Raw genomic sequence first — 922,746 nt, 5'->3', positions numbered from 1 at the left:
ATGACCTCCATGATTTCCATGTAGTTCTCAGTTGTGACCTGAATGGTATCTTGCTTGACATATTTCTTGGCGGCTGCCCGCATTTCTTTTTCGTAAGCTCCTTTGGTAAAGTAGGTGCTAGTGTCAGGCTTCAGGTATTGACTGGTAGTGCCTTCGTCCTGCTGAATAGCAGTTGAAGTTCCCTCAGCTAGTGGAAAATGAAATCCTTTGGCCGAAACTGTTGTCGAATCCAAGGTAACAGTTGGAAAGAAAATTCCCACAAAAAGCGGAATGACAAGGAGCATCACGCTGCCTAACTTGGCCCAGCGAGTATTTAAATGACTGTGGACCTCCATCTTCTTCATCCAGATGATGAGCTGCACGACTGCCAAGACAAAAGACAGAAGCATAGACAAGTAGGCCAAATAGGAATAGTGGAGATTGATATATTGGTTGAGCTTGCCCGTCAGCTGCAGATACATGGTGATCTCAAAGTAGCCGACTAAGATTAGAAATCGAATCATAGCACCACCCCCACAAGCCAAGAGTAAAGAAAGACGACGACGGTAACCAGGCTGATAAATTGCCAGATAAAGCGTGTCTTAAAGTAGTTTTTCATCATTAGCAGATTCTTGACATCTAGCATAGGCCCAATGACCAAGAAAGCTAAGACTGGCGATAGGCCGAAGCTAGCAATCAAGGAGCTCCCGATGAAAGCATCAGCTTCGCTGCAAAGTGAGAGCAGGAAGGACAGCAGCATGAGCAGGAGAATAGCAACAGCTGGTGTTGAGCTGATAGAGGTCAGGATTCTGGTTGGCACATAGACTTGTACCAGGCTGGCGAAGAGACAGCCAAAGACCAGGTAGCGGCCTGTATCGAAAAATTCATCAATGGCCTGAACGAAGACTTGAAAAAGCTTTTGTCCCTTGCTGAAATGTGAAAAGTCATGCTCATGAACAGCCTTGCGATTTTCTTTTTGGATATTGCTATCTGCAAAGAAGCCCAGAAAAATCCCTAAAAGAATAGCCACGACCATAGAACCTAAAGCACGAAGCAGAGCCATTCGGAAGGAATTACCAAAGGCTGAGTAGGTCGCAAAGAGCACGATGGGGTTGATGACTGGAGCCGTTACCAGAAAAGGCACAGCCGTGTAACTGGGAACTTTCTTTTCAAGAAACCGATTGATAATAGGGACGATTCCGCACTCGCAAGAGGGGAAGACAAAACCAATAAAGCTCCCAAAGAAAATCCGAGCCCATTTGTTCTTGGGCAGGAAACGATAAACCTTGTCTGGCGTGACATACACCTCGATAAAGCCAGAAATGATACTTCCAATCAAGACAAAAGGCAGGGCCTCAATGATAATGGAGAGAAAAATGGCACCGGCTTGCAGGACACTGGCCGGTAGCTGAGAGAAGAAGCTCATTCTTTCTTATCCTTCTCGTTTTTAGATTTTTTCTTGTCTTCCTCAGGGAACTCTACCTTTTCTATCTTGGGCAGGGTCGCAAACTCCTCGAACATCTTGTCCAAATCGTCTGATCTAGTAAATTTAACAGCCATAAAGGCACCTCATTTCTAAAATAATAATTCTATTATACTACCAATTATCAAAAAATGAAATTTTGAAACATAAGCGACTTCTTGTCACTGATTTACCCTAAATTTTTTTGTACAAATAGTACTAAATAGTTCTAAAACTGCCTATCTTTCAAAGCACTTGTGATATAATAGTATTGTTATGAAAAATATAAATATTGAAAAAATTGCCCAGAAATTGGGCCTTAAAGAAAGCCAAGTATCACAGGTCCTAGATCTGACCGCTGAGGGAAATACGATTCCTTTTATTGCTCGTTACCGTAAGGAAATGACAGGAAATCTGGATGAGGTAGAGATTAAGGCAATCATTGACCTAGATAAGAGCATGACTACCTTGGCAGAGCGTAAAGCGACGGTCTTAGCTAAGATTGAGGAGCAGGGAAAACTAACGGATGCGTTGCGCTCTGAGATTGAGGCTGCTGAAAAGCTGGCTGATGTGGAAGAACTTTATCTGCCTTATAAGGAGAAACGCCGTACCAAGGCTACAATTGCTCGTGAAGCAGGTCTCTTTCCTTTGGCTCGCTTCATCCTACAGGATGCGGCTAACTTGCAGGAAGAAGCAGAGAAACTGACTAGTGAAGCCTTTCCAACAGCAGAAGCTGCTCTAGCTGGAGCAGTGGATATTCTGACTGAAGCAATTTCCGAAGATACTAAGCTGCGGGCTTGGACCTACCACGAGATACAGACCAATTCTTCTATCATATCCAGTCTCAAAGACGGTGATTTGGATGAAAAGCAGATCTTCCAAATTTATTATGATTTTTCTGAAAAAGTAGCGACCATGCAAGGCTACCGGACCCTTGCTCTTAATCGTGGTGAGAAGCTAGGTATTCTCAAGGTTGGTTTTGAGCACAATCTTGAGAAAATTCTGCGCTTCTTTGAAGTACGTTTCAAGGTGAAAAATACCTATATTATTGAAGCAGTTCAGCAAGCGGTCAAAAAGAAAATCATTCCAGCTATGGAGCGCCGTATTCGGACCGAGCTGACTGAGGCTGCTGAGGATGGTGCGATTCAGCTCTTCTCAGATAACCTCCGCCATCTCCTCCTAATTGCTCCTCTCAAAGGTCGCGTAGTACTGGGCTTTGATCCAGCCTTTCGGACAGGAGCCAAGCTGGCTGTTGTGGATGCAACAGGTAAGATGCTGACGACTCATGTCATCTATCCCGTGCCACCAGCAAAGCCAGCTCAGATTGAAGCATCTAAGAAAGAGTTGTCAGAGCTGATTGAGCAGTTTGGCGTGGAAATCATTGCCATCGGAAATGGAACGGCCAGCCGAGAAAGCGAAGCCTTTGTAGCAGAAGTTTTGAAATCCCATCCAAATGTCAGCTATGTCATCGTCAATGAGAGCGGAGCATCTGTCTACTCTGCTAGTGAACTGGCTCGTCATGAGTTTCCAGATTTGACTGTTGAAAAGCGCTCAGCTATTTCCATTGCCCGCCGCCTGCAAGATCCTTTAGCAGAGTCGGTTAAGATTGATCCTAAGTCTATTGGGGTTGGTCAGTACCAGCATGATGTCAGCCAGAAAAAACTGTCTGAAAGTCTGGACTTTGTCGTTGATACAGTGGTCAACCAAGTCGGAGTCAATATCAACACCGCAAGTCCTGCCCTGCTGGCCCACGTAGCTGGTCTCAATAAGACTATCTCAGAAAATATTGTCAAATACCGCGAAACAGAAGGCTTGATTCGGTCTCGCGAGGCCATCAAGAAAGTGCCGCGTCTGGGTGCAAAGGCTTTTGAACAAGCAGCCGGCTTCCTGCGTATTCCCGAAAGTGATAACTTGCTGGATAATACAGGCGTCCACCCAGAGTCTTATAAGGCAGTGGAGGAGCTCTTTAAGCGTCTGGAAATCAGCAGTTTGGATGAAGCAGCACAAGCCAAATTAAAAGCAGTGCAGACTGCTAGTTTGGCTGCAGAGCTAGGCTTGGGAGAAGAAACCCTCAAAGATATTATTGCTGATCTGCTCAAACCTGGCCGAGATTTACGTGATTCCTTTGACGCGCCAGTTCTGAGGCAGGATGTCTTGGATATCAAGGATCTGCGCATCGGTCAAAAGCTAGAAGGAGTCGTCCGGAATGTCGTCGATTTCGGAGCCTTTGTGGATATCGGTATCCACGAAGACGGTCTTATTCATATCTCTAAGCTGAGCACAGACTATATCAAGCATCCTAGTCAGGTCCTATCTGTTGGCGACTTAGTCACAGTCTGGGTGGATAAATTGGATGTGGAGCGGGAGAAGGTTAACCTCTCTCTGATAGCACCAAATGAATCTAACTAACTATGTCAAGCAGGTTTCGGTTGAGGATTTTGGCTGGGAATTCCGCCACCAAGCTTATTGGAACAAGCGCCTCCGCACTACAGGAGGACGCTTCTTTCCAAAAGATGGTCATCTAGATTTCAACCCAAAAATCTATGAAACTTTTGGGCTGGAGATCTTTCGAAAAATTGTCCGCCATGAGCTGGCTCACTATCACCTCTATTATCAGGGTAAAGGATACCGCCATGGGGATAGAGATTTTAAAGAACTGCTCAAGAAAGTTGATGGTCTGCGCTACGCTCCCGCGTTGTCCAACTCGCAATCTTTTCTCGTCTATGAATGCCTGAGCTGCGGAGCACTTATCCGTCGTAGACGTATAGTCAATCTTCAAAAATACCGTTGCGGACGCTGTATGGGCAAGCTCCGTTTGTCAGAGAAAGCTTGATAGATTAGCAAGAGAGTTCCTTGAAGAACTCTCTTTTTTATTAAAAGAATGAACTTTCTAAGGCATAATCAGCCTTTGGCCCGATTGTTTTCTCATGAAATATGGTAGAATAAAGTAAATATGATCATTGAGGTCTCTATCATGAACGTGAAATTCTATAAGTTAAAAAAGAATCGACTGATTTCCGGTGTCTTGTCCGGTCTATGTGATAAATTTGATTTTGATCTGAGCCTAGTGCGCTTCCTCTTTATTATCTTTACTGTGGTCAATTTCGGCTTGGGAATTCTCATCTATATCCTGCTAGCTATGGTTATGCCCTATAAAGAAGACATAGAAGAAGAAATGTATGGAACTGGTCCACGCAAACGAAAAGAAGCAGAAGCTATCGAAGACGATAAAGACGGCTGGTTTTGGTAATTCTTAATAAAATAGAAAATTTCGGGATGCACTCCCGATTTTTTACTAGATGAAGAGGAGAGAATGATTTTATGAAAAAATTTTCAATCAAATGGTATGCACTCAAGTTCTTGTTTTATATTATTCTGTCATATATTGTTAGTTTTGGAGGACTTGGTCTTCTGGCTTTTCTCTTTAAGTTTAACTATGGTACTAGTCTGACAGTTTCTTTTCTAGGGATGATGATTTTTGGCTATGGCTTTTTGAATTTTTTCTTCTTTCTGTTTACACCGCCAATTAGTCAATCTTTGAAAAAAAGTGTTTTGCTACTATCTATTTTCATGCATCCGCTTTTTATTGCAGTTTCTGTTTTCTTTTTGAATATTTCTCATGAAGATGGTCTAAGTAATTGGCTCAATAGCTTTAAAAGTATGATTCCAATATTATTCATTTGTCTTCTAGTTAATACTTCCCTTTATTTCTTAGCCTATTCTATCAAAAAGGCACGTGAGCAGCTACGTATAGCTAAACAAATAGAAAAGGCTGAGTCCCTTGATTTATCAGATCGTTTTGAAGATTAGAAAGGCAGTATTATGAAACAATTCTCTTTACCGGTGTATTTGTGGAAATTTTTCCTGTACTTGATTATTAGTTTAATTCTACATATAGTTCTTATTTTTGCTGCTGGCATGGTAGTAGGAGGATATGCTGGCTTGTTTGTTTTCTTTATAGGTATTCTAGCTTTTCCGTTTGGCCTGTGGAATTTATTCTTTTTCTTGAAAGTATTATCCCCGGAGCAAAGCTCAAAGCTTTTAGTAAGACTTGTATCTATCTTATTTCTGCCAGTTCTAACTCTCATAATTTATGGTTTTGTTGGAGGTTTCCAAATAATTATAAACTCCCTTCCTAACAGCCTATTTTATATTTTTGGTATGCTAGTTTCAAATACAATCGTATACTCTATAGCTCATTCAGTCAATCTTTCTAACTATAAAAAGCGATCTATTTCTCAAACTGAAATAGACTGAATCTGGAAAATTTAACGAAATCCCAAGCATTTATCCAAGGAGGAAATATGACAGAAGTTTGGAATGCCTATGACTTAAATCGAAATCAACTCCCTCATCTCCTGGTTCGAGGAGAAAAAATTCCTGAAGGACAGTTTCATCTATGTGTTAATGTCTTGGTTCGCCATCAGGATGGTGATATTCTCTTTATGCGGCGGTCAGCCAATAAAAGTCTCTATCCTGGCTACTATGAGTTCGGAGCGGGAGGCAGTGTGCTGGCTGGAGAGGATAGCCAGACAGCCGCCTTACGTGAATTAAAAGAGGAAACTGGTCTGGTTCCTGACAGCATCAGACTTTTGGATCAGGTGTGCTCTGTCAAAGATCAGTGCCATTTCGACTATTTTGAAGTGGTCGTGTCTGGCCATAAGAGTCAAGTCCGCTATCAGGAAGGCGAAACAGATGCCCATGTCTGGTTGCCTCTGAAAGAGGTCCCAGATTTTGTAGAAAACCATCCTTGTTTTAATAGCCAAAAGAAGATTCTTAACAGCCTGCTTGACTAAGACCATGGCTGTTTTTCTATTTTTACTAAAAAGTTGATTTAAATCAAAATATTTTTTCGACCTAAAATCAATCTTAAAGATTCTTTTGAGGTAAAAATTTGCTATAATAGAAGCAGACAAATTTGAAGGGAGAAGACAATGTCAGTAAAGGTCAAAGACCTCTTAAAAATGTCTCGTCTGTCTCAGGAGTACGGAGATAAAGTTTTACTGGAGAAAGAAATTAAAACTTCAGATATTTCTCGGCCTGGACTTGAAATGACTGGATATTTTGATTTTTATACACCCGAGCGGATACAGCTGATTGGGATGAAAGAGTGGTCTTATCTGATGAAGATGAGCTCTCATAATCGCCATCAAGTACTGCTGAAAATGTTCCAGCCTGAGACGCCGGTGGTTATCATTGCTCGAAATTTAGAGATTCCTAAAGAAATGATTGATGCGGCTGATGAGAAGCAGGTTGCTATTCTTAGAAGCAAAGCCTCTACTAGCCGCTTGTCTGGAGAAATTTCCAGTTATCTTGATTCTCGGCTGGCTGAGAGGACCAGTGTTCATGGGGTTCTGATGGATATCTATGGCATGGGGGTTCTCATCCAAGGGGACAGTGGAATTGGTAAAAGTGAGACAGGACTTGAATTGGTTAAGCGTGGCCATCGTTTGGTTGCGGACGATCGAGTGGATATCTATGCTAAGGATGAAGTGACCCTTTGGGGAGAGCCGGCTGAAATCTTGCGACATCTATTAGAAATTCGTGGTGTTGGTATCATTGATGTCATGAGCTTATACGGAGCCAGTGCAGTCAAAGATTCTTCTCAAGTTCAGATAGCTGTCTATTTGGAGAATTACGATACTCAAAAAACTTTTGACCGTCTAGGCAATGATACAGAGGAGCTGGAGGTTGCCGGTGTTAGAATTCCACGTATTCGGATTCCTGTAAAGACTGGTCGCAATATCTCAGTCGTGATTGAGGCTGCAGCGATGAACTATCGAGCTAAGCAAATGGGCTATGATGCTACTAAGATCTTTGAAGAGCGCCTCACCGATTTAATTAGCCGGAATGAGGTGAAACATGATTGATCCAGTAGCTATCCAACTTGGTCCTATCAGTATTCGCTGGTATGCCATCTGTATTGTCACAGGCTTAGTATTAGCCGTTTATCTTGCCATGAAAGAGGCTCCGCGTCGGAAGATTATTCCTGATGATATTTTGGATTTTATCCTAGTAGCTTTTCCTGTAGCCATCGTTGGTGCCCGACTTTATTACGTGGCTTTTGAATGGGATTATTACGGTAAGAATCTGATAAAAATCATTGATTTTTGGAATGGCGGAATAGCAGGTATTGCCATTTACGGTGGGCTGATAGCTGGTGCTATCGTTCTCTACTTTTTCTGTCGGAGAAGGTTGATTCATCCAGTTGATTTTCTAGATATTGCAGCACCAAGTGTGATGATTGCCCAGAGTATTGGTCGCTGGGGAAATTTTGCCAACCATGAGGCCTATGGTGCGGCAGTTAAGAGTTTGGACTATCTGCCTAGCTTTATTCGGGAAAATATGTATATCGAGGGTAGCTATAGACAGCCAACCTTCCTCTATGAATCTGTATGGAATCTGATTGGTTTTATCTTGATTATTGTTCTCCGCCGTCGGCCTAAGTTGCTGAGACAGGGAGAAATCGCCGCCTTCTATCTAATTTGGTATGGATTTGGTCGGATGATCATTGAGGGTATGCGGACAGACAGTCTCATGTTTGCTGGTCTGCGTGTTTCCCAATGGCTATCTCTGATTCTTATTTTTGTCGGAATCGGCATCATTATTTACCAAAGAAAAAAGAAAGCCCCTTATTATCAAGAATAAGAAACGCTTAGTGCCGTTGACTCTTGTAAGAGATGTCTGCGATGAAAGGAGAGAAATATGATAATTGAAATTGCTTATTCTTTACTGGCGGTTGCCCTTATTATCTTCGTGATTTACTTGACGATTACTGTCAAAAATCTGGGCGAGAAAGCTGGTAAGATGCTAGATGAAACAGAAAATACCATCAAGGTCTTGACTTCTGATGTCAACGTGACCCTTCACCAAACCAATGATTTGCTGGCCAAGGTCAATGTCTTAACTGATGACATCAATCAAAAAGTCGCAACCATTGATCCTTTGTTTACAGCTGTAGCAGACCTGTCTGAGTCTGTTTCAGATTTAAACGTTCAGGCGCGCACGCTGAGTAAAAAAGCTGTGTCTGTTGGCAAGGGATCTGTCAAGACAACAGCTGGTTTATCTGCTTTGCGTTTTGCTTCAAAATTGTTTAAAAAATAAGAAAGAAGGTCTATTATGGGAAAATTTTCATCACTGTTGTTGGGCGCCGTTACAGGTGCAGCTGCTGCCTATTTTCTGACCAGTAAGAAAGGAAAGGAAACGACAGATAAGGTTCGGGACTTTGTTAAGGAATACCAAGAAAATCCTGATGATATTCACGAAGCTGTCGTTCAGTCTGCTAAAGACTTTTCAAATCAAGCTGTCAGCGCAATTCAACAAACCAAAGAAAAGGTTGAGAAAGGCGAGATTACAACTGAAACAGTCATCGAATCGGTCAAAGAAACGACCAAGTCAGTAGTGGACTACTCGCAAGATAAGTTTAACGAAATCAAGGAAAAATTTGATAAAGAAGAAAGCAGCTATGCAGAGGAAGAGCCTGTGATCTTCGAAGAGGAAGAAGAGGAACCTTCAGAAGAAATCATCATTGACTTCGGAGCAGAAGCGACAGAAGGACAAAAAGAAAAGGCAGCCGAAACAGACAGTCAAGAAGAAAAATAAAACAAAGAAGACTAGAAATTTTGCTAGTCTTCTTTGTTTGCAAGAACGAAAAAAGAACCGAGGATATAAGGCATCTTCGGTTTCTTCTTATATTTTTATTTTAAAATCGTAGAATCACAGGGTTGGTTTATTTGCTAGTTTGGCGTTTCTTTGCGAACAGGCGATAAGATTGAATGCTAATCAGGCTGGAAGCAATGGCCAAAGTGAAGGACATAAATGTATTCATTTTCAAGCTCAAAAATACAAAACTAAACAAAACTGTCAAGACACAGAAAACAGCAATATTTAAGAAGAAAAAGAGTTCGCTTAATCTTGGTGATGTTTCTGCTTCAGGTAGGTATTCTTGATAGAGCGGTGTTTGTTCAGATTCAATTTCTTGATAGTAGTAGTCAGTTGGGTCATCATATTGTTGGTATTTTCTTACGTGCATAATTCTCTCTCCTTACAGTACCCTCTAATTCTACCATTTTTTTGCAGTTTTAAATATTACAAAAGGATTACAAAACGAATAAATTCGAATGAAAAACCACTCCTTTATATTTTTTTGCTATAATGGTTTTATGAAAAAGATAATTATTACAGCAACAGCTGAAAGTATAGAACAAGTTGAGGAACTATTAGAGGCAAATGTCGATCGAATTTATGTCGGTGAGAAAAATTATGGCCTTCGTTTGCCTCATAATTTTAGCTTAGACGAATTAACTCGAATTTCTGACTTAGTTCACCAAGCAGGAAAAGAGTTGACCGTTGCAGTGAATGCGCTCATGCATCAGGAAATGATGGATAATATCAAGCCCTACCTTGATTTCTTGCAGGAGATTGGGGCAGATTATATTACGGTTGGAGATGCTGGTGTTTTCTATATGCTACAGCGAGATGGCTATAAATTAAAGACTATTTACGATGCCTCGACCATGGTTACCAGCAGCCGTCAGATTAACTTTTGGGCAAAGAACGCTGGAGTTTCAGAAGCTGTCTTGGCGCGTGAGATTCCTTCTGCAGAGCTTTTTAAGATGCCAGAGATTCTGGAAATTCCTGCTGAAGTCTTGGTTTACGGAGCTAGTGTCATCCATCACTCCAAGCGTCCTCTTTTGCAGAATTACTATAATTTTACTCATATCGATGATGAGAAGACGAGAGAACGGGACCTCTTTCTGGCGGAACCAAGCGATCCACAGAGCCATTACTCGATTTTTGAGGACAATCATGGTACTCATATTTTTGCCAATAATGACTTGGATTTGATGACCAAGCTGATAGAGTTGGTTGACCATGGCTTCTGCAACTGGAAGTTGGAAGGTCTCTACACACCTGGTCACAACTTTGTCGAGATTGCTAAGATTTTTGTAGAGGCGAGAGATTTGATTGAAGCAGGCAAGTTTAGCTCAGATCAAGCCTTTGTTCTGGATGAGGCGATTCATAAACTACATCCGAAAAATCGTTTTCTTGATACAGGATTTTATGACTATGACCCCGATATGGTAAAATGAACATTGAAACTAGAGCTCCTTTTAGGAGTTCTTTTTTGTGAACAAAAATGAGAATTATAAAACATGAGTAAAAAATAAATGCTTCAAACTATTTTTTTGAATTAATTCGAATAATCTAAAAATTAGAATTGTGAAAATAATTCAAAGAACCTTGCTTTTAGGGGTAAATTACTATAAAATAATAAGGATTAGACATCAACACTTTTATATTGCAAATAGGAGAAAATGATGGCAAGAAAGTTAAAACGACCAGAGGTATTGTCACCTGCTGGTACTTTGGAAAAGCTAAAAGTAGCTGTTCGATATGGAGCAGATGCTGTTTTTATTGGCGGACAAGCCTATGGTCTGCGCAGCCGGGCTGGGAACTTTACCTTTGAACAGATGGAAGAAGGGGTTCAGTTTGCGGCTAGTTATGGTGCTAAGGTCTATGTCGCGGCCAATATGGTCATGCACGAGGGCAATGAAGAGGGAGCTGGTGAGTGGTTCCGCCGTTTGCGGGACATTGGGATTGCGGCTGTCATTGTTTCAGATCCAGCTTTGATTGCTATCGCAGCATCAGAAGCACCTGGTCTAGAAATCCACCTATCGACTCAGGCTAGTGCGACCAACTATGAAACGCTGGAGTTTTGGAAAAATTTAGGACTGACTCGCGTTGTTCTAGCTCGCGAAGTTTCTATGGCTGAACTGGCAGAAATTCGCCGACGGACTGATGTTGAAATAGAAGCCTTTGTTCATGGAGCAATGTGTATTTCCTACTCTGGACGCTGTACATTATCCAACCACATGAGTATGCGCGATGCCAATCGTGGTGGCTGCTCACAATCCTGCCGTTGGAAATACGACCTTTACGACATGCCTTTCGGACAAGAACGTAAGAGCTTGAAGGGTGAAGTTCCAGAAGAATTTTCCATGTCCGCAGTTGATATGTCCATGATTGACCGCATACCTGACATGATTGAAAATGGAGTGGATAGCTTGAAGATTGAGGGACGGATGAAGTCTATTCATTACGTTTCTACGGTGACTAACTGCTATAAAGCAGCTGTAAATGCTTATCTAGAAAGTCCTGAAAAGTTTGAAGCTATCAAGCAGGACTTGGTTGATGAGATGTGGAAGGTTGCTCAACGCGAATTGGCCACAGGATTTTACTATCATACTCCAACAGAGAATGAGCAGCTGTTCGGAGCGCGACGCAAGATTCCGGAATACAAATTTGTAGCAGAAGTAGTAGCCTATGACGCAGAAAGTCAGACAGCGACTATCCGTCAGCGAAATGTTATCCATGAAGGAGATCAGGTTGAGTTTTATGGACCGGGCTTCCGTCATTTTGAAACCTTTGTCACAGATCTTCGTGATGCTGATGGTAACAAAATAGATCGGGCTCCTAATCCGATGGAGCTTCTGACCATTCACTTGGAGCAGCCTGTAGAGGCTGGCGATATGGTGCGGGCTCGTAAGGAAGGCTTGATTAATCTATACAAGGAAGATGGCACTAGCGTGACCGTCCGAGCTTAATCTTATATTCATAGGTGGCTTTTTAATCTAAAAGCCATCTTTATGAATAGAGGTTATCAGAGAGGAAGTAGCATGATTCAGGTTTACGGAGATATTCTTGATGAGGAGACTCGCTGCCAGCATTATCATAGTGAGAGAGATATCATCGCTCTTAAGTGCTTTGCTTGTCAGAAATACTATCCTTGCTTTCTCTGTCATGACCGCTACGAAGACCATGCTTTTCTGGCCTATCCTGTGAGTCGCTCAGAAGATCGAGTAGTTCTTTGTGGCCATTGCAGGACAGAGTTGACTATTTCTCAGTATCTTGGCTGTGAGGATGCTTGTCCTATCTGTTCTCATCCTTTTAATCCAGGATGCAAGAAGCATCGATCAATTTATTTTCAGACAAACAAATAACTCTTCCATCCAGCTGGATAGAAGAGTTATCTTTTGAAACGACGATTGGTGATGCGAATGTCCTTCTTTTGGGCTTCACGGATATTATTGGGTACGAGGCTGATTCGCTTGATGTCCTGCACGCGAATAATAGTGGTCATACTTTTCTTGAAATTTTTGATAATCAGTTGCAGGCGCTCGCGATCGTATTTAACAATATCGCCAGTGAAGCTTTTATCCAGAAAGATAACGTGGACACCAGATTGTTTACGCAGAGCTAGCTCGATGGTACGCAGAATGCGGCCGCTGTCCTCTGGTCCTTGTTCATTCTTTTTGCCACTGATAAATTCGTTGGCTCTTTGTAAAATCATTTCGAGATATTTTTTCATAGCTAAAATCTCCATAACTTGTTACAATATATTATATAACAAAATTCCCTAAATTGTAAATTCTTTTACGAATTATTAGTTGGAAAATAAAACAAGAGGTGAAATATGGCAGAATTTACATTCAAAATCGAAGAAAAACTTCTGGTCCTGTCTGAAAATGACAAGGGCTGGACCAAGGAGCTTAATCGCGTTAGCTTTAATGGGGCACCAGCTAAGTATGATATTCGGACTTGGAGTCCAGACCACAGCAAAATGGGCAAGGGAATTACACTTTCTAATGAAGAATTCCAAGTTCTCGTGGATGCATTTAAAAACTGATAGAGAAAGCTCTATCAGTTTTTTCTATTTCTCTGAAAAGTAGGGATGAAATTTCAGACTCTTAAAAATAGGAATGCTGATGATGGTGATGACAACCATTTTTAGCAAGTCTGGCAGGATAAAAGGAGTAAGGCCAACCGCGACTGACTTAGAGAAATCAAATCCTCCTAAGAAATGGAGGCCTAGGATACCACCGACAAAGACGAGAGCATCACCCAATACATTGGCTATAAAAACCATATAGAAAGGACTGTCCTTATGGGTCAGACTGGATGTCACAAAGGCAAAGAGTAAGTAGAACCAGAGATAGCCGGCGCTAGGGCCAAAGAGAGCCTGGAAACCACCGCTTCCTCCAGCAAAGACTGGTAGGCCAATAGCTCCCAGCAGCAGATAAATAAAGACCGACAGAACCGCTTCGCGTGGTTTAAAAATCGTTGCAATCAAACCGACAGCAAAAGTCTGCAGCGTGATGGGAACGGGACCAATGGAAATAGTTAATTGGGATAGGACAGCTAGGAAGGCAGCTCCGATAGCTGGGAGGGCAAGAAGAAAAGCTTTGTTCTTGTTCATAAATAGTAAACCTCTTTTTGATTTTATGGTAACTATTTTAAAAGCTAAATAAAAAAAAGTCAAGTCCTTCTTAATCGGACGAGACAATTATACAGACAGATTCTTATTTTCGTTTCTTGCTTCTGATGAGCAAGATGATGAAGGCGATAAGACCAAAAATATTAAAGAAAAGGATGCCCAAGGCTGCAAGAAGCTTTTTCGTTTTACTCATCTGTTTCCCTCGTTTCTGGATTGCTTTGTACTATCATATCAAAATTTTCAATGTTTGAATAGGCTTCATTAGAAAAATTAGCTATAGCTTCAAACTATATTCTTATCAATAAAAAAGGATTATCTAAAAGTGCTATAAAGAATTGCAGCAGCACACTTTGATTGATATAATAATGCAAAAGTAAATAAGAGTTTTTGCTAGAGGTGTGGGTGCGTAATCAACATCTTCCCAAAGCAAGACTGACTAGATTGGAGAAGGCTATGACAGATTTATTAAAAATTTATCAGGAACTACAGGAGAAAAAATGGGTCAACTTATCCCATCGGATCAAGGAAGATAGTCCGCATTTTCCAGCTCTGCCTGCCTTGGAGAAGAAGGATATTTTCACTTTGAAAGACGGTTTTCATGTTCAGCAGTTTTCTGTAGTTGGCCAGTACGGGACTCATATTGATGCTCCGATTCACTTTGTGGAGGGTGGTCGCTGGTTGGAAGAGATTGAACTAAAAGATCTTTTCCTGCCTTTGGTAGTTATTGATAAGTCTAAGGAAGTAGCAGAGAATCCAGACTTTATTCTGGGCAAGCAGGATATTTTAGATTTTGAAGCGGAGCACGGTCAGATTGAGCCAGGAACGTTTGTTGCTTTTCGCTCAGACTGGTCCAAGCGTTGGCCAAGTCAATCTGCTATGCGCAATCTGGATGACCAGGAGATTCAGCATACTCCTGGGTGGGGACGGGATGCTCTAGAGTTCCTTATCCATGAGCGTGGTGTCAAGGCGGTAGGTCACGAAACTTTTGATACAGATGCGGGTATTCCTACAGCGGAGCATGGGCTGCTCAATGAATACTATCTTTTGGGGCAGGACATTTATCAGCTAGAAGTTATGACCAATCTGGATCAGCTGCCGGCTAAGGGTGCTCTCATCTCAATTAGCTTTCCCAACTGGCATCAAGCCAGCGGTTCACCAGTTAGGGCTGTAGCTATTTTACCATAAAGAAAAAGGAGTCTGAGATTTCATTTCAGGCTCCTTGTCGCATATAATAACTAATAAAAAGATTGCTTTTTATAATCTTTGGAATTTCTTGATGGATATTTGTTAATTACCTTTTTAAATAGTGATGTAGTAGTCTATGGTCTGAAAAAAATCTGAATTTCTTCCATTAGACTGATATTTGAAAGGAATGTCAAATGAAGCTGAAATAGCTTTAATTACAATCTTACAAAAATGTAAGATTCGTCTGTAAAATGAAAGATTAGGTTATGGAACGGTCATCATCTTTATTATAAAATGGTAGCAGAAATCAAAAAGAGGCTGGAATACCAAACCTCTTCTGATTTTGAATTTTTTATCGCATGGTCACGAATTCTTCGGAGCCAGTCGGGTGAATAGCAACTGTAGCATCAAAGTCAGCCTTGGTAGCGCCCATCTTGATAGCAACAGCGAAACCTTGAATCATCTCGTCTACTCCGTAGCCAATACCGTGCAGGCCAACGACCTTTTCATCCTCACCGGCAGTGATAAGCTTGAACTTGGCCTGTTGGCGGTGCTGGGTGACAGCTGAATACATGGATGTGAAGCTAGATGTGTAAACATGGATATTTTCAGCTCCGTAAGTCTTGATAGCCTCTACCTCAGTCAGGCCAACTGTCCCAATAGCGGGATGGGAGAAGACGACAGTTGGAATAGTCGAGTAGTCCATCTTAGCATTTGTTTTGCCATTGAAAAGACGCTCAGACAGGGTCCGTCCAGCCTTGATAGCAACAGGAGTTAATTCTTTTTCACCTGTTACATCGCCTAGAGCATAGATGCCAGGAACCACAGTGTTTTGATACTCATCTACAGCGATGAAGCCACGTTCATTGAGAGTGACGCCAGCTGCTTCCAGATTGAGGCCTTGAACATTTGGCTTACGTCCGATGGCCCAGATAACATGCTGGGCTGTGTGACTGCTGCCATCTTCAAAGTAGAGCTTGAGCTGACCATCAGGAAGTTTTTCCAGCTTTTGTGGAATCTTATGGGTATGAAGCTGGAGTCCAGAGTTTTCCATTTCTTGGAGAAGTCCGTCAATCAGATAGCTGTCAAAGTTGCGTAGTGGCCGATCCTTACGGACAAAAAGGTCAGTTTTAACTCCCAGAGCATGGAGCACGCCAGCTAGTTCAACAGCTATATAGCCTGCTCCGACAATGGCCACAGATTCAGGTAATTCTTCCCAAGCAAAGACATCGTCGGAATTCTCTCCGTAGCCTGCGCCAGGGATCTTGGGGATAGCTGCATGAGCACCCGTCGCGATGACAATATGCTTGGCGCGAATAAGCTCACCGTTGACTTGGACAGTGTTTGCATCCACAAAACGGGCACGGCCTTCGATCAGCTCAACCCCATTCCGCTTGAAGCTACCGTCATAGGACGAACGTGCTCGGTCAATATAAGCTTCGCGATTTTTCCGAAGGGTAGCAAAATCAAAAGCTTGATTATCAGAGGTAAATCCGTAGTCCGGTCCATAATGCTGGATAGCTTCAGCGATTTGAGCACCGTACCACATAATCTTCTTTGGGACACAGCCGACATTGACACAGGTGCCGCCCAGTTTCTTTTCTTCAATAACGGCAACCTTGGCACCATATTCGCCGGCCCGATTCATGGTAGCAATTCCCCCGCTGCCACCGCCAATAGCAATCATATCAAATTCTTTCATCTTGTTAGAATCTCCTTCTATTATATGAGGTAATTGTACCTTTTTTAGCAGGTGAATGCAAAAATCTGCTACGGATTTTAGTGGAGTGACTATCTGAGATAAAATAGCAACCATTTGTGAAAAACTGTAAATTTTTTTAGAAGAATTATGATAGCCTTGTGATATAATATAACAAAAGAAAATCGTTTTCATCAAGAGGAGGAAAAGAGATGAAAAAGTTAAAGAAATGGCAATTATTTAGTATTATTGGAGCTACGATTGCAGTTGTTGCAGGAGCAATTCTCTTCATGTTTCTAAATGGAGGGAATCCTTCTGAGACACCTGTCGATACGACTCCCTTAGTTCAAAAGGCCAAGGAAGGCTCAGTAGCTTCTTCAGTCTTGCTGACAGGAAATGTCACAGCCAGCAACGAGCAGTACATCTACTATGACAGCACCAAGGGTGACTTGGAAAATGTACTGGTCAATGTCGGTGACCAGGTGACTGCCGGTCAAGCTTTGGTAACTTATAAAAGCGCAGAGGCTCAGGCTGCTTATGATGCGGCTGCTCGGGCGGTTAGCAAAGCCGATCGTCAATTGCATGACTTGCAAACCAATGGTGTGACTGTAAATACGACTGGCGATGAAGAAGCAGATGGGGCGTCTGAAGCTCAGGCACAGCGTTCTGTGGAGTCTCAGGCAGCTGACCTGCGCGATGCTCGGGCTGATGCAGTAGATAATATGAACAAAGCGCAAGCTACTCTCAATGCCTTAACAGTAACCAGCACAGCAGATGGTACGGTCGTAGAAGTCAACCGCGATGTTTCAAAATCAACAACTGGTGCCACTCAAACCTTGGTTCATATCGTCAGCAATGGAAATCTGCAGATAAAGGGTGAATTATCCGAATACAATCTGGCTAACTTGTCTGTCGGCCAAGAAGTGACCATTACATCAAAAGTTTACCCAGACAAGAAATGGACTGGTAAAATTAGCTACATTTCCAACTATCCAAAAGACGGTCAGCAGGCAGCAGCTCAACCATCTGGAACAGGTGGCAGCGGAACAGCTTCAGGTTCTAAATATCCATTTACGATTGACATTACCAGTGAGATTGGTGAGCTCAAACAAGGCTTCTCTGTCAATATTGAAGTTAAAAACAATACTCAGGGACTCATTGTGCCAGTTAGCAGTGTGGTAATGGACGGAGACAAGAACTATGTTTGGGTCCTGGAAAAAGGAGTTGCCAAGAAGACAGAAGTGACGCTCGGAAATGCTGATGCTGAAAATCAAGAAATCTCATCTGGTTTGACAAAGGATAGTAAAGTTATCATCAATCCGACGGATAGCTTGAAAGACGGTCAAGAGGTGAAATCTTATGAAGAAGCTAATTGAGTTAAAAAATATTAATAAAAGCTATCGCAATGGAGACCAGGAACTGCAGGTATTAAAAGACATCAGTCTGGAGGTTGAAGAGGGCGAGTTTGTTGCTATCATGGGACCGTCTGGATCTGGTAAGTCTACTCTGATGAATATCATTGGGATGCTGGATCGTCCGACCACTGGTGAATATCATCTGGGAAGCGAAGAAGTAGCTAAGCTAGGTGATAAGAAGCTGGCCAAGGTTCGAAATAAGCAAATCGGCTTTGTCTTTCAGCAGTTCTTTCTCCTATCTAAGCTCAATGCCTTGCAAAATGTGGAACTGCCCTTAATCTATGCAGGTGTCGGTCTATCTAAACGTAAGTCCTTGGCCGAGCAGTTTCTGACCAAGGTGGAGCTGGACACGCGGATGCATCACCTGCCTTCAGAGCTTTCCGGAGGACAGAAGCAGCGGGTAGCCATTGCGCGTGCTTTGGTCAATAATCCCTCTTTGATTCTGGCTGACGAACCAACAGGAGCCTTGGATACTAAGACTGGTGAGCAGATTATGGAGCTCTTAACTGAGCTCAATCGAGAAGGGAAAACCATTATCATGGTGACCCACGAGCCTGAGATTGCTGCCTATGCCAAACGGCAGATTGTCATTCGTGACGGTATTATCTCATCTGATAGCGCTAAGGAAGGAGGGCTAGCCTAATGCAAAACTGGAAATTTGCCATTAGCTCCATTCTTGGACACAAAATGCGGTCTTTCCTGACCATGATTGGGATTATTATCGGAGTGGCTTCGGTTGTAGTTATCATGGCCTTAGGAGATTCCATTACCCGGCGGGTCAATGAGAGTTTTACCAAAAGTCAGAAAAACATGCGCCTTGTCTTTTCTCCTAAAAAGAGCAAGGACGGCTCCTACACACAAACGGCTGATCTCTATTCTGTAAATGTAGAAGATGAAAGCGAAGAAGTGGTGGAGCCACCCAAAGCCCAGGAAGCTTGGGTTAAGGAATTGACCCATATCAAGGGAGTGGATGGCTACTATGTGACCAACTCTGCTATGGAAACTTTTAGCTACGAAAATAAGCAGGCTGAGCGCGTCAACTTTGTCGGTGCAAACATGACCTATATTCAGGTGAAAAAATACAAAATCATTGCTGGTCGTGCTTTGAGGCAGCAAGACTATCAAGGTTTTGCCAGTGTTGTGTTGCTGGACGAAGATCTGGCTGCGACTCTCTTTTCTTCCGCTGAAGAAGCCATCAATAAGATTGTAACAGTAGGTGCTAGTAACTATCGGGTGATTGGGGTTTATAGAGATCCTGAAACTGCCGCTGCATCGGGCTCCATGCAGGTCTATGGTGGTAATGCCATTACGACCAATACTCTCATAGCCGCAAACTTTGGAGTAGATGAAATATCAGAGATTGTTCTTCGAGTGAATGATACAAGCTTAGTTCCAGAACTTGGCCCTAAGGTTGCCAAGAAATTAACAGAAATTGCTGGTCTCCAACAGGGCGAATATCAAGTGACAGATGATAGTGCCCTCTATCAGGAAGTGCAAAATATTTATGGTGCTATGACAGGAGTTATCGGTGCCATCGCCGGAATCTCTCTCTTTGTAGGTGGTATCGGTGTCATGAATATCATGCTGGTATCTGTCACTGAGCGGACCCGTGAAATCGGTCTGCGGAAAGCTCTGGGAGCAACACGTGGCAACATACTGATGCAATTTTTGATTGAGTCTATGATTTTGACACTGATTGGTGGGTTGATTGGACTGCTTCTAGCTGCGGGACTTGCGTCTGTACTAGGCTCGGCCATGAGTCAAATGCTGGAAGGAACTCCAGTGACGGTATCACTCACAGTCAGCATCGTTAGCCTTCTCTTCTCAGCGACTATCGGTGTTCTCTTCGGTATCCTGCCGGCCAACAAGGCCTCTAAACTAGATCCAATTGAAGCACTGAGGTATGAATAATACAACCAAAAGTCTGGGAAACCAGACTTTTTTGTGATGTAAAAATCCTGCTGGGATTCCAGCAGGATCTGTTTTCTTAAGATCGTATAAAATACAGATTATTTCATCGTTGGGAAGAGCAGAACATCGCGAATGGTAGTCACGTCTGTTAGTAACATAACCAGACGGTCGATACCGATTCCTAGGCCTCCAGTTGGTGGCATACCGTATTCCAGAGCTTCGACAAAGTCATAGTCAATGCCAGTTGCTTCGTCATCGCCCAGTTCTTTGGCTTTGGCCTGTGCTTCAAAACGAGATAATTGATCGATTGGATCGTTCAACTCGGTGAAGGCATTAGCATATTCTTTGGTCATGATGAAGAGCTCGAAACGGTCCGTGAAGCGTGGATCTTCTGGATTTTTCTTGGCCAGAGGTGACACTGCTACAGGGTGACCGTAGACAAAGGTTGGCTGAATCAAGGTTTCTTCCACAAATTCTTCAAAGAAAGCATTGATAACATGACCAACTTCGGTGAAGTGCTTTTCAAGCGGAACTTTCTTTTCCTGAGCCAAGGCAGCAGCTTCTTCAAAGCTCATATCTTGCCAGAAATCAACTCCAGTAATTTCCTTGATGGCATCAACCATGTGAACGCGTTTAAATGGTTCGTTGATCTTGATTTCAGTCCCTTGGTAGTTGACTGGTCCATCTCCATTAACAGAAACGGCTGCATGTTGGATAATACCTTCCGTCAAGTCCATGATATCTTGGAAATCTGCATAGGCTTGGTAAACCTCGATGGAAGTGAACTCTGGATTGTGAGTTGCGTCCATTCCTTCGTTACGGAAGATACGGCCAATCTCATAAACTCGCTCCATACCACCGACGATAAGACGTTTAAGATGAAGCTCAGTTGCAATCCGCAGTACCATATCAATGTTTTGGGCATTGTGGTGGGTGATAAATGGACGAGCAGCAGCACCGCCTGCTTCGTTATGTAGAACAGGAGTTTCAACTTCAAGGAAGCCTTGGCCATCCAAGTAACGGCGGATTTCTGAGATGATTTTTGAGCGAGTAACAAAGCGTTCAAAGCTTTCGCGGTTGGAAATCAAGTCCAAATAACGCTTGCGGTAGATGGTTTCAACATCTGTCAAGCCGTGGAATTTTTCAGGCAAGGGGCGCAGAGCCTTAGACAAATGAGTAAGGTGGGTTGCCTTAATAGAAAGCTCCCCCATATCCGTCCGCATAATCTCACCTTCGATACCGAGGAAATCCCCTAAGTCCGCCTTTTTGAAGATTTCATAATTTTCTTCACCAACAGCATCTTTACGCACATAAATCTGGATTTGGCCTTCACGGTCTTGGATGTGAGCAAAGCCAACCTTTCCTTTACCGCGCTTGGTCATCAGACGGCCAGCGATAATAGCTGTTTCATTGAGTTCGTTTAATTCTTCTTTATCTTTATCGTTGTATTTTTCTTTCAGTTGAGCAGAGTTAGCAGTTCGCTCAAAGCGTTTGCCAAAAGGGTCAATTCCCTGCTCAGCCAGCGCAGCCATTTTTTCACGGCGGATAATCTGCTGGTCGTTTAATTCCTCGATATGTTCAGTAGTCATGTTTTTCCTCCAAAAGTTTTCCTACCTATTTTATCACAAAAGATAGGGAAATTCATCTATATTTGGCTATAAAGTAAGAAAAAAAGCTAGAAATCCAGCTTTAATTTTCTACCTTTTCAAGTAAGTAATCTTTATTATTCCAAGTGATCAGCTCAAAATTCTCAAAGTCTTCTGTTTCAAGGATGGTGATGCTGGCGTTGGTCAGGCCGCCATTCTTGCGCAGGAGAGGGGTATCATAGCCCAGCATGGTTCGAATACTGGCGGTTAAGTTAGCACCGTGCCCGACAATGAGGACTTGTTCATAGTCCTTGTCCTTTAAGGTCTTGATAAAGGAAATGGTCCGATGGGTCGTATGGTAGACCGACTCAGCGTCAAAAAACGTATGATTAAATTGCGAGAGATTATGGCGGAAGGCAGTCATCTGGTGCGGATAGATGGCTTCTATGGTAGAAATTTTTGCGCCTTCCAGTTTTCCCAACTGCCATTCTCGCAGTTCAGGTACTGATACGATTTCAGTCGGAAACTGTCTTTCTTCTTGGATAATCTCAGCAGAGCGAATGGCGCGTGGGAGATCGCTGCTGTAAATCTTGTCAAATTGTGTCTGAGCCAGATGTTTTCCTAGGGTATGCAGTTCTTCAACGGCGGTTGGCAGCAGTGGCGAATCACCGCTGGCTCCCTGAAAGCGGCCTTCCTGATTCCATTCCGTTCTTCCGTGTCGGACAAAGTATAATTTCATAGTGGTTGATTGTTTCTTTCTTGTTAGAGTTTATTGAGAATATTAGGTGCAGTGTTGAAGAATTATGAGCTAGAATTTTCCTTGAGGTCTGCAAAGTCAGCTTGAACAAAATCTGCTAAATCTTGAGCCTTGATTTCGATACTGCGGCCGACTTCGCCGGCAGAAACGATAATGCTATCTCGCTCTAGAGCTGACTGGTCGATATAGATTGGAAAGTTGTGCTTTTGACGGATACCGACAGGATTATTGGCTCCGTGGATATAGCCCGTTGTCTTTTCCAAGTCTTTCTGAGGAATCATACTGACCTTTTTATTACCAGAAATCTTGGCCATTTTCTTTTCGGATAGATGTTCTGTGATTGGCAGGATACCAATCAGTGTGCCAGTCTTGTCTCCTGTCAAGGCCAAGGTTTTATAAATCTGCGAACGGTCCAAGCCATCGGATGGCTGTTCTACTAGGGCATTTAACTGCAGGCCTTTATGTTCAATCTTAGCCTTGCTTAAAATTTGTTCGACCAGTGTTTTTTTGATTTTTTTTTTTTAGCCATTAGTATATCTCTCTTCTAATTGTGACATCCAGAGACCCAACCAGGTTCCCAGACCGAAGAAAAAAGCTGCAAGAACAAGTGTCAATATAGAAACTCCATGATAGCTGATGCTTTCACTGTTTCCTGCTTGAGGCACTACAATGAGAAGTGTACTGGATAGGACAATGCCAATGATAAAGTGATAGACACGAGAGTAGTAGTTTTTCAAAATATGATCCATGAGCTTAGAGAAGAGAATCAGTGCCAAAGCTCCTCCGATTCCGATTGGAAGAAAGGTGCTCAAGAGATCCAGTTTGCGAAAGCCATTTAGCATAGGGGCATAGAGTCCTAAAATTAAGAGAAGGTTGGACGGACTGAGTCCGGGAATTAAAATGCCCAGTGCAATCAAGGCTCCTGCTAAGATGAAAGAGAGAAAGTTGGCTGGCAAGGTGCCGACCATACCATTTAAGGAATAAAGAAAGATTCCTGAAAGAATGAGGCTGACCCAGAAAACGAGAATATCAGTCCGATCGCGCTCACTTTTAGCGACAGACTCTTTAATAAGACTGGGAACAGTCCCGATGATAGCTCCAGCAAATCCCCAAAGGACAATCACTTTGTAGTTATCCAGCAGCAGATTGACAGGATAGGAGAAAGCGGCAATTCCTAAAATCATTCCGATTCCAACTGGTATGAAATAGAGAACATTTTCGACGAAGTTTTCTTTTAAATGTGCTAAAAAATGAATCAGGCGCTCGTAAATACCTAAGATAGCTGCTAAAACACCGCCTGAAACTCCTGGCAAAATAAAGCCAAGTGCAATGACCATTCCTTTGAAAATTCTATTCAACCAAGAAATCATTGTATTTTCCTTTTCTAATTTCATTTATCAAATCATTATATCATAAAATATAGGCTTTATTAAGAGGAAACGGCTGGAAATTTCCTATTTTGTTACAATAAAAAACGACAGCAGTCTTTGAGACTTGAGCTGTCGTTCGGAGCTATTGGCTTTCTTTAGGAACTGTAAATAGCTTTTGATAGGTAGCTGTCTGATCTTTCAAGGTTGACAGCTGGTTCAAATCAAGATAATGGGAGAAACCAGTCAGCTGACCTTGTGATGTGTACTGATGCAAGTCGTAATCTTGCTCAGTATTTGGTGCGGCATTGTAGTAGCCGTCGTCATTACCATAAGTCGGAATCCAAATTGCTGTGAACTTGTCGGTAGAGATGCTATGCTCCTCCATAAAATAAGTTCCAATATAGATACCAATATTTTTAACACCAAGTGACTCTAGCTTGGCTCTGAAAGCTTCAACTCCCGCATTCATGTCAGACATGGTCTTTTCTTCGACATCTAGCCAATAATAGGTTGGATGGTACTTGGCAGAAGCCTTGTAGAAACTTTCAGCTTCTTTTTCCATTTCCTTTTTGCTATTGGCAGCTACATATGCATAGACAGCAACAGGGATGTTACGCTTTTGAAATTCTTTGATATGTTTTTCATAAGACTTGTCCAGACCATTCAGGTGGGTTGCTGCGTTTTCTTTTTTTGCTTGCGCTCCACTATGAACACGGACAATTACTCCTGAAACATTCTGTGCGAGTAAGTCGTAATTAATCTCACTTGGCAGCTGCCAGCCAGAAATGTCAATGATTGGTCTGGAAATAAACTCTTCATCCAAGGACGAATCGTCAGATGTTTCCTCTTTTTTTGAGGAACTTGGAGTTTGTTTAGTTTGTGAAATTTTTGCCTGTGCTTGCTTTTCCTGAGAGTCAGTAATTTGCTTGCTTATCAAAATAAAAGCGATAAAAGAAGCAAAGAAAATTAGGATTGCAAGCGGTTTAATCCTCTTCCTCATACTGGTTTATTTTAACTTAAAACAAATAAAAAAGCAAAAAATATCCCCAGAATTGCTAGAAAATGAATAAAATGTAATATAATTGAAATATTATAAAGCAAAAACAAGACATTTTGAAAGCTCAAAATGTCTTGTTTTTTTAAAAGAGCTTAGCTAAGCTGTGGACGGTGAGTTGCCGTTGGATAAATCATTTTGCTTTTTCTTACCTTTTATAATAGCTTTTGAATGAGCTCTTCAATCTTTTTGGGAGAAGTTTGCGGAGAGAAACGTTTGACAACTTTGCCATCTCGACTGACCAGAAGCTTTGTGAAGTTCCATTTGATTTTCTCGCCCAACAGACCTCCCTTTTCTTTTTTGAGCCAGTCAAAGAGAGGAGCAGTTTGAGGACCGTTGACATCAATCTTAGCAAATCGAGGAAAGCTCGTTCCGTAGTTAAGGTTGCAAAAGTTGTTGATTTCTGCAGCGTCTCCAGGTGCCTGCTGGCCAAACTGATTGCAGGGGAAATCTAGAATTTCAAATCCGTCTTTCTGATAGCGCTCGTAGAGTTCCTGCAGTTCTTGATACTGAGGAGTGAAGCCGCAGCCGGTCGCTGTATTGACAATCAGCAGAATCTTTTCTTTATAATCACTCATTTTTTGCAGACTTCCGTCTTGTTTTTGGATTTCGATATCATAAATGTTTGTCATGTTATCCTCCTCTATCTGACCTCTATCTTAACACTTTTTCATGCAAAAGATAGAAAGCAAGGCTATATTGTTCCAGTCTCTGCACTAATGCTTTTTTTTCAATCCAAAAGGTGGTATAATGAGAATTGAATTTTTAGAAGTTTGATGGTGAAATATGAAAATTGACAAGAAGCACTTGTTGAATTACTCCATCTTGATTCCCTATTTGATTTTATCTGTTTTGGGATTGATTGTGGTCTATTCAACGACGAGTCCTACCTCGATTCAGGCCGGAGGAAATGGTTTTGGCATGGTCTTGAATCAGGGGATTTTTTGGGTAATAAGTCTCTTTATAATTGCGCTCCTATATAGAATCCGCTTGGGTTTCCTGAAAAAAGGAGGCATCCTGACTATAGTTATCTTTGCTGAAATTATCCTCTTGCTCTTATCTCGTTTTATAACAGGGACTATTAATGGTGCCCATGGTTGGCTCAAGCTTGGAGCTTTCAGTATTCAGCCTGCGGAGTATTTGAAGATTATTTTGGTCTGGTATCTAGCTTTTCGCTTCACTAAGAGGCAGGAGGAGATAAAGGTCTATGATTATCAAGCTCTGACTCATAACCATTGGTTTCCTAAAGCCTTTAACGACTGGCGGACCATGGTGGCTATTCTGATTGGGATTGTAGCGATTATGCCAGACCTTGGAAATGCGACTATTCTATTTTTGACCGTCGTAATAATGATAGCTGTCAGCGGGATTGGCTATCGATGGTTTTCTACGATGCTTGGAGCCATTGTTAGTGTTTCCGGCTTGGTTCTGGCGAGCATTTGGTTGATTGGGGTTGAGCGCGTGGCCAAGATTCCAATCTTTGGGTATGTGGCCAAGCGTTTCAGCGCTTTCTTTAATCCCTTCAAGGATCTGTCTGGATCAGGCCACCAATTGGCTAATTCCTACTATGCTATGAGTAATGGCGGCTGGTTTGGTCTAGGCTTGGGTAACTCTATTGAGAAGCGCGGTTATCTGCCGGAAGCTCATACAGACTTTGTATTTTCTATCGTGATAGAGGAGTTTGGTTTCTTTGGTGCTAGTCTGATTCTGGCCCTACTCTTTTTCCTGATTCTGAGAATTATCTTGGTAGGGATTCGGGCCAAGAATCCATTTAACTCCATGATGGCTTTGGGAATTGGCGGTATGATACTCATGCAGACCTTCATCAATATCGGTGGAATCTCAGGTCTCATTCCTTCTACAGGAGTAACCTTCCCCTTCCTATCGCAAGGAGGGAACAGTCTTCTGGTCTTGTCAGTAGCCATCGCCTTGGTACTCAATATTGATGCCAACGAGCGCCGTGATGCCCTGTATGAGCAGATGGAAGCGGAGGCGCAAGACCAATCTGAGGAAGCTTAATCTCAGTTAGTGTGAACAGTTGTTGCAAAAATGAAAGGTGCTGATTATGTCATTTAACAAATTAGAAAGCTACAGCAATAAAGAAGTGATTCGAGAAGAAGTCGCTATTTTGACAGACTTGCTTGCCGATATTACTCGGAATCTTCTCAACCCTGAGACCTTTGAAAAAATCTCCCTCATGGAAGAGTTGGCTGTCAACTCCAAGTATCATGAGCTAAAAGCGATTGTAGAAGAACTGACGACGGATGAAATGGTTTATATTTCTCGTTATTTCTCTATTTTGCCGCTTTTGATTAATATCTCAGAAGATGTTGACTTAGCTTATGAAATCAACCATCAGAACAATATCAATCAAGATTATCTTGGGAAACTGTCAACAACTATTGACTTGATTTCAACGCGGGAAAATGCTCAGGAGATTCTGGAAAATCTGAATGTTGTGCCAGTACTGACAGCTCACCCGACCCAGGTCCAGCGCAAGACTATTCTGGACTTAACCAATCATATTCATAGTTTACTGCGTCAGCATCGTGATGTTAAGGCTGGCCTGGTAAATGAGAAGAAGTGGCTCGGAAATCTCCGCCGTTATATTGAGCTCATGATGCAGACAGATATGATCCGTGAGAAGAAGCTGAAAGTGACCAATGAGATTACCAATGTCATGGAGTACTACAACAGCTCTTTCCTACAAGCGATCACTAACTTTATGGTCGAATACAGACGCTTGGCGGAAGAGCGGGGCATCAAGCTGGATAATCCTAAGCCTATTACCATGGGAATGTGGATTGGTGGAGACCGAGATGGCAATCCTTTTGTAACCGCAGAAACCCTCAAACTATCAGCTACCCTCCAGAGTGAAGTCATCCTCAACTACTACATTGACAAGGTTTATACACTCTATCGCACCTTCTCGCTATCGACCAACCTCTCAGAAACTAGTCAGGCAGTAGCAGAAATGGCAGCTCTGTCTACAGACAAGTCTGTTTATCGGGAAAATGAGCCTTACCGCCGAGCTTTCCACTATATCCAGTCCAAGCTGATTCAAACCTTGCTTTACCTTAAAGAAGGCAAGTTTTCAAGTGACGATCAGCGATTGACTGACCGAGCTGAGGAAAAATTGTCTGCGAAGGCCAATCTTTCTGTCAGCAATAAAGGAAGAGGAATCATTCCTAACTATATCCAGTCTCGTATCAGCGAGACCCTGACAGAGCTGAAGAAAGAAGAGACACCTTCTTACAAAACAGCTCAGGAATTCAAGGAAGACTTGCAGGTCATTTATGATTCTCTTATCGAACATCATGGCGAAGCCTTGGTAAATGGGGACTTGACTGAACTTCTCCAAGCGGTTGATGTTTTTGGCTTTTTCTTGGCCAGCATTGATATGCGGCAGGATTCCAGCGTTCATGAGGCCTGTGTGGCTGAGCTCTTGGCTTCAGCTAATATTGTTCAAGATTATAGTAGTCTGTCTGAGGAAGAGAAGTGCCAAGTACTGCTCAAGCAGCTGCTTGAAGATCCTCGTATCCTGTCAGCTACTCACGAGCCTAAATCCGAACTCCTGCAAAAAGAACTGGAAATTTTCAAAACGGCCCGTCAGCTAAAAGATGCCATTGGTGAGGAAGTCATTAAGCAGAATATTATCTCTCACTCGACCAGTGTATCAGATCTACTTGAGTTGGCTATTATGCTTAAAGAAGTAGGACTGATTGATGAAAATGGGGCACGTGTCCAAATTGTTCCGCTCTTTGAAACCATTGAGGATTTGGACAATTCCTGCGATACCATGGAGAAATACCTGTCTCTGCCGATTGCGCAGAAGTGGATTGCTTCTAAGGATAATTATCAGGAAATCATGCTGGGCTATTCAGACAGTAATAAGGACGGTGGCTACCTGTCTTCTTGCTGGACTCTCTACAAAGCTCAGCAGCAGTTGACAGCTATCGGTGATCAATTTGGCGTAAAAATTACCTTCTTCCATGGCCGGGGAGGGACAGTGGGACGCGGTGGCGGCCCAACCTATGAAGCCATTACTTCTCAGCCACTCCGCAGTATCAATGACCGGATCCGTCTGACCGAGCAAGGGGAAGTCATTGGTAATAAATATGGAAACAAAGACGCAGCCTACTATAACTTGGAAATGCTGGTGTCTGCAGCCATTAACCGCATGGTAACTCATAAGAAGAGCGATAGTCATACGTCTGATAAATATGAGCGAATCATGGACCAAGTAGTTAATCGCAGTTATCAGATTTACCGTGATTTGGTCTTTGGCGACGAGCGTTTTTACGATTATTTCTTCGAATCCAGTCCGATCAAGGCTATCTCTAGCTTTAATATCGGTTCTCGTCCAGCAGCCCGTAAAACCATCACTGAAATCGGTGGTCTCAGAGCTATTCCATGGGTCTTCTCATGGTCTCAAAGTCGGGTTATGTTCCCAGGCTGGTATGGTGTCGGGTCTAGTTTTAAAGAATTCATTGATGAAGATCCAGAAAATAACTTAACCTTTCTGCAATTTATGTATAAGAGATGGCCATTCTTCAAGTCTCTCTTGTCAAATGTAGACATGGTTCTGTCTAAGTCAAATATGAATATCGCTTTTGAGTATGCGCAGCTTTGTGAAGATCAGAATGTGCGTGATATTTTCAATATTATCTTGGATGAGTGGCAGCTGACTAAGGATGTCATTCTAGAGATTGAAAGGCACGATGAGCTTCTGGCAGAAAACACCTATCTGAGAGATAGCTTGCACTATCGTATGCCTTACTTCAATGTTTTGAACTATATCCAGCTAGAACTGATCAAGCGTCAGCGAAATGGCCAGCTCACACCTGATCAAGAAAAGCTGATTCACATCACCATCAACGGTATTGCAACTGGTCTGCGAAACTCTGGCTAATATAAAGAAAAAATCGGAATTGTTCCGGTTTTTTCTATTTTTGCAACCAAAGGGCTTCTTAATTCGTTATACTTGTGACAATTCAACCGCTTTTCTTGGTATAAACCTTACTACAAATTAGACAAGGAATAATTCACAAAAAAATGCTAAAAGACTTGCATTTTCATTTAAATTTGATAAAATAGTAAGGAAAGTTAGACTGTATTGCCTACTGTCTATCTATAAAATATATTTTATTGGAGGCTTTTACTCAAATGGCAAAAGAAAAATACGATCGTAGTAAACCACACGTTAACATTGGTACCATTGGACACGTTGACCACGGTAAAACTACTTTGACTGCAGCTATCACAACTGTATTGGCACGTCGCTTGCCTTCAGCAGTTAACCAACCTAAAGACTATGCATCTATCGATGCTGCTCCAGAAGAACGCGAACGCGGAATCACTATCAACACTGCGCACGTTGAGTATGAAACTGCTAAGCGTCACTACGCTCACATCGACGCTCCAGGACACGCGGACTACGTTAAAAACATGATCACTGGTGCCGCTCAAATGGACGGAGCTATCCTTGTAGTAGCTTCAACTGACGGACCAATGCCACAAACTCGTGAGCACATCTTGCTTTCACGTCAGGTTGGTGTTAAGCACTTGATCGTCTTCATGAACAAAGTTGACTTGGTTGACGATGAAGAATTGCTTGAATTGGTTGAAATGGAAATCCGTGACCTCTTGTCAGAATATGACTTCCCAGGTGACGATCTTCCAGTTATCCAAGGTTCAGCTCTTAAAGCTCTTGAAGGTGACTCTAAATTTGAAGACATCATCATGGAATTGATGGACACTGTTGATGAGTACATCCCAGAACCAGAACGCGATACTGACAAGCCATTGCTTCTTCCTGTCGAAGATGTATTCTCAATCACTGGTCGTGGTACAGTTGCTTCAGGACGTATCGACCGTGGTATCGTTAAAGTCAATGATGAAATCGAAATCGTTGGTATCAAAGAAGAAATCCAAAAAGCAGTTGTTACTGGTGTTGAAATGTTCCGTAAACAGCTTGACGAAGGTCTTGCAGGGGACAACGTAGGTGTGCTTCTCCGTGGTATCCAACGTGATGAAATCGAACGTGGACAAGTTATTGCTAAACCAGGTTCAATCAACCCACACACTAAATTCAAGGGTGAAGTTTATATCCTTACTAAAGAAGAAGGCGGACGTCACACTCCATTCTTCAACAACTACCGTCCACAGTTCTACTTCCGTACAACTGACGTTACAGGTTCAATCGAACTTCCAGCAGGTACTGAAATGGTAATGCCTGGTGATAACGTAACAATCGACGTTGAGTTGATCCACCCAATCGCCGTTGAACAAGGTACTACTTTCTCTATCCGTGAAGGTGGACGTACCGTTGGTTCAGGTATGGTTACAGAAATCGAAGCTTAATTCGATTCCGTTCCCAGATAACAATTAAAGTCAGACACTAAACCCCGTGAAAACGGGGTTTTTTAGTATGTAGAATAATAAAAGGTAGTTGGTAATCTCCAGAATAGATAGCTTGATTTTGCAGAAGCATATTGAAGATGATTTAAGAGGCGGGAAGGCAAGAAGTGTATATAAGCTTGATAGAAGTTTTCCCCTTTTTAATTAGGTTGGGGAAGAAATAAGTATCTAGTACCCTAAGGTTACTTTTTTTAAAGGAATTTATGGTATAATTGGATAAAGTTTTATTTATAGTGAAAGAGAGTTTAATTATATTGAAAGTGGTATCGCCACAAAAGATTTTCTTTTGGAATATTCTTGGTAGCCTGTCTTCAGCAGCTGTATCTGTTATTTTATTATTTATAGTTACTCGTACTTTATCTAGTGAGTCAGCTGACTTATATAGTTTTTCTTATGCAATTGCGAATTTGCTAGTTATTGTTGCGGGGTTTCAAGTTCGAGATTTTCAAGCAACAGATATTAAAGAAAAATATTCTTTTGATGCATATTTGACTACTAGATTTCTAACTAATATTTTAATGATATTAATTTTGTTAGGTTATTTAATTTTAAATTCTTCTACTCATGAAAATTTTTGGATTATATTTTGGGTATCTTTTTTCAGAGTTAGTGAAGCGCTGTCTGATGTATTTCAAGGTTTGTTTCAGCAAAAAGAACGATTAGATATAGCTGGTCAATCATTATTTTTTAGAAATATAATTTCAACAATAACATTCGCTGTTCTGTTATTATTTTCTAAAAATCTTCTTTTATCTATTGTTTTTCAAACACTCACCTCTTTCATTGTAGTTCTTTTTTTTGATTTTCCAAAATCTAAGTTGTTTCATCGTATTAATATCTCTACAGTAAAGCTCAAAGATATTTATAGTATTTTAAAGGACTGCTTACCTTTATTTATAAATGCTTTTTTATTAGTTTCGATCTATAACCAACCTAAGTATGCATTAAACGATATTTTTAATAGGGGATTGATTGAAGCGGGAGTACAGAGAGACTTTAGTATTTTATTCACTCCAATTTTTGCAATGAATCTAATGATTGTTTTTTTACGCCCTATGATTACACAACTAGCAATTTTCAAGGAAGAGAATAAAATTTCTCATTTTATTACGTATAAAAATAACTTGTTTAAGATTTTATGGGGAACAAGTGTTTTGATTTGTCTTGGTGGGGCGATTGCTGCCATACCTATTTTAAATATCATTTATGGGACAAGGTTGGATCAATATCAAATTAGTTTCGACATTCTTTTGTTAGGTGGTATTGCTAGTACGTTTTCTACAGTATGTGATAATATTTTAACTGTTTTTAGAAAACATCATTATTTAGTTATTTCATTCTTAGCGGGCTATCTTGTATCCATTCTTACAGCTGAACCACTAGTATCCCAATACGGAATTTTTGGAGCCTCTTTGTCTTTCCTTATCTCTATGATTGCTTGGTTGAGTGTCTCGCTAATTATTTATTTTATGACGAATCCATATACTTTTTTGAGAAGGAAAAAATAAGGAACTTATGAAATTTTCAATTATTATACCTGCCTATAATGTAGCGGATTATTTAGAAAAATGTGTTAAGAGTGTCTTAATTCAAGAATTTAAAGATTATGAAATTTTAATCATAAATGATGGGTCAACTGATGCTACTGCAATAGTCGCTGATAAATTGTCTGTGGAGAATACCAATAAAGTAAGGGTGTTAAATCAAACAAATGGTGGAGCTTCAAAAGCAAGAAATACAGGTATTGAGTCTGCTCGGGGAGAGTACTTATTGTTTTTAGATGGTGATGACTTTTGGAGTGACCAACACTTTTTGAATCAACTTGATGAAATAACTACAGAATGCATTGATGATGTTATCGTTTTTGGCTACAGTTATTTTTATGATGATAGAATTTTAGATTCCCCTATATCTATGTTTGAGGAAAATATTTTAAAAGCTACTTGCTTTGGAATATTTAATGGTCCAAATTGGAATAAGTGTGTATCGAAAAAATTATTTCAAAATGGCCTGAAATTTCCAGAGGGAATGGTATCTGAGGATAGTTTATATTGTTCTCGGATTTTAAAAATGACAAAGAAATTTTCAATTCTTAATAGTACTCAATACATGTATCGACAGAACCGCAAAGGAAGTTTGACTAATGTCGTGAAAGAAAAAAATGTTCAAGATACTCTTGAAGGAATCAGGACGGGACTTTCTGACTTGAAAAACTATTCAGTTGAAATTCAAAAAGCCTTAAATATCTATTTTGCAATCTCATATATCTCTATATTACCTTATGTAAATCCATACATTGATAATTTTAAAATTAAAGAGTTGCTTTATCAGTATAAGTATTTGCTAAAGTATGCAAAAGATATAGAGAACCGAGCATTTAAGTTAACAGGTCTATTAGCCAATTTATTGGGGATAAAATTTTCAATAAAGCTATTTCCTGTTTTATTGAAGTTTTATAAATAGAGTGGATTAGTTATGAAAGGAAAAATATGTCTAAACCAGCTATTTCAGTTATTATTCCAGTTTATAATGCACAAGACGGGATTAAACGCTGTGTAGATTCTCTTTTGAATCAATCGTTTAAGAATTTTGAAATTATTCTTCTGAACGATGGTTCGAAAGATAACTCTTTAAATATTTTAAAAGAATATGAACTGAAGTATAGTTTTGTAAGAGTAATTGACAAACAAAATGAAGGAGTTGCAGTAACTAGAAATAAGGGGATTCTTCTAGCTGAGGGAGAATATACTATGTTCATGGATAATGATGATTTTGTTGATAGTGATTACATTGAAACTTTTTATCAAGCTATCCATGAGAAAAATCTAGACTTGGTTATTGGTGGATACAAACGTGTCAATCAGGATAACCAGATTATCTTTAGTCAAGATATACAGCAGTCAGAGTGGTCCAAGTATATTATAATGGCTCCTTGGGCCAAAATTTACCGCACCGAGTTCTTGAAAACGAACAATCTAGAATTTTTTGATTATGGTATAGGAGAAGATATCATTTTTAACCTAGCTGCCTATAAGACAACAGATAAAATAGGATTGTTAGACTATAAAGGATATAATTGGTATTACAATAATCAGAGTATTTCTAACACTTCTCAGAGAGGCTTTTCTCCTAAAATTGATATTCTAGTTCTTTTTTCAAAAATATTAGAGCTGGGTGGTAAGCCATCTGAGCTAGTAGTATACTACTTGAAAAGATATTATGTTTGGTATTTGCTTTTTTCTGGGAGAGCCTCATCAGATCAGGAGTTTATTCATCAGTATATTAGGATTAAGGAATGGTTAAAAGAGAATAAACTCATCAGTACTATCTCTCCGTTGTCTAAGAAGGTTCAGGGCGAAAGGTTTCAGACTAAAATTTCACTTATTGTTTTTTTAAGCATAGAGAAGTTAAGGTTAGTTCCATTATTTGCTAAAATTTATTGTAAAGGGAAGAAAGATAATTGAAAGTTTTAATGATAATTCCTGCTTATAATGAGGAAGAAAGTATTTTAAATACGGTTATGAGCATTGTAGAATATCGGAAGAAAGTTGATTTTGACTTAGACTACGTAGTTATCAATGATGGGTCAGTTGATAGAACCAAGGATATTTTGGACAGCCATCATCTGAATGCTATTCATTTGGTTATGAATTTAGGGATTGGCGGAGCTGTTCAGACGGGTTATAAGTATGCTCTTGAGAAGGATTATGATGTGGCCGTACAGTTTGATGGAGATGGTCAGCATGATATTGAGTCGCTGGATGCTTTGCTGGAGCCTATTCGCCGTCAGCAGGCGGATTTGGTTGTTGGTTCTCGTTTTATCGGTGACAAGTCTTCGGAGTTTCAGACGACTTTTATGCGGCGTTTTGGCATTACCATTATTTCAGCTTTTATTAAATTAACAACAGGCAAAAGGATTCTGGATACCACATCGGGCTATCGATTGGCTAATCGAGACATTATTAGACAATTCGCTGCGCGCTATCCTATCAAGTATCCTGAGCCAGAATCAATCGTCCATATCTTGAAGCGGAAATATAAAGTGCTGGAAGCACCAGCCAATATGTTTGAACGTGCAGGAGGAGTCTCTTCGATCACTCCGATTAAGTCCATTCGTTATATGATTGAAGTTTGCTCTTCGATCTTGATTGCTGCTTTTATGAAAGAGAGTGAATAATGTCCATTTTGTCTATTGTTATGCTAGTGGCTTCAGTCCTATTCCTGTATTTTGTCTTTCGGAATATCAATCAAAACAATATTTTGTTTGAGCAAGCCTTTATGTGGATTATTATTGGCTTTGTACTGATTGTTATTTCTGTTTTTGATTGGATTCCCGTTTCGATTGCCAAATTGTTAGGCTTTGAGTTGACCTCAAACTTTGTCATGTCCGTGGCTATCTTTTTCCTGCTGGTTATTGTTTTTTTACATACTATTTCCATTTCCAAACAAAAGGAGCAAATCAAGCAGTTGGTGCAAGAACTGTCCATCATGAAGCAAAGAATGTCCAAGTTAGAGAGTGAAAAAGATGAAAAATAACCATACCTGGGTGATTTGCGCCTATGGCGAAAGCGAATTTTTAGAAGCTTGTATCTTGTCTTTGCAGGCTCAAACCTTGTCATCAAAGATTATCTGCTATAGCTCAACACCGTTGGGTTCAATTAAGCAGCTGTGCCAGAAGTACGGTATTCCTTTTTACACGAAAGAAGGCGGTGGTATCGGTAAGGACTGGAATAATGCCCTTACCTTTGTTGAGACTTCTTATGCTACCATTGCTCATCAGGATGACTACTATGAGCCAACTTATTTAGAAGCAGTGATGCAGAAGATAGAGCAGTCTAAGGATATTCTCATTGCCTATACAGACTACTTTGAAGAGAAAAATGGAGTCAAAATTCCGGCTAATACCAATCTGAAAATCAAGACTCTCATGCTTAAAACCTTAAATCTGATGCCATCCAGTCGTTTTTGGAGAAATCGGGTTCTAGCTTTTGGCAATCCCATTTCCTGTCCGGCGGTGACATACAATTTAGAGGCATTAAGGGATTTTCGATTTGATGAGGAAATGCGCGTGAGTCTAGATTGGTATGCTTGGTATAAGATTAGCTCCTATAAGGGGCGCTTTGCTTATATTTCTGAGAAGCTTATGTGCCACCGGATTCATGGAGAGTCGGAAACAACCAAGACTATTTCAGATAATACTCGAACCAAAGAGGACTTGTTCATGTATCAGCTTTTCTGGCCCAAGTGGGTGGCTAATCTGGTAAATAAAGCATACATGAAGAGTCAAGATGCTAACTCAAACTAATAGAGTTATTTACAAGGAAAGTATATGAAAGATTTAATATCTGTTGTTGTAACTTGTTACAACCATCAAGATTACATTGAACAGTGTTTGCGCAGTATTTTTGCTCAGACCTATCGAAATATTGAGTTACTGGTATTGGATGATGGCTCCTCTGATCATTCTGCTGAAATCATAGAGGCTGTCTCGGCGGATTCCCCTTTTCCGACGCGGTTTGAAAGTCATGAAAATATGGGGGTCGTCAAGACAAGAAACAAGGCTTTGCAGCAAATTCAAGGCACTTATTTTATTTTTGTGGATAGTGACGATTTTCTGGATTCAGACTATATTGAGAGCTTCTATAGAAGCATGGTGCAAGAGGAGGCAGATATTGTCTATGGTGATTTGTATGATCCTGATAAAAAGGAAGTTTACCTTAAATCACGGCCATTTGACAAGCTAGCTTTCTTAACGGAAAATTTTATTTCCAACTGTTCTCTCATTCGTCGTTCGGTTGCTGATGGTATTTATTATGATGAAGCTCTGAATCGTGAAAAACTGGAAGACTATGATTTCCTTTTGAACTTAATTATCAATCAAGGAGCGAAACCTGTTTATGATGCAAAAACAAAGCTGAATTATCGGGTCTTTGATAAGGAATCAATCTCTAAACGGAATTCTACGAGATATCATTACGAAATGTATCTGAAAATTCTGCGTAAGTATGTGAGACAGATACCAGATGATATTTACCAAGCTCTGGGCCAGAACATATTTACACTGGAAGGTCGTTTGGATGAACTGATTCAGCATATGGATAAAGTGAACGACTATGTTCTTGAACTGCAGGAGGATCAGCGACAGTTACATAAAAATCTAGATTCCCTGAAATCCAGACTGAGAACGATAAAGGAACAGCGAGATGAGGCTATTCAGGAGCAGTTTCGTATTCGCCGATCTATTTCCTATCGGCTGGGGAATGGCGTGATTACGCCATTGAAACGTCTGGCTCGATTAGTCAAAAATCCTCGCAGTATCAAAGCTGCTTTAAGTCGGATTAAGCAACAGCTGGTTCGTTTGAAACGCCAAGTTAAGTCTCCTAAGGTTTATTATTATCAATGGTTGCGGAACTCTCAACGAGAAAAAGCTTTAGCTTCAGTTTCAAGTGGCGAAAAAGTCTTAATTTATGTCATTTTTGAATCCGAGCCACGCTTGCAGCAGTATAAGACTATCTTTTTAGATAAGTTAGCAGCTTTGGCGGATAAGACTCTCATCGTCGTTAATGGTGGACTGGCTGCAGAGGATTTAGAAATTTTAGGACAGTATGGTCAAGTCTTGGTGCGGGATAATAGTGGCTATGATACAGCAGCTTTTCGTGAAGGCATTCTTTCCTTAGGAAAGGAAAAGCTGCAGCATTGCTTTCAGCTGATGCTCGTCAATGACACCAATATCGGACCTATGAGTGATTTGGCGGCAGTCTTTCAAACCATGGCTGGCCGAAATCTTGACTTTTGGGGAATTTCCTATGGTGAGCCCCAGGAAGATATCACTGGATTTAACCGCTATGGTTATATTCCCAATCACCTACAGTCTTATTTTTTAGTGATAGAGCCTTTGCTGCTTCAGTCCGAAGAATTCTACGACTATTGGCAAGTGCTGACTGACACGGATTCACGAGAAGAAGCAATCGGAAAGCATGAAACGACTTTTACCAAGTACTTTGCTGACTTGGGCTATCGTTACGATGCCTTGGTTCACGAAAATCAGGATTCGGCTATGTATATTCATCCATTAAGGATGTTAAAAGCGGGTAGTCCTCTGATTAAGTATACTTCTTTGAAGAATTATGATGATCAGCAGTTTTTATGGCAAGGTCTGGAAAGAGAGTCGGAAGTTCCTGATTTATTGGACTACGTTCGGGAGAAGACAGATTATCCAGTAGAAATTCTTGAGAACATCGTTCAAAAATTCAAAGATGTGCCTCGTGATCAATATATTCTCATCATTGACGGTGTAGAGAATATCATTCCGCAGTGTACGCGCTACCGTGTGCTCAATAAGGCAGAGCAGCTTAGAAAGAATGGCTTTGCTGTGAAAGTGGTCAATGCGTCTGAGTTTAGTCTGGCTCAGGCCCAGTATGCTAGCCACATCATTATCTACCGCGCTCCTTGGTCCGCCCAGCTCCAGCTTTTATGCGATTTGGCTCGGGAGGAGCATAAGCCAGTCTATTTTGATATTGATGATTTGGTCTTTGATACCCTTTATACGGATCAGCTTAGCTATACCCAAGGTTTGTCTGAGAAGGAAAAGGGCAATTACGATGCTGGTGTCAAGAATTACGGGAAAATGCTGGCGGCTTGTGATGGGGCGATTACCTCCACTAATCAGCTAAAAGAGGAATTGCTCAAATACAAGGACTCCGTCCTGCTGAATCGTAATCTGGCGTCCAGCGAATTGATTGCGGTTAGCTCGCAGTTCTTGAAGGAAGACTTTGGTGCAGACGACAGAATCAAAATCGGCTATTTCTCTGGCTCTATCAGCCACAATGAAAATTTTGAGCTCATCAAGCCGTCTATCAAAGAAGTTCTTGACAACTACCCAACCGTTGAGCTTCATATTGTAGGGCACTTGGATATCCCGCAGGATATGAAACAATATTCGCGGCGTATTATCGTCCATGACTATGTGGACTGGAATGCCTTGCCTCAGCTGATTAGTCAGGTTGATATTAATCTAGCTCCACTGGTTGACTCAGTCTTTAATCGGGCTAAGTCAGAAATCAAGTGGATAGAAGCAGCTCTAGTCAAGGTGCCAACGATTGCCAGTCATATCGGTGCCTTTGCAGACATGATGATAGACGGTCAGACGGGACTTTTGGCTAAAGATAGTGAATGGAAAGAAAAGCTAGAAAGCCTGATTCTTTCTGCGGATTTACGTAGAGAACTGGCAGAGAACGCCTACGCTTTTGTATTAGAAAATTGCAGTTTAGATAAAAAAGATGAAATGGTGACTTATTTTGAAAAGAAATAAAGAAGTAAAAGTTGAGAATATTTTCTTATTATTGGCAAGTATCTTTGTCTTGACTTTTATGATTGCACAGCCGATTAATCGGGTGCCTGATGAGACCAATCACGCTCGTATGACATGGGAAATCTTCCATAAACCGACCAGTCGAACATATAAATGGATGGACAAAATCCCATCCACTCCGAATGTTTCGCCGGCTGAGTACAAGCAGCTGTTTTCAGAGAAGATAGATCTGGCGCAAGAAGAGTTTGCCTTTGGCTTTAATCTCAAGGCTATCTCTTTCCTGCCTCAGCTACTAGGTATGACCTTGGGAAGCATGCTTTATCCGTCAGTAGGCTTCATCGTGATGATGGGGCGGTTCTTTAATGCCTTGGCATATATCATCGGAGTTTATTTGCTGATTAAATACTTCAAATATGGCAAAAAAGCTCTGCTTTTCCTATCTCTTTTGCCTATTATGGTCCAGCAAGCAGCTTCTCTCTCTTACGATGTGATGAACTACCTGGAAATTATGTTGGCGGTTGGCTTTTTGACCAATATTGCCTACCATAAGAAATTCACTAATAGAAATATACTGGAGCTTTTGGTGATTTCTATAGGACTCTTTGTCACCAAACCGAATAATGTCCTTTTATTAGGCTTGCTGCCTTTTGTTGACTTTGAGTTTGAAGGATTCCTTGCGGTTCTGAACAAGCCTTTTCTTGCAACCAAAGCTTTTGTAGCTCGTTATCGCCCTATCTTCTATGTACTTGGCTTTTCAGCTTTCTTTCTTGCCTTGCATCTGGCATTTCGCAATCAGGGAGGGCTCTTGCACTATGGCCAAGTCTTGCTGAATACGCTCTTTAAGCAAAGTGTTAATGGCGACTTGAATACAATTTTGACAATCGGTATGTTTGGTTTTTTGGGAAATTTTACTATCCAGCTGCCGCTTTGGCTGATTTTTATCGATGTGGCAGTTTTGGCGCTTATCTTTTTGCAGTCGCAGAAGGATTTTATGACCAAGGGCTACGCAGTCATGTCGCGTTATCTGTTTCTGGTTCAAGTGATTGCTGTTGTGTCAATTATGTATCTGCAGTGGACACCCATTGTCCTCGGTAAAGGTGCCATGATATCAGTTGGTGCTCAGGGACGTTATTTTACACCCTTCTTAATCTTACTGCTACCAACTGTTGCTAATCTAGGGACCTTGGACATTAAAGACAGGGTGGTGAATCGAATGATGGTTGGGACTCTGGTAGCTAACTTCTTGGTTTCCCTCTACTTGATGGTGCCCTTTTATTGGAATGTACTAGGATAAGCTATGAAAAAAAAGATATTATTCATTTCGCCGACTGGAACGCTGGATAATGGAGCTGAAATCTCTATTGTCAATTTGATGGAATACTTGGTCCAGACGGGCCATCAGGTTATCAATGCGATTCCGGATTATCATGTAGCCGTTCAGCAGGACTATATATCCAGCTTGGCTGCCTTGGCTATTGAGACTATAGCCTTGCCGTCAGTTAAATGGTGGTGGGAGGATGCGCCTGGTGGCCTGCCAGATAGTCCTGAGACTATAGCTCGGTCATATCAGGATAATACCTCAGCGCTCAGAAAGATACTAACGGAGCGAAAGATTGATTTGGTTATTACCAATACGGTCAATATGTTTCAAGGTGCAGTGGCAGCGGCCTGCGAGGATGTTCCGCATTTCTGGCTGATTCATGAATTTCCTGACGGAGAGTTTGGCTACTATAAGGAAAAGCTAGATTTTATCAGTGATTATTCACAGGAAATATTTGCAGTTAGAGGTGCCTTGCAGAGACAGTTACAGGAGCTGCTGCCAGACAGAAAAGTCTTGTCTTTTGCCCCTTTTACGAAAATTCATCCTACTAATACAGGAGAAAGGGATGGAGCCGAAAGGCGTATTGTGTCAGTCGGACGTTTGACAGAGCGGAAAAATCAATTAGAATTGATAAAGGCCTATAACCAGCTATCTCAGCCAAAACCGGCCTTAGTTTTTATCGGTGCCTGGGATGAGGAGTACAAAAAAAGATGCGATACTTATATCTCTGAACACCAGATAAAAAATATTAGTTTCCTGGGACACAAGGACAATCCTTGGGCAGAGGTGACGGCAGCAGATCTTGCGGTATTTCCTTCTGCAATGGAAACTTTTGGCTTAGTCTATATTGAAGCGATTATGAATGGCCTTCCGACCATTTTGTCGGACAATCCTGGTCATCTATCTGCCTATGAAATCTTTGAAGAAGGCCAGCTGTATTCATCTGGTAATATCGAGGGGTTGGCTGATAAGATAAACATTGCCTTGGCAAACTTTGAGGGATTAAAAGACCAGTCGGTGGCCAATCTTGGCAAAATCCAAGAGCGCTACTCGGTTCAGAGTGTTTACCAAAACTTATTGGATAAGATTGAAAATACTGAAATGTATCAGGCTAACTCTTTGCGCCATGTCAAGTGCTTATTGGATACAAATTTACCTTCTCAACAAGCCAGCTCTTTCTTACGCAAAGTGAAAAATAAGCTGTTTTCTGGTAGAAGAGGTTAAAGAAAGAAAAGGACAAGTTCAGCCGTGGCTCTACCTGTCCTTTTTGTATTATACAAACACACTAGAAAGTGGTATAATAGAATGGATTGTAAAATCTTGAATTGAGGGAAATCATGAAACATGTCTTCATCATCGGGAGTCGGGGACTTCCTGCCAAATATGGAGGATTTGAAACCTTTGTCGAGAAATTGACAGAGCATCAAATCTCTTCTCAAATCCAGTATCATGTGGCTTGCTTATCAGATGATGAAGCTTTTCATCATTTTGACTACAAGGGAGTAGACTGCTTTACAGTCAAGCCACCCAAGCTTGGCCCGGCCCGCGTAATTGCCTATGATATGATGGCTGTCTCCTATGCCCTCAAGTTTGCTAAGAAAGAGCAGATTGAGCAGCCAATTTTTTACATTCTTGGAAATACGATTGGTGCTTTTATCTTTCCCTTTGCTCGTCGTATCCATCAGGCAGGCGGTAAATTCTTTATCAATCCTGACGGGTTGGAGTGGAAGCGGGCCAAGTGGTCTAAGCCAGTTCAAGCCTATCTCAAGTATTCTGAAAAGGTCACGACCAAGCATGCAGACTTGGTTATTGCCGACAATCAAGGCATTGAAAGCTATATTCAAAAAGCTTATCCTTGGTCTAAAACGACCTGCATCGCTTATGGAACCGACCTTTATCTGTCTAATCTGACGGAAAACGAAGGCAAGGTCAGGGTCTTCTTTGAAAAGTGGGCCAGTAAGGAAAAAGACTATTACCTCGTTGTCGGACGCTTCGTTCCAGAAAACAACTATGAAACCATCATTCAAGAATTTATGAAATCCAAAACCCAACGTGATTTGCTGATTATCTGCAATCATGAGGGCAATCCCTATTTTGAAGAGCTCAAGCAGAAAACAGGCTTTGACCGTGATTCTCGCATTAAATTTGTTGGGACGGTCTATGATCAGAATCTGCTCAAATATATCCGTAATCATGCTTTTGCATACATACATGGCCACGAGGTTGGTGGGACCAATCCGGGACTCTTGGAAGCTCTGGCTCAGACAGATGCCAATCTGGTATTGGATGTGGATTTCAATCGGAAGGTAGCCAAGGAAACGGCTCTGTACTGGAAAAAAGAACCCGGCCAGCTGGCCCAGCTAATTGACCGAGTAGATGCGCAAACAGAGTTTACGGAGCTAGGTCAAGCAGCCAAAGAAAATATGAAAGAAAACTACACCTGGGAAAAAATTGTGGGTGAATACGAGGATTTATTTTTATCATGAAAGTGACCATTCTTCTGTCCACCTATAATGGGGAGCAGTTTCTGGCCGAGCAGATTAAGAGTATCCAAGAGCAGACATATAGGGATTGGCAGCTGCTGATTCGTGATGATGGCTCTACAGATGGGACGCGGGCTGTCATTGAGGACTTTTGTCACAAGGATGACCGCATTGCCTTTATCAATCGGAAAAATCCGCAAAATCTGGGTGTCATTCAGAGTTTTCATAGCCTGCTTAAATACCAAGATTCGGATTTCTATCTCTTTAGCGACCAAGATGACGTTTGGCTGCCAGACAAGATTGCCATGCAATTAGCTGAGGCAGACAAGTATGATAGCAGTCTGCCCTTGTTGGTTTATACTGACTTGAAGGTCGTAGATCAAGAGCTACAGGTTGTTCACGAAAGTATGATTCGCACTCAGTCAGATTATGCTAATACAGAACTAGTCCAAGAGTTGACGGAGAATACGGTGACGGGCGGTGTTTCTATGATAAATCGCTCCTTGGCCCAACTTTGGACTGGGAAGGAAGAGCATGAACTGCTCATGCACGACTGGTATCTGGGCTTGCTGGCTGCGGCCTTTGGCAATCTAGTCTATATTGACAAGCCGGGTGAGCTCTATCGCCAGCATTCGAATAATGTGCTAGGAGCTCGAACGCTCAGAAAACGCGTAAAAAACTGGGTTCGTCCCCATGTTCTTTTTACCAAATATTGGAAATTGATAAAAGACAGTCAGACCCAGGCTAGAAATTTGCTGGTCCTGCCGCTGACTGCTGAAAATAGAGAGTTAATTGAGAACTTTGTGACCATTATGGAGGTGCCTTTTAAGGAGCGCTGGCGCAGGATTCGCCAGTATGCCTATCGTAAAAACCGCACTTTCCATACCCTTGTTTTTACAAGCCTCATTCTCACAAAGTTTGCTTATAAGGAGTAATATTCATGGATTTTTTTAGTAAAAAAAATCGAATTCTTTTGAAAGAATTAATCAAGACGGATTTTAAGTTGCGTTATCAAGGGTCTTTGGTCGGCTATCTCTGGTCGATTTTGAAGCCATTGATGATGTTTACCATCATGTATCTGGTCTTTGTCCGCTTTTTGCGCTTTGATGACGGCACACCCCACTATACAGTAGGACTCTTGCTGGGGATGGTCTTCTGGTCTTTCTTTACCGAAGCTACCAATATGGGCATGCTTTCCATCGTTTCTCGGGGAGATTTGCTGCGTAAATTGAACTTTCCAAAGCATACCATCGTCTTTTCATCAGTTCTTGGAGCAGCTATCAATTTCCTGATTAATCTGGTCGTTGTTTTCCTCTTCGCCTTGATTAATCAGGTGAAATTCGGCTTGCATACGCTGGTTATTATTCCTCTTTTTCTGGAGGTATTGGTCTTGGCAATGGGCTGCGCCCTTATGCTGTCTTCCTTGTTTGTAAAGTATCGGGATATTGGACCGATTTGGGAAGTGGCTCTTCAGGCTGGAATGTACGCCAGCCCCATTATCTACTCTCTGAACTTCCTTTTGGATGGTAAAAAACTTTTTGTAGCTAAAATTATGATGCTCAATCCGATTGCCCAGATGTTGCAGGACATGCGCCATTTCATTGTTGCTCCTGTTAATGTCAGAGGCTGGGATATTGTGAATAACAAACTAATCGCCCTCATCCCTTACTTGATTCCTTTTGTGATATTGGCTCTAGGTTTGTTCTTCTTTAATAAAAATGCTAAGAGATTTGCGGAGATTTTATAATGTCAAATAATATTGCAGTAAAAGTCGACCATGTAAGTAAATTCTTTCGATTGCCTACTGAGGCTACTCAGAGTTTGAGAACCAGTCTGGTCAATCGTTTTAAGGGGATTAAAGGCTACAAAGAACAGCATGTTTTGAAAGATATTTCCTTTGAGGTCGAAAAAGGTGACTTCTACGGGATTGTCGGCCGCAATGGCTCTGGTAAGTCTACCCTCCTGAAAATTATCTCTGAGATTTATATTCCGGAGAAGGGCAAGGTAACTATTGATGGTAAGTTGGTTTCCTTTATTGAGCTGGGTGTCGGATTCAATCCAGAACTAACTGGCCGCGAAAATGTCTATATGAACGGTGCCATGCTGGGATTCTCAACAGAAGAAGTAGACGCCATGTACGATGATATCGTGGAGTTTGCTGAGCTGGGAGAGTTTATGAACCAAAAGCTCAAGAACTACTCCAGCGGTATGCAGGTGCGTCTGGCCTTTTCTGTGGCCATCAAGGCTCAGGGGGATATTCTGATTTTGGACGAGGTTTTGGCTGTCGGGGACGAAGCCTTTCAGCGTAAGTGTAATGACTATTTCAAAGACCGCAAGGAGTCAGGTAAGACGACCATTCTGGTGACCCATGATATGGGAGCTGTTAAAAAGTATTGTAATAAGGCTGTCTTGATTGAAAATGGCTTGGTCAAGGCTATCGGCAATCCAGATGATGTGGCCAACCAGTACAGTCTGGACAATGCAACTGAAACAAAAGCCATGAACGAAGGATTCCAGGTTGAGAATGCGGCAGTTTCTGATCTGAAGGTTAAGCTCTTGCATTCGCCTCAGATTTCCCCTGAACAAGAGATTGAATTTGAAATTTCTTATCAGGTAAATCAAGACCTACCGACCTATGTTTCCTTTTCTCTGACAGATATCGATCGAACCATCTGGCTTTACAATGATAATTCCATGGATCAGCCGACAGAAGGACCTGGACAGAAGCGCTTGACTTATAAGTGCCATGTGTCACAGATAAATAACGCTAAGTTAAAGCTGCAGGTTTCAGTGAGGGATCAGGAAGAACAGATTCTAGCCTTTGCAGACTCTCAGAACAACCCTGTTATCTTAGTCAATCGCCAGGATATTAAGGATGACGATGTCTCTGCTAAGGATTCTGCCACTGGCTTAATCCAGCGTAATGGCAGTTGGAAGATTTCTCAATCGTAAAGAATAAGGTATTTTCATGGAACGAATATTACTCTATGTTCATTTCAATAAATGCAATCATATAAGCGGTCATGTCTTCTATCAATTGGAGCAGCTAAAGCCGCTTTTTTCTAAGATTCTTTTTATTTCAAATAGTTCTTTGAGCAATGAGGACAAATGCCGGCTGAGAGAAGACTTGGGAATTTCTGACTTGCTTGAGCGTGATAATCGAGGCTTTGATTTTGCAGCCTGGCGTGACGGTATTAACTGGCTGGGTTTTGACACTTTGGAGAACTCAGACTCCCTGACTCTCATAAACGACACTTGCTTTGGTCCACTATGGGATTTGGCGCCCATTTATCAGCGCTTTGAAGAGGATTCGCAAGTCGATTTTTGGGGAATGACTAATTTTCGCAAGACCAGATACTTTGAAGAACACCTGCAGAGCTACTTTGTCACCTTTAAGCAGTCAGTTCTTAAAGACAAGGCTTTCCGAGAATTTTGGTCGCAGGTAGAAGATTTTACTGACGTTCAAGATGTGATAGACCATTACGAGACTAAGTTTACCAAGCGTTTTGTAGAGGCAGGATTCAGATATCAAGCTCTCCTTGATACCCGTCAGGAAGAAGCAGGAGAATTGCTTCATCCAGATTTTTCATACTATAAGCCTCTTAGGATTCTGGAAGCAAAGCTTCCTTTTCTAAAGGTAAAGGCTCTCACGGGCAATCCTTTTTTGGCTAGGTATTTGCTGGAAGATCTTGAAACCAACTCATCCTATCCGACTTCCCTGATTAGGGAACACCTGTTCTATCATTTTGGTCCAGACCTTCCTTGTTTGCTGCAGGATAAGTATTTGTCTCAGGCAACTTCGAACTATCGGACAAATCAGCCTGTCCTCCTGCATATCCATGTAACGGATCTTCCTATTTTTCAGCAGTATCAGAACAAGCTATTCTCTCTATCGTCTCAGTATCAGTATTTAGTGACAACAAATCGGCCAGAAGTTTTGAAACAGCTGCAGACAGCTCTTGGTCATCTGGGCAATAAAGTTCAGATTGTCCTAAGTCAGAAATCTCGCGCCTGGCTTGCCATGCTAGAGCAGAAGGAAATTCTGCAAGACTATGCTTATATCGGTCATCTATCTACTCATAGATTGGTGGGGAATCAGGCAGTTTTTGATCAAGCTATGCGTTCTGATTTGATAAATATGATGGTGGATTATGCGGATGCAAGCATAGAAGCGTTGGAGAAGGAGTCTGCTGTAGGGCTGGTTATTCCAGATTTACCTCGTCTAGTCAGGGACGGCTTGTTTGAGTCAGAACCGCCGCGTTCAAGACTATCTGCTATTTGGCAGGATGTTGGTTTGCATAAGTCTTTTGACTTTATGACAGCCCCTTCTCTAACGAGAGTCTACGGTTGCTTTGTATGGTTCAAATATTCTGCTTTGGCTAGTGTGTTCCAGATGAAGGGCTTAGAAAGTTCGCCATCCTCTGAGCAGGAGCTGTCTGATGTTTTAGAACATTTATTGGTTTATCTAGCTTGGGACAGTCATTATGATTTCAAGATTATGCCCTTATCTTCCCTCCCCTCTTTACTGGACTTGCAGAGGAGAAGGGAAGAACTGGCCGAGCAAAAAGAAAAATTAAGTCAGAAAAATTTATCTCAAAAGATACGAAATCGTTTGTCCAATCTTTTAAAGAAAAAGTGAGATTCTTAATTCACAAAAAATCTCGCTAGAGAATATAACTATTTACCAGAAAGAAAAATGAAATTTTTACTCAACCACTATAAGCAGTTCTCATACCTGCTAATTAGTTTTTTATTTTTAGATACAGTCGCTGTTACGACCGTTTTGTTGTTGGAGGAAGGCGAAGATCTACGGAACTATCCAGCCTTGTGGCTGGCCTTTCTGATGCTTCTCCCTCTTTTGTTTGGCTTGGGCAAGCTTTTGTCTCAGCTCTTCAGCAAAAGATTCTTTATATGGTCAGCTATTATTTACGCTCTCTATACAGGATTTTCTTACTTACTGACAGTAACGCAGCATGTCAATGATTTTGAGTTCAAAGCAGAACGGGTTTTCAGCAATCATTTTTGGCAGTTTAACTCCCTGCCTGGCTTGCTTTTGATTTTCTTATTTGCGTATATTTTTATCCATTTTCCAAAGCTTAAAAAACGCTTCCCAGGTAAGTTCTTGCAGGTTAATAAGAAAAATAGAGAGGTACTGGAAAATCTTTTTCTATCTCAATTCTTTCTATTTCTTGCTTTGATGGACGATAAGATGCCGAAATTGCTGCATCACCAAAGCTATTTAGTGAATTTCCTTGAGGAAGGCAAGTTGGAAATAACGCAGAACTTTATGCTAACTCTCCTCTGCCTTATCGCACTTATCTTTATCTTGCTTTCTCTCCCTAGCTTTCTAGCTGTGAAGGGATTGCGAGATCTTGCTCAGAATAAAGCCAGTGCTTCTGTCGCTTTTGTGTTGAGTGCAGTGTTTGCTCTTATATTTAACTATACAATCCAAAATAGTATCCGAGGAGACGTGATTGTTTTGGATCAGTATCTTTTCACTGGAGCCAGTCTCTTTCAAATCATCGTTTTTTTCATGATTTTTATGGCTCTTTACCTGATTTTCAATCATTTTCTCCTGCCAACCATGCTGATAACAGCGCTAGTAGTGGTTGCTACCATAGCCAGCAGTCTGAAATTTCAGTATCGCCAAGAGCCAATATTGCCTAGTGATATGGTCTGGCTGAGAAATCCCAAGACACTCTTTGACTTTCTCGGAGGCAATTACGGATTTTATGCTATCTTGGGACTAGTTGCTTTAGGCGCTCTCTACTGGTATTTGCGTAAGAAAATCTTGCCAGGCAAGCTCATTACCGTTCTTAAATACCAGCTCCTCTTGCTCGTCCTGCCCCTGGTCTTTTTCTTGGGAGTCATGGATATATTTGCTACTAAAAAGAATGGCAAAATAGTAGAGAATATCCCAGTTATTTCGATCTTAAATAATTTCCATGACCTGACTTGGATGGGAAATACTGTCAATTCACAGCTGCGCTCCCTTTCTTTTGTCTGGTTTTCACAGATGTCGGATACAACCATGATTGAGCCACGTGGCTATTCTAAGGAAAAGATTCAAGAGATAGAAAAAAAGTATAAGAATGTTGCGGAAGATATTAACAAAGAACGCCAGAATAAAATCGAAGATCAAACGGTAATTTATCTCCTGAGTGAAAGTTTTTCTGACCCTGCTCGGGTTGACGGCGTTACTATGTCTGAGAATCCAATTCCTTATATTCAGGAAGTTAAAACTCGCACCACCAGTGGACTTATGAAGTCAGACGGCTATGGTGGAGGAACGGCCAACATGGAATTTCAGACCCTGACAGGTTTGCCTTTTTATAATCTGTCTCCATCTATTTCGGTTCTCTATACTGAAATTGTCCCGAGGATGAATAGATTCCCTTCCATTAGTGATGCTTATTCATCTAAGAATCGGACAGTAATCCATCTGGCCTCCCCTAGCAATTATGCCAGAAATGTCATTTACCAGGATTTGGGATTTGATACCTTTATTCACTATGGTACCAAAGGCCTGAAAGGTAATAATATTGGTGGGAATTACAGCGATCAAACGACCTATAATCAAGTCTTGGAGCATTTGAATGGAAAGCAGGGACAGTTTTTCTCTGTCATGACCATGCAGAACCACATGCCTTGGAGTGAGCCTAATCCTGTCTACATGTCTGCCAACTATCCTGACTTTAGCAAGGAAGGAAACGAATCTCTTTCTAGCTATGTCAGAATGCTTTACCATACAGATCAGGCCACCAAAGAGTTTTTGGAGAAGCTTTCAAAGGTAGATAAAAAGGTAACAATCGTCTTTTATGGCGATCATCTGCCAGGTCTCTATCCTCAGTCAGCCTTTAAAGAAGATCCAGAAAGCCAATATCTGACAGATTATTTCGTTTGGAGTAATTATGAAACTCCTAAACTTGATTATCCAAGAGTCAATTCTAGCGATTTCTCCGCTCTCTTACTGGAGCAGACAAATTCCAAAGTATCACCTTACTATGCTTTATTAACAGAAGTATTGCATAAGGCCAGCGTGGATAAAAAGGAATTGGACGAAGAAGCTCAAGAAATAGCAGATGATTTGAAACTGATTGAGTATGATATGGTCAGAGGCAAAGGCTACTTGTCTGATAGCTTCTTTAAGACAGCAAAATCATAAATAAAAAAATAGAATAGGCAAGTCTACCTGTTCTATTTTTTCTTAATTTATGCTAAACTAGTAGTATGGGGGTGTGAGCATGATAAAGATTTTCGGTAAGGTTCGCTATCACTGGCAGCCAGATGTAGCTATCCTGATAATATATTGGTCTTTATCGGTCATTCCGATTTTTGTTGGTCTAGCTTTGATGTATGAAAGCTCACGAGTGCCGACTCTTGTTCTGTTTTCTTTCTTCTTGTTCATGGTTTTGCTGGGAATGGGAGTTCATCGTTATTTTACCATTTATGATGATGGAACCTTGCGAATTATCACAGCCAATCCCTTTACTCCGATAAAGGTCAAGATTTCAGATATTGAAAAAGTCGAAGTGACTAAGACGTCAATTACCTTATATTTTAAAGGGCAGAACCGCAGCCGGAGTTTTTGTATGCGCAAGTGGCCTAAGAAATATTTTGTCAATGCCCTGGCCCTTAATGAGCATTTTAAGGGTGAGGTAGAATTAGTAGATAATTTTACCCATATTGACTATTTTGAAGCATACTATGGCAGTCAGTCCAAAAAATCCTAGTCTTTCAAAAGAGCTCGGGTTGGGCAGCTTTTGATGGCTTCCACGACATCGGGATCCTCAGCAATTTCCTTTTCTAGGAGCTGGTCGTCCTGGTAAAATTTGACGATGCCATTGTCATGATAGTCAAAAAGATCTGAGTAGGTTTGACAAAGCCCACAGGCAATGCACCGTTCGGGAATGAGTGTTACTTTCATACCCATATTGTAATAAGATTTTAAGAAAAACTCAAGGAGGAAGTCATGGAAAAAGAACCATGGGAAGAAGATGTATACGATAACGGAGAAGATAAGTTGAAACGAACTAAGAAGTTTAGCGCCTTGAATGCAGACCGCTTATTGACCATATTAACCATTATTTTCTGTATTTTAGTGGTTGCGGTGGTATGCTTCCTGACCTATCTGTCTACTGGAGGAAGTAATAGACAGACCCAAATGGAAGGTTTCTACGGCACTTCAGCAGCAAGTTCTAGCAGTGAAGCGTCTTCTACAGCAGAGCAGCCAGCGGCAAATACTACAGAATCCTCTGAAGGAACTCTGACTGTCCAGCCTGGCGAAGGAGAGGCAGCTATTGCAGCGCGTGCAGGTATTTCTATTGCCAAGCTGGAACAGCTTAACCCTTCTCATATGTCTACTGGTTCTTGGTATGCCAATCCAGGTGACGTTGTGAAGATTGAGTAGGAGCCAGCTATGAAACAGATTCAAATTGCGATTGACGGTCCTGCTTCCAGTGGAAAATCGACCGTTGCCAAGATTATTGCTAAGGATTTTGGCTATACTTATTTAGATACAGGAGCCATGTACCGGGCTGCAACCTATCTGGCTCTGCGGCATCATTTGACAGAAGCAGATGCCACTGAAATTGTAGACTTGCTCAATAATCATTCGGTCAGTTTTGGTCGAGCAGAAGATGGTGAGCAGCTAGTCTTTGTCGGCGATGTGGATGTGACTCACCCGATTCGGGAAAATGAAGTTACTAATAATGTTTCCTGGGTATCAGCCATTCCTCAAGTTCGTGAGAAACTGGTGGCCTTGCAGCAGCAAATTGCAGCTCAGGGAGGGATTGTCATGGATGGCCGTGATATTGGAACGGTTGTCTTACCTCAGGCTGAGCTCAAGATTTATCTGGTAGCCTCAGTCGAGGAAAGAGCTGAGCGCCGTTATAAGGAAAATCTATCAAAAGGTATTCCTGCTGATTTGGAGAAACTGAAAGAAGAAATTGCAGAGCGAGATTATAAGGACAGTCATCGCGAGGTTTCGCCATTGAGACCGGCAGACGATGCCATACATTTTGATACCACTGGTATTGGCATTTCTGAAGTTGTTGCATTTATCGAAGAAAAAGCGAAAAAAATCATTGACAAATAAAATGAAACTTGGTATGATAGTAGAGTTGAGAAAAGCAGAAGTGAGAGCTTCTCGCCTTGCGACTAACGTTGTCTGGCTCTACAGGATTCAGTTTCAGTAATGAAATATTATCATGTAGTGCGGGTTTGCGTTAGCAGGTCCGCACTTGTTTTTCTCTAAAAATAAAAAAAGAGGTGAAAACCATAGCAAAACAAGACTTATTCATCAATGATGAAATTCGTGTGCGTGAAGTTCGCTTGATCGGTCTTGACGGCGAACAATTAGGTATTAAACCGCTGAGCGAAGCGCAGTCTCTTGCGGATGAAGCAAATGTCGATTTGGTCCTGATTCAGCCACAAGCTAAACCACCTGTTGCAAAAATTATGGACTATGGCAAGTTCAAATTTGAGTACCAGAAAAAACAAAAAGAACAACGCAAGAAACAAAGTGTTGTTACTGTGAAGGAAGTCCGTCTCAGTCCAACCATCGACAAGGGAGACTTTGACACTAAACTTCGCAACGCACGCAAGTTCCTTGAAAAAGGAAATAAAATAAAGGTATCTATCCGCTTCAAAGGCCGGATGATTACCCACAAAGAAATCGGGGCTAAAGTTTTAGCAGATTTTGCTGAAGCGACTCAAGATGTTGCTATTATTGAGCAAAAGCCTAAGATGGATGGACGTCAGATGTTCATGCAGATGGCGCCAATTCCTGACAAAAAATAGATTGTCAGAAAGATAGAAAAAGGAGAAAACATTATGCCAAAACAAAAAACACACCGCGCATCAGCTAAACGTTTCAAACGTACAGGTTCTGGTGGCTTGAAACGTTTCCGTGCTTACACTTCTCACCGTTTCCACGGAAAGACTAAGAAACAACGCCGTCATCTTCGCAAAGCAGGAATGGTGCATGCAGGAGACTTCAAGCGTATCAAAGCAATGCTTACAGGTCTGAAATAAGAGCTGCTGTAACAATTATCTAGGAAATATTGGAGGAAATATAAATGGCACGTGTTAAAGGTGGCGTTGTATCTCGCAAACGCCGTAAACGTATTTTAAAATTAGCTAAAGGTTACTATGGAGCAAAACATATCTTGTTCCGTACTGCAAAAGAGCAAGTAATGAACTCTTACTACTATGCATACCGTGACCGTCGTCAGAAAAAACGTGACTTCCGCAAACTTTGGATCACTCGTATCAATGCGGCAGCTCGTTTGAACGGACTTTCATACTCACAATTGATGCATGGTTTGAAATTGGCTGAGATTGAAGTTAACCGTAAAATGTTGGCTGACTTGGCTGTTAACGATGCAGCAGCTTTCACAGCTCTTGCAGATGCAGCTAAAGCTAAGCTTGGTAAATAATTAAAATAAGAACTGAGGATTTCCTTGGTTCTTTTTCCATAACTATTAATGAAAAGTATAAAGAAAGAAATAGCCCGCCATGCCACTTATAGTATAGATAAAGGCTTGTTACTGATAAGACAGATTTCATGGTAAAGCTAGTTAAAAATAGGGAATTGCGATATAATAGAAAAAACAGATACTTATGTGAATAAAAAATCAGTAGAATGGAGAAATTATGTCGGAGAATCGTTTAGCTTGGGATCAGTATTTTGCGGCTCAGGCTCTCTTAATTGCTAATCGCTCAACCTGCAAGCGGGCCAAAGTTGGCGCTGTTCTGGTTAAGGATAATAAGGTTATTTCAACTGGTTACAATGGTTCGGTTTCAGGAACTGAGCACTGTATTGACCATGAGTGTTTGGTTATTGACGGTCACTGCGTACGGACCTTGCATGCTGAGGTCAATGCCATCTTGCAAGGAGCCGAGCGGGGCGTTCCCAAGGGCTTTACGGCTTATGTGACTCATTTTCCCTGTCTCAACTGTACCAAGCAACTGCTTCAGGTCGGCTGCAAGCGGGTAGTCTACATCAACCAATATCGGATAGATGACTATGCTCAGTATCTATACAAAGATAAAGAAGTAGAGCTGGTTCATTTGCCGCTGGATGATGTCAAGAAGGCCATTGCTCAAACGGATTTGGTTTAGTGTACTTTGAATATGTGAGTTTAGTGGCCTATTCAATCCAAGTAAATCTAAATAATAAAGCTATAGTTTTCGTCTATAGCTTTTTCTATTTAAAAAATTCTGAATTTTTTAGCGAAAAGTGGTATAATGAAGAAGTTATATAGTCCCGATAAGGTGGTAGTTCTTTCTATCAGTACTTTGTAACTCTATAACAATTTATTTAAGGGGGGACATTTCTATGTCAGAACGTAAACTTTTCACGTCTGAGTCTGTATCGGAGGGGCATCCTGATAAGATTGCAGACCAAATTTCCGATGCTATTTTGGATGCTGTCTTGAGTCAGGATCCAGATGCCCATGTGGCTGCTGAAACAGCCGTTTATACGGGCTCAGTTCATGTTTTTGGTGAGATTTCGACCACAGCTTATGTAGATATTAACCGTGTGGTTCGAGATACCATTGCAGAGATTGGCTACACCAATACAGAGTATGGATTTTCAGCTGAGACAGTCGGTGTGCATCCGTCTTTGGTGGAGCAATCACCAGATATTGCTCAGGGTGTCAATGAAGCTCTGGAAGTTCGTGGGAATGCGGATCAAGATCCATTGGATTTGATTGGTGCTGGAGACCAGGGGCTTATGTTTGGCTTTGCAGTGGATGAAACGCCAGAGCTCATGCCGCTTCCTATCTCGCTCAGTCACAAGCTAGTCCGTCGATTGGCGGAATTGCGCAAATCAGGAGAGATTGCCTATCTGCGTCCAGATGCTAAGTCACAGGTGACCGTTGAGTATGATGAAAATGACCAGCCTGTGCGCGTGGATACGGTAGTTATTTCGACTCAGCATGATCCAGATGCGACCAATGAAGAGATTCATCGTGATGTGATTGAAAAGGTAATTAAAGCAGTTATCCCAGCCCAATATTTGGATGATAAGACGAAATTCTTCATCAATCCAACCGGTCGCTTTGTAATTGGCGGCCCGCAAGGTGACTCTGGCTTGACTGGACGTAAGATTATTGTGGATACTTACGGCGGTTATGCTCGTCATGGTGGCGGTGCCTTCTCTGGTAAGGATGCAACCAAGGTCGACCGCTCAGCTTCATACGCAGCTCGTTACATTGCTAAAAACATAGTGGCGGCGGGACTGGCCAAGAAAGCAGAAGTACAGTTAGCCTATGCCATTGGTGTGGCTCAGCCGGTTTCTGTACGCATCGATACTTTTGGCACTGGTACTGTTGCAGAAAGCAAATTGCAGGAAGCAGTTCGTCAGATTTTTGATCTGCGTCCGGCCGGTATCATTCAAATGCTGGATCTAAAACGACCAATCTACCGTCAGACAGCAGCTTATGGCCACATGGGTAGGACAGACGTTGACCTGCCTTGGGAAAAGTTGGATAAGGTAGAGGCTTTGAAAGCAGCAGTGCAGTAAGATGACAGTTCTCAATCGTAATGGTTGAGAGCTTTTTCATATAGGTGGCTTTTACAAGGCAAGCAGTCTAGCCTTGCGCTTCTCTCAGTCTTGGTAACACTGTATTTTTCTGAAAGAACTGTTGAAAAAGCAATTTTCCCTGTTTCATTTTAATTTCAATTGTCTTATTTATCTAAAAGTATAGGAAATTTCCCGAATCTGTGGTATAATAAATGGTAATACCTTGAAAGAGCTTTATTTTAAACATGAAAAAAATTGTAATACATGGTGGTCGCCCCTTAAAAGGAGAGGTGACTATTAATGGTGCTAAAAACAGTGTCGTTGCCTTGATTCCGGCTGTGATTCTGGCAGATGATATTGTAACGTTGGATGGCGTTCCGGATATTTCGGACGTGGATAGTCTGATTGAAATTATGATTGCCATGGGGGCTAGTGTTACTAGCTCTGAGGACAGTCTGACGATTGATCCGCGTGGTATCCAAAACGTCCCTATGCCTTATGGAAAAATCAACAGTCTAAGGGCTTCTTATTATTTCTATGGCAGTTTGCTTGGTCGCTATGGTGAAGCAACGGTAGGTCTGCCTGGTGGTTGTGACTTGGGTCCGCGTCCTATTGACTTGCACCTCAAGGCTTTTGAAGCCATGGGGGCTAAGATGACCATGGACGGCAACTACATGAACCTATCCACAGGAGGTCAGCAGCTGAAAGGCGCTAGCATTTATATGGATACGGTCAGCGTGGGTGCCACCATCAATACTATGTTGGCTGCTGTCAAGGCCAAAGGTCGGACTATTATTGAAAATGCAGCGAGAGAGCCTGAAATCATTGATGTGGCAACTCTCTTGAACAATATGGGAGCACATATCCGCGGAGCAGGAACTGATATTATTACGATTGAGGGGGTTCCACATCTCCATGGAACGCGTCATCAAGTGATTCCAGACCGTATCGAGGCAGGAACTTATATCGCTCTTGCTGCAGCTATTGGTCAGGGAATTCAGATTAATAATGTCCTTTATGAGCATTTGGAAAGTTTTATTGCCAAGCTTGAGGAGATGGGTGTTCGGATGACGGTTTCTGAAGACAGCATTTTTGTTGAAGAGCAGCAAAATCTGCGAGCTATAAACATTAAGACTTCTCCTTATCCAGGCTTTGCAACTGACCTACAACAGCCCATCACTCCGCTCTTGCTGACGGCTAATGGCCACGGTAAGATTACGGACACCATCTATGAGAAGCGGGTTAACCATGTGGCGGAGCTAGCTAAGATGGCAGGCAAAATTTCAACTAGCAGCGACCAGATTGTCTATGAGGGACCAAATCAACTGCAGGGAGCTCAGGTCAAGGCGACCGATTTACGAGCAGGAGCTGCCTTGGTTATTGCAGGTTTGATGGCTCAAGGAAAGACAGAGATTACTAATATCGAGTTTATCCTGCGTGGCTATTCTAATATTATTGAAAAATTAACAAGTCTGGGTGCAGATATCCAGTTGATAGAAGAATAAGCGTTTTTCGCTTATTTTTTGTAGAGGTAGCAGATGAATTTGTGGACACATTTAGCAGCTTGTTCATTTATTGAGACAGAGCATGCTTTTTTGCGGCCTATTGTCTTTGAAGATGCAGGGGCCCTATATAAGATTGCGTCCAATCCGGAAAATACTCAGTTCATCTTTCCGACAGAAGCAAGCCTAGAGGAAAGTGAATACGTCATTGCCAATTTCTTTATGAAAAATCCTCTGGGGATTTGGGCCATTTGTCACAAGGAAACGCAGGAAATGATTGGCTCTGTCAAGTTTGAAAAGATGGACGAGATCAAGAAAGAGGCTGAGTTAGGCTATTTTCTGCGGAAAGACTACTGGGGACAAGGGATGATGACAGAAATTGTTCGAGAGATTGCTTTTCTATCTTTTACCCGCTTTGGCTTCAAACGCCTCAGTATTATCACTCATGCAGAGAACCTAGCTAGTCAAAAGGTGGCTCAAAAATCTGGCTTCAGCCTCTACCGGCTGTTTAAAGGGAGCGATCGGTACACGAGGAAGATGAGAGATTATCTGGAGTACCGTTATGAGAGAGGAGATTTTAATGAGTAAGCATCAGGAAATTTTAACCTATCTTGAAAATCTTCCAATCGGCAAGAGGGTCAGTGTCCGCAGTATTTCAAACTATCTGGGAGTCAGCGATGGGACGGCCTATCGAGCTATCAAGGAAGCGGAGAACCGCGGTATTGTTGAGACCAGACCTCGGAGTGGTACGGTTCGGGTTAAGTCCAAGAAAGTGGTCTTGGAGCATCTGACCTACAAGGAAATCGTTGATATTACTGGCTCAGAAGTATTGGCCGGAGAAGATGGTCTGGAAAAAGAATTTAATAAATTCTCCATCGGAGCTATGACGGAGCAGAATATCCTGCGCTATCTGACAGAGGGTGGTCTTCTGATTGTCGGAGACCGGACGAAAATTCAGCTCTTGGCTCTGGAAAATGAGAATGCGGTGCTGGTAACCGGAGGCTTTGAAGTCAGCTCGGAAGTTCTGAAGATGGCTAATCTGCTTAATATACCGGTTCTCAGGACCAAGCACGATACCTATACCGTTGCAACCATGATTAATCGGGCCCTGTCCAATATGCAGATCAAGACCGATATTTTAACAGTGGAGCAGGTCTATCGCTCCAGCCACGAGTATGGCTTCTTGCATGATACTGATACTGTTCGTGACTATTTGGACTTGGTTCGTCGCAATCGTGCCAGCCGGTTTCCGGTTATCAACCAGCAGCAGATGCTGGTAGGAGTAGTAACCATGCGAGACGCGGGGGATAAGTCTCCTCTGACAACCTTGGACAAGGTCATGTCGAAAAACATCTTTATGACAGGCCTATCTGCCAATATTGCTAATATCAGCCAGCGCATGATTGCAGAAGATTTTGAAATGATACCAGTAGTGCGCAGCAATCAGACCTTGCTAGGTGTGATTACGCGGCGGGACATTATGGAAAAAATGAGCCGTTCTCAAATTTCTAGCCTGCCGACTTTCAGTGAGCAAGTAGGACAGAAGATTAGCCGTCAGGATGATTTGTTTTCATTTACCGTTGAGCCTTTTATGCTGGAGCAAAATGGTGTGCTGGCCAACGGTGTGCTGACAGAAATTTTGACTCGGATTACCCAGCAGCTCATGGTCAACAGCGGCCGCAGCTTGATTATCGATCAACTGATGATTTATTTCTTTCAGGCGGTCCAGATTGATGACCTGCTGCATATTCAGCCGCGCATTATCCGTCAAACTAGGCGGACAGCCATTATTGACTTTGAGATGTATCTGGAAGCGATGCTAGTTGCCAAAGCGACGATTACAGTGAAAATTAATTAAGAAGAGGAATTTAGAGAAAGAATGATTACTTTAAAATCACAGCGTGAAATTGACTTGATGGACAAGAGTGGAGATTTTCTGGCTTCGGTCCATATTGGTTTGAGAGACTTGATTAAGCCAGGAATTGACATGTGGGACATCGAAGAGTATGTCCGCAAGCGTTGTAAAGAAGACAATGTGCTGCCTCTGCAAATTGGTGTTGAAGGCTCTATCATGGACTATCCTTATGCGACTTGCTGCTCTCTTAATGACGAAGTGGCCCATGCCTTTCCTCGTCATCAGAAGCTGGTAGAAGGTGATGTCATCAGCGTTGATATGGTGGTTGGCTTGGTCGATAAGGCAGAGCTGGATGTGTCCAAGCTAGATTTTGACAATATAGCACAGATGAAGCAGCATACAGAGAGCTTCCGAGGCGGTGTGGCAGACTCTTGCTGGACCTATGCAGTAGGGAAGATTAGCCCAGAGGCTCAGCAGCTGATGGATGTGACCAAAAAATGTCTCTACCGTGGAATTGCGGCAGCTAAGGTTGGCAATCGTATCGGTGACATTGGCGCAGCAATTCAGGAATATGCTGAAAGTCATGGCTATGGCGTTGTGCGGGATTTGGTGGGGCACGGTGTTGGCCCAACCATGCATGAGGAGCCTATGGTGCCGCATTACGGTCGAGCAGGACGCGGCTTGCGATTGCGTGAGGGAATGGTTCTGACTATCGAGCCCATGATCAATACAGGTACCTGGGAAATTGATACGGACTTTGAGACCGGCTGGGCACATAAAACGCTGGATGGCAGCCTATCCTGTCAGTATGAGCATCAGTTTGTCATTACAAAAGATGGTCCTGTCATTCTGACCAGCCAGGGAGAAGAAGGGACTTATTAGAAATCAAAGGCTGGGCAGTTGTCTCAGCTTTTTTTGAAGGAGAAGAGAGTGAAGAAATTATTTAGTAAGGTTCGGGAAAATCAGTTTTTAAGAGAATTTTTCCGTTTTTATAAAGAGGCAGATAGTGAGCTGAGCAGCGTTGCAGTTGCTTATTATTGGCTGATTTCCGTTTTTCCCTTGCTCTTAATTGTGGTGAATATTTTGCCTTATTTTCACATTCCGGTGACGGATTTTCTGACAGCTATCAAGGACATGCTGCCAGAGACTTTATATGATGTTGTAGCAAAAGTCATGCGTGAAGTGCTGACCCAGCCTTCGACTGGCCTGCTGAGTTTCTCAGTCTTGTCGGCTCTTTGGACTTTTTCCAAGTCCATGAATTTCCTGCAAATTGCCTTTAACAAAGCCTATGGGGTAGCCAAGAGCCGGGGGCTGATTTCTCATCGCGTCATGAGTCTCTTTGTGAGTCTAGGTCTGCAGATTCTCTTTGCCTTGGCCCTCTTTCTGTCCATGTTTGGCCATATGTCGCTTGATTTCCTCCGTACTTATTGGAAGCTAGATAACCAGCTTTATCAACACTTGCAGCATTTTACGGAGCCATTGATTTACGCCTTACTCTTTGCGGTTTTGGTCATGTTCTATTATTTCCTGCCTAACGTGAAAATCAACAAAAAACGCTATGTTCTGCCTGGCAGCGCCTTTGTGCTCCTGACCATTCTGGCTTTACTGAATATCTTTTCTGTTTACATGGATAATTATTTAAATCACCTAGTTGATGTTCGCTTTTTCAGCTCTATCATTATGGTTGTGATGATGTTTTGGTTTATCATGATTGCTAAAATTTTGATTGTCGGCGCAGTGCTTAATGCCAGTATCCAGAGCTATTGTGAGTCAGGGTTTCAAGTTGAAAGCACTGGACGCTTTACTTTCAAGAAGAAAGAGCAGGATGGGGAAGAGGACTGATGTTGTTTTGGAGTGGAAAAGGATAAATAAGTATGAAAAGTAAAAAACTAACTAAATGGAAGAGTATTGTGGTCGCTTTGCTCTTGCTTCTAGGAGCAGCGGTTTATTTCCTTTGGAGCAAGGAAGAGGCAAAGAAGTTCCAAGAAAAGTACGGGCAGTTTACATATTATGTTCCAGAGTATGAACCAAGGTTTAAAATTTTTGAAAATGGCAATGCACTTGCTTACCATTGGTCAGTAATTCATTCTGAAGAACAGGAGCAAATGTCAAAAGTAAAGTCCTATGCTTCTGTGAAATTTGATGTGATAATGTATTTTGAGAACGGATATTTTGCAAATAGTTTTATGAAACTGAAGGATAATCCATCCCGAGAAAATGTCGAAAAATTTAATCGTAACATACCAGAGAAAGGGGAATATTGGAGATTAGCCATTTATAAGCTTAATGGCCAGAAATTAGATAAAAAAGAGCTAGATATCTTTAAATTGGTCCGTTCCTATAATAAAGACTTAATTCCCTCCGAGCTGAATTCGAAGGTGGTCTTACTAGACTATTCAACTCAGAAAAAATACATTCCGATTCTCCTCCACCATCGTATAGAAAAAACTAATCGGGTTTATTATATTGATTTGAAAGAAGATAAAGTTGTTCATGCTGATGAAGTTCATATTCAAAAGATGACAGACAATAATAATTTCGTTTATCAGACGAATCTATCAGATAATCTTGAGAGAAAAGGCATAACTTTGTTTTCGAAAGGGTTGTATTTAGGTGAAACTTACTTAAAGAAAAATTTAGGTAAAACACTACTAGCACAAAAGTATCCTGAAATATACAAAATCATGCAAGGTGAGTATCCTCGTGTTACTTTCTTAAATAGAGAAACCAATGTTGAATTAGTAAAAAACGTAACCGAACTCTTCTTTCCGCCAGGAACGAATGTATTTGAGAACGTGACTATCCCAGCTAAATATTCAGTAGATGGGCAGGAACATGTCATTAATTCAGCGGAAGAATTACAAAAATACTATAAGGAAGAAAACTAGAAAAAGACATTTTTGCCAAATTTAAAGAGGAATTTCCTCTTTTTTATTTTTAGTTAATTTTATTGCATTTGCAATAAAATGTGTTATAATAGAGTCAAATAAAAATTTAAGGAGGGGATATGTCAGTATTGCGGGAAATTGGGATTATCGCCCGGGCTTTGGATTCCATTGCTAATATTGAGTTCCGTGACATAGAGCTGGCACGGGGGCAATATCTTTATCTGGTGCGAATCGCGGAGAATCCAGGGATCATTCAAGAGGAGCTGTCGGAGCTTCTCAAGGTGGATCGCTCAACGGTTGCCCGTTCTGTTAAGAAGCTAGAGGCCAAGGGCTTGGTGCAGCAGAAGGCAGCCAAAGGCAACAAGAAGAACAAGGAATGGTTTGTGACGGAAAAAGGAGAAAAACTTTATCCTTTTATCCTGGCTGAAAATGACTATTCTGAAGAGACTTCCCTGCAGGGCTTTTCTCAGGCGGAAGTTCAAGCCTTGGAGGAAATGCTGGTCCGAGTGCGTGAAAACATCACAGGTGACTGGGAAGCCGTCAAAAAAGGACAAAAAAGAAACTATTAAGATTGAAGAGGTAGAACATGAAAGTTACAGTTGAAAATGAATTTTGGCAAGTATTTCCGGAAGGTCAGATTAGTATTTTAGTGATCAAGGGGATTGATAATAGTGTGGATGAGAGTAAGGACTCATATTTCAAATCCCTGCTGGATAAGGGAGCGAAACGAGCTGAGGACTTTATCTTAGATGAGAACTTCACTCAAAATGAAGTCATTCAGGAGTGGCGGCAGGCCTTCAGTCAATTCAAGACCAAGAAAGGAGCGCGCTCCTCTATCGAGGCTCTGCTCAAGCGGGTCAGTCAGGGGCGGGAATTTCATCCAATCAATCCTTTGGTCGATATCTACAACAGTGTCTCGCTGTCTTATGCGGTTCCATGTGGCGGTGAAGATTTGGATAAGATTGTCAGAGGTCTTCATCTAGGAAAAGCCAAGGGTGGGGAAGCCTTTTTCCCGCTGGGCGCTGAGAGTGACGCACTGGCACTGCCAGAAGAAATCATCTACTATGATGAAGAGGGGGCTGTCTGCCGTTGCCTGAACTGGCGAGAAGCCCAGCGGACTATGCTGACGGAAGAGACCAAGGATGCAATCTTGGTCATTGAGTCCATCAATGAAGAGCAAGTAGCGCGTGCCCAAGCAGCTATGATAGAACTCCAGACTCTGATTGAGGACTATTTTGGTGTCAAAGGTGAAATCACCCATCTGACGCTTGATAACCCAAGCTTGGAAATCTGAGAATAAAAAAATCTGGATTAGAATTATCTGGTCCAGATTTGATATTTTAAGGTTGAAGTATCATAGTCAATTAGTTTTTCTTGTTTTCAAAGATAAAGACTTTACTGAAAACATAGTTGAGAACAATAATAAGTACTTGAGAAAAAAGTGACTCGATAGAGTTGATAAGATTGCGGTTATTGTTGACAAATTGCCCGATAATATTAGGATAAGTATCCACTAATAATTTTGCAAGAACGATGTCTAGCAAAAGAGTGCCAGAACGCGCCAGAGCAAATTTAAAAAGTCGCTTTTGCCAACCTTTGCGCTGCTGTTTAAAGACAATGGTATCATTTGTGATAAAGGCAAAAAGTACTGCTGTGACATTAGCAGTAATGGTCGCAAATAATGTCTGTCCTGTAAGAGCGAAGATAAGGAGACGAGTAGTCATATAAACAAGGGTAGCTGCCACACCAAAGAAGAGGTAGGACAGAACCTCATTGTCAAAGAATTTTTTGATTAAAGTTTTCATAAAGATAGTCTATCATATTTCTAGGATTTATGCTATACTAGTTGGGTTGCCAAATCTGTGGGGGAATCAACTAATGATGCTCCACTCATGGGGCGCAACCCTTGGCGCTTAGCTTCTTTCGCCAAGCATATTACACGCGGTAAAGCCGCTAAAGGAGAAAACATGAAACAAGAAAAACTGACAGTTCGTGATTTGGCTCAGATTGCCATTGTTGCTGCCATTTATGTAGCTCTTACGATTACGCCTCCTTTAAATGCGATTAGCTATGGTGCTTACCAGTTCAGAATTTCTGAAATGATGAACTTTATGGCCTTTTATAATCGGAAATATATCATGGGAGTGACCATTGGCTGTATGATTGCCAATCTCTATAGTTTTGGAATCGTTGATGTCTTTGTTGGCGGTGGGTCCACTTTAGTCTTCCTGTCACTAGGTGTCTATCTTTTCAGTCGCTATAAGAATCAATATCTGATTAAAGGCTTGATTCGTTTGGACCATTTCTATTTTGCAGTTTTATTCTCTATTTCGATGGTGACCATTGCTGCAGAATTACATTTCTTGCAAGGCTATCCATTCCTCCTGACTTGGTTTACAACAGCCATTGGAGAATTTGCTTCCTTGATTGCTGGAGCTATCCTTATTAACCAGATTGCAAAAAATATTGATTTGACAAAATAGGCTTTTTGTGGCTCTGATGTGTGTAAATAGACAGATTGGGAGCATTTGCATATTTTTTTACTTCATGGTATGCTAGAAGTGTACATTTAGACTAAGATTAGTCTCATTAAACTTCTTGGTAGGGGAGACCAAAAAAACAACGCAAGGAGGTTCTGTATGGAACAAAATGAGCAGCTTAGGGAGTATTTGATAATCAAAAAAGAGGCCTATCATTGGCTTCTTTGGTGGGGACTTGCATACCTTATTGGAGTGGCGGGTGTCATTATATTACTATATAATGATTTACCGTCCTACAATAGGTATTTTTCTATTCTCACGATTATTATGCTCCCTATTTGGTTTGTCGGGGCTTTTCCTCTATTTACGGCAAAAAATCAAATAGAAAAAGAGCACCCAGAATTTAAAGCTGTTAAGACCAAAGAGGTCGCGGTGCCTATGTCTATGCGGAAAAAACGTTATCTGATGCTTCTTCCAGCGCTCGCAGTTGTGGCTTTTGTCTTTGTGCAAAGCTATCAGTCGGGCATGGCAGAGAAAGAAAAAAAGGAAATCTACGAGATTATCCAACAGTATCGTAATTAAGGAAGGAGAAGAGTATGGCAAGTGATGAAGAATTGAAAAGCAGGGTAGAAAACCTGAGCGGTGAAAAGAGAAAATATGAGCGGGTGCGAAATAGTATTCGGTCGCATAGTTTGAGTCATATGCGTAGTCTGGATGATATGAACAATTTTATCGATTATTGTGAAAAAATCATCGGCATTGTAGACGGTGAAGAGGGCTATCATTACATCAGCAATCTTTCTGAACATCTCAAAGAAGATGTCAAAACGATGAAAAAATACCGCGACTATGTTCGTGACGCCAATCAGTCATTCGTCAATCTGCACAATCTTTTAGAATCGAAAATCAGTAGCCTTGACAGTCAGATTGATAGTGCTAAATCTGAATACAATGAAGGAAAATGGAATCCTTTCGAAAGAATGTGGTAATTAAGGAGGAGTGTGTATAAATGAATACAAATATCAATGATATTCAAGACCGTTATACGGCTGAGACGGTACAATACGAAAGTAGCAATATTGCTGCGGTGTTGGAAAATCTAAAAGCAGCCGTGACTTTGATAGAGACAACCATTCCTTCTAATATCTCCGCTATGGAAAGCAGTGAGAGCCTCTGGAGCGGAAAGGCTAAGGAGCAATATCTGGGGCTGAAGGATTTTCTCAAACAGTACCAAGGTGATTTTTCTTCTAGCGTGAAGGAGCTGAAAACGGCTGTTGAGGGGCTGGAAACCCTGCTCAATTCAACTTCCCAAGCCAATGTAAAAAAGGAGATTGACAACGGATGAAGACTTTTACTTTGGAGGCGATTTACGCCTTACACATGTTTAACGATTATTCGGATGACCTCTTCTTTCTGCCCCTGCCTAGCGAAGAGGGAAAAACTCGCTTGGAAAATCTGCGCCAGGTTTTAGAAAAAGGCTACGAGGACTTGGGGAAAATGGGCTTGGTGATTGATAACGAGCCGACGGAAGAGTGCGCTTATTACGGCGCTTTTCTGGAGCGTTATCACAAGGCGATTTACCATTGTCAGGTGGACAGCAATTATTTCTGCGCGCAGGAAACCGACAGCAACAAGTGGACGACGACGGTCATCAAGCAGATTGGCGATAATCAATATGTGATTGAAACTTTGCATAGCCTGGTTTTTCTGGCGCATTTGAAAGACATTCATCCGATTTTGAAGGACTTGGAAGAGAAGCGCAAGAACTACGCTTACTACAGCTGGGAACCTTTTTCGGCTTTTCGCTTACAGGCTTACTATGCCGACAATGAAGCCATTCGTTTGCAGACATTTCGGCGCAAGGAGCTGCTGAAAGACAGTCTCTTTTTGGAGGCGCCATCGGGCTTGTATGAGTTTGATGTGGCGCATGAACGCATTCGCTCGGTGGACGGTGAGGAATTACGAGATGAGATTATCCACGATTTGAAAGTGAGGGTGTAATATGGCAGACAAAATTAGTATTGACCTAACGCAGCAGGAACAGCTTTTGCTCCATATCCGAACTATGGTCACTTCAGCAACCCAGCTGAGTACGAAATTAAAAGAAGGAGTTGACGGCTTGCCTGCGCTCACTTCAAAGGGAGAAGTGCATAATCGTATGGTTGGAAATGAGAATCAGCTGATTCGATTTGTCACGAAAGCGCAGACTTTTCAGACTTTGACCGAGGTCATATTTAAGCACACACAGACCACCTATAGCGAATTTATTGATACTGATAAGATACTGGCTATGGACATCGCCAACAGTATTTTATATAGCTCCGAGACTTCTGCTGAGGACAAGCAGGGGATAAAAGACGATCCTAAGGGCTCTGTTGACAAGCTGAAAAAATCTATTCAAGACGAGAATGGTGAAATTCACAAGAATATGAAGGGGACCAAGTCTTCTGATATTATCATCGGTACTGGTGGAGCCTGATAGAGAGGAGTTACAATGGCTAAATATTATACGAATGAACCTGACTTTAAAGAAGGCTCTAAGACGGGTTGGTTTCACAGCAACATCAACTGCGTAAAGGACTTGCTACGCGATATTGATGAAGTGTCAAATAAGGTCAATTCTGAGGGCTTAGCTCATCTCTATGTGGCAACGGGAGAAGCGACTTTGGGGCGTGACATGCCCGTCGGTCCTTTTGAAGATGCGGAGCACCATGCTCTTCATCGCTTGGATGCCTCTAAGAAAGTCCACAAGGAAATCGTCCAAAATATTGACGGGAAATTCTTTGAGGGTTTGGATAATGCTTTGGAGAGTCTCAATAAGGTCAACGAAGGGAAAAACCAGTATAAGAGTAAGTATTTGACTTATACGAAAACCAACACGGCTTACGATGAGTACGGGACTGCGATAGAGTACACCACCACAGAGCACTACAGTATTTCGGATATTGTCAATAGCGACAAAACACCGATACCCGCTGCCAAGGAACTCTACGATGTTAAGCTCAAGCTGGCAAAAGAAGGCTTGGCGAAAATTGAGAAAGAAGATCATGAGAATTACGAAAAGCTCAAGGGCTTGAGCGACCAACAGCTCATGGAAGCTATGTTTCCGACGCAAGTCGGCGAGTACGAGCGGGCGCGCTCGACTTGGAAGGAGAACAACAAAGGCTGGTTGCAGTGGGTTGAAATTGGTGGTAAAATTATAGCAGTGGGTGCCATTATCGCAGGGAGCGTCCTGAGTGGCGGTACCCTAGCTCCTATCCTTATCGGAGCAGGGACTGCTTATCTGGTGGCAGATAGCGGTTATCAGGCGATTAGCGGGGAGACCATTTCGGGGAAACGGTTGACTGACGGGGAGCGTATCTGGGCAGGTGTGGACGCAGTCTTGACGGCAGCGACCGGTGGCTTTGCGACCTATGCCAGCGTGCTTGCCAAGACAGGGAAAGCCGCCTCTACGACGGTACAGACGGTAGGCAAAGCTGTCAATTATGCCGACGATGCCAATGACATCGCTCATACGGTGACCGCGATGCAGGATGACCCCTTGGGCGCAGCACTCCAGTTTGGAATAGGGCGTGCGATTGGTCATGGAGCTACTGCTCTTGGAAATAAAGCCCGAGCAAGATTTGGCAAGGGTGGCAGTGGAGCTGATGTGGACTTGCCAAGTAGTGGGAAAGGTGTGGATCTGCCAGCGGGCAATGCAGGCTTGAAGACCCATGCGGACACAGATGTGGATCCGTCTACGCTTGGTACAGGCAAGAAGCCAAAACCAGAGATTCAAACGCCCCAACATCAAGAAATACCAAGTCCAAGCAAGAAACCAGAGCTTGATGTGATGAAGACAAGCAAGCCTGAGATTGACCGTGCAAGCAGTCCAGAGATAACTGGTCCAAATAAGAAGCCAGAAATTGATACCACTAAAACGGCGAAACCCGAGATTGACAATCCAAGCCGTCCAGCGGTGGATAAGACCAACAGCGAGTTGGATACAGGTAAGCCCGTGAAGCCGGAGGTCAGCCAAGCTCGTCCGAGCGAGGTGGTGTCACCAAACAGCCGTCCGAAAGAAGTGGACGTGACCAAGAAGCCCGATATCGAAGTGACTCGCCCAGCCGAAGTCAATCCGACCAAGGTTAAGCCAGAAATGGAAACCAAGGTCAAACCAGACATTGACGCAGCTGCGGCTAGTGCCAGCGCCGTTCCGAAAGTCAAGGCGCAAGAACCCGACCTCCCCAAAGCCGGACAACCCGAAGTCACTCCTGATGCCGGCAAGAAGGTGCAGAAGCCAGAAGAGGTGGATACCGAAGCAACTAAGGCTGGTATAGGAATGTCGGAAGATGCAAATTATGCACAAAAGACATATGGTCACTCGTTCAGTCAAGAAGGACAGAAAATATATTCTGAATTAGCAGGGGAACCTATAAAAACAATTGATGATTTAGTTGATGCAATAAAATCGGGTAAAATAGATATTAAAGACTTACCGGTTGAATATATCAATCGCGATGGAAATACTTTGATATTGAATACTCGTACATCACAGGCTTTAACTCAATCAGGTATTCCTAGGAGTGATTGGCATACGATTGATAGGACGGGAGAAAAGTTACACGAGACTTTGCTTGACGGACAACTACAAAGAAACAAACTCACTTCAGAAGGTATTAAAGAAGTTAGACCAAGTAACAGAAAAGGATAATAAATATGACATACAAAACAGAATATGTTTTACCTATGTTTTCTTCAAATTTAGAAAAAGAGCCTGAAATTCAGATAACAGGTTTGGAGGTTGCAATTCGGATTTCAGGTTATGATGATGAGGAACAATTTAGTGATGTTCTACTAAAATTTCAATCAGTCTTGGAATTTACTCGGACATCCTCAAAATTTGGAATAACAGAGGGTTCTTATGATACAGTCATTAAAATTGAAAATTCTAAAAGATTAGCGGAGTTAAAAGAAGCAAATGAAAGGGACTATGCGTTTTGGTCTCCTAATCATTATGCTTTTTACCTAGACGGCTCAGGTTTCTTTCAAATAATTGCTGATAGTTTTGAGGTGGAAAGGCTTGTTTGATTATACAAAACTTAGTAGAGAAGTATCCTATATATTAAGACATAATCCAGATAAATATGGTATAAAGCTGGACTCGGAGGGGTGGTGTTCAGTTGATGATTTAATACATAAATTATCAGAAACTCCTTTATGGAAAGGACTTACAAGAGATGACCTTGAAACAATGATAGAACTATCTGACAAAAAGCGTCATGAAATAAAAGGTGAAAAGATTAGGGCTTTTTATGGACATTCAATAAAAGACAAATTATCTAAAACAGCCAATAAACCACCGAAAGTTTTATACCATGGAACAGTTCAAAGATTTTTAAATCAGATTTTACAAACTGGGCTAATTCCAAAAGAAAGGCAGTATGTTCATTTGTCTTCTGATGTGAGTACAGCAAAGCAGGTAGCTTTGAGAAGAGATGACAGAGCTATCATTTTAGAAGTTGCTGCCCAGTCTGCTTGGGAAAATGGTGTAAAATTTTATATTGGGAATGAAGATATATGGCTTTCTGAGCCAATTCCTAGTGAATATATTTCTATTATTGAGGATAAATAATCTTTTTATGAGTAGAAATAGAAAGAAAGGGGAAAAGAATGTCCGATAAATCAATGAAAATGACAATGATGACAGAACAATTTGAAAAGGGCGATAGCGGAGAAACAGTAGAGGGCATTACTCTCATTGTTGACGGTGTTGTCAAAGACGTGACAGATATTCTTAAGGAAACAAAAGGATATAATTCAACCTTAGACTTAATTCAAGATGCTATTGTTCGTGGATTGGCTGAAATCAGGGAGTCATAGTTTTATTTAAGAGGACGTTAGTCCTCTTTTTTGTTATACTGGAAAGTGTAGGGGAACAAAATGGAAATTTTAAACAAGTACATTGACAATCCAATCCGAGATTAACAACTCAAGCCGAGCGAGGTGGCGTCACCAAACAGTCGTCCAAAAGAAGTGGATGTGAGCAAGAAGCCAGACATCGAAACCAGTCGTCCGGCCGAAGTCAATCCGACCAAGGTCAAGCCAGAAATGGAAACCAAGGTCAAACCAGACATTGACGCTGCGGCAGCTAGTGCCAGTGCCGTTCCCAAGGTCAAGGCGCAAGAGCCCGACCTACCCAAAGCCGGACAACCCGAAGTCACCCCTGACGCTGGCAAGAAGGTGCAGAAGCCAGAAGAGGTGGATAATCCAAATAGCGATAAAGGAATATCACAACAGACACCTAGAGTTATCCCTGGGCAAGATGGAGTTGTAACAGGCGGTAGTTCAACTAAACTAGGTAAAAATATGATGGAAGATATGGGGCTTAGTAGGGGGCAAAAATGGACTGGTTATCAAGCCCAACACATCATTCCGGCAGATATGGCTGATCACCCTGTTATACAAAAAATGGGTATGGATTTGGATGATGCAAGTAATGGGAAATTTTTGCCTGTGCCAGATTCGGTAGATACTACAAGTGTTAGTCCATTATCAAGACATAGAGGTTATCACTCCACGTATAATGAATTTGTTCGTGCACAGTTAGATAATATTGATGTAAATCAATCTCCTGCAATGTTGCAAAAAGAGGTTAAAGAGTTACAAAGAAAATTAGGCATACTGCAAGATAAGGGTCTGCCTTTATATCCTAAATTTGGCGCAACCGCCGAACTTTGGGAAAGATTTATGAAAAATTTAGACTAATTATTGAAGGATGATTTTATGACTAATAACATGAAATTTTTAACAAATATTCTATTCTCTGAAGACATAACAAGAGCACTAGAACAAGTTCAAAGTATAAATAGCTCCGAACAACTGTTCATCTTGTTAGACAATTATAACTGGGACAGTGGCTTTGACCTTCCGCAAGCGGTACTTGACAATCCTGCTTGTACTAACGCTGTAGCGCTACTGGCATTTGATAGAGCGGACGGCTACCGTTTCCTTTTCGAGGGGTTCGGAGAATATTCCTCGCCAGTTTGGCAAGACTTTGTGACGTCTTTATATAAAGATTTATGTGAGAACAAATTTCCTGACGGAGAGCTTGGTTATTTGCCTGAACTTAGTAAAGTGCAGAAATTTAAGTTGAAAAAACAACATCCAGATTTACCGACGATATTTCTAGACGGAGTTGACGGAGAGCATGTCCGTGTAACTTTATAAAAGTAGGCTATATATCGTATTATATTTGCGAAATGGAAGAAAATAGACGATTGATTATTTTAAATGACACTTTCGGGAAAGAGGGGTCAGATGAGGAAATTGCTGGGCTTACGATTTTGGTGGACGGCACGATTAAAATCGCTTTTGACAAAATTCAAGCCATGCGTCAGTATGACAGTTATAACGAAGTCTTGCGGGATGTCATTTTTGAAGGTTTAGAAAAGATATTCACAGAAAACCGATGATTTTGGGTAAAGTTTTTAATGGTTAAAAATATATTACTAACAGGTTCATGGTACGGTGAGATAAGCTCTCTCAGTAGAAGAATTGAGAGAAAAATTAGTGCAAGTACAAGATGAAAAAGATTGTATCTTGTTAATTGCTGAATTGCTCAAAAAAGGAGATTTTTCTGTAAAAAATCTTTTGATTGACTTGATGAATACCACTAAAGACGATGCCGTGCTTAATCTGTGTATTCGCTTGTTTTGTTCAGTCTGTACTCACGAAGATTTAGAAAATCCTCAAAATTTGAATTTTTTAGCTAATGTGTCAGAGCTTGGTGCTTTAACTTTTGCTTCAAGCGCGATTAACAGTCTGTCTTATGAAGTCATCCCTTATTTGCTAGCTTTATGGGAGGATTGGGAAGATACAGATGTAGCGGTTGCTATTCGTGATAGTTTAGACTCTTATCTAGATTACTATGATGTTCTTGGTGAAGAAGCCGACCTTGATGAAGTGGGACAGTATTATTTGGATAAAGTCCAATCAGTTGATAAAAGACTTTATTACTATGAAAAGGGACCGATTTTTCTTGGTGATTTAACAAAAATCATCTTCCAGCGTTTGTATATGGCGGCTAACCAAAAGGAACGTTTCGCTCTTTTTATCCAGCCAAGTCTTCTTTCAGTCTTATCTGGTTATCATTTTCCACTTGAATATGGACAGGAAGTTAGCGAGCAAGATTTACGGAAAGCTCAAGAATTCGTAGACTTTCTGGCTCAAAAAGAGTGGAAAAAAAGTACAAAATATTTTTATGGCTACAACTTGTAGTAAGTTTTTAAGAGGACGGACGTCCTCTTTTTTGCAGTGGGGTAGAGTAAATGACAGATAAAATAGAATTTTTAAACAAGTATACTTTAACTTCTTCAGAAGTAGAAATTGTAACAGATAAAGCAAATATTCTAAATGCCCCAATTCCAGATTTTTGGAAAGAAGCACTTTTGTCAGATAGTTTGGAAGAAAGAAAAGAAAAAATTCATCAATATCTTGCTTTTGGGCAAGGAAGTTAAGCAATTCTGTAGTAAACTGTGTCATAGGAATAAATCTCTTTCTAGTAATGTTTCGCAACTCTACTATAACGGATTTATTCCTTTTTGTGTTTACACAACTTATTTTACACTACCCAAAGTGGATGTGTAAATATCACAGTGTGTTTACACCTAAGTATAGACGAAAAGTCATCTATAATCAACATCGAAATAGTTTGGGTGAAATATTTCACCGATTATGTAGTTATAAAGGTGTTGAAATTATCGAGGGTCACTTGATGCCGGATCATGTACATATGTTAGTAAGTATTCCACCAAGGATAAGTGTTTCTAGTTTCATGGGGTATTTAAAAGGGAAAAGTGCACTCATGATGTTTGACAAACACGCTAATCTCAAGTATAAGTTTGGGAACCAACATTTCTGGGCGGAAGGTTATTACGTAAGTACAGTAGGACTTAATGAAGCCACAATTAAGAAATATATCCAAGAGCAGGAAAAGCATGATGTAGCGTTGGATAAATTGAGTGTAAAAGAATATGAGAATCCCTTTAGGGATAGTGGTAAGTAATGCAAACACCTCTTTGAGAGGTTTGTGACGAGTCAAGAACAATGAGGCTTGAACAAAGTGAAAGCCAGCGTCTTTAGGCGCTGGCTGGTGATGTGGGCTTATAGCCCTGGGACAAACCACCCGTTAGACGGGTGGTTATGATGTCCTTTTGTTTTTTAGGAAAAATTGGGAACAAATAGAGGAAGATTTTGTGTATTTGTGATAAAATAGAAGTATGAAAGAAAGAATGTCAGAATTAGTAGAATTGCTCAATCGATACGCCCATGAATATTATACGGCAGATAGGCCAAGCGTATCGGACAGCGAGTATGACAGACTCTATCGTGAGTTAGCGGAGTTAGAAGAAAAGTACCCAACCGATATCCTGCCTGACAGTCCGACGCATCGGGTGGGCGGGAAGATTTTAGAAGGATTTGAAAAATATCCACACCAGTATCCTCTCTTTAGTTTGCAGGATGCTTTTTCACGTGAAGAATTACTAGCCTTTGACCAGCGGGTTCGCAAGGAATTTCCACAAGTTTCTTATCTTTGTGAACTCAAGATTGATGGGCTCTCTATTTCCCTGACCTATGAAAATGGAATCTTGGTAGCAGGAGCGACTCGGGGGGATGGTTCTGTTGGTGAAAACATTACTGAAAATCTCAAGCGAGTCAAGGATATTCCTCTGACCTTGAAAGAACCGCTGGGCATTACCGTTCGAGGAGAGTGCTACATGCCTAAGGCTTCCTTTGATGCGGTCAATCAGCTGCGGCAGGAGAACGGTGAGACTGAGTTTGCCAATCCCCGCAATGCGGCAGCGGGAACCTTGCGCCAGCTGGACACAGCAGTTGTGGCTAAGCGCAATCTAGCGACTTTCCTATACCAAGAAGCCAGTCCTACTCAGGTTGGCAGCCAAGAAGAGGTCTTAAACAAGCTGGCAGATTTGGACTTCTCAGTCAATCCTACTCATATTCTGGCGGACTCTATTGAATCAGTTTGGGAGTTTATCGAAAAGATCGCTGAGGAGCGGGATAGCCTGCCTTATGAAATTGACGGTATTGTCATCAAGGTTAATGACTTGGCGGTGCAAGAGGAGCTTGGCTTTACTGTCAAGGCACCTAAGTGGGCTATCGCCTATAAGTTTCCAGCTGAGGAAAAGGAAGCCCAGCTTCTATCTGTTGACTGGACAGTGGGTCGGACGGGAGTTGTGACTCCGACAGCTAATCTGACGCCTGTCCAGCTAGCGGGAACGACAGTTAGCCGAGCGACCTTGCACAATGTGGACTACATTGCCGAGAAGGATATTCGTCAGAAAGACACAGTTATCGTCTATAAAGCAGGAGATATTATTCCTGCTGTCTTGCGAGTGGTGGAGTCCAAACGAGTCTCAGAGGAGCCTCTGGAAATACCAAGTCACTGTCCGAGCTGTGAGAGTGAGCTGGTACACTTTGAAGACGAAGTCGCTCTGCGCTGCATTAACCCTCTATGTCCGGCCCAGATTAAGGAAGGGCTGATTCATTTTGCCAGCCGGGATGCCATGAACATTACTGGCCTGGGTCCAGCAGTGGTAGAGAAGCTCTTTGCTCAAAATCTAGTCAAAGATGTGGCTGGAATCTATCGGCTGAAGGTAGAAAATTTACTAGAATTAGAGAACTTTAAGGAAAAATCAGCAAATAAATTGTATACTGCTATTCAAGCTTCCAAGGAGAACTCGGCTGAACGCCTCTTGTTCGGCTTGGGGATTCGTCATGTGGGAAGCAAGGCCAGTCGGATTTTGCTGGAGAAATTTCATGATATTCCTAAGCTGTCTCAGGCCAGCCAAGAAGAGATTGCGGCTATTGACAGCCTTGGAACTGTGATTGCCCAAAGCCTGCATACCTATTTTGAGCAGGAAGGCTCCCAGATTCTTTTGGCGGAATTACAGGAAGCAGGTGTGAATCTAGACTATCTAGGGCAAAAGGCAGCGGCTGATGCAGCCCTATCAGGTATGACGGTTGTTTTGACTGGTAAATTACAAAAATTGACCCGCAATCAAGCCAAGGAAAAATTGCAGAGTCTGGGTGCTAATGTTTCCGGATCTGTTTCTAAAAAAACGGATCTGGTAGTAGCTGGCGCAGATGCTGGCAGCAAGCTGGCCAAGGCTCAGGAGTTAGGAATTGAAATTCGGGATGAAGATTGGCTTGATAGCTTATGAGGCTGAAGTATGAAGGATAAGATTAAACGAGCACGATTGATTTATAACCCGACTTCGGGACAGGAAATTATTAAGAAAAATATTGCGGAAGTTTTGGATGTTTTGGAGGATGTGGGCTATGAAACCAGCGCCTACCAGACCACTCCAGCGCCTCTTTCTGCTCAAAAAGAAGCTGAAAGAGCAGCAAAAGCAGGATTTGATTTGATTATTGCGGCAGGCGGCGACGGAACCATCAATGAGGTAGTTAATGGCGTGGCGAATCTGGATGAACGGCCTAAATTGGCCTTTATCCCAACTGGTACAACCAACGATTATGCGCGTGCTCTGAAGATTCCCATGGGAGATCCAGTAGCGGCAGCCCGCATTATCGAAAAAAATCAGATCATTAAGATGGATATTGGCCGGGCCTATGGTAACAAGTATTTTATAAATATTGCGGCAGCTGGAACCCTGACAGAGCTAACTTACAGCGTACCTAGCGAGGTCAAATCCCGCCTAGGCTACTTTGCCTATGTCGCAGAAGGAGCAAAAAAACTCCCTCGCTCTAAGTTCCGCAAGGTCCGTATCAAGCACGACCACGGTGTCTTTGAAGGAAAGATTTCGCTCATGTTTGCGGCTCTGACCAATTCTATCGGTGGTTTTGAAAAGCTAGCGCCAGATACTAAATTAGATGACGGGAATTTTACCTTGATTTTGGTCAAGACAGCCAATCTCTTTGATATGCTGAGTCTGATGATGCAGGCTATCAATGGCGGTCAGCACGTTGGCGATATCAATGTAGAATACCTCAAAACAAGCAAGCTGCAGCTGGAAGTTTTAGATAAAAAAGGTCCATTTATGCTGAATTTGGATGGAGAATACGGTGGCGATACGCCAGTTGAACTGGAAGTGCTGCACGGACATTTGGAATTTTTTGCCAATATTGATGAAATCAGTCAGACAGCCCTTTCAATAGAATAATTTTAGATAAGAGATGAAAGAACATGCTAGACTATAAAGTCTTAGTCCATTATCACAATCCTACTGGAGATTATTTCTCCTATGATATGTGGCAGTGGCAAATAAACCAATGGGGAAAGGAAGCAGCCTTTTCCAAACTTGATTATTTTGGTATTCAAGGGGAATTAACCTTTCAGACCTGGGAGCACTTGAATCAAGCCCACGTCATAATCAAACGTTCAGACTGGTCTAGCCAGTCCTGTGACTATCATATTGATCTGTTACCGCCTCATCTGCTAACGGAAATTTGGCTGATTGAGGGAGATACGCAGGTTTACTATTCCCTGCAGGCTGCAACGACGAGTCACCAGTATTCACGCCGGCGTCCGCATAACTTTGATGTGGCCCTGAGAACAGACTACTTTGATGAATGTTGGGGCTATCAAGGCTGGTTGGGACACCGTCAGATGGACGGCGCACATATTTTCAGAGTTTGGGCACCGACAGCTAGGAAGGTAGAGTTGGTAGTCTATGAATCGGCTGCCAATCGAGCTCCTGTTTATAAAATCTTCCCAATGCAAAAGGGTGACCGATATTCTCACGACCATAAGGAAAATACCATCGGTGTCTGGTCAGCTGAAATAGCAGAAGACTTGACCGGCAAGACCTATCACTATCATGTTAGCTTTGAATACCGCAATTTCTATACTCGCGATCCCTATACTGTTGCGACCAGTCCAGATGGCAAGCGCTCAGCGATTCTTGGAGCAGATGAGACAGAAGTAGCCGGTTTTCAGGTCCGGCAAGGCAAAGAAGCCGTCTGGCGTTTGGACAATCCAAATCAAGCAGTGATTTATGAGATGCACATTCGGGATTTGACCAAGTCGGAAACTTCTGGCGTGGACAGTCAGCTGCGCGGGACCTTCTTGGGGGCCTGTCAACAAGGCACTACCAATCATCAAGGGCAAAAGACAGGCTTTGACTATATCAGTGATTTAGGCATTAATGTTGTCCAGCTTCAGCCTGTCTCTGATCGTCACAAGGACTATGATGAAAATGGAGAGCTGATCTACAACTGGGGCTATGACCCGCAGAATTATCATGCTCCAGAGACTAGCTTTTCCAGCAATCCTGCTGACCCAGCGCAGGCCATCCGTGATTTGAAAACGATGATTCAGGCCTACCATGATGCGGGGATTTCTGTGACACTGGATGTTGTTTACAATCACATCTACTCGACCTATGATTCGGCTTTTCAGGCTATAGTACCGGATTATTACTATCGGATGAATCCTAACGGCTCTTTCCAAAATGGAACCGGAGTGGGGAGTGAGACGGCCAGCGAGCACGAGATGTTTCGCAAGTTTATGATTGACTCTCTCCTGTACTGGGTAGAGGAGTTCAATGTAGACGGCTTCCGCTTCGACCTGATGGGAATTCATGATGTAAAAACGATGAATGCCATTCGTCAAGCTATGGATAAGGTGGATCCGAGAATCCTGCTCTATGGCGAAGGCTGGGATATGGGAACGGGCTTGAGGCCAGAAGACAAGGCCAAAAAGGACAATGCTTATCAATTGCCGCGGATTGGATTTTTCAATGATACGGAGCGGGATGCAGTTAAGGGAGCCGAGGTTTACGGCGGCATTAAAGCTGGTTTTGTCAGTGGTCAGGCGACGGAGGATATCGTCGCTAAGTCTATTCTTGGCAGCAGTGAGCTAGGCAGCTATCTCAGTCCTGATCAAGTTCTTAACTACGTGGAGGCACACGACAATTTCAATCTGCATGATTTGCTTGCGGAGCTGCATCCCGATGATGATATTCTGACTCGTACCAAGCGGATTGAGCTGGCAACTGCCATGAACCTGCTCATGCAGGGTATGGTTTTCATGGAGGTGGGACAGGAATTTTCCCGTACTAAGCTCGTAGCTACGGGGGAGGACGGCCAAGTCCTGCATAGCGATCGCGAAAGGGCTATGAACAGTTACAATGCACCAGATGCAGTCAATCAGGTGAATTGGGATATTTTGCAGGATCATCAAGAGAGTATTGATTTTATCAAGAACATCATTCGCCTCAAGACAAGCTGCAAAACCTTTTCTTATCAGACCTATGAAGATATTTATAAGCATGTCTTTGTCCAATCAGCCGAGCAGGGCAGTGGTTTGATTATCTTTGAGATTAAGGACGACAAGCATTATCAAGTCATATTTAATGCCAGCGGCCTGCCCTATTATCTGCCTAATGCAGATAAGCTGCGTCTCATAGTGGGCAATAGCCGTCATAAGAAGCCTTTCTATGTTGAAAATCTGACGGTTTCTGTTTTTGAAGTTATTCAATAAGTTATTAGCTACTGAAAAGCGGCTCTTTGTCAACTGTAGTGGGTTGCTAAAAAGTCATATCCTGGAGAGGACTAAATCAGTCCTCTCCTTTTTGATATTCAAAGCGATGAGGATTCTAGTTTTAAAATTGTCAAAGTTCCGAAAGCCGAAAGCGTTTCGCTCATTCCTACAGTGGTTTTACCCACTACAGAAATTATAGAGCTACTTTTTCTACCACTTACTTAGGAAATCTTACCACTTACCGAAAAGGGGTAGATTTGCTATTGTCCATTTGTTAGGATAAGGGTGCAAAGGGGAAAATACATCTTAAGGAGGATATCATGAAACCATCATTTTTGAAAAACGCTGTGGCGTTAGTAAGCTGTGGCTTGGTGGCTTTTGGAGCAGCGCAAGTTCGAGCTGACCAGCAAAAATTGCCGTCGGGCACGCCTTATGACCAAATCGGTCAGAAAATTGAAAATTTCCACAAGGAACACGAAAAAACCAGCGCGGGACTGGCGGCAGCAGTCTTTGATAAGGACGGCCAAACTATTTACCAAAAGAACTTTGGCTATATGGACAAGGAAAAGAAGCTGGCTGTGGACGACAACTCGGTTTTTGAGTGGGGCTCTGCCACCAAATTGACCGTCTGGCTCAGCGTCATGCAGCTCTGGGAAGAAGGAAAAATTGACCTAAAAACAGATATAAAAGAGTATTTGCCCAAGGATTTCCTGAAACACCTCAAATACGACAAGCCCATTACCATGCTGGATCTGATGAACCACCAAGCGGGTTTTGATGAAACGCCGCTGAACACAGGAACAGGCAAGAGCTTGGAAGAATTACTAAGAAGCCAGCCCGCTCAAACTTATGAGCCAGGGACGGTGACATCCTATTCCAATTACAGTACAGCTCTAGCAGGCTATATCGTGGAGCGCATCAGCGGACAGGACTTTGCGGATTATGTCCACGAGCATATTTTCCAGCCTTTGGGCATGAACCATACCGCTCTCTTACCTGATTTGTCGGACAATACCTATGTCCGAGACAAGCGGCAGGGTGAGAAAACCTATGATACAAACGGAAGTTTATATCTAGATAAATTACTTCCCGCGGATATTTATCCAGCGGGGCAGGCGACAGGGACTTTTGCCGATTTCAAGCGGTTCGCGCAAGCTCTTTTGAGAAAGGAAAAGCTCTTTAAGCGCCCAGAAACCTGGAATGAACTGTATCAGACAACTTCTACATTCTCAGATAAAGCAGTCGCTAAGAATGCCCACGGCTTTTGGGTGACAGAGTATGAGATAGGCTCTATTTTAGGGCACAGCGGTCATTCTTTTGCCGGTTTTTCAACCATGATTTCGCTGGATTTCAAGTCGGGTATCGGCATGGTTACCATGGTAAATCAGAGAGAAGAAGCCACCTTTTCTTTCGGTCTGCCCGATTTAGTCTTTGGCAAGAAAAAGCAAGCCCCTAACCAGTCTCAAAAAGACTTTCAGGAGGGCATGTATCGGACTTCCCGCTCCATTCAGCAAGGCCCGACCTCTATTTCGCGCCTTACTCCTGTTTATACTTTTTATGTGAAAGATGTGATCAAAGACGGTCATCTGCTACTCAGCAACTACTGGCTTTGGCAACATCGCCAAGGACGAACAGAAGTTGAAACAACCTATAATCATTTAGAAAAGCTCTCGCTTTGGGAGGTGGTAAAGGATTATAGTTCTGTCGCTCTGCTGGGTCTCGCAGTTGTTTATGCTGTGCTTGTTCTTTTGTTAGCTGCTTTGGGTAAGGTGTATCGCTTGCTTTTTGGGAAAGAAAGTAAAAGAGCGACTCCAAGAAGTTGGAAAATTTGGCATTATGGCACTTGCGGACTGATTTTGGTTAGCCTAGTCAATCTAGCAGGTCTCGTCATCGTTGCCGTTTCGGGCAAGTACATGCCCGATTATCGCTGGCAAGCCATTCTCTTTGCCTTCTTAGCACTGATTTTTCTGGTCAATGCTGCGCTGCCCATCTTCCTGTGCTCAACCTTCCAAGTGAGCAAGGGTCGAAAAATCTTGACCTACTTGACCAGCAGCGCTTCACTTATCGTCGTTCTCAATATCCTCTACTGGAGCCTCTACCAATGGTGGGCACTTTAATAGAAAGGAAAGCTATGACCCATTCTCAAAAAATCGAAACAATGATTCAAAACGGATCCGACCAACTCTACACCGTTTGCTATCCCAATCCTGACAAGGAAACGATTATCCTGCTGCACGGTGGACCGGGAACGCCTGATGACTTCAAGCTCTTTATCCCTAAGCTCGAAAAAGATTATCAACTGATTGTCTTTCACCAGCGGGGAACGAGAAAATCGCCCTGCCTGAGTGGCGACTACAGCATGGAAGCCTACATTGCGGACATCAACACGATTGCCGACCACTTCAATGTAGATAAATTTCACCTTTTGGGACATTCCTGGGGCGGATTGTACGCGCAAATCTACGCCAGCAAAATCCCTGAGCGGGTTCTTAGTCTCTTTCTTTCCTCTCCGGGAACAGGCACGAGCAAGCAGTGGCAGCAAATGGAAAAAGAGATGATGAATTACAATAAAAATCACTGCACGACTATCGAATGGCTAAAAATGGGAATCTATTCTCTGCTCGGCAATCTTGGTAGTTCCAAGGCTTCGCAAGCTCTCTTTCGCCAAGTTGTCCGTAATTACAATGCCGACTATCCAGCCTTTCATGATGTGAAACTAGACATGAGCAATGTTTCAGTCCAAGCAGGCAATCAGACAAGAAAGGAAATTATGGCCTATCCTCTCTTGCCCCGACTAGAAGATCCTGCTTTTCCTATTACCGTGACTTTCGGTGACAATGATATTTTTGGTGCCAGTGAACATTTTGTCATCAGCCGCTACCCTAGCGCCCAAGTCTTTACGATTAAAAACAGCGGCCACTTTCCATTTCTTCATAATCCGCAGGATTACTTTACTATCTTGCACCAGCATTTTCAACCTTAGCATGAACCTCTAAAGTTTTCCAACTTTAGAGGTTTTCACTTATCTACAACTTATCCCTCTTTTTCGGGCTCTTTGTCAACTGTAGTGGGTTGATGAAAAGTTATAATCTGGAGAGGACTAAATCAGTCCTCTCCTTTTTGATGTTCAAAGCGATGAGGATTCTAGTTTTAAAGTTTTCAAAGTTCCGAAATCCGAAAGCATTGCGCTTGATGACCTTGATGAGGTTGTTAGCAGCTTCTAGTTTTGCATTGAGTAGGGCAGTTCCAGCGCGTTCAAGATCTTGTCCTTATCTTTCAAAAAGGTCTTAAAAACAGTTTGAAAGATAGGATTTACACAAGAAATAGTATCTTCAATGAGTCCAAAGAAATGCCCAGCCTGTTTCTCTTGAAAATGAAAAAGCAGGAGTTGGTAGAGTTTATAGTGTTCTTGGAGTTCTTGGGAGCAATAGAGAAGCTTTTCTAGAATCTCTCTATTGGTCAAGTGCATGCGAAAAGTCGGGCGATAAAATCGTTTATGGCTTAGTTTACGGCTATCCTGTTGAATGAGTTTCCAGTAGCGTTTGAGTGCCCTATATTTGTGCGATTTTTTATCCAACTGATTCATGATTTGGATGCGGAGGCGGTTCATAGCCCGGCTGAGATGTTGTACAATGTGAAAACAATCCAGAACGATTTTAGCGTTTGGAAATAGTTTTCTGGCAATATCGTAGTAGGGGCTAAACATGTCCATTGTAATGATTTTCACGCTATTTCAGACCTGTCTGGAATAGCGCAGGAAGTGATTGCGAATCGTTGCTTGAGTCCGCCCATCTTAAGATAGCTATAATCTTTCTGGAATCGAAATACTGTGCAATGAAGCTCATCTCTATCTGCCGATTGAAACAGTCACTTCCCTGACTGTTTCCACATCCCAGCTCATGTATTCTGGAAGGCAGTTAAGGTCAGTCTTGAACTTGAATTCTTTCAATTTACGAATGACAGTGGAAGTAGAGACATCTAAGCTTTCAGCGATGGCCGTCATAGGGACTTTCTCGATTAGTTTTTGAGCGATTTTCTGCTTAACGATGGTTGCGATTTGGTGCTTCTTCTTGACTAAGGAAGTCTCTGCGACCGCCATTTTCCCACAGACTTTACAGCGAAAACGTCGTTTCTTTAAGCGAATCAGCGTTTTATATCCCGCACACTCTAGATAGGGAATCTTTGATTTTTTTGGAAGTCATATTTAGTCATTTGTCCTTGATAGTGAGGGCATTTAGGAGCAGGATAATCTAGCTTAGCGATGGTTTCTTTATGAGTTCCAGCATCTAAAACATCCAAGATAGTGATATTAGGGTCTTTCATTCCCAGTAAGTTTGTGATAAAATTGAACTGTTCCATAAGAGTCTTTCTAATGATAGTTTGGTCGCTTTTCATTATAGGTCTTATGGGACTTTTTTTCTACAACAAAAGAGAGCCCATCATTCCTACAGTGGTGTTACCCACTACAGAAATTATAGAGCCTGAAAAGCCTTAAGTCCAATGGACTTAAGGCTCTTGCTATCTATGGATTGGCTGTGGAGCTAGAGCTGGAAGAGCTTGAGTCTTCTTGACTGCTGTCTTCGTCGCTGCTGCTAGTTTGGAACTGCTCTGGATGCAGTGCCCGATAGCTTGGCGAATTAAAGAGGTCCACAGTGGAGACATTGCCTCGTTTAGAGTAAAGACTGGTTGACTGGTCGCCTTTTTCCTTTTCAATAGCCAACAAGGCTTTCATTGAATTAAGATAAGAGTAATCTTTAGGGTTGACCTTGCCCAAGTCATTACCCTTGTAGAAGCGAATCAAGTCACCCGTTTGAATAGCGTCACTCATCTTAAGCTGAGTATTAGCGGCATTACGAATCTCATCCAGCTCCTTCTTGATGGTTTCATCAGGATTGGTAATTTCTTCACCGGTCTGGGTGTAGTAGGTCCGTCCGTTGAAGCTAGTGTATTTTGGAGTGACAAAGTTATTGCTGGAGCGGAAAGCTGTGATTTGCTGGTGCTGACTTGATAGCATATCTTGGCCGACCTGAAGGTAGTTTTTAGAGTCAATGCCCAGTAAATGCTCCAATGTTGGCAGCATATCCACTTGACCGGCGTAGGTATCAATTATCTTTCCTTTGTCCATGCCAGGGACTACAACCATGTAAGGCACGCGCTGCATCATGGCATTGTCGTAGTTGGACCAAGTCTCAGAGGTCTTTCCTACAAGAGGGGCCAAGTTAGGATTACGGGTTTGGGAAATTCCAAAATGGTCTCCGTAGAGAACGATAATAGAGTTGTCATAGAGGCCGGATTCTTTGAGATAGTCAAACAAGGCTTTGACAGAAGAATCTAGATAGTTAGCAGTAGCAAAGTAACCGTTGATAGTTTCATCCTTGGTCTTAGCCAGAGGGAAGCCAATCTCGTCACCAATCAAGCTAGTCGTGTAAGGATAGTGATTGGAAACCGTGATATATTTAGCATAGAAAGGCTGCTGCAGGTGTTCCAGGTATTTGATGGAATCTTTCAGCATAATCTTGTCGTTCAAGCCGTACTGGAAAGAGTTGGTGTCGTCCTGCTTGGTAAAGTAAGACGCATCGAAGAAATAGTTATAACCCCATTGCTTGTAAGCTGTATTGCGGTTCCAGAAGCTTCCAGTATTTCCATGGAAAACAGCAGAAGTGTAGCCGCCGTTTTTGGAAAGAATAAAAGGTGCAGCTTGCTGGGTATTGGTACCACCGTAGTTGACCATGAAGGATCCTTGATTGAGACCGAAGAGACCAGTTTCAATCATGGTTTCAGCATCAGAAGTCTTACCAGCCTTGACCTGGTTGAAGACATTAGAGAAAGCTAAAGTCGAGTTGGAGTGGTAGAGGGAATTGAGGAAAGGTGTCACCTCGTACTCTTTCCCATCTGCCTGCAGCTTATAGTCAATCAGGAACTGCTGGAAGCTTTCCAGATGGACATAGATAACATTGCGGCCTTTGGCAATCCCGTAATATTCTGGATTTGGTTCCGCATAGTGGGATTGGATATATTCTGTTACTGGTTCCAAGTCTTTTTCAGAAGCTTTGGAGCGCTCACGATTGGCGGTATATGTCTGGTTGGCACTGTAACCTAGAAAGGCTGGCAAGCCCAGAGCACGAACAACATAATAGTTGGAAAATCCACGTGACAAGAGCTCAGGCCGGTCAATTTCAGCCAAGAAAAGGTTGGCTGAGAAAAGCATGGCGGACAGGGAGGTCACAGCAAAGCTGGCGCGTTTATTGAAAGGGCGGTCATCCATTCGGATGTATTTCTTAAAAAATAAGAAGGCCAAAATTGGGAAATCAATCAGATAAAGAATATCCCAAGGGCGGAAGAGCTCAAGTGCTGCTTCCCCAAGTCCAGCTGAAACGCTGCTAGAAGCCAGCATAGTATTGACTGTGACAAAGTCACTGAACTCGCGGTAGTAAATGGAGTTAGATACCAGCCAAGCAAAGAGGAGCAGATAGATTCCGAAGGCTAGGCTGTAGAATAATTTGGTTCGTTTTACATAAAGTGCTAGTCCTAGCAGCAAAAGGCTGATAGGGAAAGGGTTGATAATAGCTAAAAATACTTGATAAGCACCTTGAATATCAAGGTTAAAATCAATCGTATAGGCCCACATGGTTTTTATCCAATAGAGGACCAGTAAAATCAAGACAAAACCTAGTCTCGTACTCATGAAATTGAGTAAATTCTTGGTTATTTTTTTCACAAAAAGTTACTTCCTTGTCTTATTTCCTAAAAATTTTCTCCTCTAAGTATAACATAATTTCTCCAGTTAAGGAAAATTTGAGCCGCATTTGAGATATTTTAAATCGGCGAAATTGTAATATTTCTATAAAAGCCTTATCCCCTCTATGGAGAGGTTTATAGTCGTTTTGCACTCGTTTGTGAAATCTTTTATTAACTCAAATGTAAAATATGTTTTGAGAATTTTCACAATCTTTGGTATAATATAATTTATGAATAAACTTACTGTTAGTCAAGAGGCAGAAGAAAAACTGAGAAAGGGCATTCTTTTATTAGATAAAAAGGATTTTGGCGCTCTTTCGCTTCAGAATCAATGCGTGGAGCTGCAAAACCGTCAGGGAAAGTTCTTAGGCACAGCCTATCTCTCTCCGCAGAATAAGGGAGTTGGCTGGCTGATTTCCCAGAAGAAGGTAGAGCTAAACTCGGATTTTTTTCAAGGTCTCTTTGAGCAGGCTAAGAGCAGACGTTCTGCTTATTTTCATTCGTCTGACACGACAGCCTTTCGACTCTTTAATCAAGAGGGGGATGGCTTCGGTGGCTTCACGGTGGATTTCTACAATGACTTTGCGCTTTTTTCTTGGTACAATGACTTTGTCGTTGCTATCAAGGAGCAGATTCTGACAGCCTTCGCTAAGGTTTTCCCAGAGATTCAGGGAGCTTATGAAAAGATTCGTTTCAAGGGTTTGAACTACGAATCCGCTCATCTCTACGGAGCAGAAGCTCCAGAAACCTTCACAGTCTTGGAGAACGGTGTTCGCTATCAGGTTTTTCTGAATGATGGTCTCATGACCGGTATCTTTCTGGATCAGCACGAGGTGCGTGCTAGTCTGGTAGATGGTCTGGCTGCTGGTAAAAGTTTACTCAATATGTTTTCCTATACAGCTGCTTTTTCAGTAGCAGCAGCCATGGGCGGTGCCAGTCAGACAGTATCAGTTGATTTGGCCAAGCGTAGCCGTGAGCTGTCAGAAGCTCATTTTCTGGCCAATGGTCTGACACTGGATCAGCATCGCTTTCAGGTGATGGATGTCTTTGATTATTTCAAGTACGCTAAGCGTCACGATCTAAGCTTTGATGTCATTGTGATAGATCCGCCTAGCTTTGCTAGAAATAAGAAGCGAACATTCTCAGTTGCTAAAGATTATCATCGTTTGGTTGCACAAGCTTTGGAAATCCTGAATCCTCAGGGAATCATGATTTTAAGCACCAATGCAGCCAATCTTTCCAAAAGTAAGTTTAAACAAGAAATTGAAAAAGGTCTTGCCGGCAGAAAGCACCGCTATCTTGCGGAGTATGGCCTGCCAGCAGACTTTGTCTATAATAAAAAAGACGGGAGCAGTAATTACCTCAAGGTATTTACAATAAAGGTGGACCAATGAAATTAGTCGTTTCTGTAATGCCCAAGAGTTTAGAAGAAGCTCAAGAAATTGATGTATCACGCTACGAAGAAGCGGATATTATTGAATGGCGGGCAGATTTTCTGGCCAAGGATGACATTTTAAATGTTGCGCCAGCTATTTTTGAAAAATTTGCCGGACGTGAGTTGATTTTCACGCTACGGACCCGTCAGGAAGGCGGAGAAATTGAACTGTCCGATGATGAATACGTAGCTCTTATCAAGGAAGTGGCCGGTTTTTACCAGCCGGATTATATCGACTTTGAATATTTCTCTCACAAGGGAAAATTTGAAGAAATGCTAGAGTTTCCTAATCTGGTGTTGAGCTACCACAACTTCGAGGAAACACCGGAAAATATGATGGAAATCCTGTCTGAGCTGACTTCTCTGACCCCTAAGGTGGTCAAGGTTTCTGTCATGGCTCACAATGAGCAGGATGTGCTGGACTTGATGAACTATACTCGCGGTTTTAAGACTTTAAACCCTGAGCAGGATTTTGTTACTATTTCCATGGGAAAAGTCGGCAAGATTTCTCGCATTGCGGCTGATTTGACAGGTTCCAGCTGGTCATTTGCCAGTCAGGATATGGCGTCAGCACCCGGTCAGATTTCTCTGAGCAATATGAAGAAAATTCAGGAGATTTTGAATGAGAATTAATGGCCACACCCGCATGGCTGCTGTGGTTGCCAAGCCAATTAAGCACAGTATTTCTCCTCTTATTCACAATATGGCTTTTGAAAAGACTGGTGTCAATGGTGTCTATCTAGCTTGGGAAGTAGAAGTGAAGGATCTGCAGGCCAGTATAGAAAATATCCGCAGATACGATATGTTTGGTGTCAATCTTTCCATGCCCTACAAGCAGGAAGTGATCCCTTATCTGGACGAGCTGGATGTCAGCGCTCGCCTTATCGGAGCAGTCAATACGGTTGTGAATAAAAATGGAATTTTAGTTGGTTATAATACAGATGGCAAGGGATTTTTTAAGAGCTTGCCTTCTTTTGCTATTCGGGGCAAAAAAATGACGATTTTGGGGGCAGGTGGAGCAGCGACAGCGATTATTGCCCAAGCAGCTTTGGACAATGCAGAGGAAATTTTTGTTTTCACTCGACAGTCTTCCTATGAGAAGACTGTCAGAAAGATGGCAGCTATCAGTCGCCAAACCAAGAGTTCTATCCAGGTACTAACCTTGGAAGATGCGGATAGTTTGCAGGATACAATCAATCAATCAGACCTTCTGGTCAATGGGACTAGTCTAGGTATGGATGGCATCAGCATGCCCCTACCTGAACAGCTTGAACTACCTGACCAGATTTTAGTTGCGGATGTTATCTACCAACCTTTTGAAACGCCCTTTCTCAAATGGGCCAGAAATCAAAATGTCACAGCGGTCAATGGACTTGGTATGCTGCTCTATCAAGGAGCAGAAGCCTTTGAGCTTTGGACCGGTAAGACCATGCCTAGTCAGGAAATTTGGCAGTGTTTAGAAGAATTGTATAGCAAATGAATAAAAGGAGAGCAAGATATTGAGAAAAAAGTTGGTGATATCTATCATTATTTTGCTTATCAGTATTTTAGGAGTATTCATTTTTGTAAAACAAGTAGAACATGCTGGATTTGAAGAGAGGAGAAATAAGCTGATTAAGCACGCTTTCTCTCTTTTTGAAGAACAAATTGCTCTTTATATTAAGGAAAACTATACTGATATTAGTAAAATTGAATTTTCTCCTATCTTTTTTGAAGAAGGGGGACCTAATGATTACTTATCTATTCAAGTTGTGCCAGTCATTTATGATCAAGAAGGAAATAAGGCCTATTTGGGACGTAAAGTAGGAAAAACATCTTTCCTCAGTTATGGTTTGCATTTTGGTGTTGAATTTGATTTCGGGATTGATAATGAAGAGATTATTGTTTTAGAGAATTCGAAAGCTGGTGGAGATATTGATGTATCCGACGCTAAGACTATCCCTGAGAATGCAAAAATGTCTAAAGGATATGGAATTGATGATAATATAAGTGCATTAGTAAAAGATGGTCAGTTGAAAAATGTCGATAAAAAGGAGGGTGGTAGTCCTCAAGTCGAAATTGTTTATAATCTAGGAATTCAGAAAGGAAATTATCGGAAATGGCATTAACAGATAAAGAAATTCACAGATCTATGGGTAAACAGAAATAAATCATTTAGCAAAATGAAAACGCATTTTCTATTATAGACATAAATTAAAATTGACGATATTGTACTATCATCAAGATAAAAAGAAAACTTTTAAGGAATTGCTTTTGTTCTTAAAGCAGAAAAATGCTTTTTATATTATAGCAAAACCAATGTCGTTCATTAAAGAACTTCTATTGAACTGTAGAGTGTTTGGGCAACTCTGATGAATCCAAATTAGAATAAGACAACAGACTTCACTTGGGGAGGAACTTACAGATGGCTTGTTTCAACTTTAAAAATGAATGGTAAGTAGCGACTGAAATATTTGACGTAATTTGATATACTAGGAAGCAAGTATAATTTTTTTGATTGACTCGGAATGGAGGCGCTTATGAAACTGAATGTGAATCTCCCGCATCATCCCTATGATATTCTCATCGAAAAGGGGTCTTTATCTCAGGCTGGAAGTTGGCTGCGTCAGCTTTGGCAGCCTCAGAAGGTAGTCATCGTCACGGACAATCGAGTGGCTCGACTCTATGCGGAAAAGGTCAAGCTGAGCTTGGAAGCGGCTGGCTTTGAGACTTTTGTCTTTGACTTTTTGGAGGGTGAGGCCAGCAAGAACTTAAAGACGGTCAACAAAGTCTATGAGTTTTTGGTCAAGGTTGGTTTGACCCGCAGCGATGGTATCGTGGCCTTGGGTGGCGGAGTTGTCGGAGATTTGGCAGGCTTTGCTGCTTCGACCTATATGCGGGGCGTGCATTTCGTGCAGGTTCCGACTAGTCTGACTGCTCAAGTGGACTCCTCTATCGGTGGTAAGACAGGTGTCAATACGCCTTGGGCTAAGAATATGGTCGGCACTTTTACCCAGCCTGACGGAGTTCTGATTGACCCAGAAGTCTTGCATACTTTGGGTCAGCGGGAACTGATTGAAGGCATGGGCGAGGTGGTCAAGTACGGCTTGATTGAGGATAAGGAACTCTGGGAAGAGCTGTCAGAAATGGATGGCAGTCCAGAGTCTATTTTGGAGCATGCAGAGAGCATCATTTACCATTCCTGTGATGTCAAGCGTAAGATTGTGGTTGAGGACGAGCTGGATAATGGCGTCCGCCTCTATCTGAATTTCGGCCATACTATTGGGCACGCTATTGAAGCGACAGCAGGCTACGGAAAAGTCATGCACGGTGAAGCTGTGGCGATTGGCATGGCACAGGTTTCCCGCGTCGCTGAAAAGAAAGGCCTCATGCCAGCTGGGATTACAGAAGACATTATCCGCATGTGTCAGAAGATTGGCTTGCCGGTGGATTACCAGCCATGGAATGAGAATGCTCTCTATCAGGCACTGACCCATGATAAGAAGGCTAGAGGCAACTCTATCAAGCTAGTACTGGTGCCTGAGTTGGGTTCGGCTAGTATTCACCAGATTCCGCTGGAAGAGATGAAAGAATTTCTGAAGAAATGAGTGCCAGATGGAGTTTAAGACGATTGGACAGTTTGGATAAAAATAGACAGATTGTCCAGTTCTTTCCATCCCAGAAATAGGAGAAAATGTATGAGATACTTAACAGCAGGAGAATCCCACGGACCACGTCTGACAGCTATTATTGAGGGGGTGCCGGCTGGTCTTCCTCTGACCGCTGACTATATCAATGCTGAGCTCAAGCGTCGTCAGGGTGGGTACGGCCGTGGTGCCCGCATGAAGATTGAAAGCGATCAAGTCGAGATTACGTCTGGGGTTCGGCATGGCTTGACCATGGGCGGTCCGATTACCCTCAATGTCACAAATCTGGATCACCAGAAGTGGCTGGAGATTATGAGTGCGGCAGATGTGGATGAAAAGAAAAAAGGGCTGCGCAAGATTACCAAACCACGCCCTGGCCATGCGGACTTAGTCGGAGGTATGAAATACCGCTTTGATGATTTGCGAAATTCTCTGGAGCGTTCTTCTGCCCGCGAAACGACCATGCGTGTGGCAGTCGGAGCAGTAGCCAAGCGTTTGCTGGAAGAAATCGGTGTGGAGGTAGCCAGCCATATCGTAACCTTTGGCGGCATTGATATTGATGTGCCGGCCGATCTAACTGTAGCAGAAATCAAGGAAAGAGCTGCCCAGTCAGAGGTTTCCATTGTCAATCCTGAGCGCGAAGAAGAAATCAAGGCCTACATTGATCAAATTAAGAAAGACGGGGATACCATCGGTGGTGTCATTGAGACTGTCGTTGGTGGTGTGCCGGTCGGTCTGGGCTCCTATGTTCAATGGGACAAGAAGCTGGATGCCAAGATTGCTCAGGGAGTCGTGTCCATCAATGCTTTCAAGGGAGTCGAGTTTGGCGTGGGCTTTGAAGCCGGTCGTCTCAAGGGCAGTCAGGTAATGGATGAAATCCTCTGGTCTGAGGAAGATGGCTTCACTCGCAGGACCAATAATCTAGGCGGCTTTGAGGGCGGTATGACCAATGGTCAGCCAATTGTTGTACGCGGCGTTATGAAGCCCATTCCAACCCTTTATAAGCCACTGATGAGCGTAGATATCGAGACCCACGAGCCTTATAAGGCGACAGTAGAGCGGAGCGATCCTACAGCTCTGCCAGCGGCGGGTGTTGTCATGGAAAGCGTGGTGGCAACAGTTTTAGCCACCGAAGTTCTGGAGAAGTTCTCTTCGGACAATCTGGAAGAACTGAAGGATGCGGTAGCCCGCCATCGGGAATTTGTCAAGAACTTTTAGAAGAAAGGAGTGGGCATGGAGAGAAAAACAGTCTATATCGCAGGTCTGGGACTGATTGGAGCTTCTTTGGCTCTGGGCATCAGGCGAGCTCATCCTGAGATTGAAATTCTCGGCTATAACAGAAGTGAAGAATCAAGACAGGTTGCCCTGGAGCGAGGAATGGTAGACCGGGTAACGGATGATTTTGCCGCCTTTGCTCCATTGGCTGATGTGATTATTCTGGCTGTGCCCATCAAGCAGACCATAGCATTTATCAAGGATCTAGCGGAGCTGGACCTGAAGGAAAATGTTATCATCTCAGATGCTGGATCGACCAAGGCTGAGATTGTGGCAGCTGCAGAAAAGTATCTGCAGAATAAGCCCGTCCGCTTTGTCGGAGCTCACCCGATGGCCGGAAGTCACAAGACCGGAGCCAAGGCTGCCCATGTCACTCTCTTTGAAAATGCCTATTATATCTTTACGCCCTCTAGCCTGACCAAGTCTGGTACGCTTGAGGAAATGAAAGACTTGCTAAGTGGTCTTCATGCCCGCTTTATCCAGGTGGACGCAGCCGAGCACGACCGAGTGACCAGTCAAATCAGTCATTTTCCGCATATCCTAGCCTCCAGCCTTATGGAGCAAGCGGCAGCTTATAGCCAGGAGCATGAGCTGACCCAGTCTTTTGCGGCCGGTGGTTTTCGAGATATGACGCGGATTGCGGAGAGTGAGCCGGGTATGTGGACCTCTATTCTCTTGACTAATCCTGAAGCTATCTTGGAGCGGTTGGAAGATTTTAAAGATCAGTTAGACAAGGTGGCCGCAGTGATTGAGGCTAAGGACGAGACAGCTATCTGGGAATTTTTCGACCGAGGGCGACAAAGCCGCAAGCAGATGGAAATTCATAAGCGGGCCGGTGTAGATAGCTTTTACGACCTCTTTATTGAGGTGCCCGACGAAGAAGATGCGATTTTGGGTATTTTGGAGCTCCTGCGGGGAATTTCAGTCGTCAATATTCGTATCAACGAGGAAAACCGTGAAGATATCAACGGTATTCTGCAAATCACCTTTAAAAATCACCAAGATTTGGAAAAATCTGCTAAAATAGTAAGAGAAAATACGGATTACCTAGTGTCCGAAGACTAATATAGATTGGAGAACTCTATGTCAAATATTTATGATTTAGCCAATGAACTGAGCAGAAATCTGCGTGAGTTGCCTGAGTACAAGGCCGTCGCAGAAAGCAAGAAAGCAGTGGATGCTGATAGCGAAGCGAAGGCTATTTTTACAGATTATCTGGCTTTCCAGCAAGAACTGCAACAGCTGGCTCAGACTGGTCAGGTACCGACTCAGGAGGTGCAGGACAAGATGACTTCCTTTGGTGAGAAGATTCAGGGCAATGCTGTTCTTTCTGAATTCTTCAATAAGCAGCAGCAACTGTCCATCTATCTAGCGGACATTGAGCGTATCATCTTTGATCCGGTGCAGGATTTGCTTAAGTAAGTTAATAAAAAAGAAGAATCTGGGATGAATACCCGGATTCTTTTAGCTTTAGCTAGGATTCCAGAAATTTTAAGAATTTCTGGTCTTTTTATGATAAAATAAGAAGCAACAAAGGAAAGTACGAGGTCACCTATGAAATTATCAACCAATGTAAGAGGCCTGAAGGGCCGTATCCGCGTAACTGGAGATAAATCCATCAGCCACCGTTCCATTATTTTTGGAAGTTTGGCCAAGGGGGTCACTACTGTTCGTGACATTCTGCGAGGAGAAGATGTGCTGTCTACCATGCAGGTTTTTCGTGACTTAGGCGTGCAGATTGAGGACGATGGAAATCTAGTCAAGATACATGGCGTAGGATTTAAAGGTCTGCAAGCACCGAAAAATAAGCTGGATATGGGGAATTCTGGAACGTCTATCCGTTTGATTTCTGGTGTTTTGGCTGGCCAGGATTTCGAAGCAGAGATGTTTGGTGACGACAGTCTATCCAAGCGGCCTATGGATCGGGTGACCATTCCCCTTCGGCAGATGGGAGTCGAGATTGCTGGTCGGACTGAGCGTGATTTACCACCGCTCAAGATGAAGGGAAGCAGGGAACTGCAGCCTATTCATTATCAGCTGCCAGTGGCTTCTGCTCAGGTTAAGTCGGCCTTGATTTTTGCTGCCCTGCAGGCTCAGGGAGAGTCGATTATTATAGAAAAGGAAATCACCCGTAATCATACAGAAGATATGATTGCCCAGTTTTGCGGGCAAATTGAGGTCAAGGGCAAGGAAATTCGCATTCAGGGCGGTCAGGAATTCACTGCTCAGGAAGTGACGGTTCCAGGTGACATTTCCAGTGCGGCCTTCTGGCTGGTAGCTGGATTGATTGTGCCGGACTCTAAGATTATTTTAGAAAATGTCGGCATCAATGAAACTCGTACAGGTATTCTAGAAGTGATAGAGGCTATGGGAGGACGGATGACGCTGTCAGATGTCGATCCAGTAGCCAAGTCTGCAACCATCACCGTTGAGACTTCTGAGCTTAAGGGTACGGAGATTGGCGGTGAGATTATCCCACGCTTGATTGATGAGTTGCCGATTATTGCGCTTCTGGCGACTCAGGCTCAGGGACGGACTGTCATTCGTGATGCAGAGGAGCTCAAAGTTAAGGAAACTGACCGTATCCAGGTAGTAGCAGACGCTCTCAATAGCATGGGTGCAGCTATTACCCCGACGGAAGACGGCATGATTATCGAAGGGAAAACACCTCTTCACGGCGCCCAGGTCAATACCTTTGGCGACCATCGCATCGGGATGATGACGGCGATTGCTGCTTTGTTGGCTCAAAGCGGTCAGGTGGAACTTGAACGATCTGAAGCTATTAAGACTAGCTATCCAAGCTTCTTCAGAGACCTGGAGGGTTTGATGCATGGCTAAGATATTGCTGGGCTTTATGGGAGCTGGAAAATCCACAGTGGCTAGAGGCTTAGCCCAAGACTTTGTCGATATGGATGAACTGCTCTGCCAGCGGCTGGGCATGTCTATTAAGGACTACTTTGATCAGCAAGGTGAAGCGGCCTTTCGGTCTGCTGAAGCCCAGCTCTTGGCTGAGTTGATCGATACGAACTTGGTCGTCTCAACTGGCGGTGGTGTAGTCGTCAGCTCGGAAAACCGCAGATTACTTGCTCAGAACGCTGACAATATCTATCTGAAAGCAGATTTTGAAACGCTCTATCAGCGAATTCAGCAGGATGCTAAGCAGGAGCGACCTTTGTTCTTAAACCAGATCAAGTCAGACTTGCAGCAGATTTTTGAGCAGCGTCAGGCCTGGTATGAGGAAGTAGCGACCCAGATTGTCGATACGAGGCTCAAAAGCCCGCAGGAAATTATTGAGGAAATTCAATGAAAATAGCATTTTTAGGTCCCAGAGGCTCCTTTTCTCACCATGTAGCCCAAGCTGCCTTTCCCAGCCAGGACTTGGTGCCCTATCAGAATATCACCGATGTCATGAAGGCTTATGAGGCTAGGGAAGTGGATTACTCGGTCGTTCCGGTGGAAAATTCCATTGAGGGCAGTGTCCACGAGACGCTGGACTATCTCTTTCATCAGTCAGATATTCAGGCTGTTGCTGAAATCGTTCAGCCCATTAAGCAGCAGCTTTTAGTGACTGATTTAGAAAAGCCAATTGAGAAAATATTTTCTCATCCGCAGGCTATTGCCCAAGGAAAGAAATATATCCGTCAGCATTATCCGCAGGCTGCCATTGAGGTGACAGCTAGTACAGCCTATGCAGCTCGTTTTGTAGCAGAGCATTCTGAAAAGAATTTTGCGGCTATTGCCCCGCGCACGGCTGCAGCAGAATACGGGCTCAAAGTAGCGGCCAGCGACATTCAGGAAATGGAAGAAAATTATACCCGCTTCTGGATTCTAGGTCATGAGATACCTGAGCTTGAACTGACTAAGACAGGAGACAAGCAGACACTGGCTTTGACCTTGCCGGACAATCTGCCTGGTGCCCTCTATAAGGCTTTGTCGACCTTTGCTTGGCGAGGGATTGACCTGACCAAGATTGAGAGCCGGCCTCTAAAAACGGCTTTGGGAGAGTATTTCTTCATTATTGACATTGACAACGAGCAGAAAAAATTGGCGGATTTTGCCTATCAAGAGTTGACAAGTCTTGGAATTACTTATAAAATTTTTGGTAGCTACAGTGTGTTTCTGATTCAGGACAAGTAGCAGTAGATTGGAGAAGAGATGAAGAAACCAGAAAATCTTAGCCATCATGAACAGCTCCGCTTAGATTATCTCTATAAAAATTATTATTATCTAAACGATAAAGAAAAGAAAGAATTTGACTATCTGCGTCAGAAGTCCAAGGGGATTGGCAGTTCAGCCAGTGTGCCTAGCCATGAAGAGCAGCCGCATACAGTTAGTGACGCCTATGAGCAAGAACCAGTGGAAATGGATTCTTCTGGCCTCTTGCCCAAGTACCCTGAGCGTTCTTCTCGCAGCAGAAAGCAAAAGAAGGAGCCGGAAGCTCTGGCAGGAGCTGGTCTGGGACAAGACAAGCCCAAGAAGCCTCGCAAAAAAATCCGCTTGAAACGAATTCTGCTTTGGGTAGGGATTTTCCTGCTTATGGTCTTGGGGGGCATGATTTTTATGTTTGTCAAAGGCTTGACGACAGCTCACACTGGCAATTCTAAACCAGCAGAAACGGAATTTTTTGACGGCAAGGATACTAAGGACGGAGTGAATATCCTCATTCTCGGAACAGACGGCCGGGTTGGTGACGACTCGACTGAGACGCGGACCGACTCTATTATGCTCTTGAATGTTGGTAATAAGGACCACAAGGTTAAATTGGTCAGCTTTATGCGTGATACCCTCATTCACATTGACGGCGTCAGCAATGAGTACACCGATCCGTCGCAGGCAGATTACTATGACCAAAAGCTCAATTCTGCCTACACGATTGGGGAGCAAAACCACAACCGAGGTGCAGATTATGTCCGCCAGATGCTCAAAGATAATTTCGATTTGGACATCAAATATTATGCACTGGTGGATTTCCAGACCTTTGCGACAGCTATTGACACCCTTTTCCCAAATGGCGTCAGCATGAATGCCCAGTTCTCAACGATCGATGGGGAGAAAGTGACAGAAGTTGAAGTGCCAGATGACCTGAATATGAAAGACGGTGTGGTACCCAATCAAACAATCAAGGTTGGTCAGCAGCAGATGGACGGTCGAACCTTGCTCAACTACGCTCGCTTCCGTAAGGATGACGAGGGCGACTTTGGCCGGACCCGCCGCCAGCAGGAAGTCTTGACAGCTGTCTTCCAGCAGGTCAAGGATCCGACCAAGCTCTTTACTGGATCAGAGGCCCTTGGTAAGGTCTTTGCCTTGACTTCGACCAATGTGCCATACAGCTTCCTTTTGACCAATGGTCTCTCTATGGCTGGAGATTCCCGCAACGGGGTTGAGCGCCTGACGATTCCGGAAAATGGCGACTGGGTGGATACCTATGACATGTACGGTGGCCAAGGGCTCTTGATTGACTTTGAAGCCTATAAAGAAAGACTGCAGCAAATGGGTCTTAGATAAGATATATGATATAATGAAAGGTAGGACGATGTCCTGCCTTTTCTTTTGGGAAATAGCAGAGCGATAAAGCAGAAAGAGAAAAATATGTTAAAAAAGAATGATATGATTGAAGTTGAAATAGTGGATTTGAGCCACGAGGGAGCAGGGGTGGCCAAGGCAGAAGGCCTGGTTTTCTTTGTGGAAAATGCCCTGCCGGGTGAGCTCATCCGTATGCGTGTGCTCAAAGTCAACAAAAAAATTGGCTTTGGCAAGGTGGAGGAATTTCTCCGTACTTCAGACCAGCGCAATGAAAATCTTGATATGGCCTATCTGCGTACAGGGATTGCCGACTTGGGGCATCTGAACTATTCAGCCCAGCTGGACTTCAAACGCAAGCAGGTCAAGGACAGTCTCTATAAGATTGCTGGTTTGTCTGATGTAGAGGTGCCGCCGACACTTGGTATGGAGCAGCCGCTGGGTTACCGCAATAAGGCTCAAGTGCCTGTCCGACGTGTCAATGGCCAGCTGGAAACGGGATTTTTCCGGAAAAATTCCCATGACCTCCTGCCGATTGAAGATTTCTATATTCAGGACCCAATTATTGATCAAGTTATCCTTTTTACACGTGATTTGTTGCGTCGTTTTGACCTCAAGCCTTACGATGAGCAAGAAAAGACTGGACTCATTCGCAATCTAGTTGTTCGCCGTGGGCATTATTCAGGGGAAATTATGGTAATTCTGGTCACAACCCGACCTAAAATTTTCCGAGTAGAGCAGTTGATGGAGCGCTTGACAGAGGCTTTCCCAGCTATCAAGTCCATCATGCAGAATATTAACGACCAGCCGGGCAATGCGATTTTCGGAAAAGACTGGCGAACGCTTTATGGTCAAGACTATATTACCGACCAGATGCTGGGAAATAGCTTCCAGATTGCTGCGCCCGCCTTTTACCAGGTCAATACCGAGATGGCAGAAAAACTCTATCAGACAGCCATTGACTTTTCCGAACTGACTGCAGATGATGTGGTACTTGACGCCTACTCTGGTATCGGGACTATCGGTCTATCAGTTGCCAAGCAGGTCAAGCAAGTCTATGGTGTGGAAGTGATTCCTGAAGCTGTCGAAAATAGCCGAAAGAATGCGGCAATCAATGGAATTACCAACGCCAGCTATGTCTGCGCCCCTGCTGAAGAAGCCATCCAAAACTGGCTTAAAGAGGGTATCCAAGCGGATGTTATCCTTGTCGATCCACCACGAAAAGGCCTGACCGAGAGCTTCATCAAAGCCAGCGTCAGCATGGAGCCCAAGAAAATCACTTATATCTCCTGCAATGTCGCCACCATGGCGCGTGATATCAAACGCTATCAAGAATTAGGATATGAGTTGAAGAAAGTCCAGCCTGTAGATTTGTTTCCTCAAACGCACCATGTCGAGTGTGTAAGCTTGTTAGTGAAGCGTAGCTAATCCTCAAAAGGTTCCCCAAACCTTTTGAGTTCCGCAAACGCATCATGTTGAGACGGTATCACTGCTTGTACGAGCTGAGGTATCAGCGAAGTAGAAGCAGATGTTCCGCCCATGCGATAGCTGTCGTAGAGCGAGGAAATTATGACGAAACGATACGGTAACAGCTGTGTAGCTTTGATGGTAAAATAATAAAAAAATTTTAATATCTTAGTCAAGATAAATTATTACATTACCTTTTGATATATAAGTGGAAAACTGTAACTTTTATGTTGCAGTTTTTTTATTACATCATGATATAATTAAGAAAACAAAATATAGAGGAGCTTTTATGAAAAAAGAACAAGTATTTCAAAATGTAGAATCATTACAGCAAGTCGTAAATGTCATTAATGAAGCGTCTGCTGCGCTGAATGACAAGACACGTACAATGCGAGAGAGTGCAATACCAGAAGTTTTAGCAGGTGCCCTGGGAGCAGGCGTCGGTGGAATTGGATCATTTGCTGCTCTCTACGGTTTAGGTACTGTTGGTTTATCCGCTGCCGGAATTACATCTGGACTTGCAGCTGCAGGAAGTATTGTTGGTGGCGGAATGGTAGTTGGCGTCTTTGTTTTAGCAGCACCTGCTGTTGTCTTAGCTGGAGGAGCTATTTTATTAGCATCTAATTTAAAAAATAATCAACTTAAACAGGAAAAAGAACGATTATATAAAGAGGCGCTACAAAAACATGAAGCAATTATACAAGCACTGAAGGCTGAGACGGATGCTGATAAAGAGCGTCTGGATTATTTACAAAGTTTAAATATTCTTCTTACACAAGCGATAAAAGATTTAAAAAATGATTTAGAAAAATCGTAATGAGTAAATTTAAATATTCAGATGAAGAAAGACAATTTAATAATATTTTAGTCTATCAAACTAGAGAGTTAAGTCTAATCAAAAGACATGATAAGACAGGTGTGGAAGCAAGGATATCAGAAAGTGAAGAGTTATTAAAAGAGCTAGGGTATAATCTAAATTATTTACCAAAAATAGATACTGAAGCAGAAAAACGAACTATAGTAGTTCCTAAATGGGAAGATTTAATTGCAAAGTCTGAGCATGAAGTCGGTTCTACGAATGACTTAGAAGTACTTTTTACAAATGAAGAGCTAGAGATAAATGAAGCTATTGTTCGAGAATTGAATGATGATTTTAATAATATACATAAACTTGATGCTATTGACATTTCGATTTGTGCTGGCGCTGGTGTATTAGCGGCAATAGTTGATATACTTTTAATTGGAATACCTAAAAAAACTCCACAAGGTTTGAAAGGTGGTCCTTTATCGAATCATGTAAGAGATTGGTTCAATCAGAGATTCCCCGAAGAAGAAATGGAAAAGCTAGCAAATTCAAAAGTTAGTAAGGTTCCTTTTGATGCACAAGATAATCGTCATACAAAAGTTAATGTTAATGGCCTATCTGCTTACTATCATAGATTACTATCTCTTGGACATGACCCACTTCTTGGTCTAGTAATTGGTGTGTGTGATATTCTTAATGGAAAGATGACTACTATTGATAAAACTGGAAAAATAGTATCTCAATTTATGGACAACTACACAGATAGAAAAGAAAGTGATATTTTCGCTGCAATTGCTAAGCAGATAATTCATTTTAAATCTGATATTACAACTTCAATGGGATTACCTGCTCCATTGATGGGACTATTCAATTTATTTCAGTTCGGAAAAATTGGGAATGAGGAACAAACAATAGCAGAAATAGTACAAGGGATGTATTACGAAGGTTATGATTTTATTCATTTTAGCAGCATGGCAATTTCAACTATGATTGTTGAAGTTGTCATCAGACTAGGATATGCTTTAAAAAGAATTAACGAGGGAAATTCTTTAAAAAACTCTATCCCATTTTCGGTGGATAGAGAAAAACATCCAAAATTACATACTATGCTATTTATAGGACATTCCACAGCTACAGCAGCTAATGCTGGGAAAATATACTTTACAAAAAATCCTATGATAATAAATTATGCACAATGGGTCACTTTTGCAAAGTACTCATATTCACATTTAAAGTGGGTACTAATTGAAAAAAACGAAATGAAAGACCTATATGTTTCGGAAAAAATTTCTAAAGAAAACCAGGAAGTTTACAATCAGATAAAGAGTACGTTTGATAACTTCAGCAACGATTATGTATTTACATTCGATTAATTTATTGAAGGAGAATCTATGAAAAAGAGCACCTATAATATATTAACTAAAATTCCTATATATGGAATTTTATTAAAACAATCGAGTAAAGGTGAGATGAGGCTATGTAGTCCATTCTTTCAAGATATGGCGGAAGAATGGATTAGACCAATTGAAATTTATACATTTCTAGAGGAAAAATATCCAGGTGAAGTGGTAACAAGAGAACGTTTTTATGAAGGTTATAATAAAATACTTGAATTAAAGTTTAAGCAATAGATAAACTAAACGTCTCAGTTTTACATTAAAGGAGATGAGCTTCATAGTTTTCACTGGGGTCTTACTAATCAAATCTAATAAGGTTCACATACGAACCATATGCTGTTGTGGTAAGTTTAGTAGAGAAGAGCAGCTAATCCTCAAAAGCTTCTCCAAATATTTTAAGTCCCACAAATGCATCATGTTGAGGCGGTAGTGTTGTAAAAAAAGTCAAATCAAAAAGACTTCATCTTAAGCGACTTTATAAACATTTGGAATTTGAAGAGGAAAAAAATGATTTTAGAAACGGAAAGATTGATTCTTCGCCCATGGGAAGAAAGAGACGCCAATGATTTATTTCAATATGCCAGTCATCCAGAGGTTGGTCTGTACATACCAGTATTGAAAACAGTAGGGAGATTATAAAAAGTTATTTTTCAGCACCTGAGATATACGCCATAGTTTTAAAAGAAACAATGCAGCCAGTGGGTAGCATAGGATTGATGATCGGCACTGTAAGTGATAAAGGTATTCCTGATACTGAGGCGGAGATTGGTTACTGGATAGTAGTTCCGTATTGGGGTCAGGGTCTGATACCGGAAGCAGTTCGTGAGTTGATGAGACCTGGATTTGATGACCTGAATCTAGAGAAAATGTGGTGCGGTTATTTTGACGGCAATACAAAGTCAAAGAGAGTTCAGGAAAAATGTGGGTTCCGTTATCATCATACAAAAGAGAACATTCCATGTGTATTGGAAGGTGTTCTTCGCACAGAACACATAACCTGTCTATCAAAGTCAGAGTGGATTTCATTTAAGTAAATCCCAGTTTGTCGAGGCAAACTCTTTTAACGATAACCTTATGCTATCGTTAAATAGATAAGTGGATATGTTCCTACATACAAATAATGCTGCTTGAAGTACTAAGTGAGCATTCAATCCATGTCAAGTGTGTAGCTTTGCTGGTGAAAACGTAGGAACGTTTTAGTGAAAGTAATTTAAAAATCCTTGTTTTTAAATTTTTGGCAGTGTAAGTATTAGTAATCGAAATAGGTTAATGCGAGTATGAATGAAATTATTGTAAGCAATCTAAAGAAAAATTTTCGTGGTAAAGTTGTATTGGACATTCCTAGCTTTGGATCGCATTCAGGAGAGATTGTTTCTATAGTGGGCACCAATGGTGCGGGTAAATCAACTTTCATAAAAATTATCTCTGGCTTAATGTTACAAGATGCAGGTGATGTATTTGTTTTTGGCAGTAAGAATACTTCGAAAGATATTCATAACAATGTTAAGCTCGTACTAGAAAGCGGTAGAGGCTACTATGAATATCTGACGGCAAATCAAAATATTGATTACTTTTTACATTTGAATAAAAGTTCGCGTGGTCAGGTTAAGGATGAATTGGAGGATTTATTTAATAAACTAGCTTTCCATCCCTATGTTGATGTCTTGGTGTCCGAATTGTCACAAGGAACGAGACAAAAATTGTCTTTGATTATTGCATTACTTTGTAAGCCAAAAGTATTGTGTTTAGATGAGCCAACTAATGGTCTGGATGTCATTGCCAAAAAGCAGTTTGCGAAATTGTTACTAACTCTCAGCCAAGAAAAAGGAACCATTGTTCTCATGACGACTCATGATATCTATTTTGCAAAAGAAATATCAACAAGAATTTGTATCATGAGTAGCGGGAGAATAATACAGCAAGGTAGTTTCTCAGAAATCTTTGGGAAAAATACTAGGTGGGTTAAATATAGAATTGGTATTTCAAACTCTGATAAAGATGCTTTTGAGAGACTGTTTCCTGATTTATCTTATCAAGTAGAAAATGAAAGATTGATTGTTGAAGTGAAAGATAGTCAGGTGAAAAATAATATCTTTAATAATTTTGAGATGATATTTTTTGAAGAAGTTGAAGAAAGCATCGAAGAAATATTGTATGAGGTTATCAATGATGATTAAAGAAATAAGAAGGGAGTTAAAGAGACAGCTGCAGGAGATGATGCAGTTTAAATTTAATTTATTTTTTTCAAATTTTGGAATTTTGATAATGGTTTCAGCTTATCTTCAATATTTTAAAAATACACAAAGTAAATTTTTATTGTTATGTTTATTATTTACTTGGTATTTTACGAGTCATAGTATAACGCACCCAACTTTTTTTATTGAGGATGACCTTTATGATAGAACTTTGATTAGTGTAATCCAGAGTAGTAAGAGTGTTTTTCATGTCTTAATGTTTAAAATTATTGTTCAGATATTGGTGGATCTAGTTAAAGCCATACCTATATTTATCGTTTTATCCACATTAAATGATATTGATTTTCCGGATAGTATCTTAAAGTTAGTTGCGAGTCTCGCTGCATGTATGCTAACTATTATTAGCATTTATGGTTTGGGCTTTTGCCTATCAAGCCTCTGCTTCATTTTTAATCGTACTTCTAGCATTACATCGTTAATTTCTTATTTCATGCTGTATTTTACTGGCATACTAACACCGATAGGTGGTTTATTTGGCTTTATAGGAAAGCTTTTCCCTTACTATGCCTTGAGAAATTTTATTATTTCTCCGTCCTACCAGAGTATCTTTTTTATTATAGTCTATTGTGCAGTATATTGGTCAGCTGGAACTTTCCTATTTTTCACTTTATTGAACATTGCTAAAAAAAGAGGGAGCCTTTTCCATGTTTAGTGAATTAAGAAGATATTTCAATTATAGAGTTCGATACACGTTTGATAGTATTTGCGAAGTGATTTATTCCATGATTTTTATTACAGGAATCATTATTATTTTCAATAGTGATAAACCGATAAATCTACTCTATTTTTTTATTTATTATTCTATAACTAATGTGATATTGCTTGCTAATGAGGAGTTGGAATTTGAAATTCGTACCAATCAATATACAAATATCAAAACAACTCGACGGACACCAATGATGATTTATATTGCTAGATCAACAACTTATTTTATTTGGTCAACACTCATTTTTTTGATTTCAATCATTCTATCGCATCTGTTTTTTAATGGAAAATTTTTTATGCCCTCATTACATTTAGTGGATTTGATTTTGATGTCAATACTTAATTATGCTGTATTTTTTGTCTTATATACCATGGCAATTAAGTTAACAGAACGTTTTAAACGAGTATCCGTCTTATTGAATTTATTTAATACCATAATGCTATTTTATTCTGGACTAGTATTTCCTGCTCCCTTTTTTAGCTATGCAGATATGTTGGATATATTTTTGAGTAAAAAGTAAAAGTGAATTGATATGCTTCGAACTAGTTTTTAAGTCTTTCTCTGAAAGATTATAAAGTAGGCTTACGTTTAATGGTTTCATTCAAATATTCAGGCTCCTATTTTATCCCCATCTAGATAAAAAAAAGACCATCTAAGTTGGTAAATAACTTCAGGAGGTTTATACGCTATGCTTAGATCCTATGTAACTAAAAAGTATTTATTCTTCTATTTTGTGGCGATTATGATTACTTGGTTGGAGGCTGTTATTACACCAGCTTTGATTCAGTATATTGTCTCTAGTTTTACCAATCACCAGTTGCATTTGCTGTGGCAGGTCTTGATTTGGGGGATTGTGGGGAATTTGATTCTCTTGCTGGGTTTGGCGGGGAAACGCTATTACTATGCACGGGTGCTGACGGACTTCAAGTTGGGGATTAAGCAGGCTATCTTTCAAACTTTCTTATATAGCCGTCGGATAGCGGATGAAGAGGTTTTGTCCGACCTGGAAAATGATGTGAAACAGCTAGAAGATAACTATATTGAGCCGACTGTCATTATCATTTCTTCTTCGGGATTTACAACCGTTTCCATCTGTTATGCACTCTGGACAAATTTTTATCTAGGCTTGCTCTTTATCATTTTTTATTCGATACCTGTTCTTTGTAGTAGTATAGGTTCTAAACGCTTGGATGCGATTACTAAGCAGAAGTCCATGGCTAACCAAGGCTATGTCTCTCAGGTGACCAATATGATTGCAGGTGCTCGTCCCATACGGCATTATCGGGGACAAAGCTTGTTTTACAATCTTTTTTCCAAAGATTTGCACAAGACTTTAGAGCAAGAAATCGCATATGAAAAGCAACGGACTTTAAACAGTCTTTTTATCAATGGGATTGATGCCTTTTGCTCGGTTGCGCCGATTGTCATTGGTGGTTTCATGACCTATTATAACTACCTATCTGCAGCCAGCTTTGTTGGGATTTACCTAGTATCGCATAATATTGGCTACCAATTTCAGGAGTTATCTTACTTTATCAATACCAGGAAGTCAGCCAAGTCTCTCTGTGATAAATATCAAAAATTGTTGGGAGAGGAGTGGAAAATGCCTTCTGTTCTTGAAGGTTCCGTCTTTCCTATCCAACTAGAGCGAGTCAGTGTAGAGCGTGATGGTCGAGAAATCCTAGCCCCTTGCGACCTTATCATTGGGGAAGGGGAAAAGATTGCTATTATCGGAGAAAGCGGATCAGGAAAAACAACCTTACTGAACCTTATCTATGGTGAAATCAAGCCTAGTCAAGGTCGGATTCGCTACCATGGACAAGAGCTAAACTCGGATGAACTCTATCAGGCAGGAGCCTACATTCTCCAGTCCAGTCATGTCTTTGATGGTTTGAGCCTAGAGGAAAATATCGCTTTGGGACAAGAACTTGATTCTGTAAGGATAGAAGAGATTCTGCAGCAAACTGGTTTGAAAGCTCTCCAAGGCAAAACACCAAGCAATCAAACCCTTTCAGGCGGTGAGAAGCAGCGGTTAGAAATTGCCCGTGCTCTCTATCACAATCGCCAATTTATCCTGGCTGATGAGGTCAAGGCCAATCTGGATCTAAAAAACCAAGAGAAAATCAATCAACTTCTCTTCTCTCTCCCACAAGCACTTGTAGAAGTGATTCATCACTATAGCGAAGAGGACTTGAAGCTTTATGATAAGGTGATAAAACTGGAGAGATAGGTGGGGTATAGATTTCAGAAAGGAGTGGCAGAGGCCACTCTTTTTGTGGATTTGAAAATAAGATGATTAGCTTTTTTTCTATTTATAATATACAATAAAGTTAACAAAGGAGTATAGAAGAGCGGCGTAATGGATAATAAAAAAACAACTCCGTCTTAAAATATCGGTACAAAAATGTCAAACGAAGATTATGTTGAAGAACTTAATGAACGACTGAATAATTTTAAAAGCTAAAAATATAAAGCGATTTTCTTGAATTAGAGTTTGAACTATATAGTAGTGTTGTAAAGTTAATCGAGGAGTTATTGATGGAGTTTATTAGTAAGATAGCCATAAATAAAGGCTGGTCAGATGATAAAAAATATTGTGTTACAAACCAGAACCATCAAAAATATTTATTGCGTGTTTCTGATAAAGAAAAGTTAGATTCTAAGAAAATTGAATTTGATATAATGGAGAAAGTTGCTTCTATTGGAGTTCGTATGTGTAAACCGATTAAATTTGAACTCTGTGGCGACGAAGTGCATTCTATACACGAGTGGATAGACGGAAGAGATGCAATAGATACCATTTTAACTTATTCAGAAAACCAACAATACACTTACGGGATAGAAGCAGGAAGAATGCTTAGAAAGATTCATACAATTCCTGCTACAGAAGTTTGTGAAGACTGGGAAATCTTTTTTAATCGAAAAATTGATGATAAAATCTCCAAATATAAAGAATGTCCCGTCCAATATGAAAGTGGGCAGGTCTTCATTGATTTTTTGAATGAAAACCGTGTACTGCTAAAGAAAAGACCCCAAGTTTTCCAACATGGTGATTATCATATTGGGAATTTCATGATTGGAGAAGATCGTGAGATTTATGTGATTGACTTTGATCGTTTTGATGTTGGAGATCCTTGGGAGGAGTTCAATCGTATTGTGTGGTCAGCTCAAGTATCTCCCTCTTTTGCATCAGGTATGATAGATGGATATTTTGATGACAAGGTTCCAGATTTATTTTGGAAACTTCTTGCCGTTTACATTCTAAGTAGCTTAATTGGATCTCTTCCATGGGCTATTCCTTATGGAGAAGAAGTATCAGTAATGCAAAATCAAGCTAAGGAAATTTTAGAATGGTATGATTATATGAATCGATTAATCCCAAGTTGGTATATGAACAAGAATAATGCTGAATAAGCGTTGGAATATCAATTTGGAAAAAGAATAGAATACAATGAAATCTCAAAATTGAAACTACTATTAAGCCTTGTCCTCAAGGCTTTTTAATATTCTCTGCTATACTTCCTATTCCCAAACTTAAACAATGGCTTGCAATCATTTTTTTAAAATAGTATACTAGGGCTAGGCTATGGAATCGTTTGCATAAAGTTGCGATGAATTTAAAAAGAGAAATCTAGGAGATGAAAAGTATGGAATTAACAGCCATTTACCATAGACCAGAGTCGGAGTATGCCTATCTTTATAAAGATAAGATAATGCACATTCGTATCCGGACTAAGAAAGATGATATTGAAAGCATCAACTTGCATTATGGAGACCCTTTTATCTTTTTAGAGGACCATTATGAAGCAAGTGAGGCAATGCACAAAGTAACTTCTGATGCCTTGTTTGATTACTGGCAAGCGGAAGTTTCAGTTGGCTATGCGCGACTCCAATATCTCTTTGAACTCAAGAATAAGCAATGTCAGAGTATTTTGTATGGCGATAAAGGATGTGTTGAAAACACGCTAGAAAACCTTAATTTTGAAGGAAATGGCTTTAAAATTCCGTATATCCATGAGATTGATGCTTGCCAGGTTCCTGACTGGGTTTCAAAAACGGTCTGGTATCAGATTTTCCCAGAACGTTTTGCCAATGGAAATGCTGAACTTATACCAGAAGGAGCTCTAGATTGGGATTCGTCTATCAGACCTAAAAGTAGTGATTTCTTTGGTGGGGATTTACAAGGGATTATTAATCATCTGGATTATTTGCAAGACCTAGGGATTACAGGGCTCTATCTCTGTCCCATTTTTGAATCTCCAAGTAATCACAAGTACAATACGACAGATTACTTTGAAATCGATCGACACTTTGGGGACAAGGAGACTTTCCGTCAACTTGTGGAGCAAGCTCATCTGCGTGGGATGAAGGTCATGCTGGATGCGGTTTTCAATCATATTGGCGATCAATCCGCTCAATGGCAGGATGTTCTCAAGCACGGTGAAAAGTCAGCTTACAAAGACTGGTTCCACATTCAAAAGTTCCCAGTGATGAATGACAAGCTTATGAATCCCAAAGAACTGCCTTATCATACCTTTGCCTTTGCCAGCTATATGCCTAAGTTAAATACGGCAAATCCTGAGGTGAAAGACTATCTCTTAAGTGTTGCGACCTATTGGATTGAACATTTTGATATTGATGCTTGGCGACTGGATGTGGCTAATGAGGTCGATCACCAATTTTGGCGTGATTTTCGGAAGGCAGTTTTGGCCAAAAAGCCTGACCTTTATATTCTTGGAGAAGTTTGGCATACCTCTCAGCCTTGGTTAAATGGAGATGAGTTTCACGCGGTCATGAACTATCCTCTATCCGATAGTATCAAGGACTACTTTTTGAGCAGGAGCAAGAAGACCAGTCAATTCATATCTGAGATTAACTGCCAGTCCATGTATTACAAGCAGCAGATTTCTGAGGTTATGTTTAATCTCTTGGACTCGCACGATACGGAGCGCATTTTGGCGACAGCTCAAGGTGATATCCAGCTGGTCAAATCTGCACTCGCCTTTCTCTTTTTACAAAGGGGGACGCCTTGTATCTATTATGGGACCGAGCTAGAATTGGGTGGAGGTATGGACCCGGATTGTAGACGGGTCATGCCTTGGGACCGGGTTTCTAGTAGCAATGACATGCTCAATTTTATGAAGAATTTGATTCAGCTTCGCAAGGAAATTGCGGACATTATTCAGCATGGGAAATTTACCCTAGAAGAAACCGAGCCTAATGTGCTGGCTTTAGAATGGGAAGATGATCATCAAGTAATCCGGGCTATTTTTAATCAGTCCAAGGAGAATTATCTCTTAGACAGAGATTCAGCTGATTTGGTGAGTCATTGCCAAACTGATGACGAGAAACTTGTCATCTTACCAAAGGGATTTGTAGTTTATTGTGATTAGTCTAAAAAGTAATGGAGTAGAAACAAAGGAATTCGGACAAACAAGGTCTTAAAAATTCCTTCTTTAAAAGTGTTAGAATTTTTTCATGGTGGTGTAAGATGAAATCAAAAGAACTTCTAAAGAAAAAGTTGATTAATCTAGCTAGTGGGGAATTGGCAGCTGTTTTAGTATTTTGGATGAATTTTTTCTTGCTTAAAAAGTGGATTCTTACTACTAAAGCCTTCATTTCTATTTCTTTCTCTTTGTTTCTGCTAACTTTTATCTTGATACAAGGTTCCATTTTTTGGTTGATTTTAATCAAGAGGATTTCCAAGCTAGGATTTGCTGAAAAGCATACGGGAAAGATTTACAAGATATTGAAGAAATTGGATTTTATTTTACTAGCTACGGGAATTTTTGTGATATTATTGAATCATGGAGAATTTTCCTCGTTTATCATTTCTTTTTCGATTTGGATGTTTGCTCTTATAGAGTGGGTAAATTACTATCTATTGCAATTGTCATACAGCTTGAATCTTGCTGTTTTATGGAGATACATCAGAAATAGGAAATTGAAAAAGAGTAAAATTGCAAAGGAAATTGAGAAAATCCTATAAACGCTGATGATTTGCAAAACGATTTCCAAGAGCTGAAAGTTGCAAAGGAGTGCAATCTTATGCCTAGACCGAAAACTAAAGAAGATTTGCTGTTAGCTGCTAAGGAAAACTTTGAGAAGTTACAAACTCTCATTTCCAAATTGTCTGATCAAGAGTTAAATACGCCTTTTGATTTTTCTCGGGATGAAAAGAAGAAGGAGGCCCATTGGAGGCGAGATAAAAATGTAAGAGATGTTTTGATTCACCTCTATGAATGGCATCAGCTCTTGTTGAATTGGGTGCATTCCAATCAAAAGGGTCAAGAGCAGCCCTTTCTTCCTGCGCCCTACAACTGGAAGACTTATGGAGAGTTGAATCTGGAATTTTGGAAGAAGCATCAGAATACTTCTCTTGAAGAGGCAACAGAGATCTTTCATCAGTCCCATCAAGATGTTTTGGACTTAGCTGACACATTTACAAATGAAGAATTATTTTCAAAAGACGTATATAAATGGGTCGGAGGGACCGTACTAGGTTCCTATTTTGTAAGTGCTACTTCCAGCCATTATGACTGGGCCATGAAAAAATTGAAGGCTCATCAGAAAAATTGTAAAGCAAAATAGTCTGTAGAAGACAAGAATTAGAGAGAAATAAGAATGAAGAAATACAGCAAAATAATCATGTCCTGCGCATGCCTAGCTTTAGTTTTTGGGTTGGCTGCCTGTGCTAGTTCGCAGAAAAATAATCAAACAAGTCAAACTACATCAACTTATTCAAATCTAAACAGTAAAAAGAGTGTCGAAGAAGTTAAGAGTTTGTTGGCTGCCAACTTGGATAAAGACAGTGTCGATAACTTTGTCAATCTAGTCAATGACTACAATGGACTTGTTGGCTCTACTGGATTAAGGGGCGATTTCACTAAGTTTACTAAAACAGAATATGACGTAGAAAAAATCAATCCTCTGTGGCAGGCAAAAAAGGGCGATTTTATCGGGACAAATTGTCGCATTAATACTTATACTTTGCTGAAAAATAGCATCGAAATTCCTCAAATAGAAAAAGATGACGAACTCTTGTTCATAGATAATGATTCGATTGACAAGGGCAAGCTCTTTGATGCCAAGGATAAGGAAGATTTTAATATCCTATTCTCAAGAGTCAAAACTGAAGCGACTCAAGATGTAAAAGTCCATGCTAAGAAAATGGAGGAATACTTCAAACAGTTCAAGTTTAGCGAAAAGGCGAGGATGCTTTCTGTCATAGTCCACGACAATCTTGATGGCGACTCTCTCTTTGTAGGGCATGTCGGCGTCTTGGTTCCAGATAAAGATGGCTACTTATTTATCGAAAAGCTGACATTTGAAGAGCCTTATCAGGCAATCAAGTTTGCGACCAAGGAAGATGTCTACAAATACTTGCAGACCAAATATAAAGACTACACAGGGGAAGGTTTGGCCAAGCCCTTTATCATGGACAATGATAAGTGGGTAGAGGGTAAGTAGTGTGCTTCAGTTAGTATTAAGAAAATAGAACTGGGAGATTTAGGGTATGGAATTAAATGATTTTACTGAAAAAGAGCAAGAGCAGATCAATCAAGGGCTTAGCACCGCAGAAATTTCTGATAAGGAAGCTGCCAAAAAGATTCTTGCACTCGTGCCCAAGGAATGGATTAAAAGGATTCCTTTCTTCGTGAGAGGGCATGCGACGACCAAGACGGTTGAGCGAGTTGCCAAGCAATATCCTCAGCTATACGCTGTCGCTAAGCGGCAAGGCGAACTTCCGGACAAGGAAAGAGAAGAATTGCGCGTGATTATGACAAGCATTTTTGAAGAAAAGATGAATAAGCATAAGATTAAATGAGCCCTTACTTTGAAAGAAGTGAGAGCCTTAGGAAGTCACTGAAAGCAGTGGCTTTTTCGTTTTTTGTGGAAATGACGAAGCTATTCACTAACGCTATCTTTGGATGCAGGCTTCTAATTGGGCTTTGGGACTATTCTCCATGAGAATTATTGGAAAAAATGGTATAATGTTCCTATATTTTCTAGAGGAAAAGGCAGGCTATGAAATTACTTTATACAGATATTCGCCATTCTTTGACCAAGGTTTTAGTGGCTGAGGCTGAGAGCTTGGTGGCGGCTGGTAAGCGAGTCTTTTATATTGCGCCAAATTCGCTATCTTTTGAGAAGGAGCGAGCGGTTTTGGAGTGCCTGAAAACTCAGGCTTCCTTTTCCATTACGGTGACGCGCTTTGCCCAGATGGCTCGGTATTTTGTCCTCAATGATGTTCGGCAAGGGCAGAGTTTGGACGATATTGGTCTGGGAATGCTGATTTATCGGACCTTGACAGAGATAGATGATGGAGATCTTAAGGTTTATGGCCGTATTAAGAAGGATTCCCAGTTTATCCAGCAGCTGATGGATCTTTACCATGAACTGCAGACTGCCCAGATGTCCTTTGCGGATTTGGAATTTCTCGAGGAGCCTGAGAAGCGGGAGGATCTGGTCAAGATTTTTACAGCGGTGACTGCTGCTCTGAATAAGGGCGATTTTGATTCGTCTTCTCAGATTGCTGCTTTTGTCCAGCATATTCTGGCTGGCGACACAGATGAGGAATTGGCAGATTTGGCCCTTGTTATCGATGGATTTACTCGTTTTTCTGCCGAAGAGGAATACCTGGTCGGTCTCCTGCATCGAAAAGGTGTGGAGATTGTTATCGGGACCTATGCCAGCCTAAAAGCCTATCGAGCAGCCTTTCGTGAGGGCAATCTCTATCAGGCCAGCGTGGATTTTTTGAGAAAACTGGCCGAGGACTATCAGGTCAAGCCCGACTATATCCCTCATGCGGAAGCGGAAGATGCCTTTGGACGGATTTCCAAGGTCTTGGAGAGTCGCTATGACTTTTCAGAGCCAGCTGTTGAAGTTAGTGAGACAGACCGCTCGCAGCTTCAGATTTGGGCTACTATGAACCAGAAAGAAGAGTTGGAGTATGTGGCTAAGTCCATCCGGCAGCGGGTTCATGATGGCGTGCGCTATAAGGACATTCGTCTGCTTTTGGGAGATGTGGAAGCCTATCAGCTTCAGCTCAAGACTATTTTTGATCACTATCAGATTCCCTACTATCTGGGGCGGAGCGAGTCGATGGCTCAGCATCCGCTGGTCCAGTTTGTTGAGTCCTTGGAGCGGCTCAAGCGCTATAACTTCCAACTGGAAGACCTGCTCAATCTCTTAAAGACGGGGCTCTACGGCGATTTGACTCAAGAGGAGCTGGATCATTTTGAGCAATATCTGCGCTTTGCGGATATCAAGGGATCAGCCAAGCTAGCCAAAGATTTCACGGCCAATAGCCAAGGGAAATTTGACCTAGACCATCTCAATCATATTCGTCTTCGGGTCATGACTCCGCTGCAAGACTTTTTCAAATCCCGTAGTCAGACGTCGTCAGGGCTCTTGGCTAAGTTCACAGAGTTCGTCCAAGCAGCCCGCTTGTCTGATAATTTGACAGCTCTGCTACAGGGAGCAAGTCAGCAGGAGCAGGAGCGTCATGAGGAAGTCTGGAAGGCTTTCAGTCATGTCTTAGAGCAGTTTGCTCAGGTCTTTTCAGATAGTAAGGTCAAGTTGGACGACTTTCTGGCTTTAGTCCTGTCGGGTATGCTTTTGTCCAACTATCGGACGGTGCCGGCAACAGTAGATGTGGTCAAGGTCCAGTCTTATGACCTGATAGAGCCTTTAGTAGCTCCTTACGTCTACGCGATTGGACTGACCCAAGATCGTTTCCCGAAAATCGCGCAAAACAAGAGTTTGCTCAGTGATGAAGATCGGGCTCGACTCAATGATGTGACGGATTCCCAGGCGGAACTGCAGATTGCCAGCTCAGAAAATCTCAAGAAGAATCGCTATACGGCTCTGTCGCTGATGAATTCTGCGACCAAAGAGCTGATCTTGTCTGCGCCAGCCTTGGTCAATGAAGTAGAGGACAGCATGTCGACCTATCTACTGGAATTGACTGCAGCTCCGCTTTCCTTGCCCATCATTGTCAAAAAGCCTCAGGCTTCCAGTGATGATATTGGCAGCTACCGAGCTCTCTTGTCTCAAATCATCGAGCTCCACCAAGAGGAGATTGACCGAGAGTGGACAGAGGAGGAGCAGACCTTTTGGGCGGTAGCTGTCCGAGTTCTGCGCAAGAAATTAGCAGCAGAAGGCATCAGCATTCCGCAAATTAGTAAGGAACTGAAAACGGAGTCTCTGCAGCCGGAAACTCTGCAAGCCCTCTACCCTCGGGAACAGCCTCTCCGACTTTCAGCGTCAGCTCTAAACGAATATTTCCGGCATCAGTATGCTTATTTTCTCAAGTATGTTCTGCGCCTGCAGGAAGAGTGGACCATTCATCCAGATGCTCGCAGTCATGGGATTTTCCTCCATCGGATCTTTGAAAAGGTCCTGCAAGATGATTCGTCTGCAGATTTTGACCGGCGTTTAGCGCAGGCTATGGAAGAAACCAGTCGGGAGGCCGAGTTTGAGAGTATCTACAGTGAGTCAGGTCAGACCCGTTTTGCGCGCCAACTCTTGCTAGATACGGCTCGGGCGACCGGCCGGGTGCTGGCTCATCCAAGCGGGATTGAGACCATTGGCGAGGAGACTGGCTTTGGAACTGCTTCTAAGCCTTTCCTGATCTTGGAAAATGGCAGAGCAGTGACCGTGAGCGGTAAGGTGGACCGGATTGACCGTCTGACCAAGACAGAGAGTTTGGGAGTGGTGGACTATAAGTCTGGCGATATTAAGTTCAGCTTTGAAAAGTTCTTTAATGGACTGAATTCTCAGCTGCCGACCTATCTGGCAGCGATTGAGGAGTTAGCAGACTATAAAGAGGATAAGGGAACTTTTGGCGCCATGTATTTGCAGATGACCGATCCGATTGTGGCGCTTAAAGATACCAAGACCTTGGCGGATGCAGTCAGTCAGTCTATGAAGCCACTGCAGTACAAGGGACTTTTTGTGGCTGATGCTGTCAAGGAGCTTGGTCCGCTCTATGAAAAAAATAAGACCAACTTGCTGAGTCAGGTAGACTTGGACTTGCTCCTGACCTACAATGCTTATCTCTACAAAAAAGCTGCAGAAGGCATTCTATCAGGCCACTTTGCAGTCAATCCTTATACAGAGAATGGGCGCAGCATTGCTCCTTATGTAGAGCAGTTTAAGGCTATTACTGGCTTTGAAGCCAATCTCCACCTAGGACAGGCACGCCAGCTAGAAAAGTTGGATACAAGCAAGTTTGATAGGCGGCCGACTGGTGACAAGCTACGCCAGGCCTGGCTAGAAAAGATGAGGGAGGAGATGGAAAAATGAAGAGAATTCCTTTTTTAACTGCAGAAGAAATTGCTCTTAAGCAAGCCCAAGAAGCTGCTTCGGACAAGCCACAGAAAAAGACGGCAGAGCAGATTGAGGCCATCTACTCCTCTGGCCAGAATATTCTGGTTTCCGCTTCGGCCGGCTCGGGTAAGACTTTTGTCATGGTCCAGCGGATTATAGACCAGATTCTTAGAGGTGTTGCTGTCAGCCAGCTCTTTATCTCGACCTTTACCGTCAAGGCGGCAGGCGAGCTAAAAGAGAGGCTGGAGAAGGAACTGGGCCAGGCTTTGAAAGAGGCCGAGAGTCCTGAACTCAAGCAACATTTGGCCCAGCAATTAGCTGATCTGCCCAATGCTGACATCGGCACTATGGACGCCTTTACCCAGAAAGTACTGAGTCGCTATGGTTACCTGCTTGGTTTGGCACCGAATTTTCGGATTCTCCAGTCTGCCAGTGAGCAGCTGATTCTGCAAAATGAAGTTTTCAGTCAAGTGTTTGACCGTTACTATGACAGTGAGCGTCAGGCTTTGTTTAGCCGTTTGGTAAAGAACTTTACTGGTAAGCGCAAGGATTTATCAGGCTTCCGGGAGCAAGTTTATCGGATTTACAGCTTTCTGCAGTCAACTAGCAGCCCTCAGCGCTGGCTGGAAGAAACCTTCCTCTATGGTTATGAGCACAGTGATTTTGCAGCAGAGAGAGAGCAGATATTTGGTCAAATTAAATCATCCCTTTGGGAGCTGGAAGCTTTCTTTTCTGCCCATCTGGAGCATGAAGGGAGAGAGTTTGCGGGCGCCAAGTATCAGGAAAATGTCCAAGACGCTCTGACTGCCTTATCAGGCCTGAATGAACGGTCCTCAATAGAAGAAACAGCTCAGATTCTCAAACAGATTGTGGCACTTTCCCAACTGTCCAATGGCCAAGCCTTTACAGCTCGGGTTGGCAAGAATGCAGACGAGCTCAAAAAAGAAATGGCCAAGGACTACAATGAGGCCAGGAAGCCTATGATTGAGCGGCTGCGAAGCTTTGACCAGCAGCTTTATCAGCTGGACTTTATCGAGCAGCATCAGGATGAATGCCTGCCTCTGGTTGAGCTTCTGCGAGATTTTGTGGCGGACTTTGCGCAGGCTTACTTGGAGCGAAAGAAAGCAGAAAATGCCTTTGAATTTGGTGACATCAGTCATTTTGCTATTGAGATTTTAGAGACATTCCCAGAGGTGCGTCGCTTTTATCAGGAACGCTACCACGAGGTCATGGTGGATGAGTATCAGGATACCAACCACACGCAGGAGCGCATGCTGGACTTGCTTTCTAGGGGCCAAAATCGCTTTATGGTAGGCGATATCAAGCAGTCTATCTACCGCTTCCGTCAAGCAGACCCGCAGATTTTCAGTGATAAGTTTAAGGCTTATCAAGAGGATAGCAGCCAGGGCAAGCTGATTGTCCTTAAGGAAAATTTCCGCAGTCATCTTGAGGTGCTGGAAGCGACCAACGATGTTTTCAAACGCCTGATGGATGAAGAAGTCGGGGAAATTGACTACAATGAAACCCACTATTTGGTGGCGGGAAATCCAACCAAACGTGAGCCTAATCCAGCTAACCGTGCATCTTTCTTAATCTATGAAGGCTCCAAGGAGAGTCCGGAAGAGGATGGGGATGAAGGCTTGCCACAGGCAGTATCAGCTGGGGAAGTGGACCTAGTCATCAAGGAAATCATCCGCCTGCACAATGAAGAAGGAGTGGCTTTTAAAGATATCACGCTGCTGACGGCTTCCAGAACTCGCAATGATTTGATTTTAGCTGCCTTTGAGCAGCACCAGATTCCGCTGGTACCAGATGATGGCGCCGCAAACTATCTGCAGTCAGTAGAGGTATTGGTCATGCTGGATACCCTGCGAACCATCAATAATCCGCTGAATGACTATGCCCTGACCGCCCTTCTCAAGTCTCCCATGTTTGACTTTGGCGAGGACGAGCTGGCTCGGCTGTCCCTGCAGGCCAGTCAAGAGCGTTCTCAGGAAAATCTCTACGAAAAATTGCTCAATGCCCTTAAAGGAAGAGGTTTGCATCTTGCTTTAGTCACTCAGGAACTGCAGAAAAAATTGCAGCATTTCCATGAGACCCTGCAAGGCTGGCGGACTTATTCCAAGACGCACTCCCTGTATGATTTGATTTGGAAGATTTACCAGGATCGTTTCTACTATGACATGGTGGGAACTCTGGCCAATGGTGCCCAGAGACAGGCCAATCTCTATGCCCTCTCTTTGCGGGCTAATGAGTATGAAAAGTCTAGCTTTAAAGGTCTCTCTCGCTTTATCGGGATGATAGACCGTATCTTGGAAAACCAGCATGATCTAGCCAGTGTGCCAGTGGCGGCGCCTAAGGACGCTGTTCGCCTCATGACCATTCATAAGAGTAAGGGGCTGGAGTTCAAGTATGTCTTCCTGCTCAATATGGACAAGGCCTTCAACCGTCAGGATAGCAGCTCTGCTATTATCCTTAGCCGGACCAAGGGAATCGGCATCAAGTATGTAGCGGATGTATCGGTGTCTGTGGAAGATCCTTATGCGCCGAATCAGCTGCGCATTTCCATGGATACGCTACCTTATCAGCAGAATCTAGCGGAGCTGCAGTTGGCTAGTTTGTCTGAGCAAATGCGTTTGCTTTATGTGGCCATGACGCGGGCTGAAACCAAGCTCTATCTGGTCGGCAAGGGCAGTCAAGAGGCCTTGGATAAGCGTCAGTGGGGCAAGAGCCAGCAAGGGCGTTTGTCTGCCAGTCTGCGCAGCCAAATCAGCAATTTCCAAGACTGGCTCTATGCCATTCAGGATGTTTTTTCTGATGAGAATCTTGCCTACGAGACCCGTTTTGTTACTGATGAGGAGCTAACTGCTGAAGAGATAGGGCGAATTAATGAGCCTGTGCTCTTTCCCGCGGATGATTTGGCAGATAATCGTCAGTCGGACGACATCCGTCGGGCTCTGGATATTTTAGAAAGCGTAGATCGGCTGAATAGTCAGTATCGCTCTGCTATTGAGCTGCCTAGTGTGCGAACTCCAAGCCAGATTAAGAAGTTTTATGAGCCAATCATGGATACGGATGGCCTGGATATCATGGATGAGCGAGCAGCTTTTCGGCCTCAGCCCAGCTTTGAGTTGCCTGATTTTGGCAAGAAAGCCAAAGTGACTGGGGCTCAAGTCGGCAGTGCTGTTCATGAACTCATGCAGCGTATTCCTTTGGATAGCAGTCCTAGCATGGCTGTACTTCGTTCTGCCTTGGCTCAGGTTCAGGCTGATGACGCAGTCAAAAAGCAGATTCAGCTGTCTAAGATTGCATCTTTCTTTGAGACGGATTTGGGACGCCTCTTGATTGAGAACAGTGACAGAGTTCGTCGAGAAGCACCATTTGCCATGCTCAAGAGAGATGAAGCTAGTGGTCAGGAATTTGTTTTGCGGGGGATTTTGGATGGTTACCTGCTCTTTGAGGACCAAATCATTCTCTTTGATTACAAGACGGATAAATATAAAGATTCATCTGAGTTGATTGCTCGCTATCGTGGCCAGCTAGACTTATATGCTCAAGCTCTCAGCCGTTCTTATGGCATTTCGCAGATTGAAAAATATTTGATTCTGCTTGGCGGTGAGCAGCTGCAGGTAGTTAAGGTGGATTGATTAGCTTGTCATGTCTGGAAAGGAAGGAAGCCTGTGGAACAGTTAGAACGCATTCAAAAAATGGAAAAGCACCTGAATAAATATTCTCAGGTATTGGCAAGTGCTCAGGAAGCTTTAGCTGAGCTGGAGCGCTGCCAGTCAGATTATATCCAGCTGAGGGACTACTATACCAGTCAGGAATTTTTTGATGATTTAGAATTCTCGAATGGACCGGATTTCCCTGAAAATATAGCTTGCGGCGTCTTAAGCGAAGATGCTGTCTATGACCTGATGGGGGAGCATTTTGAAACAGCGATTAATCTGTTGGATTTGTCTAGTGCTATGCTGAAAGAACGTTAATTCATTTAGAAAGAAAAAAATATTTAATTTTTTTCAATTTTCCTCTTGCTTTTTAATAAAAATTCATGTAGAATATTCAACAATAAATTGAAAGCGATGAGAGAAAAAGTCTAAGACAAGAAACAGAGAGTGCCTAATGGTGAGACGGCATGCAATCCTTAGACGACACATTCTTGAGCGCGGATGCGAAATCAGTCAGCAGTCTGAAACTAGTGTCCGACGGCTGATTGCCGTTATCAATCTGGAGTCTCGTACTCCCAGAGGGTCCTCAGGCGACTGGGGTCCGAATAAAGGTGGAACCGCGTGTCAACGTCCTTGCAAAGTTTTTTTGCGAGGGCTTTTTATTATATTTAAATTAGAAGATTCCCCTATTTTCCTTTACCAAAGCGGTAAATTTCGTCTTTCATTTATTAGAAGTTTTAAAAGATAATCAGAGTCAGATAATGGCTAGTGTGTGAAAGAGAGGTGGCAAGATGGTGAAGCTAAAAGGTCTCAGGCAGATCAATCCTTATGTAGCGGGGCAACAGCCCAATGAGCCAGACATGATTAAGCTCAATACCAATGAAAATGCTTATGGACCAAGTCCTAAGGTGGCAGAGGCCCTGCAGAACTTTGATGGCCAGGAGTTGCGCAAGTATTCCAGTTTGGACCAGGCGGAGCTCTGTCAAGCTTTGGCGGCAAACTTGGGTGTATCGCCCGACCAGCTCATTATTGGTAACGGCAGTGATGACATCTTGTCCATGGCTTTCCTGGCTTTCTTTAACAGCGGCGAGTCGGTCTTGTTTCCGGATTTGACCTATGGTTTTTACAAGGTCTGGGCGGACCTCTACCATGTGCCTTTTCGAGAAATCCCTCTGACAGCTGATTTTGAGGTCCATCCGTCAGATTATTTTGGAGACAACGGCGGCATTATCCTAGCTAATCCTAATGCTCCGACAGGGATTTATCTGCCGCTAGATCAGTTGGAGGAAATTCTGGCGTCCAATCAGGATGTGGTAGTGGTGGTTGATGAGGCTTATATTCACTTTGGCGGTCAATCTGCCCTGCCTCTGCTAGACACCTATCCCAACCTCTTTATCACGCGGACCTTTTCCAAGGATGCGGCTTTGGCTGGTCTGCGGGTGGGCTACGGCATCGGTCATCCAGACTTAATAGCTGTCATGAAAGCTGTTAAGGACTCCATCAATCCTTATTCAGTGGATATGTTAGCAGAGCGCTTGGCTCTTGCAGCGGTGAAAGATTGGGATTATTATTTGGAGACCGGTAGAGCCATTCAAGAGACCCGAGATTGGTTCGCTGGAGAATTGGCTGCGCTGGATTTCCAAGTCCTGCCTAGTCAGACCAACTTTGTCCTAGCCCAGCCTAGTGGAATCTCTGCAGCAGAGCTTTTCCAGAAGCTAGAGGAGCGTCGGATTTATGTGCGGTATTTTCCAAAAGCAGAGCGAATCAAAGACTTTCTGCGTATCTCTATCGGACGGCGAGAGGAGATGAAAGCAGTCCTGGCAGCTATCAAGGAAATTTGTAGCAGCTGAGAGTTTGACTCGGAGCCGACCAATGTAAGAATAGAGTAAGAAAGGAAAGCAGCCTATGAATAAAATCACCCTTCCGATTGGCATGCACGACAAGCTTTTCAAGAGGGCACGTGTGACCTACGAGATTGAGCGGGACATCAGTGATTTCCTGATGGCTCAGGGCTTCAATCGGATTGACACGCCGACTTTGGAGCATTTTGAGGTCTTCAGTGACCATGTGGAGCCTCATCATTATCATCTTTTCGATAAAAAAGGCGAGCTATTGGTGCTGAGGCCGGATGTGACCAGCCAGATTGGTCGGGTTATTGCTTCGACCAGGGTACATACGCCGACCAAGTTTTCCTATTCGGGCAAGGTCTTTCACTATCAAGAGGAGCTGCGCGGTCTTGCCAACGAGCTCAGTCAAGCTGGTATTGAGATTATCGGCTATCCAGCTCGCGAGGCGGTGCTTGAGGCTATCAAGACAGCCAAGCAGTCGCTGGATTTGGCGCAGGTTAAGTCTTATCAGTTCGAGTTTTCCCATGCAGCAATCCTGCAGACAATCCTAGAGAGTCTGGCCTTGGATTCGCAGGAGGAGGCCCAGCTGCTAGATTATATTCGCAAGAAAAATAGGACGGGACTCTTTGAATTCACCCAGACCAGATCGAGTGAATTTGATGATTTTTTGCAGGAGCTGCCCTATTTGTTTGGTCCTAGCCAACAGGTTTTAGCTAGAGCTAGAGAGATAGTTGACAACGAGCAGATATTAACGGCTCTAGATGATGTGGAGCAGGTTCTGCAGAGCTTATCAGGCTTGCTGGATCAGACAACCATGGACTTGGGTCAGGTAGCGACCATGCCTTACTATACTGGCCTGACCTTCAAGGTCTTTGGCGACCGAGTGCCAGATGCTTTTCTATCTGGTGGTCGCTATGATCAGCTTTTTAAGCGCTTCGGGGCAGCAGAACTGACAGCTATCGGCTGGTCCCTAGACATTGATAGTGTCTATCAGGCCATTCATGATGACCTGCCGGACGAGGTCGGAAAGGAAGGTGATGGCAGATGAGTCAGATTACCATTGCCCTGACCAAGGGGCGGATTGAGGAAGATACGGTCAAGCTCTTGACCCAGGCTGACTTTGATATGTCCTTCATGGCAGACAAGGGGCGCAGCTTGATTTTTGAAAGTCCAGACAGTCGTTTTCGCTTTCTCTTGGTCAAAGGGCCTGACGTGACGACCTATGTGCGCCATGGAGTCGCTGATCTAGGAATTGTCGGCAAGGATATTCTCTTTGAGCATCCGACCGGCTATCTGGAGCTGCTGGATCTGAACTTTGGCCTTTGTAAATTCTCACTGGCCTCGGTGCCCAGCTATGACCCTCATGATCACAAGCGCAAGCGGATTGCGACCAAGTATCCGACAGTGGCGACTGATTATTTTAATCAAAAGGGGGAAGATGTAGAAATCATCTCCATCCAAGGCAGCGTGGAGATTTCACCGGTGCTGGGTCTGGCGGATGCCATTGTCGACATTGTTGAGACAGGGCATACCCTGTCAGCTAACGGCCTGCTGGTTTTTGAAGACATTTGTCGGGTGTCAGCCCGGCTCATTGCCAATCAGGCTTCCCTGAAAAATAACCCGGATATCATGCCTTTTGTGGCAAAGATTGAATCCCTAGTAGGAAGAAGAGAGGTGGCTTTTAAATGACAATTATCAAGCGTTTAAGCGGAAGTAACGAAGAAATTTCACGGATTTTATACGAAGAGCAGCTGCAGCTTAGTCAGCAGAACTTAGATGTGGAAGAAGCAGTGGCTGAGATTATTGAAAGGGTCAAACAAGACGGTGACCAAGCTTTAAGAGACTATACCATGCTCTTTGACAAGGTTGAGGTGACAGATTTTGAGATTGGGCAGGAGCTGATTGATCAGGCTTTTGAGGAGATTGATCCAGAGGTCTTGGCCGCCCTGAAAAATGCCCAAGCTAATATCGAATCCTACCACCGCCAGCAGTTGGAGACTGGTTTTGAGGATAGTCCCAGCGAGGGTGTTATCCGTGGTCAGTTGATTAGGCCGATTGAACGGGTCGGCACCTATGTACCTGGCGGCACCGCAGCTTATCCATCCTCCGTCCTCATGAATGTTATCCCGGCTAAGATTGCCGGTGTCAAAGAAATCATCATGATTACACCACCCCAGGAGCACTTTACCCCAGCGATTTTGGTAGCCGCCAAGCTAGCTGGTGTGGATCGGATTTTCCAAATTGGCGGAGCCCAAGGTGTAGCAGCTCTGGCTTATGGTACTGAGACCATTCCCAAGGTGGATAAGATAACTGGGCCGGGCAATATCTTTGTGGCTACAGCCAAGAAGATGGTTTATGGTGTCGTGGGAATTGACATGATTGCCGGACCCTCGGAGATTGGAGTCATTGCGGATCGTTCAGCCAGTCCAGTCTATGTGGCAGCTGACCTCCTGTCGCAAGCCGAGCACGACAAGCTGGCTCGGGCTATTCTGGTGACCGACTCGGAGGAGCTGGCAGACCAAGTCGAAGCAGAGCTGGATAGACAGCTGAAAGAGCTGCCGCGAGAGGAAATCGCGCGTGCTTCGATTGAGAACAACGGCCGTATCATCCTTGCGCCTTCGAAGGAAGCCATGTTTGAGCTCATGAATCAGGTGGCACCGGAGCATTTGGAAATTGCCATGGATGATGCTTACAGCTATCTAGATCAGGTTGAAAATGCTGGCTCTGTCTTTTTGGGGCATTATACTAGCGAGCCAATTGGTGACTACTATGCGGGAGCCAATCACGTTTTGCCGACTACCAGCACCAGCCGCTTTTCATCAGCTCTGGGAGTATATGACTTTATCAAGCGCATCCAGTACACCCAGTACAGCCGTGCTGCAGTAGGGGCGGCTGACAAGGATATTACCAGTCTGGCCTATGCAGAAGGCCTGCAGGGACATGCCAAGGCCATTGAAGCCCGCAGACAGAAAAAATAGAAGGAGTTGCCATGAGACAAGCTGAAATCAAGCGTAAAACACAGGAGACCGTTATTGAGCTGGCTGTGAATCTGGACCAACAGGAGCCGGTCGCTATCGAGACTGGTGTCGGATTCTTTGACCACATGCTGACCCTTTTTGCCCGCCACAGTCGGATTTCTCTGACGGTTAAGGCTGAAGGCGACCTTTGGGTGGACAGCCACCATACGGTTGAGGATGTGGGCATCGTATTAGGACAGACTCTGCGTCAGGCTTTGGGAGACAAGGCCGGCATCAACCGCTACGGTACTAGCTTTGTGCCTATGGATGAAACACTAGGCATGGCCAGTCTGGACCTATCCGGTCGCTCCTATCTGGTCTTTGAGGCTGATTTTGATAATCCCAAGCTAGGGAATTTTGACACCGAGCTGGTAGAGGAATTTTTCCAAGCCCTAGCCTTTAATCTGCAGATGAATCTGCACATGAAAATCCTTCATGGCAAGAACAGTCACCATAAGGCGGAAAGCCTCTTTAAAGCGACTGGCCGAGCTCTACGGGAGGCTATTACGATAAATCCAGAGATTCATGGAGTCAACTCCACCAAGGGCTTACTCTAGCTTGCACTTCTGAGTGAAAGGAGTTGATGTAGAGATGATGATTGTTATTGATTATGACGCAGGAAATACTGCCAATGTTCTCCGTGCTCTGGCTCAGGTCGGAGTAGAAGCGTGCCTGTCAGCAGATCCGCAGGAAATTTTGGACGCAGATGGTTTGATTTTACCAGGTGTTGGTGCTTTTCCTACTGCCATGCAGGAGTTAGAAAAGCGAGGGCTGGTCTCGGTCATCCAGCAGGCTGTGGCCGATGGCAAGCCTCTCTTGGGCATTTGTTTAGGCATGCAGCTCCTGCTGGAGTCTGGATTGGAGAATGGTCAAAGCTCTGGACTGGATTTGATTCCCGGTGTTTGCCGCCGGATTCCGGACCAGGCTGGTCGGCCTGTGCCTCACATGGGCTGGAATGACTTACAGGTCCAGCAGTCGTCTGCTTTGACAGCTGGTCTTGATGGCCAGTCAGTCTATTTCGTCCATAGCTACTATACGGATGTTCCGGAGGAGTATTTGGACGTGACGGCTGATTACGGGCTACCTATTCCAGCCATGATTCATAGAGGCTCGGTCTTTGGCTGTCAGTTTCACCCAGAAAAGTCAGGGACTGTCGGTCTCGGTATCCTAGAGAAGTTTAAGGAGTATGTCTATGAAAATACTGCCCGCTATTGATATCAAAGACGGCCAGGCCGTCCGCCTTTTTAAAGGGGATTTTAGCCAGAAGACGGTAGTCAATCCCGATGTCTTGGAGCAAGCTCGAGTTTTCAAAGAAGCCGGCGTTACCATGATTCATGTGGTTGACTTGGACGGGGCCTTAGAAGGTCGGGCGGCCAATCGGGATTTGATTGCCCAGATTAAAGCGGAGACTGGTCTAGCCATCCAAGTCGGGGGCGGCATTCGCAGTCTGGAGCAGATTGAAGATTACCTGGCGGTTGGCATTGACCGTGTCATTATTGGCTCCATGGCTGTTAAGAATCCTGAATTTGTTGAGGCTGCGCTGGAGCGCTTTGGAAGCATCAAAATCGTGATTGGCATTGATGCGAAAGAGGGGCTGGTTGCGACTGAGGGTTGGCTGGAAACCAGCAATCAGAACTATATCAGCCTTGCGCTGGCCATGGAAAAAATCGGCGTCCGTCTCTTTGTCTATACAGATGTGGACCGAGACGGGACTCTGACTGGCCCCAATATCCAGCATTATCAAAAATTGCTGGCGTCCCTTAAGCATGCTCATGTCATTGCCTCTGGTGGCATCCAGTCAGCGGATGATTTAGAAGAGCTGAAAAAACTGGGTTTGGCTGGAGCCATTGTGGGCAAGGCCTATTACAGTGGACGAATTAGCCTAGATCAGATCAAGGAAGCAGAAAGGGGCTAGCCATGCTGAAAAAACGAATCATTCCCTGTCTGGATGTCAAGGACGGCCGGGTGGTTAAGGGTATCAACTTTGTCAATCTGACTGATGTGGGCGATCCAGTTGATGCTGCCAAGGCTTACTATGAAGCCGGCTGCGATGAGTTGGTCTTTCTGGACATTACAGCCACTCATGAGGAGCGAGACACGACGGTCGAGATGGTCCGGCGCGTGGCAGAGCAGGTTTTCATTCCCTTTACCGTCGGGGGCGGCATTCGCACGGTTGAGGACATGAAGCGGATGCTGCAGGCTGGGGCGGATAAGGTTGCGGTTAATTCCTCGGCACTGGCAAATCCTCAGCTGTTGGCTGATTGCGCTGAGAAATTCGGTAGTCAATGTGTGGTACTGGCTGTGGATGCTAAGAAAGAAGCGGATGGCAGCTGGCATGTCTATCTAGCTGGTGGCCGCAAGGACAGCGGTCGCGACCTGTTAGACTGGGTTCAAGAAGCTGTCAGTCTTGGAGCGGGGGAAATTCTTTTGACCAGTATGGACAAGGACGGGACCAAGTCTGGTTTTGACTTGCCAATGCTGGAAGCCGTCTCCCAAGTGGTTTCCGTTCCTATCATCGCCTCTGGTGGTGCTGGCAGTAGCCAGCATATCCTAGAAGTTTTTGAAAAGACTGCAGCGACAGCTGCTTTGGCAGCTTCGATTTTCCATTATGGTCAGGTCTCCATCGCAGAGACCAAAAAAGCCATGCAGGCAGCTGGATTGGAGGTTCGCATCTGATGACAGAAGTAAAGTTAGATTTTCAAAAACAAGGCGGTCTTATACCTGCCATTATCCTAGACCACACCAGCAAAGAAGTTCTCATGTTGGCCTATCTCAATGAAGAAGCCTACCATCTGACCCGCACTAGCGGTCAGATGTGGTACTGGAGTAGGTCACGTCAGGAGCTTTGGCATAAGGGAGCCACCAGCGGCCACTATCAAACCGTCAAAAAAATCACAGCTGACTGCGACCTAGATACCCTGCTGATTGAGGTAGACCAGCTGGGAGCTGCTTGTCATACCGGTGCCAAATCCTGCTTTTTCCATACAATCTGGGATGAACAAGCCAGCAAAACTGACTAAAAGTTCCCTCGGTTTACTTTAGTACTTGGTTAATGCAAATATAAAACTAAGAAGTCAGTATCAAGAAACCGGCCTGCCATTGGAAAGAATTGCTTTTTATAGTAAAATAAGGACAGTAACAAGGAGATACTATGCTAGAAACCCTCTATCAAGAAGCCCTCAAACGCAAAAAAGAGCCCAAGGAAGGCTCCTATACCAGCTATCTCTATGACAAGGGGCTGGACAAGATTCTCAAAAAAGTCGGTGAAGAAGCGACTGAAGTAGTCATTGCGGCCAAAAACGCTGATAAGAACGAGATGGCCAATGAGACAGCTGATCTGCTCTACCATCTGGCGGTCGCTCTCGTTGAGACTGGCGTCAGTCTGGAAGAGGTAGAGGCCGTCCTCCAGGCCCGTCAGGGCAAGCAGAGCCGGATTCATGATCGACCTGAAATCGACCAATACTAAACGGATATAAGATTTGCAGAAAGGCGGCCCAGCATGCGCGACAACCATCTTCATACCTATTTTTCCTATGATTCTGAGGCGGATTTCTGTGACTATCTGGACCATTATGAGGGCGAGATTGTCACTACTGAGCACTATGATTTGTCCAATCCCTACCCTTACGAAGCTGCCTCGCCCCACGATGATGTGCCTGACTATGAGGCCTATTCAGCAAAAATAGCAGAGCTGAACCAGCAGTATGGCAACCGCATCAAAAAGGGCATTGAAATTGGCTATTACGCTCCGCGTAAAGACGATATTCTAGCTTTCCTAGCGGACAAGGATTATGACCTCAAGCTCCTGTCTGTCCACCACAATGGCAGCTTTGACTATCTGGAAGAGCCAGTCCTACAGCTGGATAAGATGGAGCTGATTCCCTCCTACCTTAGAGAGTTAGAAGAGGCTATCGAGGCTGTGCCAGCAGATGTACTAGCTCACTTTGACTATGGTTTCCGGAAATTCGAGCTTACCGTAGAGGAGTTAAAAACTTTTGAACCAGAGCTGCGACAGCTTTTTCAAAAGATGATTGACCATGGTCTGGCCTTTGAGCTTAACTGCAAGTCCATGTATCTATATGGTCACGAGGAACTTTATATCTACGCTCTCTCTCTAGTCAAGGAGCTGGGCGGCCAGCGCTTTTCAGTGGGATCAGACGGCCACAAGCTGGAGCATTTCCGATTGCAGTTTGACCGAGTGGCCAAAATCTTAGCAGAGGCTGGCATAGGCGAGGAGCAGTTGATCTAGAAGGAGAAATCATGACCGAGATTAGGCCTTTAAAACCAGAGGGAATCCCGCTCTTAGAAGAATTTCTTTACCAAGCTATTTTTATTCCCCAAGGTCTAGAGCCGCTGCCCAGAAGTATCTTGAAGGAACCAGATTTAGAGATGTATATCAAGGACTTTGGTCAGCAGTTGATGACGGCCATGCTGGACTTGCTCAAGGTCAAAGGCTACCCAAGTGTCTCCCTCTCCGTTTCCAAAGATAATCCCGCCGCTCACTTTTATAAAAGATTGGGCTTTGTTACGGTTGAAGAGAGGGAAGATGACTATTTGATGCTGTGTCGATTGTAATAAGAAAAGAAAACTCATGAAATTAGAACGATTAATTTATATTTTATTAGCTCTTTTGAATAAAAGGCAGATAACAGCTAAAGAAATTGCTGAACGTTTTGAAATATCTACTCGTACAGTATATCGAGATATGGATACGCTCAGCTTAGCTGGAATCCCTATTTACTCTGAACGTGGGGATAAGGGAGGCTTTTATATACCAGATGACTACAAGATGGACAGCAGCTTTTTCACAGAAGAAGAAAAGCAGTTTATCATCAATATGAGCCAAAATGTTGGCAAAATTGTTGGACATCCTAGTTTTGACAGCATTGAGCATAAGCTTACTTCTCAAGAGGCGACCGATAAGGTCAATCCATTTTACTTTGATCTTACTTCCTGGTCTCTCAATACAAATTATTTACTTGAAATTGAGCAGGCTATACAAACTGGGAAGAAAGTTTCCTTTTCTTATTTTTCTAAAAAACAAGAACGAAGCCAGCGAACGATTCTTCCTTACCGTCTGATTTTTAAACTAAATGCTTGGTATGTTATCGGCTACTGTTTAGAAAAGTTAGATTTTCGTTTTTTCAAACTCAGTAGGATTCGTGATTTGCATCCAGTAGAAGAGGGTATCGAAGCTGGAGATTACCCTCTTTTATCTCAAGAAAAGCTAGATCTTTTTCTAAATCCATCCAAAGATAAAGTTGAGGGCAATAAAGAAGAAGTAGAGCTGATTTTCACAGAGTCTGCGCTCCCAAAGATTTATGACCACTTCACAGAAGAAGAAATCACTGTTGAGCAAACCAGAATAAAGGTCCATGCTTTCAGAGCATTGACACCGGCCTTTTTCGAATTGATTTTAAGTTTTGCTCATCAAGTAAAAGTCATATCACCAAAAAAACTGCAGGATAAATTAATTGATTCTCTTCAAAAAAATCTTCAGCAATATGACAGACTGTAGTCATATTGCTTTTTGTATAATCTTAAATGGCTTGAAAATCTCATTGTTTGAGTGCTTGCCTATATTATTTTTGGAGGTTCAAAATATGGATACAAAAACATTAGCAGAAAGCTATTTTAATGCAGTCAATAAAGGTGGATGGGAAGATTTCGTGGCTGAACATTTTGATTATGGGATGTGTGATAGTCAGGAGATCAGACAAGGACGTGATGTTTATCTGCAAGGTGCAGGTCAATTCTATGCTTTAAGTCAGCATCTTGAAGTGAAGAAGTTATTGGTAGATGGACGAGAAGTAGTGGCTTTAAATCGCTATCGCCTGCAGTCACCACAAGGAAATGAACTAGAGTTGGATGTGGCAGAATTTTTAAAATTTGACGAATCAGATAAATTGATTGCGTCTACTATTTACTTTGATACTCATCGTTTCCAAGAGTTTATGCAAGGGAGATAGGCATGTAGAAAAGTCACCGAATGGTGGCTTTTTTAGTAACCAATGACTTCTACAAATGCTTTATCGTATTATTTGTAAGTTTTCTTGCCAAGTGGTAAAATAAAGCCGAAATAAAATATGTTCTCCTAGAACAATCTAATCGATTAGCAATAATTAATTTGACTTTTCTTCGTAGTCATATAAAGGAGTTGATTTTATGACTAATACTAGGCGAGCAGTGCTAGCACTGAGCTTGGGTGTTTTGTTATTGCTAGCAGTGGGAATTCTACTGCAGGTTCATTTTTGGAGAATGATCATTTTGCTAGGTCTATTCTTTTTTGCGGAAGTATTTATCATCTGGTATTCGGGAAGCAAGTCTAATTCGCAGATTAGTGGCAGGCAAAGCCTTGAACTCTTCTGGTTTTATATCAAACGCTTGAAAATTTTTTATGTCACAATTTTGTGCCTTGCAATTCTTTTCGTTTCTCTATCCTCCAATCCTGCTTTCGATTTGTTTTTTGTGCTTGAGCTGTTAGTATTCTTGCTCTTAAGCAATTATATCTTTAGCTCTCATGGTATTCAACCACCCAAGAAAGAGAGGGCTCTTAGAGTCTAATTGCTTTGTTTGCAGCAGTCGATTTGATTGCTGTTCTTTCAAAAAAATAAAAAGCCTGGATTTTTCCAGGCTTTTTAGTGAAATGTGCAGGCTTAGTGTGCTACACGTTTGCGAGCTGCTTTTTTACGGTTTTCTTCGATGAAAGCCGCTTTTTGTTCTTCAGGTTCGATGACTTTTTTCTTGACTGCATATACTGCGCCTGCCACAGCAGCAACAGTAGCTGCAACTCCTGTAAGAACGCCTTTTCCAAATCCTTTAGCCATGTGTTTTCTCCTTTTCTGAACTTTTATTATTTATGTTATAATTAATAGTAACGAAAAATCAAAATTTTTTCAAGGAAAAAAGATGAAAACCAAGATAATTGTGATAGTGGGGCCTACGGCGGTTGGAAAAACGGCTCTGAGTATCGAGGTAGCCAAGCGCTTCAATGGCCAAATCATCAGCGGTGACAGCCAGCAGGTCTATCGTGGCTTGGATATTGGTACGGCCAAGATTCGTCCTGAAGAGCAGGAAGGCATTCCCCATCATCTGCTGGATGTGCGGGAGGTTGGCGAGAGCTACTCGGCCTATGATTTTGTGACTGAGGCGGCTCAGGCTATTCGTGAGATTGCGGCTCAAGATCAGCTTCCCATCATTTGCGGTGGCACAGGGCTCTATATCCAGAGTTTGCTCGAGGGCTATCATCTGGGCGGCTCCGTTCCTCACGAGGAGATTCTGGCCTATCGGGCGCAGCTGGACAGTTGGTCAGATGAGGATTTGTTTGAAAAAATAGCAGAGCTGGGTATCGAGATTCCACAGATAAATAGACGCAGGGCTATGAGGGCGCTAGAGATTGATCAGTTAGGTGGTCAACTAGAAAACAATCAACCAGACTATGAAGCCCTGCTGATTTGTCTAGATGATGAGCGGGAGCGACTTTATGAGCGAATCAATCAGCGAGTAGACCTGATGATAGAAGCTGGACTTTTGGAAGAAGCCCGCTGGCTGTTTGAGAAAGCTCCTACCAGTCAAGCCAGCAAGGGTATTGGCTACAAGGAACTTTTCCCCTACTTTGAAGGTCAGATGAGCCTGGAAGAGGCGGTGGACAAGCTCAAGCAGAATACCCGTCGTTTCGCCAAGCGCCAGCTGACTTGGTTTCGCAACCGGATGTCCGTGACTTTTTATCAGGTGGGAAATCCAGACTATAAGAATCAGGTCATGGAGGATATCAGGAAGTTTTTGGATAAGTAGCTGGCTGACCAAGTCTTAGTAAGGATATGAGATGATAGAAACAGAGAAAAAAACAGAGCGAGTCTTTCTGGTCGGTGTGGAACTGGCAGACACGGAGAATTTTGACCTATCCATGGAGGAGCTGCAAAGCCTAGCTAAGACTGCAGGGGCTGAGGTAGTTGGCTCCTATAGCCAGAAGCGGGAGAAGTATGACAGCAAGACCTTTGTCGGTTCTGGCAAGTTAGAAGAAATCCGACAGATGGTTGATGCCGAAGAGATTTCGACCGTTATTGTCAATAACCGTCTGACACCTCGGCAGAATGTCAATCTAGAGGAAAGCTTGGGGGTCAAGGTCATTGACCGTATGCAGCTGATTTTGGATATTTTTGCCATGAGGGCTAGGAGTCATGAGGGCAAGCTTCAGGTGCATCTGGCCCAACTCAAGTACCTCCTGCCTCGCTTGGTTGGCCAGGGCATTATGCTCAGCCGTCAGGCAGGTGGCATTGGCTCCCGTGGGCCTGGTGAAAGCCAGCTAGAGCTCAATCGACGCAGTGTCCGCAATCAGATTCATGATATTGAGCGCCAGCTCAAAGCAGTGGAGAAAAATCGGGCTACCGTTCGTGAAAAACGGCTAGAGTCCAGCATTTTCAAAATCGGCCTCATCGGCTATACCAATGCTGGCAAGTCTACGATCATGAACTGCTTGACCAGTAAGGACCAGTATGAGGCAGACGAACTCTTTGCGACGCTAGACGCCACGACCAAGAGCATCAACCTCAGTGGCCAGCTCAATGTCACTCTGACGGATACAGTTGGCTTCATTCAGGATTTGCCGACAGAGCTAGTATCCAGCTTTAAATCCACACTGGAAGAGAGCAAAAATGTCGATTTGCTGGTTCATGTCATTGACGCCAGCGACCCTCATCATGAGGAGCATGAAAAGACCGTCCTTGACATCATGAAAGAGCTGGACATGCTGGATATTCCCCGGCTGACTCTCTATAACAAAGCAGACAAGGCGGAGGATTTCACTCCGACCTTGACTCCTTATTCTTTGATTTCGGCTAAGGCGGACAATAGCAGAGCTCTTTTGCAGCAAGTCCTGCTGGAGCGGATGAAAGAGTTATTTTTGCCTTTTACAATCAAGGTAGCGCCTGCTAAAGCCTACAAGATTCATGATTTAGAGAAAGTCGCGATTATGGGGAATCGAGAATACATAGACGATGTCGAAGTCGTTTCAGGCTGGATTGCCGAGAAAAACAAATGGAAACTGGAAGAATTTTATGACTGATTATATTGACTTGGCCCTCAAATACGGCGGTTTTACAAGCCTAGACAGGGTCTACTTAGAGCAAGTATTGGCTGATCTGACAGAAGAGCAGAAGCGTAGCTTTATCACGCCGCCTCCTAGCGTTATCAACGCTTACTTTGCTGAGCTTTATCAAAAGAAAAGTCCGGAAGCCGCGACAGCCTATTTTTTAGAGATTAGCAAGGCGCTGGACTTGTGGAATACGGAGCCTAGCTTTGTAGAAAATAAACCTTTTGTACGGCTTAATCTTTCTGGCAAGTCCTATGGATTTTGCTATGAGAGCGAGGAAGTCGGCTTGGTATTCCCTGAAAAGCCTGAGCCTGCAACAGCTGACTTGCTCTTTGAAATCGCCCAAGTCTTTCCACAGTACTTGGTCTACGAAGAAGCTGGGAGAATAAAAATGACACCTCTCAAAGCTGAGTCTCAAGTCGTGGACAGTCAGGCGCTGACTGCTTTGACTGATTGGCAGCAGCTAGCTGATGGCAGCCAGAGAGTTCTGGGCTACAATCAAGATGAAGTCAGTCAGCTGGCTCAGTCCTATGCTGGTAGAAAATACTATCACTCGCAGAATCGTTCTGCCATGATTTATATCATTTAGAAAGAAAAACATGCAATTACAATTTTTAGGAACCGGAGCCGGTCAGCCATCAAAGGCTCGCAATGTGTCCAGTCTCGTCCTCAAGCTGTTAGAGGAAATCAATGAAGTCTGGATGTTTGACTGCGGTGAAGGTACCCAGCACCAGATTTTGGAGACGACGATTAAACCCCGCAAAATCAGCAAGATTTTCATCACTCATCTGCATGGCGACCATATTTTCGGTCTGCCGGGTTTTTTATCTAGTCGTTCTTTTCAGGCTAACGAAGAACAGACGGACCTAGAGATTTATGGTCCCAAAGGCATTAAAAACTTTGTCCTGTCTAGCCTGCGCGTGTCTGGTTCTCGTCTGCCTTATCGGATTGATTTTCATGAGTTTGATGAAAATAGTCTGGGCAAGATTCTTGAAACGGACAAGTTCACTGTTTATGCGGATAAGCTGGATCACACGATTTTCTGTGTGGGTTATCGGGTGATGCAGAAAGATTTGGAAGGAACGCTGGATGCAGACAAACTACGGGCAGCGGGCGTACCTTTTGGTCCCCTCTTTGGCAAGGTCAAAAACGGTCAGGATATCGTCCTAGAAGATGGGACCAAAATTATTGCAGCAGACTATATCTCAGCTCCTCGTCCGGGCAAAACCATTGCTATTTTGGGTGATACTAGGAAGACATCTGCCAGCGTCCGCCTGGCTGTGGCAGCAGATGTGCTGGTCCATGAAGCAACCTATGGCAAGGGAGATGAAAAATTGGCCCGTAATCACGGTCATTCTACCAATATGCAAGCCGCAGAAGTAGCCAAGGAAGCTGGTGCTAAGTGCCTCCTTCTCAATCATATCAGTGCTCGCTTTCTAGCCAAGGACATCAGCCAAATGCGCCGCGATGCCAGCTCTGTCTTTGAAAAGGTCCATGTGGTCAAGGATCTGGAAGAGGTGGAGATATGAGAATCATCATCATCACTGGGGCTAGCGGTGGGCTGGCTCAGGAAATGGTTAAGCTCTTGCCACATGACCGACTGATTTTGGTCGGACGGAGCAAGGCTAAGCTGGAAAAACTATATAGAGAAAGGGAAAATCTTGACCTAGTGGAGCTGGATATCACAGACAGTTCAGCTTTGGAAAGATTTGCTGAGCGGATTGACAGCCAGTATGGCCACGTAGATGTCCTGGTTAATAACGCTGGCTATGGGATTTTTGAAGAATTTGACAAAATCACTTCCAGTGATATCGAGACCATGTTTGAAGTCAATACCTTTGCCCTGATGAACCTGTCCCGGATCTTTGGAACTCGCATGAAGCAGGCAGGTCAAGGACATATCGTCAATATCGTTAGTATGGCCGGCCTCATTGCAAGTAGCAAGTCTAGTCTTTATTCAGCGACCAAGTTTGCAGCTATTGGCTTTTCCAATGCCCTGCGTTTGGAACTCCTGCCTTTTGGGGTTTATGTCACGACGGTGAACCCAGGTCCTATTAAAACTTCCTTTTTCGATCAAGCGGATCCTGACGGTTCCTATGTAAAAGCAGTGGATAAGTATATCCTTGAGCCTGACTTTGTAGCGAGCAAAATTGTCAGCTCCTTTGGCAAAAAGAAGCGGGAAATGAATCTACCAGGGATTCTCAATCTAGCTCACAAGCTTTATACCCTTTTTCCAAGAATTGCCGACAAGATGGCAGCCAATATGTTTAACTATAAATGAGGTTTTATGACAGCTAATCTACAAGCCTACAAGGCTCATCTGCAGGCGCCTTGGGGAAAACTTCAGTATGATATTATTTTTGCCTTTCTTGAGTCACTTAAGGGCCAGAAAATTCTTGATTTCGGCAGTGGTTTTGGGATTGTGGCTGATTTTCTAGCGGAAAAAAACCAAGTGACCGCCATCGAGCCAAGCCCAGAGATGATCGCCGAGCGCAAGCAGGACTTTTCCTATGAGCAATTGCAAGGCAGCTTGGATCTTCTGCAAAAATTACCTGACTAGTCTTTTGATGTCATCGTATGTCATAATGTCTTAGAGTATGTATCTAACCCTGCTCTTTATTTAGCAGAATTTTCCCGCCTCTTAAAAAAGGACGGCAAAATTTCTCTGGTTAAGCATCACGAGGTTGGACGAGTTATGCATACGGTAGTTTTTGAAAATGACCCAGAAAAGGCCAAGCAGCTTTTGGCGGGTGAGGCATATCAAACCCACAGCATGGGGGCTGCTAAGGTCTATCAGATTAAAGAAGTGATTTCAGGTCTTCCATTAGAAGTTGAGGATTATCAAGGAGTACGAATTTTTTATGGGCTGCAATCCAATGACTACAAAACTGCCCCTGACTGGGCTGAAAAGATGCTTGAGATGGAGCTGGCTGTCTGCAACCAATCACCTTATCGGGACATCGCTGCCTTTCAGCATGTTTGGCTAGTCAAGTCCTAAATTGAATGAAAAAGTGTTCATTTACATCTTAAACAAACCTCGTAAGGAGAAAGCTTGATGCAAAGGAGAGGAGTCATAGAGCCAGAGCAACCTGTCAATTATGCCCTGCTCAGCCTTTTTCAATATATTGCTTCAGTTTTAGTGATTATGGTCCATTGCCAGAGGCTTTTTGAACATGAAGCCCTGCATTTTATTCAAAAGAGTATGTTTGGTCGCATGGCGGTCCCTTTCTTTTTAATTTCTTCAGCCTATTTTTTCCGATTACGCTGGAAGCGAGAGCACGGTTCTACGAAACTGACTCTGTATATTAAAGGTATTTTAAAGGTCTATGGTTTTTGGAGTCTGGTCTACCTTCCCTACGCTTTGACTTATTTCCAATCTCTGCATTTGCCCCTCTATCTAGCTCCTCTGGCTATTCTAGCAGCGCTCCTCTACATCGGAATGAGCTACCAGCTCTGGTATATTCCTGCCTTTCTCTTAGGTTTGCTGCTGGTCCATTTTTTGTATAGGAAGTTGGGTCCCAAGAAAACATTTGCCCTTTTGTTAATTCTCTACGCCTTAGGTGCTATTGAGACTTATCACGCCTATCTGTCGCCTAGTCTGCTGACGGACTGGTACGATGTCTATGCCAAGCTCTTTTTCACTAGCAGGAATGGCCTCTTCTATACGCCCATTTTTATCTATTTAGGCTACTTTCTAGCTGATTACGGGCAGATAGCCTTATTTCAGAAAAAACGCTGGCTGTCTCTTCTGTTGGCAAGTCTTTTCCTGGCAGGCGAAGGAATACTGGTTTACATGAGGCAGGGACTGGATAAAAACTTTTTCTTTGCTCTCATTCCCTTTACGCTCTTCTTATTCAATTGGCTGTTAAAAACTCAGTGGAAGCGTGAAAAAAACTGGCGACATTTAAAAGATTTAAGTATCCATTATTTCTTTCTCCATCCTATCTTTATTGAGTTATCTTTCTTTCTGCTCAAATCCCAGCAGCTGACCAAGTGGGAAAATGGCCGTTGGGCCTTCCTTCTGACGATTATCCTGACCCATCTGACGTCAGAATTAGTGATTCGATGGCGAGGGAAAGGTTAAATTTATCGCTAAAAAATTTGGCATGTTTAAGATGAATAGTTGCTATTTCTTTATCTAAAATAAAACACACGCATTAAGTTCAGTTTTAATGCGTGTGTTTTTAGTCAAGGAAAAAGTTAGGCAGAACACCCATTATATGTCGTTCTACGATTTCAGTGAATTATCTTTTGTATTATCTCCTTCAGCTATGCCATAGACTGTTGCTAACTGGATAATTTTCTTTGCCCATTTGCTATGCGGCTTCATTTCATTCATCCGGTTTTCTTTATATCCTTTTATTACACCAATTTGCTGCTGATTTGTGTTAAGAATTGTCAGAGCATCTTGGTAGTCTTCTATACTAACAATGTTATTCTCAGCAATAAGGCTTAGCTGAGAAGGATGGATGCAAGTTTTTCCAATGAATCCATTAAGTCTGTCTAATTCTAGCTCTTTTTTCAATCCATGAGCCCAATTCCCATCTTGAAAACGGCTATTAAAGTATTCCCATACTGGTCCAGAACAGATATAATCTGCGGAAAAAATATTTAAGATATCTGTTAGACAGTCAGCAATAAGTTTAACATCGTAGATAGTCTGGTGGACATTACGACGAATACCGAAAATATTACTAAAATCAGTTGCTCCCACACGGATATTTAAAACTTGCTCCTTATAGGGTTTTAATAACTCTGATATAAAAAGAAGTTCTTCCATTCTGGTATTCTTTTTCATGATGCTCTCGCTTTCAAGAATTGGCATTATGTAAAATGTTTGATTTGTTCTTTTGCTAAAATTGTCGAAAACTTGAAGGTAGGCAGGAGCAGTAGTAGAATCAAATTTAGGAAAATTAAATCCAGAAACTAGTTTAAAGATATCAGGAGAAGAATGCTCGAGCATTTGATTAAATTGTTGGGAAGAACGGACTCGGATAAAAATTAAAGGGAGAGAATCAAAATCTAGCTGGCCAGTTTCCAAGGCTTGATTCAGTTTGTCTAAAGTCTCAAAGAGTTGTAATTCAGCTTGATGAACAGTTCCATCTCCAATAGAATCTTCTAGATCTAGACAGATTGAGCTACAGCAAGGATGGAGGCCAGCAATGATTTCATCAACTATCTGAGTTCGATGAGCGGGCATATAAAGAAGTCCAGCTATTGCATATTGCAATAAATCTTTTGGGGAATTTTGATTAAATTGGCATCCTTCTTTAAATAGGGGTATAGAATCATAAGTAAATTTCATTCAAATCTTCCATTCAACACTTTTAAGTTTTTTGTTCGAGGACTACTGAAAAAATATCCTCAGCGCCTTCTATTCCTTGATTAACAATCATATAGCCATCTTTATTATTGATAAGCTGGTAAACTTCACTGTTCTTTGGTATCATTTTTATATCGCCTAAAGATAAGAAGCCAGCATCTAATTTTCCGTCACCCGAAGTAATTAGAAATTCTTCTTTGAGATAGTCTTTTAAAAAAGAAAGAGCGTTTTCTTTAGAAATTTCTTTAGGGATGATGTAAAGTTTAAGCCCCTGAAGAGTGAAAGTCCATTCTAAATCTTTTAAATCTTTTTCAAGACTTGGCAAGATAAACTCTTGAACGATATCCTGATCTTCGGTAACTTTAGTAAAAAAGAATAAATTGTCAACCAAAGATGGAGTTCTAGTTAAGTATTTTTGATATTTAGTTAAAATATCTAAGATTTTAGGATAATCCAATGCTTGTATTTGTCGAGTTCTTTCGATGTGTTCCTGCCAGACTTTTAAAGGTTGACCTTTATGCAGAATGATTCCGCCATTAGCAACAACAGCATAAGGGCAGTCTTGTAGGGGGATAATGCGTGAGAACTGCGCTAGCGAGCGAGTTGTAATTGGAACCAAATGGATATCGCATCGAGTTTTGGCTTGAGCAAGTAATTCCAATGCTCTATGGCTCATATAGGAGATTTCACGTCCGTCTAGATGTTCTACACAAGAAACAGTCTGATAATTTTCAACAAACTTATTAGAATAAATGATGGTTCGATCTAAATCAGTAGCAAAAAGCATAATATTCCTCTCTTTTTTGGGACTGATAGTTGTAAAATTTTAATAGAAAACAAAAATTTCTTTTTTAATTTCAAGCAGTTATATTTAAAGGTTATTAAAGTTAGATTGATTGTCTTAAAATTTTTGTCAAACTTAAATGAAACAATATTATAATCTTAAATGACTTAAGAGAATAAATTTTAGTTATCAAAGTGTGCAATTCATCAAACTATACCAATCTTACTATAAAAGAGCCGATAAGTCTAGTCTTGGAAGCATTTATAAAGAATCAAGTAGATTATTGTCATGGATAAATTTTCCCTGTTCATGAAGTATTCATAGTCACTTCACTAAAAGAGTTGATAAGTAAAGGCTGAAACACTAGTGTTTCAGCCTTTCTATAACTAAGATTTATTTTTTGTAAGAGCTTTTCGGATGAAGTCTATAGGGATAATCAGAACAGCAATAGCAAGTGCTACAATATAGTGTTCAATATCCATAGGAACAGTATTGAAGACCTGTCCACCAAACTGAATGATTAAAGATTGAACGATAGCAATGGAAATCATGACAATCGAGAATTTTTTGTTTTCTGAAATATGCTCAAAAACATTAAGACCAGTACTGCGAGTATTGAGGGAATTGAAGATAATCGCATAGATAAACACAGTAAAGGTGAAGGTAGTTACCATTTCAAAGTTTCCAGTTCCATTAGTGATGAAATCTTGAATACCAGCTACATTTTTAAGAATAGCAAGACAAACAATAGTAATGAAAATGCTAGCAACTCCAATAGCAGACTTCATATACTTTGTTAGAATATTAGCTTTTTTAGCCACTGGTTTTTCATTCATGTAACGATCTAAGGTAGGTTCTTCACCAAATGCCAAAGCAGCTAGTGTATCCATGATAAGGTTAATCCAAAGGATTTGAATGATTGTAAATGGCTCTTTCAGACCGAAAAGAGGAGAGAGAAGAGACATAGCAATAGTAGTTACATTAACTGTCAGCTGGAAAATAATGAATTTGCTAACTGATTTGCTCATTGTCCGGCCGTAAAGCACAGCTTTTTCGATAGACGTCAAACTATTGTTTAAAATAACAATATCAGAGGCTTCACGGGCAACCTCAGTTCCGTCTCCCATAGAGAAACCAACGTCAGCAGCTTTAAGAGCAGGTGAGTCGTTTACTCCATCACCAGTCATACCACAAACCATATCAAGGTCTTGAGCTGCTTCAATTAAGCGCTTCTTATCCATAGGTAAGGCGCGGCTTACTACTTTCATATTAGGGAGTTGCGCTTTTAATTCTTCGTCAGAGAGGTTTTCTAGCTCATCATGAGTTAGGATTAAATCTGTATCACTGGTAACAATTCCAGCTTCTTTAGCAATGGCAATAGCTGTTTCTTTACGGTCTCCTGTAACCATAACTACTTGAACTCCAGCTTTGTTCATTGTTTCAACAGTTTGTTTAATAGAATCCCGTACATTGTCTCGAATACATACAATAGCAATCAAGATTTTATCTGAACCTTCTTTTTTAAGAATAGCGAGAAGACGCATAGAACGATTAGCCTGTTCCAAAGAGAGTGCAGAGAATTTATCTTTATCAGAAGTAGTAAAAGCAGTCTTATTTCCGTCTTTATCAAGATAGAAATGACAATCATCTAAAATAAATTCTGGTGCTCCTTTGATGTAAATTTCGCCTGACTTAGTCGTAACACTAGCATATTTTTTAGCAGAGTTAAACTGTTCTTTTTCAGCAATAGTGTTTGTATCAAAATCTAAGAGATTGCGGTTGATTAGAAAATCTAAAAGAGCACGGTCAGTTGCGTTACTTCCGACAGCTATACCATCTGCTATATTAGCGTCATTATTTAAACCAATGCCATGAATAACTTGCTTGAGTAACTTTTCAGACATATTCGAGAAATCAGCAGCAGAACTCTCATCAGTTGTCTCATAAAGAGTTCCATTGCCAAGGAAGAAATCAACAACAGATAGTTTCCCTTCTGTAATTGTTCCAGTTTTATCGCTGAAAAGGATATTCATATAACCAGCTGTTTCAATAGTATCAGGATGACGAACTAGAATATTCTGAGCTAGCAAGCGGCCTGAGTTCATTGAAGACACAAGAGCCAGCATCATAGGCAATCCTTCTGGAACTGCCATGATAATGATAGTCACTGCAAAGAGAATTGTTTCAATGACTAATAAGAAAATAGATGAAAGATTCAAATTGTTTGCAGTATTTAAAGCAAGAAAACCAAGAACAAGGTTGATGACAGAGTAAGCCGCACCAGCACTGTATCCAAGAACGCCAATATTTTCTGCCAGTTTGTTCAATTTCTCTTTTGATGGAGAATCTTTCCCATCCTCTTGGAGAGAGGTATTGATGCTTCCAAGAACAGTATGGTCACCAATATCAGTTGCTTCCATAACAGCTTCACCAGATGTTACCACAGTCCCACGGAAGATTTTTAATTCTGTAAAGAGGTCCTGACTATCTGGTTCTGCATTATCACCTAAAGCGATTTTTGTAGCATCTTCACTTTCCCCATTCAAGATAGCTTGATTTACCTTTAATTCTCCAGCAAGAATAATCCCGTCAACTGGGATTTTATCACCAGTTTGAAGAAGAATTTGGTCTCCTTTGACAATATCATCTACTAAAATTTCTTTAAGTTTACCGTCGCGATAGACTTTAGCATTAGTTTTGCTGGCTTCTTCTTGTAATGTATTAAACTTTTGCTCATTTTGATATTGTGAGATAGCAGAAAATCCTGTTGACAGGAGAATGGCAAAAATCAAGGAAATTGCTTCGTACCAATTTGCTTCACCAATACCTGGGAAAATCATGCCGATAAAGTTGAAAATAATTTTGAGACCTAAGGCCGCAAGCAGAATCAAAATCCACTGATCCTTGAAAGCTTCAATAAATATTGAAAGAAGTGAGTTAGCTTCTTTACTGGAAAGTTTATTATCTCCATGGGCTGACTTGCTTGCTGCAACCTCAGCTGAGCTTAGCCCTTTAAAGTTATTCATTTGGTTTGTTTGTCCTTTCTAAAAATAAAGAGGCTGAGACAATAGTGTTCAGTCTCTTTTTTGTATGTCAATAAAACTTGATTTGGCAACTGTCTGTCTTTAGCTAAAGAGTGCAGCTATACCATTTAAATCAGCCTGCTTACCTTCACCGATGGTGTGGAAGGCCCAAGTTGAACCATCTTTTACAAGTTCTGCAAAAACAACAGCTGTGTCGGTAGAATAATCATCTTTAAGTTGGAACTTGCAAAGTTCAGAATTGTTCTCAGCATTAACTAAGCGAACATAGGAATTATTAACCATGCCAAATGTTTGACGACGAGTGATAGCCTGATCGATGGTAACGGCGCAAATGACCTTATGGATACTTGGTGAGAGAGCAGCTAAATCCAAATTGATAACTTCATCATCACCATCACCTGCACCAGTACGATTATCACCATTTAAGTGAATACCGGGAGCAGTTTTGTTATTATAAAAAATAACATCACTAGCAGAAGTAATTTTGCCTGCCTCATTCAATAGGAAAGCAGAAATATCAAGGTCAAAATCTGCACCACCGGCAGAGATATCCCAACCAGCGCATAAGTCAACTTTTGTAAGGCCTGGAGCAGCTTTAGCTAAGTCCAGGATAGTATTTTTTTCTAAATCAAGAGATACACCTCCCGTTGCAGGAGCAACTTCAGTGGGTGTTGGAGTAGGATTGGCAGGTCCGCCAAGTGAGGTGAAATTAATAGCCATGAGAGATTCCTTTCTGATTAACGGTAAGATTTTTCAATGTCTTGGATTGAAGCGTTTAGGTATTCTCCAACTGCTTTGAAAGTCCAACCATTGACAGTACGTGTAAGTTCAGCAAATTTAACGGCCGTCGCTTTGCCGCCATCTTCTGATAGATTGAAGCGAGCGATTTCTTTTTCAGGACGTTGTGCTTGATCAACTAAGCGAACGTAGGCATTCTTTACTTGGCCAAAATATTGTTTGCGATTTTGACCAGAATAGATAACAACTGCTACAACGATTTGAGCCACGTCTGGATGAATATTATTGAAATTAACAAACATGTTTTCATCATCACCGTCACCAGCACCGGTAAGGTTATCATGATCTAATTGAATACCCTGAGATTTCTTTTTACTGAAATAGACAAGATTATTAACTGAACGAGTCAGATGGCCAGAAGAATCAAGAAGGAAGGCACAAAGATCAAGGTCAAAGTCAGAGCCAAAGAGACTTGTCTTAACATCCCATCCTGCTGATACGCGAATATTTTCTAAAGAGAAATCTGTTTTAGAAAGATTAAGGAAGTCATTTTTTGCAAGGTTAAGCATGCCTCCTTTATTTAAATCGAGTGTGACTTCACGTCCTTCCGTACTAGAAGTTTGAACAGGTGTGTTAGCAACAGGAGCTTGAGTTTGTTGCTCATCTCCACCAAACAATTTACCAAAAAGTCCCATAATATTTTCCTTTCTATTTTCTTAATTACATATAGCGAGACAAGAGTTGGTTGAGGTCAGCGATAGCTCCCTCACCGATTGCTTCAAAAGCCCAGCCATTAGCTGTCCGACTAAGGGAACAAGCTGTTACAGAAGTATCAGCAGAATAACTGTCACTCAATTCATAGCGGCAGATTTCCTGTTCGTTATTGTCGGCATCTAGAAGGCGAACAAAAGCATTTTTAATCATGCCAAAAGTCTGACGTTTAGTGACTGCATCAAAAATAGTAATGAAGAAGACAATTTTCTTAATTCGAGGTTCGATTGCATCAAGATTAATTTGGATTCGTTCATCGTCGCCTTCGCCTTCTCCAGTACGATTATCACCTTCAAGTCGAATTCCAGCTGCAGACATATTATTGAAGAAAATAACATCATTCGGTACTTGCGCAACACGACCGCTTTCTTCAACTAGGAAGGCAGCTAAGTCTAGGTCAGCAGTTGGTCCTGCAACAGCCATATCCCAGCCGCCGCCTAGAATACAATTTTTTAATGCAGGAGCCTGCTTTGTTAAATCTAAAACGCTCCCTTTAGAGAGGTTAAGAGGAGCAGCAGAGCTGCCAGAGTTTAAATTAGTGAAATCCATATAGATATTCCTTTCTGAATCATAATATTTTTAAAACTCTTTAGCTTAAGGAAAGCCAAGTAAGATTTATTGTTACCATATTTTAAGTGTTATCAATGACCGCTTATAAAACCTTTTTCAGCCATGTCAGATTTCATATGTTCTAACTCAATAGAATCACTTTTTCGTTTTTCAGCAATTTGATTATTGATCTGCTTGGTTTCTTCAATTCCTTTTTTGATTGTCTCATAAGTTGTACGAAGAGTCTCCATTTGAATAGAGCTTCCACCAGCCATACGAGCAATATTTACAGATTGATTAGCAGTGTTTTGTGCATTACGAATTAGAAGTTCATTGGTTTTTTCATCCAATTGTTTGATAGACTTAGCTTGAATTTCCTGTCTTTTTAATTGAATAGCTTGAACCAAACATTGCTTGAAGATTGGCAATGTGATAATAAAGGAAGAATTGATTTTCCGCATCAGATTAAAGTTAGACATTTGCATGGTCTGAATCATAGGACAGGTTTGCATGGCCACGTTTTCAGCAATTTGCAAGTCATATGTTCGCTGTGCGAGCATATCTTTAATCATGCTTAGCTTTTGCTGTTGAGTTTGTTTTTCTTGCTCTGTTATATCCGTACGAGCCGCAATCTGATTGCTGTATTCTTCGATTTCTTCTTGAGCAATCTCACCAGCAACAATATATTTTTCTAATTCTTCATAGTAAGCTACATTAGTTTTATATTGTTTTTCCAAATTTTCTTGGGTTTGGTGAATCTGAACTTCATATTGCTTCAATATGGTATAAATCTGATCAACCTCTTTACCCATATCTTCATATTTGGCAAAAAGTTTATCAATACTATTCTTTATTTTGCCAAATAATTTTTGCAGAGCAGATGCTTTTTCTGGATTTTCAATTTCTTTAATATCGAATTTATCCATGATTTTAGTAAGTTGAACGAGCATTCGAGAAGCTTCCTCTGCATCTACCCTTCGCATGGAAGATAATAGAGCATCAGACATTTGAGAAATCCCTTCACTCGGTTTTTGACCGAAAGCCATAATTGAGTTGACATTAGTAATATCAATCTCATTGGTGAGGTTCTGAACCTCAGGCAGTGATCTTAGCTTTTGCTTATAGGCTAAGTTGTCAGCTAGGACTTCTGGTTTAGCAAGTTCAAGTTCAGTTGATTCAATCTCTTGTGGAGTTGAATCAAAACTTCCTGTGTTGATAGGCATATTGTTTTCCTTTCTTTAATTAAAAAGTTTACTGAAGAAATTTTGTTTTTTCAGCTTTCGTTGAATAGCTTGAAAACTTTGCTCATAGTTTATAACATCTAATCTGACAGTGTTAAAGTACTCTGCATTAATGTAAGAGTTCAGGTCAGATAAGCCGGCAGGTGAAAAAATGATGATGTCAAAACCAATTTTTCCAAGATAGGCAAGGACATAGCACGTATTTTTTGATAACTGAGTTTCGCCTTCCAAGAAAAAGACAATCTTGGGTATAAAGCCGGTAAAATCAAAGCTATCTATGAGTCGTATTACTCTTTTATCCAACTGTAGAATCAACAGTGCAAAGTTTAATATTTCTTCTTTGGATACTGTCAATGGTTGTTTGAACAGTCGAGTATCTGCAATGGTTTCGTTAATCTTATTGAGAAGGAATTTTTCTGTTTCATCGTTATAAGGAGCATAGCGATAGAATGGGAGCTTCATAATCTCCTCAATATCAAAACTTCCATTACTGAGTTGACAAAACATAAGCTGATATTTATCGGAATCATTTATTTCATGAGTAATCAGTTCATCACCATTGGATGTTAAAACGAGCGTATTGTCAGACGAAGAACAGATATTGACCAAGTGGGCGTACTTGTCAATTGGATTATATTCTCCCTCTATTTCAAAAAAGAAATGTGGGACGTAGACTGTTTTCTCAACGGTCTTAAATCCGTTCCGAACTTTTGCGGGTGCGTTCCAATTTTGTTCTACATCTATTAAAGTTGAATTGAAAAAAATGGGGCTTGTCGTTCCATTTCGGAACTGCCAAGGCCTATAAATGCCAGAATTTGTAAATAACTGTTCTTCAATTTGTGTTTCTATATCCAGTGTAATTGAACGATTTTCCTCTATAATTTGTCCATTTTTAGCTCTTTCTGCCCAACTTTGGATAGGCAGGATTTGAGTGTTTTTATGGACAGTACTGATTTGATCAGAGTCAACTAGAGCAAAATTTTCATCATCTTTTAGTGGATTGATATAAATGACATCAAATCCGAAGCGATTAAGTAACAGCAAGAAATATATATCGTGTTTGGAAATACTACCATAGTAGATGCACTTGTTTGTAAGGTAATCTCTATCTTGATAGGATAAGCTGAAAATATGTAAGTATGCATAGAGTAGCATTTTGCATATAAAATTATTTCTCACGCTGTTATTCAGGAAATTTTCCTGACGGATAGCAAGGTTTGTTATATATTCAAGAGCAATCAGAAATTGATGATTGAGCTCTGCATCTTCAAAGAGTGTAATATCCTGACTGGCTATTTGACTAACTTCCATTGAAGCAAGCTCGTTTTTTATGCTGTTAATGAAATCAAAATCTGCATCCATTGGGATTTGGCCGTCAAAGTAAATAGTGTGAGTTGAATCCTCTTGAGCTTTTACCAAAATAGTTTTTAATACACTATCATATTTACTTTGATTTTCAACCCCGATATATCGTGTAAAAACAGGAGAGAAAGTGGCTTGTATTCCTTTTCGTTCTGTGATTGAACGCCAAAGTTCAAAGGGCAAATTTTGCAGACTGGTCGACATGAAATATACCTGCTTTCTACGATTATAATGTCACATCTTTTGTCTTCTTTGTATAAAAGTTAAACGAAGAGTGCAGATGGTTTGCTTTGTACCTCCTAAATCACTGGAGATAGCTTATTAAAGTCTGCTCTCCCCTGCTTTATAGATACCATTGTATATTTATAAAATGGTCTTTGTCAAGAGATAAACTATAAATCAGCGACTTCCTTTATAATGCCACAAACATTATATTTCTGTAGGTTGACATATTCGATTGGGATTTGTTTTTCTTCACATAATTGAAGGATATGTTTAAGGTATTTTTGATTAGCCTTTTCTCTAATTAACACCCTGTCTGGAAGGCGCCTAAGCAGAACTCTAGTTGTCTCACCAACTCCTGGTTTTATTTTATTGATATCACTAATGTTGTAGGATTGGGCGATTTTCTTAACTTCGTCCAATCCTTTGAAATCCTCATTGAGCTCTTCTTGTGAAGGATTGAAATAATCTAATTGAACTTGGTCAAAATAGGATTGCACTTTATCTAAGAATTCCAATGAATGGTCGTAAGCTTCGTTTTCTGCATAATAAACAGCTCCGTGAAGCTCGTCATCTTTCATTTCTTTTAATTTGACCGTCCTGCTGACGAGGCCGCTGACAGTAGCATTTAAGCAAGCGCTAGGGATTAAAAAGTCCTGACGAGTACCATAAAGCGGTGTTACCGAAGCTGGATCACTGAGTACAGCTAGAGTAGGATCTAGTTCGGAAAAGAATTTGTTTTCCTCTGCTAACCTCTGGCAGGCTTCTTCAAGGACGGTATTTATTGCTCCTTTTCCAACCCAACCATCCACAAATTGAATATCTTTAGGATGGTGCTTGTTGGCTATAATATTCATGGCAGCTATGTCAATCCCTTTACCTCTAATGATAGAAATACTATAATGCGGCACATCAAGCTGATATTTATAGTGAAGGTACCTTTTTATTAGAATACCTATAGGAGTCCCTGCCCTTGCTAAGGAAACTAAAACAAGATTTTCTCCTTTTTTCTTAAAAATCTTTTCAGAAAGACTTGCTATAGCGTTAGCAGTCTCAAAAGAAAGAGTTGCGAGGCTTTCTTGATAGATTTTCATATAGCGCTCTGTTGGGGCATATTCTAGAGGTAGCATTTCGGAATAATGAACGCCCTGTTGATTTAACTTTTCTCTTTCAGCAGTGTCTAATACAGGAACCTTTCCACGCACATCTTGTAAGAGGATGGTTACATCGGATTCAGGGTAACTAGTTTTTACTAAATTCATAAAAGCCTTTCTTATTGTTTAACAAAAATTAGTGTTTGCTTACTAAAGGGCTGCAGTTTATTTTGAAGAGTTGCTCGAAATGCATCAGTCATAACCTCATAGACAATGATAATTTGGTCATAATGACGTTCAAAATCGTAAAGGAAAGTCATTCTATTCGTTTCGTAAGCACTGGCCAAAGCTAAGCCGTTATGGAAAAGATAGTTGTCTTCACTGGAGAGGGAAATGGGACTTCTTGTGGTGGAGCGAACCTCTGCATCAAGTTCTTGGGCTAGCCTAATTGGTAACCACATGTTTTCCTCAGTTCCAATGACAGCTATTGTTTCTTCTTTAGATTTCCGAGAGACTTGCGAAGTCAATCGATTTAGAGCAGTTTCTTGGAAGACTAAAAACTCTTCTTTAGTGAGACCTGTTCGAGGATTGAGCTTGTCAGATAAATGATAGTGAACGTCTGAAGTTAGTCTTGGTTTTTCCAGTATTGTTTCTTTCAGCTCTATGAGTGGAGTATTATCTCTCATTTGACCACTGACTAGGTATATTCTTTTGATTCCTTTTTCTTGAAAAATCTTACGATTCTTTGTATTTTGCCAGTTTAATATAGAAGCGGCTGAAAAAGAAATACCGTCTTTAATTTTTTGAAATTTTTCAATAAAGTTAACAATTGTATTTCCTGTTGTTATTTCATCTTCGATAAACAAAACAGTATCGTAGTCAGGAATATCTGAGCGATAATATAATTTTTGTGTACTTGCATGTGAATGTTCTTCTTCGAAAGAGATATTTTGGATATCCGTATTAATGCTTTCTCGAGTAGTCTGTAAATAAAAGACAGTATTCAAATCTTTGTTTTCCAAGGCCATATGCATGATTGCCTGGGCGATTCCAGTAGCCGTCTCAGAAAAACCAACAACTAAAATACGCTTGTCAGAAGGAATTTGCCTTTTTATTTCTTGATAGAGTTCGGAAAATAGCTGAAGCGTGTTATGGGCTTTAACAGGATAATGTTTAGCTTGATATTTATTAACAAATAAATAGTCTCGATTGGGATTATTACTTCGCTTGCAAATAGCAACCATATCATTGATAACGAAGGAACTCTTATTTTCTTCTATATTAACAAAATCTTCTACTTTTAAAAGATAGGTCATTATTATTCCTTTCAAAGTTTGCAATTAATTAACCTTTATTGTCTTAGTATATCACTAATTAGCTCAACTGTCACTTTAATACTTCAAACAAATCTGGACAATCTTATTAGTGCTATTGTGGTATAATAATAAAAACATTTCAAAGGAGTTCCACATGCTTGAACGTCTACAGCAGCAGTTAGCTTTTACCAATGAGCTGGAAAAACTGAAAGCCACTCATCGCAACAATCGGACCTTGGACGCTTATCGTTTTGAAAATTCTGCTGAGCATAGTTGGCAGGGGGCGCTCATGGCGCTAGTTTTTCGAGAATATATCCCCGAAGAGGTCAATCTGGAAAAGGTCATGTCTATGTTACTAATTCATGATTTGGGCGAAATATATGCTGGCGATACTTTTATCTTTGACGACGTGGGCAAGAGCGATTCTTACGATAGAGAGTTGGAGTCCTTGAAAATCAGTTTAGACAAGCTTCCGTCAGATCAGCAGAATTCCTTTTTAGAACTTTGGAAGGAGTTTGAAACCAGCATTAGCATAGAGGCTAAATATGCCCGAGTGCTGGATGCTCTGGTTCCCCTGCTCAATCACTTGGAAGTCGCTCAGCCTCATGACAATCCTCATGGCCTGACCAAGTCGCAGGTTATTGCGAAAAAATCCTTTATCCAAGAAACCTCTGAAAGTCTTTGGGAATTGGCTCAGGAAGTTATTGACCAAAGCGTTGCTAAGGGGCTATACCTAGATGAGTGAGCCTAAGGGCCTTGCTCGTAGATAGAAAGTTTGAGACTGGTTGAACCAGTCTTTTCATGTTATAATATTCAGACAAGATTGAACGGAGAAAGTGTTTCACTTATCATGATTAGCTCAAAATATGACTGGCAGTTTGCCACTAATTTTACAGACGAAAATTTTTTAAAAAAGGCTAAAAAAGCTGGATTAGAACCTGCCGCTGCTAGTCTCCTTTACCAAAGGGGTGTGCAGACTGAAGAAGCTTTGCAGGAATTTTTGGAGCCTAGTTTAGACCAGCTTCACGATCCTTATGACCTGCATGATATGGAGCGGGCAGTGGAGCGCATTCGCTCAGCGATTGAGAATTACGAGCAGATTTTGATCTATGGCGATTATGATGCTGATGGGATGACCTCAGCATCTATTGTCAAGGAAGCCTTGGAGCAGTTGGGGGCTGAGTGTCAGGTCTACTTGCCTAATCGCTTTACGGATGGTTATGGTCCTAATAGCAGTGTTTATAAGTATTTTATTGAAAATCAAGGTATTTCGCTCATTATTACAGTAGATAATGGAGTGGCCGGCATTGAAGCTATCGAGCTGGCCCAGTCTCTGGGTGTGGATGTCATCGTGACGGATCACCACTCCATGCCTGAGGAGTTGCCAAATGCCTATGCGATTGTTCATCCGGAACATAGCGGAGCGGATTACCCTTTCAAGCATCTGGCTGGCTGTGGGGTGGCTTTTAAGCTAGCAACAGCCTTGTTGGAAGAAGTCCAAGTCGAACTTTTGGACTTAGTGGCCATTGGGACCATCGCTGATATGGTCAGTCTGACGGAGGAAAATCGGATTCTGGTTAAATATGGCCTTTCTGTTCTCAAAAATACCCAGCGAGTAGGTCTTCAGGAACTCTTCAAAATAGCTGGTATTCAGCCTGATGAACTGGATGAAGAAACGGTTGGCTTTCAGCTTGCCCCTCGACTCAATGCCTTGGGACGATTGGATGACCCCAATCCAGCGGTTGAGCTTTTGACTGGCTTTGATGATGAAGAAGATCGTGACATTGCGCTTATGATTAACCAGAAAAATGACGAGCGCAAGGAAATCGTCCAGCAGATTTATGAAGAAGCGCAAACCATGCTGGACCCTAAGAGACCTGTGCAGGTGTTGGCCAAGGAAGGTTGGAACCCTGGTGTGCTAGGGATTGTCGCTGGGCGCTTGCTGGAAGAGCTGCACCAGCCAGTCATAGTGCTTAATATTGAGGGTGGTATCGCTAAGGGCAGCGCCCGCAGTATTGAAGCAGTCGATATTTTTGAGGCCTTGGACAGTCATCGTGATCTCTTTGTAGCTTTTGGTGGACATGCTGGAGCAGCTGGAATGACTCTTGAAGCAGACAAATTAACAGAGCTATCTGATATCCTGACAGCCTACATCTTAGACAATGATTTGGATTTGACTGGCAAAACAACCCTGTACTTGGATGAGGAGTTGTACTTGCCAGAACTGACTTTGGATACACTCAAAAGCTTCGAAAAACTAGCTCCTTTTGGTATGGACAATAAGAAGCCGCTTTTTTACCTCAAGGACTTTAAGGTGGACAATACTCGGACTATGGGGGCTGGCAACAGTCATCTTAAGCTGAAAATTTCTCAGGAAGATGCATCTTTTGAAGTAGTAGCTTTTGGGCAAGGAAGCCTGGCGACAGAGTTTGCCCAAACCAAGAATCTGGAGCTGGCTGTCAGCCTCTCTGTCAATAAATGGAATGGACAGACCAGTCTCCAGCTCATGCTGGTAGATGCTCGTGTGGACGGCGTTCAGCTTTTCAATATCCGCAGCAAAAATGCGACGCTGCCTGACAAGGTTCCAGTCTTGCGTTTCACAGAGGAATTGCCGGATTTGACAAATAGCAGAGCAGTTGTGGTTTATGACCTGCCTGATGATTTGCAGGACTTGAAGAAGATTCTTCAATCACAGGATTTCGAAGCGATTTACTTTAAGAATGAGATTGCCAAGCCTTATTATCTGACTGGTTATGGCAACCGTGAGCAGTTTGCAAAACTCTACAAGACAATCTATCAGTTCCCCGAGTTTGATGTTCGCTATAAGCTCAAGGACCTAGCAGCTTACCTGAAAATTGATCCTATTCTCTTGGTCAAAATGATTCAGATTTTTGAAGAGCTGGGCTTTGTCAGCATCAAAGAAGGCGTCATGAAGGTCAATAAGGAAGCTGAAAAGAAAGAAATTGAAAACAGTCACATTTACCAAGATCTCAAGCGCCAAGTCAAGGAACAAGAACTCATGGCACTGGGCACTGTGCAGGAGATTTATGATTATTTGATGGAGAGATGAGATGGTATAAGACTGAGCCAAAGTCTTGCAAAGGAGAACTTTTTAGATGAATGAAATTATCCTGAGTTTTAAACCAGAATTTTTTAAAGCTTTGCTAACAGGAAAAAAGCATTTTGAATATCGTTCAAGGATTCCTGAAAAAGAAACGGTAGCTTATTTATATCTTTCCTCGCCCGCTAAGATGATTGTTGGAAAAATGATTTTAGGTCAGCGTAATAATATCCAAAACTTTTTAGAAAATTCAGATTTAGAAAATAGTAGTCGTCCATATTTGGAAAACCATTTGCAAGAAGGTGCTAAGTATTTTTCTCCAATTTACTCCCTATCTCTTCTTGACTCGCCTATATCATTAAAACAAGCTAAAGAATTATCGCCGAGATTTAACGCTCCTCAGGGGTATAGCTATGTGACAAATTATAAAGAATTGCATAATTTTCTTGAAAACTCTGTATTTTCAACATTTGAGATTAATCCATCTAATGTTTTGGACTTATTAGGCTTATTTACGAAGGATGTTGTAAAAAATTATGAACAAGAAATAGCAACACCTCTTTATTTAGAGCAATACATCTGATTTTGACTTGCCTAGAAAAAACGATAATAAAGAATAACCAACTTAATCCAGGCCCCAATATGATGGTCTATAAATGTCTCAGACATGATTTTTCAGATTAAATAATAGATACCAATAAAAAGTAAGTTTTCTGTTACCATTTGGATGAAAAAGTGATATAATAGAGAGTAAAAAATTTTTTTTGAAAGAAAGTATATCATGAATTTAAAAGACTACATTGCAACAATCGAAAATTATCCAAAGGAAGGCGTGACATTCCGTGATATCAGCCCATTGATGGCAGATGGAAATGCTTATAGCTACGCTGTTCGTGAGATTGTGCAATATGCGACAGACAAGAAGATTGACATGATCGTTGGACCGGAAGCTCGTGGCTTTATCGTGGGCTGTCCTGTTGCCTTTGAGTTAGGAATCGGCTTTGCTCCAGTCCGCAAGCCTGGCAAGCTTCCTCGTGAGGTTATCTCAGCTGACTATGAAAAAGAGTATGGTATGGATACCCTGACCATGCATGCGGATGCTATCAAGCCAGGTCAGCGCGTTCTGATTGTAGATGATCTCCTTGCGACTGGTGGAACAGTGAAGGCGACGATCGAGATGATTGAGCGCCTTGGTGGCGTAGTGGCTGGCTGTGCCTTCCTTATTGAGCTGGATGAGCTCAAAGGTCGCGAAGTTATCGGTGATTACGACTACAAGGTTCTGATGCACTATTAATACATAGTTTCTAGCTATATCTAGTTAGAGAAAAAGTATAATTGAAAACTATATCTCCTTTCAGTATAATGAAAGTACATTGGATAAACGAAGAATAGGCTGGAAAAGTATTTCCAAGCCTTTCTAACGATTGAAGGAGATATTTTTATGCCAATTAAGATTGATAAGAAACTGCCAGCTGTTGACATTTTAAGTTCTGAGAATATCTTTGTCATGGATGACGATAGGGCGGACCATCAGGATATCCGCCCTCTGAATATTCTGGTACTCAATCTCATGCCCCAAAAAATGGTGACGGAAACTCAGATACTGCGCCATTTGGCTAATACTCCGCTGCAGTTGACTATTGACTTCCTCTACATGAGATCTCATCAGTCTAAAACGACACGTGCAGAGCATATGGAGACTTTTTATAAGACTTTTGATGAGGTTAAAAATCGCTATTTTGATGGCTTGATTATCACTGGTGCACCGGTAGAGCATCTGCCTTTTGAAGCAGTGGACTACTGGGAAGAGTTCCAACGGGTGATTGAATGGTCCAAGACCCATGTCTTTTCGACTCTGCATATCTGTTGGGGAGCTCAGGCTGGACTTTACGCTCGCTACGGCGTGGACAAACACCAGATGACACGCAAATTATCGGGTGTTTATAGCCAGTCAGCTGACAGCAGCAATCTGCTTTTCCGTGGCTTTGACGATGAGTTTTATGCGCCGCATTCCCGTCATACTGAAGTTCTGAAGGAAGATATTGTCAATCTGACTAATCTGGAAATTCTTTCGTATGGAGAGGATACTGGCCTCTCTGTGCTGGCTAGCCGAGACTTGCGAGAGGTGTATAGTTTCGGTCACATGGAATACGACCGCGATACTCTATCCAAGGAGTATTTCCGCGATTTGAAGGCGGGCAAGAATCCACACATTCCAGAGAATTATTTCAAAAACGATGATGTCCATGCGACACCGGCCTTGCGTTGGAGTTCGGCCGCGGCACTCTTTTTCAGCAATTGGGTCAATTACGCTGTCTATCAGGAGACGCCTTTTGACTGGGAGAGCCCTGAAAATGATGTATCGTTTTTTGCTTATCTATAAGAGGTGACATGACTTATTTATCAGCTTTTAAATCGGGCAATCTAGTAATCCCGAGTGCCCTTCTTTTACATTTTAAGGACATCTTTGATTCCAGCGATGATTTTTTGGTCTGGCAGTTTTTCTATCTGCAAAATACGACTTCTCTGGAAGAGCTGGCGCCTAGTCAGATTGCGGAGCATATTGGCAAGACCCTGTCAGAAGTCAATCGCTCTATGTCTCATCTGACTGAGAAAGGTCTCTTGCAGTATAAGACCATTGAGCTGAATGGAGAGACAGAGGTTATCTTTGATGCTTCACCGGCTTTAGAAAAGCTGGATGAACTGCTGGCAGCTAAAAGCGGTCATCAGACTGTGGTAAAGGCACCTCAGAATGTTTTGAAAGACTTGGTGGAGACCTTCCAGCAGGAACTGGGTCGTCTCTTGACACCCTTTGAAATTGAGGACTTGACCAAGACTGTTCAAGACGACAAAACCAATCCTGACTTGGTCAAGGCTGCCCTTCGTGAGGCTGTGTTTAATGGCAAGGCCAACTGGAAGTATATTCAGGCTATCTTGCGCAATTGGCGTAAGGAAGGCATCATCACGCTTGCTCAGGTAGAAGCCAAACGGGAAGAACGTGAAGCAGCTAACCCTCAAAATGTGACAGTTTCAGATGATTTCCTCAATGCCATGAATTTGTGGAAGGACTGACTTTATTAGATTTATAGTGGCCTGTTAGATATGACAGGCCCTTGGTTTTATAAAAAAGGAGAAAAGTATGACCTATCAATTGCCAAAAGTCTGGTCTGCTGCGGATAGCGACCAAGGAAAATTTTCAGGTATCAATCAGCCTACTGCAGGCGCGCGTTTTGAGCAGAGGCTTCCTGTCGGTAAAGAGCCTTTTCAGCTATATTCACTTGGGACTCCAAATGGGGTTAAGGTGACGATTATGCTGGAGGAACTACTGGCAGCGGGTATCACTGAGGCAGCCTATGACCTCTATAAGATCAGCATCATGGATGGCGACCAGTTTGGCTCAGATTTTGTGAAAATCAATCCCAACTCTAAGATTCCGGCCTTGTTGGATCAGTCAGGTCATAAGCCGATTCCTGTCTTTGAGTCTGCGAATATCCTGCTCTATCTAGCAGAGAAGTTTGGAAAGCTAATTCCGTCAGATTTGGCCGGTCGGACTGAGGTGCTCAACTGGCTCTTCTGGCAGACAGGAGCGGCGCCCTTCTTGGGAGGCGGATTTGGTCATTTCTTTAACTATGCACCAGAAAAGCTAGAATATCCCATCAACCGCTTTACGATGGAAGCCAAGCGACAACTGGATTTATTGGACAAAGAATTGGCCAAGAAAGCTTATATCGCTGGAGATGACTATAGCATAGCAGATATTGCTATCTGGTCTTGGTATGGGCAGTTGGTGCAGGATAGGCTCTATCCAGGCGCAGCTGAGTTCTTGGATGCTGCATCCTACAAACATCTATCTGCTTGGGCGGAGAAGATTGCAGCTCGTCCGGCAGTCCAGCGCGGTTTAGCTGCTGAGTATCAGGAAATCAAATAAATAAGTGTCGGGTAGGAACAAACACCCCATCATCAAGTGGCGAGACAAAATCAGTTTATCAACAAGCTGATTTTTCCTCCGCTGCTTTTTTTATGCCCTTAAAAATGATATACTGAATAGAAGAATGTTTAGAAAAGAGTAAGCGATGCAAAAAAAGACTATTTCCCAACGCTTGGAGCGAGTAGCTGCTTTTGTGCCGGATGGGGCTAAGTTGCTGGATGTTGGGAGCGATCACGCCTATCTGCCTATTTACCTGGTTCAGCAAGGACGGATTGAGAAGGCTCTGGCCGGAGAAGTGGTAGAGGGGCCTTTTCAGTCTGCCCAGAAAAATGTGTCAGAGCATAGGCTGACGGAGCTGATTGAGGTTCGCTTGGCTAATGGTCTGGCGGCTTTTGAAGTAGAAGATCAGATTGACACCATCGTTATCGCTGGCATGGGCGGTCGCTTGATTTCAGAGATTTTGGAAAATGGCAGAGCTAAGCTTAGAGCTATTTCCCGCTTGATTTTGCAGCCTAATAACCGAGAGGATGAGCTCCGCAGCTGGCTGGTATCTAACGGCTTTCGCTTGCTGGCTGAGGATGTCTTAGAAGAGGCGGGGAAGTTTTACGAAATCCTAGTGGCTGAAGCAGGCCAGCAAACTTTGACAGAGCAAGAAAAACGCTTTGGTCCTTTTCTGATGAAGCAACAGTCACCTGATTTTCAGCTAAGATGGCAGAAAGAATTGAAGAAACTTGAAGGAGCTCTGGCCCATATCCCAGAAAAAAATGAGCTAGAACGCTCTGCTATGTCCCAAAAAATCGAAAGTATCAAGGAGGTGCTCCATGCTAGCAAGTGAAATCATTGCCCGTTATGAAGCCTATTGCCCGCAAGAACTGTCCATGGAGGGCGACATTTCAGGACTGCAAATCGGGACCTTGGATAAGGAAGTGGACAAGGTTCTAGTGGCATTGGATATTCGTGAGCAAACGGTGGCGGAGGCTATTGAGGCAGGTGCTGGACTGATTATCGTTAAGCATGCGCCTATCTTTCGCCCGCTCAAGGACCTAGTGGCAGATAAGGCACAAAATCAAATCATTTTAGATCTTATCAAGCATGATATTGCTGTCTATGTTAGCCATACCAATATTGATGTCGTGGAGGACGGGCTTAATGACTGGTTCTGTCAGCTTTTAGAGATTGAGGAGACAAGTTTTCTCAGACAAACGACGCCAGAAAACGGCATTGGACGTGTGGGGAGGATTGCTCCTCAGACCTTTGGGGACTTTGCGGCTAAGGTCAAGGCAAGTTTTGGACTAGATAGTTTGCGTCTGGTCACTTATGAAGAAGCGGATCTCAATCGTGTGATTGAGCGTGTAGCTATCTGTGGTGGCAGCGGTCAGTCCTTTTATCCAGAGGCTATTTCCAAGGGAGCGCAGGTCTACATTACAGGTGATATTTACTATCACACAGCCCAGGAAATGCTGACAGAAGGTCTTTTGACGCTGGATCCTGGACATTATATCGAGGTTCTTTTTACGGAAAAATTGAAAGAAAAATTTGATCTTTGGAAGGCAGAAGAGGGATGGGAGATTGAGATTCTGGCTAGTCAGGCTTGGACCAATCCTTTCCGACATATTTGAGAGGGAGTGACATGAAAAGAGTAGCAGTAATTGGTGCTGGAATTGTCGGATCAACAGCCGCTTACTATCTGTCCAAATCCCCAGATGTGGAAGTGACTGTCTTTGATGACGGCAAGGGGCAGGCGACCAAGGCAGCAGCTGGCATTATAAGTCCTTGGTTTTCCAAACGTCGCAATAAGGTTTGGTACAGGATGGCGCGTTTGGGCGCTGATTTTTATCAGAACTTGATTGCGGATCTGAAAGCTGCTGGTATTCAGACAGACTTTTACCAACAGACAGGTGTTTATCTGCTGAAAAAGGATGAGAGCAAGCTGCAGGAGCTTTATGATTTGGCTGCTAATCGTCGGGAAGAGTCGCCCTTAATAGGGGACTTGAGTCTTCTCAGCAGTCAAGAAGCCCAGAAGAAATTTCCAGACTTGCAAGGCTTTGAGCGACTTCTCTATGCTTCTGGCGGTGCCCGTGTGGAGGGAGCACTCTTGACGGAGACGCTTCTGAAAGCCAGTAAGGCAGAACTGGTTGAGAAAAAGGTAAACTTGACAGTAGAAAGAGAGCAACTTCTTGTGGACGGACGCAGCTTTGACTGTGTTATCTTAGCTGTGGGGGCTTGGCTGGGAGAAATCTTGCAGCCACTGGGCTATAAGACAGATGTTCAGCCGCAAAAGGGACAGCTGTGTGATTTTAAGCTGGCTGAGCAGACGGATGATTACCCTGTTGTTATGCCTGAGGGCGAGCTGGATATCATTCCCTTTCTGGCAGGCAAGGTCAGCGTCGGTGCCAGTCATGAAAATGATCAGGGCTTTGATTTGACGGTAGATAAGAAAGTGCTGGATCAATTGCAGCAAGAAGCAGAAGCTTATTTGCCAAGGCTGTCTAAAGCAGAGATTTTAGGTGAGCGCGTGGGAACACGAGCCTATACCAGCGATTTTGCACCTTTCTTTGGAGCTGTGCCAGACTTGCCACGAGTCTACACTGCTAGTGGACTAGGATCTTCTGGTCTGACAACTGGCCCGCTTATCGGACGCCAATTGGCCCAGATGGCTTTGGGAGAAGCGGGGCTGCTGAATCCAGCTGACTATCCTATTGAACAGTATGTGAAGAAGGTTTGATATGACAGAAACCATTTTGAATTGGGTCAATATTTGTGTAAAAAAAGATGAAGAAATCCTACTGCTTAATCGCCAGCATGATAACTTTAAAGGGTGGATACAACCAGGCGGGAAGGTGGAGTTTCCAGAATCTTTTTTCGAAGCTGCAAGGCGCGAGTTAAAAGAAGAAACGGGGCTGACTGCTCTAAATATGGAATTGAAGGGAATTTCAGGATTCACTAATCCGAGTAAAAAAGAATGGTATGTGTATTACGATTTTCTTTGTACTGCCTTTGAGGGGCAAGTCAGGGGAAACGATCATGAAGGGGAGCCCAAATGGTGGAAGATTTCCGAACTTGGCCAAATAGATATGCAGGACGACATACGTGAACGTTTGCCTCTCTACTGGCGGAAAGGCTCTTTCGAGCGGATTCATTACTGGAATGAGGAAAAACACTGTATAGGGGAAACCAAGACGATTTTGTATGATTGATTTTAGAGAATAAGGAGAAGTTATGGATTGGTTACGATCGCAGCCTGTGGTTATGCAGGCATTATTGGCGGGACTTTTTACATGGGGATGTACCATTGTAGGCTCGGCTGTTGTATTTTTCTTTAAAAAGGTCAGCCGTAAGCTGCTGGATATTATGATGGGATTTGCGGCAGGGGTCATGATTGCGGCTTCCTTTTGGTCGCTTCTGGCGCCGTCGATTGAGTATGCCCAAAGTTCTTATGGCAAGCTGTCCTGGCTGCCTGCAGCGATTGGTTTTTTAGTGGGAGGTTTTTTCCTGCGGCTGATTGATGCGGTAGTGCCTCACTTGCACTTGAGCAAGGATATTTCGGAGGCTGAGAGTGTTTCTGAGCATAGCCGAAAGAAGCTGTCCAAGACAGCCCTGCTCTTTTTAGCCATTACCATTCACAATTTTCCAGAAGGTTTGGCAGTCGGAGTAGCCTTTGGTGCCTTGGCCGCCAATCCTAGTCCGGAAGCCTTTGTCGGCGCGATTGGCCTAGCTTTAGGAATTGGCCTGCAAAACGTCCCAGAAGGAGCGGCTCTGTCCATTCCGATTCGGACGGACGGCAAGTCTCGGCTTAAAGCCTTTTACTGGGGTTCCATGTCTGCGATTGTAGAGCCAATCGGGGCTGTTCTTGGGGCAGTTGCTGTTATGGCCATGACGGCGATTCTGCCCTATGCCCTATCCTTTGCAGCAGGCGCAATGGTTTTCGTGGTGGTAGAGGAGCTGATACCGGATTCGCAAACCAATGGCAATACTGATGTGGCGACTTTGGGTCTCATGGTGGGCTTTGTTCTCATGATGGTCTTGGATGTGGCTTTGGGTTGATGCCAACTTGGAATCAAAGAGCGGAAGAAAGCGGAATTTCCGCTCTTATTCTTTTATTTAAAGGTAGTGTAAGTGGTAAGAGTTTTTAGAAAAGTATAAATTGAATATCTTGTATAGGAAGGAGAACGGAGAAATCTGTTCTCCTTTTTTGTTCGTTTTAAATTTAAAGAGAAAGGAGATCGTCATGCGAGGATTGGAGATTGTCATGAACATTGACACATTGGAAGTCTATGAAGTGATTGATCACGATAAAGAAAAACAGTCAGAGAAAATACCGCTAGAAGATGTTAAAGCTTCTTCAGGTGCCTTTCAACTTGATTTGTTTGAAAGCATGAGCTGCCAGAACTCATCCTAGGGGGAGATTGTAAAGAACTGTATCAGAGGAGACAAACGATGATGACAAACAGTTTAAATTTATATGAAAAGTTGCTCAATAGCGAGCCTTTGGGATTTATTGATCCACTGACAGATTTAGGAGAGTTTGACAAGGTTCAGATGAAATTCAGAAAACCTGTCCGCAGCTTAACGAATAAGTATTCAGGTCAGCCTTATAATCCTTACTGGCAAGAGAAAATTGAGGAAATGCGATTACTCTATATTCAATATCAGCTAAGCCTTCGAGAAGAAGATAAGAAAGAGAATATCCAAACCAGGGTTAAAGTTCTAGAAACGCAAGAACATATTGAAGAAATCGTTACCACGTATTTGAAACTAGGTTTTCGCTTTAGAGAAATTGAAAAAAGAGTATCGCTGTCCTACAAAAAGCTACGTAGTGACTGGAGTCGGTGCGATCATGTAATGACCGCAGAAGCTGAGTTTTACAGTAAAGAGGATTTAAAGGACGGCTACTTCTTTTCGGTTGCTGCTCCTCCTAAGAGTATGAAAGAGAACTAAGAGAGGTTGACATGAGTTCAAAAGAACAGGGAAAATGTTGTATCTGTGGCTGCACTTGGAACAATGCTTGCTACACTCCAGACAAGGGGGCTTGTTGGTGGATAGATGAAGAAGAAACAATTTGCAGCCATTGCTATTATGGATTAGGAATAGCTCAGGAGGTCACAAATGAACGATAAGATTATTTTAAAAGTTCAAAACTTACTTGAATTAGCCTATGACGCTCCAAATGATGAAGAAGGGCAGTCAGCGCTTCTCATGGCCCAGAAGTTGATGGTAAAACACAATTTAGCCATGAGTGATATACAAAAGATCCACAAGAATAATATTGGAGAGACTGTTGCAGCCTCAGAATATAGAATGGTTTGGTGGAAAGAGAAATTGGCTGGTATTCTTGGTGCAAACTTCAGGTGTAAAGTCATTAGACAAAGGAAAGTTGATGAAGGAATTACGAAAATGATTTTCTTTGGCTATGATAGTGATGCTGAATTTTGCACCAAAGTTTATGAAGGTGCTGTTTTATATCTGGAATATCGATTAAAACGTCTCTTCCCTACAATTACAAAAGCTCGCTGGAAAGACTACAAGAAGTCTTACTTGTTTGGATTTCTTACAGGGTTGAATGAGCGTTTTGAGAAACAAACTCAATCATCAGAAAAATTTGCTTTGATGGTTCAGGTTCCTGCTGAAGTATTGGAAGAACAGTATAAACGAATGGGAAAACTCAATGAGAGATCTGCCAAAATTCCAATTCAAAAAGTAGACCTGGAAGCTTATTCTGTAGGACTTGAACATGCAAAAGAAACAAAGCTAATGACTGATGAATTGTTAAACAGCTAGCTCAGTGATGAAAAAAATTAGGAATATTTCAATATGAATTTGAATACAATCTATCCTTTAATTCTCAAAGATGGATTAAGGAATTATAAATTTAGAAACAGTCATTTGAAACCTGTTTCTTCAGTTGAGGAAGGTAAGCGAGGAGCTATATTCACTTACCGTTCCAAAGCTCACATGATCAAGGCCCGTGGACTTGTTCTAACCTCAATGGAAGCTATTAAAGAAAATCAAGATGGCTTCACTCACTGGACGCCGAACGTTTATCGCTTCGGATCATACAGTGACAGCCGACGACAAATTACACGTGGCCATGCTGAAGAGAACTTGCGTCAGATCAATACCTTTGTGATTGATTTTGACCTGTCCTCAGATGATGTAATGACATCAGGAGACATCCTGACGGCTGCTCTTGATTTAGGCTTCATGCCAACGTTAATTCTAAAGTCAGATAAAGGATACCAGGCTTACTTTGTTCTGTCTGAGCCAGCCTATGTGACCGCCCATTCACAGTTCAAGGTGGTAAAGGTGGCCAAGGCGATCTCTCAAAACTTGAGAAGTTACTTTGGTCAGACTTTACCTGTTGATATGACCTGTAATCACTTTGGTATTTGCAGAATACCCCGTACAGATAATATCGAATTCTTTGACGAAGAGTACACCTATTCTTTCCAGGAGTGGCTGAATTGGTCGATGAAACAATCAGACTTGCCTTTCCCAAGTAAGAAACCGAACCTAACGGTTATTTCAGGAACAGAAGGGGCAAAACAGACCGATGAGCCCTGGTATAAGATGTTGATGAATGAGTCAAACATCAAAGGTACTAAGGACTTAATGGGTCGAAATTCTGTATTGTTCACTTTAGCCTTGGCTAATTTCTCCAGCGGTGTCTCACAAGGCGATTGTGAGGTCGTGTTAAACGAATTTAGCCTACGACTGGACGAACCAGTCACTACAAGCGAACTCTTAAAGATTATTGCCAGTGCTTATTCAGGCAAATATGAGGCAGCCAGCAGAGATTATATCATGCTGCTGTGTCGGGCCTGGGTCAATAAGGATTTGAAGGCTGCGGATCTCTTTACCAAGCAGCGGTGGTACAAATTCAAGAAGAAGCGGGCTGATCGCAAGAACAGTCATCTGTATGAATGGAAAGCCGATGTGATGGCCTATTTAGAGGACTTTTACCAGTCAGAAGATCCATTTATTCAGACAACGAAAAAGGCGCTGAGAGAAGCTCTCAGTATCCCTGAACGCTCTTTAGACAGAGTACTGAAAGCACTAAAGGCAGATCAGAAGATCTTCTTCACGATTAAATCTGGCCGTGGCGGCGGGATCCGTATTGCTTCCGTCAAGGCTATCTTCCTGTCCCTTCTCCAGGTGAAAAAGGAACGCCAGGAAGCGTATGTTGGTTATATTGCTGCTTTCTTTGAAGAAAGCTTGAGTCTCACTCGGCGAGTGATAGAAGGAGTTAAAAATGACCTTAAACAAGTATCACAACTCTCTTTATTTGAGCTTGACATTGGATAAAAAATAAAACCCGTCAAGTGCCTTTACATTATATCTAGGATACTGTGAGGCAATTCAGAGGCGGGGGAAAAACTAGCTAGTCAAGAACTTGGAAGATCAAGAAAGTGAGGAAGTCAAATGATTGCTATTTTTAGTTTTGAGATTGGAGATTATCTGCGTGATGAGAAGAAGAACCTTCTAGTTTTTGAGACTCAGGGGATGGCTTCTCAATATCTTCAAAAATGGTATCACAAGCCCGTACCAGTAACGAGGACAAAGAGAATTATTCAGTATCCGAATTACTATCAGGCTCCATTTAGATTTCATAAGGTTTGTTAGAAGGGAGGTTTTAATGGTGAAAAATGAAGATGATGTTTTTTATACTGGAAGACTTTATCTGTTTGATATTATTCCATTATGGAAAACGACAAAGACCAAGCGAGAATGGAAAGAAATTGCAATGGAGATGTCATCAAGAAATAAAATGGTGATATTTAGGTTTGATGATGAGGAGGAGAGGGAAGATGACAAAAAAGTTTAAGATTGTACGAGGGACTTATCTGACAGGACTAGGACAAGAGCCCTCAGCTTATTACTTCAAAGTGTCTGACAGTGATGCAGACTTTGAAACGATTGCTCCTGGAGATGTAGCCCTGACCTTTTATCAAAATGGAGAAACTATCACAAGTTTACCAGCTTTGGTACGAGTTGATGGGGTCATTGTAGCTGAAAGACAGGTCAATGAATTTCTCCAAAGTGAGAAAAAAGATCATCTGCCTATGTTGCCGATTGTGGCGATTTATGATGATTTTGATCCGCTTGTTTTGAATAAGATTATGACCAGCTTTCAGGAGCTAAAGCAAGACATGAAACGGCTGGCTAAACTCCAAGTGATCCAGGGCAATCTCTTTGATTTTCTGGACAAGGAGGACTCTCTATGAAAGATTTGAAAGCAATCAAATTGGGTTTTGGCATTGTTCTTTTTATCATGCTTTTGAGTTTTGCTGCTATTGGAGTAAAGACGGTTTTGCAAGAGGTTTTTTTCAAAGATTATGACAGCCATCTGACCCAAAACGAATATGCAGCTGCGGTAGTTGATCAGAATGTGAACCTGGTCTTTTACAAGTCAGGCTGCCCCTATTGCCAGGCAGGAAAACAGGCGGTTATTTCTGCTGCTGAAAAGAGTGCTTATCCGACTTTTTATATCAATGTTGAGTCTGAAAAAGGACAGGCCTTAGTAAAGAAATACCAAGTAAAAAAAGCGGCGACTATTGTCAAGTTGAGAGATGGAAAACAGCAGCTTTCTCTCTATGCAACTAAGGCCAGTAAAGGTGAAATTAATGTTGATGAGTCTGCTATCAAGGAGGCAATGAAATGACTAAAAAGGTAAAGAAAAAAACAGAAGCATTGTTTCGTTTTGATAATGAATTGTGGCGTGCTAAGACGCCTGAAGGTGTGGTTGCTTTAGGCAGACATGTTGGAGAAGATCCTTACTATCTTCTCCGGTTCCATGACGAGGGCGGCAGCCTTACCTATATCTCAGAGAGTGAGGCTTTGTGGCTAACTCTCGAACTTGCACCAGAAAAAATGTCTTGTATCTAGGAGGCTTCCCATGAATAACTTATCGAATTTTATTAGTCATTTTGTCATCTTGGCTAGCTTGCTATGCGCTTGGTTTCTTCCTATTTGTTCTGTGACAATCAGAGATAAATATGAGAATGAGAAAAAGCAAATGAGAGCGTCTGTCGTCTTGATGATGTTGTTGAAAATGTTCTGGCCTAATAGTCAGGTGAAGTGGGGAAAAGAAAATTAGAAAGGATTTATTAGACATGATAGAAACATTAAAACGCTGGATGGGAAATGCAAAATCCAGCACCGTTGTAAAACCATTTCTGGCCGTTAAAAACTGGTTTCAGGAGAATGTGATCAAACGAAAATTAGTCATTTTTTCCGTTTTATTTGCGGCCTGGATCAGTCTTTTGGCTGGAGCACTCTATTCTCCAGAACGCCAAACCTACACAGATGATCAGCTTAAAACCAAGCAAACATTTGTCAATGGAACTGGAGAAATTAAGCTGACCAGTCAGACCTATTCTCCCAAAACAGGTATCATTGTTCTTCAGTTTGAGACTAGGGATGCGACTTCATCTGTTGACCGTGGAATTGATGCCAAGCGCTTAAAATGGAAGCTTTACTCACAAAATAAATCAGCTAAAACGAGCATGGAAGTTGTCCCAATCGTGGATAATAAAATCTCAGTGATTATCCGTGGAGTACCTGAAGATTTTGGCGCTTTTGCGATTGATGTCATCAATACAACTGTCTCAACTAGTTCAGTTGATATTGACATTACATCGCCATCAAGTGACGATAGTTCCACTTCAAAATCCTTGTCCCCGAAAGAGGAGGAAGCAGAAAGAACAGTTCAATTCTTTGTAACAACTCAAAATAAAAATCTCAAACAAAAGACAATCGATGCGGTGTCTCGTGAAGAGTTTACACTGACTGAAATCGAGGCTGAAATCAGCTATCAGGAAGGACAAATCAAAAAATTGAATGAGTCTATTTCTAAGCTGAAAACCTCTATTGAAGATGATGAGTCTCGCAAAGACGGATTGAATACTGAAGCAAAATATCTTACAGGTGATGATCTGGAAGCCAACCAAAAAGATATTTCTGTCATTGATAGTAACATCGAAACCAAGAACCGTTCGATTGAAACAGCGACAGAAAATATCGAAAAACTAAAAGGTAAGATTGAGGCCTTAAACAAGAAAAAAGCAGCTGTGAAAGATGGTACATTTGAATTTTCTAATCCGATTGAAACGGTGGAAATGAAATAGTGAAAGGAAAGATATCATGAAAAAACACACTCAAAAATGGAAAGAACTAAATAAAAATGGTCTCAAATTATCACTGTTTTGTGGTTTGAATTGGCTTGTAAAATTCTTGATTAAGGGTCAATTTTATATTTTCTCAGCTGTTTTACTCGGCTTGCTGACGTATTATATGCCACGGGATATACAACTATTTACTGTGAAAGTTTTGATTTCCTTAGTCATGCTCAAGTGCTTAATAGATGTCATTTATACGCTCTCCTCAAGAGAGTTGGGACGTATGAAGACGACTTTCAATTTTGTTTTAATCTTTCTATTTTTCCTAGAAGGAAATGATTATATTAAGCAACATGTTTTAACAGAATCTATGGTTAATCGTCTTCTTACATTTTGGCTAATTAGTCTTGCTCTTGCAACTCTTGTAATTTTTATTCAGCCGATATTATTTAAGCGCTATCTCTTAAAAAATGTTATTAATAAAGAGTATTTAGGTATTCGAAAGCTAACAGATCATCTGCCGCCTGAATGTAATCTTTATACGGATGCTGATGAAAAAGAAGCTGACAAACGGATGAAAATGATTAACCAAAATGTGATTAAACAACCTTATCAAGAGTTTGTTGAATTAAGCTATTTAAACAGAGAAGTGCTTACAGCTATTCGCTATAGTGTAGTTCAATTTGAAAAAGAAAAAGAGCGTACTTTCGGTGATTATGATACCATTTATTATCCTGTTTTTAGAATTTATCCTTTTGGAATAAAAGAAGATTTTGGTCATACACTGATTAAATTTAAACTTAGTCGAAGAGCTGCTTTTACAATAGAAGTTGAAGGATTTCAGAAGCAATTGTCCTAAAATTGGTTCTCCCTAATTTTATATTAGGGAGTTTTCTTTTTGCGGTGACTTGTCCCTTTACAGCACAAAAAAAAATTATCCCTTATACTGATTATAATTTTGAAAAGGAGGCTATAAGATGGCAAAAAAAGATCTTAAAAAAATTGATTTAGAATTGGAAGAAGCAAAGAAAAAAGTTGCAGCTTTAGAGTCTGTTCGTAAAGAAGCAGAAGAAAAGCTTCAAAAAAATATTGGTAAATTGTACGTTCAGGTTCAGCTAAAAAAAGATAAAAATTTATCATATGAACAAATCTATGATGACCTAAAAACAGAACTCACTCTTCTAAAAGAAGAAGAAAAAGAACGTCGTCAAACTGTTCAAAAAGCTGCTGAAGAAAGCGAACAGGTTTCTTAAAAACAGACCGATTTTCTCCAGCTGAATATTCACGAAATGACCAGATTTATCTCTTTAGATATCAGTGGCTGAAAGTATGCTGATTAGAAAATGAGTAGGCATAGGTGTGTTAGAGCAGTGTGCTTAGGTAGGCGTAGCCGAGAAAATTGGGGACAAAGGAAACGTTGATACTATCAACTCCACACGGGACGTGGGGACAGTTTCCCTTATGCTCTTTTCAAGCACTAAGACCCTAAAAGGCTTTAGCCTTGCAGGTGGGCGCTGGTGTGCTGAAAAACCGCAAAAGTAGAACCGTTTCGGTTCGTGACGTTGCGAGGTTCGGGTTTTCTTTTTTGCTTCTTTTTGCTTTTTCCTCGTAAAAAGAAAAAAGAAGGGCGCTCATTTTTTGAAGAAAGGAGAGATGAATTGCCGACCAAAAATCAAACTATTGAAATCAAAATCCGAGGACTTTCACACCAAGAGGTGAATTATTTAAAAGCTCTTGCAAAAGATACCAAGGCAAAATCATTTAATGAATTTTTGCTGGGGATGTGCCGTGAAAAAATTGAAAAAGGAAAATTCAATCGGGCAGAAGATTTGTACGTCTCCCATCTTGAAAATATCAAACTGACGTCTGACCACGTTTTGTTTTTGACAGAAAAACAGTCCGACATTTTACAAGATTTTGAAACGAAAATGGCCCGATACGCTAATCACATTTCCCGCTGGTTGGAATACGAGGGGGAGGTGGAAAGAGATGACTAAGGAAATCAAAATCAGAAATATTCCAGATCATACGTTTGAGCAGCTGCACACCATAGCGAACAAATATCAGTATTCATCATTCAATGAATTTATGCTCTCACAATGTGAGTCTGTCGTAATGAACGATGGACTAGATTTATATGAAAATCGTTTTGCTGAAACCTTGGCTGAAATTAAAAAACAACAGAGCCAGATTTTAGAGTTGCTGTTGAAGAATGAAATCAAATTATCAGGATATGGTGCAAAACAAGAACTGGTAGAACAGCTGACGATTGATTGGCTTGGATTTATGAATGACGAAAAAGCAGTGACTTCTGAACGACAGGCAGGTGATTATTGATGAAGAAAAATAAATTTGTTTTTGTCGCTATAATCTTTTTAGCCATCCTTCTGGTACAGCCTCAAAATTTTCAAGCGGTCGTCTCAATTTTTACACAAAATGATTTGAAAAGTCAGCTCAATATTACTGGTTCACCTGGAGAAAAAAATTCTGATATTTCATCCACCTATCATTCTAAAAATAGTGAACTGAAATCACAAATCTATGATGGAAAAAATCAAGTCATTGAAGTTCATTCTAAAGCTCAATTTACGAGTGAAGAATTGAATTTGGAAAAAGGCACCTGGAAAAAATTTTCCAGTCTTGACCTGCTCAATCGTGTAGGAGTGGCTGAAGCCATGTTAGGTCAAGACCTACTGCCTAAAAAAGAGCGAGAAGATATTTCAACCGTCACACCGACTGGTTGGAAAAACAAGAAGATTGATTTTAACGGTCAGTCGGATTACCTCTACAATCGTTCCCACTTAATTGCTTTTCAGTTGAGTGGTGAAAATGATAATCCGCAAAATCTATTCACAGGGACACGAGCCCTGAATGCAAATTTTGAAGATGAAAAATCTTCTATGCTTTACTATGAAAATTTTATCTCAAACTATATCAAAGAAACAAATCATCATGTCCGCTACAGGGTCACACCAATTTTCAAAAATGTGGAATTGGTGTGTCGGGGCATCCGTCTGGAGGCCCAAAGTGTAGAAGATGATACCATCTCTTTTGACGTGTATATTTTCAATATCCAACCAGGATATGAAATTAATTATTTAACTGGGGACTCTCAAAAAGTTGCCCTTTGATGAACCAAAAAAAGGAGACACTCATGCCAAGAAAAAAATCAAATACCCGTCGTTTCAGCCTTTACTTAGGAGATGAAGGCGCTGAAAAATTTACAGCCATTATTGATTATTTACAAGATCAGGGATCACCACAAGGGCCAGAATTGAATAAGTCAGAAACAATTCAATTAGCCTTGGATGCTTTCTATAAACTGTTCCTAGATATTGACCGTCCTCAACCTTATATCCAACGATTAGCTGAGCTTCAAGGGGTCAAAAATAACCAGCTGGAAAATATAGAGCAGGATTTGAAAGTGGTTAAAAATCAGCTCAATAGATTGCAGTATTTGGAACTGACTAATTTTCATGCCGTTACGAAAGGTCAAGATTTTGATGTGCAAGATTTAGAGTCTATTCACTCACGCATGGATCCTAACCAGCATGAACTAATGGCAAGAATTGATGATGTCATTCAAGAAGATGTGGCCAGGGGCCAAACGATTAAACATTCTCATTAAGGAGCTATAAATGCCTATGGAAATGAATAGTCCAGCCGTGACATTTATGTTGCAGTACACGGAGGCCAATAGTGGTTTTGTAGATTACACAAACCGTTCTGAAGCAGTCAAACAGGATCAAGAATTAGCACTTGAAACCCATCGTCAAGAAATTGAAGGATTGACTGAAGAACAAGTTTTGGCTATGCAGGCATCAGTTCCTGAACTCAATCTCAATTTTAGAGACTACCTGAGTTATATGAATCGTTCTTATGCGACGGAAAATCAAACAGAGGAGCTCACTGCTATCTTTACAGCAGATGCGAATTATCTTCAAAGAAGCAAGGTCAATGAGCTAAAGGAAAATCTTGAAACGGCTTATCAAAACGGCTCCCTTCTTTGGCAGGGAGTAATCTCTTTTGATAATGCCTTTTTGGCCCAACAAGGCCTATACGATATTGAGACGGGGCAGGTTGACCAGCAAGCTATCAAAACAGTGATCAGAGATGCTTTGCCGAAAGTGATTGCTAAAGAAGGTTTGTCAGACTCTTCATTTTGGTGGGCCAACATTCACTTGAATACGGAGAATATTCACGTTCATTTTGGCTTGTCTGAACTTCAAAGTGCCCGTGAAAAAATCTTTTATCAACCAAGAGGGCGGATGGAATACAAAGGCAACTTTTCGCAGAAGACTATTTCAAAACTGAAAAGTGATGTGTTTCATGGGTTGCTCAATGATCAGACCCGTAACCGTATCATCCGAAAAGAACAGATTTTAGCGAACCTAAAAGCCAATCTAGTTGACCAAGTTTTTCATAATCAACAGGTAACTTCTTCAGCTGAGAAAAATTTTCTGGAGCAGGCATATAATCATTTGCCGCTCCAAAAAAATTGGCGCTATGGCTCGAATGCTAAAGATTTTGCGGTCAGTAAATTTTTCCTGGATAAATATATTGACTCTTACTTGCAGAATGAAGGGAAAGAGCTTTACCAGAAGTTTGTAGAAGAGACCAGAAACTTCTTGGGGCTTTATGATAGTGCTTATTCAGCTGGAAAAAAACAAACGTATGAACGTGTCCGAAAGGTAAATGGCCAAACGGTGCGATCAGAAAAGCAGGCCAAAGGCTATGACTTAGAAGGTATGTTTCATCGACGGGAACTGGAATTAAGAGAACGGCTAGGAAATCGTATTCTACGCTCTTTTAAAGAAGTGGCCCTGCAGATTGAAGACGTTCAGCTGGAAAAAAATTTGCCAGATTTTTCCAAAGGCAACCAAAATCGAATTCTCCAGCAGTTTCCAGAAGCCAGCTACTTAAAGTCCTTAGCTGACTGGGAGAAAAAAGGCTACAGTCCCAAGGAAGGGATGCAGCCGATTGAAATTATAAAGCCCGTTTATGAACAGTATGATAAAAACGGAAACGGGATCGGAGAAATGAGTTTTGAGACGAGTTATGTTTACGACATCAAACAGATGGAAGAAAATATCCTGACTAAAAGGCTGTCTTTGAAAGAATTGTCTCTCTTTTCTTCAGCTGAACTACAGGAGCTTGTTGATGCGGCCAAGAAGAAAGAAAATCAGACGGAGAAAGAAAGGCAGGAGCTAGGAACTTTTCGCTATGCTCTAAAATTAAGTAAGTTAGAAGAGCGTCAAAAGGCCTTGCTAGTCAGTCAAAAATTGCTTCACCAGGTGCAGCCTTTACGGTCTGACCAGCCGTTTCTCAAGTTAAAACAAGAAAGGCTGGCTACAGAACTTAAGCTAGTTGAACTACAGCTGACACCAAACTATCGCTTGTCTAAGTCTGAATTGGAATTAAAACAATCACTGAGCCGTCAGTTTGTAGAGAGCATCAATCTCCCTATTTCTAAAGCAGATAGGGGCACTATCCAACTTCCTATCCGACACCTACAATCAGAGCTGGAATCGTTGAAACCACTCCAGGACGAGGGGATCCTAATGTTGCTGAAAGGTTATCCTATTTCCAAGCAGGATTACAAGGAAGAGTTGGAGACACAAATCTCCATTTTCCAGGTGAAACATGGGATTTATAAAACCAATCAGAAGATAGCCCAAACCACGGATGAAGCTCAAATCAAAGCCTATAAACAATTCAATGCAAAGGAGTTTTCCAAACTGAAAGAATTGTATGGTAAATTACGACCTGAAGAAGAGGGACAAAAAGAAGCTCTTCTTCAGACGGTACAAAAACAGATCCAGTCTCAAAAACAAAACAGACGCAGCACCATCCAACAAACACAGGGCAGCCTGAAGGTTGATACTAGCTTTATGAGAAATCTGACAGCTTCTCTAAATCAAGCTCAAAGGAGCAGTCAAAAAGCCCTTATGGAAAGAGCTAGGAGTGATGAGCGAGAAGAACAGGAAGAACGCCGTGAAAATCGTCGTTAAAAGCCATTGGCAACCAATGGCTTTTTTTATGTTGACTTGTCCTGTTAGAGCAAGTTTTTTCATTATCCCTTAGACTAGAAGAATAAAACAAAAGAAAGGAGAAAACATCATGAAGCTATGTTTTCCAAGTGTGACAATAGAAGACTTTGACTTTGAAGCTGATTGGCTTGTCAAAGCGCTGGATAGTGAGACTCACCGAGTCCTTTTTGAGGGTCAAAGCAAAAATGCCGATCTTGAAATGACGATTGATTACCAGGCCAATCCAAAGGATTTTGAAGAACTTGCAGTAGGGGAGCTGGTTCAGCTGCCAAAAGAACTGTTTTTAGAAGCCGAAGAAGAACCTTTCCAGCCGATCTGTGAACCTTTTTAATACAAGAAAGGAGCTATTATGCCAGAAGAAACAAATCAACCTCAAGGAAACCGTGGCCGCAGCCGTCGAGAAAGAGTAGAAATTGCCCGTTCCAGAGATATTCTGGATGTCGCCAATGAATTGAATATGGAATTGGTACGAGATGGGAAAGACTATCGCTGGAAAGAACACGACTCTCTGGTAATTTCACCTGATAAGAACAAGTGGAATTGGTTTTCCCGCCATCAAGGCGGGGATGTGATTGCTCTTGTAGAAACTATTAGAGAGATCAATTTCAATCAAGCAATTGACTATCTCAATGATGGTACCTTCAAAGAGTTTACTGCTGTCGAGAGGGAAAAAGAGCCATTTCGTTATCATCTTCAACCGTATGAGCAGGACTTTGTAGAAGCCAGAAATTATTTAAAAGTAAATCGTGGTCTCTCTGATGAAACGATTGACTTCTTTTTAGAAAAAGGTGTTCTAGCACAGGCTAATGCGATGCTGAATAACAGCGTGGAGCCTGTGGTTGTTTTTAAAACCTTGACTTCTTCAGGTGAAATTACAGGAGCTACCCTACAAGGCATTGAAGAAAATCGGGATAAATGGCCGGGCCGTGGCTATGCCAAAAATATTATAAGAAATTCTGATGGAATGGATGGCTTGCACGTGGATATTGGAAAGCCTAATCGGCTCATCTTCACTGAAAGCTCAATTGATTTAATGTCTTATTATGAGATCAATAAGGATACTTTACAAGATGTTCGGCTTGTATCTATGGATGGTCTTAAAGAAGCTACAATTGGCCGTCATCTGGCCCAGCTTCAATCAGAATTATCAGGCCGTCCGCTAAATTGGACGCCTGAACAGCTAGCTAAGGGGCTCCAAACAGCGATTGACAGTCAGTATTTTGCAGATGGGAAACATTCTGATATGATTACTCTTGCGGTGGATAATGACACCGCAGGAAGAACATTCATTGAGGAACTGAAAGATAAAGGAGCAGCTGTTACGGTAGATTTGCCTGAACTGAGGTCAGGACAAGATAAAGCTGACTGGAACGATACCTTACAATATCGGTATGGAGAAGAAGCAGATCATGATTACCATACAGAAGTATCTTATGATACTTTTAAATCAAGTCTAAAGAATTTAACACAAGCCGTTCAAAGCCAAATTCAAGCTGGTGTCCTAAGTGTTACTCTTTCAGATGAAGCTTATTTCTATACTTTAGTCAACTATACAGGCTGGAGCCATCCGATGCAGCAGCTGAAGCCAGAAGCATTAGAAAAATTAAAAGAACACCGTCTATTCTTTGAATCAATCAATGATACCAATATTGAGCGTTTTAAAGAAAAAGGTACACCTGAACAAAATCAGATGTACGAACTTTTAAAAGGCAATCAAAGAGAATTAGGTCGTTCCAATACTTCAACAGTTTTTTCAGAAGAAGTGGCGATCAGTGCTTATAATCTCAATCGCAGATTAAACAGTTTGACAGCTGAGAATTGGGGACAATCTTATAGTGATCCATTAGGTAACTTAGGACAAGATACATGGAAGATTCTTAGTTATCCAGCGAATGAGATTGAGACCTACAATAATGACTACGATTTTCAACTTGTGTCTTATCATTTGATGGAGTACCTTAATGGTAAAACAGGAACGGTTGAGATTTCACAAGAGACTTATGAAACTATTCTCCAGCAGTTAAGAGAGGATGCGGTTATCATTATGCCTGAGGTTTCAGAAGAAGCAACTACTAGTATAGAAAAGTCTCCTGAACATCATCAAGAGACGGATAGACTTTCAGAGCATCAAAAAAATGAGAGGACCAATGGTAGTCAGGGGTCTTTACAGCCCAAGGCTGAAGGCAGTCCCACACCCGCACCAGAAGTTGGTACCTTTGAACGCTCTGTTACCAGTCGTCCTACGTTATCCTCTCATTTACTATATTTTACCATAAATGAAGAGTTTCAGTCAAGTAATGACGGCCGTTATCATGCGGTTACTCCTAGTGATTTAGCTAAGTTAAATCGCACTATCCGCCGTCAAACTATTCAAAATGCAGCACAGTATTATTTGGATGAACTAGCTAATTCCAAGATTTATTATGTAACTCCTGATAAGACTGTTCAGGTGCATTTTGAAGAACAACACTTCATGCACCTGACGGGGATCAAACCGATTGCTGAAGGTCAGACTCCTGAAAAAACTTTGCATGACTTTGCAGAAGGAAACGGACACTTTGATAATATCTTTTTGGCCAATAATGATGCTGCTTTTGATAAACTCAATGTGCTGTCAGATCTTTCAGTCGCAACAGAAAGTACCTCCTTCTATTTTGACGATTTGACGGATATTCGGCGTTATAATGGCCGCTTTGACAGTCTCATAAAATCAGATGATAAAGACATTATTTTGCTGTTTAAAGAGCTAGAGGACGAAAACTTTATCCCAATCTCAGTTTTTCAGTCTAGGACGAAACTAACCAGGGAACTTGAGGCGGTGGATAAAACCCCTATCCTTGGTGTTTACCGTGAACGTGATGGCCAGCTTGAACAGTTATCAATCAATGAAAATTTTGTCTCTGATGGCGGAGAGGAAATGCTGGATAGTCTCAAGAATCAACTGACATCTCCAGATAGTCTAGGTCAAGACAACAACCCGTCACCTTCTCCAGCTGAAGAAAATCAGGTTTATAAAAATTATCATATCCGCTTAGAGAGGTCAGAAGAGTGGCCAAATAGTCCACGGCTGCCATTTGAAGAACAGAGTATCGTTTCTTATGAAGACTTTGTAAAAGAGCTTTACAAGGTTAATCAAGAATTTTATCAGACTCATCATGAAAGTATTGAACAGACAATCGCAGGCAATTCTGCAGCCTATCTGCCGTTTACTAAGATTAAGTTTGATATTTACGCTCCAGGCGGTCAGCTAATTAAAGAAGGTGTACGATATGATATTGGAGATGAAACAGAGCCTGTTTCTCGCCTTCTAGGCTTAGGGTATCGTCGATTAGAAGGACAAGCAGAACTGGCAGCGATTGATGAGAATGTCCTTTCTCAGCTGGAAAATCAGGCCCTTAATCAAGAAATTTCTCAAGAGGCTGACAATCCTCAAAATTCACTCACTGCTCCAGAAACAGATCTGATAGTCTCCTCTGCTGAAGAAAGAGATTTTCGCTCTCCTATGCAGGAAACAAAGGGCCAGCTGGAACAACGGGTGAATGAAATTGTAGCAGATAATCAGAAAGCTGCTGAAGAAGCGGCTCCAGCTAAAGAGCCTCCAGGAAAAATTGATTACAGTCAGGTCACACCTCATGAACTGAGTGAGATTGCCTTTCAAAAGATTAGGGAGTTTACCCGTTCTCCTGAAGCCTTGGCTGAGTATATGGATTTTATGAGTAAATTTCCTCAACTCTCTCCAAGAAACGTTGCGCTAATACAAGACCAATGGAAAGGAGCCAATGCAGTGGCGACTTATAATCAGTGGCAGGCGCTAGGAAAAAGGCTTGAACTTAGACCTGAAGATGTCATTGAGACTAGAAACACCTACACCAATCAGCTGACAGGTGAGACTAAAGAAGTTGTTCACCAGGGCTTGTCTGTGAAATCAGGTGAAAAGGCACAGATTACTCTGTTCCGTCCTCTCATGGCAAGAATGATCCCCGTCCTGGATGACCAGGGAAACCAGGTTAAGAACAGTAAAGGCAATCCGAAATTCAAGAAGATTTCAGAAGCGACACCACAAGAGAAAGCTTTGCTAAAAGAAAGAAAACTGAGGGTGGTTCAATTCCAGGAGAGAGACCAAGAGACAGGGCTGCCTAAGTTCACCACTTACAAGGTGTTTGAACTTTCTCAAACAACCTTGAAACCAGAGAGCTATCCAAAGGCTATGCCAAACCGTCAATACCAGTTTGATACTGATCAGGTAAAAACGAAAGAGGTATTAGATGGTCTATGTGATTATGCAGGGACTTTAGGAGTTCATCTGTTACGGGATGAGGTTCATGAGCTAGGCAATGCTAAAGGTGCCTTTTATCCAGGACAACAAAAAATTCTTCTGAACCCTAACAATTTACCAGGAGAACAAATTGCGACAACTATTCATGAGTTGGCGCATGCTACTCTCCATAATCCCAAATTTACCGCTTATTACAAGGAAGATGTGTCAACTCCTCGCAAGGAGCTAGAAGCTGAAATGACCAGTCATCTGGTATCGAAGCATTTTGGATTAGATACGAGTGAGGCAGCCATCGATTACATGGCTGGCTGGACAAAAAATCTAACACAGTTGGATGATAAGCAGCTGGCAGAGTCCATGAAACGGATCCATCAGACGGTCTCAAAAATGGTCAAGCATATTGAACACCACACAAAACCTTATGAACCTCCCAAAAACAGAGGACAATCGCCAAATTTTCCCAAAAGCCCAACTAAAGGGCTGAAGCCTTAACAGTCAAGGTGCTTCCTATGCGGAGCGCCTTTTCTTATTCAAGAAGATACACACTAAGTTATATAACTTAGTGAACAATAAAAAAGGTGACTTTCTCAGCTGGAAAAGATTGAGTGCAGCGACTTGTCCTCTTAGAGCAAGCTTTTTCATTATCCCTTACACTAAAGAAGTAAAACAAAGGAAGGAGAAAAAGATGCTGACAGTTATTCTGGCTGAAAAAGAAAGTCAAGCCTTAGATTATGCGGAGGCGTTAGGAAACTTCACAACAAGAAAGAAAGTGCATATTATCAAACGAACGCCCTTTCTTCTAGGTGAAGTGCATATTGTATCCGCTGAAGGCCACTTGTTTGAATATGGCCTTCCAAAAGATAATTGGGATTTAGCCAAGCTCCCCTTGGTCGATGTCTCTTTCAAGCAATATCTCAAAAAAGACCCTACCTCTAAAGAAATGTTTAAACGGATTTATGAAGAGGTGACGGCTGCGGATGAAGTGATTATAGGGACGGACGCTGACCGTGAAGGGGAGAGAATAGCTTATTCCATTTTATCTCATATTCCTGAAGGTAAAGCGAAAATTAAAAAGCGTCTCTGGGTCAATTCCATGACAACAAGAGCTCTACAGCGAGCCTTTCAGAATATGAGGGATCCTCAAGAAACCTACAGCTTCTATTTAGAAGCTGAAGCTAGAGCACAAAGTGATTGGCTGGTAGGGATGAATTTATCCCCAATGGCTACGCTAAACCTTCAGAAACAGGGAATGCTCCCTAAAGCAAAGGGAAACAGTTTATCAGTTGGCCGTGTTCAAACCCCTGCGGTTCGTCTGATTTGTGAGAATGATCTGGCCATCCGAAACTTTGTCTCTCAAACCTATTGGAAGCTTCAGCTGGAAGATAAAGAAAATGAGGTAATCTTTACTAACAAGGATAAATACACCAATAGCGACGAAGTTTTGGAGCTTTCCAGGAGCCTTGCTGATGTAGCTTTCGTTTCCTCAGTTGAAGCGGAAGAGAAGGCAAAGCCTGCTCCAGCACTCTTCAATCTTTCTGATTTACAAAGCTATGCGGCTAGACGTTGGAAGTTTGAAGCAACGAAAACGGAGAGGCTGGTTGAAGGCCTGTACTTAAAAAAATACTTGTCCTATCCTCGGACAGATTGTCGGTTTATTACTGAAGATGAATTTAATTATTTAAGGCAGTATCTATCCAGCTATCAGAACACTATTCATTGCCATTTTGAGCCTGTTTTCTTAGAGCCTAGGGATTTTTATGTAGACCCTGCCAAAGTGGCTAAAAGCAGCCACTATGCCCTTATCCCAACGGAGAATATCCCTAATCTCCTAAGCCTTTCTCCAGATGAACGATTGATTTATGAGGCAGTCGTCAAACGATCTATTTTGATGTTTGCGGCTGACTGTCGGTATCAAACGACAACGGTTCAGCTGGAAAATAAGGGGCAAGTCTTTCAAACAAAAGGCAAACGAACCTTAGATCCAGGCTGGATAGAATGGAGTGATCTGCCTGTCAAGAAAGATGTAGAGTTGCCAAATTATCGGGTGGATGATTCAGTAGCTTGCCAGATAACGATTGTAGACGGTGTCACAAAGCCGCCTAAACGATTGACGGAGAGTCATCTGATTGGCCAAGTCTTTCCTAAATATGGTCTAGGAACACAAGCGACACGTGGAGCAGTTATTCAAACAATTCAATCCCGTGGTTACGTGAAAAAGGATAAGAAAACGGATCAGCTCTTTCCGACAGATAAGGGGTACTTGCTGATTAACTATCTATGGGATAATGAATTTTCCAATCCTGAAACGACAGGAGGCTGGGAACTTTTTCTCTCCCAGATTGGCGAGGGAGCGATCAATCCCCGTGATTTTGTAAATGCAATTAAAGATAAATTAACAATTCAAATTGAGCAGGCCAAAGAAGGGAGGGCTGATACATGGTGAAAACTCCATTTTTGGAAAAATACACTGATAACTTATCGGCTAAAATTGCTAAAAAAGAAGCAGATTATGAGGTTTACGGACGAGATGAGGAAATCCAGAACGTCATTACTTCTCTTCGCAGGCGCACTAAAAATAACCCAATTCTGGTTGGAGAAGCGGGCGTTGGGAAGACTGCTATTGTAGAAGGGCTTGCTTTAGCCATTTTAAGAGATCAGGTGCCAGATGATCTGAAGGGCTTAACAGTCCGCTCTTTGGAGCTCTCCAGTCTAATGAGCGATGACGATGGTGGTTTTATTCCTAAATTTAAAAATATCATTCAAGAAATGATTGCTACCAAGGGCCAAAATATTCTTTTCGTTGATGAATTTCATACCATTGTTGGGGCGGGAAGCCAAAACGGGGAGTCTCTTGACGCTGGAAATATTATCAAGCCAGCCCTAGCACGTGGGGAGTTCCAGCTAATTGGGGCTACCACATTAGACGAATTTCACGACTACGTGGAAACAGACCGAGCCTTGGAACGGCGGGTTCAAAAAGTTATGGTTGAAGAACCGACAATTCCTGAAGCGATCACAATTATTGATCAAGCTAAGGTAATCTATGAAGACTTTCATCGCATCAAAATTAGTCGAGCTGCCGTAGAAACGGCAGTCAGGCTCTCAGTTCGTTATATTACAGACCGCTTCCTGCCTGACAAGGCCTTTGATCTGATTGACGAGGCTGCCACTATTTCCTCAGCCGAAAACAAAGAGCTGGTCACTGAAAAAGAAATTGCCCAGGTCTTGAAAAATAAGACGGGGATCCCGATTACCACCATTCTAAAAGGTGATAATGAACGCCTAGCTGGCTTTAAAGAAAAGCTATTGAAACGGGTCAAAGGCCAAGATGAAGCTATTGACGCTGTGGTAGATGCTGTTACGATTGCTCAAGCAGGGCTTCAGGATGAAAATAAACCAATTTCATCTTTCCTTTTTCTTGGCCCAACAGGAGTCGGAAAAACTGAATTATCAAAAGCAGTGGCGGAGGCACTTTTTGATGATGAAGATGCCATGCTGCGCTTTGATATGTCTGAATACAAACAAAAGGAAGACGTGGCCAAACTGATTGGTAATAGAGGAACCAGGACAAAGGGCCAGCTGACTGAAGGAGTCAAACAGAAACCTTACTGTGTGCTATTGCTGGATGAAATTGAAAAGGCGGATGGTGAGGTGCTAGATCTCTTCTTGCAGGTCTTAGATGATGGCCGTCTGACAGATGCCACAGGCCGCCTTGTGAGTTTTAAAAATACGATTGTGATTATGACGACAAACGTTGGAGCGAAGAAAATCATTGATAAGGCGGAGCTGAAAGGCAACTTTAAAAATCTGACAGATCGGGAACGCCAACAGTTTGAACGCAGTATGGAAAATGTACTCCAGAGAGAGTTCCGACCTGAATATCTAAATCGTATTGAAAATAAACTGATTTTCAATCTGCTGGAAAGTGATGTTATTGAAAAAATTGCGGAGAAAAATCTATCAGAGATTGCGTTGCGGATGAAACGCCAAAATCTCACTCTATCCTATGACTCTAGCTTGATTGCTTATTTATCTGACGTGGGAACAGATGTTAGAAATGGGGCCCGTCCACTGGAACGTTTGATTAAGCGGAAAGTCTTGGCTCCTATTTCTGCTAAAAGCCTAGGCCTCAATAAAACGACTCAATCTTACAATATCCATGTTTGGGTAGAGGGCGAGGCTCCAGATGGCAGTCACCGTGTCGATCAGCGCCAACTTCATTTTGATGTGACAGAGCCCCTGGAAGTTCTCTTCAGCTGAAAAAAATACTTCTTTTACAGTGACTTGTCCCTTTACAGCGAAAACTTTCATTATCTCTTACACTAAAGATGTCAATAATTTTAAGGAGGATTTCACATGAAACAAAAATTGACAAACACTCTTCAAACCGTTAAGCAAAAAACAAAACCTTTTTTTCTGACCTTATCTCTCTTCTTGACTGGGCTGTTGGCTTCTCCTGTCTATGCAGATGATCCATTCGCAAAAACTCAAAATCTCGCTCAACAGGGAATTTCAAAGGTCCAGGGAATTGGGATTATCACCTTTGGTCTGGCTATTGTAGCGACTGGGCTTGCCTATGGTCTGGGCGGTCGCGAAATGAAGGCTGCTATCAAAAAACATTGGGTGGCTATTGCCATTGGTATTATCGCAGTAGCTGCTGGCCCAAGTATCGTGGAGTGGGGCTTTAACTTTGTGAAAAACTAAGAAAGGAGTCAGAACCTATGGCATTTAGCCCGTTTCAAAAAAACAAAAAATGCTTGATGACGGATGACTTGTTTTTAGAGCTTACCTGGGAGGAAGGTAAATCTCCTGAGGATGACAACGAGCTGCTTGGCATTATTGAAGGGTTAGATAATAGCTATCTGCCAGAAGGACAGATTTCGGTTGAAGACTCTCTTCCTTATGTGAGTTTTTTGACGGCAGAGCTGCTCTTTCAGGAACTGAAAAAAGCCTATGGAGAATTTGCTTTTCAGAAGGTAGCCGTTTGTCACCTGGAAGGGAAAGAAGCTGTTTCCGAAGGAGAAGTATTTGCCAGTCCCTTTGTGATTGGCAAAACCTATCAAAATTTGCTTATCCCATTAATCCAGGCGATTATGACAGATGAAGCTTTTAGAAATTATACTCATTCAGATAAAAAGGAATACTTTGAAAATCAAGTGTATCCTATTTATAGGCAAAGCTTAGGTATTCCTGAGTCGGCCCTCCCTCTCTTTCCAGCTGAAGGTGAAGCGATGGAACCTGTAAAAAGTTCCTATTTTACAACTCCACGGGAGCCTCAAGCGATGGCTTCTTCAAAACAGGTGACACCTCAGCCCGTAAATCTGAAAAAAGTTTATTTCCTGCTGGGAGTGATAGGGGTGTTGACGGTAGGAGCTTTGAGCTTGTCAATGCTATCTATCAGCCGCCTAACCAAACAAAACGAGCAGCTTCAGTATCTTTACCAGGAGTTGAAGCAAGAACAACACTTAGTAGCTACTGAACACCAGGTAGATGTATTCAATCGCTATTTCCTGCCAAACTATTATTCAGGAAATAAGGAAGCTCTGGCCCCGTTCCTAGATGCTGGAGATGCTAAGTACACCACTCCTAAAGAGGGTACTTTGCAGTCTGTCATCTTAGAAAAAATCACGTATGATGCTGAAAAGAAAAGCTATCAAGCAACCTATGTTTTATCTGTTAAACAAGGTGAAGAAGCTTCAAATCACCGCTTGAGTTTTTCTGTCAAAGAAGATAAATCTAGTACTTACGGCTTTGTGGTCATAACAGAACCGAAAGAAACAGATTATCTCAAGCCCAAAAAATAAATGAAAGAGGAACATATCTTATGAAAAAGAAACAACTTTTAGCTAGTCTAGCCATCTCTACAATCATTTTGAGTCAGGCAGGTGCTGTATTTGCTGCTGAGAATGTCGCTCCAGTAGATAACACTTCCAGTCCTTCAGTAACAGTTCCAGCCCCTTCAGCTGAACCAGGTACGAGTGTGACGCAGCCAACAGAAACCCCATCTTCAACAGATCAAACGAATCCCGTCGATGGAACGACTACCCCAGGAGTTCAGCTACCATCTGAACCGTCACAGCCAAGTACCCCTCCAAGTACGGTAACACCAAGTGACTCGAATACCCCTCCAACATCAACGGAGGAACCAACTAAGCCAGGAGGCAACACAACATCATCTTCTTCAGAAACGCTTCCAGCTGATGGAAAAGGTCAGACTGCTGAAGATCCTAAATCAAAAGATCCTGTGACCCCTCCTAGTAAGGATGAGCCAACAACTGTTCCAACGATTAACGGCGGTACAGCTACGATTACACCAAATACCAATACCCCAACTAATGACCCTACTATTTCTGCTCAAACAGCTGCCAGCGTGGGAGCTAGTCAGGTAGGAACAACTTCCCAGGTGACTGGTCAAGTTGTTTCTAACGTATCTCCGACTGAACCAATTTTTACGAACACGGGCTATCAAATTGTCTCTACACAAAATAGCCAAGTCGTGATTGCGACTGCGGATGGTTCCACTCAAACGGTGGCTCCTGAAGTAGTTGGCGCTACAGTTAATTCAGATAAAACAATTTCAGTTACAGATCAAGTAGGAAAGATGACCACTCTTCCATCTACAGGAGATAAAGGAAGTCTATTGACTGTCCTTGGAAGCTTGTTGCTGGGTGTAGGTACTTTCTTCTTGAAGAAACTCCGTGAGGCTAAAGAAGCCTAGAAAGGACAATTGCTTATGCAAACATTTATAGCTGATGGCCGTGTCTCTGATATTCCTCAAGATGCAGTTGGTAAAACTTCTAATGAGAATGTCAGCTTCAAATTTGATTTTGTGTGTGACTCCAGTCTCTTGGATGAGAACCGCAAGCCAACGCCTAGCTTCTTCCACGTTCAAATGTACGGAAAACAAGCAGAAGTGATGGCAAAAAGCCTCTCTAAAGGCTCTCCTATTTTGCTGAAGGGAGAGATTGTCCAGCGGAGCTATACAAATAAAGATGGTCAACGTCGCTCTTATCAGTATATTGCTCCTGCACAGTTTGACGGGATCACCTTCTTGGAAAGTAAAGATGCGGCGGTCAAGCGTCGTCAAGCTCAAGTTCCAGGAACTAATATTTTCCAGTCTGAACCAGCTCCAACTCATCAAGAACCTGAAGGAAGTTCAGCTTACCCTATCCCAATAGATGCTGATGAACCTTTCTAAAGTTCAGTGTAGCACTTGGCTTTAAAAGCCAGGTGCTATTTTTATTGTATGATGAGAAAGCTATTCTAACACTTTGTTTGAAAGAAGGCTGACAAATTATCCATGAAAAATCCCTAGAATAGACGCTGTCTCATCAGACAATGGAATAAGCAATTAAATAACAAGTTATACAAAAAGTTATACAACAAATTTCACTTGGGGAAGGGGTTTCCTCTGACTTGTCCCTTTAGAGCAGGTTTTTTCATTATCCCTTACACTAAAGGAGTAAATCAAAAGGAAAGGAGTTTTGCCTATGGCAAAACAACAGACAGAACTAATAGCAGATGATTTGATAGCTGACTCTCTTCAGGCTGAAAATTATCTGAAGCAGGGGAGAACTTGCCCTCTGGCAACTATACAGCTAGGGTTAGAAGATTGGCTCCATCATTATTTATATCGCTACCAAAAAGCCAGTCCAGATCTGCGTTTCAAAATCTTTCTTTATTCCAGTTTCTATGACAGAAAGATTGTTCATGATATAGAAAGGGGTGAAGTGAATGAATAATAATTGGTTGGAGGTGATCTATTACACCATCATCCAGCTGGCCAAAGTCAATTATTTCAACTTGCTGATTATCTTAGCTTTCTTAGGCTATCTTCTTTTCCAGGTGTTTAAATGGCAGCGACCATCTATCAGGAGAGGTTTGAAGCGGCTCAAAGAAGTGTATCAGGATAGAGTATTACTCAAGATAAGCATTGTCCAAAAATGGAGTCACTTTAAAGCGATTGTCACGGGGGAAGAGAAGCTTGACTGGAAAGCATTCTTGAACAGTATCTTAGCTTTTTTGAAACGCTTGGTGGAGATCATCCCAGCTTTTGCCTTCTTACTTTTTGGAAATCTGCTTTTTCGGATAGTCTACCGCTTGCCCTTTGTCAAACAGGAACGAAAGCGATTTGACAAAGAGATGAAGCCCATCTTGTATTTCAATAGCTATCGTAGCTTGGTTCTCATGGGGCTGGGTTTCAGCTTGATTGCTGTTATGATTACTAATTATGGAGTGACAGTTTTACGGGCTGCCATTCGCTATCTCTATTTTGCCGTGATGACTTTAAAAGACAATAGTCAAATGGTTGAATTTGATACAGAAAGTCTCCTAATCCAAAATCTCCTGAATGTACGGGTCTTTGTCCTAGCGCCTATTCTTGCTTTTCCGCTTTTAATTGTCGGTTTGATTATTGCCTGGAAATCTGCCTGGGTCAATTTCGAGCAATATCGCAGTTACAATAACAACGAGGAAGGAGATGACCGTTTTGCGACGATCAAAGAAATTCACCAACAGTATAAAAAGGTTCCTAATAAGACACAAACCTTTCCAGGTGAAGGAGGTGTGCCTGTTCTTCATGAAACCAGAAACAACTTGACAGGCCTCACACTAGGTTCTCAAATGCTTTGGCAAAATCGTAAGTTTAGCCGTCTTTTAACTAAATCTGAGCGAGTGTTAGGCATGCTCGCAACTCCATCTGGAGATTATTACATTGAAGATGCTACTACGAACATGTTAGGGGTTGGGATCACTCGTTCAGGTAAAGGGGAAGGGCATATCGCCGTTACGATGGATATTAACAGTCGAGCTGCTATTCAGCCATCAATGATTATTGCTGATCCGAAAGGGGAGCACTATCAGTCCTCGTATAAGACGATGCGCCGCCGTGGCTATAATGTCAATGTCTTGTCCTTCCAAAATATGGATTGGTCGATGTCCTATAATCCCTTGGCTTTAGCGATTTCGGCTGCTAGAAAGGGTTACTATGAGAAAACCCAAACCCGTGTCAATGCAGTAGCTGAAGCGATTTACCGCAAGACCAAACCAGGTATGGGAAATGGCAACGCTAAATATTGGGAAGATACCTCTATCTCTCTTTTCAATGCCATTGCAATGGCGTTGATTGATCGGGCCAGTGAAACTTTTAAAAATGGTGAGTCTGATGCCTGGGATACGGTAACAGTCAGAAATGTGGCTAAATTCCTGACAGACTTAGGTTCTGAGGAAGTCTTTGTGGATGATTTGGGAGAGGTCATTGAAAACCCTGGTAAAGATCAGGCTGTAAAGAAAAAATCTAAAATTACGGTCTATTTCGATAACCTGAGAAGTATCAATCAACGGCAATTCTCTAAGTTTCGGGAAATGGCCGACCTCAACTTCAGGTCGTCCGATTTTGCGGCTGAAGAAACCAAGGGTAATGTTTACTCAAGCATGATGTCAGGGATTAACCTATTCTTACAAGACAACATTGCCAAATTGACTTCTAAAAATTCTATTGACCTGGAGTCTGTCGGTTTTCCAAGGCGCTTATCCGTCAAATTTCGATCTAGCACAGCCAGCACAATGTCTAATAAGTTTGCACATCAAACGGCCAAGGTCTCCATCTCTTCAGCGGATGGGAAGGTCATGTACGTGAAGGAAGCAGCGGCTATGGTTGATGGGGAAGGATATTTAACTTATGCTATTGAACCTAAACTGCCTGATCAGTTCTTAGTTACGATTGACTTCAATCATCTTGATCGTGAGGTTTACCGTTTCTCAGCTGAAAAAGTCTACCGCAAAAAAGATAAGATTATCTATCTGGATGAGTACACCAAGAAACCAGTCTTGGACTCAATCAAGGTGGCAGTTCTTGATAAACAAGCGGGGCACTTGCTTCAGGAAGAGGATATTGAGCTGGTTTATTCTGACAGTCCAACCATTATCTACCTGGTGACACCACCTAATCGGGCTGAATATAACGGCATCGTATCACTCTTTCTTGACCAGCTTTTTAATGCTAATTATGAGCTGGCTTTGTCAGCTGGGAGAAAATGTGTGAACCGCATCCTCCATATTTTGGATGAGTTCACGAACAACCCAGCCATCCCCCATATGGATAAGAAAATCTCCATCTGTTTGGGACAGAATATTTTGTACTATTTATGGATCCAAAACTTGGAACAGCTGGATAATGAATACGGAGAGAAAACAGCTACAACGATTAAAGAGAACTGTTCTTTAACGATTTATATCAAATCAACCAAACCTGCTACCAATGAATACTTCAGTAAAGAGATTGGCTATCGCACGATTACCAAGCGGCGCCGCTCCAGCAATATCTTAGATGAAGCTAATCCAAATGTGGCGATTGAAAATCCACGTCAGGAATTGCTGACGCCAACTCAGCTAGCCAAGCTCCAAGAGGGAGAAGCGGTCATTCTGCGTGGAGTCAAAGGACGGGATAATGCAGGTCGTAAAGTGACAACAGATCCAATCTTCTTGCACGAAAAGACCAGTCTTCCGTATCGATACATGTTCCTTCAGGAAGAGTTTGACCAGTCTATGACTTTTGCGGATATTCCAGTGGAAAGTCCGCACCGCAATCTTGACCTACAAGAAATAGCTGTAGGAGCTCAGAGGAGCTTTGATAATATCATTGACTGGCGGAGAGCACTAAGCAATCGGATTGGCTCAAACAGCGGGGAAACAGCCAAATTAGCGACTCGCTATCAAAAAGGGAAGCCGTCTCCTAACCAGCAATTCTCCTCTCCAGCTGAAATGATTGCGGCTGCAGCTGAAGAAATTCTCTATGACGGCTATCAGTATGAGGATATGGATGAATATGAGGATCTGTTTGCAGATGATGTGATGTAAGATGAGGTACAAAGAATTGTATAATAAGTTATATACCTTTTGCATTAATAAGATATATCTGCTATAATAAACTCAATAAAAGATAGGAGAAGTACTCATGAAAATGAAAAAGATATTTGGTGTTATGTTGCTAGGTTTCATGGCTGTGCTCCTTGTGGCCTGCGGCCAAAAATCCGCTGAAGATATTATGAAAACAGAATTGAAGGATAGTTACACTGGATACTCAAAAGAAGCTGGTTATGAATATCCTTTCTCAGCTGGCGGAGATACGTTGAAATTTGATAAGAAAAATCATGTTATTACTAACGGAGCTAATAATGAGAATAAGTTTCAAGTTCTTTCGGAAAAACAAGTAAAAGAATTGCCTTCCTCGTTTAAAGGTGCTTTAGATGAATTGGAAAACGAGCTAAAAGGTACAGATAATTTCACGATTGCAGTTGGGGAATTTGATAAGTTTGAAGATAAAGCTTTTTATCAAATTGTTCTCACGGATAGTGGGAAAACAATTCGCATAATTGAATTACGTCGAGGATATAAAGACGGAAATGCATTTTATGATTTCACTGGGAAAGCTGACTAGTTGTGTTATAAAAAGGAAGTCTCGATTTTGAGGCTTCCTTTTTTTGCGGTGACTTGTCCTCTTAGAGCGGGTATCTTGATTATCTTTTATGATAAAGGTATCTAAAAAAGAAAGTAGGTGCCTTTATTGAATTACCAAACTTTTTCTGATCTCATGAAGGAGATTGGAAGTACTGACGGTGATCTTAGCGGTGATAAAGCAGAAAAATTGGCTCAGTTTTATTCTTACTGGAGTAATTACCTGGAGCCTACCCCTGCTTTTATGGCTTTTATAGCTTATATTCCAGGAGGGATTGGTAAAGCCTTATATCAAATTACAGCTAGCTTAGAACATGTCTTTAATAACATGTTCAAACTCTTTGGCCTCTTTGGTTATTTGGGAGATTCTAACACAATTATTGGCCAGTTTTTCCGAGGCTTCCAGGTGCTGGGGACTGTGGTGTTTAGCTTAATTTTGGTTGTATCAGCTATAACTGGAGTCTTTACAAAGCCTGTTAAATACAAAGGAGTTATCACCAATTTTCTTTTGGTGACATTTGTTACAGCTGTAATGCCGCTAGCCTTGACCTCGATAGCTACTGTTGTTGCGCAAGATGCGATGTCTGTTCAGACTGTTTCTAGTGAAGCACCAAAAGGAAGTGAACAATATTCTTCTCTAGCAATACAACCCATGAAAAATAACGTAGTGGATTTGAAAGTCTTGATTGATAATGACTTTTCAACGGAGCTCTTCCCTATGGACTCTTATGGTTATATCAAACCTGTTAAGAAAGGATCAACTCCTGTCAATAATATTACAGACAGCACAGACAAACGAGACACATCTGATTTTGCGACTCGGATTGATTTTGGAGCTACATACGGAGCTACTAATAGCGAGTTGCTAAAACAAGTACAAGAACGATACAAGAAAAAATTTGGCTATGAAGGAATTAAAGGATTATTCCTTCATAAGTTAGATTCTGAGCAAGTAGGAGTCGAAACAATCACAGAACATAGATTTGCTAAAGGTTTAAATGCCTTTGAGTCAGTCTACCTGCGCTATAAGGTCAACTGGATTGGAATGTATATGCAATATATCATTTTAATCATCCTCTTGGTGAGTATGTCGATAAAGTTTGTAAAGTCAGTCTTTGACATCGTCATTGAAGCAATGATCTCGCCAATTCAGGGGTATTCATCCCTTTCAAATTCTAAGAAGTATAAAGAGCTGCTTCGGACAATCGATGGAGCCTTCGCTGGTATCTTCTTTGAAGTTGTCATCATGCGTGTGACGCTGGAGATCTGTCGTGACCTTCCTACCCTATCTGTTTCTGCTATTACCAAACTATCAGGTGGTTTCTTCGATGGCTTAAATATGTGGGAACAATGTTTGGCTGCTGGGCTTGTCTATATCGGAGTCTTCTTTGCAGCTATGCAAGGAGTGAGCATGATTGAACGCTGGCTGGGAGTCTCAACAGGTCACAGCGACACCGCACAACAACTTCTTGGAGCCATGATGATGGGGAATGCCTTTGCGACTGGTGCAGGTGCCCTAGCTCATGGAGCGGTTGGCGCTGGTCAATTCGGTGTAGATATGGCTAAGAAAGTCCCAGGTGCCGTGGTGACAGGTAGTAAAGTTCTTGGCAATAGCCTGGCGGCGACAGGCGGTGGCTTGAGTGGTGTTGCTAATGCTGTGAGAGATCAAGGCATTTGGAATACAGCCAAAGGCGGTGTAAGTAATGCCGTAGATTTGGCGGATGCTATGGCCAAACAGGGAGCTGGCAAGGTTAAAGATTATATGGGCGGAGTGACGGATAATCTTGATCAGAAAGCCTCAAATGCTCAAAATGCAGTCTATAAGGGGCTGAAAAATGATGCCGTTGTCCCTGAGCCAGGATTTAGTCGAGATGGTGACTATACTTTGAACCCTTCAGGTCAATATGGTGGAGAACCGATCTTCTCAGATGATGCAAGCTCCCTTTCACCAAGTGGCGGAGTGACGGATCCGACGTTACCTCCAACTCCATCAGAAGAAGCATCATTTCAAGGAGTGAGTGATCCAACAACTCCTCCAAACCCCTCACCTGCGAAAAGCAACTTCCAGCAGTCTATGTCCCAGATGAACTATATGAGCCAACAGATGCAGCAGGCAGGCCAACGAATGCAAGGCCAAAGTCATATCAGAGGGGCAGAGATTGACGAAACAGAGGAGTAAGTGCCTATGATTGATCTCAAAGATAAAGTGGTGGTCATCACAGGAAGCTTGAGGCCACTGACTCGAAATGAAGCAGTAGCCTTTCTTACCGAGAGAGGAGCTATCGTTCAAGGGTATGTGTCCGCTCAAACACAAATTTTAGTAGCGGGCCATAAGCAACTGGATCTCTTTAAACCTGATCGCCACTCTAAGAAATACGAAGCCGTTTTAAAGAGGTTAGAGGAAGGGCAGGAGATTACCATTCTATCTGAAGAATCCTTCTTCACTATCGTGAAAGAGTCTCAGGAGTGAGGCTCTTTTTTTGCCTTCCTATTTGTCAGACAGTGTGTAATGAAATGTATAAAAAAATATATAACTTTATGGCTAATAAAAATCTATTCTCTTTCAGCTGGAAAAGAGTTTTTGCGGTGACTTGTCCCGTTAGAGCAAGCTTTTGAATTATACTTTACACTAGGATTATCAATGATAAAGGAGAAGAAAATATGAACGAAAAGTACGGTGTCCCTAGGGACATCTATGCGAAAGTCAAAATCATCGGACTGTTCATGGCAGATATTGTTTTTGTTGGCGGTTCAGCGGTTGTGGCTCTCTCTATTGGCACGAAGATATTTCCGACGAGCCAGTGGCCCCAGCTGTTAGCCTTTATTATCCTAACGCCTCTCATGTGTCTATATTTAGTTTTGCCAACCAACGGCGGAAAGAAGAATTGGCAGAGTATGTATCTTTTCTTCAGACGCCGTCGTAAACACTATACCAGTATCAATTACCAACGATCTAAAGAGGAGGAAAAACACTAATGGCAATAAAACATTACTCACCAGTTTCTCAAGAGAAACGGCCTTTGGGGCGTCAAATCCGCCAAGATAAGAAATTCAAACAGGAATACTTCGATCTTCACTCCTGCGTCGAGCTCCTGGATACCAAAAAGATTATTAATAATCATAAAGCTTACATTGAACTAGTGGACTTTGGCTATTTGCAGTTTTTGGAAATCCCAGGCAAAGACCTAGGCTCCCTGTCTTATGATGAAATCCGCCGTACCTTGGATAATTTTGAAAAGTGGCTGACAGATTTTAATACGGATATTCAGGTGGAAACCACAACACTTCCCACCAATACGGATACGCAGATTATGGATCTTAGGCATCATCTGAGTCAGGTTCGCCAGGAGAAAGCGAGGTTGCTTCCTGAAGAAAGACGTTACTTGCAATTGAAAGACCGTGAAGAATGGTTAATCTCCCAAATCCAAACCGAGGAAAACATCCAACAGGAAATCTACAATACAGAGTTTATACTCTGGCTCTTTGCTCCAACGACATCAGAACTTGATGAGTTAGTGCGTAAGGCTAAGACTTACGGGAATAATGACTTTGTTCCACAGGAAGTGACGAAGACAAAGAAAATCCAGATTATAAAGCAATTTAACAACATGAACGAAAAAGTATAGGAGGTTCTTATGCCAGAATTATCAAAACGCCGCCAACGTCAACTGAAAGCAGATGGCTATGACTTAGCCTTTCTCAGCCAAATCCAACCTCAAGGGAATATTGATTTTGCTAGAAATGACCGCTATTGGACGAGTGGAGACGGCTGCCATACCGTGCTTCATTTCTATGAATATCCGTCAGAAGACTTGGATCGGTTCTGGTTATCTGATCTCATGCTCATTCCTGGAACACAGGCTTTCCTTTCTATCTACCGAGAAAACAGTAAGGTCATTCGTCAAGAGATTACGGACTCCATCGAGGAGAAATCAACCCGTATTACTGGCAATAGTAAGCTTACGGATAACCAGAAAGAGTTAGATGAAATCAAGGACTTGCAGGAACTGAACCGTGAAATTACGAAGAAGAATATTTCTATACTGGGGATGTATGTGAGAATTTTTGTGCCCGCCTCAACGAAAGAAGGGCTCTTCCGCAAAGTTGAGGACATCAAGGATAAGACCTCTAACTTCAAATCAACCATCCTCTCAGGTGAATTAGACTTTGAATACCATGCTCCGTTTATTCCAGCTCAATATCAGATTGACCTTCCTAATCGTCGTCGAGGCATTCCTGTTAAGCCTCATGATCTGGCAGGTGGCTATTTCTTCAATCATACCAAATTGGAAGATCAGCGAGGCGTCTATCTCGGGTGGACGCCGACTCGAGGAGCTGTCAACTTTAACTTTTTAGAACGGGATGAGCGTCGAACCCGTTCCTTCATGATTATCTCTGGTAACCCTAAAATGGGCCAGCGCTCCTTCCTTCTCAAACATACTGATGGCCTGTATGCCAAAGGGAATTTTATTCGTAATTTTGATGCCAATGGCACGTTTCTCGATCAGACCCGTAAACAACACGGACTGATCTTAGATCTCTCAGGTGAGGCCAATCGGATCAATATCTTTCAGGTCTTCCCAACCGTAACGAATGAAGAAGGAACTGAGGTAGACAAGAAGAAATCATATAACTTGCATATTGAGAAGCTCAAGAATATTTTCAAGCTGTTAAACGATGAAGCTACTAGAGATGACTTGACTACTCTTGGCCAAATTTTAAACGAATTCTATATTGAGGAAGGTCTCTGGGCTCGTAATCCTACCCTGACCCCTGAAAAGCTGAAGGCAACTGAACTTGTCACGGATGAGTACCCTATTCTGTCTGACTTTGTGATGTATGTAGAAGACTATCAAGATAAGCTTCAGAGTAAAAAACATACCAATAAGATTGAACTAAGCTCTGTTAATCGTATTTACAATACTTTTAATGAGCTTCTGACAACCAATGCGGATATGTTTGAAGGGACAACCGAATTTCAGGATATTTCAAGAGAGCAGGTTGTGACCTTTGACCTGTCAGGACTCAAAGCCATGCCAAACTTGCTGAATGCGCAGATTTTCTCTGTTTTATCCCTGGTCTCGGCTGATATTGTTAACCACGGGAAACGATGCAAGCAGACCCTGAAGGCTTCACCTGATAAAAATGAGATGGATATGCCTCACTATATTGTTAATATTTCTGAAGCACAAACGCTCATAAATCCTAAGTATGAAAGCAGCGTAAAACTGCTGGCAGATATTATTGACTCGATGGGTGAGAACTTTGCTGGCGTGGTCTTGTCGGTAAATTCCCTTCGAGGCATCCTCTTTGAGTCAGGAAGTGCTACTTTTAAGGATCCGTATGTGACAGCAGTTCAACGTATCTTTGGATTGATGCAGTATCGAGTATTTGCTCAAACGGATGATACCAGTGTGCCGCTTTTGGCCAATGCGCTATCGGGATCTATGAACCAATCAGAATTGGAAACTTTACCACGACTAAGAAAAGGCCAGCTGTTCATGAATATCTCCAGTGTAGGAAATATTGTCTTTAACCAGCAGTTGTTAGCCCCTGAAATAGAACGCTATGGCGGGCTCCAGTAATCAGAAAGGAAGAAAGAATGTCACGCAAAAACGATGGATTAGGATTTTTTGGACGTAAGAAGCAAGCGTTTGATGAATATGTGTTAATCAGAAAAACCAGAATGAAAGCGGAACGAGACTATTTCGCTTCTGAAGGAGATTCTGACCCTGAACGATTAGAGGCTCAGAAAGCCCGTGATCAGGAGTTTATCAATAGTCTCAAGAAGGTTGCGATTGGCTTTATTATCTTTTTGATTTTCTATGTTCTTTTAAAAACAGTCCTGGGTCTCTGGTAGAAAGAGAGGGAGTCTGTGAAGAAACTTTTTGTATGGAAAATCGGGCTCACGCTAGGAGCTTTTATCATCTTGGTGATGATGCTGACAAGTATATTGGCTGGAGTATTTGGTGCCGTGTCTCGCAGTAGCTCAAAAGATTGTAGCTCTAGCTCTGATACCCAGGTTACTTCTTCAGGTGAAATCCCTTCAGGGGATGGCTCGATTGATGATTTTGTTAAGAAGCATGAAGAAGCCTATATCAACTCCTGGAAAGCAGGTGGTTTCCTACCGTCTGCTTCTATCACTCAGACGATGATAGAAAATGGTTTTAACTTCTCCAATCCAAACGGTACCTCCTTTTGGATGGCTCACAATATGGGCGGAGTTAAAACCTCTAGTAAAAGTAATTTCCCAGTCACGCTTGCGACTTATGGGGAAGATAGTGTTGACTTAAGCGGTACCAAGCCAGGTGCCAACGTCGGAGATGGAACTGGCGGAGCTTATACTTGGTTTTCCAGCTATGATGCAGGGATTGTAGGGAAGGCAGAGTTCATGGCTCACCAGACCCTCTACACAGCCGCTATCAATAATACAGATGGAAAGAGTACCTTAACTGCGATTGCGGACGGTGGCTGGGCAACAGATGGCACTTATAAGACTAAACTGCTTGCTATGTATGATACTCTGGGTACGAAGTACAAGTGGCTGGATGACAAAGCTATTGCTGCTCACGGAACTAAACCCTATAAGGGCAGTACAACGACAGCTGCTTCAGAAGCTCCCAACACTTCTTCAGCTGAGGATAGCTCCAGCGATAGCGACACTGATTGCAGCGATGATGACAGTTCAGGTGGAGTATCTGATGGGACAGGAACTGTTCCAGGGGATGCAACAGCCTGGGGCTATAGTCCTGATAATCTTCCAGCTAGTCTGAAACAATACATCATCGATCCAAAAAGTTTTGGGATGGAATATGCTTCTTCTCAAGGCTGGTATGTGACAGGGTATGGGCCTAGCTTAGATGGCCAGTGTGTAAACTTAACTATTAGTTTAGGAAATCATCTTTGGGGCCACTCTGGATCTGTCTCAGGGAACGGGAAAGACCAGGCGTCATCTTGGGCCTCTATATTCGGAAATAGCGTCAAAACGACCCCTAAGAAGGGCGCTATCTTCTCTACTCAAAACGGAGGAGGCGGATATGGGCATACAGGTATCGTCTGCCATGTCTTTGAAGATGGTTCTATCCTGATTGTTGAACAAAACACGCCAATCAGTGGATGGGACTATTTCAAAAAGCCCTACACATGGGATTATCGGATTTGGAGTCCCGCCCAACAAAAGGCGGAGATTACGACCTTTGCTTATCCAGATAATAAGTCACCAAAATTAGTAAAATAGAAGGAAACAAGAATGAAGAAAAGGATTAAAGATAACATGGTATTCATCATTGCAACAGCTCTCTTAATCACTTCAGCTGGTGTCGGTATTTACCAATACCTGACCAAAGAAAAATCAAAAGAGGAGCCTAAAACAGAGCAGACAGAACCTTCAAAGAAGAAGGAAACAGTTTCTCCAGTCGAAGAGGAGACAGTGGATGAAAAGAACCATCGAACAGCTAAATTAAAGCTGGAACATCCCTATAGCCAAGCAGATGAGGTTCAAACGCAAGCAGTTGTTGTGGCTTTTGATGAGGCAGTGGCGGATATCCAAAAGGCTAAAACTCTTGCTGATGTAAAAGGGACGATTGAAAATCACCTCTCCATGACCGATAATGCTATGATACAAACCTTTGCGATGGCAATTTTAGTCAATCAATACACCTATCAAAAGGCAAAACTAGAAGTCAGCCCTTCAGAGAGTGACGATGTGGTTCAATTCTTGGTGGTGTTGACTAAAGAGAATGAAGAGAATTGTTATTTTATTGGAAACTTCAATACCACAGTCAATCAAATCCAATTGAAAGCCTACATTGGCGGGAATATCGGAGCGACATTTGGCTAAGTTCTGACGTAAGAAAATAGATAACAAAACGAACAATTAAGTATATAATAAAATACATAATAAGTTATATAACTTATTGTGTATTTTTCGTTGACGATTCCTTTGTGTAGTGGTATAATAGAAGTATAGAAAGGTATATGTTTATAATTATAATGCAAGGAGAAGTTAGATGAAAATTATTACATTTGCAGCTATAAAGGGAGGAGCAGGGAAAACAACTGCGTTATTGATGATGGCTGCTGAGTTAGCAGAACAAGGTTATAAAGTCCTGGCAGCTGATGAAGACCATCAGTGTAATCTTACACATTATTTTAATATTTATCCTACAAAAGGTACTATTGCTAATGTATATATGGGTGGAGAAGTAGACATTATATCTGTAGCACCTAATATTGATTTAATTCCAGGATTTATGAGATTGGACGAAATTGAAAGAAAGTTAGAAACTGATCCTAATAAAAATGTTTATTTTTATGACTGGTTAGATGCTAACTATCAAGCTATGAACCTAGATGAATATGATTATCTCTTAATCGACTGCCGCCCAGATTTTGGTACTGCAACAAAGAATGCAATAGCGGTTAGCCATGCGGTTATTTGTCCGGTGATTCCAAGTGATTTTTCTGAGGAAGGGAAGGAGAATCTTAAATTAAGATTAGAGGCTTATCGTAAAGAAGAGATTGTTCGTCCAAGTCGTGAGTCTCTTATTACAGCTAAACTTTTTTTCCTTCCAAATATGATTAGTAGTAAGATTAAATCAAAAGAGTTGATGGCAGGTCTGGCTGAAGAAGATAATGTTTTAAGTCCAATTCCACAAAAAGAATTATTTAATCAAACTACAAAAGATAATACAATTATTGATATGAAGAACAATCCTAGAATTTACAAAAAGCATCAGGCTTTCTTTGATGTACTTCAAAATAGTTTAGATTCAATTATTGAAACTATGAATCAATTAGCTTAAAGATTTATTTATAGAATATTTAAAGAGGAGAGATTAATAATGGCATTTAATCCAAATAAAGATAAGTTAAAACAATCCCTGAATGAAGCCCTTTCTCAGTCCGTGACACCCCCAAAAAGCAACCGCACCTCTAAAAAGGCTGCGTCTAACTATAACAAGAAAGGCCGCTATCCTTTTTCCTTACACCATGATGTCCGCTATGACAAGCTGGAGGAGTTGGTGGAATACCATCAAGCTAAATCAGCTTCAGATTATTTAGAAAATCTGATCATTCGGGAGTGGGAAAGGATGCAGCGAAAGCTTAAAAAGTAAGGAGATAAGCTTATGATTATCCTGAATATGAAAAACTTAGTTCGACTGTTCTTCATCTTTCTGGCAGCGGTGGCTGTCTTTGTCTTTTATAAGTCCTATGGCTTAAGCATGCTGTTCTTGCTGGTTGTAGGGCTACTGGCTCTGAAGTTTGTACCAGTCTTGGTTCTTCCTATTGCCATTATTGTTATAATGGTTCATTTTACAGGGGACTTCTCCTTTATAGCAGACTCCATTGTAGCTATTTTCCTAGTCATCCCCTGCTCAATGATTGCTTATCCAGTCTTTGAACGTCTGGTGAACTCTATCCAGAAGAAAAAATAAGAAAATGAGCTTCATTCCAAAGTGAGGCTCTTTTTTATTTAAGGTCTATTAGTTGAAAAAAGAGGTAAAAATTGATTAAAATAGATTTTAATTTAACTTTCAAGGAGAGTGTTAATGACTGTTTTTGATGAAAGAGAATTAAAGGATCAATTATTTGCGCAAAATGCGAAAGATGTTTATGAGAGCATCGTTCAGTACGATGAAGAGATGGTTCCCATCATGAAAGCCAGAGGTTATACCTGTATTCACTCAATGGAGCGGACGGTTGCCTTTACTTTTGGAGAAATAACCTTCAGACGTCGCCGTTGGAAGAAAGGGGGTGAGTGGGTTGTGCCTGTCGATGAGAAGCTAGGCTTGTCTAAGAACACTCGCTTCTCCTGGGAGTTTATGTACCAGGTGGCCTGCCTCTCTACCATGATGCCTTATGATAAGGTCATCCAGGTTATTCAGTTGACTTATCATATCCGTATCACCAAGCCGATTGTTGTGAAGGCTGTCAAACTTTGCGATGAACTTCTGAAGGAGAAAGCAACTTATCGCTTTTATGGAGATGAAGAGGCTCAAGAAAAGCAGCCTGTCGATGTGATTTATATTGAAGGAGATGGGGTGATGGTGAAAGCGAGTGATCAGGAAGATCCTAGTCGAAACTATGATCTCTCTCATTTTGTCATTCACACGGGAAGCAAAAAGGTAGGAAGTAACCGCTTTGAACTTCAAGGGAAAAAAGAGTTTATCTCCTTAGATAATCGATTGACGAGAGATCAAGTGCTAGACTACCTCTATAACCACTTTGACATCAAGGAAGAAACTATCCTGATTACCAATTCGGACGGCGGTCATGGTTATACACCCTATATCTTTAAAGAGATAGCCAAAGCCCTAAAGGTAAAACGTCATGAGCACTTCTGGGACGCTTACCATGTCAACCAGAAGCTGAAGCTTGCTTTTAGGCCTTATGCAGAAGAACTCCTGGATTTAGCTTTCCAGGCGATCAAGCAGCACGACAAAGAAAAGCTGCGGACTGTCCTTGATACGACAGAGGGCTTACTGTCTACAGAAGAGGAGGAAGAAGAGTTTGAACACTTTAAAAATAAACTCCTACAAAATTTTCAATACACCAAACCAGCTAATTTAAGAGGACTTAGTTCTTCAGGAATTGGGGTTATGGAAAGCCAGCACAGAAAAGTCACCTATCGCATGAAAAAGCGTGGTATGTACTGGACGGTACTTGGCGCCCAGACCATGAGCCAAATGATTATTCTGAATTATGAGGATGGCTTGCGTGAGCTTTTCTTTGGTTGTTGGCGAGAGGAATATGAGGAAATGATAGAACTTGATGATATAACTGGAGGGACAATCAAGGTTAAACAAAATAAGGTAAAACGTTGCTATCGCTTGCCTAATTTTCGTTATCCTTCTAAACGTCGTCTTGGGAAAAAGTAAGTTATACAATAAAGTATATAATAAGTTATATAATAGTCGCTTTTTCAAAAAAGTGTTTTTTCTGCTGTTTTTTTACAGAAAACACTTGCATAGTGGGTACTTGTGTGCTATAATACTTATTAAATAAATCGAATAAAAAAAGACGAAAGGTGCGTCAACACCTTCCGCCTTACCGAGTAAGAACTCGTCCTTCTTACTCAGTCTTCATCTAATGATACAGGATAAAGTCCATTCTGTCAAGACTGAGCAAGAAAAATGTTCAGTCTTTTTTTGCACTCCTCGGTCAAAGTTCTCCTTTCATATTACAAGAAATGGGCTTTCTAAAAAATTCTACCACATACAAGGTAGTGAAAAGGATGACATCCGCTTTCAAAAATGGTAGAATAAGGAGAATACATTAAGAGAGGAAACTCATATGAAAGGTATTATTCTTGCAGGTGGTTCTGGTACACGTTTGTACCCATTGACCCGCGCTGCGTCAAAACAGCTCATGCCGGTTTATGACAAACCCATGATTTATTATCCACTGTCAACTCTTATGCTGGCTGGTATCAAGGACATCTTGATTATCTCCACTCCGACGGATCTGCCTCGTTTTGAGGATCTGCTGGGAGATGGCTCTGAGTTTGGTATCAAGCTCTCTTATGCAGAGCAGCCAAGTCCGGACGGGCTGGCACAAGCCTTTATCATTGGGGCTGATTTCATTGGAGATGACCGCGTGGCGCTGATTCTTGGGGATAATATTTACCATGGACCAGGTCTGAGTAAAATGCTCCAAAATGCTGCTGCTAAGGAAAAAGGAGCAACTGTTTTTGGCTACCATGTCAAGGATCCAGAACGCTTTGGTGTAGTAGAATTTGATGAGAATATGAATGCTATTTCCATCGAAGAAAAACCAGAACAGCCGCGCTCTAACTATGCAGTGACAGGACTCTATTTCTATGATAACGATGTTGTAGAAATTGCCAAGAACATCAAACCAAGTCCTCGCGGAGAACTGGAAATCACTGACGTTAACAAGGCTTACTTGGAACGTGGCGATTTGTCTGTTGAGCTTATGGGACGTGGTTTTGCTTGGTTGGATACAGGTACCCACGAAAGTCTCTTAGAGGCAGCTCAATATATCGAAACAGTTCAGCGTATGCAGAACGTTCAGGTGGCGAATCTGGAAGAAATTGCCTATCGTATGGGTTATATCACTAAAGAGCAAGTGCATGAATTGGCGCAGCCATTGAAAAAGAATGAGTACGGTCACTATCTCTTGCGCTTGATTGGAGAAGAATAAGAAGATGACGGAACAATTTTTTGATAAGGAATTAGCAGCGCGTGAGGTTCCTGGAATTCCTGGAATGCTGGAGTTTGATATCCCTGTTCGTGGGGACAATCGAGGCTGGTTTAAGGAGAATTTCCAAAAGGAAAAAATGCTGCCGCTAGGCTTCCCTGAAAGCTTCTTTGCAGAAAGGAAACTGCAAAATAATGTCAGCTTTTCTCGTAAAAATGTCCTGCGTGGTCTTCATGCTGAACCATGGGATAAGTACATCTCTGTTGCAGATGGTGGCAAGGTGCTGGGAACTTGGGTAGACCTGCGTGAAGGTGAGACCTTTGGCAATACCTACCAGACAGTAATCGATGCTAGCAAGGGTATTTTTGTGCCACGTGGCGTCGCCAACGGCTTCCAAGTCCTTTCTGACACCGTTTCCTATAGCTATCTGGTAAATGACTACTGGGCTCTGGAACTCAAACCTAAGTATGCCTTTGTCAACTATGCAGACCCAGCTTTAGGCATCCAGTGGGAAAACCTAGAAGCAGCAGAAGTCTCAGAAGCAGACAAGAACCATCCACTACTTAAGGATGTCAAACCTCTAAGAAAAGAAGATTTGTAAGAAGAGTGAATAGAACAAGTGTTTGAATATATTATCTATTTCTTGCTGATTATATTCTATTTTCTTATTTCTCTAGGACCATTAGGATTCATTCTGATGATGGTTCTCCTCTTTTTGTTTATTTTCTTAGCCCTTTATATAATTTCAAAATTACTATTTTTTACGAAACAAATAATACCTTATTTTGTTTTCTTATGGAGAAAAAATAAATCAATGACAGAATACAAAAAAATTATCGTGACAGGTGGAGCTGGTTTTATTGGTTCTAACTTTGTCCATTATGTTTATAATAACTTTCCAGATGTCCATGTGACAGTGCTGGACAAGCTGACTTACGCTGGTAATCGTGCCAATATTGAAGAAATTTTAGGCGACCGTGTTGAGCTGGTTGTTGGAGATATTGCTGATGCAGCCTTGGTTGATAAGCTGGCAGCTGAAGCTGATGCTATCGTTCACTATGCGGCAGAAAGTCACAATGATAACTCGCTCAATGACCCGAGTCCATTTATCCACACCAACTTCATCGGAACTTACACACTCTTGGAAGCAGCTCGTAAGTACGATATTCGTTTCCACCATGTATCGACTGACGAAGTCTATGGGGACCTGCCTCTGCGTGAAGATTTGCCAGGACATGGAGAAGGCCCAGGTGAAAAATTTACTGCTGAAACCAAGTACAATCCAAGCTCGCCTTACTCATCAACCAAGGCAGCTTCAGACTTGATTGTTAAAGCTTGGGTGCGCTCATTTGGTGTCAAAGCGACGATTTCTAACTGTTCAAATAACTATGGTCCTTACCAGCACATTGAGAAGTTTATTCCGCGCCAGATCACCAATATCTTGAGCGGTATCAAGCCAAAACTCTACGGTGAAGGTAAAAACGTTCGTGACTGGATTCATACTAATGACCATTCATCAGGTGTTTGGACGATTTTGACCAAGGGACAAATCGGCGAAACTTACTTGATTGGTGCTGACGGTGAGAAGAACAACAAGGAAGTTCTGGAGCTGATTCTCAAGGAAATGGGACAGCCAGCAGATGCTTATGACCATGTGACAGACCGTGCCGGCCATGACCTCCGCTATGCCATTGATGCCAGTAAGCTCCGCGATGAGCTAGGATGGAAGCCAGAGTTCACCAACTTTGAAGCGGGTCTCAAAGAGACCATCAAGTGGTACACGGACAACCAAGACTGGTGGAAATCAGAAAAAGAAGCAGTCGAAGCCAACTATGCTAAGACTCAGGAAGTAATTAAATAAGAATAGGCTATCTATGATGAGCCTTGTAAAACTAGCGCTATGTGATTGAGAGGCTGGGATTATCTGTCCCAGCCTTTTCTCACAGGATTGTTAGCTTTTTAATATGTTTGTTACAGAAAATTATGCAAAAATAGTGTAAAATAAGATAAATCCTTGCTGTGTTTTTAGCTAAAGGGATTTTCTCAAATTAAAGGAATACAAACATGAAAATGGTAAAAAGAGTAGTGGGAATTGCTTTGCTGCTGTTGCTTGCGGCGGTGCTGTTTCTGGTCCCTGCATCTGTTAATCAAAGTGAACAATTAAAGAATGTTCAAGGCAGTGCTTCTTGGATGAGTATTATTGAGCCAGCTTTGAGCAACGCCAATGTGACGGCTCAGGGAGTCAGCACGGAAGTTTCTCTCAATAGCGTCCAGCTTAATCAGGTGCTCAAGTCTTCTCTGACTGACTCTGAGAATCAGGAGCTGCTGAACAGTGTTTACAGTATTGAAGGCAATAAGCTGCGCATCCAGTATCCAGTCAAATTGCTCTTCATTGGCAGTAAGCTGGACCTAGAGGTGGATGTGACGGTGAGGGATAATGTCTTGCACATCACAATTGATAGTGCCAAGCTAGGCTCTCTTCCTATCCCTAAATCTTGGGTGACAGGCATGCTGAAGCAACAAATGCAGGCCTCTAATTCATCTATCACAACGGAGGGAGATAGTTTCCTTCTAGCTCTGCCGCAGAGTCAATTCAGCATTAACAAAATCAGCTTCCAGAACGGCGCTGCGAAAATCCAGTTCAGCATGGGTTATGGAATCTAAAAAAGAAAACTTCATTTGAGGAAGAAGTCTTCCGAATCAAATGGAGTTTTTATACTATTATTTGAGCGATAGCATTGTGAGAGAGAAAAGATGCCTATTCCTAATATCCAGCAAGAGGGGCTGATTGTTATTGATAACAATCTACGTTTGCGGGCCTATGATGGCCATTTTGAGCTGGCCTTGGACTGGTACCAAGATCCAGATACGATTTATATGATTGATGGCAGAAGAGACCCCTATCCGCCGGAGCGAGTTCAAAGGATGTATGAGTATTTGGCTTTGCGAGGTGAAGTGTATTTTATTGAAGTATTGGAGCAGGAGTGTTGGTTGACTATTGGGGATGTGACCTTTTGGCAAGATGATTTGCCTATTATCATTGGAAATGCGGACTACCGTAGGAAAGGAGTTGGCAAGAAAGTTCTTTCTGCTTTGATGCAGCGCGCACGCAATCTAGACTATCAGAAACTAACAGTTCAAGAAATTTATGATTTCAATCAGCCCTCTCGCAGTCTATTTGAGTCGTTTGGTTTCTATCCAACTCATGCTAGGGAGAGAGGTAGGTCCTATACACTTGATTTGACCTTGCCCATAGCGCAGATCCAGCCCAGTCAGTTCTACCTTTCACGGGAAAAGCTGGACAGGATTAGCATTGATTTTGACCAACAAGAACTTGAAGCTTTACCTGTCAAGCGCATGGATGGAAAAGTTTTCTTTACTGATGGACATAGCAGAGCCTTTAAGGCATATCAGGCTGGCCTCTCTCATATCCCCATCTATTATGATAGGGATGAGCTTAACTGGGATTTTTATCAATACTGTGTTCAGGCTTGTCAAGAAAGAGGCGTCTTCTCAATAGCTGATTTACAGAACCGTATCTTGTCCAAGGAAGACTATCAAACCAATTGGCTTGATTGGTGTAAGAGAGAAGCTGGAAAATTTGATAAGAGCTGATATCGCGAAGCTCTTGTGTTATAATAGATAAAGGAAATCAATATATTAAATCAGAGGTAAGATAATGCTTTATGAATTTTGTGCGGAAAATGTAACCTTGTTAGAAAAGGCTATGAAGGCTGGAGCCCAGCGGATTGAGCTCTGTGATAATCTGGCTGTTGGTGGCACGACGCCCAGCTATGGCGTGATTCAAGCAGCAGTTGACTTAGCCAAGCTTTATGGTGCGACTGTGATGACCATGATTCGGCCACGGGGCGGTGATTTTGTTTACACTGATCTTGAAATTGAGATTATGCTGGCAGATATACAAAAAGCCAAGGAAGCCGGCAGTCAGGGAGTGGTTTTTGGTGCCTTGACGGAGAAGAACGAAATAGATGTTCTGAAGATGCAGCGCCTGCTAGAGGCTTGCAAGGGACTGGAAGTAGTCTTCCACATGGCTTTTGACTCAATCCCAGCTGAATACCAGTTTGGCGAAATGGACTGGCTGATTGAGAACGGTGTCCAGCGAATTCTGACCCACGGAGGACCTGCTAATGAGCCGATTGAGGAGCATTTTGCTTGGCTGGACGAATTAATCGAGCATGCTGCTGATCGGATTGATATCATGCCGGGCGGTGGTATTCATCTGGGCAATCGTCAGGAAGTTATAGACAGTCTGGCAGTAGACCAGCTGCATGGAACTAAAATTATATTTTAAGGAGGGGTAAGCTGCGTTAGCAGCGGCTAAGTAGATGTTGGAATTATTTGAAAAATACAAGGTTAATCTAGACAAGCTTCAGACTTACGGCTTTAAAGAGTCTGATGGAGCTTACCATTTCTCGCAGAAGATTATGAAGGGTGACTTCCGCTTGGAAGTAACTATTAGAGGTGGGAAGCTGGACTATCAGGTCTTTGACTGTGATACTGATGACGCCTATCTGCAGGTCAAGATGGAGCAGGTGACGGGTGAGTTTGTCGGTCAGGTTCGTGAAGCTTGTCAGGCAGCTCTGCTGGCTATCCGTCAGCACTGTTTTGACGAAGTTGGCTTTCTCTATGAGCAGAGTAAGCGACTGCGGGATCATGCAGCTGAGGTTTATCAGGGGCAAATAGAGTACCTCTGGGAGAAGTCGTCCAGAAAGAGCTCGACTAAGGCAGGGGTTTTCCGCCACCAGGATAGTAAAAAATGGTACGGAGCTTTTTTGACCACAGACTGGTCTAAGTTTGAAGCAGAGCGAAGCGGCGCTATTGAGGTGCTCAATGTTAAGAATGATCATGTGGCAGAGCTGATTCAGAAAAAGGGGATTTACCCGGCCTTTCACATGAATAAGAAATACTGGCTCAGTCTGCCCTTGGATGATAGACTGAGCGATCAGGAAATCTTTGATTTACTGGCTGTTAGTTACCAGCTGACCAGTAAAAAATAGAATCGAAGCACAGCGTTCCAATCCGCTGTGTTTCATTTTTCCTCAAAAAACAGTATAATAAAAAGACTAGTAAGAATAGGAGAAATTATGAACCTCATTAGAAAATTAGCCTGGTTTTTTAAGTTGGAAAAGCGGCGCTATATCATCGGTATTTTGGCCTTGTCCTTGGTCAGTGTCTTCAATCTGATACCGCCCAGAGTCATCGGTCAGGTTATTGACCGAATTGCTAGCAAACATCTGACTTCTCAAGAGCTGCTATTTAATTTGCTGTTGCTGATTGCTTCAGCTTTTATCATGTACGGCCTGCGCTATGTCTGGCGTCTTTATATCTTAGGGACGTCCAATAATCTGGGACGGATTCTGCGCTCTCGATTGTTCGAGCACTTTACTCACATGTCTCCCTCTTTTTATCAGAAATACCGAACAGGGGATTTGATGGCTCATGCAACAAACGATATCAATGCAGTTGTTAGTCTGGCTGGTGGTGGAGTCATGTCAGCTGTGGATGCTTCTATTACAGCTCTAGTGACCCTGCTGACTATGTTTTTCATTTTGGACTGGCGTCTGACCTTGATTGCCATTGTGCCCATGCCCTTCTTGTCATGGGGCACAGGCTTGATTGGTCGAAAAAATCATGAAAGTTTTAAGGCTGCTCAAGAGGCTTTTTCAGATTTGAACAATAAGGTACAGGAGAGTGTTTCAGGTATTCGAGTGACCAAGTCCTTTGGTTATCATGAAGCTGAGACTCAGTCTTTTGCTAAGACCAATCAAGAAGTCTACGAAAAAAATGTTTTGGCTGCCAAGTACGATTCTCTTTTTGACCCCTTGGTTTTGCTTTTTATCGGTCTTTCTTATGTTTTGACCTTGATTTTCGGTGGAATTTTTATCTCCCAAGGGCAGTTTACCATAGGAGAGTTGGTAACTTTTATCACTTATCTGGATATGCTGGTTTGGCCGCTGCAGGCTACAGGCTATCTTTTTAACATCGGCCAGCGAGGTGCTGTTTCTTATGAGCGGATTGAGAAACTGCTGGCTCAGGAGTCAGATGTCAAGGAAGCTGAACAACCCCTCTCTCATGCGGAAAATGGTCGATTGGATTATGACATTCAGAAATTTGCTTATGCAGAGGAGACTAGTTTATTGGATATTCATTTTTCCATTGATCAGGGACAGACACTGGGAATTGTCGGTCAGACGGGCTCAGGGAAGACTACTCTTCTGCGCTTGCTGCTGCGGGAGCAGGATATTCAGGAGGGGGCTATCTATCTGAATGGCCATGATATCCGAGACTACCGCCTCAAAGACTTGCGTCGTCTCATCGGCTATGTACCACAGGAACAGATGCTCTTTGCTCTGTCCATTCGGGACAATATCCGCTTTGCGAATCCCCAGCTGACAGATAGCCAGGTTCTAGCTGCTGCTAAACTATGCGGTGTGTATGAGGATATTCAGGCTATGCCAGAGGGGCTGGATACAGTTGTTGGTGAGCGGGGTTTGTCCTTATCTGGCGGGCAGAAGCAGCGCTTGGCGATGAGTCGGGCTATTATTACCAATCCTGAAATTCTGATTTTAGATGATTCCCTGTCGGCTGTTGATGCCAAGACGGAGCATCTGATTTTAGAAAATCTAAAGTCAGAGCGTGCTGGCAAGACAACCATTATCACAGCTCATCGGCTGTCAGCCTTGGTGCATGCAGACCTGATTTTGGTCATGGAAGAAGGACGTATCAAGGAGCGGGGCACCCACCAAGAGCTATTGGAGCAAGAGGGCTGGTATGCCCAGACATATCATAATCAGCAACTGGCAGAAAGCTTGAAGGAGGAAGATTAATATGAAAAAGAAAGCAACTTTTCATCGCCTCCTAGGCTATATGTGGCGCTACAGGATAGTGAGCAGCATGGCTTTGACCTTCATCCTGCTGACGACTCTGGTCACAACAGCATTGCCGCTCTTGGCCCGCTATTTTATTGATCAGTTTATTGGCCGCAATCAAACCTGGGCTGGCCTGCCTTTGCTGGCTCTTTACTATGGTCTTTTCCTCTTGCGGGTACTTTTTACCTTCTTGGGAAAGTATTTCTTTGCGCGTGTGGCTCAAAGTGTGGTTCGGGACTTGCGACAGGAAAGCTTTGCCAATATCCAGCGTCTGCAAATGGCTTATTTTGATAGGACGCCAGCTGGTGCTATCGTTTCCCGCCTGACTAATGATACTCAGGCAGTCGCAGATATGTTCAGTGAGATTTTTTCTAATTTTTTGAGCTCCTTGCTGATTTTAGTTGTTACTTTGAGCGCCATGTTTGCCCTCAACTGGCAATTGACCCTGATGATTGCTCTCTTTTTACCTCTGATGGCAGCTTCTATCTTGCTTTATCAGCATCTATCCAATCGTCAGCTGAAGCAGGTCCGGAATAAGCTCAGCGATTTGAATGTCAAGCTATCTGAAAGTATTGAAGGAATGCGGATTATTCAGGCTTTTGGGCAAGAGAAGCGCTTGCTGCGGGAATTTGAAGAAATCAACGGTCAGCATTTAGGCTTCACCAATCGCTATCTCAATATCAATAGTCTCTTTCTGAGGCCGGCCATGTCTCTTCTGAAAATCTTGGCTTATGGAGTGATTCTGACTTACTTTGGCCTGACTTGGCAAGTGGTGGGAATTACGGCAGGTATTATGTATGCCTTTATCCAGTATGTCAATCAACTTTTTAATCCTTTGATTGATGTTATGCAGAATTACTCTGTTTTACAGACATCTATGGTTGCTGCGGAGCGGGTTTTTGAAATCATGGATCGTACTGACTACGAGCCTGAGCAGGCTAACCAAGACTTGCAAATTCAGGATGGTAGCATCGAATTCAAGCATGTTTCCTTTTCTTATGATGGAAAGCGTGATGTTTTGCGGGATATCTCCTTTTCTGTCAAAAAAGGCCAGACGATTGCCTTTGTGGGCTCGACTGGCTCTGGCAAGTCCTCTATTATCAATCTTTTCCTGCGTTTTTATGAGTTTGAGCGGGGGCAGATTTTGATTGATGGCCGTGACATTAAAGACTTTAGTCAGGAGGAGCTGCGGCGAAAGATTGGTCTTGTTTTACAGGATCCCTTCCTTTATCACGGTACCGTTGCTTCCAATATTCAGCTTTACCAAGAGCAGCTGACGCGTGAAGAGATTATAGAAGCGGCTAAGTTTGTAGATGCTCATGGCTTTATCAGTCAGCTCCCTCAAGGCTATGATGCCCCTGTGACTGAGCGGGGAGCGACTTTTTCCAGCGGTCAACAGCAGCTTTTAGCCTTTGCCAGAACCATCGCTACTAAGCCTAAAATCTTGATTTTGGATGAGGCGACAGCCAATATTGATTCGGAGACAGAGGAGTTGATTCAAGCCTCACTGAGAAAAATGCGGCGGGGGCGGACAACCATTGCCATTGCCCACCGTCTGTCTACCATTCAGGATGCTGACTGCATCTATGTCTTAGATAAGGGGTGCATTATCGAATCCGGCAGCCACGAAGAATTGCTAGCTCAAGATGGCACCTATAAGAAAATGTACCAACTGCAGGCTGGAATGATGGAGTCTTGAAAAGCCTGATTATAAATGAAAGGTGTAGAATTCCAAATGAATTCTACACCTATTTTAAATAGCCTTTTAATTTCTCTATATTTTCTTCTAAGTTATCGTAAGGCAGCTTGGCATACTGGTAAGGACAGCTAGCAAGGTAGCTCTGTTCAAAGAAGTCAAGCGGCAGGCTGCTGTGTTTGAGAGCACTGACGGAAGGAAGTGACCTTAAGTCTAGTAGAATGCCGTCCTTGGTCAGATAGCTGGCTAGCGGCAGTTGAGCTTGCTCTAGCAATGTCTGCGCCTTTCTTACTTCCTCTTCTTGAAGCTGCAGCAGAGCCAGCCTATTTTTTTCAAACATGAGACTGTCGATATAGAGCGATAGGGCCTTCTGCATGATGAGGTTGCTGTCGTAGTCCACGGCGCTTTTGTAAGCGATGAAGGTTTTTTGAATCTGGGGCGGAAGGAGCAGGGCGGTAATCCTCAGGGCTGGGAAAAGGCTGGTTGAAAAGGACTTGATGTAGATGACCCGCTGGCTATTGTCTAGATAGTGAAAGGTCAGCTCCCGACGGCTATCAAAGTCTGATAGATAGTCATCTTCTACGATATAGACATCATAGAGCTGGGCTAGCCGAAGAATTTCTTCCTTTTCCTGCCGACTGTAAGAGTGGCCCAAGGGATAGTGAAAACGCGGGATAGTGTAGAAAAACTTGATCTTTCCGCTTTGAAAAATCCTCTCCAGCTCTTGCAGGTTAATCCCCTGTGGTGTTCTTTCAATGGTTTCATAAGGAAGTTTTTGCGCTAGCAGAAGATCATTAATCCGATGGTAGGTTGGCTGCTCCACCAAGATACGCTCTTTTTTATTAGGGAATTCAATCTGTGAAAGGATATAGAGAGCTTGCTGGGTGCCGGAAGTCAGTACCAACTGATCCCTAGAAGCATAGACAGCAGAGTCCAGCATCAGTTTTTGAACAGAGCGGCGCAGATCCTCCAGTCCTTCCTGCTGAGGATAGTAGTTGAAGAGATAATTTTCCCGGCCAATCAGAGTTTCATTTACACAGAGTCGGAAATCCTCATAGGCTTGGTGGCGGTCATCCCTCACAGGCAGCTCCAAATCCTGCTTTTCTTCCTGGGCATTCTCCAGCACATAGTAGCCACTTTTGGGAACGGCATAGATGTACTTTTGATACTTGAGCTCAATCAGAGCCTTCTGCGCAGTATCTTTACTGCAGTTATAACGCTCTGCCAGCTTGCGCACAGAAGGGATTTTCTGACCAGTAGCCAATTTTCCCTCTTTAATATCCTTAGTAATCTTATCAACGATACGTTGGTATTTTGCCTTGGTCATAAAACTGTCCCCATACAGATTTGATTTTTTCATATTGTAACTCATTTTCAGATATTTTACAATAGAGAGCAAGTAGGAGGAGTCATGAAAACAAAAACAGTCATTCTGGCCACAGATATTTCTGGCTTAGGTAAGGTTGCCGCAACAGCTGCCCTGCCGCTCTTTGCAATTTGCCAGCTAGAGGTGGCTCTGTTGCCAACTATGATTTTGTCGTCTCATACAGGCGGTTTTTCAGACGTCTATATAGATGATTACACGCACGGGACGCTTGCCTTTTTGAAACAATGGCAGAGCTTGGAGTTCGACTTTTCAGCTCTGGTAACAGGATATTTGAAATCTGACATACAGGTGGAACATTTGCTGCGCTTTAAAGAGGAAAAAGGTTTGCCCCTTATTGTGGATCCTATCATGGGGGACAAGGGGACTTTTTATCAGGGATTTTCAGATGCCCATCTAGACCATATGCGTCGCCTCTGCCAACATGCTGATTTGGTTCTGCCCAATTTGACGGAAGCCTGTTTGTTGTTAGAAGAATCCTACGAAAAGAGTTTATCAGAAGATAGATGGGAGGACTATAGCAAGCGTTTGGCTGAGTTAGGACCGAGCAAGGTCTTGTTGACAGGCTTGCCAATGAAAGAGAATCAGATTGGTGTGGCCTATTTTGATGCGGCAACAGAGGAGTTTAACCTCTTTTCTAGTCCAGCTCTGCCCCAGCAATTTTTTGGAACGGGTGATATATTGACGACACTTGTAGCTGCGGCTTTTGTTCAGGGGGTCGACATCAAGCAAGCCCTGCCGGTGATTTTGAAGTTTATTGAAAAGAGCTTGGCACTTAGCTTTAAAGAGCAAATAGATCCAAAGAAGGGCGTTTTTTACCAGCCCTATCTAGGAGAGCTTTTCGCTGATTTTCAAGCCTTAATGGAGGAAAAAGATGAAGAAACAAACACTTGATTTGCAAACCTTAACCATGATTAGTTTATTTGCTGCTTTAATTTTTCTGAGCATTCAGTTCTTTAAAATTCCTGTCGGAGCTCAGTTTATTCACTTTGGAAATGCACTTGTGGTAGTGGGCTGTCTGATTTTTGGCAGTAAACTCGGTTTTTTAGCAGCCGCTATCGGATTGGGAATATTTGACTTGTTAAATGGTTATGCGGCAGAAATCCCAATTATATTGTTAGAAGCACTTGCGGTAGCCGTGGTGATTCATTTTCTGTATGAAGGACTCTTTCAGAGAAAGGATAAGCTAAGAAATATTCTTGTGACAGCGGCAGCCGCAGCTTTGGTGAAGATTGTGCTTAATATCCTCAAGTACACTCTGACAGGAACACTGCTTGGTGGGAGCAGTTTACCAGCAGCCTTTTTGCTGGCAGTAGCTGAGATTACTGGTACATTTGGCTCTAGTCTAGCGACAGTCATCGCCGTCCCAATCTTATATCCAATCTTTCAGCAAGTCAGAAAAGTGCACAAGAAAAGAAGGACTCTGGAAAAGCAAGGATGAATCAATAATTATCAGAAACAAAGAAACCGTCTGAGAATCCTCAGACGGTTTTGTATTTTTCTCTTACATAAAGTAAACGATAGCAAGGTATTGCAGGGCAGAGGCCGCTAGAATGAAAAGATGCCAAATCATGTGGAAGTAGGGCTTTTTTTGAGCATAGAAGCCAGCTCCTACAGTATAGCAGAGGCCACCAGCCAGCATGAGCCCCCAGAATACAGGTCCAGTTTGACCGATAATCTGCGGAATGATAAAGACAACCAGCCAGCCCATAATCAAATAGAGAGCCAAGCTGAATTTTTCATTGACCTTCTTAGCGAAAATCTTATAGAGAATGCCAAAGATGGTCGTGCCCCACTGGATAGCAATGATGAGATAGCCAAACCAGTTATTCATCAGTGACAGCACGACTGGCGTGTAGCTGCCAGCGATGGCGATGTAAATCATGGAGTGGTCGATAATGCGCAAGATATACTTGTGGGTCGAGCCATAGGACATTGAATGGTAGACAGTTGAAGAGAGGAACATGAGAAAGAGGCTGATGACAAAGATAGAAGTTCCAACAGCAGCCACCAAGCCGTGTCCTTCATAGCTATAAATAGCTGAGATAGGCAGCAGAATCAGCATCAGAACAGCTCCTACCGCATGGGTAACAGCGTTGGCAATTTCCTCTCCGAAGGATAGTTTTTTACTGAGTTTAAGCGCGTAGTTCAAGATTTTCTTCCTCCTCATTTGGTACTTGGATTAGGGATAAGGTCTTTTGATAGAATTTGACCGTCTGGCAGGCTGTGGAAATGATGGGCGCCACCTCTAGCTTATTGCCATTCATGTAGTCAACGAAGTCATCATAGAGTTCTCGCGAATCTGCTTCTTTATGCAGCATATTTAAAGTAGCCGAGATTTCCTGGATAGAAAAGACCGTTTTTAAGGTTGTAATGGCAATCAAGCGTGCTACTTGGCGACGTTGATATTTCTTCTTGACCGGCTTGGCAATATAGCCATGCTTGACGTAGTTGTTAATCATAGAAGCGGTCAATCCCTTGTCAGCAACTGAAATGGAAGAGCCACAGACATTGTTTACATAGAGCAGAACTTGGTCTAAATATAGATCTAGTTCTGGTATTTCGTCCCACTTGGGAAAAACTTGTTGAGCGTTCAAATCTTTATCACTTTCTTATCTAGTCTTTATAACTAGATGATAACATCTCTGCAAATCAAAGTCAAGCAAAAAATAGAATGTCCCATTAAAATTTGATATAATTTTAAAAAGAAGAAAGGGAGGTTTCAGATGGAAAAACAAACAATCTTTGATATGGCAGCCTTCCTAGGTAGTCTGATTTTTTGGTCTTGGCTCTATATGCGCTTTTTTTATGCCTACGTAGCCGTCGTCTTTTACAAGAATCAGCCAGAGTGGAATCTGTTGATACCAGCTTCTATCATCCTGACTCTGACAGCGATTAGCTCACTTTTCATTCGTGGCCTCTACAGTCGGCATATTCCCCGCTGGCTGGTGCTAGCTAGTTACGCCCTTTATTTTATCATTTTGTTTTATGCTCTCTTTTTGAAAAATATCGGTAAACAGGGCTTCAGTCTAGATCTGCAGTCTTTTACCTATAATTGGATTTATGGAGATAAGCTGGTACCCACCATGAATATCATTATGTTCATTCCGCTGGGCTTTCTCTGCAAGCTGTCATGGAAACATGTGGCTTATTTTACCTTGGCTATCAGTCTGGTTGAGGGGAGCCAGTATCTCTTTCACCTGGGCATTTTTGACTTGGGTGATATCTTGACTAATCTGCTAGGCTTCATCATCGGCAGCTATCTACTAGAGACAGCCTTGGGTAAATGGGTTGTCCGCCATATTCACTAAATGAAAGAAGGAAACTATGAAAATTCTTATCCCAACTGCCAAAGAGTTGAATCTAACTGCGTCATCTGCAACTCCTAATCCACTTTCAGCACAAACTCAGGCTGTGTTGGATGAGTTGGCAACCATGTCAGTAACTGATTTGGCATCATTTTATAAAATCTCCTCAGAAAGAGCGGAGGTAGAGTGGCAAGCCCTTCAGGCTTTGCGAGAAGGAACTGCGCAGGATGCTCCAGCACTTTATCTATTTGATGGCCTTATGTACCGCCATATCAAGAGGCAGGACTATACCAAGGAGGAAAGTCAGTATATCGAGAAGCATCTTGCCATCACATCAGCGCTTTACGGTGTCATCCCAGCCCTGGAGCCCATAGCGCCCCATCGCTTGGACTTTATGATGCCACTCAAGTTAGATGGGAAGAGTCTCAAGGCATTTTGGAAAGAAGCTTATGACCAGGCTCTGGCAGAAGAGGAGGTGATTTTCTCCCTCCTGTCCAGCGAGTTTGAAACAGTCTTTTCCAAGGAAATTCGCCAGCGCATGATAGGCTTTAAGTTTCTGGAAGACCGAGGCGGCAAGCTAAAAGTCCATTCGACCATTTCTAAAAAAGCGCGTGGTGAGTTTTTAACAACTCTAATAACTAACCAAGTAACAGAAGTCGAACAGATGAAGAAATTAAACTTCGCAGGCTTCACCTACCGACCTGATCTATCTAGTGAACAAGAGCTGGTTTATGTGAAGGAAGTGTGAAAAGAAAAGTCAAGTCTGATACTATTTCCGCTCAGAATGCTATCAGTGAATTGGTTGGAGTAGATACAAGCGGCAGGCAAAATCAGCAGGTAGAGTTCAGCTATACTACAGAGATTGCTGGGATGGAAGCAGGCCGTCAGGCATGCAATCAAAGAGTAAAATGTTAAAAATGAAAAACTATTATAAAAACAAACCAACTCAAGCTTTCTTAATGCTCATAGTTCTTATTTGGTCAGTATACGAGATTGGTGCGACTAGTTTAGCTAACAACTCGGCCTTGACCAAGGAATTCATGCATAGTCGGTATGTTATGGTTTGGCCAATAGTAGATAGAAAGGCGAATCTATACCACTATGCGGAAGAATGGACTAGTAACATCTTGGATGGCATTATGCATCTAGACTATGAAAATATAAAAATGACCTGTTACCCTAGTAAATATGATGATCAGGTTTCCGCTGAATACAATCGGATTCCTAATAAGGAAAATTATGCGATTTCATTTCCTTTAGACGGGTCGTTGTCCAAATCAAATTTTTCGACATTAGACACTAGATACTATCTAATATCAAAGAATGCAGCTATTGTGGAGCAAAAGACAGGCAAGACTATTGAGGAATTAACCCATGAGATAGGGTATGCAAGGGAGGAGTTTTTGTCTGCTCTTGGTAAGATGAAAATCCTTCGTTTAGTCTATTTGATTCTTCGTATGATAGTACTGTTGCTATGTATCATGTTGTCGGGTCAGCGGAGAAAAAGGAAAGAAAACGAAATCTTACAGAATGGATAGAGCTCCAAGATGGTATGACGACTATAAGGAGATTTACAAATGACCTTGAAAAAACAATGGAATTGGAATTTAGGTTGTAGTTTATTGCTTGTTGGAGTTCTGGCATCTGCTTTTCTCTTTTATTTATGGGCACAAAATCTTGGTAAATATACCCTACAACCTGGACAGTCGATCAGCCTAACGGTCAATCCTCGGATACAGGATGTGGAATATTATTCAGAGTTAATTCTAAAGAAAAATGATAAAAATAAACTAGAGTTAAATGGCAGAGAGTATTGGTCTGTAAGTGGTAGTGAGTTACATTATGATTTAAGTAATCAAAATGTGTTCAAATGGGTCAGAGATGAGTCGGGAGAGTTGACTGAATCTTATGTAGAAAATAGTGATTCAGCTGATATTTATATAGAAAAATCAAATTTAATTATTCAGTATCAAGGAGAAAAAGTTTTTGACGTCACGAATAACAAACCCTATACTATCACCATCACCAATGTAGACGACAAGACAGCTCACTTTGAAGCTCAAGTGGTGGACAAGTAAGGTAAAGCGTTGGCAACAACTTAGAATTAGCAATCAAGTTACAGACCGACTGCCTAAAGAGCGTGACTACCTGATAGCTACTCTAGCCTCTGGAGAACTCATGTAAGAAGCTTGTACAGCAGGTGGACAATTTATCAAGCATGGCAAAAGATGGGATTTCTTATGGAAACCAGATACGGATGAGCATAAAAAATCAAAAGAAGATTTTTATGATTATTTGAAGCGAGGAGAAGATAAAAATGTCGGTACGTAAAAAAATAATAAGCATCCTACTTTTGATAATAGCTGCTTTTGTCATTTGGTTGCTCTTTGGGCCTGATGATAGACCTGAACCAGATTTTTCTTCTGCCAATAAAATTGAATTACTGGCAAGTATTCTCGCAGGTAACAACGAGGATATTATCCGAGATGCAGGCTATGGAATTCCGGATGACCCGGTGATTCGCCGATGGGGGATAAATAAACTTAAAATACCTGGGAAATTAAACTTGGATGTGCGCCCGCCAACTAGTTTGGAAGACAGTGAGCTTCTAGTTCTTTTTTCCGTTACAATTAATGGTAAAGAAACAGATGTAGCGTTTTTCTTAGATAAAAAATTGAATTTAATTGATTCGAGTTATGATTCTATAGAGAAAGATGGTACTGGGGAAAAAATTGAAATAGATGAGACTCAAGAAAAAGAGCTACTACATCAGGTTCAAACAGAATTGAATCAGTTCTTTGAAAAAATGAAACAGCAACTAGCTTCTAAATAAAATGTGAGATATTGCGAACAGGGAATAGTGAAGCCTTTCTTGTAGAGCATGGCAAAACTGTTGAAGAGGAAAAATCAGGAATACTTTTTCGACTATTTAGAAAGAGTGGCTGATACAAATGTTCATTAAATTCAAACGCTATAAATACCTGACTATTGTTTTGTCCTTACTTCTAATTCTCATTCCTTCTTATTTTGCTTATGAGCGTTATCAATATGACACTTTTAAGCATGCTTATGAACAAAAAACATTTTATGAACAACTAGATCTCTTGAAGTGATTGAATGAAGAAGAACCGATTATTCGTTTCGTTTAATTTACATAATTGGGGAGAAGTAAAATTTAGAGATGTTTGGAAAACAGAATAGGGAAACTGATGCTAAGATTAGCTTACTTCAGAATTATTTCAAAACAAAACCCGTTCAATCTTTCTTAATGCTCATTTTGCTTGTTTGGTCAGTATATGAGATTGGTGCGACCAGTCTGGCTAGCAACTCGTCTTTGGCCAAGGAATTCATGCATAGTCGGTACGTTATAGTTTGGCCAATGGTAGATAAAAAGGCAAAACTATACCACTTTGCGGAAGAATGGACTAGTGACATCTTGGATGGAATTATGCATCTGGACTATGAAAATGTTAGAATAACTAGTTTTCCTAAAAAATGGGATAGTGAAGTTGAAATATACTATGCTCTGTCTGAAGATAAGTATGCTGATAGAGTATATTTTTTCTTAGATGAACCAATTTCCAAAGCCTATACCACAAGTTTAGAGAAAAAATATTATTTGATTTCAAAGAATGCAGCTGTTATTAAAGAGGAAACAGGCAAAACGGTTGAACAGTTAGGTCAAGAAGTGGGACATGCAAGGGAGGAGTTTTTGTCTGCTCTGGGTAAGATGAAAATTCTTCGTTTGGTCTATTTGATTCTTCGTATGATTGTATTGTTGCTATGTATCAGGTGGTCGGGTCAGCAGAGAAAACGGAAAGAAGATGAAATCTTGCAGAATGGATAGAGTCTTTAAAGGATACAGAATTTATAAGGGAAATAAAGAATGATAACTTCAATAATTTTTATTGCTTCTCTTTTTATACTTTTGTACCGCTTTAAAAGCCGGCGTTCAAGGATTATTATTGGCCTGCTGTATAGTTTGTTTGTTGTCTGGTACGTTCAGGCAATTTTAAACTACGGCAAATTTACTCTGCAATCAGGTCAAGGCGTTGAATTAAGAGTGTCTCCAAATACGAATCAGCTTGAATATAATTCGGAATTGATTTTAGATAAAAAAGATGATGCTAAATTAAAATTATCGGGCCGAAAAGGCTGGGGGATGAAAGGAAGTAATACGGTTTATAATGTTGAGAAGCAGTCAATAACTGAGATTATTATTTCTAAAGATGGAACAGAGCGCAAAGACTTACCGAATGATAAGAGTAAAAGTATCTATTTAGAGAGTGATGGAATAGTGGTTCAAGGGGAAATAAAGGAAGTATTTGGGGTGACGGAAGTAACCCCCTACACTATCACCATCACCAATGTAGACAACAAACCGGCTAAATTTGAAGCTCAGGTGGTGGACAGGTAATAATCTTGGTTAGGAGAAGAAATGCTGAGACCTAAAAACATACTAATTTTTATTTGTTCTGTTGCTTTTCTAGTCAGCGGAATTAAACTCTATTTCAATTATCAAAGTCATCAAGAATTCCTTCAATTGAAAGAATCTTTCAAACAGGATGATAAAATAGCAGTCTTAGAACATTTGCTGGCATCAGAAAAGTATGCATCTGATATTCGCAAAGCAGGCTATATTATCCCGCCAGATGGTGCCATCCGTTTAGATGGGGTTATTTATCCACTGGAAATAGAAGGGGATTTACATTTGAAGATTGCGCACCCAGGCGGGAACGAAGTAACAGTTTTTTTGAAACTGAGTTTGATGGGACAATAATAAATTGTCAATATGTTTTAAACGACAATCTGGACATAGTTCGCAGTTACTATTCTTACATAAATAAACAAAATATAAATGAGCAAGTGAGCATCCCACAATCCGAAGAAGCCCGCATGTTGAAAATTGTTCAAAGTGAGATTGATGGTTTTATGAAAAAAATGTATCAGACTTTGTATGGTTAAGGCTGTCTACTTGCTCTTATCAATAATGCAATCTAAAACCCCTCGCAATTTTTGCGGGGGGTTAGTGTCTTATAAGTTTTCTTTTCTTTTTATAATCTTCTCTTTTTAGTTAAGGGCTGCTAAAAGAGCATCAGCCTGTGCTGAGAGTTCAGCAAGTTTGTCTTCTGCGACAGTCAGTTGTCCAGTTCCCCATGCTTCTGGGTTGATACCAACACCTGTGAATGGTTCTACCACATTCATACGGATGAAAGGCAGCAGGCTGCGATAGTGCTTGAATACTTCATCTGGTGATGTGCCGTTAGCTACAGATGAAACAGTAACAACCTTAGCATTCAGAGCAGATGGGCCAGTTGGGTCTGACAGATCCAGAGCGCGTGAAGCCCAGTCCAAGAGGTTTTTCACTACTCCTGGAATAGCCCAGTTGTAGACAGGTGAGAAAATCCAGATGGCATCAGCGGCCAAAATTTCTTCACGAACCTTAGCAACAGCAGCTGGAGCAGGACTTTCGATGTCTTGGTTGAAGAATGGTACATCTTTGTAATCAAGATATGAAACTTCTGCCTTGCCAGCCAAAGCTTTTTCAGCTTGCTCAGCCAATTGGTGGTTGAAAGAACCTTGACGAAGCGAGCCGACGATGAATAATACTTTAGACATTGCATTGTCTCCTTTTTTATAAAATAAAGAGATATTTCTCTTGTTACAATATATGTTACAACATTAATTACTAGTTAGCAATTATTTAGCTCAATTTTTTGAAATTTTTTAGAATGCGAATCAAAGCCTGCTTATCGTCTTCTTCGAGAATGGACAGAGCTTGCTGAATATTTTTAATATGATCAGGCAGGGCAGCTTCAATTTTAGCTCTGCCTTGTTTCGTCAGACCAATCAAAAAAGCCCGGCGGTCATTTGGGTCGCAGGTGCGGACAATCCAGCCGTCGCGTTCCATATTTTTGATGACGACAGTCATGTTGCCAGAAGTAGCCAGTATACGGTCAATCAGGTCCTGAATGCGCAGCTCCCCTTTGCTGTATAGGGTTTCTAAGACGGAAAACTGAGTAGGAGTCAAATCATGCTTTTTGAAAATTTGGGCTTCAATGGCACGGATAGTTCTTTCTGCCTTATGAAAGACAATCATGGTTTTCAAATCAAGCAGAGTTTCTTTGCTTAAATCGTCTGTAATCTTCATAACAATATTTTACCAATAAATAGTATCATATGCAAGGATATTGCTTTAGAATTTTGTGAATATTCTCATCAAAAAAAGATAGAAAAATAGGAGTATTTGTAGTATAATGACGGAGTGAAATATAAAAATAGAAATAAAGCCAGTTTTCCAATTTGGCAGTACCTTATCGGTATTTTTATCGTTCTCAGCGTTCTTGTCTTTTCATTTTTTGCTGTTTTGCAAGTATCCATGCAGCCGAGGCAGTCAGCTAAGGAAGCAAGCAGTCGCTTGGCCAAGGAATATGCAGATCTTGAAAAAGTGGATTCTTTTGCCATCTACAATGGGCAGGAATCTTACTACAGTCTGCTTGGCAAGACAAGTAAAGGTGTCGAAAAAGCTGTTTTGATTGCTAAAGATTCCAATGAGATTCGGGTCTATCGACTGGACCAAGGCGTCAGTCAGACAGAGGCTGAGAGCATTGCCAAGGAAAATGGAGCAGGAATTATTGATAAGGTGACCATGGGCTATTTTCAGGATCAGCCCATCTGGGAAGTCAAGTCGGGAGGCACCTACTACCTGATTGGTTTTGAAAGCGGACAGTTGGTCAGCAAGGAGGGACTATGAAATTATCAAATCGTGTCTTAAAGATGGAAGAAAGCGTGACTTTGGCAACAGCAGCGCGTGCTAAGGCTTTGAAAGCGCAGGGGCGGGATATTCTATCTCTGACTCTGGGAGAGCCAGATTTTCCAACGCCTAAGAACATCCGAGATGCGGCTGTAGCAGCTATTGAGGATGGGCGTGCTAGTTTTTACACAGTGACGAGCGGTCTGCCAGAGCTAAAAGAAGCTGTAGTAGAGTATTTTGCCAACTATTACGGCTACACCATCCAGCCGAATCAAGTGACGGTAGCAACTGGAGCTAAGTTCTCCCTCTACACCTTCTTTATGAGTGTGCTTGACCCAGGTGATGAAGCTATCATTCCGACGCCTTATTGGGTCAGCTACGGCGACCAGATTAAGATGGCCGAGGGGACTCCTGTTTTTGTCCAAGCCACAGAGGAAAATAATTTCAAGGTAACGGTGGAACAGCTGGAAGCTGCTCGTACTAATAAGACCAAGGTCTTGGTTTTGAACTCGCCGTCCAATCCGACTGGTATGATTTATACAGCGGATGAGCTAAGGGCGATTGGGAACTGGGCTGTAGAGCATGATATTCTGATTTTGGCAGACGACATCTATGGACGGCTGGTATATAACGGTAATACATTTACTCCAATTTCCAGTCTATCTGAGGAGATTCGCAAGCAGACGGTGGTCATCAATGGTGTCTCTAAGAGCTACTCCATGACAGGCTGGCGGATTGGCTATGCAGTTGGTGAGCCAGAAATTATAGCGGCCATGAGTAAGATTGCTGGCCAGACGACTTCTAACCCGACAGCAGCGGCTCAATATGCAGCTATCGAAGCTCTGACTGGCAGCCAGGAAACAGTCGAGACTATGCGTCAAGCCTTTGAAGAACGCCTCAATACTATCTATCCACTCTTAGCTCAAGTGCCAGGTTTTGAAGTGGTCAAGCCACAAGGTGCCTTCTATCTCTTTCCAAATGTCAAGAAAGCCATGGAAATGAAGGGATATACAGATGTGACCGAGTTTACGACAGCAATTTTAGAAGAAGTTGGCGTGGCTCTGGTGACTGGAGCAGGCTTCGGTGCTCCAGAAAATGTCCGCCTTAGTTATGCGACGGATTTGGATACGCTCAAAGAAGCCGTTCAGCGCCTGCAGCAATTTATGGAGAGTAAATAGATCTCTCAATCTTACACTGCTTTCGAAGATTTATAAACAATAGATAAGGCCGAACTCGGAGTTCGTCCTTTTCAATTCCCCTCAACTGCATTGGCAAATAGTTTGACAAAGTGGTAAAATAATATAGAAAGATATGGAAGCGTTTGTCACTCTAGTCAAAATTAGTAAGCTTTAGCAAGGATAAATGTTAATTGGCTTCGCTTAGAACTCAGCTGATGAAGGATTTAAACAATAGTGGAGGGAGAACAATATGAAACGTCGTTTGATTTTCTTATTCTTGCTAGGCGGTCTAGTCTTGCTAGGAGCTTATGTTTTCTTTAATTCAGAGGTGGGTTGGACCACAATTTCCCAGTCTAAGACGGATGAACCAAGCTACAGCTTACAAGCAAAAGATAATCATTATTGTATCCACTATTATGAGAATGACTCGGCTCGAATAGACTGGTATTTGAGCAATTATCAGCCAGAACTGAGATTAAATATGAGAATCTTAGAACGCCCAACTGCCCCCGGTTCTTACACTAAGGAGGAGATATCTGGACAGGGCTCTGCACGCTTTTTGATGGTTTGTAGAACTTGGGGTTCTGCAGAGAACAGTCAAAAGTTTTTAATTAAACGTGCCTATTATAAGGTTGATATTAGACTTAATAAAAAGATGGAGGTAGATACTGAGAAGAGCAGTATGACCTACTGGAAGACGGAAGAAGAGGTAAAGGATAATCCGCCTATTGATTAAAAAGCAGCTATCAATGATATCTAAACTTAGTAAATCTAACTTTCTGATAGGAATCACCAGACGACTTAAAAATTTGAGGAGTATTTAGTTGAAGACGATGGTGTTTCGGTGTATAATAAAAGAAGTCCATTTGGTCTAGCCCTGCATTCTATTGACTTGCAGTGTGTTCCTCATGGTCTTTTTACTTAAGTAATAATAGGGATGAAGATTATTTTGTACAAAAGGAGATAAAATGGGTTTTATCAGAAAGGAAATAGGGGAAAGAGAGAAGAAGCTTCTCGAGGATTTTTCTATTGAAGAAAAAGAACTGGCTTTGCCATTTTTACTAGAGGATGAGAAGAGAGGAATTTTTCTCTGTGTCAAGCAATTTCGTATCGGGGAAGGGAAATATCAGGTCTTAGCCATGATTCTCGGTGGCCACTTGCTTGAATTTCGCCTAGAAGAAGAGCGGGCCGATAGATATCCAGCTCGCAATGAGGAAGTTCAAAATGTAAAAGGTCTATCAACAGAAACAATCTCCCAGCTTGTGATTCCCAAGGTTTTAAAGGGACGAGAGGACAAGATCGTAACAGTGATTCAACATGCCCTGTCGCAAATTAACCCTTATTATGATACAAAGATAAGGGAAGTAAACCACGTGGAGTACAGATAAAGAGGAGATAGGATATGGGATTATTAGAAAAGTGTCTGGATTTTTTACCGACTAGGCGGGCTGTCAGTGACATAGAAGAAGAGATGACTTGGGAGGAAGAATTTACCCCTAAAAGGGTTTACCATAAAGAAGTCAGTAGTAGCACTCAGAAGGAGACTGAGGGAACAGCGTCTCTTCCCCAAGAAGGAAGTTGGAAGTTCGTGCACGAGATGATTTCTGAAGAAGGGATTGAGCTTTTAAAGAAGGCTGGGATTGATGATGAGCTAGTCTTTGAGACGGGTGATTGGGTCGCAGATCATGATTTGGGGATTTATCTGATCCTTTATCGCTTTGGTGGCAGAACCAACTGGAAGAAGACTTATAAGCTAATCTTGCAAGGACAGGTGATTGAATTTAAGACCAAGACCATTTTTCATCAGCAGGATTTTTCTTATGAAGATGGGGAATTCACTAAGGGAGTGATTGTCAAAAATGTCTCCAATATGCTCCTGCCTTTGGCTTTCGAAGGTCAACAACAGCGCGTGCTCCATATCATTCAAGCAGCTCTGTCAGCAGCTAGCCCGAGCTATGATACGGTCATTTACAGGGCGAACTTTGATTTGGTTTAGGAGGGGAAGATGATATATATTACAAAAGAAGATGTTTTGACTTGGTTGGACAAACATGAGCCAGTGGTCAATCGTCAGAAGGACATTGCGGCTTTTCATAAAGAACTGTCGTTTCGCCTGCAAAGAATGGACTTTCGACCGTCTACCAGTTCCAAAAATCCTCAGAGAGATGTTTGTGAAGACCCTGACCAAGAGCTCACTGTAGCCTTTACTCAGGACGGGGAGGGGAATTATGCGACGATTGACCAGAGTCCAGGAGGTCAGATTCTCAGTGATCAGCGCTTTAAGATGGCTTTGAAAAAAGTCTTGAACTATGATGATGACATGGTTGATCGACTGCTATATGGAACAAAAAATTAGTCCTCTTATTAAGAGAGAGTTATCCACCAGCCTTTAAGAGGCTGGTTTTTTAATTTTTCTGAGATTTAGACTCTTCAAGGATAGCTATTGCAATCGCTTTATGGTAAAATATAGAACAGATGTCCAAAAGATTTGTCTTGAAATAAAGTGACATTTAGCAACCAATCTAGGAGGCAGATATGATTGATCATTTTGAGATAAAGGTCAGGAATCTACAAATTTCAAAAGACTTTTATACAAGTTTTCTTTCTCCTCTAGGCTACAAATTGGCTTTTAGAAGTAGTTCTCTACTCAGTTTTGTTGCTCCCAACAGCCCACATCCTGGTGGAGATTTTTGGTTGGGAGAGGGAGAGCAGTCTCCGATTCACTTTGCTTTTTTGGCAGAAAACCATGAGCAGGTTCAAGCTTGTTATGAGGCTGGTTTAAAGGCAGGGGGAAAAGACAACGGTGCGCCAAATTATCGGGGGAACCTTTCGTCATATTATGCAGCCTTTGTCTTGGATCCAGATGGTAATAATGTCGAGGCAGTCTGTCATAAAGAATAAAAAATAGAAAAGAGAAAAAACGTGTCAAAGAAAATCGTAACAATTATTGATGTGAAAAATTATGTTGGTCAAGAAGTGACCATCGGTGCTTGGGTTGCCAATAAGTCAGGTAAGGGTAAGATTGCTTTCTTGCAGCTGCGTGACGGAACAGCCTTCTTCCAAGGGGTGGCCTTCAAGCCTAACTTCATCGAGAAATTTGGCGAAGAAGAAGGATTGGCGAAGTTTGATACGATTAAAAAGCTTAGCCAAGAAACTTCTGTCTATGTGACAGGGATTGTCAAGGAAGACGAGCGCTCAAAATTTGGCTATGAGCTGGACATCACCGATATCGAAATCATCGGTGAGTCAAATGACTATCCAATCACGCCGAAAGAACATGGAACGGACTTCCTCATGGACAACCGTCATTTGTGGCTGCGTTCTCGTAAGCAAGTAGCTATGATGCAAATCCGCAATGCCATCATCTACGCTACCTATGAATTCTTTGACAAGAATGGCTTTATGAAGTTTGACAGCCCAATCTTGTCAGGAAATGCAGCAGAAGACTCAACTGAGCTCTTTGAAACAGACTACTTCGGAACTCCAGCATACTTGAGTCAGTCAGGTCAGCTTTATCTGGAAGCAGGTGCCATGGCTCTTGGTCGTGTCTTTGACTTCGGTCCTGTATTCCGTGCCGAAAAATCAAAAACCCGTCGTCATTTGACTGAGTTCTGGATGATGGATGCGGAGTATTCATACTTGACGCATGATGAGTCACTCGACTTGCAAGAAGCTTATGTTAAAGCCTTGATCCAAGGTGTTCTTGACCGAGCTCCTCAAGCTTTGGAAACCTTGGAACGTGATGTAGAACTTTTGAAACGCTATATTGCGGAGCCTTTCAAGCGTGTTAGTTATGATGAAGCGATTGATCTTTTGCAAGCCCATGAAAATGATGAGGATGCTGACTATGAGCATCTGGAACATGGAGATGACTTCGGTTCACCGCATGAAACATGGATTTCAAACCACTTCGGTGTACCAACCTTTGTCGTGAACTATCCAGCAGCTATCAAAGCCTTCTACATGAAACCAGTTCCTGGAAATCCAGACCGTGTCCTTTGTGCAGACCTACTGGCACCAGAAGGCTATGGCGAAATCATCGGTGGTTCTATGCGTGAGGAAGACTACGATGCTCTTGTTGCTAAAATGGATGCACTGGGTATGGATACGACAGAATATGAATTCTACCTTGATCTTCGTAAGTATGGAACAGTTCCGCATGGTGGCTTCGGTATCGGTATCGAGCGTATGGTAACCTTTGTAGCAGGAACTAAGCATATCCGTGAAGCCATTCCATTCCCTCGTATGCTGCACCGTATTAAACCGTAAAACGAATCAAACGCCCATGGGGCGTTTTTTCAAAATCGAGCTATGAAATAATCCAAATATAGAATTTTAGAGAAAGAAGAGGTGGAGATCATGTAAACAGCGGATTAACAAGTGATAAAGGATAGAAATTAGAAAACACTTGTTAAAGGAGAAAATATGTTTAAAAGAAGTTATCGAAAAAATATCGGTCTTATGGCCGGAGTAGAATTTTTTGCCTTTCTAGGCATTACTAGTTTTTGGATTTTATTTCTAAGTCAAAATGGCATGTCCCTTTGGCAGATTGGGCTTTTGGAAAGTATCTTTCATGCCACTAGTGTCATCTGTGAAATTCCTTCTGGGATGTTGGCGGATCGCTTTTCCTACAAGACCAATCTGTATCTGAGCCGGATAGCCGGGATTGTGTCTTCTGTTCTCATGTTGGCCGGGCAGGGGAACTTTTGGGTTTATGCACTGGCTATGGTGATTAGTGCTTGGTCCTATAATTTTGATTCGGGGACAAGCGCAGCCATGGTCTATGATTCATCTGTGGAGGCTGGACTCAAGGAACGTTACTTATCCATCTCCAGTTTTATGTCTGGAGTGGCCGAGGCGACCCGGTCCTTGGGAACGGTCTGGGCTGGATTTTTTGTCCATGGACAATTGCATCTGACCTACTATATCATGATTGGCACCTCTATCGTCGTTCTTTTCTTAACCTGGATGCTGAAGGAGCCAAGTGTCAAAGCGGAGAAAGCGGAACGCCTGACTATGAAAAAGATTATCTGGGCTGTCAAAGAGGAGTTGCAGAGAAATCCCAGCCTTTTTATCTGGATGATTCTTTCCCAAATCATCGGAACGCTGATGTGTATGTTTTATTTTTATTATCAAAATCAATTGCCGGACTTAAAAGATTGGCAGATTTCAGTAGTTATGCTAATTGGCAGTGCTTTGAATATCTTAGCGGTCTATCTGGCGAGTGTGATTGGAAAGAGATATTCTGCCCTAAAACTTTTCCCTTCAGTGGTGCTTTTAACTGGAGCAAGCTACCTGCTGTCCTATTTTGGAACTCCGATCATTTATATTTTGATTTATCTAATCAGCAACGCCTTGTATGCTCTTTTCCAGCCGATTTTTGACAATGATTTACAAAAGCAGCTGCCAAGTGAAGTGCGGGCGACCATGCTCAGTGTTTATTCTATGATGTTCAGCCTGAGTATGATTGTCATTTTCCCTGTGACAGGTTGGTTGATTGATTACTTTGGCTTCGATTGGACTTTTATAGCTTTGGGCACCTTTTTATTAGTAGTGACACCATTTTTGCATTTGGGATTAAAGAAAATAAGCCAGAATTTACAAGAAGTCTAAGATTAATGTTCTCTTTCTGATATTCAGAAGGAGAATATTTTTTACCCTTTGAAAATTATGGTAAAATAAATACAGTTTAATGGAGAAGTAGGCAGTATGAAAGATTTATTGAAATATTTCAAGGGCTATATCAGGGAGTCTTTGCTGGGGCCCTTGTTCAAGCTTTTGGAAGCCAGTTTTGAACTGCTGGTTCCGATTTTGATTGCGGGGATTGTGGACGAGACCATTCCTAGACACGACAGCTCCCATCTCTACTGGATGGTTTTTCTTTTGATGGGCTTGGCTGCTCTGGGCGTGGTGGTAGCAGTTGTGGCCCAGTATTATTCGTCAAAGGCGGCAGTGGGCTTTACTCGTCAGATGACAAGTGACCTCTATCAAAAAATCCTGCGTTTGCCCAAGGCTAGTCGGGATGAGTTGACAACTTCTAGCTTGGTGACTCGGCTGACGAGTGACACCTATCAGATTCAGATGGGCATCAATCAATTTCTTCGTCTCTTTCTGCGGGCGCCTATCATCGTTTTTGGCTCTATCATCATGGCCTTTACTATCAGTCCGACCATTACCTTGTGGTTCTTGCTCATGGTGGCAATTTTAACGGCTATTATCGTCTTCATGTCTCGTCTGATGAATCCTCTCTATGCCAAGATTCGCCAGCTGACAGATCAATTGGTCAGTTTGACGCGTGAGCAGCTGCAGGGCATGAGGGTTATACGAGCTTTCGGTCAGAACCAGCGTGAGATTCAAACCTTTCGCAATCGCAACGAGCTCTATAAAACCTGGCAAATCAGGACGGGAGCTCTGGCTAGTCTAATTAGTCCTCTGACCTTTCTCACAGTCAATGGTACTCTGATTGCTGTGATTTGGCAGGGGAATAGCTTTATCGGCAAGGGCTTGCTGACTCAGGGGATGCTAGTGGCCTTGGTTAATTATTTATTGCAAATTTTGGTGGAATTGCTCAAACTGGCGATGCTAGTAAATTCACTCAATCAAAGCTATATCAGTGCAGGTCGTATCAGTCAGGTATTCGAGCAAGCAGAAGAAGATGTTCTGCAGGAATTAGTGCAGGAAACCGCTCTGCCGAATCAAGCCATTAAAGTCAAGCAGGTCAGCTTTTCCTATCCAAATGCAGCTAGTCCAGCCCTGACAGGTCTGACTTTTGATTTGAAAAACGGCCAGACTTTGGGAGTTATTGGCGGGACAGGTTCAGGGAAGTCTACTCTGGTTCAGCTACTGGCCCATCTCTATCCTGTGGCTGCTGGTCAGTTGACCATCTTTTCCCAAGGACGCAGTCCCAAAAATCTGAGCGAATGGAGGTCCTGGATCAGTCTGGTGCCTCAAAAGGCGGAGCTTTTCCAAGGAACTGTTCGCTCCAATCTGACTTTAGGACTGTCAACCAAGCCAACAGATGCAGACTTGTGGCAGGCTTTAGAGATTGCTCAGGCGGCGGACTTTGTCTCTCAGAAGGAAGGTGGCTTGGATGCGATTGTAGAGGCCTTTGGCCGGAATTTTTCTGGCGGCCAGCGTCAGCGTTTAACCATTGCAAGAGCTGTATTGCGGAGGGCACCTTTCTTGGTTTTAGATGATGCGACATCTGCTCTGGACTATTTGACAGAGGCTAGACTCTTGCAGGCTATTAAGAATGAATTGACTGAGACCAGTCTTGTCTTGATCTCTCAGCGGACCAATAGCTTGCGCTCAGCGGATCAAATTTTAGTCCTAGATAAGGGAGAACAGGTGGCCCTTGGTCGCCATGAGGAACTCCTAGTCAGCTCTGCTATTTACCGAGAAATCCATCATTCACAGCATAGTCAAGGAGAGGAGGGAAAGCATGAAGCATAAGACATCATCTAGCAGCTTGAGGCGTTTGACTCGAGACTTGCTGCAGGCGCGCTGGCTCTTTCTCCTAGCTAGTCTGGGGACGGTGGCTCAAGTGGCTCTGACTGTTCTTCTACCAGTTTTAATCGGGAATGCGGTTGATAGTGTTCTTCTCCCTCAATCGGAGCAGCATGTGATGCCGATTTTGGGCCAGATGCTGTTGGTCATCTTAGCCAATACGCTGATTCAGTGGCTCAATCCCTTGCTTTATAATCAGCTGGTTTATCGCTATAGCCAGCAACTCCGACAAGGTGTCATCAAGAAAGTTCATTATCTGCCTTTGGCTTATCTGGATCGGCAGGGAACTGGCGACTTGGTTAGTCGTGTGACGACCGATTTGGAGCAGCTCAGCAATGGCTTACTTATGGTTTTCAATCAATTTTTTGTGGGTTTGCTGACAATTTTAGTGACCATCATTAGTATGGCTCAGTTGGACTTTTTCCTCCTGCTTTTGGTCTTGCTTTTGACGCCCCTTTCTCTTTTCTTAGCTCGCTTTATTGCTAGAAAGAGTTTTAGCTTTTTCCAACGTCAGACGCAGGCGAGAGGAGCGCAGACCCAGCTGATTGAGGAAAGTTTGACTCAAGAAAGTCTGATCCAGGCTTTTAATGCTCAGGAGCAGTTTGATTCAGCTTTTACTCGCAGTAATCAAACCTATGCAGACTATTCTCAGGCGGCTATTTTCTATTCTTCGACGGTTAATCCTTCGACTCGTTTTATCAATGCCCTGATCTATGCTTTGATTGTGGGCTTTGGTGCTGTCCGAATCATTCAGGGAACAGGCTTTACGGTTGGGCAGCTGGTGACTTTCCTCAACTATGTCAACCAGTACACCAAGCCTTTCAATGATATATCGTCAGTCATGTCAGAATTGCAGAGCGCTTTAGCTTGTGCAGAGCGGATTTACAGCGTTTTGGACCAAGAAGAAATAGCTGAGCCCGGTCAGGAAATTCTTCATCCTGAAAATGTCAAAGGACAGATTAGCTTTGAGCATGTGGCTTTTGGCTATGATCCTGGCAAAGAGCTGATTCAGGATTTGAATATAAGGATTCCGGCAGCTAGCAAGGTCGCCATTGTCGGGCCAACTGGTGCTGGCAAGTCTACCTTGATCAATCTCCTTATGCGCTTTTACAATGTAGACAGTGGTCTTATTTCGCTAGACGGTATTCCCATCACGCATTACACTAGATCCTCTTATCGTCAGCAATTCGGTATGGTACTGCAAGAGACTTGGCTTAAGACGGCGACTATTCACGACAACATAGCTTTTGGCCGGCCAGACGCCAGCCGAGAAGAGGTTATTGCAGCTGCCAAGGCGGCCAATGCTCATTTCTTTATCCAGCAGCTGCCTCAGGGGTACGACACCTACCTAGCGGATGCTGGGGACTCTCTTTCTCAAGGTCAGCGGCAGCTCTTGACCATTGCCCGTGTCTTCCTTTCCGTTCCTAAAATCCTAATCTTGGACGAGGCGACTTCCTCCATTGATACCCGGACAGAAGTCTTGATTCAGGAGGCTTTCAGCAAGCTCATGGTGGGTCGTACTAGCTTTATCATCGCCCATCGCCTGTCTACTATTCAAAATGCTGACATCATCCTCGTCATGGTAGATGGTGATATCGTCGAGCATGGGAATCATCAGGAGCTCATGGCGGCCAGAGGTGTTTATTACCAAATGCAGACGGCGCAGGAGTAGAAGGGGAACTTTATTAAAGTTCACAGATTGATGCTAAACAAAACTAAAAGAGTTGGAATTTCCAACTCTTTTTGCTTATAGTTCAACTTCTTCGAACCCTGTCTCCGTCAGTTTATAAATCTTCTGGCAGACTTCTTTGAGAAAGATTCGGTCGTGGGAGACAGCTATGATGGCGCCAGGATAGGTTGCCAACAGATGGCGAACCTGCGGCTGAGAGGTGGGAGAGAAGTTGCGGGTTGGCTCGTCCAGCAGGAGGACATTGGGACGGTCTAGGACTAGTTTGAGCAGGAGTAGCTTGGCTTTTTGACCGCCGGAAAGCTGCCCAATCGGGTGACGGGCCTCGTCGCGCGTGAACTGGAGACTGGCTAGATGCGTCAGGATTTTCTCCTCCTGGGACTTGTCGCCAGAGGGAGCCAGAAAATCCAAAGGGCTGCTCTCATCAGCCAGCAAGTCACCATAATGCTGGGGCATATAACCGACCTGCATATCTGTCCGCTCACGCAGAATCTTCCATATTTCCTTAAGCAGAGTAGACTTGCCTACACCATTAGCACCAATCAGCCCGATTTTTTCCTGGCCGCAGACTTCCAGAGTCAGGTTCTTTGCCAGTTGTCGTTCGTCTGTTTTCAGTTTCATTCCTTCTAATTTGAGGATTCTTTTGGTCAATGGCAGAGCTTCTATGTCTGAGAAGTGAAGGCTGATGACATCTTCCTGTGTCGGGATTTCGGTCATTTCAGCGCCTGCCTTTTCAAATCGTTTGCCCTGCGAGAGAACGTTTTTCATCTTCTTAGCCACCAGTCGACCTGCAGTAGCATCATGGGTGTTTCGTAAAGTATGCTCCACACTCTGCTTAACCCGTCGGTGTTTTTCCATGGTCTTGGCGTGTTCTTCTCGCTCTTTCCGTGCTAGTTGTCCCTGTTTTTCAAAGGCCTCCTGACGCTGATGGCGGTAATTTTCATAGTCCAGACTCTTGACGCTGGTTCTGGCCTCCTGCTTCTTTTTGATTCGCTCCAGATGAACAATCTTGGTCGCAGCTTGAGCGAGGAAGTGCTCGTCGTGAGAGACGAAAAGGACCGTTCTCTGGCTGTGGCTGATAAAGTTTTCCAGCCAAGTCAGAGTTTCGAGATCGAGGTCATTAGAGGGCTCATCAAGAAAGAGAATGTCCCAATCACTGGCTAGTTTCTTGATGAGTTGGACCTTGAGCTTTTCTCCTCCAGATAGGCTGGCGAGCGGTTGCTGACTGGCAAAACGCTGGCTGTCAAAGTTGAGCTCTCCAGCATAGCGATAGAGCTTGGCATAGTCCAGCTCGGTCTCAAAATCAGCAAAGAAATAGTCATTGAGCGTCAGTTGGGCATCCTCTGAAGGCAGCTGCTGGGGCAGGTAGACAGCAGCAGTATAGGACTTATCAATCTGTCCGCTGTAGCTGACATAGTAGCTGACCAGTCGCTCGTCTAGCAAGAGCTTGAGCAGGGTGGACTTGCCATTGCCCTCCTCACCGATAATAGCGACCTTGTCTCCTTGATTGACAGTCAGTGACAAATCTTTGACTAACTCTTTCAGGTCTTTTAGGTGGGTAATGGTTAGATTTCTTATTTGAAGCATAGATGTCTCCTTCGTTTTATAACACAAAATACAGCCCTGCTTTATTTAGCAGAGCTGTTTTTAGTTGCACAAAGCAGACACAGGAGTGTCTAAGTAGGATTATTCGTTCATAGGCTTCCAGCTTACACTGTCATAGGAGCGACAGGATTCATCTAAAGATAAGCAAATAGAAGCTAGAAAGCACAAAAAATGAACATCCCGCGGATATGCAGAAACATGACAAAATCTACTAAATAAAGTTTCCTTTAAAAAATAGACTTAATTTTTCATGTCTCCGTGTACCTCCGAAATAGTTCTGCTTTAAGTCTAACAGAAGAAAGTAAATTCGTCAAGCGCTTTCAAATAAATAAAAATTTTTAAAAGATTTTTGGAGCAAATTTTTATAAACTCTCTAAGAATATTGATTTCAAGGCTTTTAAGCTGATTTTGATATATAATTTTTTAATTATATAAAAATTTGACATATACCAGAAAATTATATATAATCGTCTTGTATATAAAAATTATATATATAAAATGATTATACAAATAGGCCTAAAATTTGTAAAAGATAAGAAGAGCTGGAATGTGATAGATTCCGGTCGTCATTTTAAATTGTATCTAAGGAGTAAGAAACCATGCCAAAAACGTTATTTCTCTGGCTTTTGACAGTCCTAAGCTTAGGGCTAGTAAAAACGCCTCAAGCTAAGACGATGGAGGAATCTTTGAAGTCTAACACGGCGGCCATTGAGATTGCCCAAAAAATTCAGGACCATGTCAAGAAAGATGAAGCGACAAGGGTGGCTGTAGAAGCAGTAGCCTTTGATTAGATATCGTAAATTATTGCATAAGAAAGGAGAAAGCTATGTTAAGAATTTTTATCCGAATGGTATACAGAAGTATCGCCTATGCGATTGTTGAAGCTAAATAGAAAGGAAATATCATGAAAAAATCATTTATTCTAACACTTCTAACGATTATAACTTTAGGACTCTTCCGACCGGTTACAGCCTTGGCTGAGGAGCAGAAGCTGCCGTCTGGTACGGACCGTGACAAAATCGGTCAGAAAATCCAAGACTTTGTCAAGGAACATGAAAAGACAACAGCTGGTATGGCAACAACCGTTTTTGACAAGGACGGGACTATTTACCAAGGTAGTTTTGGCTATATGAACAAGGAAAAAGGCATTAAAGCCGACGACAGTAGTGTATTTGAATGGGGGTCAGTCGGGAAACTAGCTATCTGGGTCTCCGTCATGCAGCTCTGGGAAGAGGGCAAGATTGACCTTGACGAAGACATTCGCACCTATCTGCCAGAGGGATTTATGAAGACTTTGCGCTACGACAAGCCCGTTACTATGACAGACCTCATGAACCATCAGGCCGGCTTTGGCGAGTCTACCCATGCCTACAAGGAAGATAAGGGCTTGTCTATTGAGGAGATTCTGGCAGTTAATCAGCCAGAACAGTCCTACGAGCCAGGCACCATGACAGCCTACTCAAACTTTTCTGCTAGTCTGGCAGCCTACATCGTCGAGCGAATATCTGGTCAGGACTTCTCAGCCTATGTCCATGAACATATCTTCCAACCACTAGGAATGAAAGACACTGCTCTATCAGCCGACTTTAAAGAAAATCCAAAGATTTACCAGAAGCGGATGGAGCAAATCTCTTATCGGGCGGACGGGACATCTATGGGAACTAGCTATTTTCATTTAGGACTTTACCCGGCAGGGAATGCCGTCTCTACTCTGGCTGACTTCCAGAAGTTTGCCCAAGCGCTTTTGAAGAAAGAAAAGCTTTTCAAGCACGCTGAGACTTGGACAACCCTTTACACGGCAACATCGAATTATCCAGGAACGAATATGCCGCTCAATATGCACGGTTTTTGGACACGGGAGTACGGCACGACGCTTGTTGGCCATGGAGGAAACTCAACTGGCTACTCATCTTATATTCTGCTGGACTTGAAAAATGGTATAGGTATGACCATTATGACGAATCAAGATCATGAGTTGGTTTATAACTATGAAATGCCAGCCTTGGTTTTTGGACCTAAGAAAAAGACGGACTCAGCCACCTTTGACAAATTCCAGTCTGGTAATTACCGATCTGCTCGCTACTTTGCCAGTGGTCCTATGTCTATCTCCAGAACCTTGCTTTACACTCAGTTTGTCGAGAAATCTAAGGACAATCCGCTTTTGACCCAGAATTTTTCTGTAGTCAGCGGTAGTGGAGACGAGACTAAGGTAACAGCTTCCTATGGCGATAACTTCAGAGTCAAGGATAGCGAGTTCTTTACAGACTGGGCTCTGCTTATTTCAGCGGCAGTCGGACTTGTTTTCAGTATCATTCTCTTTTTGGCACGGGGCGGACTGGATCTCTTCCGCTTGGTCTTCAAAAAAGGTCAATCTAAAACACCAAAATCTCTTCGTATCTGGACTTACCTAACTTCTTTAGCTGGAGTAGGTGTGGCTATAAACTTCCTCCTCCTCTTTAACACATTTGCTACCAGCGATCTGACCTTTTTAGCTAGCTGGCGCTACATTGTCTTTGCAGGTCTGGGATTGATTCTAGCTGGCTGTGCAGTCTTCCCGCTTCTGACCAAGGCAAGAAAAGGGCTGAGTAAGAGCCGCCTTTTCCTGACTGTCTTGACTAGTCTATCTGCGCTGGCAATCGTGGTTAATATCCTCTACTGGTCCCTCTATCAGTGGTGGGCATTGTGATTATTTTCTTGTTTTTTCTGGGGGAATGGGCTAGCTCATGAGGGAAACCGTTTGATTAATTCTTTTCACAATTCTAAGGTTAGTGATTTTTCAACAGGAGCTGAAGTACAATAGCTGTCTTTTATACAGAGCGCGGCTAAATGAGGCAAAAAATCAAGGACCTTATCAGAGTACAAAAATCAAACCATTTAAAGGAGAAAGTTCTATGACCAATGAAACAAGAAGCAAACCACAACCAAAACTAGTCTGGCCGTTCCTAGCCTGGAACTTCGGCTGGACTTGGGGATTTATGTTGCTAGCTATCATTCTCAAAAATCTCTGGCCGGAAAATCCACCTATACTCTATCTGGCTCTGGAAGGCCTCCTAACGAGTCTCAGTATGTTCGGACCGGTGATAGCAAGCCTAATAGTGCTGAAAATAAAAGGCTTCAAAGCCATCTGTTCCTTTATCTTCTCAAGCAAGAAAGGAACTTGGCTCTATCTTCTACTCTTCAGTGGAGGTCTGGCTGTGACTTTTGCATTAGCTTCCGGAGGCAAGCTAGTAGACGGAGCTCTGCTTTCATTTATTGGATCCTTTATCTACCTTATGACCTTGGCTGGTGGCATGGAAGAGCCTGGATGGCGAGGCTTTCTGCAGCCGGCTTTGGAAAAGAAGTTCTCTATGTTTATCGCCTCCTCGATAACTGGACTAGCTTGGGCTTGCTGGCATATTCCTCTCTGGTTTTATGACCGCTTTTATGATCGGAGTCAGAATCCCTTTCTAGTCTATACCATTGTAACTATAGTCCAGTCCATCTGGTTTGCTGCACTGCATAAGAAGACGAAGTCTGTCCTTGCCTGTATGATTTTCCACGCCCTGCTAGACATTCTGATAGAAACCTTTGTCGGCATCAACCTAGCTGATAAGTTTGATTTTTCTCAGGTCAACTCCCTCTTTTACCTTGGCGGCTTGGGCATTCTGACCCTTTACAGTATTTATCTCTGGTATCGGGCGGATAAGGAAGAGAAAAACGCATGATTAAAAAACAAGAATAGCCTGATTCTAAAATTAAAAGGAGACTGTACAAATTATCTGACCTTAGCTCATATGAATCTTTGAGTTGAACAGAAAGGAAATGCTATGAAAAAATCATTTATTCTGACACTTTTAACGATTATAACTCTAGGAATCTTCCGGCCGACAGGTGCTTTAGCTGACTCGCAGAAGCTCCCTTCTGGCACGGAGCGCAGCCAAATCGGTCAGAAAATCCAAGACTTTGTCAAGGAACATGAAAAGACAACGGCCGGTATGGCAACAGCAGTCTTTGATAAAAACGGAACCATCTACAAGGGAAATTTTGGCTATGTGGATAAGGAAAACAAAGTCAAAGTTGACGATGACAGTGTTTTTGAATGGGCTTCAATCACTAAACTGACGGTCTGGGTATCGGTCATGCAGCTCTGGGAAGAGGGCAAAATCGACCTAGAAGCAGACATCAGAACTTATCTGCCAGAAGGCTTTCTCCGCAATCTTCGCTTTGACAAGCCTATTACCATGCTGGATCTGATGAACCATCAGGCTGGCTTTGATGAAATGCCACTCTACAAAAAGGGAGATAAGAGCGACTTGGAAGAGCAGTTCCGCGATTACCAGCCTATCCAGTCCTTTGAGCCAGGTACGACGACATCATACTCTAACTACAGCACGGCTTTGGCATCCTATATCGTGGAGCGGATTTCTGGGCAGAAGTATGCAGACTATGTCCATGAGCATGTTTTTGAGCCGCTAGGCATGGATCGGACTGCTATCTTGCCTGACTTATCGGACAATGCCTATGTACAGGAAAAGCGCAAGGAGGACAAAGGCTATGATGACCAAGGTAAGCTATTGGGTGATACACCATTTAAGCTCTGGATGTACCCAATCGGAGGGGCTGTGGGAACTCTAGGAGACCTACAGAAATTCGCCCAGGCCTTGCTGGAACGTAAGACGCTCTTTCATCGTCCAGAAACTTGGACCGAGCTTTACTCAACAACCTCTACCCACCCTGGTACGGATATTGTTCGTAATGCTCATGGCTTTTGGGCCAGTCACTACGGTGTTACCTTGCTTGGACACAGTGGTAATGCTGATGGCTTTTCTAGCTATCTTTACTTGGATCTGAAAAATGGCATCGGCCAAGTCATCTTAACCAATCAACTGTATGAACAAGTTTACAATGTTCAAATGCCGGAGCTGATATTTGGCAAGATGCAGACTGTCAGCGAAGCTACTAAAAAGCAGTTCAAGCCCGGCTCTTACCACTATCTGAGAAGTTATAATAACGGTCCACTGTCCTTCATGCTCATGATCCCTGGGGCTATCCAAAAGATCAACAAAGTATCAGATCAGCCGGATCTGCTGAGCACTTTCTGGACCATCGACAGAAGCCAAGGTGCTGACCGCCTCGAATTTGGTGTCCTTAATGCGGAAAGAATTTCTGATTCAGTTCTCTTTAGACATTATTTAGTCGTGTTTCTCGGAGCTCTGGCGCTCGTGTTTGCTTTGGGAAATGTCTTGATTAGTTCTTTGATTGGCAGTTTCCGTCTCATCCTGCGTAAATCAAAAAGTTCGGCTCCTCGCTCTTGGAAGGTCTGGAATTGCCTGACCTCTCTAGGAATGCTGCTGTTTGCTGGCAATCTCATTCTGCTTTTACTGGCTGCAATGAATCAGGATTACTCAATTGTTCAATCTTGGCGCTATATGGTCTTTGCAGGTCTAGGCTTATTCTTAGCAGGATGTGCGGTTTTTCCGCTCTTCAGCAAAGCTCGAAAGCGTCTCGGAAAAGGTCGCCGCTTCCTGACAGTTCTGACTAGTCTATCTGCCCTAGCTATTGTCGCCAATATTCTCTATTGGTCACTTTACCAATGGTGGGTGATGTGATATAAGTTGCTTGCTTTCCTTTGGGAAGGCGGGCTTTGTCTGTGTAATTCTGCAAAGGAGTATCTCATGAAAAAATCAGTTGTTCTCATACTTCTAACTATTTTAACATTGGGTCTTTTTCGCCCAGCCACTGCGCTAGCTGAAGAGCAGAAGTTGCCGTCTGGTACGGAACGAGACAAAATTGGTCAGAAGATTCAAGACTATGTCAAAGAACATGAAAAGACAAGCGCTGGCATGGCAACGGCTGTCTTTGACAAGGACGGTACCATTTATCAAGGAAATTTCGGCTATATGGATAAGGAAAAAGGCATCAAGGCTGATGACGACAGCGTCTTTGAATGGGGTTCCGTGACTAAGCTGACCGTCTGGGTCTCTGTCATGCAGCTCTGGGAGCAAGGTAAGATTAACCTAGAAGAAGATATTCGCACCTATCTGCCAGAGGGCTTTCTTAGAAATCTCCGGTATGACAAGCCTATTACTATGCTGGATTTGATGAACCATCAGTCTGGATTTGACGAAGCTCCTCTCTATATGCAAGGGGGCAAGAGTTTGGAGGAATTGCTGCTTCAATATCAGCCAGCTCAGTCCTTTGAGCCAGGTACAACGACAGCTTATTCCAACTACAGTACTGGATTGGCTGCCTATATTGTGGAGCGAATTTCGAGGCAATCCTTTGTTGATTATGCTCATAAGCATATCTTCCAGCCTCTGGGAATGGAGAGAACAGCCATAGCTCAAGACTTGTCCGACAATGCTTATGTCCAAGCCAAGCGCAAGCAAGTAAAAGGATATGCGGCAGATGGCAGCCTGTTAGGCGATGCTCTTTATGAAGTCGGCCTGTATCCAGTTGGTCGGGCAACAGGAACATTGAGTGATTTTCAAAAATTTGCTCAGGCCCTGCTAAGTCGAAAAACTCTCTTTGCTCGGTCGGAGACTTGGACGACTCTCTATTCAACGACAGCAACCTATCCTGATACAGACATAGTTCGTAATGCTCATGGCTTCTGGGCCAGTAAATTTGGCGTTACAGTGCTAGGGCACGGAGGAAATACAAATGGTTTTTCCAGCTATCTCCTGCTGGATCTGAAGGATGGTATCGGCCAGGTGATCATGACCAATCAAGGCGTGGAAGAAATTTATAATGATGGCATGCCAGAATTGATTTTCGGAAAACGTTCGACAGCCAGTGCTGAGACTCAGAAAAAGTTCGAACCAGGCTATTATCAAATCCTTCGGAATTTTAATCAAGGTCCGCTTTCTTTGTACCAGCTCTTTCCAGGTAATATGCTTCATATGAAGAAGCCGTCCTCGGAGCGAATGGATCATTTGTTTTGGACTATTTATAAAAGTGGAAATGGTAAAACGCGAATCGCTACTCCGGTCAGTGATTTTGAGAGAGTTCCTGACAGGGAAATCTGGACTAAGTTTGGGTTGGTTGCTTTGGCAGCTCTTAGTGTCGTTTACTCTTTGGGAAACCTACTTGTACGACTTGCGCTAGTCCTTTATCGACTGGTCTTTGGCAAAGAAAAAGGAAAGCAAAATCGAACTTGGAAATGGTGGCACATCTTGACAGCTGCAGGAGTAGTGGCCGTGGCTTGCAATTTACTCTTGCTGCTACTTAGCTCAAGTGCAACGGATCTCAGTATCATCGCTCAGTGGCGTTATATGGTCTTTGCAGGTTTGGGATTGTTCTTAGCAGGATGTGCAGTTTTTCCGCTCTTTAGCAAGGCTCGAAAGGATCTCGGAAAAGGCCGCCTCTTCTTGACAGTTCTAACTAGTCTATCTGCACTGGCTATTGTTGCCAATATTCTCTACTGGTCGCTTTACCAGTGGTGGGTGGTGTAGTTTAAAAATTTTGAAACAAGAAAAGAGCCGGCTTATAGCTGGCTCTTCGTTTGGTTTTATACATTCAGTACCTTGTCCAAGAAGTCCTTGAGACGTGGGTGCTGCGGATTGTCAAAGATTTGGTCAGGCTTGCCATCTTCTAGGAATTCACCATCAGCGGTAAAGATAACGCGGTTAGCTACTTGACGGGCAAAGCCCATCTCATGGGTCACAATCAGCATGGTCATACCTTGCTGGGCCAGATCCTTCATAACGTTTAGAACGTCGCCGACCATTTCAGGGTCAAGGGCAGAAGTAGGCTCGTCAAAGAGCATGATGTCTGGATTCATGGCCAGACCTCGAGCAATTGCCACCCGCTGCTTTTGACCGCCGGACAGGCTGTCTGGACTAGCATCTGCCTTATCAGCTAAGCCGACCTTTTCCAAGAGTTCCATACCCAGCTTATTTGCTTCGTCTTGGGTCAAGCGCTTGTGCTCAACAGGAGCAAAGGTGATATTTTCCAGAACGGTCATGTGCGGGAAGAGGTTGAAGTGCTGGAAGACCATACCGATATTTTCACGGACCAGATCCACGTCAGTCTTCTTGTCCGTCAGATCAAAGCCGTCAACCGTGATGGTTCCACTGGTCACTTCCTCTAGCAGATTGAGACTGCGTAGGAAGGTTGACTTACCAGATCCAGAAGGGCCGATGATGCAGACTACATCGCCCTCGTAGAATTTAGCAGTAATCCCCTTTAGGACTTCGTTTTCCCCGTAATATTTATGAAGATCGTTCACATCGATTTTTAATTTTGCCATTACTTAATCCTCTTTTCTAAGCGTTTTGCCAAGCGGGTCAAGAGCGTGATAATGATGAGATAGAGCACGGCTAGGATAGCATACATCCGGAAACTCTGATAGTTACGGGCGATGATGTCTTTACCTGTTTTGAAGAGCTCGGCCAGTCCAATAGCTGAGACAATCGTTGTATCCTTGAGTGCGATGACAAACTGATTGACAAAGTTTGGCAACATAATCTTGGTTGCCTGTGGCAGGATAATTTTGCGCATGGTCTTGGAGTAGGAAATCCCTAAGCTGCGGCTAGCTTCCATCTGTCCAACTGGTACGGCCTGGATACCTCCACGGACAATTTCAGCGATATAGGCGCCGGCATTGAGAGAGAGAGCAATGGTTCCTGCAACGAAAGCGTTGATTGGACTTTGTTGTCCAGTCATGGATTCGATTAGGTTAGGAATCCCCCAAAAGATAAAGGCTGCCACAATCATCAGCGGAATACCGCGAATGACATCAACAAAGATTTCTGCAATCCAGCGCAGCGGTTTATAAGGGCTGACGCTGAACATACCAAAGATAATCCCAATGACCATAGCAATCGCAAATGAAATCAGGGCCAAGGCAATCGTCACCCCCAGACCTTTAAGAAGTTCTTGGTAGTTGTTTTGCAGCAAGCCCCAAATAGTTGACTCATCTACTGTGGATTCCTTTTCCTCGCTAGCCAGATACTTGTCTAAAATCTCTTGGTACTTGCCGCTTTCTTTTAGATTAGCAAGTCCATTGTTAAACATCTCAATCAGCTCAGGATTGCTGCCTTTTTTGACTGCGAAAGCGACTTGGCCGCTTGGGGTGCCTTCGATAGGTGTTTTAAGTTTCTTACCTTGTTTGATAGCGTATTTGACAACGGGCTCATCATCCATCACAGCTGCGACAGAGCCAGTATTGAGACTGTCATACATGGAAGCTGCGTCTGAGAAAGTCTTGATAGAGTAGCCGTACTTGCTCTTGTTTTCCTCAAGGAAAGTCTGAGAAGCGGTACCGGTTTTGACACCGACTGTCTTGCCCTTGAGTTCCTCGTAGGACTTGATATTGCTGCTGTCCTTGACTGCCAAGATAGAGTTGGCTGTATAGTAAGGGTCAGAATAGTCAAAAGTTTTCTTACGGGCATCTGTGACAGACATGCCGGCGATAATTCCGTCAGCCTGACCGGTCTGAACGCTATTGATAGCTGCATCAAAGCCAGGGTTGGTTACTTCCACAGTAAAGCCTTGGTCTTTGGCAATAGCCTTAATCAGCTCCATGTCAATCCCAGTGTATTGGTTGCTGTCATCTTGGAAGACAAAAGGAGCAAAAGATGAGTCGCTGGCAATGATGTATTTGTCTTTTGTCGGAGTAGCTTTTTGACCGGAAGGAGTAGAAGTCTCTGGAACAGCGGAGTCAGAGCTGCCTTTAGAAGCCGTCCATTTATTGATGATTTCATCCAGACTGCCGTCTTCCTTCATCTGCGCCAAAGCCTCGTTAAACTCTGTAACTAAGTGCTCGTGCTTGCTGCCTTTTTTGACACCAAAAGCAAAGCTTCCAACAGCCTCACCCTTCATAGAAATTTTCAGGTTTTGGCCTTGATTGATGGCGTACTCAATGACCGGCTGATCATCCATCACTGCATCGACATCACCAGCAGAAAGGCTATTATACATCAAGTCACCTGTGTCAAAGGTTTTGAGAGTGTAGCCGTATTTGTCCTTGTTCTTCTCAAGAAAACGTTGGGCAGCTGTTCCGGTTTTGACACCGACTTTCTTTCCTTTCAGCTGTTCATATTTGCTGATGGTGTTTGCCTTGGTCGTCGCGATAACGACCTTAGTGTCGTAGTAAGTATCAGACATGGTAAAGACTTTTTCACGCTCGCTTGTCTTGGTCATACCAGCCATGATGGCATCCGCCTGGCCAGCTTGGACGGCATTGACAGCTGCATCGAAGCCTGGGAAGCTCATGTCAATGTCCCAGCCCTTGATTTCTGCGACCTTGTTGATGATATCAACGTCAATCCCCTTGTAAGTCTGATCAGAATCTTTAAATTCAAATGGTGCGTAAGCAGTATCGGATACGATTTTGACCGTATCTGCCTGGGCTGTCGCCCCTAACGCAAAAAATGGAAATAATGTTAGCAAGATTGCTAAGAATTTTTTCTTCATTTTCTTCCTCCTTTTTAGCATTCTAGCATTATAGCAAAAAATCACTGATTAGGCAAATTTCTCCTATTTTTATGTTAGGTTTTCTGACATATGAACTCTGTGTTTTTTGTAAGAAGAACCGTAACTTTTCTTTGTTCTTAATGTAAAGTCTGCTATACTGGAAATGAATGAAAGCAAGGATAGAATGAGGTTCTTATGAAAAAATCACGTATCTTGGACGGAGTCAATCAAGCTCGCTTTTGTCCCTTCTTATATTTTGTCTCTTTTACTGGCAGTTGTTTTCGTGCAAGGGGGTCAGCAGTTGGCCTATCTTGCTTTGGAGCCAATTTCGGCTGTCCTAAGTCTTATGCTAGGTTTCTTAGGTCAAGGTGGATTCTTTGAAATCTTTTTCAATTTTGCCCTACCTTTTCTCTTGTTCGGCTTTGTATTTATGATACTGGCTCTCTTTCTCTGGGTGCACTGGGTTGAAGGACGACCGCTCGCGACTCTAGGCATTGTTAAAAAAGGAAGCTTAGTGGAATTGGTCAAAGGATTGGCAGTAGGTTCTCTCCTCTTTAGTCTAGTCGCTCTGCTTATGCTGTTGAGCGGAGCTGGCTCTTTCGAATGGGGACAGCTGACGATGGGGCCTTTCCTCTATATCTTGATTTTGCTTCCGCTTTGGATGATTCAGGGCGGGGCAGAAGAGCTAGTGACACGGGCTTGGCTGCTGCCAGTTGCTGTCAAAAAGACCAATCTGCCCATCGGTTTGCTGACTTCAAGCCTGCTCTTTGCCCTCTTGCACCTAGGCAATCCAGATATTGGTATTCTTCCCATTCTTAACATTGCCTTATTTGCCCTCTTTGCAAGTCTTTATCTGCTTCGGACGGACAATGTCTGGGGGATTATAGGACTTCATGCTGCTTGGAACTTTACCCAAGGAAATATCTATGGTTTCAGCGTTAGTGGTACTGGCGTTGACGCGGCAGTACTGAACTTTATACCTAAGTCAGAATGGAGCTGGCTGACTGGTGGAGCTTTCGGCGCTGAAGCCTCTGTTTTCAGCTCGTTCAATCTCTTGTTAACCGTGCTTTACTTGCTTTTCAGGATGAAAAAAGACGGAAGTTTGACAGAATTAGTGGGAAAGATGCAGAAACAGTGTTAAAATAAAGAGCAGTTTTATTTTGCCTAATAATATGCTAGAATTGGGTTATAAAAGTGAATTTGAGGGAAGAGTCAATGAAAGAAATTAAAAGCGATATTTTGATCGTTCAACAATTAGCGTCAGCTATGAAGACTGGAGGAGATGCCCTAGCTAGTGTTTCAAATGCTTCCAAGGATGAAAAGACTAAACTTTTGGGAAATGATTCTGCGCATCATGCAATAGATCTTTCTCAAAGTAAAGCCAAGGATATTTCGTTGGCCATTCAATCAGCTTGCACTAATATCAAAAGTGTGGCTGAGCAATTTCAAGCAGTTGATGAGGATAGTGTTGGAAGGTTTCGTTTAATTGAAGGACAGAATCGTGAATAAAGAGAAGAAACTTGATGAACTGAGAGAAAAGGAAGCGGGCTTGTTTTTGCAGGAGGAAAGACTGCTGAGGGAAAAAAGATTGTTGGAGAACCAAAAAGAAAATTTCGATTGGTATCGTTCAGAAGCACAAATTCAACTTTGGGATTCATTCGAATCTTATCCCTCTTCCAGAATTTTTTTTGAACAGTTATATTCAGAAGCGTTTCATGAATCGAATATTGTTTCTGAGAGTTTTTTAGATGATTTGGATGAGATTAACCTTCAAAAGCGTAAGCTAGAAGATGATTTGAATGACATTTATCATGAACGTATCAGAATCAATCAAACGGAGGATAAAGTAGATGGGAATTGAAGTTTATTGCGGAAGTTTAGATTCGCAAGTTGAGAGTACTACAGCTATGACTAAAAGCCAGTTGGATAGCTATAAAGAATTAGGGAATTCTCTCGAACAAGTGGAAAATTCGGTCTCGGACTTATCTGGTAAAGCTTATGATTCCTTTAGAGCTTTTATTACCAGTGTCATTATTCCATTAAAAGAAACTGGAGTAGCATTGGCTGAGGCCACTCAGGAAGATGTTAAGTCTCTTCCAAAGGAGTATCGTGCACAAGTTGCAGATGAGGATTTACAAGAGGATAAGCTAATAGAGGATATTCAGCATTATGACCAGCTTATTGTAGCAAATCAAGCTTCAATAGATACCATTGCAGCGAGCAAGTCAACTAGTTCGGGAAGTTTTCAGCGTTTACAGGGACTGCAGAAACTTGGAGATACCTATTCCGCAGCTCGAGATAAACTTCAAGAAAAATTGGATAAACTCAGAGCTTTTAATGCTAGTTCTCCTGAAATATTTGGAGATATTGACGCTTTGGCGCAAGCAATTGATACTGGTGTGGGGCAGCTAGCCAGCTCTTGGGATGCTAATACAGGGACCTATAGTATTCCTGCAGATTTATCGTGGACGACAGTAGCGGGAGAACTAAAAGCAAATCGTGATTTTGCTAAGAAATATCAGATTGAGCGACCACAAAATCTTTCATGGAAGGAATACAATTCTTATATCACGGGACTGCGCCAACAGGCTGAAGAGTTGAAGAAAGTTGATGGTTGGGATGATGCGGCTGTAAAGAATTATATCAATCAGGTTAAATCAAGCACAGCAAAACTTCAGACAGGCCAAGAGTTCTACAGTAAACGTGACGAACTATATGCTCAAACAAAGGAAGTAGGATCTGACGTCTATACAGGCATGTATGCAGCAAGTAAGATGAGTTCCAGAGAAAAATTAGAACTAGTTCTCAAACATTTAGGAGCTGAAGTGGATGAACATAATTTCATGCATTTAACCAGTGCTACTCATAAATTTTCTGATAAAATGTCACCTCATGGAGATTTTTTAATGTATTTTAGAAAAGATGTAATTTTGACTTTTAAGGACAAATCTCTTAAGGAAGATAAATCTGGCTTAGGTCAACAAATTCACCTGTTTCGCTATTATCTTGATCGTCAAGCAATTTATTATATTCGAAATAACTATGAGGGAGCTAGTGATTATGAAAAGCTTTTGGCGTACGGTGAAGAGCAAGGGCTTGCCTTTGATTATACTACGGGAGCTAACTATCATAATCGTTATGATAAAGATACAGATGTTTTCAGACGTCCTTACAATATGAAAGTTCAAGTTCCTCAAGAAAGCACTGTTAATCCCAAAAAAGGTTTCAATAATGCTCGAATGGTTGAATTTATTGTGAATCTCGAAACAGGAGAATTTGAGACACAGTGGGATGCCTATGATCAGCATAAGCTACCTAATGGTAGATATGATTCCAATCCAGAACATTATACTCATGATGAATTGCATGAAATTGCTAATACAGAGTCTTTTAACTACGGTCCGTCAAAAGGGAATAATGACGCAGTCACTGGAATTTATGCTGACCAACATAATAGATTGGATGTTACACAGCCAGCAGACTCTGAACTCAGGCAAAAAGCTAAGAGTATCTTCAAATCTGAAGAAGATTTGGGCAAAAAGGGCGGTCAGTATGCAGATATTGTAAAAGGAGGAGGGCATAAAGATTATGAAGCTTGGCAAGAAAGAACAAAGGGTATGTCCGAAGATGAAAAAGTGGCAGAGTATAATAAATATAAAGAGTATGCGAATAAGCTTGGTGCTACTCCTGGTTATAGCGATTATTCTAATAGTAAGGACTATGGTTGGGACCACTAATAACGCTCTGGAAATTCTTGAGCAGAAACGCTTTGTGTTAGTTCAAAATCCCGAGTCTATAAAAAGTAGAGGCAATCATTATGGCAAAGGTTTTGATCTATATGATAAAAAATTTTTTAATCCTAATCAGGCTGCTATAAAAGATAATTCTATTTATGGAGGAGCTAATAACAGTAATGCAACAGAATTTTTTATAAGAATGAAAAACTTTGAGTTTTCTTCTGCACTCTTAAATTCGAATTTTACAACTGATGAAATAAAAAAATCAAACTATCAAATTACTCGCTCACCTGAATCGCTAGTGAATAAATCTTTATTAAAAGAAAAATATCCACCCGAATTTGAGTTACAATACATCTACAGGGAAGAAGATCAGTTTTCAAAGGTGCGCATCACATACAACAAAGATTTTCTGCCAACCAAGATAGAATGGTATTATAAAGGCGAGGAAGGGCTTAAATGGTACACTTGGCGGACTTATTCTTATCCCTTCAAGAACAAGGAAGAATTTGATAAACGGTTAGACGAAGAAATGGCAAACATTGAAGAGATTAGTAGAGAAAACGAAGGGGACTGATAGATTTTTCTAATTTATTATTTAGTAATATAGCGTCAATGGTTTAGGAACTGAGAAGGGCTAGAGTATTGAAGTTGATAAGACAACTAAAATAGTTCAGACCATCCTCTTTTGCTCATCCTAAAATAATATGCTATAATAAATTAAAATGAGGAAAGGAATAATTATATGTTTAAATCTCGTATGTTGGATGATATCAAGCAATCGCGTTATATTCCGCCGATTTGGTTGGCTATCTTGATTGCTATTGGTTTTGTTTATGTAGGTCGTTTTGCTGGAATGTTCGGAATGTTTCCGATTGGGCTTGTTATTGGTATTTTGTTCCGTGCGACAAACCCTACTGGCGGACAAGCAGCACTTATGGAATTTTTCCGTCACTATAGTCTATTTTTTGAACTATTTACTTTCTTTTTTATCGCTCTTGTTGTCTTCCTCTGGGTTCGATATCGTGAGAAGCGTCCTTTTTCTAGTCTGGGATTCTATAAAGAAGACTGGTTCAAAAAATCTCCTCAAAGGCTTCCTTATTGGAGCCGTTCAGTTTTCACTGGTTGTTGTCTTGCTCTTGGTGACGAGGACAGGCAGTCTGAAATTAGGTCAGCTTAACTTGCAGTCTTTTATTTTCGTCCTAGCTATCATTCCTTTCTGGATTCTACAAGGCGGAACAGAAGAACTAGTGACGCGTGGTTGGCTCTTTCCAGCAGTTAGTGCTAAGTCAAATATCTTCATTGGTATCTTGATTTCTAGTGCTCTATTCGGGGCACTGCACCTCTTTAACCCTGGTGTGACCGTTCTTTCTATTATCAATATCATACTAGACGGTATCTTTGCTTGTTTCCTTATGCTCAAGTATGACAATATGTGGGTACTGGCTGGTATGCACGGCGCTTGGAATTTTGTGCAAGGAAATATCTATGGTATTCAGGTCAGTGGCCAAGGAGCATCTACCTCTATCTTGAACTATAGCTCGCAATCTTCTGTGGATTTGCTGTCTGGTGGAGCCTTTGGTGCTGAAGGATCTATTTTTGCCACTATCGTCCTGATTGGCTGCATTGCCTATCTTTACTGGTCATTAAAGAAAGAAAATCGCCTGCCTCAGGAGCTGATTTTTAAGAAATAACCATTTCGCCCAGTTGAGCTGGGCATTTTTTATGTCTTTTAAAGAGATGTGTGACAAGGGACAGACGATGGTAGAAGCGTGGCCATTCTACCTACACCCAAATCCAGAGAAAATAGGGCAAATATGGTAAAATGATAGAAGCACAATTTGAGGAATAAAAGATGATTAACAGAATAACAGATAATAAATTTGAATTGGTTTCTAAGTACGAGCCTTCAGGTGATCAGCCTCAAGCTATTGAGCAGTTGGTGGATAATATAGAGGGAGGAGAGAAGGCTCAGATTCTCATGGGGGCGACTGGTACTGGTAAGACCTATACCATGAGTCAGGTTATCGCTCAGGTCAACAAGCCAACTCTGGTTATTGCCCATAATAAAACGCTGGCCGGTCAGCTTTATGGTGAATTCAAGGAATTCTTCCCCAATAACGCGGTGGAATACTTCGTTTCCTACTACGATTACTACCAGCCTGAGGCTTATGTTCCTTCCAGCGATACATATATTGAAAAGGATAGCTCGGTCAATGACGAGATTGATAAGCTCCGTCACTCAGCGACATCGGCTCTTTTAGAGCGGAATGATGTGATTGTCGTGGCTTCGGTCTCTTGTATCTACGGTCTGGGTTCGCCTAAGGAATACTCAGACAGCGTGGTAAGCCTGCGTCCTGGACTAGAGATTTCCCGTGACAAGTTGCTTAATGATCTGGTAGATATCCAGTTTGAGCGCAATGACATTGACTTTCAGCGGGGGAAATTCCGTGTTCGTGGTGATGTGGTGGAGATTTTCCCAGCTTCTCGGGATGAGCATGCCTTTCGAGTAGAGTTTTTCGGAGATGAGATTGACCGGATTCGTGAGGTTGAAGCCTTGACAGGTCGAGTCTTGGGTGAGGTGGACCATTTGGCCATCTTCCCAGCTACTCACTTCGTGACCAATGAAGACCACATGGAAGTGGCGATTGCTAAGATTCAGGCTGAGCTGGAGGAGCAGCTGGCTATCTTTGAGAAAGAAGGCAAGCTTCTGGAAGCCCAGCGCTTGAAACAGCGTACGGAGTATGATATCGAAATGCTGCGTGAAATGGGCTATACAAACGGCGTTGAGAACTATTCTCGCCATATGGATGGTCGAAGTGAAGGAGAGCCGCCTTATACCCTTCTGGACTTTTTCCCTGACGATTTCTTGATTATGATTGACGAGAGTCACATGACCATGGGACAGATTCGGGGTATGTACAATGGCGACCGCTCTCGGAAGGAGATGCTGGTTAATTATGGCTTCCGTCTGCCGTCTGCCTTGGATAACCGCCCGCTGCGCCGGGAGGAGTTTGAAAGCCATGTTCACCAGATTGTCTATGTATCGGCTACGCCGGGTGACTATGAAAATGAACAGACGGATACTGTTATTGAGCAGATTATCCGTCCGACAGGGCTTCTGGATCCAGAAGTGGAAGTCCGTCCAACCATGGGACAGATTGATGACCTCTTGGGTGAAATCAATGCCCGTGTTGAAAAGAACGAACGTACCTTTATCACAACCCTGACCAAGAAGATGGCTGAAGACTTGACCGACTACTTCAAGGAAATGGGTGTCAAGGTCAAGTACATGCATTCGGACATCAAGACCTTGGAGCGGACTGAGATTATCCGTGATTTGCGCTTGGGTGTCTTTGACGTTCTGGTTGGGATTAACCTGCTGCGCGAGGGAATCGACGTTCCCGAGGTTAGTCTGGTAGCGATCCTTGATGCAGACAAGGAAGGTTTCCTCCGCAACGAACGTGGGCTTATCCAGACCATCGGAAGGGCAGCCCGCAACAGCGAAGGGCATGTAATTATGTATGCGGACACTATAACCCAGTCCATGCAGCGAGCTATTGATGAAACGGCCCGCCGTCGGGCAATCCAGATGACTTATAATGAAGAGCATGGCATTGTACCGCAGACCATCAAGAAAGAAATCCGTGACCTGATAAGCGTGACCAAGGCAGCCCTGCCAGACAAGGAAGAAACTGTCGAAATCGAAAGCCTCAACAAGCAAGAGCGCAAGGACATGATTAAGAAACTGGAAGGTCAGATGCAAGAAGCTGTCGGACTCCTCGACTTCGAACTGGCAGCTCAGATACGTGATATGATTCTGGAAATAAAAGCGATGGATTGAGAGGTATCAAGGAGAAAAACAAATGGTCATCACAATCAAAGCAATGGAAACGGCTGAGGAGATAGAAGGGAAATCCAGAGTTCATTGGCAGACATGGCGAGAAGCTTATGATGGCATCTTACCAGCGGATTTTCAAGAACAAATGACTTTGGATAAGTGCCGATTTTATAGTCAAAATTATCCTGAAAATACCTTAATCGCTTTGGATGATGCTAAAGTGGTCGGCTTTGTTAGCTACGGTGATTTTCGAGATCCAGCTAGGATAGCTGGTGAAATTTTCGCCTTGTATGTCTTAAAAGATTATTATGGTAAGGGTGTAGGACAGCAGTTAATGCAGGCTGCTTTTGCTGGCTTGGATAGTTATCAAGAGATTATATTATGGGTTTTAGAAGATAACAAACGTGCCATCGCTTTTTATGAAAAAATGGGTTTTGTTTTTGACGGTGAGGGAAAGGTCATTGACTTAGGAAAAGCCGTGAAAGAAAAACGGATGATTTACGTTAGAAACTCGAATAGTTAGTCTGAAAACAATAGATATATTTTTAAGGAGCACTATATGCGTTATGCACTTTTACTCCGTGGCATCAATGTCGGCGGGAAAAACAAGGTCGTGATGGCTGATTTGAAGAAGGATTTGGCTGGGTTGGGTTTTAAAAATCCGGTTTCCTACATCAATAGCGGCAATCTTTTCTTTGATAGCGAGGAGCAGGAGGAGAGGATTCGGGAGAGCTTGACTGCTTATTTTAGTCGGTCTTACGATTTTCCGCTGCCTTTTGTCCTTGTCAGCTCTGCCATGCTTGAAAAAGAAACAGCCAATTTGCCTACTTGGTGGCAGGATGAAACAGCCTTTCGCCGAGATGTCCTCTTTTATCTGCCGGAGGCAGACAGGGAGAGCGTTCAAGAGCTGGCAGGCAGTTGGGCAAATGACAAGGAGCAGCTGCATTTCGGGCAGACGGCTTTCTTTTATAGCAATGCTGACCAAGCGGACTATCTCAAGTCCAACTATCATAAGAAACTGCTCAAATCTATTTTCTACAAGCAACTGACTATACGAAACGGCAAGACTTTCCAGAAGATTGTGGAGTTGGTGAATGAAAAGTAAAACCAAAAAGAAAACTAAAAACAAAAGAAAAGTAAAAATTCAGAAGAACAAGTTTAGTCTTTGGTTGGAAAAACATCGGGTAGTAGAAGCTTTTTTAAATTTTTTAGTCTTAATAGTTGTTGCGATTGGTGTGGGATATTTAACTTTTGGTAATGAGAGCATTCCTGCTCCACTTCGTCATTTTAATTATATTAGTCCTTTATATGTAAACTTGGTCCTCTTGGTGCTTATTCCTTATTATTCTCGATTTGGTAGCTTGAGAAAAGAAGGATTTACTTCTCTGAAGGTTTTAGCGGAAGGATTTCTTTATCTGAACGGGCCGGTTTTCTTAATCCATTATTTTATAGGAATTCGGTCAAAAGGTGGAAAACTTTTTGCACCACCTCTAATCAGTTTGGATTCTCGCTATGTTTGGTTTCCGATTGCTACCTATCTAATCTTTTTCTTCATTTCAGCGTTAACGATGTTGATTTTAAAATATAATGAAAAAAAGAGGAAAAACATGACCAAAGAAAATCTATCTAAGTTATTTTCATTTAAAACACTCTATCTGGCCTTGCTAACCTTTGTTATTCTTCATTTGATTTTGTTACCTTTTGGTCTATCCTTTACTCCAGTTTTGTGGAATAGTTGGTTTTTTATTCTTTGTTTGACCTTCTTTATCCATCCTTGGATAGTCTTTTTTAGGACAAGAGATTTTCACTGGTACCACCTTATTTTTCAATTATTCAGTGGATTGGTGGCGCTTTATCTTTGGTTTTCGGCATTCTTTGCTTTGTCAATTATCTCGGATCCAGCCATTCCCATCAATATAGACTATCATATACAAGATAAAGAAATCATCATTGTCAGAGGTTTTGTGGTCCATAGTACCTATGAACATCATGAATTGATCAATCCCTTTATCATGAAGTCAGAAGTGAAATATAACGAAGATATGTTTTAATAACTTAGAAAGTGAGCAAATCCATAGCCTGTTTTAGATCTAGTCATAATCTCGAGAAGAGGAAAAATTATTTTGAAATATTTAAATGTGTTCAGAATGGCTTATCTTGCCTTGTTATCCTTTGTCATTTTTCATCTTATTTTATTAACATTTGGTTTAGCATTTATTCCAACTATGTGGAATTTCTGGTTTTTTTGCCTTTGTTTAACCTTATTGTTCCATTTATGGGGTCGATTTTATAAATCAAGGGTAGGTCAAAAGCGCCATCTTATTCTAGAGCTCTTTAGTGCTTTTGTAGTTTTTTGTATCTGGGGTGTTTCGCTTTTAGCTTTTTCTTTTATAGAAGATTCACGCATTCCAATTACAGTAGATTTTAAAATAGTAGATAGAGAAGTTATCATTGTCAGGGGATCTTTGCTTCATGGTTATCGTGAATACCACGATTTAGTTAATCCTTTTATGATGAACTCCGAAGTGAAATTTCAAGTTGAATATTAACAAATAGAAAGCGAGAGAACTCATGTCACGTTCCCAAGAAACAATTCTAACAAACATCTGCCTTGTTGAAGATACGCCACGTGGTAAAGTCCTAATGCAGTATCGCTCTCCAGAGCGCTATCCTTGGTCTGGATATGCTTTTCCGGGTGGTCATATTGAAAAGGACGAATCTTTGCACGATGCGGTAGTGCGTGAGATTTTAGAGGAAACGGGGTTGACTATTTCTCATCCGAAATTGGTTGGGGTAAAGAACTGGCATACGGATGAGGGGATTCGCTACATTGTCTTTTGTTACAAAGCGACTGAATTTTCTGGTCAGATTCATTCGACTGAAGAGGGAGAGATCTCTTGGGTAGACAAGGAAACCCTGCCACAGCTGGACTTGGCCTACGATATGTTAGAACTTCTGCGTATGATGGAAGATGAGGAACTGTCAGAATATTACTATCACGAGAGCGGATAGAAGGTGGCTGGCGCAAGAGTATGTATTAAAAAATGTTTCCTTTTGTGTCTGAAGTGCAAAGATAGAAAGGTGGATGACTGTCATGATTTCATTATGGATTGCTATTGTTGCATTTTTTCTTTTGGGATTAAACCATTTTTTTCCTTCTAGAAATGCTGGATTCGGTTTGAGATTTCCATTTGCTTTTCATACTTTAAAAGGATGGAAGCAGAGCCAATCTAGGTTTTATAGATCAGTGATTTTGCTTAATTTACTCATTTTTCTTTATTCTTTGTACACAGATTTAAACGAGATTAGGGTCTTGGTCTTGTCAATTATTAGTATTGTATTTTCTGGAATATTAATTTTTTTAATTTCTTTTAAAGAATAGTTTGATTGTTTTATCAGTGATTTTTATAGCGACTATCTATCATTTGAAAGCCGGTTGGCGCAAGAGTATGTACTAAAAAGACTGACTAGGTTGGAGCCTAATCAGTCTTTTTTTCTTGCTATTTATTCCTGTAAAAATCCTAGGTCTCTCAAGGCAGATTCTACATAGTCCAAATCCTGCTGGGAGTCGGCTTGTACTAGGTGATAGTGGACTCCATCTGTCAGCTCAGATAAGGGGCGAAAGGCACAGGATGCGACCTGTTGGAGAAAATGCTGGACATCTCGGCGGCAGGTCAGCTTCAGGTAAGTCTGGATTTCGCCGTAAACTGGATGTTCAATCAAAATAGTCTGTACGCGGCCGCCATTATCCACGATAGCCAGCAGCTCAGCCTCCATATCCTCAGCCCCATGCTGAACCTTGAAGAGCTGATGAAAAGCTGTGCTTTCTTGGCGGTCTTTATAAAGATAGCCACGGTTGGTTGAGAGAATGGGGGCACCATCAGCCCGCAAGAGGGCAATATCTTGCACGATAATCTGCCTAGTCACATGGAAATGTTCAGCCAGTGACTGGCCATTGAGGGCAGCAGATGATGTTTTCAAAAGGTTTAATAGTTCTTCTCGTCTTTGCTTGGTCATAGCTTCATTGTAAAACAAAAGTCAGGAATCTTCAAGCTCTAGCGAATCTTTTTCAGCGCTTGATAGATGAACTTAGCAATGACAAAGTCGACCATGCTATGGATGACCGTACCAAGTCCAACCAGACCAAATAAGATATAGAAAGCATTAGCAGGATAGGCAGAAGTCGTGTAAAAGAGGATGCAGACGACCACTTCACCAAAGGCATGAATCAAGGCCAGTAGGAAATTAAATATCCAAGTCTTCTTCTGGCTATCCAGTGTGTCCGGGTGCTTTTGCAGATAAAGAGCGCCGATGCTAGCAAAGAGCAAGTGGGACAGGGCTCTGAGCGTGATGATAAAAGGAAGTCCGGACATTCCAAACCCAATAGCAGAACCAATCACGACAATCACCGTCAAGAGAGGGGAAATAAACATAGCCAAAAAAATAGCGACATGGCTGGCTAAGGTGAAGGAAGCGGGCGGTATGACAATTTTAATCGGCATAACCAGCGGGATAACAATGGCTAGTGCAGTCAAAAAAGCGGTTAGTGTCATAAACTGATTTTTAGATCTTGGTTTCATAGTGACTCCTTTTTATCTGTATATACACTAGTATAGTACACTGTTTTTGCAGAAAGGTCAAGACCTGTAGGAAAGCCAAAAAGAGATTTGTCAAAATGCTTAAAATAGCTTATACTAGAATGGTGTGGAAATAGGAGTAAACTAGATTTTTAGAATTTAGTTGACCTTCACATTGATTAGTGTTCTACTGGACTTGAAAAATGAAAGAAGAGCTTAATCATATATAGAAGGCTGGTATGGAAATTTAGCAGCCTTGACTAGAAATGGAGAAGAAAATGAACAACTTACCAAACTGCACCAAATGTAATTCAGAGTATGTCTACGAAGATGGAACGCTCTTGGTCTGCCCTGAGTGCGCCTATGAGTGGAATCCAGCTGAGGTCCAAGAAACAGAAGAAGGACCAGTTGCAATTGATGCTAATGGCAATAAGCTGGCTGACGGCGACACAGTTACCTTGATTAAGGATCTGAAAGTCAAAGGAGCACCCAAGGATCTCAAACAGGGAACGCGCGTGAAAAATATCCGCATCGTGGAAGGCGACCATAATATTGACTGTAAGATTGACGGCTTCGGTGCGATGAAGCTCAAGTCAGAGTTTGTTAAGAAAATTTGAGGTCTCTATGAATCGTCGTTTTATCTTAATTTATCGAATTATTCTTTTTATCCTGGCCTTTTTGGGTGTGTATCTGGAAATCACTAAGTATGGCGTGGGCATGCTCATGTACTATACGGTTCTGTCCAATCTCTTGGTCCTGCTCTTTACGGGCTATCTGGTCTATCTGATGATGAGACCTGGCGATGCTTGGAAGGCGCCGAAAATCTTGCGAATCAAGGGCGGGGTAACCATGTCCATCATGATTACTTGCGTCGTTTACCACCTCTTGCTATCCCCAATTGCGACAGATTTTTACCGTCTAGAGAATTTTTTGTGTCATTATATAGTCCCCTTGGCTTTTCTTCTGGATACAGTAATCTTTGACAAATCGCGCCAGTACCGCTGGTTTGATCCGATTTCTTGGACGAGTGTGCCTTTGGTCTACATGGCCTTTGCTCTCTTTAATGGCTTTTTCCTGAAAATAAACATTCCAAGATCCAAGGACAATCCATTTCCTTACTTTTTCCTCAATGTCTTTAAGAAAGGTTGGCCTTATGTCATCCAGATGTGTCTGATTATTTTTGCAGCCTATCTGGTATTTGGTTTTGTCTTCTACGGGATAAAAGCTATCTCTTTCTCAAAGAAGAAGACTTCCTAGAGACAGGTACTTGTAGATGAAAAACAGATTTCACTAACCCTTATCCAGTCAAGCAGAAAAAATACATTTTTTTCTTGAAATAGTTTTGAATTTGTGATATAGTATAAAAAATTAAATAATCCTTTAATTCTATCCAGAGAGATAGACAAGGAGCAAGTAAAAAGATGGGTGAAGTGTAAGCAAGTGCGTCTTGTTTTAGCTTGCCTGACTAGATTTTTCTGAAGTCTCCTTGTAATAAGGAGACTTTTTCTATTGTTTGAGGAGGAAAGAATGAAAACAAAAGAAGTTGTCGATGACATCACTATGAATCGCGCGATTACGCGGATTACCTATGAAATCATCGAGCGCAACAAGGACTTAAATCAAGTGGTCTTGGCTGGGATTAAGACCCGTGGGGTTCACTTGGCTCACCGGATTCAGAAGCGGTTGGCTCAGTTGGAGAATATCGATATTCCAGTCGCAGAGGTAGATACCAAGCCTTTTCGAGATGATATAAAGGTTGAGGAAGATACGACAGTAATTCCAGTGGATATTACCGACCGTCAAGTAATCCTGATCGATGATGTTCTTTACACGGGACGAACCATTCGAGCGGCTATTGACAATCTGGTCAGTCATGGACGGCCTTCTCGGGTTGGTCTGGCTGTCTTGGTTGACCGTGGCCACCGTGAGCTGCCGATACGGGCAGACTATGTCGGCAAGAACATTCCGACTAGCCAAACTGAGGAGATTATCGTTGAGATGACCGAAACTGACGGTCAAGATCGCGTGTTGATTATGGGGGAGTAATTAGCTAAATGAGTCAAGATGTTAAGTATGATGTGCATGATATGCCAAAGCCAGGTCTGCTTTTAGGACTATCCTTTCAGCACTTGTTCGCCATGTTTGGGGCGACAGTCTTGGTGCCAATTCTGGTGGGAATTGACCCAGCGGTAGCCCTCTTTTCCAGCGGTCTGGGAACACTGGCCCATCTGACTGTTACTAAGTACAAGATTCCGGCTTACATGGGCTCTAGCTTTGCATATATCGCAGCCATGCAGATGCTGATGAAGACAGATGGTATCGGAGCGGTTGCACAGGGAGCCATCACCGGTGGTTTGGTCTACTTTATCGTGGCATTGATTGTCAAGTTTGCCGGCAATGCTTGGATTGACAAGGTGTTACCGCCAGTAGTGGTTGGGCCTATCATCATGGTCATTGGTCTGAGCTTGGCTGGAACAGCTGTTAGCGATGTGATGAATAAGACTGTAGCAAATGGCGAAAAGGTTTATGATTTGACCTATTTCATTATTGGTATGGTCACTCTCTTGGCAGTCATTCTCTTTAATATCTATGGTAAGAAGATTGTGGGAATCATCCCAGTCTTGCTAGGCCTGATAGTCGGCTACATCTTTAGCTTGATTCTAGGAATCGTGACTGGGCAGGAAATCGTTTCTTTTGCCAAGGTAGGAGAAGCTTCTTGGTTCCACCTTCCGCCCATGAGTCTGCCTTTCTTGGACTACGATGTGAAATTTTATCCTAGTGCGATTTTAACCATGGCGCCTATCGCCTTTGTAACCATGACAGAGCATTTCGGCCATGTTATGGTACTAAATAGCTTGACAGGTAAGGATTTCTTCAAGGATCCAGGACTGGACAAGACCTTGACCGGAGATGGTCTGGCTCAGATTATTGCGGGGCTTTTCGGAGCACCGCCGGTGACTAGCTACGGAGAGAATATCGGAGTTATGGCGCTCAATAAAATCTACAGCGTCTATGTCATTGCTGGCGCAGCAGTGCTGGCTATTGTCATGAGCTTTGTGGGCAAGGTCTCAGCCCTGCTCCAATCCATCCCGAGTCCTGTGCTGGGTGGTATTTCCATCGCTCTCTTTGGGGTAATTGCTTCGAGCGGTCTCAAGATTCTGATCGAAGCACAGACCAACTTTGACAATAAAAAGAACCTCTTGATTGCCAGTGTCATCTTGGTATCTGGTATCGGCGGTCTGACCTTGCAGCTGTCTGGTCTGCAAATCTCAGGAGTTGCTTTGTCAACTATTCTGGGAATTGTCCTCTATCTTGTCCTGCCTGAGCCCAAGGATTGAGCTAGGCGCTAAATCATTAACTTTCGTTCAAAAATAGCTTGCTCTCAGAGCGACTTTACTTGCAGCACTCTGGAAGCTCTCATTCTTTCATAAAGGAGAATTACATCATGTCATCCAATCAAATCGCTCTTAAGAACCTTGTTTCTATGGAAACTCTGTCAAATGAAGAAGTTATGGCCTTGATTAAACGCGGAATCGAATTTAAAAATGGCGCTAAAGTCCATTATGATGAGCAACATATTGTGTCTAACCTCTTCTTTGAGCCTTCGACGCGGACTCACAAGGCCTTTGAGGTAGCGGAGTTGAAGTTAGGCTGCGATCTTCTGGACTTTGATGTCAAGACCAGCTCGGTCAATAAAGGAGAAACCTTGTATGACACTATACTGACAATGTCTGCCCTTGGCGTTGATGTTTGTGTCATTCGCCACCCGGAAGTGGACTATTACAAAGATCTAGTGGAAAGCCCAACCATTACGACTTCTATTGTAAATGGAGGAGACGGTTCTGGTCAGCATCCTAGCCAGAGCTTGCTGGATTTGATGACCATTTATCAAGAGTTTGGTCGCTTTGAAGGACTCAAGGTTGCGATTGCTGGTGACTTGGACCATTCGCGCGTGGCCAAGTCAAACATGCAGATTCTCAAGCGCTTGGGGGCAGAGCTCTACTTTGCAGGTCCGGAAGAATGGCGAAGCCAAGAGTTTGCGGACTATGGTAAGTTTGTCACCATTGATGAGGTGATTGAAGAAGTGGATGTCATGATGTTCCTGCGCGTGCAGCATGAGCGCCATGACTACGAGTCCATCTTTTCTAAAGAAAATTATCACAGACTGCATGGTCTGACTCAAGAGCGCTATGACCGTATGAAAGAAACAGCAATTCTGATGCATCCGGCTCCAGTTAACCGTGATGTAGAAATTGCGGATCATCTGGTCGAAGCACCAAAATCGCGTATCGTTGAACAAATGACTAACGGCGTCTTTGTCAGAATGGCTATTATCGAAGCAGTTCTGAAAGGTCGTCAATAATCTCGGACAGTAGGCCGGGAGTGGGTGAAGCTATGTGAAGCAATCCCACTCCCTATTATTATATATCTTATGTGGATGGTCGTGGGCGGTCTGCATCTTGGACAGGAGGGAACAATGGCAAAGAGACTTTTAATATTAGAAAACGGCATGATTTTCGAAGGGGAAGCTTTTGGGGCGGATCTTTTCGTGACAGGCGAAATCGTCTTTAACACAGGCATGACAGGCTATCAGGAATCAATTACGGACCAGTCTTATAACGGCCAGATTTTGACCTTTACCTATCCCTTGGTTGGAAATTATGGTGTCAATCGGGACGACTATGAATCCATTCTGCCGACCTGCAAGGGAGTGGTGGTTTATGAGTATGCACGTCGTGCCAGCAATTGGCGCCAGCAATTGTCTTTGGATGAGTTCCTCAAAATCAAGAAGATACCAGGAATTTCGGGAATTGATACAAGGGCACTAACCAAGATTATCCGCCAGTATGGAACCATGCGGGCGACCATTGCCAATGCGGATGATAGTATTGAGCATCTGCAAGACCAGCTTCAGGCTACAGTTCTGCCGACTGATAACATCAAGCAGGTGTCTACCAAGCAGTCCTATCCAGCTCCGGGAACGGGTCGTAGTGTGGTATTGGTTGACTTTGGTCTCAAACATTCTATCCTGCGGGAGTTGGCCAAACGAAACTGCAGCGTGACAGTGGTGCCTTATGATACCAGAGCTGAGGAAATTCTCCAGCTCAATCCTGACGGGGTTATGCTGTCAAATGGACCGGGAAATCCGGAAGATGTGCCGGAGGCTCTGGACATGATTCGTGGTGTTCAGGGCAAGATTCCAATTTTTGGGATCTGTATGGGACATCAGCTCTTCTCCATGGCTAACGGTGCCAAGACGCATAAGATGAAGTTCGGTCACCGTGGCTTCAACCATGCGGTGCGTGAGATTGCGACAGGACGAGTTGACTTTACCAGTCAAAATCACGGCTATGCAGTCAGTCGTGAGGATTTGCCAGAATGCCTGATTGTGACCCATGAAGAAATCAATGATAAGTCTGTCGAAGGTGTGCGCCATCGGGATTATCCTGCCTTTTCTGTGCAGTTCCACCCAGATGCTGCGCCGGGACCGCATGATGCAGACTATCTCTTTGATGAGTTTATGGAAATGATGGATGCCCATCAGGCTTACTAGGAAGCAAGATTGAGAGGTGCACTATGCCAAAACGTAAAGATATTCAGAAAATTATGGTCATCGGTTCTGGTCCGATTGTTATTGGTCAGGCTGCGGAGTTTGACTATGCAGGGACTCAAGCTTGCCTGTCCTTGAAAGAAGAGGGCTACAGTGTTGTCTTGGTTAATTCCAACCCGGCGACCATCATGACGGACAAGGAAATTGCGGACCGAGTTTATATCGAGCCTATCACGCTGGAGTTTGTTGCACGCATTTTGCGTAAGGAACGGCCGGATGCTTTGCTGCCTACTTTGGGCGGCCAGACCGGACTCAACATGGCCATGGAATTATCCAAGTCAGGGCTTTTAGAAGAGCTGGGAGTGGAACTATTGGGAACTAAGTTATCAGCCATTGACCAAGCAGAAGATCGAGACCTTTTCAAGCAGCTGATGGAAGAGTTAGGCCAGCCCATCCCTGAGTCAGAAATTGTCAATACAGTTGATGAAGCGCTGGAATTTGCGGATGGTATCGGCTATCCAGTCATTGTCCGCCCGGCATTTACACTGGGAGGAACTGGCGGCGGTATCTGTAGCAATGAAGAAGAACTGCAGGAAATTGCAGAAAACGGCCTCAAACTCTCTCCGGTTACCCAGTGTCTGATCGAGCGCTCCATAGCAGGCTTTAAGGAAATCGAATACGAAGTCATGCGGGATGGTGCTGACAATGCGCTGGTCGTATGTAACATGGAAAACTTTGACCCAGTCGGCATCCACACAGGTGATTCTATCGTTTTTGCACCTAGTCAGACCATCTCAGACTATGAATACCAGATGCTGCGGGACGCCAGTCTTAAGATTATTCGAGCGCTGAAGATTGAGGGCGGCTGTAATGTGCAGCTGGCTCTGGACCCGCATAGCTTTAAGTACTATGTCATTGAGGTCAATCCACGGGTTTCCCGCTCGTCAGCCCTTGCCTCTAAGGCGACTGGCTATCCGATTGCCAAGCTGGCGGCGAAAATCGCAGTCGGGCTTACATTAGATGAAATCATCAATCCAGTGACAGGCTCTACTTATGCTATGTTTGAGCCAGCTCTGGACTACGTAGTTGCTAAAATTCCGCGTTTTCCATTTGATAAATTTGAGCAGGGTGAGCGCCGTCTAGGAACCCAGATGAAGGCGACAGGCGAAGTCATGGCTATCGGCCGCAATATTGAGGAGAGTCTGCTCAAGGCTTGCCGCTCTCTGGAAGTTGGTGCGGACCACAATGAGCTGCCTGCTCTCAGTCAAGTAAGCGATGATGAGCTGATGAGGAAGATTGTCAAGGCGCAAGATGACCGGCTTTTCTATATTTCAGAAGCTATTCGCCGTGGTTACAGTCCGGATGAAATTGCGGAGCTGACCAAGATTGATGTCTTTTTCCTGGATAAGCTGCTCCATATTTACGAAATCGAGCAGGAACTGGCCAGTCATATAGGAGATAGCTATGTGCTCAAGAAAGCCAAACAAAATGGCTTTGCGGATACTAAGATTGCTGCCTTGTGGGACATGACAGCTGAGCAGGTGTGTCGCATCCGGCAGGAGCAGAAGATTGTGCCGGTTTACAAGATGGTGGATACCTGTGCTGCTGAGTTCGAGTCTGCGACGCCTTATTTCTACTCCACCTATGGCTTTGAAAACGAATCTGTCAAATCCAGTAAGGAATCTGTTCTAGTGCTGGGCTCAGGTCCTATCCGAATCGGGCAAGGGGTCGAATTTGACTATGCGACTGTTCATTCTGTAAAGGCTATTCAGGCAGCTGGTTATGAAGCGATTATCATGAACAGTAATCCAGAGACTGTATCAACTGACTTTTCTGTCTCTGACAAGCTCTACTTTGAGCCGCTGACCTTTGAAGATGTCATGAATGTCATTGAGTTGGAGCAGCCTAAAGGGGTTATCGTTCAGTTTGGCGGGCAGACAGCCATTAATCTGGCAGAGGCTTTGTCCAAGGCTGGTGTGAAGATTTTAGGCACCCAAGTAGCGGACTTGGATAGAGCTGAGGATCGGGATCTCTTTGAGCAAGCGCTGAAGGAGCTGGATATTCCGCAGCCACCGGGTCAGACGGCCACTAATGAGGAGGAAGCAGTAGAGGCTGCTCGTAAGATTGGCTTCCCTGTTCTAGTGCGACCTTCCTATGTCTTGGGTGGCCGTGCTATGGAAATCGTAGAAAACGAAGCGGATCTACGCTCTTATATGCGGACAGCGGTTAAGGCCAGTCCAGATCATCCGGTTTTGGTTGATTCTTATATTGTTGGTGATGAGTGTGAAGTGGATGCCATTTCTGATGGTCGCCAGGTCTTGATTCCTGGGATTATGGAGCATATCGAGCGGGCAGGGGTTCACTCAGGGGATTCCATGGCAGCCTATCCGCCACAAACTCTATCGCAGAAAGTCAAGGATACTATTGCAGACTATACCAAGCGTCTGGCTCTGGGACTCAACTGTATTGGTATGATGAATATTCAGTTCGTCATCAAGGATGAGCAGGTCTATGTCATTGAGGTCAATCCGCGGGCCAGCCGGACTGTTCCTTTCTTGTCCAAGGTAACCGATATTCCGATGGCGCAAGTAGCGACTCGTTTGATCCTTGGAGAAAGTCTGGTAGATCTGGGCTATGAAGATGGCCTCCATCCAGAAAGTTCCATGGTTCATATCAAGGCGCCAGTCTTCTCCTTTACCAAGCTAGCGAAGGTTGACAGTCTCTTGGGACCAGAGATGAAGTCTACCGGAGAAGTCATGGGTAGTGACCGAACGCTCGAAAAAGCACTCTACAAGGCTTTTGAGGCTTCCTATCTCCATCTGCCAAACTTTGGTAATGTCGTCTTTACTATTGCAGATGATAGCAAGGAAGAAGCCCTGCAGCTTGCTCAGCGTTTTGCCAATATTGGCTATGGTATCTGGGCAACAAAGGGAACAGCCTCTTATTTTGAAAATCATGGTCTACACGTCCGTCTGGTGGAAAAAATCGGCAGTGATGATAACAAGGATATCCCAGCCTATATCCGCAAGGGCAAGGTTCAGGCTATTATCAACACGGTCGGAACCAAGCGGACAGCTGACAAGCATGGTCAAATTATCCGTAGCTCAGCCATTGAGCATGGAGTGCCCCTCTTCACAGCCTTGGACACAGCTGATGCCATGCTGAAAGTGCTGGAAAGCCGCAGTTTCACTACAGAAGCGATTTAGAGCTGGAGTTTTCAGTTCCAGATTGTCATTTGACAGTCTGAAAGTCTGAAAAGTAATCTCATACAGCAAACATTGAGAAAAGAATCTGTCCAAGCTTATTCTATCCTTGAATAGTCATAATAAATAACCTTTCAAATATATTAAATTAAAAGCAAAGAGGAAGTGGGAAAGAATCCTACTTCCTTTTTCTTTATTTTCTTAAAACAACTTGACAAAGAAGTTGACAAAGTGTATGATATTAACCAGTTAATAAACTGGTTAATAATAAGTTAAGGAGATATTGTGAAACGAGCTTTAAAATTCTTAGCCTGCCTTAGCCTGCTGGCTATGACATTGTGTCTATGGGCTTGTCAGTCTCAAAAGGAATCCAGTCCATCCAGTCAGTCGCAAGGATTGAGGATTGTAACCAGCTTTTATCCTATCTACTCCATGGTTAAAGCTATATCGGGCGATCTGAATGATGTGCGCATGATTCAATCTAGTAGCGGCATTCATGATTTTGAACCTTCGGCCAATGATGTGGCAGCCATCTATGATGCAGATGTCTTTGTCTATCACTCACGGACTTTGGAGTCCTGGGCTGGCGAGCTAAATCCTAGCCTCAAGAATTCTAAGGTTCAAGTCCTTGAGGCTTCTCAGGGAATGGAGCTGGATCGAGTCGCTGGCTTGGAAGATGTCCAAGCGGGAGAGGGAGTGGATGAGAAGACGCTCTATGACCCCCATACCTGGTTGGATCCTCAGAAGGCTGCGGAGGAAGCCCAGATTATCGCCGACAGGCTCTCAGAGCTGGATAGCTACCATCGGGATACTTATCAGGCCAATGCCCGAAAATTTCAAGAAGAGGTCAAGGAGCTGACAGAACGCTATCAGAAGATTTTTGATAAAGCGCCCAACAAGACCTTTGTCACCCAGCATACAGCCTTTTCTTATCTAGCCAAGCGTTTCGGGCTGATCCAGCTAGGCATTGCTGGTATTTCACCGGAGCAGGAGCCTAGTCCGCGTCAGCTGACAGAGATAGAAGACTTTGTCAAGGAGCACAAGATGCAGACCATTTTTGTGGAAAGCAATGCTTCTTCCAAAGTGGCTCAAACCTTGGTCAAGGCGACCGGTGTACAAATCAAGGAGCTGAATCCTCTGGAAGCAGACCCAGCCAACCAACTATCTTATTTAGAAAATTTAGAAAAGAATCTAGCTGTTTTAGCTAAAGATTTGAAAGGATAAAAGACAACCATGAAAAAGAAATATTTCCTTGCTTCAGCTGCTGTATTAGCTCTCGGCCTCGGAACTTACGGGCTTATCCAATGGCAAGCTCAGCCTCGAACTCAGACCAAAGATAATAAAGTAGCCTATATTGAGGACAAGACTTCGGGTGACAAGACGGATAAAAATTTGACATCTGACCAAATCAATGATGAGGAAGGTATTGAAGCAGAGCAAATTGTCGTGAAAATCACAGATCAGGGCTATGTCACTTCCCATGGAGACCATTATCATTACTTTGACGGGAAGGTGCCTTTTGATGCCATTATCAGCGAAGAGCTGATTATCCGAGATCCTAACTACACGCTGCAGGAAGCGGATATTGTCAATGAGGTCAAGGATGGTTATATCATCAAGGTGGAGGGGAAGTATTATCTCTACCTCAAGGATGCCAAGCATACCAGTAATGTCCGCTCGGTGGATGAGATTGCTCGGCAGAAGAAGCTGCATAAGACCAAGGAAGAAGGCGATAGTGGCAAATCTTCCACTGCAAAATCAAGCAGGACTCGCGATTTCAGCCAGCCCAGCAAGTCCCTAACTGCGGGAAAGACGGCAGCAGACCTTGCAGGAGTTTCTTACCAAGGCCAAGGGGGATATAGGACGGATGATGGTTATACTTTCAGTCCCTCTGACGTCATTGAGGATACTGGCGATGCTTTTATCGTGCCGCATGGCGGGCATTTTCACTATATTCCTAAGAGCGACCTATCGCCAGCAGAATTGGCTGCGGCTCAGAGCTACTGGAATAGCAGGCATACCGGCGAAAGGGTGAATCAGCCTAACTACGGTAGGCCGATAGTATCTTCTAACACATGGAATCAAAATAGTGCTATCAATCAGGGTGGGCCAGTCTCAAATCCGACTCCACAGCTGCCAAATCATTCAAAGATTGAGCAGCCAAGTCCTGGCTTAGCGATCACTCAGCCGAATCCGTCCAATTCGTCTCAGTCGTCTCAACCATCTCAGCCATCCTTGCCAAGTCTGCTGCAGCAACTCTATGCCCTGCCTCAGTCTCAGCGCTATCATGAAGGGGACGGCGTGGTGTTTGACCCGCTGAAAATCAGCCGGCGGACAGAAAATGGGGTCGTTATCCCCCACGGAGACCACCATCATTTCATTCCTTATGACAAGCTGTCAGACTTGGAAGCGAAGATTGCCCGCTTGATTCCTATTGGCTATACTTACGAGCCGCTGGGCGATCCACTGCAAGCTTTGAAGCCTCAGCTACCATCACAGCCTGATCACGACTATGGTTTTCGTGCGGAGGCTGTCATTGGCAAGGACGACCAAGGCTACATGGTATCGCATGGAGATCATGCTCATTACTTTTACAAGAAAGACTTGACTGCTGAACAGATTCAAGCAGCGGAGCAAGTCTTGGCCAAGCAGCCAGCAAAACCTTCAGCAGTAGTCAATGACGCTGAACGTTATTCACGCGATGCCAGTGATGAGGAAAAGATTGCTTATATCTCCCAAACCTATGGCGTTCCCAAGGAGGCGGTTCGCATCTCAAATGGTTTCTTTGTCTTTAATAACCCAGACCAGGCCTATGATCCGACTCATATCCACCCCTATGCTGTCCGCAAGGAGCATGTTCGCATTCCACTGGTAACAGGCAATGCAGAACTGGACTTCATGAATGAGCTCTACACAACAGCCTTACGCTCAGGTCTTTCACCTTACAGTCTGCAGGTGGAAGATGGTCAGTTTGTCATTCCTCATGGCGACCACAATCACTATATCAAGATCCAGTCCAAGGGCGCAGCAGAAGCCTTGAAAAATCGTCTGCCTCAGATTCAATCTAAGTATGAGCAGGGCGATTATGATGAGGCCGTTATTTTGCAAAAAGTAGAAAGCCTAAAAGCGGACAGTCAGCGTCTCTATGCCGATGATCCTCTTATGCAGCGGCGGATTGAGCTTGCTTTGGGGCAGTTCGTGGAAACCATGAAGAAGCTGCCTAGCAACTCAACTGCTGGCTACCTGAGCAGTCTGGATAACTTTGATAAGCAGTTTATCCATGTGGATCAGACGGTCAAGCCAATCCAAGAGACCGAGCTGGACAAGACCTATCAAGGACTTTTGGAGAGAATGAACCGGCTTGATACGGATAGCTATGGGCTGAAGAAAGCTGACTTGCTGCAGCGTCTGCAAAATGCTTATGCTGGCCAGAATCAAGCTGAAATGGCAGAGCTAGGACAATTACTATCAGCTTTAGAAGATTATCATGATCGGACAGGCGTCACAGCGGTTGATTATATTCGCTATTTCTACCAAGCATTAGAGGATGGACGTTTGAGCCCTGAGCTGCGCAGAAAAGCAGCTGGGCTGACCTTGACTCTCTATAAGTCTCAAGCCTTTATAGAAGCGACCAATCTTCAGCAGCTTTTCCCTGCCCTCTATCAGACTAAGAAAGAGATTACAGCAGCCCTTGCTAGCGGTCAGCCTTCTCCGTCCTCTGAAAAGACAGAGCTGGATCAGGGAGAGCCCGATCAGCCAACCTATAAGGCCATGATTTATGAATTTTTGAAGGGGATTTATGATGATTTTGGCATTTCGGATGATAGCGAGAAGAGCGCTCAAGCCCTTGTCTTTCTTGGAAAAGCGCAGGAACTGCTTGGAGAAGTAAAGGACCAAAACAGCCGAGCAGACTATGCAGCTAGAATCTTGGAATTAGGCAAGAAGTTAAAGAGCAGCAGCTCAGATAAGCAAGCTCTGCTGGCAGCCAGTCAGAAGCTTTTGGATCAGATGAGCCGGACCATTGCCGGACAAAAGGAAGAGCCAGCTAATACGGAAAATCAGGAAGTTTATCAACAGCTTTATAATCTGCTCATGTCTATTCATCAGTATTTGGAAAAGAATCAAGGAAGTGAGCAGCAATACCAGCAGCTGGAGCAGCTTTTTGATAAGCTCGGACAGAGAGCTACAGACAAGAAAGAGCTGCTTAAGGAAATCCTGGCCTTCCAGCAGTCACTCGTCCATCCTGAGGGGGCAAACGAGTCTGATTCTCAGCATAGGGACGATGATGGCTACCACTTTAATCTGCAGGATATGGTCGGAGCGGATGAGCAAGGCTATCGGCTAGCCCATCTGGATCACGAGCACTATATTTACAAGAAAGACTTGTCAGAAGCTGAGCGTCAAGCAGCGGATGCCTATGCGGTGCAAAAAGGCTTCCTGAAAGCATCAGCTGAACAACCTGCTTCTGGTCAGCCATCCAGCAGCAGTGCTCCAGAAACTGGCCAAACTGGCAATCTACCTTCCGAATCTGCCACTGGAGAAGCAGCTCAAAACCAATCTGACAAACCTGCAGAAGCTTCGATAGCTGCAAATCCAACTGGTCAATCAAGCTTAGCAGCGAGTTTTGGCATGACAGAGGAAGCATTCAACCAGAAATTGCAGGAACTTTCTCAGCTCTACGGTGTCAGCCCAGAGACTTTCAACTATAATCCAGCAACCAGAAGCGTCAGCTTTACAGGAACTGACGGACAGCTGAAAACTGTTCAGATTAACTAAGCTTACATTTTGATGCAAAACAAGAATAAAACGAATGATGAAGACCAAGCCAAGTCTAAGACCGTCATTCGTTTTTGATTTACACAAGCCTATACTTATTTGATTGATATTGTGTTAAAATAAACAGAGACTGATAGATGAAAGGATTGTCGTCATGACAGAAAAAGAACTACCCATCAAAGAATATCTTAGAGTAAAAAAAGAAGCTATTTATAGCCGCCTTATATTCTTGCTAACGGCCGTTACAGGAGCTATTCTATCCTTTATTTTAATTCATTCAGGATCTAGGAATCTAATCTTTGAAAATATTTCAATTGGCTTAGTTGTGTTTGCAGGTATTTTTATATCAAGGCCGTATTGGACAAAAAAGAAACAATACGAGAATCAGTATCCAGAATTGAAAGGAATGTCTACAAGAGGTACTGAAGCTTCTGGGAATTTTTGGGGAAAACATCTGATTGTATATCCAGCCATTTTTGTTTATATGGCTTGGGCCTTTTTCGCTTCTTATCATCCTGTTCAAAATCAGGAGATAATAGATGTTGATCTTCCGGCGATTAGTACAGAAACTGAGTATAGTTTGGATTTTCCAAAATCGGATAGTTCAGCGAGCACCAGCGACAGTCAAGGAGATACTCAATCTGAGGCTTCGTCGGTCGGACAAGAGGAAGAGGTCAATAAATGAATAAAAGAAAACTATTTATTTTAGTGATAGCTGTCTTACTAGTAGCTTTTGTAGCTTTGTTTATCTAAAAAAACAATTCTTTTCTTCCTCCAAGCCAAAGGAAGAGTCCAGAAAGGAAATATTAAATGATGAAATTTGGAAAATTTAAAAATTTACAGCATGTATCTACTCATTTACCACAAATAAATATTCCTCGAGCAAAAAGACTGTTGATAAATACATTTCAACAATTTCTATTAGAAAATCCTCTATTAATAGAAGAGTTAAAAGAGTACTATTTTCATGTTATAAAAATTGCAAGTCAACGATCTTATGAAGAATTACTAACCTTGTTAGCTAAGTATCTGGAACTTCCATATTTTTCTGAAATTAAGTACTCATTGACCAACTATAGATTGGTAGCCAAGGTTGAATTTGAAAATAGTATGGCAGAATCATTAAAAAATCAATTGCTATCTGACTTAATTTTATTAATTAATCTGACATTTGATTTTTCCAAAGTTGATAATAACAAAGTTTTTAGTTTTATCTCGAAAATTGACTATACTTTGTTGAGAGAGCTCCTTGATTCTACAATAGAAATTATGAACAATGCAGAAAATATAAATTATGAAAAATTAAGTAAATTATTTACAATAATTTCCCAAGATGAGAATATCTTTGAAAATCTTCAAAACTCTAAAAGTAAGAAGAAAATTTTGTTGAGTATTATCAAGTAGATTGAAAAGAAATTATTGTAGATGGGGGAGGAATATGAAGTGAAGATAGCACGCTTAACACCACATTTTTATTTTAGTGAATAAAATCATCAAAGAAAACTTAGGAAGCATTTTTTGGGTTCTGATACTAGACAAGAGGCAGCAGCTTTTTTAGTAACTTAAGTCCTTGTTCTAACTCTTCTGTCGTATCTGGTGAACAGGTGGCTACACGAAGAGCTGATTGTTCTACTCCTCCTACCAGAAAGCGTTCTGCGCATAAAATTTCCACACCGTTTTTATTGGCCAATTCTTCAAAGTCATACCCATTTATGTGTTCAGGCAAAGGCAACCATTGAAATAAAACATAAGGATTGGCAGCAGCAGAGTTTGGAAAATACTGACGGTACAAAGCATTGCGTTCTTTAGCTAAGGCTTTTTTTCTTTCAATAACCTCATCGGCTTTACCGCTGACAATTAGCTCGCTGACGATATTAGCATCAAGCAAGGGGATATGAGTATTAAGAGTGTCAGCAGTTTTTGTAAATTGAGGCTGCAAATGGCTAGGAACAACCATATACGCCACACGCAGACCAGCAAATAAAGACTTGGACAGTCCGTGGATATAGATTGTATGCTGGGGAATGAGCTGAACAAAAGGTGGTGTGTTTTTAGCATTTATAAAAGCATAAGTATCATCTTCTATCAGCAAAAGATGATTTTTAACAATAAGCTCTGCTAACTGTCTTCGGCGCTTCAAAGACAGGCTAACAGTGGTTGGATTATTAGAAGTAGGAACCAAATAAAGGGCCTTGAGTTTCTGCTGTTTGAGTGTTTTTACTAAATCTTGAATGAGTATTCCTTCTTTATCGCTTTTTAAAGGTACCAGTTCAATCTGAAATTGATTAGCAAGAGCTATAAAATTTGTATAGGTAAAAGTGTCTACTCCAATTTTATCGCCAGCTTTAAAGAGAGTCAAAAATGCGATGACTAAAGCGTTCTGGGTGCCATCGGTCAGCAAGATATTGTTGACAGAAGTTTGGACTTGAAATTTTTGTAGCCAGTTTTGAGCAGTCAATTTTTGCTTTTGCTCCTGTTCCGTTTGACTGGCATCAAATTCAAATAATTGATCAACTGATTGGCTCTGCATCAATTTTCTAGATACATCAGATACGATATGATTCAGTTGATAATAGGAGCATAAGACACTGAGGCGGATACAAGTCTCATCCTTTTTAAAGGATGATAAAGGAAGAGGAGGCTGAGATGAGACAAAAGTCCCCTTGCCGATTACAGCATGAATGAGCCCTTTTTGCATGCAAATTTTAAATGCTCTTGTAACAGTGCTTAAATTAATATCTAAAAAATCTGCCAATTCTCGCTGCGGTGGAAGCTGAGTTCCAAAAGACAAGCGTCCCGCCCTAATGTCTTGCTCTAAGAGTTGGGCTAAATGAAAATATAGGGGCGTTTTTAGTAAATTTCTGTCAGGTTTCCAAGTCATAGGGTAATTTTCAAATGAATTAATAGACATAGGCTCTCCTTAAATTGTCTGTCATACAATCTTATCGGTCCCCGTTAAAGAGTTTTCCTTTATAATAATTGTATGGATTGTATGCTTTATTATATCATTTTTAAAGGAGTTTAAAATGACTGACCTAACAAAGGGAGGTGAATTAAAAGCGCTTTTTGTTTTTGCCCTCCCTATTTTCTTAGGAAACTTATTTGAGCAGCTTTATAATATTACAGATACTGTTATCGTTGGTAATCTTTTGGGAGCTGAAGCCCTTGCTGCTGTTGGTTCTAGTACTCAAATATTAGCGTTGACAATATCAGTATCTACAGGGATGTCTATTGGTGCAAGTGTTATTATTTCCCAACTTTATGGCGCTAAAAGAAATCAAAATATGAAAGAAGTCGTTGACACAAATATTATTTTTATTAGTCTGTTTTCTTTCTTTTTAATGGTCTTAGGTCTACTTTACTCTCCTGTTCTTTTAGAACACTTGAATGTTCCAGCCAGCCTGCTATCTGATGCAGATGCGTATTTACAAACTATTTTGTTAGACGTCATTTTCATAAAATTTTTCACTTATGGTGTTGTTGGTGCCGCTCTGGCAACCGTACTTGCACAGGTCTTTTCCTTTATAGTCTGTTTGCGCTACATGTACAGATATTATCCTAAACTGGCTCCCAATCTTCTTCATTTAAAGTGGAAAGTCAGCGTTTTAAAGACTTCTTTAGCTATCGGGCTTCCTGCTATGTTACAGCAAATTTTTATCAGTTTAGGTTTTTTGGTTATCCAATTTTTAGTCAATGGCTTTGGAGCAAATGCGATTGCTGCTTATACTGCCGCTTCCAAAGTAGATGCTTTTGCAGAAATGCCTGCTATTAATTTAGGTCAGGCTCTTATGAATTTTACCGCTCAAAATAAAGGGGCAGGTGAACAAAAACGGATAGCAAAAGGAGGCAGGAGCGCCTTAATAATAACTTTGGGGATTTCGATTGCTATTTCTGGACTTATTTACAGTTTTGCTCCTCATTTTATTGCTATTTTTAATCGTCAGAAGGCAATTGTTCAGATTGGAGAAGGCTATCTACGAATTGTATCTATTTTTTACTTTGTTTTTGGTGCTATGCAGGTGCTAAATGGTCTATTATTGGGATATGGAAAATCCTTATTGCCATTGATTGCTTCTGTCACCACCTTTTGTCTGCTGCAGGTTCCGTTAGCTGTCTGCTTATCTCATACAAAACTAGGTTTTAACGGTATCTGGCTGGCAGCCCCTTTTGGCTGGTTTGCAGGCTTTTTAATGAGACTAATTTATTTTACTAATATTTCAAAACACATTGAGAGAAAGGAGTAGAAATGAAAGCAGTTTACATTTATGAGCAGGGAGACCCTTCAGTCATCCAAATTGGTGATTTGCCTGTCCCAGAGGTGATACCTAAAACAGTTCTCATCAAAGTTTTGGCAGTCTCGGTCAATTATGTTGATACCTTTATTCGCTCGGGACTTTATCAGACTCAATTGCCTCAACCTTATATTCTCGGTCGGGATGCTGTTGGCGAGGTGGTCAGCGTTGGTGATGACGTTAGCCAATTTGCCGCTGGTGATTTAGTCTGGACCAATAGTATGGGTTATGATAGCAGGCAGGGGGTCACTAGCGAATATGCTTTGATCCCGGCAGAAAGGCTTTTCTCAGTTCCTGAAGGAGCCGATCCAGTAAGACTAATTGGAGCTGTTCACTCTGCTGCGACTGCGGCCATCGTTTTGCAGGATATTATGCAACTGGCAAGAGGTCAAACCTTATTAATTGAAGGGGCAGCAGGCCATGTAGGCAGCAAACTGCTTTGCCTTGCCCATGAAGCAGGTGCAAAGGTTGTTACGACCTCTAACTATCAGGATTTTTCAAAATTAGGCCAAATTGGGAGTTCTGCTTGTTTTGATTACCGTGATGATAAGCTTTTTCAAAAGCTGACGGAGCAATTTCCAGCTGGCTTTGATCATATTATTGACACTTCTGGGGAAATAGCTTTACAGACTAATATTGATTTGCTGGCTTTAAAGGGTGCCATAACCCTCATAACAACTCCTCGGGAGAGTACCTTTGATGCCCGACAATTCTATATGAACTGTCAGCAAATCAGAGGCTTTGTTATCAGCCAAGCCAACTTAAAACAATTGCAAATGGCAGGAAGACTTGTGAATAATGCCTTTAAAGAAGGCCGACTTTTAGAAGATGATACTGTTATTAAGACCTTTGATGAAGCAGCAGAGGCTCACCGATTACTGGATAATAAAAAAGAAAGGCGAAAAATTGTCTTAGTACCGTAAATAACGGAACACACCCTAAAAGATTGGGATTTAGAGATTTAGACCAAGCTTCTTGTCTGCAAGCAGCCGGCGTCACTTGCCTAAAATCCTAGTCGCTTTTTACGGGCTTTGTATCTTATATTAAGGAGGATTCTCATGAAAATTAATACACACGAACTTTGGTCAGGAGCTGATAAAAGCTCTGTCACTTATACAACCTATCTAGTGGAGGAAACGCCAGATATTAAGAATCATAATCCGCGTCCGGCTGTGATTATCTGCGGTGGGGGCGGTTTCTTTAAAGTAACAGATCGTGAAAAAGAGCCGGCAGCCCTTTATTTTCTTAATAAAGGCTTTCAAGCTATTACGCTTGATTATACAGTCGGCAAAGATAGTAGCTACCCAGCTCCCCTCTATGATTTAGCGAAAATGTTGCTGATAACAAGAGAGAAAGCGCAGCAGTGGAATATTGATCCAGATAAAATCATTTTTATTGGCTTTTCAGCAGGTGCTACCCACTGTGCCTCCCTAGCTAATCGCTGGAATGAGTCTATTTTGCAAGACTATTTTAACTATCCAAAGGAAAAAATAAGACCAACTTTAGTAGTTTTATCTTATCCCTTATTAGACTTTAACCATCAGTATGATAGTGTTGTGGCAGATCCAGATAATCAGCGGCCAACCAAGTTATCTCCCATGCCCAAACTAGACTTTCTAACTGGGGCCTTGAAAACAGTTGTGGGTAAAGAGTTAACCAGAGAAAATCTACAAGAACACAGTCCGATAGAACATATTTCTGCAGACACCGTTCCCACTTTCATTTGGGGCATGCAGAATGACGACTGCATCTATAACAATGCTCTCTTGGACTATGCTAAAAAACTAAAAGATAAGGCTGTTTTATACGAATTGCACATGTTTGCGATGGGGGAACACGGCTTATCTGTCATTAATCGAAATACACAGGCAGAATTTTCAGATTATGAAGAGTTAGCAATTTGGAAAAAATTATGCATGAACTTTATCAATCAGGTATTAGCTTTAAATTAAAGAATCAAAAAACGAGACTTTGATGTATTGTCAAAGTCTCGTTTTTAATGTCCTAAAAGAATAAAACGGATAAGCCAGAGCAGGCTGATGTGTATGGGATGAAAAGCGTAGAAGCCCCATTTAACCCAGAGTGGGGAGTAGCCGCGCCGGCCATTGTAAGCTTCCAACAGCGGAATGACCAACAGAAAGCCAAATTGGGCTAGAAAGCCGGCCCAGTTTTCAAGACTGGGATAAGACAGCAGCGCACTGTGCCATATATGAAAATGAAGGCAAGGAAGATACTGCCAACCTCGTCCTCATCATGAAAGTGAATAATCGTTAAAAAGAAAAAGCAGCCGCAAACGGGCTTCCTCAGGAATTCGCTTTGCCCTGCTTTTTTTATATTCTTATCGTTTTAAGACAGCCCCTTTAATCTCTTAATAAAGATTTTTTATTATATTTAAGTATGAATACAATGACATTTTATAAGAGCTGGTTAGGTTCCTGTTGATACTGTCAATAATTATGTGTAAACACTCTAGTAGAGTTATGGAGTGTTAATCAAATAAGCTTTCAAGTGTGTCAGAACATTGGCCAAACCCTTTATGGATTCGTTGACTTTGCTTGAAATTATAATCTTCAAACAAACTAACTAAGTAACGTTCTAGAGCCTCCTCGTTAGGAAAAAGAACCTTCTTTTTCGTTTGACGTTTGATTTCTTTGTTGAGAGACTCAATGAGGTTTGTCGAATAAATGCTGTGCCAAATCTGGTAGGGAAACTGATAAAAAGTTAAAAGATTACCCGTATTCTCCAAACTTTCCATTATTTTCCTATACTTTGGCTTCCATTCAGCGATAAAGTCCTTCAAAGCTTGTACTACCATTTCTAAATTTTCAACGCGATAAATCGTTTTAAATTGCTCCAAAATAACCGCTCTATCTGCTCGTTTCACTTTACTAGCCAGATTTCGACTAATATGAATGAAGCAACGTTGTTGTTTAGCTAATGGGTAAGCCTGACTGATCATCTGCTCAAGCCCCTTGAAGCCATCGGTCACTACAAGAGAAACCTGTTGAACCCCTTGGTTTTGAAGATTGTCTAATAGGGTGGACCAAGAAGCATTGTTTTCATTTGGGGCTAGGAAGTTAAGCAATTCTGTGGTAAACTGTGTCATAGGAATAATTCTCTTTCTAGTAATGTTTCGCAACTCTACTATAACGGATTTATTAGTTTTTGTGTTTACACAACTTATTTTACACTACCAATGATGATTAAGGAATGGCTACAAGAGTTAAATCAATTTAAACTAGGAATTAATCCTTATAAACGTCCAACTGACGAAGTTATTAAACTAACTCAAGAAGATATATCTATTTATCAAGAAAAGAATATGCTAGCTACATATACAGATGGTTATCCTCTTGAAGATTTTAAGGAGGAATATATTAACTTTGTCAACAGTCTGCTTCCAGTTTGGCATAGCAATTCTGGCTATCTTCAAATGGTTTGGGCGCTTTCTATTGGTCTTCTGTTAGAAATTGATGAAGAGATTTTTAATCAGCTAGTAGACTTGGTTAAAAAAGATGATCCAGAGGATTATTTGATTGATTACTTGATTCAATCACGTCATCCAGATTGGAAGATTCATATAAACTATAATTTTCCAAGACCTTATGGCTTTACTCGAAAAATTATTGAAGAAGAGAATGCTGAACAGGCTCTCAAACTGCTCAAAGAATATGTAATTAAGAAATGGTATCCAGGACATAGGGATACAGGTTGGTATGATTTGCATAAGCGGAATATTGATAATTATTATGGTTATTGGTCCTTTGAGTCAGGTGCCCTCTGCAAGCTCAAGGGGTTGGATTATAGGGAATTGGAAGGCATTCCGTATTTCCCTTACGATTTGGTTGCTGAAAGGGCAGAAGTTTAGAGTATTTTAATTTAACTAATAATAAAGGTATTTGAGTAGGTGTTTGTATGACAACAGAAATTCAGCAATGCAAAAATTGTACGATATTAAAAAACAACAATGATTATCAGATTCTGTGGAGTAGAGGGAAAGAAGTGCTTAACTTTCCCATTAGCCAGGAATTAGCAGAATGTGTTTCAAAATCAGAAAAAGATTCTTTAGAAGTAATGTTTTATTGTGAACATCATCGTTGGCCAAAGAAAGATGAGTTAGAAGATTATAATCAGTCGGATACGATTGTACATAGTGGTAATGGATTTATTGTATATGAGACAGACGACTATTACGAAATTAGCTTCTTTAAAGAAATTGGAGGTGCAATGGGTCCAGAAGTTCGCTATCCTATTACTAAAGAACTGATGGATAAAGCATTTGAATCCTCTAGAGGAGCATATGAAGTTATGATTTATGCTGAAACAGGGCACAGGCCTTTATAGTAAGCTGGACTACATCATAAGAACAGCCAATAAATAGGGAATAAACAATTAGTAGATATTTGGTAAACGACAAAGGAGATAAGAATGGAATCAATTTATGTAAGTCAAAAAGATATGTTGGAAATCTGTCAAGATGGTGATAAGTATTTCTTGCGTTATCCAACTTTTAATATTACCTGCCCAGAAGTGATTAGAGAAATCTCCAAAGAAGCTGCAGATAGTTATATGTCTGGAGAACATACTGGTAAAGAGTTGATGAATTATGCAGATTATGGTTTTTGGAAATCTAAAAAACAGTATACACAAGATGAGTCTGGTAAGCTCTTCATCGAAAATCATCCTTCCTTTATTTTGAAGAATCCTAAAAATAGCCGTCGTCTTTTCACAGCAGAGGAATTTACACAAATTGTCACCCAAGCCATTGTTTCAGAACTGGAACCTAGCGAGCTTGACGCTATTGGTATAGTTGATAGTCATTTAGAGCTTCTTCTGGTGGATTCAGTTGGCTGGGAGGAAGAAATAGAAGCAGTCCATCTGGAAATTCTGCAGGAAAAAATTAACAATTATATCTACTTCCTCGAAAGCAAGCAGTATGTAGAACGATACGGCGATAACTTTGATAAAAAAGTCATTCATATCACATTCCAGTATTCTCCATCAGACAATGGTTTAGCCTTCCTAGCAGCTGTACAGAAGACATTACAGAATACAGATATGAGTTTGAAGATAGAACTACCTAATTGATCTAAAGAAAGTGATTTTTCCCCTTCTTTTTAGAGACTTCCGAACAAAACTTCCTGTTTTCGCTCGTTTTTATCCTGTTATTTTTAAGAAAACAAAATTTTTCACCCCATATCTATCCCTCGCAGCTTATGCTATAATAGTCTATAGAAAGTCGAGGGAATGATGAAGAAAATATTATTGGTGGCTCTGGTGCAGAGTTTGGCTATCTTTGTGATTACTGGTCTGCTTTGTTTATTTATGCGAGGAGATTTCTTCTTTCGTGCTTTGGCGCCGATTTTTGGTCTGGCAGCGGGAGGTTTTCGCTTCGTGACGGCCATGGTGACAAAAGCGTTTGCGCCCAGTCTCTATGAGGATAGCAAGAAAAAGGACTAATAAATAGAGCACACAGTGCACAGTAGGTCTGAGGTCGTTTGCCTCAGGCCTTTCTTTTTCTCCTCCCTTTCCCACCCTATCTCTTATATGGTATAATGGAACAAGGACATTTTCCTTTTAGTACTTTGAAAACTCTATATTTTTTGAATCCTTTATCTGCTCTGCTATTTCCAAAAAAATAAAATGACTGACCTAGGCTGCTCACTAATTTTCGTACAGGATGTGATGAGCTCGCTGTCTGAGAATATCAAGACGGTTGTCAATATCAAGGACCGCAACACTGGTCAGTTAGTCATGGAAGAGGGAATCCTTAGAGAGATTGACTTCCGCTTGGATCATTTCCCATTTAGCTATGCTGGAAGACAGGTGTTTGGCTTTGGTATTGGTAAATATGCGGATCATCTAAAAATGAAGCGGACAAATGCGGAACTGGATATTGATATTCCTTCAGGTAGCAAAAATAGCTCTGTCAATCTAGAACTATCGAATGGCTTTAACAAGGGACTCAAGGTTGATACAGATGGTCTTAACCTTAATAGCAAGATTAAGCCAAACGTTAATGCCGGAAGTGGTGTGGCAGATGTGGATATTACACTTGCGAAGAAATCTGCAGACTTAGAACTTCCTGTTAAGACTAACTTGACAGAGGCTGGTACTTTAAATGGAATTGCTGGAGCCAAAGCTGCGGACATGGACGTGCCGAAGGTCAAGCAAGTATCAGGCGACAGCGCATTCAAGGCTGTTAGCGGAGTCAAGCCAGGTGATGTGGACGTGCCGAAGGTAAAGGCTGTATCGGATGTTGAAGCACCGAAGGTTAACAAAGAACAAATTCTAAGAAATATAGAAGAAAGCAGGCTTGCGAGGTAATCCAGTAACTTTGACCAATATCTGGCGAAGGAGAAATTCCAGAAAACCTTGATGGGTATGGAACCGATGGACCGTCAGAGATATCTTCAATGGCATAAGTATGCGGAGGCAGGTATCGAACCATCCGATAGAGTCAAATTAAGAAATTGGTCATATCCACCTGAGCCAGAATTTTACCTTAAAAATAAAAATGTATATGATAATCCAGATTATTTTAATCAGTTAACAGGGGATACAATTTATCCAGGAAGTCCCGAGAGTTCCATGGGTAGAGTTGATGGAAGTATACATAAAAATGGATTTTTGAATGGCGAATATGTAGAGGATATAATAGAACCAGGAACTGTTTTAGATCGCTATGGTGATAATGATTCTGGCCGTTATTTTCTCCTTCAGGCGCTAGTTTTGGAGAAAGAGCGCTACCACCTTTCATGAAAAACAAGCCTAAGATAACTTATATTGCAACTAAACCAATCCCTAATAAAAAAGGATTAATTGCTCCATGGTTTGATGAGTCTGGAATGGGCATTCAACACTTTACAGATATGGAAGTGGGGTATTTGATGAATAATGGCTATCTAAAAATAATTGAATGAGGTAAAAATAATGCAGTTAAAGCAAGAATTAATGGAATTGCTATTAAAAATAGGGGAGACAAATCTTAATCAGTCGGATTTATTTACAGAAGAAAAACCATCTCTATTCTTACCGGAAGGACGTACTATTTATTTAGAGGGCGATCATTACTACATTGTTGGTGTCGAACGTGGCAAAATAAATTCTGAGAAAAAATTTGATAATAAGGAAGATATTCTTTATTATCTTTTGCAATCATATGTTACTAGAATAGCATCAAAGAATGCATGGACTAATGCTAATGGAGATTTTGAACGTTATAATAGCCTTCTTCAAGAAGAACAAATTCGTTTATTTAGTATAATTAATCCTAAGTATGGAGAGAGAAGAAGGAAGGAAATAGACATAAATTAAATTGAAGGGAAAAATAAAGAATTTTAGAGTATATAAAAGTAGGAGATGTTCTATGTGGGGATAAAATACGGAACAATGGATAGAGGAAGCTTTAATGGAAAGCATGTTTATAATACATTCCAAGAAGCAAAAACAAAATTTTTAGATTTTTTAGCAGACATAGTTATTATTAATCGATACTATGCCAAGGAAGGAATGCCCGTTAACTATCTATCCCCCCTCTGGGATGATACCACAGAATAACAAATAGTTCCTTCTTATGATAGAATAAATGAAGCAAGAGTTTATGTATCCCCACTTAAGTAGAAAATGCCTGTCATGTGTTGAATACATGGAGGGATGATGGATAAATTATACATAGTGGTTAATGGAATTGAACACCAATACTTTGATCGTGATAGTACAGGATATTATTTGATTTCCTATGATCCTTTATCAGAGAATAATGGCTATAAATTATTTGATTCAGAGTTGAAACAATATAGAAAATACTTGACAGAAAAACAGGTTGAAAAAAAATATAAAATTATAGATCATATTTGGTTTAATGAACAAAAATGGGATATTTTTCAACGAAGTGATGATAATTTAGATAAGCCTAATTCATGGGTAACGATTGTTTCTGACGATATAGAATTTTTAAATAGAAATGGACTATGGAAGAAGGAGAATTTAGTTGAAAGTAGGTATGGACATTTGTATTATTGTTCTTTACCAATCGAGGCAGAAAAGTTTTCTCTAATTCGAACTCGAAAAAATCTCCCTATATAGTCAAGATAGTAAGAAAGTAGTTTATTATGAAATCAGTTATTTTTACAATTAAAAGCAATCAGTCACTAAGGATTGGTGAGCTACTTCAAGCTGAAACTTTTGAATGTTACAGCGTTTCCGCTAAGGATGCGGGCTTAAAACCCTCTGCAGACTCTCTTATTTCAGATTTCCATTCGGTCCAGTTTGGAGTCAAAGAGAAGTCTAGTTTAGGTTTCCGTCTATCCTTTGATGGTCAAGTATATCAGGTAACTATTCCAGATTTGGCGACAGCTTCTGACTGGACTGGGGCCTTGATGTTCTTGAAAACCTTGCTCATTCTCTTAGATGTAAATGTTTGCGAACACGATGGCTTGGAGTATGATAAAGAATCCATTCTTGATTTTCATTTCACGGATATTTTCTTATCAGCTCTTTCAGAATTGACCAAGGAAGTAAAAGTCCATCCTATAGTAGAAGTTATGGGAGTGAAACGTCCCATTTACATCAATGAACTCTACCTAGGGCAGATTATCCATGTTCCGGACGAGCAACTTTTGAATAGCTATGACCAGCGTTTGCGCTTTACCCAACAGCTGAATGCTTATTACTCTGAGCAGCAAGTTTTTAAAGTAGAGCAGGATGGTGAGGATATCATCATTCCTGTCAACTATCTAAATAGTGAAGGACGAACAATCTTACCATCTCAACCAGAGTTAGAACCTCAATATTTGCAACAGTATATAGGAAGTAAGGTTGCAGTTGCACGACTATTTATCATGACAGCCGATGGGGAAAAACTAGCCGAAGTTCCTTATCGTCAGTACTTAGAGTCGTTGACCGAGGGCATCTATATGTTGGATGCCAAATATGTTCTTGTAGACCCAATTTCTCCTGAAACTTTACAACATATACTAGCCAGAATTTAAAAAGTCGGATAAAAATATCTTTTGAGAAGTCTTCTTTGATATGATTATACATTCCAACAAATATGTTCTATCAGGCTGAAAAATCAGACAAGTTTAGAGATTTTTAGAATTAACCAATGGAGTAAATAAATGAAGAAATTTGAAATACCAGAGCCTAAAGATTATCAAAATTTTGTCAAACATTACTTAGAAGTGATGAGGGAAGGAAAAGAAGCTCAGGCTTTTCTAGGAACAGAAGTTAAGTATCGTTTTCGACAACGAGATTCTTATGAACTTGATAGTACAGATATTGGGGTATTAATGGAATATTGCTTATATCCTTTGTATGTGGAAGGTGATAGGGATATAGCGCGCAGAACCTTTGCTATCTTGAAAGATTTTAGCTTATCGGTTGACTTAGTCAAATTAGATAAGGTAACTGATTATATTTTTATTCAAAATAGGCGTTTAAGAAGATATACTAGTCTTCCCTTTATCATTGAAACAGATGAATTAGTTAAAAATATTATAGAAAGCATTTCAAAATTATCAGATGGACAGAAGAAAGATTGGTTATACCAAGGGCTGTGTAATGCATTGGAGTGTGATCCAGTATACAGGAAGTGTGATGAAGAAAAGGTGGAGAAAATTCTCAAGGAATTCAAGGAAAAATACTACAATCCGCCAAAGGTAGTAAAAACCATTAAAACAGTTGAGAAAATTGAACTAGACGTTACAAGTATCGATGCGATGGGTGTTGCAGATGACCATCTAGAGTTGTTGTTGATTGATGAAAACAAATGGATAGAGTCATTAGAAGAGGAGCATCTCTTGAAACTTCAAGAAAAACTCAATAACTATATCTACTTCCTAGAAAGTAAGCAGTATGTAGAACGATATGGCGATAAGTTTGATAAAAAAGTCATCCATATCACATTCCAGTATTCTCCATCTGATAACGGTCTAGCCTTTTTAGCAGTTGTACAGAAGACATTACAGAATACAGATATGAGTTTGAAGGTAGAATTGCCGGAGTAATAAAGAGAGCGAATTCGCTCTCTTTTTTGTGGTATAATTGGACTAGGTTATTAAGACTTTTTTAAACAGGTAAAAATAGCGAACTGCATGTGCCGTCATTGACACAACAGGACATTCATACGACAAATTTTTATCTGCGATTGAACGTCAAGGCTATTATGAAATCAAAAATCCACGTGTCTATAAGCCTGGCACTAATGAAATTGTTCAAGTTGAGGGGATTTTCAGAATAAATCAATGGGGTAAATAAATGCAGACTTATAAATTGAAAAATAAAGAAAATTATAAACACTTTGCCAAACATTATCTAGAAGTGATGAGGGAAGGAAAAGAAGCCGAAGCTTTTCTTGGAAAGGATATTAGGTATCGTTTTCAACAACGAAACTCAATGATAACAGAATACACTGATATTCAGGTGTTGCTGGAATATTGTTTATTCCCTCTATATGTAGGAGGTGATAAGGATATCGAGAGAAGGACCTTTGAGATATTAAAAGAGCTTTCTTTAAGTATTGATGAAAAGAAAATATGGCAAGTTACAGAATATTTATTGCTTCAAGATTTCATTCTGGCGGAATATAAACCCCTTCCTTTTGAAATTGATACAAGAAAATTAGTTCCTCTTATACTCGATACAATAGAAAAACTTCCTAACGAGTTAAAAACTAGTGGATATTATAGTCGATTAATTGGAAATATTAAATCAATTCCTTCTTTCAAGTCTTATGATATGAAAAAGGTAAAGAAGATTCTTAAGGAATTCAAGGAAAAATACTACAATCCACCTAAAGTAATAGAACAATAGCAAGCGTCATGGTGGATGTGAGAGTTGTAGAGAATTTTAAATGACTAAACAAGAACTAATAAATTTTATTAATAAACATAAAGATAAAATAGGGGCATTTCATATTGCGCTTGATGAACGATTTGAAGGTCAATTTACTTTGGGATACTATTATGATGATAAGTCTAGGAAGTATAAAGTTTATGAAGTTAATGAACGTCAATGTATCTGGATTAGAGATGAATTTAAAAATGAAAATGATGCAATAGAGCGACTTTTTCGTTTGATAAAAACAACTTTTTGGATAAAAGAAACTCCAATTCTGTCAGACGTTTCAGAAAATGATTGATTAGAAACAGTGATATATTTTTCATTGGGCATACTTATATGAAGGGGAAAAGGTGTATTACCAAATGAATCAAATAAAAGCAAATGGTTTTATCATAACAGAAGAAAATGGGAATTATATAATGTCCTGGATGACAGGAGGTTTTCAAGATAGAGAAGTTAGTTATCCAGTAAGCAAAGAATTAGTAGATAAAGCTTTAAAGTCCGAACAGGATGCTTATGAAGTTGAACTGTTCTTAGAAACCGGAGAATGGGTGACTAAGGAAAGCAACGAAGCGGCTAGACAGAATTATTTTAGGGATTCACCTATTCGTATTTTAGTAAATCCGTCGTCTATTAAACGGCTGTTTTCTGAACGAGAATTTATTGAGTTGCTACAAGAAGCCATTTCTTCTGAATTAAAGCCAACAGAGCTTGATTCTATTGGAATAATTGATAATCATTTGGAGCTTCTCCTAGTGGATCCAGTTGACTGGCAGGAAGAAATAGAGGCAGTCCATCTAGAAATTCTTCAAGAAAAACTCAATAATTATATCTACTTCCTCGAAAGCAAGCAGTATGTGGCACGATACGGCGATAGCTTTGATAAAAAAGTCATTCATATCACATTCCAGTATTCCCCATCTGACAACGGTTTGGCCTTTCTCGCAGCTGTTCAGAAAGTGTTACAACCTACAGATATGAGCTTGAAGGTAGAATTGCCAGAGTGAGAAAAAACCACAGAAATCCCTCGTGATCTTCTGTGGTTTCGTTTTTAATCTTGATAGGAAACAATGCCGATGATGGTATCGACAGCGCGTTCCATGGTTTCTAGGCTGACATACTCAAAGCGTCCGTGCATGTTCTCGCCGCCGGCAAAGAGGTTGGGAGTCGGGATGCCCATAAAGGAAATTTTAGAGCCGTCAGTTCCGCCACGGATAGGCTCGATGATAGGCTCAATGTCCAGACTTTCCATGACTGCTTTGGCGATATGGATAGGTGTCATGTCCTTTTCAATGACCTGCTTCATGTTGTAATACTGGTCTTTGAGGGTTAGGATAACTCGCTCGCTGCCCAACTCTTGGTTCATCTTGTCAGCAATAGCCTGCATAGCAGCTTTGCGATTTTCAAAAGCCTCTGTCTCAAAGTCGCGGATAATGTAGCTAGCTTGAGCTTCTTCGACAGTACCGGTCAGGTTCATCAGGTGGTAGAAGCCTTGGTAGCCTTCAGTCTTCTCTGGTCGGTCGGCTTCTGGCAGCTGGTTGTGGAAGTCAATAGCCAGCTGGAGAGCATTGACCATCTGGTCTTTAGCAGTTCCTGGATGGACATTGCGGCCTTGGAAGGTCAGTTCTGCTCCAGCAGCGCTAAAGGTTTCGTACTGGAGTTCTCCTAGAGGGCCGCCGTCTACTGTGTAGGCAAAGTCCACATCGAAGTCTTCAGCGTCAAACTTATCAGCCCCGATACCGATTTCCTCGTCTGGTCCAAAGCCAACTCGGATTTCTCCGTGCTTGATTTCTGGATGGGCAGACAGGTATTCGATAGCAGTCATGATTTCAGCAATACCTGACTTGTCGTCTGCTCCCAAAAGAGTGGTTCCGTCAGTCGTAATTAAGGTTTGGCCCTTGTATTTATGGAGACTGGCAAAGTCCGCAGGATTTAAGTTAAAGCCAGATTGCCCCAGCGGAATCACACCGCCGTCATAATTCTCGATGACCTGTGGCTGGATGTTTTCTGCGTTGAAGTCCGCCGTATCCATGTGGGAAATAAAGCCAATCTTGCGGGTAAAGCTTGGGTCATTGGCTGGCAGAGTTCCAATCGCAAAGCCGTTGGGCAGGTAGTAGACATTTTCCAAGCCAACCCGCTTCATTTCAGGAATGAGGACATTGTTGGCAAAGTCCACCTGACTCTGGGTGCTGGGTGTAGTTGTAGATGTCTCGTCTGAGCGCGTGTTGACCTTGACATACGTCAGGAAACGATCTAAAAGATTAGGATATTTCATAAATGCTCCTTTTTCATTTCATTTAAATCTATTTTAGCATATTCAGGGGAGAGTGAGAAATGTTTTTCGTTTCTTGAGGGCAAAGGTAAAATCTAGCAATTAGTTTTATATCTTGTCAAAATCTGGTAAACTATATCTATGCAAATTGAAAAAACAATCAACAAAGCTGTGATTTTGGGGGCTTCGGGAGGTATAGGTCGTCAGCTGGCTAGAGAACTGGCTACAAGGACAAACCAGCTTGTTTTGGTTGGCAGAGATAAAGCAAAACTCACTCAACTGCAAGAGGACTTGTCTGGAGTCAAGGCCAAGCTTTCCTACAGAGTATTGGATTTGCTGGATACGGCTGCGGTAGACGATTTTGCTCAGCAGCTAGAGGCAGATTTACTGATTAATTGCTGCGGTGTGGCGAATTTTGGTTCAGCGCTATCTCTTTCGGAAGCTGCTGAAAATGCCCTCTGGCAGGTCAATTACCAAGCACCGATTCAACTGATCAAGCAAGTTGCGGAGCGCAATTGCAAGATAAGACTTGTCCAGCTTTCATCACTAGCGGCACTTTGTCCTCATCCTTATCTGGCAGCTTACAGCGCCAGTAAGGCCGCTTTGCAGACTTACTGTCTAGCCTTGCAAGAAGAGCTGCGCCTCAAAGGCTCTGAAATGAGAGTTTGTCTTTATATACTGGGACCGGTTCGGACTGCCATCTTTCCTCCAGAGTTACAGAATGCTTTGGGTGGAAGTCAGTTGCAAATGAGCCCGGAGATAGCAGCACGACGCATCATCGGACTGCTCCAGCAAGGCCGTTCCTATGCTATAGTGGGCAAGAGATATCGACTACTGGCTTGGCTCATGAAGCTACTTCCACAAAGATGGATTATCCGTTTGATTGGCGCTTATCTACGAAAGGGGCTTTGATCATGAAACTTATTTTTTTCTTGCTGGCTGCTGCCTATTTGCTTCTCTTTATCTTGCGTTGGCTCTTGTCTTTGACTTATTTGAAAAAAAGGCAGAGCTCTTCATCAGACTTTCAAGAGGAGCTTTATACGGTGGTCCAGCCCATCCTATCTGGTGACCCTCGTTTGGAAAATGACTTATTAGCCAATCTCCAGCAGACAGAAGCGGTTGAGTTTTACTGGTTGATTGATCAGTCTGACCCAGAGGCGCAGCGAGTGGCTGACAAGATTTGTCAAAATCTCTCTTATGCCCAGCGTATTCGCGTTTTTCTCATGGAGGATGTCCCCCAGGGGATTAATCCTAAGAGTTATAAGATTGAGCAGATTATAGACGAGCTGACTCGACCATATCTGATTGTTCTCGACGACGACAGCGTCATTGATTTTTCAAAAATGGGAGAATTGACAGCTCATCTAGGTGAGAATGTTATTTTGACCGGTATTCCCTATAATCAAGAGCGAAGTAATTTCTGGTCCAAGCTAGTGGCAGCTTTTGTCAATGGGAATTCTTTCATTACCTATTTCACCATGGCTGAAGTCAAAGCCAACCACTCGATTAATGGAATGTTCTACATTCTGCCACTTGAACTGGCTAGCGAGCAGAAGCTCTTCAGTGCTATAAAAGACTACCTATGTGATGATTTGGCTGTAGCTGATTTTCTGCGCAGCAAGGGAGTGGAGATTATCCAGACGCGGGTGACTTGTAATGTCCGGACTACTATCAAGGATGCCAAGCAATATCTGCTGCAAATGAAGCGATGGCTGCTTTTTAGCTCTATCTATCTGAAAGAGCACTTGGACTGGAAGGTTATTATTTTAATTGTTCTTCCTAGTTTTCTGCCGCTTCCTGCCTTGCTCATTAGTTTCTTTCTTGGCTGGCCTTTTGTGCTGCTGGCTTTGATTTTGCTCTTGGTCAAGGCGGTTTGGATGCTGGCTTATCGTCGTCACATTCTATCCGGTCGGCCGCATCCTGATGAGGTGTTCTACGAAGTCCTGAATGATTTACTCTTGCCTTGGCTTTTCCTCTATGTCTTGCTTAGTCCGCGGGTGATTAACTGGCGAGGAAGGAAGATTCGAGTGACGGATGGGAAAATCCGCTATGAGTAAGATGCAGCAGTACTTGGATAAGTTGGATGCTCTGTCGCCAGACCAAACCATGTTGAAATCTAGTAAGGTCTTGCTTTTTCTCAGTGGCAGTAGCCATTTGGACTGCGCTAGTCTAACTGAAGGACAGCTTGAGTTTCTTGAGCAGATTTGTCCATCGGATTTTTCAGTAGTGCCCAGTAATTTTCCGTTTAATCAGGGATTTGAGCATGAGCGACAAACCCAAGTTTCCTTGTTGACAGCTTCCATTTCCAATATCCGTTACTATTGGCATACTCTCTACAATTCTCGCTTTAAGGAGGCTTTGCAGCAGCATTTATCTCCTTTACTGGATGCTGAGGAGGCTGTTATTATTTGCAAGAGCTCGGGACTCAATATGCTGACTCAATGGCTGGAGGGCTTGGCTGAGGAAAATCTGCCGATTGGACTGAGAGTGATTACGCTGGGGCCTGTTTCACGGAGACTCCTAAATCGCAAGGATATTGACTTGCTGGTCATCAAGGGCAGGAAGGATATTTACAGCAGATTTTTAGATGGCCATCCAGCCGATGTGATGGTGGATAGCAACCATTTTGATTATGAATACAGGGAAGATGTGAAAGGATTAGTTTATGAATGGATTAGAAAAAGTGATAAAGATTGATGTGATTAGTGTGCCATTTAGTGGCCACCTGCTGCCTACTTTGACCTTAGTCAAGCCTCTGCTAGCGGATCCACGTTTTCGCATTCGGGTCATCACTGGCTGCCAAAAGAAAGAGCTAGTAGAGGAAATTGGTTTTGACTGTCTAGCCCTCTTTCCAGAAAGGCCGACAGTGATGGAAGACATCGCCAATACTCCGCAGCAAAGCAATCTTCTGATTGCCTATCAGCAGTTTCGGGCCAATTCCAGACTAATTCCAGAAGTTATAGACGAATTAAATCGAATTTGGCAAGAGGATGGTAAACCGGATTTGGTCATAGCGGATTTTGTTGCTTCGCCAGCAGGCCTGATTTCTGATCGCTTTGGCATCCCATGGATAACCACGATTCCGAGTCCGGTTGCGATTGAGTGCCGGACGACAACTCCGACCTATTTAGGGGGCTGGAAACCTCATCAGGGTGCCCTGTACCAATTCAGAGATGCCTTAGGCAGGCAAGCTATTCGCTGTGGAAAGAAAATGGCCTTTGCTTTGGTCCAGAAGAGTTTGGGAGACTATCAAGATTTTAAACTCTATCGGGAAGATGGTACAGAAGCCATTTATTCGCCGTACTCTATCTTGGCTTTGGGCATGAAAGAGCTGGAGTTTCGAGATGATTTTCCTAAGCATCTTCGCTGGGTTGGCTACAAATGCCTGTCCTTTGATCGTCTGCCTGAAGCACATGAGTCTTATTTTGAGACCGATAAGAAGCGGGTTTTAGTGACTTGCGGTACGCATTTGAAATGGGAGAAGGAGCGCATGGTGGAGCGAGCGAAAAAGCTGAGTCAGCTCTACCCAGATTACCTCTTTTACATCACCTTGGGAGAAGCTAGCGGCTTGGAAAATGCTCCGAAGAGACTGGCGGAAAACCTGCTGCTCTTTGACTATCTGCCCTATACCGATATTCTGGATAAGATAGATTTTGCCATTCACCACGCAGGGACGGGTATTATGATGGCCTGTATTGAGCAGGAGATTCCCAGTCTCATTTTGCCGCAGGATTATGACCAGTTTGACAATGCCGTTCGTGCTGAGCTGGCTCAGGTGGGGCTGGTTTCTCGCAGAAAGACTGATGCAGAAGTGCTGCGGCTTTTTAAGGAATTGATAGATCGCACAGACTGGTCTCAGTTGAAAACTCTTGCCCAGCAAAGTAAAGAATATCAGCCTACAGAGATTCTCTATCAAGAGCTGGGGCGCCTGCTTAAGCTTGATTTATAACTGGAAAACTCAACAAACTATTAAAGCATACTTCCAATATTAAAGTGTCTGAATTATTAAATTTCCCTATTCTTTTCAAGGAATAGGTTTTTTGGTCTATTCAAGTCTTTTTTAAGATGTTAAAATGAAAGTGATTACAAGAAAGTCATTGGAAGGTCAACTTGGCTTTCTCAGAGTGACTGAAGAGGAAAGATGATGAAGAAAGCAATTCTAATGATGACTTTTGGCTCGCCAGAGGAGATTAGCTTTGAGGGAGTGGCTGAATTTTTTACCAATATTCGCCGCGGTGTCAGGCCGCAAGACCATGAGATTCAGACCCTCTATGATAACTATGTCCTCATCGGTGGAACGCCTCTGCAGCGTATCAGTCTAGAAGAGGTGGAAAAGGTCCGTCAGCGTTTGTCTAGTGAGTATGCGGTTTATTTTGCCAATAAATTCTCACGACCTTTTATCCCAGATGTGATTGAGCAGATGGAAGAGGATGGTATTGAGGAATGTATCTGTTTGATCCTGGAACCTCATTTTTCTTACTATTCTGTCATGGGTTATGAGAAGTTTATCCAGAGTGATTGCATCCGTTTTAATATCATTAAAGAATGGTATCAGGAAGAAGCTATTCTTGATTATTGGGCAGAGGAGCTGAGAAAGATTCTTAGAGAAGAGGTTGGAGAAGAGACCTTCAAGATTTTCTTCTCAGCCCACAGTGTGCCTATTCTGGCATTGGATTTCGGAGATCCTTACATTGATCAGATCTATGACAATGCCCGCTTGATTGCTGAAAGGTTAGGTCTGACAGAAGAGGATTATCTCAATGTGTGGCAAAGTGAGAGTGACATCGGACTCCCTTGGATCAAACCTGACGTGCTGGACTACATGCGCCAGCAAGAAACGCATCCGAAGCATTATATTTTTGTGCCGATTAGCTTTATCAGTGAGCATATAGAGGTCCTTTTTGACAATGACGTGGAGTGCAAGGAACTTTGCGATGAACTGGGTGTTGCCTATCATAGACCGCCTATGCCCAATGCAGATGACCGTCTAATTGATGCCCTGATTCAAACTATCCGCCGCCATGAGCATGAACCCTTCAAAGAATGCTTTCCAGAAGAAGAAACCTTCGATGAATTACAGCCGTCGGAGGAGAGCAGCCAGATTCTTGCAGAGGATGAAGAGCTGAAAATGCCAGATTTCGTCAAGAAGCTGATTGAGAAAAAAGGGCGCGAGAATGTTAAGATGCCATATTTTGTCAAGAAAATGCTGGAGAAAGCAGGAAAGCTGCCCAAGAGCTGATTGTTCATATTCGTTGATGAGTTTATAGGATCATTCTAGAAGGAGAAAACCGTGAGACTTTGGCACCAAGATTTGATTGAAAAACTTCCGCGCCAGCAGCTTTTAGGCCAGCACCGAGAGTGCGCAGCCTTACGTGGACGAGGGTGGGGTAAGCCGCATGCAACGGTCAACTATGTTTTTGAGCACAGTCCTTATTACCTCTATGCTTATCATCTCTTGATTATGGAGGAGATGCAACGACGGGGCTATCAGCCGGATAGCCTTTGGCTGGATAAGGACTACCGTGGCAAGACCTGCCCGCCTTACCAGAAGTTGCCGGCTGAGGAGCTCGAACATCCCATTTATCCGGAGCATGACACAACCTATCTGCAAGAATGCTTGGAAAATCTGAAAGAGAAAGGAATAGAAATTTTCTGATTTCCAATAGCCAAGACCATAGCACAAAAAAGGAAGATACAGCACTCTTCCTTTTTTGTTTCAAGTCCATGTTTTCAAAACTGCCGAATGTCTTGGTAAGTGACTGTTTCATTCTCGAAAAATGGGAAGCAATTCAAGGGCTGCTAAACTCTAAAATATGTTTGCTCCCTAAACATAGTTAGTCTAGATATTATGACTAGCTTTTTTGTATGTTATTTTGGAAAAAATACTAGTGACTTTTAGGAGCTCGAAATTTTTTTAAATTTCCAGAGTTGTAATCATTGACATTACAATTCTATGTGTTATAATTTTAGATGTAACAAAAAACATTACAATAAAAATTTGTAACTTAAAAGGAGGAACATATTATGGCAAACATTACAATTTTTGGACAAGGAAATATGGGGCAAGCAATCGCAAGTGTATTCACTTCAGGTGGACATGAAGTTGATTTTGTAGGGAAAGAAGGTCTTACAAAACGTGCGGGTGATATTGTTGTATTGGCTGTTCCATACGCTGCAATTGCAAGCATTCTTGAAGCTAATAAAGCAGCGCTCGCTGGAAAAATCTTAGTAGATATTTCTAACCCTGTAAACTTTGAGAATATGGATGAATTGCTTACACCAGCTGGGAGTTCGGCAGCAGAAGAAATTGCTAAATTAATTCCTGAAGCTCGAGTGGTCAAAGCTTTTAACACAAATTTTGCGGCGACAATAGCTGCGAAACAAGTCGCTGGTAAAGAAAATACAATTGTTCAATTGGCATCGGATAACCAAGAAGCAAAGCAGATTCTTGCTGGACATATCCAAGAAGGTGGTTTAGATACGATTGATGCGGGCGAGCTCAAACGTGCCCGTGAGTTAGAGGCAATGGGTTTCTTGCAAATAACACTTGCCGTACGTGAGAAAATCAACTGGACAGCTGGTTTTGCTGTTATTAAATAAAGAAAAAAATTAGCCTCAAAGCAGGCTAATTCTTAGACTGAAAACAAAATCCTCAGAAGTTTTACTTCTGGGGATTTATACTTTTACGAATTCAAAATATACTTCTCGATAGCTGTAGCGACCCCATTTTCCTCGCAGCTGTCTGTGACGGCATCGGCTAGGCTTTTGACATGGTCTGAAGCATTGCCCATAGCTACACCGAGACCTGCATATTCCAGCATCTCGATGTCGTTGTTGGCATCACCGATTGCCATGATTTCCTGAGGATTGACGTCCAATTGTTTAGCCAATCGCTCTAGGGCAAAGGCTTTGGTCACACCAGATGGCATGGCCTCGTAAATGACTGGCTGAGAGCGAACGCCGCTGAAACGTTGGCAGATTTCTTGGCCAAAGTCGGCTTCAAAAGCATCTACCTGCTCTTGGCTGCCTAAAAACATAGCTTGAAACATTCTGTGTTGAGCGCTGCAAGCCTCTTCCAGGCTAATCTCGGTTGGAGTGGTGAAGACTAAGCTAGCATCATTCACGACATAGGAACTGGCTTTTTCTCCGACGAAGAAATAATGCTCCTCATCAAAGAGAGTCAGCTGGACAGGGCTATTTTCAGACAGGCTGTAGAGATAGCGAATATCCTGACCGCTCAGCTCTTGCCAGTCCACAAGACTCCAGTCGTTGGTCTGGTGTGTAGCGCAGCCATTGTCTACGATGACATATTCGTTTTCTTGTGCAAGGCCTAGCTTGCCATAATAAGGTTTGACGCCGACCAAGGGGCGACCTGTGCAAAGAACCAATTTGACTCCTTTTTCAATCGCTCGGTGCAGAGCTTCAATGTTAGCTTGGGGGATTTCTTTTTTGCTGTTGAGCAAGGTGCCGTCCATATCAAGTGCAAGAATTTTAATCATAAAGTGTCTCCAAAATTATTCTGTGATAAGTATAGCATAATTTACAGAGAAAGTCTGAGTCTATAGGAAAAATCACTGGTCTTGTGTTATAATAAATAGAATACCCTAAAAGGATGAGACAAATGAATTTAGAAGATTTGAAAAAACGTCAGGAGAAGATTCGCAATTTCTCCATCATTGCCCACATTGACCATGGGAAATCAACCTTGGCTGACCGGATTTTGGAGGCGACGGAGACAGTTTCCAGCCGGGAAATGCAGGCCCAACTTTTAGACAGCATGGACTTAGAGCGGGAGCGCGGCATTACCATTAAGCTCAATGCTATCGAGCTCAATTATACTGCCAAGGACGGTGAAACCTATATCTTCCACTTGATTGACACGCCTGGACATGTGGATTTTACCTATGAGGTATCGCGGTCATTAGCTGCCTGTGAAGGGGCTATTTTGGTCGTGGATGCGGCTCAGGGGATTGAAGCTCAGACCTTGGCAAATGTCTATCTAGCGCTGGACAATGACTTGGAAATCCTGCCTGTTATCAATAAGATTGACCTGCCAGCTGCGGATCCAGAGCGGGTGCGGGCAGAGATTGAAGATGTGATTGGACTGGATGCTAGCGAAGCCGTATTGGCTTCTGCCAAGGCTGGCATCGGAATTGAGGAAATTTTAGAGCAGATTGTGGAAAAAGTTCCAGCTCCGACTGGAAATGTAGAAGCACCGCTCAAAGCCTTGATCTTTGACTCGGTCTATGACGCCTATCGTGGGGTAATTCTGCAAGTGCGGGTGATGGACGGCGTGGTCAAGCCGGGGGATACCATTCAGCTCATGAGCAATGGCAAGACCTTTGACGTGACTGAGGTCGGTATCTTTACGCCCAAGGCCATTGGTCGTGATTTCCTAGCGACAGGGGATGTTGGATATATCGCAGCCTCTATCAAGACGGTACAGGATACGCGGGTCGGAGATACAGTGACCTTGGCGGACAATCCAGCTGCAGAGCCACTAGCTGGCTACAAGCAGATGAACCCGATGGTCTTCGCTGGTCTCTATCCGATTGAGTCCAATAAATACAATGACTTGCGCGAGGCGCTTGAAAAGCTCCAGCTAAACGATGCCAGTCTGCAGTTTGAGCCAGAAACATCGCAGGCGTTAGGATTTGGTTTCCGTTGTGGCTTCTTGGGCTTGCTGCACATGGATGTTATTCAGGAGCGCTTGGAGCGTGAGTTCAATATTGATCTGATTATGACGGCGCCGTCCGTTATCTATAAGGTTAATCTGACAGATGGTGAAGCTATTGATGTCTCTAATCCAAGCGAGTTTCCGGATCCGACTAAGATTGACTCCATTGAAGAGCCCTATGTTAAGGCCCAGATTATGGTGCCCCAGGAATTTGTCGGAGCAGTGATGGAGTTGGCTCAGCGCAAGCGTGGTGACTTTGTGACCATGGACTATATCGATGATAATCGAGTCAATGTCATCTATCAGATTCCGCTTGCTGAAATCGTCTTTGACTTCTTTGATAAGCTCAAGTCCTCTACTCGTGGCTATGCTAGCTTTGACTATGAAATCTCTGAGTATCGCTCGTCCAAGCTGGTGAAGATGGATATTCTCCTCAATGGCGACAAGGTTGATGCTCTTAGCTTTATCGTTCACAAGGAATTTGCCTATGAGCGTGGTAAGCTGATTGTAGACAAGCTCAAGAAAATCATTCCTCGTCAGCAGTTTGAAGTACCCATTCAGGCAGCCATCGGACAGAAAATCGTGGCTCGTACAGACATCAAGGCCTTGCGTAAAAATGTTTTGGCCAAGTGTTATGGTGGTGACGTTTCTCGTAAGCGCAAACTCCTAGAAAAACAAAAAGCCGGTAAAAAACGGATGAAAGCTATCGGCTCTGTCGAAGTCCCACAAGAAGCCTTCCTCAGTGTCCTGAGTATGGATGAGGAATAAAACCTTATCTCTCTAGGTAATATATCCCAAAAGGAGAAAAACATGAAACAATCGTATCTGCTTGGAGCAGTTCTAGTATTAACTTCACTTACTCTTGTATCGTGTGCCAAGTCTGGACAAAAGCCTGATCAATCTAGTTCTTCGACTAGTTCCAGTGCACAAGTGAAAAAGAATTCTTCAAATTCTTCTAAAAGAAGCAAGAACAAAACCAATCAAGAAACAAAACGTGTTGGTTCTCCAGAGTTTGGTTATATCGATATCCCAAGTAAATGGATTAAATTTTTTGATGCAGAGGTTGAGGGACTTATCCAATATACCGACGGTTCTGCTTATAATATCGTTACCATGAATGCTGTTTCTAAGGCAGAAGCTGAAGTAGCAGATGGTGAGACTTTCAATGCAGAAACAATTGCTCAACATGTAGCCTATAATTGGAGTCAAAAAGATAATATTGAGAAGATGTGGGGCTCTAAAAGTACTGTCTCAGGAATAGAAGCCTTTCAAATAAATATCATTCTGAAATCGGGACAACTTGCTAATACATTGGTTTTCCAAAAAGATGACAAAGTCTATATACTATCCTTTGAAGGCGACGAAGAAACTCTTGATGATTTCATTACAAACATGAAAGATACTTGGAGTCTTGATAGCAAGGGAGCAGTCAGCGAATAATAGTTTAAAAAAACAAGAGGCCTATTTATTAAGTCTCTTGTTTTTTCAGTGTAGAAGCTAATTATGTTTCACAAAAAGATTGTAACTAATCAAAAAACGTTCGACTACTATCAAATCTAAGTAAAAAGACTTACAAAAATTTGTAGGTTTTTTCTTGAAATCCGAACATTAGGAAATCTTTTTTGGATTTTACTTGACATTTTTTGAAATAGGAATATGATAAAATGTGAACACTGTATAAGACAGACCTTATGCGTGTTCGAAAATAATAGAGCGTTGCATCCGTAAGTCAATTTGACACGGCTCTTAAAAAACAAAAGGAGAAAGAATGAATACTTATATCCAAAAGAAAATCGCAAACATGAAGCTGACGCTTTCTGAAATGTCTGGTGGCTATAAACGAATGGTAACTAGTATGAAGAAGCTCGGCTTTTCTGGTACCTTGAAGCTTATCTGGGACGATTTGTTTGCTCATCGCAGTCTAGGTCAATGGTTTTATCTCTTGATTCTAGGGAGTTTTCCGCTCTGGCTGGAGCTGATATATGAACATCGCATCGTGGATTGGACGGGGATGATTTGCAGTCTGACTGGGATTATCTGTGTGATCTTTGTTTCTGAAGGACGGGCTAGCAATTACCTCTTTGGTTTGATCAATTCTGTGATTTACTTGATTTTGGCTTTGCAGAAAGGCTTCTATGGCGAGGTCCTGACGACTCTTTACTTTACCATCATGCAGCCAATTGGACTCTTGGTGTGGATTTATCAAGGTCAGTTTAAGAAAGAAAAGCAAGAGTTTGTTGCTCGTAAGCTAGATGCCAAAGGATGGACAAAATATCTATCACTCAGTGTGCTTTGGTGGTTGGTCTTTGGTTTGATTTATCAGTCTGTGGGGGCTAATCGTCCTTATCGTGATTCAATCACAGATGCGACAAATGGAGTAGGGCAAATCTTGATGACGGCTGTTTATCGCGAACAGTGGATTTTCTGGGCAGCGACCAATATTTTTTCTATTTACCTCTGGTGGGGTGAAAGTCTTCAGATTCAAGGGAAATATCTGATCTATTTAATCAACAGTTTGGTAGGATGGTACCAGTGGAATAAGGCTGCTAAAAAAGCATAGTCCTATAAACAGAAAAGAAATCGGATGCGACAATGTCTCTCTTTCCTTTCGTCCTAAAAATATGGTAAACTAGTATTAGTAAAATTTATTAGATTTAGGAAGGAATGACCATGAAAAAGAAGTACTTTCTGCTCTCCCTGATAATCTTAGCCGGCCTCTCCCTGTCCTCTTGTAGCCTTATTAAGAGCTATAGCAGTCGGAATGCATCTGATTCTTCCAGTCGAGTTTCCCTGAGAGATGACAGTGATACAAGTAGTAGCAGTCGTAGAGACAAAGATTCGTCAAAGACTACTGGTACACAGCGGGTTGGCTCTGATGATTATGGCTATATTAGTATTCCTGATAATTGGATTAAGTTTACAGACGTAGATGGTGGCGATAGTGTCCAATATACGGATGGAAGTGGCTATAACATTGTCACGATGAATGCCTATACAAAAGAAAAAGCCAATATTGGAGAAGGTGAAGAATTCAGCGCTGAAACCATTGCCCAACGGATTGCCTACCACTGGAAGGATAATAAGGAAGTTGATGATTTTTGGGGAGCAAAGAGTACCGTAGCTGGAAATGAAGCCTTTCAGATTAATGTTGTTTTAAAATCCACTCAAAATTTAACGGTTTGGGTCTTCAAACAAGGCGATAAGGTCTATATGATGTCCTTTGAAGGCGATGAAGATACTCTGTATGAGTTTATCCCCTATATCGAAGAAACTTGGAGCGTCAGCAAGGACGGTGGAAAAAGCATTTAGCAACCGCATGTGATGATTGCTCTCTAAGTTCATAAAAAGCAAATCTGGGACTCGTTCTCAGATTTTTTTATGGGGTGGAATATGTCATATTTTTGGGGTTTGACAACATTTAAGAGCGCTCATTTTATGATATAATAAAAAGAATTTGAATACAGAAAGAAAAATATATGACTCAAGAAATCGACCTTGAAAAGTACCACCAGCTAGCCCTGCAAAAGCAGAAAGAGCACCGAAAATTTTTAGCCAGTCTCAAGAAAAAGCCACCAAAAAATCTAGATAAGATTGCCCAGCAAATGCATGATGAGGTTTTTGAAGAGATTGACTGTACGGCCTGCGCCAATTGCTGTAAGACTTTAGGACCAGATTTTAAGGAAGCCGATATTGTCCGTATTGCTAAGTATTTCAAGATGAAGCTGCCGGCTTTTGAAGAGGAATTTCTGCAAGTGGACGAAGACGGTGACAAGGTCTTCAAGGCCATGCCTTGTCCTTTTTTAGGTGGAGACAATCTCTGCTCAATCTACGATGTCCGTCCCAAGGCTTGCCGCGAGTTCCCTCATACAGACCGCAAGAAGATTCATCAGATTAATCATCTGACAATCAAAAATACCCTGACCTGTCCAGCGGCTTATCTCTTTGTGGAGAAGCTGCGGGATAGGTTGTAAAATCCCCCTCTAAATCTTGTACAAAAATTCTAGGGCGGAAGTATCTTAGATCTGTTAGACTATAGTTAGAATTGAACATGGCCTAGAAGCTGTGTGAAAAAGACAAAATTTTCTCGGAGCAGGAGCCCCTCCGTCATTTTCCTATTTTCACTTTGCTTTTAAGGGCCTTAGTATCTTTTGTGAGGTAAAAAAGAATATGATGCATCAATTCAATCAAACCATGGAATATCTGGAAAGTAAGTTGGACGCAGAAGTAGATTTGCAGAAATTTCAGCAGCTATCGGGCTATTCTTATGCTCTCTTCAGCAGGCTCTTTTCTATCCTGGCAGATATGACTTTAGCAGAATACTTGCGCAATCGCAGGCTATCAGAAGCTGTGACGGACTTGCGGGAAAGCTCTGATAAGGTTATTGACATAGCGATGAAATACGGCTATGAGTCTGCCGATGCCTTTAGCGCAGCCTTTAAGAAATTCCATGGTGCGACTCCCTCAGAAGTTCGAAATGGAAAACCTTATCGCGTCTTTCCTAGACTTCAATTATCCTTAAAGATTACAGGAGGAAAGAACATGGATATCAAGATTCAAAAGAAACCTGCTTTTACCGTGGCAGGCGTCCTATTGGAAGCTATTGACAATAGCCAGTGCCCGTCTGCATGGGAGCAGCTCTATGCAAATCACAGCTTTGAAAGCCTAGAAAGTCTGGGCAGTGGCCATTCCTTTGGTGTCTGCTCGGATGTCAAAGAAGGCGAAATCATCAACTATATGGCCGCTTATGATGTGACGGATAAAGCTAAAGCAGAAGCACTAGGTCTGTCAATTAAAGAAATCGCAGAAGCCGAGTATGCCATCGTACCGGTCAAAGGGGCTATACCAGCCAGTATCCACCATGCTTGGAAATATGTCTTGGAAGTCTTTTTTCCAGAAACTGGCTATCGCCACACAGGAGCACCAGACTTTGAAGTTTACACCGAGGGAGACATGTCCTCGCCAGACTATCAAATGGAACTCTGGATACCAGTGGTGAAATAAAATGGTGATTGCAAGTCATTTTTTAGGCGTTGATTACAGAGGAGGATGATGCTATGCAGATGTATTTTGGGGACGTTTCTCTTTGTTATACATATTCACTTGCGATGGCGCTGCATTCGTATGGTTATGATGTTCGCCCTGAGTTTTTGGAAGCCATTATGGTGATGGGAAATGGCGCTAGTATTGTAAAGGAAGATGAAAAACACCCGCTAGTCTTCTTTGATAATGGGATGCCAGATAGTTCTATCAGCCATTCTTTAAACATTTTGGGCTTTACATACGATGAATACTATATAAAGGATTCAAACGATTTGAATCTTCCCTCTATCAGAGAGATCTTAAGTAAGTTCTTGCTAAGCGGCCCTGTTGTTCTTGGCCCTTTAGACATGGGTTATCTGACTTATAACCCCAATCATATCCATTTGTATGGGGTGGACCATTTTGTTTCAGTTTATGATCTAGATGATGAGTTTATCTATTTCCATGATCCAGCAGGCTTTGCTTGTATGAAAATGAGTTTCTCAGAATTTTCGAAAGCCTGGGAAGCTAAAAATATCGACTATAAAAGAGGTTCTTTCTCCATGTGGGGAAATTTTAGGAAGGTCAAGAGTCCTAGTCAGTGTGAAATCTATCAAGAAACAGCAAAGATTATGAGGGCCAGATATCTGGATGGACAAAGTAATGTTTTGGAATGTTATGCAAAAGCAGTTGCTGAAAACGGCTTAAATACGGAGCAAAAACAATTGCATCAGTATTTCAGCTTTAAACTTGCTGCTGTTCGAAATCTCTATCTCAGTAAATTCTTAAAAGACCATGAACCCAAAGGGGCAAGATTAAAAGAGGAATTGGCTACTCTATTTGGTCAAGCCCACCTTTCGTGTTTAAAAGAAGATTACCAAGAACTATCCCGCTTGCTCTATCAGATAGCAGAAGTGGACCGACGCTTTAGAGATTTATATGTAAATTAACAAGACTAACGATGCTCCTAAACTTTAAAAATTAACCAGTAAAAGCAGTTGTTCAAAAATGAATAACTGCTTTTTGATTATGGTATAATGAAGTAAGAAAACACCTCAAACGTCTTTAGAAGAAGCGACTAGACTACTTGAGCAAACGTATAAAGAGCTTGTAGGCTTAGCTGAAAGATTTACCAATGACGAATTGTTTACAAAAGGTGTTTATAAGTGGACGGGTGGGACAAGTTTAGGCTCCTGCTTTGTCAGTAGAACCTCCAGTCAATATGATTGGGCTAGCAAAAAACTCAAAGCTCATCAGAAAAACTGTGAGCGCCATTAGCTAAAGTGCGTATGAAGTTTAGAAAATGTTCTTCTAAGCTTCGCATAATTTCATTCTCGTGATTTTTAAGCTATTCTAGCTTTAGAATCCTTCAAAAATTAAAATTTAAGGCTGTCATAGACTTAGAATTGCACTAAAACATTTATTTTGATGTGATTCTAAGTTTAGAGTACATTTATATTAAAGCTATTGATCTGTTCGATGCTTAGAATGTTTTGATTCTGAGAAGTGTTGACTATAAACTGGTTCGAATGGTTTTTTTCTGATTTAGGATGATAGATAGATGGGTGAGATGATGAAAATACAAAAAGAGAAAGTTAGAAAAGAGTTGGTGTCCCTCTGTTTGGGAGAGTTACAGCCGGCCTATCCTTTTGAAAAATCTGCTTGCTGATTTGAATAGTCTAGTAACCATTCTCTATCCTTTGTCTTTACTGATATTTATTTTGCTTCAAGGTTCATTTTATTGGGCAATTTTGATTAGAAGACTGTCGAATCCCCAGTTTGGAAGTGGAAGTGTCCCCAAACTTTATGGTGGTTTCAGAATACTAGACCTTGTTTTACTTATTTCAGTTTTTCCTTTTATTGTCTGGAATACACAGAGTTTCCAAGTGGCTATCTTAGCTACACTGATTCGTTTTGTAATATGATATAATTAATCTATCGAATTTTATGAATAACTACTAGAAGTGAGATAGATATGCAAATAAACTACGATAGAAAACAGAAATCAGATATTGTTATTTCTAGACCGTCAGCTATTGAAGTTGAAAAATACTTGAAATCGTGGAATAATCTTAAAAATTATAAGTTGCAAGAAGATGCTTTAGATAAATTGTTTTTTGAGCTATTACCAAGGAACGAAGAAATTTCTGATATTTTATTAAAGGTTGCTACATTAAATGATTTTTATAGCACAAATATTTTTTCAGTTTATCCAGTTGCAGAGCATATACTGAGTCTTAAAATTGATGAGAGGTTGAGACAAGGTGATGCAACTTTAGTCAATGAAATTCAAAATGTTGCTATTAATGGAGTAACTAGAAAGTTCTATTCTTTTTCTACCAAATACTGTTCTCATCATAATCCTAAAGAATACCCTATTTATGATAGCTATGTAGAAAAGGTATTAAAATATTTTAGAAAAACAGATAAATTTTCCAAATTTAAGAATGCAGATCTAAAAGATTATCAAAAATTCAAAAATATAATTATTGCTTTTAGAGAATACTACGATTTAGAAGAATTTAATCTAAAAGAGATTGATCAGTATTTATGGCAGTTGGGAAAAGAATATTTCCCAAATAAATATTAGCGACTTTTTCTCACTTAGAAAGGAAATTTAATGTCATACAAATTTCTACTTTTCGACCTTGATCATACGCTGCTGGATTTTGATACTGCTGAGGATTTTGCTCTGACTGCTTTTTTGCAAGAGCAAGGTATAACAGACATTCAGACCTACAGAGACTATTATATTCCCATGAACAAGGGGCTTTGGCGGGAACTGGAGCAGGGTAAAATTACCAAGCCAGAGCTGGTCAATACTCGCTTTTCTAGACTTTTTGCACATTTTGGTATTGAGAAGGATGGAGCAGAGCTGGCCTTTCTTTATCAGCAGCATATTGCTCAGCAAGGACAAACTTACGCTGGTGCTAGCGAGCTTTTGGACAACTTGACAGCTGCTGATTATGAGATTTACGGAGCGACCAATGGCATCACGGCTATTCAGACTGGCCGCATGGCCCATTCCGACATTTCTCCTTATTTTAATCATATTTTTATCTCGGAAAAGATGGGGACTCAGAAGCCTGAAGCTTTGTTTTATGAAAAAATAGCAGAACAGATACCAGATTTTGACCTGTCCCAGACTTTGATGATTGGAGATTCCTTGACAGCAGATATTGCTGGCGCTAATAATGCTGGACTGGACTCTCTCTGGTACAATCCCAAGCAGCTAGAAAATAAAGGTCTTTTTCAGCCGACCTATACCGCTTATTCTTATGACGACATTATCAGACTCTTGGTTCCATACGGAGACTGCAAATGAAAAAAATCCTTGCCTTGTTTTCTCTTCTTGCCAGTTTGTTGCTACTGACAGCCTGTTATGCTAAGAAAGAGGAAGTCGACGAAAGCATACGAACGACGAAGGCCCTTTTTAAAAAGCTCCCTTTTCAGCCCGTCAAGATTAGTTCTGATGGCAGTTATCATTACGAGGGAGGCGGTGCGACAATTGATTTGTATTTCACCGAGGAAGATATTCAAAAGTACCCTATTCTAAAATACCACCCAGATCGAAAAGGCAGTAAAATCGAATTTTATGAGATATTTTACGGAGAGCGAACAGCAGATCAGTTGCTGGATTGTTTGGTAGACCAAGAAATAACTAGCTTAATCGATGAGATTGAGGGCGAAATGGAAGATGACATGACAGCTGAATACCAGCAAAAATCAGGATTTGACAGAGCTCAATTTCAGACTATAAGCGTGTCGTCCTCTAAAAAGGTTGATGATTCAGACAGCCTAAATAAATATCTCATGCTATATAGTAAGTTTTTAGTCGAATTCAGGAACAATCCAGAAAATCATGATAAGCTAAAAGAGATTGTCCAAAAAATGGATAAAGCTGACCTATTAAAATGGTCTTTCGAATTTCATTCAGACCAAGTACTGGATGAGAAAAATATATCAGAAGACGAGGTAAAAAGCAGGTCCTATAATAGTCGTAGTGGAGACACAGAGTATTATGCACCAGAGACCATTAATAAGTATATTGATTTAGCTGCTTTTCCTAAAGACGCTTCAGTCAAATTGTTTTTTAAAAAATATGAAAACCTTTCTGAACAGATAGTTTTAAACAACCAAAAAGACTAATCTAAAAAAATTTCAACTCTGTCAAGAAAAAAACTTGACAGCTTTTTTTAATCTGCTATAATAGAACATGTGCTTAATAGCTCTGCTATTTCACCAAAAGAAAAAAATAAAGAAAAGAGACCTTAATAATGGCAGTAAAAATCCGTTTGACTCGTATGGGTTCTAAGAAAAAACCTTTCTACCGTATCAATGTTGCAGATTCACGTTCACCTCGTGACGGACGTTTCATCGAAACAGTTGGTACTTACAACCCACTTGTAGCTGAAAACCAAGTGACTTTGAAGGAAGACCGTATCCTTGAGTGGTTGGGCAATGGTGCACAACCTTCTGATACTGTACGCAACATCCTTTCAAAAGAAGGCGTATTGAAGAAATTCCACGATTCAAAATACTCTAAATAATAGAAGCGTAGGTTGACATATGGACACGATTGAAAATCTAATTATTGCGATAGTGAAACCTTTGATTTCACAGCCAGATGCCTTAACTATCAAGATTGAGGATACACCTGAATTTTTAGAATATCACCTGGATCTTGATCAGAGTGATGTTGGACGTGTAATCGGTCGTAAAGGTCGTACTATCTCCGCTATAAGGACGATTGTTTACTCTGTCCCAACCGAGTACAAAAAAGTTCGCATCGTCATTGATGAGAAATAAGAAGAACGGGACCAGTATGTCCCGTTTTTTTCTATTTCTCTTAGCGAACTGAGTGCACAGCACTCAAGTGAGCTTAGAGAAATTGATGCCCAGCAAAGCGTGGGTACAAGCCCCTTAATGAAATAAGCCGTTAGGCGCAGTTGAATTTAGGGGAATTGATGCAGTTCGAGCGTATGTGAGAACTAGACACTTCATTTAAGAGAAGAACGAAATGCAGGGGCGAGTTTAGAAAAATTCGAAACTGGAGGACATATGAAGCCAGAAGATTATGCTTGGAACGCTCATGAGCGCAAGTGTTATGAGAATAGCCAAGTGATTTTACCGAGTCCATACAAGCTGAAAATCCTGGATGATGGTGAGGAGAGATTGGAATTGGAGCTTGTTTTGGAACAGCTTCCTCAGGGGCAACTGGCTCGATGGGCTATGAAAATGGCGTCAAGCTTTATAGCTCTGATAGATGCGGAAGATGAGTCTGAAAAGCAGAAGATTTTGACTCAGGTAAGAGCAATTTTTCAGGCTCGACTTGATGGTAGGGCATCTGCCTATGAACTAAGGCAGGCTGGTTTCTTGGCTAACAAACTGTCGCAGCAAGCCCAATCACAAATCGGTAAATATGCTGCGCGTGTTTTTGCCCAAACAGTCGCAACAGGCCACATGCGGGGCCATGCTATTGTCGCAGCGGATTATGCCATCAAAGTCAGAAATTTGCAGAGTCCAGATGATATGCAGCGGGCTGTCAAGGAAAGAGAAAGACAGATAGAGCTGGCCTCTGCTTTTATTAGATCAGGAAAGGAAACTTTATGAAGCATTTATTTTCACGCTTGTCACCAGCGCAAAAGATTATCTTGTCTTTTCTTCTGGTGATATTCTGTGGCTCCTTGCTACTCAGTCTGCCTTGGGTGCAGACGGAAAGTTCCCAAGCGGGCTATCTGGATCATCTTTTTACAGCTGTCTCGATGGTCTGTGTGACAGGGCTTTTTACTCGATCGGTTGTGGATACATATAATGTCTGGGGACAGCTCCTTTGTATGCTGCTGATTCAGATTGGTGGTTTGGGAATCCTTACTTTTATCGGATTTTTTACCATGGAAAGTCGGAAAAAGCTCAGCCTCAAAGATCGCCGTATTCTGCGGGATAGTTTTAATTATGGTCACAATCGTACCTTAGGTCAATTTGTCCGTTCGATTTTTATCACGACTTTTACTATCGAAGGACTGGGTGCGCTTCTTCTCATGATTCGCTTCATTCCCAAGTTTGGTCTGAGAAAAGGGATTTTTAATTCTATCTTTTTAGCCGTTTCTGCATTTTGTAATGCGGGCTTTGATAATTTTGGCAATGATAGCCTACTAGGCTTGCAGACAGATGTTTTGGTCAATATCACCTTGGCTCTCCTCATTATTACTGGAGGACTTGGCTTCATGGTTTGGTTTGACTTGGCGACTAAATTGGGAGGAAAACAGAAGGGGCTGCACTTTCATACTAAGGTAGTCTTGCTGCTGACTGCTGGTCTCCTCGTTTTTGGGACGGTCACGAGTCTCTGGACGGAGTACAATAATCCTGGAACGATTGGCAATCTTTCCTTTGGCGATAAGCTACTGGTCAGCTTTTTTCAGACAGTCAGTATGAGGACAGCTGGCTTTGCTTCCATTGATTATACAGCTGCTCGTCCAGTAACCCTGTTTATCTATCTGCTCCAGATGTTTCTGGGAGGGGCTCCGGGTGGTACAGCGGGCGGTCTGAAAATTACGACCTTCCTAGTTCTTTTGCTTTTTGCTCGAAAGGAAATCCTGGGCTTGCCTCATACCAATATGGGACGGAGAACGCTGTCTCCTCAGCTAGTGCAGAAGGCTTTTGGTGTGACAGTGATTTTTCAGCTGACATTTCTGCTTGGTCTTTTGGCTCTTGGGCTAGTGACCGATAGCAGTCATCGTTTTATTTACCTGATATTTGAGACTGTGTCGGCATTGGCTACAGTTGGTGTCACGGCCAATATCACTACCAGCCTCAATACAGCTGGTATGATTGTGATTATGTTGCTAATGTTTATTGGACGGGTGGGGCCGCTGACTCTTATGGTCAGTCTCAACCATTATCAACCGAAGAAGGCTGCAACCTTGCATTACAGCAAGGCGGACATTATGATTGGATAGGAGAAAAGAAATGGCAAATCAAACAGTTGGAATCCTCGGCTTGGGGATTTTTGGACAGAGTATCATTGAGGCCTTGATTTCTCAAGATGTAGAAATCATTGCGATTGATAATCACGAAGAGACAATCAATCAGTATGAAGACATGATTGCCGTTGGTGTGATCGGGGACATTACTGATATGGAGCTTTTAGAGGCGGCAGACGTTGGGTCCTGTGATACGGTCATCGTAGCGACGGGAGAAAGTCTGGAATCCAGCGTCCTAGCGGTCATGCACTGCAAGGCATTGGGCGTTAAAAATGTCATTGCCAAGGTCAAAGATGAAGTAACTCAGCAGGTGCTGGAAAAGGTGGGAGCTGATCTAGTTATTCTGCCTGAAGTGGAGGCTGGTATTTCATTGGCTAAGACTATTCTCTTGAACCATTCGATTGAGGTCTTCCAGCTGGATGACGATGTAGTAGTGGCTGAGTTTGAACTGCCTGCTAGCTGGGTCGGGAAAACGGTCCGTGAAGTAGATGCTCGCAGGCTTTATCATCTTAATATTATCGGATACCGTCTGACAAAAAATCAGCCTTTGGAAAGCAAGTTTACTCCAGACTTTGTTTGGCCAGAAGGCGTTAGCATTATGGCTGTGACTGATAACCAGCATTTGGATAATTTACGTGAAATAGTGAGTAGCAGCTAGGATAATTCCTCTTCGGTGGGGGGCCAACCGATTCTATCTAGGCATTCGGCACCTTTCTATTATATGAAGAAAAAATGGATACATAGGAGCTCTTTCAGGGCTCTTTTTTGAAACCAGTTGCAAAATTTATTATACTATCACTAGAAAAGGAGTGATTTTATGAGCTTAACCAGCCAGATCATTACAGCAGATTTTCCAGATTTGGATAAGGTAGAAGCCTTGAATAATGAAGCTTTTCCAGAAGAGGAAAGGATACCGCTCAGTGAATTTTTGCGATATGAGGAACAGGAAGATGCTAATTTTTTCGCCTTTTATCATGAAAAGGAATTTGTTGGTTTTGCCTTTGCCATCTCCAACGCGCAAGCCTTTTATGTTAGTTTCTTTGCGATTATGCCCCACCTGCGCAGCCATGGCTATGGCGGTGAAATCATCGAAAAGCTGGTCAATTTCTATCAGCGAACCATGATTTTAGAAATCGAGCGCTTAGATGAGCCGTGTGATAATATTGAACAGCGTCAAGCTCGCTGGGATTTCTATCACAGCAAGGGTTTCCGCTCGTCGAATGCATTTCTAGAATATGACGATCTTAGTTTTGAAATTCTTTATCGAGGGGATTCTTTTGACGAAGAAGCTTTTTCGATACAAAGTCCTTGCCAGCCTTCCTCGCACTCATCCCAGTAGAAAAAGCGCTCCAGATTTTTAGGTCTGCCAAATAGTTTAGCTATGATTTTGGCTATTACAGGAATGCCCGTATTTTCCAGTAGCTCAATATAGGGGCCTTGACTAAAGTATATTAAGGCATTGTTGGGTTTTTTCCTTCTGCCGTATTCGACGACAAAACCCTTTTCTTCCCATTCCTTGACCGCTTGCCGTAAGCCTTTTACCTTGTAAATCAGATGGCCGCTTCTTATCATAGTAGCCCCTCCTTTTCGTATTCTGCCTTTACCTTAGCATAGATTTTTAGGAAAAACAAGCCTTGAGATTAGCCTTCATTCACAGTGCAAGCAACTGCCTCTTCTAACACGAATCTTGGTTGAATATGAAAAAAATTTGGTATATAATTTTGGGTATTGGGATGTCCTTATTCTGCTAGTAAAATAGCTAGCTCTCAGATACTAGTGTGTGCCCAGATAATATTTTTAAGAATTGATTGGAGACATTATGAAAGAAAAAATCATCAAAACGAAAGTAGGACAGTTATTTGTATCTTATCAACCTGCGGAAAAGATTGCTGTATTTTTAAGCGGTGCAGGGAGTCTGCCGACCTATGAAAATTTTTTGCCAGTTATTCGGAAGTTACCTGAAAATTGGGGCTATTTAACAATAGATTACCCTAATGCTGGCCAAAGCCTACTGGAAAATCAAGAAAATTTTGTTTTGGATGATTTGGTTCAATCTATTATAGAGGTTTTATCGCATTTTAAAGTCATTCAGTATGCTATTTGCGCGCACAGTATTAGTGGCCTTGTGGCAGTTAAAATTGCTGAGTCAGAGTCGTTTTGTCAGGGATTAATCTTGATTGAACCGACCACTTATTCTGTTCTATATGGCGAATTAGCTCAGAATCCTTATCCCGAATTTTTATACTTACAGGAGAAAGTTCAGACGCTTGGTGGAGGATATGAATATCTGAAAAAAATAGGGCAAGAGAGTTTTTCAGCAGCTGATTTTAAAATCTTATGGGAGAAGGCAGAAAGGGGGTTAGATAGATTAAAATCTGTACAAGAAGGATTTCAATATTACTGCAGTATCGCAGAAAGCGATTTTCAGAACTTAGATATCTTTTTTCAATTCCCGATTTTTATCCTTAGTCAGGCCTATCGAGAACAAGAATATAAAGATTCCGAATTTGCTTCACAAAATACCCAGATTATTTTAGGAGGCAACCATCATTATTTACATTGGAGTCAGTCAGAAAAGATAGTTGAGCTTCTTTTAGAAATGTGATGAAAAGTTGTATGCAAACTCTAATTAGTATATCGAAAGCGGGAGTAAATATACATGCAAAATAGCTGAGATTTTTATCTCAGCTATTTAGTACGTATTTATGAGAGTATTACCCTAGTATCTCAGCAATAGCATCTCGAATCTCCTGAACGGTTGCGGATTTGCTATGGTCACTGGTATCAAACTCAATGTATTTGCCATCAGCATCAACAGTTCCACCTACAGGCCCTTCGGATCCGTCCACAGATGTTCCGATGGCTGGTGGCAAACTTTTATCCGCATCATCAGTATCAATAACTATGATGCGAGTATTGGACTCGAGATCATCTATCATTGGAAGAGACGATGCGGAGGTCATGTTCTGACTAGCGTAGTATTCTAGAAAAGCCTTGATGGTTCGATTGTCAATTTGAGCAATTTTTTCATCAAGGGCTGAGAGATTTCTAGTTTCCCTCGTTTCATTTTCCATTGCTTGGCCTTTTTTGACCTGTGTCAAAGCAGTCAGACTGGCGGCTGTTGTGGCTAGAATAGCAGTAGAGAGCAGGAGTTTACTTAACTTTTTTCCCATAGTCGTCACCAACTTCTTTCTAGTTTTGCGTAAACACACTTGAGTGTTTATAGTGTTGTGGCTCTATATGTATAATTATACGTTAAACAGCAATTTTAATCAAATAAATATAGGCAAGGAAAATCCCTCTTATCTCCCTTGTACATTCCCCTATATCATGATAAAATACTAGGCAGAGTATAATATGTTGGAGTCGAGATGAATTATTTTAATGTTGGAAAAATTGTCAATACGCAAGGTTTGCAAGGTGAGATGCGGGTTTTGTCAGTGACGGATTTTGCAGAAGAGCGTTTTAAAAAAGGCAATACCCTTGCCCTGTTTGACAAGAAAGATCAGTTTGTCATGGATGTGGAGATTTCTAGCTATCGCAAGGTCAAGAACTTTGATATTATCAAGTTTAAGGGGATGTACCACATCAATGACATCGAGAAATTCCGTGATTTCACTCTGAAGGTCCGAGAGGAGGATTTGACGGACTTGGGAGACGGGGAATTTTACTACCATGAAATCATCGGCCTTGAAGTCTATGAAAATGACATTCTTCTTGGTACGATTAAGGAAATTCTGCAGCCAGGAGCCAATGATGTCTGGGTGGTCAAGCGTAAAGGCAAGCGCGACTTGCTTCTGCCCTACATTCCGCCAGTGGTGCTGGGGATTGACATTGAGCAAGGTCGGGTTGATGTTGAGATACCGGAAGGACTGGACGATGAAAATTGATATTTTGACTCTCTTTCCGGAGATGTTTGCGCCCTTGGAACACTCTATCGTCGGTAAAGCTCGGGAAAAAGGCCTCTTAGAAATCAACTACCACAATTTTCGAGAGAAGGCTGAAAAATCCCGGCATGTAGACGACGAGCCATACGGCGGAGGCCAGGGTATGCTGCTACGGGCCCAACCTATTTTTGATGCCTATGATGCCATTGAAAAGAAGCAACCGCGTGTGATTTTGCTGGATCCTGCTGGTCGGACTTTTGACCAAGCCTATGCTGAGGAATTGTCTAAGGAAAAGGAACTCATTTTCATTTGTGGCCATTATGAAGGCTATGATGAGCGGATCAAGACTTTAGTGACAGATGAAATCTCGCTTGGGGACTATGTCCTTACTGGGGGAGAATTGGCAGCTATGACTATGATTGATGCTACAGTTCGCTTGATTCCAGAGGTTATTGGAAAGGAAGCCAGTCATACAGATGACAGTTTTTCGTCTGGACTCTTGGAATATCCTCAGTACACTCGGCCTTATGACTATCGGGGTATGGTTGTTCCTGAAGTCCTTATGAGTGGCCATCATGAAAACATCCGCAAGTGGCGTCTCTATGAAAGTCTGAAAAAGACCTATCTAAGACGTCCTGACTTGCTGGAACGCTATCAAATGACGGCCGAAGAAGAAGCGATGTTAGAGGAAATTCGACAAGCTCAAACGGACTGACAAGCAAAGTTAACTCTTAGAAAGGATCTAGGAGTTTTTGCTTTATTTAATACAGAAATGCTCATTTTTGTTGGAAAAACCATCTTATTTTTCTAATACAACTTTTTTGTAACTAAATTGTAATAAAAAAACTATTAAAAGGAGACGTTTGCTACTAGTTAATACTAGAGTTTTGTGATAGTATATTACTATGCGGGCTGCTATACCCAGGTTAATTATAGTATGTGAGATTATAAAAAGGAGATTGATTATGGAAAAGAAAATAGGCAAGTCTGTTGTAGCGACTGGTATCGCGGCTACAACTATTATTTCTGGTGGACTGACCCATCAAGTGCACGCGGATGAGTTGGTTGAATCAACTGTAACAGCTCCACAAGCGACTGAAGTAACTGGAAAACCAGTGACAGCAGCAGATGTAGCTGTTGCCCAAGAAAATGCTGAAGCTGCCAAAGCTAAACTCGATGAGCAAAGATCGATAGTAGATACTGCTAAAACAGAAGCTGAAGATGCAAAAGCTAGCGTGAAAGTGGCTGAAGCCGCTGTTGAGACTGCTAAAGAAATACAGGCAGAAGCAACAGAAGAAAATGTTGCTAAGGCGGAGACAGAAGCAAAAACAGCAGAGCAAGAGGTTGGCGCGAAAGACGTTGCTGTTCGAGAAGCAGAGGCTAAGGCTGCCAAGGCAGACCAAGCTGTTAAAGATCAAGCGAATACTATTAAGGCGAGCCAATCTCTGGTAGACATTGCCGAGACTGAATTGAAACAAGCTAAAACACCGCTTAACTCAGAAGAGCAAGCTGTAGCAACTGCTAAGAGCCAGCAAAGTCAAGCACAGACCGCTTTAGACAATGCAAAGACTGAGTTGACAAAGGCGGAACAAGCAGCGTCTTCTGCTCCACAAGTGCAGGCTGAAATCCAGAATAAAATCAATCAGACAAAGGCATCTTTGAGCCAAACCAATCAAGCTATCAGCTCTCTTGAAGCGCAAATTCCTGCTGCTGAGAAAGCAGCAGCAACAGCTCCTGTTGACCTTCGCAATACGACTTATTCTCAATTTTTAGAAAATGTTCGTAACAATGCGGCTAATCAAGAAATTCGTGATGCTGCTAACAATGCACTTGCTGTTTACCAACGCGGACAAAATGAATTTGGTATCTCAGTTAATTCTGACCCAACTAGTCCAGCTAATCTGGAAAATAACCTGCAAGCTTTAGAGTTGGTCAAGGCTATTAATGCTTACCGTCGTAATGCCGGCTTACAAGAGTTGTTGGTTGATCCATATGCGAATGTGGCTAGCCAGATTCAGACTATCTACTTTGAGCGCAATAACTGGCACATGGGCAAGCTGATTGGTAACGAAAATGTAGCGATTAGCTTTGACCCACAAGGAGCTGTCAATTTCTGGCATAGTGAAAAAGAACTCTATCAACGGATTGCGGCGCAATATGGACTGCCTACTGATGAAACTCAGATTGATGCTAATGCTATCTATATGAGAGTTGGTGCTGATGTATTTGCTAAAATTGGCCACTATGTGCAGATGATGGACAATAAAGCCAATGCTATCTCGGCGGCTTATGATAAACATCCAAACCAATGGGGCACTCCTCATGGTACATCCGAGGTTGGTTTCCATCACATTAGCAACTTTAACCAGCGTGTTAATAACGGTACTCTATTGACTGTTGCTGCTATGGAGCAGTTGTTGCGTGCTGGTGGTGGTCGTTCTGCAGGTTCTAACGCTAATGTTACAGCACTTAAGAATCAATTAGCTGAACTTAAGGCTCAAAAAGTTGGTCAGGAATCAGCTATCAATATCCTAAATGCTCAATTAGCTGATGCTCAAAAGACAGCGGCAGCTCAAATTGCAGCAGTTGAAGCAGCTCGTCAGAAGGTAGCAACTGCTGAAAATAATCTAGCTTTGACTAAGCAGAATGTTGCTCTCAAGCAAGAAGCTCTTGACAGAGCAACAGCTAAGATTGCAGCAAGCTTGGCTCCTTACCAAACTAACTTGAGCAATGCTCAGGCAGTTCTAGCGGCAGCTAAGGATAAGTTGGCAGAACTTCAGTCTGCTCAAGAAGCTGCGAAAGCTAATTTGACAACTGCTCAAGAGGACTTGCTGTCTGCTCAAAAAACATTAGCTGCAGCTAAAAAGAAAGTTATTGACCTTCAAAATGCTCCTCAGTTACTTGCAGAAGCAGAGCGGGAGTTGGCAGAAGCGCAGCTTGATTTTGAAGCTAAACAAGCAATCTTAAATCAAGAGACTGCAACTTTAGCTGTCCTTGAGGAATCCTACAACAGTCTTCAAGCCAATTATGAAACTCTCTTGAATATCTTGAATCAAGCAGCTCTCCTGTATGGAAATGCTCTGAATAGTAACTATCGCTCAGGTGAAGATAAACAGACTCTAACTGCTGTAAAAGGCGGAGCTGCTGGTCCAGGTGCAAAGGATGAATCTAAGAAAGATTCAGATGCTAAGACTGCAGAAGTTCATGCGAACACTCGTGAAGTCAAAGGAGCTACTACGGGTGCCGTTCAAGCGGCAGGTGGTGGTGCGTTTACTGATTTTGTTGTAAATCCTGCAGCTCAACTTGCTAGCGTGGCTACGACAGCTGATAAGGCTCCAACAGTTCCTGCTATTCTGCCAAATACTGGCTCAGAAGCAGAACGCCTTGCAATTTTTGGTATGGCACTTGGTGCAGCTGCCTTTTTGGGAACGAACAAGCGCCGTCGCAGAGACGAAGATTATAATTAATGAAATAAAAAATGAGATTGGAACGATTTCCAGACTCATTTTTTTTGTCCAAGTTAATAAGCAATCTCATATAAAAGGGATGAGGAGTTAAGTTCCACATTTTCTAAGAAAGATAAAAACTTCCGATATTAATTGTCGGAAGTTTTTGATATACATAATAGATTCTATTTGACTGCTCCGCCTGTTACACCTTCTACGTAGTATTTCTGCATGAAGATGAAGAGAAGAGTGATTGGGATAGCGATGATAATTGCTCCAGATGTGAAAGGCAAGAACCATTTATTGATGGCGTCCTTATTAAGCATTTGGAAAAGTCCCAAAGCCACTGTATATTTTTCCTTGACATCGCCTAGAATCACAGAGGCAAAGATGAAGTCAACCCAAGGTCCCATGAAAGCCATAAGCGCTGTATAAACGATAATCGGTTTTGACAGCGGTAATGTAATAGTCCGGAAGATTTGGAAGCGAGTTGCTCCGTCAATCATAGCGGATTCGTCCAAGGAATATGGGATTGTATCAAAGAAACCTTTAGCAATATAGAAGCCTAGAGCCGCTCCAGCTGAATAAACCAGAATCAGTGATGTAAGGGTTTGTGTCAAATTGAGTGCTTTCAAGATGTAGTAAACCGCAATCATAGACATGAAGCCTGGGAACATGTTAAGTACCAGAGCCAGCTTGAGGAAACGATTTTTATGCTTGAATTTGATACGGCTGAGTGAGTAAGCCATACCCACAGTAATCAAAGTAGACAGGATACAGGTCGCTGTTGCAACAATCAGGGTATTCATAAACCACTGAACAAAAGGATATGTGTTGTTATTAAACAGTCTGATATAGTTGTCAAGAGTATAAGTCTTAGGGAAGAAGTAAGGGACTGCATTAGAGCCTTCACCACGGAAGCTGGTCAGAAAAATCCAGATAATCGGTGTAAGCCAGATAAATGCTAGAACAGCCAGTAAGACATAAATCCCTAATAAACTGAGTTTTTTTCTATTTTTCATTATTTAGCAGTTCCTTCCTTGAATGAAGCGGATCTAGTATAGGCTAAGAGACTGAAGGCTGCAGAGATTGCAAAGATCAGGATACCGATAACAGATGCCAGATTGTAGTCCTTGGCTGAAACGGTCAGTTTATAGAGCCAGGTAACCAAGAGGTCAGTTGAGCCTGCCTGATAGTAGGAAGAGTTAGTAGGTCCACCGCCTGTCAGGAAGTAGATAACGTTGAAGTTGTTAATGTTTCCGATAAACTGCTGAATGAGTGATGGCGCCATAATCAAGAGAATTTGAGGGAAAGTAATGCTCTTGAAGATTTGAAGCTTGCTAGCTCCATCAATCTCAGCAGCTTCGATTTGCTCGCTAGGTAGGTTCATGATAATCCCAGTTGCTACCAGCATGGTAAATGGAATACCAATCCACATATTGACAAGGATGATTGAGAACTTAGCCCAAACAGGGTCACTCAAGAATGGAATTGGATGCTGAATGAGATGAAGGCTTTGCAATAATCCGTTCAAAGGTCCATTGTCATTCAGGAAATTACGCATCAAGAGCAGAGATACGAATTGGGGTACAGCAATAGTGATAACGAAGAGTGTGCGCCAAACTTTCTTGTACTTGAGGCCTTTGGTATTGAGTAAGAGAGCGAGAACAATACCGAAGAAGAAAGTAGTAGCTGTCGCAGCAACCGCCCAAATCAAGGTCCAGCCTAAAAGTGGGAAGAAGGTGCTAGCCATGCGACCTGAGAAAACATCACCGAAGCTAGAGAAGCCAACCCAGTCAAAGAGTGATTTAGGAGCTGGATGGTTATGGTCAAAGTTAGTAAAGGCCAAACAGATCATATAGATCAGAGGCAGGATGGTAAAGAGCAGTACTCCGATAAGAGGGATGCTCATTAGGCCCATGTGAAATCGGCCGTCAGCCAGCGTCTTGAAGTCCTCAACGAAGTTAGGAATCTTCTGACCGGACTGCTTGAGAGCCATCAAGTGACGAGCACTTTTCAGGTTACACCAGTAGATGTAGGCGAAGACTGCACAGAAGATAAGAGAAGCAAGTCCAAAAATCAGCATCAGCATAGAGTTGTCACCCGCTACTTGAACGGTGATTTCCAAACCGTTAACTTTTTTGATAGCCTCTCCCTGCTCTTGAGTCCCCAATGTAATCATGCCACCAATAGCTGGTATGATTTGGACTGCAAAAGCAATCAGGAAAGCAATTTCTGAGAAGAGGAAGAGCAGCCCCTTAATAAATTGTTTGTTTACAAGGTTGCTCAGTCCCATTACCAGAAAAGAGAGTTTGACATCCCAAGTTCCCTCTTTAAAGACCTGAACCATGGATGCATTGTCATAAGATGACTGAGTCATAGTATTCTCCTTATATTTACAAAGAAAGAAGTGAGGAGGCCGCCCTCCTCACTTCAATGCTTATTTTTATTCGTTTGAGGATTATTTAGCTGCTGCTAAATCTTTATCAAACTGTTGTAATTTTGCGAGGTATTGATCTTCACCAAATTTACCGTTGTAAGCATCGCTGAGGATTGCAGCACTTTCAGTCCAGAAGACAGACATTTGGCTAAGTTTAGGCATAACTGTTGTGTAAGTATCAGAAGATCCCATTGTGATAACAGCTTGTGCCAATGCATCTTTCTTCACATCGTCAGACTCTTGTACTTCTTTGTTAGCTGGGATGATGTGACGTCCTTCAAACTTGAATTGGTTTTCTTGGCTATCTTTGCTAGTAAGAGCTTGAGCCAGTTTGTAGCTTGCTGCGATACGCTCAGTGTCACCGTTTGATGGTGTTTGGTTAACTGCGTAAAGTTTTACACCGAGGAAAGCTTTTTGTTGAACGTCTTGTCCACCAATGTTAACTGTTGGGTAAACAGAGATACCAAGGTTGTCTTTGCCGACAGCTTTTTCAGCAGCTGCGTAGTCCCATGGGCCTGATTGGAAAGCGTCAACTGAACCATCTTCAAATTTAGCAAGAAGGTTAGAAGCATCTACGTTTACAAAACCGCTGTTATTCTTTTGAGCTGCGATGAACTTCAGAACGTTCACACCAGCTTCGTTACCCCAGTTTGTTCCGTCTACTTGCTCACCATCTTTACCAAAGAGAGTGTCGCCAACAGAAAGGAAGAGTGGAGCAGTAGCGTAGGCATTAACTTCTTTCAAGTTTCCGCCGAATTTAGCTTTAGAAGTGATGGTTTCATAAGACTTAACATCGTCAGCAGAAAGTTTTGACTTGTTATAGTAGGTAACTTGTGATTCGATACCGAATGGGAAAGCATAAGTTTTACCTTTATACTGAGCACCAATCGCTGCTTGTTCAGTATCGTTCTTCTTGATTTCTTCTGCCATATTAGAAGGAACTTCTTGGATAGCTCCGGCTTCAACTAATTTACCAAGTTGGTCATGTGGCAGAGAGAAAACATCGGCAGCAGTACTAGCATCTTTTGTCAGATTTTCCTGAGCGTTTGGATCTTCCATTTCGACTACGTCAACCTTGTAGCCTGATTCTTTCTCGAACTTGCTAACTGTATCAGAGTAAGAATCTTTAGCACCGGTTGGTACCCAAAGTTTCAAGGTCTTGCTATCGGCTTTAGAAGAAGAGTTCTCCTTGCTGCTATTCGAGCTACAAGCTGCTAACAGCGTTCCTGCAGCTAGCAAGCTGACACTGCCTAATACCACTTTTTTCCATGTTTTCATTCCTATTTCCTCCCGGAATTTTTATTTACAATTCTATTATGCAACCGTTTGCAATTTTTGTCAAGTCTTTTTTTGAAATTTTTTTAAAAATATATTAATTTTTCTAAAATTTTTCTATTTTATTTCTGTTTATATAATAAAAGCCTATTAAAATGGCTGTGCAATCGCTTGCTTGATTTTTACCTAGAAAACGCTTTATTATGAAAAAAATCATGTTTCTTTTGAGATAGATTTTTGGTACATGCAAGAAGATATAAAGACAAGTTATAGTTCAGTATTACCAAAGAAAGGAATAAAACTTTTGATCTTCTAACATTCTAACGTCTTTCTGTTGTATGCTATTCTTTTCTGCTATAATAGACCTATGAATAAGCTAATCCAATCAAAGCTGGAACTGTTGCCGACCAGTCCCGGCTGTTACATTCACAAAGACAAAAACGGTACCATTATTTATGTCGGCAAAGCCAAGAATCTTCGCAATCGGGTCCGTTCTTATTTCCGCGGCAGTCATGACACCAAGACGGAGGCTCTGGTTTCCGAGATTGAGGATTTTGAGTTTATTGTCACCGAGTCTAATATTGAGGCTTTGCTTCTGGAGATTAATCTAATCAAGGAAAACAAGCCTAAGTACAATATCATGCTCAAGGACGATAAGTCCTATCCTTTTATTAAGATTACCAATGAGACCTATCCGCGCCTGATTATCACGCGCCAAGTCAAAAAGGATGGCGGACTTTATTTTGGTCCATATCCGGATGTTGGTGCTGCCAATGAAATCAAGCGACTTTTAGATCGGCTCTTTCCTTTTCGTAAGTGTACCAATCCACCTGAGAAGGTTTGTTTTTACTACCATCTGGGGCAGTGCAAGGCCCACAGTATTTGCCAGGTAGACAGCCAGTATTTCAAAGAGCTGGCTCAGGAGGTTGCGGCTTTTCTCAAGGGCCAGGATGACCAGATTATTGAGGATTTACGGGGGAAAATGGCTGGCGCAGCGCAAGCTACGGAGTTTGAAAAGGCAGCGGAGTACCGCGACTTGATTCAGTCCATTGGCACCTTGCGAACCAAGCAGCGGGTTATGGCCAAGGATTTACAGAATCGGGATGTCTTTGGCTACTATGTAGATAAGGGCTGGATGTGCGTACAGGTTTTCTTTGTCCGCCAGGGCAAGCTAATCGAGCGTGACGTTAATCTCTTTCCTTATTACAATGATCCTGATGAGGATTTTTTGACCTATATCGGCCAGTTCTATCAGGAAAAATCCCACCTCAAGCCCAATGAAATTTTGATTCCGGCAGATATTGACGAAGAAGCTGTCCGAGCCATAGTGGATACCAAGGTGCTTAAGCCCCAGCGAGGCGAGAAGAAGCAGTTGGTCAATCTGGCTATCAAAAACGCCCGAGTCAGTCTCCAGCAGAAGTTTGACCTCTTGGAGAGATCTATTGAAAAGACTCAAGGTGCTATTGAGAATCTAGGGCAGCTCCTTAACATTCCGACACCTGTTCGTATTGAGTCTTTTGATAACTCCAATATTATGGGGACCAGTCCTGTATCAGCTATGGTAGTCTTTGTCAATGGTAAACCTAGCAAGAAGGATTATCGCAAATATAAGATCAAGACTGTCATAGGACCGGATGATTACGCTAGTATGCGTGAGGTCATCAAGCGGCGCTATAGTCGGGTGATTCGGGATGGACTGACTCCGCCTGATCTGATTGTCATTGACGGTGGACAGGGCCAGGTCAATGTCGCTAAAGAAGTGATTCAGGAGCAGTTGGGATTGGATATTCCCATCGCTGGACTGCAAAAAAATGACAAGCACCAGACCCATGAATTGCTTTTTGGTGACCCTCTGCAGGTTGTGGAATTATCTCGTAATTCGCAGGAATTTTTCCTGCTTCAACGTATTCAAGATGAAGTCCACCGCTTTGCTATTACCTTCCATCGCCAGCTCCGGTCTAAGAATTCCTTCTCATCACAGCTAGATGGCATTGAAGGCTTGGGACCAAAACGCAAGCAAAATCTCATGAAACACTTCAAATCTTTAACCAAGATTAAAGAAGCCAGTGTCGACCAAATCGTCGAAGTCGGCGTACCACGAGCTGTGGCAGAAGCGGTGCGGGAGAAGTTAAATCCGAAAACTCAGGAGCGGGAACAGGCACAGTTGCGAGAGGTGGCGGAGCCAATTTTAGATATAGATTGAAAGATTAGTTTGTCGGATTTTAGCGAGTCTTATAAAATAAACTTAAATGAAAGCTTTGCAAAAATTGGGAAAATTATAACTATTATAATGGAGTTGTCTTTGGGAATGGATAATCATCAGTTGCAAAAAATATCTGATATCTTGTATGCTGAAAGCAATGCTAAAGCTGTATCGTATATTAAGAGTCTTCAAACCGAAGATGAACTGTTTGTTTTACTTGATAATTTTAACTGGGATAATGGTTTTGAAGTGCCCCAAGCAGTTATTGAACATTCTAAGTGTACTCTTTCAATTGCTTTATTAGCCTTTTATCGCGCAGATGGCATCAGGTATTTATTAGATTCAGAAGCAGCCTTTGTAAATTTTTCATCTAAGGAGTGGGAAGAATTTATAAAAGATGTCTATGATAAAATTATCAGAAGGAGATTTCCGAATGGGAATATCTCTTTTCAACCCGAAATAATGAGAATTCAAAAATTCAAACTTAAAAAATTAAAATCGGCATTAAATCCAATTTTCATTGATGGAGTTTCTGGGAAAGATTTGAATATAGTAATTTAATTAAATAAGTAGAATAACCACCCAGACATTTTGGATGGTTTTCGTGTTATGTCCTAAAGCCATAATAAAAGGATTGGCGAGCGCCAATCCTTTTATTATTTCAACTCAGAGGAATCTGGTAGATAAGAACCACCAAGGTAGGTATTGCTGAGTTTTTCAAGGCTTCCGTCTTGATAGAGTTCTCTTAATGCATTATCAAATTGTTCCTTGAATGCTTTTTCTTCGCTAGAAAATATAATATAGTTGTTAGGACTGTCAGTGGAAGGAAGATCAACAACAGATAGATCCAAGCCGCGTTCTTTAATAATTTTTTGAACGGAAACTTTGTCAAAGATTAGGAAATCAAAGTCACCATTAGAAAGGTCAAAGATACGTTTTCCTATATCTTCTCCTGAGTACTGGATAGTGGCTGGATTTTCAGTGTGTTTTTGATTCCAATTGTTGATGAATTGGGCGTTCGATGTTCCGATATCCTCTTGAGTTGTTTTACCAGCTATTTGCTCAAGAGAAGTTAAAGGATTCTTCTTATTACTAACGAGTACTAAAGGATTTTTTGAGATGGGGAGTGAGTAGAGGTATTTATCTGCTCTCTCTTTTGTGTAACTCAAGTTATTGGCTGCAGCTTGATAGTGACCGGAATCAAGTCCTGGGAAGATACTTTCCCAAGCAGTTCTTTGAAAGTGAATTTCGTAATCACTGAGCTTCTCATCAATTGCTTTAAGTACTTCAATATCGTAGCCAGTCAGGTTGCCGTTTTCCTCATAGGCGAATGGTGGGACATCGCCAGCTGTTGCAACAGTAATTGTTTTTGGGGACGAATTTTTTTGAGGATTGCTCTGGTGACTGCAGGCGGCTAACAGTGGAAGGATGATTAGTAACAGGACGATTTTTCTCATGTTTTACTCCATTCAAATTGGTATTATTTTATAGCTTATCAGAAACTATCTTGATTAGCCAATATATATTATTTATAGCTGCGATAAGAAACCTTAATAATGAAAAACTTCTGCAAACTCTTACAAAATATGATAAAATGAAGCTAGTATATTTAGAAAAGGATACGACTTATGAAATTTCTAGAACTCAATAAAAAGCGTCATGCTACCAAGCATTTCAATGATAAAACTGTGGATCCAAAGGATGTCCGTACAGCGATTGAAATTGCGACTTTGGCACCTAGTGCCCACAATAGCCAGCCATGGAAATTTGTAGTAGTACGAGAGCGCAATCAAGACTTAGCAGAAATTGCTTTTGGCTCTAACCAAGATCAGATTAAAGAAGCACCAGTGACTATTACCCTCTTTACTGATACTGATTTAACCAAGCGGGCTCGCAAGATTGCGCGTGTGGCTGGAGTTAAGAATTTCTCTGACGAACAGCTCCAATTCTACATGCAGAATCTGCCTGCTGAGTTTGCTCGCTATAGTGAACAGCAAAAGAGCGATTATTTATCTCTCAATGCTGGTCTGGTGGCCATGAATCTTGTTCTGGCTCTGACTGACCAAGGGATAGGCTCTAATATCATCTTAGGTTTCGATAAATCTAAGGTTAATGAGGTTTTGGAAATTGATGAACGTTTCCGTCCGGAACTCTTAATTACGGTTGGTTATACTAATGAAAAACTAGAACCTAGTTATCGTTTGCCGGTTGATGAAATCATTGAGAAACGTTGATATAGTTATGTTTTTGATTTAATTCGTATGTACATTGATTTAAATCGAATTAGAGATTGGGGTAAAATAATGACAATTGATTTTAAAGCAGAAGTTGAAAAACGAAGAGAAGATCTCTTAGCTGACTTGTTCAGTCTTTTAGAAATCAACTCAGAACGGGACGATTCCAAGGCAGACAAGGAACATCCTTTTGGACCTGGTCCTGTTCAAGCTCTGCATAAGTTTTTAGAAATTGCTGAACGAGATGGTTATGAAACCAAGAATGTGGACAATTATGCTGGCCACTTTACTTTTGGTGAGGGTGAGGAAGAATTGGGAATCTTTGCCCACATGGATGTAGTCCCTGCTGGAAGTGGCTGGAATACAGATCCTTACAAACCTGAAATTATTGATGGTAAGCTTTATGCGCGTGGTTCATCTGATGATAAAGGTCCAACTATGGCTTGTTACTATGGTTTGAAAATCATCAAAGACTTGGGCTTGCCAGTATCTAAGCGCGTGCGCTTTGTGGTGGGGACAGACGAGGAATCCGGTTGGCAAGACATGGATTATTATTTCAAACATGTTGGTCTACCTGAGCCAGACTTTGGTTTCTCACCAGATGCTGAGTTCCCAATCATTAACGGTGAAAAAGGGAATATCACAGAATATCTCCACTTTGGTAACAGTAATGATGGCAGCTTTAAACTCAAGAGCTTCACTGGCGGACTTCGTGAGAATATGGTGCCAGAATCAGCGACAGCTATTTTTACAGCAGCAGTTGATGCAGCGGAATTGGATGTCAAATTACAAGACTTTGCTGCTACGCACAAGGTTTCAGCTAGTCTGAAAGCAAGTGGCGACGCTCTTGAAGTGACAGTCATTGGGAAATCAGCTCATGGTTCTACACCAGAGGATGGTATCAACGGAGCAACTTATTTAGCTCTCTTCCTCAACCAATTTGACTTTGCTGGTGACGCCAAGGCTTATCTGGAAGTTGCGGCTCAAGTTCTGCATGAGGACTTTACAGGTGAGAAGTTAGGAATTGCTTATACAGATGCTAAAATGGGTGCTCTCAGCATGAATGCTGGTGTTTTCCATTTTGACAATGCCAAGGCTGACAATACCATTGCTCTGAACATCCGTTACCCTCAAGGTACTGATCCGAAAACAATTCAGGCCGGTCTTGAAAAAGTTACTGGTGTTGTGTCTGTGAGCTTGTCTGAACATGGACATACTCCGCACTATGTCCCAGCAGATGATGAGTTGGTAGCAACTCTTTTGAGTGTTTACGAAAAACAAACGGGTCTCAAAGGACACGAGCAAGTCATTGGTGGCGGAACCTTTGGCCGTCTTTTGAAGCGAGGTGTGGCTTTTGGAGCTATGTTCCCAGACTATGTCAATACCATGCACCAAGCCAATGAATTTACAGATGTAGAAGACCTTTTCCGTGCTGCGGCCATTTACGCGGAAGCTATCTACGAACTAATCAAATAAAAAAGAAGAACTCGTTTGGTCTTGCCAAATGAGTTTCTTTGCAAGGAGTTGCTATGCATACTTTAGAAGATATTACAAAGGCCATCATGGCTGATCCAGAAAATCAGAAATTTACGGAGCAGGGAATCAAGCCACTCTTTGCGGCACCAAAGAATGCTCGGATTAACATTGTTGGTCAAGCGCCAGGGTTGAAAACTCAAGAGGCAGGGCTTTACTGGAAAGATAAGAGTGGTGACCGACTGAGGGAATGGCTGGGGGTTGATGAAGACACGTTTTATAATTCTGGCTACTTTGCAGTTTTGCCCATGGATTTTTATTTTCCAGGACATGGGAAATCTGGTGATTTACCGCCTCGTAAGGACTTTGCGGACAAATGGCATCAGCCGATTTTAGAGCTTTTGCCAGATATTGAGCTGACTATTTTGATTGGTCAGTATGCACAGAAATACTATCTGCATCAAAAAGGAAATATCAAGCTGACCGAGACGGTTCAGCATTATCAAGACTACCTGCCTGACTTTTTTCCTTTGGTTCACCCATCGCCCCGCAACCAAATCTGGATGGCTAAAAATCCTTGGTTTGCAGAGCAGGTTGTGCCAGACTTGCAAGCGTTGGTGCAAAAGATTATTCATCAATAAAGGAGAAAAACTATGGATGCTTATCAACAAGTGGCTAATAAGTTGCAAGAGTTGGGGATCACCTTTGATGTGGTGGAGCACCCGCCTGCATTTACGACAGAGCAAGCAGATAGCTATATTGAAGACATGGAGGGTGTTCGGACTAAGACTATGTTTTTAACCAATAAGAAGAAAACCCAGTATTATCTTCTAATTATGGATGACAAGAAACGATTGGATATGGATAACTTTAAAGTTCAAGTGGGAGCCGATCGGATTCGCATGGCCTCATTGGACTCCTTGGCTGAGAAAATGAGCCTACCAGCAGGAACGGTATCGCCTTTTGGTCTGCTTAACAATGAGGAGAAGGACGTTCAAGTTTATTTTGATAAAGAAATTATCGGCGAAGAACGCATGACTTTCCATCCTAATACCAATGAAAAGACTATCTTTGTCTCTACAAGAGATTTGTTTAAATTCTTGCAAGATTTGGGCTACTCTTACCAAGTGCTGGAGTTTTAACTAACTGTTTTGCTGAGATAGAGTAGTACTATCCAGCTGTTCTCTCAGGTTGTCAAACCGAGCAGATTGGTATTACTCATTTGCTAGAGAATAGTCCCTCTATCTTGATCTTGGATGAAGGACGTAGCTAGCAACTTGGTTCCCCTCAGGAGATTCTCCAACAGCCGGCCAATGATTTTGCCAAAGTTCGGTTTGATTTTCAGGAGTAGCTGACTGACTTTTTGATAAGTCTAAGCTTAGAATGCTAAACTTTGTAGAAAGCGAGGTGATTCTATGGAAACGATGAAAGCTATAGTCATTTACGAAGCAGGTGGTCCAGAAAAGCTTCTGCTGGAAGAAAGACCGATTCCAGAACTTCAAGAAGGCTGGACCTTGGTCAAGGTCAGAGGGTTTGGGATTAACCGATCGGAGATTTTTACTCGTGAGGGTTTATCGCCTAGTGTCACCTTCCCTCGGATTTTAGGCATTGAGTGCGTTGGTCAAGTGGCCGAGACGACTCGGCCTGATTTAGAGATTGGTCAGAAAGTAGTTTCCATCATGGGAGAAATGGGGCGAGCTTTTGACGGCTCTTATGCCGAGTATGTTCTCCTGCCGAACGACCAAATTTATACAGTCGAGACCAATCTGACCTGGACAGAGCTGGCAGCAGTGCCAGAGACCTATTATACTGCCCTAGGCTCTATGAAAAATCTACGCATCGAGCCTAATGATAAGATTTTGGTTCGGGCTGCCACTAGCGGTGTCGGTTTGGCCTTTGCTCGTCTGGTCAAGGCACAGTTTCCAGACACACATATCGTGGGCTCGGTCAATAGCGGTTCCAAACAGTTTCTGCTCAAGCACCAAGCCTACGACGATATCATCATAGACCAGGATGGTCGACTGGAAACAGAGGAGAAGTTTGGTAAAATCCTTGAGTTGGTCGGCCCAGCAACTGTCAAGGATTCATTTGACCATATCGCTGAGGGGGGGATTATCTGTGTGACCGGACTCTTGGGAGGTCAGTGGGAGCTGGATGATTTCAACCCAATTGAAGAAATTAAAAACAACAGTTTTTTGACAAGTTTTCACTCAGCTCATGTGAGTCAAGACTTGATGGACGAATTATTTGACTATATTGACCGCTATCAGGTCAATGTTACACCAAGGCGTGTCTTTTCCCTAGAGCAAGTGCCCAAAGCTCATTCTTTTATAGAGGGAACGGCAGGTTTTGGAAAAATTGTGATTATGAATGAATAGGAGAAAAAGAATGCAAAAAATTAGCGCGAAAGATTTATATGACAAATTGCAGCTAGAAGAACTGCAGTTGATTGATGTTCGCGAGGTGGACGAATTTACAGCTGGACATGTCTCTGGAGCTCAGAATCTGCCTCTCAGCAGCTTGGCGGAGAATTATGGACAATTGGATAAACAAATCCCTTACCATATCATCTGTCAAAAAGGCGGACGCTCAGCGCGTGCCTGCGAATTTTTGGAAGCTAAGGGTTACCAAGTAACCAATGTTGAAGGAGGAGTGGAAGCTTTTCCTGATAAATTGACGATATGACAAGCGATTAAGAAGAGCAAATGCCGGAATAGATTGAATTTCCGGCCCTTTTTTTGTATACTATAGTAGTATAATAATTTATAGATAGGAGATATTTTATGTCAAAACAAGATTGGCTTGAATATTTTGAGGCCGTTAATGGACGCTCGGCTACAGAGGAAGAAATTGCCCAAGCTTTGGCTGCCGGGGAATTTGTTGAAGCTGAACAGGTAAGTGCGGAGCAAGCCTCTAGTGAAGCTAGTCCGGCTTCATCAAGCTTTGAACAGCCGCAAAACTTCCAACAGCCTTTTGCTCAGCAGGCTTCTCAACAATATCAAGAAGTTCCTCAGCAACAAGCAAATCCAAATCAATTTGCAAATCAGGGACAAGCTTATCAGCAACAAGGATTTCAGCAAGCAAGTCCCTTTGCTGGACAGCCTCAGTCTTCTGGTCCGCAAGCTTATCAGAACAACCAGCAGCAAGGACAGTTCAATTCACAAATACCTCAACAAGGACCACAGGCTTATTACAGTCAGCAACCTCCTCAACCCAGCGAGTTTTCTAAAACAATGAAAGGTTTCTGGGCTTGGCTCGTTTCAGCTTGGAAATCACCGACATCTGAAGTTGAGAGCAGTAAGGTGAATGGTTACCTTTCTCTAGGTTTGACAGCGTTCTTTTTTGCTATTGTTGCAAACTACAATATTTTCAGTACCATTGGTATCATGAGTTTTGGTATGTATAATGGACCGACTTTTAATTTCAAAGTCTTCTTTGTTTCTCTGATAGCAGCGGCTCTCTTCCTTTTCTCTATTATATTAGGTGGTTTTGTTGTGAAGCGTTTGGTCTACCAAGATAGAAGTTTTACCTTTAATAAGGCTTTTGATTGGTATGGTCGACTTTATGCCATTGTTCTTCCATTTATTGCTGCTTCAGCTCTGTTTGCTCTGTTGGGTATTATTCATTTATCTCTGTTTTTCACATGGATTGTTCTTTTGTTAGTCGGAGTTGGAGCGACCTTTGCTTTGATTTATTCCAAGACAAACAACTCTATGGATCCTTTTTATAAATATCTATTGGCCATTATTATCAATGGTGTGATTACAATTATCTTCTCTTTCATCGCTTTTTCTCTACTAGCTAGTATCATAATGATGTAATAATTGGAGGAGATTTATGGCAACAAAAGAAAAATGGGTTGATCTCTTTGAAAAAGTAATTGGTCGAAAACCAACTGCAAGTGAGTTCCAAGCCGGCAAACAATCTAACTTTGATCCAAAAAAGATTAAGGAGATTGCAGGCGAAGCAGGGGAAGCAACCACAGATACTTCGTCAGTAGAAAATACTACTGATGAAGCTTCTGATAATCAAGATATTGTTCAGGAGACACCTTCTGAAGATTCTGTCACAGAAGAATCGATTCAACCAACTTCCCAAGATGAGAAGCAAGGCGAGTTTGAATCTAGCCAATATGAAGAACTTCGCCAGAATTGGCTGCAAGCTTTTGAAAATAATATTGGTCGAAAACCTACCAAAGAAGAATTTGCAGAAGCTAAGAGTCAAGGATTCTCTAACTTGCCTATTCGGTCTGAACTGCTCGACTCGCAATTACCACAGAAACCGGTAAAAAAGGCTAAAAAGAGAATATCAAAGAAGCAAGCAATCATGATTGGGGCTCCAACCGTTTTAGTTGCCGCTTTGATTGGAGTTTTCTTCTATTTAAACTCTATAACTGGAGTTAAAGTGGTCACAGACCATTTTGCAAAAGCCGTCTCTAGTAAAGACTTCGATGAAGTGGCAAGTCTTCTTTCTACTCAATCCGATAAGTGGACACGCGCGGAAGCAAGAGCTTTAGTTGAGCACCTAGAGAGCCAGGAGATTAATCTCGAAACTGAGCTAGATAACATTGTTGAGTCAAATGGCAAATCTGCTTATATTGATGACAACAATAATAAGATTTTAGGTGTTACTGAAAAGAGTAAGAAATTTGGTATTTTCCAGGAATATCAAATGGTTTCCTATCCAGTCAAAGTTAAAGTCAATACAAATTTGGATAATGCTACCATTAAACCTGGTGAGAAAAAAACTATTACTCTTAAGAAAAATACAGACACTGAATTGGGTGAATATCACTTCATCAAACAAGATTTTACACTCAAAGGAAAGACAGATGTTGGAGATGTAGAGAGTAAGGTTCAGCTTGATTTAGCTACGGCTAAAGATAATGAAATCAAACTGGATCTCAAGTCTGAAAAGAAACAGCTAAAAATTACTATGCCTTCTGAAACTTCAAAAGCAACAGATATTAAAATCGTTGTTAATGGCAAAGAAAGTGGTAGCAGTTTGACCCCTGAGCTGCAGCTTGTTCCTTATCAAGAACTTGAAATTTATGCCAAGTTTACTATCTCTGATACTACCTTTACTACCAATAAAGAAACAGTAATTGTGGAAGATGATACTACTAATGTGAAATTATCGCTTCCTAAGGAAGTGGTTTCTAAGATTAGAGAAAAGAACGAAGAAGCGAAAAAGGTTGAGGCTCAAAAGGCAAAAGTCTCTACTTTCCTTAATGACTACCGCAGTGCTGTTTTCAGCTCTGTTTCTAACAGAAGCAACAACTATTCTCAATACTACGATACCTCTAGTGCTGTATATCGAGAAATGGTTGAGTGGACCACTGGTGGTGGTGTTAAGAAAGCAAAAATTAACTATTATGAGCCAGGAGCTTTGGATATCCGCGAAATCAAGGAAGAAAATGGTTCCTATATCGTGACAACATATGAGGACTACACAGTCCACTATGTCGATAGCACTCCAAATAGTGTAAATCGTAAAAATAAGACTTATTACTTGAAACCTAGCGGGGATTCTTTTGTAATCTATAATCTTGAAGTTTCAGAAGGTTGATATTATGACAATGAAATACAGTAAACTAATTCTTCTTGCAGCATCTGTTCTTGTTCTAGGCGCGTGTTCGTCTGGTAAAGACACTACTGGAGATAGCTCTGATAAACAAGCGGCTAGCTCAACTAGTACAGTTAAGAAACAAGATGCTGAAAAAGACAAAAATTCTAGCCAAGATACGACAACATCTTCAGACAGCACTGATACTAAAAAGAAGCAAAATCACGAAGCCAAAACTCTTGATCAAAATGTTTCCTATAACGGTAGCTACTACAGTGTCAAAGGGAAATATGATGAGATTCTTCTTGTCAACAAACACTACCCTTTGTCTCCTTCCTATAACCCAGGTGAGAATGCGACTGCTAAAGCAGAATTGCTCAAACTGATTGCAGACATGCAGGCACAAGGCTATGCCATTAGCGACCAATACAGTGGTTTCCGCAGCTATGATACTCAGACCGAGCTCTATCAAAATTATGTCAATCAGGATGGTAAGGCAGCTGCAGACCGCTATTCAGCTCGACCAGGCTACAGCGAGCACCAGACTGGTTTGGCATTTGACTTGATTGACAAGAATGGCAATCTCGTACAAGAAGCTGGAGCAAGTCAGTGGCTTCTAAATAATGCCTATAAATACGGTTTTATCGTTCGCTATCTAGAGGGTAAGGAAGGTTCAACTGGCTATATGCCTGAAAGCTGGCATCTGCGCTATATTGGTCAAGAAGCCAAGGAAATTGCTCAATCAGGCAAATCTTTAGAAGAATATTTCGGCATTACTGGTGGAGGCTATGAAGATCAGTAGTCACATCATCCATTAGAAGGAGGAAGAAAATGAAATTTTTTGTTACCAATCCCAATAATGATTTTGCAGAAACACCTGTGCAAGAAGAAGGCAGAATCATCCATCATCTGCATCTTGCTAAAGGAAAAGAAGTACCAGAGCATAGTGCTGATGCGCTAGTAACAGTTGTTTGTTTGTCGGGAGATGTAAGCTTTTCTGCTGGAGAACAAACTGTGCGGCTAGTGGCAGGTTCCTTTTTGACGATGGAGCCCAATGAGCCACACAGCTTGGTCGGAGAGGAAGATAGCCACCTCTTAGTTATCAAACAACTCAAATATTAATAAATTCAAAATACTAGAAGCTGGAATAAATGCTTCTAGTATTTTTTACTACTTTTTAATTTATATTCATTTATATAGATAAAAACCCATAAGCAAGAAAAATTCAAACAGATTCTTTGATTCTTAAAACAAACTTAAGTTTAGCTTAAAAAAGGCTTAATATAAGCTTAAAATAAACTTAAACAAAAAATTGGAATGATAGGGTGAGGAGTTTTTATAAATAAGCAATAAAAATAATTTACACAGTGTAAACCAAATTATAAACATTTTTCTATTGTTTTGGTTCGTTAAAAAGAAGATTTTATAGATTTTCAAAGATAAAAAACAGAAAAATAAACAAAAAGACGAACTATAAAAAATTACCCATAAAAATAATTTACACCCTGTTAACTAAAATGCTTGCATTCAAAAATTTCTTGTGCTATAATTCGTCTTGAGGGTGAGATATGCATAAAAAAGTATTTTCAAGCATATTGACTTCTTTATTTCTAAATCAAATGTTATAAAAACATTTATGTGCAACCTTTAATCAGGTGGATTCACTAACTAGTGATTCGTTTTTTTGCGTTTGATAATGATGGAGCAGTCAACTGTCAGCTGGCAGTATTTTCGTGAAATTCTTTTTTATGAAGTTGTGCACAAAAAATAAATTCCCCCCACAAAAAAATAAAGTGATGTTGGTCACTTTGGAGGTTTAATTAATATGAACAATCGTTTCAGACTCTTATCAAGATCTGTTGTGGCTGCTGCGGCTATTATTCCAGCATTTGCTCTTGCGAATAATGCTCAGGCTCAAGATTATGGTTATAACTACTATCAACCAGGTTATAATTACTGGAATGGTGGTTACAACAATTATAACTATGGTTATAACAACTATAATTACCGTAACAACCGCAACTACCGTTACAACAATTACAACTATGGTTACAATAACTACAATTATGGCTATAACAACTATAACTACGGATATAACTACGGTTACAATGGCTATAATTACGACTATGGTTATAATAACTATTATCCAGGCTATAACAACTGGAATTATAACTATAGCAACAATTATGGCTATAATGGTTGGAATAATTACAACAATCTTGCAAACGATGAAAACTACATTTACTGGAATGGTAACCATTACTACCGTATGACAGATGGTTCTTACCGTATCTATCGTGATGGTGAGTGGAAACCATTGACAAATACTAACAATAACAGCACATCCAATAACAACTTGGAAAACGATCCGCATTATCGTTATGAAAATGGTTATCATTACTATGTATTGGATAATGGCGACTATTACTACTATCAAAATGGTAAGTGGGTGTTTGTTAAGGATTCCGCTGATAACTCAACTAATCCAACAACTCCAAGCCAGCCGGAGGAGCCAAAACCAGAAGTTCCAACTCCGACACCAGCAGAACCAGAGCAACCAACTCCAGCTCCAAATGATAGACCGGAACAACCAACAACTCCAGCAGAACCAAAACCTGAGGTACCAAGTGTTGATTTGCCAGAAAATCCTCCGATTAACGGTGCAGAAGGTGATCTCAATCCATTTGCTCCGAAACCAGAGCAACCAGCAGAACCAAAACCAGAAACTCCAACAAGACCTGCTGTGCCAGAGACTCCTGGTTTGGTAACAACTGATAAACCAAGTGAAGATCAAATTCCTCCATATGTTGAAAAACCAGCAGAAGGTCTTGAACACTTGACATGGGCACCAAATGGACGAGCTCCGAAAATTATCTACCCAACTGGAAAACCAGGTGACAAGGCTCTTGAGTCAGATCCTAACTATTACTTTGATGGATCTACTCATTATTACCGTATACCATCTGACTCAGAAGCTAATGGATACTCTCCATATTGGAAATGGTTTGGTGACAAATGGAAACTTCAAGGTATGACTGATCCAAACGATCCAGCTCTTGATCCAAAACTTCACGAAAACACTGCAGATGATGAATACATGTACAGTGATAAAGACTCTAGCGTGAAATTGTACTCAACTAACCTAGTGACAACTGCTAAAGCTGGTCAACCGCTGCCATTCAAGAACGTTGAAGAGTTCAAAAACTACGTTATCGAAAAGATGAATCCTAAGTTCCTTGATAACGCAGGATGGGATGCCAAGGTTGAGTGGGAAATCGAAGATCCAGAAATCTTTGAGAAAACCAAAGAAAACCCATATGCTAAGGATTATGTCTTGATTGCAAACCTTAAGAGTGGTGTTGAGGATAAGAAATACAGTGATGTAGAATTTGGTTATGTTAAGTTTGTTTACCGTGTTGAAGCAACAAACGATACAAACTATGACTATGTTTCAAAAGCTAAAGAAGCTTTCGCTAAAATCAATGAAGAGCGTAAAGCTCAAGGTTTGAAAGAGTTGACTTGGTCAGAAGACATTTATCAAAATCAAGCACTTCCAAAAGTAAATGAAATCTCACGTCAATACGATAGCTCAGGCTTTGTTGGACGTCGTGATGAAGATCCATCTGTTGTCGTTAAGAAATGGGCTAACAGCGGTCTGAGAGAATTGCTTCTTGATCCTAACGTAACTGAAGGGGCAGTAGCGACAGTTGTAGACGGAAACGGTGTTTACTACTGGGCATACAGCTATAAATAATAAGGAATTTTATTCTTAAACATCTGTGTTCTTAATCTTTGGTTGCATATAAACCACACTCCAAAAGTTAGATTTTAATTGTCTGACTTTTGGAGTTTTTTTGTTGAATTAACTAGGAAGCAAAAGTAGCGGTTGTGGATAGATTTTAAAGTTTAAAAAGGCGAAAAGAAATTTTGAGTACAAAAAAAGCACCGATTGGTGCTTATGATTATTTGAGACCGTATTTTTTGTTGAAACGATCCACACGTCCATCTGCTTGAGTGAACTTTTGACGTCCAGTGTAGAATGGGTGTGAGTCTGATGAAATTTCTACACGGATCAATGGGTAAGTTTCCCCTTCGAATTCAACTGTTTCGTTTGAACGCTTAGTTGAACCGCTAAGGAACTGGTAGCCGGTAGAAGTGTCCATGAAGACAACTGGGCGGTATTCTGGATGAATATCTTTTCTCATTTTACAAAAATTTCCTTTCTGCCATGGTCTCTTTGCGAGCCATAGATTAGTTACTTTGATAGTTTATCAAATTCTGATTGATTTGACAAGACTTTTAGACTAATTTCTTACTTTTTTGCCAATTCTTTCATCTCGGTGTAGATTTGCTCTATTTCTGCCTTTGAAAATGCATTGGCTCCGCTGGCTAAGGGGTGTCCACCGCCGTGATGATTTTTAGCAATACCGTTGATAGGAATAACCTTGCTGCGCATGCGGACACGGTAGTGACCATCTGGCTGCTCAACAAAGATAGCCCACAGACTGACATCTTCAATTCGTCCAGGTGCCCCGACGATGGCTGCTGTATCAGCATCGGTTAGTTGATAGGCTTGTAAAACTTCCTGAGGCAGAATGACCCGCGCAGTCCCATTTTCATCTATTTCCAATTGCTCATAGACATAGCCCTGCAGTTTAGCTACCTGGCGGCTGATAGAGTCCATTTTACGAGACAAGGCTGATAAGTCGAAATCGTACTGGCGCAGCTTGGCAGCTACTTCGAATGTGCGGGCGCTAGTGGAAGGATAAAGGAAGCGGCCAGTGTCGCCGATGATACCAGCATAGAGGAGTTCAGCAGCTTCCTTGCTCAAGTCTAAGTTATTTTCAAAGGCAAAGAGAGCGATCATCTCACTGGCACTGCTGGAGCTTGTATCAACTAGAGAAATATCTCCGTAAACCTCATCATCAGGATGATGATCGATTTTGATGAGGAAGTCGCCTGTCGTGTAGCGTTGGTCGTCAATGCGGGCTGTATTAGCAGTGTCACAGACGATGACTAGAGCCTCTCGGTAATCTTCGTCTGCGACTTGGTCCATTTGTGCTAGCCACATGAGATTTGGCTCATCGTAGCCTGTTACTTTTATTGTCTTTTCTGGGAAGTGGTACTGAAGCAGCTTTTGTAGTCCGACCTGACTGCCAAGAGCATCAGGATCTGGCCGCATATGGCGGTGGATGATAATAGTATCGTATTCTTTGATCTTACTTAAAATATCATGATAAAGAGTCATAAATAACCTCGTCAACTTTCTTTACCCATTGTAGCATAAGAGTTTTTATTTTTAAAATAAAAAAGATATGATATAATGAGAGCAGATTAGAATTTGGAGGAAGATATGACCTTAGCGAAAATTGTATTTGCCAGCATGACTGGAAACACCGAGGAAATTGCTGATATTGTGGCGGATAAGCTAAGAGACCTGGATGTAGAAGTTGAAGTGGACGAGTGCACCACTGTCGATGCAGAAGATTTCTTGGAAGCAGATATTACGATTGTAGCAACCTACACCTATGGTGACGGTGAGCTGCCTGATGAGATGATGGACTTCTACGAAGACTTGTCTAGTTTGGATTTGTCTGGCAAGGTCTATGGGGTGGTCGGTTCAGGCGATACTTTCTATGACGAATTCTGCAAGGCTGTTGATGACTTCGATGCTGCCTTTGCTGCTACAGGAGCGACGAAGGGTGCAGAAAGTGTTAAAGTAGACCTATCTGCGGAAGATGATGATATTGCACGTTTGGAAGCTTTTGCAGAAGGCTTGGTTAATAAAGTTTAAAGTGATAAATAGAGGAAACGGCTGCGGCCGTTTTTTTGTGCGAAAATGTTATTTTCTGACAATTCTCATGATTAGGAGTATAATATAGGTAAGCGCTATCCATCAGATAAAGGAGGAGTTCCTATGAAAGAACGTGACTATGCCTTTGGCTTTCATGATGATGTCAAACCGCTCTTTTCGACTGGGAGAGGCTTGACCGAAGAAGTAGTTCGAGAAATCTCAGAAATCAAGAATGAGCCCCAGTGGATGCTGGACTATCGTCTGCGCTCCTTGGAGCTCTTTCATAAGTTACCTATGCCCGACTTTGGCCCTGATTTGTCAGGGATTCGCTTTGATGATGTTATCTATTATCAGAAGCTAAGCGGAGATCGGGCTCGCAGTTGGGATGAGGTTCCAGAAGAGATTAAGAAAACCTTTGACCGCTTGGGAATTCCAGAAGCTGAGAAGCAGTACCTATCTGGAGCTGTGGCTCAGTATGAATCTGAAGTGGTTTACCACAATATGAAGGAAGAGTTTGCCAAGCTGGGGATTATCTTCACCGATACGGATACGGCTGTTCAGGAATATCCGGACTTGGTCAAGCAGTATTTTGGTACTGTGATTTCAAACGCTGAGCATAAATTTTCTGCGCTTAATAGCGCAGTTTGGTCTGGCGGAACCTTTATCTATGTGCCCAAGAACGTCCAGTGCCAAGTTCCTGTTCAGACCTATTTTCGAATTAATGGTGAAAATGCCGGCCAGTTTGAGCGCTCCTTGATGATTATCGAGGAAGGCGGCTCTATCCAGTATATCGAGGGCTGCACAGCACCGACCTATACGAGCAATAGTCTTCATGCGGCAAATGTCGAAATCATTGTCAAAAAGGATGCCTTTTTCCGCTACACAACCATTCAAAACTGGTCGGACAATGTCTATAACCTCGTAACGGAGCGGGGGATTGTTGATGAAGGCGGCACCTTAGAGTGGATTGATGGTAACTTAGGCAGCAAGGTCAATATGAAATATCCGTGTAGTATTCTTAATGGCCGCAATGCACGGACTTCTGTTTTATCTATGTCTTTTGCCAACTATGGTCAGCACTTAGATGCGGGTTGTAAGGTCTTTCATAATGCTCCTAAGACATCCAGTACCTTAATTTCTAAATCAGTGGCCAAGGATGGTGGAAAGACAGACTATCGTGGTCAGGTCCGCTTTGGTAAGAATAGTGCTGGTTCCAAATCTCATATCGAGTGCGATACCATTCTCATGGATGGTGAATCCAGTTCTGACACCATTCCTTTTAATGAAATCCATAATTCAAATGTCGCGCTAGAGCATGAAGCCAAGGTTTCCAAAGTATCTGAGGACCAGCTCTACTACCTAATGAGCCGAGGCATCAGCGAAGAAGAAGCCACAGCTATGATTATCAACGGATTTATGGAACCCATTACCAAAGAACTACCAATGGAATACGCCGTCGAACTCAACCAACTCATCAACATGAGTATGGAAGGCTCAGTTGGCTAAAACAGTCCAGAGGACTGTTTTAGGTTGCAGATAAAAACTCGCTTTTGCGAGTTATCCTTAATCCAAGATCCGGGGGACTGTTTTAGCCTGCAGATGAAAACTCGCATAAGCGAGTTTTCTTTTAATCACGGGACTTGGACCTTTTTATTTAGAATTAAACTAGAAAATTTTACTATTTTTTGATATGATAGATAGAATATAAGGAGGAAGTAGATGACGTTAGAAGAAATCAGACAGGAAATCGATCAAGTGGATGATGCAATCGTTGCCTTGCTGGAGCAACGCATGAATCTAGTCGACCAAGTCGTGGCTTTAAAAAAATTAACGGGTACGGCTGTATTGGATAGTAAGAGAGAAGATGTGATTTTCGCCAGAGTGGCGGATAAGGTTGAAAACAAAGACTACAAGGAAACTGTTGTAGCGACCTTTTCTGACATTTTAAAACGTTCGCGTGAATTTCAGAATAAAAATATCTAATGAAAGAAGTACAGAACTCTATTGCTGTGGCTTTATCTGCAATGGCAGGCGGTTGGCTACGTTACCAAGTAGCGCTCTTATCAGTTTTTTCTGATACATTTCCTTTGGGTACCTTGCTGGTCAATTATTTGGGAACTTTTTTGCTGGTCTATATTATCAAGGGCTATCTTAGCAGTAAAGTTAAGTCTCAGCGCCTAATTCTAGCGCTTTCGACCGGTTTTTGCGGAGGTTTGACGACTTTTTCTGGTCTTCTGCTAGACAGTATCAAACTAGCAGATTCAGGGCGCTATACGGAGCTTCTTATCTATCTAGTTTTAAGTGTAGGTGGTGGCCTTGCAATCGCCCTATGGGCTGGAAAGCAGGTGAAGTCATGATGTGGGCGATGTTAATCTGCTGCGGTGCTGGTGCTCTCGTTCGTTATGTTTTCTCCAAGGTTAATAGCAGAGCATCTCTGCCGATTGGGACTTTATTGGCAAACTTGCTAGGTGCTTTTCTCATTGGTTATTTTTATAATCATATAGAAGACAAGCAGCTTTATGTCATTTTAGCAACAGGTTTCTGTGGTGGTTTGACGACCTTTTCGACCTTGAATGCTGAGTTGGCAGAGCTCTTTTCGGAGCGAAAGAAATTTGTTCTCTATTTGGCTTCGACATACATACTCGGGTTTTTAGCGATTCTTTTGGGAATTTTTATTTAAACATCTTTACATTTTTAGAAATTTTGATATAATATACTTTGTGCCTAATGGAAGCACAAAAAACGGCTAATCCGCTGCGGTCTTGAACCTTAAGATTAGTAAGATAGGAGTAGAAAAAATGAATCCATTAATCCAAAGTTTGACTGAAGGTCAACTTCGTACTGACATCCCTGCATTCCGTCCTGGTGACACTGTCCGCGTTCACGCGAAAGTTGTCGAAGGAAGTCGCGAACGTATCCAGATTTTTGAAGGTGTGGTTATCGCTCGTAAAGGTGCTGGTATCTCAGAAACTTACACCGTTCGTAAAATCTCTAACGGTATCGGTGTTGAACGTACTTTCCCAATCCACACTCCACGTGTTGACAAGATTGAAGTCGTTCGTTACGGTAAAGTCCGTCGTGCTAAATTGTACTACCTTCGTGCATTGCAAGGTAAGGCAGCGCGTATCAAAGAAATTCGCCGTTAATCTTAGAAAGACTCTGTCGTTGGGCAGAGTTTTTCTCTAAGTCCCCTTAGTTCAATGGATATAACAACTCCCTCCTAAGGAGTAGTTGCTGGTTCGATTCCGGCAGGGGACAGTCTTAAAGCCTGTCTAAGGCTTTTTTAAATACTCTCAGGAGGAAAAGAGATGGCTTATTACTTTATTGGCGGTTGAGACGGTAAGGTTTATTTTGGACTGAGGTTTTAAAATGCCGTTCTTGATTTAAAAGCTAATCAATTAGTATAAGTAATAAATTACTGCATTCGAAAAGAGACCTAAATTTTAGGTCTCTTGTTTTTTTCTATTCCCCTAAGCAAAGTTGGTTAGGTATGCTTTATTTTTACTCTAGTTGTTTGATGATTTTGCTTTTTCTATAATCGCGTCAATATCAGCAGTTCCAGAAACTCCAAATTTTGCATAGACGTCATTAACTGGACTAGGATCAACATCAATGCTATTGATATTTCTACCTTCTGATGTGATAGACATATATTGTCCATCAGTTCTAATCATTACCCAAAGGCCTTGCGAAGCGAATAGATAGCCATCATCTTTCTTCACGACTTTACCGATTTCAGGAAAAGTGATAAAAGCACCTTCGGAAGTAATAGAAACTTCCTTGCCATCTACTATAGTAGAGCTTGAGCTACTGTTAGTGCTTGGAATGCTGCTGGAGTCAGAAGATGAACTGGATGACGAAGAGCTATCAGATTTACTAGATGATTTAGAACTGACCTTACTGCTAGAGGATGATTTTTTGGAAGTTTTAGCCTTATCACTTGATTGAGCTGGCTTCTTTGATTGAGATTGAACACAGGCGGCCAAACTTAATAGACTAGCTGCAAGTAAGAATGCTTGGAAGGTTTTTTTCATGGAGAATCTCCTTTTTGATATGATAGGATTATTTTATATGAATTTGAAGGCTTTAGCAATAGTTTTAATTAGAGTGCAATGGAACTTGATGGAATGAGGGACAGTAGTTCAAGTGTAAGTTTGGAAATGACAGGTATTTATCGTTTCTCTATTTCCCCAAGCAGAATTGGCTGAAGAGTTGGGTGATAAGCTCGTCTGGTGCGGCGTCACCAGTGATTTCGCCGAGGATTTCCCAGGTGCGGGTCATGTCGACTTGAAGAAGATCTACAGGCATACCCATTTCCAAGCCTTGGTTGACGGCTTGCAGGCTTTCTAGGGCTTTTTCAATCAAGGAAATGTGGCGGGCGTTGGACAGGTAGGTGGCGTCTTGCTCGACGATACCAGCATTTTCAAAGAAGAGCTGATTGATGCGTTCTTCAATTTTATCGATATTTTGATTGTGGAGGACAGAAATCTTGATGACATCAGTTGGCAGCTGATCCAGCTCAATCTTTTCCTCAAGGTCAGTCTTGTTAAGCAGGACGATACGATTACTGTCCTGGCTGATTTCCAGCAATTGTCTGTCTTGGTCTGTCAGAGGCTCGCTGGCATTGAGAACTAAGAGGACCAAGTCGGCTTCATGCAGGGCTTTTTTAGAGCGCTCAACTCCAATCTGTTCTACAAGGTCATCGGTTTCTCGAATTCCTGCAGTATCGATGAGCTTGAGCGGCACGCCCTTGATATTGACATACTCCTCGATCACATCACGGGTCGTCCCCTCAATGTCAGTCACAATGGCCTTGTCCTCGCGCAGAAGATTGTTGAGGAGGCTTGATTTGCCGACATTAGGCCGGCCGATGATAGCAGTGGAAATACCTTCGCGCAAAATCTTGCCTCGTCGCGCAGTATTGAGGAGATTGCTCAGCAGATCCTCAAACTCAGCTGTTTTTTCTCGCATAAGCTGGGTCGTCATCTCTTCCACGTCGTCGTACTCTGGATAGTCAATATTGACCTCGACCTGAGCTAAAGTGTTGAGAATTTCCTGACGAGTATTGTTGATAAGGTTGGAGAGGGAGCCATCTAGCTGCTTGACAGCATTGTTCATGGCTTTATCAGTTTTGGCTCGGATGATGTCCATAACGGCCTCAGCCTGAGTCAAATCTACGCGCCCATTGAGAAAGGCTCGCTTGGTAAACTCACCAGGCTCAGCCATTCTAGCGCCCTCGCGGATAGCCAGCTGCAGGATTTCATTCGTAACCGCAATTCCGCCGTGGGTGTTAATCTCAATGATATCTTCGCGCGTGAAGGTCTTGGGAGAGCGCATAGCGCCAAGCATAACCTCGTCCAGAATTTCCTGATTTTGAGGGTCAACGATATGGCCGTAGTTGAGCGTGTGGCTTTCCACTTTGCTTAGATTTTTCCCTTTGAAGATTTTTTGGGCAATAGCAAAGCTGTCAGTCCCGCTTAGTCTGACGATACCGATAGCCCCTTCGCCAAGAGGCGTAGAAATCGCAGCGATTGTATCAAATTCTCTGGTAATCATACTGTATTTTTCCTTGTGTTTAAAATCAATTACCTTAATTGTAACGCAAAAATCAAGGAGGAGCAAGGCTTTCGATTATCAAGCCAAAGGAATGAAATTTAAGTCTGGTAAAGAAAACACTTTCATGTTAGTGAGAATCATGATATAATAAAAGTAGTGTGATTCGAGGAGGTGCTATGGAAAATCTAAAGAAACTGGCAGGAATCAAGGCTGCTGAATTTGTCCAAGGCGGGATGATTGTTGGTCTCGGGACGGGTTCGACCGCTTATTATTTTGTTGAAGAGATTGGTCGGCGTATAAAAGAGGAAGGACTACAGGTTACAGCTGTTACGACTTCCAGTGTCACTAGCAAACAGGCAGAAGGTTTAGGTATTCCGCTCAAATCCATTGATGAAGTTGACTTGGTTGATGTGACAGTTGATGGTGCTGATGAGGTTGACGCAGCCTTTAACGGTATTAAGGGCGGTGGCGGCGCACTTCTCATGGAGAAAGTCGTGGCTGTTCCTACAAAGCACTATATCTGGGTAGTCGATGAGAGCAAGATGGTCGAGAAGCTAGGTGCCTTCAAGCTACCAGTAGAAGTTGTTCAGTACGGTGCTGAACAGCTCTTTCGTCGCTTTGAGCGTGCTGGATATAAGCCAGCCTTTCGTGAGAAAGATGACCAACGTTTTGTCACGGACATGCAGAATTTCATTATTGACTTAGATTTAGGTGTGATTGAAAATCCAGTTGAGTTTGCACAAGAACTTGATCATGTTGTGGGAGTAGTGGAGCATGGATTGTTTAATCAAATGGTAGACAAGGTCATTGTTGCTGGAAAATCGGGTCTTCAAGTTTTAGAGGCCAATAAATAGAAAGAGGTGTTTTATGCCAAAATTTAATCGTATTCACTTGGTAGTCATGGACTCAGTTGGTATCGGTGCTGCGCCAGATGCTAATAACTTTGTCAATGCAGGGGTACCAGATGGTGCTTCAGATACTCTGGGACATATTTCCAAAACGGTAGGACTGAATGTGCCAAACATGGCTAAAATCGGCCTGGGAAATATCGAGCGTCCTGCTCCTTTGAAGACAGTTCCTCAAGAAGAAAATCCTAGCGGTTACTATACCAAGCTGGAAGAAGTATCTCTTGGAAAAGACACGATGACAGGACACTGGGAAATCATGGGTCTCAATATTACTGAGCCTTTTGATACTTTCTGGAATGGCTTCCCAGAAGAAATCCTGACTCAGATTGAAGAATTTTCTGGTCGCAAGGTCATTCGTGAGGCTAACAAGCCATACTCTGGTACAGCAGTTATTGATGACTTTGGTCCTCGTCAGATGGAAACAGGCGAGCTGATTATCTATACCTCTGCTGACCCAGTATTGCAAATTGCAGCACACGAAGAAGTGATTCCTTTGGAAGAGCTCTATCGTATCTGTGAATTCGCCCGCTCTATTACCTTGGAACGGCCTGCGCTTCTGGGGCGTATTATCGCTCGTCCTTATGTAGGTGAGCCAGGCAACTTCACTCGTACAGCCAACCGTCACGACTATGCCGTATCTCCGTTCAATCCAACTGTGCTTGATAAGCTCAATGAAGCTGGAATTGCTACCTATTCAGTTGGGAAGATTAACGACATCTTCAACGGCGCTGGAATCAATCATGACATGGGACATAATAAGTCTAACAATCATGGTGTAGATACTTTGGTCAAAGCCCTCAAAGACGAAAACTTCAAAGAAGGTTTCTCATTTACTAACCTAGTAGACTTTGATGCTCTTTATGGTCACCGCCGTGATCCACATGGCTACCGTGACTGCTTGGAAGAGTTTGATGCTCGCATCCCAGAAATCATTGAAAATATGCGTGAAGATGATTTGCTCATGATTACTGCTGACCATGGTAATGACCCGACCTATGCCGGAACCGACCACACTCGTGAGTACATTCCGCTCTTGGTCTTCGGAAAATCGCTGAGCAGTCATGGTCATATTCCTGTCGGACACTTTGCGGATATCTCAGCTACCGTTGCTGAAAACTTCGGAGTGGATAAGGCGATGATTGGTCAAAGCTTCTTGGACAAATTGGTATAAGCATAATAAGAGAGTGAGGGAAATATTTTATGACAAGCTTATCAGAAAAAATCAAAGCAACAGCGGCTTTTTTGAAAGAAAAAGGTATGACAGAGCCTGAATTTGGTCTGATTTTGGGATCTGGTTTGGGAGAATTGGCTTCTGAAATCGAAAATGCCGTTAGTCTTGACTATGCGGATATTCCAAACTGGGGTCGTTCAACTGTTGTTGGCCACGCTGGTAAATTAGTTTATGGAGACTTGGCAGGACGGAAAGTCTTGGCGCTGCAAGGCCGTTTCCATTTCTATGAAGGAAATCCTTTAGACATCGTTACTTTCCCAGTGCGTGTGATGAAGGCTCTTGGTGCGACAGGTGTTATTGTGACCAATGCTGCCGGTGGTATCGGCTATGGTCCTGGTACACTGATGGCCATTACGGACCACATCAATATGACTGGTCAAAATCCTTTGATTGGTGAAAATTTGGATGAATTTGGTCCACGTTTCCCTGATATGTCTAAATCTTACACTCCAGAATACCGTGCCGTCGCTCATAAAGTTGCTGATAAGCTTGGTATCAAGCTAGATGAGGGTGTCTATATCGGTGTCACTGGACCAACTTATGAAACACCTGCAGAAATCCGCGCATATAAGACGCTTGGAGCGGATGCAGTCGGCATGTCTACTGTTCCTGAAGTGATTGTAGCAGCACATTCTGGTTTGAAAGTCCTTGGAATTTCATGCATTACAAATTTTGCTGCTGGGTTCCAAGAAGAGCTTAATCATGAGGAAGTGGTTGAGGTAACAGAGCGTGTCAAGGGTGATTTCAAACGACTGCTTAAAGAAACACTTGCTGAATTGTAAAAAAATGTTGAAAGGCGGAGTGTCTGTGTTGGTAATTAAACCCGGAACAGCCTTTCTATCTAGCCGATAAAATCATTAAACTCAAGAAAGGTAGAGTGAGTTGTTCAGATTTGAACACGAGAGGAAAACTATCTTTCAAATAAACACAGAAAGGAAGGGCGTCTGAGTTTGAATTGAACTCGGGCTAGAGGCGGTGCAAAAAAGATAAATCTACCTAGATGCAGTCGCATCTTCGTTCGATTTCCTATTTTTGCTTTGCCTCTTTTAAGCCCTTAGTATCTTAATTATGTCTATTCATATTGCTGCTAAACAAGGCGAGATTGCTGATAAAATCCTTCTTCCAGGAGATCCGCTTCGGGCTAAGTTTATTGCGGAGAATTTCCTTGAGGACGCTGTTTGCTTCAATGAAGTCCGCAATATGTTCGGTTACACTGGTACTTATAAAGGACATCGTGTTTCTGTTATGGGGACTGGAATGGGAATGCCCTCAATCTCTATCTACGCGCGTGAGCTGATTGTTGATTACGGTGTGAAAAAGCTAATTCGTGTCGGAACAGCGGGCTCGCTGAATGCTGATGTGCATGTCCGTGAATTAGTTTTGGCTCAGTCGGCTGCAACTAACTCCAATATCATCCGCAATGACTGGCCACAGTATGATTTTCCGCAAATCGCTAGCTTTGATTTACTAGATAAGGCCTACCATATCGCCAAAGATCTTGGTATGACAACTCATGTTGGGAATGTCTTATCGTCGGATGTCTTTTATTCAAACTACTTTGAAAAGAACATCGAACTTGGTAAGTGGGGGGTTAAGGCAGTGGAAATGGAAGCTGCGGCACTTTACTACTTGGCTGCTCAATACCATGTGGATGCTCTTGCTATCATGACTATTTCTGACAGCTTGGTCAATCCTGAAGAGGATACGACAGCAGAAGAGCGCCAAAATACCTTCACCGATATGATGAAGGTTGGTTTGGAAACCTTGATTGCAGAAGCATGAAATTAGATGTCAAAGAAGCTATTCTCTTTGCTATTTCCCGCTATGACTATGCTTATGCTCATAAACTAGCTGAGCGAGCAGGAAGCAGTGTCCAGTCTGACTTGGTCCTTCTTCTTGAGGCTTTAGCGGAGCGAAGAGAGCTCAACATCCAATCTATGATGAATCTAAAGTTGGAAATCATTGGGTCTAACCTAGCTGATTTTCAGCTTTTTTGCCATGAAAATGAAGCGGATGAGCAGCTAGTCAATTACCTTTATGATCTGGAAGCCAAGCTAAGAAATGAGCAGCTGACTGATTTTATCCGAGCTGTCAGTCCGGCTATTTATCGGATTTTTATGCGGCTGATTCGAAAGCAAATACCGGATATTGATTGCTATATTCATAATTCGCGAGGGGCTAGTTACGACCGTTGGAAGTTTGAAAAGATGCGACATTCTGATAATCCTGTCCTGCAAAATTTTCATGCGGAAAGCACGGTTAATTCTTCTAGTTTGACGGAGCTGATTTTGCAGTTGCATTTGCCCGAATCTGTCAAAGAATCAGCACGGCAACTAAGAGAGTTAGAAAAGTCAGTCCGCAATCCGTTGGCTCATCTTATCAAGCCTTTTGATGAGGAAGAATTGCACAGGACGACAGGTTTCTCATCTCAGCACTTTATGGAGCTTCTGATTGATTTGGCGCAGGAGACGGGCATAGTTTTTCAGAGGGAACCTTTTTACTTTGACCGAGCGAATGCGGTCATAGAAAGTCTCTTATAAGGAGTAGCAGGATGGATAAGATTGCAAGGCTGCAAGAATTAATAGACCAAAGTCAGAATATCGTCTTTTTTGGTGGCGCGGGGGTTTCGACGGAGTCCAATATTCCAGACTTTCGCAGTTCAGATGGGATATATAGCGTCAAGCTAGGACAGCATTTTACAGCAGAGCAGTTGGTTTCTCACACTATGTTTGAGCGCTATCCGCAGGAGTTTTTTGACTTTTACAAGAAGTACCTGCTCTATCCGGATGCTAAGCCCAATGCTGCTCATGTCTACTTGGCAGACTTGGAGAAGACGGGCAAGCTCAAGGCTGTGGTAACTCAAAACATCGATAGTTTGCATGAAATGGCCGGTTCGAAAAAGATGCTCAAGCTACATGGCAGTGCGGATAGAAATTACTGTCTGAATTGTCAGCGATTCTATGATTTGGATGGCTTTCTGGCTCTGCAGGGTACCATTCCTCACTGCCTTGACTGTGGCGGTATTGTCAAGCCAGATGTGACCCTCTATGAAGAACCTCTAGATATGGAAGTTTTCCAGCAGGCAGCTCAAGCTATCCATCAAGCAGACCTACTGATAATCGGCGGCACGTCCTTAGTCGTCTATCCCGCAGCCAGCCTCATCCAGTATTTTGCAGGTAAGCATTTGGTTGTCATCAACAAGACCAGCATCCCTCAAGACAGCCAGGCAGATCTAGTCATTGAGGGTAAGATAGGAGAAGTATTGGGGAAGTTGAAACATTAGAAAAAACACCTGAGATAGCTTTTTCAGGTGTTTTTTGCTTTCGTTCAGGAGGAATCTTCTATAGAAAATCTTGTGACTATGCTATAATAAAATAAAGAACTCAGGAGGTCTCTATGAAGAAATTAAACAGGAATAAGAAGCTGATTTTAGCTGGAATTATTGTCGTAGTGATTGGATATATTGGATTGCGCTACTACCTTAAGCCAGAGTGGTTTGATTCAGAGAATATTTACTATACGGTATATAACTATAAAGTAACCGATATTAAACCTAAGAAAAAAATAGTTAAAGACTTAAATATTGAATTTGTGCATGACAAGTCTGAAGAAGCACCTCAAAATAAAGAGTGGACAGAGAAAACTATATCAAATTGGAACGAATATAATGAAAAACAAATTTTGCATGTTACTTTTACTGATGGTAGCAAGTCAGATATTCCGATAGGAGCGACTTCTGAAATTGGTCCGGCTTTTAGCAATAGGTTATTAAGTGATTCTATTTATCAAAAATTGAGTTGGCGTTTTCCAGAATATAAGTTACCTGATAAGGATGAGCATCCTAGGGACTTGGTAGACATATTACTTTTTCTTTATGTAGGCGACACACTTTATCAAGTTCCAGAAGCCACTAGCATGATTTCTTATCAGTTGAAAAATCCTAAAACTGGGAAAATGCAGACATATTATGAATATGGAAGTAAACCTGGCTTTAACTGGACCCCAATTTTCTTTATTAGATCGAAAAAACTTTTAGATAACCAAATGGATTTTTTTGATGATTATCAAAATCAGTACAGAGGGAACTATTGGGAAAGGAGGGATGAAATTTATAATAATAGACTATCTCATACACTAAGTTATTATTACTACAGAATATTTTACTCAGACGAACTGACTAACTTACCTTTAAGCGTTAGCACAACGGGGAGTCGGTTTAAAATGACCATTACCCATTCTTATATTGTGGAACGTCTTAACGATGACGATTATAAGGTTAAATCAACCTCCAAAACTTACACAGATGAAAATAAGGATGAGTATATAACAGAAGTTTTAAATCAAAAATAAGAAAGAATCCAGATAGCTTGAACTAAGCATCTGGTTTTTTAAGTATTAAGGATATAATTTCGTGAGAGACTCTTGGAATACATTAGATAACTCTGATATATCATTGTTTCCGGTACCTTTATTAAGTGCTTCTATATCCTCTCTATCTACTGAAAAACTTATAGATTTTTCTTCTGGTTCTTTCTGCGAGGTATTTCTAATCATAGTTGGTATTTCAGCAATAACCTTCTTGAAAATTTTTTTGTAATCATTACCCAGCTCTTTTTTTAATTGATTTTCTCTCTCATTTATTCTTTTATTTAACTCTTCCATATCTGGCTCTCCCCAATTATACGTAACAGTAAATGAATATTTTTCATCGTTAGCTTCAGTCATTTCTATACTATAGTTCGTCCAGTTTTTTATATAAGCTTCCCAATATGCTTGAACAATAGCTTTGTTTTCCTTATTTGATGGAGTATAATATAGTGAGATATTAGCATATATCCTATCAGATTCATGTTTAATGATATTTTCAGTCAATTCATCTTTTATACCAGTCTTTAGATAGTTTCTAATATAAGTCTTAACAATCTTATCATCTTTTTTTATATCTGCTTTTTTTGAAGGAGTATCAAAGTTAGCACTGTACTCTGCGTCCTTGACACCATTATATACAACTCTATACTTAGTGTTCGCTTTTCCTGAAAACCAAATTTGAATATCATCGCTTGAATATTCGGCAGAAGTAGAGTTAAAATCTATAACGGGTACTTGTGTTCCTTTATCATCATATATATAAAAATCTGATTCAGAAACATAATCTACTTCTTTTATATTGAATTTTACATAAAAGTTGTTTTCGGCTTCTTCTAGGCTTTTAACAGGATTTTCAGTATCAAAAAAACCACTGCCACTATTTTTTATTGTGATAGTCGGGACAGGCTTAATCAAAGTAGGGATAGGGTGTATGTTGAAGTAAGTAATTATTCCGAGAAGAATAAGAATAATACATCCCCAAAATAATTTAGCGTGACGTTTTGACTTCATTCAGTCTCCTTATGAATTTTATTAAGAATCTAAAGTAATGATTAATCTATTTATCAAACTGTACTTCCTCAATCAGATACTCAATGAATCGTTCTCCCATTTTGGATAGGCTAGCTTTTTCGTGCTGGATGTAAACCAGTTCAATCGGATCATCAATGTCCAGTGGGATTGACACGATATTATCTCCGTTGAGGTTGCTGTTGAGGATACCGGTTGCAATCGTGTAGCCATCCAGACCGATCAAAAGGTTAAAGAGGGTCGCACGGTCGCTGACTACGATAGATTTTTTATGGTGTTCCTGAGAGAGAATTTCCTCAGAAAAGTAGAAGGAGTTGTGAGTCCCTTGGTCATAGCTGAGGTAGGGGAAGTTTTCTAAGTCAGATAATTGAACCAGCTTTTTCTTGGCCAGCGGATTGGACTTGCTGACAAAGATATGGGGCTGAGCTGTAAAGAGATGAGTGGCAATCAGGTGATTGTCATCCAGCATCTTGGATAGGACATCGCGGTTGTAGCTATTGAGAAAGAGGACGCCGATTTCACTGCGGAAGTTTTTTACGTCGTCAATAATTTCCCAAGTCCGAGTTTCCCGCAAAAAGAGCTCGTATTTCTCCATATCGCTTTTTTTAAGCAGGGAGACAAAGGCATTGACCACAAAAGCATAGTGCTGGGCAGAAACGCTGAAAAGCTCGCGGTGGGCGACAGGGTTTTTGTATCGCTCCTCTAGAAGCTGAGTCTGCTCAACTACCTGCCGAGCATAAGAAAGAAACTCCATGCCGTCCTTGGTCAAGGTAATTCCTTTTGGATTGCGAATGAAAATCTCGATACCCATTTCATTTTCCAAATCCCGCACAGCATTAGACAAACTAGGCTGAGTAATGAAAAGCTGCTTGGCAGCTTCGTTCATACTGCCAGTCTCGACAATTTTGATAATATAGTGTAACTGTTGAATTCTCATAGGACTATTTTATCACAAACTGGGGATTTTTTCCCGATAAATCAGAAGATTAGAAAATGTTTGCTTGTTAAAGTTTCCTGTGCTAAAATGAAGGAAATTAGGAGGACGATATGACCAAAGATAATGACTATAAAAATCGTTCGGTAGTTCTACCCATTGCCATTACTATTTTTATTGTATGTATTATGTTTTGTATGATGGTGCTGATTGGAAAGGCGATGATCATGTGGGGGATTAAATCTGCTTATGAAGAACTCGGGCGAAACAGTATGTCCTCATCTGTTCAGCAGAAATCATCCGAGGAGATTCAGCTAGAAGAGAGAGTCTTAGATAGAGGAAACTATAGCTTTAGCTGGACAACAGACGAGATCATCAATCTGCAAATTAAGGATACTGTTGCTGGTCAAACTGGAGCCTCTTTAGACGAAGTACTGGAAAAACACGGCAAGGCTACAAGTTTTTATTATAGTGAAATAAATGATAATATCGAATTAATCTATTCAAGCGAGGCTAACCAAGACTATCATAGAAGTAATTTAAAGTTAACATTTGAAAAAAACGGAACAAGCTATCATTTAATTAGAAAGAGCGCGAATATTCTTGATGAGGGTTATCCAACTTTGCCACAGGGGAATAGTCCTCATCTTTGGACAAAGGATGAAATTGCTAGTTTACAAGTTCGTGGCGAGGGCACTGGTAATCCTGGTACATCCTATGAAGAAATCATTCAATTATTTGGGTTACCAGAAGAATCAGAAATTGTTGTTTCGCGCTTGGATGCAGCAGATAGTCAACAAGTTGTCTTGGACCTTAAATACTTAACTTCAGATGAAGTCTATGATAATGAATGGGTTCATTTAACTTTACATCTTCAAGAAGATAGTGTCTTTCGGTTGACGATAGCCAACAGCCATATTGAGAGAACAGAAAGATAGGGCTGTAAGAGTGATAATCTATTATTATAGAATTTTTCAATATGTAGAACAAAAGCATAATTCAGCTCCTTGTCTAGCAGATGCAAGAAGTGAATTTGACAAGAGCTGGTAAGGCTGTAGTAAGTCGGAGACATGAAAATTCTAATATTTTTATGCCTTGACAATCCATATCTCTAACGATATAATGTTTACAATTTAACCTTTAATCAAGTCCAGTGAGGCTGCAAGGTGGGAAAAACGGTATAAGAGGCAATTGGCTGTCTTGTTTTTTTGCGAAACCTTGCTGCGGCGAGGTTTTTCTTGTAGAAAGTGAGGTTGTCATGGTTAGTGACAGTTGTAAAAAGAGATTTGGCAAGATTATGCTGGAGCAGATGGAGCTACTGGAGCAAGTAGAAATTGCGCCTAATATTTTTTCCATGATTCTAAAGGGGCAAATGGTCAGCCAGATGCAGGCTGGGCAGTTTTTACATATTCGGGTACCAGATGACAGCAAGCTTTTGCGCCGGCCTATCTCGATTGCAGAGATTGACCGAGACAATCTGACTTGTCGCATCATCTATCGGATAGAAGGCGGCGGGACGGCTATTTTTTCTCAACTTCCATTTGGGGCTTTTCTTGATGTTATGGGGCCTCAGGGCAATGGCTTTGATTTGAGTCCTGTAAGGGCAGGTGACCACGCTTTGATTATCGGTGGTGGGATTGGAGTCCCTCCCCTGCTTGAGGTTGCTAAAGAATTGCATGCCAAGGGAGCTCGAGTGACAGCTGTTCTGGGATATGCTGACAAGTCTGCTGTCATTTTGGAAGCAGAAATGAAAAAATATGCCGAAGTCATTGTCACGACGGATAACGGTTCTTACGGTCGTCAGGGCTATGTATCAGCCGTTGTAGATGAGTTGTCTCAAGATTATGTGGCTGTCTATTCCTGTGGAGCGCCAGCTATGCTCCAGTATGTGGATCATAAGTTTCAGGACCATCCGCATGCTTATCTTTCTATGGAGTCTCGTATGGCTTGTGGCATGGGCGCCTGCTATGCCTGCGTCGTTCATGTGGCAGGTCAGGATGAGTCAGTCAATAAGCGCGTTTGTGAAGACGGTCCGGTCTTTGAAACGGGCACGATTATTGTCTAGGAGGGGAAAGAATGAGTGACAAACGTTTAAGAGTTTCCTTGCCAGGCTTAGACCTGAAAAATCCAATTATTCCAGCATCTGGATGCTTTGGCTTCGGTCAAGAATATGCCAAGTACTATGACCTAGACTTGCTAGGCTCCATCATGATAAAGGCTACGACTTTGGATCCCCGTTTTGGCAATCCCACTCCTCGGGTGGCAGAAACGCCAGCTGGCATGCTCAATGCCATTGGCCTGCAAAATCCAGGTGTTGAGGTTGTTCTAGCTGAAAAACTGCCCTGGTTGGAAAAACATTATCCCGACCTTCCAATCATCGCTAATGTAGCGGGATTTTCCAATCAAGAATATGCCACAGTGGCTGGGAAAATTTCCCAAGCCCCCAATGTCAAGGCTATTGAGCTCAATATCTCCTGCCCTAATGTTGACCATGGAAATGCTGGCCTTTTGATTGGCCAAGTTCCAGAATTAGCCTACGAAGCAACCAAGGCAGCAGTAGATGCTTCTGCAGTACCTGTCTATGTCAAATTAACTCCGAGTGTGGCTGATATCACTCAGGTAGCTAAGGCTGTTGAAGACGCTGGTGCTGCTGGTTTTACCATGATTAACACCTTGGTAGGTATGCGATTTGACTTGACGACGTGCAAGCCTATTATTGCTAATGGCACAGGCGGTATGTCGGGTCCAGCTGTCTTTCCGGTAGCACTCAAGCTGATCCGTCAAGTGGCGCAGGCAAGCAAACTTCCCATTATTGGTATGGGGGGAGTTGATTCGGCGGAGGCTGCTCTGGAGATGTTTATAGCGGGCGCTTCAGCTATTGGAGTGGGAACTGCCAATTTCACGGATCCTTATGCCTGTCCGACCATCATTGAAGATTTGCCTAAGGTTATGGATAAATACGGCATCGAAAATCTTGAAACTTTACGAAAAGAAGTTCGAGAGAATTTGCTTTAAAGTTACATTTTTACTTGACAATCCTGCTGTGAAATTATAGAATGAACTAAATATAACCTTTAAAGAAGTCCAGAGAGGCTACTAAGGTACATACGTTTGAATGGCAGATATTGCCACATTTTCGTGTAACCTTGCTCTCGGGCAAGGTTTTTCTATGTCTCTGAGCCTAATGTGAAGGTTGTTTTTGAGATATAAATGCCTAATGGACTTTTTTGAAGATAATAATTTAAAAGGAGATTTTCCCCTCATGCGTGAAGAACGGCCTATTATCGCCCTCGACTTTCCATCTTTTGACGATGTCAAAGATTTCTTGGAGCATTTTCCGGAAGATGAAAAACTCTATGTCAAAATCGGCATGGAATTCTTCTATGCCATCGGTCCAGAAATCGTTCATTATCTGAAAGGTCTTGGACACAGCATTTTCTTGGATCTGAAACTGCACGACATTCCCAATACGGTGCGCTCAGCTATGTCTGTCTTAGGAACATTTGGCATCGACATGGTGACGGTTCATGCAGCAGGCGGTGTGGAGATGATGAGCGAAGCCAAGAAGGTCTTGGGTGATAAGACTAAGTTGGTTGCTGTGACCCAGCTGACCTCGACCAGCGAGGAAGATATGCGTGATTGCCAAAATATCCAGACTACGGTTCAGGAGTCAGTTGTCAATTACGCTCGGAAGGCCAAAGAAGCTGGTTTAGATGGCGTAGTTTGCTCAGCTCAAGAAGTTGAACTGATTAAGGCGGCAACTGCCAAAGACTTTCTCTGTGTGACGCCGGGTATTCGGCCAGCTGGATCAGAAATCGGTGACCAAAAGCGGGTCATGACTCCGCAGGAAGCCCATCAAATAGGCAGTGATTATATTGTAGTCGGCCGTCCGATTATCCAAGCTGAAAATCCTTGGGATGCCTACCACGAGATTAAGAAGCAGTGGAATAGCTAGACAATAACAAGAAATTCGAATTAAGTCGTTTATCGAATTAACAGCATCAAAAACATTCAAATTTATAAGGAGCAACAAATGACTTTAGCAAAAGAGATTGCGCGTGATTTATTGAAAATCAAAGCTGTGTATTTGAAGCCAGAAGAGCCTTTTACGTGGGCATCAGGTATCAAATCACCTATTTATACGGACAACCGTGTGACCTTGGCTTATCCAGAGACTCGGACCTTGATTGAGGATGGTTTCGTTGAAAAGATTCGGGCGGAATTTCCCGATGTAGAAGTCATTGCTGGAACTGCGACAGCGGGCATTCCTCACGGAGCCATTATTGCAGATAAGATGAACCTGCCATTTGCCTATATCCGCAGCAAACCAAAAGATTACGGAGCGGGCAATCAAATCGAAGGTCGCGTAGCGCCTGGGCAGAAGATGGTTGTCATTGAAGACTTAATCTCGACTGGCGGTTCGGTCTTGGATGCTATCGCTGCCGCTAAACGTGAAGGTGCTGATGTGATTGGCGCAGCAGCTATCTTTACCTATGAGCTGCCAAAGGCAGAAAAGAACTTTAATGAAGCGGGTGTGAAATTAATAACGCTTTCTAACTACACTGAGCTAATCACTCTAGCTGAAGCAGAAGGGTATGTCAGTCCTGAGGGCTTGGCCTTGCTTGAGAAATTTAAGCATGATCAAGAGAATTGGCAGGCCTAGACCGAAGAAATAAAATGATCTGACTCTTATTCAGGTCATTTTTCAGTAAAACGTCCTTATCTTGCCTTTTAAAATGGCTTAAAGTCTCTGTGTTTGGTATAATAGAGCTATGTCTAAGATTTATCATCTATCCTTTTCGATATTACAGAAAGTTATGCTGATTACAGCGGTTCATTGGTTTCTGATTGCCATCTGGCATGTTTCAGAGCTGAATAGTATAGCTATTATTGCTTTTGCTGGCTTGACTTATATGGCCTATCGCTATCGGCATTTGCTAGAAAAAGCTTATCATTGGTTGATGAAGCATAAATTTCTTATTATGCTAGCTGTCTTTATTTTTCAGCTGATTATGCTCTTTTCGGCAGAGCTTTTGATTAGACGGGATGCAGCAGTTGTCTTTACAGGTGCTTTCAAAACTCTGAAAGAAAGCTCCATTTCCAGCTATCTGACCCGGAATCCTAACAATGTCTCTCTCTTTCTCTACGAGCGTTTTTTCTTTAATGTATTTGGGGAATCTGGTCTATGGGTCATGCAGGCCTTGAATATTGTTTATACTAACGTAACGGCCTTGATTCTCTACAAGGGCTGCCAAAAGTATTTTTCCCAAAAGGCTGCAGATGCTGTCTTTAGTCTTTATGTGCTTTTACTGGGCTTTTCTCCTTATTTCTTTTCAATGTATACCGATATTCCGCCCCTTCCTTTCATCAGTCTGCAGATTTTCCTAGTTCTGGGATTGCTGAAGGGAGAGGAAACCAGTCGACAGCTGATTTGGCGTAGTATTTTGCTTGGGCTGATGACTAGTCTGGCTTTCTTCTTTAGACCAACAGTAATGATTCTGCTGATAGCCGTCTTTGGAGTCCTCTTTTTCAAAAAGAACTGGAGGAAGTTCTTTCTGACACTAGTCGTTTTTGCTTGCAGTTTTGCGATTAGCTATGCCCCGCTGCATTACTGGTCCAAGCATCAGACAGAGGTGCCAATTATGAAAGGAGAGGGACTATCAAAGGGTCCCCTGCTCTTTATCAATTTGGGTCTGACCTTCAATGGCCACAATCAGGAAGATATGAAAGAAGGGCTCTTGCAGTATATCGAGCCCGATAAGCAATATGACTATAACAATGGCATGTTTGCCAAGGAATATGTTGTTAAGGAAATCAAGCGTCGCTTAAGTGAATATAATCCTTTGACTTTAGCTCATCATCTCTTCCACAAGCAGTCTCTGACTGTAGCAGAAGGAGATTTGGGCTGGCTCTACCGCAGTGTTGAAAATGAAAAGACGCCTTATATATCGCCTTTTTACCAAGATACGAAAGATAATCCTTTAACTCAGTTTGTCCGTGACTTCTTCCTGAACACTGACAAGTCAGAATTTGTCTATTTCTCGCTGTCCAAGCAGGTGGTTTGGATTGTTATGGCAGCAGGACTTATCTTTGCCCTTTGGAAATATCGCTCCAGTGATGAGCTGAATTTTCTAACTTTAGCTGTTTTTGGTGGCCTGCTCTTTTTGCAGATTTTCGAAGGAGGCAAGACGCGTTATCTGATTCAGTTTTTGCCACAGATTTTGGTTCTGTCTGCCTTAGGATTGGCCCAGTACCCACAAGCTCTAGGGAAGTTTCGCTTTTGGATTAGAAAGAAGGACTCTTTGAAATGAAAAAACCTGTTCCTACCTATGAACCGCTTTATACCTTGAAACCTATTGCCGAGAATATCTGGATTGTCGACGGTGATTTGATTGAGATGGATGCGGTTCTGACACAGTTGCCCTTTTCCACCCGCATGACTGTCATCAAGTTAGCAAATGGCCAGCTCTGGTGTCATTCACCAATCCAACCAAATCAAGCCTTGTTTGACCAGTTGGACGCTTTGGGACCAGTTGCGCATCTTGTTTCACCTAATAAGATTCACTATGCCTATATAGCTGACTGGAAGAAGCGTTATCCTGAGGCAATTGCTTGGTCTAGCCCAGGAGTGGAAGAGAGAGCAGCCAAGCAGAAAATACCAGTCTCTTTTGATGAAAAGCTGACAGATGAGGCTCCAGAAGCTTGGGCAGGTCAGATAGATCAGTTGGTTTTCAAGGGAAGTACTTATATTGAGGAAGTTGTCTTTTTTCATAAGGACAGTCAAACCTTGATTTTGACAGATTTGATTGAGAATTTTGAAACAGAGCATTTTCCAAGTCAGATTCGCGGCAAGGCTTATAAATTAGTTCGTGTTGCAGCTCCGGATGGCCAGACGCCTATTGACTACCGTATGACCTTTATCGGTCATCAAAAAGAAGCCAAAGAATGTCTAGAGCAGATGCTAGCTTGGCAACCGGAAAAAATCATCCTAGCCCACGGTTCTTGTTTTCTGGAAAATGGCAGAGCAGAACTCAAAAGAGCACTTAGGTGGATAAGATAAGAGAATTTTATCGTAGGAAATGAGAGGAGACATATATGCAACATTCAGCTTGGCACGCTTTGATTAAGGAGCAGCTGCCGGAAGGTTATTTTGCAAAAATCAATCATTTTTTAGACGAAGTGTATGCTTCAGGGACCATTTACCCACCTCGGGAAAAGGTTTTTAATGCGATTCAGACGACAGATTTAGCGGATGTTAAGGTGGTTATTTTAGGGCAGGATCCCTACCATGGACCGAGACAGGCACAGGGCTTGAGTTTTTCTGTACCCGATGACATTCCGGCTCCGCCTTCTTTGCAGAATATTCTCAAAGAACTGGCTGATGATATCGGAGTGAAAGAGTCGCATGATTTGACTTCCTGGGCTCAGCAGGGTGTTCTCTTGCTCAATGCTGGTCTGACAGTGCCTGCTGGCCAGGCCAATGCGCATGCCGGCTTAATCTGGGAGCCTTTTACAGATGCTATTATCAAGGTAGTTAATGAGAAGACCGATCCAGTTGTCTTTATCCTATGGGGGTCTTACGCCCGCAAGAAAAAAGCCTTGATTAGTAATTCCCAACATTTGATTATCGAGTCAGCTCACCCAAGTCCACTGTCTGCTTACCGTGGTTTCTTTGGTAGTAAACCTTTTTCTCGGACCAATGATTTCTTAGTGGCTAAGGGATTGGAGCCTATCAATTGGTTAGCATAGGAGGTAGTATGGTTCAGTTAGCAACGATTTGTTATATCGATAATGGCCGGGAGTTTCTCATGCTACACCGTAACAAAAAGCCCAATGATGTCCATGCTGGGAAGTGGATTGGTGTCGGTGGCAAGCTAGAGCGAGGAGAAACCCCGCAGGAATGCGCTGCACGTGAGATTTTAGAGGAAACAGGTCTAAAGGCCAAGCCTGTTCTTAAAGGCGTTATCACTTTTCCGGAGTTTACTCCCAACTTGGACTGGTACACCTACGTCTTCAAGGTGACGGAGTTTGAGGGGGAATTGATTGACTGCAACGAAGGTACTCTGGAATGGGTGCCCTATAATCAGGTTTTATCTAAACCAACCTGGGAAGGCGATCATACCTTTGTTGAGTGGCTTCTAGAAGACAAGCCTTTCTTTTCTGCAAAGTTTGTTTATGATGGGGATAAGCTGTTGGATACGCAGGTGGACTTTTACGAATAAGGAGATGAGACGATGCTATTAATCAAAAACGGACGAGTTATGGATCCTAAGACTGGTTTTGACCAAATTTCCGACCTCTTGGTTGAGGGGAAGAAAATTGTCAAAGTTGGTCAAGATTTGCAGGCAGAAGGAGCAAAAGTTATTGATGCCAGTGGTTTGGTTGTGGCTCCAGGTTTGGTGGATATACATGTGCATTTCCGGGAGCCGGGCCAGACTCATAAGGAAGACATTCATACGGGGGCCTTGGCAGCAGCAGCAGGTGGTTTTACGACCGTTGTAATGATGGCCAATACCAATCCGACCATCTCTACAGTTGAAACTCTGAAGGAAGTGCTGGACTCGGCTAGTCGTGAAAATATCCATATCAAGTCGGTTGCAACAATTACAGAGAATTTTGATGGACAGCATCTGACAGATTTCCAAGGTCTCTTGGCAGCTGGTGCAGTAGGTTTTTCTGATGACGGTATTCCACTGACCAACGCTGGCATTGTCCGCAAGGCTCTGGTAGAAGCGCGTAAAAATAACACTTTTATCAGCTTGCATGAGGAAGATCCTAATCTTAACGGCATACTTGGTTTCAATGAACATATTGCTAAAGAGCATTTTCATATCTGTGGCGCGACAGGTGTGGCAGAGTACAGCATGGTTGCCCGCGATGTTATGATTGCTTATGATGCAAAGGCCCATGTGCATATTCAGCATTTGTCCAAGGCTGAGAGTGTAAAGGTGGTGGAATTCGCTCAGAAGCTAGGCGCTCAAGTCACCGCTGAAGCAGCACCTCAACACTTCTCTAAAACAGAAGCTCTGCTATTGACCAAGGGCAGCAATGCTAAGATGAATCCGCCTCTGCGCTTAGAATCGGACCGTCTGGCGGTTATCGAGGGGCTCAAGTCTGGTGTCATTTCTGTCATTGCGACAGACCATGCTCCACATCATGCTGACGAAAAAAATGTAGCGGATATCACGCAGGCGCCTTCTGGTATGACTGGTCTTGAGACTTCGCTTTCTCTAGGTCTGACCTACCTTGTTGAGGCTGGTCATCTGAGTTTGATGGAACTTTTGGAAAAAATGACAGTCAATCCAGCTCAGTTGTATGGCTTTGATGCTGGCTTCATCGCTCAGGATGGTCCAGCCGATTTGACAATATTTGACCCAAAAGCAGATAGACTTGTGACTGATCACTTTGCCTCCAAGGCGGGCAATTCACCTTTCGTTGGTGAAAAGCTGAAAGGCCAAGTGAAGTTTACCATCTGTGATGGGGAAGTTGTCTTTGAGGGATAATATAGTTCAGACTCTGATGAATTTCAGAGTCTTTTTAACATAGAAAATTTTCTAGTAATTTTCTGAAAAACCGAATTTTTGTTGAAATAGTAGTGGTTTAGTTCCTTTTTGAGCCAAAAAGATGTATAATATAACAAAATACTAAAGAGGAGTGTTCGTTATATGAAGAAGAAATTTTTCATCTTACCTGTTCTATCGACAGTGCTTTTGGCACCTGCTTTTTTGGCTCATCAAGTCTCTGCAGAAGAGGCACAGGCTAGTCCAGAGCCGGCAACGACTGAGTTGACCAATCAGCCAGCTGCTGAGACAGCTTCTGCAGCGCAACCAACTGCTCCAGCAGCTTCAGCAGAAGAAAAGCCAGCAGATAGTCAGAATGCAGCTGCTCTGGCTGCTCCAGCTGCGACAGAAGCCGCTGCAGCTCCAGCCCAGTCTGAAAACTTGCCAGAGGCTACAATTCTCCATACCAACGATGTGCATGGCCGCATCGTAGAGGAAAAAGGCGTTATCGGTGATGCTAAGCTGGCTACTGTTATCAAGGAAGAGCGCGCTAAAAATCCTAAAGTGCTAGTTGTGGATGCGGGTGATGCCTTCCAGGGGCTGCCAATTTCCAATAGCTCAAAAGGTGAAGAACGTGCTAAAATCCTCAATGAAATTGGCTACGATGCTATGGCAGTCGGTAACCATGAGTTTGACTTTGGTCTGGATGAGGCAAAGAAATACAAGGAAATTCTTAAATTCCCACTCCTAAGTTCCAATACCTACGCTAATAATGCTCGAGTTTTCCAAGCATCTACCATTGTAGACAAGGATCCAGCGGTTGAGGGAGATGAGTTTGTGGTAATCGGTGTAACAACACCAGAAACTGCTACAAAAACTCACCCTAAAAACATCCAAGGTGTGACCTTCACTGATCCAATCACAGAGGTTAATCGAGTTATTGACGAAATTGAAGCACGCGCAGCGGCAGAAGGAAAGAACTACAAAAACTATGTTGTTCTGGCTCATTTGGGTGTTGACACGACCACACCGACTGAGTGGCGCGGTTCAACCTTGGCTGAAGCTCTTTCTAAAAATCCTAAGCTCAAGGGCAAGCGCGTAACCGTTATTGACGGCCACTCCCATACAGTAGAGTCTACGACTTATGGCGATAATGTCACCTACAACCAGACCGGTAGTTACCTCCATAATATCGGAAAAGTAACTTTCAAAGCTAATCAACTTCTGGGAAATCCTCAGCAAATTCCTGCTGAAATAGCTAAAAAAGTCACTCCAGACCCAGTTGTAGCAGACATGGTCAGCAAGATTAAAGCTAGGTACGACGCAGATAATGCCAAGGTTATCGTAGCAAACAGTCCTGTAGAGCTTAATGGCGACCGTGAAAATGTCCGCGTTCGCGAAACCAATCTGGGTAATGTCGTAGCCGATGCTCTCTACGATTATGGTCAAACTGGCTTTGCCAATAAAACAGACTTGGCTGTTACTAACGGTGGCGGCCTGCGCGAAACTATTGCCAAAGACAAGCCCATCACCAAGGGAGATGTCATCGCCGTATTGCCTTTTGGGAACACTATTTCTCAAATCAAGGTGACTGGTCAAAATATCGCAGATATGTTTGCCAAATCTCTGGGCTCTATTCTTCAGGAGAAAGATGGCAAGCCTGTGCTGGATGAGAACGGACAACCCTTGCTAGAACCAAGCGGTGGCTACCTGCAAATCTCTGGAGCTAAAGTCTACTACGACACCACTCTGCCAGCTAATCAACGTGTCCTCCACATTGAGATTAAGAACAAAGAAACGGGTGTTTATGAGCCTCTTGATCCAAATAAGACCTACTATCTGACGACCAATGACTTCTTGGCTGCTGGTGGGGATGGCTATACCATGCTGGGTGGCCCTCGCGAGGAAGGACCATCTATGGATGTGGCCTTCGCAGACTATCTGGCAAAAGCTGATTTGACAGCCTATGCGGTTATCAATCCAAACTCACGCGCTATCTCTATTTCATCTACTAAGGATACAGATGGTGATGGCTACAAAGATATTGAAGAAATCAAGCAAGGAACAGATCCGGCCAATGCAGCTTCCTACCCAGCTGGTGCCAAAGCAGCTGATCCTGGAAAAGAGGCAGCGCCACTGGTTAATACTCCAAAACAAACTAAGCAAGTACCTGTCCATGTTGCCAAGACCTTCACTAAGGAACCTGCAGCTAAAGAACTGCCACAGACAGGCAGCGAATCAGCAGTTGCCCTGAGCTTAGTTGGTATGGTTTTAGGATTCTTTGGATTGGCAGGAATTAAGAAAAGTCATAAAGAAGACTAGATAGAAGACACAATAAAACGGAAGTTGTTCACTTCCGTTTTATTTCTTAGCCTCAGGATTTTGATGTGTGATATTCAAGCCCCAAGGAATTAAGTTTTCTTTTTTCTGTTTGATACGTTGGATATTGTCCTTGTGCCGGAGGATAATAATCAAAGCCAGCGCAATGATAATCAGAGTGAAGAAGAGATCATAGTTGGGCAGTATAAAGCCAGCTAGAGGAAAGAGCAGCGCCGACAGGATAGCGATGACTGCTGAGAGCACACTTGCCAGAGAAATCATACTTCCTAGATAGAGGATGCTGGCAAAGATGACAATCAGATAGACAAAAAAGGCAGGTGAGAAGCCCAGAACAACCCCTGCACTGGTTGCCACGGCCTTGCCGCCCTTAAAGCCAGCAAAGATGGGAAAAGTATGACCGATTACGGCCAAGAGGCCAAAGACAAGCGGCGAAACTCCCTCAATATGCAAAAAGAAAGGCAGCAGGGTCGCTGCAGTTCCTTTGAGAAAGTCGATAGCAAAAGTAGCCGTCCCCGCCGTCTTTCCCAAAATACGGAAAGTATTGGTCGTTCCGGTATTGCCGCTGCCGTATTCTCTCAGGTTCTTTTTAAAGAAAATTTGCCCAATCCAAAGTCCGGTCGGAATAGAGCCCAGTAAGTATGCGAGTATTAATCCAATTATCGTGTTCATCATGATTTTATTATACCATTATTTCGCTTTCTTACAATAGAAAAGGATAGAATTTATAGCAGGAAATGTCTACTCGGATATTGGATTGTTCTTCGTGTAAAATCCGCTCTCATCAGCAGTTTTTTCAAAAAAATCTTTGCAATATTTGCCAAAAACTTGTAAGATAGAAAAGATGAATCATTAGGAGGTTCTTGTGGCAAAAAAGGAAATCAATATTAACAATTATAATGACGATGCCATTCAGGTATTAGAAGGGTTGGATGCCGTCCGCAAGCGTCCAGGGATGTATATCGGATCGACCGACGGAGCTGGACTCCACCATCTGGTCTGGGAGATTGTGGACAATGCTGTTGATGAGGCCCTGTCAGGCTTCGGCGACCGGATCGATGTGACGATAAACAAAGACGGAAGTCTGACGGTCGCAGACCACGGACGCGGGATGCCAGTCGGCAAGCACGCTATGGGGATTCCTACGGTTGAAGTCATCTTCACCGTTCTCCACGCCGGCGGTAAGTTTGGTCAAGGTGGCTATAAAACCTCGGGCGGTCTCCACGGTGTAGGGTCCTCTGTTGTCAATGCCCTGTCTAGCTGGCTGGAAGTGGAAATCACACGCGATGGCACTGTTTACAAGCAGCGCTTTGAAAATGGTGGGAAACCTGTCACCACACTCAAGAAAATCGGCACTGCACCTAAGTCCAAGTCTGGGACCAAAGTGACCTTCATGCCGGATGACACGATTTTTTCAACGACAGACTTCAAGTACAACACCATTGCGGAACGACTTAAGGAATCTGCCTTCCTGCTTAAGAATGTCCGTCTGTCGCTGACTGATGCGAGGACTGGCGAAGAAGTAGAGTTCCACTATGAGAATGGGGTTGAAGACTTTGTCAGCTATCTCAATGAAGACAAGGAAACCTTGACTCCTGTCCTCTATTTCGAGGGCGAGGAGAGCGGCTTTCAAGTTCAGGTGGCTCTCCAGTACAACGACGGTTATGCCGATAATATCCTGTCTTTTGTCAATAACGTCCGCACCAAGGACGGCGGTACCCATGAGACAGGGCTCAAGACCGCTATCACAAAGGCTATGAACGACTATGCCAGAAAGACGGGCCTGCTCAAGGAAAAGGACAAGAATCTGGAAGGCTCAGACTACCGCGAGGGTCTGGCTGCTGTCCTGTCCATTCTGGTCCCTGAGGCTCACCTGCAGTTTGAAGGCCAGACCAAGGACAAGCTAGGCAGTCCTTTGGCTCGTCCGGCCGTGGACTCCATCGTCTCTGACAAGCTGACTTTCTTCCTCTTGGAAAATGGTGAGCTGGCATCTAACCTCATCCGCAAGGCCATCAAGGCTAGAGATGCCAGGGAAGCGGCCCGCAAGGCGCGTGACGAAAGCCGGAATGGCAAGAAAAATAAAAAAGACAAGGGCTTGCTCTCTGGTAAGCTGACTCCAGCTCAGTCCAAGAACCCAGCCAAGAACGAACTCTATCTGGTCGAGGGAGACTCTGCCGGTGGCTCTGCTAAGCAAGGCCGTGACCGTAAGTTCCAAGCCATCCTGCCCCTGCGTGGGAAGGTTATCAATACCGCCAAGGCTAAGATGGCTGATATTCTCAAGAACGAAGAAATCAACACCATGATCTACACGATTGGAGCGGGTGTTGGGTCAGACTTTACCCTTGAGGATGCCAACTATGACAAGATTATCATCATGACCGACGCGGACACCGACGGTGCCCATATCCAGACCTTGCTGCTGACCTTTTTCTATCGCTATATGCGCCCGCTGGTCGAGGCTGGCCGCGTCTATATCGCCCTGCCGCCTCTCTACAAGATGTCCAAGGGCAAGGGCAAGAGCGAAGTTGTTGAGTATGCCTGGACCGATGGCGAGCTGGATGACCTGCGCCGCAAGTTTGGCAAGGGAGCCATGCTTCAGCGCTACAAGGGGCTCGGTGAAATGAACGCCGACCAGCTCTGGGAGACGACCATGAATCCTGACACCCGCACCCTCATCCGTGTCACCATTGAAGACCTAGCCCGAGCCGAACGCCGTGTCAATGTCCTCATGGGCGACAAGGTCGAACCACGGCGCAAGTGGATCGAGGATAATGTCAAGTTTACGCTGGAAGAAGCGACTGTGTTTTAGTATAGTATAGGAAATATTATGGTGAGACAGAATTATTTTGAGTTTATTAAAAGTATGCGCTTTGATGCTAAGAAAGAAATAGACATAGTAAAAAAAATACTGCAAGAAGATATCTATATAAAAAATTATAAAACTAATCTTCAGAAATTTTTTTCTAATGGATATAAAAAGTATTATCCAGTGGAGAAGAAAGGACAGCATGTTACATTTGAAGAAAAATTTACAGTCATTTATCAACATTTTACCAGTGTTGATTGCCTTTATACTGTTTTTGAATTTATTTCAGATTTATATTCAGAAATAATAAATAAAGATAAATTTGTAAAAAACTATGTGACGTCTAAGGAATTTGAAAAAATATATCATTATGCAGGTTATATTCCTGAAACTGATGATGAAAGGGAAATCTGGGCAGAAGTTATAAATTATACTCCTCTAATGGATCAATACGAAAAATTATGTGAAAGATTAGAGTATTCTTTAGATAAAACAAATCATGAATTGATTACTTTAGATAATGGTAATAGAATCATTGTTGAAAAGAATGTTTATGCTTCGGAAGTTTCTCAGATTTTATCTGAATCGAATATGCAAGATGCGATAAAGGTTTTAGAATATAATCATTTTGCAAATAAGGGAAATATTCAGCGTAAGAAAGAAATACTTATTACTTTAGCGAACTACCTTGAGCCATTGAGAAAAGAACTGAATAATTCTGAGGAATTAAAGGAGGTGTTCAAAGTTAATAATCAAAAGATTATTGCGTTTGAAAAGCTTTTTGAAATGTATAATAATTTTGGTCTAAGACACAACAATGCTAAACAATATCATCTTGATATGACTAATGATAAACTAGAACAATGGTACGATGATATCTACACCTCATCCTTGTTTGTTATTCTAAGCTTGGATGAAGCTAGAATTTTATCAGAATTAACGTTTTTAAGAGAAGGATGACTCAATCCCACATTTGAAATTACCTTCCCTAGCTCTAAAACAAGAAATCCCACATGAAGAATTTCTTATCTAGCAGCAAAAAACCAAATCCTACATGTGTAATTTGAGTTTTTAGAGCAAAAGCCGAACGTTTACATGTGTTCCGAGCGGTTTTGGAGCAAAAGATTAAAAAACACATGAAGAAAGAGGAGTTTTATGAAAAAAGAATATGGAATCACTAGTTTAACTGTACGTAATTTAGAAAACAACGGATTTTTCCAGCTCATGTCCGAGAGTCGGAGCGAGGTTGCGGCATTTATCAAGGAAAATAAGGTGGATGGCATTTACACGACCAAGCTGGATGAGATGGACAAACTTCTGGAACAGCTGCAGGGCGGGCTTCATCAGACCAAGTCCAGCAAGCTGGTGGCTAGTCTGGATCAGGCTGACCGCGAGCGCGATGATGCCTTGGGCACACTCCAGTCTTTGGTTCGGGCCTTTGCAAGAGTTAAGGATGCAGCGACCAAGGAAGCTTACGAAACCCTGTCTCAGCTCCTGAAAAACTACACCGGTCTAGCTGCAACTAGCTTGGAAAAGGAGACCGAGGGCATCAACCACCTACTCCAAGAGCTGAAAAAACCAGCCTACCAGACAGCGCTGGCTAAGCTTCATCTGGAAGCCCATGTCGACAGTCTGGCTGCTGCTCAGAAGGCCTTTGAAAAAGTCTACAAGGAGCGACTGACTGAGCTCAAGGGCAAGACACTGAGCCAGAATAAGAACGTCCGCCTCAAACTGCAAGAAATCTATGATTTTCTAGTGGATTTCACTGCAATCATTGCCTACGCTTATCCTGAAAGAACTCACGTGGTTAATCTCCGCGACCACCTCAACACCATTCGCAGCCGCTATAAAAAACGCAAACCAGCTAAGAAGGTGAAAGAAGAAGTGGCGGAGCGTTAATTAAGTCTAACAGATTTGGAGGAATAGAAGATGATTATCAGACCTGCAAGCAGAAAAGATTGTCAAGCTATTTATAGCCTTTATCAAAGTGAAAAATGGCTTTCTTTTACAGAGGAAAAAGTGACATCTCTATTTTCAACAAATCTGTCTCATTACTTGGTGCTTGAAGAGGACCAGAAAATCCTTGGCTTTGCCCGTTATCTGACGGATGAAGTACTAACGACCTTTTTAGCTGAAATGATCATTGATAAGTCCTACCGCAGAAAAGGACTGGGACAGCAGCTGATTGAGGAGATCCGCAAAAAATATCCCTTGACACGGATTGAATTAATATCTGAAGCAGATGGATTTTATCGGGCAATAAGTTTTAAGCCTGTTGGTACAGGATTTAGAAAATCTGAATGAAAGGAGACAGCCAATGACTCTTGACAATAAACTGTGCCTGACGGATTCGCTTGAACTAGCCAAGATGGAAGAAAAAATCAGCAAGACCCGAGCTAAAGAGCTTTTTGAAGAGCAGCTTTTGGACGATAAAGCAGCTGGCACCTATGCCACTCTGGCCTTTATCCACGGGTTCTTGTTTGAAGAAATATATGACTTCGCTGGTCAGATTCGGACAGTCAATCTCTCTAAAGGGAATGTTCGTTTTGCGCCTGTCATGTATCTGGTAGCTTCCTTGGAAAATGCTGATCGCATGCCTCAGCAGACCTTTGATCAGATTGTCGAAAAGTATGTGGAGCTAAATATTGCCCATCCTTTCCGCGAGGGAAATGGCCGAAGCATGAGGCTTTGGCTGGATCACCTACTCAAGGCTGAGCTGGGGCAAGTCGTGGACTGGTCTCAAGTGGACAAGGAAGATTACCTCCTAGCTATGGAGCGCAGCCCCATTCGAGATACAGAAATCAAGCATGTCCTCAAGCAAGCCCTCACAAAGGACATTCATAACCGCAACCTCTACATGAAGGGCGTTGACCATAGTTACTACTATGAAGGTTATAGCCTATATAAAGCTGAGGACTTGTGAGATAAGAAAGTTTGTGGAGGAGTGATTAGATGACTATTCTTGAAACAGACCGTCTCATTTTACGGGATTTGCAGGAATCTGATTTGCAAGCTTTGATTGCTCTGAATCAGGATCCAGAGGTCATGCAGTATTTCCCAAAGCCATATAGTCAAGCAGAGTCCTTGCGTCTTTATCAGGGCATTCAAGATGAAGTTGAGGCTTATGGCTACAGTCTTTGGGCTGTTGAAGAAAAGTCCAGTCAGGAGTTCATCGGCTTGGTAGGTCTGCACCATTCGGGTTTACAGATTTTTGCTGGAAAAGAAGCTGTAGAAATAGGCTGGCGTCTGCGAAAAGAGTTTTGGAATCGTGGTTATGCGACGGAGGCTGCCCAAGCCTGTCTAGACTTTGCTTTTCAGCAAGCTGGCTTGTCAGAAGTATACTCTTTTACATCCTTACTCAATCTCCCTTCGCAAAAAGTCATGCAAAAGCTAGGCATGGAATTTGTCAAAGAATTTGATAATGAAAAAGTTCTAGCAGACAGTCCGCTTTATAGGCATGTCCTCTACAGAATCGAGAGTTTCCACTAAAAAGGCAGGTATTCCCATGAGAACTGAATCCGAAATGTTTGATGTGATTTTGCAAACCGCAAAAGCGCTACTGGTCGAGGCTGTTGCTATGTCCGGCTCGCGGACAAATCCAAATGCTCCCAGGGATGAGTTCCAAGACTATGATGTGGTCTACATTGTGGAGGATTTGGATGCTCTGGTGGCTGACCTTGCTTGGTTGGAAAAGTTTGGCAAGCGCATGATTGAGCAGCATGTCCTACTAGACCATCGCCGCCTCTATCTCATGCTCTTTGAAGATGGCAATCGGATAGATTTGACCCTTTGTCCTAAGGTGCACATCAAAGAGTGGGTGGATAGCGAAGCAGATTTCACTGTGCTGGATGACGTGCAGGGGCTGTTTGCTCCTTATGCACCGACACCCAAGCGCTATTGGACTGCACCAGCCAGTGCGACTGACTTTGACAAATCCTGCAATGAATTCTGGTGGGTGTCAGCTTATGTAGTCAAGGGCATTCATCGAAACCACCTTGTCTATGCGACGGATCATCTGTATGGAATCTGTCAACAAGAATTGCTCAAGCTTTTAGCTTGGCAAGTGGCAGCAGATAAGGGGACGGTTGATGTTGGCAAGAACTACAAGTACCTCTTTCAGTATTTGCCTGCTGAGAAAGAGAAAGAATTTGCAGCCTTGCTTGACTTTTCCGAACAGAAAAAAATCACCAGGTCTCTCTTTGCTACCATGGAATTTTTCCACAAAGAAGCACAAGCTTTCTCTCTCAAAACTGGCTTCCACTATGACAAAGAAAGCGCAGAGAAGATGATTGAGTATGCTGAGGCAAGACTTCCCAATCACTGACTATATAAAGAACGTAATTTAAAACATTAAACTACAGAAAGGATAGTTTGGTTACTTATAGTAACTGAACACGGGACTAATTTCCGTAAAATATCCTTTATTTTATAAAAAAATACTCTACATTCTTTGAAAGGAGTTGAACACGCCCTAAATACTGTGTGAAAAAGATAAATTCTCTTGTGAGCATCGCTCACAGCAAGAATTGCCTATTTTCACTTTGTATTTTACGGGCTCTGTATCCTATGAGTAACATTCAAAACATGTCCCTCGAGGACATCATGGGAGAGCGCTTTGGTCGCTACTCCAAATACATCATTCAGGAGCGGGCCTTGCCGGACATTCGCGATGGCTTGAAGCCTGTTCAGCGCCGTATTCTTTATTCCATGAACAAGGACGGCAATACCTTTGACAAGGGCTACCGCAAGTCTGCCAAGTCTGTCGGGAACATCATGGGGAATTTCCACCCTCACGGTGACAGCTCCATCTACGATGCCATGGTCCGCATGTCTCAGGACTGGAAAAACCGTGAGATTCTCGTTGAGATGCATGGCAACAACGGTTCTATGGACGGTGATCCGCCGGCGGCTATGCGTTATACTGAGGCGCGGCTGTCTGAGATGGCTGGCTATCTTTTGCAGGATATCGAGAAAGATACTGTTCCTTTTGCTTGGAACTTTGACGATACCGAGAAGGAGCCGACTGTTCTGCCGGCAGCCTTTCCTAATCTTTTGGTCAATGGAGCAACTGGGATTTCCGCTGGTTATGCGACCGACATTCCACCTCATAATCTAGCCGAAGTCATTGATGCGGTCATCTATATGATTGACCATCCGTCGGCCAAGGTGGACAAACTCATGGAGTTTCTACCTGGTCCAGACTTCCCGACAGGAGCCATTGTCCAAGGCAGAGATGAGATTAAGAAAGCTTACGAGACTGGTAAAGGTCGCGTCGTGGTGCGCTCCAGAACTGAGATTGAAAAGCTAAAGGGCGGAAAAGAACAAATCGTCATCACCGAGATTCCTTACGAGATTAATAAAGCGGTCTTGGTCAAGAAAATCGACGATGTGCGGGTCAATAACAAGGTGGCCGGCATAGCTGAGGTACGGGACGAATCCGACCGTGACGGTCTTCGCATTGCCATTGAGCTCAAGAAAGACGCTAATACCGAGCTGATTCTCAACTACCTTTTCAAGTACACTGATTTGCAAGTCAATTATAACTTCAACATGGTGGCAATCGACAACTTCACGCCTCGTTTGGTGGGGATTGTACCAATCTTGACCAGTTATATTGCCCACCGCAAGGAGATTATTCTGGCTCGCAGCCGTTTTGACAAGGCCAAGGCTGAGAAACGGCTCCATATTGTGGAAGGTTTGATTCGGGTTATTTCCATCTTGGACGAAGTGATTGCCCTGATTCGTGCTTCAGAAAACAAAGCAGACGCCAAGGAAAATCTTAAGGTCAGCTATGATTTCACAGAGGAGCAGGCTGAGGCTATCGTCTCTCTCCAACTCTACCGTTTGACCAATACAGACGTAGTGGTTCTGGAAGAGGAGGAAGCAGAGCTGCGCGAGAAGATTGCCATGCTGGCAGCCATTATCGGCGATGAGCGCACCATGTATAATCTTATGAAGCGAGAGCTCCGCGATGTCAAGAAGAAGTTTGGCAATCCGCGTCTCAGCGAGCTGCAGGATACAGCAAACACCATTGAAATTGATACAGCTAGTCTGATTGTTGAGGAAGAGACCTATGTCAGCGTGACACGTTCTGGCTATATCAAGCGAACCAGTCCGCGTTCTTTCTCGGCTTCGACCCTAGAGGAGATGGGCAAGCGTGACGATGACAGACTGATTTTCGTTAGCTCGGCCAAGACGACTCAGCATTTATTGATTTTCACCAGCCTGGGAAATGTCATTTACCGGCCTGTTCATGAGCTGTCAGACATCCGCTGGAAAGAAATCGGAGAACACCTCAGCCAGACCATTAGCAACTTTGATACCAAAGAAGAGGTTATTTATGCAGAGTTGTTGGATAGCTTTGAGGAAGGGACTTACTTTGCAGCGACTAAGTTAGGTCAAATCAAGCGAGTGGAGCGCAAGGAATTCAGCCCTTGGCGGACCTATAAGTCTAAGTCACTCAAGTTTGCTAAACTGAAAAATGAAGACGACCAGGTCATTGCTCTGGCGCCGATTAAGCTGGATGATGTTATGCTCGTGACCAAGAATGGCTATGCCCTTCGCTTCAATATTGAGGAAGTTCCTGTCATCGGAGCTAAGGCAGCTGGGGTTAAAGCCATCAATCTCAAGAAAGACGATGTCCTAGCAGCAGCCTTTATCGCCAATACAGACTCGCTCTACCTCCTAACTCAGCGCGGTTCGCTCAAGCGTATGGCAGTCGCAGATATTCCTGTTACCAGTCGAGCAAATCGCGGTCTTCAAGTTCTTAGAGAGCTTAAGACCAAGCCGCATCGTGTCTTTGCATCCGGACCAGTCTTTGGCGAAACAGTGGACTTTGATCTCTTCACAACAGAAGCAGAAGCCAGAGAGGAGCAGATTTTGCAGGTGCTTTCTAATAAAGGAACGGCCTATGAAATCAATCTGGCCGACCTCAGCCTGTCTGAGAGAACTAGTAATGGCAGCTTCATTTCTGATACCATTTCAGACGAAGAAGTCTTCTCAGCTTATATCAAGTAATCATCAAACCAGTTCACAGGAGCTGGTTTTTTTCCAATTTCTATGAGTTTGATAGCGGAACAAAAGACTGAATAACAAAATTTTCTGAAAATTGAAAATAATACTTGAAAATATCTCAAAAAGGTGTAAAATAGGGAGTATCTAAAAATGAAGTTTGGAAGAAGAGGAGAAAGACCATGACTGTAAATCTTGACTGGGAAAATCTAGGATTCTCATATATGAAACTGCCTTATCGCTACATAGCATACTATCGCAACGGCCAGTGGGAAGAAGGAACGTTAACAGAGGACGCTACGCTCCATATCTCTGAGTCGTCTCCTAGCCTTCACTACGGCCAGCAGGCTTTTGAGGGGCTTAAGGCTTATCGAACTAAGGATGACAGTATTCAGCTTTTCCGTCCAGATAAAAATGCGGAACGTTTACAGCAGACAGCTGATCGCTTGCTCATGCCGCAAGTTCCTACAGAAATGTTTGTGGATGCAGTTAAGCAGGTTGTCCGAGCTAATGAAGAATATGTACCACCATACGGAACAGGCGGAACCCTTTATATTCGGCCTCTCTTGATTGGAGTTGGCGATATTATTGGCGTGAAACCAGCTGAAGAATATATTTTTACGATCTTCGTAATGCCGGTTGGAAATTACTTCAAAGGTGGTCTGACTCCAACTAACTTCATTGTGTCAGATGACTATGACCGCGCGGCACCGCACGGAACTGGTGCGGCAAAAGTGGGTGGTAATTACGCTGCTAGCTTATTACCAGGAAAGATTGCTAAGGATAAGCATTTCTCTGATGTGATTTATCTGGATCCAGCAACCCATACCAAGATTGAAGAAGTAGGTTCTGCCAATTTCTTTGGTATCACCAAGGATAATGAGTTTGTAACGCCTCTCAGTCCGTCTATCTTGCCATCCATCACCAAGTACTCTTTGCTTTATCTGGCCGAGCATAGACTAGGGCTCAAACCGATCGAAGGAGACGTTCCTCTGGCAGACTTGGGTAAATTTACTGAAGCTGGCGCTTGTGGAACAGCTGCAGTCATCTCTCCTATCGGTGGTATCCAGCATGGAGATGATTTCCATGTCTTTTATAGCGAGACTGAAGTCGGTCCAGTCACTCGCAAGCTGTATGACGAATTGACTGGTATCCAATTCGGTGATGTTGAAGCGCCAGAAGGTTGGATTGTAAAAGTATAATCTAAAAACTGTCCTTGATTGGGCAGTTTTTTCTGTGATTCTAGCCTAAGATAGCTTGCGTACTCAGCTATTTTCGTGTACAATAGAAATTTGAAAGAGGTAAGTTATGAGTAAAAAAGACAAAAAAATTGAAATTCAAATCACAGACAGCAAAGTGAAAGTCGGAGCAGACCAATTTGACGGTTATAGTCTTGCTATTGGCAAGAAGGTTATCGGAGAGATTGCCGAACTAGATGGCCAGTTTGCAATCATCAAAAATGGAAATGCTGAAAGTTTTTATAAAAAACTTGAAAGAGCCGTGGAAACTTTGATTGAAACCTATAATTTAAGCAAATAGGGCTTGCATTTTCATTGTATCAATGTTATAATAGATAGCGTTGATTGTCGGAGAGATAGCGAAGAGGCTAAACGCGGCGGACTGTAAATCCGCTCCTTCGGGTTCGGGGGTTCGAATCCCTCTCTCTCCATTAGCGTTCATTGTGACGATGATAAAGTGACTTTTGTCAGCGCTCTTTTTGGGGTATAGCCAAGCGGTAAGGCAAGGGACTTTGACTCCCTCATGCGTTGGTTCGAATCCAGCTACCCCAGTTCTTAGGTAATAGATCTGATAAAATAATAAAATGTCTTTAGGTGTTTTATTTCTTTATAGGATGGAAATCGTTAACGATAGATCAATGTCATTTGCGGGTGCTTAGGAAAATAAATAAGTAGTATGTCAAGCGAAAGCTTGATTGTTGGAGGATTTTTTTAGATGAATGAATTTGAAGATTTGCTAAACAGTGTTAGCCAAGTTGAGCCAGGTGACGTCGTTACTGCTGAAGTATTGACTGTTGACGCTAACCAAGCTAATGTTGCAATCGCTGGAACTGGTGTTGAAGGTGTTTTGACTCTTCGTGAGTTGACAAATGACCGCGACGCTGATATCAACGACCTTGTAAAACCAGGTGAAACACTTGAATTGCTTGTTCTTCGTCAAGTAGTGGGTAAAGATACAGACACAGTAACTTACCTGGTATCTAAAAAACGTTTGGAAGCTCGCAAAGCTTGGGACAAATTGGTTGGTCGTGAAGAAGAAGTTGTCACTGTTAAGGGCACTCGTGCTGTTAAAGGTGGACTTTCAGTTGAGTTTGAAGGACTTCGTGGATTTATCCCTGCTTCAATGCTTGATACTCGTTTCGTTCGTAACACTGAGCGTTTTGTAGGTCAAGAGTTTGATGCTAAGATTAAAGAAGTAGATCCAAAAGAAAACCGCTTCATCCTTTCACGTCGTGAAGTTGTAGAAGCTGAAGCTGCAGCAGCACGTGCTGAAGTCTTTGGTAAGTTGAATGTTGGTGATATTGTAACTGGTAAAGTTGCTCGCATCACTAGCTTCGGTGCTTTCATTGACCTTGGCGGAGTTGACGGACTGGTTCACTTGACTGAATTGTCACATGAGCGCAACGTATCACCTAAATCTGTTGTATCAGTTGGTGATGAAATTGAAGTGAAAGTTCTTGACTTGAACGAAGAAGAAGGACGCGTATCCCTCTCTCTTAAAGCAACAACACCTGGACCATGGGATGGCGTTGAGCAAAAACTTGCTGCAGGCGATGTGATCGAAGGAACTGTAAAACGTTTGACTGATTTCGGTGCTTTCGTTGAAGTATTGCCAGGTATCGATGGATTGGTTCACATCTCACAAATTTCTCACAAACGTGTTGAAAGCCCTAAGGATGCCCTTAAGGTTGGTCAAGAAGTGACTGTTAAGGTTCTTGAAGTGAATGCTGCTGATGAGCGTGTATCACTTTCTATCAAGGCTCTTGAAGAACGTCCAGCTCAAGAAGAAGGACAAAAAGATGAGAAACGCCAATCACGTCCTCGTCGTCCAAAACGTCAAGAAAAACGTGACTTTGAACTTCCAGAAACTCAAACTGGATTCTCAATGGCTGATTTGTTTGGCGATATTGAATTGTGATTAGTTAAAAGAAGTTGAGAAATCTCAACTTCTTTTTCTGATTTTCACTTGTATTTTCAGAGAAAATCAGTTATAATGAATTAGTTGCCACCCTTAGTGTAATGGATATCACGTAAGATTCCGGTTCTTGAGATGGGAGTTCGATTCTCTCAGGGTGGATGACTTAAAATTGGACTCTTCGGAGTCTTTTTTGCTCTTTCTTGGAGGAATATGCAATGACAGTAAAATTAATCGCCCATACCTTGATTGAGAAGGAGGGGAAGTATTTGCATATCAAACGCTCTAAGATAAAGCGAGGTCTTCCTAATGTCTATCCATCTTATTGGGATATTCCAGGCGGAAGTGTAGAAGAGAATGAGCTGCCCAGAGAGGCAGCACTACGTGAAGCTATGGAGGAGGTTAATCAAAAGCTTCGGATTAATAAGATTATCCATGAAGATAGTCAGTTTGATGCTAGCAAAGATACTGTTTTTACACGTTTAGTTTATGCGGGTAGAATTACGGAGCAGCGTGATATTATATTAGATCCAGAAGAGCATTCAGACTTTGTCTGGATTACTTCTTTAAAAGACCTAGAGAAGAAGCTCATCGTACCTTATTTGATTGATATTTTTGCTGACAAATCTGTATAAAGCAACAAAAAAACATCCCCTTTTATTAGGAGATGTTTTTAAAATTAGTTTTTAGATGCTTCTTGGAATTCTGGATTCTTCCATGCTTCATCAATAATTGCTTGCAATTCTTTAGCAGAAGCTTGCATTTTTTGAGTCTCAGCATCGTTAAGTGGGATGTTTACTGGACGTACGATACCGTGAGCACCAACGATAGCTGGTTGACCAATGAAGACATTTTCAACGCCATATTGGCCTTCTTGGAAGACTGACAATGGCAATACTGCATTTTCATCGTCAAGGATAGCTTTTGTGATACGAGCCAAAGCAACCGCGATTCCGTAGTAAGTTGCTCCTTTTTTGTTAATGATTGAGTATGCTGCGTCACGAACGGAGATGAAAAGATCAACCAAGTCTTGTTCGTTCAAGTCGCGGTTAGCTTGCAACCATTGCTCCAATTTCACACCTGCAACGTTAGCGTGTGACCAAACGGCAAACTCAGAGTCACCGTGCTCACCCATGATGTAGGCATGGACAGAACGAGCATCGATGCCAATCTTTTCAGCAAGAGCTTGACGGAAGCGAGCTGAGTCAAGTGAAGTACCTGAACCAATAACGCGCTCTTTAGGGAAACCAGAGAATTTCCATGTAGAGTATGTCAAAACGTCAACTGGGTTAGCAGCAACGAGGAAGATACCGTTGAAGCCTGATTCAACAACTTGAGTAACGATAGATTTGTTGATAGCCAAGTTTTTACCAACAAGGTCAAGACGAGTTTCACCTGGTTTTTGAGGTGCACCTGCAGTGATAACAACGAGGTCAGCATCCGCACAGTCTGCATAAGTAGCTGCATAGATTTTTTTAGGTGAAGTGAAGGCAAGGGCGTGGCTAAGGTCTTCAGCATCACCGACAGCCTTTTCAAATAATTGAGGAATTTCAATGATACCAAGTTCTTGAGCAATACCTTGGTTTACAAGAGCAAATGCGTAAGATGAACCTACAGCACCGTCACCGACAAGGATGACTTTTTTATGTTGTTTAGTAGCAGTCATTTCTAAACATCTCCTTATTTTTTTAGGGAATATTTCCCGTACACATTCATTCTACCACTTTTGCCATATTTTGTCACGGTCAACTTGTATATCTAGCGATGTAAACGTTTTTACAAACGGTTCAAAATACTGAAAAATTAAAGAAAATGTGGTATAATAAAGGGTAGTTTAATATGAAAGAAAGGCATTTTTTAATGCAAGACAGAAACTTAGTAAATGTTAATCTGACTAGTGAAATGAAGACTAGTTTCATTGATTACGCTATGAGTGTTATCGTGGCTCGGGCACTTCCTGATGTTCGTGATGGTCTCAAGCCAGTTCACCGTCGGATTCTCTATGGTATGAATGAGCTTGGCGTGACGCCTGAAAAGCCTCACAAGAAATCGGCTCGTATTACAGGGGATGTCATGGGTAAATATCACCCGCACGGAGACTCCTCTATTTATGAAGCGATGGTACGGATGGCTCAATGGTGGAGCTATCGCTATATGCTTGTAGATGGCCATGGAAACTTCGGTTCTATGGACGGAGACGGAGCCGCTGCTCAGCGTTATACAGAAGCACGTATGAGCAAGATTGCTCTGGAGATGCTTCGCGATATTAATAAAAACACTGTTGATTATATTGACAACTATGATGCCAGCGAGAGAGAACCTGTAGTTCTTCCTGCTCGCTTCCCTAACTTGCTTGTAAACGGTGCGACAGGGATTGCCGTCGGGATGGCGACCAATATCCCACCTCATAATCTTGGTGAGTCTATTGATGCGGTTAAGCTTGTCATGGATAATCCGGAAGCAACGACTCGTGATATCATGGAAGTCCTTCCTGGACCAGATTTTCCGACAGGAGCACTGGTTATGGGCAAGTCTGGTATTCACCGGGCTTATGAAACAGGGAAGGGTTCGATTGTGCTTCGTTCTCGCACTGAAATCGAAGAGATGAAAAACGGCCGAGAGCGAATTGTCGTAACCGAGTTTCCGTACATGGTTAATAAGACTAAGGTCCATGAGCATATTGTTCGTCTGGTGCAGGAAAAACGCATTGACGGTATCACAGCTGTTCGTGATGAGTCCAACCGTGAAGGAGTTCGTTTTGTCATTGAGGTTCGTCGTGATGCCTCTGCTCATGTCATTCTAAACAACCTTTTCAAGCTGACTCAGATGCAGACCAATTTCAGCTTCAATATGTTGGCTATTCAAAATGGTGTGCCGAAGATTCTGTCTCTTCGTGAGATTTTGTTGGCTTATATTGAGCACCAAAAGGAAGTGGTGACTCGACGGACGGTCTTCGATAAAGAAAAGGCAGAAGCTCGAGCTCATATCTTGGCTGGTTTGCTGATTGCGCTGGATCACATTGATGAAGTGATTCGGATTATCCGTAATAGCGAAACGGACGCAGAAGCACAGGCTGAATTGATGGCTAAGTTTGAGCTATCTGAACGCCAGAGTCAGGCTATCCTCGATATGCGTCTGCGCCGTCTGACTGGTTTGGAACGTGATAAGATTCAGTCAGAGTATGACGAGCTGATTGCCTTGATTGCAGACTTGGCTGATATTTTGGCTAAGCCAGAGCGCGTTATCGCTATTATCAAGGAAGAATTAGACGAGGTCAAACGTAAATTTGCGGATGATCGCCGAACTGAGCTGATGGTGGGAGAAGTTCTTTCTCTTGAAGATGAAGATTTGATTGAGGAAGCGGATGTTTTGATTACCCTGTCTAATAAAGGCTATATTAAACGTCTGAACCAGGCTGAATTTACCGCTCAGAAACGCGGAGGCCGCGGTGTTCAAGGAACTGGTGTCAAAGACGATGACTTCGTCAAAGAGCTTGTTTCAACGAGTACCCACGATGGACTGCTCTTCTTTACTAACAAGGGCCGAGTCTATCGTCTCAAAGGATATGAAATCCCTGAGTACGGCCGGACAGCCAAGGGCTTGCCTGTTGTTAATCTTTTGAAACTGGATGAAGGAGAGACTATTCAGACTATTATTAATGTCCAGCAAGACCGAAGTGATGATTCCTATCTCTTCTTTACTACCCGTCATGGGGTGGTCAAACGGACCAGTGTGACAGAATTTGCTAATATTCGTCAGAACGGTCTTAAGGCTTTGAATTTGAAAGATGAAGACGAGTTAATCAATGTCTTTCTGACAGACGGTGCTGCAGATGTTATCATTGGTACGAAGTTTGGTTATTCTGTCCGCTTCAATGAGACAGCTGTCCGGAGCATGAGCCGTATAGCGACTGGTGTTCGCGGAGTTAATCTTCGAGATGGTGACCAGGTCGTTGGAGCTGGAGTGATTGCTGAAGGAGACGAAGTGCTTGTCATTACCGAAAAAGGCTATGGTAAGCGAACTCTTGCTAGTGAGTACCCAACCAAGGGACGTGGTGGTAAAGGGATTAAAACAGCCAATATCACTGATAAGAACGGACCTCTTGCTGGTCTGATGACTGTTACTGGCGAGGAAGATTTGATGATTATCACTAATACTGGTGTCATCATCCGGACCAGTGTGGCGAATATTTCTCAGACTGGCCGCTCAACTATGGGAGTTAAGGTCATGCGTCTGGACCAAAATGCACAGATTGTCACCTTTACAAGCGTCGAAGCAGACGATAAAGAAGATGTAGCAGAGGAAGAAAACGAATCGTAAAAGAGGACCTCTATATGGTACAAGGAAAAAGAAGTCGAAAAAGAAAACAAAGAAGTAAAAGAAATATTTTCATCAATATTGTTGCGACATTATTAATTTTTGTGGCCCTTGGCTTGATCTTTAATGCGCAAATCCGAAACATGATTATGGTTTGGCATACAAACCAATATCAGGTCAGCAAGGTTTCCAAAGACTCTATTAATAAAAATAAAAATGCTGAGACTAGCTTTGACTTTAATAAGGTAGAGTCGCTTTCTACAGAGGCGGTCATCAATGCTCAGTGGAAAGCGCAGCAATTGCCTGTTATCGGAGGCATCTCTATTCCGGAAGTTTCCATGAATTTGCCGATCTTCAAAGGACTGGATAATGCTGGATTGTATTATGGTGCTGGTACGATGAAAGAGACTCAGCAGATGGGGCAGGGGAATTATGCCTTGGCTAGCCACCATGTCTTTGGCATCACAGGGGCTAGCAACATGCTCTTTTCCCCACTGGATCGTGCTAAGGCTGGCATGAAGATCTATATCACTGATAAAGAGCATGTCTATACTTATGTAATCACTAGTGTTGAAACGGTAACTCCAGATCGAACGGATTTGATTGAGGATACCGAAGGCGTTACAGAGATTACTTTGGTTACTTGTGAGGATGCTGCGGCAACCAATCGAACGATTGTCAAGGGAACGTTAGAAGGCTCTGTCGAGTATGACAAGGCTCCTAAGGAAGTTCTTGAATCTTTTAGTAAGTCCTATAATCAAATGCAGATTTAAAGGTAAAAAACATTTCACTCCAAAGGTTAGGAAGAACTCTACTTTTGGAGTGTTTTTTTATCTAAAATTTGTTCTGGACGAAAGATTTTTTGTATCTATTCTTGCTGATTTTGACTCTTTTTCCGAATAATAAGGTAAGGAGGTTTCTATGTATAGCATTTCATTTCAAGATGATATTAGCATGATGCCGCGGGAGCGATTGATGAGAGAAGGCGCTGAAAAACTCAGTAACCAGGAGCTTCTATCAATCTTTCTCAGGACAGGCAACAAAAAAGAAAGTGTTTTTCAAGTTTCTCAAAGAATTTTATCATCAATTTCCAGTTTGAACGATCTCAAGTATTTAACTTTGCAGGAATTGCAAACTATTTCTGGAATCGGTCCGATTAAGGCTGTGGAGCTGCAGGCCATTATCGAATTGGGGCGTCGGATTAACCGAGCAGAGGTTTTGCAAAAAGAGCAGATTATGGGCAGTCAAAAATTAGCCCAGAAGATGCAGCAGGAATTGGGAGATATGAGGCAGGAGTGCTTGGTTGCTATTTATCTTAATAGTCAAAATCAAATTTTGCACCAGCAGACTATTTTTATGGGGACGGTCAGCAGAAGCATTGCTGAGCCAAGAGAGATTCTCCACTACGCTCTCAAGCATCTAGCGACATCTATCATACTGGTACACAATCATCCATCAGGCTCAGTCGTTCCCAGCAGAAATGACGATGAGGTGACCCAGCATATGAAAGAAGCATGTGAGATGATGGGCTTGGTTCTTTTGGATCATTTGATTGTATCCAAGTCCAACTACTATAGCTATCGAGAGGAGACAGATATGATATAATTTGATTTACTTGAATATAAAAAACTTCTATTCGTGTTGAAAAGAAGTTTATCTAGGAGTAGAGGTTTTTAAAGAATATTGACAACATAATCAAACAGAGCTAAGTCTCCTTCTCTGGAGCCAAATAAGAACTCTGGGTGCCATTGGACGCCAAGGAAAGGACTACCGTCAGTAGAAGTGATGGCTTCAATAATCTTATCCCGAGGATCATAGGCGGTGACTTCTAGGCCGGCCGCCAAATCCTTGATACTTTGGTGGTGGAAGGAGTTGATTTCAGATGCTGGTCCATAGATTTCGTGCAGAATAGAACCGTTCTTGGTCACCATGCTTTGAGTCGTGTATTCAGCAGAGCTATCTTGCCAATGATCTTCAATATCTTGATGAAGAGTACCACCTAGGGCTACATTATAAAGTTGGGTTCCGCGGCAGACAGTGAAGATTGGTTTATTTTGGCGGCGAGCTTCCTTGATTAAAGCTAACTCAAAAATGTCTCGCTTGAGTAAATAATCATCGCTGTCAATGGTTTTCTCTTCACCATAGAATTGAGGGCATACATTTTGACCTCCTGTGATGATTAATTTATCGACAATGGAAACATACTGTTTAGCCATTTCTTCATCACCGATTGGCAAAATCATTGGAATTCCGCCAACTTCTTTGACACCCTCAACGAATCCTGTCGCTGTATAGCTCATATGGATGAAGTGATCGTCTGGGATTTCTCTTTCATTTCCGGTTATTCCAATAATAGGTTTACTCATAGAGTGTTTAATACCTCTTTCAAATTAATAATCATTTTTTCTCATGAAGTAGAGCAAAGTCTGCAGTTCGCTAGTCAGGTCAACATACTGGACGACCACATCCTTAGGTAGGGATAGGTTTACAGGTGAGAAACAGAGAATGCCCTTGACACCAGCCTGAACTAAGATAGATGCGACTTCTTGAGCTTTTACGCTAGGTACAGTTAGGATGGCAGTTTGCACATTTCCTGACTGTATTTTTTCTTTGATTTGGGAAATTCCATAGATAGGAATCTCATCGCTGGTTGTGCTGCCAACTTCTGGATGATCATCTGTGTCAAAAGCCATTACAACCTTCATTTTATTGCGCTCATGAAAACGATAGTGCAGCAGAGCCCGCCCCATATTACCAACACCAACAATCATGACATTGGTAATAGCATTGTCGTTTAAGAGGTCAGCAAAAAAGTTCATCAATTTCTTGACATCATAACCAAATCCTCTGCGGCCAAGCTCACCGAAATAAGAAAAATCTCGTCTGACAGTAGCAGAGTCAATACCAATGGCTTCAGCGATTTGCTTGGAGTTGGCTTTTTCGATCTTCTCAGCATTAAAACGTTTAAAAATACGATAGTAGAGCGATAGCCTTTTAGCAGTTGCTCGAGGAATTGTAGTATTTTTTTCAGTTTTCACAAAATCACAACCTTTCTAATTCTATTTTATAGGAAGTTTGTGAAAAAATCAACTAATTAAAGATGTTTAATGCACTAAAAAAGAAAAGAGTGAAAGTTTAAGTTATGTTGCAGTTGCGAAGAGATTAGTCCTGATAGGGAGTTAAGTCTAACTGGTACATCTGGCGGTACAAGTCTCCAATTAGCCCTGCAAAAGGCAGCTGGTGTCCCTTATACGTAACAGAAAGCACCTTGAGCGAGTCAGGAACTGTGACACAGCCAGAGAAGGCGAGAAGAAATTCGTCGAAGTCTTCATAGGTAAGTGTTCGTTTTACCTTATATGAGTCCAAATAGGTCAGTTCAACCATTGTTAATCCTTTCTTTGGGTTCGGTTAGTCTTTTCTTCAAGTGTTCTAAGTAGAAGTCAAGCTCGTTTTTTTAAGAGCCTAAAGCAAAAAAGCAAAATTGCTAGAATCTTGCTTATTGTGGTATCTTTTCAAAAATATTTCTTTCAACCAAGCTATCCATCAAGAAATAGAATTTTTGCTGGATAATGTGATGGTCTTCTGATTTGAAAATATTGACCAAGCGCAGGCCTGATTTGTCAGTGATGTTAATTTTAAAACCATTTAAATCTTTATTGACGATGATTTTCAGCAGAAAACCATTTCCGCTGTTGGGAACAGATTCCAGCAGACGAGAGAGTTCATAGTTTCCAACCTTGCTTTCCGCGAAAGTATTGTCGCGCAAGGTAAATTTCTTGACATTTGGGTGAAGTGAATAGGTATATTCACAGTTTGCTAAGCTAACAGATGTTTGAAAGGCCATCTTATCCTCCTAAAATTTCTTTTAATTTCTTTGTAAATGATTGAATCTCTTGCAGAGTCGTCTGGTCCGAAGTACTGATCCGAATGGACTCGTGCAAGCGGTTGGAATCTTTGCCATACATAGCCTGCAGGACATGACTAGGTTGTATAGCTCCGGCCGTGCAGGCTGATCCTGTTGAAATGGAAAAGCCATTTAAATCCATTTGAAGCAGAAGCAGGTCATTTTTTTGATTGGGAAATCCCAAATTGATGACGTAAGGCAAGCTGGGCTGACTTTCATTTAAGTAAAAGTCAATGTCCGATAAGTCAGCAAGTAAGCTGTCTTTTAAGTCTTGAGCATGCTCTAGATTTTCCTCAAGATTTTCCGTGCTATCTGACAGAGCCGCCGCCATACCTGTGATAGAGATTAGATTTTCAGTTCCGGCCCGGTGTTTTTCTTCCTGGTCGCCACCGTGCATGAAATTGTCAAAATCCATCTTCTTGGCATAAAGGAAGCCAACGCCTTTGGGACCATGAAACTTATGCGCTGAAGCAGAGAGGAAGTCAATCCTTAGCTCGTCAGGGTAGATGGGAAGTTTACCAATTGCTTGGACAGCATCAACGTGAAAAGCAGCAGGATGTTCGTGCAGTAATTCACCAATTTCCTTAATGGGGAGCATGGCACCCGTCTCGTTATTAACCGCCATGACGGACACAAGAATAGTGTCAGGTCTAAGTGCCTTTTTAATATCCGCCGCTCGAATCTGACCATCCACCGGCTGAACAAAAGTAGCTTCAAAGCCGAATTTGTCTACTAAGTACTCCACCACTTCTAAGACAGCATGGTGTTCAATAGCAGTGGTAACAATATGTTTTCCTCGGTTCTGGTGACGAAGGGCATAGCTTTTGATAGCAGTATTGTTGCTTTCAGTGCCACCTGAAGTAAAAAGAATCTTATTGCTTTGAGTATGCAGAGCTTGAGCAATATCCTCACGCGCCTGTCTGAGGAGTTTACTAGCTTCTCGGCCATGACTATGCGTACTGGATGGATTTCCAAAGACGGTCATAGTTTTGGTCATTGCTTGGATTGCAGCAGGCGACAAAGCAGTTGTAGCGGCATTATCTAAATAAATCACTCCGGTTACCTTATTTCTTTTGATAGGCAAAGAGTGGGCTGACTGGTTTTCTCTCTTGAATGCGGACAATAGCATCACCAATCAGTTCACTAGCTGTAATGTAGTGGAGATTCTTAGGTGTTTTTTCTTTGGTATCAACAGAGTCGGTCACAAGAATTTCCCTGATAGGAGAATTATCCAGCAATTCCGCAGCTTTATCCGCGAAGAGACCATGACTGGATACAGCATAGATTTCGACTGCGCCTTCGCGACAGACAATTTTAGCTGCTTCAGAGAAAGTCCGACCGGTATTTAAAATGTCGTCAATAAGAATAGCTTTCTTGCCCTCGACATCTCCAATGATATATCCCTCAGAGCGACCCGCCTCATCTTCGCCATAATCAATGATAGCGATAGGGGCATCCAGATATTCAGCCAAATTGCGGGCGCGTTTTACACCAGAGTTTTTAGGGCTGACGACAACGACATCATCTCCCGTTAACCCCATATTACAATAATGTTTGGCAAAGAGTGGGATAGTGAAGAGGTTATCAACTGGGATATCAAAGAAACCTTGGACCTGCACGGCATGAAGATCCAGAGAAATCACGCGATCTACTCCAGCGCCGACAAGCATGTTGGCAACCAGTTTAGCTGTAATTGGCTCGCGAGGAGCAGCAGTCCGATCCTGACGTGCATAACCAAAATAAGGCATGACAACATTAATCGTATTAGCACTGGCACGCTTGCAGGCATCCACCATAATCAAGAGCTCCATCAAGTGATTATTGACAGGGAAGCTAGTAGACTGAATGATGTAAATGTCATAGCCACGAACACTTTCTTCGATGTTAATCTGAATTTCGCCGTCTGAGAATTGGCGGGAGGAAAGTTTCCCCAATGGAACCCCAGCAGCTTCAGCGATTTTTTCAGCTATGGAATGATTGGAGTTGAGGGAAAAAAGCTTCATATTTTTTTTATCTGACATGAGTTGGACCGTCCTCTTTTTGTCTCATTTCTATAATCTAATGCTCCATGAAATTTATATTTCAATAGTCTTTAGATTGCTACCTTTTATTTTACCAAAAAAATTAGAATATTTCAGCTATTTTGTGGTCGTTGATTTACAAGTTTTCAGAAAATCTTGCTATCTTGCTCTTACTAGGTTTGTAGTCGATGCAGTGCTGTTTTAGGAAGTTGAGGAAATTTTCTTTTCCTTTTTCGAAATCTTCAACTTCGACTTCGAGTTCGAAGTCTGTTTTGCCCAAGTAGTGACTCTCATCCAGAGCAAGCAGACCGATTTCGTCTTCTTTTTCATAGCGGATAGTCTCTAGAGAGCCTAAAACTTTAAAGTCTTGAACGGGAAGTCCTTTTTGAAGCAGCGTCTCTAAAAGCTCTCCTGTAGGAAATTCATTGTTCTGCAAAATATTTTCAGTTTCTTCTGGTGTCAAGTTCTGATTGAGTTCCAAGGCTCCGACTTCTTGAGGAATCTTGAGCGTCAGCTCTGCTTCGCGATGGTTAAAAGTCCGTACTCGAAAAGCCATGTGAGCGTGTCGGATACTCTGCTGATCTGAATCGATGTAGTGGTTGGTTTGGCTAATAGGCGAAATATCAACAAATAACTGAAGCAGACGGTCGTGCTCTTCTTTGGTCAGCATGGTTTTGAATTCAATTTCTAAGTGATTCATTTTCATATCCTTTTCTTTTTTTTGAAAGCGATTTATGTTATAATAACAGTTGTGTTTATTTTATACAAAAAATAATGATATGACAAGGTAAGTGTATGACAATAGAATGGGAAGAGTTTCTAGACCCCTATATTCAAGCGGTTGGAGAGCTGAAAATTAAGTTGCGTGGGGTGCGAAAGCAATACCGCAAGCAGCAGCGTCATTCCCCGATTGAGTTTGTGACCGGGCGTGTCAAGCCGATTGAGAGCATTAAAGAAAAGATGGTTCTGCGAGGCATTCGAGAGGAAAATATCGAGCAGGAGATGCAGGATATCGCTGGCTTACGGGTCATGGTACAGTTTGTCGATGATGTGGATGAAGTTTTAGAAGTCCTGCGAAACCGGACTGATATGCGTATTGTCCAGGAACGGGATTACATCAAAAACAAAAAAGCCAGTGGCTATCGGAGTTACCATGTGATTGTAGAATATCCAGTTGATACGATTAATGGTCATAGGCTTATTCTGGCTGAGATTCAGATTCGCACCCTTTCGATGAATTTTTGGGCTACGATTGAGCATTCTTTGAATTACAAGTATAAAGGAGAATTTCCCGAGGAAATCAAATGCCGCTTGGAAACGACAGCTAATCTTGCCTATCAGCTGGATGAGGAGATGGGAGAAATCCGTGATGCTATCCAGGAGGCGCAGGCTCTCTTTGATCCTCTTCACCGCAAGTTAAATGACGGTGTGGGAAATAGTGATGATACAGATGAAGAATACAGATAAAAAAATAGCGATTATCCGCAATCGGAAAAGACAGAGTGAACAAGTCTATCAGGATTTGAAGCAGAAGCTGAAACAGAACGGCTTTATTTTAACTCCTAAGAATCCCGACATTGTGATTTCGGTGGGTGGTGACGGCATGTTGCTGTCGGCTTTTCATATGTATGAAGAACAGCTGGATCGGGTCCGCTTTGTCGGTGTGCATACAGGGCATCTCGGCTTTTATACAGACTACCGTGATTTTGAACTAGATAAGCTGGTAGAAAATCTCAAATTAGATACTGGTGCTCAGGTTTCTTATCCAATTTTAAATGTGAAAATCACTTTTGAAAATGGTGATACACGCACTATTCGTGCTTTGAACGAAGCAACAATCAAGCGTTCGGATCGGACTATGGTAGCTGATGTCATTATCAATCGGGTTCATTTCGAGCGTTTCCGAGGAGATGGGATTTCTGTTTCTACTCCGACAGGCAGTACAGCCTATAACAAATCTCTGGGTGGAGCGGTATTGCATCCGACAATCGAAGCCTTGCAGGTGACAGAAATTGCCAGTCTCAACAATCGGGTTTATCGGACATTGGGTTCGTCTGTCATTGTTCCCAAAAAGGATAAGATTGAACTGGTGCCGACCCGCAGCGACTATCACACTATTGCGGTTGATAACCAGACTTTCTCTTTCAAAAACATTGTCCGCATTGAGTACCAGATTGACAATCATAAGATACATTTTGTGGCTTCACCAAGCCATACCAGCTTTTGGAATCGTGTCAGAGACTCCTTTATTGGAGAGTGCCAGGAATGAGGTTTGAGTTTATTGCTGATGAACATGTCAAGGTAAAGACCTTTTTGAAGCGACATGAAATTTCCAAAGGCCTCTTGGCTAAGATAAAATTTTCCGGCGGAAACATTCTTGTCAACCATCAGCCTCAGAACGCTATTTATCTCTTGGATATTGGCGATAAAGTGACGATTGACATTCCTTCTGAAAAAGGATTTGAGAGTCTGAAAGCTGTTGATAAGGACTTGTATGTCGTCTACGAGGATGAGCATTTCTTGGTTTTGGATAAGCCGGCAGGAGTGGCCAGTATTCCCAGTGTTAACCACACCAACACCATGGCAAACTTTGTCAAGGCTTACTATATTGGTCAGGGCTATGAAAACCAACAGGTGCATATCGTGACGCGTCTGGATAAGGATACAAGTGGACTCATGCTCTTTGCCAAACATGGCTATGCTCATGCCAGATTGGATAAGCAGCTACAGAAGAAGCTGATAGAAAAGCGCTATTACGCTCTGGTTCGGGGGACTGGTGACTTAGAAGAGCAAGGTGAGATTATTGCTCCGATTGGACGCAACCCTGAGAGTATCATTACGAGGCGCGTGACAGAGGATGGTAAGTACGCCCATACCAGTTACAAGGTCATAGAGCAGTTCGGAGATGTCTATCTGGTGGATATCCGTCTTCATACTGGGAGGACTCATCAAATCCGCGTTCATTTTTCACATATTGGCTTTCCGCTTTTGGGTGACGATCTTTATGGAGGGAGTTTGGAACACGGAATAGAGCGCCAAGCTTTACATTGTCATTCTTTGAAATTTTATAACCCTTTTAGCGGACAGGAAGTTGAGCGTGCCAGTCCTTTGCCAGAAGATTTTAAACAAGTTATTGAGAAATTAAAAGATTAAGAGATAAAGGAGTTTTAAGAAACATGAAAATTTTTGATTCAATTCGTGAAGCCTTGAAAGATAAGGAAGTAAAAATTGTCTTGCCGGAGGGTGAAGAGCCACGGATTTTGCAAGCAACTAAACGTTTGGTGAAAGAAACCGATATTACACCAGTTCTATTGGGTAATCCTGATAAAATCCGTATTTATCTAGAAATTGAGGGAGTAAAAGAAGGATATCAGGTTATTGATCCTTCAAACTGTTCCTGCTTTGAGGAATTGGTAGAAGCATTCGTTGAGCGTCGTAAAGGGAAAATCACTGCGGATGAAGCACGTCAGTTGCTCAAGGAAGACGTCAACTACTTTGGGGTTATGTTGGTTTACCTTGGTAAGGTTCAAGGGATGGTGTCTGGAGCGATTCATTCCACAGCAGCGACTGTTCGGCCGGCTCTTCAAATCATCAAGACCCTGCCTTGGGTTTCTCGTACTTCAGGAGCCTTCCTCATGGTGCGTGATGACGAACGCTACATTTTCAGTGACTGTGCCATCAATATCGATCCAGATGCCAATGTTTTGGCGGAGATTGCTGTTAACTCAGCTTTGACAGCACAAATTTTCGGTATTGATCCAAAAGTTGCTATGCTCAGTTATTCGACCAAGGGCTCTGGTTTCGGTGAAAAGGTTGATAAGGTAGTGGAGGCGACTAAGTTGGCTCAGGAAATGCGTCCAGACTTGGTTATCGATGGTGAATTGCAGTTTGATGCAGCTTTCGTTCCTGCAACAGCAGAGCTGAAAGCACCTGGCAGCCCTGTGGCCGGTCAAGCGACTGTCTTTGTCTTCCCAAGTATCGAAGCTGGGAATATCAGTTACAAAATGGCAGAGCGTTTAGGTGGCTTTTCAGCAGTAGGTCCTATCTTGCAGGGTCTTAACCATCCAGTTAATGACCTTTCTCGAGGATGTAATGCGGATGACGTATACAAGCTGACTTTGATTACAGCCAGTCAGGCTGTTGGTCATTATTAAACGATAAGAAACAATTGGAGGGCATAAGCTCTTCAATTTTTCTTGCCTTATGCTATACTAGATTTATGTTAGATTTGAAAGAATACGGAATTGAGATGTGGGGGGCAGATAAAATCGCCTCTTTTCGAGAGAAATTATTAACTTGGTATGATGAAAACAAACGTGACCTGCCTTGGCGCAGAACAAATAATCCTTATCATATCTGGGTTTCTGAGATTATGCTGCAGCAGACTCGGGTGGATACGGTGATTCCTTACTATGAGCGCTTTCTTGACTGGTTCCCGACAGTAGCTGATTTAGCTCAGACACCAGAGGATAGACTGCTCAAGGCTTGGGAAGGGTTGGGCTATTATTCGCGGGTGCGAAATATGCAAAAAGCAGCCCAGCAGATAATGACAGATTTCGCTGGAAAATTTCCTGATAGCTATGAAGGAATTGCTAGCCTCAAAGGAATTGGACCTTATACGGCTGGTGCTATTGCTAGTATTGCCTTTGGACTAGCTGAGCCTGCGGTAGATGGCAATGTCATGCGGGTGCTGAGTCGATTATTTGAAGTTGATTTAGATATTGGCCAACCCAGCAATCGTAAGGTCTTTCAGGCTATGATGGAGATTCTGATTGATCCAGACAGACCCGGAGATTTCAATCAGGCGCTGATGGATTTGGGGTCAGATATTGAAGCTCCTGTTAATCCTCATCCAGAAGACAGTCCTGTAAAGGAGTTCAGCACAGCTTATTTGAATGGAACAATGGATAAATATCCAATCAAAGCACCTAAAAAGAAGCCAGTTCCGGTCTATCTGCAAGGCTTGATTATCGAAAACGAACAGGGACAATTCTTACTTGAAAAGAATGAGGCTGCTGGCTTGTTATCAGGTTTTTGGCATTTTCCCTTGATTGAAGTCGAGGAATTTCAAACTGAAAATCAGATGTCCCTCTTTGAGGTGGCTGAAAATCAGTCAAGTCTGGACTTGTCTCCTCAAGAAAGCTTTGAGCAGGATTATGATTTGATTGTTGATTGGCAGCAGCAGTCCTTTTCAAAAGTGCAACATGTTTTCAGCCATCGCAAGTGGCATATCCAGCTCGCTTATGGCCGAGTTAAAGATAGCCAGCACGCAGCTGATGGAGAGGTCTTGTGGCTTCATCCAGATGACTTTGGAAACTACCCCTTCGCCAAGCCCCAGCAGAAGATGTGGGAGGCTTTTAGGAACGTAAAAGATGGAAACTAAAGTCAAATAGTCTGTTGAACTTGATTAAATTTACGAAGAATAGGAAATCATTAAAATTTGTCCCATACCCCTAGTCCTCCAGATAAAACTTCTATTGGACGTCGTAGCAGACTTGCTGGTGTCATTTATTTTATATTAGGCGCTTTGAATTTCTTACATTGCCTTCTTTATTTTCAGTGGATATTTTCCCCAACTGCGAGAACTGACTTCATCATTATTCTAATTTTTATAGGTTTAAATATTTATTTTTTGACTCGCGAGTTCATCTATAAATGCTTCCATTGGTGTGGCTATCATGCCTTACCTGAGTTAGCTAAGTTCGGGAGCGGACGCTATTCCTTTCACTTGCCTGTCTTCGAAAGACATACCGAAAACTATAAAGTCTATTACAGTAAAAGATCAAAGAAACATCAATTTCTCTTCTTTGTGAGCTATATTTTATATGTGAATTTAATTTTAGTAGTTCTTTTGCTCTTCTCATATGCATACTGGAATATGTTCATTGAGAGTTCCTCGAAATTTCAAGATTGGCACGCTTTTCTATTTATCTTTTTAATAATCATCCTGTATATCTGTATTGAAGCTCTATTTAAAAAATATAAACATTGGTTTAAAAATTATTTTAAACTAGATGATAGAATAGTAGAACACGGCCTTCCGATATATACTTTGAAAGAAAAATAAAAGACAAACAATATAGTTTGTCTTTTTTGCTTTTAAAATAACTTATAGTCCTTCTCGCTCTGTAAGGAGAGAAGCTAATAAACTAGCCTTTAGATGGAGATTTGTGCTTAAATCCCGGCAAAAGCTTTAATTTCATCTGCAGTCATAGAAGAATCGCAACGAACAGATACTTGGCCATCTTGAACATGAACAAAACCAGGAACCGTCGGAATACTATATTCAGAGCGGAAGGCTTGCAGTTTCTCTAATTCGCTGGCTTCTTCGCTATTGATAAAGAAAATATGCGCCCTGGTATCAGCGACAACGCCAGCAAGAGTAGTAGCGAATTTACGGCAGTAAGGGCAAGTTTTGCGACCGACGAAGAAAGTTGCTGTCTCTTTGTCAGCAATCGCTTGACGAGCGCGATCAATAGTTGTGACTTCAAGGTCTTTAATATTTTGAGCAAATTGTTCCATAAATAATCCTCATTTCTTTTGATAAAACTAGTATGCCATAAAAAACAGAAAAATGCTTGATTTGGAAACGAAAAACCAGAGAATGTGAAATTCATTCTCTGGTTGATTGGTTGATAGTGGTGTTTTACTTGATAAAGGTATTGATCTCTGCTTCAATAGCAGTAATTTTTGCTTGGGCATCTTCATTGCTATCACCGACAACGGCAATATAGAACTTGATTTTTGGTTCTGTTCCAGATGGGCGGACAGCAATCCATGAACCATCAGCCAAAGTATATTTCAGCACATCGCTTGGAGGAGTTGTCAGAGCTGTAACAGTACTGTCTGCGGCGGTAGAAGTCTGCGCCTTAAAGTCTTCAGTAACAGAAATAGCAGTAGCGTTGAATTCTTTCGGACCATTGTCACGGAACTTAGCCATGATAGCCTTGATTTGCTCAGCTCCATCAACACCAGACAGGGTTACAGAGATAGTCTTTTCAGCAAAGTAACCGTACTCTTTGTAGATTTCTTCAATACCGTCAGCCAGAGTCAAGCCACGTGAGCGGTAGTAGGCAGCAAGCTCAGCCACGACCAAAACAGCTTGGATAGCGTCTTTATCACGTACAAATGGCTTGATCAGATAGCCGAAGCTTTCTTCAAATCCCATCATGTAGGTGTGGTTGTGTTTTTCTTCGAATTCTTGAATCTTTTCAGCGATAAATTTGAAACCAGTCAAGACATTGAACATGGTTGCACCATAGCTTTCAGCAATCTTAGTCACTAGGTCAGTAGAAACGATAGACTTGCAGAGAGCAGCGTTAGCTGGCAGAGTTCCAGCGCTCTTATGAGCTTCCAAGATGTATTTAGCCATGATAGCCCCGATTTGGTTACCTGAAAGGTTGAGGTAGCTGCCGTCTTTTTGCAGAACTTCTACACCGACACGGTCAGCATCTGGGTCAGTTGCGACCAAGACATCTGCACCAACTTTACGGCCTAATTCCTCAGCTAAAGCAAAGGCTGCTTGGCTTTCAGGGTTTGGAGACTTAACAGTAGAGAAGTCTGGATCAGCTACAGCTTGAGCTTCAACAACTTCAACAGAATCAAATCCTGCTTGAGCCAAAGCGCGACGAGCCAACATTTCACCAGTGCCGTGCAGAGGAGTATAGACAATCTTCATGTCCTTGCCGTATTCATCAATCAGTTTTTGGTTGATATTGACATCTTTAACTTCCTTGAGGTATTCAGCATCAATAGCATCGCCAATCACTTCAATCAAGCCAGAAGCTTTTTCAGCTTCAACATCAGCGACCTCGATAGCAAAAGGATTTTCAATGGCACGGATGTAGTCAGTCAATGCATCTGCATCATGTGGAGGCATTTGTCCGCCGTCTTCACCATATACCTTGTAGCCGTTAAATGGAGCAGGGTTGTGGCTGGCCGTAATCATGATACCAGCAAAAGTTCCTAAATGACGTACCGCAAATGAAAGTTCTGGAGTTGGGCGCAGACTTTCAAAGACATAGGACTTGATGCCGTGCTTAGCTAAAACAGCAGCAGATTCAAAGGCAAATTCTGGTGAGAAATGACGGGAGTCGTAAGCAATTGCAACACCGCGTTTTTTGAACTCATCACCTTTTTCTTCAATCAAGCGAGCCAAACCTTCGGTTGCCTGACGGACAACATAAATATTAATACGGTTGGTACCAGCGCCAATCAAACCACGCATACCAGCAGTACCAAACTCAAGATTGGTGTAAAAGGCATCTTCCTTAGTTTTTTCGTCCATACTGTTCAAGTCTTGGCGAAGATAGTCAGGAAGTTCAGCATAATCAAGCCATTTTTTGAAGTTATCTTGATAAGTCATAGGTGGAGTCTCCTTTATTTTTGAAATGAAGAGTTGGAAATTTTAGTAAAAAATCCTGCTCTTAAATTTTCTTAATCGCTTACATTGTAGCATATTTTCATTAATTTTGAAAGAGGTTACCTAGAAAACGATGAAATACTTTTCAAGGCATTGTTTCAAGGATTTCAAGATGGTATAGCGCTATCAAAAAAGACCAAAGCATTGCTTGGTCCGAAAACTAACTCATCATCATTTTTGGGCTTTTTCAAGTGCAGGAATAATAGTTGCTGTCAAAACCGCAGAAATGATTAACTCGGCAATAGAGTTTGCTGAAAGAATCACAGCCAGAAGTGCTTTGATATCTCCTTGGTATACATTTGAAAAGAGAAAGAAAATACCTCCCAAGACAAAAATGGTATTGGTGGCAGAACCGACGGAACCAGCTACAATCAAGCCGACCTTATTTTTCATAGCTTTGTATACGAAATAAGGAGTGATCCCGATGAGAATGCGAGGCACCATGGCAACAAGAAGCGAAGAAAGGCTTCCATTTGGCACAAAGGGGCTAAAGAGATAGCTGGTTGGCAATAAAACTAAGGTATTAGTGATAACGCTGATACATCCCATGAGGCCACCTAGAACAGCTCCGACTTTAGGGCCATAGAGGATACTGGCGATGATAACAGGAATGTGAATAATTGTAGGCTTAATCGGTACTGGAAGCAGGTTGAAAATGACTGAGCTGAGCAAATGAAGTACCAACATAATGGCAAAGAAAATAGCAATTTGAGCAATTTTAGATTGTTTTCTCATAAATAAGTTCCTTTACTGTATCAATAATCGTATCAATCTCAGCTAGAGCACCTGTCCCCTGATCGCCACAAGCTAGCACTGCTTCACGTGGCTGAATAATCTTCCATCCAAAACGTTGCAGACGCTCCAAGTTGTGATGAGTTAGTGGATTTTCATACATCTTGGTGTTCATAGCTGGTGCCAAAACTTTCTTCGTATGAGGCGGCAGAGCCAGGGCAGTAGCTGTCACCATATTATCAGCTAAACCGTTGGATAATTTAGCGATAGTATTGGCTGTAGCTGGGGCTAGCAAAAAAAGGTCAGACTCTTTAGCGATGTCAATGTGATTGACCTTGCTCGGGTCAGGTTCTTGCATAATATCAATTGCAACTTGTCTTTGCGACAAGACTTGCAGGGTCAGTGGTGTGATAAATTCTGTCGCTGCCTCTGTCATGAGGACAGCTATTTCAAAGTTCTCTTTCTTTAGACGGCTGGTGATGTCAGCAGCTTTGTAAGCTGATATGCTGCCACTGACGGCTAAGGTAATCTGAGTCATCTTAATCCTCCTTATGTATTGCGGATATGCTGGTAGAGGAGCTGAGCAATTTCTTCTTTGGATTGAGCTTGAGTTACAGTATCTTTTCTGACAAGATAGGCTCTGTGTCCATGGTTAGAAATCTCTGTCAAATCATTGGCGACGATAATTTCTGCTTGATTTTTTATGAGACTGTCTCGTGCTGTCTTGATTAACTCCTCATCAGAAATATCGACCAAGAGTTTGAAGCCAATCAAGCGAATGTCTGGATTCCATTTTTTTACCAGGCTGATAATTTTTGGTGTCTTTTTGAGAAAAAGAACTTGAACATCATCCTGAGAAGAAATCTTGCTTTCTGAGTTAGTTTTATTCAGAAATTCAGTCATATCAGGGCTAGCAGCTACAGCTTCAAAACCAGTCATATAGACGGGGGTGTAGTCTGAGACAGCCATTGCATGAATCAGTACATTATGTGTGTGAACGAGCGGCTTCAAGCTTTCAAGCAGTTCTGCAACATTTTCAATCTGGACAATGGTAAGATTGGGATGAGCTGCCGGGCGAACAGACTTGGGAGTCGTCACCAGAGTCACCTGATAGCCCTTGTCTAGGAAAGTTTCAGCTATGATTTTCCCTAGCCTGCCCGTCGAATGATTGGTAATAGAGCGGACACGGTCGATTTTCTCGCTGGTTCCGCCAGAAGTAATCAATATGTTCATAGCACTATTTTACAAGAAAAAAGAAATTTAGTAAAATAATTCTAATTGCAGAGTGTCACAGCGGAAAAGTGACTAATCCAAAAGTGAACTGCAGTGTTTATTGAAACTGAAATTTAGATATGGAGAAAAATAATGAATAAAGATGATTATGAATTTGCATTTTTTGCTGGTGAAAAATATTATATATCATCAGTCGTTGGGATTATAGTGTCGATAATTTTCCCTTTGTTTTTAATAGCAAGTATACAAGGTCATGACAGTGAACACAATTTGGGGTCTTCGTCAAGTTATAGCTATTCGAGCGCTTCTGCAGAAAAAGGGAGCGTTGAAGGTTTTTTAATATTCTTTGCAATTATTGCGTCTGTGATTATTATCACACTAATTGTAAGAAGTATGAATGCAGAAAAAGATAGTAAATACCCTATTTTAGCGGGGACAGCTGAAGAAATGGTTTTTCGATTAAGCAATGGGAATGTTCATTTTTTGGAATGGGAAATAATTGACAGTATTTCTCACAAGCAAGTCGTCGACTATGATGAGGATGGTGGTAGTAGTACATCTCACTATATATGTCCTAAAACTAAGAAAGGAGAAGTATTTGAGATCTCCATTTCAAAATTAGATGAGAATTACAGTGATATCCAACAAGTTTTGCACAAGTATCATTCAGAAATTTCTTTGATAGACTTCTAGAATAAAAACAAAATAAGTTTTTCGTAGTGATAAGTAGATGGATTATTTTTAAATCAACTTAGAGGAACATCATGCAATTGATTACAAAGTTGACATTTAAAAACCGAACATTAAAATCTATTTAGAGCTTAATCATGTAGATTTTGCTCTTTTTTGTTATAATTTTTATATTAATTGATAGAGGAGTTCTTGATGAAAACAGATATTGAAATTGCTCAAAGTGTTGAATTGCAGCCTATTGTTGATGTAGTGAAAAAAGTTGGCATCGACTATGACGACTTGGAACTATATGGTAAATACAAGGCCAAGCTCAGCTTTGATAAAATTCGTGAGGTTGAAAAAAATCCTGTTGGCAAACTGATTTTGGTAACAGCGATTAATCCGACACCTGCCGGGGAAGGTAAGTCTACCATTACCATTGGACTAGCTGATGCGCTCAATAAAATTGACAAGAAAACTATGATTGCCATTCGCGAACCATCTTTGGGGCCTGTGATGGGTATCAAGGGAGGAGCTGCTGGCGGTGGTCATGCACAGGTCCTACCCATGGAAGATATCAACTTGCATTTTACTGGTGATATGCACGCCATCACGACTGCTAATAATGCCCTGTCAGCTCTCATTGATAATCATCTTCATCAGGGAAATGCTCTGGGAATCGATCAGCGCCGCATTATCTGGAAACGGGTGGTTGACCTGAATGACCGGGCTCTTCGCCATGTGACTGTTGGCTTAGGAAGTCCAGTTAACGGTATTCCACGCGAAGATGGCTTTGATATTACCGTTGCTTCTGAAATTATGGCGATACTTTGCCTAGCTACGGATATTGAAGATTTGAAAAAGCGCTTGGCTAACATCGTTATTGGTTATCGCTATGACCGTACACCAGTCTATGTTCGTAACCTTGAGGTAGAAGGAGCCTTGGCATTAGTCTTGAAAGATGCGATTAAACCAAATCTGGTTCAGACTATTTACGGGACACCAGCCTTTGTTCATGGCGGGCCTTTTGCCAATATCGCTCATGGCTGTAACTCTGTTTTGGCGACCAGCACAGCGCTGCGTTTGGCTGATTATACAGTGACTGAGGCAGGGTTTGGAGCGGACCTTGGAGCTGAAAAATTCTTGGATATTAAAACTCCAAACTTACCAACCTCTCCTGATGCAGTAGTCATTGTCGCAACCCTTCGTGCTCTTAAGATGAATGGCGGCGTTGCGAAAGATGCTCTGACAGAAGAAAATGTTGAGGCGGTACGAGCTGGCTTTGCCAATCTCAAACGTCACGTTGAAAATATCCGCAAGTTCGGTATTCCAGCGGTAGTAGCCATCAATGAATTTGTTTCAGATACAGAGGCTGAAATTGCTACGCTTAAGGAACTTTGTGCAGAAATCGGGGTACCGGTTGAGCTTGCTAGTGTATGGGCTGATGGCGCCAAAGGTGGTGTTGCTCTGGCTGAGACTGTAGTCAAAACCATTGCTGAAGAGCCTGCTCATTACATTCGCCTCTATGACAATGATCTCTCTATTGAAGAAAAAATTGAAAAAATTGTCACAGAAATCTATCGTGGTTCGAAGGTGAACTTTGAGAAAAAAGCGCAGACTCAGATTCGCGAAATTGTCAAAAACGGCTGGGACAAGCTACCAATCTGTATGGCCAAAACACAGTATAGCTTCTCTGACAATCCTGCTGCTCTGGGGGCGCCAGAAAACTTTGAAATTACCATTCGTGAACTGGTACCAAAACTTGGAGCGGGCTTTATCGTGGCTTTGACAGGAGATGTCATGACCATGCCAGGATTGCCAAAACGTCCTGCGGCACTCAATATGGATGTGGCGGCAGACGGCACAGCGATTGGTCTATTTTGATCTTGGTTTAAAAGGCTCTTTACGAGTCCTTTTTGGTATAATAGTGAAAATAATGAGAATAGAATATGGAGTCAACATGAACATCAGATTAGCAAAACCATCAGATGCTGCGACCTTACTTGCTATTTATGCGCCTTATGTAGAAAATACAGCCATCACTTTTGAATATGAAGTGCCTACTATTGAGGATTTTGCAAATAGGATTGAGAAACATTGGAAAAATATCCTTATCTAGTAGCGGAAGAAGACGGTTTAATTTTAGGTTATGCCTATGCTTCGACCTATTATGCGCGTGCCGCCTATGATTGGGCGGTGGAATTGTCCGTCTATGTCAGTCAAGATGCTAGAGAAAAAGGAGTCGGCAGTAAACTTTATGATAAGCTTGAAGACCTGTTAGATCAGATGGGATATATGCATTTTCTAGCCTGTATTTCTCTGCCAAATGAAGCTAGCCTGGCTTTGCATCGAAAAAGAGGCTACCAGCAGGTGGCGCATTTCCCTAAAATTGGCTATAAATTTGAGCGTTGGCATGACATTGTTTGGCTGCAAAAGTCCTTAGACAAGCAAGCTGGACCAATTAAACTTTTAAAAGAAATGGAGTGGAAATGATGAAAAAGAAACATCTATTAATAACTCTTCTAAGCATTACCCTTTTGACCTTGAGCGGTTGTCAGTCCGTTGAAAATTGGTTCAAAAATGCCAAAGAGGAATGGTTGGGGTTGGAGATGACGGTTCGCACCTATGATGAGAATTCCCAACTCATAGACCAGATGTCGGGGAAGTCCCTGTCCATCTCGCGTAACGAGGAATTTGATTCAGTTGATGAAGAAGGAAATTCTAAAGAAGACTCTTCTGTGCTCAAAATCACCTTGGGTAAGTATGAGATTGACCATGTGGGCTCTTCCTTGATTGCAGAAGAAAAGGGATTGAAAGATGTGTTTGCCCAGTATCAAAAGACTGCAGATGTTGAGGAGAACAGTCATGCAGTTCCCGTTTTAAATCGCATGATTTCAGCCTTTAAAAACGACTTTACCGGAAAGAAAAAGGTCATTTTGATTCGCTCTCAAAACGGCACTCCGTTGGCTGCCTATGCTGGAGACCGTGTTTCTCTAGATAAATCCGATGCTCCTAAAACCTCTGAGTTGCTGATTGACGGCAAACGTCTCGTGATTTACCGCTGCGACTACACTATTTATGACCGTGAATTGCTGGAGTAAGATATGAATGTAGAGGAATTGGTAAAAGAGTTAAAAGCTTTAGCTAACCCAGATGATGTGGTGGCTATGAAAGCCTATATGAAAAATAAATTTGAGTTTCTAGGAGTCAAGACTCCAGCCAGAAGGAAGCTCGCAAAGGCTTTTTTCAAACAGCAGACTGACTCCGTTATTGACTGGAATTTTATAAATGAAGCTTGGAATAATCCCTATCGAGAATTACAGTACGCTGCACTAGACTATCTGGAAAGTCGCAAGAAATTATTGACTCCATTTGACTTGCCACGTTTGAAAAAGCTGGCCCAAACGAAATCTTGGTGGGATACCATAGACTTTTTGGACCGCTTGGTCGGATTCATTATTGCCAGATTTCCAGAAACCAAAGAGATTATTTTATCCTGGAGTTGTGATGGGGATATCTGGCTACGGCGCTTAGCTATCGATCATCAGCTATTGCGAAAAGAGAAAACAGACACGGAGCTCTTGGAGAATATTTTAGTAAATAATCTGGGCCAAACTGAATTCTTTATTAACAAGGCCATCGGCTGGGCGCTGAGAGATTATTCCAAAACCAATCCAGACTGGGTCAGAGATTTTATCGAGCGACATCAGGCGGAAATGGCTGGACTTAGTATTCGAGAGGGAAGAAAGTATTTATGAAACATATTTATTTAAAATATCTGGAAGAGAAGGATTACTCGGTTTGGCTTGAAGGATTTTCCAATAGACTTCCTTCCCAATCACCTTTTGATGATGGGCTTTTAGATATGACAATTTGTACAGAAAGTTGGTTTGCGGATTTGGTGGCTAAGCACCGCGATTTCCGAGAGAAAGACCAGCAGTATATTTGGGGTATTTATGATGCAAAAAGCGGAAATCATGTAGGTATGGTTAATTTATTTGTGCTAGCTAGAGACGATTTTCAATGGGCGGAAATAGGTTATACGATACATAATCAATTTTGGCGTCAGGGCTACGCCAGAGCTATGCTAGAAGAACTCAAGAAAGTCAGTCGCGAACTAGGATTTCATCGTTTAGAAGCACATGTTGATCTACAGAATATCCCTTCGCAAAAATTACTAGAGCAATCTGATTTCTATCTTGAAGGAGTACGGAAACAATTCCAAAAAGAAGGTCAGGAGTGGAAAGATAGACAAGTTTTTGTTTATATTTTAGATTAAATACCTTGACAAAACGGAAAAAGATAAGGTAAACTATGTTTCGTGCGATGAGTCGATATGCAGTTTTTCTGCAAATTGAAGCATGGGAGGTCATAACGCAGGAGCGGACTTTGATCAGTTGTGTGAACCTGCTGATCACACGAAAGTGCCCTTATCCCCAGTCTACGGATTGGGGATTTTTCTATGTCTCTTAGAGTGGCAAGACCATTAGTCGCAGCCGAGCTTAGAGACATTGATACTGAGACGGTCGACGTCGTGAGTGCTATTGCTCTTGACGAAACGAGTCCGCAGGAGGAAATTGAGTCATAGAGCAGTGGATACAGTTTTGTTCGTGAGAACAAAAACTGTAAACCTTGAAAGTTCTCATAGAGAGGCATGAGTGTTAGTGTGTTTTATCAAAATATCGCACTTATATTCTTCAGAAATATTTGCATTTTCCCTTAAAAATAGTATAATACTAACAATAAAAATTTTTTGAAAATTTAGAGAGGTTATCGCATGGGATATACAGTTGCTGTAGTAGGTGCCACTGGTGCCGTTGGATCTCAAATGATTAAAATGCTGGAAGAATCTAGCCTTCCAATTGATAAAATACGCTATCTGGCGTCTGCTCGTTCAGCTGGTAAAGTTCTCCAGTTCAAAGGACAAGACATTACCATCGAAGAGACGACTGAGACGGCTTTTGAAGGTGTAGATATTGCTCTCTTTTCAGCTGGTGGTTCTACCTCAGCAAAATTCGCTCCTTACGCAGTCAAAGCTGGAGCAGTAGTGGTCGATAACACCTCTTATTTCCGTCAAAATCCTGATGTTCCTCTGGTTGTTCCAGAAGTCAACGCCCATGCCTTAGATCAGCACAAGGGAATTATCGCTTGCCCTAACTGCTCGACAATTCAGATGATGGTGGCTTTAGAGCCTATTCGTCAGCAATGGGGGTTGGAGCGTATCATCGTGTCTACCTATCAAGCTGTTTCTGGTGCAGGTATGGGAGCCATTCTTGAAACCCAAGCTCAATTGCGCTCTGTTCTCAATGATGGTGTAAATCCTAAGGACGCAGAAGCCAATATCCTGCCATGTAGTGGTGATAAGAAGCATTATCCTATTGCCTTTAATGCCTTACCTCAGATTGATGTCTTTACAGATAACGACTATACTTACGAAGAGATGAAGATGACCAAGGAAACTAAGAAAATCATGGAAGATGATTCTATTGCTGTTTCTGCGACATGTGTCCGCCTTCCAATCTTGTCTGCCCACTCAGAGTCTGTCTACATAGAGACTAAGGAAGTTGCACCTATTGATCAGGTAAAAGCAGCAATCGCAGACTTTCCTGGTGCTGTTCTGGAAGATGATGTAGCTCATCAGGTTTATCCGCAAGCGATCAATGCGGTTGGTAAGAAAGAAACCTTTGTTGGCCGGATTCGTAAGGATCTTGATGCGGAAAAAGGAATCCATATGTGGGTGGTTTCAGACAATCTTCTTAAAGGAGCAGCTTGGAATTCTGTTCAAATCGCAGAGACACTGCATGAGCGTGGTTTAGTTCGTCCAACAGCAGAAGTTGTTTTTGAATTAAAATAAAGTGACCAAGGAAACTTGACAGCACAGGGTTGAATAATCGTTCTTTCAACCCTCTTTTCGTATAATAAAGAGAGGTAAGTTTATGGCGTATGCGGATCTGAAAAACTGTAAAATCATCACAGCTTTTATTACTCCTTTTCATGAAGATGGTTCCATCAATTTTGAAGCTATTCCAGACTTGATTGAGCACCTTTTGGCGCATCATACGGATGGGATTTTGCTGGCTGGAACGACTGCTGAAAGTCCAACACTGACACACGATGAAGAGTTGGAGCTATTTGCGGCAGTTCAAAAGGTTGTCAAGGGGCGCGTTCCTTTGATAGCTGGTGTTGGTACCAATGAAACGCGCGACTCTATCGAATTCGTCAAAGAAGTAGATGAATTTGGTGGTTTTGCTGCTGGCCTTGCCATTGTTCCCTATTACAACAAACCTTCTCAAGAAGGGATGTATCAGCACTTTAAAGCTATTGCGGATGCTTCAAACCTGCCTATCATTATCTATAATATACCTGGACGGGTAGTTGTTGAGATGACACCTGAGACTATGCTAAGGTTGGCAGAACATCCAAATATTATCGGCGTTAAAGAATGTACCAGTCTGGCGAATATGGCCTATCTGATTGAGCATCGTCCAGAGGAGTTTCTAATTTATACTGGTGAGGATGGCGATGCCTTTCATGCTATGAATCTGGGGGCTGATGGAGTTATTTCAGTTGCTTCTCACACAAATGGAGATGAAATGTTTGAAATGCTGGATGCCATTGAGCACAATGACATCAAAAAAGCAGCAGCTATCCAACGGAAATTTATCCCTAAAGTCAATGCACTGTTCTCTTATCCAAGTCCAGCCCCTGTCAAGGCAGTCCTTAATTACTTAGGATTTGCAGCTGGTCCAACCCGCTTACCTCTTGTGCCTGCACCCGAAGAAGATGCCAAACGCATTATTAAGGTCGTGGTTGATGGCGATTACCAAGCAACCAAAGAGACTGTTAAAGGTGTTCTGAGACCGGATTATTGATTTATAGAAGTAGTTTTAGGATTGACATAATAAAAATAATAAAGAAAGAATTGAAAATTGTGACAGAAAAACATAGTGAACGAATTGAGGAGTATAAGGATAAGCATAGACTGGAAAAACTTGAGGGCAAAAAAGTTTATGATAAGCCAGTTATCCGAACTGGTGATAAGGCAGGTTGCTATGGTTCAGGATTGATTTTACTTGGATCTGTTTTAGGAATTATTTATTTACTTCTAATACTGATAACGGACTGGGATTTGAAACTTTTCTCTTTCATCTGGGAAACACTTGCTGCGTTAGGGATAGTTTTCAGTCTCTTTGGAGCTTTTAAAATCGGTCAGTTGGAGCTGCACAGTTTGTCAATGGTGGCTGACAAAGAGAAAAATTTTGAAATTGATAAAGCTTTCAATCTTTATAACATCATTCACAAACCAACAAAGAAAATTTTACTTCAATATGATAGTGAGGATGATAGTTTAATTTCTCTGAATGCTGGAGGAGAGTTATTAGTTGAGCTCTTAAAGAGAGTTGAAGAAGAAAAATTGTCCTTTAAGGCTATTAACAAAACATTGAGTTTAGAAGAAGTATCTGAAAATCATTGGAAAATGCACTATCGTTATAAAAGACAGGACATAACATTAGAGAAATCCGATACATAGTGTTTGGCTTGTTATTTTAGTTGTATTGACTTAAACTGAAAAGTGAATTCAGAATCTGATAGTTTTTGAAGAGCATATAAAAAAGGAAGCATCCTTTGAAAAATATTGGAAAAAATTATATAATGTTAAGGTGTGGTCTAGCTTTCAGAATTCTTTTTGAGCAGACTATAGACGACTGGACTGGCAGCAGTCATGTTAGAGTTTTACATTAGATTAGAAATATATAATATAAAAGGAGTTTTTATGCAAGTTATTAAACGGAGCGGTGAGGTTGTAGAATTTGACCCAGATAAAATCTATCAAGCAGTTTTAAAGGCAGCACAGACTGTCTATGTGTTGACAGATGATTTGCGTCAGAATTTAGCGCAGGTTACAAAGAAAGTGGTTCTGGATTTGGAAGAAGCTAAGGTTGAACGTGCGACGATTAGCATGATTCAGTCCATGGTTGAAAGTCGCCTCTTGGGTGCAGGTTATATTACTATTGCTGAGCATTATATCTCCTATCGCTTGCAGCGCGATTTAGAGCGCAATGGCTATGGAGATCATATAGCTGTGCATCTGCATTTTGAACAGGTAAGATAAAGTTAGAAAGCCCGCTGGGGCTTTTTTTGCTCTTGAGGTGGAGAGTATCACTTTAGAATTCACCCGCTTAAATCCTAGAAATATGTTAAAATAGTTAAAGATATAAAATTTTATCAATGATATTCGTTGAAAGGATAAATTATGGCAACGATTCAATGGTTTCCGGGGCATATGTCTAAGGCACGGAGACAGGTACAGGAAAATATTAAGTTTGTTGATTTTGTGACAATACTGGTTGATGCGAGACTTCCTTTATCCAGTCAGAATCCTATGTTGACTAAGATTGTGGGCGATAAACCTAAGCTTCTGATTTTAAACAAGACTGATTTGGCAGACCCTGTTCGTATTAAGGAATGGCAGAGTTATTTTGAAAGTCAGGGGATTCCGACTTTATCTATTAATTCCAAAGAGCAATCTGCTGTTAAAAAAGTTACAGACGCTGCTAAGAAGCTTATGGCTGATAAATTGGCGCGTCAGAAAGAAAGAGGAATTCGCATCGAAACCCTGCGTACCATGATAATCGGTATTCCCAATGCCGGAAAATCAACCCTCATGAATCGCTTGGCAGGTAAGAAAATTGCCGTTGTAGGGAATAAGCCAGGTGTGACCAAGGGGCAGCAATGGCTCAAGTCAAATAAAGACTTGGAAATCTTGGATACACCAGGGATTCTCTGGCCTAAGTTTGAAGATGAGACGGTTGCTCTCAAGCTTGCCCTGACTGGTGCTATCAAGGATAATCTGCTGCCTATGGATGAGGTGACGATTTTTGGCCTCAATTATTTCAAGGAGCATTATCCTGAGGAGCTGATAGCACGCTTCAAGCAGCTGGATCTTAGCCAGGAAGCGCCTGACATGATTATGGATATGACCCAAAAACTTGGCTTCCGCGACGACTATGACCGTTTTTACAGCCTTTTTGTCAAAGAAGTCCGCGATGGCAAGTTAGGTCGTTATTGCTTGGACACGGTTGGAGAACTAGATGGCAACGATTAAAGAAATCCAGCAACGTTTAGAGTTAGTGACTGATTTGGCTGATCCTTTTCTTGCAGAAGCAGCTAATGACCAGCGGAGCGGAGTTCAAAAGGCGATTGAAAAGCGTAAAAGAGCCATTCAGGCGGAGTTAGATGAGGATTGTCGTCTGGAGCAGATGTTACGATATGAAAAAGAGCTTTATCAAGCCGGCTATCGGGCGATCGCTGGGATTGATGAGGTCGGTCGTGGTCCTCTAGCTGGACCAGTTGTCGCTGCAGCTGTTATCTTACCTCCAGGATGTAAGATTAAGGGGCTCAACGACAGTAAGAAGATACCTAAGAAAAAGCATCAAGATATCTATCAAGCAGTCATGGATAAAGCTTTGGCAGTGGGAGTTGGCCTGATAGACAATGAGATTATTGATCAAGTCAATATCTACGAAGCGACCAAGCTTGCTATGAAAGAGGCTTTGTCTAAGCTTTGTCTCAAGCCAGATTATCTGCTGATTGATGCTATGAAGTTAGATATCGATATTCCGCAAGAGTCTATCATCAAAGGAGATGCCAATTCTCTGTCTATCGCAGCAGCCAGTATTGTGGCTAAGGTTACTCGGGATAAGCTGATGACAGACTATGACAAGGAATTTCCTGGCTATGATTTTACGCAAAATGCCGGTTATGGCACTAAGAGCCATTTGCAGGGATTGGAACGAAACGGCGTAACTCCTATTCATCGCAAGACATTTGAACCAATAAAATCCATGTATGAATAGGCACGAAGAGGTGAGGCATGCTTATCAGTAAAATCTTAAACAATAATGTGGTGATTTCTGAAGAAAACCAAGAAGAAGTTATTCTAATGGGACGAGGACTGGCCTTTGGTCGAAAAGTTGGCCAGGAGATTCCAGATGAGCTGATTGAGAAAAAGTATGTCTTGTCAGAAAATAGACGCCAGCTTCTGATGGAGTTGCCAGTAGAGGTCATGGAAATGTCGGATAAGATTATTTCTTTCGCAAGGGAGAAACTGCAGAAGAAGCTCAAAGACAGTGCTTTTCTGGCGATGGCAGATCATATCCACGGAGTCTTGCTGCGCTTGGAAGATGATATTTATCTCAAGAATTTCCTCATGTGGGATATTAAACGCTTTTTTCCTATCGAGTTTGAGGTTGGTCAGTATGCCAAACAGCTTTTGAGTGCTTATGTCAACAAGGAACTTCCAGATGATGAAGCAGCTTTTATAGCGCTGACCTTGGTCAATGCAGAGCTGGAAAATGGCGACGGAACTGCGCGTGATTTGACTATGATGATGGAGGAAATCATGACCATTGTCAAGTACAGTTTGGAAATTTCTTTAGACGAGGAAGACATATACCTTGAGCGCTTCATGACCCATCTAAAATTTTTCTGTGAGCGAGTCCTGACTAATAGCGGCAATCGTGACTTGGAGGACAATGAAATGTTTGACTTACTTAAATGTAAGTATCCCTTGGTCTATGAAACCACTAGGAAGATTGCTGAATTTTTAAAGCAAACCAGAAATTACCAAACATCAGAGGATGAACAACTTTACCTGACCATCCATTTGTCACGCATGAAAAGGAGGATGCCATGCAAAGCGAATACGAAAAAATGATTGCTGGAGAGATTTACCGACCACAAGACGAAGATTTAAGAAAAATTAGAGCCCGATCCAAAGAATTTCAATATCGTTTTAACCAAGAGCAAGACAGCGACAAGAGAAGTGCTATTATCAAAGAATGGTTTGGCTGCACAGGAGAGAATCTTGCTATGAAGCCTGATTTGGTCTGTGATTATGGAATCAATATTCATCTAGGCGAGAATTTTTATTCTAACTGGAATCTGACTATGCTGGACGTTTGCCCGATTCGCATCGGAGACAATGCCCTGCTCGGTCCTAATTGCCAGTTTCTGACGCCTCTTCATCCGCTTGATCCAGTGGAAAGAAATTCCGGAATTGAGTACGGAGCCCCAATCACTATTGGTGATAATTTCTGGGCTGGCGGCGGTGTGACGATTCTGCCAGGCGTGACACTAGGAGATAATGTGGTAGTCGGAGCAGGTGCGGTTGTTACCAAGTCTTTTGGCGACAATGTAGTCTTGGCTGGTAATCCAGCGCGAATTATTAAGGAAATTCCTGTTCATAAAGAGTGTTAAAGGCAATGGGCAAGGGAACCGGCTATTGACAACATCATATTAAATAAAATCGTAAAGAAGGAACTGTACTGCAGTTCTTTTTTTGAACTTTTTACGAATAAGAAAGTGAGGTGAAAAAATGAATAATTTTGAGATTTATAAAATGAAAAAAGCTGGTTTGACTAATCATCAGGTTTTAAATGTTTTGAGATATGCTGAGAGTAGAGATGGCAAGCTTTCTCTGCGAGATAAGGCTGTCGTATCTGAGTGCCGCAATCCTGCACTCTTTATAGAGAAATACAAGAGGCTTGATTTACCAGCTTTGAAGGAAGAATTTGAACTTTTTCCGTCCTTTTCTATCTTGGATGATATTTATCCTTGGGATTTATGTGAAATTTACGATGCCCCGACTTTGTTATTTTATCAGGGAAATCTAGATCTACTAGAATTGCCAAAAGCCGCGGTCGTTGGTAGTCGAGACAGCAGTAAGCAAGGAAATGCCTCTGTACAAAAGATTGTCAAAGAGCTAAATAATGAACTGGTTATCGTCAGTGGCCTGGCTCGTGGGATTGATACAGCGGCTCACATGGCTGCCCTGCAAAACGGAGGTCAGACCATTGCTGTCATTGGTACTGGATTAGACGTCTTTTATCCTAAGGCCAACAAAAAACTACAAGCTTACATTGGAAAAAATCATTTATTGCTGACAGAGTATGGTCCAGGTGAACAGCCTTTGAAATTTCATTTTCCAGAGCGGAATCGTATCATCGCCGGTCTCTGTCGAGGCGTCATCGTGGCAGAAGCTAAGATGCGCTCAGGCAGCCTGATTACCTGTGAGCGAGCCATGGAAGAAGGGCGGGATGTCTTTGCTATTCCGGGGTCAATTTTAGATGGAAAATCTGACGGTTGCCATCATTTGATCCAAGAGGGTGCAAAGTGCATCACATCAGGCTCTGACGTCCTTTCAGAGTTTGATTTTTAAAACAAGTTTTCCTATAAGAAAAGTTAGCAGTTGACATCTATCAAAAAATAGTTTAAACTCTATGAGATTTATTTCTTATAGAAGGTGTCTAAATTGGTAACAAAAACAAAGAAAAAGTCTACGACCCAAAAAAATCTTGTCATCGTAGAGTCGCCTGCTAAGGCAAAAACAATAGAAAAATATCTGGGACGAAACTACAAGGTTCTGGCCAGTGTCGGGCATATTCGTGACCTGAAAAAGTCTACTATGTCCATTGATTTTGAAAACAACTATGAGCCGCAATACATCAATATTCGTGGCAAAGGTCCGTTGATTAATGACTTGAAAAAAGAAGCTAAGAAAGCTAAGCAAGTCTTTCTGGCAAGTGACCCGGACCGCGAAGGAGAAGCTATTTCTTGGCATCTGGCCCACATTCTGAATCTGGATGAGAAAGAGAAAAACCGCGTAGTCTTTAATGAAATCACCAAAGATGCAGTCAAGAACGCTTTTAAAGAGCCGCGCCAGATTGATATGGATCTAGTCGATGCGCAGCAGGCTCGTCGAGTTTTGGACCGCTTGGTGGGTTATTCCATTTCTCCTATTCTTTGGAAGAAAGTCAAAAAAGGCTTATCAGCTGGTCGGGTGCAGTCTGTCGCGCTCAAGCTGATTATCGACCGTGAAAATGAAATCAATGCCTTCAAACCAGAAGAATACTGGACAATTGACGGAACCTTCAAGAAAGGAACTCGTCAGTTTCAGGCCAGCTTCTATGGTATGAATGGTAAAAAGATGAAGCTGACTAACAACGATGAGGTCAAAGAAGTCCTGTCTCACCTCAAGGGTGATGACTTTACAGTCGACAGTGTCGAAAAGAAAGAGCGTCGACGCAATGCTCCGCTGCCCTACACGACTTCCTCTATGCAGCAGGATGCCGCTAATAAGATTAATTTTCGGACTCGTAAGACCATGATGGTGGCTCAGCAGCTCTATGAAGGGATTAATATCGGTTCTGGCGTACAAGGTCTGATTACGTATATGCGTACCGACTCGACTCGTATCAGCCCTGTGGCGCAAAATGAAGCAGCAAGCTTTATCACGGATAAATTTGGCGCCAAATATTCCAAACATGGCAGCAAGGCCAAGAACGCTTCTGGCGCTCAAGATGCCCATGAGGCCATTCGTCCTTCCAGCGTTTTCAATACTCCAGAAAGCATCGCAAAGTATCTGGACAAGGATCAGCTTAAGCTCTATACGCTGATTTGGAACCGTTTTGTAGCCAGTCAAATGACAGCAGCAGTCTTTGATACTATGAATGTTAAGTTGGGGCAAAATGGTGTCCAATTTGCCGCCAATGGCAGTCAGGTCAAGTTTGATGGCTATCTGGCTATTTACAATGACTCAGACAAGAATAAAATGCTGCCAGATATGGAAAAGGGTGATACAGTCAAGCGAGTCAATACCAATCCAGAACAGCACTTTACCCAGCCACCTGCTCGTTATTCTGAAGCGACTCTCATCAAGACTTTAGAAGAAAATGGTGTTGGTCGGCCATCTACCTATGCACCGACCATTGAAACTATTCAGAAACGATATTACGTTAAGCTGGTTTCCAAGCGCTTTGAGCCGACCGAACTAGGGGAGATTGTCAATTCATTAATTGTCGAATTCTTCCCAGGCATCGTAAATGTGAAATTCACAGCTGAGATGGAAGCAAAACTGGATGATGTCGAAGTTGGAAAAGAGCAGTGGCAGAAGGTTATTGACGAGTTTTATCGACCTTTTGAAAAAGAAGTGACTAAAGCCGAGACCGAAATGGAGAAAATCCAAATTAAGGATGAGCCAGCCGGTTTTGACTGTGAGGTCTGTGGTAGTCCCATGGTCATTAAGTTAGGTCGATTTGGCAAGTTCTACGCCTGCAGTAATTTCCCAGACTGCCGTCACACTCAGGCTATCGTCAAGGAAATCGGCGTGACCTGTCCACAGTGCCAAAAAGGTCAAGTTATCGAGCGTAAGACTAAGCGAAATCGCATTTTTTATGGATGTGATCGTTATCCAGACTGTGATTTCACATCTTGGGACAAGCCGGTTGGACGTAACTGTCCAAAATGTGACCATTATCTGATTGAAAAGAAAGTTCGTGGTGGCGGCAAGCAAGTGGTCTGCAGCAATGGCGATTATGAAGAAGAAAAAGTGAAGTAGACAATTTTACATAATTTATATTACGTAAAATATTTTCTCTTGGAGAAGAGGTGCAGCTTTATGACAGATAAATTTGCAGAATTTCTAAAAATCGCGTCTCAACTGAACAAGATGGGAATTGTTCCACTGCTGATGGGCTCCTTGGGGCTGGAGCAGGTTACTGGTCAGGACTGGCAGGCGCGGGATATTGATATTCATGTTCATGGTGATGAGCGTGGCTGGGAAGCACCAGACGAAGAGCGTATTTATGATATGGATAAGATTGAACCAATGATGGACCGCTTGGGCTATCGTTTTGTTGATTTGCACGAGCATGAATTTCAAAAAGAAGATCTATCTATTGAGTTTGGTGTCATAGAAACCTTGGAGGCTTTTTCAGGTGTGCCGTTAGAGAAGCTGACTCGAAAAGAAGTTGGAGGTGTTGAATTTCTACTGCCGACTGCGGAGCAGTTTTTGGCTATCTACCGTGCTTCTTCACAAGATTCTTACCGAAATGATAATAACAATCATAAGGATTTTGCTAAGATTGCTTACTTGGAGGAGATGTTAAAAGCAAAGTGATTAAGAAAATAATTAGTGTACTGTTTTCTATTCTCGCATTATTTATTTTGTCAGCATGCAACAACAGTGTAGATCATGATTTAAGTAGTACGGCTATATCAAATATTAGTTCCGTAATAGAAGCTGCAGGACTAGAAGCAGAAGGATACTCGACTGCTGATACTTTTGGCTATCAGGGATTTCCGTTTTACATTGAAGGAAACAAAAAATTTGTTGATGTCTATGTGGATTTTGAAAAAGATTATGTTCAGAAAACTCCAGTCCTCAGATACAACTCGAGACTTAAAGAAGTTGAGAAGAAAATTTTCTTTGGTTTGGCCAAGAAAAAAGTCTATCGTTTAGAAATGGAGTATGTTTCTGGCGATGACAATTATGATAGACTTGAAGAAGCTTACAATAAGTTGCTTCAAAGTGATAGCTTGGCTTCTACATTTTTGAGTGAAGATATGATTAGACAGCTTTATTTAAAAAACTCAATTGAATTGCACTCCTTTGACTCGGGATATTCTTTGGTGCCAAAAGAAGAATATAGTGGCAACCCAGAAACTCATCTTGAAGAGCAAGAGAAAAGGGAAGCAATTTTGAAGAGGGATGTCAAAGAACTAACTCCGTTAATCAAGGACTTAGACCTAAGTAGGGAAAAAAATCTAGTTGAAGATGTGATTGTTCGTAATCGCGATATACTCTTAAAAAGAGTTGCTGACAATCATTCGACTTTTAGTATTCATATAAGCGTTGATATAGAACAAGTACGAAAACAAAACCTACAACTAGCTAATGAAGATATTGACAATTGGACAGACTCTGATTTTGAATACTTACTTGCTCAAATACTTCAAATCGATAAACTACCTAGGAATACAGAAGTGGGCTTTGGCATAAGTTACGAAGACAATAAGCATCTGTATGCTTATAAGTCATACAGCTTCAATAAACAATGATTTTCGAAAGACATTCAGGAATCCTCCTGTCTGTCTTTTTTACTTTGTTTTTGTTATAATGGTCAGAGTGAAAATCTAGAAATATCCAAGGGAGAGTATCATGTCATCATCCTATATCAATGTTATCGGTGCTGGTCTGGCTGGCAGTGAAGCAGCTTACCAGATTGCCAAGCGTGGCATCCCAGTCAAACTCTATGAAATGCGGGGTGTCAAATCAACTCCGCAACACAAAACATCGGACTTCGCAGAACTGGTCTGCTCCAACTCTCTGCGAGGCGATGCGCTGACCAATGCAGTTGGCCTACTAAAAGAAGAAATGCGACGGTTGGACTCGGTCATTTTAAAGTCAGCAGAGGCGACTCGGGTACCAGCAGGTGGTGCCCTAGCAGTTGATAGAGAAGGCTTTTCGCAGCTGGTGACGGAGCTAGTGACTAACCATCCATTGATTGAGGTCATTCGCGAAGAAATCACTGAAATTCCAGAGGATGCTATTACAGTCATTGCAACTGGCCCCTTGACTAGCGATACTTTAGCAGAAAAAATCCACACGCTCAATGGAGGCGACGGTTTTTATTTCTACGACGCAGCAGCGCCAATCATTGATGTCAATACCATTGATATGACCAAGGTCTATCTCAAATCCCGCTATGATAAGGGCGAAGCTGCCTATCTCAACGCGCCCATGACCAAGCAAGAATTTATGGATTTCCATGATGCTTTGGTCAATGCCGAAGAAGCACCGCTTAATTCCTTTGAAAAAGAAAAATACTTTGAAGGCTGCATGCCTATTGAAGTTATGGCCAAGCGAGGCATTAAAACCATGCTTTACGGTCCGATGAAGCCGGTAGGTTTAGAATATCCAGATGACTTCCAAGGGCCTCGAGATGGTGAATATAAGACGCCATACGCTGTAGTGCAGCTTCGTCAGGACAATGCAGCAGGTAGTCTTTACAATATCGTTGGCTTCCAAACTCATCTCAAGTGGGGCGAGCAAAAGCGGGTCTTTCAGATGATTCCTGGTCTGGAGAATGCAGAATTTGTCCGCTATGGAGTCATGCACCGAAACTCTTATATGGACTCTCCAAATCTGCTTGAACAGACTTTCCGCTCTAAGAAACAGCCAAATCTTTTCTTTGCAGGTCAAATGACTGGAGTTGAAGGCTATGTCGAGTCAGCAGCTTCTGGCCTAGTTGCTGGTATCAATGCCGCTCGACTCTTCAAGGGAGAAGAAGCACTTGTTTTTCTAGAAACAACAGCTATCGGCAGCCTACCACATTATGTTACCCATGCTGACAGCAAGCACTTCCAACCCATGAATGTCAATTTTGGCATTATCAAAGAGCTGGACGGCCCTCGGATTCGTGATAAGAAGGAGCGCTATGAGAAAATCGCTGAGCGAGCCTTGCAGGATTTACAGCCTTATTTGGATAAATAATCTATTTTCTATCATTATCTAATAAAAATCATCAAAAAGTTAGGGAATTCCTAACTTTTTTGTTTAATTTGTGATATAATAAATAAAAATTTTGAAAATAGAAAGTTTTCTGAAAATGAATAAATCCTATTTTTACCTTGAAATGAAAACACATGAGTTGGTCGTTCCTTATACCAAACAGAAACGTCGTGTTCGCGTCTTGCTTCCAAAGAACTATAGTCAGGACACAAATAAGTCGTATCCCGTCGTTTATTTTCACGACGGTCAAAATGTTCTCTATAGCAAGGAGTCTTTCAGTGGCCATTCGTGGAAAGTTATTCCGACAATCAAGCGTAATCCAGATATTGAAAAAATGATTGTCGTGGCTATTGACAACGATGGCCAACGGCGCATGAATGAGTATTCAGCTTGGAAGTTCCAAGAGTCCAATATTCCCGGTATTCAGTTTGGTGGTAAGGGAACGGAGTATGCGGAGTTTGTCATGGAAGTCGTCAAGCCTTTCATTGACCAGCATTATCGGACCAAGTCGGATCGGCTGCATACAGCTATGATTGGTTCCTCTCTTGGGGGAAATATCAGTCAGTTTATCGGTGTTGAATACCAAGATCAGATTGGCTGTCTGGGAATCTTTTCATCAGCAAATTGGCTGCATCAGGAAGCCTTTGACCGTTATATTGAGAGAAAAAAACTTCAGGCTGACCAGCGAGTTTTCATTTATGTTGGGACAGAAGAGGCTGATGATACAGATAAGACATTAATGGCTGGCAACATCAAGCAGGCCTATATTGATTCATCGCTCAGCTATTTCCGACAGTTGCTCGTGTCTGGGGTAGATTTGTCCAATATTCAGATTAAGATCCAGTCTGGAGCTATTCATAATGAAATCGCTTGGGCAGAGCACTTGCCAGACTGTTTCCGTTTTATCAGCGAGAAATGGTAATCTAGTCAAACAGTGAGAAAGAGGTAAAAACTATGCATGTAGAATTTTTAAGTCATTGGAGCGGCAATCTAGGCCGAGAAATGTATATCAATCGCTATGGCCATGCTGGGCTCCCGATTATAGTCTTTGCATCATCAGGCGGCAGCCATAATGAATATGCTGACTTTGGTATGATTGAGGCCTGTGCAGGTTTTATTGAGGCTGGTAAGGTCCAATTTTTCACTCTCAGCAGCATTGATAGCGAGAGCTGGTTGGCGGACTGGAAGCACCCACACGATCGAGCAGAAATGCATCGTGCCTATGAGCGTTATGTCATCGAGGAAGCTATTCCTTTCGTCAAGCATAAGACAGGCTGGTTTGACCCTATGATGACGACAGGCTGCTCCATGGGAGCTTATCATGCTGTTAATTTCTTCCTGCAGCATCCAGATGTTTTCAATAAAGTGATTGCCCTCAGTGGTGTCTATGATGCACGTTTCTTTGTTGGTGACAATTTGAATGACGAAGTCATTTATCAAAACTCTCCAGCAGACTATATCTGGAACCAAAATGATGGCTGGTTTATTGACCGCTATCGACAGGCCGATATTATCGTTTGTACTGGCTTGGGTGACTGGGAGCAGGATGGCCTGCCTTCCTTCTACACGCTGAAAGAGGTTTTTGAGCATAAGAATATTCCAGCTTGGTTTGCTGAATGGGGCCATGATGTTTCCCACGACTGGATTTGGTGGCGTAAGCAAATGCCGTATTTCCTTAATGAACTCAATCTTTAAAGGAGGTTTCCTATGAATTATATCGTTATTTCTCCCTACTATCCGCAAAATTTTCAGCAGTTTACCGCGGAACTGGCTAACAAAGGAATTACTGTTCTGGGAATCGGTCAGGAGCCTTATGACCAGCTAGACCAGCCTTTGAAGGATTCATTGACTGAATACTTCAGAGTAGAAAATCTTGAAAATCTTGACGAAGTGAAAAGAGCTGTTGCCTTTCTCTTCTACAAGCATGGACCTATCGATCGGATTGAGTCTCATAATGAATACTGGCTGGAACTGGACGCTGAGTTGCGTGAGCAATTTAATGTCTTTGGAGCAAAACCAAAAGACTTGAAAAAGACCAAGTTCAAATCAGAGATGAAGAAGCTCTTTAAAAAAGCAGGTGTTCCAGTCGTTCCAGGTCAGATTGTCAACACAGAAGCTGGGGCAGATTTGGCTGTCAAGAAACTTGGTCTGCCTTTGATTGCCAAGCCTGATAATGGAGTGGGAGCAGCTGCGACCTTCAAGCTGGAAACAGCAGAAGATGTCGAACGATTCAAGCAAGAATGGGATCACCAGACAGCTTATTTCTTTGAAAAGTTTGTCCAGTCTGGCGAGATTTGTACCTTTGACGGTTTGGTAGATAAGGATGGTCAGATCGTCTTTGCAACCACCTTTGATTATGCTCATACACCGCTGGATTTGATGATCTATAAGATGGATAATTCCTACTACGTCCTCAAGGATATGGATCCAAAACTGCGTGCTTATGGAGAAGCGATTGTCAAAATCTTCGGTATGAAAGAACGCTTTTTCCATATTGAGTTCTTCCGCGAAGACAATGATTATGTAGCCATTGAGTACAATAACCGTCCAGCAGGCGGCTTTACCATTGATGTCTATAATTTCGCTCACTCAATCGATCTTTACAGAGGGTATGCAGCGATTGTAGCAGGAGAGCCTTTCCCAGCTGCCCACATGGAGCCTTTGTTCTGTCTGGCAACCTCGCGCCGTGCATCGACAAACTATGCTTACCCTGAGGCTGACTTGCTGGAGAAATACAGAGATAACTTCAAGGTTAAAAAAGACATGCCAGCTGCATTTGCGGAGCTGCAAGGTGACTACCTCTATATGCTGACAACACCAAGCCGTGAGCAAATGGAGCAGATGATTGCAGATTTTGCTAAACAGGCAGATTAATCAGAAGCTTGCTCTGCAATTATTTTCGTATAACAGTTTCAAAATAGTAAAAACTACTCTAGCACAAAAAGTTTGTGAAATTTCTATTTTGAGCTCTGGAACCAGTTTATCCAATGGATTGACTGGTTTTTCTTTGTGAAATATAAGTGAGCAAAAGTTTTGACAGTGCTTACAGCTTTAGATAGAATTAAATAGAAGAATTATGCTTAGAAAGGCAAAAAAATGGCAACTTTAGATAAAGATCTTTTGTTAGAGATGTTCCGTAAGATGGAAGAAATCCGTCGTATGGACTTAAAAATTGCTCAACTTGTAAAAAAAGGAAAGGTTCCTGGGATGACTCACTTCTCAGTAGGTGAGGAAGCAGCTAATGTCGGTGCTATGCTGGCCTTGAATGAGGATGATTTGCTGACTTCTAACCACCGGGGACACGGTCAAGCTATCGCCAAAGGAATCAATCTAAATGAAATGATGGCTGAAATCCTAGGGAAATACACCGGTACCTGTAAAGGAAAAGGTGGTTCTATGCACATTGCTGACCTAGATGCTGGAAATCTTGGTGCTAATGGTATCGTTGGCGGCGGCATGGGAATCGCTGTCGGAGCAGCTCTGACCCAGCAAATGCAAAAGACAGGTAAGATTGTTGTCTGCTTCTTTGGTGATGGTGCTACCAATGAGGGCGTCTTCCACGAAGCAGTCAACATGGCTTCTATCTGGAATCTACCAGTTATTTTCTATTGTATCAATAACGGCTATGGTATTTCTGCTGACATCAAGAAAATGACCAATGTAGAGCACATCCACGAGCGCAGCGCAGCTTATGGCATTCCAGGTATGTTCATCGAAGATGGCAATAATGTTCTGGATGTTTACGAAGGCTTCCAAAAGGCTGTCGAACATGTTCGCAGTGGTAAAGGACCTGTCTTGATTGAGAGTGTGACTTATCGTTGGTTGGGACACTCGTCTTCTGACCCAGGTAAATACCGTACTCGTGAAGAAGTAGAAGAATGGAAGAAGAAAGATCCAATCGAAAATCTTCGTAAATACTTGCTGGAAAACAAGATTGCAAGCGAGGAAGAGCTGGAAGCTATCCAAGCTGGAGTCAAAGAAGCAGTAGAAGCGTCTGTAAAATTCGCAGAAGAAAGCCCATTCCCACCGCTTGAATCTGCCTTTGAAGATATTTACGCAGACTAAAGAGAGGAGAAAAAGAAAATGGAAACTAAAACTATGTCTTTTCGTGACACCATTATCCTCGCTATGTCTGAGGAAATGCGTCGCGATGAAAATGTACTCTTGATGGGAGAAGATGTCGGAGTCTTTGGTGGAGATTTCGGAACATCTGTTGGTATGCTGGAAGAGTTCGGTCCAGAGCGTGTACGTGACTGTCCAATTTCGGAAGCAGCTATTTCTGGAGCAGCAGCTGGAGCAGCTATGACAGGGCTGCGTCCAATCGTAGACATGACCTTTATGGACTTCTCTGTAATTGCCATGGATGCTATTGTAAACCAAGCCGCTAAAACGCGCTATATGTTTGGCGGAAAAGGTCAAGTGCCAATGACTGTCCGTTGTGCAGCTGGTAATGGAGTTGGCTCTGCTGCTCAGCACTCGCAGTCTCTAGAGTCTTGGTTTACCCACATTCCAGGGCTTAAAGTAGTTGCTCCAGGAACTCCGGCTGATATGAAGGGGCTTCTCAAGGCTTCTATCCGAGACAACAACCCGGTCATTATCCTGGAATACAAGTCTGAATTTAACCAAAAAGGCGAAGTACCACTAGATCCTGAGTATGTAATCCCACTCGGTGTAGGTGAAATCAAAAAAGAAGGTACCGATGTAACAGTTGTTACCTACGGAAAAATGCTTCGCCGTGTCATGCAGGCAGCGGAAGAATTGTCAGAAGAAGGCATCTCTGTAGAAGTGGTCGACCCACGTACATTGGTGCCGCTTGATAAGGATATTATCATCAATTCTGTTAAGAAGACTGGTAAGGTTGTTCTGGTTAATGATGCCCACAAAACAAGTGGCTATATCGGAGAGATTTCAGCGATTATTTCTGAGTCTGAAGCATTTGACTATCTAGATGCGCCAATCCGCCGCTGTGCAGGTGAAGATGTGCCAATGCCTTATGCACAAAACTTGGAAAACACGATGATTCCGACCGTTGAAAGCATCAAAGACGCTATTCGGAAGACATATCATAAAGAATAAGGTATAATAAAGAAAAGGCTTTCTTATGAATTAGATTACATAAATTATTTTATGTAATCTAATCTTGTGTAGAGGGTCAAAGTAGCTAAAATTTTATTAATTGCAGATAATCGTTATTCGGACCGATTTTATCCGATGAGCGAATTAGTAAGTCTACTAGGTTGGTCGCAGATAGCGGCAACCCAAGCAACTTGAGATACGTTTCGTATCCAAGTTGCTTGTAGAGTTGAACACGGGCTAGAGTCTGTGTGAAAAATAAACTTTTCTGGAAACTAAAATTTCTTCGTTAAGTTTTCTATTTTCACTTTGATTTTTTTACGCCCTTAGTATCATGTAATTGAATTCGGACGGAGGGCTGCGAAAAAAAGATAGATTTCCTTGTGTTCATCGAACACAGCATCAATCTCCTATTTTTTCGTTGCCCTCTGCGTCCTTAGTATCTTATATTCGAACTCGGGCTAAAAGCTCGGAAAAAAGATAAATCTCCTTGGCTTCATCGAAGCCTGCGTCGATTTCCTATTTTTCAGTCGCTTTTTACGCCCTTAGTATCATAATTAGAATTGGAGAGGTCATGGCTGATGATAAGCTAAGAGCGACTCCTGCAGCTAGAAAGTTAGCGGATGATTTGGGAATCAACCTCTATGATGTTTCTGGCTCAGGCGCAAACGGTCGTGTCCACAAAGAAGACGTGGAAACTTATAAAGATACAAACGTGGTGCGCATTTCACCACTGGCAAAACGAATTGCCCAAGAACACAATATTGCTTGGCAAGAGATTCAAGGAACTGGCCATCGTGGCAAGATTATGAAGAAAGACGTTCTAGCTTTCTTGCCTGAGAATGTTGAGAGCGATACAATCAAATCTCCTGCTCAAATTGAAAAAGTGGAAGAAATACCTGATAATGTCACTCCTTACGGTGAAATTGAGCGTATTCCAATGACGCCGATGCGGAAAGTTATCGCTCAGCGGATGGTAGAATCTTACCTGACGGCGCCAACATTCACCCTCAACTATGATGTTGATATGACAGAAATGCTGGCCTTGCGTAAAAAAGTGCTGGATCCAATCATGGAAGCAACTGGCAAGAAAGTAACTGTCACAGACCTGCTTTCGCTGGCTGTTGTGAAGACGTTGATGAAACATCCTTACCTTAATTCGACCTTGACAGAGGACGGCAAGACCATTATCACACACAACTATGTCAACCTTTCAATGGCAGTCGGTATGGATAATGGCCTGATGACACCAGTTGTCTATAACGCAGAAAAAATGAGCCTATCAGAGCTTGTGGTAGCCTTTAAAGATGTGATCGGACGTACCTTGGAAGGCAAGTTAGCTCCAAGCGAGCTGCAAAACTCAACTTTCACAATCAGTAACTTAGGTATGTTTGGCGTTCAGTCTTTTGGGCCAATCATCAATCAACCAAACTCTGCTATCTTAGGTGTGAGCTCGACAGTGGAAAAACCTGTCGTTGTTAATGGCGAAATTGTTATCCGTCCAATTATGAGCCTAGGCTTGACCATTGACCACCGTGTAGTTGACGGAATGGCTGGAGCTAAGTTTATGAAGGACTTGAAGGCTTTGATTGAAGATCCAATTTCAATGTTGGTATAAGATTTTCTTTGCTAGTTTAAAAAGTAAAGAAACGAAACACTCAGCAAGTGAAAAATTAAATTAGAAAAGGAAAGAAAAATGGCTTTAGAAGTAATTATGCCAAAAGCCGGCGTGGATATGACCGAAGGGCAAATTGTCCAATGGAATAAGAAAGTCGGCGAATTTGTCAAAGAAGGGGAAATCCTTCTGGAAATCATGACTGACAAGGTCAGCATGGAATTGGAAGCTGAAGAAGACGGCTACCTGATTGCCATACTCAAAGGTGACGGAGAAACTGTTCCGGTAACGGAAGTCATCGGTTACTTGGGAGAAGAAGGGGAAAATATCCCAACTGCTGGCGGTTCTGCACCTGCGGAAGCACTAGCTCCTACAGCCGCGGCAGCAAGCACAGATGATGATAAGAGTGATGATGCTTACGATATCGTTGTTATCGGTGGCGGACCTGCAGGTTATGTAGCGGCTATCAAAGCAGCCCAGCTGGGTGGCAAGATTGCCTTGGTTGAGAAGTCTGAGCTCGGCGGAACCTGCTTGAATCGTGGCTGTATCCCTACTAAGACTTACCTGCACAATGCTGAAATCATTGAAAGCCTTGGCCACGCTGCTAACCGCGGTATCATTATCGAAAATCCAAGCTTCTCAGTGGACATGGACAAGGTTCTGGAAACCAAGAACAAGGTTGTCAATACGCTTGTTGGCGGTGTTGCTGGACTTCTACGTAGCTATGGCGTAGATGTTCATAAGGGAATTGGTACCATTACTAAAGACAAGAATGTTCTTGTAAACGGCAGCGAGCTGCTAGAAACGAAGAAGATTATCTTAGCTGGTGGTTCCAAAGTCAGCAAGATTAATGTCCCTGGTATGGAATCATCTCTTGTTATGACCAGTGATGACATTCTGGAAATGAACGAAGTGCCAGAAAATCTGGTTATTATCGGCGGTGGTGTTGTCGGTATTGAGCTTGGACAAGCCTTCATGACTTTTGGTAGCAAGGTAACCGTTATCGAAATGATGGATCGTATCGTCCCAGCTATGGATGCGGAAGTTTCTAAAAACCTTCGCCTCATCTTGGAGCGCAAGGGGATGAAAATTCTGACTGAAACTAAGTTGGAAGAAATCATCGAAGAAAATGGTAAATTTCGTATCAAGGTTGAAGGAAAGGATGATATCCTCGCAGATAAGGCTCTGCTTTCTATCGGACGCGTGCCAGACTTAGAAGGTATCGGTGAGGTTGAGTTCGAACTGGATCGCGGCCGTATCAAGGTCAATGAGTACATGGAAACTTCTGTTCCAGGTATTTACGCACCTGGTGATATCAATGGTACTAAGATGCTGGCTCATGCAGCCTTCCGAATGGGTGAAGTTGCTGCTGAAAATGCTCTGAAGGGTAACCACCATGTTGCCAAACTCAATCTGACACCTGCAGCCATCTACACCCTGCCAGAAGTAGCAGCAGTTGGTTTGACAGAAGAGCAAGCTCGTGAGAAATATGATGTAGCAATTGGTAAGTTCAACTTCGCTGCTAACGGCCGTGCTATCGCTTCAGATGCAGCTCAAGGCTTCGTTAAAGTCATCGCTGACAAGAAGTATGGTGAAGTCCTCGGTGTTCATATCATTGGTCCTGCAGCGGCAGAATTAATCAATGAAGCATCAACCATCATCGAAATGGAAATCACCGTAGAAGAAATGCTTAAGACCATTCACGGTCATCCAACCTTCTCAGAAGTTATGTACGAAGCATTTGCAGATGTACTGGGATTAGCAGTCCACTCACCTAAGAAAAAATAATTTAAAAGATAGATTAGACTGGACATAAATCATTGTTCCAGTCTCTATCGTATAAAGAGGTAGCTTATGAAATACATTGTTAACTACTCAAATGACACAGCTTTTAATATTGCTCTGGAAGAATATGCTTTCAAACACCTCTTAGATGAGGATGAAATTTTCCTGCTCTGGATTAACAAACCTTCTATCATCGTAGGGCGTCACCAAAATACCATCGAAGAAATCAACCGTGACTACGTTCGTGAGCATGGCATTGAAGTTGTGCGTCGTATCAGCGGCGGCGGAGCTGTTTATCATGATCTAAACAACCTTAACTACACCATTATCTCTAAGGAAAGTGAAGATAGAGCTTTTGACTTCAAGAGTTTCTCTACGCCAGTTATCAACACCTTGGCAGAACTTGGGGTAAAGGCTGAATTCACTGGCCGTAATGACCTGGAAATTGACGGTAAGAAGTTCTGCGGCAATGCGCAGGCCTATATTAACGGCCGTATCATGCACCATGGTTGCCTGCTCTTTGATGTTGATTTGTCTGTCTTGGCCAATGCGCTTAAGGTTTCTAAAGACAAGTTCGAATCAAAAGGTGTTAAATCCGTTCGTGCACGCGTGACAAATATTGTCAATGAATTGCCAGAAAAGATTACTGTCGAAGAATTCCGTGACCTGCTTCTGGACTATATGAAGAAAGAGTATCCAGAAATGACAGAATATGTCTTCTCTGAGAAAGAACTGGAAGAAATCAAGCAAATCAGAGATAGCAAGTTTGGAACTTGGGACTGGAACTACGGTAAATCACCTGAATACAACGTGCGCCGTGGCACCAAGTTTACCAGTGGTAAGGTAGAAATCTTTGCCAATGTTGTTGAATCCAAGATTCAGGATATTAAAATCTATGGAGACTTCTTTGGCATTGAGGACGTAGCAGCAGTAGAAGATGTGCTTCGCGGTGTTAAATACGAACGCGAAGATGTCCTGAAAGCTCTTGAAACGATTGATATTAGCCGTTACTTTGCTGGAATCAGCAGAGAAGAGATTGCTGAAGCTATCGTCGGTTAAAATATGACATAAAGAAAAGCTAAACTCTCGAAGAGTTTAGCTTTTCATGTAAAGAGTTTATTTCAAATCAGCAACATTCTTACGTTTCCTTAACTAGCTAGTTTTCTCTAGGCTTTATCTGCTAGATATGATAAAATGATAGGGAATCAGAGAAAGGGGTGTCTTGATGCGGAAAGTCCCAGTAGAAAGCCTTGGTCTGTTTGAGCAGTTGGACCGTACAGTTGTAGCTTTTCTGAAGAAAAAACCATCTCCTAATCCAGACAATTTTTATGTTAGCATATCTGCAGAAGATTATGAGAAAAAGAAAGAAGAATTTGAAAAATCTGGCTATCAATCTGTGGAATTGCCGCTTGGCATGGCGTTAGATAATGTTATCCAGCAACCTTCTTTCCAAAACCTAGTCATTGGTGGGCTCTACATGGTAGATATCTTCGTTCCCAAGGAAGATCTGCTGCCCTTAAAGGATCTTGTTGACAGCTTTTGCATCATGTTTGCAGCAGCTAATAATCGAATAGAAAATATCAAGGCTTACGATCTGATGAAGAGTAAAACGGTCTATTTTATCGGAAAACTCTTCACGGATAATCCTCAGCCAGGCGATGAAGTTAGCTTTGAAGGGCTAAATAGAGAGACCGCAGAAGGCTCCTACGAAGCGGTCAAATGCTTCCTAACTAGAGAAAGTGCTGAAAAGTACAACACCAAAAATCGACCAGTCACAGCAGCGAATCTGGAGCATCTCAAGCACTTCTGGGGCAAACCACTGATTGTCGAGCCGCATCGAAACTATTGGATTGAATTTTTATAAGAAAAAGAGCGAAGCATCTAAACTAGATTTTCGCTCTTTTGTTGTTATTTCGCGATTTACATACTTTAAATTATGTAATATTATAATTTGTCCAAAGCATTCTTTTGCTCGTCATTGACAATATGGGTGTAGAGGTCCGTCACCTGAGTGCTAGCATGCCCTAGCTGATGGCTGACGAGAACTTGAGATTTGGTTGCATCGTATAAACGTGTAGCAAGTGTGTGGCGGAGTTTGTGAGGCGTCACTCGCACCTTGAAGTCCTCAGAATACTTAGCTACCATTTTTTCGACACTGGAAGCATCGATTCGATTAGGAGTGCCGCGGTATTCAGTCAAAAAGAAGGCTGTATCAGTCTTTTCGGCCTTGTATCGTTTGCTCCGAATGCTCAGATACTCTTCTAAATAGGGCTTGGCAAAAGCAGCAACATTGACAGAGTCTCTTTTTCCGCCTTTTCTAGTTACTTCAATGACCATCATCTTTAGATTGATGTCTTTTAGGTCCAGATTAACAGCTTCAGACAGACGAACACCAGAGGCTAACAGCAAGGCAATGATAGCTAAATCTCGTTCTTTGTTCTTGTTAAAAGAAGATAGAGCGCGATTAGAGAGCTTCTTAGGGTACTCTGTATCAATATACTGGAGGAATTCTTCTGTCTCATCCCCTAAAAAGAGCTTCTGCTTAATATTCTCTGCACGAGCTGCCAGAGTTTCCTTTTTCTTCTTAGTAGCAACTTTTTTCATCACATTTCGATAGAAGTAGGGCTCACCCTGCTCGTTTTCGACTTCCTCAGTCAAATATTTGTAGAGGCTGGACAAAGCTGATAGAGTTCGGTTAATGGTTGTCTGGGAAACACCGTTTTGGGTTGTATTGGCATTGAGAAGCGGTCGCTCGCGCAGATAAAGAATAAAGGCCTCCATGTCTTTCTTGGTCATGTTTTCCAAGACCGAGAGAGGAATCTCGGCAATTTGAGAAGCATCCGTGATACCAGATTCTAGCACCCAGTTAAAAAAGCGATCATATTCTTTGAGATATTCGTATAAGGTTGTAAAACTATAAGGCACCGCCAGCTTAGACTGGTAATATTCCAAAATGTACCAGGGCATGGTAGCCTTAAGTTTATCAATTCTTTCTAATAACAGTTCACGTCTCATCATATTTCTCCGTTTTTTCTATAACAGTAGTATAGCATATCTAGGTATATTTTTCAAGAAAATTATAGTTTTTCGGAAAGATGATAGAGGGAAGCAAGCAAGCTCTTTACAATATCCCGAATAACCAAAAAAATTTTTTAAGCCAATTATATTCAATTTTGTACTTTATTTAAGTGAACACTGGAAATTTTTAAAGCTGCTCATCATCTGTAAAATGTACTTTATTTAAGTGAAAACTAAAAATTTTTCAAATGTACATTTTATTATATAGAAAAAAACACTTTTTATTTAAAGTGTTTTTATTTATCTATATCTTTTTAAACTGTACAAAGTGTTCTTGCTTTCTTCTGTAGCCTTTGCAAATGGAACACGCCCTTTTATTTCGTTTTTTGTATGCCATTCTTTCTTTTACTTGAATTTTGTAACGGTGATTAAGGTTTTCTTGACATATCCACCATACAGACATATTACTTAACTCTGTAATTTCAGTTGGACTTGCTATCAAGAAATTATTTAGATAATCCCACTCATTCATTAGGCGTTGTTGCTAGATCGTTAAACCCTTTTAATACTTTTTGATTCCTACAGTATGGACAAGAATTTTCTCTGTAAAATTTTTCTTTAATAACTTGCTGATATTCTCCATTGCATACAGGGCATTTCCACCATGCGTTATATGTTGAATTTGCCCTTACAGAAGACATTTCTTGTTTATTTAATGATGACCATTCTTTAATTAACCAAGGATGTGTTGTTTCAAGATCATTATAACCTTTTGCAGTCTTTTTAAAAGAACAATATGGACAACATTGGTCGTTTTCGTGACGTTCAGAAATTTTTGCTTTAAAACTTCTGTGGCATTTTCGACAAATCCAATCAGCTAAAGTATTTGAATTATAAAAGAAGGCATCGATATCACCATTAAGTTCTTTTACCCATTCATTGTTTAAGTACGGTTTAACATAGCTCAGTGTTTCATTTGGTTTAGGAATTTTTTTATTACAGTAAGGACATATTGAGTTAAGTTTATTAGAATTATTGTTGGTAAATACATCTAGAACAGTCCCTAATCTCTCCTGAAATTCTAAGTCACAACAATCACAAATCCAATTAAATATTTTATTCTCGGATTCTACCGATTTCGTCACCTCATCAGATTTTTCTAAATTCTTGCTACTCCAAAGGTCACACAACTCAGGATAAGTATCTGCAATTCTCGAAACAACGACCTTGAGAATGTTGATGCAACAGCACTTGAGATTATTATGGAACATTTCAAACAAATTGGCTATGACATTCAATATAATGTACTAGATGCAGCGGATTATGGCGTCCCCCAATCAAGACGACGTGTAATTATAGTTGGAATCCGAAATGATATAGGTGATAATGAGAAAATCTATTACCCAGAACCTACTCATGTTGGAAATCCAAGAACCGCATTTGATGCGTTAGAAGATATTTGGGAACTATTTAATACCAATCAAATTGCTAATCATAATAGGAATAGCGTATCCCATGCAAAATTTTATGGAGACGATATAAAAAGACAGGGTAATAACCAAATCCCAAAAAATGCTCCTGCTTCTACAATTCGTGCAGAACATCATGGAAATATCGAGGCACACTACAACACCGATCCTAACTATGTCAATAACCCAAATGATCATGAAGACAAGAAAGGTTGGAGAAGATTAACTGTAAGAGAATGTGCTCGATTACAATCTTTTCCAGATAACTTTATATTTAATACAAGCGCTTCCTCAGCTTATAAAGCAATCGGAAATGCAGTACCTCCTATTCTTGCATGGCATATAGCTCAGGCGGTAATATATTCGCTTCATTTAATTGAAAATTAACTAACACTTCTATTTTATGCTGTTTTTAATAAATTATCAATACTGAATTAAAAAAATGGATGTATATTAGCATCCATTTTTTACATTCAATTGTTTGTAAGTTTTCTCATCAAGATAAATTGCTATCTTCATCCCATAATTTAGCATCATCTGGAAAAATGAAATCATGTGTCTTGAAATACTCTTCTCTTACCACATCTACCCACTTATTTATCATGTTTGTTGCTACTAGAGCATCACCAGATGAATATACGGTTAAAAGCAAACTTGTAAGTTGTGCTAAAGTAATTGCGGAGTGCTCACATGGAGTAGTTAATCCATAATCAGTATGTTCAACAGTTCGAATATGTCGTATTTTTTTTGATAAATATAAAATCCAGCGTTCCATTTTAATCTTATTAATTTTCATACCTTACAAAGCAACGACCATATTTTTACTAGTTCGATTTTTGAAATTTTTCACAATAAATAAACTCTGAATTATTTTATCCTGTTTCGGTTTGTTATATGTGATATAATATAGATAGAGAGAGTGCTGATTTATGAAGCACCTTTCAGGAAATGTAAAATATGTTAAGGAAAAATAATATCCAAAAATGAAAAATAAGCTTTTTAAAGACATTCCTGATCAAAGAAAAATTCAATCTCAAAGAGGACTTAAACGCATCAATGAGTCAATATTTGATGAGTATATAAAACAGAATAATTATTTTAATGCTATTAATGGTTTTGAAACACTTTTTTTGAGTGATAAAGAATCTAAAATTTACCATAAAAATATTTCTTTTAATGATTTTAGACGAGTGTATAATCTAGATAAGCAAATTTCTAAGGAATTATATAAGCAACTAGCTTTAGTTGAATTAGCACTTAGTTCTAGTATTTCTTATCATTTAAGTAAGTCTTATTTTGGTAATTTTAGTACAATTACTTCAAATTTAAACACTTTCTACCTTGATATTAGTCATTATTCTATTCCTAATCAAAATTCTGGTCCAGCACATTTAATTAATTATTTTTATAACTATGATATTCAAAAAAATGAAGTATACAATAGCCATAAATTTTTTAAAAAATATGTCCAGAAAGACGTTTTTGCGCATAATGTCGATTTCACTGGTACTTGTACTTATCATAGTAGATTAGGTAATCAGATATTATTTTTTGATGGAGAATTTAGAGGAAAATTTAGAGGTGTCGAAAAAAACAGATTCAAAGGAAAATTTGTAGTTGATTCAGCACAGTCTTCAGCTTTGCAAAACTTGTCTAATAATCAACAATTAACAAATTTTAGAATGAACGGATGCACTGGAGACTTTATTAGCTTAAGTTACAGCGATTACTGCAAATTTAAGTACCCATATGTAGCAAAATATGAATATCCACCTATATGGGTAGTTATTAACACTTTGATGCTAAATGATTTGATTGTACTATTTTTAGGTCTAGACTCTACTATTCAAAATAATATTATGAAAGATTTAGGTTTTGTAGGGAGTCCATCTTCTAAGAAAGAAGAGTTTATAAATTATCTTGAAATAATGAGAGAAGCTAGAAATTGTGTTGCACACTATGGTCTAATTTCTCGAATTCGAACTCCTGAAAATTTGATTCTAAATACTAATTTAGTTCGTCGCCTAAAACTGAAACCTAAAATTAATAATTCTAATGATTTAAAGAAAATTGCTTTATTTGATATATTGAAAGTACTAAACGAGGTTACCTTATTCGATGTTAGAAGAATCAGAAAAATATTTTTAATATATTTTTTGAAAAATATTATTCAGTTAAAATGGAAAATTAACAAAAATTTTCTAAAAAGAGTGCAATAAAAGTGTTGACAATAGTATACGATACTGATATAATGTTCACATAATTGAATTGCCGAGACGGCGTGAGTGCCTTAGTGATGGGTACTCTAAATGAAGCTCCAAATTTATTGGAGCTTTTTTATATTCAACCAGCGTATATACTGGGAGATCTGATTGAGGGCTGTTAATTATTATTAACTGCATTGCTTAGATATTTAATTCGTAAAGTGAACGCCACCTCGAATACGCACCATCAGTAAAACCGTTCTTCATTAGAAAAAATTGTTGGAGACCTCTTCCGTGTATATATTTCAAGGCTGTGTATTTATGAATAGATTTTTCTCTCTCCTTATTATCAATTTTATTTACATAATCAGAGTAATCCTTTATAGCTTCAAAAACCATCATATACATTGTCTCTGAGGCTGCGAAGGCTTTGAACCATTCTTGATTTATTCTTGCGACTATTTCAGCTTCCTCACATCTGAACAAAAGTGTATTTTCGTACATTACACTCTTGGCATTGGCTACTAATTGATTTGAAGTATCGTTAATCATCTCTAGTAATAATTCCGAAAAATCTGCCTTCTAATTATACCATCAATAAAATATAAATATAAAGCATGCTCTTACACAAGATACGTTCATATTTTTAAAATGTACAATTGAACCACCACTTCTTCTGCTGTTACTAGAGTAAAAAATGTACAAATCAATTTCTCAGATTATAGGATATTATGTACTAGAAAACATACAAAATACCACTCCGAAATAATGTACAAAACAAAAATAAAGTACACTTTTTAAAGAATGTACTTTATACTTCTAATTCAGTTATATCAATGGTTTAGTTCATGTTAAGTCAATTGTACATAAATTTTTAGTTTATCTAAAAATTTTTTTCGGACAAAAATAGTCCAAAAATGTACTTTATTTAAGTGAACACTGGAAATTTTTTCAAGTGTCCATAATCAAAAAATGTACTTTTTAAAATAAATTTTTTGACAAATAAAAGAACTTTACTACAAAATAGATAATAAAAACAAGACAAAATTGCGAAATTAAACTCTATCTTGTTTTACCTAAAACTTATTCTTCTAATTCGATTTTTTGAAAATAATCCAATTGCCATTTTTGTGTTGCCTGAGCTGTTTTATTTAAATTGCTGCACCAGGATGGATAAAACCGCATAGCCATCTTTCCTTTACAATCCTTTGTAGAAAGAATTTTTTTACTGATAGCCACCTCTTTGGGAATGATAAATATACCGCAATGATGGTCGTCGATGACGACAATAACCAGTTCATCACCTAAGTCTTTATCAGTATAAGGGATATTCTTGTTGTCTTGGTCCTTTTTCCAAAAGACTGTAAAGTAGCCTTCTTTTTTAGGTGTTTTCTTTGCCAAACGACATCTTTTATATTCTTGATCATCCTTTGGCTTAATCAAAATGCTTTCATAGTCTTCATTCCATTTTTCATTTATCAGATCAAAGTCACCATAATACCTATGAAGAATGTCTATCATTTTCATTGTTTTATCGCCTTTCTATTTTTTATCAAAATTAAATTATGTAAAATAATTACTAGAATAAAAACCCTTTAATCAAATCAACTACTTGCTCATTTTGCGGCAAGGAAGAATGGTGTGCATCCTTGCCTACGATGACGACCTCTCTGTGTGAAGAGATTTTTCCTTTGTAAATCAAACTCCCAGCCTCTACGCTGCTTTTATGAACAATTCCGTCGCCATCTCGGAAAAAAATTCCCAAAATTGACAAATGCTGCAGCTTCTTAGGCAGTTTTTCCTGATTGGCTACAAAGTCATCCAACATTTGAACTCGATGATTAAGATTTTTCTTGTTTAGATTATAAGGACTGCCGATAGTCAGGAGCTTTTCCATCTCTAACCCAGAATGGTTTGCTAGGTATTGCTGCAAGAATACTGTATAAACCAGACCACCGTTAGAATGCCCCAGCGCTTTAAAACTGTTAAAAGAGTACTTCTCTCGCAAAACAGTCAAGGCGGCGTCAAACATGGCCGCCTGCTGCTTGATGTTTTCATAACCATCGCGATTATTTTGAAAGCCAACCACAAAAATGGGATTTCTATCCTTCCGCTTCAAATGCCCTCGATAAATCATATGTCCGTCATTCCAGACTTTAATACGGACTAGGCTATGACGCGAATGCTGATTGCGGTTGAGTTTTTTAACCATTCGATTAAAACGATTCTCTGTCGCTGAACTACCTGGAATCATGATAATAGGATGTATTTCGACCTTGCTGGCAGGTAGATGAGAAATAGGGTGGCTAGGCAGCTTATTCAATAATTTTTGAAAGGTTTTAGCAAGTCGATGAATCAATTGAGTCAAAAAAGGCTTCATTCTAGTCTCCGTATCTGAATCTGAGATTTTCAAAAACAAGCCACATAACGGATTTATGCAGCTTATTGATTATCATTTATATTCTTTATCTACAACCTTGATATCTCTATACCAAATTTCAATTTTTTTTGTATATCTTTTTGCAATTTTTTCATCGTAAATCGATTTCAACCAATCAACAAAATTTTTATCAAATTTTTCTCTATTAATAATTTGATTTGGTGTTCCTTTATTATTAGAATTACTAGATGTTTGATCATCAAGTTGAGAAGATAGTGAGGGAATTTCTATTTTAATTTTTTTATAAGGCTTACTTTCAAAATAATTTGTTTCTTCAGTAGATATTTCTACACCTTTTACATTAATAAAAATACCATCTAGATTTAAGTCTTGCTTCAACAATTGTCTTTCTGAATATTTATTATAACCCAGAAAAATTGAAATAAATAAAGCAGTAACAATCAGAGGAAAGCAAAATTTCTTAACTAATATCATTTTACTTCCTCCACTTTCAAACTTTTATCTACTAAAACAGGTGTATCATCGTCTTTCAAATCATACTCAACATATAATTTATATTTTTTCTTACCAACGCCAAAGAACCAACCACCTTCATCCAGAAATTTTCCTATAATCTTAACTCGGTTGGAAGAAGGTTTGAAATCAAAATCAACATTATCTTGATCCCCAATTTTTTCCCATTCATTAAATTTTACGTTTGATTTATTCCAAATTTTCTTTTGTAAATCAGCTAGTATCTCTTTCTTTTGAACCTTGGATAAATCTTTGAAACTGCTAATCTTTTCCCCATCTTTCCAGCCAACAACTAATTCTCCGTCATAGAATATTTTATAAGTGCCAGCAGATTGGAAACTTGTATCTTTGTTAAACGATGATTCAAAAGCAGTTTTTAACTGACTTCTATTTGAATCATCATCAAACAGAGGAGAATAATTAATTAGCTTTGGTATCGAAATATCAATTTCTTTCGCTTCTTTGCTACTAAACCAACTAATAAAACCATTTTGAGAGATAATACCTACGTTACTCCCTATAATGAAGAATAGGCATCTCTCACATTATTTTTTGCACTTATTTCTTGTTTTTGTTGATTCCAAGGAGATAATGAATTAAATAAACTTCCCAAAGATGGAATCCCTATATAAATAACAGCAAAAATTAAAACTATAACAAATATAAATAGAGAAATAAAATTTGTAATTGCAGTTTTTATTTGATTTATTCCTAATTCAGCAAATTGAGATATAAACCTTGAGATAAGATTTTTTAACTTTGTTTGACTCCTATTTTTTATTTCCATAATTTTCCCTTTAAACTTTTCCTAAATATATACTTATAAGCAAGTTGTTTGATGAAGTTCTCCCTGATTACTTCCGCTTCTTCTTGTTTTTCTTCATTTGCTTGGCCATTTTGTTCATGCTGCGGCGCATCAGGAACTCTCCAGCCTTGCCCTTGAGACCACCACCAAACATTTGGCTCATATCCGGCATGCCGGCTCCTCCTAAGCCTGACATATCTGGCATACCGCCTTGGCCCATCATGCCTTCTAGAGCTGACATGTCGGGCATTCCTCCGCCACCAGGCATATTCTTAGGCATATTGTTTGGATTGAGCCCCATTTGCTTCATCATCTTGCTCATATCGCCTGACAGAACGCCCTGCATCATCTGTTTAGCTTGATTGAAGTCTTTGATAAATTTATTGACATCAACGAAGCTGTTACCCGAACCATTGGCAATACGACGGCGACGGCTAGGACTCAACAAGTCTGGATTTTCACGCTCAGCCGGTGTCATAGAGGATACAATGGCACGCTTGCGGGCAATTTCTTTCTCATCCACTTTGATATTTTTGAGGGCAGGATTATTAGCCATACCTGGGATCAGCTTGAGCAAATCTTCCATAGGCCCCATGCCTTGTACCTGATCCAGCTGATCAATGAAGTCATTGAAATCAAAGGTGTTTTCCCGCATCTTTTCAGCCATTTCAAGCGATTTTTTCTCATCGTATTCCTGAGAGGCTTTTTCGATCAGAGTCAGCATGTCCCCCATGCCCAGAATCCGGCTGGACATGCGGTCTGGGTGGAAGGTTTCGATATCAGTGATTTTTTCACCGGTACCAGTAAATTTAATAGGCTTACCAGTAATCTGACGGACAGATAAGGCTGCACCACCACGGGTATCGCCATCAATCTTGGTCAGGATAATCCCAGTCACTTCCAATTGGCTGTTAAATTCTCGAGCGACATTAGCCGCTTCCTGACCAATCATAGCATCGACAACCAAGAGGATTTCATTCGGATTAGCCAGCGCTTTGACATCTGACAGCTCCTGCATGAGCTTTTCGTCAATCTGAAGGCGACCAGCCGTATCAATCAGGACATAGTCATTGTGGTTGGCTTTCGCTTGCTCCAAACCTTGACGGACAATCTCAACAGCTGGAACTTCCGTACCTAAAGCAAAAACAGGTACATCAATTTGCTGTCCAAGTGTTTTCAGTTGATCAATAGCCGCAGGACGGTAAATATCCGCCGCAATCATGAGCGGACGAGCATTTTCTTCCTTCTTGAGCTTATTAGCAAGCTTTCCAGCGAAGGTGGTTTTACCAGCCCCTTGCAGACCAACCATCATGATAATAGTCGGAATCTTTGGTGACTTGATAATCTCAGCAGTATCAGATCCCAGGATAGTTGTCAGCTCTTCGTCAACAATCTTGATAATCTGTTGCGCTGGATTGAGGGTATCGATAACCTCATGACCGACAGCGCGCTCACGGACTTTCTTGATAAAGTCTTTGACAACTGGCAGGGCAACGTCGGCTTCTAAAAGGGCCAGACGAATCTCTTTGGTTGCTTCCTGAACATCGTTCTCTGAGATTTTTCCTTTTCTGCGCAGATTTTTAAAGACGTTCTGCAAACGTTCCGTTAAACTTTCAAATGCCATTTTTATTCTCCTAGTTTCTATTTCAATCAATTCAGTGGAAATTTTCCAAAACGTGTTAAACAAGCGTATTCTTCAGCAGAGACTTCTTTCATAATCTCATTTGGATAGCCCCAGCAACCGAAGCCTTCTTGCATTGCCTTAGAAAGATCGTCAGGGGAGATGATTTGTACCCTGGCAGGAAAAGATTCTTCCAACTCTAACAACCAGCAAGACATTCCCTTGTAGATAACTTGTTTAGCCATGTTCACTCTCGGTTGTCAATACCAGACAGAATCCCAATCTGCTCCTGCAGATAGCTGTCGTCAGGGTATTTCTCCGTAATCTGGTCAAATATCTGACTTCTGACAATGTAGTCCGAGTACATGTGCAGCTTTTTCTCATAGTCTTCCAGAATCTTCTCCGTCCGCTTGATATTATCATAAACGGCCTGACGGCTGACACCAAACTCCTCAGCAATCTCAGCCAGACTGTAGTCGTCCGCATAATAGAGCTCAATATAGTTCATCTGCTTGTCAGTCAAAAGCGCCGCATAAAACTCAAAGAGAGCATTCATTCGGTTTGTTTTTTCAATTTCCATAAGAAACATTATACCAGAAAAGCATGATAAACTCTAGTCTGACAAGGGAAATAAACACTCGAAATATGAGATTGCAAAAGGTCAATCAGCATTTTCTGTCGAGTGAAATACAAGATAAAAACCCTTGGTGATAACCAAGAGTTTTGCAATAATTAATTGTTTTCTAAATAAAATTCAAAACGATCGCCGACATACTGGCTTTTTACATATTCAAAAGCTGTACCGTCATCAAAGTAAGAAATCTGAGTCAGTCCTAATATAGCATGGCCGCGGGGAATATCGAGGTAATTGGCGATTTTTTCCTTAGCCAGCCGAGCATAAATCGTCTGCTGGGACTTGCCAATCTTATAGCCATGTTCCTGCAAGGTCTGGAAGAAATGACTGGTCACCTCTTCTTTTTTGAAATTCTTAATGAACTTCTCTGGAATTGAAGCCACTTCGTAGACCACCGGCAAATCATCAGCGTAGCGAACCCGCTCCATCCGAATGACATTTTCCGTCTTGTGGATACCTAGTTTCTCCACTTCCTGCTCACTCGGCAGGGTACGCCGATAAGAAATAAGCTGGCTGGATGGCGTTTTGCCTTGCGCCTTCATGATTTCCGTGAAGCTGGTGGTGCCGCGCATTTTCTCCTGAACACGTGTGCTGGCTACGAAGGTACCACTGCCGACCCGACGCTCCAGCACCCCCTCATCAACCAAGAGCGTAATGGCCTGACGCAGGGTCATACGGCTGACCTTAAAGGTTTCGGCTAGATCTCGCTCACTGGGCAGGCGCTCTCCAATCTCCCAAACGGCATCGTCGATGTCTTTCTTAATCTGATCATGAATTTTGATATATGCGGGCAACATGTTGACTCTTCTTTCTTATTTGGTACCTTCCTTTATTTTAGTACCAAATACTTCAAATGTCAAACTAAATGATAAGTATTAGCTCTCAAATGCTTGCTTTTCTCACGATTCTAGCTGTTTAGCCAAATAAAGACTCATATTCTTTTTTTCAGCACTCTTGCTCCTTATTGCCTTGGAAAAATTCCTTTTTTGTGATAAAATGAGGGGAAAAGATTACTTCTTTTAAGAAAGGGAACAGATGACAACTAGAACTGAATTGCAAGATGTCGAAAAGATCATCGTGCTTGATTACGGCAGCCAGTACAACCAGCTGATTTCACGCCGCATTCGTGAAATCGGTGTTTTTTCTGAGCTCAAGAGCCACAAGATTACTGCAGACGAGGTCCGTGCTATCCAGCCTGTCGGGATTATCCTTTCCGGTGGTCCGAATTCTGTATATGAAGACGGCTCCTTTGATATTGATTCAGAAATTTTTGAGTTGGGAATCCCGATTTTGGGGATTTGCTATGGTATGCAGCTGTTAACTCACAAGCTGGGCGGCAAGGTTGTTCCTGCTGGTCATGCTGGAAATCGTGAATACGGTCAGTCAAATCTGTCACATACTGCTAATTCCAGCCTTTTCAACGGTACGCCTGAAAGCCAGTTAGTTCTTATGAGCCACGGAGATGCAGTAACAGAAATTCCCACTGACTTTGTCCGTACTGGTACTTCTGCTGACTGTCCTTTTGCAGCTATTGAAAATCCAACTAAGAAAATCTACGGCATTCAGTTCCACCCTGAGGTTCGTCATTCAGAGTTTGGTTATGATATCCTGCGCAACTTTGCTCTGAATATTTGTGGAGCTAAAGGCGACTGGTCTATGGATAACTTCATTGACATGGAAATTCAAAAAATCCGCCAAACCGTTGGTGACAAGAAGGTTCTGTTGGGACTTTCTGGTGGTGTAGACTCTTCTGTTGTCGGTGTTCTCTTACAGAAAGCAATCGGCGATCAACTAATCTGTATCTTTGTGGATCATGGTCTTTTGCGTAAAGGCGAAGCAGATCAGGTCATGGATATGCTGGGCGGCAAATTTGGTTTAAATATCATTAAAGCTGACGCAGCTAAACGTTTCCTTGATAAACTAGCTGGTGTCTCAGATCCAGAACAAAAACGTAAAATCATCGGAAACGAGTTTGTCTATGTCTTTGATGATGAAGCCAGCAAACTGAAAGATGTAAAATTCTTGGCTCAAGGAACACTCTATACAGACGTTATCGAATCTGGTACCGACACTGCTCAGACTATTAAATCTCACCATAACGTTGGTGGTCTTCCGGAGGACATGCAGTTTGAGCTGATTGAGCCGTTGAACACACTTTATAAGGATGAAGTTCGTGCTTTGGGTACCGAGCTTGGTATGCCTGATGAAATTGTCTGGCGCCAACCGTTCCCAGGCCCAGGACTTGCTATTCGCGTTATGGGAGAAATCACTGAGGAAAAATTAGAAACTGTCCGCGAATCTGATGCTATTCTACGCGAAGAAATCGCCAAAGCTGGGCTTGACCGCGACATCTGGCAATACTTTACTGTTAATACAGGTGTCCGTTCTGTTGGGGTCATGGGCGACGGCCGAACTTACGACTACACAATTGCGATTCGCGCTATCACTTCTATTGATGGTATGACAGCTGACTTTGCCAAGATTCCTTGGGATGTTCTGCAAAAAATATCTGTTCGTATCGTCAACGAAGTAGACCATGTCAACCGCATCGTCTACGATATCACCAGCAAACCACCTGCAACTGTTGAGTGGGAGTAACAAGTAAATCATATTTTAAAAATCCTTCACAGGAAGACTTCTGATGGAGGATTTAACGTATAAAAAACAAACAAGGCTAGGACTAAAATGTCCCAGCCTTGTTTTACATAGTCTTGAAATTAACCGCCGAACAATCCTTTAAAGAAGTTGACAATGGCATTCCAGATATTAGAAAAGAAATTACCGCCTTCTTGAAGGAGGCCGTTTGCATCAAAGTTAAGGTTAATATTGTTAAAGGTATCCCCTGCCTTTGAAACAATGCTGTCCTTCAAGTCACTAAGTGTCTTTGTAAAGTCAGAATCTGTAATGACTCCACTGTTTGAAAGATTGATAGCGAAATTCACGATGAGGTTGATTTGGTCACTGGTCACTGACTGAGTCAGACCGTAGTTTTTCAAGGTTTCTTCAACAATCTTACGGACATCATCTGCTGTCAGATTGCTGTTGTTCTTCTTAGCATTGGCAATAGCCGCTTTGATATCAGCCAGAGCCACGTTGAGCTTGTCTGCGTCATAGCCTTCCTTACCTGTGTTTTCAGCATTGATACCAGAAAGGGCAGCCAGTTCTTCCTGCGCTAGATTTTTATTTTCCTGAGGAATGGTCGCGCCATTATCCTCTAGAGAGTAGTAAATCCCTGCCAAGGCGCTCTCACCTGTTACCGGAATTGGTGCTGCAACGGTAATCTGCGCGTGCTGAACACCCAGAGTAACAGCTGCATTGCGATACATATCTTCTGTAACCTTAGTGATGTTTTGCGGAGTGACAATTTTGACCTCTAATGGCTTATTGCTGCCTAACTTCTGGATTTTCACAGAAGAATAAAGCTGCAGGCTAGAGTCATTAGCAACATCCATGATTTTAGAGTAGACTTCTGGAGTCATGGTCTTGAGAGGCTTGCTGTCGCTGGATGAATTGTAGCCCAACATCTGCAAGGTCTGCTGTTTCTGGCTTTCATCCAAGGAATAACCCAGCACATACTCAGGTTGCACGTAAGTCTCATCAATGACTTTCTGAACATTTGAATCGGCAGCTGCGGTCGATACAGTAAACAGAGTAGCCAGCAAGGCTCCTGCTGTCATTAAAGTTTTTTTGAATTTCATATTTTTTCCTCTTTTCCTCCTGCTATAGTTTCCCAAATTCTATAGCTTTTTTCGCAGCAAACTTACTATCTGACTGCCTCGAATTTCTGTTTCTCGAGCTTGCGATTTCTGCTCCTTTTGATATTCAGAGTGCTCCAGTTAAGTTGCTGCAATGATGGAGTTATTATTATCTCATCCGTTGAGGGCTTGAGATAATAGATACATTTTACAACATTTCTCAAAGAAGTTCAAAGAAAAAACAGTCACTGGATTTGCTTGCCAGTAACTGCTCTTTTCTACTTTTTCCAAAGGAAGTCAATCAGTAATTCGTCTACTTCTGGATTCTCATGCAATTGGCTGTGCTGAGCCAACTGACCTGTGATTTTCTTTTCCTGGTAAGATTTGGCATTCTCAACCAGGAGATATTTAAGGCTGCGAGAAGAAATATTGAGTACAGAACCGTCGGATTCATTTTTGAAATCGCCGTAGATATTAAGGACATCTACCTGCTCTTGTGGATATACTTCTCGTAATCCCAGTAGTTTTTGATAAGTCTGGCTCATAGCACTAGGCTGGCCAGTTTGGTCGTCTAGGATTCTCAAATCTTCAGGCAAGTCCCTTCCTTGCAGACCATTAACATGGTTGGCAATATTGACCTGCTTTTGCAGCTCGGGCAGCTTTTCATCCTGACCGTTCTCCAGCATATAAAAGAGGATGGACATATTTCCCATCGAATGGCCTACCAGATTCATCTTCTTAAAACCATAAGTTTCTTCTAGCTTGCGAATCACAGCTGCTGCATATTTGCCATCTTGAGCGTAGTCGGCATTGCGGTTATCTTCATAGTTTACCTTGATAATAGGATTGATAGCACCTTTTGGTATCTCGCCTAATAAGCTTACTTGCCCGTTTTTACTGACATTTGCTGTGATAATTGTCTGAGTGACTCCAGCCTTTTTGGCTGCCTCTGTCATATGGTTTTCAGCATTAGAGCTGGATCCAAAACCGTGGAAAAACAAGGTCGGTGTTGTTGACTGTACATATTGTTTTGTATTGAGTCCACTGGCTTCTTTATGGTTGTAAAAAGCTGTTAGACCGGCAATTGTCACTAAAACCAGAATAAGGAGCTTAAAAGCAAGTTTCTTGTTCATTTTTCATTCCTTTTTATGATAGATGTACAAAATTATATCATGTATCCATCGTGGTTACAAATATCCGGATTATTACTTCGCAATCAAAAAAGAAAGAAGCTTGATTACTTCTTTCTAAAACCATTTTAAGAGGCGCATGATGTGCATGTTCATCTTGACCTGACGGGAATAATAATAATTACCGCCGTTGATATAGAGCTCTGGGCCGTGGAAAATAGAAATCAGGTTATAGTAGCCGTAGGTCTTGCCAGTTACATTTCCTAAACTTGGCGCTACTACATCTTTTGAATATTTCTTAGCCAGCTCCAGCGTATTTTCACCACCGTTTTTAGCGACGTAGTCGATATAGGCCTGACCAAAATTATAGGCTTGTACTGCTGTCCAAACATCTACCTTTTTCTCGCTGGCTAACTCTAGGTTATCAGACAAAGTCTGAACTCCTTGGCGAATACTTTCTTTGTTGTCCGTGATAGCATTGGTCTGACCAGTCGCGCTTTCACTGGACTGCATGACATCAGTATCTTTCCCCTTGGTTTCTGTATAAATCATGGCTAGTACCAATTCTTCATTGGCCGCTGTGTCCTGCTCGTCCAGCACTTCTCTGACCAAAGTCTGATACCTCATGACCTGCTTGACATCATGATGAACCTGATAAATCTTGTAGCCAGCAAAGAGTACAAAAAGGACTAAAATCAGTCTTCTTAGAAATTTAAACATTATTTATTTTGGATATCCTCGATGTTCTTAATCAAAATAGAATAGGTCCCGTTATCGTTCTGGATAAATTCTACCGACTCTGCGTCCTGATAGACATTATTAGGAACGATGAGCTCAATTCCGTTTGAAAGGGAGAGTTTCTGATTTTCGAACTTTTTCTTCTGGCGGCTGCTGTCAATCTCATCAAACTTGACTGGCTCAGGAATAGCTTCCTTGACTTGGTCAATAAAGGTAAGTCGGGCAGTCAGATTGCTGTCAAAAAGATCATCGGCCAACTTCTCAGGCGACAGTTCGTCATTTTCTTCCAGATTTTTGAAAATACTGGATTTGACCTTGGACTGGAACTGAAAATCGTCTTTGTTAAAACTTTCGGCAACTTTTTGAGCAGTCTTCTCAAGTGCTTTGATTGATTTCTTAGCTGAGATTGTCGGATTGACCTGCAAGAGATTATCTGACATATAATTGAGAAAGGCACCGTTATACTTGATGCGCTTTTCAATCAGATGGTACTTGCGAGATTTGAGATTGATGACCAAAGCCTCGTCCGCACCTGTACCAAAGCCAGGCAGATTGTTTTGCGTCAGCTTGATAGGATTGTCCACCTCGCCACCTAAGTGGGTCAGAGTTTCCCGCAGAGCAATCCGCAGAAAAGCAAAGTGCTCCACACCCTCTTTGTCAAACTGGACAAAAATCAGATCATTGGTTTTCTGGTTTTCACTGACAGAAAACTCCTCCTGCCAAAGCTTGGCCACTGTCACTGATGTTTCCAGTAAGTCGTCTGAAAACTGGGCTAAAAAGACGTTTTCGGGATCGAAAACACCTGTTTTAGCATCGTCAGAATAGACCCGTTCAATCTTCTTGCGCAGGTACTCTTCAATCTTAGGAGTGATGTTGAGAAACTTATCCGCCAGCAGTAGTTCGGTATCAGCTGGGCTGAATTGATGAATAATCGCTTTTTTAACGTAAATATCCATCTTAGTTCAAGCCCTCATAGAGTGGAAAAGCGTCCGTCAATTCGCGCACTTCCGCCCGTACATGATTCAGTACTGCTTCATTTTCAGCGTTTTCCAGAGCCTTAATAATAAGCTCGGCTACCTTGATACTTTCTGTTACACCAAAGCCTCGAGCTGCAATGGCTGCAGTACCGATACGAATTCCGCTAGTCTTAAATGGTGACAAAGTCTCGTAAGGAATGGAGTTTTTATTAAGGGTAATATTGACTTCATCCAAGAGATTTTGTGCTACTTTTCCATTTTCTACAACCTTAGTGACATCAACTAAGAAAAGGTGATTTTCAGTACCGTCAGAAATCACACGGAACTTGTCATGCTGACGGAAGACTTGGGCCATGGCTTGGGCATTGTCCAAAATCTGCTGAGCATAAGCCTTGAAAGCTGGATCCAGCACTTCTTTAAAGGCAACTGCTTTGGCTGCAATGACATGCTCCAATGGCCCGCCTTGAATGCCTGGGAAGATAGCTGAGTTAATTTTCTTAGCCAAGTCTTCATCATTTGTCAAAATCAAGCCGCCGCGAGGACCACGCAAGGTCTTGTGGGTTGTCGTGGTTGTGATATCTGCATAAGGAACAGGGCTAGGATGGAGACCTGCAGCAACCAAGCCAGCGATGTGAGCCATATCTACCATAAGCTTGGCACCTACTGCATCAGCGATTTCACGGAATTTTGAGAAGTCAATGATATGAGAGTAGGCTGAAGCCCCAGCCACAATCAGCTTAGGCTGAACCTCTTTGGCTTGCTGGAGGATGGCATCAAAGTCCAGCAATTCTGTTTCTGGATCTACGCTATAAGATACAAAATTATAGGTTTGACCAGAGAAGCTGACTGATGCACCATGAGTCAAGTGGCCGCCGGCAGACAAATCCATGCCCATAACTGTATCACCTGGCTCAATCAAAGCCATATAAGCTGCACAATTAGCCTGACTGCCTGAGTGAGGCTGAACATTAGCAAACTTGGCACCAAAAATTTCCTTGGCGCGTTCAATTGCCAGACTCTCAATCACATCCACTACATCTGTCCCACCATAGTAACGGCGACCTGGGTAGCCTTCAGCGTACTTATTGGTTAAAATAGAACCTTGAGCAGCCATGACAGCTTTAGAAACGACATTTTCTGAAGCAATCAGCTCAATATTATGCTGTTGACGTTCTTCTTCTTTAGCAACTGCTTCCCAAATCTCTGGGTCAAATGCTTTGTAGTCTTCTTGGTCAAAAATCATAAGGTGTCTCCCTTCTTTTGCGAAAATAGGACCTTAGGTCCTAAAAGTTAAAATTTTATATTATTTACTTGGGCGAGAATATCCTCGCGAGTAATCGCTCCCTGGCGTAAAATAAGAGCCTTTTCTCCAGACAAGTCTAGAATAGTTGAATCCTGACCGGTCAAAGAGTCATCATCTTCTACACCTGAGACCTCCTCTTGAAAATCCATCATAATCTGCTGGAAAGAAGTTCCACTAGCTTTTCCAGAAAGATTGGCGGATGGACCAATCAAGGGACCGTACTTCCGAATCAAGTCCAGGGTAACTGGATGTTTAGGAATCCGAAAACCCACAGTTTCCATACCTGAGTTTATCCAAGCAGGCACTCGGTCATTGGCTTGAAGGATAATAGTCAGCGGCCCAGGCAGAAAGGTTTTATAGAGTTGCTCCAGATAACTGGGCTGATTCTTGGAAAAGGCATAAATCTCTTCCAAGCTAGCCACATTGAGATTAAGAGCCTTGTCACGAGCTCTTCGTTTTAATTCGTAGACTCGTTCAACCGCCTCTTGATTCAAAGCTTGGGCAAAGACGCCATAAACAGTTTCTGTCGGCAGGACAACTGCTCCACCTGTTGCCAGAGTTTTTTCTATCTTATCCATTGTCCATTGCCACCATTCTATCTTTGCCGAATTGATCTTTCAGAACTCGGATTCGTTTTTGAGGGAAGGACTTTTTTAGCAACTCCGCGACACCTTCTCCTTGCTTGTATCCAATTTCCAGATAGATTTTTCCTTTTTCTGTCAGATAACCCCCTGCCTGCTCTGCTATTTTCCGATAGACGGCATAGCCATCTTCCTCAGCAAAGAGGGCTATGTGAGGCTCTGAGGTCAGAACGTTAAGTCCAACTTCGTCCTTATCCGCTTCTGAAATATAGGGCGGGTTAGAGACGATGATGTCAAATTTTCCTTGAATTGTATCCAAGCAGTCAGATTGAACAAAAGTTGGATTAAGTCTACAATTTTGAGCATTATCCGCTGCCAAGGAAAGAGCATCTCTTGACAGATCAGAAGCAGTAATCTGCCAATCTGGACGGCTATTTGCCAATGCCAGAGCAATAGCTCCACTACCCGTTCCGATATCCAAGACAGACAGAGAACTTTCGGGATTTTCTGACAAAATCAGCTCCACTAGCTCCTCCGTCTCAGGTCTTGGAATCAGAACCCGCTCATCAACCTTGAGAGTCAGGCCGTGAAAGTCACTGCTGCCAATGATATACTGGGCTGGCTTGTGAGCAAGCAGCTGCTCTTGAATTGCTTTTAGCTGTTCACGGTCTTCCTGGCTGACTTCTGTTCTAAGCTTAAGAACAAAGTCGGTAAAGGAAAGCTTATTGAGAGCCCGATAAACGAAAGACAGGCTTTCTGCTTCTTCTCCCGCTGCTACTAGCTCTTGCTCTAGCACAGCCAAATATTGAGCAAACATCATTATTTATTCAGCTCTTCTAGCTTTTGCGTTTGGTCATAGAGAACCAGAGCGTCAACGACTTCATCCAGTTTGCCAGCTAAAATCGTGTCCAGCTTTTGCAAGGTCAAGCCGATACGGTGGTCTGTCACCCGGTTTTGCGGGAAATTATAGGTGCGAATCCTCTCTGAGCGATCGCCTGTACCAATTGTGGACTTGCGCTCTGCATCCTGCTCATCTTGAGCAATTTGAGCAAAGTGGTCTGCTACGCGTGCTCGGATAATTTTCATAGCCTTATCCCGGTTCTTCTGCTGGGTTCGTTCTTCCTGCATTTCGACCTTGATATTGGTTGGTAGATGGACAATACGAACCGCAGTCGCAACCTTATTGACGTTCTGTCCGCCGGCACCTGAAGCGTGGTAGATGTCAACACGCAAATCTTTAGGATCAATGTCGTATTCGACTTCTTCGATTTCTGGCATCACCAAGACAGTTGCCGTCGAGGTGTGAACGCGGCCTTGGCTTTCGGTTACAGGAACCCGCTGTACGCGGTGAGCGCCAGATTCATACTTAAGCTTTGAGTAGACCGACTGACCTGAGACCATAGCGACCACTTCCTTGATCCCACCTACACCATTGTAAGAAGCTTCCATAACTTCAAAGCGCCAGCCCTGGCTTTCAGCATATTTTTGATACATCTGCAAGAGGTCTCCTGCAAACAACTGAGCCTCATCTCCTCCTGCAGCACCGCGGATTTCCAAAATGATATTCTTATCATCGTTTGGATCTTTCGGTAAAAGGAGGATTTTTAGTTTTTCCTCGTATTCTTCTTTTTCAGCCTTGGCATCTTTTAGTTCTTGCTTGGCCATTTCCTCCAAGTCCGCATCACCAGAGGCGTCTTTTATCATTTCTTCAGCGTCTGTGATGTTTTGCAGGACTTTTTTATACTCACGGTATGCCGTCACTGTATCTCGGGTGCTGGCTTCTTCCTTAGAAAGCTCCATAAAACGCTTGGTATCACTAACTACATCAGGGTCGCTTAGGAGTTCACCAAGTTCTTCGTAGCGATCTTCCACCGCTTGTAACTGTTCATAGATGTTCATAGATGTTCATCATCTCCTTTATTTCTATCGCTGGATTACTTAATATCGGGGTTAAAATAGTGCTTGCGGCAGACTGAGATATAGGTCTCGTGGCCGCCAATTTTAATCTGCTCTCCGTCATAAACCGGCTTTCCGTTATCAGTCCGTAAAACCATGGTAGCCTTATGAGAGCAATATTGGCAAATGGTTTTAATCTCCTCAATCTTGTCAGCTAAGAGCAAGAGGTGTTTGGAGCCTTCAAAGAGTTCATTGCGAAAATCATTTTTTAGACCAAAAGCCATAACCGGAACATCCAGCTCATCCACAACTCTAGCCAAATCATAGACATGATGACGTTTCAAGAACTGAGCCTCATCAATCAAAACGCAATAAGGCTTTTCAGACAACTGCTGGATATAGCCAAAAATATCCGTCTGATCTTCAATAGCCATAGCATTCCGCTTCATACCGATACGACTAGAAACGACACCAAAGCCGTCGCGGGTATCAAGAGCCGAGGTCATGATAACGACGCTCTTGCCTTGTTCTTCATAATTGTGGGCCACTTTCAAAATTTCAATGGTCTTGCCCGAATTCATCGTGCCATATTTGTAGTATAACTGAGCCATAATTTAAATCTTTGCTAATTCACTATCTCCATTTTTACTTCACATTATTTTACCATAATTCATTACTCTTTAAAACCTCATTTGTGATAAAATAATAATAACGAAATAAAGGAGGCAGAAAATATGCCATTTGTTAGAATTGATTTATTTGAAGGTCGTACTCTGGAGCAGAAAAAAGCTCTTGCCAAGGAAGTAACTGAAGCCGTTGTCAGAAATACAGGCGCACCTCAGTCTGCTGTCCATGTCATTATTAACGACATGCCAGAAGGAACCTACTTCCCACAAGGTCAAATGCGAGAAAAATAAAAAAGAAAAGCCGGCAGTGTATAGGGATATAAACTGCTGGCTTTTTTCTATGAATGGCTTCTACTGTTTTCTCTTTTGTTCTCAAATCCTTTAATTAATTTTTGATACCAATAAAAACTATCTTTTCGAATCCGCTCTAGACTACCACCTTCTTCCTCATCACGGTCTATATAAACAAATCCATAGCGCTTGCCATAACCGTTTAGCCATGAAAGTAGATCTGTGAAAGACCACGTACAATAGCCGATGACTTGGCAACCATCTTCGATGGCATTTTGTACAGCTGTAATATGATTATCAAGATACTCAATCCGATATGGGTCGTGGATCTTTCTATCTTCTGTTAAGGCGTCATACTCTCCTAGCCCATTTTCAGTTATCATAATCGGAATGTCATATCTGCTGGTAATCCGTCGCAAAGCTATCCGCAAACCAATTGGATCTATTTCCCATCCCCAGCTAGTACGCTCTAAGTGTTCGTTTGGCACATGCTTAAACTGGTCCGGCTCACCAGCTTCAGCATTCGGTACATTAGTAGCAAAAGTATGAGATTGGTAATAGTTGACGCCTACGAAATCTGGACGGCCTGCTTTTAAAATATCTAAATCTCCTTCTCGGATATCTAATTCTATACCGAATTGATTTTTCAAATAAGCTAGAGCTGTCTTTGGATAACGTCCCAATAGATAAGCATCCATCCAGTACCAAACATTGACATCCAAGGATTTCTCCATGGCTAGAACATTTTCTGGCTGATTATCTAGAGCATAAAGGACAGGAAAGGCGAAACTTGGACCGATTTGACCTTTTATTTTTAAATCATGGAATCGTTTGATAATCGTCGCATTAGCCAAGTTGACAATGTGATTTACCTGGTGCATTAACTGAATATTTTTGATTCCTGGTGGAAAACGACCATCCCGATAGCCTAGTCCAACAAAGACATTTTGCTCATTGAGTCCAATCCAATATTTCACTCGATCTCCAAAGTTTTTGAAGAGAATCTCTGCATAATACAGGAAATCGTCGATTATCTTTCTGGACTCCCAGCCTCCATACTCATCTTGAAGTGTCTGAGGCAAATCCCAGTGATAGATTGTGATAATGGGTTCGATATTATATTTGAGAAGTTCATCAATCAGATTTGAATAAAACTCAATCCCTTTCTGGTTAACCTCTCCTCGGCCATCAGGCAAAATACGGGTCCAAGCAATAGAAAATCGATAAGCTTTTAAGCCCATTTCGGCCATCAGTTTAACATCTTCTTTATAGCGATGATAATGGTCCACTGCTACATCGCCTGTCGTATTTTTAAAGGTCCTATTAGGCTGGCGAACAAAGACGTCCCAGATAGACAGACTCTTACCATCTTCATCCCAAGCTCCTTCAACTTGATAGGCTGCTGAAGCCGATCCCCAGAGAAAGCCTCTAGAAAATTTTGTTACATCAATCAAGCTGCTGCACCTCCTTTGGCTTCTATTGCTTCCGCTTCAGCTTCTTGCTTAACCAATTGTTCTTCGTATTTTTTGAAGAATGGATAGTAGATTAACATAGCTGGTAAAATCAAGATATAGTCCCAAACAAAGTTTTGCCAACGAAGGGTGGTCAGATAGTTACTAAAGCCCATTGGCAACTGAGCGCTGACAACAATCCAAGCTGGAATGATAAAGCCTGTTTTGTAAGCAAAATAAGTCAAAATCATCATAATAGGCACATTGAGTACATAAGGAATACAAAGAATTGGGTTGAACATAATTGGCATACCAAATGTTACTGGCTCGTTGATACCAAACCATCCAGGAATGAGAGAAATCTTAGACACGGCACTAATTTGTTTGGATTTTGAACGTAAGCCCATCAAGACCAGGGCCCAGGTATTTCCTGTACCACCAACCAAGGCCATGGAAGTGTAGAGTAAGACTGGGAAGAATTGCATTGGCTGACCGTTCGCATGAAGAGCAGCATTGGTTGTTGCCGCTTGAATCCCAAGCGGAGAAATGATTGGAATAATGATGAGGGTACCATGAATACCGAAGCACCAAAGAATCAGCGCTAACATACAAAGCATCACAATACCTGGAACAGATGATACAGCGCCAAGCGGTGCACGCAAGAGAGCCATAAAACCAGACGGAACATTATAAGCTCCTGCTGTCAATGCTCCAATTCCAACATTCAGCAAGAGGAAGAGAGTGATGGAGAAGAATACCGGCAGAATAGAGCCGAAACTATCTTGCAGGAACTGCGGCACAACATCGGGCATCTTTATTTTAATATCTTTTTCATAACAGAATTTTTCAATCTGTACAACGACAAAGACAATAAAGAAGCTGATAAACATACCTTGTGAGCCAAGGTAGTCTAATTGCAGGCCGGAGAATTCTTCAGTATCAACAAAAGCTCCTGCCACAAGCATGAAAGTAACTGCTGTATCAACAGCTGCCATAATAGGGGATTTCAATTTCAAATTCTTAGCATAATGATAAGCAAAGAAGATAGCAACCCAGATAGAAATAAAATCCATTGAATAACGGAAAGGCAAGGTTAATGTATTATACACTGCATCCCCTGTTTTGAACCAACCTAGAGCTGTTTCATTTCCAATCGCAGCTAAGACTTGAAATAAGGAACCCACGGTAATCAATCCCAAGAGAGAGCCTAATCCAGCTTGTAAAGACTGTATAAACACATTGTTGGCCAGTTTATAACCAATTTCCTGGAGCTTGGTCATGAACTTACTGTTAAAGAATTTTTCCATCAGAAAAACCTCCTTAAGATATTGCTTTAATTAATTGAAAGATATTCTTACAATCTCCCATTGCATAATCCATAGCTGGTATGGTGGCAACAGGTTTTGACACTGTCTCTTTGACAGAATCAAGTTTATAAGAAACCTGAGGGCCTAATAAAATTACGTCATAATCCTGAGCATAATCTTGATAGTCCATCAATCCGACCGCTTTGATATCGAGGTCAATACCTTGGTCATTTGCATATTGCTCCATTTTTTTCATCAGGATACTCGTGGACATACCCGCTGCACATATTAATAAGATTTTCATTGTCTTTCTCCTTCTCTATTGGAATACAGCTCAATCATCTCGGTGATAAGGTCAATGGCCAATAGACTCGTCATAAAATGATCTTGTGCATGAACAAGCAATATACTCAACTGATGTCCGTTTCCTTGTGCTTCTTCCTGCAATAAATCCGTTTGGGAATGATGGGCTTTTAAAATAACACTATTTGCCTCATCCATTAATTCCTTAGCTACATCAAATTCGGCTAGTTTTGCTTTTTTTAGTGCTTCAAAAGCTAAGGATCGGGCTGCACCAGAATTGGCAATTAAGGACATGGCAATAATCTCCGCTGAACTATTCCATTCTTCCATACAAACTCCTCCTTTCAATTTGACTTCTTACCCAAAGTTTACTATAGCTCTATTCTACTGTCAAAAGCGTTTATATTGTCTTAATATACAGTTTTCTAGCTTAGTGTATCCATTTTCAAATGCCATTCATACTCAATTTATTATAAAAAATTTAAAGCAACAGTTTCTTGCGTGCTTTACCTCTGGTACTCTGCTATTTTTAAATAGTTCCTTTAATATATTTTAGAACCTATCGTAAAATTAGTGTATAAAAATTAATCGTTTTTTATGATAATGTATAACACAAAGCGAAAGAGTATAAAAATTCATTAAAATCCGTCTCTTTTTCCTCAGGGGGTTACTTTCCACAAGGGCTTATTATATACTTAATTTATGAAGATTATTAGAGAACTCCAAGTCACTTCAGATGAATTTTATGACTTCTTGGAGAACGAGTTTCTGAATCAAATCAATCAAACTGACAATCAAACAAAAAAGATAGATAGGTTAAAGAAAGGACTTCGTTACTCAAAATTGTCAGACAATGTCTATACCAAGACTGATTATGAGATTCTGGACTATCGTCGCCATGAAACCTACGTCATTCAAATCTCGTCCCACAGTGAAAAAACGATTACTTCCTACAAAACCAAGTCTTGCTCAAAAGGGCTTGAGGTTACGCTAGAACAAGAACAAAATAAATTGACAAAAAATTCAAAAAGCAAGCTCATCAAGTGGATGGGAGAGCTTCTCTACTTTGGCCGCCTTTCGGAAAATCTTTATAAGATTCAAGGGGAAATTGAGAAGGCTAGAAAAGTGAAAACTCAGTAAAAAGCAAATCCGATCCATACCTTCTTTTCTGCGCCCAGATTTTTTATGACTCGCAGATATCCAGATAGTTCAAGGAGTAGATTATGAAACAAGGCATCACACCTCAATATTGGAAACAAGAAAATAACGGTCGCTATTTCACTAAAGAAACTCAAATATTTAGTCCACTTCCTATTTTGACTGACACCTTACGGGCTCATCCAAGAGAAAGAAATCATAAACAGCTGGCTTTCCCTGCCATTCACTTCATAGAAGGGATTTCCCGAGAAGTCGGGCAAGAGGTCATGCAGTCCTTTTCACTTCCCTATCCATCCAATACTGAAGCGCACATCGTAAAGATTACTGAAGACGGTATTTTCGTTTATGCCTTGTCCCAACGCGGCTTATTTTATGGGGCAATTTCGATTATCCAAATGTTGCAGGATGGCTACTTGCCTTATGGCTTGGCCTACGACGAACCTGTCTGTTCCGAGCGTGGCCTCAAAGTCTTTTTACCGTCTCGTAAGAATATGGATTTCTTCAAGCAATTTGTGGATATGCTTGCTTTCTTCAAGTACAATACCCTCATGATTGAAATCGGCGGTGCTATGGAATATAAAAAACACCCTGAAATTAATCAAGAGTGGATCAAATATTGTTCTGAAATGGCTGAATACTCTGGCAAGACCAAAGAAATCCAAGACTATACCTTCCCTTGGTACAAGAATGCCATTCACATGGAGAATGGTGATGGGGAGTTTCTAAGTCAAAATGATGTTAAAGATCTGGTCCTCTACTGCAAGGAACGATTTTTTGAAGTGATTCCTGAGGTACCCTCTCTTGGCCACTGTGACTACCTGATGCTTGGCCACCCAGAAATTGCAGAAATCCCTGAAGATCCTTATCCAGACACTTACTGCCCATCAAATCCTGCCTCTTATGAACTCCTCTTTGATGTTCTGGATGAAATCATTGAGGTCTTTGAACCTGAAGTTATCAATATCGGGCATGATGAATACTATTCAATTGCAATGTGTGAGCGTTGCAAAGGGAAGGCTGGAGCTGATATCTTTGCAGAGGACATTATTAAGATTTATGACCACCTCAAGCAGAAAAATGTCCGAACCATGATTTGGGGAGACAAGTTACTGAAAAACGCTATCGTTCCTGATGCAGGGCCTTTTGGTGGAGCAGAAATCATCATGTACACTCCCCAGTTCAAAAAAGATACAGGCACAAAAGTTGGCATTATGCCGGCAACCTGGCAGGCTATTCACCAGATTCCCAAAGATGTCGAAATTCTCCATTGGCTCTGGAGTTTGGATGAAAAACTGGAAGATGAAGTTTTAGAAGAAGGCTTTAGCATCCGTTATGGTAATTTTGAAGGCTATCTCTTTCCGCATTGGGCTGAGCATTTGAAGAAGGGGAGCAAGGGAGCTATCATCTCCAACTGGAGCACTTTAAATGAGGTAATCCTGCAGAGAAATGTCATTTTCTTCGGCTTGGCCTATGCTTACGAGATGTTTTGGAATCATGACTATCGCGATGAAGACTATGCGACTATCCGTGATAAAACCTTATCATATCTCTTCCATTACCACTATCCTGACCTGCAAAACCACTCGCGCAGCCTTGAAACACTCGCGCATCCTAGCTGGATTGAAATTGGCTATGCTACTGACTATTTTGTGGAATACCAATGGTTTGTGGACGGTGTCTTCCCCGAAATGGAAACCTATCAAATCGGAAATATCCTACTAACCTATACTGATCAAACCGAGTTTACTCTTCCCATTATCTTTGGAGAAAACATTGGCAAAACAAGTGTTGAATGGGATCGGACTACCAATACCAACCCTCTACCTGGCGAACCCATCTATAAGGTAGATGAGCAATTATTTGAAGTCTCGCTTAGCACCAAACCTTATCAAAAAGAGCAACAAACTTTCTTCGCATTTCCTATTCAAAACCCTTATCCTGAAAAGGAATTGAAGAATGTAGAGGTTCAAACAGAAGCTGACAAAGATTGTCAAATTTTTGTTGATCAAATTGCCTATTATCACTAAACTTGAGGCTTAGTTCAAGCTATCAGGTAGAAAGAACGAAGTTTATGAGGAATCAGAATCATCCAATTCAAAAAGAACATCAAATTTCTAGACATCAGGTTACTGAACATACTGATTGCTTATCCTATTTGAAACGAAAGGAGGTGGGAGAGTGAGTGAAAAGAAAACATTTCTGAAACAATTCTTACGTCTCAGTCTACCGTTTTCTCTTCAATTTCTACTGGCTAGCGCTGTCAATCTAGCTGATGTTGTCATGATTGGACAGCTAGGGGAAAAACAAATCGCAGCTGCTGGTGCTGCCAACCAGATTTTCTTTCTCTTGACTATTGTACAGTTTGGTATCGGTAGCGGAGCTTCTGTCTTCATGGCCCAATACTGGGGAGCCCAGCGAATTGCTGATATGAGAAAAACCTTGGGATTAGTCTATATGCTGAGCGGGCTCATCTCCGCTTCCTTTACTTTAGTCGCTTTACTTTTTCCCAAGCAACTGATTGGTTTTTATATTCATGATACCGAAGCTATTCAGTTGGGCGCCCAGTACTTATCTATCGTCTCCTGGACCTACCTGATGACAGCTATTACAACTTCTCTGGCTACTATGTGTCGCTGCAGTAACGAAGTTTTCTTACCAACTCTTGCAAGTCTCCTATCCATGGCGACCAATATCCTTGGTAATGCCGTCCTTATTTTTGGACTGATTGGGTTTCCTAAACTTGGACTGGTTGGTGCCGCTATTGCTACCTTTATGGCTCGATTGCTAGAGCTTTGCTGGTTAGTCTTTGGTGTCTATCGAACTAGAATGGCTGGAGCCGCTAGCATAGCTGATCTCTTTGCCTTCCACAAAGACTTCGTTTGTCAATTTTTGAAAAAAACCTTGCCAGTCGTCTTCAATGAAGGAGCCTGGTCTTTTGGAACATCAATTGGCTTGGCTATTATCGGATTATTAGGTACTGAAGTGGTGGCCTCCACTCAGATTGCTAGCGCCATTGCCCAAATTGGTTTTGTCTTTGTACGCGGTGCGGGAAATGCTGTAGCTGTTATGCTAGGCAATACCATCGGAGAGAATCAAATAGAAAAAGCCTTACAAGATGCCAAGCGCTTCTTACTTCTACTACCTCTCATCGGACTCACTGTCAGCATCCTACTCATCTGGGCCATGCCTTTAGCCTTGAAACTCTACAACTTAAGCAATCAGACAGAGCAGCTAACCATCTTGATGATTCAGTTAAATGCCCTGTTGTTTATCCCAAAAGCTTTTAGTGTTGTTTTAATCGTTGGGATTTTACGTAGCGGAGGCGATACCAACTATGCCTGCCTGCTAGATATTTTACCTGTCTGGCTCTTCAGCATTCCACTTGGCTATGTCCTGGTTAGTCTGCAGGCTCCCACTTGGCTAATCTTTCTTGTGATAAATGGCGAAGACATTCTCAAGCCAATCTGGGGAATCCCTCGTGTTTTCTCAGGAAAATGGCTGCATAACCTTGTGCAAGAGCGCATGTAAAAAAGTATCTAAATCACAACATTACCACAAAAATCGGAAGTGTAAATCCTGACTAAAAAGGGTAATGAGAGTTAGGTGCTTTTTTATTGGTTTGCTACTCTAACATACAATTTTATAACTTGCGCAGCATCTGAATTAAAACACTAATCTCTGCGTCATCTATAAGAATCTTAAAGCTTCGCTCCACTGTTCGGATTATTTTCCTAACATGCTTATAGTCATCAGGGAATTTTTCGATAACACCAGCAATTTCTCTACTGCCCTTTTTCAGATATTCTCCTGAAAGGGTTCTCTCCACCAGACAGGCAATATGGACAAACAAGCCTATTGTTTGCTCCTCTATCAGCTGATAATAAAAATCAAATTCATCTAAAATAGCAGGAAGAATCTTTTTAATCTTAGCTAAGGAAGTATAGACAAATTGCTCTTCTAAAAATTGGTAAACTTTCTCATAATCGTAGCTATTGACAGAGTTTGGTACAAACATCAATAATTTATCTAGGTGCTCCTTGGGCTGCTCAAAGACATCTTTAATGGAAATGAAAGGGATGCCCATAATTTGAGGGTCGAAAGTTCCAACAAAAGCATGGACTTGATAGGTCTTTCTTAAAGCCATCACTTCCTCAATCAACATCTCCTTATTGGCAACTGACAAAGCAATGACACGGTAACCTAACTTTGAATACTGATCAAGATAGTGCTTTAGCTGAAGAGAACCGCCCTCGCTAGTATAACAGAGTGTAATGATGATTTTTTCCTGGTCCCTATTTTTATACAGCTGATTCATTTCCATATGAAAAGCGTGAAAGACACTGTCAATATCATTTTCTATCAAACAACGCCGTGCAATCCCCATGCCAATCATAGTAATGGGAATTTCAAATTCTCTGATCTTAATCAGAGTTTCTTCTCGAATTTTATCCAGCATTTCTTTAATCGATCCCATATCATAGAGGACAATGACCCCTAAACCTTGGTCTAGTTCCTCAATTTGCTCTTTTAATTTTCGATAGCTTTCCTCTAGAGATTCTTCTAATAGAATATCAAAACCATACACTTGGCTATTTTTAGTCAGCATCTTGGTTGACTCTGCCAAGGACTTGGCAACCCCTTTACCATGCAGAACGTAGAGCAAGATAGGTCGTAGACTATCTTGTTTCTTTTCGGATTCAATAATAAACATAGTTAGGATGACGATTTCATCTATCGGAACAGCTAGTTGAAATCTTGTTTCTAGTTGCCTAGCAAATTTAGAACATTGTGCATACTCTATTGGATAATCCCGAATCACTTTCACAATAGCATCATTATCCAACTGCCGATTTAAAGACCCTTTCTGCTTAAGCATCGCATTGACATGAAGGCTGATGCCGTAATATGCCGTCGAATTAAGCTCTATATTGAGTTCTTTTTGAACAGATAGAACAAAGGCTTGTACCAACTGGATTACTTCAGCAGAAACAATCGTCTCAAGCTGATTAAGATTTTCCAACTCATCCTCTTTCTCGACAAAAGGTTTGTATTCAATATAACTTTGAATATAGTTTCTCACTGCCTCAAAAACATCATCCTGCTCAATGCCTCTTTCTGATAACTGAGTATATTCTGATTTAATTTTGTTATATAAATCATCTGACTCTTGCTCTGGAAAATCCAGCAATCCCAACTCCTTATCATAAATTAGCACCTTACGTTTGCCAATCAATTCATCGATTTTAACTACATTATGACTTCCTAAATGCCGAATCCCTTGATAAGGAATGGGCAAATCGTCATTACTAAGTGTTAAATCTTTTAGCTCTGACCTCAGGCTTCTTACAAAAGCATTGGCGCAAGCTGTTCGAACTGCATATTCTAATTCTTTTATATTGCTAATATTCGCTGATAGGATGAAGGAATGAATGACATCACGCGGCACTTGAATATCATGCGCAGAATTCTTTGATTCGATAGCTAAAAAGTAATTTAGTAACTCTAGCTTTTCACTAATCGGTCTATTCGAATAAGAAGGCAGCTGGATTACAACAGGAAGTTTATTGGATAAATGTTCAGATAGCTTAGCGCTACTTCCGATAATTACCAAACCTTTCTTCTGACGTCTCTTTTGTTCTCCTTCTCTGTGATTCAGCCAGGAAATCAATCTATTCTGATCCGCCGAAGATAGAACTTGTATGTTATCTATAAATAAAATTCCTTCTGCCACTTTCTCAAATACAGACTTCGTCGCCTCTGAGCCAAATAACAACTTCAGCAAATCATCCAGAACATCAATATAGTCTAAGCAGTTAATTTTTTCAAACAACTGAGGCTTACTAATCGCTTGATTTTGAATGGCAAACTCCATCATTTTATTCACGAAGTGAGTTCTACCAGCACCGACCTCGGATAAAATAAGTACAGGAAGGGCATAATTTGGGTATAGAATAGCTGCCTGTGCTAACTGGATGGCTGTTCGCAAACTGCCATTTTCACCTATAATGCTTGGAAAATCCAAAGGATTTTCTACAAATATCTCTTTTAACTTGTATTGAACTGGCCTTGTATTTCCTTTAACAAGCATCCCTTCTTTTACCAATTGATTCAAAATGGTACTCACATTTGAGCGTTGCATTCCTAAAGCAGCAGCAATCACTTTTGTTTCAAGGCCTTGCTTATTATTCTTTAGTAATTCTTGCTCTAGATATTCTAAGACTAGTGTTTTGGCAACCTTCATATTCTACCTCACTGATATTTTTCTCCCATTATCGTCATTCAATTTATCTTATACTGCAGCTTGATTCACCTACTTAGAGCCTTAGAATTTACTCCCTATCATCCTGTCATTTCCTTATCTAAACATTATAAATTGAAGCAAGAGAATGATAGAATATATAAAAGCCAACTGTTAATGAGTGATATAAACAGCTGGCCTCTTTCTTTATCATTCAGGAATGAAATTCTTTATTCATTCTTTTATCAGAAAACCAAGTCGTAAGGAGATTCCAACTTGTCCGCTAAACTGGCTAGAAACTCCGCTGCAGGCTGACCATCTACGACTTGATGGTCAAAAGTCAGGCTGAGCGGCAGGAATTTCTGCTCATAGACCTGTCCTTGGCTGTCAAGAGCCAGCGCCGTTTGCAGGGCACCAACTCCTAAAATGGCCACTTCTGGAGTATTTAGGATAGGAGTGAAATATTCAACCCCTGCTGCCCCGAGATTGGTAATACTGAAGGTTGAACCTGAGTAAAGAGCTGGATCTAAAGTGCCTTTACGAGCTTGGGTGGCCTCTGTTTTGATAGCTAAGCCCAAGTCAGCCAGCGTTAGCTTATCCACGTGACGAATGACTGGCACCACCAGACCATCACTCAGCGCCGTCGCAATACCGATATGAATATCTTCTACTTCCTGATACTGACCATTGAAATACCAAGCGTTGAGCTGAGGGTGATCTTTCAATGCCTTGGCAACTGCCTTTGTCAGCAAAGTCGTGATGCTGATTTCTCCGTTTTCTAGTGGAGAAGCCACCTTATCCTTCATATCCTGTCTAAAGGCCATCAGCTGACTGATATCCACCTTACGGTGCAAGGTCACTTGAGCCGATGTCTGGAGACTGGTCATCATCCGCTCCGCAATAGTCTTGCGCATGCCTGTCAATCCTGCGCCATAGTCAGCCTGACTAGCCGGCTGAAGGATCGCAGAGCTATTTTCAGGTGTTTGGTTTGGAAGCGCCTCTGGTTTATAGTTTTCCACATCCCGTCGGGTAATACGGCCATTGCCTCCCGTTCCTGAAATCATGGAAATATCATATCCTTTTTCCTTAGCAATCTTGCGGGCCAGCGGAGTGATAAAAATACGTCCCTGTTCACTTTTTCCAACAGTGTTGGAACTTGCTGCCACAGTTTTTTCAGCTAGCTGTGGCTCTGAATCAACTGCTCCCTTATCACTTTCTGATTTATTCGCAGAGACTTCTTCCGTCTCCATACCTGGAATAGATTCTCCTGCTTCACCAATCCATGCAATTACTTTCTTGCACGGGACAGTATCGCCCGCCTGACTGATAATTTTTAAAATCACTCCTGCGCTTGGCGCCTCTACATCGCTGGTCAATTTTTCAGAACTGATTTCCAAGACAGGCTGACCAGCAGCTACGGTGTCGCCTTCCTTGACCAGCCAGTTATTTATCAGACCTTCGGTCATTGTTAAGCCTAGCTTAGGCATTACAATTTCTGTAGCCATACTTGCCTCCCTTCTATCTCTTCAGATCATCAATCAATTCTGCAGCAACAGTCAAAACCTTATCAGCATTAGGGATATAGAGCTGTTCCAAATTCACAGCAAATGGCACTGGCACATTTGGTGCGCAGACGCATTTTACTGGACCATCAAGATAATCAAAGCATTTATCAGTCACTACAGCTGCGATATCCGTCGCTGTGTTATTGTGAGGGTTGGATTCATCAACGATAATCAGTCGTCCAGTTTTCTTGACTGATTCAAAGACAGTCTCCTCATCCCAAGGAGCTACTGTTCTCAGGTCAATTACTTCAACCGAAATACCATCTTTTTCCAAGCGATCCGCCACCTCATAAGCGACGTAAAGCATTTTACCAATAGTAACGATAGTGAGGTCTGTTCCTTCACGGCGGACAGCAGCCTTTCCAATTGGAACTGTATAATATTCTTCTGGTACCTCTCCCTTGATACCATAGAGAGTCTTATCTTCTGAATAAATCACGATATTGTCGTCTTCAATGGAAGCCAGCAGTAACCCTTTAGCATCATACGGAGTTGCTGGAACAACCACCTTAATACCAGGAATGGAACCAAAGAGACCGTAATAAGAACCCGAGTGCTGAGCTGCAGCCGAAGCTCCTGCCCCATGCATGGTCCGCATTGTCATCGGAACCTTGGCCTTACCGCCAAACATATAGCGCATTTTTGAGCCTTGCCCCAGAATGGCGTCAAAGCAGAAACCGATAAAGTCATTGAACATCAGCTCCGGTACTGGTCGTAAGCCAGTCAGAGCCATTCCAACAGAAGCTGACACGTATCCGTGCTCAGAAATCGGAGTATCAATCACCCGCTCTCGGCCGTATTTTGGCATGAGTCCCTTAGTTACACCCATTACGCCGCCCCAAGCATCTTCGTTTTCCTCTTCCAAGTGCTTGACTGTTACACCGCCAGCAATATCTTCTCCTAGAAGGATTACGGTGTCATCTTTTGCCATTGCCTGATCCAGCGCTTCATTGATTGCTTTCATAAATAACAGTTGTCTAGCCATTTGATCAACCTCCTTCTATCAATCAGCAAATACATCTTCTAGCAGAGACTCGGAACGAGGAATTGGACTATCTTGAGCAAATTTGATAGCTTCTTCCACATCCTTTCGAGACTCCTCTAATATGGCATCAAGTTCCTCTTCAGTCAAGAGGCCATGCTCGATAGCGTAGTCACGGAAGACATCTAGAGCATCCACATCAGCCCAGTCTTTTTCTTCACCTTCCAAAGCCTTATACTTCTGCTCATCCCCTTCAAAGTGACCATGGTCGCGATATGTTACAGCTTCAATTAAGGTAGGTCCTTCCCCTCTACGAGCCCGCTCTACAGCTTCCTTGGCTACTTGATAGACAGCGAATAAATCCTTACCATTAACCCGAACGCCGGGCATATTATAAGCAGCCGCTCTCTCAGCAATGGTGCCAGACGCTGAAGAATACCATTGCGGTGTCGATTCTGCAAAGAGGTTGTTTTCATTGACAAAGATAACTGGCAGTTTCCAAATTGACGCCATATTGAGACATTCGTGGAAATTTCCTTCATTGGCCGCACCGTCACCGAAGAAGCAGACGGCTACACTGTCTGTTTTCAAGTACTTGTTGCGCATAGCAGCACCGGTAGCTAGACCAAAGCCTCCACCAACCATACCATTGGCACCAAGGATTCCCTTGTCCAAATCGGCGATGTGCATAGATCCGCCTTTCCCTTTTCCAAGCCCAGTCTCCTTGCCAAAAATTTCTGCCATCATTCCCTTTAAATCACCGCCCTTAGCAACACAGTGACCGTGTCCCCGGTGAGTACTGGTAATATAGTCCTTGTCTGTCAGATTGGCACAGACGCCAGTAGCAATCGCTTCCTCTCCAGCATAAAGGTGAACAAAACCAGGAATCTGTCCTGCAGCAAAGAAACGCCGAGTATTTTCCTCAAAATTACGGATATCCCACATGGTTTTATACATGGTCTTGGCTTTTTCTTTGGAAACCTGCTCTACTTCAACTTCAGTAGCATCATAGACTTTTAAATCTACTAGCTCTGATACAGCACTTTGGTTTCTTGTTTTGCTTAATTGTTGTGGTAAATCTTTATAATTTGACATATTTTTACCTCCTCATTAATCGTCCTGAACGAGTCTTTTAGCGACCTCTTGTATTAGTTCCGATGTGGTAGGATGGGCAAAAACTGTTTCAAGAACTTGATCCAGCGTTGCTTCAGCCTGCCTCAGCAAAATCAAATTCTGCAGAAGATCTGTACCGTTCGGACCAACGATGACTGCACCTAGTAGAAGATGGTATTTCTTTTCTGAGATTAGCTTGACATAGCCCTCTGTCTCACCTATAGCGATAGCCCGCCCATTATAAGAGAAAGGCAGCTGTTGGACCTGAACATCATATCCAGCCTCCTCAGCCTCATCCTTGCTGAAACCAAAAGAAGCTACTTCAGGATTGGTGTAGAGTGAACGTGGAACACCCAGCGGATCAACTGCTTCTTCAGCTCTCCGGCAGATAGCTCTCACAGCTTTTATTCCTTCTGCACTAGCTACGTGGGCCAGCATATAAGATTCCAAGAGATCACCAATAGCATACACATGCTCTTTTGATGTCTCGTAGTATTGATCCACCTGGACAAAATTACGATCTGTCAAGGCTAATCCCATATCCTTCGCTAGCTCTAGGTTTGGTTTGCGGCCAGTAGCGACTAAAAGATGGTCGAAAGCAACTTGCTCGTTCTCAAGCAAGACTGAACCAGCAGTTACTTCCTTTATCTGCGCTCCCTGATAAATCATCACCCCCATTTTCTTTAGTTTCTTTTGAATCACATGCCGCGCTTCTGCTTCTTCGGTCAAAAGAATTTCTGGCGCAACCTCGATAACAGTAACAGCAACACCCAGAGGAGCCATAGCAAAAGCTAGCTCAATTGCGATAACGCCACCTCCGATAATGACTAACTTCTTAGGAAGCTCCCTCAAGTCAAAAAACGTATCCGTCGTTAGATAGTCAACCTGTTCCAATCCCTTGATAGGTGGCACAAAAGGATAGCTGCCAGTAGCCAAAATAACATCTTTGCCACTGATTTCTTTGCCATTGACGGTGAATGTTCGGTCTTTGACAAACTTGGCCTGACCTTCTATATACTCAATGCCTAAAGACTTAAAGCTAGCATGAATTCCAGATTGCAAACTGGCAACAACCTGATTCTTTCGGTCTACCAATTTCTCAAAATCAATCCTTTCAAGCTTGCTCTCAATGCCATAACGCCTAGCTTCCTCCAATGTCAGCAGCCAATGACCGTGTTGGAGATAGGCCTTAGACGGTATACATCCTACATTCAGGCAGGTTCCGCCGATAGACTTCTTTTCTACCACAGCCACTTTCTTACCCAAACGAGCTGCTTCTTCAGCAGCCACATAACCGCCCGGTCCAGCACCGATAATCAAAACATCATAAACAGACAAAACAGGCCTCCTTTCATAAAATGCAAAGAGTGCTCCAACAATCAAAATGATTGCTGTCGGCTATAGATACAAAAAGTATCTCATTATTTATTCATATATCTAAGACTCATCTCGAAATCTTAAGATACAGTCTGCTCTAAAAAAGATAAACCTCCTTTCTTCATTTTTCTTTATCTATATATGGTAAGCGCTTACTTTTCGAAAGAATCTTATACCAAATAATTAAAATCCAGTTGCCCATCTTTCAAACTGACATGAACTGTCATTTCAGTTGTTTCCTTATTTTCGACCAAATAACGAGCCAAAGGCGTTTCTAGATAGCGCAGAATGCTTCTTTGAATAGGACGAGCACCAAATTCTGGTTGGTAGCCTTTCTGGGCTAAAAAAGCATAGACTTCTTCGCTCAGATGAAGCTGAATCTTCTGTTGTTTCAGCCTTTCCTGAAGTTGCCGAACCATAATTTTTACGATATTGACCATATCTTCTGACCTTAGAGGGTTGAAAATAACCGTCTCGTCAATCCGATTTAAAAACTCTGGCCTAAAGCTATGTTGCAGCAGGGCCAGAACTTCATCCTGCGTTTCAGAAGTCAGTCCCTGTTTACTTTTTAGACTTTCCAAAATCTGCTGGGAGCCAATATTGCTTGTCATAATCAAAATAGTATTTTTAAAGTCAATAGTACGGCCTTTAGAGTCTGTCAATCGCCCTTCGTCCAAGACTTGCAGCAGAGAGTTGAATACATCTGGATGGGCTTTTTCAATCTCATCCAGCAAAACAATCGAATAAAGTCTCCTACGGACAGCTTCTGTCAGCTGTCCTCCCTCTTCAAATCCTACGTAGCCTGGTGGCGGACCAACTAAACGAGCTACGGCATGTTTTTCCATGTACTCAGACATATCCAGCCGGACCATTTCCAGCTCATTACCAAACAGCCGCTCAGCAAGGGATTTTGCCAGAGCAGTCTTCCCGACTCCAGTCGGCCCCAGAAAGAGAAAGGACCCAATAGGACGCTTTGGATTTTGAATTCCTGCTCTCGAGCGCAAAATGGCCTCCGAAACCTTTCGAACAGCTTGGTCTTGCCCTACAATTCTCTGGCGTAGGAGCTTGTCTAGATTTAGCAGGTGTTCGCGTTCATTGTCCATGATTCCCTGCACTTTGATTCCTGTTATACGCTCTACGATACTAGCTATATCTTCACGACTGACGTCTGGTCGTTCAGTTTGCGCTTGACCTAGCTGAATTTTCTTAACAGCACACGCCTCATCAATCAAGTCCAGTGCCTTATCAGGCAAATAACGATCTGACAGATAACGAATTGAAAGACTGATTGCTGCCTGCAAAGCTTCGTCCGTCAGCCTAACTCCGTGAAAGTCCTGATAATTCTCTCGCAGTCCTTGCAGAATTGTCAATGCTTTATCTTGATCAGGCTCCTCAATGCGAATCCGCTGGAAACGCCCCTCCAAAGCTTGATCTAGCTCGAAGCTTTCTCGATAAGCAGCAAAAGTTGTGGTTCCGATGATATTAATCTGTCCCTGAGCCAAGATTGGCTTTAAAAGATTGCCTGCATCAAGAGAGCCCTCTGTCCTACCTGCTGTCACGATTTGGTGGATATCCTCAATATAAAGAATAATCTTCCCCTTAGCAGCCAGCACCTCATCCAAAACAGCCTTGAAGCGCTCTTCAAACTCTCCTCTATATTTAGTTCCAGCAATCAATCCGCCTAGATTTAATTTAAAAACTTCCTTGCCCAATAAATGTTCTGGAACATCATCTGCAAGTAATCTACCAACAAACCCCTCTATCACTTTGGATTTTCCAACGCCTGGAAAACCTAGGAGAATGGCATTGCTTTTCTCTTTCCTACATAGCACACGGATAATATCGTCAATTTCGTCTTTTCGACCAATTACCTGTCTATCGGTCTTGTCAGCCAGCCATTGATTAAAGTTAGTCGCATATTTGCTCAGGGCTTGATAGCGACTCTCCTGACTTGGAGAGATTGCTCGTTTGCCTTGGCGAAACTTATTCAACTTTGCCGCAACTAACTCCTTATCAATCCCTGCCTGCTTCAAAAAGACAGTTATCGGATTTCGCTGCTGGTGAAATAGACTGAGAATCAGGTGCTCTACTGTTACCACCTCGTCCCTCAGTTCCGCCCTTTCAGCCTCTGCATCATCCAAAAGATTCTTGAGACGTTGACTATACTGACGTCCGTAGCGGTTCGTATCCGTATGTGAAAATACAGGAATCTTGGCTAGTTCCTGATTGATGACGCTGATAAATTCATTAATATCAAGGTCCAGACCGGTATAGAATTCCAAGGCAAAGGCCTGAGGCTGAGTCAGCACTGTCCAAACATGCGGAATGTCCACTTGATAATTGTGTTTTTGAATAGCTAATTCCTTTGCAGCATTTAGTACTTCTTGCAAAAGATGGGTATAGTGTTCGGTCATATAGTTTCCTCGCTTTTCTACTGAAAACCAAAGTCAACTGCAAACAATATTTTAAAAATTAACCTATTTTAACAAAAACTTAACTTGATAATCTTATGTTTATTATATCATTTTCACAATCAATATACTAGAAAAAATGTAAGCGCTTTTCATATTTTAATCTAATTTTAACAAAAGATTGTGAAAAAAAGAGCACTAATTTATCCTAAAGGGACAAACCAACACTCTTTAATTTGTAATATTTTTAGCCAAACGATTAAGCCGCCACTGAAAGAGAATGCCACTCGTCACCAAGCTGGCAATGAGACCAATCCAGTATCCATAAGGGCCTAAACTAGTATAGTAATCTAAGAAGAGCCCCAGAGGCAGCGAAACTCCCCAATAAGCAATCAAACCTAAGTAAAATGGCACCTGAGTATCCTTGTAGCCCCGAAGAATGCCCTGCAAAGGAGCCGCAAAAGTATCTGCTAATTGGAAAAAGAGGCTGTAGGTCAGAAAAACAGATGTCATACGGATAAACTCGGTATCCGACCCATAGAGAGCAGCCACACGGTCGCGTAAGATATAGAGAAAGAGGAAGGTAAATCCAGCAATTCCCAAGGCCGTCAGCCGCCCAAGTTTACAGAATTTCTTAACATCGTCAGGACGATTGGCTCCAATTTCATAAGAAACGATAATAGACATTGAGGTTGAAATACTCATAGGAAAGGCATACATTAAGTTTGAAAAATTCATGGCCGCCTGATGACTGGCAATGATTAATGACGAAAACTTAGCCATGACTAAGCCAACAACCGAGAAAATCACAACTTCAGCAAAAAAGGTTCCGCCGATAGGCAGTCCAAGCCGAATGCCATCAATTAAGCCCTTTTTATCTAGCGGTCGAATCTTCCATAGCTCATAGGCTCGGATTTTTGGATGTTTGACTGCTACTAACAAGGATATGAGAAGCAAAACCCAATAAGCCAAAGAGGTCCCAAGTCCGGCTCCGGCTCCGCCCATTTCTGGAAAACCAAATGCTCCGTAGATTAGGGCATAATTAAAAGAGCCGTTCAAGGGCAAGAGTAAGAGCATGAGATACATGGAAAGCTTGGTCAACCCCAGAGCATCAAACAGAGAACGAATGGTGCTAAAGAGCAAAAGAGGAATAATACCAAGCGCCAGATACCAAAGATAGTTCTTAGCCACTTCTTCTACCAAAGGCTCTAGGCCAAGGTGAGACAAAACTAGAGGAGCGCCCACAAATACCAAGGCAAATAAAATTAGCGATAGCCCCAAAGAAAGATAAATAAACTGATAAAAATCAGAAGCAATCTTTTCTTTTTTCCCCTGCCCTAAATGATGCCCGATTATGGGTACCAAGGCCGAAACAATCCCTATCAGCAGGTCGAAAAATGGAATCCAAAGACTAGTTGCCATAGAAACACCAGCCAGATGCAAGGTGTCATACTGACCAGTCATAGTCGTATCAACAAATGAAGCAGAAAAATTGGCCAGTTGGTAGATCAAAATTGGCAAAAAAATAGAAATAAAGAGCCGCATCCGCTGATTTAAATTATGAGTTTGGTGCATAGAAATCCCTCAAAAACTTTTTCTACCCAAGTAAAATCAATGAGCTTAGATTTTAGAATATCAACTATCTTTACTATACTATAAGCCAGACAGATAGTCAAAAGGAAAAGGAAATTATATATCTGCCTCAGTAAAGACAATCTGCCCCTTCTCAAATCCTGAGATTCGCGCCAAAGAAAGGACACGATAGCCAGCTGTTTCCAAAAGTTGACGGCCATCCTGAAAGGATTTTTCAATGACAATACCAACCGCTTCAACCTGAGCGCCCGCTTGCTCAATAATGGTAATTAAGCCCTTGGCTGCCTGACCATTAGCCAAGAAATCGTCAATAATCAGTACCTTATCGTCAGAGTTGAGAAATTTCCCAGCAATCGAAACGGTCGAAGTCATTTGCTTGGTATAAGAATAAACATCAGCCGTCAAAATCCCTTCTGTCATCGTGATGTTTTTGGCCTTCTTAGCGAAAATCATTGGTAGTCCTAGCGCTTCTGCTACGTATACAGCCGGAGCAATACCAGAAGCTTCAATAGTCACTACCTTGGTAATTCCTGCGTCCTTTACCGCCTCCGCAAAGACCTGGCCAATCTCTTTCATCAGAGAAAAATCAACCTGATGGGTCAGAAAAGAGTCAACTTTCAGGATATTTTCACCTAACACTTGTCCATCTCTGAGAATCCGTTCTTCTAATTTTTTCATTCGTCTTCCTTCCTTTCCAAAATCCATCTTGATTCTAGCAGAAAAAGCACAGATATCCGTGCTTTTCCTTTACTCTTTTTCGTTTTTATTCTCGGTCTTTTCTTCTTCTCCAGCATGATTGACTGCTTTTTTGAATTCTGAAAACATTTTACCGATAGATTGCCCTAATTCGGGCAGGCGTTTTGGTCCGAAAATGAGCAGAGCTCCCAGAACAATAATGATTACTCCAGGTACTCCTATGTCTTTTAAAAGTCCCATTAATTTCTCCTCGTTGATTTTCTTTGATAAATGATGCGACTGAGCAAGATGCTGACTTCATAGAGCAAAATCAGAGGCACTGTCATAGACAAGTCGCTGATAAAGTCAGCCGGTGTCAGGACAACAGCTAAAACCAGCAAAATGAAGTAAGCGTATCGTCTATATTTTACCAAAAATTTCGGATTGAGCAAACCGATAGAAGTCAGAAAGGACACCAGAACCGGCAACTCAAAAAGGCAGGCAATCGGAATAGTGGTATGAAAGACGAAACTAAGATAATTCTGCGCTGTCAGTCGTGTCTCAAAAAGGCCCTCACCCAGCGAAAGCAAAACCTGCAAAATAGTTGGAGTCACAAAATAAAAGCCGAAAGCCAGCCCCAGAACAAAACAGAGAAAGGTAGCTGGGATATAAGCGAAAACGGCTCGCGCTTCATTGGCTCGCAAAGCTGGCCGAACAAACTCCCAGACCTGATAAACAAGAAATGGCAAGGTCAGGGAAAAAGCAACCAGGCTAGCCAGACTGATATAAATCCAAAGGATATCATCCGGCCCCAGCACCAGCAGCTTCTGCTCAAAATTACTGGTCAGCCATCGATAAATATCGGCTGAAAAGAGCAAGCCAACCAGAAAAACCAGGAAGAAGCAAGCTAATACCGCTAGAAAACGCTGTCTGAACTCAATCAAATGCTCAATAATAGTCTGCTCTTTTTTATCCATGCTGCTGCTCGCTTTTCTGATTTTTAAAGCTAACATAAACGACTAGCAGGATAAAGAACGCCTGACTGATGACCACTTCTAGGCTTGGATAAATCCCCATCCAGTCTACTGTCACAAAGCCATTGATTAAGTGAGTCGGTAGAATATTGGTCAGCTGAAGGGCATGGATGCTGACGCCCAGCATTTTAAAGGCCAGAGCATAGATTAGCCAAGTCAGCCAGAAGAAAATGCTGTGCGGCTTGAGAAGACCTGAAGCCTTGCTCATGATAAAGGCCAGCAAGACCAAGACCATAACAGCCAAGCCGATTCCCAAAAGGAAATCAGTCATAGTGATGCGCGGCAGAATTCCCGCATAAAAAAGGATGGTTTCAGCCCCTTCACGGAAAACTGCCAGAAAGCTAAGAGCAAACATGGAAAGAAAACTGCCTGTGGCTGTTACAGCCTTCATTTGGCTTTCCATAAAGTCATTCCATTTCTCAATAGATGCCTTGCTGTGTAGCCAGATACCAACTAATATCATCATGGCGACAGCGAAAATTCCCACTGCACCTTCAATAATTTCACGATTGGATCCGGAAGCAACTGATGGGAAAAGAAACTGCAACAAAGCCGCAATCACAGCGCTGGCTAGAACTCCACTTGCTGCGCCGGCATAAACCCATTTGAGTCCTTTTTTCATCTTGGAGGCTTTCAGAGTCGTTATCAAAGCCATGACGATTAAGAGCGCTTCTACACCCTCACGTAGCAAAATCAGCATAGCATCAAAGAAATGATAGGAAGCTGTCGTGTCAATCTGGGACAGCTCACTAATCAAGGATTCTAGCTGCTTTTGATACTTCTCTTCGCTCCCCTTGACCATAATAACAGGCGTCTGACTCTCAACCTTGGTATAAAGTGAAGGATTATTGACACTGACATCTCCTTCAATCGTTGGCCAAATGGTGATGAACTCTTTCATCTTGGCAGCAGCCTTTTTATCATCTCCGCTTTGAAAGAGACTCAAGGCTTCCTCTAGGAGCTTAATTCCATCTTTCAGCGTCAGATTACCAGCAGTTTCTTGGACTTTCTCGCCTTTGACAAAATTATCAATGGCGGTTTTTAAATCATCAAAAGAAGACTGAATCATATCAAAGTCAGTAGGCTCCGTCTCAATGGCACTGCGCAGGAATGAAATGGCTGTTTCTACCTTGCCATAATGAGCTGTGCTGTTGTCTCGCACCACGCTTTCATTGGTAGTCCAGGTGCTATTCATCTTCTTGTATGCTTCTCGTGTCGCTTCTAAATCCTTAGCACTAATAGCCTTTTGTAGATTTTCAAATTTTGGCTCTAACTTACCGAGAAGCTTCTTTTTCTCAGCCTCTAAGTCGACTGGATTCTGCTCTTTTTCAAATTTCAATAGGGCAGAAGAGATTTGTGTCAGCTTCTCCTCCGTCACCTGACCCGATAAGTCTAGTGCCTTACTTACCTCTTGTCCCGCTGCTGAGTCATGATTAGTCACCTTTTCAAAGTCAGTCTTGATTTCTCCGACTAGCTGCTTGGCTTTTTCCTGGTCCTTTTGCTTGACTGCAGTGCTGGCATCAGTGATTTTGACAAATAAACTGCTGTAACTCTCGTCCGCCAAAACCGGCTTAGCCAAAAAGATTAGCAAGAGCCCCAAGACAAGTAAGCTTTTATTCAAATAATTTTTGACCAAGGTATTCTCCTTTTTTCACTCCACCAAAGCAGGCAAACAAGCCACTGCCAATATGTGTGACATATTCATTCATCTTATCTTGAGCGCCTAGATTAGTCAGAACTTTGACAAAGCTATCTGGATCTTTCTGGAAGGAAAGAAAGAGTAAGCCTGTGTCGAACTGGCCAGTACTTTCATCAATCCCATCCGAGTAAGAATAAGACCGGCGATATATAGGCTTATCAACCTCCTTAGCCAGACGAACGTGTGAATCCTCTGGCAGCAATTTCAAGTCAACCTCGTCAAACTCGTCTTTCTTGCCAAAAGGCGCTCCGCTATCTTTATAGCGGCCAAAAGTATTTTCCTGCTCCTGGAGATTGGTTCGGTCCCAGGTCTCAAGGAACATCTGAATCCTGCGGACAGCCATGTAAGAGCCGCCCTGCATCCAGTCCTTGCTATCGCACCAAATGACCTTGTCAAAGTCTTTTTCCTTGGTCACATTGGCTGTGCCATCCTTAAATCCAAAGAGATTACGAGGCGTTGACATCCGGTCTCCGATAGCAGCAAAACCTGACTGACTCCACTTCATGGTGATGGCATTTCTGCCCTTGCGGATTAGATTTCGGACCGCATGAAAGGCCACCTGCTCATCATCTGCACAGGCCTGGATGACAATATCGCCACCCGTATATTTTTCTTTAAGCTGCTCCTTTGGAAATGGCGGCAAATCCCGAAAAGCCTTAGGTCGTTTGTCTGACAAGCCCATTTTTTTCAGAAAAGAGGCTGAGACACCAAAGGTCAAGGTCAGTCGATAAGGGTTGAGACCAACAGTTTCTCCAGTATCCGTTGGCGGCAAAAGAGCATTAGAATTATCTTTTTTGACCAATTCTCCATCTACCAGCTTCTCACTATAGGCTGTCCAGTCCTTGAAAAGCTGAATAATGGTCTCCCTATCTGTCGTATGCAAATCCAACACAACAAAGTAGATATTCTTCTGCATCGGAGTTGTGATACCCGCCTGATGTTCCCCGTAAAATCTGATTTCTTCCTCACCGTCAGCGAATTTCTTATCTTCTTTCCCCTGATTAGCGAAAAAAGCAGATGCACCAGAGACACCCAGTGCAAGACCAGCGCCTCCAATCCCTGCTTTTTTAAGAAATTCACGACGATCCATCTTTTTATTAAACCATTTTTCGTCGTTTGTCATATGATTACTCCCCGTTTAGAATGACTCCCATTTGTGAAAGAGGCTCACCCAGTTTGGTCACAGCTTCTGCCAGCTCCTTGGTGTCTTCTTTTGTCAATTCTGTATAGAGCTTGTAGTTTTCAGAGTCAGTCATGTGCTTGTCTAGGAGACCGTTGACGTTTTTAAACTCAAGTTCCAAGGTCTTGACGAGTTTCTCGTCCTTATCCTTAATCAATGGCTTAAAGAGCTCAAAAATCTTTTCTGCTCCTTCAATATTCGCACGGAAATCATAGAGATCTGTATGAGAGAAAACTTCTTCCTCACCTGTAATCTTGCTGGTTGCTACTTCATTGAGCAAGTCAACAGCACCTGTCAGCATCATATCTGGCGTCACTTCAACCGTTGCGATTTTTGCTTTTAGCTCCTTGATATCGTTGACCAGCTGATCAGCATAGCTTTCAGTGCCCTTGGTTGTGTTTTGCTCCCACATGATTTTTTCGATGCGGTGGAAACCAGACCAGCCTTCTTCGGTCTTGTTTTCATCCACATAGTCGACTAAGCGGAAGTCAATTTTAACATCTGATTCACCAAAGCTCTCAGCAATCGGCTCCGAGCGCTCGTAGGCCATACGGATAAGCGGATATTGCTTTTTAGCCTCATCAAGCTTGCCTTCTTTAAGGGTGTCACGAAACTTCTCCGTATCTGTCAGGAGCTGATCAATTTGTCCTTGGACAAACGTTTTGTAATCCGCTGTCGCCTTGTCCAATTCTTTCTGATTGACAGCTGTTTGGCTGCTGGATGCTTGACTGCTTGAGCCAGTCTTGTTTGAAGTGTTGTTGGCTGCACAGCCAGTCAGTAAAATTGCCGTTGAAAATAGGACGATGCCAAGTTTTTTCATGGTTACTCCTTTGTTTTCTCTCCTAGATAGAGATTATTCCTGTAAATTATACCAGTTTTTTTTTCATATTTCAAGAAATTGTCTGACAATTTAATCAAAAACTATATATTAAGACCATTAAAGCAGCTCTTCTTTGATTTTTCCGATTTCCGTCTTTTTCAGCACCAAGTAAATCGTATCTCCCAGATAGAGGCGCGTGCTGCCATTGACCGTTTGAGTCTTTCCCTTGTGGACATTCATGGTAATCAAGACCCCATCAGGCAAGTTTAGCTCATGCACCTGCCGACCAGCAATCTTTTCAGAAACAGGGATTTCAATTAAAGTAGTATCTCCTTGATCCTCGATACTGTCTGGCAACATTTTTTCCAGCATGGCTTCATAGACTGGTGCTCCTTTTAGCAGATCCATGATAATGTAAGCAGTCAGAGTGACCAGTCCCAGCGGCATGAGATTACGGATGTCACCGACCATCTCTGTGACCAGAATCATGGCTGTCAGTGGAGCCTTAGAAATGGCACCGAAGTAGCCACTCATACCCAGAATAATGAAAATCGGAAATTGCTCCTGAGAAATCAAACCTAGCTGCAGACAGACCGCCCCCATTGCTCCGCCCAGAAGTGAACCCAGAGCAAGGATAGGCAGAAAAATGCCACCTGGCAAGCCGCTTCCATAACTTAACATACTCCAAAAAAATCTCAGAATAAAAAACAAGAGCAAGGTTCCCACAGTGTAATGACCAGCAGTCAAAGATAAAATCAACTGATTGCCCCCGCCCAGCAAGTGAGGCAGGAAATAACCAATCGGAAGAATCAAGGCAAAGGCCAGAATAGGATAATAGGCTTCTGAAATTCGAAACAAGCGCCCAAAAAACTGGTAAACCAGCTGAATGTTCAAAATGACTTTCTCATAAATAAAGCCTGACAAGCCCAGCATCACCCCCATGACTAGGTAAATCCAATACTGCTCCAGTCTCATAACTGGAATATTATCCGGCATGTCCAGCACTGGTGTTAAGCCAAACATGGAGAGAGAGACAAAGTTAGCGACTAGACTGGCCGCCAGCGTAGAGACCCAGAAAAAGCGTGAAAAATGACGGTAAACTTCTTCTACTACGAAAAGCAGTCCTGCGATTGGTGCATTAAAAGCTGCTGCTAAGCCTGCCGCCGCACCACTAGCAATAAGCGCTCTCTCCTCAACGGCACTCAAATTCAGAAATTTAGAGACGCCTTTGCCGCTCATAGCACCCAGCTGAATACTTGGTCCTTCTCGCCCCAACATCAGACCGCTAGAAATGGCTAAAATCCCCAATACAAACTTCTTCCAGAGAACACTCCACCAAGAAAGCGACATCAGACCTTTCAGCTCTGCTTCGACCTGCGGAATACCTGATCCCTTGATATTTTTCTCCGACTTTACCCAGCGAGCATTGAGCAAGATGATGAAAGCATAAAGGAACACCAAGGCCAGCAACCAAAGCATAGACTGCTGACTCCTTTGGTAGACATCCTGCACTAAATGAAAGATTTTTTCAATCAGAAAGCGGAAAATCCCGACTACCAGTCCAGCAAAAATCCCAACTAAGACACCTCGCAAAACCTGGGAAATAATCGAATGAGTTGTGAAATTAAATTCTCTCTTGATGTCGTCCTCACGTGAGCTAGCATCTTTTGCCATTCCCAATCTCCTCTAAATAGTTACTTTACCACTATTCTAGCACAAAGCAGGACTGATAAACAGATGAAATATAAATTTCTTCTTTCAGTTTTCTTCTTACAGGCTCTACAAAAAAGTCTGGAAATTTATTCCAGACTCATTTTCTTATTTTGCTTTCAAAGCTGCTTGAGTAATGTAGTTGTACGGTTTGTTGAAGTGTGGCAAGAAGAAGAGGTCCAGCAAGGCCAATTTATCAATTGTAACCTTTTCCTGAATAGCCAATGAGAACATGTGAATACCCATAGACATATCTTCTCTAGAAACCATCTGAGCTCCAAGAACTACACGTGTATCCTTATCATAGACAATCTTAATTGTAACATCATGGTGCTCAACCTTTTCAAGGAAAGTTGGTTTTTGAGTATCTTTAAACTCAACCACAGCTGGGCTGTAACCAAAGCGTTTAGCTTTTTCTTCTGTCAGACCAGTTGAAACCATCTTCAAACCAAAGATTTCGATACCGTTAGAACCTTGAACACCGTTAGACTCCAATTCATGACCGCAAGCATTATGAGCTGCTACGATACCAGAGCGTAGGGCATTAGAAGCCAAGGCGATGTAGTTTGTATCGTTGATAGAATTATCGTAGACAGTCGCACAGTCACCGATTGCATAAACATCTTTGATGCTAGTTTCTTGTTTCTTATCCACCAAAAAAGCACCATTGCGGAATGTTTCCAACTTGCCAGCGCCAAGACCAGTGTTTGGACGGAAACCAACCGCCAGAACAACCATATCTACATCATAGCTAGCCTTATCTGTTACAATGCGTTCTACCTTGCTTTCACCTTCAATAGCCTGAACAGTTTGACCAAAGGCTAATTGAACACCATTATCTTCAAGATTTTGACGCATCATTTCAGACAAGTCGTGGTCATAGTAACCCGCCAAGCAAGTATCCACAACGTCGATCAGAATCACTTCTTTACCAAGGCGTTTGAAGGCTTCTGCCAACTCAACCCCAATGTAGCCAGCACCTACTACTGCCACACGTTCGATATGTTTGCTCTTGTCTTGCAATTTTTCAATAACATCTGCAGCATTTTGATACAATTTAACAAACTGCAGATTTTCCAAGGTTGACTTAAATTCGCGACTGTTAGAATCCATCTCAGCACCTTTAATCGGAGGCAGAATTGGCTGAGAACCTGTTGCCAAAATCAATTTGTCATAAGACTCTACATGCTCTTTACCGTCTACAATAGCTGTAACTTTTTTTGCATCATAATCAATTGACTCAACTGGTGAATTCATATAAACTTTTGCGCCTTTTGCTTCAAAAGTTTCTTTATCTGCATAAAAAAGTCCATCTGGCTTGCTGATTTGCTGTCCAATCCAAAGGGCCATTCCGCATGCCAAGAATGAAATGTTTGAGTTTTGGTCAAAAATAACTACTTCGTTTTCTGCACCATAATTGTCCAACATTGTATTAATACACGCTGTACCTGCGTGGTTTGCACCAACTACAACGATTTTACTCATAAGAATAGTCCTACCTTAATTTATAATTTACTAGAACAGTATATCATCTCCTGTGAGCGTTTACAAGAAATTTGCTCGAGATTTTCAAAAATTCTTATACCGCCTAAAAAGCTGTACTACTGCTGCCTAATCGCTTCGAAAATACTGCTTTTTATAAAAGTTAATTTTCTGAAAATATAACAATTTTAAGATTGTGAAACCGGTATCTTTTTGATATAATAAGGTTAGAGAGGTTAATTTTAGAAAGGTTGTGATAATGTGGACTTTGCTTCTTGCTCACTTCATTTGATGGGGAGTTCGATTTGCATATCTCTCTGTCATGAGCGAGCGGAAATACTCTTAGATGAGGCGGTCCAACTGCTTCATCTCTATAAAAATCGCTTCAGTGCCAATGATGAAGACTCTGAACTTATGAGTATCAATCATCTGGCAGGAATTGAAAGCATCTCAGTTCATCCAGAGCTTTTTGAGCTGATTGAGCTGGGGAAATATCACAGCCAAGCAGAAGGCAGCCACTTAAATATCACGATTGGCCCTCTCGTCCAGACCTGGCGGATAGGATTTTCAGACGCCCGTCTCCCAAGTAGGGAGGAGATTCAGCAAGCTCTAAGTCTGACCGACCCAAACTTGCTTGAGTTGAATCCAGAAGATTGTAGTGTCTTTTTGACTAAGAAAGGCATGAAGCTGGATTTAGGTGCCTTGGCTAAAGGCTATATCGCTGATAAGATTAAAGACTATTTGCTGAGTCAGGGAGTGACCTCTGCTCTTATCAATCTTGGTGGCAATGTCCTGACAATTGGGCATAATGCAGTCAGCCAGCGTGCCTGGCGAATTGGTATCCAAAATCCCAAGCAGCCTCGCGGCAATCACTCAGCTATACTAGCGGTCACCAATCAGTCAGTGGTCACATCAGGAATCTACGAGCGAACCCTTACAGTTGAAGGGCAGAACTACCATCACATTCTGGATCGCAAAACAGGTTATCCTATCGAAAATCAATTGGCTAGTCTGACCATTGTTTCAGACAAGTCGGTAGATGGCGAAATTTGGACAACTCGCCTATTTGGTGAAAGTCCGACATCAATTCTGTCCCAGATTGAACAGCAGACAGGGATCGAAGCATTGATTATCACCCAAGACGATCAGATCTTCTGTAGCTCAGGACTTTTAGAGCAGATAATTCCTGCTTCTTAATTATTTGCTACCTCACTATGCGGTAACTCTGTCGCTCTAGCTTTTATAACTAATGCCCATTTAAAAACGCCCTCTCTTTCTTCTGGTTTTTACCTGCCTCAAGAAAAATAAATGTACACATGAGGGCTCTGTATCTTAATTTCAGAAAGGAAATTTTATGTTAAAACTTATTGCAATTGTTGGAACAAATTCTAAACGTTCTACAAACCGGCAACTTCTTCAATATATGTCTAAGCACTTTGCTGATAAGGCTGAAATCGAGCTGGTAGAGATTAAAGATATCCCAATGTTTAATAAACCTGCTGACAGAAACGTGCCTGAGTTGGTATCAGAAATTGCCCAAAAAATCGATGCAGCAGACGGAGTACTCATTGGAACACCTGAGTACGACCACTCAATCCCGGCTGTGCTCATGAACGCCCTAGCTTGGCTTTCTTATGGTATTTATCCACTGCTGAACAAGCCAGTCATGATCACTGGTGCTTCTTATGGTACACTTGGCTCCTCTCGTGCCCAGTTGCAGCTCCGTCAAATTTTGAACGCTCCAGAAATCAAGGCAACTGTTCTTCCAGATGAGTTCTTGCTTTCGCATTCTCTTCAAGCTTTTGACCAAAGCGGAGACTTGGTAGATCTTGACGTTGTCAAAAAGTTAGATGCTATCTTTGATGACTTCCGTATCTTTGTCAAAATCACTGAAAAATTGCGCAACGCACAAGAATTGCTTCGCAAAGATGCTGAAGAATTTAACTGGGAAAAATTGTAAGATAGGAGACCGAAAGAATGAAATTTGTTGGAATTGTAGGATCAAACTACGAACAGTCATACAACCGAAAATTATTGGAATTCATCCGCCGTCAATTCAAAATTAAATTTGAATTGGAAGTCTTAGAAATCGATGAAGTCCCAATGTTTAACCAAGATGAAAAATGGGATGAAAGCTTCCAATTGCGTTATTTGTATAACAAAATCACACGTGCAGACGGTGTCATTATCGCAACCCCTGAGCACAATCATACTATCAGTGCTCCTTTGAAGAGTGTCTTAGAATGGCTCTCTTATGAGGTTCATCCTTTCGAAAACAAGCCTGTCATGATTGTCGGTGCATCATACTACGATCAAGGAACTTCTCGTGCTCAAGTTCACCTGCGTAAAATCCTAGACGCTCCTGGTGTCAATGCTTACACCCTTCCAGGCAACGAGTTCTTGCTGGGCAAAGCCAAGGAAGCTTTTGACAATGATGGCAATATCACCAACGAAGGAACTGTGAATTTCCTTGAAACATGCTTAGATAACTTTATCAAATATGTAGAGGTCGTTTCAAAATTGAAAAAACCAAAACCAATTGAACCTGAAGATTTAGACTGCGGAAAACCAATCGCTACGACAATTACAGAAGTTGATCCAGATGATCCAGAATGGGTAGAAAAGGTCGCTGAAATCACTGGCGCTGTTTCAGGCGATACTTATGTCAAACTTGACCATGGTATCTTGACAGTTAACCAGATTGACATGTTCTTGAAGGCTATGCCGTTTGAATTGACATACGCTGACGATAACAACCAATTCCTTTACTACAACAACGCCCACCAAGACCCAGACACCATGTTTGCCAAACGTGTGCCACCTCAATCAGGTAGCCGCATGTCAACTGTTCACGGCTCTCTTCCACCAGCTCGGATGAAGAATGTAGAGTGGGTTATCGGAACACTTCGCAACGGAAACCAAGAATACGTACGTACAATCGTCCCAGGTTCACCTGCAGGCGTTATCAATACCCACAACTACCAAGCTATGTACTATCCTGACGGATCATACGCAGGAATCAATGAAATCGTCTTTAATTTCCAACCATGGCTTGACTGGTACTTAAAAGAAACTGGTCAACGTTTGGTTGGAGGCAGCGGACAATTTGCTCCTGCCGGAGGTCATGGAGACGCAGACGCTACTTCTGGTGCTTCTGATGCTGGAGGCGATGGAGGTCATGGAGACGGAGGAGCCGATGCGACATCAGGTGCTAGCGCTTAATTACCTTTCAAACTAAAAAGAATGGATGATAAGTCCATTCTTTTTTGCTTTATTTCATTTCTTTGAAAGCTGCTTCTGCATCAGCATTACTGATAGCGCCAAACTGGATTTTCCCGATTTTCCCTTGACTGTCAATGAGGATTTCAGTTGGGATGCTACGAATCTGATAGGCTTGGAAAATTTCTCCCGAAGTGTCAAATAGAACTGGTACATCTTTATAACCTTGTTCTTGAAACCATTTTGGGAATTCCTCGGCAGATTTCTCTCCTTGGAGACCTGGTGCTACAACTGTCAAGATTTCGAAATCACGGTCCGTTTTACCAGCTAACTCGACCAATTCTGGCATACTCTTCTTACAAGGTCCGCACCAAGAAGCCCAGAATTTTAGATAAACCTTCTTGCCTTTATAGTCAGAAAGTTTGACAGTTTTTCCATCCATAGACTGCAAAGTAAAGTCGGGAGCCTTTTGACCGACAGCTGCTTGGGTGACTGTACTTGTCTGAACAGCCTCACTAGACGAGCTGCTGGTTGTGGGCATAGTCATAGGCTTATCCTCCTGCTCCGAGCAGGCCGCCAAAAAGGCTACAGCTGACACAGTTGCTAATAACGTAACGAATTTTTTCATATTTCTTTCTCCTTTTATCCAAAAAGTCCAGACAGGGCGTTGAGCTGTCCTAGCATCAGCAGAATTCCCATCAGAATAATCAGGGCTCCACCGATTTTCTTCATCAGGCCCATATAAGGCTTGATTTTATTAAAATACTGCATAACAAAGCTAGACGCCAAAGCTAAGATTAGGAAAGGTAGGGCCATTCCTAAGGTGTAAATCAAGGTCAAAATTGCTCCCTGAAATGCACCATTCCCACCCGAAGCTGCTAAGGCTAAAACTGAGCTGAGAATCGGACCGATGCAAGGAGTCCAACCAAAACTAAAGGTAATCCCTAGTAAGAAAGCAGACCAAAAATGATGCTTCTGACCGTTCTTTTTGAAAGTCAAACTCTTTTGAATCTGTAATTGGCGAATGTTAATAAGCTCCATTTGATGCAGACCCAGCAAAATGATGAGGCCGCCCATCACATAACGAAAGGTCGAACTGTAAATAATAGTTCCTAAAAATCCAGCCCCAAAACCTAGCAAAAAAAAGACTGTTGAGATACCCGCAATGAAAAAGAGTGTTCTAACCATTCCCTGCCAAGCAAGCTCTCGGCCGAATACTTTCAGGGTCTTGACCTCCTTGTCATCCAATAAAATGCCAATATAAACCGGCAATAAGGGAAAAATACAAGGGGAAAAGAAGGACAAAATACCCGCTAAAAAAACTGAAACAAAAAATAAAGGTGACTCCATTTACTCTCCTCTAACTCCTTACCTAGGATATTCATTCATTTATCATTATAAATGAATCTTATGGATTTTTCACAAATCCGCTACGGTAATTTTCTGGTAAACATAATGTGACTAGGAAAATAGAAAAATTCGCTTGATGAACAGCAAAACTAGTGCATTTTTTTCAAACAGTAAAAAGCCGGAGAAAATTCTACCGGCTTGAATATTTTAAAACTTAATAGACCTAATCATCTGTAACTAGCGGTAAATAAAGACTAATCCGAGTGAATTTATCTGGTTCAGAATCGATTTCCATATGGTAGTCGTCTCCGAACTGCAATCTTAAGCGTTGATCAACATTTTTCAGACCGACACCACCTAAGCGAGGGAGAGTCATATCCGTAGAGTCGCGGAGTTCAAAACCACGGCCGTTATCATGGATAGACAATATCAGCTGCTCCTCTTTTGCTGCCGCAGTAACACGAATCATGCCCTGTCTGTTAATTTCCTTGATTCCATGGTAGATGGCATTTTCAACCAAAGGCTGAAGTACCAGCTTGGGCAGTTTATAATCAGCTAGAGATTCATCCTCTTCAATCTCATATTGGAGCTTGTCACCATAGCGCTGCTTCTGGATAAAAAGATACTGACGAACGTGGTCAATCTCATCTTTGAGAGAAATCTGTTCATGCCCTTGATTGAGTGCCAAGCGGAAATATTGAGCGAGTGATTTTGTTACCTCAACAACACGTTTGCTGTCATTAAACTCAGCCATCCAGACAATCGTATCCAAGGTATTATAAAGGAAATGGGGGTTGATTTGAGCTGAGAGAGCTCGGAGCTCATAGCGGCGGACATTTTGTTCTTCAGTCTTAACAGCTTCCATTAGCTGTTCGATTTGATCCAGCATTTTATTGAACTGCTGAGCCAAGTCAACCAACTCTGGAGAACCCTTAGCTTCTGCACGCAGATTTGAGTCACCTGCCCCAATCTTCAGAATGACAGCCTGCAGATTCTGAAGAGGCTTAATCCACAAACGTAAGACAAACCAAATACCAGTCAAGCACAGCAGGAGTGCTAAAACGCCCATTCCCACAAATGAATAAAGCATCTGTGACTGAAGCATCTGCAATTGCTCTAAAGAGGCAACGCCAATTAAAGTCCAGTCGCTGTCTGCGATATCAATCTGATAGACAAAAGCCTCTTTCTGGTCTGCGTAACCATCCTTGACCGAGATATAGGGCTGCATAGCTTTCATTTCTTGACTGGAGGAGTAAACACTTTTCTTAGGATGATAGACAAATTCATGCTGGCTATTGACAATAAAACTAAAGCCTTTCTTCCCTAGCTGAAGCCGATCCAGATAGGCTTTGAGACTCTTATAGCCAATATCCAGACGCAAAACACCGAGATTCTGCCCTGCTTCATCCACCACTTCCTGAGTGACAGAAACAACCCACTTCTCCTTCTCTGATGACAGAGATTCCTTGCGAGCAGGAGTCAAGACAGGCATGGCTTTGGTATGAACAGCTTCCTGATACCAATTTTCATTCATCATATCAGAGGATGTCTGCATGCTGATTTGAGAATCTGTCGAGACCACGCGCCCGTCCTTGGTAACCAATACTGCCGACACCAAATCAGGATCTGTCTCAATAATGGTTTTCATCAAAGCCTGAACTGACGTTTCGCTACTTTCTTGATTCTGAGCAAATTTACGAATCGTTTCTTCCTTGCTCAGTGTGGAGGTAGTTTGTTTTAATTTCTGCAAATAGGAAGCTATGAACTGCCCGCTTTGCTCCATACTATTACGCGTCGTCCGCTCTGTCAGCTGCCTAATAGTCCCCGAGCTAGTCTGATAGTAGAGACTTCCAACAAACCCCAAGAGTAAAAGAACCAGCAGAAAAATATAGACAATCAACTGGATAAGAAGCGGATATCGTTTCATTTCTCCTCTCCTTTTTTAAACTGCCGAGGTGTCAGCCCGACCACCTGCTTGAAGCGCTGAGAAAAATAGTTCATATCTTCAAAACCTACCTGCTCTGCTATTTCATAAATCTTCAAATCTGTAGTTAAGAGTAAGAGTTTTGCTTTTTTCATCCGCTCTTGGATCAGATAATCTTGAAAGGGCAAGCCTAATTCCTTTTTGATAAGAACGCTGAGATAGGACGGACTAAACCCCAATTGGAAAGCCAAACTTTTCAGGCTTAATTCTGAATCAGCTAGACGCGCGTGAATAGCCTCTTCCAACTCAGAGCGCTGTCCCTGATCAACCAAGTTTTGAATCTGGGCTTTTTTTCGTTCCTTATCAAGCTTAGTCTGCACCTTGGCCAACATTTCCTCAACATCATCTTTGGAAAATGGCTTGAGAAGATAGTCATCTGCGCCTAGTTTAATGGCGGTCCGAGCATAGTCAAAATCATCATAGCCCGTCAGAAAAACGATATGGCACTTAGGAGCCTGGTCCCTGACTAGCTTGGCCAGTTCGAGGCCGTTCATCTGTGGCATGTTGATATCGGTCAGCAGGATATCAGCAGGATTTTCCTGAAATTTCTGCCAAGCTTCTCTTCCATTTTCAGCCTGGGCAATGACTTGCATGCCAAACTGTTCATAGTCTACCAAGGACGCAATCCCCTGTCTTACCAGATACTCATCCTCTACAATCATAATTGAATACACCAGATTCAACTCCTTATTTTTATTGGATTTATTATAGCAAATTTTCAATCAAAATGCTCTTAAACATAATCCAAAAGATAACCGTAGCCCTTCTCCTCCATTTCAGCTTTTGGAATGAACTTAATGGACAGACTATTGATGCAGTAGCGCAAGCCGCCCTTGTCCTTAGGACCGTCCGTGAAAACATGGCCCAGATGGGAATTTCCAACCCGACTGCGAACTTCCGTCCGAGTCATGTTGAAACTCTTGTCTTCCTTGTAAGTCGCTACATCTGGACTGATAGGACGGGTGAAACTTGGCCAACCGCAGCCAGAGTCAAACTTATCCTTTGATGAAAAGAGAGGCTCTCCCGTCACCACATCCACGTAGATACCAGCATCGAACTTATCCCAATAGCGATTAGAAAAAGCTCGCTCTGTGTCATTCTTTTGTGTGACAGCATATTCTTCTGGCGAGAGCTTGGACTTAATCTCTTCATCGCTAGGTTTAGGATAGCGACTAGCTTCGATAACTGGGTAAGCAGCTTGATTGACATCAATATGGCAATATCCATTAGGATTCTTTTTTAGGTAATCCTGGTGATAATCTTCTGCCTTGATAAAGTTTTTCAGAGCTTCTTTTTCGACGGCCAAAGGCTTATCATATTTCTTAGCAACCTCATCAAAGACCTGATTAATAGTCTCAAGATCAGCTTCGTCCTTATAATAAACACCTGTTCGATATTGAGTACCCTGATCATTTCCCTGCTTGTTTTTAGAAGTTGGATCAATAATGCGGAAATAGTGAAGCAGAATTTCTTTTAGCGAAATTTTCTTTACATTGTAAGTAATGTGAACAGTCTCAGCGTGACCAGTTTGCGAGACCAATTCATACTTGGTCGTGTCTCCATTACCATTTGCATATCCTGATACTGCATCAAGTACACCTGGCACGCGAGAAAAGTACTCTTCTACTCCCCAGAAACAGCCGCCAGCCAGATAAATCTCCCGCTTATCTTCTTCCTTGACATCTTCTTGCTTTTGTTGGGATACAGTTTCTGTCTTGCTCATAGAGGCTTTCTTAATCTGTTCAGGAGATGATTGCTTACCATTACCCACAATCACATAGACCAGTCCAAAGCAGACAAGCGAGCCAAGCAGAACCAGAAGAATTTTCCATTTGCCTTCCATGTTCATTACTCCTTTCTACTTGATTTCTTTCAGTGTTTTCTCAATATCTTCCTTGCTCATATAGCCAATATGTGTCTTGGCAAGAGAGCCGTCGCTGCCTACGAAAAGAGCAGATGGATAAGAGCGAATACCGTATTCTTTCAGCAATTCTCCCTTAGTATCCATGAGAACTGGGAAGTCTTTGTAATCCAAAGATTTGTACCATTCCTTGAAATCATCAGCAGACTTTTCTCCATTAAAAGTCGGAGACACCACCGTCAGCACAACATAATCTTTTCCTGACTGCTCCTTAGCCAAATCATTAGTATCACCAAGTGTAGATAGACAGATAGAGCACCAAGAAGCCCAAAACTTTAAATACACTTTCTTGCCTTTGAAATCAGACAGCTTGTAGGTCTTGCCATCTACTCCTTGCAGACTAAAGTCTTTGGCCATCTTGGTAGATTGCTCAGAATCAGCTTTTGTTTGCATATTGCTTTTATCACTTTTAGAAATTTCCGAGTTCATTTTCTGATTTGAACAGGCTCCTAAAAAGCCGACACAAAGCAGACTGACAGTCAATATCGATAACTTCTTCATCGTTTTCTTTCCTTTCAAAATAAGGAGAAAGCCGACAAAACTGACGACTTTCTTTCCTATGGTGGAATTCTTATTTGTCAGATGACATTTCGGATGAATCTTTCATATCCTCCTTCTTCATGTCGTCTTTTTTCATATCATCTTTCTTCATCATGCTGCTGTCATCCGTCTTCTTCATATTAGAATCTGATTTTTGATTAGAGCAGGCAGCTAGGACAAAGATACTAAGTGCAGCAATTGTAAGTGTAGTGATTTTTTTCATGATGTGTCTCCTTTAATTATATAATTTTTATCCAAATAATGATGCTAAAGCGTTTAGATTTCCAAGCATCAGCAAAATTCCCATGAGAATGATGAGTGCACCGCCGATTTTCTTAAGCATTCCCATATAAGGTTTGAGTTTCGCAAAGCGCTGTAATACCCAGCCGGAAGCCAAAGCCATGGCTAAAAAAGGAAGGGCTAATCCAAGTGTATAAACCAACATAAGCAAGCCTCCCTGAAGAGCGCTGTTGCCTCCTGAAGCTGCAATAGCTAAGACAGAACTCAGAACAGGTCCAACACAGGGCGTCCAACCAAAGCTAAAGGTAATCCCTAAGAGAAAAGCGTTTAGAAAATCACTTCTTTTACTATTCTTTTTAAGTTGGATGCTCTTTTGCTTTTGCAGCTGCTGGATATTGATGATCCCCATCTGGTGGATTCCCAGTAGAATGACAATCACTCCCAGAACATAGCGAAACCAAGGGGCATAGAGGACTTGCCCCAAAGCACCAGCTCCATAACCTAAAACCAAAAACACAGTTGATAAGCCAGCTATAAAGCTGAGAGTCTTAACTAGACCGTACCAAGAAAAATCCCTTCCCATAAACCGAATCGTTTTCGGCTGACCCGAATCCAGGAGAATCCCCACATAGACTGGCATAAGCGGTAAAATACAGGGCGAGAAAAAAGATAGAATTCCCGCCAGAAAAACAGAAATAAAGAACAAAAAACTTGTTGCCATTTCAAAAACCTCTCTATCAATTTCTGACTCTAGTATAAAATAAAAATCCCCCTAAAAATAGGGAGATAGATTTGAAAAAACTTGAATTTGATGTTATCTTTGCTAAATCAGGCGTTAAAAATGTTTATCACTTATTGTGGATTTATGTTAAGTTGAGAGTAAATGTAAAAGTGCTTCCTAGGCCATACTGGCTTTCGACCGTTATTTCCCCACCCAGCTGATGAGCCAACTCACGTGCAATAGCAAGGCCCAGACCATGCCCACCTGTCTTCATATTTCGAGAAGTTTCCACACGGTAAAGGCGTTTAAAAATCTTATCCAAATTCTCAGGAGAAATACCCCGTCCTTCATCCTTCACACTGATTGTCAAGATTTGATCAGTTAATTGAGCCACTATCTCGATTTTAGTTCCAGGATCGGAGTACTTAAAGGCATTATTTATCAAGTTGACCAAGATACGGGAAAGTTTATCGTAATGGCTCTTAATTTTCGCTGACTCGGGAGACACTTGAATGTAGATGTCCCGCTCCTCCCGCTCAATCAATAGTTGAAATTCACTCATGACCTCAATCAATAGCTGGTCTAGAAAGACTATTTCAGCTTCTCCATCTGATTCTATTCGAGGTTGGGCATTAAGAGTCAAAACACCCAATTCTTCCACCAATTTATTCAAACGCTCTGTCTGACGGCTAATCGTGGTCAAGTAATGAATCTGCTCCTCTTCTTCGATCACTCCATCTAAAATCCCCTCCACAGTCGCCTGAATAGAGGTAATGGGAGTTTTAATATCGTGAGAAAGCTGGGCAATCATCATTCCTTTTTCTCGTTCACTTTCATCAAGCGACTCAAACGTTTCTTGCAAATTATGCGACATATCGTTAAAAGCCTGACCCAACTCTTGAAATTCGATAGGGCCCTTGGCGTCAATCTCTGTACTAAAATCCTTGTCAGCAATATTCTGAGCCTGTTTTTTCAGATGCCGAAGGGAAGAAAATACTGGCGATAAAAGAAAGAGACTGACTGCCGCTCCTATAAAACTAGCAATCAATGTCATTCCAACTAGGAAATATATCTCGCTTTTTACAATCAACATTCGCTGGACTGCCCAGAAAACGAGTAAAATCGTTAGTAGGCTAGAAATTAGGTACCCTACTAGAATGTAACTTTTTAATTTCATTTTCCACCTCGTGATCTTTCCATTTTATACCCAAGACCCCAGACAGTTTTGATGGCAGGAGTGTTTGAACTGGCATACTTGGTCAATTCCTGTCTCAGAGCATGGATATGAACATTAAGTGTATTGGTATCATCTACGAAGTCTTCCTGCCACACCTTCTCGTAAAGCTCCGTCTTTGAAAAAACTCTCTCAGGATTACTAGCTAAAATCCAAAGCAGTTCAAAGGACTTCACTGTTAATTCCAAAAAACACTCCCCGATACGAGCCTCATGAACCACATGATTCATCATCAAGTCACCGAGCTCAATTTGTTCGATCTCACCTCCACGATGAAGTCGGCGCAAAATATTATTGACTCTTAGAACTAGCTCGCGTGGACTAAAAGGTTTGGCTATAAAATCATCTGCTCCTAAGCTCAACCCATAAATTTTGTCTTGCTCGCTGGTCTTAGCCGTTGTAAAAAGAAAAGGTTGATCAGGTACTATATACTGAACCTCACTGATAAAGTCATAACCGTCCATATTTGGCATCATAATATCCGTGATGATCAGGTCAATAGATTTCTTTCTGAAAAGATCTAATCCCTCCACGCCATCTCGAGCCACTAAAACTTGGTAGCCAGCCTGCACAAGATAGCGCTTTTTGATATCCAGAATATCCATCTCATCATCAACAAGTAAAATTGTCTTTCCCATTGCCAATCTCCTCATAAAAACAGTGTTATACTGGCTTTAGTATAACACTATTTTTAGTAATTTTTAAATGATTTGAACCTTACTTAATCTTTTTGTCTTTCTTTCAAACCTAGAAAGCCAAGAATTCCTGCCAAGGCTAGCCCAAAGAAACCAATTGTTGCTGTAGAAGTCTGGGCTTCACCAGTTTTTGGTAACGAAGGCTTATCATTTTTTTCACCATACCTGCCATCGGATTAGAAGTGGGATGTTTCTTCTTCAGATCAGTTATACGGTGATCCACTTCTTTCATACCCTTAGCTGTACTCATAGAATCTGTTGTAGAAGGTTTCACATTCATTTGTTCTTGTTGATATGGTTGTGCAGACATTTCTTTTCCATACAGCCGAATTATTACTTGGCGAGTTGCGATAAGATTAGTCAAATCTGGTTTACCATCTTTAGCGCCATAGACTTTGACAGTCGCTTGGTAAGCATGAGTGCCATTAATGCGAAGTTGGTCAAGAAGGGCTTGTCCGTCTTTACCTGTAGTATTGCCGTTCAAATCCACTTCGTAGAAGTATTGACCTTTCGCCAAGCCTTCAAGTGGCAAGAGGGTTGGATTGTTCGCTTTGCCATTGTCTGACCAAGGAGCCTTGTCAGAAGATTTGAGTAAGAGACGCGTCAACATGCCGTCTCCACCGAAAGCTTCATACGGAATAACTTGATTAACACCTGCCAAGAATGGACCAGGAACGTTTGCTTTTTCTAAATAGCTAGCTGGAACATCAATATGGTCTTTAATATTTTTGGTGACTGAGTCTTTGACTGATTCTTTTGAAACAAGGCCATTTAAACTAACAGTTACATTTTTTGTTGCTACAAGATTGGTCGAATCTGGTTTACCATCTTTAGCACCATAGACTTTGACAGTCGCTTGGTAATCATGAGTGCCATTAATACGAAGTTGGTCAAGAAGGGCTTGCCCGTCTTTACCTGTAGTATTGCCGTTCAAATCCACTTCGTAGAAGTATTGACCTTTCGCCAAGCCTTCAAGTGGCAAGAGGGCTGGATTGTTCGCTTTGCCATTGTCTGACCAAGGAGCTTTGTCTGAGGCTTTTAACAAGAGGCGAGTCAACATACCATCTCCACCGAAAGCTTCATACGGAATAACTTGATTAACACCTGCCAAGAATGGACCAGGAACGTTTGCATTTTCTAAATAGCTAGCTGGAACATCAATATGGTCTTTAATATTTTTGGTGACTGAGTCTTTGACTGATTCTTTTGAAACAAGGCCATTTAAACTAACAGTTACATTTTTGGTCGCTACAAGATTGGTCAAATCTGGTTTACCATCTTTAGCACCATAGACTTTGACAGTCGCTTGGTAATCATGAGTGCCATTAATACGAAGTTGGTCAAGAAGAGCTTGTCCGTCTTTACCTGTAGTATTGCCGTTCAAATCCACTTCGTAGAAGTATTGACCTTTCGCCAAGCCTTCAAGTGGCAAGAGGGCTGGATTGTTCGCTTTGCCATTGTCTGACCAAGGAGCTTTGTCTGAGGCTTTTAACAAGAGGCGAGTCAACATACCATCTCCACCGAAAGCTTCATACGGAATAACTTGATTAACACCTGCCAAGAATGGACCAGGAACGTTTGCCTTTTCTAAATAGCTAGCTGGAACGTCTACTGAGTCCTTAGTATTTTCTTCAACTCCTTTTCTAACTTCATCTGGAGTCGTTACCGATTGAGAAGTAGTCGCTTCACGATCTTGGTTTGAAACTTCAACAAGAGTTGCCACCGGTTTAGCTTCTTCTTTTTGATTGCTAACTTCTGCCATAGTCTGTTCTTCTTTTGGTTTTACCATTTCTTCCTTAGGAGCTAGGCTAGACTTATCTAGAGAAATAGTTTCATCAACCTCTTCCTTAGGAGTTGACTGATTTGCAGGTAGAGCCGAATCCATTTCTTCTTTTAAAGCTGTCTCTGGCAACTTATTCTTTTCTAATAATGACGAATCTTCTTGAAGAACTTTAGTAGGAGTTGAGGTGAGATCATCTGCATGTACGGTATTTGGTTGACCAACTAGCAAAAAGAAACCACTGGCAACAACAACGGAAGCCACACCCACGCTTAAACGACGAATTGACCAGCGGGTATATTTTTGATTTGAATTGAATTTCATAAGATTCTCCTTTAGGTTTGTTTTTTTATGACTTTAGTATAATCTCCTAAGATTAAAAATGGTTAAGAAAAAGTTAAAATTTTTCTTAAATCTATCTTATAAAAGGATTATATTGTCATATTGCTCATAAAAAAACAGCTTAAATTCCTTCGCCATAAATTCCCTACTATAATTGACAATGAGTCAAAAAAATCCACCACATTGTGGCGGATGTTATCTATTAGCTCTCCATCTCAAAACGCTCACTCTTCTGCTTGTTTGGCAAAAAGAGAGAAAGTAGGATTCCAACTAGAGCTGGCACCAACCAAGGCAATGAAGCCTGAGCAAATGGAAGAGAATTTATAATACCACTTATCCTAGTGATATGGAACTGCTGTCCGAGAATACCCGCAAAGGAAATCAGAGTCACTGCTGCCACCGTCATTTGCATACCGATTTTGGACAGTGGTAAGAATTTATTGACAATGACAATCAGAACGATAACAATGGTAATTGGATAGAGAATTTGCAAGACTGGAACAGAATATTGAATGATGGCATTGAGGCCAAGATTAGCAATCGCAAAACCAATCAATGTAAAGACCGTGGCGTACACTTTATAGGATACTTTAGGGAAAGTTTTATGGAAAAATTCCCCAGTCGATACAATAAGTCCTGCTGTTGTTGTGAAGCAAGTCACAGTAACCATAGCTGCAAGGAAAATCTGTGCTGTAGGTCCAAAGATAGCCTGTGTCGCCTGCGACAGGACATAAACACCAGGATTGCCTTTGGCAATTATCTCAGCTGGAACTGGGAAATGATTGCCTAGAAAAGCCAAACCGATATACATGGCGCTAAAGCCCAACGCTACCATCAAACCAACAACCCAGATGGTTGAAACATATTCCTTTTTATTCTTGAAACCAAGCTGGTTAAGAGTTGTTACCGCAATGACGCTGAAAGCCACGGAAGCCAAGGCGTCCAAAGTATTATAACCTTCCAAGAAGCCCTTTCCAAAAGCTGACGCTAAATAAGCTTCCGAAGCCTGCTGAGGAGCAGTTGAGCCGTATTTCAAAGCTCCTAGAATGACTAAGATAATAATCAAAACTGCAAAGACTGGCGTCAGAATACGTCCAATCCGATCCAAAATCTTAGATGGATTCAAAGAAATCAGGTAAGCAGCCGCAAAGTAAAGTGTCGTGAAAACAATCAATCCGATACCTGTCATATTTTTAGACAGCATAGGAGCGATACCAACTTCATAGGCTACTGTCTCAGTCCGCGGGATAGCAAAGAATGGCCCGATTGACAGATACAAGGCTACAAGATAGACAATAGCAAACCAAGGCGCAATCTTCTGAGAAATCTCGCGGATATAGCCCTTAGGATTGAGTGTCCCGATAATCAAAGTCAGAACAGCAAGTCCAACCCCAGACAGGACAAATCCTGCAATAGCTGGCCAAAAATGCTGACCAGATAATGTTCCAAGCGAAGGCGGAAAGATCAAGTTTCCAGCACCGAAAAATATTCCAAACAGGAGCAAACCTGTCAAAGCACCTTTTTTAATCACGAGAATCTCCTTTAAATTTTTCATGCTTTATCATTATATACGTAAATAGCCCGCTCCGCAAGATTTTTAACTTTTCACGGTAAGTTGATTTAAAAAACGAAATAAATCGAAAAATCTTTGAAGATTTTTAGCAAATTCCTCACTTATCCACAGATTTAAGGCTTATTTTAAAGTAATATAAATAATTTTGTTTTAAATCGTACGATTCACCAACCTCTCTCTATCTTTTTTGATGGTTTACTTTCTTTAAACAGACATGCTCTACTGTTGCTGAATGCGAGAAAAATACAATATTGTCCTTCCTGATCCAAAACAAAATAAAAGAGATTTTTCATAGTAAAAAGGTTGAGACATCCTATCTCAACCTTTTAAAAATGGCTATAAATCATTTAGCAGTCTTTATACATCGCTAAATCTTCTGTACTTAATTTCGAATTCAAAGAAGTTCTTCTCTTGCAGCATATGGAAAATATCTCGATAAGCCTCCTCATCAAAATGATGTCCCAAATACAAGATTTCAAAGCTTAACCCTTCATATTCCAGAAAGGCATTGGTTGTTCGAAAGCCGTTACGCTTATAGAAGTCCATACGTGCTTGACGTTGCTCTAGATTGTCACATTCTTCATCGACACGTTCTACCTCTAGAACCATGGTTTTTTGATAAAACTCTGTCAGTTTATGAATAATTTCTCCCCCATAGCCATGGCTGCGGAGGTGCGGCATAATCGCAAAAAAGCTGACATAGAACATTTTTTCGTTATAAACTGCAAAAGCAAAACCAACAAATTCTTCCTCATTATAGAAGGCAAAGAAATGGGACTGCTCATCATTGGTATAGCGGAGAAATTCACTAATAGGAACTCTCTCTTCTTCAGGAAAAGCTTCTCGATTAAGAGCTTCTACCTTATCCAAATCGGGAAATTCTGCTGTAATAATTTGACTCGTTAAAGACATTGCTACCTCACTTTGCTTATATTCTAGCAGTTATCAAATGATTTAGCAAACCTTTTAAACTTCTTTCGCTTTTTTAGAAAATTGACTCTGGTAAAGGTCATAATAGAAGCCTTTATCTGCCAAGAGACTCTCATGATTGCCTTGCTCTATAATCTGACCATCCTTGAGTACCAAAATCTTATCCGCTTCCTGAATGGTCGACAGTCGGTGAGCAATGACAAAACTAGTCCTGCCCTGCATGAGTGTCTTCATAGCCTTTTGAATCAAGAGCTCCAGTCGTGTATCGACAGATGAGGTCGCTTCATCCAAAATCAAAATCTTAGGATTGGCCAGAAGAGCCCTAGCAATCGTAAGCAACTGCTTCTGACCTAGCGAGATATTGCTGGATTCTTGGTTCATTTCCATGTTGTAGCCGCCTGGCAAGGTCCGGATAAAGTGATCCACATTAGCCGCCTTGGCTGCCTCTACAATTTCTTCATCAGTGGCTTGCAGATTGCCAAAGCGAAGGTTTTCCTTGATAGTCCCTTCGTAAAGCCAAGCATCCTGCAGCACCATACCGAACTGTTTACGGTAGTCTTGACGGGATAAATGGCGAATGTCATGCCCATCCACAGTAATCGCGCCTTTAGACACATCGTAGAAACGCATGAGCAAATTAATCAACGTGGTCTTACCAGCACCAGTCGGACCTACAATAGCCACCATTTCTCCAGGTTTGACTTCCAGATTGAAATTCCGAATGAGCGGCTTATCTGCCACATACTGGAAGTCTACATCCTTGAAGCTAACCTGACCTGTCAGATCTTGATCCAGCTTTTCTGTCCTATCATTGACTTCGTCCGCTTCGTCCAGCACTTGGAAAATCCGGTCTAAAGAAGACTTGGCACTCTGCAGCTGACCAGCCAGCTGAGTCAGGTTTTGAATGGGCTGGTTAATCTGCCAGACATATTGAACAAAAGCCTGCATATTTCCGACTGTTAGGCGCCCAGCGATAACCTGAAGGCCGCCCAGCAGAGCCAGCAAGAGGTATGTCAGATCTGAAATAACATTCAAAACAGGCATCATTAAACCAGAGATAAAGCTAGCTTTAAAACCTACTTTCTGCAGTTTTTGCGTAATTTGTCGAAAATCCTCCTGCGAACTTTCTTCTCTGACATAGAGCTTCAAAATATTAAAACCTGTCAAATTTTCCTGAACAAAGCCATTCATAGCCCCCAGTACATCTGCCTGCTGTTTAAAGTAAGGCTGGGATTTCTTCACGATAAAGCGGGCACTAAGGTAGGTAATCGGAATCGAAACTACCACAATGATACCCAACTGCAGATTGAGCACCAATACCATGACGATAACCAAGATCAGAGTAAAGACTGCATTGATAACCTGCAGAAAGGACTGCTGCAAGGCGTTTGAAACAGCTTCGACATCGCTGGTAAAACGCCCCAGCAAATCACCAAACTGATGCTTATCAAAGTAAGAAACGGGGATACGATTAATCTTATGGCTAAGTTCATTGCGCAAGTCACGAATGGTAGCCTGCACTGCATTGGTCATAAAGTAATTAGAATAGTAAGAACCGATTTCATAAATAATCGCCCGTACAAAATACAAGACCATGACCCAGCCAACATAGGACACATTAATCTGGGCACCAGCCACACCTTTAGCCATATCCAGCAAATTATTTGTCAGTTCAGTAATGGCTAGACCTAAGACAAAGGGCTCGACAACACTCATAACGACGCTGAGAATTTTGAGGAAGATCGCAAAGGCGACTGCAAATTTATAAACTTTTAGATAGCTCCACAGGCGAGCAAAACTAAATGTGTTTTTCATATCAGTCTCCTTTCTATTCCTCAGTCAAAGCTTGATTTTTCAGCTGCGAATCCGCAATTTCACGATAGATATCATTGGTTTCCATCAGCTCTTCATGCTTCCCACGTCCGACGATTTCGCCCTGATCCAGAACGATAATCTGGTCAGCGTCCATGATAGTTCCCACCCGTTGAGCTACAATCAGCACTGTTGCCTGACCTGTCACTTCCTTGAGACGACGACGAAGCACTGCATCCGTCTTGTAATCCAGAGCAGAAAAAGAGTCATCAAAGATATAAATATCCGGCTTTTTAACCACTGCACGGGCGATAGAGAGCCGCTGCTTCTGCCCACCAGATAGATTGCTGCCTCCCTCAGCCAGATGAGTCTCAAAACGCTCTTCCCGGCTCTCGATAAAGTCCCTGGCTTGAGCAACCTCAGCCGCCTGACTCAGCTCCTCTTGGCTAGCTTCTTCCTTTCCGTAGCGTAGGTTCGCTGCGATGGTTCCGGTAAATAGCAGAGCCTTCTGCGGAATAAAGCCAATCTTCTGACGCAGAGCTTTCAGATTGTACTCGCGGACGTCCACACCGTCCACTAAAATCTTGCCCAGTGTTACATCGTAAAAGCGTGGAATCAGCTGCACCAGTGTAGACTTACCCGAACCAGTAGAACCGATAAAAGCAACAGTCTCACCCGGCTTAGCCTTGAAGGAAATATTATGCAGTACAGGACTCTCTGTCTCACCCGGATAAGCAAAGGTTACATTGTCGAACTCCAAATACCCCTTCGTCTCTGTCTCGGTTATACCATCTTCATTAGGATTGATTGTGATGGGCATGTCCATGACTTCCTTGAGCCGCTGGCTCGATACCGCAGTCCGTGGATACATGGTAAAGAGATTGGCCAAGAAGAGGAAGGACAGTAGGGCGTGAAAGCTGTATTCGATAAAGGCAACGAGATTTCCGATTTCAAGACTGCCGTCCCGCAAGGGGGCTAGGGCAAACCAGACAATGGCCACAATCATGGCAATAATAATCTGTACAAAGAGCGGTTCAGTCAGACCGGTCAGCTTAAAGAGCTTATTGGAGTTTTGCGCATAGACCTCATTTTCATCAGAAAAACGCTTCTCTTGAAATTCCTCACGCGCAAAAGCTCGAATAACGCGTAGACCAGTCAGATTTTCCCTCACGTACTGATTAATCTTATCAAGAGTCTTCTGCTGCTTTTCAGACAGGGGCTTGGTTTTAACCGCTACATAAATGACCACGACTGCCAAGAAAGGCACTGAAACAGCTACAATCCAGGCCAAAGACGGACTAGTCAGAAAAATCATGAGAATACTGGACAGCATCATCATGGGAGTAATGACGCCCATTTTCAGGGTTTGCTCCGCAAACTGCATGAGTACAAAAGCATCCGAAGTCAAGCGCGTGACCAAAGAGGATACACCGATTTGCTCATACTCATGATGAGAATACTCTTGCAACTTGGCATAGAGATCATTGCGCATGTCCTGCACCATGGTCGTCGTTAGCTTTCCAGCCGCATAAGCCAGAACGATTCGCCCCAGCACTCCTAAGATAATAACGCCAAACATGACCCAAGCCCAGAAAAAGAGCCGGTCTGTCTGCTTAGGATTGATTCCCTCATCAATCATCCGAGCCAGCACAGTTGGCAGACCTAGATTGACGATTACAAAAAAGATTGCCGCCACAAAGTCCAAGACCAGCCACTTAGGATATCTCTTTAAATAAGACCAAATGTATAACATAACTCCTCCTTCACCATCTATTCAAAAATAACTCACTCTAAAGCACTCAATGCCTTTAAAACACAGAAAAGAGCGCGCAAATGCACGCTTTAATATGAATATTATAACAAAAATATGAAGTAGGGTAAAGGTCATTCAGACTTTTTTCTGCTTATCATCAGCCTCATAAATGACTGTCAGCAGCAAACTGCCCGAAAGCAGACTGGCTACAGTTTTAATTGCATGACTTATATAGAAAAACAAACCTAGTTTTCACTAGGTTTGCAATTTCTTATCTGCAAGAAGGTCTGAAATAAAGAGTAATTCAAGCTCTGCCCTAACATTTCATACTTGCAACTTTGCAGACTAGTTGACATACTCAAACCAATCACTTCTGGTTTTCAAAGATTGATTTTCTGAAATCATCGGTTTGATCAAGGTATGCCTTGAAGACTGCTTTTTTAAGCTTATGGACAGCACTGTCATGTTCTGGTTTATAGCCGCTCCAAGAGTACCAATTATCATTTGCATCTTTGAGAACTGCTTCATCCATTAATGCCTGCAACTCCTCAACAGTACTTATAGTCTTAGTAGCATAACTTGTCCATGGTTGTCTTGTATCATCAAATGTGACCTTGTTCAGGCTGTCGAACTTGTTTTTACGTTCTTCATACATAGCCTTCTTAAACTCAGTCCAATTATGAAATTGACCATTGAAGACCTTGCGTAAAACCAAGTCATCTGTTACCAGACCTCTGGTCTTACCATAGATACTGATTGTTTTCCCGTTTTGCTTGGCGTCATCTTCATACTGGTTAGAAATATAAGGAACCATACCATCTTTAAAGCCTTTAGCTGCCAAAAGCTCATAAGCCATACGCCGTCCCATAAGATCTCCAGGCGTTCCTTTTTCACTGCTTAATGCAGAATAAATTGGAGAGAAGAGTTTAATCGTATGGTAGCCGTTTCTTTCTACATCACCATTTTTGTACTCACGCGCTGAAACAATATCATTTTCAATGAGACTGTCGAATGAGTTTAATTTTTGCGCATCCGCCATTGTAATATTTTTTATCACATTCGTTGCGTAAACATCATTTCCATCAGCATCTCGAACATATTTATTCTCGACTTTTCTCAGAGCGTTCACTTTCTGCACATCGGACAGACGGTTCACGACTGACATCCCTTCTAGGTACTCCAACATATAAATGACATCAAACATGTTATGAACATAATTTTTTAAATCATCCGCATTTTGGAAACGTTTAGTTGGATCCAGGACTTGCAAACGAGATTTTTCAGATGCATCATTCTTGTCATATTTGAGAATTGAGTTGACCGTGATTGTCGCATCATCTGGATGATCCGGCGCTTGCAACAAGCCCTTAGCGAAGAATTCAGGACCAAGTCCGCTTCTTCTTCCATATCCACCCAAATAGATCTCGTTATCAGAATCATGCGTCATCTCATGGGTATAGGTAATGGCTCCGTCCTTGTCCAGCATCCGATAGCCCATGTAGTAAACACTATCCCCAGTAGCGTAAGCTCCGTGCTTATTGTGCACGACCTTGTTTCCAACCGGTCCGAAGAAATACTTCATAGCTGGATTAGAACTGTCAAATTGTGCCTCCGCTGTAGCCTTGCCGACAGTAGCATCATCACCAAACTTATAGGCATCATAGAGCAAGATGTTTCGATAGAGCTTTTCACGGCTCTGCTCGTCTAATATTCTATACCAATAATCATAATGATCGCGTTGGCGTTTTGCGGTTTCCTGAGCATTATCCTCAACAAACTTATTGAGTTCTGCCCCTGCTCTGTGCTCATTATTTCTATATCTGTCATAGGCACCAAAGCCAAGACTGGATATAGTCGATATGACAAAGACCGATCTTTCAGGCATTGTCAGCAAAGGTAGAACCATATTTCGGTATTTCCAAGTGTCGCTGGTAATTCGATCATACACCCCGATAGAGTATTTGCTGCCAGCCTGCTCTTGTTTGACCCTCACCTCATCAATAGCTGATTTTTCTTCAACGATATAAGCCTTGGTTTGCTCTTTAAACCATTGATTATTTGTTTTGTTTGGTAAAAATACTTCCCGGTAATTGGCAAGCGTACTAAACAAATCTTTTGTTGCATTATTGTTTGCAAGGCTGATGCTATAAGCATCTACGTTGTTCTTGGCCAGAAGATTGTTAAAGCCAGATTTACCTAATTCAATGATCGTGTCTAGCGGTGATACGTTGCCCTTACCAAAGAAATCCATGTGGTACATGACTAAGTCTTTGATATTCACGTCACCATAGTTAAAGTTGTACCAGCGTTCTAAATAAGTCAGACCTAGAAGCAAGGCTTCCTTGTTGCGTTTGATTTTATCAACGACGTAACCATTAATCGTTTGATTTTCACCGGCAATGACTGCATCAGCAAACAAAAGTTTTTCCAGTGTATTTGCTAGATTTTCCTTGGTTTTGGCAAACTGCTCTTCTAAGTATAATTCCGTCAGTGAAACGCCTGAAGAAATACCTAGGGTATTTCTGATAGACTCTGACTGATAATCGACTGCTCTCAAATCAGGCAAAACTTCATTGACGATTGAACTATGATTTTGTAAGAATTGATTTGGTGTATAGATGAGACCTGTATCGCCCACACGGTATTCCGCTAATTTACTAAAATCAGATTGGTAGATGAGATCTAGCTTTTCAGATGAATGATCCTTATAGTGCAGCAAGAGCTTATTAGCCACCTCTTTATGTGAAGCAACATCTGTAATCACTTCATTATCTTTCATCATGACTGCAGATAAGACTTCTTTTTCATACAAAGCGCTATCTTCTTTTACCAGATTACCGTATTTGACAATGGTTGCCTTATTATAAAACGGCAGTAATTTTTCAATATTCTTATATGCTAAAGCTCGACTGGCTTGATAGTCTTCAATCTTAGAAAAATCACTTTCTTTATTGCTGCTAGTCAGCAAATTTTCAACAGCCGGTACAGAAAGAGAGTTAATTTCAGATTTCTTACTTGCGATTTGAGAGACATCAAGGATTGTTCCCCTCTCTTCGAGAGATTCCTTGGTGACAACCTCATCCTTTTCAAGAGTCACTTTGTAGACTCTGTTATCTTTGTTGCTATATGAGTCAGTTATCCTCATACCTCGATAGTGATAGCCACTAATCGCATTCCCGTTCATAACATTGACATCACTAAGAACATTATGCAATCTTCCAGCACGACTCTCTTCGTTAGAGTCTTTATCCCACAAGTAGCCAGCCACACCAGCAACACTTCCAAATCTCTTCACGTTATTAATGTCGCCCTCGGCGTAACTATTGCTGATAAGCGCATCTTTCTCAACGAGACCTGCAAGACCGCCGACAGTTTGGTTTGTACTATCCGCATTTGATGAGATGGCAATCGTAGCTTTTGACTTATCAACCAATGCATTGATGCCAGTCAGTTGACCTACTAATCCACCGATATTGTATGGTGCCTTCGTTTCATAGGAGTTGATAATTCTTCCCTTGAAACTGCTGTTCGTAATCTTGGAATTATCAGCCTTCCATACCAAGCCACCAATGCCACGTTCGCCAGCCAGAACACCGTCTACATGGACATTATTAATCCTTGTTGCGTTATTTGCTTCATTTGCAAGGGCCCCAATGTCAGATTTCCCTGAGATATTCACATCTTTAAGAGTCAGATTTTCTACAGTAGCAGCGCTCAATGTGTTAAATAAAGGCTTCTTCAAGTTATAGATAGCATAATTTTTTCCGTCTTTGCTGCCAATCAGCTTACCAGTGAATGTTCCATTGATATAACTGCTAGCACCATTTTCTAGTTCAATCTCGTTGGCATTCAGACTAGCACCTAAATAATAGGTTCCATTGAGATCGTTATTTATCGCTTGAACTAGGTTACTAAAGGACGTAAAGTTTGTAACTTCTTTCTCTGCCTTTTTGGCAAGGTAAAAAGTATAGTTGTCCTCGTATTTATTGTCAATGTCCTGTTTTAATTTTTCAGCACTTGCTGTAATTTTATAAACTGGCTGGCCATCTTTCGTGCTATCGACTATTGAAGAAATCGGCAAGAAAACATCTTTAAACTTAGAAGATTTGACCTTCACGAAATAATTGTCTTGATTGCTCGGAATTGTATCCAGAGAAACGTGCTGCTTGTATTTTCCGTCAGTTAGACTATACAACTCCAGTTCAGATACATTTCTCAATTCAACATGCTTTTCAGGTTCTTGCTTCTGCTCTTTCGGCTCTTGAGCTTTTTCAGCAGGATTTTCTGCTTCTGGCGCTGCTGGTTCGATGTTTCCAGTATATTCTTGCGGAGGCTCTACCTGCTCGGGCTCAACTATGGCGCCTGCTTGAACACCAGTGTATTCAGGCAACGGGGTGACTTGTTCGGGTTCTACTATCGCACCTGATTGAGTTCCCGTATACTCAGGTAATGGAGCGACCTGCTCAGGTTCGACTACCGCACCTGCTTGAACCTCTGTATATTCTGGTAATGGTGTCACTTGTTCAGGTGACACTACTGCACCTGCCTGAGTCCCCGTATACTCTGGTAATGAAGTAACTTGTTCTGGCGCCACTACTGCACCTGATTGAACACCAGTGTATTCTGGTAACGATGTAACTTGCTCGGGTTCAACGATGGCGCCTGATTGGACACCACCGATTTCAGGTTCAATTTGTTCAGGCTCAACTATAGCTCCAGATAATGCACCTGTATACTCAGGTAATGAAGGCACCTGCTCAGGATCAACGATTGCACCGGCTTGGACGCCTGTGTACTCTGGTAAGGGAGCAACTTGCTCGGGTTGAACCAAGTTAGAAGCTACTGGTTTTTCGTTAGGCGATTCAAGCTTTTTAGTGCCTTTTTCCACTATTTGAGGAGTCGCTTCCTCTATTTTAGTTGAAAGAACCTCTCTTGAAACTTCCGCATTATCTACAGTAAAAATTCGAACGACTTCGATTTTACGGCCTGTTTTGCCTTCTTGTTTTACTTTTACAGTACCTTCGGCTAAATCAGGATTTTCTTGTATTTGTTCTCCAAAGGCTATCTCAGTTTCAACGGTCTCTTCTTTGTATAATAGTTCAGGCTTAGCTACTCGGCCAGACAAGACTTCATCTTGAGGCTCAATTGTATTGACGCCAAGAGTGTGATTTTTCAGTGCATTCTTGTCAAAAGAAAGAGAATAATCTAGCTTCTTATTTTGGTTTAAAGTTTCTTTATCTAGATTAGCATTCTGCTGATTATCAAGAATCTTATTACCTAATAATTTTTTAATCGATTCATCTTTTATGTAGCCGACATAGGTATAGCCCGAGATCTCACTTGGTGACGGCAGACTTTCCCCAGCCGACACTTGATATTCGGCATTATACTGTAGCAAGATCCCATTTTCCAGTGCATCGACAGATAGTATCAAACCTCCTCCAACACCAGCACCCACCAAAACAGTCAATAGGAACTTGCTTTGAACCTTTCTTTTTGACACAGAAAAAACAACCAATCCTATCGTCGTTAACAGACCAGCCGTCATCATAGTATTGGAATTGTTATTGTCGCCTGTATTCGGTAACGTTTTTGCTCCAGCATTTGAGTTTAACCTGTAGACAAGATAGTAAGCCTCCTCATTGCCTTCTGACATTTTAGGAAATCCACTTACAATCAAATCCTTTTCTTGCGGAGTTATTTCAGTATCTGTCACGTATTTATAGTGTACATTCAACTTTTCCTGCGCTTGAACAGAGTCAACCCCAACGATAGAAACAAAAAACAAACTAGAAATAGCAGCCGAAACAAGCCCGACAGCTAATTTCCTAAAAGCAAAACGAGTTTGCTTCTCCCCAAAAAACTTTTTCATAAAATCCCTTTCAAATTATTCTAAAAAGAATAACAAATCCTTTAACCAGAGAATGAGCAACAGTAAGCCATTGCATTCATTCATCTGAATCCCCCTAACAAAAATCTCCTAATCTACAATCTCATATAACTTTTATTTTATTCATAATATCTCCTAAATCGCAATAATCTGTCTAAATTATATCATACAATCCTATTTTTTGTTAGCGTTTTAACATAAAAATGATTTTCGGATACAAAAAAACCAAGTCTTTCGACTTGGTTGATTTCTATGATTGGAAAGGTTAATAGATTGCTAACATTGAATTTCTTTTGGCTTATGGCCAAACTACTAAACTTACTTTTTAATATTGGCTTTTTTATCTAAGTACATTTTAAAGTCAGCTTTAATAAGTTTTCGAGAGTCAGCAATAACAATACCATTATTATCAAAACCTTTTATTGTTTGTTCTAAAAATTTGATTGTATTAGGAATTTTCCTTCTTTTAGAATTTTTTAACAAATAAATTATATAAAATGCTTTTTGATCTGAATAAACATATTTGTCAGACAACTCATTATAATTCTTTTTAATATCTAGGAATAACTTAAATAACTCTAAAGATTGTTCTAAAATATTTTCGACTGAAAATATTTTCTCATATTCCGTTCCGAAGATTTTACTCCGAGTATTTGAAGCCATGTGTGGATAGCCATTTTTAGAAAAGAGCAACTGTCCAAGTTTTACCATCTCTAATGTTTCAGGATAATCAGTATAAGAAGCATCTAAATCTCCAACTTTTCTATTATATCCATAATTATTTTGATTAAAGAAAGTTTCTAACCTAATTTGAACATTATCATTGCTTCTTAAATCTATATTGGATATTGGATTTTGGCTATTTGTATATTCTGCAATTTTCTCAGACCTAACTTTATCATTATCAACTTTAACAAGTTTAATTAATACCTTAGCATTTTTTAAACTCTCAAACCAATTAGTAGTTTGTGATTTTATAAAATCATAGACCGCACGAACCGTTTGGCCTCCATTTACAATTTGTAAATTTTTCAAATTATAACGTTTAGAATCTGAAAATTCTTCAATAATTTCTGTATCATCAACAATTATAGTAATGCCATTGTTATATAGAAAGAAAAGCTCAGGTTCTGTTTGTAACGTCTTGACTATACTTTCATTGTACTTCGATTTTTTTCTCCCTAGATATCTTCGAACATTTTTCTCTATAATTTGATCATTAAATTTAGGATCCCATTCGCTATCTTTTCTCTTATAATTATCGCGGTTAGTTTCTTCCTCATCTGTAATTCCTACTAAATCAATGATTGATATCGGAAAAATATATGTATTCTGTAGTTTATTAATTTTATAACTTATCATTTCTGAATTATCAATGATTATTTGCGCATTAAACTCTGGTTTACCAAACCATTCAGTATAAATAGTGGGTAAGGTAAATTCAGAAACATTATTTACTCCACACTTTGACAAATATTTTTTTCATCACTTTTAACTGACAACTGTTTCATATTATTGGAAACAAAAACCAAGTAAATTTTAAACGTAGCTCCTATTTCAGCAAGTATGCCAGCTAATTCCTCTAAAACACCAGCGGTTTTCCTAGAGTATTTTTGTAAGTCATATTTTGATAGTTTGTGTTCCCTATTTTTCTCCTTTAGTATCTTTAATGCACCTAGAAAACTAGAAACATCCGATAATACTTTTGGGTTCATTTGGCTATTAATATTGAATTCATGTCTATATTTAAAATTATAAAGATATATTATTCCATTCTCCTCGTCTACATAGTAAGCATCAATTCCAAGATCGTCATTATTCTCTCCTAAGATTTCGCGATTAAAATCGCCATCAATAATGTAGTCGGGAATATCTTTTAACGATATATCATGCTGAGATCTAAAAATGTTAAAATAGAAGCCAAGCTCTGCTTTCTTTTTTTCTGGAAAACTCTTATCATTTCCAGAAACACTTAAATATTCATCAAAAATTCGCTTATTTTTGTCACCTAATATACCAAATTCTGCTTGTGTTATATTCACGATCAATACTCCTAAGCTTTATTATAACTCAAGTATAACAAATATAATAAAATTAATAAACCCAAAATAAAAACCAAGTCTTTCGACTTGGTTGATTTCTATGATTGGAAACTCTATTATTTAAGAGTAACAATAACATACGTTACTCTGTGGGCGGTATAATTGGCTTTTTAGCCTTTACTCAGAGTTTGGCAGGAATTTTGGCATAAAATGGAATCTAGTCCTGCACTAATTACATTTTGGGTGATTTCTTCTGATACTGTTTTATCTAATGCATTAAACCAGTGACTATATGTATTTAAGGTTGTAGACTTATCAGCATGTCCCATTCGTCTTGCAACATATAATATATCTTTCTGCAAAACATTTATAAGATAGGAAGCATGGCTGTGTCGCAAACCTTTTCCTGTTATCACTGGTACTCCAACTTCTTTGGCTTTTCTCTTGATAATTCGACAAATTGTTGATTTACAAAATGGTTCACCAAATCGTGAAATGATGTAATCTGTATCTTGATTGGAAATTTGATTTTTTCGCCAGTTTTCCAATACTGATATTGTCACATCATCTAATTCAATAAGGCGTTCTCCAGCTGGTGTCTTGGTTTGGTCTTTACGGTACCAATTTCCATTTTCATCCTTTTCCAAGGTTGTATGAACCTTCAAGAATTTATGCTCAAAATCGACATCTTCCCACCATAACGATAAACCTTCACTCACACGAACACCTGTCATGTAATATAACCAAATAGTCGTGAATCTTTGTAACTCTTCGTAATCTTGTAAATCAAATGATTTAATAAAGTTCTGAAACTCAATATAAGTCCAAAATTGTGTATCAGGGTGCTTGCCTCTAGGATTATCTAACGCCTTGCATGGCATTGATGAAATATATCCTAATCTCTCAGCATAACCCATGCATGCCTTAAATCGTGACCATAAATTCTTCGCATAGTTTTCAGAGTAATGTTCAATAATATGTAATCTAAAAGATTCACAATCTCTAGCTGTTATCCCTTTTAAAGGTTTGGAGCCAAAATACTGAATAAATATCTTGTGATGTGGCAAAGCAGTTTTATATGTTACAGACTGAACCTTTTGCTTATAGGCTCTTAGATAAATGCTATTCATGTAACTTTCAAATGTTATATTGTAATTTTCAATACTAAGATTATTATTAAACTCATATCTGATTCGGACCAATTCATCATAAGCTTCTTTCATTGTGCTAAATGGCTTACCATACTGATTCTTTCTAGCTTTCTTTTGAACACGTTTACCTGTTACAGGGTCAACACCAAGATCAGCTTGATAAAATATTTTACCATTCTTATCACAATAAACACCTTTGTACTTTTTTTGATTTTTTGTAGCCATCTTTAATTCTCACTTTCTAAACTTTCTTCAGAGAGTGAAATTCCGATTAGCTCTTCTACAATATCTTTAGGAGCAATACCAAGTCTTCTATTGTCAAAGGGCGATTTACTTAATTGTACCGCATTATGGTCAACTTTGCGAGCTTCTTCAAACTTTTTTACTGCTATTCTTTTTGCTTCTCTAATGATATTTCTTGCCGTATGCTCAGGAAAACCAATATTCATCAGGTTTTTATATGTTACTGTTTTCATACCTCCACTCCTATCAAAAAAATTTTTTCCTCCGTGGGTATGATTGGTTAAATCATTCATGGGCATTTCACCCGCTGTCCTTTTACGATGGCAGCCTGAACGGTCAGAAGTATCATTATAATTATTTGATTTCATGGCAAATAGGTTACCATCCTATTTTCTGTTTAAAATTTTATCGCTCATTTCATCGCGTAATAAACAGCTTGCTCCACAAATAAGAAAGTCCCACCTTGGTATATTCAATTGTCAATGGACATAATAAGGAGAAACTATTTTTTTATGATACGGTCAGGAAAATCAGATAACCCGAGCAAATAATCAATACTAACGCTATATAGATTTGAAAGTTTAATAAGAATTTCAGCAGATAAAATTCTTTCACCACGTTCTATTTTTGCATAGGCAGAATGTGTAAATGAAAGATATTCAGCCACTTGTTTTTGTGTGAGATCCCGATCTTCCCTTAAATCTCTTAAACGTTTATACATCTAGTTAACTCCTAAAAATAGTATATTTCACTTTTAGGAGATCTTTCTTTAATTGTCCTAATTGGACAATTATTTACAAAAATTCTAGATTTAAAATTTTTGAGACATTGTCAAGTCATGTGCAACAAGTTTGCAGATATCTTAGTATTCCATTGTTTAAGTTTTTTGGCTAACCCAAACTGAAATGTTGCTGTATTGTAATGATGAAGTCGTCTAGGTCTGTTATTGATAGCTGAAACATAACGAGTAAACTCTTCATCAGTTATTGGTTTAAGCGACTGTCTTTTTGGAAAAAATTCTCTGAGTAGACCATTGAAATTCTCATTTGTTCCACTTTCATGGGAAGAATATGGATGAGCAAAATTTATGTCGACACTTACTAAGTCGACCAAGAGACTAAACTCGGATTCGATATCTGATGTCATAGAAGTAATCGGGTACTGAAACAATAGTTATTTGACAGATTCATTAATCGTATCAGCTTGTTTATTAGGTAGCTTACACGCCAAGGCAAACGTGTTTGATGTTCAACTAGAATCAAGACAACAGCATCCCCTTTATTCTTCTTACCGAGAACCAAATCAATTTCCCAGTGTCCAAATTCAAAGCGATTGTTAACCATTTCTGGACGCTCCTCGATGGAATTTCCAAGGGACTTTTTATATGCCGTGGATTTAGACCGCTTTCTGATGATCACCATCTTTGGCAAATCGATTGGCTTAATGACAATAAGAACCAGCGCCAATTTAGCGATTGAATGTCGTTGTTGAAGGAATAGTTTATGTTGGATATTTCTCTTTGTATACGTGAATAAATGTATCCACACTATGACAACGAACAGTAGCTTTAACACCTTTTTCAAGCTCATCAAAGTGCGTGATGAACACTGGTCTAACTTCAGATACACACTATTTAATGTCTTAGGACTCATTCGACAACATTACAAGTCTGGATCTGTGAGACAAATTGGGGTTCGATATGGTGGTTTGATTGACGAGAGCTATGATCTGTCTTCACTCTTCGATGACTTTGACCAAATGTAAACTAAAGATGATAGTATTCATGAAGTGCTTGATCAGATACGTGACAAATTTGATTTTATTGCCATTCAAAAGCAACTGTTCTCTTAGAGGGATCACGTAATATTGCCCGCAGCAAACTCATAGGCGGACACTCAGCAGGAGGTTTAGACGGATTACAATTATAGATAGATCATACTTACCCTTTCCCATTGTGCAATATTATCAGGATAAGGGAATGGAAAAAATGGATGGGCTTCTATCTCTCAGAACACACTTCTTTAATAAATGAAGCGAAAGATACACAATCTATTGATGACGGATTTTCACAGGAACAAATCGACCTCCTATTAAGTTAATCCTATTCTCAGCAACTTCCTATAATCATCACTTACAGAGAGAATAAAGTTACAACGAAAGAAACTGGACTTATTACGTCTCTTCAAGATGACAGCATCATACTAAAAATCGACAATGGACATATTAAAATATCTATCTTTTCAATTCTCTCAATCCATCTAGAAATAACATCGGAGGTAACTAATGAATCAATTGGAAGTTAATAAGAATTAATTACAAAAGGACTACTTTTCAGATAGTTATCGGCAGTTTGAATCTGACTTCTACCGCTTTTCCGAGATGTCCATCCCTTTAACATTTATCACAGATGATATACTCCTATCAGTGGCAACATCTCATAAATGTTATTTCAAACTTAATCGAGAAAAAGCCAAAGATGGACAAGCTCATTATATTTTTTTCACCATTGAAACAATTAATGAAAATCAAAAAATATATTTATCATAGTACTGTTTTATCAATTTGAAATTATATATCCTAAATGACAAATGAAAAAGACTATCAATGTAGTAAATCAATAAAAACCCCCGATTACAACAGCATTAATCGGGGTAAAACTTTTTAGAAAACATTAACTAATCGTAAATATTTTTATTTTAAAGGGAATATGCAATCGTAAAAATAAATTAACATTTTCTAACATAAGTTTTAAATTTAGGTATTAAGGTATGGAAATAATGCCTAAAAATCAATAGGGTTTAATTAATCTTCTTTACGACGACGTTTTGATACTAAACCAAACGCTCCTAAGATTGTTGCTATTCCTGTAACCGCAGCAAATGCAGATTCAGAATCACCTGTATTAGGTAATACTTCTGAATTACGCGCTACTCGACTGTAAGTCGGTGGCATTGTTTCTTCCGGTGTTTCATTTTCAGGTGTCTCTGGTGTTGGTGCTTCTGGCGTATTAGGCACTTCACTTGCCGGTGGAATTGGTAATTCTAATTCCGGTTTCTCATTTTTCGGTGCTTCGTTTGGTACGATACCAATCTCCAATCTTGGCTTTTCTGGAACTGTTGGAGGGAATTCTCCTGGTAGGTTCGGTACACCTATGTTCAGTTCTGGTTTTGGCGGAAGCATTGGCGGATTATTTGGTATATCTGTTACCGGTGTTGGTATTTCTAGTTTCGGTAGGTCGAATGTTGGATAGTCTTCTGGTACTTTTGTTTCTATCTCTATCTCTGGCAAGTTGAACATTGGTGGAGTAGTCGGTTTGTCTTATCCAATAACATGGCTGAGCGAGCGATCAAGAGCTTAGTTATGGGACGCAAAAATTGGCTGTTCTTCCAAAGTTTTGAGGGTGCTAAGGCGACAGCTATTATTATGTCTCTTTTAGAAACGGCTAGGAGACATGACTTAGACAGCGAAAAATATATGACCTACCTACTAGAAAAGCTTCCTAATGAGGAAACCCTCACAAATAAGGAGGTTCTAGAGGCTTATTTGCCATGGGCAGAGCAGATACAGAAGAATTGCAAGTAATAAAAAAATCCAGAGTCATCGTAAGACTTTGGATTTTTTCAATATACCTCGTTATTGGGCGCTTACGTTTGTCTAACTTTTGGAGTGCAGTTTAGATTATCGCTTTTTAGTTTAGACAAACTGGCTATTATAGAGACTAGCATATTTGCCATCTAGAGCCATGAGCTCATCATGGTTGCCGACCTCCTTGATATCACCTTTTTCCATGTAGAGAATGACGTGAGCATCCTTAATGGTCGACAAACGGTGGGCGATGACAAAGCTGGTGCGCCCTTCCATGAGTTTGGCCATGGCTTTTTGAATGAGCTGCTCAGTATAGGTATCAACGTTAGATGTCGCCTCGTCCAAAATCAGCATTTTAGGATTGGCAGCAATGGCACGGGCAATTGTCAAAAGCTGACGCTCACCTTGAGAGATGTTCTCTCCGTTATTTTCCAAAACCATATCGTAACTGCCTGGCTGGGTTTTGATAAAGCTGTGTGCTGATGCCATTTTGGCAGCAGAGATAGCTTGGTCATGGGAGATATTCTCTCGACCATACTGGAGATTTTCCATGATAGAGCCTTCAAAGAGCCAAGTATCTTGGAGCACCATGCCAAACTGGCTACGGAGCTGTTCACGACTCATCTGACGTGTGTCTACACCGTCCACTAAAATTTGACCGTCATTGATTTCATAGAAACGCATGAGGAGGTTGATGAGGGTGGTTTTACCTGCCCCAGTAGGTCCCACAATGGCTACTTTTTGACCAGGTTCAACGGTAACATTAACATCTTGCATCAGCAGATTATCAGGTGTGTAGCCAAACTTGACATGCTTGAATTCGACACGTCCTGCTTGTTTGGACAGGTCTTGGCTTGTGGCTTGGTCAGCTACTTCTTCAGTCTCGTCAAGCAGTTCAAAGATACGCTGACTACCTGCCATGGCTGAGCTATAAGCCCCGACCATACCAGCGATAGAGCTAAATGGCTCATTGAACTGCTGGGTGTATTGAAGCATGGCTTGGACATTACCAACTGTCATGGTGCCTTGTAGTGCCATAAAACTTCCCCAGACGGCACTGATGACATAGCCTGCATTATTGACAATCTTAATCAGTGGCATGACATAGCTGGCATAAGTTTCTGCCTTTTCTGCGGTGCTCTGCAATTCTTTATTAAGACTATCGAATTTTGCCTTGGCACGGTCTTGGTAGTTAAAAGCCTGCACGACATTATGACCGTTATAAATTTCTTCAATGTAGCCATTGACCTGCCCAATCAAGTTCTGCTGCTTTTCATACATCTTTTGTCCAAAGCTAGCTGAACTCGCTGCTGTCAGGAGGGAGATAGGAACCATGATGACAGCAACCAAGGTTAACCAACCATTGATAGAGAGCATGATGGAGAAAATGCCCACAATGGTCACAGTCTGAACAATAATTTCCTGCAAGTTCTGGCTGAGGAAGTTATTGAGGATGTCAATATCATTGGTGATGACACTGAGGATTTCACCATTACCACGGGTATCATAATAATTAATAGGTAGACGGTGAATTTTACTACTAACCTCATTTCTCAAACGCTCGACTGACTTAGCGATAACTTTGGCTAAGGTGAAGGAAGCCAAGAAAACCAGACTTTGCCCAACTAGATAGAGACCTGCAACAATAACACTCAATTGGAAAATAGCTTTCCAATCAAAAGAGCCTTGACTAATGCCATTGTAGAGCTGAGTCGTGATTTGCCCCGTGTAGCTTGGCGCTAGGACGGTAAGTCCAGTACCAGCAGCAACAAGGAAAAGTGCTGTGAAGAAACCAAGACGATTGGGTTTGATATAGGTGTATAAACGTTTAAGCATTGTCAAGTTCATAGGCAACCGCCTCCTCTCCCAGTTGTAAAATAGCTAGTTCACGATAGATGTCGTTGTTTTTCAGTAATTCTTTATGGGTGCCTTTACCTGCAATTTTTCCTTCACTAATGAGGATAATTTGCTCAGCGTCCATGATAGAACTGATACGTTGCGCCACCATAATCATGGTGGCTTGGTCAAGGTTGGCACGCAGATTGGTACGAACTTGTTTATCCGTCTTCATATCAAGTGCTGACAGACTATCATCAAGGAGATAAACCTGCGGACGTTTCATCATGGCACGGGCAATGGCCATACGCTGGCGTTGTCCACCTGATAGATTGGTCCCACCTTGGGCAATTTCTGATTGATAATTCCCTGGCTTATCTGCGATAAATTCTGAGGCTGAGGCAATGTCTGCTGCACGTTTCCAGTCCGCCTCTGTTCCGTCTTCCTGACCAAAGTTGAGGTTACTTGCGATATCACCTGAGAAGAGGACGTTTTTCTGAGGGACATAGCCGATAATGTCTCGAAGTTCCTGTAATTTATAATCTTTGACATTACGACCGTTGACCTTGATTTCACCAAAAGTGATGTCGTAAAGACGTGGAATAAGCTTAAGGACTGAAGATTTTCCTGACCCAGTAGCACCGATAATGGCGGTCACTTGACCAGGTTTTGAGGTGAAACTGATGTCTTTTAGGACTGGTTCTGCTGCGTCAGCATAGGAGAAGGTCACATCCTTAAAGGTCACTGTTCCCTGAGCTTCCGTCATAGCTTGCTCATCATCACCGTCAGTAATTTTGACCTCGATCCCCAAAACCTCACCGATACGTGACATACTGGCAAAAGCCGTCGGGAAGAAACTGATGATAAAGGCTGCTATGACGATGGCACCAAGGATGAGAGCAACATACTGACTATTAGCGACAAGGGCACTAACCGTGATTTTCCCCTTAGCCACAGCCTCAGCGCCGACAGCCATGACACCAATCGTAGTCAGACCAAAAATCACTTGGATAAAAGGCATCATCCCACCCATGAGACGGTTGTTTTTAAGAGAAATATCAGCATATTGGCTATTGGTTTGACCAAAACGGGCTTTCTCTGTTTCCTGTTTATTAAAGGCACGGATAACACGGACACCTTGTAATATTTCTAGGAAAATACGGTTAATCTTGTCCAAGGTCAAACGCAGGGCTTTGGAATAGCGAGTAGCTAAAACCAAAACCACAGTCATCGCAATCAAGAGGATAGGCAGAGTGAAAACAAGTACACTACTGGTCTCACCACCAGTAACAGCAACTAGGACTACACCTGCTGCCATCATAAGTGGCGCCAGCATACCAATCTGCAAGCCTGCCGATAAGAATGACTGAAGATTGGTCACATCTGAAGTGGTCCGCGTAATGAGACTGGCTGTCCCAAACTTATCCAACTCCTGTCCAGAAAATGACTGAACCTTGTCAAAGAGTGCCTTGCGCACATCACGAGCAAAGAGTGTCGCAATCCGTGAGGAAATCTTTGCGACTAGCATATTGCCCACAAAGGCCATGAGCACGACCAGTACCATTCCCCCTGCTAAGAGCCAAATACTGTTGGTTGCTTGGTTGACAACGCCCTGCTCAATCATCTCAGCCATAAGGGTAGGTAGGGCTGTCTCACCAGCGATAGCAATAATGAGAAAAGTAAATAGCCAAACAAAGTATTTTTTCTTGAATTTAACCCTTGAAAATATTTGGTTCATTTTTCGTCCTTTCTAGCTTTTAAGCGTTTTTTCCAACGACGGTTTAAAGCTCTAGTCATGAATGTGAGGGTTGCACTTAGAAAACTCTTTTGCCCCCACTTCATCAACCCCTGATAACGCTCTGTTTCGACATAGGCTCTTAGATAAAAAAGTAAGGTATAGAGCCACATGCGTTCTCTGTCATCTTCGGTAATAACTAGGAGTTCTTGACTCACTTGGTTATAGCCCTGAATAAAGTGGGGCTCCTTTTCAACATTATCATATAGAAAGAGAGCTGAGACAAAGGAAGCCATGGGGTCACCGAAAAAGCTGCGTTCAAAATCAATCAAGCCTTAAATCTGCCAATCTGAGCCTTTTTCCAGAAAGACATTACCTGCCCAGAGGTCAAAATTGACCAGTCGAGGTGTCTTGACCTCATCAAGAAGGTCTTTTCTAAGCGCAATCTGATGACGGATTTCTGCAATAGGAAGCGTACTTCCTCTTGCCTCCACCTCTTTCAACAAGGTTTCAATTTTATGCTGAAAGGCCTGTGACCAAGTGTCAAACCGCTCATCTGTCTCATCATTGATGGTTCCAAACCAGCTACCTTTGGTCTTGTGCATCTCAGCCGTTTGCCGTCCTAGTTCATACATGAGCTGGGGCGTCTTCTTAGGGCTAATCTCATACCAGGTCTTTCCTGATATTTTTTCCATGAAGAAAAAATCGTGGGGGATAATGCTATGACTAAAATCATGGGCATAAATTCTAGGTACTTGTATATTCTGATTTTCTAGTAGTTGATAGGTATAAATTTCTGTCTTGAGATTATCCGCCTCATGCTTGGGTACTTCAACATCACGATGAGGTCCGGTCTTTAGCATGATACTGGCATCAGGCAAACCACTACCTTCTAGCAAGTAAACCGTATTAAAGGTCCCACCAACAATCCGTTCAATCTTGCTCAATATGGCTTGGGGAAAGTGAGACTTGACTAGACACCTGATGGTCTGGTCTGAAAAATTATTTTTAGTGGCTGTCTTCATGGGCAACTCCTCTCCTTTCTTTATGGCTGGCTACTGTCTCTTGAACAATACGACTGTAGGTCATCATGTCTCGGATAAAATGAGCTGGCAATTCAGCCTTTACTCGCTTCAACACCTCTCTCTCCACCTCTGACATCAAGGAGAGGACTTCATCGGTGTAAGTTTGACCAGCCTCTGTCAGACTAATCTGCAATTCTCGTTTACGACCTGAAATGGCTATCAGTTCCAAGTAGCCTTGACCTTCTAATTTCTTCACCAAGCTGTTAACAGTTGTCTTGGGCAGACCCCAAGTCTCATGAATTTCTTTCTGGGTGTGAAAACCCTTATCACTCAAACCAGCCAGTAACCAGAAAAGATTTTCAGGCACATCAGATAACTTGGCAATCTTAAAATAAGTTTCGACTATAGCAACTAAGGCATTGATTAATTGGTAGCTTTCTTCTTTAAATGTCATATTGGATACCTCTTTTTCAAAATTCGATTTCGGACATTAAAAGCATTATAGTACGATTTAGGATTTTAGTCAAGAGAAAAGATTTACAGCGATCCAAATTATTTATCAGACATCAGTACAATCGAGTAGAAGATAGTTTCTAACCTCTCTCACCACCGTACGTGCTGTTAGGTATACGGTGGTTCAATTAAACTTTGGCATGTAAAAATTTCCTCCACATCTATCTTTTTCGATTTCGTTCTGTTTGTGTCGTCCTATATTTGTAAATAGCCTCTTTCATCATACGTTAGGCGAGTACTGCTGTTTCAGACCATGTGTTAGGGCAGACAAAACTGCATGGATAGATACTAACTTAATTATTCAGCCCTTAGCTACACTTCCATTACAGAAACGTCATCACTACTATGTCTTCGACTGACTTCTAATGGTCCATTGTTACTACGCTAGTTAACACCCATGAGTCCCCACAGGATAATCCGCACGCAAAAAAAGGGGTGCAAATCTATTCCCAGAGACACTTTTCTGTAAATAGATTTTGCACCCCCACTGCGTATGTGGGATTAGATTTCTAAGATAATCACTAGCAGTGCTACTAGCTCACTTCAGACTATCAAACTGATACTTCTCCCCAAAAAGCAAGAAAGGTTTGATTTCAAGTCTTTTGTAAACCCTGAAACGGTTGGGTTTATCCCTCTTTCACCAGCAGTCCTACAACCTCCACATGTGCTGAGAGCTTTCTTCTATACTAATAGACGAAAGGGTGTGAAAATGATTTTTAAATGATACTGTGGAACGGAACAGTAGCCCTAGTATTGACTACTGTCGTTTCTATTCATATTGGCTATTCTAGGACTGAGATGAAAAAATCTATAAATGCTCAGAATAAAATTGAACCCGCAAATCTCCCCAAAACAATGGTGAGTCATGTACTTGTATTATTCCGAAAAAATACACCTCTGGTGCAGTGAGACAAATTGGTGTATCTTATAGTGGCTTCGTAGATGAAAGCTATACTCTACTATCACTCTTTGATGATGTAGAACAAATTGAAAAAGATAATAGACTTCAGACAGCTATTGATGTTGTCAGAGAACAGTTTGGTTTTTTAGCCATACAAAAAGGAACCGTCCTAACTGAAGGTTCCAGAAATATTGAACGCAGTAAACTTATCGGTGGTCATTCCGCGGGTGGATTGGAGGGATTAAAATGAAACAAGAAAAAAATACAGTACAATTTTCAGAAATCCGTAGCAAAGGATGTAATGATATTGAAATGCTTGAAAGATTTTTACATGGAATCGTTGAAACAGCAACTTCAAAACTTCGTCAGAGAAAACTCAAAACAACTGAAATATCGATACGACTAGTACATGCTAAATCTGAAAACCGATTACCATTGGAATTTACATTTAGCATTAAGCCAACAAGCTCATCTGTGATAATCTATACTGAGGTAATCAATCGCTTTAAAGAATGTTACACAGGTGGGGGAATTCAAGGTTTTACGATTCAATTTGATAAAAATACCCTTGCCTCTGCATAGAAAGGATTTGATATGATTGACCGTTCATATTTACCATTTCAATCAGCAAGAGAGTACCAGGATACAAAGATGCAAAAATGGATGGGCTTTTTCCTATCTGAACATGCATCAGCACTCTCTGATGATACAAACAAAGTAACGTACATGTCTGACTTATCACTAGAGAAGAAATTATTACTCCTCAGTCAAGTATACGCCGGGCAGCTACGCACACGCATTCAAGTGATTGAAAAAAACAAGCGTGTTTCCTACACTGGAACAATACCAAGTCTGACCAAAGATTTCATTTTGATAAAAACTACAACAGGTCACATCAATTTGAAATTAAAAGACATTATTAGTATTGAACTTGTCGAGGAGGTGCTCTATGAATCAGCTTGAGTTTCAGCGTAATCACCTACAAATGGACTATTATAGCGAGAGCTACCAAGATTTTGAACGTGACTTCTACCGCTACTCTAACATGAATATTCCATTGACCTTCCTAACTGATGATATCCTAAAAACAATGGCGACTTCACGTAAGAATTACTTTGTCCTCAATAAGGAAAAGTCCAGAGATAACCGCGATCACTTCTTCATATTTGAAGTAAGTACCGTAGATGAGAATCCGCTAATCTATCATTATACATATAAGAAAACTACAATATATTTAGCAGAAAAATAGGAGCAGTTCAATTGACTGTTCCTATTTTTAATATTCATAAAATCTAAAGTCTTTATACTCTTTAACAATGGAGTCGCCAACCAGAACAGACTATACTGACCAGCGACTACCTTAAATTTAATGTTTCAGATTTATTTTCTTATCTCTAATTTCATAAACTACATCTGCTACATTTTCGAGTAATCGTTTATCGTGGGTGATAAACACGATAGTTCCGGTGTACTCCTTCATTAGTATTTCCAAAGCCTCTAAACTTGGTATGTCAAGGAAGTTACTGGGTTCATCCATTATTAGGATGTTATATCTACCCATGAGCATTTTAGCAAGCAACAATTTTATAATTTCTCCACCGCTTAAAACAGATAAACTTTTTCCAATATCGTTCTGTTTGAACCCCATAGATGCTAGCACTGAACGAATTTCTGATATATTGTAGTCACAATCCTTCTGCATAAACTCCATAACATTCTGATTACTGTTGTACTTGTAACCATTCTGTGCAAAGTAACCTATTTTTGCCTTAGGCGAAATAGAAATTCCTTCTTCATGGTTTAAGATCATTTGGATTAAAGTTGTTTTTCCGATTCCATTACCACCAGTTAACGCCACTTTTGCTCCTAACGGAATTTGAAAAGATGCATTTTCAAACAGAGCCTTATCCCCAAATACTTTATTAATTTCTGCACCGACTATAGGGTATGGATTATGGAGCTCCAATGCTTTACTTTGCCTGAAACGAATTCTGCGAATGCCTTCCGGAGCTTCTACTTTTCCTAAGGCCGCAATCCTGTGCTCTAGGGTTTTAGCAGCATTATACATCTTTTTTTCCTTACTTCCTATTGATTTTTGATGAGCTAAACGCCCTCCGTCTTCAGTACTTTTTTTCTTTGAAGAACCTTTTGCCTTCTGTTCTATTTTACGAGCCTGTTTTCGCTTTTCCTCCGCAGCCCTTTCCAATCGGGCACGTTCCGCAATAAATTGTTCGTATTCTGCAGCTTGGCTCTTACGTTCTTCCTCTTTCTGACGAAGATAATCAGAATAGTTTCCCCAATACTCAGTGATTTTGCCATCTTTCAGTTCCCATATTTTATCTACTATTTCATCAAGAAAATAGCGGTCATGGCTAATAACTAACAGTGCACCTGTAAAATATTTTAGCTGTCCTATTAGAAAATCAATTCCTTCACGGTCTAAATGGCTCGTAGGTTCATCCGCTAAAATACCATGAACCTGTGCCGATAAGGCCTGTGCTATTTTAAGCCTTGTTTCTTCACCACCGCTCATAGTCTGTATATTTAATTGCTCAACACCTAGCTTGCCTACAAGTGCAAAATCTTTTTCCTCCTGCAGAGTTACTTCGTCCAACTGGGGAATATAGGCAAGTTCACCCAGACGATTCATTTTACATCCTGGGGGAGTTAATTCTCCTAAAAGTACCCTGAGTAAAGTGCTTTTTCCAGCACCATTTGCTCCTACTAAACCAATACGGTCATAATCATATACTTCTAATTCATTTATATCTAAAACATCGCGTCCTTTGAATTCCACACGAATGTCTTTTGCTTTTAATATTAATTCCATAACATTTCCTCCTGTCTATAATCGCATGCTTTCATTTGCTTGTATGCAGGGAAAACCCTGCGATTTTAGCAGGAAGAGTTACATGAAAATAAGATACATAAATATTCCTCCAATATTGTTTATTTTAAATCTAATTTTCTAACCTCAGTTATCATTTGGCAAACTATAGCAATGCCAATAATTAAAATACCTGATAGTAAAAACCAATGATTTACACCGATTTTATCAGCAAAGAATCCAGAAAGAATTAACCCAATTGGCATAGCAAGTGACATGATACTTCCGATCAAAGAAAATACACGTCCTAAATATTCAGGCTTAATTTTCTCCTGAAAAAGAGCTGTTTGCACACCGCTATAAAATGGCACCGAAAGCCCCATTATTGCACAGCAAACTACGAATATTACAAATCCATTTGGAGGAAGTATTCCCGAAACGGCTAAACTGGTCCCCATTATAAAAAATGAACTTGTTATTAGTAATACATGCTTTTCGAAGCCCCCTAATCTTCCTAATAATAAGCCTCCTGCTAGCATCCCAAATGCAAAGGAAATTTCCGTAATAGAAATATGCACAGGCGTTCCATTAAAGTGTTCCATGCTTATTAAAGGAAATAGTGCATTGATTGGCATATAAACAAAAGTATATAGTGTTCCTAAGAGTAATAAGGCAAACAATCCTTTGTTTTGTCTCAGAACCACAACTCCTTCTTTCATCTCCCTTATGAAATTTGGTTCTAAACTTTGCACTTGATTACCCAGCTTAGGTATACGTACAATTGCTACCGTAATAGATGCAATCACAGCACCCAATACGTCGATGGCAATAATAGCATTTAAATCCCAAACGGAGTATAAGAGTGCTGCAACTGCCGGACTAACAATATAGCTTATAGACTGCAAAGACTGACTATAGCCTGCGCATTTCGTTAGCTGTTCTTCTGGTACTAAAAGTGGTGTAACCGCATTGAGTGCTGGGGTATGAAAAGCTGTTCCAATGCTACGGATAAACAATACTATCATAATCATCCAGACAGGTAGCTCCATACAGAATGCAACAATAGCAAGCACTGCACCAGCTGCTGCGATAATTAAATCGGCACCAATCATTATCTTCTTCCTATCATGACGATCCACTAGCACACCAATGGCAGGTCCCAAAATCGCATAGGGTAAAAAACCTACTAATGAAGCCATAGACAAGACCATCGCAGATCCTGTTTTTTCTGTAAGGTAAAAAATAATCGCCATTTGCAGGATGGCACTAGTGATTAATGATACTGCTTGCCCTGCCCATATTGCATAAAATTTTCGTTTCCAATTGTTGTATTTTTCCATTTATATTATCTCCTGCATATTATTTTGCTTGAATTTCTATTTTGAATAGCATTCTAGGCAATAAAAAATGCAGGCCAAACCCCACAATGTGGCTTTTGGTCTGCATACATACAATTTGGAAACATTCATATTAAAGACATAGTTAAATAAAGGTATAGTTAAATAACCAATATCCTCACCGTAACTAATGAATGCTCAATATCGTATAAATAAGCACAACAAAAAAGCCTATCATCGGGTATAGATTCTGCTTTTTTTATTGCCAGCTTATCTTAAACGCATTGAGGCTGTCATAGTTTCGGTTCCTCCTACATCTTTGTTTATATCAATTTATAGTATAACACAACAAGATGATATGTTCAATATAAAAGTTATGGAATGAGACTCATACTTCCAATTCGATGCCAGATTTAAAGGATATGACGAAGTTTTCTTCATAGACTGTAACGCTCTGGATTATCTTCCTTAGTAGCAAGCGATTAGCTTTCACAAAATCTTCTGTTTGTAGTTTTAAAAATTCATCAGGATTTTCTAACTCAACCTCAAAATATTTCATTTTACATTCCCTCATTTCATTTATTGATAAATTGAGTTTGCAAAAAAGAGTGGACAATTTTTGTCTACTCTTAACCTTTAAAATAGTTTTTTTTAATCGATTTGAAGTTGCCTAAATTATTACTTATTCGGTAAAATGAAGTATTGCTTTCAACAGATTTCCTTCAACTACACTTCACTTGATTCAAACAAGGTGGGTACATTTCTATTCCCACAAACTCCTTGTCAATGGAAACAAACACGTACCCACAGGGTAAATGGAAATAGAAACTGATAATTTCTAGCTATCACTTCTACTCATTCCAAAAATTTTCTCACTCTGATACTTACCCACCATAAAGCAAAAAGCCTTGCAATCAAGGCTTTCATTATCCCTTTCGTTCAAAGGTTTCTAAGCTTTTACGAGCAGAGCGACACACTCAGCGGTTCGCTATCTCCGTTCTGTCTGCGTGCTAGCACTTGTCAATCACGGACAGCTATCGCATGGGCGGAAGTAAATGCTAATCTTCGTCGTTTTACTCCTTGACTAGCAAACTTACCGCCTCAACATGATGTGTCTTTGGAAAACAAAGAATTAATCTCATCTAAAAAAATAACGGTATTGTGTCAAATGGTTGAGGTATTTCTTCTACTTCTTCTTTCGTTTCTAACACAACTTCACCCGATTTCACTCCAATTACTTTAGTCGTTTTAATAACTGTATCAGTAATTAGTATCTTTGCATCAATAAATCCCTTATATATCAAGTTTTTCTATTAGTCGTAATATGTACTCAAATCCTTTAAAATTCAATTTCAATTTTATCTCTAGAAATTCGATGTTTATTTATATCAAATTGTTTTAAATAAATTTCCAGTTTTCTAACTGATTTTTCATATAGATCAATTTGCTGAATTAGTTGTTTATTTAATTTTGCAACCTCATATTCTATATTCTTTAAAGTTACATTCTCGGGAATATTTAGTTTTGATAATTCATATCTTACTAACTTCCTACTACTCTTATCTATACTTTTATGATTAATAAACACTTCCGCCATCTTGTTTAAGGTGGCGATTTTTTCATTTATTTGAGTCAGTTTGATGTCTATCTCTGCTATTTCTGCGACCAGTTCGTCTTTGATGACCTGGTATTTTTTGTCTGTCTCTGTTAACTCAATCAAGAGGTTAATCTCAGAAATCTTTTCTTGAAGTCTTTCAACAGTCGGTCGTCTGTATGGTATTGCTCGACTATCGTTGGTTAGCTGTCTAATCAAGGTTCGTCCTTTTATATACTGATTCTTATCCGAATGTTCTTTGTTATAGATAAAGTATGAGGTTGTCTCACGGATATAGACTTTATATTTTGTCTGATTCTCTTCTTCAAGAATATCTAATTGATAGTTAGGAATGAAAATAAAACCGCTCTGCTTTACACCAAAAGACACCTTGATATAAACGCCCTCATCAACTAACTTCTCTATTTGGTGTCCTGCAAGTTCCACTTCAAATTCGTGAACGGCATCTCGCTTCTTCTTAAATTCCTCAAAGGCTTCCTCAATTTCTTCAGTGGCTACCTTCTCCTTATCACGTTCTTCTTGAAAAGCATGGTACTGCTCCTGTAAATTCTCTAAGCCTTCTGAATCACCGACTTCCTTATTTTTAAAATAATCTTGAAAAAAATTGACATCATATAATTTCTTATCACTTATTTTTTTATGACTCAGACTGAATTGCTTTCCATTTTCTTCAAGTATAAAGATTACATTTTTTTGTTTTAAGTCAATGGTTAGATTCAATTCTTTTGCTTTTGTTAGTAACTCTTCTAAAGAATTGACACGGTTCAACAAAAATTCTAAACGACTTTCAATCTCTTGCTTGGCAAAATGTGTACGAAAAAATTCTTCATCATATAAATCTCGTTTGCTGAGTTGGCGTCCTCGAATTGGTTTTGTCATTGCTCTATCCGTCATCATGAATCGACTATGCTTCTGACTAAAATCAATATGAACATGTAACTGCACCGCTTTTTCTAAAAAATCATCAAAGGACTTTGAGTGCTGCATCAAAAAATAAAGGCGTTGCTTCAATTCAAATTTATGACTAGACTGCCTATATTTTTGATAGTCACGGTAGGAGAAACGTTTTTCAATAATTTTCGCTCCAGCCACTTTAGAAATACGATCTGAAATCATACGAAGGTTTCGTTCCAAGGCATAATTCCATATCAACTTTTTATCTGAATTACGGTCAATGGCGTTGATTAGGATGTGATTATGAACATGATCATTGTCTGTATGAGTTGCCACGATGAAACGAAAACGGCCCCCTGTTAATTCCATCATGGTCTCATAACCAATGCGGTTAATTTCTTCAGGTGTCAGATTATCTTCAGGAGAAAATGATTGAATGAGGTGATGGGCATGGATATTTTGTTGATGTTTTTCTTGTCGGTCATTTCTGGATTCGTACAACTTGTCGTTATTGGTAAAGTTGACATTGTACATTTCTACCATTTCTTCATAGCTAGGGAAGTCTAAATAATTGCTCATGCCAAAATCAGATACCAATTTCAAATTGTCCGTTTTATCAGGATTGAGAATATACTTAATTAAACGCCTACGATATTTTTTTCCGTGTGTCGCAAAGTGTTTAGTGACTACCATAGAGCTCCTTCAATCTTTTCACTTCCACTTGAAATTCTTTCTCTACGCCAGTAATTAACTCACTAACTCCCTTACTCAATTCTTGTAACTGTTCCTGAGAAATCAAATGGCTTTGATTGATTGCACGCGCAATTTGATTAATGTTATTTCCAATCCGTCTCAATTCAAATACTAACTGGTCATAGGTATCCGTGTTAATGGTGACAAATGACATATTGGGATTCAACAACACTTTTCTGGCATAGACTGAAAAATTTTGACAGTGACTCTTGTCGATTCGCTCATTCAATTGATGTAACTCTGAATCTGTTAGAAATACTTTTTTGAGATTGGTACGATAACGATAAACCATAGTAGCCTCCTATCTCATGTATTTTTCACGAAATCCACGACTGAGCGGCTGTACTTGATTGACTTCCGCAATCAATTCTTGAACGCATGTCAGTAAGATTGAAACGTGTTCTTGAGTCACTTGGTGATTTTCTCTTGCGACAACTAGAACTTCATGCACATCTCGACTAATTTGTTCAAACTTTTGAGATTGCCAAAGGGAAAACCAACTTTCAAAAATTCTATCCTGATAATTCTTTTTCAACAAATTTTGACGAAGAAATTCTGAGAAACTATCCAGTTTTTGTTCCCTCATCATTTCTTTTATCTGTTTTTCTTCTTGTCTCGTGATCCTAAATTGCTTACGGATTAACTTAATTTCTTGTCCCATCCTACTATCCTTTCAACATTATACTTGTCTGACAGTGTCAGGCTGCCTCACATTGTCAGTACGCTTCCTAAAGACCTCACTCTCTTCTTGTTCGGTCTTTGCGAGCTCAGGCATTGTGGTCACAATACCCAAAAAATCATATCGCCAGCCGACCAAAACCTTTCTGTTTTGACAGCCAACGATAAGATAACTTGGTGGCTTCGCCCCCCAAACCCCCAGTAGAAAATCAAAGTTTGATTTTCTTAGGATTGATATAAGGATAACAAGGATAATTTGGAAAAGTTATCACATTACAAAAAGAATGGTAAAAACTCGATTGTTAAAATTTCTCTAACAAAATTGAATAATATAAAATGACTTAGAAGCAACATTTCTTAACAACGTAACTCTAAGCCATTTCCTAATTCCTCCGTTATGTCTATTCAGAAAGTACAGTCTCGTATATAGACATCTTATGTTTAAATGATTCTTTTCCTCCCTCTAGCTGATTGATGATGTGATTCTTTATAAATCTTTCGCTTACGTATCCTCTCGCTTCAATCCAAGCATGTGTTCCATCTGACTCCATAATTACTACTTGATCTGTCATAGAATTTGTCACAATTGTAGCATTATGCGTTGCTAAAATAATTTGCCTTTGAATTTTAGCTTTTCTAAATTGTTGAACTAGGTGACTGTATATATAACGGTTATCTAAGTTATCCTCAGGCTGATCAATAATTAATGGTCTGAAATCTTTAGAATAATCACTATATGCTAATATAAAATCAAGCATCGCTACTACTTTTTGCCCTAAACTTAGTACACTGACTTCTTTGTAAAGAATATTAAGTTGTTTTGAGCTTTCCTTTGAATTAATGTTAAACTCTAAAAATAATTTTTCATTTGCTACATGTTCGTGTAAAACTCTTTTTAACTCAGATAATAAACGATTATTCTTAATCAAAGAATACATACTTGATTTTAAATATTTGATATTGCTATCATTAATTTCTTTAAAATTTTCCCATTGATTAGTTCTTTGCAAGAAATTATCGTTTGATATCGTTTTTAAAAGATTAAAATATTTTTGACCAAGGCTTTCTTTTATTATACATTCAACAAAATTCTTTATTCCTAATTCTTTATAAGCAAGATAGAAAATATCAACTACATCTTGTTTACTTATTCTAAAATTATTGATGTTATCCTTAAATCTTAGAGTCACTATTGTATAATTTAGACAAAGGACAAAAACATGCAAAAACGCTACTCAAAAGAATTTAAAGAAACCCTTATCGCCTTCTATCATTCTGGTCAATCCGTCACCCAGCTGTCTAAAGAATACGACGTGGCCCCTGCAACAATTTATAAATGGATAGACCTCTACTCTACATCTAATGAAAGCTCCGTCTCTAAAGCTGATTTTCTAGAATTAAAAAGACAACTGGCTAAAGTTAAGGAAGAACGAGACATCTTAAAAAAAGTATTGACCATATTCGCCGAGAAAAAGAAGTGAGTGCTGCGGATATGGCTCAAACCATACAAACTTTAGCACTCAATGTCAGACTAAGCTGTCAACTCCTTGATGTTCCTGAATCAAGTTATTATGAACGGATTAACCGACATCCATCTAAAACTCAATTAAGGAGACAATACCTGTCACTCAAAATTTCTCAACTCTTCAATGCTAACCGAGGAATCTATGGTGCTCCTAAAATTCATCATCTTCTACTTAAACAAGGGGAAAAAGTCGGGTTAAAACTGGTACAGAAGCTAATGAAGCAACTTCAACTCAAGTCTGCAGTCATTAAGAAATTTAAGCCTGGATACTCACTAAGTGATCACATCAATCGAAAAAATCTCATACAGACTGAACCTACAAAGAAAAATAAGGTTTGGTCAACCGACATTACTTATATTCCTACTCAACAAGGATGGGCTTATCTCTCAACCATTATGGATCGTTATACTAAAAAAGTCATTGCTTGGGATTTGGGCAAGCGAATGACTGTAGAATTAGTGCAAAGAACTTTAAATAAGGCCATTAAATCACAAGACTATCCAGAAGCTGTTATTCTTCATTCTGACCAAGGAACCCAGTATACGAGTCTAGAGTATGAAGAGTTGCTTAAGTATTATGGGATGACTCACTCTTTCAGTCGAAGGGGATACCCTTATCATAATGCCAGTCTTGAATCTTGGCATGGACATTTAAAAAGAGAGTGGGTGTATCAATTTAAATATAAGAACTTTGAAGAAGCCTATCAGAGTATTTTCTGGTACATCGAAGCCTTTTATAATTCAAAACGAATCCATCAAAGTTTAGGGTATCTTACACCTAATCAATTTGAAAAGGTAAGTGCTTAAAATAAATAGATTAAAATTCTACGTTAGTTACTCTAAAAACTTGACTTAACGTCATATCAAATGAAGAACTTAGAAGAGAATCACTATCAAATAACACACTCTCCAAGCGTAGCTCTTCCCAACTATCAACTTGTTCATAACAAATTCTTAGCTTTCCAACTTGAGTCTTATTAAAATCATCTATTATTTCAAGTATCGATTCTTTTCGTTGTTTTCTATATTCATCAAGTTCATTCAATTTGGCTACAAATGATTCTAGTTTCTGAGTTCGTAGCCCATAATTAGGATTTGGTAAATTTTTATTTTTCAGCATCAAATCAGAAATAAATTCTGTAATTTTCTCTCCATCCGCTGTTCGAACTAATTCATTAACTGAATACCTTCTATCAAACATTTTATCTAAAACTTTGTTTTTATCGATTGATTTGAATTTCCCACTTTCTACTTTATAAACATTAGTATATTGCGATCTTGTCCACTCTCTGATTGAGAGAGAATTATAAATATAATGATACGAAAATTTATCTTCGAGATTTTGACCATAATATTGTAAAATATTATCCTTATTCTCTTGAAGTACTTCTGGTAAACTTACCTCGATAATATATTCCACATTATCCAAAACGTATAAGATAAAAATATTTGCATGGTTACACATAAATTCCAACTTACTTTGTTTATCACAATATTGAGATAAAGCAAATTGAAGTATATCAATTAATGTGCTCTTACCTGTACCTCTACCTCCAATCAAACAATTCAATGACGGAGAAAAGGAAATATAAAAATCTTTTTCCTTTGATTTATCTAGTAAGAAACTTCTGTTCCCTCTTCTTTTTTCTACATAGACTCCTTTAATATAAGAGTTTCCCTCAATTTTTGGCTGTTCTAAACTAACAGATACTTCATAATCTAGTAATGCTTCCTCAAACATTTGAAAAGATAGTTTCCCACCTTTGAACCACATAATATTTTTATCTAATCCGTCAATATCATGTGAATCATTATCTAATATAAAATTTGGTCTACAAGAAAAGTCTCGTAATAGTTTATTAAATAAGCCAGGAATTACTTCAGCTTTATTTACACCCATAAATTTAATTTGTGTTGGAGAAAATAAAGACTTTTTATAAGCACCTGACAATTGAGCCTTTTTAGTAAAAATATTAGAAGTATTAAAATGAGCGATATAATTTAAGATTTTATTTTCATTAAAAAAATTCATTATAGTTAAAGAATGTTGATAGCTTCCTTCCTCTGTACTGAGTAAGTTTTCATCCAACCATTTATTAACTACCTCTTTTTTATTATCATCAAATATTCCAACTATATGGAGCTTATCAGCAGCGCTAATCTCAACACCATACAAAATATGGGGGTGATATTTATAATTTCTATTATTTGCCTTAAGTATTGATACTGCTTTCTGCAGTTTTTCTACGCCTTTAGTAGTATTATGATCTGTCACAACTACTATTTCTAACTCATTCTGTAGAATGCTTTCAGCTAAAAACAAATAACTTATGTATTCTTTAAAATCTACAAAGAAAGAATCATCTACAGAACTAGCTAATTCATCCATAGGAAATCTTTTCTTTAATTCAATTTTGTTATTAAAAAAAAGTTCATATAACTGCTCATTTGTTGCAGCTTTATATTCATCCTCATGATGTTATCCTTAAATCTTAGAGTCACTATTGTATAATTTAGACAAAGGACAAAAACATGCAAAAACGCTACTCAAAAGAATTTAAAGAAACCCTTATCGCCTTCTATCATTCTGGTCAATCCGTCACCCAGCTGTCTAAAGAATACGACGTGGCCCCTGCAACAATTTATAAATGGATAGACCTCTACTCTACATCTAATGAAAGCTCCGTCTCTAAAGCTGATTTTCTAGAATTAAAAAGACAACTGGCTAAAGTTAAGGAAGAACGAGACATCTTAAAAAAAGTATTGACCATATTCGCCGAGAAAAAGAAGTGAGTGCTGCGGATATGGCTCAAACCATACAAACTTTAGCACTCAATGTCAGACTAAGCTGTCAACTCCTTGATGTTCCTGAATCAAGTTATTATGAACGGATTAACCGACATCCATCTAAAACTCAATTAAGGAGACAATACCTGTCACTCAAAATTTCTCAACTCTTCAATGCTAACCGAGGAATCTATGGTGCTCCTAAAATTCATCATCTTCTACTTAAACAAGGGGAAAAAGTCGGGTTAAAACTGGTACAGAAGCTAATGAAGCAACTTCAACTCAAGTCTGCAGTCATTAAGAAATTTAAGCCTGGATACTCACTAAGTGATCACATCAATCGAAAAAATCTCATACAGACTGAACCTACAAAGAAAAATAAGGTTTGGTCAACCGACATTACTTATATTCCTACTCAACAAGGATGGGCTTATCTCTCAACCATTATGGATCGTTATACTAAAAAAGTCATTGCTTGGGATTTGGGCAAGCGAATGACTGTAGAATTAGTGCAAAGAACTTTAAATAAGGCCATTAAATCACAAGACTATCCAGAAGCTGTTATTCTTCATTCTGACCAAGGAACCCAGTATACGAGTCTAGAGTATGAAGAGTTGCTTAAGTATTATGGGATGACTCACTCTTTCAGTCGAAGGGGATACCCTTATCATAATGCCAGTCTTGAATCTTGGCATGGACATTTAAAAAGAGAGTGGGTGTATCAATTTAAATATAAGAACTTTGAAGAAGCCTATCAGAGTATTTTCTGGTACATCGAAGCCTTTTATAATTCAAAACGAATCCATCAAAGTTTAGGGTATCTTACACCTAATCAATTTGAAAAGGTAAGTGCTTAAAATAAATAGATTAAAATTCTACGTTAGTTACTCTAAAAACTTGACTTAACGTCATCAGTCCAATTAGAAAAAAGCTTATAGTCATGCGAAGCTGGAGTATGTAAATGAATTAATGTTTTATGAAACACTCCAAAAGAGACTTTCTCTTCCGAGAATACTCTATATACAGTTTCAATTTTTTTATTAAATTTCTTTACCATTATTGGATAACCTGCACCTTCTCACTTTATTTTTCATTATAACATAAACAATTTATTATTTTAGTTATCATTCTAAATCAACTTCGCACGAATTACTGATAACTTCAAAAATCTGTATCAGATATTACCCAAAATATTCTTAACTATTTTTCTTGCATCTTAAAAAATTTTTGATATAATTGTTGCATAATAAAGCAACAGGAGTTTTAGCTTATGTTTTCTGGTAGCCGTCTTAAAGAATGTAGAATGGAAAAGCACTATTCCCAATCTGAGCTAGCTAATCTATTAAAAATCAATAGGGCGTCATACAACAAATGGGAGACTGGTAAATCTGTTCCTAATCAAAAAAATCTTTCTGCCCTTGCAAGAATACTTGATGTTCCAACAACCTATTTTGAATCGGAATACAAGATTGTGAATACCTATCTCCAACTATCTACGGAAAATCAAGGAAAGGTTGATGAGTATGCGGAAGGACTACTTCAGGCACAACAATCACATGATAAGGTTGTTCCACTATTTGCTGTAGAAGTGTTATCTGATATCGCTCTTTCTGCTGGTCTTGGAGAATCGCTCTTTGACGAATACGATACAGAGACCGTCTATGCTGAGGAAGAACAGTATGGTTATGATATTGCTGCTTGGATTAAAGGAGACTCTATGGAACCCATCTATCTTGATGGTGAAGTAGCCCTTATTCGTGCTAGTGGTTTTGATTACGATGGTGCAGTCTACGCCCTATCTTGGAATGATTCTGTCTATATCAAAAAACTTTATCGAGAAGAACATGGCTTTAGAATGGTATCCCTCAACGATAACTACCCTGATAAATGGATTCCTTATGAAGACAATCCTCGTATCGTGGGACTTGTCGTAAGTCACTTTATGCCTGTTATAGGAGCTTAAATATGTCAGTCAATATTAAAGAAATGATTTATCTCAGAGACAACCGTATCTATTTTACACCCTATCTCAAAGAGTATGACATTACTGATCATATTCAGGAACTGATGGAAGAATTAGAAATGCTTAAAAGAGGATAAGATGATGGGCTATATCGATTACTCAAGAGAACCTCAGTCTGATATAGCTTTCGTTGATATGAAATCATTCTATGCTTCGGTTGAATGTGTGGATAGAGGATTGAATCCCCTCCATACCTCTCTCTGTGTCATGAGTCGTGCTGATAACGCTGGAGGCTTAATTTTAGCCTCTTCTCCCATGTTCAAAAAGGTCTTTGGTAAAAATAATGTTGGACGTGCCTACGATTTACCTTTTGACATCAGCACAAGAAAATTTGACCACTATAATGCCAAACGTCAATGCTTAGACATATCACCACGCTATATTTCCTATATTGAACATTGGGCTAAGCGAACGCTTATTGTCCCTCCTCGAATGGATAGATATATTGAAAAGAATATTGATATTCAGCACATTTTCCAAGATTATGCTGCCCCTGAAGATATTCTCCCCTACTCCATCGATGAAGGGTTTATTGATTTAACCTCCTCGCTCAATTACTTTGTAAGTGATAAACAGATGGATAGAAAGGCAAAATTAGATGTAGTCTCTGCCAAACTACAACATGACATCTGGCAAAAGACTGGTATCTATTCTACCATTGGTATGAGTAACGCTAACCCATTATTGGCCAAACTTGCTCTAGACAATGAAGCCAAACGAACACCTACTATGCGTGCCAATTGGTCCTACGAAGATGTAGAAACCAAAGTCTGGTCAATCCCTCATCTAACTGATTTTTGGGGTATTGGTTCTAGAACAGAAAAACGCCTTCACAAACTAGGAATTGCCTCTATCAAGGAACTAGCCAATAGCAATCCAGACCTATTGAAAAAAGAATTTGGGAAGGTTGGAGTCCAGTTGTGGTTTCATGCCAATGGTGTTGACGAGAGTAATGTTCATCAACCCTATAAACCAAAGTCACACGGGCTTGGCAACTCTCAGGTGCTACCTCGTGACTATGTCAAGCAGCGTGATATTGAGATTGTCCTTAGTGAAATGGCTGAACAAGTTGCCATCCGAATGAGGAGAGAACATCAGAAAGCTACTATTGTTTCCATCTTTGTGACCTACTCTAAAACAGAAATGAAACAGCCAATTAACGCTCAAATGAAGATAGAACCCACTAATCATACACGACTGCTTACCGATACCGTATTAACGCTTTTTCGTAAAAAATACACGTCAGGAGCCGTTCGGGGTATTGCAGTCAATTACTCAGGATTTGTCGATGAAAGCTATACCTTAATCTCATTATTTGATGATATCGAAGCAACCGAAAAAGAAGAAAAGTTACAACAAACTATTGACCATATTAGAGACCAATTCGGTTTTTTAGCGGTTCAAAAAGGAACTGCCCTCCTAGACAGTTCCAGGAATATTGCAAGAAGTAAACTAATAGGAGGCCACTCAGCAGGTGGCTTGGAGGGATTACAATGATTGACCGATCATACTTACCATTTCAATCCGCAAGAGACTATCAAGACGTTAACATGCAAAAGTGGATGGGGTTCTTTTTATCGGAACACACCTCCGCCTTATCAGATGATGTTAAGCAAGTCAGCTACCTTTCTGACCTATCGCTGAATCAAAAATTAATGTTACTCAGTCAGAGTTACGCTAATCAATTGACCATACAGGTGACTAGAAAACAGAAAAATGATTTACAAAATATTATCGGAACCATTCCGACCCTATCAACAAATGAGGTCATTCTAAAAACCAATGACGGACATATCGCGATCGCTTTAGAAGATATTATAACTATCACATTAGTTGAGGAGGTCTACCATGAATCAGCTTGACTTTTATAAAAACGAATTACAGATGGACTACTTCAGTGAAAATTACCGTAAATTTGAAAGTGACTTCTATCGCTACTCAGCACTTGATACACCACTGACTTTTCTAACAGATGATATCATGTTGGCAATGGCGAAATCTGCTAAAAACTATTTCAAGCTCAATAAAGAAAATGCTAAAGATAATCGCGATCATTATTTCATTTTTGACATAGAAAACCTAAATGATAGTAAATTGACAAAAAAATATGTGTATCAGCGAACAACAAGCATCAGACAAAAAGATTAGGCCTTCATCACAATGCCTAATCTTTTTTACTCATTTTTAGGTTTCTTTGCCTGCCTAAATTGCTCTATCCGCTTTTCAAGTTGCTCAGTCTTCAATTTATTCTTAGCTTCAGTTATGGTCTCATCTAATATAGGCTCCTTTAGCAATATTTCAGGAGACTTTTTTTCATCTTCGATAGTTTGACGTGTAGCGTCAAAAACGACATCTAATAATTGGTTGACCTTATGTAAGTCAGCTTCAGACATTCCTGATAAGCGATGAATGAGTTGTTTAAAACTATCTTGGTTGTGTCTTTGTTTTTTGAATAACCTCATCTTATCTCCTTATAAAAAGCAGCCCTTGTAAGGACTGCCTCACTTACAAGTCATCAATAGCTGCTGAAATGGCTTGTAATTTCTTATTTTGCTTATTTTTGTCATCAATCAACTGGTGCAACTCTTCGATTTTCTTCTGACTTTGAAGAATGTCTTCATTATTCTGAGCCATCACATCAGCTAGATGTTGCTTGTAGTCGTTTGTAATGTTAGAGGAGGACACCACTTTTGGTGTGGATTGCTCTTGAGTTTTTGGTTGTGAAACGGATTTCTCCTTAGCTTTTTGTTGTTCCATTTCAAAGGCTGCCACATAATCAACGTCTTCAGCGCCCTCTTGGTTTTCTTTATGAAATAGTGCCGCAATCTTCGCACGTTCTTCTGTGGAAGATGTCTGTGTGTTATCATCTAGTGGTTGGTCAAAGGTCCAATCTTTTGTCATATGTTATTCCTCATTTCAATTATCTGATGGTATTGGTTTTTGTTCATCTTGGCCAAAGGCTTGCGTCAATGCTTCATCAAATGTCCAAGGACTGTTTTGTTGGCGTTTGATAAAGGCTTGATACATCGCTGTTTGTAATTGACTGCGATAAGTTTCTAGTTTTTCCGTTTCTTTCGCAACTTTTTCCTCTTGCCTAGCCACTCTTTCAGCTAGGCGTTCAATCACACTCATAGGGTGTCCTCCTTATCACTTTCTAGATTAAACTAAGAAACTTGATTTTGTTATCACAACTCTAAAGCGGTATTTTTTCTAGGCGGAGGATTGCTTCGGATAACTTGTAACTTGGCCGATTGTATCACATCTTTTAGAGAATAATTATTTTGATATTTTACAATATCATTCCAATCTGCTTTAGTTTCCAGTTCCTGTAATGGTGGACAGTCTGTTTCAGTGGGAAGTCCTTTCTCAGATAATTTCTGACAAAAATCTCTCCCTGCTTCATCATTGTCAACAGCCAAGGTTAATAAGCCTGGGTGCGTCTGAAAGAAGGTAGTCGTCTCTTGTATAGCATGAAGGTAATGCGTTAATCGACTTGGTTTGACAGTATCTAAAAACTCAAGTTTGCCTTGTTCCTCAGCTGCTAATCGTAAAGTCTGATACGCAATCACAGAGAGTTTTAAGCCTTCCATAGAAACTAAACGCACATCTGATAACTGCTTCTGATGGAGTTGATAATAACTCATCATATCAATCACCGATTCACAAAAGATAAGGCGTTTCGGTTTTCCAATATCAAAGCTCATCCCTATATAGCCATGAGAGTCTTTCATGATTTTCTTGAGGTAACCTCGATCATGTCTCTGATTATCTTTGACAAGCCCTTGAAGACTTGCTCCCTCTAGTTGGCCAAGATGATTGTAACTCTTAAAGACAAGAACTGATTCCTGAAAGGTCTTTGTCTGGTAATGAGCCTGTGCTAATAGACCTTGTCTGCCAAAAGCATTGATAGTGTCATCACTTAAACCACGAATGTCATTCAGATATATCCGTGCTTGGTCAAATGGTTCTTCTCTTAGATAATAACGAAAGGGTTGGTAAGTCTCTTCGACGATTTTAGCTTGTTCAAAGTCTCCAGTTTCAAGGTAAGACAGGGCTTTTTTAAAAGACACTCCCGTCATTAACTGAACAAAATCAATCACATCTCCCTGTACGTCACGTGAAAACCATTTAAAGGTATTGGTGTCCGCAAAAATCCTAAAGGAATCGTGTTCTGGATGTTCATAGACTTGCCCTGATAGTCGTTTAAAAGAATAACCTAGACTTTCTGCCACCTCTAAAATCGCCTTTTGTTTCACTTTTTCAATTCTTGTCATGCCATCTCCTTATCAAAAAAAGCAGAAGATATACTCCTGCTAGTTGGTCTCACTTGTAGTAGTGCCTTGAATCTTTGGAATGCTTGAATTTACTCCATCAGAAGACTCTTTCAAGTCCCCTAGCTTCCCATTCCAAATGGTTACCTGATTGACAAGGAGTTTATCTGACAATTTGGCATAAGATAGTTTAAGAGAGGTCGTTTCTGTCTGTGTACTTTTCTGAGCCTTATCACTGACATCAGACACATAGATAACTTGATAAGACACTTCCGCAAGGGCTTCATTTGCTTCTGAATTGACATAGATATTGGCAGACTCAAAGCGATAATCCAACATATAGTCTTTATAGACTTGGTTGATAGAATCTTCTTGACGAGCTACTTCTTCCTTAAAGGCAGAATCTGTCATATAGGGCTTGATACGGTTGTTGTTCTCGCCCAGCTTTTCCTTGGTGTAGTATTGCGTGAGAAATTCTTTAACCAACTCATCAGAGAGAACACTCGCCTTTTCCTTTTCTTTCACTTTTGTCAATAATTTATGAGCTTCAGATTGGATTTGTTTCTGCGTGTGACTGGTCACAGACTGAGAACCAATGGTATAACCCATCATCACCATAAAGCTGGTGACTGCTAGACCACCAAAACCAATCAAAAATCTAGCCTTCATTTTATTTAACATCACTAGTGCCATCTCCTTTTTCCATAAGATAGCACTATGATAACAAGATGAACTTGAAAAAGTTATCACAATAAAGAAAAGGACTACCAAACTTAGGTAATCCCATTACGTCATGCCATCCGACTTCTAACAACTTTTCTAACAAGTCCAAAGACAAGTAAAAGATTAAAAATAATATAGAAAGTGGTAAAGCTCAAAATACCATTGGTGGCTAAATCTTCCAAATAGAGGTATCGTTCTGTAAAAAAGAGGTAAATCCCATAGACTTCTGTGAAAGCTAAAAATCCGATTAATCCAATGATAAATAAGCTTCCAAGCATCTTCGCAATCTGGTAAAGGACAAGTAAAATTAGTCCTGTTGCTGCGATAATGAAAAGACTTTGAATAATTTGTTCAATCATATCTGTACATCTTTCTACGCTAATTGCTTACGATAATAATCTGCCTGTCCCTTGTCCAGATTATCAAGTTGTTCAACCAGGTCTAGATACTCTCCTTTAGTCACTTCATCTAAGTCTGGAAAGTCATTCTCACGAGTCGTGATAATCACCTCTAATTGACCAATGATTTCTCGCTTTGAAAAGCTGTAATCAAGGGTTTCATCTTCATATTGTTCCTTTAAGGCTTGATAGTTAGCTCTATCTTCGGAGCTTGTAAAACCTTGTGCTAACCATTCTTCTAATTGGTAACGTATATCTTCTACTGTCTGGGTCATAATCAATTCTCCTTTGATGATTTCTTAATGTCATTTTACCGCGTTCATTATTTTTTGTCAGCCTTTTTCTTAAAAATCAAGCGAAAGTTGTTGGTCCTGTTGTGGTTGGATCGTTTCATTGAACTTAGCTAGGGCTGCATCAATTTCCTCAACCTCTGCTTCTTGTTCAACCAAGGGGGCAAGAAGGTCATACTTAGCTTTAAACAGCTGATAATCCTCTTCTTTAGGAAAGACCTTTTCCACTTCAACCCTTGCGACAGATAGCTTATCTTTCAAATTGTTAGCCATTTCTTCTGTCTTTTCTTGGTCTTCTAAGATATGGTCAATGGCATTGGTAATGCGTTGAATCGTTCCCACGTCTGATTTCAAGTCTAAAGAGACAGAATACTGGTTGCTGCCTGAAATGGTTAAAGACACCATATCTGGCAAGGGCTCACTAAGACTTCTGGTTGCCATTTTAAGCTCAAACCCTCTAAAGGTCGCAAGCGTTCTTACTTCTTTGGTTTCCGAACGGTTGTAGGTAATGAGTTTTCGTAGATAGTCTCCAGCTTCTGCACGGTTATCCATCATTTGATTGTCAAACCGCATGATAAAATCTTGTGACTTAGTTGCCAAAGATTGGGCAATATCACGGTCATATTGGCTAAGGCGTTTCTCTAAGACAGGGAGGTTCTGCTCACAGTAAGAAATGGTATGGCGATACTCATCTTTGGAGCGATTAAAGGCACGCTTTTGATTGTCCAATACCGTCAACTCATTCTCTAGTTCCATTTTTAGTTTGAGATAAGGATTACCTGTCGCTAAAGCCTTAAAGTCTGAAGCAGTCATGGTTTGTTCATCAATGTCTTCTGCCGATCGTACTGGGTCTTTAGAGGTCATGATTTGCGTGATGTATTTGAGTTTATTCTCCTGTGTTTGCCAGAGGTAGTTATCGAAGCTCCCTTTCGTAATGTAATGGTAAATATCTACCTCTTGGTGCATATTGCCTTGACGAATTAACCTGCCATTACGTTGGACAATATCACTTGGTCTCCAGGGAACGTCCAAATGGTGGACTGCTTTCATACGTGACTGGACGTTTAGACCTGTTCCACCTTTTTCCGTAGAAGCCATGAGAATCCGTACTTCTCCACTATTGACCTTGCGTGACAGAGAGTTCTTTTTCTCATCCGTATTAGCGTCATGGACAAAGGCTATTTCTTCTTTGGGAATCCCTCGATCAACAAGTAGATCTTTAAGTTCATTGTAAACATCAAAGCCCACTTCCTTACTTTTAGGTGTTCCAATATCAGAGAAAATCATCTGGGTAGCTTTCAAATTTTCTCCCTCACGGTAAATACGTTCCACATTATCCACCACTTGCATAATCTTCTGATTGTCCGATAGGGTATAGGCTGAGTCAATGAGGCGCATGTCAATGGCTAATTTTCTAGCTTCCCCAGTGATTTTTAACATGTTATCATCACTAGGGTCAACACTGCCTGACTTGATAGCGTCTGAACGGTCAACCAACTCTTCAAGGTAGTATTTCTGAGCTTCTGTGAGTTCACTCTCTACCGCAATGACTTTAGCTTCAGGAACAGGTAAATCAAGCATATCTGAGGTCTGAATATCAGCTGTTTCCTTATAAATCCGCATGAGTTCAGGCAGGTTCACAAATTTCTTAAAGCGTTTCTTGGGTTGGTATTTATCCCCTGTCGGTGCTAGTTCCATAGAATTTTCGATATTCCCAAAAGCCCCTACCCATGAATCAAAATTAGATACCTGGTATCGTTCTAAGACATCTGGTTGGATATAACTCATCATGGTATAGAGTTCACTAATAGAGTTAGAGACTGGTGTTCCTGTCGCAAAGACCACATTACGATAGTCATGTTCTCCTTGAACCTGTCTCACTTTCATCTCCATATCTACGTTCTTCTTAGAAGTCGTGTTGGTAATTCCTGCGACATTACCAAGTCCTGTAATGGGTCTGATATTCTTAAAATGGTGAGCCTCGTCCACAAAGAGAAAGTCAATCCCAAGATTTTCAAATTCAATAAAGGTATCACGTTCCAGTTTTTGGAGTTCTTCTAATTGGTGTTCCAAACCTTTGATGGAACGCTCTGCTTCTTTAACGGTATAATCACTATCACTGCCTTGCTTGATGTCACGAAGTTGTTGTAACTTATCTTGAATATAGGTCACTTGCTTTTCCTGACTCATGGGAATTTTCTCAAACTGGGAATCCCCAATGACAATGGCATCGTAGTCCCCTGTGATGATCCGTGACACAAACTGTTTACGTTTGGCTTTCGCAAAATCTTTCTTGGTCGTCACGTAGACATTCTTGGTTGGGAAGAACTTCATGATTTCTTGTCCAAACTGAGCGGTCAGACTTGATGGCACCACATAAAGAGGTTTATGAACCATTCCCAGTTCTTTCAGTTTGAAACCTGCTCCAAGCATGGTTAAGGTCTTACCTGAACCGACTTCATGAGCTAGAAGCGCTCGTTTTTCTTCCACAATCCGTTGAATAGCATTCTTCTGATGAGGTCGTAAGGAAATATTCTGGGCAAGCCCATCAATGGTTAAATGGCTACCATCATAGACTTTGGAGACCGTACGATTATAGAGACTATTATAAGTCTCTTCAATCATCTGTTGCACCTCAGGGTAACTTGCCACAAAGTCTTGGAAGAGTTCTTGAAGCTCAGTTTCCTTAGCACGAAGAACCGTTGTCTTCTCAACGTCTGTCACATGCTTTTTCTTATCCCCATCTTCCACTTGTTTGGTAATGGTTGGTTGATTGGAATTAAGCAGGTTTTCAAAGATTTTTCGGCCACTATCATAGCGTGAACCAGACACACCTAGACTTCTATCCGTTGCGGTAGAATACCTAAAGGCAAACTTGGATTGGTAGGACATCGTCCCATCAATCGGACTGACTTCAAGGACAGTTGCTACTTCTTGGTCTGTGAGATCAAAGGTTTGTCCCATAAAGGTTTCTTGGGCAAATTTCCCATAAACGGCTAGAGGAATCCAACGTGAGCCAATCCGATAATCAATATCAGCTAAGGTCACACGTGGTGGTTTCACGTCTTCTAAGAGACCTTGATAATAGACCCAAGGAAAATCAGAGTTGTCTGCTTTAATGAGTAAGTCCACAACCTCTAACTTAGTCACCACATCTCCTGATAAGAAGTCCTGCCGAGACACATAGACCACTTCCCTATCGTTTAGATAGCGTTCTGGGTCTGGAATAATAGCGTCTCCTAATTCCTCAATCAAAGTCGCTTTAGAATCCGTCTGATAAATAGACATCATGTAATCCAAATCTACACCACGACCATCTGCTAGACTAGAATTGAGAGCGTCAAGGGCAGAAGAAACTGCCGTCACTTCCTTTTCAGGACGAACCAAGGCTTTTTCAAAGGCAAGCGACTTGGTATAACTAACAGTCTTACCACTTGAGTCAAGACTTTCATCTTCCAAACTCGCAAGGAGCGAATACTTATCATCACTATCAAAGAGGTTACGGTTCACAGCACTATTGACATAGCCAAAGCGTTTCACAAAACTATCATAGGTCCGATTGAGATGTCCTAACAAGTGATTAAACTCATCTCTGTCGTAATCATAGTAGCGTTGAATGGCAATCACCTCTTGGTAAGCATTACGAATATCGACCATCCCTTTAATCCGTGCAACTTCTTTCTCAGACAAAGGTGCTTCATAGAAAACCGTCTTTTTGAAATAGCCCTTAAATTGCCCACGTTTAGCGGCTTCTTCTGTCACATACACATCAAGAGCGGTGCTATCGGTCACTTCTAAAGCATTAAAACGGTCAATCTGTTTTTGAGAATGCTTGGTATCCCAATCCTTAAAGTTACCCTCTTCGTCCACATAGTAGCTAATCTCCTCAGTTTTTGTCCCTACACGAATGCCCTTATGATCACGGTAGTAAACCGTAGAATCTTTATAGCCAAAGCTATACTGGTCTAAGCTTTCTCTGATGTCAGAAGGAATCGAGGTATCAATGACTTGTCTTCTCATCACATCAGGAGTGATAAGAATGTCAGAAGGGTCAACACTTCTAGGCGCTTTAACCTGTTTAATAGCTGTCTGTACAGCTTCTATTAGGTTATCAGAAGTGCCTTTCACAGAAAGTGTCCCACCGTTAAAGTTTCTAACCTCATAGGTCCCAAGAACCTGACTGTTGTAATCCCCGTCAAAATATGGATTGAGCCAAATACGGTCATCCTTGTCATAGCGAATAGAACCTGAAAAAGCTAAATCATCTGCCACATATCCCTTATCCATATGTTTTTGGAAGAACAACATATCTGTTGTGACATTGGTACCTGCAATGGCCTTAAAGGCGCTATCTGGTAAACGCACACCACCTAGAAAATCAGTCGTCTCACGAATATCCTGGAGAATGTTTTCTGTCCGTTTATCCATGGTTCCTGTGGAGGAAATAATGGCTACTTGCCCACCGTCATGCACCAAGTCAAGAGATTTTTTAACAAAGTAATCATGAATCATATAGGGCTTGTCATAGCGACTATCCACAATCCTGATATTAGCAAACGGCACATTTGAGAGAATCAAATCAAAGCTATTGTCATTAAAGGCAATGGTCTCAAAGCCCTTTACTTCAATGTGACTATTCGGATGAAGGTATTTGGCAATAACCCCTGTAATCGTGTCTAGCTCTACACCATACAACTCACTATTTTCTCTCAGATGTTTAGGCATTGCCGCAAAGAAATTTCCCGTTCCCATAGACGGGTCTAGGATTTTACCACCAGTAAAGCCATCACGTTCTAACTTCTCCCACATCTGACGAATCAAGTGAGGGTCTGTGTAGTAAGCGGTCAGAGAGGACTGTTTCATGTCTGTATACTCTTTATCGGTGACTAACGTTTTTAATGCCTCACGTTCCTTAGAAAATTTGGGATTATACTCGTCAAAGAACTCGTTAGCTAAGCCTCCCCAGCCCACGTATTTGGCAAGCAGTTCTTGTTCACTTGGTGTGGCTTGACGGTATTCAGATTCAAGCCTTTTCACCAAACGAATAGCAGCCACATTCATTTCAACCTTATCCCTTGTTGTCTTAGGGTAGAAGTCTGTCAGATCTTCTGGGAAGTGAAAATCTGTGACTGGGAGCGTCTCAGTGACTTCTGGTTCCAACTCATCTTCTGACAATGCTTCTTCTTGTTTAGCCTCTTTCTTATTTGATGATAGAGATGTTGTCACTTGAGAAACCGGCTCTTGAGATTCTTCCATATCCATAAAAGAAAAGAGGTCTAATTCTAGGCTAGGTTCTTCCACTTCCTCTTTTTCTTCGACAGAAGGAACATGAAGAGCTTGAGTGATATCTTCTAATGTCCGTAAGAAAAGAACTGGATTTTGTTCAATCATATCTGTGAAATCATTTTGTAATTCAATCCGAATCAGGTTATTAACGCCTGAGTCCTCAATGGCCATTACCTGAAACTCTTGCCCCTTATAAGTCACAATCGAAGCAATCGGATAGCGTTTAAGGGCTTCCTCTACGATAGGATTTTGAGGGAGTGATTGAGTCATGATTTCAGGTTTTGTTTGTGAGATGTGTTCTCGCCATTCCCTAAAGGATAGGTCAGGTTGGGACAGTTTGTCCCTTTCAAAGGTTCTAGCTTCTTCAAGAGTAAGGTCTTCATGCAAGAAGGCGTAGGCAATGGGTCTTGCTTCTTCTAAGTCTAGCTGACTGGTCAAGAAAAATTCTGCCTTGTCATGCGTTAATCCCATCTGAAGCAATTCTGTCACAAGGGCTAATTGAGTGACGGTTGCCTTAGGATAGCCCCCTAATATGGCTAGGTCGGCATTAATCAAATGAAAACGCCCTGCAGCATCTATCAGTATCCCACGTTGCTGCTCATCAACGTCAGCTAAGTCTATCCCTAAACGAGTCAGTTTTTCGGTATTTTCAGCCAAAATGGTTTGACCCATTTCAGCTAAGATTACTTCTTCTTGAGGTGTTAGAGGACGTTGTAAGTCATAGGCTGTCCCATCTGCTTCTAAATAGGTTAATAGCTCATTGTCCTCATAGATTGGCGTCATTTCCATTTCATGGTCAAACTCCCCACGTCTCAGGTTTGGTAGCTTTGGACGGCTATTTCGCACTTGGTCAAAGTGACTTAATATCTCAAATTTTTGAGACAAGTTTAGATGTTCATAAGCTGGTAAATGTTCTGTTTGCCCTGTTCGTAAATCTAGTTGTGATAACTCTTCCTCATCAAGACTTGCGATTATGACAAGTCCTTCTTCACGAAAGGTGATGTCCTGAGAAGGTTCTGGAACTACTTTTTCTTCAACTACCTCTTCTCTTTCCTTTACCGTTTCCTGGGTGCTTATTAGTTCAGGTTCATAAGTGAGAAGAAACTGTTCAATATCACGGCTAATACGGTCAGACAAATTATTGGCCACTCGATAGACATTGACCAAATTAGCAGCTTTGCCTTTATCCAAAAGAGAAGCTACCGAAATGGACTGATAGGCGCCTTCTTGATCTAAGAGATGAAAGCGAGTGGCTAGGTTAAAGAGGGCTACCTCAATCACCAAGGCTTTCTCATCACTGTTTAACTGAGGTAACTTCTTTAAGCCAGCCTGACCAAAGGTCTGTGTGTAGCTGCTTAGGTCTGTTGCCTCGTCAAAGGGGCTCGCCTCTACAAAAGCAGAAACTTCTGTTTCAAAGCGAACCACTTGAACAGGTGAGGTGACTACTCCTCTTTGGGTTGTAAAATTTTGGATAAGGCTATCCCAATCCTCATCAAAATGGACTGCTTGATAGCGTAAAAAGGATTCCAAAAGAATCTGGTCACGTGGCAATCTTGCCCGCAACATTTCAAGTAATTGTTCTTGAGTCATATGTTCCTCCAATTAAAAAGGGGCTGAGAGGTATTCTCAGCCCATTGCTTTAGTCTAGGACCAAGGCGCTTTGGTCTTTTTCTTGTGGTAACTTATCCATTAAAGTTGTCACATACTGTTGTAAGAAATGGCTTTTCTGGTCTAACAAATCTTTCTGCAGGGCGAGATAGGTCACATCTCCAAAATAATCTTGACTCGTTAAAGACAACTCCTTTTGGATAATGTCCTGCAAGGTCTCTAAGGTGAGAGGCGAATAATCCTCCTCATTCAAAACCTCATACTGAGCAAGGGACTCAGAAATATTGTTGGACACAATCACTTCCATAATGAAACTAGCTCCCTCACCTGTTCGATAGAGTTTATCCAAGAGGTCCGTCACTTCTTCTTGAAGCTGTTCCTGATAACCGTCTGCTCTTAGGCGCAGGTCATCACTAACTAAAGACAAGTCATCAATGCCCATAAAGTCTTGATAGAGCGTATCAAGAAGTGACTTGTTTTTGATACTCAATTCCATGGCTAAAAAGGCTTTAACCATGTCTTTATAGTTTTCTCGTGCCATCTCAGAAAGAGTTCTAGAAATTGTGTCATAATTCCAAGCCATAGCTTCTCTCCTTACGCTGTTGAATTGGATTCAAGCCTTGTTGGACTTCTTCAAGGTCTGTCAGTCCGTCACTATCCGTATCACTGCTAAAAGGATTAGTCCCTAAAGCTAACTCTTGAGCATCCGTTAGGCCATCTTGGTCTGAATCCATTGTGTAAATGCTTTTAGGTTCCATCTAGTTGTCCTCCATTTTGCGTTTAGAAAGTCCGTAAGCTAGGCCAAAAAGAAGTCCTCCACCGACAAGCGCTAAGAGTGATTGACTCTCTCCTGTATTTGGTAAGACACTTGCTGGAACTGGTGCTTCTTGTGTTGGAATAGGTGGTTGAGGTGGTGTTGGTTGATTCGGAGTTGGTGGCCCTGGTTCAGGAGTAGTTGTTTTAACCGTGTTTGAACTGATGGTGTAGCCATTGACAGTATGTAATACGGTATTTTCTACTACACCTGAAGCGATTCGTTTCATTTGCACGTAAACATCTGCCTGAAACTCGGATTCTTCTGCTAGTTTTTCAAGGAATTCCTGATCAAAACTGATGGTAACCGTTCCTTTTGACGTGTCGACCTGTTGTAGCGTGTACTTGGTCACTTCTGTCCCTTTTGGTAAAACCGTTCCATCTTTAAGAGTGACATCCACCACAGTGTAAGCCTTGTAAACACCATTATAGTCGTCATGGATTTCATCGTAATCATCGTCAAAGCGGTATTCGATGAGTGGTGTCGCACGATTGCCTGGAATGAGTGCTCCCACCAAACGGTAGTTAAAGACCTGATTCAAGGCAACTTCTTTTCCATCAAGGCTTTTCTCCTTTTGTGATAAATCAATCACCACATCTTTTTGTGGGTCTAGTTTTGGCACATTATTGACCACTGTCTCTGTCACATAAGCCAAACCAAAGTCAATCTGATAAGCGGTGTTTTCATACTTCCCACCAGTCTTTGTCAGCTCATTCTTAATGGTCATTGGAAGGGTCACCACTAAGGTTTGACCAGTTTTAACATAAGCCTCGTAGAACGCTTTGGGATCTTCAGCACTTAAAACTTGAATGGCTCCTTTTGGTGTGAACTGACGTTTGGCCATAGCATCTTGAACCACTTTAGGCGCTTCTGACAATGAGGCATAGGCTTTCACCGAAATCCCTTTGACAAGATTTCCTGCCTTATCCATCACTTGAACACCATCTGCGTTTAGGATAAGCGCTTCTTCAGGGTAATCATCCACCATGTAAAAACCTTTGGCAAGAACATCATCGGTTACGACCAAGTCCTTGTACTGACTGTAATCAAGAACAATCTTATAATAATTGACGGTATTTGGAAGAACGGTCTTGCCATCAATAGACACGCCTTCTTTATTGGTATTAGTTTTATGTGGTGTTACTTTTGGCACGTGATTCGTTACCGTATTGGTTTCATAGGCTTGCCCAAAGTCTACTTGATAAGCCACATTGGCATAAGACTTGCCTGTATTTGCCATCTCCTCACGGACAGTCATAGGGGTGATGATGGTGATGTTTTGACCTTTCGTTACATAAGAATCATAGAAGGCTTGTGGATTTTCTGCCATAAAGACTTGGAAGGCTCCTTTAGGCGCAATCTTGCGTTTTGAAAGAGCTACTTGTAGTTTTTTAGGAGCTTCTGATAAGCTCGTATAAGTTTTTACCGTCACGCCTGTGACAGCTTTGCCATCAGTTGTCACAAGTTGAATAGCTGTGTCATCTGGTAATAGAGCTTCTTCGGGATAATCATCCACAAAGTAGAACCCTTGTGTAATCTGAGTCTTATCAGCCTTAATGCCACGGTATTGGTCCAAGTCCCATGACAGGGTATAGTGGTTTTGTGAACCGACTACCATCGGTTTGCCATTGATATCCACCTTATCCTTATTAAGGTTTTGTTTTTTAGGTGTTGGGCTAACAAGGGTATTCGTCACCTCATCGGTTTCATAGCCATTCCCAAAATCCACTTGGTAAGCCTTGTTTCGATAGGTTGCCGTTTTCCCATAGAAGTCATCTTTCACTGTCATTTTAGTGACAAGGTTCAAGGAAGTGCCTGTTTTGACATACTGGTCATAAAAAGCCTGATTGTCATTAGGCATAAAGACTTGGAAAGCCCCTTTAGGAGAAATCTTAGCATGAGCGAGTTTATCTTGAAGGTCTTTTGGAGCTTCTGACAGCGACGCATAATCCTTGACAGTAATCCCTGATACGGCTTTGCCATCAGGAGTGGTGATACTTGTTCCCTGGTCTACTAAGTCCAACACTTCTTCTGGGTAGTCATCTACAAAGAAAAAACCACGAGCAATTGTCTCTTTAGAAGACCTATCGCCTTTATATTGATCTAAATCCCAGGTCAAACGGTAATGATTAGTTGTTCCTAAAGCCACTACTGTATCGTTAATGACCATACCATCTTCATTTTCATTTTTCTTCTGCGGATTAATACGGCTAGTGGTCGTTCCATCACCAGGCGTACGCACTGTCACAACATTAGAAGTCACTGTATAGGCATTTGGGGTTCCCTTATTGATGAGGAGCTTATAACTGTTGGAATAGGTTGCTCCATCATTTTGAAGGCTACCGTAAAGTTTCGGAGCCACCAGTTGGTAAGACTTGGTGAGGTCTTTGTTGACCTCTTGGAGCAAGGCTTCCTTGGCGGTCAAGGTCACAAAGTTCTTAGCAGCATCAAAGCTGAGGGTATAATTTCCGTTTTCTGCCTGCGTTTTTTCCTTGTCAAAAGCATAGCCTGCTGGAAGGTAATCTTCAAAGGTGAGGCTAGTGATTTGGGCTCGATTTGGAGAAAAAGCGTCTACGGTTAAAGGGTAAATGACCGTTGAATCTTTTGCGACCGTTTTGTCATGAAGGTTCACTTGGTCGGTATTGATAACTTCCTTAACAATTTCAGGAGTCGTTGTCAGACGATAGTCGTGGTAATGAACCGTTGGCACGTGTGGTGCTTTTGGTAACGGCTCTGGCGTAGGGTATTTAGGCAAGGTGACCTTGGTAAGTGTTAGACTAGGCTGAGTAACTTTCTCTAGTGGTTTTTCCTTAAAGCTCACAGGTGGCTCTGGCGTAAAGGTCTTTGGGGTAAAGGTTTTTGGCACAACCTTAATCGGTTCTGGAATTGGCTCTAACTTTGGTGTCACATGAGGTTTTAGACTATAAGGTTTGACCGTCCGTGCAACTGGAAGGGTATTTAAGGCAAACCAATAAGAGAGACCAACATTTTGGGGCATATCCCCTTGACCAAAGGTCACTGTATAGGTGTTGCCTGATGTAACCGTTGAGACAATCGCTCCCTTATAGGCATACTTACTATATGACGTATCCCATTCTTCAGGAAGCTGCAAATCACTGGCACGGTTTGACCCAAGTGAACGAGCTAGACCTTCGTTAGTCACTTGAATGGTTGAGCCATTGATAGGAACGAACTTACCTGATGTGTCTTTTACATACTCTAAACCGATATCATTGTGGTTGAGTGAGGAATGAGTAAAGACACCTGGTTTTTCCTTGGTGAAGCTGACTTGTGAGCCATCTGCTAAGAAGTACTTGGCTTTGACACGAAACTCCATCTTGTCTGTTCGCCAATTGCCTGTCCCATCATTACGGTAGGCAATAAAGCCTTCTGTTGGGTCATTTGGTACAACCAACTGAACGGCATTAGTTCCAGCTGGAGAAACAAGGTTTGTAATGTCATAGGCTACTTTTGTGATTTTCTTGCCATCAAAGCGAGCATTTTGAAGATTTTGATAGGTAAAGGAAAGGGTTTCTCCCGTTTTGAAAGTATCATAGACAAAGAAACCAGTAGAATCTAGGATTTTAGAATACCCACCAAGCATAGCGTCACCCTTAGCAACGATACGATTAGGATTTCTGGTATCAGCTGAATGACGTGCTTGCGGTTCTCCATTATTCAAGTTGAGTGCCTGAGCAAGAGCTTGAGAGATATAGCCTTCTTCTCCTTTTGAAATCTCAGCTAAATCACGTTTATAGCGCTCCATTTCCTTGGCGTTGTAGGTATCAATCGCTTCATTTTCTTTCTTGGCAGCTTCTTCTTTTTCCTTATTGCTTTTCGTGATTTCCGTAATCTCAGCTTCACGGTCTGTGACTAATTTCTGTTGGTCTTTATTGTGGGCATCCACAGCAGCTTGAGAGGCCTTGTTTTCATCATCCACTGCTTTTTGTCCAGCTTGATTGCGTTTGTCAATTGCTTCATTATCAGCCTTTGCCTTAGCAAGACCTGCTTCATTTTCCTTTTGAGTCACTAAGTTCTTTGCGACAATGGCGTCTGCGACTTTCTTCTTTGATTCGTATTCAGATAGATTGTCCTTATTTTGCTTATCAATAGCAGCTACCGCAGAAGTATAATCCTGATAGCCTGAAACCGTTGAGCCATCTCCTGCCGGAACGGTTTGAGTGGTAACCGTCACATTAGCTGACTGATCTTGTCCTCTGATTTTTGAAACTGTGCTATCCACTGAATGATTCAAGGCCTTTCCTGCTTGAGTGGCTTCTTTATGACTAGCAGCCAACGCAGCATTCCCTTGTTCAACACGAGTTTTATCTTGTTCATAGGTGGCTTTATCTGCTTTATAGGTATTGGTCACCTGAGTGATGGCTTCAGCCTGCTTAGCAGCATCCACTTCCGCCTTATCTAATTGCTTACTGGTATCACTCGCAGAGGTTGTGTTCCCTAAATCCATAGGTTTATCCTGAATGGTCGTAACCCCTTCAGCAGTTGCTTGATTGACAGCCTGTGTCACAACATCGTGAGGAACGGTGACTGTAATAGCCCCATCTGATTGACCAGTTGACGCAAGGCTATCCGTCTGTTCAGCAACTGGTGTAGGTTGCGCTTCTGGTAAGTTGGTCGCAGGATTTTCTGTCAACTGAACGGTTTTATCTTGCGAGGGTGTTACCACTTCGTCAGCTTGTGCTACTTGGCCACCCCAAGCGACAACAGCTGTCACCATAGTTCCAAGAGCTACCGAACAAAGCGTACGGTACTTCTTACTTTTACGGAAGACGTGTTTTTCTGCTTTTTCCTGATTGACTAAAAAGTGATGATGACATTGTTTGGTCATAAAAAGTCCTTCTTTTCTTTTGATAAGTAGCAACAATCTGTCACTCTCTCCCCATCATAAAAAAGACGACTTGATTTTGGTATCACATCAAAGAAGGATAAAGAAAAAAGCTATCGTAGCACTACCGATAACCTCTGAAAATTGCTTATAAAAAAAAGGGGGACCTGACGCATCAGACCCTCCCAGACGTGACTAGCACGCCCCAATTCGATAACAACATGATATTATATATAACTAAGAGAACTACATTCTAGTGAAAAGAACCTCTACATTTCCTGACACGATATTTGTTTCATAAACTGAAAGTATTGTAAACTTTGTTTGATTCACAGTATAATCTTTTTCAGATTTTTCAAAAATACTGACACCAATAAATTCATTAGAATGACCACTTCGATAGTTATCAATAAAAAACTCACCTAGACGGATGTCATCAATGTAAAATTCCACCAAATAACTCCATCTTAATTTACTACCTTTGATGGGGAAATTCTTTGCTTTTCTAACGACAAGATTAGGCTTTGTAAAGCCATCATATAAATACGACAAAATTTCTAAACGTGACCTAACCCCTTTTTTATCATAATACAACGAAGATTCTAATAAGTCAGAGTTAATCCGGTCGTCTAAAATATCATCAAAAACTAGAGAAGATTTTTTATGGCTAAAATGTATATCATTTAGTTTATGAAGTCCAGCTAAGTGAAAGAAATGGTCTTTTGAAAACAGAATGTCTAAAACCGTTTTCTGTCCTTTTCTACCAAGTTCAATTGTAATTTTCTTATTTAATAAAGGTTCAAAATTTTTTGCTGCTAATTTTAATAAGTCACCATTCATAGTAATCTTTCTACGAAAAAAGGATTCATACGAATCCTTTCATCGAGTGTTTTCATTGTTGGCTCGAGGTGTTCACACACAACCCTACTAAAGCAAACACTACCAGTCAAACCAACCGACCAATAATGCTTAACGCTTAGTAAATACTCTTGTTATCTACACATATAGTATAACCTAACTACTTCCTAATGTCAATTAAAACATCATATAAAGATTTATCTAAAGATGTATTCTTCCAAAAAATTTATTTCGTTGTATAAGCAAAGCTAATCGTACTATCGACTCCTGATAACTTACGGAAGGTATAGTTAGGATTGCCATTATAGTTGGTTTCTGAGATAAGGAAAGATCCATCTGGGTAAACTTTCTCGACAAAGGCGACATGCCCGTATTCTGTCGGCGATCCATGACCTCCTCCCGCAAAGGAAATAATCGCTCCTGCTTTTGGTAGCTTACCTGTTTCTCCACCAAGACGTGCTGCTGTCGCCACCCAATCTTGACCATTCCCCATGGTACTGATAATTGGGATTTTCTCACCGTTTCGGCCTTTGAGTTTCAAGCCCAATTGGTTAATCCGAGCGGCAACTCCCCACGTACATTGCCCATAGGCATAACCCATACCGTCACCTCCACCTGGAACGGAGTTGTCATAAAGGTCTCCTCGAACCGCTTCTAGCGCTTTTGGATCACTTTGGGCGGTCCCACCATTTGGTTGGCTAAAGCCTTTCTCAATTTGGTAATACCACTCCGTTGCTCTCGTTTGACGTTCTAGGAGTTTGTCACCACTATTTCCCTCCCAATAAATGAGAAAGAGTTGGGCAAGACTGGCTGGACTTCCTGAGTTTTTGAAGAAATCTTTTAACCAGTTGGTATAGTAAGGATTATCCCCATGGAGCATAAAATCCAATTGTAAGCCTAAGTCATACCACTTCTGATTTTTCCCTTTGGCATACTCTAATAATAAAGTATGTCTGCGTGACCCATCAGCTGTATCTGTCCACTGCCCTAAGCCTAAGCCACGTCTTAGAATATTGGGGTACCTGCCATTATAGATAGCTGGACCATTTAGAGACAACCAGCCCTCATCGTCCCAAGAACTATCCGTTGCACCAACAGGAGGCGATAAGTAATCACCTTCAGCTCGTTTAGGATTGATAGAGGATTCTACTGACCAGTTTCCTAAAATAGCCGCAATCGCTTGATTAGTCGCTCCTTGACTCTTCAAATACTCATAGATAGCTTTGGCTCTCGCAAACTCATCGCCTCCAAATTGACCAATGGTAGGTAGAATGGTCGTTTGGAGTTGAATGACTTTAGGAAAGTAAAAGGCTGGATTGACGTAAACCAGTTTCTCTGAATCATCGTCAACCTTTTGATAGGTCACTTTAAGACCAGCACCATCCTTAGTTTTACCAATCACCTCTCCTGCTTGTACCTTTTGGCCATCGCTCACTCGACCAGTATGGATATTAAACAAGGTCAATTGAGACTTGTTTAGTCCCTTACCTGACGTGATGATAATGTTCTCGCCATCTAGGGAAACCTTACCATCCATGGGAGCCACAATCACTTGATTTTCTTTTGCTTCTAGAATGATATGATGATGAAGCGTTGGCTTGTCATCAATCACCTCATAACCATAACGAACTGTCATGGTAAGCGCATCATCTTCAGTCTGTCCCTGAAATGGATTATCCAATTCTTGGAGGGCAAGGTATGTGCCTTCCTCACTTAATTCCTTTAAGTCTTCTCTATCGTCATCAGAGAGTTTGTAGGCAGGCTCCTTGGTCAACTCAAGCATGGATTTTAAAGAATCCCCACCGTTTAAGTCCTGCCAAAGTTGACTGAGATAGGCGTGATAAGTCTTATCACCATTTTCCATGATTTCTTCTAAAGCATAATCTTGATACTTGAGATTCATAAAGCCCATAACGTCATCAATCTTGGTGTAGTAGGTAATGCCAGTGGGATTGGTTCGGGTGTTTTCCGCATCTTCCCACGTCATGTGAGTATAGGCTTTTGTCAGTTCACTCTCATCCTGTTGAATGAGAGTAGTTCCTGAAATTCCTATAACAAAACTCATCATCAAAAGCAAGAAAAACAAGAGGCCTGACACGACCCAAGTCATAGGATTAAGGGCAATCGATGAAAAGAAGGTCAGGCTATTCTTAATCGCTTGAATAACCTTTGTTATTCCTGACACACTCTGTTTTCTAGCTTGTTTGAGAAAAGTCTGGTAACGTCTTCTTGGTTTTAAGGGCTTCTGACGGGTGAACCCTTTCCCCTTTTTAAAGTTCTGATACCGCTCCTTACTATGAGCAGCTTTCGTCTTAGTAAACCGAAGACCAGTCTGCCCACTTTTGACAAGGAGTTTTCCTGACTGATAAGTAAATCTCCCATAGCGTCTTCCTTTGATCACAGACTCTTTTAGGGTTCTGATTCCCTCTAAGTCATCATCTTGAGCGACTAGATCAAGTGATTCTGAAGCGACATAGCGTAACCCTCGTTTGACCTTAGTCGAGGGGGTCTTAAACTGATGTGCTTTTTTCAGTTGTTTCACGTCCCGCTTCGCTGATTTCACCCCATTTTCTGCCTGAAGGCGTTCAAGAGGTTTCTCTTTTTGAAACTGAAACCGTGACGTTTTTGATTCTGTTGGCTTTTTCTGATAGGTAAACTTAGAAGTGGCTTTCTCCTCTTTTTCGGCCATCTTGACCTCTGCCAAGTGTTTTCTCGCTACTGCTAGGCGCTGTCTGGCTTGAGGAAGCCGATACTTCTTAATTTCCTTACGCTTTAGCCATCTGGGTGACACATAGGCAATCGCTTCCTTAAAGGTATCTGTCGCTAGGTCTTTTTCCTCTTGATAGGTTTGCTTCAGAGCCTGACGTTGTTCCCTTGTTTCAGCTTTCTCAGCTCGGCGCATGATAAAGCGTCGCTTAGGAAGTGAGCGTTTTAACCCCTTCTTCTCCCTACGGTAATGGATACGGCTGGCCTTTAAACTACTCTGAAAGGTTTTACGGGCTACCTTGACCTTCTGTTGCTCTCTTGTCATGATTCACTCCTCATCTTTTCTGGATCGGTACTCATGATGTCAAAGAGTTGGGTTTGAAGTGGGATTTTATTTCTAAAGGGAACAACCGTTGAACCAGCCTTAATCAATCCAGCTCCCTTATCTGGGTTAACCAAGTATTTCTCAAGCTCCTTAGATAGGCCCAAAAGATGAACCAACTCTTCTCTGTCATTTTTAGCTTGTTTTAGAAGTATCATGAACTCGCTATTAGCGATAATACGTCTCCCGTTGGCATCAAGTAGTAAGGTTTCTACGTTTTGAGTAATGCCTGTTGGAATGGCTCCATACTTACGGACACGGCTCCATAATTTAAAGAAGAAATCTGAAGCGTACTTATCCAGCAACAACAGCTGCATTTCATCAAAGTAAATCCAGGTCTTCTTGCCAAGTTTTTGGTTTTTAACCACACGATTCCAAATCTGGTCAAAAATCACCATGAGGGCAATCTGCTTCAACTCATCCCCTAACTTTTTAACATTGTAAATGAGGAAATGGCTATCCGTTTTAATATTAGTGCGGTGTGAGAAAATATCGAGTGACCCTTCCACATAAAGCTCCATATCAAGGGCTAAGTCTTTGGCTTCTTGTTCAGGTTGTTTAGAGAGGACAAAGACCCATTCCACGAGAGATGGTGTGGCAAAATGCTTGTAGGTCAACCGTGTCACACGGTCAATCAAGGACTTTTCTCGACCATCCATTTTTCGGTCCAAGAGCTTCCCAATCCAAGAGAGAAGAAATTCAGATTTGACCTTAATAGGGTCTTCATCCATATTATCATCGGATAAGTCTAAAACATTTAAGAAAGTGGTAGAGTCAGGCGCAATATCAATGCTCTCCCCACCAAAGGCTTGACCAATGATACTGTACTCATTTTCTGGGTCTACAATGATGATTTCGGTATCACTCTCTTCTTCTTTTAACTTGGTTGAGATGATTTCATGCTTAGTCGCCATCCCTTTACCAGCACCTGATGTCCCTAGAATCAATCCTGATGGGGTATTGAGTTTCCCACGGTCAATGGTGATGATATTACTTGAAATCTGGTTTATCCCATAAAATTTCCCTCCCTTATCTTGTAGGTCAACAGAGGTCCATGGGGAATTCACGGCAATGTTTGAGGTCAAAAGAGACCGAGACACACCCTCAAGGTAGTTCATGCCAAATGGCAATAAGCTATTAAAGGCAGCTTCCTGCATATAGGTCAGATTATCAATCACAAGGTCATTAGAACCTGCAACTTGTTTGATAGTATCAAGGGAGTGTTTCAACTGGTCTTCGTTATCCGCAAAGACCCCAATCACAAAAAGGGTGTCAAAGAGCTTGTCGCCTGTTTGCGTCATGGTTTTAATCAGCTCATCGGCTTCATCGATGTTACTTTCTAGAACCTGACTAACCTTTTCAAGATAAACGCCAGATCGTGCCATCTTTTGTTGTTCCCCAATTTTTTGCGATTCCATCAAAGTCTTCTTGGTGCGGAGCTTGGTCATGGCTTCTGACTTGGCTGACCCTTTGGCATGAAGACTAATCATCACTTCTAAATCCGACTGCATGAGTTCTCGTAAGAACTTATCCCCCAACTCCATCCCATAGTCACGAACATAGACAATCTGAAGCACTCTATCGTCAATCTCTACATAATTCTTATGTTTGAAAGATATACTGGTTGGGGCAATAAAGTGCTTGGTTGTTTGACCTGAACGCACCAGGTCTTGATAAGTAAAGGGCAAATGATTTTCCCCTCGCAACATATCAGCCAAGTGGTTCACACGGCTTTCTCCACTGAGGAGAGTAAAATTCGCATCTATTTCAGAAAAACCACTCTTAAAGTATTCCCCAATCTGAGACAGGGAGCGATAAGCGAGTTTCGGATTTTGGTCTGACTTCCCAAAAGAAATGAGCTTAACCGCTGAAAAGTTATTTTCTCCAGCTTCTAAGTTATTCTCCATGATACGATTGAGTTCTTCACGATAGGTATCATACCCATCCTCATGAAGAGGATACAAGACACCCTTTCTAAATTTATCCAAGTTGACCCTCTGGTTAAAAATAGTAAGTTGGAAATTGGTCTTGTCATCCAAACTGTTAATCAAGTCTGAATAGGTTTCCATAATCGCTCCCTTATCCTCCAAACCAACCGTTTGGTAATTGACATCTCCTAAAAGATAGGACTGAGAAAAATAATCTGGGGTGACTTGCAAGAGACCATTAGGAAAAAGGCCTTGGTAAAGAAGCGTATTAACAGTTGTTGGTAGCACTTCTTCTTTTGGTTTACGTGTCTTCTTGTGCTTAGAAGAGGTCTTTGGTTTCATTGAGTGGTTTGTTTTTTTCATTGCGTATTCCTTTCTGTCCAGTTAGTGTACGATCTGGTATGGTCATTTCATAATGCCATCTATAATTAAGATACGTTTCAAATGGTAAGTCATTAGGGCGATAAACCCCAAATAACATGAGGGGAATGGTAAAGGTAAAGATAAGACCATAGACAAACCAATCCCCAAATTGCCAATAAAAGAGGTTTAACCCTAAAATCAGGATGGTAATGGCAATGGCTGGCAAGACAAAGATAACTTGTCGTGTGGTAAAGCCTAGCCAAGCCCTATGTTGGACTTTTGTGATGTCCTTAAAAACACGTGTATTCATAAGACTCCAATCTAAGATGAATATGAAAAAAGATTGGGAGGAACGTCCTTCCCAATCCTCCTTACATGCCTAGGATACTTCTGGCAGTCCGTTGACTGCCCACCAAGGCAATGATCAATAAAATAGCCTGAACTAAACCACCAAAGGCAGTCGCTAGCGTCTCCGTCACTCCTGCACCATTTGAGAGAGCCAATTTCCCAGCTGATTCAAAGAGGGGAACAAGGGAGATGATTAAGAAAATCAAGACCCCTTGAAGGGCATAGACCATGATGTTTTTCAGGTAGCCAATCCCAATACTTCGCCAGTCATCACTGAGGAAGGTCGGAATCGTTAGAGGCGCAAATGGAATCATGAGATAAAGTTGGATAAAGCGAATAGTAATAAGGAGATTCACCACCATCACGCTAACCAATCGCACTAACCATATCAGAATGGCAAAGAAACCAACAATCAGTTTTCCAATAATTCCTGACCCTTTAAGTCCTGAAATGGTCTCATAAGTCGTTCCCCCATGAGAAACGACACCAGCTACGCCTTCAATGATGTGAGAAGCAACGGCTAAAATGGCTTCTACAATAACAGTGGTGTTTGTAATGACCACAGCCACCATAATATAAGAGACAATCATAGGAGCAATAGCTTCAAAGGTCATGGCACCACCTGAGTTGGCGATTTTCTTAGCCATCTTAGAAAACTCAAGGACTAACACAACGGCTAAAATAGCCACTCCCAAGGGCTGCATCACTCCTTTTGTGATAGCTGACAGATAAGACCACACGGTTGGGTTATAATCCGCAAGGGATTTTACCAAGTTGGCCGTCGATTCCAAGTCCACGTTAAAGCCTTCAAAAAGGCTATCGCTTGAAATTTTCTCCGAGGCTAGAAAGACAAAAGCTGAAGGTAATGTGTTGTTCATGTCATATCTTGCCCTCCTAAATGGTAATTTGGGTGATGAAGGCACCTGCGGCACCTACCATAACACCACCCACAATTTCTAAGATGGCATTGCGGACACCAGGTCCACCATCTTTGATATTGGTTGATAGGTTTATAATACCCATGACGACAAGAAAGGCACCTGTCGCAACCATTCCTTTTTGTAAGAGCGCCATGGCTTGGGCAAACATGGAACTAGCGTCCACGCCATAAACAAAGCCTGTTAATTTTTGGTTCATACGATTCCTCTTTTCTATTAGTGTAGTGTGGTTTCTTTGCTTAAATCCCTAACCTTGTGGTCTGAGGGTTCAAACGGAACTTCCTCTGTTTTGAGGGGGTCAATGTGGAAATGCCACCAACGTTCATCTGACTCCTTATCCGCCAGGTATTGCCAGTTCTTGTGTTTCAAGGGGAAGAACTTTTTCTCCTTAAAAACAGGAACCCCTGCTATTCTCACCAAGCATTCATCACGTTTCATGTTTCCGACTTCATCAGGGGTCATGAGATCCCTTGCGATTTTTTGATGAGACGTTGACCCAGACCCTGTTTGGCCATACGACCGACTGGTACTTCTCACATCAATGGTTTGTTTGCCTAAGAGACCACTCATAAACTTAAAGGTCTCTTCATCATTGCCTCCAAGATAAAGCAAGCTATCACAGTTTCCTAGAATAGTTTTCCAAGCCTCCTTCTCCTTATAGAGCCCTTGAAGTTGGGCAATGTTTTGAAGAATGGGTACGAGACTCATGTTCCGTGAGCGAACTGTTGAGGTTTGTTCCGCAAAGTCTGGAATCTCGCCGACATTGGCAAATTCATCTAAATAACTTCTCACGTGGATAGGTAGTTGTCCCTTAAAGTCCACATCAGCTTGTCTCGTTAAAGTTGAAAAGACGGTGGAGAAAAAGAGGGCTGAGAGAAAGCGAAAGGTGGTGTCATTATCTGGAATAACGAGATAAACCATGGTTTTCTGCGTTCCCCATGTTTTTAAGTCCAAGGTGTCACGTTTGGTTAAATCAATGACAGATTGGATATTAAAGAGGGCAAACTTAGCTGTTGTGACGGCAATCACCGAATCTAAGGTCTTATCCTTGTAGTTTTGGAAGTCTGCCCAGTTACGCATGGTGAAGTTTTCTGTCCCATATGTCTTGGCATAGGTCTCAAACATCACTTCTAAGACACTCTTATCTTGATTATCTCCTTTGGATAAGAGCTTGATGAGTTTTCCAATTTCAGAAAAAGAGGGGTAACGCCCACGCTTACGACGACTATCGGCTTCTTCCTTTTTACTACCTGGAGGATTGTAAAAATCCATCAAGTAAGAGGAAATGGCTCTGACTAAGGTCATGGAAGCTTCATCCCAAAAGGGATCACTGCGACTGCCATTGCCTTTGGTATTATTGAAATAGACCGTAAGCATACGGTTCAAATCATTCTCCGTTTCCACATAGCGAAAAGGATTAAAACCATCTGAGTTGGTCATATTTACAAGATCTAAGATCTTAATCTGATAGCCATGCTCTAAAAAAAGCTTACCTGTCTTTTCAGCTAAGTGATCCTTAGGGTCAACGACAATATTGGAACAGTTTAGCTGAATCAGATTGGGTTTCACAAACCGAAAGGTCTTCCCGCTACCAGACCCACCAATGACCACAAGGTTCTTATTTCGGTCAAATTGTGGGGCTTTCTTTTCTAACAGGGTTAGCCTAACATTTCGTGACAAGATGGTGTCATTAAAGGGATTCTTACTGAGAAAGGCTTTACGCTCACGATTGTTTCCAAAGCGAGCAGAACCATACTCCGCCCCTTCTCGGTAAACCTTTTGACCAGTTGAGACATAAAGATAGACTAGGCCCATCGTCACAAATCCAAAGCAAAAGCCCAAAATTGATTTACCTGTAAAGTTGCCATTCCACAAGGGATTTAAGACCTGATTCTGTCCTTCGCCTAAGAGATAGGCAAGGCGTTCCAAGGGCGGTTGATTAGGTAGGCTATCGTAAAGCAAGACTAGCCTATGGCAGAAATAGCCAAGAGCAAGCCCTAAAATACCAAAGAAAAAAACTTTTTTCCCTGAGACCATTAGAGAATGACCTCCTTTGTTTTCACAGCAGAGGGTTCTGACATCACAATCTGTTCCTTGGCTTGTGCGATTTCCTCATCAAGAGTTTTATCCATAGTTAGCCCTTTCAGTTTTTCTGGATTGGAAACCAACTTCTGAAGCAACTCATCTAAGTGCTTGTCTAAGAGCGACTTATCCTTAGCATAGAAATGCAGGTAGTCTCCTTGCCAACTAATGGCAATAGGAAGGTTTTCTGATTCCACCAATTCCTTGAATTTCTCGACATCAACTGGTTTATCCAAAATGTCTTTTGAGATATTCAGCGACTCAATGGCATATGGACTTTGAAGGAGTTCTTCTAACTTTTGAACCCCAACTTTATAAGCCGAGTCTTGTGCTAGGGCGTGTCTGGCTGACCACTCTAAGAGTTTGAGAAGGACCTTCACCGTAAACATAGCACTCCGTTCCGCATATTGAATCGCTTGGCGTTCCTGTTGTTCGGATGACATCATTTCCTCCTTTATATGATTCCCCATCAAAACAATAGGGTGCTTTCATGATACGAAAGCACCCTTGATTTTGGTATCACAATAAAGATAGGAAAAAGACGATTCCATTCCAAGACAGGTGAACGAGAGTTGAGCTCAAGCAGTCTGTTTGCCCTCTAACCACACCAAGTGTGAGACCTAAACTCCCATAAAGCACCCAAGTGAATAGACTGGATGGGTGATGAGCTAAAGCAAAAAGGAAACTCGTTAACAAAACTTGAACCACTGGTTGAGACAAGACTCCCCACAACACCTCTCTATAAAAGACTTCTTCCACAACACTGGCATTAAGGAGAAAAAGAATAAAGGACAGAACAGGAATCCGGTCTTGAACAGTCACTAACGTTTCTTGGTTTGGTTCGCTTCCTGAAAATAGAGCACTCATAATAAGAGCCATACTTACCATGACACCTAGACTACCACACACCCAAAGCCCTCTCTCCTTCAAGGATAGGTTTCTTTTCGGTATCTTAAACCTTTTCCAACCCCACAATAGCAGGGCTAAAAATGTCACTTGTAAAACAGGTAACCATGTCCCATTTAGCCAACCAATCAGGTACAAACTCACTAGGAGTACATTGACATGAATGGCTCCGTACATGACTAATAAACGTTTCATCTCTACCTCCTAAACAAATCTTCATAGTCAATCTCTAAGACAGTCACTATTTTCTCCACCCATTTACCTTGTGGCATGAGACGATGAGATTTGTAGTGGCGAAAGGTTTGGTAGAGGCGGTTAAACTCACTAGGGTAGACGTATTGTCCCTTAAACATCTGTCGAGCAAGGTCAGCCCATGACAGCTCTCTTTCCATAACGATAATTTCCAAATTTTCCCAAAAACGGTCGTTCATAGCTCCTCCTTATGTCGTCATATCCTTAAAAAGATGTTCACGAAAGGAAACCACTTTTTGACTTCTCGGAAGAAAGGTTCTCGCTTCTTCTAAACTCATATCGGGATACACGTTATCCTCACAAACCACAATTGGGAGACGAAGATTCTGGTCAGGTTTCCGTAGAACCACCGTCACTAACTCACTCAATTTCATCTCTCTATGACCTTTAAATCGTTGTAGCGAAGGGGATAAGAGCGTAAAACAATCACTGCTTTTGGTAAACAACCTCAGTAATTCCTCACGTGATAGATAACTCACTTCTTTACAGGAGTAAGAAATACCATGCGAGTCACAAAAAGACAGGAGTTTTTGATTCCGACTGGTATTTCGACTTAAATAGATTTCTAACATCGCTTCCTCCTACACAGATAGCTCCTTCTCTAATGCTTGAGTTGGTGGCGTAAACACCTTACTCATATCGATGGGTGACCTGCCTTCACCAAAGCACTTCACTGTTATTAATGTGGTGACGACATCATTCTTATCATTCCAAGAATAGCCTTGCCCATATGCCCTAAAGGCGAGATCGTTCTCATCCGTTAGATAAGTATCAACACCATTTTTGATGTCTTGGGTTTCAATAAACTCAAAAATACGGTGTAAGTTGGACTCATAAGCTAACGGATAATTCATTTCTTTGTGGTAGTCATCTTCAAAAGTGACATCAATGTCACAATCATAATTGGGTAAAGAAGCAATCATTTCCGAAAATCTCTCCACTTCTGCTTGATGTATGGCTTCTTCTAGCTCCGTGCAGTTCCTAATACTTTTACTATGTAATAATTTCATGTTCTTCTTCCTCTTCAATCTTTCTAAATTCTCTAGCAATGGCCTCGATAACGGTGACGGTCACGCTATTGCCTGCTTGTTTATACAACTGACTTTTACTTGAAACACTTTCTGCCCTCTCAAAAGCCCAGTCAGGAAATCCTTGTAACCTAAAACACTCTCTTGGGGTTAGGCGTCTGATTCTCAAACGATACAGTTTTCCATCTAGGATTATTCCAGTCACTTCATACCACTTGTCCTTACGGTATTCCAAAGCAGCAACTACCACTCCCATATTGTCAGAAGTGGTTAGGGTATTTGAAATCCCCTTTCCCACTCGACCTCTGCGTTTGGTAGACTCTGGGTAAGCAAGGTTGACAGAATCTCCCACTATTGCCTTGGCATAGCCTAGTTTGGTCGCTTCCCTAATTTTCAAATGTGGCGCTTCTTCACGACAAAGAATCTTAGGAACTTTATCCCCTCCTTGCATCGTGGTCAGTGTTGGAGAAAGCCCTGAAAGGTCATAAACTCGCCCAGTTTGGATAAAAGAAGTTGGTAAAGTTCCTGCGACAACTACACCATGCCGATCTTGGCTAGTTAAAGTAAACATCGGATCATCGTTCCCTTTAAAGCGTCTCCCATGTTGGCGTTTTTCTAGCCTATCAGGAGTTAAAACAGGAATGGCAATTTTAGTTCCCTCACCTTTTCCTCTGGTTAAGGTTGGTGCTATGCCACGTGATAAATAGACTTCTCCATTCATCCCTTTGCCTGACGGATTAACATTACCTAATCGTTCAAGACTAACTGAGCTGATTTCTCCTCTGAGAGGAAATAGGAATCGGGGACGGTATCTTCTAGAATGTCCGATAATAAAAATTCTTTCACGGTTTTGCGGCACTTGGAAATCTTTACTGTTAAGCACCTGCCATTCAACATCATACCCCAACTCATCCAATGAGGTGAGGATTGTTCGAAATGTCTCTCCCTTGCCGTGACTGAGTAAGCCCTTGACATTTTCGAGAAATAAAAAACGTGGTTGGATCTGTTTGGCCGCTCGAGCAATTTCGAAGAACAAAGTTCCCCTAGTATCCTCAAATCCCAATCGTCTGCCTGCGAGTGAAAATGCCTGGCAAGGGAATCCCCCACAGATGATGTCCACTTGCCCTCTAAGTTGTCTAAAGTCTTGGTCTGTGACTTGTCTAATATCATGTAATTCTATTTCTCCTTCCGTGACGTAGATGGCTTGGTAGGATTTTCTTGCGAACTTGTCAATTTCACAATAACCAATGCACTCATGGCCTTGGCTTTCTAATCCCATCCTAAAGCCTCCAATTCCTGCAAACAAATCTAAAAACTTCATGTCTCTCATTCCTTTCTGACAAAATAAAAAAGGACCTTACTTCTTGCGTAACGTCCTTTCTTAACAATGATCTTCCATTTCTGGGGCAGTGATAAGTTCAAAAATGAACCAAATCATTCCTAATCCCCAAATACCTAATAATATCCACCAAAACATCTTACTCACCCCCTTTTAGTTCTTTTAAGCGTTGGACCTTGGTCCATTCGGATAAGACGCCATTAAAGACATATTCCGCTATCGTTTCTGCCCTATCTGCAAACCTCATATACTCTAAAGCGTACTGATACCGATGATCAAAATAAATCATGGCATAATCACTAGCAGCCTGTGATAGACCAACTTGTCTCAACTGATCATGTACCAAGCCCCAAATGTAATCTCTGTCGTATCTTGTGACTCGGTCTACTTTACGTTGAAAATTGTCATTGTCACATTTCTTACTTGTTAGACTTTCTTTCTCCTCCTCGTCTTCAATGACTGACTCACTCTCTTTAGTTTCACTCATATCAGTCTCACTAACTTCAGTCTCACTAGTGGCTGAATTTAAGACTGGCCCCGGCTGATTTTGATACCCCCCTAGTGTTTTTTTAACACCACCCCCGTCTGAATTTGAGACAGGGGTAGGTTCATGTTCCAACTCCCCCAAATAAATCTTATTGGCCAAACGTCCTTTTTCACTGGAAGATTGTTGTACTTCATCTATCAAACCATACTCTCGTAAGGTTTTCTTAATCGACAATAATTTTGACTTGGAACAGCCAAGTAGTGCCATGAGCTTGGAGTTGGAATAGACCAAATAAATAGCTCCATCTTCATCTATCCATCCTCTACTTAATGACAATTCCAAACGGTCTTTTAGAACAGCATAAGCAACCTTAACCTCAAGTTTCATGTCCTTGTAGCGCTCACTCTCAAATAAGAGTTTTGGGAGTTTATAGTAACGCTCTGACGTTAGATAGTGATTTGCGGTGATACGTTTCATGATTGTCCCTCCAACACTAACAAACCAACATTCCCCATATCATCAAACTGGATTAAGCCAAACTCTTCCATTTCAACAACAATCCTCTTTGCTTTCTCGATATCAATTCTCATGATAGCCATGAGATGACACATCACAATTTGTCGTGATGACTGTTCATTCTTTTGCATGATTTTCCTCCTGAAAATAAAAAAAGCGAGAACACTTATTGAAATGTTCTCGCTCACATAAAAATATATTTTTACAAATACAAATGTTGAAGAATAGCAATTCTGCACAGTATATTTATATAAAAACAAAAATCCTGCCAAAGATTTTTTGGCAGGATTTTTGGCAGGAAACCAAATCAAATTATCAGTTTCTTTAAATCGCTATAAGCTCTAAAAGACTGGTAAATCGGGCTTCCGCTCTCAAATTGCTATGTGCTTCTTATTTAAGAGTAACTGAAGCTCCAGCTTCTTCCAATTTAGCTTTAAGTTCTTCAGCTTCTGCTGCAGCAACGCCTTCTTTGATAACGTTTGGAGCACCATCAACGAGTTCTTTAGCTTCTTTAAGGCCAAGACCAGTGATTTCACGTACAACTTTGATAACGCCGACTTTCTTGTCGCCAGCAGCAGTCAATTCGATATCGAATGAATCTTTAGCAGCGGCAGCTTCACCAGCACCAGCAGCAGCTACAGCTACAGGAGCAGCCGCAGTTACACCAAATTCTTCTTCGATAGCTTTTACAAGGTCGTTCAATTCAAGGATTGAAGCTTCTTTAATTTCAGCAATAATGTTTTCAATGTTCAATGCCATTGTTATTTCCTCCAAATAATTTTTAAATTTATAATATTTTGTTCGTAGCTAGGCTACGCTGCGTAGCTTAAGATTAAGCTGCGTCTTCTTTGTTTTCTGCAACTGCTTTGACAGCAAGTGCAACGTTGCGAACTGGCGCTTGAAGTACAGAAAGGAGCATAGAAAGAAGTCCTTCGCGGTTTGGAAGAGTTGCAAGCGCAAGAATCTCTTCTTTTGATGCGACAGCGCCTTCGATTGCACCACCTTTGATTTCAAGTGCATCAGCGTTCTTAGCAAAGTCGTTCAAGATTTTCGCTGGAGCAACAACATCTTCGTTAGAAAATGCTACTGCAGATGGTCCAACAAAAACAGATGCCAGGTCTTCAAGTCCAGCTTTTTCAGCTGCACGACGCAAGATTGAGTTTTTGATAACTTTGTACTCAACTTCGCTTCCACGAAGCTCACGACGAAGAACGGTATCTTGCTCAACAGTCAAACCACGAGCGTCAACAACGACGATAGATGCAGCAGCTTTCATTTTCTCAGCAACTGCGTCAACCAGTTCCGCTTTTTTAGCAATAATAGCTTCACTCATTTAGTGTTTCACCTCCGTAATTATTTTGCTTGGGAATTTTCCAAAAGAAAAACGCGCCCAAACCTAGACACGAAAGTACAATACGCTTCTTTTTACATGATACGTTTTGTCCTCGGTAGGATCTTTATGAGTCGAGCTCCCCTACTGTCTTAGGCAGTTTTTTCAAACCATTGATAATTATAGCAAAAGAAAAAAAAGATTGCAAGCTTTTTATACAATCTTTTTAAATTTAGTCATTATTTTCTGCAAATTTCTTACTTGACTAATATCTACTTCTTTCCCTTAGTCGTATGTTTCGAGTTCAATATAATCAAAGTTCTCTCTTATATAATCAAATAAGGCGTCTTTATGAGCTTTCTGATTCATTCCAATAAACTTTCGCAACTCATCTGTCCGGAGTTCAGATTCACTGCCGTCAAGGTACCATGCAGAAAAATGAACTCGTCTTACCTCACGAAAACGGGAAAGACGAAAAACAGACGCCTTCATAAATGCACCTATCTTAGAACATTCTGGTAGGTAGACAATATCAAATGTCCTGTAACAAATGAGATGATCGCCATAAACCAAAACTTGCAAATCTTTGTCAAGGTAGTCCGCATCGTTGAGATAGTCCCAGCTATCTTCAAGCTCAGGGTAACAACCTCTCAATTCCTGAATATTGCTGTTTAACAGAAGATTATTTTTTATCATTCTATAGATAGACTCGACTAAACTCATATGGATCCAAATAAAGAAAAGAATAAACATAAAATTATCACGAATCATATCTAGCCAAAATGATAATCCTTCTTTTAATGTATAATAAATAAAACTACACGAATATAAACCAAAGAAGATAGCACTTATTACTGGACCAATCATCATCAAAATTCTAGCTCTAAGCGGCGAAAACTCAAATCTTTTTCCCACTTCCCACAGTTCCTCCTAAACTCAATTCTTTATCTCCTTTTATATCGCATTCCCCCTCTTGTGTATGTAACTTTGTTTCCATCTGGCGACTGAACAGTGTTCTTATTCATAACATTTGCTTTTGATTGCGTAATATACCAAATTAATTTAACAAACTTAAGCATTTTCTACTGGGTAGGTTAAGTACAACACATACGCTGTCAATTCACTACTTATTATCATTCACCTCTCTATATTCATTTATTATAGTTTCTGATTTTAGGGAACGCGAAGTAGACATATTAACTTGAACATATTTTCTACCATCACTGATATTTCTGGTAAACGAAAGAACAAAATTTTCATTTTGATTTCTCCAAGATGAATCCAAGTGATTCTTTTTTGCTAATTCCTCATCCAAGTAATATGCCAAATGATAAGCAGGAATTTCAGGGTTATATCGACTATTAATTAATTTATAGCCGGCCAATATTTTTTCAGAAAAAACATTGGATTGAAAGAGAAAAGTGATGTTTTTCGCTTCTTCCTCCATAACATAATCTGAATCTAAACTCTCCCACCCTTGAGCAGAATATTGAATATTGTGTTTGTACTCAATCTCACTAGTTGTATCATCTTCAAAAAACCTTCCAGTCTTTTTTTCAATAAATCCTTTAATGGATTTATCAATAGGATTCCCTGAAACATTTATAGAATATTGAACATCTTTCCCAGTCTCGTCAAAATTTGAAACTGTATAAATAATTTCAAATCCTTTTGGATAAAATTTAAACAAGTCCGAAACATTTGCAGTAGAATAAATCTTTTCTAAATCCACAAACTGACTTTCCACATGAGCTCGGCTATTTTTATCACAACCGAACAAATTTGTCATAATTACTAAACCTCCTAAAATTATAATGAATATTTTTAAAAATTTCTTCATAACCTTCTCCTTTTCCTTACCCATCATCCTATTGTTTGAAAAACCATGGTTTATCCTTGTGATTTTCTTTTATTGTCTCCTCCTTCATCTTGGTCATTTCCTTAAGCATTTCTTGAACTTGATGCAGGGAAAGACTGTTAGAATTCTGACCAGCAGGTCTTTTACTACGTTTTATACATTTATAAATCGCCTGATTAGCGATGCCATACTCTTTGACTAATTCTGAGACTAGATTACATGAATCATGTAAACGAACAAAGGGTTCCTTGAATTCTTGGCTGTACTTTTGTGATATGTAAACATCTCCCTTGGTTAGCTACTATTCTACAAAATGTGTCCGTGCAACCATGCTAACATCATCAGTATAAACATCATTATCTGATACAAAATAACTACTTAATTATATATAGTAACGGATATGAAATCTATCTCCCAAATCTTTATACTCTTTACATAAATATCCTTTTATAACATATTAACCTACACTCTATTATAGATTACTTTGATTGTTTTGTAAATCAATTTTAAAGATAAATACGAACTTTTAATTATATTATAATTTTATAGTTCGTGTTTAGAAAGTTTTACCAATGTCAAATAAAAAACTAGAGGAATTTCATCTCATTCCTCTAGCTATTTGATTAACTTCCAACAAACTGCTCTGTAAAGAGATTTATGATTGTAAAGTAGCTTATCACAAACAAATAACAATGGGTTATCAAATTTGTCCACAAGGTTCTATTTATTTAAGGAGACATCAAAAAAAGGATTCGAAAATCCTTTTTTGTCAGTCCACATAATTACTTTCTTCCTTATTAAACCAAGCGTATGGCAAACCTATGAGTAGGCCACCACCAATGAGGTTGCCGATAAAGGTTACGCCCCAATGGCGAAGGATATTTCCAATACTAAAATTTTGCACTTCCGCTGCTGCTGAGCTGAATTTCACGATAGCAAAGGAAGCAAAGTTGGCTGCCAAGTGTTCGTTAGTCAGGAATACAAACATATAAATGGCTGATATAACTAAGAAGAGCTTAGCTGTACTATCCTTGACCAAGACGAAGGAAAGAATAGCAATATTAACAAAGATATTGGCTAACACTCCCTCGAGCAGAATCAACTCATTAGATCGAGCAAGCTTCATCTGAACAACACCAGAAATGAAACTATCTTTGCTAAGCCCTGCATAAGCAGCCGAGTTAGCAAAGAGCCAGCCGGCAATCAAAGCGCCAATCAGATTGAAAAAGGTACAATAAAGCAAAATCATCAAGGCTTTTTTCCAGTCAATCTTCTTCAAAAAGGTACCAGCAGTCAGAAACATCATGTTGGAAGTCACCAATTCTGCATTTAGAAAGACAATGTAAGCCAATCCCCAAGCAAAGATGAAAGGAAAGAGAAAGCGCCCAGTTCCTGGAACAATCTTATTCGTCAAATCTGCCGCAATGGCTCCAGCCCCAGTACTAAAGGTTAGGAAAGCTCCAGCAAAAATGGAACGAACGGCATACTTGGCCTTGCTTGTATCAAACAAAGCTTCTTTTTTGCGGCAAGCTGCTTCAATTTTAGGGATAAATGTCGATTCAGGCATAAAAAATTCTCCTATTAATGTAAACTATGTATAGTATATCACAAAGTTCTTGCTTTTGATAGCGTTTTCGAGAACCTTTTTAAATTTTCTAAAAAAGATTTGAAAATCTATTTTCAAACCTTAAATCCTTTTGCTAACTGAGCAATATCTTCTGGCCGTGTTCGACAGCAACCGCCAAAAAGCCGCACTCCTTGATTTTTCCAAAGTTTACTATTTTCCAGCAAACTCCGCTCCTGCTCTGGATCATCATGCCAAGTCTTGGTCAAGCCATTATAAGTTTCGCCAGAGTTTGGATAGGTCAGAAAAGGTTTGTTGCACACTTGTCCAAGCCCATCTAATAAAGGAGCAATTAAATGTGGAGCTGTACAATTAAAACCAACTGCCAAGACTTGTGGGCTTTCTTGAGCCAAATTCCCTAATTCCTCAATCTTAGTGCCATCTGATATGGCATTCTCCGACTGGGCGACAAAGGACAAATAAGCCTCAGCCTGCGGAAATTCCTCAGCTAAAAGTCGGAGGATTGCTGTCGCTTCTGCCCCATTTGGAATCGTTTCAATAGCCAGCAAGTCACTCCCAGCTTCTAGTAAAGCTTGGATACGTGGACGGTGAAAATCTCGATATTCTTCCTCACTCAGCTGGTATTTTCCCGTATACTCCGAACCATCAGCTAAATAGGCAGCATAAGGCCCTACTGAGCCTGCAACCAGAGGACAAGGTCGCTGCTTCTGCTCTTCTGGAGATAATCCCGTCCAGACATTTTCGATTGCCTTTTGTGCTAAGAAGACTGTCTCTTTTAAAAGATTATAAGCCTTTTCAGGAGTTAGTCCTGCCTCTATAAATGCTGGAATGCTGGCCTGATAACTGGACGTAGTGATGATATCACTGCCAGCTCTCACATAGCTTTCATGCACATCTTGAATAATCTGAGGCTGGTCTAATAGGTATTGAGCGGACCAAAGCTTACCAGATACATCATAACCCAGGCTTTCCAACTCTGTACCCAAGGCACCATCTAAAATAATAATTTCTTGCTTGTCAAGTAAATCTTTAAATTTTCCCATAAAATACTCCTAAAAATCTACGATTAAACATAAAAAGAGGTCTCCCTCTTTTTTGTTTTCTAAATTAAAATCTATTCGCCCAGGCAGTATCGACATCCAAGATATCTTGAGTAGTGTATTGCTGACGATAGGGATTGTAAACGATATAGCCAGCACCAGACTCATAGAGTGGTGAATCAAAGCGAGTCAAATCATATTTTTCAATAATATAATTTAATTTAGCATTATAGCTAGTATCTGTCGCATAGACACCAGTCAGGGCAGCTGTTGCATCCTGATAGGTTGGCGCATTACTCTTCCATGCACCTGCAAAATGCCCCTGCTTGAGAACCGCAACATAGTCTTGCAGAGACTCTACATAGCTAGGATATGAACGGAAACTGTCGTTGATGGTATAAGCATTTCCCTCTCCGTCATCTTCCCAAGTCTCCATATTAGCAGACTGACCATCATAGTTACCTTTGATACCGAAAAGGTTATAATGAGGCTCACCAGACAGACCAGACTGTCCTGAACCACTTTCCAAAATAGCCTGTGCAATCATAACAGAGGCATAAAGATCATTGTCCTGTCCCAACTGACGCGCTGGCTCACCGATTTGTGAGATGAAATAGTCTGTTTGATTCATAGGCTGCTGGTCGCTATTATTGGCACTAGCAGGATTAATATGCTTTGCCAAGACAAAACCAACAGCAATCGTTGTTGTCATGATGAATAAAGCTGAAAGGATTCTCTTACCTTTTTTTGAAATTCTCTTTTTCACAGCACTTCTCCTGAATAAGATGTTAATGATACCATTGTAACATACTAAAGATTAAAAAAACACTATTGATAATTTACAAGTATATGACATTTTTCGTTTTATTTCAAAAAATCCAACTCAAAAACGAGTTGGATTTAATTCGTATCATTAAATTTTTGACAAAATCGCATCCCAAGCAGCATCTAAGCCATCCTTGGTGACTGAGGAAAAAAGAATGAAATCATCATTTTTATCAAAGTCAAGCTTTTTCTTAATAGCTGACTCGTGCTTATTCCATTTTCCGCGAGGGATTTTATCAGCTTTGGTCGCTACTAGAATAACTGGAATGTCATAATATTTCAGAAATTCATACATTTGCACATCATCTGCGCTCGGATCATGACGAAGATCAACAAGGCTGACAACCGCTCTGAGATTTTCACGACTGGTCAGATATTCCTCAATCATCCGGCCCCATTTTTCACGCTCTTTTTTAGAAACACGGGCATAGCCATAACCTGGCACATCGACAAAACGCAGCTTATCATCAATGTTGAAAAAGTTTAACAGCTGAGTTTTTCCAGGTTTTCCAGAAGTTCGCGCTAAATTCTTGCGATTAAGCAGTGTATTGATGAAGCTGGACTTTCCGACGTTTGATCGGCCAGCCAAGGCAATTTCTGGAATATCATCTTGAGGGTAATGCGATTTATTGGCTGCACTCAGCAAAATCTCTGCGTTGTGGGTATTGATTTCCATAAGCACCTCGTTAGGCAGTTTCTAGAATAGGCTTATCTGTTCCATCTACTGCTTCTTTGGTAATGCGGACAAGTTTGACATTTTCCTGACTCGGAACTTCAAACATGACATCCATCATAGTTTCTTCAATGATAGAGCGAAGACCGCGAGCACCTGTTTTACGTTCAATCGCTTTATTGGCAATCTCCTGCAGAGCATCCTCGTCAAATTCAAGTTTAACATCATCATAAGATAGAAGTGCCTGATATTGCTTGATAAGTGCATTTCTAGGCTCTTTCAGAATCCGGACCAAATCATCAACTGTCAGCTGCTCCAGAGCAGCAAAAACAGGCAAACGGCCAATCAACTCAGGAATAATCCCAAACTTTTGAACGTCTTCTGAGATAATTTCCTGCATGTAGGAACTATCTTCGTCGATTGCTCGGTTGTTCTGACCGAAACCAATGATTTTCTCACCCAGACGCTGTTTTACGATTTCTTCGATACCGTCAAAAGCACCGCCAACGATGAAGAGAATGTTCTTAGTATCAACTTGAATCATTTCCTGCTGCGGATGCTTGCGTCCACCTTGCGGCGGTACACTAGCTACTGTTCCTTCGATAATCTTCAGCAGAGCTTGCTGAACTCCTTCACCCGAAACATCACGGGTGATCGAGACGTTTTCGCCTTTTTTAGCGATCTTGTCAATCTCATCGACATAGATAATGCCGCGTTCTGCGCGCTCAATATTAAAGTCAGCCGCCTGCAAAAGCTTGAGGAGGATATTTTCCACATCTTCTCCGACATAACCAGCTTCAGTCAGAGCAGTTGCGTCCGCAATGGCGAAAGGCACATTGAGGCTGCGAGCCAGAGTCTGCGCCAGAAAGGTCTTACCCGACCCAGTCGGGCCGATCATCAAAATATTTGACTTTTGCAGTTCCACATCTTCTTCTTCACGGCTGTCGTGGTAGTTAATACGCTTGTAGTGATTATAGACCGCTACTGCTAAGGCACGCTTTGCTCGGTCTTGCCCGATAACATAGTGGTTCAAGATGTTCAGCAGCTCCTGAGGTTTTGGTACCTCAGACAGATCTGCCAGCACTTCCTCGGCTAACTCTTCACGGATGATTTCCTGCGCCAGTTCCACACATTCATTACAGATGAAGGCATTATTTCCAGCAATAATCTTCTGAACCTCATCTTGGTTCTTCCCACAGAAAGAACAAAAAACCATCATATCATCATTACGACTTGTAGGCATTGTTTACTCCAATTCTAAAATTCTAAATCTATTTATTTTCTTTCGTACATGTTAAAAAAGTGTCATATAAAAAGCATGAATGGAATTTACCAAGTTTGTAAAAGCATTCAGCAAAAATAAAGCTGCCAGTCCAAACCGCTTTTTCCGAAAGGTTTGAACGGCACAAATAAGACAAATGACACATAAAAAGGCCGTAAAAAAACCAAAAATACTACGTTCCATTCTTACGAGTCCTTCCTTTGGTATCTTTTTATAGTAAAATCATAAGGATTCTTTTCATCTTTGGCATGAAATTCACTGCTAACTTCCTGATAAGGAGCCCAGTCAAATGTCTCAGGAAAATAGGTATCTCCTTCCAACTTAGCAGCAATCTGAGTCTGAATCAATTCTTCCAAATACGGTTCAAAAGCCTTGATAATCTGCGCACCGCCGATAATATACAAGTTTCTATCTTGCTTGTGGTACCAATCCAAGACATCTTCCACATTGCTGAACAGTAAGACATTTTCATTGTCAACTTGATAGTTCTTGTCCCTGCTCAAAATCAGACTAATCCGATTTGGCAAAACCCGACGCTGCAAACCATCAAAGGTCACACGGCCCATCAAAATAGCATGTCCAGTAGTTGTAGCCTTAAAATGCTGCAATTCTGCTGGTAGATGCCAGGGCATGACCTTGTCTTTTCCAATCAGACCACCCTCTGCCTGAGCCCAAATGGCAATAATCTTCTTTGTCATCCTTTTATCCTTTGTATTAGTAACTCTATTCTATCAAATTTGCTGTAAAAAGGCATGTTTAAAGTATGATTCAAGCAGAACTTTTGCAGAGGTTGGACGTTTTCGCATACACTTATCAAAATCGTTAAATAGCCAAATCAAACTTCAGCTGAGGTTTAACGGGATTATAGTCCAGCAACTCAAAATCTTCTGCTTTGATATCAAAGAAATTGGTTCCATCCGGAACATTTAACACGAGCCTAGGGTGACAGTCGCTAGGTTCCCGACGCAATAGCTCCTCCGCCTGCTCGAACTGATTGTCATAGATGTGCAAGTTATTGATAAAGTAAAAGAACTTACCGACCTTCCAGCCAAAATGCTTGGCAATCATCATCTGCAAAGCCACATACTGCATAGCATTGATATGGTGCGCAACCAACATATCATTTGAGCGCTGAGTCAGAGTTGCATCCAGATAAATGTCTCCATCTACACGCCGAACGTCAAACATGGTTTGAAAAGCGCATGGAAGCAGGCCGTCTGTTTCTTCAAAAGCTTCATAATCCCAGAGAGAGATGATATTGCGGCGATTCCAAGGATTAGCCTCCAGCTGTTGAAGGATTTTATTGATAATATCGTGCTTCTTAACAACGGCTCCGTAGCGTTGGCCAATAGTTCCCGTATCGCCAACTTCCCAATCATTCCAGTAGTGAACATTATACTTGTCATTGAGCAATTCCAGGCTATTGGACTGGTCTTGATAGATCCAAAGGACTTCCTTGATGGCAGACTTGATGGCAATAGGGCGCAGAGTCGTGATTGGGAATTCTCCCTTGCTCAAATCATATTCCGTAAAAGAACCAGTGATATATTTAGAATTGGCCACATTTCCATTCTTGTAGCGCGGACGGGCATTTTCAGAAAAAACACCCTGCTCCATAATTTTTTTAATATTCTCTTTGAAAATCGTATCTGCTAGCGTCATGATTTCTCCTTCGTTCAGTGAGCTTTTTCTAGTATAGCAAATTTTCCATAAAAATTCTCCTACAGACCTTTCTGCAGGAGAACAAATGAAGCATACTTGTTGAATTATTGTAAGACCAATGAAGCTGCCCCGATAACACCGGCATCATTTCCAAGAGTAGCCAAGGCCAACTTGGTTGAAGTACGAACCTGCGGGAAGCTATTTTCTTCATAAACCTTGCGCACGCCATCAAGTAAGAAATCACCCGCAGCTGATACGCCACCTCCGATAACAATTGTAGATGGGTTGAGAATAGAGCCGATATTAGCACAGGCAATTCCCAGATAGCGCGCGAAATTGCGATAGACAATCAGAGCCAGCTCATCGCCCTCTTTCGCCAAGTCGAAGACAACCTTTGCATTGACATCTTCACCATTGTCGATCAGTTTTTTCAGCTCAGCATCACCAGCATACTCATCAGCATAGCGACGAGTCAGATTGACAATACCAGTCGCGGATGCAACTGTCTCTAGGCAACCTTTCTTGCCACAGGTACACAGAATTGGCTGATCAAAGTCAACAGTGATGTGGCCCAACTCTCCTGCTGCTCCAGCAAGTCCATGCAAGAGCTTACCTTCGGCAACAATTCCTCCGCCAACACCTGTACCTAGTGTCATGAAGACTACATCAGGCTGGTTTTCTCCAGCGCCCATCCAGCGTTCGCCCAAAGCAGCAACGTTAGCATCGTTGTCAATATAGAAAGGAATCCCAGTCGCTTTTTCAATCTTATCCTTGACTGGCTGCAGCGTCTTCCAATTGAGGTTGTAAGCACCAATAACAGTGCCCTTTTCTCGGTCAACAACTCCTGGCGATCCCATACCAATTCCGATAAAATCCTCTGCTGAAAGCTGAAGCAAGTCCAAACGATGCAGGATTGACTCAATCATATCCTCTACGATGTGGCTTCCTTCGTCCAAAATATTGGTTTTAATGGACCATTTTTCTTGAATTTCGCCCTCTGAAGTCAAAATAGCAAACTTAATAGATGTTCCACCAAGGTCAATTCCGATTATTTTTTTCGACATGATATTCTCCTCTGTGTTTTATTTATCATCATTATATCAGATTTTTTCAGTAAGGAAAAGGTTTGCATAAAGAAAAGTGAAAATCGAATTCTTCTTTATTCCTAAAGTAAACTCACAAGTCTTTTGTATAATAATATCTTTCACCAGTATAGGGATATTCTTTCAACGCGAACACTTCTGTATAGCCGTGCTTTTTATAAAAATCTGGGGCTTGAAACTGATATGTGTCTACAAATGAATATTTGCATTTCCTTTCTCTGGCTTCCTGTTCAGCCCTACACAGTATTTTTGAGCCTATGCCTTGCCCTCGTAAATCTTCGCTCACATACAAATACTCAATCTCCAGCCAATTACCAAAAGTTTCGGCCGCCATACCAGCCAGCAGATTTCCTTGTTCGTCTTCTACATAGATGTTAAGAGGTTCACTTTTGGAGGGCTCTCTCTTTGATTGATTGTAGGATCTGATTAAATTTCCTAGTTCTTGAGTTTTCTTTGAGTCGGTATTTTCCAATCTTAGTTTCATAGATGCCTCCGTTCCATCTCTAAAGGTTTTAGATTCACAGTTTATGAAACTGTTCGGACTATACCTTCACCTTAAATATCCTTCTGACTTGCTTGCCATTGATTATGGTAATCCATCATCGTTTCATAAATATATTTTGGTTTCTCTTTTTTTCAATAACATAAGAGTAATTTCTAACGGTTCAGGAATACCAAACTTATATCTTTTGCTCTTTCTAGAAGCAAGCCTACTTCTCTTCAAAACCGCAGGATCCACTGAATGAAAACAAATCGTCAAAATATGACTCTTATTGAATAATTGATATTTTGCATAATGTCGAATACGTTCAATTCTATAGTCTATCCTCTGGATTTCTTCCCAACTATAAAACGAAACTTCTCTAAAAAGAAGGGGTTTAAAGTAAAAACCCTGTTCCGTTAGACGAAGAAAACGTTTATCCCTAAACAAACAAATCCATACCAAAATAGAAAGAAAATCAAAAACAATTGTACCTATCACTAAAAACATTTTTTCAATCACAGAAATATTGGAGTCGAATAATAGGTATCCATTTTTAGATGGTAATACAAGAACTGTAGTCATAAAGACAGCAAGAGCGCTCGCCGATATAGCTAAGATGATTATCTTCAACCAGCTCTGCCTAAACACTACTTCTTTCATCCGTCTAACCCACTTAGGTATTCATAGCGCTCGTATTTTTCCAGCAGTTTCTCGTTCTGCTCATCCAGTTCTTGCTGGAGTTGAGACAGGCGAGCAAAGTCAGAGCCATTCTCCTGCATGGCCGTTTCATTCTCAGAAATCCGCTCCTCCAGCGCCTCGATATCGGCCTCAATGGACTCCCACTCCTGCTTTTCAAAGTAGCTCATACGCTTTTTCTCCTCGCGCACTTTGGCCGATTTTTCCTTTTCCGACTTTTGAGAAATAGCAGAGCTTTCTGCAAGAAAAGCTTTTTCATCTAAGTAATCTGTGTAATTTCCGAAAAACTCTCTGATACTTCCATCTTCAAAAGCCAAAATCTTGCTGGCTACCTTGTCTAGGAAATAGCGGTCGTGGCTGACTGTAATGACTGGCCCGGCAAAGCCTTGCAGAAAATTCTCCAAGACCGTCAGAGTCGCAATATCCAAATCATTGGTCGGCTCATCAAGAAGCAAGACATTCGGCTTTTCCAAGAGAAGCTTGAGCAGATAAAGTCGCTTTTTCTCTCCACCAGAAAGCTTTTCGATTAAAGTCCCATGAGTAGAACGAGGAAAGAGAAATTGCTCCAAGAGTTCTGCAATGGAAGTCGTTCCACTGCCTATCTTGACTTCCTCAGCCACTTCTTGCAGATAATTAATGACCCGCTTAGACTCATCCAAGCCCTCAATCTGCTGAGAGAAATAGGCCACTCGGACTGTCTCTCCGATAATGAGCTGGCCAACCTGAGGCTGGAGTTTACCGGCAATCAGATTGAGCAAGGTTGACTTGCCGACACCGTTATCTCCGACAATCCCAATGCGGTCCTTGTTCTGGATCAAAAGACTGAACTGATAGAGAATAGGCTTCTGATCATAAGCAAAGTCTACATTTTGAAACTCGATGACCTTCTTACCGATACGGCTGGTTTCAAAGTTCATTTCCAGATTGCTCTCAGTCGTCTGGCCTGCCAAATCTTTCTTGAGGTCATGGAAACGATTGATACGAGCCTGTTGCTTGGTTGCCCGAGCCTGAGGCTGCCGTCGCATCCAAGAAAGCTCCTGCTTGTATAACTGCTGCTTCTTATGAAGCAAGGCCGCATCCCGCTCATCCTGCTCTGCTTTAAGACGGACATAGTCTTGATAATTTCCCTGGTATTCAATCAAGCGACCGCCATCCAGCTCAAAAATCCGTGTCGAAATATTATCCAAGAAATAGCGGTCGTGGGTGATGAAAAGCACGGTCTTCTTTGAATTTTTCAAGAAATGCGTCAGCCATTCAATGGTATCAATATCTAGGTGGTTGGTCGGCTCGTCCAGTAAGAGCAAATCTGCATCACCTAAGAGAACCTGAGCCAGCTGAACTCGGCGACGAAGGCCTCCTGATAGCTGACCAACCTTAAGTGACAGATTTGTCAGACCAAGCTTGAACAGAACCGTCTTGACCTGGCTTTCGATTTCCCAAGCATGCAGCGAGTCCATCTCGGCCATAACCGCTTCTAGCCTAGACTGCTGACTTTCATCATAAGCCGTCAGGAGTAGCTCGTACTCTCGAATCAACTGCATTTCCCGTAAATCACTTGATAGAACAGTGTCAAGCACTGACTGCTCTTCATCAAAATCAGGCTCCTGAGTCAGATAAGCAATTTTATAGCCTGTCTTAGCAGAAAAAGGGCTGACATCTCCGTCAAAGCCTGACTTGCCCGACAAGACATCCAGCAGCGTTGTCTTTCCTGTTCCATTGACACCAATCAGACCAATCCGGTCTAGATCATGAATGATAAAGGAAATATCCCGAAAAACAGTCTTATCTCCTACTGATTTAGTTAGCTTATCAACGATAAAATCGCTCATTTCTTCTCCTCGATATAAGCATAAATGGCCTCTAAGTCATTAGGTAAATGGCCATCTACAATAGCATATTCCAACTCTTTCAGAATTTGACCCAGTTTTGGTCCTGGCTCAAAGCCGAACTCCCGCATCAGCATGCCGCCATTGACCACCATTTCCTGCTTGCTGTGAATAGTCATACTGGCATCAAGATTCTGAATCGCAGAGAAATCAACTGCCAAACCTTGCGCCTGCCGAAGCTCTTCTGCTTGTAGCAATAAGTCAATATCATAGTCATAGCAGTCGCGCTTGGTCAAGTCTCGTTCTGAGCGGATGGCCGCAATCTCAACCAAATCTTCTACTTTCTTGGCAAATTCACGAGAGGTCTTCCATTTTTTTAGAAAGCCTTTGACATTTTGCACATCCAAGGCCAGTAAAAGAGCTGCCCAAGCCTGCTCAGATGCTGAAAAGCGAAAATCTGAAGCCAAGTCAAAGAGCCTTTCTAACTTAGCTCTGCTTTCCTTCAAATCTGGCAAAAATTCTATGGCACCGCTTGTCAAGAGTGCCTCTAAGCCTTTGCGCCAAAACGGAGCCAACAAGAGCTTGTCAAACTCGATAAAAATTCGTTCAACCGAAATCTTTTCAAGCAAGGGAGCACAATCCTTCATAGCCGCAAAAGTATCTTGCTCCAGGTCAAAATCCAAGGCAGCTTGAAAACGAAAGCCCCGCATGATGCGGAGAGCATCTTCATTAAAACGCTCAGCAGCCGTCCCAACAGCCCGCAAAATCCGATTTTCCAAGTCATCCAAGCCTTGAAAAAGATCGATGACCTGGCCGTTTTCATCCAAAGCTAGAGCATTGATGGTGAAATCGCGCCGCTTAAGATCTTCTTCCAATGAGCGCACAAAAGAAACCTTGCTGGGCCTGCGGTAATCCACATAGACATCCTCGGTCCGGAAAGTAGTCACTTCGTATTCACGGTTATTTTCCAGAACTAAGACAGTTCCATGCTCAATCCCCACATCAACTGTCCGTTCAAAGATACGCTTGGTTTCCTCAGGATAGCTGGAGCTAGCGATATCCACATCGTGAATAGGTCGCTGCAAAAGGGCATCTCGAACAGAACCCCCAACGAAATAAGCTTCAAAGCCAGCCGCTTTTATCTTCTCTAATACTGGCAAAGCCTCCTGAAATTCAGAAGGCAGAGTTTCTAATCTCATAGTAAATGTTCCAATCCATAGACTAATTCTGAGCGTTTGACAACTTCTTTAATAGCGAGATTAACTCCTGTCATAAAAGAAGCGCGGTCATAGGAATCATGCCGCAGTGTCAATCCCTCTCCTTGGCTGCCGAAGATTACTTCTTGGTGGGCAACCAGACCAGGCAAGCGAACTGAATGGATACGCATGCCATCGAAATCAGCTCCGCGAGCGCCAGCTATAGACTCTTCCTCATCAGCAGCTCCCTGCTGCTTGCTTGGTCTGACTTGGCTGATGAGCTCGGCTGTCTTGATAGCTGTCCCACTCGGTGCATCCTTTTTCTGGTCATGATGCAGTTCGATAATTTCTACATTAGGGAAATACTTGGCTGCCTGAGCCGCAAACTGCATCAGCAGAACGGCTCCCAAGGCAAAGTTTGGTGCAATCAATCCGCCCAGCTCCTTTTCCCTAGACAATGTGATTAACTCTTCCAACTGCTCAGGAGTAAAACCTGTCGTTCCAACCACTGGGCAAAATCCCTGTTCCAGAGCGAAGTGAGTATTGTCATAAGCTACTTTAGGGGTTGTAAAATCAACCCAGACATGGGCTTCCATTTCAGCCAATTCTTCCTTGGCATTGAAGACAGGAATACCTGCTACTTCTTTTTCATCCGTAAAAAGATCCAGAAGTCCAACTAATTCTAGTTCTGGATCTTCTGTTACCATTGTATAGGCTGCTTGGCCCATTTTCCCTTTAAAACCAGCAATAATAACTTTGATACTCATGTTTCTCCTCCTTACAGAGACAGGCTCAGATATTCAGACAATCAAATCACAGGAATATAAGCAAGTGCAACGCTGCCCTCACCCAAGTGTGTCCCGATGACGCTACCAAAGGTTGCGATAGGAACTTCACCAGTAATACCACTGTCTAGCAGATTCTGCTGAAGCTCAGCTGCTTTTTCTGGCGCATTGCCATGGATAACCATAATCTGATAAGCACTGCCTGCTGTTCTTTCTTGGACAAGTTCCAGCATACGCTTGGTTGCCTTCTTCTCCGTCCGAATCTTTTCAAAAACCTCTATCACACCATGATCGTTAAAATACAGAATAGGCTTGATGCTGAGCAGATTTCCCAGAATAGCTGCGCCGTTAGACAGGCGTCCTCCTTTGACCAAGTGGTCCAAGTCGTCCACCATGATAAAGGCGCCGGTGCCATCAATCTGCTTCTGGACATTAGCTAAAATTGTTTCAAAATCTAGGCCTTCTTCTGCCCATTCTAGAGCTGATTGGGCCATGATACCGAGCGGAGCGCTGGTAATCTTAGAATCCGGAAAGGCGATTTTCAAACCGTGAAATTCATCTTTCAGATACTGAATATTTTGATAGAAACCAGAAATTCCGCTAGATAGAAAGAGCCCCAGAACATGGGTATAATCTTTGCCATCTAGAATGGTGAGAATCTCTTCTAACTCAGCAATGCTAGGCTGACTGGTCTTGGGCAGTTCATCTGACCGAGCCATCTTTTCATAAAATTCACTAGCTGTTAAGTTTCTGCCTTCGACATAAGACTCACCGTCAATCACGACCGGGATGTCCAAAATAAAAAGATTTTCGTTCTCTAGCAGGGAATCCGGCAGATAGGCCGATGAATCTGTGATAACCGCTAACTTCATGATTAAAACTCCAAATTAATGCCCGGCAAATCTAGAGCAATTTCTGTCACTTCATAAGTCAAGCGATTGAGCATGGTTAAGCAAGGCCGAGCCAGCTCTTCTACTTCATCGTGGTCAAATTCGCTCGGTTCCTCAATAAGACGACCGTGAATGTGGTTGGCTTGCGAAATAGTTCCGCTGATAACAAAATTTTCAAAAACAATCATAAAGGTCAAAATCACAATCAACGAAGTTGTGTGGGCTTCGACATCTCTTTTGACCAATTGGAAATTCACATCAACCTTGGTTTCAGGTGTTCCATTTTCTTTTTCCCACTCAAAATTTCGGGCGTCAAAATGGTACTGACTAACAAATTCTTTTTCGCGCTGTATATTCATTTTTATTCTCCTAAAAATATGCGATAGGCTCATTATACCATATATCGAGTGAAGTTTCCATGCTAAAATTTGCAGGCCAGAAAACACAAAAAAGAATCTCACTGACAAGCGAGATTCTTTAAATATTATTTTTTAAGTGGTTTGCGCAGGTAACCAAAGATAATACCGCTGACTACTGCACCAATCAATACATATACCAAGTAAAGGATTGGATTGTTTGTCAATCCGATAACGAAGATTCCTCCATGAGGAGCCATGAGCTTGATACCAGACAAGCCTACAAGAGCACCTGTAAGAGCTGAGCCTACGATAAAGCTTGGAATAGCACGAGCTGGGTCAGCAGCTCCAAAAGGAATCGCTCCTTCTGTGATGAAAGATAGTCCCATGACGATGTTTGTCAAACCTGAATCACGTTCTTCTTCAGTGAATTTATGTTTGAACAAAAGAGTTGCAATAAATACTGCCAAAGGCGGAACCATACCAGCTGCCATAACCGCTGCCATAACAGGAGAACCACCAGTTGAAACAGTGCTTGCAAGTGTACTAGTACCAAATACGTAAGCAGCCTTATTAACCGGTCCACCCATATCGACAGCCATCATACCACCGACTAAGAGACCAAGAAGAACCGCAGAGCTTCCGCTCAGACTTGCCAAGAAATCGTTCAAGGCCGTATTGATTGCTGACATTGGAATATTGACCGCCAACATCACAAATCCAGTCACAAGAACACCCAGAAGAGGCAAGAGCAAGATTGAACGGATACCTTCAAGTGAACGAGGCAGGCCTGCAAGAAGCTTGCGAAGAAGCAGGATAATACCACCGGCTAAGAATCCTCCTACCAAAGCTCCAAGGAAACCAGATGATACACCAACTAAATCAAGAGTTTTCTGACCGCCTTCAGCATAGGCAACAGCACCAAATGATGCACCGCTGCTCGCAATTGCACCAGCTACGAAACCAGAAAACCAGACCTGGCTTTTCAGCGATTGAATAAGCGATATAACCAGCTAATACCGGCAACATGAAACCAAATGCTGCTCCACCAATTGCTTTAAACTGCGCTGCAATCTCATGATAACTTCCTAGATTAGAAAGCTGATCTTTTGGCACACCCAAAATCTGATCCAGCAAGAATGCAATGGCAATCATAATACCGCCACCAATAACGAATGGCAACATTTGGGAAACACCGCTCATCAAGTGCTTGTAGAAAGCACCACCCAGGCTAAGCTTTTCATTGCTTGATTCCGCAGCACCACCACCGTTAGCCGCCTTGTAAACCTCTGCATTTCCAGAAAGGGCTAGTTTGATGAGTTCTTCTGTCTTACGAATACCATCAGCAACCGGACGATTGATCAACGGCTTGCCGTCAAAGCGATTCATTTCTACCGCTTTATCAGCAGCAATGATAACAGCTTTGGCATTTTTGATATCTTCTGCTGTCAGCTTATTCCCAACACCACTAGCACCGTTGGTTTCAACCTTGATGCCGACACCCATTTCAGCTGCAACCTTCTGTAAAGCCTCTTGAGCCATGTAGGTGTGTGCAATCCCTGTCGTACAAGCTGTTACAGCTACAAGGAAGTCTCCCCCCTCATTGGCAGGTTCGACAACAGCAGGTTCTTCCGCTTTTTCCGAAGCTTGGTCAAAGAGCTCAATCACCTGATCAGGCGAAGTCACTTGACGCAATTTATCCGCAAAACCATCCTTCATCAAGTATTGAGACAATTCAGCCAAGGCCGCCAAGTGAGTGTCGTTAGCACCTTCTGGAGCTGCAATCATGAAGAAAAGGTCAGTTGGCTGGCCATCCAAACTTTCATAATCGACGCCTTTATTTGACTTGGCAAAAAGGACAGTCGCTTCTTTCACTGCAGTATTTTTGCTGTGAGGCATAGCGATTCCATCACCCAGGCCTGTAGAAGTCAAGGCTTCACGAGCCAAAATCCCTTCTTTGAAAGTCTCGAAGTCTGTCACATAACCATGATCCACTAGGCTCTGAATCATTTCTTCGATAACAGCTTTTTTCTCTGTTGCCTGCAAGTCTAGCAACATCACATCTTTTCTTAGTAAGTCTTGAATTTTCATATTTTTTCTACCTCTACTTTTTCATAGATTTCTTTTATATAATCAGCTGTCGCCAAATCATCTGAGAAGGTGGTTGCTGTTCCGCAGGCCACTCCCCATTTGAAGGCTTGAATAACATCGCCAGAGCGGACAAACTCTCCAGTAAATCCAGCCACCATAGAGTCGCCAGCACCAACAGAATTTTTCACATTGCCCTTGATAGGTTTAGCGAAGTAAGTACCCTCCTGAGTTACAAGCAAGGCACCGTCGCCAGCCATGGAAATGATGACATGCTGGGCACCCTTGGCTAAAATTTGACGAGCATAACTCTCAATCTGATCCAAGCTTTCGAGCCTGACTCCGAAAATATCACCTAGTTCGTGATTATTAGGTTTGACCAAAAGCGGCTCAAACTCTAAAGAATCCAGTAGCGTCTGACCTTCAAAGTCACATACAACTTGTGCTCCCGTCTTTCTGGTTAAGCCAATCAGCTCCTTGTAGACAATATTACCTAAATTTTTAGGACTGCTACCTGCGAAGACTACCGTATCTTCCGAGGTCAGAGAAGAAAGGAATTTCTCCAGTTCTTCTAGTTTCTGACTGGAAATTTCTGGACCAGGTCCGTTAATTTCTGTCTCAGCATCTGCTTTAATCTTGACATTGATACGAGTATCCTGCTCAACTTCTACAAAATGGCTGGAGATTCCTTCCTCTTTCAGAGTATCTGTGATGAACTTGCCAGTAAAACCACCGATAAATCCAGTCGCTGTATTCTCAATACCTAGACGTTTGAGAACTCGGCTAACATTGATACCCTTTCCGCCAGCGAATTTGTCGTCACTGTCCATCCGATTGACGCTTCCTATAAGGACCTTGTCCAGACGGACAATATAGTCGATGGAAGGGTTTAGTGTGACAGTATAAATCATACTTCAATCACCTCCGTTTTTTCTTTGAGCGCTTGAATCACTTCTGATTCATTTTGATTAGTAATAATGCTTGCTTTGGCAAGAGGAGCAACCTTGACAAAGGACGTCTGTCCTAGTTTAGAAAGATCAGCCAAGACATAAGTCTTCTTAGCGTTCTCTAAAATCGCTCTTTTGACAGCTCCTTCTTCCATATCTGGAGTGGTAAAGAAGCCATCGTCAATGCCATTCATTCCAATAAAGGCTTTATCGAAATTCAACTGACCGATTTGATTTAGGGCAACACCGCCAATGCTGGCATCTGTTGAGCGCTTGACCTTTCCGCCGATAATGACTGTCGGGATATTGCGCTCCACCAACTTGGTCGCATGGTGAATGGAGTTGGTGACAACAGTCACTCTAGGGTCATGCAGCTCATTGACTAAGAGCTCATTGGTTGTCCCAGCATCAATAAAAATCACATCATATTCTTGAATCAAACTTGCTGCCATCTTGGCAATAGCTGTCTTTTCTTGAATGCTTTTGATAGATTTTTCCTGATTACTCTCCTCTTCTTGTAGAAAATGAAGGCTCTCGGCTCCACCATGAACTCGTCGCAGTTTATGCTCGCTCTCCAACTCATCCAAATCTCTTCTAATAGTTGATTCTGAAGTGTTTAAAGCATGTACTAGATAGTCTAAGGAAACAAATTTTTCTCTTATGACTGTCTCTAGAATAACCTGCTTTCTTTCCGACTTCAGCATAAAGCACCTCCTTTGAAATCGTTTACGATTATTATTATACCTCTTTAATTTTCAATGTCAAGCATTTTCTATCAAAAACTTTCAATTTCTATCTTTTTACCGAACAAAAAAAGAGCTGGACTATATCCAACTCCTTACATATCGTTGCATAACTGCCAAATAAAAGGCAATTAGCTATTATTAATCAATGATACAAGATAGGCTGCCATGACAGGCAGAAAAGTTCCAAGAAAAGTAAACACAACCAGAACCCAGAACCAGACTGACTTAAAAGCCTGTCGGTAGGTCCCTGGGAGCGAACGATTGGCGTCAATGTATTCCTTAAATTTTGGCCATTTCAAAATTAAAAGCAAAAGAAATACTGTGCTGCCAGCGATTAATAGGCCGTAAAAAACGATGTTAACAATAGGCTCTGGAGCTTTTTTTGAAAGAAAAGCTATACCTTCTGCTATGACAAAGTTATTGAGAGCATGAAAAATGATAGACCAGATAATCGAATACTCAAAAGCGATATAACCAAAGCCCAAACCAATCAAACTAGCAAAATAAAACTGATAAAGATTTTCGTGAAAGAGACCAAACAAAATCGCAGTCAGAAGAATGGCAAAAATCTTTCCATGCTTCTCTAACGCTCGCAATCCAGCACCTCTAAAAATAATTTCCTCCGTAACTGGAGCCATCAAGGATGAATAAATCAGCATGGTCAGTGTTTCAGAACCGCCGCCTCCTGATTCCATACTAGAAAGATCTAGATTGAAGAGTTGCATGATTGCCTGCATCATCTGATTGACAACAGCTGTAAACATTTGGGCAAATAAAAGGAAGCAAATCATATAAAAGAAAACTTTAGGAGTCATCTTCCGCCCCTTGCGACGAAGGTCGTATTTAAAGAGCTGCTTGCCCCGAGACACCGTAAAAGTAAGAACACCGAGACAGGAAGCTAGAATATAGGCTCCTCCGTCCTTTTCCATGAATTTGGTAACAATGTCTTGCGTCTTTTGAATGTCCATACCTTGTCCTGGCATGATGACAAAAAAGGCAACAAATACGTAAATGAAGACAGCAGCAATCATGACCCATAAATAAGTAAAGCAAGTCGCTGAAAATCGTCCTAGATCTTTTTTAGGATTTAAAGGTTCTGGTATATAATACATAAAATCTCCTATATTAAGTTTGCTCTTTACTCTTTCTGCTCAGGAAATACAAGGTCAAAAAGATTCCCTCATAAAGCAAAGCAAAAAGAATAAAGGCGTGCATGAAAAATTCTTCTGGCAGAATCCAAATGACTGGATCCTTGGCTGGATCAAACATCCAGGTATTATCTCCTACAAAGAGAACTTGATGAAAGAGTGTAAAAAAACTGTTAAAGCCAATCAGAAAAGCCAGTACACCTAAGGCAAGCGGCAAAAGACTAATCACTAGAAAAGCCCGTCTGTAGAGACCTAAAAATCCCTTTTTGACCACTTTTTTGATAAAGAAGATCAAAGCCGGCAAAGTTATTAGAAAAATAGCTTGCGCCAAGTGAAAAAGATACTTGACCGCCTGAAAATGATGCAACCCTGCTGCTGACGAACGAAAATCTGGCATCGCCAGCTTTTGACTAAAAGGATTGGTCAGGTAATTCATCAAAATATTAAAATTATACTGAATGGTCTCTGCTTTCAAATACACCTTATCTGGCAAGTTGAAATAAGAAATCTCCATCGGATATAAGAGCCAAGCCAGATAAATGGTTAGTAATATCGCTGCTGCCAGCAAGCACAAGACGCTGGCTAAAAATCTCAACTTATCACGCATCGAAGTCCCACTCCGCTAGACTGGACAAGACATGCGTCGGTTGGATCGGCAGATTTGGCACTTCTTCTGGTAGGGTAAAACCTGTCGTAACCAGAAGGGTCGGAATCCCATTGTCGATTCCCGCTCGAATATCTGTCAGATAGTTATCACCCACCATGACCACTTCTTCACGCGCCAACCCTAGATGCTCTATGGCTTTTTCCATGATGATGGCATTGGGCTTGCCGATAAAGGTCGGTTCAACCCGAGTGGCTGCTTCCAAGAGGGCATTGATAGCACCCGCTCCTGGCTGCAGACCTCGCTCAGTCGGAATATTAAGATCTGGATTGGTCCCGATAAAGTGAGCACCTTTTTGAATGACCAGAGTCGCTATTGTCAGCTTCTCATAGTCCACTTCCCAGTCCAGACCCACTACTACATAGTCAGGATTTTCTGTATCCTCTATATATCCAGCTTCTTCAATGGCATGTTTAAGCCCGACATCACCGATAACGTAGACTTTCTTGCCCAGATTTTTCTCCTCCATATAGTCAATGGTAGCTAAAGTAGCTGTGTAAATAGTCTCTAGTGGCGTCTCAATATTGAAATTTTCAGTCAGCATGGTCTGCACTGCTTCTGGCGTGCGAGTAGTATTATTGGTCACGAAAAGATAAGGAATCTTGCGCTTCTGCAACTCATGCACAAAAGCTTCACCAGCCGGAATCCGACTCTTGCCCTTATAAATCGTCCCGTCTAAATCAATCAAATATCCTTTATAAGTCATTTCTGCTCTTCCTCATTCTCATGTTTAAACTCTTGCCAGGTAACCAAAGCCTGGGCATTGACTTCGCCATCACTGGAAATCTGGTGATTGCTCTGCAGACCTTCTAGGTCATAGCTAGAAGCAATCATGCCGCCTGGTCGGACTTCCTTGACATACTTAAGGTGGACTTTCTTGGGAAGGTGCTGGGTGAGGAAATCTGCACCCATGACCTCAAAGATCCAGTCCAGATACTTGCTATTATTGACATGTCCGTTCATATCCAAGTCGTAAAAGCGCACATGGTAGTCCTTGCTGACAGGATTTTTCAAGTCTGGATATTTGGGACCGCGCAGTAATTTCTTGGAAAACTCTGATTGATATGGCGCTACAATCTCCGGATCAACGGCACGAACCTTGCGGCTATCTCGATCCATAAGAACAAAGGTTGCCTTCATCTGTATAATGGCTTCACCCGCTTCATCAAAAATCGTAAAGCGACGGTAGCAAAAGAGCCGATTATAAGTTAAGGCTTCTGTTTCGATAGTAATCTCCTCTGCAAATCGTGGCAGACGTGTCACATCAATATCATAGTCCGTGATAATCCAGACTAGGTTATACCGCTCCAGCATATCCTTGTCACTGACGCCAAGCTCGATTGACTGCATCCCCGATACCTGCAAGGACAGCAAGATGACATCCGGCAGCTTGATATGGCCATTCATATCTGCCATATCAAAAGGAATTTTCATTTTCATTTGATAAGTTAAGCCCATGATTTACTCCAATATAAATTTCTCAGCAACCGTATCGCCCAAAAAGAGACCTTGTTTGGTCATACGCACAATGTTTCTGTCAGGCACTAGCAAACCCTGCTCAGTCAGTTCAGCCACAATAGCTCCATACTGTTCTTCAAAGGATATACCAAATTTTTCCTCGAAGCGTTTTTTTGAAACACCTGACTTCTTACGCAAGCCCAGAAACATCTCTTCTTCCATCTGTTCTTTCAGCGTCAGCACTTCTTCCTGCACACGGGCATTGCCCGCTTCCACCGCCTGCAGATAATGGCGAATTGGCCCGTGGTTTTTATAGCGGACACCATTGACATAGCCAGACGCTCCCGCTCCGATACCATAATACTCCGCATTGTTCCAATACATGAGGTTGTGGCGGCTCTCAAAGCCTGGCTTGGAAAAGTTTGAAATCTCATAATGCTCGAAGCCGGCCTTTTCCAGCTCAGCTATAATGTAGTCAAACATCTCCGCTTCCAAATCTTCTTTAGGCAGAGGCAGCTTCCCTCGTCGCATTCGATTCATGAAGACCGTATGATTTTCCAAAATCAAGCTATACAAACTCATGTGAGGAATGTCTAGGGCAATAGCCTTGGCTACGTTGATTTTCACATCTTCCATTGTCTGCTTGGGCAGGGCATAAATCAGATCAATCGAAATATTGTCAAAACCCGCTTTTTTGAGATTGGCAATATTCTCATAGATGTCCTTTTCCAAGTGACTGCGACCAATCTGCTTGAGCATGCGGTCATTGAAAGTCTGTACGCCCAGCGAAACCCGATTGACAGGTGAGTCTTTGAGTACAGCAATCTTCCCCTGGTCCAAATCCCCAGGATTGGCTTCAATAGTCAGCTCTTCTAGATAAGACAAGTCCAGCTTGTCTGTCAGCTTTTCCAGCAAAAAAGCCAACTGACACGCCGATAGAGCGGTCGGAGTCCCACCACCGATATAGAGGGTACGGAGCTTTTTGATGTCGTAAGAATTATACTCCTCAATCAAATGCTCCAGATAACTATCTACCGGCTGATTTTTGATAAAAACCTTGGAAAAATCGCAGTAATAACAAATCTGAGTACAAAAAGGAATGTGCACATAAGCAGAAGTCGGTTTGGTTTGCATAGTACTTATTATACCACAGTTTTAAAGAGAGGACTTATTTGATTATCAAACAAAGAAAAAAAGAGTGATCCTGTAAAGACAAAAATTGTCCTCGCATGTCACACCCTTTCTATAATCTAAAAAAATTGAAGATCTAAATCAATTATTCCCCAACTCCTGCGTCCTCTTGTAGGCAGCTTGAACGGCATCCATGACCGTTCCTCGAAAGGCATTTTCTTCCAGACTAGCTACCCCGGCGATGGTCGAACCGGCCGGACTGCAGACTTGGTCTTTGAGCTGGGCAGGATGTTGCCCACTCACTTGGCTAAGTTTGGCAGCGCCTAAGAGAGTTTGATTGGCCAGTTCAAGCGATATATCACGACTAAGTCCTGCTCGCACACCAGCATCCGCTAAAGCCTCTATAAAGAGATAGACGAAGGCTGGTCCACAGCCAGCAAGAGCAGTCGCTGCATCCAACTGTTTTTCCTCTAGTTTGATCAAAAGTCCAGCCGAAGACAGAAGCTCATGCAACAAATCTTCGTCCGCTTGATTCGCTTCTGGGGATAAAGCATAGGTAATAACACCCTCGGCAACAGCTACTGGTGTATTAGGCATGATTCGAATCCAACGATGCTGGCTAGATGTCAATTTTTCTAATAGCTCTAAGCTCAGACCAGCAGCCATCGAAACCAGCAGAAGAGACTCGCGTTTTTCTAGAATTTCCTGATAATCAGCCAGCAAGTCAGCAAATTGAGCTGGTTTGATTCCCAGAAAAATAATTTCTGCCTGAGCAAAAACTTCTGCATTACTAACCGGTTGTTCACCAACTTCCGCAGCAATCTTTTCAGCCTTGTTTCTACTTCGGTTGGCTAATAATAATTCACTTCTAAATCTTTCCTCTTGGGCAACTAGGCGGGCGAGACTGCCACCCATATTTCCCAGACCGATAAATCCAATTTTCATCTTTATTTCCTCACTTGACCATCCCCTTGAATGACATACTTATAGCTGGTCAACTCTTTCAGTCCCATAGGACCTCTGGCATGCAGTTTCTGAGTAGAAATCCCCATTTCGCAGCCGAGTCCAAATTGACCGCCATCTGTAAAACGGGTTGAAGCATTGACATAAACGGCCGCACTATCGACCTGCTCTGTGAAATAAGCTGCCGCTGAATCGTTCTCCGTCACAATGGCATCCGAGTGATGGGTGCTGTGAGCCTCAATATGCTCCACCGCTTCTTCCAGCGAAGAAACCAGCTTGACCGCCAAGATATAGTCTAAGAATTCGGTATTAAAATCTTCTGGTCTAGCTTGCGAGCCCGAGATATACTGAGCTGCTTTCTCATCCAAACGTAATTCAACAACTTTTTCTTGCGCAACATCACAATCTGTCACCAAAGTCTTCTGCAAACGTGGCAAAAATGCTGCTGCAATCTCTTCATGAACCAGCAGTACCTCCATGGCATTGCAGACAGAAGGGCGACTGGTCTTGGCATTCTCAATAATCGCCAAAGCCTTGTCTTGATCAGCATCCTTATCTACATAGACATGGACAATTCCAGTACCTGTCTCAATAACTGGCACTGTCGCATTTTCCACGACCGCCTGAATCAGTCCAGCACCTCCGCGAGGAATGAGTAAATCAAGATAGCCCTTGGCCTTCATCATAGCCTGAGCAGAAGCCCGACTGGTATCAGAAACCAACTGGATACAATCCGGCGAAATCTCCGTCTGAACCAAGCCTTCTTTCAAGGCTGTGACAATAGCTAGCGCTGTCTGATAGGCATCCTTGCCGCTTCTGAGGACGACTGCACTACCACTCTTTAGAGCCAGAGCCGCAGCGTCAGAGGTGACATTAGGCCGACTTTCGTAGATAATCCCAATCACGCCCATGGCCACCCGCTTCTTACTGATGACAAGGCCGTTATCAAGCTCGGTTCTTTCCAAGACTTGCCCTACGGGATCCTCTAAGTTAATCAGCTGACGAATACCCTCTGCCATGGCAGCAATGCGATCCTCGTCCAGATAGAGGCGATCCAGCATCACATCTGAAATCTTACCTTTAGCCGCTTCCATATCCAATTCATTGGCTGCTAAAATATCCGCACGAGAAAGCCAGAGCTGCTTTGCCATTTCTTCTAGAGCATGGTTTTTCTCAGCTGTTGTGGCCGTATTAATTGTCTTCTTGACCTTCTGAACCTTTTCAAAAATCGCTTGTGTTGAGGTCATCGCTTCTCCTTTCCTCGTCTTCTAAAATTCTGCAAATAAATCATTCAACTCCGGCGTCAAAGAGATCCAGTCATCCCGATGAATGACAACACCCTTAGGCTTATTGGACTTGAGCATATCTTTAAGAGCAGACTTGCCAAAACGCACGCGCCCTTTACCAAGAATAGCTCCACTGCCTTCTTCATAAACCGTCACCGTATCTTGATAGGCAAAGCTACCCGATACAGATACAAGACCAGACACCAACAAACTTTTTCCCTTATTTCTGAGAGCATCAGCTGCTCCTTGGTCTACATAGATTTCCCCTTGACTTTTAGCATAGAAAGCAAGCCATTGCTTCTGCGTTTTTAGACCCTTTTCCTGGGCTAAAAAGAGACTGCCATCCTTGGTTTCCTCCGCAGCTTCCTGCAGAGCATCGGTCTTGAGCGAGGAGCAGATATAGACCGGAACACCAGACATGGTTGCCAACGTTGCTGCCTTAATCTTTGTCAGCATGCCACCAGTTCCGTTGCTCGTTCCTGCACCGCCAGCCATATCAATCAGCTCAGAGCTGATCTTCTCAATCTTTTCAAGCCGGCGGGCATCTGGATTGTTAGAGGGATTGGCTGTGTAGAGTCCATCTACATCAGTCAAAAGCACCAAGAGGTCCGCCTGAACCATGGCTGCTACTTGCGCACTCAGTGTATCATTATCTCCGACCTTGAGCTCCTCGATGGCCACCGAGTCATTTTCATTGATGATAGGAATAGCGCCGCGATTCAGTAAGACAGATAAGGCTTGATGGGCATTCTTGTAACGCCGCTTATCTGCAAAATCATCCTGGGTCAAAAGAATCTGAGCAGAAATGATTTGCTTCAAAAGAAGATTAGTTGTATATTCCTCGAGGAGCAAGCCTTGTCCAACCGCAGCTGAAGCCTGTTTATCCGCCACCTTGGTCGGTCGCTTTTTAAAGCCCAGAGAAGAAAAACCTGCCGCAATAGCTCCTGATGAGACCAAGATTAACTCATGCCCCGCCTCATGGAGGAGTGCCAACTGCCGAGTAATTTCCTTTACCTTGGCGCGTGACAGACTGCCATCTGCGTTGGTCAATGACGAAGTCCCCACCTTAAATACGATTCGCTTTGCTTTCATTTCCTTTTCCTTCACTGCTAGATTGTCTTATTATACCACGATTTACAGAAAATAAAAACGACCGCGATTGAAGCGGTCAAAGGAAAATTTGTATTTTAATAATAAATGAACTTGCTATCTTTGTCGCAGCTTTTCCAAGGTTTCTTGGAAAATATCTGGTACTTCAGCTGTAAATTCCAGAACTTCACCAGTTCGAGGATGGGTGAAGCCCAGCGTTCGTGCGTGAAGAAACTGGCCGTGTCCTTTTAGGGTCTTGCGCGGTCCATAAACCTCATCTCCAGCCACAGGGTGTTCGATGTAGGCCATATGGACGCGAATCTGATGGGTTCGGCCTGTTTCCAGCTGAAGCTCAACCAAGCTATAGTCACCAAAACGTTCCAAGACTTGGAAACGCGTCAGAGCAGGCTTGCCTTTGGCTGTCACGGCCTGTTTCTTGCGGTCTTTTTCACTGCGCCCAATCGGTGCTTCAATCACTCCACGGTCATTAGACAGATTTCCATGAACAATAGCCCAATACTTGCGTAGGGATTTCTTATCCTTGAGCTCATCAGCCAGAGCCACATGGGCTTGGTCATTCTTAGCAATCATGAGAAGCCCAGAAGTGTCCTTGTCAATCCGATGGACAATCCCTGGTCTTAGGACTCCATTGATGCCAGACAGGTCTTTGATGTGATACATGAGCGCGTTGACTAGCGTACCGCTGGTATGACCCGCAGAAGGATGGACCACCATTCCTTGAGGTTTATTGACGACTGCCACGTCCTCATCTTGATAGACGATTTCTAGCGGAATATCCTCTGCCACATACTCAACCACTTCCGGCTCAGGCAGCTCATAGGAGATGACATCGCCTTCTTTGACAGCGTATTTGGCTTTTTTGGCTTGTCCATTGACCAAAATCCGGCCGTCCTTGATCTGCTCATTAGCCAAACTCCGCGATAAGTCTGTCAGCTCGGCAACCGCCTTGTCCAATCGCTGACCAGCTACCGAAGCCTCAATTCTTACTTCCATCTTTTTCTTCCTTCAAAATCATCAACAGTAAAATAGCTACACCAAAGGTTAGATACATATCCGCCACATTGAAAATAGCAAAATTGATAAAATCTAACTGAAACATATCCACAACAAAACCTTGACGTATCCGGTCGATAAAGTTCCCCAAACCGCCAGCAATCACCAAGGTCAGCCCAGCCAGCATCCACTTTGAGGCATGGAGGTGCTTGATGAGGTAGTAAACAGCTCCGCCGATAACCAGAAATGTCACCAATGTAAAGAGCCATTGTTGATTTTCTAGCATGGAGAAGGCTGCACCAGTATTCTGGAGATGGGTTAGGCTCACCAGACGAGGAATGAAACTCTTGACCTGCCCTAGCTTAAAATCGCTGACGATATACAACTTAACCAGCTGGTCCACAGCAATAAGAACCAAGACTGCAAAAGGAATAATAATTTTTCTTTTCATACTTTATTTTTTCTGTGCAAAATACTCTTTCATAACCGATACAAAGTCTTCCCCGACCTGAGTCAGCTCCACATCTTCACGCTTGACATAGACCATATGGTTGTCCAAGTTGTCACGAAGCTTGATGACAGTAATACCATTTACACTATTGCTGTCCAAAAAGCCAGACCCCGTCGCATAAGCATCGGTACGCTCCAAAATCCCATTCAAAGTCGCTCGGTCCGTCACATTAAACATCTGTGAGCTGGCACTGGTATCGACAAAATTCTCTGAATAATAGAGATACTCGTCCTTTTCCTGAGTGAAACGAACAGTTGGCAAGGCAGCTAAATCTTCCATGACCAGCTCATTCTTCTGAGTCAGAGGATGATCTTCCCGCAGGTAAATGTGGGTCTGAAAAGGAATCAACTCAATTACTTCCAAGCCTAGCTTTTCCACCCGCTGCATAATCCCCTTGGTATTTTGATTATTGAGGTAGATAATGCCAATTTCACTATGGCCCTGCGCTACTTCGTCCAAAATCTGCACGGTTGTTGACTCAAAAATTCGGAAATTCTTATACTCTGGATAGGTCTGAGAAAATTGTGTAATCAAAGGTGGCAGAAAATCATAGTGCTGGCTGGCAATAGAAAACTCATCCCGCTCCTCTTCAGGATTAGCATATTGATTTTGAAAAACATCAAAACCCTTGACCAAGTCTTGAGCCTTTTCATAAAACTCCATTCCTCGGCGTGTCAGAAAAGTCCCGCTGCTGGTCCGACGAAAAATCTTGAAACCCAGCTCTTTTTCCAGATCACGGACAGAGATAGACAGACTAGGCTGACTGACATACATTTTTTCCGCAGCTTCTCGAAAAGTCCCACTGTTAGCAATGGCGACCACATAACGCAATTGTTGAATATTCATAATATTTTCCTTCTTTACATATCGTCTCATTATACCATAAACCAAGGCAGAACAAAAGAAACCAACTGTAAGAAGCCAGTTTCTCCTTTTAAGTTAATGAGTAATCTGAGACAAATTTGCTATTTTTCTTTTAGATAGACAACCTCTGTCATCTCTTTGAAGCCTAGCTTTTTATAAAGTTTCAAAGCTCGGGTATTCTGCTTTTCTACGACAATCTGAAACTCCTGTCCATTGAGTTTATTCAAATCCTGCATACTTGCAAGCAAGAGATAACTTCCTAACCCCTGCCCTTGAAAATCTTGATTAACCGCCAAGCCAAAGAAATAATTAGTGCCAAAATCCGTATCAACCGACACAGAAGCTACAACTCTACCATCTTTCTTCAAGATGTAAAGCAGACTGGAACCACTGCTAACGGCTTCTCTGGCGTATTTCAAGGCAACATCTAGCGGTGTCTCAAAGACTTGGGACTGAAAGGCTGCAATCTCTTCAGCCAAGTCCAAACTCCCCTGCAAAACCTCAATCCCTTCTCTTTCTTCCAGAGGAAAAGCTTGAGCAGGCTGTGCCAGCCAAATTTCCGCTTCATCTGTTTGGTAATCAAATCTCCTAGCAAAATCGGGATGACCATTCAAAAAGACCAGCTCCGCTACATACTCAATCTCGGTCAAATCATACTGATCAGCTACTTTTGCAAAAGCAGCCAGAAGCAGATTAGCCACACCCTGACGGCGATACATCGGCAGAACATAGAGAGAAACCTCAGCTTGGCCAGGTTCATCCGCGTAGACTGATAAAAAGCCGATGGTCTGGCCATCCATCTCAGCCAAGAAGAAGGCTGGCATTTCAGGATCTGCATTATAATTATTATCCAGGTAGGGCAGTCTATATCCTCCGTCCACCTTATTACACTCTTGAACTAATTCAAACAATACTTGCTTTTCTTTCTCAGGCAATGCACTATAAATTCCTATTTGCATCCGTCTCACTTCCTTCCAGTATTTCTTTCTATTTTACTACAAAAACCTCGGTCAAGCCATTCAAAAAGGGGCTGGAAAAATCCAGCCCCAATGTCGCTAAGTGAATCGTTTTTTATTTTTCAACGTGGTCAGCAAGTTCTTCCTGGGCTTTTTTATTTGCCGCAGTAGCTTCTTCTTTCCATTTTTTCTTAGCAGCTTCATATTCTTTGGTCGTTACAACATCCTTCTGAAGCTGAGTCAGCTTGAAGTTGTAAGCTGAACCTTTGACACCAACTGGTGAGTAGGCCTTTGTAAATGGCACTGATTTAGTAACCGACGGCGTTGCCCCTTGTGAAACAGTCGGGATAATTAAGCCACTATCTAGCAACCAAGCTTCCGCTTCTGCATACTTTTCGTAACGCAGCTGCACATCGTTGGTTTCAGCATTGGCTTCTTCCAGCATCTTAGTATATGTATCCAAGCCTAGCTCTTTAATCTTATCATTGTCTTGACCAGGTTCAAAACCAAAGTTTTGCAAGCTTCCACCGTTCTTGATATTAAGAGTGTCAAGGTAGGTAGATGGGTCTTGGTAGTCACCAGTCCAGCCACCAGTAGACATATCATAGTCTTTCTGAGCAGCAGAATTAGCAAAATAGGTGATATTATTAAGATCGTCTGTGCTCATCTTTTGCAGGTCAATCACGACATTTTCTGCTCCAAGAGCCGATTCGATAGACTGCTTAGTTGAGCTAGCCCATTGAACGCCAATCGTGCTAGACTGATCCACAGGCATATCTAAGTGAATTGGGAATTCAACTCCTTTAGCCTGCAAGGCTTGCTTAGCTTCTGCAAATTTCGCCTTAGCTTTTTCAGGATTGTAGTAAGGATCTTGAGCGTCAGAAAGATCAATTCCTTGCCATTGGCTACCATAGTTGACTAATTTTTCCCCAACAACGGTTCCAAAGTCCTTGTCGCCAATTTGAACAAAAGTAGGCGGCACTAAGGTGTTTCTCAAGACCTTAGTCGCTCCGTCTTCACCATTTCCTTGCGCACCATAAGATGTACGGTCAAAGGCAAAGTTAATAGCCTGACGGAAGTCCTTGTTCATGATTGCTTCGTTAGTAGCAGATTTTTGAGCGTCTGTTGTTTTAGAAGTATGATTGTAAGACTGACGGTTGTAGTTGAAATTATAGTAATAAGAAGTAGAATCCTGCGGGCTGTATACGATATTGTCCGCATATTTCTTCTTGACTGAAGCAAAGCCAGAGCTATTCGGATAGAGACGAGCCGTGCTGTAAACGCCATCGCTGAAGTTGCGAATCAGCGCTTCCTGATCATTTCCATCATAGTAGGTCAGTTTGATACTATCCAGAGTAACATTGTCTTTGTCATAGTAGTTTTGGTTCTTGACAAATTCCATCACAGACTTGGAAGTCAGAGACTTAAGCAAGTAAGGACCATTGTAGAGGATGCTAGATGGCTTGACTGAGCCAAAATTGCTTCCTTCTGCTTTCAGAAACTCTTCATTGACTGGAAAAAGAATCGTGCTGGTCGTTTTAGAGTTCCAATATGGCTCAGGGCGAGCCAGAGTGTATTGCAGAGTATGGTCGTCAATAGCCTTGACACCAACATTGTCAAAATTCTTATCTTCACCCTTGATATAAGCATCCAAGCCCTTCACAGAGTCCTGAACGAGATAAATAGCTTCAGAATTTTCATCCGCTGCATACTTCAAGCCAGTCACAAAGTCCTGAGCTTTTACTTCTGCATATTCTTCACCATCGGATGTGTACCATTTAGCATCATCACGCAGCTTATAAGTATAGGTCAGACCGTCCTTAGAAACTGTCCATGACTTCGCGATAGAGGGAACCAGATTTCCGTACTCGTCATTTTCAAAAAGTCCATCGACCAGGTTGGAAATGACATCATTTGTCGTTGCACGGTTTGTAGCAAGATAGTTCAAGCTGTCAGGGTCTGAACTATAAACGTAAGTATAATTATTTGTGCTAGATGAAGACTGGCTACAAGCCGTAAGCAATAGCCCGGCACTCAGTGCAACTCCAGTCGCAATCAGCCATTTAGATGCTTTCATGGATAGAACCTCCTTTGATGTTACATTTTATAACATGAACTATTATACCAAAAAGCGTATAAAAAGTAAATAGTAAACTGATGACAGACGAGTAAAATATTCAAGCCTACGTATTTTTAGAAAACTCGCAAAGCTCTCTGCTGCAGCATTCCTACAAATCTCCAAATAAAAAAGGAAGAATCCGCTTTTACTGCAAAGTTACTTTGGATTCTTCCTTTTTGTTATTTTATCAAGAATAAGTAAAACTGTGAGCTCTTCAACACTGCTCGCTCGTTCTTTTATTGCTTATAGTCTGCGAGAGGACAAGTCATACAGATAGACAGCCCCAAACAAGAACAAGGCACCCAACAAGACTAAGAACAAACTGCTGCTATCTCCTGTTTTAGGAAGCTGGCTAGCCTGTGTAGCCTGCTGACTTAGTTGCTGACGAGAACTTACAGGTTCAACAGAACGCAAACTCAGCTGCGGAGGATTTTGTTGACCTGGAACCATGCTCTGCCTAGCTGCAGTAATCTGAACAAGCTCCTTGTAATAACCTTCTCCCATGCTGAATGCTCTGTCTTGACTGTCAATCAAGGTTAGGGAAAGTACTGGACTGAACTGACCTTCTACTAAGCCTTTCAAGCCTATCTCAACTGGATTGGTATCATTGGTTTTTTTAGAAATCAGAACAGTATCACCAGAGATGGTATAATCTGGACTAGGGAGAATGCTGAAGTGCTGAGTATCCATCTTAAGAGCAAGACGGTAGTCCTCTTTTTCTAGACCGTTTAGTCCACTCAGGGTAACGGTAGCTGTAAAAGGCTGATCTAGCTGAGCAGATGCAGTGACATTGACTTTGATATCCTTAACTGGATCGGTGTAAAAGAGACCATGCCCGATAGGATAGGCCACCTCTGTCTCTGATATGATACCATCCTTGATGCGCGGCACATTTACCGGTAACTTCCCAACATGATTTTGACCATTGAAAATGACTTCCACACCAGCTGGGATATTAGGTCCGAAGGCATTGTCAGGCTTCAGAGACTCGGTTGGATCCATTCCCTTGTTTCCATAAACTGCTACAATAGCCTTGGCATTAGGATAATTCGCTACATCATAAGGTTTAGAAATGCTCATGATAGCTGCTTGTTTTCCAGTTTCATTTGCATAGCCCACAACTTCTGTCGGAACTCTTGTCAGCCAGAAATCGCTGGCTAGTTGAGATTGTCGACCAATTTCAGAAATCAAGACTAGGTGAGTTGCTTGGTCAATCTTCCCTTTCAAATCTTCTAACTTGGTTGTTTTGCTGTAGTTTAGCGCTTCATATGTGACACCTGCTGGAATCACTCCGTCCGCTATCAGACGCTTGACACCCAGCTCTAGTCCAGGTACTTCATCGTCATAAGCCGCTAGCATCAAAATTCTGTCGCCAGATTTGACCTTAAAGGGCAGAACAGTATCATCGTTTTTAACTACGGTCACTGCACTAGCAGCGATTTTTCGTTCAGTATCTCTGTTTAACTCTGAGCCAACAGTTGCTTCAGCCTTAGCTTGGGTACGTTCAGATGGGTCAAAGTCTAAAATACCTCGTTTTTCTTTTAGATTCAAGATGCGAGTCACTGACTCATCCAATCTGCTGACTGGAATATCACCTCTCTGAACCGCCTGTTCAATATCGTTGATAATCTTATCAATCTTGGCCAAATCACTCTTGCTTCGTAAGACAGTTGGCATCAGCACCACATCTACACCTGATTTGATTGCCATGATAGCCGCTTCGGATTCTCCAAAGTTTTTGGCAATCGCATCCATCCCCATAGCATCAGACACTACCACACCCTTGTAGCCAAATTTCTTGCGAACAATGCCGGTAATAATGTCATCAGACAAGGTGGCAGGGATATAGATGGTTTCCCCAGTTTGTTTAGATATAATCGAGTCTTTTTCAATCTGAGGATACTGAATATGGGCAGTCATCAGCATGTCAGCGTTTTTGTCAATGGCAGCCTTGAAGGGCAGCAACTCCAGCGCTTCCAACTCCGCATAGGACTTATCTACCAGAGGCAGACCAGTGTGAGAATCTACTGCCGTATCGCCATGCCCAGGGAAATGCTTAGCCGCTACTGCGACATTGTATTTCTGAATCCCCTCCATCATAGCCGTTCCCAAACGGGCAACCACCTTAGGATCTGAAGAGAAGGAACGCAAACCAATAACGGGATTCTGCGGATTGTTATTTGTGTCAAAAACTGGTGCAAAGTTGACATTCAAACCTAGAGCCGATAGCTCCCGTCCGATGATTTGACCTGCTTGATTAGCCAATTCCGGATCACGCGTCGCGCCAACTGCCATGTTGCCGGGAAGAGCTGTCCCGCTGCCCAAACGATAGACAATACCACCTTCTTGGTCAATAGCGAGCAAGAGCGGCAACTTACCATTATTAGCTTGGTTACCGATAGCTGCTTGCTGCAGGGCCTGCGTCAAGGCTAAGGTTTGAGCAGTTCCTTTCACATTCTCAGCAAAAAGAATAACTCCGCCAAAGTCGTATTTATCAACCGCTTCTGCCACTTCTTTATTAAGCTCCGTCATATCGGACTGGGCGGCTTGACCCTCTTGCTGCCATTTTCTGAAGTCTGGCATCAGCATCTGGGTAATCTTCTGACGAAGCGTCATATCCGCCACAAGCTCCCGCACTCTCTTAGAAGCAGACGGTGCATCAGTCTCAGCCTGACCTTGATCTTGATTAGCTTTCGAGGAAACTTCCGCAGCCTGAGCAGTCGCTGGTTTGGCAGAATCTTCTACTAAATTACCAGTATTGCCTTCTTTGGTTGAAGCAGCAGTTTCATTAGCTGCAACTGACGGAGCATCAGAGACTGGCAAGGCTTTTTCGGCAATCTGACTATCCTGACTTGGTGTGCCCCTAGCCCCTGCACCACTATCAGAAGAGTCCGTTACAACTGCAGCACTTGCTTGTTCAGACTGGTTAGCAGATTCCGGTGGCTGATTAACCGTATCTGCCTTTATAGCTCCCAATGGCCAAAAAACCAGCAATGATAAGGCAAGTGCCAATAGCAATTTATACCTTTTCATCATAGGCATTCTCCTTTCATCCCTATAATAGCACAAAAAACGATGTTTGTAAACGTTTACATATTATCTAATTGTTGTTTGTTTTTATCACCAATTAGTAATATAATCTCTATAAAAATGAAATAGTATTACAATATTATAGAAATGTTACAGAGGTATAATTTTATAGAAATAACATAACCTAACTGTTAAAAATGAGATTCTTTAATCTTATAGTAACAGTTGCATAGAAAGGATTTGCTATGAGACAAGAAAAGAACACCAAAGCAATGTTCAACCGCCGCTATTGGCTGGGCCTCTCTCTCGCTTCTGCTGCGACTTTGGCCTCTGCTTTGATTTCCACCGGAACAGTTCGAGCGGAGAACAAGTCAATCCCTGACTGGGCTTCTAGACGTGAAGTTGGTATTTACGATCCTAGTGTACCAGATATTGAGGACGACCCTACTATCTTTGATGATCCAGGACCTATCAAGGTTCCGGAGGCTCCTAAGCGTGAGTTCCCTGCTGCTTTTTATGATGAGTCTGGGGAAATAATTAAAAATAGAATCGTACTTCACGAGGGTAAATACTATCTCGCAAACCAATATGGAGATACATACAAAATTCAAGATGACCCAGCAGAACAAATTCCGACAAATCTAAAAAACTCCTTCTATACCAGCCCAACAGGTAAGGTCTATTATTTTGACGAAAAAGGACGAAGGGTCATCAATCTTTACAGTGTTGATGGCAAACAATACTTCTTTGATTCTTACGGAGAAATGGCTAAAAACAAATTTATTAGTTACTCTGAATACACTTATTACTTTGGAGAAGATGGAACACCTTATAAAAACGGACTTTATAAGATTGGCAAGTACTATTATTACTTTGGTGAGTACGGTGAACTTTATAGGGAAACTATTGTCAACTACAATGGAAAGACCTATTATGCAAATTGGTATGGCGTTGTTAATATAAAAGATGAAGAAGTTACACCATAACGAAAAATACCAGAAATGAGGACGTATGTCTTCGTTTCTGGTATTTATTTTATTCAAAATCACTCAAATAGAAAATTCATTTTTTATAAGCAGATGGTTATTGTTCTTTTGATTTTCTTACACTAATACCTAGTCCCAATCCAGCCAGAAGCAAACCAAGCCCCTCAACACTATAGACTGCCTTTTCGCTACTTCCTGTTTTAGGAAGAGACTGTTCTGATTTAGCCAAAAGTGTTGGTGCCTGAACATGGTAGACGGTAGATGTAGGCATTGTAGTACGACGCTCAAGATAGAATTGATAACTATCTTTTATGATTTTATAGTAACGAGCTTCATTGACACTTTCAACAATCCATGAAGTGGTTCCCTTTATCAGAGCATCAGCCAAGTTATTTTCGATATCAAGCACTCTGCCTTCTGTTGCAAAATTTTTGTAAATTCCCTCAATCGCTTTTACCGTCGCTACGGTTCTTTCTATACCAGCAGCTTTTAGAGCAGCAAGTGTATCAGCAACCGTTGGAATTGAAGGATCTTCTTTCATTTCAGCATCTGTCAATAAAACGACGAATTTCTTATTTTTAGATGACTTAGACCAATCATAGGTCGAAATAATCTGGTTCAGGGCAGGAGTTGGTGTTTCTGGAGTATCTCCTCCACTCGCTATACGAATCGCAGCCAATGCCTTTTCGAGCTCAGCCGGATCAGTTGTAAAATAAGATGAACCAAACCGTGTTAGAACCGTATCTTCATCTTTGCTGCCAGAATTACGGCCGTAGACTTCATCACTAAATGTTGCCAAGCCAAAACGGGCTGTAATCCCCTCTTTAGTAATATTTCGCACAAATTCATTAATATTTGTACGAACAATATCAATTGTGCTGCCCATGGATCCTGAACGGTCAACAACAAATACAATATCAGCTGAACCAGCTTTTGTCACAGTTGGTGGCGTTGAGGTGTAGGTAATAGTTGTAGTCTTATCTACTCGCTCATACTGCGTATAGGGATTTCCATTTTCATCTGTGCCAGATAAAGTATTTTCAGTACGTCTAGTTATTGGCTCTGGCGCCTTATCAACCTTTGCCGGAGCCACTTCTGTCTTTGTAACATCAACAGTCGACGTTTCTACACGGACTGTTTGATTGCCTTCTTGACTTTCTTTGACATCAACAGGTGAAACATTTTTTGAGACATCGATCAAATCTCCTGGTTTCGCTGTAGATTCTTCAACAACAGGTTTCGTCGTATCAGCAGCAATTTCAGTACCAGCAGCTTCAATCGGAGAGCTTACTGCTTCAGTTTTTGCAATACCACTTGAAACTGGTGTGCCAACCTGGTCTGCAAAAACATGCGAAGCTTGTGAAAAGGCAAATAGAAGAGTTGCTGATGCTAATCCAACTTTCAATTTGTACAATGAAAAGCCTGGAAGTTTAAATGATTCTTTTTCCATAATTTCTCCTTATCTTTTTAGATTTAGAAACATGATTGCATTTATTTTATATAGAATAACATAAAAAATAGGAATTGCAAGCGATTTCAGATATTTATTATTCTAAAAATTAAAATTTTAGAATATTATCAGAGTTTCTATGCTAAAATTGATGAGCATCATCATGAATCATTAAACAAATGCTTTATCGTGCCGTCTCTAATAAGAAATCCCCATGCTCAATTATCCGAGCATGGGGATTTCTTATTAATTATTTAGCGATTGGGTAAACAGAAACTTGTTTCTTATCGCGTCCTTTGCGTTCAAAGCGTACTACGCCTTCAACCTTTGCGAACAAAGTATCATCTCCGCCGCGTCCAACATTGACACCTGCATGGATATGAGTGCCGCGTTGACGGTAAAGGATAGAGCCGCCTGTTACGGTTTGACCGTCAGCTGCTTTAGCTCCCAGACGTTTCGCTTGTGAATCACGTCCGTTAGATGTGGAACCTCCACCTTTTTTGTGGGCGAATAATTGCAAGTTAGCAAGATTCATTTTTAACATAATGTTTTTCCTCCGTGTTAGTTTTCTGTGATAACTCTGGTTTGGACGAACTCAGATGAGTCCTCCGATAAGTTTGCCATTCCTAAGAAAAATGATTCAAAGAAAAGCTGAGTCATTTCTCTTTGGTGCGACGGTATATCCTGAGGAATTTCAACCTTCAGATAACCGCCTTCTATTTCGTTTAATTCTAAGTTTGGTTCGTAGCCTGCGAATTTCTCAACTGAATTGACAAAATTAATGGCGAGCGTCGAAACGGACGCACACACGACATCAAAGCCGTATTCACCACTCGCGGCGTGACCTGTGATTTCTGCACGCCTCAGTTCGCCATCTTCGGCTCTTTCAAAGACTGCTTGTATCATTTAATCTCCTTAAAATTAAGCGTTGATAGCGTTGATGACAACTTTTGTATATGGTTGACGGTGACCTTGTTTACGATGGCTGCCTTTTTTAGGTTTGTACTTGTAAGTAACAACCTTCTTTTGCTTGCCTTGTTTTTCAACAGTTCCGACAACAGAAGCTCCAGCAACAAGCGGAGTTCCGACAACAGTGTTTTCACCACCAACAAGAACAACTTCGTCAAAAGTAACGTCTTGACCAGCTTCAGCGTTCAACTTTTCAACGTAGATTGCTTGACCAACTTCAACTTTAACTTGTTTTCCGCCAGTTTTAATGATTGCGTATGTGCTCATTATGCACCTCCTATGATTTTTAGGGTTTCCCCGGATTTTGTGAAGACTCGCCTAGCATCGTGGGACGAACCACTTAAGAGAAGAGCTCTAAGTATAACAAAGAATAAACTAGGAATTGAGCCGAAGGCATAACTTGTGTTAGGCAAGGCGACAATGATGAAGTTTAAATTTGTTATACGACGAGCAACGATGTTCGTGCGGTTGCACAGGAATGTGCATAGTCAACTCTATAAGTATAGCACTTCTACAGTTCTTTAGCAAGCTTTTTCATCTTATGAAAACGGATTTTCAAGGATTATCTTTAGATTTTATCCGCTGATGCACAAAGACAACTTCATTCTCGCTTTTACAACAGCCCCTCAATCAGCTCGTCAACTTCATCAGCCACTGCTTGTGGTGTGATTTCTGTAATCATGATGCCTGCAACAGCGCGCTCAACCAAGCCTTCAACATCTAGGTAAGTTTCGTACTTCTCAGCATTCTTGATTTTCGGATTGGTCTTAGGACGGTCTGGAGCAAAAATAGTACAGCAGTCTTCAAATGGCTGGATAGAGATTTGGAAAGTATCAATTTTCTCTGCAATCTCAATGATTTCCAGCTTGTCCATCGTCACGACAGGACGGATAACCGGTGTATTGGTCACTGCGTTGATAGCCTGCATACTTTCGATGGTTTGACTTGCCACCTGACCAAGACTTTCTCCATTGATAATGACTTGAGCGCCCCGCTCCTCCCGAATCCGGTCTGTAATGCGCATCATAAAGCGACGAGTCAGTGTCATCAGGTAGGCTTCTGGAGCTTTAGCCTTGATTTCCTCCTGAATCTCTGTAAAAGGGACTTCGATAAACTGAATATTGCCACCAAACTTGGTCAGTTTGCGAGTCAAATCTTGAGCCTTTTTCAACGAACCTGGACTGGTATAAGGCGAACTGGCAAAGTGAACCGCCTCGATATCTACACCGCGCTTGAGAGCTAGATAACCAGCCACCGGTGAGTCGATCCCACCAGACAGCATGAGCATGCCCTTGCCTGAAGTCCCGACTGGCAGACCTCCAGCACCACGAATTGTCTCGTAAGAGATATAGGCCGCTTCTTCACGGATCTCGACACGTAGCTCAATATCCGGCGCTTTCATCTTGACCTGAACATTTGGAATGGCTTCAAAAACAGCATCACCAAGCGTCTGGTTAAGCTCGCGGCTATCCAATTCAAAGCTGTGGTCACTGCGCTTGCTGGTAATCTTAAAGGTCATACCCTCTTGATAGACTTCTTTCATGATGGATTGGACAGCTTCGATTAGGGCTGGAACAGATTTTTCAATTTTATAAGACGGTGAAAAATTCTGAATTCCAAAAATCTGCTTGAGCGACTCAGCGACCGGCTGATAGTCTGTTCCGTGCAGATAGACATGAGTTCGGTCACGGTCAGCCTTGACATGGACTTTGGGATAGACTGACAAAACAGCCTGGATATTGCGTTTGAGTTTGTTGATAAAGCGCATGCGGTTCTTGCCCTTAGTAGACAGCTCACCGTAGCGCACCATAATTTCTGAATATTGCATTGTTTACCTTACTTTTCTGGTTTTTTCGTAAATGATTTTAAAGGTTGTCAAAAACTGCTCCATCTGGCTCATATCACTGTCAAGATCCAAACTGATACGAACAGCAGTCTGAGCGAGAGATTTCTCAACGCCCATAGCGATTAGGGTTCCTGCTGGCTTACCGGCCTTAGAAGAGCAAGCACTAGTAGTCGAGATATAGATCTCGTAGTCTTCAAATGCATGAACGACGACTTCACCCCGCACTCCCTTGATACCAAAGGTTAGTATATGAGGCGCAAAATTTTCCATGCCTGAGAAAATCACCACATCTGGATACTTCTGCAGCTCTTCAAGGAGAATCTTCTTCATCTGAGCCGTCCGCTGGGCAAATGCTTCTTGCTTTTCCATGGACAAACGCAGAGCCTTGGCTGTCGCTGCAATACCAGCTAAATTTTCTGTTGTAGAGCGCTTATCCGACTCCTGGCCGCCACCAGTCAAGAGGGGACTGATTTTCTTGCCAGACTTGATATAGACAAAGCCTACCCCCCGAAGACCGTGAAATTTATGACTGGAAAATGTCGCAAAATCCACACGATCCGTCAGATAAGCAGCCGTCGGAATCTTCGTAATAGCCTGTACAGCATCCACATGAAAGGAAATGGTCGGCTTATCTGCTAGCAGTTCGGATATTTTCTGAATGAGCTGAATACTGCCGATTTCATTATTGACAGCCATGATGGAGATCAGAGTGGTGTCTGGTCGAATCAGCTCCGCTAGCTTGTCTACATCAACAAAACCTGCCTTATCAACTGGGGCAAAATCTATTTCAAAACCTTGACTCTGCAACCAGAGGGCTGATTCTTTAACCGCGGGATGCTCAATGTTGGATACGATGATGTGTTTGCCAAAGGGAACTTTTTCAAAAGCAACTCCTTTAACCACCCAGTTGTCCCCTTCTGTCCCTCCTGACGTAAAAAAAATCTCCGACGAAGACTTGCCTAAAAGCTCTGCTATTTGCCGGCGTGAAGCTTCTAAGAGACGGGTTGCCTGATTGCCTAAACTGTGCAGACTGGATGGATTTCCCCAGATTTTAGAAGCAACTTCCGTGTAAGCGGCCAAAGCCTCGGGATAAGGCTTGGTTGTCGCTGAATTATCTAAATAAATCATGTTCTTTCCTCAAAATTTCAATACTCCTATTGTAACACGAAAGAGAAACTGGAACAAGAAAGAAAAAGCCCTAAATTCTGCTAAAACTTAGGGCTAAACTTCACCGGTCATAAAACTCATGTAATAAGCCAAAGAGTTCCTGTTGTTGAGCTAACAAGCTCTGACCGATGGTAGTAGATTTGATGAGGGTTCGTTCCTCTACATTTTCAATTACCTTTTTCAGGGAGGTTTGAGCAAACGGCGATTCAACGACTTTTTGAGCGTTTTGGAAAGGCTGATGGGTCACCAACTGGAAGCCATAGGAATTATTGAGCAGTGAATAGCCAGCCGTTCCAGTCTTCTTCTGATAGGCCTTGCAGAGGCCACCATCAATGACAAAGAGCAAGCCACCACCACGGATAGGCGACTCTCCCTTGCCCGTCTTAACCGGAGTATGACCATTGACCATCCTAGACTCTTGAGAAAAGAGGCCAAATTCTTCCAAAATCAGCTGGCAGACTTTCTCAGAATTACGATAAGAAAAATAAGAATTTTCCACTTCCTTGTGGGTGCCCTTATCTTCAATGAAATAGCGCTCCAAGGTAGTCATCTTTTCTTTGCCAAACAGAGGAGACAACTTGCCTTTCCAGCAATACCAAATCAAATCAGTCGACAAATCATCACCCACCTCCTTGTTCTTGGCCGACTGTCGAATATGATACTCAAAAAAATCCAGCAATTCCTTGCCCGCATAATGGGCTTGATTAAGAATGAAAGGCTGGAATTCTCCTGACGGCTCCAGCGGGATGCAGCCGTGAAAAAGCAAGTGCTGGTTGTAAATCTTATACATAGAGCCCTTGTTCATCAGAAGACTCATATGCTCAGCCATCTTTAGAGAACTTTGGAATGAGGCCAGCATACTGTCTACAGCTTGATTTTCTTCTGGTGTCAAAGCTGATGGATTTTCCGGATTGATAGTTTGGAAGCAGGTATTAACCAGGGCATGTTTAGTATCGTCAATCGTAATGCTTTCTTCCCAATAGTCAATCTTGTCCAACATGACATGGTCCTGCATCTGGAATTCAGGCCGTCGTTTGATGAGTTGATTTTCCAGCTTGAACTGGATAATCGCTAAGGCTTGGTGAACCTTTTCCAGCTGCAGAATTTCCTCATCTGAAAATTCCTGCTCTCTGCCTCCAAGAATGGGTCTAAACTTAGGATTAGACTGGTAAGTCTTATCCGCAAAAAGAGTCAAGGAGCGTAGGTTTAAACCATAATCTTTCTCGATATCCCAGAGATAGCCGTAGCGAGCTGCGATGCGCAGCACATTGAGCAAGCAGGCCTTAGAGCCAAAAAAGGCTCCCATCCAGATAATGTCGTGATTGCCCCACTGAATATCAAGCGAGTGAAAATGCTGCAGTTCATCCATGACCTGAGCACTGCCAGCTCCTCTGTCAAAAATATCTCCAACCACATGCAGATGGTCAATCAACAACTGCCGAATACTTCGGGCCAAGCCTAGAATAAAAGGCACCGCTTCCCGCAATTCAATCACATAAGTCAGGATATTCTCAAAATAGGATTTTTTATCAGCTAAAGCCCGGTCACTATAGAGCAACTCCTCGATAATATAGGCATATTGTGGCGGCAAGGCCTTTCTGACCTTGGACCGACTGTATTTGGCACCTGCAAAAGCCAGCAAGTTCAAGAGCTGGGGAATGGTTTCCTGATACCAGTCTTTGCCTTTAGTTTCTTCCCCCAGCACAAGCTCAGGATAGGAAACCAGCGCTGACAGGCGGTCTTTGTGATCTTCTGACAAGCTGTCTCCAAAACAGTCCTTAATCTTCTCATTGAGGATACCTGCACAGCTTCTCAAAATATAGTCAAATGCAGCAAACTCCCCGTGAATGTCACTGATATACAGCTCCGTTCCTTTGGGCAGATTCAAAATTGCCTCTAGGTTGGTCAGCTCTGTAATGACCTTCTGCCGACTGTCAAATTCTTTCAGTAAAATACGCTTATATTGCTCCATCATATGCCCTCACTCTATAACCGCTTTTTGCAATCTTCTCTCTTATCTCAATTTCTTCAAATGATCTTCAATCAAGAAAGCCGTCTCCTCGATTGACTTATCGGTGATATTGATGACATGAGCCCGATACTTTTTAAAGACTTCTTTTGAGTAGTCTAGTTCTTCGTATATCTTTTCCAGATCCGTGTAGCTGGTCGACTGGGTTAATCCCAGAGAATTCAAGCGATTACTGCGTATCTTAGACAGTTTTTCTGGCTCACATAAAAGGCCGATAATCCGCTCCGGATCAACCTTATCCAAAACTTGAGGCAGAGGGACTTCTGGAATCAAAGGCAGGTTAGAAACCTTATAGCCTTTATTAGCCAGATAAATACTGAGTGGCGTTTTAGAAGTACGTGAGACACCCAAGAGGACCAAGTCTGAATCTAAAAATCCTTGTGGTGCCTTGCCATCGTCGTATTTGACTGCAAACTCAATAGCAGAGATTTTATTAAAATACTCAGTGTCTAGCCGGTGCAGAGTACCCGGCACCTCTATAGGACTGGTGCCCGTCTTTTCTCTGATAATCTCAAAAAATGGATGCATCAAATCCAGATAAGCAAGGCCATTGGACTTACTGAACTCCCTAGCAGCTGCTGCCAAGTTGCCATCAACCAGTGTACTGATGACAAGGGCATCATCCTTGATGGCATCACGTAGAATTTCCAGCAATTCTTCTTCCTTGTTGATAAATGGGAAACGATAGCTGTTATTAAAAATAATATCTGGGTACTGGGCTGTCACTGCAGACAACAGCTTCTGCGAAGTCCCCCCCAAAGAATCCGAAATGCTGTAAACAATAATTTCTTTCTTCATATTTATTCCTCTTATCTATTAACCTCAGCGCTTCTGGCCTCTTGAATAATATAGTCCAGCAGAGCTGACTTGGTCACAGTTCCTAAAATTTTACGCTCATTATCCTTATCCACTACCGGCAGTGAATCAATCGCAAAATCCTGCAAAACCGCTGCCGCTTCCAAAATATTCATATCCTTGTAGCAAGTTTTTATATGGGGCATTCGGGTCATGCAGACCGCTACGGGAGTGCTATCAATGTTAGTATTGAGCGAAGCCCGCAGCAAGTCCTTACGCGACAAAATCCCCAAGAGCAGCTTATGCTCATCAATGACATAGAGAACATCCGCATCATACATAAATAAGGTAATAATGGCATCTTGAATAAAGGAATCATGAGATACCAAAACAGGCGAAGTCATAATCTCTGCCACTTCCTTTCGAAAGGTATCGAAAAAGAAAAGCGTCTCTAAATCCGAGCCTGAGTATGTGTAACCAACTTTAGGCGTAGCCTTCAAAATCCCAACCAAGGTCAGAAAAGACAGATCCGAACGCAGAGTCGCTCGAGAAATATCGAGTAATTCTGAAATTTTCTCGCCGCTGAGTGGCTGGTGTTCTTTAACAATTTCTACAATTTTCTTTTGCCGTTCACTTAATTTCAAATAGGTCTGACTCCTTCGTTCTTTATAATAGATGATTAGCCTGATTTCGATTAAAATTTAGGAATTATTGCTCATATTTCATTTTCAGACGTTTAAATAATCATCATTTTGTAACACATTATAGCAAAAAAAGAAAAAATGTCAATAAAACAGGATGCTTTTTTCTGTTGACAAATATATGTGATGTATATTACAATGTAGTTGTCCTACAATATGACACATATTTCATAATTTTGGAGGTAAATATGGCGAAATGGATTTACTCCTTCGAGGAAGGATGTGCAGATGACAAGGCTTTGCTTGGCGGAAAAGGAGCCAATCTAGCTGAAATGACCAATTTGGGACTGCCTGTCCCTCCAGGTTTTACTATTACCACAGAAAGCTGTATCGAATATTTAGAAAGTCCTTATTTCTTTGAATCTTCTTTAAAAGAAGATGTTTTGAAAGCGGTTACTGAATTAGAAGAAAAAACAGGTAAATATTTCAGTGGCAACGACTCAGCCTTGCTCTTAGTGTCTGTTCGAAGCGGAGCCAAGTTTTCCATGCCCGGCATGATGGACACTATTCTCAATCTAGGTCTAAACGATTTAAGAACCCAGACTCTGGCTGAGCAGACCAATGCTGACTTTGCCTACAACTGCTACCGACGTCTGCTGCAAATGTTTGCTGATGTGGTTTATGGCATTTCCAAAGACGAGTTCGATGACCTCTTGGGATATTTTGAAAGGAATGCTGGCAAACAGGCTAAGGATTTTACATTGGAAGAACATCAAGCATTAATCGACCAGTACAAGCAGCTTTATCGTGAGCATCATCAAACCTTCCCGCAAAGCTCTAAAGAGCAACTCTATGCTGCTATCAAGGCAGTCTTCAAGTCTTGGAATAATCCCCGAGCTCAGGTCTACCGCAACTTGAATGATATTCCTCATGACTTAGGAACAGCGGTAAATGTCCAAGCCATGGTTTTCGGAAATAGCGACCAAGCCAGTGGTACAGGAGTCGTCTTTACTAGAAACCCTGCCAGTGGTGAGCATCAGCTATTTGGCGAATTTTTGCTCAATGCACAAGGAGAGGATGTCGTAGCCGGCATTCGAACCCCTGAGCCTATTGCTGCACTTGAGACAGCTCTCCCTAAGGCCTATGCAGCCTTCCAAGATTATGCTAAGATTCTCGAAAACCACTACAAGGACATGCAAGATATTGAATTTACCATCGAAAAGGGTAAACTCTATATTCTCCAAACTAGAAACGGTAAACGGACTGCCAAGGCATCTTTGAAAATCGCCTTAGATCTGGTAGACGAGGGCATTATCAGCAAAAAAGAAGCTCTCCAGCGCGTATCTCCTGCTACGATTAGCCAACTCATCCATCCTGTATTTGAAGAAAAAGCTCTGCAAGATGCTCCTTTCTTGGCTCAAGGACTGCCAGCCAGCCCTGGTGCTGCAACTGGCGAGATTGTCTTTACAGCTGAGCGCGCCAAAGACTACCACTCCTTGGGTAAAAAGGTCATTCTAGTACGACAGGAAACTTCACCTGAAGACATTGAGGGTATGGTCGTCAGCCAAGCCATCGTGACCAGTCAGGGCGGTATGACCTCTCACGCAGCTGTCGTAGCTCGGGGAATGGGAACCTGCTGTGTGGCTGGCTGCAGTGAGCTGACCATCAGCGAGGATAGCAAAACCGTTTCCTGCGGAAATCTTGTCTTGACCGAAGGTGACGTCATTTCAGTTGATGGCAGCTCTGGGCGCATTTATAGCGGTGAGATTCCGACCGTCCTAGTCGAAAATGACCAAGAACTCCAACGACTGCTTTCATGGGCAGACGAAGTCGCACAGCTCAAAGTCCGTGCCAACGCAGAGACCGTTCAAGATCTAAAAACAGCTATTAAGTTTGGGGCAAAGGGTATTGGTCTGGCTCGTACCGAACACATGTTCTTTGGCCAGGAACGGATTCTAGAAATGCGGCGCCTAATTCTAGCCGACAACGAATTGGAAACCAGATCCGCCCTCAAAAAACTGCTGGAGTTCCAAGAAGAAGACTTCTATCAAATGTTCAAAGCAGTTCAAGACAAACCTATGATTATCCGTCTTTTGGATCCGCCTATGCATGAATTTCTACCTAAAGATTCACAGGAAATCAAGGCTTTAGCTGACAAGCTGCACAAGTCACCAGAAAAACTGACTCGCCACATTGAGCAGCTGCAAGAAAGCAATCCTATGCTAGGCCACCGCGGCTGTCGTCTGGGGATTACGCAACCAGAGATTTACAAGATGCAGGTCGAAGCCCTCTTCAAGAGTGCTATCAAGCTGAGTCAGGAAGGATTGACTGTCAAGCCAGAAATCATGATTCCGCTGATTGCAGACAAAGCCGAGCTGGACTCTGTCAAAGCCGTTCTCAACCAACATATCAACAAATTCTTTAGGCATCAAGGTCTGGAGCCTTTCCCTTATGAAATTGGCACCATGATTGAACTTCCGCGCGCCTGTCTGGTTGCAGACCAGCTGGCTCAGGAAGCAGACTTCTTCAGCTTTGGTACTAACGATCTGACCCAGATGACCTACGGTTTCTCACGGGACGATATTGGAAAATTCATCGGCCACTACAAAGAGAAAGAAATCCTTCCTTTTGATCCTTTCCAAACTGTCGATCAAGACGGCGTTGGTGAATTGATGCGGATAGCTATCCGCAAAGGGCGTCAAGTCAAGCCTGAACTTCCTATCGGCATTTGTGGCGAGGTCGGTGGCGATCCTGCTTCCATCCCCTTCTTCCAAGAAATTGGCGTCACCTATGTCTCCTGCTCTCCTTATCGAGTTCCAGCAGCTAGGCTAGCTGTCGCTCAAGCGGCACTCCAAGATGAGAAGGCGTGATTACTTTGCTATTCTAGCTCAAGAAGCTGCTCAACCAAAATTTGAGCAGCTTCTTTTCTTAACAGCAATATTCTGTGTGCGTTTTCATAGATAAAAATTTGATTTTTTTAAGACATTTTCAGATAAAAAACGTATAATGAGAGATAAGAAATCATTGAAATTTTAAAAGGAGATTCTTTCGAGCATGGAAAACTATTCTCGCAGCAATAAAAATAAGACAAAATCATCTAAAAAACCTACTAAACAGCATATTAAAACTGGACTTTCAGCCTTCCAAAAGACTATTGCAACGGTTGCCAGTATCTTGTCCATCATCATTGCCAGCATCACGATCATGAATCTGACTGGCCATAAGGATGAAAAATCAAAAACTGATACCAGTAGCTCTACTGCAACGACTACTATTATCAAGGAAATCGAAAAAGAAACAAGCAGCCCTGCTTCAACAACTGCAACTGATACAGCTGCTTCCAGCAGTGATGCAACAGCAGTTGAGACTAGTGCGTCTAGCTCTACGGCTGATACAGCAGCAGGCGACACTACTGCCTCTAGCTCTGCTGCAGATACAGCAACCAACACTCAGACTGAAGCTTCAAACTAAGCAAGCAGCAAACGCCCAGCTCATTGAGCCAGGCGTTTTTTTTGTATTCATCAAGCAACCTTACTTGACTATCACTTCCGATACATCTTGACTTGAAGATAGAGGTCATTGTAGGTTCCCAACCATTTAGGGCCCAACTGCTCATAAACTTCCAGATGTTTCATCGTTTCCTCAGTCGGATAAAAAGCCTCATCTTCCTGAGTTTCCTTAGGCAACATGGCCTTGGCAGGAAGATTTGGTGTCGCATAACCAACATAAAGGGCATTTTTATAAGCATTTTCCGGTCTCAGCATAAAGTTAATAAACTGATAGGCTGCTTTTTTATTTTTGACCGTTTTAGGAATGACAATATTGTCAAACCAAAGGTTGCTGGCTTCTGTAGGCACGACATAGCGTAGGTCTTCATTAGCCTCCAGCATCTGACGAGCCTCGCCAGAAAAGGTCACACCGATAGCTGCATTGTTCTGAATCATGTATCCCTTCATCTCATCAGCTACAATAGCCTTGATATTTGGCGTCAGAGTATAGAGCTTGTCGACAGCTTCCTGCAGCTGATTAGCATCTTTGGAGTTGAGACTATGACCGTCTGAGTTCAGACCAATTCCCATGACTTCACGAGCTCCATCAATTATCATGATGGAGTTTTTGTATTCAGGACGCCAGAGGTCATTCCAATGCTCCGGAGCTTTATCAACCATTTTTTCATTGTAGACAATACCCAGCGTTCCCCAAAAATAAGGAATCGAGTACTGATTTCCTGGATCGAAAGGCTGGTCTAAAAAGTCAGATCCGATATTTTCCAAACCTTTAATCTGGCTATGATCTAGCTTCTCCACCAAGCCTTCCTTCATCATCTTGGCAATCATATATTCACTAGGAATGGCAATGTCGTAGGTTGTGCCGCCCTGCTTCACTTTTGTATACATAGCTTCATTGGAGTCAAAGGTATCGTACTGGATTTGGACACCAGTTTCTTTAGTAAACTCAGTCAGCAGCTCAGGATCGATATAGTCACCCCAGTTGTAAATGACCAGCTTATCGCTTTCCTTACTCTGCGTCCGACTTTCAATCTGGTAGCTGACACCCCACAAGACTAAGATAATCAGCAGAATTCCCGCTAAAAATGAATAGAGTTTTCTCATACAGTCTCCTCCTTCTCACGGGTGATAAAGTAATACCCAATTACCAAAGCAATGCTGAAGAGAAAGACCAAGGCTGACAGGGCATTGATTTCCAGAGAAATTCCCTGACGAGCGCGGGAGTATATCTCAACAGACAGAGTTGAGAAGCCATTGCCTGTAACGAAGAAGGTCACTGCAAAGTCATCTAGTGAATAGGTAAAGGCCATGAAGTAGCCAGCGATGATGGCTGGAGTCAGATAAGGCAGCATGATTTCTTTTAGCATTTGCAATTGGCTGGCGCCTAAGTCATAAGCAGCCTTAATCATATCATCATTCATTTCCTTCAGACGCGGAAGAATCATCAACACCACAATCGGAATGGAAAAGGCCACATGACTAGCCAGCACAGAAAGGAAGCCCAGCTGGAATTTAGCAGTAGTAAAGAGAATCAGAAAACTGGCTCCAATCATGACATCCGGAGCTACCATGAGGATATTGTTGATAGACAGAAAGGCATCCTGATATTTCTTGCGGGCTTGATAAATATAGATGGCTCCAAAAGTCCCAATCAGAGTCGCAATCAATGAAGACAGGAAAGCCAGAAAGAAGGTCTGAACCAAAATCAGAATCAGACGTGAATCCTCAAAGAGATTCTGGAAATGGCTGAGACTGAATCCTGTAAAACGATTCATGTCTTCCCCAGCATTAAAGGCATAAGCAATCAGATAGAAAATTGGAATGTAGAGCACCAAAAAGACAAAGGCCAAATAGAGATTCGCAATTTTTTTCATCGCCCTCTCCTTTCCTTGGTTGCCCACATGGTAAAGAGCATAGCAACAATCAGCACCACTCCGATAGTAGAGCCCATGCCCCAGTTTTGAGTAGTCAGGAAGTGCTGCTCAATAGCAGTTCCCAGAGTAATCACTCGATTACCGCCGATTAAGCGGGTCAGCATGAAGAGACTGAGACTAGGGATAAAGACTGACTGCACCCCACTTCTGACACCATTCAAGGACAAAGGGAAAACAACCCGACGGAAAGTCTCCCAGCGATTAGCTCCCAAGTCATAGCTGGCATTGATAAGATTTGGATCCAAATCATCCAGAACATTGAAAATGGGCAGAATCATAAAAGGCAGCTCGATGTAGCTGGCTACAAAGATAAATGAAAAGTCCGTAAAGAGAATCTGCTGCGGTCCTACTCCGATAAAAGTCAAAAATTGGTTAATTGAGCCATTCTGACCAAAAATACCGATGAAAGCATAAGCTTTGAGCAGAAGATTGATCCAGGTCGGCAGGACAATCAGCATGAGCCAGAGCTGCTTGTGCTTGAGCTGAGTCAAAAAGAATGCGGTCGGATAGGAAATCAGCAGGGTTACGACAGTAATAATTCCTGCATAAAGAACCGAATTCAGACTCATCTTGAGATAGGTCCAGTTCTGCGATGTGAAGTAGGTCTGGTAATTTTCCAGCGTAAACTGGCCCTCAATGTTGAAGAAGGACTTCCAGATAATCATGACAACAGGTGCCAAGACAAAGAGGAAAATCCAGAGCAGGTAGGGCAAGAGAAAAAGATTAGAGGTTGTTTTCTTCATCGCGTTCCTCCTCAATAGCATTGATCAGCCCCGCTTCCTGCTCTTCTACTTCTACATATTCTTCGATACGGGCATCGAATTCTTCTTCAGTTTCATTGAGACGCATGATATGGATATCTTCAGGCTCGAAATGTAGACCAATTTCTTCACCAACAATGGCCTTGCGAGTCGAGTGAATCATCCATTCATTGCCCAGTTCATCATAAGCGATAATCTCATAGTGAACGCCACGGAAAAGCTGGGTATCAACTTTAACCTGCAGCTTGCCTTCTTCTGGCAGAGTAATCCGCAAGTCCTCCGGCCGAATCACCACTTCAACAGATTCATTTGGGCGCATCCCACCATCCACTGCTTCAAAGCGCTTGCCGTTAAACTCAACCAGATAGTCCTCAATCATCTTACCTGGCAGAATATTGGACTCGCCAATGAAGGTTGCAACAAAGTGGTTGATGGGCTCGTCATAAATATCAACAGGCGTCCCCGACTGAACAATCTCGCCGTCATTCATAACGAAAATCCAGTCGCTCATAGCCAGAGCTTCCTCTTGGTCGTGCGTGACAAAGACAAAGGTAATGCCGAGACGCTGCTGCAATTCCCGCAACTCATACTGCATATCTGTACGCAGCTTCAAATCCAGAGCAGACAGCGGCTCATCCAGTAAAACAACCCGCGGCTGATTAATGATTGCCCGCGCGATGGCTACACGCTGGCGCTGACCGCCCGACAGTTTGCGAATAGAACGGCGCTCAAAACCTTCTAGCTGAACCATTTTCAGCACTTCAGCAACCCGCTCTTGAATTTCTTTTTTATCAACCTTGCGCAGACGCAGCGGAAAGGCAACATTTTCAAAAACATTCATATGCGGAAACAGTGCATAGGACTGAAAAACCGTGTGGACGTCTCTTTTATTAGTGGGAATATCATTGATGCGGACGCCATCAAGAAAAATATCCCCGTCTGTCGCGTCTAAAAGACCAGCAATGATGTTCAGAATCGTTGATTTACCAGAGCCGGAAGAGCCTAGCAAAGTATAGAACTTTCCTTCTTCCAGCTCGAAATTAATATCTTTCAGAACGACAGTATTATTATCTTCAAAAACTTTTGAAACGTTTTTAAACTCGATGATTGGTTTTTTCAATTGTCATAAATTCCTTCTTTCTCGTATTAACAGATTAAGGGTTCTGTCAGACCGCTGCTACCTCGTGAGGGCTGTAAAGGCCCTTTATAAATTCCGTGTCGATAGGCTTTCACCCCCTTACTAAGTTGCAGCCAGCTGCAGTTCCTTATCCAGCATACTTCTACTGGAAATCATATCTGTCTTACAGAGATTCACCAATGATGCGGACTTCGCGCTCCAGAGTAATACCTGAATTTTCCCGCACCCTTTCAATCACATGAGCGATAAGATTTTCGTAATCTTGAGCCGTTCCTTTATCGACGTTAATCATAAAGCCGGCATGCTTCTCAGATACCTCTACACCACCGATACGATGCCCCTTAAGGCCTGCCTCACTAATCAGCTGACCAGCAAAGTGACCCAAAGGACGCTTGAAAACAGAGCCACAGGATGGATATTCCAAAGGCTGCTTGAGCTCCCGCAGATGGGTTAAGCGCTCCATTTCCTGACGAATCGTTCTGTGAACACCAGGCGAAAGAGCAAACTTAGCAGAAATAACAATGTCGCCTGTTTCCTGAACAAGTGAGTGACGATAGCCGAACTTCATATCCCGAACGTCCAACGTTTTGACTTGGCCCTGAGGAGTCAGTACCTTGCAAGATACCAAGACATGAGCAATCTCGCCGCCATAAGCCCCGGCGTTCATAAAGACAGCTCCGCCAACGCTGCCTGGAATACCACAAGCGAACTCAAAGCCAGTCAGACTATTCTGCAGAGCGATATGGGTTGTCTGAATCAGATTAGCTCCGGCCTCTGCCTCAATCATATAGCCATCCACCGCTACATTGTTGAGCTTGTCAAACATAATCACGAAACCTCGGATACCGCCGTCTCGCACAATGATATTACTGGCATTTCCCAGCACCATCCAAGGAATGTCTTCTTGATTGGCAAAATTAACAATACGAGCCAGCTCATAACGATTGCGGGGAAAAACTAAGAAATCGGCTGCGCCCCCGACCTTTGTGTAGGTGTATTGACTCAAAGGCTCATTGAAGCGAATGTCGATTCCTTCTAATTCGGTTTTTAATTTCTCTAGTTTTTGCATGATTTTCTCTCTTTTATGTAAACAAAATACACTCTATTATATCAAAAATCTATGGCATTTACGATAGATTACAAAGAAAAAGCTGAGAAAGGTCAGCTTTTTAACGCTTATAATTGTCTAGTAGTAAAACGCTGTGTTTGAGTAGAAAGAGCATTCCTGATGGCACCGAAAGCTAACTCACTCGCCAGAGCCTGTAATTCTAAATAATCCATAAAGTGAATTATCCTCCTTTAAGCTAGACCCATTATAGCACAGTTAGGTATAAAAAGATAGGGATATCCACTCCTTCTATTGTATACGTGTTCCTAGAAAAGAAAAAAGAGGCTCATGGAAAACCTCTTGATGATTTATTTTTCTACCTGGACACCCTCAGTATCCACCTGAAGCCGGAAGATTTGCCCCTTGAAATTCTGTTTTTGCAGAAGCTGATAAATCGTCTCCGTCTTGTGCTTAGGCGATAAGACCATAACAGTCGGTCCCGCTCCTGAGATATAGGTTGCGTAAGAGCCGTTTTTTCTGGCTAAGAACTTAATATCTGAAAATTCCTTGATTAAAGGTTGACGGTATTTTTCGTGGAACAAATCTGACTCGATAGCCCGACCAGCGATTTTCATATCACCTTTTAAAAGAGCTGCAATCGCAACATTGGCAATGGAACTAGCCGCAACAGCTTCCTTGTAAGAAAGCCGATTTGGTAAGACTTGGCGGCTCTCAACCGTCCGAAGCTCATAGTCTGGGATATAGGCGATGAAGTCTGCATCCGGAAAGTCCGCTACCACAGCAGATACCTGATTTCTAGATGAGCTAGATACGACCAAATTACCATAAATCGCTGGCGCAACATTGTCAGGATGACCTTCAATCTTTGTAGCAATTTTTAGCTTCTGATAATCCGACAAATTAAGATGAGCCAGCTGGTTGGCCAATTCAATCCCAGCCACAATGACCGAACTAGAAGACCCAAGTCCACGAGCCAATGGAATATCACTGGTCATTTTCAAACGGCGTGGCTGAATATCTGGAGCCAACTGCAGGGCAATCTTAACCAGTAAATTGCGTCGGTCCTTAGGAATTCTCGGATTGAGGTCATGCTCAATCACCCACTCCTGACTTTCTTCCAAGACTTCAATTTCCAGATATTTTGACAGGGCTACCCCAACGGAGTCAAAGCCAGGACCGATATTGGCACTGGTCGCTGGTACAATAATTTTCATCTTAATCTCCTAATACTTTGAAGGTATTGAGCAAGTCAAACTCAGCAACTTCTTTGAGCTTAGCAGTGACATTTTCCAGCTGTGTCTTACTGACAGCATGGGTAATAATCACCACGCGAGCCTTCTCACCATCTGTACCTTCCTGCAGAATCTGCTTAAAGGAAATATCCTCAGCATTGAAAATCTCAGCCAAATGCAGAACTTGGCCTTTAGAATCAGGTGCCAAGATAGAGAAGTAATAGCTACTCTTCACATCTTCTGGCTTAGCTAGCACAAGCTCACGGCTGAATTCATTAAAGGCCTTGCCAACTGTTCCTTCATTCAAACGGCGGCTGATACGGACAATATCTGCCACAACACTAGTTGCAGTTGGTTTTTGACCTGCTCCTGGTCCGTAGTACATGGATTCTCCGATGCCGATGGATTCGACAAAGACGGCGTTCATCACCCCATTAACACTAGCCAGGGGATGAGCTTTTGGCAGAAAAGTTGGAGCCACTTCTGCTGCAATACCTGATGCTGTTTCTTCGATAGAACCAACCAGCTTGACTACATAGCCCAGATCTTGAGCAACAGCCACATCTTCTGGTGTGATATGACGAATTCCCTGATGACCCACATCTTCAAACTTAACATTCATACCAAAAGCGAACTGACTAAGAATGACCATCTTGTAAGCCGCATCAATCCCATCTACGTCATTGGTTGGGTCGCTTTCAGCAAAGCCAAGGCGTTGTGCTTCAGCAAGAGCGTCTTCATAAGACCAACCCTCTTCCACCATCTTGGTCATCATAAAGTTAGAGGTTCCATTGACCACACCCAAGATACGGGTAATTTTGTCAGAAGCTAATGAATTAACCAAGGTACGCAGGATCGGAATCCCACCGGCAACAGCTGCTTCATAATAGAGAGCTACATTTTGCTTTTGAGCAATTTCCAGCAACTCTGCTCCGTGAACAGCCAGCAAGTCCTTATTGGCCGTTACCACATGTTTGCCAGCTTCAAGAGCACTAGTGATGAACGTTTTCGCTGGCTCGATTCGTCCCATCAATTCTACAACGATAGTAATCTCAGGATCCTTCAGAATTTCTTCAACATTTGTGACAAAGTTAAAGTCATTTCCAGCTGCTAAAAGACGATCTTTTTCAGCATCATCTTTGACCAAGACTTTAGCAACCTCAATCTCTGAATGAGCCGCTTGAACGATTTTTTCTCCGTTTTCTTTCAGTAAAAAAGGCACACCGCTTGCCACTGTTCCAAAACCAAGTAAAGCTATTTTAATAGACATGAAGCACTCCTTGAAAATTTCTTGTATAAAAAATATTATAACAAAATTATAAAAAAATGCCTACAAAACTACTTCTTTATTTGTTATAATAGATGTAAATTTCCGCAAGGAATTGTAATTTTTTAAAAAAAGGAGATATTATGACAGGAAAACACAGAGGAAATCGCATGCAGCAACGCAAAGCTAGGAAAAGAGCTATTTTGCTTTCTTTAACGAGTTTATTACTTTTTCTCGTCCTGATTGTAGGTGGCTTTTCTTTACTAGCTAAGCTGCAAAACTCGCACAACCAAAAAGAAGCTAATAACGTGTCAACGAACCAAGTCAATACTTCATCTAAAACTTCGTCAGCACCGACTCGGGAAAAAAAGACGACTTCGGATGACAGTAGCAAAGACAAGGTCAAATGGGTCAAGCAAGACCAGCCAGTTCAAGTTCCTATCTTGATGTATCATGCCATTCACGTCATGGACCCATCAGAAGCAGCTAATGCTGGTTTGATTGTAGATCCAGCTACATTTGAAAGCCATCTGAAAGCCTTGAAAGACGCAGGCTACTATCCACTAACACCGGCAGAAGCATACAAAGTCCTGACGGAGAATGTCCTGCCAGAAAACAAAAGAGTCGTCTGGCTGACCTTCGATGATAGTTTAAAGGATTTCTATACTAATGCCTTTCCACTTCTCCAGAAATATGACATGAAAGCAACCAATAATGTCATTACCGGATTTGTTCAAGCAGGGCGTGAAGATATGCTGACGCTAGATGAGATAAAGGAAATGAAGGAAAAAGGCATGTCCTTTGAAGACCATACCGTCAACCATCCTGACCTCTCAGCGACTGCAGAAGACCAACAAAAAATTGAGTTAAAAGACTCCAAGTCTTACTTGGACAAAGAACTGTCTCAAACAACTACTACCGTTGCTTATCCATCTGGACGTTACAGCGATGCAACCTTGCAGATTGCTGAAAGCCTTGGCTACAAGATGGGACTGACAACCAATAACGGTCTAGCTTCTCTATCCAATGGCTTGCTCTCACTCAACCGAGTACGCGTAAACCCAACCACCACTGCAGAAGACCTGCTAAATGAAATCGCAACAAACTAATCTTAAAAAAACCTGTTTCAGACGAAGCAGGCTTTTTCTATTCCTATGATTGTATCTTCTTCAAATCACAAAAAACACCAGTTCTTTGGAACTGGTGTAAAGGTTTATTTAGACTTGATATAGTTGATACCATCCGCTTTTGGAGCAACTGATTTACCAAAGAATGCGGCTAAAACAATGATTGTCAAGGCATAAGGCGCGATACGAAGATAAACCGCAGGTATATGAGCAAGGAAAGGAATCTGAGTAGAAACAACAGCTAGGGCTTGGGAAAGTCCAAAGAAAAGACTTGAAAGCATAGCACCTATTGGATTCCATTTGCCAAAAATCATGGCAGCTAAAGCGATAAATCCAGGGCCAACAATCGTCGTAGCAGAGAAATTAACCGAAGCAGATTGAGCATACAAAGCTCCACCTACTCCTCCCAAAAATCCTGAAATCAACACTCCGTAGTAACGCATGAGATAAACGTTAATCCCTAATGTATCAGCAGCTTGAGGATGTTCACCTACTGAGCGTAAGCGAAGCCCAAATTTCGTCTTAAACATGATGAACCAAGCTAAAAATGAGAATCCAACAGCAATGTAACCCATCAAGCTAGTATTCTTAAAGAAAATATCTCCAATAACAGGAATATTAGACAAAATTGGAAAATCAAATTTACCAAAGGACAAATCAATATTATTAGTTTGTCCTTTTCCATAAATAGCTTTCACAAGAAAGACAGCTAAAGCTGGCGCCAGCAAGTTCAGTACAGTACCGCTAACAACATGATCAGCACGAAAATTAATGGTTGCTACTGCATGAATCGCAGAAAAAATAAGACCAACTAAACCACCTGCGAGAAGAGAAAGCCAAATAGTCATTCCTCCTAAGCTTTCAGCGAAAGTCAGGTTAAAAACAACTCCTGTAAAAGCTCCCATGACCATGATGCCTTCCAAGCCAACATTAACTACACCAGCATGCTCAGAATAAGCACCTCCAATACTGGTGAAAATGAGAGGAGCGGCATAGACCAGCATATTTGATACAAGTATTGTTAGAATAGCAACAATATTCATCTTTACTCTACTCCTTTCATTCGTTTTTTAGGTTTGATATATTTTTCAATAATGTAGTGAGCACTTACAAAGAAGATAATGGAAGCTGTTACAATATTGACAAGTTCTGGAGGAATAGTAGCCGTTGTCATACCAGGCGCACCAGTTTGCAATGTCCCAAGTAGAAACGCTGCAAAAATGATTCCGATAGGAGAGTTGCTAGCAAGAAGAGCAACTGCCATACCATTAAATCCAACAGCCAGAGATCCTGCTTGAACATAAACGTTCTGGAAAGTACCTATACCCTCAACTGCTCCTCCAATACCACAAAGAGCTCCAGAAATCACCATTGAAAGAATAATAGTACGTTTCGCCGACATCCCTGCATAATCTGAAGCATTTGGATTGAGACCTACTGAGCGAATTTCAAATCCAAGTGTGGTTTTCTTTATGATAAACCAAATTACAGCAACAGCAATCAAAGCAATGAAAATTCCAATATTCATACGTGACTTAGTAAGCTCTGTAAGAAAGTCTAGACGATAGCTAGCGTTTGCCGAAACAGGAATACTCGATTCGGAATCAACCATTAGTTTTTTAGGAAAATTCCGAATAATTTCATTTCCAGCAAAAAGAACAATATAGTTCATCATAATGGTAACAATAACTTCGCTTGTACCTAAAAATGCTCTTAACAAACCCGGAATTAAACCGATTAAACCACCGGCAACTGCTGCTACAAGGACAGTCAGCGGTAACATTGCAAAACGAGGAATGGTTGGAAAAGATAGGGCAAACCAAACACCTGCAATCCAACCTGCCAAAGCTTGACCAGGTAAACCAACATTGAAAAAACCAGCACGACTAGCCACTGCAAACCCAAGAGCAATCAAAATTAGAGGCCCCATGGTTCGGAAAATTTCTCCAATATTTTTAATGGAACCAAAAGCTGTTTTGAACAACTCTTCATAACCCCACAAGGCATCATAACCAAAAATCCACATGATGATGGCGCCAAGTAAGATTCCTAAAAGAACTGAAATAAAAGGAATAGCAATTTGCTGTGTTTTTTTATCCATTAGAACCCTCCTTGATTTTTCCACCAGCCATGAGAATACCAAGTTCTTGCTTATTAGTTTCAGATGGCTTTACAATTCCTTGAATCTTTCCATCGTGAATAACAGCAATACGGTCTGATAAATTAAGAATTTCGTCTAATTCAAAGCTTACAACAAGAACGGCTTTTCCTTTATCACGTTCAGAAATTAAGCGCTTATGAATATACTCAATCGCACCAACATCCAATCCGCGAGTAGGTTGACTGACAATTAATAGATCTGGATTACGATCAACTTCTCGAGCAATAATAGCTTTTTGTTGATTTCCCCCTGACAAAGCACCTGCTGGAACAAGTTCACTAGCTGCTCTAACGTCAAATTCTTCCATCAATTTACGGGCATATGAATTAATTTGATTATAATTCAAAACACCTTTGTTACTGAGCGGTTCTTTATAGTAAGTCTGGAGAGCAATATTTTCAGAAAGCATCATTTCAAGTACCAAACCATCACGATGACGATCCTCAGGTACATGACTTACTTGCATTTCTGTAATCTTTCGTGGAGAAAGTCCTACAACTTCCCTTCCTTTGATTTTAATACTTCCTGATTTTACTTTTCGAAGTCCTGTAATAGCCTGAATCAACTCACTCTGACCGTTACCGTCAATCCCAGCAACTCCTACGATTTCACCTGCATGAACATCAAGAGAAAGCTCTTTAACAGCTGGTACACCACGATTCTCATTCACTATCAAATCAGAAATTTGAAGTACAACGTCTTTCGGTTTAGCTTCTTCCTTTTCAGTAACAAAAGAAACCGAACGTCCAACCATCATTTCAGCCAAATCTTTATTTGAAACGCCCTCAATGCTAACGGTTTCAATTGATTTTCCACGGCGAATAACTGTGACACGATCCGCTACTGCTCGAATTTCATCTAGTTTATGAGTAATCAGGATAATTGATTTCCCTTCTTTAACAAGAGTTTTCATAATATCCATTAATTCCAAAATTTCAGCAGGGGTCAATACTGCCGTTGGCTCATCAAAGATCAAAATTTCGGCACCACGATAGAGGGTCTTCAGGATTTCTACACGTTGTTGGGCACCAACAGAAATATCTTCAACCTTAGCTGTTGGGTCAACAGCTAAGCCATAGCGTTCTGATAATTCAAGGATATCTGCATTAGCTTTTTTCAAATCTAATACACCTTTATTCGTTATTTCGCTACCAAGAATAATGTTTTCAGCAACAGTAAATGCTTCAACCAACATAAAGTGCTGATGAACCATTCCTATTCCGAGAGCTGCAGCCCTAGAAGGAGAATCCAATTTTTCCGATTTTCCGTTGACAAAAATTTCTCCACTAGTTGGCTCTAAAAGACCAGCCAACATATTCATCAAGGTAGATTTCCCAGCTCCATTTTCACCAAGAAGTGCATGAATCTCACCTTTCCGCAGTTGTAGGTTGATTTTGTCATTTGCGACAAATTCACCAAAAACTTTGGTTATCTCACGCATCTCAATGACATTTTCATGTGCCATTAGAGTATTCCTTTCTAGAAAATTATATTTTATTTCAGTAGAGCCTACTAATCAAGTTAGTAGGCTCTATTGAGACAAAATGTCTCAATACCCTAAAAAAGCAACCCAAGAAGGTTGGGTCGCTTCTGGATCTTTATTATTTTTCAGGTGCTTTTACACTACCATCAATAATCTGTTTCTTAGCATCTTCTACAGCTTTTTTAGCATCTTCAGATAGGTTGGAAGTTGTCAATTCAACTCCACCATCTTTCAAACCAAATGTAATTACTTTCCCACCCGGGAATTTACCATCAGCTGTTTGAGTAGCAATCTCTTGAACAGTTTTGCCAACTTGTTTTAAGCTGGAAGCAAGTACAAAGTTAGATTCCTTGCCATCTTTAGACTTGTATTTACCTTCTTCAGCTTGATCACGATCGACACCGATTACCCAAACTTTTTCATCTTCATTTTTCTTCTCATTCAAGTCTTTTGCTTCTTTAAAGACACCTGCTCCAGTACCACCAGCAGCTTGATAAACCACGTCAGCTCCTGCGGCATATTGGGTTGCAGCAATAGTTCTTCCTTTTTCAGGATTATTAAAGTCTTCAGCATATTGAATATCAACTGAAATATCTTTGTTAACAGACTTCACTCCTGCTTCAAAGCCTTTTTCAAAACGAGTGATAACTTCGCCACGTGCTCCTCCAATAAAACCAACTTTGTTAGTCTTAGTAGTTTTTGCAGCAGCAACACCGGCAAGGTAAGCAGCTTCATTATCAGCAAAAACAGCAGATGCTACATTCTTCTTGTCTTTGATAACAGAATCAATAATAACATAATTAATATCAGCATTTTCATCAGCAGCAGCTGTAACAGCAGGTGCTAATTTATAACCAACGCCATAAACTAATTTATAGCCATTTGTAGCTGCTTGACTGAAGTTATTCGCAAAATCCGCTTCACTTGTAGACTGGTAGTAAGTAAAGCCGTTATCTTTAGAAAGACCGTTTTCTTTACCCCAAGCTTGCAAACCTTCCCATGCAGACTGGTTAAATGACTTATCATCAACACCGCCAGTATCAGTTACGATAGCAGCCTTCAGATCAGTTTTCGCGTCTGAAGAATCTGAGCGAGAAGCACGGTTTCCACATGCAGCAAGTCCGAATGCTGCGACAGTTACTAGACCAAGACCTAGCCATTGTTTTTTGTTCATTTCTGAACCTCCTAAATAAGATGTGCAACACAGTTGCAAGTTTGAGTTTGGTCAGATGACCGATAACAGACTTATGTTAAATCTGTAAAAGAATATGGAAGTAATTCCTTGACCGTCATCACGACCGTCGATTTATCTTTAGCGACCAAGGTCACTTTTAGATCCTCAGCAAAAAATTCTGCCATTACTTGGCGGCAGGCACCACAGGGTGATATGGGTTTTTCCGTCTCACCGTAGACAATCAGCTCCTCGAAGTCTAAAGCTCCTTCTGAAACCGCCTTAAAAATAGCTGTCCGCTCTCCACAGTTGGTCAAGCCAAAACTGGCATTTTCAACGTTAACGCCGGTAAATACCTGTCCGTCTTTTGCGACCAAAACCGCTCCAATCGGGAAATGAGAATAGGGGACATAAGCATTTTTGCTGGCTTGGACAGCCAAGTCAATCAACTCAGTAGTCGCCACTAGCTTCTTCTCCCTTCATAATCGCCACTCCAGCCGAAGTTCCGATACGAGTCGCACCTGCTTCAATAAAAGCCAGCGCATCTTCATAAGAACGAGCACCGCCAGAAGCCTTGACGCCCATGTCAGGACCAACTGTTTTTCTCATAAGGGCAACATCTTCGACTGTCGCACCGCCAGTTGAAAATCCTGTAGAGGTCTTAACAAAATCAGCTCCAGCTTTCTGAGCTAATTGGCAGGCCTTAACCTTTTCCTCATCTGTCAGCAGGCAAGTTTCCAGAATTACCTTGACCAAGGTACCGTTTGCAGCTTCTACAACCGCACGAATGTCTCGCTCTACCAAATCATAATCTTTAGATTTCAGAGCACCGACATTGATGACCATATCCACTTCGCCAGCACCCTTTTGGATTGCGTCCTTGGTTTCAAAAGCTTTCACATCGGAAGTGTTGGCTCCTAAAGGAAAACCAATTGGCACACAAACCTTGACATCTGAGCCTTTTAGCTGCTCCGCAGCAAACTCTATCCAGGTTGGATTGACACAGATACTGGCAAAATCATAAACTTTTGCTTCTTCAATTAACTTCAGAATCTGCTCTTCTGACGCTTCTGGTTTTAAAAGCGTATGGTCTATGTATTTGTTTAATTTCATGTTGACTTCTCCTAGAATTAAGCAATAACCTCGATAATTTCGCTTACTGCAACGCTTTCATCACCTATTTTAACATTTTTTTGAAATTCTGTAACTAGTTCTTGAGAAATTTTTTCATTTGAATAAATTTTTGCGAAAACTTCTCCAATTTCAACCTTGTCTCCGACTTTCTTTTCGAAAACAATTCCAGTTTCATAATCCAAGTCGTCAGATTTAACTGCACGTCCTGCTCCAAGTCTCATAGCAAAGAGTCCGAATTCCATAGCAGGCAGTTCAGTGATATAACCTGCCTGTTCTGCTTTCACTTCTATAATATGAGCTGCACTTGATGGACGATAGAGGTCTTCCAAGTCACCGCCTTGAGCAGCAATCATAGCTTCAAATTTCTTCAAAGCAGCACCGTTGGTCAACTGTTCTCTTACTTCTTCCACCGTTTTCTCAACATCTGCCAGTCCGAGCATAATCTGAGCTAATTCACAAATAAAAGTTGTGATGTCTTCACGGCCCTTGCCCTGCAAGATATCCAATGCTTCTAAGATTTCCAAACGATTGCCAATGCTGGTTCCCAAAGGCTGACTCATATCTGTCAGAACAGCTACTGTTTTTCTACCGACAGCCTTGCCCAAATCCACCATAGTGCGTGCTAGTACACGAGCGTCATCAATATTTTTCATAAAGGCGCCTTCACCGACCGTCACATCCAGAAGGATACTGTCTGCACCAGCAGCAATTTTCTTACTCATAACAGAGCTCGCTATCAGCGGAATCGTATCAACAGTTGCGGTTACATCTCGCAAGGCATAGAGTAACTTATCCGCTAGCACCAACTGATCAGACTGACCGATGACGGACAAACCGATTTCCTGCACCTGCTTGATAAAGTCTTCCTGACTGCGCTCTACCTGAAATCCTTTAATGGATTCCAATTTATCAACGGTTCCTCCAGTATGGCCCAACCCACGGCCGCTCATTTTAGCAACGGGCACACCAAAGCTAGCCACCAAAGGTACCAAGACCAGTGTTACTTTATCACCAACACCGCCGGTGGAATGTTTATCTACTTTTATTCCCGCGATTTCCGACAAGTCAAACTGTTCACCGGTTCCAACCATAATCATGGTTAAATCCGAAATTTCCCGAGTTGTCATGCCCTTAAAATAGACAGCCATCGCAAAGGCTGCCATCTGATAGTCTGGCACAGTCCCATCCACATAGCCCTCAATCAGCCACTGGATTTCCTGCCTGGTCAGTTCCAGACCGTCTCTTTTCTTTTGGATAATATCTACAGCACGCATCCTATTTTTCGCTCCTTAGTATATAGTAGCCTTTGTCCTTCTTGACAATCTCACAATTACTGAAGACAGCTTCCATCTTCGACTTGGCACTGGGCGCTCCTTGCTTCTTCTGAATCACAAGGGTCAAATCACCGCCTTCTGTCAAATGCTCATAGCTTCCGCTGATGACTTCGTGCACGACTTGCTTACCAGCACGAATAGGCGGATTACTGATAATATGGTCGAAAATGCCACTGACCTTTTCATAAACATTCGACTGGAAGATATCAGCTGAAATCTGGTTTCTTTCAGCATTCTTCTGAGCCAAGTCCAAGGCTCGCTGGTTGATATCCACCATGGTCGCAGTCACTCCCTGCGCTTTGGCTAAGGTCAAACCTAGAGGCCCATAGCCACAGCCAACATCCAGCACCTGTTCTCCAGCTTCAAAGTCCAAGACAGACAAAAGAACCCGACTGCCATAATCAATCATCTTTTTACTGAAAACACCAGCATCTGTCAAAAAAGTCAGCCGCTGTCCTAAGAGTTCCACATTTAATTCATGAATATCATGTTTGGCATCAGGATTTTCTGCAAAATACATTTTAGTCATACAACCATTTTATCATAATTTTCCTAGATTTGTAAATCGTTTTCATTTCTCCAAAAAGTATGTTATACTAAAGTCCATCATACAGGAGCAACTTATGACTAACGAATTTCTTCATTTTGAAAAAATCAGCCGCCATACATGGCAAAACCTGCATCGTAAAACAACTCCGCCTCTGACCCAGGCCGAGCTTAATTCTATCAAGAGTTTCAATGACAAAATTAGCCTGCAAGACGTGACGGACATTTACCTCCCCTTGACCAATCTCATTCAGATTTATAAACGTTCTAAGGAAGACTTGGCTTTTTCCAAGGGGATTTTTCTACAAAAAGAGAGCCGGAAACAGCCCTTTATCATTGGAGTTTCTGGCAGTGTGGCCGTTGGGAAATCCACCACCAGCCGTTTGCTGCAGATTTTACTTTCTCGGACTTTTTCAAATGCGACAGTCGAGCTGGTTACCACAGACGGCTTCTTGTTTCCTAATCAAATTTTAGAAGCTAACGGCATTTTAAACCGCAAAGGTTTCCCAGAAAGCTATAATATGGAGCTGCTTCTTTCCTTTCTAGACAGCATAAAAAACGGTCAGGATTTCCAAATTCCAGTCTACTCGCATGAGACTTACGATATCGTTCCTCAAGAAATGCAAGAGGTAAAGGCAGCTGACTTTGTTATTGTCGAAGGGATTAATGTTTTCCAGAATCCTCAGAACGAGCGCCTATATATGACAGACTTTTTTGACTTTTCAATTTATGTCGATGCAGAAGTCGAAAATATTGAAAACTGGTATCTGGATCGCTTTAAAAAAATGCTGACGTTGGCTGAAAACGACCCAAAAAACTACTACCACCGCTTCACCACGCAATCAGAAGAGGAAGTAGTAACCTTCGCCCATAATGTTTGGAAAAGCATTAACCTTGTCAACCTGCTAGACTACATTGAGCCAACCCGCAATCGAGCAGAAATTATCCTGCATAAAGCCGGAAATCATGAAATTGATGAAATTTACTTAAAAAAATAAAAAAGCTTGTCAAATCCTAATTTTTCATATATAATTAGATAGTTAGTATTTTCAATGGAGGTGAAACAACTTGGCAAACATTAAGTCAGCTATCAAACGCGCTGAATTGAACGTGAAACATAACGAAAAAAACTCAGCTCAAAAGTCAGCTATGCGTACTGCAATCAAATCATTTGAAGCAAACCCATCTGAAGAACTTTTCCGTGCTGCTAGCTCAGCTATCGATAAAGCAGAAACAAAAGGTTTGATCCACAAAAACAAAGCAAGCCGCGATAAAGCACGCCTTTCAGCTAAACTTGCTAAATAATGCATACAAAGGGAGCTCTCAGGAGCTTTTTTTGTTTCTCACACAAAGGAGGTAGGGATGAAAATAGCAATTATTGGTTATTCCGGTTCTGGCAAATCCACTCTAGCAGCACAACTGTCCAAGCACGGCTCCATTCCCAAACTTCACATGGATACATTGCAGTTCCAACCCGGCTGGAAGGATAGTGATCGTGATTGGATGCGAGAACAGATGGACAATTTTTTGTCAAAAAATACCGACTGGATCATTGATGGCAACTACTCTTGGTGTTTTTATGAACGGCGGATGGCAGAAGCCGACCAAATCATCTTTCTGAACTTCTCTCGCTGGAACTGCCTCTATCGAGCTTTCAAACGCTATCTAAAATACCGAAATCGGACCAGAGAAAGCATGGCTCCCGGCTGCCCCGAAAAGTTTGACTGGGAGTTTATCTGCTGGGTTCTTTGGAAAGGACGACGTCAGCCAGCACTGGCAAGATATAAGAAAATCCGACAAACTTTTCCTCAGAAATTCTACGAATTAAGTAACCAAAAAGAACTGACCAACTTCTTACAGAACCTAAAAACAAGCGAGCCCTAATGACTCACTTGTTTTTATTTGATTTTCTTTTTCTGGGGAAAGAGGGGCAGACCTAAAGAAGCTATTTTTTCAGCTGGAACTTTCATACCGTCCTTAATCCACTTGGAAAGAACGGAAACAACTGCCGAACTCCAGAAGGAATTCATGTAAGAGTTAGTCGTTTTCTTAGCATTGCGATTGCGCTTTTCCAAAAAGTCAAACACGGCCTGAGTCAGCAGCTTTTCAAAATTATAGTCAATGGCTAGACTGATAACCCGAGCTTCTTTCTTGGCTTCCTTAAAAAGAAAAAGCCAAATTTGGTACATCTCAGTTTTAAAGTTAAACTCTTCCAATTTATCCGTAATACCTCGAACAGTGTTTTTAAAAATCTCTTCCAGAATCTGCTCTTTAGAGCTATAATTGCGGTAAAATGCAGCGCGGGAAACCCCTGCTCGCTCAACCAGCTCTGAAATCGTAATTTTTTTGAGTTCTTTCTTCTCCAGCAGCTGCATGAGAGAAATTTCCAGAGACTCTCTCGTGATTTGATTGGATTCCTGATTGTATTTCTTTAAATTCGCGAGTGATTTTTCCGATATTTTCTTTTCCGACATAACAATTTCTTCCCTCTTGTATCAGCTGACAGTTTCCGCTTTCTAGTAAGCATCCTTCATGTTATAATTTTAAAAAAAGACAGGTTTTTTGTCAATTTTTTTATTGTACATACTTGACAAAAAAGGAGAAAAATATGACTTGGAAAATTATAGCTGACTCTGGCTGTGACTTTCGTGAAATGGCAAACTTGGCCAAAGACACTCAATTTGAAAGTGTTCCCTTGACCATTCAAGTGGAAAATGAAATCTTTGTAGATGATAAGCAACTTGAAATTGACCTGATAATGGAGAAGATGTATGCTTCTTCTGCTGCTTCAAAGTCTGCCTGCCCTAGTCCAGATGACTATCTCAAAAGCTTTGAGGGAGCTGATAAGATCTTTGTGGTGACTATCACTGGAACTCTATCTGGCAGCAATAATAGTGCACAGGTTGCTAAGAAAATCTTTTTGGAAGAACATCCTGACGCACAGATTCATGTCATTGATAGTCTTTCTGCTGGCGGAGAGGTGGACTTGCTTGTGACTAAACTCAATGAACTCATTCAGCAAGATCTCAGCTTTGATGAAGTCGTTGAAGTCATTAGTCGCTATCAAGAGAAAACCAAGCTTCTCTTCGTTCTGGCAAAGGTAGATAACTTGGTCAAAAACGGTAGGCTTAGCAAACTTCTGGGAACCGTTGTCGGCTTGCTCAATATCCGCATGGTCGGTGAAGCTAGCCAGACCGGCACGTTAGAGCTTCTGCAAAAGGCACGCGGTCCGAAAAAGGCACTTGCTTCTGCAATCGAAGAGCTACTCAAAGCCGGTTACAAGGGTGGCCGACTCATTATCGCTCACCGAAATAACGAAAAATTCTGCCAACAATTTAGTCAACTGGTACAAGAAAAGTATCCTCAAGCTCAAATCGAAATGGTGCCGACTTCAGGTCTCTGCAGCTTCTATGCTGAAGAAGGCGGAATCTTAATGGGCTACGAAATTTAATAAGGTATTTAAAAAAGTAAAGAATTAGGCTAAGATAATTGACCTAATTCTTTACTTTTTCGATTTAATTCGCTATAATAAAACCAAGTAAAGGAGTTGATATTATGGCCAGAGGAAGAGGCGCAGCAAGCCCCCAAGACAAGGAAGCAAGTCTTCTCATTTCTAAAAAACTCAAAGAACTTCTCAAGGAAACAGGTAAGAAACAAGTTGAGCTATCTCGTGAAACAGGCATTCCTGCTAGTACACTCACTGGCTATATCAAAGGAACATCTCTGCCTATCGCAGCCAATCTAGAAAAGATTGCAAGATTTTTCGACGTAGAGGTTGAAGAAATCGACCCTCGTTACCGACTAATTGCAGATATCCCTCAACAATTTCCCGATTTAAATCGTATTTATCAGCAACTTGACCAAGACAGACAGGAGAAAGGATTAAAGCTACTAGAAGCTAGCCTGACTGAGCAAGAAACACAAGCCAGCTTAAAGGATGACTACTTCCCCTACTTGGTCTATGAGAATTACTATCTCTCTCAGCATAAGCCTGAACAAGCTGATTTAGTCTGGCTGGACAGAGAAATTGACTACGATATTGCCCTTTGGGTACGAACTGACTCGTTAGAGCCCAAGTATCCGAGAGATTCCGTAGCCCTAATCAAGCAGACTCATTTCGAACTTGCTGGCGCAATCTATGCTATTGACTATGACGGTCAAACCATTATAAAAAGAGTCTTCAACGATCCATCCGGTATTCGTCTAATTTCCCTTAATAAAAAATACAGTGATAAGTTTATCCCGCATGAGGAAGAACCTAAACTTATCGGTCGAGTTATGGCGACTTTCATGCCACTGGATGTAGAAAAAATAAAGAAAAACAAATAACAGTTCTGCAAATGTACAGAACTGTTATTTTTATGATTATCAGTCAAAAAATCAGAAAGTCTTTCGACTTCCTGATGCTTGTTTAATAAAATACTGCTAACTCTTCATTCAGCTTTTTCATGTAGTATTTGTGGACTATATAAGACAACACAGCTAATCCTACTAGAACTAGAGCCGCTATCATATAAATTACTAGAGGCGCAAGAACATTGGATATAAAGAAGAGAAGAGTAATGACAATCATCATTCCTAAAATAAGAGCGATGGCTAGGAGAGTTTTCACTATATTGTTATCTCGGCTCATCAATTCTGTGACATTGGACCAATTAGTCACCAGATGCTTGTAGTCTCGGTAGTAACCCCAAGAACTCCACATTAAACTAATCAAGACCCAAACAATCACCATGCCCAAGAAAGTGACTGGATGCATACCGGAAACAAGGCTGGTTATGAAAAACAAGGTCAGAGGCAGGATAGACTGGACGGCAAAGAGTTGCCAAAACTTCAGATGAATATATTGCTTCAAATCAAAGGGTAAAACCTTGAGATAATCAAAATTTTCCCTTTCCAGAGAAATCCCAATAGCCGTGAGGTTGCTGCCGCCTGAGTTTAGTGTTGCAATCAAAACAGCCAAGGCCATCATTGGCAAGAGGAAACGTGGTCCCAGATAAGAAGTCAAAGACAGGCCGCCTTGTATCATGCCCATTCCCATACTGAAAATGACAATGTAAGGGAGAAAGGCCGACATAAAGATGGCTTGCATAATGACAGAACCCTCGCTCAAGAGCCTGATATTGTAACGCCAGACAAACTTTTTAAGATTTTTTGCTTCCGCAATATTGATGTCATGCACGCGCTCCCGCTTTCCTACTGAAGAGCCCGTCATCAGGGCTGCCTCATAAAACTCAGGAATCACCTTGGTCTTTACGATGAAAAATAGAAGAGCCGCAACTGCCACCCATCCCAAAAATCCCAGCAGGGAAGCTGTATGAAAAGGATGAAGAATAAAATCATAAAAGGCTTGAACTGGCAGGAAGAAAGCTTTAACCTCTGTACGATTTACAACGCTTCTGCTATTCATTTGATTAATCATAAAATAGAGGAAAAAGGATCCGACGGAAACAAGAGCCAAAATGACATTGGACAGGATGGTCTTGTACTTTCTGAAAAATGCTGTCTTGGTAATAAAGTGGACGGCAATCAAAATCAGAAAGGTGATAACTGAACTTAAAATCAGAATAGCAAGCAGAGCCAAGGGCAGGCCCAAGAAAGGATTGCCACCTTGAAAAGCCAGAACCAAGAAATAACTGAACATAGGCAGAATGGCAATCAGCAAGGTCAGGATAACTGAAATGCTTTTGCCGACGATGATTTCTGCTTCGCTAAAAGCGTAGGGACGGTAAGATTGCAAGTCTTTGCTTTCATAAAAGACATTGTAAAAAACCAGGAAGCCCTGAGACATTGAAAAGAGTGCAAAAGCGGAAACCAAATTGGCAAAGAGACCAGGATTGCCAACCAGTTGGTTCAGGGAGCCCATCAAACCGAAAAGAAAGAGATAGACCAGTCCTAAGATCAGATACATGCGGATAGCCTTCAGCGATACATTGACCTTACGCTCAGGATTCTTAGCTTGCATCTTGCGGTACTGCTGCAGCTGAGACGGCTGAATGGCGTATAGGATATTGATATCGACTAGTTTTTTTATAGCTTTAATACGCATCAGGACTCACCTCTTCTCTGCGGCCCGCTAGGCCAAGATAAATGGTTTCAAGAGACTGTTCTGGATGTTGGCCTTTTAGTTCTTCAATCGTTCCATAGAAAATCAATTTCCCTTTTTTGAGAATGGCCACCTTATCACAGAGCTGCTCTGCCACTTCCAAGACGTGGGTTGAAAAGAGAACTGTATTTCCTTTATCTGCATGTTGGCGCATCATCTGCTTGAGGTCAAAAGCTGCCTGCGGATCAAGACCCGTCAGCGGCTCATCCAGCACCCAAATATCCGGGTCAGACAAAAGCGCAGCTATGACAAAAACTTTTTGCCGCATCCCATGAGAGAATGAATCAATGACCTCATACCGATGAGAGCCAAAGTCGAAAAGATGGAGCAGATTTCCCAATCGCTCTTCTACTTCAGCATTTGTCATATCGTAAGAAGTCGCTACCAGTTCCCAAAACTCATTGGCAGTTAGACGCAAAAATAGATCTGGTGAATCAGCTACATAGCCAATTTTTTTCTTGATTTCCAAGCGATTAGCGGATAATTCTTTCCCATCCACAAAAATCTGACCACTGCTAGGATTGATAACACTGACCAATGACTTAATGGTAGTAGATTTTCCGGCGCCATTGTGACCAATCAGACCGACGATTTCTCCGCTTTGCAAGGTCAGATTCAGCTGATTGAGAGCTACCGTTCCTTCATAAACTTTAGTGACATCTTTAAATTCAATCATAAGAGAGCTCCTTTACCGATTTCTATACAGATTAGTATACTCTTTTTGCGGCTTTTTGTCTCGTCTCTGCCTAAGGTCAGATACAAGATAAAGCTAAAAGCAGCTGAACTTCATCTAACTATGAAATTCTAGCTGCTTTTTTAAACAGAACCTCTAACGTTGTGAGTATTTCTTTGCTAAACTAGATAAACCTAGTGTGCTGACCAGCAGAGCCAGGCCAAGATGCAGAATTCCCTTATCTGAATTACTGCCGGTTTCAGGTAAGGTAGCTGGAGCTTGCTGCTTGCTTATCTTCTGAACTTTTCCTACTGCCTGATCATAATGTTCTGCATAGTGAACCGCCAACTGAACTGACGGAACTTCTCCGCCTTCCTCGCTATCTAAGATATACTCAGGAACTTCTAAAATTGCTGGTGCGACTAATTTTGCACCAATAATCTCTGGTAGAGCTGCATAAACTGTATCAAGAGCATTCGGTATATAGTTTGCCTTTTGCAGGCGACTAGCTTCCAAAGTAGGTATTAGGGCACTGATAGAGTCCGTCTTGAAAGTCACTTCATATTGACGATCAATCGTGAGATCGCTTGGGTCGTACGTGTTGAAAACCAGAGCCAGCTTATGGCCTTTTTTCATCGTATAGAGATTAGGCTGCAAATAGACTGTATAGTCATGGAATTGACCAATTTGAGGATCAATACTATTTTGCGAGCTAGACGGCACATAGCCCGATTCTGGATTAGCCAGATTGACCCATCCTTTGGCAATGACTTTGTATTTGGTTTTGACAGTCGCAAAATTTTTGATATCCATATTGTTGAGATTGCTGCCCATCCAGAAGCCATCTTTCTGACTTTCATCGCTGGCTGCGCCGTGTCCAACCACATCAAACTCTTGGTCTGATACATCTACTAGGAGAGCATTGACCTGCAGATTACTGCCACCCCCCTTTGCTAGAGCCGCCTTGAAATGGACTGGGATATGTCCTTTAATTGTCATATTCTCTTTGACATCTGTCATAAAGGTCAAATTAGCCTTAGAAGAAGCTTTGCTAACCGCTTCATCACGCTTGCTAGTATCAATTCCCGCTCCTGAGTAGTCACTGGAAATCGTTTCTTCTAAGCGCTTGGACTGAGCTGTCAGAATCAAGCGATTACTGCTTTTCCAATCATCATAACTGGTCCATTTATTTGGATCATAGTTATTTTGCGCCAAAACAGCAGGCAGTTTGCTGACATCATTTTCTACATCATAAAGGTAATGAGAGAACCAAGTATTGAGCAGGTCATAAAAATCTTGCTTGTTAGCTGTAATACCAAAGCCTCTAGATATGGCAGCTGGATTGATATGATTTCCTTGGTGAAGATAAAGTTTCACATCTTGGCCGGCTTTTTTTAGCGCATCATACATGAGCTCAAAGTGCTTGGTTTTGACATTGTCATCATTCAAACCATGAACTAGCAGGGCACTGGTCTTTATCTTTTCTGGATGTAGCGTGTAATCCCGCTCCTGCCAGACCGGACTGTAATTGCGGCCGTGGGCATTCTGGTCCTTATTTAACTGATTAATGTAGTCAGCATACTTGTTACTGATAGCAGCCCAATCCTTTTGATCCAGCAACCGTGTAGCAACATAGAGCGACAGCCAAGATAAATCACTGTAGGGCGGATTGGTGTAAGCCGACCCTTGACTATTGAAATAATCATACCAGCTGGCAATTCCAGCTGCTGGAACAATGGTTTTCAAGCCTTCAACGCCAGTCGTTGCCACACCGAAAGTTGTCGTACCAGCCCAAGACAGACCAGTCATACCGACCTTGCCATTAGCCCAGTCGGCCTTGATTTCGATATTGTTAGTTCTGTCTGTGTAGGCCGTTCGTTTACCATTGACCCATTCGACAATATTTTTAAATGCTTCAATTTCTAAATCAGAGCCAGTTGTATTAAAACCTTCAGAACCTTTGGTTCCTAGACCAGCGCTAGAAACAAAGGCATAACCTCGGACGAGGAAATAATCATACCAGTTCAAGTTTTCATAGTCATAAATCCCCTCATATGGACTGTAATAATACCAATCCGATGACATTGCTCTTTTTGCTGCATCAATACTGCTCATGCTAGAAACTGGCTGGCGCTTAGCTGGCTGATTGCGCAGGCTCTTCATGTCATAAGAACCGTTTGTCGGCAGATTGAGACTTTCTAGCGTCACATGGTCTTCGTCCAAGGTTCCAGCGACATAGGGACGAGCTTCCAAGATTGTCGCAGCCTTATAATCACCCTTAGCAGCTGCTTTAGGAAGCTGCACAATAGCCTTGACTAAATCTCGCTTACCGTCACCATCCGTATCGTAGTCAGTCTCTACATAGACTGGGAAACGAACAATCTCACTGCCTTCATAAGTATACTCCTCATATCTGTCTTCACCACTACTATATGGAAAAATTGGCTGTGAACGACCATTCAAAAAAAGGGGCTCTTTCTTTTCGGAGCGATAAGCATCATGCAGTCGCTTGGCAACCGAATACATAGATTGCAGATTAGCACCCTGGACACTGGCTGTCAAATCAGCCTCTTTTTCAATCATCCCCAGACTCTTTGCTAGATTTGCTCTATCCTCGGCACTGCTACCCAACTGAGAATCACTGACTGCTGCCCACTTGAGCAATTCATCTACAGCCTCCTGCAGGGTTAGTTCCTTATCTGAGAGTGAAGGATTTGAAAGACCGCCGGTATAGGCAGATAAATCTTGACCTTTCACAGCAGTTGAGGCAGCGGAAGGTGCTGAGCTGACATCTTTAGCCAAAGCAAGAAGCTCCTGCTCCTGCGCTGGGCTAAGGCTAGGTACCGTTCCCTCAGCCGCAAGCGGTGCCTTGTCTTGCTTTTCCTGCACCGAATCTTCTGAAGAAGTCTGATTTGAAGTTTCTACTGCCGTTGACTCTTGGTCCTTGGAGCCAGTTTCAGAAGCCTTTACAACTGTTTCTGTCTTGAGATTGTCCGTGCGCTCGCTGCTAGCTTGAGTCGCCTCATCCGCCTGAACAGCTTGCGCCAATACCAAAGGTGCAAGTAACAAACTTGGCAGGAGTAATGTAACTAGTCTTTTCTTTCTCATAAAGACACCTTTCTTTAGATAAAATCTTTTATAACAAGTCCATTATACTATGTAAGCGCTTTTGTTTCAATCTATTCTATCTTTTATCTATGAAAGATGTCAAAACATCTATAGAAGCAGAAAGACGCAAACGATTGCGCCTTTCCCCTTCTTTTGGTACAATAAAGCCAATCAGTAAGAATTAGAGGAATCACAGTATGGAAAATCAAACCTTAATGCAGTATTTTGAATGGTATCTGCCAGATGACGGTCAGCATTGGAATCGCTTAGCGGAAGACGCACCAAACTTAGCAGCGAAAGGAATTCGCAAAGTCTGGATGCCGCCAGCTTTCAAAGGAACAGGATCTAATGACGTCGGCTATGGTGTATACGACCTTTTTGATTTGGGCGAATTTGATCAAAAAGGGACCGTCCGCACAAAGTATGGATTGAAAGAAGAATACCTCCGAGCGATTGAAGCACTTAGCCAGAACGGTATCGAAGCTATTGCTGATGTGGTCCTCAATCACAAGGCCGCAGCTGACTACAAAGAGCGTTTTACTGTCGTTGAAGTTGATCCAAATGACCGAAATGTAGAAATCTCAGAACCATTTGAAATAGAAGCGTGGATGCATTTTGCATTCCCAGGCCGCAAAAAAGCCTATAATGACTTTGAATGGCACTGGTACCACTTCACTGGCACTGACTACGATGCCAAAAACAACAAGTCAGGCATTTTCCTCATTCAAGGCGACAATAAAGGTTGGGCAGATGATGAGCTGGTGGATAACGAGAACGGCAACTACGACTATCTGATGTATGCGGATATTGATTTCAAGCACCCCGAAGTCATCCAAAATCTCTATGACTGGGCTCATTGGTTCATTGAAAGCACTGGTGTACATGGCTTTCGCTTAGATGCTGTTAAGCACATCGATTCCTTCTTTATGAAAAATTTCATCCGCGATATTACTGAGAAATACGGCGATGATTTCTATGTCTTTGGGGAATTTTGGAATAGCGATGAGAAGGCCAATAATGATTATTTAGAAAATATTGACTACCGCTTTGACCTAGTCGATGTTAAACTTCATCATAATTTATTTGATGCCAGCAAATCTGGAGCAGACTATGACCTGCGAACTATTTTTGACCAGACACTTGCAAAGAATCATCCTGAATCAGCTGTAACCTTTGTGGACAACCACGATACTCAGAGAGGGCAGGCCCTGGAGTCTACAGTTGAAGAATGGTTCAAGCCTGCGGCCTATGCTCTCATACTTCTAAGAGAAGCCGGATTGCCTTGCGTCTTTTACGGAGACTACTATGGCATTAGCGGAGAATTTGCCCAAGAGAGCTTTCAAGAGCTACTGGATAAACTCCTAGACATCCGTCTCAATCTAGCCTATGGTGAGCAGATTGACTACTTGGACGATGCCAATTGTATCGGCTGGACTCGCCAAGGCAAGGACGATGGTCAACCAATCGCTGTTCTTATCAATAATGACCAAGCAACCAGCAAATCTATGCTGGTCGGTACGGAATGGGCTGGCAGAGAATTCAGCGACTATCTAGGCAACAGCTCCCAAATCGTAACTATTGACGACCAAGGCTGGGGAGAATTTCCTGTGGAGGAAAAATCAGTTAGTGTCTGGAGTGTCAGATAAGTCACAGCAAAAATATGGAAAAAGAAAAATAAGACCAAATTGGCCTTATTTTTTTCGTTCTTTCTTGGAATGTAGTAAGCCAACGGAAGCCAAAAGGCTGATAATTGCTGCTCCCAAGAATGATGAATTTGTGTTTCCAGTATTTGGTAATTGATGTTTGGACACTCGAGACAGAACAGGAGTAGTCTCAGAGTTTTCAACCTTTACAGGACTCTTCTGCTCAGAAGTTTCTGTTCCCAAAGCTATTTGAGTATTCGTTTTTGGCACGTATACATAAGTTCGAACGCCATTTGCTTCCGTTACAGAAACAAAACCATATTTTTCAAAATTCTTAGCATCTAGCAAACCAAATTCTGCTGCTGCCAATGGCCGTCCATCTACATCTAGGAAAAGAGTGATTTCAATAGCCGGCTTGTCCACAATCGGAGCGTCTGTCGGTAATTCATGAACACTTGCTCGGTAGACATGGGTGCGAATGCCATCCTCATCACTGCTGGATTGGAAATCATAACCAGCGATGGTCTTAGACGCCACCAAACCACGCTCTGGGTCTGATAACTCTTGACCTGATTCATCTACAAAGCGAGTCATCGACATGACTGGGCGCTCTTCACTTGGTGCATCTGTCGGTACTTCGTGCACACTTGCTCGATAGACATGCGTACGAATGCCGTCCTCATCACTGCTGGATTGGAAATCATAGCCGGCAATAGTCTTAGACGCCACCAAACCACGCTCTGGGGCTGATAACTCTTGACCTGTTTCATCTACAAAGCGAGTCATCGACATGACTGGGCGCTCTTCACTTGGTGCGTTTGTCGGTACTTCATGCACACTAGCACGATAGACGTGGGTGCGAATACCGTCCTCGTCACTGCTGGACTGGAAGTCATAGCCAGCGATAGTCTTAGAAGCTACTAAACCTCGCTCTGGATCTGATAGCTCTTGACCTGATTCATCTACAAAGCGGGTCATTTCCAAGACAGGCTTGTCCTCGCTTGGAGCGTCATTTGGAAGCTGGTGCTGGCTGAGTTCATACTCATAGACGATTTCTTTGGTTCTTCCTGCTTCATACTCTCCCGATTCAGCATCATAGGCAGTTAGCCGAGATTTATAAGTATAGAGCTTGTTATTATAGGAAATTAGAGGTTTAGGACTGACTGTATATCTAGTCTTACCTGGTTGCTCATCCGTAATAGGGTTAGCAATAGCATGCCCCTGCTCGTCTTGGTACCGGACAAGAACCTTGCCCGGTTCGGTCTCTCCTTCCCCAACCTTCTTAACATCCGAAACTTTAAAGACGAAACCTTCAGCTTTGACCGTTCTGAAAAGTTTATCTAGCTCTCCTTGATCAGGTTCATAACCACCTGTTGTCTGTCCACCACCAGGGATAGTATCTTCTATAAACTTGAAGCCACCATCTGGTGTTTCAGCAATATTAGGAACTCCTGCGATATCAATCGTATAGTCTCGATCAAAATAATAACGAGTCTTATCATTAGGTTTCATCAGATATAGTTTATAGTGGAAGGTCTTAATATTATCCTTACCAAACCAGGGTCTCTCTAGAGAAGGATTTTTACCCAGCCAATCAATATGTACAAAGGGCTTTTCATATAGATTATATTTTCTCAAAATATTATCTGCAACATCATCAATGGCACCATTATTTAAACCTCTATAAAACCCCCAAAATTGATTGCCTATAGGATATAGAGTGTTATAATCAAAAGAATCAAAATAGATGTGATTTGTAGCGAAATTATCCCTTGAATCTACAAGTGAATAATTTTTTCCTTTCCAGTAAGTGTATTCATCTCCAGCTTCCTTTCCACTGATAAGCAATTTTTGAAAGAAAGGGTTCATATAATAACTAAATTCTTCAGAACTTGCTTGAATTTGGAATAAATTAGGATTAGTAAGAATAATCTGCTTAATCTCTTCCATAGACAATACTCTATTATCTGACTCAGGTAAATACTTTCTAGAAAATGCCTCTTCAAATGTTAAACCTGAGTGTTCCCATACCTTCATCTGCAAAAATCTCTTTGTAGGAAAGGTTTCCTCGACAGTCAAATCCAACTCAGAACGCGGAATGATGGCTTTTGGTATCTTCGCTACTTCTTCTGGACTTGGATTTGGATTGAATATAGCCTCCCACTTATTCAAAAAGAAGAGGGCAGTATTATTTTGAATTAGCGATTGACCATAATAAACTTCTCCTGAAGGAACTTCTTGAAAGTGTTCATCTCTGACTAGATTTAAATCTTTTACTTGCTTTAAATCAATGTATTTAAAGACACCATCCATCTTACGGATCGCATAAGCATGATCATACTTTTTAGCTGCTTCTTCTATTTGCTCCACCGACTGTATCTCAGGCATGACAGATGTCATGGTTGCAGCCTTAGTTATTTCATCTCTCTCTCCCTTGGTATGATAGTCATAAAATTCTTGAGCTAATTGTTTGATTTCAGGCGTGACTTGGGCCGCACCCTTCTCTCCTTCTTCTGAGATGGTCAGACCGGAAGCTTCCTCTGCTGGTGTATTTTTGATTGTCCCATCATTTGGCAGTTCTTGATTGACAGGAGGTGTCGCCTGGTTATTCTGGACTTGATTCCCCTCTGTTTCACTACTTACCTCCTCTGCTTGTACAGTAACTGCCATTGTTCCAGCAAGCAGCAAGGACAGAGGAATTGGGACTAATTTCATTCCCAGTTCTAATTTTTTCCCTAAAGTCTTTTTCATCTTCTTCTCCTTTTAATCTCCTATTTTAGACATTTTAAAAACTTTTTCCCATAAATTGACTAGTAGCTCTCTGTTATAGCGATTGGCAAGTTCTTTGGATCTTGCCGACAATCCCCTCCATTCTTTTTCTCCAAATTGGCTAAATTGCTCCAAATGGACAACATATTGATTAGCGTCATTTTGCGGTATAAGCCATCCATTCTCTCCATGCTTAATATAAGCGCGATTAGCATAGCGCACATCCAGACCAATCAGAGGCAAGCCATTGACCAGAGCCTCATAGAGCGATGTCGCAAAGGCTTCCGATAAGGAAGTGCTAATATAGGCATCATAAGCTTGATAAGGTATTTGAGACTGATAGCCCTTAAAGTGAACCAAGTCTTCCAAATCATTGAGCTCAAGGACATCTTGCAGCATGGCCATGTCAGGACCATCTCCATAGATGTCAAGAGTAAACTGCCTATGACCTTTAAATTTCAATAAAGCCATAATTTTCAACAATAACAGAACATTTTTCTCCTCAGATAAACGACTGACTGTCACCAAGTGAATATCCTTTGAATCAAATACCCTCTCTCTTGGATATTGGACTACTTGTTCTGCATAGGTGGTTGGAATAAAGAGGGCCTTATCCCTCATCTTTTGAGGCAGATAGGCCTCCTGACCTTCGCCAACCAAAATCAAAGAGTCTAATACATCCTGATCAAGCCAGCCCATGACTTTTTTATTTAACTCTTGTCCCAGGGCAATCATGTGATCCTGATGAAGGACGCGTGCTACATGAAAATCTTGCTCACGCCTCAAGAGAATATTTTCTGGAATATCCAGACGCTCCATCATCAGCCAGTCTTCTGGCTCAAGCTCCTCCTCAGCAAACTCCTGAAGACTCCTACCAGCTAATTCTATGCCCAGAAAACGGACTTTACTCCTATCAATTCCCAAGGCTTTATAACTATCCAGCACAAGCTGCCTAGAAGAGGCATTAGCATATATATCTGTATCCGCTTCAGAAACCCACAATTCATAAGGGACTTTCATTTCTTCAAAAAGCTCAAAACGATTGCGGAGGGCAATATCAATCCCAAACGCCCTAGAGCGGATACAAGCATCCACACAAACTACTTTCATTTTCTCCCTTTTAACCTAAAGTAATTCTATATAATAATATCTCACAACTTACAATTTTATGCAAGCGTTTCAGATGATTTTTTCTAAAATTTGATTGCTCACTCCACCAAGCCACTCCTTAGATAAGCATCCACCATGCGCTCTGTCGCAACAACTGAATCAATATGGGTACGCTCATAAGAGTGGCTGGATTCGATGCCGGCACCTAGCAGAGCATGCTTGACTTCTGCTCCTGCACTCATAGCTGCAGAGGCGTCTGATCCGTAAAACGGATAGATGTCCAGTTTGTAAGAAATGTCCTGCTCCTTGGCTAAATTTACCAAATGCTGGCGGAAGCCATAGTGATAAGGTCCTGATGCGTCCTTGACACAGATGGAAACCGTATACTCATCTGTCTGCTGGTCGTCACCCATAGCGCCCATATCAACAGCCAGATACTCCACAGCTTGCTCCGGCAAGCTGGAGTTAGCCCCATGACCAACCTCTTCAAAAACACTGAAAGCAAAATGAGTCGTCACCGGAAGCTGAATATTTTCCTCTTTATAAACTCGCAAAAGATTGAGCAAAATAGCTGCGCTGACCTTGTCATCCAAAAAGCGAGACTTGATAAAGCCAGACTCGGTAACTGTGGTACGAGGATCAAAGGAAATAAAATCACCGACTTCGATTCCTAAATCGCGAGTTTCTTTCTCACTTGTCACCTTTTCATCCAAACGAACTTCCATATTGTCCTGAGTACGTTCAACCGTCCCAGCATCCTTATAGACATGGCAGGAAGTCTGGTGAACTAAGATAGTCCCATTGATAGTCTTGCCACTGCTGGCCACATGGACTAGGCAGTTTTCTCCTTCAATCATGTTCCAAGGGAAACCACCAATCCGATCCAGCTTGAGACGACCGTCAGACTTAATAGCCCGAACAATAGCCCCCAGAGTATCCACATGGGCAGTCACTACCCGATGCTGGGCATCATTTTCACCCTTAACCACAACATGGACGCCGCCTTTATTGGTCCGGACAGGCTCATAGCCCATTTCCCCCAGCGTTTTCACCAGATAGTCTGCCACCTCAGCCGTAAAGCCTGTTGGCGAAGGGATAGCCGTTAATTCTTGTAAATATTGAACAGTTTGATTCATGAATGTCTCCTCATCGTTTTTCTTTATTATAGCACAAAGAAAGCCTGAGCAAATAGATTTTCAGCAGGCTTTTAATGATCAAATGCAAGAAAAACTCCTCAATTACTATCGCTGTACTGCTGCTCTTTATCCTCCTGGACTTAATTCTTTTTCAACTCCCAAAAGAATAGATTGCCCAACAATCCTAAGAGAAAAAGCAAGATAGGAATGGCATAAGCTGCTAGGGGATTATAAGCTTCTCCAGCACTAATTTTCATCTGAGAGCCATATGGAGCTATCAACTGATAATAATTAAGACCGCAAAACAAAATCGAAAAGAAAAAGATAGAAAAATAAAGCCGATAGAGATGCCCTAGCAGCTGTCCTTTGAATAAATAAGTAACTTCCCCCATCAGTGTTGCAAAATTCATAACAGCAATTACAAAATAAACAATGACAACAGGAACTAAAAATAGAAAAAGGTAAAGATAACCATAAACAACCCCCGGCTCTGGCTCAATTCCCCAATAACCGTACTGAAAAACCAGTAGATACAAAAATAGGGGCAAAAAAGGAATCACCCTAAACTTCTTATTTTTCATCCACATCTCCCTTTAAATAAAGAAACTTTTTCTTATTTTATTATAACAAACCTTCTTTATAAAACAAGAATTCTCTTTTATTTTAAAGTATTCATTGACTGTGAAATCAAGCTTAGCAAATTTCAGCCACCGTAAAAAACAGCCATTCAAATGCCTGCTTACTTTAGAGTTTATATGTTTAAGCGTCAGTACATTATCAAGGATAGATGGTGACAAAGACAAAAAAATCATCTCAGCTAGCTGAGATGATTTGTCTGGCTAAAATTAATTAGCTTTTTTGAAACGATAGACAAGAGCTGATAAAAGAATCAGTGCAAATCCTGCTGCTATCGCAAAGATAGATGTTTCACTGCCAGTTTTCGGCAAAACTTTTTTGCCAGTTGCTGATCCACGAACATCTTTTCCATCTTTATCTGACGAATTACCTGGGGTTCCATCCGTCGAACCGCTTGGTTTATCACCAGATGATGACGGTGGTGGTGTCGAATCTGAAGAAGATGGTGGTGGTGTTGGTCCTTGTGGACGTCTAGCTTCAAATGTCCATGTGCCTGTAAATTTGACATCTGAGCCTGCAATAGTTTTACTATCCGCGTCATATTTAAGGAATTTCCAAGTACCTCCAGTTACTTCAATAGAATCCTTAGCTGGCTGAACCGCTTGAACTGCAGTACCATCTGTGTATTCATTGGCATCGGTCGGCAGCAATTCTGTTACCTCTGCAGGTAAGGCGCGATTCGGATCTTCGCTTACAAATTCATACGTCACCTTATATTTCGGCGCTGGAATGAAATTCCATTTACCAGTAAATTTAAGGTCCTTATCCGCAACAGTCTGTGCATTCGTTTCTGCATAGCCTTCGAAAGTCCATGTGCCTTCAGTAACTGTAACACTTGTTTTAGCAGGCTGCTTAGCGTCTACATTAGTACCACTAGTGTAGCGATTAGTATCTGCTGGAAGCAAATCAGTTACTTCTTTTGGCAGGTTTGGATAGGCTGGGTTAGAGCTGAGAAACTCATAGCTGACACCATAGTCTTTATAACTGTTGGTGAATGTTGGATTGTTACCTGCGACAGCAGCTTCCAATTTAGCATTGTTTTCAGTCACTGTGACAGTCACAGTATGTTCTTTACTGTCATACGTTACTCCAGCTTCATTTCCAGCCACTTCTTTCAGCTTGTAGGTATAAGTCCCTTCTTTATCATAGTTGATCTCAGGAAACTTGATATTACCATTGGCGTCATTTATTGCTTGAAGTTCCACGTTATTTCCGCCAACCTCAGTCAGCTTGAAAGTGTACTTACCAGCTTCAAGTGCTTTACCATCCAGAACTTTCTTAGCGGTAATCGCTGCAGTTGCTGGCTCTAACTTGTAGGTATTGGTGAAAGCATCACGGTCATAGGTAACCGCTGCTGTCTTGACGCCGTTGTTGTCTGTTACAGTAACAGTAACATTGATGTCTGAATTTGCATCGTTTGTCACACCTGGCAGATTGCTTGCTCGTTCACGAATGACATAGTTAAAGGTTCCCTCATTTTTGAAACGAAGTTTCTTAAAGGTGACGGCACCGTCTTTGTTTGTTACCGTTTGAACAACTTTGTCGTTGTCATCCTTATTGATCAAATCAAAAGTAAATTCACCATCTGCCAAATTGCGGCCAGTCAATTCCTTTTTGACTTTGAAGATAACTTCATCCGAACGGGTACCTTCCCCGACACCATCAAGAGTTGTCAAAGGTGCAAATGGACGTGATACTAAATCTGGCATCTTTTGTCCATTAGACGTAACGGTTACATCGTTAAAGGCTTTTTTGGTCACCTTATCAACTGGCTCTGTCAAACGTGTCCGATAGATAACATAAATACCTCTTCCACTCAAATCCCCAGCATTGACTGTGAAATGATTGGAGTCAGTGATTGTCACAATCTGGCTCGGATTAAAGGATTGACGTGTGCCAGAAGCACCTTCCCACTCAGTAAAGTAGTAACCTGTAATCCCTGAATCTTCATCCAGCTCTTGGCCTTCTGGAATAGCGTCCTCAATGACAACTTGACCAAGATTTTGGACATCACGATTGACACGGATACGCCAGTTGACGTAGTTTGGATCCTTAGAATCCTGAACCCCCCACTTGGAATACCCCTGAGGTTCTTCATCAACCTTGATACGCTTCAGCCTATAGGTTCTAGCACCTGGGAAATTAACTTCTTGCTCTTGGTCATAAGGCATATTATCAGCCCAAACCACTGTGAAAGAAGATTGAATACGCTTGGTATCTGGCATTTTCGCAAAATACTCAGCATTTGTGACTGTAATGGTCGCTGTATTGGTAACAGGATCTGTCACCAACTTGGCAACAACAGTACCATCCGGTGCACTTATGTTTTCCTCCAAAGTTCGCTCAATTTTGAACTGTGATGGAACACGATAAACCATGGTATCACCATTATTTAATACTTTGCTATCCTCAAATGTATAGGTCGGAGCAATGTAAAATTTACCTTCACCGTAGCCTGTATCCTTTAAAGGATTAGTATTAATGGTAACATCTGTAGTTAGCTGATAATCACTTTCACCTAACTCTGCAGCAGAAACCCTAGGACTTGAGCTTAACAAGGGAAGAAAGGTTGATACCAAAAGCAGCAAAGTCATCAGAGCATGAGACACTTTATGATAAGTTTGTTTCACCTTGAATGCGGTCCTCCTTCTTTTTATATTTTATTTTAGACAAATGCTGGCAGGCACACCATCACCTGTCTACCCCCTCATTTTCAGCCGGTTCTAAATCAAGATTTATTACCAAACTAAAAATGATAGTACTCGTATATGATAAGCAAATATGACATATACATATCAATTATAACATAAAAATTATAATTTACGCCTTGTAAACTATAATTTTTATTAGCATTTTTCTATTCTTTGTCTACTTTCGTTACAAAAAAGTTACAAATTGGTTTTTAATCTAACTCGGATGGATTATTATTGTTTTATTAGAAATAAATGGCAAAAAATACCTAGACTTTTTATAGTCTAGATATTTTTAGTATTTCTGAAAAACATTTTGCCGCTTACTTATTAAAGATTGACTGTCTGAAGTCGTCTGTCTCACGAAGATAAGCATTGTAAATCTTCTTCTTGAGCAGGTTGACCCAGCTAGCATCAACACGGCTGGTAGCATTAGTAATGTTGCGTACATCCTCTGCCACTGCTTCGTCCATTAGCTTCTGCATCTCTTCATAAGAATGAATGGTTACTTTCTTAGTACTGTTTGGATTTTTAAGCTCGTACTCAATAGTGATTGGCTTGAGCTTAGTCAGCTGATCAATCCGCTCCTTATACATAGCTTTCTTGAAGGCTACCCAGGAATCATATTCACCCTTGAATACATTTTCCAAGACTTTCTGGTCAGTTACGAGACCAACATCTCTTCCGGACCATCCATCCCACGTTTTCTTACCTTCATCAAAGGCTTCCTTAGAGTACTTACCAGAAACATACGGGATAAATCCTTCATGGTAACCCTTAGCTGCTAGTAACTCATAGGCTGTACGGCGGAACATGACATCACCCGGAGCTCCATTTGGATTGCTCAAGGCTGAGTAGATTGGTGAGAAGAGGCTGAGACTGAGGTAGCCATTTCGACCGTATTTCCCACTATCCTTATTCTCCCGACGAGTGATGACATCATTTTCAATCAGAGAGTCAAAAGTCTTCAGATGCTTGATTTCCTCAGCAGTAAAGCTTCGCGTCTGGTTACCTGCATGGGTCTCCTTACCATACTTATCTGTAATATAGTAATTCTCCATCTTTCTGAACCACTGAAGTTTAGCATCATCGCTCTGCTTCAGCATAGAAGTACCTTCTAGGTAATCTAGGGTGTAGATCATGTCAAACATACCATGGACATAGTGCTGCAGGTCTTCTGCATTTTGAACGCGTTCCTTGAAGTTATATGTGTGTAGACGCGTCTTAGAATCCTTGTCCACCTTGAAGAGGGTATTGAGAGTAATGGTAGCTTCGTCTGCACTTGGAGTGGACTGCAAGAGACCGCGAGCATAAAGCTCAGCTCCCAGACCTTCGCGGCGGCCATTGCCCTCAAAGTAAATGCCACCGTCAGAATTATGGGTCATTTCATGCGTGTAGACAGAGTTACCATAGTCTTCTAACAATTTAGCTGCATCAAAGTGGGTTACACTTCCTGTAGCATAGGCATTATAGCCCTTGCTAGGATACCACTTGCCGGCTGGTCCAAAGAATTCCTGCATAGCCAGTGATTTTTTGTCATTAGCTGGAGCCCAATATTTTTGACCATTCTTGTCAACCAATGAGAATCCATCGTAAACCAGAACAGAACGGAAGAGCTTGTCCTTGCTTTCATCGCTTAGAATCTTATACCAGAAGTCATAGTGATCGCGCTGGTATTCAGCAGTTTTTCTCACTCTGTCTTCGACAAATTCAGCTAGCTCTGCATCTGTCCGAACCCTGCCATTGGCATCAAGGCGATAACGGTCATAAGCCCCCATGGAGATGGTAGACATATTGGAGATAGCATAGACACCCTTCTCAGTCATGGTCAAGAGTGGCAAGAGCATGCCCTTGTGTTCCCAGTTATCAGCAGTAATCTTGTCGTAAACGCCGACAGAATACTTACTCTTGTCCTCAGCTGCATCCTGAAGCTGTCTCGCTTCTGCTACATCCGACTTAGCCTCAACGATGTAGGCTTTTGTATTGGTCTTGAGCCATTCATTATTGCTCTTGTCCGGCAGGAAGAGCTGACGATAGCCTTCTAAGTAGTTAAAGAGCCCTCGCTTACCAGTCGCTTCAGAGAGAGAGGTATCATAAGCCATATAGTTGTTCTTGGCTTTAAGATTATTAAAGCCTGACTGACCTAGTGAAATGATGGTATCCAGCGTTGAAGCATTATGATTTCCAAAGAAGTCAAACTTATAGGCCGACAAATCCTTAACATTGATATTGTCATAGTTGATATTATACCAACGGTTGAGATAGGTCAGACCCAACAGGAAGGCTTCCTTATTGGCTGTAATCTTCTGAGTTACATAGTCAGCCACGACATCGCCTTCAGTATTGATGGACTTGTCCATAGCCAGAACCTTGCGTAACTCTTCTGACAGCTTGGTCTTGACTTGGTCAAAGGCCGTATCTAGATAGAGATCATCCAGAGAAGTGTCAGCATTCACGCCTAAAACAGTTCGCATAGCCGGTGAGTCCAGGACAACCTGGTTCAACTCCGGCAGCACTTGATTGAGAACCCTGCTATAGTCTGATAGGAAGGCTTCTGGTGTATAAAGGAGGTCTAAGCCATTTACACTGTACTCTGCAATTGCCTTATATTTGAAATCTCCCTTATAGGTCAGATCCAGGTAGTCAACTGTATTATCCTCAAAGTGCAGCATCAAGCGGTTAATTCCGGTCTTATTGCTATTGATATCAGTGATAATCTGGTCGCCCTTCATCGGAACAACGTCCAGCAAGTACTCTGTATTGAGCTTGTGATTATCTGGAAGTTTATTTCCATAGGCAACAATGGTCTCCTTATTGTAGAATGGAAGGAGTTTTTCCATGTTAGCATAAGCTATTAAACGGTCTTCTCGAGCATTCTTTTCCAGAGCATAGTTGACAGAATAAAGGTTGAGATTCGTGTCTTCCAGCGTGGTCGTAATGTCTAGGTTAGTCAGCTTTTCTTCTGCCTCGTTCAGAGTCAGTGTCGAAGTGACAAACTTGTCATTTTCCAGTGTTTTATTTCCTTCAACAGCATAAGCTTCTGTGATACGGTTATTCTCATATCCCTGATCGCCAGAAATACTGTAAACATTTGTACCACTGACGTTACTGATAACATTATCAATCAAGCCATTGAAGTAATTGGAACCTACTACGCCACCAATCTGACCGTTCTTAGTAGAATTTTGAATCTTTCCAGCTACATAAGAACGGCTGATGCGGGCATTGTTTTCTAAACGGCCAACCAGACCGCCGAAGCGTTGGTTGTTGGCTCTAGCGCCTGCTAGAATAGTCACATCTGCCCTGCTTTGGCTAATCAAGGAGTTTCCTCCCTTAAGATTGGCAACCAAACCACCGACATTGTATTCTTTGCCCTGCTTATCATTTGATACGATAGTTCCAGTAAAGGAACTATTGGTGATTTGGGTATTGTTAGCAATAACGACCAAACCTGCCACCTGCGAAGCATTTTCTTTTACTTCTACTCTACCTTGGACAGAAACAGCTGTGATTCGAGCATTTTCTGCATTGCGGGCCAGGGCAGCTGAGTCATAAGTACCAACAATATTGACCTCTTTCAGGTCCAGATTAGAAATAGAGGAACCACTCTTGAGGTTTTCAAATAAAGGCTTGGCTAGATTATAAATCGCGTACTGCTTGCCATTATGACTACCAGTCAGACTGCCTGTGAAGTTTCCTTTGAGGTAGACATAATCCGCAGGTGCCAGACTAACCTCGCTAGCATCCAAATCAGCTCCCAGAACGTAGTTGCCAGCCATATTTTGTTTCATAGCGTCTACCAAACTAGCAAAGCTAGTGTAGATATTTTGCTGACTAGGAACAGCTGCCTTACTGATATAGAAGTCATAGCCAGACTTATAGCCTGTCTCACCTTCTTGGACCAGCTCAGGCAGAGAGACTGTCACCTTATAGACATCCCTGCCATCCTTATGACTTTCCGCTATGCTGTAAACCGGCAGGAGCATTTCCTTAGATTCACTTGATTTGACTTTGACGAAGTAGGTAGACAGATCCGTAGGCATAGAGCTCATGGACACGACGCGCTTAAACTGGTCGTTTTCTTTTCTGTAAAACTCTGCCGAATCAATATCTCGGAAGGCAATCTTCTTGTATTCCAATTCAAAATTGCGGCTGTCCGTTTCAAGTTCTGTGAAGCTGCCATTATCCAGTTCATAAGTCAGCTTGGTTTTCAGGGTATAGCCTGTGTAGTAGTCTAAGTCGCCAATCTTCAGACTTCCTGCGAAATTGGTAATCGGAAGAGTGCGAACAAGCTGATCCCCCTGGTATAATTCAGCAGTCGCTGAACGGAAGGACTGGGACTGGTCTTCTAATCTATATTGGACTGTAACCGACTTGTCATCTGCATTTTCTGTCAGACTTAGAATGGAAACCGTTGGCTTGACTTTAGGCACTCCATTTAGAGCATCTTTGGCTGCTGTCAGGCTAGCAAAAGCTTGATTGACCTGCACTTGTGTGGCAGTTTGATTGTTCAGAACTACTTCTGCCTTGGCTAATTCGTCAGTATAAGATGTCTGCTTCTCTGAGTCAGCATTTTTATATTTTGGAGCTGCTTTGATAGTTGGATTTAAATCGTATTCATTTTGAAGAGCCGTTTTGACAACCTCAAGACCGCTTAACTGAGTCTTGGCTTGATTGATTTGTTCCACCAGTTGGTTGACTTCTTCTTGGCTAGCATGTGATCGGTTCAGGATTGCTTGACCTGCTGTCAAAGCAGTATCATAGCTAGATTGATGGCTCTGACTATCGTTGAAATAACGTGCCTGAGCTTTAATCTGATCCGCTTCTGCTAATAGATTGTGAAGTGGAATTAAATCGAATTCTTCTAAAGTTTCTACTTTTGGCGCATCGTTCGGTACCATGCTTGGCTTAGCCGTACCAACTTTAACAACTTGCGTTACTGGAGCTAGAGTTTCCTCGTTGGACAACTCCTGGCGGTCAACTTCTTGGCCGTTGGAGCTGTAAACTCGGGTCTTGATAGTTCGCTCGCCCTCAACACCTGGAGTGGCAATTTGACGGGCATCACGAACCAATTCGTCCGTTTCTTCTTCTCGAATGCTGAAGTTGATTTTTTCTACGCGGGTTTCGTCTGTGTAAGTCAGCGGATACTCTGGCAAAACATCTGCTTTTGGCGCATCGTTCGGTATCATATGCGGCTTAGCTGTTCCGACTTTGACAACTTGCGTCACTGGAGCGAGAGTTTCCTCATTGGACAACTCTTGGCGGTCAATTTCTTGACCATTGGAACTATAGATGCGGGTCTTGATAGTCCGCTCGCCCTGAACGCCCGGTGTTGCGATTTGGCGAGCATCTCGAACAAGTTCGTCCGTTTCTTCTTCTCGAATTGTGAAGTTGATTTTTTCTACTCGAGTTTCGTCCGTGTAAGTCAGCGGGTACTCTGGCAAAGCGTCTGCTTTTGGCGCATCACCTGGTACCATGGTTGGCTTAGCAGTTCCGACTTTAACAACTTGTGTTACTGGAGCCAAGGTTTCTTCATTGGACAACTCTTGGCGGTCGATCTCCTGACCATTGGATCTGTAAACACGGGTCTTGATTGTTCGCTCGCCTTGCACACCTGGAGTCGCGATTTGACGGGCATTTTGTGGCAATTCATCCGTATATTGTTCCTCTATGTTGAAAGCAATTTTCTCAACACGCGTCTCATCCGTATAAGTCAAAGGGTATTCTAGAAGAGCCTCTGCTTTTGGTGCATCATTCGGTACCATATTTGGCTTAGCTGTTCCGACTTTGACAACTTGTGTTACTGGAGTTAGAGTTTCCTCATTGGAAAGTTCTTGGCGGTCAATTTCTTGACCGTTGGAACTATAGACGCGAGTCTTGATGGTTCGCTCACCTTGAACTCCCGGAGTTGCAATTTGACGAGCATCACGAACAAGCTCGTCTGTCTCTTCCTCACGAATAGTGAAGTTGATTTTTTCAACTCTAGTTTCGTCGGTGTAAGTCAGTGGATACTCTGGCAAGGCGTCTGCTTTCGGAGCTTCACTTGGTACCATGGTTGGCTTAGCCGTACCAACTTTGACAACTTGCGTTACTGGAGCCAGAGTTTCTTCATTGGACAGCTCTTGGCGGTCAACTTCTTGACCGTTGGAGCTGTAGACACGAGTCTTAATCGTCCGCTCACCCCGAACACCTGGAGTAGCAATTTGACGAGCGTCCTGTGGCAATTCATCAGTGTATTGTTCTTCAATATTGAAAGCAATTTTCTCTACGCGCGTTTCGTCGGTGTAAGTTAGCAGGTATTCTGGTAGTTCTTCAACCTTTGGTGCGTCAGCCGGAATCAGGCTTGACTTACTTGTACCGACCTTAATAATCTGAGTGACTGCTGCAAGTATTTCTTCATCTGATAAAACTTGGCGGTCAACCTCTTGGCCATTAGAGGTATAGATACGAGTGGTAATAGCCCGCTCACCCTGGACACCTGGTGTGACAATTTGGCGACTGCCTTCTGGAATCTCATCAGTATACTGTTCTTCAACGGAAAAATCTATCTTTTCTCTTCTTGTTTCATCCGTCGCAGTCAGCTCTAATTCTGGGGCTTGATGCACGGGTGCTTCATCTGGTGCGGTACCATAAGTGGTTAGTTCCGGAACTTCTTGTACTGGCGCTGTATCTGGTGCAGTGCCATACGTTATCAATTCTGGAACTTCATTCACAGGTGCGGTATCTGGCGCAGTGCCATAAGTTGTCAATTCGGGAACTTCATTTACGGGTGCTTCATCTGGTGAGGTACCATAAGTTGTTAGCTCTGGGACTTCTTGAACCGGTGCTGTATCTAGCGTTGTGCCATAAGTCGTCAATTCGGGAACTTCTTGCACGGGTGCTTCATCTGGTGAGGTACCATAAGTTGTTAGCTCTGGAACTTCTTGCACTGGCGCTGTATCGGGCGTCGTTCCATAGGTCGTCAATTCGGGAACTTCATTTACGGGTGCGGTATCTGGTGCAGTGCCATAGCTGGTAAGCTCTGGGACTTCTTGAACTGGCGCTTCTTTTGGTACAGATTTGACTGCAGCAGTTCCAACCAACACAATTTCCGAAACTGGCTCTGCAGTTACCTGGTCTGAAACCACTTCGCTTTTTACAATTTCTTTACCTGCAATATAATTGCGAGTGACGACAGTACGTGTACCAGCGACACCTGCTCGAATGACCTGAGATTGCCCCTCTGTGAGTTCATTTGAATATTGGTATTCTGTTTGATAAGGCAGGACTTGGGTTTGGCTGCTTTCTTGGCTCTTGAATTCCAGTTCTGGTACTTCAGTGACTGGAGAAAGCCGAGCAAATTCGCGCTCTTTGGCAGCAATGATTTCTCTTTCTTGCTCGGTTAGTTTCTCTGTCTCAGTAGATACCGGCTTGTTGGCAGCACTCGGATTCCCAGAAAGGCTAGCAGATTTGCCCGCCTGCTGATCGACTTCAACAGCTGACAAGTCCTTTTGTGCCGTAGGAAGCTGATGACTTTCTGCTGCGTTCTCCTTGCCCTGTTCACTGCTTTTAAGATAGCCGACATACTCAAAACCAGCAATCTCTAAAGGTTCCGGCAGCTTATCTCCCACTGTCAAATTCAGCCTTTGATTGTAGGCGGCTAATTCAATATTGGTCACTGCAAATACAGAAGGAGCTAGGAGAATAGATCCTAGACCCGTCACCAGCAAAATAGAAGACAGGTATCGCTTACCATTTCTACCTCGTGCAATTACTAAGACTGCTAAAGTCAGTCCAGCAGCTGCAAAAGTTGCTTCCCACAGACTTGAGTAGCCCGTCTTTGGCAAACTTTTTGCCGAAATCCCCTGGGTCTTAGGACGGTAAACCAAGTAATAAGCATCAGAGTTTTCTTCCACAAACTTTGGAAGCTCCTTAACAACTGCATTCTTCTCAGCTTCAGTCAGTTCAGACTCAACTACATAGTGATACTGGACTGGAACGGTTTTGCCGGCTGAGACTTCTGCAGCCTCAACCGTACTTATATTTCCCCCTATGGCGGTACTCAAAAAGAAGCTTCCGATAGTGGCGGAAACCAATCCTACTGATAACTTTCTAAAAGAATAACGCTGGAGCGTATCGCCAGTGATTCTTTTTTCCATAATAATTCCCTTTTCTCCATATAATAATCTCTTAAAATTTTACAGAATTTCCTACAAAAATTCAATGCTTTTGCTTAAAAATATATCTTTGAAGGCTAAAATCTTTTGATTTTTGAACAACCTGAAAATAGTGTTCATTTTTAACTAAAAAAACAAATCTTCGGTTAGAAAATTTGCTTTTTAATCTATGTTTTAATTTGTTAATCAAGAGCTTAAATTCAACTCAAAGAGGCCATACTCATGCTTGTCTCCCTGCAATTCCGCTGCATAGTGACGCGTGACGGTTTTTTGATGAATCAAGGCTCCAATAGCTGAAGCTTGACGCTTCTGCGCTTCTTTAAAAATCGGATAGGCCAAGGCAGAGCCTAATCCCAAGAATTCCTCATCTACTCCCAGATACATAATCATATAGCGTTTTGGAAAACGCTTGATCCAAAAAAGCTTGGCCAGGTTGAGAGGAGTCAGCTTTTGATAAACCAGAGAACCGTAGTCTGGCATAGCAATTAGAAAACCAGCTAGCTTGTCCACCTTATAAGCCAGCTTAACCATAGAAAAATCAAGAATATACTGGTATTTCTGAAAAATCTGACTGAACTGTTGACTGGAAATAGACCGATAAATCGGAAAATCTTGATAGAGGCGATTGAGAAGCTCAAAAACCTGCAGCGAGGCTTGATCCCACTCCTGCTTCATTGGAGAACAAATGGTAAAACCTGCTTCTTCAAAAGACTCAAAACGATGAGCTAGCTTGTCCTGATGAATTTGATTGCTGACCTTGGGATAAAAATTAGATAGATAGCGCTCCTTGAGCTCAAAACCAGCAGCCTTCCATAACTCAGGATAATAGTCTGGATTATGAGGTTCCCCTGTAAAAGGAAGCTCCTCTGTTCCAGTCAGCTGCATTCGATAACCCAGCCAAAAACTTGCCTGTACGGGACCGATTATCTTAATCGCTCCGAGACTGCGAGCAAAACCTGCTAAATGGTCGATAAAAGCAGATGCAATCTGTTGATCATTGATCGACTCGAAAAATCCCAAGTAAGCAGCCTCATCATCTGGATAGAAGGTCAGAAGCCCTCGAATACAAGGCCGACTGTCCACATAGCCAATAAAAGCATAGGTTTCTAAGTCAGAACTCAGCGGGTGACTGCCCTCAATCAAAGCCACCTCTTCCTCCTCCGACTGCATGAGGTGGTCTGGCTGGTAAATCTGCTTAGGCAGGGCTAGAAAATCGGCCAGCTCTGCAGTATTGGGTTTGACTGGTTTAATTTCCAGCATAGTCTTCCTCCTTGATCAGTCGAATTTTGCCAGTAAGGCCATCCATCTCAATCCAATCACCGTTTTGTAGCTGGCTGCAGGCACCTCTGACATTGACAATCGAAGGAATACCTAACTCGCGGGAAATAATAGCTGTGTGAGAGAGCAAAGACCCCTGCTCTGCAATGACACCCTTGGCTTGGGTCAGAAGATAGACCCAGCCCGGATCGGTCATCTTTGTCACGATAATCCGGTCCTGAGCAGACTCAATCTCCTGCACATCTTCCACGACCAAAACCTGAGCCTTAACGCAGCCAGGTGAGCAGCCAATCCCTTGTAAAGCTTGATTGCCCGTATTATGACTGCTGGTACGGTTTTGCGGTTTCAGGTATTTCTCAAAGACTTGTCCAGCAAAAACATAGCGACTAAAGGTTGGCAGTTCCTTATCAGCCTCCAATTTCTCCTGACGCTCGGCTATCAAGCCGCTAACATCTCTGGGCTTTCTGGTCAGCTCAAACAACTCTTCCTTTGTCAGGTAAAAAACTTCGTCAGGGTTAGCCAGCAGCCCTTGCTCAGCTAATTGCTGCCCAAGTGTTCGGAAAATCTGCCGCATCATGCCGTAGATTCGTGTGCGGTTTAAGCGGGAGCTTTCCCGATATTTAACACCAGTCATGGCTCGCTTGCGAAGATAATTCGTCCACCAGCCTGATTTTTGCTCCTCTTCTTCAAGTTTCTGAGGTGCCAACTTCTTCTCCTCTTGCTGGCACATTTGCAGCAGGAGCTTGAGCAGACGCTCTGGGTGCGTTCGAAAAGTTGAAGTTTCTAACTTCAACTCTTCTGGAGCCCGATCACCAAATTCATGGATAAAATGAGTAATTTCTTGGACCAAAGGATGATGGCGACTTAGAAAAACTGCTGGACTTTCACTTGCCATAGCCTGTCTAATCTCTGCATTTTCTTCTGCTTTCAGCTGAGCTGTTAAAGCCTGCAGAGCCAAAGCCGGCCGCATGCTTTCAATCTGCTCAATTCCTGCAATTTCAGCTTGAACAGCTCCGCCTCGACGCGACTTCTTCAGGAGTCCGGTATAGACAAAAGCATAGAGGTCATTGACCAGCGTAATGTCCCAGTGAGCCAGAATATCATCTTTTAGCTTACTGACCAAGGCAATCAAGGTCTCTGCATCTGCGTCGGGAGAAAAGCTCGCTTCGTATTCGCGCTGAATCTGGACAAACTGCTCTTCCAATCGTCTCATTTGCTTGGGTGCCGTCCAAAACTCTCGGATGATTCGAAGCATGATTTGCAGGCGTTTGAAAGCAGACAGGTGCACCGGCATCTGAGGTACCTCTGTCTCTCGCACTCCCAGCATATCCTGCCAGATAGGAATGATTTTCTTCGAAAAAGGCAGAAGCTGCAGTAGCTGATACCAGCTCTGAATCTGATAATAGACTCGGCTATTAATCGGCTGCAGCATATTTTGAAAGGTGGCTTCATAGGCAGCCAACTCAGGGGCATCTTTGCCAACCAAGCGTTGGGCCAGACTGCGAAAAATACTGGCATAAGCCTCTTGAATAAAGCTAATAGTCAGAGGACTGGAAACGCCCGGATAGCTTTCTACAATGTTGCTATTATCCAGAATAATCTGCCGGCCTTCTGGCAAGGTAGTAATAGGTCGTGCTTGCAAAAGATAGAGCTGGCCATTTGCGAAGGTAAATTCCATATCCATATAAGGTCCGAAAAGCTGACTTACCTGACTAGCCAAAGCTTGTAGCTCCTCGAGTTGTTCCTGTGATACGTCTGGTGATTCCTCCGTCTGCTCTGTATAAAAGAGCTGGTCCTTAGGATGGAGGGTCACCATGGTTGTAGGAATCTTATCCTCGACAACCTTGTTGCCCAAGCCTCGACCGATAACGATAATATGCTCATTCAGAATGCCCTTGGGATTAGCTGTGAAGTAAATCCCAGACAAGTCTCCCTCCTGCATGACCTGCACAAGGCAAATCATCTGTGCCTGCTTCAAAGATAGGCCTTGCTCAAACAGATAACTAAGAGCCGACTCCTGATAAAGAGAGAGCAAGGTCGCTTGAATAGCTTCTTTAAGCTCTTCTGACTTCACATTGAGCTGGCTCTCAAACTGACCGGCAAAGGATGAAGACTTCCCATCCTCAATGGTAGCAGATGAGCGGACTGCAAAGCGACAGTCTTTCTGAGAAAACTCCTTCTGAACCCAACTTTCTGCTGCTGTCAAATCTTCTTGACCAAACTGTTCTCTGGCCCAGTCCTGGAGCTGTTTACTGAGTTGGGACAAGTCCAACTCTCCAGACCGATAGGTTGCTTCCATCCGCTCCAAGTCAGCAGAGCCGGCAGATTTTTGAAAAAAGTCAAAAGCAAACACTGCAAAGTCAGGAACCGGCAAACCAGCAGCCTGCATTTTTAGCAAATGATAGGCCTTGCCTCCGACCTGGTCAAGCCCTGTCTGCTTGATCCTTTTCATCAAAGTACCCCCATCAAGAGATAGACAGCAACGGACAGAACCATGGTCGTTTCCGTGATATAGGTATAACGCTCTACCCGCTCCCGGATATTAAAGCGAGTCGGATCCTTGATAAACTGCTCAAACTGTACAGTCATCCAGATAACATTCAGCATCAAGACTACCACTCCGACATGGGAAATATTCCAGAGAAGGGCAAAATTGGTCAAGATATCCAGCAGAGTCACCACCTCGATAAAGCGAGTAGCTTTTTTGTAGCCAAAAAGCTTAGAATAGGTCACATACTCTGTCTCGTCTTTTGGCGCTCGAATCTTGCGGCAGACTTCCCAGATCAGACTTGGGAAATACATGGTAAAGGCCAGCAAGACAGTCGGCAGGGACAAGAGAGGCAGATTGTACTTGTAGCAGACAAAGGAAATAGTATAAAGATTCAAAATCATCATGACCGGATTATGGGTTACTAGAGCCAGTGGCAGAGAATTTTGAATCTTATCACGCTTAAAGAACCAGAAGGACATGAGAGTTCCGTAGATGTAGAGAAAGAGGAACCAGCCGATATTGTTCATAAAGAGGATATTGAGAAGTACAGATACAGCTACGATAAAGCTGAGGGCAATAGCCAGGTCCTTCTTTTTCACCCGGCCAGATGGCAGAGCCCGATGAGGAAAGAGGCGTCTGTCGGTCTCATAGTCCTTGAAATCATCCGCGATCCGCAGAATCATCAGAAAGACGAAAATGGTAAAAATTCCGATCAACTCCTGATGGTCAAAGCGAAACTTGGTCACTCCGTCATTAAGCAGAAGGACAAAATAAATCTCAAAAAACATGATGGCAGCCACAAAAAAGCGTGGCAGCAAAGGAAACATTTCCTTATAGTAAACAGCTAATCGTTTAAACATAGCTTTTCTCCAATCTTTTCACCCATTTGAATCTGGGTTTCTATTCCAAGGTCTGAGTAAGTCAGGATATCCTGATCCGAGCGAATCGTGCCTGCTGGATAGAGGACAAGAATGGTTGAGCCACCCAGACCAAAGCAGCCCTTCTCCTGTCCCCTGACCAAACTGTCCTGACTGTGATTGTATATTCTTCCGACCAAGAGAGCCCCTACTTCCATCTGCAGGACAGGTCCTAGGTCGGTATCTAAAAGACAGTATTCTCTTTTATTTTCTTTGTAAATCAAGCGCCGCTTTTGGGCTACCTGCCTGACCGTATGCAAGCGGCCTTTGATTTTTCGTCTTCGGGTAATTCTGCCGGATTCAGCAGCCAGATAGTGGTGCAGGTCTTCCACTCCCAAACGATAAACAAGAGCTGTTCCGCCAGTGAACAGCTGAGCTAACTCTTCATCCAGCAGTAAGTCAGCTAACCTGTATGTCTGCCCCTTAATTGTCAGCTGCAAGTCCTGACTGATGGTAAAAACCTCTAACTTAGCATCCGCCACAGCCAGTACTTGACTGTCAGGACAGACTGGACGCAGAGCGGACTTGATTTTTCGCTGGAAGAAAGCCGCAAAGCTAGAATAGGGGCCACCTTCATAGTCAGCTAGATCCAGCTGATAATTTTCCACAAAAGCTGCTATTTTCTTGCGAGAAAATGCAGTGTAGTCTTTCAAAGTCAGAAGATAAGACAGGCTAGGTCGGGTCAAGATAGGCAATAAGAAGCGACCCCAAGCAGTACCATAAAGCTTATCTAACAGCCCCGCCTTATATTCTGTCGGTTCCACTACTTGGCCAGTCCTTCTCTGATAGACCTTAACCATGGGGCAGGACCCCCAGACCAATCAAGCTAGCAACAGCTAAAATCGCAAAAACCAAATAGGCCAACTTATTAGGCTTGGGAATCCGGCAGTTGTAGACAAATAAGAAGGTCAACAAAAGAGACAAGCCCAGCCACACCCAAGCAAAGAAACCAGGCGCCAGCCATTGACAGACCAGATAGGTCAGAGGAAAAAATAGGGCGCTGTAAGTCACGGGCAAGCCGATAAAATACGAGCCAGATCCTTCATCATGCTTGGCCAAGCGATTAAAATGAGCCAAGCGCGTAACTGCAGCTAAGACATAGAGGACAGCCAAGACGATATTGGCCGCTCCCAAGGGCAGCTGAGTCATGAGGAGCACAGCCGGAAGAGTCGCAAAGCTAATCATGTCGCAGAGCGAATCAATCTCAATGCCGAAGCGCTTCTGACTTTCAGTCCGCTTCATCCTTCTCGCCACCACACCATCAAAAAGGTCACAGATACCGCTAACGATAAAGGCCATCATAGCTAGCCGCAGCTGGGATTGAATGACGGCATAGACTGCCAACAGTGCAAAAGCAGCGCCCATATAGGTCAGGATAACAGATTTGTCGTATTCACCAATAAACAAAGGTTCATTCTTCTTCATGAATTTTTATTTCTCCTCTTCTTCCATCTAAAGTAACCAGCATGCCAGTTTCTAGCAGCTGAGTTGCATTCTTGGCGCAAACCAGAGCTGGAACCCCGCATTCCCTAGCGACAATGGAGGCATGGCAGAGAACCCCGCCATACTCTGTCACAAGACCGCCCAGAATACCGAAAACATAACTCCAACCCGTATCTGTATAGCGAGTGACAAGAATTTCTCCCGGTTCAATCATCTCAATATCAGCCAAATCCAAGAGAACTCGAACCCGACCGGTCACCTGACCGCTGCTGGCTGGCATTCCCGTCAGCAGAGCCTGACTCTCAGGGGCCACCTCTTCCAGTCCCATCTCTTTGTCGGTCAAATCCCCCACTAGCTCAAAATTCCGATAGGCCTGGCAATAATGCCGATTATCAGCCACTTCTTCTTGGAGCTGGTCAACAGTCTTTTGTCCTTCCATAAAGGCAGTCAGGCTTTCTTTCTTAATGTAAAAAATATCTTGAGAACCTTTTAGAAAACCTCGCTTTTTATAGGCTCGGCCGAGTTTGAGACTAAGCTGACGAATGAGGTGGTAATAGCGCGTGGAAATATCTTTGAACTCCTCCCGCCACCAGAGCAAGTTCCTCAAGTCTTCGCTGATTTTTTCTATCTTTTTCTGCTTGGTTCGAGATAGATGAGCAAGATCCAGCTCAAACCCTGAGACAGGACTGAGCGAAGCTTTGGCCGCTTGGTAGTAAGCAGGATCAGCAATCAACTGCTGGACCGCTGTCATAACTTGATGAGCATCTTCTTCATAGCTAGCCACTCGCAAGTCCAGCTCCCGTGCCGAGTGATAGCCAAAATCCTTTTGGAAATCCTGAATCTTGATGAAATCTGCTCGCTCAGGGTATTGTGCAGCCAGTTCCTGCAATTCTTCCACCGATGGCTTCAACCAATCGTCTATCAGTTTCTCATCTGCCAAAACAAGATCCGCAACTTCCAGCATCCTAGCCAAAGGCTTGGTATGCGAAACATTTCCCAACTTAGCTATTAGTTGGAAAAATTCATCAACCGTCAGCCATTTGAGGAGACTGGTCTTTTTCATGGACAGCTGAACCGTATTGATGTAGGCCTGCCAAAAATAAGTTCCCTCACTGTCTAAATAAACCTGATTTAGCACTAACTGCCAAAGACTCTCGACTTGTTGCAACGGGCTTTGGTGGTTCAGTTCTCCTATTTCTTGATGAAGACGGTTAAATTGCTGGCGCAGATCTTGCAGCTTGTCTGGAGCCTGATACAGAAAAGCCTTAGTTACTTTTTGCGTTTTCCAAGCCACCCGCAGGAAATTCAAGAGCAAGGCTGGACTTAATTTGCTGGTAAAACCTTGACCTTGGTAGTCTTTATTAACTCCCAGCTCATCATCAAAGTCTCGCTCAATATAGCCCGGAATCTGCTCCATACCTTGCTTGACCACGCCTAAGTTCCAGAAAGGCCGAGCATAATGGAGACGCATTAGCGGCGGCATCATACCTTCAGGCTCTAGGCCAATTGCCAGCAAAAAGCTGGAGAGTGCCTCTTGCCAAGAATGGCGATAAAGGCTCCACATCAGGTTGGGACAGGGCTGAGCCGCTACCCCTCCATCCCGAAAATTTGCTGTCGTCCAGCGACCACTGTCGATTTTTGTTGGTACTGTCGTGATGGGCCGAGCCTGCAGCAGATAGACTTGCTCTTGGACAGCGCACCACTCAATATCCATCGGCCGACCAAAATACGCCACAATCTGCAAAACTTGCTCGTGCAGCTTCTGCAAGACTGCCAGAGGGATTTCAGTCTTTTCAAACTGGAGCCAGTCCGGCTTGTACCAAGCAAGAGTCAGCTGCTCAGGATTGACTTGACCGCTAACCAAGCTCTCAGCCGAGCCTTTTACATACTCAAGCAGCATAGACTGGTCCTGATTAGTCGCCACATCTAGGGAAAAGCAGACACCGCTGAAGTCGGGCTCTATCTGCTCCTGAATCAGCACTGCCATGGCAAAATTCTGCTCCGCCAGACCCTGACGCTGCCAGTAGGCCAAGGCTTCTGGATTAAAAAGAGAAAGCAGACAGGAACGAATGCCCTGCTCAATTTCTGACAGTGTCCGGCAGTCACCAATCGAGTCATATTGACCAGCAAATGACATGGTCTGTCCGTCTTCTAAGATGGCACTGCTGCGAACGATATAAGCTTGATTTTTCTGACAAAAAGCTGCTAACTCCTGTAGCCAAGCTGGCTCCAAGGGATATTGCTGCAAACGCTCGGCAATTTCCTCCTTGCCCAGTTCGATTAATTCTTTAAGTCCCTCTTTTGAGTATTCTGGCAGAGCTACTTTTATCCAAGCCATGACTTGGTCTGCCGGCAATATTAGAGCCCTAGGCACCGAAAGCCCCAGCTGACAGAGGTTGATTAACTGATTGATTTTACCGCCATAGACGACCGAAGGCTCTTTTTCCAGCCATAGTTTTTTCATCAAATACTCCCATCTCACATACGATTTTTTCTAAGCTTAGCCCAGTAGAGCAGACAATTGACTCCTAGATGCGTGCCCGCCCCTAGGATGAGTATGCCCAGCATCTGCTGCCAGGACAGAGGGATATAGAAAAGCAAGAAAATAATACAGCCAATCAAGGAATCAATCTGGTCTATCCAGATAAAAGTCCATTTCCAGCCATTCTCCGCCGTCTTGCCCTCTCTGATTTCCAAACGGCGCTTGATAAAACTATTGGGCAGCTCAAACAAAACATAAGCCAGCCCCAAAAGAGCGCCAAGCATCAGATTAAACAGCACGGTATTTTCGTAGAAAGCATAGACCAAGTGCAGCGTCTCTAGGGTAGGAATACTCTTCAAGAGCAATCCCCAGAGAATCTGAGCCAAAGCTCCCCAGAGAATCATGCCAAGGAAACCTTTCCAGGTCTTGTTAGCCCCAAAAAGCCTCTTCCCATCCTTTAAAATCAGCCCAGCATCCATTGGTCGATAAGCCGCCTCTAGCAGTGAAGACTTGCAAAAGATCATATTCAGAACTCCAGCCAGAATGACCGGCATCAGGGTGATATATAAGGCAAGAATCGAACGCATACTTATTTCCTATTCTTTTTATGAAAATCAGTTTGAAAAGATTAAGAGACTTCTCAAACTTTTATGACTTCATTATATCATAAGTCACTAAAGCCCTTACACAACAAACTGTCAACATCTGTCTCATCTGATAGTGGTGCAAAAAAATCGCTATTCTACATTCTTATTTCTCCTTGCATCTGTAGCAGCCATGATTTTTCAAGACATACTAATAATTAGTAACAACTAAACAAGATTACAGATAATATGTCAATCAATCTTCCTTTTATTATAAAAGGCTTTTAAAAATTTGTAAAGAAAGGTTTTATAATTCAAAGTAAAAAACCAGCCTTTCTAGCTGGTTTGTCAGTTTATCCTCTATCATCATAGCCATTTGGATGACTGGAATGCCATTTCCAAGCAGTTTCGATAATGGTTTCGATATTGTCAAATTTTGGCTGCCAGCCCAGAATTTTTCTTGCTTTCTCAGAGGAAGCAATCAGCGTATCAGGATCCCCTGGGCGTCGCTCTGCTATTTCCAAAGGAATAGGATGTCCGGTCACTTTGCGTGCTGCTTCTACAATCTGCAGGTTGGAAAAACCAGTCGAAGAGCCAAGGTTAAAGGCATCTGAAGGTTGACCAGCACGCAGATGCTCAACAGCCAAAATATGGGCATCAGCCAAGTCAAAAGGATGAACATAATCGCGGACATTGGTGCCATCTGGAGTATCGTAATCGTCACCAAAGACGGCAATCTTCTCACGTTTGCCCTGAGCCACTTGAAGCACAATGGGTAGGAGATGGGTTTCAGGTCCGTGGTCCTCACCGATAGAGCCGTCGGGCTTGGCACCGGCCACATTGAAATAACGCAGAGCTACAAACTTGATGCCATAGGCCTGATCTGCCCAGCGCATAATGGTCTCCATCATAAGCTTGCTCTCACCATAAGGATTAATCGGCTTTTGCGGGGTCGTTTCCAGAATCGGCACTTCCTCAGGAATGCCATAAGTCGCAGCAGTTGAAGAAAAAACAATATTTTTAACACTGCATTCCTGCATGACCCCCAAAAGAGAAATCATGCCGGCTGTGTTATTGTCAAAATACTTGAGCGGGTCCGCCATAGACTCTGCCACCAGTGAAAAAGCAGCAAAGTGAATGACTGCATCGATAGATGGATGTTTGGCAAAGACATCACGCATAAAGTCCTTATCCGCCAAATCCCCCTCATAAAAGACCGCTTTCGGATGGACGGCTGCCCGATGGCCAGTCACCAAATTATCAACGACGACTACCTCTTCCTTACCTGCTGCTATCAATCGGTCTACCATGTGCGAACCGATATAGCCAGCTCCGCCTAATACTAAAATTGCCATAAAACTTCCTTTCCCTGTTACGCTTGATTCATTATAACACATTTCCTAGGGCTGGATGCCGACGGATTGGACAAAGCGCAAGAAAGCTTCCTGCCCTTCCTCTGTTCGCTTGTAAACTCCAGCATCTTCCAGTACTCGGCTGAAAATTTGTCCAACCGATGCCTGAACTACTCCTTCCACCGTCTCAGCAGTAACATCTGGATTCTGGTCTTTGAGTTGATTAGCCCACTCCTGATGATAGGCAGCAACCTGACAGTCTTCTCCCAGCAAGAAAAGTTCCACCTGCTTGAGTTCTTCCTTGAGCCGAGGCGGCAGAATAGCCAGTCCCATCACCTCAATCAGGCCGATATTTTCTTTCTTAATATGCTGCACATCTGCATGAGGGTGGTAAATTCCGTCCGGATGTTCTTGTGAAGTTTGATTGTCCCGCAAAACCAAGTCCAGCTCAAAACATCCATCTTTCCTGCGAGCAATCGGTGTGATGGTATGGTGCGGCTCCCCCTTAGACTCTGCCAACACCTGCACACTTAGGTCAGAATAAGTCCGCCAAGCTTGCAAGATCTTGTCAGCCAACTCAATCAACTGTTCCTTCTTCTCAGACCTTAGACGAATAACGGACATAGGCCACTTGACAATACCTGCCTCTACCTCTTCAAATCCGCTAAAAGTAAAGCTGCAATCCAGCTCTGCCATTTCCATAGGGAAGGTATGACGTCCGCCCTGATAATGGTCGTGGGTCAGGATAGAGCCGCCGACAATAGGGAGGTCGGCGTTGGATCCTGCGAAATAGCCTGGAAAGGTCTCAACGATGTCCAGCAGGCGCTCAAAGGTCAGCCGGCTAATCGCCATTGGAAGGTGCTGACTGTGCAGAAAGATGCAATGTTCATTAAAGTAGGCATAGGGCGAATACTGGAAGCCCCACTCCTGTCCAGCCAATTCAAAGCGAATAATCCGATGATTGGCGCGGGCTGGGTGGTCCAAGCGACCTTGGTAACCTTCATTTTCCATGCAAAGCTGGCAGGCCGGATAATGGCTGTTCTTGGCCTTTTTAGCTGCCGCAATTTCCTTGGGATCCTTTTCTGGCTTAGAGAGATTGATGGTGATTTCCAAATCTCCATAGGCAGTCGGTGCTTTGAAAGCAATGTTTTTAGCAATAGCCTTGACCTTGATATAGTCATTCTTTTGACTAAGCTGGTAAAAATCAGACACAGCTTGCTCAGGATTGGAGGCATAAGAAGTCCAGAAGTCCTGATTGAGCTGGCTAGGGGCTGGCGTGATTAAGTTCATGAGCTCAGCTCCCAGTATATCCTGCTCAGCCAGAGTATCACCAATCTTCCCATTCTTCACAGCCACAGCTACCAAGTCATCCTTCAGGTCAATTAGCTGCTCAGCCTCAGTCTCCTGCTCTGCCACTGTCTCTCCAACTAGAGCCATGACACGATTGCTCAGATAGATGGTGTCCATTTCTTCAAAAGTACTATTGTCAATCACTGCAGATACAAAAGCAGTCAGTAACTTCTTGGACATAGATCTTCCTTTCTTTTGCTAGTAAAGAGAGTGGGACAGAAATCGGTAATTCGTTAGAATTCGATTTCGTCGTCCCACCTCCGCACAGTTGATTAGGGCTGTAAAAGCTGATGAAATCAGCGTAATAGAGCCCACTCAACCACTGCGTCTTGCTCGACAATCCAAAGACAATTGAGAGGCTAGGACTTTTGTCCCAGACCCAAGTTTCTTTTCTGTGAATTAGTCCAGCACTCGGCTTCCGCCAGCTACTTCTGCAATGTAAAAGCTAGGGGCATAGCCGACAACTTCTTGATACTTGCGGCCGACATTTTCTTTGAAAGATTCCACCGCATCCTTAGCAACTAAAGCAATGGCGCAGCCACCGAAGCCTGCTCCAGTCATACGAGCCCCCAGAACACCTTCTTGCTCCCAGGCTGTGTGAACCAAGGTGTCCAGCTCTAGACCAGTCACTTCATAGTCATGCTCTAAAGAAACATGGGACGCATTCATGAGACGGCCGAATTTGTCAAGATCGCCTGCCTGCAAAGCTGCCCGCGCTTGCAAAGTCCGTTGATTTTCCAAAACAGCATGGCGAGCCCGTTTGAGACGATTTTCGTCCTCTATCAGATAGCTATACTCATCAAAGGCCCACTCGTCCAACTCACCCAAGGTAGCGATAGACAGCTTGCGATTGAGCTCTTCAACAGCTTTTTCGCACTCCGCCCGACGCTCATTGTATTTAGAGTCAGCTAACTCACGACGCTTGTTGGTATTCATAATCACTACGACATTATCCTTAAGATCAAGCGGCACCAAATCATATTCGAGAGTATTGGTGTCTAAGTAAATAGCCCGCTGGTCAGCACCCATTCCGATAGCAAACTGGTCCATAATGCCAGAATTAACCCCGATAAACTCATTTTCAGTTAATTTACCGATTTTCACTAAGTCCAGACGTTCTAACTGCAAGTCAAAGAGTTTCTCAGCAATGACACCCGTCAAAAGCTCTAGCGATGCAGAAGATGATAAGCCAGAACCATTTGGAATATTTCCATAAACATAGACATCCATACCTCGGTCAATTGTATGGCCTGCCTCCTGCAGAAAATGCAGAACTCCTTTCGGATAGTTGGTCCAATTATGCTCAGGCTCAAAGTGCAGGTTTTCCAGCGACACTTCAATAATCCCTTTTTCTTCAAAATTCCCTGAGAAGAATCTCAAGAGCTGATCGTCCCGCTTGCGAGCCGCTCCATAAGTTCCTAGAGAAATCGCAGCAGGAAAAACATGGCCGCCGTTATAGTCCGTATGCTCACCAATCAGATTGATCCGACCGGGTGAAAAGAAAGTGTGGTCCGCTTCTACTCCAAAAACCTTGGCAAAATCTGCGCGGACTTGCTCCGCTGAAATTAGGTTTGACATAAGCTAAACTCCTTTAAAATGAATGATCGACATTGTAATCGTTTTCTTATATTTATTATAACTGTTTCCGAGTAAAACTTCAATAAATTTAGTAAAATTTTACTAATTTTATAGATAGATTTTTTGTAAAAATCCAAACAGTAATCTGTCTGGATTATTTTATAAGGAGCAATAGATTAGAAAATATTGTCTTCCGTCTCAGCATCAAAGTAATGCGCCTTGTTTAGGTCGAAGCCAAGTTTAATACTGCTTCCCGTATTCATATGATCACGTGCATCAACTTTGGCAACAAACTCACTGCCACCAACCGCACAGTATAGGTGAGACTCCGCTCCAAGCAACTCAGAAACAGAAATCTTCGCAGTTAGAACCGACTCAGGGAAGGTTTCCAGAAAGGCTGGTTCCATGTTGATATCTTCCGGACGAATACCAAAAATCAACTTATTTCCTTCATAGCCCTTCTCCCGCAACCCCTTAAGATTGCCCTCTGGGACTTGGAGACTGAAGTCTCTGTTGGGGCCGACAAGACGGCCATCTTCCAGTGTCACTTCAAAGAAGTTCATAGCTGGGCTGCCAATGAAGCCGGCAACAAACTTATTTGCCGGATGTTTATAGACTTCCTGAGGAGTACCAATCTGCTCCACTCGACCAATCGTTCCAGTTCCAGCAGGATTCTTGGTCGCTGACATGATAACGATACGATCCGCCAAGGTCATAGCTTCAGTCTGGTCGTGGGTAACATAAATAGTTGTTGCCCCGATACGGCGGTGAATCTTGGCAATCTCCGCCCGCATAGAAACACGCAGCTTAGCATCCAAGTTAGACAGAGGTTCATCCATAAGGAAAACCTTTGCATCCCGAACGATTGCACGTCCCATTGCTACCCGCTGACGCTGACCACCAGATAAATCAGCTGGCTTACGCTGCAAGAATTCCTTCAAGCCTAGGATTTCTGCTGCTTCATTGACCCGTTTGTCAATATCTTCCTTGCTGTACTTGCGCAGCTTGAGGCCAAAAGCCATGTTGTCGTAGACAGTCATGTGCGGATAAAGGGCATAGTTCTGGAAGACCATAGCGATGTCACGGTCTTTTGGTGCCACATCATTAACCACTGTACCGTCAATAGAGGCAGTTCCTTCGGTGATATCCTCTAAACCTGCAATCATACGCAGCGTAGTTGATTTTCCGCAACCAGACGGACCAACAAAGACGATAAATTCCTTGTCCTTGATATCTAGATTGAAGTCTTCCACTGAATAGTGGTCGCTGTTGGGATATTTTTTATAGATATTTTTCAGATTTAATTCTACCATTCTTCTTCTCTTTTCTTATCTCTATTCAAAAGTGATAGCTTGGCCATTTTCACTAGCGCTATATGTCAATTCTTTGAGGTTGATAACTACTTGAGCAGTGACTGACTTATCTGCATTGCTACGGACAATCCGGAGGCTATTTTCATCCAATAGATTGACTTCAATAGTGCCATCTAGGTCAAAGGCAGCAGACTGGTTTCGGTAACGGAAAAGCTTGAGCAAGGCTTGCACAACTGGACGCTTGACTTCTTCAGCAATCTCCTCATTACTGTAATAATGACGGTTGATATTGCGGCCTTCCTTAGTGTTTTCTAGCAGTTCAAGGTCATTTTTCCCAGCTAAGAAACCAACATAATAGACCTGTGGAATCCCTGGAGCAAAAGCCTGAATCAGACGGCTAATGAAGTACTTCTTGTCGTCATCGCCCAAGGCTGAGTAGTAAGTCGAGTTAATCTGGTAAATGTCCAGATTATTGTACTCAGCCGAGGAATACTTACGCTTGACATTAGCTCCTACCTTATATAGTTCATTGGTCGCAAAGTCAATTTCTTCATCAGTCAGAATATCCTTAACATCAACAACCCCAATACCATCGTGAGTATCCAGTGTTGTGAATTGCTTCATAGGACTCATTTCAAGCCACTCGACTAGACGCTCTGCTTTACCACTGTATAGAGAATAAAGAGTTACCATCGGCAGCGCAAAATCATAGACAAAGTAGCCATGCTCTGCAATCTTGAACTGGATAGAATAATGCTCATGAATTTCTGGTAAAATATCCGTCCCAAACTCAGCCGCTTGCTGCTGGACTTTTTCTAAGAGATCCCAGATTTCTGGCTCAACAAAGAAATCATTGGTATCTAACTTTTTGACCGCATAGGCAAATGCATCTAAACGAATCAGATCACAGCCATGCTCTGACAGTTGACGCAATGTTTTCTTGATGAAATCATTAGTTACCTGACTGCGAACATCTAGATCAATCTGCTCTTCACCAAAGGTGTTCCACAGATACTCAGTGCTTCCATCTGCAAAGACGATTTCCTGCTTAGGTGCCCGATCCTTACGCTTATAAATCAAATCAACATCAGCTTGCGTCGGACGATTTTCTGGCCAAAACTTATCCCAGCTGAGAAAGAGGTCACGATACTCACTCTGATCCTTCTTTTCCTGAAAATCCTTATAATACTTGGACTGGCGTGAGATGTGGTTGATCATAAAGTCAAACATGAGATAATATTTCTCGCCCAGCTTTTCTACATCCTCCCAGTCACCAAAGGCTGAATCAACCTCCTCATAGTCTACAGGGGCGAATCCCCGGTCACCAGTTGATGGGAAGAAAGGGAGCAAATGCACTCCTCCAACCGCATCGCCAAAATGCTTTTCTAAATTGTCATATAAATCTTTTAAATTCTCCCCCAGGCTGTCTGAGTAAGTAATCAGCATGGTCTTATTTTGAATAGCCATAGTCTTCTCCTCTAAAATCTTGTCTTATATACTCTTTCCCGTGCGCTGAATGGAAAACGCCCTAAGCTCTGTATGAAAAAGCTGAAGCTTCTTTTTCCAATTCCCTATTTTTCCACAGGCGTTACAAATTCAATAGTTTACGGATGTGGTTGCCTTTGTATGCACTGTGAGCTTTTTACAGTCTTTGTATCTTGAGCTTACTTCACTGCCCCGTTGCTCATTCCAGCAATAATATTGCGCTGGAAGATGAGATAGACGATAGTAATGGTAATAATCCCAACAACATAAGAAGCAAAGCTCGGTCCATAATCATTAAAGTATTGACCTGTGTAGTTATATTGGAAGAGTGGCAGAGTCCACATCTTGGAGTCTTTATTGAGTACCAAGAGAGGAAGCATGAAATCATTCCAGAACCAGAGGGCATTGATAATCATGGTTGTAGCATGCATGGGTTTCATCATAGGAAAGATAATCTTGAAATAAGTTGTAAACTTTCCAGCACCGTCAATTTCTGCTGCCTCATCCAGACTGTCTGGAATGGAAATCTTAATGTAGCCTACATAGAGAAAGAGAGTCTGTGGAACAGCGTAAGCCAGATAGAGGATAATTAATCCCCAAGTGTTGGCTAGTCCTAGCTTACTCATCATAACTGTAATAGGAATCATGATAACTTGAAAAGGAACGAAAATCCCTAAAATCAAAAGCGTATACATAATACCAAAAGCTTTTCTCTTAGACATATTACGAGCGATAGAGTAAGCAGCCATGGGAATAAAAATCATGACAACAGCCAAAGATAGAACCGTGATTACAATTGAATTCCAATAGTAGCCTCCGATACCATCAGCCAAAAGGCGTTGAAAATTTTCTAAAGTCGGTTGAGTCGGAAATCCGAAAAAATTATTAACGATGTCTTTGGTAGACTTAAAGGAACTGAATATTGTTGCTAAGAGTGGAATTAAAATGATAATTGACCCCAGTGTTAGCAAGATATATTTACTAAAATTAGCTTTTCTTTCTGCATTTTTCATCGGGCTTCTCCTCTTAGATTTCAAATTTCTTAGATACTCTCAACTGGATAATAGAAATAACCGCAATCAAGAGAAACAAGATAACAGCAATGGCATTGGCATAACCAAATTGATTGCTCTTAAAAGCATAGTTGTATACCAGAAGTCCTAGAGAGGTGGTCGCATTATTCGGACCGCCGCCTGTCATGGCAAAGACCTGGTCAAACGCTGTCAAACCACCTTTTAGAGCCAAGATAAAGACCATGGAAACGCTTGGTAGGAGATAAGGAAGTTCCACCTTCCAAAAAATTTGTTTGCTGCTAGCTCCATCAATTCGAGCTGCTTCTGTAATCTCAGTCGGGATAGACTGAAGGCCAGCTAAGAAGATGATAATAGGCATGGCTACCCCTTGCCAAAGCAAGACGAAGATTGCTGCAAAGATTGCGCCACCATTTGTTCCTAGTAGGCTGGTTTTAAGAAATTCAATTCCTAAGGCATTCCCTATAGCTGGCAACCCGTAGTTAAAAAGTTGCTTAAAGATAAGAGCCACAGTCAATCCAGATAGGACAGCGGGGAAGAAAAACCAAGCTCGGAAGAAAGTTTTCACCTTTATCTTCGAGTTGAGAGCTCGCGCTATCCAGATTCCCAGCATAATCTCACCAACCACCATACAAATAGTAATGATCAATGTAAATCCTATCGCGTTCATAAACTTAGGATCGCTCATGAGTAGCATAAAGTTATTGAGTCCGACAAACTTATAATTATAGGTCAAACCAGTCCAGTTTGTCAGGCTGTAGAAGGCACCTTGAAACATGGGCACATAGAAGAATACAGTCTGTAGTACAAGGGGAACTAGGACAAAGAGCCAGCCCCAATATTTCTCAATCAATTTTTTCATAGTAGATCTACTCCTACTCTACGTCTGCTTTCATCGGATTGAAGAAGGCATTTAGTGCTTTCGCCATATCCTCTTTGTCTCCAGTTGTAATATAGTTCCCAGTCAAGGTATAAAAATCACTTTCACTGGTCCAGTCTTGAGCTAGCCAAACGAGGTGTCGGTCTGTAAATGCTAGTTCAGCAAGACCGGCTAGCGGTGCATCTGACCCAGCTTCCTTGACACCTTCAATAGCTGTTGGTGAGCCGTCCACATCATAATATTTCTGCATAACTTCTGGACGTGACATATATTCAACAAAAGCATTGGCTTCTTTCTTGTGCTTACTACTTGAAGAGATAGACCAAGCTAGGTCTCCTGCTCCAATGGTCAAGCTTTGTCCTTTTTGCTTTCCAGGGAAAGGGAAAGTTCCAACATTAAACTTAGGATCTTGCGCATTGATTGCTGTGATAGCCCAAGAACCATTTGGAGTCATCAGGGCATCGCCTCTAGCGAAGGCACCGACAACATCAGTATAACCTGCTCCCTGCCAGTTGGTTTGCATGGCACCTTTTTTGCGGAATAAATCTAACAGCCTGAAATCATCTTTAAGTACTGAATCTGAAGACTTGATGGCATTTGGCTTGGAAAAACGTAGGTAATCATTCGCTTCCTTACCGCCACCTGTAGAAGTGGCAAGAGCCAACTGATGATAACCATTCAAGGTCCAAGTATCTGCTCCTGCAATGGCAAAAGGTGTTTCCCCTTTTGCTATAATCGTATCAACTAATTCCTCAAATTCCTCCCAAGTCTCTGGAACTTTCAATCCCAGTTCTTTAAATTTATCTTTGTTGTAATAGATACCATAAGCATTAGCAGTATAAGGAATATTGTAAATTTTCTCGTTAATCGCATATTTATCTGCGTAATGATTCTTAACTCGCTTGAGATAATCTTTATTAGATAAATCTTCAAAGTACCCAGCTTTAGCCCATTCTTGCAATTCAATAGACTGGGGATAGATATTGACAACATCAGGAACATCTCCAGCCAGAACGCGCGTTTTGAGTACTTCCCCAGCGTTAGGGACATTCACCACTTTCACATGCACATTCGGATTTTCTTTTTCAAAGTCTTTTGCAATCTCACGAAGGGTATCAACCATTTCGCCCTTCTGATTGAAATACTCAATCGTTACCTTACCATCTGTCGATTCCCCTTGGCTGCTGCAAGCTGACAGCCCCAAAAGGGACAGTCCTGTAATAGCAGCTAAGCTCATCTTTTTATACCATTTCATGGTCTAGCCTCCTTATTTTTTAATAAAATGCAACTGTCTGCTAAGATAATCTCCTTGCGGAAGATTCATAGTGATACCAGCATACATGAGTTCTGCACCTGAGTAAACTGCGCCATTTTCCTGCAGCTCATAAAGTCCTTCTTCCTCTAAGTCTTTTAGTTTCAAGGTTGTTTCCATCGTTTCCACAACTGATAAGACTCGGACATAGGTTACAATCGTTTGATTTCCATAGTTAAATTGAACCGCTGCTTCATTGGAGCCAACATCTGGATTGATTAGCCTATACTGACGCCCTAACTGGACCACTGACCGTAATTCTTTATACAACTTCACCTGGTCAGCAATCGCAGCTTTCTCTTCATCTGATAGACTAGTCAAATCAAGCTCATACCCCAGATTTCCCATCATAGCCACATGACCCCGAGTTGCCAGCGGAGTAATTCGTCCCATCTGATGATTAGGCACTGCCGACACATGGGCACCCATTGAAATAGTCGGATAAAGATAAGAAGACCCATATTGGATTGGCAAACGAGCTATGGCATCGGTATTGTCACTAGCCCAGACTTGAGGGAAATACCTCATCATACCAAGATCATTTCGTCCACCACCACCTGAGCAGGACTCAAATAAAATATTCTCATATTTCTCTGTCAAATATTTTACAATTTCATAAAGCCCCAAGATATACTTATGCGACTGCATTTTGGTCGCCAGATAGTTAGTGCCATTCCCAAGATTGGTAATATTGCGATTCATATCCCATTTTATGTAGTCAATATCGTGCTGACTTAACAGCTGATCCAGTGTTTCTTTGATATAGGCTACCACATCTGGATTAGCATAATCCAATACGAGTTGATTGCGAGAGTAGGTATGGTCCCGATCAGGCGCTTGAATAGCCCAGTCTGGATGTGCCCGATAAAGCTGACTGTCTACGGAAATCATTTCTGGCTCAACCCATAAACCAAATTGCAATCCTCTGCTATGAACTTCTGCTATGAGCTCTGTCAAACTGCCACCTAGCTTATCTTCATTGACAAACCAGTCACCCAGAGCCCGATTGTCATCAAAACGGTTGCCAAACCAGCCATCATCGAGAACAAAGAGCTCAATACCAACTTTCTGCGCCTCATCTGCTAACTCTAGCAACTTCTCTTTTTTGAAATCAAAGTAAGTTGCTTCCCAGTTATTGATTAAAATTGGTCGCTCTCGATTCGCAAAAGCTTTAGGAATGATATGCTCTTGAACAAAAGCTTGGCTCTCATGACTAAGACCAGTCAAACCCTGAGCCGAATAATTCAACAGAGCAACAGGACTATAGAAAGTCTGCCCCGCTTCCAGTTTCCAAGCAAAGTTATCTTCATTGATACCAATACCTAGCCGAACTTCATTCAACTGATTTTGCTGAATCCAGGCTTCAAAGTTTCCGCTATAAAGGAGCTGAATTGCCCAAACTTGACCAGCCTCTTCCGTCGTTTCACTATCACAAAGGATAAGGCTTGGAGTCTGCGCGTGACCAGAAGCTCCTCGGTTGGAAGCCATTTTGAAAATTCCCTGTTCTAGCTTGTGACGACGAACTGTTTTCTCCCTAGCATAAGCTCCCTGTAAACTAATCACATCATAAGTACCTGCCGGCAAATCTGCCATTAAGCTCAAGTTCTTCTGTATGACTGCTGTCTCTCTACCGATATTTTCCAGCTTAGTAAAGGTTGCAATAGTATTGCTATCTTCAAAAGCTGTGTAATAGAGAGTGAGGCGTAAGTGAGCTACTGTATCCTCTAAAATAAAGGCCAGTGTTTCTGCATCTTCTGTACTGTGAGGGCTAGGCAGTCCTGGAACTTCCAAACCTCCCTTAGTCAGCTGACTCTCAACAAACCGAAAATCTGTTACTTCATTATTAGCATGTTGGACTTGCAGAGAAGGTTGCCGAAAGTCTCCTAAACCATGCTGACCCAAGACCTGCCGCTGAGTATCTAAGCTAAAACTCCTCTCATTCGACTTCGGATTACCAGAAAATGCATGATCTCGCTCAAATACTGTATTGGAAAAATGATAGGATTCGATTTTTCTGCCTAAGTGTTTAAGTAAAAGATAGCCATCCCTTTCCTCAATGATAAGACTGGAATTTTTTGTATTAATGTAGAATAGATGTTTGTCTATTTTGATAGCCATTTCTGAACCTCCATATTTACTAATATTTTACCTTATGAAATCGCTTCCCAAAATAGAATTATGTTAGGGAAATATGGTAAAATGTTAGGTAGGAGGCAAAATATGCTTGTTTTTTCAGAATACCAAACAGGAACAATTGATCTTGCACTTAGCTTCTACGGATACGAAGAGTGCACTCCTAACTACTCTTTTGGGCCAGCAATTAGAGATACCTATGTACTTCATTACGTTAACAAGGGGAAAGGTCAATTTCATTACAAAGGAAAAATTGTCGATTTAAGAGCTGGAGATCTCTTTCTGCTCAAGCCAAATGAACTTACCTTTTATCAGGCTGACAAAGAAGAACCTTGGTCTTACTACTGGCTGGGAGTGACTGGCGGTAGGGTTTATGACTACTTCAATCACTCTCAGATTGCCGAAGACTGCTACCTACTTGCTAACCAGGAACGAAAAACAGATAGGATTGGGAAAATTGTTGAGAACTTGGTTTACTTCGCCGAGCAGACCAAATCTAACCAACTAGCTCAACTCCACATTATGGGCCAACTTTATGAACTCATCTTTCACTTGGGCAGCGTTGCCTATAAGCCCCAAGCAAATACCCTATCTGCAAGCCAGCAACTCTATCTAGCCTGCAAGCAGATAATTGACACTCAATATCCCAATCCTAACCTCAGCATTCAAGCTATGGCAATTAAGTTGTCCGTTCATCGCAGCTATCTAACAACCATTTTCAAGGAGGAGCACCAAAGCTCACCTAAAGAATATCTGGAATATGTCCGAATGCATCGAGCTAAACAACTCCTCAAAAGCACCCGTGAGCCTGTCCAATTTATCGCCTATTCTGTCGGTTTCTCAGACCCCCTTTACTTTTCAAAGGCTTTTAAAAAATATTTTGGCTTTTCACCCAGTTCATTTCGAGAACAAAGTTAAATTTTACTAAACATATCTTTGTTATTTACTAATTTTTGAGTTATAATTTATGTAGACAGTAAATTAAAAAGGATCAAATCAAATGGCTACTATCAAAGATATCGCCCAGACTGCTGGTGTTTCTCCCGCAACTGTTTCGAGGGTTTTGAACTATGACAAGTCCATGTCTGTCAGCGATGAGACGCGTAAGAAGATTTTCGATATCGCTGAACAGCTCAATTACCAAAAAAGCAAAAGGCAGAAAAAGACTTCACCTCAGACCCACCGCATTGCCATCGTTGAATGGTACACTGAGCTGGAAGAGCTGGATGATCTTTACTACTACTCCATCCGCTTAGGCATTGAAAAGAAAGCCCAGGAACTGGGCTATGATATCGTGCGGATTTTCAACAACGACTCTCTGAGCCAGCTAGAGCAGATTGACGGCATCATTGCCATCGGAAAATTCAGCAGCAAGCAAGTCAAGGACCTGGAGCAATACAGTCCTGCCTTGGTTTTCGTGGATAGCGATACGATCGACCAAGGCCACAGCTGTGTAACAACGGACTTTGAGCATGCCGTTACTCATGTTCTCGACCATTTTCTTCAGCAGGGTATTGGAGAAATCGGTATGATTGCTGGACGTGAAGAAACAGCAGATGGAACGACAAGTCTTGACGATCCGCGCTTGGCCTGCTTCTGCCGTTACCTTAGTGACAAAGGTCTTTATCAGCCGACTTATGTCAAGACAGGCAAGTTCTCCTCAGAGTCGGGCTACCAGCTGATGAAAGACATGATTGACGAACAAAAAGAACAGATGCCCAAAGCATTTTTCATAGCCAGCGATGCTCTGGCAGTCGGTGCTCTCCGTGCTCTTCAGGAAGCGAGAATAGCTGTTCCCCAAGATGTCCAGATTATTTCCTTTAATGATACATCCATTGCCAAATACGTCTATCCGCCTCTCAGCACTGTGACAGTCTTTACAGAGGAAATGGGTAAGCAAGCTCTGCAGATGCTGGACCAGATGATTAAAACTGACGAAAGCCCCATCCCCTATATGATCAAGCTCTCTACCAAGCTGACACTAAGAGCAAGCAGCCTTTAAGCTAGAAAGACCGCCTATGAAAACCTACGAAAAAATCTTTGACATCCTCAGCCAGGCTGACGACTATGTCAACGGTGAAAAAATAGCCCAAGAATTGGGCATTTCACGAACTTCCATTTGGAAAGCCATCCAAAAACTGGAAAAAGAAGGCATCCAAATCGAATCCGTCAAGAACCGGGGCTATCGATTGACAGCGGGTGACTTGCTGATTCCTGATTGGATTGAGGAACACTCACCTGTTCAGGTCTCCTTTAATCCTGACTGCCAGTCCACTCAGATGGACGCCAAGGCTGGCATGGAGGCCGGACGCCCGGCCAACACTCTTTATCTGGCCGCTGCCCAATCTGCTGGCCGTGGCCGTTTCGGTCGTGCCTTCTTCTGCCCCAGCCAGGGCGGCTTTTACATGTCTCTCCACCTCAAGCCCAACCTCCCCTTCGACCAGCTCCCTTCCTATACTATCTTGACTGCAGGAGCTATCTACAAGGCAGTGAAAAATCTAACCCTCATGGAAGTTGATATCAAGTGGGTCAATGACATTTACTATCGAAACAAGAAAATTTCCGGCATCCTGACCGAGGCTACAACTTCTATTGAGACAGGGCTCGTCACTGATGTTATCATTGGTGTTGGCTTTAATTTTTTCATTAAAGACTTTCCAGCTGAGATTAAAGAAAAGGCTGGCTCCCTCTTTGAAGAGAAACCAGCCATTAGTCGCAATGAGCTCATTGCCGAGATTTGGAAATGCTTCTACGAAAGTGCCCCAGAAGAGCTCATCTACCTCTACAAGGAGCGCTCCTTGGTGCTAGGACGGCAAGTAAGCTTCAGCCAAAAAGGCGCAGACTACCAAGGTTTGGCCAAGGATATCTCAGACAGCGGGCAACTCTTAGTCCAGCTGACAAATGGTCAGGAAATCTGGCTCAACAGCGGCGAAGTCTCGCTAACCAATTGGTAATCAAAAATTTCATTTCAAAAGGACTGAGTCTCATAGCTCAGTCCTGTTTTCATTATTTCGGTCCTAAATGTTTATCGATTTCATCCACAATCCGCCCCATGACATAGGAAATCTGCAGATTACGCAGCACTAAAACTGCCCAGAAAGCAGCCATGAAATAGCGCCCCGCCATGATAGATTCATTGAAAAAATAGGTTTCTAAGGCCGTAAAAACAGCCATTACAATAAATTGTCGTCTGTTCATAGTTTTATTATAACACGAAAGCCTAGAAAAATCTTTTTTAATCCTCTTGAATGGTAATTTTTTCTGCTAAAAAGTCAAATCCCTCTGGAATCAGGCTTTCCTCTTCCTTCTCTTCAGCCTCTGTCTTGCCATTGCGGCTGCGAGCTGAAAAGTCCGCCCGAATCTTGGTCCACTCTTCCAAGGAAATAGCCAAAATCTCTGGTGAAAAGCCTGCTGCATTGCTGAGGATATTGCCAAACATGGTATTGAGATTGTCCCGCTTCATGGTCTGCTCAGCGTTGAAATTAGACTCAAAAGCTAAGATAGCATGACTTTCATTGGCCGCTACCGGCTGCGATCCTGCCAGCAAGGCCTTATCAGCTCCAGCCAGACTTTCGATAATCTCACCCCAAGCATTCTGCAGCTTAGTCAGATTGCTGCGAGCCAGACTAGGATTCTCAACAGCCTCTTCTAAGATGGCATTGACCTTATTGCGGTCTGCTCGGTAGCCCTTAGACTTCTGCGGTCGAATATCCGAAGTTTTGACAGCCGCTACAGGTTTCCCATTGCCATTAGCCAGCTGCTGTTTAAGACTATCTATCTCTTGTCTCAGACCCTTGAGCTCATCAGCTAGATTATCTGGAATGACTGCCGCTGCAGGATGACTGACAGTATCTGCCAGTCGAATGGTCATCATTTCTGTATAAATCTTGGGCTGCAGGCTGTTCTTGATATCTGCCAAACTCTTGGTCGCCATATCGATCATGGCAAAGAGAGTGTCCTGCGGTGTCTTGAGATTTTCCAGAAAGAGCTCACTGGCATGATGATTTTCTCCGCCAGTTTTGACAATGATCAAGTCACGCAGATATTGCAGGAGGTCCGTCACAAAACGGGCCATGTTTTTACCGCTATCAAAAATCAGATTGAGATTATCCAAGGCTGCTACTGCATCATGAGCAATCAAGGCTGCTACATAGGCATCCAAGGCTCCTAAGCTGATAGAGCCAGTGATTTCTTCGGCAATATCTGTTGTCAAACGATTTTCCTGAGTTAAGCTAAGAGCCTGGTCAAGTATAGACAAGGCATCCCGCATACCGCCCTCAGCTCGACGGGCAATAATCTGCACACCTTCTTGCTCAAAATCAATACCTTCCTGCTCCAAAATCCACTCGATATGACCAATAATATCCTGCGTCTTGATAGACTTAAACTCAAAACGCTGGACGCGGGAAAGAATGGTCGCTGGAATCTTATGTAGCTCTGTCGTCGCTAGAATAAAGACCACATTTTCTGTCGGCTCTTCCAAGGTCTTGAGCAAGGCGTTAAATGCCCCAGTTGAGAGCATGTGCACCTCGTCAATGATATAGACCTTGTGCTTAGCGAGACTAGGCGCATAGGTGGACTTGTCCCGAATGTCACGAATCTCATCTACGCCATTATTAGAAGCCGCGTCAATTTCAATAACATCTTCAAGGCTTCCCTCCGTGATAGCCTGACAGATATAGCAGTCATTACAAGGCTCGCCATCCTTTTGATTCGGACAGTTCATAGCCTTGGCAAAAATCTTAGCAACACTGGTCTTCCCTGTTCCACGAGGACCAGAAAAGAGATAAGCATGGCTGATTTTCCCTTGCTCAACAGCCTGCCGCAGAGTAGTAGCCACTACCTGCTGACCCACCAGCTGACCAAAGGTCTGACTGCGGTACTTCCGATATAAAGCTTGATACATTAGGCTTTTTCTCCAAACATTTCAAAAATCCAAGTCGTTTTTTCAAGCAAAATCTGGACGAACTTTTCCAGATATTCCTGATCTATCTTATCATAATCCCCCGTCAAAGCCGAGTCTAAATCCAATACTCCAAGCAGTCGATCGTCTTTTACCATGGGCACCACAATTTCGCTCTTAGCCCGGCTATCACAGGAGATATAGTTGGCATGCTGGGTCACATCATCTACGATAATCGTCTGCTCTTTCTCCGCAGACTCCCCACAGACACCCTTGCCTAGCGTAATATGGACACAGGAAACACCACCCTGAAAGGGCCCCAGAATCAGCTCGCTCCCATCAAAAAGATAGAAACCAGTAAAAACAGAATTAGGCAAGGCTTGATTGAGCAAGGCGCTAGCATTGGACAGATTGGCCAAAGCATTGGTCTCACCCTCCAACAAGGCTTCCAACTGAGCCAATAAAAGTTGATAATTTGAAATTTTTTCTTTTGTGTTCATAGAGTCTATTATATCAAAAAAACAGTCTGATGGCTGTTTTTGAAATAAAAATAAGAAGCACAACTAAAATAGACTTTAAACTTTTCGTCAAGTGAAAATCCCAATAGATCAAGTAAAATAATCTCTCACCTTTAAGATTCTATTTACACCTTTTTTGTAAATCATCAATCGCCCGAATAAAAATCTCAGGTTTTTCAGCATGAATATCATGCCCACTCTTGATATTATCTATTAGATGATTGTTCAACAAAAGTTTGTCTACTCGCTTAGCATCTTTGTCATCCATAGCACTCAAGAGAATCCCATTTTTATCATAGTAATTTTTCTGATTCAAAGGCCGAGCCACATGAAGCAATATAGATGGACATTGAACTTTTTTCAAGATTTCTTCCTGTTCAAATCCCTTGAACCAAGAAAAATCATAAAATGTTGAGCCAAAACGAAGATCGTAATCTCCTGTTCCATCCTGTAAATTAGCTGTTAAGTCATAGATGAGATTCACTTGTAATTCTGGCGGATAGTACCAAATTCTAGGAATCTTTCCTGGATGATTTTTCATATAGTTCAGAGCTGGTTTTTTGACAATTTTATTAAAATTTTCCTCACCAAAAAGTTTTTTTAAATAAGTATGTTCTAAAAAATAGGCAGTATAATTTTTTTTACCGCTTTTTAAGAAATCATACATATCTTTAAATCCTAACCAAGAAAAAGTAGAAAGTGCTCGACTAGGCTCTGTTGAAAAGAACGGTGCATCTTCTATCAATAGTCCTCTAACAGTATCAGGAGCTAGTGCAGCTACCATTGTTGCCAGAATCCCACCTGATGAATGTCCTGAAATGAACACAGGAGCTTTTATAATATTATGAATAAACCAAATGAAATCCTGACTATTTTCTAGTGCTGAATATTTAGCAGGATTTTTACTAGACCCACCATGTCCATAACAATCTACTGCATATACATGATATCGCTTAGACAATTCTCCAAAAACCTTGGCGTAGTCCTCCCAAGATACTTGCTGGCCATGGATCAGGAGTAAAGGGGGACCATTTTTTGGACCTTCGCCATAATTAATAAGAGATCCATCTGGTAAAGTCACTTGCTTTTCTATCATCCCAGCTTGTCGGATATATTCAAGATTAGCCTTATCATAGTGAAGATTACGATAAGCAAACCATCCTGCACTTACCAATATAACAGCTATCAATATCAAAATAACTAACATCATTTTCCTTTTCATTCATTGCCTCCTACTTTTCTGAAAAATACTTAGGAGCTTCTAGAAAAAAATTCGGATCTAATAACGCCAATCCTTGATTTTCATCTCCTAGTAAAAGAAGCTGATCTCCCGCTTTTATTTGAAAAATATTTCGTGCCCGAGGGGGTAAGTGGATTTCACCACGCTCACCCACCGTTACTGTTCCAAAAATATATTTCCCTTTGATACTAGGAGTTGTCAATAAATTGCTCTCTAAATGTACTAGTTCATCCAAACTCACATCAAAAAAATCAGCTAATTGAGAGGAATAAATCACATCTGGAACGCTTTCTCCTGCTTCCCATTTTGCTATAGTCTGTCTTGATACACCTATTTCCTCGGCCAGTTTTTCCTGAGAAATATTCTCTCTTTTTCTTAAAATAGCAATATTTTTAGAAATCATTTTTTAATCTCCTTTTTATGATTACACTGTTAGTATAGCAAAAAAGCTGGTTGCTTCAACCAAGCTTTTCTTACTTTTTATAGACCTTTTGTTAAAATTCGTGGCAAAAATATTTTATTCCACCTCCAAAACCTTCACTTCTTCACCCTCCACAAGCACAGCTTGGTGATTATTGAGGGAAAGCAGATTTAGCTGGGCGCTAGCATTGGAAAGATTGGCTAAAGCATTGGTCTCACCCTCCAACAAGGCTTCCAACTGTGCTAATAAAAGTTGATAATTTGAAATTTTTTCTTTTATGTTCATAGAGTCTATTATATCAAAAAGCAGGTCTTTCAACCAAGCTTTTCTTTAATTTTGTTATTCAAAAATTCATCAATCAGTCTATTTACAGTATCGGGTTGGTCGGTATTAGAATTATGCCCCGCCTTATCAATCCATTGAACAGACTTCCCAGTATTTCTTTCATAGGCCTTCAAATATCGTATACAAGACCCTGCACGATCTTCTTTTCCACATATAACCAATTGTGGACATTTCACTTCATAAGGAAGCTTTTTCTCTACTGCTTCTGAAAAAATCTTATATCCGTATCCTGTAAGACAAGCATATCTTTCTTGATTTCCGTCATAAACCATCATCATATCATACATCAGTTTTCTTCCATAGTCTGTTGTTGATACGCTTTTAGGGCCTGATTTCAAAATAAATTTCCATGGATAGATTCTATAAATTGCCTCCATATTTTTTAAGAGCCACAATTCCATAGCTGTATAATACTTCCTTTGCAGGGAAGGTGAATCAATCGTAACAAGGCCTTTTAATTTCTCAGGAAAAAGTTGAGCATAAACCTGTCCTACATATCCTCCCATTGACTGACCAATTAGTATTGGATTCTCTATTCTCTCTTTGACAAATATTCTATCTAGCCATTTCGCCATATCAAACAAGCTAAAATTGAGCTTAAAAGGATAAGATGAAGCGTGTCCAGGTGCATCCCAAACCAAGACTCTATATGTATCTTTAAAATATTCTATTTGTTTTTCAAATAACCTATGGTCAGCAGTTAGCCCAGGTAAAAAGATAAGAGCAGTTTGGGATGATTCAACAGCATCATTCATCCAATAATGAATTATTCCACTTGGTGTTTCATATATTTTTTCAATCAAAGTTCAACACTCACATTCTAATTTGTTTAATCTAGTTTATCGTAATTACACTCATTCCTCTTATTTGAGTTTCTCAAGTAGGTCCACTAGAAAATATATTCAGCTTACTTATCCTCCAAAACCTTCACTTCTTCACCCTCCACAAGCACAGCTTGGCGATTATTGAGGGAAAGCAGATTCAGCTGGTCGCTGTATGTATCCAGAGTGTCCTGGGCACTTTCGACAAAGGGTTCTTCGCCAAGATGAGGCAGGACATAAAAATCCACCTCGTTTAGTCCCTCTGTATTGCTCAGTTCTTCTGCAACGGACTTATCATCCATAAGCTTGTTATAGTCAATGTCCTTAGCTGTGATGATAGCACCAGCAGATTCGCCCACATAAACCATGCCATCCGCAATCTGCTCTTTTATCAAGGATAGAAGCTGCTTTTTCTTTAGCTCTTGCAGAAGATAAAAAGTATTGCCGCCAGAGACATAGAGGAGTTTGCTTTGGAAAATTTTGGCCTGAGCCGTTTCTATATCACAAGCTGAAATATCTAAAATTTCTACCTGAAATCCCAAATCTGCAAAGGTCTGCAGGGCTTCGTCAATATAACCTCTGTACTCTTCTACATTTCCAGCCGTCGGGATAAAAAGCACATGTTTGCCCAATTGCTTTTTAGATGCATATTGTTTAAATAAGTTCTTAACTCCCGCAAAATATGAACATAAAAATAATTGTTTCATAGGATACCTCCTTATTTTTTAACAATCTTATAAAGAATCCATTGATCCTTTCTTTGACTATCGATGAGATGCAGGTCCAAATCTGTCAAATAGTTTTCCAGTTTTTCTTGCTTTGTAAAGTCTGGTTGGTAATAAGCTAATTTGCTCCATTCACATGCCAGTAAGATGATTCCATCTGGCTTAAGTATCCGCTTAAGTTCTAGGAACGCTTGAGTTAAATCTGACCAATGAAAATGAGTCTGAAAGGCTGTAATCAAATCAAATTCCTCAACAGGAAGATTTGTATTCTCAACATTTTTCACCTCAAAAGATAGGCCAGGCTCAGCCAATTTTTCAGCTGCTCTGATGGCAGTAGAAGAAATATCAATCCCCAGAACTCGACTATTAGGAAAATGTTTTTTCAAATATTTCGAGGATGCTCCATTTCCAACTCCAACATCCAAAATGGCATGAAATCGTTTCTTATGATTCAGCTGACTGACCGCCCAAACAACCATGGGCATATAAACACGATTCCACAATTTCATCATCCATAAGCCGACAAAACCTGATGGTTTCTTAGATTGGTAAATTAAGTAAGGAAAAGCCAGAATAATCATAAGGCCAATCATTGCTATATAAATCATCTGTCTTCCCTCTCATATCTTCTGCCATAAAGCTTTTTAGCTTTCTCTGTATAGTTCTTGATAAAATCCGTTTTCGCCTCTGTATAGGCATCACGGTTGTGCTCATATTGCTTCCACAAGGATAGCTTGAGCTTTTCATAGTCTTTAGCTACAGCAGGGTGCTCCTGTAAATAGTCTCTAAAGTAAAGTTCATCATGATCACCCTCATAGCGCAGATGCAGATGGAAAACCCGCTCCGCAAAACCACTCGGTGTGTAGCCTTTATTGAATGACATCTGCCCTTGGCTTTCTGACATAAGCAGATAGCCATTTTTCAGAAACAAGTCTCTCATCACTGCCATATCTGTTTCTTTGGGAATTTCCAGCAAGATATCCACTATAGGCTTGGCCCAGATGGTCTCAAGGGATGTAGAGCCAATATGACTAATCCGAACCAGCTGATTTGCAGGCAAAAAAATCAAAAGCCGAAGCCGTTCCTCATCATACCATTCTTTCCACTCATCCTGATGCTCTCTCAGAAAAATCGGAAAAAGCTGCCACAGCTCCTCTAGTGACATTTTCTCTAAAGATGGACTCATAAGCACCTCCTTAGGTAATATATACAAGCGTTTTCTCTAGTTATAATTATAGAAAAAATACACATCCTAGTCAAACCTTGCACTTATTGAACAGATATTTATTTTTGTAATATTTTTGAAAAGTTTTAGTTGTCAAACAATCTATTTTTTAGTAGAATGATGTCGGAGATATATTATTTAAAAGGAGTTCTTTATGAAAAAGTTTAGGTTTGGCACTTGGCTTGTCCTGTCAGCCGGCTCTTTGTTGTTACTTTCACAGGCTCTTTCTGCAGAGAATGTCGCTGCTAATCAGAAGAACCAGATCAAGGTCCAGCTGCTTAACCATAGCGATGAAACAGCTATCGGCACTCTGGAGTTGAATGGGGAGTATCAGCTAAAGCTTGGGAAAAAGGACAAATACGGTCGGGCTACTGCTGCTCATGTTCAAATGCAGGAGCAACACAAAGCCAAAAAGAAAAAGGAGACCAAGGTCACTTACAATCCCATCGGTTGGCACAATTACAAATTCTACTACGGAAATGGAGATGATCGGGCTTGGCTCATGAATCGCGCTCATCTGATTGGCTTCACTTTCAGCGGCCTCAATAACGAAGGGAAAAACCTCGTTCCAATGACCGCTTGGCTCAACTCTGGTAGTTTCCAAGGACTGGACGACAATAACCCAGATAGCATGCTCTATTATGAACATCGCTTGGAGCGCTGGTTAGAGGAAAATCCAGATTATTGGCTGGATTACAAGGTTACTCCGATTTACACGGACAATGAGCTTCTTCCTCGCAAGATTGAGCTCCAGTATGTCGGGCTTGACGCAGAAGGCAATGTTGTCAGCATCCAGCTAGGGGGCAAGGAAAATATAGATGAAGACGGAATGTCTCATGTCCTCTTGGACAATGTTTCTCCAAATGCAGAGATTGACTACCAGACAGGCACTGCTGTCAATACCATGATTGAGTAGAGTTATAGATCAGAACATACAAACAGACCATCGCTATGATGATCTGTTTTTTTATTTTTTTACCAATACAGACAGCCATAAACCAACAAGACTGCAATCATACTGAAAAGCGAGCCAATTAGGTAGTATTCAGCAAAGGACTGGCTTTCTGAAATCTTATTATAGCGGGCGATAGACTTAGCTGTAAAAACTAGCCCAATCGCAGTAAACTGCCCGAAAATAAGGGAAAGTCCCATAATCAAGCGCTCCAAAATCCCAATCATGGCACCAGCCCCCGCAATAGTCTCTCCGCTATCTTCCCCCGCCTGATACTTGCTGAAGAAGAGTTTAAAAAGGATATTGACCGGCTTACCAGTCAGGGCGAAGAAAAAGAGAGCCTGCAGCATGAGGTAGCGGTCAGACAGCCAATTAGGAACTGGAATTTGCTGCTGCCCTAAGAGAAAATAAAGAGCAAAAATACTAATCAGATGCAAGACCTGATCCAGTATAAAGGCAAGCTTTTGAGCATGATGCCGGACAATCGATGAATTCAGCCTATACTTCAAGAAGTCAATAAGTACATGACTGAGCCAGACCAAGCCGAAATATAGCAGATACTTAGGTAGGACTAGCCCCAAGAGCAATAAGGGCAGCAGAACAATTCCCAAGTGGAGAATCAAAAAATTCAACCGCTGGCTTTTAAGGTCGGCCAATTTCTGACTTTGAAGCTGAAAATCAGCTAGTACATGAGCCAGCAAAGTCAACACAAGAATCGGATTCTGCATGAAAAATTCTGAAAATCCCATAAAATTTGTCATTGTTCAGCCTCCTCTGCTGCCTGTAGAATCATTTTCATAGCTAAACGGCGATTTCTCAGATAAATCTTCAGTCCAGAAGACTTGAGCCGCTTACTAAGCGCACTGGGACTAATCTGCAACAGCTCTGCTATTTCTCCATGAGAAAAATTCTCGTCATAGATATATTCCATTAGTATTCGCTCCAGAACTTCTCTCTGACTGTTATTCCACTTGCTCTGAATAAATGAAGTAGCTGCCAGCACCGTATTGACCGCCTGACTGAGCTCTTCATCTCCCAAGGATACAGCTATACGGCTGCTGCCGTAATCATTCTTCTCATGAATAACATCAATGGCCGCGCGTGCCCTCCAGTAGGCCGGACCGTCCGCACCAATACTCTGCTCCCGATTGATATCCGTCACAATCTCCCCCAGACCAAGTCCAAAGCGAATCGGATGAGGAAAGCCCAAGGCAATCTGATCAAGGAGCTGCATGATCTCTGGATTAGGCCGTAGCAAAGCTTGGAACTCATCTCCAGTCGTTACCGTGAAAGGTGACACCAGACAATCCCGATAATCCTGATTTAGCACCGCCATCATGTCCTGCAGGTCCTTCTGCGCCTGCTTACGATTTTTCAGCTGTTTGGATTCTATTAAATCTCCAATAAGAGCAATATAAAGCATACCAAACCTCCTTTAAGTCCATTATAAAGGAAAATTTTAAAAATGTCTATTTAAACGGCAACTTTTTAGAATATCCATTGAAAAGGAAAGGCTATTTTTTCTTTTTTGGTGCTGGTAAGGTAGGATAGGCAGCGTCAATCAAACTGCAGAGAAAGGAAGCGTCTTCTACTTCTTTTATACGAAGCATTGGCTTTGCGCCTGGATAAGGGGACTCATAAACTGGATTTTCCAAAAGATCGATAGCTGGCTGGACTGACTTGAGCAGCAAGCGATTGTCATAAATCCCGCCAAATAAGCGACCTCGATAATAGAGCAGATATTCCCCCATCATCTTGCGAAAGCTAATTTCTTGCCCTAAGCCCTGCAGCTGCTTCAGAATAAAATCCAAATATTCTTGACTAGATGCCATCGGAATACCTCCATGAATTGATACTTTATTATACCAAAAATGGATGAAGATTTCCTGACTAAGAGATAAACTCATCTCCTTCAATCCATAGTCTGTCTATCCTCAAGTAAGTAAAAAAGCTAGACCTTACAAGTCTAACTTTTTTACTTCTTATTTTTTTAGAAGTCCTTCCTTGACCAGATAGTCACGCGCAACAGCTTCCGCTTTTTTGCCTTCAATGCCAACTTGATAATTCATCTGGCTCATCTGGCTTTCCGTAATTTTACCAGCCAGCTTATTGAGAACACCTTCCAAGTCAGGGTGTTTTTCTAAAAATTCAGCCTTCAGGAGAGGTGCCCCTTGATAAGGCGGGAAAAGGTGTTTATCGTCTTCTAAAACTTGTAAATCATAACGCGCAAGTTCTGCGTCAGTCGAATAGGCATCCATGATTTGAATATCACCCGACTGGATAGCTTGGTAGCGGAGGGCTGGCTCCATAGTTGACACATTGAGGTTCAGTCCATAAACAGATTGAAGTCCCTTGTTTCCATCTTCACGGTCGTTAAATTCCAAGGTAAACCCCGCCTTGAGCTTATCTTGGACTGCTTTAAGATCAGAGATGGTTTTAAGATTGTATTCTTTGGCGACACTCTTAGGTACTGCGATGGCATATGTATTTTGATAAGCCATGTGATTGAGCAAGACTAGATTGTCCTGTTTTTTGATTCCATCACGTGCTGCTTCAAAAACTTCTTCAGCATCATTGCTGACCTTTGGAGCAGGCTGCAAGAGAGTTCCAGTAATCGTACCGGTAAACTCAGGATAGATATCAATATCACCTTTTTTAAGAGCTTGATAAAGGAAGTCGGTTTTACCAAAGTTTGGTTTGACCGTCACAGTCATATCCGTATTTTCCTCGATAAGGAGTTTATACATATTCATGAGAATTTCTGGCTCTGGACCCAATTTCCCAGCTATAACCAGATGATCCTTCTCCTGTTTCGGTAGAAAACTTGGCGTGTAAGAAGCACCTAGTCCGAGGATTAAGACCGCAAAAGCTGTAAATACAGTCCGAAGCTTAGCCTTTTCCATCCATTTAAGGAGACTATTGAAAAGAATTGCCAAAACTGCGGATGAAATTGCTCCAATCAAGATCAGACTGGCATTGCGACGATCAATTCCTAGAAGGATAAAGGAACCTAGTCCACCAGCTCCGACAAGGGCTGCTAGAGTTGCTGTCCCGATAATCATAACCGTTGCCGTCCGAATTCCAGAAACGATGACGGGCATAGCTAGAGGCAGTTCAAACTTCTTGAGTCGCTCCCACTTGGTCATCCCAAAGGCGACTCCGGCTTCTTCTAAACTAGGATCAATCCCATTCAAAGCCGTGACAGTATTTTCTAAAATCGGGAAAATAGCGTAAATCACCAGAGCAGTCAGTGCTGGTAGTGTACCAATCCCCATAAGGGGGATAAAGAGTCCCAGCAAGGCCATTGAAGGAATGGTTTGAAAGATTCCTGCAATTTGCAGCACCCAATTGGCTGTCTTTTTGTGACTATGAAGATAGATAGCGAGCGGAATGGTCAAGAAGATCGCCACTAATAAGGTCAGAAGAGACAGCTGGAGATGTTGCCCTAAGGCTGCCAACCATTCGCCAAAGCGCTCCTGAAAGGTAGAAAACAAATTAGCCATGTTGAACACCTCCAAATAAATCTGCTACGAAGTTAGTCGCAGGTGAAGATAAGATTTCCTCAGGTGTCGCCACTTGACGAATTTCTCCGTCCTGCAAAACAGCAATCCGATTCCCCAACTTTAAAGCCTCGTCCGTATCATGGGTTACAAAGATTGTTGTCATCCCAAACTGGTCATGGATACTCTTGGTCAAGCTCTGCAATTGCTTACGCGAGATGGCATCAAGAGCTGAAAAAGGTTCATCCATCAGCAGGATTTTGGGTTGGGCGATAATGGCACGGACAATGCCCACCCGCTGCTGCTCACCACCAGACAGCTCACTCGGCATACGCTGAGCATAGTCTTCAGCAGGCAAGCCCACTAGCTCCAACAATTCATCAGTCTTCTGCTGAATATCTGCCTTGCTCCATCCTTTCATTTCAGGAATAAGAGCAATATTTTCTGCCACTGTTAGGTTTGGAAAGAGGGCAATTGCTTGTAAGACATAGCCTGTAGAAAGACGCAACTCACGCTCATCATAGTCCTTAATCCGTTTATCATCCATATAGATGTTTCCATCTGTTGGCTCTAAAAGACGGTTGATCATCTTGAGCATGGTTGTCTTACCGGACCCAGAAGGACCCACTAAAACCATGAACTCACCATCCTCAATCCGTAAGTTGACATCTCTCAAGACATCCTTTTCTGTGTAGCTTAGCGCTACATTTTTGTATTCAATCATTGTTTGTCCTCACTTTAAAACTTCCCTCTGTTCATCAAGTCTTCTACCTTAGGCATGACTTCTTTATTATCCCAATGCTCCACAATCAATCCATTATCATTCAAAACGAACGGTTCCATTGTAACACTTGTAATTTCAACTATCAAGAATTTTGTTCTATTTTGATACAACTTAAAAATAGGTATAGAAAAAAGCAGGTTCAACCTGCTTTAAAATCTAAAATTTATTGTTTCCGATTGATGTATCTGTTGAACAAAATGGTCATAACTTTCAGCTTCTTGAGGAATAAGAATGGACCACTTTTTCAAGAGTGCCCCGTAACCTGCTAATGTACCTATGTCGTTATCAACAACCTTCTCCACGCTTGGAAAAATAAGACCGGCTGTTTTAGCTTCTAAAATGTATGTATAGGAAATCAGTTGATATAAATCCTCACGATTGATTCCTTTTTCAGTAAATTCTAGCTTTTTATATTTGGCATCTAGTACGATTTTTAAATCTTTATGATAGAAGTCTGGATAAACCTTTCGAACATGACTGCTAAATACAGAAATCCCTTCCGTCTTTTCTTTATTTCGTGGATGGATAAAACCTTCTGGCAATAATGTCTGGACATACTCTTCCCAAAGCCAAGCAACATCAAAGAGAACACCGTGTATTTTTTGCTCTTGAAGTCCTAAACCGTGCTTTTCTCTACTTAGAATCAACAGACAGAGTTCCTGTAATTTTCTATATTCTCGAAAATAGGCATGGCGGACGGGTTTAGTTTGATTTAGTCTGATAATCTTAACACGATCAGCTAGTTTATAAGACGGAGTCACGCGGATAATTTCTGTTACATTTTCACGATTAACATCAAACACTCCACTTCCAATTGTTTTCTGATTCTTAGTATACTCAATGGTGTGTCGAATCAGCTGCATCAATGGATTATCATAAGCAAACTCTCTAGTAGTGTAGGAAATATTTCCTATAAAAGGAACATTTTTCTTAAGATGATTTCCTACATCAATCGCTCCCTTTACATGGCTATCATTATGGAAAAACCTCTGGTATTCCTTATAAAGCCCTTTTCTCAAAGCCACTTGCAGATATTTTGGAAAGAGGTAAACCAATAGTTGATAGAGTTTATCTTCGCTAGATAAACCAACATCCAAATTAGTGAGATTGATATTGAGAACCTTTTGTAAGAGATAATGTAAAAAATAGTCGTTATTAGCATTTGAAAAACGAGAGGAAATCGTTAATCTTTCCTGACCGTAACCCAGAAAACCAATCACATTTCCTGTCTTAATGTTCTGATTTACAGTTTCAAAAATTTTATGGTCCTTGTCCAAGTCAGAAATATTTTTCAAGTCATTTGGGAAAATGAAAATACTATCCTCTTGAGAAAGGCTTTCTAAAGTTCTATCTAAAAGTACCTGACTAATTTTTGGATAGATTTCAACAAAATCCTCTTTTTTTATAAGTTGCTGATTATCTGTTATCCGTATCGTCATTTCCATCGCTTTCATTGTCACCAGTTATTGACTGATTGGTTCGCTCGTTGCTTGTCTTATCAAATGCTTTTTTCAAAGTTTCCAAAGTTTCAACCTCATCATAAGAACCTCGCAAGTAATCTTCTAGGAGCGGCTTAATATAATCGGACCAGAGCAATTCATAGTCAAAGTCTACTTCCTGCAACTTAAGGAAATAACTTGGTCCAACATGGTAATGACTATTGAGCTCTTCTACTTTTTCTATGGCAGCATTCAAGTTTCTTAGACGCATTTTCGCTTCTTCAGCTCCATCTCCAAGAGGTTCATCAAGCATTCCAAGCTGACTTTCAGCTGTGATTTCTACAAAACGAAAACGACGGCGCATAGCAAAATCAAAGGTATCCACCGAACGGTCAATATCATTCATCGTTCCGATGATGTAGACATTTTCAGGAATATAAAACTTCTCATTAGTTTCATGTAAATTAGCATATTGGGTCGAAACCTCTCCATCCTTACCACGATAGCCCGGATCAATGGAGAAAAAAAGTTCGCCAAAAATCTTAGAAATCTCACCACGATTGATTTCATCGATGATGAATACGAAGTTTTTAATACTTGGTATTTCAGCTGCTTCTTTATAAGTTTTTAATGCAAACCTTTCTTTCAAGACTTTTAGAACTGTTTTTCCGCCACCCTTATAATATCTTTGTTTATCATAATTCTTATTTTTATATAATTCATAAACATAATGTCGAGGCAATGTCCATCCAGATGCTCCACTATCATAATTGACAGATAAATTTTGCCTACTATTAACTGACAAGTAAGATGTCTTTGTTAAATACTCCTTCTCTTCAGTGGTATTTATAAACTCCAAATAAGATTCCCAGGCTTCCTCAAAATTATCCTGACCGCCTGTCTTTTGCGCTAATTTAGCTCTTTCGCAAAATTTCTTAAAAATTCCATCCTTCAAGCCGAAGCTAATCTGCTCATCATCACTTGGAAGCGGCCGCAATCCCTCTACAAAATCTGTATAGTCATAAGAGGGATGGAATTGAACAAAATCAATTTGTTCCTCATTTCCTCCAGTCAACTCCCTTGCAATTTGTCTAGCAAGATAGGTTTTTCCCGTACCAGGAGCACCACGGAGGATGAGGTTTTTGGATTTTTCTAGTTTTTCTATGTAATTATTTATATTTTTATTCATAACAGATGTTTCTTTCTTTTTTTCATACGTGCCATTCAAAATAGATTTATATAAATTAATACGCTCGGTAGATCTATCCCAATTTACAGTCTGCCTAGCTCCTTTTTTATTTTGATATCTCCACTCACCATCTGCTTTTAACCAATCAACTCCAATACAATGTCTAAATTTTTGCTTTCTATCATCATAATAATAAGTTTCTACACATCGCCCAATACCAAAAATTCTATCAAATCCAGAAGTTGCAATAATATAATCATTTACCTTTATATCATGAGCAAATTGCCAGATGAACTGATTTTGTCTAGTTCCTTGATTTAAATCTTCTGGACTCGTATAGTCTAAAAGATTTCCTAGATCTGAACTAAAATCAATGCACGCAATCTTCTCTTTTTTAAAAAGCTCCCATAAGCTTCCACCACTTCCGGCTACTATCATCCAGTAATCTACTTTATTTTCCATAAAAATCCTCCAACTTTTTAACCTAACCTTTAAAATCTTATATTCATTTTCTAATCCTTTGAGTTGCTGCGAAAACAATACAGATAGCGCTCTACATTATGATATAAGAATTAAAAAACCTAATTTTAAAAGGATAATATAGCTTTTCTTTATCATAGCATAATTATAGGAAAAAGAAAAGAATTTATAAACAAAAAGCGCTCAGTGCGGAAGAAGATCTTCTCTCCCACACTGAGCTTCTTTTTATCTTAGTAATATTCACCCTGACGGTAATCCCATGAGTTGAAAGTATCGGACAGGTGCATCATGATTTTGTCGATGTCCAAGCCTTTGCGGATAACCACTGGTGCTGGTGAGATGGAACGTTGGCCACCTTGTTCTGGAATCAGTTTTCCATCCTTGTCCACCATGGAGACCATAACGCCCTGCTCGTAGCGCGTTTCAATGGTCTTGTTTGGCTGGATAGAAGCTACATAGTCATCTGCTTCAATAACTAGGTCAACAGCATTTTCGATGCGCTCGCCAATTCCTTCAACCTTGCCACGGTTTCCTTTACCGGATGGGTTAGCTGAGGATGCATAGACCATCTTGCCTTCTTCCCAAAGCTTAGCTGCCAGCTGCTCGCCCGCCTTACCAAACTTAATAACAAAACAGCTAGTGCCACGAACATCTGTCATCAGCTCTTCCCGACCGTCGCCAAATGCCTTGAGCTTTTCAAATGCTTCTGGCTTCCATGGTAGGATACAGCCCAAGAGGATGTCTTCATCCCAATGCTTTTGATAAAAAGCTTCAATTTCCGGATTCAGCTGAGCTAAAGCACGGAGCTCATCCATACTGCCACAGAGGACAACACCTGGCTTATTACGGTTACGAGCCTTAGCTTCGAACTTACGCTCCAAACCAGCTTTATCGCTGGTCATGATAATGTAACCCACCTTGGTCGGGCAAACGATACAGCCGCCGTCGCCTTTCAAGATGTCATAACCTTCTTTTGAAAGCTGTCCGTTCCATTGAATGTGTTTTGTCATAAGTTTCTTCCTTTTCTATTAAATTAAGATTTATTTTACCATATATTTTTATCGGAGACAAGGTTTTTTCAGAATTTTCTCAATATAGCAAAAATAAGGTTACTGCCAATAAGATGGACGATTTTTTTCATATTCTGCAATCAAATCCTCGTACTGCAGCGTAATGCCGATGTCATCAAGACCGTTGAGGAGCTTGTGCTTCCATTCACCATCAATGTCAAAGGAGAATTCTCCCACCGGAGAAAAAATCTTCTGCTGCTCCAAATCCACCGTCACTTCATCCGTTGGCTTCAGATTAGCCAAGGCTTGCCGCACTTCAAGAGGCTGGACGATAGGCAGCATACCGTTATTAAGCTCGTTATTGTAGTGAATATCCCCGAAAGATCCGGCAATAACTACCTTGAAGCCATAGTCAGCCAAGGCCCAGGCAGCGTGCTCCCGAGAGGAACCCGCTCCGAAATTGTCCCCTGTAATTAGAATAGTCGCCTTGCGGTACTCCGGTCTATTAAAGACGAAATCAGGATCTTCGGTGTACTGATTGTCCAGATAGCGCCATGCGTACATGAGGTACTTGCCAAAGCCTTTTTTATCAATCAACTTGAGAAACTGCTTGGGCAAAATTTGGTCCGTATCGATATTATCGTTCATGAGGGGAACCGTTGTCCCCGTGTAGATTTTAAATTTTTCCATAAAACTTCCTTACTGGACCTCCGGTAGCTGGCGGACGTCTACGAAGTGCCCGGCAATAGCTGCTGCTGCTGCCATAGCTGGACTGCAAAGATGGGTCTTAGCGCCAAATCCCTGACGATCCTCAAAGTTCCGATTGCTGGTTGAGGCACAGTGGACTCCGTCTGGCACCTTGTCTGGATTCATTCCCAGACACATGGAGCAACCCGGATCACGCCACTCAAAGCCTGCATCCATGAAAATTTTATCCAGTCCCATCTTTTCAGCAGCCCGCTTGACCGGACGAGAGCCTGGTACGACGATAGCTGTCAGATTGGGAGCAATGTGCTTACCAGCGACGAACTTAGCTGCCAGCTGCAAATCGCTGAGTCTGGCATTGGTGCAGGAGCCGATAAAGATATAACCTAGGTCAATATCTTCTGCTTTCTTACCCGGTGAGAGGTCCATGTAATTGTAAGCCCGCTCGTCGTTCATATCGCGAATTTCTGGGAAAGCCGCGCCAAACTCTACTCCCATAGAAGGATTGGTTCCCCAAGTCACCATAGGTGCCAACTGGGAAACATCAACCTCAATGACCTTATCATAGACAGCATCAGGATCACTGACTAGAGTCTTCCAATCAGCTACCGCCGCCTCAAAGTCCTTTGGAGCGTCCGGCCGCCCTTTAACGTAATCATAAGTCTTCTGGTCAGGGTTCATAATGCCCATCTTAGAGCCAAACTCAATGGACATATTGCAGATAGTCATGCGCTCTTCCATGGTCAGATACTCAATCGCATCACCAGCATACTCGACCACATGACCGACACCTGCAGCTACACCATATCGAGCAATCAGAGCTAGGATAAAGTCCTTAGAATACACACCTTTCGGTGGCACTCCGGTAAATTTGACCAACATTTTCTTAGGCTTGACCTGCCAAATGGTCTGCGTGGCAAAAACGTGCTCTACCTCCGAAGTACCAATTCCAAAAGCAATAGCTCCAAAAGCTCCGTGAGTAGCCGTATGACTGTCACCGCAGACAATGAATTTGCCCGGCTGAGTCTTGCCCGTTTCTGGTCCAACCATATGGACAATACCTTGCAACTCCGATCCGTGAGCCGCGTGTTCAATGCCAAAATCCTTGACATTCTCAGAAAGTTTATCAATCTGAGCCTTGGAAATCACATCCCGAATATCATAGATATTGACCGTAGGAACATTATGGTCAAAGGTTCCAAAGGTTAAATCCGGCCGTCTAACTTTGCGCCCTGCATCTCGAAGACCTTGAAAAGCCTGAGGGCTGGTTACTTCATGAATATAATGCTGATCCACATACATAAGCTGGGGCTGGCCTTCTTCACCTGTTATCAGATGCCTTTCCCACAGCTTATCAAAAATCGATTTTCCAGCCATACTAGCTTCTCCATATGTAATATAAAATTCCAATTTCCACTATTATTCCGCAAATCCAAGCCAGCCAGAAATACCATTTTCTGGTCTTGTGATGAAAGAGTCGACCGCCTAATAAAGCGCCCAAACCTCCGGCTGCCAATGCTGACAAGAGCAAAGTCTTCTCTGGAATGCGATAGTGATTTTTCTTAGCCTTTCGCTTATCCCAGCCATACAGCAGGAAAACGACAAGGTTCCATAGCAGGCAAATACCTGTTAATATCCATTTCATAAGTTATTGATAATGGCCTCCATCATTTGAGCTGTCCCTGCCTGACCACCCAAATCTCGGGTTAAGGTACCCTGAGCCAAAGTCTTTTCCACCGCTGCTTCAATCGCTTCTGCAGCTTCAAGCTCTGCAAAACTATCCCGCAGCATCATGGCTACTGAAAGAATCATACTGATAGGATTGGCAATGCCTTGCCCTGCAATATCTGGAGCTGAACCATGGATAGGCTCGTAAAGACTGGGTCCTGCAGCCGAATGACTGGCCGATGGCATAACTCCCAGCGTCCCTGACAAGACACTGGACTCATCTGAGAGAATATCCCCAAAGAGATTTTCCGTTACAACAACGTCAAACTTAGCAGGATTAGTAATCATGAGCATCGCAGCGCTGTCCACCAATTGGTGCTCCAAGGTCACATCTGGATAATCCTTGGCCACCTCATCTGCTACTCTGCGCCAGAGTTTGGATGTCGCTAGCACATTTTGCTTGTCAATACTGGTCACGCGCTTTCTGCGACCACGCGCAATGTCAAAGGCCTTACGAACAATCCGCTCCACCTCTTCATAGCTGTAGTCGTTGATATCCCGCGCAGATTTGTCCTTCAAAATATGCTCACCAAAGTAAATCCCACCAGTCAGCTCACGCACGACCACGAAGTCCACACCAGCAATACGCTCTGCCTTCAAAGGCGACAAATGCTTAAGAGCATCAAAAATCTTAACCGGCCGAATATTAGCATAAAGTTCAAGCTCCTTACGCAGAGAGAGCAAGCCTTGCTCCGGCCGAACTGGGGCATTATCATACTGGGGACTGCCGATAGCTGCTAGGAGAATAGCATCCGCCTCCTTGGCCGCTTCTAGAGTTGACTGAGGCAGAGGATGACCTTCCGCATCAATACCAGCACCCCCAAAAGCTTTCTCCGTGATATGATAAGTAAAACCGAACTTGCCCGCAACAGCAGCCAGCACTTGGAGACCGGCTTCCATGATTTCTGGGCCAATACCATCACCCGCCAGAGCTACAATTTCTTTTGTCATAGTCGCTTCCTTCTAATTATTTGCAGGCAGATCGCGGTAAGATACCTGATGGCCGATTTCACCAGCATTTTCCTTTTGTACAAAGGTATTGGCATGGATATAGGCAATGGCGCTGGCCTTAAGAACATCAAAGTCAATACCAGAGGAGTTGAAAATTGTATCTGTATCCGTATTTTCAACAGCTACCAAGACGCGAGCCTGAGAGTCAATACCGTCCGTTACCGCTTCGATGTTATAAGACAAAAGCTGGACAGACTGGTTAAAGAATTGGTCAATGGCATTAAAGATAGCTTCAACACTTCCTTTACCTTCTGCCACACAGCTGACCGTCTCTCCGTCGCCATTAACCAGCTGCACATCTGCTGTGATGGTATGGTCGTCATTGGTAGTGAGCTGCAGATCATCAAAGTGGAAGCCTTCAGGATTTTCGACGGTCGTTCCGGCAATCAGAGCCCGAATATCAGCGTCTGTGACTTCATTTTTCTTATCAGCCAAGACCTTAAACTTAGCAAAGAGATCATTGATTTCAGATTCCGCAAAGTCCAGAGCCAGTTCTTTGAGTTTTTCGACAAAGGCATGGCGGCCAGACAGTTTGCCAAGCGGCAGTGAATTGCTCTTGACTCCAACCAACTCTGGTGTGATGATTTCATAGGTCAGTGGATTCTTAAGAACACCATCCTGATGGATACCGGACTCATGAGAGAAGGCATTGCCACCAACAACCGCCTTGTTCTTAGGCACTGGAATACCTGAGAAGCGGGATACCAGCTCTGAAGTGTTGATGGTTTCATTAAGGACAATGTCTGTCTCAACCTGGTAATAGTCCTGGCGAATCTCTAAGGCAACTGCTACTTCTTCCAATGCTACATTTCCAGCGCGCTCACCGATTCCATTGATAGTTCCCTGAACACGACCAGCACCGTGCTTGATAGCCGTCAAAGTATTGGCCGTTGCCATACCAAGGTCATCATGACAATGAACACCAAATACCACCTTATGATCAGAAGTCACATTTGCCACTAGGTAGTCGAAAATATTTGCAAACTCTTCCGGAGTAGTAAAGCCGACTGTATCTGGAATATTGATATAAGTCGCACCTGCATCAACCGCTGTTTGTACCACCTGAAAAAGGAAATCCAGCTCTGTTCGTGTCGCATCCTCTGGTGAAAACTCGACTATATCGAACTTGGAGCGCGCGTAGGAGACATGCTCTTTCACCGCTTCTAAAATCTCTTCCTTGGTCTTTTTCAGCTTAAACTCTCTGTGAATAGGACTGGTCGCAATGAAGACATGAATCTGTGGATGCTTGGCATCCTTGAGTGCCTCGTAGCAGGCGTCAATATCAGACTTGACCGAACGCGCCAGACCAGTAACAGAAGCTTTTGTGATGGCTTTAGCAATCTCCTGCACCGCCGCAAATGAATCTGGACTCGCAGCTGGAAAACCGGCTTCAACGACTGAAATCCCCCACTTCTCTAACTGCTTGGCAATAGCAACCTTTTCCTTGATAGAGAAATTCACTCCTGGTGTCTGCTCACCATCCCGGAGGCTGGTATCAAAAAACTCAACTTTGCGTGTCATAGACAACTCCTTTTCTAAGATACATAGACCATTTAGGAAAAACTATTTCCCAACTTCTAGGTCATGTTCAATGACTGAGACAGTATGGGACAAATTGATTTCAGAAAAATCAAGATGTACTCCCACTCCCGTCGCTCCTTTAGAAACCATTTCTTCCTCATCAGAGTTTGAGGTAAGATAGGTGAAATAAAAAACATCTCACTTGAGGAACAAGCGAGATGTTGATTTACTCCCGCTTGGTAAGCCAAACAGGACTAATGCTTTTGCACTAGCCCGAGTAACGCAACAACAAAGCAAAGTTTGAAGATTGGGTTGACTTCATGTTTGACTAACTCCTTTTTGAGATGGTTTCTTATTGTTTAGTATTTTAACACAGTATCATAAACCTGTCAAGAAAAAGTCGATATTTTCTGAAAATTTTTAATATGCTGGATTATTTTGGGGGATTTAAAACTGTAAATACGAGAAAAAAGAAGTAAGGTAAGTCTCACTTCTTCTATTTTTTCAGCAATCGTAGCATAGTTTATTTACTCACTTCATCCAGCTTATTCTGAAAGCGTCTGTTCTCCTGATAGCGAGCTTCTAGAACATCGTCTATGCGCTTTTTGTATTGCTGATGGTATTGTTCCAGATTATCCTCTATTTGAAAAATATAAAGTTGAGCCGCTGTCAAAGGAACCTCTCTACATGCATAAGAAATTGCCTCTAAGAGTTTGTTCGTCTCTCTGTCAAACTTATAGTAGTATGTATCTAAGTCTGTCTCTACTCGCTCAAACTCACGCATTTTTAGAGCATGTTCATCTTCCAGTTCCTGAAGCTTCTTTTTATCCAGCATTGCCTCACCTCCTATCCCTTAATCGGGCTATCCAAAGAAGGCATCTGCATCGTCTGAGTTAGATGAGTTTCAGCAGCTTGCGCTGCCTTCCCTTCAAATCCACCCTTAATATCATTGACATAGTTAGTAGAAGCATAATTTTTCATATCCAAAGCCGCCGCCTGTAGCTGAGCTGCCAGATCTAATCCTTTTGCAAGGATAAGCAGCTCTTTGGCCACTATCAAAGCCTTGATAGCCTGCCTCTCCTGCTCCTTCATCTTTTCTTTAAACTGTCTCTCTAACTCCACTCTAGTTACGAGCGCATCATCATTTGGTATAAGCATTTTCAATAACCCTCCATGATCCTTTCACATCTGCTAAGAGATTATTGAAATCCTCAGCTTGCTGAGTATCGACTGCTGCAAAATCTCCACTAGCTCTGACCAAAGTCGTTCCCAACTGTTCAATCTCTGTCAGGAATCCTTTTGCGGATGTGTTTGTATTTGTTTCAACCGAATCGTCCCAGTAGTGCTTTATATCGAAATCAATCAATAAACTCTCCACTTCTGAGTCGCTCAAATAAGTAGCAAGACCGAATGCCTCTGTTCTTGCGTCATTAATTATCTTTTGGACAGATTCCTTGGCATCCGACAATAAGGTTTTGACATGCTTAACTTTATCTTCTATTTCAAAGATAGCCAACTGAGCTGCAGTCTGAAGGAGACGAGCACGGACTAAAATTCTCTCTTCACCTGTAAGATTGCCATTTCCAAGCTGTTTCTGATAGCTTGGAATCATCTTCTTGTCCCACTTAATCGACTCTCTACGCGCTTCATCAATGATTGCTTGATAATCCCGCTTAAATTCATAGAAAGCAGATGTAGAAATACCTGCACGCGCAAAATTTGCTGTTCCAAAAGAAGAAACGTCAACAACAGCATTCATGAATTTTATCGCCTCATCATCAGTCAAACCTTGCATACGAAGCAAATCTAAAAATTTCGCTTCTAATCGCGCAAGCTTCTCCCCTGCTCTCAGAAGTTCTGGATGAAAATCTTCTGAAGCGACTAAAAATCCCCCCTTGCCGTCTGCCTGAAAAACACCAAAATCATGAGCACTATCAGACATAAAGTCAAAGCGAGTATAATGAAGAGGCACAACTATATGAGCTGTTCCCAATTCCTTACGAGTTGGCTTTTCTCCAGGTTTCTCTAAATTATAGATTGTATTCTCACGATTGAGCATACTAACAATATCAAAAGGATTGACATAGTATTCAAGTTTTTCGCTAATTGCTTGAATCCTATCATCATCAACTCCCATTTTTTTCAAACTATCGGTAGTATCCGGTCCATCGAAAAGAACGACCTTTCCAATTTTATCAAATTCTTGTTGGCTCAGATTAGCTATTCCTTGAACTGTCACCATAGTCCCCAGCGAGTGGGCTGTAAGATCCATCGTAGCATTGGGAGCTTTCTCGCTCATTTCTGCAATGGTGGCTTTCATTCCCTCCGTTGCTAGTCTAGCCTGAGGTATATGCGAATCAAATAAAGCAAAATTAGCATCATTAACAAGCCAGTCATTCAGATTTAAAGGCTTAATTCCTTCTTTCTTAAATCTCTCAATATTGAAACCATCACTACCTCGAATAGCCATATAAGTATGCTTTGTATCCTTGCCCAAAGTTGGTGTATCTGTTAGAAAATATGCATTAAAGCCAACTCTCTCATTAGTTAAACGACCTTTCTGGTAAGGTCCTAAACCGGCTTTCTCTTTATAATCAGCAATTTTCTTATCATTATCATCCATAAAGGGTAAATCCAATCCCTTTTCAACATGCAAATCTGGATCTGGCTGCAAGTAAACTTTCCCATCATTATCGAGTTTCTTACCTCCAGGGGTGATTTCTTTCCCATACACAACATCTTGGGAAAAATCAAAAGGAATGGAATATCCACTATCTAATTTTTTTTGCCTATCCCGTGTAAGTGAATTATATGGGAATTTTATAGGTCTTCCTGTATAAGCAGACTGTGCTAAATCTGCATAAAAATTATCAAATGTTTTTAAATTGCTATTACTCAAAAAGCTCACCTCTTAGACTTAATCCATTACTTAGTCCCATATAGTGTAAATCGGCTTTCCCATCCTTTATGGGAATTGTAACATTCCAACCAGATTCTTCAATATTATTAAATGTTCCATAAACATCAATAATATCACCTCCGCCTTGCGGTGTTCCATTTCCTATCTGATCCCATTGTGTTTGTTCCCAATCAATTTGAACTGATTCTATCTTTGAATTTTGAGATTTAACAAACTCCTTAATCTCTTCTTCATGCTTTTTAAGATAAGCTAGCTGTTGTTCACGCGGATCTTGCTCTTCCTTTTTCCCCTGCTTGGTTCCATGTGTAAACAAATTTTTATTTTGAAGTGTCATAATTGTCCCTCCTATGACCAGAGAAGCTATTACTGCTGCCACAGATAGAATCGCTATTTGTTTTTGTCTCATCTTCTAGCCTCCTTGTGCATAATAATAAGTTACTATTATTATATCATGAATACAGTAAAAAAATACTTTTGAAAAGTATTCTGTGAAGTATGAAATTTACAAACTGCGCTAAATCTGCATAGAGATTATCAAAGTTTTTAAAATACTGTTACTCATAAATTCTACCACCTACTCGCAATGGGCTTCCTTGCGTCATAGTATCAAAAATAATTTTTTCATTTTTAATTCTAAACATAACCTGCCATGTCGATCCTTCTATGTTATTGAATCCTCCTCCAACTATCACAACCTCACCTCCTCCTTGAGGCGTTCCATTTCCAACTTCTTCCCACATGGTTTCATTCCAATCTATTTGAACCGATTCTATCTTTGAATTTTGAGATTTTACAAACTCCTTAATCTCTTCTTCATGTTTCTTAAGATAAGCAAGCTGTTTTTCATGCGGATCTTGCTCTTCCTTTTTCTCCTGCTTGCTTTCGTCTGTAAACAAATTTTTATTTTGAACTGTCATAATTGTCCCTCCTATGACCAGAGAAGCTATTACTGCTGCCACAGATAGAATCGCTATTTGTTTTTGTTTCATCTTCTAGCCTCCTTGTGCATAATAATAAGTTACTATTATTATATCATGAATGCATTAAAAAAATACTTTTGAAAAGTATTCCGTAAAATATGAAATTTATAAACTGCACTAAATTTGCGTAGATATGAAAGTTTTTTAAATTACTCTTCGTCAAATCCTCTTCCTCCTACACGGAGCGGACTCCCACTTCCAATTCCTTCAATAAAATCTTCTTCATTGTTCTTTCCATCTTTTATGTAGACCAAAACACTCCAACTTGAATCTTTGATATGATTAAAACCACCAAAAACTCGAATAACATTACCTCCACCCTGCGGTGTTCCATTTCCTATTTCTTCCCAACGTGTTTCTTCCCAAGCAATTTGAACAGAATCCACTTTAGGATTTAAAGACTTCACAAAATCTGCTAAGTCTTTTTCGTGTTTTTTTAAGTAAGTCAACTGTTTTTCTCTTGGACTCTGAAAACCAAAAATATCATCTGTGAACAAACTTTTGTTTTGAACTGTCATAATCGTCCCTCCTATGACCAGAGTGGTTGCTATCGCAAGAATAGCTAATCTATTTTTTTTCATTATTTATCCTCCAAAGTAAAGAGAAGTTACTATTGTTATATCATGAAAGCATAAAAATACTTTTGAAAAGCATTCTGTGAAGTATGAAATTTACTGACTGCGCTAAATCTCCATAAAAATTATCAAATGGTTTTAAATTGCTGTTACTCATATAAGAACCAACCTCCATCTCTTAAAATTCTTATCGGCTGCATTTCATAAATAACTAGCTTATCAGGAACTTCATTTGAATCGTATTTCAGTGGAACTCCCAGCGTAAATTCAGTGTTCTCATTATTATTTATTCTACCATCCAATGTCAGAATATGTCCTCCACCTTGAGGGGTGCCATTCCCTATGTCTTCGACTTTCATACTGTCCCAATTAAACTGAACACTTTCAACCTTAGGATTCAAAGCTTTAGCAAAGTCGGTCAACTCTTCTTTATGCCTTTTGAGATAAGCAAGTTGTTTTTTACGCGGATCTTGCTCTTTCTTTTTCTCCCGCTCAACTCCGTCTGTAAACAAATTTTGATTTTGAACTGTCATAACTATTCCTCCAATAATCAGAGTAACAATTAGCGCTATAATTAATAGAGTCGCTATTTTGCTTTTTTTCATCATTTTCTCTTATATTTCTACTACTTTCTATGAATTTCACAATATCACTTCTTAAGGCACTTCGTTTCTAAGAAGAATATACACCCTCATCTCCTCATATACTGAATTCCTCGGAAAAGGAGAAAGGCTGTTAAAATCAGGGAAACAAGCCAGATGGTCTTCAGGAGGTAAAATTGAATTAGATAGGTAGAAATAATGGCTCCAACTACAAAGCTTGCTAATAGGGCAACAAAGAAAAGGCCTTCTTTCAAATCTTTCCCTTTCTTATTTCGAGCATAGTTGCCAAAAGCTACCATGGTTTTCTTAATATTCCCCGTCATAAAGGAATTGTTATAGACAATGCCATCCACCTCGCCAAAAGCCGTCGCAACCAGTCCCATGCAGAAAGCCAGTGGCGGCACAATATAGAGATGGGGTACATTTGCTGGCAAAAATCCTGCGACAGTTGTCGTCAATATCAAGGGAAAAACGCTGGACAGTCTGCGCCAAGAATGCTCAAAGTGATACTGAAAAACGGTCATCAGAAAAATCCCCAGCATAAAGGCCAGCATAGTTGCCAATTTAACTTCAATTCCTCTTGTCTCCTGATTGATGAGCTCAACCGAAAGGAAAACGACATTTCCCGTCTGACCTGCCACCAGGGTCCCTCCCCTCTCAATGAAGGTATAGGCGTCGATAAATCCTGCACAAAAGGTCAAGAGGCAGGCAAAAAATTTTGAACGAGAGTGAAACTCTCTTTTTACAAATTGTTTCATAAACCACCTACAAAATAAGGGAGTGACCAGACTCCGAAAATCCTAGATTTCAGTCCGTCCACTTCCCCTTGCTAGATTATATTTCAAAATCTTGTAGCTACTGCGATTCACCAGATTCACAGACTTTATTTCCTCAAATGACAGAGCTAGAAAGCTGCCTGTCCTAGCCTTCTCTGGCTTCCTTAAGGATTTTTTCAATCTTGGTCGTAATCAGGTCAATAGCCACCTTATTAGAAGCTCCCTCTGGAATGATGACATCCGCATAGCGCTTGGTCGGCTCGATGAACTGATGGTACATAGGCTTAACGACACCCAAATACTGTTCGATAACGCTATCCAAACTGCGGCCGCGCTCTTCCATGTCCCGCTTAATACGACGAATAATCCGAACATCATCATCTGTGTCCACAAAGATTTTAATATCCATCAAATCCCGCAGGCGCTGATCCTCTAAGACCAAAATCCCCTCAACGATGAACACATCCTGAGGATCCTGACGATAGGTCTTTTTACTGCGGGTATGCTCTGTATAGTCATAAGTGGGAATATCCACTGGTCGACCAGCCAAGAGCTCTTTGATTTGCTCAATCATCAAGTCCGTATCAAAGGCAAAAGGATGGTCATAGTTGGTCTTCACCCGCTCCTCAAAAGTCAGATGCGTCTGATCCTTATAGTAGGAGTCATGCTCAATCATGGCAATTTTTTCGTTTGGAAAATTAGCCAAAATTGCTCGAGAAACACTAGTCTTTCCGCCTCCAGAACCACCAGTCACACCAATAATAATAGGTCTATTTTGCATTATAAGCTCCATCTCTTGTTATCTTATCTATTTTACCGCAATTCATGTTATAATGAAAGAGCTAAAATAAAAAAAGTACATGCTTAAAAATAGAAAAAAGGAGGTTTTTATGCTCAAACTTGGAATTATCGGAACAGGTTCTATTTCTCATGAGTTCATCAAGGCCGCTCACTCAACAGGCAACTATCAGCTGGCAGCAGTCTACTCTCGGACTTTGGCTTCTGCTGAGCGCTTTGTGCAAAACTATGAAAATACAGCCGTCTATACTGAAATGCTGGACTTTCTGTCATCTGATATCGATGTCGTTTATATCGCCAGTCCCAACAGCCTGCATTTCAATCATGCCAAGGTAGCTATTCTGGCTCGTAAACATGTTATTGTCGAAAAGCCGGCGGTCTCTCGACCCAAAGAATGGCGGGAATTGGTCAAGCTGGCTGACGAGCATCAAGTCTATCTCTTTGAAGCTGCCCGCAACTATCATGAGCAGGCCTTTGATACGATCAGTGATTTTCTCAAGGACAAGACCGTCTTGGGAGCCAACTTCACCTATGCCAAGTATTCTTCTAAAATGCAAGCTCTGCTTGCAGGAGAGCAACCCAACGTTTTCTCAGCTAAGTTTTCCGGCGGCGCTTTGATGGACTTGGGTGTCTATCCAGTCTATGCGGCTATCAGACTTTTTAGCCATCCCCGCTTCGCTCGCTACAGCGCCCAGCAGCTAGCTAATACGATTGATTTAAATGGAGCTGGCTGTCTCATCTATCCAGATTTTCAAGTTCAGATTCAGGCCGGTAAAAATATAAACAGCAATCTGCCTGCAGAGATTTACACAGATCAGGGAACTCTGACTTTAGACGGGATTGAATTTATCAGCTCTGCTATTTTCCAAAATCTGGACGGCCAAGAGGAGGTGCTACCTATCAAGCGTGCTCCCCACACCATGCTGGAAGAGGCTCAAGCTTTCGCGCGAGTGCTCAAGGGCGGACAGGATGCGGCTTACGAGAAATGGTTGGATGCGGCGGCGGCTGTTCATGAAAGCTTATTTGGCATGCGCAAGGACGCTGGCATTAGATTTGAGGTTGATGATGATTAAGGAACAATTTCCCCCGAGCTGGCAAAATCAGCTGGCTAAACTGGGCTTTGAAGATTTGACGGCTATTCAAGAGAAGATGTTTGAGCCTATTTCTGCAGGCGATACGGTGCTGGGAATCAGTCCGACTGGTACTGGTAAAACTCTGGCCTATCTCTTTCCCAGTCTGCTCAGGCTGACACCTAAAAAAGCCCAACAGCTCTTGATTTTAGCTCCTAACACCGAGTTGTCTGGACAAATATTTGAGGTCTGTAAGACTTGGGCGGAGCCTTTAGGGCTGACAGCCCAGCTTCTGCTCTCCGGCTCCAGCCAGAAGCGACAGATTGAGCGTCTTAAGAAAGGCCCAGAAATTATCATCGGAACGCCTGGACGAATTTTCGAATTAATCAAGCTCAAGAAAATCAAGATGATGAATGTCGAAACCATCATTTTGGACGAATTTGACCAGCTGCTCAGCGATTCTCAGTATCACTTTGTAGATAAAATCACCCACTATGCGCCTCGTAACCACCAGCTGATATATATGAGCGCCACCGCTAAGTTCGACCACGATAAGATTACTGAAAATACTCTAGAAATCAGCATTGACGACCAAGTTTTGGACAACATCCAGCACTTTTACATGCAAGTCGAAAAACGTGATAAGGTGGACTTGCTCCGCAAATTATCCAATGTTGAAGATTTCCGCGGACTAGTCTTTTTCAACGCTCTGTCAGACTTAGGAAGCGCTGAGGAAAAACTCCAGTATCGTGAAGCCAACGCGGTTTCTCTGGCCAGCGATGTCAACGTTAAGTTCCGCAAGGTGATTTTGGATAAGTTCAAAGAGCACCAGATTACTCTCCTGCTAGCCACTGACCTAGTTGCTCGCGGCATTGATATTGACTCCCTAGAATGCGTCGTCAATTATGAGCTTCCGCGCGATTTAGAAACCTATACCCACCGCTCTGGACGAACCGGCCGCATGGGCAAGGAAGGCTATGTCATCACCCTCATCAGCCATCCTGAAGAGCTGAAAACATTGAAAAAATACGCTTCCGTTCGTGAAATTCTATTAAAAAATCAAGAACTTTATGTAACGAGTTAAACTAAAAAAGCTTTGGAAACATTAGATTTCCAAAGCTTTTTTTGCTTTTACTCATTACCAACAATGATTTCCAAAATCTAAACCCAAGGACCGTCTTAGTCTCTGCCGTAATAAATACGATGGGGCTCTAGCTGACCTTCCAGAAGCTCATCGACCGTTACCAAAGTATAGCCGTTACTCTTCAGATACTCGAGGACACTTGGTAGGGCGTCAATACTGGTCTGGTGAATATCATGCATGAGGATAATCGAACCTGGCTGAGTTTTAGCAATCTCTTGCATAATAGCTTTAGTATTGCGTGTCTTCCAGTCTAGGCTGTCCACATTCCACATGATAAAGGACTGGTCAACCGAATTTTGGATTGTAGTATTAATAGCTCCATAAGGAGGCCGCGTAATCATTGGCTTGATGCCTATGACATTGTTAATAGCGGTCTGGGTATCAAGGATTTCTTTTTTGGCTGACTCCAGAGGTAGTTTGGTTAAGACTGGATGGTCCCATGTATGAATCCCAATCTGATGACCTTCATTGTGCACTCGCTTGACAATCGCTTCATTACCAGCAATGTTTTGCCCAACCATAAAGAAGGTCGCCTTGGCACCGTATTTCTTAAGGATATCCAGAGCCTGCGGTGTTGTCTTAGGATCTGGACCGTCATCAAAGGTCAGAGCAACCATCTTCACATGCTTCTTAGCCTCGAAACTCTGATAAGCCGCCAAGTCATCTCCGGTCAGATAGTCCGCATTGATCTGGTCATAAAAGCTAGATAAAGGAACGTCAATGCTGGTTAAGCCTTGCACTTCCTTACTCAGCTTAATAGAAAAATGGCTGTACTCATAACGGAAGGACCACTGACCCAACTCCGTTCCATTGAGGGTGTTGAGAATTTCCGTCTGCACCGCCTCATCGGCCTGTCTAAAGGTCAGCTGGCTGGATATTTCGTTGATGAAGATTTCCTTAGCTGCATCAGGATCCTGAAAGAGCTTATCCAGAGTGAAAGGGCTGTCGTCTGGACCGAGATAGCTGTCAGCAACTTCCCGCTCTTCTCCTTTACTGATTTTCATCTCTTTAACATGATAGTCCTTGCGATGCACCAGTACTTCTTTGACATCCTTCAGGCTCGTTTCTTTTTCCTCAGCATAGTAGAAGGTCAATTCCTCAATCTTATCGTCCTTCTTCTGATTATCCTTAATCGTCTGGCTATCAGCGTCCATCTGCTCCTTGACGCTTGCCATAACCTGACCATCTAGCAGAGGATAGAAGGACTCCACATAGTGGCTGCCAATCATCTTGCTCTGCTTTTCAGTTTTTTCAGCGTGGTAGGTCTCTTCTTGAGCAATCAACACACTAACTTTCTCTTGCAGTTCCTTTTCTTGGAAAATAGCGTAAATTTTTACAGCACCCAGAAATAGAGCAGCAACAAAAGTCAAACCTAGTAAGCTAAGAACAATGAGTGTTTTCTTACCGTGTTTCTTGTTATTTTGTCTTTTCATACACCTGTCCTAAATGAATAAAAATCATCATTTATCTTGCAAAATTAACTGCAGCTAGATGTTAGAGACTCTTCTCACGAATGACTTCCACCTTGTAGCCATCAGGATCTTTTACAAAATAATAATTAGGCGGGTTACCAGGAAGACCCTTTGGATCTGTCACTTCATAGCCTTTAGCCTTGTGCTCAGCGTGCAGACCTTCCAAGTCTGGCGTGCTAAGTGCCACGTGAGCAAAACCGTCCCCAATCACATAAGGACCATGGTCATAGTTATAGGTCAGTTCCAGCTCATAATCATCACCTTCCAAACCTAGATAAACGATAGTAAACTGATAATCCGGAAAATCCTTGCGACGAAGCTCCTTAAAACCAAAAGCCTCTGCATAAAAAGCGATAGACGCTTCCAAATTCTCCACACGCAAACAAGTATGTAACATTTTTGATGCCATAATTTCACCTCATTCTTTCTTGTTTATTATTATACCCTATTTTGGGCAAAACTTATATTAAATTTTTAAAAAAGTAAATAAAAGCAGATAAAAAGCAAGCCTCAAGGCCTGCTAAGAATTGTTTTTCAAAAAATGTTCAATGAAGTCGCTATACGAATTCCATTGAGGCATGGGAATGCTTTCTTTCTCAGCACTTCTTTTGATTTCAAAATATTGATCAACCCATTCGGCATAGCCTGAATGCATGTGATTTGTGACCATTTCGGTAACCAAAGACTGACTCAACATGAACTTCATTACTGGAACCAAGAGAAATAGGGGCAGGGATAGATATTTAGTAGGTTTATAACGATGTTTAGGAATGCCATATCGCTGACAGAGTTCTAAACCTTCTCGCCAAGCGCAAATCATTTTTCGAATTGCTTTTTTATCTTTCAAGAGTGCTTCAAAAGTCCCCGCTTCTGCAACTGCACCTGCCATTATCGCCTCCTGAAGGCAGTGAACCTTCATCCAAGAAGCCAAGTCAGGCATAGCATCAATGCCTATACCACTAGCTGTGAAGATAGGAGACAACTCTGATGTGTAAGAATCATCATCAAGTAACGTAGCTTCTTTGAAAATGATAGCTTGGATCCGACCATCACTCTTTCGCCCTCCTCCAACAGAAGAAGGAAAAGCTAACGACACCTGCTTTCTGTCCAAATAAGAAGGAATCTTGGAGTTGATATTCCAGTTATTCTGTAAAATAAGTAAATGAGCTTTTTCCTTTATAGCCGCCAAATGATCCAATGCCTGCTCTAGTTGCAAACTATTTACCGTTAAGAGAATCAGGTCATAGTCTTGAGCAATACTCGTCACCAGAGGCGGCTGGAAGTGATGTTCTTTATAGACCTGATCATCTTTTCTTAAATCTTTAATAGAAAGTGTGAAGCCTTGCTCTAAAGTCGACAGCTTATGCTCTCTAACTAAGACAGTAACTTGATGTTGATTAGACAGTAACCAAGCGTATGTCAAACCAATTGTGCCAGCACCATAAACCAAAATGTTCATATTAGGCCTCTCCCGCTATTTTACAGAACGCTTTTTCGTTTCTTTCAGTAGCAGTTTAACTTCAAAGACCGTACCTTTTGGTTTGTTGTCCTTGACATAAATAGAGCCCTTGAAAGCATCGACAATCTGCTTGGCTAGAGAAAGTCCCAGACCAAAGCCACCTTTCTGACGGGTCCGAGCCTTATCCACCCGATAAAAGCGATCAAAAATCTTCTTCTTATCTTCATCGCTGATACCAGGACCATTGTCCGCCACTCGGAAAATAAGGTAGCGATCTGTCGAAGTAGCCATGACACTGATTACGCCATCATCATCTGTATACTTTATAGCGTTGTCAAATAGAATGGTCATCAGCTGTTTGAGAAAAATTTGATCGGTCACAATAGGGTGCTTGATCATATTTTCTGAATGAAAGGCTTTTTTATTCTCCCTTGCGATAATGCAGTAATTAGCAAAGGTCGTATCAAAAAATTCTGGTTCAACTTCACCATATTGAGGCTTGATGCCATCATCGCGACGGGCCAGATTGAGCAGATTGGTCGTCAGCAAGCGCATATTCCGTACTTCATCCAAGCTAGAAGCAATATTTTCACTGCTCTGCATAATTGTAGCTTCAGGCTTACGAAAGAGCGTCTCTAAGCGGCTCTGCAATACTGCCAGAGGAGTCCGTAGCTCGTGACTGGCATTTTCCACGAAAGCCTTCTGCTTCTGGATACTTTCCAGCAGAGGCTTGACACTCATCCGAGCCAGATAAATACTGGCAATCAGGGAAATTCCCCAAAAGCTGACCATAACCATGGCAATCAGTTGCTCATGCTTGCTGCTGGTCTGCTCCAGCTGGCTGATACTAGTCATGACCACAGCGTACTTGATATCAGGGTACTCATTTTTAGGATCAATATCAAAGAGATAAGCCCGATAGCTTTCTGTCTGACCAAAGCTGTTGCCAATCACAATCTCCTTGATTTGATTCAGATAGGACTTGTTAAACTCTAATGAATTAAAGTCCAGAAAACCATCGCTCTTGCTGGTGGAAATATTTTTATAATCATCATCCAAAAGCAGGGCAAAGGTATTAGAGCTGACATTTGGCGTAGTTAGATTGTTAGGCTTAGGCTCTTCATCTGAATCACCATCTGGCTCTTTACTGCTTTTAGGACTTTTAGTGTTGACCTTATTGCTCGGATCAGACTGCTGACCTGTCGTCCGATAGGCCAAATCAGCTACCGAACTAGGATCATTACTCAGATTCCTCAGATTTTCATCAACTGACGTATAAAGGCTGGAGCGCATAACCTGAATAATAATCAAGGTCATGGCTGAGAAGATTAATGTAAACAACCCAAAATAGCGAATGAAATAAGAGAAATCATCCGCATAAAAGGTCTTCTTGATTTTATTCAGCATCTTTTAAAATGTAGCCGACACTACGAAGAGTATGTAGGTTTTTCGCAAATGCCGTTCCTTTCAGTTTTTTACGAATCTTTGAAACGTACACTTCGACAACGGAAACAGTGGTATCACTGTCAAAGCCCCACAGACGGTCAAAAATTTGAGTCTTAGGCAAGATTACATTTTGATTTTGCAGGAAATAAACCAAGAGGTCGAACTCTTTACCAAGCAACTCTACATCTTTACCCGCCTTCGTAGTCGAATTTGTAGATAGGTTGACAGTTACATCACCATAAGAAAGAGTATTCTCGTTGAATTTACCAGCGCGTTTCAAGAGCGCTTGGATCCGCATTTTCAGTTCTTCCAAATAGAAAGGTTTTGTCAGATAGTCGTCAGCGCCTAGCTCAAAGCCATGTCCTTTGTCATCCAAGCTTTCCTTAGCTGTCATGATGAGGACAGGGGTTGTGACTCCTTTTGCTCGGAGATCTTTCAGCACTTGGAAACCATCCTTTTCAGGCAGCATGAGATCCAGTAAGATGAGGTCATAAACACCGCTTTCTGCTTCATATAGACCTTCTTCACCATCAAAAACCTGCGTTACATCTGCAAAATCATCTAAAAAATCAAAAACTGAGTTTGACAGTCCAAGGTCATCTTCTACCAATAGAATTTTAATCATTTTTCTTTCCTCCAATAAAACTTTCCAAGATTATGTCTTTTGGTTTTTGTTTTATTTGCTATTCTTATTATATCATGACTTGGGTCAAAATCAGTAAGTTTTTTCTACGACTGCGACGTTTTATTTTCTTTTGTCGACTTATTATTGTTCTTGTCCGATTGTTCATTTATGTTCGTTGAAGACTTTTTCTTGTTTTTCTTCCCGTTGTCATTTTGCTGAGCAGAAGAATTCTTGCTCTTGTCATTGTCAGACTGCTGGCCGTCTTGAGGCGGCATTCCTTGGTCTTGACCGTTCTGTCCTGGACCACCATCCTGCGGCGGCATTCCATTACCTAGTCCACCATTTTGACCATTCTGACCAACTTGTGGCGGCATTCCATTTCCTGCATCCTGACCATTCTGACCCTGCTCCGGTGCTCCAGGCATAGTAGCTGGCTGTTGAATAGCTGATTGCTGATTGTTTGTACCGTGAATAGCTGTCGCAAGACCATAACCGCCCAGAAGTCCGACTGCTAGAGCACCACCCGTCGCAACCGTCAGCCACCATTTGGTACTTTTTTTACAACAATCATTTTTTCCATATCCATTAAATCTATTACCTTCTTTCTTTTTAATTTTTCTGACTCTTTCTATCAAGCAAGAAGCTAATGCAGCTTACAAGTCATCCTATACACATCCTTTCACTTGAATAGCATTATCATATAGTTTTTTACTTAAAAAGGACTGAATTTTTTCTTAAAAAAGGCTGAAAGATAGGGAAAATGGATTATGAAAAGTGCTTTTTCAATATACGGCTATATTTATCTAATAAAAGAAAATCGGCTAATCTTGAAGACAGAAGATTGAGTTTAGTAAACAAAGATGCCCCTCGCCCCATTAGGATGACTCTTTGATGAGACTTAATACCTTTTAGCAAAGCTAGGCAAACTTCATCTGTAGTTGAAATCTTAATCCCCATTTCCTTCCAAACAGGATGGTAAGGCTTTTCTGAGGGTGTGTCTGCAGCATTGGGACAAAAATAGGTTAAATACACCTTTTTCTGCTCCTGCTTTAATTCGCGATTCATTGATTCAATAAAAGAAAAAATCCCTGCACGACTAGCCACATCTACGCTATAGTAAGGGAAAGCGAGCCGCCCATCTGCAAAACCGCCAGAATGCACAATTGTAGCACCTTTTTCATTTGCTAATAAGGGCAGAAAAATCTTGCTAATCAGAATGGCGCCAGATAAATTGATCAATAGTGTCTGATCTATGTCCTCAAGGGAATGCGCTGACAAAGATTTTCTTACATCAAAACCAGTTGCATTGATAACAATATCTATACATTCCGACCACTCTTGTATCTCTGATACTACATTTTTTAGAGACTCTTCACTTGTAATATCCACTGAGCTTATTGGAATAAAAGACGAAAATTCTTGCACAAACATCTTTAACTTCTCTATATCTCTTCCTAATAGATATAACCTAGCACCTGCTTGATGAAAAGCCCGTGTATAGACTCTTCCCAAACTACCACTTGCACCAATAATTACAACCTTTTTATTTTTAAAATAATTATCAAACATATAATTCTCCATTCTCTAGTGAGTCTTTTGTGATAAGTTCAATAAAACAAGTCCGACAATAACTAGACTTATCCCTAAAAGGCTTACAGCTGTTACTTTTTCGTGCCAAAGCAGAATAGATAATATCGTTGTCCCTACTAGACCTATTGCAGACCAAATAGCGTAAGCTAGATTTAACTGAATGCCCTTTAAAGATAGAGATAAAAAGAAAAAGCACAAGCCATAAAACATCAAAGCAAGGCAACCGAAAAATAGTTTCGAAAAACCTTGAGATAGTTTTAAAAGACTTGTGGCGGCAATTTCAAATAGAATTGCGAGAGATAAATAAAAATAGTAAAACATTGTTTTCCTCCTAATATTCTAAATAACTAAAAAGTTAGCAGGAAAATCAATAGAGCTATCCGAGAGAGGAAACAAAGCAAGTCCAAAGTGTACAGGCATTTGTCAAAATCATTGATTTTATGCTCGAATCTTTGGAGATAGATAAAGCTTTTCGACCACATAGCTCATCTAATGAAATCTGGTAAAAATCGGCTAGACGAATAAGACTTGCACTATCTAGAATCGTCTTATCATTTTCCCAGTTCGAGATGGTCTGCCGAGTCGTCCCTAGTGATTCTGCAATCTGAGCTTGGCTATAGCCTTTTTGCTCCCGTATAAACTTCAATTGTTTACCTAACATTATCTTTTCCTCCTCATCATACTTATTTTTTAGTTATTTGGCTAGATGAAATTCTTTAGCATTAGTGATTATTGTAGGTAAAAATTCTTTGACATGGCTATTATAACATGATTTACGTTCATCTTAAAATACTTGCCTATCTAAAATACTTGATACATCTATCAACCATTTGCTCAAAAAATCCTCAGTAAAAAAGACTGGGACAAAATTGTCTCAGTCTAAATTTATCATGTTCAAAAGCTCTGGATGCAGGAGCTGCTTATCTTTTTATGACTCTTTCTTAGAAGAACGGAAGCCAGCTGAAGCTAGCAAGACCGCAAAGCCAAGATAAGTAAGAAGAGAGCTCGTATTGCTTCCAGTTTTAGGCAGTTGACCTTGAGAAGCTCTTTCTTTGGTTTGGTAGCTGACAGATAGCTGCAAGTTGCTTGCTTGTTTACTTGCAGATCTTTGATGCTGCCAAGTCTGGTTTGACAGAGGCTCAAATTTCTGTGCTGTTTGAATAGTAATTTCTGCAGGAGGTGTTGAAACACTAACCTGATTGGACTCTATCCGGTATTGATTATTAATCAGCAAGCTGAAATGATTGGTATAAGTTCTGCCTGGATACAAGAGTCGACCGACTGCTGCTAGAGCTAGGGTCTCGGTCGCAGAATTCAAGTCAGCATTGTAGCGTTCAAGCAGACCTGGTGCAGCAACAAAAGTCAAGACTCTGGTGCTTGGGTCATAAGAAACCTCGTAACCAGGACTTTTCGCTCTGGTTGCTTCTAGATCCAATTCAAAACCTTCTGGCAGGCGATCTTCCAATACGAAAGAATGAATTGGCAGGCGATAAGCAGGCAAAGCATCCGTTACCAGATTAAGGACAGCAAAACTTCCCTGGCTAACCTCTTGTTGATGAATATTCTTCTTGGACTCATTCTCCACCTCTTCTCTGACTTTTAACTGGATAAAGAGCTGGTTAAAGTGATAAGTTTGAGTCGGCGCTTGCGGACGGCTTGGCAAAGCTTGATAGCTAGGCTCAGCCGGCTTTTGAGGAAGCTCCTTATAGTTTGGTTTGTCAGGCTCCTCTATCAGAGGCAGGTCACTTTCTCTGACAGGTGCCTGAGGCTCAGGCTGAAGAACTGGTTCTTGTGGGAGCTGGGGTTCCTGTAGATAGCGTGGCTCCTGAGGCAGATCCTCTAAAGCAATTTCTTCTTCATAAGCAGGCGATTTCGGACCTTCTCCCGTGCTTGCTTCAGGATCTTTTTGAGGTTTTCCTGGTTCTTTCAAATAAGATGGTCGTTGTGGTTCCTGTGACAGTGGTTTTTCAACCGATTCTTGCGGAAGGCTCAGCAAGGGCTGCTCCTTCTCATAGGTTGGCTCTTCAACTGCAGTCGGCTCTGTCAATAGAGAAGGGGAGCTAGGTTCTTCTGGCACTTCCTGATAAACTGGCTTTTGAGGTTGTAGAGGCTCAGCCAGATAAGTTGGCTCTTTCGGTAGAATTTCCAGATCTCTTTCTGGTAGAACTGCTGGCTCCTCAGGCCGATTTGGAAGAGGAAGAGGCTGAGTTTCTGTCGGCTGGTTAGGAAGTTCTTGATAGGCCGGCTGGGCTGGCTCCTCTGGCAAAGGTTGATAGACTGGCTGACTTGGAAGAGGCTGCAAGGCCTTGACATCATCATAAGCCGGTTCCTGAGGTTGAGCAACTTCTGTCGGAGCAACAGGCTTCATTGGAACACCTTTGGCTTTAATATCAGAGTTAAATAGAAACCAAGCAGAACCCCGGTTTCGTGAACCAATGTCAAAGGAAATGACATCGCCTTGCGCCTTACCGACAATAGCGCCATACCAGTTATAAGGACTAGTAGGTGTATCCCACTTGTTGTGCTCAAAGCGAGAACCTTCCCGCTCAAAGTTAATTGAAATATCAGCGTGAACACTAGTATCTGGGTGAATATTAATGGCAGAACCTGTAATAGGAATATATTCACCATTAAAATTCTTAATGTACTCAATTGCAACTTTATTCGTATTTAAAGATGAGAAGCTGACAAGCGAGCCTGTCATATCAAGCCTTTCTCCAGCCTCATCGAAAAACTCCGCTTGGACATTGACCCGAGAATGGCCATAAAAATCCAAGGTCCAGACAGTCAAGGTCGGATCCTTAACTAAGAAAACTGGAAGCTTATCCTGACTCTTCGTTGATTCTTTCAGAGTATAAGTGTAGACAACTTTAGCGATTTTCTTGCCCTGAATACTGGAATTTTTGATATTAGTATAAGTAGCTACCAGAGGCACATCTTTTTGTAAAATGACTTTAGTCTGATGTTCTTTCCCTTTTAAAACACTGGTCAAAGCAGTTATTCCTTGTTGATCCATTCCCCAAGAACGAACCTCATCAGTCAGCTCATCATTCGTATAGGTTCTAATAGAGGGATCAAGCGTCAAGACAGCCTGGGGCTCAGATTTGAAAACAAAAGGCTGGCTTTCAACCTTGCTGAGATAGCCTTCTTCATTTTTCTTAACCTCCGCTTCCTGCAACTCTCTCTCAAAAGTTACAAGAGCTGCATCATACTTAGTTTTGGCAGTATCATAGGCAGCTTTTGCCTTCTTATATTCTTCAAACAGCTTATCATAGTCGGCTTTCAATCGGGCATTTTTTTCTTTAATGCTTGCATTTTCCTGCTCAATCACTGCGTTCTGTGCTGAAATAGAAGCAAGGTTTGCCTCATAATCTTCTTTTAGCCTTTGATTTTCTGCTTCAATCCTTGCAAGATTTGCTTGGTATGTCGCTAAGTCTGCCTGATAAGCAGCTAGTTTATTCTTGTTTTCTGTCTCAATCCGAGCAGTCGCCTCCTGGTAGGTAAGCAAGGCTTTCTCATATGCTTCTCGACTTTTCTGATTGCTTTCGGTGATTCGAGCCACATCCTGCTCATATTGAGCTAATTGATTTTTATAAAGCTCTTGTTTTTCCTGATTTTGCTGACGAATCTGGGCGTTTTCAGCTTCAATGGCAGCATTACGGGCTATTACTTCTGCTTTTTCTGTCTCATAGGCAGTTTGCCGCTTCTTATTTTCAGCTTGGACACGCTCAAGTTCAGATTGATAGGCAGTCAAAGCTGCTTGATGATCTCTCGCTTTGGCATCATTGGCCGCCTCGATTTCAGAGCGATTCTTTTGATAAGCAGCTAATTTGCTCTCATAGTCTTTCTCTGCCGCTTGATTTTTTTGACGAATCTCAGCCAATCGCTCTTGATAAGCAGCTAAATCAGCCTGATACTGCTCCTTTAAGGCTATATTTTTCTTCTGAACAGCTAGATTTTGGGCCTCAATCTCTTTGTTCTGCTCTTGGATTTTAGCCAAGGATGTCTCATAAGATTGTTTTGCAGCTTGATTGTCTCTTTGAATGCGTTCTACTTCCTGCTTGTAAGCCCTTAAATCTGACTGATACTGCTGTTCTAGCTCGGCATTGTCTTTCTGAACTCTAGCCAACTCTTTCTCATAATCAGCCATGGCTGCTTGATAAACAGCTTCTTTTTCTGCCTTAACCTGAGCCAATATGGAAACCTCAGTTTCATACCGTTTGACTGCTTCCTGATAGGCCTTTTCAGCGGCCTGATTTCGTTCTGCAATGGCTGCATTTTCAGCTTGGGCTGCTTTGTTGTGAGCTGAGACCTGAGCAAGCTTTTCTTCATAGCGACGCTTTGCTTCTGCATTCTTCTCCTGAGTAGCTTTCAGCTCTGTAGCATAGCTCTCCATAGCATTTTGGTAGTCTGCTTTCGCTTGAGCATTTTCCTGTAAAATCCGTGAACGCTCCTCTAGATAGGCTGCTAAAGCTGCTTGATAGGAGGCTTCTTTCTCTTGATTGATTTTTACTATACGGTTCAATTCTGCTTGATAAGCAGCCCGTTTCTGTTCATAGTCTGCCTGAAGCTGAGCATTTTCAGCTTGAATACGACTGGACTCTTGTTCATAGGAAGCTAAAGCCTTGTCATATTGGTTTTTCAAGACTTGATTGTCAGACTCTTTCTGACTGAGTTCTTTCTCATAAGTCTTCAGTTGCTCTTGATAAGCTGCTGTGGTTTCACGTATTTCCTTGACTTGGGTCGCATAATCTGCTAGCGCTGTCTCCCGTTTACTAGCAGCTTCTTCTGGATTTCTAGCTGTTCCTAAATCAACAGTCGGCTCCTGCTTTAGCTGAACTCCTGCTTTCTCGGCCTCTGCCAAAGCTTGGTCCATTTCTGCATGAGAAACCTCCAAGGGAAGCTTGTCTTGATTAACTGGCTCTGACTGAGCAGGCGCAACAGTTGGCTGGGACGCTTCGGTTGGCGAAAGAGTAGCTTCAGAAAGGGCAGACTGTCCTGCTGCTGAAGATACCTTTTCCTCTGCTTGAACTGATCCGGCAGCTACCAACAAAGCCGCACCCAAAACAGCTCCGCACAAGCCCTTAGAAAGGCGGCTCTTGCGGAAGCCATAGACTATTTTCTTTTCCATTATAAACTCCATTTCTCCTTTAAACAGTTTCCTGTTTATTTCACATACTTTTCTATTTTATCAAAGCAAAGGCATATTAGCAATGTTTAAATACTCAAAATGATAAAGAAAAAGCCTGAGATAGGCTACTATCTCAGACTTTCTAGTCAATTTAATTAAATCCATCAGATCGCAGCTCGAATTGCTTTTTCCACTGCTTCTTTCTCACGCTTAACCAGTTCAACACGCGCAGCGATTTCCTTGATTCCCATGCTGATGTTTCGGCTAATCGCCATATCGTCCAACTGCGGTTCAAAGAAGGCTTTGTACTCTGCCAATCTCTTCTCTGTCTTGAAGACCACTGCTGGGCTAATGACAAAGCTATCAAAGCTCATGTCGCCACCTAGTGCTGCCTTGATCCAGTCCCAATTTTCACGCGCCCAAGTCCACACTGCTTCTTGAGTAAAATCTTGGCTGAGGAAACGGGCATACCAAGCTGACAAATCCTGCGGTTTCACAGTAAATTTATCCTTCCAAGTCGCTAAAAGTTCATCCAAGGTTTCCTTGTTCTTCGTATAAGAAAGGGCTGTAGAAAGAGCATTTTTGAAGCTTCCATCATTTGAAGCGACATAGAGGTCCAGATAAAGCTTAGTCAGCTCCTTGCTTTCATGATGCTTGATTTGGTTGACCAATACCTGCAAACGAATAGCAGCAGGGAGTTTTTCCAAATTATCACGATAGCGGTCAAAAATCTGGCTTGCTTGAGCTTTAGCTGTCTCATCGTCAGCCTTAATCATATTACCCACAATTAGCTGACGAACCATCTCATCTTCATCGCTCTCTCCCTCCTGTTTTTCAAAACCAAGACGGTCGAAATTGCTTTGACTAAGTACTTTCAGCAGGGCTTTGTAATCTTCTTCAGTCTGACTGCCCTCATCCACAAAGCGGTTCAATCCTTCTAGCACTTGGGAAACAGCTGAAACCACCATATAAGAAGTTTCGTTTGCCAACTTGCTGATAACTGGCAGCAGATCCGCATAGGAAATCATACCTGACTCTGCCAGAAGTCGGCGCTCTTGCACGATTTGCAGCTTGCTGATATTGTCCAAAGAGCTAAGATTATTCAGAAGAGCATCCAGCAACTCACCCTGATAATCTGTAATATAGTGGGCAGTGTTTTCTGTATTGAGACGCAGGGCCCCGTCATTTTGCGCTGCCAGGGCTGCATAATTAGGAATTTCCAGTCTTTCTGTCGTCAGAGTATCAGGAAGTCCTTGCCAGTTACTGTTAAGAGGCACTGGCCAGAGACGACCTTTGTCTTCGTGCTCCCCAATGAAGAACTGCTTCTGGGTCAAAATCAAGCAGTCATTTTCGACCTTAGCAGTGACAACTGGATAACCCGGCTGCTCCAGCCAAGCATCCATAAAGGCAGCTACATCACGGCCAGAAGCTTGAGAAAGAGCGTCCCAAAGATCACGACCGATGGTATTGCCATACTGGTGCTTCTCAAAGTAGGCACCTAGCCCCTTACGGAAGGCATCATCTCCCAGCCAACGGCGCAGCATGTGCATAAGACGACTACCCTTGGCATAGACAATCGCTCCATCAAAAAGAGTATTGATTTCATCAGGATGCTTGACCTCTACATGGACCGACTGGACGCCATCTGTCGCGTCACGCTTGAGGGCATAAGGAGCTCCACTGGTCTGGAAATCTTCAAAAATCTTCCAGCTAGGCTCAATCGCATCAACTGAGACATACTCCATCATATTGGCAAAGCTTTCATTGAGCCAGAGGTCGTCCCACCACTTCATGGTCACTAGATTTCCGAACCATTGGTGGGCTAGTTCGTGTGCAACAACCAAGGCAACTGTCTGACGGCTCAGAGCTGTTGAATTTTCATCCACCAGCAGATAAATTTCCCGATAGGTCACCAAACCCCAATTTTCCATAGCACCAGCAGAAAAGTCTGGCAGGGCCACATGAAGTGACTGAGGAATAGGATACTTGACTCCATAGTATTCTTCATAAAATTCGATACAGCGAACCGCAATGTCCAAAGCAAACTCTAGATTGCTGGCTGGGTGGGCCTTGGTCGCATAGACTCCTACCAAGGTTCCATTCTTGGTTTTAGCAGTAATTCCTTGCATATCACCTGCAGCAAAAGCCAAGAGATAGGAAGACATACGTGGAGTCGTTTCAAACTTCCAAACGCCAGTCGCTTTGCGGTTTTCAACATCAATTTCTGGCATATTAGACAGAGCCAACTCACCCTCTTCTTGGTCAAATTTCAAAGCCAAATCAAAAGTTGCCTTAGCCTCTGGCTCATCCACACTCGGAAAGGCTTCGCGGGCAAAATGGCTCTCAAACTGCGTAGAAATAATCTCTTTTTTCACACCATCTACCGTGTAGTAGGATGGGTAAATTCCCGTCATATTATCCGTAATCTTACCAGTATAAGTTATTGTCATCACTACAGGCCCAGCTGCTTCCAGCTCGATATAAAGAGCTTCATTGTCCTTATCAAGAGTGAAAGGACGAGCTTGGCCAGCCACCTCTACAGCTTCAACTGTTAAATCTTTTTGATGTAGGGAAATCTTACTCGTCTTAGCTTCCCCAGTAATGGTCACCTTGCCTGAAAAAGTCTTGTCGGCACGATTCAGATCCAAAAAGAGATCATAGTGCTCAGGAACAAATGTTTCAATAAAATGTTTAACTGCTTGCATCAGCTTCTCCTCATCTAGCGAACAACGAAGCAAGATTACTCTGCTATCCTTATCCGCTTATAATCTGTTATTATTGTATCATATTTAAAAGATTTCGTTGCAGAATAAATGCAAACAAAAAGACAGAGGAATAACCTGTCTATGTAGTTTATGAAAATGGAAGAAAGGTCAAGAGTTCTTCTTTTCTTTCTCAAGTTCCTCTAATTTTTTATTATAGATTCGATTTTCTTCGTGATAAGTTTTGTTTAGCCGTTCTTCATAACGCTGAATTTTTCTCTCAAAAATTTCTCTATTTTCTTCTATTTGTCTTAATTCATATGAGGGCACGGTATCAGGACTATTACGACAAAAAGATAATATCCATCCGCTCATTTGCTCTGAAACATTTTTAGCCTCTCGTCTCATATCTTGGTAATCCCACTCATACTCACTAACTTTCTTACGAAAGGCTATGTGATCATCATCAAGACGATCGATCTTTTTCTGAATATCCATAAAGCCTCCTATAAGATAGGGCTGGTCAAACTAGGCTTAGGAACAGCGCCTAGTACCTCCTTGATTGAATCTGCTGCTCCACCTGTGAAAGCTCCAGATAAGTCAGCAGGTACTTGAGTAGAGGCAAAAGTTTTCATAGCCTCAGCTTGACTATCTAGCCAACTCTGCAATGCTTGACTTTCTTCAAGTAGGACAGCTCTTTTAGCTGAAATCAAGCCGCGAATGGCAATTCGTTCCTGAATCTTTAAATATTCTTTTTTTATGCGTTCGGCTTCAGCTCGATCTTCTGTATTTGGTTCAATCATGCGTTTTCTCCTATTTTTTTGTGAAAATCTGGGCGCCTTTTTGATCAATCGCTACGATATTATCAGCGGCCTTGTTTAAATTACCAGCGATTTCCGTCATTTTAGTCGTATATGCACTTGCTGATGCGAGAGTTGAGGCTTCTGCCCCCCATTCCAAACTTTGGATAAGGTCAGTTCAGACAAGAGATCTTCCACTTCACCAGATGAAAGGTTGTGAGCAAGGGTATGAGCTGCATCTCTCAGTTCTTTGATATGATTTTCAACACTAGATTTAGCACTTTTTATCTTATCTTTAATTTCTTGCTCATATACTTCAGCCTGAAGCTGAGCTGTTTGCGCGCTTGTACGAACAAGCTCCTCTCTCAAACTAATTGTTTTTTTGTCAGAACTGGTTCTTAACGAGGCATGCAATTCATCAATGTATTCTCTATTTATAGCGATTAAATCCTGCTTAGAAGGCTCAGGAGCGAAGTCTCCATATTCCTTTAAATACTCAAGGACATAATGATCAGGATTTTTTTTTGCATAGTCTAATCCATAATTTGCGGTTGCGGCATTTATTTCGTACATTTTTGCTTTAAGTTTTGCAATCTTTTTGACTTGCTTTTCGGTCATGCCAGAGCAGAAAAGACCATTTTTTTCATACCATTCAAAATCTGGCCTATTACCTTTAATCTTTGGTAACCCAGCATTATGATGTTTTCCCTCTACAGTAAATACTTTTCCATACGGAATGATCCCTCCATGACCATCCCAACTTGTTAAATCTTTCCCTTGATCACTGTATGAATGTAAGTGTTTATTAATATATGCTAATTCTTCATCACTAATACCTCTATAGTCGGCTGTATTTTTTATCAACGAATTCCACGCACCCCAGTCCATGAAATTTGTAATCTTTTGGACTTTCATTTCCGCAGCTACTTTAGCAACTGCTGGTCCCGCTTGACTAAATCCCGACATATTACTGATATCAACTTCTTGTCCTTTGCCAGCCATTTTTTTAGCACTAGCTAATGATTGATTATAAAATTCTCGAACGTCCTTTGTCTGTTCTGTTAATTGATTTCTTGCCAGTACCGCATTAAATCCAGATTCTATAACATGGTTATTATTTTCGTTATTAGGTGATTGAGTACCAGCAACAACAATAGTAGTTTGACTGAAATCTGGATTCCCTTCCTTATCAAGAGGCGCAAAAGCAATAGCTTGGGTGGTTTCATTGATTTCGTTGATTAACCTATACTTATAATTAGTTCTGGGGATTGTATAGTCTTTTCCAGCATCGCTTTCTTTTATTATATCAAGCACATTGACTTGTAGCTCTTGTATTTTTTCATCTGTCAACGCCATTCCAAATGGTCTCCTTTCCTAATTTCTGTATTATAGAGAATTTCCGCTTTTTGACTACCTTTTTCACTTTTTACCACATCTTTTAGGTGACCAGCATTGACAAGCGCTTCAATATTTTCATCAATTTCTTTAACAGAATTAAGTTTTGCATTTTCAGGTAAACATTTACTATCAGATATATCAATAAATTCACTACCAACTCTTATTTCAATGATTTCTTCATCCCAGCCATTAAAATCGAGTCTAATACTACTAAAATCATCATAATGAGCAAATGTTTGATTTCCAATTTTTTTACCTAAATACGCCTTATCTCCATATTCATCATAAACTATAGGAACAATATTGGCATGAAACATATATCGTCCGTCACCTCCTCGAACTAGTATAGGTGAAAATTCTATTTTAGTGACTCCTGAATAGTGTTCTTTGATGTAAGTCGCCAGTTGTTCTTCCAACAAACGAAATCCGCGTTTGTAAAGTTTTACTCCTTTATCGTCTAAAACATCACTAACATTATAGGGTGAGTTTTGGTGTTCAATCCACTTTCTCACACCAAAGATTCCACCTGGAATGAGAAGTACCAGAACTGCCAAGGTGAAAATGATCTTTTTCTTCATAAACATTCTCCATTATGTACTCATATAAAAATATATAAACTTTAACTCTACTCTCGTAGTATAACATAGTTAGTTGTAAGTTAAAACACAAAATAGAATGCTAACTATACTTGAGATTATACAAAAAAGACACGAAATAAATCGTACCTTTTTTATCGTCACAACTCAATAATTTTACCTGTCTCAAAGTAAACAACCCATTCACAGATATTCTTGGCATAGTCGCCGATTCGTTCCAAGTAAGAGATAACTTGGAAGTAGTCACGGCCAGTCACAATCAGTTCTGGATTTTGTTTGATTTCCTCTGTAGCAAGATCGCGAATATCATCAAAGTATTGGTTGATTTTCTCATCCATAGCTGCTACAGCATAGGCTTGGTCTACATTTCCATTGAGGTAGACGTTCAGGGTTTCTTCGACGAAATTCTTAACATCGCGCCCCATCTTGCTGATGGCATCTTCTACGGACTCAATGCGAACTTCTCCCTTCATCCGAACAGTAGCTTTGGCGATAGATACGGCGTGGTCACCCATGCGTTCCAAATCACTGCTGGCTTTCAACACGGTAATAACGGTCCGCAAATCCTGAGACACAGGCTGCTGCAGGGCTATGATTTCTAGAGATTTCTTCTCCAGTTTCACCTCGTATTCATTGACTTCAGCATCGTCTTCAATGACCTGACGAGCCAGTTCACGGTCATGCGTGACAAAGGCACGAACCGTTCGGTTAATCTGCGATAGTACTTCGTTTCCCATCGCGTAGAATTGATTATGAAGTTTTTCTAAATCTTCTTCAAATTGTACTCTAAGCATAAGATTCCTTTCTGTTATCCGAATTTACCAGTAATGTAGTCTTCGGTCTCTTTGTGGGCTGGATTAAGGAACATCTTCTTGGTTTCATTAAATTCAATCAAGTCTCCACCAAGGAAGAAGCCTGTTTTTTCAGAAATCCGAGACGCCTGCTGCATGGAGCGAGTGACCAAAAGCATGGTATATTTGTCTTTTAGACTGTAGAGGGTTTCCTCGATTTTCCCAGCTGAGATTGGATCCAAGGCTGATGTCGGCTCGTCCAAGAGAATGATCTTAGGACTAGTAGCTAGCACGCGTGCCACACAAACCCGTTGCTGCTGACCACCGGAAAGACCGATAGCGGAATCATGCAGACGGTCCTTGACCTCGTCCCAGATAGAAGCACCAATAAGGGAACGCTCTACTGCTTCGTCTAAAACTGCCTTGTCCTTAACACCATTAATCCGAAGTCCATAGACCACATTTTCATAGATAGTCATAGGGAAAGGATTGGGCTGCTGGAAGACCATTCCGATTTCCTTGCGAAGCTCCACTGTATCTGTCCTCGGACCATAGATATTGTGACTGTTATAAATGACCGTTCCTGTAGTTGTTACTTCTGGATTCAGGTCGCCCATTCGGTTGATGGCCTTGAGCAAGGTTGACTTACCTGAGCCTGACGGTCCAATCAAAGCCGTAATCTCATTTGGCATGAAATCAAGTGAAACGCTATTAAGGGCTTTCTTTTTATTATAATAAACCGACAAGTCCTTGACTTGCAAAATAGGTTCTGTCATACGTTTTTCCTTCATTTTATTTTACATTCAACCAAAGACTAAGCTTGTTGAATCGTGATGAATACGGACAGCTGCTTAACCAAAATGACCTGAAACATAGTCATTAGTGGACTGAAGCTTGGCATTTTGGAAAATATTGGCCGTCTTATCGTACTCAATCAAGTCGCCCAGATAGAAGAATCCAGTGTAGTCACTAGCACGGGCAGCCTGCTGCATATTGTGGGTCACAATGATAATGGTATAGTTATTCTTAAGTTCAAACATGGTTTCTTCCAGCTGCATGGTCGCAATCGGATCCAAGGCTGACGCTGGCTCATCCATGAGAAGGATATTTGGCTTGACCGAGATAGCACGGGCAATGCAGAGCCGCTGCTGCTGACCGCCAGAGAGAGTCAGGGCTGACTTGTGCAAGTCATCTTTGACCTGATCCCAAAGAGCTGCTTGCTTAAGTGAGGTCTCAACAATCTCATCCAGAACCTTTCTATCTCTGACACCAGCCCGTTCATGGGCAAAGGTGATATTTCGATAGATAGACTTGGCAAAAGGATTTGGTCTCTGGAAAACCATGCCGATATACTTGCGCATTTCATAAACATTGATTTCAGGGCGGTTGACATCAATCCCCTCATAGAGAATCTCTCCAGTCACATTGGCAATATCAATGGTATCGTTCATGCGGTTGAGGCTGCGAAGATAGGTAGATTTCCCTGATCCAGACGGGCCAATCAAAGCAGTGATTTTATTCTTTTCAAACTGCATATCAATGCCCTTGATGGATTCCTTTTTACCGTAGTAAATATGCAAATCCTTGGTCGACAAGGCTACCTTTTCTTCAGGAAAAGTAATGATATGTTTTTCATTCCAATTATATTCTGTCATTTCTTCTCCTTTAAGCAGAGGTTAATTTCTTATGCAGATAGCTGCCCAGTTTGCGAGCTCCCAGATTGAAAATCAAAATGAAGATCAGGAGAACCGCTGCTGAACCAGCAGAAACAGCCGTTCCATCAGGAATTGTACCCTCACTATTAACCTTCCAGATATGGACGGCCAAGGTTTCAGCCTGACGGAAGATAGAGATAGGGCTCGAAACACTGAAAATATTCCAGTTGGACCAGTCAAGAGCCGGAGCTGACTGACCTGCTGTATAAATCAAGGCTGCTGCCTCACCAAAGATACGTCCAGAAGCCAAGACAATCCCTGTCACAATACTAGGTAAAGCTTCCGGGATGACCACATGCAGGACCGTTTCCCAGCGGGAAATTCCCAAGGCCAAACCAGCTTCACGTTGGGTGTGGTGGACATGGCGAAGACTATCTTCGACGTTACGCGTCATCTGAGGCAGATTAAAGACTGTCAGAGCCAAGGCCCCAGAAATGATTGAGAAACCATACTCAAACTGGACAACAAAAATCAAATAACCAAAGAGCCCTACTACTACCGAAGGCAGCGAAGACAGAATTTCAATACAGGTGCGGACAAAGTTGGTCACTGGACCTTTCTTAGCATACTCTGACAAATAAACCCCAGCTCCCATAGAAAGCGGAACAGAGATTATCAGAGTAATCACTAGCAGGAAGAAGGAATTGTATAGCTGTATCCCAATACCACCGCCAGCTTGGTAAGAAGAGGATTTCCCTGTCAAGAAGGACCAAGAAACATGTGGCAAGCCTCTAACTAAGATATAGAGGATAAGAGAGGCAAGGATGGCAACAATGATACTCGCTATTGTGTAGAGAACGCCAGTCGCCAATTTATCTAATTTCTTAGCGTGCATAGTTTTTCTTACCTCTTTCTTTTGTAATTAGTTTAATCGCACTGTTAAAGGCTAAGCTCATCATCAAGAGCACCAGAGCCAGAGACCAGAGAACGTTATTATCCACTGTTCCCATAACGGTATTTCCAATTCCCATAGTCAAGACAGAGGTCAGTGTAGCTGCGGGTGTTGTCAAAGAGGTTGGAATCACCGCAGAGTTGCCAACGACCATCTGGATAGCCAGTGCTTCACCGAAGGCACGCGCCATTCCAAAGACCACAGCAGTAAAAATACCTGAGCGAGCAGCCTTAAGTGTTACCCGCCAAATAGTCTGCCAGCGCGTTGCCCCCATAGCCAGACTTGCTTCACGGTAGTGACGCGGCACAGCACGCAGACTGTCCGTCGTCATAAAGGTTACTGTCGGCAAAATCATAACAAAGAGCACAAAAATACCAGACAAAATACCAAAACCAGTACCTCCAAAGACTGTACGGACAAAAGGAACCACGATTTGCAGACCGATAAATCCATAAACAACAGACGGAATACCAACTAAAAGTTCAATCGCCGGTTGCAGTATTTTCGCTCCTTTTGGAGAAACCTCTGTCATAAAGACAGCTGCACCAATCGCAAAGGGAGTTGCTATCAGGGCTGACAGAATGGTAACAATAAAGGAGCCTAAAATCATTGGCAGAGCACCGAATTCCTTACCTGAAGGATTCCAGACACCACCAAAAAGAAAATCAAAAACATTAACGCCGTTGACAAAGAAAGTAGATAGACCTTTCTGAGCAACGAAAATTAGAATCATAGCCACAATCACCACAATCAGTGACAGACAGGCAAAAGTCAGATAGCGGCCAAACTTCTCCAAGCGAGAATTTTTAGAAGGCGATAACAACTTTTTGGTTAATTCCTCATTTTTCATTTTGAATCTCCTTCTATTGCTGTGACATTCCCATCAGCATCCTTGCTGACTTTCATATCGTTGATTGAGATATAGCCCATGCTGGTAACTACCCCTTTTTGAACATCGTCTGACAGCATGTATTCAAGAAACTCAGCAGCCAGACCAGTCGGCTTGCCCAGTGTATACATATGCTCATAAGACCAGAGCGACCAATTATTGGTAGCAACATTTTCTGCTGTTGGCTCATAGTTATTGAGTTTCAAGGTTTTTACAGACTCGTCAACATAGGCAAAGGCTAGGTAAGAAATCGCACCAGGAGTTTGCGAAACGATATTTTTGACCATACCGTTGGAATCCTGTTCCTGACTCTGCACAGCTGATTTCCCATCCATGATGACACTGTCAAAGGTTGCGCGGGACCCAGAGCTAGCCGCACGATTGATAATTGAAATCTCCAAGTCCTTACCGCCCAGCTCTTTCCAGTTGGTGATTTCACCAGTGAAAATTTTCTGCAGCTGCTCGGACGTTAGATTATCCACATCAACTTCTTTATTGACAATCACAGCAATACCGGCCACAGCGACCTTATGGTCCACCAAGTCAGACGCTTTGATTCCTTCCTTCTCTTCAGCGAAAACATCAGAGTTCCCGATTTCAACAGCTCCTGACTGCACTTGAGACAGACCTGTACCAGATCCCCCCCCTTGTACATTAACCGTTTTACCGATGTTGTTTGAGCCAAAGTCATCAGCTGCCGCTTCAACTAAAGGCTGCAGGGCAGTTGACCCTACTGCTGTCATAGATTCACCACGGTCAATCCATGATGAACAAGCTGATAAGGTGAGTCCTAAGCCCAGAGCTGTCAGCGCTAAAGCAAATTTTTTCAATTTGTTCAAAAGATTTCTCCTTTAATAAAATCAAGAGGATGGGAAGTATCTTTAGTATTTCTTACTTAGCAGAAAGAAGCTTTTTTCAATACATTCACATCTTCAACTATATCATATAATACCAGCTTTTCCTAATATTTTATCTAAATCTCAGGCCTTTTGGGAAATAATTTTTCAGGGTTTTTCCAGTGACTTTTGCAAAGCCCAGACCGTTCCCGCCAAGGACTAGTTGGTACCAGCCGTTTGGCTGCGGTTCTGCCAGTTCAATCGTCTCACCTGCCGCATATTTCTTGAAGTCCTGATTACTGATTTCAACTCGATTCAGAACTTCGCTGGGCTTCATAGCCAATCCTAGGGCAAAGCTAGGCTCAAAGCGATTCTTCTTAAACGTTCCTAGATGCAAACCGTTACGGGCAATCTTTAGCTTGGACAGGTCTGGCAGTCCAGCTGGCAATAAATAAAGATTGTCCCCAAAGGTCTGCAGCTCTCCAGTCAAGACTGTTTTTAGATGCTTTGTCTCGAAATCCTGCCAGAGTTTTCTTTGCTCGCTCGTCAAACGATTCTTACCTGATTTAATTTTCTTGCAGCTATTCTCACCAGTAAAGCGAAAATGGGCTGCAAACTGACCTTCACCTTTGAAGCGATGCGGATACATCCGAGCTGTCTCAGGAAAGCCAATTCCTTCAGTCATCCCGTTTATCTTAGGAATATCAATCAGTTCAAGTGGAAATTCTTCCAGTAACCAAGCAACGATGTTTTCATTTTCCTCAGGAGCCCAAGTACAGGTCGAATAAACCAGACGACCATCCTTGGCAAGCATGCTCATAGCAGCTGTTAAAATCTCTCGCTGGAGCTGGGCGCATTGGGCTGGATAATTCGGAGTCCAATACTGAGTAGCATCCGGCTGCTTGCGAAACATACCCTCGCCCGAACAAGGGGCATCTAAAACAATCAGATCAAAATATCCCTCGAAAACCTGAGCCAACCGCTCAGCTGATTCATTGGTAACCACCACATTTCTGGCACCATAGCGCTCAATGTTCTCCACTAAGATTTTAGAGCGCTTGCTATTGATTTCATTGGAGACCAGTAAGCCCATATTGTCCAGAAAAGACAAGAGGTGAGTTGACTTGCCACCTGGAGCCGCCGCCAAATCTAAGACTTTCATCCCCTTAGATGGTGCTGCTATCTGAGCCACCATCTGAGCTGCTGGCTCCTGCGAATAAACCAGACCAGTCACATGCTCAGCAGACTTGCCAGACACCTTGCCATAAAAGCCCCAGTCTGTCTGAGGAATGGCATCTGAGAAATTCTGCTGGCCTTCTTTTAGAGGATTGCTGCGAAAGGCCGAAATCGGCTCCTCGTCAAAGGTCGCAAAAAAGTCCGCCGCTTCTGCACCTAAAATCTGCTCATATTTTTCTTTAAAACCTTTAGGAAAGTCCATCTACTGCTTCCCCTTTTCTAAATAAGGCTTCAGAGCCAATATTTTGCACTTAGGCGCCATCATGACAGGCTGCCGAGTCTGGAAATTTAGCTGACTGCCATCCAAGGTCTGGACGATAAAGCCTAGTTTCTTCGCCATAATCGAAGCCGCCGCATAATCCCAAGGCCAGTTGTAGGAGAAATAAGCTAGGAGGCCACCAGACAGTACCTTGCTAAAGCTAATTCCAGCACTGCCATAAACCCGAACCCCTAAACACTCTCGGGCCAAGTCTGCCAAGCCCCAATCATTGGCTTGCAGCATACCAGCATTGGAAGCCATGAGAAAATCTTGAAAAGGCCGGTCCTCAAAAGCAGGAAGTTTCCGGTCATTACAATAGACGTCAAAGTCTCCGCCACCATGATAGAGCTGGTCTCTAGTCACATCATAGATCAAGCCAAAACGACCAATGCCCTTTTCAAAATAGGCAATCATAACGGCAAAATCAGCCTTCTGAGTGATAAAGTTGGTGGTCCCGTCTATCGGATCAATCACCCAGACATTGCCATCAGTAATATTATGTCGGAGTCCATTTTCCTCCGCTAAAATAGCATCCTGCGGATAGCGGGCTAGAATCTTAGCCACCAAATCATCCTGAACCTTCCGGTCCATCTGGGTGACCAAGTCAGTGGCACTAGTCTTTTGACTCACATCCAAATCATCATAGAGATGTTCTCTCAAAAAAGCACCAGCTTGGTAGATGATTTCTTTAGCAAAATGAAATTTATTTTCCAAGAGAAATGCTTCCTTTACCTTTACTTTTTGCCTCTTGAACAGCACGATAAAGCGAATAACCGCTGACATTTTCAAACTCACGGCCGATTCGCTTCTCTTGGCCCTTGCTAGGAACAACTTGCTTGAAAGCCGCATAGGACTTCAAGAGCTTTTCCGCTTGGACTTTCTGCTCATAAGCTGCTTCTACATCATTAAAAAAAGAGAGCACCGAAGCAAGCTCTTCAGTGCTCCACGATAAATCTAGTGGGTAACTATAATTTTTGTTCATCTTTACTGAATATCTGCCCGCATGGTTGCGGATCTTAACTCTTCCTTACGATAACTACGAGGCAGGAAAGCACGAATTTCATCCTCGTTAAAGCCGATTTGCATCCGTTTGCCGTCTAAAATAATTGGGCGTCGCAAAAGACTGGGATTTTCCTCAATCAACTGAATCAAGGTTGAAATGGACAAATCCTCTACATCTAAATCTAATTTCTGAAAAATTTTTGAACGAGTTGAAATAATGTCGTCTGTACCGTTCTCTGTCAGAGAAAGAATGTGTTGCAATTCGGGAGCTGACAGAGGGCTCGTCATGATATTATGTTCCTGAAAGGGCACTTCATGATTTAGCAGCCAAGCACGCGCCTTACGGCAAGAAGTACAACTCGGCGATAAAAATAATGTAATCATGCGTTTCTCTTCTAATTCTGTATAATAACTACCTCTATTATACTAAATTTTATTTGGCTTGACTATATTTTTTTGAAAATTACTGCCGAATGTCATGAAAATATAAATTTTTCAACTATTTCGATAACCAGTCCAACTTCTAGCGATCCGTTCATCGCTCTGCAGCTGAGCAACCAAACTGTCAATACCTTCAAACTTAACCATCTCGCGAATCTTATCCAGCCAGAAAATCCGAATGGTATCTCCATAAATATCCTGAGAAAAATCAAAGATATTAACCTCAAAACGGAGTTCATCACCGTCAAAAGTTACATTTTTCCCAACACTAGCCATACCACGATAGCGCTGACCATTGTGCTCAACATCCGCGACATAGACGCCATCTCCTGGGAGATGGACTCGATCCAAAGGAGCTAGATTGGCTGTTGGATAGCCAATCGTCCGTCCTCTGGCATTGCCATGAACCACAATGCCACGCGTAGATAGAGGATAGCCTAGTAATTCTTGAGTTTTTAGCATATCTCCGGCAGCAATCGTCTCTCGAATCCGAGTGGAAGAAATCTTCCGATTATCCAGATTAACCGAGGGAACGATAACAATCTTGCCATTAAAATAATCTCTCAGCTCATGTGACTCTTTGCGGTCTGAGCCAAAATGATAGTCAAAGCCAGCTACCACGGCTTTGGCACGCAGACGAGATATATACTTCTCAAAAAAGTCCCGAGCTGTATTGCCCGCAAAATGGCTAGTAAAATCAATCAGGTAAAGATAGTCAACACCCAGACTTTCCAGCTGTGCCATCCGGTCTTCAGGACTAGCCAGATGCAGCATGAGTTCAGGCTGATAGCGGACAAAGGCCAGTTTAGGAGACTCTGGGAAGGTCATCACGGCAATCTTGAGACCTTGCTCCGCAGCAATCTCTCTCGCTTTCTCAAAGAGTGCCTGATGGCCCTTATGCAGCCCATCGAAATAGCCTAGAACAAGGACCGTATCTTCTGTCTGATCAATCCCTTTTTCATCTATAATTCTCTTGGTTATCATCATTCCTCTATTTTACTACGCATTTGCTATTTTTACAATATCCGTTCCGTGCTAAACTGCAAAATATTCAAAAAGATTTGACTGCTCTAGTCAGGGCGTTTGTCAAAATCGAAAAAAAGCAAAACAAAAGGACAGCAGTTGTGCAGTTGCTGTCCTTTTGTGAGGTTTAATGAAATTATTATAACATGCAAGCGCACATTTCATATTACAAAAGAGTAACAATCTTTTGACAATTCTACTGCGGATATTAAAGGAAGACCTTGCGGGGCTTGTAGGCTGCTTCCCGCTTTTCCAAAATGGCTACTAACTTCTCCTTATAAAAGCCAGCTAGCTCCGCTTCTTCTGACATCAAGCTGATAAAACGGCCGTTCCTCACATCCTCAACCTGCTCGTCTGAGAGCTCAACTTTCAGTAGATCTCCGATTCCTAACTCGAGTGGTTGGAGGAAGGAAAAATCATCTACTGCTACTCGCTCTGCTATTTCATCCAATGTCAAGGCATCATCTAAGCTCATACCTGCTGAGGAAGTCCGTGTCAGCTGGGACATGTGACTGGCAAAGCCAAGCTTGGCTCCCAAATCAACAGACAGGGTTCGGACATAGGTCCCCTTGCTACACTTGACTCGAAAACGAAAGCGGGCTTGCTCATCTTCATAGGCAATCGGACTGGTGCGCTCGAAACTATAGATGGTCACCTGCCGCTCTGGCCGCTCCACTTCTTGACCCGCTCTTGCATACTCATAAAGCTTGCGGCCATTGACCTTGACTGCAGAGTACATGGGCGGAATCTGGCGAATCTCACCAGTCATGGACTCCATCGCTTCATCGATAAGGGCTTCTTCTAAAAGCTCTGTCACTGGCGTCCGCTCTAAGATGTCTCCGCTGGCATCCTCTGTCGTCGTTGAGCAGCCTAGAGTAATCTCCCCCTCGTAGACCTTGCCTTCCTCCTGCATAAACTCGACCAAGCGCGTCGCCTTGCCCACAGCAATCGGAAGCACCCCGATCACATCTGGATCCAAGGTTCCCCCATGACCAATTTTCTTGGTTTTTAAAATCTTTCGCAGCTTAAATACCGCATCATGCGAGGTCATGCCCGCTTCTTTTCTTAGGTTGATAATTCCGTTCATTGGTTAACTTTCTAAAAATAGTAAAACTCTCTTTTGGAAATCCTTGTCTGCTCTTGCATCATATTCTTGACAGGTCTGAGTCTGAATTAACAGTCACTTTTTGTTCTTGATTTTCTCCAAAAATTTCATCAGTTTATATGGATGTTAATGATTGACTTCAAAAACTTAACGAAACCGTCACACTTCTATCCGACTTTCAAAAATCTGATAAAGCTGTTCAAGGCGGCAGTCCTCAGTAGTCGTTATTTCTTCCTCCGATAGGAGAACATTTTCCAATATTGGAAAAAAACCTTGAGCCAGTTCCCGACTGTTCAGCCAATCTGTCATCTGCTGGTTAAAGGCAGGATTGTCCGAAAAAATATAGTCAAAGTGAGCATAATTCTTGGTGTAATTGTAGTAAATCTCCTCCAGAGCAAGTAGTGCCTTGATGGGATCAGCTTCCTCCAGCCAAAGACACCTATCTAGCAGATGGCTGGTTTCGAGGCCAGCCAGATCAAACATAACCAAATAAACCGCCACACCATCAGCTTGATTGGGTCTAAAATTAATCGTATCAAGGATAAACTGACGTGAGAAGCGCCGCATAAAATCTAACTCCTGTGGCTTCCAACTGTCACTTTCAAAGTGACACCGATCCAGATTAAGAGAATCATCGACTCTGATTTCAATGTAGTGAGCAATCATCTCTAAAATCCGAGGAAGAAAATGCCTGATTTGATAGTCGTCATCACTCTTATTAACCACCGCGTTGAGGTATTCATAGATTAACACCTCACTCAGTTCCCTGACAGGAATGGTTTGTAAAGCTCTGAGATTCTCTTCGGAGATGCAGACGGGGCAGTTACAAAGGGTCAGAGGAAAGTGTAAATCGCAATTAAACAGGGTGTAGGCCTCTTCTAAAAGGGCTTGCATAGCAGGGCTGAGGTCGGGCTCCTTCGGTATTTCCGATCTAGTCTTAGCTTTTTTCTTTCCCATGCTCATTCTCCTCTACGTTCCTCGCAAAAGCTAGGCTAGTCTGACGAAAGCCATAATTTTGGGCATACGCAGCCAACCGTTCATCATTGGCACCATCTTGACTAGCTATCTTCTTGACCTTGTCCATCAGAGCTGTTGCAATTCCTTGCCGCCTGGCATTTCGACTGACCGCCAGAGCTAAAATTCGATAGTAGAAACCTGTGGCCTCGAAAAAGTAACGTTTAGCATAGCCGATAAAGCCAAGAATCTGAGATTCTTTCTCAGCAACTAAACAACCGTAAGCTGGATTAGCAAGAATATACCTGAGTCTACTTTGCAATTCATCTTTTTCTACTGAATAGCTCAATACTTTATACAGGGGTGGCAGAACTTCTGCGTCTTCTTTCTCATATTCTTGAACAGTCAATTGAGCTATCATTTTTCTATTTTTCTTTCAAAATACTGTTTATAAATAGCTACTGCTATCTGACGTCTTTTCTTAATAACTAAGTCAGTCACCTCTTCATCGTCCATAAATCCAATCCCTGAAAAAACTAACAAACCTAGTCCAAGATAAGGTAAATCCTTAACAGATAAGGGCATCCCTTGAAAAAAGACTAAATAGCAAAGTAGTAAAAAATAAACTACATTAGCTAACAGTACTTGTTTGCCACGTTCAATCCAAATTTCTTTACGTAATTCCGAAGAAGCAGCCTGCCATTGCTGATAAAAAGTTTCCTTCCCTTCTTGTGGCAGTCTTTCTATAATTCGATCAATCTCAGCAAATTTGGTTGATTGTATCCAACGGGTTGTTAAGTCCATTTTTCTCATTCCTTCAAAGCTTCAAACTTAGCTTTCATGGTAGGATTTTTGCGTGTCAGTTTTTTGACAGAGACATCGTCCAGTTTGTTATTAGCCAAGCGCAGCTGGTTTTCAGAGGTTGTCAGGAACTTCTTGATTTCTTCCATCCGGCGGATGGCTTTGTCAATCTCCTCGATGGCCTTGCCAAAGTTGGTCGAAGCAGACTGATAGTTCTTGGCGAAAGCTACTTTAAAGGCATCCAAATCTTCCTCAAAATGCGTAATATCAATATTCTGCTCCCGCACCAAGGCCAGTTCCTGCTTGTACTGGAGCGAGTTAAGCGCAGCATTACGCAGGAGTGTAATCATGGGGAGGAAGAATTGAGGCCGGATAACATACATCTTCTCATAGGCATAGGACACATCGACAATACCCGAATTGTAGAGCTCGCTATCAGCCTCAAGAAGTGTCACCAGAATAGCATACTCACAGCCTTTCTCCCGCCGATCCTTATCCAGCTCTTTGAAGAAATGCTCGTTTTTCTTCTTGGTCGCCGTCTCATCGCCTTCATTTTTCATCTCAAACATGATAGAGAGGATTTCTACACCATTTTCATCCACCTCACGGTAAATGTAGTCACCCTTGCTGCCGGTTCTGGCATCATTGTCCTTGCCAAACTCCGCTCGTGGAAACATCCCCATACGGTTCTTGTTAAACTCGTACTCGCAGTGCTGCTCTAGGCTTTCACCAATCATCTTAGTAGACTGCTTGGCCTTAAAATCCTTGTAGAACTCTATGGTCTCATCTTTCTGCCGCAGCTCTACCTCATAGCGCTCTTTGAGCGAGGTCTGAGCCAGCGCTGCTTCCTTTTCTTGCAAAACTAGCTGATTCTTAACCTCGTCGCGCTCTTTTTCCAGCGCAGACAAGGTCTTTTGCAATTGATTTTCATGCTCCAAGCGCAGCGTTGTCAGCTGACTTTCCAATTGCTGAACTTCCTTATCCTTCTCCAGCAATTGAAGACTAGCTGCCTGCTCCGCCTCTTTCTTTGCCAATTCCTGCTGGGTTTCAAACTGAGCAATTTGACTTTGAAGATTGCTAATTTCCTGCTCTTTCTGCGATAGGAGAGCTTGTTGGGCATTCTGGGATTTTTGCTCTGCTAAAGCCAGTTCCTGCTCAATCCGAGCATGAATCTCCTTGTCAAACTCTGCAGTCCGAACCTGCGACAAAAGCTCACTGTACTGGCTCTCATTGACAGTAAAAACCTCCCCGCAGTTGGGGCATTTGATTTCATTCATGGGGTACCTCTTCATCTAAAATTAAACATTTTATTCTTTTTTTCCAAGTTGATAGATTATATCGCTATCATTTATTATTTCTAACTCTATTTTTCATCATTCTCCCAAATTCACTAATCTACTTCTCACGACTATCCACTATTATACCATTCCTGCCAATAAATGAAAAACAGCAAGCCAAACGGCTTGCTCGATTTTCACGGAATTAAAATGCTATGTCCATGATCCTCTGGGAGGTAATAAGATATGTCCCCTGCACTGCTTCCTAGTCTACTCTTGCTAAAAATGGAATATAGCTTTGAATCATTCTCAGAATCAATAACAAAACGTCCATTCTCAAAACTTATAGATGCAGATGCTGAAGAATCTTGAAAGATAGATTGTTCACTTTGAGAACGAACCACTCCTTTCATGGTTGCAACTTCTTCAGGATATTTTTCAAAGGATATATCAAAACTAAGTTCTCTAGAAGAAGATGGAAAATAGGACTGATGTTCACTCAGACGAATACTTTGAATCTTTCCCAATGATTGTTCGAGTTCTGGAAGTTCCCTATACAGTTCTGATTGAATCGCTGATTTGAAATTTTCCTGATGTACTTGCAGCCATTCATTAAAGAAACGAGTCGCCCTTTCTTTTTGAACTCTATACACGATATTCTCTCCTGAATCAGCAAGAGCATTCGAAAAATTATACAAGGCTTCCTTTGCATCATCCTGCTCTCGCTTCCAATCCCAAGAAGAATCTTCCGATATTTCAATCTCGCCCATATACCAGGTACTCATATCCTGACTTTTGTCTTTATAAGGGTTAGGATGGATAAAAGTAAAGGGTGCAATGCCAGCATCTGGAAAAGACAATTCAGTTCTTAATGATTGTTCTTTATTATCATTGACATAGGCTGAAAAATAGATATGATAATTCCCACTCACGTCACCGCCATTGTCATACTCTCCGCTAGCAGAACCTGGCAAAAGTGTCACAGATTTTATGCGTTTCTTTTCGAAATCCAAGTTTTCAATTATCTTTTTTTTAATAGAATCTTGATGCTCAAGAATAAACTTACCATCGTTACTATATTGAGGCTTAGTCAAAAATGGTAGATTTATAATAAGAATCGGAAGGGCAATAACAATGAAAAGAATAAAAATCCACTTTTTCGATTTAAACATGAGACTCCCTCTTATTTTAATTAACAAAGATAGTTTTATTATACCATTTTTCTCAGATGAAAAACAGCAAGCCAAATAGCCTGCTGTTTCAGTTTATCAATCCGCCAGCTGGCGGCTGTTTTTCTTTCTTGGATAAACTTACTGTAAATACCTTGTTTGGCTAGTAAGTCTTGGTGTTTGCCTTGTTCGGCAATGCGGCCTTGATCCAGCACCAAAATCTGATCTGCATGCTCAACTGTCTTGAGTCGGTGGGCAATCATGATAATGGTCTTATCGCTAGTCAGAGCCTGAATAGCCTGCATGAGAGCTTCTTCGTTTTCTGGATCAACATTGGCTGTTGCTTCATCCAGAATGATGATAGGCGCATCCTTGATAATTGCCCGAGCAATGGAAATGCGCTGGCGCTCACCTCCAGAAAGACTGGCACCTCCTTCACCTATCTTGGTATCATAGCCATCAGGCAGCGAGAGAATAAAGTCATGACAGGCCGCTTTCTTGGCAGCCTCTATTACTTCTTCCTGACTGGCCTCCAGCTTGCCAAAACGAATGTTATTAGCAATGGTATCCTCAAAGAGATAGACGCTTTGAAAGACAAAGCTGAAATTACGAATCAGGCTGTCATAGCTGTAATCCCTGACATCATGCCCGTCTAGACTGATACTTCCTTGGTCCACATCCCAGAAGCGGGCAATGAGGTTGCAGAGCGTTGTTTTGCCTGATCCAGAAGGTCCGACCAAGGCAGTTGTCGTTTTTTCTGGAATGGTGAGGGAAACTCGGTCAATGATTTTCTTATTTCCATAAGAGAAGCTAACGTCTCTCAGCTCAATCCGACTGCTCTTAGGCTCAATATCCTGACCGCTGATGTCCATCGGCTGGATAGCCAAGACTTGATTGACCATATCAACCGACAGATCAACAATGCGCAGGAGAGAAGAGAAAGAGCCAACGCCGTCTAGATTTTCATAAATCATAAAACCACTGACAATCATCATAATGGTTACCAGCAGCTCCATACTGCCATTGAGATAAAAGTAGATAGAGAAAAGCCCCATAAAGTGAACCGCACCCCAAAAGTTAGACAGAAAAAATCTAACTTTTGGGGTGCGGTTCATAACAAGCTCCTCTAGAATTTTAATTTTTATTAGGTGCATAAATCATGCCAGTACAGTCGAAATCTTCCTGTCGGCGAAAGCCGAGCTCTCGATAAAAAGCTAGATTTTTATCTGACTGCTCCGTTGCCAACTGGATTTGGTAAACATTCTTAAATCTTTCCAACGTCTGCTGAAGAAGGCTCAGGCCAATCCCCTGACGCTGGTACTGCGGATATACCAACAAATCCTGAATAAAGACAATGGTAAGCCCATCTCCGACCACTCGGATCAAACCAACCAACCTGTCTTCGTCATAGGCCGCCATCACAAACAAGGACTGATGGAAGGCCTTCTCTAACTGCTGAGGTCGATTAGTGTAATTGCTCCAACCAACCGAAGCGTAGAGGTCTAGCACTGCCGCAAAATCTAGCTGAGGATTTATTTTATAATGAATCATGGCTATCTCCTTGTTTTTTCTCTGTTTGATTGCCTAAAGCTTCTAACGCTTTATCGAACTTGAGTCAGTACTCCGTCCTGCATCTCATAAACCTTGTCAACCTCGTCCAGCAAGCGGGTATCATGAGTAATCATGACCACGCTCTTATGGAATTTCTGGGTCACCTCTTTGAGTAGATGGACCACGCGCTTAGCCCGCTCTGTATCCAGACTAGCTGTCGGCTCATCAGCCAAGATAATATCAGGGCTATTGTAAAGTGCTCGGGCGATAGCAGCTCGCTGCCGTTCTCCGCCGGACAACTCTTTCGGATACTGCTTGAGTGTTCCTTTAAGATCCAGCAGCTCAATCAGACTGTCTAGATCTGTTCTCTCCTTTTTAGATAAGCGGTCAATCAGCTGGAACTGGTCTTCGATTTTCAAAAAAGGAATGAGATTGGAAGCCTGCAAAATAAAGCCGAAATCATTGAAGCGTAGAGCAGCCCGTTCCTTTTCCTTGAGCTGGGAGGTATCTTTCCCATGCAGGAAAATCTGTCCTTTTGACGGAGTTTGCAAATGCCCCAGCAAGGTCAGAAGGGTTGTTTTACCCGAACCTGACGGCCCAATAATAGCTACAAACTGCCCCGCTTCCAATCGGAAATCAGTTGGTTTCAGGGCTTGGACCAGCGTATGCCCCTGACCATATTCTTTTGTAACCCCTTTTAGTTCTATGATTGACATTTACTCACCTCCGATTGCTGTGATAGGGTCAATTTTCAGAACCCGATGAATGGACAAGAGTCCGCCAGCCAGTGACATGAAAATAATGAGGACAATCAATCCAGCATAAGCTCTCCAGTCACTGTAAAAAGGCATAGAAGCCGGCAAGACTAGCTGGGTTCCCAAAAGAGCCAAGACAGCTAAGCTGATTCCCAGAGTGGACAGGATGAAAATCTGCCAAAAAATAGAAGCAATAATCTTCCCACTGGCAATTCCTTGGGCGCGCATAATACCGTAAAGATGCGTCTTTTGGATGGTAATGATGTACATGAAAATTCCCAATACCAAAAATGTAATCAGAACCATGGCCCCAATCATAAAGGAAAAAGTCAGTACCTGAGGCTGATAGCCAGGGATATTTTCTATAAAATCATTCATAGAGAGCTGACTAAGTCCAGCTTCTTCAATCTTCTGACCATCCTTGACCACAAGTGCACTGATATTCTTAACCTGACTAGAGCCGTACTTTAATTCCCTGAAATCATCTAGATCCATAAAAATTACAGGTTGCGTAAAGAAGCTGTTATCCTCTGTGAAACCAACAACCTGATAGAGGCGCTCACTTCCATTAAGCTGAAGCTGGTCGCCTAGTTTCACACCTTTTTGCTGCAGACGCTTATCCGCAATGACTTCATAAGCAGTTTCAGCAGGACGTCCTTCAATAATGTCAGGCGCTAGAAAACTATCCCAAGAGAGACCAAAAACCTGAGCATTGAGTTTATCAGTCCCATCTTCATAATTGGCCACTGCTGACGTCTGACCTAAAGCCGCAATTGAGTCCCCTTGAAGCAGACGGCTGTATTCCTCTTCCTTGAGAGTCGAAGCTATTAGATTCTTATTTGCGTACTCCGACAAAACGATCGACTCAGCCTGCCATTGGTCCAAAGCCAAGCGATTGAGCCTAGCCAAACCAACGGAAAGACTGGATAAAAAGAAAACCATATAGGTAATGAGAAAGACCACAGCAACCACTAAACGATAGCGTCCGCGACTGTAGACAATCTCTTTAAAAGCTAAAAACAAAGCTGTCCTCCTTTGAGATATTCCAGACTATTATACCATAAAGAAGCAAGCTGGAAAAACTATCCTGTCAATCCCCCTCCATATGCTCTCTGACAAAGCCCGCCAGACCGACAGAGGTCACCCTAGCATGAAAATCACTCATTTGCTGAGCCTTATAGCGAGGATGAGCCAGCCAGTAAGTCAGGGTTCCCATAAAGGATGCGGCTTGATGATTCAGGAGCAAGTCCACCTCAACCTCCTCTAAATGTGGATCAGCCAAGGAAATACTCTGCCAGAAAATCTCCCTCAAAGCTTCCTGCAACCGCAGCAAACTAGTTGGACTGCCATTTGGTCCCAAAAGAATGGCTAAGTCTTCCAAGTAAGGCTCAAAAAAATGAAAAAGATTTTGTTTCTCATGGATATAGTCAGCCACCTTAAAATCCTTTTCTAACTTGAACAAGCAAGCAGATTCTAGAGACTCTTGATAATAAGTCTGCAAATCACCTAGCAAGCGGTCTTCTATCTTCTCCAACAGATCATATTTATCCAGATAATGCCGATAAAAAGTACTGCGATTCACCTCTGCCAAATCAATCAATTGGCGAATACTGATCGTCTCAAAAGTATGCTCTTTCATCAGCTGCAACAAGCTAGTCTCTATCTGCTTTTCTGTCTTTCTTCTTTTTTTCTCATACATGCCATTCACCTCAAAATGCAACAGTCTCTCTAAAATTGATGCTTGTCTACCATCCAGCTCCCACTATATAATAAATATAAGCAGAAGACAAGAACAAGAGGATTAAAAATGAAGATTATGATCAATCAAAAGGAAGTCAGTCAAGAAAGAATTGAGCAATGGCGGAAGAAGAGAATCCATAAAGCAGCTAAGATACTTAATCTGCAGCTGCCGAATACTGACAACATGGAGATTTTAGACCAAGCCCTACTGGAAGCAAAAATGAAGCTGACACACGAAGAGTTAATCCAGCAAATCGGAACCAAACTCAAATGGAGCCAATATTTAATGAAATGGGCGGCCAAATGGTCCAAGAAACCACGAAAAAGAGCTGTTGTAACGATTTTTGCAAGTGGACTGACTGCCGCTTCTTTCAGTAAATGGCTAGAAAAGTTGATGTTAGAAAAGACAAATGTTCATAAACGAGTCAATCTTGGTGCCTGTCCAGACCATTATGCCATGCAGTCGCACGGGGACAAACTTGAAGTCATTGAGACTGCAGGAAATAGCCCGCTGCCGACACAGTTTTTTCTTAAGCTTGGTGGTGAAGCTGAGATAGAGGAGCCTCGTGATGCGTCTTATCCCTTCCAAACTGCTGGTGCTGCCAGTCTAGCGAATGGTTGCAATATCGGTGGTATTCGCCATCAGTTTCGCGACACAGAAAAAGGTCTAGAAGCCCGATTCTGCGTCGAATTCCCCAGCCTTTGTCCAGACAGCCTTATCAAAGAACACCAGCTCCACCTGGCCGCCGAATGGTCAAGGTGGATAGCTTGGTGTAGAGAACATAAAGAATGAATTCCCTTTCCTAAAAAATACCTATCAAGCCATACAAAAACAGCCTACTGCCATCTTAAAGAGACCGCAGCAAGACTGTTTTCTTCTTTACCTAATCAAAGACAATCATGGACTTAATGGTCTTGCGTTCATCCATATCTTTATAAGCTTGATCAATCTCATCCAGCCTGTACTCACTTGTAAAGACCTTGCCTGGATTAATATCACCATCAAGAACTGCCTTGAGCAAGATTTGCTTGTCGTAAGTCGTGACAGAGGCTGCTCCGCCTGCCACTGTAATATTTTGAGCAAAGGTAGAACCGAGAGCTCGGTTATTATAGTGAGGCACACCGACAAAGCCTAAGCGGCCACCGTTGTGAAGGACTCCCAGAGCTTGATCAACAGCTGCTTCTGTCCCGACACATTCCAGAGCTGCATCTGCACCACCACCAAGGATTTCACGGACCTTGGCAATTCCCTCTTCGCCACGTTCAGCCACAACAGCTGTCGCACCTGATTCCAAGGCCATCTTTTGTCGATCTTCGTGACGGCTCATGAGAACGATTTGGGAAGCACCACGCATTTTAGCAGCAATCACAGCGCATTGTCCAACAGCTCCGTCACCAATCACGACCACCTTATCACCAGACTTAACATCTGCAACTCGCGCAGCATGGTAACCCGTCGGCATAACATCAGCCAGTGTCAAGAGTGATTTGAGCATGCCTTCCGTATAATCAGAGGGCTGACCCGGAATTTTGATTAGAGCCCAGTTAGCAAATTCGAAGCGCATATATTCTGCCTGCACCCCATTTGACCAGTTATTCCCAATATGAGAATCACAGGTGCCGTCAAATCCTGAACGGCAGGCATCACATTGCCCGCATCCATGAGTGAAAGGTGCAATAACGAAGTCACCAGGTTTAACAGTCGTTACTGCATCCCCGATTTCTTCGACAATTCCAATTGCTTCGTGCCCACTATTTTGATGGCCTGCTTCAATATCTGGACTGCGGTAGCGCCATAGGTCAGAGCCACAGACACAGGTCCGAACAATCCGAATAATGGCATCATCTGCCTCAATAATTTGCGGACGATCAATCTCAGTCAGTCCAACTTGACTTGCTTTTGAATAAACTGCCAATTTCATCGTTTCTTCTCCTTTGATATCTTTATAGTAACTATTATACAACTAATAACACACTTCAAGTCAAATTTTTGATATCATTTAAGAAAAATTCTTATAAAAAAGGAAACTCCTTTCTCAGAGTTTCCTAGTTTGATTCCCTCACTGCTCATCCTGTTGTCCTGAGCAGTTCGAGAAGCGCTTTACTGCTTGGTAAAGGTCAGAGTGTCTGTATCATCATCCAATTCGTCCACAATCAGCTGATTGCCATTTTGGCGGTAACTTTTGACATCATCACCGACAATCAGTCTTTGATTAGCAGCGTCTACTTGTACCTGCTTGATTTCCTTACTACCATCAACCTCGGTCTCAGTCCAAGTACCAGTCGTACCATTGATTTCTAGGACATGTTGGTCGCCATCATGGTCGGTTGCTTGGTAGCGCCCGTCTAGATTTGTTGCCTGCCCTGCATTTGATGATGACGAAGGCTGATTAGAGGATGATGCAGCTGATGACTGCGAAGGCTGATTTTGTGCAGATTGTGATGTTTGGCCTTGAGTATTCTGTGATGAACTAGTATCCCCTCCTTGGTTGGTATTGCCTGAGCAGGCAGCTAATAGGACTGCTGCTGTCAGAGATAGAATTCCGATAAAGGCTTTTTTTGTAATAGTCATATCGCTTTCTCCTTTTTCTACATTTGTAGTTTATACTTATATTCTACACTTGTCTGTTTCATTTGTCAAGAAAAAGCAGTTTTTATTATAAGGAAAATACACATTAAGCGCTAGCAATAGTTTTCGGATATACCCTACCAGCAGAATTAACTATTTTATTTGCCGAGAAATTTTCGATACAATAGACCATAATCCCTAATGAAAGTGAGAAATCTTATGACAAAATCAAAATTTCAACTGGTTGGATCACTTCTGCGCCCAGAAAATCTCCGCCAGTATAAGACAGAAATTGAGCACCGCGATGATATTCAATACCCCTTCTACGACAGCTTCCCAGGCTACCATGAGACGGAGACAGCTGACATCAAGGAGATTGTTGCTGAGCAAAAGGCAACGGGAATTGACATCCTGACGGATGGAGAATACTCCAAGTCCATGTGGCATCTGGACTTTGTCTGGGGATTTAAGGGAATCGAGCGCTACATTGCTGACCACGGCTATACCTTCAAGGACCACGACGGTGGGCAATATGAGACTCGGAAAGATATTGGTATCCGCATCACAGCACCACTCTCTGGTAAAAACCATCACTTTATCGAGATTTATAAGCTAGTCAAGGAAGAAGCTGCTGGTGAAGATACCAAGCTGACTGTCTGGGGACCTGCCCATGCTTATACTGAGTTAGCTGTCTTTGACCGCTTGGCGGGACCAGGACAAGTTTATGAGACCAATGAAGATTTGAAAAAAGGCTTGATTCAGGCCTACAAGGAATTTTTGGACGACTATAAGGCTGCTGGCGGACAGATTATCCAGTTTGACGACTGTCTCTGGGAGCTTTTTGACGAGTCCAATCCTGCCAGCTTCTTTGCGGAGGGCAATGCTAGTCTAGCTGACTTAGCAGACGAGTTTGTCGCTATTAATAACGAAGTCGTAGACTACGCCCATGAGCTAGGACTGACTGTCTGGACCCACAACTGCCGTGGTAACTACGAAAGCCGCTCTGCTGCCGAGGGTACCTACGAAGCTATCGCGGAAAAATTCCTGCGCAACCAACACTATGACCGCTACTTCCTAGAGTGGGACAGCGATGTAGCTGGTGATGTATCAGCCCTAGCAGCTTTGAAGGACAAGGATGCGGAAGTTGTTTTAGGACTGCTTTCCAGTAAGACGACAGGCTTGGATGATGAAAAGCGTGTCTTAGACCTGCTCGAGAAAGCAGCAACCGTTCTACCGAAAGAGCGTCTCCTGCTCTCCCACCAATGCGGCTTCGCCTCTTGTGACTCTGGAAATGAACTCACCATTGAGCAACAATGGGTCAAAATCAAACAAGGTCAAGAAATCGCCCAGAAATTCTGGGGAGAATAAGCAAAAAAAGCGGTGTGACCGCTTTTTTCAATGCTTTTAAGATCAATTGTGGTCTCTTTGATAATAGCTAGCATTATCCTCAAAGCTACTAGACGAGCAAACTTATTCTTTTCCCTTGATTTCAGAGCTTCATGCCTCATCCCCAAATAACAAGGTCGACTGCTGCAGATAAGGATTAGGGTACTTGACTAGCAGATCCCTTACAGCTCTTACCAAGTCTTTCTGCTCAGCCTGACCGGATTGGTAACGAAGCAAAAGATGCATAAAATCTTCTTTTTCAATCGTACTGGCTTTTTTCTTAAAATAACCCCAAACATGCTGAAAGGCATTGCTGACCTGACCTCGGTTTTCTGGTAGGGCTACCGCCTGGTCAATTAAGTCTTGGACATGTGCTGCTTCCACCGAGTCACTTTTCAAATACTGGCGAATTTCCAGATAGATCTTACTGGAATGACTGAGAACCAGATACTTATTTCTAGCCCAAAGAGTCTGACATTGGGAGATTTGGTTTGAATTTTCCATGATTACTTTTCCTACTGATTTTCAATTTCGAATAATTCTCGTGTCGTCTACATCATTACTCGTATCCCAGTAATAAGCTTACCAAGACAGAAAGCTAAGCGAACCTGTAAATCAACTATGATTGGAAAAAGATTTCGAAAAGTATTAATCAAAATCCCCAATCACATGACTGGGGAATCGTTCATTAACGTACCTCTGCACCAAGTTTTTCGGTCAGAGATTTTTCGATTTTTTCCATATATTTAGCCACTTCTTCGTCGGTCAGGCTAGCTTCTGGATTTTGGAAAGTCAGGCTGTAGGCCATAGATTTGAGGCCGACACCCAACTTGTCACCAGAGAAGATATCAAAGAGCTTAATATCGGTCAAGCGTTTAACACCAGCCGCTAGGATTGCATCAAGGATCTCTTGGTGAGTGATTTCAGCCTTGAGCAAGAGGGCCACATCACGGCTGACAGCTGGGAATTTAGTGATTTCTGTAAATGGCTGTTCTGGCTGGATCTGCTCTTCGATAGCAGACAGATTGAGCTCAGCAACATAAGTTTCAGGAATATCGTAAGCCTTAGCTGTCGCAGGATGGACTTGACCGACAAAGCCGACAGGCTGGCCATTGATAGAGATTAAAGCAGTCCGACCAGGATGCAAACTCTTAATCTGGTTGCTAGCCGCGTATTCAGCTGTTAAGCCTAACTTAGCAAAGAGTGCTTCCACAACACCCTTAGCATAGAAGAAATCAACTGCTACTGGCTTGGTCTGGAAGTCTTTTTCATTAACCAGACCTGTCAAAGCAAAGGCAAAGCTATTGATTTCATTTGGCAGTTCTTCCTTAGGATTGCCAGTCTGCTCAAAGATTTTTCCAATCTCATAGAGAGCTAGATTCTTATTCTTACGAGCTACATTGTAGGCTAGGGAGTCCAAAATGCCGGAAACCATGTTCTGACGAAGAACAGAGCGCTCCACTGTCATTGGCCACATGAGCTCAGTCAAGTTGCTAGGATTGAGAGTGAACTCAATCGCCTTTTCTGGCGTCGTCAAAGCATAGGTGATGATTTCTGTCAGTCCAGCTCCCTCTGCTAAGGTCCGTACTTGACGGCGCAGTTGCTGCGTTGCAGTCAATTCACCAGCAGTCCCGTCATCTTTTGGCAGACTAGCTGGCAATTTGTCATAGCCGTAAATACGGGCAATTTCTTCATAGAGGTCTGCTTCGATTGAAATATCCCAGCGACGGCGAGGCACGCTGACAGTGAACTGTTCAGCACTTCCTGACAGGCCAAAGCCAAGTCTGCGGAAGACATCCACGATATCTGTATAAAGTAAATCTGTTCCCAGCACACGGTTGACATCCGCGAGACTAGACACTACTTCTACATCGCTAGTGTCTAAGCTACCAGCTGATACGATACCAGCCTCAACAGTCGCTCCTGCCAAATCCGCAATCATACTTGCTGCTGCGTCCAAAGCTTCATTGACAGTTGCCACATTGATGCCTTTTTCAAAGCGGGAAGATGATTCTGAGCGCAGGTTAAGGCGACCGCTGGTCTTGCGGATTGATTTTCCATCAAAGACAGCTGCTTCCAAGACGACACGACTAGATTTCTCAGAGATTTCTGTCGCTTGACCACCCATAACACCAGCCAGAGCAACTGGCTTATCTGCGACAGTAATGACTAGGTCGCTAACTTCAAGCTCCCGCTCTTCACCGTCCAGCGTCACCAGCTTTTCACCAGCACGCGCTTCCCGCACGACAATCTGGTCACCCTCAAACGTATCCAAATCAAAGGCATGCATGGGCTGACCAAAGTAGATCAGGATGTAGTTGGTCACGTCCACTACATTGTTAATCGGACGGATTCCTTCGTTCATGAGGAGATTTTGCAGCCACTGAGGACTTGGGGCAATAGTGACATTTTCCAAAATACGAGCCGCATAGTAAGGGGCTCTCTCTGTCTCAAGGGCTACTGAAAGACTGTCAGCTGCCTGCTTTTCATTTTCCACCAGCGGAAAATCTTTGAAATGTACTGACTTGTCATAGATGGCAGCCACTTCATGAGCCACCCCACGCATAGACAGAGCATCAGCCCGGTTTGGTGTGATGGAAAGCTCGATAATCTCATCGTCCAAGTCCAGATAAGAGAAGACTTCCTCACCTGGCACTGCTTCTTCAGGCAGGATTTGAATACCATCCGCAAATTCCTTTGGCACGACAGAATCAGAAATGCCCAGCTCACCGAGAGAGCAGATCATGCCCAGTGACTCCAAGCCACGGATTTTCCCTTTTTTAATCTTATAATTATCCGCAATGCGAGCACCCGGCAGAGCCACCATGACCTTGATGTCTACGCCAATATTTGGAGCACCACAGACAATCTGACGGTTCTCCTCTTCTCCGACATTGACTTGACAGACATGCAGGTGGGTATCTGGAACATCCTCACACGATACCACCTCACCAACAACAATTTTGGACAGGCCAGCAGCTGGTGAAGTCACACCTTCCACTTCAATTCCTGTCGTTGACATTTTCTCAGCCAGCTCAGCGCTCGCCACATCAATGTCTACTAACTCTTTTAACCACTTATAACTTACTAGCATATTTAAGATATTAAGACCGGCCAATTGCCACGGCAATTGGTAAAAGCGACCAAATTTTAGGGATTTGTCTGAAATCCTGATTTCAGAAACAAATCTTCTAAATTTAACTCTTTTAGGTCGTATCATTTCCTCTCTTTAAATTTTCTTGTTTATTTCAATTTCTTGCGCAGCAGCCAGTCTGTGTCCACCGTCTCACCAGTGATATAGTCGTGCTGGCTGAACTTTTCAAAGCCGTATTTGAAGTAAAAATCTTGAGCTCTAAAATTCTTCTCCCAGACGCCCAGCCAGACCCAGTCAAAGCCTCGTTTCTCGGCTTCTTCTAAGGCAAATTCAAACATTTCCTTGCCCAAACCTTGACCATGATAGACTTTCAAGACATAGATTCGCTGAACCTCAAAGGCCTGTGGCAGTTCTTGCTCCGTTTGAGCTTGTCCCCAGTTAAACTTGAGAAAACCAGCAATTTCACCCTCTTTGACAACGAAATAGGTCTCTGACTCAGGATCTGCCAGCTCCTTTTCGATAGTTGCAAGCGACAGCTCATTGTCAAAATAATGAGCCATATCAGCTTCCTTGATAAAAGGACCAAAGGTTTCTTGATAGGTCGCGACCTCCAATTCTCGCAGGAGGTTCGCTTCTTCTTTTTTGACTCTGACTAGCATACTGCACTCCTTTCTCAGAAAAGCTGCATCTATGAATACAGGTTTCTACTTAAACTGCTGAGAAAAACGAATATCTCCTTGGTAGAAGCCACGAATATCGTTGATACCGTAGCGGAGCATAGCTACCCGCTCTTGACCGAGACCAAAGGCAAATCCAGAGTATTTCTCTGCATCAATGCCGCTCATTTCCAGTACTCGCGGATGCACCATACCAGCTCCCATAATCTCAATCCAGCCGGTCTTCTTGCAGACATTACAGCCTGCACCGCCACACTTAAAGCAGGAAACATCCACTTCAACAGACGGCTCTGTGAATGGGAAGTATGACGGACGCAGACGGATACTGCGGTCTTCGCCGAACATCTTCTGGACAATCAGCTGCAGCGTTCCTTGCAGATTTGCCATAGAAATATTTTCTCCAACCACCAAGCCTTCAATCTGATGGAACTGGTGGGAGTGAGTCGCATCATCAGTATCCCGACGGAAGACACGTCCTGGTGAAATCATCTTGAGTGGCCCTTTAGAAAAGTCATGATCATCCATAGCTCGCGCCTGTACCGGACTAGTGTGGGTTCTGAGCAGGATCTCCTCTGTAATGTAGAAAGTGTCTTGCATATCCCGTGCCGGGTGATCCTTAGGCAGATTCATCCGCTCAAAGTTGTAATAGTCCTTTTCCACTTCAAAGCCGTCCACGACCTGATAGCCCATCCCGATGAAAATATCTTCAATTTCTTCACTAGTCTGGCTAAGAATATGACGGTTCCCTACTGGAATTTGACGGCCTGGCAGGGTCACATCCAAGGATTCCTCAGCTAGTTTCAGAGCTACTAATTGCTCTTCCATCTCTTGAGCAGTCTTTTCAAAGGCTGCTGTCAGAATATCACGCGCTTCATTGACGTGCTTCCCGATAATCGGCCGCATTTCAGCTGAAATATCCTTCATCCCTTTCAGGACTTCAGTCAGCGAACCTTTCTTACCCAAGACAGCTACACGCAAGTCCTGCAGTTCCTTTTGATTCTCAGCCTTGAGCTGCTTGAGAGAAGCCAGAGTCTCTTCGCGCAGGCTTTTTAGTTGTTCTTCAATCGTTTTCTTCATTTTCCCTCCAAAATAAAAAGCGCGCCAATCTCCATAAGCGGAGCGTTGACACGCGGTACCATCCGTTTTTTATCTGGCAAGCCAGACCTTACTTATCAATCCTAGAGCAAGTGAATTCGCCTAGCTTTCATCTAGAGAGCTTTCAGTCGCTGGCTCCCCTCCCTGTTAAACTTCCCCTAGGTTACTGGTCTTGCAGATTGCTATTCAGTTATATTTCATTCTAACAGATTTCTAAACATTTCGCAAGCTCAGTTAAAGAATTTACAAGAAGAGACAATCGAGAAAAAGAAGTCTGTCAAACAACAGACTCCCTTTCTTTCTATTTAATCACTTGTCCTGCTTCTTTCAAAACATCTTCTGGCACAGTAATGCCAAGTTCTTTGGCATTTTTGGTATTGATAACAGATTTACCAGTATCAAAAATATCTACTGCAGTATCAGCAGGTTTAGCACCTTTAAGGATTTTAGCTGCCATTTTACCAGTCGCAACACCTAGGTCATACTGGTCTACAACGACAGAGGCAAGACCTCCTTCTTCTACCATGGCCGTCGCACTTGGATAAATTGGTTTCTTAGCTTCTTTATTGCTGGACACAACTGTCGCAAAAGCTGAAGCAATGGTATTGTCAATTGGAATCCATATAGCATCAACCTTGCCAGTCATGACATTCATGGTTGAAGCAATTTCATTGGTCGAAGGAACAGAGTATTCCTCTACCTTGTAGCCTGCCTCTTCAGCCAATTTTTTGAATTCTTCTACCTGAGCTTTGGAGTTATCTTCACTGCTAGAGTATAGCGCACCGATAGTTTTGACATCTGGAGTCAATTTTTTAATCAGATCTAACTGTTGCTTAGCTGGATTGCGGTCAGAGACACCCGTGATATTGCCACCTGGCTTGTCCAGATTTTTCACTAGATTTGCTCCGACCGGATCTGTGATAGCTCCCATGACGATAGGCTTGTCCTTAGTAGCTGCAGCCAGTCCTTGTGCAGACGGAGTCGCAATCCCAATCAGCACATCATTGTCATTGGAGACTAGCTGCTTGCTCATAGTAGAGACCTTACTCTGATCGCCCTCAGCATTCATAAAGTCAATCTTAATCTTGTCCCCCTTATAGCCTTCCTCAGCCAGACCATCCTGAATCCCTTTGTAAATCAAATCCAGCGAAGGGTGGCTGACATACTGCAGCACACCTACCTTGACTGTCTGACTGTCACTACTAGTCTTAGTAGTGTTGCCTTTGCTGTTCAAGCTGGAATAGACAATCCCACCGATTGCCAAAACGGCCAAAAGGCCTAAGATAGTTACTAATCGTTTGTTTTTCATGTTCTTTCTCCATTTCTATGTTTTATATTTTTTCTGTTTAATCCCTAGGGACGCCATCGTTTAAACATAGGTAACTCTCCTTATTTTTTATAATAAGCAACAAAAAACCTCACACAGGTATTCTGTGTGAGGGCGTAAATCGCGGTGCCACCTCAATTATGGAAAATAGCTAGTATTCCCATATCTCTGTCTTGTCATCAAACAAGCTGCACTGTAAGGTGTGCCTACCGAATTCTTATTGTTTCAAATTCATTTTATCCATTAGCCCAATTTCGTAAAGATTTGTTGCTCATTTCCACCAACCACAAGCTCGCTAAAAACAAATACATCTACTACTTTTCTAATTTCCTATATTTTAAGTTTTTCCTGAAAAGATGTCAAGACCTTTTTGAAAATTTTTATAAAATGTTCGGATTTGGTTTATAGAGGCAATTATAGGCAAAAATTAAATTGCTTTTTAACGAGACTTTAGAAGCTTTTAGCTTGGTTTTTTGTTATAATTTTCTGTAGCAACTTTCAAGGAGAAAAACATGTCTTTCGACGGATTTTTTTTACACCACATGACAGAGGAGCTCCGCCACGAATTGCTGGGCGGCCGCATTCAGAAGATTAACCAGCCCTTTGAACAGGAGCTGGTTTTACAAATTCGGAGCAACCGCCAAAGCCACAAGCTGCTCCTATCAGCTCATTCGGTCTTTGGGCGCGTCCAGTTGACTGAGACCACTTTTGAAAATCCAGCTGTTCCCAATACCTTTATCATGGTGATGCGCAAATACCTGCAGGGTGCTGTTATTGAAGCAATCCAGCAGGTGGAGAATGACCGGATTTTGGAAATCAGCGTCTCCAATAAGAACGAAATCGGAGATAGCGTGGCTGTGACTCTGGTCATCGAAATCATGGGCAAGCACAGCAATATCATTCTCTTGGACAAGGCTAGCGGTAAGATTATTGAAGCCATCAAACATGTCGGATTTTCGCAAAATAGCTATCGAACCATCCTGCCGGGCTCAACCTATGTCGCACCGCCTCAGACAGGCAGTCTCAATCCTTTCACTGTGGGCGATGAAAAGCTCTTTGAAATCTTACATACTGAAGACTTAGAGCCCAAACGCTTGCAGCAAATTTTTCAGGGATTGGGTCGGGATACGGCTACTGAGCTCAGTGGTCGTCTGACCGCTGACAAGCTCAAAACTTTCCGAGCCTTCTTTGCCAGTCCGACTCAGCCAAGCCTGACCGAAAAATCCTTCTCTGCTCTGCTATTTTCCGATAGTAAGACCCAAATGTCCACGCTATCCGAGCTTTTGGACACTTTCTACAAGGACAAGGCTGAGCGCGATCGGGTCAATCAGCAAGCCAGCGAGCTCATCCGCCGAGTAGAAAATGAGTTGGAAAAGAACCGAAAAAAACTAGGCAAGCAAGAGGAAGAGCTCCTAGCAACGGAGAATGCAGAAGAATTCCGCCAAAAAGGGGAACTCTTGACCACCTTTCTCCATCAGGTACCCAATGACCAGGAACAGGTGGAATTGGACAATTACTACACAGGTGAGAAGATTAGCATCTCGCTTGACAAGGCCCTAACCCCCAACCAAAATGCCCAGCGCTATTTTAAACGCTACCAGAAGCTCAAGGAAGCTGTCAAACACCTGACCAGCTTAATTGAGGAGACGCAGGCTACGATACTCTATCTTGAGAGCGTGGAAACAGCCCTTGCTCAAGCCAGCCTGACTGAGATTGCGGAAATTCGGGAGGAACTAATCCAGACTGGCTTTATCCGCCGGCGCCAGAGAGAGAAAATCCAGAAAAGGCAGAAACCGGAGAAATATTTGGCAACAGATGGCCAAACCATTATCCTAGTTGGCCGCAACAATCTACAAAATGATGAGCTGACGTTTAAGATGGCCAAGAAGGACGAGCTTTGGTTTCACGCTAAGGATATTCCAGGCAGTCATGTGGTCATCACAGGCAATCTTCAGCCCAGCGATGAAGTCAAGACTGACGCTGCCGAGCTAGCAGCCTACTTTTCCAAGGCCAGACTCTCTAATCTGGTCCAAGTAGATATGATTGAGACTAGGAAGCTCAACAAACCAACCGGTGGCAAGCCAGGATTTGTCACCTATACAGGCCAGAAAACCTTGCGCGTCACACCAGATGAAGAAAAGATTAAGAGTATGAAGATGTAAAGTCACACTCTATAACTATGAAACAGACTTAGGAACAGGACAGTTATTAGCCAGCTGAAGCTTTCTATTCTTTCTATTAATTCCAACAATTTTTTGATAACAAAAACAGGTAGAACATAAGTTCTACCTGTTTTTGCGCTCTCCCGAAATTCTTATAGTTCATTAATAGAATTTCTTCAAGCCTATGTTAGTCCTCAGACTTTTTCTTTCTCTTGTCTAAGCCAATCAGTCCAAAACCTGATACTCCCGCAAGTAAGCTTGCTGCCAAGTATGAGGTTTCTTCTGTACCGGTCTTAGGAAGAGCTTTTGCTCCCTCACTCTTAGAAAGAGACGGTGGTGCAGGCGTAATCGTCCGCTCCGGCTGAACAAGATTTTCTGTCACAGTTGGAACATAAACTGCTGAAATCGTCTGACCATTGCGGTCTTTGCGAATCACTGTCACACCGTCAGCTTGGCCGACAAAGCCAGCTTCCGGTACAAAGGTCACTGTGCCATCTGGCGCAATCGTGTAAGTTCCTTGGCCTGGAACAACCTTTTCAGTACTACCATCCTCGAAAGTTGGAGGAACGGTTGGATCCACGTCTCCTTCAAAGATTGGTTTACCAGTCTGCGGCTGGCCTTTGAGACCGGTGCTGCCGGTATCTTCTGTGGCAGTACTTCCCAAAACAGTTGGTGTGTAGGTAGCCGTTACGGCATTGCCATAAATATCTGAACGCTTCACGACGACTCCACTAGCAGTTCCGACAAAGTCAGCTTCCGGTACAAAGGTCACTGCCCCCAGCATATTGAACCGATAAGTTCCCTCACCTGGGACAACCATTTCTGTGCTACCGTCCGCAAAGGTCGGTGCTACTGCATGGTCAATCGCCCCTTCAAAGGTTGGCGTGCCCGTTTGAGCTTGGCCCTTGCGGCCGCTAGATATACTGTCCTGACTGGTTGATGGTTCAACCACGGTCGGAATATAGCGAGCCGTCACTGAGGTACCGTTCTTATCACGACGGACAAGGGTCACACCGCTTCCCTGACCAAGGAAATCAGCTTCTGGAGTGAAGGTGACTGTCCCATCTGACGTGATGGTATAAGTCCCCTCACCCGGAATAGTCTTTTCCTTGCTTCCGTCTTCGAAGGTTGGTGCAATCGTCTCATCAATTGGAACCAATGGATTACCTGACTCAAATACAGGTTTGCCGGTTTGAACATGACCTTTGATATTCGTAGAGGTCGCATCTTTACCAGTTGGAGTAACCTTGGCAAACTCTGGACTATAGGTAGCCGTTACTGGAGTGCCGTTTTTATCAACACGTTTTACAGTCACTGAATCTGGCTTGCCTACAAACTGCTTGTCTGGGGTGAAAGTCACTGCTCCATCTGGAGTGATGGTGTATGTTCCCTGGCCTGGAATGGTCTTCTCTTTGCTTCCATCTTCGAAGCTTGGTTCAACGGTTTCATCGATTGGAACTAGTGGATCACCGCCAGCAAAAGTCGGAGTGCCCGTTTGCGCAATACCTTGAGGACCAGTGCTGGTTGCGTTGGTAACTGTAGGAATTACTTCTTTTACTACCGCTTTGTACTTGACGGTGATAGGAGTACCATTCGCATCAGTCCGAGTTAATTCAAGTTCCGGTGTCTCCCCCTTAAACTGCTTGTCTGGGGTGAAGGTGACTGTCCCATCTGCATCCACTTCGAACTTACCAACATTCAGTACTTCTTTAACTGCTGAACCATTATCGAATAATGGAGTTGAACCAGCTAGGAATGGAACAGAGGTATGGCCTGGGGTGAAGGTGACTTGGCCTTCTTGAACTTGGCCTTGCAAGCCTTCTGTCTTAGTGCCAGTACCAGTTGGAGTTACCTTGACAAACTCTGGACTGTAAGTCGCAGTCACTGGTGTGCCATTCTTATCAACACGTTTCACAGTAATTGGATCTGGTTTACCCACAAATTGCTTGTCTGGACTGAAGGTCACTGCACCATCTGGTGCAATAGTGTATGTTCCCTGACCTAGAATGGTCTTCTTCTTGCTGCCATCTTCGAAGGTTGGCTCCACTGTTTCATCAATCGGAACTAGTGGATCACCACCCGCAAAAGTTGGAGTGCCAGTTTGAGGAAGACCTTGAGGTCCTGTGCTTGTTGCATTGGTGCTGGTTGGAATCACTTCTTTCACTGCTGCTTGATATTTGACGGTTACTGGAGTTCCATTCGCATCAGTCCGAGTCAATTCCAGTTCTGGCGTTTCCCCCTTGAATTGCTTGTCTGGTGTGAAAGTTACCTTACCGTCTGCGTCCACTTCGAACTTACCGACATTTAGCACTTCTTTAACTGCTGAGCCATTATCAAACAGTGGAGTTGAGCCCGCTGGGAATGGAACGGAATCATGGCCTGGAGTGAAGATAACATGACCTTCTTGAACCTGACCTTGCAAGCCTTCTGTCTTATCACCAGTACCAGTTGGAGTTACTTTAGTGAACTCTGGACTGTATGTTACAGTTACTGGCGTGCCATTCTTATCGACGCGTTTTACAGAGATTGGATTCGGTTTACCTACAAATTGCTTGTCTGGCGTGAAAGTCACTGCGCCATCTGGAGCAATCGTGTATGTTCCTTGACCTGGAATAGTCTTCTCCTTACTTCCATCTCCGAAAGTTGGCTCAACTGTTTCATCAATTGGAACTAGTGGATCACCACCCGCAAAGGTTGGAATGCCAGTTTGAGGGACACCTTGAGGACCTGTGCTAGTCGCATTGGTGCTGATTGGAGTTACTTTGGTAACGGTCGGTGTATAAGTAGCAGTAACTTCAGTACCATTCTTATCCACACGTTTCACAGTGACTGGTGTTGGTGTACCAATATACTGTTTCTCTGGAGTAAAGGTGACAGAACCATCTGAGTTGATAGTGTATTCCCCTGCTCCCTGAACAGTCTTCTTAGACTGACCATCTTCGAAGGTCATTGGACTATCCATGTCAATCGGAACAGCTGAGTTGCCAGGAGTGAAACTAGGTGTGCCTGATTGCGGCTGACCTTGAATGCCAGTTGATTCAGCATTGGTGCTAGTTGGTGTCACCTTGGTAACGGTCGGTGTATAAGTCGCAGTTATTTCTGTACCGTTAGCATCGACTCGTTTAACCGTAACAGGTGTCGCTTTGCCAGTGAATTGCTTATCTGGGGTAAAGGTAATGGAACCATCTGAATTAACAGTATAAGTTCCTTGATTAGCCACTACCAGAGTATCAGTCCCATTTTCAAAGGTCATTGGTCTGGTCATATCGATTGGAACAGCTTGGTCACCTGGGCTGAAAGTTGGCTTGCCACTTTGCGGTTGACCTTGGAGACCGGTTGATTCAGCATTGGTACTAGTTGGCGTTACCCGTGTTACCGTTGGCGTATAGGTGGCAGTCACTTCCGTGCCGTTCTTATCCACACGTTTTACTGTGACTGGTGTTGGTGTACCAACATACTGTTTTTCTGGAGTAAAGGTGATAGTACCATCTGAGTTGATAGTATATTCTCCTACCCCTTGAACCGTCTTCTTAGGTTGACCATCGTCAAAGGTCATTGGAGAATCCATATCAATCGGAACAAGTGGATCACCACCTTGGAAGCTTGGACTACCTATTTGCGGAACCCCTTGAGGACCTGTGCTAGTCGCGTCGGTTCCTCTTGGAACCACTTCTTTCACTACTGCTTGGTATTTGACTGTAACAGGAGTGCCATTGGCATCAGTGCGTGTCAATTCAAGCTCTGGTGTTTCACCCTTGAATTGTTTGTCTGGAGTAAAGGTCACCTTACCGTCCGCATCCACTTCGAACTTACCGACATTCGGCACTTCTTTCACTGTTGAATTATTATCAAACAGCGGAGTCGAACCAGCCGGGAATGGAACAGAGTCATGGCCTGGCGTGAAGGTGACTTGGCCTTCTTGAACTTGGCCTTGCAAGCCTTCTGTCTTGTTTCCAACACCAGTTGGCTTTACAGCTGTCACTGTTGCTTGATATTTTGCCTTAGCGATGATACCGTTGACATCTGCACGACTGACTTCAATTTCTGGTGTTTTACCTACAAATGTCTTGACCGGTGTAAAGGTAATATTACCATCAATATCCACTTCAAACTTGCCAACATTTTCAATTTCTTTCACATTAGTACCAGTGTCAAAAACTGGGGTACTGTCTGCTGAAAAACCAACTTCTGGTCTTCCGGCTTCAAAAGTAATCTTACCATTCTGAACCAATCCTTGTAGACCTTCAGTCTGATCACCAGTTGCGTTTGGAACAACTTCTTCAACAGTAGGAGTATATTTAGCTGTCACTTCGGTTCCATTCGCATCTATACGTTTGACCGTGACTGGTGTTGCCTTACCAGTAAATTTCTTCTCTGGCTTAAAGGTGATGGAACCATCTGAATTAATCGTATAAATTCCTTGATCAGCTACTACTAATGTGTCAGTCCCATTTTCAAAGGTCATGGGTTTGTTCATGTCGATTGGAACTGCTTGGTCACCTGGGGTGAAAGTCGGCTTACCACTTTGTGGTTGTCCTTGCAGGCCTGTTGACTCAGCATTTGTGCTTCTTGGTGTTACTTGCGTCACAGTTGGCGTATAGGTTGCTCTTACTTCGGTTCCATTTGTATCTACTCGTTTGACCGTCACTGGAGCTGGCGTGCCCACATATTGCTTTTCTGGAGTGAAAGTAATCGAGCCATCTGACTCAATGACATAAGTGCCGACCTTGTCTACCTTCTTAGTTGTTTGATTATCTTCAAAGGTCATGGGTTGAGCTATATCAATAGGCACAGCTTTGTCACCTGGTGTGAAAGTAGGTGTACCTGATTGTGGTAGACCTTGAAGACCAGTGCTAGTCGCATTGGTACCTGTAGGAACCACTTCTTTCACCACTGCTTGGTATTTGACTGTAACAGGAGTGCCATTCACATCTGCTCGAATCAATGTCAGCTCAGGAGTGGTTCCCTTAAACTGCTTGTCTGGCGTGAAAGTCACCTTGCCATTGGCATCCACTTCAAACTTTCCGACATTTGGCAATTCTTTAACAGTTAAACCATTGTCAAAGAGTGGAGTTGTTTCAGCTGGAAACGGGACAGAATCATGACCTGGTGTGAAAGTAACATAGCCTTCTTGAACCTGACCTTGCAATCCTTCTGTCTTATCACCAGTACCAGTAGGGGTTACCTTGGTAACGGTTGGCGTATAAGTCGCCGTCACTTCGGTACCATTTTCGTCAACTCGTTTGACCGTCACCGCGGCTGGGGTTCCAACATATTTCTTATCTGGAGTAAAGGTAATAGATCCATCTGAATTGATAGTGTATTCTCCCACGCCCGCAACAATCTTCTTAAGTTGATCATCATCAAAGGTCATTGGCTTGTTATAGTAGATTGGGACCGCTGGATCGCCTTCCTTGAAGACTGGCGTGCCTGTTTGTGGAACCCCTTGAGGACCTGATGAATTAGCAGGTGTGCTGGTTGGTGTAACCTTGGTCACGTTAGGTGTATAGGTTGCAGTCACTTCGGTACCATTGGCATCAACACGTTTGACCGTCACTGGAGTCGCCTTACCAGTGAATTGCTTAAGCGGCTTGAAGGTAATGGTATCATCTGAATTGATAGTATAAGTTCCTTCATTAGCTACTTCCATGGTGTTCGTCCCATTTTCAAAAGTCATGGCTTTGCTCATGTCAATTGGGATTTGTTGGTCACCTGGGGTGAAGGTCGGCTTACCACTTTGTGCTTGACCTTGGAGGCCAGTTGATTCAACATTGGTGCTTCTTGGTGTTACTTGGGTCACATTAGGTTGGTAGCGTGCTCGGTGTGCTTTACCATCGGTATCACTGACTTGAACTACCACTGGGTCTGGCGTACCATAAAAAGTTTTGATAGGCTTGAAGGTCACTTGGCCGGTATTTGGATCCAATTCATAGGTTCCCACTTGCTGGCCATTGGCCATGGCAGGCACCGTATTTTCTGTTACCAGTCGTCCACTCGCATCCACAAAGCTAGCCGGATGAGTAGCGTCTGGTGTGACAGGAGTTGAGCTGGTATCATCATCGTTAAAGACTAGCGTTTTGTTTTGTTCCAGTCCCTGAAGACCACTTGATTCGTAGTTTGGAATCTTACGAACTGTCGGTACATAACGGCCATCCATTGTAGTCAATTGATCATTTTTATTAGGGTCAGAAGCATCCGTTGAAGTCCATCCAGTTGATGTACCATTGCTGTCAGTCCAACGGATGTTAATTCCATCAGCAATTCCAGAAAATTCCGCATTTGGTGTGAAGACTACTTGAACATCATTGCCATTGACGGTCAAGCGATAGGTCCCTTCTGGACGAATATAGTTGCCATCAACAGGCGTCAGAGCATTGCCTTGTTTATCCAGAACCTGAGGCGCTTGGGTACTCATAACTGCATTGACACTGTCGTCTGAGCGATCCGTTCCTTTAGGTGTGAAGTGAAGGACAGCAGTTTGAGTCTCGCCTGTAAAGCCATCCGTAGTCTGCTTCTCCCCCTTAGGAGGATAAATGCGATGCAAGAGCATATCTTCTACTTCACCACTAAAGGCAATACCGGTTGGTTGTTCAATATCACCTTTATTAGTCGCAATTCGGAAACGCATACCCAATTTGTCTACTTGACCGCCAGTAATATTTGGGTTGGCATTGAAGGTCAAGGTATAGTCACCAGCAGCTGTAATCTCTTGTAGGTTGCTACCTTCGCTTTCATTGAAGACTCCATCATTGTTGAAGTCTATCCATGCCTTGACATAGGATTTAGCATTGCCATTTGGATTAGCTTTGATTTTAATTGTGTAAGTTCCATTTTTTGCTTTGTCTAAATCAAGCAAATCATTAGAATTACTTAATTGATCGTCCGCTAGTAATTGGCTGGCCCCTTCGTCCTTATGCTCCTTTTTATCATCCAGAACCCAATTATTAGCTGTATCAACATCAATGTCTGCTGGAGTAGTCCCTAAGTAAGGCTGATTAATTAGCTTACCAGTCACCGAATCACGTCCTGAAATGGTATGGAAGGCTTCGCCATAAGTCGCTGGCGCATCACTTCCATCCACCACTAAAAATCCCATCATCATAGCCTGTTGCCCAGATGATGCTACATAAAATCCTACTTCAGAAGCTCCGCGTGTCATCACCACAGGAACCGTCCGTTCGTTAGAACGGTTTGGTCCAAAGACCTGAGTCCCCAGACCACCTGTCACAGTATCCGGACTGAGGTACTTATACCAGTCTACGCTTGTATCTCTTAAGATTAAGAGACCTCTTCTCTTTACATTTTCATCATCCAGCATTTGCTTGGTAATAACGGTGTAGGCTTCTTTGGCAGTACTCTTATTCTTCCATTCACCGAGATATTCCCATCCTTCTCCGTTAGTAGTGAAGATAGCAAATTCACCTGGGTTGGCGTCTTCACCATCGGCCATAACCACCGTAGGGGCCACGCGCTTACCGAGATAGGTTGCCTCAATATTGAATTTCACTCCCCAGTTGGTAGAGTTCTCTGGATAGACAAGCTGCGTCTTTCGCCCTTGCGTATTAAAACCTTGATCACGGATAGAAGTCCATTGGTTCTGGATTGCCCCCGTCACTGTAGGAGGTGTTTTCCCATATTGTGGAGCAGACTTTAGATATCCATTCTGAGCATTTGGGTCATAAGTATTTGCTGTCGGTGTTCCTTCAACCCGTTTTCTATAAGTTTCAGTCGAGTTAAAAGGTTTAAGCTCAGTGACCGTCAGGGTTACTTCATAGCCCGGTGAAATTTCCTTCTTGAAGGTCGTTCCTACTTGGAGTCCGCCTCGTGAATCCAATCCTTTCCAACTTGCAGTATCCGAAAAATCAAGCCAAGTAATCTGTTTGGCTAATTGGGTACTATCTTTCTTGACAGATTCCTCCAAGCTTGGTTTAGGTACTCGTGGCGTAGAGGTAGCATCATCTGCCCCAGCTGGTCCAGTACCTATCGGAACTCCTGTTGTTACGCTGTTCTGTTGTCCAGTAGGTGTAGCATCCCGTCTCACACGACGAGACCGATTAGGCTGAGCTAGATCTGCGGTTGCTTCTGACTTTTCAGCCACGACAGCCGCGTTGGATGTTTCTGGTTGAACAGTGATTGGTTGAGTATTCTCAACTGGTTTAGTTGTTGTAGATTCAGTAGGTTCTTCAACTTTCTCAGAATCTGAGCTTCTTGGACTAGGATTATCATCTGATTGAGGGGTATCAGTAGCAAAAGGAAGTGCTGAACTTTCTTTTGCATGTAAATGTTCAGAAGCCACAGTTTCAGCAGAATTCACTGATGATTCGGCTATTCCTGTTTGCGAAACTTCGTTTTGGGCACCAGAATCACTAGCTTCATCAGCACTAACTTGTGCCGCTGCTCCCAAAAGAAGCAGGGTTGACAAGAGCACAGAACAAACACCGACGTTTAGTTTTCGAATCGAAAACTTACGCAGGTGAGGATTAAATAAATCTTTTCCCATAATAATCTCCTAAATAATCATCTAGTTACAATAGTTTTATTATACAACATTCCATTTTAGTTAGCTATATATATAACTATAATTATATAAAAAATTTTTAAAAAAATTGACACAAAGCATTTTATAGTCTATTTTTGAAAACAAAAGAAAAAATAGACCATAGAAAAATCCTTATAAATTAAATAAATCTGAGAGTATCTCAGATTCTACTTTAATGTTTAACATTTTAGAAATGCTATCATGAAGTTTTTAAGATCTATTTCTTTGAATATAAAGAAAAAAGATTCACTAATGAATCTTTCCTCTTTTAATTCAGGTGTTAGAACCTAAGTTCTCACATCTTAGTCTTCAGACTTTTTCTTTCTCTTCGCTAAGCCAAGCAGTCCTAAACCAGATACTCCCGCAAGTAAGCTTGCTGCCAAGTATGAAGTTTCTTCTGTACCTGTCTTAGGAAGGGATTTTGCACCCTCGCTTTTGGAAAGTGATAGAGGTGCAGGCGTAATCGTCCGCTCTGGCTGAACAGGATTTTCTGTCACAGTCGGAATGTAGACTGCTGAAATCGTCTGACCATTGCGGTCTTTGCGAATCACTGTCACGCCGTCAGCTTGACCGACAAAGCCAGCTTCCGGTACAAAGGTCACGGTGCCATCTGGCGCAATCGTGTAAGTACCTTGACCCGGAACAACCTTTTCAGTACTGCCATCCTCGAAAGTTGGCGGAACGGTTGGATCCACATCACCTTCAAAGATAGGCTTGCCGGTTTGAGGTTTGCCTTTAAGACCCGTGCTGCCAGTATCTTCTGTGGCAGTGCTTCCCAAGACAGTTGGGGTATAGGTAGCTGTCACGGCATTGCCATAAATATCGATACGTTTCACGACGACGCCACTAGCAGTTCCGACAAAGTCGGCTTCCGGCACAAAGGTCACTGCCCCCAGCATATTGAACCGATAAGTTCCCTCACCTGGGACAACCATTTCTGTGCTACCGTCCGCAAAGGTCGGTGCTACTGCATGGTCAATCGCCCCTTCAAAGGTTGGCGTGCCCGTTTGAGCTTGGCCCTTGCGACCGCTGGATACACTATCCTTGCTAGTTGATGGTTCAACCACGGTCGGAATATAGCGAGCCGTCACTGAGGTACCGTTCTTATCACGACGGACAAGAGTCACACCGGTACCCTGACCAAGGAAATTTGCTTCTGGAATGAAGGTGACTGTACCGTCTGGTGTGATGGTATAGCTTCCCTGACCCGGAATGGTCTTTTCCTTACTTCCATCTTCGAAGCTTGGCTCAACAGTTTCATCAATTGGAACCAATGGATCACCTGCTTTGAAGACAGGTTTCCCAGTCTGAACATGTCCCTTGATATTTGTAGAGGAAGCATTTTTACCAGTTGGAATCACTTTCGTAAACTCTGGACTATAGGTAGCAGTCACTTCCGTTCCGTTTTTATCAACACGTTTTACAGTGATTGAATCTGGTTTACCTACAAACTGCTTTTCTGGTGTGAAAGTCACTGCTCCATCTGGAGCAATAGTGTAAGTTCCCTGACCTGGAATTACTTTTTCCTTGGCACCATCTTCGAAGCTTGGCTCTACTGTTTCATCAATCGGAACCAATGGATCACCACCTGCAAAGGTCGGTGTGCCGGTTTGTGGGACACCTTGTGGACCGGTGCTAGTCGCATTGGTGCTGGTTGGCGTAACCTTAGTAAACTCTGGACTGTATGTCGCAGTAACTGGTGTGCCGTTCTTATCAACACGTTTCACAGTAATTGGATCTGGTTTACCCACAAATTGCTTGTCTGGAGTGAAGGTCACTGCACCATCTGGTGCAATAGTGTATGTTCCCTGACCTGGAATCTTCTTCTCCTTGCTGTCATCTTCGAAGCTTGGTGTAACGGTTTCATCGATTGGAACTAGTGGATCACCGCCTTGGAAAGTTGGAGTGCCGGTTTGCGAAAGACCTTGAGGACCTGTGCTAGTAACGTTAGCACCTGTTGGAGTTACCTTGGTAAACTCTGGGCTGTAAGTCGCAGTAACTGGTGTGCCGTTCTTATCCACACGTTTCACAGTAACTGGATCTGGCTTCCCTACAAACTGCTTCTCTGGGGTGAAGGTCACTGCCCCATCTGGAGCAATCGTGTAAGTTCCTTGGCCTGGAATGTTCTTCTCTTTACTTCCATCTTCAAAGGTCGGTTCAACTGTTTCATCAATCGGAACAAGTGGATTACCACCTGTGAAGGTTGGGGTACCGGTTTGTGAAACGCCCTGAGGACCAGTGCTAGTTGCGTTAGTGCCAGTTGGCGTTACCTTAGTAAACTCTGGACTGTAAGTCGCAGTCACTGGTGTGCCATTCTTATCGATACGTTTCACAGTAACTGAATACGGCTTGCCTACAAACTGCTTCTCTGGGGTGAAGGTCACTGCCCCATCTGGAGTGATGGTGTAAGTGCCTTGGCCTGGAATGTTCTTCTCTTTACTTCCATCTTCAAAGGTCGGTTCAACTGTTTCATCAATCGGAACTAGTGGGTCACCGCCCGCAAAGGTTGGAGTGCCCGTTTGTGGAAGACCTTGAGGGCCAGTGCCAGTCGCATTAGTACCTACCGGCGTTACCTTAGTCACAGTTGGCGTGTAAGTTGCAGTCACTTCCGTGCCATTTTTATCAACACGTTTTACTGTAACCGGTGTTGGTGTGCCCACATACTGTTTCTCAGGTGTAAAGGTGATGGAACCATCTGAGTTAATAGTGTATACCCCTACTCCTGGAACACTCTTCTTAGACTGACCGTCTTTGAAGGTCATTGGAGAATCCATATCAATTGGAACTAGTGAATCACCACCTTGGAAGCTTGGGGTGCCAGTTTGTGGCACACCTTGAGGACCAGTGCTAGTCGCATCAGTGCTAGTTGGAGTTACTTGCGTAACGTTTGGCCAATAAACTGCATCTGCAGTAGAACCGTTCTTATCCCTTACACGAAGATGTGCAGGAGTAGGCGTTCCGTAGAAATCAGGAGCAGGTTGGAAGCTAATATCTCCATTAGCTTGAACAGTGTAAGTTCCTTGTAGCTTGCCACTTGCGTCGCTAACTGCCAAGGTATTACCCTGTTGAACCTGCCCATCCACAACGAATTGTGGTCCTGCTGGGTTTAATGGGACTGTTTGTGTTTGGTTATTAACAGTTGCTTGACCTGGAGTAAAGTTAAGCTGGCTAGTTTGAAGTTGTCCTTGAAGCCCAACAGTCTGTGTATCTTGACCTGTTGGAGTTGCGGCCTTAACTTCAGCTTGATAAGCAGCGGTTACTTCTGTCCCGTTCATATCAACACGTTTAACAGATTCGGTACTTGGACGGCCAGTGTAGCTAGGAACTGGTTGGAAGGTTACACGACCTGCGTTATCAACCATATAAGTTCCAACATTCGGAACAACCTTAGTTGTTTGACCGTTATCAAAAGTTGGAGCAACTGCCTCATTAATTGGCACACGATTATCACCTGGCGTAAAAATCAAATTACCAGATTGCTCAGCACCTTGAATACCCTCAGAGTTTGCTCCTTGTGCTGTCGGAACAACACGTGTTACTGTTGGTTGATAGGTTGCACGGTGCTCTGTTCCATCGGTATCATGCAATTGTAGGTTAACAGGGTCAACCGTCCCCACAAATGATTTATTTGGAGTGAAAGTCACACGACCAGTAGCTGGATCTAATTCAAAGGTTCCCACTTCTTGGCCTTTCGAGGTTGCCTTAGCACTTGTTCCAGCAATACGATTGCCATCAGCATCCAAGAAAGAGACAGGATTCGTTGCAGATGGTTGAGCAGGTGTCTTAGCAGGATTTCCATCATTAAAGACAATATCTTGCACTTGAGGCAAACCTTGAGCATCCGTCGAACGATGTTCCGTGAAATTCAAAACAGTCGGAATATAGCGGGCATCCATGTTATTCAACTTATCGTTGATAACAGGTTCTCCATTATTCTTCGCAATCCAATCTGTACTTGCGCCATTAGTATCAACACGGCGGATATTAATTCCTTGAGTAGTACCGATATAGCCAGTGCTAGGTTCAAATATCACATCCACATTTGCTCCCTTGGCTGTTACTTTATATCGTCCCTCAGCAGTATTGTACCAACCATCGCCATCTGCTGTTAATGTATGACCTGCATTGTCCAAAACAACAGGTGCTACAGTTGTATCAATAGCCGCTTTCTTGCTTTCATCATTTTGATCAATACCTTGAGGTGTAAACTGAAGAGTAGCTTTCTGAGGCTGGCCGATTATTCCTGAACTTTCCTTCTTTTCACCTTTTGGCGGATAGGTCAAGATGACTTCTAAGTCTTCAACTTCCCCACTAAAGGCTGTTCCAGTAGGTTTTTCAATATCTCCCTTATTCAGGGCAATACGGACCCGCATTCCCAACTTGCTAACTTCAGGATTGGTCATCGCTGGATTATTCTTGAAATTAACAGTATAGTCACCAGCCGTTGTTACTTCAGTAAATTCGCTGGCCTCATTTTCATCAAAAACACCGTTTTGATTGAAATCAATCCAAGCACGGACATAGGCCTTGCTATTGCCATTGGCTGAGGCTTGGAGACGAACTGAGTAGTCACCATTTTGAAGACGATTAACTCGGAAGAGGTTATTTGTCTTACCAGTCAAATCTGAAGGCAAGAGCTGATTAACCCCTTCGTCTGCGTGATCAGTATTGTCATCATGCATCCAGTCATTACCTGAAGTAGTATCAATATCAGCTTCGACTCGACCCAAGAATGGCTGAGGAGTTCTTGCACCTGTATTGGCATCATAACCAGAAATAGCATGAACAGCATTTCCATAAGAAGCCGGTGCATCCCCTTCATCAACTACCATAAAACCAATCATAGCAGCTTGCTGACCAGAAGAAGCAATATAAATCCCAACTTCTGAAGCGCCACGTGTCATCACAAGCGGAACTGTGCGGTCTTTAGAAGTATTAGGACCAAAGACCTGAGAGCCCAAGCCTCCTGTTTTTTGATCTGGATTAGTAAAAGCAGTCCAGTCGATTACAGGTATAGTCGCATTATCCCCTATGTATTGACCATATCTATTAGGGTTCATCGGTGCATAAGTGTCGGTAATTACAGACCCATCTGGCAAGACACGTTTCCATTCTGCCAAGTGTTCCCATCCTTGGCCGTTGGTCGTGAAGATAGCATACTCCCCTGGGTTGGCTTCTTCTCCATCTGACATGATAACCGTCGCTTTTACAGGTTTTCCAAGGTAAGTCGCTTCTACCTTAAATTTTATACCGTAGCTAGCACCATTTTTAGGAACTTGTAATTGAGTCTTTCGACCATTGGTGTTAATCCCTTGGTCTCGGACGGCTGTCCATTGATTCTGTTCCGCTCCTATAATTTTTGGTCTAGCTGAATCTCCCTCGGCTTCTTGCTTCCTATAGTCTTCGTTTACATATCTGAACCAAGTGTTTTTCGCATTCGGATCATAGCTGTTTTCATACGCAGTACCCTTGACGCGGTCACGATAAATCTCTGTTGAGTGGAAAGGTTTTAATTCCGTCACTGTCAGTTTGATACGATAGCCTGGAGAAATTTCTTTCTCATAGACAGTACCAACTTTAAAGGAATCATCCGTATCTAAGTTACTAATGGCAGTTTTATCGCCAAGATCCAGCCAGTTAATCTGCTTCATCAAGTCTGTCGGGTTCTTTTTTTCAGAATCAGCCAAAGTAGGCTTCTCAATGGTGTTGTTAGGGTCACCATCTCGCAGACCAGTAGGTGCCGCATCCCGTCTTACGCGACGAGAGCGACTAGGCTGAGCAGTCTCTGTAGTTCCTGCCGGTTGAGCAGGAGCTGGTTGGGCATTATCTTCAGTCTTAACCTCTGCAGGAACAACAGCTGGTGCAGAGGTAGTTTCTGTCGCCGGCTGCTCACTTGTTGACTTGCCATCTGAATCAGGCCTTGCAGTCGTTACAGCAGACGCATCTTCTGCCTGATCTGAAATAGTGGCAGGCCTGCTTTCCTCAGCTGGTGAATTTAGCGGCTCTGCAGTATTTACTGAGGAATCAGCTATGCCTGCTTGAGAAACCTCGTTTTGAGTCCCAGAAGAAACAGTCTCATCAGCACTAACCTGCGTTGCCGCTCCCAAAAGAAGCAAGGTTGACAAGAGCACAGAACAAACACCGACGTTTAGTTTCCGAATCGAAAACTTACGCAGGTGAGGATTAAATAAATCTTTTCCCATAATAATCTCCTAAATAATCATTTAAATTGCAGATTTTATTATACACTATTCTATTTTAGTTATCCATATATATAACTATAATTGTAAGAAACTAACATTATAATTAGACACTTTGTTGAAAACAGTCTATTTTTAACAAAAAAAGAGGAAAGATCCATAAACGAATCTTTCCTCTTTTAATTTAGTATCTGAAACCTAAATTCTTAATTTTTAGTCTTCAGACTTTTTCTTTCTCTTCTCTAAACCAATCAGTCCTAAACCTGATACTCCCGCAAGTAAGCTTGCTGCCAAGTATGAGGTTTCTTCTGTACCAGTCTTAGGAAGGGATTTTGCACCCGCACTCTTAGAAAGTGATGGCGGTGCAGGTGTAATCGTCCGCTCTGGCTGAACAGGATTTTCTGTCACAGTCGGAATGTAAACCGCTGAAATCGTCTGACCATTACGGTCTTTGCGAATCACTGTCACGCCGTCAGCTTGACCGACAAAGCCCGTTTCCGGTACAAAGGTCACTGTGCCATCTGGCGCAATCGTGTAAGTACCTTGACCTAGAACAACCTTTTTGGTACTGCCATCCTCAAAGGTTGGCGGAACAGTTGGATCAATATCCCCTTCAAAGATTGGTTTACCAGTCTGCGGCTGGCCTTTGAGACCCGTGCTGCCGGTATCTTCTGTGGCAGTACTTCCCAAAACAGTTGGGGTATAGGTAGCTGTCACGGCATTGCCATAAATATCGATACGCTTCACGACGACTCCGCGAGCAGTTCCGACAAAGTCTGCTTCCGGTACGAAAGTCACTGCCCCCAGCATATTGAACCGATAAGTTCCTTCTCCTGGGACAACCATCTCTGTGCTGCCATCCGCAAAGGTAGGTGCTACTGCCTGGTCAATCGCCCCTTCAAAGGTTGGCGTGCCCGTTTGAGCTTGACCCTTGCGACCACTAGATACACTATCCTTGCTAGTTGATGGTTCAACTACGGTAGGAACATAACGAGCTGTCACTGAGCTGCCATTCTTATCACGACGGACAAGGGTCACACCAGTTCCCTTACCAAGGAAATCAGCTTCTGGAGTGAAGGTGACTGTACCGTCTGGTGCGATGGTGTATGTTCCCTGACCTGGAATAGTCTTTTCCTTGCTGCCGTCTTCAAAGGTTGGCGCAATCGTTTCATCAATTGGAACCAATGGATCACCTGCTTCGAAGACAGGTTTTCCAGTTTGAACATGGCCTTTGATATTTGTAGAGGAAGCATCTTTACCCGTTGGGACTACTGCTTTCACTATTGCTTGATATTTGACAATAACAGGAGTTCCGTTAGCGTCTAAACGAATTAACCCCTGTTCTGATGTTTCACCCTTGAATTGTTTTATTGGGGTGAAGGTCACCTTGTTATCCGCATCTACTTCGAACTTACCAACATTTGGCACTTCTTTAATATTCTTTCCGTTACCAAAGAGTGGAGTCGAACCAGCTGGGAATGGAACTAATTTATGTCCTGGCGTAAAAGTCACTTGACCTTTTTGAACCTGACCTTGCAGACCTTCTGTCTTGGTACCAGTACCTGTCGGAGTTACCTTGGTGAACTCTGGACTGTAGGTCGCAGTCACTGGTGTACCATTTTTATCTACTCGTTTCACAGTGATTGGGTCCGGTGTGCCTACAAATTGTTTGTCTGGGGTGAAGGTCACTGCTCCATCCGGAGTGATGGTATACGTTCCTTGACCTGGAATGGTCTTCTTCTTGCTTCCATCTGCAAAGGTTGGCTCAACTGTCTCATCGATCGGAACTAGTGGGTCTGCACCTTTGAAAGTTGGAGTGCCGGTTTGCGGAAGACCTTGTGGGCCAGTGCTCGTTGCGGTGGTGCCTGTTGGAGTTACCTCTTTGACTACCGCTTGGTACTTAACTGTAACAGAGGTACCATTGACATCAGTGCGAGTCAATTCAAGTTCTGGCGTTTCACCCTTGAATTGTTTGTCTGGAGTGAAAGTAACCTTGCCGTCTGCGTCCACTTCAAACTTTCCAATATTTGGTACTTCTTTAACTGTGGAACCATTGTCAAATAACGGAGTCGAACCTGCTGGGAATGGAACAGAATCATGGCCTGGAGTGAAGGTAACTTTGCCTTCTTGAACTTGGCCTTGCAAGCCTTCTGTTTTAGTGCCGGTACCTGTTGGAGTTACCTTGGTGAACTCTGGACTGTAGGTCGCAGTCACTGGTGTACCATTTTTATCTACTCGTTTCACAGTGATTGGGTCCGGTGTGCCTACAAACTGCTTGTCTGGAGTAAAGGTCACTGAGCCATCTGGAGTAATGGTGTAAGTTCCCTGACCTGGAATGGTCTTTTCCTTGCTACCATCGTCGAAGCTTGGCTCAACTGTTTCGTCAATCGGAACCAATGGATCACCACCTGCAAAGGTTGGGGTGCCAGTTTGAGGAAGGCCTTGTGGGCCAGTGCTAGTTGCGGTAGTTCCTATTGGGGTCACTTTCTCAACAGTAGGCGTGTACTTAGCCGTCACTGGGGTACCATTCTTATCTACTCGCTTAACAACAACTGGGTCTGGTGTTCCAACAAATTGCTTGTCCGGTGTGAAAGTGACAGATCCATCTGGTGTTACTTCGAAGATTCCGACATTTGGAACTTCCTTGCGTTTGCTTCCATCATCGAAAGTCGCTGGAGTATCATTATCCAGTGGTACATTCGGGTCGCCACCAACAAAGTTTGGTTTACCAGTTTGTGGACGGCCTTGTGGGCCAGTGCTAGTTGAGGTGGTACCTATTGGAGTTACCTCTTTCACTACCGCTTGGTACTTGACGGTTACTGATGTTCCATTGGCATCCACACGAGTCAATTCGAGTTCAGGTGTTTCACCCTTGAATTGTTTGTCTGGAGTGAAAGTTACCTTACCATCTGCGTCCACTTCAAACTTACCAACATTTGGCATTTCCTTCACAGTTTTACCATTGTCAAATAGTGGAGTTGAATCAGCTGGGAATGGAACAGAGTCATGACCTGGGGTGAAGCTTACTTTACCTTCTTGAACTTGGCCTTGCAGTCCTTCTGTCTTGGCACCTGTACCGGTCGGAATAACAGCAGTCACAGTCGCTTGGTAGTTAGCCTTAGCCACTGTACCATTGACATCGGCACGGCTGAGTTCGATTTCTGGAGTTTTGCCTACAAAGGTTTTGACTGGAGTAAAGGTAACATTACCCTCCATATCAACCTCCAACTTACCGACTTTGGCAATTTCTTTCACATTCGTGCCAGTGTCAAAGACTGGGCTGCTGTTCTCTGGGAAACCAACTTGAGGACTTCCTGGTTCAAAAGTAACTTTTCCTTTTTGAACTTGGCCTTGAAGCCCCTCTGTCTGATCACCTTTCGCCGTCGGAGTCACTTTCTCAACAGTTGGTGTGTACTTAGCCGTCACTGGTGTACCATTCTTATCTACTCGCTTAACAACAACTGGGTCTGGTGTCCCAACAAATTGCTTGTCAGGTGTGAAAGTGACAGATCCATCTGGTGCTACTTCAAAGGTACCGACATTTGGAACTTCCTTGCGTTTGCTTCCATCATCGAAAGTCGCTGGAGTATCATTATCCAGTGGTACATTCGGGTCGCCACCGACAAAGTTTGGTTTACCCGTTTGTGGTCGGCCTTGTGGACCAGTGCTAGTTGACGTAGTAGCTGTTGGAGTTACCTCTCTCACTACCGCTTGGTACTTAACTGTAACAGGGGTGCCGTTGGCATCTACACGAGTCAATTCAAGTTCTGGCGTTTCACCCTTGAATGGCTTGTCTGGAGTGAAAGTCACCTTACCATCCGCATCCACTTCGAACTTACCAACATTTGGCACTTCTTTAACTGCGGTACCATTATCGAATAATGGAGTTGAACCTGCCGGGAATGGAACTGAATCATGGCCTGGAGTGAAGCTAACATGACCTTCTTGAACCTGACCTTGCAAGCCTTCTGTCTTAGTACCGGTGCCTGTTGGAGTTACCTTGGTAAACTCTGGACTGTAGGTCGCTGTCACTGGTGTACCATTCTTATCCATCCGCTTAACGGTGACTGGATCTGGTTTACCTACAAATTGCTTGTCTGGCGTGAAAGTCACTGCGCCATCCGGAGTGATGGTATAAGTTCCTTGACCTGGAATATTCTTTTCCTTGCTGCCATCTGCAAAGGTTGGCTCTACTGTGTCATCGATTGGAACCAGTGGATCTCCACCCTCAAAGGTTGGGGTACCAGTTTGTGGACGGCCTTGTGGACCGGTGCTAGTCGCGTCGGTTCCTGTTGGAGTTACTTTAGTGAACTCTGGACTGTAAGTTGCCGTCACTGGAGTGCCGTTCTTGTCCACTCGCTTCACTGTGATTGGGTCCGGTGTGCCTACAAACTGCTTCTCTGGCGTGAAAGTCACTACGTCATCTGGAGTGATGGTGTAAGTTCCCTGACCTGGAATGGTCTTCTCCTTACTTCCATCTGCAAAGGTTGGCTCAACTGTTTCATCAATCGGAACTAGTGGGTCCGCAGCTTTGAAGATTGGAGTTCCTGTTTGCGGGATACCTTGTGGACCGGTGCTCGTAACGGTGGTAGCTGTTGGAGTTACTTCTTTCACTACCGCTTGGTATTTAACTGTTACTGGAGTTCCGTTGGCATCCACACGAATAATTCCTAATTCTGGTGTTTCACCCTTAAACTGTTTGTCTGGAGTGAAGGTCACAGTGCCATCAGCATCTACTTCAAACTTACCGATATTTGGTACTTCTTTAATATTTTTTCCGTTACCAAATAGCGGAGTCGAGCCTGCTGGGAATGGAACTAATTCATGGCCTGGCGTGAAGGCGACATGACCTTTTTGAACCTGACCTTGTAATCCTTCTGTCTTATCACCAGTACCTGTCGGAGTAACAGCTGTCACAGTTGCTTGGTAGTTGGCTTTTGCTGCTGTACCATTGACATCTGTACGGCTAAGTTCAACTTCTGGTGTCTTACCAACAAACGATTTGACTGGTGTGAAGGTAACATTACCATCCGCATCAACCTCGAACTTACCGACCTTGGAAATTTCTTTGACGTTCGTGCCAGTATCAAATACCGGTGTGCTGTCGGTTGGGAAGCCTACTTGCGGACTTCCTGCTTCAAAAGTAACCTTGCCTTTTTGAACTTGACCTTGTGGCCCTTTTGTCTGAGCACCTGTTGCTCTTGGAGTCACTTTTTCAACTGTTGGAGTGTACTTGGCTGTCACCGGAGTACCATTCTTGTCCACTCGCTTAACAACGACTGGGTCTGGTGTTCCAACATATTGCTTATCTGGGGTAAAGGTAACAGAACCGTCTGGTGCCACTTCAAAGATACCGACATTTGGAACAACCTTGCGCTTGCTTCCGTCGTCGAAAGTAGCCGGAGTATCATTATCCAGTGGAACTCCCGGAGTGCCGCTCACGAAGTTTGGCTTGCCTGTTTGTGGACGGCCTTGCTCACCAGTGCTGGTGATATTTGTTCCCGTTGGAACCACTTCTTTCACTACAGCTTGGTATTTGACGGTGACAGGAGTGCCATTAACATCAGCTCGAACCAATGTCAGCTCAGGAGTGGTTCCCTTAAACTGCTTGTCTGGCGTGAAAGTCACCTTGCCATTGGCATCCACTTCAAATTTACCAACGGTTGGAATCTCTTTAACAGTCAAACCATTGTCAAAGAGTGGAGTTGTTTCAGCTGGGAATGGTACAGAGGCATGACCAGGCGTGAAGGTGACATGACCTTCTTGAATCTGACCTTGCAAGCCTTCTGTCTTATCACCAGTACCAGTTGGAGTCACCTTAGTAAACTCTGGACTGTAAGTCGCAGTGACTGGTGTACCATTCTTATCGACACGTTTTACGGTAATTGAATCTGGCTTGCCTACAAACTGCTTCTCTGGCATGAAGGTCACTGCACCCTCTAGAGTGATGGTGTAAGTTCCCTGACCTGGAATATCCTTCTTCTTGCTGCCATCTTCGAAAGTTGGCTCTACTGCTTCATCAATCGGAACCAGTGGATCACCACCTTGGAAAGTTGGGGTACCAGTTTGCGGGATCCCCTGAGGACCGGTGCTAGTTACATTAGTGCCCATTGGAGTTACTGATGTGACCGTCGCGATATAAGTTACTTTCGCGGCAATACCATTTTCATCTTTGCGAGAAATGCTAATTTCTGGTGTTTCACCCTTGAACTGTTTGTCTGGCGTGAAGGTGACATTCCCCTCCGCATCTACTTCAAACCTACCGACTTTGGCAATTTCTTTGACATTCGTACCTGTGTCAAAGACTGGGGTGCTGTTGGCTGGGAAGCCTACTTTTGGATCGCCAGCTTTAAAAGTTACACGGCCCTTTTGAACTTGGCCTTGCGGACCTTCTGTCTGATCTCCAGTTCCTGTCGGAGTCACAGCGGTCACAGTCGCTCGATATTTGGCCTTAGCTACTGTACCGTTGACATCTGTACGGCTGAGTTCGACTTCTGGAGTTTTGCCGACAAATGTATTGATTGGCGTGAAGGTGACATTGCCTTCCGCATCTACTTCGAACTTACCGACTTTGGCAATTTCTTTGACATTCGTGCCGGTATCAAAGACTGGTGTGCTGTCGGTTGGGAAGCCTACTTGCGGACTTCCTGCTTCAAAAGTAACCTTGCCTTTCTGAACTTGGCCTTGAGGGCCTTTCGTCTGAGCGCCTATTGCTCTTGGGGTTACTTTCTCAACAGTAGGCGTATATTTAGCTGTCACAGGAGTGCCATTTTTGTCCACTCGCTTAACAACAACTGGATCTGGTGTGCCAACAAATTGCTTGTCTGGTGTGAAAGTGACAGATCCATCTGGTGCCACTTCAAAGATTCCGACATTTGGAACCACCTTGCGCTTACTTCCATCGTCGAAAGTCGCTGGAGTATCATTATCCAGTGGTACATCTGGGTTGCCACTGAAAAAGGTTGGCTTACCTGTCTGTGGACGGCCTTGTTTACCAGTGCTGGTGATGTTTGTCCCTGTTGGAGTAACAGCAGTGACTGTCGCCTTGTAGATAGCTGTAGCTGTGCTACCATTCCTATCTGTACGAGTAATCCTGATGTCTGGCGTAAGGCCTTTAAATTGTTTCTCTGGAGTAAAGGTTACATTTCCATCCTCATCCACTTCAAACTTACCAACAGTAGGCACTTCTTTAACAGTCGAACCATTGTCGAAGAGCGGAGTTGAGCCAGCTGGAAAGGCCACCGTTTGTTTTTGACCGTTGACTTGCGCAGAACCTTCTGTGAAGCTGACTTTTCCTCGCTGAACTTGACCTTGTACACCACTTGTTTCAGCATTCGTTGCACTTGGTGCTGCTGCTTTCACATCAGCCTGATAGGTAGCTGTTACTTCTGTTCCATTGACATCTACTCGCTTGATAATCTCTGCCGCTGGCCGTCCAGTATAAGTCGGTAGTGGAGTGAAGGTAACTAAGCCTTGATTATCCACCTGATAGGTACCAACACCAGCAACTGTTTTAGTCTGGCTGCCATTATCAAATGTTGGAAACTTCTTGCTATCAATAGGCACACGATTATTGCCTGGATTGAAGGTCAATTGCCCTGTCTGAACTGCACCTTGAATGCCCTCGCTGCTGGCACCTTGAGCAGATGGTCTAACAGGAGTCACCTTTGGCTGATAAACAGCTTGGTGCGGAATACCTTTGCCATCAGTCAGCTGAACGGAAATAGGGTCTACAGTCCCAACAAAGTTTTTGTTTGGTTTGAAAGTAATCTTACCTGTTGCAGGTTGGACTTCAAAACGACCGACTTCCCGACCATTTGATAAAGCTGGAACTCTAGTATCATCTGTAGTCGTTCCATCCGCTTTCACAAATTTTACTGGATTTGCTGCAGTCGGATTTGCCGGAGTTTTGCCAGCATCACCATCATTAAAGACAGGCGTCTTTTCTTGCGTTAGTCCTTGAGCATCTTTTGTTTCATACTTAGGAACATTGAGCACAGTTGGTACATAGCGTCCATCCATGGTGTTGAGCTGGTCATTGATGACTGCTTCAGCCTGATTCTTGGCAATCCAATCTGTACTTGCGCCGTTAGTATCAAAACGACGGATGTTAATTCCCTGGGCTGTGCCGATAAAGCCCGCCTTAGGCTCATATACCACATCTACATCAGCAACGTTTGCAGTTACTTTATAACGGCCTTCAGCAGTGTTATACCAGCCTGCTGCATCAGCAGTCAGGGCATTTCCTCTCGCATCCAATACAATCGGAGCTTTAGTAGTATCAATCGCTACTCTCTTATTTTCAGTATTTTGAGCAATCCCCTGCGGAGTGAAATGAAGAGTGGCTGTCTGTCTCTGATCACGGATTCCAGTACTTTCCTTCTTCTCGCCTTTTGGTGGATAGGTCAGTTCAACTTCTAGGTCTTCCACCTCACCACTAAATGAAGTTCCGGTAGGTTTTTCAATATCTCCCTTGTTCAAGGCAATACGAACCCGCATTCCCAGCTTGCTAAGTTCAGGATTGGTCATGGCTGGATTCTTCTTAAAGTTGACAGTATAATCTCCCGCAGTTGTTACTTCGGGAAATTCACTGGCTTCGTCTTCGTCAAAGACACCATTATTATTGAAGTCAATCCAGGCACGAACATAGGCTTTTTCATATCCGTTAGCCGAAGCATGGATGCGGAGAGAATAATCTCCGTCACGCAGACGGTTGACTGGAAAGAGACCATTGGTTTTCCCGACTAAATCATCAGACAAGAGCTGATTAATACCTTCATCGGCTAAATCATTCTGATCGTCATGCTTCCAGTTGTTTCCAGATGTGGTATCAATATCAGCCGCAACACGGCCCAAGAATGGCTGTGGATTTTGACCGCCAGTTTCTGCATTGTATCTTGAAATAGCATGGATAGCTTTTCCATAAGAATCCGGTGCATCACCTTCATCGATTGCCATAAAACCAATCATCGCAGCTTGCTGACCAGAAGAAGCTATGTAAATACCAACCTCTGATGCACCACGTGTCATGACAAGCGGAATTGTATTGTTTCTAGAAACGTTCGGTCCAAATACTTGACTTCCCAGTCCGCCAGTCTTTTGGTCCGGACTGACATAGGCCTGCCAATGAACCCCAGTACCGTCATTTCCAATAAATTGGCCTTCTGTAGTAGGCTTCATTGGCTTGTAGGTTTCTGTAATCTCAGTAGTCACACCATTTGCGTCTGTAACTGTACGCTTCCACTCGGCCAAATGTTCCCAACCCTTACCATTGGTTGTAAAGATAGCATACTCACCAGGGTTTGCCTCTTCTCCATCAGCCATGACAACGGTTGCTTTAACTGGCTTCCCACGATATCTAGCTTCAACTTTGAACTTCACACCATAGTTGGCTTCATCTTTAGGAACCTGCAGTTGGGTCTTACGCCCTTTAGTATCAATTCCTTCTGACTTAATAGCTGAATATTGATTCTGAGCAGCACCAGTAATTTTAGGACGGTAATCATCACCATACCAATACTGATAAGCATAATTATTACTATTGTTATATTGAAGCCAAGTATTTTTTGCATTGGGATCATAGCTGTTTTCGTACTCAGTTCCCTTTACTCGATCACGATAGATCTCTGTCGCATAGAAAGGTTTCAATTCCGTTACGGTCAGTTTGACCACATAGCCCGGCGAAATTTCCTTTTCATATACTGTTCCAACTTTAAAGGAGCCGTCTTTATCTAGATTTCTCAGTGATTTAGTATCACCAAAATCTAGCCAGTTCACCTGCTTCATCAACTCATCAGAGCGTTTCCTCACTGATTCTTCCAGTGTTGGTTTAGAAACTGTAGGATTAGGTGTTGCATCTTGTATAGCAGAGCTAGCTTGACCAGCAGGACTGGCTGTACGGAATGATGTTCCTGCCTCCATTGGCTGGCCATTACGATCAGACCTTGGCATAGCCGCAGAACTTGGTTTTGGCGTATATTGCACTGAATAAGAGCGCGTCCGACTAGCTTCAGCTGGTCTGGCTTCATTAGAGGTCTCAGCTGTTTGATTAGCTTCTTGTGCCTTTTCAGGTGTCGCTTGCTCTGGGGCAGCATCTGGACTTACCAGCTGATTTTGATCAGCACTTGCTTCTGAGTTAGCTGTTTCAGAAACAGCAGATGTTGCTGTATTCTCAAGAGCAGGCTGACTAACTGGCTGACTCATAGCAGAGTCCGTCGGTTTTTCTGGCAGTGAGATATTATCATCTACAGATCCGCTGGCAGTTTCATCTGCATTGACCGTAGCCGCAGTACCTAAAAGGAAAACGGTAGATAATAATACCGAGCAAACTCCGACATTTAATTTTCGAATCGAAAACTTGTTTAAATGGGGGTTAAATAATTCTTTTCCCATAGAATCTCCTATATTAATATTTAATAGCAATTGGTATTATACAACATTTATATTTAGTTAGCCATGGATATGACTGTAGTTGAGGGGCATAGTGTCCAAAAATAGACACATAAAAAAAAGACTCCATTTTTATAGTAAAAAAAGAAGACTCGCAAACGAATCTTCTCACTTTTAACCTTCTGATAAAACCTTATCTAATTTTTCCTGCAGGACTGCTAATTCCCAACCATCAATTTCTTTTAGCTTATGATTGGTCACTGCCAGCCCCTCATATTCGAGTCCGCAGTTCTGGCAAAAGCGGCTCATCACGTAGTCCAGCATTTCAATTTCTTTGCTGGGCTGAGAACCTTGCAGGAGGAAAAACACCTTTTTGCCCTTGAGTGCTTCCTGCGGCTCATGCACATCAGCCAATCGGTCCAACAGGGTTTTTAGCAGACCCGAAAAAGACCACCAATAAATAGGACTGGTAAAGACCAGTACATCAGCCTGACTCAGCTGCTCATAGACTTGAAAGAACTGGTCGTTTTCTGCTGACTGGCCATATTGCTCAATGTGGTAGTCCACTAATTGAAGGGCCTCATAATCTCTATCCCGCAGAAAAAAGTGCCCCAACTTAAAACTATTACCATTCCTATTTGGGCTGGCGTTTACCAAATAAATCATAGCTTCACTTCTCCTCTATTCTTTTTCCAATTATATCAAAAAAAGAGGCAGCAAACAATGCTAGCCCCTGCTATTTATTCCGACTTTTCCATATCTTCTTTCATCTCATCCATATTAAACTTAGCAAAGAGATACTTGCGATCTTGTACTGGGAAACGCTGATCCAGCTGGTCTACAGCGCCCAACTCGACGACACCTTCTTTGATAACAAAATCCATAACATGTCCGCCAAAAGTCAGATCATCCGATACAAAATGCAGATGATAACCTGCCAGACTGACTCCGTGGAAAATCTCTGGCGTCCAGATACCAACGATGGTGCCTGTGATATTTTCCTTACAGTACTCAGGCTGATTGACCGCTACTTCTGCAAACTTACGCTCCGTCGTAGACTTGGGAATCATCCGAACATGCATGCGGGCGAAATCACCGTGAATCTTGATAGAGCGGAAAAGATTTTCTCCATCATAGTAAGACTCAATCCGCTTTTCCAGCTCCTTGTCATCCATCTCAAAGCGCTGACGGAAAATGACCTCGGCCTGATGGGGAACAACAGCCGCGTAAGGCACTGTCATATCCGGTGACACCTCAACGACTTCTGGCACTTCTCCAGAGCCCTTTGCCTGATAAGCCTTACCATCGAGAATAATGAGCTCACCATCAATAGAGTCCAGCGTTCCCAAGCCCAAATCTCCATACTGCAGCAGCTCCCCAACAGTCATACTGCCGTCGTAAAGACCAGCCATCAAAGCTCCCAAAGTATTATATTGAAATAATTTGATTGGTTCTGCCATTCTTTTTCCTTAATCTTTCTCTTCCTAAAAATATTATTGCCCATCCAGCTAAGCTTTTTTCATCCTTATTACATGTGCTTACTGAATTTCTACGCCAATCATTATACCATAAATCTCGGGAAAGGGCTGAGCGAGTGCCTCTTCAGCTCTTATAAACTTTCATAAAGTTCCTGCATACTAGCATCATCAGGTACCAATTTCAAGTAAGAATCCGCAGCCCTTTTAGCTTCTTCGAATCTGCCTAGTTCTCGCAAAAGATAGACATACTGTTCCAGAAACTCTGGATTATCTTGCAGTTCATGAGCCAGTTGATTATAGAGTTCCTCTGCTTTTTCCAGATTTTCCAAAGCCTGATAAGCACGCGCCAGATTCCAGCGGGTCAAGGCATTATCGACTTCTTGCTCTGCAAATTCTAAAATATCCTCATAGCGCTCCTGTTCCAAGTAAAGAGTGGTCAGCCGCAAGACAATCTCTTCCATATCATCCGCATCTTCCTGAGCCTGCAAGAGATAATGTTCAGCCGCTTTCTCATCATGAAGTTCATAAGAAAGCCGCGAGGCTAAAAGCAAGAGCCGAGTCTCAAAAGGATTCTTAGCCAAGCCCTGCTGGGCAAGAGTCAGAGCTTCAGCCGTCCGATGCTCCGCATGAAGAGACAGGGCATAGCCATATTCGTAGCCTTCAAAATCCGGCGACAGAGTATCCAGCTGCTTGAAATAAAGATTGGCCTTCTGGTATTCTTCCTGATCCGCTAATATAGTTGCCAGCTCATAAACCGCTGCATCGTCATACTCCAGCTCAACAGCTTTCTCCAAAAACTCAATGGCCGCTGCAAATTTTCCAAGACTGGCATAGCAGACCCCAATCCGCTGATAGGTTGAGACGCCTGTCTGCTCAAAGATTGAGCGATTGTCTAGCTGGGCGTATTCCTTAATCGCCTGAGAAAAATCCCCCAGCTCCAAATCTATCTCAGCCAGGCCAAAGGTTACCAAAGGCTCATCAGTCAGCTCTGCTGCCTGAGCCAGTTTTTCTCGAGCTACATCAGGCAGCCCTTCTAGTTGATAGAGGTCAGCCTTAGCCAAGAGAGCAGCGACATACCAGTCACTGCCTGGCTGAATCTCCTCCAGATAGGTAAAGGCCTGCTCCAAGTCCCCATCATCGCTGGCAATAGCCGCCAGACTGATATAAGAAGCTGGATAGTCAGGGGCCAATTTTTCAAAAATACGCTTGGCCTGAGGGAAAAAGCCGATACTCTCTAAGTAATCGGCCAAATCCAATAATTCTTCTTCGCTGTCTGTAGTCAGGGCTTGCTCGAAATAGCGATCAGCTAGAGATAGGTCCTGCTCCTGTAAAGCTGCCAACATTTGCTCACTCTTGCTCACTGATTTCTCCTTCTTGTTCAAAATCGGCTTCATAGAGGCCACTTACTTTCTGATACCACTTAAAGATGGCTGCAATAGCTACCTTGGCCGAAGCATAGGCAGGAATTCCCAGAAAAACGCCCCAAATGCCAAACATGGTACCAGAAGTCAATAATACGAATAAAATCGTAATTGGATGAATGCTGAGCTGACTGCCCAAGACCAAAGGAGAAACAAAACGCCCCTCGATTGTCTGCTCAACGATGAAAACGACAATGACTTTAGCCAGCATCACTGGACCGCCAGCAATCAAACCGATGGCCAGAGCCGGAAGCATAGCCAAAAAGCTACCCAGATAAGGTACCAGATTGAGAACACCGGCAATTACGCCAAGAGTGACACCATAGCGCAGACCAATAATCTTGAAGAAAACAATAAACATCAGAGCTACAATGATAGCGACCGTCACCTGACCGCGCACATAGTTGGCCAGCTGGCTGTTGATATCCGTCATCACTTGACCAAAGGAAGCGCGGAATTTAGTTGGCAGAAACTGGGTCACATAGCCTTTCAGGTTTTTCCCGTCTCTCAACAGGTAAAAAAGGATAAAAGGCATGATGATAATTGCCACGATGATCTGCGAAGTTGTACTGATTAAGTTCCCCGCCCAATTGACTGCCCGCGATGAAAAATTGCTGGCCCAATCGGTAATCTGGCTAGACAGATTGCTAGTGTATTCCTCAATCTGCGGCTTGAAATCTGCCGAAATATACTTAGTCACGACATCGTCGATGAACTTGTCAGCCTGCTTCAGATAAGCAGGAACATTTCTGACAAAGGCCATGACCTGATGCTGCAAGCTAGGAATAGCAACAGCCAAGCCCCAGATAATCAAAAAAGCAATTAAAACAAAGACAATGGTAATAGCAACCAGTCGATTAATCTTGTGCTTTTCCATCCAGTCGACGATGGGATTTAACAGATAATAAAGCAGACCGGCTAAAATAACCGGCAGCATGATTACTCCCAAAAATTCAATGACTGGACTAAAAATAAAACTGATTTTACTAAGTATAAAAATATTCAGTCCCATCAAAAGGGTCACTAAAAATACTGTAATGGCCTTGTTATCTAAAAACCATTTAAAAAACCAGGATAGGCTAAAATCTTTCTCTTTGTGCTCCATATTCTCCTCCTTTAACTCGTCATTTCATTGTAACATTTTTCAGAGAAAAATTCTCTGCTCAGCTATAGGGAAAAGCAAAAAAGAGAGGAGACAGAAGACTTGTATTTTTCGCAAAATACAGCTTCTGACTTCTCTCTTCGGTTCCTGCAAGGCCAGCTAGAATGCAAGGTTATTTCTCGACAGTTGGCAGATAAATGCTAAAGCGCATCTTCAGCCCATCAACGGCTTCAAACTGGTAACGCAGACCATGCTTGTCCAAAATCTGCTGAACGATAAAGAGTCCCAGACCTGTTCCGCCATCCTTGCGATTGCGACTGTAGTCTGGCCGGTAGAAAGGCTGAAAAATCTGCTGAATTTGGTCTTTGTTTAAGACTCGTTCTGCTTCATTTTCGATGACTAGCTTACGCTCTTCCAGCCTAAGTAGAATCTGTCCACCTTCTACTGTATAATGAAAGGCATTGTCCAGCAAATTTTTGATAGCCTTGAGCAGATAGGTGCGGTTCCCCTTGACCTTCGCTTCTGCCAGCTCGACCTGAAAATGGTAGTGTCTGACATCTGCTAAAACTCGATAGGTGCTCAGATTTTCCTCCAAGACCTGCTTGAGTGAAAAGACTTCCTGTTCGGTTTCAGTCTTCATCTCCAGTTTAGAAATGGCTAAGATAGACTGGACTAACTCAGACTGCTCCTCTAGGATTTCTCGGCACTTCTGCAAGTACTTGTCTCGATCCTTGAACTCTCCTACTCCATAGATCATGCCATCAACCATCCCCATCATGCTGGTAATGGGTGTCTTGAGCTCATGCGATGTCATCCGTAAGAACTCAGCCTTTTCCCGCTCGCTTTCTGCAACCTTTTCATTTTCTAGGCGCAGAGCCTCAATACTGGTCAGTAGATTGGCATAGAGATGATTGATGTCTTGGGCCAGTTCGGCAATCTCATCGCGCCCCTTGACCTGACAGGTCACATCTGGAGCCAGACTCGTCATTTGACGGGTGCTTTTAGAGATGGCTTTAATCCGCTGACTAGAAGTCCGGCTATAGAGATAGGCAGCCAGACCACCCAAACTCAGAGATACAAGCAAGACAAATGGATAGAGATTAAGCAAAATCCGACTAGCATCAGAAACCGGCTGTAAGGAATATTCCCCTCTCAGGACAACTTCTTTACCATCTGAAGTTCGAAAGCTTTCTGATAAACTCTTGCTCTCATAGTCGCTGTTGGCAATCGTTGGAACGATGGTCAACTGCAAAGAGCTTTCATCGCCAGCTTCGAGTGAGGGATAGAGAATAGTATTATCTTTCGCCAGCAAGGTAAACCAAATCAGATTGCTCTTTTTACTATAATCACTCAACAGCTCGCCGATTTGCTGACTGGACTTTCCCTTAACCTGCTTGGAAACTTGGTCAAATTCTCTCTTAGCTTCTCCACTCTTAACCTGCTGATAATACACCGGCATGGCAAAGTAAAGACTGGCTAGAACGATAGTCACCACCACGAAAATGATAGACGAGGTCAAGAGAAAGTTCTTTTTGACAATTTTCACTTGTCTTCTCCTCCAAGCTGATAGCCCATACCTGTAATAGTTTTCAGCGGCACACCCGGAATCTTTTTGCGGATATTCTTTATATGATTATCCAGTACCCGACTATCCAGCTCACTGTAACCCCAAATGGTATTCATCAGCTGATCTCGGGTCACCAAATGCCCCTTCCTCTTAGCCAGAGTCTGCAAGATTTCATATTCTTTCTTGGTCAGAGGCATCTTCTCACCCTGCCAGTAAACCGTGCAGTCATCAATAGAAACCGTCAAATCTCCAACAGCAATCTCTGAAGCAACTGTATTTCTGCGCAAAATATTCTCAATCCGTTTGACCAAGATTAGCGGTGAAAAAGGCTTGGTGACATAATCACTGATGAGGTGATTAAAGCTGACCAGCTGGGTATACTCGTCATCCAGAGCTGTCAGAATCATGACCGGAATCTGAGAAGTCTTGCGGATTTCCTTCAACACTTCCAGACCGCTCTTGGTCGGTAGCATCATATCTAAGATGACCAGATCGAAGGGCTCTTCTTCAAAAGCCTGTAAGGCCTCGCCTCCGTCAAATACTGGCCTCACCTCATACTGACTTTCCTTTAAAAACTCGCAAATAACTTGATTAATCGTCGTATCATCTTCCACCACTAGAATCTTGTGCATACTTAGATTTTTCTCCTTTACCTATTCAAATCGCAGGGCTTCGATCGGATCCAGCTTAGATGCTTTCACAGCTGGCAGGAGCCCAAATACTACTCCTATTATACAACAAAAGAGCAAACTTACAAAGACAGAAAAGAGGGATAAAATATACGGATAGGCCAGAGACTGGGTGATTGCAAAGCCAGAGGCGATACCAGCCACCACGCCAATAATTCCTCCCATCAGAGTCAGGATAACTGCCTCAATCAGGAACTGCTTGAGAATGATCTTCCGCCTAGCTCCCAAAGCCTTTTTAATCCCGATTTCACGAGTCCGCTCTGTCACTGAAACCAGCATGATATTCATAACACCGATACCTCCGACTAGAAGGGAGATGCTGGCAATACCTGCTAGCAAGACGAAGTTTGACTTGTTGAGATTATCCAGCTGCCGTTCAAATTCCTGCAGGTTGAGCACACCAAACATATAGTCTGACGGTGGCATTTGCTGATTGAGATAATCACTGACCTTCTTGGCCACCTTCTTCAAATCATCAGCCTTGTGGGTTTGGACAGTCACTTCAGGACTGACATTAATGGTATCAAAAATCCGATGCCACTGCTGCAGGGGAATATAGGCCACCTTTTCCGCACCAGCTGTTAAGCCACTCTGCTCTGTGGACTCAAACACGCCAATAACCTTAAAGGGATTGCCCAAGACTTCCACATACTTGCCGATACCATCACCCTTTGGAAAAAGACTGTCATAAAGGGACTTTTCCAGATAGGTCACCTGCTCTTGATTTTTAAAGGCTTCTGAGTCAAATCCTTCACCTTCTAGCAGACGTTGCTGCTTGATATCAGCGGCTGTCTGAGAAACAGCCTGAATCTTCCCAGATGACTTTTGGCTCAGATAGTAAATCTTCTCATCCGTACCATAGGTCAGCAGAGCATTCTTGACCCCAGAGATTTCCTTAATCTTACTCAGCACATCCTCTCCCATAAAGGGAATATAAGAAGGCTTCTGAGCTTGAGATTTCTCTGGAATGGTCGGATCGATGGCGCTTTTCTTATCATAAACGACCTTGATTGTGTTATTGTTCCCGCCAATGAGCTGACGCTTGGTATTCTCCGTATTTCCCTCAATGATAGAAAAGATAGCGATAATAGCGCCTATCCCGATGATAATCCCCAACATGGTCAGCATAGAGCGCATTTTATGCGACAAGATTGAATTCAGAGCTACAAAAATATCTTCCATACAGCTTCCTTTCTATCCTATCGCTTTGCTCTCTATATTACCGTCCCGCAGGATAACCGTCTGCTTGCAGAGTTGGGCTACTTCCGGCTCATGGGTAATGATGACAATGGTCTTGCCCTCATCATTAAACTGCTTGAAAAGGTCCATAATCTGCACACTGGTCTTGGTATCCAGGGCCCCCGTTGGTTCGTCACCAAGGATGAAGCTGGGATTGGTTACCAAGGCTCGCGCAATGGCTACCCGCTGCTTCTGACCACCGGACAGCTCCATAGGCTTGAAATCACTTCTTTCTTCCAGCCCGACCAATCGCAACATTTCCAGAGCTCGCTCCCGTCTCTCTTTTTTAGGAATTTTCATGTAAGTCAGAGGCAGTTCCACATTTTGGCAGGCCGTCAGCTTGGGCATGAGGTTAAAATTTTGAAAAACAAAGCCAATCTTCTGATTACGCAAATCGGACAGCTGATTGTCGGACAGTTCAGACACATCGGTTCCTTCAATATGATAAGTCCCAGAACTTGCCTTATCCAGACAGCCGATAATGTTCATCAGAGTGGACTTACCAGATCCAGACGGTCCCATGATAGCTAGAAAATCCCCCTCTTTCACATGCAGATCAATTCCTTTTAAAATTGGAAATTCCTGACTGCCCTGCTGATAAGATTTGTGGATATCCTTAAGCTTTAACATGCTGTCCTACCTCCATCCCTTCTTCCATCCCTGCTCTCGGTGTTGAAATGGTATCCTGCATAGTCAGACCTTCTGTAATCTCTACTAAACGGTCAGAAACTTTCTTGGTCTTGACTTCCTGCAACTTCAGAGTCTTGCCTTCTACCTTCCAGACATAGGTCTTGCCATTTTTATTGAAAGTATAAGCCTTATTGACGACTACCTTTCCTGCCTCGGGAGCATTCTCCACAATGTTGACATAGGAATGGGAGCCCACTAGCGGCATTTCGCCACCCTGATCCAGCTCAACTGTATAAGGATACTTACCTTGGTTGGGATTTTCCTGTTGCTTATTCCCACCATTATTATTGGAAGTATTTTCTGCTGTCAGGCTGCCGACCTGAGTTACCGTACCACTCCAGCGTTTCTTAGGATCCTTGCGATCCACCACTTCCACTTTCTGACCGACACTCAGCTTTTCACGGTCAAATTCACTGACAGTACCTTTGACCAGAGTTTTGGACTTGTCCATAATCTCGATAAAGTTTTCTTCTTCCTTTTTGGCCTTGGACTGATTGGGCAAATCTTCATTCATAGAGGTAATTGTTCCTGCTGTATCGGCAGTCACAGTATCATACTTCATCCGGTCTGATTCTGTCTGAGCTGTCACCTGAGCCTTTTCAGCCTCAATCTGAGCTGTCGTTACTTCATTATCCGCCGTTTTAGCATCACTCAGCGCTTGAGCCAGCTCGTCTTCAGCAGACTTAATCTGCTCTAGCAGTGACTCATCCTGACTGGAATTGTATTTGTCTTTGAGAGCATTGAGACTGGCCAACTTGCGGTTATAAGTTTCCCATTTAATCGCAGCGCTATTTTGAGCGGCTGTAATGCCATTAGCCTTGGACTGGGCATCATATTGAGCCGACTGGGCTGTCAATTGCTGCTCTGTCGCATAGGAAAAGAGCGGCTGTCCTTGTGTAACGGTATCACCATTTTTGACAAATACTTCCTTGACTTCCCCTTTAGACGGGTCAATCTTGACCTTACTGCTATTGTTGGCAACTACTTCCCCAGATAAAACCAGGCTTGTTTTTTTGCTGTTATTGACAGCTTCTTGGACTGTCAGAGAATCAATCGCCTTATCTGCCATTTTCATGGCCTGTTGTTGATTGATCTGTCTAAAATACAGATAGCCTCCCAGCCCAGCACAAGCAAGAATGACCGTGCTGCCCAATAGAATGGTCTTACGATTCATTTTTTTTCTTCGAAACATATTGCCTCCAACCTACATGTTTTAACCTTTATTCTGCTTCTGAGCTAGATCCTGATCCATCTTCTGGAATTTCCTCGCCATCTGCTGGGATTTGGATAACGTTCCCATCAGGCATCGTGTATTCAGTCACTTCTTTGCCATCGACTGTCTTGGTCTTCTTATCAACAGCATCCTTCTGGAAGTCCACTTGTTTCCCGTCCTTAATTTCTGAGTTATCTGCTTCTTTATTTCCGCATGCGGCTAAAAAGAATCCTGACATTCCGATAAGAGCAACTAGCATAGCAATTTTTTTTACGTTCATTTGATTTCTCCTTTGTTTGACAAGCAGGAAGTTTGTTGCTTCCTGACAGTAATTGTTTTTTTGAACAATTCTATTCTAACAAAGCCATCTATCCCCTTCCTACCCGCTATCTGTTTTTTATCTGTTTTTTTTAAACCAATACTATTCTTTTGAAAATCGGGCAAATTCTACGCTCTAAGCCCTATCATCTGCTTTTATGATATAATAGTAGCAAGCAATCTAAATATATACGAGGTAATATCATGACACAAACGGTTTACTTTGGAACCTATACTCGCAGAGATTCCAAAGGAATTTACAAAGCAGATTTTAATTCTAACAAAGGAACTTTAGAAAACTTGACCTTGGTTGCTGAAGAGCCCAGTCCAACCTACCTAGCCTTTGATAAGGCTGGACATCTCTATTCTGTCGGAGCAAAGGACGAACAGGGAGGAATTGCAGCCTTTGACAAGTCAGGCCAGCTCCTCAACCATGTCGTTGAAGAAGGAGCTCCGCTCTGCTATGTGTCAGTTGACGAAGAACGCGACTTGGTTTACGGTGCCAATTATCATAAAGGACAAGTCTTGGTCTACAGACGCCTAGCTGATGGCAAACTGGAACTGGCTGACTCAGCTAGCCATCAAGGTCAAGGACCACACGCCAATCAGGCCTCTGCTCATGTCCACTACGCTGATCTTACACCAGATCAATACCTGATCACCTGCGACTTGGGAACTGACGAAGTAACCACCTATGATGTTGCTGAAGATGGAAAGATCGCTCCTCTGGATACCTACAAGTGTGCCGCTGGAGCTGGTGCCCGCCATATCGTTTTCCACCATCATTACAAAATCGCCTATTTGATTTGTGAGCTTAATTCTACTATTGAAGTCCTAATTTACGATGGAGTCGGCCATTTTGAACACCTGCAAACTGTCTCCACCTTACCAGAGGACTTTGAAGGAGCTAATGGAACAGCTGCTATCCGTCTGTCTGCTGATGGCAAGTTTCTCTACGGTTCCAACCGCGGCCATGACTCTCTTGCCGTTTACAAAATCTTAGCTGATGGCAGCTTGGAGTTAATCCAGATTGCACCTACCAATGGCCAAAATCCGCGGGATTTCAACATCACACCAGACCAAAACCATATCATTGCTGTCCATCAAGACTCTGATAATGCAACTATCTTCAAACGCGATGCGGAGAGTGGAAAATTAACAGAAATCTCCCACGATTTCTACGTTCCCGAAGCTGTTTGTGTGACCTTTAAATAAGCAGAATTCTTGTCTTTCTATTAGAAATTTGATTAAATAATATAAAAAATTACTAAGGAGTAACAACTATGAATCCAGTAGATTTATTTAACCAAGTAAAAGAAATGATTGAAAAGAAAGACTTTGATGGCGCCAAAAAGTTTATCGAAGAAAACAAAGACAAACTCGGTGAATACCTAGAACAAGCTAAAAAATTAGTAGCTGGAAATGAAATGGCCAGCGGTGCTATTGATAAAGTTAAAGGTTTGTTCGACAACTAAGAAAACAAAAAACGCTTGATTTTTCAAGCGTTTTTTGTGTATCATTTTTTATACAATCAATGGTAAGAAAATTTGTGCTAAGCCTAGAAAAGCTAGATAACCTAACACATCTGTTGCCGTGGTAATGAAAATGGTTGAGGCTAGAGCCGGATCCTGATGCAGGGTCTTGATAATCAACGGTACAAAGTAACCAAATAGAGCACCACATGCTAGATTGATCATCATAGCCAATACCACAATAACAGACAGATAGAAATTTTGATAGAAGACAAACATGACAATCGCTGCAATCAAGCCAGTAAAGAAACCATTAACCAAAGCTAGCACGATTTCTTTGAATACTAAATTCCGATCTTCTTTCAGATCCAGTTTCCCCAAGGCAATTCCCTGGATAACCAAAGCAAGTGTCTGAGAGGCAGAATTTCCTCCCATTCCCGTAATAATAGGACTAATCGCTGCTAATGCTACAACTTTTGAAATCGTATCATCAAAAAGTGCTACTGTCGCAGAAGCTAGAAAGGCTGTTACTAGGTTAATCATCAACCAAGGTAAGCGTTTCTTGAGTGATTCTTTGAAAGGTCCTCCAATTTCTTCACTTTCTTGGACACCACCCATCCGCAAGATATCTTCTTGATACTCTTCTTGCAAAACATCGACGATATCGTCAATAGTGATGATTCCTAACAATACCTGCCGATGATTGACGACCGGTACGACAGATAAATTATATTTGGCAGAAAGCTGTGCCACTTCCTCTTGGTCAACCTCTGGCGTTACACTCACTATCTGAGTATTCATAAATTCACTGAGTTTCATCTCCGCATCATGAATAAACAAATCACGGATATCAATCCAGCCAACTAGCGAATGATGCACATTTCTAATAAATAAGGTATCAATAACTTCCGTATTGGGCGAAATCTCCCTCAATTTATTGAGAGTTGCTGAGACGGTCAGATTTTCATTTAAGGTAATGAATTCTGTCGTCATCAGACCACCAGCTGTCTGAGGATCGTAAGCCAACATAGCTTTCAAATTCTCTTGACTGGTATTTTTCATCATACTTAAGTATTGCTTACGCAAGTCCACACTCAAGTACCCCAAAATATCTACCACATCATCATCTGGCATAAGATGAAAAAGAGTGCTGGTACGTTTGAAAGAAATCGATTGGATAATCTTTCGTTGCAACTCTGGCTCGGCTTCTTTTAAAATCTCTACTAATTGATCATCACTAGCCATTTCCGTAAAGGTTTTGAGGAGATTCCCTTCCTCATCCTCCAAAGCCTCCAAAGAAAGAGCAATATCAATGGGATAGTAATCATCAAATATCTGATTGAAAACTTCACTATCCTGTGATAGTAAGACCTGATTTAATAATTCTTCCATTGTACTCCTCCTTCCACTTTGCTAGTATACCATAAAAGACTGATTTTGATACAAGAAAGCTATAAAATCTTCAGTAAATCGCTCACTTTTTCAAGCATGTAGTCACAAGGAAACGCAGGGATCTCTTGATTATATTTTCCGAAAGAAAAACTGTCATCTTGTCCTCAATTTTTTCAAGGGAAAGAGCATGACCAGCCCTACACACTACTTCTAAGCAATATTCTCGGAAAAGATGATAAATCACCCTCTCATCAACTAGGGTGGTTCCTAAATCAAAAAATATCCATTGTTATATCTTTACACATCAAAAAAGCTAGGACTAAGTCCTAGCTCCTCTTAAAGGTTGTTAGATTATTTTTTCAAGTTATAGAAAGCTTGAAGACCTTTGTATTGAGCAACTTCACCAAGTTGATCTTCGATACGAAGCAATTGGTTGTATTTAGCAATACGGTCTGTACGTGAAAGTGAACCAGTCTTGATTTGACCTGCGTTAGTTGCAACTGCGATGTCAGCGATTGTTGAATCTTCAGTTTCACCAGAACGGTGTGATACAACTGCAGTGTAACCAGCTTCTTTAGCCATTTCAATCGCTTCAAAAGTTTCAGTAAGAGTACCGATTTGGTTAACTTTGATAAGGATTGAGTTAGCAGCACCTTCTTTGATACCACGTGCAAGGTAGTCAGTGTTTGTTACGAAGAAGTCGTCACCAACAAGTTGTACTTTCTTACCAAGACGTTCAGTAAGAGCTTTCCAACCATCCCAGTCATTTTCATCCATACCATCTTCGATAGTGATGATTGGGTATTTGTTAACCAACTCTTCAAGATAGTCGATTTGCTCTGCAGATGTACGAACAGCAGCGCCTTCACCTTCAAATTTAGTGTAGTCGTATACTTTACGTTCTTTATCGTAGAATTCTGATGATGCACAGTCAAATCCGATAAATACATCTTTACCTGGAACATAGCCAGCAGCTTCGATAGCAGCGATGATAGTTTCTACACCATCTTCAGTTCCTTCAAAGCGAGGAGCGAATCCACCTTCATCACCAACGGCAGTTTCCAAACCACGAGATTTAAGGATTTTCTTAAGAGCGTGGAAGATTTCAGCACCGTAACGAAGAGCTTCTTTGAATGTTGGAGCACCAACTGGCAAAATCATGAACTCTTGGAATGCGATTGGAGCATCTGAGTGAGATCCACCGTTGATGATGTTCATCATTGGAGTTGGAAGAACTTTAGTGTTGAATCCGCCAAGGTAGCTGTAAAGTGGCACTTCAAGGTAGTCAGCAGCAGCACGAGCTACAGCGATAGACACACCAAGGATTGCGTTCGCACCCAATTTACCTTTGTTAGGAGTACCGTCCAAGGCGATCATTGCACGGTCGATGGCTTGTTGGTCACGAACATCGTAACCGATAATAGCTTCAGCGATAACGTTGTTTACATTATCAACTGCTTTTTGTGTACCAAGACCACCGTAACGAGATTTGTCGCCATCACGAAGTTCAACTGCTTCGTGCTCACCTGTAGAAGCTCCTGAAGGAACCATACCACGTCCGAAAGCACCTGATTCAGTATAAACTTCTACTTCAAGTGTTGGGTTACCGCGTGAGTCTAGGACTTCGCGAGCGTAAACATCAGTAATAATTGACATTTCTTACTCTCCTTATTATTTAAAATTATTTACTAGTCTATGATACCTCAAAAACGCTTTTTTTTCAAGGAAAAATAGAGAATCTAAGCAAATTTGAGAATTTTTGCACAAGAAAACGATTCCAAACTTACTATATAAATGTTTTTCCAGCGAGCCAGAACGAATATTCAACCTTTTAGAATTTCACCTTTTATGGTACAATTTTATTATGACTGATATTAATAAAGTAATCATGGAAAAAGCCCAGGGCGGAGTCAAGCTCAATCCTGATGAACAGCGTAGATTTTTAGGGACTTTTGAGGAGCGAGTGCTGGCTTCCTGCTCTATTGAGCAAGCTAACGAGACTCTCATTCGCAGTCATTTCAAGGAAATGCTCAGCAGCATCATGAAAAACTGCCAACCTGTAATTGTTAAAATTTCCCCAGAAGTCGAGTCTGGCAATCAAATCTTTTATCTAAAAACCTCCAAGGAACTGGGCTGCGAGGCTACTATCGTCTCAAGTGATTACCAGTCTTCTCCATTTGGCCTGATTGTCCATAGCGACCATCTTGTCCAAGTAGATGACAATGACATGAGCCAACAGTTTGCAAGCCTCCTTCAGCCAGCAGAAAAACCAGCAAAAGAAAAGCGCTCTCTCTGGAAAAAATGGTTTGGGTAAGATGACAAATTTAGAAAAACTTTTCGCCTTCTTTGAAGCAGAAAATCAGCGATATTGGCAAACCTATCAGACCTTTCTTTCTGATCATGTTAGCTGGGAATTAGAAGGTGACACAATTGAAATCATCAAAGGTAAAGCGGACTACCTGACTAAAATTCAAAAAGTCTACCATAAGAACCCCGTCCAATTTTCTTGCACTTATTATCAGCTTAGTCCCGACCAGAATCGGATTGTGACCATTTTAGAAAATGACTTTGGTGACCTGTCTTGTGACATCTTCTTCTTTGAAAAGGGCATGATTGTCAAAGAAATTGAATATCTACTAAAAAAAGCGGACTAACCGCTTTTTTTCATTTTTAGTACATTGCCAATATTTCTGGCTGTGCGAATCAAATTTTGCTCCGCCTGCTCTAGCATCCTATCTAAACTATCTGCTCGCGCAATAATCGGAAAAGCTGCCTGGATATTCTCAACTGGGAAATCCGGTAAATCATCTGCCAGACTGCCGCAAATCGCCAGTACAGGGATGCCTTCTGGTGTTCGTCTTGCGACCCCGATTGGTGCCTTACCCGCCAAAGACTGACGGTCCATCCGTCCTTCGCCAACGACGACCAAGTCCGCTTTTTTAACTCTGTCATCAAAATCCAGTAAATCTAAACAGGTTTCGATACCCGAAACGATTTTTCCTCCAGCAAAAGCGACCAGTCCTGCAGCCATTCCGCCTCCAGCCCCAGCTCCCTCCATATCAATCACCTGAGGAGCGACCAACTGATAGAAATCTGCCATGGCTTGATCCACTTGAGAGAATAATAAGGGTGCTAGACCTTTCTGACCTCCGAAAACAGTTGTCGCACCACGCTCACCGCATAGAGGATTGTCTACATCCGTCAAAATCTCAATCTCAACTTCTTTCAAGAAAGCAGGAACCTGCTCAGCTGATATTCGGGCAACCTTTCCCAAAGACGAGCCAATGGGGCGCAGTCTATGATTGTCCGCATCGAAAAATTCATAGCCCAGACCGGCAGCTAATCCAATTCCACCGTCGTTGCTGGCTGAACCCCCAACACCAACTAAAATCTTTCTGACACCGTCTTCAGCCAGGTGCAAAATTAATTCCCCTAGTCCTTTGGTCTCTATGGCCAAGGGATTCCGTTTTTCCCTAGGAATAGATGCGAGTCCAACCAAATCAGCCATTTCAAAAAGCGCTTGCTGACCATTTCTGGCGTAGGGCATTTTTATAGGCTGGCCAAAAGGTCCAGTCACAGTGTGGTAAAATTCAGCCCAGCCCAAGGCTGCTGTCAGCGCAGCCATTGTCCCCTCGCCGCCGTCACCGACCGGCAGCAAGTCAAAGCTGGCATCTGGCAAGGCCTGAGAAAATCCTGTCTGCAGAGCTTGAGCAACCTGAGCAGCTGACAAACTTTCCTTGAATGAATCCGGTGCAATTAGAATATGCATGCTTCTCTCCTACTCTTTTCTATTGTCTAAAAGATCAATGACCCGATAGAGATTGCATTCTTGAATCTGATAAGGAGCCTGCTCGCGCACGATCGGCTTGGCCATAAAGGCAATTCCCATCCCAGCTGCCTGAATCATAGGCAGATCATTGGCACCATCCCCCATAGCAATTGTTTGATTTAATTCCAACTTGTTTTCAGCTGCCCATGCTTTTAACATGGCAAGCTTTGTATCCTTAGTGACAATTTCTCCTAAGACTTGGCCTGTTAAAAAGCCCTGCTGGATTTCCAAACGATTGGCCTTGACGTAGTCAATTCCAAGCTGCTCAGCCAGTCTGTCCACCGTCTCATGAAAACCACCTGACACCAAGCCTACTTTATAGCCACGTTTATGCAGCTCATCGACCAAGTCCTCGGCTCCTGGCGTGAAGTTTATCCTTTCAGCAATTCGAGCAAAAATATCCTCTGGCAGGCCTTTTAAAAGAGCAACACGCTCACGTAAAGCAGCTTCAAAGTCCAACTCTCCTCGCATAGCACGCTCGGTAATAACCGCAACCTGAGCTCCTACCCCCGCCTCCTCTCCTAGCAGGTCAATCCCCTCTTCCATGATTAAGGTGCTGTCTACATCCATGACTAACAAACCTTTGACAGTTTTCATCTCTTACTCCTTCCCAATTATTGATTATCCATCTTATTGTTTAAATATCGTTAAATCTATTTGAACAGTCTTAACCTTCGACTTCATTTGTATTGTAAGACTATAAATAGTTCCGCTGGAGTGATCTATACTTATTGTGCATTTTGCATCATCCGATAAATCATACTTATTTTTTAAAGTTTTATAGAGTTCAGAGTGATTTTCTGGCTGGTAGATAATATCACGAAGCTCTGTTTCCGCACTCTTAAAAGTCTCTTTCACATCTAAGGATTCAAAATAATTTCTTTGAACAACTAAGTTAAGAATCTCTTCATCAAATAAAGGACTTATCTCTGAGCTGTAAGTTAGTTTGCCGTTAGAATAAGTAACAGGAACAGTCTCTTCTTTATCACCGATTGTTATTGTGTAATCACCCTTAATATCAGCTTGAGTAATATCTAAATCCACTGAATATTTTTTGACTTCGTCTCCATGCTCTATATAAACATGACTTATGTAACCCTTTAATCCAGTAAAATCCTTTTTCTCTTGCTCTAAAAACTTAAACATTGGCTCAAAAGTGCCTTCAAAATCATACTGTTCTCTTGTTCTGTTTTTTGGAATAGTATAATCATCTAAACGCCAGCCATTTATCAATGTTATTGATAAAACGGCTACACCTCCAAGAATAATGAAAGTAATATATTTTTTAATCTTTTTCATTTCTTTTATAGACTTTCCGCTTTCATTTATCCCTCTATTATAACATAAGAGCCTTTTTGCTGAGAATGAAAAAAAGTTCCCGAAGGAACTTCTTTTAAAAGCGAATATTCTCGCGTGTTTTTTCGTAGGATGTCACAAAACGCTCTGTCACGCCTGGCTCGACAAGATCCAAAGCTTTTGAAATGATTTCCAAAGATTGAGCGTAGTCGTAGTCATGTTCAAAGATATACAAGGACTTGTTGAAGGCTGCTTGTACGTTATCATCAAAGGAACGATAGCGGTTTGAATACTGCAACAGCTGCTCAGTCAAGGTAGCATCTTGGACGATACGATAGGTTTCTTCTTCCAATTGCTCCATATCATTTCCTAGAATTTCCAGCCAACGGTTAACTGATTCGATATTGACTCGTGTAGCTTCCAATTCCTTAACCAACTCTTCAATATTATTGCTAGTTGAAAAGAAAATTTCTAAGAAAGAGTCTGGAATACCTGGCAAATTGCGTTTTTCCATATATCTCTTAATGGTATGCAATTTGTTAGCATAGATATTGACTTTTTGGCGAGCGTTGGCATCATCTTTTTCAATCTCTGCCAGTGCTTCACCAAGAGAAATCTGCTCATCTTCGATTTCTTTCAAACGCTCTTGGATAGCTTCCAACTCTTCCTGAACCACAGAATAAGCTTGCTTGGTTTCAGAAGAATCTTCTACCGCGCTAAGCACCACATCTTCCTGTGCAGAAAGCTCAGCCTGCAACTCCTTGACATGAGAAGTTTCTGTATCAGAGAGAAGGAAGGTTTGAGATAAACGTTCTATCTCTTTTTGGAGTTGCTGGTTGTTTTCCTTTGTATGAGCCAGATAGCTAGGCAAGTTTTTAATCAGCTTCTCCACTACTTTGTGAGCTTCAATTTCCCGCGTAAAAATTTCATAGAGAGCGTTAATCTCTTCTTGCGCTTGCTCATTTTCATACTCAGCATTATCCAGCTCTAGGGCTGAAATATTGGCTTCATTGCGTTTGAGACTCGCATGAAGCTGTTGGAAACGAGACTCTATATCTGTTTCGATAAAGTGATAACCAGATTCCAAGAGCTTACGATGACCAGATTCTAAGTCTTCCAACTGATCTGGCAGCTTCACAGTCAACTCTTCAACAATGGCAGGAACTTTCTCAACGATATGTGTCAGAGCAAGGATATGATCCTCAGCTTTATCCAAGATTTCAGCTGCCTCAACCGGGTCACCTGAAGAATTAAGAGTCACAAACTGAGAAAACTCTGACTGGATATTTTCCAGCTGTTTTTCAATCTCAGCTAGGGCTTGCCCATACGAGTCTGCATTCTCCGCAACCTGGGTTTGCAGTTTTTCAAACAAATCCAAGGCATGGAGCACTCGGCCACTGTTCTTAGACTCTTGCTCTTTAAGATCTTCCAAGGCTGCACGAATCATCTTGATATCTTCTTCAATCAAATCAATCTGACTCTCAATATTGCCGATGGCATGCTTGGCTTTTATGAAACGGAAAGAATTATTGTAACCTTCTGCTTCAAATAGATTATTTTCGATATCAGCAAATGAATTTAAGGACAAGTCTACCCATTTTTGATTCCATTCACGGAAGGCTACCTGACTCTGTCCAATCAAATGCATATTTTTTACTTCTTCAACTTCATCATTTACAGGGAGATTATAGAGTGCTTCTTTTCTCTCCTCCAAATTTTGAAGTAAAGCTTCATTTCTCTTTCTCATCAGAACTGCAGTACCATAGCCGACAACCAAAAGCAGAGCTACCACAGCAACGAGAATAACTAGTCCAATAGACATATAGAACTCCTTCACATTGTTACTATAAAGCAAACATAATGATTATATCATATTTTTGCCCATAATGGTTGATTTTTCTGATTTTTTTAGACGTCGAGCGTACTGTATACAGCATTTTCTTCGATAAATTCACGACGAGGTTCAACGCGATCCCCCATCAGCATGTCAAAAATCTTGTCAGCTTCCGCTGCATCATCCACTGAAACCCGTGCCATCAAGCGATGTTCAGGATTCATAGTTGTCTCCCACAGCTGATGGTCATCCATCTCTCCAAGACCTTTATAGCGTTGAATGGTTGGCTTGGAGCGACCTTCACTGTAGCGAGCCAAAGCAGCTTGAAGCTCTTCTTCTTGGTTGGCACCTGGCTGGATGTATTCTTTGACTTCACTTCCGACCTTGACACCATAGATTGGCGGCTGAGCGATATAGACAAATCCAGCTTCCAGCACCGGCTTCATATAGCGGTAAATCAAAGTCAAGAGCAGGGTCCGAATGTGAGCACCGTCTACATCGGCATCGGTCATGATGACTAGTTTTTGGTAGCGGGCCTTGCTGACATCAAAGTCAGCACCGAAACCAGTTCCCATAGCAGTAAAGAGACTGCGGATTTCTTCATTGGCCAAAATCTTATCCATGCTGGCTTTTTCAACGTTGAGAATCTTACCACGAATTGGCAAAATGGCCTGAAATTCACGGTTACGGCCGGACTTAGCTGAACCACCCGCTGAATCCCCCTCCACGATGAAAAGTTCAGTTTCCTGCGGGTCGTTGGACGAGCAGTCAGCCAATTTACCGGGCAGATTGGAAATTTCCAAGCCAGACTTCTTGCGGGTTACTTCCCGAGCTCGCTTGGCAGCAATTCTAGCCTTAGAAGCCAAAATTCCTTTTTCAACGATTTTTCGAGCTACCGCAGGATTTTCCAAAAGAAAATCTGAGAAGGCTTCGCTAAAGAGACGATTAGTAATCTTGACCACTTCGCTATTGCCTAGCTTGGTCTTAGTCTGACCTTCAAACTGAGGGTTGGGGTGCTTGACAGAGATGACCGCTGTCAGTCCCTCACGAACATCTTCCCCAGTCAGATTGTCTTCGTTTTCTTTGAGAAGCTTGTTTTTCTTGGCGTAGTCATTGATAACCCTTGTCAGGGCAGTCCGGAAACCTTGCTCGTGCGTTCCTCCCTCGTGGGTGTGGATGTTATTAGCAAAGCTCATGACTGTTTCATGGTAGCCAGTCGTATACTGCATAGCTACTTCAACCGTAATGTCGTCCATTTCGCCATCGGTATAAATCGGCGTTTCAAAGATTACATCCTTGTTTTCATTGATGTATTGGACATAGCTGGCAATCCCACCCTCATAGTGGTAATCCTTGGCCTGCTCCATTCCATCCCGCTTATCAGTGATAGAAATTCTGAGACCACGATTGAGGAAGGCCAGTTCTTGCACCCGCTTATTGAGCTTTTCAAAGTCAAATTCTACTGTTTCAGTGAAAATCTCTGGATCCGGTGTAAAGTGAACTGTCGTACCTGTACGATCTGTCTCACCGATGATTTCTAAATCAGCGACTACTTGACCGCGACTGTATTCTTGGTAATGAATCTGACCGTTCTTATAAACGCGGACATCCAGCTGAGTGGACAGGGCATTTACAACGGAAGAACCCACACCGTGCAGACCTCCTGATACCTTGTATCCGCCACCGCCAAATTTTCCTCCAGCATGGAGAACAGTAAAGACGGTTTCCACGGCCGGACGGCCTGTTTTCTCCTGAATATCAACGGGAATTCCCCGACCGTTATCCACTACTGTGATGGAATTGTCTTTTTCGATAAAGACTTGAATGTGGCTGGCAAAACCAGCTAGAGCTTCATCAATCGAGTTGTCAACAATTTCCCATACTAAATGGTGCAGACCTTCCTTGGAGGTCGAACCGATATACATCCCTGGACGCATACGAACGGCTTCTAAGCCTTCTAAGACCTGAATCTGACTGGCATCATATTCTTGGGCCTGTATATCTTGTTGCTTTTCTTCTGTCATAGTGTTCCTTTTCTAATCAATATCTATAAATTCTTCAAGATGCTGCATATTATCAAAGAGATAGGTGTCAAAGCCAGCTGCCTGCCCTGCTTCAATATCCAGCGGACGGTCACCAATGACCAAGCCAGAGACAATCTGATACTTGTCTTTTAGATAGAGCATGGAGTCTGGTGAGGGTTTCCTTGGAAAACCATTCGCCGATGTCACCACTTCTGTAAATGCTGATGCAATGGCAGTTTTCTCCAAGATTTCCAGCACTTGGTTGTCCCGGTGGGAGACCAGAAAGTTCCGACCACCCTTGGCCACAATTCGCCTAAGCAAGTCTGCCGCTCCGTCAAATAAGACAGGGTGAGTCAACTCTTCTGCTTCATTGGCCTTATAAAACTTCAAAAAGTCTTTTTCTTGGGGAGCAAACTGCTGGATAGCATAGTCTGTAGACACCTTGAGGGCCTTATAAACTTCATCGTGACCAGCTTGCAGACCGTATTCTTTCAAAGTCTGAACAAAAGCTGCAGTCGAAGTTTCATAATTATCCAAGAGTGTTCCACCTAAATCCCAGATGTAATCTTGATAATTCATACCTTTCATTATACCATAATTTTCATGAAAAAGGGGCTAATATTTGCCCGAATCCAGCACTTTTCCGACTTTTTCAGCCCTTTTTCTAAACAAAATATCTCAAAAAATCCAAAATTTAAAAATGGCTGCTGGTTTCGTCCTTTTCAACAGCTCTATCCCCCTACCAAATAGAGGACGGCAAAGATGCATAGTGGTTCAAAAAAGCTGGGAAACATTATGAATCCCAGCCTATTTTTAGTTTCCAAATACATCTGTATAAAGCATGGCATCAGCCAACTGGTCAGCGTCTCCTCCCAGCTGACGAACCAGCTCATAGGCGAAAGCCAAGGCAGTCGATGGACCACGGCTAGTAATCAGCTTCCCATCAACAAGAACTGTTTCTTTACGGTAAGTTCCATTTTTAATATTGTCTTGCGCACCATCATAGCAGGTGAAATACTTACCAGTCAAGATACCTGCGCGGTCAAGAGCAATGGGAGCGGCACAAATGGCAGCGATACATTTATCCGCCTGCCGAAAATCCTGCAAAAGCTGCATCAGGCGGTCATCGTCACGAAGATTGGCCGATCCTGGCATCCCCCCTGGCAAAATGACCATATCGTAGTCATCCAGTCTGCCCTTCCAGACCTGATCTGCTTTAACAGTGATGGCATGAGAGCCAGTCACTGATTCATCAAAACCAATCATATCACAGACAAGACCGGCACGGCGCAAGACATCCACAACTGTCAAGGCCTCGATTTCTTCAAAGCCTGGAGCTAAGAGTAAAGCTGCTTTTTTCATAAAAATATCCTTTCTGAGATAAGCCAGTCACAAAATCGCATCTGATTTGTGAGTCAAAAACTTACTTTATCTTTATTTTAATTTCTTCAGTACGACTTTTTTTCGGACAGCAGGAATTCGCTCCTTCTTTTCATCCGTCAGGCTGTTCTGATAGGAGACGGACAGCAGGAGACCGACACCAATAAGATTACTGATGATGGAAGAACCACCCTGTGAAATAAAGGGCAGCGGAATCCCTGTCAGAGGCAGAATTCCTGTCACCGCTCCAATATTTTCAAAGATATGGAAGAGTAGCATCATGATAAAGCCAGTTGAGATATAGGTATAAAACTGGTTGTTGGATTTAATCGTAATCTTGAGCATGCGGTAAATCAGCAATAAATAGAGCATGATAACCAAGGTTGAGCCCAAAAAGCCAAAATCTTCTGCAATGACGGTGAAAATCATATCGCTTTCCCGAACAGGCACCAAGAGATTCGAAACATTAAAGCCTTGACCAGTCAGACCGCCGCTTCCGACAGCGATTTGTCCCTGTGCTTGCTGGAAGGTGGTCGTCTGAGCGTAGTCAAAGGGATGAAGCCAAGCCAAAATCCGATTGATTTGGTAGGTTGGCATGCCTAGATTATGCAGAAAAGCACGGCCGCCATCGGAAATAAAGATAAAGAGAAATCCTCCCAACAGCAGGACTCCCGTCAGAAAGACTGGCAGGATAATCTTCCAAGAAACACCTGACAGTAGAACGATGCCGCCGTATATAGCAACAAAAACCAGAGCCGTCCCCAAATCACTCTGAAGGGTTAACAGAACCAGAACAGGCACGGTGTAGAGCCCAAGCTTCAGAATCAGAAAAAAGTCTAAAGCCAGGGTTCGCTCATCCTGCTTGTGCTGCTGGAGAAAATGGACAACCAGCCGCGACAGCATGAGAATATATGAAATCTTCATAAACTCCGAGGGCTGAAAGAGGGTCGCCCCACGAATAGCAATCCAGTTTTTAGCACCAGTGGAGGCTACCAGCGATTGGCTGTAAAAAAAAAGAGGCAAGACCATGAGGCCAAGACCAAAAACATAGAGATAAGGGGTGATTTTCCAGAGAAACTTGGTGTTAAAAAACATGAGGATAAAGCTGAGCAGGAAGCCCACCGCAATCCAGGCAATCTGCTGACCAACCATAGGCCAGGCATTGTCAGGATAATCATGACTAACAGCAATGTAAATAGCTACAACTCCGATTGAAAGCAGCATCAAAACGGGCAAAATTAAACTATAATCAATCCGAGACTCAAAGGTCCGTCTTTGATAGGGCATAGTCCCTCCTTTTTAGAAAAAATACTGGATAATCAAGCTAGAAACAGCAATGCAAAACCAAGCGAAGGCACCAGTCAGCAAAGGCGCTGCTCCTGCTTGCTTAAACTGCTTAAAGGAAACCTTTGCGCCAATAGCTGCCAAGGCCATAGCCATCAGCCACTGAGAAATGAATTTTGTATAGGGGATGACAGCAGCCGGCAGAAATCCAAGACTGCTGATAAGTGAAGCTAGGACAAACCAAGCTATAAACCAAGGAAAAATCTGTTTCAAGTTTGTCTTTTGCGACGACTTCTTAGACTTGATATAGCGATAAGCTGCGAAGATCAGGCAGGCCGGTACAATCATCAGAGCCCGACTAAGCTTGACAATGGTCGCCAAGTCGCCAGCTGACGGACTATATGTATAGCCTGCTGCCACTACTGACGAAGTATCATTGATGGCCGTTCCAGCCCAAGTCCCGAAAAATGCATCCGACATCTGCAGCAAATGCCCTAAAAAAGGGAAAATGAATACTGCTAAAATATTGAAAAAGAAAATAGTGGAGATGGACAAGGCAATATCCTCTTCATCAGCATCCAAGATTGGTGAAGCAGCCGCAATGGCAGAACCGCCGCAGATGGCTGTTCCAAAACCAATTAAAATAGTCAAAACGCGGTTCATTTTAAAGAAACGGCCAGCCAAATAGGCAGCCAGAAAGGCTATCAGAATGGTGATAAGACTGATACGAAGAGAAGAAAGCCCCGTCTCAGAAACCTGACCTATGGACATGGAAAATCCTAAAAAAATAATGGAATACTGCAGCAATTTCTTCCCCGAATAGCTGAGTCCTTCCTGAAAAGCAGCCGGCAGCTTCATACTGTTGTTCAAAACAATCCCAAAGACAATAGCCAAAACACTAGAGCCTATCAAGGGAAGCAAACCGCCTAAAAAGATAGAAACAGCTGCTATGCCAAAGGATAACAAAATTCCTGGTAAATATTTTTTCATGAACACCCCTTCTTTGCTATGCCTCTCATTATAACAAATTTTATCCTAAATAACAAATTTTATCCTAAATAACAAATTTTATCCTAAAAATCTGAATGAATTTAAAAAATCAGCCGATAAAACTCAGCTGATTTCAGATAGTTTCAGTCAAAAAAGTCTCGTAACTCCTGCATAATGGCTGCCTCCGGCAGAATATCCAAAGAAGCCAATTGTGACAGATGATGCTGAATCTGCTTGCCATAGCGTTTGCTAGAGATTCGGTTGTCCAAAAAAATAACAGCTGACTTCTGATGTTCATTACGTCGGGTCCGGCCAATGGCCTGCTTAAGCCGTAAGATAGCAAGAGGCAGTTGATAATCATAAAAGGCATTCTTACCTTCCGCTTTCAGGCGACTGTTAATCTTCTGCACAAAGAAATCCTTGGGATTGTCAAATGGAATCCGCGTAATCAGCAGAATAATCTGGTCTTGCTCAGCAAAATCCGCCCCCTCCCAGAAGCTGCCAGATCCCAAAAGGATACCTGCCTCTCCTCTATCAAAACGCCGCTTGATATTGCCAGCATCGCCATTTTTATATTGGGCCAAATGCGGCAGAGCCAGCAAGTCCGAAACAGCCAAAAGCAAGTCTTTAGAGGTGAAGAGGACGACGATAGGCAGACCAAGTTCTGCTACTTCTTGCAGGCAAGCAACAATCTCTCGAGCAAAATCTTCAGTTGACAAATCCACTACTGCTGGAAAACTTTCATCTAAAAAGAGCTTCTGCAGTGGCTTCTTCTTGCTTTTCAGCTTGTAAAAGTGATAACTTTCAAAGCCTAGCAACTGCGCCAGATTGACCTTAGAGCTGATTTCCAGAGTAGACGAAACCAAGATAACCTTAGCACTTTCAGGTAAAAAGTCGGTAAAATGCAGTAATTCTGAACGTCCAGCATGCAGAGTCATCAAGCGATGATCTGCCAAAACTTCATCAACCAACCAATAATACTGGTATTTGCCACTGAACAAGTGCTGCAGCTCAGGCAGTGCGCTAGTCTTTAACTCGGACACATCCTGAAGCAGTCGGGCAATCTTTTCCGGACTTAGCTCAGATGCTTTCCTGCGATGCTTCTCCGCGGCATCAGCCAGCTCAAACTGAATGCTTTGCAAGAGCCTCTGCTGCAGAAGCTCCCCTTCTTCCTGAAGGAGATGATTTATCTGCTGCAGCGTTTTAGTTAGATTTATACTGGCTTGAGAGAAACTTTCCAAGGCAAAAAACATCTTCTGAGCTTCATCAACTACCAGAACACGATTGTCCAGCAAAGACTGGTCATCCTCTAAACGCGTCAGCAGGTAAGCATGATTGGTAATCACGACTCGACTGGTAGCCGCCTTGACCTGTCCCAGCCGCCAAAAATCTTCCTCATAAAAAAGAGAATGCTTGCTTAGCTTGCCATCATGACGGATTTCATTAAAGTAGCTTGAGAAGCGATGAGCTTGCCCGATTTCATTCAAATCACCCGTTTTGGTTTCTGTCAGCCAAACCAAGAGTTGCAGCTTGCAGCGATTAACCAAACGGTTGTCATATTCCCTGTCCAATGACTGATAGAAATAGTCTAGCTTGAGATAATTCTCCGGACTCTTGAGACTGTGAAAGGAAATACCAAAGACTTCCTCCAATAATCGCCCTTCCTTTTGCAGCAGCTGGTCCTGCAGGATCTTAGTCGGAACCGTCACTAATACTTTTTCCTGGCCTCTAGACAGAATAGGTAGCAAATAGCCAAAGGTTTTACCCAAGCCTGTCTGAGCCTCTAGAAAACTAGCCTCCTGCTGGTCCAAAGCTTCCTCCATAAAATGAGCAAATTTGAGCTGTTCCGGCCGCTCTTCTAAGCCCAGCAGGTATAGATTGGTGAGGAAATCCTGCGACAGTTTCTTTTCCGAAGTCAGCTTTTGGGGACGTCGCAGGAAAATACCATGGCAGGATTGCAGTTCCTTATCTTGCTGATCTGGCATCGTCTGATAAACTTCCTCGATAGCCAGACGCGACTCATAGATAATGCTGTCCGCCAAAGTTAGCATTTTCTCAACCAAGGCCTTGGGTAGGTTCTTGATTTTGTCTTGTATTTTTAAAAATAGCTGAGCCGTTGCTTGAGCATCTGCCAGCGCAGTATGGGCGTTTTCTAAAGAAATATCCAGCAAATTGCAAAGATTGCCCAAGGAGTATTTATCAAAAGTCGGGTAGAAGACCTGAGCCAACTCCACCGTGTCCACACGCGGTGTCAGCAAGTCAAAACCTTCCCAGAAAAGGGCCTCTGCTAGTAGATTAGCGTCAAACTTGACATTATGAGCGACAAAAATCGCATCCTGAATCAACTCATATACCTCAGCTGCTACCTGAGAAAACTCCGGTGCTCGGCCAAGCCGTTCATCATCCAAACCTGTCAGCTCTTTGATATGCTCATCCAGTTCCTCATGAGGATTGACATCTGTTTCATAAGTCTTGGTAATAATTCCATTCTCAATCAGAACAATGCCAATCTGGATAATCTTTGCATTGCTGCCCGTTCCTGTAGCCTCCAAGTCCACAACGGCATACTTATAATCATTTTGTGTCATACTGCTATGATTATATCATAAAAGCCATTCAGAGACATCTGAAAATTTTTAGCCATAGCCTATGAAGCAATTCTGTGCAAAAAATCCGCTCTTCTGTTACACTCAATAGCAGAATACATTTTCCGAGGAAATCAGATGAAAATTCATAAAATTATCAACCTTGTTGCTTTTGAAAATACCTATATCTTAGAGAACGATCAGGGTCTCCTAGTCATCGATCCTGGCAGTGACTGGAAAAAGATTGAGCGCAAGCTGGAGGAACTCGCCAAGCCTGTGATTGCTATACTCTTGACCCATACCCATTATGACCACATTATGAGTTTAGAAAAGGTCCGGGAGCACTATGCTGCCCCACCTGTCTATGTGGCTGAGAGTGAAAGCAGCTGGCTCTACACACCGACAGATAACCTATCTGGTCTGGCGCGCCATGCTGATCTGGATGATATTATCTGTCGACCAGCAGAAGAGTTTTTCTCCTACGAAACAGACTATGATATTGGAGGCTTTCACTTCTATGTGCTTGCAACACCTGGCCACTCCATCGGAGGTGTCTCTCTAGTCTTTCCTAATGACTGCCTTGTTTTGACGGGCGATGCCCTCTTTCGAGAAAGCATCGGACGAACGGATCTGCCGACAGGAAACATGGAGCAATTGCTGACATCCATTCGCGAGAAACTTCTGGTATTACCTAAAGACTACGCTGTTTATCCTGGGCATGGTCATGATACCACTATTTCACATGAAAAAATCTTTAATCCATTTTTAGCTCAGTAGCCATTAAAGCAATTAACTATAACAAAAATAGAGTTTGAAATTCTTCAAACTCTGTTTTTTTATGATTTGTTAAATCTTCAAGAAGCGTCTCATAGAGATGATAGATCCCAATGATCCGATAAGAATTCCCAACACAAAGAGTGCTGCTATCATAATCGGACTAAAGAGTTTTGGATCAATCATAGAAAGTCCTTGACCTACCAAGCTCTTATTCATAGTCTGGTAGGCTATACCATATGTCAAATACACTACAAGTGACGGAACTGTCGCTCCTAGCAAGCCAATCCATGCTCCTTCAAACAGGAATGGTCCGCGGATATAGCTATTCTTAGCACCAACCAAGCGCATGATTTGAATCTCGCGACTTCGGGAAATAATGGTAATCCGGATAGTATTGGAAATGAGAAGGATAGCAATGAGAATCAGAAGCGCTGTCCCAATCAATCCCCATGTTTGGATGAAATTAGAAAACGCAAAGAGATTTTTGGTATTGGTACCCCCATTTTGAACCTCTGATACACCATCAATCTTACGAGCATCTTTTGTAACAGATTCTACATACTTAGGTGCCTTGGTCTCAACAATATAAGCATCGTAAAGAGGATTATTTTCTTCATCAAAAACATCCCACTCACTACCCATGGTCTCTGTTAGCTTATTATACTGCTCTTGCTTGCTAGAAAAAGTAACCTTCTCTACATTTTTCATAGAAGTCAGAGCATCGTAGACCTTGTGGTAGTCCTCATTCTGAACTGTTTGGCCTTCTTTTACAATCGTTTCGCTATTATCGAAAACATCCTTACGCATGTATACCATGACGCGGACATTATTGGAAATATCATTTGCCAGCTTGGCTGTATTTAAAATTACTGAAGCAAAAACAGCTACTAAGCTCAGGGTAATCATAACCGAGCTGACAGCCGCTACAGTCATCCAACCATTCCGCGTAAGACTCTTAAGCGACTCAATCAAATGACGAAAAAATCTTCTAATCATCGTATCCGTATTCTCCTTCCGCTTCATCACGTACCACACGGCCATTTTCAATAGCAATAACGCGGTGACGCAGAGTATTTACAATCTGGCTGTTGTGGGTTGCCATCAGGACAGTTGTTCCCTGAAGGTTAATCCGCTCCAGCAGGTTCATAATCTCCCATGAATTATCTGGGTCCAAGTTTCCTGTCGGCTCATCCGCAATCAGGACTTTAGGGTTGTTAGCAATAGCACGCGCAATGGCAATCCGCTGCTGCTCACCACCGGAAAGCTCGTTAGGGAATGAGCGAACCTTATGCTTAAGGCCAACTAGGTCCAGCACTTCCATAACCCGCTTTTTAATATTGCGGCGGCGCTCACCGATAACTTCCATGGCATAAGCAATATTCTCATACACTGTCTTTTTAGGAAGAAGTTTATAGTCTTGAAAGACGACTCCAACCTGACGGCGCAGCATTGGAACATCACGCTTCTTAATCTTAGCTAAGTCAAAATCAGCTACTTTCAGACTTCCCTTATCCAGCTTTATCTCCCGGTAAAGCAAACGAATAAAGGTTGACTTTCCCGCTCCTGAAGGGCCTACAATATAGGCAAACTCCCCAGGTTCTACGTTAATAGACACACTACGCAGGGCAGTGGTCCCGTTGCCATACTTCTTGACAACATCTTTCATTTCAATTATTGACATCTATTGAAATTTCCTTTCAATCTAATTCTAATCTCTTACACTTCCTAGTTCAAACGCCATTTCAAATAAGCGTCGATGAAACCATCCAAATCTCCATCCATCACCTTGTCCACCTGTGCTACTTCGTAACTGGTCCGATGGTCTTTGACCATAGTATAAGGCGTAAAGACATAAGAGCGGATTTGGCTGCCCCAGGAAATCTCCTTCTTATCTCCCTTGAGTGAATCAACTTCGGCTGCTTGTTTCTCTTGCTCTAGCTGATAAAGCTTAGCCTGCAGCATCTTCATCGCCCGATCACGGTTTCCATACTGGGTCCGGTCAACGGTAGACTGCACCACAATTCCCGTAGGAATATGGGTCAGTCGCACACCGGTAGAGACTTTATTGACGTTCTGCCCGCCGGCTCCTCCCGAGCGGAAAGTGTCCATCTTAATATCGTCATCGCGAATTTCCACCTCAATGGTGTCATCCAGCTCTGGCATGACCTCTACTGAGGTAAAGGAAGTATGGCGACGCTTAGCTGAGTCAAATGGCGAAATCCGGACCAAACGGTGGACTCCCATTTCTGACTTGAGCAAGCCATAAGCGTGCGGCCCTTCAAATGAAAGAGTCACTGACTTGATGCCTGCTTCATCACCAGCTTGATAGTCCAAGACCTCTACTTTGAAGCCCTTGGCATTGCCAAAGCGTGTATACATACGCAGCAGCATATCTCCCCAATCCTGGGCCTCTGTACCACCAGAGCCCGGGTGAATTTCAAGGATAGCATTGTTATTGTCATAAGGCTCAGATAGGAGCAGGGTCATTTCATAGCTGGTCATCATTTTCTCGAGTTCGGCCAGCTTTTCTTCTAACTCACCCTGAACCGACTCATCTTCAGCCAGAAAATCAAGCAAGATTTCCGATTCATCAAAAAGCTCGGTCATCTGATGGAAATTTTCATAGGTTTGCTTGAGTCCATTCAGATCTTGAGATGTCTTTTGGGCTGCAATGTTGTCATCCCAAAAGTCGGGTTCTGTCATCTTATTTTCTAAGATGGCAATTTCTTCTTCCAGACCTTCTAAGTCAAAGAGACCCCCTGAAAGAAGCTAATTTTTCACGATTTGCGTCAATCTTTTGACGAATTTCTGAAATGTCCATAAATACCTCTTTTCACATATCGTTTAATTATAACATAAATTAAACAGTTTGCCTAATCTCACATTCAGCAGCTTACATTTTATCGGATTTTCCCTAGCTAGGCAAGACAAGCGACTCCTTGTCACCCAATTGTTAGAAAAGTAATATAATGACATGGGGTTAGAAGAATTATTTCAAGCCTTCCTAGACTTCGACCATGAATAAACGAAATACATGGTTACGAACATTTATGAGGTATTCAGATAAAAGGGAGGCTCTCCATGGGTGCTTAAGCATTTCCAAGTTTTGAAAAATATGCTAGACTAAAACCATGACAAGAATCGGATTTATGAGCGACCTCCATCTGGACTCCAACCAGTTTGGAGATTTTGAGCGGCAAGTTCTTCGCCAGCTTTTAAAAGAGGAAGGGATTGACCACCTACACATTGCAGGAGATTTGTCCAACGACCTGACCAAGATCAGTTTGCCCTTTATTGAAACTTTGAAGCAAGAGATTCCCCTTTCTTTTAATCTGGGAAATCACGATATGCTGGGACTTTCTGAGCAAGAAATTTCAAACTATGATTTTCAGATCCAGCAATTTGGCCAGACCAAGCTCATCAGCTTTTCTGGCTGGTACGACTACAGCTTTGGTCCAGAAAAAAGCAAGGAAGAGCATCTGAGAACCAAGACTAATTTCTGGTTTGACCGCAGATTGGAGCGTCAACTCGACGACCCTAGCATTACAGCTCAGACACTGCAAGAGTTAGAAAAACTGCTGATGACTTTAGATGGTCCCATTATTGTTGCTCTGCATTTTGTCCCCCATCAAGACTTTCTATACGACCATCCCTACTTCCAGCGCTTCAACGCCTTCCTAGGAAGCCAAGCTTTTCATCGGCTCTTTGTCAAATACAGGGTGAAAGAAGTGATTTTTGGTCATCTCCATCACCGCCACCAAAGCCGTGTTATCGAAGGTGTCCGCTACCATATGCGTCCTCTGGGCTATATCCGCGAATGGGAACTGACTCGAAACTTTTTTAATGACTTTCCTCAGTATAAAATTCCCCAGATGTACCGCCTGCACAAGCGTTATAATGCTGTTAAAGATTTAGCCGAATTTCGAGACTATAAGAAAAAACACCTAGCAGACGAACTGCGAGATGCTTTAATGGTGATTGAAGTTCAGTAATGGAAATGTTGAATTGCAGCTCTCAGCTCATCTGAGAGCTGTTTTTGCTGTCCAACTGCACATAGACTTCTAATAAACAGGAACGAAAATTGGAAAAAGCAATGAAATCTTGGTTGCTATAAAAAAAGCCATCCGTAGATGACTTTTTGCTGTTAAATAGCATTCTTATCCATACCTAATTTACGTTGGATGAACTTAACAATTTCAACAATGACAATCATGGCAAAGCTACCAACCAAAACAACTGCCCATTGTGACAAGTCCAGCTTAGTCACATGGAAAATCTTTTCCAGTGGATCAATTACAATGGTTGAAATCAATAGGATGAAAGAAACCAGGATAGACCAGTTAAAGGTCTTAGACTTGAATGGCCCAACTGTAAAGATAGATTGATAAACAGATTTTACATTGTAAGCATGGAAGAGCTGGATGAGGCCAAGAGTTGCAAAGGCCATTGTCAGAGCATCCGCATGAATAGCCTTGACATCACCGACATGGACGGGATTAGAGATAGCATAACCATAAACCGCCAGAACCAAAGCTCCTTGCAGGACACCCTGATAGATGATAGAGCTCATCACTCCGCCTGAGAAGAAACTTGACTTACGACCACGAGGTTTATGATTCATAGCACCAGGCTCAGCTGGTTCAACTCCCAGAGCAATAGCTGGGAAGGTATCTGTTACTAGGTTAATCCAAAGTAGGTGAACTGGCTGCAACACATCCCAACCAAATAACGTTGCAAAAAATATCGTTAATACTTCTGCTATATTAGCTGAAAGTAGGTATTGAATAGTCTTTTGAATATTAGAAAATATTTTCCTTCCCTCTTCAACAGCTACGATTATTGTCGCAAAATTATCATCCGCTAAAATGATATCTGAGGCACCCTTAGATACTTCTGTACCTGTAATACCCATACCAATACCGATATCAGCTGTCTTCAAAGCTGGTGCGTCATTGACACCATCACCTGTCATGGCTACGACCTTACCTTGGTTTTGCCATGCTTTGACAATCCGAACCTTATGCTCAGGCGAAACTCGGGCATAGACAGAGTATTGGCCAACAACCTTTTCGAATTCTTCATCAGAAAGCTCATTGAGCTCTGCACCAGTCAGGACATGGTCTTCAGTATCTCCCTCTTCGATGATACCCAAGCGCTTGGCAATAGCTTCTGCTGTATCCTGATGGTCACCGGTAATCATAATCGGACGAATACCAGCTTCCTTGGCTACGCGAACAGCTTCTGCTGCTTCTGCACGTTCTGGGTCAATCATACCGATTAAACCAGTAAAGATTAAATCATTTTCTAGATTTTCAGATGTCAGGTCAGTCGGAACTGCATCAATAATCTTGTAAGCACCAGCCAGCACGCGCAGAGCTTGGTGAGCCATCTCTGAGTTGTTAGACTTAATCAGCTGTGAAGTAGCATCATCAATCGCTGCAACATCTCCAGCCTTATCACGGGCAACACAGCGTTTCAAGAGTTGATCTGGTGCTCCCTTTACTGCCACAAGGAATTTCCCATCTGGCAATGGATGGACGGTAGACATGAGCTTACGATCTGAATCAAAGGGCAGCTCAGCTACTCGAGGATATTTCTCTAAAAAGGCCTTTACATCATAGCCCTTGTCCAGAGCATATTGGATAAAGGCTGTTTCTGTTGGGTCACCAATCAGTTTTCCTTCTTGGTCAATCTTAGTATCATTGGCTAAGACAACTGAACGTAAGAGAGGCAGCTCCAAGCCAAGTTCAATATCTTGTCCAGCTTCATTCAGGACTCCGTCATAAAAGACTTTTTCGACCGTCATCTTATTCATGGTCAGGGTACCAGTCTTATCTGAAGCGATAATCTCAGTTGATCCCAAAGTCTCAACAGCTGGAAGCTTACGGACAATCGAATTCCGCTTAGCCAGAACCTGAGTTCCCAAAGCCAGCACGATGGTAACGATAGCAGGCAGACCTTCTGGAATAGCGGCAACCGCCAAGGCTACAGAGGTCATCAGCTCATCCAGTGGATTTTTCCCTTGAATGAAGACACCGACTACAAAAGTCACTGCAGCAATCACCAAGATAGCATAGGTCAGAACCTTAGACAAGCTATTAAGATTTTGCTTGAGCGGTGTGTCCGTTTCATCCGCATCCTGCAACATACCTGCGATATGGCCGACTTCCGTATACATCCCTGTATTGACAACCAACCCAACCCCACGACCATAGGTCACATTTGAGTTTTGGAAGGCCATATTGACCCGGTCGCCAATACCAGCATCTGCAGCTACCTCAACAGTCAAATCTTTCTCAACCGGCACAGACTCACCTGTCAGAGCCGCTTCTTCGATTTTCAGTGAATTAGCTTCCAAAAGCCGCATATCTGCTGGGACAACATCACCGGCTTCCAATCTAACGATATCACCAGGTACCAACTCCTTAGAATCTACTTCTGTGACATGGCCATCACGCAGGACACGCGCAGCTGGGCTAGACATAGACTTGAGAGCTGCAATTGCTTCTTCAGCCTTGCCTTCCTGATAGACACCGAAAATGGCATTGATGATTACGACCGCTAAGATGATCAAAGCATCTGCGATGTCTTCACCACCTGATGTGACAACAGACAAGACTGCTGCTACCAACAAGATGATAATCATCAAATCCTTAAACTGCTCCAAAAACTTCATTAAGAGAGATTTTTTCTCCCCTTCATCCAGTTCATTGCGGCCATAATCAGCTAAACGCTTGGCTGCTTCTTGACTGGACAAACCTTGCTCTGAAGCGTCCAAAGTTTTGAAAATTTCCTCAGGACTCTGGGTGTAAAAAGCTTGGCGCTTTTGTTCTTTTGACAATGTATTCCTCCTCTTGGCCTCTTTTATTTCTGAACTTTTCTAACCACTACGACTCATCATCTTGAGCCGCATCAGTCATATCCAAAAAGTCAGAAACAAAAAAGAGACCTGTTTATTAACAAGTCTCGCTATTTCATACAAGGCCGGAAATTTCTTTCGTATTGACGACCTTGTAACGGTTATTCCGTTAGCTACTCCCTTGAGTTAGAAACTATTATACCAAATTTTCAAGCTTTTGCAAGGGGAAACATTATGATTTTCAAGAGATTTCTCAGAGAATTGCAGCTAACCCCAGCTAATCTCCATTTCATAGCTGGCAAAAATCTGCTCTCCGTCAACAGTTTTCAGCTGATAATGAAGTTGCAGAACCTGCTTGGTAAAATCAACCTTGTAGAAAGGAGTATCGGTCACAAACTGCTGCAAGCCCACAGGTGTATGGATACCAACCAGCGCCTGCCCTTGACTGATGAAGCGCATGATGGACTTAGGTTCAGAAAAGCGCGTCATAACCAACTCTTTATCGTGGAACTTCAGAACTACTTTCTCTCCTTCTTCATTCTTATATAGCAGATAATGATAGTCTCCTTTTTGCGTCCAGTCCGTATCGTAGACCTGATCGATTAGCTCGGTATGCCCGTCCAGCTGGATGTGATTTTTTATTCTAATTTGCATCTTCATCTCGTTTCTCTTTTTCTTTCCCTATTTTATCAAAAAAAGAACAAAATTGCTCTTCTTTCAGTTGCAGCTTTGATTTTTTTCCTACTCTGATTTGTGGTATAATGATAACATGATTGAAAAAGTATTTCGGGACCCGGTTCATAATTATGTTCATGTGGACCATCAGGTTATCTATGATTTAATCAATACTAAAGAATTTCAACGGCTGCGCCGCATCAAACAGCTGGGTACCTCCGGCTATACTTTCCACGGCGGGGAGCACAGCCGTTTTTCGCATTGTCTGGGAGCTTACGAGATTGCCCGGCGCATCACCAAGATTTTTAATGAAAAATACCAAGCCAACTGGGACAGCCATGAAAGTCTGCTGACCATGACAGCTGCTCTCCTGCATGACTTGGGACACGGAGCTTATTCACATACTTTCGAGCGCCTTTTTGATACCAATCACGAGGATATTACGCGGCAAATCATCACCAGCCCAGAGACAGAGATTCATCAGGTACTGGTTCAGGTTTCACCAGATTTCCCAGAAAAGGTAGCTAGCGTCATCAACCATACCTATCCCAATAAGCAGGTGGTTCAGCTGATTTCCAGCCAAATTGATGTGGATCGAATGGACTATCTCTTACGAGACTCCTTTTTCACCGGCGCTTCCTATGGACAATTTGACTTAACCAGAATTTTACGAGTGATTTGTCCTGTAGAGAACGGCATCGCCTTCAAGCGCAATGGCATGCATGCGGTAGAGGACTATGTAGTCAGCCGCTACCAGATGTACATGCAGGTCTATTTCCACCCGGCCAGCCGTGCTATGGAAGTTCTGCTGCAAAATCTGCTCAAGCGGGCCAAGTATCTCTATCCGGCTCAGAAAGATTATTTTGCGCTGTCATCGCCCAATCTCATTCCATTCTTTGAAAACAGAGTGACCCTGCAGGATTATCTGGCCTTGGATGATGGTGTTATGAATACCTATTTCCAAGTCTGGATGACTAGTCCAGACAAGATTTTATCTGACCTGGCTCAGCGTTTTATCAACCGCAAGGTCTTTAAGTCTATCGTCTTCTCTCAGGAAAACGAAGGGCATTTGGATATCATGCGAGACCTAGTTGGACAGGTTGGTTTTGACCCTGATTACTATACTGCTATCCATCGTAATTTTGATTTACCTTACGATTTCTACCGGCCTGACGTTGAAAAACCTCGGACCCAGATTGAAATCCTACAAAAAGATGGCAGCTTAGCAGAACTGTCCAGCCTGTCTCCTATCGTCCATTCGCTAGCCGGGACCAGACAGGGTGATAATCGCTTCTACTTCCCCAAGGAAATGCTGGCAGAGACCGGACTTTTCAGCGAAAAAAACCAGACCTTTATGCACTATATCAAAAACGACCAATTTACCTACGGAGAATAAAATGTCTATCAAATTAGTTGCCGTTGACATTGACGGTACCCTTTTAAATAACCAAAAAGAAATCACTCCTGAAGTCTTCAGCGCTGTTCAAGATGCCAAGGCTGCTGGTGTAAAAATCGTTATTGCAACCGGCCGTCCTATTGCAGGAGTTCAAAAGCTTCTCGAGGAGCTAGAGCTTAATCAGCCAGACAACTACGTCGTTACCTTCAACGGCGGACTGGTGCAGGATACTGTTACTGGCGAAGAATTAATCAAAGAAACATTGACTTATGAGGACTATCTGGATATCGAACTGCTCGGGCGAAAATTAGGCGTTCACATGCATGCCATCACCAAGGACGGCATTTATACGGCCAATCGAAACATCGGCAAGTACACTGTTTACGAGTCCAATCTGGTCAGCATGCCTATCTTCTACCGCACACCTGAGGAAATGGTCAACAAAGAAATCGTTAAGTGCATGTATATTGATGAGCCGGAAATTTTGGATGTGGCCATTTCTAAGCTGCCACCGGAATTATCTGAAAAATATACACTGGTTAAATCAGCTCCTTTCTATCTGGAAATTGTCAAAAAGACTGTTAATAAAGGGGCTGCTATCCTTCATCTGGCCGAAAAATTGGGCTTAAGCAAGGAGCAGACCATGGCTATCGGTGATGAAGAAAACGACCGCGCCATGCTGGAAGCTGTCGGCTCTCCTGTTGTCATGGAAAATGGCAAGGAAGAACTCAAGAAAATCGCCAAATATATCACCAAATCGAACGACGAATCCGGCGTAGCACACGCCATTAGAGAGTGGGTTTTAAAATAATGTTTAGTTACAAAATTGGTATTTCAGCTCAGGAACACGACGATTTTGTCACGGCTCATCCACAGGCCAATCTTCTGCAGAGTTCAGCCTGGGCTCAGATTAAGGATAACTGGGCCAATGAGCGCTTGGGCTTCTATAAAGACGACCATTTGGTTGCTGCAGCCAGTGTCCTGATTAAACCACTGCCCTTGGGGATGACCATGCTTTATATTCCGCGCGGCCCCATCATGGACTATGGTGACAAGGAGCTGCTGACCTTTGTTTTGGCGTCGCTCAAGAAATTTGCCAAGGAGAAAAAAGCGCTCTTTGTCAAGTTTGACCCTAGCCTCTTTCTAGCAGAAAGCAAGATGGGCGGTGAATTGCAAGACAAGGCAGAGACGATTGAGTTGATTCAAGATTTGCAGCGAGCAGGAGCTGTCTGGGTCGGACGGACTGAGTCTCTGGACGAAACCATCCAACCTCGCTTGCAGGCCAATATTCATAAAGAAGACTTCAGCGAGGATCTGCTTTCTAAGAGTACTCGTCAAGCCATTCGTACAGCCCGTAACAAAGGCATTCAAATCCAATTTGGCGGAGCAGAATTACTGGATGACTTTTCAGACTTGATGAAAAAGACAGAAAACAGAAAAAACATCCACCTGCGTGGAAAAGACTATTACCAAAAACTCTTGGACACTTATCCTGAGCACTCCTACATCACCTTGTCTAATATTGATCTAAAGGCACGATTGGAAGACTTGCAGGCTCAGCTGACCAAGACACTTAAAGAAGCAGAGAAATTTACCGAGAAAACCAAGCCTGGCAAGATTGAGAATAACCAGCAAGAACAGAAACGCCTCCAGGAAGAGATTGACTTCCTACAGGACAAAATCAGCCAAGGTGCTACTGTCGTTCCCCTGTCTGGCACACTGGTCTTGGAATACGGCAAAACCTCTGAAAATATCTATGCCGGAATGGACGAGGAGTACCGTCGTTACCAGCCTGCCATCATCACTTGGTACGAAACGGCCAAACATGCTTTTGAGCGCGGAGCGGATTGGCAAAATATGGGCGGAATCGAAAACGACCTCAAGGGTGGTCTCTATAGCTTTAAATCCAAGTTCAATCCGACCATTGAGGAATTCGCTGGTGAGTTTAACCTGCCAACTAATCCCCTCTACCACCTCTCTAATCTGGCCTACACTCTCAGAAAGAAACTGCGCAGCAAGCATTAAAAGAAAGGAAGCCTATGACCTTTAAACTTCTCAACCAAGAAGAATTCATCCAGCATACCTCAGCTAGCTCCCAACGCTCTTTTATGCAGACCGTAGAAATGGCAGAGCTGCTGAGCAAGCGGGGCTTCAGTACCCAGTATGTCGGCTACACTGACCCGCAGGGACAGGTCGTGGTGTCAGCTGTCCTCTATAGTATGCCTATGACTGGCGGCCTTCATATGGAAATCAACTGCGGTCCTGTCTCTACTGATGCTCAATACCTGACTCCTTTCTATCAAGCTTTGCAAGCCTATGCTAAAAAAGAAGGTGCCCTAGAGCTCATCATCAAGCCCTATGAGACTTATCAGGCCTTTGACAGCAATGGCCAGCCCACATCTGATGAAAAAGTCGAGCTTATCCAGCAACTGACTGATTTGGGCTTTGACTTTGACGGCTTACAGACAGGCTATCCAGGCGGGGAGCCTGATTGGCATTATGTCAAAGATTTAGCTGGTCTGACGGAGAAAGACCTACTCAAATCCTTCAGTAAAAATGGAAAGGCGACCGTCAAAAAGGCGAATACCTTTGGCATCAAGCTAAAAAGGCTAGAACGTGACCAACTCAGCGTTTTCAAAGACATCACAGCTTCTACTTCTGACCGGCGAGAGTACGATGACAAGCCACTAGACTACTATCAAGATTTTTATGATAGCTTTGGTCAGCAGGCGGACTTTATGACAGCCAGTCTCAACTTCAAGGACTATCTTCAGAACTTACAAAAAGACCAAGAGAAACTTGGCCAGAAAATCCAGAAACTGCAGGCGGACTTGGAAAAAAATCCTCAATCTGAAAAGAAGCAAAATCAGCTGCGAGAGCTTTCTAGTCAGTTTGACAGCTTTGAAACCCGCAAAGTAGAGGCCCAAGAGCTGATTGACAAGTATGGCGACCAAGACCAAGTCCTGGCTGCCAGCCTCTTTATCTATACTCCTCAGGAAACAACCTATCTTTTCAGTGGCTCCTATCCTGAGTTCAACAAATTCTACGCGCCAGCCCTGCTGCAGGAATACGTTATGACCGAAAGCATCAAGAGAGGCATTCCATTTTATAATTTCCTCGGCATTATGGGAATTTTCGACGGTTCTGACGGTGTTCTGCGCTTCAAGCAGAACTTCAACGGCTTCATCGTCCGAAAATTGGGGACTTTCCGTTATTATCCTAACCCTCTCAAGTTTAAGCTGCTTCAGCACATAAAGAAAATTCTAAGACGTTAAAAAAACCAAGTTTTCCCTTGGTTTTTTTGTATGTTTATCTATAACGAGGTGTCGCAAAACCACGGATATTTCCATGACCGATGCGGTAAGTATTGCGTTTAACTACGTTATTGCTGTTGCCTTCAATCGTGTGAATGATGCCATTTTCAACTTTTTCGACAATACCGATATGATCAGCCCAACCATCGTTTTGCTGGGTATCTTTGTCCCAGTTAAAGGTGATGATATCACCTGCGCTAGGAGTCGAATTACCATCTTCATTCCAGATACCTAGTCTTTGGAAAATATGAATATGGCGCTCAACACCGCACTCGCGGCCGATAAGATCGCTCAAGCCCTCTCTTTGGAAAATAACCGTCGTGAAAATGTCGCACCAGTCATCTGTGTTTTTTACAGCGTAGCCAACTGGCAGCGGTCTGACACTGTTATAATCGTTGACCAAGCGCTGATGCTCAGCACTACCTCCCCTGACACCTACCATTGCAGCTGCCGCCGCAAGAACACGGTCGCGCTGACTAGCTGACTGAGGACGGTTCACGGAGATAGAGGTCTTTTCTCCACCAGCTCCTTGCAACTGATTTTGATTATTTAAGTAATACAAGTGAACATTGTATTCGCCTGCATTATTCTTATGGTCACGTGCGTAAACATGCTTACGATAAGTACCGTCAGCCTGACGATCAGCCGTGTACCATTGGACATCATCTTGGCCGTTGGCCTCTGACCAAGTCGGCAAGTAAACTGTCTTGAGGCCTTCTGGTGCCACAATGCCTGATACTACAATGTCAAACTCTCCAGTATCATTATTTTTATTTTGAATATTGATTTTACCTTGCGGCTTACTGATAGAAACATTGGTCTTGATGCCACCTGCTCCTACCAGCCTGCCATCATTTTGCACATAGTAGAGATGTACATTATATTCGCCCTGAACGTTGTTATGGTCGCTCGCACGAACTCGCTTACGATAGGTACCATCCGGCTGACGTTCTGCGTTGTACCACTTGATATCATCCTGACCGTTGGCCTCTGACCAAGTTGGCAAGGAAACTCCTTTCAGACCGCCTGGCGATACGATATCTGAAACCACAATATCAAAATCGCCAGTTTCGCTGTTGCGATTTTGGATACTGATTTTGCCCTGTGGTTTAACTGCTGACACATTGGTTGTAGTACCGCCAACACCGACTAACTGCCCGTCGTTACGGACATAGTAAAGATGGATATGATACTTACCAACTGAGTCTTTATGTTTACTAGATTCAACAGTAACTTTATAGGTACCATTAGCCTGTTGAGTAGCCGTATACCAGATAATATCGTCTTGACCGTTAGCATCAGACCAAACCGGAACACTGACAGCAGACACTTCATAAGGGGCAGAAACGTTCGAAATCACAACATCAAAACTGCCGTTGACATTATTCTTATTTTGAATACTGATGTTGCCCTTTGGCTTACCTAGAGAAACATTAGTCTTTATGCCACCAGCACCAACCAGCTTGCCATCATTTTGCACATAGTAGAGATGAATATTGTACTCGCCCTCAACATTTTTGTGATCACTCACACGGACTCGCTTACGATAGGTACCATCCGGCTGACGTTCTGCGTTGTACCACTTGATATCATCTTGACCGTTGGCCTCTGACCAGGTTGGCAGGGAAACTTCCTTCAGACCGCCTGGAGATACGATACCTGAAACTACAATATCAAAATCGCCGGTTTCGCTGTTGCGATTCTGGATGCTGATTTTGCCCTGCGGCTTGCTGATAGAAACGTTGGTCTTGATGCCACCTGCTCCTACTAGCTTGCCATCATTTTGCACATAGTAGAGATGCACATTATATTCGCCTTGGACATTGTTATGATCGCTCAGTCGAACTCGTTTCCGATAAGTACCGTCAGCCTGACGCTCAGCATTGTACCACTTGATATCATCTTGGCCATTGGCCTCTGACCAAGTTGGTAGGGAAACAGTCTTGAGACCGCCTGGCGATACGATATCTGAAACCACAATATCAAAATCGCCAGTTTCGCTGTTGCGATTCTGAATACTGATTTTGCCTTGAACTTTTGGTTTTTCTATAGAAATAGTCGTTTTAGTGCCATTTACACCTACCAAGCTGCCATCATTTTGCACATAGTAGAGATGCACATTGTACTCACCCTCAACATTTTTGTGATCGCTCAGACGGACACGCTTACGATAGGTGCCATCAGCTTGACGCTCAGCGTTGTACCACTTGATATCATCTTGGCCGTTAGCCTCAGACCAAGTTGGCAGGGAAACTTCCTTCAGACCGCCCGGAGATGAAATACCTGAAACCACAATATCAAAATCGCCGGTTTCTTTGTTTCGATTTTGAATACTGATAGTGCCCTTAGGCTTGCCAAGAGAAACGGTCGTTTTAGTTCCGCTTACACCAACCAATCGGCCGTCATTTTGGACATAGTAGAGATGGACGTTGTACTCGCCCTGCACATTATTGTGGTCGCTTATACGTACTCGCTTACGATAGGTGCCGTCCGGCTGACGTTCCGCGTTGTACCACTTGATATCATCCTGACCGTTGGCCTCTGACCAAGTTGGCAGAGAGACAGTCTTAAGACCACCTGGGGATGAGATACCTGAAACTACAATATCGAAATCTCCAGTTTCGCTGTTGCGATTCTGAATGCTGATTTTGCCCTGTGGCTTGATGACAGATACATTGGTTGTAGTACCACCAACACCGACTAATTGACCGTCGTTGCGGACATAGTAGAGATGGACATTGTACTTGCCAACTGAATCCTTATGTCTGCTAGAATCAACAGAAACTTTATAAGTACCATTGGCCTGCTGAGTGGCTGTGTACCAGATAATATCGTCTTGACCATTAGCTTCAGACCACACTGGAACACTAACGACAGACACTCCATAAGGAGCAGAAACGTTCGAAATCACAACATCAAAGCTGCCGTTGACATTATTCTTATTCTGAATACTGATGTTACCCTTCAAAGGCTGCTTAGCAAGAGCGGACTGCTGGGTAAATCTCCCAGTGTAATCAACGCTATGATCAAATACATGCTTACCAGCTAACAGCTGAGCCTGGGCTGTAAACTGCCATGCTCCAGCGCCACTATTGTATTTGAGAGATTTAGCTCCATCAAGATTTAAATTAGAGGACGGATACTGGGCCACCCAGAAGTTGCTATATCCAAATTGCGACGTATTAACCGGTCCCTTGCTGCGAAGATTATTTTGATCCAGCCAGCTGGCACTGGTATAGTACATCAGGTTTGAATAACCCAGTCTGCGCATCTCATCCGCCCAAGCCTGGGTATGCTGGTTAATCCCATTTTGCATTTTAGGATCTTCCATGTCATTGACCATGACTGTGTTTTTAGGCAGGCCTAGTCTATTAGCAAAGGCAACGTAATAACGAGCTTCTGCTCTCGCTTCTTCATCACTGGTATAGTGCGAGAAGGCATAGGTCGATACTTGTAAACCAGCTCCCTGCGCATTTCTCACCTGAGACTCAGCAAATGGATTAGTGTAATGGGTTCCTTCTGTCAGTTTGACAACGACACCTCCAACCCCTTGCTGGGCTAATTTACGATAGTCGTCTACGCTGATATGGCCATTGTGGCTGCTGACATCTACAAAGGAAGTACCTTTAATCTCTGCTTGGGAATTCCCGCGGGCTGCCTGAGCCTTTGACCCCGCATTATAAAATACAGTTTTTCCAGCACTACTAGCTTTTGGTGCTGATGCTACTGCAGGACTAGCCTTGGGCTCTGAGGCAATAGCAGAATCTGCAACAGAAGAACTTTCTTTTGCTGACTGATCAGCTGCAGTTTCATTCTGATTAGAAGCATTTGCATCTGGCTGACTTTGCCCTTCTGGCTTAGCAGAAGCTACCTGAGTTTCTACAGGAACTGATTGAGCTGCTCCTCCAGACTCAATAGCTGTTCCTGTAGCGTTCGTTGCTTCCTCCTCTTGCTTAACAGCTTGAACTGACTGTTCTGCAGATGATACTGCTACAGTCAGCTGATTAGACGTTTGTGATGCGGCCGCATTCACTGTCTGATTCTCGGAACTAACAGACCTTTCTGTTTTTAAAACTCCTGACTCAGCGACAGTATGTTCCTCGGCTTTTGCAACATTGGCAGTCGCTGCCAACAAAATAGCCGTACTCGCTAAATAAACTAATTCTTTCGATTTCAACTTTTCTCTCCAACTTTTAAAAAACTTGTCACCTTTGGGAGGACAAGTCTTTTTTCAACATTTTTTATTTTACAAAATCAAGCAATGCCAAGAAGCTTTCAGCTTCAAGTGATGCACCACCAACAAGAGCACCGTCAACATCTGGACAAGCCATGTAAGACGCGACATTTTCAGGTTTTACAGAACCGCCGTACTGAACACGAACCTTGTCTGCTACTTCTTGACCAAAGTCAGCTGCGACAACATCACGAACTGCTTTACACATCTTTTGAGCGTCGTCTTGAGTTGCTGACTTACCAGTACCGATAGCCCAGATTGGCTCATAAGCGATAACCAATGATGCAACTTGCTCAGCTGTCAAGTCTTTCAAAGCAGCTGATACTTGAGCACCAACGAAATCTACAGCTTTACCAGCTTCGTAAGTTTCAAGCGACTCACCACAGCAGATGATTGGCACCAAACCATTACGGAAGATAGCGTGCGCTTTTTTATTGATGTCTTGGTCTGTTTCATGGAAATAATCGCGGCGTTCTGAGTGACCGATAACAATGTAGTCAACTCCAACTTCTGCAAGAACTTTAGGGCTGTTTTCACCAGTGAAAGCACCTGCATCTTCAAAGTAAGCATTTTGCGCTGCAACCTTAAGATTGCTTCCTTTAGCTGCTGCCAAAACAGTTGTCAAATCAAGTGCTGGAGCAGCGATACCAGCTTCTACTAAATCTGAAGAAGGTAGCTTAGCAGCAACCGCTTCTACAAAAGCCTTTGCTTCTTCAGGATTTTTGTTCATTTTCCAGTTACCAGCAATAAATGGTTTACGTGACATATTCACACACCTCTTCTATTTTATTTATAGTAACATTGTAACATAGTTGAATGAAATAATAAAGGTTATCCACAGAATTTCATCAAATTGAAACATCTTTATTTTAAGGGGATAACATCTGTGGAAAATTCTTCTCATTATCATTTCCCACCCGCATCTTCAAGCCAAATCTTTCTCCAGCAGAGCACGCGCATGAAAATCGTTTCTTTAGTCTGCTAGAAAAAAAACAGAACCTAGTTTGAAACTAAGTTCTGTCGCTATTATTAACGTCAAAGAAAATCACTGTTTCTTCTCTTGCTTGTAAAACTCTTTTAAGGCATCCTGCCAAGTCGGAATGATAAAGCCTGTAGCCTTGGCCTTGGTCAGGCTCATAGTTGAGTTGAAAGGCCGCTTAGCCTTGGCCGGGAATTTGCTGGAATCAACCGGCTGGACTTCCACATCTGTATCTTTGAGAATTTCCACTGCAAAGTCATACCATGTCGTGTCCTCAGCCGCATCATTAGACAGATGGTAGTAACCAAATTCCTTTTGGTTTTCAGTCAGATGAGTCATAAATTCAGCCAGAGTACGAGTCCATGTCGGACGGCCATGCTGGTCATTGACTACAGTCAGAGTTTTGTGCGTCTTAGCAAGATTTTGCATGGTAAAGACAAAGTTTTTACCGTAGTTACCAAAGACCCAAGCAGTACGGATAATATAGAAACGGCTGGAATATTTCTCAACTAGCTCCTCGCCCATGCGCTTGGTACGGCCATACTCAGTCTGTGGGTCTGGTCGGTCATCTACTTCCCACTCCTCTCCGACAGGCTTTTGTCCATCAAAGACATAGTCTGTTGAGATGTAGACCAAGGTCGCTCCGTGTGCTTCTGCAGCTTTTGCCACATTTTCTGTCCCAGTCACATTGATGGCATAGTCTAGCTCTTTTCCTTCGTCTTCAGCAGCATCAACTGCGGTATAGGCTGCGCAGTGATAGACCAAGCTTGGCTTGACTTCCGCAAAGACCTTGTCCACCATTTGGGCATTGGTAATGTCCATTTCCGCCACATCAACAGCCACATACTCCTCATTGCGCTCATCCAAAAGATAGCGAAGCTCTGTACCCAGCTGTCCATTCGCACCTGTAATTAAAATCATTTGTCTTTCCTTTCACATCATAAACATTTAATGAGTTTATTATAACAAAAAAAGCAGAAAAAATCTGCTTGGTCGAATCATACCTCTAATCATTTTTAGGAAAAAAATCTCATACTTTTTACACTCCATATATAAATGATGCAACATTATGCAAGTGATAATCAGAAAACTTAGCATCATTTCAAATTGACAGTATAAACTTTAACAATGCATAATCATATTAAAATGAATCTTTTCTTTATTTCTCTCTTAGGAAGATTCTACTTCATGATAACAAATAATTCATTTTTTTCAAGATAAATATTATATAACTTTGTTTCTTCAAGTAATGTGTAATTTTCACTACTAAAATCTATATTAGCAATATCGATTAATTTGAAATCGACGTTTAAGTTCGTTATGCTATTAAATCTCAATGTCATATCCCAAGAAACATTTGTATTTGGCATAATCAAACTTTTTAACATTGGATAAACAGAAGCTGTATTGCTAAATACTGGCGAATCAGAAAGAAAGCGATTCACATTAATAACTGTTTTTTCGGGTGTAATGTACTTGTTTAGAGAGGAAGCTAGCAATATGCTCTGTGCTTTGAACATTTCATTTTGTTGTTTTAAACTGCTCACATAAGCAAAAGAGAAAGATAAGAAATAAAAAACTAATAATCCCGAGACGAAGGACTTCCCTCTACGTAGAATTTTACTCTTTTCAACGCACTCTAAGCTAACAATTAAGATTATCGCTAAAAAAATTCCGAAACCATATTCATATCTTGGTCTCATAAGATAATAAGGATTAGACAAAATCAAATAGGTTCCATAGCTAAACACACTTCCTAAACTTAGCCAAATCAACATGTAAACAAAGTTTAAAAGGAATTTAGTTCTGGATAAGCGAATCACACTGATAGTTAAGAGAAATATAGCAATTATCGTTAATAAAACCCAGATAGTTGAACTTTGAAAAAATATATTGTTCAAATATCCTGCAGCATTCACCCCGATTATTTTAATCATCTCTAATCCCTTTGGAATATCAGCTTGATCAGCAAAAATAGGTGGCTTTATAAAAATTTGTATACGATATAAAAGCAAACCGATTACATATGACAACATTGAGATGAAAATTTTAGGAATTTTTTCTTTAAAACAACTTCCTTGCAATAATTCTAAAAATACTAGCGTCATGGTTACAATAATGTACACTCCTGAAGAAGCTTGGTATGAATTGCACATTAAGAATATACCAACAACTGACATAACTCCAAATATTTTTTTATTATCCCAGAAAATAAATGGAATGATGGAAACTAATATACTTAAAGTCATAAAAGGATTGTCAAATCTAAAACTTAATGGCTCTAAAAACCACGGATTAATCCCTATAATAGTTGAAACAGATGCTGTTATAAAAGAAATTTTCTTATTGGGATATAAGACAAACAATAAAATTAAGCTCGCTAAAGTTAAAAAACAAGCTGACAGAATATTTGAAGTCAAGCCTAGTTCTGTCAGATGATCCCCACCTTGTATTAAACGAGCGGAATACTCACTTAAATATCTTGAATAATGTTCAGAGAATTTTGAATAGCCTTGTAATTGTCTTCCAATATCATCAATATAGGGATACTCAGCTAAACCGATATTAATATTGACTACTGAATAAATAATAAAAATAACTAGGGCAGACGATTTATTTAAAAGAAGATAGTTTTTAAAATCAGAAAAACGTTTCTGGAAAATCATTTACTCTTCTCCTTAATCACATAAATCGGCCGATGCTTGGTTTCCATAAAGATTTTGCCAATGTATTTACCCAGTATGCCGATGGTCAGCAGCTGGAAGCCGCCGATAAGGAGAATGACAGTCATAAGGGACGGCCAACCCGATGTCGGGTCACCAAAAACCAAGGTGCGAATAATAATCACTGCCATCAGGATGAAGGCTAAAATCCAAGAGAGGATACCTCCTAAAAAGGCGATGTTGAGCGGCGCATCAGAGAAATTGACAATGCCTTCCAAAGAATAGTTGAAAAGAGACCAGAAATTCCAAGAGGTCTTGCCAGCCACTCGTTCGACATTTTTGTATTCCAAATACTCGGTATTGAAGCCAACCCAGGCAAAAATTCCCTTGGAGAAGCGATTGTACTCTGAAACTTCCAGAATAGCTTCTACCATCTGGCGGCGCATCAGTCGAAAGTCACGCGCACCATCCACCATCTCTACCTGACTAATCTTGTTTATCAACTTGTAAAACAAATTGGCAAAAAAGCTTCGGATAGGCGGCTCTCCCTCTCGGGTAGTACGACGGGTCCCCACACAGTCCAGCTCAGGATTCGAGTCCAGCATAGCCTTCATCTCAACCAGGAGCTCTGGCGGATCCTGCAAATCCACATCCATGACCGTCACAAAATCCCCACTCGCCTCTTGCAAACCAGCATATAGAGCTGCTTCTTTTCCGAAATTGCGAGAAAAGGACAGATAGTGTACATCTGGACAGCGACTGCTGAGCTCACGTAAAACAGGCAAAGTCTGATCCGTCGATCCGTCATTGACAAAAATATATTCAAACTGGTCACGGATTTTATATTTGACCGCTTCCATAGCTTCATGAAACAAAGGAATAGATTCTTCTTCATTGAAACACGGAACAATCACCGAAATTGTCATTTTAATCTCCTACTATTTTATATATTTCATCCTATTATAACAAAAAACTAGGCGAAATGCACTGCACCCCAAAAGTTAGACACAAAAAAAATCTAGCTTTTGGGGTGCAGCTTATTTGCAACCTAGTTTTAATCTTATTTGCTCAGTCTAGAGGTCTTGAAAACTAGATAGATTCCAAAGCTAGTTTGAGATCCTCTATCAAGTCATCCACATTTTCCAAGCCGATAGAGAGACGGATTTGATTTGGTGTAATGCCTGCTGCTAGCTGAGCCTCTGGCGACATCTGACCATGAGTCGTCGTAGCTGGATGGACAACCAGAGACTTAGCATCTGCTACATTGGCCAAGTCAGAGAAAATCTCTAGGCTGTCAATAACCTTACGAGCTTCTTTCTCTCCGCCTTTGACATTAAAGGTGAAGATAGAGCCCACTCCTATAGGGAAATATTTTTCTGCCAAAGCATGGTAAGGACTCTCAGCAAGCTTGGGATAATTGACCTGCTCAACCTTAGGATGCCCTGCTAAGAATTCCACAATCTTCTCGGCATTGGACACATGGCGCTCTACACGCAAAGAGAGTGTTTCCAACCCCTGCAGGAAGAGAAAAGCATTGAAGGGAGACATGGCTGCACCCGTATCGCGCAAGAGCTGAGTCCGGACAGCAGTAACAAAGGCTGCCGCTCCGACATCGCGCGTATAACTGATATCGTGATAGCTCGGGTCCGGATCAACAAACTGCGGAAACTTGCCAGAAGCTTCCCAGTCAAAACTACCGCTGTCTACAATCACACCACCGATGCTGGTTCCGTGACCACCGATAAACTTGGTCGCAGAATGCACCGCGATGTCCACTCCATGAGAAAAGACATTGATAAGATAAGGAGTGGCAAAGGTATTGTCGGAAATCAGCGGAATTTTATGAGCATGAACCAGCTCTGCCAAAGCATCAAAGTCAGGAATATTAATCAAAGGATTGCCCAAGCTTTCAATCAGAACCAGCTTGGTATTGTCCTGAATAGCTGCTTCTACTTCAGCCAAGTTTTCGATATCCACAAAAGTCGTGGTAATGCCATAGCGAGGCAGGGTTTCCTTGAGCAGATTAAAGGTACCGCCGTAGATGGTGGAAGCTGCTACTACATGATCGCCAGCATGCGCCAAAGCTAAAATGGTATAGGTAAGGGCCGCCATACCAGAAGCTGTCGCTAGAGCTCCGACTCCACCCTCCAAAGCCGCAATCCGTTCCTCAAAAGCAGACAGGGTCGGATTGGTAATCCGAGTGTAGATATTGCCCGGCTTACGTAGGGCAAAAAGATCTTCTCCCTCCTGAGTATCGTCAAACACATAGGAAGTTGTCTGGTAAATAGGCAGAGCTCGCGACTTGGTTGTCGGATCAACTGTCTGTCCGGCATGAAGCTGCAGAGTTTCAAATTTAAATTCACGTGTCATAAGGTCACCTCACTATAGTTATGTGATAAGTCTACCACTAAACGCCCCGCTTGACTAATAGAATTTCCTTATCAAAAGAAATAAAGAGAAGCTATATCTTATAGCTTCTCAGATATAATCTCAAAAGTCGCCTGATTGCTGGGCCAGTACAACTGCGACGAAACTTTGTCTAAAGCTACCCACTGAGCTCCCACATGCTCATCAGAAATCCGGATTTCTTTCTGCTCTGTCAGAACTAGAAAGAGATTTTTGTGGATGGTCAGATTTTCATCAATCTTTACCGTAAAATCTCCAAGACTAGTCAGATTTGAACAAGCTAAGAGCAAGCCAGTCTCTTCTTTTATTTCACGAAGGCAGGCCTCTTCTGGACTCTCGCCGCTCTCAATCCCACCAGTAATGGGCTGCCAAAAGGAAACTTTCTCAGCTTCCACTTTCAAGAGCAAGATTTCTCCATCCTCTGGATGAAAGAGCCAGGCTTCAATCGACTGCCTCATCATGATTTTTTCTCAATCGGTGCTATGCTGGCCAGCACTTTCTTCAGACCGACTTCTGGGAAATTAATCTTGAGCTCTTGACTGTTGCCGCTGCCAGAGACTGCTAGAACTGTCCCATCGCCCCATTTCTTATGGTGGGCAATATCTCCGATAGCCCAAGCAACTTCCGGCTTAGTTGGCTGGCTTTGACCACTCTTTCCAAAAGGCAGACTGCCTGTAGAAATGGAACTAGGTGCCGCTTGACGTTTCCGCTCTTGTAGAGCCTGGGCCAGGCTCATGCCCTGACCGAATTTGCTTGTATCGCTATTAGTATAACTGACTTTAAAGGAGCTGTTTGCCGGTCGAGCCAGTCCTTGATAGTTTAGCAGGTCTGAGCTGATTTCTCTCAAGAAGCGAGTAGGATGATTATAGTTGGTTTTACCATAAAGCATACGGGAATTAGCATTGGTCAGATAAAGAATCTTCTCTGCTCGAGTGATACCGACATAGGCCAGACGCCGCTCCTCCTCCAGCTCATCCTCATCTTCAGACGCCCGGCTCAGAGGAAACACATTTTCCTCCATACCAATCAGAAAGACGACTGGAAATTCCAATCCCTTGGCTGCGTGGAGGGTCATCAAAGTCACTTCAGAACTCTCCGTATCTCCGTCATCTGTGTCTGCAATCAAGGCTAAATCATTGAGAAAACGGCTAAGCTTATCAAGGCCAGACTCATCACTAGGATTATCTGGACTTTCATCAAAGTTCTTAGTTACAGACAGGAATTCTTCGATATTTTCAATCCGTGCTTGGCTTTCCAAGGTTGCCTGGGCTGCCAAGGATGCAGCATAGCCTGTCTTTTCCAATACAGCCTCTACCAGATCCGTTACTGTATAATCATCCAAGCGCTCCCGCAAATCCAGAAGCATATTGGCAAAATCATAGACCGCCTGAGCCGCCTTACCCTTGACTGGCGACAGCAGGATATTGGCTGACGCATCCAGTAAAGACATTTCCTGACTGGACGCAAAATCCCGAATTTTCTCCACCGTTCCTGGTCCGACACCACGCTTAGGCTCATTGACCACGCGCTCATAGCTAATATTATCGCTAGGATTGGCGATGAGATTGAGATAAGAAATGACATCGCGTATTTCCTTACGGCTGTAGAACTTGGTGCCACCAACCATGGTATAGGGAATATTGGACTTGAGCAAGGCTTCCTCCACCGTACGTGACTGGGCATTGGTCCGGTAAAGGACTGCAAAATCCTTATGACTGTAGCCTTCTCGGCTCAGCTGATCAATAGTTCGGGCGACAAAAAGAGCCTCGTCCTGCTCGTCATTAGCCCGATAGTAGACAATCTCTTCACCGTCTTCATTTTGAGTCCAGAGATTTTTAGGACGGCGGTTGCGGTTGTTTCGGATGACTTCATTAGCTGCCTGAAGAATGGTTTTGGTGGAACGATAGTTTTCCTCAAGCAAGACTACCTTAGCTTCAGGATAATCCTTTTCAAAGTCCAGGATATTCTGCATATCGGCTCCCCGCCAGCCATAGATAGACTGGTCAGCGTCTCCGACCACGCAGATATTCTTAAAGCGAGAAGCCAAGAGCTTGACCAGCTGGTACTGGGCATGGTTGGTATCCTGATACTCGTCCACATGGATATACTGGTAACGTTGCTGGTAGTAGATCAGAACATCAGGATTTTGATCAAAAAGGCGCAGGGTCAGCATGATTAAGTCATCAAAGTCCATAGCTTCGGACTGGCGCAATTCCTTTTGATAAGCTTTGTAGCACTTGGCCACAATCTCTGTATACATATCACCAGCTAGATTCGCATAGGCCACCTCATCAATCAGGTCGTTCTTAGCATTGGAAATAGTACCCAGAATGGCGCGCTCGTTCCACTTTTTAGGATCTAGATTGAGATTTTTAAGAATTCGCTTCATCAGAGTCCGCTGCTCACCTGGATCAACGATGGTGAAGTTACGGTTGTAGCCAATATGATCTGCTTCTCGCCGCAGAATGCGTACACACATGGAGTGGAAGGTAGCGATTAAGCAATCTTGAGCTTCCGTTTTAAGTTTTTCAGCCCGTTCTCTCATCTCCCGCGCCGCCTTATTGGTAAAGGTAATGGCAAGGATATTCCAAGGATTGACCATTTTTTCATCAATCAAATAGGCAATGCGGTGGGTCAGGACACGGGTCTTACCCGATCCAGCTCCCGCCATAATCAGCAAAGGCCCTTCTGTTGTTTGAACCGCCTCAGCCTGACGGTCATTCATACCGTTTAATAAAGGATGCATTTTTCTTCCTCTTTCAAAGTCAATGCTACTATTATAACAAAAATCCTGATGAAGCTAAACCAGAAAGAAGAGGAATTCCTGATTTTAGATTAGATTTTCGACAAAGTCATCTAAGGCACCCTAAGCCCGACGCAAATTGAAAATCAGGCCTATTTTTGCTATAATATGCCCATATGAGACTTAGAGCAACTGTTCAGAGATGACTTTTTCGCAAGTCTCTTTTCCATTCTACTGCCCCGCATAAAAAGAAAGGCTGTCATGAAAAATCCTAGTAACAATCTGAAGCTAGCGGAGAGAGGAGCCATCCTTTCCATCGCTACCTATCTGATTCTCTCCGCGTTCAAGATTATCGCAGGCTCGACCCTCCAGTCCTCCAGTCTGACGGCCGATGGCTTCAACAACGTCTCTGATATCGTGGCTAATATCGCCGTTTTAATTGGCCTGCGTATGGCTAGAAAACCAGCCGACCGTGACCATCGCTTTGGCCACTGGAAGATAGAAGATCTGGCCAGTCTCATCACATCTTTCATCATGTTTTTCGTTGGATTTGATGTCTTGATTGAGACCATTCAGAAGATCATCTCCAATCAAGAAACCAAGCTTGACCCTGTTGGTGCCGTGGTCGGGATTATCTCGTCAATCATTATGTTGGGTGTTTATTTTTACAATAAAACGCTAGCTAAAAAAGCTCACTCCAAGGCTCTGGATGCCGCAGCCAAGGATAACCTATCAGACGCTGTCACTTCTATTGGCACTTCAGTTGCTATCATTGCCAGTGCCTTCAATTTCCCAATCGTTGATAAGCTAGCAGCCATTATCATTACCTTCTTCATTCTCAAGACTGCCTATGATATCTTTATGGAATCTTCCTTCAGCCTGTCCGACGGATTTGATGAAAGCTTGCTGCAGGACTATAAGCAAGCTATACTGGAAATTCCTAAAATCACTCAGGTCAAGTCGCAGCGTGGCCGGACCTATGGCAGTAATATCTATCTGGATATTATCTTGGAAATGAATCCGGATTTGTCTGTTTTTGAAAGCCATGAGATTGCGGACCAGGTTGAGGATATGTTGATGGAGCGCTTCGGAGTCTTTGATATTGACATTCATATTGAGCCTGCTCCCATCCCCGAGGATGAGAGATTGGAAAATCTTTACCCAAACCTACTCATTCGTGAGCAACTCGTAGAGCAAGGCAGCCAACTGGATACACTTCTGTCCGCCGAATTTCTCTACATTTCCCAAGATGGCCGACAACTGAACAAAGCTGAGTTTCAGGCAGAAAGAGCCTCAAAAACACCTATCAAAAACTTTGAACTGCTCTCTGTCAGCCAGAAAACCAAGCTCATCCGCTATGAAATGGACGGTGTTATCCATACCAGCCTCTGGCGCCGCCACGAAGTATGGCAAAACATCTTTCACCAAGAGACACGAAAAAACCAGTTCGATGATTAAGTCAGTCTGGCTTTTTCATTGCAACACATCCTTCATTTCCCTGTATAATAAATAACAGTAATACTATCTAGACTTTGCAAATTTGTTGGTTTCTCTTTAGCTTTCAGGCCGTCTTTTTCAGGATTGTCAGACAAATAATAGTTGTCATAGCTATCATCTAGGTCGGTATAAATCTTTATCTTATCATTAACAAGTAAAGCAGCATATCTTGCCTGTCCAAAAGGCTTTCTTGAAATCTTTGTAAATTCAATTTTTTCAACATTTTCATAGTGATTCAGTAAAAATAGAGCCATCCCCTCTTCCTGGTTGCGTAACTTTACTTTTTCCTCAGTCGTCAGCCAAGCATTTTCTCCAGAGTAAATAACATCTGTCTCACCCGTATCATTAAAATTTGTGACCTTCTCTTTCTTTTTCAGACGAAAAGTCAATTCTGTAGAATCAGTGCGAGAACTATCATTTATATTATAGTTTTTATCCTTTGAGTCCAAAGAAATATGTGGTATATAGCTGGTGTCATTTACAATCACACTAACAGAACCTGCTTCCCAGAACTTTTTCTTGGAAAATTCATCAAATTCAATTTTTTGAACATCTTCATAATGATTAATGATATAAAGTGCAAGCTTTTTCTCTTTCTTATGAAGCTCAGTCATTTCTGTTTCTGACATCCATATTTTTTCACCATCTCTATTTACTATGCTGCTACATGCAGTCAGAAAACTCAGTGCAAGTATAGCCAAAAATAATAATTTTTTCTTTCTTGACTTCAAGAGCAGTCTTCTTTATCGGTCTTTTGATATTAGTATACCACATTAAGACAAGTATCTTTATGTTTACTTGTAACTTGAAAGTTGATTTTCAAAGAAAAAAACCAAGGCTTGCCCTGCCTTGGTTGAAAATAGACTTCAATTTATTTATTCTTAATAAAACCAAATTCATTAAGCGGTGAAAGTCGGAACTCCACCACTCCCTTGATTTGACTGGCTTTGATGAGCCCAAATTCTCGGCTATCCTTCGTATTTTCACGTCGGTCATTAAGAATCAGATAAGAATCTTTAGTAATTTTATCAGACTTTGAGTCTTTTAAATCCATAATAGAGAAATCATGAGTGTAGTAACCCGAACTTCCTGCTGAAGCCAAATATTTCTCGCGCATTTTCTCGATATATTCTTCCGACATGACCTGACCGTTCAGGTAAAGAAGATCATCCATATAGGTTACCTGATCCTTTTCCTGGGCAATGACCCGGCCGACATAGTCTTTGCCGTCCACTTCATAGAGGACAAAATCCCCACGCTTGATGTCTTGCTTTCTCGTCGCCAAGACCAAGTCATTCTTTGCCAAGTAAGCATTGCCGTCTTGCTCAGTCACCCGATAAGGCGTATAAATAAAAACTCTCAGTCCTATAATAATAGCTGCCAGTACTGAAAAAATAATGATATTTCTTAATAAATCTCTCTTTAACATTCGTCTCTCCCATCTCTTTTATACCATTATATCATTTTTAGATAAAATAGACAAAGGGACAATCTTATTTCAAAAATCAAAACGCTTATGTGTCCTTCTTCCCACATAAGATAATGGTCGTCACTTCGACAAGAGAAAAAACCGATGATTTTTCAATCAACGGTTCTTCTTATTATCTTAGATTAACGTACTGTACGGATGCGCATTGTGTTGGTACGAACTGCTTCACCAAGCGGCACACCAGCAACGATAACGATATCATCACCAGATTCAACCAAGCCTTGCTCAACTGCAATCTTTTCAGCGATTTCAAACATATCATCTGTATTAGATGGAGTTTCAGTAGTCACTGGAATAACACCCCAGTTCAGCATAAGACCGCGTTGAGTCAATTCGTCAAAAGTGATAGCCAAGATATCAGCGTTTGGACGGTATTTAGAAATCAGGCGAGCTGTGTGACCTGTCTTAGTAAGGGTAACTACTAATTTGATATCCATTGAGTTTGTAGCATCTTTAACTGCTGAAGCCATAACTTCAGTCTTAGAGTTGCGCTCAAAGTTATCAGTTGTCAAACGGCCATATTCGTTAAGAAGGGTTTGAGCATTCTTATCGATAGTAGCCATTGTTGTTACTGACTCAAGTGGGTATTTACCATTTGCAGACTCACCTGAAAGCATAGTTGCGTCAGTTCCGTCGATAACAGCGTTAAACACGTCTGATACTTCTGAACGAGTTGCACGTGGTTTTTCTGTCATGGTTTCAAGCATGTTAGTTGCTGTGATAACCACTTTACCAGCTGCATTTACCTTAGTGATAATCATCTTTTGGTAAACTGGAACCATTTCGAATGGCACTTCGATACCCATGTCACCACGGGCAATCATGATACCGTCAGCAGCTTCAATGATTTCGTCCAAGTTATCGATACCTTGTTGGTTTTCGATTTTCGCGAACAGTTGAACGTGTCCATTACCAGTTTCTTCACAGATTGCACGAACTTCGTTGACGTCTTTTGCAGTACGTACAAATGAAATCGCGATGAAGTTGATTCCTTGCTCAAGACCAAAGCGGATATCGTCATTGTCACGCTCAGCAAGTGCTGGGAAAGGAATCTTAGTGTTAGGGATGTTCACACCTTTTTGCTTAGCAATGATACCGTCATTTTCAACTTCTACTTCAAATTCACGAGTAGCATCGTCTTTTGCGACAACACGAAGACCAAGTTTACCATCGTCAACCAATACTTGACGGCCAACTTCAACATCATCATAGATGTCCAATCCACCAGCAACGTTCAAAGCAATTACTTCACGAGTAGATTTGATACCTTGCTTAGTAGCAACACGGATTTTTTCACCAGTTTTGTATGAATACTCTTTTGCATCGCCTTCGAACAATTCTGTACGAATTTCTGGTCCTTTTGTATCAAGAAGGAAACCAACTTTTTGACCAGCAATTTCTTCTGCACGCTTAACAGTTGCCATGCGCTCTCCTTGCTCAGCATGGTCACCGTGTGAGAAGTTGAAACGGAATGTGTTTGCGCCAGCTTCAATCAGCTTAGCAATGTTTTGAGCTGATGCTTCAACATCCAGCTTTTCTCCCCAATATCCGTCATCACCGAATTTTTTTCCACCGCGGATTTCTACCGCAGGACCTAATGTTGCAACGATTTTTACACGTTTATTCATGATTGTATGAAACTCCTTCTTCTATTTGGCCTCTTGGCCTGAATAACAAATAATAATTAAATATTGATGCTGCGGTTCAAATCAGCCAAGTCCAGATCAGCCTTGTGCGGATTATTGACAACAATCTTGCCTTCAGCAGTCAAGCTAAAGAGTGCTCCTTCTTCAGCAGTTCCCAGAATTGGGCTTTCAACCATCTGCTCATTGCGGATTCCAACAGCAACTCCGCCGATACCTTCTTTAAGCAGTTTAACAGCATGTGCTCCCATACGAGATGCAAGAACACGGTCACGCGCAGTCGGTGAGCCCCCACGCTGGATATGTCCGAGCTCTGTGACACGTAAGTCGCTCATATCACCAGCTTCTTTTAGCTTCTCAGCGAATTCATCCGCTGACATGACACCCTCAGCCAAGACGATGATGTTGTGCTTCTTACCCTTGGCATAGCCATTCTTAATGCTTTCAACAACTTCTTCGATCTTGAAACCTTCTTCAGGAACGATGATTTCGTCCGCACCAGATGCAATACCTGCCCAAAGAGCAATATCACCAGCATTACGACCCATTACTTCGATAACGAAAGTACGGCGGTGACTGGATGAGGTATCCCGAATCTTGTCAATCGCATCCATAGCTGTAGTAACAGCAGTATCAAAACCGATAGTGAAGTCTGTTCCGACGATATCATTGTCAATGGTTCCTGGAACACCGACAGCTGGGAAGCCATGCTCTGTCAAGCGCATCGCACCGTGGTAAGATCCATCTCCACCGATAACAACGACACCTTCGATTCCATGTTTTTTAAGCTGCTCAATCCCTTTCAGCTGCCCTTCAACTTGGGCAAACTCAGGGTAACGAGCAGAGTGAAGGAAAGTTCCACCGCGAGAAATAATGTCACCAACTGATGTTGCATCAAGTGGGTAAATCTCGCCAGCTACCATTCCAGCGTAACCATCATAAATACCGTAAACTTCCATTCCTTCGGAAATTGCTTTACGAACAACCGCACGGATGGCAGCATTCATACCAGGGGCATCACCACCACTAGTCAAAACAGCAATACGTTTCATTTCGCTTTTTGCTCCTTTTTCTTTTTAACATTCTTATAGATTATACCACAATCATCATGAAAATTCTCTTATTTTCCATATTTTTTAACGAAAAATCGTTTTCATAGTATAATTCTTTAATTCCTCTTGCAGCTGCTCCGATTTCTCCACTCGAAAATGCGGTGCATACATGGTTCGCTTCTCATCTTCATAACGCAGGACAACCGGAATATTACCGGGGTATTTCTGCAAAATCTGAGATATTTCCCGATCATGTTCATGGCCCGCAAGCTTTATCCAGAAGCGTTCTGTAGTGGTTTCTTCGATATCTGACAAGACCAACTGTAATCGTCCATCCCGTTCCTGCACCTTGCCAGTCAAGTAGTAAATCCCCTTCTCCTTAATACGTTCGGCCAACTGACGATAGGTATCAGGAAAGAGGGTAACATCCAGTTTTTTCTTCGTATCTGAAACCTGCAAGAAGGCCATATTCTCACCCTTTTTAGTCCGGATAGTCTTGATAGTCTGGACTTGAGCTAAAATCTTAGCTCTGCTATTTTCCGTCAGCTCACTAATCCAGCTAAAGGGCTGGTCCGCTTCTTTGGCCAGTTTAACCAAGGGGTGATCGCTAAGCCCCACACCGATAATGCTCTGTTCCAGCTCAAACTTTTCAGCATCGCTAAAATCCTGAGCCTCTGTCCAAGAATAAGTCGTATCCGCAAAGAGACTACCTAGCTCATCCGCAAATACAAATAGATTAGGCAGATTGGCTAAAATTTTTTGGCGATTTTTCTCAAAACTGTCAAAGAGCCCCAGCTGGATTAGAGGAGTCAGCAGTGGAATCTTATGGTAATTCTGAGGTAGGCGCAGAATAAAGTCTTCTACCCCAGTAAAGGCAGCATTTTGTCGCTCTTCGATAATCCAGTATGCCAAATCCCTAGGCAAGCCTTTGATATTTTTCAGACCCAAAAAAATCTTTTTATCCTGAAACTTATCATGGTAGGGAATATTATTGATGCTAAGGGGTGCTGTTTCAAAGTCAAAACTCAGGGCATCGGTGATATAGTCACTGCTAGAATAATTAAGCATGACATCAAAGAAAACATCTGGATAGTGAGCCTTGAAGAAAGCCAACTGAAAGGCCAGAGCTGAGTAGGCATAGGCGTGGCTGCGGTTAAAGCCATAACCAGCAAACTTCTCCATAATAGCAAAGACTTCCTTGGCTTTGGATTCCGAATGCCCTAGCTTGAGAGCACCTGCAACAAAGTCCTCCTGCATGCGATGCATTTCAGCAGCATTTTTCTTACCCATTGCTCTTCGTAAAATATCGGCTTTCCCCAGACTAAAGCCACCAAAACGCTGGGCTACCTGCATAACCTGCTCTTGGTAGAGCATGATACCATAAGTCGGAGCTAAAATATCAGCCAAACTGTCATCAATCAACTCCACCTGCTCCAGTCCATGTTTTCTCTTGACAAAATTGTCAATATAATCACTGGCTCCAGGACGATTGAGAGAGGTTGTGGCCACTACTTCCTCAAAGCAAACTGGCTGAACCCGATTAAGCAGGCTGATTGCACCTGGCTGCTCAAACTGGAAAATCCCCTTGGTCTGGCCAGCCGCAAAGAGTTTCAGAGTTTCTGCATCCTCCAAGTCAATCTCAGCAATCTCAATATCTACCTCATATTTTTTCAGGGTTGCTTCTTTCATCCGCTGGACAAAGGTCAGATTGCGCAAGCCCAGAAAGTCCATCTTGAGAAGACCGTTGCTCTCCACACCGTGGGCATCATATTGGGTGATATACATGTCCTCACCGTATTTGAGCGGTATCTGGTCTGTCAGGTCATTGTCGCTCATCACAACGCCAGCTGCATGGATAGAAGTCTGACGGGGATGACCTTCGATCTTTTTAGCAATATCAAAGGCTTTTTGATATTCCAGCTTACTATTGATAATCTGACGAAAGGCCATATTTTTCTCATAAGCAGTGGTCAGACTATCCCCGAAGCGGATTTTCTTGGTGATATTGGTCAGTTCATACTCTGGCAAACCAAAGCGCTTGAAAACATCGCGAATGGCCTGCTTGGCTCCGAAGGTCGAGTAGGTCACAATCTGAGCTGCATGCATACTGCCATAGCGGTCCCGAACATAGCGGATAAACTCCGGCCGGTAAACATCAGGAATATCGATATCAATATCGGGCATGGTATAGCGCTCTAGATTTAGAAAACGCTCAAAGAGCAGGTTATTCTTGACTGGGTCAATCCCAGTAATCTCCAAAGCGTAGGCCACTAGACTGCCGACAGCTGATCCTCGGCCCATGCCCATATAATAGCCCTGACTGCGACCAAAGCGCAGCAAATCCCAGACAATGAGAAAATAATCATCAAAGCCCATCTGATGAATGACATCCAGCTCCTGGTCCAGCCGCTCCTGATAGAGCTCACCAGTTAAACCGCGTTTCTGCAAGCCAGCTTCGGAGCGCTCCCGCAACTCTTCCACGGCTGGTCGCTCCCGATTAAAGCGCGGCAGTTTCAGCTCCCTATTGATATCATAGTGAACATGACGGACTAGCTTCTCAAGATTAGCCAGACTCTCTGGGAAAGTTTCCTTAAAAGCTCCTGCCAGAGCATCTGGTGCCAGCAAAAACTCATGATTGGGAAGGCTGCCAATCTCCCGCAGGCTGGCATTTTCTCGAATAGCCTGGAGCATCTGCAAGGTTTCCAAATCCCCCGTGTCAAAATATCGGACGGTATGCAGGGGCAGGGTTGGTCGACCAAACTCCTGCTTGGGCGTTGCTGGAAATATTCCAACATAAAAATCCAAACCCAAATCCAGATCTGCTACTCCGTCAAAAGCAGGAACAATTACAGCCAATCCCTTAAAGAGATGCTGGAAATCCTCCCAGTTTTTTTGTCCCATCATCTTGAGAGTCGAGACTTTCATCAGATTGCGATAGCCCTGACTGTCTAAGGCCAGCAGACGGAGATGAAGCTCCTGCTCTGCCTTGATCAGACTCAGCTCCAATCCTAAAAGCGGCTGTAGTCCCGCAGATTCAGCTTCCTCTAAGAAATGATAGGCTCCATAGAGATTGTCCACATCCATCATGCCCAGATGACTGTATCCTAACCCCTTGGCTTTCTGCACATATTTCTTTATCGGGATCAAGCTATCCATAAAACTGTAAACAGTCTTGGTATCAAGTTGTATCACCACATTTTTCTCCTTGAACATGCTTTGCTTCTTCTTATAACTATTATACCGCAATTCACTGAATGAGGGAAATAGGAGTTTGACTGAACAGAAAGATTCCATTCACCCTTTCCGGCTTTCTTTGCCATTTTCCTAAGGAAAAGGTATAATAATTGTAAATTGAAGAAAATAAAGGAGACATGTATGAATCAGTATCCTCTGGTCTATCTTGACCATGTCCATAAAAATTATGGCGACGCACCCGCCCTGTACGATGTGAGCTTAAACATCCAGCCTGGCAGAATCATCGGACTTCTAGGTCCTAATGGCAGCGGCAAGACAACTATTATTAAGCTTATCAATGGTCTCTTGCAGCCTACCTCTGGTCATATCTATCTAAAAGGAGTTAAACCTTCTCCTGATACCAAAAGAATCGTTTCCTATCTACCAGATACGACTTATCTAAGCGACAGCTCTAAAGTAATCGAAGCTGTAAAATATTTCCAAGATTTTTATGATAATTTTGACAGCGCGAAAGCCATGCAGCTTCTAAAGGATCTTCATATCGATCCTCAAGCGCGCATCGGAAGCCTTTCAAAAGGAAACAAAGAAAAAATGCAGCTCATTTTGGTCATGAGCCGCCATGCGGAACTCTATATCCTAGACGAGCCTATAGGTGGTGTGGATCCGGCTGCTCGTGACTATATCCTGCAGACCATCATCCAAAACCGCACGCCTCAGTCTTCTGTCATCATTTCCACCCACTTGATTGCGGATATCGAGCCAATCTTGGATGAAGTAATCCTGATTAACCAAGGTCAGATCTTTTTGCATGAAAATGCTAATCAGCTGCGTCAACAGTACAATCAATCCATTGATAATCTCTTCCGCAGCCAGTTTCGCTTTTATTAGGAGGTCTTCATTATATGTTTGGAAAACTGTTTAAATACGACTTTAAGTCTAATTACAAATGGTATTGTATCACCTTTGCCATTCTTCTGTCTCTCTCTATCTTGATGGGATTTATAACTGGCAGCAGCTTGAGACCTGAGGTTATGGAACGCTATAGTGACTACCCAATGGCTACTAGTGGTGTTATTGTCACTTTATACCTACTCTTCCTCTTGCTTTTTTCTGCATCCTGCGCTGTCTTTCTATCCAATACAATCATTATTATCCGTCGGTTTTATAAAAATGTTTTTGGACGAGAGGGCTACCTGACTTGGACCTTGCCGGTTACGCCGCATCAGATTCTTCTGTCTAAGCTTCTTTCCGCATTTGTTTGGACCCTCTTGTGTATGCTAATCATGTTTATTAGCGGCCTTGTCATTTTTGGCATTGCCCTCCCTATTACCGGCTATTCATTTAATGAGATTTTTAAATATATTGGCGAAATCCCAGATTTATGGCTTTGGATTGTCAAATACGGCTTCCTTAATCTCCTTCAAATCCTTTCTGGTATCCTCTTCTTTTATCTAGCAATCTCAGTCGGACAGCTATTTAAGAAGAATCGGATTATGATGGCTGTGCTTTTCGGATTTTTGATTTGGAGTGTTCTGGCGGTCCTGTCAATCTTCTTACCTAGTTCTTTTGATTCATATGGACTACTTAGTTTATATGATTATAGTTACTCCTCTTCGGACTTTGAACAGATGCTAGATGGCTTCATTATTATCCGAATCGTCTTTGAACTGGTCAAAATTTTCGGTTTCTATTTTACAATCTATGCCATTGTAAAAAACAAACTAAATCTTCAATAGGCAAAACAAGGTTGAAACAAAACATTTCAACCTTGTTTATTTTTACTTCAAAATAATGGCTGCCACGATGGGGCTGACCAGAACATACATAAGGCCGGTCACGCCAATCGCAAGTCCTGCCATAGCTCCTGCGACCTGGCCGTATTTAAAGGCGGTTCCCGTTCCTACCGCATGGCCAGTTCCCCCTAAAGCTAGACCGATAGCTACCGGGTCTGTGATTTTTAAAAGCTTAAGAAGCGTTGGTCCTAAGACACTGGTCAGAATGCCCGTCGCAACCACCACCACTAATGTCACTGTGGCAAGTCCTTGCAGTTTGTCCGTGATACCGACAGCCATGGCCGTTGTGACAGATTTCGGAAAAAGAGAAACAGCCAGAAAGAAATCCATGCCGAAAAACTTAGCCAGCAGAGCCGTAAAGCTGGTATTGACTACAACCGCCGCAAAGGTCCCAATCAAAATACTGCGCGCATGGTGCTTCATCAAATGAAAAGTCTTGTAAAGCGGAATCCCCAAAGCAACCGTAGATGGCACAATTAGGTTGTTTAAATAGGAGCCGCCGACATAGTAATCCTTGTAGGAAATACCGGTTAATTTCAAAAAAGCAATAACCAAAACTGCTGCAATCAGCAAAGGAGTTGTCAAGGGATGAGGAAATCTCCGAAAAATCAATAGGCCGAACAGATAGGCCAAGATAGACAAGGCAAGGCCAAAGAGAGGGTTGCTCCATAAATCAGACATTGCTGGCGTCTCCTTCCTCATAATCTCCTTCAAAACGAGTCTTAATCAGCTGCACCACAACTGCAATCACGCAGACATTGAGCACAATCGCTCCTAAAACAATCAAAATAATCGGCAGCAGATAAGGTGCAATGACCTGAAATTTATCCATGATACCAACTGCTGGAGGCAGAAAAAGGATGGTCATATTTGCCAAGAGAAAATTGCCAACCATACTGATATGGCGTAGGCGCAGGAGCTTGAACTGCAGCGCCAAAAATAGCAAGACTAAACCAATGATACTGCCCGGAACAGGCAGGTGGAAAACACTTGAAATTCCTTCTCCAACGAGGGAAATCATAAAAATAATCATCAACTGAACATATAATTTCATACCAAACCTCCATCACTTGTATATCCAGTTTACTCCTTTTCAGAAAAATATCAAGGTGCTTTCAGAAATTAAAACCTTTACATCCAAAATTTGCTTATAAAAATTCCCTCTATTGTCTGCAATAGAGGGTCTTTCTTATTTAGCAGTCGTCTGAGTAACTTCCTAAACAGATGCTAGATAGATTGAATCATAAAGAAAATCATGAGCACAATCAGGGCAAGGCTTGCTAAAAGAACTAGAATTTTCTTTGCGAGGTGGGTTTCCCAGTAGCCTGACTTGCCGATCGATGTATTGATGTCTCTGTAAAATTGCTGGCTCTCTCTGGGAAGAAGACTAACCAGCAAAATCAAGACAAGGGCTGCTACAATGGTAAGTGTAATCAATATTGTTTGCATTTTATTTCCTCAAGGCTCCGATCAATGTAAAAATCAAGCCAATCAAGATCATCAAGCCCAAGGTGATGACAAAGGCCTTGTTGAGATTTTCACCCAAGCTGGCCTTTTCTTTCTTGGGCTTTCCATGCTTAAGCTCATCTAACCGTCCCTCAATATCCTTATAAAATAAATCTTTTTTAGCCATGCTGACCTCCTAACAAGCTTTGGAGAGTCTCCTGATAAAGACTGACGGGTACATCATTGGCATGTCGGCCTTGAGCTTGCAAGGCTGACCGCATCTGCTCAACACCAGATAAGGCTTCTTCCAAAGTTGATGCCAGTTGAGCTGGCTGACTGCTGTCGAAAATATGCTGCTGGGCAATGTAGTGCCTGTCATGCAGGGTCTGCTCAAAGCCTAGGATCAAGAGATTGTTCTCAAAAGCCTTGCGCACTGCCTGCAGGACCTGACCTCCGTGATTGATGTCCAGATAAATGTCCGATTCCAAGTAGAGCTGCTCAATCTGCTTGAGACTGGCATTTTGATAAAGGACAACATTCTTATAGGACAGCATAGACAAGAGCTTAGGCGACATTTCCGTAAGTGCTGCAATGCGAAAGACTAGCTGCGGCAAGGCCTGAATCAAGGTCTCTAACCCTTCAATCTGATCCGAATGGGTCAGAATTAAGGCATCTTTTCGTAGGTAGTTGTCGCGCTTAAAGTCATAATGATAGCCCAGATGCAGGAACTTCTGCTGCTGGTCAGCTGCAGCCAAACTCTTGGCCTTTTCATAAGTCGCTAAGTCTGGAATGACAATAGTCTGCGCCCGCAGCTGACTATTTTCCAGAATCAGCTGCATATTACCCGGAAGCTCGTCATACAGAGGCTCCTGCCAAAAGAGAATATCCTGCCCTGCTCGACCAGTCAAGCTGTGGGAAACCAGGAAAGAATAAGCCAGCGAATTAAAGAGAATGTGATCCAAGTCAAAGTCTAGCCGCTCTAAAAAGAAACGGATAAAATCCACTCGACTTTTAAAAATCCGCAAGGGCTCTTGGTCCAAAGTCAGGATGATGTCACCAGTGGCATGATTTTCCACGATACGCTCCTGACCATCAGTGCTGTAATAGGTCGTGTTGAAAGCCTCTTGGCCTGATTTATAGGCTGTTTTGGCAAAGCAGCGGCCTTGCTTATTATAGCGCTCACTCAGTCGCAGCTGGCCTTTTTTATCCAGCCAGTCCACCTGTTTGACCAGCCGGCCCTTGGCCTGACTGGCGTAGTGAATCCGTGCTCTTTCTTCTCCCATGTCACTGACACGCGCCGCCTGATGGTCGCCTGTGATTTCCCAGAAAGGGGGCACTGGCACTTGATTGAAAAAGAGCGGGTGATCTGCTCCCTCTTCATCCCCCAGAAAGTAAGTATAGGGGGAAATCATATCATCCGGCAGAAAGCCATTGGCCTCAATGACAATGGTCGGACAGTCATAGCCAGCTGCAAGGAGGGAATCATGCAGATCCTGGGTTTCCTGATTGTAATAATCAAAGAGCTGAATCATCTTTGACCTCCTTTAAAAGCTGGGACCAAGCCGCTTCAACCCGGCTGGTCAAATAATTCTCGGCCACTTGATAAGAGTGTTGGCTCATCTCCTGCTGGCGTCCTTGGCTAAAGAGAGCTATTATTTTCTCCACAAAAGCAGCAATAATCTGATCCTCGACCTGATTGGAACTAACCGGCAGCAGATAACCATTTTTACCATCATCGATAAAAGTCTGATTACCATAGCGGACATCAAAGCCGATGAGAGGCAGACCCGAGCCAACTGCTTCCATGAGCGTTAGACCAAATCCTTCGCTGGTTGAAGCCGTCAGATAAAGCTCATAGCCTGCATAAATCTGACTTAAATCCGCATGCCCTTTGAGCCAAATGTAGCTCTGAGCTCCTGCTTCCTCAATCCTGCAGCGCAGCTTCTCCTCTTCTCCCCCCTTACCGTAAATATCCAGAGTCAGCTCAGGCAGCTGGGCATGGGCTTGGACAGTCGCTGCCACTAGCCAATCGATATGCTTTTCCGTAGCAAGACGCGAAGCCGTAATCATGGAGAAAGGCTTGCGAGGCTCTTTGGGATAAGTCAGCTTGTCAAGACTCCCCACCGGTATGGTGACAATCTTGGGCTGCTTGTCCGAGTAGTGCTGAAACTGCTGCTCTAGAATCCTTTTCTGAGCCTCTGTTGCCACGATGAAAAAGTCCACCTTGTCAGCATTGGTAAACTGGTAGTCATAGAAATTGTTCCAGAGAATGTAGTCGTCACTGCTGGCATTTTCACTGAAATGCTCTGCATGGACCACTACTCCCAGTTTAGCTTTCTGGCTCTCTTCAAAGACAACCTGACCAATCCCTGTCTCTCTATCCAAGATGACCACATCATCTGCCTGCAGCTGCAAACACTGAAGAAAATAACGAACCAGCTCAGCCTTGGAATAGAAAATCCGGTCTGGAAAGCGATAGAGCTCTTCCTGACCATCCTCTATCAGCATGTCATAGGCCACACTGCCGTCTTCGTTGTAGAAACGGCGCTGGTAGAGGGTTGCGGCGTCATTATGGGGTGCAAAGTACTCGCTGGCATAGCGGACATAGGAGAAATAATCCTTGCGAATCAATCTCCCCCGCGAGACATACTCCACATGCTCGACAAAGTCCTGGTCTTCCTGCCGCAGATAGCAAGTGATAAACTGATCATCCTGCGGATAGAAATAGCGGGCAATCTTGCCCTCTCTCTCCGAGCGCTCCGGCTGACCTGCGACTTGAGCCAGCACCTGATCTAGCGTCATCGTCGTCGGTGCAATCTTGATATCAGTAAAGTAATTATAAAGCCAGATAACTTCCTCATCCAGAAAACCAATATTTTCCGTCAAATGCTGAATATTATCCGCTAAAATCATATCCATAAAGATAAACTTAGCCGGCTGCTGGATTCTGCGCAATAGCTGGGCCCGATAAGCTTGGGCGTATTCCACACCGCTGCTGGCCCAGCCGATGCCTAAGTTGATGTTATATACTGTCATATTCTCCTCGTCTTACGGGAAGTACATGATGACTTCTCCTTTAGGGTTGAGTGCCAATTCACTCATCAAAAGATTCTTGACAATCTGCTGCTTCATGCGCTCCTTCATATATTCAAAGCCATCGTAAGCCTCTTGGTAATATTCTACCAGAGGATTTTTCATAGAGAAATGCTGACCGCTCAAGGCTGTCTTGAGCTGCTGCAGATAGTCCACCTGCTCGACCCAGTTCTCATCAATAGCCTTGAGAACGGACACACGCTGAAAATGGGTAAAGAGCTTGTCAGACTTGAGATAGGCTTTCTTTGCCTGCAATTCCTGCTCGGCAATATCCTGCAAGAGCTCTGCAATTTTCTCCGACGAATAAATATCGAAATCATAAGGAATACGCTCAGCATGATAGCTGAAATGGTCTAAGATAAAGCGATAGAGGTCAGCTCGCGTCCCATAGGACTGCTCATAGGCCGCCTGATGAATGACCTGACTGAGGACACGGCTGATTTCTTCATCAATCCGCTCTTCAGCTTGAATCAGACGATTGCGCTCAGCATAGGTAATCTCCCGCTGAATCTTCATACACTGGGCATATTCCAGCGTCATCCGACGGGACATCTTGGCACTGCTTTCGCTAGCTCTCTGGGCCTTAGCTACTAAGCGTCTAAAGCGGCGCTGTCCCAGCTGGACTGGATGCTGCTGAACTTCTTCAGTTGAATAGTCCTTGTAGAGCTTCTTGAGCCAATCTGGCCCCCACTTCCTGAGCAGATCATCCTCTAGCGAGATGAAAAACTTACTAATCCCCGGATCACCTTGGCGGCCTGAACGGCCACGAATCTGTAGGTCAATCCGCTGGTTCTCCATCCGCTCAGTACCAATCACCACGAGACCACCCAAATCAGCGACACCCGGTCCCAACTTTATATCCGTACCGCGACCGGCCATGGATGTAGCCACCGTCACCGCACCTTTCTGCCCAGACTCAGCGATGATTTGTGCCTCACGCGCCGCATTGTTGGCATTGAGCAGATTGTGGGCGATGCCTTCTCTCAGCAGTAGGGAAGAGTAAATCTCTGACATCTCCACTGATCCGGTAAAAATCAAGAGTGGATTGCCTTGGGCATGGTAGTGCTTGACCTCGTCTAGTGAAGCAAAGACTTTTTCTGGCAGAGTCTGATAAAGCTGGTCTGGCAAATCCTGTCGAATCACTGGCTGGTTGGTCGGGATCTTGATGACAGACATGGAGTAAGTCTCCATAAACTCGCTCTCCACCACCTTGCCGGTTCCAGTCATACCAGAGATTTTCCGGAAGAGCCGGAAGAGATTCTGATAGGTGATGGAAGCCATGGCCCGCGTTTCCTCCGTCAGCTTGACATGCTCCTTAGCCTCAATGGCCTGGTGCTGGCCTCCCTGAAGCCGGGTCATTTCCAGCAGACGGCCGGTTGCGCGGTCCAGAAGTACAACTTCTGCTTCTTTGTCACCCTGGCGGACAACATAGTCCTTATCCTTCTTGTAGAGCTTGTGGGCCCGCAAGGCTAGATTGAGGTGGCGGACCAACTCTTGATTTTCCTTGGAAAAAAGATGCTCCAAGTCAAGAAAAGACTCTGCCGCTAAAATACCTTTTGATGTCAGCCAGACTTCATTTTTCTCGTCATCGTAGTGGTAGTCCTCTTCTTCTTTCAAAGTCGTAATGAAGGTATCCATGATACTATAGAAGTTTGACTGAACCCGAGGAGCACCAGAGATAACCAAAGGTACCTGAGCGCTATCCAAGAGAATGGAGTCAATCTCGTCTATGATGACATAGTTGAAAGGACTAAGATATTGGCTATCCTTATTCTCTGCGAGATTCTCAATCAAATAGTCAAAGCCCAAGGCACTATTGGTCGTATAGACAATATCCGCCTGGTAAATCAGCCGCTTCTGCTTGGGCGTCAAATTTTCAGTCTCATCAGCTACCACCGCTGCCTCAATAGTCAACCCCAGAAAACGATAGACCTGCCCCATTTCCTGAGCGTCCCGCAGAGCCAGATAGGTATTGGTGGTCACTAGCATAGCCCCTTGACCAGACAGGGCATTGAGATAGAGCGGCATGGTAGCCGTCAGGGTCTTACCCTCGCCTGTAGCCATCTCAGCGACATTGCCTTCATGGAGAACAATCGCCCCCATAACCTGCACATCGTAGGGAAACGTGCCCAGCACCCGCTTGTCCGCTTCCCGCACCACAGCATAAGCCTCCGGCAGTAAGTCGTCTAAAGTCTCACCTGCGGTCAGTCTCTCCTTAAATTCCTGTGTTTTCTTTCGCAGATCAGCGTCTGACAAGCCAGCCATTTCTGACTCAAAGCTCTTGACTTTGGCTAAGATTTTCTTTAAGCGCTGAATGTGAAAATGATTTTTAATCATCAGACTCCTCTATGATTTGGTCAATGTTTAGGCAATGAAACTCTAAGGACTCAACTCCTGCACTCAGCAGCTGAACCTTATAGCTATAGGCTTCGTTTGGGTAGGTAAAGATCATACTCTCCGAGCGCTCCACTTGATTGCTGATTTCTTTCTCATAACGGTCAAAAAAGATGATTTTCAGAAAGACGCTGGATTCAGGATAGGTGGTCATATCTCTAGACAGGCAATAGCGAGCTCCCTTTTTGAGCAAGGGGAGAGCAGGCACCTGCCGGTCTCGCTGATAATTCCATTTGGAAGACCATTCATGGATGGTCTGGCCGGAGGCCATTAGTTTATTTTCAAAAAATATATGTGAAGGGGAATGAATAATAAGGGTAGTGCCATAGAGATAGGTAAAGTCAGTCATTTTACCAGCTGCCGAAACCCCTCTCAGCTCTCCCCAGTAAATGCCCTTTCTTTTTTGAATGTTCATTTCTTTCTCCCAAATTCCTTTTCCAATATCATTCGATAGTAATTCATGAACCAAGACACAGACACAGCTAAGTCGTCATTATGGCGTCCAGGGACACCTCTGCTAATCAGCTTGGCCTCAGTCAGATGAAGAGCCGCTACCAGGTCCTCATAGGCCGTCGGATCATAGTCCTCTTCTTTCATATAGGCGATACCAAAGGTCGTCCGGCTGAAATCAGCCTTCTCAAACTTACGCCAGTAGCGTTGATTCAGCTCCTCTACATGCTCCTTATCTTTGCCACCCGTGTGACGGTGAAGGACATCTAGAGCCGTCGGAAAGACCTCGGGCAGGCGTAAACGGCCACGTTGGGCAATAGTTCCTAGATTTCCCAAGGGCTTGGACAAAACGATAGCCCGCGGACGAAACTCCGAACCGTAATAAACCGCACCATAGGTCCCCATCGACATGCCCGACAGGATTAGATCCCGCTCGGTAAAGCCCAGAAAGTCCAAATGCTCTTGTATAATCTTATGAATACCGCTCTCTAGCTCCTGACTGCCTAGATAAAACATACCGCCATCCACGCGCGGATCTGAAAACAAGAGAAAAGGACAGCCCAGACTCCGCATCATTCCGAAGCCCTCGAAGCCTTCCGCCCGACGGTAACCAGAAAAATAAACAGCCAAAGGCGGCTTCAAATCTCCCGGATAAAAGAAGTAATTAATCTCCTGACGGTGGCTATCGCGAAAAATCTTCCCACCCAGAACATACTTGCCAAACTCAAAGCGGGTCAGGCGCTGATGCAGAGCACCTACCTGAATCCGTCCCTCGCCTCTAGCCTCCAGACTGACGCCCAGATAGGAAGTAAAGTCATTGTCCAGAACCATGGATTCACGCATGTCCTCTTCTGCGAAAATAGTCTCGCGAGCAATGTCCGCAGTCGATCCTTCTTGGATATTATAGAGGCGCAGCCGCAGCTCACAGCTGCCTGACTTTTCATATTCAAGCCAGAGTTCAACTGGATTGAACTTGTTGGCAATAATATTGTATTTCCATGACAGGATTGGCTGAAAGTCCTGACCAAAGTCACCTTCCAGCTCTAGATTTTCATAGCCATTGTAGCAAATCTTCCCGCGAAATCCGGGGCTAACCACCATATCAAGCGGTGTCATCTTATCCCCATATTGTCCGGAAAAGAGAGCCATGGACAGCTTGCGAACCAGGTCAGCTCGATCGCTCATATCCGTTGGCTGAGCGCAGTGACGCTTGAGGAAGTACTCAATATCCGCTTCCTGGGTTTCCTGTTCCTGATCATAGAAAACCGTATAAGGGATAATCTTGGCCTCAATCATAAACAAATCTGGGATCCGACGCAAATCGTCCACCAGAATCGCATCAAACTTGCTAATCTTATCCATCTCCATGACCTTTTTGATAGCTAGATTGGAGTTAGGAAAGAAATAATACCAGTTCATATTGTCTGGAATGGCAAGCTCCTTGCTCCAGTCGCTTGAGCCAATCTGTAAGATTTTCAGCTTATTTTGCATTCTCAGCCTCCTTGAGCCACTGCTCCCACCGGCCAATCAGCTCCAGACCAGTATTATGATGGATTTTTTCAATGGAATAAATCAGGGCCTGATTCCAATTTTTCAAACCTTCCAAGTAATAGTCTGCAGCAGTCGGAACATCAGAGATAGAGTCCAAGATATAGCCATTTTGCAGATGGGTCACATATTCCGAGCCCACCAGATTGATCTGCGGAATCCCGGCAGAAATCCCAGCAATCTGCGTATAGAGATTGGGCTGCTCACTCAGGTCGATGATTAACCGCGTATCATCCAGCTCCTGAATCAAGCTGAGCTCGTCTGTGATATTTTTAATGGTGAAACGGAGGTCCTGCTCCTGATTTTCCAGCAGGGCATTCTCAGCCTGCTCACTGCGCCGGTAGTTCTTGACAAATTCATATTGATTCAGATACTCATCAATAACCTCCTGCACCTTGGTCTCCACCTTTTGGATTCCTTCCTGCCAAGCATTGTAAACACCGATAGTCAGCTCTGTATCCGGATGCTTGGCCACATAGTGGAGAACCTTGAAGATAGCATAGTCATTAAGCCCTTCTTCCAGATTAATCTGATAAAAAATCTTGGATTCACGACGACGCTGGCTCTTGCCCAGCTGCAGACGGGTATCAAAAGGCGACAGGTAATGCACCTTCTGAGCCTGCCTAGGCAGGTAGCGCTGAATAGCCTTCTTGAAATCCATACGATCAGTCAAGACTAAATCTGCCTGCTGCAAATCTGCTTCTAAAGCTGACCAATCCACTGTATGATTTCGCTCGTGGAAAAAGCTGAGAATGATTTGAACATTCTTGGGCAATAAGCGCAAAATGGCTTGAGTGTATAAGGGATGCGCTGCCAGGACGAACCGGCTGTCCGCTCCTGCATTGCGCTCGATATAGTGGTCCAATTTCTCCAAGATTAAGTCTGGCATCCTCTCATACTCCAGCTTATCAAAGTCCAGTAAGTAAGCAGGGTTGACCTCTACCCGACCGTCGTCAGGCTTGAGATGCTCACGAATCCGCCAGTCACCATCCGGCTGTAGGTAGTCCTGATAAAGGGGCTGCCCCTCTTCATAGTAGGTAATACTGGAGACAAAGCCCCGATCATCAAAGATATAAAACTTCTCCAGTTGGTCATCCTTGAAAAACTTGATGAAGCTGATAAAGCCTTCTACTCCAAACTCGACATGGGCATAGAGCTGTCCCTGCCTGCGGACCATGACTAGAAAGGGCGTATAGACAAACTCGCAGTCTGGCTCCCAGTCCAGATCCTTGATTTGCAAGACCTGCATTTCTTTAGACTGGATTCCCTGAATCTCATCAAAGACCGAGTAATAGTCCGTCTCAAAAATATCCTGCCGATGCAAGAGATAGCGGGCATGTGGCATATAAGCTGGCAAAAGCAGCTGGACTGGCAGATTTTCACTTTGAAAAATCCGAATCTGATGAATCGAGTCATCAAACTCCAGTCGCTGCATAGAGCGGTACCAAGGGATAATATCCCGGTGCCAAATCCGATCCCCACTGCCACTCCATGAAGGAATAAAGTAATACATAGTTTCTCCTACAACAATGAACGATAACGGTCATTAAGCGTCAAGGCATCCACCTCGTCCTTAATAGAAAAGACCATCCCGATAAAAATCATAAAAATCCCCGGAATCATACTGAGCCGCAGATAGCGAATGTCCAGAAGGACCACCATCATAGGCAGACCAGAAATCAGGATAAGATAGAAAGCCCCCACTAGTGCAAAATAGGTCACCAAACCATTGATATACCGGCGTGTTGCTCCTCCCGGATAAACATTTTCAATATACTCTCCACTCTTCTGCATCCGCTCAGCAATCTGGTCGCCACTGATATTGATAAAGGCGAAGGCCAGTGCCAGGATGAAAATAGTCAGCAGATAGAGGATAAACCAAGCTGGACTTCCCATAGACAGTGCTTCTATCCAATGGTCAATCAACTGGTTGTCCGGCTGGAGAAAGTGGATTATCAAAAGGAAATACTGGGGAATGCTGACCAAGGTCATAGCGTACATAATCGGCATCCCACCAGCAGGATTCAGACGAATATCCAGATAAGAGTATTTCTTAAAACGGTTATGGATATTGATCTTATTGACTGGAATTCGGTACTTGGACCGCTCAACTGTAACAGCCAGATAGAGAAAGACTAGGCTGAAAACCAGCATCAAGGTCAGCCACAGAGAAGAAATCTTCAGCTCCTGAATAGAGTTCCAAATATCCTGCGGAATGTAGGCAATCATGCTGGCCATGACAATCATGATGGAGCCTCCAAGTCCCATGGCAGCATTCAAATCCGTCAGCCAGATGAGAAAGTAGGTCCCAGCCATCAAGACCAAGGTATCTAAGACCATAATCGTAGTCATGTCCACCCCAGCTGCTTCTTGCAGAGGCAGGTTTAGGACCAGTGCCACAGACTGTATCAAGGCAATGACCAAGGTCAGGAGCATCCGCCGCCTTTCCTGCACTTCCAGAGGGAGCTTACTCAAGCCTAGGCGCTTAGACACAGCAAACATCTGCCAGATCAGCATAGAGGACATCCAAGGAGACAGGCCGACAGAAAAGAGCGACATACTGCGCAGATTCCCACCCATCAGGGCTGTCGCATAGTTCAAGGTCGTAGAGGTCCCGTCCATGGCAGCTGCCTTACTCATATCGATGAAAGGCATGGTCAGCTTGGTTCCCAAGACATAGATAAATAAGAAAAATAAGGTCCACAGAAACTTTTTGATAATGACCGCTTTAAAAAATGACTTCACACTGACTCCTCATGACGATGGCTGGAAAGGCTCTAAGATAAGACTTCCATCACCGCATCTACTAAGACTTTCTTGCTAAAATAACCTTCCTTGAGCAGGAAAGAGAACTTTCTAACCCGCTCGACCATAGCCTGATACTCCTCAGCAGTCAGATTTTCAACAATCCGACTGGCCTCTTCCAGACTGTCTACGACAAAGCCCAGACCCCGCTCACGGATCAGCTCTGCATTGGACAGGTAAGAAGGGACGATGACCGGAATCCCAGCTGCCAGATAAGTGGCAGACTTATGAGAGATATTGAGACTATAGTATTCCGGCTCGTCTGCTGGATTTTCCTCAACACCCCAGACTAGGCCTAGACCGCCCTTGGACAGCTCCAAGAGCAACTCTGGCCGGCTGACCCAGCCGCGATAGCTGACATTGGCCTCTGGATTTGACTCTTCCTCAGGCGAAAAAATCTCCAGCGGCGTAGCATAAGACCAATTAATCAGATGTGGAAAACGCTCCACACTTCCTGCAAAATACAGCTTAGGCGCAAACTGAGGCTGGTGCAGGGGCAAATCATAGGGATGGTCCCACATGCGCTGGACCAAAATCTTGTCCACAGTCAGCCCCTCTGCCAGCAGCTTGTCCCGCATCTGCTCAGAAGGCACAATGACTACATCTGACTGATTGTACATGTCGATATACTCCGGCATCAGATAGTAGTTTGACGGGAACATCAGCGGCGGTACATCATGGATAAAGGTAATCAGCTTGGCCTGCAAAATCTTCAGCTTGCTGATAAAGGCCTGGTCAAACTCCCGGCCGTTCCAAGTCGGCGACTGATAGATAACCACATCGCCATAGCCAACACTAGCCATGATACCGTCCAGACGACGACTGAGCTCCGACTGGCTGTCGCTGTAAATATCGTAAAAGTAAAAACTCAGTTCATTAAAGCCCAGCTGCTTGGATAGCTTGGTCACATCATTCTGGGCAATCAAGGCCGTACTCTGGCCAGACATACCGTATAGATTGGTAATATTAACTTTCATATTCTTTTTCTAATCTTCATTCCTGAGCCAGATTGGCAACAATCTGACTGTCATAAGCTTGGTCATCTCTAAACTCAATATCCTGATCAAAGTTGTGCTCAGCCGTATGCTTGTGTGACAGCTTGACCTTGTGGCTAGCCCCCATCTGGAACCACTCATACTCTGAGTCAATATGCCCAATATCCAGGGCCCGATAACCTTCCTGAACCAGATCATAGACCAAGACCTTAGCCGTCGGACCTAGCATGGTCAAAATCAGACGATTGTCCGCATGCTCTCGAACAGCCTGCTTAATCGCATCCAGCTTGCTGTAGGCATTGCGAGAAGGACAAATAATCCGTTTGATGGATTTAGCTCCGTCAAAGAGGTCATTGCCCACACCAGAGCGAGAAGTCAAGCCCTCTACGATCAAGAGATCCTTGTCCTGCCAAAGCTGCTTAAGCTTTGCAAAATAGCCCGCAGACGGCGTCTTATCTTCCAAATCGATATAAGGCCGGGAAATAAAAGTTGAGCCATACCAAGGTGCTCGGCAGATATTTTTATATTTTTCAAGAAAATGTGGCAAATGATTTAGACTCCAAAAATTTTGGGCATCAATGGAATAGCGCTCTAGCCCTGTAAAGACATCAGGCAGACAAATCATCAAATGCTCATCGCTCTCCATAGACATCATCTCTCTCAAGCGCGCTGATAGTTCTGGATCAAAGTCCTGATAGACGATACTACGGCCCGCAATAAAATCCATCTCCCCATCTCCAAAGCGAACCACTGAAGCACCTTTCTCTAAGAGATAATCCAGTGATTGGTCGATAGAGAGTACAGAAATCTGCTGCTCCTCAGGATCGGCCAATCTTAGCTTCTCAATAGCCTGCACCATGACTTCAGGGTTATCAGCTGGAAAGACTTCCTGCCCCTGCTGGCCATGGGCTATGCTATCAAAGGCATAGACTGGCTTGCCAGCAGACTTAAAGCGAGCAATAATATCCCCTACCTCATCACCGGCATTGATATCCAGCAGCAGCTGAGACTTGGCTTCCAGCGACTCCAAGAGAGCCGGAATGCCCGCAATATCTGAACTGACGCTGACATTAGGATACTGGAGCAAACGCGTGATTGGCTCTGCTACCACTACCGGTGCAGCGATGTAGAAATGGCAGGCAGACAGGGCTTGAATCAGATAGTTGATATGCATCAGGTCACAAGAGTAGGTGTAGACTAGGCAGGACAGACTTGGTCCATCTTCACCTTCCACCATCTTTTGAGTCAGGGCTCCGACTGGCTCCTGCATATCCGACCAATCCAGCCCCTGATAGAACCACCAGACCTCACGATAGATGGACTGAGTGTACTCTTTCCAAGGCTTGCGCTCGGTCAGATAGTGAATCACAGGCGGATAGAGCCCTTTTTCTGGCTCATAGTCCGAAAAGGTCGTGTGCAGCGTAATGCAGTTATAAGCAAAAGGCAGCTCCATCCAGCGGTTTTCAAAGAGCATATTGAGAATGCTTTGGTCATCCTGAGTAACTTTATCATGTAGGTTATCAGTCATCTCAATCAATTGACCCGCAATATCGTTTTCTCTCCAGTAGTTCACATTAATTAGTAAAACACCTGAATTAAAAATCTGCTCGCCAAAGTATACTTCTCCACCCAGATCTCTTACCGCTCCAAGCGGATAGGAACCTAAATCGACTGCAAAAATTTCCGATAAATCACGTGTTACTACAATATCGCAGTCCAAATAAAGAGCTTGATCTTCCTCTACAAAAGTAGCCGTAAAATATCTCAAAAAAACTGAATAATGGATATTTGTCTTATATTGACTAATATGACTGCCATCCACCCGAGCATTGACAATCTGGCAGTCCAGCTTGGCCAGCTTTTTCCGCATGCTGACAAACCACTCTGTCGGAAAGTCACTATTGATGACATAAAACTTGATAAAGCGATTGTGGCAGACAATAGACTTGATCGTAGTTAAGACCTGCTCACTATAGGCAGCATTAGCCGCCAGCACCACAGCCCGAAAGGCTTGCGGCTTCTCTTTTTTCATCAGACTGCGCAGCTTTCTCAGCATCTCCTGAGGGTACTCATGGGGATAGACCAGTTCTTCCTTTTCATTTTTCTTAGTATTGTCAAAAGCCAGAACTGGCTTGCCAAGTGCCTTGAAACGACTACTCAGTTCATAGTGCTCGTTCCCATGGTGAATATCCAAATAGGCCTGGCACTTATCAATGAGCTCATCCAGCACTGCATGGATAACCTGCGGATAGAGATGGATATTTTCATAGCGATCCAAAGAACGCAGATAATCTCCCATATCTGTGTAGCAGGCGATGTGAAAATCAACCCTAGGCAGAGACTGGGCTAAAAATTCAATCTGCTCCAGCTCCTGTACATCTGTCAGGAGCATGCAGTTCAGAGCGGCCTTCTCCCAACGGTCTTGCATCTCAAACTCTCCCCGATGATGGGCTGAAATCTCCGCCAAGCTCAAGGCCTGAAAGTCCCACCAAAGCTGACGATAGCGATAGCTAACTTCCGAGTTCCAAGGCTTGCGAAAGGTGGTATAGTGGATAATCAGAGGTTCCTGATCCAGCTCAAAATGACCATTCCAGCCGCTGTAAAAGGCCACTAAGTCATGGCCTACCTGCAGATTGTAAATCTTATCCAAGGGCAGCCAATCCTGAGCCAGCACATGATTTAAAACCGTCTGATCGCCGTTAAAATCCTCCATCTGGCCAGACTGGACCAAACCCATGATGCGGTCCGTCTCCTTGATAAAGATCTCCTGCAGCTGCCTTTCTTTCCAAGCTCGATTATCAATTAGCAGAACGCCAGAGTTAAAGCCATAACCGCCGGCATCTCCAACCGCTGCCACAAGCTTACCTTCCAGAGGAATATCAAATAAAGGTTGCAAATCTCTATTGACAACTAGGTCGCTATCCAGATAAAGGACACGCTCCTCTACCACAAACTGCGGAATGAAATAGCGAGCATAGGCTGCTGAGCTGATATGGTCCTGCGTCAGCCACTCTGGACTGATAGTCACTTGGTCCAAGCTGATATTGACTAATTCACTGTCCAGCTGCTCGGCCAGATCATTAAAATCACGGAACCATTCGTCACTCAATCCCTGATTGAAAACATAGATTTTTACATTTTTATTGTAATATAAAATCGACTTAATTGTAGTCGAAATTTGCTCCTGATAGGCCTGATCCCCAACCAAAACAATCGTTTTCATTTCTTCCCTTACTCTTTCATTTCATAAACTCTAAAACATCATTTCTATACTTGATATTATATAAAATATTGTCCAAAAAATCTATATTCTCAGGGACTTTCCTGCAGAATAAAGGATACTTTTTTCTACTAAATTGTCAAAAAAACAGGAAGTTGTCAAAACTTCCTGTTTCTATTGCCTCTCGGTTTCTTTTTGCTAATTCCTAGTCTAGGATTTTAGGAAGCAAGTACCAGAAATTATCAAATTATTTCCTTAAGGCTTACTTTGTCCATCACTTCCACAGCTCACTAACAGAGTGGACTTTTGACGGACTAAAAGATAAACTGATTGGCTCTATTTACTGCTACTCCTCAGAGTCGCTTTTCTTTTTACGTCTCTTGAAGGCCAAGCCCAATGCTCCTAAGCCTAAAGCTAGGATAGAAGCCTTGCTCTCCGTTTCCCCTGTCTGAGGCAGACGACCTCTGGAAATCAGATCCAGCTCAGACTGTCTTGCTGAAGCGGACAGGCTTTCAGATTTGCTCTGACTAGCTGACAGGCTCGTAGACAGGCTTTCCGATACAGACTGACTGACACGAGCAAGCTCGCTGAGACTGACTGCTGCTGACAGTGACTCGCTTGTAGAAAGGCTGAGTGAGTAGAATTCCTTCTCATGAACCAGATCCAGCTGACTATGCAAGACTGAGGTGCTGGTGCTTACTGAGGTTGACTCACTTATTGACTGAGAATCGCTAATCGAAGCACTTTCTGAACCAGATAGACTAGCCGAAGTGCTGGCAGATTCTGAGACACTTACTGAAGCGGATATACTTGCCAACGCTAAAGCAGATGCACTTACTGAAGCGGATTCGCTCGTTGAGGCGGACTCACTTGCTGACGCTGATGCGCTGGCTGATACTGACGCACTCGTCGATGCGGACATGCTTGCTGATACAGATGCACTCGTCGACGCGGATGTACTTGCACTCGTTGAAGCTGAGGTGCTTGCAGACACAGAGGCGCTGGTTGAAGCTGACGTACTTGCACTCACTGTTGCACTGGTTGATGCTGATTCACTTGCACTCACTGACGCGCTCGTTGACGCGGACTCGCTAGCAGATACAGACGCACTCGTCGATGCGGACGTGCTGGCAGACACAGATGCACTCGTTGAAGCTGACGTACTTGCGCTCACTGATGCACTCGTGGAGGCTGACATGCTTGCGGACACTGACGCGCTGGTGGACGCTGACATGCTTGCTGATACTGATGCGCTCGTTGAAGCTGATGTACTTGCGCTCACTGATGCACTTGTCGACGCGGACGTACTTGCGCTCACTGACGCACTCGTGGAAGCTGAGGTGCTTGCACTTACTGACGCACTCGTCGATGCGGACGTGCTTACGCTCACGGACGCGCTCGTGGACGCGGACGTACTTGCGCTTACGGACGCACTCGTCGACGCTGAAGTACTTGCAGATACAGATGCACTTGTCGACGCTGAGGTGCTTGCACTCACTGACGCACTGGTTGAGGCTGAGGTACTTGCACTTACCGACGCGCTCGTGGACGCTGAGGTGCTTGCACTCACTGACGCACTTGTTGATGCGGACGTGCTTGCAGATACAGATGCACTCGTCGATGCGGACGTGCTTGCTGAAACTGATGCACTGGTTGATGCGGATGTGCTTGCAGATACAGATGCGCTCATTGACGCTGAGGTGCTTGCTGATACGGACGCACTCGTCGACGCGGATGTACTTGCACTTACGGATGCACTCGTGGAAGCCGATTCGCTTGCAGATACAGACGCACTCGTTGACGCTGATTCACTTGCACTTACGGATGCGCTCGTGGAAGCTGACGTACTTGCACTTACGGATGCGCTCGTGGAGGCTGATTCACTTGCAGATACAGACGCACTCGTCGAAGCGGACTCACTTGCACTTACGGATGCGCTCGTGGAGGCTGATTCGCTAGCACTTACGGATGCACTCGTGGAAGCTGACGTGCTGGCTGATACGGACGCACTCGTTGACGCGGACGTACTTGCGCTTACTGACGCACTTGTCGATGCTGAGGTACTTGCGCTCACTGACGCGCTTGTTGAGGCCGATGTGCTGGCGCTCACTGAGGCACTCGTCGACGCTGAAGTACTTGCACTTACTGAGGCACTCGTCGACGCTGAAGTACTTGCACTTACTGAGGCACTCGTCGACGCGGATGTACTTGCACTTACTGACGCACTTGTCGATGCTGAAGTGCTTGCACTTACGGATGCGCTTGTAGACGCGGACGTACTTGCGCTCACTGATGCACTTGTGGACGCTGAGGTGCTTGCGCTCACTGACGCGCTCGTCGATGCAGATTCACTTGCAGATACCGACGCACTTGTCGACGCTGAAGTACTTGCACTTACGGAGGCGCTCGTCGATGCAGATTCACTCGCAGACACAGACGCGCTCGTTGATGCAGATGTGCTTGCACTTACTGACGCACTCGTCAACGCGGACATACTTGCACTTACGGAGGCGCTAGTCGAAGCTGATTCACTTGCACTCGTGGAGGCCGATGTACTTGCACTTACTGATGCACTGGTTGAGGCTGAGGTACTTGCGCTTACAGATGCGCTCGTCGAGGCGGACGTGCTGGCACTTACTGACGCACTCGTCGACGCTGAGGTACTTGCGCTTACGGACGCGCTCGTAGATGCCGATGTGCTTGCGCTTACAGATGCGCTCGTCGAGGCGGACGTACTTGCTGATACAGAGGCACTCGTTGAGGCGGACGTGCTTGCTGATACAGATGCACTCGTGGAGGCAGACGTGCTTGCACTTACTGATGCACTTGTAGACGCTGACGTACTTGCGCTCACTGACGCACTCGTTGAGGCTGACGTACTTGCGCTTACAGACGCACTCGTGGACGCTGAGGTACTTGCACTTACTGACGCGCTCGTGGAAGCGGACGTACTTGCACTCACTGATGCGCTCGTGGAGGCAGACGTGCTGGCACTTGTTGACGCGCTCGTGGAAGCGGACGTGCTGGCGCTTACTGATGCGCTGGTTGATGCAGACGTGCTTGCAGATACTGATGCGCTGGTAGACGCTGACGTGCTGGCACTTATGGATGCACTCGTGGAGGCAGACATACTTGCACTTGTAGACGCACTTGTGGATGCTGAGGTACTTGCACTTACAGACGCACTCGTTGAAGCGGATGTGCTTGCAGAAACAGATGCGCTGGTAGATGCGGACGTGCTGGCGCTTACGGACGCACTCGTTGACGCAGACGTACTTGCTGACACAGATGCACTTGTTGAAGCAGACGTACTTGCACTTACAGACGCACTCGTCGATGCGGACGTGCTGGCGCTTACTGATGCGCTGGTTGATGCAGACGTGCTTGCTGAAACTGACGCGCTCGTTGAGGCGGACGTGCTGGCGCTTACGGACGCACTTGTCGACGCTGAAGTACTTGCGCTCACTGACGCACTTGTTGAAGCTGATGTGCTTGCGCTTACTGACGCGCTGGTGGACGCTGACATGCTTGCTGAAACTGATGCACTCGTCGACGCTGACGTGCTTGCAGATACGGATGCGCTAGTTGAAGCGGACGTACTTGCGGATACAGACGCGCTCGTGGAAGCGGATGTACTTGCTGATACTGAAGCGCTTGTCGACGTAGACGTGCTGGCTGACACTGATGCACTCGTGGAAGCGGATGTACTTGCACTTACGGACGCACTCGTGGAGGCTGAAGTACTTGCTGATACGGAGGCACTCGTGGACGCTGACGTACTTGCACTTACTGACGCACTCGTCGATGCGGACGTACTTGCGCTTACAGAGGCACTCGTTGAGGCCGAGGTACTTGCGGATACTGACGCACTCGTTGAAGCGGACGTACTTGCACTTACTGACGCACTTGTCGACGCTGAGGTGCTTGCTGATACTGACGCACTGGTTGAGGCGGACGTACTTGCAGATACGGATGCACTTGTCGACGCTGAGGTACTTGCACTCACTGACGCGCTAGTTGACGCAGACGTACTTGCTGAAACGGACGCACTCGTTGAGGCTGAAGCACTTGCTGAAACGGACGCGCTGGTTGAGGCTGAGGTACTTGCGCTTACGGACGCACTCGTCGACGCGGAGGTACTTGCAGACACTGAGGCACTTGTTGAAGCTGAGGTACTTGCTGAAACTGATGCACTCGTTGATGCGGATGTGCTTGCTGATACTGAAGCACTCGTGGACGCAGACGTACTTGCGCTCACTGAAGCACTTGTCGATGCAGACGTACTTGCTGAAACGGACGCACTCGTGGACGCGGACGTACTTGCGCTTACTGAGGCACTCGTAGACGCGGACGTACTTGCGCTGACTGATGCGCTCGTGGACGCGGACGTACTTGCGCTCACTGAAGCACTGGTTGACGCTGAGGTGCTAGCACTCACTGACGCACTCGTCGACGCGGACGTACTTGTACTCACAGATGCACTCGTGGAGGCAGACGTGCTTGCACTTACTGATGCACTCGTTGAGGCAGACGTGCTTGCTGATACGGACGCACTTGTCGATGCAGACGCACTTGCTGATACGGACGCACTTGTCGATGCAGAGGTACTTGCGCTCACGGACGCACTCGTCGACGCTGACGTACTTGCACTTACGGATGCGCTTGTCGACGCTGACGTACTTGCACTTACTGACGCACTCGTTGAGGCTGAGGTACTTGCTGAGACAGACGCACTCGTCGATGCTGACGTGCTGGCGCTTACTGACGCACTGGTTGAAGCGGACGTACTTGCACTTGTTGAGGCGCTGGTTGAAGCAGAGGTACTTGCTGAGACAGACGCACTCGTCGATGCTGACGTGCTGGCGCTTACTGACGCACTTGTTGACGCGGACGTACTTGCAGACACAGACGCGCTAGTAGACGCGGACGTACTTGCACTTACTGATGCACTCGTCGACGCGGATGTACTTGCGCTTACGGACGCGCTTGTGGATGCGGACGTACTTGCAGATACTGACGCGCTAGTCGACGCGGACGTGCTTGCAGATACTGACGCACTCGTTGAGGCGGACGTACTTGCACTTACGGATGCACTCGTTGAGGCGGACGTACTTGCTGAGACAGAGGCACTTGTCGATGCTGACGTGCTTGCACTTACTGACGCACTCGTTGAAGCGGATGTGCTTGCAGAAACAGATGCGCTAGTCGATGCTGACGTGCTTGCTGAAACAGATGCACTCGTTGAAGCGGACGTGCTTGCTGAGACTGACGCACTCGTCGATGCAGATGTGCTTGCTGAGACTGACGCACTCGTTGACGCGGACGTACTTGCAGATACAGATGCACTTGTGGACGCGGACGTACTTGCACTTACTGATGCGCTCGTTGACGCGGACGTACTTGCACTTACTGACGCACTCAGGGACGCAGAAGTACTTGCCGACACAGAAGCACTCGTCGATGCGGATGTCGAAGCTGACGTTAAAGCTGAACGACTTGATGCAGTATCCTTTACTACTCTATCCGCAGGAATAGTATCTGTAGAGTCATCTGGATAAGTAATGGTAACTGTTCCATTTGCAGAGACAGTAATTCTAGAAGCTTCTGGAATCTGAGGATTGGCTGCTCTTACTGCCGCCTCTACCGCATTTTTTTCAGTTGGAGATAAGTTAGAAAGACTATCAACATAAGTGACAGATGGATCTGTTGGATTATATTTATCAGTCTGTGGTCTAAACTTAATTACAAAAGGAATATTTGAAGAGATATTATTGTTAATATCAAAAGCTCTAATATGTCGAGTATACTGAGCGTTCCTTATATCAGCAGGCATTTGTTCCTTTAGTGGAACTGTACCGGACACTCTCACTCGTAACGGATTATCGGACGTGGCATTACCCGGTTCATTAGAAATAACCTCCGAAAATGTTAACCATGTAAGACCAACTATATTATTTTTATAATCCCTTTTACCAAGATTGCTAAATTCTATTCTTGTAACTTGCCCGCTATCATCAGTTATCTCAATATCAAATTCAAACTTCTCACCACGATAAACCACTATTTCATCGGGAACTGTAATTCTAGGTGGGGTTGTATCTGGAGCATTCGCTACTTCACGACGCGTTCTTCTCCGTCCTGTCTGGTTAGAAGCCTCTGTTGACTGCTGGCTACTTTCGGATCTAGCACTCTCTGATGTAGAGGTGGTAGATGTCTGACTGGCTGAGACTGACTCTGATGCACTAGCGGACGCACTAGTGCTTGCACTAACCGAATCAGATGTACTTGAAGACACTGAAAGAGACTCAGATACACTTAAGGAATCTGAGACTGCTTGAGATGTGCTGGCACTGATAGAGGCAGAGCTAGACTGTGACATTGACTCTGAAGCTGAGATGCTGGCAGAAATAGATGCACTGACAGAAGCACTTGCACTGGCTGAGGATGTATCTGATACAGACTCTGACTCAGTATGTGAGCTTGCCGTTGCGGTTGCTGCCTCAGCAGTACTGCTTTCTTCTCCTAAAACTGTTTCACCACGTGTCGCTAAAACGTCTGTCGTGTCAATGACCTTTTCCAGAGCCTGACCTTCTTCTGCATGGACAGTTGCGCTTGTCACAACAGCTCCACCCAGCACGGCTCCCGTGGCGACAATGCCCCTCAAAAAGTCTATGCCGCTCTTCTTATCGGCAACTTGTTCTTCCGTTACCTTGAGCTCGATCGATGAAAGGCCTCCCCCCTTCATTGATCTAAAAAGGCCGAACTGTGATGTCGCAGCACGCAGCCAATGCTTACCCGATTTAATCAGCTTAAAACGAGTCACACGCTCTACTTCGTGGTACTTACCTTTTTGACGTTTAAAAAACATAATTCTCCCTTTAATTTATATCCTTTTAAAAATCCATTAATCCCATTTTACCACACTATTATATAAAATGAACAATAATTTACTTATTTTTTTGCTGAAATTGTTTTCAAGCATTTCCAAAAAACTCATTTTCAAAAAGAATCACCTTATTTTCATAACCTTTTCAAATAGAAAAAACGCCAAATAGCGTTTCTTGCAACTTATGACGGAAGACATGGGATTCGAACCCACGCACGCTTTTACACGCCTACTGCGTTTCCAACACAGCCTCTTAAGCCTCTTGAGTAATCTTCCAGAAAAGAGAAAGACCAGCTTTCTCAAAACTTTAACCATTATACCACATTACAGCCCCAACCGCCATAGTTTCCGTTAAATTTTTTCACAAATTCAACCAAAGTCCAAACATTCTGGTTCAAATCAAAGATTTCTGTCGTATCCATACGAACCACGTGCAGCTGAAATGGTTTATCCGCATCTTCTATCTTTTCAGCAGATACGAGGCTATAGCCCAACTCTTCAACTTCCTTTAGGAAACCATCTCGATCTTCCTCAGACGCAAAATATGCCCAATGGTCAATCTCGCGCTCCTGACTATGGTCATCGCCGTCCTGCTCCAGCTGGTACCAGACCCGCTGGTTGAGAATGGTCTGATACTCGTATTCATTAGGATAGAGAAAGTCAAAGTACTGATTCCATTCCTCGTCTTCTAAGGTTGCTGAGTCATAGCGGCGGTCTGGAAAGTCGCGCATCACGTTTGCAATCGGCTCTAGATGGCTTTTCTTGTCTTGCAGATAGTAGTAAAACTCAATATTTCCATCTGTCGTAATCACACCAACATGAATGCCACCGACCTGGCCCAAAGCCTCAGAAAGCCGGTCCTCAATCACATTCAGCTCTTTAAACTCATCACTAGATGGAAAACCTGTCTCCCCATCGTACTGGAGGAGCGTTACCTTGAGCCTCATAGCATAGGAATAGAGAGGATAGGGTGCCTCATCAGCAAGAGCTAGATTCAGACGGATACTAGCCAACTTGTCATCAATATAGGTCGAGAAAGATCCCCACTCACTCGGAAAAGGTTCCTCAGCAGGCACATCAAGCACTGATTCTTCCACCTTTTCTACTTTCTCTTCCTCTTGCTCTCGCTTCTTACCAAACAGATTCTTAAAAAAACTCATATCAAACTTCCCTTAATACTTATGAAACCAACCCAATAGAAATACAAATATTTCCTTTGTCATCACTAACATCATTGTATTACTTTTTCAGACAGAAATCAAGATTTCCTGAACATCGCAAAAGCAAAAAACGCTGATTTCTCAACGTTTTAGAAAGACTTTAAAATAATGGAGCCTGAATGACTTCAACCTTTTTCATTAAACCGCTACTTAACCAACTCGATTCATTTTTTGTGTTGTTGGCTCATATATTCTCTTTTCTTTTCGTGGTATAATTAAATAAAAACGAGGTTTTTAATATGTACCGTTTTAATATTCCAGATAGCAATGATTGGCTCTATTTTTACGGCGTTGATGAAAAACCAACTCCTCTAGTAGCGAAGAAGTCAGCTGCAATTGCCGACTTAGTTTTTCCGGATATTTCCAAGGAAAAACTGATCATAGTAAACGGCCCACTATCCGGCGTCCCAATGCTTTTCCCGGAAAATCATATCATTTTTCTATCGACTGGCGGAGATCAATGCCTTGCCCAAACAGTTTTTCAGATAGGTCACGAACTTTGCCATTTCTATATCAAAGCCAATCAAATCAACAATGATATGTTTTGGTTTGAAGAGGTGCTCTGCGAAGTGTCTTCACATTATTTTCTGCATCAATATAATCTTCATACCGTTTGGCCGACTGATAATCAAACAATGCGATACGACGCATACAGTGCTATGATGTTTAAAAACCATAGCGAGGCTTTCGATTACAAAAAATTGATTTTCTATGACTCAGACATTACTCTCTACATGAAGAACAATTCAATCGATCGTGAGAAAAATAGATTTTTAGCTTCGCTGCTTTTCCCTATCTTTCTCAAAAAACCTAATCTTTTCCAAACTTTGCCGAAATTAAGAAATTTATACGGCTTAAAAGACTTTCGTGCCTTTCTGAATGCTTGGAAAGACTCGGTTTTTGAGAATGATAAGGTAGCGGTTCAGGAAGTTATTCACATATTCCTTTAACACACATGTCTTCTAACTCTTCCTCGATTAAATTTCGATCGCTCATTGCTCCAGTAGGTGAGTAAAGCCCCACTTCTACCAATGTCAGGGCTTTTTTGACGGCTTCTACAGCTTCAGCGACTGTTGTTCTTTCTACTCTCTGTGTAGTCTTTTGGCTAGACGAATAATGTTTTGGTCTCATGGACTTTCTCCTTTCTTAATTTAAAAATTAAAGAAATAGAAAATTTTTTTGTTATATCGCTTGACAGTTTTTACACTAAGGCATAAAATGTAAGCATAATTAAAAGACTTGATAAAACAATACATCTATCAATTAAAAGCGCTCGTCAAAGCTATTTAATTTTTAGATAAATTTTTACTAAATCTTAAACTTGCAAAAACTATTTTGCGCTAGAGCATTGTTTTTTAACAGAAAATAATACCTTTTTATAAAATATTTTTTATCATACCCAAGAAAGGGCTTTGCAACAATGTTTTCTACACTTGAAAAAATAAAAGAACTATCCTATAAACGGCACATAAATCTACAAAAAGTTGCCGAAGACTTAGGTTATAGTGTAAATTATTTTTATTCACTAAAAGAAAAAACTTTAAAATCTGACCGTCTTCAAGAAATCGCAGACTATTTCGGAGTATCTACCGACTATCTACTAGGTCGGACAGATAACCCAGCTATCGCAGGAGAAAAAGCTCCAGAGCACGAAATAGAACTCGACGACTTGGACGGCCGCATCATGCTGTTTGACGGCAAGCCTTTGTCTGATGACGACAAGCGAGCCATAAAAGGCATCATAGAGGGTTATCTCAATAGCAAGAAATAAGTTTAGGTAGGGGAGATTATGAATAAAGAAAAAGAACTCTTGGAGCAATACCAGGTATCACTCCAAACTTTTGAGCCTGACCAATGGGCTGGGCGTGGTTTCTATGACGCAGAGACAAGGACTATTTTCTTGAACAGCTCCTTATCGCCTGCAGAGCGCCACAGAGTATTGCTACACGAATTAGGGCACTTAGAGCATATCTGCTCTATCTATCGTCACTCTGCCATGCGCTGCGAGAATGAAGCTAATAGGCACATGATCCATAAGCTATTAGAAGAACTCGCATCATCAGACGACCATCAATCATTTAACTTCTTGCGCTTTATGCAAAAGCATAAGCTAAAAACAGTAACAGATGAAATGATGGTTATTGATGAATATTTGGGTCTGATAGGATAACTACTGCTAATAAAATTTCTATAGAATTAGACATAATTTCAAAAAAAGTTGACAACTTGTAAAAAGTTTTTAAAAAGTGTTGACTTTTAAAAAAAAATAATTTAGAATGATGTTATTAGAGAAAAAAGAGTCGGTATCTCTACGGGGACCGATACGGAGAAGCTCCTTCATTCTAAATAGAATGGGGGAGTTTTTTTGAAGCCGTTTACAAGAATTGAAGAACAGATTAAAATATTAAAACAAAGAGGGTTAATTATTAATGATGAACCAAAGACAGCTAAATATCTGTTAAGCAAAAATTATTACAATATTATCAACGGATACAGTAAATTTTTTCAACACTCTGGCACTGATACTTATTTTGGAGGCGTTACATTTGACGAAATTGCAAGTCTTTATTCGTTCGATAAAAGTGTTAAGCGGGCAATACTGCAAGCTATCCTTGAAGCAGAGCATCACATTAAATCCATTACTGCTCACAGATTCTCCGAAACCTATCCGGATCAAAAATATGCTTATCTAAATACAAATTCTTATGCTGACAACAAAATATTAGATGTTGGGTTTATCGTATCCAAACTATCAAAAATCGTAAATAAAAATAAACGGTTCAAAGGAAATCCTATTTACCACTACTCACATACTCATTCAGATGTACCTATCTGGGTGCTGACTGACTATCTCGATTTTGGAGATTTACGTACGATTATAGAAAACTTACCGCCGCAACTTCAAAATAAAATTGCACGAGACTTGGTGAGTTTTATAAAGACAAACATACCTGACTTTGATGGTGTTTTCCCACCTGAAACATTAATATCCTTTTTGAAAAATATCAATGAGGTTCGAAACAAATGCGCTCACAACAACCGATTACTAAACTTCAAATGTCGTTCCAATAGTACATTGTGGAAAACAATTCATAATGAAACAACTTTAACGGGGGATGACAGCAGAAAAACTGTATATTCAACAATTATCAGTCTCCAATGTTTCATCAGCAAAGCTAGCTTCAATATTTTATGGAATACTCTTAGAAAGAAAGTTATCAAACTAGATAGAAAAATCCCCTCTTTAAACATCAATATTGTCAATCGTTCTTTAGGTTTTCCTGATGACTGGCATAAAACACCGGCAAGAAAATAAAAAATCCCCATGCCCGCTGTCGCTAAACTTAGAGCATGAGGAAAAACTGTATAAGAAACAAGCATTCAAAAGGTCGTTTTCTTGTACCCATTTTATCAAGAAATGAGGTGAAAATCAATGGAAATTAAGTCTTACAAGAAGAAAAATGGCGATACGGCCTATATGATCCTTGTCTATATGGGCAAAGTAAAAGGCACTAGCCGTTATGTAACTCGCAGAGGATTTCCAACCAAAGCTAAACCCAGGGCTGCTATTTTAAACCTACAAGAAGAACTGGAAAAGGCTGAAGAAAGCAAGACTGAAAAAACAGTCTATGAAGTGGCCGAAGAATGGCTAAAAGAATACTATGACACCGTGCAAGAAAGCACCTATATTAAGACTTACAGAAATATCAAGAACCATATATACCCAGAATTAGGAAGCCAAAAGATAATCAGCATAACACCTATACAGATGCAGGAACAAGTCAACGCTTGGTCTAAGAAGTTGGTCTATGGCCGCAAGTTAAAAGGGCTGATGAATAATATTTTTAAGTACGCTGTCCGACATGGCTACACAAGCACCAATCCAATGGATAGTGTAGCTACTGCAGTTAAGAAGCAACATGATAGCACTAGCGACTTTTACGACAAGAACGAGCTAAAAGCATTCCTAGAATTAGTCGACAAGACAGGAGACATCAGAAAGATTGCCTTGTTCCGTCTTTTAGCATTCACAGGCGCTCGAAAAGGTGAGGTTTTAGCCCTTAAATGGGATGACTGGACGATAACACTCTGGACATAAACAAGGCCGTCACAAGAGGTTTTGGAGGGGAAGAAATAGGCGCTACCAAGACAGCTAGCAGCAAGCGATTGATAAGTCTTGATCCAAAAACTCGAAAACTGCTATCTGAGTACAAAAAAAGTTCGACTGGCTCAGATTATATTTTTGGTAACGAATTAAATAAGCCAATTCCTAGCACGCTTCCTAGAAAATGGCTGTTAGATATAGTCAAAGATAGCAAGGTTAGACCAATCAAGATACATGGTTTCAGGCATACGCATGCCAGTCTGTGCTTTGAAGCAGGCATGACCTTGAAGCAAGTACAGCATAGGCTCGGTCACTCCGATTTAAAAACGACCATGAACATCTATACTCACATCACCAAGCAAGCAAAAGACGATATCGGAGAAAGATTTGCAAAATATATAGTCTTTTAGGAGGGATACCTCCTTTTTGTAACTCCTTTTATAACTCCTTTTATAACTCCTTTTTTCAAAAAGGTTTAGAAAACAATAAAAACAATAAAACAAAAACCGTTGAAATATCAACGGTTTAAGAAGTTTTAAGAAATAATAATGGAGCCGGTGGGAGTCGAACCCACGTCCAAACACCTGCTAACACATTTGTCTACAACCATAGGCTATGTATTGATTTAACTTCACTTTGACACATAGCTCAAGCCCAAGTCAAGCGAGTCTATCAATCTCTTGCAAAATCCCTAGACCAGATTTTGCCGTAGCTTGCTCATAATAAGACCTGTCATCAGACACAAGCAATCCGAATCGGGTCACGCTGGCTGGTTTTTAGGCAGCTAAAGCGTAAGAATTGTTATTTTTTGCAGTTATATTTAACTGGCGTTTTACATCCGCTAGATGAGTTGCAAAATGTGCCGCATAATGCCTGTCGAATCCGTAACGACCCCAAGACAATAAGAACATTATAACAGAATCTACTAAAGAAAGCAAAAGCCTGCACGCAGCAGGCCATTACTTACTATTAGTTCTTAGCGAATCCCCAAAGCAATTCGAGCATAACGGCTCATCTTTTCCACCGTCCAAGCTGGGTACCAAACCAACTTAACATCAGTCTTGGTAACCTCCGGAACATCTGACATAGCATCATAGATCTGGTCAGTCAGAAGATCCGCCAGAGGGCATCCCATGGTTGTCAGGGTCATATCGATTTCCGTTTCTCCATTGGTCTCATCAAAACGGATTTCATAGATTAGACCTAGATTGACAATATCAATCCCCAGCTCAGGGTCAATGACTTGCTCCAAGCTCTCTAAAATACGTGTTTTAATCTTTTCAACTTCTTCAGGGCTGTATTTTTGTTCTGACATGCAATATCCTCCTTATAGATATGGAAAAAGTTCAAGTTATCTTGAGGGGGCCTTTGTTTTTCAGCTAGGATTGCCGACTTAACGCTTCCTAATGAAAAATTTCTGCCCCTTCTTGCGCTCTTCACTTCTTAATCTTCGATAAAGTCTCTGAGTGGTTTGCTGCGGCTTGGATGGCGGAGTTTACGTAGGGCTTTGGCTTCAATCTGGCGAATCCGCTCGCGGGTGACATTGAAGACCTTGCCGACATCTTCCAGGGTCCGCATTTTTCCATCGTCCAGACCAAAGCGCAGACGCAAGACGTTTTCCTCACGGTCTGTCAGCGTATCCAAGACCTCATCCAGCTGCTCACGAAGAACGACACGAGTTGTGTAGTCGACTGGATTTTCAATTACTTCATCTTCGATAAAGTCTCCCAGATGACTGTCATCTTCCTCACCGATAGGGGTCTCCAGAGAAACTGGCTCTTGAGCAATCTTGAGAATCTCACGAACCTTGTCCGGTGTCATATCCATCCGCTCAGCAATTTGCTCTGGTGTCGGGTCTTGACCTAATTCCTGCAAGAGATTGCGTTGCTCACGGACTAGCTTGTTAATGGTTTCCACCATGTGGACCGGGATCCGAATAGTCCGAGCTTGGTCAGCAATCGCACGGGTAATGGCTTGACGAATCCACCAAGTCGCATAAGTTGAAAACTTAAATCCTTTGGTGTAGTCAAACTTATCAACTGCTTTCATCAGCCCCATATTTCCTTCCTGAATCAAATCAAGGAACTGCATACCACGGCCGACATAGCGCTTAGCAATGGAAACAACCAGACGAAGATTGGCCTCAGCCAGACGCTGCTTGGCTTCCAAGTCTCCCTGTTCTACCAAGATAGCCAGCTCCTGCTCTTCTTCATTGCTGAGAAGGGGCACAACCCCGATTTCTTTCAGATACATGCGGACTGGGTCATTGACCTTGGCTGAATTGCTGCCCAAGAGCTCTTCATCCGTCAGCTCTGCTTCTTCCTCTTCGTTATTTAAGACGCGCGCGCTGGGATTTCCTTCCTTATCTGTAATTGAGATACCAGCATCCTGGATGCGCTGCAGCAAATCCTCAATCCCATCAGCGTCCAAAGTGAAAGGAATGACCAGTTGGTCATTAATCTCATCATCTGTCGCAACCCCTGTCTGCTTGTGATTGCGGATAAATTCTGCAATTTGAACGTCTAATGTTGTTACTTCTTTTTGTTTTGTAGCCATTCCTACTCCATTCTTCTTTTTTGCTCAATCAAGCGCTCCAGCTCAGACAGGGCTGTATCCGTATCTCCGCTGTGAGAGGCTTCTCGAATCTTCTTACTAATAAACTGATTATGCTTGCGCAAAATCTCCCGCTCTCTGGTTTCTTCCACTTCTTTCAATTCATCTTCCAAAACCTCATCCGGCAAGTCTTCTTCCAAGACGCGGTACCAAGCCTGCTGGGCATGATCCGGCAGCTGGGACAAATCCTGCGGTGTCACCTCGCCATTTGCCAGTAAAATCTCATACAAGGCCTGCAATTCTTCCGAGTCAAAGACAAAATCTTCTCTCAGACGGTATTGGTTCAAAATCAAAGGATGATGTATCATGCGGTGGAAGATATGATTTTCCGCCCTCATGAGCCGACTCAGCCGGTTCGAAGGCGAAAACTGCATGACGGCTGGTTGAGACTGCTGAATCGGCGCCTCCTGACTGCGACTAGAGCGCTCAGCAAGCCGACTGTTATTTACCGTCTGCTCCACCTGCTGATAGTCAAAGTCCGGCAGCAACTCAGCCAGCATGTAAATATAGGAGTTCTGAGCTGTGATGGACTTGGTCTTCGCAATAATCGGCGCCATCTTCTCTACAAACTCAATCTGAGCCTGTAGATTTTCAATATTATCTGGTTTCAGATGATGCAGCAGAAACTCCACATTACTTATTCGCGTTTTGCTCAGCAAATGCTGCAAATCTTCTTCAGAATTTTTAGCTAGAAATTCATCCGGATCCAAATTATCTGGAATCCGAACAATTTCCACCGTCATATCTCTCAGCTCATCTAAAGCCTTAGCAGTCGCTGCTTGCCCTGCCCTATCTCCATCGTAAGACAGGATAATCTTCTTGCAATACTTACTCAGATGCTGAACATGCTCAGGCGTCAGAGCTGTTCCCATCGAGGCAACCGCATTTTCAATCCCGGCCCGATAAGCCGCAATCACATCCATGAAGCCTTCCATCAGATAGACCTCATGGTTCTTCTTGATAACCGGCTTGGCCTTATCCAGATGATAGAGCTCGTAGCTTTTATTGAAAATAGCGGTGCTGCGACTGTTTTTATACTTGGCCTGATGACCATCTGAAGCCGCCTCTTGCCAAATCCGACCGGAAAAGGCCACAACCTGCCCACTATCATTGGTCAAGGGAAACATAATCCGGTTTTGAAAGGCATCATAGACCAAATTATTCTCCGCCAGATTGAAGAGGCCCGAGTTCATGATGGTATTCTCATCAAACTTGCCAACCATACTCTTATGAAGATAATTCCCCTCATTAGGAGCCAGCCCGATTTGAAAATGCTTAAGAACATCATCTGTCAGCCCCCGCTGGTAGAGATAAGCCCGAGCTTCCTCTCCCATCTTGGTCGTCATCAAGACCGCATGATAAAACTTGGCTGCCTCGGTATGGATATCGTAGAGCGCCTGATGCGGATGGCTTTGTCTCGGTCGGTCATTGCCCGCTGTCTCCACAGCCAAAGGAATCCCTGCCCGTTCTGCTACAATCTGCACAGCATCCATAAAGGAAACGCCTCGATAATCCTCAATGAATTTGAAGACATCGCCCGACTTGCCGCAGCCAAAACAGTGATAAAACTGCTTATCCTCTACAACGTTAAAAGAGGGCGTCTTTTCGCCATGAAAGGGACAGAGTCCCAGAAAATTCCGCCCAGCCTTAGTCAAGGCCACTGTTTCTCCTATGACATCGACGATATTGACGCTGTTTTTAATTTCAGAAATGATTTCTTTATCAATCAAGAGACAATACCTCCAATTTATCATAGAATATCATTCTATATTTTATACTAAAATGAAGCAAATGTAAAATATTTGACAAGCAAATATCTTGTAGTTGTCATATAAATAAGCTATAATATAATATCATTAATAAATTCTTGAAAGGAAAGAAAGAATGTTAAAGGATCTTAAAGAATTCTTGTTGCGCGGGAACGTGATTGATTTGGCAGTCGGTGTGATCATCGCCAACGCCTTTGGAGCAATCGTCACTTCTTTGATTACTGACGTAATCACTCCTCTCTTCCTCAATCCAATTTTGAAAGCTGCAAACTTGGAGCAAATTTCTCAATTGAAATGGAACGGGATTGCTTATGGTAACTTCTTGAGCGCCGTGATTAACTTCTTGGTAATCGGTACTGTTCTCTTCTTCATCGTTAAGTCTGCTGAAAAAGCACAGAGCCTTGCTAAGAAGAAGGAGGAAGCTGCCGAAGAAGCTGCTGGACCAACTGAATTGGAAGTCCTGCAAGAAATCAAAGCTTTGTTGGCTGAGAAAAAATAAAGAGAATTCACTGATGAAAATCAGTGTTTTTTTCTTGCCTATTGATCACAATCATCCCCTTCTCTCCAAAGAGTGAAAACAAAAAACAGACCGGAGTCTGCTTTTTTGTTCAATTAGAATTTTTTACGTTTACGAGCTGCTTCTGATTTGCGTTTGCGTTTTACAGAAGGTTTTTCATAGAATTCACGTTTGCGTGTTTCTTGAAGAGTACCAGCTTTAGTAACCGCACGTTTGAAACGACGAAGTGCATCATCAAGTGATTCATTCTTGCGTACTACTGTTTTTGACATTTTTTTCACTCCCTTCAAGTCCAAAATCTATATAATCATACCACATATAGAAAAGAGTGTCAAGTTTTTTCTGTAACTTGGATGTATTTCCACTTCTTTTTAGACTAAGAAGACCAGCTGGCATATTGCAGCTGGTCTTTAGTGCTTTATAATGTTTTACGCTTCTTAGCGGCTTTGGAAAGGGAAATGTCCTGAACCTTATCGTAGAACAGGAACTGCTGAATGAGCTCTCTTTCGCTCATGTCAGGATTCAAGTCAACGACATAGTCTAGCTTGATAGACTTCTTTTCAGCCGACTTGAGAGAGGTCAGTTCAGCTGATTTACAAGCCGTTTCAAAGATAGCATCAAAGAGTACTTCGTAATCAAAGTCAGCTGGAACTTGAACCTGAACATAACGTCTGGTCTGACTGACTGAAGTAAAGCTCATCTTTTCAAAGAGCATCCAAATGCCTGAAATAGCTAGAGTAAAGACAATTCCCAATGCTACAAATCCCATTCCTGTTGTAATCCCAATAGCCGTCGCCATAAAGATAGCTAGGAGCTCCTTGGAGCCACCTGCAGCCGACCGGAAACGAATCAAGCTGAAAGTCCCTGCTACGGCGACACTGGTCCCCAGATTTCCATTAACCAAGAAGATGATAATGGAAATAATAGCTGGCAAAAGGGAGAGGGTGACGACAAATTCCTTGGTATAAATGGTTTGCCGCTTATAGACCTTGGCTAAGATAATTCCCAAAACCACACTAGTTGCTAGTGAAAAAATCAATGCTAAAGGATTAATCTTGACCTCCGTGGAGGAGTAGATACTGTTAAATAACTGATCAAGCATAGACTACCCCCTTAGGCCTTGACTGTTTGAGTCAGCCTTTCTTTAGTTTGCAGGTAGGCTTTGCCGTATTTTGAGAAGGACTGGTCTTCAAGGCCGTATTTGTTCAGAATATCAGCCAGCCACTGAGGATATTGACCAGGAACCTTGATTTCCATAATCACCTTGTCATCTTCCAGCAAGGGCAGTCCATAGCGACCTGAAGCTAAATCTACATCATAATCTCGGTAGCGGATGTTGGAATCAACTGTCACACGTACCTTTTTATCTTCCAAGCCTCTCATAGAGTAGCGGTCATAACTAATCACCATTTTTGGCTTCAAGTCTAGATAGCGCTCCTGTAACTGTTCTACTTCTGCCTTGACCCGGTCATCAGAAATAGTATGGTCTGCCACACCATTCACAATATAGTTGGTCACAGAGAGAGGATTGGAAACTAAACGGTATTTGAAGCCTACTTCATCACGTTTCTTCTTGATTTCCAAGAAAACTTGACTATCATCATTCGGCTGCTCAGCATAAGTGCGCATCCGCATCTTTTCACGACCACCTTTTCTGGCAATGGAATCCTGAATCATCTGGAACTCATCATTATCAAAATACACATTGGAAATGGTTGATGTCGCATAATCATCTGCGGTGAGGTACGGTCTCATGTCAGCTTCAAGACGATTTAACATCGGCCGATCAAGAATATACTTCGTTTCGATTCGTTGGAAGTTTGTTTGGATTTGCTTTTGTTTCATTTGGATTCTCCTTTAATTCTACAAATGTAGTTTGTGCTTTTAAAAGAAATAGAGCTTCCGCTCTACACCTACAAGCGTCTGGATAAGCTTTCTTTCTTCTCCTTTCCAAGCAGTATTTTTCAAAAACATTCTACAAATGTAGTTTATAACTATATTCTACAATTGTCGTTTATAAATGTCAAGAAAAAAGATAAATAATCTTCCAGTTTTTTTAGCATTAGGAAACGAAGTGCAAACTGTAAGCAAAATCGACCTAAAATAAAGGATAAACTGATGACTAACTGCTCTTGGAGGATTGCCAAATCCCCCTTTGAGAAGATAATAAAATTCTACCAGTCTAAGCTTTTAAGAAACTTAAACTGGCAGAATCCTCTATTTAATCGTCATCATGGTCATCATCATCGTCCGGATCATCGGTGTCTGTCGTATGAGAGGAACTGTTCTGAGACGGAGCTTGAACTGTCGCTGTACTAGCTCCAGTATTTGCTCCGGTCGAGCCCGCTGCTCCCGTATTCCCTGCGCTTGCAGTAGCGCTGTTTTCAGCTGGAGTTGATGCAGCTGACGAGGATGGACTGACTTCTTTTTCAACCGTTACTGTCTTTTCGACAATGGTATGCTGCTTGGATTTGACCAGTTTTCCATCCTTAGCATTGACAATGGTTTCATGGGCCGTTTGCCCGTGAGAGAAGCGAATCTTATAAGTGTCTTTCTCACGCGAAATTTGTAAATCTTTAATATCTTTTTCAGAAAGAGACAGCTCTTTTAAGACGGATGCTAGTGCCTGACGCTGACTGAGTCCCTGGGGCTGTTTTTGACCCGCCACAGGTCGGCTTTGTTGAGCAGCTGGGCTTTCTAGAGCAAAGACTGAGCTAGTCAAGAGCAAAAGGAGAGGAACTGCTACTACAAAGGCAGCAGACAGAAACCTCTTAGGTAGGCGGTTATCCATAATGCCGACAATCCGCCGCTTGAGATTAAACTTGTCAGAGTAAAAGCAGGTCGTCAGGGCAATTGGGGTCTTCTTACTGCGATCTATCATGGTCAAAATCGTTTCACCGTAGAAAGTACGATACTCCGTATCTTTGCTGCTTAGAACATCATGGTCACAGTACATCTCTCCTGCTTCCTGGGTTTCACGGCAGGCAAAGCGGACAACCGGATTAAACCAGTGCAGACTCTTGGCAAAAATCCCTAAGAGATTGATTAAAACATCTCGGTGTTTGTAGTGGGTCAGCTCATGCTTGAAAATCAGCTGCAGCTCTTCTTCTGTGTAGTCAAGTTCTGGAAGCACGATTAAAATATCTCTGAAACCTAGCAACATAGGACTTTGGGACATAGGATAGTGGAGCAGACGAATCTGGCCCTTAACTCCCATCTCCTGCTGAACAGCCCGCAGCTGAGCCATCGCTTCTTCGTCCTGAAACTCCGTGCCCCAGCGCTTCAGCATCTTTCTGAAGCGAATATAAGAATAAGCGTATCTTCCTATACTAAAGACAAAGCCAATCAGCCAGATGGCAAAGAGAATTTCAAACCAAGGTAAGCCCAGAAAAGCCTCCCACAGATTTGGCTGGGCAGCTTTTTCAACTGCTGGAGAAGCACCCTGAGCTCCACCTGTCTGGGTAGCAGTCACTGCTGTCTGAACTACCGATCCTGTATTCAGCCGAATCAGGCCTGAGCCAAACTGAGGACGGAACGGAAACAGAAAACTTAGCAATATCAGAAACCAAATAAAATACTTCACTCTGACCGAAATCTTAGTCTTAAAGGCCGTAAAAAGCAGACTAAGCAAAAGCACCAAAATGGATGTCAACAAACTGGTCAGCAGAAAAGAAAGAAGGAACTGTTTCATGCTTATCCCTCCATCCTACTTTCCTTGGTTGAGCAAACTACGCAGCTCATCCAATTCATTTTCCGAAAAGGAGTTAGAAGAAAAGAGTGTTTTGACAAAACCGCCCATTGAACGGCCGCTGTGACGCTTCAAGAAATCCGAAGCCTCAACTTCCAGATACTCATCTTCTGAGATCAAGGCTGTATACTGTCTTTCACGCCCCTTGCGGACACTTTCTAAAAAGCCCTTTTCAGTCAAGCGAGCCAAGACTGTCAGCAAAGTCTGGGGCTTCCAGTGATTGTCTGGTCCCAGCCTTTCCATGATACGGGCAGAGGTCGTCGGGGTAGGCAGCTGCCAAATTACCTTTAAAATAGTAAATTCCCCGTCTGGCAAACGTTTAATAGATCTTTTCATCGTTTCCACGCGCTTTCTAAATTAATGCTATTTCTATTTTAATTCTACACTTGTCTAACAAAAAAGTCAATCATTATATAAAAAAAGAGTGGGAAATCAATTTTCCTCACTCTATTTAGAAAAATAAACTAAGCAGGGTCAGCATAGCCAGCCCTCCCTGCTTGAACAGGATTTTCGGGTCACTGGTCACTGCACCATAAGCTGCTACCAAGATGATATAAACCATAAAAATTCCCAGCCAAACCGGACTAGGCTGTACAAAGGCCGCAATCAAGACCAAAACAGCTATCAGCCCGTTATAAACTCCTTGGTTTTTGAAAAGTGTATTGACCGACTGCTGCTCCAACTCCTCTTGCGACATGCCGAAAACCCGAGCTGTTGCTGCAGAAGTCGTCGCAATGGTCTCCAAGTACAGGATGTAGAAAAATTCCAAGGCAACCAAGCTTGCCAAAATCATTGTAATAATAGACATTTCACCCTCCTAAAATAAATAACGAAACTTAGTATAACACAGACTGAATGGAACTGCGAAAACCTTGCTCAAAAAATGGACAGTTTGTATAAAAAGCATGACTAAAAATACTGAAGAAAAAAAGCGTAGCAGAAATAAGCAATTTCTGACTGGATGTGATACAATCTTTTTGAAAAATGGAGGTAGTTTATGTTAACCTATGATTTAATTGTCATCGGCTTTGGTAAGGCCGGTAAAACATTGGCAGCCAAAATGGCGGCCCAAGGAAAAAAAGTTGCTTTGATTGAGCGAAGCAAGGCTATGTACGGGGGAACCTGTATCAATATCGCCTGCATTCCAACCAAGACCCTGCTTGTCGCAGCTGAAAAAGGCCTGGCTTTCGACCAAGTCATGGCTGAGAAGAATGCTGTAACCAGCCGTCTCAATGGAAAGAACTACGCAGCAATCAGTGGCGCTGGTGTCGACATCATTGATGCGGAAGCTCATTTCCTTTCCAATAAAGTCATCGAAATCACAGTTGGCGATGAGAAAGAGGAACTGACTGCTGAGACTATTGTCATCAATACTGGTGCTGTTTCCAATGTCCTGCCAATTCCAGGACTGACTGAGACCGAACATGTCTATGACTCAACCGGCATCCAAAATTTGAAGGAACTTCCTAAACGCTTAGGAGTTCTGGGTGGCGGTAACATCGGCCTAGAATTCGCTGGACTCTACAATAAAATGGGTAGCCAGGTGACTGTGCTGGATGCTGCTCCTGTCTTTCTCCCTCGAGTAGAGCCTTCTATCGCTGCTCTAGCTAAGCAATACATGGAAGAAGACGGAATCCAGCTCCTGCAAAATGTGCAAACCAAGCAGATTAAAAATGATGGTGATGAAGTTGTGGTTGTGACGGAGGATGGAGAATTCTGCTTTGATGCCCTGCTCTATGCTACCGGTCGCAAGCCGAATGTTGAGCCACTGCAGTTAGAAAATACAGATATCAAGCTGACAGAGCGCGGAGCTATCAAGGTCAACAAGCACTTGGAAACATCTGTACCTGGCGTTTTTGCAGCAGGCGATGTCAATGGCGGCCTGCAGTTCACTTATATCTCACTGGATGACTTCCGTATCCTTTATAGCTATCTGGCTGGCGATGGCAGCTACACACTGGAAGACCGTAAAAACGTCCCTACCAGCATGTTCATCACACCACCTTTGGCTCAAATCGGATTGACTGAAAAGGAAGCCCAAGAGCAAGGCCTGCCGATTGCAGTTAAGGAGATTCCAGTCGCAGCAATGCCTCGTGGACATGTCAATGCTGACTTACGCGGTGCCTTCAAGGCCGTTGTCAACACTGAAACCAAGGAAATCGTCGGAGCAACAATCTTCTCAGCTGGAGCTCAGGAAATTATCAATATCCTGACTGTAGCCATGGATAATAAGATTCCTTACACCTACTTGAGCAAGCAAATCTTCACCCACCCAACGTTGGCTGAAAACCTCAATGATTTATTTGCGATCTAATTTTAAGCCCCATCAGGGGCTTTTAAGATGTCTTTAAAACATTTGCTTACATTTCAACCCCTTTTTGTGGTACAATAATGCTAGTTTATTTTAAAAAGATTGAGGAAGATTATGTCTGAACTGTATGATATTACGATTGTCGGCGGCGGTCCAGTTGGCCTATTCGCAGCTTTTTACGCTCATTTGCGCCAAGCCAAGGTTAAAATCATTGATTCCCTGCCTCAGCTGGGTGGTCAGCCGGCCATTCTCTATCCAGAGAAGAAGATTCTGGATGTACCAGGCTTTACCAATCTAAGTGGCGAAGAGCTGACACAGCGTCTGATTGAGCAGCTGGAAACTTTCCAGACTGAGATTTGCCTCAATGAAACGGTTCTGGATATCGTTAAATCTGATGATGGCTTCACCATCACGACTTCTAAAGGGCTGCATCAGACCAAAACCATTATCATCGCCATGGGAGGTGGTGCTTTCAAACCGAGAGCTTTGGAACTAGACGATGCTGAAAGCTACAATAACCTCCATTATCATGTTTCAAACATCAGCCAGTACGCTGGCAAAAAGGTTGTCGTTCTGGGAGGCGGCGACTCAGCTGTTGACTGGGCACTAGCTTTTGAAAAGATTGCAGAAACCAGTCTGGTTCACCGTCGGGACAACTTCCGGGCTTTAGAACATAGTGTGGAAGAACTCAAGGCTTCTAGTGTTGAGATTAAGACACCATTTGTACCCAGTCGATTGGTTGGCGAAAATGGCAAGATAACCCACTTGGAAATCAGCCAAGTCAAGGGAGAGGAAAGCCAGAACCTGCCTCTAGATCATCTCTTTGTCAACTACGGTTTTAAATCCTCTGTCGGCAATCTCAAAGATTGGGGCTTGGAGCTCAACCGTCACAAGATTTTGGTAAACAGCAAGCAAGAAACTTCTGTGCCAGGTATCTATGCAGCCGGAGACTGCTGCAGCTACGAGGGCAAGATTGATCTGATTGCGACTGGGCTAGGCGAGGCACCTACTGCTGTCAACAATGCCATTAACCATATCTATCCTGAGCAAAAAGTCCAACCCAAACATTCTACAAGCCTATAAAAAACAGCTGCCGAGCTCAAGCTCAGCAGCTTTTATAATTCATCTGCAATTTTATTGATTTTTCTCAAGCGATGATTGACACCGCTCTTAGTTAGTGGCCGGCTCAGACTATCAGCTAGCTGCTGGATGGAGTAGTCCGGATGTTGGATACGAAGCTGGGCTACCTCCTGCAGGTCTACAGGTAAACTCTCAATGCCAATATTATCACTGATTTTGGCTATATTGTTGATAGTTTTCATACTGGCTGTGACCGTACGGGCGATGTTCGCTGTCTCCGCATTATTAGCGCGATTGAGGTCATTGCGCGCTTCCCGCATGAGCTTAAGAGATTCAAATTCAGCCATAGCTTCCATAGCACCGATGACAATGAGAAAATCCATGATATCCTCAGCACGCTGCAGATAAGTAACAGCCCCCTTCTTACGCTCAATGGTCTTGGCATCCAGCAGAAAACGGCGCATCAAGGCAGCTAAATCCTCAGCATGATCCAGATAAACGGACAGGATTTCTAGCTGGTACTTACCTGAGTCTGGCTCCCGCATGCTGCCATTTGAAAGAAAGGCTCCCCGAAGGTAGGCTCGGCTAGCTTCGTCATCTGACAAAATAGCCTGATCAATCCCTGCCTTGATACCAAAAAAGGAGTCAGCTAAGTGCAGGTCAGAAAGGATTTCTTCCACTTTCTGATCCAGAAATACTGTATAAACGCGATTCTTGCGCAAGTTGGTCTTCTGATGGTGGCGGATTTCTGACTTGACCTGATAGAGGTCCGACAGCAACTCATAGAGATGGCGGGCAATTTTGGCATTTTCTGTTGTGACAGACAGGGTCAAACCACTGCTGGCCAATCCCAGACTACCAGACATCTTTATCATGGCTGACAGCTCATTTTTATCTCTGCTTGCCAGACTCAACAGTTCTTCTTTTACTTTTACTGTAAAGCTCATTTGCGTACCTGTATAATCTGCATCAATTCGTCAACGACCAACTCACCATCATGGAAAGCTCCGCCATTTTCCAAACGAAGAAAATTCGAAGAAATAACGCGCGGAACCTGCTCTTGTAATCCTTGAAAATCATGCTCCACCTGTACCAGATATTCGTCAAACTGATTACTGTCCATGTACTCATGAGGGACAGGTTCGATATTAACCAAGACTGTATCTACAAACTTCCTGCCTAAATGACGGTGCAGGACTTGGACGTGATCGCTGTCTGAAAAATGCTCTGTTTCGCCGCGCTGGGTCATGATATTGCAGACATAGGCCACTTCTGCCTTGGTATCCAAAAGAGCTTGACCAATTTCCTCGATAACGAGATTAGGCAAGATTGAGGTAAATAGCGAACCTGGTCCCAGAACCACCATATCGCTTTCCAGAATACTTTCAACCACCTTTTTGCTAGCAGCAGGCTTCTTGTCATCATAGGTATTGGTCACATAGACCCGCTCAATCATTCCGCTCTTACTGGTCAGATTGCTTTCACCGACAACTTCCGTCCCATCTGCAAACACAGCATGCAGAGTTAGGGGAGTGTCGCTAGAAGGGTAAATTTTTCCTGTCGTATGGAAAAACTTGGTCAAAAGCTGCATGGCATTATAGGTTGAGCCCTGCATTTCGGAAATACCGGCAATAATCAGATTGCCCAAAGGATGCCCCGCTAGAACGCCATCTCCTTCCGCAAAGCGATACTGGAAGACCTTCTCATAGAATTTTGGCATGTCAGACATGGCTACCAGAACATTTCGAAGGTCACCTGGCGGAGTCAGCTGCTGGATGTTTTTCCGCAGCTCACCAGAACTGCCTCCATCATCTGCTACTGTGACAATGGCTGTAATTTCTACGTCCTTTTTACGTAGGCTGTCTAAAATAACTGAAATTCCTGTTCCACCGCCGATGACTGTAATTCGTGGCTTTCTCATGAGCGGTTCACCGTTTCTTTCCGACGGTTTTTGTCGCGGTGACTGGCATTGACCGGCCAATTTTTAGCCAAATCATCTGCTAAGCGCTGAGCAAAGGCTACACTGCGGTGCTGACCACCCGTACAGCCCACAGCGATAGTCAGGATAGACTTTCCTTCCTTCTGATAGCCCGGCAAAATAGGCTCAATCAAGCCTAGCAGGTTCTGGTAAAATTCTTCTGACTCGGCGTGGTTCATGACATAGTCAAAGACATCCTTGTCCAAGCCAGTTTGATTGCGTAGCTCAGGCTTATAGTAGGGATTAGGCAGAAAGCGCACATCAAAAACCAAGTCAGCATCCAAAGGCAGACCGTATTTGAAACCAAAACTCATGACCTCAATACGGAAACTATGCATGTCAGCCTGATTTGAAAATTGTTCAGAGATGGTCTTTCTGAGCTCCCGTGGTGTCAAATCTGTTGTGTCCACAACATTCTGACTAAGATTTTTCAGAGGAGCTAAAAGTTCGCGCTCCAATTTAATCCCATCTAAAATCCGCCCATCAGCTGCCAGCGGATGACTGCGTCGCGTTTCCTTATAACGAGCTACTAACTCCTTATCCGCCGCATCTAGGAAAAGAATCTTGAAATCAATGTTCTCGTTTTGTTCTAGATCGTCCAAAACATTCTGGATTTGCAAAAAGAAGGAACGGCTCCGCATATCGACAACCAGAGCCAATTTATCATTGTCAGTGGTCCCTTCGACCAGCTGCAAAAACTTTGGCACCAGAGTTGGCGGCATATTATCAATGGTAAAATAACCTAAGTCTTCAAAGGACTGAATGGCTACGGTTTTCCCCGCACCGCTCATTCCAGTCACAATGACAAGCTGAATTTTCTTCTCAGACATTATAATCCTTTCATCAGACAGAATCTGTCAAAGAGCTGGTTTCCCTGCTCTTTTTTAGAGAATCTCGGCAATAACCTCGATCTCAATCTTCACATCCTTAGGCAGACGAGCCACTTCTACTGCTGAACGAGCTGGAAATGCTTCTGTAAAGGCTGTTTTGTAAACTTCATTAAAGGCCACAAAATCATTGATATCACTCAAGAAGCAAGTAGCCTTGACCACATGGTCAAAGTCTGTTCCAGCAGCTTCCAAAATGGCTGAAACATTTTTCAGTACCTGCTGGGTCTGCTCTTCAATAGTCGTCCCAATGATTTCTCCTGTATCAGGAGACAGGGGAATCTGCCCGCTCGCAAACAAAAGATTGCCAACAATTTTTCCTTGAACATAAGGTCCAATCGCTGCTGGTGCTTTATCTGTATGAATCGTTTTTGCCATAATTATCACTTCTCCTACTTATTTTTTTCATTATACCATAAAAAGATGGGGGTGGCCATGTTAGGCTTACTCCCATTGACTTTTTCCTTATTTTTATTTATGATAGAAAAATGGAGAAATCAAAACCTCGGTTTTGGACTGGTTCGAAAACTTCCCAGAATAAAAAACTAAGTGCCTTTATATTGTATATAAAATGTCTTGCGCATAGTTTTTTTGCTGTCTCCTCGATTAGGCTGACAGTTAAGAGGTTGGGACCGATTGTCTCAACCTCATTTTTATTTAGGCAAAGGAGAACTCATGAAAAGAAAAATCATTATCGACTGTGACCCTGGTATAGATGACAGTCTAGCCCTAATCTATGCCATTCAACATCCCGATCTAGAAGTAGTAGCACTAACCATCGTCGCTGGAAATGTCCCAGTAGATCTTGGTGTTGAAAATGCCTTTAAAATATTAGAAAGACTGAATCGGTTAGATATACCAGTCTATGCAGGGGCAGAAAAACCTCTAGTCCGCGATTTCGTTTCAGCCCAGGATACCCACGGTATGGATGGTTTAGGAGAGAGCAGAATCAATCGGACAAGCAATTGTCAGCCCCAGCCTCAAAAAGCCTCTGAATTTCTGGCTACCTATTTCCAGAAGACTCAGGACACTTCCCTAATCGCCTTGGGACCATTGACTAATCTAGCAATGGCAATAAAGCAAAATCCCCAAATTGGAAAACATATCAAACGCTTTGTCAGCATGGGCGGCAGCTACAAATCTCATGGCAACTGCTCACCTGTAGCCGAGTATAACTACTGGTGTGACCCACACGCCGCTCAATTTGTCTATCAAAAGTTAGGCCGGAAAATCGAGATGGTGGGACTGGATGTCACACGCGCCATCGTCCTCACCCCTAATCTGTTAGAGTACATGCGTTACCTGCAGCCAGAAGTAGCTGAGTTTGTCGGTCGCATCACGCGTTTCTACTGGGACTTTCACTGGGAATATGAACACATCATCGGCTGTGTCATTAACGATCCGCTTGCTATTGCTCATTTTCTGCATGAGGATCTTTGTACGGGCTTTGACTCCTATGTCGAAGTCGTAACCGAAGGCATTGCTCTTGGACAGACTGTGGTTGATGCTTATGACTTCTATCATAAACCAGCCAATGCCTATATTGCAACTCAAGTCAGTCCCTCACTCTTCTTCCAAGACTTCTTGGCCATTCTCCTGAATCAACCTAAGGAAACGATTGCTCGAGACCTATCATCACTTTTATGAGGAAAATTTTATCATGAAAAAATCAACACCCCTTATCCTAAGCTTCTTGTCTATCTGTATCGCTCTTAACTACGTGGGAGCTAATATTGCACTATTTCTGAAATTACCTATCTATCTAGATACCTTTGGAACGATTCTAGCTAGCTTGACCTTAGGGCCTCTTGCTGGGGCTGGCATTGCCTTTCTCAGCGCCCTCATTGGCTGGATGACAACTGATATCTTTTCTCTCTACTACTCGCCAGCCGCTATCATCATTGCTCTTTCAGCAGCTTGCTTTTTTAAAGAAAAAGGAAGCTTAAAGCTCAGTCTTCTCTGGAAAACCCTATTGGTAGCCCTTCCAGGTACCCTAGTAGCCTCTGCAATCACTGTCCTGCTCTTCGGAGGCATAACATCCAGCGGATCCAGCTTCATCGTCCAAGCCCTACGGGGAATGGGAGCCAACCCCGTCCTTAGTATCGTCCTCGTCCAAATACTGACTGATTATGCAGACAAGCTTATCGTTCTAGGTGTCTGCCTAGCTGCTCTCCCTCGAATAAAAGCAGTCAGTCCTAAAATCTTTGCTTAAAACAAAGGTTAATTACCTTAACGAATACATCTTTGGCGCAAAAAAAGCAGCTGAGTAGGATTATTTCCTGCTCAGCTGCTTTTTATCTTATTCATCTTCTGCTTTCGCTAATGCTTCTCTTTCCAGACGCAGCTTACGCTTGGGATTCAGTTTGTTAAAGAGCTCTTCTAGCTTTTCTGCATTCCAGACGTCAGCTGCAGAGACAAAATTTCCATTTTCATCGCGGAAGGATATTGGTTTATCACCCATTGCAAGCCTCCTTAGTCAACGAATTCAAACTCAAACTTGCCGATGCGGACCAGGTCACCATCCTTAGCTCCGCGAGCACGAAGTGCTTCATCAACTCCCATACCGCGAAGTTGACGGGCAAATTTCATGACTGCTTCATCGCGGTCAAAGTTGGTCATATTAAAGAGCTTCTCAAGCTTGTCACCAGACAGTACCCAAGTCGCATCATCATCACGAGAAATTTCAAAGGCTGGCGCTTCTTCATCAAAGCCATAGTAAGCTTCTTCTTCCATTTCAGACTCATCATAGAGAAGAAACTCAGGCGTCTTATCCAGTAATTCTGCGGTCGCATCCAAGAGGGTCGCAAGTCCCTGCTTGGTCAGACTCGAAATTGGGAAGATTTGTGGCAACTCCGCAAATTCATCATAATTAGCCGCTAATTTCTCTTTGAATATCTTAAGATTTTCAGCACTATCTGGCATATCCATCTTGTTAGCAACAATAATCTGCGGGCGCTCCATGAGACGAAGATTGTAGGATTCTAACTCTTTATTGATAGCTAGATAGTCCTCATAAGGGTCACGCCCCTCACTAGCTGATATATCGATGACGTGCAGGATGACACGTGTCCGCTCAATATGACGGAGAAACTGGGTTCCCAGTCCAACCCCATGGCTGGCCCCCTCAATCAAACCTGGTAGATCTGCTACTGCAAAGGACTCTCCAGACTGGGTGCGAACCATGCCTAGATTGGGAACGATGGTCGTGAAATGATAGGCACCAATCTTAGGCTTAGCTGCTGTGATGACACTAAGCAAAGTGGATTTCCCGACAGAAGGGAAGCCAACCAAACCAACGTCTGCTAGGACTTTGAGCTCCAGCAGAAGCTCTCGCTCTTGACCTGGTTCTCCGTTCTCAGAAATCTCTGGAGCAGGATTTTTAGGCGTCGCAAAGCGGATATTTCCACGACCGCCACGGCCACCACGCGCTACGATAAATTCTTGACCATTTTCTACCAAGTCCGTCAGCACCTTGCCAGTCTCAGCATCACGAACCGTCGTCCCCTGCGGCACTCGAACAATCAAGTCCTCAGCACCTCGGCCATGCATGCCCTTGGTCATGCCCTTTTCACCAGATTGAGCCTTGAAATGGCGATTGTAGCGAAAATCCATCAGGGTACGAAGGCCCTCGTCTACGACAAAAACAACATTGCCGCCACGACCGCCATCACCGCCCCAAGGGCCACCATTAGGAACATATTTTTCACGGCGAAAGGCCACCATGCCATCGCCACCATTGCCAGCCTTAACTTGAATCTTGGCCGTATCTAAAAACATACTCATTTTTTCTATTCTCTTTTTCTAGTCTAAAAAAACGCCCTGAAGCGTCTGGATTAAAAGATTGCACTGAGAGCAGAAGCAAAGATTGCTCCAACTGTCACGATGAGCATGATAATCACGACTAGCATCGTCAATTTTTCAAATCCTGTTTTTTTGCGTTGTCCATTGTCACCAAAAGCCACGATAATACCCCTATCCTATAAAAATTTCTAGGTCTATTCTAACATGATTGCGCGGTTTTTTCAAATGGAAAAGCATGTAAAAAGGCTTTAAGAGAAAACTCTTAAAACCTTTGAATATTATCTAGTCTTTTTTTGAAGAAAGACATAGCTTCCAAAGCCAACTAAGATTGCCAAACCTGCAACTGACAGCCAAAGTGTCGTTTCTTGACCAGTCTTAGGCAGAACCTTTTTGTTGCCTCCTGCAGCACCTGGATCATTGGTACCGTTGTTTGAATTATTATTTCCATTCCCTGGATTGTCTGTTCCACCCTTTGGATTGTCGGAACTGTTACCAGGGGTATTGTTACCATTGCCTGGGGTATTATTTGGGTTGTTGTTTGGATTATTATTTGGGTTATTGTTAGGGTTGTTATTTGGATTGTTTGGATTGTTGTTATTTCCAGGGTTAGGTGGCTGAACTGCCTTGCCTGGATCATTACCTCTATAGGTATTTGTAAAGACTGGATCCAAATCATATTTAACAGATCCCAAAAACTCACCATTCACATCTTTAACAGTAACTGTCAGCTGAGCTTCCTTGTCATCATAGATGTAGTTAGCATCATTGCCCGGAATTTCCTTAATGCTGTAGCGGTAGTCCCCAGCTGCATTATAGTTCAAGGCTTTGAAATTGATAGAACCATCAGCTTCATTGGTAGCTGTTTGAAGTAAAACACCGTTTTCGTCAAAGAGACCAAAAGTAAATTGACCCTTCTCTAACACTTTATTAACAAGTTTTTTCTGTGCCTGAATCTTCACATCTTTTGCTAGCACAGCGCTTCCTTTACCAGAGCCCTCTTCCAAGCGGACTGACTTAGTAATGGTGCGTTCTGGGAAGCCTTTAGCTGTCCAAGATAACTTGTTGTTAACCACATCGCCCACTTTTGTACCTTCTGGTACGCGAGTAGAGTACTCGATGTACATTGGCCAGTTATAGTTATCACCAAAGTTGATGGTAAAACCGTTAGCATCGCCATTAGCGTTTTGGGTTAGGACTGCTTTGTTAGTAAAGTTATCAGCAACAGGCAGCGTCAGGATATGAGCTTCATTGCGGATACCACCAGCAACTGGAGCATAACGAACAGCCCGCAGCGTACCAGGAACCAAGGTCAGACCATCACCAAAGGTGTCTGAAATCACCATGTTGCGAAGCATGTCCTGTCTTGCATTCAGGATAATGCGCCATTTAACAATACTCGGATCAGTGCTGTCCTGGTAACCATATTTCATTTCATACTCACCAGCAGTTCCTTCTTCTTTCTGGTATTGGAAAGAAAAGTCTGTCTGACCAAATTTGAAGGAAACAGGACCTGTTTCTTTGACTTTTTCGTTATTGATACGAACATTAAAGCCCAAAGATAGCTCTTTCTTTTGGGTATAGTTTGTAAAGTAGTTACTGAAAGTCACTGTAACTGACTGAGTCGCCGGGTCAGTTTGAGCTGTACCGACTAACTCTCCCGTATGATTAACAACATCATAGACATCGAAGTTTAAGGCCGTAATCAGACTTAATTCTTCCGGAAGTTTAAAAGTCAGGGTATCCCCTTCAGCGATCGTTTGAGCCGCAGGAAATGTGAAGTTGGTTGTTACAGACAAGGTTTCATTAGTCTTAACAGTTGAGTCACTTGTTAATGGCTCACCATCCTTAGTAATGCTGGTTTGCTGACTGTATTCAGTTACTTCAGAAGCCTGAGTTCGAGCAGCAAAACCTAAACCTGTAACAATAGCTGTTAATAAGATAAGAATTTTAAAAATAATTGTATTTTTATTTTTCATCTTTTTCTCCTTTCGTAGCTTATTATACCAAGAGTATTGCAATTTATCAACATTTTTATTCATAGTGTTTAAAAATTCATAACAATGTAAAAAAACCAAGACGTTATGTCTCAGTTTCTTTACATTTATTAGTCTATTCCAATTTCATCTCGAACAACATTGGCAATGGTATCTACATAATAATTTACTTCTTCGTCAGTTGGTGCTTCAGCCATGACCCTCAGCAGAGGCTCAGTTCCACTCGGACGAACCAAAATCCGGCCATTGCCAGCCATTTCGGCTTCCATTCTCTCAATCACCGTCTTGATAGCTGGGACTTCCATCGCCTTATCCTTCATGCTGTTTTCCACACGGATATTGACCAGTTTCTGCGGATAGATGGTTACTTCAGCAGCCAATTCAGATAGTTTCTTACCTGTTTCCTGCATGACCTTGGTCAATTGCACAGCTGAAAGCTGACCGTCACCTGTCGTATTGTAGTCCATGATGATAACATGCCCAGACTGCTCGCCACCTAGATTATAGCCATTCTTGCGCATTTCCTCCACTACATAGCGGTCACCGACTGCTGTCACAGCCTTTTGAATACCTTCACGATCCAAAGCCTTATGGAAGCCAAGGTTGGACATGACAGTCGTAACAATGGTATTCTGCGCCAGCTCGCCTTTTTCAGACAGGTACTTACCGATAATGTACATAATCTTGTCACCATCTACCAGCTCACCATTTTCATCCACAGCAATCAAGCGGTCGCTATCTCCATCAAAGGCCAGACCAATCGCTGCACCAGACTCACGAACAACTTCCTGCAAAGCTTCAGGATGCGTAGACCCGACATTCAGATTGATATTGAGGCCGTCTGGATTTTCTCCGATAATCGTCAACTGTGCGCCGAGATCCGCAAAAATCTGACGGGCGCTGGTAGAAGCCGCACCGTTAGCCGTATCTAAGGCCACATGCATTCCTTCTAGTTCCAAACCAGTTGAAACCAAGTATTGTTGGTACTTGCGCAACCCTTCTGGATAGTCAACCAAGTCACCTAAACCTTCGGCGCTTGGACGTGGCAAGGTATCTTCTGCTGCGTCCAGCAAAGCTTCGATTTCCAATTCACGCTCATCATCCAGTTTATAGCCGTCACCACCAAAGAATTTGATACCATTATCCAAAGCTGGATTGTGGCTGGCAGAAATCATGACTCCAGCGCTGGCCTTCTCTGACTTAACCAGATAAGCTACACCAGGCGTTGCAATGACACCCAGCTTATAAACATGAATCCCAACGGACAAAAGTCCTGCAACCAAGGCGCTTTCCAGCATTTCTCCTGAAATTCGAGTATCACGGCCAACAAAGACCCGAGGAACTTCACTTTCGTGCTGGCTCAGAACATAACCACCAAAGCGGCCGAGTTTAAAGGCCAATTCCGGCGTTAATTCCACATTTGCTTCTCCGCGAACACCATCGGTTCCAAAGTATTTACCCATTATAAATAGTTTCCTTTCATAAGACCTGGATGTAAAGGTTTTGGCTGCAAGCAAGTCAGACCGCTTTAATCCAAGTTTATTTTCAAAATTTTAGTTAGTTTTTATTTGATGAGCTCGTATTTGAGCTACTGTTAGAGGAGGACGAGCCTGAGTTGTCTGCTGTTTTAGTGTTGACACGCATAGTCGTTTCAAATGGTGTCACCACGCTCGGCATGACATTCCCCTGTCCATCAACAGCCTGCAGCGGCGCTGTCCCTCTGTAGTTGCCGGTGATAATGACATTGGTTGGGAGAATAGCTACGACATATTCAATCTTAGATAGGGTCTCCTCGTCACTGGTTACTGTAGCTTCCTTATTTTCCAAGGTTACACCACTGATAGACACATTTTCAGCCACCTGACTGTCTGTGATGAGGTAGCGGACCTCAACCTTCTTGCTGGCTTTTTTACCAATCTTAACAGAAATCTTCTGTGGAGTGACTGCAGCAGTCAGACCGCTCGGTAGGTTTTCCACTTTCAGAGGAATCTCTACTGTGCCTTCTGTAGCTTTGGAAAGATCAGCTACAACTCGAAACTTCCGAGTACTTTCCTGCATTTCACTGGCTAGATTGACTCGGTTGGAGCCTGTCAAGGCAACGGAAACTTCAGAAGTAAAGCCACTGATAAAGTAATTCTCGCTGTCATATTTGATGTCAATTGGCACATTGGAGACCGTATTGGTATAAGTTTCAGATGTGACCTGTCGAACTCCCGTATTGTTTTGATAACTGCTAGAGGTTGCATAGACAAAAAGCACTAGGGCAAAGAAAAACGAAGAGATGATATAAAGAATTTTTTTACGTTTTTTCATTTCTTCCATCCTCCCATGAAGCGTTTTTTCAAACCTGCTGGCTTGTCCTGCTCTGATAAGAAGACCCTTCTCAACTCTGTCTCAAACTCATCCAAAGTCAAATCATGTTTGAAAATCCCATTGTGCGTGGTGGAAATACCGCCTGTTTCTTCTGAAACGACAAAAGTAAAAGCATCGGATACTTCAGACAGGCCAATAGCTGCGCGGTGCCGGGTTCCAAACTCCTTAGAGATGCCACTGCTTTCTGTCAGAGGCAGGTAGGCACAGGAAGCTGCAATCTTATTGTTTTTTATGATGACAGCTCCATCGTGCAATGGCGTATTAGGGATAAAAATGTTGATTAGCAGCTCTCCGGACACATCTGCATCCAAGGGAATCCCTGTTGCAATGTACTCCTGCAAGGTGCGGGTTCCCTGAATAGCCACCAAAGCCCCGATTTTCCGCGGACTCATATAGGCAACAGACTTGACAAAGGCCTGAACCATTTTTTCTTCGTTACTGATGGGCGTCGTAGAAAAAATATCCGTTGCTCGGCCCAGCTTTTCCAATCCTGCCCGAATCTCAGGCGAGAAAATCACCACGGTCGCAATGACCCCGTAGGTGATGACCTGATTGATCAACCAAGAAATGGTGGTCAAGCCGATGATATTGGCAAAAAATTGTGCCAAGATAAAGAAGAGCACCCCGCGGACCAAAATCATAATCTTGGTACCAGCAATGGCCTTGATTAGATAATATAAAATCCATGCGACGATAGCGACGTCAATAATATTAATTACAATCCTCCAAGGGTCCGAAAACAAACTGGCCCAATATTGGAGATTGGTTAGTTGTTGAAAATTCATACTTAGACTTCCTACTCCTCTACAAGCAAAGTCAAACAGCTGTAGCAACAAATCGAACTTATTAAATCTAGTCACAGCCTGATTTTATCTTGTAATTAGAGTTTACTCAATTAACTTCTCTCTTTTTATTTTACAGTGGGTCTTAATGCTTAAAGACTTACCAACCCATTATATCACGTTTGTCAATATTTTTCTGTAACCTTCTTTACTTTTTTATGATAAAATATTTCTTATGAAGATAAATACAGCATTGGGCCTCTTGGCAGGCAAGTCCTCCCACTTTGTTCTCAGCAAAATGGGGCGTGGATCAACTCTGCCGGGGAAAGTTGCCCTGACATTTGATAAAAATATTTTACAAAACCTAGCAAAGAACTATGAGGTCGTGGTTATTACCGGAACCAATGGTAAAACTCTGACTACAGCTCTGACAGTAGGCATTCTCAAGGAAGCCTTCGGAGAAGTGGTGACCAATCCCAGCGGTGCCAATATGATCACTGGGATTACGACAACCTTCCTGACTGCTAAAAAAGGCAAATCTGGCAAACATATCGCTGTGCTAGAAATAGATGAAGCCAGCCTATCTCGGATTTGTGATTATATCAAGCCTAGTCTCTTCGTCTTTACCAATATTTTCCGCGACCAGATGGACCGCTATGGTGAGATTTACACGACCTACCAGATGATTCTGGATGCTGCAGCTAAAGTGCCTGAAGCGACTGTACTGATGAATGGTGACAGCCCCCTCTTTAACTCGGTCAGTCTGAAGAATCCTGTCCGCTACTATGGATTTGATACCGAGAAAGGCCCAGCTCAGCTGGCTCACTACAATACAGAGGGCATCCTCTGCCCCAAGTGCGAGCATATCCTCAAGTATGAGCTCAACACCTATGCTAATCTGGGAGCTTATATTTGTGAGGACTGCGGCTTCAAGCGTCCCAAGCTTGACTACAGCCTGACCGCTCTCAAAACACTTGAGCATAACCGCTCGGCCTTTACCATTGATGGACAAGACTATCAGATCAATATCGGAGGCCTTTATAATATCTACAATGCCTTAGCCGCTGTATCAGTAGCTCAGTTCTTTGGTGTCGAGCCGGCTACTATCAAGGCTGGCTTTGACAAGAGCCGAGCTGTCTTTGGCCGTCAGGAAACTTTCAAAATCGGCGATAAGGAATGTACCTTGGTCTTGATTAAAAATCCGGTCGGGGCGACCCAAGCTTTGGATATGATTGGACTTGCGCCCTTTGACTTTAGCTTGTCCGTCCTGCTCAATGCTAACTATGCAGACGGCATTGATACCAGCTGGATCTGGGATGCTGATTTTGAGAGGATTTTAGAGATGGAGATCCCTCATGTCATTGCTGGCGGTGTCCGCCACTCTGAGATTGCTCGTCGACTGCGGGTAACGGGCTATCCAGCAGATCAGATTACTGAAGTCAAAGATTTGGAAGCAGTCTTTAAGGCCATTGAGCAGCAAGAAACCAAACATGCCTATATCTTAGCAACTTATACTGCCATGCTGGAATTCCGCGACTTGCTGGCAGAACGACAAGTGGTCAGAAAGGAGATGAACTAATGGTATACAGATCCCTCACTTCTCCTGAAAACCAGGATTACCGTTACGATATTAAAATTGCTCACCTCTATGGCAATCTCATGAATACCTACGGCGACAACGGCAATGTCCTCATGCTCAAGTATGTAGCTGAAAAGCTAGGCGCTAGAGTTGAAGTCGATATCGTCTCTCTAGAAGATGACTTTGACAAGGACAGCTATGACATCGTCTTCTTTGGCGGAGGTCAAGACTATGAGCAAACGATCGTGGCTCGTGACTTGCCAGCTAAAAAGGAAGCTTTGGAAAATTTTATCAATGACAACGGCGTTGTGCTAGCTATCTGCGGTGGTTTCCAACTCTTAGGCCAATACTATATCGAAGCTTCGGGCCGTCGAATCGAAGGTCTGGGCATCATGGGCCACTACACCCTCAATCAGACCAAAAACCGCTATATCGGTGATATTAAGATTCATAACGAAGAATTCAACGAGACCTACTACGGCTTTGAAAATCACCAAGGGCGCACTTTCCTCTCTGACGACGAGAAACCTCTGGGTAAAGTTGTCTATGGAAATGGCAACAACCAAGAGGATGGTTGCGAGGGTGTTCATTATAAAAATGTCTTTGGCTCCTACTTCCATGGCCCTATCTTGTCTCGCAATGCGAACTTGGCCTACCGTCTGGTGACCACCGCTCTGAAAAACAAGTATGGCTCAGATATTGAACTGGCGGCTTATGAAGATATCCTAGCCCAAGAAATCCCAGAAGAATATGGAGATATCAAGAGCAAGGCTGAGTTTGAATAGATAAACAGGAGAATCATTATGAAGGAAAAATTGCATTATATCCTGCTTTTAATTACCATTCTATTGGTAGCCAGTATTTCCTTGGCCAATATGCAGAGTGTCAATGTTAGCTTTATCTTGTTCAGCTTCAAACTTCCCTTAATCATATTGATTTTGGTCTCAGTGCTCCTAGGCTCTGTCATGACCTTTCTCATCAGCATGGTGAAAAATTTCTCACTGAAAAAAGAGCTTAAAAAAACCAAAGAAGCACTTAAAAATTCCCATACAGAAAACTAGGTTGGAAATTATTCCAGCCTAGTTTGTTTGTATTTTCTTTTGATAAAGGTAGGAAATCAAAGCCAATCCCATCACTCCGAAACCAATCAGAAGAAAGGAAAGGGTATGGACACTCGGCAGAACAGTCATCAGAAAAGTCGCAGGAGGCATGAAAAGAATTGCCAGCGTGTAGATCGTTGAGAAAACGCGGCCTAGATACTGCTTGTCCACCTTGGTCTGAACCTGGCTGAAGAAATGAATGTTGAACACAGTCATAAAGAGCTCGCAGATAAGATTACCAGAATAAGAAAAATAGGGATGAACTGGTAGCAAGGCAGAGACACCCATGACTGCGACTCCGACACCGGTCAATAGCAGGGCTACAAGTAAATTTCCCATACTGGCCTTAACCTTGCTGGCTAGAATGGCTCCAATGATTGATCCTATAGCACCCAAACTCAGAATAGTTGCATAAGAGCCTGTCTTTTCATAGAGCTGATTGGTAAAAGGCAATAGATAATTAAAGGCCGCAAAGAAAAAGTTGACTGCGGAAGCTACTAAAAGCAGAAAGAAGATTTCTTTTTGCTGACGGATATAGACTAGCCCTTCCTTGATATCTCTCAGGATATTTCCAAAATTGATGGGAGACTTCTGCTTGCTTGGCTCATGATTAGGCAGAAAGTAAACCAAGGCAAAAGCCAGAAAGAAACTCAGTGCATCCAGCTGAAGGGTCATGCGCAGATTCGCATACTGCATTACGATAAAAGACAAAACTGGGGCTGAGACACTGATAACCTGCAAGGCCAATTCCAGATGAGAATTGTAGGCCACGATGTCTTCCTTGTCCACAATCTCTGTAATGTAGGATTTATTAGCTGGCCGAGAAAAGGCAAAGGCTATAGCCTGAACCACATTGGCAAAAATCAGCGCTCCAATCATCAGCTGATTATTAGAGATAAAGGAAATCAGCAGACAAAGGCCGGCACAAATCAAGTCCGTTACCATCAGCACCTTACGCCTGGAAAAGCGGTCCGTAATAGCTCCCCCCAAAGGATTGAATAAGATGGAAGTAACTAGCTCCGATATCTGGTAAATGCCCAAGACCCTCTGTCCCAGAGTTCCCAAAGAAGCAAGCCAGATGCTGTTTCCATAGTCATAAAGCATATTCCCGATTTTATTAATAGCAGCCCGTGTAATCAGCTGTGCTGCATGTCGATTCATAAAAATACCTCCTTCCATTTCTGAAACTATTGTATCAGGAAAGGAGGGAAGTCCTTTATTTTTCCCATATTTGGGAAATTATGCTTTTACAAACTTATCGAAATGCTCTTGATAATAGGCGACTTGCTCAGGTAGTTCCAGCACTTCAAAGATATGCATGGCTTCCTGCATTTGCTTGATTCCCTGCTTCTTCTCCCCCTTCTGATAAGCCGCAAAACCCTTGAGATAGAGGAACACATTGCGTTCATAGAGTTTAATGCCCTTGCCAATGATTTTCTCCACATAAGCCTCAAAATAATTAGCCTTATCAAAAGAACGACTTTCCAAACAATGCTGGTAGCAATTGAGCGCTAAAATCAAGACTAGTCTCTTATGGCGACCGATTTCTTTGTAGTAGTCCTCCCGCTCCATGACTTCCTTGCCCAGACGGTAGACGTAGTCCACATCATAAAAGCTATAGAGGTTTCCAAAGAGGATCAGCTCGTACATGGTCCAATCTTCCACTTGGAAAAGATAATCAGCCACCTTATCTAAATCCTCTTGTCTCATGCGAAAATGACTGTCTCGCTGACAAATCAAGCCCTGCATCAAAATCCAATTCAGCTCATAGTAAAGAGGAGCGCTGCTGGCCTTGGCCTTTTCCAACTGCTCCGCTTGCAAGTCCTGAAATCCCTTGATGTCATTTGAGTAGTAAAGTGGGATAATCTGCCCCATCATGGCCACATGTTCATGCTGCCGGAAATTCCGTGCCTTGTCTATAAAATTTTCAAGGGTCACATGAATATTATCCAAGAGATCTAAAAATTTCGAGAGGGTCATGTCCGACTCACCCAGCTCAAAACGAGACAGCTGAGAGGTCGAGCAAACCTGACCCGCCGCTTCCTTCAAAGAATAATGCCCATTTAAACGAAAATCACGAAAAACTTTGCCTAAATCTTCCATTTGTTTACCACTTCAATTCCTTTAATTGCTGTTTCGCTTCCCTAGTCGCTCTTTCAAAACTACCTTCACCGCCCCTTGTTCGGATTTTATTTTCAGACGAGGCTCTTTTCGTCAAAATCTTATCGGCTGAAAATCGGAAAAGGCAAATTCTTCTAAGAATCCTGTCTACTTATTCCTACCACCCATACCAATCGTTCTTTTCATCTGTTTTTTAATAAATCCTTGTGTTTTTTTAAATATTTTTTTCCATACCATTCCTCTACAGACTTGCCTTCCCACTCACGGTATTCTTCGGGATATTTCCATTTGTAGAAAGCTTGTAAATAACTAGGAAATTCGATGTAGATTAGCATAGCAATCACAGCAATATTTAGGATAATCCATGTTATCAAAAGACCTAAGCCTTCCAACGAAGTTGAAAATTTTATGGAAAAACTCTTTATAATAAAGTTTATAATTACTCCAATTCCCAAAAAACTCATTCCATAAATCGCTATCTTATTGGCAATTTTGTTGCGAAGAGAAGAGCCACTTCCATTACCATACATCAGTTTTTTAAGACTTTCAATTTCAAGGCTAAACATAAAATAGGCTAATATAGAAATAAAAACAAAAATAGCAGCAATCATCCAAATAGATAAAGTTGGTAATGATATATCAATAGCTAGCAGGTTAAATCAAAACTAAGCCAAATTAAAAATGTGAGAACATGAAAATGATAACGATAAGGGAATAAATAATTTCTTGTAATAAACTTTCCAACTAAGACAATGAGTAACCATATAAACAGGAATAAAACATATATTTCAGCTGACAATAATGGAGTTTTAGATATAGAAACAGCTAAATCTTTTGGGTTGGAATCATGTAGATAAATCGAAATCACTAAAAGCATAAAATTCAAGCTTATTGGAAATATCAATGTCAGAATAACACTCTGAATTTTTAATCCTATAGAAGGATGGCCTTTTCTATAATACTTTTCTAATTTGCTATAGACATCTTTTTTCTGATACTGTAAAAACCCATCATCTTCCAGATTTAAACTCTCTTCAAAACTAGCATTAAAAATAGATTTTTTATCCATAAGTTTGATTACCAATCTTCTTTTGTAGTAGTTCAGGGTGCTTTTTCAAGTACCTCTTCCCATACCATTCCTCTACGGACTTGCCTTCCCATTCTCGGTATTCTTCTGGATATTTCCACTTGTAATAGGCTTGGAGAAAATATGGTAAACCTATAAAAACAATTATTGCAATCACCATAATATTAGCAAAGACCCATAGAAGTAAAAAACCAAATGCTTTCATGGAATTTGAAATATCTACAGTAAAGCTTCCGAAAATATATTTTATAACAATACCAATCCCTAAAATCCCCATGCCATAAATAGAAATCATTTTAGCAATCTTATCACGAAAAGTCACTTGTCTATCCTCATCATACATAAGCTTTCTTAATCCTGTTAACTCCATACTAAACATCATGTAAGTGAAGATCATTATTACTCCATATATAGCAATAATTTCCCAAAATGCCAAATTTGCTAATAGAATGTCAATAACTATCAGATCTATTTCTAATAAAAACCAAAGCATAAATGTAAAAGTATGAAGCTGATAGCGATATGGTAAAAGATAAGTTCGTTTAGTAAATTTTCCAAGAATGACTAAGAACAGCCAAATAAGAAGTAAAATCAAAAAAACATTTACAGTTAATGACTCGTGCTTAGATATCGGAAGAGTCAGGGTCTTACTCTCATGAAATTCCATAGATACAACAAGCAACATAAAGTTAAATCCAACAGGAAAAATTAAACCTAAAATAAAACTTCTAATTCGAAACCAAAGAGATGCTCTCCCTTTTTTAAAATAGTTAGACGTTTTATCATGCTGCTCTTGCTGCAACTTTCGAAACCCATCATCTTCCAGATTTAAACTCTCTTCAAAACTAGCATTAAAAATAGATCTTTTCTTCATTTTTTTCACCCAAATCCTAGTGCCTTACCTATTCATAGTCAGGATGTGTCCTTATATAGATTGCTGCATATAAAGCATCTATCATAACAGCTGGGAAAGTTAAGTTCATCAAAATTCCAATGAAAACACCAAAAACATTCTCACTGTAACCAGTAAGAATTGCTAGTACTAGCATGGCAGCTAAAAAAGCAACTCCAAAGTTGAACAGCCGTTCTTGCTTTCTACCTTTTTCTTTTCCGCCATATGTCTCCCACCGGTTGAAAGCCCAGATTTTCCCCTGATTTTTAGGAAGGTAATACCAAGAGTAGAGAGTGCATGAAAATAGAAAAATACAAAAGTCTACAAGATTATAAACAAGTGCCAAGCCTGAATATATCCCACCATTACCAACTAGCATGACCAAGCCTATAAAATTGACGTCAACAAGCACAACTAAAACAATTATGGAAACAAATAGATAGATGAAACTTTTAAATTTTAGAATAAAATTATTAAAGAAAGAGATTGGAATTGCAACACCACTAATGGACATACAAATTATGAACAGGATCTTATAGACGCCAACATGGTCTATAAAGGTCGTCCCAAAAAATGCCATAAAGGAGATTGCCAGTGTAATCCAAGGTAGAATCTTAATATAGCCTAAACTAACCCCATTAGTAATTAAAGGTCCATGATATCGTTCTTTATACATGCTTATCCTCTGATTGAAATTGCTTAATACTTTTCTCGTACTGAGCTAAGAGGACCGCTAAGACATTCGAAAAATTTGTCAATAGCGGTACTTGGTGATTGGTGATTTTTGCATTAATTGCTTCCTTCACCTCTCCTTTGAGGCTTTCTAAATGTATCAAATTTATAAAAGAGGTCTTAGCTGTCTCAAGCTAAGCATTGATGGAGGTTTTTGAATTAAACAAGGCTGTCTTTTGTTCATAAACCTCTTTCAATCTACCTTCCCTATGCGGTATAGAAAAACAAAGCCATCTGCTCTTAATTATACCATGAATCTGGAAGCCGATAAATAAAAAATCGCTTTGACTCAAGCGATTCTTCTCATACCATATTAAATAGAACCTTTTAGAACATCTGTTGACTTCATCCAAGTTTCGTAATGCTCTTCAAAAGCCTCTTCGTCTTCATTTCTATATCCTTTAACATTCTCTCTATTGAAAAAGAACAAATTATCTGGTGTTTGCCTCCCATTCGGAATAACTACTGAACCGCAGTCAAAATAGACACTCTTAGTCCCTCCTTGGCCATCTTCCACTTCGATTACACTAGCCTGTGAAACAATCATCACTTCTGTATCATCGCCGTTTTTAAGGGTTACTACCGAACCCAAATGTAAAATTTTATTTGTTTTCTCCTTCTTCCCTAAAACGCACTTTCCCTTGACTGTATAGCTTCATAATCTTTACAAAACGAACTGGATTGTTTTGATTATAAAACAAAAAGGGCGTATAGAACATAAATCCGGCTATCCAAAAACCGTAATTAGTCTCAATAGGCTGACCAAACTTTTGAGTATAGCCGTAAAAAACAAATACTAAATATATATCAGCAGCAATTATTATGTAGCGAGCAATTCGATAGATTGTTGAAGATGCTTTAGCTGGGTCAAAATTCTCGTCACCCACCATCAAATTATGGGAAGCTGCATAATAAAACACCTTCTCTGTTGTCGGCTGAGCCTTGCGAACATTTTTATAAAGCCCTCGCTCAAGAATAGCGACCATTAACAGAAACTCAGCCAACCAAAATAGTAGTATATAGGTCAAACTGGTCCAGTTATAGACACCAATGGACAAGACTGAAAAGAATCCAAAGACAGCAGGTCCACCTGCCATCAATAGAATCACCAATTCAGGAATATAGGCATTGGTCTTACGCGCTCCTTCCGTATTGAGCAGGAAACTTTTGGGAGCTGCTAAAGCCTCTCTAGTCTGCTGGTCATAATAGACCGCCTGACCATCACACTCGCCAATAAATACTCGACGACGTCTAAGAAAAAACATTCTAACCTCTTTCTAATTGCTTATTGAAGTTCTGTTACCAAACTTTATAATCTCTACTGCTTCACTCACTTTTATTTAATTTCAAATCAGCTAAGCTCCAGCTTTATAATCATGTAGCTCTTTTGTCAAAATAGCTCCATCCGGTCCGACGCTCACTTCTAGATAGACATCTGGATCGTCGTCAGATCTACATATCACACTAATTTTCCCCTCCTCAAACCGTTGTGATAATTTCAAGATTCTAACAAAGTAATTTTGATTGAACGCAACAAAAGCAATTCCCAACAAAAGACCTGCAAATATAATCTTAAAAATTTCACCTCCAATCGGTTGCCCCAACAAGTCTTTAAAGCGGGAAATAAAATCATAGACATAGTAGAAACCTACTGCAGGAATAGTAAATAAGAGTGCATTAAAATATAAAAAAGCACCTTTGCTAAATCCTTTTTTCCCCTTCTTTTCTTCTTCGTCTTGATTTTCGTCATCGGGATAAATCATAGTAGTCAGACAAACCGTTTGGGTAGTTACTTGAGCTTTATTGACATTCTATACAAGGCTCGTTCTACGAGGATAGTGATAAAAGCAAACTCTGCTATCCAGATAAGAATAACACTCCAAAAAGTAGTCATGCTATAAGTTCCTTGTAAAAATAGACTAAAGAAGGAAGAAATGCCACTTCCGCTAGCTATAAAGAGAACAACTAAGAGAGGAATATGTCGATTCATCTTATTTGACTTCTCTGTATCTAATAGTTTGCTTTTTGGCGCCTCTAAAACTTCGTGGGTCTTACGATCATAATAAATGGCTTTGTCATAATATTGATTCAAATAAAAACGACGTCTTCTAAAAAACATTCTAGCCTCTTTCTATTTTCTTTATTCTATTTCCTTTTTGACGCGATGATTTCTGTACCGTTCAACTGCCTTCAACCATCGAATCATATTATTTTGCCATAGCAATAGAACTGCGACAGCTGGCAAAATCCCCATCACGCTTAAATTGAATATCTTACTGCCGATGGGTGTTCCCATCATCTTCAAAACGAGCATGGTGAAGATAGAAATCGGGCCCACCAAGCCCATGATAGCCATAAAAACTGTGAAAATCCAAGCGAATCACGAAGAACTATAGATTGTTTCTTCATTGACTCCATCCAATTTAATTACACTATTGATCAATCGGTCTATAATGATTGGCCAGTTAACGGCCACTTTTTTGTACAATCACAACTCTTCATATTCTGGATGCTTTCGGATATAGATGGCTGCGTAAACGACATCCACGATAACCGCAGGAAACGTTAATGTGATTAACATCCCCAAGAAAAGACCGAAGATTCTCTCAACATAGCCTGTCATCACGGCTATGAACAGCAGTATAATTCCAATAACTCCCAAAATGTTGAAAAGCCATTCTTTTTTCTTACTATTCACCTTATAGGTCTCCCATTGGTTAATCTTCCAAATTTTCCCTTGATTTTGAGGGAGGTAATACCAGGCGTAAATCAAGGTCATCCCAAGGAATAAGAGCAAGATGGGAATGAGATAAAACAAGGTGAAACTGGAATCATTGACCGTTCGTGCACTAATAGAATCCTCGCCCGAGGTAAACATCAATAGGCCAATAAAGGTGAAGCTGACGACTATTGTCCAAGCTACCAAGCCGATTAAGATGTAGGTCAGAGATTTAAAGCGATTCACCAAAGAGTTAAAAAGGCCAAAGATAATACTAAATCCATTAATCAGAATACAAGAAAGAAATAAAACCTTGATAATACCAATCCTATCTTCGTAGCTACCCGCAAAATATAAAAATGCCGTAATCGGTAGCATGATCCAAGGAAAAAATTTAATATAGCCTAAACTAACCTCATTTGTAATCAAAGGGCCGTGGTAGCGTTCTTCGATCACTACTTTCTTTTTCTTTGAAGCTTTTGACATGAACTCCCTCTCCTTATCTGGTCAGATTGATTTTATACAAGAAAACTATTTTCCACTCTCTACCTTCTACTTCAAAACTTGGTTTTGATCTTTCTGTAGTTCGGTGATGATAGGTTCTTGATCTGTTCCCATCCTCACTTCTAGATAGACATCTGGATCGTCATCAGCTCTACATATCACATTAAGTTTTCCAGCACGGAATAAATCCAATATATCAAAAATCTTGGTAAGATTGTTCTGATTATATAATACGAAAGAAATACCTAATAAAAGTCCAGTTGCAATAATTTTAAATATTTCTCCTCCAATAGGATTACCTAACAAGTCTTGATAATTAAAAATAAAATCATAGGCATAGAAGAATCCAACCAAGGGTACTAGAAAAATTAAACCTCTTATCAAGCGTGTAGCATTGCGGCTATCTTTTTCACTCATCTCCATCTCTGCCTCCACTTCCTTGGCTTCGTCTGACTTTTCCATAATCACCCTACAAACCGTTTGAGAGGTAACTTCTGCTCTATTGACATTTCGGTACAAGGCGCGTTCTACGAGGATAGTAATAAAGGCAAACTCTGCTATCCAAATAAGAATAACACTCCAAAAAGTTGTCATGGTATATGTTCCATGTAAGAACAATCTAAAGAAAGAAATTAGGCCTCCTCCACTAGACAAAAATAGGACAACTAAAAGAGGTATATGCCGATTCATCCTGCTTGATTTCTCTGTATCTAATAGTTTACTCTTTGGTGCCTCTAAAAGTTCGTGGGTCTTACAATCAAAATAAATAGCTTTATCGCCATATTGATTAAAAAACATACGACGTCTTATAAAAAACATTCTAGCCTCTTTCTACTTAACTATATACTTCCTATTACCAAATCTCTGGATTGAAAACCAGGAAGACTCATTTTGCGTTTGCAATATAAGCCAATTTCTCAATTCTATCATGAAGGTCTTCTACATTCAAATTTTCTCGAAGGTATTCACAGAGCATTCCATTTTCATAAAACATTTGCTCTGAAAGCTGACCTTTAGGTTCATCGGGGCACTGAATCATAACAATGCTGAAAACACCACCGGGACCAGAATTCTCAATTGCATTCCCCTCAAAATGATAGGTGAAAGCCCGAAATTGAGAACCATTGTAGCTACCTGAAATTACATAGGCAACTTTCACCATATTCCCACGACCGAATGGATAATGACTAAAATGAGCATATTTTTCTACATACGGATTCTGGGAAAGTTTTAGTGTGAGGTCGTTACTTGTTTTTTGCTTGGAATAATCTCTGTAATAGTCATTACCTTGCGCTTTGTCAAATTGATAGCCGTGCTCGGAAGAGAAGGCTTGGTATACTTTATTCTTTTTAGCGGAATGACTAATCGCCCAATAAACTATCCAACCTACGAAAGCAAAAATTGCTAGCATTATGACAATAAAAATTATTACAAAATCCATCATTTTCTCCTATTTTTCTTAAATAAAACGATTCAGTCATCAAAATCTTTAGTAATACGATAACTGAACCACATTGAATATCAATTTAATTTTTCCTGTAAGCTCTAAGAAGCTCATTTCTCACAGAAACTAGGCATTCTTACACAGGTTCTTTTTCCTTCTCACACTTTCTCCGCCAGTTCTTCCCATTCTAACATGGCTTCTTCTTGGGCGGCGGTCAGCTGGTCAATTTGCTGCTGGCTCTCCATGAGTTCGGCGGCGTCATTAGTGGCCTCCATGGCTTCCTGAAGCTGACTGATCTGACTATCCAAATCCTCAATTTGCGCTTCCAGTTGTTCTAAGCGGCGGGCCAGCCGGCGCTGTTCTTTCTGGTTTTCCTTTTGAAGCTGATAGTCATTGGCAGGGGCAGGCTTATCTAAATCAACCTGCTCCGTCTCCTCACGCAAGGCTTCCTGCTCTGCCTTTTTCTCCAGATAGTAGTCATAATCACCCAGATAAAGGGTGGAGCCTGTCTCAGAGAGCTCGATGATCTGGGTTGCCACGCGATTGATAAAGTAGCGGTCATGGCTGACAAAGAGCAGGGTTCCGTCAAAGTCAATTAGGGCATTTTCCAGCACTTCCTTGCTGTCAATGTCCAGGTGGTTGGTCGGCTCATCTAGGATGAGGAAGTTCTTGTTTTCCATAGACAGCTTGGCTAGGAGCAGGCGCGCCCGCTCTCCACCCGATAACATGCCGACAGACTTCTTGACATCGTCTCCCGAGAAGAGGAAAGCGCCTAAGCGATTGCGAATCTCGACCTCTGGTGTCAGCTTGAAGTCATTCCATAGCTCATCAAGTACCGTATTGCTGGCAGTCAGTTTACTCTGGGTCTGGTCATAGTAGCCCACTTCCACATTAGCCCCAAGCTGTTCCTTGCCTCTGATGAAGGGTACTTGCCCGATTAGTGATTTAATCAGAGTCGTCTTTCCAATCCCATTTGGTCCGACAATAGCTACCGCATTAAACTTGCGAATATCAAGGTTAATCGGCTCCGACAGGACTTCCTCACCATAGCCAATAGCTGCATCTTCCAAGGTCAGAACAACATTGCCCGAAACCTTATCGGATTGGAAGGTCATATTAGCCGAGCGACTGCCGGTCTCCGGCCTGTCCAAACGCTCCATCTTTTCCAGCTGCTTGCGACGGGACTGAGCCCGCTTGGTTGTGGAAGCCCGGACTAAATTGCGATTGACAAAGTCCTCCAGCGCTGCGATTTCTTTCTGTTGCTTTTCATAGTTCTTGGCTTCGGTGGCCAACTTCTGCTCCTTTTGGATCACAAAGCTAGAGTAATTGCCCACATAGCGATCCAATGAATGCTTAGTCAAATCCAACGTGATGGTCGCAACCTTGTCTAGGAAATAGCGGTCGTGGCTAACGATAATCAAGGCACCGCTGTAGTTGATTAAGTAAGTCTCCAGCCAGGCAATGGTCTCGATATCCAAGTGGTTGGTCGGCTCGTCCAGTACCAGCAGCTCTGGCTTTTCCAAAAGCATCTTAGCCAGCGCCAGACGGGTATTCTGCCCGCCTGAAAGCTCAGAAATCTTCATCTGCCACATGGACTGGTCAAACTTGAAGGCATTCAAAATAGCTCGAATATCGGCCTCGTAGGTAAAACCACCTTTCTGGCGAAAATCCTCTGAAAGCTGGTCGTACTGGGTCATGAGAGCAGTCAGATTTTCCCCTGACAATTCTCCCATTTGCAGCTCCATCTGCCGCAAGCGCTTCTCTTGTTGACGCAGACTATCAAAGACCAGCAGCATCTCGTCGTAGATAGTATTCTCCGACTCAAAGCGGCTATCCTGAGCCAGATAGGACAGAGATAGGTCTCGTTTTTTATTGATCTGACCAGAAGTAGGCTCTTCCTCACCCACCAAAATCTTGAGCAGGGTTGACTTCCCAGCTCCATTTTTACCGACGAGGGCAATCCGGTCACCCTCATCCACCTGCAGGTTAATATTGTCAAAAAGAAGCTCCCCTGCAAAAGAGCGCTCAATCTTGCTTGCTTGTAAAATAATCATAAGACCATTATAGCAGATTTCCAGAAGCACAGCTATCAGAATTCAAGAGAAAGCGAACTCAGCTCCCCAAAAGAAAAAAGACAGCCACATCTGACTGTCTTACATAAAACTATTGAGAATGGATTGATTCTGCAAAATCAGATAAATTCCCAGCAGAATCAGAACCGCAAAGACAACAAATTTAATCATTCCCTTGATCAGACGAATAACCAGAAGGATAATCATGGATCCAACTAGCCACATAAAGGCGGAATTGTGAAAAAATCCCTGAACTGCCTCAATATTCTGGCCGAAGAAGAGCTGAATGGGCGCCGGAATATGATTTTCCCAAGCCGCTGTCACTCCTAGCTGGTTAGCAATCTCATTACCGCTTTTCCATAGCCAGACAAAGATTCCTGAGTTAAAAACAAAGAGAAAAACTTGCTCTGGAAAATGTCGAATCAAATAAAAAATAGATTTTAACATAGGCTTACGATTGATACAAGTCTTTTACAGCCTGGATATCTGTCGGCTGGATACTGTAAAATGAGCCTGCTGACTGCATCACTGATTCCTCCTCATTATGGTCTAATCCGATAGCATGGCCCAATTCGTGCGCCGCTGTATTGACAATCCGCTCATGAGAATAAGCATAGCGACTGTCTAGCAGGTAGTAACTATTAAGGCGAACTGTGACATGGGTAAACCGCTTGGTTAGGAGATTGGTCTGCGACTCAGCTTCACCAGCTGCACTGATGTTGCCATCGTTCATCTCCGTCGCGACAATGTCCGCCTTGTCTTTGTCATTGATGATTTGAAAGGTGAAGGCACCTGTTTGATTCCAAGAATCAATAGCCTCCTTATAGGCTGAACGGAAGGTTTCATTGTTTGTATCGATATAAATCGTGGCGCTTGGCTGATCCCAACGAGCCCCTGTTGTTGCATGCTCATCTGTCAGTTGATCCGTCTGCGTCTCCTCACTGCTGTGAAGCCCCGTGGAAATGCCTTGGTGATTTAAAAATTGATCCACTCTGCCAACAGCTGTCTGAACAGCCTGCGTCAGTCCCTCTGTACCCGGTTTTGTCGAAGTGGTAAAATAGAAAATTCCGACAATAACCATAAAGCTCAGGACAAAGGACCAAGCAAGTCCCCACACCACACGCCCAATCAGACGCATGAGGAACCAGATGCTTTTAAAAATAAGTCCCATCGCAACCTCCTTTACTAGATTGTAAGAGAACGTTGATTTTACCACCGCTTTCTTAAAAAAGACTGAAAAATTCGCCTTCTTTCATCTATTAGTATAAAAGAAAATGACTACAAATCTGCAACCATTTCTTTTCATACTATTGAATACTCTTTGCAAATCCATTTTTGAGTATAAAATTAAGAACCCGTCTCCTGACTGACCTTGCCACTATTATAGTCCAAACGAATCCCTTTTTGCACATTCGGAATAAAGACATTGAATTCCAGACTGCCATCGCTGGACTTGGCCTCTAGATGAGAACCAACTGGCACTAAATCAGTCTCCGTGGCATAAATCAAGGTTACCCGGTAGCGCACTCGCTTGTTCTTATCCAAAGCCTTCCGGATCTTTGTCTCATAGTAATTCTGCCCTGTCGAATCCGCCTCATTGGCTTGGTTGGACCAGGCCGTCTGCACAGCGATATTGGCAGGATTGCTGGTGGAGGCATCAAAGCCCTTCAAACCACCAATCAGTGAATAGGCCAAGAGATGTCCGCGGTCCACAGCATGATTGTACTCACCAGAGAGGTTCTTGAGTTGATGCCAGCCTGCCGGTACCCATGAAGTGTTGGCATTTCCAGTTTCTTCCCGTTTTTTGTACTGGCGGGTAGACTTGGATAAAAAGGCATTCGCCACCGTCGGAATAGCTTGCCCTTGTACAAACTTGGTCTTATTGTCAGCGTAGGGTTTGCTAGAAATCCCCGCATCCAAGTCTGTCCTATTCCCATTCACGATAAAGGCGCCAGCTCCATTCCATTCAATGCTGCCTTTAAGCTGAGCTCGGACAGCATCCGTCAGAACGCTCTCAGCCAGTTCCTGACTAGGGGTGCCCTGATCTTGGACTTGCCCAACTCTGATTTCTGAATTTGGACTCTGAAGTGGCTGCTGACCGTCCTGTCCCCAGAAATAGCCAGCCAGAGCTAAAATCAAAGCCAGAGTCAGCCCAGCCCAGCCTTGCAGGCTCTTAGAATTCCTTTTCTGACTAGTCTTTCTTTTCATCTTTTTTCTTTCAACTTAGCAAACTGGATTCATTTCAGCCAGTCTGTTCGACTAGGAGCTAGTTTCCAGTAAACTTCCCGATTAATTCTTGCCAGGTTTCTGGTGAAAAAACTGATCCCTTACCGTTTCCGATAATGTTATAGCCAATCATCAGAGACACGAAAAAGAGAATCACTGCTATCAGGAGAACCAACAGAACAAGGCCAATTTGCCGACCTAAATATTTTAGATTTTCACTCATCGTCTTCTTCCTTTACACGCTTCACTTTGGCTCCCAAGGCTGCCAATTTCTCATGGAATTTATAGTAGCCTCGGTCTAAGTGTACGAGCTTGCTGACCTTAGTCTCGCCTTCAGCAATCAAGCCCATCAGAATCAAAGTCGCACTGGCCCGAAGGTCAGTTGACATGACTTCAGCTCCCTGAAGACTGCCACCGCCCCAGATACGAGCTGTATCACGCATGATATCAGAGTGCAGCCCCATCCGACGCATTTCCTCCAGATGCTGGAAGCGGTTCTCAAAGACAGTCTCAATCATCGTAGACTCGCCCTTGGCCATGGCCATGAGCGCCGTAAACTGAGCCTGCATGTCGGTAGGGAAGCCCGGATAAGGAAGAGTCTTGACCGCAACCGGTCTAAGTTTCGAAACATCGGAACGAATCCGAATCCCTTCATCTTCCTCTGTCACTTCCACTCCCATTTCCTGCATTTTGGAAAGCAGGGGACGATTGTGCTCCCAAATGGCATCCTCAATCAGCAAGTCACCGCTGGTCATAGCTGCAGCAACCATAAAAGTTCCTGCTTCGATACGGTCTTGAACCACATTATGCTTGGCACCTCGCAGCTGGTCCACTCCGACAATAGTCAGAGTCTCAGTACCTGCCCCTCTGACTTTGGCTCCCATTTCATTCAAAAATAGGGCTAGATCAACGATTTCAGGCTCCCGAGCAGCATTTTCAATCACTGTCGTGCCTTGAGCCAGCGTTGCAGCCATCATGATGTTTTGCGTTGCTCCCACACTAGGAAAGTCCATGTAAATGTGAGCTCCCTTGAGCCGCTCTGCCTTCGCTTCGATATAACCCGCTGTTTGGGTAATCTGAGCGCCCATGGCTTCTAAGCCCTTCAGGTGCAAGTCAATAGGCCGACTGCCAATCGTACAGCCGCCTGGCATGGAAACCTTAGCGTGACCATTACGAGCTAGGACTGGTCCCAAAACAACGATAGACGCCCGCATTTTGCTGACATATTTGTAAGGTGCCTCCTCAGACAAGGGCTGAGTGGCATCCACAACAACTGTATTTTCTTCCTGATTAAAATCCACCTGAGTGTTTAAACCGCGGACCACATTGTTCATGGTAAAGACATCAGACAAGACCGGAACATTTTTCAAAACAGACTGGTCCTCACTAGCCAAGACTGTCGCTGCCAAGAGAGGCAGCACCGCATTTTTTGCTCCTTCAATCTTGACCTTTCCGACCAAGCGATTATCTCCACCTTGAATAATAATTTTTTCCATACCGATTCCTTACTCTAAATTTTTAAAATCATCCATACTATCATACCATAAAATCAAAAATATAACCTTATAAAGTACCGTTAAAAATCGCCCGGCTCATATCGTAAATACCAATGAAGAAAAGGCTGACTAAATAGCCCAAGGCAATGCTGAACAAGAGAATTAAAAAGCGAATCTTCATCGCATTATCGGCATTAACCTTGAAAAACCTCTCCCACTCAACAACCGTTGACAGCAGATGAAAGGCAAAGAAAATAAAGAGCAAATGACTGCATAATTTAAAAATAACTTCTACCATAACTTTTATTATACCACAAGACTCCAGTCAAGGATGAACTAAACAGTCCTTCCTTTTTTCTTTGGAAAAGAAAACTGAGACAGTTCTGCCTCAGTTTTTCGTATTCAGTTTGTATTCAAGAAACCAAATCTCGTCAGATGAAAGATGACTTCCATCAATCTAGACAAAATAGCTTCTTATAATCTTGTGCCGACATTGATCCGGTTGATTGCCCGTTGCAGGGCAATCTTAGCCCGGCGTTCTTGGTCAATCAAATGCTTATCATGTGCTTCTTCGATTTCTTGCTCAGCTCGGAGCTTAGCCCGCTCAGCCCGACTAATGTCGATATCTCGCTCACGCTCAGCTGAGTCCGCCACAATGGTAATGACATTGTCTGCAATTTCAATGATTCCGCCATTAACTGCAATCCAGTCGATATGCTTGTCATCATCAACCCGGCGCACCTTAACCTGATCCACTTCTAAAACAGCGATGGTATTGATGTGGCGGGGCAAAATTCCCAGCTCACCATCAATGGTCTTTACGGAAACAAATGCAGCATGGTGATCATAAATAAGACCATCCGGTGTCACTATTTGTACTGTCATTTGAGCCATCATTCACCTCTTAGAATCCCATTTTCTCAGCCTTGGCCAATACATCCTCGATGGAGCCCACACCACGGAAGGCATCTTCTGGCAGCTTATCGTGCTTACCTTCAAGGATTTCCTTGAATCCACGAACCGTTTCAGCTACTGGTACATAAGAACCTGGCTGGCCGGTAAATTGCTCCGCCACATTGAAGTTCTGTGACAGGAAGAACTGGATCCGCCGCGCACGTGCAACCAAAGTTTTCTCATCATCTGACAACTCGTCCATACCAAGGATAGCAATGATATCCTGCAATTCATGATAACGTTGCAAGACCCGCTTAACCTCTGCTGCCACTGCATAGTGCTCTTCTCCGACAATCTCTGGTGAAAGGGCACGAGAGCTGGAAGCCAGTGGATCCACAGCTGGATAAATCCCCAGCTGAACCAATTTCCGTTCTAGGTTGGTCGTAGAGTCCAAGTGAGCAAAAGCTGTCGCTGGTGCTGGGTCAGTATAGTCATCCGCTGGCACATAGATAGCTTGGATGGAAGTAACGGAACCTTTCTTGGTTGATGTGATACGCTCTTGAAGCTGTCCCATCTCTGTCGCAAGTGTTGGCTGATAACCAACGGCTGATGGCATGCGGCCCAAAAGGGCAGACACTTCCGAACCAGCCTGCGTAAAGCGGAAGATGTTGTCAATAAAGAGCAACACATCCTGACCTTCCACATCACGGAAATATTCCGCGATGGTCAAACCAGTTAGAGCAACACGCATCCGTGCTCCTGGCGGTTCATTCATCTGACCAAAGACCATAGCCGTCTTTTCGATAACGCCAGACTCTTTCATTTCCCAGTAGAGGTCATTCCCTTCACGCGTCCGTTCACCAACACCTGTGAAGACAGAAATCCCCCCGTGTTCTTGGGCAATGTTGTGAATCAATTCCTGAATCAGGACTGTTTTCCCTACTCCGGCACCGCCAAAGAGACCAACTTTCCCACCTTTCAGATAAGGAGCTAGGAGGTCGATAACCTTGATCCCTGTTTCCAGGATTTCTGATGAAGTCGATAGTTCATCAAAGGTCGGTGCCTTTTTATGAATCGGCTGGCGCTCTGCATCAGCAGGAAATGGCGCATCCAAGTCAATAGTGTCTCCTAGGACATTGAACACCCGCCCCAGAGTTTCTTTGCCAACTGGCACAGAAATCGGACGACCAGTATCCAAGACCTCTAAACCACGTGTCAAACCATCGGTCGACTCCATGGCAATGGTCCGCACCACACCGTCACCAAGCTCAAGAGCTACTTCAAGGACGATTTTTGATTTTTTCTCATCATTTTTATAGACTACAAGTGCATTATTTATCTCAGGTAGTTTGTCTCCAGCAGCAAACGCAACGTCTACAACCGGCCCGATAACCTGAGCAATTTTGCCTGAGCTCATGTTTTTTCCCTCGTTTAATTTCTAATTCATTTGTGGCCTTATTCCAGGGCACTTGCACCCGCCACGATTTCAGTAATTTCCTGCGTAATGGCAGCCTGCCGAGCGCGGTTGTACTGAATAGTCAAATCACTAATGACCTTTTTAGCATTGTCTGTCGCTGTCTGCATAGCAGTCATACCGGCTGCATTTTCAGCCGTCTTGGCATCAATAATGGCACCGTAAATCATGCTCTCTGCAAACTGGGGCAGCAGTTGATCCAAGATAGAATCCCGACTGGATTCCAGTTCCAGATTCAGCGTATAATCTTCATCAGCTTCATTGGGATCCAAGTCAATGATTGGCAGCATCTGCTCCACCCGCATCTGACTGGTCAGACTGTTGACATGGTGATTATAGCAGACATAGAGCTCATCGAAGAGTTCATTCTGATACATCTCAATGGTCTTGCTAATGATTTTACGGACCTCATCAAAGCTAGGCTGATCTGCTAGACCACGCAACTCATAAACTGGCTGAATGCCCCGAGCTCGGAAGAAATCAGCACCGACACTTCCGATACAGATGACTTCAAAGTCCTCTCCTGTCGGATGGTACTCAGCTTTCAGCTCCATCAAAGCCTTGAGAATGGTTGCGTTATAACCGCCTACCAGACCGCGGTCAGAAGTAATGACGATATAGGCTGATTTCTTAACTGGCCGACTGATTAACATCGAGTGATGACGGGCATTTTCTGCCTCGTGGCCATGCAGCATATCCGTAACTAACTTACGCACTTTCTGGGCATAGACCTGAAAGTTCTTGGCTGCTTCCTCAGACTTTCCCAGCTTAGCAGCAGAAACCATCTGCATGGCATTGGTGATTTGACTGGTGTTTTTCGTGGATGCAATTTTATTTTTAATATCATTCAATGAAACTGCCATCTGACACCTCTATTCCTATTTGAAGCTAGACTGGTCAATAAACTCAGTAATGGCAGCATCCAAGACTTCCTCACTTGGAAGGTCTTTCGTTGTCCGAATGGTTTCATAAATGCTTTCTTGATGTGCATCAAAGTAGGCAAATAATTCTGACTCAAAGCGCAAAATATCATCTACCGGCACACTGTCTAAGAAACCATGGGTCAAAGCATAGAGAATCACGACCTGCTTCTCAACCGGCAGTGGCTCATGAATCGGCTGCTTCAGGACTTCTACAGTCCTGCGGCCACGATTGAGCTTGGCCTGCGTTGCCGCATCCAAATCACTACCAAACTTAGTAAAGGCCTCAAGCTCCCGATAAGAAGCCAGGTCGATACGCAGGGTTCCAGCTACTTTCTTCATAGCCTTGATTTGGGCAGAGCCCCCAACCCGTGATACAGAAGAACCTGCATCAATGGCTGGACGTACCCCAGCATTGAACAGGCTGTCGCTGAGGAAAATTTGTCCGTCAGTGATTGAAATCACGTTGGTCGCGATATAAGCTGAAATATCTCCTGCCTGCGTTTCAATAAATGGCAGAGCTGTAATCGAACCACCGCCCAGCTCATCAGAAACCTTGGCTGAACGCTCCAAGAGACGGCTATGCAGATAGAAAACATCTCCTGGAAAGGCCTCACGGCCTGGCGGACGACGGAGCAGGAGGGACAGTTCACGGTAGGCTACAGCCTGCTTAGACAAGTCATCATAGACAATCAAAACATGCTTGCCATTATACATAAACTCTTCTGCCATCGCTACACCAGCATAAGGCGCTAGGAAAAGCAAGGGCGACGGCTGTGAAGCAGAGGCTGTCACGACAATCGTATAGTCCAAAGCACCATACTGACGGAGCGTTTCTACCTGCGTACGAACGGTAGATTCTTTCTGACCAATCGCCACATAGATACAAATCATATCCTGACCTTTCTGGTTCAGGATGGCATCAATGGCAATGGTCGTCTTCCCAGTCTGACGGTCCCCGATAATCAGCTCCCGCTGGCCGCGGCCAATCGGAACCAAGGCATCAATAGCCTTGAGACCTGTCTGCAAAGGCTCAGATACTGACTTACGCTGCATAACACCTGGAGCCGGTGTTTCAACCGGACGTGTCTTATCCGTGACAATGTCACCAAGTCCATCAACAGGACGACCCAGCGGATCAACAACCCGTCCAATCAAGGCCTCTCCCACAGGAACTTCCATGATTTTACCAGTCCGGCGGATGGTATCTCCCTCACGAATGTCTGTAAAGTCTCCCAAGATGATAATCCCAACATCGGTCGACTCTAGATTTTGCGCCATACCATAAGAGCCATTTTCAAAGATTAACAACTCTCCGCTCATAGCCTTATCCAGACCATGAGCACGCGCGATTCCATCACCAATATAAGTGACGACCCCTGTTTCCGTGACGTCAAAATTTGGCTGGAAATTTTCAATTTGTTGCTTAATTAAAGCGCTGATTTCTTGTGCGTTAATCGCCAAAATTCACACCACTTTCTATTTCAATTTTTCTTTTACGACTTGCAATTGACGTTTTATGCTTGCATCAATTGTTTTGTTATTGGCAGAGATGACAAAACCGCCAATCAAGCTGCTGTCCAATTCTTCCTTAAGCGAACGGACTTTTAGGCCCATTTTCTGCTCAATAATCGGCCGAATCTTCTCCTTCTGACTGGCTGTCAAAGGCTGAACAGAGCGCAACGTCACCTCAAACTCATTGCTAATCTTTTCAAGCTGGTGCTGACTCTCCAGCACAATCTCATAAAAGAGGTCCTCGCGATGATTGAGAATGACGATTTCAATCAGATTATCAAGCAGCTGGGAGCCTGAGTTTTGAAAGAGCCGCAGACTCTTTTCTTTCTCGTGGTCACTGATGCCGATATGTGACAAAAAGTCAGCAAGGCCGGTCTCCGCGAAAACAGCCTTAATCTGACTCAGTTTTTCAAAAACATCTTCTTGCTGACCTTTTTCAAAGACCGTCTGAACAAAAGGCAAAGCATATTTCTCAATGATTGCATATTGCTTCTTATCCATCAGGCATCTCCTAACTGTTTGATATAGCGGTCGATGAGCTCGCTCTGAGCTTCCTTATCCAGCTCCTGACTCAAAATCTTACTAGCCAGAGTTACTGTCAAGTCGGCTACTTCTCCTTTGATGCTGCTCATAGCCTCTGCCTTGTTTTGGGCAATTTCCTGATTGGCTTTAGCCTTCAAGCGCCCTGCTTCTTCTGCTGCATTAGCTAGTATTCCAGCCTTGTTCTTTTCAGCTGTCTCCTTAGCTGTTTCAACGATAGTAACGGCTTCCGCACGACTTCCTGCCAACTCATGCTCCCGCTTTTGAGCCAGTTCTTCTGCTTTTTGACGCGCAGATTCTGCACTATCAATATCGTCAGAAATTTTCTTTGCTCTTTCTTCAAAAATGCTGGTGATATTGCCCCAAGCAAATTTTTTGATGAGGACAATCAAAAGAAGAAAGGAACCTGCCACAAGGATAAAGTTTCCAATCAATTCACCTATGGTTATATTCATTTATTCGACTCCTTTCTCTTT

The 922,746-nt window shown here is 42.3% G+C and carries 851 protein-coding genes, 5 tRNA genes, 1 other RNA gene, 31 pseudogenes, 2 riboswitches and 3 other annotated features (2 of these 893 only partly in view); of the genes and pseudogenes, 446 read left to right on the top strand and 442 right to left on the bottom strand.

The annotated features are described in order from the left end of the window. The 3 genes in view from RSK81_RS08520 to RSK81_RS08510 are tightly spaced (each overlapping or abutting the next) and all read right to left on the bottom strand, a layout consistent with a single transcriptional unit that may run on beyond the window. Positions 1-503, bottom strand: partial view of a TIGR03943 family putative permease subunit gene (locus tag RSK81_RS08520; protein WP_061595116.1) — the 5' portion only. 316 nt of this gene lie to the left of the window's left edge; the window shows 503 of its 819 coding nt (coding positions 1-503); it begins with the start codon at positions 501-503; the stop codon falls past the left edge of the window. Then, positions 500-1,405, bottom strand: a complete 906-nt coding sequence (locus tag RSK81_RS08515) for a permease (RefSeq protein WP_002923972.1) — start codon at positions 1,403-1,405, stop codon at positions 500-502. The genes RSK81_RS08520 and RSK81_RS08515 overlap by 4 nt, the downstream gene beginning before the upstream one ends. Further along, positions 1,402-1,539, bottom strand: a complete 138-nt coding sequence (locus tag RSK81_RS08510) for an SPJ_0845 family protein (protein ID WP_002894961.1) — start codon at positions 1,537-1,539, stop codon at positions 1,402-1,404. The genes RSK81_RS08515 and RSK81_RS08510 overlap by 4 nt, the downstream gene beginning before the upstream one ends. A gap of 178 nt (positions 1,540-1,717) precedes the next feature. On the opposite strand from RSK81_RS08510, the gene RSK81_RS08505 reads away from it, so the two are divergent. From RSK81_RS08505 to RSK81_RS08460, 10 genes are all read left to right on the top strand, one after another. After that, entirely contained in the window at positions 1,718-3,850 is a 2,133-nt protein-coding gene (locus tag RSK81_RS08505) for a Tex family protein (protein ID WP_247908406.1), read from the top strand. Next, the gene (locus RSK81_RS08500; RefSeq protein WP_315686518.1) at positions 3,837-4,274 is read left to right on the top strand and encodes a SprT family protein; all 438 of its coding nucleotides are present in this window, start codon (positions 3,837-3,839) and stop codon (positions 4,272-4,274) included. Before RSK81_RS08505 ends, RSK81_RS08500 begins: the two co-directional genes overlap by 14 nt. Before the next feature lie 141 nt (positions 4,275-4,415). Continuing rightward, a complete protein-coding gene (locus RSK81_RS08495; RefSeq protein WP_032907817.1) occupies positions 4,416-4,691 on the top strand; it encodes a PspC domain-containing protein in 276 nt (91 codons plus the stop codon). Positions 4,692-4,762: 71 nt separating this feature from the next. Continuing rightward, complete coding sequence (locus RSK81_RS08490) at positions 4,763-5,251, top strand: histidine kinase (RefSeq protein ID WP_315686516.1); 489 nt, start codon at positions 4,763-4,765, stop codon at positions 5,249-5,251. A 12-nt stretch (positions 5,252-5,263) separates the two neighbouring features. Then, positions 5,264-5,698, top strand: coding sequence for a hypothetical protein (locus RSK81_RS08485; protein ID WP_002923980.1), 435 nt, complete (start codon positions 5,264-5,266; stop codon positions 5,696-5,698). Between the two features lie 47 nt (positions 5,699-5,745). Further along, complete coding sequence (locus RSK81_RS08480; RefSeq protein WP_315686514.1) at positions 5,746-6,237, top strand: NUDIX hydrolase; 492 nt, start codon at positions 5,746-5,748, stop codon at positions 6,235-6,237. A 138-nt stretch (positions 6,238-6,375) separates the two neighbouring features. After that, on the top strand, positions 6,376-7,311 hold the full coding sequence (gene hprK / locus RSK81_RS08475) for an HPr(Ser) kinase/phosphatase (protein ID WP_002894971.1): 936 nt from the start codon (positions 6,376-6,378) through the stop codon (positions 7,309-7,311). Then, entirely contained in the window at positions 7,304-8,089 is a 786-nt protein-coding gene (gene lgt / locus RSK81_RS08470) for a prolipoprotein diacylglyceryl transferase (protein WP_002894973.1), read from the top strand. Before hprK ends, lgt begins: the two co-directional genes overlap by 8 nt. 57 nt (positions 8,090-8,146) lie before the next feature. Continuing rightward, entirely contained in the window at positions 8,147-8,545 is a 399-nt protein-coding gene (locus RSK81_RS08465; protein ID WP_223310650.1) for a DUF948 domain-containing protein, read from the top strand. A 15-nt stretch (positions 8,546-8,560) separates the two neighbouring features. Beyond that, the gene (locus RSK81_RS08460) at positions 8,561-9,043 is read left to right on the top strand and encodes a YtxH domain-containing protein (RefSeq protein WP_247908415.1); all 483 of its coding nucleotides are present in this window, start codon (positions 8,561-8,563) and stop codon (positions 9,041-9,043) included. Positions 9,044-9,170: 127 nt separating this feature from the next. Here RSK81_RS08460 and RSK81_RS08455 read toward each other — a convergent pair whose 3' ends face one another. Next, the gene (locus RSK81_RS08455) at positions 9,171-9,473 is read right to left on the bottom strand and encodes a DUF3270 family protein (protein WP_002894977.1); all 303 of its coding nucleotides are present in this window, start codon (positions 9,471-9,473) and stop codon (positions 9,171-9,173) included. Between the two features lie 130 nt (positions 9,474-9,603). Between RSK81_RS08455 and RSK81_RS08450 the strand changes: the two genes are divergently transcribed. The 3 genes from RSK81_RS08450 to RSK81_RS08440 all read left to right on the top strand — a co-directional run bounded on the left by RSK81_RS08450 (position 9,604) and on the right by RSK81_RS08440 (position 12,444). After that, positions 9,604-10,533 carry a peptidase U32 family protein gene (locus RSK81_RS08450; protein ID WP_247908417.1) on the top strand — a complete coding sequence of 310 codons (930 nt, stop codon included), beginning with the start codon at positions 9,604-9,606 and terminating at the stop codon, positions 10,531-10,533. A gap of 228 nt (positions 10,534-10,761) precedes the next feature. Continuing rightward, positions 10,762-12,048 carry a peptidase U32 family protein gene (locus RSK81_RS08445; RefSeq protein ID WP_023916489.1) on the top strand — a complete coding sequence of 429 codons (1,287 nt, stop codon included), beginning with the start codon at positions 10,762-10,764 and terminating at the stop codon, positions 12,046-12,048. Positions 12,049-12,120: 72 nt separating this feature from the next. Then, positions 12,121-12,444, top strand: a complete 324-nt coding sequence (locus RSK81_RS08440; RefSeq protein WP_023916487.1) for a CHY zinc finger protein — start codon at positions 12,121-12,123, stop codon at positions 12,442-12,444. 26 nt (positions 12,445-12,470) lie between these two features. Here RSK81_RS08440 and RSK81_RS08435 read toward each other — a convergent pair whose 3' ends face one another. Next, on the bottom strand, positions 12,471-12,827 hold the full coding sequence (locus tag RSK81_RS08435) for a hypothetical protein (RefSeq protein WP_002899965.1): 357 nt from the start codon (positions 12,825-12,827) through the stop codon (positions 12,471-12,473). A gap of 90 nt (positions 12,828-12,917) precedes the next feature. Between RSK81_RS08435 and RSK81_RS08430 the strand changes: the two genes are divergently transcribed. Continuing rightward, the gene (locus RSK81_RS08430) at positions 12,918-13,130 is read left to right on the top strand and encodes a YdbC family protein (RefSeq protein WP_223310647.1); all 213 of its coding nucleotides are present in this window, start codon (positions 12,918-12,920) and stop codon (positions 13,128-13,130) included. A gap of 24 nt (positions 13,131-13,154) precedes the next feature. On the opposite strand, the gene RSK81_RS08425 is transcribed toward RSK81_RS08430, so the two are convergent. Next, positions 13,155-13,700: a biotin transporter BioY gene (locus tag RSK81_RS08425; RefSeq protein ID WP_049547906.1), complete on the bottom strand. Its 546-nt coding sequence runs from the start codon at positions 13,698-13,700 to the stop codon at positions 13,155-13,157. Positions 13,701-14,171: 471 nt separating this feature from the next. Here RSK81_RS08425 and RSK81_RS08420 point away from each other — a divergent pair, with 471 nt between their 5' ends. After that, positions 14,172-14,903 (top strand): cyclase family protein, encoded by a 732-nt coding sequence (locus RSK81_RS08420; RefSeq protein ID WP_061592581.1) that lies wholly within the window; start codon positions 14,172-14,174, stop codon positions 14,901-14,903. A gap of 352 nt (positions 14,904-15,255) precedes the next feature. Here the strand turns inward: RSK81_RS08420 and gorA are convergent, their stop codons facing one another. After that, positions 15,256-16,605, bottom strand: coding sequence for a glutathione-disulfide reductase (gene gorA / locus RSK81_RS08415; protein WP_023916481.1), 1,350 nt, complete (start codon positions 16,603-16,605; stop codon positions 15,256-15,258). Positions 16,606-16,814: 209 nt separating this feature from the next. Here gorA and RSK81_RS08410 point away from each other — a divergent pair, with 209 nt between their 5' ends. Genes RSK81_RS08410 through RSK81_RS08400 form a run of 3 tightly spaced genes read left to right on the top strand, consistent with a single transcriptional unit; the run spans position 16,815 to position 19,928 of the window. Further along, positions 16,815-17,978, top strand: coding sequence for an efflux RND transporter periplasmic adaptor subunit (locus tag RSK81_RS08410; RefSeq protein ID WP_004186168.1), 1,164 nt, complete (start codon positions 16,815-16,817; stop codon positions 17,976-17,978). Then, complete coding sequence (locus RSK81_RS08405; protein ID WP_002912879.1) at positions 17,962-18,660, top strand: ABC transporter ATP-binding protein; 699 nt, start codon at positions 17,962-17,964, stop codon at positions 18,658-18,660. Before RSK81_RS08410 ends, RSK81_RS08405 begins: the two co-directional genes overlap by 17 nt. Then, positions 18,660-19,928 carry an ABC transporter permease gene (locus RSK81_RS08400; protein ID WP_002912877.1) on the top strand — a complete coding sequence of 423 codons (1,269 nt, stop codon included), beginning with the start codon at positions 18,660-18,662 and terminating at the stop codon, positions 19,926-19,928. Before RSK81_RS08405 ends, RSK81_RS08400 begins: the two co-directional genes overlap by 1 nt. A 98-nt stretch (positions 19,929-20,026) precedes the next feature. Here the strand turns inward: RSK81_RS08400 and lysS are convergent, their stop codons facing one another. The 6 genes from lysS to RSK81_RS08370 all read right to left on the bottom strand — a co-directional run bounded on the left by lysS (position 20,027) and on the right by RSK81_RS08370 (position 25,327). Next, complete coding sequence (gene lysS, locus RSK81_RS08395) at positions 20,027-21,517, bottom strand: lysine--tRNA ligase (protein ID WP_002894992.1); 1,491 nt, start codon at positions 21,515-21,517, stop codon at positions 20,027-20,029. Between the two features lie 100 nt (positions 21,518-21,617). Next, entirely contained in the window at positions 21,618-22,253 is a 636-nt protein-coding gene (locus RSK81_RS08390) for a histidine phosphatase family protein (RefSeq protein WP_002903131.1), read from the bottom strand. A 62-nt stretch (positions 22,254-22,315) separates the two neighbouring features. Then, positions 22,316-22,783: an aminoacyl-tRNA deacylase gene (locus RSK81_RS08385; RefSeq protein ID WP_032909570.1), complete on the bottom strand. Its 468-nt coding sequence runs from the start codon at positions 22,781-22,783 to the stop codon at positions 22,316-22,318. 9 nt (positions 22,784-22,792) lie between these two features. Beyond that, entirely contained in the window at positions 22,793-23,641 is an 849-nt protein-coding gene (locus RSK81_RS08380) for a DUF368 domain-containing protein (RefSeq protein ID WP_032909567.1), read from the bottom strand. A gap of 142 nt (positions 23,642-23,783) precedes the next feature. Next, entirely contained in the window at positions 23,784-24,641 is an 858-nt protein-coding gene (locus RSK81_RS08375) for a glycoside hydrolase family 25 protein (RefSeq protein WP_002899978.1), read from the bottom strand. Positions 24,642-24,850: 209 nt separating this feature from the next. Continuing rightward, complete coding sequence (locus tag RSK81_RS08370; protein ID WP_002899979.1) at positions 24,851-25,327, bottom strand: glutathione peroxidase; 477 nt, start codon at positions 25,325-25,327, stop codon at positions 24,851-24,853. A gap of 154 nt (positions 25,328-25,481) precedes the next feature. Here RSK81_RS08370 and ftsW point away from each other — a divergent pair, with 154 nt between their 5' ends. The 19 genes from ftsW (at position 25,482) to RSK81_RS08275 (ending at position 50,963) form a co-directional block, all read left to right on the top strand. After that, positions 25,482-26,714 (top strand): cell division peptidoglycan polymerase FtsW, encoded by a 1,233-nt coding sequence (gene ftsW / locus RSK81_RS08365; protein WP_002899980.1) that lies wholly within the window; start codon positions 25,482-25,484, stop codon positions 26,712-26,714. Positions 26,715-26,760: 46 nt separating this feature from the next. Then, positions 26,761-29,607: a phosphoenolpyruvate carboxylase gene (ppc, locus tag RSK81_RS08360; RefSeq protein WP_315686505.1), complete on the top strand. Its 2,847-nt coding sequence runs from the start codon at positions 26,761-26,763 to the stop codon at positions 29,605-29,607. 254 nt (positions 29,608-29,861) lie between these two features. After that, on the top strand, positions 29,862-31,058 hold the full coding sequence (tuf, locus tag RSK81_RS08355; RefSeq protein ID WP_002912857.1) for an elongation factor Tu: 1,197 nt from the start codon (positions 29,862-29,864) through the stop codon (positions 31,056-31,058). 290 nt (positions 31,059-31,348) lie between these two features. Further along, entirely contained in the window at positions 31,349-32,623 is a 1,275-nt protein-coding gene (locus RSK81_RS08350) for a lipopolysaccharide biosynthesis protein (RefSeq protein ID WP_032908279.1), read from the top strand. Between the two features lie 7 nt (positions 32,624-32,630). Next, complete coding sequence (locus tag RSK81_RS08345; protein WP_002924021.1) at positions 32,631-33,578, top strand: glycosyltransferase family 2 protein; 948 nt, start codon at positions 32,631-32,633, stop codon at positions 33,576-33,578. A 26-nt stretch (positions 33,579-33,604) separates the two neighbouring features. Beyond that, complete coding sequence (locus RSK81_RS08340) at positions 33,605-34,579, top strand: glycosyltransferase family 2 protein (RefSeq protein WP_002924035.1); 975 nt, start codon at positions 33,605-33,607, stop codon at positions 34,577-34,579. Further along, the gene (locus tag RSK81_RS08335) at positions 34,576-35,292 is read left to right on the top strand and encodes a glycosyltransferase family 2 protein (protein WP_002899987.1); all 717 of its coding nucleotides are present in this window, start codon (positions 34,576-34,578) and stop codon (positions 35,290-35,292) included. The genes RSK81_RS08340 and RSK81_RS08335 overlap by 4 nt, the downstream gene beginning before the upstream one ends. After that, on the top strand, positions 35,292-35,651 hold the full coding sequence (locus tag RSK81_RS08330; RefSeq protein ID WP_002899988.1) for a DUF2304 domain-containing protein: 360 nt from the start codon (positions 35,292-35,294) through the stop codon (positions 35,649-35,651). The genes RSK81_RS08335 and RSK81_RS08330 overlap by 1 nt, the downstream gene beginning before the upstream one ends. After that, positions 35,641-36,420 (top strand): glycosyltransferase family 2 protein, encoded by a 780-nt coding sequence (locus RSK81_RS08325; RefSeq protein ID WP_315686503.1) that lies wholly within the window; start codon positions 35,641-35,643, stop codon positions 36,418-36,420. The genes RSK81_RS08330 and RSK81_RS08325 overlap by 11 nt, the downstream gene beginning before the upstream one ends. Before the next feature lie 24 nt (positions 36,421-36,444). After that, entirely contained in the window at positions 36,445-39,426 is a 2,982-nt protein-coding gene (locus RSK81_RS08320; RefSeq protein WP_315686502.1) for a rhamnan synthesis F family protein, read from the top strand. Beyond that, complete coding sequence (locus RSK81_RS08315) at positions 39,413-40,720, top strand: DUF2142 domain-containing protein (protein WP_002914799.1); 1,308 nt, start codon at positions 39,413-39,415, stop codon at positions 40,718-40,720. Before RSK81_RS08320 ends, RSK81_RS08315 begins: the two co-directional genes overlap by 14 nt. 3 nt (positions 40,721-40,723) lie before the next feature. After that, positions 40,724-41,971, top strand: coding sequence for a glycosyltransferase family 4 protein (locus RSK81_RS08310; protein WP_002914800.1), 1,248 nt, complete (start codon positions 40,724-40,726; stop codon positions 41,969-41,971). A gap of 113 nt (positions 41,972-42,084) precedes the next feature. Next, positions 42,085-43,233, top strand: coding sequence for a beta 1-4 rhamnosyltransferase Cps2T (cps2T, locus tag RSK81_RS08305; RefSeq protein WP_315686500.1), 1,149 nt, complete (start codon positions 42,085-42,087; stop codon positions 43,231-43,233). Beyond that, positions 43,230-44,165 carry a glycosyltransferase family 2 protein gene (locus tag RSK81_RS08300; RefSeq protein ID WP_315686499.1) on the top strand — a complete coding sequence of 312 codons (936 nt, stop codon included), beginning with the start codon at positions 43,230-43,232 and terminating at the stop codon, positions 44,163-44,165. The genes cps2T and RSK81_RS08300 overlap by 4 nt, the downstream gene beginning before the upstream one ends. Positions 44,166-44,170: 5 nt before the next feature. Next, a complete protein-coding gene (locus tag RSK81_RS08295) occupies positions 44,171-44,977 on the top strand; it encodes an ABC transporter permease (RefSeq protein WP_004190909.1) in 807 nt (268 codons plus the stop codon). Further along, on the top strand, positions 44,977-46,182 hold the full coding sequence (locus RSK81_RS08290) for an ABC transporter ATP-binding protein (RefSeq protein ID WP_004190912.1): 1,206 nt from the start codon (positions 44,977-44,979) through the stop codon (positions 46,180-46,182). Before RSK81_RS08295 ends, RSK81_RS08290 begins: the two co-directional genes overlap by 1 nt. A gap of 16 nt (positions 46,183-46,198) precedes the next feature. Further along, positions 46,199-47,869: a rhamnan synthesis F family protein gene (locus RSK81_RS08285; RefSeq protein WP_315686498.1), complete on the top strand. Its 1,671-nt coding sequence runs from the start codon at positions 46,199-46,201 to the stop codon at positions 47,867-47,869. 57 nt (positions 47,870-47,926) lie between these two features. Further along, positions 47,927-50,395: an LTA synthase family protein gene (locus RSK81_RS08280; protein ID WP_315686497.1), complete on the top strand. Its 2,469-nt coding sequence runs from the start codon at positions 47,927-47,929 to the stop codon at positions 50,393-50,395. A 79-nt stretch (positions 50,396-50,474) separates the two neighbouring features. Continuing rightward, on the top strand, positions 50,475-50,963 hold the full coding sequence (locus tag RSK81_RS08275) for an EbsA family protein (protein WP_002900006.1): 489 nt from the start codon (positions 50,475-50,477) through the stop codon (positions 50,961-50,963). Here RSK81_RS08275 and RSK81_RS08270 read toward each other — a convergent pair. Continuing rightward, a complete protein-coding gene (locus RSK81_RS08270) occupies positions 50,960-51,157 on the bottom strand; it encodes a ferredoxin (RefSeq protein ID WP_312022720.1) in 198 nt (65 codons plus the stop codon). The two genes, RSK81_RS08275 and RSK81_RS08270, sit on opposite strands and share 4 nt — an antisense overlap. Positions 51,158-51,202: 45 nt before the next feature. Between RSK81_RS08270 and RSK81_RS08265 the strand changes: the two genes are divergently transcribed. The 15 genes from RSK81_RS08265 to RSK81_RS08195 all read left to right on the top strand — a co-directional run bounded on the left by RSK81_RS08265 (position 51,203) and on the right by RSK81_RS08195 (position 63,301). After that, positions 51,203-51,640, top strand: a complete 438-nt coding sequence (locus tag RSK81_RS08265; RefSeq protein ID WP_002897255.1) for an SAG1386/EF1546 family surface-associated protein — start codon at positions 51,203-51,205, stop codon at positions 51,638-51,640. Positions 51,641-51,649: 9 nt separating this feature from the next. Continuing rightward, on the top strand, positions 51,650-52,327 hold the full coding sequence (cmk, locus tag RSK81_RS08260; protein WP_002897257.1) for a (d)CMP kinase: 678 nt from the start codon (positions 51,650-51,652) through the stop codon (positions 52,325-52,327). Between the two features lie 26 nt (positions 52,328-52,353). Beyond that, positions 52,354-52,484: a sequence feature (ribosomal protein L20 leader region), on the top strand. Positions 52,485-52,500: 16 nt separating this feature from the next. Next, complete coding sequence (gene infC, locus RSK81_RS08255; protein WP_002895037.1) at positions 52,501-53,031, top strand: translation initiation factor IF-3; 531 nt, start codon at positions 52,501-52,503, stop codon at positions 53,029-53,031. Between the two features lie 33 nt (positions 53,032-53,064). Further along, complete coding sequence (rpmI, locus tag RSK81_RS08250; protein ID WP_002895038.1) at positions 53,065-53,265, top strand: 50S ribosomal protein L35; 201 nt, start codon at positions 53,065-53,067, stop codon at positions 53,263-53,265. A gap of 44 nt (positions 53,266-53,309) precedes the next feature. Beyond that, complete coding sequence (gene rplT, locus RSK81_RS08245; RefSeq protein WP_000124830.1) at positions 53,310-53,669, top strand: 50S ribosomal protein L20; 360 nt, start codon at positions 53,310-53,312, stop codon at positions 53,667-53,669. A gap of 217 nt (positions 53,670-53,886) precedes the next feature. Then, positions 53,887-54,354 (top strand): deoxycytidylate deaminase, encoded by a 468-nt coding sequence (locus tag RSK81_RS08240; protein WP_004190925.1) that lies wholly within the window; start codon positions 53,887-53,889, stop codon positions 54,352-54,354. A gap of 217 nt (positions 54,355-54,571) precedes the next feature. Continuing rightward, a complete protein-coding gene (gene metK, locus RSK81_RS08235) occupies positions 54,572-55,762 on the top strand; it encodes a methionine adenosyltransferase (protein WP_004190930.1) in 1,191 nt (396 codons plus the stop codon). A gap of 245 nt (positions 55,763-56,007) precedes the next feature. Beyond that, positions 56,008-57,267 carry a UDP-N-acetylglucosamine 1-carboxyvinyltransferase gene (locus tag RSK81_RS08230; RefSeq protein WP_002897260.1) on the top strand — a complete coding sequence of 420 codons (1,260 nt, stop codon included), beginning with the start codon at positions 56,008-56,010 and terminating at the stop codon, positions 57,265-57,267. Positions 57,268-57,300: 33 nt separating this feature from the next. After that, positions 57,301-57,852 carry a GNAT family N-acetyltransferase gene (locus RSK81_RS08225; protein WP_002917009.1) on the top strand — a complete coding sequence of 184 codons (552 nt, stop codon included), beginning with the start codon at positions 57,301-57,303 and terminating at the stop codon, positions 57,850-57,852. Further along, positions 57,845-59,122, top strand: a complete 1,278-nt coding sequence (gene spxR / locus RSK81_RS08220) for a CBS-HotDog domain-containing transcription factor SpxR (protein WP_185755718.1) — start codon at positions 57,845-57,847, stop codon at positions 59,120-59,122. The genes RSK81_RS08225 and spxR overlap by 8 nt, the downstream gene beginning before the upstream one ends. A 21-nt stretch (positions 59,123-59,143) precedes the next feature. Continuing rightward, positions 59,144-60,001, top strand: coding sequence for a methionyl aminopeptidase (locus RSK81_RS08215; protein ID WP_125405076.1), 858 nt, complete (start codon positions 59,144-59,146; stop codon positions 59,999-60,001). Positions 60,002-60,034: 33 nt separating this feature from the next. Then, positions 60,035-60,961: a YihY/virulence factor BrkB family protein gene (locus RSK81_RS08210; protein ID WP_185755728.1), complete on the top strand. Its 927-nt coding sequence runs from the start codon at positions 60,035-60,037 to the stop codon at positions 60,959-60,961. A 32-nt stretch (positions 60,962-60,993) separates the two neighbouring features. Continuing rightward, positions 60,994-62,007, top strand: a complete 1,014-nt coding sequence (locus RSK81_RS08205) for a hypothetical protein (protein WP_315686491.1) — start codon at positions 60,994-60,996, stop codon at positions 62,005-62,007. 119 nt (positions 62,008-62,126) lie between these two features. Continuing rightward, positions 62,127-62,576, top strand: a complete 450-nt coding sequence (locus tag RSK81_RS08200; protein WP_315686489.1) for a MarR family winged helix-turn-helix transcriptional regulator — start codon at positions 62,127-62,129, stop codon at positions 62,574-62,576. Positions 62,577-62,593: 17 nt separating this feature from the next. Beyond that, positions 62,594-63,301: a B3/4 domain-containing protein gene (locus RSK81_RS08195; RefSeq protein ID WP_315686488.1), complete on the top strand. Its 708-nt coding sequence runs from the start codon at positions 62,594-62,596 to the stop codon at positions 63,299-63,301. Positions 63,302-63,371: 70 nt separating this feature from the next. Here RSK81_RS08195 and RSK81_RS08190 read toward each other — a convergent pair whose 3' ends face one another. Next, a complete protein-coding gene (locus RSK81_RS08190; protein WP_002897269.1) occupies positions 63,372-63,812 on the bottom strand; it encodes a GtrA family protein in 441 nt (146 codons plus the stop codon). A 28-nt stretch (positions 63,813-63,840) separates the two neighbouring features. Next, positions 63,841-63,977: riboswitch (PreQ1 riboswitch) on the top strand. On the opposite strand from RSK81_RS08190, the gene RSK81_RS08185 reads away from it, so the two are divergent. From RSK81_RS08185 to RSK81_RS08085, 21 genes are all read left to right on the top strand, one after another. Further along, positions 63,975-64,490, top strand: a complete 516-nt coding sequence (locus RSK81_RS08185; RefSeq protein ID WP_315686486.1) for a QueT transporter family protein — start codon at positions 63,975-63,977, stop codon at positions 64,488-64,490. (Overlaps the previous riboswitch by 3 nt.) A 156-nt stretch (positions 64,491-64,646) precedes the next feature. Further along, on the top strand, positions 64,647-65,069 hold the full coding sequence (locus RSK81_RS08180) for a hypothetical protein (RefSeq protein ID WP_002924158.1): 423 nt from the start codon (positions 64,647-64,649) through the stop codon (positions 65,067-65,069). A gap of 14 nt (positions 65,070-65,083) precedes the next feature. Further along, a complete protein-coding gene (locus RSK81_RS08175; RefSeq protein ID WP_002924159.1) occupies positions 65,084-65,476 on the top strand; it encodes a hypothetical protein in 393 nt (130 codons plus the stop codon). Between the two features lie 20 nt (positions 65,477-65,496). Beyond that, entirely contained in the window at positions 65,497-65,832 is a 336-nt protein-coding gene (locus tag RSK81_RS08170) for a hypothetical protein (RefSeq protein ID WP_002924160.1), read from the top strand. Next, the gene (locus tag RSK81_RS08165; protein WP_002924161.1) at positions 65,829-66,488 is read left to right on the top strand and encodes a hypothetical protein; all 660 of its coding nucleotides are present in this window, start codon (positions 65,829-65,831) and stop codon (positions 66,486-66,488) included. The genes RSK81_RS08170 and RSK81_RS08165 overlap by 4 nt, the downstream gene beginning before the upstream one ends. Before the next feature lies 1 nt (position 66,489). After that, positions 66,490-66,966, top strand: coding sequence for a hypothetical protein (locus tag RSK81_RS08160; RefSeq protein ID WP_002924162.1), 477 nt, complete (start codon positions 66,490-66,492; stop codon positions 66,964-66,966). A gap of 15 nt (positions 66,967-66,981) precedes the next feature. Further along, positions 66,982-69,180, top strand: coding sequence for a hypothetical protein (locus tag RSK81_RS08155; RefSeq protein ID WP_223322481.1), 2,199 nt, complete (start codon positions 66,982-66,984; stop codon positions 69,178-69,180). Positions 69,181-69,185: 5 nt separating this feature from the next. Then, a complete protein-coding gene (locus RSK81_RS08150; protein ID WP_002924187.1) occupies positions 69,186-69,557 on the top strand; it encodes a hypothetical protein in 372 nt (123 codons plus the stop codon). Next, entirely contained in the window at positions 69,550-70,101 is a 552-nt protein-coding gene (locus RSK81_RS08145) for an RNA 2'-phosphotransferase (protein WP_002924189.1), read from the top strand. The genes RSK81_RS08150 and RSK81_RS08145 overlap by 8 nt, the downstream gene beginning before the upstream one ends. Positions 70,102-70,139: 38 nt before the next feature. After that, positions 70,140-70,349 (top strand): hypothetical protein, encoded by a 210-nt coding sequence (locus RSK81_RS08140; RefSeq protein ID WP_002924190.1) that lies wholly within the window; start codon positions 70,140-70,142, stop codon positions 70,347-70,349. A gap of 159 nt (positions 70,350-70,508) precedes the next feature. Further along, positions 70,509-71,234 (top strand): AHH domain-containing protein, encoded by a 726-nt coding sequence (locus RSK81_RS08135; RefSeq protein ID WP_231908363.1) that lies wholly within the window; start codon positions 70,509-70,511, stop codon positions 71,232-71,234. Between the two features lie 18 nt (positions 71,235-71,252). Next, positions 71,253-71,696, top strand: coding sequence for a DUF4274 domain-containing protein (locus RSK81_RS08130; RefSeq protein WP_002924193.1), 444 nt, complete (start codon positions 71,253-71,255; stop codon positions 71,694-71,696). 50 nt (positions 71,697-71,746) lie between these two features. Further along, positions 71,747-71,941, top strand: a complete 195-nt coding sequence (locus RSK81_RS08125; protein WP_223322483.1) for a hypothetical protein — start codon at positions 71,747-71,749, stop codon at positions 71,939-71,941. A gap of 82 nt (positions 71,942-72,023) precedes the next feature. Next, the gene (gene imm47 / locus RSK81_RS08120) at positions 72,024-72,746 is read left to right on the top strand and encodes an Imm47 family immunity protein (RefSeq protein WP_111681459.1); all 723 of its coding nucleotides are present in this window, start codon (positions 72,024-72,026) and stop codon (positions 72,744-72,746) included. Positions 72,747-72,796: 50 nt separating this feature from the next. Then, complete coding sequence (locus tag RSK81_RS08115; protein ID WP_002924198.1) at positions 72,797-72,985, top strand: hypothetical protein; 189 nt, start codon at positions 72,797-72,799, stop codon at positions 72,983-72,985. Positions 72,986-73,107: 122 nt separating this feature from the next. Beyond that, positions 73,108-73,533 (top strand): IS200/IS605 family transposase, encoded by a 426-nt coding sequence (gene tnpA / locus RSK81_RS08110; RefSeq protein WP_111681470.1) that lies wholly within the window; start codon positions 73,108-73,110, stop codon positions 73,531-73,533. A gap of 214 nt (positions 73,534-73,747) precedes the next feature. After that, positions 73,748-75,706, top strand: a complete 1,959-nt coding sequence (ligA, locus tag RSK81_RS08105; protein WP_315686475.1) for an NAD-dependent DNA ligase LigA — start codon at positions 73,748-73,750, stop codon at positions 75,704-75,706. A 9-nt stretch (positions 75,707-75,715) separates the two neighbouring features. After that, positions 75,716-76,666, top strand: a complete 951-nt coding sequence (locus RSK81_RS08100) for a diacylglycerol kinase family lipid kinase (RefSeq protein WP_268683156.1) — start codon at positions 75,716-75,718, stop codon at positions 76,664-76,666. 23 nt (positions 76,667-76,689) lie between these two features. After that, entirely contained in the window at positions 76,690-78,987 is a 2,298-nt protein-coding gene (pulA, locus tag RSK81_RS08095; protein ID WP_002924205.1) for a type I pullulanase, read from the top strand. A 320-nt stretch (positions 78,988-79,307) separates the two neighbouring features. Then, entirely contained in the window at positions 79,308-81,104 is a 1,797-nt protein-coding gene (locus RSK81_RS08090) for a serine hydrolase domain-containing protein (RefSeq protein ID WP_315686473.1), read from the top strand. Next, the gene (locus RSK81_RS08085) at positions 81,089-81,970 is read left to right on the top strand and encodes an alpha/beta hydrolase (RefSeq protein WP_315686472.1); all 882 of its coding nucleotides are present in this window, start codon (positions 81,089-81,091) and stop codon (positions 81,968-81,970) included. Before RSK81_RS08090 ends, RSK81_RS08085 begins: the two co-directional genes overlap by 16 nt. Positions 81,971-82,070: 100 nt before the next feature. Here RSK81_RS08085 and RSK81_RS08080 read toward each other — a convergent pair. Beyond that, positions 82,071-83,346 (bottom strand): annotated as a pseudogene (locus RSK81_RS08080) (ISL3 family transposase). A 163-nt stretch (positions 83,347-83,509) separates the two neighbouring features. Continuing rightward, positions 83,510-85,705 (bottom strand): LTA synthase family protein, encoded by a 2,196-nt coding sequence (locus tag RSK81_RS08075; protein WP_002909381.1) that lies wholly within the window; start codon positions 85,703-85,705, stop codon positions 83,510-83,512. A gap of 250 nt (positions 85,706-85,955) precedes the next feature. Here RSK81_RS08075 and RSK81_RS08070 point away from each other — a divergent pair, with 250 nt between their 5' ends. The 45 genes and pseudogenes from RSK81_RS08070 (at position 85,956) to RSK81_RS07850 (ending at position 130,641) form a co-directional block, all read left to right on the top strand. Further along, the gene (locus tag RSK81_RS08070) at positions 85,956-87,119 is read left to right on the top strand and encodes a class I SAM-dependent rRNA methyltransferase (protein WP_002917019.1); all 1,164 of its coding nucleotides are present in this window, start codon (positions 85,956-85,958) and stop codon (positions 87,117-87,119) included. Then, positions 87,116-87,793, top strand: a complete 678-nt coding sequence (gene aroD / locus RSK81_RS08065; RefSeq protein ID WP_002900029.1) for a type I 3-dehydroquinate dehydratase — start codon at positions 87,116-87,118, stop codon at positions 87,791-87,793. Before RSK81_RS08070 ends, aroD begins: the two co-directional genes overlap by 4 nt. Next, complete coding sequence (locus RSK81_RS08060) at positions 87,783-88,640, top strand: shikimate dehydrogenase (protein ID WP_315686470.1); 858 nt, start codon at positions 87,783-87,785, stop codon at positions 88,638-88,640. The genes aroD and RSK81_RS08060 overlap by 11 nt, the downstream gene beginning before the upstream one ends. Before the next feature lie 19 nt (positions 88,641-88,659). After that, positions 88,660-89,268 carry a hypothetical protein gene (locus tag RSK81_RS08055; RefSeq protein ID WP_002924213.1) on the top strand — a complete coding sequence of 203 codons (609 nt, stop codon included), beginning with the start codon at positions 88,660-88,662 and terminating at the stop codon, positions 89,266-89,268. A gap of 411 nt (positions 89,269-89,679) precedes the next feature. Beyond that, a complete protein-coding gene (aroB, locus tag RSK81_RS08050) occupies positions 89,680-90,747 on the top strand; it encodes a 3-dehydroquinate synthase (RefSeq protein WP_032909563.1) in 1,068 nt (355 codons plus the stop codon). Positions 90,748-90,837: 90 nt separating this feature from the next. After that, on the top strand, positions 90,838-92,004 hold the full coding sequence (aroC, locus tag RSK81_RS08045; protein WP_002900041.1) for a chorismate synthase: 1,167 nt from the start codon (positions 90,838-90,840) through the stop codon (positions 92,002-92,004). A gap of 15 nt (positions 92,005-92,019) precedes the next feature. Beyond that, entirely contained in the window at positions 92,020-93,126 is a 1,107-nt protein-coding gene (locus tag RSK81_RS08040; RefSeq protein ID WP_002913402.1) for a prephenate dehydrogenase, read from the top strand. Between the two features lie 18 nt (positions 93,127-93,144). Then, the gene (locus RSK81_RS08035; RefSeq protein WP_002900045.1) at positions 93,145-93,483 is read left to right on the top strand and encodes a YlbF/YmcA family competence regulator; all 339 of its coding nucleotides are present in this window, start codon (positions 93,145-93,147) and stop codon (positions 93,481-93,483) included. A gap of 132 nt (positions 93,484-93,615) precedes the next feature. After that, positions 93,616-94,899, top strand: coding sequence for a 3-phosphoshikimate 1-carboxyvinyltransferase (gene aroA, locus RSK81_RS08030; RefSeq protein ID WP_315686467.1), 1,284 nt, complete (start codon positions 93,616-93,618; stop codon positions 94,897-94,899). After that, positions 94,892-95,368, top strand: coding sequence for a shikimate kinase (locus tag RSK81_RS08025; protein ID WP_002900048.1), 477 nt, complete (start codon positions 94,892-94,894; stop codon positions 95,366-95,368). Before aroA ends, RSK81_RS08025 begins: the two co-directional genes overlap by 8 nt. Beyond that, complete coding sequence (gene pheA, locus RSK81_RS08020) at positions 95,365-96,198, top strand: prephenate dehydratase (RefSeq protein ID WP_268688688.1); 834 nt, start codon at positions 95,365-95,367, stop codon at positions 96,196-96,198. Before RSK81_RS08025 ends, pheA begins: the two co-directional genes overlap by 4 nt. Positions 96,199-96,216: 18 nt before the next feature. Continuing rightward, entirely contained in the window at positions 96,217-97,566 is a 1,350-nt protein-coding gene (locus tag RSK81_RS08015; RefSeq protein WP_315686463.1) for an LCP family protein, read from the top strand. An 84-nt stretch (positions 97,567-97,650) separates the two neighbouring features. Further along, complete coding sequence (gene rlmD, locus RSK81_RS08010; protein ID WP_315686461.1) at positions 97,651-99,009, top strand: 23S rRNA (uracil(1939)-C(5))-methyltransferase RlmD; 1,359 nt, start codon at positions 97,651-97,653, stop codon at positions 99,007-99,009. Between the two features lie 328 nt (positions 99,010-99,337). Next, positions 99,338-99,865: a hypothetical protein gene (locus RSK81_RS08005; protein ID WP_315686458.1), complete on the top strand. Its 528-nt coding sequence runs from the start codon at positions 99,338-99,340 to the stop codon at positions 99,863-99,865. Further along, the gene (locus RSK81_RS08000) at positions 99,865-101,226 is read left to right on the top strand and encodes a hypothetical protein (RefSeq protein WP_315686457.1); all 1,362 of its coding nucleotides are present in this window, start codon (positions 99,865-99,867) and stop codon (positions 101,224-101,226) included. The genes RSK81_RS08005 and RSK81_RS08000 overlap by 1 nt, the downstream gene beginning before the upstream one ends. 18 nt (positions 101,227-101,244) lie before the next feature. Beyond that, positions 101,245-101,484, top strand: coding sequence for a hypothetical protein (locus tag RSK81_RS07995; RefSeq protein ID WP_002895108.1), 240 nt, complete (start codon positions 101,245-101,247; stop codon positions 101,482-101,484). A gap of 273 nt (positions 101,485-101,757) precedes the next feature. Continuing rightward, positions 101,758-102,284: pseudogene (locus RSK81_RS07990) on the top strand (GNAT family N-acetyltransferase). A gap of 243 nt (positions 102,285-102,527) precedes the next feature. Then, complete coding sequence (locus RSK81_RS07985; protein ID WP_315686454.1) at positions 102,528-103,427, top strand: ABC transporter ATP-binding protein; 900 nt, start codon at positions 102,528-102,530, stop codon at positions 103,425-103,427. Next, on the top strand, positions 103,417-104,157 hold the full coding sequence (locus tag RSK81_RS07980) for an ABC transporter permease (protein ID WP_315686451.1): 741 nt from the start codon (positions 103,417-103,419) through the stop codon (positions 104,155-104,157). Before RSK81_RS07985 ends, RSK81_RS07980 begins: the two co-directional genes overlap by 11 nt. Then, the gene (locus RSK81_RS07975) at positions 104,150-104,731 is read left to right on the top strand and encodes a hypothetical protein (RefSeq protein WP_315686448.1); all 582 of its coding nucleotides are present in this window, start codon (positions 104,150-104,152) and stop codon (positions 104,729-104,731) included. The genes RSK81_RS07980 and RSK81_RS07975 overlap by 8 nt, the downstream gene beginning before the upstream one ends. Positions 104,732-104,899: 168 nt before the next feature. Further along, complete coding sequence (locus tag RSK81_RS07970) at positions 104,900-106,441, top strand: ABC transporter ATP-binding protein (RefSeq protein WP_315686446.1); 1,542 nt, start codon at positions 104,900-104,902, stop codon at positions 106,439-106,441. 308 nt (positions 106,442-106,749) lie between these two features. Then, a complete protein-coding gene (locus RSK81_RS07965; RefSeq protein ID WP_223310628.1) occupies positions 106,750-107,625 on the top strand; it encodes an aminoglycoside phosphotransferase family protein in 876 nt (291 codons plus the stop codon). A gap of 224 nt (positions 107,626-107,849) precedes the next feature. Further along, positions 107,850-109,604, top strand: a complete 1,755-nt coding sequence (locus RSK81_RS07960; protein ID WP_002924232.1) for a glycoside hydrolase family 13 protein — start codon at positions 107,850-107,852, stop codon at positions 109,602-109,604. Positions 109,605-109,702: 98 nt separating this feature from the next. Beyond that, positions 109,703-110,200: a hypothetical protein gene (locus RSK81_RS07955; RefSeq protein ID WP_002924233.1), complete on the top strand. Its 498-nt coding sequence runs from the start codon at positions 109,703-109,705 to the stop codon at positions 110,198-110,200. Positions 110,201-110,259: 59 nt separating this feature from the next. Further along, a complete protein-coding gene (locus tag RSK81_RS07950) occupies positions 110,260-110,802 on the top strand; it encodes a ClbS/DfsB family four-helix bundle protein (RefSeq protein WP_032908131.1) in 543 nt (180 codons plus the stop codon). Between the two features lie 33 nt (positions 110,803-110,835). Further along, positions 110,836-111,681: a DUF4300 family protein gene (locus tag RSK81_RS07945; protein WP_002924235.1), complete on the top strand. Its 846-nt coding sequence runs from the start codon at positions 110,836-110,838 to the stop codon at positions 111,679-111,681. A gap of 46 nt (positions 111,682-111,727) precedes the next feature. Further along, entirely contained in the window at positions 111,728-112,039 is a 312-nt protein-coding gene (locus RSK81_RS07940; RefSeq protein ID WP_125347197.1) for a hypothetical protein, read from the top strand. 200 nt (positions 112,040-112,239) lie between these two features. Further along, positions 112,240-115,521: an ATP-dependent nuclease subunit B gene (gene rexB / locus RSK81_RS07935; protein WP_315686440.1), complete on the top strand. Its 3,282-nt coding sequence runs from the start codon at positions 112,240-112,242 to the stop codon at positions 115,519-115,521. Next, positions 115,518-119,192, top strand: coding sequence for a helicase-exonuclease AddAB subunit AddA (gene addA, locus RSK81_RS07930; protein ID WP_315686438.1), 3,675 nt, complete (start codon positions 115,518-115,520; stop codon positions 119,190-119,192). Before rexB ends, addA begins: the two co-directional genes overlap by 4 nt. 33 nt (positions 119,193-119,225) lie before the next feature. Next, positions 119,226-119,531: a DUF4298 domain-containing protein gene (locus RSK81_RS07925; protein ID WP_125382448.1), complete on the top strand. Its 306-nt coding sequence runs from the start codon at positions 119,226-119,228 to the stop codon at positions 119,529-119,531. Positions 119,532-120,004: 473 nt separating this feature from the next. After that, a complete protein-coding gene (hisC, locus tag RSK81_RS07920; RefSeq protein WP_023916407.1) occupies positions 120,005-121,063 on the top strand; it encodes a histidinol-phosphate transaminase in 1,059 nt (352 codons plus the stop codon). A gap of 55 nt (positions 121,064-121,118) precedes the next feature. Further along, the gene (locus RSK81_RS07915; RefSeq protein ID WP_023916406.1) at positions 121,119-122,108 is read left to right on the top strand and encodes an ATP phosphoribosyltransferase regulatory subunit; all 990 of its coding nucleotides are present in this window, start codon (positions 121,119-121,121) and stop codon (positions 122,106-122,108) included. Then, positions 122,105-122,749: an ATP phosphoribosyltransferase gene (gene hisG / locus RSK81_RS07910; protein WP_223310623.1), complete on the top strand. Its 645-nt coding sequence runs from the start codon at positions 122,105-122,107 to the stop codon at positions 122,747-122,749. Before RSK81_RS07915 ends, hisG begins: the two co-directional genes overlap by 4 nt. Next, positions 122,746-124,038 carry a histidinol dehydrogenase gene (hisD, locus tag RSK81_RS07905; RefSeq protein ID WP_223310622.1) on the top strand — a complete coding sequence of 431 codons (1,293 nt, stop codon included), beginning with the start codon at positions 122,746-122,748 and terminating at the stop codon, positions 124,036-124,038. Before hisG ends, hisD begins: the two co-directional genes overlap by 4 nt. Before the next feature lie 11 nt (positions 124,039-124,049). Then, positions 124,050-124,634 (top strand): imidazoleglycerol-phosphate dehydratase HisB, encoded by a 585-nt coding sequence (hisB, locus tag RSK81_RS07900; protein WP_002924246.1) that lies wholly within the window; start codon positions 124,050-124,052, stop codon positions 124,632-124,634. 34 nt (positions 124,635-124,668) lie between these two features. Beyond that, positions 124,669-125,292 (top strand): imidazole glycerol phosphate synthase subunit HisH, encoded by a 624-nt coding sequence (hisH, locus tag RSK81_RS07895; protein WP_032908132.1) that lies wholly within the window; start codon positions 124,669-124,671, stop codon positions 125,290-125,292. Beyond that, positions 125,270-125,992: a 1-(5-phosphoribosyl)-5-[(5-phosphoribosylamino)methylideneamino]imidazole-4-carboxamide isomerase gene (gene hisA, locus RSK81_RS07890; RefSeq protein WP_002924249.1), complete on the top strand. Its 723-nt coding sequence runs from the start codon at positions 125,270-125,272 to the stop codon at positions 125,990-125,992. The genes hisH and hisA overlap by 23 nt, the downstream gene beginning before the upstream one ends. A 2-nt stretch (positions 125,993-125,994) precedes the next feature. Further along, positions 125,995-126,753: an imidazole glycerol phosphate synthase subunit HisF gene (gene hisF / locus RSK81_RS07885; protein ID WP_002924250.1), complete on the top strand. Its 759-nt coding sequence runs from the start codon at positions 125,995-125,997 to the stop codon at positions 126,751-126,753. Continuing rightward, complete coding sequence (hisI, locus tag RSK81_RS07880) at positions 126,753-127,097, top strand: phosphoribosyl-AMP cyclohydrolase (protein WP_002924251.1); 345 nt, start codon at positions 126,753-126,755, stop codon at positions 127,095-127,097. Before hisF ends, hisI begins: the two co-directional genes overlap by 1 nt. Positions 127,098-127,228: 131 nt before the next feature. After that, positions 127,229-127,543, top strand: a complete 315-nt coding sequence (gene hisE, locus RSK81_RS07875) for a phosphoribosyl-ATP diphosphatase (protein WP_002924252.1) — start codon at positions 127,229-127,231, stop codon at positions 127,541-127,543. A 33-nt stretch (positions 127,544-127,576) separates the two neighbouring features. Continuing rightward, complete coding sequence (locus RSK81_RS07870) at positions 127,577-128,326, top strand: PHP domain-containing protein (protein WP_002924255.1); 750 nt, start codon at positions 127,577-127,579, stop codon at positions 128,324-128,326. Positions 128,327-128,337: 11 nt separating this feature from the next. After that, positions 128,338-128,652 (top strand): GNAT family N-acetyltransferase, encoded by a 315-nt coding sequence (locus RSK81_RS07865; RefSeq protein WP_002924257.1) that lies wholly within the window; start codon positions 128,338-128,340, stop codon positions 128,650-128,652. A 16-nt stretch (positions 128,653-128,668) separates the two neighbouring features. Beyond that, a complete protein-coding gene (locus RSK81_RS07860; RefSeq protein ID WP_002924259.1) occupies positions 128,669-129,595 on the top strand; it encodes a helix-turn-helix transcriptional regulator in 927 nt (308 codons plus the stop codon). Beyond that, positions 129,582-130,046, top strand: a complete 465-nt coding sequence (locus RSK81_RS07855) for a nuclear transport factor 2 family protein (RefSeq protein WP_002924260.1) — start codon at positions 129,582-129,584, stop codon at positions 130,044-130,046. Before RSK81_RS07860 ends, RSK81_RS07855 begins: the two co-directional genes overlap by 14 nt. Positions 130,047-130,242: 196 nt before the next feature. After that, positions 130,243-130,641, top strand: coding sequence for a hypothetical protein (locus RSK81_RS07850; protein WP_002924261.1), 399 nt, complete (start codon positions 130,243-130,245; stop codon positions 130,639-130,641). 92 nt (positions 130,642-130,733) lie between these two features. Here the strand turns inward: RSK81_RS07850 and RSK81_RS07845 are convergent, their stop codons facing one another. Further along, positions 130,734-130,904, bottom strand: a complete 171-nt coding sequence (locus RSK81_RS07845; RefSeq protein ID WP_002895160.1) for a DUF3042 family protein — start codon at positions 130,902-130,904, stop codon at positions 130,734-130,736. An 82-nt stretch (positions 130,905-130,986) separates the two neighbouring features. On the opposite strand from RSK81_RS07845, the gene miaA reads away from it, so the two are divergent. The 7 genes and pseudogenes from miaA to RSK81_RS07810 all read left to right on the top strand — a co-directional run bounded on the left by miaA (position 130,987) and on the right by RSK81_RS07810 (position 137,252). Then, positions 130,987-131,871, top strand: coding sequence for a tRNA (adenosine(37)-N6)-dimethylallyltransferase MiaA (miaA, locus tag RSK81_RS07840; protein WP_125347193.1), 885 nt, complete (start codon positions 130,987-130,989; stop codon positions 131,869-131,871). 31 nt (positions 131,872-131,902) lie between these two features. Beyond that, entirely contained in the window at positions 131,903-133,141 is a 1,239-nt protein-coding gene (gene hflX, locus RSK81_RS07835; RefSeq protein ID WP_315686430.1) for a GTPase HflX, read from the top strand. Then, positions 133,134-133,757 carry a hypothetical protein gene (locus RSK81_RS07830; protein ID WP_002912742.1) on the top strand — a complete coding sequence of 208 codons (624 nt, stop codon included), beginning with the start codon at positions 133,134-133,136 and terminating at the stop codon, positions 133,755-133,757. The genes hflX and RSK81_RS07830 overlap by 8 nt, the downstream gene beginning before the upstream one ends. Before the next feature lie 10 nt (positions 133,758-133,767). Beyond that, positions 133,768-134,697, top strand: a complete 930-nt coding sequence (rnz, locus tag RSK81_RS07825; protein ID WP_002912739.1) for a ribonuclease Z — start codon at positions 133,768-133,770, stop codon at positions 134,695-134,697. Beyond that, the gene (locus RSK81_RS07820) at positions 134,694-135,449 is read left to right on the top strand and encodes an SDR family NAD(P)-dependent oxidoreductase (RefSeq protein ID WP_002912737.1); all 756 of its coding nucleotides are present in this window, start codon (positions 134,694-134,696) and stop codon (positions 135,447-135,449) included. Before rnz ends, RSK81_RS07820 begins: the two co-directional genes overlap by 4 nt. Positions 135,450-135,455: 6 nt before the next feature. Next, positions 135,456-136,166 (top strand): annotated as a pseudogene (locus RSK81_RS07815) (class I SAM-dependent methyltransferase). Between the two features lie 57 nt (positions 136,167-136,223). Further along, entirely contained in the window at positions 136,224-137,252 is a 1,029-nt protein-coding gene (locus RSK81_RS07810; RefSeq protein ID WP_049553319.1) for an acyltransferase family protein, read from the top strand. A gap of 144 nt (positions 137,253-137,396) precedes the next feature. On the opposite strand, the gene RSK81_RS07805 is transcribed toward RSK81_RS07810, so the two are convergent. The 10 genes from RSK81_RS07805 to RSK81_RS07760 form a co-directional block, all read right to left on the bottom strand. Next, the gene (locus tag RSK81_RS07805) at positions 137,397-138,473 is read right to left on the bottom strand and encodes an HpcH/HpaI aldolase/citrate lyase family protein (RefSeq protein ID WP_049553320.1); all 1,077 of its coding nucleotides are present in this window, start codon (positions 138,471-138,473) and stop codon (positions 137,397-137,399) included. A 22-nt stretch (positions 138,474-138,495) separates the two neighbouring features. Beyond that, positions 138,496-139,278: an HAD family hydrolase gene (locus RSK81_RS07800; RefSeq protein ID WP_061595134.1), complete on the bottom strand. Its 783-nt coding sequence runs from the start codon at positions 139,276-139,278 to the stop codon at positions 138,496-138,498. A 383-nt stretch (positions 139,279-139,661) separates the two neighbouring features. Beyond that, positions 139,662-142,301, bottom strand: a complete 2,640-nt coding sequence (locus RSK81_RS07795; protein WP_002920884.1) for a calcium-translocating P-type ATPase, PMCA-type — start codon at positions 142,299-142,301, stop codon at positions 139,662-139,664. Positions 142,302-142,400: 99 nt separating this feature from the next. After that, on the bottom strand, positions 142,401-143,039 hold the full coding sequence (locus RSK81_RS07790) for a TerD family protein (protein ID WP_002900104.1): 639 nt from the start codon (positions 143,037-143,039) through the stop codon (positions 142,401-142,403). 17 nt (positions 143,040-143,056) lie between these two features. Next, positions 143,057-143,752: a TerD family protein gene (locus tag RSK81_RS07785; RefSeq protein WP_004191027.1), complete on the bottom strand. Its 696-nt coding sequence runs from the start codon at positions 143,750-143,752 to the stop codon at positions 143,057-143,059. 25 nt (positions 143,753-143,777) lie between these two features. Next, positions 143,778-144,377, bottom strand: coding sequence for a TerD family protein (locus RSK81_RS07780; protein ID WP_002900106.1), 600 nt, complete (start codon positions 144,375-144,377; stop codon positions 143,778-143,780). Positions 144,378-144,469: 92 nt separating this feature from the next. Beyond that, positions 144,470-145,600: a toxic anion resistance protein gene (locus RSK81_RS07775; protein WP_002900107.1), complete on the bottom strand. Its 1,131-nt coding sequence runs from the start codon at positions 145,598-145,600 to the stop codon at positions 144,470-144,472. Between the two features lie 15 nt (positions 145,601-145,615). After that, positions 145,616-147,184, bottom strand: a complete 1,569-nt coding sequence (locus tag RSK81_RS07770; RefSeq protein ID WP_061595136.1) for a YceG family protein — start codon at positions 147,182-147,184, stop codon at positions 145,616-145,618. A 188-nt stretch (positions 147,185-147,372) separates the two neighbouring features. Next, entirely contained in the window at positions 147,373-148,464 is a 1,092-nt protein-coding gene (locus RSK81_RS07765) for a cysteine protease StiP family protein (protein WP_061595137.1), read from the bottom strand. Between the two features lie 11 nt (positions 148,465-148,475). Continuing rightward, positions 148,476-149,612, bottom strand: coding sequence for a phosphoribosyltransferase domain-containing protein (locus RSK81_RS07760; protein WP_315686424.1), 1,137 nt, complete (start codon positions 149,610-149,612; stop codon positions 148,476-148,478). A gap of 154 nt (positions 149,613-149,766) precedes the next feature. Here RSK81_RS07760 and RSK81_RS07755 point away from each other — a divergent pair, with 154 nt between their 5' ends. From RSK81_RS07755 to RSK81_RS07445, 63 genes are all read left to right on the top strand, one after another. Beyond that, complete coding sequence (locus RSK81_RS07755; protein ID WP_315686422.1) at positions 149,767-150,357, top strand: HD domain-containing protein; 591 nt, start codon at positions 149,767-149,769, stop codon at positions 150,355-150,357. Between the two features lie 105 nt (positions 150,358-150,462). Beyond that, positions 150,463-152,682 carry a single-stranded-DNA-specific exonuclease RecJ gene (gene recJ, locus RSK81_RS07750; protein WP_315686420.1) on the top strand — a complete coding sequence of 740 codons (2,220 nt, stop codon included), beginning with the start codon at positions 150,463-150,465 and terminating at the stop codon, positions 152,680-152,682. 46 nt (positions 152,683-152,728) lie between these two features. Further along, a complete protein-coding gene (locus tag RSK81_RS07745) occupies positions 152,729-153,256 on the top strand; it encodes a hypothetical protein (protein ID WP_268681471.1) in 528 nt (175 codons plus the stop codon). A gap of 198 nt (positions 153,257-153,454) precedes the next feature. Beyond that, positions 153,455-153,967 carry an adenine phosphoribosyltransferase gene (locus RSK81_RS07740; protein WP_002906315.1) on the top strand — a complete coding sequence of 171 codons (513 nt, stop codon included), beginning with the start codon at positions 153,455-153,457 and terminating at the stop codon, positions 153,965-153,967. 147 nt (positions 153,968-154,114) lie between these two features. Beyond that, on the top strand, positions 154,115-155,056 hold the full coding sequence (gene metA / locus RSK81_RS07735; RefSeq protein ID WP_268681470.1) for a homoserine O-succinyltransferase: 942 nt from the start codon (positions 154,115-154,117) through the stop codon (positions 155,054-155,056). An 8-nt stretch (positions 155,057-155,064) separates the two neighbouring features. Next, on the top strand, positions 155,065-155,745 hold the full coding sequence (locus tag RSK81_RS07730; protein ID WP_268681469.1) for a DnaD domain-containing protein: 681 nt from the start codon (positions 155,065-155,067) through the stop codon (positions 155,743-155,745). 67 nt (positions 155,746-155,812) lie between these two features. Then, positions 155,813-156,601, top strand: a complete 789-nt coding sequence (gene yghU, locus RSK81_RS07725; RefSeq protein ID WP_268681468.1) for a glutathione-dependent disulfide-bond oxidoreductase — start codon at positions 155,813-155,815, stop codon at positions 156,599-156,601. A gap of 145 nt (positions 156,602-156,746) precedes the next feature. After that, entirely contained in the window at positions 156,747-157,436 is a 690-nt protein-coding gene (locus tag RSK81_RS07720; RefSeq protein WP_315686418.1) for a tRNA (adenine(22)-N(1))-methyltransferase TrmK, read from the top strand. Further along, positions 157,423-158,220, top strand: coding sequence for a Nif3-like dinuclear metal center hexameric protein (locus tag RSK81_RS07715; RefSeq protein ID WP_315686417.1), 798 nt, complete (start codon positions 157,423-157,425; stop codon positions 158,218-158,220). The genes RSK81_RS07720 and RSK81_RS07715 overlap by 14 nt, the downstream gene beginning before the upstream one ends. Before the next feature lie 11 nt (positions 158,221-158,231). Next, entirely contained in the window at positions 158,232-159,326 is a 1,095-nt protein-coding gene (locus RSK81_RS07710; RefSeq protein ID WP_315686416.1) for an FAD-dependent oxidoreductase, read from the top strand. Between the two features lies 1 nt (position 159,327). Beyond that, a complete protein-coding gene (locus RSK81_RS07705) occupies positions 159,328-159,798 on the top strand; it encodes an 8-oxo-dGTP diphosphatase (protein WP_315686415.1) in 471 nt (156 codons plus the stop codon). A gap of 22 nt (positions 159,799-159,820) precedes the next feature. After that, a complete protein-coding gene (gene tmpA, locus RSK81_RS07700; protein ID WP_315686414.1) occupies positions 159,821-160,645 on the top strand; it encodes a ZIP family manganese transporter TmpA in 825 nt (274 codons plus the stop codon). A 205-nt stretch (positions 160,646-160,850) separates the two neighbouring features. Beyond that, complete coding sequence (locus RSK81_RS07695; RefSeq protein ID WP_196756390.1) at positions 160,851-161,000, top strand: hypothetical protein; 150 nt, start codon at positions 160,851-160,853, stop codon at positions 160,998-161,000. 38 nt (positions 161,001-161,038) lie between these two features. After that, positions 161,039-161,539, top strand: a complete 501-nt coding sequence (locus RSK81_RS07690; RefSeq protein WP_053794424.1) for a hypothetical protein — start codon at positions 161,039-161,041, stop codon at positions 161,537-161,539. 11 nt (positions 161,540-161,550) lie between these two features. Then, positions 161,551-161,718 carry a paraquat-inducible protein A gene (locus RSK81_RS07685; RefSeq protein ID WP_315686412.1) on the top strand — a complete coding sequence of 56 codons (168 nt, stop codon included), beginning with the start codon at positions 161,551-161,553 and terminating at the stop codon, positions 161,716-161,718. After that, on the top strand, positions 161,708-162,379 hold the full coding sequence (locus tag RSK81_RS07680) for a DUF2786 domain-containing protein (RefSeq protein WP_023916838.1): 672 nt from the start codon (positions 161,708-161,710) through the stop codon (positions 162,377-162,379). The genes RSK81_RS07685 and RSK81_RS07680 overlap by 11 nt, the downstream gene beginning before the upstream one ends. Positions 162,380-162,412: 33 nt before the next feature. Beyond that, on the top strand, positions 162,413-163,903 hold the full coding sequence (locus tag RSK81_RS07675) for a primase C-terminal domain-containing protein (protein WP_105025994.1): 1,491 nt from the start codon (positions 162,413-162,415) through the stop codon (positions 163,901-163,903). A gap of 117 nt (positions 163,904-164,020) precedes the next feature. Next, a complete protein-coding gene (locus RSK81_RS07670) occupies positions 164,021-164,221 on the top strand; it encodes a hypothetical protein (protein WP_008809739.1) in 201 nt (66 codons plus the stop codon). 13 nt (positions 164,222-164,234) lie between these two features. Further along, positions 164,235-164,423, top strand: a complete 189-nt coding sequence (locus RSK81_RS07665) for a hypothetical protein (RefSeq protein ID WP_315686410.1) — start codon at positions 164,235-164,237, stop codon at positions 164,421-164,423. Then, entirely contained in the window at positions 164,407-164,823 is a 417-nt protein-coding gene (locus RSK81_RS07660) for a hypothetical protein (RefSeq protein ID WP_315686409.1), read from the top strand. The genes RSK81_RS07665 and RSK81_RS07660 overlap by 17 nt, the downstream gene beginning before the upstream one ends. Next, positions 164,820-165,260 carry a thioredoxin gene (locus RSK81_RS07655; protein WP_315686408.1) on the top strand — a complete coding sequence of 147 codons (441 nt, stop codon included), beginning with the start codon at positions 164,820-164,822 and terminating at the stop codon, positions 165,258-165,260. The genes RSK81_RS07660 and RSK81_RS07655 overlap by 4 nt, the downstream gene beginning before the upstream one ends. Continuing rightward, positions 165,257-165,484, top strand: a complete 228-nt coding sequence (locus RSK81_RS07650; protein WP_136115657.1) for a hypothetical protein — start codon at positions 165,257-165,259, stop codon at positions 165,482-165,484. The genes RSK81_RS07655 and RSK81_RS07650 overlap by 4 nt, the downstream gene beginning before the upstream one ends. Before the next feature lie 10 nt (positions 165,485-165,494). Further along, positions 165,495-165,695 carry a hypothetical protein gene (locus RSK81_RS07645; protein WP_053794429.1) on the top strand — a complete coding sequence of 67 codons (201 nt, stop codon included), beginning with the start codon at positions 165,495-165,497 and terminating at the stop codon, positions 165,693-165,695. A gap of 16 nt (positions 165,696-165,711) precedes the next feature. Then, a complete protein-coding gene (locus tag RSK81_RS07640) occupies positions 165,712-166,725 on the top strand; it encodes a hypothetical protein (protein ID WP_315686407.1) in 1,014 nt (337 codons plus the stop codon). A 16-nt stretch (positions 166,726-166,741) separates the two neighbouring features. Continuing rightward, a complete protein-coding gene (locus tag RSK81_RS07635) occupies positions 166,742-167,575 on the top strand; it encodes a hypothetical protein (RefSeq protein ID WP_315686406.1) in 834 nt (277 codons plus the stop codon). Positions 167,576-167,693: 118 nt separating this feature from the next. Then, on the top strand, positions 167,694-167,969 hold the full coding sequence (locus tag RSK81_RS07630) for a hypothetical protein (protein ID WP_315686404.1): 276 nt from the start codon (positions 167,694-167,696) through the stop codon (positions 167,967-167,969). A 426-nt stretch (positions 167,970-168,395) separates the two neighbouring features. Then, entirely contained in the window at positions 168,396-168,713 is a 318-nt protein-coding gene (locus tag RSK81_RS07625) for a hypothetical protein (protein ID WP_315687770.1), read from the top strand. Beyond that, the gene (locus tag RSK81_RS07620; protein ID WP_053794433.1) at positions 168,706-169,053 is read left to right on the top strand and encodes a hypothetical protein; all 348 of its coding nucleotides are present in this window, start codon (positions 168,706-168,708) and stop codon (positions 169,051-169,053) included. The genes RSK81_RS07625 and RSK81_RS07620 overlap by 8 nt, the downstream gene beginning before the upstream one ends. Further along, positions 169,053-169,847: a DNA/RNA non-specific endonuclease gene (locus RSK81_RS07615; protein ID WP_315686401.1), complete on the top strand. Its 795-nt coding sequence runs from the start codon at positions 169,053-169,055 to the stop codon at positions 169,845-169,847. The genes RSK81_RS07620 and RSK81_RS07615 overlap by 1 nt, the downstream gene beginning before the upstream one ends. A gap of 23 nt (positions 169,848-169,870) precedes the next feature. Further along, positions 169,871-170,344, top strand: a complete 474-nt coding sequence (locus tag RSK81_RS07610) for a hypothetical protein (protein WP_315686400.1) — start codon at positions 169,871-169,873, stop codon at positions 170,342-170,344. A gap of 16 nt (positions 170,345-170,360) precedes the next feature. Next, positions 170,361-172,727: a MobP2 family relaxase gene (gene mobP2, locus RSK81_RS07605; protein ID WP_410530920.1), complete on the top strand. Its 2,367-nt coding sequence runs from the start codon at positions 170,361-170,363 to the stop codon at positions 172,725-172,727. Between the two features lie 109 nt (positions 172,728-172,836). Further along, positions 172,837-173,097: a hypothetical protein gene (locus RSK81_RS07600; RefSeq protein WP_315686398.1), complete on the top strand. Its 261-nt coding sequence runs from the start codon at positions 172,837-172,839 to the stop codon at positions 173,095-173,097. An 18-nt stretch (positions 173,098-173,115) separates the two neighbouring features. Further along, a complete protein-coding gene (locus RSK81_RS07595) occupies positions 173,116-177,534 on the top strand; it encodes a PBECR4 domain-containing protein (RefSeq protein ID WP_315686396.1) in 4,419 nt (1,472 codons plus the stop codon). 193 nt (positions 177,535-177,727) lie between these two features. Beyond that, positions 177,728-179,485, top strand: coding sequence for a type IA DNA topoisomerase (locus RSK81_RS07590; RefSeq protein WP_315686394.1), 1,758 nt, complete (start codon positions 177,728-177,730; stop codon positions 179,483-179,485). Continuing rightward, positions 179,479-181,302, top strand: a complete 1,824-nt coding sequence (locus RSK81_RS07585; protein ID WP_315686392.1) for an ATP-dependent Clp protease ATP-binding subunit — start codon at positions 179,479-179,481, stop codon at positions 181,300-181,302. Before RSK81_RS07590 ends, RSK81_RS07585 begins: the two co-directional genes overlap by 7 nt. Positions 181,303-181,398: 96 nt before the next feature. Continuing rightward, positions 181,399-181,746 (top strand): TrbC/VirB2 family protein, encoded by a 348-nt coding sequence (locus tag RSK81_RS07580; protein ID WP_315686390.1) that lies wholly within the window; start codon positions 181,399-181,401, stop codon positions 181,744-181,746. A 17-nt stretch (positions 181,747-181,763) separates the two neighbouring features. Further along, positions 181,764-182,846 (top strand): hypothetical protein, encoded by a 1,083-nt coding sequence (locus RSK81_RS07575; protein WP_315686389.1) that lies wholly within the window; start codon positions 181,764-181,766, stop codon positions 182,844-182,846. Between the two features lie 20 nt (positions 182,847-182,866). Beyond that, entirely contained in the window at positions 182,867-183,760 is an 894-nt protein-coding gene (locus RSK81_RS07570) for an LPXTG cell wall anchor domain-containing protein (protein ID WP_315686387.1), read from the top strand. Between the two features lie 15 nt (positions 183,761-183,775). Further along, positions 183,776-184,240 (top strand): single-stranded DNA-binding protein, encoded by a 465-nt coding sequence (locus tag RSK81_RS07565; RefSeq protein WP_315686386.1) that lies wholly within the window; start codon positions 183,776-183,778, stop codon positions 184,238-184,240. A 292-nt stretch (positions 184,241-184,532) separates the two neighbouring features. Further along, on the top strand, positions 184,533-184,784 hold the full coding sequence (locus RSK81_RS07560) for a hypothetical protein (RefSeq protein WP_315686385.1): 252 nt from the start codon (positions 184,533-184,535) through the stop codon (positions 184,782-184,784). Next, positions 184,777-187,899 carry a VirD4-like conjugal transfer protein, CD1115 family gene (locus RSK81_RS07555; protein WP_315686384.1) on the top strand — a complete coding sequence of 1,041 codons (3,123 nt, stop codon included), beginning with the start codon at positions 184,777-184,779 and terminating at the stop codon, positions 187,897-187,899. The genes RSK81_RS07560 and RSK81_RS07555 overlap by 8 nt, the downstream gene beginning before the upstream one ends. Positions 187,900-187,996: 97 nt before the next feature. Next, entirely contained in the window at positions 187,997-188,479 is a 483-nt protein-coding gene (locus tag RSK81_RS07550; RefSeq protein WP_008809716.1) for a hypothetical protein, read from the top strand. 126 nt (positions 188,480-188,605) lie between these two features. After that, positions 188,606-190,675, top strand: coding sequence for a pLS20_p028 family conjugation system transmembrane protein (locus RSK81_RS07545; protein ID WP_410530919.1), 2,070 nt, complete (start codon positions 188,606-188,608; stop codon positions 190,673-190,675). Positions 190,676-190,681: 6 nt separating this feature from the next. Further along, positions 190,682-190,966 carry a BRCT domain-containing protein gene (locus RSK81_RS07540; RefSeq protein WP_315686382.1) on the top strand — a complete coding sequence of 95 codons (285 nt, stop codon included), beginning with the start codon at positions 190,682-190,684 and terminating at the stop codon, positions 190,964-190,966. Between the two features lie 191 nt (positions 190,967-191,157). Continuing rightward, a complete protein-coding gene (locus RSK81_RS07535; protein WP_053794444.1) occupies positions 191,158-191,472 on the top strand; it encodes a DUF5592 family protein in 315 nt (104 codons plus the stop codon). Continuing rightward, complete coding sequence (locus tag RSK81_RS07530; RefSeq protein ID WP_008809712.1) at positions 191,472-192,122, top strand: hypothetical protein; 651 nt, start codon at positions 191,472-191,474, stop codon at positions 192,120-192,122. Before RSK81_RS07535 ends, RSK81_RS07530 begins: the two co-directional genes overlap by 1 nt. Before the next feature lie 9 nt (positions 192,123-192,131). Beyond that, complete coding sequence (locus RSK81_RS07525; RefSeq protein WP_060971030.1) at positions 192,132-194,081, top strand: virulence factor; 1,950 nt, start codon at positions 192,132-192,134, stop codon at positions 194,079-194,081. 17 nt (positions 194,082-194,098) lie between these two features. Then, positions 194,099-194,356 (top strand): hypothetical protein, encoded by a 258-nt coding sequence (locus RSK81_RS07520; protein ID WP_060971031.1) that lies wholly within the window; start codon positions 194,099-194,101, stop codon positions 194,354-194,356. A gap of 75 nt (positions 194,357-194,431) precedes the next feature. Then, positions 194,432-195,733 (top strand): CHAP domain-containing protein, encoded by a 1,302-nt coding sequence (locus tag RSK81_RS07515; RefSeq protein WP_410530918.1) that lies wholly within the window; start codon positions 194,432-194,434, stop codon positions 195,731-195,733. A 12-nt stretch (positions 195,734-195,745) separates the two neighbouring features. Next, on the top strand, positions 195,746-196,336 hold the full coding sequence (locus RSK81_RS07510) for a hypothetical protein (protein WP_136115670.1): 591 nt from the start codon (positions 195,746-195,748) through the stop codon (positions 196,334-196,336). Between the two features lie 169 nt (positions 196,337-196,505). Continuing rightward, positions 196,506-197,300: a ParA family protein gene (locus tag RSK81_RS07505; RefSeq protein ID WP_060971034.1), complete on the top strand. Its 795-nt coding sequence runs from the start codon at positions 196,506-196,508 to the stop codon at positions 197,298-197,300. A gap of 39 nt (positions 197,301-197,339) precedes the next feature. Next, positions 197,340-197,612 (top strand): hypothetical protein, encoded by a 273-nt coding sequence (locus RSK81_RS07500; protein ID WP_225915774.1) that lies wholly within the window; start codon positions 197,340-197,342, stop codon positions 197,610-197,612. 12 nt (positions 197,613-197,624) lie between these two features. Then, complete coding sequence (locus RSK81_RS07495) at positions 197,625-197,933, top strand: hypothetical protein (RefSeq protein WP_315686376.1); 309 nt, start codon at positions 197,625-197,627, stop codon at positions 197,931-197,933. A gap of 114 nt (positions 197,934-198,047) precedes the next feature. Continuing rightward, on the top strand, positions 198,048-199,376 hold the full coding sequence (locus RSK81_RS07490) for an ISLre2 family transposase (protein ID WP_315686374.1): 1,329 nt from the start codon (positions 198,048-198,050) through the stop codon (positions 199,374-199,376). Between the two features lie 415 nt (positions 199,377-199,791). After that, on the top strand, positions 199,792-200,661 hold the full coding sequence (gene rfbA / locus RSK81_RS07485) for a glucose-1-phosphate thymidylyltransferase RfbA (RefSeq protein WP_002913447.1): 870 nt from the start codon (positions 199,792-199,794) through the stop codon (positions 200,659-200,661). A 4-nt stretch (positions 200,662-200,665) separates the two neighbouring features. Further along, positions 200,666-201,259: a dTDP-4-dehydrorhamnose 3,5-epimerase family protein gene (locus RSK81_RS07480; protein ID WP_315686372.1), complete on the top strand. Its 594-nt coding sequence runs from the start codon at positions 200,666-200,668 to the stop codon at positions 201,257-201,259. Between the two features lie 213 nt (positions 201,260-201,472). Next, on the top strand, positions 201,473-202,519 hold the full coding sequence (rfbB, locus tag RSK81_RS07475; protein ID WP_002909476.1) for a dTDP-glucose 4,6-dehydratase: 1,047 nt from the start codon (positions 201,473-201,475) through the stop codon (positions 202,517-202,519). Positions 202,520-202,722: 203 nt separating this feature from the next. Next, positions 202,723-203,322 (top strand): hypothetical protein, encoded by a 600-nt coding sequence (locus RSK81_RS07470; protein ID WP_125401980.1) that lies wholly within the window; start codon positions 202,723-202,725, stop codon positions 203,320-203,322. 90 nt (positions 203,323-203,412) lie between these two features. Then, positions 203,413-204,273 (top strand): GNAT family N-acetyltransferase, encoded by an 861-nt coding sequence (locus RSK81_RS07465; RefSeq protein WP_125401981.1) that lies wholly within the window; start codon positions 203,413-203,415, stop codon positions 204,271-204,273. Positions 204,274-204,337: 64 nt separating this feature from the next. Then, positions 204,338-204,970, top strand: coding sequence for a copper homeostasis protein CutC (locus tag RSK81_RS07460; protein WP_185755034.1), 633 nt, complete (start codon positions 204,338-204,340; stop codon positions 204,968-204,970). Between the two features lie 34 nt (positions 204,971-205,004). Then, positions 205,005-205,676 (top strand): MmcQ/YjbR family DNA-binding protein, encoded by a 672-nt coding sequence (locus RSK81_RS07455; protein ID WP_125401983.1) that lies wholly within the window; start codon positions 205,005-205,007, stop codon positions 205,674-205,676. Between the two features lie 87 nt (positions 205,677-205,763). Next, the gene (locus tag RSK81_RS07450; RefSeq protein WP_315686369.1) at positions 205,764-207,506 is read left to right on the top strand and encodes an ABC transporter ATP-binding protein; all 1,743 of its coding nucleotides are present in this window, start codon (positions 205,764-205,766) and stop codon (positions 207,504-207,506) included. Between the two features lies 1 nt (position 207,507). After that, the gene (locus RSK81_RS07445) at positions 207,508-209,247 is read left to right on the top strand and encodes an ABC transporter ATP-binding protein (protein WP_315686367.1); all 1,740 of its coding nucleotides are present in this window, start codon (positions 207,508-207,510) and stop codon (positions 209,245-209,247) included. A gap of 49 nt (positions 209,248-209,296) precedes the next feature. Here the strand turns inward: RSK81_RS07445 and RSK81_RS07440 are convergent, their stop codons facing one another. Continuing rightward, positions 209,297-210,616, bottom strand: a complete 1,320-nt coding sequence (locus tag RSK81_RS07440; RefSeq protein WP_315686366.1) for a PLP-dependent aminotransferase family protein — start codon at positions 210,614-210,616, stop codon at positions 209,297-209,299. A 39-nt stretch (positions 210,617-210,655) separates the two neighbouring features. Between RSK81_RS07440 and RSK81_RS07435 the strand changes: the two genes are divergently transcribed. Continuing rightward, complete coding sequence (locus tag RSK81_RS07435; protein WP_002912703.1) at positions 210,656-211,522, top strand: pyridoxamine kinase; 867 nt, start codon at positions 210,656-210,658, stop codon at positions 211,520-211,522. Continuing rightward, positions 211,503-212,069, top strand: a complete 567-nt coding sequence (locus tag RSK81_RS07430) for an ECF transporter S component (RefSeq protein WP_002912702.1) — start codon at positions 211,503-211,505, stop codon at positions 212,067-212,069. Before RSK81_RS07435 ends, RSK81_RS07430 begins: the two co-directional genes overlap by 20 nt. A gap of 63 nt (positions 212,070-212,132) precedes the next feature. On the opposite strand, the gene trhA is transcribed toward RSK81_RS07430, so the two are convergent. Beyond that, positions 212,133-212,780 (bottom strand): PAQR family membrane homeostasis protein TrhA, encoded by a 648-nt coding sequence (trhA, locus tag RSK81_RS07425; protein ID WP_002900134.1) that lies wholly within the window; start codon positions 212,778-212,780, stop codon positions 212,133-212,135. Continuing rightward, positions 212,764-213,225, bottom strand: a complete 462-nt coding sequence (locus tag RSK81_RS07420; protein ID WP_002912701.1) for a DUF1836 domain-containing protein — start codon at positions 213,223-213,225, stop codon at positions 212,764-212,766. The genes trhA and RSK81_RS07420 overlap by 17 nt, the downstream gene beginning before the upstream one ends. Before the next feature lie 129 nt (positions 213,226-213,354). Here RSK81_RS07420 and RSK81_RS07415 point away from each other — a divergent pair, with 129 nt between their 5' ends. From RSK81_RS07415 to RSK81_RS07375, 9 genes are all read left to right on the top strand, one after another. Next, positions 213,355-213,939: a VanZ family protein gene (locus RSK81_RS07415; RefSeq protein ID WP_315686364.1), complete on the top strand. Its 585-nt coding sequence runs from the start codon at positions 213,355-213,357 to the stop codon at positions 213,937-213,939. Between the two features lie 16 nt (positions 213,940-213,955). Beyond that, complete coding sequence (gene yaaA / locus RSK81_RS07410) at positions 213,956-214,684, top strand: peroxide stress protein YaaA (protein ID WP_002924307.1); 729 nt, start codon at positions 213,956-213,958, stop codon at positions 214,682-214,684. Beyond that, the gene (locus RSK81_RS07405; protein ID WP_002924308.1) at positions 214,681-214,851 is read left to right on the top strand and encodes a hypothetical protein; all 171 of its coding nucleotides are present in this window, start codon (positions 214,681-214,683) and stop codon (positions 214,849-214,851) included. Before yaaA ends, RSK81_RS07405 begins: the two co-directional genes overlap by 4 nt. Next, on the top strand, positions 214,845-215,474 hold the full coding sequence (locus RSK81_RS07400; RefSeq protein WP_002924309.1) for a hypothetical protein: 630 nt from the start codon (positions 214,845-214,847) through the stop codon (positions 215,472-215,474). Before RSK81_RS07405 ends, RSK81_RS07400 begins: the two co-directional genes overlap by 7 nt. A 39-nt stretch (positions 215,475-215,513) precedes the next feature. Continuing rightward, on the top strand, positions 215,514-216,014 hold the full coding sequence (locus RSK81_RS07395; RefSeq protein ID WP_002924310.1) for a hypothetical protein: 501 nt from the start codon (positions 215,514-215,516) through the stop codon (positions 216,012-216,014). Positions 216,015-216,253: 239 nt separating this feature from the next. Next, positions 216,254-216,769: a hypothetical protein gene (locus RSK81_RS07390; protein ID WP_315686363.1), complete on the top strand. Its 516-nt coding sequence runs from the start codon at positions 216,254-216,256 to the stop codon at positions 216,767-216,769. Positions 216,770-217,117: 348 nt separating this feature from the next. Next, the gene (locus RSK81_RS07385; protein ID WP_315686361.1) at positions 217,118-217,783 is read left to right on the top strand and encodes a hypothetical protein; all 666 of its coding nucleotides are present in this window, start codon (positions 217,118-217,120) and stop codon (positions 217,781-217,783) included. A gap of 39 nt (positions 217,784-217,822) precedes the next feature. Continuing rightward, positions 217,823-218,353, top strand: coding sequence for a hypothetical protein (locus RSK81_RS07380; protein WP_002924316.1), 531 nt, complete (start codon positions 217,823-217,825; stop codon positions 218,351-218,353). 21 nt (positions 218,354-218,374) lie between these two features. Next, on the top strand, positions 218,375-218,716 hold the full coding sequence (locus RSK81_RS07375) for a hypothetical protein (protein WP_002924317.1): 342 nt from the start codon (positions 218,375-218,377) through the stop codon (positions 218,714-218,716). A gap of 290 nt (positions 218,717-219,006) precedes the next feature. Here RSK81_RS07375 and RSK81_RS07370 read toward each other — a convergent pair whose 3' ends face one another. Both RSK81_RS07370 and RSK81_RS07365 read right to left on the bottom strand, forming a co-directional pair. After that, on the bottom strand, positions 219,007-219,555 hold the full coding sequence (locus tag RSK81_RS07370; RefSeq protein ID WP_002895223.1) for an NADPH-dependent FMN reductase: 549 nt from the start codon (positions 219,553-219,555) through the stop codon (positions 219,007-219,009). Between the two features lie 85 nt (positions 219,556-219,640). Then, the gene (locus tag RSK81_RS07365) at positions 219,641-220,087 is read right to left on the bottom strand and encodes a MarR family winged helix-turn-helix transcriptional regulator (protein WP_002924319.1); all 447 of its coding nucleotides are present in this window, start codon (positions 220,085-220,087) and stop codon (positions 219,641-219,643) included. A gap of 114 nt (positions 220,088-220,201) precedes the next feature. On the opposite strand from RSK81_RS07365, the gene RSK81_RS07360 reads away from it, so the two are divergent. The 11 genes from RSK81_RS07360 (at position 220,202) to RSK81_RS07310 (ending at position 231,046) form a co-directional block, all read left to right on the top strand. After that, positions 220,202-220,690, top strand: coding sequence for a DUF5590 domain-containing protein (locus tag RSK81_RS07360; RefSeq protein WP_002924320.1), 489 nt, complete (start codon positions 220,202-220,204; stop codon positions 220,688-220,690). After that, a complete protein-coding gene (locus tag RSK81_RS07355; protein ID WP_315686358.1) occupies positions 220,687-221,868 on the top strand; it encodes a pyridoxal phosphate-dependent aminotransferase in 1,182 nt (393 codons plus the stop codon). The genes RSK81_RS07360 and RSK81_RS07355 overlap by 4 nt, the downstream gene beginning before the upstream one ends. A 250-nt stretch (positions 221,869-222,118) precedes the next feature. Further along, positions 222,119-222,604, top strand: coding sequence for a hypothetical protein (locus RSK81_RS07350; RefSeq protein ID WP_314578149.1), 486 nt, complete (start codon positions 222,119-222,121; stop codon positions 222,602-222,604). A 232-nt stretch (positions 222,605-222,836) separates the two neighbouring features. Next, positions 222,837-223,256 (top strand): hypothetical protein, encoded by a 420-nt coding sequence (locus RSK81_RS07345; protein ID WP_101771437.1) that lies wholly within the window; start codon positions 222,837-222,839, stop codon positions 223,254-223,256. Positions 223,257-223,270: 14 nt separating this feature from the next. After that, positions 223,271-223,864 carry a hypothetical protein gene (locus tag RSK81_RS07340; RefSeq protein ID WP_101771436.1) on the top strand — a complete coding sequence of 198 codons (594 nt, stop codon included), beginning with the start codon at positions 223,271-223,273 and terminating at the stop codon, positions 223,862-223,864. Positions 223,865-223,873: 9 nt separating this feature from the next. After that, a complete protein-coding gene (locus RSK81_RS07335; protein ID WP_101771435.1) occupies positions 223,874-224,224 on the top strand; it encodes a hypothetical protein in 351 nt (116 codons plus the stop codon). Between the two features lie 179 nt (positions 224,225-224,403). After that, complete coding sequence (locus RSK81_RS07330; protein ID WP_002906354.1) at positions 224,404-224,769, top strand: VOC family protein; 366 nt, start codon at positions 224,404-224,406, stop codon at positions 224,767-224,769. A 21-nt stretch (positions 224,770-224,790) separates the two neighbouring features. Beyond that, the gene (gene asnS / locus RSK81_RS07325; RefSeq protein ID WP_315686356.1) at positions 224,791-226,137 is read left to right on the top strand and encodes an asparagine--tRNA ligase; all 1,347 of its coding nucleotides are present in this window, start codon (positions 224,791-224,793) and stop codon (positions 226,135-226,137) included. Between the two features lie 156 nt (positions 226,138-226,293). Beyond that, on the top strand, positions 226,294-227,481 hold the full coding sequence (locus RSK81_RS07320) for an MFS transporter (protein WP_268683113.1): 1,188 nt from the start codon (positions 226,294-226,296) through the stop codon (positions 227,479-227,481). A 96-nt stretch (positions 227,482-227,577) separates the two neighbouring features. Then, positions 227,578-229,320 (top strand): ABC transporter ATP-binding protein, encoded by a 1,743-nt coding sequence (locus tag RSK81_RS07315; RefSeq protein WP_049547416.1) that lies wholly within the window; start codon positions 227,578-227,580, stop codon positions 229,318-229,320. Further along, positions 229,310-231,046, top strand: a complete 1,737-nt coding sequence (locus RSK81_RS07310) for an ABC transporter ATP-binding protein (protein WP_049547417.1) — start codon at positions 229,310-229,312, stop codon at positions 231,044-231,046. Before RSK81_RS07315 ends, RSK81_RS07310 begins: the two co-directional genes overlap by 11 nt. A 75-nt stretch (positions 231,047-231,121) precedes the next feature. On the opposite strand, the gene RSK81_RS07305 is transcribed toward RSK81_RS07310, so the two are convergent. Further along, positions 231,122-232,648 (bottom strand): ATP-binding cassette domain-containing protein, encoded by a 1,527-nt coding sequence (locus RSK81_RS07305; protein WP_315686345.1) that lies wholly within the window; start codon positions 232,646-232,648, stop codon positions 231,122-231,124. A 617-nt stretch (positions 232,649-233,265) separates the two neighbouring features. Between RSK81_RS07305 and RSK81_RS07300 the strand changes: the two genes are divergently transcribed. The 5 genes from RSK81_RS07300 to RSK81_RS07280 all read left to right on the top strand — a co-directional run bounded on the left by RSK81_RS07300 (position 233,266) and on the right by RSK81_RS07280 (position 240,099). Further along, the gene (locus tag RSK81_RS07300; protein WP_002904688.1) at positions 233,266-233,457 is read left to right on the top strand and encodes a hypothetical protein; all 192 of its coding nucleotides are present in this window, start codon (positions 233,266-233,268) and stop codon (positions 233,455-233,457) included. A 113-nt stretch (positions 233,458-233,570) separates the two neighbouring features. Continuing rightward, positions 233,571-235,352 (top strand): serine hydrolase domain-containing protein, encoded by a 1,782-nt coding sequence (locus RSK81_RS07295; protein ID WP_315686342.1) that lies wholly within the window; start codon positions 233,571-233,573, stop codon positions 235,350-235,352. 205 nt (positions 235,353-235,557) lie between these two features. Beyond that, positions 235,558-236,370, top strand: coding sequence for a CPBP family intramembrane glutamic endopeptidase (locus RSK81_RS07290; protein WP_315686340.1), 813 nt, complete (start codon positions 235,558-235,560; stop codon positions 236,368-236,370). 102 nt (positions 236,371-236,472) lie between these two features. Beyond that, positions 236,473-238,254: a serine hydrolase domain-containing protein gene (locus RSK81_RS07285; RefSeq protein WP_315686338.1), complete on the top strand. Its 1,782-nt coding sequence runs from the start codon at positions 236,473-236,475 to the stop codon at positions 238,252-238,254. Between the two features lie 66 nt (positions 238,255-238,320). Further along, a complete protein-coding gene (locus RSK81_RS07280) occupies positions 238,321-240,099 on the top strand; it encodes a serine hydrolase domain-containing protein (RefSeq protein WP_315686335.1) in 1,779 nt (592 codons plus the stop codon). Between the two features lie 56 nt (positions 240,100-240,155). Here the strand turns inward: RSK81_RS07280 and RSK81_RS07275 are convergent, their stop codons facing one another. Together RSK81_RS07275 and RSK81_RS07270 are read right to left on the bottom strand one after the other, a co-directional pair. Next, positions 240,156-240,896, bottom strand: a complete 741-nt coding sequence (locus tag RSK81_RS07275) for an amino acid ABC transporter ATP-binding protein (protein ID WP_002895249.1) — start codon at positions 240,894-240,896, stop codon at positions 240,156-240,158. Beyond that, positions 240,896-243,064, bottom strand: coding sequence for an ABC transporter substrate-binding protein/permease (locus RSK81_RS07270; protein WP_315686331.1), 2,169 nt, complete (start codon positions 243,062-243,064; stop codon positions 240,896-240,898). Before RSK81_RS07270 ends, RSK81_RS07275 begins: the two co-directional genes overlap by 1 nt. 195 nt (positions 243,065-243,259) lie before the next feature. Between RSK81_RS07270 and RSK81_RS07265 the strand changes: the two are divergent. The 14 genes and pseudogenes from RSK81_RS07265 (at position 243,260) to RSK81_RS07200 (ending at position 254,024) form a co-directional block, all read left to right on the top strand. Further along, positions 243,260-244,205, top strand: a pseudogene (locus RSK81_RS07265) (CPBP family intramembrane glutamic endopeptidase). A gap of 74 nt (positions 244,206-244,279) precedes the next feature. After that, positions 244,280-244,573: a TIGR04197 family type VII secretion effector gene (locus tag RSK81_RS07260; RefSeq protein ID WP_002920946.1), complete on the top strand. Its 294-nt coding sequence runs from the start codon at positions 244,280-244,282 to the stop codon at positions 244,571-244,573. Beyond that, positions 244,566-244,925 carry a hypothetical protein gene (locus RSK81_RS07255; RefSeq protein ID WP_002924339.1) on the top strand — a complete coding sequence of 120 codons (360 nt, stop codon included), beginning with the start codon at positions 244,566-244,568 and terminating at the stop codon, positions 244,923-244,925. Before RSK81_RS07260 ends, RSK81_RS07255 begins: the two co-directional genes overlap by 8 nt. Continuing rightward, the gene (locus RSK81_RS07250; protein WP_002924340.1) at positions 244,915-246,801 is read left to right on the top strand and encodes a DUF3114 domain-containing protein; all 1,887 of its coding nucleotides are present in this window, start codon (positions 244,915-244,917) and stop codon (positions 246,799-246,801) included. The genes RSK81_RS07255 and RSK81_RS07250 overlap by 11 nt, the downstream gene beginning before the upstream one ends. Next, on the top strand, positions 246,785-247,378 hold the full coding sequence (locus RSK81_RS07245; protein WP_002924341.1) for a hypothetical protein: 594 nt from the start codon (positions 246,785-246,787) through the stop codon (positions 247,376-247,378). Before RSK81_RS07250 ends, RSK81_RS07245 begins: the two co-directional genes overlap by 17 nt. 168 nt (positions 247,379-247,546) lie before the next feature. Further along, positions 247,547-248,495, top strand: a pseudogene (locus RSK81_RS07240) (CPBP family intramembrane glutamic endopeptidase). Positions 248,496-248,656: 161 nt separating this feature from the next. Continuing rightward, positions 248,657-250,645 (top strand): excinuclease ABC subunit UvrB, encoded by a 1,989-nt coding sequence (uvrB, locus tag RSK81_RS07235; RefSeq protein WP_125338538.1) that lies wholly within the window; start codon positions 248,657-248,659, stop codon positions 250,643-250,645. Positions 250,646-250,667: 22 nt separating this feature from the next. Then, entirely contained in the window at positions 250,668-251,165 is a 498-nt protein-coding gene (locus tag RSK81_RS07230; RefSeq protein WP_101771424.1) for a GNAT family N-acetyltransferase, read from the top strand. 36 nt (positions 251,166-251,201) lie between these two features. After that, complete coding sequence (locus RSK81_RS07225) at positions 251,202-251,747, top strand: DUF1697 domain-containing protein (protein ID WP_101771423.1); 546 nt, start codon at positions 251,202-251,204, stop codon at positions 251,745-251,747. After that, positions 251,737-252,272: pseudogene (locus tag RSK81_RS07220) on the top strand (hypothetical protein). Before RSK81_RS07225 ends, RSK81_RS07220 begins: the two are co-directional and overlap by 11 nt. Then, the gene (locus RSK81_RS07215) at positions 252,250-252,693 is read left to right on the top strand and encodes a hypothetical protein (RefSeq protein WP_268681569.1); all 444 of its coding nucleotides are present in this window, start codon (positions 252,250-252,252) and stop codon (positions 252,691-252,693) included. The pseudogene RSK81_RS07220 and the gene RSK81_RS07215 overlap by 23 nt, the downstream one beginning before the upstream one ends. Before the next feature lie 96 nt (positions 252,694-252,789). Then, entirely contained in the window at positions 252,790-253,191 is a 402-nt protein-coding gene (locus tag RSK81_RS07210; protein ID WP_268681568.1) for a hypothetical protein, read from the top strand. Between the two features lie 22 nt (positions 253,192-253,213). Beyond that, positions 253,214-253,683 (top strand): annotated as a pseudogene (locus RSK81_RS07205) (8-oxo-dGTP diphosphatase). A 44-nt stretch (positions 253,684-253,727) separates the two neighbouring features. Beyond that, a complete protein-coding gene (locus RSK81_RS07200; RefSeq protein WP_002900174.1) occupies positions 253,728-254,024 on the top strand; it encodes a hypothetical protein in 297 nt (98 codons plus the stop codon). Positions 254,025-254,146: 122 nt separating this feature from the next. Here RSK81_RS07200 and RSK81_RS07195 read toward each other — a convergent pair whose 3' ends face one another. Then, on the bottom strand, positions 254,147-254,677 hold the full coding sequence (locus tag RSK81_RS07195; protein ID WP_002924370.1) for a transcription repressor NadR: 531 nt from the start codon (positions 254,675-254,677) through the stop codon (positions 254,147-254,149). 20 nt (positions 254,678-254,697) lie between these two features. Further along, complete coding sequence (locus RSK81_RS07190; protein ID WP_315686324.1) at positions 254,698-255,222, bottom strand: hypothetical protein; 525 nt, start codon at positions 255,220-255,222, stop codon at positions 254,698-254,700. A gap of 275 nt (positions 255,223-255,497) precedes the next feature. Between RSK81_RS07190 and RSK81_RS07185 the strand changes: the two genes are divergently transcribed. From RSK81_RS07185 to RSK81_RS07135, 11 genes are all read left to right on the top strand, one after another. Next, positions 255,498-255,836 carry a zinc ribbon domain-containing protein YjdM gene (locus RSK81_RS07185; RefSeq protein ID WP_060975972.1) on the top strand — a complete coding sequence of 113 codons (339 nt, stop codon included), beginning with the start codon at positions 255,498-255,500 and terminating at the stop codon, positions 255,834-255,836. Positions 255,837-255,843: 7 nt separating this feature from the next. Further along, positions 255,844-256,476 (top strand): Pr6Pr family membrane protein, encoded by a 633-nt coding sequence (locus RSK81_RS07180; protein WP_125338532.1) that lies wholly within the window; start codon positions 255,844-255,846, stop codon positions 256,474-256,476. A gap of 270 nt (positions 256,477-256,746) precedes the next feature. Continuing rightward, positions 256,747-257,265 carry a bifunctional pyr operon transcriptional regulator/uracil phosphoribosyltransferase PyrR gene (pyrR, locus tag RSK81_RS07175; protein ID WP_002904664.1) on the top strand — a complete coding sequence of 173 codons (519 nt, stop codon included), beginning with the start codon at positions 256,747-256,749 and terminating at the stop codon, positions 257,263-257,265. Positions 257,266-257,273: 8 nt separating this feature from the next. Continuing rightward, positions 257,274-258,557: a uracil-xanthine permease family protein gene (locus RSK81_RS07170; protein WP_125347999.1), complete on the top strand. Its 1,284-nt coding sequence runs from the start codon at positions 257,274-257,276 to the stop codon at positions 258,555-258,557. A 107-nt stretch (positions 258,558-258,664) separates the two neighbouring features. Next, on the top strand, positions 258,665-259,582 hold the full coding sequence (locus RSK81_RS07165; protein WP_268697601.1) for an aspartate carbamoyltransferase catalytic subunit: 918 nt from the start codon (positions 258,665-258,667) through the stop codon (positions 259,580-259,582). 114 nt (positions 259,583-259,696) lie between these two features. Further along, positions 259,697-260,773 carry a carbamoyl phosphate synthase small subunit gene (locus RSK81_RS07160; protein ID WP_268697602.1) on the top strand — a complete coding sequence of 359 codons (1,077 nt, stop codon included), beginning with the start codon at positions 259,697-259,699 and terminating at the stop codon, positions 260,771-260,773. A gap of 23 nt (positions 260,774-260,796) precedes the next feature. Then, positions 260,797-263,976, top strand: a complete 3,180-nt coding sequence (gene carB / locus RSK81_RS07155; RefSeq protein WP_315686317.1) for a carbamoyl-phosphate synthase large subunit — start codon at positions 260,797-260,799, stop codon at positions 263,974-263,976. A 282-nt stretch (positions 263,977-264,258) separates the two neighbouring features. Beyond that, a complete protein-coding gene (locus RSK81_RS07150; RefSeq protein ID WP_004186615.1) occupies positions 264,259-265,197 on the top strand; it encodes a metal ABC transporter solute-binding protein, Zn/Mn family in 939 nt (312 codons plus the stop codon). Positions 265,198-265,206: 9 nt separating this feature from the next. Continuing rightward, positions 265,207-268,749, top strand: coding sequence for a pneumococcal-type histidine triad protein (locus RSK81_RS07145; protein ID WP_315686315.1), 3,543 nt, complete (start codon positions 265,207-265,209; stop codon positions 268,747-268,749). Positions 268,750-268,903: 154 nt separating this feature from the next. Further along, positions 268,904-269,434, top strand: coding sequence for a hypothetical protein (locus RSK81_RS07140; RefSeq protein WP_002924406.1), 531 nt, complete (start codon positions 268,904-268,906; stop codon positions 269,432-269,434). 125 nt (positions 269,435-269,559) lie between these two features. After that, positions 269,560-270,153: a hypothetical protein gene (locus RSK81_RS07135; protein ID WP_002924409.1), complete on the top strand. Its 594-nt coding sequence runs from the start codon at positions 269,560-269,562 to the stop codon at positions 270,151-270,153. 127 nt (positions 270,154-270,280) lie between these two features. Here the strand turns inward: RSK81_RS07135 and RSK81_RS07130 are convergent, their stop codons facing one another. Beyond that, positions 270,281-271,660 (bottom strand): PLP-dependent aminotransferase family protein, encoded by a 1,380-nt coding sequence (locus RSK81_RS07130; RefSeq protein ID WP_002924415.1) that lies wholly within the window; start codon positions 271,658-271,660, stop codon positions 270,281-270,283. An 88-nt stretch (positions 271,661-271,748) separates the two neighbouring features. Here RSK81_RS07130 and RSK81_RS07125 point away from each other — a divergent pair, with 88 nt between their 5' ends. The 3 genes from RSK81_RS07125 to RSK81_RS07115 all read left to right on the top strand — a co-directional run bounded on the left by RSK81_RS07125 (position 271,749) and on the right by RSK81_RS07115 (position 274,993). Next, positions 271,749-272,993 carry an MATE family efflux transporter gene (locus tag RSK81_RS07125; RefSeq protein ID WP_268687550.1) on the top strand — a complete coding sequence of 415 codons (1,245 nt, stop codon included), beginning with the start codon at positions 271,749-271,751 and terminating at the stop codon, positions 272,991-272,993. 2 nt (positions 272,994-272,995) lie between these two features. Further along, positions 272,996-273,964: an NADPH:quinone reductase gene (locus RSK81_RS07120; RefSeq protein ID WP_002924420.1), complete on the top strand. Its 969-nt coding sequence runs from the start codon at positions 272,996-272,998 to the stop codon at positions 273,962-273,964. 135 nt (positions 273,965-274,099) lie between these two features. Continuing rightward, positions 274,100-274,993, top strand: coding sequence for an alpha/beta hydrolase (locus tag RSK81_RS07115; RefSeq protein ID WP_002924421.1), 894 nt, complete (start codon positions 274,100-274,102; stop codon positions 274,991-274,993). A gap of 536 nt (positions 274,994-275,529) precedes the next feature. Here RSK81_RS07115 and RSK81_RS07110 read toward each other — a convergent pair. After that, positions 275,530-276,114: pseudogene (locus RSK81_RS07110) on the bottom strand (transposase); the annotation flags it as partial. Positions 276,115-276,237: 123 nt separating this feature from the next. Between RSK81_RS07110 and RSK81_RS07105 the strand changes: the two are divergent. The 15 genes and pseudogenes from RSK81_RS07105 to RSK81_RS07035 all read left to right on the top strand — a co-directional run bounded on the left by RSK81_RS07105 (position 276,238) and on the right by RSK81_RS07035 (position 284,893). Then, positions 276,238-276,909 carry a PoNe immunity protein domain-containing protein gene (locus tag RSK81_RS07105; protein ID WP_002924424.1) on the top strand — a complete coding sequence of 224 codons (672 nt, stop codon included), beginning with the start codon at positions 276,238-276,240 and terminating at the stop codon, positions 276,907-276,909. Positions 276,910-276,956: 47 nt separating this feature from the next. Continuing rightward, positions 276,957-277,385, top strand: coding sequence for a hypothetical protein (locus tag RSK81_RS07100; protein ID WP_315686309.1), 429 nt, complete (start codon positions 276,957-276,959; stop codon positions 277,383-277,385). An 84-nt stretch (positions 277,386-277,469) separates the two neighbouring features. Next, positions 277,470-278,129: a DUF6572 domain-containing protein gene (locus tag RSK81_RS07095; RefSeq protein ID WP_002924431.1), complete on the top strand. Its 660-nt coding sequence runs from the start codon at positions 277,470-277,472 to the stop codon at positions 278,127-278,129. A 159-nt stretch (positions 278,130-278,288) separates the two neighbouring features. Continuing rightward, positions 278,289-278,501 (top strand): hypothetical protein, encoded by a 213-nt coding sequence (locus RSK81_RS07090; RefSeq protein ID WP_002924436.1) that lies wholly within the window; start codon positions 278,289-278,291, stop codon positions 278,499-278,501. A gap of 222 nt (positions 278,502-278,723) precedes the next feature. Further along, positions 278,724-278,855: pseudogene (locus tag RSK81_RS12920) on the top strand (cell division protein FtsK); the annotation flags it as partial. A gap of 564 nt (positions 278,856-279,419) precedes the next feature. Further along, entirely contained in the window at positions 279,420-279,803 is a 384-nt protein-coding gene (locus RSK81_RS07080; protein WP_315686305.1) for a hypothetical protein, read from the top strand. After that, a complete protein-coding gene (locus RSK81_RS07075) occupies positions 279,800-279,964 on the top strand; it encodes a glycohydrolase toxin TNT-related protein (RefSeq protein ID WP_315686304.1) in 165 nt (54 codons plus the stop codon). Before RSK81_RS07080 ends, RSK81_RS07075 begins: the two co-directional genes overlap by 4 nt. Then, positions 279,957-280,358 (top strand): Imm63 family immunity protein, encoded by a 402-nt coding sequence (locus RSK81_RS07070; RefSeq protein ID WP_002913501.1) that lies wholly within the window; start codon positions 279,957-279,959, stop codon positions 280,356-280,358. The genes RSK81_RS07075 and RSK81_RS07070 overlap by 8 nt, the downstream gene beginning before the upstream one ends. A 54-nt stretch (positions 280,359-280,412) precedes the next feature. Next, positions 280,413-280,601, top strand: coding sequence for an Imm59 family immunity protein (locus RSK81_RS07065; RefSeq protein WP_239682248.1), 189 nt, complete (start codon positions 280,413-280,415; stop codon positions 280,599-280,601). A 99-nt stretch (positions 280,602-280,700) separates the two neighbouring features. Then, positions 280,701-281,129: a hypothetical protein gene (locus RSK81_RS07060; RefSeq protein WP_239682249.1), complete on the top strand. Its 429-nt coding sequence runs from the start codon at positions 280,701-280,703 to the stop codon at positions 281,127-281,129. A gap of 26 nt (positions 281,130-281,155) precedes the next feature. After that, complete coding sequence (locus RSK81_RS07055) at positions 281,156-282,034, top strand: DUF4299 family protein (protein ID WP_049552757.1); 879 nt, start codon at positions 281,156-281,158, stop codon at positions 282,032-282,034. Between the two features lie 129 nt (positions 282,035-282,163). After that, complete coding sequence (gene ifs / locus RSK81_RS07050; protein WP_049552758.1) at positions 282,164-283,051, top strand: NAD glycohydrolase inhibitor; 888 nt, start codon at positions 282,164-282,166, stop codon at positions 283,049-283,051. Between the two features lie 250 nt (positions 283,052-283,301). After that, entirely contained in the window at positions 283,302-283,856 is a 555-nt protein-coding gene (locus tag RSK81_RS07045; RefSeq protein WP_315686302.1) for an NAD glycohydrolase inhibitor, read from the top strand. Between the two features lie 40 nt (positions 283,857-283,896). Continuing rightward, positions 283,897-284,184 (top strand): hypothetical protein, encoded by a 288-nt coding sequence (locus RSK81_RS07040; protein WP_002913511.1) that lies wholly within the window; start codon positions 283,897-283,899, stop codon positions 284,182-284,184. Between the two features lie 64 nt (positions 284,185-284,248). Then, the gene (locus tag RSK81_RS07035; RefSeq protein ID WP_061589059.1) at positions 284,249-284,893 is read left to right on the top strand and encodes a DUF6572 domain-containing protein; all 645 of its coding nucleotides are present in this window, start codon (positions 284,249-284,251) and stop codon (positions 284,891-284,893) included. A gap of 44 nt (positions 284,894-284,937) precedes the next feature. Here RSK81_RS07035 and pepT read toward each other — a convergent pair whose 3' ends face one another. Next, positions 284,938-286,161 (bottom strand): peptidase T, encoded by a 1,224-nt coding sequence (gene pepT / locus RSK81_RS07030; protein ID WP_315686299.1) that lies wholly within the window; start codon positions 286,159-286,161, stop codon positions 284,938-284,940. A gap of 138 nt (positions 286,162-286,299) precedes the next feature. Between pepT and RSK81_RS07025 the strand changes: the two genes are divergently transcribed. The 7 genes from RSK81_RS07025 to RSK81_RS06995 all read left to right on the top strand — a co-directional run bounded on the left by RSK81_RS07025 (position 286,300) and on the right by RSK81_RS06995 (position 292,758). Continuing rightward, positions 286,300-287,070 (top strand): SDR family NAD(P)-dependent oxidoreductase, encoded by a 771-nt coding sequence (locus RSK81_RS07025; protein ID WP_315686297.1) that lies wholly within the window; start codon positions 286,300-286,302, stop codon positions 287,068-287,070. Between the two features lie 2 nt (positions 287,071-287,072). Beyond that, a complete protein-coding gene (locus RSK81_RS07020) occupies positions 287,073-288,215 on the top strand; it encodes a glycosyltransferase (protein ID WP_315686296.1) in 1,143 nt (380 codons plus the stop codon). Next, positions 288,208-288,855 carry a hypothetical protein gene (locus RSK81_RS07015; RefSeq protein ID WP_002900198.1) on the top strand — a complete coding sequence of 216 codons (648 nt, stop codon included), beginning with the start codon at positions 288,208-288,210 and terminating at the stop codon, positions 288,853-288,855. The genes RSK81_RS07020 and RSK81_RS07015 overlap by 8 nt, the downstream gene beginning before the upstream one ends. Beyond that, positions 288,824-290,107, top strand: coding sequence for a glycosyltransferase (locus tag RSK81_RS07010; protein WP_002900199.1), 1,284 nt, complete (start codon positions 288,824-288,826; stop codon positions 290,105-290,107). Before RSK81_RS07015 ends, RSK81_RS07010 begins: the two co-directional genes overlap by 32 nt. 195 nt (positions 290,108-290,302) lie before the next feature. Further along, positions 290,303-291,397, top strand: coding sequence for a ferrochelatase (hemH, locus tag RSK81_RS07005; protein WP_032910402.1), 1,095 nt, complete (start codon positions 290,303-290,305; stop codon positions 291,395-291,397). Between the two features lie 51 nt (positions 291,398-291,448). Then, positions 291,449-291,814: a TIGR02328 family protein gene (locus RSK81_RS07000; protein ID WP_049552762.1), complete on the top strand. Its 366-nt coding sequence runs from the start codon at positions 291,449-291,451 to the stop codon at positions 291,812-291,814. Positions 291,815-292,182: 368 nt separating this feature from the next. Beyond that, positions 292,183-292,758 (top strand): NADPH-dependent F420 reductase, encoded by a 576-nt coding sequence (locus RSK81_RS06995; RefSeq protein WP_002900202.1) that lies wholly within the window; start codon positions 292,183-292,185, stop codon positions 292,756-292,758. An 83-nt stretch (positions 292,759-292,841) separates the two neighbouring features. On the opposite strand, the gene RSK81_RS06990 is transcribed toward RSK81_RS06995, so the two are convergent. Beyond that, positions 292,842-293,657 (bottom strand): Cof-type HAD-IIB family hydrolase, encoded by an 816-nt coding sequence (locus RSK81_RS06990; RefSeq protein ID WP_002900203.1) that lies wholly within the window; start codon positions 293,655-293,657, stop codon positions 292,842-292,844. A 122-nt stretch (positions 293,658-293,779) separates the two neighbouring features. Here RSK81_RS06990 and lepA point away from each other — a divergent pair, with 122 nt between their 5' ends. The 18 genes and pseudogenes from lepA to RSK81_RS06900 all read left to right on the top strand — a co-directional run bounded on the left by lepA (position 293,780) and on the right by RSK81_RS06900 (position 308,176). Then, entirely contained in the window at positions 293,780-295,603 is a 1,824-nt protein-coding gene (lepA, locus tag RSK81_RS06985; protein ID WP_023916330.1) for a translation elongation factor 4, read from the top strand. Positions 295,604-295,645: 42 nt separating this feature from the next. Then, a complete protein-coding gene (locus tag RSK81_RS06980; RefSeq protein ID WP_002900205.1) occupies positions 295,646-296,275 on the top strand; it encodes a hypothetical protein in 630 nt (209 codons plus the stop codon). Positions 296,276-296,603: 328 nt separating this feature from the next. Next, the gene (gene pnuC / locus RSK81_RS06975; protein ID WP_002900207.1) at positions 296,604-297,395 is read left to right on the top strand and encodes a nicotinamide riboside transporter PnuC; all 792 of its coding nucleotides are present in this window, start codon (positions 296,604-296,606) and stop codon (positions 297,393-297,395) included. A gap of 104 nt (positions 297,396-297,499) precedes the next feature. After that, positions 297,500-298,144 (top strand): hypothetical protein, encoded by a 645-nt coding sequence (locus tag RSK81_RS06970; protein WP_315686291.1) that lies wholly within the window; start codon positions 297,500-297,502, stop codon positions 298,142-298,144. 167 nt (positions 298,145-298,311) lie between these two features. Further along, the gene (locus RSK81_RS06965) at positions 298,312-298,806 is read left to right on the top strand and encodes a YkgJ family cysteine cluster protein (RefSeq protein ID WP_002912619.1); all 495 of its coding nucleotides are present in this window, start codon (positions 298,312-298,314) and stop codon (positions 298,804-298,806) included. Positions 298,807-299,002: 196 nt separating this feature from the next. After that, positions 299,003-299,836, top strand: coding sequence for an AraC family transcriptional regulator (locus tag RSK81_RS06960; RefSeq protein WP_048772821.1), 834 nt, complete (start codon positions 299,003-299,005; stop codon positions 299,834-299,836). A 53-nt stretch (positions 299,837-299,889) separates the two neighbouring features. Next, on the top strand, positions 299,890-300,804 hold the full coding sequence (locus tag RSK81_RS06955; RefSeq protein ID WP_032910409.1) for a hypothetical protein: 915 nt from the start codon (positions 299,890-299,892) through the stop codon (positions 300,802-300,804). A 94-nt stretch (positions 300,805-300,898) separates the two neighbouring features. Beyond that, positions 300,899-301,132: pseudogene (locus RSK81_RS06950) on the top strand (ClbS/DfsB family four-helix bundle protein); the annotation flags it as partial. A gap of 283 nt (positions 301,133-301,415) precedes the next feature. Next, positions 301,416-301,767, top strand: a pseudogene (locus tag RSK81_RS06945) (hypothetical protein); the annotation flags it as partial. A 62-nt stretch (positions 301,768-301,829) separates the two neighbouring features. Then, a complete protein-coding gene (locus tag RSK81_RS06940; protein WP_002900215.1) occupies positions 301,830-302,444 on the top strand; it encodes a hypothetical protein in 615 nt (204 codons plus the stop codon). A gap of 30 nt (positions 302,445-302,474) precedes the next feature. After that, entirely contained in the window at positions 302,475-303,179 is a 705-nt protein-coding gene (locus tag RSK81_RS06935) for a YjjG family noncanonical pyrimidine nucleotidase (protein ID WP_315686289.1), read from the top strand. After that, positions 303,176-304,003: a hypothetical protein gene (locus tag RSK81_RS06930; protein WP_315686287.1), complete on the top strand. Its 828-nt coding sequence runs from the start codon at positions 303,176-303,178 to the stop codon at positions 304,001-304,003. The genes RSK81_RS06935 and RSK81_RS06930 overlap by 4 nt, the downstream gene beginning before the upstream one ends. 128 nt (positions 304,004-304,131) lie before the next feature. Next, the gene (gene rpsP, locus RSK81_RS06925) at positions 304,132-304,404 is read left to right on the top strand and encodes a 30S ribosomal protein S16 (protein ID WP_002895310.1); all 273 of its coding nucleotides are present in this window, start codon (positions 304,132-304,134) and stop codon (positions 304,402-304,404) included. Positions 304,405-304,423: 19 nt separating this feature from the next. Beyond that, entirely contained in the window at positions 304,424-304,663 is a 240-nt protein-coding gene (gene kphA / locus RSK81_RS06920) for an RNA-binding protein KphA (protein ID WP_002895313.1), read from the top strand. Between the two features lie 252 nt (positions 304,664-304,915). Continuing rightward, positions 304,916-305,467 carry a putative immunity protein gene (locus RSK81_RS06915; RefSeq protein WP_315686286.1) on the top strand — a complete coding sequence of 184 codons (552 nt, stop codon included), beginning with the start codon at positions 304,916-304,918 and terminating at the stop codon, positions 305,465-305,467. Then, a complete protein-coding gene (locus RSK81_RS06910) occupies positions 305,464-306,813 on the top strand; it encodes a TrkH family potassium uptake protein (RefSeq protein WP_002912610.1) in 1,350 nt (449 codons plus the stop codon). The genes RSK81_RS06915 and RSK81_RS06910 overlap by 4 nt, the downstream gene beginning before the upstream one ends. A 10-nt stretch (positions 306,814-306,823) precedes the next feature. Next, positions 306,824-307,495: a potassium channel family protein gene (locus RSK81_RS06905; protein WP_032913402.1), complete on the top strand. Its 672-nt coding sequence runs from the start codon at positions 306,824-306,826 to the stop codon at positions 307,493-307,495. Between the two features lie 159 nt (positions 307,496-307,654). Further along, positions 307,655-308,176 (top strand): GNAT family N-acetyltransferase, encoded by a 522-nt coding sequence (locus RSK81_RS06900; protein ID WP_002900222.1) that lies wholly within the window; start codon positions 307,655-307,657, stop codon positions 308,174-308,176. Here the strand turns inward: RSK81_RS06900 and RSK81_RS06895 are convergent. Then, entirely contained in the window at positions 308,098-308,409 is a 312-nt protein-coding gene (locus RSK81_RS06895; RefSeq protein WP_002912608.1) for a VOC family protein, read from the bottom strand. The two genes, RSK81_RS06900 and RSK81_RS06895, sit on opposite strands and share 79 nt — an antisense overlap. Positions 308,410-308,656: 247 nt before the next feature. Here RSK81_RS06895 and RSK81_RS06890 point away from each other — a divergent pair, with 247 nt between their 5' ends. Continuing rightward, positions 308,657-309,442: an alpha/beta hydrolase gene (locus RSK81_RS06890; RefSeq protein WP_315686283.1), complete on the top strand. Its 786-nt coding sequence runs from the start codon at positions 308,657-308,659 to the stop codon at positions 309,440-309,442. 109 nt (positions 309,443-309,551) lie between these two features. On the opposite strand, the gene RSK81_RS06885 is transcribed toward RSK81_RS06890, so the two are convergent. Then, positions 309,552-310,010, bottom strand: a complete 459-nt coding sequence (locus RSK81_RS06885; RefSeq protein ID WP_002906422.1) for a hypothetical protein — start codon at positions 310,008-310,010, stop codon at positions 309,552-309,554. A 198-nt stretch (positions 310,011-310,208) separates the two neighbouring features. Here RSK81_RS06885 and rimM point away from each other — a divergent pair, with 198 nt between their 5' ends. The 3 genes from rimM (at position 310,209) to RSK81_RS06870 (ending at position 314,191) form a co-directional block, all read left to right on the top strand. Continuing rightward, the gene (gene rimM, locus RSK81_RS06880) at positions 310,209-310,727 is read left to right on the top strand and encodes a ribosome maturation factor RimM (RefSeq protein ID WP_125351294.1); all 519 of its coding nucleotides are present in this window, start codon (positions 310,209-310,211) and stop codon (positions 310,725-310,727) included. Next, the gene (gene trmD, locus RSK81_RS06875; RefSeq protein WP_315686280.1) at positions 310,717-311,439 is read left to right on the top strand and encodes a tRNA (guanosine(37)-N1)-methyltransferase TrmD; all 723 of its coding nucleotides are present in this window, start codon (positions 310,717-310,719) and stop codon (positions 311,437-311,439) included. Before rimM ends, trmD begins: the two co-directional genes overlap by 11 nt. A 190-nt stretch (positions 311,440-311,629) precedes the next feature. Beyond that, on the top strand, positions 311,630-314,191 hold the full coding sequence (locus RSK81_RS06870) for a CAP domain-containing protein (protein ID WP_315686279.1): 2,562 nt from the start codon (positions 311,630-311,632) through the stop codon (positions 314,189-314,191). Between the two features lie 164 nt (positions 314,192-314,355). On the opposite strand, the gene RSK81_RS06865 is transcribed toward RSK81_RS06870, so the two are convergent. The 3 genes from RSK81_RS06865 to RSK81_RS06855 form a co-directional block, all read right to left on the bottom strand. Continuing rightward, positions 314,356-315,192 (bottom strand): sugar ABC transporter permease, encoded by an 837-nt coding sequence (locus RSK81_RS06865; protein ID WP_002895328.1) that lies wholly within the window; start codon positions 315,190-315,192, stop codon positions 314,356-314,358. Beyond that, the gene (locus RSK81_RS06860) at positions 315,192-316,550 is read right to left on the bottom strand and encodes a sugar ABC transporter permease (protein WP_315686277.1); all 1,359 of its coding nucleotides are present in this window, start codon (positions 316,548-316,550) and stop codon (positions 315,192-315,194) included. Before RSK81_RS06860 ends, RSK81_RS06865 begins: the two co-directional genes overlap by 1 nt. A gap of 81 nt (positions 316,551-316,631) precedes the next feature. Further along, complete coding sequence (locus RSK81_RS06855; protein ID WP_315686276.1) at positions 316,632-317,888, bottom strand: extracellular solute-binding protein; 1,257 nt, start codon at positions 317,886-317,888, stop codon at positions 316,632-316,634. Positions 317,889-318,252: 364 nt separating this feature from the next. Between RSK81_RS06855 and uvrC the strand changes: the two genes are divergently transcribed. Together uvrC and RSK81_RS06845 are read left to right on the top strand one after the other, a co-directional pair. Further along, complete coding sequence (uvrC, locus tag RSK81_RS06850) at positions 318,253-320,088, top strand: excinuclease ABC subunit UvrC (RefSeq protein ID WP_315686274.1); 1,836 nt, start codon at positions 318,253-318,255, stop codon at positions 320,086-320,088. 87 nt (positions 320,089-320,175) lie between these two features. Further along, positions 320,176-320,649 carry a DUF4274 domain-containing protein gene (locus RSK81_RS06845; protein ID WP_032908292.1) on the top strand — a complete coding sequence of 158 codons (474 nt, stop codon included), beginning with the start codon at positions 320,176-320,178 and terminating at the stop codon, positions 320,647-320,649. Positions 320,650-320,744: 95 nt separating this feature from the next. Here the strand turns inward: RSK81_RS06845 and RSK81_RS06840 are convergent, their stop codons facing one another. After that, positions 320,745-321,545, bottom strand: coding sequence for an amino acid ABC transporter substrate-binding protein (locus RSK81_RS06840; protein ID WP_002924502.1), 801 nt, complete (start codon positions 321,543-321,545; stop codon positions 320,745-320,747). A gap of 171 nt (positions 321,546-321,716) precedes the next feature. On the opposite strand from RSK81_RS06840, the gene RSK81_RS06835 reads away from it, so the two are divergent. The 11 genes from RSK81_RS06835 to RSK81_RS06785 all read left to right on the top strand — a co-directional run bounded on the left by RSK81_RS06835 (position 321,717) and on the right by RSK81_RS06785 (position 333,114). After that, on the top strand, positions 321,717-322,322 hold the full coding sequence (locus RSK81_RS06835) for a nitroreductase family protein (protein ID WP_049552771.1): 606 nt from the start codon (positions 321,717-321,719) through the stop codon (positions 322,320-322,322). A gap of 69 nt (positions 322,323-322,391) precedes the next feature. Further along, positions 322,392-323,798 carry a dipeptidase PepV gene (gene pepV, locus RSK81_RS06830; protein ID WP_268682224.1) on the top strand — a complete coding sequence of 469 codons (1,407 nt, stop codon included), beginning with the start codon at positions 322,392-322,394 and terminating at the stop codon, positions 323,796-323,798. 53 nt (positions 323,799-323,851) lie between these two features. After that, a complete protein-coding gene (locus tag RSK81_RS06825; RefSeq protein ID WP_268682223.1) occupies positions 323,852-324,436 on the top strand; it encodes a uracil-DNA glycosylase family protein in 585 nt (194 codons plus the stop codon). 12 nt (positions 324,437-324,448) lie between these two features. Continuing rightward, complete coding sequence (locus RSK81_RS06820) at positions 324,449-324,937, top strand: prolyl-tRNA synthetase associated domain-containing protein (RefSeq protein ID WP_268682222.1); 489 nt, start codon at positions 324,449-324,451, stop codon at positions 324,935-324,937. Positions 324,938-325,210: 273 nt separating this feature from the next. After that, positions 325,211-326,173: a zinc-binding alcohol dehydrogenase family protein gene (locus tag RSK81_RS06815; protein WP_002924514.1), complete on the top strand. Its 963-nt coding sequence runs from the start codon at positions 325,211-325,213 to the stop codon at positions 326,171-326,173. After that, a complete protein-coding gene (locus tag RSK81_RS06810; RefSeq protein ID WP_002924520.1) occupies positions 326,166-326,480 on the top strand; it encodes a rhodanese-like domain-containing protein in 315 nt (104 codons plus the stop codon). Before RSK81_RS06815 ends, RSK81_RS06810 begins: the two co-directional genes overlap by 8 nt. Positions 326,481-326,578: 98 nt before the next feature. After that, the gene (locus RSK81_RS06805; RefSeq protein ID WP_002915046.1) at positions 326,579-327,616 is read left to right on the top strand and encodes a DUF6574 domain-containing protein; all 1,038 of its coding nucleotides are present in this window, start codon (positions 326,579-326,581) and stop codon (positions 327,614-327,616) included. 16 nt (positions 327,617-327,632) lie between these two features. After that, entirely contained in the window at positions 327,633-329,363 is a 1,731-nt protein-coding gene (locus RSK81_RS06800) for a TcaA second domain-containing protein (protein ID WP_002924522.1), read from the top strand. Between the two features lie 4 nt (positions 329,364-329,367). Further along, a complete protein-coding gene (ldcB, locus tag RSK81_RS06795; protein ID WP_376738743.1) occupies positions 329,368-330,162 on the top strand; it encodes an LD-carboxypeptidase LdcB/DacB in 795 nt (264 codons plus the stop codon). A 29-nt stretch (positions 330,163-330,191) separates the two neighbouring features. Then, positions 330,192-330,482 (top strand): cupin domain-containing protein, encoded by a 291-nt coding sequence (locus tag RSK81_RS06790; protein WP_002895366.1) that lies wholly within the window; start codon positions 330,192-330,194, stop codon positions 330,480-330,482. A gap of 703 nt (positions 330,483-331,185) precedes the next feature. Then, positions 331,186-333,114 (top strand): cell wall protein, encoded by a 1,929-nt coding sequence (locus tag RSK81_RS06785; protein ID WP_080561370.1) that lies wholly within the window; start codon positions 331,186-331,188, stop codon positions 333,112-333,114. A 208-nt stretch (positions 333,115-333,322) separates the two neighbouring features. Here the strand turns inward: RSK81_RS06785 and RSK81_RS06780 are convergent, their stop codons facing one another. Further along, on the bottom strand, positions 333,323-333,565 hold the full coding sequence (locus RSK81_RS06780) for a type B 50S ribosomal protein L31 (protein ID WP_002895374.1): 243 nt from the start codon (positions 333,563-333,565) through the stop codon (positions 333,323-333,325). A gap of 107 nt (positions 333,566-333,672) precedes the next feature. Beyond that, on the bottom strand, positions 333,673-334,608 hold the full coding sequence (locus RSK81_RS06775; protein WP_268682217.1) for a DHH family phosphoesterase: 936 nt from the start codon (positions 334,606-334,608) through the stop codon (positions 333,673-333,675). A 105-nt stretch (positions 334,609-334,713) separates the two neighbouring features. On the opposite strand from RSK81_RS06775, the gene RSK81_RS06770 reads away from it, so the two are divergent. From RSK81_RS06770 to RSK81_RS06740, 7 genes are all read left to right on the top strand, one after another. Continuing rightward, on the top strand, positions 334,714-335,154 hold the full coding sequence (locus RSK81_RS06770; RefSeq protein ID WP_002924537.1) for a flavodoxin: 441 nt from the start codon (positions 334,714-334,716) through the stop codon (positions 335,152-335,154). Positions 335,155-335,277: 123 nt separating this feature from the next. Further along, positions 335,278-336,660 carry a Fe-S cluster assembly protein SufB gene (sufB, locus tag RSK81_RS06765; protein WP_268682216.1) on the top strand — a complete coding sequence of 461 codons (1,383 nt, stop codon included), beginning with the start codon at positions 335,278-335,280 and terminating at the stop codon, positions 336,658-336,660. A gap of 213 nt (positions 336,661-336,873) precedes the next feature. After that, on the top strand, positions 336,874-337,137 hold the full coding sequence (locus RSK81_RS06760; RefSeq protein WP_268682215.1) for a chorismate mutase: 264 nt from the start codon (positions 336,874-336,876) through the stop codon (positions 337,135-337,137). After that, positions 337,137-337,511, top strand: a complete 375-nt coding sequence (gene crcB / locus RSK81_RS06755) for a fluoride efflux transporter CrcB (protein WP_268682214.1) — start codon at positions 337,137-337,139, stop codon at positions 337,509-337,511. Before RSK81_RS06760 ends, crcB (RSK81_RS06755) begins: the two co-directional genes overlap by 1 nt. After that, positions 337,508-337,834, top strand: coding sequence for a fluoride efflux transporter CrcB (crcB, locus tag RSK81_RS06750; RefSeq protein ID WP_268682338.1), 327 nt, complete (start codon positions 337,508-337,510; stop codon positions 337,832-337,834). The genes crcB (RSK81_RS06755) and crcB (RSK81_RS06750) overlap by 4 nt, the downstream gene beginning before the upstream one ends. A gap of 118 nt (positions 337,835-337,952) precedes the next feature. Beyond that, positions 337,953-338,300, top strand: a complete 348-nt coding sequence (gene rplS / locus RSK81_RS06745; RefSeq protein WP_002900259.1) for a 50S ribosomal protein L19 — start codon at positions 337,953-337,955, stop codon at positions 338,298-338,300. A 40-nt stretch (positions 338,301-338,340) separates the two neighbouring features. Then, positions 338,341-338,412 (top strand) — tRNA-Arg (locus tag RSK81_RS06740). Between the two features lie 248 nt (positions 338,413-338,660). Here RSK81_RS06740 and RSK81_RS06735 read toward each other — a convergent pair. Then, a complete protein-coding gene (locus RSK81_RS06735; protein WP_002912579.1) occupies positions 338,661-339,188 on the bottom strand; it encodes a hypothetical protein in 528 nt (175 codons plus the stop codon). 148 nt (positions 339,189-339,336) lie between these two features. Beyond that, the gene (mnmE, locus tag RSK81_RS06730; protein WP_315686270.1) at positions 339,337-340,710 is read right to left on the bottom strand and encodes a tRNA uridine-5-carboxymethylaminomethyl(34) synthesis GTPase MnmE; all 1,374 of its coding nucleotides are present in this window, start codon (positions 340,708-340,710) and stop codon (positions 339,337-339,339) included. Between the two features lie 176 nt (positions 340,711-340,886). Here mnmE and rpiA point away from each other — a divergent pair, with 176 nt between their 5' ends. The 7 genes from rpiA (at position 340,887) to RSK81_RS06695 (ending at position 347,199) form a co-directional block, all read left to right on the top strand. Further along, complete coding sequence (rpiA, locus tag RSK81_RS06725) at positions 340,887-341,564, top strand: ribose-5-phosphate isomerase RpiA (RefSeq protein ID WP_002912576.1); 678 nt, start codon at positions 340,887-340,889, stop codon at positions 341,562-341,564. 13 nt (positions 341,565-341,577) lie between these two features. Continuing rightward, positions 341,578-342,789, top strand: a complete 1,212-nt coding sequence (locus tag RSK81_RS06720; RefSeq protein WP_002912575.1) for a phosphopentomutase — start codon at positions 341,578-341,580, stop codon at positions 342,787-342,789. A gap of 29 nt (positions 342,790-342,818) precedes the next feature. Further along, on the top strand, positions 342,819-343,631 hold the full coding sequence (locus tag RSK81_RS06715) for a purine-nucleoside phosphorylase (RefSeq protein WP_002912574.1): 813 nt from the start codon (positions 342,819-342,821) through the stop codon (positions 343,629-343,631). 286 nt (positions 343,632-343,917) lie between these two features. Next, the gene (gene deoD / locus RSK81_RS06710) at positions 343,918-344,631 is read left to right on the top strand and encodes a purine-nucleoside phosphorylase (RefSeq protein ID WP_049552776.1); all 714 of its coding nucleotides are present in this window, start codon (positions 343,918-343,920) and stop codon (positions 344,629-344,631) included. After that, a complete protein-coding gene (locus RSK81_RS06705; protein WP_315686269.1) occupies positions 344,628-345,389 on the top strand; it encodes a hypothetical protein in 762 nt (253 codons plus the stop codon). The genes deoD and RSK81_RS06705 overlap by 4 nt, the downstream gene beginning before the upstream one ends. Positions 345,390-345,400: 11 nt before the next feature. Continuing rightward, complete coding sequence (locus RSK81_RS06700; protein WP_315686267.1) at positions 345,401-346,132, top strand: NAD-dependent protein deacylase; 732 nt, start codon at positions 345,401-345,403, stop codon at positions 346,130-346,132. 113 nt (positions 346,133-346,245) lie between these two features. Continuing rightward, positions 346,246-347,199 carry a hypothetical protein gene (locus RSK81_RS06695; RefSeq protein WP_002924569.1) on the top strand — a complete coding sequence of 318 codons (954 nt, stop codon included), beginning with the start codon at positions 346,246-346,248 and terminating at the stop codon, positions 347,197-347,199. Positions 347,200-347,244: 45 nt separating this feature from the next. Here the strand turns inward: RSK81_RS06695 and RSK81_RS06690 are convergent, their stop codons facing one another. Together RSK81_RS06690 and RSK81_RS06685 are read right to left on the bottom strand one after the other, a co-directional pair. Continuing rightward, positions 347,245-348,228, bottom strand: coding sequence for a hypothetical protein (locus RSK81_RS06690; protein WP_002924570.1), 984 nt, complete (start codon positions 348,226-348,228; stop codon positions 347,245-347,247). A gap of 46 nt (positions 348,229-348,274) precedes the next feature. Continuing rightward, positions 348,275-349,183, bottom strand: a complete 909-nt coding sequence (locus RSK81_RS06685; RefSeq protein WP_002895403.1) for a LysR family transcriptional regulator — start codon at positions 349,181-349,183, stop codon at positions 348,275-348,277. A gap of 110 nt (positions 349,184-349,293) precedes the next feature. Between RSK81_RS06685 and RSK81_RS06680 the strand changes: the two genes are divergently transcribed. The 11 genes from RSK81_RS06680 (at position 349,294) to nt5e (ending at position 361,002) form a co-directional block, all read left to right on the top strand. Further along, positions 349,294-350,118 carry a hypothetical protein gene (locus RSK81_RS06680; RefSeq protein ID WP_268682208.1) on the top strand — a complete coding sequence of 275 codons (825 nt, stop codon included), beginning with the start codon at positions 349,294-349,296 and terminating at the stop codon, positions 350,116-350,118. A 320-nt stretch (positions 350,119-350,438) separates the two neighbouring features. Then, positions 350,439-351,245, top strand: coding sequence for a dihydroorotate dehydrogenase electron transfer subunit (locus RSK81_RS06675; protein ID WP_032908157.1), 807 nt, complete (start codon positions 350,439-350,441; stop codon positions 351,243-351,245). Between the two features lie 11 nt (positions 351,246-351,256). Beyond that, positions 351,257-352,195, top strand: a complete 939-nt coding sequence (locus RSK81_RS06670) for a dihydroorotate dehydrogenase (protein WP_002924573.1) — start codon at positions 351,257-351,259, stop codon at positions 352,193-352,195. A gap of 247 nt (positions 352,196-352,442) precedes the next feature. Beyond that, complete coding sequence (pyrF, locus tag RSK81_RS06665) at positions 352,443-353,135, top strand: orotidine-5'-phosphate decarboxylase (protein WP_032908159.1); 693 nt, start codon at positions 352,443-352,445, stop codon at positions 353,133-353,135. Positions 353,136-353,213: 78 nt separating this feature from the next. Continuing rightward, positions 353,214-353,843, top strand: coding sequence for an orotate phosphoribosyltransferase (gene pyrE / locus RSK81_RS06660; RefSeq protein ID WP_315686262.1), 630 nt, complete (start codon positions 353,214-353,216; stop codon positions 353,841-353,843). 109 nt (positions 353,844-353,952) lie between these two features. Beyond that, positions 353,953-355,491, top strand: coding sequence for a glycosyltransferase family 39 protein (locus RSK81_RS06655; protein ID WP_002924578.1), 1,539 nt, complete (start codon positions 353,953-353,955; stop codon positions 355,489-355,491). Continuing rightward, positions 355,488-356,240: a DUF4336 domain-containing protein gene (locus RSK81_RS06650; protein ID WP_002924579.1), complete on the top strand. Its 753-nt coding sequence runs from the start codon at positions 355,488-355,490 to the stop codon at positions 356,238-356,240. Before RSK81_RS06655 ends, RSK81_RS06650 begins: the two co-directional genes overlap by 4 nt. Positions 356,241-356,275: 35 nt before the next feature. Then, positions 356,276-356,929 (top strand): uracil-DNA glycosylase, encoded by a 654-nt coding sequence (locus tag RSK81_RS06645; protein ID WP_002924580.1) that lies wholly within the window; start codon positions 356,276-356,278, stop codon positions 356,927-356,929. Between the two features lie 8 nt (positions 356,930-356,937). Further along, the gene (locus tag RSK81_RS06640) at positions 356,938-357,402 is read left to right on the top strand and encodes an NUDIX hydrolase (RefSeq protein ID WP_002924581.1); all 465 of its coding nucleotides are present in this window, start codon (positions 356,938-356,940) and stop codon (positions 357,400-357,402) included. 12 nt (positions 357,403-357,414) lie between these two features. Continuing rightward, positions 357,415-358,683 (top strand): dihydroorotase, encoded by a 1,269-nt coding sequence (locus tag RSK81_RS06635; RefSeq protein ID WP_002924582.1) that lies wholly within the window; start codon positions 357,415-357,417, stop codon positions 358,681-358,683. 162 nt (positions 358,684-358,845) lie between these two features. After that, positions 358,846-361,002, top strand: a complete 2,157-nt coding sequence (gene nt5e / locus RSK81_RS06630; RefSeq protein WP_315686259.1) for a cell surface ecto-5'-nucleotidase Nt5e — start codon at positions 358,846-358,848, stop codon at positions 361,000-361,002. 39 nt (positions 361,003-361,041) lie between these two features. Here nt5e and plsY read toward each other — a convergent pair whose 3' ends face one another. After that, positions 361,042-361,692 carry a glycerol-3-phosphate 1-O-acyltransferase PlsY gene (gene plsY / locus RSK81_RS06625; protein WP_315686257.1) on the bottom strand — a complete coding sequence of 217 codons (651 nt, stop codon included), beginning with the start codon at positions 361,690-361,692 and terminating at the stop codon, positions 361,042-361,044. 190 nt (positions 361,693-361,882) lie between these two features. On the opposite strand from plsY, the gene parE reads away from it, so the two are divergent. From parE to RSK81_RS06550, 15 genes and pseudogenes are all read left to right on the top strand, one after another. Then, positions 361,883-363,826 carry a DNA topoisomerase IV subunit B gene (gene parE, locus RSK81_RS06620; protein WP_002900288.1) on the top strand — a complete coding sequence of 648 codons (1,944 nt, stop codon included), beginning with the start codon at positions 361,883-361,885 and terminating at the stop codon, positions 363,824-363,826. Between the two features lie 18 nt (positions 363,827-363,844). Then, positions 363,845-364,783 (top strand): hypothetical protein, encoded by a 939-nt coding sequence (locus RSK81_RS06615; protein ID WP_315686256.1) that lies wholly within the window; start codon positions 363,845-363,847, stop codon positions 364,781-364,783. Positions 364,784-364,978: 195 nt separating this feature from the next. Beyond that, the gene (locus RSK81_RS06610; RefSeq protein WP_315686254.1) at positions 364,979-365,722 is read left to right on the top strand and encodes a DUF6261 family protein; all 744 of its coding nucleotides are present in this window, start codon (positions 364,979-364,981) and stop codon (positions 365,720-365,722) included. Between the two features lie 30 nt (positions 365,723-365,752). Further along, positions 365,753-366,127: a GNAT family N-acetyltransferase gene (locus tag RSK81_RS06605; protein ID WP_315686252.1), complete on the top strand. Its 375-nt coding sequence runs from the start codon at positions 365,753-365,755 to the stop codon at positions 366,125-366,127. A 13-nt stretch (positions 366,128-366,140) separates the two neighbouring features. Next, positions 366,141-366,746, top strand: coding sequence for a protein adenylyltransferase Fic (gene fic, locus RSK81_RS06600; RefSeq protein ID WP_315686251.1), 606 nt, complete (start codon positions 366,141-366,143; stop codon positions 366,744-366,746). 29 nt (positions 366,747-366,775) lie between these two features. Next, positions 366,776-367,312, top strand: a complete 537-nt coding sequence (locus RSK81_RS06595) for a GNAT family N-acetyltransferase (protein ID WP_315686249.1) — start codon at positions 366,776-366,778, stop codon at positions 367,310-367,312. A 16-nt stretch (positions 367,313-367,328) separates the two neighbouring features. Next, complete coding sequence (locus RSK81_RS06590) at positions 367,329-368,147, top strand: aminoglycoside 6-adenylyltransferase (protein ID WP_315686248.1); 819 nt, start codon at positions 367,329-367,331, stop codon at positions 368,145-368,147. Between the two features lie 242 nt (positions 368,148-368,389). Then, positions 368,390-370,840, top strand: coding sequence for a DNA topoisomerase IV subunit A (parC, locus tag RSK81_RS06585; protein ID WP_002924601.1), 2,451 nt, complete (start codon positions 368,390-368,392; stop codon positions 370,838-370,840). A gap of 170 nt (positions 370,841-371,010) precedes the next feature. After that, positions 371,011-372,036, top strand: a pseudogene (locus RSK81_RS06580) (branched-chain amino acid aminotransferase); the annotation flags it as partial. A gap of 106 nt (positions 372,037-372,142) precedes the next feature. Then, on the top strand, positions 372,143-372,373 hold the full coding sequence (locus RSK81_RS06575) for a DUF2969 domain-containing protein (RefSeq protein ID WP_002895433.1): 231 nt from the start codon (positions 372,143-372,145) through the stop codon (positions 372,371-372,373). A gap of 49 nt (positions 372,374-372,422) precedes the next feature. Beyond that, a tRNA-Tyr gene (locus RSK81_RS06570) sits at positions 372,423-372,503 on the top strand. A gap of 49 nt (positions 372,504-372,552) precedes the next feature. Continuing rightward, positions 372,553-372,624 (top strand) — tRNA-Gln (locus RSK81_RS06565). Positions 372,625-372,787: 163 nt separating this feature from the next. Beyond that, positions 372,788-373,990, top strand: a complete 1,203-nt coding sequence (gene rpsA, locus RSK81_RS06560) for a 30S ribosomal protein S1 (protein ID WP_002897515.1) — start codon at positions 372,788-372,790, stop codon at positions 373,988-373,990. An 87-nt stretch (positions 373,991-374,077) separates the two neighbouring features. Then, positions 374,078-374,149 (top strand) — tRNA-Arg (locus tag RSK81_RS06555). A gap of 56 nt (positions 374,150-374,205) precedes the next feature. Then, positions 374,206-374,622: an NUDIX hydrolase gene (locus RSK81_RS06550; RefSeq protein ID WP_315686245.1), complete on the top strand. Its 417-nt coding sequence runs from the start codon at positions 374,206-374,208 to the stop codon at positions 374,620-374,622. Positions 374,623-374,666: 44 nt separating this feature from the next. On the opposite strand, the gene RSK81_RS06545 is transcribed toward RSK81_RS06550, so the two are convergent. After that, the gene (locus RSK81_RS06545) at positions 374,667-375,653 is read right to left on the bottom strand and encodes an L-lactate dehydrogenase (protein WP_002895436.1); all 987 of its coding nucleotides are present in this window, start codon (positions 375,651-375,653) and stop codon (positions 374,667-374,669) included. Between the two features lie 194 nt (positions 375,654-375,847). Between RSK81_RS06545 and gyrA the strand changes: the two genes are divergently transcribed. The 3 genes from gyrA (at position 375,848) to radC (ending at position 379,909) form a co-directional block, all read left to right on the top strand. After that, a complete protein-coding gene (gene gyrA, locus RSK81_RS06540) occupies positions 375,848-378,307 on the top strand; it encodes a DNA gyrase subunit A (RefSeq protein WP_049547725.1) in 2,460 nt (819 codons plus the stop codon). Positions 378,308-378,321: 14 nt separating this feature from the next. After that, positions 378,322-379,077, top strand: coding sequence for a class A sortase (locus RSK81_RS06535; protein ID WP_002924618.1), 756 nt, complete (start codon positions 378,322-378,324; stop codon positions 379,075-379,077). Between the two features lie 148 nt (positions 379,078-379,225). Next, complete coding sequence (radC, locus tag RSK81_RS06530; RefSeq protein WP_002915150.1) at positions 379,226-379,909, top strand: RadC family protein; 684 nt, start codon at positions 379,226-379,228, stop codon at positions 379,907-379,909. A gap of 68 nt (positions 379,910-379,977) precedes the next feature. On the opposite strand, the gene RSK81_RS06525 is transcribed toward radC, so the two are convergent. The 7 genes from RSK81_RS06525 to RSK81_RS06495 form a co-directional block, all read right to left on the bottom strand. Beyond that, positions 379,978-380,670: a gamma-glutamyl-gamma-aminobutyrate hydrolase family protein gene (locus RSK81_RS06525; RefSeq protein WP_002924621.1), complete on the bottom strand. Its 693-nt coding sequence runs from the start codon at positions 380,668-380,670 to the stop codon at positions 379,978-379,980. Between the two features lie 24 nt (positions 380,671-380,694). After that, positions 380,695-381,342 (bottom strand): redox-sensing transcriptional repressor Rex, encoded by a 648-nt coding sequence (locus tag RSK81_RS06520; protein WP_315686244.1) that lies wholly within the window; start codon positions 381,340-381,342, stop codon positions 380,695-380,697. A gap of 124 nt (positions 381,343-381,466) precedes the next feature. Continuing rightward, a complete protein-coding gene (locus RSK81_RS06515) occupies positions 381,467-381,688 on the bottom strand; it encodes a DUF4649 family protein (RefSeq protein ID WP_002900305.1) in 222 nt (73 codons plus the stop codon). 112 nt (positions 381,689-381,800) lie between these two features. Further along, complete coding sequence (locus RSK81_RS06510; protein ID WP_315686243.1) at positions 381,801-382,148, bottom strand: DUF1831 domain-containing protein; 348 nt, start codon at positions 382,146-382,148, stop codon at positions 381,801-381,803. A gap of 1 nt (position 382,149) precedes the next feature. Continuing rightward, on the bottom strand, positions 382,150-383,262 hold the full coding sequence (locus RSK81_RS06505) for a cysteine desulfurase family protein (protein WP_315686242.1): 1,113 nt from the start codon (positions 383,260-383,262) through the stop codon (positions 382,150-382,152). Between the two features lie 10 nt (positions 383,263-383,272). Further along, complete coding sequence (locus tag RSK81_RS06500; RefSeq protein ID WP_002897526.1) at positions 383,273-384,229, bottom strand: ribose-phosphate diphosphokinase; 957 nt, start codon at positions 384,227-384,229, stop codon at positions 383,273-383,275. Positions 384,230-384,365: 136 nt separating this feature from the next. Continuing rightward, on the bottom strand, positions 384,366-384,929 hold the full coding sequence (locus tag RSK81_RS06495) for a CYTH domain-containing protein (RefSeq protein ID WP_032908296.1): 564 nt from the start codon (positions 384,927-384,929) through the stop codon (positions 384,366-384,368). A 95-nt stretch (positions 384,930-385,024) separates the two neighbouring features. Here RSK81_RS06495 and RSK81_RS06490 point away from each other — a divergent pair, with 95 nt between their 5' ends. From RSK81_RS06490 to mutY, 5 genes are all read left to right on the top strand, one after another. Further along, positions 385,025-385,696, top strand: a complete 672-nt coding sequence (locus tag RSK81_RS06490) for a GTP pyrophosphokinase family protein (protein WP_002924625.1) — start codon at positions 385,025-385,027, stop codon at positions 385,694-385,696. Further along, complete coding sequence (locus RSK81_RS06485) at positions 385,680-386,498, top strand: NAD kinase (protein ID WP_284431856.1); 819 nt, start codon at positions 385,680-385,682, stop codon at positions 386,496-386,498. The genes RSK81_RS06490 and RSK81_RS06485 overlap by 17 nt, the downstream gene beginning before the upstream one ends. Next, positions 386,495-387,382, top strand: coding sequence for an RluA family pseudouridine synthase (locus RSK81_RS06480; protein WP_002924626.1), 888 nt, complete (start codon positions 386,495-386,497; stop codon positions 387,380-387,382). The genes RSK81_RS06485 and RSK81_RS06480 overlap by 4 nt, the downstream gene beginning before the upstream one ends. 23 nt (positions 387,383-387,405) lie before the next feature. Next, a complete protein-coding gene (gene pta, locus RSK81_RS06475) occupies positions 387,406-388,383 on the top strand; it encodes a phosphate acetyltransferase (protein WP_002902946.1) in 978 nt (325 codons plus the stop codon). Positions 388,384-388,448: 65 nt separating this feature from the next. Further along, positions 388,449-389,612 (top strand): A/G-specific adenine glycosylase, encoded by a 1,164-nt coding sequence (gene mutY / locus RSK81_RS06470; protein WP_002924627.1) that lies wholly within the window; start codon positions 388,449-388,451, stop codon positions 389,610-389,612. Positions 389,613-390,403: 791 nt separating this feature from the next. Here mutY and RSK81_RS06465 read toward each other — a convergent pair. From RSK81_RS06465 to RSK81_RS06445, 5 genes are all read right to left on the bottom strand, one after another. Further along, a complete protein-coding gene (locus tag RSK81_RS06465; RefSeq protein WP_002924633.1) occupies positions 390,404-390,751 on the bottom strand; it encodes a thiol reductase thioredoxin in 348 nt (115 codons plus the stop codon). A gap of 124 nt (positions 390,752-390,875) precedes the next feature. Next, positions 390,876-392,594 carry a phospho-sugar mutase gene (locus RSK81_RS06460; protein WP_315686238.1) on the bottom strand — a complete coding sequence of 573 codons (1,719 nt, stop codon included), beginning with the start codon at positions 392,592-392,594 and terminating at the stop codon, positions 390,876-390,878. 228 nt (positions 392,595-392,822) lie between these two features. Beyond that, positions 392,823-393,386: an ECF transporter S component gene (locus RSK81_RS06455; RefSeq protein WP_315686236.1), complete on the bottom strand. Its 564-nt coding sequence runs from the start codon at positions 393,384-393,386 to the stop codon at positions 392,823-392,825. Further along, positions 393,370-393,921, bottom strand: a complete 552-nt coding sequence (gene coaC / locus RSK81_RS06450; protein ID WP_315686234.1) for a phosphopantothenoylcysteine decarboxylase — start codon at positions 393,919-393,921, stop codon at positions 393,370-393,372. The genes RSK81_RS06455 and coaC overlap by 17 nt, the downstream gene beginning before the upstream one ends. An 11-nt stretch (positions 393,922-393,932) precedes the next feature. After that, on the bottom strand, positions 393,933-394,616 hold the full coding sequence (locus RSK81_RS06445) for a phosphopantothenate--cysteine ligase (protein WP_315686232.1): 684 nt from the start codon (positions 394,614-394,616) through the stop codon (positions 393,933-393,935). A gap of 132 nt (positions 394,617-394,748) precedes the next feature. Here RSK81_RS06445 and RSK81_RS06440 point away from each other — a divergent pair, with 132 nt between their 5' ends. From RSK81_RS06440 to RSK81_RS06300, 29 genes and pseudogenes are all read left to right on the top strand, one after another. After that, entirely contained in the window at positions 394,749-395,309 is a 561-nt protein-coding gene (locus RSK81_RS06440) for a hypothetical protein (protein ID WP_315686231.1), read from the top strand. Between the two features lie 192 nt (positions 395,310-395,501). Beyond that, a complete protein-coding gene (locus tag RSK81_RS06435) occupies positions 395,502-397,172 on the top strand; it encodes a formate--tetrahydrofolate ligase (protein WP_315686230.1) in 1,671 nt (556 codons plus the stop codon). Between the two features lie 76 nt (positions 397,173-397,248). After that, positions 397,249-397,781: pseudogene (locus tag RSK81_RS06430) on the top strand (GNAT family N-acetyltransferase). Continuing rightward, positions 397,778-398,389, top strand: a complete 612-nt coding sequence (locus RSK81_RS06425) for a DUF5052 family protein (protein WP_315686228.1) — start codon at positions 397,778-397,780, stop codon at positions 398,387-398,389. The pseudogene RSK81_RS06430 and the gene RSK81_RS06425 overlap by 4 nt, the downstream one beginning before the upstream one ends. A gap of 3 nt (positions 398,390-398,392) precedes the next feature. After that, positions 398,393-399,046 (top strand): DNA alkylation repair protein, encoded by a 654-nt coding sequence (locus tag RSK81_RS06420; RefSeq protein WP_315686227.1) that lies wholly within the window; start codon positions 398,393-398,395, stop codon positions 399,044-399,046. After that, on the top strand, positions 399,043-399,567 hold the full coding sequence (locus RSK81_RS06415; protein WP_315686226.1) for a GNAT family N-acetyltransferase: 525 nt from the start codon (positions 399,043-399,045) through the stop codon (positions 399,565-399,567). Before RSK81_RS06420 ends, RSK81_RS06415 begins: the two co-directional genes overlap by 4 nt. Before the next feature lie 183 nt (positions 399,568-399,750). Then, complete coding sequence (locus tag RSK81_RS06410; RefSeq protein WP_260468519.1) at positions 399,751-399,876, top strand: hypothetical protein; 126 nt, start codon at positions 399,751-399,753, stop codon at positions 399,874-399,876. A 189-nt stretch (positions 399,877-400,065) separates the two neighbouring features. Then, positions 400,066-401,142 (top strand): aspartate-semialdehyde dehydrogenase, encoded by a 1,077-nt coding sequence (locus RSK81_RS06405; RefSeq protein ID WP_315686224.1) that lies wholly within the window; start codon positions 400,066-400,068, stop codon positions 401,140-401,142. An 82-nt stretch (positions 401,143-401,224) separates the two neighbouring features. Continuing rightward, entirely contained in the window at positions 401,225-402,160 is a 936-nt protein-coding gene (dapA, locus tag RSK81_RS06400) for a 4-hydroxy-tetrahydrodipicolinate synthase (protein ID WP_002902934.1), read from the top strand. A 59-nt stretch (positions 402,161-402,219) separates the two neighbouring features. Next, positions 402,220-402,819 carry a hypothetical protein gene (locus tag RSK81_RS06395; protein WP_002900332.1) on the top strand — a complete coding sequence of 200 codons (600 nt, stop codon included), beginning with the start codon at positions 402,220-402,222 and terminating at the stop codon, positions 402,817-402,819. Positions 402,820-403,062: 243 nt separating this feature from the next. Then, on the top strand, positions 403,063-403,401 hold the full coding sequence (locus tag RSK81_RS06390; RefSeq protein WP_002895476.1) for an ATP cone domain-containing protein: 339 nt from the start codon (positions 403,063-403,065) through the stop codon (positions 403,399-403,401). A gap of 141 nt (positions 403,402-403,542) precedes the next feature. Continuing rightward, complete coding sequence (gene ylqF, locus RSK81_RS06385) at positions 403,543-404,394, top strand: ribosome biogenesis GTPase YlqF (RefSeq protein ID WP_247908542.1); 852 nt, start codon at positions 403,543-403,545, stop codon at positions 404,392-404,394. Next, a complete protein-coding gene (locus RSK81_RS06380; RefSeq protein WP_247908544.1) occupies positions 404,381-405,145 on the top strand; it encodes a ribonuclease HII in 765 nt (254 codons plus the stop codon). The genes ylqF and RSK81_RS06380 overlap by 14 nt, the downstream gene beginning before the upstream one ends. 17 nt (positions 405,146-405,162) lie before the next feature. Next, entirely contained in the window at positions 405,163-406,005 is an 843-nt protein-coding gene (locus tag RSK81_RS06375) for a PRD domain-containing protein (protein WP_061595181.1), read from the top strand. Then, a complete protein-coding gene (locus RSK81_RS06370; protein ID WP_061595182.1) occupies positions 405,981-406,547 on the top strand; it encodes a sugar O-acetyltransferase in 567 nt (188 codons plus the stop codon). The genes RSK81_RS06375 and RSK81_RS06370 overlap by 25 nt, the downstream gene beginning before the upstream one ends. A 118-nt stretch (positions 406,548-406,665) precedes the next feature. Then, on the top strand, positions 406,666-407,508 hold the full coding sequence (gene dprA / locus RSK81_RS06365) for a DNA-processing protein DprA (protein WP_247908548.1): 843 nt from the start codon (positions 406,666-406,668) through the stop codon (positions 407,506-407,508). 84 nt (positions 407,509-407,592) lie between these two features. Beyond that, positions 407,593-409,686 (top strand): type I DNA topoisomerase, encoded by a 2,094-nt coding sequence (gene topA / locus RSK81_RS06360; RefSeq protein ID WP_247908550.1) that lies wholly within the window; start codon positions 407,593-407,595, stop codon positions 409,684-409,686. 60 nt (positions 409,687-409,746) lie between these two features. Then, positions 409,747-410,247 (top strand): phosphoribosylanthranilate isomerase, encoded by a 501-nt coding sequence (locus RSK81_RS06355; protein ID WP_315686220.1) that lies wholly within the window; start codon positions 409,747-409,749, stop codon positions 410,245-410,247. Beyond that, complete coding sequence (locus RSK81_RS06350) at positions 410,244-411,188, top strand: hypothetical protein (protein ID WP_227969405.1); 945 nt, start codon at positions 410,244-410,246, stop codon at positions 411,186-411,188. Before RSK81_RS06355 ends, RSK81_RS06350 begins: the two co-directional genes overlap by 4 nt. Before the next feature lie 100 nt (positions 411,189-411,288). Next, complete coding sequence (gene trmFO / locus RSK81_RS06345; protein WP_315686217.1) at positions 411,289-412,623, top strand: methylenetetrahydrofolate--tRNA-(uracil(54)-C(5))-methyltransferase (FADH(2)-oxidizing) TrmFO; 1,335 nt, start codon at positions 411,289-411,291, stop codon at positions 412,621-412,623. Positions 412,624-412,738: 115 nt separating this feature from the next. After that, positions 412,739-413,563, top strand: a complete 825-nt coding sequence (locus RSK81_RS06340; protein WP_227969404.1) for an alpha/beta hydrolase — start codon at positions 412,739-412,741, stop codon at positions 413,561-413,563. Positions 413,564-413,595: 32 nt separating this feature from the next. Continuing rightward, complete coding sequence (locus RSK81_RS06335; RefSeq protein ID WP_315686216.1) at positions 413,596-414,336, top strand: esterase family protein; 741 nt, start codon at positions 413,596-413,598, stop codon at positions 414,334-414,336. Between the two features lie 12 nt (positions 414,337-414,348). Then, positions 414,349-415,515: an acetyl-CoA carboxylase biotin carboxylase subunit family protein gene (locus RSK81_RS06330; protein WP_315686214.1), complete on the top strand. Its 1,167-nt coding sequence runs from the start codon at positions 414,349-414,351 to the stop codon at positions 415,513-415,515. Positions 415,516-415,737: 222 nt separating this feature from the next. Further along, complete coding sequence (locus tag RSK81_RS06325; RefSeq protein WP_002906568.1) at positions 415,738-416,706, top strand: thiamine pyrophosphate-dependent dehydrogenase E1 component subunit alpha; 969 nt, start codon at positions 415,738-415,740, stop codon at positions 416,704-416,706. An 18-nt stretch (positions 416,707-416,724) separates the two neighbouring features. Continuing rightward, entirely contained in the window at positions 416,725-417,717 is a 993-nt protein-coding gene (locus RSK81_RS06320) for an alpha-ketoacid dehydrogenase subunit beta (RefSeq protein WP_125382234.1), read from the top strand. 571 nt (positions 417,718-418,288) lie between these two features. Continuing rightward, positions 418,289-419,332, top strand: coding sequence for a dihydrolipoamide acetyltransferase (locus RSK81_RS06315; protein ID WP_002900355.1), 1,044 nt, complete (start codon positions 418,289-418,291; stop codon positions 419,330-419,332). A gap of 78 nt (positions 419,333-419,410) precedes the next feature. Then, positions 419,411-421,117 carry a dihydrolipoyl dehydrogenase gene (gene lpdA, locus RSK81_RS06310; RefSeq protein ID WP_315686212.1) on the top strand — a complete coding sequence of 569 codons (1,707 nt, stop codon included), beginning with the start codon at positions 419,411-419,413 and terminating at the stop codon, positions 421,115-421,117. A gap of 66 nt (positions 421,118-421,183) precedes the next feature. Further along, positions 421,184-422,173: a lipoate--protein ligase gene (locus RSK81_RS06305; RefSeq protein WP_002895497.1), complete on the top strand. Its 990-nt coding sequence runs from the start codon at positions 421,184-421,186 to the stop codon at positions 422,171-422,173. 166 nt (positions 422,174-422,339) lie between these two features. After that, positions 422,340-422,978: a hypothetical protein gene (locus RSK81_RS06300; RefSeq protein WP_315686211.1), complete on the top strand. Its 639-nt coding sequence runs from the start codon at positions 422,340-422,342 to the stop codon at positions 422,976-422,978. A gap of 80 nt (positions 422,979-423,058) precedes the next feature. Here the strand turns inward: RSK81_RS06300 and xerS are convergent, their stop codons facing one another. The 3 genes from xerS to RSK81_RS06285 all read right to left on the bottom strand — a co-directional run bounded on the left by xerS (position 423,059) and on the right by RSK81_RS06285 (position 425,277). Beyond that, positions 423,059-424,129 carry a tyrosine recombinase XerS gene (gene xerS / locus RSK81_RS06295; RefSeq protein ID WP_032908170.1) on the bottom strand — a complete coding sequence of 357 codons (1,071 nt, stop codon included), beginning with the start codon at positions 424,127-424,129 and terminating at the stop codon, positions 423,059-423,061. Positions 424,130-424,436: 307 nt separating this feature from the next. Next, positions 424,437-424,664: a zinc-ribbon domain-containing protein gene (locus tag RSK81_RS06290; protein ID WP_002924691.1), complete on the bottom strand. Its 228-nt coding sequence runs from the start codon at positions 424,662-424,664 to the stop codon at positions 424,437-424,439. Continuing rightward, complete coding sequence (locus RSK81_RS06285) at positions 424,657-425,277, bottom strand: zinc-ribbon domain-containing protein (protein ID WP_231908377.1); 621 nt, start codon at positions 425,275-425,277, stop codon at positions 424,657-424,659. The genes RSK81_RS06290 and RSK81_RS06285 overlap by 8 nt, the downstream gene beginning before the upstream one ends. 18 nt (positions 425,278-425,295) lie before the next feature. Here RSK81_RS06285 and RSK81_RS06280 point away from each other — a divergent pair, with 18 nt between their 5' ends. Then, positions 425,296-425,988 carry a DNA (cytosine-5-)-methyltransferase gene (locus RSK81_RS06280; RefSeq protein WP_315687760.1) on the top strand — a complete coding sequence of 231 codons (693 nt, stop codon included), beginning with the start codon at positions 425,296-425,298 and terminating at the stop codon, positions 425,986-425,988. A 109-nt stretch (positions 425,989-426,097) separates the two neighbouring features. On the opposite strand, the gene RSK81_RS06275 is transcribed toward RSK81_RS06280, so the two are convergent. Next, positions 426,098-426,376 carry a hypothetical protein gene (locus RSK81_RS06275; RefSeq protein ID WP_231908376.1) on the bottom strand — a complete coding sequence of 93 codons (279 nt, stop codon included), beginning with the start codon at positions 426,374-426,376 and terminating at the stop codon, positions 426,098-426,100. A gap of 208 nt (positions 426,377-426,584) precedes the next feature. Here RSK81_RS06275 and RSK81_RS06270 point away from each other — a divergent pair, with 208 nt between their 5' ends. Continuing rightward, positions 426,585-427,820 carry an Abi family protein gene (locus RSK81_RS06270; protein WP_002934768.1) on the top strand — a complete coding sequence of 412 codons (1,236 nt, stop codon included), beginning with the start codon at positions 426,585-426,587 and terminating at the stop codon, positions 427,818-427,820. Positions 427,821-428,006: 186 nt separating this feature from the next. Here RSK81_RS06270 and RSK81_RS06265 read toward each other — a convergent pair whose 3' ends face one another. From RSK81_RS06265 to RSK81_RS06225, 9 genes are all read right to left on the bottom strand, one after another. Continuing rightward, positions 428,007-428,309 (bottom strand): hypothetical protein, encoded by a 303-nt coding sequence (locus RSK81_RS06265; protein WP_315686210.1) that lies wholly within the window; start codon positions 428,307-428,309, stop codon positions 428,007-428,009. Between the two features lie 579 nt (positions 428,310-428,888). Then, on the bottom strand, positions 428,889-429,332 hold the full coding sequence (locus tag RSK81_RS06260) for a MepB family protein (protein ID WP_002924698.1): 444 nt from the start codon (positions 429,330-429,332) through the stop codon (positions 428,889-428,891). A 52-nt stretch (positions 429,333-429,384) separates the two neighbouring features. Then, entirely contained in the window at positions 429,385-430,185 is an 801-nt protein-coding gene (locus tag RSK81_RS06255) for an alpha/beta hydrolase (RefSeq protein WP_002924699.1), read from the bottom strand. Positions 430,186-430,257: 72 nt separating this feature from the next. Then, positions 430,258-430,680 carry a hypothetical protein gene (locus tag RSK81_RS06250; RefSeq protein WP_002934360.1) on the bottom strand — a complete coding sequence of 141 codons (423 nt, stop codon included), beginning with the start codon at positions 430,678-430,680 and terminating at the stop codon, positions 430,258-430,260. 556 nt (positions 430,681-431,236) lie between these two features. Then, positions 431,237-431,506, bottom strand: coding sequence for a hypothetical protein (locus tag RSK81_RS06245; RefSeq protein ID WP_315686209.1), 270 nt, complete (start codon positions 431,504-431,506; stop codon positions 431,237-431,239). Positions 431,507-431,573: 67 nt separating this feature from the next. After that, on the bottom strand, positions 431,574-433,148 hold the full coding sequence (gene ffh, locus RSK81_RS06240; protein WP_032908171.1) for a signal recognition particle protein: 1,575 nt from the start codon (positions 433,146-433,148) through the stop codon (positions 431,574-431,576). 26 nt (positions 433,149-433,174) lie between these two features. Beyond that, on the bottom strand, positions 433,175-433,390 hold the full coding sequence (locus tag RSK81_RS06235) for a hypothetical protein (protein ID WP_002924705.1): 216 nt from the start codon (positions 433,388-433,390) through the stop codon (positions 433,175-433,177). A 2-nt stretch (positions 433,391-433,392) separates the two neighbouring features. Then, positions 433,393-433,725 carry a putative DNA-binding protein gene (locus RSK81_RS06230; RefSeq protein ID WP_032907526.1) on the bottom strand — a complete coding sequence of 111 codons (333 nt, stop codon included), beginning with the start codon at positions 433,723-433,725 and terminating at the stop codon, positions 433,393-433,395. Positions 433,726-433,877: 152 nt separating this feature from the next. Next, a complete protein-coding gene (locus tag RSK81_RS06225; protein ID WP_002895508.1) occupies positions 433,878-434,576 on the bottom strand; it encodes a GntR family transcriptional regulator in 699 nt (232 codons plus the stop codon). A 238-nt stretch (positions 434,577-434,814) separates the two neighbouring features. Here RSK81_RS06225 and guaA point away from each other — a divergent pair, with 238 nt between their 5' ends. Next, entirely contained in the window at positions 434,815-436,377 is a 1,563-nt protein-coding gene (gene guaA / locus RSK81_RS06220; RefSeq protein WP_125401660.1) for a glutamine-hydrolyzing GMP synthase, read from the top strand. 119 nt (positions 436,378-436,496) lie between these two features. Here guaA and RSK81_RS06215 read toward each other — a convergent pair whose 3' ends face one another. From RSK81_RS06215 to RSK81_RS06175, 9 genes are all read right to left on the bottom strand, one after another. After that, entirely contained in the window at positions 436,497-437,477 is a 981-nt protein-coding gene (locus RSK81_RS06215) for a DUF1002 domain-containing protein (RefSeq protein ID WP_268701545.1), read from the bottom strand. Between the two features lie 275 nt (positions 437,478-437,752). After that, a complete protein-coding gene (locus RSK81_RS06210; RefSeq protein WP_315686205.1) occupies positions 437,753-438,607 on the bottom strand; it encodes an alpha/beta hydrolase in 855 nt (284 codons plus the stop codon). A gap of 114 nt (positions 438,608-438,721) precedes the next feature. Beyond that, a complete protein-coding gene (locus RSK81_RS06205; protein WP_315686203.1) occupies positions 438,722-439,324 on the bottom strand; it encodes a lysozyme family protein in 603 nt (200 codons plus the stop codon). Beyond that, on the bottom strand, positions 439,324-440,298 hold the full coding sequence (locus tag RSK81_RS06200) for a nucleoid-associated protein (RefSeq protein WP_315686201.1): 975 nt from the start codon (positions 440,296-440,298) through the stop codon (positions 439,324-439,326). Before RSK81_RS06200 ends, RSK81_RS06205 begins: the two co-directional genes overlap by 1 nt. A 1-nt stretch (position 440,299) precedes the next feature. After that, entirely contained in the window at positions 440,300-441,562 is a 1,263-nt protein-coding gene (gene glyA, locus RSK81_RS06195; RefSeq protein WP_315686200.1) for a serine hydroxymethyltransferase, read from the bottom strand. A gap of 47 nt (positions 441,563-441,609) precedes the next feature. Beyond that, positions 441,610-442,200 carry an L-threonylcarbamoyladenylate synthase gene (locus tag RSK81_RS06190; RefSeq protein ID WP_315686198.1) on the bottom strand — a complete coding sequence of 197 codons (591 nt, stop codon included), beginning with the start codon at positions 442,198-442,200 and terminating at the stop codon, positions 441,610-441,612. Beyond that, positions 442,193-443,023 carry a peptide chain release factor N(5)-glutamine methyltransferase gene (gene prmC, locus RSK81_RS06185; protein WP_315686196.1) on the bottom strand — a complete coding sequence of 277 codons (831 nt, stop codon included), beginning with the start codon at positions 443,021-443,023 and terminating at the stop codon, positions 442,193-442,195. The genes RSK81_RS06190 and prmC overlap by 8 nt, the downstream gene beginning before the upstream one ends. Beyond that, positions 443,023-444,102, bottom strand: a complete 1,080-nt coding sequence (prfA, locus tag RSK81_RS06180; protein WP_002895522.1) for a peptide chain release factor 1 — start codon at positions 444,100-444,102, stop codon at positions 443,023-443,025. Before prfA ends, prmC begins: the two co-directional genes overlap by 1 nt. A 35-nt stretch (positions 444,103-444,137) precedes the next feature. Continuing rightward, on the bottom strand, positions 444,138-444,710 hold the full coding sequence (locus tag RSK81_RS06175; protein WP_315686195.1) for a thymidine kinase: 573 nt from the start codon (positions 444,708-444,710) through the stop codon (positions 444,138-444,140). A gap of 105 nt (positions 444,711-444,815) precedes the next feature. Here RSK81_RS06175 and RSK81_RS06170 point away from each other — a divergent pair, with 105 nt between their 5' ends. Continuing rightward, a complete protein-coding gene (locus RSK81_RS06170) occupies positions 444,816-445,016 on the top strand; it encodes a 4-oxalocrotonate tautomerase (protein WP_223310287.1) in 201 nt (66 codons plus the stop codon). A gap of 47 nt (positions 445,017-445,063) precedes the next feature. On the opposite strand, the gene RSK81_RS06165 is transcribed toward RSK81_RS06170, so the two are convergent. The 4 genes from RSK81_RS06165 to RSK81_RS06150 are packed head-to-tail and all read right to left on the bottom strand — an operon-like array spanning position 445,064 to position 448,407. Next, positions 445,064-446,470 (bottom strand): glycoside hydrolase family 1 protein, encoded by a 1,407-nt coding sequence (locus tag RSK81_RS06165; protein ID WP_315686193.1) that lies wholly within the window; start codon positions 446,468-446,470, stop codon positions 445,064-445,066. Next, complete coding sequence (locus RSK81_RS06160; RefSeq protein ID WP_002915238.1) at positions 446,467-447,774, bottom strand: PTS sugar transporter subunit IIC; 1,308 nt, start codon at positions 447,772-447,774, stop codon at positions 446,467-446,469. The genes RSK81_RS06165 and RSK81_RS06160 overlap by 4 nt, the downstream gene beginning before the upstream one ends. Before the next feature lie 13 nt (positions 447,775-447,787). After that, positions 447,788-448,078, bottom strand: coding sequence for a PTS sugar transporter subunit IIB (locus RSK81_RS06155; protein WP_002909758.1), 291 nt, complete (start codon positions 448,076-448,078; stop codon positions 447,788-447,790). Further along, complete coding sequence (locus RSK81_RS06150; RefSeq protein WP_315686191.1) at positions 448,075-448,407, bottom strand: PTS lactose/cellobiose transporter subunit IIA; 333 nt, start codon at positions 448,405-448,407, stop codon at positions 448,075-448,077. Before RSK81_RS06150 ends, RSK81_RS06155 begins: the two co-directional genes overlap by 4 nt. Positions 448,408-448,779: 372 nt before the next feature. Here RSK81_RS06150 and RSK81_RS06145 point away from each other — a divergent pair, with 372 nt between their 5' ends. From RSK81_RS06145 to RSK81_RS06135, 3 genes are all read left to right on the top strand, one after another. After that, a complete protein-coding gene (locus RSK81_RS06145) occupies positions 448,780-449,217 on the top strand; it encodes a DUF3284 domain-containing protein (RefSeq protein ID WP_315686190.1) in 438 nt (145 codons plus the stop codon). Between the two features lie 83 nt (positions 449,218-449,300). Further along, positions 449,301-451,262 (top strand): family 20 glycosylhydrolase, encoded by a 1,962-nt coding sequence (locus RSK81_RS06140; RefSeq protein WP_315686188.1) that lies wholly within the window; start codon positions 449,301-449,303, stop codon positions 451,260-451,262. A gap of 115 nt (positions 451,263-451,377) precedes the next feature. Continuing rightward, complete coding sequence (locus tag RSK81_RS06135; RefSeq protein ID WP_315686187.1) at positions 451,378-452,763, top strand: MATE family efflux transporter; 1,386 nt, start codon at positions 451,378-451,380, stop codon at positions 452,761-452,763. Positions 452,764-452,875: 112 nt separating this feature from the next. Here RSK81_RS06135 and RSK81_RS06130 read toward each other — a convergent pair whose 3' ends face one another. The 15 genes from RSK81_RS06130 to nox form a co-directional block, all read right to left on the bottom strand. Next, positions 452,876-455,476, bottom strand: a complete 2,601-nt coding sequence (locus RSK81_RS06130) for a PRD domain-containing protein (RefSeq protein ID WP_315686185.1) — start codon at positions 455,474-455,476, stop codon at positions 452,876-452,878. 242 nt (positions 455,477-455,718) lie between these two features. Next, a complete protein-coding gene (locus RSK81_RS06125) occupies positions 455,719-456,978 on the bottom strand; it encodes a dihydrolipoamide acetyltransferase family protein (RefSeq protein WP_009660459.1) in 1,260 nt (419 codons plus the stop codon). 13 nt (positions 456,979-456,991) lie between these two features. Beyond that, on the bottom strand, positions 456,992-458,023 hold the full coding sequence (locus RSK81_RS06120; protein WP_002895536.1) for an alpha-ketoacid dehydrogenase subunit beta: 1,032 nt from the start codon (positions 458,021-458,023) through the stop codon (positions 456,992-456,994). An 18-nt stretch (positions 458,024-458,041) separates the two neighbouring features. Further along, positions 458,042-459,115, bottom strand: coding sequence for a thiamine pyrophosphate-dependent dehydrogenase E1 component subunit alpha (locus RSK81_RS06115; protein WP_002897599.1), 1,074 nt, complete (start codon positions 459,113-459,115; stop codon positions 458,042-458,044). A gap of 15 nt (positions 459,116-459,130) precedes the next feature. Further along, on the bottom strand, positions 459,131-460,471 hold the full coding sequence (gene lpdA / locus RSK81_RS06110) for a dihydrolipoyl dehydrogenase (RefSeq protein ID WP_315686183.1): 1,341 nt from the start codon (positions 460,469-460,471) through the stop codon (positions 459,131-459,133). A gap of 209 nt (positions 460,472-460,680) precedes the next feature. Then, complete coding sequence (locus tag RSK81_RS06105; protein ID WP_125338350.1) at positions 460,681-462,924, bottom strand: ATP-dependent Clp protease ATP-binding subunit; 2,244 nt, start codon at positions 462,922-462,924, stop codon at positions 460,681-460,683. Between the two features lie 228 nt (positions 462,925-463,152). Beyond that, positions 463,153-464,496: an MATE family efflux transporter gene (locus RSK81_RS06100; protein WP_315686182.1), complete on the bottom strand. Its 1,344-nt coding sequence runs from the start codon at positions 464,494-464,496 to the stop codon at positions 463,153-463,155. A gap of 114 nt (positions 464,497-464,610) precedes the next feature. Further along, complete coding sequence (locus RSK81_RS06095; RefSeq protein WP_315686180.1) at positions 464,611-465,192, bottom strand: xanthine phosphoribosyltransferase; 582 nt, start codon at positions 465,190-465,192, stop codon at positions 464,611-464,613. Positions 465,193-465,261: 69 nt separating this feature from the next. Next, the gene (locus RSK81_RS06090) at positions 465,262-465,450 is read right to left on the bottom strand and encodes a twin-arginine translocase TatA/TatE family subunit (RefSeq protein WP_002906601.1); all 189 of its coding nucleotides are present in this window, start codon (positions 465,448-465,450) and stop codon (positions 465,262-465,264) included. After that, positions 465,450-466,166, bottom strand: a complete 717-nt coding sequence (gene tatC, locus RSK81_RS06085) for a twin-arginine translocase subunit TatC (RefSeq protein WP_315686178.1) — start codon at positions 466,164-466,166, stop codon at positions 465,450-465,452. The genes RSK81_RS06090 and tatC overlap by 1 nt, the downstream gene beginning before the upstream one ends. Continuing rightward, a complete protein-coding gene (locus RSK81_RS06080) occupies positions 466,159-467,859 on the bottom strand; it encodes an FTR1 family protein (RefSeq protein WP_227969377.1) in 1,701 nt (566 codons plus the stop codon). The genes tatC and RSK81_RS06080 overlap by 8 nt, the downstream gene beginning before the upstream one ends. After that, complete coding sequence (efeB, locus tag RSK81_RS06075; protein ID WP_315686176.1) at positions 467,837-469,045, bottom strand: iron uptake transporter deferrochelatase/peroxidase subunit; 1,209 nt, start codon at positions 469,043-469,045, stop codon at positions 467,837-467,839. The genes RSK81_RS06080 and efeB overlap by 23 nt, the downstream gene beginning before the upstream one ends. A gap of 4 nt (positions 469,046-469,049) precedes the next feature. Continuing rightward, on the bottom strand, positions 469,050-469,922 hold the full coding sequence (efeO, locus tag RSK81_RS06070) for an iron uptake system protein EfeO (RefSeq protein WP_049547705.1): 873 nt from the start codon (positions 469,920-469,922) through the stop codon (positions 469,050-469,052). A gap of 117 nt (positions 469,923-470,039) precedes the next feature. Next, positions 470,040-471,596: a ClC family H(+)/Cl(-) exchange transporter gene (locus RSK81_RS06065; RefSeq protein ID WP_315687738.1), complete on the bottom strand. Its 1,557-nt coding sequence runs from the start codon at positions 471,594-471,596 to the stop codon at positions 470,040-470,042. A 144-nt stretch (positions 471,597-471,740) separates the two neighbouring features. Then, positions 471,741-473,117 carry a H2O-forming NADH oxidase gene (gene nox, locus RSK81_RS06060; RefSeq protein WP_049547703.1) on the bottom strand — a complete coding sequence of 459 codons (1,377 nt, stop codon included), beginning with the start codon at positions 473,115-473,117 and terminating at the stop codon, positions 471,741-471,743. A 258-nt stretch (positions 473,118-473,375) separates the two neighbouring features. On the opposite strand from nox, the gene RSK81_RS06055 reads away from it, so the two are divergent. The 3 genes from RSK81_RS06055 (at position 473,376) to RSK81_RS06045 (ending at position 476,336) form a co-directional block, all read left to right on the top strand. Then, positions 473,376-474,311: an FAD:protein FMN transferase gene (locus RSK81_RS06055; RefSeq protein ID WP_149565561.1), complete on the top strand. Its 936-nt coding sequence runs from the start codon at positions 473,376-473,378 to the stop codon at positions 474,309-474,311. A 157-nt stretch (positions 474,312-474,468) separates the two neighbouring features. Then, positions 474,469-475,074 carry an NADPH-dependent FMN reductase gene (locus RSK81_RS06050; RefSeq protein WP_111675843.1) on the top strand — a complete coding sequence of 202 codons (606 nt, stop codon included), beginning with the start codon at positions 474,469-474,471 and terminating at the stop codon, positions 475,072-475,074. A 17-nt stretch (positions 475,075-475,091) separates the two neighbouring features. Beyond that, positions 475,092-476,336, top strand: coding sequence for an NAD(P)H-dependent oxidoreductase (locus RSK81_RS06045; RefSeq protein WP_111675844.1), 1,245 nt, complete (start codon positions 475,092-475,094; stop codon positions 476,334-476,336). Positions 476,337-476,385: 49 nt separating this feature from the next. On the opposite strand, the gene sdbB is transcribed toward RSK81_RS06045, so the two are convergent. The 23 genes and pseudogenes from sdbB to RSK81_RS05935 form a co-directional block, all read right to left on the bottom strand. Next, on the bottom strand, positions 476,386-476,961 hold the full coding sequence (gene sdbB / locus RSK81_RS06040) for a thiol-disulfide oxidoreductase-associated lipoprotein SdbB (RefSeq protein WP_111675845.1): 576 nt from the start codon (positions 476,959-476,961) through the stop codon (positions 476,386-476,388). A gap of 14 nt (positions 476,962-476,975) precedes the next feature. Continuing rightward, a complete protein-coding gene (gene ccdA2 / locus RSK81_RS06035; protein ID WP_002913575.1) occupies positions 476,976-477,683 on the bottom strand; it encodes a thiol-disulfide oxidoreductase-associated membrane protein CcdA2 in 708 nt (235 codons plus the stop codon). Between the two features lie 223 nt (positions 477,684-477,906). Next, positions 477,907-479,610, bottom strand: a complete 1,704-nt coding sequence (locus tag RSK81_RS06030) for a sensor histidine kinase (protein ID WP_315687731.1) — start codon at positions 479,608-479,610, stop codon at positions 477,907-477,909. Then, complete coding sequence (locus RSK81_RS06025) at positions 479,607-480,341, bottom strand: response regulator (RefSeq protein WP_002909786.1); 735 nt, start codon at positions 480,339-480,341, stop codon at positions 479,607-479,609. Before RSK81_RS06025 ends, RSK81_RS06030 begins: the two co-directional genes overlap by 4 nt. Before the next feature lie 59 nt (positions 480,342-480,400). After that, the gene (gene msrB / locus RSK81_RS06020; RefSeq protein ID WP_315687729.1) at positions 480,401-481,510 is read right to left on the bottom strand and encodes a peptide-methionine (R)-S-oxide reductase MsrB; all 1,110 of its coding nucleotides are present in this window, start codon (positions 481,508-481,510) and stop codon (positions 480,401-480,403) included. 15 nt (positions 481,511-481,525) lie between these two features. Beyond that, positions 481,526-482,089 (bottom strand): redoxin family protein, encoded by a 564-nt coding sequence (locus RSK81_RS06015; RefSeq protein ID WP_125378480.1) that lies wholly within the window; start codon positions 482,087-482,089, stop codon positions 481,526-481,528. 73 nt (positions 482,090-482,162) lie between these two features. Beyond that, positions 482,163-482,351 (bottom strand): annotated as a pseudogene (locus tag RSK81_RS06010) (hypothetical protein); the annotation flags it as partial. Between the two features lie 27 nt (positions 482,352-482,378). After that, positions 482,379-483,089, bottom strand: a complete 711-nt coding sequence (gene ccdA2 / locus RSK81_RS06005) for a thiol-disulfide oxidoreductase-associated membrane protein CcdA2 (RefSeq protein WP_315687726.1) — start codon at positions 483,087-483,089, stop codon at positions 482,379-482,381. 142 nt (positions 483,090-483,231) lie between these two features. Then, positions 483,232-484,266: a sensor histidine kinase gene (locus RSK81_RS06000; protein WP_125342227.1), complete on the bottom strand. Its 1,035-nt coding sequence runs from the start codon at positions 484,264-484,266 to the stop codon at positions 483,232-483,234. Next, positions 484,263-484,961, bottom strand: a complete 699-nt coding sequence (locus tag RSK81_RS05995) for a response regulator transcription factor (protein ID WP_032908178.1) — start codon at positions 484,959-484,961, stop codon at positions 484,263-484,265. Before RSK81_RS05995 ends, RSK81_RS06000 begins: the two co-directional genes overlap by 4 nt. Before the next feature lie 83 nt (positions 484,962-485,044). After that, positions 485,045-485,119, bottom strand: a pseudogene (locus RSK81_RS12915) (hypothetical protein); the annotation flags it as partial. Next, the gene (locus RSK81_RS05990) at positions 485,098-487,122 is read right to left on the bottom strand and encodes an SSURE domain-containing protein (protein WP_410530914.1); all 2,025 of its coding nucleotides are present in this window, start codon (positions 487,120-487,122) and stop codon (positions 485,098-485,100) included. The gene RSK81_RS05990 and the pseudogene RSK81_RS12915, both read right to left, overlap by 22 nt. Before the next feature lie 220 nt (positions 487,123-487,342). After that, positions 487,343-488,671: a branched-chain amino acid transport system II carrier protein gene (brnQ, locus tag RSK81_RS05985; protein ID WP_032908179.1), complete on the bottom strand. Its 1,329-nt coding sequence runs from the start codon at positions 488,669-488,671 to the stop codon at positions 487,343-487,345. Between the two features lie 399 nt (positions 488,672-489,070). Continuing rightward, positions 489,071-489,625, bottom strand: a complete 555-nt coding sequence (locus RSK81_RS05980) for a GNAT family N-acetyltransferase (protein WP_002897623.1) — start codon at positions 489,623-489,625, stop codon at positions 489,071-489,073. 54 nt (positions 489,626-489,679) lie between these two features. Continuing rightward, a complete protein-coding gene (locus tag RSK81_RS05975) occupies positions 489,680-491,458 on the bottom strand; it encodes an ABC transporter ATP-binding protein (protein ID WP_315687724.1) in 1,779 nt (592 codons plus the stop codon). A 13-nt stretch (positions 491,459-491,471) separates the two neighbouring features. Beyond that, positions 491,472-493,208, bottom strand: coding sequence for an ABC transporter ATP-binding protein (locus tag RSK81_RS05970; RefSeq protein WP_268685892.1), 1,737 nt, complete (start codon positions 493,206-493,208; stop codon positions 491,472-491,474). Between the two features lie 367 nt (positions 493,209-493,575). Further along, positions 493,576-499,080, bottom strand: coding sequence for a ZmpA/ZmpB/ZmpC family metallo-endopeptidase (locus RSK81_RS05965; protein WP_315687721.1), 5,505 nt, complete (start codon positions 499,078-499,080; stop codon positions 493,576-493,578). A 336-nt stretch (positions 499,081-499,416) separates the two neighbouring features. Beyond that, positions 499,417-500,571 carry an AIPR family protein gene (locus RSK81_RS05960; RefSeq protein WP_161543195.1) on the bottom strand — a complete coding sequence of 385 codons (1,155 nt, stop codon included), beginning with the start codon at positions 500,569-500,571 and terminating at the stop codon, positions 499,417-499,419. Next, a complete protein-coding gene (locus RSK81_RS05955; protein ID WP_161543196.1) occupies positions 500,553-501,140 on the bottom strand; it encodes a hypothetical protein in 588 nt (195 codons plus the stop codon). The genes RSK81_RS05960 and RSK81_RS05955 overlap by 19 nt, the downstream gene beginning before the upstream one ends. A gap of 170 nt (positions 501,141-501,310) precedes the next feature. Next, the gene (locus RSK81_RS05950) at positions 501,311-502,516 is read right to left on the bottom strand and encodes a tyrosine-type recombinase/integrase (RefSeq protein WP_000201883.1); all 1,206 of its coding nucleotides are present in this window, start codon (positions 502,514-502,516) and stop codon (positions 501,311-501,313) included. Positions 502,517-502,518: 2 nt separating this feature from the next. Continuing rightward, positions 502,519-502,767 (bottom strand): DUF3173 family protein, encoded by a 249-nt coding sequence (locus RSK81_RS05945; protein ID WP_002921272.1) that lies wholly within the window; start codon positions 502,765-502,767, stop codon positions 502,519-502,521. Between the two features lie 269 nt (positions 502,768-503,036). Beyond that, the gene (locus RSK81_RS05940) at positions 503,037-503,255 is read right to left on the bottom strand and encodes a helix-turn-helix domain-containing protein (protein ID WP_000278092.1); all 219 of its coding nucleotides are present in this window, start codon (positions 503,253-503,255) and stop codon (positions 503,037-503,039) included. 110 nt (positions 503,256-503,365) lie between these two features. Continuing rightward, positions 503,366-504,165: pseudogene (locus RSK81_RS05935) on the bottom strand (IS30 family transposase); the annotation flags it as partial. A gap of 46 nt (positions 504,166-504,211) precedes the next feature. Here RSK81_RS05935 and RSK81_RS05930 point away from each other — a divergent pair. Together RSK81_RS05930 and RSK81_RS05925 are read left to right on the top strand one after the other, a co-directional pair. Further along, positions 504,212-504,462 (top strand): annotated as a pseudogene (locus tag RSK81_RS05930) (hypothetical protein). A 355-nt stretch (positions 504,463-504,817) separates the two neighbouring features. After that, positions 504,818-505,081 (top strand): annotated as a pseudogene (locus RSK81_RS05925) (DUF5960 family protein). Positions 505,082-505,336: 255 nt separating this feature from the next. Here RSK81_RS05925 and RSK81_RS05920 read toward each other — a convergent pair. Then, positions 505,337-505,831, bottom strand: a complete 495-nt coding sequence (locus RSK81_RS05920) for an LPXTG cell wall anchor domain-containing protein (RefSeq protein WP_000482660.1) — start codon at positions 505,829-505,831, stop codon at positions 505,337-505,339. A gap of 18 nt (positions 505,832-505,849) precedes the next feature. On the opposite strand from RSK81_RS05920, the pseudogene RSK81_RS05915 reads away from it, so the two are divergent. Next, positions 505,850-506,116 (top strand): annotated as a pseudogene (locus RSK81_RS05915) (IS66 family transposase); the annotation flags it as partial. A 111-nt stretch (positions 506,117-506,227) separates the two neighbouring features. On the opposite strand, the gene RSK81_RS05910 reads toward RSK81_RS05915, so the two are convergent. From RSK81_RS05910 to RSK81_RS05890, 5 genes are read right to left on the bottom strand one after another with little or no spacing between them, the layout of a single operon-like run. After that, positions 506,228-507,967, bottom strand: a complete 1,740-nt coding sequence (locus RSK81_RS05910; RefSeq protein ID WP_002921285.1) for an ABC transporter ATP-binding protein — start codon at positions 507,965-507,967, stop codon at positions 506,228-506,230. Beyond that, complete coding sequence (locus RSK81_RS05905; RefSeq protein WP_161512492.1) at positions 507,948-509,693, bottom strand: ABC transporter ATP-binding protein; 1,746 nt, start codon at positions 509,691-509,693, stop codon at positions 507,948-507,950. The genes RSK81_RS05910 and RSK81_RS05905 overlap by 20 nt, the downstream gene beginning before the upstream one ends. After that, complete coding sequence (locus RSK81_RS05900; protein WP_229422213.1) at positions 509,690-510,022, bottom strand: hypothetical protein; 333 nt, start codon at positions 510,020-510,022, stop codon at positions 509,690-509,692. The genes RSK81_RS05905 and RSK81_RS05900 overlap by 4 nt, the downstream gene beginning before the upstream one ends. A 3-nt stretch (positions 510,023-510,025) precedes the next feature. Next, complete coding sequence (locus tag RSK81_RS05895) at positions 510,026-510,715, bottom strand: phosphotransferase family protein (protein WP_229422212.1); 690 nt, start codon at positions 510,713-510,715, stop codon at positions 510,026-510,028. Continuing rightward, positions 510,699-511,169 carry a MarR family winged helix-turn-helix transcriptional regulator gene (locus tag RSK81_RS05890; protein WP_315687712.1) on the bottom strand — a complete coding sequence of 157 codons (471 nt, stop codon included), beginning with the start codon at positions 511,167-511,169 and terminating at the stop codon, positions 510,699-510,701. Before RSK81_RS05890 ends, RSK81_RS05895 begins: the two co-directional genes overlap by 17 nt. A gap of 964 nt (positions 511,170-512,133) precedes the next feature. On the opposite strand from RSK81_RS05890, the gene RSK81_RS05885 reads away from it, so the two are divergent. From RSK81_RS05885 to RSK81_RS05870, 4 genes are read left to right on the top strand one after another with little or no spacing between them, the layout of a single operon-like run. Then, positions 512,134-512,379 carry a hypothetical protein gene (locus RSK81_RS05885; RefSeq protein WP_001813542.1) on the top strand — a complete coding sequence of 82 codons (246 nt, stop codon included), beginning with the start codon at positions 512,134-512,136 and terminating at the stop codon, positions 512,377-512,379. After that, on the top strand, positions 512,376-512,711 hold the full coding sequence (locus RSK81_RS05880; protein ID WP_000806926.1) for a hypothetical protein: 336 nt from the start codon (positions 512,376-512,378) through the stop codon (positions 512,709-512,711). The genes RSK81_RS05885 and RSK81_RS05880 overlap by 4 nt, the downstream gene beginning before the upstream one ends. A gap of 12 nt (positions 512,712-512,723) precedes the next feature. Further along, a complete protein-coding gene (locus RSK81_RS05875; RefSeq protein ID WP_000567222.1) occupies positions 512,724-513,092 on the top strand; it encodes a hypothetical protein in 369 nt (122 codons plus the stop codon). Beyond that, positions 513,079-513,378 carry a DUF5960 family protein gene (locus RSK81_RS05870; RefSeq protein ID WP_001072467.1) on the top strand — a complete coding sequence of 100 codons (300 nt, stop codon included), beginning with the start codon at positions 513,079-513,081 and terminating at the stop codon, positions 513,376-513,378. Before RSK81_RS05875 ends, RSK81_RS05870 begins: the two co-directional genes overlap by 14 nt. Before the next feature lie 117 nt (positions 513,379-513,495). Here the strand turns inward: RSK81_RS05870 and msr(D) are convergent, their stop codons facing one another. The 7 genes from msr(D) to RSK81_RS05835 all read right to left on the bottom strand — a co-directional run bounded on the left by msr(D) (position 513,496) and on the right by RSK81_RS05835 (position 521,423). Continuing rightward, complete coding sequence (gene msr(D) / locus RSK81_RS05865) at positions 513,496-514,959, bottom strand: ABC-F type ribosomal protection protein Msr(D) (RefSeq protein WP_000420313.1); 1,464 nt, start codon at positions 514,957-514,959, stop codon at positions 513,496-513,498. A 119-nt stretch (positions 514,960-515,078) separates the two neighbouring features. Beyond that, positions 515,079-516,296, bottom strand: a complete 1,218-nt coding sequence (mef(A), locus tag RSK81_RS05860) for a macrolide efflux MFS transporter Mef(A) (protein WP_000417519.1) — start codon at positions 516,294-516,296, stop codon at positions 515,079-515,081. Positions 516,297-516,681: 385 nt separating this feature from the next. Next, a complete protein-coding gene (locus RSK81_RS05855) occupies positions 516,682-516,852 on the bottom strand; it encodes a hypothetical protein (protein WP_000873143.1) in 171 nt (56 codons plus the stop codon). A 780-nt stretch (positions 516,853-517,632) separates the two neighbouring features. Continuing rightward, positions 517,633-519,495 carry an SAG1250 family conjugative relaxase gene (locus RSK81_RS05850; RefSeq protein ID WP_000261800.1) on the bottom strand — a complete coding sequence of 621 codons (1,863 nt, stop codon included), beginning with the start codon at positions 519,493-519,495 and terminating at the stop codon, positions 517,633-517,635. Further along, on the bottom strand, positions 519,482-519,847 hold the full coding sequence (gene mobC, locus RSK81_RS05845; protein ID WP_000263053.1) for a plasmid mobilization relaxosome protein MobC: 366 nt from the start codon (positions 519,845-519,847) through the stop codon (positions 519,482-519,484). The genes RSK81_RS05850 and mobC overlap by 14 nt, the downstream gene beginning before the upstream one ends. Positions 519,848-519,856: 9 nt before the next feature. Continuing rightward, positions 519,857-520,216 (bottom strand): SAG1252 family conjugative relaxosome accessory protein, encoded by a 360-nt coding sequence (locus tag RSK81_RS05840; protein ID WP_000529539.1) that lies wholly within the window; start codon positions 520,214-520,216, stop codon positions 519,857-519,859. A 418-nt stretch (positions 520,217-520,634) separates the two neighbouring features. Then, positions 520,635-521,423, bottom strand: coding sequence for an AAA family ATPase (locus RSK81_RS05835; RefSeq protein WP_002921310.1), 789 nt, complete (start codon positions 521,421-521,423; stop codon positions 520,635-520,637). A 30-nt stretch (positions 521,424-521,453) separates the two neighbouring features. On the opposite strand from RSK81_RS05835, the gene RSK81_RS05830 reads away from it, so the two are divergent. Beyond that, positions 521,454-522,565, top strand: a protein-coding gene (locus RSK81_RS05830) for an IS3-like element IS981 family transposase (RefSeq protein ID WP_106083840.1) whose coding sequence is annotated in 2 segments (ribosomal slippage) — positions 521,454-521,670 and positions 521,670-522,565 — 1,113 coding nt in all. Because the reading frame shifts where the segments join, the coding sequence is not laid out codon by codon here. A 10-nt stretch (positions 522,566-522,575) separates the two neighbouring features. On the opposite strand, the pseudogene RSK81_RS05825 reads toward RSK81_RS05830, so the two are convergent. Next, a pseudogene (locus RSK81_RS05825) lies at positions 522,576-524,216 on the bottom strand (Spaf_1101 family AAA-like ATPase); the annotation flags it as partial. Positions 524,217-524,290: 74 nt separating this feature from the next. Between RSK81_RS05825 and RSK81_RS05820 the strand changes: the two are divergent. The 6 genes from RSK81_RS05820 (at position 524,291) to RSK81_RS05795 (ending at position 528,716) form a co-directional block, all read left to right on the top strand. Beyond that, positions 524,291-525,402, top strand: a protein-coding gene (locus tag RSK81_RS05820) for an IS3-like element IS981 family transposase (protein ID WP_106083840.1) whose coding sequence is annotated in 2 segments (ribosomal slippage) — positions 524,291-524,507 and positions 524,507-525,402 — 1,113 coding nt in all. Because the reading frame shifts where the segments join, the coding sequence is not laid out codon by codon here. Positions 525,403-525,815: 413 nt separating this feature from the next. Then, positions 525,816-526,508: a helix-turn-helix domain-containing protein gene (locus tag RSK81_RS05815; RefSeq protein ID WP_000491222.1), complete on the top strand. Its 693-nt coding sequence runs from the start codon at positions 525,816-525,818 to the stop codon at positions 526,506-526,508. A gap of 2 nt (positions 526,509-526,510) precedes the next feature. Beyond that, positions 526,511-526,645 (top strand): hypothetical protein, encoded by a 135-nt coding sequence (locus tag RSK81_RS05810; RefSeq protein ID WP_000115706.1) that lies wholly within the window; start codon positions 526,511-526,513, stop codon positions 526,643-526,645. A gap of 4 nt (positions 526,646-526,649) precedes the next feature. Beyond that, positions 526,650-528,065 carry a Y-family DNA polymerase gene (locus RSK81_RS05805; RefSeq protein ID WP_001840572.1) on the top strand — a complete coding sequence of 472 codons (1,416 nt, stop codon included), beginning with the start codon at positions 526,650-526,652 and terminating at the stop codon, positions 528,063-528,065. Further along, entirely contained in the window at positions 528,062-528,430 is a 369-nt protein-coding gene (locus RSK81_RS05800; RefSeq protein WP_000567221.1) for a hypothetical protein, read from the top strand. The genes RSK81_RS05805 and RSK81_RS05800 overlap by 4 nt, the downstream gene beginning before the upstream one ends. Next, positions 528,417-528,716, top strand: coding sequence for a DUF5960 family protein (locus tag RSK81_RS05795; RefSeq protein WP_001072431.1), 300 nt, complete (start codon positions 528,417-528,419; stop codon positions 528,714-528,716). The genes RSK81_RS05800 and RSK81_RS05795 overlap by 14 nt, the downstream gene beginning before the upstream one ends. Positions 528,717-528,742: 26 nt before the next feature. On the opposite strand, the gene RSK81_RS05790 is transcribed toward RSK81_RS05795, so the two are convergent. From RSK81_RS05790 to RSK81_RS05485, 62 genes and pseudogenes are all read right to left on the bottom strand, one after another. Next, positions 528,743-529,030 (bottom strand): hypothetical protein, encoded by a 288-nt coding sequence (locus RSK81_RS05790; RefSeq protein WP_001235982.1) that lies wholly within the window; start codon positions 529,028-529,030, stop codon positions 528,743-528,745. 43 nt (positions 529,031-529,073) lie between these two features. Continuing rightward, positions 529,074-529,469 (bottom strand): DUF5945 family protein, encoded by a 396-nt coding sequence (locus tag RSK81_RS05785; protein WP_000159227.1) that lies wholly within the window; start codon positions 529,467-529,469, stop codon positions 529,074-529,076. Positions 529,470-529,484: 15 nt separating this feature from the next. Further along, a complete protein-coding gene (locus RSK81_RS05780) occupies positions 529,485-529,700 on the bottom strand; it encodes a DUF5965 family protein (RefSeq protein ID WP_000110927.1) in 216 nt (71 codons plus the stop codon). Positions 529,701-529,753: 53 nt separating this feature from the next. After that, positions 529,754-530,842 carry a toprim domain-containing protein gene (locus RSK81_RS05775; RefSeq protein WP_000196745.1) on the bottom strand — a complete coding sequence of 363 codons (1,089 nt, stop codon included), beginning with the start codon at positions 530,840-530,842 and terminating at the stop codon, positions 529,754-529,756. 39 nt (positions 530,843-530,881) lie between these two features. Next, a complete protein-coding gene (locus tag RSK81_RS05770; protein ID WP_000932867.1) occupies positions 530,882-531,520 on the bottom strand; it encodes a hypothetical protein in 639 nt (212 codons plus the stop codon). 110 nt (positions 531,521-531,630) lie between these two features. Continuing rightward, the gene (locus RSK81_RS05765) at positions 531,631-531,921 is read right to left on the bottom strand and encodes a DUF5966 family protein (RefSeq protein WP_000572502.1); all 291 of its coding nucleotides are present in this window, start codon (positions 531,919-531,921) and stop codon (positions 531,631-531,633) included. A gap of 14 nt (positions 531,922-531,935) precedes the next feature. Continuing rightward, entirely contained in the window at positions 531,936-532,235 is a 300-nt protein-coding gene (locus RSK81_RS05760; protein WP_000195243.1) for a DUF5962 family protein, read from the bottom strand. Between the two features lie 69 nt (positions 532,236-532,304). Beyond that, positions 532,305-539,126 (bottom strand): DEAD/DEAH box helicase family protein, encoded by a 6,822-nt coding sequence (locus RSK81_RS05755; protein WP_002921323.1) that lies wholly within the window; start codon positions 539,124-539,126, stop codon positions 532,305-532,307. Between the two features lie 49 nt (positions 539,127-539,175). Then, on the bottom strand, positions 539,176-539,727 hold the full coding sequence (locus RSK81_RS05750; protein ID WP_000312517.1) for a hypothetical protein: 552 nt from the start codon (positions 539,725-539,727) through the stop codon (positions 539,176-539,178). Next, entirely contained in the window at positions 539,711-539,902 is a 192-nt protein-coding gene (locus tag RSK81_RS05745; protein WP_000433422.1) for a thrombospondin type 3 repeat-containing protein, read from the bottom strand. Before RSK81_RS05745 ends, RSK81_RS05750 begins: the two co-directional genes overlap by 17 nt. Further along, positions 539,903-544,807, bottom strand: a complete 4,905-nt coding sequence (locus RSK81_RS05740; protein ID WP_315687699.1) for an SspB-related isopeptide-forming adhesin — start codon at positions 544,805-544,807, stop codon at positions 539,903-539,905. Positions 544,808-545,050: 243 nt separating this feature from the next. Next, positions 545,051-545,644, bottom strand: coding sequence for a PBECR4 domain-containing protein (locus RSK81_RS05735; protein WP_001012715.1), 594 nt, complete (start codon positions 545,642-545,644; stop codon positions 545,051-545,053). 244 nt (positions 545,645-545,888) lie between these two features. Beyond that, positions 545,889-548,693 carry a phage tail tip lysozyme gene (locus RSK81_RS05730; RefSeq protein WP_000196426.1) on the bottom strand — a complete coding sequence of 935 codons (2,805 nt, stop codon included), beginning with the start codon at positions 548,691-548,693 and terminating at the stop codon, positions 545,889-545,891. Then, positions 548,690-551,041 carry a VirB4-like conjugal transfer ATPase, CD1110 family gene (locus RSK81_RS05725; protein ID WP_002921334.1) on the bottom strand — a complete coding sequence of 784 codons (2,352 nt, stop codon included), beginning with the start codon at positions 551,039-551,041 and terminating at the stop codon, positions 548,690-548,692. The genes RSK81_RS05730 and RSK81_RS05725 overlap by 4 nt, the downstream gene beginning before the upstream one ends. Beyond that, a complete protein-coding gene (locus RSK81_RS05720; protein ID WP_001097594.1) occupies positions 550,998-551,351 on the bottom strand; it encodes a PrgI family protein in 354 nt (117 codons plus the stop codon). The genes RSK81_RS05725 and RSK81_RS05720 overlap by 44 nt, the downstream gene beginning before the upstream one ends. A gap of 61 nt (positions 551,352-551,412) precedes the next feature. Continuing rightward, positions 551,413-552,267, bottom strand: a complete 855-nt coding sequence (locus RSK81_RS05715) for a type IV secretion system protein (protein WP_001066427.1) — start codon at positions 552,265-552,267, stop codon at positions 551,413-551,415. 16 nt (positions 552,268-552,283) lie between these two features. After that, positions 552,284-552,526: a hypothetical protein gene (locus RSK81_RS05710; protein WP_001072180.1), complete on the bottom strand. Its 243-nt coding sequence runs from the start codon at positions 552,524-552,526 to the stop codon at positions 552,284-552,286. A 17-nt stretch (positions 552,527-552,543) separates the two neighbouring features. Beyond that, on the bottom strand, positions 552,544-554,364 hold the full coding sequence (locus RSK81_RS05705; protein ID WP_000253516.1) for a VirD4-like conjugal transfer protein, CD1115 family: 1,821 nt from the start codon (positions 554,362-554,364) through the stop codon (positions 552,544-552,546). After that, the gene (locus tag RSK81_RS05700) at positions 554,364-554,852 is read right to left on the bottom strand and encodes a hypothetical protein (protein ID WP_000093689.1); all 489 of its coding nucleotides are present in this window, start codon (positions 554,850-554,852) and stop codon (positions 554,364-554,366) included. Before RSK81_RS05700 ends, RSK81_RS05705 begins: the two co-directional genes overlap by 1 nt. Before the next feature lie 76 nt (positions 554,853-554,928). After that, positions 554,929-555,510 carry a CPBP family intramembrane glutamic endopeptidase gene (locus RSK81_RS05695; RefSeq protein ID WP_000826253.1) on the bottom strand — a complete coding sequence of 194 codons (582 nt, stop codon included), beginning with the start codon at positions 555,508-555,510 and terminating at the stop codon, positions 554,929-554,931. Positions 555,511-555,512: 2 nt separating this feature from the next. After that, positions 555,513-555,746 (bottom strand): hypothetical protein, encoded by a 234-nt coding sequence (locus RSK81_RS05690; protein WP_000999832.1) that lies wholly within the window; start codon positions 555,744-555,746, stop codon positions 555,513-555,515. Between the two features lie 9 nt (positions 555,747-555,755). Next, on the bottom strand, positions 555,756-556,139 hold the full coding sequence (locus tag RSK81_RS05685) for a hypothetical protein (RefSeq protein ID WP_000890151.1): 384 nt from the start codon (positions 556,137-556,139) through the stop codon (positions 555,756-555,758). A gap of 9 nt (positions 556,140-556,148) precedes the next feature. Then, the gene (locus RSK81_RS05680) at positions 556,149-556,577 is read right to left on the bottom strand and encodes a hypothetical protein (RefSeq protein ID WP_000770702.1); all 429 of its coding nucleotides are present in this window, start codon (positions 556,575-556,577) and stop codon (positions 556,149-556,151) included. Further along, a complete protein-coding gene (gene dcm, locus RSK81_RS05675; RefSeq protein ID WP_315687697.1) occupies positions 556,561-557,916 on the bottom strand; it encodes a DNA (cytosine-5-)-methyltransferase in 1,356 nt (451 codons plus the stop codon). Before dcm ends, RSK81_RS05680 begins: the two co-directional genes overlap by 17 nt. A 157-nt stretch (positions 557,917-558,073) precedes the next feature. Beyond that, the gene (locus RSK81_RS05670) at positions 558,074-558,898 is read right to left on the bottom strand and encodes a replication initiator protein A (RefSeq protein WP_000822756.1); all 825 of its coding nucleotides are present in this window, start codon (positions 558,896-558,898) and stop codon (positions 558,074-558,076) included. Then, the gene (locus RSK81_RS05665) at positions 558,895-559,068 is read right to left on the bottom strand and encodes a hypothetical protein (protein WP_001171243.1); all 174 of its coding nucleotides are present in this window, start codon (positions 559,066-559,068) and stop codon (positions 558,895-558,897) included. Before RSK81_RS05665 ends, RSK81_RS05670 begins: the two co-directional genes overlap by 4 nt. Before the next feature lie 259 nt (positions 559,069-559,327). Next, the gene (gene rplL, locus RSK81_RS05660) at positions 559,328-559,696 is read right to left on the bottom strand and encodes a 50S ribosomal protein L7/L12 (protein WP_002900419.1); all 369 of its coding nucleotides are present in this window, start codon (positions 559,694-559,696) and stop codon (positions 559,328-559,330) included. Between the two features lie 73 nt (positions 559,697-559,769). Then, positions 559,770-560,270 (bottom strand): 50S ribosomal protein L10, encoded by a 501-nt coding sequence (gene rplJ / locus RSK81_RS05655; RefSeq protein WP_002895572.1) that lies wholly within the window; start codon positions 560,268-560,270, stop codon positions 559,770-559,772. A gap of 36 nt (positions 560,271-560,306) precedes the next feature. Then, positions 560,307-560,442: a sequence feature (ribosomal protein L10 leader region), on the bottom strand. A 110-nt stretch (positions 560,443-560,552) separates the two neighbouring features. After that, positions 560,553-561,182 (bottom strand): hypothetical protein, encoded by a 630-nt coding sequence (locus RSK81_RS05650; RefSeq protein ID WP_002912365.1) that lies wholly within the window; start codon positions 561,180-561,182, stop codon positions 560,553-560,555. A 208-nt stretch (positions 561,183-561,390) separates the two neighbouring features. After that, positions 561,391-562,107 (bottom strand): hypothetical protein, encoded by a 717-nt coding sequence (locus tag RSK81_RS05645; RefSeq protein WP_237657551.1) that lies wholly within the window; start codon positions 562,105-562,107, stop codon positions 561,391-561,393. A gap of 787 nt (positions 562,108-562,894) precedes the next feature. Further along, positions 562,895-563,692, bottom strand: coding sequence for a formate/nitrite transporter family protein (locus tag RSK81_RS05640; RefSeq protein WP_161543198.1), 798 nt, complete (start codon positions 563,690-563,692; stop codon positions 562,895-562,897). 113 nt (positions 563,693-563,805) lie between these two features. Beyond that, positions 563,806-564,753 (bottom strand): homocysteine S-methyltransferase, encoded by a 948-nt coding sequence (gene mmuM, locus RSK81_RS05635; RefSeq protein ID WP_161543199.1) that lies wholly within the window; start codon positions 564,751-564,753, stop codon positions 563,806-563,808. A gap of 64 nt (positions 564,754-564,817) precedes the next feature. Next, a complete protein-coding gene (locus tag RSK81_RS05630; RefSeq protein ID WP_011836915.1) occupies positions 564,818-565,516 on the bottom strand; it encodes a glucosaminidase domain-containing protein in 699 nt (232 codons plus the stop codon). Positions 565,517-565,663: 147 nt separating this feature from the next. Beyond that, positions 565,664-566,251 (bottom strand): ribosome biogenesis GTP-binding protein YihA/YsxC, encoded by a 588-nt coding sequence (gene yihA / locus RSK81_RS05625; RefSeq protein ID WP_002915299.1) that lies wholly within the window; start codon positions 566,249-566,251, stop codon positions 565,664-565,666. 10 nt (positions 566,252-566,261) lie between these two features. Further along, on the bottom strand, positions 566,262-567,491 hold the full coding sequence (gene clpX / locus RSK81_RS05620) for an ATP-dependent Clp protease ATP-binding subunit ClpX (protein WP_002895582.1): 1,230 nt from the start codon (positions 567,489-567,491) through the stop codon (positions 566,262-566,264). A gap of 224 nt (positions 567,492-567,715) precedes the next feature. Then, positions 567,716-568,228 carry a dihydrofolate reductase gene (locus tag RSK81_RS05615; RefSeq protein ID WP_002902864.1) on the bottom strand — a complete coding sequence of 171 codons (513 nt, stop codon included), beginning with the start codon at positions 568,226-568,228 and terminating at the stop codon, positions 567,716-567,718. A 124-nt stretch (positions 568,229-568,352) separates the two neighbouring features. Next, a complete protein-coding gene (locus RSK81_RS05610) occupies positions 568,353-569,192 on the bottom strand; it encodes a thymidylate synthase (RefSeq protein WP_315687690.1) in 840 nt (279 codons plus the stop codon). Between the two features lie 104 nt (positions 569,193-569,296). Beyond that, positions 569,297-570,256, bottom strand: coding sequence for an ROK family glucokinase (locus RSK81_RS05605; RefSeq protein ID WP_125347798.1), 960 nt, complete (start codon positions 570,254-570,256; stop codon positions 569,297-569,299). Positions 570,257-570,368: 112 nt separating this feature from the next. Beyond that, a complete protein-coding gene (locus RSK81_RS05600; RefSeq protein WP_161543203.1) occupies positions 570,369-570,779 on the bottom strand; it encodes a GNAT family N-acetyltransferase in 411 nt (136 codons plus the stop codon). A gap of 71 nt (positions 570,780-570,850) precedes the next feature. Continuing rightward, positions 570,851-571,439 (bottom strand): annotated as a pseudogene (locus RSK81_RS05595) (hypothetical protein). Then, positions 571,436-573,304, bottom strand: coding sequence for an ABC-F family ATP-binding cassette domain-containing protein (locus RSK81_RS05590; protein ID WP_315687687.1), 1,869 nt, complete (start codon positions 573,302-573,304; stop codon positions 571,436-571,438). Before RSK81_RS05590 ends, RSK81_RS05595 begins: the two are co-directional and overlap by 4 nt. Then, on the bottom strand, positions 573,301-574,500 hold the full coding sequence (locus tag RSK81_RS05585) for a CCA tRNA nucleotidyltransferase (RefSeq protein ID WP_002924865.1): 1,200 nt from the start codon (positions 574,498-574,500) through the stop codon (positions 573,301-573,303). The genes RSK81_RS05590 and RSK81_RS05585 overlap by 4 nt, the downstream gene beginning before the upstream one ends. Beyond that, positions 574,497-575,264 carry a 4-hydroxy-tetrahydrodipicolinate reductase gene (gene dapB / locus RSK81_RS05580; protein WP_002924866.1) on the bottom strand — a complete coding sequence of 256 codons (768 nt, stop codon included), beginning with the start codon at positions 575,262-575,264 and terminating at the stop codon, positions 574,497-574,499. Before dapB ends, RSK81_RS05585 begins: the two co-directional genes overlap by 4 nt. 41 nt (positions 575,265-575,305) lie before the next feature. Further along, entirely contained in the window at positions 575,306-576,154 is an 849-nt protein-coding gene (locus tag RSK81_RS05575) for a DegV family protein (RefSeq protein ID WP_002924867.1), read from the bottom strand. 2 nt (positions 576,155-576,156) lie between these two features. Further along, positions 576,157-576,531, bottom strand: a complete 375-nt coding sequence (locus RSK81_RS05570; protein ID WP_002915309.1) for a DUF1149 family protein — start codon at positions 576,529-576,531, stop codon at positions 576,157-576,159. A gap of 125 nt (positions 576,532-576,656) precedes the next feature. Beyond that, positions 576,657-578,619 (bottom strand): annotated as a pseudogene (locus RSK81_RS05565) (fructose-specific PTS transporter subunit EIIC). Then, a complete protein-coding gene (gene pfkB / locus RSK81_RS05560; protein WP_023916176.1) occupies positions 578,616-579,527 on the bottom strand; it encodes a 1-phosphofructokinase in 912 nt (303 codons plus the stop codon). Before pfkB ends, RSK81_RS05565 begins: the two are co-directional and overlap by 4 nt. Continuing rightward, positions 579,524-580,267, bottom strand: a complete 744-nt coding sequence (locus RSK81_RS05555) for a DeoR/GlpR family DNA-binding transcription regulator (protein WP_002924872.1) — start codon at positions 580,265-580,267, stop codon at positions 579,524-579,526. Before RSK81_RS05555 ends, pfkB begins: the two co-directional genes overlap by 4 nt. Positions 580,268-580,437: 170 nt before the next feature. Beyond that, entirely contained in the window at positions 580,438-581,421 is a 984-nt protein-coding gene (locus tag RSK81_RS05550; RefSeq protein WP_002924874.1) for a CPBP family intramembrane glutamic endopeptidase, read from the bottom strand. Between the two features lie 13 nt (positions 581,422-581,434). Then, entirely contained in the window at positions 581,435-582,064 is a 630-nt protein-coding gene (locus RSK81_RS05545) for a TIGR01906 family membrane protein (RefSeq protein ID WP_002924875.1), read from the bottom strand. Continuing rightward, entirely contained in the window at positions 582,057-582,827 is a 771-nt protein-coding gene (locus tag RSK81_RS05540; RefSeq protein ID WP_002924876.1) for a TIGR01457 family HAD-type hydrolase, read from the bottom strand. Before RSK81_RS05540 ends, RSK81_RS05545 begins: the two co-directional genes overlap by 8 nt. Then, positions 582,824-583,579: an acyl-[acyl-carrier-protein] thioesterase gene (locus tag RSK81_RS05535; RefSeq protein WP_002924886.1), complete on the bottom strand. Its 756-nt coding sequence runs from the start codon at positions 583,577-583,579 to the stop codon at positions 582,824-582,826. Before RSK81_RS05535 ends, RSK81_RS05540 begins: the two co-directional genes overlap by 4 nt. A 3-nt stretch (positions 583,580-583,582) precedes the next feature. Beyond that, entirely contained in the window at positions 583,583-584,713 is a 1,131-nt protein-coding gene (gene hemW, locus RSK81_RS05530) for a radical SAM family heme chaperone HemW (RefSeq protein ID WP_002924887.1), read from the bottom strand. A 138-nt stretch (positions 584,714-584,851) separates the two neighbouring features. Then, positions 584,852-585,655 (bottom strand): pyrroline-5-carboxylate reductase, encoded by an 804-nt coding sequence (gene proC, locus RSK81_RS05525; protein WP_002924889.1) that lies wholly within the window; start codon positions 585,653-585,655, stop codon positions 584,852-584,854. Positions 585,656-585,657: 2 nt separating this feature from the next. Continuing rightward, positions 585,658-586,920, bottom strand: a complete 1,263-nt coding sequence (locus tag RSK81_RS05520) for a glutamate-5-semialdehyde dehydrogenase (RefSeq protein WP_315687684.1) — start codon at positions 586,918-586,920, stop codon at positions 585,658-585,660. Positions 586,921-586,941: 21 nt separating this feature from the next. Beyond that, on the bottom strand, positions 586,942-588,051 hold the full coding sequence (gene proB / locus RSK81_RS05515) for a glutamate 5-kinase (protein WP_032912457.1): 1,110 nt from the start codon (positions 588,049-588,051) through the stop codon (positions 586,942-586,944). A gap of 114 nt (positions 588,052-588,165) precedes the next feature. After that, positions 588,166-589,062: an RluA family pseudouridine synthase gene (locus tag RSK81_RS05510; RefSeq protein WP_002909844.1), complete on the bottom strand. Its 897-nt coding sequence runs from the start codon at positions 589,060-589,062 to the stop codon at positions 588,166-588,168. Next, positions 589,046-589,513, bottom strand: a complete 468-nt coding sequence (lspA, locus tag RSK81_RS05505; protein ID WP_002909845.1) for a signal peptidase II — start codon at positions 589,511-589,513, stop codon at positions 589,046-589,048. Before lspA ends, RSK81_RS05510 begins: the two co-directional genes overlap by 17 nt. A gap of 3 nt (positions 589,514-589,516) precedes the next feature. Further along, a complete protein-coding gene (locus RSK81_RS05500; protein WP_032912458.1) occupies positions 589,517-590,419 on the bottom strand; it encodes a LysR family transcriptional regulator in 903 nt (300 codons plus the stop codon). Between the two features lie 119 nt (positions 590,420-590,538). Further along, positions 590,539-591,396 (bottom strand): GNAT family N-acetyltransferase, encoded by an 858-nt coding sequence (locus RSK81_RS05495; protein WP_048773299.1) that lies wholly within the window; start codon positions 591,394-591,396, stop codon positions 590,539-590,541. A gap of 112 nt (positions 591,397-591,508) precedes the next feature. Next, positions 591,509-593,470, bottom strand: a complete 1,962-nt coding sequence (locus RSK81_RS05490) for a peptide ABC transporter substrate-binding protein (RefSeq protein WP_101771300.1) — start codon at positions 593,468-593,470, stop codon at positions 591,509-591,511. Positions 593,471-593,755: 285 nt separating this feature from the next. Then, on the bottom strand, positions 593,756-596,554 hold the full coding sequence (locus tag RSK81_RS05485) for a glycoside hydrolase family 3 N-terminal domain-containing protein (protein ID WP_315687682.1): 2,799 nt from the start codon (positions 596,552-596,554) through the stop codon (positions 593,756-593,758). 233 nt (positions 596,555-596,787) lie between these two features. On the opposite strand from RSK81_RS05485, the gene RSK81_RS05480 reads away from it, so the two are divergent. Next, positions 596,788-597,528 carry a hypothetical protein gene (locus tag RSK81_RS05480; RefSeq protein WP_315687681.1) on the top strand — a complete coding sequence of 247 codons (741 nt, stop codon included), beginning with the start codon at positions 596,788-596,790 and terminating at the stop codon, positions 597,526-597,528. 97 nt (positions 597,529-597,625) lie between these two features. Here the strand turns inward: RSK81_RS05480 and RSK81_RS05475 are convergent, their stop codons facing one another. The 9 genes from RSK81_RS05475 to RSK81_RS05435 form a co-directional block, all read right to left on the bottom strand. Next, the gene (locus RSK81_RS05475) at positions 597,626-598,978 is read right to left on the bottom strand and encodes a vWA domain-containing protein (protein WP_315687680.1); all 1,353 of its coding nucleotides are present in this window, start codon (positions 598,976-598,978) and stop codon (positions 597,626-597,628) included. A 250-nt stretch (positions 598,979-599,228) separates the two neighbouring features. After that, positions 599,229-599,522, bottom strand: a complete 294-nt coding sequence (gene rpmA / locus RSK81_RS05470) for a 50S ribosomal protein L27 (RefSeq protein WP_002895619.1) — start codon at positions 599,520-599,522, stop codon at positions 599,229-599,231. Between the two features lie 17 nt (positions 599,523-599,539). Further along, positions 599,540-599,884: a ribosomal-processing cysteine protease Prp gene (locus RSK81_RS05465; protein ID WP_002900460.1), complete on the bottom strand. Its 345-nt coding sequence runs from the start codon at positions 599,882-599,884 to the stop codon at positions 599,540-599,542. A gap of 15 nt (positions 599,885-599,899) precedes the next feature. Beyond that, positions 599,900-600,214: a 50S ribosomal protein L21 gene (rplU, locus tag RSK81_RS05460; RefSeq protein WP_002904398.1), complete on the bottom strand. Its 315-nt coding sequence runs from the start codon at positions 600,212-600,214 to the stop codon at positions 599,900-599,902. A 33-nt stretch (positions 600,215-600,247) separates the two neighbouring features. Next, positions 600,248-600,427 (bottom strand) — a sequence feature (ribosomal protein L21 leader region). Positions 600,428-600,560: 133 nt separating this feature from the next. Then, the gene (gene thiI / locus RSK81_RS05455; RefSeq protein WP_315687677.1) at positions 600,561-601,775 is read right to left on the bottom strand and encodes a tRNA uracil 4-sulfurtransferase ThiI; all 1,215 of its coding nucleotides are present in this window, start codon (positions 601,773-601,775) and stop codon (positions 600,561-600,563) included. Between the two features lie 3 nt (positions 601,776-601,778). Then, positions 601,779-602,921: a cysteine desulfurase family protein gene (locus tag RSK81_RS05450; RefSeq protein ID WP_002900464.1), complete on the bottom strand. Its 1,143-nt coding sequence runs from the start codon at positions 602,919-602,921 to the stop codon at positions 601,779-601,781. Between the two features lie 100 nt (positions 602,922-603,021). Next, a complete protein-coding gene (locus RSK81_RS05445; RefSeq protein ID WP_032909532.1) occupies positions 603,022-604,932 on the bottom strand; it encodes a fructose-bisphosphatase class III in 1,911 nt (636 codons plus the stop codon). A 42-nt stretch (positions 604,933-604,974) separates the two neighbouring features. Further along, complete coding sequence (locus tag RSK81_RS05440) at positions 604,975-605,793, bottom strand: pyruvate, water dikinase regulatory protein (RefSeq protein ID WP_080555413.1); 819 nt, start codon at positions 605,791-605,793, stop codon at positions 604,975-604,977. Positions 605,794-605,798: 5 nt separating this feature from the next. After that, positions 605,799-606,428: a CBS domain-containing protein gene (locus RSK81_RS05435; RefSeq protein WP_002900467.1), complete on the bottom strand. Its 630-nt coding sequence runs from the start codon at positions 606,426-606,428 to the stop codon at positions 605,799-605,801. 245 nt (positions 606,429-606,673) lie between these two features. On the opposite strand from RSK81_RS05435, the gene ppdK reads away from it, so the two are divergent. Then, on the top strand, positions 606,674-609,295 hold the full coding sequence (ppdK, locus tag RSK81_RS05430) for a pyruvate, phosphate dikinase (protein ID WP_002902827.1): 2,622 nt from the start codon (positions 606,674-606,676) through the stop codon (positions 609,293-609,295). A gap of 184 nt (positions 609,296-609,479) precedes the next feature. Then, complete coding sequence (locus RSK81_RS05425; protein ID WP_002900470.1) at positions 609,480-609,896, top strand: DUF6556 family protein; 417 nt, start codon at positions 609,480-609,482, stop codon at positions 609,894-609,896. 71 nt (positions 609,897-609,967) lie between these two features. Here the strand turns inward: RSK81_RS05425 and RSK81_RS05420 are convergent, their stop codons facing one another. The 7 genes from RSK81_RS05420 to RSK81_RS05390 form a co-directional block, all read right to left on the bottom strand. Beyond that, on the bottom strand, positions 609,968-611,038 hold the full coding sequence (locus tag RSK81_RS05420; RefSeq protein ID WP_002906674.1) for an ABC transporter substrate-binding protein: 1,071 nt from the start codon (positions 611,036-611,038) through the stop codon (positions 609,968-609,970). Then, on the bottom strand, positions 611,035-611,808 hold the full coding sequence (locus RSK81_RS05415; RefSeq protein WP_002900472.1) for an ABC transporter permease: 774 nt from the start codon (positions 611,806-611,808) through the stop codon (positions 611,035-611,037). Before RSK81_RS05415 ends, RSK81_RS05420 begins: the two co-directional genes overlap by 4 nt. After that, positions 611,805-612,611: an ABC transporter permease gene (locus tag RSK81_RS05410; RefSeq protein ID WP_002895634.1), complete on the bottom strand. Its 807-nt coding sequence runs from the start codon at positions 612,609-612,611 to the stop codon at positions 611,805-611,807. Before RSK81_RS05410 ends, RSK81_RS05415 begins: the two co-directional genes overlap by 4 nt. Beyond that, positions 612,592-613,749: an ABC transporter ATP-binding protein gene (locus RSK81_RS05405; RefSeq protein ID WP_002904388.1), complete on the bottom strand. Its 1,158-nt coding sequence runs from the start codon at positions 613,747-613,749 to the stop codon at positions 612,592-612,594. The genes RSK81_RS05410 and RSK81_RS05405 overlap by 20 nt, the downstream gene beginning before the upstream one ends. Before the next feature lie 181 nt (positions 613,750-613,930). Beyond that, positions 613,931-614,836 (bottom strand): UDP-N-acetylmuramate dehydrogenase, encoded by a 906-nt coding sequence (gene murB / locus RSK81_RS05400; protein WP_002895636.1) that lies wholly within the window; start codon positions 614,834-614,836, stop codon positions 613,931-613,933. A 347-nt stretch (positions 614,837-615,183) separates the two neighbouring features. After that, positions 615,184-616,050 carry a homoserine kinase gene (gene thrB / locus RSK81_RS05395; RefSeq protein ID WP_002900475.1) on the bottom strand — a complete coding sequence of 289 codons (867 nt, stop codon included), beginning with the start codon at positions 616,048-616,050 and terminating at the stop codon, positions 615,184-615,186. Position 616,051: 1 nt separating this feature from the next. Next, positions 616,052-617,338: a homoserine dehydrogenase gene (locus RSK81_RS05390; RefSeq protein ID WP_002900476.1), complete on the bottom strand. Its 1,287-nt coding sequence runs from the start codon at positions 617,336-617,338 to the stop codon at positions 616,052-616,054. Positions 617,339-617,478: 140 nt separating this feature from the next. On the opposite strand from RSK81_RS05390, the gene RSK81_RS05385 reads away from it, so the two are divergent. Continuing rightward, entirely contained in the window at positions 617,479-618,444 is a 966-nt protein-coding gene (locus tag RSK81_RS05385; RefSeq protein ID WP_002900478.1) for a polysaccharide deacetylase family protein, read from the top strand. A gap of 104 nt (positions 618,445-618,548) precedes the next feature. On the opposite strand, the gene RSK81_RS05380 is transcribed toward RSK81_RS05385, so the two are convergent. From RSK81_RS05380 to RSK81_RS05345, 8 genes are all read right to left on the bottom strand, one after another. Next, complete coding sequence (locus tag RSK81_RS05380) at positions 618,549-619,505, bottom strand: ABC transporter permease (RefSeq protein WP_002900479.1); 957 nt, start codon at positions 619,503-619,505, stop codon at positions 618,549-618,551. 2 nt (positions 619,506-619,507) lie between these two features. Beyond that, positions 619,508-620,563 (bottom strand): ABC transporter permease, encoded by a 1,056-nt coding sequence (locus RSK81_RS05375; RefSeq protein ID WP_002900480.1) that lies wholly within the window; start codon positions 620,561-620,563, stop codon positions 619,508-619,510. Continuing rightward, positions 620,556-622,088, bottom strand: coding sequence for an ABC transporter ATP-binding protein (locus tag RSK81_RS05370; RefSeq protein ID WP_002900481.1), 1,533 nt, complete (start codon positions 622,086-622,088; stop codon positions 620,556-620,558). Before RSK81_RS05370 ends, RSK81_RS05375 begins: the two co-directional genes overlap by 8 nt. Positions 622,089-622,224: 136 nt before the next feature. Beyond that, positions 622,225-623,280: a BMP family protein gene (locus tag RSK81_RS05365; RefSeq protein ID WP_002900482.1), complete on the bottom strand. Its 1,056-nt coding sequence runs from the start codon at positions 623,278-623,280 to the stop codon at positions 622,225-622,227. Positions 623,281-623,351: 71 nt separating this feature from the next. Then, positions 623,352-623,741 carry a cytidine deaminase gene (locus tag RSK81_RS05360; RefSeq protein ID WP_002900483.1) on the bottom strand — a complete coding sequence of 130 codons (390 nt, stop codon included), beginning with the start codon at positions 623,739-623,741 and terminating at the stop codon, positions 623,352-623,354. Continuing rightward, complete coding sequence (gene deoC / locus RSK81_RS05355; RefSeq protein WP_002897691.1) at positions 623,728-624,390, bottom strand: deoxyribose-phosphate aldolase; 663 nt, start codon at positions 624,388-624,390, stop codon at positions 623,728-623,730. The genes RSK81_RS05360 and deoC overlap by 14 nt, the downstream gene beginning before the upstream one ends. Positions 624,391-624,407: 17 nt before the next feature. Next, positions 624,408-625,685, bottom strand: coding sequence for a pyrimidine-nucleoside phosphorylase (locus RSK81_RS05350; RefSeq protein ID WP_002900485.1), 1,278 nt, complete (start codon positions 625,683-625,685; stop codon positions 624,408-624,410). Between the two features lies 1 nt (position 625,686). Continuing rightward, positions 625,687-626,274, bottom strand: coding sequence for a class I SAM-dependent methyltransferase (locus tag RSK81_RS05345; RefSeq protein ID WP_002900486.1), 588 nt, complete (start codon positions 626,272-626,274; stop codon positions 625,687-625,689). Positions 626,275-626,368: 94 nt separating this feature from the next. Here RSK81_RS05345 and coaA point away from each other — a divergent pair, with 94 nt between their 5' ends. The 3 genes from coaA to RSK81_RS05330 all read left to right on the top strand — a co-directional run bounded on the left by coaA (position 626,369) and on the right by RSK81_RS05330 (position 628,175). After that, positions 626,369-627,289, top strand: a complete 921-nt coding sequence (gene coaA, locus RSK81_RS05340) for a type I pantothenate kinase (protein ID WP_002900487.1) — start codon at positions 626,369-626,371, stop codon at positions 627,287-627,289. Positions 627,290-627,359: 70 nt separating this feature from the next. Next, positions 627,360-627,596, top strand: coding sequence for a 30S ribosomal protein S20 (rpsT, locus tag RSK81_RS05335; RefSeq protein WP_002900488.1), 237 nt, complete (start codon positions 627,360-627,362; stop codon positions 627,594-627,596). Positions 627,597-627,653: 57 nt separating this feature from the next. After that, positions 627,654-628,175 carry a DNA topology modulation protein gene (locus RSK81_RS05330; protein WP_315687668.1) on the top strand — a complete coding sequence of 174 codons (522 nt, stop codon included), beginning with the start codon at positions 627,654-627,656 and terminating at the stop codon, positions 628,173-628,175. 14 nt (positions 628,176-628,189) lie between these two features. Here RSK81_RS05330 and RSK81_RS05325 read toward each other — a convergent pair whose 3' ends face one another. After that, entirely contained in the window at positions 628,190-628,765 is a 576-nt protein-coding gene (locus RSK81_RS05325; protein ID WP_002900490.1) for a TetR/AcrR family transcriptional regulator, read from the bottom strand. A 134-nt stretch (positions 628,766-628,899) separates the two neighbouring features. Between RSK81_RS05325 and RSK81_RS05320 the strand changes: the two genes are divergently transcribed. Both RSK81_RS05320 and RSK81_RS05315 read left to right on the top strand, forming a co-directional pair. Further along, positions 628,900-629,742: a DegV family protein gene (locus RSK81_RS05320; RefSeq protein WP_315687666.1), complete on the top strand. Its 843-nt coding sequence runs from the start codon at positions 628,900-628,902 to the stop codon at positions 629,740-629,742. Positions 629,743-629,846: 104 nt separating this feature from the next. After that, positions 629,847-630,620 carry an XRE family transcriptional regulator gene (locus RSK81_RS05315; protein ID WP_002900492.1) on the top strand — a complete coding sequence of 258 codons (774 nt, stop codon included), beginning with the start codon at positions 629,847-629,849 and terminating at the stop codon, positions 630,618-630,620. A gap of 82 nt (positions 630,621-630,702) precedes the next feature. Here RSK81_RS05315 and RSK81_RS05310 read toward each other — a convergent pair whose 3' ends face one another. The 3 genes from RSK81_RS05310 to RSK81_RS05300 all read right to left on the bottom strand — a co-directional run bounded on the left by RSK81_RS05310 (position 630,703) and on the right by RSK81_RS05300 (position 636,178). Next, a complete protein-coding gene (locus RSK81_RS05310) occupies positions 630,703-632,340 on the bottom strand; it encodes a hypothetical protein (protein ID WP_002912312.1) in 1,638 nt (545 codons plus the stop codon). After that, positions 632,330-633,073: an ABC transporter ATP-binding protein gene (locus RSK81_RS05305; RefSeq protein WP_002902824.1), complete on the bottom strand. Its 744-nt coding sequence runs from the start codon at positions 633,071-633,073 to the stop codon at positions 632,330-632,332. Before RSK81_RS05305 ends, RSK81_RS05310 begins: the two co-directional genes overlap by 11 nt. Before the next feature lie 153 nt (positions 633,074-633,226). After that, complete coding sequence (locus RSK81_RS05300) at positions 633,227-636,178, bottom strand: CocE/NonD family hydrolase (protein ID WP_315687665.1); 2,952 nt, start codon at positions 636,176-636,178, stop codon at positions 633,227-633,229. A 197-nt stretch (positions 636,179-636,375) separates the two neighbouring features. On the opposite strand from RSK81_RS05300, the gene RSK81_RS05295 reads away from it, so the two are divergent. Continuing rightward, a complete protein-coding gene (locus RSK81_RS05295; RefSeq protein ID WP_002902821.1) occupies positions 636,376-637,824 on the top strand; it encodes an alpha-amylase in 1,449 nt (482 codons plus the stop codon). A 45-nt stretch (positions 637,825-637,869) separates the two neighbouring features. Here RSK81_RS05295 and RSK81_RS05290 read toward each other — a convergent pair whose 3' ends face one another. From RSK81_RS05290 to RSK81_RS05185, 22 genes are all read right to left on the bottom strand, one after another. Then, positions 637,870-640,572, bottom strand: a complete 2,703-nt coding sequence (locus RSK81_RS05290) for a MucBP domain-containing protein (RefSeq protein WP_002902820.1) — start codon at positions 640,570-640,572, stop codon at positions 637,870-637,872. A 12-nt stretch (positions 640,573-640,584) separates the two neighbouring features. After that, positions 640,585-641,700: a glycosyltransferase gene (locus tag RSK81_RS05285; RefSeq protein ID WP_002900503.1), complete on the bottom strand. Its 1,116-nt coding sequence runs from the start codon at positions 641,698-641,700 to the stop codon at positions 640,585-640,587. 98 nt (positions 641,701-641,798) lie between these two features. Further along, a complete protein-coding gene (locus RSK81_RS05280) occupies positions 641,799-642,836 on the bottom strand; it encodes a M42 family metallopeptidase (protein WP_002900504.1) in 1,038 nt (345 codons plus the stop codon). 140 nt (positions 642,837-642,976) lie between these two features. After that, positions 642,977-643,423: a hypothetical protein gene (locus RSK81_RS05275; protein WP_002900505.1), complete on the bottom strand. Its 447-nt coding sequence runs from the start codon at positions 643,421-643,423 to the stop codon at positions 642,977-642,979. 258 nt (positions 643,424-643,681) lie between these two features. Continuing rightward, entirely contained in the window at positions 643,682-646,102 is a 2,421-nt protein-coding gene (locus tag RSK81_RS05270) for an SHIRT domain-containing protein (RefSeq protein WP_315687663.1), read from the bottom strand. A 383-nt stretch (positions 646,103-646,485) separates the two neighbouring features. Continuing rightward, on the bottom strand, positions 646,486-654,300 hold the full coding sequence (locus RSK81_RS05265; protein ID WP_315687661.1) for an SIALI-17 repeat-containing surface protein: 7,815 nt from the start codon (positions 654,298-654,300) through the stop codon (positions 646,486-646,488). Between the two features lie 204 nt (positions 654,301-654,504). Further along, positions 654,505-655,578, bottom strand: a complete 1,074-nt coding sequence (locus RSK81_RS05260) for a hypothetical protein (protein WP_315687659.1) — start codon at positions 655,576-655,578, stop codon at positions 654,505-654,507. Next, positions 655,565-658,048: a phosphoenolpyruvate synthase gene (locus RSK81_RS05255; protein ID WP_315687658.1), complete on the bottom strand. Its 2,484-nt coding sequence runs from the start codon at positions 658,046-658,048 to the stop codon at positions 655,565-655,567. Before RSK81_RS05255 ends, RSK81_RS05260 begins: the two co-directional genes overlap by 14 nt. Continuing rightward, the gene (locus RSK81_RS05250; protein ID WP_315687657.1) at positions 658,048-658,947 is read right to left on the bottom strand and encodes a UbiA family prenyltransferase; all 900 of its coding nucleotides are present in this window, start codon (positions 658,945-658,947) and stop codon (positions 658,048-658,050) included. Before RSK81_RS05250 ends, RSK81_RS05255 begins: the two co-directional genes overlap by 1 nt. Further along, positions 658,932-659,804, bottom strand: a complete 873-nt coding sequence (locus RSK81_RS05245) for a phosphatidylserine decarboxylase (RefSeq protein ID WP_315687655.1) — start codon at positions 659,802-659,804, stop codon at positions 658,932-658,934. The genes RSK81_RS05250 and RSK81_RS05245 overlap by 16 nt, the downstream gene beginning before the upstream one ends. Further along, positions 659,797-660,429: a CDP-alcohol phosphatidyltransferase family protein gene (locus tag RSK81_RS05240; RefSeq protein ID WP_002919152.1), complete on the bottom strand. Its 633-nt coding sequence runs from the start codon at positions 660,427-660,429 to the stop codon at positions 659,797-659,799. The genes RSK81_RS05245 and RSK81_RS05240 overlap by 8 nt, the downstream gene beginning before the upstream one ends. After that, positions 660,416-662,911, bottom strand: coding sequence for a PEP/pyruvate-binding domain-containing protein (locus tag RSK81_RS05235; protein WP_315687654.1), 2,496 nt, complete (start codon positions 662,909-662,911; stop codon positions 660,416-660,418). The genes RSK81_RS05240 and RSK81_RS05235 overlap by 14 nt, the downstream gene beginning before the upstream one ends. A 14-nt stretch (positions 662,912-662,925) precedes the next feature. Further along, on the bottom strand, positions 662,926-663,516 hold the full coding sequence (locus tag RSK81_RS05230) for a CDP-archaeol synthase (RefSeq protein ID WP_002900515.1): 591 nt from the start codon (positions 663,514-663,516) through the stop codon (positions 662,926-662,928). A gap of 350 nt (positions 663,517-663,866) precedes the next feature. Continuing rightward, positions 663,867-664,868 carry a UDP-glucose 4-epimerase GalE gene (gene galE / locus RSK81_RS05225; protein ID WP_061592866.1) on the bottom strand — a complete coding sequence of 334 codons (1,002 nt, stop codon included), beginning with the start codon at positions 664,866-664,868 and terminating at the stop codon, positions 663,867-663,869. A 45-nt stretch (positions 664,869-664,913) separates the two neighbouring features. Beyond that, a complete protein-coding gene (gene galT, locus RSK81_RS05220) occupies positions 664,914-666,395 on the bottom strand; it encodes a UDP-glucose--hexose-1-phosphate uridylyltransferase (RefSeq protein ID WP_315687652.1) in 1,482 nt (493 codons plus the stop codon). Positions 666,396-666,614: 219 nt separating this feature from the next. Next, on the bottom strand, positions 666,615-667,793 hold the full coding sequence (locus tag RSK81_RS05215) for a galactokinase (protein WP_002900518.1): 1,179 nt from the start codon (positions 667,791-667,793) through the stop codon (positions 666,615-666,617). A 176-nt stretch (positions 667,794-667,969) separates the two neighbouring features. After that, the gene (locus tag RSK81_RS05210) at positions 667,970-669,106 is read right to left on the bottom strand and encodes an ABC transporter ATP-binding protein (RefSeq protein ID WP_002904355.1); all 1,137 of its coding nucleotides are present in this window, start codon (positions 669,104-669,106) and stop codon (positions 667,970-667,972) included. Between the two features lie 21 nt (positions 669,107-669,127). Further along, positions 669,128-670,573 carry a sucrose phosphorylase gene (gtfA, locus tag RSK81_RS05205; RefSeq protein ID WP_002924988.1) on the bottom strand — a complete coding sequence of 482 codons (1,446 nt, stop codon included), beginning with the start codon at positions 670,571-670,573 and terminating at the stop codon, positions 669,128-669,130. A gap of 197 nt (positions 670,574-670,770) precedes the next feature. Then, positions 670,771-671,604, bottom strand: coding sequence for a carbohydrate ABC transporter permease (locus RSK81_RS05200; RefSeq protein ID WP_002912289.1), 834 nt, complete (start codon positions 671,602-671,604; stop codon positions 670,771-670,773). Between the two features lie 13 nt (positions 671,605-671,617). Continuing rightward, positions 671,618-672,484, bottom strand: coding sequence for a sugar ABC transporter permease (locus RSK81_RS05195; RefSeq protein ID WP_315687649.1), 867 nt, complete (start codon positions 672,482-672,484; stop codon positions 671,618-671,620). A 13-nt stretch (positions 672,485-672,497) separates the two neighbouring features. After that, positions 672,498-673,757: an extracellular solute-binding protein gene (locus RSK81_RS05190; protein ID WP_002924990.1), complete on the bottom strand. Its 1,260-nt coding sequence runs from the start codon at positions 673,755-673,757 to the stop codon at positions 672,498-672,500. 12 nt (positions 673,758-673,769) lie between these two features. Further along, a complete protein-coding gene (locus tag RSK81_RS05185; RefSeq protein ID WP_002924991.1) occupies positions 673,770-675,932 on the bottom strand; it encodes an alpha-galactosidase in 2,163 nt (720 codons plus the stop codon). A 102-nt stretch (positions 675,933-676,034) separates the two neighbouring features. On the opposite strand from RSK81_RS05185, the gene RSK81_RS05180 reads away from it, so the two are divergent. From RSK81_RS05180 to birA, 3 genes are all read left to right on the top strand, one after another. Next, the gene (locus RSK81_RS05180) at positions 676,035-676,865 is read left to right on the top strand and encodes an AraC family transcriptional regulator (RefSeq protein ID WP_032908192.1); all 831 of its coding nucleotides are present in this window, start codon (positions 676,035-676,037) and stop codon (positions 676,863-676,865) included. An 82-nt stretch (positions 676,866-676,947) separates the two neighbouring features. Next, positions 676,948-677,949, top strand: coding sequence for a LacI family DNA-binding transcriptional regulator (locus RSK81_RS05175; protein ID WP_004187172.1), 1,002 nt, complete (start codon positions 676,948-676,950; stop codon positions 677,947-677,949). Between the two features lie 16 nt (positions 677,950-677,965). After that, positions 677,966-678,901 (top strand): bifunctional biotin--[acetyl-CoA-carboxylase] ligase/biotin operon repressor BirA, encoded by a 936-nt coding sequence (birA, locus tag RSK81_RS05170; protein ID WP_004187176.1) that lies wholly within the window; start codon positions 677,966-677,968, stop codon positions 678,899-678,901. A 52-nt stretch (positions 678,902-678,953) separates the two neighbouring features. Here the strand turns inward: birA and RSK81_RS05165 are convergent, their stop codons facing one another. The 11 genes and pseudogenes from RSK81_RS05165 to RSK81_RS05115 all read right to left on the bottom strand — a co-directional run bounded on the left by RSK81_RS05165 (position 678,954) and on the right by RSK81_RS05115 (position 686,106). After that, positions 678,954-679,145: a DUF3272 domain-containing protein gene (locus RSK81_RS05165; protein ID WP_002895701.1), complete on the bottom strand. Its 192-nt coding sequence runs from the start codon at positions 679,143-679,145 to the stop codon at positions 678,954-678,956. 37 nt (positions 679,146-679,182) lie between these two features. Then, a complete protein-coding gene (gene dnaX / locus RSK81_RS05160; RefSeq protein ID WP_315687647.1) occupies positions 679,183-680,853 on the bottom strand; it encodes a DNA polymerase III subunit gamma/tau in 1,671 nt (556 codons plus the stop codon). Beyond that, the gene (locus tag RSK81_RS05155; RefSeq protein WP_315687645.1) at positions 680,853-681,350 is read right to left on the bottom strand and encodes a GAF domain-containing protein; all 498 of its coding nucleotides are present in this window, start codon (positions 681,348-681,350) and stop codon (positions 680,853-680,855) included. Before RSK81_RS05155 ends, dnaX begins: the two co-directional genes overlap by 1 nt. Positions 681,351-681,489: 139 nt before the next feature. Next, the gene (locus RSK81_RS05150; RefSeq protein ID WP_315687644.1) at positions 681,490-682,590 is read right to left on the bottom strand and encodes an alpha/beta hydrolase; all 1,101 of its coding nucleotides are present in this window, start codon (positions 682,588-682,590) and stop codon (positions 681,490-681,492) included. A 10-nt stretch (positions 682,591-682,600) separates the two neighbouring features. Further along, positions 682,601-683,011, bottom strand: a complete 411-nt coding sequence (locus RSK81_RS05145) for a helix-turn-helix domain-containing protein (RefSeq protein WP_002897720.1) — start codon at positions 683,009-683,011, stop codon at positions 682,601-682,603. Between the two features lie 114 nt (positions 683,012-683,125). Beyond that, a pseudogene (locus tag RSK81_RS05140) lies at positions 683,126-683,215 on the bottom strand (peptidase S51); the annotation flags it as partial. Further along, positions 683,198-683,314: pseudogene (locus RSK81_RS05135) on the bottom strand (GAF domain-containing protein); the annotation flags it as partial. The pseudogenes RSK81_RS05140 and RSK81_RS05135, both read right to left, overlap by 18 nt. A 29-nt stretch (positions 683,315-683,343) precedes the next feature. Beyond that, positions 683,344-684,177 (bottom strand): alpha/beta fold hydrolase, encoded by an 834-nt coding sequence (locus RSK81_RS05130; RefSeq protein ID WP_268690076.1) that lies wholly within the window; start codon positions 684,175-684,177, stop codon positions 683,344-683,346. Between the two features lie 104 nt (positions 684,178-684,281). Beyond that, on the bottom strand, positions 684,282-684,902 hold the full coding sequence (locus RSK81_RS05125) for a Type 1 glutamine amidotransferase-like domain-containing protein (RefSeq protein WP_315687642.1): 621 nt from the start codon (positions 684,900-684,902) through the stop codon (positions 684,282-684,284). Between the two features lie 11 nt (positions 684,903-684,913). Continuing rightward, positions 684,914-685,528 carry a class I SAM-dependent methyltransferase gene (locus RSK81_RS05120; protein ID WP_315687640.1) on the bottom strand — a complete coding sequence of 205 codons (615 nt, stop codon included), beginning with the start codon at positions 685,526-685,528 and terminating at the stop codon, positions 684,914-684,916. After that, complete coding sequence (locus RSK81_RS05115; protein ID WP_223312794.1) at positions 685,525-686,106, bottom strand: GrpB family protein; 582 nt, start codon at positions 686,104-686,106, stop codon at positions 685,525-685,527. The genes RSK81_RS05120 and RSK81_RS05115 overlap by 4 nt, the downstream gene beginning before the upstream one ends. A 193-nt stretch (positions 686,107-686,299) precedes the next feature. On the opposite strand from RSK81_RS05115, the gene RSK81_RS05110 reads away from it, so the two are divergent. After that, the gene (locus RSK81_RS05110; RefSeq protein ID WP_315687639.1) at positions 686,300-687,061 is read left to right on the top strand and encodes a DNA/RNA non-specific endonuclease; all 762 of its coding nucleotides are present in this window, start codon (positions 686,300-686,302) and stop codon (positions 687,059-687,061) included. 59 nt (positions 687,062-687,120) lie between these two features. Here RSK81_RS05110 and RSK81_RS05105 read toward each other — a convergent pair whose 3' ends face one another. The 23 genes and pseudogenes from RSK81_RS05105 to udk all read right to left on the bottom strand — a co-directional run bounded on the left by RSK81_RS05105 (position 687,121) and on the right by udk (position 707,098). Next, the gene (locus tag RSK81_RS05105; RefSeq protein ID WP_315687638.1) at positions 687,121-687,858 is read right to left on the bottom strand and encodes a DUF3307 domain-containing protein; all 738 of its coding nucleotides are present in this window, start codon (positions 687,856-687,858) and stop codon (positions 687,121-687,123) included. Then, complete coding sequence (locus RSK81_RS05100) at positions 687,855-688,520, bottom strand: SatD family protein (RefSeq protein WP_315687637.1); 666 nt, start codon at positions 688,518-688,520, stop codon at positions 687,855-687,857. Before RSK81_RS05100 ends, RSK81_RS05105 begins: the two co-directional genes overlap by 4 nt. A gap of 91 nt (positions 688,521-688,611) precedes the next feature. After that, positions 688,612-688,929, bottom strand: a complete 318-nt coding sequence (locus RSK81_RS05095; RefSeq protein ID WP_315687635.1) for a TfoX/Sxy family protein — start codon at positions 688,927-688,929, stop codon at positions 688,612-688,614. A gap of 150 nt (positions 688,930-689,079) precedes the next feature. Then, positions 689,080-690,600 (bottom strand): ABC transporter permease/substrate-binding protein, encoded by a 1,521-nt coding sequence (locus tag RSK81_RS05090; RefSeq protein WP_315687634.1) that lies wholly within the window; start codon positions 690,598-690,600, stop codon positions 689,080-689,082. Continuing rightward, positions 690,593-691,321 (bottom strand): ABC transporter ATP-binding protein, encoded by a 729-nt coding sequence (locus RSK81_RS05085; RefSeq protein ID WP_125341310.1) that lies wholly within the window; start codon positions 691,319-691,321, stop codon positions 690,593-690,595. Before RSK81_RS05085 ends, RSK81_RS05090 begins: the two co-directional genes overlap by 8 nt. Positions 691,322-691,335: 14 nt before the next feature. Next, positions 691,336-691,419, bottom strand: a pseudogene (locus RSK81_RS05080) (polyketide cyclase); the annotation flags it as partial. Between the two features lie 111 nt (positions 691,420-691,530). Continuing rightward, positions 691,531-692,835: a 5-methylcytosine restriction system specificity protein McrC gene (locus tag RSK81_RS05075; RefSeq protein WP_315687633.1), complete on the bottom strand. Its 1,305-nt coding sequence runs from the start codon at positions 692,833-692,835 to the stop codon at positions 691,531-691,533. Then, on the bottom strand, positions 692,798-694,471 hold the full coding sequence (locus tag RSK81_RS05070; RefSeq protein ID WP_315687632.1) for an AAA family ATPase: 1,674 nt from the start codon (positions 694,469-694,471) through the stop codon (positions 692,798-692,800). Before RSK81_RS05070 ends, RSK81_RS05075 begins: the two co-directional genes overlap by 38 nt. Before the next feature lie 248 nt (positions 694,472-694,719). Continuing rightward, positions 694,720-695,499: an L-threonylcarbamoyladenylate synthase gene (locus RSK81_RS05065; RefSeq protein ID WP_315687630.1), complete on the bottom strand. Its 780-nt coding sequence runs from the start codon at positions 695,497-695,499 to the stop codon at positions 694,720-694,722. Between the two features lie 99 nt (positions 695,500-695,598). Continuing rightward, complete coding sequence (leuD, locus tag RSK81_RS05060; RefSeq protein WP_315687628.1) at positions 695,599-696,189, bottom strand: 3-isopropylmalate dehydratase small subunit; 591 nt, start codon at positions 696,187-696,189, stop codon at positions 695,599-695,601. Between the two features lie 9 nt (positions 696,190-696,198). Further along, positions 696,199-697,581, bottom strand: a complete 1,383-nt coding sequence (leuC, locus tag RSK81_RS05055; RefSeq protein WP_315687627.1) for a 3-isopropylmalate dehydratase large subunit — start codon at positions 697,579-697,581, stop codon at positions 696,199-696,201. 1 nt (position 697,582) lies between these two features. After that, a complete protein-coding gene (locus RSK81_RS05050) occupies positions 697,583-697,849 on the bottom strand; it encodes a DUF1294 domain-containing protein (RefSeq protein WP_002895724.1) in 267 nt (88 codons plus the stop codon). Next, on the bottom strand, positions 697,846-698,883 hold the full coding sequence (gene leuB, locus RSK81_RS05045; protein ID WP_002912258.1) for a 3-isopropylmalate dehydrogenase: 1,038 nt from the start codon (positions 698,881-698,883) through the stop codon (positions 697,846-697,848). Before leuB ends, RSK81_RS05050 begins: the two co-directional genes overlap by 4 nt. Before the next feature lie 12 nt (positions 698,884-698,895). After that, complete coding sequence (locus RSK81_RS05040; RefSeq protein WP_002912257.1) at positions 698,896-700,464, bottom strand: 2-isopropylmalate synthase; 1,569 nt, start codon at positions 700,462-700,464, stop codon at positions 698,896-698,898. A gap of 523 nt (positions 700,465-700,987) precedes the next feature. Continuing rightward, positions 700,988-701,299, bottom strand: a complete 312-nt coding sequence (locus tag RSK81_RS05035) for a hypothetical protein (protein ID WP_002912255.1) — start codon at positions 701,297-701,299, stop codon at positions 700,988-700,990. A gap of 11 nt (positions 701,300-701,310) precedes the next feature. After that, entirely contained in the window at positions 701,311-701,622 is a 312-nt protein-coding gene (locus tag RSK81_RS05030; RefSeq protein WP_002900542.1) for a hypothetical protein, read from the bottom strand. After that, positions 701,606-703,363, bottom strand: a complete 1,758-nt coding sequence (locus RSK81_RS05025) for a DUF2974 domain-containing protein (protein WP_023916128.1) — start codon at positions 703,361-703,363, stop codon at positions 701,606-701,608. The genes RSK81_RS05030 and RSK81_RS05025 overlap by 17 nt, the downstream gene beginning before the upstream one ends. Next, a complete protein-coding gene (locus RSK81_RS05020; protein ID WP_002912253.1) occupies positions 703,356-703,790 on the bottom strand; it encodes a hypothetical protein in 435 nt (144 codons plus the stop codon). The genes RSK81_RS05025 and RSK81_RS05020 overlap by 8 nt, the downstream gene beginning before the upstream one ends. Before the next feature lie 148 nt (positions 703,791-703,938). Next, positions 703,939-704,373 carry a hypothetical protein gene (locus RSK81_RS05015; RefSeq protein WP_002912252.1) on the bottom strand — a complete coding sequence of 145 codons (435 nt, stop codon included), beginning with the start codon at positions 704,371-704,373 and terminating at the stop codon, positions 703,939-703,941. 140 nt (positions 704,374-704,513) lie between these two features. Further along, the gene (locus tag RSK81_RS05010) at positions 704,514-704,945 is read right to left on the bottom strand and encodes a hypothetical protein (RefSeq protein WP_002912251.1); all 432 of its coding nucleotides are present in this window, start codon (positions 704,943-704,945) and stop codon (positions 704,514-704,516) included. Positions 704,946-705,088: 143 nt separating this feature from the next. Further along, the gene (locus tag RSK81_RS05005; RefSeq protein ID WP_002912250.1) at positions 705,089-705,547 is read right to left on the bottom strand and encodes a hypothetical protein; all 459 of its coding nucleotides are present in this window, start codon (positions 705,545-705,547) and stop codon (positions 705,089-705,091) included. An 83-nt stretch (positions 705,548-705,630) separates the two neighbouring features. Next, complete coding sequence (locus tag RSK81_RS05000) at positions 705,631-706,299, bottom strand: YoaK family protein (RefSeq protein ID WP_002912249.1); 669 nt, start codon at positions 706,297-706,299, stop codon at positions 705,631-705,633. A 163-nt stretch (positions 706,300-706,462) separates the two neighbouring features. Next, positions 706,463-707,098 (bottom strand): uridine kinase, encoded by a 636-nt coding sequence (gene udk / locus RSK81_RS04995; RefSeq protein ID WP_023916123.1) that lies wholly within the window; start codon positions 707,096-707,098, stop codon positions 706,463-706,465. 79 nt (positions 707,099-707,177) lie between these two features. On the opposite strand from udk, the gene RSK81_RS04990 reads away from it, so the two are divergent. Both RSK81_RS04990 and RSK81_RS04985 read left to right on the top strand, forming a co-directional pair. Beyond that, positions 707,178-708,188: a Gfo/Idh/MocA family protein gene (locus RSK81_RS04990; RefSeq protein WP_002912246.1), complete on the top strand. Its 1,011-nt coding sequence runs from the start codon at positions 707,178-707,180 to the stop codon at positions 708,186-708,188. Then, positions 708,178-709,269, top strand: a complete 1,092-nt coding sequence (locus RSK81_RS04985) for a DEAD/DEAH box helicase (RefSeq protein WP_002912245.1) — start codon at positions 708,178-708,180, stop codon at positions 709,267-709,269. Before RSK81_RS04990 ends, RSK81_RS04985 begins: the two co-directional genes overlap by 11 nt. A gap of 95 nt (positions 709,270-709,364) precedes the next feature. On the opposite strand, the gene RSK81_RS04980 is transcribed toward RSK81_RS04985, so the two are convergent. From RSK81_RS04980 to RSK81_RS04800, 37 genes and pseudogenes are all read right to left on the bottom strand, one after another. Next, positions 709,365-710,762, bottom strand: coding sequence for a polysaccharide deacetylase family protein (locus RSK81_RS04980; protein ID WP_315687621.1), 1,398 nt, complete (start codon positions 710,760-710,762; stop codon positions 709,365-709,367). Between the two features lie 61 nt (positions 710,763-710,823). Continuing rightward, complete coding sequence (locus RSK81_RS04975) at positions 710,824-711,210, bottom strand: VOC family protein (RefSeq protein ID WP_002895748.1); 387 nt, start codon at positions 711,208-711,210, stop codon at positions 710,824-710,826. A 111-nt stretch (positions 711,211-711,321) separates the two neighbouring features. Further along, positions 711,322-712,260: a ketopantoate reductase family protein gene (locus RSK81_RS04970; protein ID WP_049553076.1), complete on the bottom strand. Its 939-nt coding sequence runs from the start codon at positions 712,258-712,260 to the stop codon at positions 711,322-711,324. A gap of 15 nt (positions 712,261-712,275) precedes the next feature. Then, a complete protein-coding gene (locus RSK81_RS04965) occupies positions 712,276-713,667 on the bottom strand; it encodes a sensor histidine kinase (protein WP_002900556.1) in 1,392 nt (463 codons plus the stop codon). Then, positions 713,657-714,331: a response regulator transcription factor gene (locus RSK81_RS04960; protein ID WP_002917388.1), complete on the bottom strand. Its 675-nt coding sequence runs from the start codon at positions 714,329-714,331 to the stop codon at positions 713,657-713,659. The genes RSK81_RS04965 and RSK81_RS04960 overlap by 11 nt, the downstream gene beginning before the upstream one ends. 104 nt (positions 714,332-714,435) lie before the next feature. Further along, positions 714,436-714,917 (bottom strand): annotated as a pseudogene (locus RSK81_RS04955) (hypothetical protein). Positions 714,918-715,096: 179 nt separating this feature from the next. Beyond that, complete coding sequence (locus tag RSK81_RS04950; protein WP_315687619.1) at positions 715,097-715,912, bottom strand: SDR family NAD(P)-dependent oxidoreductase; 816 nt, start codon at positions 715,910-715,912, stop codon at positions 715,097-715,099. Between the two features lie 3 nt (positions 715,913-715,915). After that, positions 715,916-716,242 (bottom strand): DMT family transporter, encoded by a 327-nt coding sequence (locus RSK81_RS04945; RefSeq protein WP_002900559.1) that lies wholly within the window; start codon positions 716,240-716,242, stop codon positions 715,916-715,918. Between the two features lie 55 nt (positions 716,243-716,297). Beyond that, on the bottom strand, positions 716,298-716,582 hold the full coding sequence (locus RSK81_RS04940) for a helix-turn-helix domain-containing protein (protein WP_002917391.1): 285 nt from the start codon (positions 716,580-716,582) through the stop codon (positions 716,298-716,300). A gap of 267 nt (positions 716,583-716,849) precedes the next feature. Continuing rightward, on the bottom strand, positions 716,850-721,064 hold the full coding sequence (locus RSK81_RS04935) for a GbpC/Spa domain-containing protein (RefSeq protein ID WP_315687618.1): 4,215 nt from the start codon (positions 721,062-721,064) through the stop codon (positions 716,850-716,852). A gap of 152 nt (positions 721,065-721,216) precedes the next feature. Then, positions 721,217-723,757 (bottom strand): M1 family metallopeptidase, encoded by a 2,541-nt coding sequence (locus tag RSK81_RS04930; RefSeq protein WP_002912238.1) that lies wholly within the window; start codon positions 723,755-723,757, stop codon positions 721,217-721,219. A 168-nt stretch (positions 723,758-723,925) separates the two neighbouring features. Next, positions 723,926-724,252 (bottom strand): hypothetical protein, encoded by a 327-nt coding sequence (locus RSK81_RS04925; protein WP_315687616.1) that lies wholly within the window; start codon positions 724,250-724,252, stop codon positions 723,926-723,928. Between the two features lie 8 nt (positions 724,253-724,260). Further along, entirely contained in the window at positions 724,261-724,557 is a 297-nt protein-coding gene (locus RSK81_RS04920) for a hypothetical protein (RefSeq protein WP_012000479.1), read from the bottom strand. A gap of 10 nt (positions 724,558-724,567) precedes the next feature. After that, a pseudogene (locus RSK81_RS04915) lies at positions 724,568-725,910 on the bottom strand (hypothetical protein). Further along, positions 725,901-726,530: a hypothetical protein gene (locus RSK81_RS04910; protein WP_032914885.1), complete on the bottom strand. Its 630-nt coding sequence runs from the start codon at positions 726,528-726,530 to the stop codon at positions 725,901-725,903. Before RSK81_RS04910 ends, RSK81_RS04915 begins: the two are co-directional and overlap by 10 nt. A 158-nt stretch (positions 726,531-726,688) precedes the next feature. Continuing rightward, positions 726,689-727,342 carry a phosphate signaling complex protein PhoU gene (gene phoU, locus RSK81_RS04905; protein WP_002895767.1) on the bottom strand — a complete coding sequence of 218 codons (654 nt, stop codon included), beginning with the start codon at positions 727,340-727,342 and terminating at the stop codon, positions 726,689-726,691. 14 nt (positions 727,343-727,356) lie between these two features. Beyond that, positions 727,357-728,115, bottom strand: a complete 759-nt coding sequence (gene pstB / locus RSK81_RS04900; protein WP_009660526.1) for a phosphate ABC transporter ATP-binding protein PstB — start codon at positions 728,113-728,115, stop codon at positions 727,357-727,359. A 75-nt stretch (positions 728,116-728,190) separates the two neighbouring features. Continuing rightward, positions 728,191-728,994, bottom strand: a complete 804-nt coding sequence (gene pstB / locus RSK81_RS04895; RefSeq protein WP_315687612.1) for a phosphate ABC transporter ATP-binding protein PstB — start codon at positions 728,992-728,994, stop codon at positions 728,191-728,193. A gap of 10 nt (positions 728,995-729,004) precedes the next feature. Then, positions 729,005-729,889 (bottom strand): phosphate ABC transporter permease PstA, encoded by an 885-nt coding sequence (gene pstA / locus RSK81_RS04890; protein ID WP_315687610.1) that lies wholly within the window; start codon positions 729,887-729,889, stop codon positions 729,005-729,007. Beyond that, positions 729,879-730,796: a phosphate ABC transporter permease subunit PstC gene (gene pstC, locus RSK81_RS04885; protein ID WP_315687609.1), complete on the bottom strand. Its 918-nt coding sequence runs from the start codon at positions 730,794-730,796 to the stop codon at positions 729,879-729,881. The genes pstA and pstC overlap by 11 nt, the downstream gene beginning before the upstream one ends. Continuing rightward, on the bottom strand, positions 730,793-731,674 hold the full coding sequence (locus tag RSK81_RS04880) for a phosphate ABC transporter substrate-binding protein PstS family protein (RefSeq protein WP_002900576.1): 882 nt from the start codon (positions 731,672-731,674) through the stop codon (positions 730,793-730,795). The genes pstC and RSK81_RS04880 overlap by 4 nt, the downstream gene beginning before the upstream one ends. A 130-nt stretch (positions 731,675-731,804) precedes the next feature. After that, positions 731,805-733,109, bottom strand: coding sequence for an RsmF rRNA methyltransferase first C-terminal domain-containing protein (locus tag RSK81_RS04875; protein ID WP_315687608.1), 1,305 nt, complete (start codon positions 733,107-733,109; stop codon positions 731,805-731,807). Beyond that, positions 733,110-733,880 carry an inositol monophosphatase family protein gene (locus RSK81_RS04870; protein ID WP_187759381.1) on the bottom strand — a complete coding sequence of 257 codons (771 nt, stop codon included), beginning with the start codon at positions 733,878-733,880 and terminating at the stop codon, positions 733,110-733,112. Continuing rightward, on the bottom strand, positions 733,870-734,148 hold the full coding sequence (locus RSK81_RS04865) for a UPF0223 family protein (RefSeq protein WP_002897770.1): 279 nt from the start codon (positions 734,146-734,148) through the stop codon (positions 733,870-733,872). The genes RSK81_RS04870 and RSK81_RS04865 overlap by 11 nt, the downstream gene beginning before the upstream one ends. A gap of 2 nt (positions 734,149-734,150) precedes the next feature. Further along, complete coding sequence (locus RSK81_RS04860) at positions 734,151-734,552, bottom strand: Spx/MgsR family RNA polymerase-binding regulatory protein (protein ID WP_002906786.1); 402 nt, start codon at positions 734,550-734,552, stop codon at positions 734,151-734,153. A 111-nt stretch (positions 734,553-734,663) separates the two neighbouring features. Continuing rightward, positions 734,664-735,593 carry a bifunctional riboflavin kinase/FAD synthetase gene (locus RSK81_RS04855; protein WP_312023337.1) on the bottom strand — a complete coding sequence of 310 codons (930 nt, stop codon included), beginning with the start codon at positions 735,591-735,593 and terminating at the stop codon, positions 734,664-734,666. 247 nt (positions 735,594-735,840) lie between these two features. After that, complete coding sequence (gene truB, locus RSK81_RS04850) at positions 735,841-736,719, bottom strand: tRNA pseudouridine(55) synthase TruB (RefSeq protein ID WP_315687605.1); 879 nt, start codon at positions 736,717-736,719, stop codon at positions 735,841-735,843. A gap of 177 nt (positions 736,720-736,896) precedes the next feature. Then, complete coding sequence (locus RSK81_RS04845) at positions 736,897-737,694, bottom strand: hypothetical protein (RefSeq protein WP_315687603.1); 798 nt, start codon at positions 737,692-737,694, stop codon at positions 736,897-736,899. Next, positions 737,675-738,112 (bottom strand): GNAT family N-acetyltransferase, encoded by a 438-nt coding sequence (locus tag RSK81_RS04840; protein ID WP_315687602.1) that lies wholly within the window; start codon positions 738,110-738,112, stop codon positions 737,675-737,677. Before RSK81_RS04840 ends, RSK81_RS04845 begins: the two co-directional genes overlap by 20 nt. Beyond that, a complete protein-coding gene (locus RSK81_RS04835; RefSeq protein WP_315687600.1) occupies positions 738,109-738,495 on the bottom strand; it encodes a hypothetical protein in 387 nt (128 codons plus the stop codon). Before RSK81_RS04835 ends, RSK81_RS04840 begins: the two co-directional genes overlap by 4 nt. Before the next feature lie 5 nt (positions 738,496-738,500). Then, positions 738,501-739,769, bottom strand: coding sequence for a DUF2130 domain-containing protein (locus RSK81_RS04830; protein WP_268682149.1), 1,269 nt, complete (start codon positions 739,767-739,769; stop codon positions 738,501-738,503). Between the two features lie 197 nt (positions 739,770-739,966). Further along, positions 739,967-740,941: a hypothetical protein gene (locus RSK81_RS04825; RefSeq protein WP_315687599.1), complete on the bottom strand. Its 975-nt coding sequence runs from the start codon at positions 740,939-740,941 to the stop codon at positions 739,967-739,969. 38 nt (positions 740,942-740,979) lie between these two features. Beyond that, a pseudogene (locus tag RSK81_RS04820) lies at positions 740,980-741,996 on the bottom strand (ABC transporter ATP-binding protein); the annotation flags it as partial. Between the two features lie 76 nt (positions 741,997-742,072). Next, entirely contained in the window at positions 742,073-742,489 is a 417-nt protein-coding gene (locus RSK81_RS04815) for a GNAT family N-acetyltransferase (protein WP_315687598.1), read from the bottom strand. 50 nt (positions 742,490-742,539) lie between these two features. Continuing rightward, positions 742,540-743,205 carry an ABC transporter ATP-binding protein gene (locus RSK81_RS04810; protein WP_314449436.1) on the bottom strand — a complete coding sequence of 222 codons (666 nt, stop codon included), beginning with the start codon at positions 743,203-743,205 and terminating at the stop codon, positions 742,540-742,542. Next, complete coding sequence (locus RSK81_RS04805) at positions 743,206-744,267, bottom strand: ABC transporter permease (RefSeq protein ID WP_315687596.1); 1,062 nt, start codon at positions 744,265-744,267, stop codon at positions 743,206-743,208. Positions 744,268-744,334: 67 nt separating this feature from the next. Then, on the bottom strand, positions 744,335-744,943 hold the full coding sequence (locus RSK81_RS04800; RefSeq protein ID WP_049553067.1) for a TetR/AcrR family transcriptional regulator: 609 nt from the start codon (positions 744,941-744,943) through the stop codon (positions 744,335-744,337). Positions 744,944-745,051: 108 nt separating this feature from the next. Here RSK81_RS04800 and RSK81_RS04795 point away from each other — a divergent pair, with 108 nt between their 5' ends. Next, complete coding sequence (locus tag RSK81_RS04795; RefSeq protein ID WP_049553066.1) at positions 745,052-745,777, top strand: hypothetical protein; 726 nt, start codon at positions 745,052-745,054, stop codon at positions 745,775-745,777. Positions 745,778-745,868: 91 nt separating this feature from the next. Here RSK81_RS04795 and RSK81_RS04790 read toward each other — a convergent pair whose 3' ends face one another. Then, positions 745,869-746,906: a zinc-binding dehydrogenase gene (locus RSK81_RS04790; protein ID WP_315687595.1), complete on the bottom strand. Its 1,038-nt coding sequence runs from the start codon at positions 746,904-746,906 to the stop codon at positions 745,869-745,871. Between the two features lie 179 nt (positions 746,907-747,085). Beyond that, positions 747,086-747,556, bottom strand: coding sequence for an SP_0198 family lipoprotein (locus tag RSK81_RS04785; protein WP_125378219.1), 471 nt, complete (start codon positions 747,554-747,556; stop codon positions 747,086-747,088). A 216-nt stretch (positions 747,557-747,772) separates the two neighbouring features. On the opposite strand from RSK81_RS04785, the gene RSK81_RS04780 reads away from it, so the two are divergent. Beyond that, a complete protein-coding gene (locus tag RSK81_RS04780) occupies positions 747,773-748,921 on the top strand; it encodes a cobalamin-independent methionine synthase II family protein (protein ID WP_315687594.1) in 1,149 nt (382 codons plus the stop codon). Positions 748,922-749,050: 129 nt separating this feature from the next. Here RSK81_RS04780 and RSK81_RS04775 read toward each other — a convergent pair whose 3' ends face one another. From RSK81_RS04775 to trpX, 5 genes are all read right to left on the bottom strand, one after another. Further along, positions 749,051-749,443: a YbgA family protein gene (locus tag RSK81_RS04775; protein WP_268688903.1), complete on the bottom strand. Its 393-nt coding sequence runs from the start codon at positions 749,441-749,443 to the stop codon at positions 749,051-749,053. 184 nt (positions 749,444-749,627) lie between these two features. After that, entirely contained in the window at positions 749,628-752,159 is a 2,532-nt protein-coding gene (gene pheT / locus RSK81_RS04770; RefSeq protein WP_410530913.1) for a phenylalanine--tRNA ligase subunit beta, read from the bottom strand. 23 nt (positions 752,160-752,182) lie between these two features. Continuing rightward, positions 752,183-752,692: a GNAT family N-acetyltransferase gene (locus RSK81_RS04765; protein ID WP_268688902.1), complete on the bottom strand. Its 510-nt coding sequence runs from the start codon at positions 752,690-752,692 to the stop codon at positions 752,183-752,185. A 45-nt stretch (positions 752,693-752,737) separates the two neighbouring features. Further along, positions 752,738-753,787 (bottom strand): phenylalanine--tRNA ligase subunit alpha, encoded by a 1,050-nt coding sequence (pheS, locus tag RSK81_RS04760; RefSeq protein WP_315687592.1) that lies wholly within the window; start codon positions 753,785-753,787, stop codon positions 752,738-752,740. 319 nt (positions 753,788-754,106) lie between these two features. Further along, positions 754,107-755,114, bottom strand: coding sequence for a tryptophan ABC transporter substrate-binding protein (gene trpX, locus RSK81_RS04755; protein ID WP_315687590.1), 1,008 nt, complete (start codon positions 755,112-755,114; stop codon positions 754,107-754,109). A 530-nt stretch (positions 755,115-755,644) separates the two neighbouring features. On the opposite strand from trpX, the gene fbpA reads away from it, so the two are divergent. Continuing rightward, a complete protein-coding gene (gene fbpA / locus RSK81_RS04750) occupies positions 755,645-757,294 on the top strand; it encodes an Rqc2 family fibronectin-binding protein FbpA (RefSeq protein WP_315687589.1) in 1,650 nt (549 codons plus the stop codon). A gap of 187 nt (positions 757,295-757,481) precedes the next feature. On the opposite strand, the gene RSK81_RS04745 is transcribed toward fbpA, so the two are convergent. The 13 genes from RSK81_RS04745 to RSK81_RS04685 form a co-directional block, all read right to left on the bottom strand. Beyond that, on the bottom strand, positions 757,482-765,794 hold the full coding sequence (locus RSK81_RS04745) for a CshA/CshB family fibrillar adhesin-related protein (protein WP_315687588.1): 8,313 nt from the start codon (positions 765,792-765,794) through the stop codon (positions 757,482-757,484). Between the two features lie 341 nt (positions 765,795-766,135). Next, positions 766,136-772,036: a CshA/CshB family fibrillar adhesin-related protein gene (locus RSK81_RS04740; RefSeq protein WP_002925205.1), complete on the bottom strand. Its 5,901-nt coding sequence runs from the start codon at positions 772,034-772,036 to the stop codon at positions 766,136-766,138. A gap of 210 nt (positions 772,037-772,246) precedes the next feature. Beyond that, the gene (locus RSK81_RS04735) at positions 772,247-782,425 is read right to left on the bottom strand and encodes a CshA/CshB family fibrillar adhesin-related protein (RefSeq protein WP_315687587.1); all 10,179 of its coding nucleotides are present in this window, start codon (positions 782,423-782,425) and stop codon (positions 772,247-772,249) included. Between the two features lie 171 nt (positions 782,426-782,596). Then, positions 782,597-783,088, bottom strand: coding sequence for a flavodoxin family protein (locus tag RSK81_RS04730; protein ID WP_004187388.1), 492 nt, complete (start codon positions 783,086-783,088; stop codon positions 782,597-782,599). Positions 783,089-783,162: 74 nt separating this feature from the next. Further along, positions 783,163-783,882, bottom strand: coding sequence for an acetolactate decarboxylase (budA, locus tag RSK81_RS04725; protein ID WP_125439024.1), 720 nt, complete (start codon positions 783,880-783,882; stop codon positions 783,163-783,165). Between the two features lie 149 nt (positions 783,883-784,031). Then, entirely contained in the window at positions 784,032-785,261 is a 1,230-nt protein-coding gene (locus tag RSK81_RS04720) for a tetratricopeptide repeat protein (protein WP_315687756.1), read from the bottom strand. Beyond that, positions 785,248-786,426, bottom strand: coding sequence for an AI-2E family transporter (locus RSK81_RS04715; RefSeq protein ID WP_002910029.1), 1,179 nt, complete (start codon positions 786,424-786,426; stop codon positions 785,248-785,250). Before RSK81_RS04715 ends, RSK81_RS04720 begins: the two co-directional genes overlap by 14 nt. A gap of 169 nt (positions 786,427-786,595) precedes the next feature. Beyond that, positions 786,596-787,969, bottom strand: a complete 1,374-nt coding sequence (locus RSK81_RS04710) for a HAMP domain-containing sensor histidine kinase (RefSeq protein ID WP_315687585.1) — start codon at positions 787,967-787,969, stop codon at positions 786,596-786,598. Further along, the gene (locus RSK81_RS04705) at positions 787,966-788,622 is read right to left on the bottom strand and encodes a response regulator transcription factor (protein ID WP_002900619.1); all 657 of its coding nucleotides are present in this window, start codon (positions 788,620-788,622) and stop codon (positions 787,966-787,968) included. The genes RSK81_RS04710 and RSK81_RS04705 overlap by 4 nt, the downstream gene beginning before the upstream one ends. Positions 788,623-788,643: 21 nt before the next feature. Further along, complete coding sequence (locus tag RSK81_RS04700; protein ID WP_373197449.1) at positions 788,644-789,798, bottom strand: ABC transporter permease; 1,155 nt, start codon at positions 789,796-789,798, stop codon at positions 788,644-788,646. Between the two features lie 75 nt (positions 789,799-789,873). Continuing rightward, positions 789,874-790,548 carry an ABC transporter ATP-binding protein gene (locus tag RSK81_RS04695; RefSeq protein WP_002895848.1) on the bottom strand — a complete coding sequence of 225 codons (675 nt, stop codon included), beginning with the start codon at positions 790,546-790,548 and terminating at the stop codon, positions 789,874-789,876. After that, positions 790,535-791,800: an efflux RND transporter periplasmic adaptor subunit gene (locus RSK81_RS04690; RefSeq protein WP_002900622.1), complete on the bottom strand. Its 1,266-nt coding sequence runs from the start codon at positions 791,798-791,800 to the stop codon at positions 790,535-790,537. Before RSK81_RS04690 ends, RSK81_RS04695 begins: the two co-directional genes overlap by 14 nt. A 28-nt stretch (positions 791,801-791,828) precedes the next feature. Next, positions 791,829-792,101 carry a hypothetical protein gene (locus RSK81_RS04685; protein WP_002895853.1) on the bottom strand — a complete coding sequence of 91 codons (273 nt, stop codon included), beginning with the start codon at positions 792,099-792,101 and terminating at the stop codon, positions 791,829-791,831. Between the two features lie 242 nt (positions 792,102-792,343). Between RSK81_RS04685 and RSK81_RS04680 the strand changes: the two genes are divergently transcribed. Beyond that, a complete protein-coding gene (locus tag RSK81_RS04680) occupies positions 792,344-793,354 on the top strand; it encodes a lactonase family protein (RefSeq protein ID WP_002900624.1) in 1,011 nt (336 codons plus the stop codon). Between the two features lie 68 nt (positions 793,355-793,422). After that, positions 793,423-793,614 carry a hypothetical protein gene (locus RSK81_RS04675; RefSeq protein ID WP_002900625.1) on the top strand — a complete coding sequence of 64 codons (192 nt, stop codon included), beginning with the start codon at positions 793,423-793,425 and terminating at the stop codon, positions 793,612-793,614. A gap of 48 nt (positions 793,615-793,662) precedes the next feature. On the opposite strand, the gene mgtE is transcribed toward RSK81_RS04675, so the two are convergent. Then, positions 793,663-795,003 carry a magnesium transporter gene (gene mgtE, locus RSK81_RS04670; protein WP_002900626.1) on the bottom strand — a complete coding sequence of 447 codons (1,341 nt, stop codon included), beginning with the start codon at positions 795,001-795,003 and terminating at the stop codon, positions 793,663-793,665. 351 nt (positions 795,004-795,354) lie between these two features. Further along, positions 795,355-796,659 (bottom strand): surface-displayed alpha-enolase, encoded by a 1,305-nt coding sequence (gene eno, locus RSK81_RS04665; RefSeq protein ID WP_002897814.1) that lies wholly within the window; start codon positions 796,657-796,659, stop codon positions 795,355-795,357. A 208-nt stretch (positions 796,660-796,867) separates the two neighbouring features. Here eno and RSK81_RS04660 point away from each other — a divergent pair, with 208 nt between their 5' ends. Both RSK81_RS04660 and RSK81_RS04655 read left to right on the top strand, forming a co-directional pair. Continuing rightward, a complete protein-coding gene (locus RSK81_RS04660; protein WP_002925228.1) occupies positions 796,868-797,317 on the top strand; it encodes a DUF1694 domain-containing protein in 450 nt (149 codons plus the stop codon). A 1-nt stretch (position 797,318) separates the two neighbouring features. Further along, positions 797,319-797,657 carry a hypothetical protein gene (locus RSK81_RS04655; RefSeq protein WP_002925230.1) on the top strand — a complete coding sequence of 113 codons (339 nt, stop codon included), beginning with the start codon at positions 797,319-797,321 and terminating at the stop codon, positions 797,655-797,657. Here the strand turns inward: RSK81_RS04655 and RSK81_RS04650 are convergent. The 10 genes from RSK81_RS04650 to RSK81_RS04605 form a co-directional block, all read right to left on the bottom strand. Further along, positions 797,654-798,772 (bottom strand): glycerate kinase, encoded by a 1,119-nt coding sequence (locus tag RSK81_RS04650; protein ID WP_002925239.1) that lies wholly within the window; start codon positions 798,770-798,772, stop codon positions 797,654-797,656. The two genes, RSK81_RS04655 and RSK81_RS04650, sit on opposite strands and share 4 nt — an antisense overlap. A 9-nt stretch (positions 798,773-798,781) precedes the next feature. Next, positions 798,782-799,429 (bottom strand): phosphoserine phosphatase SerB, encoded by a 648-nt coding sequence (gene serB, locus RSK81_RS04645; protein ID WP_002925242.1) that lies wholly within the window; start codon positions 799,427-799,429, stop codon positions 798,782-798,784. 33 nt (positions 799,430-799,462) lie between these two features. After that, the gene (locus RSK81_RS04640; RefSeq protein WP_161543312.1) at positions 799,463-800,131 is read right to left on the bottom strand and encodes a hypothetical protein; all 669 of its coding nucleotides are present in this window, start codon (positions 800,129-800,131) and stop codon (positions 799,463-799,465) included. Between the two features lie 94 nt (positions 800,132-800,225). After that, positions 800,226-801,950: a septation ring formation regulator EzrA gene (gene ezrA / locus RSK81_RS04635; RefSeq protein ID WP_315687579.1), complete on the bottom strand. Its 1,725-nt coding sequence runs from the start codon at positions 801,948-801,950 to the stop codon at positions 800,226-800,228. A gap of 86 nt (positions 801,951-802,036) precedes the next feature. After that, positions 802,037-803,986: a DNA topoisomerase (ATP-hydrolyzing) subunit B gene (gyrB, locus tag RSK81_RS04630; protein WP_125337828.1), complete on the bottom strand. Its 1,950-nt coding sequence runs from the start codon at positions 803,984-803,986 to the stop codon at positions 802,037-802,039. A 12-nt stretch (positions 803,987-803,998) separates the two neighbouring features. Further along, complete coding sequence (locus tag RSK81_RS04625; protein WP_315687577.1) at positions 803,999-804,565, bottom strand: HAD-IA family hydrolase; 567 nt, start codon at positions 804,563-804,565, stop codon at positions 803,999-804,001. A gap of 234 nt (positions 804,566-804,799) precedes the next feature. Next, positions 804,800-805,348, bottom strand: coding sequence for a DJ-1 family glyoxalase III (locus tag RSK81_RS04620; protein ID WP_125351541.1), 549 nt, complete (start codon positions 805,346-805,348; stop codon positions 804,800-804,802). Between the two features lie 72 nt (positions 805,349-805,420). After that, entirely contained in the window at positions 805,421-806,653 is a 1,233-nt protein-coding gene (locus tag RSK81_RS04615; protein ID WP_124764903.1) for an FtsW/RodA/SpoVE family cell cycle protein, read from the bottom strand. Positions 806,654-806,665: 12 nt separating this feature from the next. Then, entirely contained in the window at positions 806,666-807,640 is a 975-nt protein-coding gene (locus RSK81_RS04610) for a YeiH family protein (protein WP_185681430.1), read from the bottom strand. 143 nt (positions 807,641-807,783) lie between these two features. After that, positions 807,784-810,228: a bifunctional DnaQ family exonuclease/ATP-dependent helicase gene (locus RSK81_RS04605; protein WP_315687574.1), complete on the bottom strand. Its 2,445-nt coding sequence runs from the start codon at positions 810,226-810,228 to the stop codon at positions 807,784-807,786. A 135-nt stretch (positions 810,229-810,363) separates the two neighbouring features. Here RSK81_RS04605 and RSK81_RS04600 point away from each other — a divergent pair, with 135 nt between their 5' ends. Then, positions 810,364-811,002 (top strand): MBL fold metallo-hydrolase, encoded by a 639-nt coding sequence (locus RSK81_RS04600; RefSeq protein WP_315687573.1) that lies wholly within the window; start codon positions 810,364-810,366, stop codon positions 811,000-811,002. A gap of 69 nt (positions 811,003-811,071) precedes the next feature. On the opposite strand, the gene ftsX is transcribed toward RSK81_RS04600, so the two are convergent. The 3 genes from ftsX to prfB all read right to left on the bottom strand — a co-directional run bounded on the left by ftsX (position 811,072) and on the right by prfB (position 813,823). Then, positions 811,072-811,998 (bottom strand): permease-like cell division protein FtsX, encoded by a 927-nt coding sequence (gene ftsX, locus RSK81_RS04595; protein WP_002900640.1) that lies wholly within the window; start codon positions 811,996-811,998, stop codon positions 811,072-811,074. Then, positions 811,991-812,683, bottom strand: a complete 693-nt coding sequence (gene ftsE / locus RSK81_RS04590) for a cell division ATP-binding protein FtsE (protein ID WP_002895890.1) — start codon at positions 812,681-812,683, stop codon at positions 811,991-811,993. The genes ftsX and ftsE overlap by 8 nt, the downstream gene beginning before the upstream one ends. Before the next feature lie 44 nt (positions 812,684-812,727). Then, positions 812,728-813,823 (bottom strand): peptide chain release factor 2 gene (prfB, locus tag RSK81_RS04585; RefSeq protein ID WP_315687571.1). Its coding sequence is split into 2 segments (ribosomal slippage): positions 812,728-813,750 and positions 813,752-813,823, totalling 1,095 coding nucleotides; the frame shifts between segments, so codons are not numbered across the junction. A 310-nt stretch (positions 813,824-814,133) separates the two neighbouring features. Here prfB and RSK81_RS04580 point away from each other — a divergent pair. Beyond that, positions 814,134-814,994, top strand: coding sequence for a metallophosphoesterase (locus tag RSK81_RS04580; protein WP_315687569.1), 861 nt, complete (start codon positions 814,134-814,136; stop codon positions 814,992-814,994). Positions 814,995-815,146: 152 nt separating this feature from the next. Here RSK81_RS04580 and RSK81_RS04575 read toward each other — a convergent pair whose 3' ends face one another. Next, positions 815,147-817,843 (bottom strand): cation-translocating P-type ATPase, encoded by a 2,697-nt coding sequence (locus tag RSK81_RS04575; protein ID WP_315687567.1) that lies wholly within the window; start codon positions 817,841-817,843, stop codon positions 815,147-815,149. 285 nt (positions 817,844-818,128) lie between these two features. Continuing rightward, a complete protein-coding gene (locus RSK81_RS04570; RefSeq protein ID WP_032905849.1) occupies positions 818,129-818,515 on the bottom strand; it encodes a DUF1934 domain-containing protein in 387 nt (128 codons plus the stop codon). A gap of 115 nt (positions 818,516-818,630) precedes the next feature. On the opposite strand from RSK81_RS04570, the gene RSK81_RS04565 reads away from it, so the two are divergent. Genes RSK81_RS04565 through RSK81_RS04550 form a run of 4 tightly spaced genes read left to right on the top strand, consistent with a single transcriptional unit; the run spans position 818,631 to position 823,207 of the window. Continuing rightward, entirely contained in the window at positions 818,631-819,932 is a 1,302-nt protein-coding gene (locus RSK81_RS04565; protein WP_004191660.1) for an HD domain-containing protein, read from the top strand. Position 819,933: 1 nt separating this feature from the next. Then, positions 819,934-820,743 (top strand): sugar-phosphatase, encoded by an 810-nt coding sequence (gene yidA, locus RSK81_RS04560; protein ID WP_004191663.1) that lies wholly within the window; start codon positions 819,934-819,936, stop codon positions 820,741-820,743. Then, positions 820,743-821,957 (top strand): aminoacyltransferase, encoded by a 1,215-nt coding sequence (locus RSK81_RS04555; RefSeq protein WP_002900648.1) that lies wholly within the window; start codon positions 820,743-820,745, stop codon positions 821,955-821,957. Before yidA ends, RSK81_RS04555 begins: the two co-directional genes overlap by 1 nt. Positions 821,958-821,971: 14 nt before the next feature. Further along, positions 821,972-823,207, top strand: a complete 1,236-nt coding sequence (locus tag RSK81_RS04550) for an aminoacyltransferase (RefSeq protein ID WP_315687564.1) — start codon at positions 821,972-821,974, stop codon at positions 823,205-823,207. Between the two features lie 34 nt (positions 823,208-823,241). On the opposite strand, the gene RSK81_RS04545 is transcribed toward RSK81_RS04550, so the two are convergent. The 8 genes from RSK81_RS04545 to pcrA all read right to left on the bottom strand — a co-directional run bounded on the left by RSK81_RS04545 (position 823,242) and on the right by pcrA (position 836,274). Beyond that, positions 823,242-827,423, bottom strand: coding sequence for a GBS Bsp-like repeat-containing protein (locus RSK81_RS04545; RefSeq protein ID WP_315687563.1), 4,182 nt, complete (start codon positions 827,421-827,423; stop codon positions 823,242-823,244). Positions 827,424-827,487: 64 nt separating this feature from the next. Further along, positions 827,488-828,246 (bottom strand): triose-phosphate isomerase, encoded by a 759-nt coding sequence (gene tpiA, locus RSK81_RS04540; RefSeq protein WP_002900651.1) that lies wholly within the window; start codon positions 828,244-828,246, stop codon positions 827,488-827,490. A gap of 279 nt (positions 828,247-828,525) precedes the next feature. Next, the gene (gene rfbD / locus RSK81_RS04535) at positions 828,526-829,380 is read right to left on the bottom strand and encodes a dTDP-4-dehydrorhamnose reductase (RefSeq protein WP_002910090.1); all 855 of its coding nucleotides are present in this window, start codon (positions 829,378-829,380) and stop codon (positions 828,526-828,528) included. Positions 829,381-829,640: 260 nt separating this feature from the next. Then, positions 829,641-831,125: a glucosyltransferase domain-containing protein gene (locus RSK81_RS04530; RefSeq protein WP_268682129.1), complete on the bottom strand. Its 1,485-nt coding sequence runs from the start codon at positions 831,123-831,125 to the stop codon at positions 829,641-829,643. Then, a complete protein-coding gene (locus RSK81_RS04525) occupies positions 831,122-832,048 on the bottom strand; it encodes a glycosyltransferase family 2 protein (RefSeq protein ID WP_002910092.1) in 927 nt (308 codons plus the stop codon). Before RSK81_RS04525 ends, RSK81_RS04530 begins: the two co-directional genes overlap by 4 nt. 163 nt (positions 832,049-832,211) lie before the next feature. Beyond that, positions 832,212-833,492, bottom strand: coding sequence for an O-acetylhomoserine aminocarboxypropyltransferase/cysteine synthase family protein (locus tag RSK81_RS04520; protein ID WP_315687560.1), 1,281 nt, complete (start codon positions 833,490-833,492; stop codon positions 832,212-832,214). Positions 833,493-833,590: 98 nt separating this feature from the next. After that, entirely contained in the window at positions 833,591-833,989 is a 399-nt protein-coding gene (locus RSK81_RS04515; RefSeq protein ID WP_002912155.1) for an NUDIX hydrolase, read from the bottom strand. Next, positions 833,986-836,274, bottom strand: a complete 2,289-nt coding sequence (gene pcrA, locus RSK81_RS04510) for a DNA helicase PcrA (RefSeq protein WP_002912153.1) — start codon at positions 836,272-836,274, stop codon at positions 833,986-833,988. The genes RSK81_RS04515 and pcrA overlap by 4 nt, the downstream gene beginning before the upstream one ends. Positions 836,275-836,532: 258 nt before the next feature. Between pcrA and RSK81_RS04505 the strand changes: the two genes are divergently transcribed. Further along, a complete protein-coding gene (locus RSK81_RS04505) occupies positions 836,533-837,729 on the top strand; it encodes a cation diffusion facilitator family transporter (protein ID WP_002900658.1) in 1,197 nt (398 codons plus the stop codon). Positions 837,730-837,761: 32 nt separating this feature from the next. Here the strand turns inward: RSK81_RS04505 and RSK81_RS04500 are convergent, their stop codons facing one another. From RSK81_RS04500 to RSK81_RS04480, 5 genes are all read right to left on the bottom strand, one after another. Continuing rightward, the gene (locus RSK81_RS04500) at positions 837,762-838,499 is read right to left on the bottom strand and encodes a hypothetical protein (protein WP_002900660.1); all 738 of its coding nucleotides are present in this window, start codon (positions 838,497-838,499) and stop codon (positions 837,762-837,764) included. Positions 838,500-838,639: 140 nt separating this feature from the next. Next, the gene (gene lepB / locus RSK81_RS04495; protein ID WP_002900661.1) at positions 838,640-839,197 is read right to left on the bottom strand and encodes a signal peptidase I; all 558 of its coding nucleotides are present in this window, start codon (positions 839,195-839,197) and stop codon (positions 838,640-838,642) included. Positions 839,198-839,379: 182 nt separating this feature from the next. Further along, positions 839,380-840,885 carry a pyruvate kinase gene (gene pyk, locus RSK81_RS04490; protein WP_002897851.1) on the bottom strand — a complete coding sequence of 502 codons (1,506 nt, stop codon included), beginning with the start codon at positions 840,883-840,885 and terminating at the stop codon, positions 839,380-839,382. A gap of 56 nt (positions 840,886-840,941) precedes the next feature. Continuing rightward, positions 840,942-841,952: a 6-phosphofructokinase gene (gene pfkA, locus RSK81_RS04485; protein WP_002895919.1), complete on the bottom strand. Its 1,011-nt coding sequence runs from the start codon at positions 841,950-841,952 to the stop codon at positions 840,942-840,944. A gap of 84 nt (positions 841,953-842,036) precedes the next feature. Then, positions 842,037-845,147 (bottom strand): DNA polymerase III subunit alpha, encoded by a 3,111-nt coding sequence (locus tag RSK81_RS04480; protein ID WP_032913443.1) that lies wholly within the window; start codon positions 845,145-845,147, stop codon positions 842,037-842,039. A 180-nt stretch (positions 845,148-845,327) separates the two neighbouring features. Between RSK81_RS04480 and RSK81_RS04475 the strand changes: the two genes are divergently transcribed. Then, positions 845,328-846,035 carry an ABC transporter ATP-binding protein gene (locus RSK81_RS04475; RefSeq protein ID WP_002900663.1) on the top strand — a complete coding sequence of 236 codons (708 nt, stop codon included), beginning with the start codon at positions 845,328-845,330 and terminating at the stop codon, positions 846,033-846,035. A 14-nt stretch (positions 846,036-846,049) separates the two neighbouring features. Continuing rightward, the gene (locus RSK81_RS04470) at positions 846,050-846,883 is read left to right on the top strand and encodes a lantibiotic ABC transporter permease (RefSeq protein ID WP_315687558.1); all 834 of its coding nucleotides are present in this window, start codon (positions 846,050-846,052) and stop codon (positions 846,881-846,883) included. A gap of 42 nt (positions 846,884-846,925) precedes the next feature. Here the strand turns inward: RSK81_RS04470 and RSK81_RS04465 are convergent, their stop codons facing one another. The 16 genes from RSK81_RS04465 to RSK81_RS04390 all read right to left on the bottom strand — a co-directional run bounded on the left by RSK81_RS04465 (position 846,926) and on the right by RSK81_RS04390 (position 870,937). Then, positions 846,926-847,621, bottom strand: a complete 696-nt coding sequence (locus tag RSK81_RS04465) for an LrgB family protein (RefSeq protein ID WP_002897855.1) — start codon at positions 847,619-847,621, stop codon at positions 846,926-846,928. Then, a complete protein-coding gene (locus tag RSK81_RS04460; RefSeq protein ID WP_002900667.1) occupies positions 847,614-847,994 on the bottom strand; it encodes a CidA/LrgA family protein in 381 nt (126 codons plus the stop codon). Before RSK81_RS04460 ends, RSK81_RS04465 begins: the two co-directional genes overlap by 8 nt. Before the next feature lie 173 nt (positions 847,995-848,167). Then, the gene (gene asp5, locus RSK81_RS04455) at positions 848,168-848,389 is read right to left on the bottom strand and encodes an accessory Sec system protein Asp5 (protein ID WP_002925299.1); all 222 of its coding nucleotides are present in this window, start codon (positions 848,387-848,389) and stop codon (positions 848,168-848,170) included. A gap of 1 nt (position 848,390) precedes the next feature. After that, positions 848,391-848,573 (bottom strand): accessory Sec system protein Asp4, encoded by a 183-nt coding sequence (gene asp4, locus RSK81_RS04450; protein ID WP_002925306.1) that lies wholly within the window; start codon positions 848,571-848,573, stop codon positions 848,391-848,393. After that, positions 848,566-849,918, bottom strand: coding sequence for an accessory Sec system glycosylation chaperone GtfB (gene gtfB, locus RSK81_RS04445; protein WP_315687556.1), 1,353 nt, complete (start codon positions 849,916-849,918; stop codon positions 848,566-848,568). Before gtfB ends, asp4 begins: the two co-directional genes overlap by 8 nt. Then, positions 849,902-851,422: an accessory Sec system glycosyltransferase GtfA gene (gtfA, locus tag RSK81_RS04440; RefSeq protein ID WP_315687554.1), complete on the bottom strand. Its 1,521-nt coding sequence runs from the start codon at positions 851,420-851,422 to the stop codon at positions 849,902-849,904. Before gtfA (RSK81_RS04440) ends, gtfB begins: the two co-directional genes overlap by 17 nt. 12 nt (positions 851,423-851,434) lie before the next feature. After that, positions 851,435-853,816, bottom strand: a complete 2,382-nt coding sequence (secA2, locus tag RSK81_RS04435) for an accessory Sec system translocase SecA2 (RefSeq protein WP_315687553.1) — start codon at positions 853,814-853,816, stop codon at positions 851,435-851,437. After that, on the bottom strand, positions 853,809-854,288 hold the full coding sequence (asp3, locus tag RSK81_RS04430) for an accessory Sec system protein Asp3 (protein ID WP_002895934.1): 480 nt from the start codon (positions 854,286-854,288) through the stop codon (positions 853,809-853,811). The genes secA2 and asp3 overlap by 8 nt, the downstream gene beginning before the upstream one ends. Further along, complete coding sequence (gene asp2, locus RSK81_RS04425; protein ID WP_270618631.1) at positions 854,285-855,814, bottom strand: accessory Sec system protein Asp2; 1,530 nt, start codon at positions 855,812-855,814, stop codon at positions 854,285-854,287. Before asp2 ends, asp3 begins: the two co-directional genes overlap by 4 nt. After that, positions 855,804-857,384 (bottom strand): accessory Sec system protein Asp1, encoded by a 1,581-nt coding sequence (gene asp1 / locus RSK81_RS04420; protein ID WP_315687550.1) that lies wholly within the window; start codon positions 857,382-857,384, stop codon positions 855,804-855,806. The genes asp2 and asp1 overlap by 11 nt, the downstream gene beginning before the upstream one ends. Positions 857,385-857,392: 8 nt before the next feature. Then, positions 857,393-858,616 (bottom strand): accessory Sec system protein translocase subunit SecY2, encoded by a 1,224-nt coding sequence (gene secY2 / locus RSK81_RS04415; protein ID WP_315687549.1) that lies wholly within the window; start codon positions 858,614-858,616, stop codon positions 857,393-857,395. A 32-nt stretch (positions 858,617-858,648) separates the two neighbouring features. After that, positions 858,649-859,653 (bottom strand): sugar transferase, encoded by a 1,005-nt coding sequence (locus RSK81_RS04410; protein ID WP_315687548.1) that lies wholly within the window; start codon positions 859,651-859,653, stop codon positions 858,649-858,651. 16 nt (positions 859,654-859,669) lie between these two features. Further along, on the bottom strand, positions 859,670-862,894 hold the full coding sequence (locus RSK81_RS04405) for an SP_1767 family glycosyltransferase (protein WP_315687547.1): 3,225 nt from the start codon (positions 862,892-862,894) through the stop codon (positions 859,670-859,672). 343 nt (positions 862,895-863,237) lie between these two features. Next, positions 863,238-869,759 (bottom strand): accessory Sec-dependent serine-rich glycoprotein adhesin, encoded by a 6,522-nt coding sequence (locus RSK81_RS04400; protein ID WP_315687755.1) that lies wholly within the window; start codon positions 869,757-869,759, stop codon positions 863,238-863,240. A gap of 206 nt (positions 869,760-869,965) precedes the next feature. Continuing rightward, positions 869,966-870,053 (bottom strand) — tRNA-Ser (locus RSK81_RS04395). A gap of 38 nt (positions 870,054-870,091) precedes the next feature. Next, positions 870,092-870,937, bottom strand: coding sequence for a DUF695 domain-containing protein (locus RSK81_RS04390; protein WP_268689398.1), 846 nt, complete (start codon positions 870,935-870,937; stop codon positions 870,092-870,094). 299 nt (positions 870,938-871,236) lie between these two features. On the opposite strand from RSK81_RS04390, the gene RSK81_RS04385 reads away from it, so the two are divergent. Further along, the gene (locus RSK81_RS04385) at positions 871,237-871,947 is read left to right on the top strand and encodes a hypothetical protein (RefSeq protein WP_315687546.1); all 711 of its coding nucleotides are present in this window, start codon (positions 871,237-871,239) and stop codon (positions 871,945-871,947) included. On the opposite strand, the gene RSK81_RS04380 is transcribed toward RSK81_RS04385, so the two are convergent. Continuing rightward, positions 871,928-872,128: a hypothetical protein gene (locus RSK81_RS04380; protein WP_315687545.1), complete on the bottom strand. Its 201-nt coding sequence runs from the start codon at positions 872,126-872,128 to the stop codon at positions 871,928-871,930. The genes RSK81_RS04385 and RSK81_RS04380 overlap by 20 nt on opposite strands. A 289-nt stretch (positions 872,129-872,417) precedes the next feature. Here RSK81_RS04380 and RSK81_RS04375 point away from each other — a divergent pair, with 289 nt between their 5' ends. The 4 genes and pseudogenes from RSK81_RS04375 (at position 872,418) to RSK81_RS04360 (ending at position 875,512) form a co-directional block, all read left to right on the top strand. Next, positions 872,418-872,768 (top strand): helix-turn-helix domain-containing protein, encoded by a 351-nt coding sequence (locus RSK81_RS04375; protein WP_125352066.1) that lies wholly within the window; start codon positions 872,418-872,420, stop codon positions 872,766-872,768. 18 nt (positions 872,769-872,786) lie between these two features. After that, complete coding sequence (locus RSK81_RS04370) at positions 872,787-873,167, top strand: ImmA/IrrE family metallo-endopeptidase (RefSeq protein WP_315687544.1); 381 nt, start codon at positions 872,787-872,789, stop codon at positions 873,165-873,167. 195 nt (positions 873,168-873,362) lie between these two features. Continuing rightward, positions 873,363-874,313 carry an Abi family protein gene (locus RSK81_RS04365; RefSeq protein ID WP_315687543.1) on the top strand — a complete coding sequence of 317 codons (951 nt, stop codon included), beginning with the start codon at positions 873,363-873,365 and terminating at the stop codon, positions 874,311-874,313. Positions 874,314-874,430: 117 nt separating this feature from the next. After that, positions 874,431-875,512, top strand: a pseudogene (locus tag RSK81_RS04360) (tyrosine-type recombinase/integrase). 136 nt (positions 875,513-875,648) lie between these two features. Here RSK81_RS04360 and ssrA read toward each other — a convergent pair. The 4 genes from ssrA to dnaG form a co-directional block, all read right to left on the bottom strand. After that, positions 875,649-875,997: a transfer-messenger RNA gene (ssrA, locus tag RSK81_RS04355) on the bottom strand. An 81-nt stretch (positions 875,998-876,078) separates the two neighbouring features. Then, positions 876,079-876,417, bottom strand: coding sequence for a metal-sulfur cluster assembly factor (locus RSK81_RS04350; protein WP_002897870.1), 339 nt, complete (start codon positions 876,415-876,417; stop codon positions 876,079-876,081). 128 nt (positions 876,418-876,545) lie between these two features. Further along, positions 876,546-877,658, bottom strand: coding sequence for an RNA polymerase sigma factor RpoD (rpoD, locus tag RSK81_RS04345; protein WP_002897871.1), 1,113 nt, complete (start codon positions 877,656-877,658; stop codon positions 876,546-876,548). 2 nt (positions 877,659-877,660) lie between these two features. Beyond that, positions 877,661-879,445, bottom strand: a complete 1,785-nt coding sequence (gene dnaG, locus RSK81_RS04340; RefSeq protein ID WP_315687541.1) for a DNA primase — start codon at positions 879,443-879,445, stop codon at positions 877,661-877,663. Between the two features lie 154 nt (positions 879,446-879,599). On the opposite strand from dnaG, the gene mscL reads away from it, so the two are divergent. Further along, the gene (mscL, locus tag RSK81_RS04335; RefSeq protein ID WP_002910137.1) at positions 879,600-879,983 is read left to right on the top strand and encodes a large conductance mechanosensitive channel protein MscL; all 384 of its coding nucleotides are present in this window, start codon (positions 879,600-879,602) and stop codon (positions 879,981-879,983) included. A gap of 113 nt (positions 879,984-880,096) precedes the next feature. Here mscL and rpsU read toward each other — a convergent pair whose 3' ends face one another. The 6 genes from rpsU to RSK81_RS04305 form a co-directional block, all read right to left on the bottom strand. Then, the gene (gene rpsU / locus RSK81_RS04330; protein WP_000048054.1) at positions 880,097-880,273 is read right to left on the bottom strand and encodes a 30S ribosomal protein S21; all 177 of its coding nucleotides are present in this window, start codon (positions 880,271-880,273) and stop codon (positions 880,097-880,099) included. A 146-nt stretch (positions 880,274-880,419) separates the two neighbouring features. Next, entirely contained in the window at positions 880,420-881,103 is a 684-nt protein-coding gene (locus tag RSK81_RS04325) for a DUF4956 domain-containing protein (RefSeq protein WP_002910140.1), read from the bottom strand. Between the two features lie 11 nt (positions 881,104-881,114). After that, positions 881,115-881,846, bottom strand: coding sequence for a polyphosphate polymerase domain-containing protein (locus RSK81_RS04320; protein ID WP_315687540.1), 732 nt, complete (start codon positions 881,844-881,846; stop codon positions 881,115-881,117). A 376-nt stretch (positions 881,847-882,222) separates the two neighbouring features. Further along, positions 882,223-883,692 carry a M56 family metallopeptidase gene (locus RSK81_RS04315; RefSeq protein ID WP_049547880.1) on the bottom strand — a complete coding sequence of 490 codons (1,470 nt, stop codon included), beginning with the start codon at positions 883,690-883,692 and terminating at the stop codon, positions 882,223-882,225. A 15-nt stretch (positions 883,693-883,707) separates the two neighbouring features. After that, entirely contained in the window at positions 883,708-884,085 is a 378-nt protein-coding gene (locus RSK81_RS04310) for a BlaI/MecI/CopY family transcriptional regulator (RefSeq protein WP_049547881.1), read from the bottom strand. Between the two features lie 115 nt (positions 884,086-884,200). Beyond that, a complete protein-coding gene (locus RSK81_RS04305) occupies positions 884,201-884,557 on the bottom strand; it encodes a DUF1304 domain-containing protein (protein WP_268689394.1) in 357 nt (118 codons plus the stop codon). Between the two features lie 189 nt (positions 884,558-884,746). Here RSK81_RS04305 and RSK81_RS04300 point away from each other — a divergent pair, with 189 nt between their 5' ends. Further along, on the top strand, positions 884,747-886,063 hold the full coding sequence (locus tag RSK81_RS04300) for an FAD-containing oxidoreductase (RefSeq protein WP_268689393.1): 1,317 nt from the start codon (positions 884,747-884,749) through the stop codon (positions 886,061-886,063). A 111-nt stretch (positions 886,064-886,174) separates the two neighbouring features. Further along, positions 886,175-887,143 carry an NAD(P)/FAD-dependent oxidoreductase gene (locus RSK81_RS04295; protein WP_268689392.1) on the top strand — a complete coding sequence of 323 codons (969 nt, stop codon included), beginning with the start codon at positions 886,175-886,177 and terminating at the stop codon, positions 887,141-887,143. 32 nt (positions 887,144-887,175) lie between these two features. Here the strand turns inward: RSK81_RS04295 and whiA are convergent, their stop codons facing one another. From whiA to RSK81_RS04275, 4 genes are read right to left on the bottom strand one after another with little or no spacing between them, the layout of a single operon-like run. Next, positions 887,176-888,087, bottom strand: coding sequence for a DNA-binding protein WhiA (gene whiA, locus RSK81_RS04290; RefSeq protein WP_268689391.1), 912 nt, complete (start codon positions 888,085-888,087; stop codon positions 887,176-887,178). Then, positions 888,084-889,061, bottom strand: coding sequence for a YvcK family protein (locus tag RSK81_RS04285; RefSeq protein ID WP_002895961.1), 978 nt, complete (start codon positions 889,059-889,061; stop codon positions 888,084-888,086). Before RSK81_RS04285 ends, whiA begins: the two co-directional genes overlap by 4 nt. After that, a complete protein-coding gene (gene rapZ, locus RSK81_RS04280) occupies positions 889,058-889,948 on the bottom strand; it encodes an RNase adapter RapZ (RefSeq protein WP_004187600.1) in 891 nt (296 codons plus the stop codon). Before rapZ ends, RSK81_RS04285 begins: the two co-directional genes overlap by 4 nt. A 54-nt stretch (positions 889,949-890,002) precedes the next feature. Next, the gene (locus RSK81_RS04275; RefSeq protein WP_223310795.1) at positions 890,003-890,383 is read right to left on the bottom strand and encodes a RidA family protein; all 381 of its coding nucleotides are present in this window, start codon (positions 890,381-890,383) and stop codon (positions 890,003-890,005) included. Between the two features lie 132 nt (positions 890,384-890,515). After that, positions 890,516-890,560, top strand: a riboswitch (PreQ1 riboswitch). A gap of 120 nt (positions 890,561-890,680) precedes the next feature. Here RSK81_RS04275 and RSK81_RS04270 point away from each other — a divergent pair. Together RSK81_RS04270 and RSK81_RS04265 are read left to right on the top strand one after the other, a co-directional pair. Then, positions 890,681-891,652 (top strand): nucleoside hydrolase, encoded by a 972-nt coding sequence (locus RSK81_RS04270; protein ID WP_268689390.1) that lies wholly within the window; start codon positions 890,681-890,683, stop codon positions 891,650-891,652. 13 nt (positions 891,653-891,665) lie between these two features. Then, the gene (locus RSK81_RS04265; RefSeq protein WP_002925350.1) at positions 891,666-892,217 is read left to right on the top strand and encodes an ECF transporter S component; all 552 of its coding nucleotides are present in this window, start codon (positions 891,666-891,668) and stop codon (positions 892,215-892,217) included. A gap of 87 nt (positions 892,218-892,304) precedes the next feature. Here the strand turns inward: RSK81_RS04265 and RSK81_RS04260 are convergent, their stop codons facing one another. The 7 genes from RSK81_RS04260 to cdaA form a co-directional block, all read right to left on the bottom strand. Next, entirely contained in the window at positions 892,305-892,466 is a 162-nt protein-coding gene (locus tag RSK81_RS04260; protein ID WP_002925352.1) for a hypothetical protein, read from the bottom strand. 11 nt (positions 892,467-892,477) lie between these two features. Further along, positions 892,478-893,788, bottom strand: a complete 1,311-nt coding sequence (obgE, locus tag RSK81_RS04255) for a GTPase ObgE (RefSeq protein WP_315687536.1) — start codon at positions 893,786-893,788, stop codon at positions 892,478-892,480. Positions 893,789-893,838: 50 nt separating this feature from the next. Further along, entirely contained in the window at positions 893,839-893,967 is a 129-nt protein-coding gene (locus tag RSK81_RS04250) for a DUF4044 domain-containing protein (protein ID WP_002895969.1), read from the bottom strand. 117 nt (positions 893,968-894,084) lie between these two features. Further along, positions 894,085-895,845 (bottom strand): Ig-like domain-containing protein, encoded by a 1,761-nt coding sequence (locus tag RSK81_RS04245; RefSeq protein WP_315687535.1) that lies wholly within the window; start codon positions 895,843-895,845, stop codon positions 894,085-894,087. A 65-nt stretch (positions 895,846-895,910) separates the two neighbouring features. Further along, complete coding sequence (glmM, locus tag RSK81_RS04240) at positions 895,911-897,263, bottom strand: phosphoglucosamine mutase (RefSeq protein ID WP_002902729.1); 1,353 nt, start codon at positions 897,261-897,263, stop codon at positions 895,911-895,913. Between the two features lie 94 nt (positions 897,264-897,357). Further along, positions 897,358-898,122, bottom strand: coding sequence for a YbbR-like domain-containing protein (locus RSK81_RS04235; protein ID WP_315687534.1), 765 nt, complete (start codon positions 898,120-898,122; stop codon positions 897,358-897,360). Next, positions 898,110-898,958, bottom strand: coding sequence for a diadenylate cyclase CdaA (gene cdaA, locus RSK81_RS04230; RefSeq protein WP_315687532.1), 849 nt, complete (start codon positions 898,956-898,958; stop codon positions 898,110-898,112). The genes RSK81_RS04235 and cdaA overlap by 13 nt, the downstream gene beginning before the upstream one ends. Positions 898,959-899,190: 232 nt before the next feature. Between cdaA and murT the strand changes: the two genes are divergently transcribed. From murT to RSK81_RS04215, 3 genes are read left to right on the top strand one after another with little or no spacing between them, the layout of a single operon-like run. Further along, a complete protein-coding gene (gene murT / locus RSK81_RS04225) occupies positions 899,191-900,534 on the top strand; it encodes a lipid II isoglutaminyl synthase subunit MurT (RefSeq protein WP_315687530.1) in 1,344 nt (447 codons plus the stop codon). Next, positions 900,534-901,319, top strand: coding sequence for a lipid II isoglutaminyl synthase subunit GatD (gene gatD / locus RSK81_RS04220; RefSeq protein ID WP_315687529.1), 786 nt, complete (start codon positions 900,534-900,536; stop codon positions 901,317-901,319). The genes murT and gatD overlap by 1 nt, the downstream gene beginning before the upstream one ends. An 18-nt stretch (positions 901,320-901,337) precedes the next feature. Then, entirely contained in the window at positions 901,338-901,595 is a 258-nt protein-coding gene (locus tag RSK81_RS04215; protein ID WP_315687528.1) for a LapA family protein, read from the top strand. Between the two features lie 18 nt (positions 901,596-901,613). Here the strand turns inward: RSK81_RS04215 and RSK81_RS04210 are convergent, their stop codons facing one another. From RSK81_RS04210 to atpB, 25 genes and pseudogenes are all read right to left on the bottom strand, one after another. Further along, entirely contained in the window at positions 901,614-902,795 is a 1,182-nt protein-coding gene (locus tag RSK81_RS04210) for an MFS transporter (RefSeq protein WP_315687527.1), read from the bottom strand. A 78-nt stretch (positions 902,796-902,873) separates the two neighbouring features. Further along, a complete protein-coding gene (locus RSK81_RS04205) occupies positions 902,874-903,737 on the bottom strand; it encodes a MutR family transcriptional regulator (protein ID WP_315687525.1) in 864 nt (287 codons plus the stop codon). 200 nt (positions 903,738-903,937) lie between these two features. Then, positions 903,938-904,824 (bottom strand): annotated as a pseudogene (locus tag RSK81_RS04200) (hypothetical protein). After that, on the bottom strand, positions 904,817-905,716 hold the full coding sequence (locus RSK81_RS04195) for a hypothetical protein (RefSeq protein ID WP_004187641.1): 900 nt from the start codon (positions 905,714-905,716) through the stop codon (positions 904,817-904,819). The pseudogene RSK81_RS04200 and the gene RSK81_RS04195 overlap by 8 nt, the downstream one beginning before the upstream one ends. Before the next feature lie 28 nt (positions 905,717-905,744). Further along, positions 905,745-906,410: a hypothetical protein gene (locus RSK81_RS04190; protein WP_315687523.1), complete on the bottom strand. Its 666-nt coding sequence runs from the start codon at positions 906,408-906,410 to the stop codon at positions 905,745-905,747. Positions 906,411-906,779: 369 nt separating this feature from the next. Continuing rightward, a complete protein-coding gene (locus RSK81_RS04185) occupies positions 906,780-907,058 on the bottom strand; it encodes a DUF4176 domain-containing protein (protein WP_315687522.1) in 279 nt (92 codons plus the stop codon). A 10-nt stretch (positions 907,059-907,068) separates the two neighbouring features. After that, positions 907,069-907,731 carry a hypothetical protein gene (locus tag RSK81_RS04180; protein ID WP_315687521.1) on the bottom strand — a complete coding sequence of 221 codons (663 nt, stop codon included), beginning with the start codon at positions 907,729-907,731 and terminating at the stop codon, positions 907,069-907,071. Positions 907,732-907,821: 90 nt separating this feature from the next. Beyond that, positions 907,822-908,585: pseudogene (locus RSK81_RS04175) on the bottom strand (hypothetical protein). A gap of 369 nt (positions 908,586-908,954) precedes the next feature. Continuing rightward, complete coding sequence (locus RSK81_RS04170) at positions 908,955-909,671, bottom strand: hypothetical protein (RefSeq protein WP_049547899.1); 717 nt, start codon at positions 909,669-909,671, stop codon at positions 908,955-908,957. Between the two features lie 66 nt (positions 909,672-909,737). Then, positions 909,738-910,487 (bottom strand): hypothetical protein, encoded by a 750-nt coding sequence (locus RSK81_RS04165; RefSeq protein WP_061595295.1) that lies wholly within the window; start codon positions 910,485-910,487, stop codon positions 909,738-909,740. 88 nt (positions 910,488-910,575) lie between these two features. Next, positions 910,576-911,133 (bottom strand): hypothetical protein, encoded by a 558-nt coding sequence (locus RSK81_RS04160; protein ID WP_061595289.1) that lies wholly within the window; start codon positions 911,131-911,133, stop codon positions 910,576-910,578. Between the two features lie 158 nt (positions 911,134-911,291). Then, positions 911,292-913,187: an ABC-F family ATP-binding cassette domain-containing protein gene (locus RSK81_RS04155; RefSeq protein WP_061595288.1), complete on the bottom strand. Its 1,896-nt coding sequence runs from the start codon at positions 913,185-913,187 to the stop codon at positions 911,292-911,294. Between the two features lie 99 nt (positions 913,188-913,286). Next, complete coding sequence (locus RSK81_RS04150; RefSeq protein ID WP_002912086.1) at positions 913,287-913,652, bottom strand: hypothetical protein; 366 nt, start codon at positions 913,650-913,652, stop codon at positions 913,287-913,289. A gap of 4 nt (positions 913,653-913,656) precedes the next feature. Next, positions 913,657-914,376 (bottom strand): matrixin family metalloprotease, encoded by a 720-nt coding sequence (locus RSK81_RS04145; protein WP_315687520.1) that lies wholly within the window; start codon positions 914,374-914,376, stop codon positions 913,657-913,659. 176 nt (positions 914,377-914,552) lie between these two features. Then, a complete protein-coding gene (locus RSK81_RS04140) occupies positions 914,553-915,413 on the bottom strand; it encodes a DNA/RNA non-specific endonuclease (protein WP_002912083.1) in 861 nt (286 codons plus the stop codon). A 58-nt stretch (positions 915,414-915,471) separates the two neighbouring features. Continuing rightward, positions 915,472-915,654: a DNA-directed RNA polymerase subunit beta gene (locus RSK81_RS04135; RefSeq protein ID WP_002912082.1), complete on the bottom strand. Its 183-nt coding sequence runs from the start codon at positions 915,652-915,654 to the stop codon at positions 915,472-915,474. Beyond that, positions 915,647-916,927, bottom strand: coding sequence for a UDP-N-acetylglucosamine 1-carboxyvinyltransferase (gene murA / locus RSK81_RS04130; RefSeq protein ID WP_315687518.1), 1,281 nt, complete (start codon positions 916,925-916,927; stop codon positions 915,647-915,649). The genes RSK81_RS04135 and murA overlap by 8 nt, the downstream gene beginning before the upstream one ends. 67 nt (positions 916,928-916,994) lie before the next feature. Further along, the gene (locus RSK81_RS04125) at positions 916,995-917,225 is read right to left on the bottom strand and encodes a DUF1146 family protein (RefSeq protein WP_002897901.1); all 231 of its coding nucleotides are present in this window, start codon (positions 917,223-917,225) and stop codon (positions 916,995-916,997) included. Positions 917,226-917,401: 176 nt separating this feature from the next. Further along, positions 917,402-917,824, bottom strand: a complete 423-nt coding sequence (locus tag RSK81_RS04120; RefSeq protein WP_002904155.1) for a F0F1 ATP synthase subunit epsilon — start codon at positions 917,822-917,824, stop codon at positions 917,402-917,404. A 7-nt stretch (positions 917,825-917,831) separates the two neighbouring features. Next, a complete protein-coding gene (gene atpD, locus RSK81_RS04115) occupies positions 917,832-919,238 on the bottom strand; it encodes a F0F1 ATP synthase subunit beta (RefSeq protein ID WP_002897903.1) in 1,407 nt (468 codons plus the stop codon). A gap of 38 nt (positions 919,239-919,276) precedes the next feature. Next, complete coding sequence (locus RSK81_RS04110; protein ID WP_002895995.1) at positions 919,277-920,158, bottom strand: F0F1 ATP synthase subunit gamma; 882 nt, start codon at positions 920,156-920,158, stop codon at positions 919,277-919,279. A gap of 15 nt (positions 920,159-920,173) precedes the next feature. Next, positions 920,174-921,679: a F0F1 ATP synthase subunit alpha gene (atpA, locus tag RSK81_RS04105; RefSeq protein ID WP_002895997.1), complete on the bottom strand. Its 1,506-nt coding sequence runs from the start codon at positions 921,677-921,679 to the stop codon at positions 920,174-920,176. Positions 921,680-921,694: 15 nt separating this feature from the next. Next, positions 921,695-922,231: a F0F1 ATP synthase subunit delta gene (locus RSK81_RS04100; protein ID WP_002904151.1), complete on the bottom strand. Its 537-nt coding sequence runs from the start codon at positions 922,229-922,231 to the stop codon at positions 921,695-921,697. Continuing rightward, the gene (atpF, locus tag RSK81_RS04095) at positions 922,231-922,725 is read right to left on the bottom strand and encodes a F0F1 ATP synthase subunit B (RefSeq protein WP_002912080.1); all 495 of its coding nucleotides are present in this window, start codon (positions 922,723-922,725) and stop codon (positions 922,231-922,233) included. Before atpF ends, RSK81_RS04100 begins: the two co-directional genes overlap by 1 nt. 19 nt (positions 922,726-922,744) lie before the next feature. Beyond that, positions 922,745-922,746 carry a 2-nt sliver of a F0F1 ATP synthase subunit A gene (atpB, locus tag RSK81_RS04090; protein ID WP_002912078.1) on the bottom strand. It continues 712 nt past the right edge of the window, so a 2-nt sliver of its 714-nt coding sequence is all that appears in the window; its start codon lies off the right edge, out of view; the stop codon is cut by the window's right edge — 2 of its three bases fall inside, at positions 922,745-922,746.

The organism is Streptococcus sp. DTU_2020_1000888_1_SI_GRL_NUU_041A, from assembly GCF_032387735.1.
In the GTDB taxonomy this organism is placed as follows: Bacteria; Bacillota; Bacilli; order Lactobacillales; family Streptococcaceae; genus Streptococcus; species Streptococcus sanguinis.
Note: the sequence above shows the minus strand (reverse complement) of the source record. Positions and strands in the feature narration are given on the sequence as shown.

Excerpts from the sequence above, each read along its gene's own strand:
- RSK81_RS08180 (WP_002924158.1), top strand. The coding sequence starts at position 64,647 with ATGGAACAAAATGAGCAGCTTAGGGAGTATTTGATAATCAAAAAAGAG.
- RSK81_RS04160 (WP_061595289.1), bottom strand. The coding sequence starts at position 911,133 with ATGATGGATTTTGTAATAATTTTTATTGTCATAATGCTAGCAATTTTT.
- RSK81_RS04960 (WP_002917388.1), bottom strand. The coding sequence starts at position 714,331 with ATGATTAAAATTCTATTGGTAGAAGATGACCTTGGACTGTCAAACTCA.
- budA (WP_125439024.1), bottom strand. The coding sequence starts at position 783,882 with ATGGCAGAACCAATCAAATTATTTCAATATAATACTTTGGGAGCTTTG.
- RSK81_RS06315 (WP_002900355.1), top strand. The coding sequence starts at position 418,289 with ATGGCTGATGATAAGCTAAGAGCGACTCCTGCAGCTAGAAAGTTAGCG.
- RSK81_RS06225 (WP_002895508.1), bottom strand. The coding sequence starts at position 434,576 with ATGTTGCCCGCATATATCAAAATTCATGATCAGATTAAGAAAGACATC.
- RSK81_RS06980 (WP_002900205.1), top strand. The coding sequence starts at position 295,646 with ATGAAACAATCGTATCTGCTTGGAGCAGTTCTAGTATTAACTTCACTT.
- RSK81_RS07950 (WP_032908131.1), top strand. The coding sequence starts at position 110,260 with ATGCCTAGACCGAAAACTAAAGAAGATTTGCTGTTAGCTGCTAAGGAA.
- RSK81_RS07695 (WP_196756390.1), top strand. The coding sequence starts at position 160,851 with ATGAACATTGACACATTGGAAGTCTATGAAGTGATTGATCACGATAAA.
- RSK81_RS04310 (WP_049547881.1), bottom strand. The coding sequence starts at position 884,085 with ATGAAAAGATCTATTAAACGTTTGCCAGACGGGGAATTTACTATTTTA.
- RSK81_RS05910 (WP_002921285.1), bottom strand. The coding sequence starts at position 507,967 with ATGAACTTGACAATGCTTAAACGTTTATACACCTATATCAAACCCAAT.
- fbpA (WP_315687589.1), top strand. The coding sequence starts at position 755,645 with ATGTCTTTCGACGGATTTTTTTTACACCACATGACAGAGGAGCTCCGC.
- RSK81_RS04655 (WP_002925230.1), top strand. The coding sequence starts at position 797,319 with ATGACAAATTTAGAAAAACTTTTCGCCTTCTTTGAAGCAGAAAATCAG.
- RSK81_RS06640 (WP_002924581.1), top strand. The coding sequence starts at position 356,938 with ATGGTTCAGTTAGCAACGATTTGTTATATCGATAATGGCCGGGAGTTT.
- RSK81_RS08445 (WP_023916489.1), top strand. The coding sequence starts at position 10,762 with ATGGCAAGAAAGTTAAAACGACCAGAGGTATTGTCACCTGCTGGTACT.
- RSK81_RS06410 (WP_260468519.1), top strand. The coding sequence starts at position 399,751 with ATGTCTCTTAGAGTGGCAAGACCATTAGTCGCAGCCGAGCTTAGAGAC.
- RSK81_RS07520 (WP_060971031.1), top strand. The coding sequence starts at position 194,099 with ATGTCACGCAAAAACGATGGATTAGGATTTTTTGGACGTAAGAAGCAA.
- RSK81_RS07975 (WP_315686448.1), top strand. The coding sequence starts at position 104,150 with ATGTTTAGTGAATTAAGAAGATATTTCAATTATAGAGTTCGATACACG.
- RSK81_RS07620 (WP_053794433.1), top strand. The coding sequence starts at position 168,706 with ATGACTAAGGAAATCAAAATCAGAAATATTCCAGATCATACGTTTGAG.
- hisE (WP_002924252.1), top strand. The coding sequence starts at position 127,229 with ATGCTAGAAACCCTCTATCAAGAAGCCCTCAAACGCAAAAAAGAGCCC.
- RSK81_RS05700 (WP_000093689.1), bottom strand. The coding sequence starts at position 554,852 with ATGTCATCCGAACAACAGGAACGCCAAGCGATTCAATATGCGGAACGG.
- RSK81_RS08225 (WP_002917009.1), top strand. The coding sequence starts at position 57,301 with ATGAATTTGTGGACACATTTAGCAGCTTGTTCATTTATTGAGACAGAG.
- RSK81_RS06460 (WP_315686238.1), bottom strand. The coding sequence starts at position 392,594 with ATGACTTATCAAGATAACTTCAAAAAATGGCTTGATTATGCTGAACTT.
- obgE (WP_315687536.1), bottom strand. The coding sequence starts at position 893,788 with ATGAGTATGTTTTTAGATACGGCCAAGATTCAAGTTAAGGCTGGCAAT.
- dapB (WP_002924866.1), bottom strand. The coding sequence starts at position 575,264 with ATGAGTATCAAAGTTATTATTGCTGGTTTTAAAGGGAAAATGGGCCAA.
- RSK81_RS08060 (WP_315686470.1), top strand. The coding sequence starts at position 87,783 with ATGAGAATTAATGGCCACACCCGCATGGCTGCTGTGGTTGCCAAGCCA.
- RSK81_RS05180 (WP_032908192.1), top strand. The coding sequence starts at position 676,035 with ATGCTTGTTTTTTCAGAATACCAAACAGGAACAATTGATCTTGCACTT.
- gorA (WP_023916481.1), bottom strand. The coding sequence starts at position 16,605 with ATGAAAGAATTTGATATGATTGCTATTGGCGGTGGCAGCGGGGGAATT.
- RSK81_RS07690 (WP_053794424.1), top strand. The coding sequence starts at position 161,039 with ATGATGACAAACAGTTTAAATTTATATGAAAAGTTGCTCAATAGCGAG.
- pyrE (WP_315686262.1), top strand. The coding sequence starts at position 353,214 with ATGACTTTAGCAAAAGAGATTGCGCGTGATTTATTGAAAATCAAAGCT.
- RSK81_RS05480 (WP_315687681.1), top strand. The coding sequence starts at position 596,788 with ATGAGACAAGAAAAGAACACCAAAGCAATGTTCAACCGCCGCTATTGG.
- RSK81_RS08025 (WP_002900048.1), top strand. The coding sequence starts at position 94,892 with ATGGCTAAGATATTGCTGGGCTTTATGGGAGCTGGAAAATCCACAGTG.
- RSK81_RS06480 (WP_002924626.1), top strand. The coding sequence starts at position 386,495 with ATGAGGTTTGAGTTTATTGCTGATGAACATGTCAAGGTAAAGACCTTT.
- pheS (WP_315687592.1), bottom strand. The coding sequence starts at position 753,787 with ATGAAGAAAACGATTGAAGAACAACTAAAAAGCCTGCGCGAAGAGACT.
- RSK81_RS06990 (WP_002900203.1), bottom strand. The coding sequence starts at position 293,657 with ATGATTAAAATTCTTGCACTTGATATGGACGGCACCTTGCTCAACAGC.
- guaA (WP_125401660.1), top strand. The coding sequence starts at position 434,815 with ATGACAACTAGAACTGAATTGCAAGATGTCGAAAAGATCATCGTGCTT.
- RSK81_RS06030 (WP_315687731.1), bottom strand. The coding sequence starts at position 479,610 with ATGAAACGATATCCGCTTCTTATCCAGTTGATTGTCTATATTTTTCTG.
- efeB (WP_315686176.1), bottom strand. The coding sequence starts at position 469,045 with ATGACAAACGACGAAAAATGGTTTAATAAAAAGATGGATCGTCGTGAA.
- RSK81_RS05075 (WP_315687633.1), bottom strand. The coding sequence starts at position 692,835 with ATGAAAGCGATGGAAATGACGATACGGATAACAGATAATCAGCAACTT.
- RSK81_RS06155 (WP_002909758.1), bottom strand. The coding sequence starts at position 448,078 with ATGAAAATCTTATTAATATGTGCAGCGGGTATGTCCACGAGTATCCTG.
- RSK81_RS04520 (WP_315687560.1), bottom strand. The coding sequence starts at position 833,492 with ATGACACGTGAATTTAAATTTGAAACTCTGCAGCTTCATGCCGGACAG.
- rplU (WP_002904398.1), bottom strand. The coding sequence starts at position 600,214 with ATGAGCACATACGCAATCATTAAAACTGGCGGAAAACAAGTTAAAGTT.
- asp3 (WP_002895934.1), bottom strand. The coding sequence starts at position 854,288 with ATGAACATTCAAAAAAGAAAGGGCATTTACTGGGGAGAGCTGAGAGGG.
- atpF (WP_002912080.1), bottom strand. The coding sequence starts at position 922,725 with ATGAATATAACCATAGGTGAATTGATTGGAAACTTTATCCTTGTGGCA.
- RSK81_RS05535 (WP_002924886.1), bottom strand. The coding sequence starts at position 583,579 with ATGGGCTTAACTTATCAAATGAAAATGAAAATTCCTTTTGATATGGCA.
- RSK81_RS06245 (WP_315686209.1), bottom strand. The coding sequence starts at position 431,506 with ATGGAAATAAAAAATAGGAGTCAAACAAAGTTAAAAAATCTTATCTCA.
- RSK81_RS06965 (WP_002912619.1), top strand. The coding sequence starts at position 298,312 with ATGACTCAAGAAATCGACCTTGAAAAGTACCACCAGCTAGCCCTGCAA.
- RSK81_RS06820 (WP_268682222.1), top strand. The coding sequence starts at position 324,449 with ATGGATGCTTATCAACAAGTGGCTAATAAGTTGCAAGAGTTGGGGATC.
- RSK81_RS05085 (WP_125341310.1), bottom strand. The coding sequence starts at position 691,321 with ATGATTGAATACAAAAATGTAGCGCTAAGCTACACAGAAAAGGATGTC.
- RSK81_RS05255 (WP_315687658.1), bottom strand. The coding sequence starts at position 658,048 with ATGAAAAGGATCAAGCAGACAGGGCTTGACCAGGTCGGAGGCAAGGCC.
- RSK81_RS04165 (WP_061595295.1), bottom strand. The coding sequence starts at position 910,487 with ATGTTTTTTAATCAATATGGCGATAAAGCTATTTATTTTGATTGTAAG.
- RSK81_RS06305 (WP_002895497.1), top strand. The coding sequence starts at position 421,184 with ATGAAATACATTGTTAACTACTCAAATGACACAGCTTTTAATATTGCT.
- RSK81_RS06890 (WP_315686283.1), top strand. The coding sequence starts at position 308,657 with ATGAAAGAAAAAATCATCAAAACGAAAGTAGGACAGTTATTTGTATCT.
- RSK81_RS06420 (WP_315686227.1), top strand. The coding sequence starts at position 398,393 with ATGAATGTAGAGGAATTGGTAAAAGAGTTAAAAGCTTTAGCTAACCCA.
- ffh (WP_032908171.1), bottom strand. The coding sequence starts at position 433,148 with ATGGCATTTGAAAGTTTAACGGAACGTTTGCAGAACGTCTTTAAAAAT.
- RSK81_RS05870 (WP_001072467.1), top strand. The coding sequence starts at position 513,079 with ATGAATCAGCTTGAGTTTCAGCGTAATCACCTACAAATGGACTATTAT.
- RSK81_RS08295 (WP_004190909.1), top strand. The coding sequence starts at position 44,171 with ATGGATTTTTTTAGTAAAAAAAATCGAATTCTTTTGAAAGAATTAATC.
- RSK81_RS08040 (WP_002913402.1), top strand. The coding sequence starts at position 92,020 with ATGGAGAGAAAAACAGTCTATATCGCAGGTCTGGGACTGATTGGAGCT.
- RSK81_RS08510 (WP_002894961.1), bottom strand. The coding sequence starts at position 1,539 with ATGGCTGTTAAATTTACTAGATCAGACGATTTGGACAAGATGTTCGAG.
- trmFO (WP_315686217.1), top strand. The coding sequence starts at position 411,289 with ATGTCATCATCCTATATCAATGTTATCGGTGCTGGTCTGGCTGGCAGT.
- RSK81_RS07865 (WP_002924257.1), top strand. The coding sequence starts at position 128,338 with ATGACCGAGATTAGGCCTTTAAAACCAGAGGGAATCCCGCTCTTAGAA.
- RSK81_RS06895 (WP_002912608.1), bottom strand. The coding sequence starts at position 308,409 with ATGATAAGAAGCGGCCATCTGATTTACAAGGTAAAAGGCTTACGGCAA.
- RSK81_RS04705 (WP_002900619.1), bottom strand. The coding sequence starts at position 788,622 with ATGCACAAGATTCTAGTGGTGGAAGATGATACGACGATTAATCAAGTT.
- RSK81_RS07090 (WP_002924436.1), top strand. The coding sequence starts at position 278,289 with ATGATGAAGAAAATATTATTGGTGGCTCTGGTGCAGAGTTTGGCTATC.
- RSK81_RS06415 (WP_315686226.1), top strand. The coding sequence starts at position 399,043 with ATGAAACATATTTATTTAAAATATCTGGAAGAGAAGGATTACTCGGTT.
- RSK81_RS07755 (WP_315686422.1), top strand. The coding sequence starts at position 149,767 with ATGCTTGAACGTCTACAGCAGCAGTTAGCTTTTACCAATGAGCTGGAA.
- RSK81_RS07040 (WP_002913511.1), top strand. The coding sequence starts at position 283,897 with ATGACTAAACAAGAACTAATAAATTTTATTAATAAACATAAAGATAAA.
- metA (WP_268681470.1), top strand. The coding sequence starts at position 154,115 with ATGCCAATTAAGATTGATAAGAAACTGCCAGCTGTTGACATTTTAAGT.
- RSK81_RS04625 (WP_315687577.1), bottom strand. The coding sequence starts at position 804,565 with ATGAATTATCAAGATTACATCTGGGATTTAGGTGGAACACTCTTGGAT.
- RSK81_RS05190 (WP_002924990.1), bottom strand. The coding sequence starts at position 673,757 with ATGAAATGGTATAAAAAGATGAGCTTAGCTGCTATTACAGGACTGTCC.
- gtfA (WP_315687554.1), bottom strand. The coding sequence starts at position 851,422 with ATGACAGTATATAACATCAACTTAGGCATCGGCTGGGCCAGCAGCGGT.
- RSK81_RS07105 (WP_002924424.1), top strand. The coding sequence starts at position 276,238 with ATGATGATTAAGGAATGGCTACAAGAGTTAAATCAATTTAAACTAGGA.
- mobC (WP_000263053.1), bottom strand. The coding sequence starts at position 519,847 with ATGGTTTATCGTTATCGTACCAATCTCAAAAAAGTATTTCTAACAGAT.
- RSK81_RS04400 (WP_315687755.1), bottom strand. The coding sequence starts at position 869,759 with ATGTTTTTTAAACGTCAAAAAGGTAAGTACCACGAAGTAGAGCGTGTG.
- RSK81_RS08170 (WP_002924160.1), top strand. The coding sequence starts at position 65,497 with ATGAATACAAATATCAATGATATTCAAGACCGTTATACGGCTGAGACG.
- RSK81_RS06720 (WP_002912575.1), top strand. The coding sequence starts at position 341,578 with ATGCCAAAATTTAATCGTATTCACTTGGTAGTCATGGACTCAGTTGGT.
- RSK81_RS04295 (WP_268689392.1), top strand. The coding sequence starts at position 886,175 with ATGTCTGAACTGTATGATATTACGATTGTCGGCGGCGGTCCAGTTGGC.
- RSK81_RS05990 (WP_410530914.1), bottom strand. The coding sequence starts at position 487,122 with ATGAAATTCAATTCAAATCAAAAATATACCCGCTGGTCAATTCGTCGT.
- parC (WP_002924601.1), top strand. The coding sequence starts at position 368,390 with ATGAGTAACATTCAAAACATGTCCCTCGAGGACATCATGGGAGAGCGC.
- RSK81_RS05665 (WP_001171243.1), bottom strand. The coding sequence starts at position 559,068 with ATGCAAAAGAATGAACAGTCATCACGACAAATTGTGATGTGTCATCTC.
- RSK81_RS06230 (WP_032907526.1), bottom strand. The coding sequence starts at position 433,725 with ATGGAAATTGAAAAAACAAACCGAATGAATGCTCTCTTTGAGTTTTAT.
- RSK81_RS07740 (WP_002906315.1), top strand. The coding sequence starts at position 153,455 with ATGAATTTAAAAGACTACATTGCAACAATCGAAAATTATCCAAAGGAA.
- RSK81_RS05585 (WP_002924865.1), bottom strand. The coding sequence starts at position 574,500 with ATGAGATTAGAAACTCTGCCTTCTGAATTTCAGGAGGCTTTGCCAGTA.
- RSK81_RS06575 (WP_002895433.1), top strand. The coding sequence starts at position 372,143 with ATGAGTAAAAAAGACAAAAAAATTGAAATTCAAATCACAGACAGCAAA.
- dcm (WP_315687697.1), bottom strand. The coding sequence starts at position 557,916 with ATGAAGTTTTTAGATTTGTTTGCAGGAATTGGAGGCTTTAGGATGGGA.
- pheT (WP_410530913.1), bottom strand. The coding sequence starts at position 752,159 with ATGATACGACCTAAAAGAGTTAAATTTAGAAGATTTGTTTCTGAAATC.
- RSK81_RS05300 (WP_315687665.1), bottom strand. The coding sequence starts at position 636,178 with ATGAGAAAGAAAAGACTAGTTACATTACTCCTGCCAAGTTTGTTACTT.
- RSK81_RS05215 (WP_002900518.1), bottom strand. The coding sequence starts at position 667,793 with ATGTCAAACCTAATTTCAGCGGAGCAAGTCCGCGCAGATTTTGCCAAG.
- rlmD (WP_315686461.1), top strand. The coding sequence starts at position 97,651 with ATGTTAAAAAAGAATGATATGATTGAAGTTGAAATAGTGGATTTGAGC.
- RSK81_RS07315 (WP_049547416.1), top strand. The coding sequence starts at position 227,578 with ATGAAAGATTTATTGAAATATTTCAAGGGCTATATCAGGGAGTCTTTG.
- RSK81_RS07290 (WP_315686340.1), top strand. The coding sequence starts at position 235,558 with ATGACCAATGAAACAAGAAGCAAACCACAACCAAAACTAGTCTGGCCG.
- RSK81_RS07225 (WP_101771423.1), top strand. The coding sequence starts at position 251,202 with ATGCGTTATGCACTTTTACTCCGTGGCATCAATGTCGGCGGGAAAAAC.
- metK (WP_004190930.1), top strand. The coding sequence starts at position 54,572 with ATGTCAGAACGTAAACTTTTCACGTCTGAGTCTGTATCGGAGGGGCAT.
- RSK81_RS04205 (WP_315687525.1), bottom strand. The coding sequence starts at position 903,737 with ATGGAAGATTTAGGCAAAGTTTTTCGTGATTTTCGTTTAAATGGGCAT.
- yghU (WP_268681468.1), top strand. The coding sequence starts at position 155,813 with ATGACCTATCAATTGCCAAAAGTCTGGTCTGCTGCGGATAGCGACCAA.
- RSK81_RS08455 (WP_002894977.1), bottom strand. The coding sequence starts at position 9,473 with ATGCACGTAAGAAAATACCAACAATATGATGACCCAACTGACTACTAC.
- RSK81_RS08140 (WP_002924190.1), top strand. The coding sequence starts at position 70,140 with ATGTCCGATAAATCAATGAAAATGACAATGATGACAGAACAATTTGAA.
- ezrA (WP_315687579.1), bottom strand. The coding sequence starts at position 801,950 with ATGTCTATTGGACTAGTTATTCTCGTTGCTGTGGTAGCTCTGCTTTTG.
- cmk (WP_002897257.1), top strand. The coding sequence starts at position 51,650 with ATGAAACAGATTCAAATTGCGATTGACGGTCCTGCTTCCAGTGGAAAA.
- pepV (WP_268682224.1), top strand. The coding sequence starts at position 322,392 with ATGACAATTGATTTTAAAGCAGAAGTTGAAAAACGAAGAGAAGATCTC.
- RSK81_RS05275 (WP_002900505.1), bottom strand. The coding sequence starts at position 643,423 with ATGTGGATGAAAAATAAGAAGTTTAGGGTGATTCCTTTTTTGCCCCTA.
- RSK81_RS07500 (WP_225915774.1), top strand. The coding sequence starts at position 197,340 with ATGGCATTTAATCCAAATAAAGATAAGTTAAAACAATCCCTGAATGAA.
- RSK81_RS06375 (WP_061595181.1), top strand. The coding sequence starts at position 405,163 with ATGCTTATCAGTAAAATCTTAAACAATAATGTGGTGATTTCTGAAGAA.
- RSK81_RS07995 (WP_002895108.1), top strand. The coding sequence starts at position 101,245 with ATGAAAAAGAGCACCTATAATATATTAACTAAAATTCCTATATATGGA.
- RSK81_RS06190 (WP_315686198.1), bottom strand. The coding sequence starts at position 442,200 with ATGGATAAGATAGAAAAAACTCTGGCAACAGGTGGAGCAGTTGTCCTG.
- RSK81_RS08310 (WP_002914800.1), top strand. The coding sequence starts at position 40,724 with ATGAAAAAAAAGATATTATTCATTTCGCCGACTGGAACGCTGGATAAT.
- RSK81_RS04150 (WP_002912086.1), bottom strand. The coding sequence starts at position 913,652 with ATGTTAAAATCTATTTTTTATTTGATTCGACATTTTCCAGAGCAAGTT.
- RSK81_RS05325 (WP_002900490.1), bottom strand. The coding sequence starts at position 628,765 with ATGTCGGAAAAGAAAATATCGGAAAAATCACTCGCGAATTTAAAGAAA.
- RSK81_RS07365 (WP_002924319.1), bottom strand. The coding sequence starts at position 220,087 with ATGAAGATTACAGACGATTTAAGCAAAGAAACTCTGCTTGATTTGAAA.
- RSK81_RS08410 (WP_004186168.1), top strand. The coding sequence starts at position 16,815 with ATGAAAAAGTTAAAGAAATGGCAATTATTTAGTATTATTGGAGCTACG.
- RSK81_RS05100 (WP_315687637.1), bottom strand. The coding sequence starts at position 688,520 with ATGCTTTATATTGCTCTTATTGGAGATTTAATAGAATCCAAACAGCTG.
- RSK81_RS05695 (WP_000826253.1), bottom strand. The coding sequence starts at position 555,510 with ATGAAACGTTTATTAGTCATGTACGGAGCCATTCATGTCAATGTACTC.
- RSK81_RS08085 (WP_315686472.1), top strand. The coding sequence starts at position 81,089 with ATGGTGGGCACTTTAATAGAAAGGAAAGCTATGACCCATTCTCAAAAA.
- RSK81_RS04320 (WP_315687540.1), bottom strand. The coding sequence starts at position 881,846 with ATGAAACAAAAGCAAATCCAAACAAACTTCCAACGAATCGAAACGAAG.
- RSK81_RS06995 (WP_002900202.1), top strand. The coding sequence starts at position 292,183 with ATGGCAAACATTACAATTTTTGGACAAGGAAATATGGGGCAAGCAATC.
- RSK81_RS05965 (WP_315687721.1), bottom strand. The coding sequence starts at position 499,080 with ATGAAAAAGTTTTTTGGGGAGAAGCAAACTCGTTTTGCTTTTAGGAAA.
- RSK81_RS07635 (WP_315686406.1), top strand. The coding sequence starts at position 166,742 with ATGAAAAAACACACTCAAAAATGGAAAGAACTAAATAAAAATGGTCTC.
- RSK81_RS04965 (WP_002900556.1), bottom strand. The coding sequence starts at position 713,667 with ATGCTGAATAAAATCAAGAAGACCTTTTATGCGGATGATTTCTCTTAT.
- gyrB (WP_125337828.1), bottom strand. The coding sequence starts at position 803,986 with ATGACAGAAGAAAAGCAACAAGATATACAGGCCCAAGAATATGATGCC.
- RSK81_RS04550 (WP_315687564.1), top strand. The coding sequence starts at position 821,972 with ATGACCTTTAAACTTCTCAACCAAGAAGAATTCATCCAGCATACCTCA.
- RSK81_RS06545 (WP_002895436.1), bottom strand. The coding sequence starts at position 375,653 with ATGACTGCTACTAAACAACATAAAAAAGTCATCCTTGTCGGTGACGGT.
- pstB (WP_009660526.1), bottom strand. The coding sequence starts at position 728,115 with ATGACAGAACCTATTTTGCAAGTCAAGGACTTGTCGGTTTATTATAAT.
- RSK81_RS07775 (WP_002900107.1), bottom strand. The coding sequence starts at position 145,600 with ATGCCTATCAACACAGGAAGTTTTGATTCAACTCCACAAGAGATTGAA.
- RSK81_RS07310 (WP_049547417.1), top strand. The coding sequence starts at position 229,310 with ATGAAGCATAAGACATCATCTAGCAGCTTGAGGCGTTTGACTCGAGAC.
- RSK81_RS05750 (WP_000312517.1), bottom strand. The coding sequence starts at position 539,727 with ATGGCTTGGAATTATGACACAATTTCTAGAACTCTTTCTGAGATGGCA.
- ftsX (WP_002900640.1), bottom strand. The coding sequence starts at position 811,998 with ATGATTAGAAGATTTTTTCGTCATTTGATTGAGTCGCTTAAGAGTCTT.
- trmD (WP_315686280.1), top strand. The coding sequence starts at position 310,717 with ATGAAAATTGATATTTTGACTCTCTTTCCGGAGATGTTTGCGCCCTTG.
- RSK81_RS07075 (WP_315686304.1), top strand. The coding sequence starts at position 279,800 with ATGAAAAACAAGCCTAAGATAACTTATATTGCAACTAAACCAATCCCT.
- RSK81_RS07180 (WP_125338532.1), top strand. The coding sequence starts at position 255,844 with ATGAATCGTCGTTTTATCTTAATTTATCGAATTATTCTTTTTATCCTG.
- RSK81_RS08070 (WP_002917019.1), top strand. The coding sequence starts at position 85,956 with ATGAATAAACTTACTGTTAGTCAAGAGGCAGAAGAAAAACTGAGAAAG.
- rpoD (WP_002897871.1), bottom strand. The coding sequence starts at position 877,658 with ATGGCTACAAAACAAAAAGAAGTAACAACATTAGACGTTCAAATTGCA.
- pstB (WP_315687612.1), bottom strand. The coding sequence starts at position 728,994 with ATGACAGAATATAATTGGAATGAAAAACATATCATTACTTTTCCTGAA.
- RSK81_RS05040 (WP_002912257.1), bottom strand. The coding sequence starts at position 700,464 with ATGACACGCAAAGTTGAGTTTTTTGATACCAGCCTCCGGGATGGTGAG.
- RSK81_RS06685 (WP_002895403.1), bottom strand. The coding sequence starts at position 349,183 with ATGAGAATTCAACAGTTACACTATATTATCAAAATTGTCGAGACTGGC.
- ccdA2 (WP_002913575.1), bottom strand. The coding sequence starts at position 477,683 with ATGGAGTCACCTTTATTTTTTGTTTCAGTTTTTTTAGCGGGTATTTTG.
- trpX (WP_315687590.1), bottom strand. The coding sequence starts at position 755,114 with ATGAAAAACAAACGATTAGTAACTATCTTAGGCCTTTTGGCCGTTTTG.
- RSK81_RS05030 (WP_002900542.1), bottom strand. The coding sequence starts at position 701,622 with ATGCTTATACCAAATGATGATGCGCTCGTAACTAGAGTGGAGTTAGAG.
- RSK81_RS06330 (WP_315686214.1), top strand. The coding sequence starts at position 414,349 with ATGAATTATATCGTTATTTCTCCCTACTATCCGCAAAATTTTCAGCAG.
- RSK81_RS06650 (WP_002924579.1), top strand. The coding sequence starts at position 355,488 with ATGAAAAAACCTGTTCCTACCTATGAACCGCTTTATACCTTGAAACCT.
- RSK81_RS07330 (WP_002906354.1), top strand. The coding sequence starts at position 224,404 with ATGATTGATCATTTTGAGATAAAGGTCAGGAATCTACAAATTTCAAAA.
- RSK81_RS07870 (WP_002924255.1), top strand. The coding sequence starts at position 127,577 with ATGCGCGACAACCATCTTCATACCTATTTTTCCTATGATTCTGAGGCG.
- RSK81_RS05510 (WP_002909844.1), bottom strand. The coding sequence starts at position 589,062 with ATGGAAGTAAGAATTGAGGCTTCGGTAGCTGGTCAGCGATTGGACAAG.
- ftsE (WP_002895890.1), bottom strand. The coding sequence starts at position 812,683 with ATGTCAATAATTGAAATGAAAGATGTTGTCAAGAAGTATGGCAACGGG.
- RSK81_RS07525 (WP_060971030.1), top strand. The coding sequence starts at position 192,132 with ATGCCAGAATTATCAAAACGCCGCCAACGTCAACTGAAAGCAGATGGC.
- RSK81_RS04305 (WP_268689394.1), bottom strand. The coding sequence starts at position 884,557 with ATGTCTATTATTACAATGATTTTGGCAAGCTTGGTTGCCTTGGAATTT.
- hisA (WP_002924249.1), top strand. The coding sequence starts at position 125,270 with ATGAAAATACTGCCCGCTATTGATATCAAAGACGGCCAGGCCGTCCGC.
- RSK81_RS07350 (WP_314578149.1), top strand. The coding sequence starts at position 222,119 with ATGAAACGTCGTTTGATTTTCTTATTCTTGCTAGGCGGTCTAGTCTTG.
- RSK81_RS08490 (WP_315686516.1), top strand. The coding sequence starts at position 4,763 with ATGAAAAAATTTTCAATCAAATGGTATGCACTCAAGTTCTTGTTTTAT.
- RSK81_RS04700 (WP_373197449.1), bottom strand. The coding sequence starts at position 789,798 with ATGTTGGGGATTATCATCGGGATAGGCGCTATTATCGCTATCTTTTCT.
- RSK81_RS06115 (WP_002897599.1), bottom strand. The coding sequence starts at position 459,115 with ATGTCAAATTATAAAGATTTACCACAACAATTAAGCAAAACAAGAAAC.
- RSK81_RS05645 (WP_237657551.1), bottom strand. The coding sequence starts at position 562,107 with ATGAAGAAATTTTTAAAAATATTCATTATAATTTTAGGAGGTTTAGTA.
- RSK81_RS05950 (WP_000201883.1), bottom strand. The coding sequence starts at position 502,516 with ATGGCTACAAAAAATCAAAAAAAGTACAAAGGTGTTTATTGTGATAAG.
- RSK81_RS06815 (WP_002924514.1), top strand. The coding sequence starts at position 325,211 with ATGGAAACGATGAAAGCTATAGTCATTTACGAAGCAGGTGGTCCAGAA.
- RSK81_RS05315 (WP_002900492.1), top strand. The coding sequence starts at position 629,847 with ATGGCCAGAGGAAGAGGCGCAGCAAGCCCCCAAGACAAGGAAGCAAGT.
- RSK81_RS05260 (WP_315687659.1), bottom strand. The coding sequence starts at position 655,578 with ATGCTGGAAATTAAACCAGTCAAACCCAATACTGCAGAGCTGGCCGAT.
- RSK81_RS04120 (WP_002904155.1), bottom strand. The coding sequence starts at position 917,824 with ATGATGGCTCAAATGACAGTACAAATAGTGACACCGGATGGTCTTATT.
- RSK81_RS06705 (WP_315686269.1), top strand. The coding sequence starts at position 344,628 with ATGAAATTAGATGTCAAAGAAGCTATTCTCTTTGCTATTTCCCGCTAT.
- murB (WP_002895636.1), bottom strand. The coding sequence starts at position 614,836 with ATGCAAAAACTAGAGAAATTAAAAACCGAATTAGAAGGAATCGACATT.
- RSK81_RS06325 (WP_002906568.1), top strand. The coding sequence starts at position 415,738 with ATGGCAACTTTAGATAAAGATCTTTTGTTAGAGATGTTCCGTAAGATG.
- RSK81_RS08265 (WP_002897255.1), top strand. The coding sequence starts at position 51,203 with ATGGAAAAAGAACCATGGGAAGAAGATGTATACGATAACGGAGAAGAT.
- RSK81_RS04475 (WP_002900663.1), top strand. The coding sequence starts at position 845,328 with ATGAATCAGTATCCTCTGGTCTATCTTGACCATGTCCATAAAAATTAT.
- clpX (WP_002895582.1), bottom strand. The coding sequence starts at position 567,491 with ATGCCTACAAGTCGTAATGATGATATGATGGTTTTTTGTTCTTTCTGT.
- rpmA (WP_002895619.1), bottom strand. The coding sequence starts at position 599,522 with ATGTTAAAAATGAATCTTGCTAACTTGCAATTATTCGCCCACAAAAAA.
- crcB (WP_268682214.1), top strand. The coding sequence starts at position 337,137 with ATGAAAGAAGTACAGAACTCTATTGCTGTGGCTTTATCTGCAATGGCA.
- RSK81_RS05495 (WP_048773299.1), bottom strand. The coding sequence starts at position 591,396 with ATGCAAATAGGAATTTATAGTGCATTGCCTGAGAAAGAAAAGCAAGTA.
- RSK81_RS06145 (WP_315686190.1), top strand. The coding sequence starts at position 448,780 with ATGAAGATTATTAGAGAACTCCAAGTCACTTCAGATGAATTTTATGAC.
- RSK81_RS04860 (WP_002906786.1), bottom strand. The coding sequence starts at position 734,552 with ATGATTACATTATTTTTATCGCCGAGTTGTACTTCTTGCCGTAAGGCG.
- RSK81_RS05715 (WP_001066427.1), bottom strand. The coding sequence starts at position 552,267 with ATGAACAACACATTACCTTCAGCTTTTGTCTTTCTAGCCTCGGAGAAA.
- pta (WP_002902946.1), top strand. The coding sequence starts at position 387,406 with ATGAAAATTTTTGATTCAATTCGTGAAGCCTTGAAAGATAAGGAAGTA.
- RSK81_RS07045 (WP_315686302.1), top strand. The coding sequence starts at position 283,302 with ATGCAGACTTATAAATTGAAAAATAAAGAAAATTATAAACACTTTGCC.
- RSK81_RS06090 (WP_002906601.1), bottom strand. The coding sequence starts at position 465,450 with ATGGGACTTTTAAAAGACATAGGAGTACCTGGAGTAATCATTATTGTT.
- RSK81_RS07375 (WP_002924317.1), top strand. The coding sequence starts at position 218,375 with ATGCTGAGACCTAAAAACATACTAATTTTTATTTGTTCTGTTGCTTTT.
- RSK81_RS04315 (WP_049547880.1), bottom strand. The coding sequence starts at position 883,692 with ATGAAACAGTTCCTTCTTTCTTTTCTGCTGACCAGTTTGTTGACATCC.
- RSK81_RS06290 (WP_002924691.1), bottom strand. The coding sequence starts at position 424,664 with ATGAATGAGTGGGATTATCTAAATAATTTCTTGATAGCAAGTCCAACT.
- RSK81_RS04525 (WP_002910092.1), bottom strand. The coding sequence starts at position 832,048 with ATGACAATTTCGGTGATTGTTCCGTGTTTCAATGAAGAAGAATCTATT.
- eno (WP_002897814.1), bottom strand. The coding sequence starts at position 796,659 with ATGTCAATTATTACTGATGTTTACGCTCGCGAAGTCCTAGACTCACGC.
- asp5 (WP_002925299.1), bottom strand. The coding sequence starts at position 848,389 with ATGCAAACAATATTGATTACACTTACCATTGTAGCAGCCCTTGTCTTG.
- RSK81_RS05705 (WP_000253516.1), bottom strand. The coding sequence starts at position 554,364 with ATGGTCTCAGGGAAAAAAGTTTTTTTCTTTGGTATTTTAGGGCTTGCT.
- RSK81_RS04555 (WP_002900648.1), top strand. The coding sequence starts at position 820,743 with ATGTTTAGTTACAAAATTGGTATTTCAGCTCAGGAACACGACGATTTT.
- RSK81_RS05490 (WP_101771300.1), bottom strand. The coding sequence starts at position 593,470 with ATGAAAGCATCTAAATGGCTGATTGCGACTGGAGTTGCACTGAGTGCC.
- RSK81_RS05070 (WP_315687632.1), bottom strand. The coding sequence starts at position 694,471 with ATGGAAAATAAAGTAGATTACTGGATGATAGTAGCCGGAAGTGGTGGA.
- RSK81_RS05230 (WP_002900515.1), bottom strand. The coding sequence starts at position 663,516 with ATGCGTTCGATTCTTGCCTTATATATCACCCTGATGCCGGTCATTCTG.
- RSK81_RS07830 (WP_002912742.1), top strand. The coding sequence starts at position 133,134 with ATGACTGATTATATTGACTTGGCCCTCAAATACGGCGGTTTTACAAGC.
- RSK81_RS05575 (WP_002924867.1), bottom strand. The coding sequence starts at position 576,154 with ATGAAGTTAGCGGTTATCACAGATTCATCGGCCTATCTGCCGGATTCC.
- RSK81_RS05195 (WP_315687649.1), bottom strand. The coding sequence starts at position 672,484 with ATGAAAAAATTGATTGAGAAATATTGGGGCTGGCTCTTTGTCCTAGTT.
- RSK81_RS08430 (WP_223310647.1), top strand. The coding sequence starts at position 12,918 with ATGGCAGAATTTACATTCAAAATCGAAGAAAAACTTCTGGTCCTGTCT.
- RSK81_RS04945 (WP_002900559.1), bottom strand. The coding sequence starts at position 716,242 with ATGTTTTACTATTTTTATTTATCTCTCGCAATTCTATTTGAAATTGCC.
- RSK81_RS06855 (WP_315686276.1), bottom strand. The coding sequence starts at position 317,888 with ATGAAAACATGGAAAAAAGTGGTATTAGGCAGTGTCAGCTTGCTAGCT.
- fic (WP_315686251.1), top strand. The coding sequence starts at position 366,141 with ATGACTCTTGACAATAAACTGTGCCTGACGGATTCGCTTGAACTAGCC.
- RSK81_RS08100 (WP_268683156.1), top strand. The coding sequence starts at position 75,716 with ATGAAGGATAAGATTAAACGAGCACGATTGATTTATAACCCGACTTCG.
- deoD (WP_049552776.1), top strand. The coding sequence starts at position 343,918 with ATGTCTATTCATATTGCTGCTAAACAAGGCGAGATTGCTGATAAAATC.
- pyrF (WP_032908159.1), top strand. The coding sequence starts at position 352,443 with ATGCGTGAAGAACGGCCTATTATCGCCCTCGACTTTCCATCTTTTGAC.
- aroA (WP_315686467.1), top strand. The coding sequence starts at position 93,616 with ATGAAATTATCAACCAATGTAAGAGGCCTGAAGGGCCGTATCCGCGTA.
- deoC (WP_002897691.1), bottom strand. The coding sequence starts at position 624,390 with ATGAAATTAAACAAATACATAGACCATACGCTTTTAAAACCAGAAGCG.
- RSK81_RS06495 (WP_032908296.1), bottom strand. The coding sequence starts at position 384,929 with ATGAATCACTTAGAAATTGAATTCAAAACCATGCTGACCAAAGAAGAG.
- RSK81_RS07275 (WP_002895249.1), bottom strand. The coding sequence starts at position 240,896 with ATGGCAAAATTAAAAATCGATGTGAACGATCTTCATAAATATTACGGG.
- RSK81_RS05035 (WP_002912255.1), bottom strand. The coding sequence starts at position 701,299 with ATGCTGGATAAAAAGAAGCTTCAGGAACTGGAAGATGAACATGCTCTA.
- RSK81_RS07715 (WP_315686417.1), top strand. The coding sequence starts at position 157,423 with ATGCTAGCAAGTGAAATCATTGCCCGTTATGAAGCCTATTGCCCGCAA.
- RSK81_RS06695 (WP_002924569.1), top strand. The coding sequence starts at position 346,246 with ATGAAGAAATTAAACAGGAATAAGAAGCTGATTTTAGCTGGAATTATT.
- RSK81_RS05345 (WP_002900486.1), bottom strand. The coding sequence starts at position 626,274 with ATGACTAAAATGTATTTTGCAGAAAATCCTGATGCCAAACATGATATT.
- RSK81_RS07960 (WP_002924232.1), top strand. The coding sequence starts at position 107,850 with ATGAAAAGTATGGAATTAACAGCCATTTACCATAGACCAGAGTCGGAG.
- yihA (WP_002915299.1), bottom strand. The coding sequence starts at position 566,251 with ATGGAAATCAATACCCACAACGCAGAGATTTTGCTGAGTGCAGCCAAT.
- RSK81_RS05105 (WP_315687638.1), bottom strand. The coding sequence starts at position 687,858 with ATGACAAATTTTATGGGATTTTCAGAATTTTTCATGCAGAATCCGATT.
- RSK81_RS04380 (WP_315687545.1), bottom strand. The coding sequence starts at position 872,128 with ATGAGACCAAAACATTATTCGTCTAGCCAAAAGACTACACAGAGAGTA.
- RSK81_RS05240 (WP_002919152.1), bottom strand. The coding sequence starts at position 660,429 with ATGAAGAAGAATGAACCTTTGTTTATTGGTGAATACGACAAATCTGTT.
- rplS (WP_002900259.1), top strand. The coding sequence starts at position 337,953 with ATGAATCCATTAATCCAAAGTTTGACTGAAGGTCAACTTCGTACTGAC.
- RSK81_RS06425 (WP_315686228.1), top strand. The coding sequence starts at position 397,778 with ATGATGAAAAAGAAACATCTATTAATAACTCTTCTAAGCATTACCCTT.
- RSK81_RS07530 (WP_008809712.1), top strand. The coding sequence starts at position 191,472 with ATGGCAATAAAACATTACTCACCAGTTTCTCAAGAGAAACGGCCTTTG.
- RSK81_RS07035 (WP_061589059.1), top strand. The coding sequence starts at position 284,249 with ATGAATCAAATAAAAGCAAATGGTTTTATCATAACAGAAGAAAATGGG.
- yidA (WP_004191663.1), top strand. The coding sequence starts at position 819,934 with ATGTCTATCAAATTAGTTGCCGTTGACATTGACGGTACCCTTTTAAAT.
- RSK81_RS06905 (WP_032913402.1), top strand. The coding sequence starts at position 306,824 with ATGGCAAATCAAACAGTTGGAATCCTCGGCTTGGGGATTTTTGGACAG.
- mmuM (WP_161543199.1), bottom strand. The coding sequence starts at position 564,753 with ATGGGAAAATTTAAAGATTTACTTGACAAGCAAGAAATTATTATTTTA.
- RSK81_RS07060 (WP_239682249.1), top strand. The coding sequence starts at position 280,701 with ATGGATAAATTATACATAGTGGTTAATGGAATTGAACACCAATACTTT.
- RSK81_RS07665 (WP_315686410.1), top strand. The coding sequence starts at position 164,235 with ATGGTGAAAAATGAAGATGATGTTTTTTATACTGGAAGACTTTATCTG.
- RSK81_RS08115 (WP_002924198.1), top strand. The coding sequence starts at position 72,797 with ATGACAGATAAAATAGAATTTTTAAACAAGTATACTTTAACTTCTTCA.
- RSK81_RS07465 (WP_125401981.1), top strand. The coding sequence starts at position 203,413 with ATGCCTATTCCTAATATCCAGCAAGAGGGGCTGATTGTTATTGATAAC.
- RSK81_RS06915 (WP_315686286.1), top strand. The coding sequence starts at position 304,916 with ATGAAGCCAGAAGATTATGCTTGGAACGCTCATGAGCGCAAGTGTTAT.
- RSK81_RS05905 (WP_161512492.1), bottom strand. The coding sequence starts at position 509,693 with ATGAACCAAATATTTTCAAGGGTTAAATTCAAGAAAAAATACTTTGTT.
- RSK81_RS07730 (WP_268681469.1), top strand. The coding sequence starts at position 155,065 with ATGACTTATTTATCAGCTTTTAAATCGGGCAATCTAGTAATCCCGAGT.
- RSK81_RS04145 (WP_315687520.1), bottom strand. The coding sequence starts at position 914,376 with ATGGGACTTATTTTTAAAAGCATCTGGTTCCTCATGCGTCTGATTGGG.
- RSK81_RS06235 (WP_002924705.1), bottom strand. The coding sequence starts at position 433,390 with ATGGCTAAACAAGTTATCTACAAGGGAATGTCTTGCTGGTTGTTAGAG.
- lspA (WP_002909845.1), bottom strand. The coding sequence starts at position 589,513 with ATGAAAAGAAAAATTATTATTCCTTTTGCAGTCTTGGTTCTTATTGCT.
- RSK81_RS06105 (WP_125338350.1), bottom strand. The coding sequence starts at position 462,924 with ATGACCGAACACTATACCCATCTTTTGCAAGAAGTACTAAATGCTGCA.
- galE (WP_061592866.1), bottom strand. The coding sequence starts at position 664,868 with ATGGCAATTTTAGTATTAGGCGGAGCTGGCTATATCGGTTCGCACATG.
- RSK81_RS05770 (WP_000932867.1), bottom strand. The coding sequence starts at position 531,520 with ATGTTAAATAAAATGAAGGCTAGATTTTTGATTGGTTTTGGTGGTCTA.
- RSK81_RS08380 (WP_032909567.1), bottom strand. The coding sequence starts at position 23,641 with ATGATTTCTTGGTTGAATAGAATTTTCAAAGGAATGGTCATTGCACTT.
- rpmI (WP_002895038.1), top strand. The coding sequence starts at position 53,065 with ATGCCAAAACAAAAAACACACCGCGCATCAGCTAAACGTTTCAAACGT.
- RSK81_RS05995 (WP_032908178.1), bottom strand. The coding sequence starts at position 484,961 with ATGGGAAAGACAATTTTACTTGTTGATGATGAGATGGATATTCTGGAT.
- pulA (WP_002924205.1), top strand. The coding sequence starts at position 76,690 with ATGCTAGACTATAAAGTCTTAGTCCATTATCACAATCCTACTGGAGAT.
- RSK81_RS04690 (WP_002900622.1), bottom strand. The coding sequence starts at position 791,800 with ATGTTTCGAAGAAAAAAAATGAATCGTAAGACCATTCTATTGGGCAGC.
- lepB (WP_002900661.1), bottom strand. The coding sequence starts at position 839,197 with ATGTTAAAGAGAGATTTATTAAGAAATATCATTATTTTTTCAGTACTG.
- hisC (WP_023916407.1), top strand. The coding sequence starts at position 120,005 with ATGGTGAAGCTAAAAGGTCTCAGGCAGATCAATCCTTATGTAGCGGGG.
- RSK81_RS06255 (WP_002924699.1), bottom strand. The coding sequence starts at position 430,185 with ATGAAGCCTTTTTTGACTCAATTGATTCATCGACTTGCTAAAACCTTT.
- RSK81_RS05540 (WP_002924876.1), bottom strand. The coding sequence starts at position 582,827 with ATGACTTATAAAGGATATTTGATTGATTTAGACGGGACGATTTATAAG.
- RSK81_RS04835 (WP_315687600.1), bottom strand. The coding sequence starts at position 738,495 with ATGGACTTAACAACCCGTTGGATACAATCAACCAAATTTGCTGAGATT.
- pepT (WP_315686299.1), bottom strand. The coding sequence starts at position 286,161 with ATGAAATATCCTAATCTTTTAGATCGTTTCCTGACGTATGTCAAGGTC.
- RSK81_RS04350 (WP_002897870.1), bottom strand. The coding sequence starts at position 876,417 with ATGTCAGAACAAAAATACAGCCCTGAAGAAGTTGAAAAGATTAAAACA.
- RSK81_RS05200 (WP_002912289.1), bottom strand. The coding sequence starts at position 671,604 with ATGAAAAATGCAGAAAGAAAAGCTAATTTTAGTAAATATATCTTGCTA.
- whiA (WP_268689391.1), bottom strand. The coding sequence starts at position 888,087 with ATGAGCTTTACAGTAAAAGTAAAAGAAGAACTGTTGAGTCTGGCAAGC.
- RSK81_RS05710 (WP_001072180.1), bottom strand. The coding sequence starts at position 552,526 with ATGAACCAAAAATTAACAGGCTTTGTTTATGGCGTGGACGCTAGTTCC.
- RSK81_RS05145 (WP_002897720.1), bottom strand. The coding sequence starts at position 683,011 with ATGATTTCTAAAAATATTGCTATTTTAAGAAAAAGAGAGAATATTTCT.
- RSK81_RS07430 (WP_002912702.1), top strand. The coding sequence starts at position 211,503 with ATGAAGAAACAAACACTTGATTTGCAAACCTTAACCATGATTAGTTTA.
- RSK81_RS07215 (WP_268681569.1), top strand. The coding sequence starts at position 252,250 with ATGACCAAAGAAAATCTATCTAAGTTATTTTCATTTAAAACACTCTAT.
- RSK81_RS04940 (WP_002917391.1), bottom strand. The coding sequence starts at position 716,582 with ATGTTAGGTAAACAATTGAAGTTTATACGGGAGCAAAAAGGCTATAGC.
- RSK81_RS06390 (WP_002895476.1), top strand. The coding sequence starts at position 403,063 with ATGCAAGTTATTAAACGGAGCGGTGAGGTTGTAGAATTTGACCCAGAT.
- RSK81_RS07710 (WP_315686416.1), top strand. The coding sequence starts at position 158,232 with ATGAAAAGAGTAGCAGTAATTGGTGCTGGAATTGTCGGATCAACAGCC.
- RSK81_RS04775 (WP_268688903.1), bottom strand. The coding sequence starts at position 749,443 with ATGGAAAATTCAAACCAAATCTCCCAATGTCAGACTCTTTGGGCTAGA.
- RSK81_RS06150 (WP_315686191.1), bottom strand. The coding sequence starts at position 448,407 with ATGGAAGAATGGAATAGTTCAGCGGAGATTATTGCCATGTCCTTAATT.
- RSK81_RS04125 (WP_002897901.1), bottom strand. The coding sequence starts at position 917,225 with ATGGTAGAAGTTATTTTTAAATTATGCAGTCATTTGCTCTTTATTTTC.
- RSK81_RS04715 (WP_002910029.1), bottom strand. The coding sequence starts at position 786,426 with ATGGAGCACAAAGAGAAAGATTTTAGCCTATCCTGGTTTTTTAAATGG.
- RSK81_RS04840 (WP_315687602.1), bottom strand. The coding sequence starts at position 738,112 with ATGATAGCTCAATTGACTGTTCAAGAATATGAGAAAGAAGACGCAGAA.
- RSK81_RS07670 (WP_008809739.1), top strand. The coding sequence starts at position 164,021 with ATGATTGCTATTTTTAGTTTTGAGATTGGAGATTATCTGCGTGATGAG.
- RSK81_RS07760 (WP_315686424.1), bottom strand. The coding sequence starts at position 149,612 with ATGACCTATCTTTTAAAAGTAGAAGATTTTGTTAATATAGAAGAAAAT.
- RSK81_RS04580 (WP_315687569.1), top strand. The coding sequence starts at position 814,134 with ATGACAAGAATCGGATTTATGAGCGACCTCCATCTGGACTCCAACCAG.
- pfkB (WP_023916176.1), bottom strand. The coding sequence starts at position 579,527 with ATGATTTATACTGTCACACTAAACCCTTCCATCGACTATATTGTCCGT.
- pnuC (WP_002900207.1), top strand. The coding sequence starts at position 296,604 with ATGAATACTTATATCCAAAAGAAAATCGCAAACATGAAGCTGACGCTT.
- RSK81_RS08035 (WP_002900045.1), top strand. The coding sequence starts at position 93,145 with ATGTCAAATATTTATGATTTAGCCAATGAACTGAGCAGAAATCTGCGT.
- RSK81_RS06535 (WP_002924618.1), top strand. The coding sequence starts at position 378,322 with ATGGTACAAGGAAAAAGAAGTCGAAAAAGAAAACAAAGAAGTAAAAGA.
- RSK81_RS06865 (WP_002895328.1), bottom strand. The coding sequence starts at position 315,192 with ATGAAAAATAGAAAAAAACTCAGTTTATTAGGGATTTATGTCTTACTG.
- RSK81_RS08480 (WP_315686514.1), top strand. The coding sequence starts at position 5,746 with ATGACAGAAGTTTGGAATGCCTATGACTTAAATCGAAATCAACTCCCT.
- RSK81_RS07395 (WP_002924310.1), top strand. The coding sequence starts at position 215,514 with ATGACCTTGAAAAAACAATGGAATTGGAATTTAGGTTGTAGTTTATTG.
- RSK81_RS05475 (WP_315687680.1), bottom strand. The coding sequence starts at position 598,978 with ATGGAAAAAGAATCATTTAAACTTCCAGGCTTTTCATTGTACAAATTG.
- murT (WP_315687530.1), top strand. The coding sequence starts at position 899,191 with ATGAAGATAAATACAGCATTGGGCCTCTTGGCAGGCAAGTCCTCCCAC.
- pyk (WP_002897851.1), bottom strand. The coding sequence starts at position 840,885 with ATGAATAAACGTGTAAAAATCGTTGCAACATTAGGTCCTGCGGTAGAA.
- RSK81_RS04285 (WP_002895961.1), bottom strand. The coding sequence starts at position 889,061 with ATGAGAAAGCCACGAATTACAGTCATCGGCGGTGGAACAGGAATTTCA.
- RSK81_RS08165 (WP_002924161.1), top strand. The coding sequence starts at position 65,829 with ATGAAGACTTTTACTTTGGAGGCGATTTACGCCTTACACATGTTTAAC.
- RSK81_RS08465 (WP_223310650.1), top strand. The coding sequence starts at position 8,147 with ATGATAATTGAAATTGCTTATTCTTTACTGGCGGTTGCCCTTATTATC.
- gyrA (WP_049547725.1), top strand. The coding sequence starts at position 375,848 with ATGCAAGACAGAAACTTAGTAAATGTTAATCTGACTAGTGAAATGAAG.
- RSK81_RS05425 (WP_002900470.1), top strand. The coding sequence starts at position 609,480 with ATGGAAAACTATTCTCGCAGCAATAAAAATAAGACAAAATCATCTAAA.
- RSK81_RS04170 (WP_049547899.1), bottom strand. The coding sequence starts at position 909,671 with ATGTCAAAAGCTTCAAAGAAAAAGAAAGTAGTGATCGAAGAACGCTAC.
- RSK81_RS07820 (WP_002912737.1), top strand. The coding sequence starts at position 134,694 with ATGAGAATCATCATCATCACTGGGGCTAGCGGTGGGCTGGCTCAGGAA.
- RSK81_RS07280 (WP_315686335.1), top strand. The coding sequence starts at position 238,321 with ATGAAAAAATCAGTTGTTCTCATACTTCTAACTATTTTAACATTGGGT.
- RSK81_RS07575 (WP_315686389.1), top strand. The coding sequence starts at position 181,764 with ATGGCATTTAGCCCGTTTCAAAAAAACAAAAAATGCTTGATGACGGAT.
- RSK81_RS07595 (WP_315686396.1), top strand. The coding sequence starts at position 173,116 with ATGCCAGAAGAAACAAATCAACCTCAAGGAAACCGTGGCCGCAGCCGT.
- RSK81_RS05810 (WP_000115706.1), top strand. The coding sequence starts at position 526,511 with ATGTCAGTCAATATTAAAGAAATGATTTATCTCAGAGACAACCGTATC.
- rpsP (WP_002895310.1), top strand. The coding sequence starts at position 304,132 with ATGGCAGTAAAAATCCGTTTGACTCGTATGGGTTCTAAGAAAAAACCT.
- aroB (WP_032909563.1), top strand. The coding sequence starts at position 89,680 with ATGAAACTGAATGTGAATCTCCCGCATCATCCCTATGATATTCTCATC.
- RSK81_RS04615 (WP_124764903.1), bottom strand. The coding sequence starts at position 806,653 with ATGCCCTATCAAAGACGGACCTTTGAGTCTCGGATTGATTATAGTTTA.
- RSK81_RS05895 (WP_229422212.1), bottom strand. The coding sequence starts at position 510,715 with ATGAAGACAGCCACTAAAAATAATTTTTCAGACCAGACCATCAGGTGT.
- RSK81_RS06605 (WP_315686252.1), top strand. The coding sequence starts at position 365,753 with ATGATTATCAGACCTGCAAGCAGAAAAGATTGTCAAGCTATTTATAGC.
- RSK81_RS05115 (WP_223312794.1), bottom strand. The coding sequence starts at position 686,106 with ATGAGTCCATCTTTAGAGAAAATGTCACTAGAGGAGCTGTGGCAGCTT.
- RSK81_RS05290 (WP_002902820.1), bottom strand. The coding sequence starts at position 640,572 with ATGAAAAAGACTTTAGGGAAAAAATTAGAACTGGGAATGAAATTAGTC.
- RSK81_RS04865 (WP_002897770.1), bottom strand. The coding sequence starts at position 734,148 with ATGAACAAAAATTATAGTTACCCACTAGATTTATCGTGGAGCACTGAA.
- RSK81_RS08440 (WP_023916487.1), top strand. The coding sequence starts at position 12,121 with ATGATTCAGGTTTACGGAGATATTCTTGATGAGGAGACTCGCTGCCAG.
- RSK81_RS05350 (WP_002900485.1), bottom strand. The coding sequence starts at position 625,685 with ATGCGTGCTGTAGATATTATCCAAAAGAAAAGAGACGGTCTGGAACTG.
- RSK81_RS04785 (WP_125378219.1), bottom strand. The coding sequence starts at position 747,556 with ATGACTATTACAAAAAAAGCCTTTATCGGAATTCTATCTCTGACAGCA.
- RSK81_RS07100 (WP_315686309.1), top strand. The coding sequence starts at position 276,957 with ATGACAACAGAAATTCAGCAATGCAAAAATTGTACGATATTAAAAAAC.
- hisG (WP_223310623.1), top strand. The coding sequence starts at position 122,105 with ATGAGTCAGATTACCATTGCCCTGACCAAGGGGCGGATTGAGGAAGAT.
- RSK81_RS05690 (WP_000999832.1), bottom strand. The coding sequence starts at position 555,746 with ATGAACGACCGTTTTTGGGAAAATTTGGAAATTATCGTTATGGAAAGA.
- RSK81_RS04730 (WP_004187388.1), bottom strand. The coding sequence starts at position 783,088 with ATGATTTATTTGGTAAACGCCAGCCCAAATAGGAATGGTAATAGTTTT.
- RSK81_RS06930 (WP_315686287.1), top strand. The coding sequence starts at position 303,176 with ATGAAAAAAATCCTTGCCTTGTTTTCTCTTCTTGCCAGTTTGTTGCTA.
- RSK81_RS04950 (WP_315687619.1), bottom strand. The coding sequence starts at position 715,912 with ATGGAGAATTATATGTTTGATAATTATTTTAAAAATAAAAAGGTTGTA.
- rapZ (WP_004187600.1), bottom strand. The coding sequence starts at position 889,948 with ATGTCTGAGAAGAAAATTCAGCTTGTCATTGTGACTGGAATGAGCGGT.
- mscL (WP_002910137.1), top strand. The coding sequence starts at position 879,600 with ATGTTAAAGGATCTTAAAGAATTCTTGTTGCGCGGGAACGTGATTGAT.
- radC (WP_002915150.1), top strand. The coding sequence starts at position 379,226 with ATGTATAGCATTTCATTTCAAGATGATATTAGCATGATGCCGCGGGAG.
- RSK81_RS04935 (WP_315687618.1), bottom strand. The coding sequence starts at position 721,064 with ATGGAGTTTATAATGGAAAAGAAAATAGTCTATGGCTTCCGCAAGAGC.
- hisF (WP_002924250.1), top strand. The coding sequence starts at position 125,995 with ATGCTGAAAAAACGAATCATTCCCTGTCTGGATGTCAAGGACGGCCGG.
- RSK81_RS04765 (WP_268688902.1), bottom strand. The coding sequence starts at position 752,692 with ATGCTAGTCAGAGTCAAAAAAGAAGAAGCGAACCTCCTGCGAGAATTG.
- RSK81_RS05605 (WP_125347798.1), bottom strand. The coding sequence starts at position 570,256 with ATGTCGAAAAAAATAATCGGAATTGACCTTGGTGGAACATCTATTAAG.
- RSK81_RS05485 (WP_315687682.1), bottom strand. The coding sequence starts at position 596,554 with ATGCCTATGATGAAAAGGTATAAATTGCTATTGGCACTTGCCTTATCA.
- pstA (WP_315687610.1), bottom strand. The coding sequence starts at position 729,889 with ATGCACGCTAAGAAATTAGATAAATTGGCGACTGGCGTTCTCTACACA.
- RSK81_RS06335 (WP_315686216.1), top strand. The coding sequence starts at position 413,596 with ATGCATGTAGAATTTTTAAGTCATTGGAGCGGCAATCTAGGCCGAGAA.
- rplJ (WP_002895572.1), bottom strand. The coding sequence starts at position 560,270 with ATGAGTGAAGCTATTATTGCTAAAAAAGCGGAACTGGTTGACGCAGTT.
- RSK81_RS06205 (WP_315686203.1), bottom strand. The coding sequence starts at position 439,324 with ATGTTTAAATTTCTAAGAAGACTGATTTTAGTCCTTTTTGTACTCTTT.
- RSK81_RS06320 (WP_125382234.1), top strand. The coding sequence starts at position 416,725 with ATGGAAACTAAAACTATGTCTTTTCGTGACACCATTATCCTCGCTATG.
- RSK81_RS06700 (WP_315686267.1), top strand. The coding sequence starts at position 345,401 with ATGGATAAGATTGCAAGGCTGCAAGAATTAATAGACCAAAGTCAGAAT.
- RSK81_RS07200 (WP_002900174.1), top strand. The coding sequence starts at position 253,728 with ATGACTGTCATGATTTCATTATGGATTGCTATTGTTGCATTTTTTCTT.
- RSK81_RS04855 (WP_312023337.1), bottom strand. The coding sequence starts at position 735,593 with ATGATAACCAAGAGAATTATAGATGAAAAAGGGATTGATCAGACAGAA.
- RSK81_RS08485 (WP_002923980.1), top strand. The coding sequence starts at position 5,264 with ATGAAACAATTCTCTTTACCGGTGTATTTGTGGAAATTTTTCCTGTAC.
- RSK81_RS05235 (WP_315687654.1), bottom strand. The coding sequence starts at position 662,911 with ATGAAAAAACTATGGCTGGAAAAAGAGCCTTCGGTCGTCTATGGCGGT.
- efeO (WP_049547705.1), bottom strand. The coding sequence starts at position 469,922 with ATGAAAAAACTTGGCATCGTCCTATTTTCAACGGCAATTTTACTGACT.
- RSK81_RS07020 (WP_315686296.1), top strand. The coding sequence starts at position 287,073 with ATGAAACTTATTTTTTTCTTGCTGGCTGCTGCCTATTTGCTTCTCTTT.
- RSK81_RS07685 (WP_315686412.1), top strand. The coding sequence starts at position 161,551 with ATGAGTTCAAAAGAACAGGGAAAATGTTGTATCTGTGGCTGCACTTGG.
- RSK81_RS07480 (WP_315686372.1), top strand. The coding sequence starts at position 200,666 with ATGACGGAACAATTTTTTGATAAGGAATTAGCAGCGCGTGAGGTTCCT.
- RSK81_RS07615 (WP_315686401.1), top strand. The coding sequence starts at position 169,053 with ATGAAGAAAAATAAATTTGTTTTTGTCGCTATAATCTTTTTAGCCATC.
- RSK81_RS07645 (WP_053794429.1), top strand. The coding sequence starts at position 165,495 with ATGAATAACTTATCGAATTTTATTAGTCATTTTGTCATCTTGGCTAGC.
- uvrC (WP_315686274.1), top strand. The coding sequence starts at position 318,253 with ATGAATAAGCTAATCCAATCAAAGCTGGAACTGTTGCCGACCAGTCCC.
- RSK81_RS05800 (WP_000567221.1), top strand. The coding sequence starts at position 528,062 with ATGATTGACCGATCATACTTACCATTTCAATCCGCAAGAGACTATCAA.
- RSK81_RS04460 (WP_002900667.1), bottom strand. The coding sequence starts at position 847,994 with ATGAAATTATATGTTCAGTTGATGATTATTTTTATGATTTCCCTCGTT.
- coaA (WP_002900487.1), top strand. The coding sequence starts at position 626,369 with ATGACTAACGAATTTCTTCATTTTGAAAAAATCAGCCGCCATACATGG.
- rfbB (WP_002909476.1), top strand. The coding sequence starts at position 201,473 with ATGACAGAATACAAAAAAATTATCGTGACAGGTGGAGCTGGTTTTATT.
- thrB (WP_002900475.1), bottom strand. The coding sequence starts at position 616,050 with ATGAAAATTATTGTACCAGCGACCAGTGCCAATATCGGTCCTGGCTTT.
- RSK81_RS05685 (WP_000890151.1), bottom strand. The coding sequence starts at position 556,139 with ATGTTAGAAATCTATTTAAGTCGAAATACCAGTCGGAATCAAAAACTC.
- RSK81_RS05555 (WP_002924872.1), bottom strand. The coding sequence starts at position 580,267 with ATGCTGAAGTCGGAAAGAAAGCAGGTTATTCTAGAGACAGTCATAAGA.
- RSK81_RS05410 (WP_002895634.1), bottom strand. The coding sequence starts at position 612,611 with ATGAAGAAAACAACCTCTAATCTTTTTCTCTTGCCCTACCTGCTCTGG.
- RSK81_RS07610 (WP_315686400.1), top strand. The coding sequence starts at position 169,871 with ATGCCAAGAAAAAAATCAAATACCCGTCGTTTCAGCCTTTACTTAGGA.
- RSK81_RS07470 (WP_125401980.1), top strand. The coding sequence starts at position 202,723 with ATGAAAATGGTAAAAAGAGTAGTGGGAATTGCTTTGCTGCTGTTGCTT.
- RSK81_RS08150 (WP_002924187.1), top strand. The coding sequence starts at position 69,186 with ATGACATACAAAACAGAATATGTTTTACCTATGTTTTCTTCAAATTTA.
- asp1 (WP_315687550.1), bottom strand. The coding sequence starts at position 857,384 with ATGTATTACTTTATTCCTTCATGGAGTGGCAGTGGGGATCGGATTTGG.
- RSK81_RS06210 (WP_315686205.1), bottom strand. The coding sequence starts at position 438,607 with ATGAACAAGAAACTTGCTTTTAAGCTCCTTATTCTGGTTTTAGTGACA.
- RSK81_RS07660 (WP_315686409.1), top strand. The coding sequence starts at position 164,407 with ATGACAAAAAAGTTTAAGATTGTACGAGGGACTTATCTGACAGGACTA.
- RSK81_RS07680 (WP_023916838.1), top strand. The coding sequence starts at position 161,708 with ATGAACGATAAGATTATTTTAAAAGTTCAAAACTTACTTGAATTAGCC.
- RSK81_RS05790 (WP_001235982.1), bottom strand. The coding sequence starts at position 529,030 with ATGAGGTTATTCAAAAAACAAAGACACAACCAAGATAGTTTTAAACAA.
- mutY (WP_002924627.1), top strand. The coding sequence starts at position 388,449 with ATGTTAGATTTGAAAGAATACGGAATTGAGATGTGGGGGGCAGATAAA.
- RSK81_RS08290 (WP_004190912.1), top strand. The coding sequence starts at position 44,977 with ATGTCAAATAATATTGCAGTAAAAGTCGACCATGTAAGTAAATTCTTT.
- RSK81_RS06940 (WP_002900215.1), top strand. The coding sequence starts at position 301,830 with ATGCAAATAAACTACGATAGAAAACAGAAATCAGATATTGTTATTTCT.
- yaaA (WP_002924307.1), top strand. The coding sequence starts at position 213,956 with ATGAAAATTCTTATCCCAACTGCCAAAGAGTTGAATCTAACTGCGTCA.
- RSK81_RS04930 (WP_002912238.1), bottom strand. The coding sequence starts at position 723,757 with ATGCAAGCAGTTAAACATTTTATTGAAACATTTGTTCCTGAGCACTAT.
- gtfA (WP_002924988.1), bottom strand. The coding sequence starts at position 670,573 with ATGGCTATTCAAAATAAGACCATGCTGATTACTTACTCAGACAGCCTG.
- dnaX (WP_315687647.1), bottom strand. The coding sequence starts at position 680,853 with ATGTATCAAGCTTTATATCGGAAGTACCGCAGTCAGACCTTTGGTCAG.
- RSK81_RS04135 (WP_002912082.1), bottom strand. The coding sequence starts at position 915,654 with ATGAGTGAAAATCTAAAATATTTAGGTCGGCAAATTGGCCTTGTTCTG.
- RSK81_RS07580 (WP_315686390.1), top strand. The coding sequence starts at position 181,399 with ATGAAACAAAAATTGACAAACACTCTTCAAACCGTTAAGCAAAAAACA.
- kphA (WP_002895313.1), top strand. The coding sequence starts at position 304,424 with ATGGACACGATTGAAAATCTAATTATTGCGATAGTGAAACCTTTGATT.
- pfkA (WP_002895919.1), bottom strand. The coding sequence starts at position 841,952 with ATGAAACGTATTGCTGTTTTGACTAGTGGTGGTGATGCCCCTGGTATG.
- pheA (WP_268688688.1), top strand. The coding sequence starts at position 95,365 with ATGAAAATAGCATTTTTAGGTCCCAGAGGCTCCTTTTCTCACCATGTA.
- RSK81_RS05640 (WP_161543198.1), bottom strand. The coding sequence starts at position 563,692 with ATGCCTGAATCGACATTTATCCCTAAAATTGAAGCAGCTTGCCGCAAA.
- RSK81_RS07560 (WP_315686385.1), top strand. The coding sequence starts at position 184,533 with ATGGCAAAACAACAGACAGAACTAATAGCAGATGATTTGATAGCTGAC.
- RSK81_RS04245 (WP_315687535.1), bottom strand. The coding sequence starts at position 895,845 with ATGAATAAAAATGTTGATAAATTGCAATACTCTTGGTATAATAAGCTA.
- recJ (WP_315686420.1), top strand. The coding sequence starts at position 150,463 with ATGATTAGCTCAAAATATGACTGGCAGTTTGCCACTAATTTTACAGAC.
- RSK81_RS08215 (WP_125405076.1), top strand. The coding sequence starts at position 59,144 with ATGATTACTTTAAAATCACAGCGTGAAATTGACTTGATGGACAAGAGT.
- RSK81_RS06860 (WP_315686277.1), bottom strand. The coding sequence starts at position 316,550 with ATGACTCAGTCATCTTATGACAATGCATCCATGGTTCAGGTCTTTAAA.
- RSK81_RS06960 (WP_048772821.1), top strand. The coding sequence starts at position 299,003 with ATGATGCATCAATTCAATCAAACCATGGAATATCTGGAAAGTAAGTTG.
- RSK81_RS05680 (WP_000770702.1), bottom strand. The coding sequence starts at position 556,577 with ATGAAATTATTACATAGTAAAAGTATTAGGAACTGCACGGAGCTAGAA.
- RSK81_RS07170 (WP_125347999.1), top strand. The coding sequence starts at position 257,274 with ATGAGTCAAGATGTTAAGTATGATGTGCATGATATGCCAAAGCCAGGT.
- RSK81_RS06000 (WP_125342227.1), bottom strand. The coding sequence starts at position 484,266 with ATGAAATTAAAAAGTTACATTCTAGTAGGGTACCTAATTTCTAGCCTA.
- lepA (WP_023916330.1), top strand. The coding sequence starts at position 293,780 with ATGAATTTAGAAGATTTGAAAAAACGTCAGGAGAAGATTCGCAATTTC.
- coaC (WP_315686234.1), bottom strand. The coding sequence starts at position 393,921 with ATGACTCAGATTACCTTAGCCGTCAGTGGCAGCATATCAGCTTACAAA.
- RSK81_RS05445 (WP_032909532.1), bottom strand. The coding sequence starts at position 604,932 with ATGGAGCAATATAAGCGTATTTTACTGAAAGAATTTGACAGTCGGCAG.
- RSK81_RS05615 (WP_002902864.1), bottom strand. The coding sequence starts at position 568,228 with ATGACAAAGAAGATTATTGCCATTTGGGCTCAGGCAGAGGGTGGTCTG.
- RSK81_RS06490 (WP_002924625.1), top strand. The coding sequence starts at position 385,025 with ATGACAATAGAATGGGAAGAGTTTCTAGACCCCTATATTCAAGCGGTT.
- RSK81_RS07145 (WP_315686315.1), top strand. The coding sequence starts at position 265,207 with ATGAAAAAGAAATATTTCCTTGCTTCAGCTGCTGTATTAGCTCTCGGC.
- RSK81_RS06300 (WP_315686211.1), top strand. The coding sequence starts at position 422,340 with ATGCGGAAAGTCCCAGTAGAAAGCCTTGGTCTGTTTGAGCAGTTGGAC.
- RSK81_RS08340 (WP_002924035.1), top strand. The coding sequence starts at position 33,605 with ATGTCTAAACCAGCTATTTCAGTTATTATTCCAGTTTATAATGCACAA.
- RSK81_RS05850 (WP_000261800.1), bottom strand. The coding sequence starts at position 519,495 with ATGGTAGTCACTAAACACTTTGCGACACACGGAAAAAAATATCGTAGG.
- msrB (WP_315687729.1), bottom strand. The coding sequence starts at position 481,510 with ATGGAAGGCAAATGGAAAATTCTTCTGGTTCTGCTTGGCTCGCTTGTC.
- RSK81_RS07440 (WP_315686366.1), bottom strand. The coding sequence starts at position 210,616 with ATGAGTTACAATATGAAAAAATCAAATCTGTATGGGGACAGTTTTATG.
- RSK81_RS06955 (WP_032910409.1), top strand. The coding sequence starts at position 299,890 with ATGCAGATGTATTTTGGGGACGTTTCTCTTTGTTATACATATTCACTT.
- RSK81_RS06445 (WP_315686232.1), bottom strand. The coding sequence starts at position 394,616 with ATGAACATATTGATTACTTCTGGCGGAACCAGCGAGAAAATCGACCGT.
- thiI (WP_315687677.1), bottom strand. The coding sequence starts at position 601,775 with ATGCAATATTCAGAAATTATGGTGCGCTACGGTGAGCTGTCTACTAAG.
- RSK81_RS07915 (WP_023916406.1), top strand. The coding sequence starts at position 121,119 with ATGAATAAAATCACCCTTCCGATTGGCATGCACGACAAGCTTTTCAAG.
- tnpA (WP_111681470.1), top strand. The coding sequence starts at position 73,108 with ATGTGTAAATATCACAGTGTGTTTACACCTAAGTATAGACGAAAAGTC.
- RSK81_RS07540 (WP_315686382.1), top strand. The coding sequence starts at position 190,682 with ATGATTGATCTCAAAGATAAAGTGGTGGTCATCACAGGAAGCTTGAGG.
- RSK81_RS06120 (WP_002895536.1), bottom strand. The coding sequence starts at position 458,023 with ATGGCTAGACAACTGTTATTTATGAAAGCAATCAATGAAGCGCTGGAT.
- RSK81_RS04675 (WP_002900625.1), top strand. The coding sequence starts at position 793,423 with ATGAATCCAGTAGATTTATTTAACCAAGTAAAAGAAATGATTGAAAAG.
- RSK81_RS07945 (WP_002924235.1), top strand. The coding sequence starts at position 110,836 with ATGAAGAAATACAGCAAAATAATCATGTCCTGCGCATGCCTAGCTTTA.
- RSK81_RS08000 (WP_315686457.1), top strand. The coding sequence starts at position 99,865 with ATGAGTAAATTTAAATATTCAGATGAAGAAAGACAATTTAATAATATT.
- RSK81_RS07590 (WP_315686394.1), top strand. The coding sequence starts at position 177,728 with ATGCTGACAGTTATTCTGGCTGAAAAAGAAAGTCAAGCCTTAGATTAT.
- RSK81_RS05020 (WP_002912253.1), bottom strand. The coding sequence starts at position 703,790 with ATGAGACAAAAACAAATAGCGATTCTATCTGTGGCAGCAGTAATAGCT.
- RSK81_RS04640 (WP_161543312.1), bottom strand. The coding sequence starts at position 800,131 with ATGAAAAAGATTAAAAAATATATTACTTTCATTATTCTTGGAGGTGTA.
- pyrR (WP_002904664.1), top strand. The coding sequence starts at position 256,747 with ATGAAAACAAAAGAAGTTGTCGATGACATCACTATGAATCGCGCGATT.
- RSK81_RS07765 (WP_061595137.1), bottom strand. The coding sequence starts at position 148,464 with ATGAATTTAGTAAAAACTAGTTACCCTGAATCCGATGTAACCATCCTC.
- RSK81_RS04180 (WP_315687521.1), bottom strand. The coding sequence starts at position 907,731 with ATGTTTTTTCTTAGACGTCGTCGAGTATTTATTGGCGAGTGTGATGGT.
- RSK81_RS08405 (WP_002912879.1), top strand. The coding sequence starts at position 17,962 with ATGAAGAAGCTAATTGAGTTAAAAAATATTAATAAAAGCTATCGCAAT.
- RSK81_RS07535 (WP_053794444.1), top strand. The coding sequence starts at position 191,158 with ATGAACGAAAAGTACGGTGTCCCTAGGGACATCTATGCGAAAGTCAAA.
- RSK81_RS04195 (WP_004187641.1), bottom strand. The coding sequence starts at position 905,716 with ATGAAGAAAAGATCTATTTTTAATGCTAGTTTTGAAGAGAGTTTAAAT.
- RSK81_RS05780 (WP_000110927.1), bottom strand. The coding sequence starts at position 529,700 with ATGAGTGTGATTGAACGCCTAGCTGAAAGAGTGGCTAGGCAAGAGGAA.
- RSK81_RS05765 (WP_000572502.1), bottom strand. The coding sequence starts at position 531,921 with ATGATTGAACAAATTATTCAAAGTCTTTTCATTATCGCAGCAACAGGA.
- RSK81_RS07790 (WP_002900104.1), bottom strand. The coding sequence starts at position 143,039 with ATGGCTATTAATTTCACCTCACTTGGCGGACCTGCCAATCCTACTCCA.
- RSK81_RS08190 (WP_002897269.1), bottom strand. The coding sequence starts at position 63,812 with ATGAAAACTTTAATCAAAAAATTCTTTGACAATGAGGTTCTGTCCTAC.
- RSK81_RS06645 (WP_002924580.1), top strand. The coding sequence starts at position 356,276 with ATGCAACATTCAGCTTGGCACGCTTTGATTAAGGAGCAGCTGCCGGAA.
- RSK81_RS04680 (WP_002900624.1), top strand. The coding sequence starts at position 792,344 with ATGACACAAACGGTTTACTTTGGAACCTATACTCGCAGAGATTCCAAA.
- RSK81_RS08450 (WP_247908417.1), top strand. The coding sequence starts at position 9,604 with ATGAAAAAGATAATTATTACAGCAACAGCTGAAAGTATAGAACAAGTT.
- RSK81_RS06595 (WP_315686249.1), top strand. The coding sequence starts at position 366,776 with ATGACTATTCTTGAAACAGACCGTCTCATTTTACGGGATTTGCAGGAA.
- RSK81_RS06810 (WP_002924520.1), top strand. The coding sequence starts at position 326,166 with ATGAATAGGAGAAAAAGAATGCAAAAAATTAGCGCGAAAGATTTATAT.
- RSK81_RS05000 (WP_002912249.1), bottom strand. The coding sequence starts at position 706,299 with ATGAAACAATTTGTAAAAAGAGAGTTTCACTCTCGTTCAAAATTTTTT.
- RSK81_RS04470 (WP_315687558.1), top strand. The coding sequence starts at position 846,050 with ATGTTTGGAAAACTGTTTAAATACGACTTTAAGTCTAATTACAAATGG.
- RSK81_RS06435 (WP_315686230.1), top strand. The coding sequence starts at position 395,502 with ATGAAAACAGATATTGAAATTGCTCAAAGTGTTGAATTGCAGCCTATT.
- rfbD (WP_002910090.1), bottom strand. The coding sequence starts at position 829,380 with ATGATTTTAATTACAGGTGCGAATGGACAGCTGGGTACAGAGCTTCGC.
- RSK81_RS06125 (WP_009660459.1), bottom strand. The coding sequence starts at position 456,978 with ATGGCTACAGAAATTGTAATGCCTAAGCTAGGCTTAACAATGACCGAA.
- RSK81_RS07130 (WP_002924415.1), bottom strand. The coding sequence starts at position 271,660 with ATGTCTATTAATTCATTTGAAAATTACCCTATGACTTGGAAACCTGAC.
- tpiA (WP_002900651.1), bottom strand. The coding sequence starts at position 828,246 with ATGTCACGTAAACCATTTATTGCTGGTAACTGGAAAATGAACAAAAAT.
- RSK81_RS08330 (WP_002899988.1), top strand. The coding sequence starts at position 35,292 with ATGTCCATTTTGTCTATTGTTATGCTAGTGGCTTCAGTCCTATTCCTG.
- RSK81_RS06260 (WP_002924698.1), bottom strand. The coding sequence starts at position 429,332 with ATGAAAATGATAGACATTCTTCATAGGTATTATGGTGACTTTGATCTG.
- RSK81_RS06715 (WP_002912574.1), top strand. The coding sequence starts at position 342,819 with ATGACAAGCTTATCAGAAAAAATCAAAGCAACAGCGGCTTTTTTGAAA.
- glyA (WP_315686200.1), bottom strand. The coding sequence starts at position 441,562 with ATGATTTTTGACCAAGAAGACTACAAAGCATTTGACCCAGAGATTTGG.
- miaA (WP_125347193.1), top strand. The coding sequence starts at position 130,987 with ATGAAAACCAAGATAATTGTGATAGTGGGGCCTACGGCGGTTGGAAAA.
- RSK81_RS07095 (WP_002924431.1), top strand. The coding sequence starts at position 277,470 with ATGGAATCAATTTATGTAAGTCAAAAAGATATGTTGGAAATCTGTCAA.
- murA (WP_315687518.1), bottom strand. The coding sequence starts at position 916,927 with ATGGAAAAAATTATTATTCAAGGTGGAGATAATCGCTTGGTCGGAAAG.
- RSK81_RS04685 (WP_002895853.1), bottom strand. The coding sequence starts at position 792,101 with ATGAACGTAAAAAAAATTGCTATGCTAGTTGCTCTTATCGGAATGTCA.
- RSK81_RS06680 (WP_268682208.1), top strand. The coding sequence starts at position 349,294 with ATGACCAAAGATAATGACTATAAAAATCGTTCGGTAGTTCTACCCATT.
- RSK81_RS08505 (WP_247908406.1), top strand. The coding sequence starts at position 1,718 with ATGAAAAATATAAATATTGAAAAAATTGCCCAGAAATTGGGCCTTAAA.
- RSK81_RS05210 (WP_002904355.1), bottom strand. The coding sequence starts at position 669,106 with ATGGTAGAATTAAATCTGAAAAATATCTATAAAAAATATCCCAACAGC.
- RSK81_RS06615 (WP_315686256.1), top strand. The coding sequence starts at position 363,845 with ATGGTGAGACAGAATTATTTTGAGTTTATTAAAAGTATGCGCTTTGAT.
- RSK81_RS06590 (WP_315686248.1), top strand. The coding sequence starts at position 367,329 with ATGAGAACTGAATCCGAAATGTTTGATGTGATTTTGCAAACCGCAAAA.
- asp4 (WP_002925306.1), bottom strand. The coding sequence starts at position 848,573 with ATGGCTAAAAAAGATTTATTTTATAAGGATATTGAGGGACGGTTAGAT.
- RSK81_RS07845 (WP_002895160.1), bottom strand. The coding sequence starts at position 130,904 with ATGGCTAAAGGATTTGGAAAAGGCGTTCTTACAGGAGTTGCAGCTACT.
- RSK81_RS04985 (WP_002912245.1), top strand. The coding sequence starts at position 708,178 with ATGATGATTAAGGAACAATTTCCCCCGAGCTGGCAAAATCAGCTGGCT.
- RSK81_RS07455 (WP_125401983.1), top strand. The coding sequence starts at position 205,005 with ATGTTGGAATTATTTGAAAAATACAAGGTTAATCTAGACAAGCTTCAG.
- RSK81_RS04505 (WP_002900658.1), top strand. The coding sequence starts at position 836,533 with ATGAAAAATCCTAGTAACAATCTGAAGCTAGCGGAGAGAGGAGCCATC.
- rimM (WP_125351294.1), top strand. The coding sequence starts at position 310,209 with ATGAATTATTTTAATGTTGGAAAAATTGTCAATACGCAAGGTTTGCAA.
- ccdA2 (WP_315687726.1), bottom strand. The coding sequence starts at position 483,089 with ATGGCAACAAGTTTTTTGTTCTTTATTTCTGTTTTTCTGGCGGGAATT.
- RSK81_RS07250 (WP_002924340.1), top strand. The coding sequence starts at position 244,915 with ATGGGAATTGAAGTTTATTGCGGAAGTTTAGATTCGCAAGTTGAGAGT.
- RSK81_RS04795 (WP_049553066.1), top strand. The coding sequence starts at position 745,052 with ATGAAGATTATGATCAATCAAAAGGAAGTCAGTCAAGAAAGAATTGAG.
- RSK81_RS05975 (WP_315687724.1), bottom strand. The coding sequence starts at position 491,458 with ATGAAAAACACATTTAGTTTTGCTCGCCTGTGGAGCTATCTAAAAGTT.
- RSK81_RS05370 (WP_002900481.1), bottom strand. The coding sequence starts at position 622,088 with ATGGCACATGAAAATGTCATTGAGATGCGTGAGATAACCAAAGTTTTT.
- RSK81_RS07295 (WP_315686342.1), top strand. The coding sequence starts at position 233,571 with ATGAAAAAATCATTTATTCTAACACTTCTAACGATTATAACTTTAGGA.
- asp2 (WP_270618631.1), bottom strand. The coding sequence starts at position 855,814 with ATGCAAAATAAGCTGAAAATCTTACAGATTGGCTCAAGCGACTGGAGC.
- RSK81_RS06095 (WP_315686180.1), bottom strand. The coding sequence starts at position 465,192 with ATGAAAAAATTAGAAGAACGGATTCTCAGAGATGGACAAGTGTTAGGT.
- rnz (WP_002912739.1), top strand. The coding sequence starts at position 133,768 with ATGCAATTACAATTTTTAGGAACCGGAGCCGGTCAGCCATCAAAGGCT.
- RSK81_RS04390 (WP_268689398.1), bottom strand. The coding sequence starts at position 870,937 with ATGAGTTTTTTTAAGAATCTGTTTGGTAAGAAGCGAGAGCAAGAGGAA.
- RSK81_RS05730 (WP_000196426.1), bottom strand. The coding sequence starts at position 548,693 with ATGACAAGAGAGCAACAGAAGGTCAAGGTAGCCCGTAAAACCTTTCAG.
- RSK81_RS07600 (WP_315686398.1), top strand. The coding sequence starts at position 172,837 with ATGAAGCTATGTTTTCCAAGTGTGACAATAGAAGACTTTGACTTTGAA.
- RSK81_RS04100 (WP_002904151.1), bottom strand. The coding sequence starts at position 922,231 with ATGGATAAGAAGCAATATGCAATCATTGAGAAATATGCTTTGCCTTTT.
- RSK81_RS04515 (WP_002912155.1), bottom strand. The coding sequence starts at position 833,989 with ATGATGAGGCAGTCGATTGAAGCCTGGCTCTTTCATCCAGAGGATGGA.
- RSK81_RS04660 (WP_002925228.1), top strand. The coding sequence starts at position 796,868 with ATGACTGATATTAATAAAGTAATCATGGAAAAAGCCCAGGGCGGAGTC.
- RSK81_RS05795 (WP_001072431.1), top strand. The coding sequence starts at position 528,417 with ATGAATCAGCTTGACTTTTATAAAAACGAATTACAGATGGACTACTTC.
- RSK81_RS07115 (WP_002924421.1), top strand. The coding sequence starts at position 274,100 with ATGAAAATTAATACACACGAACTTTGGTCAGGAGCTGATAAAAGCTCT.
- RSK81_RS07515 (WP_410530918.1), top strand. The coding sequence starts at position 194,432 with ATGATGCTGACAAGTATATTGGCTGGAGTATTTGGTGCCGTGTCTCGC.
- RSK81_RS04975 (WP_002895748.1), bottom strand. The coding sequence starts at position 711,210 with ATGGCATCAAAAATGTTACATACTTGTTTGCGTGTGGAGAATTTGGAA.
- RSK81_RS08460 (WP_247908415.1), top strand. The coding sequence starts at position 8,561 with ATGGGAAAATTTTCATCACTGTTGTTGGGCGCCGTTACAGGTGCAGCT.
- RSK81_RS04215 (WP_315687528.1), top strand. The coding sequence starts at position 901,338 with ATGAAGGAAAAATTGCATTATATCCTGCTTTTAATTACCATTCTATTG.
- RSK81_RS07140 (WP_002924406.1), top strand. The coding sequence starts at position 268,904 with ATGACAGAAAAAGAACTACCCATCAAAGAATATCTTAGAGTAAAAAAA.
- hisB (WP_002924246.1), top strand. The coding sequence starts at position 124,050 with ATGAGACAAGCTGAAATCAAGCGTAAAACACAGGAGACCGTTATTGAG.
- spxR (WP_185755718.1), top strand. The coding sequence starts at position 57,845 with ATGAGTAAGCATCAGGAAATTTTAACCTATCTTGAAAATCTTCCAATC.
- RSK81_RS08325 (WP_315686503.1), top strand. The coding sequence starts at position 35,641 with ATGAAAAATAACCATACCTGGGTGATTTGCGCCTATGGCGAAAGCGAA.
- RSK81_RS05390 (WP_002900476.1), bottom strand. The coding sequence starts at position 617,338 with ATGTCTATTAAAATAGCTTTACTTGGTTTTGGAACAGTGGCAAGCGGT.
- RSK81_RS04265 (WP_002925350.1), top strand. The coding sequence starts at position 891,666 with ATGAAAAAATCAACACCCCTTATCCTAAGCTTCTTGTCTATCTGTATC.
- RSK81_RS05465 (WP_002900460.1), bottom strand. The coding sequence starts at position 599,884 with ATGATACAAGCAGTCTTTGAAAGAGCCGAAGATGGCGAACTGAGGCGT.
- RSK81_RS04570 (WP_032905849.1), bottom strand. The coding sequence starts at position 818,515 with ATGCAAATTAGAATAAAAAATCACATCCAGCTGGACGGGCATACCGAG.
- RSK81_RS05970 (WP_268685892.1), bottom strand. The coding sequence starts at position 493,208 with ATGTTATACATTTGGTCTTATTTAAAGAGATATCCTAAGTGGCTGGTC.
- RSK81_RS06655 (WP_002924578.1), top strand. The coding sequence starts at position 353,953 with ATGTCTAAGATTTATCATCTATCCTTTTCGATATTACAGAAAGTTATG.
- nox (WP_049547703.1), bottom strand. The coding sequence starts at position 473,117 with ATGAGTAAAATCGTTGTAGTTGGTGCAAACCACGCAGGTACAGCGTGT.
- RSK81_RS07345 (WP_101771437.1), top strand. The coding sequence starts at position 222,837 with ATGGGTTTTATCAGAAAGGAAATAGGGGAAAGAGAGAAGAAGCTTCTC.
- RSK81_RS04745 (WP_315687588.1), bottom strand. The coding sequence starts at position 765,794 with ATGGGAAAAGATTTATTTAATCCTCACCTGCGTAAGTTTTCGATTCGA.
- RSK81_RS06840 (WP_002924502.1), bottom strand. The coding sequence starts at position 321,545 with ATGAGAAAAATCGTCCTGTTACTAATCATCCTTCCACTGTTAGCCGCC.
- RSK81_RS05385 (WP_002900478.1), top strand. The coding sequence starts at position 617,479 with ATGACAGGAAAACACAGAGGAAATCGCATGCAGCAACGCAAAGCTAGG.
- RSK81_RS05050 (WP_002895724.1), bottom strand. The coding sequence starts at position 697,849 with ATGAAATGGATATTAACAGGTATTTGCCTGCTATGGAACCTTGTCGTT.
- RSK81_RS06160 (WP_002915238.1), bottom strand. The coding sequence starts at position 447,774 with ATGGAAAAATTCTTTAACAGTAAGTTCATGACCAAGCTCCAGGAAATT.
- RSK81_RS08200 (WP_315686489.1), top strand. The coding sequence starts at position 62,127 with ATGTCAGTATTGCGGGAAATTGGGATTATCGCCCGGGCTTTGGATTCC.
- RSK81_RS04910 (WP_032914885.1), bottom strand. The coding sequence starts at position 726,530 with ATGAAGAAAAAGATCATTTTCACCTTGGCAGTTCTGGTACTTCTCATT.
- RSK81_RS05320 (WP_315687666.1), top strand. The coding sequence starts at position 628,900 with ATGACTTGGAAAATTATAGCTGACTCTGGCTGTGACTTTCGTGAAATG.
- RSK81_RS08345 (WP_002924021.1), top strand. The coding sequence starts at position 32,631 with ATGAAATTTTCAATTATTATACCTGCCTATAATGTAGCGGATTATTTA.
- RSK81_RS04370 (WP_315687544.1), top strand. The coding sequence starts at position 872,787 with ATGAATAAAGAAAAAGAACTCTTGGAGCAATACCAGGTATCACTCCAA.
- RSK81_RS08185 (WP_315686486.1), top strand. The coding sequence starts at position 63,975 with ATGAAACAAGAAAAACTGACAGTTCGTGATTTGGCTCAGATTGCCATT.
- RSK81_RS07385 (WP_315686361.1), top strand. The coding sequence starts at position 217,118 with ATGTTTGGAAAACAGAATAGGGAAACTGATGCTAAGATTAGCTTACTT.
- RSK81_RS05110 (WP_315687639.1), top strand. The coding sequence starts at position 686,300 with ATGAAAAAGTTTAGGTTTGGCACTTGGCTTGTCCTGTCAGCCGGCTCT.
- RSK81_RS04825 (WP_315687599.1), bottom strand. The coding sequence starts at position 740,941 with ATGTTTAAATCGAAAAAGTGGATTTTTATTCTTTTCATTGTTATTGCC.
- RSK81_RS08015 (WP_315686463.1), top strand. The coding sequence starts at position 96,217 with ATGAAGAAACCAGAAAATCTTAGCCATCATGAACAGCTCCGCTTAGAT.
- RSK81_RS05165 (WP_002895701.1), bottom strand. The coding sequence starts at position 679,145 with ATGAACAGACGACAATTTATTGTAATGGCTGTTTTTACGGCCTTAGAA.
- RSK81_RS04385 (WP_315687546.1), top strand. The coding sequence starts at position 871,237 with ATGTACCGTTTTAATATTCCAGATAGCAATGATTGGCTCTATTTTTAC.
- RSK81_RS07135 (WP_002924409.1), top strand. The coding sequence starts at position 269,560 with ATGATGAAATTTGGAAAATTTAAAAATTTACAGCATGTATCTACTCAT.
- RSK81_RS06525 (WP_002924621.1), bottom strand. The coding sequence starts at position 380,670 with ATGAGTAAACCTATTATTGGAATAACCGGAAATGAAAGAGAAATCCCA.
- RSK81_RS04780 (WP_315687594.1), top strand. The coding sequence starts at position 747,773 with ATGACAAAATCAAAATTTCAACTGGTTGGATCACTTCTGCGCCCAGAA.
- RSK81_RS07460 (WP_185755034.1), top strand. The coding sequence starts at position 204,338 with ATGCTTTATGAATTTTGTGCGGAAAATGTAACCTTGTTAGAAAAGGCT.
- proB (WP_032912457.1), bottom strand. The coding sequence starts at position 588,051 with ATGAAAGCAAAGCGAATCGTATTTAAGGTGGGGACTTCGTCATTGACC.
- RSK81_RS04925 (WP_315687616.1), bottom strand. The coding sequence starts at position 724,252 with ATGGATATTCAGAAAAAGATCGATCGTCTTGATGATGATCACATAGCC.
- RSK81_RS06825 (WP_268682223.1), top strand. The coding sequence starts at position 323,852 with ATGCATACTTTAGAAGATATTACAAAGGCCATCATGGCTGATCCAGAA.
- tuf (WP_002912857.1), top strand. The coding sequence starts at position 29,862 with ATGGCAAAAGAAAAATACGATCGTAGTAAACCACACGTTAACATTGGT.
- RSK81_RS06870 (WP_315686279.1), top strand. The coding sequence starts at position 311,630 with ATGCGGGCTGCTATACCCAGGTTAATTATAGTATGTGAGATTATAAAA.
- glmM (WP_002902729.1), bottom strand. The coding sequence starts at position 897,263 with ATGGGTAAATACTTTGGAACCGATGGTGTTCGCGGAGAAGCAAATGTG.
- nt5e (WP_315686259.1), top strand. The coding sequence starts at position 358,846 with ATGAAGAAGAAATTTTTCATCTTACCTGTTCTATCGACAGTGCTTTTG.
- RSK81_RS07780 (WP_002900106.1), bottom strand. The coding sequence starts at position 144,377 with ATGGATTTCACTAATTTAAACTCTGGCAGCTCTGCTGCTCCTCTTAAC.
- RSK81_RS04140 (WP_002912083.1), bottom strand. The coding sequence starts at position 915,413 with ATGAAAAGAAAGACTAGTCAGAAAAGGAATTCTAAGAGCCTGCAAGGC.
- RSK81_RS07860 (WP_002924259.1), top strand. The coding sequence starts at position 128,669 with ATGAAATTAGAACGATTAATTTATATTTTATTAGCTCTTTTGAATAAA.
- RSK81_RS08090 (WP_315686473.1), top strand. The coding sequence starts at position 79,308 with ATGAAACCATCATTTTTGAAAAACGCTGTGGCGTTAGTAAGCTGTGGC.
- RSK81_RS06465 (WP_002924633.1), bottom strand. The coding sequence starts at position 390,751 with ATGGAACAATTTGCTCAAAATATTAAAGACCTTGAAGTCACAACTATT.
- ppc (WP_315686505.1), top strand. The coding sequence starts at position 26,761 with ATGTCATTTAACAAATTAGAAAGCTACAGCAATAAAGAAGTGATTCGA.
- RSK81_RS06355 (WP_315686220.1), top strand. The coding sequence starts at position 409,747 with ATGACAGATAAATTTGCAGAATTTCTAAAAATCGCGTCTCAACTGAAC.
- aroD (WP_002900029.1), top strand. The coding sequence starts at position 87,116 with ATGAAATTAGTCGTTTCTGTAATGCCCAAGAGTTTAGAAGAAGCTCAA.
- dapA (WP_002902934.1), top strand. The coding sequence starts at position 401,225 with ATGGCGTATGCGGATCTGAAAAACTGTAAAATCATCACAGCTTTTATT.
- RSK81_RS07505 (WP_060971034.1), top strand. The coding sequence starts at position 196,506 with ATGAAAATTATTACATTTGCAGCTATAAAGGGAGGAGCAGGGAAAACA.
- RSK81_RS05310 (WP_002912312.1), bottom strand. The coding sequence starts at position 632,340 with ATGCGTATTAAAGCTATAAAAAAACTAGTCGATATCAATATCCTATAC.
- secA2 (WP_315687553.1), bottom strand. The coding sequence starts at position 853,816 with ATGATTAAAAATCATTTTCACATTCAGCGCTTAAAGAAAATCTTAGCC.
- RSK81_RS07055 (WP_049552757.1), top strand. The coding sequence starts at position 281,156 with ATGAAATCAGTTATTTTTACAATTAAAAGCAATCAGTCACTAAGGATT.
- hisH (WP_032908132.1), top strand. The coding sequence starts at position 124,669 with ATGATGATTGTTATTGATTATGACGCAGGAAATACTGCCAATGTTCTC.
- RSK81_RS07565 (WP_315686386.1), top strand. The coding sequence starts at position 183,776 with ATGCAAACATTTATAGCTGATGGCCGTGTCTCTGATATTCCTCAAGAT.
- RSK81_RS06635 (WP_002924582.1), top strand. The coding sequence starts at position 357,415 with ATGCTATTAATCAAAAACGGACGAGTTATGGATCCTAAGACTGGTTTT.
- RSK81_RS04815 (WP_315687598.1), bottom strand. The coding sequence starts at position 742,489 with ATGATTCATTATAAAATAAATCCTCAGCTAGATTTTGCGGCAGTGCTA.
- RSK81_RS07970 (WP_315686446.1), top strand. The coding sequence starts at position 104,900 with ATGCTTAGATCCTATGTAACTAAAAAGTATTTATTCTTCTATTTTGTG.
- RSK81_RS05875 (WP_000567222.1), top strand. The coding sequence starts at position 512,724 with ATGATTGACCGTTCATATTTACCATTTCAATCAGCAAGAGAGTACCAG.
- RSK81_RS05500 (WP_032912458.1), bottom strand. The coding sequence starts at position 590,419 with ATGAATATTCAACAATTGCGTTATGTGGTCGCCATTGCTAACAGTGGG.
- RSK81_RS05890 (WP_315687712.1), bottom strand. The coding sequence starts at position 511,169 with ATGACATTTAAAGAAGAAAGCTACCAATTAATCAATGCCTTAGTTGCT.
- RSK81_RS07305 (WP_315686345.1), bottom strand. The coding sequence starts at position 232,648 with ATGCTTCAAATAAGAAATCTAACCATTACCCACCTAAAAGACCTGAAA.
- RSK81_RS06140 (WP_315686188.1), top strand. The coding sequence starts at position 449,301 with ATGAAACAAGGCATCACACCTCAATATTGGAAACAAGAAAATAACGGT.
- RSK81_RS07285 (WP_315686338.1), top strand. The coding sequence starts at position 236,473 with ATGAAAAAATCATTTATTCTGACACTTTTAACGATTATAACTCTAGGA.
- RSK81_RS08240 (WP_004190925.1), top strand. The coding sequence starts at position 53,887 with ATGTCGGAGAATCGTTTAGCTTGGGATCAGTATTTTGCGGCTCAGGCT.
- proC (WP_002924889.1), bottom strand. The coding sequence starts at position 585,655 with ATGAAAATTGGATTTATCGGTCTGGGAAATATGGGTGGCAGTCTCGCC.
- RSK81_RS04610 (WP_185681430.1), bottom strand. The coding sequence starts at position 807,640 with ATGAAAAAATATTTACCAGGAATTTTGTTATCCTTTGGCATAGCAGCT.
- RSK81_RS04810 (WP_314449436.1), bottom strand. The coding sequence starts at position 743,205 with ATGTCAATCATAGAACTAAAAGGGGTTACAAAAGAATATGGTCAGGGG.
- RSK81_RS06780 (WP_002895374.1), bottom strand. The coding sequence starts at position 333,565 with ATGAGAAAAGATATTCATCCAGAATACCGCCCAGTTGTCTTCATGGAC.
- RSK81_RS04270 (WP_268689390.1), top strand. The coding sequence starts at position 890,681 with ATGAAAAGAAAAATCATTATCGACTGTGACCCTGGTATAGATGACAGT.
- RSK81_RS05940 (WP_000278092.1), bottom strand. The coding sequence starts at position 503,255 with ATGTATAAACGTTTAAGAGATTTAAGGGAAGATCGGGATCTCACACAA.
- leuD (WP_315687628.1), bottom strand. The coding sequence starts at position 696,189 with ATGGAAAAATTTAAAATCTACACGGGGACAACGGTTCCCCTCATGAAC.
- RSK81_RS06175 (WP_315686195.1), bottom strand. The coding sequence starts at position 444,710 with ATGGCTCAGTTATACTACAAATATGGCACGATGAATTCGGGCAAGACC.
- RSK81_RS07570 (WP_315686387.1), top strand. The coding sequence starts at position 182,867 with ATGAAAAAGAAACAACTTTTAGCTAGTCTAGCCATCTCTACAATCATT.
- RSK81_RS04790 (WP_315687595.1), bottom strand. The coding sequence starts at position 746,906 with ATGAAATTGGCAGTTTATTCAAAAGCAAGTCAAGTTGGACTGACTGAG.
- serB (WP_002925242.1), bottom strand. The coding sequence starts at position 799,429 with ATGAAAACTGTCAAAGGTTTGTTAGTCATGGATGTAGACAGCACCTTA.
- RSK81_RS07185 (WP_060975972.1), top strand. The coding sequence starts at position 255,498 with ATGAACAACTTACCAAACTGCACCAAATGTAATTCAGAGTATGTCTAC.
- RSK81_RS06510 (WP_315686243.1), bottom strand. The coding sequence starts at position 382,148 with ATGGCCTTTCAAACATCTGTTAGCTTAGCAAACTGTGAATATACCTAT.
- tatC (WP_315686178.1), bottom strand. The coding sequence starts at position 466,166 with ATGGATAAAAAAGAGCAGACTATTATTGAGCATTTGATTGAGTTCAGA.
- RSK81_RS06835 (WP_049552771.1), top strand. The coding sequence starts at position 321,717 with ATGAAATTTCTAGAACTCAATAAAAAGCGTCATGCTACCAAGCATTTC.
- RSK81_RS05250 (WP_315687657.1), bottom strand. The coding sequence starts at position 658,947 with ATGTTTAAACGATTAGCTGTTTACTATAAGGAAATGTTTCCTTTGCTG.
- mobP2 (WP_410530920.1), top strand. The coding sequence starts at position 170,361 with ATGGAAATGAATAGTCCAGCCGTGACATTTATGTTGCAGTACACGGAG.
- RSK81_RS04300 (WP_268689393.1), top strand. The coding sequence starts at position 884,747 with ATGTTAACCTATGATTTAATTGTCATCGGCTTTGGTAAGGCCGGTAAA.
- RSK81_RS06100 (WP_315686182.1), bottom strand. The coding sequence starts at position 464,496 with ATGCACCAAACTCATAATTTAAATCAGCGGATGCGGCTCTTTATTTCT.
- RSK81_RS05600 (WP_161543203.1), bottom strand. The coding sequence starts at position 570,779 with ATGAAACTAAGATTGGAAAATACCGACTCAAAGAAAACTCAAGAACTA.
- RSK81_RS07165 (WP_268697601.1), top strand. The coding sequence starts at position 258,665 with ATGTCATCCAATCAAATCGCTCTTAAGAACCTTGTTTCTATGGAAACT.
- RSK81_RS05420 (WP_002906674.1), bottom strand. The coding sequence starts at position 611,038 with ATGAGAAAACTCTATTCATTTTTAGCGGGAATTCTGCTGATTATCTTA.
- RSK81_RS07450 (WP_315686369.1), top strand. The coding sequence starts at position 205,764 with ATGAACCTCATTAGAAAATTAGCCTGGTTTTTTAAGTTGGAAAAGCGG.
- RSK81_RS07705 (WP_315686415.1), top strand. The coding sequence starts at position 159,328 with ATGACAGAAACCATTTTGAATTGGGTCAATATTTGTGTAAAAAAAGAT.
- RSK81_RS04620 (WP_125351541.1), bottom strand. The coding sequence starts at position 805,348 with ATGAAAAAAGCAGCTTTACTCTTAGCTCCAGGCTTTGAAGAAATCGAG.
- RSK81_RS08275 (WP_002900006.1), top strand. The coding sequence starts at position 50,475 with ATGATAAAGATTTTCGGTAAGGTTCGCTATCACTGGCAGCCAGATGTA.
- RSK81_RS07555 (WP_315686384.1), top strand. The coding sequence starts at position 184,777 with ATGAATAATAATTGGTTGGAGGTGATCTATTACACCATCATCCAGCTG.
- phoU (WP_002895767.1), bottom strand. The coding sequence starts at position 727,342 with ATGCTTAGAGTACAATTTGAAGAAGATTTAGAAAAACTTCATAATCAA.
- RSK81_RS05150 (WP_315687644.1), bottom strand. The coding sequence starts at position 682,590 with ATGAAAAGGAAAATGATGTTAGTTATTTTGATATTGATAGCTGTTATA.
- RSK81_RS05735 (WP_001012715.1), bottom strand. The coding sequence starts at position 545,644 with ATGAATGGTGACTTATTAAAATTAGCAGCAAAAAATTTTGAACCTTTA.
- RSK81_RS04235 (WP_315687534.1), bottom strand. The coding sequence starts at position 898,122 with ATGGAAGAAATGAAAAAACGTAAAAAAATTCTTTATATCATCTCTTCG.
- RSK81_RS07655 (WP_315686408.1), top strand. The coding sequence starts at position 164,820 with ATGAAAGATTTGAAAGCAATCAAATTGGGTTTTGGCATTGTTCTTTTT.
- RSK81_RS06800 (WP_002924522.1), top strand. The coding sequence starts at position 327,633 with ATGGCAACAAAAGAAAAATGGGTTGATCTCTTTGAAAAAGTAATTGGT.
- RSK81_RS05095 (WP_315687635.1), bottom strand. The coding sequence starts at position 688,929 with ATGGCATCTAGTCAAGAATATTTGGATTTTATTCTGAAGCAGCTGCAG.
- hflX (WP_315686430.1), top strand. The coding sequence starts at position 131,903 with ATGATAGAAACAGAGAAAAAAACAGAGCGAGTCTTTCTGGTCGGTGTG.
- RSK81_RS07630 (WP_315686404.1), top strand. The coding sequence starts at position 167,694 with ATGGCAAAAAAAGATCTTAAAAAAATTGATTTAGAATTGGAAGAAGCA.
- RSK81_RS07940 (WP_125347197.1), top strand. The coding sequence starts at position 111,728 with ATGGAATTAAATGATTTTACTGAAAAAGAGCAAGAGCAGATCAATCAA.
- RSK81_RS06790 (WP_002895366.1), top strand. The coding sequence starts at position 330,192 with ATGAAATTTTTTGTTACCAATCCCAATAATGATTTTGCAGAAACACCT.
- aroC (WP_002900041.1), top strand. The coding sequence starts at position 90,838 with ATGAGATACTTAACAGCAGGAGAATCCCACGGACCACGTCTGACAGCT.
- RSK81_RS05590 (WP_315687687.1), bottom strand. The coding sequence starts at position 573,304 with ATGAGCGATTTTATCGTTGATAAGCTAACTAAATCAGTAGGAGATAAG.
- RSK81_RS06550 (WP_315686245.1), top strand. The coding sequence starts at position 374,206 with ATGACAGTAAAATTAATCGCCCATACCTTGATTGAGAAGGAGGGGAAG.
- RSK81_RS07270 (WP_315686331.1), bottom strand. The coding sequence starts at position 243,064 with ATGAAGAAAAAATTCTTAGCAATCTTGCTAACATTATTTCCATTTTTT.
- RSK81_RS05285 (WP_002900503.1), bottom strand. The coding sequence starts at position 641,700 with ATGAAAGTAGTTTGTGTGGATGCTTGTATCCGCTCTAGGGCGTTTGGG.
- RSK81_RS05775 (WP_000196745.1), bottom strand. The coding sequence starts at position 530,842 with ATGACAAGAATTGAAAAAGTGAAACAAAAGGCGATTTTAGAGGTGGCA.
- RSK81_RS05760 (WP_000195243.1), bottom strand. The coding sequence starts at position 532,235 with ATGACCCAGACAGTAGAAGATATACGTTACCAATTAGAAGAATGGTTA.
- RSK81_RS05855 (WP_000873143.1), bottom strand. The coding sequence starts at position 516,852 with ATGAAATATTTTGAGGTTGAGTTAGAAAATCCTGATGAATTTTTAAAA.
- RSK81_RS07675 (WP_105025994.1), top strand. The coding sequence starts at position 162,413 with ATGAATTTGAATACAATCTATCCTTTAATTCTCAAAGATGGATTAAGG.
- RSK81_RS07015 (WP_002900198.1), top strand. The coding sequence starts at position 288,208 with ATGAGTAAGATGCAGCAGTACTTGGATAAGTTGGATGCTCTGTCGCCA.
- RSK81_RS07390 (WP_315686363.1), top strand. The coding sequence starts at position 216,254 with ATGTCGGTACGTAAAAAAATAATAAGCATCCTACTTTTGATAATAGCT.
- RSK81_RS07640 (WP_315686407.1), top strand. The coding sequence starts at position 165,712 with ATGATAGAAACATTAAAACGCTGGATGGGAAATGCAAAATCCAGCACC.
- RSK81_RS05545 (WP_002924875.1), bottom strand. The coding sequence starts at position 582,064 with ATGCGTGATAAGTTGAGATTTTTAGCCAGCGTCTTGTGCTTGCTGGCA.
- RSK81_RS05125 (WP_315687642.1), bottom strand. The coding sequence starts at position 684,902 with ATGAAACAATTATTTTTATGTTCATATTTTGCGGGAGTTAAGAACTTA.
- RSK81_RS05880 (WP_000806926.1), top strand. The coding sequence starts at position 512,376 with ATGAAACAAGAAAAAAATACAGTACAATTTTCAGAAATCCGTAGCAAA.
- addA (WP_315686438.1), top strand. The coding sequence starts at position 115,518 with ATGAAGAGAATTCCTTTTTTAACTGCAGAAGAAATTGCTCTTAAGCAA.
- RSK81_RS06050 (WP_111675843.1), top strand. The coding sequence starts at position 474,469 with ATGTTAAAACTTATTGCAATTGTTGGAACAAATTCTAAACGTTCTACA.
- RSK81_RS07190 (WP_315686324.1), bottom strand. The coding sequence starts at position 255,222 with ATGAAACCAAGATCTAAAAATCAGTTTATGACACTAACCGCTTTTTTG.
- RSK81_RS07490 (WP_315686374.1), top strand. The coding sequence starts at position 198,048 with ATGACTGTTTTTGATGAAAGAGAATTAAAGGATCAATTATTTGCGCAA.
- RSK81_RS06275 (WP_231908376.1), bottom strand. The coding sequence starts at position 426,376 with ATGGAACGCTGGATTTTATATTTATCAAAAAAAATACGACATATTCGA.
- RSK81_RS05725 (WP_002921334.1), bottom strand. The coding sequence starts at position 551,041 with ATGAAAAAAACAAACCACTCAATGAAACCAAAGACCTCTTCTAAGCAC.
- RSK81_RS04410 (WP_315687548.1), bottom strand. The coding sequence starts at position 859,653 with ATGAAAGTTAATATTACCAATCTATACGGTATGTCTGGCCAGAGTACG.
- RSK81_RS07510 (WP_136115670.1), top strand. The coding sequence starts at position 195,746 with ATGAAGAAAAGGATTAAAGATAACATGGTATTCATCATTGCAACAGCT.
- RSK81_RS07435 (WP_002912703.1), top strand. The coding sequence starts at position 210,656 with ATGAAAACAAAAACAGTCATTCTGGCCACAGATATTTCTGGCTTAGGT.
- RSK81_RS06500 (WP_002897526.1), bottom strand. The coding sequence starts at position 384,229 with ATGTCAGATAAAAAAAATATGAAGCTTTTTTCCCTCAACTCCAATCAT.
- RSK81_RS05520 (WP_315687684.1), bottom strand. The coding sequence starts at position 586,920 with ATGACCTCAACACAAGCGATTTTTGAAAAGGTTCAGAAGGTCAAGAAG.
- RSK81_RS07380 (WP_002924316.1), top strand. The coding sequence starts at position 217,823 with ATGATAACTTCAATAATTTTTATTGCTTCTCTTTTTATACTTTTGTAC.
- RSK81_RS05815 (WP_000491222.1), top strand. The coding sequence starts at position 525,816 with ATGTTTTCTGGTAGCCGTCTTAAAGAATGTAGAATGGAAAAGCACTAT.
- cps2T (WP_315686500.1), top strand. The coding sequence starts at position 42,085 with ATGAAACATGTCTTCATCATCGGGAGTCGGGGACTTCCTGCCAAATAT.
- RSK81_RS06805 (WP_002915046.1), top strand. The coding sequence starts at position 326,579 with ATGTCAAAACAAGATTGGCTTGAATATTTTGAGGCCGTTAATGGACGC.
- RSK81_RS04530 (WP_268682129.1), bottom strand. The coding sequence starts at position 831,125 with ATGATTTTCCAGAAACGTTTTTCTGATTTTAAAAACTATCTTCTTTTA.
- RSK81_RS08280 (WP_315686497.1), top strand. The coding sequence starts at position 47,927 with ATGAAATTTTTACTCAACCACTATAAGCAGTTCTCATACCTGCTAATT.
- RSK81_RS05295 (WP_002902821.1), top strand. The coding sequence starts at position 636,376 with ATGGAAAATCAAACCTTAATGCAGTATTTTGAATGGTATCTGCCAGAT.
- RSK81_RS04605 (WP_315687574.1), bottom strand. The coding sequence starts at position 810,228 with ATGACACAAAATGATTATAAGTATGCCGTTGTGGACTTGGAGGCTACA.
- RSK81_RS06045 (WP_111675844.1), top strand. The coding sequence starts at position 475,092 with ATGAAATTTGTTGGAATTGTAGGATCAAACTACGAACAGTCATACAAC.
- RSK81_RS07550 (WP_008809716.1), top strand. The coding sequence starts at position 187,997 with ATGAAAATGAAAAAGATATTTGGTGTTATGTTGCTAGGTTTCATGGCT.
- RSK81_RS04190 (WP_315687523.1), bottom strand. The coding sequence starts at position 906,410 with ATGTATAAAGAACGATATCATGGACCTTTAATTACTAATGGGGTTAGT.
- RSK81_RS06935 (WP_315686289.1), top strand. The coding sequence starts at position 302,475 with ATGTCATACAAATTTCTACTTTTCGACCTTGATCATACGCTGCTGGAT.
- RSK81_RS08160 (WP_002924162.1), top strand. The coding sequence starts at position 66,490 with ATGGCAGACAAAATTAGTATTGACCTAACGCAGCAGGAACAGCTTTTG.
- RSK81_RS06250 (WP_002934360.1), bottom strand. The coding sequence starts at position 430,680 with ATGATATTAGTTAAGAAATTTTGCTTTCCTCTGATTGTTACTGCTTTA.
- RSK81_RS05755 (WP_002921323.1), bottom strand. The coding sequence starts at position 539,126 with ATGACTCAAGAACAATTACTTGAAATGTTGCGGGCAAGATTGCCACGT.
- sufB (WP_268682216.1), top strand. The coding sequence starts at position 335,278 with ATGAAAGAACGTGACTATGCCTTTGGCTTTCATGATGATGTCAAACCG.
- RSK81_RS05570 (WP_002915309.1), bottom strand. The coding sequence starts at position 576,531 with ATGAATATACAGCGCGAAAAAGAATTTGTTAGTCAGTACCATTTTGAC.
- RSK81_RS08130 (WP_002924193.1), top strand. The coding sequence starts at position 71,253 with ATGACTAATAACATGAAATTTTTAACAAATATTCTATTCTCTGAAGAC.
- RSK81_RS07785 (WP_004191027.1), bottom strand. The coding sequence starts at position 143,752 with ATGGGACTTTTTGGTAAATTGTTTGGTGGAGATGAGCAACAAACTCAA.
- pcrA (WP_002912153.1), bottom strand. The coding sequence starts at position 836,274 with ATGCATCCTTTATTAAACGGTATGAATGACCGTCAGGCTGAGGCGGTT.
- RSK81_RS05415 (WP_002900472.1), bottom strand. The coding sequence starts at position 611,808 with ATGAAAAAAATTGCGAATCTCTATTTGGCCTTTGTCTTTTTGGTGCTC.
- RSK81_RS05980 (WP_002897623.1), bottom strand. The coding sequence starts at position 489,625 with ATGTCTTTAACGAGTCAAATTATTACAGCAGAATTTCCCGATTTGGAT.
- hemW (WP_002924887.1), bottom strand. The coding sequence starts at position 584,713 with ATGCAAACCAAACCGACTTCTGCTTATGTGCACATTCCTTTTTGTACT.
- RSK81_RS05920 (WP_000482660.1), bottom strand. The coding sequence starts at position 505,831 with ATGTTCAACTTGCCAGAGATAGAGATAGAAACAAAAGTACCAGAAGAC.
- gtfB (WP_315687556.1), bottom strand. The coding sequence starts at position 849,918 with ATGATTCAGCTCTTTGATTATTACAATCAGGAAACCCAGGATCTGCAT.
- RSK81_RS08495 (WP_032907817.1), top strand. The coding sequence starts at position 4,416 with ATGAACGTGAAATTCTATAAGTTAAAAAAGAATCGACTGATTTCCGGT.
- RSK81_RS05155 (WP_315687645.1), bottom strand. The coding sequence starts at position 681,350 with ATGAACACAAAAGAAAAAATTTCAAATTATCAACTTTTATTGGCTCAG.
- RSK81_RS04800 (WP_049553067.1), bottom strand. The coding sequence starts at position 744,943 with ATGTATGAGAAAAAAAGAAGAAAGACAGAAAAGCAGATAGAGACTAGC.
- RSK81_RS05280 (WP_002900504.1), bottom strand. The coding sequence starts at position 642,836 with ATGAATCAAACTGTTCAATATTTACAAGAATTAACGGCTATCCCTTCG.
- RSK81_RS05005 (WP_002912250.1), bottom strand. The coding sequence starts at position 705,547 with ATGATGAAAAAAAGCAAAATAGCGACTCTATTAATTATAGCGCTAATT.
- RSK81_RS04600 (WP_315687573.1), top strand. The coding sequence starts at position 810,364 with ATGAAAATTCATAAAATTATCAACCTTGTTGCTTTTGAAAATACCTAT.
- RSK81_RS08270 (WP_312022720.1), bottom strand. The coding sequence starts at position 51,157 with ATGAAAGTAACACTCATTCCCGAACGGTGCATTGCCTGTGGGCTTTGT.
- RSK81_RS07415 (WP_315686364.1), top strand. The coding sequence starts at position 213,355 with ATGGAAAAACAAACAATCTTTGATATGGCAGCCTTCCTAGGTAGTCTG.
- RSK81_RS06380 (WP_247908544.1), top strand. The coding sequence starts at position 404,381 with ATGGCAACGATTAAAGAAATCCAGCAACGTTTAGAGTTAGTGACTGAT.
- RSK81_RS04845 (WP_315687603.1), bottom strand. The coding sequence starts at position 737,694 with ATGGGAAAGAAAAAAGCTAAGACTAGATCGGAAATACCGAAGGAGCCC.
- RSK81_RS08230 (WP_002897260.1), top strand. The coding sequence starts at position 56,008 with ATGAAAAAAATTGTAATACATGGTGGTCGCCCCTTAAAAGGAGAGGTG.
- RSK81_RS08375 (WP_002899978.1), bottom strand. The coding sequence starts at position 24,641 with ATGAGGAAGAGGATTAAACCGCTTGCAATCCTAATTTTCTTTGCTTCT.
- RSK81_RS05265 (WP_315687661.1), bottom strand. The coding sequence starts at position 654,300 with ATGGAAAAAAGAATCACTGGCGATACGCTCCAGCGTTATTCTTTTAGA.
- rplL (WP_002900419.1), bottom strand. The coding sequence starts at position 559,696 with ATGGCATTGAACATTGAAAACATTATTGCTGAAATTAAAGAAGCTTCA.
- cdaA (WP_315687532.1), bottom strand. The coding sequence starts at position 898,958 with ATGAATTTTCAACAACTAACCAATCTCCAATATTGGGCCAGTTTGTTT.
- RSK81_RS05120 (WP_315687640.1), bottom strand. The coding sequence starts at position 685,528 with ATGATTTATATAGCAATGATTGGCCTTATGATTATTCTGGCTTTTCCT.
- RSK81_RS06675 (WP_032908157.1), top strand. The coding sequence starts at position 350,439 with ATGGTTAGTGACAGTTGTAAAAAGAGATTTGGCAAGATTATGCTGGAG.
- dprA (WP_247908548.1), top strand. The coding sequence starts at position 406,666 with ATGAATAATTTTGAGATTTATAAAATGAAAAAAGCTGGTTTGACTAAT.
- RSK81_RS06910 (WP_002912610.1), top strand. The coding sequence starts at position 305,464 with ATGAAGCATTTATTTTCACGCTTGTCACCAGCGCAAAAGATTATCTTG.
- RSK81_RS06885 (WP_002906422.1), bottom strand. The coding sequence starts at position 310,010 with ATGGGAAAAAAGTTAAGTAAACTCCTGCTCTCTACTGCTATTCTAGCC.
- rfbA (WP_002913447.1), top strand. The coding sequence starts at position 199,792 with ATGAAAGGTATTATTCTTGCAGGTGGTTCTGGTACACGTTTGTACCCA.
- RSK81_RS07805 (WP_049553320.1), bottom strand. The coding sequence starts at position 138,473 with ATGAAATTTACTTATGATTCTATACCCCTATTTAAAGAAGGATGCCAA.
- RSK81_RS05550 (WP_002924874.1), bottom strand. The coding sequence starts at position 581,421 with ATGTATTATATACCAGAACCTTTAAATCCTAAAAAAGATCTAGGACGA.
- ligA (WP_315686475.1), top strand. The coding sequence starts at position 73,748 with ATGAAAGAAAGAATGTCAGAATTAGTAGAATTGCTCAATCGATACGCC.
- ftsW (WP_002899980.1), top strand. The coding sequence starts at position 25,482 with ATGAAAATTGACAAGAAGCACTTGTTGAATTACTCCATCTTGATTCCC.
- rpsU (WP_000048054.1), bottom strand. The coding sequence starts at position 880,273 with ATGTCAAAAACAGTAGTACGCAAGAATGAATCACTTGATGATGCACTT.
- RSK81_RS06340 (WP_227969404.1), top strand. The coding sequence starts at position 412,739 with ATGAATAAATCCTATTTTTACCTTGAAATGAAAACACATGAGTTGGTC.
- lysS (WP_002894992.1), bottom strand. The coding sequence starts at position 21,517 with ATGACTACTGAACATATCGAGGAATTAAACGACCAGCAGATTATCCGC.
- RSK81_RS08300 (WP_315686499.1), top strand. The coding sequence starts at position 43,230 with ATGAAAGTGACCATTCTTCTGTCCACCTATAATGGGGAGCAGTTTCTG.
- RSK81_RS06130 (WP_315686185.1), bottom strand. The coding sequence starts at position 455,476 with ATGAAGGTTGCCAAAACACTAGTCTTAGAATATCTAGAGCAAGAATTA.
- RSK81_RS05090 (WP_315687634.1), bottom strand. The coding sequence starts at position 690,600 with ATGGCTAATTTGTTTTCTACCTTTCAGGAGCGCTTTGGCGAATGGTTG.
- RSK81_RS08175 (WP_002924159.1), top strand. The coding sequence starts at position 65,084 with ATGGCAAGTGATGAAGAATTGAAAAGCAGGGTAGAAAACCTGAGCGGT.
- RSK81_RS08400 (WP_002912877.1), top strand. The coding sequence starts at position 18,660 with ATGCAAAACTGGAAATTTGCCATTAGCTCCATTCTTGGACACAAAATG.
- RSK81_RS06775 (WP_268682217.1), bottom strand. The coding sequence starts at position 334,608 with ATGACTCTTTATCATGATATTTTAAGTAAGATCAAAGAATACGATACT.
- RSK81_RS04740 (WP_002925205.1), bottom strand. The coding sequence starts at position 772,036 with ATGGGAAAAGATTTATTTAATCCTCACCTGCGTAAGTTTTCGATTCGG.
- RSK81_RS07720 (WP_315686418.1), top strand. The coding sequence starts at position 156,747 with ATGCAAAAAAAGACTATTTCCCAACGCTTGGAGCGAGTAGCTGCTTTT.
- RSK81_RS04695 (WP_002895848.1), bottom strand. The coding sequence starts at position 790,548 with ATGTTAAAGCTTAAGGATATCCACAAATCTTATCAGCAGGGCAGTCAG.
- RSK81_RS07800 (WP_061595134.1), bottom strand. The coding sequence starts at position 139,278 with ATGCTTTTTGCTACTGATTTAGATCGAACCATCATTTATTCTAATAAG.
- lgt (WP_002894973.1), top strand. The coding sequence starts at position 7,304 with ATGATTGATCCAGTAGCTATCCAACTTGGTCCTATCAGTATTCGCTGG.
- rexB (WP_315686440.1), top strand. The coding sequence starts at position 112,240 with ATGAAATTACTTTATACAGATATTCGCCATTCTTTGACCAAGGTTTTA.
- RSK81_RS06970 (WP_315686291.1), top strand. The coding sequence starts at position 297,500 with ATGACCATGAAAAAGAAGTACTTTCTGCTCTCCCTGATAATCTTAGCC.
- RSK81_RS05380 (WP_002900479.1), bottom strand. The coding sequence starts at position 619,505 with ATGAATATTGTTGCTATTCTAACAATACTTGTATCAAATATGCTGGTC.
- RSK81_RS04970 (WP_049553076.1), bottom strand. The coding sequence starts at position 712,260 with ATGAACATTTTGGTTTATGGTGCTGGCACAATTGGTTTGACATACGCT.
- leuC (WP_315687627.1), bottom strand. The coding sequence starts at position 697,581 with ATGGCTGGAAAATCGATTTTTGATAAGCTGTGGGAAAGGCATCTGATA.
- RSK81_RS07010 (WP_002900199.1), top strand. The coding sequence starts at position 288,824 with ATGAATGGATTAGAAAAAGTGATAAAGATTGATGTGATTAGTGTGCCA.
- RSK81_RS07985 (WP_315686454.1), top strand. The coding sequence starts at position 102,528 with ATGAATGAAATTATTGTAAGCAATCTAAAGAAAAATTTTCGTGGTAAA.
- RSK81_RS07210 (WP_268681568.1), top strand. The coding sequence starts at position 252,790 with ATGGCTTATCTTGCCTTGTTATCCTTTGTCATTTTTCATCTTATTTTA.
- RSK81_RS08390 (WP_002903131.1), bottom strand. The coding sequence starts at position 22,253 with ATGAAATTATACTTTGTCCGACACGGAAGAACGGAATGGAATCAGGAA.
- RSK81_RS05785 (WP_000159227.1), bottom strand. The coding sequence starts at position 529,469 with ATGACAAAAGATTGGACCTTTGACCAACCACTAGATGATAACACACAG.
- RSK81_RS04875 (WP_315687608.1), bottom strand. The coding sequence starts at position 733,109 with ATGGACTTTCCTAAAGGTTTTAAAGAAAAATATGAGCAGATTTTAGGT.
- RSK81_RS06735 (WP_002912579.1), bottom strand. The coding sequence starts at position 339,188 with ATGAAAAAAACCTTCCAAGCATTCTTACTTGCAGCTAGTCTATTAAGT.
- RSK81_RS06405 (WP_315686224.1), top strand. The coding sequence starts at position 400,066 with ATGGGATATACAGTTGCTGTAGTAGGTGCCACTGGTGCCGTTGGATCT.
- RSK81_RS07025 (WP_315686297.1), top strand. The coding sequence starts at position 286,300 with ATGCAAATTGAAAAAACAATCAACAAAGCTGTGATTTTGGGGGCTTCG.
- RSK81_RS07495 (WP_315686376.1), top strand. The coding sequence starts at position 197,625 with ATGATTATCCTGAATATGAAAAACTTAGTTCGACTGTTCTTCATCTTT.
- RSK81_RS05840 (WP_000529539.1), bottom strand. The coding sequence starts at position 520,216 with ATGGGACAAGAAATTAAGTTAATCCGTAAGCAATTTAGGATCACGAGA.
- crcB (WP_268682338.1), top strand. The coding sequence starts at position 337,508 with ATGATGTGGGCGATGTTAATCTGCTGCGGTGCTGGTGCTCTCGTTCGT.
- RSK81_RS07400 (WP_002924309.1), top strand. The coding sequence starts at position 214,845 with ATGTTAAAAATGAAAAACTATTATAAAAACAAACCAACTCAAGCTTTC.
- RSK81_RS04650 (WP_002925239.1), bottom strand. The coding sequence starts at position 798,772 with ATGCATATTCTAATTGCACCGGATTCATTCAAGGAAAGTTTGTCAGCT.
- RSK81_RS08195 (WP_315686488.1), top strand. The coding sequence starts at position 62,594 with ATGAAAGTTACAGTTGAAAATGAATTTTGGCAAGTATTTCCGGAAGGT.
- RSK81_RS04990 (WP_002912246.1), top strand. The coding sequence starts at position 707,178 with ATGCTTAAAAATAGAAAAAAGGAGGTTTTTATGCTCAAACTTGGAATT.
- RSK81_RS07320 (WP_268683113.1), top strand. The coding sequence starts at position 226,294 with ATGTTTAAAAGAAGTTATCGAAAAAATATCGGTCTTATGGCCGGAGTA.
- RSK81_RS06785 (WP_080561370.1), top strand. The coding sequence starts at position 331,186 with ATGAACAATCGTTTCAGACTCTTATCAAGATCTGTTGTGGCTGCTGCG.
- RSK81_RS04275 (WP_223310795.1), bottom strand. The coding sequence starts at position 890,383 with ATGGCAAAAACGATTCATACAGATAAAGCACCAGCAGCGATTGGACCT.
- hisD (WP_223310622.1), top strand. The coding sequence starts at position 122,746 with ATGACAATTATCAAGCGTTTAAGCGGAAGTAACGAAGAAATTTCACGG.
- RSK81_RS08425 (WP_049547906.1), bottom strand. The coding sequence starts at position 13,700 with ATGAACAAGAACAAAGCTTTTCTTCTTGCCCTCCCAGCTATCGGAGCT.
- rpsA (WP_002897515.1), top strand. The coding sequence starts at position 372,788 with ATGAATGAATTTGAAGATTTGCTAAACAGTGTTAGCCAAGTTGAGCCA.
- RSK81_RS04405 (WP_315687547.1), bottom strand. The coding sequence starts at position 862,894 with ATGAAAACGATTGTTTTGGTTGGGGATCAGGCCTATCAGGAGCAAATT.
- xerS (WP_032908170.1), bottom strand. The coding sequence starts at position 424,129 with ATGAGACGTGAACTGTTATTAGAAAGAATTGATAAACTTAAGGCTACC.
- birA (WP_004187176.1), top strand. The coding sequence starts at position 677,966 with ATGAAAACCTACGAAAAAATCTTTGACATCCTCAGCCAGGCTGACGAC.
- mgtE (WP_002900626.1), bottom strand. The coding sequence starts at position 795,003 with ATGGAAGAATTATTAAATCAGGTCTTACTATCACAGGATAGTGAAGTT.
- RSK81_RS07120 (WP_002924420.1), top strand. The coding sequence starts at position 272,996 with ATGAAAGCAGTTTACATTTATGAGCAGGGAGACCCTTCAGTCATCCAA.
- RSK81_RS05185 (WP_002924991.1), bottom strand. The coding sequence starts at position 675,932 with ATGGCTATCAAAATAGACAAACATCTATTCTACATTAATACAAAAAAT.
- RSK81_RS07745 (WP_268681471.1), top strand. The coding sequence starts at position 152,729 with ATGAATGAAATTATCCTGAGTTTTAAACCAGAATTTTTTAAAGCTTTG.
- RSK81_RS07650 (WP_136115657.1), top strand. The coding sequence starts at position 165,257 with ATGACTAAAAAGGTAAAGAAAAAAACAGAAGCATTGTTTCGTTTTGAT.
- hprK (WP_002894971.1), top strand. The coding sequence starts at position 6,376 with ATGTCAGTAAAGGTCAAAGACCTCTTAAAAATGTCTCGTCTGTCTCAG.
- RSK81_RS04375 (WP_125352066.1), top strand. The coding sequence starts at position 872,418 with ATGTTTTCTACACTTGAAAAAATAAAAGAACTATCCTATAAACGGCAC.
- RSK81_RS04980 (WP_315687621.1), bottom strand. The coding sequence starts at position 710,762 with ATGAAAAGACAAAATAACAAGAAACACGGTAAGAAAACACTCATTGTT.
- RSK81_RS04325 (WP_002910140.1), bottom strand. The coding sequence starts at position 881,103 with ATGCTTGATCAGTTATTTAACAGTATCTACTCCTCCACGGAGGTCAAG.
- hisI (WP_002924251.1), top strand. The coding sequence starts at position 126,753 with ATGACAGAAGTAAAGTTAGATTTTCAAAAACAAGGCGGTCTTATACCT.
- RSK81_RS06690 (WP_002924570.1), bottom strand. The coding sequence starts at position 348,228 with ATGAAGTCAAAACGTCACGCTAAATTATTTTGGGGATGTATTATTCTT.
- RSK81_RS06270 (WP_002934768.1), top strand. The coding sequence starts at position 426,585 with ATGAAAAATAAGCTTTTTAAAGACATTCCTGATCAAAGAAAAATTCAA.
- RSK81_RS04830 (WP_268682149.1), bottom strand. The coding sequence starts at position 739,769 with ATGAATGAAATCAAATGCCCCAACTGCGGGGAGGTTTTTACTGTCAAT.
- RSK81_RS04210 (WP_315687527.1), bottom strand. The coding sequence starts at position 902,795 with ATGAATCGACATGCAGCACAGCTGATTACACGGGCTGCTATTAATAAA.
- RSK81_RS04260 (WP_002925352.1), bottom strand. The coding sequence starts at position 892,466 with ATGGGTGATAAACCAATATCCTTCCGCGATGAAAATGGAAATTTTGTC.
- RSK81_RS06215 (WP_268701545.1), bottom strand. The coding sequence starts at position 437,477 with ATGAAATTCAAAAAAACTTTAATGACAGCAGGAGCCTTGCTGGCTACT.
- uvrB (WP_125338538.1), top strand. The coding sequence starts at position 248,657 with ATGATTAACAGAATAACAGATAATAAATTTGAATTGGTTTCTAAGTAC.
- RSK81_RS06670 (WP_002924573.1), top strand. The coding sequence starts at position 351,257 with ATGAGTGACAAACGTTTAAGAGTTTCCTTGCCAGGCTTAGACCTGAAA.
- RSK81_RS08420 (WP_061592581.1), top strand. The coding sequence starts at position 14,172 with ATGACAGATTTATTAAAAATTTATCAGGAACTACAGGAGAAAAAATGG.
- gatD (WP_315687529.1), top strand. The coding sequence starts at position 900,534 with ATGGTATACAGATCCCTCACTTCTCCTGAAAACCAGGATTACCGTTAC.
- RSK81_RS06265 (WP_315686210.1), bottom strand. The coding sequence starts at position 428,309 with ATGTACGAAAATACACTTTTGTTCAGATGTGAGGAAGCTGAAATAGTC.
- RSK81_RS06015 (WP_125378480.1), bottom strand. The coding sequence starts at position 482,089 with ATGAAGAAGTTATCGATATTGACTGTCAGTCTGCTTTGTGTCGGCTTT.
- hemH (WP_032910402.1), top strand. The coding sequence starts at position 290,303 with ATGAAGAAAGCAATTCTAATGATGACTTTTGGCTCGCCAGAGGAGATT.
- RSK81_RS07965 (WP_223310628.1), top strand. The coding sequence starts at position 106,750 with ATGGAGTTTATTAGTAAGATAGCCATAAATAAAGGCTGGTCAGATGAT.
- truB (WP_315687605.1), bottom strand. The coding sequence starts at position 736,719 with ATGAACGGAATTATCAACCTAAGAAAAGAAGCGGGCATGACCTCGCAT.
- pstC (WP_315687609.1), bottom strand. The coding sequence starts at position 730,796 with ATGAAAAATGAGGAATTAACCAAAAAGTTGTTATCGCCTTCTAAAAAT.
- RSK81_RS08155 (WP_223322481.1), top strand. The coding sequence starts at position 66,982 with ATGGCTAAATATTATACGAATGAACCTGACTTTAAAGAAGGCTCTAAG.
- RSK81_RS04465 (WP_002897855.1), bottom strand. The coding sequence starts at position 847,621 with ATGTCTGATTTATGGAGCAACCCTCTCTTTGGCCTTGCCTTGTCTATC.
- carB (WP_315686317.1), top strand. The coding sequence starts at position 260,797 with ATGCCAAAACGTAAAGATATTCAGAAAATTATGGTCATCGGTTCTGGT.
- ifs (WP_049552758.1), top strand. The coding sequence starts at position 282,164 with ATGAAGAAATTTGAAATACCAGAGCCTAAAGATTATCAAAATTTTGTC.
- RSK81_RS05365 (WP_002900482.1), bottom strand. The coding sequence starts at position 623,280 with ATGAACAAAAAACAATGGCTAGGTCTTGGTCTAGTAACTGTCGCAGCA.
- RSK81_RS05330 (WP_315687668.1), top strand. The coding sequence starts at position 627,654 with ATGAAAATAGCAATTATTGGTTATTCCGGTTCTGGCAAATCCACTCTA.
- RSK81_RS06515 (WP_002900305.1), bottom strand. The coding sequence starts at position 381,688 with ATGGTTGAACTGACCTATTTGGACTCATATAAGGTAAAACGAACACTT.
- RSK81_RS08370 (WP_002899979.1), bottom strand. The coding sequence starts at position 25,327 with ATGACAAACATTTATGATATCGAAATCCAAAAACAAGACGGAAGTCTG.
- RSK81_RS06485 (WP_284431856.1), top strand. The coding sequence starts at position 385,680 with ATGAAGAATACAGATAAAAAAATAGCGATTATCCGCAATCGGAAAAGA.
- RSK81_RS05010 (WP_002912251.1), bottom strand. The coding sequence starts at position 704,945 with ATGAAAAAAAATAGATTAGCTATTCTTGCGATAGCAACCACTCTGGTC.
- RSK81_RS07260 (WP_002920946.1), top strand. The coding sequence starts at position 244,280 with ATGAAAGAAATTAAAAGCGATATTTTGATCGTTCAACAATTAGCGTCA.
- RSK81_RS05245 (WP_315687655.1), bottom strand. The coding sequence starts at position 659,804 with ATGGTTAAGGTCTATCAGAGAAGGACTGGCCAAGTAGTGGAACCGACA.
- rpiA (WP_002912576.1), top strand. The coding sequence starts at position 340,887 with ATGGAAAATCTAAAGAAACTGGCAGGAATCAAGGCTGCTGAATTTGTC.
- RSK81_RS07370 (WP_002895223.1), bottom strand. The coding sequence starts at position 219,555 with ATGTCTAAAGTATTATTCATCGTCGGCTCGCTTCGTCAAGGTTCTTTC.
- RSK81_RS06770 (WP_002924537.1), top strand. The coding sequence starts at position 334,714 with ATGACCTTAGCGAAAATTGTATTTGCCAGCATGACTGGAAACACCGAG.
- RSK81_RS05015 (WP_002912252.1), bottom strand. The coding sequence starts at position 704,373 with ATGAAACAAAAACAAATAGCGATTCTATCTGTGGCAGCAGTAATAGCT.
- RSK81_RS06610 (WP_315686254.1), top strand. The coding sequence starts at position 364,979 with ATGAAAAAAGAATATGGAATCACTAGTTTAACTGTACGTAATTTAGAA.
- RSK81_RS05305 (WP_002902824.1), bottom strand. The coding sequence starts at position 633,073 with ATGATTGAATTTAAAGATGTCACTAAAGTTTATGAAGGAACGGTAGCT.
- RSK81_RS05065 (WP_315687630.1), bottom strand. The coding sequence starts at position 695,499 with ATGACAAAACACATTCAATGGAACGGACAGCTTTCAAAAGAAGGTTAT.
- rplT (WP_000124830.1), top strand. The coding sequence starts at position 53,310 with ATGGCACGTGTTAAAGGTGGCGTTGTATCTCGCAAACGCCGTAAACGT.
- RSK81_RS07810 (WP_049553319.1), top strand. The coding sequence starts at position 136,224 with ATGCAAAGGAGAGGAGTCATAGAGCCAGAGCAACCTGTCAATTATGCC.
- RSK81_RS07955 (WP_002924233.1), top strand. The coding sequence starts at position 109,703 with ATGAAATCAAAAGAACTTCTAAAGAAAAAGTTGATTAATCTAGCTAGT.
- RSK81_RS05670 (WP_000822756.1), bottom strand. The coding sequence starts at position 558,898 with ATGAAACGTATCACCGCAAATCACTATCTAACGTCAGAGCGTTACTAT.
- RSK81_RS05740 (WP_315687699.1), bottom strand. The coding sequence starts at position 544,807 with ATGACCAAACAATGTCATCATCACTTTTTAGTCAATCAGGAAAAAGCA.
- RSK81_RS05610 (WP_315687690.1), bottom strand. The coding sequence starts at position 569,192 with ATGACGCTAGCAGATACGATTTTCAAAGAGAATATTAAAAAAATTATG.
- RSK81_RS05720 (WP_001097594.1), bottom strand. The coding sequence starts at position 551,351 with ATGAATACACGTGTTTTTAAGGACATCACAAAAGTCCAACATAGGGCT.
- RSK81_RS07245 (WP_002924341.1), top strand. The coding sequence starts at position 246,785 with ATGGTTGGGACCACTAATAACGCTCTGGAAATTCTTGAGCAGAAACGC.
- RSK81_RS08320 (WP_315686502.1), top strand. The coding sequence starts at position 36,445 with ATGAAAGATTTAATATCTGTTGTTGTAACTTGTTACAACCATCAAGAT.
- RSK81_RS05745 (WP_000433422.1), bottom strand. The coding sequence starts at position 539,902 with ATGGAACCTAAAAGCATTTACACAATGGATTCAGACCAAGATGGCCTA.
- RSK81_RS05450 (WP_002900464.1), bottom strand. The coding sequence starts at position 602,921 with ATGATTTATTTAGATAATTCAGCGACAACCAAGCCTTATCCCGAGGCT.
- sdbB (WP_111675845.1), bottom strand. The coding sequence starts at position 476,961 with ATGAAAAAATTCGTTACGTTATTAGCAACTGTGTCAGCTGTAGCCTTT.
- RSK81_RS07230 (WP_101771424.1), top strand. The coding sequence starts at position 250,668 with ATGGTCATCACAATCAAAGCAATGGAAACGGCTGAGGAGATAGAAGGG.
- RSK81_RS06900 (WP_002900222.1), top strand. The coding sequence starts at position 307,655 with ATGAGCTTAACCAGCCAGATCATTACAGCAGATTTTCCAGATTTGGAT.
- RSK81_RS06760 (WP_268682215.1), top strand. The coding sequence starts at position 336,874 with ATGACGTTAGAAGAAATCAGACAGGAAATCGATCAAGTGGATGATGCA.
- ylqF (WP_247908542.1), top strand. The coding sequence starts at position 403,543 with ATGGCAACGATTCAATGGTTTCCGGGGCATATGTCTAAGGCACGGAGA.
- RSK81_RS05945 (WP_002921272.1), bottom strand. The coding sequence starts at position 502,767 with ATGAAAACAGTAACATATAAAAACCTGATGAATATTGGTTTTCCTGAG.
- tmpA (WP_315686414.1), top strand. The coding sequence starts at position 159,821 with ATGGATTGGTTACGATCGCAGCCTGTGGTTATGCAGGCATTATTGGCG.
- RSK81_RS04735 (WP_315687587.1), bottom strand. The coding sequence starts at position 782,425 with ATGGGAAAAGAATTATTTAACCCCCATTTAAACAAGTTTTCGATTCGA.
- RSK81_RS06065 (WP_315687738.1), bottom strand. The coding sequence starts at position 471,596 with ATGGCAAAAGATGCTAGCTCACGTGAGGACGACATCAAGAGAGAATTT.
- RSK81_RS06440 (WP_315686231.1), top strand. The coding sequence starts at position 394,749 with ATGAATAAAGATGATTATGAATTTGCATTTTTTGCTGGTGAAAAATAT.
- RSK81_RS08435 (WP_002899965.1), bottom strand. The coding sequence starts at position 12,827 with ATGGAGATTTTAGCTATGAAAAAATATCTCGAAATGATTTTACAAAGA.
- RSK81_RS07585 (WP_315686392.1), top strand. The coding sequence starts at position 179,479 with ATGGTGAAAACTCCATTTTTGGAAAAATACACTGATAACTTATCGGCT.
- RSK81_RS04155 (WP_061595288.1), bottom strand. The coding sequence starts at position 913,187 with ATGATTATTTTACAAGCAAGCAAGATTGAGCGCTCTTTTGCAGGGGAG.
- RSK81_RS07770 (WP_061595136.1), bottom strand. The coding sequence starts at position 147,184 with ATGTCGACCAGTCTGCAAAATTTGCCCTTTGAACTTTGGCGTTCAATC.
- RSK81_RS04565 (WP_004191660.1), top strand. The coding sequence starts at position 818,631 with ATGATTGAAAAAGTATTTCGGGACCCGGTTCATAATTATGTTCATGTG.
- RSK81_RS07850 (WP_002924261.1), top strand. The coding sequence starts at position 130,243 with ATGACTAATACTAGGCGAGCAGTGCTAGCACTGAGCTTGGGTGTTTTG.
- RSK81_RS08285 (WP_315686498.1), top strand. The coding sequence starts at position 46,199 with ATGGAACGAATATTACTCTATGTTCATTTCAATAAATGCAATCATATA.
- RSK81_RS07980 (WP_315686451.1), top strand. The coding sequence starts at position 103,417 with ATGATGATTAAAGAAATAAGAAGGGAGTTAAAGAGACAGCTGCAGGAG.
- RSK81_RS04920 (WP_012000479.1), bottom strand. The coding sequence starts at position 724,557 with ATGATTGAACCAAATACAGAAGATCGAGCTGAAGCCGAACGCATAAAA.
- atpD (WP_002897903.1), bottom strand. The coding sequence starts at position 919,238 with ATGAGCTCAGGCAAAATTGCTCAGGTTATCGGGCCGGTTGTAGACGTT.
- prmC (WP_315686196.1), bottom strand. The coding sequence starts at position 443,023 with ATGATGTTTGCTCAATATTTGGCTGTGCTAGAGCAAGAGCTAGTAGCA.
- RSK81_RS06370 (WP_061595182.1), top strand. The coding sequence starts at position 405,981 with ATGCAAAGCGAATACGAAAAAATGATTGCTGGAGAGATTTACCGACCA.
- RSK81_RS06200 (WP_315686201.1), bottom strand. The coding sequence starts at position 440,298 with ATGGATATTTACGTTAAAAAAGCGATTATTCATCAATTCAGCCCAGCT.
- prfA (WP_002895522.1), bottom strand. The coding sequence starts at position 444,102 with ATGAACATCTATGAACAGTTACAAGCGGTGGAAGATCGCTACGAAGAA.
- RSK81_RS07355 (WP_315686358.1), top strand. The coding sequence starts at position 220,687 with ATGAAATTATCAAATCGTGTCTTAAAGATGGAAGAAAGCGTGACTTTG.
- RSK81_RS04110 (WP_002895995.1), bottom strand. The coding sequence starts at position 920,158 with ATGGCAGTTTCATTGAATGATATTAAAAATAAAATTGCATCCACGAAA.
- mnmE (WP_315686270.1), bottom strand. The coding sequence starts at position 340,710 with ATGATTACCAGAGAATTTGATACAATCGCTGCGATTTCTACGCCTCTT.
- RSK81_RS07855 (WP_002924260.1), top strand. The coding sequence starts at position 129,582 with ATGACAGACTGTAGTCATATTGCTTTTTGTATAATCTTAAATGGCTTG.
- galT (WP_315687652.1), bottom strand. The coding sequence starts at position 666,395 with ATGTCCAAGAAGTTACTGACTGCTTTTGTATCTGCAGTGATTGACAAT.
- RSK81_RS06455 (WP_315686236.1), bottom strand. The coding sequence starts at position 393,386 with ATGAGAAAACAATCTAAAATTGCTCAAATTGCTATTTTCTTTGCCATT.
- leuB (WP_002912258.1), bottom strand. The coding sequence starts at position 698,883 with ATGACAAAAGAAATTGTAGCTCTGGCGGGTGATGGTATTGGCCCAGAA.
- RSK81_RS07795 (WP_002920884.1), bottom strand. The coding sequence starts at position 142,301 with ATGAATAACTTTAAAGGGCTAAGCTCAGCTGAGGTTGCAGCAAGCAAG.
- RSK81_RS05805 (WP_001840572.1), top strand. The coding sequence starts at position 526,650 with ATGGGCTATATCGATTACTCAAGAGAACCTCAGTCTGATATAGCTTTC.
- RSK81_RS07445 (WP_315686367.1), top strand. The coding sequence starts at position 207,508 with ATGAAAAAGAAAGCAACTTTTCATCGCCTCCTAGGCTATATGTGGCGC.
- RSK81_RS07160 (WP_268697602.1), top strand. The coding sequence starts at position 259,697 with ATGGCAAAGAGACTTTTAATATTAGAAAACGGCATGATTTTCGAAGGG.
- udk (WP_023916123.1), bottom strand. The coding sequence starts at position 707,098 with ATGCAAAATAGACCTATTATTATTGGTGTGACTGGTGGTTCTGGAGGC.
- RSK81_RS07335 (WP_101771435.1), top strand. The coding sequence starts at position 223,874 with ATGATATATATTACAAAAGAAGATGTTTTGACTTGGTTGGACAAACAT.
- RSK81_RS08005 (WP_315686458.1), top strand. The coding sequence starts at position 99,338 with ATGAAAAAAGAACAAGTATTTCAAAATGTAGAATCATTACAGCAAGTC.
- plsY (WP_315686257.1), bottom strand. The coding sequence starts at position 361,692 with ATGATGAACACGATAATTGGATTAATACTCGCATACTTACTGGGCTCT.
- lpdA (WP_315686212.1), top strand. The coding sequence starts at position 419,411 with ATGGCTTTAGAAGTAATTATGCCAAAAGCCGGCGTGGATATGACCGAA.
- RSK81_RS08515 (WP_002923972.1), bottom strand. The coding sequence starts at position 1,405 with ATGAGCTTCTTCTCTCAGCTACCGGCCAGTGTCCTGCAAGCCGGTGCC.
- ldcB (WP_376738743.1), top strand. The coding sequence starts at position 329,368 with ATGACAATGAAATACAGTAAACTAATTCTTCTTGCAGCATCTGTTCTT.
- RSK81_RS07300 (WP_002904688.1), top strand. The coding sequence starts at position 233,266 with ATGCCAAAAACGTTATTTCTCTGGCTTTTGACAGTCCTAAGCTTAGGG.
- RSK81_RS06845 (WP_032908292.1), top strand. The coding sequence starts at position 320,176 with ATGGAGTTGTCTTTGGGAATGGATAATCATCAGTTGCAAAAAATATCT.
- RSK81_RS07340 (WP_101771436.1), top strand. The coding sequence starts at position 223,271 with ATGGGATTATTAGAAAAGTGTCTGGATTTTTTACCGACTAGGCGGGCT.
- ppdK (WP_002902827.1), top strand. The coding sequence starts at position 606,674 with ATGGCGAAATGGATTTACTCCTTCGAGGAAGGATGTGCAGATGACAAG.
- RSK81_RS05175 (WP_004187172.1), top strand. The coding sequence starts at position 676,948 with ATGGCTACTATCAAAGATATCGCCCAGACTGCTGGTGTTTCTCCCGCA.
- RSK81_RS08500 (WP_315686518.1), top strand. The coding sequence starts at position 3,837 with ATGAATCTAACTAACTATGTCAAGCAGGTTTCGGTTGAGGATTTTGGC.
- RSK81_RS07080 (WP_315686305.1), top strand. The coding sequence starts at position 279,420 with ATGGGTATGGAACCGATGGACCGTCAGAGATATCTTCAATGGCATAAG.
- RSK81_RS05375 (WP_002900480.1), bottom strand. The coding sequence starts at position 620,563 with ATGGATAAAAAAACACAGCAAATTGCTATTCCTTTTATTTCAGTTCTT.
- RSK81_RS08205 (WP_315686491.1), top strand. The coding sequence starts at position 60,994 with ATGAAAAGTAAAAAACTAACTAAATGGAAGAGTATTGTGGTCGCTTTG.